Below are 917,072 nucleotides of genomic sequence, written 5' to 3' on the forward strand. Positions count from 1 at the left end.
GGAAGGGACGATCTCGCGAAGGTCGTCAGCCGTTCCTCGTTCCTGGTCGACGGCGATCCGGTCGGTAAACGCGATCACCACACCGTCGTCCTGCCCGAGGGGGCCACGGTCGAGGTGCTTCCGCCGTTCGCGGGTGGATGATCCGGTTTCGCCGTCCTGCTCTCGGTAAAGTAAGCGCCGACGCCCCTTTCGGCGAAGGCAAGGAGAACGATGCGCAAGCTGATCGTCTTTCTCATCGTGCTCATCGTCCTGCTCGTCGCCCTGGACCGGGTGGCCGTCGCCGGGGTCGAGCGCGACCTGTCCAACAGGATCGCCGCCGCCGCCGACCTCGGTACGCCGCCCACCGTGCGCATCGAGGGCATCCCGTTCCTCACCCAGGCCATCGGCGGGCGCTGTCCCGAGGTCACCTTCGACCTGGGGCTGCTCAAGCTACCCGGCGTCACGCTGAGGGACGTGCGCGGCACGGCGCACGACGTGACGTTCGACCTGGCCACCCTGATCAAGGACTTCAAGGCCGCGGACGTGCGCGCCAGGCGTCTGGTCATCACCGGCGTGATCAGCAAGGGCACCATCGACAGGTACGCGCCCAAAGGCGTGAAGATCGACGGCAACGGCGACAAGATCGTGGCGTCCGGCGACCTGCCCGTCGGCCCGACGACGGTCAAGCTCAACGCCGAGATGCGCGTGGAGATCGGCGACGGCGGGCTCAAGCTGGTCGCCGAGAAGGCCAACGGCCTGCCGATCCCCGCGAGCCTCGCCTCCCTGCTCACCTTCAATGTGCCCTTCAGGGGCAAGCTGCCCTTCGACGTGCAGATCAAGGGCGTCAAGACCGTCCCGGGCGGCCTGCAGGTCACCGCCGAGGCGAGTGACGTACCTCTCAGTGGGTGAGCGTGAACCATGGCGCCGCCGCACACGTGATGAGGGTGTGAGTCCAGCAGGCGCCACCGACGAGGATCTCGTACGGTCCCTTTTCGATGAGCACGCAGGGCCACTTTACGGTTACGTGCTGCGACTCATCGGTGATCCAGGGCGAGCGGAGGATGTCGTGCAGGAGACGCTGCTGCGGGCCTGGCGCCATCCGGACGCGCTCTCCGGCAAGCCGATCCGCGCCTGGTTGTTCACCGTCGCCCGCAATCTGGTCGTCGACCAGCACCGGGCACGCAAGTCAAGACCGCAGGAGACGGGCGACGAGGCGCTGGCGGTGATCCCCGCCGACGACGAGCTCGAACGCGCGGTCGAGTCGTGGGCCGTGGCCGAGGCACTGGCCGCACTGCGGCCCGAGCACCGCGAGGTGCTCATGGAGGTCTACTACCGGGGGCGATCGGTGAAGGAGGCGTCGCAGACGCTGGGCATACCCGCGGGCACTGTCAAGTCACGCACGTACTACGCGCTGCGGGCGCTCAAGCTCGCCCTGGAGGAGCGGGGGCTGGCACCGTGATGACGTGCGAGGAGGTACGGCTGTCGCTGGGCGTGCACGCGCTCGGCGCGCTGGAGCCCGACGAGGCGATGGAGGTCGACCTGCATCTGGCCTCGTGCGAGGGGTGCACCGACGAGCTGATGGAGCTGTCCGGGGTCGCCGCGTTCCTCGGCAAGGTCTCGGAGAGCGACGTCGAGCACGTCGTGAGCCCGCCGCGAGACGTGCTCGACCGCCTGCTGTCGGCCAAGGCGAAGCGGCACAGGCGCGGACGCGTCCTGCTGGCCGTGGCCGCCTCGGCCGCCGTGATCGCGCTCGGGGGCACGATGTGGAAGGTGACGGCGCAGGGGGCCGACGGCGGCGTCGCCTCCGTGGCGTCCGCGCCCGAGTCGGCGGCCGGGCAGGCGGCCGACTCCGACGCGGCGCAGTCGGCCCAGCCGTTCGGCGCGGCCGAGGTTCCCGCCGCCGACTCGCCGAGCCCCGAGGTCGCCAAGAAGCTCACCATGGCGAGCCTGGTGCTGGAGGGCGCCAACGGCGAGGTCAAGGCCGTCGCCAGGGCCACCGAGGGCACGACCGGCTCGGTGATATCCGTCACGCTGTCCGGTCTGCCGGTCGGTACCCGCTGCCGGCTCGTCATCGTGCCGCACAACGGGCCGACGCGTAAGGCGGAGGTCTGGACCGTCGACAGGGCCTCGCTGGAGCAGGACGCGGCGTTCACCGCCGAGAGCGACCTGCCGATCTCCGACATCGCCGGATTCAAGATCGTCGATGCGTCGGGACGCGTGCTGGTGGCCATCCCGTCCTGATCGGGGGGAATGCGCCGGAGTCGCGTGAGGTTGCACACAGGCGATGACTGGTCTGTGGATAGTTCTCGGCACGCTTGCGGTCGGCACGGTGATCGGGGTGGTTCGCCTGAAGCGCGATGGAAAGGTGCGCGACATCGTCGCCGCCGCGCCCGGCGGGCTCAGTGCCGAGACGCTCGACGCGCCCCTGGGCGAGCGTGCGACGCTCGTGCAGTTCTCGACGGCGTTCTGCCAGCCGTGCAAGGCGACACGGCGGGTTCTGGACGAGGTGAGCGCGATGGTTCCCGGCGTCGCGCACATCGAGATCGACGCCGAGGCGCGCCTCGACCTCGTCCGCGAACTCGACATCATGCGCACGCCGACCGTGCTCGTACTGGACGCCGAAGGGCGTGTCGTCAAGCGCGCGTCGGGCCAGCCGCGCAAGGCCGATGTCATCGCCGCATTGGGTCATGCGATATCTCATGAATCGGACGTGACGTGACAGATGGCAAGACGCCGGGTAGTGTCATCGCCATGAACCCCACGACAGAGCTGCTGACGAAGCGGCGCGCGGTTGATTTCTGCCGCGTGGCCACCGCGCTCTGTCGCGCTGCCTGAGGACGGTCTCGCGCGGAAGATTCCGATTCCGCCCCCTTTCGACCCCCTTCAGGAGCATCCTGCGATGCGTGCCGACCCTAGAGCGCTGCGTTTCGGCGCGGCCATCACCACCTTGGTCCTCGCTCTCGTCCTCGTGACGGGTAGCGGCTGGCTCCTCGTCGTCCAGACCGCGGTCTTCGCACTGGGCGCCTTGGGCCGCCAGCCGTACGCCATGCTCTTCAAGGCGTTCGTCAAGAGCGCCCCGAAGGAGACCGAAGACGCCCGCCCGCCGCGCTTCGCCCAGGCGGTCGGACTGCTCTTCGCGGTCGCCGGGCTGATCGGGTACTTCGCCGGGATCACACCGCTCGCCCTCGGGGCGACGGCAGCGGCTCTCCTCGCCGCCTTCCTCAACGCAGCCTTCGGATTCTGCCTCGGCTGCGAGATGTACTTGATGATTCGCCGTCTACTGCCCGCCGCCACAATGGAGGTTCCCCAATGAGCCGCTCCGCCGTCCTGGTGGATGCCGACTGGGTCGAGGCCAACCTCGACACCCCCGGCGTCGTACTCGTCGAGGTCGACGAAGACGCCAGCGCCTACGACAAGGGCCACATCCGTGGCGCTGTGAAGATCGACTGGAGGCAGGACCTTCAGGACCCCGTCCGCCGTGACTTCGTGGACAAGGCCGGCTTCGAGGCCCTGCTGTCCGAGCGCGGCATCGGCAACGACGACACCGTCGTGCTCTACGGCGGCAACAACAACTGGTTCGCCTCCTACGCGTACTGGTACTTCAAGCTCTACGGCCACGGCGACGTCAAGCTCCTCGACGGCGGTCGCAAGAAGTGGGAGCTCGACTCCCGCGAGCTGACCCCCGAGGTCGCCGCCCGCCCCGCGACCACGTACGTGGCCCAGGAGCAGGACCTGTCGATCCGCGCTTTCCGCGACGACGCCGTCACCGCGATCGGCAAGCTCAACCTGGTCGACGTGCGCTCGCCCGACGAGTTCACCGGCAAGCTGCTGGCCCCCGCGCACCTCCCGCAGGAGCAGGCCCAGCGCGCCGGCCACATCCCGACCGCCCGCAACATCCCGTGGTCCAAGGCGGCCAACGACGACGGCACGTTCAAGTCCGACGACGACCTGCGCGCCCTGTACGGCGACGCCGGCGTCGACTTCGGCAAGGACACCATCGCCTACTGCCGCATCGGCGAGCGCTCCGCGCACACGTGGTTCGTGCTGCACGAGCTGCTCGACCAGGCCAACGTCAAGAACTACGACGGTTCGTGGACCGAGTACGGCTCGCTCGTGGGCGTGCCGATCGAGCTGGGAGAGGCCCGCTGATGAGCGTCGTCGCACAGGGTTGCGCAGCGCCCGAACAGACCATCGAGCTGCCCGCGGGCATCGACCTGTCCCAGCAGGCCGTCATCCAGGGCGTCGTGACCGGCACCGGCACCGCCTACGCCCGTCTCCTCGACCACTCCGGTGAGTTCACCGGCGAGGTCGTCGTCTCCGACGAAGGCATCTTCCGCTTCTTCGCGGCGCCCGGCGATTGGACCGTTCGCATCATCGCGGGCGGCGGGGTCACCAGGGACGTCGCGGTCGAGGCCAAGCTGGGCGAGGTCTCGCAGCTGGCCGTCGCGGTCTGACGGCTGGGTCTTCCTTCTCGGTTGTTACGTTTTTCATTCGCATGGTTGTGGGTGGGCCCGTATCTCCCTTCGGGGGTGCGGGCCCTTCCTGCGTTTACGGTGTGGGTTTTGGGGTGGGGTTCGGCGTGGATTGCAGCTGCGGTTTCGGCTGCCGTTTTGGCTCAGGGGTCGGTGCGGTGGGATAGCGCATGAGTAGCGTCGCGTGGACGTCCTCACGGCTGAGCGCCACGTAGGAGTGGGGTACGTCCGAGTGCAGGGTGATGTGCTCGCCCGGTCCAGCGACGAGCGGCGCGTCCGGCGGGCCAGCGCTCAGGACGCCGTTGAAGACCGTGATGTGCTCGGTGACGCCGTGATGATGGGCCGGGGAGTGCTGGGTGGCGCCCGGCGGGACACGCATGCGGTACAGCTCGAACGTCGCCCCCTCCTCCTCGAACACCTGCAACAGCAGCGCCTCCACCGCTGAACCGTGCATGACCGGGGCGGGGTCGTCGTGGTCGAGCACGGCGGTGATCGGGATGCCGAGCGCGGCTGTGACCGCCCAGAGGGTGTCGAGGGTGGGATTACGCGTGCCGTGTTCGAGGCCGGAGAGGGTGGCCTTTCCCACGCCTGCGCGTCTCGCCAGTTCGGACAGGGAGATGCCTCTGTCCTCGCGTAGGGCACGTAGGCGGGTGGCCAGGGCTTGGGTGTCGCCGTCGATGGCGGTGGGGTGTGGGGTGTGGGCATCGGCTGGGGCAGGGCCTTGGGTGTGGGGCCTGCCTCGGGATGTCATGGTCCTATCGTGCCTTACCTGGGGGGAGGGGGGTTGGGTTCGTGGGTTCGTGGGGGTTGGGGGGGCTTGGCGGGTGTTGTGGGTGGGTGGTGGTGGTCGGTAGTGGTTGGTGGTGGGGGCGTGGTTGGGGTTCGGGGAGGCGGGGGGTTGGGGGGTTGGGGGCGCGGCGGGTGGGGCGTTGCAGGTGGCTGCAAGTGCTGCGGGTAGTTGCAGGTTGTTGCAGGTTGCGACGGATGGTGGCGGATGGCTGGAGGGCTGTGGCGGTCCTTAGCGGCCCTGGGGGAGCCTGCGGGGTTCTATGGGAATGAGTTGCCACTCCAGTGACGCCGGGGCTGACGGGGTTTGCGCTCGCTCTGGCTGAGGTGTTGCTGTGGCTGACGTCCGGCTGCATCGTGTCGGCCAGCCGCTGCATCGTGTTGGGCGTTGCATCGTGTTGGGTGTTCTGAGCCGGTCCTGTGCGGGTTCGGAATGGGGCTGGGTGTTGCTTGCGGGGTGGTGGTCGTGGATTGCGGAGGGGTTGGGGTCGCAGGTGGCGTTCCGTTTGCGGAACGTTGACGGGGGTCGCTATCGTTCCGTCAACGGAACGGAGGTGTGTTGTGGCTCGACTGACTCAACCCCTGGTCGCGGGAGCCGTAACCGCGTTGGTCGGGTTCGCCAGCAGTTTCTCCGTCGTGCTGGAAGGGCTGCGGGCGGTCGGCGCCGACGAGCGGCAGGCGGCGTCCGGGTTGCTCGCCCTCTGTGTGTGCGTGGGTGTGGTCGCGGTCGTCCTCGGACTGCGGCATCGCATTCCGATCAGCATCGCGTGGTCGACCCCGGGAGCCGCACTGCTGGTCAGCACGGGGGCTTCGACCGAGTTCGGATTCGCCGACGCCGTGGGGGCGTTCGTGGTGTGCGGGCTGCTGCTCATGGCCGCAGGGCTGTTCCCTGTGCTCGGGCGACTGGTCGCACTGATTCCCAAGCCGCTGGCCAATGCCATGCTGGCCGGCGTACTTCTCAATCTGTGCCTGGTCCCGTTCACCGCCCTGGGGTCGATCCCGGCCGTTGTCGGGCCGGTCATCCTCGTGTGGGTGGTGCTGACCCGCCTCGCGAAGGCGTGGGCCGTTCCCGGTGCGCTCGTCGCCGCGCTGGTCGCCATCTGGGTGACCACTCCGGCCGGACGCATCGGCGCCATCGATCCGCTGCCGGTCGTCGAGTTCACCGCGCCGCACTGGAACCTCCAGGCGATCCTGGGCATCGGCTTACCGCTGTTCGTGGTCACGATGGCCTCGCAGAACGTTCCCGGCATGGCCGTGCTGGCCAGCTTCGGCTACCGCGCTCCACTGCGTCCCGTACTGCTGGGCACCGGCCTGGCTTCGGCCCTGGGCGCTCCGCTCGGCGGTCATGCGATCAACCTTGCCGCCATCACGGCCGCGCTGGCCGCGAGTCCCGAGGCTGAGCCCGATCCGGCCCGGCGCTGGATCGCCTCCGTCACCGCCGGAAGCTGGATGATCGCCCTCGGCCTGTGCGCGAGCGCCGTCACCGCCGTGGTCCTCATCGCTCCGCCGATGCTCATCGCTTCTGTCGCGGGCTTGGCGCTGTTCGGGGCGCTCGGGGGGTCGCTTTCCGGGGCGTTCGCCGATGCCGAGGGGCGGGAGGCGGCCGTGGTGACGTTCGTGTTCACCTTGTCCGGGGTGACGTGGCTGGGGATCGGCGCCCCGTTCTGGGGGTTGATCGCAGGTGGGGTCATGCACGTCGTCATGGGCGGAGTGCGGGGCAGGGCGGCGTCGGATGGGGCCCAGACGGATCGGGTAGCTCAGGGGGATCGGGTAGCTCAGGGGGATCAAGAGAGGGAGGTGCTGGCGGCAGACGTGAGGCGGCAGGCGTAGGGCGACCGGACGGGGTTGGGGTGGGGAAGCGGCTGGGCCGGGGGTGCTCAGAGGGTGATGGCTTGGGATGGTTTGTGATGGATAGGGCGGCAGGCAGGGCAGCACTACAGTGGAAAGGTGACCCCCCAGTCGAAGGATGGCCGCCTGGCGCGGATCGGTGAGGACGAGCGAGATGCGGTGGTACGTCGGTTGCAGGAGGCGTACGCCGATGGGCTTGTCTCGCACGAGGAGATGGACGGGTACCTGAGCCAGGCGCTCACCGCCAAGACGCGGGACGAGCTTGAGCCGGTCCTCGCCGTACTCCCGGCGGAGAAGCCGGGCGCCACGTCCACGATCGCCGCGCTCAGCGGAGCGATCCGGCGGCGCGGCGCGTGGCGGGTGCCGCGCATTCTCAAGATCGAATCTGCGCTCGGCCGGGTGAATCTGAACATGTCGCGTGCGGTGTTCGAGCATCCGGTGGTCGACATCGAGCTTCATCTCGGCACCGGCCGGGCGAAGATCACCGTTCCGCGTGACGCGATCGTGGAGTTCGAGGGACTGCAGACCACCTGGAAGAGCGTGGCGTACAAGGCGCCGGAGCGTTCGGGGGTGGCGGGGCGTTCGGGGGCAGTGGGGCCGACGATTCGTGTGTCCGGGGCGATGGGGTTGGGGCGGTTGAAGATCCGCCATGCGTGGCGTTGAGCCGACTGAGGTCCGGCATTTGTGGGGTTGGGGCTGGGGCGGAGAGGGGAGCCGGTCTACGGTCACGTGGCAGTCTGTGTGGCGGGGTGGCCTGTTCATTTGGGGGGATGTCGCGGTGGGGCGTCGTGGTGGGTTGGCGTCGTCGTGGTGGCGTGATTGGGGTGGGACCGCTGTGGTGGACGGCGGGTCTGCTGTAGGGGATATGTTGGGGTAGTTCTGTTGCTGTAGCGCTGTTTGTGCTAGTTCTGTCGTTGTTGTACTGGCGTAGTTGTGAAGGAATGAAGGCCATGGTTTCGGCGTGCCTGAGTGGCCGCCGTCGGCGCTGATCCGGGTGGATCGGGGTCAACGTTCGATTGCGTCGTATGTGTGCGGCGGCCCTACGTGTCGCGTCCCTTGATGGTCTGTGGGCGCGGGTTGCATGTCTGTCTGGTGTAGCTGGGTGGTTTGCCATGCCGAAATACGTGAGGGCGATACATCACCATGGGTGTGAACGTTCAGAGTTTTGCCGTGGCCAATCTGCGTCGGCGGCCGGTCGTCGTCGAGGTGGGGGGCTTCGTCGTCGGGATCGAGCCCACGACGACCAGCCGGCACGTCAACTACGCGACGCCGTTGCCAGGGGCCCGGCCTTCGGCTGAGGACGTGGCGGGGCTGGTCGAGGTGTTCCGTGAGCGCGGGCTCACGCCGAGGCTGGAGTACGCGCCGGACGCCGCTCCCGAGGTGGAGCAGGCGTTGCGGGCGGCGGGGTTCGACACGGAGGCGGTGCACGAGTACCTCGTCTGTACGCCCGGGACGTATGCGGATCCGGGCAGCGGCCTGGTCGTGGAGAGGCCGATCACCGACGAGGAGTACGCCGCCATCGATGCCGCATTGGCCGAGGCCTTCACCGGGGAGTTCGCCTCGTCGCCGGAAGGGGCCGCCAGGCTGCGCCGTACCCAGGAGGGTGGGGGCGGGGTGCGGTTCGTGCGGGCGCCGGACGGAGGGTGTGCCGGGGCGGCGACGTGCTCGGCGCCTGCCGTGGGGACCGCGGAGCTCGCCGGAGTCGGGACGCGGATCGCGTATCGGGGCAAGGGGATCGCCGGTGCGGTCACGGCGGCGCTGACCGAGGCGGCGTTCGCGGCGGGGGCCGAGTCGGTGTGGCTGGAGTACGGAGGGGAGGGCTCGCGGCGTGTGTACGAGCGCGTGGGCTTCCGGCCGTACGGGACACGGCTCTACCTGGTGATGGAGGAGTAGCGCAAGTAACCCTTGAGGTGGGGCGGTCGGTCGCACCTGATGATCGAGGGGCGGGGAGTGGGAAGGCCGGGGCTGGGAGTGAGGGGCCAAATGAGGAGGCCCAGCCCATGGCAGGGAATGGGCTGGGCCGGTTGAGGGGGCCTCAGGGGGTGGGGCGGGGAGTGGCTCACGAGGTGAGCCGGGAGTAGCTCATGAGGCGGGGTGGGGGTACCTCACCAGGTCATCCCGGGAGTAGCTCACGAGGTGGGGCGGGGGTACCTCACCAGGTGAGCCGATAGTGGCTCACGAGGTGAGGCCCCCGGGGTGGCTCAGGGATGAGCCCGGGGTGGGTCAGGGGGTGAGTTTCTGTTCGACTCGGGTTACGGAGTCGGTGTAGGCGGGGTCGGTGTGCATGGCGGCGGCCATGCGGAGGTGCGGTAGGGCCTCGGCGGGCTTGCCGGCGCGCTCCAGGGTTCGGCCGAGGAGGAAGCGGGCGTAGTGGTCGCTGGGGTCGCGCTCCAGCAGGGCGTTCAGGGTGTCCCTGGCCCGGCCGAGTTGCGCCGAGTGGAAGTAGGCGCGGGCGGCGAGCAGCTGTACGCCGGGGTCGTCGCCGTGCTCGGCGAGGAGTGGCTCCAGTGTGGTCAGTGCGCCGAGCGGGTCCCGCTGGCCCAGCAGTCGCTCGGCGAAGCGGTAACGCTCGATCTCGGTGAGAAGCGTCATGTTCGGTTGAACAATCAACTACCGAATGGCATTCCCTGTGGCCTGGTACGCGTGGGGGAGGTGTTGCCTGGGATTCGGCTGGATGCTGCTGCGACGTTGGTGGGGGACCGATACGATGCACCAGATGTCCGGATCGTCAGGAGTGGTGGCTCCCCCTCGGCCTACGCCTTCCGAGGCGCAGAGGATGCCGTCGCCGTTCTCGTTGCCCTTGCACGCCCTTCGGCTGGCGGGCAAGTGTGTGCTGCCCTTGGTGTTGTGGTTCTCGGTGGGGGAGTTGGCCAGGTTCGGGCTGCTCTACCTCGGTACCGAGATCTCGCACGGCGACTTCCGGCAGCCCAGGCTGGTCGCCGGGATCGCGATCATGACGCTTGTGATCATGGTGGCGATGGCCGTGACGACCGGCATGCTGCACTCCCTGCGCGGCGCGCTGTGGGAGACGCGGGCCAGGCTGGCCGACGGCGAGGAGGCCGAGAAGTACTGGGTCGCCCTCAATCGGGTGGCCCCGGCGTTCGCGGTCATCTACCTCAGCTGGGGCATGGTCTCCGAGGACGTACGCGACTACAACACCCTCGACTGGCTGCACAACTTCGACGAGAACTTCATCGCGCCGATCTTCAACAATGTCGCCAACGGTACGAACGAGGAGGCCACGGCCGGGCGCGGCATGCTGGACCTCGACTGGCGGGTGTCGCTCGGCGCGATGGCGGTGACGTTCGGGCTGCGGGTGCTGTTCGGCAAAATGGTGGAGAAGGGGACGGGCAAGTACTCCGGCATCGCCGCCGCCTTCGCCGAGTTCGCCTTCGTGTTCTGCGGCCTCAACGCCATCGTCGCCTTCGCCGACTGGCGTGCCGAATGGCTGGAGCACCGCAGGGTCGTCTCGACCTCGACCGAACTCCTCCAGCACGCCAAGGAGAACGTCCCCGGCTGGGAGGCCGTGTGGGACTTCGTCGGCGAGGCCTGGCCGTACGTCGTGGACGCGTTGCTGGTGCCGCTGACGTGGCTGGCGATCGCGATGCTGGTGTTCGGCGGCTCGGTCGACGACACGCGCAGGGCGTTGCGCGGCACGCGGTTCGAGCGCGGCGTCGACAGCCTCGAACAGTCGCACAACATCACCCAGAAGTCGGTCGACCGGGTCATCGGCGGGTTCCAGGAGCGCTGGGTGCCGATCGTGAACGCGTTCCGGATCACGGTGAAGGGCGGCGCGCCGCTGTTCGGGCTGATGTGCCTGTGCTACGTCGGCCTGCGGATCGGCGTCGACTACGCCGACCGGGGCGTGAGCATGCTCATCGGCTCCGACGTGCCGTACCTCTGGCTGGTGATCAGCTCCCCCGTCATGTTCGTCAAGGACCTGGTGCTGACCGTACTGACGATGTGCCTGCTGGCCGCGACGTTCGACATCGCGGCCACACGGGCCAGGCTGCGCGGCGAGGACATCATCGCCTGAGCGGCCGCACGGGCGAGGAGGTCACCGTTTGAAGCGCAGGACGTCCAGGTTGGCGGGCTCGGCGTTCGGGTCGACCTTCATGAGGTCCTTGGTCGGCGTGTCCATCCGGTAGTCCGAAGGGCGCAGCACCAGCTCCACCTCCTTGGCGAGCGCCGTCGGCACGACGCCGACCGCGGTCATGAGGTACGTCTGGCCGACCGCGTGCTTCTCGGTGGGGGTGCCGTCGTCGAGCACCTCGACCTCCCACGTGCGGTCCTGCCGGTCGGTGACCTTGAGGTCGGGCTTGCCGGTGAGTACGGCTCCGGTGTCGTCGACCGCCGTGCGGTTGATGGCGATCTTGACCCATTGCTTGGTCGGGCCGGTGGGCGTGGTGCCCTCCGGGTCGTCCATCGTCTCGATCGACGCCTTCCACGTCACATGCTCGAACGTGATGCTCTTGCCCGCCTCGACCGTGTGTACGCGGTCGTCCGGCTGGCCGTCCTTGTAGTACAGGTACCTGTCCACCGTCGGCACACCGATCGCCGCAGCCAGTGCGATCGCGGCGGCCACCGACAACACCACCGTCCTCGACCGCTTCGGCGCGACCTCCTCCACGACCGGGACCGCCTCCGGCGTCTCGGCCACCGGCGCGGGCTGCTCGACGGCAACCCCTTGATCGTCGGCCGGAAGCCTCGGCGGCGGCATGCGCCTGGGCAACGGCGTACTGTCCCGCACGGCCGGGATCGGCTGCGTGGAACTGCCCACAGGCTCGCTCGGCCGCGGCGGCCACACCTGCTGGTCCGGGTGTACGGCCGGGCGCGGGCGCGGCGGGGTGAGGGGAGCGGGCTGGCGGTAGTTCGGGACGTTTTGGTACTGCGGAGCCGCCGAGGGCTGCTGGGGGCCGGTGGGCGCGCCGTGAGGGCCCTGGGCGGCGGCCTGGTGGTGCTGCGGGGCCGGCGGGACGCCGTAGCCGGGCGTTGGGGGGTGGGCGGGGGGTGTTTGGGGGTACGCCGGGGGCTGGGGGTAGCCGGGCTGTGAGGGGTTGGGCTGGGGGGAAGTCGGTTGGGGGTAGCCGGGCTGAGGGTGCGCCTGGGGCTGCTGGGGCTGGAGGCCAGGGTGGGGCGTGGGTGACTGCGGGTGTGGGGCTTGTGGGGCCTGTGAGGTTTGAGGGGCCTGAGGGGGCGCTGGGTAGGCGCCGCCGGGCTGGTGAGGCTGTGGGGACTGGGAGGGGTGGGGCTGGCCCGACTGCTGCTGGCCGCCCGGGTGCTGCTGGCCCGCTGTTTGCTGCTGGGGATAGCCCGGCTGGGGATAGCCCGGCTGGGGTACGGCGTGCGGCCCTGAGTGATGCGCCGATGCCTGGGGAGCCGACGAGAGCGGCGCAGGCGACTGCTGGGCGATTGGGCCCGCTCCGGCCGACTGAGGACCGCTATGCGACGAGGAACCCGCCTGAGGCGTGACGCCAGGCTGAGGTGAGACGCCAGGGTGAAGCGCTCCCGCCTGGGACGGTGTCGCCCCCGCAGGAGGCTGGTTCTGCTGGAAGGGGGGCCAGGAGCCGTCCTCTCGGGAGCCGAGCGGCTGCGGTCGGCGCGAGCGCTGCCGTCTGGGCAGTTCCTGCCGGGGCTCGGCAGCACCAGGCCCTTCACCTTGCGACCCGGCGGCGTCGTCCCCAGAGGCTCGCCCGCCGCTCCGAGGCTCGACGGCTTGCTCCCCGGACCCCAGCCCGCCACCCCCGGCCGCATGACGAGGCGAAGGTGAGGGCGAAGGCGCACCCTCCGGCGTACCAGAAGTGCTCTCACCGCCGGCGGCATGACGCGGTGACGACCCCGCCTGCTCGCCGTCGTCCTCGTCGGGTGTGCGGTCGGCGGGGGAGAACCAGTCGCGGTCGTCGTTCACGTCGTCACTCCGTCCTGAGGCGCCGCCCGGTGCATGATCTCGCATCAGCTCTTCTTCAGTGAGTAAACCGGCTGGGCGCCCGACACCAGTTTGGCCGCGGCGGCGTCGTCGAGGCGGAGGTCGACCTCGGCCTCGGGCAGGACGGGCTCGCCGTACAGGGCGGCGCGGGGGACGGAGATGACGACGCGGGCGCCGGGCAGGGCCGAGGTGGGTACCTCGAAGAAGAGCAGGCCGTCGTTCCAGAAGCCGGGCTGCAGCCAGCGGTTGGTCAGGGTGGCGGTCGAGGGCACCTTGTCGGTGGCGTCGAAGCGCAGGCCGTCGGCGGTCAGCAGGGTCGGCTGGGCGAGCTTGAGCGAGGTCCGGGGCACGGTGCCCTCGGCGGCGATCACGAGGAAGACGCCGTCGGTCTCCACCTTCTCGTCCTTGGTCTCGACGGCCTTGGCGGCGGTGACGGAGGTGACCTTGACGGTGAAGCGCCCGGTGTCGACCTCTTCGCCCACCGCCCCGGTGTAGGTCAGGGGCGTGTCGAGGTCGTTGGCGGTGGGCGCGAGGACCTGGGCGCCGACGGCGGCGGCGGCGAGTGCCAGGCCGAGCAGGAGGGACAGCGCCTTGGAGCCGCCCTTGCGCCTGGCGCTCCTGCGTCCGGACCTGGTGGCGACCTGCGGCTGCGCGGTGGCGGTCATGTCAGGCCTCCTCCGCCTTGACGGGCAGGGTGACCTGGGCGATGACGCGGGGCTCGAAGTCCTCGCCGGCCTCGTCGCTGATGGACATCCACTGCTCGGTCTGGTCGAGGTGTCCCGCGACGTATTCGAAGCCGCCGACGTCCAGTGTGATCTTCTCGGGGGCCGGGTTCTTCTCCAGCGAGTACCTGACGATCACGGTGGCGGGCACGCCGGGATGCAACTGGCTGCCCTGGTGGCCCTTGTCGAGCACGTATGCGGTGGGCCCGACGGCGGCCTTCAGCTCGGGGGTCGTCTTCAGCAGCGAGGGCGCGAACGAGTAGAAGAACTGCTGCGGCTCGGTCGACGGCATGCCGACGGTGACGGTCTCGTCGCTGGTGTTCTTGACCTTGAGGACGAGTTCGAGGAAGCGTTTGTCCTCGTCGAAGGAGGTCTCGCCCTTCTGCACGACGACTTTCGACTCGACGAACCGCGTCTCGAACCTGCCCTGGTCGAGCGTCGCGCCCTGACCGAGTTTGGGCGGCGCCGCCGCGGCCGAGTCGTTGAGTCCGCCGAGCAGGGCGGTGACGCCCAGCGCGGTGGCCGCGAGCAGCGCCACCGCCGGTACCACGACCGGACGCCGTGGCCTGTTGTCGCCGTCGGAGGGTTCCGTCATGGGTAAGGATGGTAATGGGTCACGATTGCACCATCTGCCGCAATACTCCCGAAGGTCGGAGGGATTTCCCGTGAACCCTGCCCCAAGGGCCGGTAGACCTTTTACGCTGTCGTGAAGCACTGCCGTCGGACGGTGTGCTCGCGAGCGGCAGGCGGCGCAAGCCCTAACGACATATGGCGGCCGGAGGGTCACGTGGTGGACGTGCATCCCGAGCACGCGCAGCTTCAGGCGGACCGCATCTACCTGGGCTGGCAATATGTCCTGCTGCACCCCGACCCCGGCCCGCCGCCGAAACGCCCTTCGCCCGTGGTCGAGACCCTGCCCGACGCACCGGATCCCGAGCTCGTCCGCCGCGAGCGCATGCAGCAGGACATGCTCAACCGCCCGGTCAAGCTGTTCCGGATCTTCGCCGCCGTGCTTTCGGTGATCATCGTCGGGCTGTGGCTCGCGGGAGCGCTCAACTTCTCCTTCGCGCTGCTCGGCCTCATCGCGGCCGCGGGCGTGGCGGCCATCTGCACCTACGCCATCGCCCAGGGCGAGCGCGCGGTCCGCTACCGGGTCGTCGAGCAGCAGACCAAGGACGACCGCGAGCGCAGGGACCGCGACCGCGAGCTGTACCAGGCCCAGGAGGAGCACGCCGAGCGCTACCGCGAGTGGCAGGAGGTCAAGGACCGCCACGACCGCCAGCTCACCTGGTACGCCGTCGCCGTGCCCGACGAGATCGACCGCATCGACGTCGCGGGCGGCACCCTGCCCGGCTGGTCGGCGCTGATCACCCTGCTCGGCGCGACCAGGCTCTACAGCGGCGGCCACCTGACCGTGCTGGACCTGTCCGAAGGCGCGATCGCCAAGGACCTCATCGAACTCGCCCGCAGGGGCGGCGACGACCCCCTGGTCTGGGTGCTGCCCGTCGACCTGCCCAAGCTCGACCTCGGCGCGACGCTCAAGCCGGAGGCGTTCGCCGACGTCCTGGCCCACGTGGTGAGCGTGAGCGAGGAGCACCGGACCACACGCGACCTCAGCTTCGACAACGCCATCCTGGAACGCGTCCTGGAGGTGCTCGGCGAGAACGCCACGATCAGCCAGGTCACTGCCGCGCTCAGAGCACTCGCCCAGGTGGGCGACCCACGCGACGACCTGAAGTACGGCCTGCTGACCGCCTCGCAGCTGGAGCGGATCGGCACGCTGTTCGGCAGAGGCGTGAGCGACAGGGTGGTGATCGAGCGGGCCTGGGCCCTGGAGTCACAGCTGCGCAAGCTGGAGACCCTGGGCACCGAGGCCGTGCGGCTGCCTCCGGCCCGGCTGCGTGTGGTCAGCATGGACCGCCAGTCCGGCGTGCTGGGCAACCGCGTGCTCGGCACGTATGTCGCCACCGCGCTCACCCACATCCTGCGCCAGGCCCCCGCCTCCGAGCGCCCGTGGTACCACACGATCATCGTCGCGGGCGCGGACAAACTCAGGGGCGACGTGCTCGACCGCCTGATGGACGCCTGCGAGACCTCGCGGACCGGCCTGGTCCTCACCTACCGCTCGCTCACCCCGACCGTGCGCGAGCGGCTCGGCCGGGGCCATGCGGCGGTCGCGTTCATGCGGCTGGGCAACGCCGAGGACGCCAGGGTGGCGAGCGAGCACGTCGGCACCGAGCACCGCCTGGAGCTGGCCCAGCTCACCGAGACGATCAGCGCCTCCGTCGCCGGGCTCAACGGCAACTACACCTCCACCATCGGCCAGGCCGAAGAGGGCCAGGAGCAGCGCGCCGACACCCGCACCGACCTGGCCGAGGACATCACCGAGTCCACCGAGTGGGGCAGGACCGCCACCAAGATCGGCGAGAAGGAGAGGGTGCTGCAGCGCAGCAGGGAGTTCCTCGTCGAGCCGCACCAGCTCCAGCAGCTGCCGACCACGTCCGTCATCGTCACCGACGCCACCGCACAGGGCCGCCGCGTGCGCCTGGCCGATGCCAATCCGGCCATCCTCACCTTCCCCAAGACCACGCTCGGCGAGTTCGAGGACGTCCGCGAGGCCGTCCTGGCGCTGGAGCAGCTCGGCCGCTCGCCCGAGCCGCCCGCCGACGCCGACGCGCCTCCGCCCAACCTCGGTCCGCCTCCGCCCCGCCTGGACTGGCGCAAGCAGAGGTAATGACATGGCCAATGCCCGGGTGACATCTTGATCATCGGCGGACTTTACTAACGGGACAGAGGCCGTCAGTGACGAGGAACGGTGACATGCAGCCAAGCGTTTCGGCACGCCCGCTGGGCGGACCCTGGTACCGGATCCAGTCGATCGCCGCACCTTCGCGCAGCTCGTCGGCCGAGTGGGACTTCGTCACCGTGCTTCCCGCCGTCCTGTCGGCCGCGCAGAGCGGCAGGCCCTTCGTCATCGGCTGGCTCTCGCGCGGATCCGGCGCGCCGCTCGAACTCATCACCAACGCCGGACCGCTGGCCCAGCCCCGCACACCGAGGCGCTCACCCGGGCAGGCGGGCGCCTGGGGCCCGCAGCCGCTGCTGTTCCCCGGAGGCGCCAAAGGCGTGGAGCTGGCCGACGACTGCCTGGCCGACCTCGCCGACCTGGTGTGGACGCCGTGCCCCGGCCGCCAGGCGCCGCCGCTCGCCGGACGCAGGGAGCCGGACGCCGACGAGCTGAAGCGGCCCACCCTGTTCGAGTCGACGCTGGTGACCCTGATGTCGCGGCCCTTCGCCTGGCTGGTCGTCGCCGAGCCGACCGAACTCCTCGACGCCGAGGTGGCCCACCTGCGCACCCAGCTCAACGTCCTGCGCCAGTACGGCGACGCCTCGGAGCGCTCCCGTTTCGACGCCGAGCGGGCCGAACGCCGTATGCAGGAGCTCGACGCCTTCCGCGAGGCCGGGCTGTGGAACGTGCGGGTGCTGGCGGGCGCCGCGACGCCCGACGAGCTGCGGCAGATCGCACCCGTGCTGGTCGGCTCGGTCGAGATGAGCCACCATCCGTACCGGCTGCGCAGCCTGCTGTCGAGCAGGGGCAGCGCCTACGCGTTCGGCGAGGCGCTCACCGTCTCGATGCAGGACCCGGCCGACGGCGCCGCCGTGCCGTTCGCCGCCACCGTGGGAGCGCTGGCCGCGTTGGCCGGGCTGCCGCGCAGGGAGGTGCCTGGCCTTCGGGTGCTGGAGTCCGGCTACTTCGACGTCACCTCCGAGGCGCCGGGCGGCGAGCTGGAGCTGGGGGCGATCCTCGACGGGCAGGACAGGGCGGTCGGCTCGTTCCGGGTGCCGCTCGCCACGCTGAACAGGCACGCGTTCGTGACCGGCGCGACCGGTTCGGGCAAGTCGCAGACCGTGCGGCACCTGCTGGAGCAGCTCACCACCGCCGGGATTCCGTGGCTGGCGATCGAACCGGCGAAGTCGGAGTACGCGGCGATGGCCGGCCGGGTGGAGAGCCTGGCCCCGGTGACCGTGATCAACCCGTCGGAGCCGACGGCCGTGCCGTTCAGCGTCAATCCGCTCGAACCCGAGCCCGGCTATCCGGTGCAGGCGCACATCGACATGGTCAGGGCGCTGTTCATGGCCGCGTTCGACGCCGAGGAGCCGTTCCCGCAGATCATGTCGCTGGCCCTGCAGCGGGTGTACGAGTCCAACGGCTGGGACGTCGTGACCGGAGGCGCGGTGCCCGGCTCCGCCGTACCTCCCAGTGTGCCGACGCTTGAGCAGTTGCAGCAGCAGGCGATGCAGGTGATCAAGGAGATCGGCTACGGGCGTGAGGTGCAGGCCGACGTCGAGGGGTTCATCAGCCTGCGGCTCAGGTCGCTCAGGGTGGGCTCGGCCGGGCGCTTCTTCGAGGGCGGCCATCCCGCCGACATCGGCGGCCTGCTGCGGCGCAACATCGTGCTGGCCATCGAGGACGTCGCCAACGACGAGGACAAGGCGTTCCTCATGGGCACGCTCATCATCAGGATCGTCGAGCACCTGCGCATGCGGGCCAGGAAGGAGCGCAGCACGGGCCTGCGGCACGTCATCGTCATCGAGGAGGCGCACCGCCTGCTGCGCGACCGTGGCACGGGCCGCGCCTCCACCCACGCGGTCGAACTGCTGGCCGGGATGCTGGCCGAGATCAGGGCGTACGGCGAGGGCATCGTGGTGGCCGAGCAGATCCCCACCAAGCTGGTGCCGGACGTGGTGAAGAACACCGCGCTCAAGGTCGTGCACCGCCTCCCCGCCGAGGACGACCGTCAGCTCGTCGGCGCCGCGATGAACCTCAGCGAGGAGCAGTCGCGCCAGGTCGTCTCGCTGCAGCCCGGGGTGGCCGCGGTGTTCGCCGACGGCATGGACAGGCCGTTGCGCGTGTGGGTGCCGCTCGGCGAGGACAGGGAGAAGGCGCTGACCGGCCCGCCGCCTCCGGTGCGCGGTCGCAGGTCGGCGGCGTGCGGCACGGCCTGCCGCACCGGCAGCGCCTGCACGCTCGTCGAACTTCGTGAGGCCGATCTGCTGGCCGACGCGCCGGAGTGGGCCTGGCTCAGGATCTGGAGCGACACGGTCGTCCTCGCCTATGCCACCAACCGGCCGCTTCCCGGCGTGCCGAGGGCGCTGGCCGGGCTGTGGAGCGACCTGCCGGACCGCCGTCGCGAGTGCCTGCTGGCCACACTGGTCGAGCGCAGTGTGACGCGCCGGGCCTGGGCGCTGCGCAGCTGGTACTCCCCTTCGACGCTGACCGAGAAGGCGGCCGAGAGCGCGTTGCGCCTGCTCGACGGCATCGACCCGGGCGGCGGGCGGCCGGGGCCGTCCTGGGTGATCCCGCAGGTGCGGTGGCTGCACGAGGTCGACAGGCTCTTCCCGCACGGCCGTCCGGCGCCCGATCTGCGCAGCCCGGCGCCCGCGATGGAGTTCGCCCTGTTCAACGTGCCGCCGCAGGCGTCCGGGTCGGCCGAGCTGCTCGGGCACCGGGCCAAGGCGTTGCGCCATCACCCGCTGTCGATGGAGATGGACCACAACCGCGCCCTGGCCTGGCGGGTCATACTCGGCGACGACGAGCACGAGGCGGTCAGGCGCGACATCACCACCGTCGCGGTCGGCCTCGAACCGCGCGAGCGTACCCGGCATGTGGCCCAGACGATGGGCGCCGGGTGGCTGGAGAGCGTGTTGTCGTGGCCGAGGAGGTTCGTGCTGCCCTTCGACGGCGAGGCGAGTACGGAGATCACTTTCGCCGATCAGGGGTAGGACCACAATGTGCGACTGTTCGTGGGGCTGGTGCTGCTGATCGTGGTGATCGGCGTGGCCGCGTACCTGATGCGACCGGCTCCCGCGCCCGTGCTGCCCGCCGTCGCGGGCGCCGAGCGGGCGAAGGTCGTCCGGGTGAGCGACGGCGACACCATCGTCGTCGAGCCGCTCGAAGGCGCATATGCCGGGCATCGGCAGCGGATTCGCCTGATCGGCCTGGACGCGCCCGAGGTGCATCCCAAGGCGCAGTGCTGGGCGAAGGAGGCCACGGCCGCGCTGATCAGGCTGACGCCGCCTGGCTCCACGGTGACGATGGCGTTCGACCGCAGGCGCTTCGACGACTACAACCGTCAGCTCAGGCACGTCTGGACTGCCGAAGGCCGCCTGGTCGCACTGGAGCAGGTCCGCCTCGGCAATGCCTTCCACCTGCGGGTGTGGCCCAATGTCGGGTACGAGAAAGAGCTCGCCCAGGCCGCGAAATCCGCAGAAATCAGCAAAAAGGGTCTTTGGGGAGCATGTACGAACCCGAAGCCGCCTGTGCACGGCGGCGAGGGGAAAGGCGGAAGCGTTCGGTGGATGTGACTACGATCGGTTGCATGAGCGAGTCGCACGCGGAGGAGTCTTGATGAGCCAACTACCGCTGCGAGCACAGCTCGCGACAGCCCTTGGCCGCACCGCGGCCACCCTGTCGCGGGTCACCGGCAGGGGCGACGGGTCTGTGATCGGCGGGCGCGTCAGCCTCGTCCTCGAGCCCGACCTGCTGCGTCAGCTCGCCCGCGACCGCAAGCTGGCCCTGATCAGCGCGACCAACGGCAAGACGACCACGACCCGCCTGATCACCTCCGCCCTGCTGGAGCTCGGCGAGGTGGCCAGCAACGCGTTCGGCGCCAACATGCCCGCCGGTCACGTCTCGGCGCTGACCCAGCAGAAGAGCGCGCCCTACGGCGTGCTCGAGGTCGACGAGAAGTACCTGCCCGAGGTGCTCGACACGACGGGCGCGAGCGTCGTGTGCCTGATGAACCTCAGCCGCGACCAGATGGACCGGGCGGCCGAGATCTGGCTGCTGGCCCAGAAGTGGCGCAAGGCGCTGTCCGGCAAGCCGACCCACGTGATCGCCAACTGCGACGACCCGCTGGTCACCTGGGGCGCCTCCACGGCCTCCAAGGTCACCTGGGTCTCGGCGGGCCAGCGCTGGAAGGAGGACTCCTGGTGCTGCCCCGAGTGCGGCGGGCCGCTCGACCGCAAGAACAACGACTGGTCGTGCCGCGAGTGCACCTTCCACAGGCCCGAGCCGCAGTGGGTGCTCGACGACGACGCCGCCATCGACCCCCGGGGTCAGCGCCACGTGCTCGACATCCAGCTGCCCGGCCTGGCCAACCGCTCCAACGCGGTGATGGCGCTGGCCGTGGGCGAGGCGTTCGGACTGCCGGTCGACAGGGCGCTGCCGAGGCTGCGCGAGGTCACCTCGGTCGCGGGCCGCTACACGACCGTCGAGCGTGACGGACGGCAGGCCAGGCTGCTGCTGTCGAAGAACCCCGCAGGCTGGCTCGAAGCCTTCGACGTGGCCGACCCGGCCTTGCCGATCATCCTGTCGGTCAACGCCCAGGGCCCTGACGGGCGCGACACGTCCTGGTTGTGGGACGTCGACTACCGGATCCTGCGCGGCCGTCCGGTCTTCGTGACCGGCGAGCGGCGACTCGACCTGGCACTGCGGCTCGACGTGGCCGAGGTGCCGTTCACCCTGTGCGGCTCCTTCACCGAGGCGCTGGCCCTGCAGACGCCGGGCCGGGTCGACGTGATCGCCAACTACACCGCCTTCCAGCAGATCCGATCGGAGTTCGGTCGTGCCGTCTGACAGCGCCCTTCGCCTGGTCTGGATCTATCCCGACCTGCTCAGCACCTACGGCGACCAGGGCAACGTCCTGGTCCTCGAACAACGCGCCAAGCGCCGCGGCATCCCGGTCGAGACCGTCTACGTGCGCTCGGCCGACCCGGTGCCCGACAGCGGCGACATCTACCTCATCGGCGGCGGCGAGGACCGGCCGCAGATCCTGGCGGCCGAGCGCCTGCGCCGTGACGGCGGCCTGCACCAGGCCATCGGCAAGGGCGCGGCCATGCTGGCCGTGTGCGCCGGGTACCAGATCATGGGCACGACGTTCGGCGGCGAGGAGGGCCAGCCCGTCGACGGGCTCGGCCTGCTCGACATCGCCAGCCACAGGGGCGACGCCCGCGCCGTCGGCGAGCTGGTCGCCGAGGTCGACTCCACGCTCAACCTGCCGACGCTGTCCGGTTTCGAGAACCACATGGGCGTCACGCGGCTCGGTCCGGGCGTCCGGCCGCTGTCGCGCACGGTCGCGGGCACGGGCAACGGCGACGGCACCGAAGGCTGCTTCGCCGGGCACGTCGTCGGCACCTACCTACACGGCCCCGCGCTGGCCCGCAACCCGGCGCTGGCCGACCTGCTGCTCGGCTGGGCGGTCGGCGGGAGCCTGGCCCCGATCGACGACACCTGGCACGAGCGCCTCAGGCAGGAACGGCTGGACGCGGTCCTTTCGCGCTGAGCCCGGAGGTCCACAGCACGCCGGGTCTGGCTAATGTGACCCCCAATGAACGCGACGAACCGGGTCATCGCCGGGCACACGCTCAGGCGGGTGCTCGGCCGGGGCGGCATGGGCGAGGTGCACCTGGCCACGACGCCCGCCGGGGGCCTGGCCGCGGTCAAGGTGATCCATCCCGGACTGGCGGGCGACCCGGCCTTCCGCAGGCGTTTCGAACGTGAGGTCGCCGCCGCCCGGCGGGTCGCCAGGTTCTGCACGGCGGCCGTGCTCGACGCCGGGATGGACGGCGATGTCGCCTACCTGGTCACCGAGTACGTCAAGGGTCCCGACCTGGCGCAGGCCGTACGTGAGCAGGGGCCGCTGACCGGGTCCAACCTGGAGGCGCTCGCGGTCGGCATCGCGACGGCGCTCAACGCCATCCACAACGCGGGTGTCGTGCACCGCGATCTCAAGCCGTCCAACGTGCTGCTGTCGCCGCTCGGGCCCAGGGTGATCGACTTCGGGATCGCGCAGCTGGCCGACGCGCTCGGGACGGCGACGCAGGGGGTCGTGGGCACGCCCGCGTTCATGGCGCCCGAGCAGGTGCGCGGCGAGAGCGTCACGCCCGCCGCCGATGTCTACGCGTGGGGCGGGGTGATCGCGTTCGCGGGGACCGGGCGGCTGCCGTTCGGCGGGGGCGCGCCCGCCGAGGTGTTGTACCGGATCGTGAACGAGGGGCCGAACCTCGACGGGCTCGACGCCAGGATGCGGCCGTTGGTCGAACGGGCGATGGCCAAGGATCCGGCCGCACGGCCGAGCGCCAGGCAGATGCTGGCCGAGCTCGTCGGCGGGGCCGATCTGAGTCCCGAGGCCACCACCCAGGTCGTCGAGCGCACCTGGACCCCGCCGGGCGAGCCCGTGGCCGCCGCGGCGCCGGGACGGCGATGGCCGTGGGTGGCGGGCGCGGCGCTCGTCGTCTCGGTCCTGGCCGGGGCCGGTGTGTGGGCGGCGAGCGCGCAGGGGCGTACGGCCTGGCCGTACGAGGCGGGGTTCGGCGAGGGGTGGGAGACGGGGGCGTCCGAGGCGGGCGCGGCGGTGGCGGTGGGCGGCGACTACGTGGTGACGGCCGAGCCGGGCTGGCGGTTGTGGAAGTCGGCGCCCGTCGCCGAGCCGGACGGCGGGGTGATCGTCAGCGCCACCGCGACGGTCGAGGCGGGCCGGGGCGAGGCGGGCGTGTGGTGCCACGGCCGCGACTCGGGGGACCGCTACGAGTTCGCGGTCGGGGCCGAGGGCAAGGCGTCGATCGTCAAACGGCGGGCGGGCGCCGAGCCGAAGCTGCTGCTCGACGCCGGGACCTCGGGCGGCAGGGTGGTCGCCGAGTGCGGACCTTCGGCCTTGCGGATGTGGGTCGGCGAGCAGTACGTCGGCGAGGTCGCGGACACGGCGGACCCCTACGGGCCGGGCGCGAGCGGTGTCTTCGCCGCCCCTTCGGGCCCGGAGGCGATCCAGGTGCGTTTCACCGCGTTCTCCGTACGGCCGGCGAGCCGATGAGCGCGGGGACGCCCTTCGGGGTGCTGGGCCCGCTGCTGCTGCCCGGCCGCGTGCCGGGTCCGGCCAAGCACAGGGCGCTGCTCGCGGCGCTGCTGTTGCGGCCCGGCCGTCTGGTCACGCTGGAGCGGCTGACGGCGGCGGTGTGGGACGGCGAGCCGCCCGCTTCGGCCGAGGCGGTGCTCCGGGTCTACGTGAGCGGCGTGCGCAAGCTGGTCGACGGCATCAGGACGGTGCCGGGCGGCTATGTGCTCGACCTCGACCCCGGCCTGATCGACGCGCACAGGTTCGAACGCCTGGTGGCGGACGCGCGGCGGGCCCGTGCGGCGGGAGGCGTGCGCGAGGCGGCCGAAGGACTGCGGGAGGCGCTGGCCCTCTGGCGTGGGCCGGTGCTCGCGGATGTGGATTCGGCCGATCTGCGCAGGTCCTACGGTGTGCCGCTGGACGAGCTCAGGCTGGTGGCGCTGGAGGAGCGGCTGGCGGCCGATCTGGAGCTGGGGCGCGGCGGCGAGGTGGTCGGCGAGCTGCGTGGGCTGGTGGCCGCCTATCCCTTGCGCGAACGGTTCTGGAGCCGGCTCGTGCGCGCCCTGGACCTGGCGGGCCGTCGGTCCGATGCGCTGGAGGCCTACCGGCTGGCCAGGCACACGCTGGTGGCGGAGCTCGGGCTCGAACCCGGGCCCGAGCTGCGCGAGACGCACCGGCGGGTGCTGGAGGGCGACTCCCCGGCGGCTGCCGTCGTACCGCAGGAGCTGCCGCCCGACATTTCCGACTTCACGGGCCGGGCCGACGCCTTGGCCTGGATCGGGCAGGCCGTCGCGGACGCCCGGGGGAGCGCTCCCGTTCTGCTCGTGCTGCACGGCCCCGCGGGATGCGGCAAGAGCGCGTTGGCCGTGCATGCCGCCGCCCGCCTGGAGCTGCCGGACGGCCGCCTGCACGCGAGCCTGCGCGAGAGGCAGCCGGGTGCGGTGCTCGAAGACCTGCTGCGCTCGCTCGGCCTCCCGGAGGGCGCGGTCCCGGCCGCGCTCGACGAACGGGTACGCCTCTACCGCAGCCTCGTCGCCGGACGGCGGCTGCTCGTCGTGCTCGACGACGCCGTGGACGAGGCCCAGGTACGCCCGCTGCTGCCGACCGGGCCCGGCTGTGTGACGCTGGTGACCAGCCGTTCGCCGCTCGCCGGGCTCGAGTCCGCCCGTGCCCGTGCGATCGGCGTGCTCGGCCTGGACGACGCCGTGTCGCTGCTGGCCAAGGTCGCCGGAGATCGGGTGGCGGCCGATCCCGAGGCGGCTGCCCGTATCGTGCGGCTCTGCGACGGGCTGCCGCTGGCGTTGCGCATCGCGGGCTCGCGCCTGGCGCGCAGGCCTGGCTGGACGCCCGCCCATCTGGCCGACCGGCTCGGCGACGAACGCGGCAGGCTGGACGAGCTCACCGCCGGTGACCTGGCCGTACGCGGTTCGCTCGCCCTCGGCTACCGGGGGCTGGCCGATGAGGAGCGGCTGCTGCTGCGCCGCCTCGGCGCGCTCACCGCGCCCGACTTCGCCCCCTGGCTGGCCGCCGCCCTGCTCGGCTCGTCCCACGCCAGGGCGGAGGCCGTGCTCGACGCCCTGGCCGATGCCGGTCTGCTGCACGCGCAGGGCCCGGACGAGGCGGGCCAGGACAGGTACGGCAGGCACGACCTGACCCGCCTGTACTCCGCCGAACGCCTGGCCGAGGAGGAGGGCACGACGACAGGCGTGCTGGAGGCGCTCGCCGCGGAGCTCCTCGAACGCGCCAGGAGGGCCCGCCGTACCCTCCTGCCCGCCGAGCCCGGCTCCGGCCTCACCCTGGCCCGTACGGCAGGCCGGGCGGGTGCGCAGGCCACCTCGGTGCTGCGCGAGTCGACCGGCTGGTTCGGCGCCGAGCGGCGGCTGCTGGTCGCCTCGGTCGCCGACCTGCGCCGTGCCGGGCTGAACGAGGCCGCGTGGCGGCTGGCGTTCTACCTGACGCCGTTCTTCGAGCTCGGCGCGCACCACGACGACTGGGAGGCGAGCACGGCCGTCGGCCTGGACGCGGCGCGGGCGGCGGGGCAGCGCGAGGGGGAGGCGCTGCTGCTGCGGGCGCTGGCCGACCTGCACAGGATCGAGGGCAGGCAGGAGGCGGCGGCACACGCGCTGCTCGCGGCGGCGCCTCTGGCCGAAGGCGTCGAGCGGGCCAGGATCGACCTGCGGCTCGGCCTGGTCAGACTGGAGCAGGATCGGCGGGCCGAGGCCGAACGCCTGGTCGGGCGCGGCCTGGCCGCCTTCGAGGCCGAGGGCGACGTCCGGGGCAGGGCCGACGCGCTGCGGGCGCTCGGCGTGGTGCGGCGCGAGAGCGGCCCGGTGGAGGAGGCGCTGGCCGTGCACCGGGAGCTCGGCGACCCGCGCGGGGAGGCGCAGGCGCTGCTGGAGCTGGCCCGGCTGCACATGAAGGACCGGCGGGCGCAGGCCGCACGCGCGTGCGCCGAGCGCGCGGCGCACATCGCCGGGCGACTGGGCGACAGGCTGCGGGAGGCGGCGCTCCTGCTGGTCCTGGCCGGGGTGGCGAGCGCCGAAGGGCGTCCGGACCTGGCGGTGACGAGCGGTCGTGCGGCGCTGGCGGTGTTCGAGGCGCACCACGATCGGCGGGCCTGCGGACAGGCGCTGCTCGTGGTGGCGAGTGCACTTCTCGATCTCGATGAGGTGGATCAGGCGGTTGATGCCCTCAGTCGTGCTGTGGGAGAGTTTGACGCCTTCGGTGACAGGCAGGGCCTGGCCGAGACCGAACGGCTGGCCCAGGAGGCGCGACGGCGTCGAGGCCTGCCGTCGCAGGACGGGGCGTGCGGCCCTTCAGCGCCGCTATGCGGATCCTGAAGGTGGCCCGGCTACGGTCGACCCCGTCTCACCCTCGAACGACAAGGGGCAACACGGATGCGTAGGAAGATCGGGCCGGCCGTCGTGCTGCCCGTGGCGTTGGCCCTGCTGACCGGGTGCGGCATGCTCGCCGACCGGCCGCAGGGCGGAGGCGGCGAGGAGAAGCAGCCGACCGCACAGACCGCCCAGCCTCGGACCACGGCCACGGCCACGGCTACGGCCACGGCATCGGTCCCGGTCCCGGTTGCGAGCGCTCCGCCCGAGCAGAGCGCCGCCATCGCCTCGCGCGAGGTCAGGATCGAGGGCACCACGCTGGACGTGGCGATCACCGGGCTCAAGCGCCAGGGCAGGCTGGCCACGCTGACCTGGACGGTCACCAACACCGGCGACGCGCGCTGGACGATGACCACCGGCATGGGCATGGCCGACATGGGCCTGACCGTCGCCGGGGTCAACCTCGTCGACCCGCTGAACGGCAAGCAGTACGCGGTCGCGCGCACCGGGAAGTACCCCAGCTCCACGTGCCTGTGCTCGCAGTACGACGTGTTCACCGAGCCGGGAGAGGTGCTGTCGCACCATGCGACGTTCGCCGCGCCACCGCCGGACGTCGCCAAGGTCAATGTGGATCTCAGGGTGCTGGGCGTGTTCACCGATGTCCCGATCTCCTGAGCGCGCCACGGCGGTGCTGGCGGCCTTCGTGCTGCTGCTCGCGCCGGTCCCGGCCGCCTGGGCCGATCCCGCCGCCGCCCAGGCGCCGGTCCTGGACGTCCTGGCGCCCGTGTACGACGTCGTCGCCGAGGTCGCCACGCTCGACGGCGCCGAGAGCGAGTCGAGCGAAGGCCGGAAGGTGACGCTCGCGCTGACCAGCGACGTGCTGTTCGCCCTGGACAAGGCCGTGCTGACCGCCAAGGCGAGACAACGCCTGCGCGCGGTCGCCGAAAGGATCAGGGCCGAGGCCGCGACCGGCGTGGTCCGCGTCGAAGGGCACACCGACGACCAGGGCGCCGACGCCTACAACCTGGCGCTGTCGCGACGCAGGGCCGAGGCCGTACGCCAGGCGTTGCGCGCGTGGTTGCCGGGCACGGCGGCGACACCTCGGGCGGAGGGCTTCGGCGAGACCCGTCCCAAGGCCCCCAATATCGTCGACGGCCGTCCGAACGAGGACAACCGCGCCAGGAACCGCCGAGTCGAGATCGTCTTCGACGCCCGGCAGTGAGTCTCGGGCGTCCGGAAGGGAGTCGCGGGCGTCCGGAAGGGAGGAACGGCGTCAGTACACCAGGGCCTGAGCGCCCTCGGTGACCGCTTCCTCGACGAAGGCGGGGGCTCCGGCGATGCGGACGCCCTCGATGAGGTCGTCGACCGTGATGTCGCGCCGGGCCGCGCACTGCGTGCACACGGTGACCCTGCCTCCGGCGAGCACGGCGTCGAGCAGGTCCGACAGCGCCGCCGCGTGCGGCAGGCTGAACTCCTTGGCCCGGCCGGGCAGCGCGAACCACGACGCCTCTCCGGTCAGCCAGAGCGAGACGGGGACACCGCTCGCCAGTGCGGCCGCAGCCACCGTGAACGCCTGGTTGCAGCGCTCGGGTGCGTCGGCTCCCGCGGTCACCTTGATCACCAGTGATCGTGCCATGCTGGCCACCCTAGACCTCCGCCGCGCCCGCCGCCCATTCGGCCCGCGTCAGCGCGTACTCCACGTCGCCGAGCTCCGACCCCTCGATCGTCTCGGGCCAGTCGGCGAAGAACGTCCGCACGTGCCGCAGCCCGGCCTTCTCCATCACCCGGCGTGAACCGCTGTTGACGGTCATCGTGGTGGCGATCACCCGCTCCAGCCCGAGCTCGGTGAACGCCAGGCCGACCAGGGCACGCGCCCCTTCGGTGGCATAGCCCTTGCCCCAGAACACCGTGCGCAGCCGGTAGCCGAGATCGGCCTCGCCCTCGGTCCCCGTGTCCGCGAGGGCGAACCATCCGGCGAACTCGCCGCTCGACCGCTCGATCGCCGCCCAGTAGCGCCCGGCCGTCATCCTCGGCAGCACCTCACGCGTGATCGTCTCGCGTGGTGTCGGACGGCCGCCGTTGATGAAGCGCATGACGCCCGGGTCGGCGTCGAGGCGGACGAGGTGGTCGGCGTCGGCGTCGGTGACGGGGCGGAGGGTGAGGCGATCGGTCGTGCGGGAGTACGTCACCGGTTGACCTTAACAAGACTTGAGGTCCTACCGTCGAGCCATATTCCGATGGGGACAAGGGACGACATGACGGTTTTGGTGATCGGCGCCACCGGCAAGGTGGGGCGGCACGTGGTGGCGGGGCTGCGGGACAGGGGCGTCGCCGTACGGGCGCTGACGCGTGACGGCGCGCGGGCCGGGTTCGGCGACGGCGTCGAGGTGGTTGAGGGCGACCTCTACGACCAGGCGGTGGTGGAGCGGGCCGTGACGGGCGTCGACTCGGTCTTCCTGGTCTGGCCGGGTATGAACGCCGAAGGCGCGGACAGCGTGGTGGGGACGATCGCGGCGCACGCGCGGCACGTGGTGTACCTGTCGTCGCGTGGCGTCGGCGGGGCCGAGCCGACCGGGCTGTTCCACGAGGAGGTGGAGCGGCTGCTCAGAGAGTCGGGCGTGGCCTGGACGTTCCTACGGCCCGGCGGCTTCGCGGGCAACACGCTGATCTGGGCCGAGCAGATCGCCGCCACCGGCATCGTGCGCTGGCCGTACGGCGACGCGGCCCGTTCGCTGATCCACGAGCGCGACATCGCGGCCGTCGGCGTGCTGGCGCTCACCGGCGAGGGGCACGAGGGCGCCGCGCACGAGCTGACCGGCCCGGCGGTGCTCACGCAGGCCGAGCAGGTCAGGGTGATCGGCGAGGTGATCGGCAGGCCGACGAGGTGGGAGGAGCTCTCGCGTGCGGAGGCCAGGAGCGAGCTGCTGGCCGCCTGGGGCGAGCCCGAGTTCGTCGACGGCGCGCTCGACGCCTGGGCGTCGATGGCCGATCACCCCGAGAGCGTCACCACGACGGTCGAGGACCTCACGGGCAGCCCGGCCACGCCGTTCCGCCAGTGGGTCCTCGACCACGCGGGTGCCTTCGGCTGAGTCCGGCCCGGCTCAGCCGTTGTCGCGGCGGCGGCGAAGGGTGGTCAGCACGACCGCGCCGATCCCCAGCAGCAGGACGGCGGCGCCGGCGAACGGCAGCACGTTGGCCCCCGTGAACGGCAGCCCGCCCGACGGCCGCTCGGCGCGCTCCTTGCCGGGTGTGGGCGTCGGCGCCGGTGTGGAGGGTGGGGTGGCGCCCGGCGACGCGGCGGGCGGGGCGGCGACGGCCTCGTCGCCCGCGGCCGGTGGCGCCGCCGGGGCGCCCGCCTTGGCCTGGGGCGGCGACAGGACCAGCGTGCTGTCCTGCGCCCTGCTCTTGGTGCCCTTGCTCGTCGTCGCCACGACGACGTTGTCCACCTTGTCCACCTCGCCGTCCTTCAGGATCCGCGCGACGACCGTGAACGAGCGCGACGCGCCCGCGCTCAGGGGGAAGTCGGGCCAGGTCACCGCCCGGTCGGCATAGGTGCCGCCGGTGGGGAGCGAGACCAGGTCGAGCCGCTCGCCGAACGTGTCGACCAGCTTGACCGTGGGTTCGTCCAGCTCGCCGGTGTTGCGGACGGTGATGGTGTAGGTGAGCTCCTCGCCAGGCTGGGCGTCGTCGCGGTCGTCGCTCTTGGTCAGGGCGATGCCGGTCGCGATGGTCACCAGCGTCTCGTCGACGGCAGTGTCGCTCAGGCCGCCGCCCGTCGCGCTGGCGGTGTTCTTCAGCACCTGGCCGGACGCCGCCGTCAGCGGCACGTTCGCGGTGACGCTGAACTCCTCCTTGGCGCCCGGCTGCAGGTCGAACGGTGCCCAGCGGACGGTCTTGTCCACCGGGTCGAACACGCCGTCGCGGTCGGCCGATGCGAACTCGGGGCCGGCCGCGATGTCGTCGGACAGCAGGACCTCGTCGATCGGCAGCGTGCCGGGGTTGCTCGCGACGATCGTGTAGGTGACGGTGTCGCCGCGCAACGCGTCCTGGACGCCGTCGGTCTTGCTCACCGACAGCTGCGCCTGGCCGACGAAGCTCTCGTCGGTGGCATTGGCGATCGTGCCGGGCGCGTCGGCCGTCGCGGTGGACTCGTACTTGGTGCCGGGCGTGGCGGCCTTGGGCACCTTGGCCTTCATGGTGAAGACCCGCTTGGCCCCCGCGGCCAGGTCGAACGTGGGCCAGACGCCCCGGGTGCCACTGCCGGTGCAGGAGTCGGAGCACGACTCGAACGTCAGACCGGCGCCCACCGTGAGGTCGGCGACGACCCCGTTCGCCTCCTCGTCGCCGTCGTTGCTCACGGTCACGGTGTACGTGGCGGTGGTGTCAGGGGCGACGTACGTCCTGTTGTCGGTGACCCTGACCGACAGCGCGGCCTCCCTGACCTGCAGCATGCTCACCTGAGGGGCTACGACGAGGAAAAGCAGGGACAGTGCCGTGCTCTTCCAGAGCTGGATCATTCGGAAGATCCCCCGATTCTCTGTGATCCTTATAGAGAGATCACGGAGAGTAACAGCACTACGCCGGGCGGCGACGGCGGATCGCCCGGCGGTGGCGAGCCGCCTTTCAGGCGACCGGGCTCAGAATCCACCAGGTCAGCGTGCCCACCAGCACCAGCGCGCCGACCGCGGCGGTGATCAGCGAGGTGGTGAACGAGGTGTGCGCGACGGCCTCCTCCGACTTGGTCGACAAGACGAAGGGTTTACGGATGGCCGGAATGTCGTGGACCTGGGTCGCGGTGCCGAGAGTGTAGAGCGGCGTGCCCTCGCGCAGGACCCACTCGTGGAACCTGTTGCCCGTCGTGCTGCCCCGACCCCGGCCGAGTGTGGTGATGCCGATCGCGCGCGCCTTCTCGGTCAGCGTGCCGCTGCCGCTCTCCAGCCGCTCAGCGGGGCGATCAGCAGGCCGGAGGGTCCGGCGAGCGCCTCTCCGGCGACCTCGATCCTGGTTTTGCCGTCGGCCACATGGGTCACGTCGCCCGCGCCGATCGTCGGGGTGGCGGCCATGACCCGCCGCCTGTGCCACTCGTACAGGGCCCGGACCACGAGCGCGGCTCCCACGACCGGCAGCAGGATCCTGATCACCGTCATGGCCCGCACCTCGTTCAAGCCCCAAAATCCGATATGTCCGGACCGGCCTGGCGGTTGCGGGCCGCAGCCGGGTAATTCCCGGCCGAGCATCTAGGCTCGGATGCCATGGACGCACCAGAGCTACATCCGAACCTTGAGCAGATCGCCTTCCTGCTGGGCCGCTGGGAGGGCGCGGGCGTGGGCGGGTACCCGACGATGGAGAGCTTCAACTTCGGCCAGGAGATCGAGTTCGGGCACAACGGCAAGCCGTTCCTCACCTACACCAGCCGCACCTGGCTGCTCAGCGAGGAGGGCGAGCCGGTCAGGCCCCTGGCCACCGAGACCGGCTTCTGGCGCGCGCTTCCCGAGCGTCAGCTGGAGGTGGTGCTCGCCCATCCCACCGGCATCGTCGAGATCTACGTCGGCGAGGTCGTATTCCGCAAGATCGAACTGCAGACCGACGTGGTGGCGCGCACGGCCACCTCCAAGGAGTACTCCGCAGGCAGTCGCCTCTACGGCCTGGTCAACGGCAACCTCATGTGGGCCTACGACATGGCCGCCGTCGGGCAGCCGCTGACCTCCCACATGTCGGGCGAGCTCAAGAAAGTATCCTGACCAGCTATGAGCAACCCCTTCACCTCTGACGTCGTCGAGGCCATCAAGCGCCACATGAACGACGACCACGGCGACGACGCCCTCCTCATCGTCCGCGCGCTGGGCGAGCGCCCCGACGCGACCACCGCGACGACGAGCGACGTCGACGCCGAGGCGATCGAGTTCACGATCGACGCGGGGGAGCGGGTGCGCGTGCCCTGGGGGGAGACGCTGACCGAGCGGGCCCAGGTCAGGAAGGCGGTCGTCCGCCTGTACAACGACGCCTGCGCCAAGCTCGGCGTCTCCCCCAGGGGAGAGCACTAGCGGCTCGCCCCTGGGAGCTGTTCCTCGGCTCCTCGGCGGCTATTCCTCGGCGGCTATTCCTCGGCCAGGACGATGATCTTGTCGCCGAGTGCGAACGTCGTGGTGTCGTCCTTGGCCGGGTTGAGCACGACGCCGAAGGTCGGCGCCTCGTTGGCCTGGGCCGCGATCCGATAGCCGATCGCGACCTCCTCCCTGCGCTGGCCCGCCTCCACGACGGTGGCGAAGTTGATCTCCCGGCCCAGGGCGACGTAGTCGATCGCGGGACGCAGGTAGATCTCGGCGCCCTCGGGGTCGAACAGGTCGGTGAACACACCCGCCAGATGCCGGTTCTCGGCGAGCTGGGTCTGCAGCAGGCTGATCAGCTTGTTGCTGACGATGAAGTCGTCGGCCTTGGTGATCTGGGCGAGCCGCCTGTTCCTGTCGTCGGCCATCTCCGACACGATCGGGAAGCGCTCGTTGCTCCTGGCCTGCATGTCGCGCAGGTGCAACAGGGTGACCAGCGTCCTGGCGTCGGCCTCCTGCCCCGGCACCTCGTCGGGGCAGAGCACGATGATGTGGGCGTACGTCGAGGGCTTCAGCGCCTCCAGGACGTCCCGGTCGGTGCAGTCGCCGTGGGTGAAGTGGATCGTCATGTTGCGCGACTCCTCCGACACCCGCTCGATGACCGAGGCCAGGTCGACGTCGCGTGCCACCACGTCGACGACCGAGCCCGGCGCGACGTAGGAGTCGAGTTCGCGCAGGATGGCCGGCCCCCGCCTGTTCCAGCTCAGGACGAGCGCGGACTCGGGGACCGCGGGCGTGACGGTGAGCGGGGCGATCGCCGACTCGTCGAACGGCGTGGGCTCGTCGACCATGTCGATCTTGTCGTCGTCCGCGGCGATGACGATGACCTGGTCCGAAGGGCCGATCTGCGACATCATCGGCGGCTTGAGCGCCACCGTGCCGTCCGGCCGCTGCAGGCCGATCAGCACCGAACGGCCGAACCTGAACAGCGCCTCCCCGAACGACAGTCCCGTCAGCTGCGGCGCCTTGGCGATGTAGATCTCGTCCCCGGCGAAGTCGAGCAGGTCGCTGTAGACGACCGAAAGGCCCGACTGGCGGCACGTCTGCACGATGACCCTGGCGGCGATCTCGTCGGCGTTGATCACCTCGGCCTCGCCGTCACCCGCGAGCAATGCGGCGGCGTGGTTCTTGGTGTCGTGCACGGCGGTCACGATGTGATACGGCGCGGGACGCCTGTCGGGGGCGTTGGTCACCGCGAGCAGCGTCTTGATGACCTGCTGGTCTGGGGTCGGTCCCGGCGGGCTCAGCACGATGATCGACCGTGCGGTCTGCGGGTTGACGATGGTGACGTCGGCGATGTCCTCGGGGTCGCCCGTACGGCAGATCACACGCGTTTTGCCGGTGCCGCCGAGCTTGTCGCGGATCTCGTCCTCCATCTCGGTGCGATCCCGGTCGGCCAGGATGGCGATCGCACTTCTGCCTCGGCTGGAGTTGGCCTCGACGAGTTCGGCGATGACGGTGAACACCTCGTCGGACCAGCCGAGGATCACCGTGTGGTCGCGTTCGAGCACGACCGACCTGCCCTTGCGCAGGTCCATGATCTTGGCGCTCACCCCGGCGGTGAGCAGACCGATGAGCGTGCTGGCGAAGAAGATGCCCACCGCGGCCAGCAAAATCGTGAGGACGACGAGCATGGGCCTGGTCTCGGTGCCGCTGCCCAGGCCGAACGTGTCGACGGTGTTGCGCCAGATCTCCTGCACAGTCGTGCCGAACGAGGTGCGCTTCTCCGAGTCGGGCGTCGCCAGCACGATGAGCGCGCTCAGGATCACCACGACGACAAGCGAGATCACGGCAAGCCAGGTGATCAGGGCGGGCGTGCCCCTGGCCATGGTGTTGTCGAACCAATAGCGCAGCCGTTGACGCAGTGTAGCCGTATGCATGATCACCCCCGATGTCAGTTGGTGATGCTTACTTGCCCTGACCTGGGATTATTCATGCACAGAGCGTCAACTTGGCTTACTTAGAGCAATATTTACGTGTCTGTGGGGTGCGGGGGGACATGCGGGGGCGGGGGGTGATTTTTCGGGATGCGAGGGGGTTCGTGTGGGGTGGGGGTGAGGGTGGAGCTTGCTGGCGTGGTGGGGCGGGCGCGGGGGAAGCTCGCGGCCGGGCGGGTTCAACGGGACGTCGACACGAGGGACGCCGACACGAGGGACGCCGACACGAGGGACGCCGACACGAGGGACGCCGACACGAGGGACGCCGACACGAGGGACGCCGACACGAGGGACGCCGACACGAGGGACGCCGACACGAGGGACGCCGACACGAGGAACGCCGACACGAGGAATGCCGACACGAGGGAACGTCAGCTCGGCGGAACGCCGGGCAGCCGAAGGCTTTCGGGGCGCGGAGGCCCCTGGCACACGGAAGACACTCAGGCGCTGCGGTACATGAAGCCTCAGGCGTACATGAGATTCCGGTAGCGAGGCAGCGAGGCAGCGAGGCAGCGAGGCGACGAGGAAAGATTCCGGCAGGGAGAACCACGGCAGGAAGAACCCCAGCACAGAAGATCCTCGGCGCGGAGCCCCGCAAAAAAGCCCGCACAAGCCCCGGCATGAAAGCCCCAGGCATGGAAGAACCCCGGGCTGGCTCCGCCTCTCGCAAGAAGCGGGCTGGATGGACCATGGATGGGATCGTGTCCCACCCTCCAGCAACCCGGGGTCCCGGTGGTTGTCTCGGTTTACGCCGAACGGCGCGAGACGTCCAGACTTAGTGGCCCGGAGTCCGCTCGGTCAGCGGACAGCCACCTCGCTAGTCCAACTATGATCAACCATTGTTCGGACCACCTCCTTTCGGCGTGCTTTCAAGCTATGCGACCCCCTTCGAAAGCGGCAAGCGAATATTTGCGGCCCGTAGACTCAGGGCATGACCGAGACGTCGTGGCACGAGGAGCTCAGGGCCAAGGGCTACCGTGTGACCCCCCAGCGCCAGCTTGTCCTCGAAGCGGTCAAGGCCCTGGAGCATGCGACGCCCGAGGAGATCTGCGGCAAAGTCCGCGAGACCGCGCGCGGCGTCAACATCTCCACCGTGTACCGCACGCTTGAGCTCCTCGAAGAGCTGGGCATGGTCACCCACACGCATCTCGGCCACGGCGCCCCGACCTACCATCTCGCCAGCGAGGCCGACCACGTCCACCTGGTCTGCCGCGGCTGCAACGAGATCAGCGAGGTACGCCCCGAGCTGGTCGCGGGCCTGGTCGACGGCCTCCGGAACGAGATCGGCTTCACGGCCGACGTGCACCACCTGACCGTGTTCGGCCGCTGCCGCAACTGCCACTGACCTGGGCGGGCCACCAAGCCCGCAACGCGGCTCGGGCGCCCGCGGCTCAAGCCACCGCGAATGAAGCTCCGGCACCGGCCTGGTGCGGAAACGGGATGGGCGGGGGATAGCCTGGGGGGTATGCGTAGCCCTCTGCTCGATCTCCCCGGGGCCGTCGCGGCCGACGCCCCGGACTCCGATGTCGCGGCCCACTACGGCGATCTGTTCGCCGAGCAGCGTGCCCTGCTCAAGGACGAGGCCGTCGTCGACAGGAGCAACCGGGAGGTCGTCCGGATCGCAGGGGCGGACCGCCTGAAATGGCTCAACGACCTCACCTCGCAGAAGCTCGACAACCTCGCGCCTGGCGTGTGGACGCAGACACTGATCCTCGATCTGCAGGGCCGGGTGGAGCACCACCTGACGCTCGTCGACGACGGCGAGGCCGTCCTCGCCCATGTCGAGCCGGGCGCGGCGGCGGCGCTGGTGGACTACCTCGACAGGATGCGGTTCATGCTGCGCGTGGAGGTGTCGCTGACCGACCTCGCCGTACTGTCGTCGGCCGACGAGGACTTCCTGGTGCCGCGTGAGGAGCTCGCCGCCCATCTCGGCAAGCCGCTGGCCGGCCTGTGGGCGTACGAGGCGTTGCGCATCGAGGGGCATCGGCCGAGACTCGGCTTCGAGACCGACCACAAGACGATTCCGCATGAGATCGGGTGGATCGGCGCCGCCGTACACCTGTCGAAGGGCTGCTACCGGGGCCAGGAGACGGTCGCGCGGGTCCACAACCTCGGGCACCCGCCCCGCCGCCTGGTGTTCCTGCACCTGGACGGCAGTGTCGACACGCTGCCCAAGCACGGCACGCCGGTCACCCTCGACGGCGACGTGGTGGGCCAGGTCGGCTCGGCCTCCCGCCACCACGAGCTCGGCCCGATCGCGCTGGCCGTCGTCAAGCGCACCGTCCCGGTCGACGCCACCCTCCTGGCCGACGGCGTGGCCGCCTCCCAGGAGGTCATCGTCCCCCCGGACGCCGGCCGCAACGTCGCCATCGACCCGGCCCTGCGCCGCCGCATCCGCTGACCCTCCAGGCCCAGTACGGCAGGCCCAGTAAACAGGCCCAGCAAGCAGGCCCAGTACGGCAAGCCACCCCCGGGCCACCGCGGTCCGGGGGCGGGCCCCCGTCCAGCACGCCCCTCCAGCCGACTCCGGCCCTCACCGCCACGTCGCACGTGAGGTAAGCCCAGGGCGGACGAACGCTAGCCGGCACATCATTAGCCGGGAAGCTATCCTGATCGCGTGACTGAGATCCTCGATCTGATGACCGTGACCCACAAGGCGTTACGTGCCCTGGCCGAGGAGTCCGTGCGCAAGCACGGCCTGCATCTCGGGCAGAACCTCGTGCTCGGCGCCCTCTGGGAGCAGGAGGGCCGTACACCGGGTGAGCTCGCGGTCAAGCTCAACGTCACCACCCCGACCGTGGTGAAGATGATCACCAGGATGACGGCGGCTGGCCTGGTCATCAGACGACGTGACCAGGCCGACCAGCGCCTGGTCCGCATCTACCTGACCTCGGCCGGAAAGGCCCTGCGCGAGCCACTCCTCGACGACCGCGCCGTGCTGGAAGCGAGGATCACCGAAGGCCTGACGCCCGAGGAGCTCGCCCGGCTCAAGGCGACGCTGCACACGATCCTCGCCAATGTGCGCGGGCAGGGGACCTCAGACGTCGATCACCAGGGTGATCGGCCCGTCGTTCAGCAGTGACACCTTCATGTCGGCGCCGAAGCGCCCGGTCTCGACATGCGCCCCGAGCGACCGGAGTTCGGCGATCACCGACTCCACCAGAGGCTCGGCGACCGGACCGGGCGCGGCGGCCACCCAGGTCGGACGGCGTCCCTTGCGCGTGTCGCCGTACAGGGTGAACTGGCTGATGACCAGCAGGGGCGCGCCGACGTCGGAGCAGGACTTCTCGCCGTGCAGGATGCGCAGGCCCCAGAGCTTGGCGGCGAGCCTGCGCGACTCGGACTCCGTGTCGGTGTGGGTGACGCCGACGAGGACCATCAGGCCTGGCTCGTCGATCGCGCCGACGCTCACCCCGTCGACCACGACGGACGCGGAACTCACTCGCTGTACGACCGCTCGCATGAGCGACGATTCTCCCATGCCGGGCGGTCGCGATCGCCCGTGCGGCCGTCCGTAGACTCGTGGCCGGAAGGGGGCCGTGAGATGGCTGAGCAGGCGCTGGTGGTCGAGGTCGTACGGTCGGGGTTCGTGGAGTCGACCCATCTGGCCAGGATGCTGGCCGTGGCGGGCGACGGCACGGTGGTCAGGTCGCACGGCGTCGTGGACGCGCTGGTCTCGCCGCGTTCGTCGCTGAAGCCGCTGCAGGCGCTGGCCATGGTACGGGCGGGGCTCGACCTGCGTGACGAACTGCTGGCCCTGGCCTGCGCCTCCCACGCGGGCGAGAGCTTCCACGCCGACGGCGTCAGGAAGATCCTGGAGGCGGCGGGCCTGGAGGAGACGGCGCTGCAGTGCCCGGAGGACTACCCGGAGGACCGGGCGGTGTCGGAGCGCGGGCGGATCTTCATGAACTGTTCGGGCAAGCACGCCGCCATGCTGGCCACGTGTGTGCGCAACGACTGGCCGACCGACACCTACCTCGACCCGGCGCATCCCTTGCAACGTGCGATCAGGCAGTGCGTGGAGGAGTTGACCGGCGAGCGCGTGGCCGCGACGGGGGTCGACGGGTGCGGGGCGCCGCTGTTCTTCGTCTCGATGGTCGGCGTCACCCGAGGCTTTCGCGCCTTTCCAGCCGGGGTGGCCGGTTCGCCCGAGCGCCGTATCTTCGAGGCGATGACCGCCTACCCGGAGTGGACGTCGGGCACGACCCGCCCCGAGGCCAAGCTCATGCGGGCCGTGCCAGGCCTGATGGTGAAGGTCGGGGCCGAGGGCTTCGACGCGTTCGCGCACGCCGACGGCAGGGCCGGAACCGTCAAGATCGAGGACGGCGCCTATCGGGCCAGGACCCCGGTCACGGTGTCGGCGCTGCGCGCACTCGGCCTCGACGCCCCCGAACTCGACACCCTGGCGACCGTGCCCCTGCTGGGCGGCGGTCGCCCGGTGGGCGAGGTACGGCTACGCGCCAGGGCATGACGGCCGGACGGCTCTACCGGAAGTCGTCGGCGTGGTCTCGCGCCCACCGGGCGAAGGTCAGCCCCGGCCGTCCGGTGACGTCGAGCACGTCGGGTGCGATCGGCGGTTCGGTGGAGAAGTCGTCGCCCATGCCGAGGAACCACTCCACGACCTCCTCCGGATAGAGGTCCTTCCACTCCGCGCGGGCCTGCGCGGCCGTCAGCTCGACGTACTCGACCGGCTCCCCGATCGCCTCGCCGATCAGCCTGACCGCGTCGGCGCGGCGCACGGGCTCGGGACCCGTGGGGGCGTGGACGCGTCCGGCGTGTCCGTCGGTGAGCAGGGCGGCCATGGCCACGGCGGCGATGTCGTCCTCGTGCACCATGGCCGACGTCCAACCGGCGAACGGCGCGCGTACGACGCGGTGGGCCCGGATCGAGGGCGCCCAGTCGAGGGTGTTGGCCATGAACTCGCCGGGAAAGATGTGCGTCCACTCCATCCCGGCGCCTTCGATGAGGCGGTGCAGAGCCCGGTGCGGCGCCTCGAACGGGTCGTCGTCCGGCCGGCTCGGGTCGTTGTGCCCGAGATGGGTCAGGCGCCGGACGCCCGCACGCCGGGCCAGATCGAGAATGCGCCCGCCGTTCGCGAGCGTCCCCCCTTCGACCGAGACGAGATGAAGCCGTTCGACGCCGCGCAGGGCGGGGACGAGCGAGTCGGGGTCGGCGAAGTCGCCTCCGACGACCTCGACGCCTTCGGGCAGCCGTGCCGCGGCGGCCGAGCCCGGATCGCGGGTCAGCGCCCGTACGGGATGTCCGGCTTCGGCGAGCTGTCTGACCAGGCTGCGGCCGACGGTTCCGGTGGCGCCGGTGACAAGGATCATGACGGAGTTCTCCTCTGCGGGGTCCTCAGGGCATGGCGAAATCAGCCCTGAGCAGGGCTGTCGATGGGAAGCCCGGTCATCCTGCCTCAGCCGCCCTGGGCGCCGCAAACGCGAACATCATGTTCACGTATGGCGCTGACCTGCGAAAACGCCATGACGCACAACGCCCTGACCTGGGCAAACAAAAAAGTACGGCGAGCCCCGTCACCCGGGTGCCCGCCGTACGCGGAGAAGGAGGTCAGGCGGCGCGGAGCAGGGCCACGATCTCCTGCTGGCCCTTGGCCTGGGCGTGTTCGAGTGCGGTGACGCCTTCCTTGTCGGCCAGACGCGGGTCGGCCCCACCGGCCAGCAGCAGCCTGACGATCTCCCGGTAGGGCGCCGAGCCGTCGCCGAGGATGACGGCCTCCAGCAGGGCGGTCCAGCCGAGGTCGTTGACATGGTTGACGTCGATGCCCGTCCTGAGCACCTCGCGCACGTAGTCCACATGGCCGCGCTCGGAGGCGGGGATGATCGACACGCCGCCGTAGCGGTTGCGGATCGTCAGGTCCGGACGTGCGGGAAGCAGCGCGCGGAGCATCTCCACACTGCCGGTCACGCCGGTCACCAGCCAGGGCGTGTCGTGCTGGAAGTCCAGCGCGTCGGGATCGGCCCCGGCCGCCACCAGGATCTGGGCGACCTCCACATGGTCGGCGGCGACGGCGAGCAGGAGCGCGGTGCGCCGTTTGGCGTCGCGCGCCTCCAGGTTCGCGCCCTCGGTGACGGCTTCGCGCACGGCGGCGGCGTCTCCTACGGCAGCGGCCGTGAGCAGTTGTTCGTCTAGCAGCACGCTCGTGATCCTTTCATGCCGTGGGAGAGGAGGTGGAGTCACGCGCGGACGGGGTGGAACCCCTGGTGAGCGCAACTGGCTCACCGGAGCGGGCTCCCTTCAGCCGAGCTGCCCCGCGACCGCCTTCAGACCGGCCTGGGCCAGGCGCTCGTCGATGTCGCCGCTGGGCGCGCCGCCGACGCCGATGCCCGCGATCGGGGCGCCGCCCGAGGCGACGGGCACGCCGCCGCCGAGGAACAGGGTGCCGGGGATGTCGGCGATGGTGGGCCCGTCGCCGGTGGCGCCCTTGGCGAGTTCGCTGGTGGCCTTGCCGAACGACACGGCGGTGAACGCCTTGCGCTTGGCCGACTCCTCGGTCTGCGGGCCGGAGCCGTCGCCCTTGAGCACCAGGCGGGTGGCGCCGGAGCGGTCGACGATCACGACGGTGACGCGCTGCTTCTCCTTGGCCGCCTCCTTCTGCACGGCGTCGGCGATCTTGAGTGCGGCGTCGGCGGTGAGCGTCCTGGTCTCGGCGACGGCCGGGGCGTTGCGGTTGCTCTGCGCGGTCTGGGCGGTGGCCGTGCCGGCTCCGGCCGCGCCGAGTGCGCCGACGACGGCGAGAGCGGCGACGGCGGTGGCGGCGGTGCGAAGGCGCAGGTTCATGGGGTGTCTCCAGGTCATCGGGGGTGTCGTACTCGATGTCCACCAGCCTGCCGCCGCCGCGACCGGCTGCCATCGGGAGTGCGGAGGAGTGCGAGGGGGAGAATCGGTTGAGCGAGGGGTCAACCGATCGGTTGACGCCCGGAGGACGTGTCCCGGGTACGTTCGGGCGAATCAGGACCAGGAGCGGAGGCGAGGACGTGGAGCGGGCGTGGTTGAACGGCGCGATGCACGCCGGGTTCTTCCTGCTGCTGGCCGCCTCGGCCTCGCGGCTGGTCGTCAGGCACGAGATGGACGCCCAGACCGTGCTCTCGCTGGCGCTGAGCGGCGTGCTGGCCGTCGTGTACGGAGTGGGGGTGGTGCTCTGGCGCAGGCTCGGCAGGGCCCGGCTCGGGTGGCTCGTCGTGGTGGTCGCGGTGTGGCTGGTGCTGGTGTGGCTGGCGCCGTCGTTCAGCTGGTGCGCCATTCCGCTGCTGTTCGTGTGCCTTCGGGTGCTGTCGCTGCGCTGGACGGTGGTGGCGGCGGCCGTGCTCACACTCGCGGTGATCGTCGCCCAGGTGCACCTGTCGGACAGGTTCGACCCGAGCCTGGTGCTGGGGCCGATCGCGGTGGCCGCGATGACCGTGGTCATCTTCTGGGAGCTGCGCGGGGCGGCGATCCTCCAGGAGCGCGAGCGGCTGTCCAGGGAGATCCACGACACGCTGGCCCAGGGCCTGACCAGCCAGCGCATGCTGCTGCAGGCCGCCGACCGAGCCTGGAGCACCGACCCGGCCCTGGCCAGGGAGTACGTCAGGCAGGCCACCAGGGCGGCGGGCGACAACCTCGACGAGGCCCGCAGGTTCGTCCGCGACCTCGGCCCCGCCGATCTACGCGAGCGATCGCTGCCCGAGGCGCTCGCCGCGCTGGAGGGCGACCTGGAGTTCCGTCTGGCGGGCGAGCCGTACCCGCTGCCCGCCGACAAGGAGGCCGTGCTGCTCAGGGTCGCGCAGGGCGCCCTGGCCAACACGCGTGAGCACGCGGCGGCGGGCCGGGTCATCCTCACACTGTCGTATCTGGAGGGCGAGGTGACGCTCGACGTGTTCGACGACGGCGTCGGTTTCGACCAGGACGTCTCGCGCAAGGCCGGGCGCGGCTACGGCCTGAGGGGGATGCGTGACCGCCTGGCCGAGGTGGGTGGCACGCTGGTGGTGGAGAGCGTGCCCGGCGAGGGCACGGCCGTGGCTGCGAGGGTGCCGTCGTGAAACTGTTCCTGGTGGACGACCATCCCGTGGTCAGGGCGGGCATCGCGGCCCTGGTCGGCGGCGAGCCCGACATGGAGATCGTCGGCGAGGCGGCGAGCGCCGAGGAGGCCGTCAGGGGCATCGCCCTGCGCGAGCCCGACGTGGTGCTCATGGACCTGCAACTCGGCGACGGCCCCGACGGGGTCGACACCACGCGCAAGGTGCGGGCGCTGCCGGGTGCGCCGCAGGTGCTGGTGCTGACCACCTACGAGACCGACGCCGACATCGTGCGCGCCATCGACGCGGGCGCCACCGGCTACGTGCTCAAGGCCTGCCCGCCCGAGGAGCTCTTCCAGGCGATCAGGGCCGCGGCCAGGGGCGAGACCGCCCTGTCGCCCAGGGTGGCCACCCGGATGATGCGCCGCATGCGCGACCCGGGACCGGCCCTGACCGCACGCGAGATCGAGATCCTCGAACTGCTGGCCAGAGGCGCGGGCAACAAGGAGATCGCCAGATCGCTCTTCATCACGGAGGCGACCGTGAAGACCCACCTCGTGCACGTGTACGGCAAGCTCGGTGTGGAGACGCGCACGGCGGCGGTCACGGCGGCCGTCGAACGCGGCCTGATCCGGCTGTGACTACAGCGACCTGAGCTGCCGTGTCGAGGAGATCGCGCCCGACGTGGTCGTGGTGAACGTGCGCATCGACCCGGCGAACTTCGACAGGTCCCACTCGGCGGGCCCGTGGTACCAGTACAGATGGTCGGCCTGCTGCCCGTTGCCCGTCATCGAGGCCACCGTACGCGACCAGTGCTCGACGCCGTCGAAGATGACCGCGTACGGCAGGTAGCGGGAGAACAGCTCGACCCTGTGCTGCTCGGGCACGCTGCCGAGATCGCCGGACAGCAGGAACTGCCGGAAGCCCAGCGTGTGGGCGAGCGCGGCGGCGCCCTTGCCGGTCTTGGCCGGCATGTACTGCCCGCCGACCGCCAGCGCCGCTCCCGCGATGATCAGCGCCAGGCCGATCAGCCCGTAGGTCGTGAACCACGCCAGCGCCACCGTGGCCGCGACGCCGAGCACGCTCAGCACCACGCCGAGCGTCGTCCAGCGCCCGCGCACGGTGTCGGGCCGCCTGGCGAACCAGCCCTGCCTGACGACGTCGTCGTAGAGGGCGTCGCGCACCTTGCCGAGGTTCTTGGCGAACGAGCCCGACAGCTGCGACAGCAGCACGGCCTCACGCCCTTCGAACACGGCGTCGTACAGCGCCCGCTCGTAGGGCAGGAGGGCGTCGAGCGGCGCTTCGGGCAGTCTGACGAGTGTCCAGTCGGGGGCGTCGTAGGCCTGGCGGGGCTGCTCGTCGATGCGCAGGTAGCCGCGTACGGCCAGGTCGACGATGGTGGCGGTGACGTCGACGACGTCGGCCTGCTCGTCGACCAGCGTGCCGATCTGGCCGGGCCGTACTCCGTCGGGCGGGGTGAAGACGCCGTTCTGCAGCGGGTTGACCGCGCCCGACTCGTGGCCGACGACGCGGGCGTCGCGACCGCGTGTCCAGTACAGCAGGCCGATGCCGCCGAGCATGAGCACCAGCAGGCCGGCGAGCGCGCCGCCGGTGACCGCGTTGACGGTGAACGCGCTGGCCAGCTCGAAGCGCCGCTCCAGCACCGGCTTGCCGCCGCTCGCCCCGGCCGGGTAGCCGACGACGACGGTCAGCAGCTGGCCCGCGCCCAGCCCCTGCTGCTCGAACTCCGCCAGTGTGCCCGTGTGGTCCATCGAGCCGGACGTGCAGCCGATCGCCGATGCGGGTGCGCCCGCGAAGCACGACAGGTGCTGCAGGAGGGCTGGGCCCGTCACCTTGACCGTGCTGGTGGTGACGGGGGCGTTCCAGCCGCCGCCCGCGAACCAGCGCAGCTCCTCAAGGCCGCCGGACGGCGTGACCGCGCCGGTGACGTCGTACTCGAACGTCGCCGTCGGCTTGCCTTCGAGTGTCAGCGTGCTCTCGGTGAGCCTGCCGTCGCCCTTGAAGCCGGACAGGCGGTACAGCCGGTCGTTGGCGTCGTCGTAGCGCGTGCGCGTGACCAGGTCGCGCACGATCGGGCCACCTTCGAAGGTGACGCTCTGCTTGACGTGCAGCACGCCTCCGCGCTTCAGCTCCAGCTCGATCGTCTCGCTGGTGACCCGGCCCGCGGCGGCGTGGGCCGGGGCGGAGGTCAGCAGGGTGGCCGCGGCCATCACCGCGGCGGCCGTACGAACCCAAGATCCCACCGTCATGACAGGGGAGCCTAGCGACATCCTGGGTAGGAATCGGGCCGGGGGATGCAGTGATTCGGCGGACGACGCCGTGGGTCGCGCCGCTGGGCGTGCTCGCCGCGGTCATCGTGCTGATCGTGGTGGTGTGCTCGGTGCTGACCAGGTCACGGACCGTGGTCGCGGGGTCGCACGTCACATCGGCTGGGGGCTCGACAGCAGAGGATGCGGCGCGCCCCGGCATCGGCGTGCCCGCGATCCTCGACCGCAACCGGGTTTACGGTCTCGGCGCGCTGGCGGGCTACGGCTGCCGGGCGCCCGGCATCGCCGAGGACGACACCGCGTCGATGGCGGCCTTCATGAGCGCGCTGACCGACTGCCTGGACACCTCGTGGCAGGCCGGGTTCGCCGCGGCGCGCCTGGCCTTCGACCGGCCGGACCGCGTGTTCTGGGACCGGCCGGGCCGCAGTCCGTGCGGCGACTTCCCCGCGTCCGGCTCGTCGGCCTTCTACTGCCCGGCCAACAACGGGATGTACGTGGGCACGGCGGACGTCGTGCGGGCCTCCGGCTTCGCGCCGGTGTCGTTGTTCGGCATCTACGGCAGGGTGCTGGCCCACGAGTACGGCCATCATGTGCAGGACCAGGCCGGGATCCTGTCGGTGGCATGGGAGCGCCGCTCGGACTCGGGCGACCCCAACGACGTCACGCGCCGGGTGGAGCTGCAGGCGCAGTGCCTGGCGGGCGTCTATCTGAGGGCCGTGCGCGACTCGCTGCCGCTGGACGGGGCCCAGTGGCGTTCGATGCTGGAGGACTCGCAGGCCAGAGGGCAGGACACGCGCCCGGCCGCCGAGCGCGACCACGGCTCGGGGGAGAGCTATGCGGGCTGGCTGGCCAGGGGGTTCGACTCCGGCACTCCCGGCACGTGTGTGACGTGGACGGCCCCGGCGCGCGAGGTCTCCTGAGCGCTTCGGCGGAACTTCGTGATCGGCAGGCTGGCGGCCGTCGCCTGGATAGAATGCCGACTTGCTCAGCCGATCCCGCCGCCCGTGTGCGAGGGATCGGCGATCGTGTCGGCAGCCCGGAACAACCGCGAGGTGGTCATGCGCGGCGTCAAGAATCGCCCGTTGATCACGCTCTCCGCGCTGATTGTGGCGATTTGCCATGCCATATCGGGATGCTCAGGCCCGCCGCCGGTGGCGCCGCGCCCGGTCGCGCAGAAGGTCGTGCCCAAGCCGCCCGTCGTGATGTTCGTCGGCGACAGCTTCACCATGGGGTCCGGCCCGGTGCCCACCTGGGAGAGCTACGCGACCGAGACGGCCAGACTGCTCGGCTGGCAGCCGGTCGTGGCGGGAGCGGGCGGCACCGGCTTCGTCAACCCCGGCCGGGTCGGCCGTACCTTCCAGGAGTCGTTCGAGGAGGAGCTCGCCTGGCGGCCCGCACCCGACCTTGTCGTCATCTCGGGCGGCCACAACGACAGACGCTGGAGCACCCAGCGCGTACGTCAGGCGGCGGCCAAGCTGATCTGGAGCGTGCGGGCGCTGTGGCCGGCGGCCAGGCTGGTCATGGTCGGGCCGATCTGGCTGGAGAAGGCGCCGCCCAAGGCCTACGCCGTGCGTGACGCTTTGGCCGAGACCGCGGCCCGCGACGAGATCACCTTCCTCGACCCGCTCAAGCACCGCTGGATCGACGGCAGGCGCTCAGACGTCGTGCTGCCCGACGGGGTGCACCCGACGCACGTGGGCCACGACCGGCTGGCCAGATGGCTCGCCGAGGCCCTGGCGGCCAAGGCGTGAGGGCCGGGCCTACCAGGGGCCGTAGGGGCCGTTGTTGCCGCCCTTGAACTGGCTCACCGCGGGCTTGACGTCCACCCAGTAGATCGCGGTGGCGATGACGGCGGCGATGGTGAAGATGCCGAACATGTCCAGCCCGGCGAAGACCGCGCCGCCCGCCGCCAGCACGAACACCAGGTTGCTCCAGGCCGAGCCCAGCGAGAACAGCGTGGACAGCCCGAGGAAGAGCAGCCAGAGGTTCTTGTTGAGCTTGCCCGCAGCCGCGAAGGCCGCGGCGGGGGTGCGCAGCGCGTGGACGAGGGAACGCGCGGCCATGACGAGAACGATGACGGACAGGATCAGGAAGACCAGATTCAGTCCGCCGTTGATGATGCTCATGTGCGCTCCGCCCTGTGTCGCGAGGCTGTGGTTCGCGAGGTCCGCCCCAGCCTAATGTGCCCCTCCCTCGCGCGGGGAGCCGAAAGACCCGCGGGCTCGCACCCGGCAAGGGGTGCGAGCCCGCGTGGGAGACCGGATGTCAGGCCTTGGGGGTCGTGCGGGTGCTCTTCTTGACCGGGGTCGCGACCGGGGGCTCGGCGGCGACGGAGACCTCTTCGAGCTCCAGCGCGGCCTCGCCGCTGACCTGGCTGACGACCTTGCGGCCGCGGGTGGCGAAGTCCTCGTAGACCTCGACGGCCTTGGCCGACAGCTGGTCGGCGTAGTCCTTGGCCTTCTCGGGGAACTCCTTGGCGATGCCCTCGGCCAGGCTGCGGTAGGCCTTGGCCTTCTCCGGCAGGTCCTTGGCGATCTCGGTGCGGCGCGACTGGAGCTTCTGCAGCTGCTCGGGCAGCTCGCGCAGCTTCTCGACGGCGAAGTCGCCGGCGCCCGCGACGGCGTAGAAGGGCTTGGACTCGGTGAGCTTCTTGACCTCGGTGGCGAGCGTCATGGGTTAACCTTCCTTGGTTTCCTGAGTGACCTGACCGTTGCCCGAGGTCGCCGCGAACGGTTCGAGCGCGGCGACGTAATCCTCGGGCAGCGGTGACTCGGGGTCGTGCTGGGGACGGGTTTTCTGGGAGGTCTGCCCGTCCTCGGCGCGGTTTTCCTTGCGGAACGACTCGTAGATGTCGATCAGCACCTGGCGCTGTCGCTCGGAGATCGTCGTGTCGGCCCTGATCGCCGTCTCGACATCGCTGGGCGCCTCGCGGTCCTCCATCAGCCCGGCCTGCACGTAGAGCGCCTGTGCGGAGATGTGCAGACCCTTGGCGATCTGGTTGAGGATCTCCGCGCTCGGCTTGCGCAGGCCACGCTCGATCTGGCTCAGGTAGGGGTTGGAGACCCCGGCCGCCGTCGCGAGCTGACGCAGCGAGATCTTCGCCTGCGTGCGCTGCTCGCGGATGTATTCGCCGATCGAGCCGACCTTCGGTAGTGCCATGCCCTCAGTCTGCCCCATCGGTGCTTGCAATTGCAAACGGATGGCTAGCAGGAGCTAGCGGCAGAAAGGCGAGGTCAGAGGGGAATCGTCCACAGGAGCGGCGCCGACGTGGCCAACGTCACAGTCAGCACGACGAAGCCGTAACGCAGCCTGCGCGGCAGATCGGGCGCCGGTTTGATCAGCCGGTCGACCCTGGCCATGACGCCCGAGTGCAGCCCGAGCATGCCGTGCGGCGCGGGCACCGCACCGGCCGTGCCGAAGCGCAGCAGCGCCGTGGCCAGCCTGCGCGGCGAGCAGAACCGCATGGCCCTGTCGTCGGCCGCCATCTCCACCAGCAGCTCCACCTGGGTCTGCGCCTCACGCACCACCTTCGACCAGGGAAGCGCCCTGCGCAGCGCCGCGAAGGGCAGCAGCACCAGGTCGTGGCGCTCGCGCACGTGCGCGGCCTCGTGCGCCAGCACGGCGGCCAGCTCGTCCTGCGACAGCAGCTCCATCGCACCCGCGCTCACCACGACCTGCGAGTGCCAGCCGGGCACGCAGTACGCGGCGGCGCCGGGATGGTCGAGCACCCGCACGCCCGGCACGGCCGCGTCGTCACGTGCGATGAGCGCCAGCACCATGCGATGCCTGCGCCTGGCCCGCAGCGTCTGGAAGCCCGCGGTCAGCAGCACCACCACGAGCACCGCGAACAGCGTGAGCCCAGCGATCAGCGCCAGCAGGTGCGGCAGGTCGTAGGGCTCGACGGGCGAGCGCCCCTCGGCGAAGGCGAAGACGCCGTGCAGAACGCCCCTGTCGTAGGGCTGCAGGGCATAGGCGAGCAGGGCGCCCGTGCTGGCCAGGCCCCAGGTGACGCCGAGCGCCTGCCACAGGGCGATCGCCACACGCGGGGAGCGCGAGGTCCACCGGGCCGTGGTGAATCGCCATGCGCCCACTGCGCACGCCGCGGCGAGCGCTGCCAACGCCGCCGCCGTGATCACTCTTCCTCCAGCTCCGTGAGCGCTTTGCGCAGGATCTCCGCCTCGGGGCCGGAAACAGCCTGGGCGAAGCGGGTCAGGGCGGCCGATCGGTCGCCGGTCATACCGAGCGCCTCAAGCATAAGGTCGGCGACGTAGGAGTCGCGGCTTTCCGCCGGTTGGTATCTCCACGCCCTGCCGTCGCGGGTGCGCTCCAGGAAGCCTTTTCGGGTGAGCCGGTCCAGGACGGTCATCACGGTGGTGGGGGCCAGGTCGCGCTCGGCGATCAGCCTGCCGACCTCTCGGGCCGTCAGGGGGCCGCTTTCGGCCCACAGGATGTCCATGATGCTGCGTTCAAGCTCGCCAAGACCCTTCACACTCATCAGCGTAGTACTACGACCTGTCGAGCTGCGATCGGGGGAGACGTATCTCACTGGGTCTCACCTGGGGGCGACGGCCGCCCACGGCAGCGTGACCTCCCCGAGCCGCCAGCGCCGCCGCCCGCCGTACGGGGCGTGGGGCGGGATCGGCCACGCGGTGCCGAGGGCCTGGACGGCGGCCAGCCAGCGCTGGCGGCGGCCGTGCGCGCCGTAGGGCGCGGCGGCGGCCCACGCCCGGTCGAAGTCGCGCAGGAACGCGTGCACCCGTTCCCCGGGCACATTGCGGTGGATGAGCGTCTTGGGCAGCCGGTCGGCCAGGTCGGAAGGCCGGTCGAAGGCGTCGAAGCGCGCCGAGAGGGTGAGCGTGCGCGGCCCTTCGGCGGTGAGCGCGGCCCAGACGGCACGGTGGCCGACCTCCGAGCACGTGCCCTCGACGAGGATCCCGCCCGGCGCGAGCTTCGCGGTGAGCTCCTCCCAGCGCCGCCACGCCTCGGCCTCGCCGTACTGGCGCAGGACGTTGAACGCGCGCACGAGGGTGGGCGGGCGCTCCACGGGCAGTTCGAAGCCGCCGAGCCTGAAGCTGAGCCCTTCGCGCTCGTACGGCCTGGCCAGGGCGACGCGGGCGGGGTCGATCTCGATGCCGACGACCTCGACGGCGGGGTTGACCGCACGCAGGCGCTCGAAGAGTTCGAGCGTCGTGGTGTGCGAGGCGCCGTAGCCCAGGTCGACCACCAGGGGCCGGTGCGCCGAGCGCAGCAGCGCGCCGTGCGTGCCGGTGACCCAGCGGTCCGAGCGCCGTAGGCGGTTGTGGCCAGTGGTGCCCCTGGTGATCGTCCCGACGGGTTTCACGCCGTGACGCGGTGGATCTTGTGCTGGGCGGCCTGGGCGCGGGGGCGGATGACCATCCTGTCGATGTTCACGTGCGCGGGGCGCGTGACGCACCAGGCGATGGCGTCGGCCACGTCGTCGGCCGTCAGCGGGTCCGGCACGCCCTCGTAGATGCTCGCGGCCCGGTCGGCGTCGCCGCGGAATCGGGTCAGCGAGAACTCCTCGGTGTGCACCATGCCGGGCGCGATCTCGACGATGCGGACGGGCTCGCCGACGAGTTCGAGGCGCAGGGTCTCGGTCATGGACGTCTGGGCGTGCTTGGCCGCGCAGTAGCCGCCTCCGCCCTCGTAGGACACCAGGCCCGCGACGGAGGTCAGCATGAGCAGCACGCCGTCGCCCGAGGCGATGAGCTTCGGCAGCAGCGCCTGCGTCATGCGCAGCGAGCCGAGCACGTTGACGTCGTACATCCGCTGCCAGTCTTCAAGCCTGCCCTCGGCCACGGGTTCGAGGCCGAAGGCGCCGCCTGCGTCGTTGACCAGCACGTCGACCCGGGGGAGCGAGGCGGCGAGCGCGTCGACCGACTCCTGCGAGGTCACGTCGAGCGCGACGGCGGTGATCCCGGGCGTCTCGGCGGCCAGCTTCTCCAGGCGGTCCAGGCGACGGGCCGCCGCCACGACGTCATATCCTTCGGCGGCGAGCCGTCGCGCGGTGGCCGCGCCGATCCCACTGCTCGCTCCGGTCACCACAGCCGTCTTCTTCATGCCCTCATCCTGCCAGGACGCGCTGACGCCACCCCCGGGTCATCCACATGCCGGGAATGTCGTGAAGATTCGGATGGTTACTACTCCCTTGGAGGTGATGGCCGGTGAGGCGCCGAAAGGTGAACCGGGTCGCGACGATCAGCATGCACACGTCCCCGCTGGACCAGCCGGGCACAGGTGATGCCGGTGGCATGAACGTCTACATCGTCGAATCCGCCAAACGCCTGGCCCAGCTCGGGACCGAGGTGGAGATCTTCACCAGGCAGACCTCACGGGACCTGCCCCCCGTCGCCGACCTCGCACCCGGCGTCACGGTCAGGCACGTCACCGCCGGTCCCTACGAGGAGCTCGACCGAGGCGACCTGACCGGGCAGATGTGCGCGTTCCTGTCCGGCGTGCTGCGCACCGAGGCCATGTACGAGCCCGGCTACTACGACGTCATCCACTCCCACTACTGGCTGTCCGGCCAGGTCGGCTGGCTGGCCAAGGAGCGCTGGGGCGTGCCGCTCGTGCACACCATGCACACCATGGCCAAGGTCAAGAACCTGCTGCTGGCCGAGGGCGACAGGCCCGAGCCGCAGGCCAGGGTCGTCGGCGAGGAGCAGGTCGTGGAGATCGCCGACCGGCTGGTGGCCAACACCGACGCCGAGGCCCAGGAGCTCATCCAGCTCTACGGCGCCCCGGCCGACCACGTCGCCGTCGTCAACCCCGGTGTGAACCTCACCGTCTTCCAGCCCGCCTCACAGGGCGCCGCCAGGCACCGGCTCGGCCTGCCGCAGAACGCGCACGTGCTGCTGTTCGTCGGCAGGATCCAGCCGCTCAAGGCGCCCGACGTGCTGCTGCGCGCCGCCGCCAGGATGCTGCGCGAGGACCCCTCGCTGCGCGATCACCTCGTCGTCGCCTGTGTGGGCGGGCCCTCGGGCAACGGCCTGGCCAGGCCGTCCCTGCTCACCGACCTCGCCGACGAACTCGGCATCTCCGACGTCGTACGGCTGGTGCCGCCCGCCCCGCAGTACGAGCTCGCCGACTGGTACCGCGCGGCCGACGTCACGGTCGTGCCCTCCTACAACGAGTCGTTCGGCCTCGTCGCCCTGGAGTCGCAGGCCTGCGGCACGCCCGTGGCCGCCGCGGCGGTCGGCGGGTTGCGCACCGCCGTACGGGACGGCATCTCCGGTGTGCTCGTCGACGGGCACGACACCGAGAGCTGGGCGCGGGTGCTGCACAGGTTCGTCACCTCGCCGCGCTGGCGTGACGGGCTGTCGTCGGGGGCCAGGGCGCATGCCGCCGCCTTCGGGTGGACCGCGACGGCCGCCAGGCTGTCGGAGGTCTACGCGTCGGCGGGTTCCCGCCTGAACCCGTTGCAGGTCGCCCTCTAGGCTTGTGCCGTATGAGAGAGGTCGTCGAAGCAGCGCTGCGGTCAGCCGAGGTCTCCTACGACGAGCCGCGCCCCGGCGCCTTCCTCGTCAAGCTGCCGGGCCAGCACAAGCTCGCCACCATGACCTGGCTCATCGCCGGTGAGCAGGCGCTGCACGTGGAGGCGTTCTTCTGCCGTCAGCCGGACGAGAACCACGCCGAGTTCTACCGCTGGCTCCTGGGCAAGAACGGCACGATGTACGGCGTGCACTTCAGCCTCGACCCGGTCGGCGACGTCTACCTCGTGGGCAGGGTGGCCCCGGCCGCCGTCTCGGTGGATGAGATCGACCGGCTGCTCGGCTGCGTGCTGACCTACTCGGACGACTGGTTCGACCGTGCCCTTGAGCTGGGCTTCGCCTCGTCGATCAGGCGCGAGTGGGAGTGGCGGGCCAAGCGCGGGGAGTCGCTGGCCAACCTGCAGGCCTTCGCCCGTTTCGCCGATCCCGAGCGTCGATAAGCTGGGGCCATGGCGACTTTGGTGCTTCTGCGGCACGGCGAGAGTGACTGGAACGCGAAGGGGCTGTTCACCGGCTGGGTGGACGTCAACCTTTCGGCGAAGGGCGAGGACGAGGCGCGGCGGGGCGGTCGCATGCTCGTCGAGTCCGGCGTGCGGCCCGACATCGTGCACACCTCGTTGCTGAACCGCGCCATCCACACGGCCAACCTGGCCCTCGGCTCGGCCGACCTGCTGTGGCTGCCCGTCGTGCGCTCGTGGCGGCTCAACGAACGGCACTACGGCGCCCTTCAGGGCAAGAACAAGGCGCAGACGCGCGAGGAGTTCGGCGACGAGCAGTTCATGCTGTGGCGCCGCTCCTACGACACGCCGCCGCCGCAGATCGCGGACTCCGACGAGTTCTCCCAGGTGGGCGACCTGCGTTACGCCCAGCTCCCGCCGGAGCTGATGCCGCGCACCGAGTGCCTCAAGGACGTCGTCGACCGCATGCTGCCGTACTGGTACGACGCGATCGTCCCCGACCTCTCGGCCGGGCGCACGGTGCTCGTGGTGGCGCACGGCAACTCGCTGCGCGCGCTGGTCAAGCACCTCGACGGCATCTCCGACGACGACATCGCCGGGCTCAACATCCCGACCGGGATCCCGCTGCGCTACGAACTCGACGCCGAGTTCAGGCCGGTGACGCCCGGAGGGGAGTACCTCGACCCCGACGCGGCCAAGGCGGCCATCGAGGCCGTCGCCAACCAGGGCAAGTAACGCGGACGCACGAAGGCGGTGGGGAGAGGCTCTCCCCACCGCCTTCGTACGTCGGGCCGCTAGCAGCTCAGGTTGTCACCGGGCGTCACGCCGAGGATGTCGGCGAAGCGCAGGTAGGCGTTGATACGGCTCTGCACCTGGCGGGGGTTGCCGCCGTTGCACTCCAGCGTGCCGTTGATGCTGCGGATGGTCTCGCCGAAGCCGCGTCCGGTGACCATCGAGGTGTGGGCCGTGGTGGTGCCGGGGCCGTTCTGCGTCATCCAGTACCAGATGCCGGTCATCCAGGCCACCGACGCCTCGGTCTGCACGAGGTTCGGGTTGTTGAGCAGGTCGATGCCGAGGGCCTCGCCCGCCGTCTTGTAGTTGAAGTTCCAGCTCAGCTGGATCGGTCCGCGTCCGTAGTACGACGAAAGACCGGCCGGACAGCCGTAGGGCTTGCTGAGGTCGCAGTAGTGCGAGTAGTTGGCGGTGTTCACCTCGACGATGTGGAAGAGCCCGCCGGTCTCGTGGTTGATGTTGGCCAGGAAGGCCGCGGCCTCCCGGCGCTTGGTGGTGTCGTCACCGGTCCCGGCGAACTCCGGGTACGCGCTCAGCGCGGTGACGAGGCCGGTGTAGGTGTAGAACGGCTTGCGGTTCGGGAACATGGCGTTGAACTGGGCCTCGGTGACGACGAAGTTGCCCTCGCTCGCCTCGCACGCGCCCTGGTCGGTCCAGATGCCGGAGGAGCCGCCCGGCACGTTGTTCTTGGTCCACCACTTCGCCCGCCAGTTGTGGCCGTTGTAGGAGGCCGTGAGGCCGCCCGCGTAGCCGTGTGCGGGGTTCCACGCGCCGGCGCAGATGGGCGCGGCGGTGCTCGTCGAGGCGGCGCCGGCGGAGGCGGCGGGGAGGGCGGCCAGCAGTGCGGCGGCGATGCCCACAGCGGACAGGGAAGCCGTGATGCGCTTGCTCAGCATTCGTTCACTCCTGTTGCAACCGTCGTTCAGGGGGATGGCGGTAATCAATCCCAGAACGATCAAACGGGCCAAGAGCCTGATCCGTTTGTTGTGCATGCTGCGCGAGGCGTGCTGCAAACGACGTGCGTGGGGACCGGGAACCCCGGCCCCCACGGGGTTTCAGGCCGGGCGGGACCCCGTGACGAGATAGACCACGTCACGCGCCACCCGGACCGCGTGGTCGGCGTAACGCTCGTAGTAGCGGCCGATCAGCGTGATGTCGATGGCGGGCTCGACGCCGTACTTCCACTCCTTGTCGAGGATGGTGCGGAACAGCTTGCGGTGCAGCCGGTCCATGGCGTCGTCGTCGGAGTCGAGCTCTAGAGCGGCGTCGACGTCGCGCGAGGCCACGCACGTGCCCGCCTTGGTGACCAGGCGCTCGGCGATCTGGCCCATCTCCAGGATGGTCGAGCGCATCTCCGGCGGGATGGCCGAGTCGGGGTGCCGCAGTCGCGCCACCTTGGCGACGTGCTCGGCGAGGTCGCCCATGCGTTCGAGGTCGGTGCCCATGCGCAGGGCGGTGATGATCATGCGAAGGTCGACCGCGACCGGCTGCTGCCTGGCCATGAGGTCGAAGATGGACGCCTCGATCTCCGCGAAGATGCGGTTGACCTGCTCGTCGGCCGAGATCACACTCTCGGCGAGCTGAAGGTCGGAGTCGAGCAGCGCGGTGGTCGCGCGCGAGATGGCGGATCGGACAAGGCGGGTCATCTCGACCAGCTTCTCCGTGAGGGAATCAAGTTCCTCGTGATAGGCGTCACGCATGTCAGCCACGCTATGCGCGCGACGATGAACGAACCTCGACCGTCAGATGAACTTTCCGGGAAAGTGCACGTTCATCCCCTGGTGAGGGGTCTGTAACCCTGGAAGAGCCACCTACCATCGAGGCGTGGTCCGGCAGGTCCGGCAGGGAGGAACGCATGGGTGAGATGGCCATGAGCTTTGCGGCTTTGGCCGGGTTCGTCGTCGGCGCGATCGCCGTTCTGGTCTATCGCAACCAGATCGAGGCGCCGCGCAGGAAGGAACCCGCCGACGAGTCCGAGGCGGCAGTGATGTCGCAGGGCGTCGCGTCGGTGCTCGCCGTACTTCCCTCGTCGGCCGTCGTCCTGGACGCCGACGACCGCGTCCTGCGGGCCAGCTCCGCCGCCCGCGCCTTCGGCCTCGTACGCGGAGACCGCCTGATCGCGGCCGAACTGCTGGCCCTGGCCAGGCACGTGCGTCGCGACGGTGAGATCCGCGAGAGCGAGATGGACGTCGCCGGGCACAAGTTCGGCCAGGAGACGACCAACTTCGCCGTGCGGGTGGCGCCGCTCGGCTCGCACGGGCTCGTCCTCGTGCTGGCCGAGGACCAGACCGAGAGCCGCCGGGTCGAGGCCGTGCGCCGCGACTTCGTGGCCAACGTCAGCCACGAGCTCAAGACGCCCGTCGGCGCGCTCAGCCTGCTCGCCGAGACCATCCAGGACGCCGCCGACGACCCCGAGGCGGTCACCCGCTTCGCCGGTCGCATGCAGCACGAGGCGGCCAGGCTCACCTACCTGGTCCAGGACCTGATCACGCTCTCGCGCATCCAGGGCGCCGAGCCCATCCCCACGCCCTGTCCCGTCCCCGTCGACGAGGTCGTGCACGACGCCATCGACCACAGCAACACCAAGGCGACGGCCAAGGACATCACGCTGGTCGCCGGAGGCACCGAGGGGCTGCGCATCTGGGGCGACGAGGACCTGCTCCTCACCGCGCTGCGCAACCTCATCGACAACGCCGTCGCCTACAGCCCCGACCACACCAGGGTCGTCATCAGCGCGCGACCGGCCGGGGACTCGGTCGAGATCAGCGTGAGCGACCAGGGCATCGGCATTCCCGAAGGCTCCCTGGAGCGCATCTTCGAACGCTTCTTCCGTGTGGACGCGGCCCGCTCGCGCGCCACCGGCGGGACCGGACTCGGTCTCGCCATCGTCAAGCACGTCGCCGCCGCACACGCCGGCGAGGTCACCGTCTGGAGCAAGGAAGGCTCCGGATCGACCTTCACCCTGCGGCTGCCCGCCTTCGGCGGCACCGCGGTGGCAGTACCCACCTCGACTCCCCTGGAGGCAGCCCAATGACCAGAGTTCTCGTCGTGGAGGACGAGGAGTCGTTCTCCGACGCCCTTTCCTACATGTTGCGCAAGGAGGGGTTCGAGGTCTCGGTCGCCGCGACCGGTCCCGAGGCGCTGGAGGCTTTCGACCGCAACGGCGCCGACCTGGTGCTGCTCGACCTCATGCTGCCCGGCCTGCCCGGCACCGAGGTCTGCCGCTCGCTCAGGCAGCGCTCGAAGGTCCCCGTCATCATGCTGACCGCCAAGGACAGCGAGATCGACAAGGTGGTCGGCCTCGAACTCGGCGCCGACGACTACGTCACCAAGCCGTTCTCCTCACGCGAGCTCGTCGCCCGCATCAGGGCGGTGCTGCGCCGCCAGGGCGACGCGGTGGAGGAGCTGGAGTCGGCGATCCTCGCGGCCGGGCCGGTGCGCATGGACGTGGACAGGCACATCGTGGCGGTGCGCGGCGCGCAGGTGCAGCTGCCGCTGAAGGAGTTCGAGCTCCTCGAGGTACTGCTGCGCAACGCCGGTCGGGTGCTGACGCGCGGGCAGCTCATCGACCGGGTGTGGGGCGCCGACTACGTGGGCGACACCAAGACCCTCGACGTGCACGTCAAGCGACTCAGGGCGAAGGTCGAGTCCGACCCGTCCAACCCGCGCTGCATCCTGACCGTGCGCGGGCTCGGCTACAAGTTCGACCCTGTGGAGGACTGAGCGCCTGCGCGGGATTGAGAGCGGCTGTGAGGGCGCCCGTGCGCAGGACCGAGGGCGGCTGTGAGGTCGTTCTTGTGCGGGACCGAGAGCCCACGCGAAAGGCGGCGCCCCGGAGTCGGACCGGGGCGCCGCCTTTCGCCTCTCCCAGGCCCTCAGAGGGCCCTGGAAGGCTCGTCCTGGATCTCGGTGGCTCTGGTGGCCTAGTGGCCCGTCGCGGCCTCTTCGGCCTCGTGTGCCGTCGGCGTGGCGCTGGGCGTCGGCGCCGGGGTCGCGCCGGGCGCCGCCGGGTAGGAGGCGAACTCGCGGCTGCGGGTGATGACCGGAACCGTCACGGGCACGACGCCGGCATTGGCGAACTGCAGGTTCAGCCGCACGCTCTCGCCGCCCGACAGCGTCTTGGACAGGCCGGTGATCATCACACTGGGCGTCGGCCTGCCGGTGTCGACCGCCTGGCCGACCGGCAGCTGGATGGGGGCGGTCAGCTTGACCGTGCCCAGGCCTTCGGCGGTGACGGCCTGGAGGCTGTCGGGCGCGGCGCCGCCGTTGACCACGTGCAGGTACAGCGGCGCGCTGGCGCCGATGGCGAGCTGTGCCCCCGAGTCCGGGCCGAGGACGAACGCCTGCGGGATCTTGATGTCGCGGGTGCCGTAACCGCCGTCGGCGATCAGCGCGGCGCCTTCGGTCGGGGCGTAGGGCTTGCTCGTCGGCGCGTCGAAACCGGCGGCGCAGCCGGCCAGCACCGGGGCTGCCAGGAGCGCGGCGGCTGCGATGGTCCAGCGGCGGCTGTTCACGTGCGTGGTCTCCTTGGGTCGCGTGCACCGGTGTCGGGCGCACGGTCGCGTGCAACGGCTCGCGGGCGGTGACTCGCGGGCGGAAGCTCGCGGGCATGGGCTCGCTCACAGGGGTTCGCCCGGGGGCGAGCACGCGTGCGGAATCGCGCGTAGATGTGCGGGTGCCCGCACGTATGAACGCGAGTGACGCGTGCGTTTGAACAGCGCCCACCCTATCGATCGGCTTCCATGGTCATATCCGCGCCCCCGCAGGTCATTAGCTATGCCAGATATGCCGATTCATAGATTCGAATACCTGTCAAGCCCCAAAATGAGGCTTTGACCTGCAGTTATGGTGATTTCACTGTTCCGGGAGGCTGTGGACGCGTGGTACCCTGGAGTACAGCGGAAGGGGTACTTGTCACATGACTTTCCAGGTCGGCGACACTGTCGTCTACCCCCACCATGGGGCTGCTCGGATCGAAGCAATCACCAAGCGATCCATCAAGGGTGAGGAAAAGACCTACCTGGTTCTCAAGGTCGACAAGGGCGACCTCACCGTCCAGGTGCCGGCTGAGAACGCCGAGCTCGTCGGTGTGCGCGACGTAGTCGGTCAAGAGGGTCTTGAGCGCGTTTTCGACGTTCTCAGGATGCCGCACACGGAGGAGCCGACCAACTGGTCGCGGCGCTACAAGGCCAACCTTGAGAAGCTTGCGTCAGGTGATGTCAACAAGGTCGCCGAAGTTGTTCGGGATCTTTGGCGGCGTGACCGTGAGCGTGGGTTGTCGGCGGGTGAGAAGCGCATGCTCGCCAAGGCCAGGCAGATACTGGTGAGCGAGCTCGCCCTCGCGGAGAAGACCAACGAGGACAAGGCCGAGGCCCTGCTCGACGAGGTTCTCAACTCCTGAACACGACATTTCCACGGGTGGGCGTCGGAGTCGACGTCCACCCGTTCGCATCTGACGACTCCGAAGGCCGGGCGTTGCACGTCGCCGGCCTGCACTGGCCCGGTGAGCGTGCGCTCGCCGGCCACTCCGACGCCGATGTGGCCGCACACGCGGCCTGCGACGCGCTGCTCTCGGCCGCCGGTCTCGGCGACCTCGGCGCGTTGTTCGGCACGTCCGACCCGCGCTGGGCGGGCGCGTCCGGCGTCACGCTGCTGAGCGAGACGGCCCGCCAGGTGCGCGAGGCCGGTTTCGTCATCGGCAATGTGGCGGTCCAGGTCATCGGCAACCGCCCCAAACTCGCCCCGCGCAGGGCCGAGGCCGAGGGCGTGCTGAGTGCCGCGATCGGCGCTCCGGTGAGCGTCAGCGCCACCACGACCGACGGGCTCGGCCTGACCGGCAGGGGCGAGGGAATCGCCGCGATAGCCACGGCTCTGGTCGTCGCCGAGGTCAACCAGATCGGGTAACCCCGCGTCTCACATGTGGATGCGTTGAGGGTATCCCGGCGGGCGGTGCGCAACAGGGTCCGCCGAAGTCATGGAGACGGCGGTTCGTCACTGGCGCGGTACGGGCCGCCGTCTTCTACCTGGGCTTCTCCATGGGTAGACATGCGAGATGTCGGGTATGGCCTCCTGTGAGATATACGGGGGGTTTACATGATCGGATCGATCATCTGGGCGATCGTCTTCGGCATCGTCATCGGCGCACTCGGCCGCCTCATCGTGCCGGGCAAGCAGAACATCTCGGTGGCCATGACCCTCATCGTCGGCATCGTCGCCGCTCTGCTCGGCACTCTGGTGGCCGCGATGTTCGGCCTTGCCGACACGCCCGGATTCAACTGGTGGGAGCACATCATCCAGGTCGTCTTCGCCGCGATCGGCGTCCTGCTGGTCGTACGGTCCCAGACGGGCCGCAAACCGACTACCTGACCTGGCGTTTCGCAATCGTTACGCATAATGCCCAAGGATCGGGTAGCCACCTCCCCGTGGGAGCGAAGATTTCGCCCCGCGGGGAGGTTCTCATGACTATTGAGTCCATTCTCGGCGCCATCGTCATCGGGGCCGTCATCGGCGCACTCGGCCGTCTGCTGCTGCCTGGAAAGCAGCCGATCGGCTGGATTCTCACCATCGTCGTCGGCATCGTGGCCGCCCTCATCGGCACCGCGATCGCCCAGGTACTGAACGTCGCCACCACCGACGGGATCGACTGGATCGAACTCGTCATGCAGGTGGTGCTCGCCATCGTGGGTGTCGGCCTGGTGGCCGGCCTCAGGCGCTCGCGGGTCTAGCCGAGCAGCGCCGGCTGCACCACGCCGGACACCTCGCCGAACCCGATCCTGGCCCCGTCGGGCCCGGGAGCGCCGGCGGTGACGAGCACGCTGTCACCGTCCTGGAGGAAGACCCGCTCGGAGCCGTCAGGCAACCCGAGCGGGTCTCTGCCGTTCCACGTCAGGTCCAGCAGCGTGCCCGCGCCCGCGATGGGCCCCGACGTCAGCAGGTCGCCCGTGCGCAGCAGCGCGCCCGTGATCGAGCTGTGCGCCAGCAACTGCGGTCCCGTCCAGTACTGCCCGGCGAAGCCCGGCTCCGCCACCCGGTGCCCGTTCAGCTCCACCTCGACCGACACCGCGAGCCCCGAGTCGTCGGCCACCGTGAGATACGGCGCGGGAAGCGGCTCCTGGGCCGGTTGCGGCACCCTGGCCTGGTTCAGCGCCGAGAGCGGCACCACCCACGGCGACACCGACACCGTGAACGACTGCCCGAGGAAGGGCCCCAGCGGCCTCGACTCGGCCGCCATGACATCCCAGGCCCGCCACACGTTGAGCAGCACCGCACCGAACACGTGGTCGGGAAAGGCATGCGTGTCCAGCGGGTACGGCGGCGCCGAAGGCACACCGACGACGAACCCGAGCTCGGCCGAGAAGTCCAGCCGCTCGGTGGGCCCCAGAACGCCCTTCACCTGCCCGTGCGGCCGTACGACGGGCGTGCCGGACACGACGGCCGAGGCCGCCCTGCCGTACTGCCCCAAGGGCATCCTGCGCCACGCGGGAGGCAGCGGGTCGCGGCCGGGCGGCTGGAACATGCGGCCCAGATTGCTCGCGTGCTCGATCGACGTCTGGAACATCAGCAGGTCGGCCACATTGAACGGCAGATGCAGCCGTACCTCGGCCAACGGCAGCAGGCACTTCAGCACACCCGCTCGGTGCGACTCGTCGGTCAGCAGCTCCGTCAGCCTGCTCCGCACGCCCTGCCAGGCCCTCGGCCCGGCGGCCAGGAAGGAGTTCAGCGTGCCCGAGGCGAACCAGTAGGCGTCGGGCAGTGCGCCTTCCGAGGTGAGCAGGTGCAGGTCGAGGACCTGTTCGCCGATCGCGACGCCGACACGCGGCAGCTCCCCACGACGGGAGAAGACACCGTAGGGGAGATTCTGGACCGGGAAGCCGCTCCCCTCGGGAACGGGTACCCAGGACATGATCGCCACGGCAGGACGATGCCCGCCATCGGGTCAGGCCGCCATTCCGAACGGGTCAAGCTTTCCTCTTCCGCCTGGTCGCGGCCTACTGCTCCGGGGCCTCCGGCGGGACCGGCGTGCTGCGCAGCCGCCCCGAGGGCGCGTCGGCGCCGCTCTCGTCGCCCGCCTCCTCCTCGTCGCCGGCCTCCGGGCCGTGCGCGGGGTCGGCGACACGGGCCCGGGTACGGCCTCGCGACCTCGGCGGCTCGTGGGCGAACACCCGCACCGGCTGGGTGTCGGCGTCCTTGTCGGTCACCGCCGTCTCGGCCGGGCGTGGGTGGACGAGGACGTCGTCGCCCGGTTTGACGCGGTCGCCCCATCGGACCGGCTTGGTGAGCTGCGGCTGAGGCTGGGGGTCGTCGTCGAGGGTGGGGGCGGGGTGGGGGACTGCCGCTCGGATCGGCTGGGTGACTTCCTCGGTCTGCGTCTCGGTCCGTGTCTCGGCCGGGTCGGCGGCGTCCGGGGTGTGGACCGGGTCGGGGTCCGGCGGGGCGATCGGCTGGACGGCGTCGGGCTCCTGGACGACGGGGGCCGGGTCGGGCAGCCGGGGTTCGGGGCGTGGCTCGGGCCGGGGCTCGGGCAGTGGGGGAAGGTCGGGGACCTGGGGGGTTTCGGGGGCGGGTGTGGGGCCCACGAGCGGGAGGGGCGGTTCGTCGCGTTCGTACTCGTGCTCGGCCGCCTCCTCCATCGGGGGCGCCTGCCGTACTCCCTCGAAGGGGACGATGTCGTCATCGGCGGGAGGGGGCGTGTGGGCGGAGCGGCGGGCCTGGACGTGCTTGATGAGCACCAGCCACAACCACAGGGCGACGGCCAGCATCACCCACGGTGCGACGGCGACGCCGATCGACACCTGGCGCGCGTCCCACGCGAGGCCGACGGTCGTGGCGACGCCCGCGGTCGCGGCGGCCACGATGAGCAGGGCCAGCACCACCCCCGCCTGGGCGCGTACCAGGACACGCCCGGAACGCAGCAGCAGCACGCTGATCAGCGTCACCGCGAGCAGCGCGTCGAAGCCCGCAGGGTACAGATAGGCGAGCCTGGGGTCGGCGCCGCCCGTGATGGCGAGCGAGCGCAGGTCGTCGAAGGAGAGCACGCAGGCCGCACCGGCGAGGGCCGCGACGCCGAGACCGGCGACGGCGACGCCCACACGGCGCAGCGTGAGGGGGGGAGTCACGTCCATGGCGTGTTCGAGCCTACATAACAATGGCCGGACAGACCGATCAAGGAGCATTCATGGCAGAGCTGACAGACGACGTTCGCGAACTGTTCGACGGGCCGAACTACGCCACCGTGAGCACGGTGAACCCCGACGGCGGCCCCCAGGCCTCGGTCGTGTGGGTACGCACCGACGGCGAGGACATCCTGTTCTCCACGGTCAGGGGACGGCGCAAGCCGCGCAACTTCGAGCGCGACCCGCGCGCCTCGCTGCTGGTGATCGACCCGGCGGACCCGTACCGCTATGTCGAGGTACGCGGCACGGTCACCCTGGAGGAGGACCCCGAAGGCGCCCTGATCCAGGAACTGGCGTTGAAGTACACGGGCAAGGGCTGGGACGACGAGCCCGGCGTCGAGCGCCTCATCGTCAGGGTGAACCCCACCAAGATCGTCTGGCACGGCTGAGCGATGACGCTGATCGCATGGCGGTGACCCGCGCAGGTGAGGGTCACGCCGACGGGTGGCGGTGACCGGTACGGCTGGGCGGGCGCGTCGGTGAGCAGGCGTGGTGGTGACCCCCTGACGTCAGCGTTATGCGGACTGCGGGGCGTGGTAAGGCGTTAGCCTTGCCTTCGTGAGCCTGCGCCTTTACGACACCGCCACGCGAGCCATTCGCGAATTCGTTCCGCTCGAAGCCGGGCGGGCGTCGATCTATCTGTGTGGGGCCACCGTGCAGGCTCCGCCCCATATCGGGCACATCCGGTCCGGCGTCAACTTCGACGTGCTCAGGCGCTGGATGACCAGGTCCGGATATGACGTGACATTCTGCAGAAACGTCACCGACATCGACGACAAGATCATTCGAGTCGCCGCAGCCGAGGGCGTGCCGTGGTTCGTGGTCGCCGAGCGCAACCAGCGCGCCTTCACCTGGGCGTACAACACGCTCGGCTGCCTGCCCCCGACCGTCGAGCCGCGGGCGACCGGCCACGTGCCGGAGATGATCGTGCTCATGGAGCGCCTCATCGAGGCCGGGCACGCCTACGCCGCCGACGGCGACGTCTACTTCGACACCGTGTCCTACGAGGACCGCTACGGCTCGCTGTCGAACCAGAAGCTGGCCAACATGCAGGCCGCCCAGGACTCCGACAAGCCCACCTGCAAGCGCGACGCGCGCGACTTCGCCCTCTGGAAGGGCGAGAAGCCGGGCGAGCCGACCTGGCCGACGCCGTGGGGCGCGGGCAGGCCCGGCTGGCACCTGGAGTGCTCGGCGATGGCGACCAAGTACCTCGGCCCGACGTTCGACATCCACGGCGGCGGGCTCGACCTGATCTTCCCCCACCACGAGAACGAGCAGGCACAGTCCCACGCGGCGGGCGACGGCTTCGCCCGCTACTGGATGCACAACGGCATGCTCAAGATCGGCGCGGAGAAGATGAGCAAGTCGCTCGGCAACTCCCTGCTGATCCCCGAGGTGACCAAGAAGGTCCGCCCGGTCGAGCTGCGCTACTACCTGGCCGTGCCGCACTACCGCTCCTCGATCGAGTACTCCGAGAAGGCCCTTCAGGAGGCCGCCGCCGCCTACCAGCGCATCGAGGGCTTCGTCTCGCGCGCCGCCGAGGTCATCCACGACGTCGACGCCGACGCGCCGCTGCCGCAGGCCTTCACCGACGCCCTCGACGACGACCTGGCCACCTCGCAGGCCATGGCCGTCGTGCACGAGGTCGTGCGCGAGGGCAACGTCGCCCTGGCCCAGGGCAACAAGGAGGCCGTCGCCAGGCTGCTCGCCGAGACGCAGAACATGCTCGACGTGCTCGGCCTCGACCCCCGTTCGCCGCAGTGGCGCTCGACCGGCGACGCCTCCGGGCTGCGCGAGGTCGTCGACGCCCTGGTCGCCGTCGCCGTCGAACAGCGGCAGGCGGCGCGCGGGCGCAAGGACTACGCCGCGGCCGACGCCATCCGCGATCGTCTCGCCGCGGCCGGGATCCTGGTCGAGGACACCCCGCAGGGCGCCCGCTGGGAGCTGTCACGCTGAAGCCGGGCCGTACTGGCCTGGCGACTGCGGCCAAGCCCGTACCCTAGACGGTATGGCAGCAGGCGGTAGGGCATCTGGACGGCCCGCGAAGAAGAAGGGCCCCTCCAAGGGCACCGGTGGCAATGTGCGCCGCAGCCTGGAGGGCAGGGGCGCGACCCCGCCTGCGGAAGCCCGGCACTGGTACAAGGACAAGGCCCGCACCGAGCGCATCGACCGCGAGGCCAGGGGCGGCTCGACGGGCGGCGGCGCCAAGCGCCAGGTCCGCACCAGGCGCCCCGACGACGCCCCCGAGTACATCGGCGGCCGCAACCCCGTCCTGGAGGCCCTGCGGGCCGGTGTGCCCGCCAGCGCCCTGTACGTCGCGCTGCGCATCGACAACGACGACCGCGTCCGCGAGGCCGTGAAGATCGCCTCGGAGAACGGCGTCGCGCTGCTCGAAGTCGGCAAGGAGAAGCTCGACCGCATCACCGAAGGCGCCGTGCACCAGGGCCTGGCCCTGCAGATCCCCGCCTACGACTACGCGCACCACGACGAGCTCGTCACCATCGCGCAGGACGCCGCCGAGGTCCCGCTGATCGTCGCACTCGACGGTGTCACCGACCCGCGCAACCTCGGCGCCATCGCACGCTCGGCCGCCGCGTTCGGCGCACACGGCCTGCTCATCCCCTCACGCCGCGCCGCAGGCGTCACCGGCGGCGCCTGGAAGACCTCCGCAGGCACCCTGGCCAGCCTCCGCGTCGCCCGCGCCGCCAACCTCACCGCCTCCCTGCGCGAACTCCGCGAGGCCGGCCTCTTCATCGTCGGCCTCGACGGCGAAGGCCGCACCGACATCGGCGACGTCGACCTCCTCACCGAGCCCGTCGTCATCGTCGTCGGCTCCGAAGGCAAGGGCCTGTCCCGCCTCGTCCGCGAACAGTGCGACGTCGTGGCCCGCATCCCGATGCACGCCGCCGCCGAATCCCTCAACGCGGGAGTCGCCGCCGGCGTCACGTTGTACGAGGTGGCGCGACACCGCCGCCACTAGGCCCTAGACTGATAGGCCGCGCCGACGTAGCTCAATCGGCAGAGCATCTGTCTTGTAAACAGAAGGTCAGGGGTTCGATTCCCCTCGTCGGCTCACAGGTGAAAGGCCCCTTCCGGTACGCCGGGAGGGGCCTTTTCGATCTTGTACAGCAGCGACGCCAGCCGGTCGAGTGCCTTGCGGGTCTCTGGGGGACGTCAAGGGGCCGGGTCGTTGGGCAGGCTGGATCATCAGCAAGGCGGTTCGCAAGTACGGCAGGCACAGCAGGCATGGCAGGGTGCAGGAGGCGTGATGGCGTTGGAATCGCATGACGGTCAATGGACCTATGACCCGCAGGCCGAGGCGGCGTATGTGTACTTGCGTGGGCCGATCGCCCCGGGGGGTGTGGCGCGTACGGTCGCGGTGGAGGGGGCGATGGTCAATCTGGATCTGGATGAGGATGGCCAGGTGATCGGGATTGAGATTGTTGCGGCTTGGCCGGGTTCGGTGGAGTGAGGGGGTGTTTAGCGGGGTGTCGGTGCGGGCGGTGTCGAGCGTACGCCGATGGTCAGGAGGTAGATGATCAGGCCGAACTCCGCCACTGCAGTGGGCAGGGACACGGCCGTGCGGATGGCGGAGGGCAGGTTCGGGAGGGTGAAGCCGAGCACCGGGTCGGCGAGCCAGGCGATGCTGCCGATGATCAGGGTCCAGCCTGCGAAGTTCGGGAACATCGGCGTGCGGAGGGCCAGCAGGCCCATCGGGAGCAGCCACAGGCCGAAGAAGATGCCGCCGAGCGTGTAGCCGTAGTGGTGGATGTCGAGCATGAGCAGGGCGAGGGCCTCGCGGGTGCCGGGTGGGCCGAAGGCGGTGGCGTACGCCGGGTCGGTGCCGATGAGCAGGGCGGCGACATGGAAGACGAGGTTGACGAGGATCGAGATCGCGCCTACCGAGACGAACACCATGAGCGTCGTCGCGTGCCGGGCGTGCACGTGTTCGAGCAGGCGGTAGAGCGTGAGGCCGAGGAGGACGAACGTCGTGGCCTGGACGATGTCGGCGCCGAGGGAAAGGCGGAGCAGCGTCTCGTGTGAGGCGATGTTCGCCGCTGTGGCGGTTGGGTCGCCCGGTACGCGAACGGCTCGGCGACCTGCGAATTCCGCCCATGTGCCGAGTACGGCGAGCGCCAGGTAGAGCAGGCCGGCGATTCTGGCGAGCGTCTTCGGACGAGCGGGTGGGGAGGGGAAGGGCATTGGAACTCCTTCATGTGGTCATATTTCCGGCACGGCAAAGCGCGGCAGAAGGGAGGGGAGGGAAGGCGGGAGGGAGGGGCGAGATGGGAATGGGGGAGTCGAGCGTGACGCAGGCTGAGCAATGCGTGGTGGGCAGCGAAGGGGCGGTAGCGCACCAGGCCCGGTAGAGAGGGCGTGGTCGCCAAGAGCTCCTGGCAGAGTGCGTTAGGCGTCAGCCGGAGCAAACGCGTTCGCGCAGGCAACGTGAGGTGTCACTGGAGGGCGACTCTGCTGCCGAAGGCTCAAGCAGCGCGGTGAGAGCGGGACGCGGAAGGGCAAGGCGAGATGTGGGTGAAGCTGGAGGTGCGCGGACAGGGCAGGTGAGTCGTCGGTGACGCTGGCTGGCCGGGTGGCCGGCTGGCCGGGTGGCCAGGTGGGCAGGTGGGCAAGTGGGCGACTGGGTGGGAGGCGGGTGAGAGGAAGGGGCGCAGGTAGGGAGAGGCACAACAGAGGGGAGGAGAGGCAGACCAGTCGGACAGCGGGTGGGTACACCAGGGCAGAGCTGAGTCGGGCATGGCTGAGTTGGGTGGCGTGAGGGAAGTGACGCGGAGTCGCGCACTCCTCGTTTGGGAGGGATCCGGCGGCCCCGCCTTTGTCAGTGCCACACGGGATAAGGGTTGAGGCGAACCACGAACGGCGTCGCCGAGACAGCCGACTGCCGCGTCGGAAGCCGATACCGGTACGACATGCCGAACAGGGCGATCGACACGCACCACGAGAAACGCCGCTCAGCCTGTGTAAAAGAAAGCCTCAATGAGCCGCAACGAAACGAGCCGCAACGAAACAGGCTTCAACGAAAGGCGAACCCAGGCAGCCAGGCATTGCAAAGAACACCCCCCGCGAGCGTCCGACCCCATAGGCAAAGTCCGACGAGCGCCCACATTCCTAGAAAACAACATGTGACGAGAGCCCAGACAAGCGCTCAGATCCCCGGGAGCCCTTGCCAAGCGCTCACCCAGCCCCCAAAGAGCCCCAAAGAGCCACAAAGACCTCCTCAGGCACCCGAAACACCCACCTAACTACCTACCTAACTCCCCTCCCCACCCCCGCCCGGATACTGAAACACGTCATCCAACCCCACCCCGAACACCCGAGCGATCTGAAACGCCATCTCCAACGAAGGTGAATACCTCCCCTGCTCAATGGCGATCACAGTCTGCCGAGTAACCCCAATGCGTTCCGCCAATGCCGCCTGGGTCATCTCGTCGCAGGCGAAACGCAAGGCTCGGATGCGGTTGGTCACGAGGGTGGGCTTACCCATGGAATGCACCCCGGTAGGCGCGGATCTTGGCGATGGCTCCCCAGGTGGCGCCGATGGCGCCGATGAGGAAGATGGCGTTGCCTATCCAGAACGGGTCGGTCTCGAACATCGCCAGGACCAGGACGGCCGCCGCGCCGAATGCGGTGAACGATTGGGCGATGCGGTCGCCGTACCCGGTGATCTGGCGGTCGCGGATGTCGGTCGTGGAGTCGTGGTTGCGGGTGGCGAGGGCGAGCACGATGGAGCCGATGATGCTGCCGAGGACGCTGGCGCCGATGGCCCACAGCATGGGCGGCACCCAGGAGACGTCGGCCGCGGGCTGATCGAGCAGGCGGGGGGCGACGACGCCGAGGTAGGCGAGTGTGGACACGGGCACGATGATCGCGTAGAGCCAGGAGTTGCGCTCCTCGAACGTCATGGTGACGCGGTCGTCGTCCTCCTCTAACGGTGGCGGGGTGTTCCCTTCCAGTGGCATGGAATCGCTCCTATCCGGGCGGGTGGGTGGGTAAGCGGGAGCTCGGGGTCCGCGAGTGCGGGTTTCTCGGAGATCCCTCATGTGAATGTATGCCATACATTACATCATGTCTAGAATCTTTGACATAGCCAGGATGGCATCAGTGCCGGGAAAGCCCACAAGAGTGCGGTCTCGGACAAGCCGTAACCCCGATAAGAGTCCTACTTTCGTCGCGTGCTCGACGAACTCTCCAAGATGGAGATCGCGCCTCGACGGCGGCTTGGTTCGCGTTGGGGGCTCGGCGTGATTCTGGTCGCGCTGGGCGCCTGGCTGGGGTGGACCGTGGTCACCAGTCCGAATCTGGACTGGGGTGTGATCGGCTCCTACCTGCTCGCCGAACCCGTGCTCAGCGGGGTCGGCGTCACCCTCCTGCTCACCGTGTCCACGCTCGTGCTCGGGCTGGCCATCGGAATGGTCCTGGCCCTGATGCGGCAGTCGGGGAACCCGGTGCTGAGCGCCGCGTGCGTCAGCTACATCTGGTTCTTCCGGGGTACGCCGCTGCTGGTCCAGCTGGTGTTCTGGTTCAACCTCGCGCTGCTGTTCCCCCGGATCGGCATCGGCGTTCCCGGCACCGAATTCGGCTGGTACGGCGAGGCGAACACCCTCATCACGCCGTTCATCGCCGCACTGTTCGGACTGGCGCTGCACGAGGCGGCGTACATGGCGGAGATCATCAGAGGTGGCTTCCTGGCCGTGCCCCGAGGGCAGGTGGACGCCGCGTTGATGATTGGCATGACGCCGGGGCAGGCGTCGCGGCGGATCGTGGTGCCGCAGGCCGTACGGGTGATTCTTCCGGCGCTCGGCAACCAGTTCGTGCTCATTCTCAAGGGCACCTCGATGGTCTCGGTCATCGGCGGCGGTGACCTGCTGACCAGGGCGCAGCAGATCTACGGGCAGAACTACCAGGTCATCGCCCTGCTGATCGTGGCCTCGCTCTGGTACCTGGCGCTCGTCAGCCTGGCCTCACTCGGCCAGCACTGGCTTGAGCGGACATTGAAGCGATGAGCGGAGGGTGATGGGATGAAAGGCGCGGTCAGCCTGCGCGGGCTGCACAAGGCGTACGGCGGCACACCGGTCCTGCGAGGCATCGACCTGGACATCGAGCCGGGTGAGGTCGTGTGCTTCATCGGGCCTTCGGGCGGCGGCAAGAGCACACTGCTGCGATGTGTGGCCCATCTGGAGTCGCTCGACGCGGGACTCGTCGCCGTCGACGGCGAACTGGTCGGCTACGAGCCGCGCGACGGACGGCTGGTGGAGTCCTCGCAGCGGCGGGTGGCGATGGCGCGGCGGAAGATGGGGATGGTCTTCCAGCAGTTCAATCTGTTCGCCCATCTGACCGCGCTGGAGAACGTGATGCTCGGCCCGACCGTGGTGCTCGGGCGTGAGCGCAAGGCCGCCGAGACCCGGGCGCTCGAACTGCTCGGCCGGGTGGGACTCAGTACGCACATGGGCAAGTACCCGGCGCAGCTGTCGGGGGGCCAGCAGCAGCGGGTGGCGATCGCCAGGGCGCTGGCCATGGACCCTTCGGTGCTGCTGTTCGACGAGCCCACGAGCGCGCTTGACCCGGAACTGGTCGGCGAGGTGCTGGGTGTCATGCGTGACCTGGCGGGCCAGGGCATGACGATGCTCGTCGTCACGCACGAGGTGGGCTTCGCCGAAGAGGTCGGGGACACGGTCGTGTTCCTCGACGGAGGCGTCATCGCGGAACGCGGCCCCGCCAGACGAGTCCTGCGCACCCCGGAATCCGAACGAACCGCCGCTTTCCTGGCGCGGGTGCTCTAGACACCAGGTCCGGCTGCACTACCGCCCCTGGCGCCGACGCGAGTGCTCTGACCCCAGGTCCGGCTGTATCGCCGACGACACCAGGCCCGGCTGTACTACCGACGACCCCAGGTCCGGCTGTGCCGCCGCCGACACCAGGTCTGCCGTACGGCCGGCAACTTCCACCGCCGACAGGCCCCAGGGCCGACCCCCATGGATGTCCCGACGACCCGCCGGATCTCGCCGGGTCATCTGCTGTATCTGGATAGAGGAGTGTCATGTCCCTTTCAGCGATCTCGCCAGTGATCTCGCGTGGTTGTGCGGTCGTCGCCGCGCTCGCCGTACTGGCCGGGTGTGGAACGAGCGAGCCCAAGGCCGACCCGACCCAGGCCCCGCCCCAGACCCAGCCCGCGACCACGGCCCCGACCCAGGCGCCCGCCGGTGGTGGCGAGTCGGCGGCGGCCGTGGCCGCGCTGCCCGAGCGGTTCAAGCAGGCGGGGAAGATCAATGTGGGCACGACGCTGCCCAACCTGCCGTACCTGCTGACCGATGCCGACAACAACATCACCGGCGGCATCACCCCGGACGTCGGCAAGGCCGTCGCGGCCAAGCTCGGCCTCGAGTACTCCATCGCGAACGTGGCCTGGGAGGCGCTGCTGCCGGGTGTGGCGGGCGGGCGGTACGACATGGCGGACGACGGCATCTCCGACACCGCGGAACGTCAGAAGATCGGCTACTTCGTCGACTACATGCAGTCCTCGCAGGTCCTGGTGACCGCGAAGGACAAGGCGGAGTCGATCAAGTCGCTCGACGACGTCTGCGGCAAGAAGGTGGCGGCCATCAGGGGTACGACCGACGTGCAGGTGGTGAAGGAGGCCGCCGACAAGTGCGTGGCCCAGGGCAAGGCGGCGGCGCAGCCGGTGGAGTTCCCGACCGCGCAGGACGCCGATCTGGCGCTGCGTTCCGGCCGGGTCGACGTCGAGGTGCTGGTCGCCGAGACGGCGAAGTACGCCATCAGCCAGGGCTCGCCGATCGCCATCGTCGCCGAGGGCTTCGCGCCCACGTACGTCGGCATGTTCGTCGCCAAGAAGGACAAGGCGCTGGCCGACGCCCTGCTCATCGCCCTGAAGGAGCTCAAGGCCGAGGGCACGCTGGACACGATCCTGGGCGGCTACGGCCTCAAGCCGATCGACGAGCCCGGTATCAACCTCGCCACGTCCTGACCGGCTTCCTACACTCGGGGGTGTGAGCCACGTGTTGCCGATGCATGAGATCGAGGTGCCGGTGCCGATCGGGCTTTCGCCCTTCGCCGTCGGCACCTTCGAGGAGATGGGATCGTGGTCGAGGGCGGCCTTTCCGCACCGGCACGTCTTCTACGAGATCCTCTATGTCAGCTCGGGAAGCGGCACGCACACGATCGACTTCCGTTCCTCGCCGATCAGGCCGGACACGATGTATTTCATCGCGCCGGGCCAGGTGCACCACTGGGACTTCGAGGTGCCGGTGGACGGCACGCTGGTGCTGTTCACCGAGGAGTTCCTGCTGTGGCAGGAGGAGCCGGCCTTCTTCCACGGCCTGAGCGAGCGGCCTGAGCTGAGCCTGACGGGCGACGACGCGGCGACCATGACCAAGCTGCTGACCCGCATGCGCAAGGAGTACCGCGAGCGGCCTTCGGGGTTCGCCTCGATGTTGCAGTCGTTGCTGCAGATCCTGCTGGTCACCAGCGGGCGGCTGCTGCATGCCGGAAGCGAGGAGGAGGCGGGCGCGCGCTCGTCGGTGCTGACGCGCGCCTTCACGCGGCTGGTGGCCCAGCACGTGGCGGACGTGCGTTCGGTGCGGGCCTACGCCGACCGGCTGGGCGTCACCTCGGGGCATCTGGCCGAGACGGTCAGGGAGGCCACGGGCCGCAGCCCAGGGGAGATCATCAGGGACGCGCTCACGCTGGAGGCCAAACGCCTGCTGGCCCAGAGCGACCTGTCCGTGGCGCAGATCGCCCGTGCGCTGGCGTTCGAGGACGCGTCCTACTTCGGGCGCTTCTTCAAGCGTGAGGCTGGTGTGACACCAGGGGACTTCCGTCGGGAGATCCGGGAAAAGTACCACACTGGCCGCGCTTAGTGCCTGTTCGCCCAGGTCAGGGCGTCCTTAGTGTGAGGGAAATCCCCCGCATTAAGGAGGCCCGGTGGCCGGCACCTATGAGCACTTGTTCGTCAGGGACATGGTCCGTGAGGAGCTGCCCAACGAGGGCGAGCTCGCCTACGGCGAAGTGGAGAAGGGCACCAGCGGCGCTTTCGCGCTGATGAGCGGCTGGCAGGTGGACCCCAGCAAGATCCACATTGCCTACAGCTGGATCTACGAGGTGCCCACCCCGAACCCGTACGTCCTTGAGCACACCCATCAGTACGACGAGGTGCTGATCTGGATGGGCAACAACCCCGAGGACAAGAACGACCTCGGCGCGGTCTCCTGGATCGAGCTGGAGGGGGAGCGCTACGTCATCGACACCACGACGGCGCTGTACATCCCCGCGGGGATGCGGCACTGCCCGCTGGGCTACGACCGCGTCGACAGGCCGCTGTCCTTCATCGCGTTGTCGCTCAACAGGGAGTACGTCTCCTGATGGGCGAGATGGTGTCGGTGGCGTACGTCAGCGACGACGACGTGGGCATGCTGGTGCTCACGTTGCCGAGGCATCTGCTGGCGGACGACGCCACCGCGACGCGCCTCAGGGAAGTCGTACGCGACGCCGTCACCGACATCGTCTCGGCCGCGACCGCTCCCGGAGACGGCCTGCTCGACCGCATTCACGCCTATATCGACGACCACCTGCCCGACATCGACCTTTCCCCCGAGTCGGTCGCGGCGGCGCACTTCATCTCCACCAGGTACCTCTACAAGCTGTTCGCCACGCAGGGCACCTCGGTCGCGCGCTGGATCAGGCAGCGCAGGCTCGAGCACTGCAGGCGTGACCTGTCCGATCCCCGGTTGCTCGGCCGTACGGTCGGCGAGGTCGGCGCGCACTGGGGGTTCGCCGACTCCTCGCACTTCAGCCGGGTCTTCCGTGAGACGTACGGCTGCTCGCCTCGTGCCTATCGGCACCGGGACGAGCGTATGGCGTCCTGACCGCGGGAGGGCGACGAGCCGGCCAGGGGTGGAACCGGCGAACCGTCCTGATCCCCGCCCATCCCGGGTGCGGCTTTTCCCCCTCATATCGGGGCCGCATCCGGGACGGGGACCGCACCTCCGAAGCAAGGGCGGGAACGTGCTCACACCCGGCGGGCCGTGAGGAACGCCTGTGGTACCACCTCACGCCCGGTGGGCTCGCGTACCAGTCTGGCCGTGACGACGAACCCGGCCTCGCTCAGCGCCTGGGCCACGCGGTCCGGGTCGAGCCGGTGGAAGTCGAGCGAGACCTCCTTGCCGAACGGCTCGCTCACCGTCAGCGGCGTGTCGCCCACCTGGAAGGCGAGCTGCAGCAGCCCGCCGGGTGCCAGGACGCGGTGGAACTCGGCGAAGACGGTGGGCAGCCTGCCGGGCAGGACGTGGATGATGGAGTACCAGGCCACGACGCCGCCGAGCGTCCCGTCCTCCACGTCGAGCGCGGTCATCGAGCCGACGTCGTAACGCGGCCCGGGATGGAGTTTCCTGGCCACCGCCACCATCGCGCCCGACAGGTCGACGCCTCGCGCCCGGACGCCGTGCTCGTTGAGATAGGCCGTCACCCAACCGGGGCCCGCCCCGACCTCGACGACCGCCTCGCCGCGCAGCCGCTCGGCGTAGACGGTGAGCATCGCCAGGTCCAGCGGGTCGGCGGTCCACTGGTCCTTGAACATGTCGGCGTAGTCGGTCGCGATCGCGTCGTAGAACGCCTGGGTCTCGGGTAGGTAGATCGGTTCGGTCATGGTCGGGGATTATGCACCCCCGGCCGCCTGCCCGAGTGCGCGCAGGTCGGCCTCGGTGAGCCTGAGGCGGGCCGCGGCGATGTTCTCCTCCAGGTGGGCGAGCGAGGAGGTGCCGGGGATGGCCAGAACGACGGGCGAGAGGGCGAGCAGCCAGGCCAGGGCGATCTGGGCCCGGCTCGCCCCGTGCCCGGCCGCGATCCGGTCGAGCGTGGCGAGCGCCTCGGGCGCGGGCGCCATGCCGGGCGGCAGGGTCGTGAGGTCGAGGCCGGGTCGCAGCAGCCCGGCCGAGAGCGGGAAGTAGGGCACGAAGGCGATGCCCGCCTGCTCGCACGCGGCCAGCACGTCGCCGCTCGCCCGGTCGAACAGATGGAACCTGTTCTGTACGGCGACGACGGGCGCGATCTCGCGGGCCGATGCCAGCTGGCCCGCGGTCACACCGCTGAGCCCGAGATGCCGGATCATCCCGCGCTTGCGCAGATCGGCCAGCGCCTCGAAGGAGGCGGCCAGCGACAGCGGCCCGGGAGGGAGCAGGCCGTCGCCGCCGACCCGCAGATAGACCAGGTCGAGCACGTCGACGCCGAGCCGCTGCAGATTGGCCTCCACCTGCTCGGCCACCTGCTCGGGCTCGCCCGCCCCGACGAACTGCCGCCGCCGGTCGCGCACGGCCCCCACCTTGGTGGCGATGACCAGGTCGTCCGGATAGGGGTGCAGCGCCTGTCTGATCAGCTCGTTGGCGACGTGCGGCCCGTAGAAGTCGCTGGTGTCGATATGCGTGACGCCGAGTTCCACCGCCCTGCGCAGCACGGCGAGCGCCGTGTCCGGGTCGGCGGGCGGTCCCCAGACGCCGGGGCCGGGTAACTGCATGGCGCCGAAGCCGAGCCGACCGACGGACAGGTCGTCGGCGAGGGAGAGGTCGTGGTCACCGGGTACGGTCATGCGCGTCCTCCTGAGGACGAGGTCGTGTGGCGGGTGAAGCGGGCCGCGATCGAGGCCGTGGTGACCGCGCCGTCGGCGTCGCGGTCGAGCTTGTCGCGGCGGAGCAGGTCGTGCACGCCCTGGCGGGTGATGCCGAGCATCGCGGCGGCGACCGACACCGGGACGGCGCTCGCCGCCGGATGGCCCGCACGCCTGGCCACGACCCTGCCGAACGGCGTGGCCCACCAGGCGGCGGGCGGGTCGAAGGGGGCGTCGCCCGGATAGAGCGAGGCGACGAGCCGGATCGCGAGGAAGGCCGCAGCCCGGTCGTCGTCGCCGAGCAGGGTGCGGGCCCAGGCGGCGCTCAGCTCGTCGAGCCGCTCGCGCAGCCCGGCGTCGGTGCCGAACAGGATGTCGAGAGGGTCGAGCAGTCTGCTGCCGACGATCCTGCGCAGGTCCTCGGCCAGCTCGTGAGGGGACATGCGGTCCTGCCCTTCTCCTTGCTACTTGACGCCAAGCATCAAGTACTTGTCGTACGGCGTCAAGTAGTCGACGGTATGGAGGAAGTGACCGAGGCACTGCGAAGTGCCGTCTTCCGTACGGGATTCCGGTGCCCGAAGATGCTGTCAGGCACTAAAGAGAACCAAGGAGTGCAGATGAAGGTCGACAGCTTCGCCGAGATCGCCGACGAGTTCGTCCGCTACGTCCGTGACATCAAGTACGCGACGATGATCACGGTGGACCGGCGCGATCGGCCCAGGGCCAGGGTGCTGTTCCCGATCTGGCAGATGGAGGACGAGCGGCCGATCGGCTGGCTGGCCACCTATCGCACACCGGTCAAGGCCGCCCATCTCGCACGCAATCCACACGCCACCTACTCGTACTGGAGCCCGGCGCAGAACACCGTGCACGTCGACACCGTCTCGCGATGGGTGGAGGACCAGGAGACCAAGGAGGCGATCTGGGAGATGTACCGGCGCGGCAGTCCGGCGGGCGTCGGCTACGACCCGGCCGCTTACTGGCGGGCCGGGCCGCGCGATCCCGGGTATCACCTGATCAGGATGGAGCCGTGGCGCATCCAGCTCGTCAGGGGAAGCGACCTGCGCAGCCGGATCTGGCAGCGGCCGATCACCCCGCCACAGGCGTGAGCCGCCGCCACGCCGATCGCGGTCGCAGCGTTCGGTCTGGCTGTGTTCAGGTAGGCAGTGGTCAGGCGGACAGCGGTGTGTGCATGTCTCTTTCCCTGGCCTCCAGGAGGGCGTTGCGCTCCTCGTTGATCCGTCGGCAGATCGTCACGTAGGCGCTGAGCACCCGTGAGTAGGCCGAGCGTGCCTCGTCGAGCTGGCTGCTGAGGGCGAGGACCCTGATCGGGTCGTCACCTCGGGTCTTGGCCTCGTGCAACATCGCACGGGCGTCGTCGACGATCTCCTGTGCCCGGATCCGGGTGCGGCGCAGTAGGGCCGAGCATTCGTACAGCTCGGTCAGCCGCGCGGAGGAGACGATGAGTTCGGCCGTGCGCACGGCCGCGCCACCGACGGCGCTGTGCCAACGGAGATCAGATGTCATGTCCGCCACCTCCTGGTCAAGGTTGCCTGAGTGTAGACGCTCGGACGTCGCCTCTGGATCACGTGGCCACGAGGGGGGTAGGGCACTGTTCCCTTGCGGGTTGGTTCTCTCCACCGGAGAGGAAAAGTGCTCCCCCGGTGGTACGCGAGGGGCGTGATGGGGGATCCCCAACTAGGGGGAACAGTGGATGGAACAGTCAATATCTATCGTTATCGCTGTGTACAACGTGGAACCGTACCTAGGTGAGTGTCTGGACTCTGTGCTGGCCCAGAGCCTGGGAACGGACCGGTTGGAGATCATCGCGGTGGACGACGGCTCGACCGACGGAAGTGCGGCCCTGCTTGCCGACTATCAAGGCAAATATCCGGAAATCCAGGTGATATCTCAGGAGAATTCCGGTGGGCCGAGTCGGCCGAGGAACGTGGGGCTGGCGCGGGCGAGCGGGGATTACGTGTTCTTCCTCGACTCCGACGACTACCTCGGTCCGGAGGCGCTCGAACGCATGCTGGACATGGCCGTGCGCAACGACTCCGACGTGGTGCTCGGCCGGATGGCGGGGGTGGGCGGCAGGGGCGCGCCGCAGTCGATGTTCAGGCGCACGCTGGATCGGGCCGACCTGTGCGCGGACAACCTCTACAACACGCTGTCGGCGCAGAAGCTGTTCCGGCGTGACCTGGTCGCCGACCTGACCTTCCCCGAGCACATCCGCTCGGGCGAGGACCAGCCGTTCACCGCCATGGCTTACTTCAGGGCCAAGGTGATCTCCGTGGTCGCCGACTACGACTGCTACTACCTGACCTGGCGCGAGGGGCACCAGAACGTCACGCGTTCCGGCGTGCACCCCCTGGAACGGCTGCCGCAGGTGGCCGAGATGCTGGAGTTGGTCCAGGCGCACACCGAGCCCGGGCCGAGGCGCGACATCCTCATGGTGCGGCACTTCCGCAACGAGGTGCTGAGCAGGTTCAGCCCGCGCTGGGCGGCCTTCGACGACGCGACACGCGCGGCGGTGTTCGATCTCGTGGCGGAGATCTGCGACCGATGGCTGAACGACGACATCGTGGCGCGCCTCCCGCAGAAGGAAGCGGCCTTTGCCCGGCTCGTCAGGGAAAGGCGCAGGCAGGAGCTCTACGACCTGGTGACCACCCCGCCCGCTCCGGCGACGGCCGCGACAGCCGAAATCCCGGTTATAAGCGCGACAAAAGCACGCGAGCCCGGACCCGAGTCCGAACCAACCACCTGGATCGCACGCGCGAAGGCCTTTGCTCGTCACATACTGAAACCGAACGGAAGCAGAATGTAACGGCTGAGGGGCGCGGCTGTGACTGGATCACCCACGGGGCTGGAGCTGCTGCCTGACGGGGCGGGGGTGGACGTCAGTGTCGTCATCCCGGTGCACAACTGCCGGGCGTATCTGGACAGATGCCTGACCTCCGCCCTCATCCAGAGGGTCAACAAGGAGATCATCGTCGTCGACGACGGCTCGACGGACGGCGGGGCCGCCCTGCTCGACCTCTATGCCGCACACCACCCGGGCACCATCAAGGTGGTGCACCAGGAACACTCGGGAGGCGCGGGCAGGCCGCGCAACGTCGGCATCGAGCACGCGACCGGGCGCTACGTGTTCTTCTGCGACGCCGACGACTACCTCGGCCCCGAAGCGCTGGAGCGCATGCTCGCGATGGCCGACCGCAACGGCTCCGACATCGTGCTCGGCAAGATAGTCGGGCACGGGCGGCGGGCGCCGCTGTCGATGTTCCAGCGCGACGCCGACCGGGTCGAGCTGGCCGAGAGCGCCGTCTACAACAGCCTGAGCTGCTTCAAGCTGTTCCGCAGGGACATGCTGGAGCGCCATGCGATCAGGTTCGGTGAGGACAGGCTGGTCGGCGAGGACATCGTCTTCAGCGTGCACGCCTACTGCCATGCCCAGGTCATCTCGGTGCTGGCCGACTACGACTGCTACCACCTGGTCGCCCGGCCCGACGGCACGAGCATCATGCAGCAGCCGGGCAGCCGCGACCCGATCGCCTGGCTGCGCATGATCCGCAGGCCCATCGCGCTGATGACCGAGCACATCGCGCCGGGCCCGCTGCGCGACCACCTGCTCTACCGGCACTTCAGGCTCGACGCCTTCACCCAGCTCGGCGGGCCGCTGCTGGAGGCGGGCGAGGTGCGGCGCAAGGAGATCGCCCAGGAGGTCGCCGAGCTGTGCGACCTGTGGCTGACCGAAGGCGTCAAGGCCAGGCTCAACTCCACCGACCGCCAGCGCCTGAACGCGCTCGGCGACGTGGACAGGCTGCTGCGCCTGGCCGACATCGAGACCGCGACCGTGCGCAGGCGGCTGACCGGCCTGCGCTGGGAGGGCGACAGGCTGCTGGTCGCTGGCACGGCCACACTGGAGGGCATGCAGAGCGAGGGCGGCCTCTCGCTGGTGCTCCGGGCCAGGCACGATCCCTCCTACGAGGTGGTCGTGCCGGCCGAGCGCGAGGGCGACGCCTTCACCGCCAAGGTCGACGTGGCGGCGCTGGCCAGCGGGGTGTGGGACCTGTTCGTCGCGCTGGAGTACGAAGGCGTGGTCAGGCTCGGCAGGCTGGGCGCCGACCGCGACAACGGCATCACGCGCCCGGCCCTGCGCCTGATCGGCGACGCCGTCGCCATGCCGTACTTCACGCGGTCCTACGGCAACCTCAGCGTCGACGTCGGCGGCCACGTGATCAACGTGCCCGGCACCGTACGGCTGACGCGCACCCGATGGGCGCTGGGGCATCGGCTGCTGCTGGACGGCGAGGTGCTGGTCGGCAATGCGGCGCCGGGGGCGACGAGCATGCGTCAGCTCGTCTGGCGCGAGCGGCGCACCGGGCGTGAGCGCGCCGTGCCCGTCGTGGCACTGCCGGGAGGCGCGTTCGCGGCCAGGCCAGCCGTGGGCAGGTTCGCGCCGGGCACCTGGGACGCCTATCTGGAGCTGGAGCTCGGCGGGCCGCCCGCGAGGTTCAGGATCGAGGCCGACGCCGAGACGGTCGCCGCGCCGCGCAGCTGGTGGCTCAGGCCCTTCCCCCGGACGGTCCGGCCTTACGCGACCGCGGGCAAGGGCAGGCTGAGCACGGTCGTGCGACGGCTGACGGCCAGGGGAGTGCTCCGCAGGCTTCTGCGTTGAGCGCGGATATCGGCTGGGAGAGTGCTGTGCAGGCCCCTGCGCAGAGTGCCTTCTATTGCGCCAGCGATGTGCTCTTGCCACCACATTGCATCTGCAAGGCCATGACCTAAAGTAAGGGCACATCCCCCCTTATCGGAGGCATTGTCGTGCACGTACCCGATGGCTTCTTCAACGCGGCCGTCTCCGTCTCCACCGGCGTCGTCGCCGCGGCAGGCCTGGCGGTCTGCCTGCGCGGGGCCAGGCGTGAGCTGGACGACCGCACCGCGCCCATGGCCGGGCTCGTCGCCGCGTTCATCTTCGCCGTCCAGATGCTCAACTTCCCCGTCGCCGCCGGGACCAGCGGGCACCTGCTGGGCGGGGCGCTCGCCGCGATACTCGTCGGGCCCTACACGGGGGTGCTCTGCGTCGCCGTCGTGCTGCTCGTCCAAGGGTTCTTCTTCGCCGACGGCGGGCTGACGGCGCTCGGCGTCAACATCACCATCATGGGTCTGGTCACCGTGCTCGTCGGCTGGGGCGTCTTCCGCCTGGTCGCCAGGGTGGCGCCGGGCCGGGGCGGCATCACCGTGGGCGCCTTCCTGGCCGCGCTCGTCTCGGTGCCGGCGTCGGCGCTGGTGTTCACCGTGCTGTTCTGGATCGGCGGGACCGCGCCCATCGACATCGCCGACGTGGCCGTGGCGATGGGCGGCGTGCACGTGCTCATCGGCATCGGCGAGGCGCTGATCACCACCGCGACCGTCGGGGCCGTGCTCGCCGTACGGCCTGACCTGGTCCACGGGGCCAGGGGGCTGGTCGCGCCGCTGGTGCTCAGGGGGGCCGACGGGAGCAGCACCGAGGTCGGCGGGCAGCCCGCCGTCGCGCCGCGGGGCAACGCGAAGCCGTTCCTGCTGGGCGGGCTCGGGCTCACGCTGGTGCTGGCGGGGGTGGTGTCGTTCTTCGCCTCCAGCAGTCCCGACGGGCTGGAGTCGGTGGCCGAGGACAAGGGCTTCCTCGGGCAGAGCGCGGACCATCTGTTCGGATCGTGGGCGCTGGCCGACTACGGCGATGTCGGCGGCATCCCCGTCGGCGTCGCGGGCATCGTGGGCGTGGGCATCACGCTGCTGGTCGCGGGTGGGATCGCCTATGCGGCCAGGGCGAAGACGACGGCCGGCGTCTGATGGGTGCGGGTCACCACCACCGGCTCTACCGGCACGGCGACACGTTCGTGCACCGGATGCCGCCGCAGTGCAAGCTGCCGGCCGTACTGGGGTTCGCGCTGGTGGTGGTGGCCACGCCGAGACAGGCGTTCGGGGCGTTCGCGGCCTATGCGGTGCTGCTGGGCCTGGTCGCGGCCGTGGCGAAGGTGCCGCCTGGGTTCGTCGCGCGGCGGATGGTGGTCGAGGCGCCGTTCGTGGCGTTCGCGGTGCTGATCCCGGTCATCGGGCTCGGCGAGCGCACCGAGGTGCTGGGGCTCTCGCTCAGCGTGCAGGGGCTCTGGGCGGCATGGAACATCCTGGCCAAGGCCACGCTCGGCGTCGTCGCCTCGATCCTGCTGGCCGCCACGACCGAGCCCAGGATGATCCTGCTCGGCGCGCAGAAGCTGCGGCTGCCGCAGTTGCTCGTGCAGATCGCCATGTTCATGCTCCGCTACCTGGAGGTGATCATGGAGGAGATGCGCAGGATGCGCGTGGCCCGCGAGTCCAGGGGATTCGTCGCCAGGGACCTGCGGCACCTGCCGGTCGTCGCACGCTCGGCCGGCGCCCTCTTCATCCGTTCGTACGAGCGGGGTGAGAGAGTACACCTGGCCATGCTGAGCAGGGGCTACACCGGGCAGCTGCCCGTCGTGTACGACCTGGCCGCCTCCGCTCGCCAGTGGGCCGCGGCGGCCGCGCTGCCCGTGCTCGCGCTGACCGTCCTGGGAGTGTCGTGGTGAAGTCGTTGGAGGTCAGCGATCTGGCCTATGCCTACCCCGACGGCACCCAGGCGCTGTTCGGCGTCGACCTCACCGTCGAGCGTGGCGAGCGCGTGGCCCTGCTCGGCCCGAACGGCGCGGGCAAGACGACGCTCGTCATGCACCTCAACGGCATCCTGACGGCCGGGCACGGCACCGTGCGCGTGGCCGGGACGCCGGTCGGCAAGGACACGCTCAAGGAGGTACGCCAGCGGGTGGGCCTGGTCTTCCAGGACCCCGACGACCAGCTCTTCATGCCGACCGTGCGCGACGACGTCGCCTTCGGCCCGGCCAACGCGGGCGTGCGCGGCCCGGAGCTGGAGCGCCGGGTCGAGGACGCGCTGCGGCGCGTGGGCATGCTGGAGGCCGTCGACAGGCCGCCGCACCACCTGTCGTTCGGCCAGCGCCGTCGCGTCGCGGTGGCCACCGTGCTGGTCATGGAGCCGGAGATCCTCGTGCTCGACGAGCCCTCGTCCAATCTCGACCCGGCCGCGCGCCGGGAGCTGGCCGAGATCCTGCGCTCGCTCGACGTCACCGTGCTCATGGTCACGCACGACCTGCCCTACGCCCTTGAGCTGTGCGAGCGCGCACTCATCCTGTCCGACGGCGTGATCGCCGCCGACGGCCGCACCCGCGACCTGCTCGCCGACGAGGCGCTGCTGGCCGCGCACCGCCTGGAGCTGCCCTACGGCTTCGCCATACCCGCCGAGGTCACGCCCTCGGCAGGTCGGGCTGCGGGATCGTCACGGGAGGCACGTGGATGACCACCAGATGGTCGCCGAGCCGCAGCGTCGAGGCACGGGGGTCGGCGTAGGTCATCACCTCGCCCGATCGCACGACGGCGACCACGATCTCGGCGCACTCCTGGGCGCTCCTGCCCACCTCCGCGCTTTCGACCGGGCGTTCGTAGAGGTCGAGGCCCTTGCCGTAGACGAGGAAGTCCTCGATCAGGGCGCTGACGGCCGGGCTCTGCGTGGCGACGCCCAGCATCCGGCCGGCCGCCTCCGACGAGGTGATGACGACGTCGGCGCCGCTCTGCCGTACCAGGGGGTCGTTCTCGGCCTCCCTGACGGCGGCCACGATGGTGGCCTTGGCGTTGAGCTGGCGTGCGGTGAGCGTCACCAGGGCCGTGGTGTCGTCGCGCTGGGTGGCGATGATGACCTCGCGGGCCGCCCGCACGCCCGCGCGGTGCAGGACGTCGCTGCGGGTGCCGTCGCCGACCACACCGGCGAAGCCGTCGGCCGCGGCCTCCTCGATCGCGTCCGACCTGGGGTCGACGACCACGATGCTCGCCTTGTCGCGCTCGTTCTCCAGCAGGGTGCGGATCGCGGCCCTGCCCTTGGTGCCGTAGCCGATCACCACGGTGTGCTCGCGCAACTTGCTCCTCCAGCGGCCGATCAGGATGTGCTCGCGGGTGCGCTGGGTGAGGACCTCCAGCGTGGTGCCGACGAGGATGACGAGGAAGACGATCCGCAGCGGCGTGACCGCGACGATGTTGATCAGCCTGGCGAAGGGCGTGACCGGCGTGATGTCGCCGTAGCCGGTCGTCGACACCGTGACGGTCGCGTAGTACAGCGCGTCGAGCAGCGAGACCTTGCCGTCGTAGGTGTCGCGGTACCCGTCGAGGTCGAAGGCCACCAGCAGGAAGACGATCCCCAGGGCCGCGCAGGCGTAGACGACGCGCCGCATGACCGCCCTGAGGGGGCTGACGGCCACGTGGGGCAGCCTGATGCCCGTCTCGTTCTCGTCCCGCATATGCGTGATCGTAGTTTGCGCATGGCGTGGACAGGGGGATGTCGAAGTACAGTGGCTCATCGAGGAGGGCGGATGAAGCTGCGTCTTGCGCGACACGCGATGGGTGATGCCGTCGTCGTCGCCGTCGAAGGCGAGCTCGACCTGTTCACCGCGCCCTTCCTGCGCGACGAGGTCCGTGACGCGATCAAGCAGGACGGCTCACGGCTGGTGCTCGACCTCGCGGCCCTGTCTTTCATGGACTCCAGCGGCCTTTCGGTGCTGATCGAGGCCTGGCGGCTGGCCACGGGCGAGGGCGGCGGCGTCTCGCTCGCCGCACCCCAGGCGCCGGTCGCCAGGATCCTGCGCACGACGGGGCTGGATCGCCGCATCAAGGTCTACACGGATGTGGACAGCGCCGTCGGCGAGATTTAAGCCACCCTGTGTAGAACTTCATTCGGTCGCCGCGTTAAGGTCCGGGATATGGACGTCAACGGAGCAGCAGCAATCATCTCGGGCGGTGCCAGCGGCCTTGGCGAGGCCACCGCGCGTGAGCTCGCGCGCAGTGGCGCGAGCGTGGTCGTCGCCGACCTCAACGAGGAGCGGGGCAAGGCGCTCGCCGACGAGCTCGGCGGGCTCTTCGTCAGGACAGACGTGTCCGACGAGCAGCAGGTGCAGGCCGCCGTGGACGCCGCGGTCGCCACCGGCAAGCCGCTGCGCGTCGTGGTCAACAGCGCGGGCATCGGCTGGGCCACCCGCACCGTGCAGCGCGACGGCTCACCGCACGACCTGGCCTCCTACCGCAAGGTGATCGAGGTCAACCTCATCGGCACCTTCAACCTCATGCGCATCGGCGCCGCGGCCATCGCCAGGACCGAGCCCGTCGACGAGGACGGCCAGCGCGGCGTGGTGATCAACACCGCCTCGGTCGCCGCGCTCGAAGGCCAGACCGGGCAGGTCGCCTACTCCGCCTCCAAGGGAGGCATCGTCGGCATGACGCTGCCCGCGGCCCGCGACCTGGGCGCGATCGGCGTGCGCGTCAACACGATCTGCCCCGGCATCATCGACACCCCGATCTACGGCTTCAACCCCAACGCCGAGGAGTTCAAGGCCAAGCTGATCGCGCCCGTGGTCTTCCCCAAGCGCATGGGCCGGGCCGACGAGTTCGCCCACCTGGTCCGCTCGCTGATCGAGAACGACTACATGAACGCCGAAGTCATCCGCTTCGACGGCGGCATCCGCTTCCAGCCCAAGTGAGGCCGTGTTGAGCAGTGCAGCTTCCGACGAGGTCCTCGTCGAGGTGGGTGACGGCGTCGCCGTACTCACCATCAACAGGCCGAAGGCCAGGAACGCGGTCAACGGCGCCGTCGCACGCGGCATCGCGGCGGCGCTCGACGAGCTGGAGGCGCGTCCCGACGTCTCGGCCTACGTCCTGACCGGCGCGGGCGGCACGTTCTGCGCCGGTATGGACCTCAAGGCCTTCCTGACCGGCGACGTCCCGGTCGTCGAGGGGCGCGGTTTCGGCGGCATCGCCGAACGGCCTCCGGCCAAGCCCATCGTGGCCGCCGTCGAGGGCTACGCGCTGGCCGGAGGGTTCGAGCTGGCGCTGTCGTGCGATGTCGTCGTGGCCTCCTCCGAGGCGAAGTTCGGCCTGCCCGAACCGACCAGGGGCCTGGTCGCGGGGGCGGGAGGCGTGATGCGGCTGCCCAGGCGCATCCCGTACCACGTGGCCATGGAGATCGCGCTGACCGGCGCGCACTACCCGGCCGCGCGGCTGTACGAACTCGGGCTGGTCAACCGGATCGCCGAGCCGGGCCAGGCGCTCGCGGGCGCGCTGGAGCTGGCCCGCACGATCGCCGCGAACGCCCCGCTGGCCCTGGCCGCGACCAAGCGCGTCATCGTCGAGTCGGCCGACTGGCCGCTCGAGGAGATGTTCAGGCGCCAGGGCGAGATCATCGGCCCGGTGTTCGGCTCGAAGGACGCGATGGAGGGCGCCGCGGCGTTCGCCGAGAAGCGCCCGCCTCGCTGGAAGGGCGAGTAGGAGCCGCAACCGGGGTGACGAGCGCCCGCGCCCCCAGGACGGGAGCGCGGGCGCACGCGTTTCTGCGTACGGTGGACACACAGCGACAACGCCCCCCGAATCGGCAGGAGAACACACGTGAGCGAGCACCCGGCGACACCACGCAGCCGTGCGGCGAGCCTGGCGGCGGGTGCGGCAGGCGCACTCGTCCTCATGGTGATCGTCGTGGCGGCGATGTGGGCGATCGAGGTCGTCGACTACGTCCTGCCTGGCGACTTCGACATGGAGTACGGCATCAGGTCGCGTGAGGTCGGCGGCCTGACGGGCATCCTGTTCGCGCCGTTCCTGCACGTCGGGTTCGGGCACCTGATGGCCAACACGGTGCCGCTGTTCGTCCTGGGCTTCCTGGCCGCCATGCGCGGGCTCGGCAGGTTCCTGTGGGCCAGTGTGCTCATCGTCGTCGTCGGCGGGCTCGGCACGTGGCTGATCAGTCCGGCCTATGTGGTGACGGTCGGCGCGAGCGGCCTGGTGTTCGGATACTTCGGATACGTCCTGGCGCGTGGCGTGTTCGACAGGAGCGCGGTCGACATCCTCATCGGAGTGGGCGTGGCCGTCGTGTACTACTCGCTCCTGGCTGGCGTTCTGCCGAACCAGCCGGGCGTTTCGTGGCAGGGACACCTGTGCGGCCTCATCAGCGGCGTGGTGGCCGCCTGGGCGCTTCGCAGGCGGCATTCTCGGGCGGTGGGGCCGGCTCTTTAGCCGCCTGTGGTGTTCACCTGCCGTCCGAGGGCGATCCCTGGCCGTTGCGGATCAAATGGGTCAGAATATTGCCAACTCGGAGACCGAGAGGTGGTCAATGGCGAGTCTGGGATCCCTTGAGCGCGCGATCATGGACGTGCTGTGGGATGCCGACAGGCCGCTGCTGATCAGGGAACTGCTCGGCAGGCTGAACCAGACGCCCACCCGTGACCTGGCCTACACCACCGTCCAGACGGTCGCCGAACGGCTGGTCAAGAAGGGCCTGCTCAGGCGCACGCCCTGGCGCAACGCCTTCCGCTACTCGGCCAGCCGCTCGCGTGAGGAGCACACCGCGAGCCTCATGCTCGACGTGCTCGCCGACACCCCCGACCACCTGCCCGTGCTGGCGAGGTTCGCCGAGGGCGTCGACATGGCCGACGCCCTGGCGCTCCTCGACGAGCTGCAACGCCGGACCAAAGGCGACTAGAGGCGCTCGACCACGTGGTCGACGCAGACCGTGAGCGCCTCGATGTCGGCCGGGTCGATCGCCGGGTACATCGCGACGCGCAGCTGGTTGCGGCCGAGCTTGCGGTACGGCTCGGTGTCGACGATGCCGTTGGCGCGCAGCACCTTGGCCACCTGGGCCGCGTCGACCGACTCGGCGAAGTCGATCGTGCCGACCACGTTGGAGCGGAACTCGGGCGCGGCGAACGACGAGGTGTAGTCGCTCTTGTCGGCCCAGCCGTACAGACGCTGGGCGGAGTCGGCGCTGCGGCCGACGGTGAAGTCGAGGCCGCCGCCCGCGTTCATCCAGTCGAGCTGGTCGGCCATCAGGAACAGCGTGGCCACGGCGGGCGTGTTGTAGGTCTGGTTCTTCACCGAGTTGTCGACGGCGATCGGCAGGCTGTAGAAGTCGGGCACGTAGCGGCCGGACGCGGCGATCTCCTCGACGCGGGCCAGGGCGCGCGGCGACATGATGGCGATCCACAGGCCGCCGTCGGAGGCGAAGGCCTTCTGCGGTGCGAAGTAGTACACGTCGGTCTCGGCGATGTCGACGGGCAGGCCCGCGGCGCCCGAGGTGGCGTCGACCAGCACCAGCGAGTCGTCGTCGCCGACCCGCTTGATCGGCATGGCCACACCGGTCGAGGTCTCGTTGTGCGTCAGCGCGTAGACGTCGACGCCGGCCTCGGTGACGGCCTGCGGGTGCGTGCCCGGCTCGGACTTGATGATCGAGGGGTCGCCCAGCCACGGGGCCTTGGCGACGACCGAGCCGAACTTCGAGGAGAACTCGCCGAAGTTGAGGTGCTGCGACTTCTCGCGGACCAGGCCGAAGGCGGCGATGTCCCAGAACGCGGTGGTGCCGCCGTTGCCGAGGACGATCTCGTAGCCCTCGGGTACGGAGAACAGCTCGGTGAGCCCGGCGCGCACGCGGCCGACCAGGTCCTTGACCGGCTTCTGGCGGTGGGAGGTGCCCATCACGCTCACGCCGGAGGCGGCGAGAGCGGCCAGCTGCTCACTGCGGACCTTGGAGGGTCCGCAGCCGAACCGGCCGTCGACGGGCTTGATGTCAGCGGGAATCACGATGTCAGCCACCCGCCCAAGCCTACTGAGGGTCGGGAAATGGCTCGGCCCGGGTCCGATATGTGAGACCCGGGCCGTCATTTCACTGAGACGTCAGATGGTGCCGACGACCTCGGAGGCTCCGGGCACGTCGCTGAGCGGACGCGTGGCCGGGCCGATGTAGTTCGCGCTGGGGCGGACGAGCCTGCCCGTGCGCTTCTGCTCCAGGATGTGCGCGGCCCAGCCGGCCGTCCTGGCGCAGGTGAACATGGAGGTGAACATGTGAGAGGGCACCTCGGCGAAGTCGAGGACCACCGCCGCCCAGTACTCCACATTGGTGGCGAGCACGCGGTCGGGCTTGCGCGCGTGCAGCTCTTCGAGCGCGGCCTTCTCGAGGGCGGCCGCGACCTCGTAACGCGGAGCGTCGAGCTCCTTGGCCGTACGGCGCAGCACACGGGCCCTGGGGTCCTCCGCGCGGTACACGCGGTGGCCGAAGCCCATGAGGCGCTGCCCCTTGTCCAGCTCGCTCTGGACGTACTTCTTGGCGTCGCCGAGCTGCTCGACGCCTTCGATCATGTGCAGCACGCGAGCCGGGGCGCCGCCGTGCAGCGGGCCCGACATCGCGCCGACGGCGCCCGACAGCGCGGCGGCCACGTCGGCGCCGGTGGAGGCGATGACGCGGGCGGTGAACGTCGAGGCGTTCATGCCGTGCTCGGCCGCGGAGGTCCAGTAGGCGTCGATCGCCTTGACGTGCTTGGGATCGGGCTCGCCGCGCCAGCGGACCATGAACCGCTCGGTGATGGTCTTGGCCTGGTCGACCCGGCTCTGCGGAACCATCGGCACACCGTTGCCGCGGGCCGACTGGGCGACGAAGGACAGGGCCATCACGGAGGCGCGTGCGAGGTCCTCGCGCGCGCGTGCGTCGTCGATGTCGAGGAGCGGCTTGAAGCCATAGGCCGGAGCCAGCATGGCAAGCGCGCTCTGCACGTCGACGCGAATGTCACCAGAGTGGACAGGGATGGGGTACGGCTCCGCCGGGGGGAGACCCGGCTGGAACGTGTTGTCGACGAGCAGGCCCCACACGGCCCCGAAGGGGACGCGGCCGACCAGCTCTTCGATGTCGACGCCCCGATACCTCAGGGCGCCCCCTTCTTTGTCCGGTTCCGCGATCTCGGTCTCGAAGGCTACTACTCCTTCGAGTCCGGGTTTGAAGTCGGACATTCTCGGCCGCCTCCCTTTCTTGAAACTCGGCAATGCCTTGATGTCGAGATACCGGCGGGTCAATTTAACCCCCTGCCCCGGCATGCTCCGCCTCCGGACCCGCCGAAGATGCATCACCGCTGGTGAGAGGCGGGGGGCGAAGTGATGGGATCGCCACCAAACGCGCAACAATATCCTCTCGTGGACGCCACCTCACGCCCGCCCTCGCTGGCCGGGCTTCGCCGTACGTACGAGGGCGAGCCGTTGCTCGAAGCCCGGCTCGCATCCGATCCTGTGACCCAATTCACCCAGTGGTTCGCCGAGGCGGTGGAGGCGGGCCTGCCCGAACCCAACGCGATGGTGCTGGCCACGGCCTCGTCAGGCGGACGCCCGAGCGCGCGTACCGTGCTGCTCAAGGAGTTCGACGAGCGGGGCTTCGTCTTCTACACCAACTACGAGTCGCGCAAGGGCCGCGACCTCGGCGAGAACCCCAGGGCCTCGCTGCTGTTCCCCTGGCACCCCCTGCGCCGCCAGGTCCGCGTCGAGGGCAGCGTCGTCAGGCTCTCGCACGAGGAGACCGCCGCCTACTTCAACTCCAGGCCGTACGGCTCCCGCGTGGGCGCCTGGGCCTCGCGGCAGTCGGCCGTGGTCCGGACGAGGGAGGAGCTCGACGCCCGTTTCGAGAAGCTCGCCGCCCGCTGGCCGGACGATCCGCCCGTGCCCGACTTCTGGGGCGGTTACCGGGTGGTGCCGACGGAGGTGGAGTTCTGGCAGGGGCAGGTCGACCGGATGCACGACAGGTTGAGGTACCGCCGGGGCCACCCCGCATGGATCGTGGAGCGGCTTGCACCTTAATGTCGCGTAGATGAGTTTCGCGGACACGATCAGGCGGCATGTCGTCGACATCAGGCCACTGGAGATCCCGGCCTATCGCCGGTTGTGGATCGGCCAGTGCGTGTCCTTCATCGGACTGCAGCTCACCGCGGTCGCCGTGGCCAAGCAGATCTACACCGTCACCGGCTCCTCGCTCTGGGTCGGCATGCTCGGCCCCGCCAACCTCATCCCGCTCGTCGTCTTCGGGCTGTGGGGCGGGGCCATCGCCGACGCCGTCGACCGGCGCAAGCTGCTCATCGTGGGCTCGCTCGTGGCCTGGGTGGCCACGGGCGGCATCCTGCTGCAGTCGCTGCTCGGCGTGCACAACGTCTGGCTGCTGCTGGTCAACGTCGCACTCGGCGCCTCGGGGTTCGCCATCTCCTCGCCGACGCGCGGGGCGATCATCCCGCGTCTGATGCCGGTGGAGCTGGTCCCGGCGGCCAACACGCTCAACTCGCTCGTCGCCAGCTTCGGCACGGTGATCGGGCCGCTCATCGCCGGGTTCCTGCTCACGGTCGGCGACTACACCACCGCCTACGCCGTCGACGTGGTGCTGTTCGGCGCCGGGTTCTACGCCACCGTCAGGCTGCCCTCCATCAAGCCGATCGGCGAGATCACCAGGCCGGGCCTGCGCTCGGTCGTCGAAGGGCTGCGCTTCATGGTCGGGCACAAGGTGATCCTCATGTCGTTCGTCGTCGACATCATCGCCATGGCCTTCGCCCTGCCGCGCGCGCTGTTCCCCGAGATGGCCGCCGAGCGGTTCGCCGGGTCCGACCTGGCGTTCGGCCTGCTGTCGGCCAGCATCGCGATCGGCTCGCTCGCGGGCGGGCTGCTGTCCGGCTGGGTCGGCAGGGTCAGGCGTCAGGGGCTGGCGCTCACCTGGACGATCGCGGTGTGGGGGCTCAGCGTCGCGGCGGCGGGCCTGGCCCAGCAGCTGTGGCTGATGGTGGCGCTGCTGGCGATCGGCGGCGCGGCCGACCTCATCTCGTCGGTGTGGCGCATGACGATCCTGCAGACGCACGCGCCCGACGACATGCGCGGCAGGATGCAGGGCGTCTTCATGGTCGTCGTCGCGGGCGGTCCCCGGCTCGGCGATCTGCGGGCCGGGGTCGTGGCCGCTTCCTTCGGTGTCACCGCGTCATGGGTCGGTGGGGGAGTAGCTTGTGCGATAGCGGTTGTCGCGGTTGGACTTGCCGTACCCGCGTTCAGGAGGTATAGGCCGCGGGAAGGAATCTGACGTCCACAGTGTTGCCGTCCATTGCATCGGAAGGGCCATCGGCCCAATAGGGTTTCCAATACCAGCGAGGGCGGGACGGAGGAGCCTTGACCGCACACGGACTGATCGACACCACCGAGATGTATCTTCGGACGATCTACGAGCTCGAGGAGGAGGGCATCGTCCCTCTCCGGGCACGCATCGCCGAAAGGCTCCAGCAGAGCGGCCCCACCGTGAGCCAGACCGTCGCCCGTATGGAACGTGACGGCCTGGTGAAGGTCGAGGGCGACAGGCATCTCACCATGACCGATCTCGGGCGCACGCTCGCGACGAGGGTCATGCGCAAGCACCGGCTGGCCGAATGTCTGCTCACCCAGGTCATCGGGCTGCCGTGGGAGGAAGTGCACATCGAGGCGTGCCGGTGGGAGCACGTCATGTCGGAGGCGGTCGAGGCCAGGCTCGTCACCCTGCTCGACAACCCCACGAGCTGCCCGCACGGCAACCCGATCCCGGGCCTGGGCGAACTGGGCGCTCCGGAGCCTTCGGAGGGCGAGGGCAAGCCGCTGCCGTCGATGGCCGACGTGGCGGGACCGAGGGATGTGCCCGTGCTCGTTCGGCGAATTAGTGAACAAGTGCAAAGCGATCCTGCTGTGATGCTTAAACTCAAGCAAGTTGGGATACAACCCGGACGCGAGGTGACGCTCGCGGCGAGCGACGACGGTGTGCGGGTGACAGGTGACGACGACGCGAACAACGGTCCCGTGGAGCTACCACGCGATGTTGCCGCACACGTTTTCGTCGCCAGGCGCTGACCTTTGGGCTACATCTTGGTTGAATCTCAACAGGGAGCCCCTCCACTCCCCCGCGACCAAGACTGAAGCAGGAGCGCCCGTGGTTCGGATTGCGCACATGCCTCCCCGAGGAGTGGTCTCCGAATGAAACGTTGGGGGGATCTGACGCAGGACAACGCCGATCACCTCTCGGCAGGGTCGGTTCTCGACCATGCCGAGATGGCCGTCGTCGTCACCGACAGATTCAGCAACCTTCTCTACTGGAACCCGTTCGCCGAGAAGCTGTTCGGCCGCACGGGCAAGCCTTCGCCGCGAGACACCGCACTGTCGCTCGGCATCATGGAGAAGGACCACCCACTCGCCGTCGAGCTCGCCAAGCACGTGCTCAAGGGCGGGATCTGGGAAGGCACGTTCGACGTCAAGCGCGGCGACGGCACCACCATCTACGTCCGCGCCCAGGCGGTGCCGCTGCGCCACGCCTCGGGCGCGGTGACCGGCATCGTCATCACCGCACGCGAGGCCATGCGCAGCAACGAGCGCGAGAACGACCGGTTCGGCCTGCTGGAGCGCATCGGCGAGCGGCTGGCCGGATCCCTGTACGTCGAGGAGACGCTCAAGCGGGTCGCCGAGATCCTCGTGCCGCAATTCGCCGACCACTGCTTCATCGAGCTGATGGAAGGCGACAGGCTGGTACGCCGGGTCTCCCAGCACGTCCCCGGCTGGGTGCCGCCGCCCAACACCTGGCAGCCGATCGGCGGCGAGATCCGCTACCCGCCCGGCCACTACGCCGACACCGCACTGCGCCGCCAGGAGACGATCCTGGTCGAGGACTTCGCGGGCACGGCCTATCCCGCGCCCAGCGAGCAGGCGGCCAAGCTGGCCAGCGAGGTCGGCATGACCTCCGCCATCGTCGCCCCGCTGTGCGTGCGCGGCGACACGCTCGGCCTGATGTACCTCGGGCTGTCCAACCTCACCGACAGGCGCAGCCCGCACTACGACGCCTTCGACCGCGACTTCGTCGGGGCCATCGCCACGCGTGTCGCGCTGGCCGTCGACAACGCGCTGCTGTTCGAGGAGGAGCGCCAGACCGCCGAGTCCTTCCAGAAGCACCTGCTGCCCAGGGCGCTGCCCAAGCTCGACGGCCTGGAGATCGCGGTGCGCTACTACCCGGCGGCGCCGCTGGCCTCGCACGGGCAGGGCATACAGACGCAGGTCGGCGGCGACTGGTACGACGTGATCCCGCTGTCGGCGGGCCGGGTCGGCATCGTCATAGGAGACGTCGAGGGCAGGGGCGCCAAGGCCGCGGCCATCATGGGTCAGCTCAGGGCGGCGCTGCGCGCCTTCGCCCAGGACGACAAGCCGCCCGCCGACATCCTGGCCAGGCTCGACGAGTGGACGCGCATCATCGCCACCCCCGAGCAGGACGAGTCGGGCGAGGACATCAGCGTCCCGCCGATCGTCACCTGCCAGTACCTCGTCTACGACGCCTGGTCGCGCGAGCTGTCGTTCGCCAACGCCGGGCACGCGCCGCCGCTGCTGCTGTCCGAGGGACAGTGCGTCGAGCTCGACATCACCGAGGTCGGCCAGCCGCTCGGGGTCAGGGCCAAGGGCATGCACGCCGACCTGGTCTACAAGGAGGAGACGCTGACGCTCCCGCCGGGCGCCGCGCTGCTGCTCTACACCGACGGCCTCGTCGACAGGCGGCCGACCCGCGCCGGCGGCCTGATGCCCAGCGACGAGGAGACGCTCGGCGTGCTCTGCGCCAAGCTGGCCAAGCTCGACGACCTCGCGGTCGAGGGCATCGCCGAGGCGGCGACGGGCGCGGTCGCGGGCGAGATCGACGACGACATGGCGATCCTGGTCGTCCGCTCGCTGGACGGCGACCTCGACCTGGAGGAACGCACGTTCCCGGCGCAGCCGATCATGGTCGGCGAGGCGAGGCGGATGGCGGCCGAGGCCTTCAGCGGATGGAACGTGCCTGATGAGCGCGCCGAGCTGGCCTGTCTGCTGGTCTCCGAAGTCGTCACCAATGTGGTGCTGCACGCGGCGAGCGCCAACATCCCGCGCAGGGAGCTCGTGCTCGACGGCCCGCCGCTGCCCTTCGAGGAGTCGTGGGACGTGCCCGGCTTCGAGGAGGAGGTGCCGGGCGACAAGGAGTTCACGCTGAGGCTGCGCAGGGGCAAGGACTCGGTCTGGGTCGAGGTCTTCGACCAGGACCTCCGGTTGCCGCGCATCCGCAGCGCCGGTGAGAACGACGAGGGCGGTCGCGGGCTCTACCTGGTGGATCAGCTGGCAAAGCGGTGGGGCTCGCGTCCTACCAAGGAAGGCAAAGCGGTCTGGTTCGAGATTCCCACCCGCAGCCGGTGAGTGGTTGACTCCAAGCCATGGAGCTGGCGTTCGAACGCAGGGGAGCGGGTCATCCGCTGGTCCTCGTGCACGGCCTCGGTCATCACTGGCAGGCCTGGCTGCCCGTCATGGACAGGCTGGCCGCCTCGCACGACGTGATCGCGATCGACCTGCCCGGCTTCGGGGTCTCGCCCGCGCTGCCCGAAGGCACGCCGTACACAGCTGAGTCGCTGGCCGACGCGGTCGAGGGGTTCTGCGAGCTGCTGGGGTTGCGCGAACCGCACGTGGCGGGCAACTCGCTCGGCGGTTACATCGCCCTTGAGCTGGCCGGGCGCGGTGTCGTGCGCTCGGCGACCGCACTGTCGCCGGTGGGGTTCTGGACGCGGGCGGAGCTGCTCTACGCGCAGGCGGTGCTGCGGGCGATGCGGGCCATGGCGCGGTCGGTGCCGCAGGAGCGGATGGCCGATGCGGCCGAGCACCCCGTCGGCCGTGCGGTCGCGGCGGCGGCGCTGGTGGCCAGGCCGTCGCGGTTGTCGCCCGCCGCACTGCTGGCCGGAACCCAGGCGCTGGCCGGGTCGGCCGGGTTCGAGCCGACGCTGGCCTCGATGACCGGGATGATGCCGCCAGGCCCGCCCAAGGCGCCGATCTCGATCGCCTGGGGCGAGCACGACAGACTGCTGCCCAGACGGCAGGCGGTACGCGCGGCCAGATGGGCGGGACAGCGGGTGACCCTGCTCAAGGGCTGCGGCCACGTGCCGATGAGCGACGACCCCGAACTGGTGGCCCGGGTCCTGCGCAGGTCCTAGCCGGGCTGTCGCAGAACGCGGGCGCGGCTCCTGCCCGGAGCAGGTCCTGGCGGTCGTGGTGCGCCGTCCTAGCCCCGGCTGTTCAGGGCTGTCTCGATCTCGGTCAGGTCGGCCGTGGTGAGGGTGATGTCGGTCGCGCCCGCCCAGCCGTCCACCTGGTCGGGCCTGCGGGCGCCGACGATCGCGCCGGTCAGGCCCGGCCAGGCGAGTGCCCAGGCGATGGCCACCTCGGCGAGCGTCGCCGCGTGCCGTATCGCGATCGGCCTGAGCGCCTCCACCACGGCCAGGTTGGCGGCCAGGTTCTCGGTGAAGTCCGGATGGCGGCGCCGCCAGTCGGCGGGGTCGAGCGCGGCCACCCGTTCGGCCGAGAACGCGCCGGTGAGCAGCCCGGACTGCAGCGGCGAGTACCCGATCACCGCGACGCCCTTCGCGTGCGCCCATGCGATCTCGGCCGCGGCCGACCGGTTGAGCAGTGAGAACGGCGGCTGGATCGCGTCGACGTGCGCCACGGCCTCGGCCCGTTCGAGCTGGGCGACGTCGTGGTTGGACAGCCCGATCGCCCTGACCTTGCCCGCGCGCCGCAGCTCGGCCATCTGCCCCCAGTACTCCTCCAGCGGCGTGGCCGACGGCGAGGGCCCGCTCTCGGGGCCGCCGTAGTCGATGCCGGTCCCGGTGTCGGGCCAATGCACCTGGTAGAGGTCGATGCGCTCGACGCCGAGTCGGCGCAGCGAGTCGTCGACCTCGCGGCGCAGTTCCTTCGCACTGCGGGTGATCCCGCCCGTCCCGTCCCAGAGCAGGCCGCCCTTGGTGAAGATGTGCGGCGGTTCGGCCAGGCCCTCGACCGCCTTGCCGACGACCCGCTCGGAGTGGCCGAAGCCGTAGACGGCCGCGGTGTCGATCCAGTTCACGCCCCGGTCGAGCGCGCGGTGCACGGCGGCGATCGACTCGGCGTCGTCGGTGCCGCCCCAGGTGTACTGCCAGCCGTCGCCCGCTATCGCCCAGGCGCCGAAGCCGAGCCTGCTGATGGTCATGTCCGCGATGTTCATGCCCCGATCGTGGAGCGGCGGCGCCTGCCGTACCCAGGGGCGTGTCGAGCCTGGGTACGGCAGGACCAGGATGGCCGGGCGGTCGTGTCCGACAATGGGGGCATGCTTGGCGAATTCCTCAAGACGCGACGTGCCCGGCTCAGCCCGGAGGAGCTCGGCCTGCCCGCATACGGAGGCAGGCGGCGCGTGCCGGGGCTGCGCAGGGAGGAGCTGGCCGGCCTCGCGGGTGTGAGCGTCGACTACTACGTGCGGCTGGAGCAGGGCCGGGCCAAGGGGGTGTCGGACGAGGTGCTGGAGTCGCTGGCCAGGGTGCTCAGGCTGGACGCCGACGAGCGCGGCTATCTGTTCGAGGTGGCCAAGCCGGTCAGGAGGCGGCCGAGGCGCCCGGCCGGGGTGTCGCCCGCGCTGCGGCATCTGCTGGACGCCATGACGGGGGTGCCCGCCTATGTGATCGACGGCCGGGCCGACATCCTGGTGTGGAATGCGATGGCGGCGGCGCTGCTGTTCGACTTCGGCGCGATGGCGGTGGGCGAGCGCAACTGGGCCAGGATCGTCTTCCTCGACGACCGGGCCAGGCAGCGCTTCCCCGAGTGGGAGCGCAAGGCCCGCGAGACCGTGGCCTACCTGCGCCTGCATGCCGCTCGCCATCCCGACGACCCCAGGCTGACCACGCTGGTCGGCGAGTTGTCGGTCAAGAGCGAGCTGTTTCGGCGCTGCTGGGCCGACCACAACGTCAAGGAGAAGTCGCACGGCGTCAAGCGGCTGTGGCACCCGGTCGTGGGGGAGCTGTCGCTGCACTTCCAGTCGATGGCCGTGGCCGGGGCCGACGAGCAGGTGCTGATCGGCTTCGCGGCCGAGCCGGGTTCGGCCGAGGAGCAGGCGCTCGGCCTGCTGGCGAGCTGGGCGCTATCGGAGCGTCTGTCCCCAGACCAGCAACATCGCGATGATGAAAACGATCATCACGCCGGCATAGCCGACCGCGCCGAGCCGTAGCCTCCTGCGCACGCGGTTGAGCAGCCACGCGAACAGGAATGCCAGAAAGACCAGGAGGATCAGACCGCCGTCCATGAAGACCAGTATGCGGTGATCGCCGGAGATGTGGGCGGGAGAACGCCCCCGGTCTTTCCGGCCGGACCGGTCAGAACCCGAACGACCTGCCGATGATCTCCTTCATGATCTCGGTCGTGCCGCCGTAGATCGTCTGGACCCGGCTGTCGACATAGGCCTTGGCGACCGGGTACTCCATCATGTAGCCGTAACCGCCGTGCAGCTGCAGGCAGCGGTCGATGACCTTGAGCTGGAGCTCGGTCGTCCACCACTTGGCCTTGGCCGCGTCGATGACGGTGAGCTCGCCCGCGTTGAGCGCGCGCACGCACTTGTCCACGTAGTGCCTGGCGATCTCCACCTCGGTGTCGAGCTCGGCCAGGACGAAGCGGGTGTTCTGGAAGCTGCCGATGGTACGGCCGAACGCCTGGCGGCTCTTGCAGTACTCGATGGTCTGCCTGAGCACGCTCTCGGCCGCGGCCACCGCCATGACGGCGATCGACAGGCGTTCCTGCGGCAGGTTGGCCATGAGCTGGTAGAAGCCCTGGCCCTCCTGCGGGCCGAGCAGATTGGCCGCGGGCACGCGGACGTTGTCGAAGAACAGCTCGGCGGTGTCCTGGGCCTTCATGCCGATCTTCTCCAGGTTGCGGCCCCTGGTGAAGCCCTCCATGCCGCGCTCGACCACGAACAGCGAGGTGCCGCGCGCGCCCGCCGTGGGGTCGGTCTTGGCCACGACCACGACCAGATCGGCGTTGATGCCGTTGGTGATGAACGTCTTCTGCCCGTTGAGCAGGTAGTGCTCGCCCTCGCGCACGGCGGTGGTCCTGATGCCCTGCAGGTCGCTGCCCGCGCCCGGCTCGGTCATCGCGACCGCGGTGATCAGCTCGCCGCTGACGAATCCCGGCAGCCATCGCTGCTTCTGCTCGTCGTCGGTCAGGTCGGCGAAGTATGGGGCCATGACGTCGTTGTGCAGGGAGAAGCCGAGGCCGGAGGCGCCGACGGAGATGACCTCCTCGACGATGACCGCATTGAACCGGAAGTCGGTGACGCCCGCGCCGCCGTACTCCTCGGGCACGCCGAATCCGAACATGCCCAGCTCTCCGGCCCGCTTCCACACCTCGCGGGGGACGATGCCGTCCTTCTCCCACTGGTCGTGGTGCGGGACGACCTCGCGGGCCAGGAACTCGCGCACGGTCGCGCGGAAGAGGTCGTGCTCCTGCTCGAAGAGGTCTCGCTGCATCGGGTGCCTCCAGGTTGGGGGTGCTGGTAACAGAATACAATTCTGTTACTTCGAGGTATAGGGACACGGGTTCATCACAAGTCGCTTTGGAGCGGTTGAAGCGCCTGCACCCCACTTGTCGCACCCATAAGATCTACCTTCGGTTTACTGTGCTTGATCGGAGTGTGCCGTGGCTCGGTGGCGCAAGACATTGATCGCCGCATCGGTCGGACTGGCCGCGTCGGCCGCCCTGGTCGTCATGCCCGCACGTGCGAGCACGGTCAACCTCATCGTGGACTACACCTGCACCGGCGGAGTGGCGTCGGGCGGTCCGGTGAAGCTCAGGGCCTCGGTGGCCATCCCCACCGTCGCGCAGACGGGCGGACTGCTCAACCTCGGCTGGAGCGTGCAGGAGCTGGAGAACCGCAGGTTCCGCTCGCCCGACTTCTTCGCCGAAGGCGCCCGGGTCTCGCTGCACGCCAATGTGAACCTCAGCGGCGCCTGGAGCGGCGTGCTGCGGCCCACGGGCAGCAAGGAGCAGGACGCGCTGCTGCCCGACGAGCAGCTGCTGGTGCCCGAAGGCCTGTCGGACTCGGCCGGGCTCGCCAAGGAGGGTGTGCTGCGGCTGCAGCCGTCCACCCTTGAGGTCGACTTCGTCCCGCCGCAGGGCACCTACGTCGTCAACGACCGCGACCCGCGCGTGGTGTACACCGGCCCCTGGCAATCGGTGACTGGCACGCCGCAGGAGTTCGAGGACCACCTCTACGACATCAACAGGACCGACAACTCCGGCGCTTCGGCCACGCTGAGCTTCACCGGCACCGGCATCGAGTACATCGGCCGCCGCCAGCGCGACCAGGGCATCGTCGAGCTGACGATCGACAAGAACACCCCGGCCGCCGACACCGTCAAGATCGACCCCACCCGCAACCCGAACGGCACGATCACCAACGCCACCCAGGGCAACGTCTCGCTCTGGTCGCGCAAGGACCTGCCGTACGGCAAGCACACGATCACGGTCGAGAACATCGACGGCAAGCCGATCCACCTCGACGGCTTCAAGGTGCACACCGCCGAGCTGATCAACCCGCCGACCCACCACCGGGCGACGTGTGTGGTCACCAACAACCCCGGCATGGTCGAGATCACGGTGCAGAACGCGCCCACCCCCACCTCGACCGGCACCTCGAACCCCACCTCCAACCCGACCTCGACGGGCACGGCGACGCCGACGGGCACCGCGACGCCCACGCCGACCGGCACCGCCTCGCGCACGCCGACCCCCTCGGTCGCGCCGAGCGCGGTCAGCACCCACGGCCGAACGCAGGCCGATCGGCTGCTGATCAGCGTGCAGCCGACCGGCGTCGTCACGACCACCCCGGCGGCGGGCCCGACCAAGTACGTCAAGGCGCAGGTCGTCAAGACGCCCAAGGGCGCGCCCGAGACGGGCATGGCCCCCGAGCGGCAGCCGCCGTACGCGCTGCTGGCGGGCGGTTCGATCATGTTGCTCGGCAGTGCGGCGGGCGGATTGGCACTACGACGGCGGCGGGCCGCGCTCAGCGGCGACCGCAGCGGCATCTAAGGAGGCCGGGACTCATGGACGAGCAGAAGTCGCTGCTGAACAGGGCTCTTCCCGGGCTGCTGATCGCCGGTTCGCTGGGCGGCGTGGCCGCCATCATGGCGGGGATGCTGACCTACCTCACGCCTGCGGACGACGGCACGGGCCCGGTGCCCGGTGTGCCCGGCTCCGGGGAGACCGTCGGCGTGCAGAACGCCGCCGCGGGTGCGTTCGTGCTGCCGCCCACGGTCGGGCCCGGCGGGCCGAACGTGCCGCTCACCCCGGCACGCGCGGACGCGCCGCCGCCCGCGCCCGCCGTCGGCGCCGCGGCCGTGCCGCCGATCGCGAAGGCCACCAAGAACGGCAAGAAGGCCAAGCCGGTCCGCATCCGCATTCCCAAGATCGGTGTCAACGCCTCGCTGGGCTCGCTGGGCGTGGACATCACCGGCGAGATCGACACGCCGTCGATGAGCAAGCCGAAGCTCGCCGGTTGGTACCGCTGGAGCCCCGTTCCGGGCGAGGCCGGTCCCGCGGTCATCCTCGGTCATGTGAACACCCCGAACGGACCCGCTGTGTTCAACCGGCTGCGCGACGTGGCGAAGGGCGACCAGATCTACGTCTCGCGTTCGGACGGCAAGGTGACGAGATTCACGGTCAGCGGGATCGAGCAGGTCAGCAAGAGCGCGTTCCCCTCCGCGAGGGTCTACGGCAATACGAAGGGCTCTGAGCTCAGGCTCGTGACCTGCGGCGGGGTGTACTCCAACGGCACTCACAGCTATTCCGACAATGTGATCGTCTACGCGACGCTGACGAAGCGGAAGGGCTGATCGCACCACGGCGGTTCGTACCGGTTTCCGGGTTTGTAAGCGGTTCACGGGAGTAGTTCATAGGATCTCTACCTAACCGTGACCACAAACTGGAATCCTGGTACGCCTGTCGAACCGGTCAAACTGCGCTGAAACGGAGAAAAACAGTGCTGAAGTCCAAGGCGAAGCGCCGCCTCGCCCTTAAGACCTCTGCCCTGGCCGTGGTTGGTGCAGGCCTTTTCGGCATCATTCCGGCCGTAGCCGCACTCGCCGCCCCTGTCGACGTCGTCTACAACTGCATCCCGGAAGGCGGCACGACCCCCCTGGCCGTGCCGTTCCAGATGGAACTGGTGACGCCTGCGGCCCGCCCGAGCCCGAGCTCCACCGTCACCGTGTCGTGGCGGATCGCCCAGCCGATCAACACCGCGAGCCAGCTCAGGGCCACCGTCGCGGTCAGCCCGAGCCTCGCCGTCTACCTCGACGCGACCGTCAGCCCGAGCGGATCGCCGGTGCCGACCGCCGAACTGCCCGTGTCGGCCACGTACACGCCGAGCGTCGGGTTCTCCTCCGGCGCGCCGCTGCCGCTGGGCACCCTGCCCATCGTGGTGACGCCCACGGCCAGCGGAACCGTCGCGCTCAAGGGCGGTGTGTTCAGCGTGGACGTCGAAGGCCACGACTACACCTGCACACCCGCGACCTCGGGCCCCTCGGTCCAGTTCGTCGTCGGCACGGGAAGCGCCTCGCCCACCGCGAGCAGCAGCACCACCACCAGCCCGACCACGTCGCCCACGGCCACGGCCACCACGCCCAAGCCCACCAGGACCATCACCCACTTCGTCACCGAGGACCCGGTCGGCGGCGACGGCGACGGTGGCGTCGACAAGACGCCCGGTGGTGGCGCCGAGACCGGCGGCGGCGGCATGCTGGGACCCGACGGGCGTGTGTTCATCCTGACCGGCACCGCGCTCGTGCTCGCGGCCGGGGTCGGCGGACTGTTCCTGCGCCGCCGCACCGCCAGAGGCTGATCGGATCAGGCGATGAGCGGACCGTATCCGTACGGCGGGTCCTACCCGCCGCAGGAGCCGTATGACGACAGGCGCGGCAGGGTGCTGCGCTCGACGCTGATCCTCGCCGCCGTGGCCGGGGTCGCGGCAGTGATCATCGGCGTGCTGGTGATGATGGGCTCGCCCGCCGAGTACGGCCTCGTCGACGACGGGCGTGAGGCGCTCTCACTGGGCAAGCAGCCGGAGGGCGAGCCGGCCAAGCCGCAGCAGGTGCTGTTCGAGGCGCCGCCCGAGGCCCCGCCGCCGCTGCCCGCGCTCGTCGCCGCGCCGCCGATGATGCCGAGCAACCCGACCCGCATCGTCATCAAGCGCCTGGGCATCGACGCCCCCGTCACCACGGTCGGCCTGGACAAGGGCAACAGGATCCAGACCCCCGAGATCGCCAACACCAACCTCGTCGGCTGGTACCGCTTCGGCCGGACGCCAGGCGAGTCCGGACCCGCCGTGATGCTCGGCCACAAGGACACCCAGACCAAGCCCGCGGTCTTCAGCCGGGTCGGCGAGATCGTCAACGGCGACACCGTCGAGGTGCACCGCAGGGACGGTACCGTGGCCGTCTTCACCGTCGGCGGCGTCGAGCAGGCCGACAAACTGGCCTTCCCGACCGAGCGGGTGTACGGCCCGCAGACCAATCCGCAGCTGCACATCATCACGTGCGGCGGCGTCTACAACCGTTCGACAGGGCACTACACCGACAACATCATCGTGTACGCCACGATGACTGGCTCCTACAGGCGCTGACACCCCCAGGAGGGCGCATGGGCTGGCTTTCGAACCGCAGACTGCGCAACGGCCCGACCGTTGTCCTGACCGCCAAGCCCAGAGCGGCCGATCTTCTCGCCGTGCTGGAGGCGGCCGACCCCGCGGCCAAGCTCGACGGCGACGACGTACGGCTGGCCTGCGTCCGCGTGCACGCGCCCGTCGAGGCGCCGGACGGCATCGAGGGCTGGGCCTGCCGGGTCTCGTCTGAGGGGCCGCTGCCGTTCGACTACTTCGACAGGAGTCTGGCCGAAGGGCTGGCCTGGCGGCTCGGCGGGCAGGTGCTGTGCCAGGGCGTGCTCGGGGATCCGGCCGACGACCTGGTGCGATGGCCCCGGGTGTACGTGCCGGGGCCGGTCGAGGAGGAGCCCGCCGGGGCCGAAGGCTTCACCCTGACCGTACTGCCGTGCCGCACGGCGCCTCCGGCGGCGGCCGAGCTGCTGGTGCCTGCGGGGGAGCTGGCGCTCATCCTGATCGAACCGGGCACCACCGAGGCTCCCGAGCCCGAGGCCATCCCGGAGGCCGAGGCCACATCGGAAACCGAGGCCACATCGGAAACCGAGGCCACATCCGAAGCCGAGGCCGCCCCGGAAGACGCAGCCGCCCCGGAAGCCGACGCGACCCCCGAGCCGGAGGCCGAAGCGCCCGAGCCCGTGTCCGCCTCCTCGGAGGACGACGACGCGCCCGCCGAGGAGGTGGACGACGAGGCCCGCCTCCTCGCGGCAGGCGCACTGGCGCTGGCGCTGGCCGAGGCGCTGCAGGGAGTGGCGATCGACGCGTTCGGCTACCAGTTCGACGCCCCGAAGGACCTGCTGCCCCACGAGCATCCCGCCGAGGCGCTCTCAGCGCAGAACTAGCCGCCTGCCGAGCTCGCTCAGCTCGGCCTCACGCAGCACCCGCCCGTCGCCACCGGGCAGCGGCACGTGCAGCGCACGCCGCCACGGCAGGGGAATCGCGTCGATCCCGTAGACGGCTCCCGCGAGCCCCCCTGTCACGGCGGCGACGGTGTCGGTGTCGCCGCCCAGGTCGACCGCGGCCCGCAGGGCGTCGTGGAAGGTCGAGGTGGTCCGCACGGCCCACACGGCCGAGCCGAGGCACGGCCAGACCGCACCGTTGACCTCGGTGGCGTCGTGCGGATGCCACCCGGCGTCGAGCACGACGGCGTAGCGGCCGAGATGCTCGGGCGCGACCACACCGAGCACTCCGGGCAGCGCGGCGACGGGATCGTCACCGGCCATCGCGACCCTGACCAGCTCGTGGAAGATCACCGTGCCCTCCCACGCGGCGGGATCGCCGTGCGTGAGCGCCGAGATCCGCCGTGCGGCCTCCGCACTGGCCTGGCGGCCCGCCGATGCGAAGTACACGGCGGAAGGCGCGGCCCGCATGAGCGCGCCGTTGCCCGCGGCCCTGGGATGGGACTCGAAGTGCCTGGCGGCGGCCAGGTTCCACGGCTCCCCGTTGCCGAGCACGTCGGCGGTCTGCAGCCCGATGTCCTTGGGCGAGTCGCCCGCCCATTGGCGGAACCGCTCGAAGACGTCGGGCAGGTCGAGGCCGCCGCTCTCCAGCAGGGACTCGGCCAGGTGCACGGCCATCTGCGTGTCGTCCGTCGCCTCGCCCGGCTCCCAGCCGCCTCCGCCGCACATCTGCTCGGCGCTCGGTCCGGTGCCGGGGAAGCGCGCACTGTAGGCGCCTGCGGGCCCGAACTCGAACGGCGCCCCGAGCGCGTCGCCGACGGCCGAGCCGACGACGGCTCCCATGCCTCGCACTAAGTGGTCCATCGCCGCAGCCTATCCAGCGCGGCCCCCGGCGATCACCTCGGCGAGCCTGGCGAAGCTGCCGTCGCCGTACCCGGCGTCGATCCCGGCGGAGGCCAGGCGGTGGGCGGCGCCCAGCACGCTCGTGTCGAGGCCGCGCCCGTCGGCGACGTGCACGATGTGCTTCATCGAGGCCGTGGCCGAGGCGAGCGTGGAGTCGTCGCCCGGGTAGTCGCCCTCGTCGAGCTGCTCGGCGAAGGCCTCGATGACGCCGGGCAGCAGGGCGCCGATGCCCTTGGCGTAGGGGGCGAGGTCGCGGGCGGCGATGCCTTCGGCCTTGGCCAGGGCGAAGGCGTGGACCAGGCCGCTCATCGAGGTCCAGAACAGGTCGAGCAGGGCGATGTCGTAGCCTGCGGCCCTTCCCGGCTCGGCGCCGAGGTGGGTCTGGGTGCCGCCGAGCGCGGCCAGCGTCTTCTCGTGCTCGGCGAACACCTGCTCGGACCCGCTGTAGAGCACCACCGAGCCGGGTCCGCCGACGACGTCGACCGGCACCATCACCGCGCCGTCGAGGTAGGCCGCGCCCGCCCGCCCGGCCCACGCGGCCGTCGTGCGGGCCCGTGCGGGGGAGTCGGCCGTGAGGTTGACCAGGGTACGGCCCCGCAGCTCGCCCTCGACCGGGTCGAGCACGGCATGCACGGCGTCGTAGTCGAGCACGCACACCACGACGAGCGGGGCGGCCCGCACGGCTTCGGCGGCGCTCGGCGCGAGGACGGCTCCCCGGGCGAGGAGGTCATCGGCCTTGCCCGCCGTACGGTTCCAGACGGTCGTGGGGTGGCCCGCGCGCAGGAAGGCGGCGGCGACGGCGCGGCCCATGGGGCCGAGGCCGAGGACGGTGACGGGGGAATGGGTCATCGGGCGTATTCCGTTCTGGTGATCAGGTGGACGGGAGTGGAAGGGGCGACGGTGGCGCAGGAGAGGCAGGTCTGCGGGGTCGGCACGGCCGTGGGCGTGATCGAGGGCAAGTGGAAGACGTACATCCTTTGGGTGCTTGAGGAGGGCCCGAGCCGGTTCGGCGCCACGCGGCGGCTGATCCCGGGCATCAGTGAGAAGGTGCTGGCCCAGCAGTTGCGTGAGCTGGAGGCCGACGGCATCGTGCGCCGGGAGGTGTTCGACGAGGTCCCGCCGAAGGTGGAGTACTCCCTGACGGCCGAGGGTGAGCGTCTGCTGCACGCGTTGCGGCTGCTCGACGCGTGGGGGCTCGAACATCTGGAGCGGAGGTCGGGGGCGGTGGGAAGGCCGAGCGCGCTGGTCTCAGCCTCGCCGACGGCCTCCGGCTGAACAAGTACGCACTTGAAGGTGCGTGGTTACCTTCGTCTCAGCCACAGCCACGGACGAAGGTTCTGTTGTAATCTCTCACTGACCCGAACATTGCTCGGTTTGGCGCGGCCCGTTACCCAGGAGGCACTGTGGCAGAGGCGTACATCGTCGGGGCGGTCCGTACCCCGGTCGGCAAGAAGAAGGGCGGCCTGTCCGCCGTCCACCCCACGGATCTGGCCGCGCACACGCTCAAGGAGCTCGTGGCGCGCACCGGTGTCGACCCGGCCGCGGTCGAGGACGTCATCATGGGCTGCGTCATGCAGTTCGGCCCGCAGAGCATGGACATCGCACGCAACGCCTGGCTGTCGGCGGGCCTGCCGGAAAGCGTCGCGGGCGTCACCATCGACAGGCAGTGCGGCTCCTCCCAGCAGTCGATCCACTTCGCGGCCCAGGGCGTGCTGTCGGGCACCCAGGACCTCGTCGTTGCGGCGGGCGTGGAGTCGATGAGCATCGTCCCCATGGGCTCGTCGATCACCGCGGCCCTGGAGAAGGGCATGCCGTTCCCGTTCGGCGAAGGCTGGGTGGACAGGTACGGCAAGCAGGAGATCTCGCAGTTCCGCGGCGCCGAGCTGATGGTCGACAAGTGGGGCCTGACCCGCGAGGAGCTCGACCGCTACGCCCTGGAGAGCCACCAGCGCGCGGCCAAGGCCATCGCCAACGGCTACTTCAAGGACCAGATCGCCCCGCTCGGCGGAGTGGAGGACGACGAGGGCCCGAGAGCCGACTCCACCCTGGAGAAGCTGGCCTCGCTCAAGACGCTGCGCGAGGGCGGCAAGATCACCGCAGCGACGTCGTCGCAGATCTCCGACGGATCGGGCGCCCTGCTCATCGCCTCCGAGCAGGCGGTGCGCGAGCACGGCCTGACGCCGCGCGCCCGTGTCGTCACCCTCGCCCTGACCGGCGACGACCCCGTCTACATGCTGACCGCGCCGATCCCCGCCACCCGCAAGGCGCTGAAGAAGGCGGGCCTGTCGATCGACGACATCGACGTCACCGAGATCAACGAGGCGTTCGCCCCCGTGCCGATGGCCTGGACGCGGGAGCTCGGCGCCGACCCGGCGAAGGTGAACCCGAACGGCGGCGCGATCGCACTCGGTCACCCGCTGGGCGGCACCGGCGCCATCCTGATGACCAAGCTGCTGCACGAGCTGGAACGCACCGGCGGCCGATACGGCCTGCAGACGATGTGCGAGGGCGGCGGCCAGGCCAATGTCACGATCATCGAGCGGCTCTGACACGACCGCGAGGACACAGGCGAATCCCGCCCGGCCGATCGGCCGGGCGGGATTCGTTCTTACGCGGGGACTATCCGAGCCCGTTGATCGAGACGCTCGGCCGCCCGGCGATGCAGATGCTGCCGTCCCGGAGAATCGCCGAACCGCCGGAGACGTGGTCGAAGGTGTAGCTGTACTGGTTGAGGTTCGGCCAGGTCCTGGCCCACTGGTGCTGGGCGGACAGGAAGCCGCCGGCCCGCTGGTGTGAGGTGCCGTTGGCGTCGTTGAGCTGGACCGTCCAGTTGTACTGAACGGCGGGCGAGGACGCGACGGTGAAGCCTGAGGCGACCTCGACCTTGTTGGTGCCCGTCTGCCTGACGGAGATCCACGCGACGCCGCAGTTCCCGACGACCCTGTCGTAGTCGGAATTGGCCAGCGAGGCCGCGGCGCTGCTCAGAATGAGGCTCTTGGGCTTGTCGGAATTGGGGTCGATGGGCACCGACTGCTGGTCTCCATTGGGATAGGTGACAATCTTGTAGCCATTGGCCTTGGCAACGGCGGCATCAAAGGCCCCCAGGTTCAGGCCGCGCTCGGTTTTCTTTATCTCGGCAGGCGCGGGATCGGCAAAAGCGGCGGGAGAACTGAAAAGCACGCCTGTTACGGCGGCGGCTGCCAATACGGTCGTGGCCATGCTTCGCTTACGGGTCACGCGGGTGGTCCTTTCGCAACAAATGACGAAACAGATTTCTCGGTTGACGTCGCCTGCCCCCCGGATCAGGACGTGCGAACGGCGACCTTGATCACCAACGAGCCCAACGCTAGGGCGGTCGGGCAAGAGTTGACAAGAGGCAATTTTGCGTATCCGATCGAAGTCGAATGGGTAACAATCGCAGGTCAGTGCCCGCGAATTACCGTTCTCGTCACCATCGGTGATGGCATCGCGCCACAATTTGTTGCGTCCGACACGCCGGTCCCGGCGTTTTGTTCACCCTTTCAGGGCCGGATAGTCACGCAGTGTGCGACTTTTCGAGAAGTGCGCGCGTGTCCGATCTGTGATTAGGCTTGACGTATGAATGCAGACGTCTGGAGCCGTCCGCCGCACGGCATTCTGGGGTGTCCGGCGCCGATCCCGCAGTTCGTCGTCAGGTCCGACCGCGCGCTCGTCGCACTCCAGCACGTGGTCGCCTTCGCCGAAGGCTGCCTGCTCACCGTACGGCTGGCGGCTCGGCGCGGCGCGGCGGACGATCCGGACTGGGAGCCGCTGCTGCGCTCCGACCTGCGGGTGGAAGCCCGGCTTCGGGACGGCTCGCAGGTGTCCTTGGTCGGGACGGACGGCGAGTCCAGCGGCGACGATACGTTCTGCGACGGGTTCCGGCGGTTCTGGCTGTCGCCGTTGCCGCCGCCCGAGCCCTTCGAGGTCGTCCTCACCTGGCCGAGCATGGGGATCGCCGCCACCGCGGCCCCCCTCGACGGGCGTGTCGTCGTCGGCGCGGCCGTGCTGGCCGGGCCGTACTGGGAGTGAGACGGCGCGACGGCCTGTCCCCAGCGCGGTGGAAGCGGGGACAGGCCGTCGGCGTGGAGGTCAGCGACCCTTACTGGGGATGCGGCGGTGCGGCTGAACGGGCCGCTGCGGCATCCTGGGCAGCTTCCTCGGGAAAGGCGGCGGGTTGTCCTGGCCAGGTAGGTCGGCCGGCTTCTTCTTCCCGCCGCGCTTGGCGGTTGGGCGTACTCGCATGGAGGTCTCCTTGGTGTGACGGCGACGCGCAGGCTCAGCGGCCGCGTCGCGAAGGACGTCGGATGGGCTGGGCTGAGTGCCGGGCTGCGAACAGCCCCGGGGCATCACACGAAGAAACGCATGCCTCGACAGTAGGCCGGAGGCGCGAGGGCGGGCAACCGAATAAAAAGCCTCGGCCGCCCATCGCGGCGGGGATGCGCTGGGCGGCCGAGGCCGGGCCGGAGGAGGCGGCCCTGGGGAAAAGCTCTACTTGATGGAGCCGGCGGTCAGACCGCCGACCACCTTCCGCTCGATGAGCGCGAACAGGATGATGACCGGGATGGTGGCGATCACCGATCCGGCGAACAGGTTCTGCCAGTCGACCTGGTACTGACCGATGAAGGAGTTCAGCGCCACCGGTAGCGGCTGGTTGGCCTGCGTCGTGGTCAGCGTCAGCGCGACGACGAACTCGTTCCACGCCGCGATGAAGGTGAAGATCAGCGCGGTGATCACACCGGGCATGGCCAGCGGCAGCGTGATGCGGAACAGTGCGCCGAAACGCCCGTTGCCGTCGATGAACGCCGCCTCCTCCAGCTCACGCGGGATGGAGGAGAAGTAGGCGTTGAGGATCCACACCGCGAAGGCCAGGTTGAACCCGCCGTTGACCAGGATCAGCGACGTCACCGTGTCCACCAGGCCGAGCTGGTAGAACTCGCGGTAGATGCCGACCAGCATGGCGGTCGGCTGGAACATCTGGGTGATCAGCACCAGGATCATGAACGCCGTCTTGAACCTGAAGTTGTGCCGCGCGGTGTAGTAGGCGGCGGGCAGCGCCACCAGCAGCACCAGCACCGTCGAGCCACCCGCGACCTGCAGCGAGACCAGCAGGTTGTCGGCCAGACCGCCGGTCCAGAAGTCGGCGAAGTTCGACCATTCCCAGGACGAGGGGAACAGCGTGGCCTCACGCAGTGTCTCCTGCGGCCGCAGTGCGGTCAGCACCATGACCAGGTAGGGGAAGACGAAGATGAAGGCGATCACGTACGCGGCCGCCGCGATGATCGTGGTCTTCAGCCTGGGCATCGACCTCGGACGCCTGGGCGCCACGTGGGTGTGCCTGCGCCCGGCGGTCTGGGGTGCGGTCCTGACGGCCATCACGCCACCCCCTGCCTCTGCCTGCTGACCCGCAGGAAGATCGCGGTCAAGATGATCACCATGCCGAAGTTCACCACCGACATCGCGGCGGATTCGCCGATGTCGGAACCCTTGAGGATGTACATGAAGATGGTCGAGGTGGCCGTGGAGTAGCCGGGCTGCCCGTGTGTCATCGCCCAGATGATCGGGAAGCTGTTGAAGACGTTCATGATGTTGATCAGCGCCGCGACGGTCAGCGAGGGCCGCAGCAGCGGCAGCGTGATCGACCAGTACGTCCGCAGGGTGGAGGCGCCGTCCATCTTGGCCGCCTCGTAGACGTCGGCCGGGATGGTGGCCAGGCCCGCCAGCAGGGCGTAGGTGGTGAAAGGCACCGAGACGAACACCGCGACGAAGATCAGCCACGGCATCGCGGTCGCCCCGTCGCCCAGCCAGTCGGCGTCCGCGCCGCCCATGGCGTCGAGGTAGCCCAGCTTGAGCAGGAGCTGGTTGATCAGGCCGACCTCGGGGTCGAGCATCCACTTGAAGATGATCGCGGTCATCAGGACCGAGGCCGCCCACGGAGCGATGAGCGCCCAGCGCGCGACCTTGCGGCCGGGGAAGCGCTGGTTGAACAGCTGCGCCAGGGCCAGCGAGATCAGCACCGTCAGCACGACCACCGCGACGACCCAGATGAGGCTGCGCCACATGACGCCGGAGAAGTCGTTCTCGTTGAGCAGCTTCTCGTAGTTGCCCAGACCGTTGGACCCCTGGACCACGCCGAACCGGCTGATCTTGAGGAACGACGACCTGATCATCTCCACGACCGGCCACACCACGACGAAGGCGATCAGCACGACGGCGGGACCGACCCACACGAGGGGCTCAAGACTCCGCAAGCCCCCGGATTTGCGCTTCATAGCTATGTCCTTGTCCTCCCCAGTGGGTTCGGCAGGCGCCCGCCCCTTTGGAGGGCGCCTGCCGACCGTCGTCAGCTGGCCTCGGCGACCTTCTGGATGGCGCCGAGCACACCGGCCGGGTCGTCCTTGACGGCGCCGCCGATGGTCTGCTTGACCTGGGTGTTCACGTCGGACCACTTCGGGTCGGTGAACGGGTAGAACGAGGCGTTGGGCAGCTTCTCCAGGAAGGGCTTGAGCTTCTCGTCCGAGGACAGCTTCTCGGCACCGGAGTTGGTGACGGGAAGGAACTTGTAGGTGTCGAGGATCTTCTGCGAGGCCGAGCCCTTGTAGAAGTTGTCCATGAACGCCTTGATCTCGGCGGGGTGGTTGTTCTTGTTGAACGCCATGATCCAGTCCATGACGCCCAGCGTGGTGTCGAGCGGGCCGGTCTTGCCGGGGATCGCCGCGACGCCGTACTTGTCCTTGACGGCGCCGGCGTCGAAGCCGGGCATCGCCATGGGGCCGCCGTTGACCATGCCGACCTTGCCGGCGGCGAAGTCGGCCCAGACTTCCTTGCGGTTCTTGGTGCCCGGGTTCGGGCTGGTCAGACCGGCGTCGACGAGGCCCTTGATGTAGCCGAAGGTCTCGATGTTCTGCGGGGAGTTGATCGCCCACTTGCCGGAGGCGTCCTTGTAGCCGCCGCCGTTGCCGAGGAACCACAGGTACGACTCGGCCTGGGCCTCCTCGTTGCCGAGCGGCAGGCCGAACGGCTGCGAGACACCGGCCTTCTTGAGCTTCTCCGCGGCGGCCTTCAGCTCGTCCCAGGTCTTGGGCGCCTCGGCGATGCCGGCCTTGGTGAACAGCTCCTTGTTGTAGAACAGGGCACGCGCCGAGGAGATGAACGGCAGGCCGTACGCCGTGCCGTCGACCTTGCCGTAGTCGGCGAACTTCGTCATGAGGTCACTGGCCACGTCGGGCGAGACGATCTCGTCGACCTTGTGCAGCAGGCCGTCCTTGACGAAACCGGAGTAGTCGCCGGTCTGCAGGATGTCGGGCACCTGTCCGTTCTGGACCATGGTGGCGACCTGCTTGTCGATGTCGTTCCAGTTGATGACCTGAACGTCGACCTTGATGTTGGGGTTGGCCGCCTCGAACTCGGAGACGACGGACGCCCAGAACTTCTCGCCGCTGTTCTCGGCGGTGGGGCCGTCACCGTAGTCGGCGGCGACCAGCTTCAGCGTGACGGGGGCGGCCGCAGCCGTCTTGCCACCTTCGCCGGCAGGGGCGGGGTCGGAGCTGCCACAGCCCGCGAGCACCAGCGTGGCGGCGAGACCCAGTGCGGCTCCGCCCACAAGCTTCTTGTTCACCGTAGATACCGCCTTCGCGTCGGACGGGTGGCTGGTACGGACCAGCTGTCATGACCCCGCCCAGGGGATGGGGGCGCGCGAGCCGCGGCTCGTCGCTGTGGCGTCAGGTTAAGGCTCTGTTTACCGGCCGGTCTATACCGGTAAGTATCGGTTTGAAAACACTCGAAGCTCGGCGGTCTAGACCAGACGCCGCCGGACGTCGTCCCCGCCGGAAGGCGTCGCGATCCACGGCCCTTCGACCGAAGGATCGAGAATGCCCTCCTCCACGAAGGTGTAACGCCCTTCCATCACGTAATGCGCGAGCCGGGCGTCACGGGCGTCGGAGTTGTCCCACAACCTGGCCTGATGCGCCTCCACCCGGAGCCTGGCCTGATGACAGAAGGTGTCGGCCAGCTCGTACGGCCTGCGCCCGAACTCGGCCGCGTCCTCCTGGGCCCGTACACATGTCGCGGTCATCGCGAACAGTTCGGCGCCGATGTCGACCACCCGGCCGAGGAACAGCTGCTTGTGCTCCAGCTTCGCCCGCCAGCGTGACATCGCGTAGAAGGTGGACCTGGCCAGCTTGCGACTGGTCCGCTCCACGTACCGAAGATGCGGTGCGAGCGGCCCGAAGTCGCCGAACGAGCCGGGCAGGCTGCCCGCGCCCGCGACCAGCGTCGGCAGCCACCTGGCATAGAAGCCGCCCGCCCGGCGCAGCGCCTGGGCCCGCTCCTGCCTGCTCGCGTCGGGATCGATCAGCTCGCCCGCGACCGAGAGATGGGCGTCGACGGCCTCACGGGCGACGAGCAGATGCATGATCTCGGTGGAGCCCTCGAAGATCCGGTTGATCCGCAGGTCGCGCAGGATCTGCTCGGCGGGCACCCCGCGCTCGCCGCGCGCGGCCAGCGACCCGGCCGTCTCGTAGCCGCGCCCGCCCCTGATCTGGACCAGTTCGTCACCCACCCGCCAGGCCAGCTCCGAGGCGAACAGCTTGGCCAGCGCCGCCTCGATCCGGATGTCGACGGCGTCGTCGTCGGCCAGTCTGGCGAACAGGTCGGACACCGCCTCAAGGGCGTAGGCTCCGGCCGCGATGAAGGCCAGCTTGCCCGCGACCTCCTCGTGCTCGCCGATGCGGCGGCCCCACTGCACCCTGGCCCCGCACCACTCGCGTGCGCTCTTCAGCGCCCACTTGGCATTGCCCGCACAGGTGGCGGGAAGGGCGAGCCTGCCGGTGTTGAGCGTGGTCAGCGCGATCTTCAGGCCCTGGCCCTCACGGCCGATCAGCTGCCTGGCCGCGACTCTGACCTGGTTGAACTCCGTGACGCCGTTCTCGATCCCGCGCAGGCCCATGAAGGAGTTGCGGCGGGTGACGGTGATGCCGGGACTGTCGGCCTCCACCACGAAGGCGCTGATCCGCGTGCCGGTCCTGGCCATGACCACCAGCAGATCGGCCAGCACGCCGTTGGTCGTCCACAGCTTGACGCCGTCGAGCACGTAGTCGTCGCCGTCGCGCGTCGCGGTCAGGGCCAGCCTGGCCGGGTCGGACCCGACGTCCGGCTCGGTCAGCAGGAATGCCGAGATCTCCCCGCGCGCGCACCTGGGCAGGAACTCCCGCTTCTGCTCCTCGGTGCCGAACAGCCGCAGCGGTTGCGGCACGCCGATCGACTGATGGGCCGAGAGCATCGTGGCCAGGGCCGGGCAGTACGACCCCGTCAGCATGAGCGCACGGGCGTAGTGCAGGTGCGAGAGCCCGAGCCCGCCGTACTGGCGCTCGATCGTCATGCCGAAGGCGCCGAGCGCGGCCAGGCCCTTGACGACGTCGTCGGGGATCCTGGCGGTGCGCTCGATGGCCTGGGGGTCGACCTGGGCGTCGAGGAAGCGGCGCAGGGCGCGGACGAACTCCTCGCCCCTCGCGGCCGTCTCCGCCTCGGGCTTCGGCGCGGGATGCACCAGATCGAGGCGGAAGTCTCCCAGGAACAGCTGCTTTCCGAAGCTCGGCCGGGTCCACTCCTGCTCTCGGGACTGCTCGGCCAGCTCGCGTGCCTTGGCGTAATCGCTCATCGCGACCTCCATCGGGCGATTTCCCCGACGGTACGCCGCGACCGGCTACGAGGGAACGCGGGCGACGCAGAAGACCGTCTGGCCGAACGGCGGCCTGATGAACCGCTCGATCAGCCGGGTGGCGGGCACCACCGTGCGGTCGTAGATCTTCACCAGACGCGGGTCCGGATAGCCGACGCCGCCCCTGCGCACGGCCGCCCACCAGGCGATGCCGCCGAGGAAGTTGATGGGCTTGAGCACGTCGATGTCGAGCCCCGCCTTGCTGACCGTGCTGCGCAGGGTCTTGGGCGTGTAGCGCGTGACGTGGCCGACCTTGCGGTCGAAGTCCCCGTAGAGCTGCATGTAGCCGGGCACCCAGATGACGATCCTGCCACCCGGCTGGGTCACCCTGGCCAGCGAGCGCAGTGCCTCGACGTCCTCCTCGATGTGCTCGAGGACGTTCATCATGACGACGGTGTCGACCTTGTCCTCCAGCGGGATGTCGGTCGGCAGGCCGAACTGCAGGACGTCGATGTCGTCGCGGTCGGCGAAGCGCCTGCCGAGCTGCTCCACGCAGTAGGGGTCGAAGTCGCTGACCACCAGCCGGTCCAGGCGCGGCAGGAACTGCTCGGCGAAGTGCCCGAGCCCCGAGCCGATCTCCAGCATCGACCGGCCGACGTGCGGGGCGACCATGTCGAACTCGTACTGCCGATAGTTCTTGGCCTCGTCGCCACCCAGGTGGTTTTCCAGGGCCTCGTCACCGGCCGCCGGTTGCACTACACGGTCATAACCAGACATAAGTGCCGTTCCTCCATGGAAAAACCGCGGCGGGCGCGCCACGGTCACGGATTCAGAGAGTCTAGTGCGGGTCTGACGCGATGTACCCCTTACCGAAAAGGCCCAGGGTTAGCATCGAAAGCGCCTCTCCTTCCCCCACAGACTAGGCAGCCATGGCCCCTGCACACCTCCCCGGTGATCTGACCGGCTTCGTCGGAAGGCGAGCCGAGCTCAAGGAGGTCAGGCGTGTGCTGGCCGGAGCCAGGCTCGTCACGCTCACCGGGGTGGGCGGTGTGGGCAAGAGCCGCCTGGCCGCACAGGCCGCCCACGCCGTACGCAGGGACTTCCCCGACGGTGTGCACCACGTCGACCTGTCCGGCCTGACGGACGGCGACCTGCTGGCCTGCGCGTTCGCCCAGGCGCTCAGGCTCGACGACCGGACCGCGCGGCCGGGCGAGCACGTCCTGGTCGAACACCTCGCCGATCGCCGCCTGCTGCTCGTCGTCGACGGGGCCGAACACCTGGCGGGGCCGTGCGCCAGGCTGCTCGACGCCCTGCTGCGCGCCGCGCCCGGCCTCAAGGTGCTGGCCACCAGCAGGCGATCCACCGGCGTCACCGGCGAGCACGTGCTCACCGTGCCGCCGATGACGCTCTACGACGGCGTCACGCTGTTCGCCGAGCGCGCCGCCGCGGCCACCGGCGACTTCGTGCTCACCGCGCAGAGCAGGCACCGCATCGAACAGCTCTGCACCCGGCTCGACCTCATCCCGCTCGCCCTCGAACTGGCCGCCGTCCAGTTGCGCGGCCTGTCGGTCGAGGAGGTCGGCAAGCGCCTCGACGACAGGTTCAGACTGCTCGACCGGGGCAACAGGACGGCGCTCGGCCGACACCAGACGCTGCGCGCGGCCATCGGCTGGAGCTACGAGCTGTGCGACGCGGCCGAACGACTGCTGTGGACCAGGCTGAGCGTCTTCGCCGGGCGGTTCGGCCTGGAGGCGGCGCAGGAGATCTGCTCCGACGCGAGCCTGCCCGCACGCGACATCGCCGACGTGCTCGGCCGCCTCGCTGACCGATCGGTCGTGGTCAGGGAGGACGGCTCCCGCTACCGGATGCTCGACACCGTCAGGGACTACGGCGCCACCTGGCTGGACGACCCCGAGTCCGTACGGCTGCGCCGCCGCCACGCACGGCACTTCGTCGCACTCGCCGAGCAACTCGCCACCGACTGGTTCGGACCTGGCCAGGAGGCGCTCTACGCCCGGACCAGGGCCGAGCTCGACAACTTCAGGGCGGCGTTCGAGCACTGCCTCGGCTCGCCCGAAGACCTGGCCGACGGGCTCACGCTCGCCGCCTCGCTGAGCTTCTACTGGGCCGGGTGCGGCAATGTCGCCGAAGGCAGGCTCTGGCTCGGCAACGCGCTCGCGCTCAACCCGGCGCCCTCGCCCGAGCGCTGGCACGCGTTGTGGGCCGCCGGGCACACTCACCTGCTGGTCGGCGACCTCGCCCATGCGACGGGCCTGCTGGAGGAGTGCGCCGAGCACGGCGACGAGATCGCCTCGGCACGCGCGCTGCACAGGCTCGGCTGCGTCGCGCTGCTCGGCGGCGACCTGGAGCGGGCCGCAGCTCTGTTCCACGACTCCCAGGCGGCATACGAACGTCACGGCGTGCTCGACTGCGACGTGCTCATGGGCCGGGTCGAACTCGCCTTCACCCTGGCCCTGACCGGCGACGGGGCCGGGTGCGCCAAGCTGTGCGCCGAGGTCAGGGACGTGTGCGAGGAGCACGGCGTGTCCTGGGTGCTCGGCTACGTCGGCTACACCGAGGCCCACGCGGCCTGGCTGCGCGGCGACGTGGCCGCGGCGCGTGCGCTGAACGCACAGGCGTTGCGCGTCGGCCGCGCCTTCGGCGACCTGGTGGCCACCGCGCTGACCATGGAGCTCGCCGCGACGCTCGCCGCCTCCGCCAGGGACCACCTCATGGCCGCCGAACTCCAGGGAGCCGCCGCACGGCTGTGGCGTTCGGTCGGGCCCCAGCTGTTCGGCTCCGACACGCTGAAACGCGCCCACGCCGACGGCGTCGAACGCACCCTGCGGGCGCTCGGGTCGCGTGCGCACCAGTCGGCCGTGGCCAGGGGCGAGCGCCTCGACCTGGACGCCGCCGTCGCCCGTGCGCTCGGCGAGCGCGGCACGCCGGGCTCCAGCAGGTCGCTCAGCCCCCGGCAGGCGCAGGTCGCCGAGCTGATCGCCGAAGGGCTGTCCAACCGCGAGATCGCCGAACGGCTGGTCATCTCCAAGCGCACGGCCGACGCGCACGTCGAGCACATCCTGGCCAGACTGGGCTTCTCCGCGCGTGCGGAGGTCGCGGTCTGGATGAGCGAGCGGACGAGCGTGCCTTGAAGGGGCTTTCGCACCACCCGTCCCATGCGATGGAATCTGACACGCCGATGGACGACGACGAGGCGATCGCCCGCTCACTGACCGGTGACCTGGCGGCCTACGAGGTGCTGGTCACGCGCTACAGCGTGCTCGCCCACCGCACGGCCGCCATGCTCGGCGCGGGCGACGAGGCGGACGACGTGGTCCAGGAGGCGTTCGTCAAGGCGTTCAGGCACCTGTCCTCCTTCCGGCAGGGCTCGCCCTTCAGGCCGTGGCTGCTGCGTATCGTCGCCAACGAGACGCACAACCTGACCAGGTCGAGAGGACGCAGGGCCGAGCTCGCCCTCAAGGCCGGGCTGAACGCCGACCAGGCCGCACCCGACGATCCCGAGGGCAGCGCCGTGGCCACCGACAGGCGCGCACGCCTGCTCGCCGCCGTCCGCACCCTGCCCGAACGGGAACGCGAAACAGTGGTGTGCCGGTACTTTCTGCAGTTGTCCGAAGCGGAGACCGCCGAAGTGCTCGACCTGCCCGTCGGCACCGTCAAGTCCAGGACCCATCGCGGCCTGGCCAGGCTGAGGGAGGAGGTGGGACGTGACCTCGCATGACTCCTTCGACGACCTCGAAGCCGCCCTGCTCGGCCTCGGCCCGGACCTCGACCTCCCCGAGCCGCCGCCGCCCGCCGACGTGGCCGCCGCCGTACGGCTGCGCCTGAGCGAGCCCGAGCCCGAGCCGGCCGCCGTGCCCGTCCGGAGGCGACCGGCGCGATGGAAGATCGTCGTGGCCGTGCTGGCCGGAGTGGCGGCGGTCACGGCGGCCACGCCGCAGGGCCGCGCCGCCGTCGTGCAGATCCTGAGGTACGCGGGCATCGAACTGCGCATCGGCGACCCCGCGCCCGGCCCGGCCGTGCCCAGGACGATGCCCGGCGAGGAGATCGGCGACCTGGAGCAGGCCAGACGGCAGGCCGCCTTCCCGATCAGGCTGCCCACCGAGCTCGGCGAGCCCCGGGAGGTCAGGGTGGCCGACGGCGGCAGGGTCGTCACGCTGATGTGGCCGGGCGTCCGGATCGACCAGTTCGACGGCACGCTCGACGTGGTCTTCCGCAAGGACCTCGGACCGCCGTGGCCCGAGGAGGTCTTCGTCTCCGGCGTCAGGGCGTGGTGGATCTCCGGCAAGCACGGCCTGACGTACCTGCCGGGCGAAGGGCGTCCCCCGGTGCCGTTGCGCGTGGCCGGGCCCACGCTGGCCTGGAACGCGGGCGGCGTCGGCGTGCGCGTCGAAGGCGTGGCCGATCTGGCGCACGCCAGGCGGATCGCCTACTCGCTGCGCTGAGCCGCCGCCGGGTCGGGCGTGGTCAGCCACTCGTCGATGCCCTGCGCCAGCTCCTTGCGCACCGACTCGGGCGCGGACGACGAGCGCACCGACTGCCTGGCCAGCTCGGCGAGCTCGGCGTCGGAGAAGCCGTGCACATGCCTGGCCAGCTCGTACTGGGCCAGCAGGCGTTCGCCGAACAGCAGCGGGTCGTCGGCGCCGAGCGCGATCGGCACCCCGGCGTCGAACAGCCTGCGCAGCGGCACGTCCTGGGCGCGTTCGGTCACGCCGAGGCTGACGTTGGAGCTCGGGCAGACCTCGCAGCACACCTGACGGTCGGCCAGCCGTTCCATCAGCCTCGGCGACTCCGCCGCCCGCACGCCGTGCCCGACCCGGTCGGCGTCGAGGTCGTCGACGCACTCGGCCACGCTGTAGTGCCCGGTCAGCTCGCCGCCGTGCGGCACCGACAGCAGCCCGGCGCGCTTGGCGATGCGGAAGGCGCCGTCGAAGTCGCGCGCCCGGCCCCTGCGCTCGTCGTTGGACAGGCCGAACCCCACCACACCCTTGCCCGCGTACTGCGCGGCGAGCCTGGCCAGGGTCTTGGCGTCCAGCGGGTGGCGTGTCCTGTTGGCCGCGACCACGACCGCCACGCCGATCCCGGCCGAGGCGGAGGCCTGCTCGGCGGCGTCCAGCATCAGCTCAAGGGTCGCGGTCAGCCCGCCGAAACGCTGGGCGAACCCCGAGGGGTCCACCTGGATCTCCAGCCAGTGCGACCCCTCGGCCGCCTCGTCCTGCGCCGTCTCGCGCAGCAGCCGGTAGACGTGCCCCGGCTCGTGCAGCACCGACCTGGCCAGGTCGTAGAGGCGCTGGAACCTGAACCAGCCGCGCTCGTCGGTGGCCCGCAACGTCGGCGGCCACTCCTCGACCAGGGCGGGCGGGAGGTGGACCCCCTGCTCCACGGCGAGCTCGATCAGCGTCTCGTGCCGCATCGAGCCGGTGAAGTGCAGGTGCAGGTGGGCCTTGGGGAGCGTTTCGAGAGGTCGTGCCATTTCCCTATGTTGGCTTATCCGCACTCAACCTGACGCTGGCTTGACGCGTTGATGAAGGCGAAAGGGGACTTCGCAGATGACAGAAGATGACGACGCGGCCTTCGACGAGTTCCTGGCCGCCCGAAGCACCTCGCTGCTGCGCACGGCCGTGCTCGTCTGCGGAAGCGGCAGGCACGACGCCGAGGACCTGGTCCAGCACGCGCTGGAGAAGGTCTACAAGCACTGGCCGCGCATCCGGCACGACAACCCCGACGCCTACGCCAGGCGCACGGTGATCAACGCCGCGATCGGGGCCGCACGGCGGCGCAGGATCATCCAGGAGATCAGCTTCGCCAGGCCGCCCGAGGTCGAGGCGACGGGCCCCGACCTCGACCTGCGCGACGCCCTCATGAACGAGCTGCGCAGGCTGCCCGCCCGGATGCGAGCCGTCCTCGTCCTCAGGTACTGGGAGGACCGCTCGGAGATCGAGACCGCCGCGCTGATGGGTTCGTCCGTCGGCACGGTGAAGAGCCAGGCGGCGCGGGGGCTCGCCAGGATCCGCGAGCACATGAGTGTGATGGAAGGGGCACTGCGATGAAGACAGAGGACGCGCTGGCCGAGGCGATGGCCGCGCACGTGCAGGACATCCACGCGAGCCCGGGCCTCGGCTCGGCCGTACGCCGTGGCCGGCGCTCGCACCCGGCCAGGCTCCGTACGGCGGGCATCGTGCTGGCCACGGTCGCGGTCGCGGCGGCCGTGCCGATCTACCTGGCCTCGCGGCCGTCAGGCGGCGACCTGACGGCGAACGCTCCGGCGCAGGTGGTGGCCAGGACCACCGTCACCCTGCCCGACGTGACGGGCAAGGACATGCAGGAGGCGAGCGAGACGCTCGAGCGGCTCGGCCTGCGGGTGGAGGCCATCGGCACCGGCCAGGTGGCCAGCTCGGGGCCCGCCGCGGGCACGGAGGTCGAGCCCGGCTCGACCGTCCATCTGAAGGCCAGGCCCGACGATCCCATCACGATGCCCCAGGACCTCGGCGACCTCGGCGACGGCCGCAGGTTCGGCGGCATCCACCTGACCTACCTGCCCAAGGGCCTGGTCTGGGGGCAGTGGTCGGGCAAGAACGGCTTCGGCGTCACCAGCTACACCACCACGTTCGACAAGGAGGGCGCCAAGAAGGGCCACTACTCCATCCAGGTCGTGGTGCACGAGGGGGAGGCGGCCAGGACACTGGGCAGGCGCATCGACAAGGTGATCGGCCAGGGCGGGAAGGCCGTCGAGGTCGACGGGAGGCAGGGCTTCCTGGCCAACATCTCGGAAACGGGAGACGTCGCACCGGTCGCCGAGGACACCGAGCCCGAGGGCGGCACCAGGACCATCGCCTGGCTGCTGAACGACGGCCTGGGCGTCGAGATCGCGATGAGCCCGGACCGGGCCGAGGAGATCGGCAAGGGCGAGGCGGCGGCCGAACTCACCAGGATCGCGCAGGCCGTCCGGCTCCTGAAGTGACCCGGGCGCCCGGCCGTACTCCTGAGGCAGGGAGTACGGGCGGGCGTTCGTGGGCACCACCAGGTGTATGACACCAGGTGGGGAGGTGCGTGACAGGGGGCAGGGCTGGCGGGCCGTGCTCGCTCTGGCGGCGCTCGCCGTCACCGGGTTCGCCGTCTACACGATCTTCTCCTCGGGGTTCGGCCGGGTCGCCGCGCCGCCGCAGGGCGGTGTCGTCACGTCCATCACACCCGCGCTGTCCGCGCAGGGTGTGTCCTCGAGCCCGGTCCTCCCCTCGGCCGATGCCGTGGGGACGGTCGCGGTGATCGCCGACGACTTCTGGCTGACCTACCTGCCCGCCGGGCTGAGCCGCACGGGCGGGGGAGCCGTGGAGTCGGAGCCGGGCGTCGAAGGCGTGTGGGCCAGGTTCGGCGAGGGCGACAGGTTCGTCGAGGTGCAGATCGAACGCGGCCGGGTCGCCGACGACTGGGACACCTACCTCGCCTCGACCGGGCTGCTGCGCCGGAGCACGACCGCCATCAGGGACAGGCCCGCCGCCACGGGGACCCATCCCAGCGGCGGGCAGATGATCGTCTGGCTGGAGCGCAAGGGCACCGGCGCCTGGATCCGCGTCTCCGACTCCCTCGACACCGAACTCCTGCCGATCGCCGCCTCGGTGACGGCCCCGGCAGGGGACTGAAAAGGGCGCTACCGGGCCTCGGACAGCAGCTTGCCCAGCCGGCCGACGCCCTCGGCCAGGTCCTCGTCGCCCAGGGCGTAGGAGAGCCTGAAGTAGCCGGGCGTGCCGAACGCCTCACCCGGCACGACCGCCACCTCGGCCTCCTCCAGCAGCAGCTCGGCCAGCTCGCCCGAGGTCGCGGGCCTGCGCCCCCGAATCTCCTTGCCCAGCAGCGCCTTGACCGACGGATACACGTAGAAGGCGCCGAACGGCTCCGGGCACACCACGCCAGGCACCTCCCCGAGCATGCGGACCATCGTACGGCGCCGCCTGTCGAACGCCTCGCGCATCCGCTCCACCGCCGACAGATCGCCCGACACGGCCGCGAGCGCCGCCATCTGGGCCACGTTCGAGACGTTGGAGGTGGAGTGCGACTGCAGATTGGTCGCGGCCTTGACGACGTCCTTCGGGCCGATCAGCCAGCCCACCCGCCATCCGGTCATCGCGTAGGTCTTGGCCACGCCGTTGAGCACGACCACCCTGTCGCCGAGCTCGGGCACGGCCGTGGCGATGCTGGTGAACTCGGCGCCGCCGTACACGAGGTGCTCGTAGATCTCGTCGGTGACGACCCAGATGCCGTGCTCGGCGGCCCAGCGGCCGATGGCCTCGGTCTGCTCGCGGTCGTGGACGGCGCCCGTCGGGTTGGAGGGGGAGACGAACAGCAGGACCTTGGTGCGCTCGGTGCGGGCCGCCTCGAACTGCTCGACCGTCGCCAGGTAGCCCGTGCTCTCGTCGGTCACCACGTCGACCTGGACCCCGCCGGCCAGCTTGATCGCCTCGGGATAGGTCGTCCAGTACGGAGCCACGACGAGGACCTCGTCGCCGGGGTCGAGCAGCGTGGCGAAGGCGTGGTAGACGGCCTGCTTGCCGCCGTTGGTGACCAGCACCTGGGAGGCGTCGACGCGGTAGCCGGAGTCGCGCAGCGTCTTGTCGGCGATGGCCTGCCTGAGCTCGGGCAGGCCGCCCGCCGGTGTGTACTTGTGGTTGCGGGGATGGTTGGCCGCTTCGACGGCCGCGCGCACGATGTAGTCGGGCGTGGGGAAGTCGGGCTCGCCCGCGCCGAAACCGATGACCGGCCGGCCGGCCGCCTTCATCGCCTTGGCCTTGGCGTCGACGGCCAGCGTCGCGGACTCGGAGATGGCGGAAATGCGTGCGGAGACACGAGGTCGGGTCGACATGCCCACCATGCTCGCACAGCGCTTCTGACCTGGGCGATCGGTTCCGGTTCGACGTAGTGGTCATTCCTCCCGTACACTTTCGCCTGGTCCTGCCGCCATATTCCGCATGGCGGGTCGGTCCAGGCAGTGAGTCGGCCGATGTAGTGTGGTTGACGACATAGGGCACTAGCGCAATTGGTAGCGCACCGGTCTCCAAAACCGGCGGTTGGGGGTTCGAGTCCCTCGTGCCCTGCTGAGTGCGGTCCGCGCAGCAAGGCGTGTAAGCGCGCCGCAGAACTGCTCGGATACGACGGATTCAGGTGAGGACTGTGGCGATCGACACGCGCGGCGAGACCGCAGGCAAGCCGAGCGGCGAGAAGAAGAGTCGGACTTCTCCCGCCCTTTTCTATCGGCAGGTCGTCAATGAGCTGCGTAAGGTCATCTGGCCGACGCGCAAGGATCTCATCACCTATACCACGGTCGTTCTGGTATTCGTTCTGATCATGGTTGCGATCGTGGCGGGGTTTGACGCCCTGTTCACCGAGGGTGTGCTGCGGATCTTCGGCGGGGCCTGATCCTGTCGCCGTCGGCGCCGCCTGTCGGAGCCACCAGCTCGAATCGACGAAAGAGGAAATGTCACCGTGTCCGATTCAGTGTCCCCGGAAGAGTCCGGCCGACTCAGCGACGAGCGGGATGGCGAGGCCGTTGCCGAGCTCGACCAGTCCGCTGCCGAGGCTGACGACGCCGAGTCCGAGGAGACCGACGAGGTCGAGCTCGACGGCGACGACTCCGACGAGGACGACTCAGACGACTACTCCGACGACGACGAGGACGCGCAGGAGAGTGCCGCCCTCGTCGACGAGGACGGCGACGTGCTGCCCGACGTCGACCCGGTCGAGGAGTTCAAGCGCTCCCTGCGTGGCCAGCTCGGCGAGTGGTATGTGATCCACTCCTACGCCGGCTACGAGAACCGTGTGAAGTCCAACATCGAGAGCCGCAACGTGTCGCTCAACATGGAGGACTTCATCTTCCAGGTCGAGGTGCCGACGCACACGATCACCGAGTTCAAGAGCGGCAAGAAGGTCCCGGTCAAGGAGCGCGTGCTGCCCGGCTATGTGCTGGTGCGCATGGACCTCACCGACGAGTCGTGGGCCGCGGTCCGCAACACGCCCGGTGTGACCGGCTTCGTCGGCCTGTCCAACAAGCCGAGCCCGCTCAACCTCGACGAGGTCGCCAAGCTGCTCGCTCCCGAGCCCAGCGAGGAGAGCAAGAAGGCCGCGGCCAAGACGTCGTCCGGTCCCACGGTCGACTTCGAGATCGGCGAGTCCGTCACCGTCATGGACGGCCCCTTCGCCACGCTGCCCGCTACGGTCAGCGAGATCACGCCCGAGTCGCAGAAGCTCAAGGTGCTGGTCTCGATCTTCGGTCGCGAGACCCCGGTGGAGCTGTCGTTCAACCAGGTCTCAAAGATCTGACGGCTTCGCATAAACTAAGACGTTCGGTCGGCCGTCCCTCGCGAAGGGCGGCCTTCCGACATGTCCGCCCGCATCCGCGGGTGGGCGGCATCACCGATCAGGACCCGGAGAAGGACACATGCCTCCGAAGAAGAAGATCGCCGCACTGGTCAAGGTCCAGCTCCCCGCTGGCCAGGCCACGCCGGCTCCGCCCGTCGGTACCGCTCTCGGTCCCCACGGCGTCAACATCATGGACTTCGTCAAGCAGTACAACGCCGCGACGGAGGCCCAGCGGGGCAACATCATCCCCGTTGAGATCACCATCTACGAAGACCGCAGCTTCACCTTCATCACGAAGACGCCTCCGGCGCCTGAGCTGATCAAGAAGGCTCTGGGCCTCGACAAGGGCTCTGCGGTCCCGCACAAGGACAAGGTCGGCAAGCTGAGCCGCGAGCAGCTGCGCAGCATCGCCGAGACGAAGATGCCCGACCTCAACGCCAACGACATCGAGGCCGCCGAGAAGATCATCGCCGGCACCGCCCGGTCGATGGGCATCACCGTCGCCGAGTAAGACCTTTCCTGTTTGACCGTGGGAGGGCCGAGCGCTGGCCCAACACCACAGACTCCCTGAGGAGAAGCACGTGAAGCGCAGCAAGGCACATCGCGCAGCGTCGGCCCAGGTCGACCGCGACAAGCTCTACAGCCCGGCCGAGGCGGCGAAGCTGGCCAAGACCACCGCCGTCACCAAGTTCGACTCCACCGTGGAGGTCGCCCTCCGCCTCGGTGTCGACCCTCGCAAGGCCGACCAGATCGTGCGTGGCACGGTCAACCTCCCGCACGGCACCGGTAAGACCGCCCGGGTCCTGGTCTTCGCGACCGGCGACCGTGCCGAGGCGGCCCGCGAGGCGGGCGCCGACATCGTCGGCGCCGACGAGCTGATCGACGAGATCGCCAAGGGCAACCGGCTCAACGAGTTCGACGCCGTGGTCGCCACCCCCGACCTCATGGGCAAGGTCGGCCGTCTCGGCCGCGTCCTCGGCCCGCGTGGTCTCATGCCGAACCCCAAGACCGGCACCGTGACCCCCGACGTCGCCAAGGCCGTCACCGAGATCAAGGGCGGAAAGATCGAGTTCCGCACCGACCGTCAGGCCAACCTCCACTTCATCATCGGCAAGACGTCGTTCGACGAGCGTCAGCTCATCGAGAACTACGCCGCCGCCCTTGACGAGGTCCTGCGTCTCAAGCCGTCCGCGGCCAAGGGGCGCTACGTGAAGAAGGTCACCTTCTCCACGACGATGGGCCCCGGCGTTCCGGTCGACCCCAACGCCACCCGCGCGCTGACGGCCGAGCTCGACGCCTGATCACAGGCAGGTAGCCCGCCAGTCCTCGAAGGCCTCCGCCGTTGTCCGGCGGGGGCTTTCGTGTTGCCCGGACCGCTGTGCTCGCCGTACGTCGGGGGGCTCAGGGTTTTCCCTGGGGTTTCCCCCGAAAAGCGGCGGGCAGGCACCATGGCAAGAAACCTCCACGTAGGGTGCAAAGCATGCTGACCAAGCGCAGGATCACTCTCGCCGCCGCCGCGACGGGCGCCGCCGCCCTTCTCGCCGTCGCGGGTTGCGGATCGACCGCCCAGCCCATCCAGGTCAATCTCGCCGCCGCCGAAGTGCTGGAGCAGGCCGCGCAGAAGACCTCCGAGGTCACCAGCTACACGGCCGACGCCGTGGTCGAGGTGACCCACCCCAAGGAGGGCAACGGCAAGGTGCAGGGGCGGCTCATCTACCAGAGCAAGCCGACCCTCGCCCTCGATCTCAAGCTCGACACCGTGAACTTCGGCGGGCAGGGCCTGCCGGGCGGCGCGCAGGCCGTACTCCAGGATGACGTCGTCTACCTCAAGGTGGACGTGCTCAAGACCCTGGTCGGCGCCACCAAGCCGTGGATCAAGGTGCCGCTGACCGACGTCGACAAGGCCGGACAGGTCAAGGGGTACCTCGACCAGATCCAGCAGTTCGACCTGGCGACCGCCACCAAGCTGCTCACCGCCTCCAAGGACGTCAAGTCCGTCGGCACCGAGAGCGTCGGCGGCGTCGACACCACGCACTACAGCGGCAGCTTCCCGGTCGAGGCGGCCGTCGTGCTGCTGCCCGCCGACAAGCAGGACGAGGCCAAGAAGCAGCTGGCCGATCTCAAGGACGTCAAGTTCGACATCTGGGTGGACGCCGAGGGGCTGCCGCGCAGGATCGGCGTCAACGGCGCGCAGGACGGCGCCTCGGTGAACGCGAACCTGTTCTTCAAGGGCTTCAACGAGCCCGTCTCGATCACCGCGCCCCCGGCCGACCTGGTCGGCGAGCTGCCCAAGACCGTCAACTAGCATCCGGACCCGAACGGCAAGCTGATCGGCCCGCGCCTCCTGGTGCGGGCCGATTTGGCTTCCCGTGGTTTTCCCTCTACTCTGGCATTTGCCAAAGACCGCCGGTCGTTGCTGGGTGCCCTATGGCCCGGTGACCGAAGAGTCCACCTGAGTGGATGGCCTGTGTAGGTGATGCGAGTTTCCACATGGTTTCCGTGTGTGTAGCCCCGTGCGCCTGCGCCGGGGCTTGTTCTCATTTCAGGGCTCCTCCCGGCGGCACATCTGGAAGGAGGCCCATGGCGAGGGCAGACAAGGCGACCGCGGTTGCCGAGCTCAAGAATGAGTTCGAGGGCAGCAACGCCGCCGTTCTGACCGAGTACCGCGGTCTCACCGTCGCACAGCTCAAGCAGCTGCGTATCGCGCTCGGTGGGAATGCGAAGTTCGCCGTGGCGAAGAACACGCTGACCAAGATCGCGGCCAACGAGGCCGGCGTGACGGCTCTGGACGACCTGCTGGTCGGCCCGACCGCGATCGCGTTCGTCAACGGTGACGTTGTCGAGGCGGCCAAGGGTCTGCGTGACTTCGCCAAGGCCAATCCCCTTCTGGTGATCAAGGGCGGTGTCCTCGACGGTAAGGCGTTGGACGCGGCCGAGATCACCAAGCTCGCCGACCTCGAGTCCCGTGAGGTTCTCCTCTCGAAGCTCGCTGGTGCGCTCAAGGCGAAGCAGGGCCATGCCGCTGCTGTCTTCGCCGCGCTGCCCACCAACATGGCTCAGCTGGCCGAGGCCCTGCGCGCGAAGCGCGAAGAGTCGGGCGAGTAACACCGGGGATTGCCGCAAAACCCGCGGTCCCGTACTTAGTTTGTAGCAAGATCCATACGGAGGAAACATCATGGCGAAGCTCAGCACCGACGAGCTGCTCGACGCGTTCAAGGAGATGACCCTCCTTGAGCTGTCCGACTTCGTGAAGCTCTTCGAGGAGACCTTCGACGTCAAGGCCGCCGCCCCGGTCGCCGTTGCCGCTGCCCCCGCCGCCGGTGGCGCCGCCGCCGAGGCCGTCGAGGAGCAGGACGAGTTCGACGTCATCCTCGAGGCTGCCGGCGACAAGAAGATCCAGGTCATCAAGGAGATCCGCGCGCTGACCTCCCTCGGCCTGAAGGAGGCCAAGGACCTGGTCGACGGCGCTCCGAAGGCTGTCTTCGACGGCAAGGTCAACAAGGAGCAGGCGGAGAAGGCCAAGGCTGCCCTTGAGGGCGCCGGCGCCAGCGTCACCGTCAAGTAACACAGCTTCATCCAGAAGGAGCGGATCCACCCAGGTGCCGGGTGGGCCGCTCCTTCTGCATTGGGCGCCAGGCTGCCGCGAAAATCGCCCAGATACCCCCGGAAACCCCCTCAGATCGTCTCGCAGGGCCGTCGGCAATTTCCCGGATCCCGGTCATGGCCGTTCCATGCGGAAGTAATGTGTGGCGCACGTTACCCCCGGTGCTGGAAGGTGACTTGTGGGCGTCGAAGTCGTGGTCGAAGGGCTGACGAAATCGTTCGGCAGGCAGGTCATCTGGGAGGACGTCTCGCTGACCCTGCCCGCGGGCGAGATCTCCGTGCTGCTCGGCCCTTCGGGCACCGGCAAGTCGGTCCTGCTCAAGACGCTGGTCGGGCTGCTGCGGCCCGATCGCGGGCACATCTGGATCGAGGGCCACGACCTGGCCGACTGCAGTGAGAGCAGGCTCTACGAACTGCGCAGGCTGTTCGGCGTGCTGTTCCAGGACGGGGCCCTGTTCGGGTCGCTGAGCCTCTACGACAATGTGGCCTTCCCCCTGCGTGAGCACACCAAGAAGAGCGAGACGCAGATCCGCCAGGTCGTGATGAGCAAGATGGAGCTCGTCGGCCTGGTCGGCGCCGAGGCCAAACTGCCCGGCGAGATCTCAGGCGGCATGCGCAAACGCGCGGGCCTGGCCAGGGCGCTGGTGCTGGACCCGGAGATCATCCTGTTCGACGAGCCCGACTCCGGCCTCGACCCGGTGCGCACCGCCTATCTCAACCAGCTCATCGTCGACCTCAACGCCGAGACCGAGGCGACCTTCCTCATCGTCACCCACGACATCAACACCGCGCGCACCGTGCCCGACGACATCGGCCTGCTGTTCCGGCGCGAGCTGGTGATGTTCGGCCCGCGCGAGATGGTGCTGTCGAGCGAGGAGCCGGTCGTGCGCCAGTTCCTCAACGCCCGCAGGCACGGGCCGATCGGTATGTCGGAGGAGAAGGACGTCGCCGAGCTCGCCGCCGAGGAGCGACTGGGGCACGACCCCGGCGCACTGCCGCCGATCCCGCCGCAGCTGATGCCGTCGGGGATGCGCACGCGCCGCGCGCAGCGACCGCCGGGCGCCTGGCTGGCCGCCAACGGCGTGACCGCGCCCGCGGGATCGTTCGTCGACGAGCGTGGGCGCGACTGGCTCACCGACTACCCCCGGCTGGTCGGCGCCGAGACGAACGGCGTGCTCTGACCTCATGACCTCGCAGAAGGCGCCCTTCTCGCGCCCTGGAACGCTCACTCTCCGTATGGGACTGCTCACGGAGTTCGGTTGTTTCGTGGCGATGTGCCTCGACGTGCTCAGGGCGGCGTTCAAGCGGCCCTTCCACTGGCGTGAGCTGGTGCGGCAGGCGTGGTTCATCGTCGCCGTCAGCGCGCTGCCGACCGCGCTGGTCGCGATCCCGTTCGGCGCGGTGCTGGCCCTGCAGGCGGGCAATCTCATCCGGCAGTTCGGGGCCCAGTCGTTCACCGGGGCGACCGCCGTACTCGGCATCGTGCGTGAGGCCAGTCCCGTGGTGACCGCACTGATGATCGCGGGCGCGGCCGGCAGCGCCATCTGCGCCGATCTGGGGGCACGCAGGATCCGCGAGGAGATCGACGCCATGGAGGTGCTCGGCATCGACCCCCTGCACCGCCTGGTCGTGCCGAGGGTCGCGGCCTGCGCGCTGGTCGCGCCGATGCTCAACGGCCTGGTCACCGCGGTCGGGCTGATCGCCAGCTATCTGTTCAACGTCGTCGCGCAGGGCGGCTCGCCCGGGGCCTATCTGGCCTCGTTCAACGCCCTGGCCGAGCTGTCCGACCTGTGGCTGGCCGAGGGCAAGGCCCTGCTGTTCGGGCTGAGCGCGGGGCTGGTGGCCTGCTACAAGGGCCTGAGCGCGGCCGGAGGGCCCAAAGGAGTGGGGCAGGCGGTCAACCAGACCGTGGTCGTCGCCGCCATGCTGCTCTTCGTCGAGAACTTCGCCGTCAGCGCCCTGTGGGCGGCCCGATGAGCCTGGGGGAGCAGGGCAGGTTCTACGCCCAGGCGCTGGCCGCGCTGCCTCGCGCCCGCTATCCCAAGGAGATCCTCAGGCTGCTGGCCGAGGTCAGCCTGGGCAGCGGCGGCCTGGCCGTGGTCGGCGGCACGATGGCGATCGTCGCCTTCATGACGTTCTTCACCGGCACCGAGGTCGGGCTCCAGGGCTACAGCGCGCTCGACCAGATCGGCACGTCCGCCTTCACCGGCTTCCTGTCCAGCTATGTCAACACCCGGGAGATCGCCCCGATCGTGGCGGCGATCGGCCTGTCGGCCACCGTGGGGTCGGGCTTCACCGCCCAGCTCGGCGCGATGCGGATCAGCGACGAGGTCGACGCGCTCGAGGTGATGGCGATCCCGGCCGTGCCGTTCCTGGTGACGACGCGGCTGATCGCCGGGTTCGCCGCGGTCGTCCCGCTCTACGTGCTGGGGCTGCTGGCCTCCTACGTGGCGACGCGGTTGATCACCATCACGTTCTACGGGCAGTCGAGCGGGACCTACGACCACTACTTCGAGTTGTTCCTCGTGCCGTATGACGTGTTCTGGTCCTTCGGCAAGGTGATGATCTTCTCGGTGCTGGTCATCCTCATCCACTGCTACTACGGCTTCCACGCCTCGGGCGGGCCCGCCGGGGTCGGCGTCGCGGTCGGCCGGGCCGTACGCACGGTGCTGGTCTCGGTCAATGTGGCCAACGTGCTGCTGGGGCTGGCGATCTGGGGCACGACGACGACGGTGAGGCTGGCCGGATGAGACACGCGGTCGTGCTGGTCGTACTGATCGCCGCGTTCGTCGCGGTGACCGTGGGGGCCTACTTCAAGGTGTTCACGCCCGCCGAGCGCGTCACGCTGGAGGCGGCTTCGGCCGGGTTGCAGCTCGGGCCGCATGCCGATGTGAAGGTGCGGGGCGTGGTCGTCGGCGAGGTGGAGAGCGTGAGCGCGAGCGCGCGGGGCGCACGGCTCGTCCTGGCGCTGCAGCCGGGGCAGGTCGCGGGCATCGACAGCGGGTCGACGGCCAGGCTGCTGCCCAAGACGCTCTTCGGCGAGAAGTACGTCGACCTGCGCCCGCCCGCGCGTCCCACCCGGCCGATCCGCGACGGCGACGTCATCGTCCAGGACGCCGCAACGGTCGAGCTCACCGGTGTGCTCGACCGCCTGCTGCCCCTGCTGCGCACGCTCAGGCCCGACCGGCTCAACGCCACGCTCACCGCACTCGCCACCGCGCTTGAGGGCAGGGGCGAGGAGCTCGGCACGACGCTGGAACGCGCGGAGGCCTACCTCGGCCGCCTGGAGCCCTACCTTCCGCTGCTGACCCGCGACCTCGGCAAGCTCGCCGACACCGCCGACCTGTACGGCGACGCCGCACCCGGCCTGCTGCGCGCACTCGACGACGCGGTCGCGCTCGGCGACACCGTGGCACGCGTCGAGCGCATCACCGAGCACGCGCCGAGCGCCGTGGCCAAGACGGCCGCGCTGCTGCGCCGTACCAAGGAGGCCCTGGTGGACCTGCAGCGCGTCAGCCGGGCGCCGCTGGGCGTCGTGGCCCATCACGCTCCGGCCATCGCCTGCGTGTTCCAGGGGCTTGAGCGGCTGCGGCCACGCCTGGACCGCACGTTCGGCGGTGGCAGGGTGCGGGCGGTGATCGAGATCGTCCGGCCCGAGCCGCCGTACCGGCCGGGTGTCGACGCCCCCGCCTACACCGACACGCGCGGCCCCCGCTGCTACGGGCTGCCCGACCGGGTGCCGGTGCCGTTCCCCGAGATCGACTTCAGCGACGGCACCGGCGATCTCGGCAGGCTGATGCCGCGATGACGACGGCGAAGGCGGCGCTCAAGCTGGCCCTGTTCGCGCTGGTCACCAGCCTGTGCACGGCCGTGCTCGCGGTGACGATCTCCGGCGCGCGCTTCACCGCCTCCCACACCTACACCGCGCTGTTCGGCGACGCGACCGGCCTGACCGAAGGCGACGAGGTACGCATCGCGGGCGTCCAGGTCGGCCGGGTGGAGTCGATCGGCCTGGCGGGCGCACGGGCCGAGGTCGCGTTCTCGGTGCGCGGCAGCGTCCAGGTGCCGCGCGCGGTCGTCGCCGCCATCCGCTGGCGCAACCTGGTCGGCCAGCGCTACCTGACGCTCATCCCGGGCAAGGGCGGCCCCGGCCACCTGCGACCGGGCGAGCGCGTCACCGACACCAGGCCCGCGCTCGACGTCACCGAACTGTTCAACGGCTTCAGGCCACTGCTGCGCGCGATCGACCCGGCCGACGTCAACACCCTGAGCTGGCAACTCCTGCAAGTGCTGCAGGGCGAGGGCGGCACGGTCGAAAGCCTGCTCGGCCATATCGCCTCCCTCACCGAGACGCTCGCCGAACGCGACCAGGTGATCGGCCGGGTGATCGGCAACCTCGACACCGTCCTGGCCGAGGTGGCCACCAGGGACGAGCAGTACGGCAGGCTCATCGACGACCTGCACGCCCTGGTGAGCGGCCTGGCGGGCGACAGGGCCGCGCTCGGCGACGCGGCCGAGGGCCTGGCCAGGCTGACCGGCGCGACCGGCGACCTGATCGAGCGGGCCAGACCCGACCTCAGGGCCGACGTACGGCAGGCGGGCGAGTTCCTCGCCGCGCTCAACGCCGAACGCGACCGCCTCGACAAGGCGATCAAGGACGTGCCGATGCGGCTGAACCAGCTCACCAGGGCGGTGTCCTACGGCTCCTGGTTCAACTTCTACCTGTGCTCGCTCGACTTCCGGATCGGCTCGACGCGCACGCCGAAGGTCGTCAATGAGAGCGCCAGATGCCGATGATCCCCTTCAGGCGCCGCAACCCCGTCACCGTCGCCCTCGTCACGCTGGCGACCGCCGCCGCCCTCGTCGCCGGAGCGCTCACCGCACGCGGCCTGGCACGCGGCGAGGTGCGCTCGGCCGCCTTCGCCGAGTCGGCCGGCCTCAAGCCGGGGGAGGAGGTGCTGGTGGCGGGCGTGCGGGTGGGCCAGGTCGTGCGCGTCGACCTCGACGGCGGGCATGTGCGGGTCGACATGCGCCTCGACAGCGACGTCCCGCTCGGCAGCCTCACCAGGGCGCACATCAGGGTGCGCTCGCTGCTCGGCTCGCATGCCGTTCTGCTCGAACCGCACGGCCCCGGCACACTCGGCGGCGAGATCCCGCTCACCCGCACCAGCGTGCCGTACGAGGTGATGCCCGCCGTCGGCGACCTGGCGCAGGAGGTCGGGCGCGTCGACACCGAGGGGCTGGCCAAGGCCATGCGGGTGCTGTCGGGCACACTCGCGGGAGCCGGTCCCGAGATCAAGGCCTCGCTGCGCGGGCTCGGCCGCCTGTCGCGTGCCGTGGCCGCACGGGGTGAGGAGCTGAGCGGCCTGGCCGGACACGCGCGCACGGTCACCGCCCTGCTCGCCGGACGCGACCGGCAGCTGTCCGGCCTGATCAAGGACGGCGACCTGCTGCTGCGCGAGATCGCGGCCAGGCGTGCCGCCATCCACGACCTGCTGGTCGGCACCACGCGCCTCTCGGCCCAGATCGACGCCCTCGTCACCGAGAACGGCTCGGCGGTGAAGAGCGCGCTGAAGGAGCTCAACACGTTCGTGGCGTTGCTGCGGCGCAACGAACGCAGCCTGGGGCGCACGCTGACCCTGCTGGCCCCGTATGTCAGGCAGGTCGTCGACGCCACGGGCAACGGGCCCTGGTTCGACGCGATCATCCAGAACCTCGTGCCGCTTCCGGCTTCGGTACGGCTGCCCGACCACACGTTCGGAGGGGTGATCCCTTGAACCGGGTCCTGCCTGCCGCGGCGCTCGTGCTGGCGCTGACCGGGTGCGCGCCGCTGGAGGGGTTCGAGGGCGTGGCGTCGCTGCCGCTGCCCGGCGGGGTGGCGCTCGACGACGCCGCCTATCCGGTGACGATCGAGTTCGCCGACGCCCTCGACCTGGTGCCGCACTCGCTGTGCAAGCTCAACGACGTCACCGTGGGCAAGGTCACCTCGGTCACGCTGGCTCCCGGCTGGCGTGCCGACGTGGAGTGCACACTGCGCGGCGACACCGTGCTGCCCGCCGGGACGGGCGCCTCCATCGCCCAGACGAGTCTGCTCGGCGAGAAGTACGTCAGGCTCGAACCCGGCACACCGGGCGGCAGGCTGGCGCCGGGCGCGCGTATCCCGCTGCGGCTCACCGGCCAGTCCGCCGAGATCGAGCAGGTGCTGGCCGCCGCCTCGACGCTGCTCAACGGCGGTGGTCTCGCCCAGGCCGCCACCGTCGCCGACGAACTGCGCAAGGTGCTCGACGGCCGTCATGGGCGGCTGAAGGGCCTGCTGCGCCGCCTCGACACGTTCGCCGCCGCGCTCGACGGCGCCAGGCCGCAGATCGTGCGCCTGATCGACCGCCTCGACCGGCTCACCGCCGTCCTGGCCGCCCAGCGCCGCACGATCGCGGGCGTCGCCACCGAACTCGGCCCCGCCGTACGGCAGCTGCGGGGGCAGCGGAAGGAGCTGACCGGGTTGCTGACCGGTATGGACCGGCTCGCCGACACCGCGGTCGAGGTGATCGACCGCTCGCGCGACGACACGCTGGCCAATCTGGCGCATCTCAACCGGCTGCTCGGGCACCTGCTGCGGGCCCGTGCCTCCATCGCCAGGGAGCTGCCGACCGCGCTGACCTTCCCGTTCCCGCCGTCGGTCACCGACGCGCTCAGGGGCGACTACGGCAACGCCGACGCGACCGTCGATCTGTCGCCGGGCACGACGCTCGGCAACCTCATGGGCGGGGGCGGGTGACGTGCGGCGTTCGGTGGTGGCGCAGCTGCTGGTCTTCGCGGTGGTGACCGTGGTCGCGACCACGCACACGCTGGTCGGCTACGCGCGGGTCGGGGCGGACCTGTTCGACCCCGCCTACCGGGTCGGCGTCGACCTGGCCGACACGGGCGGGCTGTTCGAACACGCGGAGGTGACCTACCTGGGCGTGGAGATCGGCCGGGTGGAACGGCTGACGCTCACGCCCGGCGGTGTGCGCGCCGTGCTCAGGCTGCGGGCGCAGGCGCTGGTGCCCAGCGACGGCACACTGGCCGTGGTGGCCAACCGGTCGGGAGTCGGCGAGCAGTACCTCGACCTGCGCCCCCGCGCCGACGCCGAGCCGTACCTGCGGGAGGGCGACGTGATCCCGCGCGAGCGCACCCGGCTGCCGGTGCCGACCGCCGACCTGCTGGCCGGGGCCGACCGGCTGCTCGGCTCGGTGGACCCCCGCGACGTGGCCACCGTCGTCGACGAGCTCGGCGACGCCTTCACCGCGACGGGCCCGCCACTCGGCCGCCTGCTCGACGCCTCGGGCGCGCTGCTCGACAGCGCGCAGGAGGTGCTGCCCGAGACGGTGACATTGCTCACCACAGGCGAACGCGTGCTCGACACGCAGATCGAGGCCGGGGACGACCTGAAGGCGTTCGCCACCGACCTGGCCTCGCTCACGGGCGCGCTGCGCGCGGGCAGGCGCGACCTGACCTCGGTGATCGACGGCGTCTCGCCCGCGGCCCTCGCCACCGAGAGGCTGGTCGACGACCTCTCGCCCACGCTGCCCGCCTTGCTGGCCCGCCTCGGCGTGGGCGGTCGGGTGGCCACGGCCAGGGTCGCGGCCATCAGGCAACTGCTGATCGGCTACCCGGCCGCCGTGGCGGGCGCCTTCACCGTGATCGCCCCCGAAGGCGGCCTGCACTTCGGCCTCAACGTGAACCTCAACACCCCTCCGCCGTGCACACGCGGCTACACCGCCGAACGCCGCCGCCCCCAGGACACCCGGGTACGGCGGGCCGAGCTGAGGACGGGCTGCGCCGAGCCCAAGGACAGCGCGACGGGCGTCAGGGGAGCGCGCAACGCCCCTCGTCCGGTTGACTCTCCTGGGAAGGGTCCGTTACTGATCTTCGGGGCGGGTTATGATCCGGCGATCGGTCGAGCGATGGGAGACAGGGCATGGCAGATGATGCTGCTCGGTCCCCTCGTGTCGTGATCTGGCTCCTCGTCGCGCTGCTGCTGGTCCTGGGGGCGTCGGCGATCATCGTCGGCGGGCAGGTGCGCGAGGCGCAGGCGATGGCCGACGACAGGCAGGCCGCGCTCGACGCGGCGGGCACCCACGCGGTCAACCTCGTCTCGCTGAACCACCGCACGGTCGACATCGACCTGCAGCGCATCCTCATCACCGCGACCGGAGCGGCCAAGGCCGAGTACCTCGCCAACTCCGCCAGGCTCAAGCGCACGACGCTGGACAACAAGGTCGTCCAGGACGGCGTGCTGCGGGCGACCGGGCTGGTCTCGATGAAGGGCGACACCGCCCAGGTCCTGGTCGTCGCCGATGTGAAGATCCGCTGGGAGGGGTCGAAGGCGGCCACGCAGGAGCGGTTCTACCGGTGGTCGATGGAGGTCACCAAGGCCGGGGGAGTGTGGCTGGTGTCGAAGGCGGAGCAGGTCCTGTGAGCGGGCACGGAGCGGTGCGATGAAGCTGGTCATGAGCGTGCTCGTGGTGGCGGTGCTGGCGCTGGGCACGGTGGTCGGGGTCATGGTCCTCGACCTGCGCAGCCTGCGGGCCGACGAGGTCGCGGCCCAGGAGGCGCTGGCCTCGGCCAGGTCGGTGGCGGCCGACATGCTCTCCTACGACTACCGCACGATCGAGCAGGACCTCGCGCGGGCCGAGGGCTACACGACCGGGCAGCTCACCGGGCACTACAAGGAGCTGGCCAGGACCCTGGTGCCCAAGGCCAGGCAGCAGCGCTCGGTCCAGCAGGCCACGGTCGCGGGCGCGGCCGTCGAACGGGCCACGGCCGAGCGGGTCGACGTCCTGGTGTTCATGAACATGGGCACGGTCAAGGAGGCCGAGGGCACCGACGAGCCCCGCACGCAGATCAGCCAGAACCGGGTGAGATTCGTCATGGTCAGGCAGGGGGCCCGTTGGCTGGTCTCCGACCTGTCGACGCTGCTCGGCGCCGCCTGAGCCGGTTCGCCTGCCCTCGCGGGGGTCCCGCGTGTTGCGATATTCAATTGTTATCCATTTCTGGGTTTGCCGAAGGCCTCGCGATGGGTACCTCTGCCAGTGCTACACCGATTGACGGCATGGCTTCGATGCCCGGTGTGACACAGCGTTAGCCGGCCCCCTTCGCGGGTATCGTCCTGGGGCCGAAAGCTGGCGATGGTCACCCCGGCGGAGAAATCCCAGCGTCCGGGCCTGAAGTTGGGTGAAAGTCCGGCTCGTGGGCTTGACGTTTCCGCTCTGACGGGCGATGCTGCGGTCAACGTGGAGCATGCAGCGAGAGCGAAGTGGACAGGCGTGTGCCGTTCGGCTACACTGCCCCTTTGCGCTGCCCTTTGACGACCCGCATCCCTTGCTCACGGTGTGAGGTTGTCTGGCGTGCGTGTAGTCAGTCCGCCGCGAGCCCTCGGAAGGACATCTGTTGGCAGCCTCGCGCAACGCCTCCGCCGTACCCGCCGGTCCCCGTCGCGTCTCTTTTTCGCGCATCCAGGAGCCACTCCAAGTTCCTGACCTTCTCGCTCTGCAGACCGAGTCTTTCGACTGGCTGCTCGGCAACGAGAAGTGGAAGGGCCGGGTTGAGGCGGCTCAGCAGGCCGGGCGCAGGGACGTTCCGACCCAGTCCGGTCTTGAAGAGATCTTCGAGGAGATCAGTCCGATCGAGGACTTCTCCGGAACCATGTCCTTGTCGTTCCGCGACCATCGCTTCGAGCCGCCGAAGTACTCAGTAGATGAGTGCAAAGACAAGGACATGACCTACTCCGCCCCGATGTTCGTCACGGCGGAGTTCATCAATAACACCACCGGTGAGATCAAGAGCCAGACGGTGTTCATGGGCGACTTCCCGCTCATGACGTCGAAGGGCACCTTCATCATCAACGGCACCGAACGTGTCGTCGTCTCCCAGCTGGTGCGTTCGCCCGGTGTCTACTTCGAGCGCAACGTCGACAAGACGTCCGACAAGGACCTCTACGGCTGCAAGGTCATCCCCTCCCGGGGTGCCTGGCTCGAGTTCGAGATCGACAAGCGCGACAGCGTCGGTGTGCGCATCGACCGCAAGCGCAAGCAGGCCGTCACCGTGCTTCTCAAGGCGCTGGGATGGACCACCGACCAGATCCTCGAGCGCTTCGGCCAGTACGAGTCGATGCGGGCGACCCTGGAGAAGGACCACACCGCCGGGCAGGACGACGCCCTGCTCGACATCTACCGCAAGCTCCGCCCGGGCGAGCCGCCGACCAAGGAGTCGGCCCAGACCCTGCTGGAGAACCTCTACTTCAACCCCAAGCGCTACGACCTCGCCAAGGTCGGCCGCTACAAGATCAACAAGAAGCTCGGGGTCGACAGCGAGATCCGTCAGGGCACGCTGACCGAGGACGACATCGTCGCCACCATCGAGTACATCGTCAGGCTGCACGCCGGCGAAGAGGCGATGCCCGGCGCCGGTGGCCGTGAGGTCATCGTCGAGGTCGACGACATCGACCACTTCGGCAACCGTCGTCTTCGCAGCGTCGGCGAGCTCATCCAGAACCAGGTCCGCCTGGGCCTGGCCCGCATGGAGCGCGTCGTCCGCGAGCGCATGACCACGCAGGACGTCGAGGCCATCACGCCGCAGACCCTGATCAACATCCGCCCGGTCGTGGCGTCGATCAAGGAGTTCTTCGGCACCTCCCAGCTGTCGCAGTTCATGGACCAGACCAACCCCCTGGCCGGCCTGACGCACAAGCGTCGTCTGTCCGCGCTCGGCCCCGGTGGTCTGTCCCGTGAGCGGGCCGGCTTCGAGGTTCGTGACGTGCACCCGTCCCACTACGGACGCATGTGCCCGATCGAGACGCCCGAAGGCCCCAACATCGGTCTGATCGGCTCGCTGGCCTCCTTCGGCCGGATCAACGCCTTCGGCTTCGTCGAGACGCCTTACCGCAAGGTCGTCGACGGCAAGGTGACCGAGCAGATCGACTACCTGACGGCCGACGAGGAGGACCGCTTCGTCAAGGCCCAGGCCAACACGGTGCTCAACGCCGACGGGTCGTTCGCCGAGAGCCGCGTCCTGGTCCGGACCAAGGGCGGCGAGACCGAGCTCGCCAGGGCCGAGGAGGTCGACTACGTCGACGTCTCCGCGCGCCAGATGGTCTCGGTCGCGACCGCGATGATCCCCTTCCTCGAGCACGACGACGCCAACCGCGCGCTCATGGGCTCCAACATGCAGCGGCAGTCCGTTCCGCTGCTCAAGAGCGAGGCGCCCCTGGTCGGCACCGGCATGGAGTACCGTGCCGCCACCGACGCCGGCGACGTCATCAGCGCCGACAAGGCGGGTGTGGTCGAGGAGGTCTCCGCCGACTACATCACGGTGATGAACGACGACGGCACCCGGACTACTTACCGTGTCGCGAAGTTCAAGCGTTCCAACCAGGGCACCTCCTTCAACCAGAAGCCCATCGTGGCCGAAGGCGACAGGGTCGAGGTCAACCAGGTCATCGCCGACGGTCCCTGCACCGACGACGGTGAGATGGCGCTCGGCAAGAACCTCCTCGTGGCGTTCATGCCGTGGGAGGGCCACAACTACGAAGACGCGATCATCCTTTCCCAGCGTCTGGTCCAGGACGACGTCCTCTCCTCGATCCACATCGAGGAGCACGAGGTCGACGCCCGTGACACCAAGCTGGGGCCCGAGGAGATCACGCGCGACATCCCCAACGTCTCCGAAGAGGTCCTCGCCGACCTCGACGAGCGCGGGATCATCCGGATCGGCGCCGAGGTCGTCCCCGGCGACATCCTGGTCGGCAAGGTCACGCCCAAGGGTGAGACCGAGCTGACCCCGGAGGAGCGCCTGCTCCGCGCGATCTTCGGTGAGAAGGCCCGTGAGGTCCGCGACACCTCGCTGAAGGTGCCGCACGGCGAGTCCGGCAAGGTCATCGGCGTGCGCGTCTTCTCCCGCGAGGAGGGCGACGAGCTTCCCCCCGGTGTCAACGAGCTGGTCCGCGTCTACGTGGCCCAGAAGCGTAAGATCACCGACGGTGACAAGCTCGCCGGTCGTCACGGCAACAAGGGCGTCATCTCCAAGATCCTGCCCGTCGAGGACATGCCGTTCCTCGAGGACGGCACGCCGGTCGACATCATCCTCAACCCGCTGGGCGTCCCCGGTCGAATGAACGTCGGCCAGGTGCTCGAAACCCACCTCGGGTGGATCGCGGCTCGCGGCTGGGACATCTCCGGTGTCCAGGAGGCCTGGGCCGAGCGTCTGCGCGACAAGGGCTTCACCGAGGTCGCGCCGCGTACGAATGTGGCCACCCCGGTCTTCGACGGCGCGCACGAGGAAGAGATCGTCGGTCTGCTGAGCAACACCCTGCAGAACCGCGACGGCGACCGCATGGTCCAGGAGACCGGCAAGGCCCGCCTGTTCGACGGCCGCTCCGGCGAGCCGTTCCCGTACCCGATCTCGGTCGGCTACATCTACATCCTCAAGCTGCTCCACCTGGTGGACGACAAGATCCACGCCAGGTCGACCGGCCCGTACTCGATGATCACCCAGCAGCCGCTCGGTGGTAAGGCGCAGTTCGGTGGCCAGCGATTCGGCGAGATGGAGGTGTGGGCGCTGGAAGCGTACGGCGCCGCATACGCCCTCCAGGAGCTGCTGACGATCAAGTCCGACGACGTACTCGGCCGCGTGAAGGTCTACGAGGCGATCGTCAAGGGCGAGAACATCCCCGAGCCCGGCATCCCCGAGTCCTTCAAGGTCCTCATCAAGGAAATGCAGTCGCTGTGCCTGAACGTCGAGGTGCTCTCCAGCGACGGCATGTCCATCGAGATGCGTGACACGGACGAGGACGTCTTCCGCGCCGCGGAGGAGCTCGGTATCGACCTGTCCCGGCGTGAGCCGAGCAGCGTGGAAGAAGTCTGAGGGGGAGATCGCACATGCTAGACGTCAACTTCTTCGACGAGCTCCGGATCGGCCTCGCGACCGCTGACGACATCCGCCAGTGGTCTCACGGCGAGGTGAAGAAGCCGGAGACCATCAACTACCGGACTCTCAAGCCGGAAAAGGACGGGCTCTTCTGCGAGAAGATCTTCGGCCCGACCCGCGACTGGGAGTGCTACTGCGGTAAGTACAAGCGCGTCCGGTTCAAGGGCATCATCTGTGAGCGCTGTGGCGTCGAGGTCACGCGTGCCAAGGTGCGTCGTGAGCGGATGGGCCACATCGAGCTGGCCGCGCCCGTCACGCACATCTGGTACTTCAAGGGTGTGCCCTCGCGGCTCGGCTACCTGCTCGACCTGGCCCCGAAGGACCTTGAGAAGGTCATCTACTTCGCGGCGTACATGATCACGCATGTCGACACCGAGATGCGTGAGCGCGACCTGCCCTCGCTCGAGGCGAAGATCTCCGTCGAGCGCCAGCACGTCGAGCAGCGCCGCGACGCCGACATCGAGGCCCGCCAGAAGAAGCTCGAAGGCGACCTGGCCGAGCTGGAGGCCGCTGGCGCCAAGGGCGACCAGCGCCGCAAGGTGCGTGAGGGCGCCGACCGCGAGATGCGTCAGCTTCGCGACCGGGCCCAGCGCGAGCTGGACCGTCTCGACGAGGTGTGGAGCCGTTTCAAGAACCTCAAGGTCCAGGACCTCGAGGGCGACGAGATGCTCTACCGCGAGATGCGTGACCGCTTCGGCCGCTACTTCAAGGGCGGCATGGGCGCGCAGGCCATCCAGGAGCGTCTGATCAGCTTCGATCTCGACGCCGAGGCCGAGAACCTCCGCGAGACGATCCGCAGCGGCAAGGGCCAGAAGAAGGCCCGTGCGCTCAAGCGTCTCAAGGTCGTCTCCGCGTTCCTCAACACGCGCAACTCGCCGCGTGGCATGGTGCTCGACTGCATCCCGGTCATCCCGCCGGACCTGCGCCCGATGGTGCAGCTCGACGGTGGCCGGTTCGCGACCTCGGACCTGAACGACCTGTACCGCAGGGTCATCAACCGCAACAACCGCCTCAAGCGGCTTCTCGACCTCGGCGCGCCCGAGATCATCGTGAACAACGAGAAGCGCATGCTCCAGGAGGCGGTCGACGCCCTGTTCGACAACGGCCGTCGTGGTCGCCCGGTCACGGGCCCCGGCAACCGTCCGCTGAAGTCCCTCAGCGACATGCTGAAGGGCAAGCAGGGGCGTTTCCGGCAGAACCTGCTCGGCAAGCGAGTCGACTACTCCGGCCGTTCGGTCATCGTCGTCGGCCCGCAGCTGAAGCTGCACCAGTGCGGTCTGCCCAAGCAGATGGCGCTGGAGCTCTTCAAGCCGTTCGTGATGAAGCGCCTGGTCGACCTGAACCACGCGCAGAACATCAAGTCGGCCAAGCGCATGGTCGAGCGTGCTCGCCCGGTCGTGTGGGACGTGCTCGAAGAGGTCATCACCGAGCACCCCGTCCTGCTCAACCGCGCGCCCACGCTGCACCGTCTGGGCATCCAGGCGTTCGAGCCGCAGCTGGTCGAGGGCAAGGCCATCCAGATCCACCCGCTCGTCTGTACGGCGTTCAACGCCGACTTCGACGGCGACCAGATGGCCGTGCACCTGCCGCTGTCGGCCGAGGCCCAGGCCGAGGCCCGCATCCTGATGCTCTCGACCAACAACATCCTCAAGCCGGCCGACGGCAAGCCCGTGACCATGCCCACCCAGGACATGATCATCGGCCTGTACTGGCTGACCACGCAGAAGGAAGGCGCGGTCGGCGAGGGCAGGATCTTCGGCTCGGTCTCCGAGGCGCAGATGGCCTTCGACCGTCGCGAGCTGGACATCCAGGCCAAGATCCAGATCCGCCTGCACGACGTCCTGCCGCCGCGTGGCTGGTCGGCTCCCGAGGGCTGGGAGGCCGGCGACCCGCTGCGTCTGGAGACGACGTTCGGCCGCTGCCTGTTCAACCAGACGCTGCCCGCGAGCTACCCGTTCGTGAACCAGCAGATCGGCAAGAAGCAGCTCTCGGTGATCGTCAACGAGCTGGCCGAGACCTACCCCAAGGTCGAGGTCGCCAACTCGCTCGACGCTCTCAAGGACGCCGGCTTCCGCTGGGCGACCCGTTCCGGCGTCACGATCTCGATCGACGACGTCGTCGCGCCGCCGAACAAGGCGACCATCATGGAGTCCTACGAGCGCAGGGCCGACAAGGTCCAGCGTGAGTACGAGCGTGGTCTGATCACCGACGAGGAGCGCCGTCAGGAGCTCATCGAGATCTGGACCCACGCCACGGCCGACGTCGAGACCGACATGGTCAACGCCTTCCCGGCGACCAACCCGGTCTGGATGATGGTCAACTCCGGCGCCCGCGGTAACAAGATGCAGGTGCGTCAGATCGCCGGTATCCGAGGCCTGGTGTCCAACACCAAGGGTGAGACGATCCCGCGTCCGATCAAGGCCTCCTTCCGTGAGGGCCTGTCGGTGCTGGAGTACTTCATCTCCACCCACGGTCAGCGAAAGGGTCTGGCCGACACCGCGCTGCGCACCGCCGACTCGGGTTACCTGACCCGTCGTCTGGTGGACGTGGCCCAGGACGTCATCGTGCGTGAGATCGACTGCGGCACCGACCGCGGCGTCCCGCTGCACGTCGGCGAGCGCGACAGCCAGGGCAACCTGGTCAAGGCCGAGAACGCCGAGTCCAACGTGCACGGCCGCATCCTGGCCGAGGACGTCGAGGTCGACGGCAAGGTCATCGCCGCCACCGGTGTCGACATCAACGACGACCACGTCACCGACCTGGTCGCCGCCGGCATCGAGACGGTCAGGACCCGCAGCGCGCTCGTGTGCGAGGCGAAGATCGGCGTCTGCGCGACCTGCTACGGCCGCTCGCTGGCCACCGGCAAGCTCGTGGACGTCGGCGAGGCCGTCGGTATCATCGCCGCCCAGTCGATCGGTGAGCCCGGCACGCAGCTGACCATGCGTACCTTCCACACCGGTGGTGTGGCGGGCGCCGACATCACCCACGGTCTGCCCCGTGTCCAGGAGCTCTTCGAGGCGCGCATCCCCAAGGGTGTCGCCCCGATCTCCGAGGCCGAGGGCCGGGCCCGCATCGACGAGACCGACAAGACCCGCAAGATCGTGATCACCCCGGACGACGGTTCCGAGGAGATCGCGTACCCGGTGTCGATGCGCTCGCGTCTGCAGGTCAGCGACGGCCAGCGCGTCACGGTCGGCCAGCAGCTGATCGCCGGTGCGGTCAACCCCAACGAGGTGCTCCGCATCCTCGGCCCGCGTGCGGTCCAGCTGCACCTGGTCGCCGAGGTCCAGCAGGTGTACCGCTCGCAGGGTGTGTCGATCCACGACAAGCACATCGAGATCATCGTGAGGCAGATGCTCAAGCGCGTGAACGTGCTGGAGTCCGGTGACACCGACCTGCTGCCCGGCGAGCTCGTCGAGCGTCCGCGCTTCGAGCTGATGAACCGCGAGTGCGTGGCGGAAGGCGGCCAGCCGGCCTCCGGCCGTCCGGTCCTCATGGGCATCACCAAGGCCTCGCTCGCCACCGAGTCGTGGCTGTCGGCGGCCTCCTTCCAGGAGACCACCAGGGTCCTGACGGACGCGGCGATCCACGCCAAGTCCGACTCGCTCCTGGGCCTGAAGGAGAACGTCATCATCGGAAAGCTCATCCCCGCAGGCACTGGCATGCCCCAGTACCGCAACATCCGGGTCGAGCCCACCGAGGAGGCCAAGGCCGCCATGTACACCGTCGGCGGTTACGACGGCTCCGCAGCCGACTACACCTTCGGCACGGGCAGCGGCGAAGCCGTCCCGCTGGAGGAGTACGACTTCGGGCAGTACAACCGGTAGTCCCCGAACAGACTGCGAGACGCCCACTTCCGGCCTTCGGCCGGGGGTGGGCGTTTCTGCGTTCGGGGTGTCGCGGGGGAGATACGACATGCGACATGAACGCCTCCCGGCACCAAGACCTGCGACGACACCCACCCAAACCCAAGAACCAACATCCCGGTACGGCCCCGCCTCGCGCCTGCCGTACGTCAGGGGTGTGTTGGATCGAGGGCCGCAGGCGACGAAGGTTCAACGGCTGCCCGGCACACCCACACGAAGATCCAACCCACCACGGGCTCACCGCCACCCCCCAAATGAACCTTCCGAGGTCTTTCGGCAACCCCTCAACGATTTCCCGTGAAGGTCCGGAGAACTCGTAGGAAGCGGGTAAACTAGGTGCGGGCCTGATAGCGGTCGGGGGAGATGCCGACCGTGGGACCACGACACGAGAATGCGGCCGCGGAAGACCGGTGGCCGGAGCGCGGCGACCGTTTTGACGTGTTGCCTTGTGCTGGGTAGTCTTGCCCTTCGTGCCCGTGGGTTCATGGGCTCTCATGCGTGCGCTCCGACAGGCTAGATCCGGTAGTGGCGCCGTATGGCCTCCCCCAGCTTTCTGCTTGGTCGAGGTGTGGCTCCGTGAGGACGCGACACGCCCGACCGCGTGGGTCGAAGCAAGAGGGAAAACAGCAGGTCATGACACCGGCAGTACCTGCGAAATGCACCACCTGACGTTTGACCGGCCGAAGCACGAACGGAGTGGCAGTGCCCACTATTCAGCAGTTGGTCCGCAAGGGCCGGCAGGACAAGGTCACCAAGACCAAGACTCCTGCCCTCAAGGGGAGTCCGCAGCGTCGCGGCGTGTGCCAGCGCGTCTACACCACCACTCCCAAGAAGCCCAACTCGGCCCTGCGCAAGGTCGCCCGTGTTCGGCTCACCAACGGCATCGAGGTCACGGCCTACATCCCCGGTGTTGGCCACAACCTGCAGGAGCACTCGATCGTGCTCGTTCGCGGCGGTCGTGTGAAGGACCTGCCGGGTGTTCGCTACAAGATCATCCGTGGCTCGCTGGACACCCAGGGTGTCCGCAACCGCAAGCAGGCCCGTAGCCGTTACGGCGCGAAGAGGGAGAAGAGCTAACAATGCCTCGTAAGGGTTCTCCTGGCCGTCGTCAGCTCATGTCTGACCCGGTTCACAACTCGCCGCTGGTCACCGCCCTGATCAACAAGGTGCTCCTGGACGGCAAGCGCTCCATCGCGCAGTCGATCGTCTACGGCGCCCTTGAGGGCTGCAAGGACAAGACCGGCAACGACCCGGTCGTCACCCTCAAGCGGGCGCTCGACAACGTCAAGCCCACGCTCGAGGTGCGCAGCCGCCGTGTCGGTGGCGCGACCTACCAGGTCCCGGTCGAGGTGCGCGCCGCGCGCAGCACCACCCTGGCCCTGCGCTGGCTGGTGCAGTACTCCCGCGCCCGCCGCGAGAAGACCATGACCGAGCGCCTGATGAACGAGCTGCTCGACGCCAGCAACGGCCTCGGCGCTTCGGTCAAGAAGCGCGAGGACACCCACAAGATGGCCGAGTCCAACAAGGCCTTCGCCCACTACCGCTGGTAACCCCGGCGGGTTCGACGAGACGACGAGGACGCGAGAGAAGTGGCCACCACGACCGCTCTTGACCTGGCCAAGGTCCGCAACATCGGGATCATGGCCCATATCGACGCGGGCAAGACCACCACGACCGAGCGCATCCTGTTCTACACCGGTATCAACTACAAGATCGGTGAAGTCCACGAGGGCGCTGCCACCATGGACTGGATGGAGCAGGAGCAGGAGCGTGGTATCACTATCACCTCCGCCGCTACCACCTGTGAGTGGGACGGTCACACCATCAACATCATCGACACCCCCGGGCACGTCGACTTCACCATCGAGGTGGAGCGCTCGCTCCGCGTCCTCGACGGTGCCGTCGCGGTGTTCGACGGTGTCGCGGGTGTCGAGCCGCAGTCTGAGACGGTGTGGCGTCAGGCCGACCGCTACGGCGTGCCTCGCATCTGCTTCGTGAACAAGATGGACCGTGTCGGCGCGGAGTTCCACCGCTGCGTCGACATGATGATCACCCGTCTTGCGGCCACCCCGGCCGTCATTCAGCTTCCCTGGGGCGTTGAGGCCGACTTCAAGGGCGTCATCGACCTGGTGAAGATGAAGGGCCTGCTCTGGAGCGCCGAGGCGGCCAAGGGCGAGATGTACGAGGTCGTCGACATCCCCGCCGACCACGCCGAGGCAGCTCGTGAGTGGCGCGACAAGCTCGTCGAGACCGTCGCCGAGAACGACGACCAGCTGATGGAGCTCTTCCTCGAGGGCGTCGAGCCCACCGAGGAGCAGCTCGTCGCGGCCATCCGCCGCGCGACGCTGTCCAGCGCCATCAACCCGGTCCTGACCGGCACCGCGTTCAAGAACAAGGGCGTTCAGCCCCTGCTCGACGCGATCGTGGCCTACCTGCCCGCACCGATCGACATCCCGGCTTTCAAGGGACACGCGGTCGGCAAGGAGGACGAGGTCATCGAGCGTCACGCGGACGTGACCGAGCCGTTCTCCGCTCTGGCGTTCAAGATCATGAGCGACCCGCACCTGGGCAAGCTCACCTACATCCGCATCTACTCGGGCACGCTCGAGACCGGCACCGGTGTCATCAACTCGGTGAAGGGCAAGAAGGAGCGGATCGGCAAGATCTACCAGATGCACGCGAACAAGCGCGAAGAGCGCCCGTCCGCGCACGCCGGTCAGATCGTCGCCGTCATGGGTCTGAAGGACACCACGACCGGCGACACGCTGAGCGACACCCAGCACCAGGTCGTGCTCGAGTCGATGACGTTCCCGGCTCCGGTCATCAACGTCGCGATCGAGCCCAAGACCAAGGGCGACCAGGAGAAGCTGTCGACCGCGATCCAGCGGCTGGCCGAGGAGGACCCGTCCTTCCAGGTCCGTCGTGACGAGGAGACCGGCCAGACGGTCATCTGGGGCATGGGCGAGCTTCACCTCGAGATCCTCGTCGACCGTATGCGTCGCGAGTTCAAGGTCGAGGCGAACGTCGGCCGGCCGCAGGTCGCCTACCGGGAGACCATCCGCCGCAAGGTGGAGAAGGTCGACTACACCCACAAGAAGCAGACCGGTGGTTCGGGCCAGTTCGCCCGCGTCATCATCAACCTCGAGCCGCTGGGCGAAGGCAACGACGGCTACGAGTTCGAGAACAAGGTCTCCGGCGGTCGTGTCCCGAGGGAGTACATCCCCTCGGTCGACGCGGGCGCCCAGGAGGCCGCCGAGTTCGGCGTGCTGGCCGGTTACCCGATGGTGGGCGTGAAGGTGACGCTGACCGACGGTGCCGCGCACGACGTCGACTCCTCGGAAATGGCCTTCAAGATCGCCGGTTCGATGGCCTTCAAGGAGGCCGCGCGCAAGGCGGACGCCGTTCTTCTCGAGCCGCTGATGGCCGTCGAGGTCACCACGCCCGAGGACTACATGGGTGACGTCATCGGTGACATCAACGGTCGCCGCGGACAGATCCAGGCGATGGACGAGCGTGCGGGTGCGCGTGTCATCCAGGCGCTCGTGCCGCTGTCTGAGATGTTCGGCTACGTGGGTGACCTTCGTAGCAAGACGCAGGGACGCGCGAGCTACAGCATGCAGTTCGACTCCTACTCCGAGGTGCCTCCGGGCGTCGCCAAGGAGATCATCGCGAAGGCCCGGGGCGAATAGACCCGCCGCGGTCCCCAAGGACCGGGACACTAGCGTCCTGGTCCTGGTGGGGCGGCTCAACACCGCCCCACCACCCAAGGGGTCCGGCGTGTCCGGGCCCGAGTGATATGTAAGTCAGTCAGATTCTCTAAGGAGAGAACCAGTGGCGAAGGCCAAGTTCGAGCGGACCAAGCCGCACGTGAACATCGGCACCATTGGGCACATCGACCACGGCAAGACCACTCTGACCGCGGCGATCACCAAGGTGCTCCACGAGCGTTTCCCGAACCTTAACGAGGCGACCCCGTTCGACAAGATCGACAAGGCGCCCGAGGAGAAGGCTCGTGGTATCACGATCTCCATCGCGCACGTCGAGTACCAGACCGAGAAGCGCCACTACGCTCACGTGGACTGCCCCGGTCACGCCGACTACGTGAAGAACATGATCACGGGTGCCGCGCAGATGGACGGCGCGATCCTCGTGGTCGCCGCGACCGACGGCCCGATGCCCCAGACGAAGGAGCACGTCCTCCTGGCCCGCCAGGTCGGCGTCCCCTACATCGTCGTGGCGCTCAACAAGGCCGACATGGTCGACGACGAGGAGATCCTGGAGCTCGTCGAGCTCGAGGTCCGCGAGCTGCTCTCCGCGCAGGAGTTCCCCGGCGACGACCTGCCGGTCGTGCGCGTCTCCGCTCTGAAGGCCCTTGAGGGCGACCAGAAGTGGGGCGACAGCATCATCGAGCTCATGACCGCCGTGGACGAGAACGTCCCCGAGCCGACCCGTGAGACCGAGAAGCCGTTCCTCATGCCGATCGAGGACGTCTTCTCGATCACCGGTCGCGGCACGGTCGTCACCGGCCGTATCGAGCGTGGCATCGTCAAGGTCAACGAGACTGTCGACATCATCGGCATCAAGGAGACCAAGACCACCACCACGGTCACCGGTGTCGAGATGTTCCGCAAGCTGCTCGACGAGGGCCAGGCGGGCGACAACGTCGGTCTGCTCCTGCGCGGCATCAAGCGCGAGGACGTCGAGCGCGGCCAGTGCATCATCAAGCCGGGCACCACGACCCCGCACACCGAGTTCGAGGCCCAGGTCTACATCCTGAGCAAGGACGAGGGCGGCCGTCACACGCCGTTCTTCAACAACTACCGTCCCCAGTTCTACTTCCGTACGACGGACGTGACCGGCGTGGTGAACCTCCCCGAGGGCACCGAGATGGTCATGCCCGGCGACAACACCGAGATGCGCGTCGAGCTGATCCAGCCCATCGCCATGGAGGACGGTCTGAAGTTCGCGATCCGTGAGGGCGGCCGTACCGTCGGCGCCGGTCGCGTGACGAAGATCCTCAAGTAGTACGACCGCAGGGTGGCGGTCGGCCCCCGGATTTCCGAGGGCCGACCGCCGCACTGTGAAAAGGCGGCTAGTCTGTACGGCTGGCACGTCAAAAGCTCCACGAGCACCGTGATCTTGCAGTTAGTTCGGCCCGAGTGACCGAGATAACTGCCGGATCACGGAATGAAACGGCAGATCAACAGCGTCTGCCACGTGGAGTTACTTATAGCGGCACAGGCCGCACGATACTTTTTCAGACGACAGCGAAGGACACCGAGGCCACTATGGCGGGACAGAAGATCCGCATTCGGCTCAAGGCCTATGACCACGAGGTCATCGACAGCTCGGCCAAGAAGATTGTCGAGACGGTGACGCGGACTGGCGCGAAGGTCGCAGGCCCGGTGCCGCTGCCGACCGAGAAGAACGTGTACTGCGTCATCCGCTCGCCGCACAAGTACAAGGACAGCCGCGAGCACTTCGAGATGCGCACGCACAAGCGGCTGATTGACATCATCGACCCGACGCCGAAGACGGTCGACTCGCTCATGCGACTCGACCTCCCCGCCGGCGTCGACATTTCGATCAAGCTCTGAGGGAACGCACTGACATGGCTAAGACGACAAAGGGCGTCCTGGGCAAGAAGCTCGGCATGACCCAGGTCTTCGACGCGGACAACCGGATGGTCCCGGTGACCGTGGTCGAAGCCGGTCCGTGCGTGGTGACCAGGGTCCGTACTCCCGAGAAGGACGGCTACTCCGCCGTGCAGCTCGGTTTCGGGCAGGTCGACCCCAGGAAGGTCAACAAGCCGCTCGGCGACTACCTGCGTAAGCACGACATCACCCCGCGCCGTTACTTCACGGAGATCCGTACTGACGACGCGAGCGAGTACACCCTGGGCCAGGAGCTCCTGGCCGACACCTTCGAGGCCGGCCAGTTCGTCGACGTGACGGGCAAGAGCAAGGGCAAGGGCTTCGCCGGTGTCATGAAGCGTCACGGCTTCAAGGGATTGGGTGCCTCGCACGGTACGCAGCGCAAGCACCGCTCGCCGGGTTCCATCGGTGGCTGCGCCACCCCTGGCCGCGTATTCAAGGGCCTGCGCATGGCCGGTCGGATGGGTAACGTCCGCACGACCGTGCAGAGCCTCAAGGTTCACTCCGTCGACGTCGAGAACGGTCTCATCCTGATCAAGGGTGCGATTCCCGGCGCCAACGGCAGCCTGGTTCTCGTCCGCTCCGCCGCCAAGAAGGGGGCTGCCAAGTGAGCACCATCGACGTCCTCGACGCCAGTGGCGCGAAGGCCGGCTCCGTCGACCTCCCGGAGACCGTTTTCGGTGCCAAGGTCAACATCCCGCTGATCCACCAGGTCGTCGTCGCCCAGCTCGCCGCTCGCCGGCAGGGCACGCACAAGGTGAAGACCCGTGGCGAGGTCAGCGGTGGCGGCAAGAAGCCGTACCGCCAGAAGGGCACCGGCCGCGCCCGTCAGGGCTCGACCCGCGCGCCCCAGTTCACCGGTGGCGGCGTCGTGCACGGCCCGCAGCCGCGCGACTACTCGCAGAAGACGCCCAAGAAGATGAAGGCCGCCGCCCTGCGTGGCGCCCTGTCCGACCGGGCCAACGGCGGCCGTGTGCACGTCGTGAGCGGTCTGGTCTCCGGCGAGACGCCGAAGACCAAGGCCACCCTGCAGGCGCTTCGTAAGATCACCGAGGCGCGCAGCGTTCTCGTCGTGGTCGACGAGGGTGACGAGCTCACCTGGCTGAGCCTGCGCAACGCTCCCGAGGTCCACCTCCTGGACGCCGGGCAGCTCAACACCTACGACGTGCTCGTGCACGACGACGTGGTCTTCACGCAGGACGCGTTCGACCAGGTCGTGGCGCGCCTGAGCCTGAGCGGGAAGGAAGAGGTCTGATGGAGAAGATCGCCGACCCGCGCGACATCATCATCAAGCCGGTCGTCTCCGAGAAGAGCTACGGCCTGATCGATGAGAACAACAAGTACACGTTCCTGGTGAAGAAGACCGCGAACAAGACCCAGGTCAAGATCGCGGTCGAGCAGATCTTCGGGGTCAAGGTCACCAGCGTGAACACCATCAACCGCCAGGGCAAGCGCAAGCGCACCCGGGCCGGTTTCGGCAAGCGTCCCGACACCAAGCGCGCCATCGTGAGCCTGGTCGAGGGTGACCGGATCGACATCTTCGGTCAGGTCGGCTAGCTAGCCATAGATGTAGAGAGGGACGGGTTCGCCCGTCCCGAATGAGGTCGAGACCGCCGGACTCCGGTTCGGCGGGCTCACCCATGTAACTGACAAGGGATGAACGAAAAAGATGGGCATCCGTAAGTACAAGCCGACGACCCCGGGTCGCCGCGGCTCGAGTGTCTCGGACTTCGCCGAGATCACGCGCAGCACGCCCGAGAAGTCGTTGCTTGCGCCCCTTCACAGCAAGGGCGGCCGCAACGTACACGGCCGGGTCACCGCACGCCACCAAGGCGGCGGTCACAAGCGCGCCTACCGAATCATTGACTTCCGTAGGCATGACAAGGACGGCATTCCGGCCAAGGTCGCTCACATCGAGTACGACCCCAACCGGACCGCCAACATCGCTCTGCTGCACTTCGCCGACGGTGAGAAGCGCTACATCATCGCGCCGACCGGCCTGAAGCAGGGCGACCGCATCGAGAACGGCCCCACGGCCGACATCAAGCCGGGCAACTGCCTGCCGCTGCGCAACATCCCGACCGGTACCTTCATCCACGCGGTGGAGCTCCGTCCCGGTGGTGGCGCGAAGCTGGGCCGCTCGGCCGGTGCGCAGATCCAGCTCCTCGCGAAGGAGGGCCAGTACGCCACGCTGCGTATGCCCTCCGGCGAAATGCGTATGGTCGACGTGCGCTGCCGCGCGAGTGTGGGTCAGGTCGGCAACGCCGAGCAGGCCAACATCAACTGGGGTAAGGCCGGCCGCATGAGGTGGAAGGGCAAGCGCCCGACCGTCCGTGGTGTCGCGATGAACCCCGTCGACCACCCGCACGGTGGTGGTGAGGGTAAGACCTCCGGCGGTCGCCACCCGGTCAACCCGAAGGGCAAGCCCGAGGGCCGTACCCGTCAGGCGAACAAGGCCAGCGACCGGCTGATCATCCGCCGTCGGACCAAGAGGAAGAAGCGGTAGGAGCAGCCGAAATGCCACGTAGCCTTAAGAAGGGCCCCTTCGTGGATGACCACCTTCAGAAGAAGGTGGACGTCCAGAACGAGAAGGGCACCAAGAACGTCATCAAGACGTGGTCGCGGCGCTCCATGATCGTGCCCGACATGCTCGGCCACACGATCGCCGTTCACGACGGCCGCAAGCACGTCCCGGTCTTCGTGACCGAGTCGATGATCGGCCACAAGCTCGGTGAGTTCGCCCCCACGCGGACCTTCCGCAGCCACGTCAAGGAAGACCGCCGCAGCCGGCGATAAACAGCCTTCAGAAGTAAGAGGAGTAAGCGATGGAAGCCAGGGCTCAGGCGCGGTTCGTCCGCGTCACGCCCCAGAAGGCCCGCCGTGTGGTGGACCTTATTCGCGGGCTGCCCGCTTCGGAGGCGCAGGCCGTGCTGCAGTTCGCTCCCCAGGCGGCGAGCGAGCCGATCTACAAGGTGCTCTCCAGCGCCATGGCGAACGCAGAGCACAACCTCAAGATCGACCGTGACACGCTCGTCGTGAGCCGTGCGTGGGTCGACGAGGGCCCGACGCTGAAGCGGTTCCGCCCGCGTGCCCAGGGTCGTGCCTATCGGATCAACAAGCGGACGAGCCACATCACCGTGATCGTGGAGTCCCGCGAGCCGAAGGGAAGGACCCGCTAGTGGGCCAGAAGGTTAACCCGCACGGGTTCCGCCTCGGCATCACGACCGACTTCAAGAGCCGGTGGTACGCCGACAAGCTTTACAAGTCGTACGTGGCCGAAGACGTCGCGATCCGCCGCATGCTGCAGAAGGGCATGGAGCGGGCCGGTATCTCCAAGGTCGAGATCGAGCGTACGACCGACCGTGTTCAGGTCGACATCCACACCGCTCGTCCCGGTATCGTCATCGGCCGCCGCGGCGCCGAGGCCGACCGGATCCGCGGTGACCTCGAGAAGCTGACCAAGAAGCAGGTCCAGCTCAACATCCTCGAGGTCAAGAACCCCGAGATCGACGCTCAGCTCGTCGCTCAGGGTGTCGCGGAGCAGCTCTCCAGCCGTGTGTCGTTCCGTCGCGCCATGCGCAAGGCGATGCAGTCGGCCATGAAGAGCGGCGCCAAGGGCATCCGTGTCGCGTGCTCGGGTCGTCTGGGCGGCGCGGAGATGTCGCGGTCGGAGTTCTACCGTGAGGGTCGTGTGCCGCTGCACACCCTTCGCGCGGACATCGACTACGGCTTCTACGAGGCCCGTACGACCTTCGGCCGCATCGGCGTGAAGGTGTGGATCTACAAGGGTGAGGCTCCGACCAGCCGCGCCGAGCGTGAGGCGGCAGCCGCCGCAGCCGCCGGTGCGCGCGCCGGTCAGCGCCGTGACCGCGACGACCGTCGTGGTGGCGGCGGTGGCGGCGGCGAGCGTCCCCGTCGTGGCGGTGGCGCCGGTGGCGCACGTCGCGGTGGTGGCGCCGGTCGTTCGGACCGTGCCCCCAGGACTGAGGCGGCCTCGCAGGCTGCCCCCGAGACCGGCCCGGCTGCGCAGCCGGGTGCTGAAGGGAGCTGACCATGCTGATCCCGCGCAGGGTCAAGCACCGCAAGCAGCACCGGCCTGACCGCAGTGGCGCCGCCAAGGGCGGCACCAGGGTCGTGTTCGGCGAGTTCGGCATTCAGGCGATTGAGCACTCCTACGTGACCAACCGCCAGATCGAGTCGGCTCGTATCGCCATGACCCGCCACATCAAGCGTGGTGGCAAGGTGTGGATCAACATTTACCCGGACCGTCCGCTCACCAAGAAGCCTGCCGAGACCCGCATGGGTTCCGGTAAGGGTTCGCCCGAATGGTGGATCGCGAACGTCAAGCCGGGGCGCGTCATGTTCGAGCTTTCCGGTGTCGCCGAGCCGATCGCCCGTGAGGCGCTCACTCGCGCCATCCACAAGCTCCCCATGAAGTGCAAGATCGTCAAGCGTGAAGTTGGGGAGGCGTGATGGCTAAGGGCCTGACCGCCGGCGAGCTGCGGGTGGAGGACCAGGACACCCTGGTCCAGAAGCTGAAGGAAGCCAAGGAGGAGCTGTTCAACCTCCGCTTCCAGGCGGCGACCGGTCAGTTGGAGAGCCACGGGCGGCTTCGCGCCGTCCGCCGCGAGATCGCCCGTATCTACACCGTGATGCGCGAGCGCGAGCTTGGCATTGTCACGGTTGAGAAGGAGACGAGCGATGGCTGAGACCGAGACCACCGAGAAGACCGCGCGGCACTACCGCAAGACCCGTGAGGGCCTGGTCGTCAGCGACAAGATGGACAAGACCGTCGTGGTCGCCGTCGAGGACCGCGTGAAGCACCCGCTGTACGGCAAGGTCATCCGCCGTACGACCAAGTACAAGGCGCACGACGAGGCCAACGCCTGCGGCGTCGGCGACCGGGTCCTCCTCATGGAGACCAGGCCGCTCTCGGCGACCAAGCGCTGGCGCGTCGTGGAGATCCTCGAGCGGGCCAAGTAAGACCCTGAAGGCCGCCCTCCTGGTGGGGGCGGCCCTCTGGTGATTGACGCGCCGTCGTGGGGGCGACCCCATGACGGCGTCCAAGGACGCGGGGCGACCCGCGTCGCCTGCGGGGCGGTGTCGGAGGTACGGCGTGAGCCGCACGTCCGGTGCTGTCGCCGGGGGAACAAGACAACTGCAGTTCCGCAAGGCTCGTGGCCGTGAGGCGGCGAGAACCGGCGGAGACCAACAGGAGTAGACGTGATCCAGCAGGAGTCGCGACTTCGCGTCGCCGACAACACGGGTGCCAAGGAGATTCTTTGCATCCGCGTTCTCGGTGGCTCGGGTCGGCGCTACGCGGGCATCGGCGACATCATCGTCGCCACGGTGAAGGATGCCCTTCCGGGCAGCAGCACCGTCAAGAAGGGTGACGTCGTCAAGGCCGTCATCGTTCGCACGGTCAAGGAGAGGCGCCGTCCCGACGGTTCCTACATCCGCTTCGACGAGAACGCCGCCGTCATCATCAAGGACAGCGGTGACCCTCGCGGCACCCGCATCTTCGGCCCGGTCGGCCGTGAGCTGCGCGAGAAGAAGTTCATGCGCATCATCTCGCTCGCGCCGGAGGTGTTGTAATGCCGAAGTCGCTGCATGTGAAGAAGGGTGACCTGGTTCAGGTCATCGCCGGCAAGGACAAGGGTGCCAAGGGTCGAGTGATCGCCGCTCTCCCGCGCGAGGACCGCGTGGTGGTCGAGGGTGTCAACATGATCAAGAAGCACGCCAAGGAGAACCTCAACGGTCCTCGCGGCGCCAAGCAGGGCGGCGTGACGACCATGGAGGCCCCCATCCACGTGAGCAACGTCAAGAAGCTCAAGGATGACGAGAAGCCTGCCAAGACGGCTGACAAGGCCGACGAGTCGGGTGAGGACAACTGATGACCGTCACCGAGACCACCACCGAGCGTCCGACGCCGCGCCTCAAGACGAAGTACCGCGAGGAAGTCATCGCGAAGCTTCGCGAGGAGTTCGGCATCGAGAACATCATGCTGGTGCCCGGCCTGACCAAGATCAAGGTCAACATGGGCGTCGGCGAGGCGGCCCGCGACTCGAAGCTGATCGAGGGCGCCGTGCGCGACCTCACGGTCATCACCGGTCAGAAGCCCGCCGTCGTTCGCGCCCGCAAGTCCATCGCGCAGTTCAAGCTGCGTGAGGGCATGCCGATCGGCGCGCACGTCACGCTGCGCGGCGACCGGATGTGGGAGTTCCTCGACCGGCTGCTGTCCCTGGCGCTTCCGCGCATCAGGGACTTCCGCGGCCTTTCGCCGAAGCAGTTCGACGGCAACGGCAACTACACGTTCGGTCTCACGGAGCAGGTCATGTTCCACGAGGTCGACCCCGACAAGGTGGACAGGCCGCGAGGCATGGACATCACGGTCGTGACGACCGCGAAGACCGACGACCAGGGCCGGGCGCTGCTGAAGCTTCTCGGGTTCCCCTTCAAGGAGGCCTGATCATGGCGAAGACATCTCTCAAGGTCAAGGCGGCCCGCAAGCCGAAGTTCGCCGTACGGGCGTACACTCGGTGTTCGCGCTGCGGCCGTGCGCACGCGGTTTACCGCAAGTTCGGCCTGTGCCGGATCTGCTTCCGCGAGATGGCGCACCGGGGCGAGCTGCCCGGCATCACCAAGTCAAGCTGGTAGGTCACCGCGGGGGCGGGTCGCACCGCCCCCGTCGGCTGCCAGCCGTACATATCTAGGAATGTCAACCGGACGCTGATCCAGGCGTCCATGACCGCGCCGAAGGTCCACCGGCAGAGACGAGATCTCGACCGACTGGAAACCGCGGCGAGGAAGGCCGTTGGCCATGACGATGACCGACCCGATCGCAGACATGCTGACTCGTCTGCGAAACGCGAACTCGGCTTATCACGACAGCGTGTCGATGCCGTACTCGAAGATCAAGGCGCACATCGCCGAGATCCTCCAGCAGGAGGGTTACATCCAGGCCTGGACCGTCGAAGACGCCAAGGTCGGGAAGAACCTCGTGGTGGAGCTGAAGTTCGGCCCGACCCGTGAGCGTTCCCTCGCAGGTCTTCGCCGGGTGTCCAAGCCCGGTCTGCGCGTGTACGCGAAGAAGGACAACCTGCCTCGAGTTCTGGGCGGGCTGGGCGTCGCGATCATCTCGACGTCCGCCGGTCTCATGACCGACAAGCAGGCCGGCAAGCGTGGAGTGGGCGGGGAAGTCCTCGCCTACGTCTGGTAACGAGGGGAGGAACACAGCATGTCGCGAATCGGACGGCTGCCCATCCCTGTACCCAGCGGCGTCGACGTCTCTATTGACGGCCGGGATGTCCAGGTCAAGGGCCCGAAGGGCACGCTTTCACTCAAGGTCGCCGAGCCCATCGTTGTGGCTCGCGACGAGGACGGCACCATCGCCGTCACCCGTCCCAACGACGAGAACAAGGTCCGCGCTCTGCACGGCCTGTCTCGCACGCTGATCGCCAACATGGTGGCGGGCGTGACCCAGGGGTACTCCAAGACCCTTGAGATCGTCGGTGTCGGTTACCGCGTCGCGGCCAAGAGCCCGACGCAGCTGGAGTTCGCACTGGGCTTCAGCCACCCGGTTGTCGTCGACGCCCCCGAGGGTGTCACCTTCCGCGTCGAGAAGCCGACCCTGTTCCACGTGGACGGCATCGACAAGCAGAAGGTCGGCGAGGTCGCCGCCAACATCCGCAAGCTCCGCAAGCCCGACCCGTACAAGGGCAAGGGTGTGCGGTACCAGGGTGAAGTGATCCGCCGCAAGGTCGGAAAGGCTGGTAAGTAGGCATGGCTCCCAAGACTGCGTACAGCAAGCACACGGCTGCCCGCACCGTCTCGCGGGCCCGCCGTCACGGCCGCGTCCGCAAGAAGGTCATCGGCACGGCCGCGCGTCCGCGCCTGGTCGTCAACCGCTCGACTCGTCACCTGTTCGTCCAGATCGTGGACGACACCCAGGGCCACACGCTGGTCAGCGCCTCCACCATGGACGCGACCCTGCGTACGGCCGACGGTGACAAGACCGAGAAGGCCAAGAAGGTCGGCGAGCTCCTCGCTCAGCGGGCCAAGGAAGCCGGTATCACCGCCGTCGTCTTCGACCGTGGTGGCAACCGCTACGCCGGGCGCATCGCCGCTCTGGCGGACAGCGCCCGCGAAGGTGGGCTCGAGTTCTGATATGGCTACTGAGATGAGGAACCACTGATGGCTGCAGCTCCGCGTCGCGGTGGCGGCACCGGTGGCGAGCGGCGGGACCGTCGTGACGATCGCCGCGGTGGCGCCGCCGACAAGGGCGTCTCGTACATCGAGCGCGTAGTGAAGATCAACCGCGTCGCCAAGGTCGTGAAGGGTGGTCGTCGCTTCAGCTTCACCGCCCTGGTTGTCGTCGGTGACGGCAACGGCCTGGTCGGCGTCGGCTACGGCAAGGCCAAGGAAGTACCCGCGGCCATCGCCAAGGGTGTCGAGGAGGCGAAGAAGCACTTCTTCCGCGTTCCCCGCATCCAGGGCACCATCCCGCACATCGTGCAGGGTGAGGAGGCGGCCGGCGTCGTCTTCCTGCGTCCGGCTTCGCCCGGTACCGGTGTCATCGCCGGTGGTCCGGTGCGCGCCGTGCTGGAGTGCGCCGGTATCCACGACGTGCTGTCCAAGTCGCTCGGCTCGGACAACCCGATCAACATCGTGCACGCCACCGTGGCGGCTCTGAGGGGTCTGTCGACCCCCGAGCAGATCGCCGCCCGCCGTGGCCTGCCGATCGAGGACGTCGCTCCCAAGGCGATGCTCAAGGCTCGCGCCGAGGGTATTGCGGAGGCTGCCGCGGCGGCCAAGGCGGTGAGCTAGTCATGGCACGCCTGAAGATCACTCAGGTTCGCTCGAAGATCGGTGGCAAGCAGAACCAGCGTGACTCGCTGCGTTCGCTTGGCCTGAAGCGAATCGGCGATGTCGTCGTCAAGGAGGACCGTCCCGAGATTCGCGGGATGGTCTCCGTGGTGACGCACCTCGTCGAGGTGGAAGAGGTCGACTAGTCATGACTGACAACGCTCCGCTCAAGATTCACGACCTGCGTCCCGCCAAGGGCGCCAACAAGGCCAAGGTCCGCAAGGGCCGTGGCGAGGCGTCCAAGGGCAAGACCTCCGGTCGTGGCACCAAGGGCACGACGTCGCGGAACAAGGTTCCTCTCGGTTTCGAGGGTGGCCAGGTTCCGCTGCAGCGCCGTCTGCCGAAGCTCAAGGGCTTCAGCAACGCGATGTTCAAGACGACCTACCAGGTCGTCAACCTGGACAAGCTCGGTGAGCTGTTCCCCGAGGGTGGCGACGTCACCGTCGAGGCGCTGGTCGCCAAGGGCGCTGCCCGCAAGAACCAGCCGGTGAAGATCCTCGGCACGGGTGACATCTCCGTTTCGCTGAACGTTTCGGCTCACGCCTTCTCGTCCAGCGCGAAGGAGAAAATCGCCGCGGCCGGTGGGTCCGTTACCGAGCTGTAAGTGTCATTACCGGGCGCGGGAGTTCCACCATGGGCTCCCGCGCCTGTAGTGCGTTAGAGTTCGCGAGACGGCCGGGCTTACCGGTCGTCACGTTCGCTCGTTCGACCCTGAGAATTTCAGATGGATGACCCCCGCACCATCGCATACTCATACCGCCTTATAGGCGCGCAGGAGGGACCGTGCTGACCGCGTTTACCCGGGCGTTCCGGACGCCGGACCTGCGCAAGAAGTTGCTCTTCACACTGGGCATCATCGCGCTGTTCCGTCTCGGCTCGGTTCTTCCGACCCCCGGTGTCCACACCGAGAACATCGCGGCCTGTCTTGAGCAGGCCACCGCTGGCGACAGCGGCAACATCTACGGGATGGTGCAGCTGTTCAGCGGCGGCGCCCTCCTGAAGCTGTCGGTGTTCGCGCTGGGCATCATGCCGTACATCACGGCGAGCATCATTCTTCAGCTCCTCGTCGTCGTCATTCCCCGTCTCGACGCGCTCAAGAAGGAGGGGCAGGCGGGCAACGCGAAGATCACGCAGTACACGCGTTACCTGACCATCGGCCTCGCCGTTCTGCAGTCGACGGCCTTCATCGCGCTGGCGCGCACGGGACAGCTGTTCCCGCAGTGCCAGCAGCAGATCCTGCTCGACCCCGACAACATCTTCAGCATCGTGACGATGGTCGTCATCATGACCTCGGGCACCGCTGTGATCATGTGGCTCGGTGAGCTCGTCACCGACCGCGGCGTCGGCAACGGCATGTCGATCCTGATCTTCACGCAGGTCATCGCGGTCTTCCCCGCCGAGCTGCTCAACATCTTCAAGGCGAACGTCGTCACCGGCATCGCGGTGATCGTCGTCGGTATCTTCATGATCGCCGCGGTGGTCTTCGTCGAGCAGGCGCAGCGCCGGGTTCCGGTGCAGTACGCCAAGCGTATGGTCGGCAGGCGGATGTACGGCGGCACTTCCACCTACATTCCGTTGAAGGTGAACCAGGCCGGCATCATCCCGGTCATCTTCGCCTCCTCGCTGCTGTACCTGCCGCAGTTGCTGGTCTCGCTCTTCGCCAACCAGGAGGAGCCCAACGCGGTCGTCTCCTGGATCCAGCAGAACATGATCACCGGTGACACCCCGGCCTATATGATCACGTTCTTCCTGCTGATCGTCTTCTTCACGTACTTCTATGTGTCCATTACCTTCAACCCCGTTGAAGTCGCCGACAACATGAAGAAGTACGGTGGGTTCATCCCGGGCATCCGTCCGGGCCGGCCGACGGCTGAGTACCTCAACTTCGTGCTCACCAGGCTCACCGCTCCAGGCGCGCTCTACCTCGGCCTCATCTCGATGGTGCCGATCATCGCGCTGGCGGTGGCCGGGGCCAGCCAGAACTTCCCGTTCGGAGGGACGAGCATTCTGATCATGGTGGGTGTCGGCCTTGACACCGTGAAGCAGATCGAGAGCCAGCTCCAGCAGCGCAACTACGAAGGTTTCCTCCGCTAGTGCGTCTCGTCCTGGTCGGGCCCCCCGGAGCGGGTAAGGGGACACAGGCCCAGTTCATCGCATCGAACCTGTCCATCCCGAAGATCTCGACAGGTGACATCTTCCGTGCCAACGTCTCTGGCGGCACGGAGCTCGGCAAGCTCGCCAAGCAGTACATGGACCGCGGCGACCTCGTTCCCGACGAGGTCACCATCGCCATGGTCCGCGACCGTCTTTCCGAGGACGACGCGCAGGACGGTTTCCTGCTCGACGGCTTCCCCAGGAACGTGGCCCAGGCCGAGATCCTGAAGAAGATGCTCGCGGAGTGGGGCACCGGTCTCGATCTCGTGCTCGAGCTGATCGTCGAGGACGAGGAGGTCGTCCGCCGGCTGGCCGGCAGGCGCACCTGCAGTGTCTGCGGTCGCATCTGGCACGTCGAGTTCGACGACAAGCAGGACGACGTCTGTGACGCCTGCGGCGGCGCGCTGTTCCAGCGTGACGACGACAAGGAGGAGACCGTGAGGCACCGCCTCGAGGTCTACCAGGAGCAGACGGCGCCGCTGATCTCCTTCTACGGCGGCGAGCGCATCCTCGTCGGCGTGGACGCGACCGGTCCCGTCGAAGAGGTCACCCAGCGGGCGATGGAAGCCGTCAGGCCTTTCGCCGGCTGACATCACGCACGTCCCGGAAGTCCCCTGCAGCACACTGTGGGGGACTTCTGCATGATCACAGTTATCGTGGGGGAATTGAGGTCCCACGTCCGCCCGTTGACCACCCCGGGGGGTGCCGAACGTGTTCAAGAAGAACAGGCATGGAATCCAGATCAAGTCGCCTGAGCAGCTCGACAAGATGCGAGCCGCTGGACTGGTGGTCGGACGGACGCTTGAGCTGCTGAGGCGTTCGGTCCAGCCCGGCCTGACGCCGCTCGACCTGGACGCCATCGCCGAGAAGGCGATCAGGGACGAGGGCGCGATCCCGTCGTTCAAGGGCTACCAGGGCTTCCCGGCGACGATCTGCGCGTCGGTCAACGACGAGGTCGTCCACGGCATCCCCTCCGACCTCAGGCCGCTGCGCGAGGGCGACATCATCTCCATCGACTGCGGCGCCATCCTGGACGGCTGGCACGGCGACTCGGCGATCACCGTGCCCGTCGGCGAGGTGGCCCCCGAGCTGACCGAGCTCATGCGCGTGACGGAGGAGGCCATGTGGCGCGGCATCTCCGCCCTGACGCCCGGCCGCCACCTGTCCGACATCGGCTACGAGGTCGAGCGCTACGTGAAGTCCCAGGGCCGCTACGGCATCCCCCAGGAGTACGGCGGGCACGGCATCGGCACCGAGATGCACATGGACCCCTGGGTGGCCAACCACGGCAGGCCAGGCCGGGGCCCGGCCTTCGAGGAGGGCATGTGCTTCGCCGTCGAGCCCATGGTGAATCTGGGCGGGCAGCGCACGAAGGTGCTGGCCGACGACTGGACCGTCGTCACCATCGACGGAAAGCCCTCCGCGCACTTCGAACACAGCGTCGCGGTGACACATAATGGACCTTGGGTGCTTACCGCCATCGACGGTGGCGAGGACCGGCTGCGAGAACTGCTCGGCTAAGACGCGATGGAGTGATGGCGATGGCCCAAAGCCCGGAGATGCGGGCCTCGGACGCCGATCGAGACCGGGTGGCGGCCGTGCTCAGGGAGCACACCGCCGACGGCAGGCTCACCATGGACGAGTTCAACGAGCGTCTCGAACGGCTCTACGCCGCCAAGACCTATGGTGAGCTCGCCGTGCTCACCTCGGACCTGCCACAGGTCGACCTGCGGATGCGCGCGGCCAAGGCGCCGGCGCCGCTGCCGAAGGTGCAGGGCATGCACGCGGGGATGAAGGCGGCCTGGAGCGCCTGGGCGGTGGCCAGCGCCGTCAACTGGGTGATCTGGCTGATCATCAGCATCACCAGCGGCGAGTTCATCTACCCCTGGCCGCTGTGGGTGATGGGCCCATGGGGTGCGGTGCTGCTGATGAGCACGGTGTTCGGCAACGGGCCCAAGCCTCAGCGCTAGCGAAGCGGTAATAGTGCACGCTCGGCGTCGAGTGTGCATTCCTTCACAGAACGGATCGGCGTTCCTTCCTAACGTGAGCGATGTCGAAAGGCACCACTCATCGGAGGAAGAACATGCGCAAGCTTCTCGTGGCCGCCGCTCTGGCCGGCTCGATCGCCACCGGCCTGCTGACCCCCGTCGCCGCCGGTGCGAGCACCACCGCGACCACCTCGTCAGGCGGCTGGGGCAAGTACTACTCCAGCGACCACAAGGCCTACAGCTACGGCAAGACCTACAAGGACAACGGCCGCGTCTACACCAAGTGGTACGGCGTGGACAAGCCCGGCGGGCACAAGGGCTACATCTGGTTCGAGTACTACAAGGGCGGCAAGTGGTACAAGTTCGCCCAGGGCTGGGACGGCAAGGGCAGCTCGCTGTGGGGCCACAAGGGCATCAAGAAGATCTACACCTACACCTGCTGGGGCGCCAGCAAGTTCGACCACTGCGGTGGCAAGCACCGCATCTACTAGTCGAAGCGCCCGCTTCACCGGGACCGAAGCCTTTCGGGAGAGCCCGCCGCGATCGTCGCGGCGGGCTCTCCCGCTTTCTGTCCTGCTTCGGAGGTTCGCAGGGCAAAAGACGCACTCTTTACCGCTGGTCGTAGTTGGCGCTGGTCAGGCCGGGTAGATGATCTTTGACGATGGAACCATCGCATTGGGGGGACGATGGCGCGCAGGCGTAAGGCCGGCACCATGCGCTGGTTGCTGCTCGGCGCGGTCGCGAGCACGGTGATGTCGGTGGGCGCCGCATCGGCGGGACCGTCCGTGCGGGTGCTGCCCAATCCCGTCTCGCCAGGGCAGTACACGCGGATCTACGCCTACAACTGCACACAGGAGAAACAGACCACCCAGGGCGACATCTTCGCCCGGTCGGCGGCATTCGCCGACGAGGTGGAGCTGGAGAGCTACGACAACACCACGACGTGGCACGGCCTGGCGCAGATCCCGTACTCGGCGCCGAGAGGGGCGAGCTCGGTCTACGTGAACTGCCCGACGGGCACCGCGACCGGCTCGATCACGATCGGCGGCGGACATCCCACGGGCGGTCCCGACACCGGGGGAGGCGGCCTGGCGGTGGCGGCAGAGCAGGCGGCGGGCGAGCCCGCCAGGGGGCCGTGGCTGGCGGCGGCGATGGTGGGGCTGGTGACGCTCGGCGCGGGCGGCGCCTATCTGGCCCGCAGGCGCCGCGGCCCAGAGCGCCGGCACGTCGACGGCTGAGCCCACGATGCGCCGGACCACGCGAGGCGCACCCCTCTCCACAGACTCGTGCCTGCCCGGCGCCGCTGGTCGGCGGCTGCCGGCGCCGGGCGGGCACGTGACCCGTTGCGCCCTCCTCGCGACCTTCCTGACACTCACCGCGGCGCTGACCGCCTGTATGCCGCTCGCCGCCGTGCCCCGTGCGCCCGCCGCCGTGCGCACGCCGCCCGTGGCCACGCCCTCACCCAGTACGTCGATCGTGTGGCCGACGCCGCTGGCGGGGGAGCCGGGCAGGGCCGAGCCCACCCGTGTGCTGATCCCGAGCCTCGGCGTCGACGCGCCGCTCGTGGTGCTGGGCGTGGGAGCCGACGGCGTGCTCGCGGTGCCGCCGCTCGATCACGCGAATGTGGCCGGATGGTACGGCGGCAGCCCCACGCCGGGCGAGCGCGGCTCCTCGGTGGTCGCGGGACATCTGGACACCAGGACCGGGCCCGCGGTGTTCGCCAGGCTGGGCGAGCTGGCGCCGGGAGCCGTGGTCGCGATGGTCAGAGGGGACGGTACTGTGGCGGTGTTCGAGGTCGAGAGGCTTGAGCGCACACCCAAGACCCGCTTCCCCGCCGACGAGGTCTACGGCCGCACCGACGACCGCAGGCTGGTGCTCGTCACCTGTGGTGGCGCGTTCGACCAGGCCAGGCGGTCGTATGCCGACAACGTCATCGTGCACGCGGTGTTCAGGGCGGCGTATCTCGCTTCCGAGTTGCGGTAGTCTGATGCATGGTTGTGTCAGGACACCTGCCACGCGTTTCGCGTTTTGAGCTCAGGTGTCGTACACTCCTTAGTCGGCTCACTATGGCTTTCACGCGTCGGCGGTCTCGCTGATCGCCGCTCTCTTCGAAGCGTGAAGTCGCGGCTGCTTAGTGATCCGATACCTCAGACGACCGATCAGTGAAACGCGAGGGATTTTGGCCAAGAAAGACGGCGCCATCGAGATCGAGGGCACTGTGGTCGAGTCGCTCCCGAACGCCATGTTCCGGGTGCAGCTCGACAACGGCCATAAGGTCCTGGCCCACATCAGCGGGCGGATGCGGATGCACTACATCCGAATCCTTCCTGACGACCGGGTAGTCGTTGAACTGAGCCCCTACGACCTGAGTCGCGGGCGGATCGTCTACCGATACAAGTAAACGTCTGAGGAATCACGAAGGACTATGAAGGTCAAGCCGAGCGTTAAGAAGATCTGCGACAAGTGCAAGGTGATCCGCCGGCACGGTCGCGTCATGGTGATCTGCGACAACCTGCGCCACAAGCAGCGTCAGGGCTAGTCACAGAAAATCGGCCTTACTGAAAGAGTCCGCTCGTCGTAGCGGACTCGACTCATGTGGGGCGACAAAGAATGAGCGCGTCACACCTGCGAAGGCGGCCTGGCCGTACCACGTAGGAGACCCTCGGTCGGAGGCCGAGGCCCTCACCCCGGGCATGGGGAGGGGAAGTGAGGCGCAAGACCTCCGCCACAACGAAGGAGAATGCCCGACCATGGCTCGCCTGGTTGGCGTCGACCTCCCCCGCGACAAGCGGCTGGAGATCGCTCTCACCTACATTTACGGAATCGGCCGCACCCGCGCTCTGGAGATCCTCCAGGCCACCGGTGTGAGCGGTGACCTCCGGGTCCACCAGCTCTCCGACACTGAGCTCGTCCCGATGCGTGACTACATCGAGGCGAACTTCAAGATCGAGGGTGACCTCCGTCGAGAAGTTCAGGCCGACATCCGTCGCAAGATCGAAATCGGCTGTTACCAGGGCATCAGGCACCGCAAGGGCCTGCCTGTCCACGGCCAGCGCACGCAGACCAACGCGCGTACCCGCAAGGGCAAGAAGAAGACCGTGGCCGGCAAGAAGAAGCCCGGTAAGAAGTAGTCCGCGCAGCCGCAGGACCGAAGACCTCAGGAGTGAAGGCAAACAATGCCTCCTAAGAGCCGCCAGGGTGCGCCGAAGAAGGTGCGCCGCAAGGAAAAGAAGAACGTCGCTCACGGGCACGCCCACATCAAGAGCACGTTCAACAACACGATCGTCTCGATCACCGACCCCAACGGGAACGTGATCTCCTGGGCCAGCGCCGGCCACGTCGGGTTCAAGGGCTCTCGCAAGTCCACCCCGTTCGCCGCGCAGATGGCCGCTGAGAACGCCGCCCGCCGCGCCATGGAGCACGGCATGCGCAAGGTCGACGTGTTCGTCAAGGGTCCCGGCTCCGGCCGTGAGACCGCGATCCGTTCGCTGCAGGCGACCGGCCTCGAGGTTGGCTCCATTCAGGACGTCACCCCCGTGCCGCACAACGGCTGCCGCCCGCCGAAGCGCCGTCGCGTCTGACCAGGAGATAGAGAACAATGGCTCGTTACACCGGAGCGGACTGCAAGCTCTGCCGGCGAGAGAAGACCAAGCTCTTCCTCAAGGGTAAGAAGTGCGAATCCGCCAAGTGCCCCATCGAGATCCGTCCCTACCCCCCGGGTGAGCACGGCAGGGGCCGTCCCAAGGAGTCGGAGTACCAGCTCCAGCTCCGGGAGAAGCAGAAGACCCGCCGCATCTACGGCATCCTCGAGAAGCAGTTCCGCAACTACTACGAGGAAGCCAACAAGAAGGGCGGCAAGACCGGCGAGAACCTCCTCCAGATCCTGGAGAGCCGTCTCGACAACGTGGTCTACCGCGCCGGCTTCGCCGAGTCGCGTGACGCCGCCCGCCAGCAGGTCCGTCACGGTCACATCATCGTGAACGGCAAGAAGGTCGACATCCCGTCGTACCGCGTGCGCGAGCACGACATCGTCGAGGTGCGCGAGAAGGCTCGCAACCTTCTGCCCTACGAGGTGGCCCGCGCCACCGCCGGCGACAAGACGATCCCGGCCTGGCTGGGCGTCGTGCCGGAGAGGCTCCGTGTCCTGGTTCACCAGCTGCCGGTTCGCCAGCAGATCGACACCCAGGTCCAGGAGCAGCTGATCGTCGAGCTCTACTCCAAGTAAGAGCTCGCTACTGAATGGGGTACGGCATGCCGTACCCCATTTAGGCTGTATTCAGAGTGGCGTCAAATAGCGGGCGCCGCCCTAGCAAGGGGAGATCCCACATGCTGATCGCTCAGCGCCCGACTCTTCTCGAAGAGTCGATCGACGAGACCCGGTCCAAGTTCGTCATCGAGCCGCTGGAGCCGGGCTTCGGCTACACCATCGGCAACTCGCTGCGTCGCACGCTGCTGTCGTCCATCCCGGGCGCGGCCGTGACGAGCATCCGCATCGAGGGCGTGCTGCACGAGTTCTCGACCGTTCCGGGGGTCAAGGAGGATGTCACCGACATCATCCTGAACCTCAAGGAGCTCGTCGTCTCCTCCGAGCACGACGAGCCGGTCGTCATGTACCTGCGCAAGCAGGGCCCGGGTGAGGTCACCGCCGCCGACATCGCGCCTCCGGCCGGTGTCGAGGTGCACAACCCCGAGCTGCGCATCGCCACGCTCAACGGCAAGGCGAAGCTGGAGATGGAGCTGACCGTCGAGCGCGGTCGCGGTTACGTCTCCGCCGCGCAGAACAAGCAGCCGGGCCAGGAGATCGGTCGCATTCCGATCGACTCCATCTACTCGCCCGTGCTCAAGGTCACCTACAAGGTCGAGGCGACCCGAGTCGAGCAGCGCACCGACTTCGACCGTCTGATCCTGGACGTCGAGACCAAGGCCGCCATGAAGCCCCGCGACGCGGTGGCCTCGGCGGGCAAGACCCTCGTCGAGCTGTTCGGTCTCGCCCGCGAGCTGAACATCGAGGCCGAGGGCATCGACATCGGCCCGTCGCCGACGGACGCGGCCCTGGCCGCCGACCTGGCGCTGCCGATCGAGGAGCTGAACCTCACCGTTCGCTCCTACAACTGCCTCAAGCGCGAGGGCATCCACACCGTGGGTGAGCTCGTGGCCCGCAGCGAGCAGGACCTTCTCGACATAAGGAACTTCGGCGCGAAGTCCATCGAAGAGGTCAAGCAGAAGCTGCACGAGATGTCGCTGGCCCTGAAGGACTCCCCGCCCGGGTTCGACCCGAGCGCGGTGGCCGGCGGCGGTTACGACGACGACGACAGCGCGTACGTCGAGACCGAGCAGTACTGAGCTTCACCCATCTGGTTCATCGCGGGCTCCCGCCTCACGCGGGAGCCTGGCGGCCCGACTCCGGTACCTGACACGGCCGGGGCGGGTTCACTCTCAAGGAGAACGCAATGCCCAAGCCCGCCAAAGGTGCACGTCTTGGTGGCAGCCCGGCGCACGAGCGGCTGATCCTGGCCAACCTCGCCACCGACCTGTTCCGCCACGGTCGCATCCGCACCACGGTGACGAAGGCCAAGCGCGTCCGCCCGCTGGCCGAGCGCCTCATCACCAAGGCGAAGAAGGGCGACATGCACAACCGTCGCCAGGTGCTGACGGTCGTCAAGGACAAGGGCGTCGTCCACCACCTGTTCACCGAGATCGCGACGACGTTCGCCGAGCGTCCCGGTGGCTACACCCGCATCACCAAGATCGGCAACCGTAAGGGCGACAACGCGCCCATGGCCGTCATCGAGCTCGTCACCGAGCCGCTGAACGCCGTGCGCGTGACCCGTCCCGCCGCCGAGACCGCCGCGCCCGCCGCCGCGGCTCCGGTCGCCGACGTCGCCGACGACGAGGCCGAGGTCGTCGAGACCGACGCCCCCGTCGAGGAGACGGCCGAGGAGTCCGCCGAGGCTCCCGCCGCCGAGGCGAAGAAGGACGACGCCTGATCCGTCAGGCCGATCCGTTCGATCGGGCCCGGTGCTTCCGCTTCGTGCGGGGCGCCGGGCCTTTCTTCATGAGGGAGGCTGCGTGAGCGGCGAGTCGGTCAGGGTACGGCTTGACCTCGGCTATGACGGCACCGACTTCTCCGGCTGGGCCGTGCAGCCAGGCAGGCGTACGGTCCAGGGCGAGATCCAGGCGGCGATCGGCAGGGTGCTGCGCCTGGCCGCCGAGCCCCAGCTGACGGTCGCCGGGCGCACCGACGCCGGGGTGCACGCGCGGGGACAGGTCGCCCACGTCGACCTGCCGATCCCGTCGTTGGAGGAGCTGGTACGAAACCGGCATACCGACGCGGGCGCCGGGGGAGTCGCTGAGCGGCTCGTCACGCTGGTGCGGAGGCTGGCCGGGGTTCTGCCATCGGATGTACGCGTGCATCGGCTCAGCGTGGCTCCTGAGGGCTTCGACGCCAGGTTCTCCGCACTGTCACGGCGTTACGCCTATCGGATCGGGGACGCGGCCGGAGGCGTCGATCCGCTGCGGCGCAGGGAGGTCGTCTGGCATGCCAGGCCGCTCGACCTCGACGCGCTCAACGCCGCGGCCGTGCGTCTGCTGGGCGAGCACGACTTCGCCGCGTTCTGCAAGCGCCGCGAGGGCGCGACGACGATCAGGGAACTGCAGCGGCTCGACTGGGCCAGGGACGCCGACGGGCTGCTGGTGGCGACCGTGGTGGCCGACGCGTTCTGCCACTCGATGGTACGGGCGCTGGTCGGCTCGCTGATCGCCGTCGGCGAAGGGCGCAGGGCCGTGGAGTGGCCCGGCCGGGTGCTCGCGCTCGCCGTACGCGACTCAGGGGTGCATGTGGCGCCCGCGCACGGGTTGTGCCTTGAGGAGGTGCGTTACCCGGACGCGGCCGAGCTGGCCCTGCGCGCCTCGGCGACGCGCAGGGTGCGTACTCTCGGCTCGGCCGGGTGCTGAGCGCTCAGTCGGTGATGCGGCGTTCGAGCACGAGCGAGGTCTGGTCGCGGAAGGCGCCGCTGACCTTGCCCAGGCCCTTCTCCTTGGCCGTCGGCGTGTGGCCGTCGGAGTAGGTGGCGTAGCTGAAGACGATGTAGCGCCCCCAGAGCAGCCCGGCCGCGTAGCCGCCCGCGATGTGCACGCGTTCGCCTCCGCTGCCCTTCTTGGTGGGCAGCGGCTTGAACCACAGGTTCTTGGTGAGGTCCTTGGCCTGGTCGACGGCCGTGGCGGCGTCCTTGGTCGGGAGTACGGCTATGCCGGTGGTGATGGCGTAGCGCTTCTTCTCGTCGACGTACGTCGCGCGCAGGACGCGGCTGCACTCGTGCTCGTCGAGCGCGTCGGCGAACGGGCCCGCCGCCGCCTTGTCGCACGACTCGGTGAGCGCGGTCTTCAGCCTGGTGTAGGTCAGGCCGTCGATCTCGATCTTCTTCTCGGGGAAGGCCTCGGTGACCGCCAGCTGCTGGGGGTCGGTCTCCTCGGAGTTCAGCACCGAGAGGCTGAGCGGGTCGGTGGCCGGGGACTGGACCGGGACCGGAGGCTCGTTGATCGTGCCGGTGCCCGTCGCGGTCGCGTCGGCCGGTTTCGCCGCCGTCATCGACCGCCAGGCGAAGAAGCCGCCCGTGCCGATGCCCGCGACGAGCAGGACGCTCAGCGTGGCGATCAGCGCCTTCTTGCTCTTCGGGCCGCCCTTCGGGAGCTCGGCGGGCGGGGCGTCCGGCATGGGGCGCTGCTGGGCCAGGTGGGCGTCGAGCGCCGGGACGTGCGGGGGCTGCTGGTGGGGTGGCTGGAACGCCGACCTGGGCTGGGGGAGGTGGACCGGCGGGGAGCCGTGGGGCGGGGTCGGCTGGTCGTGGGGGGAGGTGCTGTCCGGAGGGACGCCGTCCAGGGGGGAGGGGGAGGGGCGCTGGGCCGGGATGGTGGCCTCCGTCGAGGGGGCGCGGTGCAGCGGGTGGGGCTTGTTGGGGCGCTTTCCCCAGGTCTCCGGAGGGAAGGGGAGGTCGGGGAGGCGCTCCTGGGTGTCCTCGTCCTTGTCCTCGTTGCTTTCGTTCTTGGGGGCGGCCGGGGGGCGTGGGACGTCGAGGGTGGGGTCGTCGTCGGCCTCCACCACGTGTGCTTCGTCCTCGGGGGCCGGGGCCGGGGCCGGGGTGGTGCTCGGGGGAGTCGGCGGGGTCGGCGGGGTCGGGGGCCATACCGGGACGTCGCCGGGGGCCGCGGGGCGGTGCTGGCCGACCGGGCGGGTCTTGTCGTCGTCCTCTTCGCTGCCGTCGCCGTCGCCGTCGGCCTGGGGTGACGGGGGTGCTTCGGGGGTTGCCGCCGGGAGGGTGTGGTCGGTGTCGTCGGGGAGTTCGCCCGTGGCGGCGGGCCACGGGGGCATGGACGGGGTGTCGGAGACAGGGGCGGGCCATACCTGCATGCCCGCCGCCGCCGCGGTGAACGTAGCGGGCGGCTGCCAGGGCGGCGGCGTGGCCTCGGGCTGCGGCGTCGCGTCGTCGGGCGCCGGGGCGAGCCAGGCGTCCATGTCGTCGGCGCGGGTCTGCGTCGGCGGGATGGGCGGCGGAGCCGGGGTCCACGTCTCCTGCGGCGGGCCGAGCCACGGGTCCTGGTTCGGGTCGAGCCAGGGCTCCTGCTGCTGAGGCGTACGCCAGGTGGCGGGCGTGGGGTCCTGGTCCTGCGGCGGCTGCCACGGGGCGTCCTGCGGGCCGGGTTGCCATGGGGGAGGCGTCGAGCCCTGCGGCCAGGTGGGAGGGGCGAGGTTCGGCTGCCACTGGGCCTGGTCCTGCGGCGGCTGCCAGGGGGCGTCCTGCTGGCCGGGCTGCCAGGGGGGCGAGGGGGCCAGCCAGGGGTCGTCCTCGGTGGGAGGCGTCCAGGCCTGGGCGCCCGGGGAGGCGGCGGACGCGCCGAAGGCCGGAGGGGCATCGGCCGGGCGGCCGGTGGCGCCGTCGCCGGGGGTGGCGGGTGGCGGGGGGACGGGCTGGGGGTCGGCCGCTTCCGCGTAGGGGGGCTGGGGCAGGCCGGGCTCGGTGTACGGCGGCTGCGCGCCGCTGGGGTGGGCGGGGCCGGCACCGACGGGGTGTGGCTGTGCGCCGACGGGGTGGGGGTGGGCTGGTCCGGTGTGGGGCTGGGAGGGGTTCGAGTCAGGCCCGGTGTACGGCTGGGAGCGGCTTGAGTCAGCTCCGCCATACGGCTGCGAGGGGCCCGCGTCAGCCCCGATGTACGGCACGGAAGGGCTTGAGTCGCCCCCGCCGGACGGCTGGGAGGGACTGGAAGTGGTCGAGGCGGGCCCGGTGTACGGCTGGGAGTCCGGGAGGACCGGTGGTGTCCAGGTGGGCATCGCCCAGGAGGGGCCCGTGGCGTCGGCAGGCTGACGCGAGGCGTCGGGGGAGGCATCGGGGTCGGCGTGCCAGTCGTAGGGGGCCGACTCGTCGCCCGCGACCTCCCACGGCTGGCGTGGCGTCGTCCAGGCGTCGTGGTGGGCGCGTGTGCCGCCCAGGCCGTGCGACGTGCCGGTCTCGGGAGAGGCCGGCATCAGCGCGCCGGGCTCCCGCGCTCCGGCGGAGGGGCCGGGTGTGTCCGTGCTGCCCACTGCGTCCGGCTCGGAAGCACCTGACGCCTCTCCGGTGCGCACCCCGGGCACGCCTTCGCCCGGCGGCGCGCCCGGCTCCGGTGGCGGGCCCGGTGGGGCCTGCCCGGTGGCGGGTACGACGGGGGGCGCCTCGGGGGAGGGCGTCATGAACGGGTCGGGTCGCTGCACCGACGGCTGGCCGAAGCTCGGCGGAGGCGTCGCCGGTGCGGCCGAGCCGTCCGTCTCACGCTCGTGCTCGGACCCGGAATCCTGGCCACGCATAAGGGGGAGCCTAGCGAGAGTCGAGAGATCGTCAGGCCGGTATGGGCGTTCCCGGCCGGATCGGTATGGCCGAGTGTCCGGTTATCGAGGTGAAAGTCCGGTTCATTGGGCGGGTGCGCCGGTGAGGCTGCGGGTGTCGAGCGCCTTGAACACGGTCAGTTTGCTGACGTCGTCGGCGGCCTGGAAGAGCTTCTTGCTCTCCTTCTTCGACGGCGCGTGCCCATCCTTGAACTGGAACCACACCAGTACGGCGTAGTGCCCGTGCGTCCAGATCTCGGCCCCGGCCCCGCTGGAGGCGCCGAGGAACTTGGTCACCTTGTCCTTGCCGGGCAGCGGCTTGACGTACAGCTCGCGTGCGCCCTTGCCGCCGGCCGACGCCACCTTCTTGGCCGCCTTCTCGTCCTTGAGGTTGGCGACGCCGACGGTCCCGATGATCTTGCTCGCGTCGTCGCGGTAGCTGGCCCGCAGGAGCTGCGTGCACTTGCCGGAGGCGAGTGCCTTGTGCAGCTTCTCGCCGACCGCGGCCTCCTTGCACTTCTTGTCCGTGCGCTTGATCGTCAGATGGTACGTGCGCCCGCCGACGGTCAGCTTCTTCTCCCCGAACAGCTCCTTGAGCGTCAGCGGAGCCGCGTCGGTCTTGCGCGAGGCGGCGAAGCCGTAGGTGCCTCCGGGGCCGGTCGGGATGGGGGCCTGGGCCATGACGTCGGTCGTGGGGGCGACCTCGGCCTTGGGCGCCTCGGTGTTCCACATGACCGCGAGGCCCACGCCGAGCCCGATGAGGACGGCCAGACCGGCCGCCGCGACGATGAAGGGCTTCTTGGAGCCCGGCCCCTCGTCGTAGGGGCTCCACATGGCGTCGCGCCGGGTGCCGGACGGCGGGAGGGCGGCGTCGCCTTCGCCCGGCTTGCCGTCGCTTTCACGTTTCTTGGGGAAGCCCATGCCCAGAGATTATCGGGGCTCGGCGGCAGGGCAGGTCGCCTATGTCCGAAGTGGGGCTCAGCTGTAGCCGAAGTCCTGGGTCCACCAGGGCCCGCCGGGCCCGCCGACGACGCCCACGCCGATCGCGCGGAAGCGGCAGTCGAGGATGTTGCGCCGGTGGGCGGCGCTGGCCAGCCAGCCGCGTACGGCCTCTTCGGCGCTGGCGTAGCCCCTGCCGATGTTCTCGGCCGCGCCGCTGCGGTATCCGGCCGCCTCCATCCGCTCCCACGGCGAGGAGCCGTCGGGCGACTCGTGCGAGAACTGGCCGGAGGCCGCCATCTCCTGCGAGTGCGCGCGCGCGGCCCTCGTCAGCATGCCGTCGACGCGGAGCGGGTCGCAGCCGCGCTGGGAACGTGCGGCGTTGGTCAGCCTGACCACCTGGCCCGCGAGCCCGGAGGACACCTCGCCGCCGGGTGAGCCGTGCGTCCTGGTCACGTCGGAGGGGATGTCGCCGGTGATCGTGGTGCCGGTGTCGGTGGGGCGGCGCTGCACGGTGGCCGAGGGCTTGGGCGTGTGCTGGGCGCGCCCTCCGGCGGGCGACTGCCTGGCGATGCGGCCGGCATGCGCCTGGATCTTCTTGTTCGACGGGCTCGGAGTGGCGGCCACGGTCGGGGCCGAGTTGTTCAGGTAAACCTGATCGGGGGTCTCGACGTCTTGTGAGAGACGACCGATCAGAACTCCCGCGCACAGAACCGTCAGCAGGCAGGCCAGGGTGCCCAGCCGGGTCCGGCGGCGTGCGCCTCGCTGGGAGTGCCTGGTGTGAGTGCTCTGCCACATACCGGAGTCAACGATAGAGATGTCGGGTCTTGGGAAAGAAGGGATTGCCCAGAACCGAAATAGAACCGTTCTGTCGACTCCGTGGTCGCAGGTAGACTGGCTACGGGAAACCGAAGAAGACGCGTCCGGGATGTGCCTTCTTTTGACCCGTGCCCACGGGTAGCGGTAACCTAAGCGATCGTTGTATGCGAGTCGGTCCGTCGTGACCGATACGCGGCGCGTCCGGCGTCATCTCCCATCTGCTGGAGACGGAAGGTCCGGGCCGTCGTGTGCCCGCACCGACCGACCATAGAGCTGTCCGTTCCGACAGCGCCGAAGACGCGATTTAAGAAGGCTACGACCGTGCGCACGTACACACCGAAGCCCGCCGACGTTCAGCGTCAGTGGTACGTCATCGACGCTACTGACGTCGTGCTGGGCCGGCTGGCCAGCCACGTCGCGACCCTGCTCCGCGGTAAGCACAAGCCGATCTTCGCCAACCACGTCGACACCGGTGACTTCGTCATCGTCATCAACGCTGGCAAGGTGTCCCTGAGCGGCAACAAGCTCGAGCAGAAGAAGGCGTACCGCCACTCGGGTTACCCCGGCGGCCTGCGCTCCGTCACCTACGGCGAGCTCATGGAGAAGCGGCCCGACCGCGCCATCGAGAAGGCCGTCAAGGGCATGCTCCCCAAGAACGCCCTCGGCCGTCAGATGGCCAAGAAGCTGAAGGTCTACGCCGGTGCGGACCACCCGCACCAGGCGCAGCAGCCTGTGCCGTTCGAGATCACCCAGATCGCCCAGTAGTCGGCTGACGCCGAGTTCGAAAGAGTTAGAGGAGTACCGTGGCTGAGCCCACCGGTGTCGAGACGGCCGTCGAGGTCGAGCAGGAGGAGTTCTCCAGCGAGGAGTTCCCTTCCGAGTACACCACCGAGTCCGCTGCCATCGCTGACGCCCCCGTGCGCAAGCCCGTCACGACGGGCAACTCGTACGGCACCGGTCGCCGTAAGGAGGCGATCGCCCGTGTGCGCATCGTCCCCGGCACCGGCAAGTGGACGATCAACGGTCGCACGCTGGAGAACTACTTCCCCAACAAGGTGCACCAGCAGATCGTCAACGAGCCCTTCGTGGTGCTCGGCGCCGAAGAGGCGTTCGACGTGATCGCCCGCATCGACGGCGGCGGCGTGACCGGCCAGGCAGGCGCCCTGCGCATGGGCCTGTCCCGCGCGCTCGCCATCCTGGATGTCGAGACCAACCGTGCGCCGCTGAAGAAGGCCGGCTTCCTCACCCGTGACGCCCGCGCCACGGAGCGGAAGAAGTACGGTCTCAAGAAGGCCCGCAAGGCTCCGCAGTACAGCAAGCGTTAAGTTGGGGCGCCTTTTCGGCACCGACGGGGTACGTGGGGTCGCTGGACGCGACCTCACGGCCGAGCTCGCCATGGACCTGTCCGTGGCTGCCGCTCATGTCCTCGGCGACGCCGGGGCGTTCCATGCCAGCGCTCGGGCCGGTTCCCCTTACGGGGGCCGGCCCGTCGCCGTCGTAGGCCGGGATCCCCGCGCTTCGGGAGAGTTTCTCGAAGCGGCGGTGGTCGCCGGCCTCGCGTCGTCGGGTGTGGATGTGCTCAGGCTCGGCGTGCTGCCCACCCCGGCGGTCGCTTACCTCACCTCGGCCCTCGGGGCCGACCTCGGTGTGATGCTGTCGGCGTCGCACAACCCGGCTCCCGACAACGGGCTGAAGTTCCTGGCTCGCGGTGGCCTCAAGCTCGACGACTCCGTCGAGAACGAGATCGAACGCCGCCTCGGCGAGCCCTGGGACCGCCCCGTCGGCGCCTCGGTGGGCCGCGTCCGAGAGGCGTACGGCGAGGCCGACCGTTACGTCTCGCACCTGCTGACGACGCTTCCCGGCAGGCTCGACGGCCTCAAGGTCGTCGTCGACTGCGCACACGGCGCCGCGCACATCGTGGGGCCTGAGGCCCTGCGCCGGGCCGGAGCCGACGTCGAGGCCATCGGGGCGCGTCCCGACGGGCTCAACATCAATGCCGGATGCGGCTCCACGCATCTGGACAAGCTCCAGCAGATCGTCATCTCCAGGGGCGCCGACGTGGGCATCGCCTACGACGGCGACGCCGACAGGTGCCTGGCGGTCACGCACCGGGGCGAGGTCGTCGACGGCGACCAGATCATGGCCATCCTGGCGCTGGCCATGAAGACCGACGGCAGGCTGGCCCAGCACACCGTGGTCGGCACCGTGATGTCCAATCTCGGCTTCAAGCACGCGATGCGCGACGCCGGGGTCAAGGTCGTCGAGACGGCGGTCGGCGACCGCTACGTGCTGGAGTCGATGAAGGCCAACGGCTACAACTTCGGCGGCGAGCAGTCCGGCCACGTCATCATGCTGGACCACGCGACGACGGGTGACGGGGTCCTGACCTCGCTGCACCTGCTCGCCGAGATGGCCCGCAGCGGCAGGTCGCTGGCCGAGCTGGCCTCGGTGATGACCCGCCTGCCGCAGGTCCTCGTCAACGTCAAGGACGTCGACAGGAGCAAGGCGGCGACCCCCGAACTCACCGCAGCGGTGGCCACGGCAGAGGCCGAGCTCGGCGAGTCCGGCAGAGTGCTCATCCGGCCGAGCGGCACCGAGCCGATGATCCGCGTGATGGTCGAGGCCGCATCCGAAGACCAGGCCGAACTCCTCGCGGGCCGCCTGGCAGACGTGGTCCGCACCGCCTGCGTCTGACCTCACGACGCCCGGCACGACGAAGCCCCCCTCCACCACGGAGGGGGGCTTCGTCGTTCCCGCGCAACCGCCCGGCCATACCCCCCGGAAGGGCCGGACGGCTACTCGTCGCCTGTCAGGGAGAAGGAGCGCAGGCGTTGGCCTGACCAGACGACGGCGCCGATGGTGACGATGAGGAGGGCGGGGATGGCGAAGCCCAGGGTGAGGTCGCTCTTGATGTAGGGGGAGTCGGTGAACTGGGCGGCGATCGTCTGGGCCCACTGCTGGATGGAGAACTGGCGGGCGCCGGGGACGAGGGTGCCGATCAGCCCCTCCCAGACCAGGGCATAGATGATGCCGATCGTCACGGCGTGCCTGGTGATGACGCCTAGGAACAGGAACACCGCCGCGTAGGCGATGCCTCCGGCCAGGGAGCCGACGGCGACGCCGAGTGCGATGCCGTCCTCGCCCTTGACCAGGATCCATCCGGCCGCGAACGTGGGCACCGCGGCGAACAGCGCCAGCAGCGACGCGGCGACCGCGAACTTGGTCTGGGCGATCACCGGCCTGGAGATCGGCTTGGACAGCAGGTGGATGATCGTCCCGTCGTCGATCTCGGGTGCGATGACGCCGGTGCCCGCGATGAGGCCGAGCAGCGGCAGCATGGTGCCGATCGCGAACGTCTGCAGCAGCGTGAGCGTCGAGGCCTGGTCGGTGCTGCCGACGATCTTGAGCAGGATCGCCAGCCCGATGAGCGAGACCGGCAGCAGGATGAGCAGCACGATGCGCCGACGCCCGAGAACGGCGCGGTAGGTGATGCCCGCGACGACTGTGTTCATCCAGAGCTCCGGGTGATCAGGTAGGCGAACACGCTCTCCAGGTCCTCGTCGGCGGGCGAGACCTGGTGCAGGTGTACGGACTCGGCGCGTGCCACACGGGGCAGCAGCCAGGTGAAGCGGCGGAAGTCCAGCGCCTTGACCTCGAGCCCTTCGGCCGTCAGCGAGACCGCGCCGGAGGAGTCGTCGACGATGAGGGCGGCGGCGAGCTTGCGGTCGTCGCTCGAGCGGATGCGGAACAGGTGCGGCCTGTCGGTCATCCTGCGCCGGATCTCGCGGAAGTCGCCGGAGGCGGCGTGCCTGCCCGAGACCAGCACCTCGATGTGCTGGGCCACCCGCTCGACCTCTTCGAGGATGTGCGAGCTGAACAGGATCGTCTTGCCCGCGGCGCCCATCGCGGTGATGAGGTCCATGAGGTGCATGCGCTGGCGCGGGTCCATGCCGTTGAACGGCTCGTCGAGCAGCAGCACCTGGGGGTCGTGCACCAGGGCGGCCGCCACCTTCATGCGCTGGCGCATGCCCTTGGAGTACGTCTCGATCCTGCGCTCCTGCGCGGGCTCCATCTCCACCGTGGCCAGGGCCTTGCGCGCGGCGCCCTCCGGGTCGGGAAGGCTGTGCAGCCTGGCCGCCGACAGGACGAACTGCCAGCCGGTGAGGAAGCCGTACACGCCTTCGCGTTCGGGTACGAGGCCGAGGTCGCGGTAGACGTGGTGGTTGCGCCAGATCGGCTTGCCGTCGAGTGTGGCGGTGCCGCCCGAGGGGGCGAGGAACCCGGCCATGATGTGCAGCAGTGTCGACTTGCCCGCGCCGTTGGGGCCGAGCAGGCCCGTGACGCCGGGCCCGACCGTCATCGTGACGTCGTTGACGGCGACGACATTGCGGTACCAGCGTGAGACGCTCGTGAGCTCGATGTTCACTGCGAGGCCGCCTTCCGGTAGCGCAGGACGAGCGCCGCGACGGCCACGGCGATGATCGCGATCAGGATCAGCCCGGAGGCGGGCCCGCCGATGCCGCCCGGATAGCCGTCGTCGTTGTTGGGCGTGGTGCCGAACAACCACACCTGGACCGCGTCGACGAGGAAGAACGGATTGATCAGCCAGGCCCAGGCGGCCGCGGTGTCCTGCCCGATCGAGCGCAGCGTGGCGTACAGAACGGTCGAGACCGCCGACGACAGCAGGTAGACGGCGATGATCGAGGCCACACCGAGCCCGCGCCTGGGCGTGAGCGAGGCCACCGCCAGACCGAACGCGCCCAGCAGCAGCGACAGCAGCAGCCCGCCGACGAGCGAGGAGATGAAGTCCTTGGTGTGCGGCGGCCCGGGCAGGTCGATGAGCAGTTCGCCGACGAACATCACGATCAGCGGCACCGAGATGAGCAGGAACAGCGCCGCCACCATCGCGGCCAGCTTGGCCGCGACGTACTCCAGCACGGAGATGGGCCGCGACAGGTAGAGCGGCAGCACCCTGAAACGCAGGTCGGGCGCGACCACGGTCGGCGCCTGCGCGGCCAGGAAGATCGCCAGCACCGGCTGCATGGTCACCGCGAACATCGTGTAGCCCATGCCCGGCTGCTTGACCAGGGCCATCAGCGCGATCGAGACGACGACCGGAAGGAACATCGCCGCCGCGAGCAGGAACGGCATGATCTTGGAGCGGGCCGTACGGCCGAGCCCGAACACGCCGCGCAGGCTGTGCACGGTCAGTGCGCGTACGGCATAGGCCTGGCCGAGCCTGGGGCCGTCGTAGTGCCGGTAGCCGATGTCGTGGATGACGCCGGTCGCGGGACTGTCAGACATGGGCGTCCTCCCGGAAGACGTCCTCGATGCGCTGGCGGCCCTGTTCGAGGCGGACGAGGCAGAGGTCGAGGTCCACGACGGCGTCGCGGATGGAGTCGAAGGTCTCGGGCCCGCGCACGTGCACCAGCAGCAGGCGGCCGTGCGGCGTGACCTGCTGGCCGAGTTCGGTGAGCTTGGCGGCCAGCGGCTGGGCGCCCTCCTCGACCTCGACGGTGACGGTCTGGGTGGCCTGGGTGAAGTCGGAGATGGCCGACGAGCGCAGCAGCGTGCCGCCGTCGATGACGATGACGTGGTCGCAGACGCGTTCGAGCTCGCCGAGCAGGTGCGAGGTGACCAGCACGCTGATGCCGAACTCGGAGCCGATCCTGCGGATCAGGGCGAGCATCTCGTCGCGGCCGTGCGGGTCGAGGCCGTTGGTGGGTTCGTCGAGGAAGACGAACTTGGGGTCGTGCACGAGGGCCTGGGCGAGCTTGACGCGCTGCTTCATACCGGTGGAGTAACCGCCGATGGCGCGGTAGCGCTCCTCGTGCAGGCCGACATGGCGCAGGACGTCGGCGGCGCGCTCGCGGGCGGCGGCGCGCGGCAGGCCTGACATCTGGCCGAGGTGCACGACGAGTTCGGTGGCCGAGACGTCGGGCGGCAGGCACTCGTGTTCCGGCATGTAGCCGACGACCGAGCGGATGGCGGCGCCGTGGGTGGTCACGTCCATCCCGAGCACCTCGGCGCGGCCCGCGGTGGGCGGCAGCAGGCCGAGCATGATCTTGATGAGCGTGGACTTGCCCGCGCCGTTGGCGCCGACGAGGCCCGTCACGCCTGGGCCCACCGAGACGGTGAGCTGATCGAGGGCGGTGACCGTGGGGAAGCGCTTGGTGAGCCCCTCGGCCGTCAGGATGGTCATGATCCGGACACTACCCGTCACGCGTGGGCGGGAGCCTCGTTCGAGGGGAGGAAATCGCCGGTCATCCGCGCGGGCGACGACCCTGAGGCAGCCGGGGCCACAGCCGCCTCTGGATCATCAGGGTCGCGGTTCCGGCCAGCACCATTCCGGCGATGTTGACCCCGAGCTGGGTGACCGAGCCGCTGACCACCTTCCAGTCGCCGAGCGCGATGGCGACGGCGATGTACCCGGCGGCGGGCACGGTGGTGACCGAGATGAACACACCGACGAGTGCGGACGACTTGCCCGCGGTGATCGACAACACGCCCGCCGTCCCCGCCAGCAACGCCACGATGAACGACCACTTATCGGGATATACGATGAATTGCACCTCGGCATTGATGTCGAGCATCTCCACCGTGATCCAGCCCAGCTCGGCCGAGACCCACGCGCATGCCGTCGTCACCGCGATGGCGGCAAGGAAGCCGTAGACCAGCGCACGGCAGGCCCGCGTGATCAGATGCCCCTGCCGGTACAGCAGCCCGAAACAGATCGCGGCCACCGCCCCGAACTCGGGCCCGAGCACCATCGCGCCCACGATGAGGATCGGCGAGTTGATCAGGATGCCGATCCCGGCGATCTGGGTGGCGATGGCGAGAAAGGCGAAGTACGCCCAGGTGCCGCGTACCTCGTCGTGCACCCGCTGGTCGAGCTCCTCCCAGATCACGGCGTCGTCGTCCTCGCCGGGCGCCGCCGCCTCGGCCTGCTCGGCCGCCGCCGACAGCGTCAGGTCGACCTGGTCGGCCGAGATCGAGCCCGACTCCCTGAGCCAGCCCAGCCTGTCGATGATCTCGTTGGCCGACTCCCTGGCCACGTCCAGCAGGATCAGGTCGCCGGCGGGCCCCTGGGCGACGCCGGGCAGGACGACCAGGTTGGTCGCCCCCTTGCACGACCTGACCACGTCCAGCACGTCATCGGTCCGGTCGGGCGGGCTGATCAAGCGCATGTGCAACACGGCGCCAAGCCTATGGCGATCTTCCGTTGATCAGAGGCGGACAGGCTTGGCGTCGTGCGAGAGAAAGAGGGGTCGGCCGTGCGCTGTCACGAGGAGGGAGAGGTCTGCTGGTTCGCCGACGTCGACGACCAGGAGTGCGCGGGCCGCTTCGCCCTCTACGTGCTGCGCGAGCTAGGTACGGCGTAGCCGTACTCGTCTGACCGAGTGGTCGGCGCCCTTCTGCAGGACCAGGCCGGCCCGGCCCCGGGTGGGCGCGATGTTCTCCACCAGGTTGCGCTCGTTGATGTCGCGCCAGACGTTGCGCGCGAACTCGGTCGCCTCCTGCTCCGACAGCTCCGCGATGTACTTGAAGTAGGACTTGGGGTCCTCGAAGGCCGTGCGGCGCAGCTTGTGGAACCTCTCGACGTACCAGTCGCGGATGTCCTCGACCTTGGCGTCGACATAGATGGAGAAGTCGAAGTAGTCGTTGACGGCCAGCGACGTCGGCGGCGCGGGCTGCAGGACGTTGAGCCCTTCGATGATGAGGATGTCCGGCCTGCTGACCACCTGGGAGGCGCCGGGCACGATGTCGTACTCCAGGTGGCTGTAGACGGGGGCGCGTACCTCGGCGGCTCCCGACTTGACCGCGGCGACGAACCTGACCAGCGCCCGCCTGTCGTAGCTCTCGGGGAAGCCCTTGCGGTGCATGATCTGCCTGGCTTCGAGCACGGTGTTGGGATACAGGAAGCTGTCGGTGGTGATCAGCTCCACGTGCGGGTGCTCGGGCCAGCGGGCCAGCAGCGTGTGCAGGAGCCTCGCGGTGGTGGACTTGCCGACGGCGACGCTGCCGGCGATGCCCAGGATGTAGGGGACATGGGTCTCACGGTCGCCGAGGAAGGACCCGACGGCGTGCGAGCGCTGCCTTGAGCCCGTGAAGTGCAGGTTCAGCAGGCGGGTCAGCGGCAGGTAGATGTCGGTCACCTCGGCGAGGTCGATCGGGTCGTCGACGCCGCGCAGCTCTTCGAGCTCGTCTGCGGTGAGAGTCAAGGGCGTGTTCTTGCGGAGTTCGCTCCACTGCTCCCTGCTCAGTTCCACATAGCCGTTGTTCACTCAGGAAGCGTAGCCGCCGGTCGAAAGCTTGAGCCGTTTGGGTGGTTCCCCATAGCCCGGCCGGACGATGTTGTGATCATGTGTGGAATCGTGGGTTATGTCGGCAGCCGCCGGGCTCAGGACGTCGTCGTCGAGGGGCTGGCCAGGCTGGAGTACCGGGGATACGACTCGGCCGGGATCGCGCTCGCGGGGCCCGAGCTGGCGATGGAGAAACGCGAGGGCAAGCTGGCCAATCTGCGGGCCGCGCTGCGGGCCAGGACGATGCCCGGGTCCACGACCGGCATCGGGCACACCCGCTGGGCCACGCACGGCGCCCCGAACGACCGCAACGCCCACCCGCACGCCGACTGCACCGCCACGGTGGCGGTCATCCACAACGGCATCATCGAGAACTTCGCCGCACTCCGCGCCGAACTGGAGGAACGCGGGCACAAGCTGATCTCCGAGACCGACACCGAGGTGGTCGCCCACCTGGTCGAGGAGTGGATCGAGGGCGGCGCCGACCTCGCCGACGCCATGCGCGCGGTCTGCCGCCGGCTGGAGGGCGCCTTCACCCTGCTGGCCGTGAGCGCCGCCGAGCCCGGCCTGGTGGTCGGCGCCAGGCGCGATTCGCCGCTGGTCGTCGGCAGGGGCGTGGGCGAGAACTTCCTCGGCTCCGACGTCGCCGCCTTCGTCGCCCACACGCGCGAGGCGATCGAGCTCGGCCAGGACCAGGTGGTGGAGCTGCGCGCCGACTCGGTCACGGTGACGGGCTTCTACGGCGAGCCGGTCGAGACGCGCGACTACCACGTGGACTGGGACGCGTCCGCCGCCGAGAAGGACGGCTTCGACCACTTCATGCTCAAGGAGATCGCCGAACAGCCCCGCGCGGTCGCCGACACCCTGCGCGGCAGGTTCTCGCCCGACGGCAGCCTCACCCTGGACGAGATGCGCCTGTCCCCGCAGGACCTGCGTGACATCGACAAGATCGTGGTGGTGGCGTGCGGCACCTCCTTCCATGCCGGGCTGATCGCCAAGCAGGCCATCGAGCACTGGGTCGGCCTGCCGTGCGAGGTGGAGCCCGCCAGCGAGTTCCGCTACCGCGACCCGATCCTGACCCGCGACACGCTGGTCGTCGTGATCTCGCAGTCCGGCGAGACGATGGACACCCTGATGGCCGTACGGCACGCTCGTGAGCAGCGCTCCAAGGTGCTGGCCATCTGCAACGTCAACGGCTCCACGATCCCGCGCGAGTCCGACGCGGTCGTCTACACGCACGCGGGTCCCGAGGTGGCCGTCGCCTCGACCAAGGCCTTCCTCACCCAGCTCGTCGCCTGCTACCTGGTCGCGCTCTATCTGGCCCAGGTACGGGGCACCAGGTTCGGCGACGAGATCGCCGACGTGGTCGCGACGCTGCAGCGCACGCCCGAGGCCATCGCGCGGGTGCTGGAGACCGTGGAGCCGGTACGCGAGCTGGCCAGGTCGCTGGCGGCCGAGCGCTGCGTGCTGTTCCTCGGCAGGCACGTGGGCGTCCCCGTCGCACTCGAAGGCGCGCTCAAGCTCAAGGAGCTGGCCTACATGCACGCGGAGGGCTTCGCGGCCGGAGAGCTCAAGCACGGCCCGATCGCACTGATCGAGTCCGGCCTGCCGGTCGTCGTCGTGGTGCCATCGCCGTACGGCCAGCCGACGCTGCACGGCAAGATCGTGTCCAATATCCAGGAGATCAGGGCCAGGGGCGCCAAGACCATCGTGGTGGCCGAGGAGGGCGACGAGGCCGTCGTGCCCTACGCCGACACGCTGATCAGGGTTCCGGCGCTGCCCACACTGCTGCAGCCGCTCGTGACGACCGTGCCGCTGCAGGTCTTCGCCTGCGAGCTGGCCACGGCCAAGGGCCACGACGTGGACCAGCCGAGGAACCTGGCCAAGTCGGTGACCGTGGAGTAATCCACAGCCTGTGGACAAAGTCATGGGATTACCAAGGCCCGGCGAAGGGAAAGGTGGAGATCTGCCATAGGGAGGCGGGCCCGGCGAGATTACCGTGCGATGAACGCCGCCTTTCCGGAAGGTCTCGCCATGGATCGTCGTCGCTTCCTGGCCGGTGCAGCCGTGCTCACCGCCACGGGCGTGTCAGGACCGTTCGCCGGAGCCGCCCAGGCCGTACGGCGGGGCGGTGCGCGCCCGGGTGCGGGCTACGGGCCGCTGGTCGCCGTGCCCGACGCCAGGGACGGGCAGGTCAGGCTGCATCTGCCCCAGGGGTTCGGCTATCGCTCGTTCAACGCGGCGGGCGAGAGGTTCTCCGACGGCACGGCCGTGCCGGGCAGGCACGACGGCATGGCCGCCTTCCGCGGGCCTGGCGGCCATGCCGTGCTGGTCCGCAACCACGAGGTCAACGGCCCGGTCGGCGCGTTCGGCGACCCGGCCAGGGCCTACGACCCCATGGCCGGAGGCGGCACGGCGACACTGCGCGTCACCAGGTACGGCGAGGTGATCAGCAGCGGCCCCTCGCTGACCGGCACGCAGATGAACTGCTCGGGCGGGCCGATGCCGTGGGGGGCGTGGGTGACGTGCGAGGAGACGGTCAACGGGCCCGACGTCGGCAACGACTTCACCGGCCAGGACAACTCCAAGCTGCGCGAAAGGCACGGCTACATCTTCGAGGTGCCGCTGAACGGCACGGCCTCGGCCAGGCCGATCCGCTCGGCCGGGCGGTTCGCGCACGAGTCCGCCGCCTTCGACCCGGTGAGCGGTGCGCTGTACCTGACCGAGGACAACTTCGCCTTCCCGTCCGGGTTCTACCGCTACCTGCCGCCCCGGCATCCGCTGGCCGCCGGGCGCATCAAGGACGGCGGCAGGCTGCAGATGCTGGCCGTACGCGGGGAGCCGGGCAAGGATCTGTCGCTCGGACAGCCGCAGGGCGCCTCCTATCGCACGACATGGGTGGACATCGAGGAGCCGGACCCGGAGTTCAGCGGCCTGCCGAGCAACGACACCGCCATCCAGGCCGTCGGCGCCCAGGGCAGGGCGGCGGGAGGCGCGATCTTCTCCAGGCTCGAAGGGGCGGTGCACCACCACGGCACGGTGTACTTCGTCTCGACCCAGGGCGGCGCCACCGCGCAGGGCGACACGCCGCCTTCGGGGTTCGGCAAGGGTAGGGGGCAGGTCTGGGCCTACGAGACCTGGTCGGGGCGGCTCAGGCTGGCCTTCGAGTCGCCGGGCTCGATGGTGCTCGACCTGCCCGACAACATCACCACCAGCCCGAAGGGCACACTCGTGCTGTGCGAGGACGGCGGCGGCGACAACTACCTGCGCGGGCTGACCAGAAGGGGGGAGATCTTCGACTTCTCCCGCCTGGTCCCGGTGCCCGGCGACACGGGGGCGGAGTTCGCCGGCTCCAGCTTCGGGCCGGGCGGGCACACGCTCTATGTGAACGTGCAGTCCGCGCAGGGCGTGACGTTCGCCATCTGGGGTCCCTGGCACAAGGGCGGCTTCTGACGCCTCTAGCCTGGAGCGATGATCCTGGGCATCGGCGTCGACGTGGTGGACGTGGCACGCTTCGAGGCGACCCTGCTGCGTACCCCCGCCCTGCGGGCGCGGCTGTTCACCGAGGCGGAGCGGCCGCTGCCCGTCGCCTCCCTGGCCGCGCGCTTCGCCGCCAAGGAGGCGGTCGCCAAGGCGCTCGGCGCGCCGCCCGGCCTCGGGCACCTGGAGGCCGAGGTGCTGGTGGGCGAGCACGGCAGGCCGCAGTTGCGCGTCACAGGCAAGGCCGCGCAGGTCGCCGGCGGGCTCGGCGTCACACGCTGGCACGTCTCGCTCAGCCATGACGGGGGCGTCGCGATCGCTTATGTGATCGCCGAGGGATAACTTCGGATCATGCTGACCGCCTTCACAGCCGACCAGATCAGAGCAGCCGAACAGGCGCTGATGGCGACCGTGCCCGACGGCACGCTGATGCGCAGGGCGGCGATGGGCCTGGCCGTCGTGTGCGCCGAGACGCTCGGCCGGGTCTACGGCTCGCGGGTCGTCCTGCTGGTCGGCGGCGGGGACAACGGCGGCGACGCGCTGTACGCCGGGGCCGACCTGGCCAGGCGCGGCGCCAGGGTCGAGGCGGTGCTCGCCGGTGGGCGTGCGCACGAGGCCGGGCTGGCCGCGCTGCTCGGCGCCGGTGGCCGGGTGGCCGGGCCGGAGGTCGTCGAGCGGGCGGACCTGGTGGTGGACGGGCTGGTCGGGATCGGCGTCTCGGGGGCGTTGCGGGAGCCGTACTCCTCGTTGGCCGAGCGGGCGGGCGGCTGCGGGGCGCCGGTGGTGGCCGTGGACGTGCCGAGCGGGGTGGACGCGAGCACCGGGCGTGTGGAAGGACGGGCGGTCACGGCGACGACGACCGTCACCATGGGCGCGTACAAGAGCGGGCTGCTGATCGATCCTGGCGCCGAGCACGTGGGCCTCTCGCGGCTGGTCGGTATCGGGCTCGAACCGTATCTGCCCGAGCCCGACGTCGTGGCCTTCACCCGGGCGGACGTGGCGGGGCTGCTGCCCAGGCCCGGGGCCGAGTCGGACAAGTACCGCAGGGGCGTCGTGGGGGTGGTCGCGGGGAGCGAGCACTACACGGGCGCGGCCGTGCTGGCCGTCGGCGGCGCGCTGCGGGCGGGCGCGGGCATGGTGCGCTACGTCGGCCAGGCGGCTCCGGCGGCGCAGGTACGCGCGCGGTGGCCGGAGGCGGTGCTCACGCGGGGCGACTCGATCAGGGGCGCCGGACGCGTGCAGGCGTGGGTGCTCGGACCGGGCATGGGCACCGACGACCGGGCCGCGGCGCTGGCCGCCGAGGTCCTGGCCACCGACGTGCCGGTGCTGGTCGACGCCGACGCGCTCACCCTGGTGGCCCGCGCGCCCGGCCTGCTGCGCCGCGGCGCGCCCGTCCTGCTCACCCCGCACGCCGGGGAGCTGTCACGCCTGCTCGGCGCATCGCGCGAGGCGATCGAGGCCGCCAGGCTTGAGCACGTCAGGGCCGCGGCGGCCGAGCTCGGTGCGACCGTGCTGCTCAAGGGGTCGACCACCCTGGTGGCCGAGCCGGGCCGCCCGGTCGCGGTCAACCTCACGGGCAGCCCCTGGCTGGCCACGGCGGGCACCGGCGACGTGCTGGCCGGGATCGCGGGCACACTGCTGGCCGCCGGGCTGAGCGCCTACGACGCGGGGGCCTGCGCCGCGCACCTGCACGGACTGGCCGGGTCCATCGCGGCAGGCGGTGCGCCTCTCGTCTCGGCCGAGGTCGCCGACGCCGTTCCCGAGGCCATGCGGCAGGTCGCCGAGAGACGAATCTCGCTCGGCACCCATCGGTAGCTGCCAAACTGTGCAGATGGACTCTCCGATGGCGACCCCGGCCGAAGCACGCGTCGACCCGGCCGCGATCAGGCACAATGTGGCCGTCCTCAGGCAGGGCGCGCCCGGCGCCGCGCTGATGGCCGCGGTCAAGGCCGATGCCTACGGGCACGGGCTCGTCGGCGCCTCGCGTGCGATCGTCGAGGCCGGGGCAGACCGGCTCGGCACCGCGTACGTCAGGGAGGCGCTCGCGCTGCGCGCGGCCGGGATCACCGTGCCGCTGCTGTCGTGGATCATCACACCGGGCGAGCCGCTCGCCGACGCCGTCGCGCAGGACATCGAGTTGTCGGCCTCCGACGAGCGCACGCTCGCGGCCGTCGCCGCCGCGGCCAGGCAGACCGGCAAGGTCGCCAAACTGCACCTGGAGGCCGACACCGGCATGTCGCGAGGCGGCGCCACAGCGGCCGCGTGGCCCGCCCTGGTCAAGGCCGCCGCGGCCGAGGAGGCCGTCGAGGTCGTCGGCCTGTGGTCGCACTTCGCCTGCGCCGACATACCTGGCCATCCATCGATCACCGCCCAGCTCGACGCCTTCGACGAGGCGCTGACCGTGGCCGAGCAGACGGGCGTCGGCGGCTCCCACGTCATCAGGCACATCGCCAACTCCGCCGCCGCGCTCACCCTGCCGCGCGCCCGCTACGACATGGTCCGTCCGGGCATCGCCGTCTACGGCCTGAGCCCGATCCCCGAGCAGGGCGACTTCGGCCTGGTCCCGGCCATGACGCTGGTGGCCCAGCTCGCCCTGACCAAGCGCGTGCCGCAGGGCTCGGGCGTCTCCTACGGCCTGCTCTACGCCACCGGGGCCGAGACGACGCTCGCTCTGGTGCCGCTCGGCTATGCCGACGGTGTGCTCCGCCATGCGACGGGCAGGGTGGAGGTCCTGGCAGGGGGCAGACGCCGACAGATCGCGGGCAGGGTGTGCATGGACCAGTTCGTGATCGACGTGGGCGACGACCGGCTGACCTCGGGCGACGAGGTCGTGCTGTTCGGCCCCGGCGGCCAGGGGGAGCAGACCGCACAGCAGTGGGCCGATTCCCTCGGCACGATCACTCATGAGATCGTGACCAGAATCGGTTCGCGGGTGCCACGCGTATACGGAGGATCGGGGAGATGACCACGACGACGAAGCAGAAGGTCGGGATCGCGGGGGCGATCGTCGGCGCCGCCTCCGCGGGGGTGGCGGCGGCGGCTCTGGCCAAGCGCTACGCCGTCGGCCGGATCAGGCTGCGGCCCGACCTGGAGGCGAGCGAGCCGTTCGGCGAGCTCAAGGGCAGGCAGCGCACCCTGACCACCAGCGACGGCGTCGAGCTGCACGTCGAGCTCGACGGCCCCGACGACGCGCCGCTGACGATCGTGTTCTGCCACGGCTACACCCTCAACAGCGACTCCTGGCACTACCAGCGCCGCGACCTGCGCGAGCGCTTCCGCATCCTGCTGTGGGACCAGCGCTCGCACGGCCGCTCCCAGCGCACCGGCCCCGACGACGCGACGATCGACAGGCTCGGCGACGACCTCGCCGAGGTGATCGAGGCCTATGTGCCGGGTCCATGCCTGCTGGTCGGCCACTCGATGGGCGGCATGACGGTGATGGCGCTGGCCGACCGGCATCCGGAGCTGTTCGGCGACAAGATCCGGGGGGTGGCGCTCATCGCAACCAGTGCCGGAAAGCTGGCCGAGATCTCGCTGGGGCTGCCCGCGCTGCTGTCCAAGGCCGTGCACAAGGTGACGCCGTCCACGGTGTCGCTGCTCGGGCGCGGCGGCGCGCTCGTCGACAGGACCAGGCACGCGGGCAACGACATCGCCTTCCTGGTGCTGCGGTATCTCGGGTTCGGCGACTCGCGCAACGTCAGTCCCACGCTGGTCGACTTCGTCGAGTCGATGATCCGCTCGACGCCCACCGAGGTGATCGCGGACTTCTACCCGGCGCTGATGAACCACGACAAGCTCTCGGCGCTCGACGTGCTCGACGACGTGCCGACGGCCATCCTGGTGGGCGAGAAGGACTGGCTGACCCCGCCCGACCACAGCCGGGCCATCGCGGCGGCGCTGCCCAGGGCCGTGCTCACCGAGGTGCCCGACACCTCGCACCTGATCCAGCTCGAACGCCCCTCGGTCGTCAACGACGCGCTGCGGGACCTGGCCGACAGGGTGCGGCTGTGACGGCGCAGCGGGTGGCGGCCACCGCCGACGAGATGCGCGCGTTCGGCGTCGAGCTCGCCGCCCTGCTGCGGCCGGGCGACCTGCTGGTGCTGTCCGGGCCGCTGGGCGCGGGCAAGACGACCCTCGTCCAGGGGATCGCCGAAGGGCTCAAGGTACGCGGCCCGATCACCTCGCCGACGTTCGTGATCGCCCGTGTGCATCCCTCGCTCGCCGGGGGGCCGCCGCTGGTGCATGCCGACGCCTATCGGCTCGGCGGCGACCTGGAGGTGGACGACCTCGACCTCGACGCCTCCCTAGAGGAGTCGGTGACCGTGGTGGAGTGGGGCGAGGGGCTGGTCGAGGGGCTGGCCGACGATCGCCTCGAGATCCGCATCGCCAGGGCCGACGACGACTCGCGCACGGTCGGGCTGACCGGGGTCGGCGCACGGTGGTCGGCGTTGGCGCGTTCCGACACGCCGCCTGATCCGGTACAAGAGTAAAACCTTCTCCATCTCCCGGTAATCCTGGCACCCTTGACGTACCTCGTGATTGATATGGATCATCGTTTTTTGTCTAGATCTATTGGGCATTAAGCGGGGTGCAGCGCTCCAATAAGGGCGATGCTGGGCGTATACGGCGAAGTGGGGTGCGGCGGTGCTCAGGGTCACATGGGCTGCGGGCGCGGGAGTCTTAGTCATGCTCGGTCTCGCCGGATGCTCGGCGGAGGCGGCCACACCGGCCGCCACACCGTCGGCGAGCCCGTCGGCGAGCTCGACCGCGACCCGCCAGAACATCAAGGTCGAACTCAATCCCTCCACCGTCACCGCCGGGGCCAACTCACAGGTCTGGATCCTGGCCAACTGCCCCGTGCCGACCGGCGGCCCCACGCACAGCGGCACCGCCACGTCCAAGGCCTTCCTCGCGGGCGTCACGCTCGACCCGGTGCCCGCCCCCACGCCCAGCAAGGCCGCCACCACGACCGCCTCGCCCGCGCCCCTTCCCTACGTGCGCGGCGACGCCGTCGTCTCGCCCACCGTCAAACGCGACACGTACTGGGTCGACGTCAAGTGCGACGGCACCAACGACACCGGCAGGGCCAAGCTCAAGGTCGTGGCCGAGGACACCGGCGGCGGCGACGACAGCCCCGTCGTGCCCACCAAGCCGCCCAAGGCCGGAGGCGGCGGCACCTTCGCCCAGGACGGCGCGGCCGAAGAGGGCCTGATGGACACGCTGCCGCTGGCCCCCATGGGCATCGTGTTCGGCCTCGCGCTCGTCGCCGCCGTCGGGCTGGTCGTCAAGCAGCGTCGCGGGTAACCATGGCTCGCATGTCCAGGGTGGTCCTCGCGGGGGCCGCCACCGGCGTGGTGCTCATCGTGTTCGGCAAGCTCGACATCTCGCCGCAGGAGACCCGCTCGGCCGGGGTCGTGCCGCGCAGCATCGACATTCCGGCGATCGACCTCGAAGCGCCGTTGATGAAGCTCGGCATGACCAAGGACGGTGAGGTGGAGTTGCCGCCGTACGAGAAGCCGAAGATGGCGGGATGGTTCAAGCACAGCGCGGTGCCGGGCGACAAGGGCGCCTCGGTGATCATCGGGCATGTGGACACCAAGACCGCGCCCGCCGTGTTCTACAAGCTCAAGCAGCTGCGCAAGGGCCAGGTCGTCCGCGTCGAACGCAGTGACGGCAAGATCGCCGAGTACAGGGTGGAACGCGTCGAGCAGGTGCACAAGGACGCCTTTCCCGCCCAGAGCGTCTACACCGAGGAAGGGCTGCGCCTGGTCACGTGCGGCGGCACGTTCGACTACGCCAAGCACGAGTACGTCGACAATGTGATCGTCTACACCAAGCGCGCCTGACGTGCCGCGCCAGGACTGGTCCGAAGTGCCCGCGCAGGTACGGCTGGCCGTCGAGGCGCGGCTCGGCGCTCCGGTCGTGCGGGCGGTCACCCGCGAGGGTGGCTTCTCGCCGGGCCCGGCCGCGCGGCTCGACCTGGCCGACGGCAGGCGCGTGTTCGTCAAGGCGGCAGGGCCCGCGCCCAATCCGGACACACCGCTCCTGCACCGGGCCGAGGCCCGCATCGCCTCGGCGCTGCCGACCGCCGTGCCCGCGCCCAGGCTGCTGGCCGACCTGGACGTCGGCGGGTGGGTGGTGCTGCTGTTCGAGTACGTCGACGGTCACATGCCGCTGCAGCCGTGGCTGCCGGACGAGCTGAACAGCGTCCTGACGGCGTTGGGCGAGCTCGCGGCGACGCTCACGCCCGCGCCCGTCGAGGCGCCCACGGTCGGCGAGCGCTACGACCGGATGTTCAGGGGATGGCGGCGGCTGCTGGCCGACCCGCAGGCGGCGCGCGACCTCGGACCGTGGGAACGCGAGCACCTGACCCGCCTGGCCGACCTCGAATCCGGCTGGGCCGGGGCGGCGGCGGGCGACACGCTCGTACACGCCGACATGCGGGCCGACAACATCCTGCTCAGCGGCGGGCGCGTGCTCTTCGTCGACTGGCCGTGGGCCAGCATCGGGGCGCCGTGGTTCGACCTGGTGCTCATGGCGCCTTCGGTGCGGCTGAACGGCGGGCCGCCGCCGCAGGAGCTGGTGCCGGACCCGGACGAGGCGATCACCGCGCTGGTGGCCGCGAGCAGCGGGTACTTCGCCTGGCAGAGCCGTCAGCCGCCGCCGCCGGGACTGCCGACCGTGCGCGCCTTCCAGCGCGCGCTGGCCGTGCCCGCCCTGCAATGGCTGCGTTCGCGCACCGGATGGGCGTGAGGACTGCGCGTAAGGCACGGGTGAGCGACTACCCTTGACGTTCGTGCTTGTGCTGGCTTTCGACACCGCGACCCCCGCCGTCACCGCCGCTGTTCACGACGGCGACCGTGTGCTGGCCGAATCCACGACGATCGACGCCCGCCGCCATGGTGAGCTGCTCGTTCCCACCATCGAGGCCGTCGTCGCCGAGGCCGGGGTCGCCCTTCGTGACGTCACCGCCATCGTCGCCGGTTCCGGTCCCGGTCCCTACACCGGGCTGCGCGTCGGGCTGATGACCGCCCAGGCGCTCGCGCTGGCGCTCGGCGTGCCCGCGTACGGTATCTGCTCGCTCGACGCCATCGCCTACGGCAGCGGGCTGCGCGAGCCGTTCCTGGTCGCGACCGATGCCCGGCGCAAGGAGGTGTTCTGGGGGCGTTACTCCGCCTTCGACACGCCTCTCGACGGGCCGTTCGTCGATCGGCCCGCCGACGTGGCGACCGGCGGGCTGCCGATCGCCGGGGCGGGGGCCGAGCTCTACGCCGACGTCTTCGACCGTGTGCTGGACGCGCCGCCGTACCCCTATGGAGGCGCGCTGGCGGCGCTCGCCGCCGGGCGGCTGGCGGCGGGGCAGACGCTGGACGCGCCGCTGCCGATCTACCTGCGCAGGCCCGACGCCGTGGTGCCCAAGGCGCCGAAGAAGGTGACGGCATGAGCGGGGTGAAACGGTGAGACTGCGGCAGATGACGCTCGCCGACCTGCCGTCCGTGCTGGAGCTCGAACGGGCGACGTTCCCCGCCGACGCGTGGAGCGAAGGCATGCTGCGCGGCGAGCTGGAGGACCAGCCTCGCACCCGGCACTATCTCGTCGCCCTGTCCGGCGAGCAGGACGGCGGGCAGGACGGCGATCAGGACGGTGAGATCGTCGGTTACGCGGGCCTGGCCGCCGCCGCCGACCAGGCCGACGTGCAGACCATCGCCGTCGGGGCCGAGCACAGGGGCCAGGGGGTCGGCGCGGCCCTGCTGACCGCCCTGCTGGCCGAGGCCGCCCGCAGGGGAGCCGCCGAGGTCTTCCTCGAGGTACGCGCCGACAACCCCAGGGCGCAGGCCCTCTATGTGCGTTTCGGATTCGAGGAGATCGGCCTGCGCCGCCGCTACTACGACGACGGCACCGACGCGATCGTGATGAAGAGGAAGATCGATGGCTGACGAACCCCTGGTGCTGGGCATCGAGACCTCGTGCGACGAGACCGGCATCGGGATCGTGCGCGGGCACACGCTGCTGGCCAACACCATCGCCTCCAGCATGGACGAGCACGCCAGATTCGGCGGCGTCGTGCCCGAGGTGGCCTCGCGCGCGCACCTGGAGGCCATGACGCCGACCGTGGAGAGCGCGCTGGCCCAGGCCGGACTGAAGTTCTCCGACATCGACGCCATCGCCGTCACCGCCGGGCCGGGGCTCGCCGGTGCGCTGCTGGTGGGGGTGGCCGCGGCCAAGGCCTACGCGCTGGGGCTCGGCGTGCCGCTCTACGGGGTCAACCACCTGGCCGCGCACGTCGCCGTCGACCAGCTCGAACACGGGCCGCTGCCCAAGCCGTGCATCGCCATGCTGGTCTCGGGAGGGCACTCCTCGTTGCTGCTCGTGCCCGATGTGGCCAAGGACGTCGTCTCGCTCGGGTCGACCGTTGACGACGCGGCAGGGGAGGCGTTCGACAAGGTGGCCCGGGTGCTCGGGCTGCCGTTCCCCGGCGGGCCGCACATCGACAGGGCCGCCACCAGCGGCTCGGCCACCTCCATCGCCTTTCCGAGGGGCAAGATGGACGACGGCACGCTGGACTTCTCCTTCTCCGGGCTCAAGACCGCCGTCGCGCGCTGGGTCGAGGCGCGGGAGGCGTCGGGGGAGCGGATCTCGGTGCCCGATGTGGCGGCCTCGTTCCAGGAGGCCGTGGTCGACGTGCTGACCCGCAAGGCGCTGCAGGCCTGCAAGGAGCACGGTGTGCGGGACCTGCTCATCGGCGGCGGGGTCGCGGCCAACTCCCGGCTGCGGGCGCTGGCCCAGGAGCGCTGCGAGGCGGCAGGCGTGCGCGTCCGCGTGCCCCGGCCCGGCCTGTGCACCGACAACGGCGCCATGGTCGCCACCCTGGGGTCCGATCTGGTCGCCGCCGGGATCGCGCCGTCCCGCCTGGACATCCCGGCGGACTCCTCGATGCCGATCACCGAGGTGTACGTCTGACGGGGGATCCCTGACGAGAGGAGAGCACCCCGGCCGTGTGCGCGCGTCCGGGGTGCTCTCGTTCGTGGGGCGGGGTCAGTCCTTGCTGTTGCGGGTGGGGCGCAGGAGGGCCTCGGCCAGGGCCAGCATGGTCTCCTCCAGGGCGCCGAGGCGCTTGGTGAGGTCGCTGGAGGCCGGCTCGACGATCTCGGTCACGGTCGCGGTGAGCAGTTCGGTGTCCGGCCGGGCCTGGATGGACTCGGTCAGGGCCGCGGCGGCGTCGGACAGGCGCTGGTCGATGGCGTCGAAGCGCTTGGCCTGCTCGCCTGTCTGGGAGTCGAGCAGCTCGCCCACGCGCTCGCCGATCGCCAGGGTGGCGGGCAGCTGGCCGATGCGCTGGCTGACGGCCTCGACGCGGTCGTCGACGGCCTCCAGGTGCTCGCCCGCCTTGTCGCCCTGCGAGATGAGCGCCTCGGCCTGCGAGGAGAGCGAGGAGAGCCTGCCGTCCACGCCGTCGAGCCTGCCGCCGATGCCGCTCTCGATCTCGTGCAGCCTGTCGGTCAGGTCGCTCTCGACCTCGCCGAGCCGGAGTTCGAGCACACCCGAGACCTCGGTCGTGCGCTGGTCGGCCGCCGAGGCGGTGGCGACCATGCGCTCGTCGAGCTCGGTGAAGCGGCTGTCGACGCGCCCGTCGAGGTTGTCGAAGCGGTCGTCGTGCCGTCCGAGGTGGGTGTCGACGACCCCGAGCCTGCGGTCGAGCGCGCCGAGCTGGGTGTCGACGCCGCCGAGCTGTTTGTCCAGCCCGGTGAGCCGGCCGTCGACCGCGCCGAGCTGCTTGTCCACGCCGGTCAGCCGGCCGTCGAGTGCGACCAGGCGCTTGTCGACGCCGCCGACCCGGTTGTCGACCGTGCCCAGCCTGCCGTCGACGCCGTCGAGACGGGTGTCGATGTCGGCCAGGCACTCGTCGGCCGTCTCGATGCGCCCGTCGACGCTGGCCAGGCGAGAGTCGACGGCGAGCAGCCGCCCGTCGACGCGGTCCATCCTGCTGTCGAGGCCGTCGAAGCGGTAGGACAGGCGCTCCTGCGCGCTCTCGACCTTGGCGTCGACCTGCTCGACCGCGTCGGTGACGAGCTGGACCGAGGCGGTGAGGCTCTCGTCGAGGCGGTCGGCCGTGCCGCCCAGCCTGCCGTCGACGGCCTTGAGGTCGGCCTCGACGTCGCCGAGCCTGGTGTCGATCTGGTCGGCGACGTCGGCCACCTGGCCGGTGATCCCGGCGAGCTGCCCGGACAGGCCGGTCATCCTGGCCTCGACCTGACCGGCGAGCACGGTGATCCGGGCGTCGATCAGCCCGGACGTCTCGTCGAGCCTGGCCCCGAGCTCCGTCGCGTCCGAGCCCGCACGCTCGGCCAGGTCGGTCATGCCGGACTCGACCCGCTCGGTGCGGACGGTGAGGTCGCCGATCGACTTGTCCAGGCGGGTGAACCTGTTGGCCGCGGCCTCCATGCTGGCGTTGAGCTGGCCCAGCTTGCCGGAGAACTCGCCCAGGCGCCTGGTGATGCCGTCGGTGCCCTCGACGATCGTCTGCAGCCGTCTGAGCGCCTCCTCGACGCTCTCGCCGACCGTGCCGACGTCGGCCCAGAGGCTCGGCAGCTCGGAAACGGGGGTGACGCGCTCGCCGACGCTGTCGAGGCGCTGGCCGACGGCGTCGACGTGGTCGCGGACCACCTCGACGTGCTGGGCCAGGCCTTCGGCCCAGGAGGGCGGCCTGGTGGTGATGTCGTCGAGCCTGCCGTTGACGCTCTCAAGGGCGCCGCTGAGGCTGCCGAGCTCGCGCTCGCGCACCTCGCGCAGCAGCCACTCCATGCCTTCGAGACGTTGGCGGATCTCGTCGAGCACCGCGCCTTGGGTGCGCTGCTCGTAAACATGGTCCTGGGCGGCCCTGGCGAGCAGCTCCCGCATCCTGTCGGAGATGGCGGTCTGGCTGTTCGCCTGGAGAAGGGTGTGGTTGGAGTGATCCACCGAAAGCTCCTTCACTCGCCGACGGTCAGCCGCGCAGCGGTGGGATTGGTCCGGTTTACAGGTAGAAGGTGAATTGCGCGGTCAACCGCAATAGGGGGGAGAACTCCCGCGCGCCCACCTTAGCCTCTGGATCAAGGTCTTTCGGGGCCGACTTTAAAAGATCGTGATTATCAAGGTATCGCCCCGATTTGCCATTTATGCAGGTCGAGAGGGGGTGCAGATGAGGGCGAACGGCCTGTCCGCGATGCGGGTCAGAATGACCACAGCGGATTTGTCGCCAGAAAGACGTAGGTCCTGCCGCAAGCGTTCGATGTCCACGGCCGAACCGCGTTTCTTGATGGTGACGTTTCCGACGCTACGTGTGCGCAGAGCCGATCGAAGGCGCTTCAGGGAGAATGGCATGATCTCCTCCACCTCGTAGCGCGAGGCCCAGACCGAGGTGACATCCCGGTCGCCGGTGATGTAGGCGATCATCGGGTCAAGCAGCCTGCCGCCGAGCTCCCGTGCCACCTCGCCGACCAGATGCGCCCTGATCGCCGCGCCGTCCGGCTCCCACACGTAGCGGCCCACGGCGCCCACGTCCGGCCGTACCCCTTCGGGGACGAGCGTGTGCCCGCCCGGCAGCAGGGTGGCCATGCGGGCGTCGCGGCCCGCGAGGGGGCCGCACCACAGCGCCGCCTCCTTGACCTCGCCCTTGTAGGAGACCCATTCGGCCTGCGCGCCCTCGGGGATGAACTCGTACGGGATGCCGGGCGCGACCTTGAGGCACGCGGCTCCCGCCCTGGCGATCAGGTCGAGCACGACGGGCCACGGCGGCGAGTACGCCAGCGGGTCGAACGTGCGCCCCCTGGTGGTACGCCTGGCCGGATCGGCGAACAGCACGTCGTAGCCGGAGGGGTCGAGCGAGGCGGCGTCGGCCACCCGTACGGTGACGCGCTCGCCGAGACCGAGCGCGTCGGCGTTGGCCCTGGCCACGGCGGCGGTCAGCGGATCGGCGTCGACGGCGTCGACCGTGCAGCCCGCCCTGGCCAGGGCCAGCAGGTCGCCTCCGATGCCGCTGCACGCGTCGGCCACCCGGGCCGGGCCCAGGTCCGAGGTGAGGCGGGCGGCGCGATGGTCGGCCACCTCCCTGCGGGTGGCCTGTTCGAGGCCGTGCGGGGTGAAGTACATCAGCGAGGCGTCGGCGCCGAACTTGTCGGCCGCCCTGACCCGCAGCCTGGCCTGGGTGAGCGCGGCGGCGGCCAGCGGGGCGGCGTGGCTCTTCCTTAGCCTGGTCACCGCCGTCACCTGGTCGAGCCCGGCGACGTCCGCCGCGTCGGCGAGTGCGGTCTGGCCGTGCGGCTCCAGCAGGTCGAGGAAGGCGTCGAGGTCCACGCCGTCCGACGTTAGCGCGTCCGCTTGACCCTCACGTCACGTGAGGTTCTAGCGTCGGGGGCATGAGCTACCCGGTAGGCGTCGTGGCCAGGACCGCAGGGGTGACCGTGCGGACGCTGCACCACTACGACGAGGTCGGACTGCTGTCGCCCAGCGGGCGGACGAGCGCGGGGTACCGGCGCTACTCCGAGGACGACCTGGAGCGCCTGCAGGCCATCCTCGGGTACCGGGAGCTGGGGTTCGGGCTGGAGGAGATCGCCGACATCCTCGACGATCCCGGCGCCGACCCGCTGGTCCACCTGCGCCGCCAGCACGAGTTGCTGCTCAGGCGCATGGACAGGCTCACGCACATGCTCACCCAAGTGGAGTTCACCATGGAGGCACATCAGATGGGCATCGATCTCACGCCCGAGGAGAGGTTCGAGGTGTTCGGCGACTTCGACCCCGCCGAGCACGCCGAGGAGGCCGAACGGCGCTGGGGCGGCTCCGACGCCTGGGAGCAGTCGCGGCGCAGGAGCGCGTCGTTCACCAAGGCGGACTGGAAGCAGTTCATGGCGTCGGCGCAGGAGGTGACCCTGCGCATGGCGGCGGCGATGGCCGACGGCGCGCCCGCCGACGGCGAGCGTGCGATGGACCTGGCCGAGGAGCACCGCAGGCACATCACCACGTGGTGCTACGACTGCACGTACGAGATCCACAGAGGGCTCGGCGAGATGTACGTCGCCGACCCCCGCTTCACCGCCAACATCGATGCCACGGCCGAGGGCCTGGCCCGCTACACCCGCGACGCGATCATCGCCAACGCCGACCGCGCCGGGCAGTAGGGCTTCACAGGGCGGTGTCGCCCAGCGAGAGCAGGAGTTTGCGCAGCAGGCCGTTGAGCTGCTCGCGTTCGGTGTCGGTCAGGCCTTCGAGCAGCCGGCGCTCGTTGTCCAGGTGGCCGGCCTGCACCTCGTTCATCAGCCGCAGGCCTTCGGGGCTCAGTGTGACCACCACCTGACGCCTGTTGCCCGGTGCGTTGGCCCGGGTGACCAGGCCGCGTTTGACCAGGCGGTCGACCCTGTTGGTCAGCGCGGCCGAGCTGACCATGGTGGCCGAGGCCAGGTCGCCCATGCACATGGTGTGCTCGCCGCCTCCGCGCTGCAGTGCGGCCATCACGTCGAACTCCCAGCCTTCGACGCCGTGCCCGGCCAGGTGCGTGGTGACGCCCTTGCCCATGATCCTGGCCGCCCTGTTGACCCGGGCGACGGTGGCGACGGGGGTGAAGTCGAGGTCGGGCCTGGCCCGGCCCCACAGCTCGACGATCTGGTCAACGGCGTCTTCCATGTGGTCACTCTATCAACACTTTGACATCGAAAGGTTCGATGCTACGGTTGCCACGTTTCCATGTCGAAGTGTTTGAGGGTGAAGATCATGAAGGTTCTGGTTCTCGGCGCCACGGGCTACATCGGCGGCGTCCTGGTCGAGCGGCTGACCGAGCAGGGACACCAGGTCGCCGCCCTGGTGCGCGAGCGCGTGCCCGGCGGCGTCGAAGACCTGCGCAGGGGCGACCTGGGCGACCCCGCCTCCGTCGCCGCGGCCGTCACCCCCGACGTCGACGCCGTCGTGCACGCGGCCGTGCTCACCGGCGACCGGGACGTCGACCTGGCCACGGCCGCCGCCCTGGCCGCGTCGGGCAAGCCGGTCCTGTACGTCAGCGGCATCTGGGTGCTCGGCCCCACCCGCGACGGCCACGAGGACAGCCCGGCCGACCCGATCCCGATCGTCGGCTACCGCCCCGAGGTCGAGCAGGCCATCCTGACGGCCGGAGGCACCGTGATCAGACCGGCGGTCGTGCACGGCAGGGGCGGAGGCGGCATGGTCGTCACGCTCGCGGCCCTGGCGGCCGAACGCGGCGTCGGCGTCTACGTGCAGGACGGCGACGAGGTGCCCACCTGGACGTTCGTCCACGTCGACGACCTGGCCGACCTGGTGCTCGACGTGCTCGCCAAGGGGGAGCCCGGCCGGGTCTACCACGCGATCGCCGAGGAGGCGGTCGAGCTGACGGCCGTGGCCGAGGCGGCGGCCAAGGGGGCGGGCGTACGGGTCGCGGCCGAGGCGTGGCCGCTTCCGGAGGCGGCGGGCGCGTACGGCGAGGCGTTCGCGGGCGCGCTCGCACTGAGCCAGCGGGCGAGCTCGGCCAGGACCCGGGAGGCCCTTGGCTGGAGCCCCTGGAGGCCCGGCGTGGTACGGGAGCTGTCGGAGGGCGCCTACGCTCGTAGCTGACCTGGCCTACGCCCAGGGCTGATCGGCGCGGTTCGTGTTGACTGTCAAGGCCCTCTTGCATATGTTTCCTGTTGGCACTCTCCCCTTGAGAGTGCCAACATCAAAAGCGACGAGACAGGTCTGGCACCCGCGACGGCAGACCACTGGTCGCCTCTTCTAGATCATTCAAATCTGAAGGGGAGGTCCGATCGTGACGACCGCCACCAAGGTTCCCGTTAAGCCGCTCGGCGACCGCATTGTGGTTCAGCCGCTTGAGGCCGAGCAGACCACCGCCTCCGGCCTGGTTATCCCGGACACCGCGAAGGAGAAGCCCCAGGAGGGCAAGGTCCTCGCGGTGGGCCCCGGCAACTGGGACGAGGACGGCGACAAGCGGATTCCGCTCGACGTCAAGGAGGGCGACGTCGTCCTCTACAGCAAGTACGGCGGCACCGAGGTCAAGTACGGCGGCGAGGAGTACCTCGTGCTCTCCGCCCGTGACGTTCTCGCCATCATCGAGAAGTAAGCCGTGAGAAAGCCCCGGGCCCGAGTGGCCCGGGGCTTTCTACGCTGAGAGGACTCATCATGCCGAAGATCCTGGAGTTCGACGAGGACGCCCGCCGCGCGCTTGAGCGCGGTGTCAACGCCCTCGCCGACGCCGTCAAGGTGACGCTTGGCCCGCGCGGCCGCAATGTGGTCATCGACAAGAAGTTCGGTGCGCCGACCATCACCAACGACGGCGTGACCATCGCCCGCGAGGTCGAGCTCGACAAGCCGTACGAGAACCTGGGCGCCCAGCTCGCCAAGGAAGTCGCCACCAAGACCAACGACGTCGCCGGTGACGGCACGACGACCGCGACCGTCCTGGCCCAGGCCATGGTCCGCGAGGGTCTGCGCAACGTGGCGGCGGGCGCCTCGCCCCTGTCGCTCAAGCGCGGCATCGACAAGGCAGCCAAGGCCGTCAGCGAGATCCTGCTCGCCGCGGCCCGCCCGGTCGAGGACAAGAAGGAGATCGCCAATGTCGCGACGATCTCCGCTCAGGACGCCAAGATCGGCGAGCTGATCGCCGAGGCGTTCGACAAGGTGGGCAAGGACGGTGTCATCACCGTCGAAGAGTCCAACGCCATGGGCATGGAGCTGGAGTTCACCGAGGGCCTGCAGTTCGACAAGGGTTACCTGTCGGCCTACATGGTCACCGACTCCGAGCGCATGGAGGCCGTCCTCGAGGACGCCTACATCCTGCTCACGCAGGGCAAGATCTCGTCGATCGCCGACTTCCTCCCGCTGCTGGAGAAGGTCGCGCAGACGAAGAAGGCCCTGTTCATCGTGGCCGAGGACGTCGAGGGCGAGGCCCTGGCCGTCCTGGTGACGAACAAGATCCGTGGCACGTTCACCTCCGTGGCCGTCAAGGCCCCGGGCTTCGGTGACCGCCGCAAGGCCATGCTGCAGGACATCGCGATCCTGACCGGCGGCCAGGTCGTCTCCGAGGAGATCGGCCTCAAGCTGGAGCACGTCGGCCTCGAGGTGCTCGGCACCGCCCGCCGCATCGTCGTCACCAAGGACGCCACGACCATCGTCGACGGCGCCGGCGACGCGCAGGCGATCGAGGACCGCGTCAAGGAGATCAAGATCGCGGTCGAGCAGTCGGACTCCGACTGGGACCGCGAGAAGCTCCAGGAGCGTCTGGCCAAGCTCTCCGGCGGTGTGTGCGTGCTGCGTGTCGGCGCCGCCACCGAGGTGGAGCTCAAGGAGAAGAAGCACCGCCTCGAGGACGCGATCTCCGCGACCCGCGCCGCGATCGAGGAGGGCATCGTCTCCGGCGGTGGCTCCGCGCTCATCCACGTCTCCAAGGACCTGGACGACCTGGGCCTGACCGGCGACGAGGCCACCGGCGTCGGCGTCGTGCGCCGCGCGCTGGTCGAGCCGGCCCGCTGGATCGCCGAGAACGCCGGTCTCGAAGGCTACGTGGTCACCCACAAGGTCTCCGAGCTGCCCGTCGGCCACGGCCTCAACGCCGCGTCCGGCGAGTACGGCGACCTGCTCGCGCAGGGCGTCATCGACCCGGTCAAGGTCACCCGCTCGGCGGTCCAGAACGCCGCCTCCATCGCCGGCATGCTGCTGACGACCGAGGTGCTCGTCGTGGACAAGCCCGAGGAGGAGGCCCCGGCCGCCGGTGGCTCCGGTCACGGACACGGCCACGGTCACTGATCACGCCGCTGTTCGAGATCACGTACGGCCCGCGCCATCTAGGCGCGGGCCGTTTCGTTTTTGGCAGAGCTAAACCATTGGTACGGCAGGCAGGTAAACCATCCGCACCGGCAAAGCGTCTACGGGTCTGACATTTTTCTCCCTTATTGGCTTATCGCATGAAATATTCGGTGACGCTAAAAGCCCTAGTGTCGTCGTTCGATTACGCCCCGTTATCGTCGCCTCAATGTGACCAATCCGTAGCCGTTCGCGATGACGACAGGCACGATCAGTGCGGGCATCATGCCTAACGTGAGCGAGGGAAGCGTCGCCGACGCCAAAAGCGGGGTAAGGCTTGCGCCGAGACTTCCTGCGAGACCGGGTGAGACCGATCTCAGGGAACTGACGAGCCTCGCCGTTCAGGGGGATCGCTCTGCGATCGAGACTCTGCTCGGCGAGCTTCGCCCTATGGTCGTCCGATATTGCCGGGCCCGGCTCGGCCGGGTTTCCGGGCAATATCACATTGCCGATGATGTGGCACAGGAGGTGTGCATCGCCGTGCTGTCGGCGCTGCCGAGATATCGGGACATCGGCAGGCCGTTCGCCTCGTTCGTGTTCGGCATCGCCTCGCACAAGGTGGCCGACGCGCTGCGTAGTTCGGTCCGCTCCGCCGTACCCACTCAGGACCTTCCCGACGGGCCTGACGACGGTCCTGGGCCGGAGGAGACGGTGGTGCGCTACATCGAGGTCGAGCATGCGCGCAGGCTGCTCTCACGGCTGCCTGACAACCAGCGCGAGCTGCTCATGCTCCGGGTGGTGTCGGGACTGTCGGCCGAGGAGACCGGTAATGTACTCGGCATGTCACCAGGAGCCGTCCGCGTCGCCCAGCATCGGGCGCTGGCCAGGTTGCGGCAGATGGCCGAGCTGGAGTCGACCGCTTGACCCCCGCCCATCCGGTGCGCAGGGTGGGCAGCAACCCGGAGGTGGCTGTCACCGACATGATCGTCGAGGCCCTGGCGCGCAGACAGCCGCCGCCGCATTCCGACGATCCCGCCGTGCGCCTGCTCGTCGCGCTGATCGACGACGTCGATCAGCGGCGGTCCTCGGTGTCGATGACACCGTCGGCGTAGCCCCTGGCGTACTCCCAGCTCACATAGTCCGTGGGGTTGGGCTGGAAGGCCGGCTCGTGCACCTGGGGCCGGCCGAGGTCGATCATCTGGCGCAGGTTGCCGCGCAGCAGGTCCCAGTCGAAGAAGTGCGGCTCGCCGCACTCGGGACAGTCGAGAACCAGGCCGAGCACGCCCTGGGGCTCTAGGAGCGACCGGAAGACCTCCACGTCGGCCAGGTCGGAGACCGCCTCGTCACGCTCGGCCGCCGTGAGCGGCTCCGGGTCGTCCATCTCGCCCAGGGCCGCGCTCGGATCGTTCGGATCATCCGCGAACGGGTCACGGGGCACGTCTTCCAGCACGCTTCTCACCTTATGACCCACGAGGTAAAAACAGGGCCTACACCCGCCAAGCGCGCCGAGGTGGGTCGTTCGGCGGGCGAAAAGGACGCATCTCGCCTCCTTGGGGCCCTGTGTCAGGACAGCCAGCCCCTCCTCGCCGCCTCGACCCCCGCGTGGAAGCGCGACTGCGCGCCGAGCTCGCCCATCGCGTCGGCGAACCTCGCCCGCACCGTGCGCACCGAGACGCCCAGCTGGCGGGCGATGGACTCGTCGCACATGCCCTGGGCCGCCAGCCGCAGCACCTGCAGCATGCCGTCGCGGCGCCTGCCCCACGGCAGCGGCAGCGCACGGCCCCACAGCTCGTCGAAGAGCGTGCGTAAGACGCCCACGACGATCGGCGCCCGGACGAAGGAGAAGTTGTAGGCGTGCTCGGGCAGATTGCCGCCCCACAGCGGAGGCAGCCCGGCCGCCTCGGGCCCGGCGATGAGGAACCAGCTCGGCACCTTGTCCAGCGTGCGTGCCTCACCGCCGCTCTCGATCATGCGCACGAGCTGGTCGCGTACGCCGGGCAGGACCAGGGTGCCGACCGGGATGATCATCCGCAGGTTCACCAGGTCGCGGCGCTGGGCCTCGATCCACTGGTCGGCGAACTTACGGACGAAGTCGAGCATGCTGCGGTCGTCGGGGATCGCGGTGAGCAGTTCGAGCGGCGGGGCCTGGACGGCCATGCCGATCACGCTCTCGTAGAGCTCGTCGGCGCCGCTGACCGTTTCGATGGGGAACGGCCCGCTCTGGTAGTCGCGCCCGGCGTCGTAGTCGCGGATCAGGCCCCGGATCGAGCCCAGGGCCGAGTCGATCTGCCGGCTCTCCTCGGCCAGCCGGTCCAGGCGTTGCGCGATCAGTCTGCCGAGCGCCGACGCCGGGTGCCTGGCGAGGAACTCGCTCGACTTCTGCTCCACGATGCCGAGCCGTACCAGCCCGGCGAGGCGCTCGCCCACCTGCTCGGCAGGGTCGTTCATCGCCTCGGCGAGCTCGGTCAGCGTCGCTCGGTGTAGTCGGAGGACCGCGGCGTACAGCGAGGTCTGAGCCGGGTCCAGGCCCAGGCTCTCGAGAGAGTCGATCGTCTGGGAGTCGTAGCGCATTGGCGGAGCTCCAGGATGGGACGAGACGTGCCGAGAGGATAACCCGGTTAACACCCGCTGTCCGGGTCTTGCGCGGACTCACAGGCAGTCATGTGCAACTTCGTGCAATTGCACGTTTTCACATTGCGATGTGCCAGCGAGTGACGCACGCTTAACCCAGCGTCGGCAGTGACGCGGAGTGCGCGGCCATTCGGACACGGAGGGGGGTTCGGTGGCGTTAGGGCGCCCTCGCGGAATTGCCGGTGGCCGGGGGATCGGGCGGATCACCGACCGACCGATCCCCCGGCTTTTTGCATGGCCGGGAGGACGACGGACCGTGGGGGTCATCGTCCTCCCGGCTCTGTTTTAGGGCCTTGCCCTCCGGTCGTTTGGAGCCGGGGCCTAAACTGACCTCTGGGGGTTCTCCCGCCACAAGCGTGCTTCGGAGGGGTCAAAGCAGCATGTCCAAGTTCACCGAAACCGGTCTCACCTTCGACGACGTGCTGCTGGTGCCCGCGTATTCAGATCTGCAGCCGGGTGACGCCGAGACCACGACGCGCCTCTCCCGTGGCATCACGCTGTCGATTCCGCTGGTCTCGGCCGCGATGGACACCGTCACCGAGGCCAGGATGGCCGTCGCGATGGCCCGTCAGGGCGGCATCGGCATCCTGCACCGCAACCTGTCGGTCGAGGAGCAGGCCCAGCAGGCCGACCTGGTCAAGCGCTCGGAGGCGGGCATGGTGACCAACCCCGTCACCTGTTCGCCCGACCACACGCTGGCCGAGGTCGAGCGGCTGTGCGCCACCTACCGCATCTCGGGCGTGCCGGTCACCGACTCCACGGGCGTCCTGCTCGGCATCGTTACCAACCGTGACATGCGTTACGAGAGCGACCAGAGTCGTACCGTGCGCGAGGTCATGACGAAGATGCCGCTCGTGACCGCGCCCGTCGGAGTCTCGCGTGACGACGCCTTCGCGCTGCTCAAGGCCAACAAGATCGAGAAGCTGCCGCTGATCGACGGCGAGGGCAGGCTGCGCGGCCTGATCACCATCAAGGACTTCACCAAGAGCGAGCAGTACCCCCTCGCCACCAAGGACCGCAGCGGCCGACTGGTCGTCGGCGCGGCGATCGGCGTGGCGGGCGACGCCGAGGAGCGGGCCAAGGCGCTCATCGAGGCGGGCGTCGACGTCATCATCGTCGACACCGCGCACGGCCACTCGCGCGGCGTCTGCGACATGATCGCCAAGATCAAGTCCAATGCCGGCATCGATGTCATCGGCGGCAACGTCGCCACCCGCGCGGGCGCGCAGGCGCTGGTCGACGCGGGCGCCGACGCGGTCAAGGTCGGGGTCGGCCCCGGCTCCATCTGCACGACCCGCGTCGTCGCGGGCGTGGGCGCGCCGCAGGTCACCGCCATCCACGAGGCCTCGCTCGCGGCTGCTCCGGCCGGTGTGCCCGTCATCGGCGACGGCGGCCTGCAGTACTCAGGCGACATCGCCAAGGCCATCGCCGCGGGCGCCGACACCGTGATGCTCGGCTCGCTGCTGGCCGGATGCGAGGAGTCGCCCGGCGAGCTGATCTTCATCAACGGCAAGCAGTTCAAGTCCTACCGGGGCATGGGCTCGCTCGGCGCCGTGCGCAACCGCGAGCGCGGCGGCGTCTCCTTCAGCAAGGACCGCTACGCCCAGGCCGACGTCGGCGGCGAGGACAAGTACATCCCCGAGGGCATCGAGGGCCAGGTGCCCTACCGGGGCCCGGTCGCGGCGGTGGCACACCAGCTCGTCGGCGGCCTGCGCCAGGGCATGTGGTACACCGGGTCGCGCACGATCGGCGAGCTGCACGAGCGCGGCCAGCTCATGCCGATCACGGCGGCGGGCCTGAAGGAGAGCCACCCCCACGACATCCAGATGACGGTGGAAGCGCCCAACTACCACCGCCGCTAGAAGTCGTTGACCATCGCCAGTCGCAGCAGCCAGTCGTAGAAGGACGTCCAGAACATGACCCAGGTGGAGATCGGGCGCGGCAAGTCCGGCCGCCGCGCCTACGCGTTGGACGAGATCGGCCTCGTGCCGTCACGGCGTACCCGTGACCCCGAGGAGGTCTCGATCGCCTGGCAGATCGACGCCTACCGTTTCGAGCTGCCGATGCTGGTGGCTCCGATGGACAGCGTGGTCTCGCCCAGGACCGCCATCGAGATCGGCAGGCTCGGCGGCCTCGCGCCGCTCGACCTCGAAGGCCTGTGGACCCGCTTCGAGGACCCGTCCTCGCTGCTGGAGGAGTGCGCCGCCCTCGACGCCGAGGCGGCCACGCGCAGGCTGCAGGAGATCTACTCGGCCCCGATCAAGGACGAGCTGATCGGCCGCCGCATCGAGGAGATCCGCGCGGCCGGTGTCACCACCGCCGTACGGCTCTCGCCGCAGCGCACGGTCCAGCACCACAAGGCGGTCATCGACGCGGGCGTCGACATCTTCGTCATCAGGGGCACCACGGTCTCGGCCGAGCACGTCTCGGGCCGGGCCGAGCCGCTCAACCTCAAGCAGTTCATCTACGAGCTCGACGTGCCCGTCATCGTCGGCGGCTGCGCCACCTACACCGCGGCGCTGCACCTCATGCGCACGGGCGCGGCCGGGGTGCTGGTCGGGTTCGGTGGCGGCGCCTCGCACACCACGCGCACGGTGCTCGGCGTCGCGGTGCCGATGGCAACCGCGATCTCCGACGTGGCGGCGGCCAGGCGTGACTACATGGACGAGTCGGGCGGGCGCTACGTGCACGTCATCGCCGACGGCGGCATGGGCACGTCGGGCGACATCGCCAAGGCCATCGCGTGCGGCGCCGACGCCGTCATGGTCGGCTCGCCGCTGGCCCGTGCGGTCGAGGCGCCCGGCCACGGGTTCCACTGGGGTTCGGAGGCGCACCACCCCGAGCTGCCGCGCGGGCGCAGGGTACAGTTCGGCACCGTGGGCACGCTGGAGCAGATCCTGCACGGCCCCTCGTCGGTGGCCGACGGCTCGATGAACCTCATGGGCGCGCTCAAGCGCACGATGGCGACGGCGGGCTACTCCGACATCAAGGAGTTCCAGCGCGTCGAGGTCGTGGTCGCACCGCAGAGCTAGTACGCGTGCGCTGGGCATGAGCAGGAACGCCCGGCCGGGGGATCGCTCCCTCGGCCGGGCGTTTCGCGTGTCCGGTGAGCTCGGCAAGCGCTTGGGGGTTCGTGTGTCCCGTGGGCTCGCGGTGGGCTCGCCTTGGTCGTGGGCGGGCGCTCGTGGGTCAGCTCGTGGGTCAGGTGGTGGCGTTCTCGGCCGCGGTGACGGCGTTCTTGAAGAGCATGGCGACCGTCGTCGGGCCGACGCCGCCCACGCGGGGTGTGATGGCTCCGGCGACCTGCTCGACGGACTCCTCGACGTCCGGCAGCAGCCTGCGACCCTCGTACCGCACACCGCCCCCGACGACGACGGCGCCGGGCTTGACGTGCTCGGGCTTGATGATGCCGGGCACACCCGCCGCGGCGATCAGCACGTCGGCCCGGCGGGTGTAGCGCTCCCAGTCGGGCACGCCGGTGTGCACGACGGTGACGGCGGCGTTGGCCGTGGGCCGCTTCTGGCTCAGCAGCAGGGCCAGCGGCCTGCCGAGCGTGGCGCCCCTGCCGAGGATGACCACCTCACGCCCGGAGATCGGGATGTCGTAGTACGCCAGCAGCGCCTCGATCCCGGCGGGCGTGCACGGCAGCGGGCCGGGCATGCCGAGGGCCAGGCGGCCCATGTTCAGCGGGTGCATGCCGTCGGCGTCCTTGTCCGGGTCCATCGCACGCAGCGCGGCCCCGTAGTCCAGATGGCCGGGCACCGGGTACTGCACCAGCAGCGCGTGCACCGCCCGGTCGTCGTTGAACGCGGTGATGGCCGCGTGCAGGTCCTGCTGGGTGGCGTCGGCGGGCAGATGCACGTGCGGCGAGACGAATCCCAGCTCGGCGGCCTGACGCTGCTTGATGCGGATGTATCCGGCGCTGGAGTCGTCGTCGCCGACGAGGATCGTCGCCAGCGACGGCGTCACTCCCTTGGCGGCCAGCGCGGCCACCCGCTCGGCGACATCGGCGAGGATGCGCTCGGCGACGGGACCGCCGGGCAGCATGCGGGCTGTGGACACGGTGTCGGACATACGACTCCTCGCTCGCGGGGCCCAGGCGGTCGGCTCCCGCGACGAGCTCCCCGATGGTCGCTTCCATCCCTGAGCCGCCAGTCGCGCTTCGCCTCCAGCATGCCGCATCCAGCCCACCGCCCAGGCCGCCGGGGTCGGCATGACGCCGCTCCTGCCGATGCCGCCGTACCCGACACCGCTCCGTCGTACCCGGTGCGGTCTGCACCCGGAGGTCAGCCCCGGCTGCGGCGCCGCCGTACCGTGAAGGCGAGCACGACCGCCAGGGCCAGGCCGAGCACGCCCGCGGCGGCGACGGCGACCGTGGCCCAGTCGGGGCTCGATGCGCTCACCTTGGCGCCGGGGGCGTCGGGCCCGGCCGAGACGGTCGAGGAGGGGGCGGGAGGGGGCGTGGGCGGGCCCAGGACGGTGAGGAGGTTGGAGTCGATGGGGCGGGCCAGGCTCTCCTGCGGGGGCACCAGCTCGTCGCCGGGTCGCAGCGCTCCTACGCCCTTCTTCAGCGCGACGTTGCCCGCGCACAGCGACGTCGACAGGGTGACGCCGGGGATGTCGTCGAACAGGCCCGAGCTGCCCGACCTGGCGAACACCAGGTAGCGGGTGCCGATCTCGAAGGTGTAGCCGCAGGCCGCGCTGTCCACATTGGTGGCGATCGTGTAGTCGGCAGCAGGCCCGCCCTTGTAGATGTTGTCGGGCCTGAAGGTGTAGACGATCGGCGGGCGAGGGCCGGTCGCCGTCTGCCCGCGGGCGGGCTTCGCGGCGCTCACCGTGCCGGTGAAGACGAGCGAGGACGAGCTCACCGCCTCCTTGGCCTCGAACGGCACGCACGAACACGCGCAGGCCGAGGTCGAGCCGCCCACCAGCACGGAGCAGGCGAGGGCGAACACCGCCAGCAGGCGGACCGTCATCGGACGCAGGGTCATATCCCCAAGACGGGAACGACGGCCGCGCGGTTCACGAGGGCGAAAGGACGCCGAGGAGATGGGCGACCTCACGGGCCACCGCGTCCCGGCCGCTCCTGACGTACTTACGCGGGTCGACCACGGCCGTGTCCTTCGCCAGATGGTCGCGTACGGCCGAGGTGAACGCCTTGTTGAGGTGGGTGGCGATGTTGACCTTCGTCATGCCGTGCCGTACGGCCTCGCGCAGGGTGGCGTCGGGCACGCCGGAGGAGCCGTGCAGGACGAGAGGCACGGGCACGGCGTCGTGCAGGGCGGCGATCAGGCCCAGGTCGAGCACGGCGTCCTTGGTGGTCATCGCGTGCGAGCTGCCCACGGCGACGGCGAGGGCGTCGACGCCGGTCCTGGCGACATAGTCGACGGCCTCGTGCGGTCTGGTCCGTGCGCCGGGCGCGTGCACGCCGTCCTTGCCGCCCACCTCGCCCAGTTCGGCCTCGACCCAGGCGCCGCGCTCGTGGCACCAGGCGGCGACGGCCGCGGTGAGGGTGAGGTTCTCCTCGTCGGGCAGTGCGGAGGCGTCGAACATGACCGAGCCGACGCCCAGCCCGACGGCCTCCTCGACCAGCGCGCGGTCGGTCGCGTGGTCGAGGTGCACGGCGACGGGCACGGCCGAGGCCCGGGCGACCGCGAGCGCGGCCAGTGCGATCGGGGCGAGCGCGCCGTGGTAGCGCACGGCGTTCTCACTGATCTGCAGCACGACGGGCCGACCGGCGGCCTCGGCGCCCGCGACGATCGCGGTGGCGTGCTCCAGCAGGATCACATTGAACGCGCCGACACCGCTCCCCGCCGGGGTGGCGGCGACGATGTCGCTGATGGCGACGAGGGGCATGGCTGGGCGCTCCTAGAACTCTCGGGTGATGACGATCTCCGGCAGGATCCGGTCGTGCACCGCACGCTCGACGGCCCCGGCGACGGGCGCGGCCACCGCGGCGGCGCCGAGCGCGGCGGCCGTGCGCAACCGCGCCTCCCACGGCGTCCCTTCGGCCAGCCCGAGCGCCAGCCCCGCCACCAGCGCGTCACCGGCCCCCGTCGGGTTGCCCGCGACCGGGTACGGCATGCGCGCCCGGAACAGGCCTTCGGGCGTGACGGCGAGCAGCCCGTCGGCGCCCATCGAGACGACGACGGCCGAGGCGCCGCGCCGTACCAGCTCGCGGGCTCCCGCCTCGGGTGTGCCGCCGGGCACGGCTCTGGCCAGCTCTTCGGCATTGGGCTTGAGCACGGTCGGCCGACCGGTCGTGGCGTGGCGCAGGGCCTCGCCGTCGGCGTCGACGATCACCGGAACACCGGCCGCGACGGCCTGGGCGGCGAGCGTGGCGTAGATGTCGGGCGGCACGCCTTCGGGCAGCGACCCCGACAGCACGACCGCACGCGCACCCGGCAGACGCGTGCCGTACCCGGCCAGGAAGGCGGTGAGCTCGCCGGCCGTGACGCGGGGGCCGGGCTCGTTGAACAGGGCGGTGCGGGCCGGGCCTGAGTCCTCGGTGACGACGAGCGTCGTACGGGAGTCGGAGGCGATCGGGGTCAGCGACGTGGTGATGGCGTGTGCTCTGGCCAGGTCGGCGCGGATGGCCTCGCCGGTCGGGCCTCCGGCGAAGCCCGTGACCAGGCAGGGATGGCCGAGCGCGGCCAGGACGCGGGCGACGTTGACACCTTTGCCGCCCGCGCGCCGATGCACGGTCCGGACGCGGTTGACGCCGTCCCAGTCGACGCCTGGCAGGGCGTAGGTGACGTCGAGGGCGGCGTTGAGCGTGACCGTGACGATCATCAGGGCTCCGTGAGCCAGGTGCCGTGCCGCATGACGCCCGCCACGTCGAGGGAGTCGGTCAGCACGACCAGGTCGGCGGCCTTGCCGACGGCGATCGAGCCCACCCGGTCGTCGATGCCGAGCACGCGGGCGGGGGTGAGCGAGGCGATCTCGACGGCCTCGGCGAGCGAGAGCCCGACCTCGGTGACCGCACGCCTGAACGCGACGTCCATGGTGAGCGTGCTGCCCGCGATGGAGCCGCCTTCGGCCAGCCTGGCCACACCGTCGACGACCTCGACGGTGAGCGCGCCCAGGATGTACTCGCCGTCGCCGACGCCGGTGGCGGCCATCGCGTCGGTGATCAGCGCGGTGCGCCCGGGACCGGCCACGGCATAGGCGAGACGGATCATCGCCGGGTGCACGTGCACGCCGTCGTTGATCAGCTCGATCGTGACGCGCGGGTCCTCCAGCAGGGCGGCGATCGGTCCCGGGGTCCGGTGTCCCAGGGCGGGCATGGCGTTGAACAGGTGGGTGGCGACGCTCGCGCCCGCCTCGATCCCGGCCAGCGTCTGCTCGTAGCCGGCGTCGCTGTGGCCGAGCGCCGCGATGACGCCTTCGCCGGTCGCCAGCTCGATGGTCTCGATCGCGCCGGGCAGCTCGCCCGCGATCGTGATCATGCGCACATGGCCTCGGCCCGCCTTGATCAGCGCGGCGACCTCCTGCGGCGACGGCTCGCGCAGCAGTGCGGGGTCGTGCGCACCGCAGCGCGCCTTGGAGATGTAGGGGCCCTCGAAGTGCACCCCCGCGAGCAGCCCCTCGTCACACAGCTCGGCCAGCGCGGCGGTGGCGCGGGCGAGCGCGTCGAGCGGCTGGGTGACGAGGCTGGCCATCAGCGTGGTGGTGCCGTGCGCGGCGTGCAGGGCGGCGACGGCCCGCGCCTGCTCCTGCTCGCCGCTGGGGAAGGAGCCTCCGGCCCCGCCGTGGTTGTGGATGTCGACGAACCCGGGCACGACGTGCCGCCCGCCGAGGCTGAGCCCGGCTCCCGGCGCGCCGCCCTGCCCTATGTGGGTGATGCGGCCGTCTTCGATGGTCAGCCAGCCCTGGTGCACGCCGTCGGGAGTCACCAGGGACGCGTCGGTAAGAGTGAGGCTCATGAAGAAAGGATCACAGATCGCGTGAGGTGCAGTGGCTCGTCGGGGTCGAGTCCCTGCGCGAACGCGCGTGCGACGGCGACACGCTGCGCCTTGATCAGCTCGGCCATGGGGTCGAGCGCGCTCTCGACGAACGCGCCACCCGTGGCCTCGACCTGCTCGCGCAGCCCTTCGGGCGCGGGGCCGAGCGCCCAGGTGACCCGGCGCGGCCCGGCGATGCTGATCGGGCCGTGGCGATACTCCATCGCCGGGTAGGCCTCGGTCCACGCGCGCGCCGCCTCCCGCATCTTGAGCGCGGCCTCAAGAGCCAGCCCGACCGCCCAGCCCGAACCGAGGAAGCTGTACTGCTCGGCGTCGGCGAGCCCGGCGGGCAGCGGCTCGGCGACCGCCTGCTCGGCGTCGGCGACGGCCTGGGTGAGGTCCTCGCCGAGGCTGGCACGCAGCAGGGCGAGCTGCGTGGTGGCGAAACGGGTCTGCACGACCGAGCGCTCGTCGGCGTAGTCGAGCACGATCGCCTCGTCGGCGAGCTTCATCACGGGTGTGCCCGGGTCCGCGGTGATGACGACGGTCTTCGCCGAGGTCTTGGCGAGCAGGTCGAGCACCTCGGTCGTCGTGCCCGACCTGGTGAGGGCGAGCACTCGGTCGTATGAGCGGCCGAGTGGAGCCTCCGACGCGGCGAAGGCGTCGGTCTCACCGTGCCCGGCACGCTCGCGCAGTGACGCGTAGGCCTGGGCGATGAACCACGAGGTGCCGCAGCCGACGACGGCGACGCGCTCGCCCGGCCTGGGCAGGGCGTCGGCGGGCACACGCGCGACGGCTCGGCGCCAGCAGGCGGGCTGTGAAGCGATCTCGGCCTCGGTGTGCGTCGTCACCAGGACACCTCCAATTGATTGTTTCTGATGTATTTATAGCATCATCGAGCAACTTTGTGCAGTGTGACCCGACGCTGGGCAGGGGTGGCGGCGCTGTGCCAGGCTTGCCCCATGAGCCGATATGAGCGGTGGAACTCGATCCTCGAGCTGCTCGCGCAGGAGGGCAGACTGTCCGTCGAAGAGGCCGCGACGGCCCTCGACGTCTCCACCGCCACCATCCGCCGCGACTTCGACCAACTGGCCCAGCAGCAGATGCTGATGCGCACCAGAGGCGGCGCGGTCGCGCAGAGCGTGAGCTACGACCTGCCGCTGCGGTACAAGACCGCGCGGCACGCCGACGAGAAACACCGCATAGCCGACGCCGCCGCCGAACTCGTCTCGCCCGGCGCCGTCATCGGGATGAACGGCGGCACCACGACCTCCGAGGTCGCCAGGACGCTCGCCACGCGCTCCACGCTGGAGGGCGGCTTCACCATCGTGACCAACGCCCTGAACATCGCCGCCGAGCTCACCGTCCGCCAGCACGTGAAGATCGTGGTGACCGGCGGCGTGGCCAGGCCGCAGTCCTACGAGCTGATCGGCCCCCTGGCGTCGGGCGTGCTCGACCAGGTCACGCTGGACGTGGCCTTCCTCGGCGTCGACGGCCTCGACCTGGAGGTCGGCGCCTCGGCGCACCACGAGGGCGAGGCGAGCGTCAACGCCCAGCTGATCGGCAGGGCGACCCAGGTGGTGGTCGTGGCCGACTCCTCGAAGATCGGCAAGCGGGCCTTCGCCAGGATCTGCCCGCTGGGGAAGATCGACACGCTGGTCACCGACTCGCTGCTGCCGGAGACGCTGGCCGTACGGTTGACGGAGGCGGGCGTGAAGGTGATCCGCGCCTGAGATCCGGGGGAAGCAGGAGCAAGTGGGCCTACTGGCGGGTAAGTATGGACGTGAACGCAGAACGGCCTACGGCAGGGGGACGCTATGACGGTGCGCATGGGTGCTGCCCGTCTTGGTCCGGTTGAGCGGGCGACCGCGCTGGCCAGGATGGGCGAGCATGAGCTCGACGTGGTCGTGGTGGGTGGCGGCGTGGTGGGCGCCGGGGTGGCGCTCGACGCGGCGACCAGAGGGCTGAGCGTGGGCCTGGTCGAGGCGCGCGACTTCGCATCGGGCACCTCGTCGCGCTCCTCCAAGCTCATCCACGGCGGCCTCCGCTACCTCGAACAGCTCAACTTCGACCTGGTCAGGGAGGCGCTGCAGGAACGCGCCCTGCTGCTGCAGCGCATCGCCCCCCACCTCGTACGGCCGGTGCCCTTCCTCTTTCCGCTGACGCACGTGGGATGGGAGCGGCCCTACATGGGCGCGGGCCTCGCGCTCTACGACACGCTCGGCCACACCTCGGGGTTGACCAGGGGAGTGCCCGGCCATCGGCATCTGTCGCGCAGGCGGGCGCTGCGCCTGGCGCCCGCGCTCAAGCGCACCGCGTTCACCGGCGCCGTGCAGTACTGGGACGCGCAGGTGGACGACGCCCGCTATGTGATGACACTGCTGCGCACGGCCGCCGCGTACGGCGCGCACATCGCGCCGCGTGCCCAGGTCGTCGGGTTCCTGCGCGAGGGCGAGCGCGTGACCGGCGTGCGCGTGCGCGACCTGGAGGCGGGCGGCGAGCTGGAGATCAGGGCCAGGCAGGTCGTCAACGCCACGGGCGTGTGGACCGACGACATCCAGGAGCTGGTCGGGGGGCGCGGCCAGATCCACGTGCGCTCCTCCAAGGGCATCCACCTGCTGGTGCCGCGCGACCGCATCCACTCGCTGACCGGGATCATCCTGCGCACCGAGAAGTCGGTGCTGTTCGTCATCCCGTGGGGCCGGCACTGGATCATCGGCACGACCGACACCGAATGGACCCTCGACAAGGCGCACCCGGCCGCCTCCCGGGTGGACATCGACTACGTGCTCGACCACGTCAACTCGATGCTGTCGGTGCCGCTGACCCGCGACGACGTCGAAGGCGTCTACGCCGGGCTGCGTCCCCTGCTGTCGGGGGAGTCGGACCAGACCTCGAAGCTGTCGCGCGAGCACGTCGTCGCGCACCCGGTGCCGGGCCTGGTGATGATCGCGGGCGGCAAGTACACCACGTATCGGGTGATGGCCAAGGACGCGGTCGACGCCGTCGCGCACGGCCTCGACCAGCGGGTGCCGCCCTCGTGCACCGACCGCATTCCTCTGGCCGGGGCCGAGGGCTACCAGGCCCTGTGGAACGCGCGCCACCGCCTGGCCCGGACCTCCGGCCTGCACGTCGCCAGGATCGAGCACCTGCTGCAGAGGTACGGCACGCTGATCGACGAGGTGCTGAGCCTGATCGCGGCCGACCCCTCACTGGGCAGGCCGCTGAGCGGAGCCGACGACTACCTGCGCGCCGAGATCGTCTACGCGGCCACCCACGAGGGCGCACGCCACCTCAACGACGTGCTGACCCGCCGCACGCACATCTCCATCGAGACCTTCCACCGGGGAGTGGCCGTCGCCCAGGAGGCGGCAGAGCTGCTCGCCGCCCCTCTGGACTGGGACGGCGAGCAGGTCAAGCGGGAGGTCGAGTACTTCACCAAGCGGGTGGAGGCCGAGCGGCTCTCGCAGGAGCAGGCCAACGACCAGGAGGCCGACGCCATTCAGCTCGGCGCTCCGGAGATCGTCCCGGTCGCCACCTGAGGCCTCAGGAGAACGGGATCCAGGCCTGCTCGTCGAGCGTGGCGGCGTCGCTGACCTTCATGCCCTGCTCCGACAGCGTCCACAGCGAGTCGCCGATGACGACCGTGCGGCGGATGCTGGGGTCGACATAGGTGACGCCGTCGTTCTTCGGCTGCGGGTGCCTGATCGTGCCGACCTTGGTGATGCCGGTGTCGGTGACCTTCAGCACCAGCGCCCCCATGTCCGGCTTGTTGGGGTCGGCCCAGGAGTTGACGGGGACGACCGCGGTGCCGGTCTTGGGCCAGAACAGGAAGGCGTGCGGGTCCCACTCGGCCTCCGAGCCCGAGTCCTTCTGGAAGGACTGCGCCAGGCGCTTGGGCGCGGCCGGGTCGCTCACGTCGAACAGCGAGATCTGCGCGCCGAGCGTCCTGCCCTTGTCGCTGGCCTCCTGGCCGAGCCCGATCAGCCTGCCCTCGCCTCCGGGGTGCAGATAGGCGGAGTAGCCGGTGATCTTGAGCTCGCCCGTCACCTTCGGCGCGGCCGGGTCGCGCAGGTCGAGCGTGTACAGCGGGTCGACCTGCTTGAACGTCACCACGTAGCCGATCGGGCCGATGAACCTGACCGAGTAGATCCGCTCGCCCTTGCCCAGGCCGCCCACCTCGCCGACCTTGGCCAGGGTGTCGGCGTTGAGCACGTACACGGCGCTCGAACTGGTCTGCTCGTTCGTCTCGGTGGTGGCGATGCGCAGACTGCCCTCGTGCTCCGACAGCGAGTACTGGTTGAGCAGCCGGCCGGGCACCTTGCCCGAAGCCACGTAGCGCGGCGCGCCTGGCGCGGTGATGTCGAACCGGTGGACCTCGGTCTCCTCCGGCGGGATCGGCGGCAGCGTCTCGGTCGGCACCGGCACCGCGGTGTTGGCCGAGACGGTGGCCTCGGGCGTGGGCGGCGGCGGGTCGCTCGGCGTCGGGTCGACGGCGGGAGCCTCGGCCGAGCCGGTCGGGTCGGGCAGCGTCGAGGGCTGCGAGGGGTCGGGCGTCGGCGGTTCGACCGTGCTGGGCACCGGGTCGACGACCGGCATCGGGTCGATCGGCATCGGGAACCACCAGCGCGGGTTGCTGGAGACGTACAGGCTCTTGCCGGTGCCGTAGACGGTGTCGCCGTCGGCGGCGATGCTGATCGGCGAGGTGGGGCCGACGGCCTGGCCGAGGTCGAGGGTGTGCACGGTCAGCATCGAGGTGCCGGTGTAGTCGTCGGGGTGGCTGACCTGCTCGCACGGGACCGTCTCGGTGCGCGTCTTGCCCGCCTCGTCGGTGACCTGGTACTTCGGCAGCCACGACTCGATCGGCGCCCGCATGACGACGGCCTTGTTGACCTTGATGCGCTCGGCCTCGGAGACGTCCTCGCGAGGGGTGGGGAAGACGATGTTCGGCTGGCTGCGGGTGACCAGGCGCACGGTCGAGCCGATGAGCCTGGCGTCGATGTGCTGGCCGTCCGGGGTGACCGAGCCGAGCACCTTGGGCTGCTCCGACAGGTCGACCAGCGTGTAGGTGGGGCCGCCCATCGGGCCGGCGATCTTGGCGGTGGCGCCCAGGGGGACCATGCCGCCGCCCGCGAACAGCACCAGCGCGCGGTCGCCGCTGATCAGCAGGTCGGCGGGTGCCCACGCCTGGTCGGCCTTGACCAGCCTGAGCTTCGCCGTGACCTTCTTGGTCGCGGTGTCGATGACCCGCAGCACGCCCTTGGTGACGGTGATGATCCGGTTGCCGTCGGTCTTGACCAGGTCGGGCTCGTCCACACCGGCTTCGTGCACATTGGTGGTGGAGTGCTCGGGCGCCCCCTTGCCCGAGGGCTCGGCCTTGGCCGACATGGCCGTGTCCTCCTGCATGCGGAAGAGCATCATGCCGCCCAGGCCCCACGGGCTCACGCTGGCGGCGGTCTTCTCGCGCAGCTTGGTGAGCATGTCCTCGCAGGTGTCGTAGGAGACAAGGCGGACATTGCTCAGATCGGCGACAGGCTCCTTGCCGTCGGCGGCCGGAGCCGCCGCGGAGGAGGAGCACGCGGCGCAGGCCGCCGCGAGGAGGGTGGCGGCAAGGCCCGCACGGATGAGCGTCTTCATGTCCTCTACACGGATGCTCCCGCCCGGCGGTTCAGAACACCAGCGGCAGCCTGAGCGCCCCGGGCGCCGCCTCGGGTACGGCAGGCCGCACCGGCGCCACCGCCGGCACCCGGGCGTATGCGGCTCCCATAGGCGGGCGCGGGTCGGGTTCGCCGTTGTTGGGCCACAGGGCCATCGCCCGTTCGGCCTGCGCGGTGATGGTGAGCGAGGGGTTGACGCCGAGATTGGCGGAGATCGCCGAGCCGTCCACGATGTGCAGGCCCTGGTAGCCGTGTACGCGGTGATAGGCGTCGATCACGCCGGTCGCCGCCGTCTCGCCGATCGCGCAGCCGCCGAGGAAGTGCGCGGTCGCCGGGATGTCGAACAGGTCCAGCCAGGAGCCCGCCGCCGTGCCGCCCACCTCTTCGGCCGCGTGCCGCACGGCCTCGTGTCCCGCCGGGATCCAGGTCGGGTTCGGCTCGCCGTGCCCCGGGCCCGAGTGCAGCCGGCCCCGCCGCCACGACAGCGTGATGGAGTTGTCCTTGGCCTGCATGACGAGGGCGATGACGCCGCGCCGCGACCAGCGCCGGTGCCGCAGCAGCCCGGCCACCCGCCACGGCCTGCGCAGCGCCTGACGCAGGAAGATCGCCCACCGGGGCCCGGCGCCGCCGTCGACGAGCAGCGTGCGCAGCATCGCCATGGCGTTGGAGCCCTCGCCGTACCTGACCGGCTCGATGTGGGTGTGCTCGTCCGGATGGATGGAGGAGGTGATGGCGACGCCGGTGTTGAGCCTGGGGCCCGCGACGCCGGGCGGTCGTTCGAAGCCGAGCAGGGCCTCGGAGTTCGTCCTGGTCAGCGCGCCGAGCCTGGGGGAGAGGCCGGGCAGGACGCCGTCGGCCTTGAGCCGGTGCAGCAGGCGTTGTGTGCCGTAGGCTCCGGCCGCGACGACGACCTGGCGTGCGGTGAAACGCCTGCGCCGCCACGGCGCTCCCGTGTGGTGCGCGGTGACCAGGTAGCCGCCGTCCACCGGCTCGACCGAGGTGACCGTGCACTCCGGGTAGATCTTCGCGCCCGCGCCTTCGGCCAGGTGCAGGTAGTTCTTCACCAGGGTGTTCTTGGCGTTGTGCCGGCAGCCCGTCATGCACGCGCCGCACTCGGTGCAGCCGCGCCTGGCGGGACCCGCGCCGCCGAAGTACGGGTCCGGCTCCTCGACGCCCGGCTCGCCGAAGTGCACGCCCACCGGGGCCAGCCTGAACGTCGAGGCGACGCCCATCCTGGCCGCGACCTTCCGCATGATCTCGTCGACGGGCGTTACCGTGGGGTTGCGCCTGACGCCGAGCATGCGGGCGGCCTGGTCGTAGTACGGCGCGAGCTCGGCCTTCCAGTCGGTGATGCCCGCCCACTGCGGATCGGCGAAGAACGCCTCGTGCGGTTCGTACAGGGTGTTGGCGTAGACCAGCGAGCCGCCGCCGACCCCGGCGCCCGCCAGCACCATGACGCCCGAGCCCTTGGCGCCGCGCAGGACGTGGATGCGCTGGATGCCCTTCAGCCCGGCCCACGGCGCCCACAGGAAATCGCGGGCCCGCCACGACGTCTTCGGCAGCTCGTGATCGGCGAAACGCCTGCCCGCCTCCAGCACGCCGACCCGGTAGCCCTTCTCGGCCAGGCGCAACGCCGAGACCGCGCCGCCGAAGCCCGAGCCGATCACCAGGACGTCGAAGCTCATTTCAGGCGCAGCTTCCGCATCGTCTTGAGCAGCCCGGCCAGCGTGTCGGCGTACTTCTCGTACGGCATGCCCGCCAGTGGTTCGAAGCCGAGCCAGGTCGCCTGCGAGGAGACGGTCTGCGACTCGGTGTACTTCAGCAGCCCCTCGCTGCCGTGCCTGCGGCCGAGCCCCGAGGCCTTCATCCCGCCCATCGGCGCGTCGTAGGAGGCGTAGGCCGAGCCGTACCCCTCGTTGATATTGACCGTGCCCGCCTTGATCTGCGAGGCGACGACCCTGCCCCTGGCCACGTCGCGGGTCCAGACGGAGGCGTTGAGGCCGTAGGCGGTGTCGTTGGCCAGGGCGATCGCCTCCGCCTCGTCGGCGAAGCGGTAGACGCTGACGACCGGGCCGAACGTCTCCTCGCGGCACAGGCTCATGTCCTCGGTGACGCCGCTCAGCACGGTCGGCTCGTAGAACAGCGGTCCGGCGTCCGGCCTGGCCTTGCCGCCGGTGAGCACGGTCGCGCCCTTGGCCACGGCCTCATCGACGTGTGCGCTCACGCTGTCGAGCTGGCGCTGGGAGGTGAGCGAGCCCATCTGGACCGACCAGTCGAGCCCGGCCCCGAGCCGCATGTTGCGCACCTGCCTGACGAAGCGTTCGAGGAAGGCGTCGTGTACGGACTCGTGCACGTAGAGGCGCTCGATGGAGATGCAGAGCTGCCCCGCGTTGGTGAAGCAGGCCCGGACGGCGCCCTGCGCGGCCACGTCGAGATCGGCGTCGGCCAGGACGAGCATCGGGTTCTTGCCGCCGAGTTCGAGCGAGCAGCCGATGAGCCGCCTGGCCGCCTCCTCGGCGATCCTGCGTCCGGCCTTGGTCGAGCCGGTGAAGGCCACATAGTCGGCGTCGTCCATCAGCGCGTCGCCGATCTCGGCCGGGTCGCCGAGCACGACCTGCCAGATCTCGCGCGGCATGCCGAGCTCGGCCAGCAGGTCGATCGTCCACAGGGTGGACAGCGCGGTCTGGGTGTCCGGCTTGTGCACGACGGCGTTGCCCGCCATGAGCGCGGGCACGACATCGGTCACGCCGAGCGACAGCGGGTAGTTCCACGGCGAGATCAGGGCGACCACACCCTTGGGGTGGCGCAGCTCGACCGTGCGGGTCGCGACGGGGAAGATGCCCTTGCGCGTCCTGGGCGCGAGCAGGCCGGGAGCGCGCCTGGCGAAGTACAGCGAGCATCCGGCGACGTCGAGCACCTCCTCGAAGGCGTGCCTGCGGGCCTTGCCCGTCTCCCACTGCACGATGTCGAGGATCTCGTCGCGTCGATCGAGGATCGCGTCGTGCAGGCGCAGGAACGGCTTGGCGCGCTCGGCCGAGGGCAGCTCGGCCCAGGCGCGCTGCGCCTCGCGGGCCTTGGCATGGGCGGCGCGTACGTCGCCGGACGTGGAGATCGGCAGTTCGGCCAGGGGTTCCCCGGTGAACGGCGCGATGATCCGCTGCGTCTTGCCTCCCGAGGTCACCTGGGCCGCGATGCGCGTGACGGTGTCCTGGTCGAGGGTGCGTGTTGCGAGAGCTCCAGCCATAGTAGAAGGATATTCGGCAAACCTACTCGGCGGTAGCGGTGCATCGGTTGGCCCCGCACTTGGCAAAGCGCCACAATTCCTCTTATGCCTACTTTCGCGCCGCTCAGATCCGGTGACCCCGCACGGCTGGGCGGGCACGAGCTCGTAGGACGGCTGGGAGAGGGCGGCCAGGGCGTCGTCTACCTCGCCGTCGACGAGAGCGGCGGTCACGTGGCGATCAAATGGTTACGCCCCGACCAGGCGGGCGACGCGGTGAGCGTCGAGAGGTTCCTGCGCGAGGTGCAGGTCGCCGAGCGGGTCGCCGCCTTCTGCACGGCCCAGGTGCTCGGCACCGGCGTCGAGGAGCATCGGCCCTACATCGTCAGCGAGTTCATCGAGGGACCCTCGCTGCAGAAGGTCGTACACGACGAAGGACCGCGCACCGGGCCCTCGCTGCACCGCCTGGCCATCGGCACCGCCACCGCGCTCGCCGCCATCCACCAGGCCGGGATCGTGCACCGCGACTTCAAGCCGGCCAATGTCATCGTGGCGCCCGACGGTCCTCGCGTGATCGACTTCGGTATCGCCAGGGCGCTCAACGCCACCTCCACGATCAGCTCGATGCCCGTCGGCACACCGGCGTACATGCCGCCCGAGCAGATACTCGGCCACACCGTCGGGCCGTCGGCCGACCTGTTCTCGTGGGGCAGCACGATCCTCTACGCCGCCTCGGGCAAGGCGCCCTTCGGCAGCGACACGCTGCCCGCCGTGATCAACCGGGTGCTCAACAGCCAGCCCGACCTGTCGACGCTCACCGGGACGCTGCTCGAAGTCGTCACCGAGTGCCTGGCCAAGGATCCCGCGCAGCGGCCGACGGCCGAGCAGGTCATCATGCGACTGCTGCAGCACCAGGTGCCGCGCTCCGGCCTGCTGCCCGAGGCCGCCGCCGCAGCCTCCGAACACCCGACGACCGCCTACCCGACCACCGCGTACCCGCCTTCGGCCAGGCCGCCGGTCCACCCCGCCGGGCCCGCCTCGCACCCGGGAGCGCCGTACGGGCCGCCCTCCCAGCCGTCGCCGCCGGGGGTGGCTTCGCAGCCTTCGCAGGCGGGAGCGCCGTATGGGCCGCCGTCGCAGCCGGGGGCGCCGTACGGGCCGCCCTCCCAGCCGGGGGTGCCGTACGCGGCGCAGGGGCCGGCGTCCTACCCGGGCGCACCGCAGGGCCCGGCCTCGCACCCGGGCACCCATCCCGGAACGACGGCCAAGGCGCCGCCCGGATACATGGGGACGACGGCTCATGCGCCCGAAGGCTATCCGGGTGCGGCGGCGCCCGCGCCGCAGCAGGGCTGGAGCGGTCCCTCCTCGCAACCGGGCACCGGCCCCGCCCCCCAGCCGCAGTGGCAGAACCCCTCCCAGCCCCAGCCCCCGTACGGCGCCGCCGCCCCCCAGCAGCCCCAGCAGCCCTACCAGCAGCAGGGCGGCGGCGGGTACTACCAGCAGCCCCCGCCCGGCCCCGGCTACCAGGCACGCACCCAGGTGGCACAGCCCAAGAGCGGCAACACGGCCCTGGTGATCATCGGCGCGGTCGTGGTGGCCGTCGTGGTCATCACGATCGCGGCGCTCGTCCTGCCCCCGCTGCTCAGGAGCGACACCAAGGCCGACCCGCGCAAGACATACGGCCCCACGGGCGAACCGACCTCCGAGCCCTACACGCAGGGCCGTACGACGCCTCCCGCGACACCCGAACCCCCCGCCATCCCCACCACGGACCTGATCACGACCCGGCTGCTCGGCAGCTCGGCCGAGATCTACGAACACCCCGACGACCCGGTCGCCCTCACCTCCTACGAGATCAAGAACAAGACCAGCGACGAATGGGTCGACTACGCGCGTACCAAGCTCGGCGGCTCCTTCAACCGCTACTCCGACAACTGGGAGAGCAAGGTCTCGCCCGATGGCCGTTACCTGGCCGGGCGGGGCAAGAGCTATGTCGACGACTACGACACCGTGACCGTCACCGACCGCGACACCGGCCAGAAGACCACGGTCAAGACGGTGAAGGAACCGCTGATCGCCAGTGTCAGAGGCTTCTCGCGCGACTCCTCCAAGCTCCTGCTCAATGTCGAGAAGAAGACCGGCGAGGAGTGGTCGTACCCCGGCTTCGTCGTCGTCGACATGGCCACGCTCACCGCCGACGTGGTCACCGCGTCCGGCGGGGCGATCAAGGGCGAGGCGTTCGGCTGGAACGGCGACAGCGCGGGCGTGGTCAACACGCCGGGCGCCGGCAAGGACAAGACGCTGCGCTTCTACGACCTCGACGGCAGGATCCTGCACGAGACGCCGAAGATCGGCTCACTGCCCTCGGGCACGAACGAGCTGTTCTCGCCCGACGCCACGCGCTTCACCACGACCTGCTCCGGTGGCGACGACGGCGAGCACTGCATCTGGAACAGCTCCGACGGCTCGGAGGTCAGCAGGTTCTCCTCCGACTGCGACAAGGTGCTCGGCTTCTACGACGACTCCCACCTGTTCTGCTGGGAACTCGACGACACCCCCGGCAAGGACCGCGTGATCGTCGTCGACAGGACCGGCGCCGAGGTACGCGTCCTGCTCTCCCTGCCTGACGGCAACGACTTCAGCCCGATCTTCACCCGGAAGTCGTGACGGGTTCCCGAAGGACGAGCCCGGCGTGCCCGACGTGACGGCGGCCCGCCGGAGTCCTGCTGGAGCACGCGTGATGGACGGAGCCCAGGTGGCGTCCCCCAGGGGGCATGACCTGGGCTCCGCCGTAACGGGAGGGGTCAGCTCAGGGGGTGGCTGACCCAGACGTTCGGCTCGACGTACACGGCGTGGTCGTGCTCCACGTCGCAATGCACCGGCACGAGCGCCTTCGGCACCACCACGTCCCCCGTACGGTCGAACGGCAGCCCCGTCCAGCCCCGCCACTCCGCGAGCGTCCCCGCCACCGTCATCGACCGAGGCGCCACCCTCACGATCGTCCCGCCCGCCCGCACGTGCACCCTCAGCCACGGGTCGTACGGCAGGCCGTCCTCCCGCGTCCTGAAGGCGTACTCGCTCATCGGCGTCCCCGGCTCCAGATGCTTCAGCGTTGGCCGCACCGGCGCCACCAGCCGCCCGAACCCCATCTCCTTCGCCCGCTCCCGCATCGCCCCCAGCATCACCTTCGACAGGCCGGTGCCCAGCCGGTCGTTGCGTACGGTGATCTCCAACGCCGAGACGCAGTCCGCCTCCTTCCCCGCCTCCCGCGTCAGCCACCCCCGCCGCACCACCGCGTCCCACCCGTCCAACGGCAACTCCGCCTCCCCCAGCCGGAACGACACCATGAACGCCCTGGCCACCACCTCCCCAGGCGCCTCGTCGTCCTCCGCGACGAGCACACAGCCCGGGTAGGCGTCCTCCACGATCGAGTAGTACAGCGTGGCCATGGGATCCTGCTCGACAAACGCCGGCCAGGAATGCTCCATCCCCCAAAGCCCCTCAACCAACTCGGGCCGCTCAACAAGCGTGCTTATCCGTATCGCCATACCCTCCATGCTCACACGACACCGCCTCCCCCCTCCGAGGCACCTCGACCACGCAGGCCCGTCAGGCGATCGTGCAGACCACGCATGACAACCGCCAATGCCCAACGAGCTCTCGCCGCAATGGGCCAGCCACATCAAAGCCGAGGCTCCCGCCTGCACTCAGGCCCCGCAGGTTTTGCCGTCGGCCAGGCCGGAGAAATACGCCAGAGGCCCGGCGGGGTCAAGGCGAAAGCCGTCCCTGACCCCACCGGGAACCGATCGAAATCCAGCAGCCTCGGCCGATGGCAGAACCATGCACGCCCAGCTCAGAGCGTCTGCAGGAAACTTAAGAGCGCTCGTCTTGACGGCAACCCAGGCGGACATCGGCGCCCTTCAGCATGCTTCGCAGCTCCTCTCACGCGTTCCAAGAGCAGTTCAAGAGATGCAAAGACCGAGCATTAACCGATGTCCACCAAACGAGACGATCATTTCATGAGAAGAAATCGCCGAAGTCAACCTCGACCGAGTAGTAGCCAGGTGCGGCAACCAACACAGATTCGAAGCCGAGAGGCAGCCCAGGACCGACAAAATCCGGTCCACCCGACCTGTTGAACCCAAGAGTTAGACCTGGACAGAACGGATTAAGCGGATCCGACTCGTCGAGATCGATTCCATGAGCTCTAATCTGTTCCAGGATCTGCTCTGCCTGAGTATTGAAGAGGTCCATTCCGTCCCACACGACCGAGGTGTCGAAGTTCTCTTGGGGTCTCCATATCTCGATCGCAGTAACGGTCCTACCATTCTCAAAATAGGCGAATATGTCGTACGCCAGCCGTGAATCCCGCACTCGCAGCTCCGGCGTAACTCCGCCCGCGACATCCTCCGGCTTCCCCCACGACCCCAGGGCCGCACGGGCCTCTTCAAGGCCCATGCCTATCAGGAGCGGCGAGATTCCTCGCGGAGGGTCGATCTCGAGCAGCATGATCCGCCTTTCCGTGACCATCAGGGACAGCCACCAGACCCTGTCTTGTAAGCCTGGTAGGCCGTTCGAATGAGTGGGCTCGACCACCAGGCCACCGAAGGTGGCCAGTACGGCCTCGGACAAAGGGCTAGCGCGATACCCCTCGTCGATCAGAGACGCGGTCCACCGGGTTATGTCGGCCCTCCGGCCAGGTAGCCACCCCGATGCGCCAAGCGCTGCTAGCACATCGGGGTGCATCGACTCGAATTCGATGTCAGGCATTATGCGCCGATCTCTAGGCTCCCTAAGAGTCGGCGCAGTGGCCGACGCACCGCCTCGGGCTGCGCCGGGTTCTTCGGCTCGGCGTCTGGATCAGGCCTTCTATCCTGCGGCTCCAAGGCGAAGGGTTCGAGTTCGGTCCCTGGAAACCATAGGTACAGGCGATACCTTCTCTCCGCCTCTCGGCGGAGCCTCTCAATCACCCTTGCGGCATTGTTCCGGTGATCTCACGGACAGCCCGGCTGGTTACCTCCTCACGCAACCTCTCGGTCTGTATCAGTCCACTCAACACTTGAAGGTTGATCACTGCTACCTCGCCAAGACAGGGGGATTCCATCAGAAGCGCGCGAGAACTGGAGTGCTACTGGCCAGCATGTAGGAGGTGTGCAGGATGCGTCGGGTAGCTGTCCACATTTGTTGCTGCCTCCACCCGGACCCATTGTCCTACTGCCTGAGCCCAGAAGAAGGGGCGCTGCATTCCTCACCCAGCCTCACCGACCTCCCCCAACCGCCCCAGCGCACCTTCCACCGCCCCCCGCGACGCCGCCAACAACGGCAACCGCACATCAGGCGTAGGAATTCGCCCCTGGGCATGAAGTACGCCCTTGAGTACCGCCGGGCTCGGTTCGGTGAAGAGGGAGGCGGACAGGGCGGCGAGAGGGGCGGTGGTGGTGGGGCGACGGCCATGGGACCAGGTGACGGCGTGGGCGACGTACGCGCCGGTCGCCAGGTGGGCGGAGGCGAGGATGCCGCCGGTGGCGCCGAGGGACAGGAGAGGGGACAGGAGGACGTCGTCGCCGGCCAGGACGGCGAAGTCGTCGGGCAGGTCGGACAGCAGGGCGACGGTGTCCTGGTCGATCGCGCCGGGGGCGTACTTCAGGCCGATGACGCCGGGCAGCGCGCCGATCGCACGCAGGCAGGCGGGGCTCAGGGCCAGGCCAGTGCGGTACGGGATGTGGTAGGCGATCAAGGGCAGCGGCCCGTCGGCCAGGCGGGTGAAGTGGGCCACGACCCCGGCCTCCGAAGGACGCGTGTAGTACGGCACGGGCACGAGGGCGGCCGTGACGCCGTCGTGTGTGGCGAGTTCGGCCAGGGCGGCGACGCTCGCGGCGGTGTCGTTGGTGCCGGAGCCGACGACGAGCGGCACGCCCCGGGTACGGCAGACGTGCGCGCACACCTCAAGGACGACGGCCTTCTCGGCGGCGTCGAGCGTGGCGGGCTCCCCGGTCGTGCCGAGTGCGACGATCCCGGCCGCTCCGGCGTCGAGCACGTCGAGGGCGAGGCGTTCGAGGGCGTCGGCCGCGACCTTGCCGGAGGCGTCGAACGGTGTGACGAGTGGCACGTAGATCCCGGTCAGGGCGGCGTGGTGGGTCATGGCCACGATCCTGCTGGGCGTACATCGTTCAGGTCCATCGCTGATTGGTGAAGCCGAGCGTAAGCTGAGCCGATGCTCGACGTACGCCGCCTGCGCCTGCTGCGCGAACTCAACCACCGGGGCACGATCGCGGCCGTGGCCCAGGCCCTGGCGTTCAGCCCCTCCGCGGTGTCGCAACAGCTGGCCGTACTCGAACGCGAGGCCGGGCTGCCGCTGCTGGAGCGCACAGGGCGGCGGGTGCGGCTCACTCCGGCGGGCCTGAACCTCGCCCGGCACGCCGAAGCGGTGCTCGAACGCCTGGAGGCGGCCTCGGCCGAGCTGGTCGAGGCGCGCAAAGGGCTCGCGGGGCCGTTGCGGATCGGCACCTTCCCCACCGCCGCGCGTGCGGTCCTCCCGGCGGCGCTGGCCGCGCTGGCACGGCGGCACCCGGGGCTCGAGCCGATGGTGTCGGAGATCGACCCGGCCGCGATGGCCGACGCGCTGCGGGCCGGTGAGCTGGAGGTGGCGCTGATCCACGACTACGACTTCGTCCCGCAGCTCGCCGAGCCCGGTCTGGCGGTCGAGCCGCTGTTCAGCGAGAGCATGTACCTGGCCACGCGCGACCCCTTCGACACCGCACGCGGACCGCTGATCGCCCAATGCGCGGACGCCGCCTGGATCACGGCCTCACCCGGTACGGCATGCCACGAGATGACCGTTCGCGCCTGCCAGGCGGCGGGGTTCGCGCCGAGGGTCAGGCATCGGATCGACGAGTTCGCCACCGTACTCGCCATGGTCGCGGCCGGGCAGGGCGTCGCCCTCGTGCCGCAACTCGGCGCCGTGGACACGCCTGGCGGTGTCGTCCTGACCCCGGTGCCGATACGCCGCCGTACGAAGATCGCCATCCGCAGCGGCGCGGCGGGGCATCCGGCGGTCACCGCCATCACCTTCGCCTTGCGTGACACCGTTCCGGACGGGCTCGGCAAAGACTGGTGACCCACCGCCGCAGACCTCTCGCGCTCCGTGAGCGACTCCCATCCCCGGCCCACACCTCCCCACCCCCCGGCCTCACACCGGCCGCCCACCCCTGACAGATCGTTGTCACGGACCCCCGCTCACCGCTGTGGGAGGAGGTATGTGCTGTTGTAGCGTCGATCACATGAGCGAACTCGATGCCCGGCTGCGGGCGGTCTGCGAACTGGCGATGCCCGCGATCCGCAGCGACGGCGGACGGCACGAATACGACGGACAGATCCAGGACCTGTCGCCCACAGGCGTACAAGCCGGACTGGCCAGGCTCGGGGCGGGCCCGGCTCCCGTCGATCCTTACGACGCCGAGCTGCTGCAGGTCTTCGAGCAGGCGGCCTACGTCGGGTACGGCGAGCTGGAGCTGCACCGGCGCAACCCGCTGGTGCACATCGGCAACCTCGACGTATCGGGCTACGACCGCGAGTACGCCCCAGAGGCGGACCGCGCCGAGGCCAGGGCCAGGCACCTGGCGCTGTGGCCGGAGGCCGTCGGGCATGCGATCGCCTCGCTCGACCAGGTCAGCGCGCCCGTCGCCACCTCGCTCGTCGGCGCGGCACGCGGACTCGCGGCGGGCGTCACCGACGAGGACGCGCTGGGCGCGCACCGGCTGCTCGTCGCGCACCTGGAGCGGGCCGCCACCGTGGGCGACCCGGACGCGGCGCTCGGCGGTGACGCGCTGGCCAGGCTCATGGGCTCGGGCGACGGCGCCGATGTCGACCTCGGCCGCCTGGCCGAGCGCGCCGACGCCGAGCGCGACCGGCTGTCGGAGCTGCTGGCCGAGGCGTGCGCCAAGCTCGGCGAGAAGGACAGGCCGCCGCTCGAGGTGTGTCGCGAGCTGGTCAGGGACCACCCCGACGCCGACGGCGTGATCGAGGCGGCCCGCATCGGCACCGAGGAGGCCATCGCGTTCACCCGTGAGAAGGACCTCGTGCCCTACCACGACGGCGAGTGCCTGGTCGGGATCGCGCCGGAGTCGCAGCGCTGGGCGATGGCGATGATGAGCTGGAACGGCCCCGGCGAACCCGAAGGTCCCTCCTGGTACTACATCACCCCGCCCGACGCCTCCTGGCCCGAGCAGGAGCAGCAGGAGTGGCTCGAGGTCTTCAGCCGCACCACGCTGCCCGCCATCAATGTGCACGAGGTGGCGCCGGGCCACTTCTCGCACGGCCGGGCGATCCGCCGCGCCTCCTCGGACGCGCGCAGGCTGCTGCTGTCCATGGCGTTCGTCGAAGGTTGGGCGCACTACGCCGAGGAGCTCTGCGTGGAGGAGGGGTTCATGGCCGACGATCCGCGTTTCGAGATCGGCGTGTGGCTGGAGGCGCTGATCCGCGTGACCCGGCTGGCGACCGCGATCGGCGTGCACACGGGGGCGATGAGCGTGGAGGACGGCGCCCGCAGGTTCGCCGCCGACACGCATCTGGCGGGCCCCGCCGCACTGTCGGAGGCGCGAAGGGCGACCTTCGACCCCACCTACGGGCGCTACACATGGGGCAAACTGGAGATCATGGAGCTCCGGGAGCGTGCCAGGCGCGAGTGGGGGGCGGGGTTCACCCTGCAGCGTTTCCACAAGGCCATGCTCGACCTCGGGGCGCCGCCGCTGGGCCTGCTGGCGCGGGCCCTGTGACCTTCGGGCGCCACGGCAGCGGCCGTGGCGCCGCCGTCCATCGCGTCGCCTACGGTGACGTTGTCCGTCACGTCGCCTACGGTGACGCGTCTATCGCGTCGCCTACGGTGACGTCGTCCGTCACGTCGCCCACGGGTGACGTCGTCCTCACGTCGCCTCCGGTGACGATGATCGCACTCGTGCCGTGATTCCCCTGACCGGGCGATCACGCTAGCGTCGAGTGCCAAGCGAGCGCTAGGGAGCAGTCCGATGCGTGAACTCTCCGGCAAGGTGAGCGTGATCACAGGCGCGGCGAGCGGCATCGGCAGAGCGCTTGCCGTTCGTCTGGCCCGCGAGGGCATGCGGCTCGTCCTCGCCGACGTCGACGCGGCCGGCCTGGCCGAGACGGCCGCGCTCGTCGCGCAGGCCAGGGGCGAGGCGGCGGACGTGCCCACGCTCACCCAGATCACCGACGTCTCCGACGAGATCTCGGTGCGCCACCTGGCCAACCGGACGTTCGGCGAGTACGGGGCCGTGCACCTGCTCGTCAACAATGCCGGCGTCTACCAGGGCGGCCGGATCTGGACGCGCACCGACGAGGACTTCTCCTGGCTGCTCGGCGTGAACCTGTGGGGCGTGCTGCACGGCATCCAGGCGTTCGTCCCGCGCATGATCGAGCAGGGCGAGGAGGGTCACATCGTCAACACGATCTCGGTGGCGGGCCTGCTGACCTCGCCCTACAGCGGCGCCTACGCCGTGTCCAAGCACGCCGCGCTGGCCGCGACCGCCGCACTCGCCCAGGACCTGGCCGTCGCCGGATCAAAGCTCAAGGTCACCGCACTGTGCCCCGGAGGCGTGAAGACCGCCATCAACCGCTCCGAACGCGTACGGCCCGCCGATCTCGTCGTCCCGAGGACCAAGGACGACATCGAGGCGCGCTCACGCATCGACGCCCTGGTCGGCAAGGGCATCGAGCCGGAGGAGGTGGCCGAGGCCGCCGTCGAGGCCATCCGCGAGGAACGGTTCCTCGTCCTCACCCACGACGGCTACGAGCAGGGCCTGCGCGAGCACATGGAAACCCTGCTGAGCGGCCGCGTGCCGTCCAGGCCCGCCTTCGAGTAGGACCTCCAGGCATCGGGCCCGCCTGTACCCGTCCACGAGTGGGGATTCAACCCGGCCGATACACTGAGGACACCGCATTCGTCTTACTGGGGGGTCTTCTCGGTGTCTGAGTTCGACACAGTGCTCGTGGTCGACTTCGGTGCGCAATACGCGCAGCTCATCGCCAGGCGGGTGCGTGAGTGCCAGGTCTACTCCGAGGTCGTCCCTTCGACGATGCCGGTCGCCGAGATGCTGGCCCGCAATCCCAAGGCGATCATCCTGTCCGGCGGCCCCTCGTCGGTCTACGCCGACGGCGCCCCCGCGGCCCCCGAGGGCCTGTTCGAGACCGGTGTGGCCACGTTCGGCATCTGTTACGGCTTCCAGGTCATGGCCCAGGCGCTCGGCGGCGAGGTCGCGAGGACGGGTGTGGCCGAGTTCGGCGGCACCAGGCTCGACGTCTCCGACGAGGGCGTGCTGTTCGCGGGGCTGCCCGCGACGCAGACCGTCTGGATGTCGCACGGCGACGCGGTCGCCTCGGCCCCTGAGGGTTTCGCCGTCACCGCCTCGACGGGCGAGACGCCGGTCGCCGCGTTCGAACACCCGGCCAAGGGCCTGTACGGCGTGCAGTTCCACCCCGAGGTGATGCACTCCGAGCACGGTCAGGCCGTGCTGAAGAGGTTCCTCGACGCGGCGGGCTGCCGTCCGACGTGGACGATGAGCAATATCGTCGAGGAGGCCGTCGAGGCGGTCCGCGCCCAGATCGGCCCGGAGGGCAGGGCGATCTGCGGCCTGTCCGGAGGCGTCGACTCGGCCGTGGCCGCCGCCATCGTGCAGCGGGCCATCGGCGACAGGCTGACCTGCGTCTTCGTCGACCACGGCCTGCTGCGCAAGGGCGAGGCCGAGCAGGTCGAGCGTGACTTCGTCGAGGCGACGGGCGTGAAGCTGCGTGTCGCCGACGCCGCCGACCAGTTCCTCAAGGAGCTCGACGGCGTCACCGACCCCGAGGACAAGCGCAAGATCATCGGACGCGAGTTCATCCGCGTCTTCGAGGCCGAGCAGCGCGAGATCATCGCCGACGGCCCGGTCGACTTCCTGGTGCAGGGCACGCTCTATCCCGACGTGGTGGAGTCGGGCGGCGGCACCGGCACCGCCAACATCAAGTCGCACCACAATGTCGGTGGCCTGCCGGACGACCTGCGATTCTCGCTGGTGGAGCCGCTGCGCATGCTGTTCAAGGACGAGGTGCGCAGGGCGGGCGAGGAGCTCGGCCTGCCCGCCGCGATGGTGTGGCGCCAGCCGTTCCCGGGTCCGGGTCTCGGCATCCGCATCGTCGGCGCCGTCACCAGGGACCGGCTGGACCTGCTGCGCGAGGCCGACGCCATCGCCCGCGAGGAGCTGTCCAAGGCCGGGCTCGACCGTGACATCTGGCAGTGCCCGGTCGTCCTGCTCGCCGACGTGCGCTCGGTGGGCGTGCAGGGCGACGGCCGTACCTATGGGCACCCGATCGTGCTGCGTCCGGTGTCGTCGGAGGACGCGATGACGGCCGACTGGTCGCGGGTGCCCTACGACGTGCTCGCCCGGATCTCCACGCGCATCACCAATGAGGTGCGCGAGGTCAACCGCGTCGTCCTCGATGTGACCAGCAAGCCCCCGGGCACCATCGAGTGGGAGTAACCAGGCGTCGCCCTCAGGCCGGTCGGCCCGCGCTCACCCGTTCGACGGGAGCGGGCTCGACCGGCCTGAGCCGTCTGGCCAGCCGCCGCCCGACGCCCTGCATGGGCAACTCGACGAACCGGTAGCTCAGATAGCTCACCCCGACGATCGCCCCGATCATCGCCAGCCCCAGCCCGAGCTGCGCCGTCCAGTGCAGCGACCGGGGATCGCCGAACGTCACGAAGAACAACCGCAACAACGACGCGTGCAACATGTAGACCGAGTAACTGATCAGCCCCAGCCACACCAACGGGTACGGCAGCCGCCGCTCGCGCAGCGCCATGAAGAGCGCGAACGTGCCCGCGGCCAGCGCCACCGTCGCCAGATGGGCGGGCCCGTTGATGGTGACGGGCTTGAGGAACGGCGTCAGGCAGACGAGCACGGCCACCCCGAGCACCGGCCAGAGCGCCGAGCCCTGCCGGTGCTGCCAGCGGTAGATCACCGTGCCGGTGAACATGACGGCCAGGATCATCGCACCCTGCCACGGCACCCGGCTGCCGACGGCGATCAGCGTGAGCGCCACCAGGGCCAGCACCCCGGCGCCCGCCGTACGGACCGGGCGTGATCCGGCGATGACGCAGGCGAGGCAGGCGGCGACCAGGACCAGCACCACGGGCGCGACCACGGGACCGGTCAGCAGGCCACGGGCAGGCAGGACGAAGGCCACCAGCACCGAGAGCGCGGCGAAGCAGAGGGCGAAGACGCCGCTGCGCCGGTGCACGCCCGCCACGAACAGCGAGGTGACCAGCAGGTAGAAGACCATCTCGTAGGAGAGCGTCCACATCGGCTCGGTCAGCGCCCAGGAGCCGGTGACCTCCATGAGCATCGAGATGTGCGCGACGGGGTCGATGTTCTTACGCAGCGGGGCCAGCGGGATCATCGCCAGCACGATGACGACGGTCAGCAGGTAGAGCGGGTAGAGCCGGAAGGCACGGCCGATCCAGAAGGCCCGCACGTCGCCCCTGCGCTCCAGCGAGGCGGGGATGATGTAGCCGCTGACGAGGAAGAAGACCAGCACGCCGTAGGTGCCGAGGTTGAACCACGTGGGACGCAGACCCGGCAGGAAGCGATAGGTCATGTGCTCGAGGAGCACCGCCATCGCGCCCAGACCGCGCAGGGTGTCGAGCCAGGCGAGCCTGGCGGAGGGGGAGTGGTCAGTCATAACCTGAGTCACCCTACCTGCGCTCCGCGCCTCAAACCGGGCATTCACTCCTGTCGCCGCCGGGGCAGCAGGCCCAGCAGCAGGCTGGGCGCCAGCAGGACGCCGATGAAGATCGGCGCCGCCATGTAGCGGAAGTCCTGGGCCGAGATGTTCGCCAGCACCGCGAGCTGCAGCCCGGCCACGGGCGCGCCGACGCCGAGTATCCAGCGGTTGCGCCGTACGGCGGCCAGCGCCGCGACCGTGACGTAGGTCAGGTAGCTCCAGAAGGCGCCGCGCCAGAAGAGCCATTCGTGCGCGCTGGCATGCGCCCAGGCGCCGAGCCAGCTGTCGGCGAGGTTGTACAGCCCCTGGGACGGCGGGCGCAGTGCCATCTTGGCCAGCTCGGGATGCGCCCGGACGAGGGCGAGCCCGGCGTAGTCGATGGCCGACGGCCGCCTGGAGAACTTGTAGGTGTCGCCGTCCTGGTCCCAGGGGCCCGGTGTGACCTTCCAGGCGATCTCGCCCCGGCACAGCCGGGTGCGCACGATGAGCATCGGGTCCTGCCAGAGGACACGCCCCCAGAGCGCGACCAGGTCGTCGGCCTCGATCTCGGCCAGTTCCCAGCTGAAGTCCTCACGCCAGATGAGCGGGTTGACCGTGTAGCAGTTGCCACCGGCCCACCATCTGGCCAGCGGCGCCACCCGTTCGAGCACGGCCAGGTCGGCGGAGGTGAACAGCAGCGGATCGGTGCGGTAGGCGACCGCCAGATCGGCGAAGGCCGTGTGGTAGACGTAGGTCCGCGACGGCGGCTCGATCCCGGCCCTCGGCAGCACGAAGGCACTCAGACCGAGCGGCAGCACCACGGCGGCCACGCCCACGAGCGCGAGCCGTGCCCGCGCGGTCCTGGTCAGCACGAGCAGGACGGCCACGGCGAAGCCCGCGATGAGGAAGCCGTTGGCCCGGAAGAGGCCGAGCCCGGTGAACAGGGCGAGCAGCGCCACCAGATGGCCCCGGCTCGCCCCGCGCGCCGCCGCGATCCTGGCGCAGACCGAGGTGATCGCGATCATGCAGGCGGTGAAGGGCACGTCCTTCCAGAACGTCACCGCGAACACCCCGAACGGCGGTGCGAACGGCAGCAGCAGCGCCACCGCCGTGGTCAGCCGGGGCGGCGCGCCCAGCCGTTTGAGCGACTGGACGAGGTGCACGACGGCCGAGGCCATGGCGGCCGACTGGGCGAGCGTGACCAGGCTCACGTCGCCGCTCACCCGAAGGCTCAGCCACAGCGCCGCGTCGTAGAGCACCGAGTGGTCGCTGCGCCACGGCCCGACCAGCGTGTGGGTCAGGTAGAGGACCGAGTCCTTGCTGAAGAGCCCCGGATAGAACGCCAGCCACCAGCCCAGCAGCACGACCTGGATCCACGCGAACATCAGCAGTGGCGTGCGGTCGCGCCTGCGCCGGTGCCGGTAGGCCTGGCGCAGGGTGTTCCTGATGACGGTCGCCCACCGGGTGTCCGGTTCGCCGGGCGTGGTGGGAGAAGGGGCGAACCCGGGCACCTTGCCCCCTCCCGTAGGCGCTGATGCGGGTATTCAAGGGGTGTTCGGGGCCGAGAGCAAACCGGCGGTCAGCGCGGCCAGCTCTCGCCCGCCTGCAGTGTGCGCCCGCGCAGCAGCGTCGTGACCGTGACCAGGTGGAACCCCTGCCGTTTGAGCTCCTTGACGAGTGCGGGCACCGCGCCGACGGTCTGCGGGACGATGTCGTGCAGCAGGACGACGGTGCCGCGCTTGGCGACCTTCAGCACCACGTTCCTGATCTTCTTGACGTCGCGCAGGCGGTAGTCGCCCGTGGCGCCGTTCCAGAGCAGCTGGGTCATGCCCGCGTAGCCGATGAGCTCGCGGATGCGCGCGTCCGTCGCGCCGTAGGGCGGGCGCATCATCGTGGGCCGCTTGCCGACGGTGTCGGCGATGACCTTCTGGGTGCTCTCGATCTCGGCCAGCACCTCGTCGTCGATGAGCTCGGTCAGCCGGGCGTGCGACCAGGTGTGGTTGCCGATGTCGTGGCCTTCCTTGGCCATCCGGCGCACGAGGTCGGGGCGCTTGCGCACGCTCTTGCCGACGAGGAAGAACGTGGCCTTGGCGCCCTGCTCCTTCAGTACGTCGAGCACGACGCCCGTCTCCTTGCCAGGGCCGTCGTCGAAGGTCAGCGCCAGGCATTTGACCTTGGCGCAGTCGACCTTGGCGCCGGTCGCCGCCTCGGCGGGGCCCGCCGACACCACGGTCGGCACTACCGCCAACGCCGTAACAAGCGCCAACACCCTGCGAACCATCACGTCTGCCTCCGTATCCTCGCTGTCCGGTCAATGGTGCATCAAGCCGCCGCCTGTCACCATCGGCTGCGCAATGTCGTCATCCATCCTGATGCAGCATGAGACGCGGGCATCTGGCGGTAGCCGTACCGATGGTGGTGGCGGCATTCATGGCGTTCTGGGCGATCACCGAGCCGGTGCCGTGGCGGGACGAGGCGGCCACCGCCGATGCCGCCCGGCTGAGCTGGAGCGGGCTGGCCGCACTGCTGTCGCACCTGGACGCTGTGCACGGGGTCTACTACGCGGGGATGCACGTGGTCACCGGTGTGTTCGGCGACGGCGTGGCCGTGCTTCGGACGCCTTCGGCGCTGGCCGTGGTCGCGGCGACCGGCGGGGTGGCGGTGCTCGGCGTGCGGCTGGCGGGGCCGCTCGCGGGGTGCTCGTCCGGGCTGGTGCTCGCCCTGCTGCCCCAGGTGAGCAGGTACGCCCAGGAGGCCAGGAGCTATGCCTTCGTGCTGCTGGCCGGGGTGGCGGCGACGTACCTGCTGCTGCGCCTGCGCGACTCGCGGCGCTGGGTGATGGCCTACGGCGTCGCGTGTGTGGTGCTCGGGCTGCTGAACGCCGTCTCGTGCGTGTTGCTGCTGGCCGCGCACGCGGTGACGGCGTGGGCGCGCGGCGACCTGCGCGGGCAGGCGCTCGCCGCGGGGAGCGCGCTGGCCGTGCTGTCGCCGCTGCTGCTGCTCGCGGCCGGGCAGGGCGAGGCGGTGAGCTGGATCGCGCGGCCGACGCTCGCCACGGCGGGGAACGCGGCCGTGCTGTTCGCCGGGTCGCTCGGCGCGCTGGCCGTGCTGCTGGTGCCGGTCGTGCTCGGGGCCAGGGGGCAGGTGGCCGCCGTCGCGCTGCCGTGGCTGCTGGTGCCGCCGGTGGCGCTGCTGCTGCTGTCGCAGCTCCATCCGCTGTACGTCTTCAGGTATGTGCTGGTGGCCGCGCCCGGCCTCGCGCTCGCCGCCGGGGCCGGGCTGGCCGTGCTCGGGCGGCTCGCGGGGGAGCGGGTCCGGGCGGCGGCCTGGGCGCCGGTGGCGGCGGGGCTGGCCGTGCTCGCGGTGCTCCTCGTGCCGGTGCATCGGCAGGTACGCGAACCGGCCAGCAGGGGGGACGACACCAGGGCCGCGGTCGCCGTGCTGAGGGCCTCGGCCAGGCCTGGCGACGCCGTGCTGTACGTGCCGGGTTCGCGCCGGGCCTTCGCGGTGCTGCACCCGGAGGCCTTCGGCGGGCTGCGGGACATCGGAAGGGGACGCGGAGGCGGCCAGGCCCGGACGGCGAAGGTGGCGCACCGGCTGACCGGGGTACGGCGGGTGTGGTTGTTCAAGGTGTCCGGCATTTCGACATCTGCGGTGGCCGCCGGGCGGGAGGAGAGGGCGAAGATCGGGCTTCTGCCGGAATTCCGGCAGGTCGCCTCCTGGGCCGCAAAAGGGGTCACACTCCGGCTATATGAACGTCACGACTTCGCCTCTCCTGTTTGGTCACGCTAAGTCGGTCGAGGTTGGGCTATTACCTTGATGTCCATGGCCCCACTTCTGAGCGTTGTGGTCCCGTTTTATAACGTCGAGGCGTATTTCGAGGAATGCCTGGATTCCTTGGCGGCTCAGACGCTGAAGGACGTGGAATTCGTCCTGATAGACGATGGTTGCTTCGACGGCAGCGCCGTGCTCGCGAAGGAGCGGGTGGCGGCCGATCCTCGCTTCCGGCTCCTCCAGCAGGACAATCTCGGCCTCGGGCCGGCCCGCAATGCGGGAGCCGCGCAGGCCACGGGCGTCTACCTGGCCTTCGCCGACAGCGACGACGTGCTGCCGCCCATGGCCTACGCCCGGCTGGTCGCCTCGCTCGAACGCACCGGGTCCGACCTCGCGTGCGGCGCGGTCAGGCGGATCGGCGCGACGGGCGTGAGCGAGTCGTGGCTGCACGCCGAGCCGTTCGCCACCGGCAGGGAACGCACGCACATCACGCGCTTTCCCGCCCTGGTCAAGGACAGAACGGTATGGAACAAGGTGTTTCGCCGCTCGTTCTGGGACGCGCACGCCTTCACCTTTCCCGGCATCCTCTACGAGGACGGGCCGGTGATGATTCCCGCCCATGTTCTCGCCGGATTTGTCGACGTCATTCCAGATGTCAGCTATTTCTGGCGTATTCGCAATGACGGCGGATCAATCACACAACGTCGGTACGAAGTGGCCAATATCCGCGACCGGATGGCCTCCGTACGACGGGTGGGCGACTTCCTGCGTGAGCGGGCGCCCGCGCTCAAGGCGGCACACGACGCGACCGTCCTCGCCGTCGACCTCAAGATCCTCATCGAGGCCCTCGACCGGGCGGCCACCGACGCCGAACGCGCCGAACTGGCCGGCCTCGCCTCCGCCTGGCTGGCCGGGGCCGACCCCGGCGTGCTCGCCGCCCAGCCGGTCGCGGCCAGGCTCAGGCTGCACCTGCTCGGCCGCGGCCTGGTCGAGCCGCTGCGCGAGGTGCTGGCCCACGAGCGGGAGTCGTCGCTCACCCCGCCGACCGTGCGCGTGCGGTGGCCGCGTCCGGGGCACTTCGCCGCCTATCCGTTCTTCCGCGATCGGGCCATGGGGGTGCCGGACGAGGTCTACCGGCTGGAGTCCGAGCTGGAGCTGCGGGCACGGGTGGAACGGGCCGACTGGCACGACGGCGTGCTCGTGCTGACCGGCCATGCCTACGTCGCCAGGCTCCCGGCCACCGGGCCGCGCACCGGCCGGGTCAGGATGTGGCTGCGCCACACCAGGACGCGGGCCGAGGTGCCGGTCGCCGTCGAGCGCGCCCACCGTCCCGACATCACGGCGGGCCGTCGCGACCAGGCCGGGTACGACTGGTCCGGCTTCACCGCCAGGATCGACCCGCGCGAGCTCGAACCCGGCCCCGGCCTGTGGCTGCTGCATGCCGAGGTCAGTACGGCGGGCCTGCGGCGTGAGGGCCCGGTCAAGGCCCCGTGGCAGGGCCACGACCGCTTCCCACCGGGCGCGAGACAGCAGGGCAGGACCTTCGTCTGGCCGGTCGCCGACGACAGGGCGTTCGCGATCAGGGCCGAACGGCCCAAGGCGGTGGCGACCGGCTGCCGGATCGACGGCGAGTGGCTGGAGATCGACGGCAGGCTGGCCACCCGGGTGCCGGGCGGCAGGCTGCTCGTCACCAGGGGAGAGGGCGGCCCGCTGGTCGCCGAGGCCCCGCTCGAACCCGTCGGCAAGGGCGGCTTCCTCGCCAGACTGCGCCTGGCCGACCTGGCCGAAGGCGGCGACGTGGCCCAGGAGTGGCCGATCGCGGTGTCGGCCAAGGGCGTGCACAGGCTGGCGGCGGACCCGGCGGTGGCCGAGCCAGGCGTGGTGCTCGACGGCAGGGAGGTCGGGCCGGTCAGGACCCGCTACGGCAACCTGTCGATCGTCAACAGGCCGGAACGGCTGACCGTGACCGGTGTCGCCTGGGTGCGGGACGTGCTCGTGCTGAGCGGCGTGCGCACCGATCCGCGGGCCGATCTGCGGGCCGGGCGCAGGGCTTCGGCGCTGGTGCTGGTCAACGGCAGGACGGCCCGGACCTACAGCTTCCCGATCACCTGGGCGGGTGACGCCTTCCGGGTGGAGTTGCCGCTGTCGCGGGTGCCCGGCGCCTTCGGCGCGCTTCCCGTGGGGGACGGCGTGTGGGAGATGCGGGCCGCAGGGGCGCCGGTCGGGATCAGGCGTGGGCTCATGCACACCGTGCCAGGGGCCAGGGAGATCGGCATGCACGAGGTACGGGTGCAGTTCCACCGTACCGACCAGCTCAAGTTGTCGGTCAGGGCGGCGCTCGGGCAGGCCAGGGGGCCGCTGGCGCAGCGACGGCTGCAGGAGGGGCGCTACCGGAAGGCACGCAGGTCGAGGCCGCGTGACGTCGTGCTGTTCGAGAGCTACTTCGGCGGACAGGCCGCGTGCAACCCCAGGGCGATCCACGAGGAGCTGCGAAGGCGGCAGGCGCCCTTCGAACTGGTCTGGAGCTCGGCGGACGGCCGGTTCCTCGTCCCGGAGGGCGGCAGGGCCGTCCTGCGCGGCACGCCCGAGTACTACGACCTGCTGGCCACCGCGCGCTACGTCGTGAACAACTGCGCCCAGCCGCGCTACTACGTCAAACGCAAGGGCCAGACCTACCTGCAGACCTGGCACGGCACCCCGCTCAAGCGCGTGGGGCTCGACCAGTCGGGCGCCAGGTACGCCGCGTCCTTCGCCGACCCGGGCCGGATCGGCCGCGACGTGGCGCAGTGGGACTGGCTGGTCTCGCCGAGCGCGTTCGCCACCGAGGTGCTGCGCCGGGCCTTCGGCTACCAGGGCCGGGTGCTGGAGAGCGGCTACCCGCGCAACGACCTGATGCACACCGCACGCGAGCACCGGCAGCGCATTCGCCAGGCGCTCGGCGTCGGGCCCGAGACCAGGGCCGTGCTCTACATGCCGACCTGGCGCGACGACGTCTATCTCGACAAGGGGCGGGACGCGACCCCGGCGCTCGACGTGCGGGCGATGGGGCAGGCGCTGGGACGCGGACACGTGCTGCTGCTGCGTCAGCACCATCTGCTGGCCGAGCGGACGAGGGCGCAGGGCGGCGGCTTCGTCGTGGACGTGACCGGGTACCCGAGGGTCGAGGAGCTCTATCTCGCCGCCGACGTGCTGGTCACCGACTACTCCTCGGCGATGTTCGACTTCGGCGGCACGGGCAAGCCGATGGTGTTCTTCGCTCCCGATCTCGCACGGTATCGGGACGAGGTACGCGGGTTCTGCTTCGACTTCGCCGCCGAGGCGCCGGGTCCGGTGCTCGCCACGACCGGGGAGGTGATCGAGGTCCTGCTGGCCGGTGCGATCGAGGCGCCGGGCTATGCGAGCTTCAGGCGGCGCTTCTGCGCGCTGGACGACGGGCTGGCCTCGGCCAGGGTGGTGGACGCGGTGTTCGGGGGCTGAGCGGGGTTCAGCGGCCGAACACCCAGCGCTCCATCGCCAGGTAGCGGACCACCGTCAGCACGCCGCAGGCCGCGACGGTGGCCGTCACCTCGACCAGCGGCGAGTGCCCCGAGGTCAGCAGCAGGGCGCAGGAGGTGGCGGCGGTGTAGGCGGCGAACAGGACGGCGGCGCGGGTGTGCTGGCCGAGCCTGGACCCGGACCGTGCCTGGAAGGTCCAGCGCCTGTTGGCCTCGGTGTTGAGCACGACGAGCACCCCCATGGCGACGAGGTTGGCCCCCCACGGCCCGAGAACGCCCCGAAGCCCCGCATAAATGCCGACATATGCCAGCAATGAACCTGCGCCGATAACGGAAAAAGTCACAAGCTTTCGCATGCGGCCGTGCCGTACGGCGGGCGGGCGGTATTCGGTCACGATCTGGTCGGTCATTCGACGATGGTCTCGTGAGGCGGTTAAAGCATGTGGCGATGTCCGGCCTCGGCAAGGTGAAGTCACTAGGGTGACCGTGCTCGCACATCCAACGGGGGAAGAATGTCGACGACACGGCTGGAAAGCGCAACAATTCCATTCACCCGCACCTTTCTCACCGGCCTCGAACACGAATATCTGACGGCCAGCATGGCCAGCGGGGCGCTCGCGGGGGACGGCTCGTTCACCGAGCGGGCCACGCGGCTGCTGGCCGGGCTCACCTCGGTGCGGTCGGTCCTGCTCACCACCTCCTGCACGCACGCGCTGGAGATGGCCGCGCTGCTGCTCGACCTGAGGCCGGGCGACGAGGTGATCATGCCGTCCTTCACCTTCGTCTCCACGGCCAACGCCTTCGCGCTGCGCGGGGCCGTACCCGTGTTCGTGGACTGCAGGCCCGACACGCTCAACCTGGACGAGAGCCTGGTCGAGGCGGCGATCACCGAGCGGACCAGGGCGATCGTCGTCGTGCACTACGCGGGTGTGGCCTGCGAGATGGACACGATCGGGGCCGTCGCCGCACGCCACGGCCTGGCCGTCGTCGAGGACAACGCACACGGGCTCGGCGGCTCCTACCGGGGCAGGCCGCTCGGCTCGTTCGGCGCGATGGCCACGCAGAGCTTCCACGTCACCAAGAACGTGCAGTGCGGCGAAGGCGGCGCCCTGCTGGTCGGCGACGACGCGCTCGCCGCACGGGCCGAGATCATCAGGGAGAAGGGCACCAACAGGAGCCAGTTCTTCCGGGGCCAGGTCGACAAGTACCGCTGGGTCGACATCGGATCGAGCTACCTGCCCGCCGACCTGCTGGCCGCCTTCCTCACCGCACAGCTGGAGTGCTTCGAGCGCATCCAGCGCGAACGCGGCCAGGTGTGGGCGGCCTACCACGAGCGGCTGGCCGACTGGGCGGCGCAGCGCGCGGTGGGCAGGCCGTCCGTGCCTCCGTGGTGCGCGCACCCGGCCCATCTGTACTACCTGCTCATGCCCACGCTCGCCGCCAGGCAGGACTTCATCGGCTACCTGCGCGAGCGCGGCGTGCAGGCCAGCTTCCACTACCAGCCGCTGCACACGGCGCCAGCCGCCGCCCGCCACGGCCGCACCGCGCCGGGCGGCTGCCCCGTGACCGAGAGCGCCGCCGACAGGCTGGTACGGCTGCCGCTGTTCGCCGGGATGAGCGAAGCCGAGCTCGACCAGGTCGTGGCCGCCGTGCTCGGCTTCGACCCGCGTTAGCGCCCGGCGTGCGAGGGGCGCGGGATCTCGATCGCCGAGCCTTCGCCCCGCTCGCGCACCACATAGGTCGGACAGCCCATCCCGCCCGCGTGGATGCGCCCGACGTACTCACCCAGCACGCCGATCGCCAGCATCTGGGCGGCGGAGAACAGGGCGATCATCGAGCCGAGCATGGTGAAGCCCTCGACGGTCGTCGCGCCGGTGTAGTACTCCCACAGGATGCGCCCGAGCAGCCCGAGCCCGAGCAGCCCGACCAGCACCCCCAGATAGGTGACCAGCCGCAGCGGCGCCGTGCTGTAGCCGAAGAGCATGTTGCCCGCGTGCCGCAGCAGCCCGCCGATCGTGTAGCCGGAGCGGCCGTTCTCCCGATGCGGCATCACCACCCTGACCGACGTGATCCGCGTCGTACCCCACGACAGCGCCACGTCGACCGAGACGTGCCTGCTGCTCACGCCCTCGAAGCCGTCGCGCAGGAAGGTGCGGAACAGCCGGAACGAGCTGATCGTCTGCGCGCCCCTGACCCCGAGCGGCCCGGCGAGCGCGGCCTTGACCGTGCGCGAGGCCAGGCTCCTGACCCGTCCGTGCTCCTCGCGGGCGGCCACCGCGTAGACCAGGTCGACGCCGGGCGTCAGCGCCCTGATCAGCAGCGGGATCTCCTCGGGCGGGTGCTGCAGGTCGTCGTCCATCGTGACGACGACCTCGTGCAGGGCGGCCCTGACGCCCGCGACGGTGGCGTTCTGCTGGCCGTAGTTCCTGGCGAGCTGGATCGTGCGCACCGAGGCGACCCTGGCGGCCAGGCCTTCGGCGACCGCGCCCGTCGCGTCGGGGTCGCCGTCGACGACCAGGACGATCTCGTGCGCCGAGCAGTGCTGCGGCAGCACGCGTTCGAGCCGCTCGACGACCTCCGGCAGCGTCGCGGCCGAGCCGTAGCAGGGAATGACGACAGAGATCTGCACAGAATGCCCCCGACGTTCGTGTGTGATCACCTGGATTGGGCAAAACTCGGCGGCCCGGCGCGGGACCGGGCGATATTGTCGCAGGAACAATGCGGTGACCGGTCGTGCGACTTTCCAAAACGAACACATTCATTGCCGTGGCATTGCCTTGGCGGACGGGGAGAAAGAGCGCTCAATGAAGGCACTTGTGCTGGCCGGTGGAAAAGGCACGCGACTGCGGCCGCTCACCCACACCTCCGCCAAACAACTCGTCCCCGTCGCCAACAAACCGGTGCTCTTCTACGGCCTCGACGCCATTCGCGACGCGGGCATCACCGATGTCGGCATCATCGTCGGCGAGACCGGTGAGGAGGTGCGCGCGGCGGTCGGCGACGGCTCCAGGTTCGGGCTGCGCGTCACCTACATCCCCCAGGACGAGCCGCTCGGCCTCGCGCACTGCGTGCTGGTGGCCCGCGACTACCTCGGCGACGACGACTTCGTCATGTACCTCGGCGACAACTTCCTCGTGGGCGGCATCACCGGCCTGGTCGAGGAGTTTCGCGCGGGCGACTACGACGCCCAGGTGCTGCTCACCCGCGTGAGCGAGCCCGAGTTGTACGGCGTCGCCGAACTCGGGCCGCACGGCGACATCATCGGCCTGCAGGAGAAGCCGAGCCGCCCCAGAAGCGACCTGGTCCTGGTCGGCGTCTACATGTTCACCGCCGCCGTGCACGAGGCCGTGCGCGCCATCTCCAGCGCGCCCAGGGGCGAGCTGGAGATCACCGACGCCCTGCAGTGGATGATCGACAACGGCCTGCGCGTGCACTCCCACCGCGTGAGCGGCTACTGGAAGGACACCGGCAGGCTCCAGGACATGCTGGAGTGCAACCGCATCGTGCTGGAGTCGGTCGAGCCCAGGATCGACGGCAAGGTGACGGCCGACTCCCGCCTCGACGGCCGGGTGGTGATCGAGGCCGGGGCGAGTGTGGAGAACTCGGTCCTGCGCGGCCCGATCGTGATCGGCGCTGGCTCCAGGATCTCCGGCTCCTACATCGGCCCCTTCACCTCCATCGCCGAGCACTGCGAGATCGAGGACGCCGAGATCCAGTACTCCATCGTGCTGGGCAACTCCCGCGTGCGCGGCGTCTCGCGCATCGAGTACTCCCTCATCGGCAGGGACGTCGAGGTCACCAGGGCGCCGTCGGTGCCTGACTCGCACCAGCTCATGGTCGGCGACCACAGCCGCGTGCAGGTGCGCGGATGATCGACAACGAAGCCGGGCGCTCGCCGCGTGCGACGGCCGCGGGAACGGGGAGTCGTGCAGGCCGCTGACATCCGAAGGTTCGCCGCCATCGAGGAACGCCACTGGTGGTATCGCGAGCGCAGGGCCGTGCTCGCCCGTGAGCTGCGCGGGCTGGGCCCGCCCACCGCGTCCGGCGCGCACGGCGCCGCGATCGACGTCGGCGCGGGCGGCGGCGGCAACACGCAGGTGCTGCGCGAGCACGGCTGGCAGGCGCTGGCCGTCGACTACTCGCCCGAGGCGGTGCAGCTGGCGACCGAGCGCGGGCTGAACGCGATCCAGGCCGACGCGTGCGACCTGCCGGTGCCGACCGGCGCCTACGACCTGGCGGTCAGCTTCGACATGCTGGAGCACATCGAACACGACCACCTGGCCGCCGCCGAGCTGGCCCGCGTGCTCAGGCCGGGCGGCACCGCACTCGTCGCGGTGCCGTGCGACATGGCGCTGTGGTCGGCGCACGACGAGGCCTGCGCGCACTTCCGCCGCTACACCAGGGCCTCGCTGCGCGCTCTGGTGGAGGGCGCCGGGCTGGTCGTCGAGGAGCTGTGGAGCTGGAACGTCATCCTCAGGCCCGCGTTGCGGCTGCGCAGGCGCTCGCTCAAGGGCGCCGACCTGGACGAGCCGCCCGCACCGCTCAACGCCGTGCTGGGTGCGATCGTCGCGGCCGAACGCCATCTGCCGCTGCGCTCGCTGCCGGGCGTCTCGCTGATGCTCCGCGCGACGAAACCGCACGCCTGAGGGGTCACCGCACGGCGTCGCCCGCGGGTACGGCGGCGCCGGGCAGTGCGGCGATCATGTCGCGGCCGAGGTTCTCCACGCGCACCGCGCCCAGCGACTCCATCAGCGAGCGGAAGCCCGCCTCGTCGAAGCGGAAGGTGTGCCCGCCCGCCTTGGTCGCCGCGCCCAGCCCGGCCAGGCGGGCGATCCACGGCACGCTCGCCTGCGCCAGGTTGTGCACGGGCTCGCAGATGAGCAGCGTGCGCCCGGCCGCACGCTGCAACCGGCGCACGAACGCCTCGGCCTCGGTGTGGAAGTGGTAGAGCGAGGCCTGCAGCACCACGACGTCGGCCTGCGGGAACGGCTCCGAGCGCACGTCGGCGACCCGCGCGGCGACACCTGACCGGGTGAGCGACCTGACGAACCTGGGGTTCTCGTCGAGCCCCAGATAGCCGACGGGCCGATCGGCGAGGCCGTGCCTGCGCAGGACGCCGGTCCCGCAGCACACGTCGAGCACGCTCTCACCGTCCCGGATGGCGGCGGCGATGCGGGCGACACGCTCGTGCGCGCGCTTGCCGTACATGACCCGCAGGGCCAGGTCGTAGCCCGCGGGGTGCCAGTAGACAGGACTGATCATGGGGTCACCTCGTATACGGCGCAGTCGCCCGCGCGGTGGCGCAGCCTGACGTGCTCGCTGCGCGCGAGGGCCAGGCCGCCTGAGCTTTCGTCGGCGAACAGCCACCGCACGCCGTAGTGGTCGCGCAGGCGGCCGAGCGTGGCGGCGGAAGGCAGGGTGAACGCGGCGTCGTTGTCGGCGAGCCGCCGCTCGTCCCAGTACGGGACGTACAGGTTGGCCCCCTTGCGTGGGGGGATGTCGCTCTCGCGGGCCGGGGTGAAGCTCCAGCCTTCGAGCAGGATGCGGCGTTCGGCATATCCGGCCAGCCAGAAGTGCCTGGCATTGCAGCCTTCGGCCCGCCTGAGCCGCTGGCAGTGCATGTTCGTGGCGACGAGATCGCCCGGCGCCGAGTGCGCGCGCAGCCATCTGGCCGCACCCACGCCACCCTTGGGTATCTCGGCGGCGACGGGCGCGACCGCACGCCACCCGTGCTCGGCGGCCGTGGCGGCGACGCCGTCGACGGTCGCGGCCCACGGAGCCGCGCCCATCGCGGCGGCCAGCACCAGCCCGAACCCCAGCCGCCTGCGCCGCACCTCGGCCGACCCCGCCACCAGCCCGCCCCACACCAGCAGCCCCACCCCGACCAGCAGCCCGTACGGCGCCAGCACCCCGGCCACACCGCCCGGCCGATCACCCCCGTCGAACACCGCACCGGCCAGCACCTCGGCCACCCACGCCACGCCGAGCCCCGCCGCCACCCCCATGGCCACCCAGCGCACGGCCACCCGCCCGGGCAGCGCCGCCGCGATCCCGCACGCGGCGGCCACCGACAGGTACGGCCTGGCGGAGTTGAGCAGGAAGTGCTGGCTGAAGCCCGGATGGCCGAGCAGCACCATGCCGCACACGGCCGAGGCACCCATCCCGAGGAACAGCACGAGGACGGGCCCGGGAGCGCGAAGCCCCGCCACACCGCCCCACATGAGCGCCCACGCGAGCAGGCACACGCCCATGACCGCCACCACGACGCCGACGCCGGCGCCGCCGCCGGACACGGCATGGTCGTAGACGGCCATCCACTGCACACCCGAGCCCGGCGCCAGCGTCATCCCGTTGGACGTGCCGCCGTACAGCACCCCTTGGGCCAGCCCCAGCACCACGCACGTGATGCCGGTCGCCGTCGCGGCGGCCCGGTCGAGCGTGCGGGAGCGCACCAGGCGCACGGCGAGCACGGTCAGCAGCCCGGCCAGCAGCATCGGCAGGAACGTCGCCTTGCCGCCCGCGACCACCACCAGCAGCACGGTGAACAGCACCCACCGCGCCGGGCCGCGCCGCCCCTGCAGCAGGTCGGCGAGCACCAGCATCGCAGCCGCGCACAGCAGGGTGGCGAATACCTGGGTCGGGCTCAGGAACGAGCTGAGCGCCCCTTCGGCGAGCGGCCGGTCGCGCAGCCACGCATAGGGGTTCGGCGCGTAGACGCACGCGCAGATCAGCACCGCGAGGCCACCCGCCCACCAGCGCCCCGACAGCCTGCGCCCGAGCGCGGCCACCAGCACATAGGTACAGGCGAGCATCGGCAGCACGCTGAGCCGGTACAGCAGCGTCTGCGCCTCGATGCCGGTCACCCAGCTGCTCGCGGCGGCCTCGGCGTAGAAGAACCAGTGGTAGTACAGCGGCTCGCCCGCCACCGGGGGATAGGTGGGCGGCATGTGATGACGCAGCTCGCCGATCAGGGCCAGGTGGTAGGGCATGTCCCAGTTCGGCGTGGCGTTGCGCGGCCAGGACAGACCGTGGCGCGCGTAGAACCATCCGGCGTTGACCGTGAGGACGGCGGCCACGACCCCGGCTATCGTCCACGCGCAGCCGGGCGGCATCGGCTCGCCGCCTCGCCAGTGCCGTCTGAGGCCGGGCACGACGGTGAAGACGGCCAGGACGAGCGCGGGCCAGGCGAGCACCAGCAGGGGCAGTCCGGCCCAGCGCGCGGGCACGTAGGTGAGCACCTCAAGGGCGTAGCCGAGCGCCGTGCCCGCCGCGAGGTCGGTGGCGGTGCCGCCCGACCGGCCGCGCAGGGCGCGCCAGAGCAGGGCGCCGGGCACGGTGACACAGACCAGCACGTAGCCGCAGAACAGCCCGGTCGTGACCGGCGGCACGCCGTACGCGCGCAGCAGCACGGTGGTCAGGGCGGCAACCAGCAGGGCCGGGATCCAGCCGGAGGCGAGCAGGACGGTGACCGGGCGGCGGGGGCCTGGCCGGTCGGGGGCCGCGGTGGGTGCGGCGGTGGTCAGCATGGGGTCGGGTCAGCTCCACGTGAGGTGGTCGACGACACGGGCCGCCGCCCCGCCGTCGTCCAGATGGCAGAAACGGGCGGCGAAGGCCGCGTGCCTGTCGGCGTGCGCGGCGGCGACCTGGCCGAGCGAGCGCAACGCGTCGAGGACGTCGTCGGCCTCACGCAGCAGCGGGCCCGGCGCCTCGGCCTCGAAGTCGAGGTAGAAGCCCCTGAGCCGGTCGCGGTAGTGCTCGAGGTCGTGGGTCAGGAAGAGCATCGGCCTGCCCGTGGCGGCGAAGTCGAACATCAGCGAGGAGTAGTCCGTCACCAGCACGTCCGCGATCAGCAGCAGCTCGGCCACGTCCGGATAGCGGCTCACGTCGAGCGTCCTGCCGCCGCCGAGCCCGGCGGCGGGCGCGCTGTGCAGATGGCCGCGTACCAGCAGCACGTCGTGCCGGTCGGTCGCACGTTCCCAGCGCCCGGCCTCGAACGGCAGGTCCATGCGGTAGCGCCCGCCGCCCGCCGAGCGGTCGTCGCGCCAGGTGGGGGCGTACAGCACGACGCGCTGTTCGGGCGTGAGGCCGAGTCGCGCGCGCACGCGTGCGGCGACCGCCTCGCGGCCGGGGCGGTGCAGCAGGTCGTTGCGCGGGTACCCGCTCTCCAGCACGGGGCCCTCGTAGCCGAAGGCGCGCCGGAAGATCGGCGTGCTGAAGGAGTTGGGCGACAGCAGCAGGCTCCACCTGGCCACTTCCAGGCCGAACGACCTGAGGTACTCGGCGCCTCCCGCGAAGCGGATCTCGGGGATGTCGCGGCCGATCCGCTTGAGCGGTGTGCCGTGCCAGGTCTGGACGTAGGTCTGGCCGGGACGCCTGACGAACCAGGCGGGCGCGTTGTCGTTGCCGAAGACGTGCCTGGCCACGGCCATCGCCTTGAAGTGCTCGCTGCTGTCGCGCAGGACCACCCTGACGCCGGGGGGCGCGTCGACCTGGCCGTCGGCCGACACCCACACGCACTCGCGGTCGTCGCCGCGTCTGCGCAGCTCCTCGTAGATCGCCCGGGGACTGTCGGAGTACTGCCTGCCGCGCCACGACTCGAAGACGGCGACGTCGGCCAGCGGGCGTCCGCGCATCAGCGGGTAGGCGCTGTCGCGCAGGCGGCGCTGGGCGTACTTGCCAGCGTCGGCGCCGCGCATGAGCTTGACGTGCACATGGGCCTCGCCGCCCGAGCCCGCCTGCAGCTTGAACTGGTGTGCGCCGAGCACCTTGGGCCCGGGCAGCATGTCGAGCAGTCCCTGGGAGAAGCGGATCGGCTCGTCGCCCTCATCGGTGCGGGCCAGCAGGTCCCACACGCCTGACCTGAGCGGCACGCTGGCCCCGAACTGTGGCATCCGGCCGGGGCAGAACTCGGCGGCGAACCCACCCCCGTGCCGGTGATGGGGCAGGACGAACTCCTGCCCGTCGCCCCTGCGCCGCAGCACGAGCGCCCGTGACCTGCCCGTCTGCTCGCCCGCGGGCAGGTCGCCGGAGACGGCCAGCATGGCGTCGCCCGCCCAGGCCGCACGCGCCAGCACCAGCTGCGGCGGGCGCTCGTCGGCCCCGAGCCCGCCCATGTACGTCGCGGCGAAGGTGACCTCGCGGCCGCCCACCGCATGCCTGGACTCGGGCAGCCCGTCGGCCAGCATCACCCTGGCCGCCCTTCCGGCGCCGAGATCGAGGGTGAAGCGCCACTGCCTGCCCCGGCGGGCCGCATGTCCCCCTTCGACCAGGTCGGCCAGCGGCACGGCCACCGCGAAGGCGGTCGAGCTGACCGACAGCTTGGTCAGGGTGAGCGGCCAGCGCCTGCTCTGCGTGCCCGCCGCGCTCCCGGTGCGCGCCCTGCCGATCAGCGCGGCCTCGCCCCACGGCAGGGCTCCGTCGAGCTCGGCCCAGCCGGTGAGGGTGGCGACGCCGTTCTCGACGCCGATCGCGGTGACCTCGGCGCGCAGGCGGCTGATCCTGACGACCATGCGGCCTTCGGAGGCGAGCACGCCGAGCCAGAGGCCGGGCGCGACCTGCCTGCGCGCCGGCCGCCGTCCCTGCCCGTCGCCGGGCAGCCGCAGCGCCGCCGTGCGCTTGACCCCGGCGGCCGTGACCTCGACGCCGATCTCCCAGCGCCCGCCGCGCCGCCCGCCGTCGGTCAGCTCGGCCGGGTCGACGACGACCTCGAACCCGGACCAGTCGTAGCAGACGGCGTCCTGCCCCGAGGAGGCCGTGACGTCCGGCCGCCGTAGCCGGTGGACGGGCGGGCGCAACTCCTTGCCGTCCCTGCCCCGGCGCAGCACCACCGCGATCGTGGAGCCGTTCGTCTCGCTCAGGTCCAGGCCCTTGATATAGGCGTATCCCGAGATGGACAGGTACCTGCCGATGCGCCACCGCGTCCAGTCGGCCGAGCCGACCAGCTGGAACTCCTCGTCGTTGAGCCGGAACACGCGTCGTGCGACCTGGCCTGACCTGCGGTAGGGGTGGTCGGCGTACCAGCCGCGCCAGCCCTTCCTGAACGCGTGGCCCACCCCGCCGCCGCGCTCGCGCAGCACCTCGGCCAACTCGTCGGCTAGCCCGGCCTCGATCAGGTGGTAGGTCAGCCGGTCCAGCCAGGGCAGCCGGTCGAGCACCTGCCGGTCGAAGCCCCTGACGAACGCGCCGACGCCTTCCAGCAGTCTGGCCCGGTAGTCGTCGTCGCCTCCGGTGAACTGCCCGACGAACGGCGGCAGGTCGCTCAGCAGCACGCAACGGTCGAAGGCGCGCAGCAGGGCGGCGGGGCCGTGCCCTTCGAGGAAGGCGCGCACCGAGGCGACGGAGGCGAGCCTGTCCTCCAGATTGCCGGGCGCCGTCCTGCTCTGCGTGATGGACGGCTCGCCCGCCTCGCGCTGACGCCAGTAGTAGACGGGACCGGCGAGCAGGTCGACCGATCCGGCCAGCACGTGCGCGGGGATGGTGACCGGGGCGTCCTCGTACCAGCCGGGCGGGAAGGCGAAGGCGTGCCTGTCCCAGAAGCTGCGGCGGTAGACCTTGTTCCAGGCCGTCCTGTCACGCAGCAGCCGGGGATCCTCGCGGATGTGGGTACGCCTGACGTCGCGCTCGAACAGGCCCGCGTGCAGCCGTGAGGCCCAGTCGCCGGTGGAGTTCATACAGCGCACGCCGCCCGCCGCCAGGTCCGAGCCGGTGCGTTCGAGCGAGCCGACCAGCCGTTCGTAGGCGTCGTCGGCGAGCACGTCGTCGCTGTCGGCGAAGGCGAGATAGCGGCCGGTGGCATGGGCGGCACCGGCGTTGCGCGCCGGGCCGAGTCCCGTGTTGTCCTGCTGGAGCAGTCTGAAGCGGGAATCGCCTGTCATGCGCTCCTTGACGATCACCGCACTGGCGTCCGGCGAGCCGTCGTCCACGCAGACGACCTCGAAGTCGCCGAGCGTCTGCCTGGAAAGGGAGGCCAGGCAGTCGTCGAAATAGGCTTCCACTCTGTAGAAAGGCACGACGACACTGAGAAGTGGGGCCAAGAGAGTGACTCCTTGCGCTGCTCACGGGCTGCTACAGCATCGCTTATGTCCGTGTCGTGCGGCGCGGGAAAGGAACGGCCTGCCGATCTGTTGAATCGCCCTTGACCTCTTCTTGGGGCGGCCCCGCGGGGGTGGGGCGGGGCGGTCGGCCGCCTTTCAAGGAATCGGCGCATTCGGGTAACGGGAGGGTGTTGGCGGGGAGGTCGCCGACCTGCTCTGGCCCACACTTGGAGCGATCTCGCCGATGGCCAGCGGGGCGGGAACGCATAGGCAGTGAGGGGCAGACTTTGGCGCCAAAGCTCAGCGTGGTCGTGCCATTTTATAATGTGGAGCGATATTTCCGGTCCTGCCTTGACTCGATCGCCGGGCAGACGCTCGCCGATCTCGAGGTCATCTGCGTGGACGACGGCTCGGCCGACGGCAGTGCGGTCATCGCCAAGGCCTTCGCGGCGAATGATCGGCGCTTCCGGCTGATCCAGCAGGAGAACAGGGGCCTCGGCCCGGCCCGCAACGCCGGTGCCGAGATCGCCACGGGACGATTCCTCGCATTCATGGACAGCGACGACGTGCTTCCCGCCGACGCCTACGAGTTGCTCGTCTCGTCGCTGGAAAGCACCGGCTCGGATTTCGCCTGCGGAAATGTGGAATACGTGAACTCCGCCCGGCGTTGGCCGTCCCCACTGCATGCCGGGCCGTTCGCCGGCAACCGCAGGAAAACACATGTGACCCGGCATCCGGCGCTGCTGCTCGACCGGACGGCATGGAACAAGGTCTTTCGCCGTGCATTCTTCGCCGGACACGGTTTCGCCTTTCCCTCGGGACTTTACGAGGACGCGCCCGTCACCATTCCGGCGCACGCGCTCGCCAGGTCGGTCGACGTGCTCAAGGACGTCGTGTACTACTGGCGCAAAAGGGAGTCGGGCCGGCTTTCCATCACCCAGCAGCGGACCGTGCCTGGCAATGTCGAAGGCAGGTTCGCCTCCATCGCGCACACCCGCGAACTGCTGGCCATCCACGGCCGGGGCGAGCTCGGCCTGGCCTACGACCGATCGGTGCTGCGCAGCGACGTGCCGATCTACGTCAACCAGTACCTCGCCGGCGACGACGACTACCGGGCCAGGATGACGGCCACGATCGGCGCGTTCGCCGCCCTGCTCGACGAGAACGCGGCCGACGAACTGCCGTGGGAGCAGCGGCTGGTGTTCGACCTGATCAGGAAGGGCCGGACCGACGACCTCGCCGTCGCACTCGCCGAACGCGCGGCGGGCAGGGGGCGCAGGCTGGTCAGGAAGTGGTCGGGCTGGCAGGTCGACCACGTGCTCCGGGACCGGCTGCCCGCCAGGACGTTCCGGATCGACCCGGCCGCGACACCGCCCGTCGTCCGGGTGGACGAGCTGCGCTGGACCCGGCACGGCCGGTTGCGCGTCGCCGGTCTCGCGCACATCCCGGGACTCGGCGTGCCCACGCCGGAGGCGACGCCGCTCACGCTGACGCTGGTCGACCGCAAGAGCGGCAGGCGTACCCCGCTGCCGGTCAGACGGGCGCAGCGCCGGGCGCCCGTCGCCCGCGCCGACACCCCCTTCGACTGGGCCGGGTTCGAGGCCGACCTCGACCCGAGGGACCTGCCGGGCGCGATGAGCGTCAAGGGCGGCTCGTGGCTGCTGCACGCGAGCCTGAGCGAGAGCGGCGTCACCGGCGAGACGTGGGCCGAGGCCGCGGGCGAGGCCAGGCAGTTCACCGGCGTCGAACTGCACCCGAGGATCTGGCTGCACTCCGAGAGCGCGGACGGCGACGCGCTCGTGCTGAAGACCCAGCAGGTGACGGCCGCGGGCGGCATCGGCGTGGGCGACGAGGGCCGGCTGCTGGTCAGCGGCTGGATCGCGGCCAAGGACGAGGGCGCGGAAGGCACATTGCACCTGCGGCTGCGCCGGGGCGGCCACGAGATCACCACACCGCTCAGCCTGACCAGGCTCGGCGGCGGCCTGCTCGCCTTCGAGGCCGCACCCGTCGTCGCCGTGCTCGCCGAAGCCGCGCTCGCCCGCTCGGCGCCCGCCTCCCAGGACACACCCGCCGATCCCGACCCGCACTGGGACCTCTACGTCTCGGTGGGCGCCCAGCCGCCCCGCCGCCTGGTCAGCGCCGATCCGATCAGGACCGAACACCTCACGCTGTACGGCCGCGCCGAGGTCGCCGCCGTCGCGGCCAGGCACGGCTATCTCAGTGTCGTCGTGCGCGCGGCCAGGCCCACGGTGAACCAGATCGGCTGGGTCGCGCCCGGTGCGCTCGCCGTCGCGGGCGCCTGGCCGGGCGGGCCGGGCGGCGGCGAGCTGGTGCTGCGCCGATGCGGCGGGGCGGGCGTGCACCGGGTGCCGCTCGCCTGGTCGGGCGAGGCCTTCACCGCCACTGTCCGGCCGTCGGACCTCACGGCATTCGGCGAGCGCGTCCCGCTGGCGAGCGGCGACTGGGAGGTGCTCGTCGGCGAGGCCGTGCCGGCGGCCGTACGGGTGAGCAGGGAGTGTGCCGCGCATCTGCCGCGTGACACGGTCGTGGGCGCGCATGTCGTGGGGCCGCGCCGCAGGTTCGCCGACGGGCTGCACCTGCGCAGCGCCGTGTGGCTCGGCCCGGACGAAGGCGCCAACGCCCAGCGCGGGCTCAAGGAGCACGCCTATCCGGCCTTCCGCCGCAAGCGCGTGACCGAGCTGGTGGTCTTCGAGTCGTGGGGCGGCAGGCAGTACTCCGACAGCCCCCGGGCGATCTACGAGGAGCTGCGCGGGCGCGGCGACGACCGCGAGTGCGTGTGGGTGTCGGCCGACGGCCAGGTGCGCCCGCCCGCCGGTGCGAAGGTCGTCCTGCGCGACAGCAGGGCACACGCCCAGGCGCTGGCCAGGGCCGGACACGTGTTCGCCAACCACCACGCGCCCACCTGGTACGTCAAGCGTCCCGGCCAGGTCCACGTCCAGACCTGGCACGGCACACCGCTCACCCGCTCGGGCCTGACCGCACCCGCCGAAGCGGGGGACTGGGACCTCCTGCTGTCCCCGAACCCGCCGAGCACCCCGGTCCTCACCCAGGCCTTCGGGTACGGCGGGCAGGTGCTGGAGTCCGGCCACCCGCGCAACGACGTCCTGCACGGCGCGCGGCGCGACGAGGTCGCCGCCAGGGTGCGCGCCGCGCTCGGCCTGCCGGAGGGCGGGCGCGTGGTGCTCCACGCCCCGGCCAAGGGGCGGGAGCGGGCTCACCTCACGATGGGCGGGCTCGACCTGGGCAGAGCGCGGCGGGCGCTCGGACGGGAGCACGTGCTGCTGCACCTGGGCGATCCGGACGCGGCCGACACCGCACGGGTGGCGGGCTCCGGGGTTCTCGACGTCACGCTCTATCCGGACGCGGCCGAGCTGCTGCTGGTCGCGGACGTGCTGGTGACGGACTACTCCTCGCTGATGTTCGACTTCGCCGCGACGGGCAGGCCGATGCTCTTCCTGACCGGCGACATCGAGCATCACCGCGACCTGAGCGGCGGTTTCGCCTTCGACTTCGAGCACGAGGCGCCCGGCCCGCTGCTGCGCACGTCCGACGAGGTGATCGAGGCGCTCACCGCGATCGACGACGTGGCGGGCGCGCACCGGACGGCGCACCGGGCCTTCGCCGAACGCTTCTGCCCCTTCGACGACGGCTCGGCCGCCTCCCGCGTGCTGGATCACGTCTTCGGCGCGCACTGATCCCCGTGCCCTGAGCCGGATACCGATCGGCTCAGGGCACGGGGATCAGCCAGGCAGGCGGCGGAAGACCGAGCGGGGCAGGTGGCGCACCGCCGACATCACCCAGCGGAGCTTGCCCGGCGCCCAGACCGTGTGCGCGCCGGTCCGCAGCCCTGTCATGATCGCCTCGGCCACGCCCTGCGGCGTCGTGGCGAACGGGGCCGGCTTCAGGCCCGTCGTCATCTTGGTGTGCACGAAGCCGGGCCTGACCACCAGCACCTGCACCCCTGTGCCCTGCAGCGAGTCCCCGAGCCCCTGCGCGAAGGCGTCGAGCCCGGCCTTGGCCGAGCCGTAGAGGAAGTTGGCACGGCGCGGCCGTTCGGCGGCGACCGAGGAGAGCACCACCAGGGCGCCGTGCCGCTGGCGGCGCAGGGCGTCGGCGCAGACCACGGCGGCCGAGACCGCCCCCACATAGTTGACCTGGGCCACACGCGCGGCGGCCAGCGGGTCGTGCTCGTCCTTGGCCTGGTCGCCGAGCACGCCGAAGGCCAGCAGCACGATGTCGATGTCGCCGGTGGCGAAGACGTCGTCGAGCACCTTCTCGTGGTCCTCGACGGCGAAGGCGTCGAAGCCGACGGTCTCGACGGAGGCTCCCGCCGTGCGCAGGTCGAGCGCGGCGCGGTCGAGTGCGGGCGAGGGGCGGCCCGCCAGCACCACACGACGCACCCTGCGGCCGACCAGCAGCCTGGCGGTGGTGAGGGCGATCTCCGAGGTGCCGCCGAGCACGAGCAGGGACTGGGCCTCGCCGAATGCGTTCTTCACAGGTGCAGCCTCCTGGCCAGGTCGGATTGGAACACCCCGCGCGGGTCGAGCGCCCGCCGCAGGGCACGGAAGCGGTCGAGCGAGGGGTACATCACCGGCAGCAGCTCGGGCGCGAGCCGCGAGTCCTTGGCGAGGTACACGCGCCCGCCGACTGCCACGACCTCCTCGTCGAGCCGGTCGAGCAGCGCGGGCAGCCCCCGGGTCGCGGCCGGGAAGTCGAGCGCGAGCGTCCAGCCCGACGTGGGGAAGGACAGCCAGCCCCCGCTGGCCGGTCCGAAACGCTTGAGCACCGACAGGAACGAGGGCGCGCGGGCGGCGCTGATCGCCTCGACGATGCGGCGCAGCGTGTCCTCGGCGCCCGAAGGCACCGCGAACTGGTATTGGATCAGCCCGGCCCTGCCGTAGACCCGGTTCCAGCCGGAGACGAAGTCCAGCGGGTGGAAGAAGGAGCCGATCGGCCTGGTGTGCGTGGCCTCGCGGGGCGCCTTGGCGTACCAGACGTCGTTGAACAGGGCGACCGTGCGCCGGTTGAGCAGCCCGCCGGGCACGCGCTTGGGCGCGCCCGCCAGCACCCTGGGTGCGAACGCCAGGTCGCCGCGCGGGGCGTGCTCGCCGCCCTCGAACACCGAACGGCCGAGCGACCTGCCCTTGGCCAGGCAGTCCAGCCAGGCGACGGTGTAGCGGTAGCGCGAGTCGGCCTCGGCCATGACCGTCATGATCTCGTCGAGGTCGCGGCAGCGCCTGGTGTGCACGACCATGCTGGAGCTCTCGACCGGGATCAGCCTGAGCGTCACCCTCGTGATCAGTCCGGTCAGCCCCATGCCTCCGGCCGTCGCCCAGAACAGCTCCTCGTCGGGGCGCACGGTCCGGCTCAGCCCGTCGGCGCCGATGAGCTGGAACTCGGTGACGTGCTGGGCGAAGCTGCCGTCGACGTGGTGGTTCTTGCCGTGGATGTCGGCCGCGAGCGCCCCGCCGACCGTCACGTTGCGGGTGCCCGGCGTGACGGGCACGAACCAGCCTTCGGGCAGGGTGACCCGCATGAGCTGGTCCAGGCTGAGCCCGGCCTCCGCGGTGACCTGCCCGCCGGAGAAGGAGACGATCCGGTCCAGGCCCGTCATGTCGAGCACGGCGCCCCCGGCGTTCTGCGCGGGATCGCCGTAGCTGCGGCCCAGCCCTCTGGCGATGAGCCCCCTGCCCGACGCCGAGCGGATGGCGTGGGTCAGGTCGCCGGTCCCGGCGGGTCTGCTCAGCAGTGCCACGCTCGGCGCGGTGCGGCCCCATCCGGTGAGCACGGCCTCACGCCGCTCAGCCATGGAACACCCCCGCGGCGAACAGCGCGGCCCAGGCGGCGCCCAGCCACAGCAGCGCGCGGTCCTTGAGCACGACGTCTTCGGGCTCGCCCGCACTGCCCCTGTCGATGTGCCAGGCGTAACGCAGGAAGACCAGGGCGAACGGCACGATGGTGAACCTGGCCCACGGGTTCTCGAACGCCCACAGGCAGTAGGTCGTCATGGCGACGGCCGCGGCCGACTGCCACACGAAACGCAGGTACCCCGGTGTGTACCCGGCCAGCGAGCGCCGTGTGCTGGCCGCCTCCTCGCCCATGACGGTCAGCTCGGAGGAGCGTTTGCCCGCCACCATGAACATCGAGGCGGCCCCCACCACGATGAGGAACCACTGCGAGATGGCCAGCCCGGCGATCACCCCGCCGAGCGCGGCCCGCAGCAGGAACCCGGAGGCCACGATCGTCAGGTCGAGGATGAGCACGTGCTTGAGCCGCACGCAGTACGCCGCGTTGAGTGCGAGATAGCCGCCGATCATCGCACCGGCGACGGGACCCTGCGAGGCGGCGAGCCCGAGCGCGGCGGCGGCCAGCGTCGCGCCCACGGCCAGCGCCAGCGGCGCCGGGACCACCCCGGCCGCGACCGGCCGCGTGCACTTGGTGGGATGGGCGCGGTCGGCCTCGCGGTCGAGCACGTCGTTGAGGAAGTAGACGGCGGAGGCGGCCAGGGAGAAGACGGCGAAGGCCAGGGCGGTGGCGAGTGCTCCCGCGCCGGTGAAGGCGCCTGCCGCCAGCGGCGCGGAGGCCACCAGGATGTTCTTCACCCATTGCCTGGGCCGTGCGGTGCGCACGATTCCCCTGAGGGTCCCGCCCGTCGTGACGGTGACAGGGCGTGCCTCGGTGCTGATCAGACTCACGAGCGGCGTCCCCCCGAACTAGCGCTCTGATGTCGAATGACTACGTTAAGTTAGCGCTGTTCTTGCCTCCTGACCACCGGAGTGTGAAATGACGCTGACGCTGCGCGACCTGTCGTTCGACTCCCCGCACGTCGTGCGGCCGAGCCGCCTGCCGGTGGTGGCCGCCGTCGCCGTGCCGATGGCCGTGCTGGTCGTGCACGCGCTCGCCTACGGCTCCTGGCTCGTCGACGACGCGGGGATCACCTTCGCCTATGTGCGCAGCCTGGCCGAGGGGCACGGCTTCGCCCAGCAGCAGGGCGCCCCGAACGTGGAGGGCTACTCCAACCCGCTGTGGCTGGCGCTGCTCCTGCTCGGCCGGGTGGCGGGGCTGTTCGACCACGGTGCGGTCCTCGGCGTGCCCGACTACGTGCTCTTCCCCAAGGTGCTCGCGCTGGCCTGCTGTCTCGGGGTGCTGCTGGCCTTCCAGTGGGCGTTGCGCTCGGCGTGGGTGACGCTGGCGGCGGGGCTCGCGCTCGCGGTCAATCCGTCGTTCGTGCACTGGGCGATGTCCGGGCTGGAGAACCCGCTGCTGGGGTTGCTGGTGGCGGTGCTGTGCGCGGTGCTGATCAGGGGGGACCTGCGTTCGGAGCGCACGGCCCTGGCATGCGGGCTGCTGGCGTTCGGCGCGGCGCTGACCAGGCCGGACGGGGCCGTCTATGCCGCCGCCTTCCCGCTGGTAGCGCTGGTGACCTGGCGTGCGGGCGCGAAGGCGGTCGGGGTGAGCGTGGCGGCCTTCGCGCTGCCCTATGCGTTGTTCCTCGGCTGGCGGCATGTGATCTTCGGGCTGTGGGTGCCCAACACCGCCATCGCCAAGGCACAGGGTGTGCCCGCTCTGGCCGATCTGGGCAAGGCGGGCGACCTGCTCGGCTACGCGGGCTGGCTCACGGTGCTGCTGGTGGCCGGGCTCGCCGGAGCGGTCGCGGCCAGGCCGGAGCGGCGTGAGGTGCTGGCGGCGATGCTCGTGCCCTCCGCGCTGGCGCTCGCCGCCTACGGGGTGCTCGACCAGGACTGGATGCAGTTCTTCCGCTTCGCCACACCGGTCTGGGTGCTGGGCTCGCTGGTGGCCGGGTTCGTCCTGGTCGAGGTGCTGGGCGCCGCCTCGACCCGGAGCAGGGCCGTGCTCGCCCCGCTGGTGGCGGGTGGCGTCGTGCTGTCGGTGGCCGGGTTCGGCGTCGTGCAGGAGCGCATGCTGGCCGCGCCCACCGTGCCGCTGTGCCACGTGGCCGATCGGTTCGGCCGCCTGACCAACGCCTGGGCCGACCGGCTCGGCCTGACCTCGGGCTCGATCCTGCTGCCCGACCTCGGCGGCACGCTGCTGACCAGCCGCCTGGTGGTGCACGACCTGGCCGGGCTCACCGACGCCACGATCGCCAGGGCGCTGAAGAACCAGGACAAGGCCGCGATCGGTGACTACGTCTTCGACGTCGTACGGCCGACCTTCATCCACACCCACGCGGGCTGGTCGCGCAAGAGCGGTGTGCTGCGCGATCCCCGGCTGGTCCGCGACTACCTGACGATCATCGACCGGGAGGACTTCGTCCGCCGCGACGCCGTCCCCGACCCCGCCGCCTTCGCCGCGATCAAGGAATCGGCCGGACGGGAGACCGGGCGGTTGCACGGACTGCGGCAGACCGCTCCGTTGCGAGCCTGCGGTCAGACCCTGACGCCACGGTAAGCGACACGGAGATCATCGGCTCGACCTGTCAAGGGTTGGTCATGTCCGGCCACGGGGGTGATCTAGGCCGTGGAGACGGCCCAGGTCGCGGGGGCATTCTGGCGATTCGGAAGAACTTCGGATCAGCTGGAAGGGCTCAACGTGCCGCGAATCAGCGTCATCGTCCCGATCTACGACGTGGAGCCGTACCTGGGGCCGTGCCTGGAGTCGATCGCCGCCCAGAGCTGGCAGGACTTCGAGGTCGTCATGGTGGACGACGGCTCTCCCGACGCCAGTGCGGAGATCGCGGCTGGATTCGCCGAGCGGGACCCGCGTTTCGTCCTGCACGGCCAGGCCAACGCCGGGCTCGGCGCGGCCAGGAACGCGGGCATCGCCAAGGCGTCGGGGGAGTGGCTCACCTTCCTCGACAGTGACGACCTGCTGCCGTTGCACGCCTTGGAGGCGATGGCGGTCAGCCTGGAGGAGACGGGCTCCGACCTGGCCTGCGGCAACGTCCAGCGCTTCAGCAGCGCGGGCGTGCGGCAGTCGGCGATGCACCGGGCGATCTACGCCACCGGCCGCGCCCGCACGCACGTCACCCGTGACGCCGTCCTGTTCAAGGACAGGCTGGTCACCAACAAGCTGTGGAAGCGCTCGTTCTGGGAGAGCAACAAACTGGCCTTCCCCGAAGGCGTGCTGTGGGAGGACATCTCGGTCGCCCTGCCCGCGCACTTCCTGGCCTCCTCGGTCGACGTGCTGTCCACGCCCGTCTACCTGTGGCGTGAGCGCGAGGGCGACTCCCTCTCGATCACGCAGGACCGGGCCCAGGTCAAGGGCATCGAGGACCGCATCGCCGCCGTGCGTGCCGTACGCAGGTTCCTGCTGGAGAGCGGCAGGGCGGCCCATGTGCCCATGTGGGACCGTGTCGTCCTCGACAGCGACCTGCCGAACTTCCTCCAGGTCCTGCACGAGGGCGACGACGCCTACCGGCAGCGCTTCCTCGAGCTGGCCAACGACTACCTCGACGGGGTGTCGGCCGAGACGCTCGCCGAGGTGCCCGCCGTACGCAGGCTGAAGTGGCACCTGGTACGGCAGCGCGACCTCGACGGGCTGCTGGAGGTGCTGGAGCGGGAGAAGAAGGGCAAGCCGCGCGCCATGCGCAAGGGCCGCAGGTACTACCTCGACGGGCCGGTCGCGCAGGAGGTGCCCGCCGAGGTGGTGCGGATGCGCGAGGAGCTGACGCTGCAGCGACGCGTCGACCGGGTGGGCTGGGAGCAGGGGCAGCTCGTGATCGAGGGCAGGGCCACGCTGAGGTACCTGCGGCCCTCGCGCCGGATCCACCAGCAGATCTTCGCCTGGCTGGTGCACGAGGACACCAAGCGGCGGGTGCGGGTGCCGGTCAAGGCGACCAGGCGTGAGGCGTTCGCCCAGGCGCTCGGATCCGGATCGGCGCTGCACTGGGGCGGCTTCCGTATCGTGGTGGACCCGGCCAAGCTGCTGGCCGAGCAGAGCGGCACCTGGCATGTCGAGCTGACCGTGCTGCACCGGGGCATGCTGCGCAAGGAGCGGCTCGGCGGTCTCGGCCGCGACGCGCTCACCGGCGTGGGCACCGCCGAGCCGGTGCCTGGCACCAGGGTGGCCCCGCGCTGGAGCGAGGCGGGCGAGCTGGCCGTCGACGTGCTGCCGCAGACGCTCAAGGTGAGCTCGTGGGAGGTCGACGGCTCCCGGCTGCGGCTGTCCGGCGAGGTGCTCGGCAGGCTGGACCTCCCGGCCGAGCTGACCGTGAACAGGGCGCTCGGCGGCAGGCCGCTGCGCTCGGAGCTGGTCGTCATGGACGGCTCCTTCCATGCCGACGTCGACCTGACGTGCGTCGCGCAGGACAGGCTGCGCGGCCTCGATCCGGCCTCGCCCGAGGCGGTGGCGCTCGACGTGCCGGTCGACTGGCTGTTCCGGGTGGGTACGCATCGCCTCAATGTGGGCGACGAACTGGCCGACACGCGGCATGCCGTGGGCGGCAGGGAGGTTGTGCTCGGCGGTGTGCCGACGGGTGAGTTCGTGATGCGCGAGCACAGCCCGGCGGCCTCCGTCGAGGCGGCTGGCTGGGGGCGCGACGGCCTGCTCGCGGTCACCGGCGCCGTCACCGTCCCGGTGGCGGGCCCGCTGGAGCTGGTGCTGTCGTCGACCGATCGCGTGGAGGAGCGCGCCTTCCCCGTGCAGCAGCGCCCCGGCGGCTTCGCCACCGCCTTCAACCCGACCGCCCTCGAATCCCTGGCCGGCCGCCTGCCGCTGCCCGCGGGCCGCTACCGCGTCGCCCTGCGCGGCCCGGACGGCGAACTGCCCCTGGAGTACGGCTCGGCCGAGGCCTGCGTGCACGAGTTCGGCCACAGGGAGGTCAAGCTGTCGGCCGGACGCCACGCCAGGGCCGTGCTGACGATGGGGTCCGACCTCACCGAGGACGAGCGCGGCGGCGCCAACCAGCGCGCCCTGCGCGAGGAGAGGTACCCCTCCTGGCAGCGTCAGCCGATGCGCGAGGCGGTGTTCTTCGACTCCTACACCGGCAAGCAGTTCTCCGACAGCCCCAAGGCCGTCTACGAGGAGCTGCTGGCCAGAGGCGCCCGGCTGGACTACCTGTGGAACGTGCGTGACGCCCAGGTTGAGGTGCCCGAAGGAGTGCGGCCGATCAGACTGCACAGCGCCGAGTACTTCGAGGCGCTGGCCCGATGCCGCTATGTCGTCACCAACGCCCATCTGCCCGCCTGGTTCAGACGGCGAGAGGGCCAGGTGGTGCTGCAGACGTGGCACGGCTCGACGCTCAAGCGGATCGGCTTCGACATCGAGAAGGTGCTGTTCGCCAGGCCCGACTACCACGAGCGCCTGGCCACCGAGATCGCCCAGTGGGACTACCTGGTCTCGCCGAGCCCGTGGTGCACGCCGATCGTCAGGAACGCCTTCCGCTTCGAGGGCGCCATGCTGGAGACCGGCTACCCGCGCAACGACGTGCTCAGCCGCCCGGACACGGCCGATGCCGTACGCGCCCGGCTGGGTCTGCCCGAGGGCAGGAAGGTCGTGCTGTACGCCCCGACCTGGCGTGACGACAAGTACTACGCCAAGGGCCGCTACCGCTTCGAGATGAAGCTGGAGCTGCGGCGGCTGTGGGAGGAGCTGGGCGAGGACCACGTCGTGCTGGTGCGCCGCCATCCCAACATCACCGACCGGGTGACGCCGGTCGGCGAGGACTTCGTCTTCGACGTCTCCACCTATCCCGACATCCAGGAGTTGTACCTGGTGGCCGACGTCCTGGTCACCGACTACTCCTCGGCGATGTTCGACTTCGCGGTGACCGGCAGGCCGATCCTGTTCTACACCTACGACCTGGAGCACTACCGCGACGAGCTGCGCGGCTTCTACTTCGACTTCGAGGCCGAGGCGCCGGGTCCGCTGCTGCGCACGACCGAGGAGGTGCTGCGGGCCCTGCGGGAGCTGCCCGAGGTGGCCAGCAAGTACGAGGCGCAGTACGCCGCGTTCGTCGAGAAGTTCTGCCCGCTCGACGACGGCGGCGCGACGGGACGCGTGGTGGACGCCGTGTTCGACGATGCCGTGTTCGACGGAGGCGTGTTCGGCGAAAGGTCAAGAAGCGGCATGGACATCGCCCAATAGTCGCAGAGAGTAACCAGTGGTGAGCGCGCCGAAGCCATGCTGGAATCCATGAGGACCTATTCGCTCGATGACGTTCACGCGACACGCAAGCGGAGAGATTCCTGGTGGACCGTGTTCTTCGTCGACCCGGTCGCGTGCCGGGCGACCCTGGTGGTGGCCAACAGGACGAGCCTCACGCCCAATGCGCTGACGATCGGCTCGCTGGTCGTCGGCATGGTCTCGGCGGCCTGTTTCGCCGGTGGGGACCTGGTGGCGGGGGCGGTCCTGTTCTACCTCAGCTTCATGATCGATTGCATCGATGGGAAGATCGCTCGGCTGAAGGGCACGGGGACGCCCTTCGGCCTGTGGCTCGACTATGTCGGCGACCGGATCAGGGTGGTGTTCTGCGCCGCCGGTCTGGCCTACGGGCAGTACACCGCCACCGGTGACGTCGACTACATCGTGCTCGGCGCGGCGATCGCCGTACTCGACCTGTTCAGGTACGTCAACGCGCCGCAGATGAAGCGGGTGCGGGCGGCGCTGTCGGAAGGTGTCGTGGTCGCGGAGGAACGGACCGGCGTGGTGCGGCGGGGGCCGTTGCGCCGGTTGAACTCCCTGCTCGCCAGGCGTCGTGTGCGTTCGCACCTGATCAGCGGCATCGAGTTCCACGCCGCGGTGTTCGTGGTCGCTCCGCTGCTCGGGGCGTACGCGCTCATTCCGTTCTCGCTGGCGGCCAGTGTGCTGCTCCTGGCCAACGAGATCTTCCTTGTCTACCGGATGTGGCAGTTCACACGCCGTGCGGCGGCGCCTGTGAACGAGAGCCGTGAGCACGCGCTCGCCTGACAACGGGGGTAATACAGAAATGTCCGACCGGCCAGTATTCGTCATTGGCTGTCCACGTTCGGGGACGACGATGCTGCAGCTCATGCTGCACTCGCACCCGAGGATCGCCGTCCCGCCGGAGACCCGCTTCCTGGTGCCCGCCTACTACCGGCGCCGCGTGTTCGGGGACATGCGCGTCGAGGAGAACCGTCGCACGCTGGCCGAGTGGATCGCGGGCGACCGCAGCACCAAGTTCCGCGAGCTCGGCATCGACAAGGAGCGGTTCATCGGGCAGGCGGCCGAGGGGCCCGGCTCGCTCGGCTCGGTGATCGGCACCGCCTTCCGCGACTACGCCGACAGGTTCGGCAAGGCGCGGTGGGGCGACAAGCGGCCCAGCTACGTCAAGCAGGTCGACCTGCTGCTGCGGCTCTTCCCCGACGCCCAGTTCGTGCATCTCATCAGGGACGGCCGCGACTGCGTCTCCTCGCTGAAGGAGATGCCCTGGTACACCCTCGACTCCTTCCACGCCATCTCCACCTGGGCCGAGGCCATCGACGCCGGTCGCAGGCTGGCCAGGACGATGCCGGCCAACAGCTACTACGAACTGCGTTACGAGGACCTCACCGACGACCCCTCGACCGAGCTGAAGAAGCTGTGCGTCTTCCTGGACGAGGACTTCGACCAGGCGATGTGCTCGCCCCGCGCGGCGGCGAGCATCGCGGTGCCCGTGCACAAGGTCTGGCACAGCAACACCCACGGCGACGTGACCAGGTCCAGGGTGGGCAGCTGGGCCAAGCGCCTCGAACCGTGGGAGGTCGCGCTGTGCGAGCAGATGCTCGGCGAGCGCCTGGAGTCGCACGGCTACGAGCTGACCGGGGCGGCCAAGGCCACCAGGGAGCACGTCCTGGCGCTGCAGAAGACCATGCAGAAGCGCCGTGCCGGCCGGATGCGCAAGACCGTGCGTGACAGGTTCAACAGGTTCCGCGAGCCGGGACCGGTGGCGGCCCTGCTGACCAGCGGCCAGCGGGCACTCGGCGGCTTCCCCCAGCAGCGCGCCGAGTCCCCGGCGATGGAGCAGACGCACGTCATCTCCTGACATGCGCGAAGAGGGCTTCCCAGCGATCGAGCACGCGATCGAGCCTGAAGTCCTCGGCGCCCGCACGGGCGGCGGCTCCCACCCGCCGCCGCCCGTCCGGCGCTTCGGTCAGCGCGGCGAGCGCCCGTGCGAACGCGGGGACGTCGCCGGGCGCGACCAGCACCGGCCCGGCCGAACGCACGCCGCCCGAGACGTCGAACGCCACCGCGGGCACGCCGTGCGCCGCCGCCTCGACCAGCACGAGCGGCAGCCCCTCGTGCTCGCTGGAGAGCCCGAGCACCGAGGCGGCCAGGTACTCGGCCGTCATACGCTCGGCCGGGACCCGCCCTCTGAAGACCACCCGATCGGCGACGCCTTCGGCCAGGGCGTGCGCGCGCAGCCGTTGCAGTTCGGCCCCGTCGCCGATGAGATGAAGCTCCCACGGCGCCCGCGTGCCCATGGCGAACGCGGTGATCAGCCGGTCGAACCTCTTGACCCCTTCGAGCCTGCCCACACCGAGCACCCTGGGCGCGGTGAGTTCGGAGACCACGGCGGGCCAGTGCGGCAGCGGATTGGGCAGCGCCCAGGTGTTGGGCAGCAGCGCCTGCTCGGAGAACTGCCACGCGTCGTCCTCGCTGAGGAAGACCGCCTGCTCCAGATCCGGGTAGTGCCGCCTGATCGAGCCCAGGTGCCAGGAGCCCCGCGCGTGCTCGAACGAGCCGTGGTACTGACCGATCGGCCGCATCCGCCTGGGCAGCATCGGCGCCAGCCTGGTCACCACGCCGGGCGAGGTCAGCACGGCGAAACCGGGCCCGACCCCGTCGAGCAGCGCCCGCAGCTTCCGGTCGGCCGCCCTCCTGGCCAGCCGCCCCTCGGCTCCCATCGGCGCCCTGCTGATCACATGGTGGCGGTAGCCGGGCTCGGCGACGTAGCGGAACGGCTCGGCCGCCCGGTGCAGCCCGACGACGCGCACCGCGTGCCCCCGTCCGGCCAGCCCCTGGGCCACCGTGTGGGTGACCTGCTGGATGCCGCCGAGGGTGTCGGCGTCCATGCACGCGAACACGATCTCGCTCATCCGAAGAACTCCTCGACCACGCGCTCGGCCGCATGCCCCCGCTCGTCGGCGCACCACATCCGCCGCCACGCCTCGTACCTGCCCGCATAGGCCTCCCGTACGGCGGGCAGCTCGCGCAGTGAGGTGATCAGCTCGGCGGTCGTGGACACGCACGGCCCCGGCGCGATGGCGGGCAGGTCGTAGTTGACCCCGCGTTCGGTCAGCCGGTACTCCTCCCAGTCGTCGACCAGGAAGACCATCGGCTTGCCGGTCACCGCGTAGTCGCACATCAGCGACGAGTAGTCGGTCACCAGGGCGTCGGAGGCCAGCATCAGCTCGTTGACGTCGGGATAGGACCCGGCCGGCCGGACGAAGTGCCGCACGTTCTGCGGCACGCGGAAGCGCTCGACCGGATGGGTGCGCAGCACCAGCACCCAGTCGTCGGCCAGCGCCTCGGCCATCTCCTCCAGGTCGGCGCGCACCGAACGGCCCGACCCCTTGGCCTGGTCGCGGTAGGTGGGCGCGTACAGCAGGATGCGGTGGCCCTGCGGGATCTCCAGGCGGCGTCTGACCAGCTCGTCGTCGAAGTCGCCCAGCAGGACGTCGCAGCGCGGCGAACCGAAGCGCAGCACCCTGCCGGTGTAGCCGTTGGAGGGCACGAACGTGCGCTCGAACTCGGCGCCGGGCGAGACGAGCGCGTCCCAGCGGGCGACGGCGGCACGCCACTGCTCGCGCGGCCTGGCGAAGTCGGAGCGCAGGTCGGGCGCGTCGAAGCCGATCGACTTGATGCCCTGGCCGTGCCAGGTCTGCAGGTAGCGGGTGCCCTGCGGTTTGGGATAGTCGAGCGGCAGGCCGTGGCTGTCGATCCAGTACCCGGCCCTGGCCATCGTCCAGATGTAGCGCCAGCTCATCCGCCTGACCTGCCCGGCGTCGGCGGGGAAGTTCTTGCGGCCACGCGCGACCGACCAGACGGCGTCGACCGGCAGGCCGCTGCGGCGCATCTGCTCGTAGATGGCACGCGGGCTGCCGGTGTACCCCTTGCCGCAGTCGGACTCGAACAGTGCCAGGTCCTTGCGCCTGGGCACCACCTTGATCAGCGCCTTGTACACGCGCAGCTTCATCGCCGGTGTGCTCACCCTGGCCAGCACCTTGGCCCGCAGCGACCTGAGCGTGCGCAGGCCCGGCAGGCGTGAGCGGGAGGGGTCGGCCGTCGAGCTGACGCGCAGCACCCCGGCGTGGCCTTCGGGCCCGACCGTGAGCGTCCTGCCCTCGCCGCGCAGGGTGATCGGCCGCAGGCCGGGGTCGACGAGCAGCCTGTCGGTGGTGGTGTGGCCGTCGTGCTCCCGGGTGAAGCCGATCCTGGGGTCGGCCTTGACGACGTGGGCGAGGTCGAGCGTGGCCTCGCTGACATAGCCGCCCTCGCCCGCCGGTCTGGGGTCGAGCTTGGCCCTGGCCTTGCCGCATCGGATGAAGGCCGACCACTGGCGCGGCAGCACGCCGAACGGGTCGTAGGTCCGCACGACGAGCGAGAGCCTGGAGCCCTCGCCGCTGATCTCGACGACCTCGTGCCGCAGCCTGGTGGCGGTGAACGGCAGCTCGGCCAGACGCAGCCGGGTGATGTCGAGGCCGGGCGCGACCGTCGTGCCCCAGTAGGTACGGCCTTCGTGCCGTACGGCGGACCTGGGCGCGGCCTTGGGGCCGGTCAGCGAGCGGGCGGCCACCATGAGGTCCTCGACACGGTCGGCGGCGATCAGGTGGCAGCACACGCGGGTCATCGGGTCGATCCTGGCCAGCACCTCGGGTTCGACGCTCTCCAGGTAGGGGCGCACCAGCGCGGCGAACTCCTTGACCCAGACCGCGTCGCGCGAGGGCAGCGGGTTGAGGTAGACCATCAGGTCCTGGCGCAGGAAGCGGTGCTGGCGCTCGGGCACCAGATGGGCCAGGCCGCGCTCGCGCAGGATGGCGTCGGCCGCCCACGCCGCCCGTATCCTGTGCCTGACGTTGGCCATGTCCTTGACGCTGAGCGAGATCGAGGTCGGCCCGCTGCCCGGCGCCGCCCGGTGCCAGTGGTAGATCACCCACGGCACCACGGCGAACCTGCCCGCCGCCGCGTACAGCGCCGCGGCGAACACGTGGTCCTCGTAGTGCAGGTCCTCGGGGAAGCGCAGCCGGTTGCGCCGCAGGAACGCCATGTCGTAGAGCTTGTTGGTGCTGAAGGAGTCGACGAACAGCTCGGGCTCGGCGGCGATGCCCTCGACGACCCGCCGCCTGGCGAACAGCGAGGGGTAGTAGCGCTGGGTCCTGCCGCTCGCCTCGTACAGCCGGGAGATCTGCCCGCTGACGAAGTCGGTCCCGGTCCGCTCGATCTCGGCCAGCAGGCTCTTGCACGCGTGCCTCGGCAGCGTGTCGTCACTGTCGAGGAACATCACGTACGGTGAGGCGACCACGTCGAGCGCGTCGTTGCGCGGTGCGCCGCAGCCGCCGCTGTTGACCTCCCTGCGCAGGTAGCGCACGCGGGGGTCCTCACGCATGAGGCGCCTGGCGACCTCCTCGGTGGCGTCGGTGCTGGCGTCGTCCGAGATGATCACTTCGAGGTCGTGGAGCGACTGGTCGAGCACCGAACGCACGGCCCTGGGCAGGCGGGCCGCGTCGTTGTAGGTGATCACGACCACACTGCAGTCCGGCATGCCGTCCCCCGATGTCGTCGGCTGTCCTTTCAGCCCATTCCCGCTCTTCGGGGTGATGTGTCCGGACTTGGCGGTATTTTTACTGCCGTGATGTGCGGAGAATCCGCCGGACCAGCCAGACGACCAGCCCCAGCAGGGCCAGCCCCCCGACCACAGGCGCCACCCGCCTGAGCAGGGGAGCACCCGCGATCTCCAGCAGGTCGAGCGCCTCCTCGTCGGGCGTGCGCGAGGTGCGCAGGGTGCCGGGACGCCCCTCGGGCCGCTCGGCCGGGTGCAGATCGGGGGCGTCCGTGACGGGAGCGTCAGGCACGGCCGTCAGATGCCTCTCGCCGTCGCCGGACCCCTCCGTGCCGAGCGCCTGCTCCACGTCCCCGGTCGCGGGCGCGGGCTCGCTCAGCAGGGCCGACGCCAGATTGGCGGCGAACCTGTCGATCAGCCGCTGCCCGACCTCCGCCATCACACCGCGCCCGAACTGCGCCGGTCGTCCCGTCACGCTCAGCGTCGTGCGCACCGCCACCGTCGTCGTCTCGCCCGACGCCGAAGAGGTGAGCGCGGCCACCACCGTCGCGTCCGCCGTGCCCGGGCCCCTGGCCTCCTTGCCCGACGCCCTCAGGGTGACCGAGCGGTTGTCCTTGTCGACGTCCTCGAAGCTCGCCGACCCCCGGTAGGTGATGGTGATCGGCCCGACCTTCACCTTCAGCCTGCCGTCGAACCGCTCGCCCTCGACGGCCTCCACGCTCGCCCCCGGCACACACGGGGCCACCCGCTCCACGTCGAGCAGCACCGCCCACGCCTGCTCGACGGGTACGGGGACCGTGAACTCGTGCTCGAACCGCATCGCCATCGATCCGCTCCTTCCGCTGAATGAGACACTACGACCGGAAGGGGGCACCCCGAAAGGAGCGCCCCCTGGGACCGGCACGAGGATCACGGCGCGGCAGCGGCCACCCGCACCGCGCGATGGGTCAGCACCCTGGCCAGATGCCGCCGGTAGTCGGGCTGGGCGTGCAGGTCCGCGGTGGGCGAGGTGCCGTCGGCCGCGCCCTCGCACGCCGCGCGCAACGCCTGCCCGACCTCGGCCCCGATCAGCGCCGACTCCACCACTCCCGCCCGCAACGGCGTCGAGCCCATGTTCGTCAGTCCGATCCGCGCCTCGATCACACTCCCGTTCGCCCGCCTGACCGCCGCCGCCACCCCGACGATCGCCCACGCCTGCGCCGTACGGTGGAACTTCTCGTAGTGGAAGCCCCACCCGGGCCCGAGCTTGGGCACCTTGACGCCGGTCAGCAGTTCGCCGGGCCCGATGGCCGTCTCCAGGTAGTCGACGAAGAACGCGGCGGCGGGCACCTCCCGCACCCCGTCGGCCGACTGCAGCACGAAGACGCACTCCAGGGCCAAGGCCACGGCGGGCAGGTCGCCCGCCGGGTCGGCATGGGCCAGGGAGCCGCCGAACGTGCCGCGGTGCCGTACGGCGGGGTCGGCGACCTTGGCCGTGGCGAGTGGGACGAGCGGGCACTCGGCCAGCAGCAGGTCCGAGCGCATGACCTCGTCGTGACTGGCCATCGCGCCGATGAGCACGTGGTCGTCCCGGTCGTGCACGCCGTGCAGCTCGGGCAGCCTGCCGATGTCGACCAGCGTCGAGGGATAGGCCAGCCGCAGCCGCAGCAGGGGCAGCAGCGACTGGCCGCCCGCCAGCGCCTTGGCCTCCTCGTCGGCGGCGAGCGCCTGGCAGGCCTCCTCGATCGAGTGCGCGCGGAGATAGTCGAACTGCGCCGGGATCATGACTGGCTCCTGTTGATCGCGCGCCACACCCGCTCTGGGGTGCAGGGCATCCGCACGTCGTGCACGCCGTAGGGGCGCAGCGCGTCGACGATGGCGTTGACCACGGCCGGGGTGGAGGCGATCGTCCCGGCCTCGCCCACGCCCTTGACGCCGAGCGGGTTGGTGGTGGCCGGGGTCTCGGTGCGGTCGGTGACGAAGTCCGGCAGGTCGGCGGCCGACGGCAGCAGGTAGTCGGCCATCGTCGTGGTCAGCAGATTGCCCTCGGCGTCGTGCACGGCCTCCTCGTACAGGGCCTGGGCGATGCCCTGGGCCAGGCCGCCGTGCACCTGGCCTTCGACGATCAGCGGGTTGACCACCTTGCCGACGTCGTCGACGGCCACATAGGACCGGATGCGCGACATACCGGTCTCGGTGTCGACCTCGATCGCACACAGGTGCGTGCCGTGCGGATAGGAGAAGTTGTCCGGGTCGTGCGTGGCACTGGCGTCGAGTTCGGGCTCGAACCCGTCGGGCAGGTCGTGCGCGGCGAACGTGGCCAGGGCCAGCTCCTGGATCGTCCTCGACGTGCCGGTCCCGCGCACGGTGAAGGCGCCCGCGCTGAACTCGACGTCGTCGGGCGAGCACTCCATCAGGTGCGCGGCGACCACCTTGGCCTTGTCCTTGACCTTCTCGCACGCCGCCACCAGCGCGGTGCCGCCCACCACGAGCGAGCGCGAGCCGTAGGTGTCCATGCCCTTGTGCGCGACCGCGGTGTCGCCGTACACGACCGCGACGTCCTCGAACGGCACGCCGAGCGCGTCGGCCACGATCTGGCTCCACGCCGTCACGTGTCCCTGGCCGTGCGGCGACGAGCCGGTGACCACCTCCACCTTGCCGCTGGGTAACATCCGCACCGAGCCGTGCTCCCAGCCGCCGGCCCCGTAGGCCAGCGAGCCGAGCACCCGCGAAGGCGCGAGGCCGCACATCTCGGTATAGGTCGACACGCCGATGCCGAGCTGGACGGGGTCGCCCCTGTCCCGCCGGTCGGCCTGTTCGGCGCGCAGCTTGTCATAGCCGAACAGCGTCAGCGCCCGATCGGTCGCGGCCTCGTAGTTGCCCGAGTCGTAGGTCAGTCCGGCGATCGTGGTGTAGGGGAACTCCTCGTGCCTGATCCAGTTGCGCCGCCGTACCTCGATGGGGTCGAGGCCGAGTTCGGCGGCGAGTTCGTCCATCACGCGCTCGATGGCGTAGGTGGCCTCGGGGCGTCCGGCGCCACGGTAGGCGTCCGTCGGCATCTTCGTGGTGAACACGCCCGTGCACCTGAAGTCGAGCGCGGCCATCTTGTAGATCGAGTTGTACATGAACGCGCCCAGCAGCGGCACACCCGGCGTGACCAGCATGAGGTAGGCGCCCATGTCGGCCAGCAGGTCGACCTTCAGCCCCCGGATGCGCCCGTCGGCCTCGGCGGCCAGCGTGATGTGCTGGATCTGGTCGCGGCCGTGGTGCACGGTCAGGTTGCCTTCGGAGCGCGACTCGGTCCACTTCACCGGCCTGCCGAGCTTGCGGGTCAGCAGCAGCGCGAGCACCTCTTCGGCCGTCACCTGGAGCTTGGAGCCGAAGCCGCCGCCCACGTCGGGGGCGATCACGCGCAGCCGGTGCTCGGGGATGCCGGTCGTCAGCGCCAGCATCAGCCGCAGGATGTGCGGGATCTGCGTCGCCGACCACAGCGTGAAGCTGTCGCCGTCGGTCGAGGCGAGGACCGCGCGCGGCTCCATCGCACTGGGGATGAGCCGCTGCTGCACATACGTCCGGTCGATGACGACCGGCGCGTCGCGCATCGCCTCGTCGATGTCACCCTGGGCGAAGAGCCAGGTGAAGGCCTGGTTGCCCGCCTCGTGTACCTTCGGGCTCGCCGCGTCGAGCGCCTGGTTCATGTCGAGCACGGCCGGGAGCGGCTCGTAGTCGATCTCGATGGCCTCCAGGGCGTCGGCGGCCAGGTACCTGTCGGTGGCCACGACGCAGGCGACGGCCTCGCCGACATAGCGCACCACATCGGTCGCCATCGGCGGATGCTCGGGGATCACCACGTCGTCGCTGACCGGCCACGCGCACGGCAGGCTGCCCTGCTCGGCGGCGAAGTCCTGGCCACTGAAGGCCGCGACCACACCGGGCAGGCCGATCGCCCCCGACACGTCGACCGAGGTGATCCTCGCGTGCGCCATCGGGCTGCGCAGGTAGGCGACGTGCAGCAGGCCCGGCGGCTGCAGGTTGTCGGTCCACTGCGTGCGCCCGGTCAGCAGCCTGGCGTCCTCCTTGCGCCTTCGCGCCCTGCCCACCTCGGCGCCGGTCACCGTCATGCCGTCACCTGCCCGTTCATCTCGGCGGCGCCTCGCCGTACGGCGCGCACGATCGTGCAGTAGCCGGTGCAGCGGCACAGGTTGCCTTCGAGGCCCCGCCTGATCGTCTCCTCGGACGGGTCCGGGTCGTGGGTGAGCAGGTCGACGGCGGCGATGACCATGCCGGGGGTGCAGTAGCCGCACTGCAGCGCGTGCTCCTCGTGGAAGGCCTTCTGCATGGGGTGCCAGGAGCCGTTCGCCGCGAGCCCCTCGATGGTGGTGACATCGGCGCCGTCGGCCTGTACGGCCAGCACCGAGCAGCTCTTGACGCTCTGGCCGTCGAGCAGGACCGTGCACGCGCCGCAGTTGCTGGTGTCACAGCCGATGGGGGTGCCGGTCTTGCCGAGCCGTTCTCTCAGGAAGTGCACGAGGAGGAGCCGGGGCTCCACCTCCTCCTCGGAGGGGACCGAGTCGACCGTGACTTTGATTCGGGGCATACGTCCTCCCTATGACGGGGACTGGAGGAGTGAAAGCCGGATAGACGTGAACGTACGCCGTTGTAGTCGCCGGTCAACCCCACGTGTGCACGGGGTCGTTGCCGTGCATACGTTCGATGTAGGCCAGTGTCATCCGGCGCAGTCCCTCGTGCCGGTCGCCGCCGTGCGCCTCGACGGTCTCGACCTGCCAGGTGGCGCCGGTGCGCCCGGTCAGGCAGCGGCCCTCGATGACACCGAGCAGCCGGTCGGCGATCGGCGTGTCCACGCCCCACGCCCGCAGCCCCTCGTGTGCCATGGGCAGCAGCCTGCGCAGGATCAGCTCGCCCGCCGGGACCTCGCCCAGGCCGGGCCAGTACAACCGGGACTCCAGGCCGTGCCTGGCCGCCGCGGCCAGGTTCTCCTCGGCCGCGGCGAACGACATGCGCGTCCACACCGGCCGCTCCTCGTGCGGCAGCATGCGCATGAGGCCGTAGTAGAAGGCGGCGTTCGCGGCGACGTCCACGACCGTGGGCCCGGCGGGCAGCACGCGGTTCTCCACCCGCAGGTGCGGCACGCCGTCCACGACCGCGTACACCGGCCGGTTCCAGCGGTAGACCGTTCCGTTGTGCAGGGTGAGCTCGGCCAGTTCCGGTGTCACGCCCCGGTCCAGCGTCTGGCGTGGGTCCTCCTCGTCGCACAGCGGCAGCAGGGCGGGGAAGTAGGTGACGTTCTCCTCGAACAGGTCGAACACACTGGTGATCCAGCGCTCGCCGAACCACACCCTCGGCCGCACGCCCTGCGACTTGAGCTCGGCGGGCCTGGTGTCGGTCGCCTGCTCGAACAGGGCGACCCTGGTCTCGGCGTGCAGGTGCCTGCCGAACAGGTACGGCGAGTTCGCCGCGACCGCGACCTGCGCGCCCGCTATGGCCTGGGCGGCGTTCCAGTGCGCGGAGAACTGCTCGGGCGCCACCTGCAGGTGCAGCTGCACGCTCGTGCAGGCGGCCTCGGGGGTGATGGAGTCGGCATAGGTGTCGAGGCGTTCCTGGCCCTCGATGCACAGGTGCAGGTCCTCGCCCCTGGCGGCGAAGATCTGCTCGTTGAGCAGGCGGTAGCGGGGATTGGCCGACAGGGTGCCCTCGTGCACGTCGCGCTCGCGCAGCGTGGGCAGGATGCCGATGAGCACCAGATGGCCGCCCACGGCGCCCGCGCGTTCCTCGGCGTGGTTCAGCCTGGCCCTGACGTCGTCCTCAAGGCGCTGGGCGCCGTCTCCCGCCAGCGACTGGGGGGCCACATTGATCTCGACGTTGAACTGGCCGAGCTCGGTCGCCCAGTCGGGCCTGGCGATGGCGGCCAGGACCTCGGCGTTGCGCATGGCGGCCTCGCCGGTGTCGTCGACGAGGTTGAGCTCGATCTCCAGTCCGGCCAGGGGGCGGTCGTCCTCGAAGCGGGATTCGCGTAGCATCCGGGCGAAGACGTCGAGGCACTGGCGGACCTTCTCGCGGTACCTACGGCGATCGTCGCGGCTGAACAGCGTGACCGGTACATCTCGCCCCATGCCACGAAATGTCGCACGATAGCGTGAAACTGCCTAGACCTAGAGTCAGACCAGGCGGCGGGCCGTCGCCCAGCGGGACAGCTCGTGCCTGTTGGACAGCTGCAGCTTGCGCAGCACCGACGACACGTGCGTCTCGACCGTCTTGACCGAGATGAACAGCTCCTTGGCGATCTCCTTGTAGGCATAGCCCCTGGCGATCAGCCGCAGCACCTCGCGCTCGCGCTGGGTCAGCGAGTCCAGCTCCGGGTCGATCGACGGCGCCTCCGACGAGGCGAACGCGTCCAGCACGAACCCGGCCAGCCTCGGCGAGAACACCGCGTCGCCGTCGCTCACCCTGCGGATCGCGTCGGTGAGCTCGCGTCCGCTGATGTTCTTGGTCACATAGCCCCTGGCGCCGCCCCTGATGACGCCGATGACGTCCTCGGCCGCGTCCGACACCGACAGTGCGAGGAAGCGCACCTGCGAACCCGAGCCGAGCACCCGCCGCAGCACCTCCTGGCCGCCGCCGCCCGGCATGTGCACATCCAGCAGCACGACGTCGGGCTGGAGCTCGGCGATCGCCTTCACGGCCGACTCGACGTCCTCGGCCTCGCCGATGACCTCGATGGACTCGCCCAGCTCGGCGCGCACGCCCGAACGGAACAGCCGGTGATCGTCGACGATGAGCACACGGGTCATGACTCCTCCAGCTTCATGGTCAACATCACTTCTGTCCCCTCGTCCGGCTCGGTGCGCACCCTGGCGGTGCCGCCGTGCCGTTCCATCCTGCCGATGATGGACTCGCGAATGCCCATCCGGTCCTCAGGAACGTCGTCGAGAACGAAACCCTTACCTCGGTCCCTGACCGAGATGAGAACCTCGCGCCCCTCCACCTCCGCATAGACGGAGATGAGTGGGCTTCCAGAATATTTCGCCGCGTTGACCATAGCCTGCCTGGCCGCGTGCAACATCGCCGACAGCCTGCCGTCGCCCTCCATCTGGACGTCGCCCACGCACACGACCTCGAACGGCACGCCGTGCGAGTCCTCCTCCTCGGCCGCGATCCTCCGTACGGCGGCGGCCAGGGAGACGTCGGCGTCCTGCTTCGGCTGGTACAGCCAGTTGCGCAGCTCGCGCTCCTGCGACCTGGCCAGGCGCTGCACCTCGCGCGGGTCGTGCGCGCTGCGCTGGATGAGCGTCAGCGTGTGCAGGACCGAGTCGTGCACGTGCGCCGCCACCTCGGCGCGCTCCTCCTGCCTGATGCGCTCGCGCCGCTCCAGCTGCAGCTCCTTCCACAGGCCGGCCAGCCACGGCGCCGCGATCACCAGCATGCCGCCGACCACGACGGCCGTGAACATCAGGCCGGGCCTGGCCTTGACCAGCTCGCCCTCGGCGAACAGGAAGCCGATCGCGCCGAAGATGACCAGCAGCATGCCGAGCAGCGTGCGGACCCGGTTCTTGCGGATCTGCTTGGTCGCGCCGCTGACCCAGCTCGTCCGCCGGTCCGGATCGGCCTGCTGCCACAGGATCAGCGCGCCGATCCCGCCCACGGCGAACGGCAGCATGCCGAGCCCGCCCTGCGAGGCGCCCGTCAGCCAGCTGAACGCCGACAGCGCCACCCCGATCGCGGTGAACGCCGCCAGCTGGCTCCAGTCGCGTGCCGGGTCCGCCCCCTCGTGCGGGCGTCTCGGGGTGAACATCCACAGGACCGCGTAGGCCACGAAGCCGACCCCGTCCACGACGGTGAGCAGCACGAAGGCCAGCCGGATCGCCACCGGGTCGAGTTTGAGCTGCTCGGCGACGCCCTGCGCCACGCCCACGACCAGCTGGCCGCCGACCGGCCTGGTCAGCCGGGGGTACCCGGCGGGTTCGTTCTCGCGCAGCGCCTGCTGGGGCTCGCGTAGTGTCTGTTGGTCAGCCATAACGTCGTTATCGTCACACGCCGCATGCCGACGACGCATCAGGGCCTCGCCCTGAACGGCCCCTGACCTGAGCTTCTCCGGGTTGCCTCAGGGGTGTCCCGGATGGAGATCGGGGCGAGGTGACGACACGATGGGGTGCATGACCGAAGCACCACGCCCAGAGACCACCGCGCCACCACGTCTGCTGCAGCGCAGCGGCGAGGGGCGGATGATCACCGGCGTGTGCGCTGGCCTCGGCCGTTACACGGGCATCGACCCCGTGCTGTACCGCATCGCCTTCACCATTCTGCTCTTCGGATCGGGGATCGGGCTCGCGCTCTACGCCGCGGCCTTCCTGCTGATGAAGGAGAACGGCGGCGGTCCCGGCTACCTCGAGCAGTGGACCAGGCGCGACTTCGACGCCGAGACCGTGTTCGCCCTGCTGACCGCGGTGTTCGGGTTCGGGCTCGCCCTGAACCTGGCCTCGGGCGGCATCGGCACCGGCACCCTCGTGGTGGCCACCGTCCTGGCCATCTCCCTGCTCGCGGCGCATGCCAGAGGCGTCGACCTGCGCGGCCTGGCCAGGTCGCTGCCCGACCGCATCGGCCGCCGCCGCTCCACCCGCACCCGCCACCAGCCCCCGCCTCCCGTCGGCAGCCCCCAGGCCCGGCCCTACGACTTCCCCGCCGCCGCCTTCCAGGCCCCCGCCCCGCACCCCTCGACCGCCCCGCCGTCCCCGTACGGCAGGCCCCAGGCCCCGCCCGCTCCCATGGCTCCCGCCGCTCCTACGGCTCCGGCCGCTCCGGCGGCTCCCGCGGCTCCGGGAGCGTTCGAGGAGAGCACCGTGCTCCCCGAGGCGCCGCGCGCCCGCTCCCACGACGTCGAGGACGGGCGTACGAAGGTCGGCGAGACGATCCCGGTGCCGCAGGCCGAGCCTCCGGCCCCGTACGGCACGCTGGCCGACGAGCCGGGCGCGACCTACGCCGGGACCGCGCACGACCACCGGCACGGCTACGCGGGCGGCGGCTACAGCGACTACGGCAAGGGCGAGGCGTTCGCGCCGCACGGGCCCTTCCAGCCGCTGGACCCGCGCGGGCGAGCCGGATACTCGCCCTACGACCTGCAGCACCGCACCGAGCAGGTCATCGAGCGCCCGAAGCGACGCAGGTCGTTCGTCGGCGCCGTCACCATGCTGCTCGCACTGATCATTGGAGGGATCGTCGTGGCCGTCCAGTCCACGTCGGGATCCGTCAACCTGCCGGTCGCCGCCGGGGCCATGCTGGTCACCATCGGCGCCGGGCTCGTGGTGGCGACCTGGTTCGGCCGAGGCGCGGGACTCGTCGCGGCGGGCACCGTCATCGCCCTGGCCGTCGGCGCCGTGCTGCTGCTCAACAACGTGCCCCCACGCGTCGGGGAGAGCTCGTGGAGCCCCGCGACGGTGACCCAGCCGGTCAACACCTTCGACGTGGGCGTGGGCGAGGGCGAACTCGACCTGACCAGGCTCAAGGTGGCGCCGGGCTCGACGACGACGTTCAACGCCACGCTGTCGCTGGGCGAACTGCGGGTCATCCTGCCGCCCGACGTACGCGCCGAGGTGCACGCGACCGTGCGCGCCGGGGACATCCAGATCGACCACTCGATCCAGGGCGGTGCGAACGTCAACTTCAGCAAGGACCTGGATCCTGAGGTGAAGCCCAAGGGCGACGTGGCTACGATCGTGCTGAACATCAAGGCCGGGTTCGGCGACGTGGAGGTCCGGCGTGCGGCCTGACCTGGACAGGAAGGCTCCGGTGGACAAGGGGCGCGGGCACAGGACCGATCTGATGGCCCTGCTCAGCGGGCTGCTGTTCATCGCGCTCGGCCTCTCGCTCATCACCGGCGACCTCAACGAGCCGCTCGGCCTGGTCTTCGCCCTCGTGGTGGGGCTCGGCATCGCGGGCATCGTGTCGGTGTTCGCGCGCTTCGCCAGACGTCGATAGGTATCGCCTGGGCCGTGCCGGTCGGCGACGATGGAGGGGTGACCCCTCGTCTCGCTCTCGCCCTCCTGCTGGTGCTCGTGTCGGTGCTGTCCGGCTGTTCGGTGCTCTCGCCGCCGCGCTCGCGTGACGTGCAAGGGGACTCGTTCGAGGAGGACGTGGCCGCGGCGCGGGTGCACACCGAGGAGTTCTGGAGGCAGCAGTTCGCCGCGCAGGGCATCGCCTACCGGCCGATCGAGGCGTTCGTGCCCTATGCGGGGTCCAGCGGGCAGGGGCCGCCCTGCGGCGGGCAGCCCGCGGTGCCGAACAACGCCTTCTACTGTCCGGCCGGGCACTTCGTCGCCTATGACGAGGAGTGGATGGCGGCGTTCTGGAGCGAGATGGGCGACGCGTCGGTCTATCTGATCATTCCGCATGAGATCGGGCACGCGGTGCAGGCGCAGCTCGGCACCAGGTTCGAGCTCGGCGTCCAGCAGGAGCTGCAGGCCGACTGCTACGCGGGCGGCGCGCTCGGCGCTCTGGTACGGGCCGGGGTGCTGCTGCCCGACCCGGGCGACGAGGACGAGCTGCTCATCAACCTGGCGGCGGTCGGCGACCCGACCGACGACTGGCTGCGCCCCGACGCCCACGGCACGGCCGAGCAGCGCCAGACCTCGTTCGCCTCCGGCTACACCGGCGGCGTGCGGTCCTGCTGAGCCCTGCGCCGCGCACCGTACACACCGCGTCGTCCTACGCCGCGCAACGTACGCACGTGTCCGCCTGGAGACGGATGCGGGGCCATGCTGGCGGCACTAGCGTGGGGGCATGCGCATCCGCGAGATCGGATGGGCCAGACGGGGAGCATGCAGGACGAGTGATCCTGACCTGTTCTTCCCCCTTGCGCCCTCTACGTCCCAGGAGGTGCGGGCCAAAGCGGTCTGCGCCACCTGCCCGGTGCTGGGAGAGTGCCGCGACTACGCCATGCGGGCGGGCGAGCCCGAAGGCATCTGGGGCGGCCTGACGCCCGCCGAGCGCCGCGCCGGCCGCTTCCCCGAAGGCTGGCGCACTCCGGCCTGAGCCGTGCCCGCATAGTCTGCAGATGTGCTCGCGCCCTCGATCGCCGTGCTCGCCGCGGCCAACGTGCTCAACAACCGCATCGCGCCGAGGCTGGCGCCGCTCACCTCGCTGGCCGCCACCGCCGCCCTGGTGGCGATGGCCAGGCGCTCCGGGCTGTCCTGGCAGGAGCTCGGCTTCGAGCGCAGGCGCAGGGGAGCACTGGTGGGCGGCGCACTGGCCTTCGGCGTCGCGGCCGTCTACTCGGGCGGCATCGCCCTGCCGAGGACCCGCCCCCTGTTCCACGACGAACGCGCACTCGGCCTCTCCCGCGCCCGCGCCTTCGAGGAGGCCCTGCTCCAGGTCCCCGTGGGCACGGTCCTGCTGGAGGAGGTCGGCTTCAGAGGCGTCCTGTACGGCACGCTCAGCCGCTCGCACGGCCCGGTCACGGCCACGGCGGTGTCCTCGGCCCTCTTCGGCCTGTGGCACATCCTGCCCTCGATCGACATGGCCACGGCCAATCCCGCCCTGAGCGAGCTGACGAGCGGCGAGCCCGTGGCCGGGCAGGACGAGGCGCAGGGGCAGGCCCCGGGCCCGGGCGGCGTCGCGAAGGTCGTGGCCGGAGGCGTGGTGTCGACGGCCCTGGCGGGCGTCCTGTTCTGCGAGCTGCGCCGCAGGGGCGGACTGCTGGCGCCGTCGTTGCTGCACGTGGCGACTAACTCGCTGGGCTATCTGTTCGCCCGAATCGCCCCCGGGCCACGAGCTCGACCGTGACCAGCACCGCCGCCGCCTCGGCCGCGAGCAGCGCCACCAGGACGACGAGCTGGACGACTCCCGCCTGCAACGGGTCGGCCCCGCCCAGCAGCATGCCGACGAACGCCCCCGGCAGGGTCACCAGGCCGACCGTCCTGGTCTGGTCGAGCGCGGGCACGAGCGCCTGGGCGGCGGCCGGTCGGCAGATCTCCAGGGCCGCCTCCCGCGCGGGCAGGCCGATCGCCAGGGCCGCCTCCACCTCGCCCTTGCGCTGACGCAGCTCGTCCACGGCCCTGCGCCCGGCGAGCGCGGTGGCGGTCAGGCAGCCGCCGAGCAGGATCCCGGTGATCGGGATGACGACCACGCCCTGGCTCGGCGCGACGCCGGTGCCGAACAGCAGGGCGAGCACCGGCAGTGTGCCCGCGGCGATCGGCAGGGCGGCGGCCCAGGGGTGCGTCCTGCTGATCCGCCGCCCCGCCGTCAGGCTCGCGACGCCGTACATGATCAGGACGAATGCCGTCACCCCGGCCGCGGCGCCGACCACCCAGGCGATGACGAAGCTGACCGCGCCGAGCTGCACCGCGGCGCGCAGGCAGGCGGTGAGGATGTCACGGGCGTGGCCGAGTCCGCCGATGCGGGCGACGGCCGCGCCCGCCGCCGCGAGCAGTGTGGTGACGACGGCCAGCGCGGGGCCGACCGTCAACAGGGAGCTCATGGGGTCAGTCTGTGGGCACGACCTGGAAACCCTCGGCGAAACTGCCTTCGGGCAGGCCCGCGTTCGCGGCGATCTGGGCCGACCTGGCCCGCAGGTAGTCCTCGAGCCCGTCGACGTGCGCGACCTGACTCTCGTGCGCGCGCAGCGCCTGCAGCTTGCGGTCGAAGGTGGCGGTGATGTCGACGAAGTGGTTGGGCGTCATCCCGCCGTTGAGCCAGACCTCGCGCACGGTCCACGCCTCAAGCCCCTCCTGCAGCAGCAGGTCGGGGAAGGCGTAGGGATTGCGCGCGTCGGGGTACACGGCGTCGAGCGTGCTGGCGCCGACCGCGCGGTGGTCGGGATGGCTGGGGGCGATGTTCACATAGTTGCGCTCGGGGGTGTGGGTGATCACCAGGTCCGGCCTGACCTGCCTGATCACCCTGGCGATGTCCTTGCGCAGGTCGAGCGAGGGCACGACCGTGCCGTCGGCATAGCCGAGAAAGCGCAGATCGCTCACGCCCACGGCCTTGGCCGCCGACGTCTGCTCGCTCCTGCGCAGGCGGCCCATGCCGCTGTTGTCGAGATCGCGATCGTTGCCCCCCGCGTCGCCGTCGGTGACCAGCAGGTACGTCACCTCGACGCCTCTGTCGGTGAAGGCCGCGATCGTGCCGGCCGAGCCGAAGTCGGCGTCGTCCGGATGCGCGGTCACGACGAGCACCCTGGAGATCTCGTGGTCGGCCAGCATGTGTGAAGCCCCTTCCGTCCTTCGGGGCAACCCGCTCGCGCGCCCCCGCATTCCACCGGTGTGCACTCGAATGTCGGTGCGTCGCCTTACCCTAGGGGCGTGCCGACCCATGTCTCTGTTGACCACCCGCTCCTCGACGGCCTCAACCCGCAGCAGCGGGAGGCAGTCGTCCATCACGGAAGCCCGCTGCTCATCGTGGCAGGGGCGGGATCCGGCAAGACGCGGGTGCTCACCCATCGCATCGCCTACCTGCTCGCCGAGCGCGACGTGCATCCGGGGGAGATCCTCGCGATCACCTTCACCAACAAGGCCGCGCGCGAGATGAAGGAGCGCATCGACCGGCTGATCGGCCCGCGCTCCAACGCCATGTGGGTGATGACCTTCCACAGCGCGTGCATGCGCATCCTGCGCCGTGAGGCCAAGCGCCTGGGCTATCCGTCGAGCTTCTCCATCTACGACCAGGCCGACTCCCAGCGGCTGATGGCGATGGTCTGCCGCGAGATGGAGCTCGACCCCAAGAGATACCCGCCGCGCTCGTTCTCGGCGCAGGTGAGCAACTTCAAGAACGAGCTCATCGACTACGAGAGCGCGCTGGACCGCGCCGGCTCGCACCTCGAACGCACGCTCGCGCAGGCCTACAAGAGCTACCAGCTCAAGCTGACCGAGGCCGGCGCGATGGACTTCGACGACATCATCATGCTCACGGTCACGCTGTTCCAGCTCTTCCCCGAGGTGGCCGAGCACTACCGCATGCGCTTCAGGCACGTGATGGTCGACGAGTACCAGGACACCAACCACGCGCAGTACATCCTGATCAGGGAGCTAGTCGGCCACTCCGAGCTGCGCACGGCCGACGGCGACGTCGTGCGGCAGGGCTCCGACCGGTCCGAGCTGTGCGTGGTGGGCGACGCCGACCAGTCGATCTACGCCTTCCGCGGTGCGACGATCCGCAACATCCTGGAGTTCGAGCGCGACTATCCCGACGCCAGGACCATCCTGCTCGAGCAGAACTACCGCTCGACCCAGACCATCCTGACCGCGGCCAACGCGGTGATCTCGCGCAACGAGTCGCGCAAGCCCAAGAACCTCTGGTCCGACCAGGGCGACGGCGCCAAGATCGTCGGTTATGTCGCGGACAACGAGCACGACGAGGCCATGTTCGTCGCCCAGGAGGTCGACCGGCTCGGCGACGAGGACGACGTGCGACCGGGCGACGTCGCGGTCTTCTACCGGACCAATGCCGCCTCGCGTGTGTTCGAGGAGATCTTCATCAGGACCGGCCTGCCGTACAAGGTGGTCGGGGGGGTGCGTTTCTACGAGCGCAAGGAGGTCCGCGATCTGCTGGCCTACCTGCGGATGCTGGCCAATCCCGGTGACGTCGTCTCGCTGCGGCGCATTCTCAATGTGCCCAAGCGCGGGATCGGCGAGCGGGCCGAGGCGATGATCGAGGCGTTCGCCTCGCGGGAGCGGATCACGTTCTGGGAGGCGCTGCGCAGGGCCGACGAGGCCTACGGCATGGCGACCAGGTCGGTCAATGCGATCAAGGACTTCGTGGCGCTCGTCGAAGGGCTGCTGGCCAAGGCCGAGGGCATGCCGCCGTCCGCGCTGGCCGAGGAGGTGCTGGGTGCGACCGGTTACCGCGCCGAGCTGGAGGCCTCGCAGGACCCGCAGGACGAGAGCCGCCTGGAGAACCTCAACGAGCTCATCTCGGTCGCGTCCGAGTTCGAGGACGCCCATCCCGAAGGGACGCTGGTGGAGTTCCTTGAGCAGGTGTCGCTGGTGGCCGACGCCGACCAGATCCCCGAGGCCGACGGCGGCCAGGGCGTGGTCACGCTGATGACGCTGCACACCGCCAAGGGCCTGGAGTTCCCCGTGGTGTTCCTGACCGCGATGGAGGACGGCGTCTTCCCGCACGTGCGCTCGCTCGGCGAGCCGAAGGAGCTGGAGGAGGAGCGGCGTCTGGCCTACGTGGGCATCACCCGGGCCGAGCAGCGCCTCTATCTGACGCGGGCCGCGGTGCGCAGTTCGTGGGGCTCGCCGTCGTTCAACCCGGCCTCGCGCTTCGTCGCCGAGGTGCCCGCCCGGCTGGTGGACTGGCGCACCGACCCGGAGAAGTCGGCATGGAGCGCGGCCACCGCCAGGTCCACGTCCACGGCCTCGCCGGTGGCGGCCAAGAAGAGCGGCCGTGCGGTGCCGTCGCTCACGCCCGGCGACCGGGTGACGCATGACGCGTTCGGGCTCGGCACGGTCGTCGCGGTCGACGGGGTGGCGGAGAAGACCAAGGTCAAGATCGACTTCGGCAGCGGGGGCGAGAAGACGCTGCTGCTGGCTTATGCGCCTTTGGAGAAGCTCTAGGCGCGGGCTTGGTGTGCGAGCGCTCTAGGCGCGGGCTTGCTGTGCGAGCGCTCCGGGCGCGGGCTTGGCGGGCGGGCCGTGAGTTCCGACTCACGGCCCGCACGCGCCTTCGGGCTCAGTCCGTCGGGATGACGGCCTCGTCGCTCACCTGGCCGGCGGGCGGAGGCTTGATGGTGATCTTCGAACCCCACGAGGAGTAGGTCGCCGTCACCGTGGTCACCAGGTTGTGGTCGGAGCCCTGGACGACCTTGGTCGCCTTGTACGTCGAGGTCAGGCGCTGCGGCAGGCCGGAGGGGCCGACCGTGAGCTCCCACGTCATCGTGGTGAACTCGGGGAGATAGGTGTTCTTGGTCCACGCCGACAGGCGCTGCAGGGCCTTGGGCGTCAGCGAGCCCCGGTACACATTGCCCTTGCGGGCCGATCTGGCGAGCAGCGCCTTCAGTGTGCCCACGTCGGCGACGTTCAGGGCGTCGCTGCCGCCCGTCGGCCGGTGCTTGGACTTGAGCCAGGGGCGCTCGTCGGGCACGAAGAGGGAGATGATGCCGCCCTTGATGTAGGTCGTCCCGTCGATGTGGATGACCCGTGTGCTCTGCTCGAACGCGTCGTTGACCGGACCGGGCGTGCCGGGCTCACGGTAGGGCTTGGTGGTGATGTCGTAGGCGGGGATGCCGCCCTTGGCGCCCTTGCCGTACGTCATGGCGCCCTTGGTGCGGTCGGAGACCCAGGTGCGGGCGAGGGTGAGGTTGCGGACCTTGGTGGTCTCGGCGAAACGCACACCCTTGCCCGCCTTCACCAGCGCCTGGAGTGCGCTGACGGGGCTCTTGGGCGCGGCGTGGGCGGCGGGCGGCAGGGCGAGCAGGGCGGCCGAGGCCGCGGTGACGACGGCGATCGTTCGTTTCATGGGGGGAGTCCTTCGGAACGGCCGGGGGCGATGGAGAGGAAGAAGGGCGAGGCGCGGGTGACGCGCCTCGCCCTTCTCACGACCTCATCTGCTGCGGAAGAGGAGGAAGGTCAGCCGATGTTCAGCAGCGAGCCGAGCTCGGGAAGCTCGTCGGCGTCGCCCTCGAGCTTGGTGGTCACCGTCGAGGCGTCGGGCGCCTTGATGGAGACCGGGCCGCCCCAGCCGCTGTACGTGCTCTCGACGGTCACGAACTCCTTGCGCTTGCCGCTGCCGAACGCGGCGGCGTCGTAGGTGATGACCAGGCGCTTGGCCAGGCTCTTGGCGTCGAGCGTCAGGCGCCACTTGATGGGGGTGCGCTTGACCTTGGCGGGCAGGGAACCGCTGAGCACCGACTTGGCCCACGGCGAGACCTTGGTGAGCTCGCCGAAGGTGATGGCGCCGCTGTAGGTGCCGGTGCCGGGCTTGGCCTTGGCGAGCAGGGCCTTGAGCGTGTTCGGCTCGGCGACGTTGACCACCTGGCTGAGCCCGCCGAACACACCGCCGGCGGGTGCGCCGGGCAGCTTGATCCAGTCGTAGCCGTCGGGGATGAACGTGCTGAACAGGCCGCCGGACAGGTACGTCGTCTTGCCGATGGAGATGACCTTCTCCGGCTTGGCGAGCGCCTTCAGCTCATCACTCGCGTCCTCGGGCAGGTCGCCGGCATTGATGGCGAACTTGCTCGTCAGCTCGGAGGCCGTGATCCCGGCCCTGCCGAACTGGAACGATCCCGTACGGCGCAGCATGACGGTCTTCTCGCCGAAGACCTCGACCACGGTGCGGTCGGTGAACTTCACCCCCTTGCCGGGGACGAACTGGCTCTTGAGTGCCTTCACCGGGTCCTTGGGCGCACTGGTGGCGGCCATGGCCGGCTGGGCGGAAACGAGGGCGGCGGCGGAGAGCACCGCGAGGCCCGCGATCAAACGCTTCATAGAGATCCTTCTCAGAGAGGGGGAAAGGCGATTGTGCCAGAAGAATGGCACTAAATGTGCATCGATTTTTATGTAGAAAATATATAGTTCGTAGGCGAACTGTGCAGATACTGGAGGCGAATGGACGACGAGGAAGCGTTAAGCGAGCTGGCAGGCCTGTACGCGGCCGCCAGTCGCCGCTTCAGGCCCTCCGCACGCCCGGTGTCGGGGCACGGGATCACCGCCCGTATGCACGCCGTCCTGAGCCGTCTGGCGGCTGCGGGACCGCTCACCCTCGGCGAGCTGGGCCGGAGCCTGCATCTGTCGAAGGCGGCCACGACGGAGCTCGTCGACAGGGTGGAGGAGCGCGGGCTGGTCGTCAGGTTCAAGGACGACCGGGATCGGCGCAAGGTGTTCGTACGGCTGACCGGCGAAGGGGGCGCCGCGGCGGCCGGAGCCGCGCCTCGCATGCCCGAGTGCGAGCGTTTCTCGCGGGCCGTACGCGCAATGTCGGCACGGGAACGGCGGGCGCTGGCGGCGGGGCTGCTGGCATTGTTGCGAGAAGAGGCATGAATGGCGGGCGACGCACGGCCGGAGAATTCTCCGCCGCACGCCGCCCGGTCTCACGGGCCCCTCTTGCCGGGCTTCCGGCATCTGCCATTCACCGGACCCCGGACACGCGTCGTGCCTGGCCGTGGGGGTGTCTTTGCCGGGCTTCCGGCACTACCGTGCCTGCCGGCCTGAGGCTTCCCCTGGTGGATTTCCGGCGCCTTCGGGTGTCGTGCGCCGTCGGCGCTACTGGCCGGCGATCTCGCTCAGCAGGCCGGGGGTCTCCGGGACGTCGATGTTCTCGTCGAGTTCGTCGAAGGCGATGACCTGGTCGGCCGGAGGCGCCTTGACGCTGACCTTGGTGCCCCAGGCGGAGTAGCGGGTGTCGGTGATCGCCGTCGTCTTGCCGAGCATGCCGAAGTCGAGCGTCCACTTGGTGGTCAGGCGGGAGGCCAGGTTGCGGGAGTCGAGGAGCAGCTCCCAGTTGATCTTGATCTTGCCGAACCTGCCCAGGCTGCCGACGTTCTCCTTGAACGCGGGGGAGGCGTCGGTGAGCTGCTTGAAGGTGATGACGCCCTTGTAGAGGTGTCCCCTCTTGGCCTTGGTCGTGCCGATCAGCGCCTTCAGCGTCCCGGGGTCCAGGACGTCGATCACCTGGTCGCCGTTGCTCTGGGCGCCGTTGTTCATCGGGAAGCTGATCCACTTCTTGCCCTCGGGCAGGTCGGCGGAGTAGATGCCGCCCCCGATGTAGGTCGTCTTGCCGACGAAGATCGTCCGGGACGGGCCGAGCATGGCGGCGAACTCGTCGTCCTTGGCCAGCTCCTTCTTGACCTCGGGGGGCAGGCTGGTCCTGCGGGTCAGGTCGCCCGAGGCGACGCCGGACCGGTCGAACCCGTACACGCCGGTCAGCTTGAACGCGCCGCCGGCGTCCTTGCCGTCGAACACCGTGCGTGTCGTCTGCGAGATCTTCACGCCGTGGCCCTTGGCGAACTGCTTCTTCAGCGCCACGACCGGGTTCGGCGGAGCCTGTGCGAAGGCAGCCTGCGCGGTGAGGGGCAGGGCCGCGACGACCGCGGAAGCGGCGATCCCGGCGGCGAGCGAACGCCTCATTTGATCTTCCTTCGTTGGAGTCGGGAAGATCACCGTAGCGGTACGAAGTGGACAATCTATTATTTTGCGAAACTTTGCCGTACTTCTTGGGTGGCCTGCGAGAGACAACTGTGACCCGATGACCTGGGCAGGTCGGGCTTGCGGCTAGGCTTCACTGGCGGAAAACGCCCGGAACACGGGGTGGCCCCGGGCCCGGCCGTCGACAGAAAACCACCAGTCGGACAAGCAAGGACGGACCCTCGTGGACCTGTTCGAACATCAGGCGAAGGAGCTCTTCGCGGAGTACGGCATCCCGGTGCCGCGCGGCATTGTCGCGCACACCGCGGAGGAGGCGCGCAAGGCGGCGGAAGAGCTGACAGGGCGCGTCGTCGTCAAGTCTCAGGTCAAGACCGGCGGGCGAGGCAAGGCGGGTGGCATCAAGCTGGCCGACGACGCCGCCGACGCCCAGCAGAAGGCGACCGAGATCCTCGGCATGGACATCAAGGGCCACACGGTCCACAAGGTCCTCGTCGAGGAGGCCAGCGCGATCGCGGAGGAGTACTACTTCTCCTTCCTGCTCGACCGCGCCAACCGCACCTTCCTCGCCATCTGCTCCGCCGCGGGCGGCATGGACATCGAAGAGGTCGCGCACAACACTCCGGAGAAGGTGGCGAAGGTCCCGGTCTCCCCGCTGACCGGCGTCGACCGCGCCAAGGCACGTGAGATCGCCGTCGCGGGCGGGCTGCCCGAGCAGTCGCTCGACGGCGCCGCCGAGCTCATCGAGAAGCTCTGGGCCGCCTTCGTCGACGAGGACGCCACGCTGGTCGAGGTCAACCCGATGATCCTGTCGGCCGACGGCCAGGTCAAGGCGCTCGACGGCAAGGTCACGCTCGACGACAACGCCTCCTTCCGCCAGCCCGAGCACACCTCCTACGAGGACAAGGCGGCGGAGGACCCGCTGGAGGCCGCGGCCAAGGCCAAGGACCTCAACTACGTCAAGCTCGACGGCAGCGTCGGCATCATCGGCAACGGCGCGGGCCTGGTCATGTCGACGCTCGACGTCGTGGCCTACGCGGGCGAGGCCTTCCCCGGCCGTCCGAAGCCGGCCAACTTCCTCGACATCGGAGGCGGCGCCTCCGCCGAGGTCATGGCCGCGGGCCTGGAGATCATCCTCTCCGACCCGGCCGTGAAGTCGATCTTCGTGAACGTCTTCGGCGGCATCACCGCCTGCGACGCGGTCGCCAACGGCATCGTCGCCGCCTTCAAGCTGCTGGAGGAGCGCGGCGAGACGGTGGCGCGCCCGCTGGTCGTACGCCTCGACGGCAACAACGCCCTGCTGGGGCGCCAGATCCTGCACGACGCCGCACTCAAGGGCGTCGAGCTGGTTGACACGATGGACGACGCGGCCAAGCGCGCCGCCGAGCTCGCTGCGGTAGGTGCGTAATGGCTATCTGGCTGACCGAGAACAGCAAGATCATTGTTCAGGGCATGACCGGCGGTGAGGGCACCAAGCACACCCGCCGCATGCTCGCCTCCGGCGCTCGCGTCGTGGGCGGCGTCAACGCCCGCAAGGCCGGCACCACGCACGAGGGCCTCCCGGTCTTCGGCACCGTGGCCGAGGCCATCCGCGAGACCGGCGCCGACGTCTCCGTCGTCTTCGTGCCCCCGGCCTTCACCAAGGACGCCGTCAAGGAGGCCATCGACGCGGAGATCCCGCTCTGCGTGGTCATCACCGAAGGCGTGCCGATCCATGACTCCACCGAGTTCTGGGCCTACGCCGTCGAGAAGGGCAACAAGACCCGCATCATCGGTCCCAACTGCCCCGGCATCGCCTCGCCCGGCGCCTCCAACGCCGGCATCATCCCCGCCGACATCACCACCGCCGGTCGCATCGGCCTGGTCTCCAAGTCGGGCACGCTGACGTACCAGCTCATGTACGAGCTGCGTGACTTCGGCTTCTCCACGGCCGTGGGCATCGGCGGCGACCCGGTGATCGGCACCACGCACATCGATGCGCTCAAGGCCTTCCAGGAGGACTCGGGCACCGACGCGATCGTGATGATCGGCGAGATCGGCGGCGACGCCGAGGAGCGCGCGGCGGCCTACATCGAGCAGCACGTCACCAAGCCGGTCGTCGCCTACGTGGCGGGCTTCACCGCCCCCGAGGGCAAGACGATGGGCCACGCCGGTGCGATCGTGTCCGGCTCGGCCGGCACCGCCCAGGCGAAGAAGGAGGCTCTGGAGAAGGTCGGCGTGCGCGTCGGCAAGACGCCTTCGGAGACCGCCCGCCTCATGCGTGAGGTCATGCAGTCGCGCTGACCCCGCGTTCGGGGGTGAGAGCACGAGAGGGGCGCCAGGACCACGGTCCTGGCGCCCCTCTCGTCGTGTGGCGGGCCAGGCGGCTGGGTGGGGTGGGCCGCCTGGCCCTGGAGGGTGGTTCGGGGTGCGCTACCTGGCCGATGCGGGTACGGCGGCGCAGTACACGATGGCCGTGAGGTTGTCGGTGAAGACCAGCGAGTTGTTGTGCGCGCGGACCGTCCAGCTCTTGGCGCCGCTCGCGTAGGAGTCGAGGATGACGAGCTGGCCACGGGCGTGCTCGCCGTTGGACTGCTTGAAGCCGCCGCCGATGGCCACCGCGTTGCCCGCGCAGGTCGCGGTCGCCGAGCCGATCTTCTTGCCGCCGATGGAGGCGGGGCTGCTCTCGGCGCTGGTGATGGTCAGCGCGCCCGAGGCTCCGGCGGGACCGGTGGCTCCAGTGGCGCCGGTGGCTCCGGCGGGGCCCCTGGCGCCGTCCTCGCCCTTGGCGCCCGGCTTGCCGTCGGCGCCGTCCTTGCCGTCGGTGCCGTTCTTGCCGTTGACGCCGTCCTTGCCGTCTTTTCCGTCTTTTCCGGCTTCGCCCTGGGGGCCGCGTGCGCCGTCCTCACCCTTGGCTCCGGCGGCGCCCGCCGGGCCGGTGGCGCCGGTCGCGCCCTTGAGGCCGGGTGCGCCCTTCGCGCCGGGGGAGCCGGTGTCGCCCTTCACGCCCTGCGGTCCCTGTGCGCCGATCCTGCCGTCGGAGCCGGACAGTCCGGGCGGTCCGGCCTGGCCCGCCTTGTTCCACTCGATCTTGTACTGGGTCGAGGGGCAGGTGGTGCCGGCCTTGACGATGCGCATGGCGCCGCTCTTCTTGGCCACGCAGGCATAGAGGGCGTCGGATGCCGATCCTGCGGCGTAGGCGACCGCGCCGGTGGTGGCGAGGAGCCCGGAGGCCGCGGCCACCACGAGGACACGGCGAAGCTTTGTGGAGATGGTCATGAAAGGTGGCCTTCTGGTGCAGATGAGGGTGACGAGGGGGGTGGTAGATGAGTTTGGCGTGGAAGGTTCCAAAAGACCAGAAAGTTGAGAGGTCAAGTTTGTTGACGGTTTCGGTAGCACCTGCTTGGTGTGACGTGTTAGGACGAATCGGACTCGCTTCGGCGCGGCTCAGCCGTACTTGACCGAATACTTGAGAACATCGACCACTGTGACGGCCCTTCTCGACCAGCTTCGGACGGCCCCCCGGACGGTCCTCAGCAAAATTCCAGGGGTCTCCGGCGACGACGACGAGACGCGCAGGCCGCTTCCCGTCTCGGGCATGCTCGCCGCGGCCTCGACCTTGGGCGTCGGCATGGCCGTGCTCACCACGCTCACCCTGATCGGCTGGATCGCCGCCCCACGAGGCACGTTCGGCTCAGGCCTGCCCGCCGTCTTCCGTACGGCGGCGCAGTTGTGGCTCGCGGCGCACCACGCCGGTTTCGCCATTCCCGGCGGCCGGGTCGGACTGCTGCCGCTCGGCCTGATGGTGCTGCCCGCGCTGCTGCTGTACCGGGCGGGGCGCTGGATGGCGCGCGACGCCGACCTGCGGTTGCGCCTTCCGGCCCGGCTGCCGAAGAACAGCCCCAAGGAGAAGGCGGACGCCCGTCGCAAGGCGCAGCTCGTCCTGATCGCCCAGGCCGGGATCTCGCTGGCCGCGCCCTACGCGCTGCTGGCCGGTGTGATCGCCCTGGTCGCGCGCAACGACGCCACCCAGCCCTATGTGGGCGAGGCGCTCGTCAGCCACTTCCTGCTGGCCTTCCTCATGGGCGTGCTGGCCATCGCCCGCACGATCGGGCCGTGGCGTTCGATGGTGCGGCTGCTGCCCGAACGGGTCAGGGCGGTCACCGTCGGCACGGCCGTGGCCGTCGCGCTGCTGCTCGCGGCGGGGCTGCTGCTGGTGCTCCTCGCCATCGTGCTTGGCTTCGACCAGGTACGCGACCTGTCGGACCAGCTCGCGCCCGGATTCGTCGGCGGCCTGCTGCTCCTGCTCGTCCAGGGGTTGTACCTGATCAACGGCGTCATCTGGGGCCTGGCCTACATCGCCGGGCCCGGCTTCGCCTTCGGCGCGGGCACCCTGGTCGCGCCGACCGGGGTGCAACTCGGCGACGTGCCGATCCTGCCCATACTCGGCGCACTGCCGGACAGCGGTCCCGTGCCCTCGTGGATGATGGCGGTGATCGCACTGCCGTTCGCCGCCGGAGCCGTGGCCGGGGTGGTCGTGGTGCGGATCGCGCCCTCGCCGTCGTACGAGGCGGCGCCGCTGTGGGGGTTCGTCACCGGTGTCACCACGGGCCTGACGGCGGGCCTGCTGGCCGCACTGTCCGGCGGGCCGATCCGCGACGGCAGGCTCGCCGCCGTGGGCCCCTCGCCATGGGAGGTCGCGCTGTCGGTCGGGCTGGAGGTGGCCGTGGCCGCGGGCATCTCGGCGGGCCTGGCCAACTGGGTCTTCCTGCACCGCGAGGCCAAGGCCGACAGAACCACCCCCGTACGCAAGGCGGGCGCCGCCCTGGCCAAGGCCGCGACCAAGGTCGGCCTCACCGACTCGTCGGCCAAGCCCCTGCCCGGCCACTGGATGGACGCCACCGAAGGCGACACCCAGCCCATCCCGGTCATCCGCGACGACTGGCAGGACGAACACGCGTCGGCCGAGGCCGAGACGCTGGCCCAGACCCGCACCCGCCAGGAACCACGCCCACCACGCCGCGACATCGTCGACGAGACCGACGACAAGGGCGGCCACGTCATCTACGTCGACCCCTACGCCTGGGACCGCGACTGATCAACCGGGTCCCCGGTGTCAGGGGCGCAACGGATCCAGCGACGTGCCGAGCGGCGCGCCGACCTTCTTCTCCAGCATGCCCTTGAACTGCGTGAAGCACTCGTCCTGCGCCACCACGGTGCCCGCGCCCTTGAGGCACTCGGTGTAGGCGTTGAGCTCGTCGCGCAGCCAGAACTGGCCGATCGCGATGAGCCCGGCCAGCACCAGGACGATCGTCGAGATGACGATCCCGGCGACGGCGGTCCCCTGGGGGCGCATCGCCTCACGCAGGACGGGCAGCGCCCGTATCCCCGACACGAGGGCGAACACACCCATGAACAGCCCGGCGAGCGGGAGCATGAACGTCATGGCGAGCGCCGCGAGGGACAGCCACATCGCCCTGCGCCCCGCCGAATCGGCGGGCTGCGGCCCTGCCGGTCTCTGGACCGGTGTCGTCACCGGACCTCCTCTTTCGTCGTGCGGGCGGCCGGGCCGATACCCTGGGCACCTACCCCTTACTGCTGAACGGAGTTCGCCCGTGGTGCGGCTTGTCGTGCTCGTCTCCGGTTCTGGGACCAACCTACAGTCCCTTCTGGACGCCACCGCAGACGAAGGCTACGGAGCCGAGATCGTGGCGGTCGGCGCCGACCGTGACGACATCGAGGGACTGGCCCGGGCCCGGCGTTCGGGGGTGCCCACGTTCGTGGAGCGGCTGAAGGACCATCCGGACCGCGCGGCGTGGGACGTCGCGGTCGCGGCGGCCGTCGGGGAGCACCGGCCTGACCTGGTGGTGCTGGCCGGGTTCATGAAGATCCTCGGCGCTCCCACCCTGTCGGCCTTCCCCGTGCTCAACACGCATCCCGCGCTGCTGCCGTCCTTCCCCGGCGCGCACGGCGTCAGGGACGCGCTGGCCTACGGGGTCAAGGTGACCGGCTGCACGATCATGCTGGCCGACGCGGGCGTCGACACCGGGCCGATCATCGCCCAGGAGACCGTACGCGTCTACGACGGCGACGACGAGGCCGCGCTGCACGAGCGCATCAAGACCGTCGAGCGAGGTCTGCTCGTCGACACGGTCGGCCGGATGGCCCGCGAGGGCTGGACGGTCACCGGCAGGACCGTACGTTTCGGACGACCCGGCAGATGAGCCGGGCTTCCATCGATCAGGAGGAACCCGCAGTGAGCCGCATCCCCATTCGGCGCGCGTTGATCGCGGTGTATGACAAGTCCGGCCTTGAGGAGCTGGCCAGGGCGCTCGACGCCGCAGGCGTGGAGATCGTCTCGACCGGCGGCACCGCCGCGAAGATCGCCTCCTTCGGCGTTCCCGTGACCAAGGTCGAGCAGCTCACCGGCTTCCCCGAGTGCCTCGACGGCAGGGTCAAGACGCTGCACCCCCGCGTGCACGCCGGTCTGCTGGCCGACGTGACCAAGGAGCACCACGTCAAGCAGCTCGACGAGCTGGAGATCGACCCGTTCCAGCTCGTGGTGGTCAACCTCTATCCGTTCGAGCAGACCGTCGCGTCCGGCGCTTCGGACGCCGAGTGCGTCGAGCAGATCGACATCGGCGGCCCCGCGATGATCAGGGGCGCGGCCAAGAACCACAACACGTGCGCGGTCGTCGTCGACACCGGTCGTTATGCCGAGGTGCTGGCCGCCGTGGCCGAGGGCGGCTTCACGCTGACCGAGCGCCGCAGGCTGGCCGCCCAGGCCTACGCCCACACCGCCGCATACGACACGGCCGTCGCCACCTGGTTCGCCGAGGTCTACGCGCCCGAGGGCGAGTGGCCTGCGTTCAAGGGCGCGGCCTGGCGGCACAAGGCCACCCTGCGTTACGGCGAGAACCCGCACCAGAGCGCGGCGCTCTACGGCGGCGAGCACGGCGGCCTGGCCGGAGCCGAGCAGTTGCACGGCAAGGAGATGTCCTACAACAACTACCTCGACGCCGACGCGGCGTGGCGGGCGGCGTGGGACTTCACCGACCCCTGTGTGGCGATCATCAAGCACCAGAACCCGTGCGGCATCGCCGTCGGCGCCGACGTCGCCGAGGCGCACCGCAAGGCGCACGCCTGCGATCCGGTCTCGGCATACGGCGGCGTCATCGCGGTCAACGGCGAGGTCACGGCCGAGCTGGCCGGGCAGATCGCCGAGGTGTTCACCGAGGTCGTGGTGGCCCCCTCGTTCACCGCGCAGGCTCTGGACGTCCTGCGGGCGAAGAAGAACATCAGGCTGCTGGCCTGCCCCGAAGGCCCGGCCGACCGCAGCGAGTTCCGGCGCGTCGACGGCGGCCTGCTGGTCCAGGCGGTCGACCGGGTCGACGCGCCCGGCGACGCGGTGCGGGCCTGGGAGCTCAAGGCGGGCCCGGCGGCCTCGCCCGAGGTGCTGGCCGATCTGGAGTTCGCCTGGCGGGCGTGCCGGTCGGTCAAGTCCAACGCGATCCTGCTGGCGTCCGGCCGTGCCACGGTCGGGGTGGGCATGGGCCAGGTCAACCGGGTCGACTCGGCGCGGCTGTCGGTGTCGAGGGCGGGCGAGCGCGCCGTGGGCGCCGTGGCCGCCTCCGACGCCTTCTTCCCGTTCGCCGACGGCCTTGAGGTGCTGATCGAGGCCGGGGTCAAGGCCGTGGTCGAGCCCGGCGGCTCGGTGCGTGACGAGGAGGTCGTCGCGGCGGCGGAGAAGGCGGGCGTGACGCTGTACTTCACCGGCACGCGGCACTTCTTCCACTAGGCATCGGCCGCTCGGGGTCACGGGACAGTGGCCTCGAAGGGAGATCGAAGCGGGCAGGGGCATGGCCGACGCCCCGCTAGGGTGAGGCACCACCTGTCCGCTTCTTCCCCCGGAGTCCCCCTTATGGTGTCGCTTGACGCAGTTCTGTATGCCTTCGTCACCGTGCACGGCATGGCGGCCAGCCCGTTCGTCCTCGTGCTGCTGGCCTTCGTCGGGGCCTATCTGGGTGGCAGGCTGATGGAGGTCATCCCGTTCACGCGGCGCATCATCGAGCGGCGTGAGGCCCAGGCGGAGCAGCGCTGAGCACCTCGATCGCCACCACGGGCGCGTACTGACAGCGTCCGAACCACATCACCTTCGCCAGCGCCCACCCCTGTCCGGGCCTGGCCTCCTGGGGCACGACCACGGGCAGCGCCACCTCGGCCGACCCGCCCGGGGCCACGGCGAAAGCGGCGCCCGGCTCGGGCAGCAGCTCCCACGTCCCCCACGGCGACGCCACCTGCACCTCACCGCGGATCTCCCCGTTCGTCCCGTTCGCCAGCCGTACGGCGAGCACCCCGCGCTCGCCCGGCCGCAACGCCAGCCGGGACGTGGCCGTGCGCACCGTGAGCCCGGTGCCGGGCTCGGCCCGTGACGAGGTTCCGGCGAGCTGGTCGACGGCCGGTGGCATCGGCCCGGGGGCGGGCAGCTGGGGCGGATCGCCGATCGCCACCGTGACGACGTCCTCGATGAGGTCGCCGCCGTACGTGGTCCTGGCGGCGACGAACCACAGCCCGGTGGCCGCCTCCCGCGCGGGGGTGACGGTGACGGCCAGCCGCGTGTACCCGCCAGGCTCCAGCCGGTAGGCGTGCGAGCCGGGCTCGGCCACCCAGCCGGGCGGCGCCTCCACCTCGACGACGCCCTCGCAGGAGGAGTCGGTGAGCTGCGAGGCCACCACTACCTCGACCTCGAAGGCCGCCCCGGCCGCCCTGACCAGGCCGGGCGACAGCGCGATCGACACCGGCAGGAAGCCGATCGGCGCGGGCCCCTTGTTGTGCAGCCAGTACCGGCTGAACACCGGCTGCACCGCCTCGGCCGAAGCGCCGATCTCCTCGCAGGGCACGGCGACCGGCACGACGAACGTGGCGACATCGGACCCGGCCAGCTCGATCGAGGCGGCATCGGCCCCGGGGCGTTCGAGCAGATCGGCCTGGCGCATCCCGTCGAGCGGCAGCACGGGCGAGGTCAGGCGCACACGGGAGCCGAGCCCCGTGGCCTCGGCCAGGCGGATCGTCACACCGTCCGGCGCCGTGACCCTGCCCTGGGCGTGCGGGTGCCCGGTGGCCTTGACGGTGCCGAGCAGCACGTCGCGGGCGGGCTCGACGCCGAGCAGCGAGTGGACGGCGGGCAGCGGGCCTTCGGCGGCGGGCACGAGCCTGGTGTGCAGGGGAGTGATGTGCTCCTGCCCGGCCGATGGAAGAGCCAGGGCCCGCCAGTCGCCAGGCCCGGCCATCAGCGCGTAGTCGAACGTGTGCGTCCAATGCTGCAGCTGGAACCCCGACCCGTCCGGCGTCGTCCGGCGCGGCGGATCGAGCCACACGCCTGACGGCCAGCCCGTGCACGAGCGCATGAGCGAGAGGTGCAGCGCGCCCGAAGGATCGACGGCGAAGCCGGGCAGCCCGTAGGTCAGCAGCGCCACCGTCCTGTCCTCGAGCACGTCGTGCCCGATGCCCGCGACCGAGGCCGGGCAGACGGCGCCGATCCTGGCCTGGGCCAGTTCGGCCAGGACCGGGCGGAGGTCGCCCGCCAGGATCAGCGCGGGCAGCGCCCGCAGGTCGCGCAGGTCGGCGCCCGGCCGCCACACCCGGGCCAGCGGCAGCCCGGCGGGCACCCAGACCCTGGCCGTGCCGCAGGCGTCGAGCTGACGCTCCAGCTCGGCCGTACAGGCGGGGTCGGCGTCGGCGAGCAGGGCGGCCGTCACCGGGTTCTGCCGTGGCCCGCCGAGCAGCACGCGGACGTCGGGCAGGTTGGAGTCCACGTCGAGCCAGCCGTACCTGGGGCCGGACGCCACCGAGGTCGTGGCCGTCACCCCCACCCTGGCCAGCGCCACCACCAGCTCACGTGCCGACGACGGGTCCGACGCCGTCACGACCTCCGCCACGCCGATCGCCCGCTCGCCCTCCTCGCCCAGCGACACCCGGGCCGTGCACGACAGGCCGAACCAGGTGTTGGCGGGGTTGTCCAGCGTCCAGGGATGTACGGCCGAGTCGACGTCAGGCAGGGCGAACCCGCGTGCGATCACCGCGCCCGCGACGTCGCTGACCGGGAGCGCGCCCGGCACGGCGGCCGGGAAACGCACTCTGAGCAGCCGATCGGCCCCGGTGTAGTCGAGCACACGGGTGCTGAAGCACACCTGCGGCGAGCCGCGCCACAGCGTGACGACCTGTTCGTAGCCGACCTCGCCCACCCGGCCGGTGACGACCAGCCGCTCGCCCAGCGCGCTGCGCTCGGCCCGTACCTCGGCGGGACAGTCGCCCGAGCCGATGACCGAGCCCGTCGGCGTGAGGTGCCACGGGCCTTCCCCCATGTCGGGATGCGAGGGGTACTCCCGGTAGAGCCGCAGCTCGTTGCCCAGGCCGGTGAGCAGCTCCCGCCCGGTCGCGAGCTCGACGACGGAGGTCAGGCAGCCGCCGCGCGCCGGGTCCGCCCGCACCCGGAAGTGCTCGTTGGCGATCGGCAGTGCGGGGTCGGCGGGCTGCCAGCCGTTGGCGGGGCCGCGTTCGACGGGGAAGGCGCGCCAGCCGGTGGGGGGCACGTCGCGTGCGGCGAAGGTGGTGAGACCGTCCTCCAGGACCGATGCCGTCCCGGCCGGGCGCATGCCTTCGGGCAGGCGCACCCGGGCCAGGCCGTCCCGGGCGAACGGCAGCGTGTTGGCCACGACGACGGCCTCCCGCGCCAGGCCGATCGAGGCGACCAGGGCGTCGAGCGCGCGGTCGCGTACGGCCGATGCCAGGTCGTGCGCCTCGCGCCAGCCGGTGAGCAGGTCGATGTAGACCTGGTCGGACTCCGAGCCGGTGATCGCGTCGTGGTGCGCGCCGTAGGCGAGATGCCGCCAGACCTTGTCCAGCCTCGCGTGCGGATAGCGGCCGAGCCCGAGCAGCGCGGCGAACACCGCCAGCCGTTCGGCGTCGAGCGCGGCGACCTCGGCGGCGCGCTGGGCCTGCTTGGTGTCGATGTAGGAGACGTCCTTGCCGGTGTAGACCGGGTTCATGTCACGCGTCTGCGGACTCCACGCGCCGCACTCGGCGCGTACCGCGGCGAAGAAGGCGCGCGGCGTCGAGCACACGAAACGCGGCCACACGTAGCGGGCGGCCCACCAGCGGTGCAGCTCGGTGAGCCACTTGTTGGGCGGCGTGTAGTCGGTGCCGACCGGCAGCAGCACGTTGCGTGTGGCCGCGACCGGCCTGAGCTTGACGAACAGCTCGTGCACGGCCTCGGCCGCGGCCTCGACGGTGTCGGCCGAGTCCATCCACCAGCCGGCCGAGTAGTGGTGCGGCATGTAGTGGGTCAGCACGCCACGGCCGGACGGCGAGAGCCACTCGAACTCGCTGGGGAACTGCATGAGCGTCGCGTCCTCGCGCGCCGGTCCGAAGTTGCGCTGGATCGGCCCCCACTGGTGGAAGGGCCCGCGCGCCCAGGCCGACGTGGCGAGCCCGGCTCCGGCCAGGTACCCGGGGAACTGCGGGTCGTGCCCGAACACGTCCAGCTGCCAGGCCGTCGACGGATCGCCGCCCAGCACGTCACGCTGGTAGCCGATGCCGTACACCAGGTTGCGTATCGTGGACTCCGCGCCGGTCAGGTTCGTGTTCGGCTCGTTGGCGGTGCCGCCGACCAGCTCCAGGCGGCCTTCGGCGAGCAGGGCGCGCAGATCGGCCCTGCGCCACGGCCTGGTGTCGAGGAACGGCTTGAGATAGTCGACCTCGGCCAGGACGAACCTGTAGTCGCGATCGCGCAACGCCAGCTCGACATGCGCCTCGACCAGCGCGAAGGCATTGTGCTCCCACAGCGGCCTGGTGCCGCCGTCGCCGCCGAGCAGCTCCCACGGCGAGGTGTAGGCGGCCTGGGTGTTCCACCACACCGGGTCGTAGTGGAAGTGCGAGACCAGATGCACCGTCCAGCCAGGCTCCTCCGCCCGCACCTCGGCCGGCACCCGCTGCCCGCCCGCCCGCACCACACACGGCGCCACCCGCCCGTACGGCCCCGCCACCACGAGCGGCGCCTCCACGGTGACGACCCCGGACCCGGCGGGGACGGTGACGGGAGCGGCCTGCGTGACGGCCTCGCCGTGCACGGTGACGGCGACGTCCCTGTCACCCCGCCGGGCGGTGACGCGCAGGATCTGGTGCGGAGCGCCCGGTGAGCCGGTGAACAGACAGGTGGACCTGGCGGAGATCAGGCGGAAGGCCTCGCTCATGCCTTCATTGAAAGACCTGTGGTGCCGCCGGGAAAGGATCTCGTGGAAGGATTGGCCGTCATGAGCGCAGTGAGACTCGACGGCAAGGCGACAGCGGCCAGGATCAAGGCCGACCTCACCACGCGGGTGGCCGCGCTCAAGGAGAAAGGCGTGGTGCCGGGGCTCGGCACCGTGCTGGTGGGCGAGGACCCTGGCAGCCAGATCTATGTCGCGGGCAAGCACCGCGACTGCGCCGAGGTCGGCATCGCCTCCATCCGCGTCGACCTGCCCGCCACCGCGACCCAGGCCGACGTCGAGGCCGCGATCGACGAGCTCAACGCCTCGCCGGGCTGCACCGGCTACATCGTCCAGCTCCCGCTGCCCCGCCACCTGGACACGATGGCGCTGATCGAGCGCATGGACCCGGCCAAGGACGCCGACGGCCTGCACCCGATCAATCTGGGCAGGCTCGTGCACATGGTCGACGCGCCGCTGCCCTGCACCCCGCACGGCATCGTGCTGCTGCTGCAGGAGTACGGCGTGCCGATCAAGGGCGCCGAGGTCGCGGTCGTCGGACGCGGGATCACGGTCGGGCGCTCGCTCGGCCTGCTGCTGACCCGGCGCAGCGAGAACGCCACCGTGACGCTCTGCCACACCGGCACCCAGGACCTGGCCGCCCACACGCGCAGAGCCGACATCGTCGTCGCCGCCGCCGGTGTACCCGGCCTGATCACACGTGACATGGTCAAGCCCGGCGCCGCCGTGCTCGACGTCGGCGTTTCCAGGGTCGACGGCAAGATCGCCGGCGACATCGCCTTGGACGTCGCCGAGGTCGCGGGGTTCATGGCGCCCAACCCCGGCGGGGTCGGGCCGATGACCAGGGCCCTGCTGCTCAGCAATGTCGTCGAGGCAGCCGAAAGGCAGCTCTGACGCGGATGTCACCCGGTGCGGCGGGCGGGCTCACGACGCCCGCCGCATGAGTTACGACGCGCGGCGGCCGGCCGCCGACGGTTGGGACTCCGTTGCGGCCGAGCCCGCCGACCGCTGTGGCGGCACGACAGGTGTGGGCCGCACCAGACCCAGCGCGACGACCTCGTTGGCCAGCCGGGTGCGCCGGTTGGTGCCTTCGGGGATCCTGAACTTCTGATAGAGCCGCAGCAGGTGCTGCTTCACCGCCGCCTCTGTGACGACCAGGTCGTCAGCTATCTCGCGCGCGGTGGCCGGGGCGACGAACGCCTCGTCCGACAGCGCTGGACGGCAGAGCGAGGTCAGGACGTCGACCTCGCGTCTGGTGAGTTCGGGTGCGGCGGCTCTGCGCAGCTCGACCTCGGGGGTGAAGTCCTCTCTGGGAACCCCACCGACCCTCGCCCTAGCCGCGCCGAAGGATACGACGTCACCGTCGTCGAGAACCCTCCGGGCGATCGGCCTGCCGTTCACCCTCGTGCCGTTGCGGGACAAGCCCAGGTCAACGACGTACAGGTATGGACCCCGCCTGACGAACTCGGCATGCAGGCGCGAGACGCTTGGATCCGTGAGCCGGATGTCAGCGCCACGACCTCTGCCGATCGTCGTGATCTCGGGGCGCAATGGGACCACCTCGCCAGTGTCCTCAATGCGTATGAACGGCCCCTCCACGGCAGTTCCTCCCCAGGTAGCCCGCCGTAACTATTACTACAGCTCCGGCTTACCCAAACGAGGGGATGGGGAATCTCCTTTGCCGTAAGGAGAATCCAACGTGAAATTGGTCTGGACCTCTGCGGCTGGTTTTACCTGCTCACAGGTAGACTTCGGACGAGATAAGCGGAGGAACATCACATGGCGGACAAGCCCACCAAAGGCCTGGCCGACGTCGTAGCCGCGTCAACAGCGCTCAGCGACATCGACGGGAAGGCCGGTCGTCTCTTCTACCGTGGATATGACATCCACGACCTGGCCGGCCGCGCGACGTTCGAAGAGACCGCGCACCTGCTGCAGTACGGCAGGCTGCCCACCGAGGACGAGCTGAGCGCCTACGGGGCCGAGCTGGTCAGCGGTCGCACGCTGGGCGCGCTGGTCGAGGCGAACATCCCGGAGATCGCGGAGAAGCAGGAGCCGATGGAGGCGCTGCGCACGCTCGTCTCGCTCGCCGCGGCCGACGACCCGGACAAGGACTCCAACGCGCCCGAGGCGAACCTGCGCAAGGCGGCGCGCCTCACCGCGCAGCAACCGCTCCTGGTCGCCAGGTACCACGCCGCCCGCACCGGGACCCAGGCGCCCGAGCCGGACCCCGGGCAGAGCATCGCGGCCACCTTCCTGCTGCAGATCACCGGCTCGGTCCCCACGCAGCGCGAGGTCGAACTGTTCGACGCCTGCCTGGTCCTGCACGCCGACCACACGATGAACGCCTCGACGTTCGCCGCCCGGGTCTGCGCCGCGACGTTGTCGGACATGCACTCGGCCATCGTCGCCGCGATCGGCACCCTGAAGGGCCCCTTGCACGGCGGAGCCAACGAGCAGGTCATGAAGACCCTGCAGTCGATCGAGCCGGACCAGGTCGCCCAGGTCGTCGGCGACAAGCTGGCCGCGGGCGAGAAGATCATGGGCTTCGGCCATCGCGTCTACAAGACCGAGGACCCGCGCGCCACCCACCTGCGCCGCATGTCGCAGGAGCTGGCCGAGGTCAAGGGCGACGACACCTACTACCGGATGTCGAAGGAGATGGAGCGGGTCGTCTTCGAGACGAAGGGCCTGTACCCGAACGTGGACTTCTACGCCGCGTCGGTCTACCACTACCTCGGCATCCCCACCGACCTGTTCACCCCGGTCTTCTCGATCAGCCGCATGTCCGGATGGACCGCGCACGTGATCGAGCAGCACGCCGACAACCGCCTGATCCGCCCGGACAGCGAGTACATCGGCGAGCGCGACCAGAAGTGGAAGCCGATCACCGAGCGTTGAGCGACAGCACACGGGAGAGCTGGGGACCGTACCCGCTGATCATGGCGGGTGCGGTCGCAGCCGTGCTCGTGAGCGTGCTCATCGACGTCGAGTGGGGCGGATTCGCCCTCGGCGCCGTGCTCCTGATCGCCGCCGCCCTGCGCTTCGCCGGGTACGGCGGGCAGCTCGCCATACGGTCGAAGAAGGTCGACGTCGTGGTCATGAGCGGGTTCGGTCTCGCCATGGCGGTCACGGCGTTGTTCCTGGAGTACCCGGCACTCAAGTCGCTCATCATCCGATGAACCGGCGTTGAAGGCCATCCGATAGCCTCGATCGGCCAGTGAGCCCTGGCCAGTTGTATGTCATGAAGGGAACCCACCATGCCCAAGATCAAGGTAGAGAATCCCGTAGTCGAGCTTGACGGCGACGAGATGACGCGCATCATCTGGCAGTTCATCAAGGACCAGCTGATCCTTCCCTACCTCGACGTCGACCTGAAGTACTACGACCTCGGCATCGAGCACCGCGACGCCACCGACGACCAGGTCACGATCGACGCCGCCCATGCCATCAAGCAGTACGGCGTCGGCGTGAAGTGCGCCACCATCACCCCCGACGAGGCGCGGGTGGAGGAGTTCGGCCTCAAGAAGATGTGGAAGTCGCCCAACGGCACGATCCGCAACATCCTCGGCGGCGTCATCTTCCGCGAGCCGATCATCATGTCGAACGTGCCGAGGCTCGTGCCCGGCTGGACCCAGCCGATCATCATCGGCCGCCACGCGTTCGGCGACCAGTACCGTGCCACCGACCTCAAGATCCCCGGCGAGGGCACGCTCACGCTGACCTACACCCCCAAGGACGGCTCGGAGCCGATCGAGCTCGACGTCTACGACTTCCCCGGTGGCGGCGTCGCGATGGCGATGTACAACCTGGACGAGTCGATTCGCGACTTCGCCCGCGCCTCCATGCGCTACGGCCTCAACCGCGGTTACCCCGTCTACCTGTCGACCAAGAACACCATCCTCAAGGCCTACGACGGCCGCTTCAAGGACATCTTCGCCGAGGTCTTCGAGAGCGAGTTCAAGGCCGAGTTCGAGGCCGCCGGAATCACCTACGAGCACCGCCTCATCGACGACATGGTCGCCGCGGCGCTGAAGTGGGAGGGCGGCTACGTCTGGGCCTGCAAGAACTACGACGGCGACGTCCAGTCCGACACGGTCGCGCAGGGCTTCGGCTCGCTCGGCCTGATGACCTCCGTCCTCATGACCCCCGACGGCCGCACCGTCGAGGCCGAGGCCGCACACGGCACCGTGACCCGGCACTACCGTGAGCACCAGAAGGGCAAGCCCACCTCGACCAACCCGATCGCCTCGATCTTCGCCTGGACCCAGGGCCTGCAGCACCGCGGCAAGCTCGACGGCACCCCCGCGGTGACCGAGTTCGCGCAGAAGGTCGAGCAGGTCTGCGTCGAGACCGTCGAAGGCGGTCAGATGACCAAGGACCTCGCCCTGCTCGTCGGCGGCGACGCCAAGTGGCTGACCACCCAGGACTTCCTGGCGGCCCTCGACGAGAACCTCAAGAAGAAGATGGCCTGACCTCCATCCCTTCCCGGCATGTGACGCGGGGCCGTCCACCGACGGCGGTCCCGCGCCGCTATGCCCGCAGCCTGAAGGTGAGTCCCGCCGCGCGCAGGCGGCCGGTCAGCGCCTCGCCCATGGCGGTGGCCGTGGTGAGCTGGCCCGCCGTGTCGGGCAGGTCGTCGAAGGCCAGGCACAGCGCCGACTCCGCCAGCATCGTGGCGGTCTCGCCGTAGCCGGGGTCGCCGCCCGCCACCTCGGTGATCACGCGTTCGCCGCCGCCCTCGCCGACGAAGGTGACCGTGAACCAGCCGCGTGCCCGTTGCTCGGCCGTCGGTCCCTCGCCGGGCCGCAGCCGCCGCAGCAGCCACTCGCGCGTGGGCGCCATCCGGGCCAGTCCCGCCACCGCCGCCGTGCCCGCGACCAGGCCGGCGGCCGTCGTGAGCCGCCTGACCGCCACGTGGTGGCGATAGTCGAAGTCGGGTCCGTAGCGTTCGAGCGCCCGTGCCGACCTGCCCACGATCTGCGCGTCGATCGACGGGAACGGCAGCGCCCACCCGCCCACGTACCTCACCGATCCCGGTCCCGAGCGCACCTTCCTGCCCTTCGGGCGCGGCTCGGCGCCGCGGCGCGCGGCGGCGGCCTGTGCCATCTGGCGTGGCCTGGACAGGGCGGTGAGCGCCGAGTGGAAGGTGCCGCCCGACGGCCTGCCTCCGGCCCTGACGAACCCGGAGATCCGCAGGGGCACGCCCTGGGGCAGCAGGCCGACCGTGTACAGCACGCCGAGGTCGTGCGGGACGGAGTCGAAGCCGCACGCGTGCACGATCCTGGCGCCGCTGGCGAGTGCCCGGGCGTGGTGGGCCACGTACATCCGGTCCACGAACTCCGGCTCGCCCGCCAGGTCCACATAGTGCGTGCCCGCCCGCGCGCACGCCGCCACGAGCGGCTCGCCGTACGTCAGGTACGGCCCGACGGTGGTGATCACCACGCGGGCCTGCTCGGCCATGGCCTCCGGCCGGTCGGCGTCGGCGACGATGTAGGGCACGTCGATCCCCAGCCGCTCGCGCAGGGCCGCCAGCTTGGCCCGATCGCGCCCGGCGACGGCCCAGCGGGTGCCCGGCGGGCAGTGGGCGGCCAGGTAGGCGGCGGTGAGCTCTCCGGTGAAGCCGCTGGCCCCGAAGAGCACGATGTCGTAGGCGCGATCCATCTCCTGAGGCTCCCCTCCCGAGCCCGGCACGGCAAGCACCGAGAGCCCGTATCTACCCGGCATGTCAGGGCGAACTGTGACGTCACGAACCTTTAACAGTTCCCTGAGAACTTCATGAGCAACGTAAAGTCTTCTCGTCAGGCTTGATGGCGACGTGGGGTGACGAATGCCGGAAATCGCGCCTTTGATGGCGGGGGATCCCAGCCAGCTGGGCTCTTTCCGGCTGTCCGGGCGCATCGGCGAGGGCGGCCAGGGCATCGTCTACCTCGGCGTCAACCAGCACGGCGAGCGCGCGGCGGTCAAGCTGCTGCACATCAAGTTCTCGGGCGACGCGACGGCACGCTCCAGGTTCGCCCGCGAGCTGCGCGCGGCCCAGCGGGTGGCCTCCTTCTGCACGGCCAGTGTGGTCGAGGCCGACCTGGACGGCGACACCCCCTACATCGCCAGCGAGTACATCGACGGCCGTCCCCTGCGGGAGATCGTCGACACCGACGGGCCGATCAAGGGCTCGGCGCTCGAACGCCTGGCCGTCGGCACGGCGACCGCGCTGACCGCCATCCACCACGCGTCGATCATCCACAGGGACTTCAAGCCGGACAACGTGCTGATCGCGGCCGACGGGCCGAGGGTGGTCGACTTCGGCATCGCCAGGATCATCGACTCGACCGGCACCATCACCTCCAGGGCGATCGGCACGCCCGCCTACATGGCGCCCGAGCAGATCTCGGGCGACGACGTCGGCCCCTACACCGACGTGTTCGCGTGGGGCGCGACGATCGCGTTCGCCGCGACGGGCGTGACGGCGTTCGAGGGCGGGTCGATCGCGGTCGTGCTCAACCGCATCCTCAACCACGAGGTGGACGTCAGCCCGCTGCCCGAGCCGCTGCGCGGTGCCGTGCGCTCGGCGCTGTCGAAGGACCCCGCCGAACGGCCGACGGCCGACCAGCTGCTGCTGCGCCTGCTCGGCCGCACCGACGGCGTGGGCGCCTCCACCGCCGTGCTGTCGCAGGGCGCCCAGCTCGCGGGCGACGAGGCCACGCTCGCGGCCGACGGCCCCACCCCTCGCTCGGGCGTCCCGACCCGAAGCGCGGGCCCCATCCCGACGACGGGCACCCGCCCTCCGCACACCGGCACCGTCCACCAGTCGCCCGCTCCCGGCGCGTACGCCACCGGCACGCAGGCGCCGGGCGCCCAGGGCATGCGCGCCCAAGGCGTCGCCGCCTACGCGGGACCGCAGTCCTCATGGAGCGACGCCCAGGGCTGGCAGACCGGGGCCGGTCCCTTCCAGACGGCGTACGGCGACGACAGGTCTCCGGCGACGCCGCCTCCCGCACGGCCTCCGGCCAGGCGGCCGGGCCGCAAGGGGCCCTGGATCGCCCTGGCGGTGGCGCTCGTGGTGATCGCGGGCGCCGTGCTCGCCGTGCGTACGGGGGTGTGGTCGCTGGGGGCGTTCGTGACCGGGCCGAGCGCGTCGGCGGGGCCGGAGGCGCCTTCGGGGTCGGTGGTGGACCGGGCGGCGCAGACCGGGACGTTGCGGATCGGCGTGCGCGGGGACCTGCCGGGGATCGGGCTGGCCGACGGCGGGGCGTTCAGCGGGTTCGACGTCGAGGTGGGCAAGCGGATCGCCAAGCAGCTCGGCGTGCCGGAGAGCGGCATCACCTGGGTGCGGGTCGGCCGGGCCGACCGGGTCAGGGCATTGCAGAGCGGCACGGTGGACCTGGTGATCGCGGCGTACTCGATCGGCGAGGACGACGTGACCTTCGCCGGGCCGTACTACGTGGCGCACCGCGACGTGCTCGTGCGCGACGGCGACGGGTTGCGGCAGCTGGCCGATCTGAAGGGCAAGCGGCTGTGCGGGCTCAACAGCGCCACGGTCGGGATCGTGCAGAAGGCCGTGGAGATGCGCCTGGTGCCCGCCGCCGACTACAGCGAGTGCATGAACAAGCTCCGGGCCGGAGAGGTCGACGCGGTGCCCGGCGACGACCTGCTGCTGGCCGGGTTCGCGCACCGGGAGAACGCCAGGTACAAGATCCTCGCGGCCCGGCTCAGCTCCGAGCGCTACGCGGTCGCGCTCAAGCGCGGTGACGTCAAGGCGTGCAAGGCCGTGACCGGGGTGATCGGCGACCTCTACCGGGGTGGTGCGATGCGCAGGCTGCTGGCCTCGCACTTCGGCAATGTGGAGTTCACGCCGGAGACGAAGGCTCCGGCAATGGAGTCCTGTCGCTGATGCCCCACCCCTTGCTCTCCAGGTCGGCCACCGTCGACTCCGCCCACTCCAGCGTCGCCCTGGTCTGCGCGATGCCGAGTTCGAGGGCGTAGCCGCCGAAGTGGCTCGACGGGTCGCCCCGGCGCAGGCTCTCCAGGTGCTGGAGCGACCGGCCGCGGAAGACGATCTCCTCACGCAGGATGGCGATGGCCTGCTCGGTCTCCAGCAGCGGCAGCATGAACGCCCGTAGTCCCAGCTCGCTGCGCGGCACCCGCTGCTGCGACGGCTCGACCAGCCACGTGCGCAGCGCGCTCAGCCCGGCCGCGGTGATCGTGTAGGTCTTCCTGCCGCGCGGGCCCTCCTCGTCGGCCACGCGGATCAGGTCGTCGGCCGTCATCTTGGCCAGCTCCGGATAGATCTGGCTGTGTTTGGCCTGCCAGGCGTGGTTGACCGACGACTCGAACTTCTTCGTCAGGTCGTAGCCGCTCGCCGAGCCGCCCTGGGCCAGAAGGCCGAGCAGTGCGTACCTCAGGGACATGGACTCATCATACTCATCTGTTGACATGTAAGGACAGACATGTCAGCTTCTACACGTGGCTAGAGACACGTCAAAGAACGGGCTGCTCCTGTTCGCCGCGATCGGCGGCATGTTCCTCGCGATGCTCGACCAGACGATCGTCGGCACCGCGCTACCCCGGATCGTCCAGGAGCTCGGCGGGGCCGACCACTACACCTGGGTCGTCACCGCCTACCTGCTCACCTCCACCATCACCGTGCCCCTGTACGGCAGGCTCTCCGACACCTACGGGCGCAAGCCGCTGCTGCTCGTCGGCGTCTCGCTCTTCCTCGCCGGGTCCGTGCTGTGCGGGGTCGCGCAGGACATGACCCAGCTCATCGCCTTCCGCGGCCTGCAGGGGCTCGGCGCCGGAGCGCTGCTCCCGCTGTCGCTGGCCCTGGTCATGGAGCTGTTCCCGCCCGAGCGCAGCGGCCGGGTGCAGGGGGCGCTCGGCGGCGTCATGGCGCTCAGCTACGTCGCCGGGCCCTACCTCGGCGGCGTCTTCACCGACGAGCTCACCTGGCGCTGGGCGTTCTATGTGAACGTGCCGATCGGACTGCTGCTCGTCGCGATCATCGTGGCCCGCCTGCCGTACGTGCGGGGGCAGGGTAAGGGGGCCAAGCCCGACTATCTGGGCATCGCGCTGCTCAGTGCGGGGATCGGGGCGCTGCTCATCGGGCTGACGGAGAAGGCGGGCAACGCGTGGGTCAGCGGGCCGGTGCTCGGGCCGCTCGTGCTGGCCGCGGTGCTCGTCGGGGTGTTCGTGTGGTGGGAGGGGCGGGCCGCCCATCCGATCGTGCCGCTGGAGCTGTTCCGCGACCGTACCTACACGCTGGTCAACATCACCTCGTTCGTCACGGCGTTCTGCATGTTCGCCGGGGTGGTGTTCCTGCCCAGGTACTTCCAGGAGGCGCAGGGGCTCAGTGCGACCGAGTCCGGGCTGCGCATCTATCCGCTGATGCTCGGCATGGTCGTGGGCAGCGCCGCCGCGGGAGCGATCATCACCAGGACGCGCAGGTACAAGCCCGTGTTGCTGGGCGCGCCCTTCCTGATGATGGCCGGCGTGCTGCTGTGCGCCGGGCTGAGCAACCAGACGCCCGCCGGGTGGCTGGCCGTGTGGATGGCGCTCATCGGGCTCGGCATGGGGCCGATGCTGTCCGGGCTGACCGTCGCCGTCCAGGTCTCGGTGGCGCCCGAGCACATCGGCACCGCCAGCGCCAACCTCGCCTTCTTCCGGCAGATCGGCGGCTCGGTCGCGCTGGCCATCGCGGGCACCACCTACGCCGCCGTCGTGCGTGAGCAGGCGCCGCTGGCCGGACTGCCCGCCGCACACGCCGCCGCGAGCGCCACCGTCATCCCGTGGCTCGGCCTCGCCGGGGCGGCGATCGCGCTGGTCGCACTGGCCCTGCTCAAGAACGACCGCGTCGTCGTGCGCGATCTCACCCGACCTGACACACGCGTGCTGGTCCCCGAGGGGTAATGTTTGGCCGTCACCATACGTCCACGAGTTGGGGGAAGGCCATGGCCACGCCCGTCAAGGTAACCGTCACCGGAGCCGCCGGTCAGATCGGCTACGCGCTGCTGTTCCGGATCGCCTCTGGTCAGCTGCTCGGCGCCGATGTCCCGGTCAGGCTGAGCCTGCTGGAGATCCCGCAGGCGGTGAAGGCGGCCGAGGGCACCGCGATGGAGCTCGACGACTGCGCGTTCCCGCTGCTGCGCGGCATCGAGATCACCGACAGCGCCGACAAGGCGTTCGACGGCGCCGGCGTCGCCCTGCTCGTCGGCGCCCGTCCGCGCACCGCGGGCATGGAGCGCGGCGACCTGCTGCAGGCCAACGGCGGCATCTTCGGCCCGCAGGGCAAGGCGATCAACGACAACGCGGCCGACGACATCCGCGTCCTGGTCGTCGGCAACCCCGCCAACACCAATGCGCTCATCGCCCAGAAGCACGCGCCCGACGTCCCCGCCGAGCGCTTCACCGCGATGACCCGCCTCGACCACAACCGCGCGCTGTCCCAGCTCGCGGCCAAGCTCCAGGTGCCGGTCACCGAGATCCACAAGATGACCATCTGGGGCAACCACTCCGCCACCCAGTACCCTGACCTGTTCCACGCCGAGGTCGGTGGCAAGATCGCCGCCGAGCAGGTGGACGAGTCCTGGCTGCGCGACACCTTCATCCCCACCGTCGCCAAGCGTGGCGCGGCCATCATCGAGGCCCGCGGCGCCTCCTCGGCCGCCTCCGCCGCCAACGCGGCCGTCGACCACGTCTTCGACTGGGTCAACGGCACCGACTGGACCTCGGCGGCCGTTCCGTCCGACGGGTCCTACGGGGTGCCCGAGGGCATCATCTCGTCGTTCCCGGTACGGTCGGTCGGCGGGCGCTGGGAGATCATCCAGGGCCTGGAGATCGACGCGTTCTCGCGCGAGCGCATCGACGCGTCGGTGCGGGAGCTCGTCGAGGAGCGCGACGCCGTGGCCGGGCTGGGGCTCATCTAGTCCCGATCGGCTTGGTCGTCCGGGCGCGTATCTCCTTCGGGGGTACGCGCCCGACGCGTTGTGCGTGGGGCGTAGCGGCGGGCGGTGTGCGCGCACGAGGGGCGTCGAGCGGTGGGGCCCGGCCACGGGCGGCGGGGGAGCAATGCGGGGGCCTGCCGTAAAGGGGGGCCTCAGAGTGGGAACGAGGGAGCCGGGGCGTTCACGGCCGAGTGGACGTCGGCTATCAGGGTCGCGGCCTCCTCGGCGGCGATGGCCTGGAGGGCGGCCGTGTCGAGGTCGCCCCGGTAGTACATGCAGGCCGAGGTCGAACGCCTCCGCCCGCCCCGTCGGCGTGTTGGGCAGGATTTGCGCAGGTCAGAGGGGGAGAATCAGGGAAATCCAGCAGTACGGGGGGCGAATGTTCGCAAGGTTGATGGCGGAGCGGGGCGGGCGTGTCGCGGTGGCGGCCGTGTCGGGCGTCGTGCTGCTGGGCACGCCGCAAGGGGCCCAGGCCGATCGGTGGGGAGGCGCCGACCTCTCGGTGCGTATCACCGCCACGCCCGCCGTGGCCCAGCCGGGCCAGCCGATCATGTTCCAGGTCAGGGTGCGCAACGCCGGACCCGGTGACGCCGTGCTGCCCGTCCTGACGGTGAAGGTGCCGCCGGGCGTGGACGTGATGAGTGTGGACGTCGCCGCCTGCCGTCCGGGCCGGACGAAGAACGAGGTGGTGTGCCCTTCCCCGACCGATGTGCTGGTGGGCAGGACGGGCGCGGTGACGATCGGCGCGATCGTGCGTCCGGGTGCCAAGGGGCCGCTGCGGACGTCGGCGACACTGGCCTCGGAGGTCGTCGACGACAACGAGAGCGACAATGCCGCGACCGCGATCACCACGGTGGGCGAGGGGGCCGACCTCGGCGTGCGCCTGGCCCGGGGCAAGGCGGCAAGGGCGCTGAAGTCCGGCGGGAAGAAGCGCGTCACACGGTTCGGGCTCGACGCCGTCGTCCGCAATCGGGGTCCGCTGGTCGTCGGGGACGGCCAGGTGTTCGTCCAGACCGGCGGCGCCACCCTCGTCAAGGCCGCGGGCGCCACCTGCCGCGACCGCCCCGGCTATGTGGGCTGCCGCCTCGACCGGCCGCTGCGTCCGGGCAACCGCGTCCGGGTCCGGCTGTCCTTCAGCACCCCCCGCAAGTCCGTCAAGGCCCAGGCGGGTGTGTACTCCAACCGCATCGGCGACCGCCGCCCGGAGGACAACCAGACGAGGCTGCGCCTGGCCGTTCGCTAGTGGCCGCGTCCTGAGGGCGTCGTGCTGGGCGAGGCCGGTAAGAAGGTGGCGGGGGCCGCCGAAGGGCCGGTGGGCGGGCACTGCGCGGGCGGCCGGGGAACGCCGGGCGTGGTCGCGAAGACGACACCGGCGGTGGCGAGGGTGCCGGCGAGCAGCACGAGTACGCCGAAGAGCAGCTTGGCGGCTCCCGGCGAAAGGTTTCTCACATTTCCGTATGAGAGCACATATTCACCGCCTGCACCCATAGAACCGCACAAAGTCACCGAGGCATGGCGGCCCAGGCGTCGGACACGATGTCGTGCATCCCGGAACGTTCGGGCTTCCAGTCCAGTTCGCGCTGGATCTTCTCCGACGAGGCCACCAGCACGGCGGGGTCGCCCGCTCGTCTCGGCTCGGCGTTGGCCGGGATCTCGTGCCCGGTCACCTCGCGGCAGACCGAGACGACCTCCTGGACCGAGAAGCCGAGACCGTTGCCCAGGTTGTAGATCTTGTGTTCGCCCTCCTCGCAGGCGGCGAGCGCCAGCAGGTGCGCGGTCGCCAGGTCGGCCACGTGCACGTAGTCGCGCACGCACGTGCCGTCGGGCGTCGGGTAGTCGGTGCCGAACACACTCACCGACCCCCGCTCGCCGGTGGCCACCTTGAGGATGTTGGGGATGAGATGCGTCTCGGTGGCATGCCGTTCGCGATAGACGCGGCCGTCGGGCGCGGTGTAGGCCCCGGCGACATTGAAGTAACGCAGGCTGACGGCGCCGAGCCCGCGCAGTCCGGCATAGGCGCTCAGCGCGGTGTCCACGGCCAGCTTGGAGGCGCCGTAGGGATTGGTCGGCCGGGTCGGGTCGCTCTCCAGGATCGGCGAACGCTCGGGCTCGCCGTACGTCGCGGCCGTCGAGGAGAAGACCAGCCTGCGCACCCCGGCCGCGTGCATGGCCTCCAGCAGGGCGAGGGTGCCGCCGAGGTTGTGCGACCAGTACAGGCCGGGCTTGTCGACCGACTCGCCGACCAGCGACTTGGCCGCGAAGTGCAGCACGGCCTCGACGCCGTCGAGCGCGTCGCCCGGCTCGGTGATCGAGCGCTGGACGAACCTCGCCTCCGAGGGCACGGCGTCGGCATGGCCGGTCGACAGGTCGTCGAGCACGGTCACCTCGTGGCCGGCCTGCACGAGCCTCGCGGCCACCACGCTCCCGATGTAGCCCGCGCCTCCGGTCACCAGCAGCTTCATGTTCACCTCTGTTTGAACCTGTTTGATTTTGTACGACTTGCCGCCCAGCATACGCGTCGGAGGTGTCGGGTGGGCGTGAGTACTCTGTCAGGACTCATGTCGGCCCCGTGTCGGAAGCAATCGCCGTGAACATCGTCGTGGCCAACATCGCGCTCGTTCTGCTCTTCATCCTGGTGGGCGGATTCTTCGCCGCGGCCGAGATGGCGATGGTCTCCCTGCGCGACAGTCAGATCCGCAAACTCGAGCAACACGGGCGCAGAGGCGCCAAGGTCGCCAAGCTCGCCAGAGATCCCAACCGCTTCCTTTCGGCCGTGCAGATCGGCGTCACGGTGGCCACCATGCTGTCGGCCGCATTCGGCGCCGACCGGCTCGGCGTCGAGCTTGAGCCGGTCATCGAAGGGTGGGGGCTGCCCGAGGCCGCGGCCAGGCCGGTGGCGCTGGTGCTGGTGACGCTGGCCATCTCCTACGTCTCGCTCGTGCTCGGCGAACTCGCGCCCAAGCGGCTGGCCAGGCAGCGGGCCGAAGGGCTCTCGCTGCTCGTCGCGCCCTTCCTCGACCGGCTGGCCTCACTGTCGCGGCCGGTCATCTGGGCGCTGTCGAAGTCGACCGACGGCGTGATGAAGCTGCTCGGCGGCAATCCCGACACCGACAGGGAGGCGATGACGACCGAGGAACTGCGCGACCTGGTCGTCGGGCACGGCGACCTGACCAACGACGAGCGCAGCCTCATCGCCGAGGTCTTCGCCGCGGGCAAACGCCAGCTGCGCGAGGTGCTGCTGCCCCGCACCGAGGTCGAGTTCATGGACATGGAGACGTCGCTGGCCGAGGCCGCCGTGCTGGCCGCCGCGATGCCGCACTCCCGCTTCCCCGTCTACCGCGACTCCTACGACGAGATCGTTGGCTTCGTCCACGTCAGGGACCTGCTCGACCCGGTGCTGACCGGCCGCATCGAGCCCATACACGAGCTGGTCCCGATCCGCCCGGTCAAACTGGTGCCGATGAGCAAACGCGTGCTCACCACGCTGTCGGAGATGCGCGACGAGGGCCACCACCTGGCCATCGTCATCGACGAGTACGGCGGGACCGCGGGCATCGTCACGCTGGAGGACCTCGTCGAGGAGCTGATCGGCGACATCAGGGACGAGTACGACCCCGACCAGCACCCCATCAAGCTCCCGGCGGGCGAGATCGAGATCGACGGCCTGACCAACCTCGGCGACTTCCACCAGGACACCGGCATCCGGCTGCCCGACGGCCCCTACGAGACGCTCGCCGGGTTCGTCATGGCGGCGCTCGGCCGGGTGCCGGTGGCGGGCGACCTGGTGGAGATCCCCGGCTTCGGCCTCACGGTCACCGAGATGGACGGCAGGCGCGTGGCCCGGATACGCGTCAAACGCCGCAGTGCCCTGGAGCCGCCGGTCGAGTCGCAGGGCGGCCCGGATTCCTGACACAATTGACGGCTATGGCCAGACCACGCGTACTCTCCGGCATCCAGCCCACCGCGGACTCCTTCCACCTGGGCAACTACCTCGGTGCGGTTCGTCAGTGGGTCACGTTGCAGGACACGCACGACGCCTTCTACTGCGTGGTCGACCTGCACGCGATCACCGTGCCCACCGAGCCGGCCGACCTGCGCCGCCGCACCCGGGTGGCCGCGGCCCAGCTGTTCGCCTCCGGGCTCGACCCCGAGCGCTCGACGATCTTCGTGCAGTCGCACGTGCGCGAGCACACCGAGCTGGCCTGGATCCTCATCTGCCTGACCGGCATGGGCGAGGCGGCCAGGATGACCCAGTTCAAGGACAAGTCCGCGAAGTTCGGGGAGAACGCCGCGAGCGTCGGCCTGTTCACCTACCCGATCCTGCAGGCCGCCGACATCCTGCTCTACCAGGCCGACAGTGTGCCCGTCGGGGCCGACCAGAAGCAGCACCTGGAGCTGACCCGCGACCTCGCGCAGCGCTTCAACCACCGCTTCGGCGACACCTTCACGCTGCCCGCGCCGCACATCCTCAAGGCGGTCGAGAAGATCACCGACCTGCAGGACCCCTCGGCCAAGATGTCGAAGTCGTCCTCCAGCCCGGCCGGCATCCTCGACGTGCTCGAGCAGCCGGGCCCGCTGCGCAAGAAGGTCATGCGCGCGGTCACCGACACCGGCTCCGAGGTGCTCTTCGACGAGGCGGGCAAGCCCGGCATCTCCAACCTGCTGCGCATCCAGTCGGCGCTGACCGGTGTGGAGATCCCCGCGCTGGTCGAGCGTTACGCGGGCCAGGGCTACGGCACGTTCAAGAAGGACGTCGCCGAGGCGGTCGCCGAGGCGTTCACCCCGATCCGCGAGCGCACCGAGAAGCTGCTCGCCGACGAGGCCGAGCTCGACAGGCTGCTGGCCATCGGCGCCGAGCGCGCCCGCGCGGTGGCACGCGAGACGATGGCCCAGGTCAGGGACAAGGTCGGCTTCCTGCCGACACCCGGAGCGTGACGGGCGGCCGGTGAGGCGGAGCGAGCGGCAGGAGAGCGACCCCGACCTCGGGGTGCTCGGCGCCGCCCTGCTCTTCGGCGTTCAAGGGGAGCTGTTCAGGCGGGCGGCCGAGCAGGGCTTCGACGACATCGGCCCCCGGCACGGGGCCGTGCTGGCCCACCTCGACGCCGAGGGGATCAGGCCCGGCGAGCTGGCCAGGCTGTCCGGGCGGCACAAACAGACGATCGGCGCGATCCTCGACGAGCTCGAAGCGCTCGGCTACCTGCGTCGTGAGCCGGACCCGGCCGACCGCAGGGCCAGGCTCGTGGTGCCCACGCCCCGCGGCCTGGAGATGATCCGCGTCGCCGACGCCATCGTGGCCGACATCGAGTCCCGGCATGCCGAACACCTCGGCGCCGAGACCTACACCGCCTTCAAGAGTGTGCTGCGGACGATCGTCGCCATGGGGCGGCCCGGGTAGATCTTGCTTTTTTGCTGGGATGGGCGTGAGGGTTCTCCGGGCACGCCCTGGCTGTGGCGCAATATCAGACGAATGTCGCGGTCGCCGTCATCATGGCGACGTTCTTCATCGTGCTCGGCGCCCTGCCGTTCGTCTCCAGGCAGTATCGGATCTTCGGCAGGGTGGGCCTCTGGTCGGGGCTGGTCGCCGCGGCCGTGGTGCTCTACGTGTGCGCGGTGGTGGCGTTCACGCTGTTCCCACTGCCCTCCTACACTGACGAGGCCGCCTTCTGCGCCGCCAGGGCGGGCCTGGCCAGTCCGCAGCTCGTCCCGTTCGCCTCGCTCGACGACATCGTCAAGGAGAACCCGGGGGCGAGCCTGCCGCAGATCCTGCGCAGCAGGGCCTTTCTGCAGGTGTTCTTCAACTTCGTGCTCTTCGTGCCGCTCGGCTTCTTCCTGAGGTACCGCTACCGCCGCGGCCTGCTCGTCACCGCGCTGGCGGGCTTCGCCCTGTCGTTCGCGGTCGAGTGCACGCAGCTCACCGGCGACTGGGGGCTCTACCCGTGCCCCTACCGCCTGTTCGACGTCGACGACCTGCTCACCAACACCACGGGCGCGGTCGCGGGCTGGGCGCTGGCCGTGCCCCTGGCCGCGGTGCTGCCCGGCGCCTGGCCGAGGCCGCGCGCCGACGACCGGCCGCCCGGCCTGGTCCGCAGGATCGTCGGCGACCTGCTGGACTTCGCGGTGTGGTGGCTGGCGGCGGCCGTCATGTACGTGACGCCGGCCGTACTCGTCGAAGGCGGGGTGCCGTTGGACGGCGAGCGGCTCGACGTGGTCGGTGACGTGCTGCTCTACGCGCTGGGGCTGGTCGTGCTGCTGGTGGTGCCGTTGCTGCGGGCCGACCGGTCGGGGCCCGGCAGGGCGGCGCTGCATCTGGCGCTCGTCGCAGGCGTAGGGGGCGCGCCCGCGGGCAGGCGTGCCGTACTGATCAGGTTCGCCGTCTTCCCGCTACCCTTCGTGGTGCTGTTCGCGCTTGAGCAGGCTCTGGCGGTCGTGGTGCTGGCCTTCCTCCACCTGGTGGTGGTGCTGGCGGGCAAGGACCGCAGGAGCCTGGCCGGGCTCGCGGCCGGCACCGTGACGGCGACGCGGGCGGTGGCGCTCGACGATCCGCCCGACGCGTTGGAGTTCCCCGACGCGGCTCGCCGGATGTGGTCGAGGCCAAGAGGGTAGAGGGAGGCGCATGGGAGGCTTGCTCGCGCGGGTCGAGGCGGCCAAGGAGCGCGGTCGCCGGATGCTCGAGGCCTGGCGGGTGCGCTGGCACTGGTTCGACCATCTGCTCAGAACCGTCCAGAGGTACCAGGTGCAGTTCGGCGATCGGCTCGCCGGAGCGGTGACCTATTTCGCCTTCCTGTCCTTCTTCCCGGTCGTCGCCCTGGCGTTCGCCACGTTCGGTTACGTGCTGGCCGATCGGGCCGACCTCAAGGTGAAGCTGGAGGACGCGATCAAGGAGCAGCTGCCCGGCGTAGCCGACCAGCTCAACCTCCAGGCCATCGCCGATGCCAGGGTCGGGGTCGGCCTCATCGGCCTGCTCGGTCTGCTGTACGCCGGGCTCGGCGCGCTCGACTCCCTGCGCGGGGCGCTGCGCGAGATCTACATGACCACGACGCCTCCCCTGAACTTCTTCGTCGGCAAGGCGCGAGACGTCGCCTCCCTGCTGCTGCTCGGCGTCACGCTGCTGGTCTCGGCCGCCGTCGGCGGGTTCGCCACGCAGTTCACCACCACGGTGTCGGACTGGCTCGGCCTGGGCTCGTCGGTCGCGGCCAAGGGCGCGGTGGGCGTGGTCGGCGTGCTGGCCAGCCTGGCGGCGGACGTCGTGCTGTTCGTCATCATCCTGGGGTGGGTGGCCAGGCCGGTGCAGCCGTTCAAGGTCGTCATCAGGGGGGCGTTGCTCGGGGCGATCGGGTTCGGGCTGCTCAAGCAGCTGGCCACCCTGCTGCTCGGGCACACGCTGTCCAATCCGATCTACGGCACGTTCGCCGTGATGGTGGGGCTGCTCGTGTGGATCAACTTCGCGGCCAGGCTGACGATGTACGTCGCCGCCTGGACCGCGACGGCCGGCCTCGGACCGCCGCCCAATCCCTCACCGCTTCCCGGCAACGGGTCGGGGACTGAACCGTGAGCGACCTATCGGCCCGATGCCGCGCGGCGGCGGCGGATGCCGTACAGGACCCAGGCGATGCCGCCCAGCAGGCCCGCGCCGACGACGACGGCGCCGATGAGCGGGCCGGAGGCCGACTGGACGGTGGCGGCGGTGCCGAGCAGGCCGAGCGGCTCGGCGGAGGCGCTGGGGGAGGTGCTGGGCGTGACGGCGGGTGCGACATTGGCGGGGACGGGCGGCAGCGGGTCGACGAGCTGTCCGACCGGCGCGACCTTGCCGCGGTTGGCGAAGCCCCAGTCGAGCAGTTCCTCGACGTCGTTCCAGAACGGGCCCTCGTGCCGCATGATCGTTACGATGATGGTGTTGCCGCCCCTGGTGGCCGCGCCGACGAAGCTGCCGAGCGCCTTGGACGTCCAGCCGTTCTTGACGCCGATCATGCCCTTGTAGCGCCACAGCAGCTTGTTGTGGTTGCCGATCTCGTAGTACCCCTTGGGCGCGGGGAAGCGCGAGCTCTTGGTGCTGACATAGCGCCTGAAGTCGGCATCGGCCAGCCCGGCGCGTGCGATCAGCGCCAGGTCGTAGGCCGAGCTGGACTGGCCGGGCTTGTCCAGGCCGCTCGGCGTCTTGGCCACGGTGTCGTTGGCCTGAAGACGCCTGGCCACGTCGTTCATGTCGCGCAGGGTCTTGGTCAGGCCGCCGTTGGCCTCGGCCAGCGCCATGGCCGCGTCGTTGCCCGATGACATCATCAGGGCCTTGAACAGGTCGTCGACCTTGTAGATCGGCTTGGGGGCGAGGCCGACGGCGCTGCCCTCCTCGTTGACCGCGCGCAGGCTCGGTCTGACCTTGAGCCCGCTGTCCAGTTGCGGGATGAGGGTCAGGCAGGTGAGCGTCTTGAGTGTGCTGGCCGGAAGGTAGCGGCCGTGCGGGTCCTTGGCCGCGAGGACCTGGCCGGTGCCGAGATCGGCGATGACGAAGGACCTGGCCCCTGTCTTGGGCGGCTTCCTGACGCCCGGAGGCGAGACCATGCCTCGATCGCCCAGCAGTTCGCCGCCGATCGGCGTGCTCTCGGCCGCGGCCGGCTGGGCCACGGCGGTGAACGTGACCGCGGCCAGCAGTGCTGCGGCGGGCGCCAAAGTCATCCTCATGGTGGCCTCAGCGTAGCTTCGTCACATTGCGCATGTACGTCACCTCCCCCGCCGATCCATCCTCGATACTTGGAAAATGGTCATGTCACGCAAGATCGCCGGATTCCTGATCGTGCTGGGCGCGTTCATGATCTTCGAGTGGATCAATCTTGGGTTTAACCTCGCCGACGGGCACGAGCGGAGCTTCTATGTCGTGCACGGCATCCTGATCGGCGTGAACCTGGTGCTCGGGGCCGTGCTGGCCGTCATCGGGCTGAAGGCGCTGAGGGCACTGAGGACACCGAAGGCGTCGAAGGGACCGCGCCGAGCGCGAGCCTCGTGATCCGGTGCAGCTCGGCCGCCTCTTCGGGCGAGTCGCCGATGCTGGTGAAGCCCAGCTTGCCGTACTCGGGGACCGCGCCCAGCAGGTGCAGGACGTTGCCGGTGTGCCTGGTCGCGTCGAACCCGAGGCCGAGCTCCTCCACCAGCGCCACGATCTGACCGGGTGTACGGCCGCGCAGCCGGGGTGAGGCGCAGTTGTCGGTCGCTGTGTAGTACTTGGCCTGGTCGCCGCGCTTGAGCAGGCCGGTGGCGGGGTCGTAGGCGCCGCCGGTGGTCAGCAGGGCCGCGCCGAACGGATGGGTGGTCCCGCCGATGCGCAGATTGATCTCGCACAGCAGCGCGCGGTACCCGGCGTCGGTCTTGAGGGCGAAGAAGTCCATGCCGAACAGCCCGATCACACCGCGTTCGGCCAGCGCCTCGGCGATGCGGGCCGCGCACTCGCCGACCTCGACGCGGTACTCGGGTCTGGCGGGGAAGGTGCAGCCCTGGTAGACGTCGGCGTTGGAGCCGCCGAGCACCTGGTCGTGTGTGGCCACGACGCCGTGCTGGCCGCCGGGGGTGATCCTGGCCAGCGCGCTGGGACAGTACAGCGGGCGGTGCTCGATGAACTCCTCGACCACGGCTCCGCGCTCGGCGATCTTCTCCCCGAACGTCGTCCAGGTCTCGCCCGCGGCGGAGAAGCTGGTGGGCAGCTCGACGAGCGGCCAGGCGCCCTTGGTGACGATGGCGTTGCCGAGCCCCGAGTAGCTGTCGTTGAGCTTGACGATCACGCGGTCGCCCGGCAGCGAGAGCATCGCGTCCTCGGCCTCGGCGATCGACATGAGATCGGCGTACCCCCTGGCCATGGGCACGGTGGCGACATGGCCGATCTCCCGCGAGCCGCTCTTGGAGCCGTAGTAGGCGTGGGCGGTCGCCGGGCCGTACACCGGGACGCCGAGTTCGGAGGCGAGCTGCTCCTCCAGGTCGCTGAGCACGAACGGCACCAGCCAGGCGTCGTCGTCGATCAGCTCGCGTACCCGGGCCACGACGTCGGGCCTGGCCAGGACGCTGCTGGTGAGCGGCTGGGCGTGCGGGTCGTCCACGCTGATCATGGTGAGCCTGGCGGCGGCTCCGGCCGGGTCGGGCAGGAAGCCGAAGTAGTAGTCGACGATCGCCTGGTCGATCGGGGCCGAGGACAGGTAGACCACCTTGACGCCGGGTTCGCGCAGGGTGAGGAGGAGGAAGAGAAGGCGTTCCTCGTAGCAGCGGGCGCCGGTGATGCGCTTGAGCTCGTCCTGCGGAAGGGACAGCGATGGGATGACCACCAATGTCCCCTCTTTCGGTTCGAAGATGCTCAGACCCGCATGCTTCTCACTGAACCGGATATTGGTGATCATACAAGGAGTGAAGCACGCATTCTTCTCATATGCATGCATCGATCCGGTGTGATTGACCAGTCCGCAGGTGACACGATTTGAAATCCGGCGGATGTTTGGAAGTGGCATCTCTGGGCCAGTCTCATGTGATCCGTTGTGACTAGGGAGGATGGTTTCCGGATCGCGCCATGGGTCACACACCGTGACGACCAGCGGTTACGGGCATGCCACAGGCCAACTTTTGGTGTAGTTGTCCGCGTGAAGGGCAGCGACCGGGATAAAGTCAGTGCATCGTCATCGGGCTATCGGCTGAAAGAGCCGCGTTGTCCCGTATCGGCGATCTCCCGCGCCGGTTCCTCAGGTGCGCGTCCCACGTGGGGTCGGGACGCAGCCCGAACCGTACGGCCCCCGCGGGCACAACATACGCAAGAGGCGCGAATCAAGCCATGCTGGATACGCTGCATGGGGGATGGGACGGTGACTTGATGCGGGGACGTGAGCTGCGGGGGGAACTCGACGCGTTCCTCGCGGAGGCTGAGCAGGAACTCGTGGCATTCCGCCGCGACCTGCACATGCATCCCGAGCTCGCCTTCGCCGAGTACCGCACCACCCAGCGGATCGCCGACCGCCTGACGGCCGCGGGCCTGCACCCGCAGGTGCTGCCGAGGGGCACGGGCGTGATCTGCGAGGTGGGAAGCGGCGACGGCCCGACGATCGCACTGCGTGCCGACATCGACGCGCTCGCGCTGCCCGACGAGAAGGACGTGCCCTACCGCTCGACCATCGCCGGGCTGTGCCACGCGTGCGGTCACGACGTGCACACCACGATCCTGCTCGGCACCACGCTGTTCCTGGCCCAGCAGGCCCAGGCGGGGCTGCTGCCCGGCCGGGTGCGTTTCATCTTCCAGCCGGCCGAGGAACTGCCGGGCGGCGCGCTGGAGGTCATGGCGCAGGGCGGGATCAGCGGCGTCGACCGCATCTTCGGCCTGCACTGCGACCCTCGCGTGGACGCGGGCCAGGTCGGGCTCAAGGTCGGGCCGATCACCTCGGCCTGCGACAAGGTCGCGATCAGGGTCGCCGGTCCCGGCGGGCACACCGCCAGGCCGCACCTCACCGCCGACCTGGTCTTCGCCCTGGCCAAGATCCTCACCGAGCTGCCCGCCGCGCTCTCGCGCCGGGTCGACCCGCGCTCCTCGCTCAGCCTGGTCTGGGGCCGGGTCGAGGCCGGATCGGTGGCCAACGCCATCCCCGACGACGGGATCGCCGAAGGCACCGTGCGCTGCCTCGACGAGGAGGCCTGGCATGCCGCGCCCGACATGATCAAGACACTCCTGGAGTCGGTCGCGGGCGCCTACGGCGTCGAGGCGACGATGGACTACAGCCGGGGCGTGCCGCCGGTCGTCAACGACGAGGACAGCGTGCAGATGCTGGCCGAGGCCGCCGAGCGCGCACTCGGCGAAGGCTCGGTCGTGCCGACCCAGCAGAGCCTCGGCGGCGAGGACTTCGGCTGGTACCTGGAGTCGATCCCCGGCGCCTTCGCCAGGCTCGGCACCCGCAAGCCGGGCGCCGAGGAGCAGCACGACATCCACCAGGGCACCTTCGACGTCGACGAGCGGGCGATCGGCCTGGGCGTGCGCTTCATGGCCGCCACCGCGCTGACCGCACTGTGGGAGGGGCGGCGCCCGCCGGCCACGACCGAGCAGGTCGCACTCGCGGGCGCGGGCCCCGACGGCTCACTGCCCGCCTTCGACCGATAGCTTCGAACGGCCCGTGGACCCCTTCGTCCGGTCCACGGGCAGTTGCAGCTCGTCACCCTTGTAGGACGCCTCGATCCGCCCGCCGTGCTGCTTGGCCCCCTTGATCACCGTGCCGAAGTACGGCTCGCAGATCGCGGCGCTGTGGTTGCCGAGCGCCTCGCTCGCGGCGTTGAGGGCTGCCACCGTGGCCACGTGCGTGTAGAACACGTCGGGCTCGCCGGTGCGCAGGGGCCCGTGCACGGCGACCTGCCCGCTCACGGTGACCCGCTCGTAGGCCGCACCCCTGGTGCCGCTCTCCATGCGCAGCAGGGTGGCCGTGTCGACCGGCACGACGATGCCCTCGACGTTCTGCGGCGCGGCCGAGCCCGGGGTGGCAGGCCGTACGGTGAGCAGGAGTTGGTGGGTGGGCTGGTCGACCTGGTAGACGACCGTGTCGTCGGGTGTCAGCTCGATCGCGGCCGTCCACAGCCGGTGGTGGCCGCGCAGGGTGGCCTCCTGGTAGTCCTCGCCCCTGATCGGTGTACGGCCGAGCAGTCTGGCCAGTTCGGACAGGTCGATCAGCGGGCCGTAGACGAACACCGCGTGCCTGACGTCGTCGCGGAAGCGGTCCCAGCCCTGCCACTTGGCCGCGCTCCTGGCGTCGCCCGTGTCGTGGTCGGGATAGATCGGGTAGAACCTGCCGATCCTGAAGTCGAGGTCGCTGGCCAGGTTGAACCACTGCTCCTCGACGATGTCGGTGCCCAGGCCGATGGCCCGTGCCGACAGTCTGACCAGGAGCTTGGCCTTGTGCGGGTCGGGGATGTGCTTGCGCTGGATCGAGGTGATCGGCAGCGCGGGCACGGCGTCGTCGACGGGGATCCACACGGTGAAGGGCGCCCACGGTTCGAGCGAGGGCCAGAACCTCTCCGTCGCGGGCTCGCCGTCGCCGTCGAGCACCTGCAGCGGCACCTTCATGTAGACCGGGCTGCCGTCCCCGGCCGAGTCCTGCATGTATCTCAGGTAGACCTGGCAGCGCAGATCCACGATGCCCAGATTGTGCAGCCGGTTGTAGAAGCGCACCGCGATGACGGCATGGTCGCTGCGCGCGTGCTCCTTGGCGTACTCGGGGTCGTCGGCCTGCGAGGCGAGGGAGACGCTGGCGGGCCTGCGCCAGACGAACGGGCGCACGGAGAACAGCCGGATGAACACCACGCCGACGAACAACGCGGGCACCAGGGCGCCGATGATCGAGGTCAGGGCGCCGAGCGCGGCATGGGCGGCGTTGTCGTCCTGCCCTTCGACCGGGTCGCCGCCGAGCACCGCCTGAAAGGCCTTCAGCCATTCGATGAGCAGATTGCTTTTCGTGCCGCCCGTCGTCTCATATCCGAGTGCGACGAGGAATGCGATGAATGCCAGCAGAACCAGCGCCGACAGCACCAGCAGCGAGGCCGATCGAACGGCGATCCACCAGCGCCAGGACTGCTGGAAAGCAGGATGGGAAGCGCGACCGAACCAGGACACGGGGGCCTCCGGAGTAGTCGTGAAGTGGAAATATCGTAAATGCCGGACGCCTTTTCCGGTGCGGAAGTCGAGCGCGTATTCCGCCGCCGCCTGGCATGATGCACGGGGCACGGGCAATCATCAAGATGCCGACGTCGTCGTGGAAGGCGGTCACCATGCAGGACAGGAGCCTTGAGGTCCTCGGGCTCGCGGGTGTGCCCGCGTTGGATCCCCTGCTCTACCCCGGTGTGATTCCCTCCTTCTCCGCCCTGCTCAAGGGCCGCCACCTGCTGACGCTCGACGTCGAGCCGGAGCGCAGGCTGGGGGAGTGGCGGGTGCGCGAGCTCGGCTCCTCGCTGGACGAGGCGCTCGCCGACGCGGGGGAGGCGGGCACGGGCAGCAGGTTCCCCGTGCTGTCGGTCGGGTCCAACGCCTCGCCCGGCCAGATGAGCCACAAGCTGGAGCGGCTGCATCTGTCGACGATGGTGCCGATGGTGCCGGTCGAGGTGGGCGGTGTGCGGATCGGCCTGTCCGGGCACGTCAGTCCCGCCGGATACGTCTCGGCGTCGCCGTACTACGAGCCGGGTGCGGTGACCACGATGGTGGCGACCTGGCTCGACGACGCGCAGATGGAGGCGGTCGACGCCACCGAGACGCCCTACCACCGGGTGCTGCTGCCCGGCTCGGCCTTCCCGATGACGCTGCCTTCGGGGGAGCGGCTCGACGGGTGCTATCTGTACGTGCATCGGCGCGGTGTCATCGCCGGGGCCGACGGCAGGCCGGTGCCCGCGACCGACCAGGTGTCGGTGCTGACCGCACTGCTGGCGAGGTCGGCCAGGCTGCGCACGGCGTTCGGCGACGACCCGCAGACGTTCGTGGCACGCGGCGCCGTCGACGAGGAGTTGCGCGACCTCGGCACCACGATCATCGAGGAGGAGGGCTGGGTCCGGCCGCAGCCGGAGTTCGACCCCTTCGTCACCGACGAGAGGGCCATCGCACGTTATGGGGACCTGTCGCCGCTGGAACGGCTGGAAGGCGCCGACAGCCCGAGCTCACGCTGACCGAAAAGGCCAGTCAGGACGGCCCTCCGGGCGGCCGAAGCGCGGCTGCGGGGGGCCATAGCATCGACAGATGGTCAACTTGAGGGTAGGCCGGAACCCGGGTCGGCTGTCACCCTGGTGCGCGGATCGTGCGTCAGTCGACCAGATGGGGAACCGTCGTCATGAGGGTGGCATTCGTCGGTAAGGGCGGCAGCGGCAAGACGACGCTGTCGGCTCTGTTCGCCAGGCATGTGGCCGCGAGCGGCCGGTCCGTCGTCGCCGTCGACGCCGACATCAACCAGCATCTGGCCATGGCGCTGAACGTTCCCGACGGCGAGTCGCCGCCACCGCTCGGCTCGCACCTGACCGAGATCAAGGAGCACCTGCGCGGGGACAACCCGCGTATCTCCTCGGTCTCGGCGATGGTCAAGACCACGCCTCCCGGCAGCGGCTCGCGGCTGCTGTCGCTCGGCGACGACTTCCACGCCACCTACGCCGTGCCCACCCAGGCCGGGCCGAGCCTCATGGTCACCGGTCCCTTCGCCGAGGAGGACCTGGGGGTGGCCTGCTACCACTCCAAGGTCGGCGCGGTCGAGCTCTATCTCAACCACCTGGTCGACTCGCCCGACGAGTACGTCGTGGTGGACATGACGGCCGGGGCCGACTCGTTCGCATCGGGGCTGTTCACCAGGTTCGACCTGACGTTCCTGGTGGCCGAGCCGACCCGGCAGGGCGTGGGCGTCTACCGGCAGTACCGCGACCACGCCGCCGAGTTCGGCGTGCGGATCGCGGTCGTCGGCAACAAGATCCACGGCAGGGACGACGTCGACTTCCTGCGTCAGGAGGTGGGCGAGGACCTGCTGGCCTGCCTTGAGCACTCGGCCGCGGTGCGCGCGATGGAGCGCGGCGGCCCGCTCGGCCCGCAGGACCTGGAGGCCGCCAACACCGCGGCGCTCGAACTCCTGCTCGTGCACGCCTCCGAGCAGGACAAGGACTGGCAGCGCTTCGGCGAGCAGGCGGCCGAGTTCCACCTGCGCAACGCCAAGGCATGGGCCAACCGGGCGGTGGGCGAGGATCTGGCCGACCAGATCGACCCCGACTTCGTGTACGGCCCGCAGTCGGCGCAGAAGATCCCGGCCTGAAAGGCGACGCCACCACACCGGGAGGAGCAGGGACGGCTCGGGGCGGCCCCTGCGTCTGGTGCGGTGGCGGTCCGAGCGGTCGTGAGGCGGGACCTCCCGCCTCACGACCGCCTTGTTCTTCCTACGACACCTAGGACAGCCTGCCGAACACGACCGGCAGCTTCAGCGACGAGGCGCCGGGCGCCACGGTCACGTTGGTGCCGGGCGGATAGCGCAGTGTGAAGTCGACGTCGGTCGACAGCAGCACGACGCCGATCTGGTGCCCGGCCTTGAACAGATGGTCCTGCGGCTGGAAGTCCCACTGGAACTGGTACTCCCGCCCGGGACGCACCGGCTGCGACCGGTCGGCCCCGTTCCTGTTGCGCACGTCGAGCCAGCCCCGCGAGACGATCTTGTAAGGCGTCTCGGCCGTGGCGTGCACCCGGATGGCCGTGCACCCCGTGTCACCCGGCACGCCCTGCCCGTAGCACCAGGTCTCCCCGGTCGGCAGCAGCCCGCCCGTCGGCCGTACCCCGGCGCCGTAGTCGACCAGCAACGCCGTCAGGTACGGCGAGGCGCCGTCCTTGAGCGAGGCCTTCACCGAGATCTCGGGCGTGCCGGAGATGCGCACGTCCTGCCTGAGCGGCGAGGACAGATAGGCCAGGCGGTTGGGATCGGCGGCCGGAGCGGTGGCGACCAGCTCCTCGGCGGTCCTGACCTTCTGGTCGACATAGGACTCCTTGGCCGACAGCGGCTTCGGCAGCAGGCCGAGCTTGCCACCAGAGCCGAGCCAGAGCCTGACGTCGTGGGTGCCGGGCAGCGGCCAGGAGGCGTGCGTGCCCCACACGCCGGGCTCGATCTCGACATCGGCCTGCGGCTCGCGCATGATGCCGTTGCGGATGCCGTACAGCCAGTGGTCGAACCAGCCGTGCAGCTGGCGCAGCCATTCGCGGGCGCGCAGGCTGAACGGGTCGCGGTGGGTGCCCTGGTGCAGCCAGATCTTGCGCGGCGTGCCCTGCTTGGCGAGCGCCTCCCACCACTGGGCGGCCTGCTTGGTCTTGACGTTCCAGTCGTTGAGGCCGTGGGCGAGGAAGACGCTGGCGCGGACCTTGTGCACGTCGTTGAGGTAGTTGCGCACGTCCCAGAAGCGGGTGTAGTCGCCGCTCACCCGGTCCTGCGTGGCGGTGAGCCTGTCCATGACCGGGCCGCAGACCTGCTTGCCGTTCTCGCGCGTGAGCACGAACTTGGCCAGCACGTCGGCGTCCTCGCCCTGGTAGCCGCCGGGCGCGACGACGCCGCCGTTGGCCCGGTAGTAGTCGTACCAGGAGGAGATGGCGGCGATCGGCACGATGGTCTTGAGGCCCTTGACGCCGGTCGTGGCGACGGCGTTGGGCAGGGTCCCGTTGTAGGAGGTGCCGATCATGCCGACGGCGCCGGTCGACCACGAGGTGGCCGAGACCGGCTTGCCCTCGGTGTCGAAGGCCTTGGCCCGGCCGTTCAGCCAGTCGATGGCGGCCTTGGGGCCCGCGGTCTCGTTGCGGTCGCCCGTGGTGGGACAGCCGGTCGCCCTGCCGCTGCCGAGGTTCTCCACCAGCACGATGGCGTAGCCGCGGGGCAGGAAGTAGTTGTCGTAGTAGCCGTCGAACGGCAGGTTCCACGTCTTGGTGTCGAGCAGTTTGGCGCGTAGTTCGGGGTTGCCGTCCTCGTCGACGTCGACGACGTGGTTGGGCACGGTGTAGTCGCCGCCCGCGTAGTACGGGCTGGCCTCCATGATGATGGGGACCTTCAGGCCGTTCAGGGTCTCCTTGGGGCGCAGGATGTCGACCGCGACGCGGTCCGGTTTGCCGTCGCTGTCGCTGTCGGTGCCCGCTACTTCGACGAAGACGGTCTCCTTGATGGCGTCGGCGCGCGAGAACACCGGTTGGGTGGCGTTGTTCTCGATCTTGATCGCGGGGTCCTCGGCTAATGCTGGGGTGGCCGTCATCGTGGTGACTAGGACGACCGCCAGCGGGAGGACGAGCCTCTTCCAATGGCGCATGGGGGTGCTCCAGGTTGTGTGACACTCCAGCTTCCAGACTGAAATGTCCGGCATGATCGGCTTGTCGGCAAGATCTTGACAAGGGGCAAAGTTGGGTAAAGGTGTGGTTTGTGAGCTGTATGGGCGATCGGCCCCGCTCTAGCCTGCTGACGGGCCCTCCCCGGGCGCGTACGCACCGCGCCCAGGTCACGGACTCGCCTGATGTCCATAACGGAGCGGTTGCGGACCTGTGCGCCGATTTGGTCTGCCCTGGTGAACGAACTATGTTCCGTGCAGGGTTGCCGTGCGTCTTCGCGCGTGCGACGAGAGTTGGACGGCGGGGAAATGGAAGGAGTCACCTTGCTCACCAAGAGGATTGGCAAGCTGGCTGTTGGATCGGTGGCCGGTGCCATGCTCATGGCCGTCTCGGCCTGTGGTGGCACGAACAGCGACAGTGGTGCGACCAGCAGCGCGGCGCCCAGCGCCGGTGCGAGCAGCGAGGCGCCCGCCTCGACGCTCAAGGTCGGCCTGGCGTTCGACGTCGGCGGCAGGGGTGACAAGTCCTTCAACGACTCCGCGTACGCGGGTCTGGAGAAGGCCAAGACCGACCTCGGCGCCGACATCAAGGACCTGAGCCCTGCGGGCGACGGCTCCAACCGCGGTGAGCTGCTGCGTCAGCTGGCCGACGCCGGCTACAACCCGATCATCGGTGTCGGCTTCGCCTACGGCGAGGACATCAAGAAGGCCGCCGCCGAGTACCCCGAGATCCAGTTCGCGGTCGTCGACTCGCCGTCGAGCGGCCCGAACGTCACCGGCCTGCTGTTCGCCGAGGAGCAGGGCTCCTACCTGGCGGGCGTCGCCGCGGCGACCAAGGCCAAGAGCGGTCACATCGGCTTCGTCGGCGGTGTCGAGAGCGAGCTGATCAAGAAGTTCGAGGCCGGCTACGTCGCCGGTGCCAAGTCGGTCAAGGCCGACGCGGTCATCGACGTCAAGTACCTCACGCCCGACGGTGACTTCACCGGCTTCAAGGCGCCCGACAAGGGCAAGACCGCGGCCGAGAAGATGTTCCAGAGCGGCGCGGAAATCGTCTACCACGCCTCCGGCGACTCCGGCCTCGGCGTCTTCCAGGCTGCCGCGGCGGCCAAGAAGAAGGCCATCGGCGTCGACTCCGACCAGCGTCAGACCGTCAAGGAGGCCGACCTGCAGTCGGTCATCATGACCTCGATGATCAAGCGCGTCGACGTCGGCGTGTTCGAGTTCATCAAGGCCTTCCAGGGCGGCGCCAAGGGCGGCAGCAACAACATCTACGACCTCAAGGTCGACGGTGTGGGCCTGGCGACGACCGGCGGCGAGATCGACGACATCTCCACCGAGCTCGACGCGGCCAAGAAGAAGATCGTCGACGGCGAGATCACGGTTCCGACGAAGCCGTAACCGGGTACTGGATCCGGTGACCAAGCCGTAGCCGGATCCACCGTCCGGAACAGGGCCCGGGGTTGCATCCGCTCCCCGGGCCCAGCCCTATATCCAGGCTCCTCCAGGAGATCGCATGAGCTCGGACACCCTCGCCACGGTGCAACCCGCCGTCGAGCTGGAGGGCATCACCAAGCGCTTCCCCGGCGTCGTGGCCAACCACGACATCCGCATCACCGTCGCCGCAGGCAGCGTCCACGCCATCGTGGGTGAGAACGGCGCGGGCAAGTCCACCCTGATGAAGATCCTGTACGGCATGCAGCGGCCGGACGAGGGCACGATCAAGGTCGACGGCAAAGAGGTCGTCTTCCGTTCGCCGAGCGACGCCATCGCCGCGGGCATCGGCATGGTGCACCAGCACTTCATGCTGGCCGACAACCTCACCGTGCTGGAGAACATCGTCCTGGGCTCCGAGCCGAGGAAGGGCGTGCGGCTCGACTACGCCGGGGCGCGCAAGCGCATCATCGAGCTCGGCGAGACCCACGGCCTGCGCGTCGCCCCCGACCGTCTGGTCGAGGAGCTCGGCGTGGGCGACCGGCAGCGCGTGGAGATCCTCAAGGTGCTCTACCGCGGCGCCCGCATCCTCATCCTCGACGAGCCCACCGCGGTCCTCGTGCCGCAGGAGGTCGACGAGCTCTTCGACAACCTGCGCGAGCTCAAGGCCGAAGGCCTGACCGTCATCTTCATCTCGCACAAGCTGGACGAGGTGCTCAGCATCGCCGACGCGATCACCGTGATCAGGCGCGGCACCACGGTCGCCAGCGTCGATCCGCGTGACGTCACCGCGCGTCAGCTCGCCGAGCTCATGGTCGGCAGCGAGCTGCCCACGCCGGAGACCAGGGAGTCGACGGTCACCGACACCGTCGTGCTGGACGTGCGCGGCGTGAGCGTGCCCGGGCCCGGACGCGCCGTGCTCGACGAGGTGGGTTTCCCCGTCAGGGCGGGCGAGGTCGTCGGCATCGCCGGGGTCGAGGGCAACGGGCAGTCCGAGCTCATCGAGGCGATCATGGGCCTGGTGACCCTGCAGGCCGGGCAGATCCACCTGGGCAAGGAGGACATCACCTCCTGGTCGACGCTGCGGCGCAGGGAGGCGGGCATCGGCTACATCCCTGAGGACCGCCACCGCCAGGGCCTGCTGCTGGAGGCCTCCCTCTGGGAGAACCGGGTGCTCGGCCACCAGACGAGAGCTCCGGCCAAGAAGGGCATCTGGGTCAACAGACCGGGCGCGCGGGCCGACACCGAGCGCATCGTCAAGGCCTACGACGTGCGCACGCCGGGCGTCGACACGCTCGCGATCGCCCTGTCGGGCGGCAACCAGCAGAAGCTCATCGTCGGCAGGGAGATGAGCGGCGATCCCAAGTTCCTCATCGCCGCCCACCCCACCCGAGGCGTCGACGTCGGCGCCCAGGCCGCCATCTGGGACCACCTGCGCGACGCCAGGGCGGCCGGGCTGGCCGTGCTGCTGATCTCCGCCGACCTGGACGAGCTGATCGGCCTGTCGGACACGCTGTACGTGATCTATCGCGGCCGGTTGGTCGCCAAGCTCGATCCCGCCGACGTGACCCCCGAGCAGCTCGGCGGCTACATGACCGGCGCGATTACGGAGGGTTCGTGATGCCCGCAGGGCTCTACCGTGCGCTGCTGACCACGGCCGGGGCGGTCGTGGCTATCCTCGTCGCCGTCGCGATCTCCAGCATCGCCATCCTCGCGGCGGGCGCCAACCCGCTGGAGGCGTTCGCGGCGATGTTCGACTTCGGCGCCACCCAGGCCGCCGTGGACAAGAGCATCGCGTTCATCCTCAACCGGGCCACACCGCTGTTCATCGCCGGACTCGCGGTCGCCATCGGCTTCAGGATGAACCTCTTCAACATCGGCGTCGAAGGTCAGTACCGCATCGCGGCCATCGTGGCGGCGTTCGTCGGCTCGCAGGTCGACCTTCCGGCGCCGCTGCAGATCACGCTGATCATCGTGGTCGCGATGCTCGCCGGTGGCCTGTACGCGCTGATCCCGGCCCTGCTCAAGGTGCAGCGCGGGGTCAACGAGGTCATCGCGACCATCATGCTGAACTACATCGCGATCAACATCGCCGCCTGGCTGGTTCGCGGCCCGTTCGCCGCGACCAAGACCGACGGCACGCTCACCACCTCGACCCCGCCGATCCCCGAGTCCGGCTGGTTCCCCAACTTCAACTTCCTGTTCGAGCTGTTCGGCCTGCCGGTCCCGAGGGGCGGCGGCGGGCTGTGGGGCTTCATCAGCATCGCCATCGTGGTCGGCATCGTGGTGTGGATCATCCTGGAACGTACCCGCTTCGGCTTCGACGTCAAGGCCAGCGGCCTGAACCCGACGGCCGCACTCGCCTCGGGTGTGAACCCCAAGAAGATGGTCATCTCGGCCATGGTCCTGTCCGGCGCCATCGCCGGGCTGATCGGCCTGCCCGAGATCCTCGGCTACACCCACGCCTACGGCACCGGCTTCACGCCGGGGCTCGGCTTCCTCGGCATCGCGGTCGCCCTGCTCGGCCGGAACAAACCGGTCGGCATCGCGATCGCGGCCCTGCTGTTCGCCTTCCTCGACCGGGCGGCGACCCCGCTGCAGTTCGCCGACATCCCGCCCTCGGTCGTCGTGATCATCCAGGGCACGATCGTGCTCATGGTCGTCATCGCCAACGAGATCACCAGCCGGATGGCGCTGCGCGAAGAGGAGCGCCGCGCCGCCCGACAACTCGGCACCAACACTCCCGCGAAGGTGGCATCGGCATGAGTGCGGCTACGGCTACCGCCTCCGAGCTTCGGAGGGTTCGCGGCTATCATCTGGCGCTGGTCTCCGTCGCCGGACTGATCCTGCTGCTCTCGCTGGTCAGAGTGCTGTCCGGCGACACCGACCTGACCTCGTCCGGCACGTTCTCGGCCGCGCTGCTGCTGGCCGTGCCGATCGGCCTGGCCGGGCTCGGCGGGCTCTGGGCCGAGCGGGCGGGCATCGTCAACATCGGCCTCGAAGGCATGATGGTGCTCGGCACCTGGTTCGCCGGATGGGCCGGGTACCAGTGGGGGGCCACGGCCGCCCTGCTGGCCGGGCTCATCGCCGGAGCGCTCGGCGGGCTCATCCACGCCGTCGCCACCGTCACCTTCGGCGTCGACCACATCATCAGCGGCGTCGCCATCAACCTGCTCGGCCCCGGCATCACGCGCTTCCTGTCCGAGGTGCTCTACAAGGAGGGCAGTGCGGCCTCCGAGGCCGGAGGCGGCATCACCACCTCACCGGCGCTGTCGTCCAAGCCGCCGGAGGTGAGCCTGCCGCTGCTGTCGTCGGGACCCGACTGGCTGGCCTCGCTGGAGAACACGCACTGGTTCCTGCTCTCGGACGTGGCCGGGATCCTGCGCGGGCTCACCCACAATGTCAACGTGCTGGTCATCCTGGCCGTCGCGATGATCCCCGTGACCTTCTGGGTGCTCTGGCGCACGGCGTTCGGCCTGCGGCTGCGCTCGGCGGGCGAGAACCCGTGGGCGGCCGAGTCGCTCGGCGTGAACGTCATCAGGACCAAGTACCTCGCCACCGTCATCTCCGGCGCCTTCGCCGGGCTCGGCGGCGTGTTCCTCGTCTTCATCACCACGAAGTACGTCGAGGGGCAGACGGCCGGACGAGGCTTCATCGGTCTGGCCGCCATGATCTTCGGCAACTGGCGGCCCGGCGGACTGGCGGCGGGCGCCTCGCTGTTCGGGTACGCCGACGCGTTGCAGTTGCGCAGCTCCGACGCGGTGACCGGGCTGTTCCTGTTCGGCGCGCTGCTGCTGCTCGGCTATGCCGGGATGCAGATCCGCAAGAACCTGGGCACCGCCACCGCCAAGAGCTACACCGCCGTCGCGTTCGCCGCGCTCGGCGCCGTCGTGCTGTTCTGGCTGTGGCTGACGGTCGACCACCTGCCCAACGAGTTCGTCTTCATCACCCCGCACGTGCTGACCCTGCTGGTGCTCACGGTCGCCTCCCAGCGGCTGCGTCCGCCGAAGGCCGACGGCGTGCGCTACCGCCGAGGGGAACAGCATTGAGCGTCGACTGGGAGGCGCTGCGGGCCGCGGCCGCCGAGGCCATGCAGCACGCCTACGCGCCGTACTCGAAGTTCCCCGTCGGCGCCGCCGCGCTCGTCGACGACGGGCGCGTGGTCACCGGCTGCAATGTGGAGAACGCCTCCTACGGGCTGGCCCTGTGCGCCGAGTGTGGTCTCGTCTCGGCGTTGCACGCCTCCGGCGGGGGCAGGCTGGTCGCGTTCACGTGTGTGGACGGGCACGGGGAGCTGCTCATGCCGTGCGGGCGGTGCCGGCAGTTGTTGTACGAGTTCGGCGGGCCCGACCTGCTGGTGGAGACGCCTGACGGGCCATGGCGGATGGCCGAGGTGCTGCCGCACGCCTTCGGGCCTGACGATCTTTCACGGGGGGCATGAGGCATGGACGTCATCGAGGTCATCGTCACCAAACGCGACGGCGGCGAACTGCCCACCGCGCAGATCGACTGGGTGATCGACGCCTACACCCAGGGCGTGGTCGCCGACGAGCAGATGTCGGCGCTGGCCATGGCCATCCTGCTGAACGGGATGAACCGGCGCGAGATCGCCGACTGGACCCAGGCGATGATCCGCTCGGGCGAGCGCATGGACTGGTCGATGCTGGCGGGGCCGACCGCCGACAAGCACTCGACCGGCGGTGTCGGCGACAAGATCACACTGCCGCTGGCCCCGCTCGTCGCCGCGTGCGGGGCCTACGTCCCGCAGCTCAGCGGGCGCGGCCTCGGTCACACCGGCGGCACGCTCGACAAGCTGGAGTCCATCCCCGGCTGGCGTGCCTCGCTGTCCAATGCCGAGATGCTCGACGTCATCCGCGACGCCGGAGCCGTCGTGTGCGCGGCGGGCGCCGGGCTCGCACCCGCCGACAAGAAGCTCTACGCCCTGCGCGACGTCACCGGCACGGTCGAGTCGATCCCGCTCATCGCCTCCTCGATCATGTCCAAGAAGATCGCCGAAGGCACCGGGTCGCTCGTGCTCGACGTCAAGGTCGGCTCGGGCGCCTTCATGAAGACCGTCGAGCAGGCCCGCGAGCTCGCCCGGACGATGGTCGCGCTCGGCACCGACGCCGGTGTGCGCACGGTCGCCCTGCTCACCGCCATGGACCAGCCGCTCGGCCGGGCGGTCGGCAACGCGCTGGAGGTCGAGGAGTCGGTCGAGGTGCTGGCCGGTGGCGGTCCGTCGGACGTGGTGGAGCTGACCGTGCGCCTGGCGCGCGAGATGCTGCAGGCGGCGGGCGTCTCGGGCAAGGACCCGGCCGAGGCGCTCAAGGACGGCTCGGCGATGGACGCCTGGCGCCGGATGATCTCGGCACAGGGCGGCGACCCCGACGCCATCCTGCCGCGCGCCGCCGAGACCATGACCGTCAACGTCCCCGCATCGGGCGTGCTGACCCGCCTGGACGCCTACGGGGTCGGCCTGGCCGCCTGGCGGCTGGGCGCCGGGCGCGCCCGCAAGGAGGACCCCGTGTCGTTCGGCGCCGGTGTCACCCTGCACGCCAAGCCCGGCGACCTGGTACGCGAGGGCCAGCCCCTCCTCACCCTGCACACCGACGAGACGGCACGCTTCGACCGGGCGCTGGCGGCACTGGATGGGGCCTACGCGGTGGGCCCGGCCTCGGCCGAGCACCTGCCGCTGATCATCGACCGGATCGCCTGAGCCGCCGGCGGGTCGCGGTGATCAGCTCGCACCCGTGAGCAGCAGCGACTCCGCCACCTTGCGCAGGTCCTGGCTGAAGGGCTTGGGGCGCAGGGTGCCGGGGTCGATGTTGACATTCACCCTGCGCCCTTCGGCGTGCACGAGCGAGCCGTCGCGCGACAGGACGCGGAAGCCGTACACGGCGCTGGTGGTGCCGAGGTGGTCGATCCAGAAGTGCACCGGGATGTCGCCCACGCCGACGATGGGGGCGTTGTAGGTGATGGTGAACTCCCGCACGACCAGGAAGCCGTCCTCGAAGCGGGATCTGGCCAGGTCGAACGACCAGCCGTTGTCCAGCCAGAAGGCGGTGATGGCGCGTTCGAGCAGGACGGCGTAGTGGGCGTTGTGCAGCAGGCCCATGGCGTCGAGGTCGTCGAAGTGCACCTGGGTGAGTGCGGTGTGGCCGCCTTCGAGTACTGAGGTGGTCATGGCGTCAGGCCTCCGGAAGCAGGGACGGGTCGGTGGACAGGGAGCGCAGGCGCTGCAGTGCGGCCTGGCGGGAGTGGGCGGCTCCGGCCTGGCCGTCGAGCAGGCGGGTGTGCAGGACGACGGTGTCGCCGAAGGCGTCGAGTTCGAAGGCGAGCAGGGCGGGGTCGACGTCGTCGCGGAGCTCGCCGAGCACGACGGCCTCCTCGATCAGCCGCCTGAGCAGCGCGATCCAGTCGCCGAGCGCCTTGGCCACGGCGGCGCGCAGTGGTCCGGGCCGGTCGTCGAACTCGGCCTGCACGGTGAGGAAGAAGCACCCGCCCGGCAGCACGCCGTCGAGGTAGAAGGCCAGCCGCCGCTCGTGCAGGGCGAACACGCGTCTGACGCCCCGGGGTTCGGCGAGCGCCGGGGCGACGATGTGCTCGACCCACTGCCGGGTGGCCCAGGCGACGGCATCGAGCTGCAGATGCTCTTTGTCCGGCCAGTGAGCGAAGAATCCGGACTTGCTGATGCCGGTGGCCTGTGACAGACGGCCGAGCGAGAGGCCGTCGAGCCCTTCGACGGAGGCCAGCGAGACCGCCTTCTCCAGAATGACGTCGCGGCTGCGCTGCCCCTTGAGCCTGCGGCCGTCCTGACGGATGCGATCGGTCATACGCCCCACTCTATATGACCGATCGGTCGTGCTTTTTTAGGGGTACGGAAAATCGTCGCTCGGGTGGACCCCGGGGTCAGCCGAACACCTTGGCCAGGATGGCCCGGTGGGCGGGCAGGGCGTCGGCGTGCCGGGCGCGTCCGGCGTCGGTGATGCAGACCGAGACGCCCCTGCGGTCGCTTGAGCAGACCGAGCGCGAGACCAGGCCGGACCTCTCCAGGCGGGCGATCACGCGGGAGAGCGCGCTCTGGCTCAGATGGACGGCGTCGGCCAGCTCCTGGACCCGGAAGGTCCTGCACTCCGACCCGACGATCCTGTCGAGCACCTCGAACTCGCTCGGGCCGATGCCGTACTTGTCGCCCAGCTCGCGTTCCAGCAGGCAGGAGGCGCTGGCGTGCTTGGCGAGCACGTCGTGCCAGCGGGCGACCACCGCCTCATCGTTCATGTCGCGGAGCGTACCACCGCGTTAAATCTTATGCAACGGAATTAAATGCTGTTGCATAAGATGCAGGTGCATGTAATGTCTTCCTTCATGACCCGCTCGACATCTGGTTGGGGCGCGCTCGCCGTGCTCTGCGCTGTGATCTTCCTTGACGCTCTCGACGTGTCCATGGTCGGAGTCGCCCTGCCCGCCATCCAGGCCGACCTCGGCATGGAGCCTGCCTCGCTGCAGTGGGTGGTCAGCGGCTACGTGCTGGGCTACGGCGGTCTGCTCCTGCTCGGGGGCCGCACCGCCGACCTGGTCGGGCGACGCAGGGTGTTCCTGGTCGCTCTGGCCGTCTTCGCCGTCGCCTCGCTGCTCGGCGGTCTCGTCAACGACCCGGCGCTGCTGATCGCCGCCCGCTTCGTCAAGGGGGTGAGCGCCGCGTTCACCGCGCCCGCCGCCCTGTCCATCATCACCACCACCTATCCGGAAGGCCCTCAGCGCAACAAGGCGCTGAGCATCTTCACCGCGAGCGGGGCCAGCGGCTTCTCGCTCGGCCTCGTGCTGTCCGGTTTCCTCACCACGCTCGGCTGGCGCTGGACCTTCCTCATGCCGGTGCCCGTCGCGATCATCGCGCTGGTCGCCGCGCTCAAGCTGCTGCCCAAGGTGCGCGAGGAGCGGGCCGAAGGCGGCTACGACATCATCGGCGCCGTCACCATCACCGGCTCCATGCTCCTGCTCGTCTACGGCGTCGTGCAGGCGCCCGAGGTGAGCGCGCTGCAGACCGTGCTGACACTGGCGGGCGCGGGGGCGCTGCTGGCGTCGTTCGTCTTCGCCGAACTGCGGGTCAAGCACCCGCTGATCCGGCTCGGCCTGCTCAGGTCCGCCCCCATCGTCCGGGCCAACCTGGGGCTCGTCATCCTGTTCGGCTCGTATGTGGGCTTCCAGTTCGTGGCCATGCAGTACTTCCAGAACATCCTGCACTGGTCGGCGCTGGAGACCGCCTTCGCCTTCCTGCCCGCCGGGCTCATCGTCGCGCTCACCTCGACCAAGATGGGCGACGTCGCCGACAGGTTCGGCACCGGCAAGCTCATCGTCATCGGCTCGGCCGCGCTGGCCGGAGGCTATGCCATCTTCCTCGGCGCCGACATGACGCCCAGTGTGGCCGGGATGGTGCTGCCCGCCATGGCGCTGCTCGGCGTCGCGTTCGGGCTCTCCTTCCCCTCGCTCAACATCCAGGCGGTGGCCGGGGTGCACGACGACGAGCAGGGGCTGGCCTCCGGGCTGCTCAACACCTCGGGACAGGTCGGCGGCGCGGTCGTGCTCGCACTGGTGACCGCGGTGTTCACCTCGGGCTCGACATCGGCGGACCCGATCGAGGGGCTGCGCTCGGCGCTGGTGGTGCCGCTGGTGCTGGCCCTCGTGGGGCTCGCGGTCGCGGCGACCGGACTGTCGTTCCGGCGCAGGCGCGAGCCGGCCGTGGAGGAGGCCAAGGTCTACGAGACCGTCTGAGCACACCCGCCTCGCATCGCGGCCCCCGGGGAGACCTCCTCCGGGGGCCGTCGCCATACCGTCCTGGTACGGCGGGCGTCAAGGCGGCTGTCGTGGGCATCTATCGGGTATGCGCTCCTCCCGTGTGCTCGCCGTACCGGCCGTGCTCGTGTTCGCGTCGATGGTCGCCGCGGGCTGCGGGCCCGTGGGGCCGGGTACCACGACCGGTGGGCCCACCACCTCGGCCAGTGTTCCCGTGACATCGCCTCCCGTCGCCACCTCGGCGCCCGCCCCGACCGTGAAGCCGTCGCCGCCCGTCGCGGTGCCGACCAGTACGGCCGAGGTCAGCAAGGACAATCCGGTCTCCGAACCGCCGCTCGTCACCGCCGTGCGGTTCGCCGCGCACGACGGCTTCGACCGGGTGGTGGTCGACCTCAAGGGCGACGTGCCGAGCTACCGCGTCACCTGGGTGGACGAGCTGGTCCAGGACGGGTCCGGCGATCCCATCGACGTCAAGGGCGGGGCCTATCTCCAGCTCACCATGAACCCGGCCAACGCCCACACCACCACGGGCAAGCCCACCTGGAGCGGCGGGCCGATCTTCGTCGCCGACCTGGGCAACGTGCAGAACGTCGTCAAGACGGGCGACTTCGAGGCCACCGTCGGCGTGGGCATCGTGCTCGACCACAGGGCCGGATTCAGCGTCAGGAAGCAGACCGGGCCGAACCGACTGGTCATCGACGTGGCACACTGACATCCGTGGTGAGAAAGATCGAAGCGGCGACCCGGATCCCGGTGCCGGGCGGCAAGGTCATCGAGGAGCACATCGGCCGCGTCAACAGCGGCGACGAGGCTCTGTCCATCGCGCACATGCGCGCACCCGCGGGCTGGGAGGAGCCCGCCCAGACGCCCGAGTTCGACGAGTACACCGTCGTGCTGCGCGGCACGGTCGTCGTCGAGCACGCGGGCGGCACGACCGAGGTGCACGCGGGGCAGTCCATCGTGACGGAGGCGGGGGAGAAGATCCGCTACAGCTGCGGCCCCGAAGGGGCCGACTACATCGCGGTCTGCCTGCCCGCCTTCCACCCGGACACCGTGCACCGAGACGAGTGAGCGGTGGGTCGCCGGTGCGTAGAATGACGAAATGAGCCAGCGACCTACCCTCGACGAGATCCGCCGCGCGCCCAAGGTGCTGCTCCACGACCACCTCGACGGTGGTCTGCGGGCCGCGACCATCGTCGATCTGGCCCGCGAGAGCGGCTACGACCGGCTGCCCACGACCGACCCCGCCCTGCTGGGCGAGTGGTTCAGGGAGGCGGCCGACTCGGGGTCGCTGGAGCGCTACCTGGAGACGTTCGATCACACGGTCGGCGTCATGCAGAGCAGGGAGTCGCTGGTCAGGGTGGCGGCCGAGTGCGCCGAAGACCTGGCGGCCGACGGCGTGGTCTACGCCGAGGTGCGTTACGCGCCCGAGCAGCACACCACGACCGGGCTCACGCTCGACCAGGTGGTCGAGGCCGTGCTCGAAGGGTTTCGGATCGGCTCGGAGGGACGCGGGATCAGGGTCGGCACACTGCTGACCGCCATGCGGCACCAGGCGCGCTCGATGGAGATCGCCGAGCTGGCCGTGCGCTACCGCGACGTCGGCGTGGTCGGCTTCGACATCGCCGGCGCCGAGGCCGGATACCCTCCCACCCGCCACCTCGACGCGTTCGAGTACCTCCAGCGGGAGAACGCGCACTTCACCATCCACGCGGGCGAGGCGTTCGGGCTGCCCTCGATCTGGCAGGCCATCCAGTGGTGCGGCGCCGACCGGCTCGGCCACGGTGTGCGCATCATCGACGACATCTCCGACGACGGCGCCAAGCTCGGGCGGCTGGCGGCCTATGTCCGTGACAAGCGCATCCCGTTGGAGATGTGCCCGACGTCCAACCTGCAGACCGGGGCCGCCGCCTCCATCGCCGAGCACCCGATCGGCCTGCTGCGCCGCCTGCACTTCCGGGTGACCGTCAACACCGACAACCGGCTGATGAGCGGCACCACGGTCTCGGAGGAGTTCGCCAAGCTGGTCGAGGCGTTCGACTACGGCTGGGACGACCTGCAGTGGTTCACGGTCAATGCCATGAAGTCGGCGTTCATCCCGTTCGACGAGCGGCTGGCGCTGATCAACGGCCGGATCAAGCCCGGCTTCGCCCAGCTCAAGTGGCAGTCGTGACCGGCGTATACCGCTCGCGTTTCGCCTTCGTCCTCGGCTGGATCTGGGTCGCCTTCGTCGCGGCCAACGCGCTGGATCTCACCCTGCGCTACAACGGGGCGCCGTCGCTGGTCGCCGGGGCCGTGCTGGCCGTGGTGACCGCGATCGTGTACCTCACCTCGCTGCGTCCGGCGACCGTCGTCACCGAGGACGTCCTGCGCGTGCGCAACCCGCTGCGCACCGTAGTGCTGCCGTGGGCGTCGGTCGGCGAGGTCACCGTGTCGCATGCCATCGCGATCACCTACGGCGAGGGCGCCACCGTGCGCGCCTGGACGCCGCAGGCCTCGGCACGCGAACGGGCCAGGGCCGTACGGCGCGGCCTGCCCGTCCAGCAGCGCGGCCCGCACCGGACCGAGCCGGTCAGGACCAAGGCCGAGCAGGCCGCCGCCGAGGCACTGGCGGGCAAGACGCATGCCGACTGGGTGGCCGAGCAGATCAGGGAGAAGGCCGAAGCCGCCGCCCGCCGCCCGGCCGAGTCCGCCCCCGCACAGGTCACCTGGGCATGGGACGCCCTCGCGGTCTGCGCGCTGGCCATCGCCATGGTCGTGATCGCCTTCGTGGCAAGCTGAGTTTGTGGTCAGCGTGTGGTGCAGAGGGTCGCGTCGAGGAGGTCGAGGAGGCGGGGGGTGACGTCGTTGGGGTGTTTGTTGATGGTGATGGCGACCTGGCGGCCGTCGGGGGTGCTCGCGGCGAGGGTGCGGTAGCCGATCCAGCCGCCGCCGTGGCCCCACCAGGTGCCCTTGCAGTGCTTCAGGGCCGTCCCGAACAGCCCGAGACCGGCCTTGGCGCCCGGCCACATCCGGGCGGGGTCGGCGGGCACGGTGGTGCGCATCTGCCTGAGCTGGGCCGGGCGCAGCAGCCTGCCTGACGACAGGGCGCCGAAGAAGCGGTTCAGGTCCGACGGCGTCGAGATCATGCCGCCGCCGGGCCCGGCGAACGACATGTTCCACTCGGTCACGTCGTAGAGCGTGCCTTCGGCGGCGAAGTACCCCCGGGCGTGCCGCCCCTTGATCTTGGGCTGGTCGCCGGGCCACAGGGTGCCGCGCAGGCCGAGCGGCTCGACGATTCGCCGGGTGATCTCCGTGCCCACCGGCCGGCCCGTCACCTTCTCGACCAGCAGCCCGGCGACGGCGTAGCCGGTCGTGGAGTAGCTCCACGCCTTGGCCGGCCTGGGCATGCGCAGCCCGGCCGCGACCAGGTCGGGCAGGTCGAAGTGCTGGAACCTGCGCTTCTCGGCGTCGGCGAACTCCTCGGAGTCGACATAGTCGGCGAGCCCGGCCGTGTGCTGCAGGACCTGCCTGACCGTGGTGGAGGCGTCGGGCAACGTGCCGGGCAGGTAGCGCTCGACGGGGGCGTCCAGGTCGATCCTGCCCTCGCCCGCGAGTTGCAGCACCACGGTGGCGGTGAAGGTCTTGGTGACACTGCCGATCCGGAACCGTTCGTCGCCGCGCATGGGCCGTTCGCTCCTGCGATCGGCGACTCCGGCCGCGAGCGTCGTGGAGCCGCAGCGCGGTCCGGTGATCGCCATCGCGATGCCGGGCGCGCCTCCGCTCCTGACCAGGTCGTCCAGGGCGCGCTGGGTCGCCGCGCTCGCACAGGCGGGCCTGCCGGCCGCCTGGGCGGCAGGGGTGAGGCTCAGTACGAGGCCCGCCGCGGCGGTGAGGGCCAGTGCCGTCTTCGGTGTTCTCATGCCCACGAGCCTGTCGCGGCGGGCCCCGGCCCCACATCGGGCAAAGGTCGCTCGGCACTCCGTCCTCAGCAGGAGCGCCGCCTTCATCCGTCGTGCGGCCGACGCGCCGCCCGCTCCTCCTGGGGCGGGGAGGCGCTCTCATCCTTGGGCGAACCTGATCGCCACGCCCTTGGCCTCGGGCGAGGTGAAGGCGAGCAGCGCGGTGCCCTCCTCGATCAGCGCCTGCCGTACCCCGGAGGGCAGGGGGACGAAGGGGGTGATCTCCAGGGCCGACTGGCTCCTGGTCTCCACCAGCTTCCAGGTGCCCGCGACGAAGCCGTCGACCAGGACGGTGGCCCTGATGATCCCGTTGACGGTGAACACCGCACGGCGATGGGCGGGGTCGAGCACACGGGTGCGGTCGGCATGCGAGAGCAGCAGGTTGTCGAACTCGGGCACGAACCTGACCGGCGCCTCGGTGTCGGCGTCGGGCAGCTCGGCCCCCGCCAGGTCGTAGAGCTCGACGCCCTGCTCGTCGGCGTACCTCACCAGGCCGGGCAGCCGCTCGACGACCGCACGCAGGCCGGTCAGACCGGACCACGTCTGCACGTCCTTGACCGAGGCGGGCCCGAACGCGGCCAGGTAGCGCGTGACCATCTCCTCGACGGCCGATCCGTCGCCGAGCGGAGCGCCGAGCCAGCTCTCCGCGCTGGTGTGCCTGGCCTGCGACACCGCGCCCCAGATGCCACGCGGCGGCACCTGGACGAGCGGGACCAGCCCCCTGATCACCTGGGCCATCGCATCGCCGTCCGGCCACCGCTCGCCCAGCAGCACGCCGAGCTCGTCGTAGGTGAGCGGCCGTTCGTCCACGTGCGCACGGCCCTGCGCGGCCACCTCGGCCAGCACCGACTCGGCCATGCCCTTGCCGTGCGTGGTGCGCAGCCACCGGTCGAGCAGCGGCTGGATCACCGGCCGCAGCTGCAGGCAGTCGCGGGCGCTGACCAGGTGGATGGTCCCGCGCATGAGCACCAGCCGTACGGCGGCGCGCTCGGTGAGCAGAGCGCCGAGCTCGTCCTGGTGGAAGGCGGTCAGCCGTGTCCACAGCCCGATGTGCGGCGGGTTCGGCGCCTGCGACTGCATACCGACGAGGTGCTCGACGGCGGCGAGCGGCGTCATCGTGTGCCTGCGCAACAGCAGCTGGCGATCGAGGAGGGCACGGTTGAGCGCACGACGCGAAAGGACGGGCGTGGTGGTCGGCATGCGGTGATTATCCGCCGTTGACCAGCGGGGAGCGAGCCAGCGTCGTGGCCGGAGGCGGCGGCAGCGGCGGCAGCTCCCACGTCTCGGGCGGTGTGAAGTCGCACCACGTGCCGTCGAAGGGGAACGCGCCCGCCAGCGCCGTCTCGATCACCCGAACCCCCTCCGCGCGTACGGCCTGGGCCTCCTGGGCGCTCCAGTACGCCGGATGGCCGGTCTTGGCGGCGAACGACTCCTCGTCCTTCCACTGCCACGACCGGTCGGCCGCCACCGTGACGTCCAGCTCCAGGTCCTCCACCAGCAGGTCGACACCTCGCCTGACCCGTCGTTCCAGGTTGACGTACCAGCCCTGGAAGCGTCTGACCGCGTCGAACAGCCACCAGACGGCATGCCCGGCGCCCTCCGGCTGGAAGATCAGCGTGTCGTGGCGCTGCCAGTGGTCGGCGACGACGGGCAGGCCGCCTTCGGGGCGTCGCTCGGGCGGCACGTCGCGCAGGTGGGCGCCCGGCGGCAGATCGGTGCGCCACATGGGCGAGCGCGCGGCCAGCCAGAGCACCAGTCCCGCGTCGGTGTGCTCGACGACGCGGAACGGGGCCGTCATACCGAGCTGCCCGCCGAGGTAGAGATGGAGGTGAAGGATCTGGCCACGCTGATAGAAGACGGGTTCACAAGACACGGGTTCACAGGAGGCGGGTTCATAGGGCACGGGTGGACATGATGGCAGCCGCCGCCGGTGTTCGCGCCGTCATCGACGCGAACACCCGATGGCTCAGCGGTAGTCGCGCAGTGACGCCCGGAGGTCGCCGACGACCAGGTCCGGCTCCTCCATGGCGGCGAAGTGCCCGCCCCGGTCGAACTCGGTCCAGCGCACGATGTTGTGGTTGGGCTCGGCCAGCCGCCTGACGGGCACGGCGATGTCGTGCCGGAAGTGCGCGACGGCCGTGGGCACGGGGGAGTACGGCTCGGGCTCGCCCCAGGTCTCGATGCCCTCGTTGTAGTAGCGGGCCGACGAGCCCGCGGTGCGCGTCAGCCAGTACAGCATGACGTTGGTCAGCATGGCGTCACGGTCGACGGCGTCCTCGGGCGCGTCGGTCGAGTCGGTCCAGTCCTTGAAGCGCTCGACGATCCAGCCGAGCTGGCCGACGGGGGAGTCGGTCAGGCCGTGTGCGACCGACTGCGGCCTGGTGGCCTGGATGCTGGAGTAGCCGCCGAGTTCGTACTGGTAGCGGTATCCGGCCTCGACGCTGCGCTTTTCGGTCTCGACGGAGAAGTCGGCGTTGTCGGCACTCGCACTCGCCGAGAACATCGAGGTGAGGTGCAGTGCCACGACGTGCTCGGAGTCGATGAGGCCGAGCTGCCTGGAGATGACCGCGCCGAAGTCGCCGCCGTGCGCGGCGTAGCGGGAGTAGCCGAGCCTGGCCATGAGCTCGGCCCACGCCTTGGCCACCCTGGCGATGCTCCAGCCGAGCTCGCGGGTGGGGCCGGAGAAGCCGAAACCGGGGATGGAGGGCACGACGACGTGGAAGGCGTCGGCGGGGTCGCCGCCGTGTGCGGCCGGATCGGTGAGCGGGCCGATGACGTCGAGGAACTCCACGATCGAACCCGGCCAGCCGTGCGTGAGCACGAGCGGCAGCGCGCCGGGCTCGGCCGAGCGCACGTGCAGGAAGTGCACCGGGTGCCCGTCGATCTCGGTGGTGAACTGCGGGAAGGAGTTGAGCCTGGCCTCCTGCGCGCGCCAGTCGTAGCCGGTGCGCCAGTGCTCGGCCAGCTCACGCAGATAGCTCACGGGAGCGCCGTGGCTCCAGCCAACCCCTTCGGGCTGCTCGTCCCATCGCGTGTGCTCCAGGCGGCGGTGCAGGTCGTCGAGGTCGGCCTGGGGGATGTCGACGCGGAAGGGCTTGATCTCGGTCATGACCTCGACGTTAGGCGTAATTGCGGACAGTTCCGGTCCTCGGTCGGCAACCTTGACGGGCCAACTTTTTGCTGCTTAGGTATGCCTTGCCTTTGTTAGTTAAGGCTTACCTAAGTTAGTGAGGCGCGACAGTGAAGCGCGGAATCGTCACCCTGCTCGCCGCGGGGGCGCTCGCCCTCGCCGGTTGCGGACAGGCAGCTCAGCCCCAGGCCGCGACCGAGCCGGCCGCGGGGGCCTCCGCCTCCGCCCCCGGCACGCAGGCCCCCGCTGCCGCCGCCCGGGTGATTGCGCTGACCGGCGATGTCGCCGAGATCGTGTTCGCACTGGGCCAGGCCGACCAGGTCGTCGGCGTCGACCTGTCGGCGATGGGCCTGCCCGAGGCCAGGACCAAGAAGCAGATCGGCTACCAGCGGGCCCTCGCGGCCGAAGGCATCCTGTCGCTCAAGCCAACCCTGCTCATCGGCACCGAGGAGGCGGGCCCGCCGCCGGTCATCGAGCAGCTCAAGGGCGCCGGTGTGCCGCTCGTGCTGGTGCCCACGGGCGCGGCCTCCGTCGACGAGGTGCCCGGCAAGATCGAGCAGGTGGCCGCCGCCCTGGGCCTGCAGGACAAGGGCGCGGAGCTCGCGGCGAAGACGAAGGGCGAGATCGACGCGGCCAAGGCCAAGGTGGACCAGGCGGCGAAGAAGCCGCGTGTGGCCTTCCTCTACCTGCGCGGCCAGTCCAAGACCTACCAGATCGGCGGCGCGGGCACCCGGGCCGACGCCATGATCGTCGCCGCCGGTGGCGTGGACGCCGGGACCGAGGCCGGGGTGAAGGGCTTCAAGCCGATCACCGCCGAGGCCATGGTCGAGGCCGCCCCCGACGTCATCCTCGTGATGAGCATGGGCGTGGACTCCATCGGCGGCGAGAAGGGCCTGCTGGAACTGCCCGGCGTCGCCCAGACCCCTGCGGGCAAGGCCAAGCGCTTCGTCTCCCTCGACGACCTGGAACTGCTCGGCATGGGCCCGCGCACCGGCCAGGCGCTCGACAAGCTCGTCACGGCCTTCGCCACGAAGTGAACCCGCCCCCCGACCAGGTACGGCAGGCGCCGAGCGCCGGCCATACCCAGCACGGGGCGTCGCCCGCGGACGACGCCCAGCACGAAGAACCGCCGCCCGTGAACGCGGGCGGCGCCCAGAACGAGGCGCGTCCCGTGTCCCACAGCGTGGGGCGTGCCACGGCCGTCGGCCGGGAGGAGGGGGTGGGGGCTGCGCGGTCGTCCGCCCCCTCGCCCGGCCGCACGGTGGTCAAGATCGCGCTGATTCCCGCTCTCGCGGTGCTGCTCGCCACGCTGTGCGTTGCGTCGGCGGGGATCGGCGCGGTCCAGATCCCCTTCGGCGACGTGCTCACCGGCGGCGGAGAGCACCAGCAGGTGTTGTGGCAGATCAGATTCCCCCGCGTGGTGCTCGCCGTGGTGATCGGCGCGGCGCTCGCGGTCGCGGGAGCGGGACTGCAGGGCGTGTTCGGCAACCCGCTCGCCGAGCCGGGCGTCATCGGCGTCTCCGCCGGGTCGGCAGTCGGCGCGGTGGGCGCGATCGTACTCGGCGTCAGCGCGTTCGGGGAGTGGTCGGTCGCGGTGTCGGCCTTCGTCGGCGGACTCGTCACCACCTTCGTCGTCTATGCCATGGCCAGGTCGCAGGGGCGTACCGAGGTCGTGACGCTCGTGCTGACCGGGATCGCGATCAACGCCATCGCCATGGCGATCGTCGGCCTGTTCACCTTCATCGCCACCGACGCGCAGTTGCGCTCGATCTCCTTCTGGAACCTCGGCACGCTCGGCGGTGCGACCTGGCCGCTGGTCGGGGCCGTGACGCCGTTCGTGGTCGCCGGGCTGGCGCTGATGCCGCCGTTCGCACGCTCGCTCGACCTGCTCGCACTCGGTGAGCGCGGCGCACGTCATCTCGGCGTCGACACCGAGCGCGTACGCGTGGCCGTCATCGTCGTCGCCGCACTGCTGACCGGCGCGTCCGTCGCCGCCGCCGGGTCGATCGTCTTCGTCGGGCTCGTCGTGCCGCATCTCATCAGGCTGGTCGCCGGGCCCGGACATCGCATCCTGCTGCCCGCATCGGCGCTGGCGGGCTCGTGTGTGCTGCTGCTGGCCGACCTGGTGGCCAGGACCGTCGTCGTGCCCGCCGAACTGCCGATCGGCGTGCTGACGGCGCTCATCGGCGGGCCGTTCTTCCTGTGGCTGCTGCGCCGTACCAGGGCCGAGCAGGGAGGGTGGGCATGATCGCGGCCAGTGGGGTGTCGTTGCGGGTGGGCGGGGCGCTGCTGCTCGACGACGTCGGGGTGGACGTGGCGCCGGGCGAGCTCGTCGCGGTCGCGGGGCCCAACGGGGCGGGCAAGTCGACCCTGTTGTCGGTGCTCGCCGGAGACCTCAGGCCGCAGAGCGGCACGGTCACCATCGGCGGCGGCTCCCTGACCGGCCTGCGTCCCGCCGCACTGGCCAGGCTGCGCGCGGTGCTGCCGCAGAAGGTCACCCTGGCCTTCCCCTTCACCGTGGCCGAGGTCGTCGCGATGGGAGCGTACGGCAGGGCGCACACCCCCGCCGAGCTCGACGAGGCGCTGGCCCGCACCGACGTCGCCCATCTGGCGCACCGCAGCTTCCCCACGCTGTCCGGCGGCGAGCAGGCCCGCGTCTCCCTGGCCCGCGTCCTGCTGCAACGCGCACCCGCCCTGCTGCTCGACGAGCCGACGGCGGCCCTCGACCTGCGCCACCAGGAACAGGTCATGCGCATCGCCAGGCAACGCGCCAGGGCGGGCGACGCGGTCCTGGTCGTCCTGCACGACCTCAACCTGGCCGCAGGCTACGCCGATCGCATCGTCCTGATGAAGAACGGCAGGGTGACCGGCTCGGGCCCGCCGCATGAGGTGCTCGACCAGGACCGGCTCAGCGACGTCTACGGCTGCCCGCTGGAGGTACGGCGCAGCGGCGACGACCTGCTGGTGCTGCCCGTGCGCTCCGGCTGACGCGGCGGCCTGAACCGACCGCGCCGGGCCGGGGCCACTTCATGAGCACTACTCTGGTTATTTCGTACGGGATCGATCACTGGAGAGTGTGCCTCATGACCGACCACACCACCCTCGTCGACGAGCTGACGAAGGCCGAACACCGCCTGCAGGCGGCACAGCTCGCCGGGGACGTCGAGGAACTGGACCGGCTGATCGACGACCGGCTCGTCTTCACCGGACCGCCGGACAACCGCAGCCACTCCGATGCCAAGCAGCTCGACCTCGACAACCACCGCTCACGCACGCTGGTCCTGACGAAGCTCCTTCAGGAGGACCTCACTGTGCTCGTCGCCGGCGACACCGGCGTCACCTGCTTCCTCGGCACCCTGGAGGGCAGCGTCGCAGGCACGCCGTTCGCCGGACGGATGAGCTACACGCGCACGTGGATCCGCACGGACGAGCACGGCTGGCGCATCCTGGCCGCCCACGCCGGCCCGGCGTGAGGCCTCCCCGCCGATCGACAACCGGCGGGCGGGCTTGCACCTGACACGGTGTCACCCCCTAGACCTGGAGGAGTCATGTTCAGCATCGGAGACTTCGCCGGGCTGGGTCGTGTGTCGGTGCGCATGTTGCGGCACTACGACGCGATCGGCCTGCTCAGACCCGCACACGTGGACCCCGTCACCGGGCATCGCGGCTACCAGGCCGGGCAGCTCGCCAGGCTCAACCGCGTCGTCGCGCTCAAGGACCTCGGCTTCACCCTGGAGCAGGTCCAGGCCATCCTCGACGACAAGGTGAGCACCGAGGAACTGCACGGCATGGTACGCCTGCGCAGAGCCCAGCTGGAGGCGCGGATCGCCGCCGACGGGGCCAGGCTGCGCCGGGTCGAGACGAGGCTCCGGATGATCGAGAAGGAGGGGCGCATGCCCACCGCCGACGTCCAGCTCAAGTCCATCGCCGCCGCCAAGGTCGCCCAGCTCGAAGCCGTCGTGGCCAGCTACGACGGCGAGGACATCGGACCTGTCCTGACCCCGCTGTTCCAGCAGCTGTGCGCCGTGCTCGACGCGTCGCGCACCCGGATGGCCGGACCCGGGGTGGCCGTGTACGAAGCCCGCCCGGACGGCCGGGTCGACGTGCGGGCCTGCTTCCCGGTGGCCGGTGAGCCCGCGGCGGGCCAGGGGTTCGACCTGGCCGTGCTGCCCGGTGTCGAGCTGGCCGCCACCATCGTGCACAACGGGCCGATGGAGGAGGTCGACCCGACCTTCCAGGCCCTGGCGCACTGGATCGAGGAGAACGGCTACCAGGCGCACGGCCTGGCCCGCGAGGTGTCGCTGGACTGCCCCGCGGACAAGGCCCTGTGGGTGACCGAACTGCAGATCGCGGTCACCGAGGTGTGAGCACGGCCTTCAGGTCGTCTTCGAGCGCCCGCAGCCCGGCCGACGCGGCCTGCCTGGCCTCGGCCACGGTCCCGGTGACGGGCACCACGACCTCCAGGTAGGACTTGAGCTTGGGCTCGGTCCCCGACGGCCGCACGACCACGCGGGCGCCACCGGCCAGGTGGTACCTCAGCCCGTCGGTCGGGGGCAGCTCGGCCGAGCCGAGGCTCAGGTCGTCGGCCCGCTCGACCGCACGCCCGCCGAGCTCGGCGGGCGGCTCGGCGCGCAGCCGTTGCATCATGGCGGTGATCAGCCCGAGATCGGCCACCCTGACCGACACCTGCGAGGTCGCGTGCACGCCGTGGCGCACGGCCTGATCGTCCAGCAGGTCGAGCAGGGTACGCCCCTCGTCCTTGGCCTTCGCGGCGAGCCCGGCGACGGTCAGGGCGGCGCCGATGCCGTCCTTGTCGTGCACCGGCAGACCGGCGTCCGAGCCGACGCTGTAGCCGAGCGCCTCCTCGTAGCCGAAGACCAGGCCCTCGCCCGCCTTCATGATCCACTTGAAGCCGGTCAGCGTCTCGCCGTAGCGCACGCCGTGCGCCGCCGCGATCTTCCCGAGCAGCGAGGACGACACGATCGTGGTCGCCACCAGCCGGTCGGGCGCCGAGGTGCCCTCGATGACGTGCTCGGCCAGCAGGCCGCCCACCTCGTCACCGGTCAGCATGCGGTAACCGCCCCCGGCCAGCGGCACGCCGACCGCGCACCTGTCGGCGTCGGGGTCGTTGGCCAGCACCAGGTCGGCGCCCACCTCGGCGGCCAGGGCCAGCGCCAGGTCCATCGCGCCGGGCTCCTCGGGATTGGGGAAGGCGACGGTGGAGAAGTCCGGATCGGGATCGCGCTGCTCGGTCACCGCGACCGGGCTCTCGAACCCGGCCGCGAGGAAGGCCCCGTTGAGCGTCGCCGCCCCCACGCCGTGCAGCGCCGTGTAGGCCACCCGCAGCGACCTGGCCCCGCCGATCGGCAGGGCGACCACCGCGGCGATGTAGTCCTCGACCAGCGCGTCCCCGAGCTCGGTGAACGTGCCCGACCCGGCCGTCTTGTCGTAGGGCGCTCCGAGCGGGAGTTCGTCCACCGGGCCGGTCGCGTCGATCGCCGCCGAGATCCGCGCGTCGATCGGCGGCACGATCTGCGAGCCGTCGCCCCAGTACACCTTGTAGCCGTTGTCACGCGGCGGGTTGTGGCTCGCCGTCACCGTGACGCCAGCGTCGGCGCCCAGGTGGCGTACGGCGAAGGCCAGCACCGGCGTCGGCAGCGGCCTGGGCAGCAGCGAGACGTGTATCCCCATGCCGGTCAGCACGGCGGCGGTGTCACGGGCGAAGACGTCTGACTTGTGCCTGGCGTCGTAGCCGACGACGACATGCCTGCCGGGGCCGAGCACGGCGCCGAGCCCGGCGGCGGCCCGCATGACGGTGACACGGTTCATCCGGCTGGGACCGGCGCCGAGCTCGCCGCGCAGGCCCGCCGTACCGAACTCCAGCCGGGAGCCGAATCTGGCGGCCAGTGCCGCGGGGTCGTCGAGCAGGGCTTCGAGTTCGGCCCTCGTCTCGGGGTCGGGGTCCTGCGCGAGCCAGGCCCGCGCCTGCCGCAGCACCTCGTCGGCGTCGCTCACAGCTGGTCGACCACCTGGGCGAGCAGGACGCCCATCCGGGTGGCGGTGCTCCTGCCGACCTCAAGCACCTCCTCGTGGTTCAGCGGCTCGCCGACCAGGCCCGCGCCGGGGTTGGTGACCAGCGACAGGCCCAGGACCTCGGCCCCGGCCTCACGGGCGGCGATGGCCTCCAGCACGGTGGACATGCCGACCAGGTCGCCGCCCCACGTGCGCAGCATGCGGATCTCGGCGGGCGTCTCGTAGGTCGGGCCGCGGAAGGCCACGTAGACGCCTTCGGCGATCGAGGGGTCGACCCGGCGGACGAGGGCGCGCAGGCGCTTGGAGTACACCTCGGTCAGGTCGATGAAGGTGGCGCCGGTGATCGGGTTGGCGCCGGTGAAGTTGATGTGGTCGCTGATGAGGACCGGGTCGCCGACATTCTGCGTCTCGGGCCGCAGCCCTCCGGCGGCGTTGGTCAGCACGACCGTGCGCACGCCCGCCGCGACCGCCGTGCGCACGCCGTGCACGACCGGCTCGACGCCCAGGCCCTCGTAGTAGTGCGTGCGGCCGAGGAAGATCAGCGCGTGCTTGCCCGAAGGCGTGCGCACGACACGCACACGGCCCGCGTGCCCCGCGACGGCGGGCGGGGCGAACCCCGGCAGCTCGGTCACGGGGACCTCGGTCAACGTCTCGCCGATCGCGTCGGCCGCGGGCACCCAGCCCGATCCCATCACGAGGGCGACGTCGAAAACATCGAGGTCGGTGGCCTTGCGCAGTGCGGCTGCGGCTTCCTGGGCGCGGGTGTAGGCGTCGTTGCTCACACGCTCGAATGTATCTCAGTACGTCATAAGCAGCCGATCCAGGACACGGGTCCCGAACTGCAACGCGTCGACCGGCACCCGCTCGTCCACGCCGTGGAACATCGCGGCGAAGTCGAGCCCGGCAGGCAGCCGCAGCGGCACGAAACCGAACCCGCGCACCCCCAGATCGGCGAAGAACGTCTTGTTGTCGGTGCCACCCGACATGCAGTACGGCACGGCACGCGCGGTCGGGTCCTCGGCCTTCAGCGCGGCGATCATCGACTCGACCAGGGCGCCGTCGAACGTCGTCTCCAGCGCGATGTCATGGGTGACGAACTCCCTGCGCACGTGCGGCCCGAGCAGCGTGTCGAGCGTGGCGAAGAAGTCGTCCTCGTGGCCGGGCAGGAACCTGCCGTCGATCACGGCAGAGGCCTGGCCCGGGATGACATTGGCCTTGTAGCCGGCATTCAGCATCGTGGGATTGGTGGTGTGGCTCAGCGTCGCGCCGACGAACCTCACCAGCGGCCCGAGCCGCTCCAGCGTGGGCCCGGGGTCGTCCGGATCGAACGGCAGGCCGAACGCGTCGGACACCTCGTTCAGCAGCCGGTGCACGGTCGGGGTGAGCGTGATCGGCCACCTGTGCTCGCCGATCCTGGCCACGGCCTTGGCCAGCTCGGTCACCGCGTTGTCGGAGTTGAGCATGGAACCGTGCCCGGCCGTGCCGTCGGCGACCAGGCGCATCCAGGCCAGGCCCTTCTGCGCGGTCTCGATCAGATACAGGCGCAGCGACGGGTCGACCTCGACCGAGTAGCCGCCGACCTCGCTGATCGCCTCGGTCACGCCCTCGAACAGCTCGGGATGCTTGGCCGTCAGGTGCTTGGCGCCGAACTGGCCGCCCGCCTCCTCGTCGGCCAGCCAGGCGAAGACCAGGTCGCGCCGTGGCCTGCGGCCCTCACGGGTGAGCTGGCGCAGCACGGCCAGCATCATCGCGTCCATGTCCTTCATGTCGACCGCGCCACGGCCCCAGACGTAGCCGTCGCGGATCTCACCGGCGAACGGGTCGACGCTCCAGTCGGCGGCGTTGGCGGGCACGACGTCGAGATGGCCGTGCACCAGCAGAGCGGGCAGCGAGGGGTCGCCGCCCTCGATGCGCGTGACGACATTGCCCCTGCCGGGCGCGCTCTCGATGTAGTCGGCCTCGATGCCGACCTCGGCCAGCCTGGCCAGCACGACCTCGGCCGCGGCGCGCTCACCCGGACCGCTGCCGTCGCCGTAGTTGCTGCTGTCGATGCGGATCAGCTCGGCGGTGAGGTCGGCGACCTCAAGCTCAGCGGGCGTCATGCGCGAACTCCACGATCTGGCTCCACGACCGGGCTCGCCGATCAGGTGCCGAGGGACTTGCACGGCCGGCCACGCAGGTCCTTGACGTAGTCGTCAGGAGCTCCCGCATGCTCGGCCGCGTCGGACAGGATGCCCAGATACCGGGCGGAAGGCAGGCCGCCCTCGTAGCTGTCGAGGACGTAGAACCAGGCGACGACGTCGCCGTCGAGGGTGTGCACCCGCAGCCTGACCTTGTGATAGAGGCCGCGCGCCGCGCCCTCCCACTGGTCCAGCGAGGTCTCGTCCCACTCGGGCACGTCGTACAGGACGATGAACACCTGGGAGTCGCCGTCCTCGACGATCGAGGCGAGCGCGCCCTCCCAGCCGAGGTCGTCACCACCGAATGTCAGACGCCATCCCTGCAGCCACCCCGTGCCCCGCATGGGGGAGTGGGGCGCACGCATGGCCATCTGTTTCGGGTCCATGTTGCTGCCGTAGGCGGCGTAGACAGGCACAGCAACCAAGACTAGCGCCCGGCTGCCTCCCCCGTTCGTCGCGCGGGCCCTGGATACGGAAGAATGGGACACGTGACGAGGATCGTGATCATCGGCGGCGGGCCTGGCGGCTACGAAGCGGCGCTCGTGGCCGCACAACTGGGCGCACAGGTGACGGTGGTCGAGCGCGAAGGGCCGGGCGGCGCATGCGTGCTCACCGACTGCGTGCCCTCCAAGACGCTCATCGCCACCTCCGTGCGTAAACAGGCCCTCCTGGACGCGCCCTCGCTCGGCGTGCACTTCTCCGGCGGGGCCGACGGCGACGCGGGCACGGCCGAGGTCGACATGCCTCTGGTCAACAAGCGCGTGGTGGAGCTGGCCCAGGCCCAGTCGGCCGACATCGGCGCCAGGCTCGCGGCCGAAGGCGTCGAGATCGTCAGGGCGGAGGGCAGGCTCGTCGACCCGAGCATCGTGCGCGCGGGCGACCGCACGATCAGGGCCGACGTCGTCCTCGTCGCCACCGGCGCCACCCCGCGCATCCTGGACACCGCCGAGCCCGACGGCGAGCGCATCCTCACCTGGCGTCAGCTCTACGACCTCGACGAGCTGCCCGAGCACCTGGTCGTGGTCGGCTCGGGCGTCACCGGCGCCGAGTTCGCCGGCGCCTACCGCTCGCTCGGCTCGGAGGTCACGCTGGTCTCCAGCCGCGACCGCATGATGCCCAACGAGGACGCCGACGCCGCCGAGGTCCTCGAAGAGGTCTACCGCCGGCGTGGCATGAACGTCATGGGCCGCTCGCGCGCCGCCTCCGTCAAGCGCACGGCCGACGGCGTCGTCGTCACGCTGGAGGACGGCCGCACCGCCGAGGGCACGCACTGCCTGATGACGGTCGGCATGGTGCCCAACACCACGGGCCTCGGCCTCGAGGAAGCGGGCGTCACGCTGGACAAGGGCGGTTTCATCCAGGTCGACAAGGTCTCGCGCACCTCCGCGCCCGGCGTCTACGCGGCGGGCGACTGCACCGGCGTGCTCATGCTGGCATCGGTGGCCGCCATGCAGGGCCGGATCGCGGTCTGGCACGCGCTCGGCGAGGCGGTGCAGCCGCTGCGCCTGGCTACCGTCGCCTCCAACATCTTCACCGACCCGGAGATCGCCTCCGTCGGGGTGTCGCAGAAGCAGATCGAGGCCGGTGAGATCGAGGCCAACGTGGTCAAGCTGCCGCTGGCCACCAACGCGCGCGCCAAGATGCAGGGCTTCAACGACGGCTTCATCAAGCTGTTCTGCCGCCCGCACACCGGCATCGTGCTGGGCGGCGTCGTGGTGGCGCCGCGCGCCTCCGAGCTGATCCTCGCGGTGTCGGTCGCCGTGCAACAGCGCCTGACCGTCGACCAGCTCGCCCACACCTTCGCGGTCTATCCCTCGCTGTCCGGCTCCATCACCGAGGCGGCCCGCCGCCTGATGCAGCCTATGACCTCGATCGGGATCTGACCCGCTGCAGCGCGTTCCTGCCGTCCTGTACGGCCTGGGCGACGAAGTGCAGCTCCGAGGTGCTCCTGGCGACCGACAGGGCGCGCTTGGCCGCCTCGTAGGCGTCCAGGGCGAGACGCCAGTCCATGTCGCCGGACGGCGTGCCCCGGTAGCCGACCACCTTGACGTCGAAGTCGAGCGCGTCGATCTCCTCGCCCAGCCTGGTCACCTCCTCGTCGGAGACCTGCCTGGCGAAGGCGAACCTGGCCGCCGCCTTGTGCCGCCGCTGCGCCGCCGACGCCCACACCACCAGCGTGACGGCGAGGCCGACCGCGCTGACCACGACGAGGATCAGGCCGACCGGCAGCTTGGCCGCCAGCGGGGTGCCTGCGGCGGTCGGCGTGCTCTCGGGCTGGTCGCCGGTCGAGGGCTGCTCCTCGCCGTCCGGCGTCTCCAGGGCCTCGGTGATCTGGCCGATCATGTCGTCGGGCACGCTCTTCGGCTTGCCGACCGAGCCGGTCAGGTTGAGGTCGTCGGCCATCGTGAACACGGCGTCCTGCACGTTGGCGCCCTGGAAGCTCGCGCCGTCCAGGTCGGCCATCGTCAGCTCGACCTCGCGCATGTCGGCGTCGCGGAAGATCGCGTTCATGCCCGTCAGCGAGCTCATCTTGGCCTCGTGCATCTTGGCCCTGGTGAAGTCGGCCTTGCGCGCCTTGGCCTGGCCGAACGAGGCGTCGGTGAGGTCGGCGCCGACCAGCTTGGCGAGGGTCAGGTCGGCCTGGCCGAACACGCCCCTGGTGAGCTTGGCGCCGCTCAGGTCGGCCTTGGGCAGCTGCGCCTGGGTGCCTTCGGCGTCGATGAGCAGGGCGCCGCGCAGGTCGGCGTAGTCGCCCTGCACCTGCCCGAGGTCGGCCTCGCTCAGGTCGGCCCCCCGCAGGTCGGCGTACTTCAGCGTCACCTGGGTGAGATCGGCCTGGCGCAGTGAGGCGTCACGCAGGATCGCCCCCGTCATGTCCTTCTGCGTGAGCTCGACCCCGTCGAGCTTGGCCTTGGTCAGATCGGCGCAACGCAGGCTGTAGGGCAGCTGGCGGCGCCCGTCGGTGAAGTCCTTGCCCCTGAGATTGGGACCCGACCCGGGCCGGCACGGCCCCTGAGCCGAGGCGTAGGCGGGCGAAGCAAGGGGTACGGCAAACGCCGCGAGCAGGGCAAGCGTGACTAGACGTCGCATGAGGGGGCCTCCTAGAACCGGCCCCGAGTCTGCCAGCCGATCTTTGACATTCACTTGCCAAAAGCTTACAAAACGAAACCGCCCCGCCCGTAGAACACGGGCAGGGCGGTCATCGAGCTCAGTGAGCCTCGTGCGGGCCTACCAGTCGCCGCCGCCGAAGTCGCCGCCACCGAAGTCGCCACCGCCGCCGAAGTCGCCCCAGCCGCCGCCTCCGCCGCCGAAGTCACCCCCGCCGCCGAAGTCGCCACCGCTGGCCGCGCCGTCGGCATATCCGGCGCCGTAGCCGCCCATGCCCAAGCCGCCGAACATCATGCTGCTCATCATCGTGCCGACGAACATCATGGTCATCACATCGCCGAAGCCGCCGTAGTAGCCGTAGGCGTAGGGCGCGTAGGCCGGACCCGCGTCGTAGTACGGCCTGCGCTGGCCGTTGACCATGACCTCACGCATCTGCGGGTCGTAGCCCTGCTCGATGGCGTGGGCGTCCGCGGCACAGGCGGGGACGTCGCGCACCGCGCCGCCGGGAGGCGCCCAGCGCACGTCACGGACCGAGGGGCCGTGCTGCGGGTTGAAGAAACAGGGCGCACGGCGCTCGGGCACCGGCTGGTCGTTGACCCGCGCCTTCACGACGGCCAGCGCGTAGCGGCCGTCCTCCAGCGTCGAGGTGACCTCGCGGATCTGCTCGGCCTGCTTCACCTGGGCGAGCTGCGTCTTGGCCTTCTCGTAGGAGTCGAGCGCGGTGGCCCACTCCGTGAGGTGGCCGCCGCCCTCGCCGAGCAGCGTCACGTCGGCGTCGAGCGCGGTGATCTCCTCGCCGAACGCGGTGACGTCCTCCTCGACGGTCTGCTTGACCGCGGCGAGGTCGGCCGCGTCCTTGATGGCCTGCTTCTTCTTCTTGTTCTTGGAGTAGAGGAAGTAGCCGCCGCCACCGGCCAGCGCGATCACGCCGAGACCGATCAGCGCGCCGCTGCCGCCGCCCGAACCGCCGACCGCGCCGGAGTCGAGCGCCGAGCGGGTCTTGCCCTCGGCGGCCAGGTTGACGCGTGCGACGAAGTCGTTCATCCCGTCGACGATGTTGTCGTTGTTGCGCACGGCGAGCTGGGACAGCTGGTTGGTCAGCCCCGCCTTGCCGAAGTTGGAGCCGGCGAACAGCGAGGGCCCGTCGAGCAGGGCCACGGTGTACTCACCGGACTTGCCGGTGGCCGCCACCGCCTTGCCCAGGTCGGAGATGTAGGTCTTGGGGTCGGTCACCGTGCCGTCAGGCAGAGCCGCGACATAGACCTTGGACTTCGAGCTCTCCAACGTGTCACGCAGCGCGGACTGCTGGTCGGCGTCGAGCGCGGCGCCGTCCTGGACGTAGAGCGGCCCGTTGTCCTTCCAGGACGCCACCACGGTGGCGGCGTCGGGCGGGGCCGCGGCTAGCGCGGCGGGCGAGAGAGCGAACACGATGAGCGTCGCGGCGAACAGCGCGAGCAGCGCTGCACCCACTTTGCGCATCGAACTGATCATGGTCACGGCAGCAAGCCTCCTTCGCCCATGAGGACGAATGAGCGGTCGACAAAGTTCCTCGACCTCGACGCTACCCCGCCGGACCACCGATCAGCGTCAGGCCTTCCCGATCCCGGGCGCCCGGCGGCGCCGGGATGCGGGAGGCGCGACCCCGCGGCGCGGTGCCAGACGGTGTGGCCGAGATCACACCCGGCCGCCTCGGTCAGGCGTCCTTGATCTCGCACAGCGTCGCGCCGGAGCTGACCGCCTGGCCGACGACGGCCGTCAGGCCGGTCACCGTGCCCGCCTTGTGCGCGGTCAGCGGCTGCTCCATCTTCATGGCCTCCAGCACCACGACCGTGTCGCCTTCGGCCACCGCGTCGCCGTCGCCGACCAGGACCTTCACGATCGTGCCCTGCATGGGGCTGACCAGGCTGTCGCCGCCGGCCGCCGGCTTCCTGGAGGCGCTCCTGCCACGCTTGGGCGCACTCGCCCCGCCCTGCGGCCCGCGCCGCGCGCCGAACCCGGAGGGCAGGACGACCTCGAGCCGCTTGCCGCCCACCTCGACGGTGATCCGCTCGCGCTCGGCGGGCTCCTCGGCGGGTGCGGCGCCGCCGTACGGGGGGATGGTGTTGTCGAACTCGGTCTCGATCCACCGGGTGTGCACGGTGAACGGCTCGGCGACGAAGGCCGGGTCGGTCACGATCGCGCGGTGGAAGGGCAGCACGGTCGGCATGCCGTCGATCTCGAACTCGGCCAGGGCGCGGCGCGAACGCTCGACGGCCTCGCGGCGCGTGCGGCCGGTGACGATCAGCTTGGCGACCAGCGAGTCGAACGTCTGCGGCACGGTGGTGCCCGCCTCGTAGCCGGAGTCGAGCCTGACGCCGGGGCCGCTCGGCGTGCGCATGGCGGTGATCGTGCCGGGGGCGGGCAGGAAGCCCCTGCCGGGGTCCTCGGCGTTGATCCTGAACTCGATGGAGTGGCCGCGTGCCTCCGGGTCGCCGTATCCGATCGGCTCGCCCTCGGCGATGCGGAACATCTCGCGTACCAGGTCGATGCCCGCGACCTCCTCGGTGACCGGGTGCTCAACCTGGAGCCTGGTGTTGACCTCGAGGAAGGAGATCGTGCCGTCCTGGCCGACCAGGAACTCGCAGGTGCCCGCCCCGACGTACCCGGCCTCTTTCAGGATGGCCTTGGAACTGGTGTACAGCAGGTCGATCTGGGCGTCGTCGAGGAAGGGCGCGGGCGCCTCCTCGACCAGCTTCTGGTGGCGGCGCTGCAACGAGCAGTCGCGGGTGCTGACCACCACGACGTCGCCGTGCGCGTCGGCCAGGCACTGCGTCTCGACGTGGCGGGGCCGGTCCAGGTAGCGCTCGACGAAGCACTCGCCCCTGCCGAAGGAGGTCACCGCCTCCCTGACCGCCGATTCGTACAGGTCCGGGATCTCCTCCAGCGTGCGGGCCACCTTGAGGCCGCGCCCGCCGCCCCCGTATGCGGCCTTGATCGCGATGGGCAGGCCGTGCTCGGCGGCGAACGCGACGACCTCGTCGGCGCCGGACACCGGGTCCTTCGTCCCGGCGACCAGGGGCGCGCCCACCTTCTGTGCGATGTGCCTGGCCTGCACCTTGTCGCCGAGCGCCGAGATCGCAGACGGCGGCGGGCCGATCCAGGTCAGCCCGGCGTCGATGACGGCCTGGGCGAAGGCGGCGTTCTCGGCGAGGAAGCCGTAGCCGGGATGCACGGCGTCGGCGCCGGTCTCGGCGGCGATGCGCAGCAGCTTGCCGATGTCGAGGTAGGTCTCGGCGGGCGAACTGCCGCCCAGCGCGTGCGCCTCGTCGGCGACCCTGGCGTGCAGGGCGTCCAGGTCCTGGTCGGAGTACACGGCGACACTGGCCAGGCCGGCGTCCTGACAGGCGCGTGCGACCCGCACGGCGATCTCACCGCGATTGGCGATCAGAACCTTGCGCACCGGCGTCGTCCCCTTCGTTCGTGCGGGCTGGCGAACCTCTCACGGAGTGTACGACTCGCCGATCGGCGCGTCCGTGCGGGCCCGGGACCTTCTACCTTCCCAAATAGGCGCCGCCGTTGACATGCACGACCTGTCCGGTGATGTGGCGCGCGCCGGGAGAGGCGAGGAAGGCGACGGTGTCGGCGACGTCGGCGGGTGTGCCGGGCCTGCCGTTGCGGGTGCCCTCGACGCGCCGCCTGATGCCCTCCTCGGTCAGCCTGCCCCTGAAGAACTCGGTGTCGACGACCAGGCCGGGCGAGACGACATTGGCCGTGATGCCGCGCGGGCCGAGTTCGGCGGCCAGGTCGCCGGTCCACGACTCCACCGCGGCCTTGGCGGCGCCGTAGGAGCCCGAGCCCGTGCCGCGCGCGGCGATGGAGCCGATCGTGACGACGCGGGCGCCGTCGCTCAGCCGGGGCAGCAGCGCGGAGGTGACCAGGACGGCCGACATCAGATTGGCGTTGAGGTTGGCCCACCAGGCCTCGGCGACGTCCATGAGGTCGCCCGGGTCCTGGCCCCTGTCCAGATTGGTGTTGCCCCCGGCATTGTTGACCAGGACGTCCACCGTGGCGGGCAGCCTGCCGAGCGCGTCGTTCACCGCGACGGGGCTGGCCGCGTTGAAGCTCACGCACCGCACGCGCGGGCCGATGCTGAGCCGCTCGGCGGCGGCCTTCAGGACGTGCTCCCTGCGGCCGGTGATGGTGACGCTGTCGCCCAGGGACAGGAAGGCCGCCGCGATCGCGTAGCCGATGCCGGTGCCGCCGCCGGTGACCACTACCTCGCGCATGCCGCTCCTTCGGGTCCATGAAGTTCTCCGAGCGAAGGTAGCCGTTCATAGCCGCTCGGCATAACGCCCTTGTCCTGGCGGATCGGACGCCTAAGGTGAGGTCGCTTGCTCGCACGATGCTTCAAGACGACCTTCGCTTCAAGAGGAGACGCATGAGCCAGAACCTGCTCGGTGGCAATCCCGCGGAGATGCAGCAGATGGCCACCCAGTTCACCCAGCAGGCCGACCAGGTGCGCACGACGATGGCCGCCCTCGACCGTGAGGCCGCCAAGGTCGGCACCGCGTGGACCGGCCCCGGCGCCGAGCGCTTCAACGGCGCCTGGCAGAACTATCGGGCCGCCTTCCAGCGCATGGCCGAGGAACTGCAGGAGGCGTCCCGCGTCATCAACACCTACCGGGGCAATATCGAGTCGGCCACCCGCTGACCTGATCGACCGGCTTCGCGCCCCTCCGCGCTAGCGGCTGGGGCGCTTCGTCGTGCCCTGGGATCGTGGGTTTCTGGTGGGATATGTCGGTGTTGATGCCGACAAGCTAGGCTTCCCGGTCATGATCGGTCGGGGTTTCGCCCCAGGCGTTCTGACGCGGGGCATCCGTCGGGGGACGGGGAGAGGGACTCGTCGGGTGACGGGTGCGCTGGTCGCCGCCGCGCTGGTGGCGGGCACGACGGCATTCGCCGCACCACAGGCCGCCTTTTCGGCCGCCGCCTGCCACCGGCCCGAGAGTCTGGCCGTCGCCGAGCCGTGGGCGCAGCGGCGGCTCGACGCCAAGCGGGTGTGGCACCTGACGACCGGCAAGGGCGTCACGGTCGCGGTCGTCGACAGCGGTGTGGACTGGAAGCACCCCCAGCTGCGGGTGGCCCAGCATGCCGACCTCACCCACCAGGGGCTGAAGCCGTGCCTGGGACACGGCACGGCCGTCGCGGGCATCATCGCGGCCAGGCCGACCAAGGGCGTGCTGTTCGTCGGCGTGGCGCCCGACGTCAAGCTGATCTCCATCAAGCAGAGCCACGACCGCATCGGCGACGTGCTGCTGCTGGCCGAAGGCATCAGGAAGGCCGCCGATCTCGGGGCCGACGTGATCAACGTCTCACTCCAGGCGAGCGACGTGCCGCAGCTGAAGTCGGCCGTGGAGTACGCCAGGGCCAAGGACGTGGTCGTCGTGGCCGCCGCCGGGAACCTCAAGGAGGACGAGAAGCCGGTGCCCGCCTACCCGGCCGCCTACGAAGGCGTGCTGTCGGTGGGCTCGGCGCTCAGCGACGGCAGCCTCGCGCCCTCATCGAACTACCTCACGCCCGTCGCCGTCATGGGGCCGGGCAAGGACATCACGAGCACCTGGATCGGCGGGACCTTCCAGTCGGACCTGGAGGGCACCAGCTTCGCCACGCCGTACGTGGTCGGGGTGGTGGCCCTGGTCCGCGCCCGCTTCCCGCACCTGCGCGAGGACGCGGTACGGCGGCGCGTCGCCCAGACCGCCGACGGGCAGCTCGGCACCGGCACCGGGGCCGGAATGGTCAATCCGCTGGCCGCGGTGACCGCGATCCTGCCGGGGGAGTCGGCCAATCCCGCGCTCGCGCCGCCCAGGCCGGAGCCGCTGCCGCCCGAGGCGATCAGCAAGGCGCCTCCCGTGGACGAGCGGGCGCTGACCATCGGGCTCTCGGTCGGCGGCGGGGCGCTGGCCCTCGCGCTGATCGTGCTGACCGTGCGGGTGGTCATGCCGATGGGCAGGCGCAGGGGCTGGCGGGCCGGACCGGCGAACTGACGACAACTTGACGGTGAATTGTCGATCAACCGCTGAAACCCCTGATGCGTATGGGACGAATTTGGTTGAATGGCACCTGGATCATGACTTGGCGCTGGAAGGATTGTTATGGGGGAATTAAGCCCCTTGGGGCCGGGGGAGCCCGAGCAGATCGGCGACTACGCCGTACTCGGGCGGCTGGGCGCGGGACCGCGCGGCGCGATCTATCTCGGACGGACCGCCGATGACGCGGACGCCCGCGTCATCAAGCTGCTGCCCGCCGCGCCCGACGCGAGCCCCGAGGTCAGGGACGAAGTCGTCGAGTGGCTGCTGGCTGCTGGAAACGTTTCGAGTTCGTTCGTGGCGCGCACGCTGGAGGCAGGCTGGCACGGGGACCAGCCCTACCTCGTACGCGAACACGTCGAGGGCCGCACGCTCTTCGACGTCGTCAACCAGGACGGCCCGCTGTCGGGGGTCGCACTCGAACGCGTCGCCGTCGGAGTACTCACCGGGCTCACCGCGATCCACCTCGCGGGCATCCCGCACCGGGGCCTGACCCCGACCAACGTCCTCATCGGCCCCGACGGGCCGCGCATCACCGACGCGGGCGTGGGCGAGCCCGCGGGCGCCGTCGCCTTCCGGGCACCCGAAATCCTGAACGGCCTGCAGTACGGCCCCTACGCCGACGTCTTCGCCTGGGCCGCCACCGTCGTGTTCGCCGCGACCGGCACGCCGCCGTTCGGCAACGACGCGAGCGCCGTCCTGCACGCCGAACCCGTGCTGGGCGAGCTGTCGCATCCGCTGCACCGCGTGGTCTCGGCCGCGCTCGCCAAGGATCCCGCGGGCCGCCCCACCACCTACACGGCGATGCTGCAGGTGCTCGGCGGCAAGAACGTCGACAGGCTGGTCGCCGGTGCGGGCAAGGCCATCACGGCCGGACCCCTCGCGGCCGAGACGGCGGCACTCGCCGACCTGTCGGGCGCCGTCGCCGACGTCGACGAGCCGCTCGAAGGGGTCACGCTGGCGCCGGAGGCCGGGCCCGTCGACCAGTACGACGACGCGCACGAAGGGCAGATCCTGCCGCCGCAGCCCAAGGGCGAGACCTGGGCCGCGCCCGGCATGCCCGAGCAGCAGTCCTGGACGCCGCTCACCGCGACCGTGCAGCCGGCCTCGCCCAAGCGCAAGTTCCCCATCGGCCTGGCCGCGGCCGTCGCCACCGTCGCGCTCATGTCGGGCGCCGGACTGTGGGGCGCCAGCCAGTACGCGGGCGACGAGAGCGCCTTCACCCCCGCCGCGGCCGAACAGGCCGCCGCTGACAAGGCCAAGTCGGGCGCCGACCAGACGGGCGGCCAGACCGGAGGCGGCGACGGCGGCGGTGGTTCCGTGATCGGCGCCACCCAGCAGCCGCAGCCCGAGGTCACCGTGCCGTGGGCGCTCAAGACCAACCCGTCCGACGACGTCGGCGTGCGCCCGCTCGACCTGGAGCCCGAGGCGTGGGCGTCCAACGGCCCCAAGGAGCCCGAGGTCATCCCGGTGCCGACCCCCCAGGGCACGGTCACCGTCGCCCCTGTCGTCGTGCCCACCGCCCAGCCGCCCACCACGCTCGCGACCCCCACGGTCACGGCCAAGGGCAAGGCCAAGCACGACCCGGCCCCGACCGCGAGCCCGACCCAGCCGAACGTCTCGCCCTCGCCGGCGGCCACGGTGACGGTGACGGCCTCGCCTTCGGGCTACCCGTCGCCGTCCGGCTCGCCGACGGCCTCGCCCGGTCCGACCACGACGGCTCAGCCGAGCCCCACGGTCACCGTGGCCCCGTCGCCCACCCACGCGCCCGCGACCGTCACGCCGGCTCCCGTCGCGCCGGTGCCTTCGGCCACGCCCAAGCCGGTCACGAGTGTGAAGCAGCCGACCAAGCCGCCGGTCAAGCAGTCGATCACGCCGCAGCCGCCGAAGCCGGAGGAGCCCAAGCCCGTCCCGCCGCCGCCCGCCGAGAAGCCCAACCCGTACACGCCCGCGAGCGTCTGCGGTCCCGGCTTCGGGCTGCAGCGCTCGATGCCGTACAGCGGGGGCACGCTCTACCAGCTCTACAACGCCTCGACCGGCCAGAACTGCGCGACCGCCATCAAGTCGACCGACGTCGGCAAGGCCACGCAGACCAGCATCACGCTGGAGGTGCAGGGCGGCGCCTCGGTCAGTGACAGCGGCGCCTTCGAGTACTTCGCGGGCCCCGTCAAGGTCCACGGCAAGGGCAAGTGCGTGAAGATCTCCGGCGGTGGCGCCACCCAGGCCACCACCCCCTGGGGCTTCTGCGGCTGAGGCCGCCTGAAAGGACCACCATGAAAGAGCCCCGCCCCGCCCCCCTCCGCCGCACCCTGACGGAGGTCGTCACCTCGGACGGCCCCCTCACCGGGCAGGCATTGGAACGGCTGGCGGTGCAGCTGCTGGGCGCACTGAACGCTCTGCATCTGGCGGGGCTCTTTCATGGTGGAGTTTGTCCTGGGTGTGTGGTGGTGGGGGCGGACGGGGTTGAGCTTGTCGAGGCCGGGCGGAGTGGGGGCGAGGCGGCTGGGGCCGGGGCGGTCGGGGTGGTGGATGTCGCGTATTTGGCGCCTGAGCAGCGGATGGGGCTGCGCCATGGGCCTTCGGCTGATGTGTTCGGGTGGGCGGGGTGTGTGGTGTTTGCGGGGACTGGGCGGGGGGCTGGGGATGTAGGGGACGAGCTTGTGGGTGGGCTTGTGGGGGTTGGTGAGGCGTTGAGGCGGGTGGTGGCGGCGGGGTTGGCTGAGGAGGCTGGGGGGCGGCCTACGGCTTCCATGGGGTTGTTGCAGTTGCGTGGGGGGTTGGGGCGGGAGGAGTCGGTGGGTGAGGTTGGTGCGGTGGGTGAGGTTGATTCGGTGGATGCGGGGGGTTCTGGGGGGTTGGTGGGAGCGCTTCCTTCGGGTGGAGTGGTTGTGGGGCCTTTTGTGGGGGCGGCGCCGTTGGGTGGGGCGGTTCCCGGCGAGCCTGGCGGTGGGGGTTCGGAGGGGGAGGCGCCTTCGGCCTCGCCTTTGGGGGAGCCGGGGGTGCCTGAGGGGGAGCCGGGGGGAGGGGAGTCGTCTGGGGGTGAGGCTTCTGAGGGGGGTGGGGCGTCTGGGGTGAGATTGTCTGCGCCTGGTGTGTCTGGTACGTCTGGTACGTCTGTTTCTGAGGCTTCTGTGTCTGCGTCTGGCGCGACGTTCGAGCCGGATGCCGCGTTCGAGCTTGCTGCCACGTTCGAGCCTGCTCCGGGGTCCTTGCCCGCCGCGGCGTCCGCGTCTGCGACGACGCCTGCGCCTGCGACGACGTCCGTGCCTGCCGCGACGTCCGCGTCTGCTCCGGCGTCTTTGCCCGGTTCGAGGCCCCTGCCTGCGACGACGTCTGCGCCTTCTGTCGCGTCCGCGCCTGATGTGACGTCCGTGTCTGCTGCCACGTCGGGCTCGGCGCTTACGCCTTCGGTGGGGGAGGGCTTGGCGTCTGGGGTGCCTGGGGTGGGGGTCTCGGCATCGGCGTCCGAGGGGGTGGCTGCGGGGGAGCTTGTGGAAGGGGAGGTGTTCGTCTCGGGGGTGGCCGGCTCTGAGCCTTCTGCCGCTTCCGGTGCCGGTGCCGATGTGGCTGAGGACATGGGTGGGTCTTCCGTCGTGCCTGGCGAGGGTGACGTCTCGGGATCGGGTGGGCGGGGTGACGGGGTGCCGGGGAACCTCGGTGCGGGGATGCTTGCCGTAGAGGAAGGTGGGGGGTCGGTGTGGGGGGTGCCGCCGATGCCTCAGGGGCGGGCGGCGGGTGGGGCGGCTGCGGAGCAGGCGCCTGTACGGCGGGCGCGGCGTGTTCCGGTGGGTTTGGTGGGGGCGGTCGCGGTGGTGGTGGCGATGGGCGGCCTGGGTGTGTGGGGTGTCACGCAGTACTCAGGTGACCACCTACGCCCGGCCGCAGCCGAACAGGCCGTGGAGCTACCGCCCCAGTCCCTGCAGCCCGCGATCGCCCTCCCACCGCCGCCCGACGAGCCGATGCCGTCGGACGCGCCGGAGAACGCCGTAGGACCGATCGACCTCCACTCGGACGCCCCCACACCCGACGTGCCCGAAGTGGTACCTCCGCCCCAGCCCCTCCCCACCCAGCCCATCGTCCAGCCCCACACCGTCGCGCCCCCACCCAAGCCCACCAAGAAGCCCACCCCCAAGGCCACGAAGGCCTCCAAGACCCCCAAGCCCACAAAGCCCACAAAGAAGCCCACCAAGCCCGCACAACCCCCCAAATCCAAGACCACCCAACCCCCAACCCCCAAGCCACCCACGCCCAAACCTCCCACCACCAAGCCGGCGACTCCCCAGCCGGCCCCGAAGCCCACGACCGCACCCCCGAAGCCCCCCACCCCGAAGCCCACGCCCAAACCGACCACCGCACCCCCGGTGGCCCCGCCGCCTCCACCACCCCCGGCCCAGCGCAGCAACCCCTACACCCCCGTACAGGTGTGCGGCTCCGGCTTCTACGTCCAGCGGTCGAGCGGCTTCACCGGCGGCACCGTGTACCAGCTCTACAACAGCTCCACCGGCCAGAACTGCGCCGTCGCCATGAAGACGTCGGACGTGGGCAAGGCCACCCAGGTACGCGTCACCCTGGAGGTCCAGAACGGCGGCTCAGCAGCCGACAGCGGCTCCTTCGAGTACTACGCCGGCCCGGCCAAGGCCTACGGCAAGGGCAAATGCGTACGCGTCTCAGGCGGCAGCAACACAGGCAGCACAAGCCTGCCCTGGGGCAACTGCGGTTGAGTATCGACCGCTTCAAACGGCGGCGACCATCACAAGTCCCCACAGGGCTCTCCCACGTGGGCCACTCGCCCCATGTGAGCGCCTTGGGTAGCGACAGCGGAAGAGGTAGCGGCAGTTCGCCCTGGGCGGGCAGCATGAGCCTGCCCAGAGGCAACTGTGGTCAGGCGTCACGGGCCTTCAACAGCGCCACCTCCGAGAAACCCCCCGCGAGTCCCGTTGTGCGCTCTCTGTGAGCTTCTGTGAGCCTTCGGAGCCTCTCCCGGCTTCGACAACCGCGCCCTTGCGTACGCATCCCGGGCAGCTGCGCGGGATGCGTACGCATCTGCCTCAGGGCAGCTGCGACTGCGCGTCACACGCCTTCAACCGCACCGACACCACGAGCCCCCACGAGTCCCCGGCGGCTCTCTAGGGAGCATCTCCCGACGCCGACCACCACGCGCGCCCCCTCAAGCGCGCACTCACTAGCCCACGACCCACGACCGCCCCCGCTCAATACCCCCGATACCCGCTCCCCGTCCGCAGCCCCACGATCCCGGGTACGTTCGACACCGACCCGTACCGGTCGATGGCATACCGGACCCCGGCGATGATGTTGTCCACCGGGTTGTAGATGTTCTTGTGGCCTTCGGCTGCCCAGCGGTCGAACGTCGGGTCGATTGTCTGCATCAACCCCTTGGACGGAATCCCGGCAGCCGCGTTGGAGTCCCAGTTGTTGATGGCGTGGGGGTTGCCGCCTGACTCGTGCTGGATGATGGTGGCGATGTCGCCGGGGTTCATCTTCTCGACGGGGTAGCCCATGGCCTTCAGGGCCTCGATGGCCTCGTCGATCCAGGCCTTGACCTGTGCGGTGGGCGCGGCGGCGCCGGCCGACGGCGGTGGGCCGCTGGAGCCGTATCCGCCCGAACCGCCGTCGCCGCTTCCGGAGCCGCCCCCGGAGCCGTTGCCGCCTCCACCCCCGCCACCTCCGCCGTCGCCCTTGTAGCCGGCCGTGCGCTGCCAGTCGATCGTGCGCTTGCCGTCGGGGGTGAAGGGCTGGTCGCCGGCGGCGGTGATCGGCAGGAACGAGGCGGGACGTTCGTCCATGTACCTCTTGATGGCGGTGTTCGCGGTGACGACGGCGTCGTCGGCGGTCTTGAGGTGGCCCTGTACGTCGGTCACGGCCTGCTTGACCCAGGGCGTGATGACCTTGGCCACCTCCTCAGGCTTCTGGGAGGGATTGGCCTTCGTATGGGTGTTGACGTCGAGGATGAGCTTCCCGGACACGCTGTTGATCTTCGACTGGGCGGACTCCAGAGCCTCGGCGAGCAGGGTGAGGGAGTTGGCCGCGTCGATCAGGGCGTCGTGCATGGCGTCGCCCGCCTTGCCGTACTTGAGCATGTACTCGTCGAAGGCCTGGGCCGAGGCGCCCTGCCAGGCGTCGTCGACGCGGCCGACGGCCCTGCCGAGACTGCCGGTGTGCTCGTCGAAGCTGCCCGCGGTGGCACGCCAGCGTGCGGCGACGGCGCGCACTGCCTTGGGGTCGCACACGATCTTGGCGATCTCGGCGTGGAGCGTGGCCGTGTCGGGGACGAGGGACAGCGGGTCGGTCATCGGACCCCCGAGGCGGCGTTGGCGTTCTTGACGTTCGTCTGAACCTGGTCGAGTGCGCGTTCGACGCCGACGAGCAGGCTGCCCACCCGGCCTGCCTCCTCGTCGACGATCTTCTCGACGGCGTTGACCTGGGCCGCGAGCGTGGAGGCGGTGGGCAGGTTGCCGAAAACCGCGGCATTGGTCGCGGCGGCCGGATAGCTCTCGGCCACCGAGTTGAACTTGCCGCTGAGTGTCAGGGTCAGCGATCGGCACTCGTCGAGCGCCTTGTAGTGGATGTCCATACCGGTCATCGGCGCTCCCCTTTGCCCCGCCACTGGTCGTGAGATCCCAGCCAACGCCGAAGATCCTACTCGCATGCGATCTTATGGCGATAAGTCCGGAGAGTCGCTAAGGTCCAAGTTTTCAGATCGGACTTGCGGAGATGAGCATGAGTGATGACCTCACCAGGGCCATCCAGGGGCTGACCGAGGACTACAACCGCCAGGTCGCCAGGTTGAGCGAGATCGCGGGACAGGCGGGAGAGGTGACGGCGACCAGCAGCTCGGCCGACGGCCTCGTCTCCGTGACGGCCGGACCCCATGGCCGGATCCTGGACATCAAACTGGACCCGCGTACGTACAGAAAACTGAACACCGCCGAACTCGCCGAGACCCTCCTGCGTCAGATCGACGAGGCGAACACGAAGGCGGCCGAGGAGGCGAGGCGGCTGCTGTCCCCGCTCCTGCCACCGGGGATCTCCTACGAGGACCTGGTCGACCCCACGACACCCACCCCCTACCCCTCCGACCCCAGATGAGGCCCCGGCGGGGGAGGGGGCGGCGGCGTCACTCCTCGGGAGGCGTCTGGAAGGCCGTCTGGCTGAGCCGCGCGCCGAACTTCCTGTCCACGTAGTACCCACGGCCGGGCGGCAGCGGATGCGCCCGGACATTGCCGAACAGGAAGCCCTCGTCCTTGGACCCGGACAGGATGACGGCGGGACTGGCCAGGTCCTTCATCCGCTGCAGGATCGGGTCGAACATGGCACGCCCGAGACCGCCCATGGCCCGCGACATCACCAGGTGCAGTCCGATGTCGCGGGCGACGGGCAGCAGTTCGGCCAGCGGGAGCAGCGGATTGGACGAGCCCGAGACCAGGTCGTAGTCGTCGACCACGATGTAAAGGTCGGACCCCTGCCACCAGTCGCGGGCCCGCAGCTGCTCGGGCGTCAGGTCGGCGGGCGGCAGCCGTTTGAGCAGGGCGCTGCGCGCGTCGCCGATCAGCCCGGCCGCCGCCGCGCTGGAGGCGGCATAGCCGATGCGGTTGTCGCTGACCGCCGTGTCCAGCAGCGACCTGCGGTAGTCGATCACGATCAGCATCGCCTCACGCGGCGTGTACCTGGCGACCAGGCCCTCGGAGATGACCTTGAGCAGGTTCGACTTCCCGCTTTCGGTGTCGCCGACCACGATGAAGTGCGGATCGACGTCGAAGTCGAGCAGCACCGGGCTGAGTGTCGCCTCGTCGATGCCGATCGCGATGCGCTTGCCCGTCTCGTCCGGCCCGGGAAGCGTCGCGGCGGGCAGCACCGAGGGCAGCAGCCGTACTCTCTTGGCCGGAAGTCCGGTCCACGCGTCCCTGACCGCCTGGACGAGCGCCTTGGCGCCCGCCGGAAGGTCCTGGGCGCTCTGCACGCCGTCGATGCGCGGCAGCGCGGACAGGAAGTGCATACCGTCCTTGGTCAGCCCACGGCCGGGCACACCTTCGGGTACGGCGAGCGACTGCTTGCGGTTGATCTCCGACTCGTAGGCGTCGCCGAGCTTCAGTTCGACCCTGGTGCCGAACAGGTCGCGGATGCCGGGCCTGAACTCCGACCACTTGTTGGTCGCGGCCACGACGTGGATGCCGTAGCCGAGGCCGCGCGCCGCCAGGTCGGTGATGACCGCCTCCAGCGCCTCGAAGTCCTGCCTGATCGTCAGCCAGCCGTCGACGACGAGGAAGACGTCCCCCCAGCCGTCGCCCTCGATCGACTGGTCGGCCAGGGCGCGGCGATAGGCGTTGATCGACTCGATGCCCTGCTCGGCGAACTCGCGCTCACGCTGTTGCAGCAGTCCGGCCAGTTCGGCCACCGTGCGCCTGACCCGGTCGCCGTCCAGCCGGGAGGCGACGCCGCCGACGTGCGGGAGGCTCTCCACGGCGGCGAGCGAGCCGCCGCCGAAGTCGAGACAGTAGAACTGCACCTCGCGCGGGGTGTGGGTGAGCGCCATGCTGGTGATCAGCGTGCGCAGGACCGTGCTCTTGCCGCTCTGCGTGCCGCCCGCGACGCCGACATGGCCCGCCGCGGCCGACAGGTCCAGCCAGAACGGGTCGCGCCGCTGCTCGAACGGCTTGTCGATGATCCCGATGACCGCGTTCAGACTGCCCCTCCCGCTCCAGCCGGGCGTGGACAGGCCGTACTCGGGCGTGATGGACAGCTGCGGCAGCAGGTGGGCGAGGGTGGGCGGCTCGACCAGCGGGGGCAGCCAGATGCGGTGCGCGGCCGGGCCCTTGCCCTCCAGCTGTCTGACGACGACGTCGAGCAGGCTGATCTGAGGCGTCTTGCTGTCCTCGTCGGCAGGCCGTTCGGGCTCGTGCACGACGGGCACGGGGGCGTAGACGGGGCTGTACTCGACCACCTGCGCCGAGACGGGCTTGCCGTCGACGATCGGGGCGGAGCGCAGGTCCGGCAGGTAGGGGCCCGACACGTAGGCGGCCTTGAAGCGGGTCATCGCGGTCGTGTCGAACTTCAGGTACCCGTTGCCCGGCGAGGACGGCAGCTCGTAGGCGTCGGCCACGCCGAGCACCACCCGGCTCTCCATCGCCGAGAACGTCCGCAGACCGATCCGGTACGACAGATGGGTGTCGAGCCCGCGCAGCCGGCCCTCCTCGAGCCGCTGCGAGGCCAGCAGCAGGTGCACGCCGAGCGAACGCCCGAGCCTGCCGATCATCACGAACAGCTCGATGAACTCCGGCTTGGCCGTGAGCAGCTCGCTGAACTCGTCCAGCACCACGAACAGCGTCGGCATCGGCGCGAGGGCCGCCCCCTGCTCCCTGGCCCGCTCGTAGTCGCGCAGCGAGGCGTAGTTGCCCGCCGAGCGCAGCAGCTCCTGACGCCTGACCATCTCGCCGTGCAGGGCGTCGTGCATACGGTCGACCAGGGGGAGCTCGTCCTCCAGGTTCGTGATGACCGCCGAGACGTGCGAGAGCGTGTCGAGGCCGAGGAAGGTCGCGCCGCCCTTGAAGTCGACCAGGACGAAGTTCAGAATCTCGGAGGAGTGGGTGAGGGCGAGGCCGAGCACCAGCGTGCGCAGCAGCTCGCTCTTGCCCGAGCCGGTCGCGCCGATCACCAGGCCGTGCGGTCCCATGCCGCCCTGCGCCGACTCCTTGATGTCGAGCTCGACCATACGGCCGTCGGCGCCCAGGCCGATCGGCACCCTGAGCCTGTTGCGCCCGGCGCGTGGCCGCCAGGTCTCGCCCGTGTCGATCCGGCCCGCGTCGCCGACGCCGAGCAGGTCGGTGAGCGAGGTGTTGACGTTCAGCAGGTCCTGCACCTCGCCGTCGCTGGCGGCCGTGGAGGCCCGCAGCGGTGCGAGCTGCCTGGCCAGCCCTTCGGTGCGCAGGAAGTCGAGCCGGTCGGGATCGCCGAGCCGCGTCTCGCTCTGCTTGCCCGCGTGGTCGAGCTTGATCATGTAGAAGCCGTCGGGCTGGACGTCCAGCCGCAGCGTGCCCTGCTCCTCGACCGCGCCCGCCGACCCCGACAGGTCGATGACGGTCACCCCGCTGATGGCGTCCCCGCCGAGCTGCGAGTCCGAAGGCACCCGCCCGCCGTCAATGATCAACACGTGGTACGGCAGCGCGTCGCCCGAGCCGCCGGGCCTGAAGCGCGCCCGTTCCTTGAGGTCGGCCCCCACGAGCCTGTCCAGGTCGCCGAGGTTCTCGGCCATGAGCCGCACCGGGCCCGCCGCGTCGACCTCGTCGGGATGCAGGGCGTGCGGGAGCCACTTGACCCAGTCCCACTGGGCCATCCACTCCTTGCCGGCGCACACCATGATCCGCATGTCGTCCGGCGAGTGGAACACCACCAGTTGCGCGACCATCGCCCGGATCAGGTCGCGTACGGCCGCGGGGTCGCCGGTGACATTGATCCTGGCGAACGAGCTCAGTGCGACGGCGACCGGCAGTTCGGCCACCGTCGAGTGCGCCCTGACGAACCTGCGCAGCGCCCCCGCCGACAGTGCGTCCAGGTCCTCGACCGGCTTGGTGTCCGGCGGGATGAGCTGGATGGCCAGCTTCTGCACACCGGTGCCGAGCCTGGCGGTGCCGAAGTCCTCGTCGCGCGGGCGACGCTCCCACAACCTCGGGCCGAGCGCGATCCACCACAGCGACTCGGGCGGCGGGCCGCCCCACTCCAGCGCCTCGCGCTGCTGGCGCGCGGTCGTGCGTACTTTTCTGCGGACCTGTGACAGGTAGCGGAAGTAGTCGCGGCGCAGGCCGTTGAGCCGGGACTTGCGCTCGCCCGCCTGCCTGCCCATCTGGCCGAGCGTCATGCCGACCATGGAGATGGCGAACATGCCGCTCGCGACGTACATGATGGGATTGCTGTTGCCGCCCGCGGTGAACATCAGGCCCATGGCTGCGGCCCCCGCCACCATCGGCAGGTAGGTCAGCACGGCCTGCATGCCCTGCGCCTGGACCTCTGGAATCTCGGGTGGAGACTCCAGCAGGATCTCGCCGCGTGGCGGTTTCGGACTGGGTCGGCGCTCGGGGCGCCTGACGATCACGATGCTCACTCGGTGAGGCCCCCTCCGGATCGCTTGCAGGGATCTTCATACCAGAAGTCGTTTTCCGGATATGTTCGACATCATGTGTTACGCGGGGGAAGGGAGTGTTCTGTGAGGTCGTTGGCCCCCCAGGAACGATTGCCGCAGGGCGCGCTCACGCAGGTCGCGGCGCCGTTGCCCGCCCTGTGTCACATCACGATCGTCGGACCGAAACGCCGGGCCGATCTCGCGCTGCCCGCCGACCTTCCGCTCCCGCACGTCCTGCCCGGACTGCTGCGCGCGCTCGGCGAGATCGGCGGCGACGCGTCCGGGGCGCCGGGCTGGACGTTGCAGCGGATCGCGGGGGCGCCGCTCGACATCGGCCAGAGCCTCGGGGCGCTCGGCGTGCTCGACGGCGAGGTGCTCTACCTCAGGCCCGCGACCTCCACGATGCCGCCCGCGCTCTTCGACGACGTGGCCGACGTGGTCGCGACGGGCGTGGAGTCGGGCCCGGCCAAGTGGGAATCGCGTCATACCCGGCTGCTCGGCATCGGCGTGGGCGTGGGGCTGCTCACGGCGGGCGCGCTCGTCCTGCCGATGGCCGGGCCGCCGTGGATCGTACCGGCCGTCATCGCGGGGGTCTTCGCCGTTCTGCTCGTCGCGGCGGGTGCGATTCTCAGCAGGGCCGTCGGCGACTCCTCGGGCGGCGCCCTGGTCGGCTACGCGGCGCTGCCGTACGCCTTTCTCGCGGGGTTGCTCGCGCCCGCCGGGGCGGCGGGGCTGACGCTGACGCCGCCGCAGTTGCTCGCGGCCTTCGCCTGGACCGCGCTCATCGCCACCGTGGGCGGCACCACGATCGCCGACGGGGTGCCCGGGTTCCTCGGGGTGGCGGTGTTCTCGGTGATCGCCGCGGTCGTCTCGGCACTGGTCATGATCTTCGACGTGTCGGCCGTCGGCGCCGCCGCCGTCGCCTCGGCGGTCATGGTCGGGTTGAGCGCGCTCATCCCGACGCTGTCGTTCAAGCTGGCCAGGGTGCCGCTTCCGGCGATGCCGACCACGGCCGAGGAGCTGCGCGCCGACAACCAGCGGGTCGACAGCGAGGCCATCCTGCGCCGTACCGGCCAGGCCCAGCGCTACGCCACCGGCATGGTCGCGGCCATCTCGCTCGTGGCGCTCGGCGGACAGGCCCTGCTCGCCTTCGACAGCGGCTGGATCGCCAAGGTCATGTCCGGCGTGCTCGCCCTGGTGCTGGTGCTCAAGATCCGCGTGTTCCACGGCCTCGGGCAGCGGCTCTGGCTGGCGATCTCCGGCTGCGCCGGGCTGGCGCTGCTGGCGGTGTCGCTCGGCTCGGCGGGCAGCAGGGTCTCGGTGATCGCCGTGGTGATCGGCCTGCTGTGGGTGGCGATGATCCCGGCGGGCATCGGGCTGTGGCTGCCCAACGGCAAGCCTTCGCCGTTCTGGGGCCGCGCCGGGGACATCGTCGAGGTGATCCTCATCGCCGTGCTCTTCCCGCTGGCACTCGGCGTCCTCGAGGTCTACACCTGGGTACGCGGCCTGTCGGGGTAGACGTTTTCAGTCGGCGTAGCCCGATCGGCGTTCGAAGTCGTCCTGCGACTCGGCGAACAGCCGCCCGGCGTGGCCGTCCGACAGTCCCGTCATCAACTCGTGCTTGGCCCGCGAGGCCGCCTCCTGCGCGGCGTGCACGGCCTGCACGATCGCCTCGCCCATCGTCACCCCGTTGAGCCTGCGGCGGCTCAGCGGATGGATGTCCAGGCGCAGAGGCGCGCCCACGGCGTTGACCGTGGCCACCACCCGGCCCTCGTCGGCGCTTCCCGTGAACTCGCGCACACTCCACGCCTCGGCGGCCTCCCGCCTTTCGGCCTCCGAGCGGTCGAGGCTGTCGAGCAGCTTCTCAAGCTCCTTCATCCTTCAGCGCTCCCCTAGAACTCTGGCGATGTGCTCGGCCAGTGGATCGTGCGTCGGCGCCGCCCCCGAGGGCTCGCCCAGGACCTCGCTCAGCCGCTCCATCGTGGCCGCCTGCGCCAGGTCGATCGTGTCGAGCACGGCCTGGGCCAGCTCTTTCTCGTCCAGGTCGCGCATGGCGGCGGGCGAGAGGACCACCTCGCGCAGCCTGCCGCCGCCGGAGAGCACGACCCTGACCCGGCCGTCGGGCGAGAGCGTCTCCACCTTGCCCTCGTTGAGTGCGGCCAGGGCGCTGCCGAGCGCGCCGACCAGGCTCTGGAAGTCGCGCATCATGCCGTTGACGTCGCTCATGGCTGTGCCACCGCCGGCTGGGCCACCGGTGTTGTTCTGGGCTTCCACGAGTCGCTCTGCCCGATGGTGTCGGTGACCGCGCCCGGCATGCCGAGCTGACGGGCGCCGAGCGCCGGGTCGCCCGAGGTGTAGAAGGTGGCGAGCAGTTCGTTCAGCTGCATCTCCAGCTGGTTCAGGGTGCCCGCGTGCCCGTCGAAGACGTTGAGGAAGTCCTTGAGGTTCTTCAGCAGCAGGCCGAGCAGGCCGACCACGACGGTGATGAGCGTGATGCGTCCCGCCGGGGTCGAGGCGAAACCGAGCAGTACGGTGATCACGCCGCCCGCGCCCATGTGCGCGTTGACCAGGTCGATGTCGTAGGTCCTGACATCGACGCCCTGGCTGTGCATCGACTTGCTCATGTCCTCCATGATCGAGCCGAGCTGGCTGAACAGGCCGTTGAGGTTGAATCGCACATGGCCCTGCAGCAGGACCACGGCGTCGCCCTCCCAGTTGGGCTGGATGTCGTCGAAGAAGGAACGCCAGATGTCGACCCTTCCGCCTTCGAGGGTGCCCGTCATGTCCTGCCAGGTGTCGCGGCGGCTGTAGTACATCCACGGGTTGCCGAGATTGGCGACCGCCATCGCCTCGATGGCCAGCCCGGCGGCGCCCAGGCCCGACAACGCGATCCCGGTCCTGATGGGATGCCTGGCGGTGGAGACGCGCAGGACGAGCTTCCTGAACACTCCCGGATCGGGCGGGGGCGGCGCGACCTTGGGCGTGGTGATCGAGGAGGCGGGCCTGACGCCGTTCGTCGCCACGCCGGTGGGCGCGGTCTTCCAGTTGGTGGAGCCTTGGCCCTTGGCGGGCCAGGAGCCGGCGTTGTTCGGTGTCGACATGTTCGGCTCCTAGCCTCCGGTCCGAGGATTGCCGCCCGTGGCAGGCGAGGGCGTCGGCGTGGCGGTCAGGGCCGCGCCCGCCTGGGTCGCCTGGGCGTCGGCCGTCTGGTAGTTCTGCGCGTTGCGCATGATCTTCTGGCCGTCGGTGCTCGTGATGTCGACCAGGATCTTCGCGCAGTCGGTCCACCGGGTGCTGATGGTGTTGTACCGATCGGCGGTGAAGGTCGCGATGATCGGCATTCCGGCCAGCGGCCAGTAGTTCGACCCCTCGAACCTCGGGACCACCTGGACGAGCCCGCCGACCGTGCCGCTGGTCCTGCTGAGCGTCTCGGAGAACGTCCGCAGATGGCCGGTGGCGACCGCGTAGCCGTTGCCGGTGTTCGCATGGGGGGGTGGCGTCGCCGTACCGGGGGCCGGGGGGGTCGGGGTCTTCGGTGCGGCGGTCGTGGGGGTGGAGGACGGGCGCGGGCCGCAGGGGGCCGTGGGGCAGGGGGGTGAGTGGGGGCAGGGGCTGAGCATGGAGGGCGGTGGGGTGGTGGGGACCGCGGTGGGGGTGGTGCTCGGGCTGGTGCTCGGCGTGGGGGTGGCGCTGGGGGATGGGGTGGTGGTTGGGGTTGGAGTCGGGGATGGGCTTGGGGTCGCGGTCGGAGTCGGAGTTGGGCTTGGGGTCGGTGTTTCGGTGGGGGTCGGTGTCGCAGTGGGGGTGGGGGTCGAGGTGGGGGTAGGGGTGCTGGAGGTGGTTGGGGTGGGGGTGGGGGTTGCTGTGGGGGATTCGTTGCTGTTGGGGGAGTTGGACATGGGATCTCCCTATCACTGAGATCATCACGCTTTCCAGGCACCCAACGGCGTTTGCCCTGGTAGAGGGTGATGTTCACAAGCCCTTCGACGACCGGCCACCCCAAGATCGGAATGGGTTCACGGATTGCGAAGAATCCGGCTGTACGGCTAGCTTTCTGAGCGAAAGATCGCCTATGCGTGGGGAAGGCCTGCTGATGACGGAGTTCGGGGACTTCGCCAACATCGACATCGACAAGCTGATGGCCACGGCCGAAGCACAGTTCGGCCAGATGGAAGAGATCCAGAAGCGGATGGGCGACCTCGTCGGCCAGGCCGAGGACGAGGAGCAGTTCGTCGCGGCCGAGTTCACCGGCACGGGTCTGAGCGAGCTCTACATCCACCCCAAGGCGATGCGGCTGAGCTCGACCGAGCTGGCCGACAAGGTCAAGGAAACGGTCCGGGCGGCGGCCCAGGACCTCCAGGACCAGAGCAACGCGCTGATGAACGAGCTGTTCGGCGAGGAGAACAACCCGCTGAAGATGCTCAACGACCCCGACGCCGCGCTGAGCCAGGTCAAGGAGGCGGAGGCGGCCTACAACCGTACGTTCGACGACGTCATGGGCGAACTCGACCGCATCCGCCGCCGCCTCGACCTCTGAGCGACGCGGATCAGGCGGTCTTGGCGGGCGTGGTCAGCGAGATCCGCGTGAAGTCGGGCTTGCCGCCTTGGGGCTCGTCGACCTGCTTGTTGATGTCGAAGAGCTGGTCGACCGTGTACCCCTCGGCCACGACGACGATCGCGGCGATGGCGGCGACGACGAACTTCATGGAGCCGAGCACGGCTATGGTCGCCTTGGCGATGAGGGCGACGACACCGGTGGCCGCGATCTGCGTCGGACCGGCCGAGATGGGATTGCTCCTGCCGATGTGGACGGCGACGGCGGTCATGATGAGCGCGGCGGCGATGGCCCCGCACACCACAGCGCCGATCTTGCCCAGCGTCGCGTACTGGTTGTAGGAGTCGGCGCACGACTCGTTCACCAGCGCGCTCTTCTTCAGCTCGGCCTCGTACGCGGTCAGGTCGGCCTTGCAGGCCTCGGCGTCGTTGGCGCTCCAGTTGCTGGGCGGCGCCGCCTTCTTGGCCTTGTCGATGATCTCGGCGAGGTTCCTCAGCTCGCCCGACGAGGACTTGAACGCCGTGGCGATCTCGTCGACCTGCGTGGGGCTCATCGTGAAGGCGACCATGCTGCCGGGGATCGCCGCGTGGAACACGGTGACCGGAGGCCCGATCTGGCCGAGTGCGATCGCGGACGCCAAGGTGGAGGCGACATAGGCGATCTGGTACTGGTCTGCCATGGGGTTCCCCTACGTCGGTCCTACGGTGTTGTTCTTCTCGGCCTCGCGCCAGGTGGCGGCGTTGTCGTTCAGCCGCTTGGTCCACGCGTCGAGCAGTTTCTGGCCCGAGGCCATGTACTGCGTGGAGGTGTTGACGTGGGTGCTGTGCTGGAGCTGGAGCGGGATGCCGACGATGCCGAAGTCCAGCATGGAACTGGTGTTGTTCTCCATCTTCGCCATCGCCTGGTTCATCGTCGGGGCGCCGTCCTTGACGATCAGCCTGGCGACGGTGTCCATGGCGGCCGGGTCTGCGGCCTTGGTCTTGTTCTCGGCCGGTGGGGCGGGCTGGCCGGTCGTGCCGGTGCTCTTGCCCGTGCCTCCGCCGCCGGTCGGGGCGCCGCCTCCGCCCGATGGGGAGCCGCCCCCGCCCGAGGGCATGCCGCCTCCGCCGCCTGACGGGACCTTGGGCGTTTCGGGCTCCTTGCCCTTGTCGTCCTCGCCCGGTTTGGGAGTCTCCGTGCCGGGGGTCTCGGGGCTGGGGGTCTCGGGCTCGGGGATCTCGGGTACGGCCGGGTCTTCGGGCTTGCCGTCCTCGCCTGGCTTGTCGTCCTCGCCCGGTTTGGCGGGGTCGTCCGGCTTGGTGGGGTCGTCCGGGTCGGTCGTATCGGTGGGCGGCTTCGTGGGGTCGTCGGGTGTGCCCGGGTCCTGGGGCGTACCGGGAGTTTCCGGGGCGCCGGGGTCGGCGGGAGCGTCGCCGGGGGCTTCGCCCTCGACCTCCTCCGGATCGGCCGTCCCCGGGGCGCTCTCGTCGTCGAGGTCCGGGGGCTCGCCGTAGTGCCAGGTGTCGTCGCCCCCGTACGGGTTGCCGCCGTCGTCGTCCGTCGAGCCGTTCCCGCCCGTGCCGTCGCCGTCGCCGGTCTGTCCGGTCGATCCCGTCGATCCGGCGTCGCGCGGGGTCTTGTCGTCGATGTCGTGCAGGCCTTCGAGCTGGCCCGAGGCGTTGCGGGAGTCGGGGGCCGGTGGTTCGCCGCCTCCCGACGACGGGTCCTGGGCCTCGCTCCCGGACGTCTCGTGCGGCACGGCCGTCTGGGTGTCCTGGGCGGGGCCCGCCGTCTCGGGTGCGCCCGCGGCGTCGGTGGGGGAGTCGTCGGCGGGGGCCTGCGGATCGACATAGGTCGGGCCGGCGACCGTACCTGACGTGTTGCCGACCAGGTCGGCCTCGGTCGCGGCGCCTCCGGGCGCGCCGGGGCCGGCCGCGCCTCCCGTGGGAGAGGCCGCGCCCCAGTTCAGAAGTACGTCGATGCTCGGTCGATCGACCACGCTCGGCTCCCATTCCCCGATAGAACCCAAGTGATCGTCGACCCTACTCGATACGCCAGAACTCCGTATAGAACGGGAGAAAGTGTTATGTTCCGTCTCAGGAGTCACACGGCCAACAACGCCACACGGGGTGGTATGGGCTTCACCTGGCCGTTTACGGGATTGTCTAGAAAACGTTATCTGCCCGCAATGTAGATACATGTTATCTATGTGACTTCTGATGACTAGCATGCCGAATGATGATGATCGCGGGGATCGTCGAGACCGGCCGGGGGCACGAAGTCGTGACCGTCGACTCGACACGCCCCGTGACAGGTGATCATGCCGAGCGTCACGGAGGTGGCACATGTCCGAGCTCTTTGGGGCAAGCGCGTCGAAGATCAACGAAGCGGCGGTCAAGGTCGTCGACAGCGCGCAGTACGTGGAAGGTCTGAGGGTCTCCATCGAGACCACCGCCAACGGTCTGCTCAGCACCGGCTGGCTCGGCCCGGCCGCGACGATGTTCCGCCGTGCCATGCAGGTCTGGGACCAGTCGATGCGCGACGTACGCACCGACCTGGAAGGCATCGCCGACACGATGGGCGTCAACGCCGTCGTCTACAACGCCAACGACCAGGACGTCCAGCAGGCCGTCGGCGCCCTTGAGTCCCTGCTCAACGTCAAGGTCGGCTAGAGCAGACCCAGCCAGCAACGAAGGGGAGTACGTCCGTGTCCACGGAACTGGATTTCACCAAAGTCAACTTCGGCCAGATGCAGATGGCTCAGGCCGACATCGTCAAGGTCGTCAGTCTCCTCGAAGAGGAGCTCCAGAAGCTGATGACGGGGCTGCAGACCACGCTCGCCGCCAACTGGGAGGGCGAGGGCGGCGCCCGCGAGTTCTTCGACCAGCACCAGGCCAAGTGGAACGCCGAGGCGCAGGAGATGCGCGGTCAGCTCGACGAGATCCAGAAGGCCATCCAGATCGCGGCCGAGAACTACCGCGCGACGGAGAACCGCAACATGTCGATGTGGTACAACGGCTGATCGTTTTGCCGGATGTCACGAGCCCTCGGTCATCGCAAGCGATGGCCGAGTTCTGCTCGTTCGCGGCGGCTTCGCCGTACCGGAGTAGAGGGTGTCGGGGAGGACTGCAATGACCAGCCGTGATGCGATGTACGGGGAGCGCGACGCGCTGACGCTGCCGGACTGGCCGGGTCTCGACCCGAAGCAGGAGCTGACGTTCAACGTCGCCAGGATGCGCGCGATCGCCGACGAGCTGGAGCGCGCGCTCAAGCCGCTCATGGAGCAGGGCGCGGGGTCGCTGGCGCACCTGAAGGACAACGCGCTGCTCAGCGAGGACAAGTTCGGCGGATGGCCGGCGGCGAGGGACTTCGCCAAGTCGGTCGGGTTCAAGCCGGACCCGGGGGGCCTCGTCGACCAGGAGAGCAACGGCAACGCGCTCGCCTCGGTGTATCTGCATGTGGTCGACAGCTGGCTGAACACCATCAGGGCGCTCAGGCAGCACGCGACCAACTATGAGATGGGTGAGACCGCCAGCGGGGCCCGCTAGGGCGGCTCCGTCTGACGGGGAGATGAGGACACATGGCAGGCGAGACGAAAATCGTTGTCATCAAGGACGCATCGTCGCCGCCCAAGCCGGGCCACGGAGGCGCGAGGCGAGCGCAGATCGAGGCTTGGATCAGGAGCGCCGACCCCGCGGCGATCGTGAAGGCGGGCGAGGCCTACACCGCCGCCTCCAAGCTCATCGCCGGTATCCAGGACGACCTTTCGGCGCATGCCAAGGCCCTGGCCGAGGTCTGGAAGGGCCCGAGCGCCGCCGAGCTGCAGTACTCCCTGCAGATGCTGCACGCCACGGCCGGTGAGCTCTCGGGCAAGATGACGATGATGTCCTCGACGCTGACCATGTACGGCAAGGAGCACCTGCCGGCCGCGATCAGGTCGCTGGACAGCATCGTCACCGCCGACACGCCCGCGCCGACCCACACGCCGAAGCCGGAGCCGGGCGCGGTGCCCACACCGCCGCCCACCAGCACGCCCACAGCCAAGCCCACCACGACCGTGCCGCCCGTGGTCACGGCGCCCAAGCCGCCCACCGCACTCGGCCCCGAACTGCTGCCGCAGGCCGCCGACGTCGAGGACGGCACCTGGCGGGCGCGCCAGGCGCTGCAACTGCTCAACGAACAACTCGTCGTGCTGTACGACCACTGGGTGCCGCCGTCGGTGACGTACTCGCTCGGCACCGTCGAGGTGAACCCGGCCACGCCTCCGGTCAAGGAGATCGTCTACCCCGAGAACGGCGGCAACAGGAACGGCAACGGCGGCGACTGGCGGCCGACCGGCGGCACCGGAAGCGGTCCCGGCTGGACCCCGGCGGGTCCGGGCAGCTCCACCCCTGCCCCCGGCCCGGGTCCGGCGGGCCCCGGAGTCGACCCGCCGGTCCAGGGCGGCCCGGGAACGCCGAACCCCGGCGGACCCGGCACCGACAACCCCGGCACCCCGGGCAATCCCGGTACGCCAGGCGCCCCCGGCAGTCCCGGCACGCCCGTCCCGACCCCCCAGGTTCCGGGCACCACCGCGCCCGCCGACGGCACGGCGCCTCCGGTGCTCGACGCGCGCACGACCGAGACGGCCGGGTACCAGCAGCCGCTCTCCACCCAGCCGACGACCGCCCTGCCGCACACGACCACCACGCCGAACCTCATCGGCACGCCCAACATGGTCGCGACGCCGAACCTGATCGGCACGCCGAACCAGGTGGGTGTCATCGGCACCAGCCCGATCGGCACGCCCGGCCCCGCCACCGCATACGGCGGCAACGGCGTGATCACCAACAACACCGTCTTCCCGGCGGGGAGCGGCAGGGGAGCGCCGTCCGGCATGAGCGGCATGCCGTTCATGCCGATGGGCGGTGCGCCTCCCCAGGAGCAGGGTGAGCAGGAGGCCGGCGCGAGCCTGTTGCGCGGCGACGCCAACGACTACCGAGGGAACGGGAACGTCGTGGATCCGATGATCGACCACACCAGGGAGGCTCGTCGTGGCGTTTGAGCTGGACCCCAACTGGCCCGGCCTCACGAAGGAGGACGACGCCGGCGCCAAGGGGCCCGAGATCAACTGGGGCAAGGCCCGCGAGGTGGCCAAGGTGCTGCACCAGCTGGAGCAGGTCCTGCGGCTGCCGACCACTCCTCCGGCGATGTCGGCCGGCCACAAGCCGGGCGACGAGCTGGGCGACGTGCCGAAGCCGCCTTCGGGGGCGGGATCGCTGGCCGACGTCAGGTACCAGTGCCTGCTCACCGAGGTGCACATGGGGGAGTGGCAGACCGCCAAGCAGTTCGGGGCCGCGGTCAACTCCGAGTACCAGATGCTCATCGCCGACGGCGGGCTCTATCCCACGGTGATCGACGACCTGGCCGACACGGTGAAGATGATCTACGACATGGCCGAGGCCGCCGAGCGTGCGAGCAAGGCCAACGAAGGCACACCCAAGCCCGTCTGAAAGGAGTTCGCACCGTGGACACGCGTATGCCCATGATGGACGAGCAGTTACCGCCGTCCATGATCGACTCCAACCTCAAGCAGATCAAGAAGTGGCTGGACGACACCCACCCGCCGACCGTCCAGCGCGCGGCCGACTACTTCCAGGCGGCTTCGGTCCTGCTGAACGAGGCCTCCCGCCAGCTCAAGGAGCAGGCCGCGAAGCTGAACGAGCACGTCAAGGGGCCCGCGGCCGTACCCATGCAGCAGAAGCTGCAACTCGTGGACGCGACGCTGCGCGAGCTGGCCAAGAAGATGGGGGCGATGGCCCCGCCCCTGCACGAATACACCAAGACGCTCGTCTCGGCCCAGCGCAATGTGGTCGAGGGCTTCGACGGCCTGGTCGCCAGGGACTCCAGGACCGACCGTGACATCGACTGGGCGGCGACGCTGTCGTTCTTCCCCTTCGGCGAGATGCGGCAGGAGGACAGGGCGGAGGCGCACTTCAAGCGGGTCAACGAGGAGATCGCCAAGCACTACGACCTGCTGCCGCCCGGGGTGACGGGGTTCGCCGGGCCGCGCCCGCAGCCGACGCCGCTGCCCTTCCTGCAGACGCCGCAGCTGCCCGGCGGTCCCAGCGGCCAGATACCGGGGGGCATCCCGACCATGGGGGGCCTGGACAACACCGGCCTGGACAACGCCGCCCTGAAGTCGCCCGACAACCTCGGCGGCCTGCCCGGCGGCAACCTCCCCGGCGGCCTGCCCGGCGGCCCCGACCTCAACGGCAACCTGCCGGGCAACGGCAGCGGTACGAACCTCAACCCGGGTGGCCTCACCACCCCCGGCCTCGGCGCCGACCAGAACCCCTACGGCCTCGACCCCAACGCCCTCGGCGCGAACGGCCTGACCAATCCCAGCCTGACCTCCCCCGACCTGCGCGGCACCCAGCTGGCCGCCTACCAGGAGCCGAACCTGTCCGGCCTGACCGGCGCCCAGGGCATCAACCAGACCGGGTACGGCAACGGCACCGGCGGCGTGCCCGGCTACAACGGCGTGGGCGCGGGCGGCACGGGTTCGGGATCCGGCCTGAACGGCATGGGCGCGAACGGCCTGCGCGCGGCCAACGGGCTGCCCGGGTTCGGCGGTATGCCGATGGCGGGCATCCCGCACGGCGGCCAGGGCGGGGAGCAGCAGGAGAGGGAGAACACCTCGGCTTTCGCCTACCAGGACGACGACGTCTGGGGCGGGCCCACCGGCAACACCACCGACTCCACCCTCGGCCGCCCATCCACCCAGGACGGCCCCCGCCTGCGCCGCACCTGACATCCGCGCGCCTGTGCTCTGGGAGACCAGGGCCTGGAGCGAGACCAGGCATCCACGAATCCAGGCACCCACGAGAAGGTGAACGAGGGACATGGCCGAGCAGAAGCCGCAGACCACGCCGACAACGCAGTTCACACAGTCGTTCCCGACGGCCATACCGAAGCCGCAGAACGAGCTCGCGTTCAAGGCGGAGTCGGTCAAGGCGCTCGGCGACAACTTCGGTAAGCAGGCGCCGGTGCTGAGCAAGCTCTCCGGCAGGATCGGCGCGATCTCGGTCTCGGGCGTCGGCTTCGGCGTGGCCGGTAGCGGCCTCAGCGACGCACACGAAACGCTGAAGGCCGGGCACGCCAAAACGCTGGGCAGTGCCAAGGAGGTGCTCGACTCCTGGGGCAAGGGCCTGCCCGCGATGGCGGCGAACTACGACAAGAACGAGCAGACCACCCAGCAACAGCAGCAGCAACTGGGCCCGTTCGGCACCGGAAATCTCGGTGGTCTCGGCTCGGGCGGCCTCGGCTCGGGCGGTCTCGGCGATCTGGGCGGGGCTCCGAAGCTGGACGGCCTCGACCCCAACGCCCTGAAGCCCTCCGACCTGCCGGGCGGCCTCAAGCCCGGTGACCTGCCGGACGGCAAGCTGCCGGACGGGAAGCTCCCCGACGGCAAACTCCCGAACGGCTCGCTGCCCAACCCGTCAGACCTGGGCAACCTCCCCAAGCCGGGTACGGCCGACCTCAACGGCATCAAGCCGCCGAGCATCGAGGACCTCAACCGCTCGACGCCGGGCGACGGGCTCGGCGCCAACGGCCTCGACCCTCGCCTGACCGGCCTGGCGGGCAACGACCCCAACGCACTCGGCCTGCAGAACGGCACGACGCTTCCCGGCCACGGGACCTATCCCGGCGACGGCTCGGGTACGAGTGCCGGACGCGGCGGCTCCGGCACCGGGGTCACGCCCGCCTCCTTCAACGGCAAGGCCGGTGCGAACGGCATGGGCGGCATGCCGTTCATGCCTCCCATGATGGGCGGAGGCGCGCCGGGCGCCAACGAGAAGGAGAAGGAGAGCGAGATCAACATGCCCGCGATCGACGAGGGCGTGTGGGGCGAAGAGGACTCCGCTCCCGCCCTGCTCACCCACGAGATCTGAGCGAGGACCTCTCATGGCCTACGAGTCCGGTCAGACGTTCTTCCTCTCCGGTCTGGCGATGGCGGGCAGCGCGGCGCTCATCCTGCGTACGCCCGCCGCCTTCTCGGTGTGCGCCGCCATCGGCACCCTGCTGGCCAACCCCGGCGACATCGCCAAGGCGGCGTCGGAGTGGCGTGATCCCCTGTCGGGCGGCTCGGACGAGATGGTCGAGCTCAAGGCGCAGGTCCGAACGCTGTACGACGGCATGGTGAAGAGCGGCGAGTGGAAGGGCCCGGCGTTCGACAAGCTGACCGAGGCGGTGACCGCGTTCGAGGCGTACTGCGACGAGGAGGTCCAGCACCGGCGCGGCGTGGGCGACTGCCTCGACCAGACCGCGCAGATCACCTTCATCGAGGGCATCGTGTGCTGCGTCATCGGCGCCGTCATGCTGGTGATCGCGCTCTGGACGCTGGCCGCGCGGATGTTCGGCTTCAGCGCGCCGCTCGCCGAGCTGAAGTCCTGGAAGGACACCGTCGAGATGCTCAAGAAGCTCGGCCAGATGTTGTGGAAGAAGAAGATGATGGTCCTCCTGGTGGGCGGCATGTTCTACGGCATCGCCCAGCTCCAGGAGCAGCAGGCCCAGCTTCTGCCGTTCATGAAGACCCTGCCCACGGGCACCTTCGAGGGCCCCGACGCCGCCCTCGTCTACGACCCCACGCAGAACACGCTCCAAGCCCAGCCCACCACGTTCGACCCCAGCACGCTCGGCAAGAGCCCCAGCATCGCCAGCATGCTGAACCCGCTGTAGGCGTCCGTGGTGTGGCAGAGGCACGTGGGGCGGGAGTGACGGAGCTTCTATGCTTCGGTGGCTCCATGCTTGTGTGGAGGTATGTCCTGACTCGGGGGAAGTGACGTGCAGACCCGCAAGGATCTTTACCAGGCGCATCGGCTCATGCAGCAGCGCCTGGGGATGGCGTTGCTGCAGGCGGAGCCCGATGTGCCCGAGCCGCCCATGCGCAGGCACACGGTGGCCATGTTCTGCGGCATCCTGCTCGCAGTGGTGGTCGCCGCCGGGTTCGGCATCTGGGGCATGCTGAAGTCCGGCGGTGCGACCAAGCTCACCGACCCCGGGCAGTTGCTCGTGGAGGAGGAGACCGGCGCCACCTACGTCTACAGCGAACAGCAGCAACGCCTGCTCCCTGTCGCGAACTACGTCTCGGGCAGGCTGCTCCTGGACACCGCCGACGTCACCGTACGCAATGTGTCGGCCGAGTCGCTGGCCGGGTTCGAACGCGGGAGCCGCGTGGGCATCGCCGGAGCGCCCGACTCACTGCCCAAACAGGACAAGCTCGTACGGGGCCCGTGGTCGGTCTGCGTCCTGGAAGGCGTGGCCCCCTCCGGCGAGCGCAAGCCGTACGTCACGCTCGTCGGGGGCACCGGGGTCGGCGGCGCTCCGCTGGGCGGCGACCAGGCGCTCGTCGTGCAGGACGACCAGCAGGCGTGGGTGATCTACGGCAACCAGCGCATGCGGGTGCCCGCCGAGAACGTACGCCGCCTGGCGGGCGGCGCTCCGCGCAAGGTGCCGACGGCCTGGCTGAACTCCATCCCCGAAGGCGTGCAGTTCCAGAGCCCCTCGATCACCGACCGGGGCCGCAAGGTCCAGGGCCCCGACGGAGGCGCGTCGGCCGTCGGCCGGATCTACAAGGTCCCGCCGACCACCGGCGACCAGCCCCGCTGGTTCGTCCTGCTGAGCGACGGCCTGTCCCCCCTCACCGTCACCCAGGCCACCATGCTCCTGGAGGACCCCGCCAGCAAGAAGGCGTACGGCAGGCTCGACGTCGCCCCCATCGAGGTCGACGCCGCCACCGCCAACGCCGCCCGCCTGTCCGCCACCAAACTGCCCGGCGGCCTGCCCCCCACGATGCCCACCGTCATCACCCCCGCGGGCACCTCACCCCTGTGCTCGGTCTTCTCCGCGACCCGCGCCGCCTCCGTCGCCTCCCAGATCACCGTCGGCGGCACCCTGCGTCCCGCTCCCGGCCGCATCGAAAGCGCCCAGAACTCGGTGGACCGCGTCATCCTCCCGCCCGGCACCGCCAGCATCCTCGTCCTTCTCCCCGGCGAAGGCCAGGTCCCTCCCGCCGGCCCGTACTACCTCCTCACCGACGAGGGCATCAAATACCGCATAGCAGCCGACCAAATCACCAAACTCGGCTACGACCCCACCACCGCCTCCCCCCTCCCCACCAACCTCCTCCACCTCATCCCCGAAGGCCCCACCCTCGACCCAGCCGAGGCCCACAAGCCTTTGCCCATCGGCAAGTGACCAGATTTGCCCATCGGCAAGTGACCAGACGGGAGGACGGCCGTGGGGGAGGACCGGAGAGGGGAAGGCCACTGACTCGCAGGCGCGGCCGAGTCACAAGCCCAGGTATTGCAGGACCGGGCATTTCAGGCTGTGGCATAACAGGACCAGGCATTACAGGCTGGGGCCTTGCAGGACCGGACCTTGCAGGACCGGGCGTCCTGCCTAGCGGTGAAGCGCCCGAATAGCAGGCCGAGGGCTCCTGCCTAGCGGTCAAGTGCCTGAATTGCAGGCTGAGGGCTCCTACCCAGAGGTCAAGACCATGGGAAGACGCGCTTCGGCGGAGCTGCAGCGCAGGGCGATGCGGAAACCTGACGGCCCCGCAAACGCGCTCACACCCAACCAAGCGAGCCCCTGCCCTGCCCCGCCCTGGCCTGCCCGGCGACTCTGGACCTCAAGCCTGCCCAGTGCCCCCGACAGCGCACGTGCGCTCTTCCATTGCCCAGCCTCGCCCTCACCCCGTAGGCAACTCCGGCAAAGCAGCCTGCACAGGACTGACATTCCCCAACGTGACCAACAGCCCACGCCCAGGAGGGCCGCCGGTCGCGCCGCGCGGAAGCCGTACGGTGAAGAGGTCGCCGTCCGCAGGGCTCTGGACGGCCAGGAGTAAGCCGGTGCGGGACTTGCGGGTCTCGGCGACGAAGCCTCGGTACGCGGTGGCCAGGTCTCCCGTGCTTCCCGAGATGATCAGGCCGTGCTCCCCGTCCCGGCCCGTGCGGAGGATCTCCTCAAGGGCCATGCCGAGCGGCCCGTCCGGATTGATCAGCTCGGCATCGTCGACGACCACCACGAACCTCTCCAGCCCGGCGACCAACTCCTGCAACCCGCTCCCATTGCCGTCGAGCACGGCGAGAGCCCCCTGAAGCTCACGTAACGGGCTGCGCCGAGGAACGATCGCCACGACCGGAGTACCGTGCTCGATCAGCGACATGGCCGCAGTCATCAGCACCGACGACCGCCCCGACCGAGGTGGCCCCGCGATCACCGCCCCCGGCCCCTGCGCCAGAAGATCGACACCCAACGGCGCCAGCGCGTCCCCACCGGCCCCGAGCAACGCCCAGAGCGGCGAAGGCGCACGGAAGCCAGGACTCAGCTCCAACGCCTGCGCCGCGGTGATCCGCAACGGCAGCGCATCCACCCGCAGCGGCCTCTCCCACGCCACGCCGGAAGCACCCTCCCCCGAAGGACGCGACTCCCCACGCCCTCCCCCCTCGGCCCCGTACGGCGCCGCATGCCGCTTCGACCGCCCAACGCCCTCGTCGTCAAGCCAGTCGGAGCCGGAGGAGACGGCGCTGAGGCGTCGGTGGGACTCCCTGGCCACAGCCTGCAGGGCCGCTACCTGTGCTGGGCCGGAGGGGTCGTCGGTCAGCAGGGCGATCTGGCTTTCGGTCAGGCCGTGTTCGCCGGTGGAGAGGGCTCGTCCGGGTGGCATGGCGGCGGGCAGGTCCTTGAGGGACAGACCGGCCAGGCCGTAGTCGGCGGGTTCGGCGAGGCGCAGCAGGAGGCGGTCGTCGAACACGGTCGAGACCTGCCCGAGCAGAGCCGAACGATCACCGGTCACCACGGCCCGCAACCCCACGGCCGGACCCTCACGCAGGATCTGCAGCAATACCTCGGTCAACCGCCCGTAGTCGTATCCCTCGAACGCGGCGACGAACCCCTCCCACCGGTCGAGCATCAGAACCAGCCAGGGCAGCCGATTTCCGGCCTGCCGATACTCGCCCAGCGAGGCATGCCCGGCCTCGGCCAGCAGTTGCTGCCGTCGGCCGATCTCGCCTCTGAGCCTGGTGAGCAGGCGTTCGACCCGGTCGAGCTGGTCTCGCGTGACGACCGCGCCGCAGTGCGGCAGGGCGACGAGCGGCAGCAGGGCGCCGGAGCCGCAGTCGATGGCATGCAGGTGGACGTCCGCAGGCGACGTACGCGCGCCGATACACCCGGCGATCGTCCGCAACGCCGTCGAACGCCCGCTCCGGGCCGACCCCGCGATCAGCAGATGGCCGCCGTGCGCCAGATCGATGACGAGCTTGCGCCGCCCCTGCTCCCACGGCATATCGGTCAGCCCGAACTCCAGGGGCTCCACCTCGCGCCAAGCGGAATCCGCCCACTCGTCCCTCTCGCTCGCCTCGGTGTCGAGCACGAGATGACCGGGCAGCGGCGTGAGCCACGGACTCGGCTGACGCGTCGCACCGGTCAGACGGGCGGCGTCGATCAGAGCCTCGGTGAGGATGGTCAGATCGGTGACCGGACTGCTCTCGGTCGTCTCCAGCGCGGCCGGGAACGGCTGGCCGAGCGCACGCCAGTTCATGTCGACGACGCGTACGAGCCCGCCGGACCGCGCCGCGCCTCCCACCGGCGAGGCGGCGTCGCGCAACGCCGGAGTGTTCGGGCTGCGACCCCCCACCCGAGCGGTCTGCACGGCCGACACGGCTCCCGCGCCCGACTTCACATAGCAGCGCCCCGGAGTCGCCTTCGAGATGTGCGCGGCGTCGGGCCGATCGATGACGTCACTGGACTCGGTCGCCTCCGTCACCCGCAGGGCGATACGCAGGGACGTGTTCGCCTGGATGTCGGCCGTCACGACACCGGCGGGCCGCTGGGTGGCCAGAATGAGGTGAATGCCGAGCGAACGCCCTCTCCTGGCGATGTCCACAAGCCCGGCGACGAAGTCGGGCAACTCACTCACCAAAGCCGCGAACTCGTCGATGACCAGCACCAGCCTGGGCATCGCCTCAGGCAACGGTGTCAGCCCCGACCCCGCTCCGACCGCAGCGACCGGAGCGGCCATGAACTCCCCGCCGCCGCCGCCGCCCTGCCGCTTGCTCCACCCGGCGCCGTCGCCCGCCGTACCTCCGGCATCGCCCCCGAACCCTCGGTCCGCGCCGTCCCCGCGGATGTCGGCGTCCCAGCCCGCCCCGTACGGACCACCGCCTCCGCCGCCGGACGAACCCGGAATGCCGGACGAGCCCGGAAAGAGCGAACGCGGGGAGCGTGAGCGAGGCAGCGAACGGCCTGCCAGCGGGGAGCGGGTCTCGGGCCGGCGGGGATCGTGGGTGACCTGCTGATGGAGGGCACGGCTGTGCAGCTCGTGGGCTCGTAGGATCCGGCCCCGGTTGTCCTGGTAGTCCTCGATGTCCTTGGCACCGACCGTGAGCAGAAGGCGTTCGCGGCGGCGGATCTCGGCGGCGAGCGAGGTGAGGGCGCGCTGGGTGAGATGGCCGTCGAGATCGCTGACCATGCCCACCGTGTGCGGCAGCAGCGCGCACTCCTTGAACGCCGCCCCGCCCTTGTAGTCGACCAGGACGAACGTCATCTCGTCCGGGCTGTTGGCCACCGCCAGTGCGCTGATCATCGTCTGCAGCAGCTCGGACTTGCCCGCGCCCGTCGTACCGGCGATGAGCGCATGAGGCCCGTCCACCCGCAGATCGACCGTGAACGGCCCCTCGGGCCCGGCCCCGATGAGCGCCCTGGTCGTGGGGCCCTCACTCCAGCGCTGCGCGAGATCGTCGGCGGAAGGGTACGGCATGCGCAGGAGGTCGAGCAGGCGCAGCGACTCGGGCAGGCTGCCCGAAGGGTCGTCCCTGCTGACGTCACGGATCGGCGAGAGGGCCCGGGCCAGCCGGTCGCACCAGGGCGGCGACACCTGGTCGATGACGATACGCCCGAGTGCGTCGAGGCCGCCGCCGCGCAGCCGCAGATGCCCGTCGGGAGCGCACGCCGCCACCGTGGCGCACTCCTCGGGCAGCAGGCGCTGGTCGTCGTCGAGCGCCAGTGTGTACACACCCGCGCGGGGTCCCTGGCGCAACACATGCGGCATACCGGGCAGACCGCGCAGAACCTGGGCTCCGTCGAGCACCACGAGGACGTCATAGGGCTGCTCGTCGTACGAGGCGAACGACGGCTCCTTCGCCGTGCCCGCATTGGCTCCGCCGCCGAGGTCGTCCCAGCCGGTGGGGATCTTGCTCATCCCGCCGAGCCCCGCACCCGAGCCCGCCGACCGGCCGAACGTCGACCCCCGCCCACCCGACCGGCCCGCCGTACCCAATCCGGGCAGGGCGGGCTCGTCCAGGCGTTCGTCGATGAGGGAGGCGAGCTCGGCGACGCGGCGGGCGGCGCTGTCGGGGTCGGTGCCGACGAGGGCCACACAGTCCTCACCGCCGTGGGGGGCGCAATGCGGCAGCCAGCGTACCCAGCTCCAGCGCTCACGGCCGTCGGCATGCGCGGACAGGACGACGATCGCCAGGTCGCGGGGGCTGTGCAGGGCGGCGGCCTGGCCGACGAGCCAGCTCACCAGGCCGGTCGTGGCGGCGCGTGGCCCGGTCACACCCGCGACGCCGAGCCTGCGCATGGCCAGGGCGACCGGAACGGCCTGGCACTCGGGTACGTCGGGCAGTGGCCCATCGCCCCCGCGTTCGGCGACGAACTCCAGATCGGCGGGCAGATCCGCGAGCCCGACCCTGAGGCGTAAGGCGTCGGGGTCGTGGCTGCGCCGCTCCCACAGGCGCCTGCGCGGGCCGGTCGCGGTCAGAAGCACCTCGGCGGGGTCGGGCGCTGCGGCCCTGCGCGTCACCTCGTCGGCCTTCGTCGCCTGCTCCACCTCGTCTTTGAACACCTGCATGCGCTCGCGGTACTGCTTCATCGCCTGGCGGTACTGCTTGCGCCCGTGCCGCTTGTCGCTCGCCCACTGGCCAATCATGATCAACGGCGTCATCAGGGCGAACAGGATGAACATCCAGTTGTTGAACACGAACACCATCGCGATGCCCAGCACCGCCGGAAGGCACGCCGCCAGCAGCTGCAGCCGCATCCCCTCATTGCGCTTGGGCTCCGCCGGAACCTCGTACCTGCGCTCGACCTCGGGCCGCTTCAACCTCGGCGGCCGGTTGTACGCCAGCCCGCCGTCGTGCAGCGGATCGAGATGCGCGTCGGGCGGCTCGATCGCATTGAGCGAGAAGATCGACGCCCCACACACGAGCAACGCATGCTCAGGCCAGTCCGCCGCCTCCCCGAGCGCCACCCCCGCCAGCGTCGCCACCTCACCGTCCTCACGACCGTCCGCCCGCCGCGCCTCGTGCCCCTTGTCGCTCCTGCTCTCCTTGGCAGGCTTGGCTTTCGCGGGCGCCGTCTTCGGTACGGCGGGGCGTGGGCGGGTGGTGTGGTGGTGCGGCTCCACGGTGATCGACTCGGGCGTGATGCGGATGGTCGCGGCTTCGGGGTCCAGGGTGGGGTCCGCAGGCACCGATACCGTGCACAGGTCGTCGGAGCCGATCGTGTGCACCCCGAGGCCGAGCCGATGCACCGATCCGGCCCCTGGACCGCCTACCACCCGGACCTCGGCGACACCTTCCGGCTCCTCGATGATGGTCGCCTTGGCCAGGCGTGCGTCGAGCGTCACCCGGTCGCCGTCACGCAGCACGGCCCTGGCGGGGGCGCGGGGGTCGACCTCACGCCCGTTGCGCCACAGTCGCGGGCCGTCGTAGCTGAGGGCGTCGTTGTGGGAGGAGGGCGGGGGAGCGGTGAGTGGGGGCGAGGTGGGTGGGGTGGAGGGGGTGGTTGAGGTGGAGGGGTACGGGTCGGTGGGCTGGGGGCGGGCGGTGCCGGTGGGGGGACGGGAGACGGTGCCTGGGCGGGGGCGGGAAGCGGTGCCCGGCTGAGGGGGGCGAGTGGTTGAGGGCCTGGGAGGCGGGGGGCCCAGCCAGGGGTCATGGTCGGGGTCGCGGTGGTGGTCGTGGTCGTATGGTGCGTCGTGGGGGGTGGTGTGGGGAGACTGCGGGCTGCCTGGGCGGGCTGTCCCCGGTGCTGTTGAACCTGGTGGGGCTGTCCTGGGTGGCGTCGGCTCCGGTGGTGTTGTCGCCCTGGGGGATGAGCCTGGGTGTGACGGGTCCGGAGGGTGATTGCCCGGGGTTGTCGGGGATGCGGCGTCGATGCCGTAGGGGGCTCGAGCTCTGGAGAGGCGTAGCACCTTGGCCAACGGCTCTTCGACTTGGTCGTCGAGGGCTCGGGCGAGACGCGCGACGGTGGTGTCGTCATCGGCCTCAATCACGACGTCACGGTCGCCGCGCCGGTCCAGCACGGTGAGCATGATCCGCATCTGCCGTCTCCTCGGGTCGTTCCCCCGCCGCCAACCTAACTCGGGAGAGGTCGCTCATCCTGCCCGATGACGGCAACAGCATGAGACCGTCACAGCCAACCTGTGGATAACTCGGCTGCCTGTGGACAAAGGTGGGTGACACTGCCTTGTTTGTGATGCTAAGTGGGTAAAAAACGCCTTATGGGGCGTTTGGTGGGGGCGGTGTGGTGATTTGGCTGTGGATAGAGCTGTGGATAACTCTGTGACTACTGGGGGTGCTTGGCGTGTCGCTGGAGGGTGATTGGGGTGGGGTGGGTGGTGGGTGGAGGTGGGGTGGGGCGTTGCTGGGCTTGGGGCTGGGTGCTCGGTGGCGATGTGCTTGCAGGGTCTTGAGGGAGAGTGGGGGAGAGGGCTTGTGTGGGTGGGACGGGCGAGTCGGTGGTGTCCGCGCAACGTGCTGGCCGGGCGGTGGTCTCAAGCTGTCGGGAGCGTGGAGCGGGGAGGCTGGGCTTCGGAGGGAGGATTCTGGGAGGGAGATGGTGGGGCGGGGGGGGAGAGGCGTGGAGGTGGCGGTATTGGGATGTGCGGAGAGACCGGGCGGCAAGGTGGGGCCGCAGTGTAGGGCGGAGAAAGTCGGGGCGAGGGGGTCGGAGGCGAAGAAACGGGAGGCGAAGAGTAGGGGACGAGAGGGGAAGGGGGGGTGGGAATGGGGCAGGTTGTGGGGGCGAGGGGTGCGTATGGGTAGGGAGTGGGGGCAAGCCGGCTGAAGGGAGGGAATGTGGGAGGGCGGTGCTAACGGAGGGGCTGGGTGGACTGAGGGGTGGGGCGGAGCGTGAGGGTGTGGTGAGGGGAGGGCGGACGGTGGAGTGTGAGGCGGTGTGAATGGGGCTGCTGTTCGCAGGTGGGCTTTTGTGGTGCTGGGTTTGTTGTGACAGTTCGTCGACTGCTGTTCGCGGGGGTGCTGTTCACTGTGTGGTGTTCGAGGTGTGCTGTTCGTTTGCGACGCGTGCCCGGCGTAGGGGCATGTGTGCGAGCTGTCATGAACATGAACCGCCGTGGTAAGCACTTCGCCAGCGCAACTCCTCGTTGAGGGCGACGCACCCAACGACGTGACGCACCCAACGACGTGACGCACCCGACAGGTGCGATGGACGCGTCGGATGCAGTGCAGGTGACGGATGCAGTGCATGTGATGGATGTAGCGGACACGACGAACATGACAGATGCGACGCACGTGGCGGATCTGACGGACGTAACGGAGCCGGCGCACTCGACAGAGCCAGGCCACGCGAGAGAACCAGACCACGCGAGAGAACCAGCGCACGCATCGGATATGCCGACCCGGCTGCCGCGACGGACACAGTCCACGAGACGATCTCGCCGACCTCGACAGTCCTGCCCTGAAGTCCACTCCGAACCCTCAACCCCACCACGCCCAACCACCCACCTCACTCCACCCCGCCCGCTCCACCACCCCGCCACTCCCAACCCCATCCCGCACCACCAAACCCCATCCCACCCACCTCAACCCCCCACACCCCCACCCCGCACAACCACCCCACCCCCCTCACCAGCCACTACACCCCCACCCCACACCCCACCCCAATAACCACCAATCAAAGTGCCCAATGTGACCAGCGTGAACATATATCACAAAACGCCCATTCAAGGCCACCCTTTATTCACCCTAGGTATGGCCTCATTCGCCTTGACAGAGCTCCACCTGCGATTCGAGCATGGTTCCGGCCATTTACCTACCACCCTCTCAGTCGCCTGCACATAATGGCTTGAATTCCACAATTTGCAATGGGAGCCCCCTACCCATGAGGACCAGCGAAAAGCCCGCGCCCACCGCGGCGGGCGCGAGCGGCGCGCTCTCGGGCCCGGCGTCGCGCAAGCTCCCAGTGCCACCCCGTGAACGCAAACCGGCGCTGGCCGCGCTTGCCGTACTTCTCATCCTCGGTGGGGCGCTCGCCACCACCCTGCTGGTGCTGCGCAGTGGGGAGCGGGTTTCGGCGATCAAGGTGGTCAGGCAGATCGGGGCGGGGCAGCAGATTCCCGAGACGGCGCTGGCCGAGGTGCAGATCGCCCAGACCGACATCGAGTACGTGCTGTACAAGCACAAGGCGGCGGTCGCGCAGACGTTCGCCAGTGTGACGCTGATCCCGGGCACGCTGCTGACCAGGGACATGACCATGGTGGCCAGTCAGGAGCTCGGGCCGGGCAAGGCGAAGGTGGGGCTCGCGCTCAAGCCGGGGCAGGCTCCGGCGGGGCTGGACGTGGGCGACCGCGTGCAGGTGATCTACGTGCCCGGACGCAACACCACCAGTGCCAGCCGGGTGCTGGCGCAGAGCGCGCTGGTGCACAGCGTGCCCACGCAGGGCAGGACCGGCTCGACGGGCGTGGTGACCGTGATCGTCGACAGTTCGGTGTCGCCGGAGATCGTGGGCTATGCCGCCATGGGCGAGATCGCCGTCGCCGAGCTGCCGGGAGCGCGCTGACGTGGCGCTCATCGTACTGGCCGCCGACAAGGGCGCACCGGGCGTGACCACGGCCGCCACGGCGCTGGGCGCCGTCTGGCCCAGGCCCGTGCTGCTCGCCGAGTGCGACCCGGCGGGCGGCGACCTGGCCTACCGGCTGCCCGCCGCCGACGGCGGCGTGCTGAACCCGGGCAAGGGCCTGCTCACCCTCGGCGCCACCGCCAGGCGCGGCCTGGAGTCCGCCCAGATCCACGAGCACACACAGAAGATCGTCGGCGGCCTCGACGTGCTGGCCGGCATCACGCACGGCGAGCAGGCGGCCGGTCTGACCTGGATGTGGGGGCCGCTCGGCCGGGCGTTCGCGGCGATGCCGCAGGCCGATGTGATCGCCGACTGCGGCAGGCTCGGCGCCTACCCGCAGATCGGCGACCTGATCGCGGAGGCGGGACTGCTGGTGCTGTTCACGCGGGCGAGCCTCGACCATGTGGCGCACCTGCGCGAACGCCTGGCGATCAGCAAGCGCGGCCCGCAGATCGGCGTCGTCGTCATCGCCGATCCCAGGCAGTACCGTTCGTCGATCGACGACGTGCGCAGGATCGTCGGCACCAGCGCGGCCTTCGTACACGGTCTGGCCTACGACCCGAAGGGCGCGGAGCTGCTGCGCGGGCAGTGGGGCGGGCGTTTGGACCGTTCGCTGCTCGTCAGGACGGCCAGGGAGCTGGCCGGTCGCCTGGCCGGTCACCTCAGCGCCGCCCCGGCCAAGGTCCGCTACACCGACGCCCCGCCGACGGCCAAACCACAGCCCCAGCCCCAGTCCCAGCCCCAGCAGGCGCTGCCGCAGAAGCAGCCGACCGGCGGCCAGGGCGTCGTCACCAGGGGCAGGACGACCGGCAGCGCCGAGCCCGTGCCCGGCGGTGAGCCGCGATGATCGACCACACGCTGGTCAAGCGGTTCCGCCAGGACGTGGGTGACCGCCTGGCCCACCAGCGCCGCATCGACCAGGCCAACGGCCTGGCCGCGATGACGGGCGAGGACGAACGCCAGTTCGCCAGGGCACTCATCTCCCAGGTCCTGGAGGAGCACGCCAGGAACGAGATCGGCTCAGGCCGTACCCCTCCCTCCATGGAGGAGGAGGAGGGCCTGGCCGCGGGCATCCACGCGGCGCTGTTCGGGGTCGGCAGGCTGCAGCCGCTGCTCGACGACGCCGACGTCGAGAACATCGACATCAACGGCTGCGACCGCGTCTTCGTCGGCTACGCGGACGGCCAGGAGCTCACCCAGGACCCGGTCGCCGACTCCGACGACGAGCTGATCGAGCTCATCCAGATCCTCGCCGCGTACTCCGGCCTGAGCTCGCGCCCGTTCGACACCGCCAACCCGCAGCTCGACCTGCGCCTGCCCGACGGCTCCCGGCTCAGCGCCGTGATGGACGTGACCGTGCGCCCGGCGGTGTCGATCAGGCGGGCCAGGCTCGGCAAGGTGTTCCTGACCGACCTGGTGGGCAACGGCACGCTGACGCCCGATCTGGCGAGGTTCCTCGCCGCCGCGGTCTCCGCGCGCAAGAACGTGATGATCGCCGGATCGACCAACGCGGGCAAGACCACGCTGCTGCGGGCGCTGGCCAACGAGATCGCGCCGCACGAACGCCTGATCACGGTGGAACGCGCACTGGAGCTCGGCCTCGACCAGTTCCCCGAGCTGCATCCGAACGTCGTCGCGTTCGAGCAGCGCCTGCCCAACTCCGAGGGCCAGGGCGAGATCAGCATGGCCGAGCTGGTCAGGAGGTCGCTGCGGATGAACCCCTCGCGGGTCATCGTCGGCGAGGTGCTCGGCGACGAGATCGTCACGATGCTCAACGCGATGACCCAGGGCAACGACGGCTCGCTGTCCACCATCCACGCCAACTCCAGCATGGAGGTCTTCAACCGCATCGCCACCTACGCCCTGCAGGCCCGCGAACGGCTGCCGATCGAGGCCTCGCACATGCTCATCGCGGGTGCGATCGACTTCGTGGTCTTCGTCGAGAAGCGCAACGACTACCACAGCGGCGGCAGGCTGCGGCGCTACGTCTCCAGCGTGCGCGAGGTCAACGGCTGCGACGGGCGCGTGCTGTCGTCGGAGGTGTTCGCGCCGAGCCACGACGGCACCGCGATGCCGCACGCCCCGCTGTCGTGCCTGGACGAGCTCATCGCACACGGGTACTCACCCGGAGGCTACGCATGATCCCCCTCGACCCCCTGGCCCTGCTCTCCGGCGCCCTCTGCGGAGGCGGCCTGTTCCTGCTGGTGATGAGCCTGTACGGCATGCGCCCGAGGGCGGCGATGCCCAAGACGCGCAGGCGGCAGATCGTCAGGGCCCTGTCGACGCGGGTGGCGATCGCGACGGCGACGTCGGTGCTCGTGCTGGTGTTCACCGGCTGGCCGGTCATGGCGGTGGGCAGTGCGGCCCTGATCCTGGCGTGGGGCGGCCTGACGGGCGGCGCGGCCGAGGAGCGCACGGCGATGCACAGGCTGGAGGGGCTGGCCGCCTGGACGGAGTCGTTGCGCGACACGATCGCCGGTGCCGCCGGGCTCGAACAGGCGATCCCCTCCTCCATCCGGGCTGCGGCCCCGGCGCTGAAGCCGCATCTGCGGGCCCTGGTCGACCGGCTGCACACCAGGATGGCGCTGCCGGACGCGCTGCGGCTGTTCGCCGACGAGCTGGACGACCCTTCGGCCGACCTGGTGATCGCCGCACTCGTCCTGAACTCGAAGCTGCGCGGTCCCGGCCTGCGCGACGTGCTCGGCGCGCTGGCGGTCTCGGCACGCGAGGAGCTGGACATGCGCCGCCGGGTCGAGGCCGAGCGCCGTTCGACCCGGCGCAGCGTGCAGATCGTGGTGCTGACCGCCGTGGTGTTCGCCTCGCTGCTGATCGTCTTCAATCCGAGCTACGTCTCGGAGTACCAATCCCTGCTCGGCCAGGCGGTGCTCGTCGTGGTCGCGGGGCTGTTCGGGGCCGGGTTCGCGTGGATGCGCAGGCTGGCCCGTTTCGACAAGCCGACCAGGCTGCTGACGGGCGCGCTGGAGACGACGGGCGGTGCCGGACATGGTTGAGGGCGTGCTCGCCGGAGGGCTGCTGGGGATCGGGCTGTTCCTGCTCATCAGGGCGCTGTTCCCGGCCAGGCCCGGCCTGGTGGCCCAGCTGATCGCCCTGGACGCCGTACGCGAGGAGGGCACGGCCCCTTCGTTGCGGCTCGTGCTGCCCGACGAGGAGGTCGGCGCGTTCCGGCGCGGTCTCGGCGTGCGCCTGGCCCGCTTCTACGCCGCACGCGGCTGGGAGGCCCGTTCGACCAAGGCCGACCTGGCCCTGGTCGGCCGTTCGTTCGAGGGCTTCCTCGCCACGAAGGCGCTGCTGGCCGCCTCCGGCCTGCTCGCCTTCCCGCTGCTGGTCGGCTGGCTGGCGCTGATGGAGTGGGGCACCTCCGCGACCATCCCGCTGTGGGCGGCGCTCGGCATCGCCGTCGTGTTCTTCTTCCTGCCCGACCTCCAGGTACGGCGTGACGCGGCCTCCAAGCGCCGCGACTTCCGCCATGTGGTCGGCGCCTTCCTCGACCTGGTGTCGATGAACCTGGCGGGCGGCAGGGGCGTGCCCGAGGCCCTGATGATGGCCGTTTCGGTCAGCGGCGACGCGCCCAACTGGGCGATGGCCCGCATCCGCGAGGCGCTCAACGGCGCCAGGATCGTCGGCATCACCCCTTGGCAGGCGCTCGGCCAGCTCGGCGACGAGATCAATGTCGACGAGCTGCGCGACCTGTCGGCGGCACTCGGCCTGGTCGCCGACGACGGCGCCAAGGTGCGTGCCTCGCTCACCGCACGGGCGGCGACGTTGCGCAGGCGTGAACTGGCCGAGATCGAGGGCAGAGCGGGAGAACGCTCGCAGTCGATGCTCGTCGCCCAGCTCCTGCTCTGCGCGGGATTCGTGATCTTCCTCAGTTTTCCGGCCGCTATGAAGATGTTGGGGTCATGATGATGAACCATCCATGGATCGTCTACCTGGTCGCCTACCTGGGCGTACGCATTCACCGAGCCCGCACCGCCCCCTCACGCGGCGCCTCGGCCGTGGAGTGGGTGATCATCACCGCGATCATCGCCGGGGTCGCGCTCGGCCTCGCCACGCTCATCAAGACGCTCGTCGAGCAGAAGCAGGGCGAGCTCGAAGGCAGCTTCGGCGGAGGAGGCGGCGGCGGAACGGGCGGTGGCGAAGACGGATGACCCGTAGCGCTGCGCCACGCCGTACCCGCAGGGACCGGGGTGCGACGGTGATCGAGCTGGCCATGCTCATGCCGGTCCTGCTCGCACTGGTGCTGCTGATCGTCCAGGTCACGCTGTGGTTCCACGGCCGTCAGGTCGCCGACGCGGCGGCCAGGGAGGGCGCGCGCATCGCCAGGGCGGCCCCGCACGACTCCGGGTCGTGGGAGGCCGACGCCGAGGCGCGTGCCGTCGACCTGGCCACGGCGATCGGGCCCAAGCTGCTGACCGAGGTCGAGGCGGAGGCGCAGGAGAAGGACGGCGACGAGCGCTGGGTCACGGTCACCGGCCAGGGCGTCGCGGTGATCCCGCTGCTGCCCGAGCTGACCTTCACCATCACGGCCTCCTACGGCGGGCCGATCGAGTGTTTCCGCCCGGACGACGGGAGTGGCGAGTGCGGCTGAGAAGGGCCGATCGCGGCTCCATGGCGGTGGAGACGGTCATGCTGGCGCCGGTGTTCCTGCTGTTCCTCATGTTCCTGGCGGGAGCGGGCCGGTTGGTCGAGGCGCAGGGCGAGGTCAACGGCGCCGCGCGCGACGCCGCCAGGTCCGCTTCGGTGCAGCGCACGATGGCCGACGCCGAGGAGGCGGCCACGGCCACGGTCGAGGACGTGCTGGACGGCGAGTGCGAAGGGGCGAAGGCCTCGTTGTCGGGCACCGAGTGGAAGGCGGGCGGCCAGGTCGAGGCCGAGGTCACCTGCGAACTCGACCTGGAGCTGTTCGGCTTCGGGATCGGCAAGACGATGACGGGCACGGCGGTCGTGCCACTGGAGCGGTTCAGGAGGGTCGAGTGAGGGCGTCGGCGGGCTCCGACAGGGGGTCGATGTCGGTGTTCACCGTGATCTTCTCGGTGATCGTCTTCCTGCTCGCCGGACTGCTGGTGGACGGTGGAGCGGCGATCAACGCCAGACTGCGCGCCGCCGACATCGCCGAGCAGGCGGCGCGGGCCGGAGCCGACGAGATCGACGTGGAGTACCTCAGATCGACGGGCAAGGCCAGACTGCTGGGCGAGGGCGAGGTGTGCGGCCGGGCCGAGGAGATCGTCTCGGCGCACGGCGAGGACGAGGTGGCCACCGGATCGTGCTCGGTGGGCGGCGCGGCGGAGGAGGTCACGGTGGAGGTGAGCGTGAAGTGGACGGCGTTCTTCCTCAGCGCGCTCGGCTTCCCCGGCTCGGACATGAAGGCCGAGGCCACCGCCGGACCGGAGGCCAGGTGAGCGCGACGGCCGGTGTAACACGGCGGGGAGTCAGACCGAAACGGTCCTGTGGGTGGCCGGGAGGGACAGCCGGGGATCACGCTGGAGAGGAAGGGAGTGGCGATGCCGACGCGAGAGCCCGCACGTCCGCCGGGCGGTAAGCGACTCCCCGATCCGGCCCGCCCGAGCGGGGACCCGCCCACCAAGAGGCCGGGCCGCCCGATCAACGACCCGCAGGGCCCGCGCAAGCACCCCGCCGCCCGCATTCCGGTCAAACGTACGGCGGGCGACGTGCTGGCCGGGCTCGGCGCGCTCGTCATCCTGGCCGCGCTGCTGGGCGGCGTGCCCTACGCCCTGCTGACGCTCGTCGGCCCGCCGGTCGCACCCGAGCTGCTCGACCTCGACCTGCTGACCAGCCAGGTCGGCACCAGCACGATCGTGGCGATCCTCGTCCTGTTCGTCTGGCTCGCCTGGCTGCAGCTGACCGTGTGCGTGCTGGTCGAGCTCTACGCCGGGGTGCGCAGGATCGGCATGCCGGCCAGGGTTCCGCTGTCGGGCGGCACGCAGGTGCTGGCCAATCGCCTGGTGTCGGCGGCGTTGCTGCTGTTCACCGCGGGAGCCGTCGCCGTGCCGATCGCCAAGATCGGCACGCCGGCCGACGCGACGCCGCCCGCCGTGAGCGTGGTGTACTCCGCGCCCGTCGCCGAGCAGGGCACGCTGGAGCTGCGCAAGGCCAAGAAGGTCTACGTGGTCCAGCCGCCGCACGGACGCCACCACGAGAGTCTGTGGGAGATCGCGGAGAAGTGTCTCGGCGAGGGACGGCGCTACCCGGAGATCTTCAAGCTCAACGAGCACAAGCAGCAGCCGGACGGCAGCAAGCTGCACATGGCCGATCTGATCAGGCCCGGCTGGGTGCTCGACATGCCGGACGACGCGGTCAATGTGCACATCGTGCCCGAAGGCCAGCAGCGCGAACGCACCCTGAAGGAGAACCCGGGCAAGCCCGCCGAGCTCGACGGCTCCTCCCAGCAGGTCGTCTCCAGGCCGGAGGCGGTGCCCGCACCACGCCTGCCCGACGCCGCCGAGTCCCTCCCCCTGGAGGAGTGGCTGGCCCCCGCCGAACCCGAGGCGAAAGCCGAGCCACCCGCGAAGGCGGAGCAACCGGCGAAGGCCGAACCCCCGGCGAAATCGCCGATCCCGGCGCAGGAGAGCGGCGAGCCGGGCGACTCCCAGCCCGCGCTCGACCTCGTCGACTACCTGGCGGGCGCCTCCCTGGCCGCCGCCGGGCTGCTGGCCGCGCTCGGCAGGCGCAGGCGTGAGCAGCTGTGGCGCAGGGCGTTCGGGCACCGCCTGACCAGACCGCGCGACGACGCGGCCACGGCCGAGGTCGCGCTCAGGCTCGGCGCGGACGCGCCCGGCGCCCGGATGCTCGACAGCGGCCTGCGCCTGCTCGGCTCCGAACTCGCCGCGCAGGAGCGCACGCCGCCGACCATCTACGCGGCCCACCTGTCGCCGCGCACGCTCGATCTGTGGATCCACCCGCCCGACACCGAGGCGCCGCTGCCGTGGACGGCGCACGACGGCGGCCAGGTCTGGCGGCTGGCCGCGCACGAGGGCAGGCTGCTGGCCGACCAGAGCGGCGGCGCGCCGTACCCGGGGCTGGTCTCGCTGGGGGCCGACGCCTCGGGGCGGGTGCTGATCGACCTGGAGGCGGCGCAGGGGCTGATCAACATTCGCGGGCCGCAGACCGCCGCCGCGCTGGCCGCACTGGCGGTCGAGCTGGCGACGAACCGGTGGTCGGACGAGATGCGGCTGACGCTGGTCGGGTTCGGCGAGGCGCTCGACGTGATCGCGCCCGACCGTATCCGGATCGCGGGCAGTCTGGCCGAGGTGCTGCCCGAGCTGGAGGAGCAGGCCGAGCCGCGCGCCCAGGTGCTCACCGGTCGCATCGGCGGCACACCGGGCAAGGCGCACTACCTGCTGTCGGCCGTCGCGCCGACGCCCGAGGAGGCGCGCAGGCTGGCCCAACTGGCCCGCACCGACAGCGGCGGCTATGTGGTCACCGGTGAGATCCCGCACGCCACCTGGACGCTGGAGATCACCGAGGACGGCATCGCCAGGATCCCCGAGCTCGGGTTCGAGGTGACGGCCCAGCTGCTGCCCGTACGGCACTACCAGGCGCTCATCGACCTGTTCGGCACGGCGGTGCACTTCGAGGGCGAGGCGATGCCCGACGAGCCGCCGATGGAGGAGATGCTCCCGCCGCAGGTGGAGATCAAGCTGCTCGGCCCGATCGAGGTCGCCGGGGCCAAGCCGATGGAGGAGGGCCGGATGGCCCTGGCCACCGAGCTGCTGGTGTACCTCTCCACCCATCCGGGCGGTGTGCATCCCGTCGTGCTCGGCGGTGTGCTGTGGCCGCGCGGCGTGCAGTCGGTCGTACGCGACGCGACGATCGCCAGGGTCGCCGACTGGCTGGGCGAGGACGAGGACGGCAACCCCCACCTGCACACCGACGAGGCGGGCAGGCTACGGCTCGGCCCGCACGTCCGCACCGACTGGGCGCTGTTCCGCGAGCTCGTACGCCGCTCGCACGGCGACGTGACGGCCAGAGCCGTCCTGCTGGAGCGCGCCCTCGGCCTGGTCAGGGGCCCGCTGCTGGCCGGAAGACCGCGCGGGCGCTACTCGTGGCTGGCGGCGGACGAGCTGGAGTACGACGTGGCCGCCGGTGTGGCCGACGCCGGGCACCGACTGTGCGAGATCCACATGGCGCACGACGAGGCCGACCGCGCGGTCGGGGCGGTGCGGGCGGCGTTGCTGCTGGCCGCCGACGACGAGGGCCTGTGGCGCGACCTGCTGCGGGCCACGCACGCGACCGGCGACCCGCTGCGGATGCGGGCCGTGGTCGACGGGCTGAGCAGGCGTTCGGCCTCCCATCCCTACGGCGCGGGCATGGCACCTGAGACCGAGGCTCTGATCGACGATCTGCTGCCGACCTGGCGGATCCATGTGGTGAGGGAGAGCTCCGCATGACGCCGGAGGCAGGGATGATTCATGCCGAACATCGCATATCGCTGGTCGTGTCCTGGTCGGCGGTTCTAGCGTGATCGCCATGAGATGGCGGGTTGGCCTGCTCGCGCTGGTCCTGTTCGGCGCGGGCTGCGGCACCGACACCGACCCACCCTTCGTTCCGGGTACGGCCGTGCACGCCTCCGGCTCGGCGAACGCGGGCACGCTCGCGCCGACTCCCTCCGTCGAGACCGTCAAGCTGGGCTCCAGGCTCACCGTGCAGATCGAGCGGCCGGTCGTCGCCGACCCGGTGCACGGCGATCTGATGCGCGCCTACACCGAGCTGTACCTCGCCATGTGGAAGGCCGTCGTCACCAAGGGCGGCGACACCGCCTATCTCGGTCTGGTCCAGGAGCCCGCCGGACGCGAGGCGTACCTGTGGGTGCACGAGTTCTTCACCGACAAGCGCTCGGTCAGGGGCACCGCGAAGATCTACTCGATGAACGTCACGGCGGTCGAAGGCGGTGGCGCCCAGATCAACGCCTGTGTGGACGAGACCGGCATGCGGCTGACCTCGGCCGTCACCGGCAGGGCGGTGCCGACCCAGCCGCACTGGACCCGCGCGCCGTACCTCCAGGCCATGGTCACCCATCGCGGTGACGACGGCGTCTGGCGGATCAAGGCCTTCCGGCATGCGAAGCTGCCCGACGACCGTGCGAAGGGATGCGCCCGATGAGACTGTTCTCGCTGCTGCTGGCGGGCCTGCTCGCCTTCGATCCCGGCGGTGCGCACGGCGAAGGCTGGCAGAAGGGCAACACGGCGGGCGTCAACCTGTTCAACTCCAAGATCATAATCTCCGGCAACGGCACCAAGGGCGGCAAGGGCGACGGCTACACCGTCAAACGCCCGTGCTGGTACGAACCCGGGCCCGACGCGAGCGAGATGCTCAAGTCGCAGGAGGACGTGCGCGCCTGGTGGTTCCGGATGAACCCGCAGGGCAGCGACGCCGACTTCGAGCGGTTCCTCAAGCAGTTCAAGGACCAGATCGGCAAGCCGGGCCGCTGGTGGGTCCCCGCGTACAACGAGGCCGACCCCAAGGGTGCGGCCTGCTGGGGCGCGCTCGACCAGTTCGTCTGGGTGCCGCCGGGTTCGACGCCGCCCTCGGGGATCACGCTGGCGGAGCTGGCCGACCTCGCCAGGGCGGCGCTCACGGTGCCCGAGCCGCAGATCAAGCTCAGTCCCGACGCCAAGAGCTATGTGAACCTGCCGACGTTCGTCTGGCTCGAAGGCGTCGGCGCGACGACCCGCTCGGTCACGGCGTCGATCCCGGGCGTCATGTCCGCCACCGTCACCGCGACGCTGGAGGACATCAAGATCGACTCGGGCACGACGGCCGCGCGGGCCGAGGTCAAGACCAACTGCGGCTCCACCGGCACGCCCTATGCCAAGGGCGCGGCCTTCAGCTGCGGTGTGCGCTATCTGCGCTCGTCGATCGACCAGCCGCGTGAGGTCTACGTGCTGACCGTGACGGCCGTGTGGCCGATCGAGGTGCAGGACTCCGTCGTGCCGTTCGCCTACGACCCGGTCGAGGCGAGCGCCACCCGCGACGTGCCGGTCGGCGAGGTGCAGAGCAACGTCAAGCCCTAGACGGCGCTGCGGCTCGCGGCCACGACGGCGGCGAGCGGCGCCAGTTCGGGGATCGCGGCGGCCTCGGTCAGCACCTGTTCGAGGACCTGGTCGTGCACCGGGCGCGCGGCGGCGAGCAGGCTGCGGCCCGCCGTGGTGACCTCGGTGTAGATGCCCCTGCGGTCGTCGCCGCACAGGTACCTCGACAGCAGGCCGCGCTGCTCCAGCCTGCTCACCAGCCGGGTGGTCGCGCTCTGGCTGAGGACGACGGCGCGGGCGAGCTGCTGCATGCGCATGTGCCAGCCGTCCTGGCGGCCGAGCACGTCGAGCACGGTGTACTCGCTCACGCTCAGCTCGTGCGCCGCCTGCAGTGCGCGTTCGAGCCGTTCCTCGATCCTGGCGTGCAGGGCGGCGAGGGTACGCCAGCCCTGCGCGCGTGCCTCGACGGCGTCGTCGGCCAGTGTCATCGCTCACACTCCTTGGGGTCGGATTGGCATGCGAGGTACATGTGTGGTCATATAGTCGGCGTCTGCAACTATTGCGGGCGCTCACTATCGGCTTGTAGTTCCACTCTACCCTTTGGCGGTCCTCATGCCTCTCGCCCTCTTCGCGCTGGCGATCAGCGCCTTCGGCATCGGCACGACCGAGTTCATCATCAACGGACTGCTGCCGGAACTCGCGGCCGACTTCGGGGTCAGTATCCCGAGCGCCGGACTGCTGGTCTCCGGTTATGCGTTCGGTGTGGTGATCGGCGCGCCCGTTCTGACCGCGCTCGGCTCGCGCATGCCGCGCAAGGCGATGTTGCTCGGCCTCATGGTGCTGTTCATCGCGGGCAACCTGCTGTCGGCGCTCGCGCCCGGGTACGGCGTGCTGATGGCCGGGCGCATCCTCGCGGCCTTCTCCCACGGCGCCTACTTCGGCGTCGGGTCGGTGGTCGCGGCCAGCCTGGTGGCGCCGCATCGGCGTGCCAGTGCGATCGCGCTCATGTTCACCGGGCTCACCCTGGCCAACGTGCTCGGCGTGCCGCTCGGCACCGCGATCGGCCAGAACCTGGGCTGGCGTGCCACGTTCTGGGTCGTCACCGCCATCGGGCTGGTCGGGCTGGCCGGGGTCGCCTTCCTGGTGCCCAGGCAGCCTCGTCCCGAAGGCGGCGGCCTGCTCAAGGAGCTCGCGGCGTTTCGGTCGTCGGCCGTGTGGCTGGCGCTCGGGATGACCGTGCTCGGGTTCGCGCCGGTCTTCACCGTCATCACGTTCGTCGCGCCGATGATGACGGATGTCGCGGGCTTCTCCGCCGGGGCCGTGCCGATCGTCATGGCGCTGTTCGGCGTCGGGCTGGTCGTGGGCAACCTCGTCGGGGGCCGGTTGGCCGATCGTCACCTCATGCCCAGCATCTACGGCTCGGTCGCCCTGCTCAGCGCGCTCGCCGTCGTCCTGGCGCTGACGATGAGCTCCCAGATCGCCTTCGTCGTCACCGTCGTGCTCTTCGGCGCCGCCGCCTTCGGCGCGGTCGCCCCCCTGCAGACCCGCGTCCTCGACGCCGCCTCCGGCGCCCCCACCCTGGCCTCGGCGGCCAACATCGCCGCCTTCAACCTGGGCAACGCCATCGGCGCCTTCCTGGCCGGGCTGACCATCGACGCGGGATTCGGATACACGTCCCCGGCCTGGGTGGCGGCACTGCTGGGGCTGGGAGGACTGCTGGTCGCGGCGGCGGCGGGCCTGCAGCTCAGGCGCACGGCATCACTCGCGAACGCCTGACGATCGAGGGCGGCACGGGATCTCACCGTGCCGCCCTCAGACGTTGGTCAGATCTTCCCCGACTCGTGCGCCAGGAGCCATTCCTTCACCGGCACGCCGTAGTAGTACCCCCCGTACCCGCCCGTGGACGGCAGGACGCGGTGGCAGGGGACGAAGGGGGCGATGAGGTTCTGGGCGCAGGCGGAGCCGGCGGCGCGGGCGGCGGTGCGGGGGAGGCCGGCGCGTTCGGCGAGTTCGGCGTAGGAGACCGTGGTGCCGGCCTTCACCTCGCGCAGCGACTGGTGCAGGCGCTTGCGCGTGGCGGTGCCGGGCTGGTCGACGGGCACGGCGTCGAGGGCGTCGAGGTCGCCGTCGAAGTAGGCGGTGACGGCCTTGGTCACGTCGCCGAGGTCGTCCACCAGGCGCAGCCCTTCGGCACGCAGGGCGGGCGAGAGCCTGACGAACATCTCGTCGGGGTCGGCGGTGAACCCGGCCGCGACCAGCACGCCGTCGCGTACGAGCAGGGCCAGCGGGCCGATGGGCGTGGGCAGGGTCTGGGCGTCGATCATTCGGAGCTCCAAAGGTGCAGTGCGGCATAGGCCCGCCAGGGGCGCCACCGCTCGATGTGGTCGCCGGAGATGCCGAGTGCGGCCATGGCCCGCTTGAGGCCGAGGTCGCCTTCAGGCCAGGCGTCGGGGTCGCGCAACGCCCGCAGTGCGATGTAGCTGGCTGTCCACGGGCCGATGCCGGGCACGTGCAGCAGATGGCGTACGGCCTCGGCCGGATCCTGGCCGCCGTCGAGGTCGATCTCACCGGACGCGACCCGCTCGGCGAGATCCTTGAGCGTGCCCACACGCCTGGTCGTCAGGCCGAGCCCGTTCAGATCGGCGTCGGCGAGCGCCTGCGCCGAAGGGAACAGCCGCATGCCGTCGGCCACGGGCGTGCCCGCGCGCGCGAGGACGCGCCCGAGGATCGTGCACGCGCCCGCGACCGAGATCTGCTGCCCGACGACCGCGCGCACCGCCAGCTCGAACCCGTCGAAAGCGCCGGGCACCCGCAACCCGGGCCTGGACTCGACCAACGGCCGCAGCGCCGTCGCGCCGAGCGCCTCGTCGATCGACTCGGGGTCGGCGTCCAGGTCGAGCAGGCGACGGCTGCCCGCGACGATCCTGGCCAGCTGCCGGGTGTCGTCGAGCGTGACGTCGAGTGCGAAGTACCCGGCGACGGGCGTGAGGGTGAGCCTGCCGCCCGGCACCACCCTGCTGTAGGACGCGTCGTGCGCCACCTCCAGACCGGGTACGGCCCTGGCCTTGAGATAGGCGAAGACGGCGGCGACGTCGTAGGGCTCACGCCGATGCAGCTTGAGCCGCAGCACGGCGGCGCCGCCCGGCTCCTGCGGCTCGGCCGTGCGCGCGGCGGCCGGGCCCGAGGTGGCGCGCAGCTCGCTGGGCGTGAAGCCGTAGGTCTCCTTCATCGTGGCGTTGAACTGCCGCACGCTGCCGAACCCCGAGGCGAAGGCCACGTCGGTGATCGGCAGTGCGGTCTCGGTCAGCAGCTGCTTGGCCAGCAGCAGCCGCTTGGTCCTGGCGACGGCGAGCGGCCCGACGCCGAGTTCGGCGACGAACAGCCGGTGCAGGTGCCTTTCGGTGATGTGCAGCCGGGTGGCCAGGCCGTGTACGCCGCTGTCGTCGGCGTCGCCCCTGTCGATGAGGCGAAGCGCACGGCCGATCACGTCGCCCCTGACGTCCCAGCCGGGATCGCCGGGGCTGAGCTCGGGCCTGCACCGCTTGCACGGGCGGAACCCGGCGGCCTCGGCGGAGGCGGCGTGCCGGTAGAAACGCACGTTGCGCGAGGCGGGCGTGCGCGCGGGACAGATCGGACGGCAGTAGATCCGGGTGGAGGTCACCGCCGTGTAGAAGCGCCCGTCGAACCGCGCGTCGCGCGCGGACACGGCGCGGTAGCAGGCGTCGAAGTCGAGCTCTGTAGCGGTCATGTCATCGAATCTAACCCCTGCAGGCGACCCCCGACCGGCGGGTTTCGGACCTCACCGTCGACCGTGCGTCAGCGGGATTCGGACCGCACGGGAGACAGCAGGAACGGCGTCCAGCTCAGCCCCATGAGCACCGCCCCGGCCCACAGCGCCGCCCTGACGCCCCACACCTCGCCGATCACCCCGGCCAGCAGCCCGCCCACCCCGACGGCCCCCATGAGGATCACCCGCATGGTCGCGTTCAGCCTGCCGAGCATCGCATCCGGCGTGATCTCCTGCCGCAGACTGACCAGCAGCACATTGTTCAACCCGGTCCGGTACGTCAGCACGAACCACGCCGCGGCGGCCACCCAGAGCATCGCACCACCGTCCAGGAGCGGCACGAGCAGTGCGGCCGGAGAGGTGAGCAGGCCGACCAGCCACACGGCACGCCCCCGGCCGAGCCGTCGCCTGACGAGATGGGCGGTGGCCGACCCCGCCAGCGCACCGAGCCCGCCCACGGACAGGAACGCGCCGAGCGTCCACGCGGGCAGCCCGAGATCGGTGACGAGCAGCACCGGCAGCAGCACGGTGGTGAGCGGGAAGGCCAGGTTCGTCATGGCGCCCTGCGCCGCGACGGCGACCAGCGTGCGCTCACCCGCGAGGAAACGCACCCCTTCGATGATCGTAGGGAGCATCGGCGCCCTGGCCGAGGCGCCGGGCTCGGGCTCGGGCCGCCTGATCATCCGCAGGCCGAACGCCGATCCCAGGTACGTCACGACATTGAAGCCGATCGCCGTGTGCGCCCCCGCGACCTGGACGAGCAGCCCCGCCAGGCTCCTGCCGCCGATGTCCATGCCCGCCCCCGTGCCGACGAGCAGCGAGTTGGCCTCGGTGAGCCGTTCGCGCCCGACCAGGGACGGCACCATGCTGAGCGAGGCGACGTCGAACAGCAGGGTGCCGACCCCGGTCGCGACGGCCACGACGTACAGCTGCTCCATCGTCAGCAGGTCGAGCCACCAGGCCACGGGCACCCAGGCCAGGACGGCGGCACGGCCGAGATCGGCCGCGATCATGACGGGCCGCCTGCGCGTCCGGTCGAGCCACGCCCCCGCGGGCAGCCCGAGCAGCAGGACGGTGATCGTGCTCAACGCGCTGAGCAGCCCGACCTGCCCGGCTCCCGCGCCCAGCGCCGTGACGGCGAGCAGGGGAAGCGCCACGTACCCGACCTGGCCGCCGAGCTGGCTGACGGCGGAGGCGAGATAGAGCGAGCGGAAGTCGGCGTCACGCAGAAGCGGCATGGCCCACACGATGGGCGGACACGGATCCGGACGGCCACTGATTAAGGCAGGATGGAATCCGTGCCCAGCCTGGAGCTCGTCTTCACCCCGCAGGACGTCGCGGCCACCAGGTTCGCGCTGTCGCCGCTGTGGGAGGTGGTGGCCGCCGTGCGGGTGCTGAAGGACCCGGCCGCGCACAGTGTGAACCGGCCGTGGGCCGAGCAGGTGCGCAGGCGGGTGGCCGATGTCGACTGGCGGCTGCTCGGCGACCTGGTGCCGGTGCCGACGGTGTCGATCGTGGGATTCGTCAGCCCGCCGCCCGCCACCCAGGTGCCCGACCTGGAGCTCGAACTCGCCGGGATGCGCGCACTCGCCGACGGCGTCCGGGCCGAGCTCGACCTGGCGGGCCTGCCCGACACCGGGCCTCTCGCGGCGTTGCGCGCCGACCCCGTCGCCGGTCTGGAACGCCTTTCGCAGGAGATCAGGGCGTTCTGGGACGCGGCGCTGCTGCCGTACTGGCCGAGGATCAGGACGTTGCTCGAAGGCGACCTGATGTATCGGGCCAGGGCGCTGGCCGAGGGCGGGGTGAGCCGGATGCTCGACGGCCTGGACGCCGCCGTGTCGTGGGACGGCGAGCGGCTGCGGCTGCTCAACCGGCACTGCGAAGGGGTCAGGCCGCTCGGTGGGCGCGGGCTGCTGCTGGTGCCGTCGGTGTTCGCCTGGCCGAGGGTGTTCTCGATCACGGTGCCGCCATGGCAGCCGACCCTGAGGTACGTGCCGCGCGGAATCGCGACCCTCTGGGAACGACAGGCCGCCGACCCGCCGCGGGCGCTGGCCGCCGTGCTCGGCCGGGCCAGGGCCGCACTGCTGGCCGAGCTCGGCCAACCGGCCTCGACCCAGGAGCTTGCCCGCCGCACCGGCCTGTCGGAGCCGGGCGCCAGCCAGCACCTCACCGCCCTGCGCAGGGCGGGCCTGGTCAGCGCGCACCGCACCGGCCGTTACGTCATGTACGCCCGCACGCAGGTCGCCGAGGCCCTGCTCAACGCGTGAGGCCCGGCCACGTGTCCGACATGTGCGCTGCTGAACGCGTGCGGCCCGGCTACTTGCTCGACACGCCGACGCCCAGGTCGAACTCGCGATATACCCGGGCCCAGAAGCCGTCGCGCAGCCACACCCGCGCCTCGGGATAGGGGCGCAGCGAGTGGCCGAGTTCCTTCTCCGCCTCGATGAGCAGTTCGGTGTCGATGACCGTCGGCAGGATCGGCCCGGGCAGCAGATCGCGGATGTTGTCGCGGCCTCGGGTGAGGATCCACTTCTGCGCCACGTGCTCGCCGACGTCCTCGACCCTGGGCCTGCTCGGCCCGAGCTTGGCCACCTGGCCGGGCTTGACCGCGGGCTTGACCGGAGCCCTTCCGGCGAACACCTGGGCGGGCGAGGGGGCCACCGCGGCGGGCGGTGTGACGACGACCGGCTGCGGCGCCCTGCTGAAGTAGGCGCGCAGGAAGTCGGCGGAGATCACCTCGACCGTGTCCGACTCCCAGACCAGCCGTTCGGCCTGGTTGGTGCCATACGGCGGCTCCACGCCCCACAGGTGGATGCGCACGCCGTAGGCCTGGGCGGCCTCGACGGCGGGGACCATGTCCTCGTCGCCGGCCAGCAGGATGGTGTCGGTGACGGCGTGGTGTCTGGCCAGGGCCTCCAGGTCGCTCCTGATCTGGGCGTCGACGCCCTTCTGCTGACCACGCGCGTTGAGGTTGCCCAGCCGTACCTTGACCCAGGGGAGCTGGGCGATCACCCGTTGGTCGACGGTGGGCACGCGGTCGCGGGCGGCGTCGTACCAATAGATGCGGAGCAGCTCACCCGATATGCGCTCTTCAGCGTGTTTCTGCAGCGCCTGGATGAGTTCGTCGGCGGCGACACGGTATTCCTTGCGCTCTTTCGCGCCCAGGAGAACTTCGCCCGCCGCAGCATACAGATAACCGACGTCGACAAGGACGGCATACTTAGCCGCCACAGGATGCGGCAGAAGGTCCGGGATGCCCATGTCGTCCTCCACGCCGCACAGTGCACGTTGATCGGCTGACTATATACGCCTACTTTTCTAGATAGTCCCAACTCTTGAGGAACTTGACACGCGTTTCCACGGATCTATCTACGGCAACGCGCCGGCGCGCCAGGCAGACTTCCCCGGGGACAGCGGCTTACGCATCCCTCTTGCCGGGTTTCGCCATGATTGGGGGCGCTCTTCGGCCGGAGACGCCGTTTCATCGCCCCGTGCGGCGAGCACCACGACCAAGGCCGCGATCTCCTCGGGAGTGGCGTCGCCGCGTACGATCCTGAGCTCCGTCATAGAGGGATGTTCCCATGCTTCTTCGGCGGCAGGGTGGCCCTCTTGTTGCGCAGGGCACGCAACGCCTTGACGATCTGCGGCCGGGTTTCGGACGGCCTGATCACCTTGTCCACATAGCCGCGCTCGGCGGCCAGATAGGGATTGGCGAGCGTGTCCTCGTAGGCCGTGACGAGCCTGGCGCGCTCGGCGTCCGGCGTCTCGGCGGCGGCGAGTTCGCGGCGGTAGAGGATGTTGACCGCGCCCTGCGCGCCCATGACCGCGATCTGGGCGGTCGGCCAGGCCAGATTGATGTCGGCGCCGAGGTGCTTGGACCCCATGACGTCGTAGGCGCCGCCGTACGCCTTGCGAGTGATGACCGTGACCAGGGGGACGGTGGCCTCGGCGTAGGCGTAGAGGAGCTTGGCGCCGCGCCGGATGATTCCGTTCCATTCCTGGTCGGTGCCGGGGAGGAATCCCGGAACGTCGACAAATGTCAACACGGGGATATTGAAGGCATCACATGTTCGGACGAATCTCGCGGCCTTTTCGGATGCGGCAATATCAAGCGTTCCGGCGAAACTCATCGGCTGGTTCGCAACGATGCCCACCGAGCGGCCTTCGACCCGGCCGAAACCGACCACGATGTTCGGTGCGAACTGGGCGTGGACCTCCAGGAAGTCCCCGTCGTCGAGCACGTGCTCGATCACCGTGAGCATGTCGTAGGGCTGGTTGGCCGAGTCGGGGATCAGCGTGTCCAGCTCGCGGTCCTCCTCGCCCACCTCCAGGTCGGGGTGTGCGGCCAGGACCGGGGCCTCGTCCAGGTTGTTGGAGGGCAGGTAGGACAGCAGGGCCTTGGCGAAATCCAGGCAGTCGGCCTCGTCGGCGGCCTCGTAGTGGGCCACGCCCGAACGCGAGTTGTGCGTGTGCGCGCCGCCGAGCTCCTCGAAGCTCACCTCCTCGCCCGTCACCGTCTTGATGACATCGGGCCCGGTGATGAACATGTGTGATTTTTCCGACACCATCAGGATGAAGTCGGTCAGCGCGGGGGAGTACACGGCGCCGCCCGCACACGGCCCCATGACCAGCGAGATCTGCGGGATCACCCCGGAGGCGTGCACATTGCGCTTGAAGATCTCGGCATAGAGCCCGAGCGAGACCACACCCTCCTGGATGCGCGCGCCGCCCGAGTCGTTGATGCCGACCACCGGGCACCCGGTCTTGAGCGCGTGGTCCATGACCTTGACGATCTTCTCGCCGAACACCTCGCCGAGCGAGCCGCCGAACACGGTGAAGTCCTGGCTGAACACCGCCACCGGCCGCCCGTCCACCGTGCCGTGACCGGTCACCACGCCGTCGCCGTAGGGCCGCTCGCGCTCCAGGCCGAAGCTGGTCGAGCGGTGCCTGGCGAACTCGTCGAACTCCACGAACGAGCCCTCGTCGAGAAAGGCGTGCAGCCGCTCCCTGGCGGTCATCTTGCCCTTGGCGTGCTGCTTGTCGACCGCCCTCGACGATCCCGCGTTGGCCGCCTGGTCGAGGCGCCGTTCCAGGTCGGCGAGCTTGCCTGCGGTCGTGTGGATGTCGATCTCCGGCACCTGTTCGGCTGCGCTCATGCCGAACAGAGTAATCATCCGCTGACACCTTCGTCCTCATAGGGTGTGAGGTATGACAGACGCCGTTCGGACAGCAGGTCTCTACAAGAAATTCGGGGAGCAGGTGGCGGTGGCGGGGATCGACCTCGTCGTGCCCGCGGGCAGCTTCGCCGGGCTCGTCGGCCCGAACGGCGCAGGTAAGACCACCTCCCTCAGCATGATCACCGGCCTGCTGCGCCCGGACGGCGGTCTGGCCGAGATCGGCGGGTTCAATGTCTGGCGCGACCCCGTACAGGTCAAGGCCCGTATCGGTGTGCTGCCCGAAGGGCTGAGGCTGTTCGAAAGGCTGTCGGGGCGTGAGCTCCTGCACTACAACGGGCAGCTCAGGGGCATCGCCAAGGCCGAGGTCGAGCAGCGCGCCGAAGAGCTTCTCGGCCTGATGGACCTCACCGCGTCGGCCGACAAGCTCGTCGTCGACTACTCGACCGGTATGCGGAAGAAGATCGGCCTGGCCGCCGCCCTGCTGCACAACCCTTCGGTGCTCTTCCTCGACGAGCCGTTCGAGGGCGTCGACCCGGTCAGCGCCAACACCCTGACCGAGGTGCTGCAGCGCTACACCGCCTCCGGCTCGACCGTCATCTTCTCCAGCCACGTCATGGACCTGGTCGAACGGCTGTGCGACTGGGTCTCGGTGATGAGCGGCGGGCAGATCGTGGCCCAGGGCACGCTGGCCGAGGTGAGCGGCGGGCGCAGCCTCAACCAGGCCTTCCTCGACCTCGTCGGCGTGCCGGTCGGGCCCGAGCACGGCCAGGGGCTGACCTGGCTGGGATCGGGTGAGCGGAAGTGAGCACGGCGAGTCTCGTCCCGCTGTTCGTCAGGCTCAAGCTGCGCCTGATCGCGGGCAACCTACGGGGCGACACCGTGCGCAAGCTCGGCTTCGTCTTCACCCTGGTGGCGGCCGTCGCCGTGGCGGGCGGCGGCTTCCTGCTGTTCTCGCTGCTGCGCCTGGCCCCGCACGACGTCGCGGCCGACATCGCCGTCGTGGCCTTCACCGTGCTGCTGATCGCCTGGGCGGTCGGGCCGCTGCTGGCGTTCGGCGTCGACGACACCCTCGACCCGGCCAAGCTGGCGCTGTTCCCGCTGCGTACCCGTGAGCTGGCTGCCGGCATGCTGGCCGCCTCCGTCACCGGCGTCTGGCCCGCCGCCTCGCTGATCGCGACCGTGGGCGCCGTCTTCGGCGTGGCGGCCGGGCTCGGCGGCGTCCTGCTCGGCGTGGTGGGCGTGCTGCTCATGCTGACGCTGTGCGTGGTCGTGTCCAGGCTCATCACCACGGCGCTGTCCGGCCTGCTGCGCAGCCGTAAGGGGCGTGACCTGCTGGCCGTCGCCGTGCTGTTCGTCGTGCTGCTCGGGCAGCTGCCCAACCTGCTGCTCAACAGCGGCATCGAGGGCGACCCCCGTGCCGTGCTCGACGGCGCGGCGGGCGTGCTGCGCTGGACGCCGTCGGGGATGCTGGCGCATGCCATGGCAGACGGCGGATGGGCCGGGCTGGCCGAGGTCGCCGTCGTCGCCCTGCTGATCGTGGTGCTCGGCTGGTTGTGGATCAAGGCGCTCGGCCGTGCGCTCGTCTCGACCGACGCCTCGACCCAGGCCGCGTCGGTGCGCCGCTCCAGCGGCCTGCTGGAGCGCTTCCTGCCCGACGGCCAGATCACCGCCGTGGTGGAGAAGGAGCTCAAGTACGCCAGACGCGACCCGCGCGGGCGCATCGGCTGGTTCTCCGCCATCGCGGTCACCGCGGTCCTGGCCTTCGTCATGGCCAACGGCGCCGAAGGCCCGCGCGGCGCCTGGGTCGCCATCGGACCGGCCTGCCTGGGCGCGGTCATGATGAGCCTGCAGCAGTGCAACGCCTTCGGCGTCGACGGCAGGTCGTTGTGGATGAACTCCGTCGTCTACGGCACCGACCGGCAGCTGCGCACCGACCTCGCGGGCAGGCATCTGGCCGGATCGTTCATCGCGGTCCCCGTGCTGGCCGTGCTGTCGATCGGCGCCGCGCTGTTCGCCGGGGACCTGCTCTGGGCGATTCCCGCGATGCTGACCGGCTGGGGCGTCTACGGCGCCGGGCTCGGCGCGGGCGCGGTGACGACGGTGACGGTGCCCTACACCGTGCCCGACCGGATGAACGCCTTCACCGGCGCCGCGCCGGGCCAGGGAGGGGCGGCGTTCGCCGGGTCGTTCGGCGCGATGCTGGCCACCAGTGTGCTGGCGCTTCCCGTCGCGTTGCCGGTGTTGCTCGGCGTGTCGTGGTGGAGTGCGCTGGCCGTACCCTACGGGCTCGTGGTGGCGTGGGGCGGGCGCAGGCTGGGCGCGACGATCGGCTTCCAGCGCTTCCCCGAGATCCTCGCCTCGGTGTCGAAGCCCACCTGACATTGGTCTAGTCCATTAGGTGAGACCGGTCTCCGCCCGCCGGAAACGACTCGATACGCTCGACTCATGATTGACCAGGTCGTTGAGCGCCACAGTGCCGTCACGGAGATGCCCGACGAGCTGCGCGCCGACGTGCGCATGCTCGGTGAGCTGCTGGGGCAGGTGATCGCCGAGGACGGTGGTCCTGACCTGCTGGCCGACGTCGAGAGACTACGAAAGGCCGTGATCGCCGCGAGGCGTCGCGAGCTGTCGGCCGACGAGGTCGCGAGCCTCGTCTCCGGCTGGGAGATCGAGCGGGCGGTGCAGATCGCCCGTGCCTTCACCTGCTATTTCCACCTGGCCAACCTGGCCGAGGAACACTTCCGCATCCGCACGCTGCGGGCCCGCGACACCGGCGAGAAGGTGCAGCCGGAGTCGCTGGCCCAGGTGGTGCAGGAGCTCGGCAGCGAACGTGTCGCCGAGCTCGTCGCCGACCTGGAGCTGCACCCCGTCCTGACCGCACACCCCACCGAGGCCCGCAGGCGTGCGGTCGTCACCGCGATCCAGCGCATCAGCGTCAGGCTCACCGACTACAACACGCCGGGCAGAGGCGCGGCCGAGCGCGACGAGAGCAGGCGCCGCCTGCTCGAGGAGATCGACCTCCTCTGGCGCACCGCACAGCTGCGCAGCACCAAGCTCGACCCGCTCGACGAGGTGCGCACCGCGATGGCCGCATTCGACGAGACGCTCTTCCGCACGGTCCCGCAGGTCTACCGCACGCTCGACGCGGCGCTCGCCGAGGGCACCGGCGCCAGGGTGCCGCTGGCCAAGCCGTTCATCCGCTACGGGAGCTGGATCGGCGGCGACCGTGACGGCAATCCCAACGTCACTTCCAAGGTCACCCGCGAGGCCGTGCTGATCCAGGCCGAGCACGTGCTGATCGCCCTGGAGAACGCCACCACCAGGATCGGCCGCACGCTCACCGCCTCCGCCCCGACCACACCGCCGTCGGCCGGGCTGCGCAAGGCGCTGGAGGCGGCCGAGGACGCCCATCCCGAGCACGTGTCCGAGCTCGGCACCCGCTCGCCACAGGAACCGCACCGGCAGTGGCTGCTGTTCGTCGCCGCGCGCATCGGCGCGACCAGGCGACGCGACGCCGACCTCGCCTACCGGGGGCCGGACGACCTCATCACCGACCTGCGCGTCGCCCAGGAGTCGCTGGCCGGATCAGGCGCGACCCGCCAGGCGTACGGCGAGCTGCAGCACCTCATCTGGCAGGCCGAGACGTTCGGCTTCCACCTGGCCGAGCTGGAGGTGCGCCAGCACTCCCAGGTGCACGCCGCGGCGCTGGAGGAGATCAGGGTGGGCGGGCCGCTGAGCGAGCGCACCGAGGAGGTGCTGGCCACGATCCGGGTCATCGCCTGGATCCAGGAGCGCTTCGGGGTACGCGCCTGCTCGCGGTACGTGGTGTCCTTCACGCGTTCGGCCGACGACATCGCCGCCGTGCACGAGCTGGCCGCGCACGCGCTCGGTGACCGCGCCCCGGTGCTCGACGTGGTGCCGCTGTTCGAGTCCGGCCAGGACCTGGACAACTCCGCCGACGTCCTGACCGGCATGCTCGCCATCGAGCAGGTACGCCGTCGTCTCGACGACTCCGGACGCCGTCTGGAGATCATGCTGGGCTACTCCGACTCGGCCAAGGAGCTCGGCCCGGCGGCGGCCACGCTCAAGCTGTACGAGGCACAGGAACGCCTCACCGCCTGGGCCGTGGCCAACGACGTCAGGCTGCGGATGTTCCACGGCAGGGGCGGCGCGCTCGGCCGTGGCGGCGGCCCGGCCAACAGGGCGGTGCTGGCCCAGGCGCCGGGCTCGGTGGCGGGCCGGTTCAAGGTCACGGAGCAGGGCGAGGTGATCTTCGCACGCTACGGCCACGCCGCCATCGCGCACCGGCACATGGAGCAGGTGGCCAATGCGGTGCTGCTGGCCTCGACCCCGGCCGTGGAGTCGCGCACGGCCGAGGCGGCGGCCAGGTTCAGGCCGCTGGCCGAGCGTGTGGCCTCCGCCTCCGAAAGCGCCTACCGCGCGCTGACCGAGGCGCCCGGCTTCCCCGAGTGGTTCGCGCTGGTCAGCCCGCTGGAGGAGATCGGCTCGCTGCGGCTCGGCTCGCGCCCGGCCAGGCGCGGCCTGGGCGCTCCGCGCTCGCTCGACGACCTGCGGGCCATCCCGTGGGTCTTCGCCTGGGCGCAGACCCGCGTCAACCTGCCCGGCTGGTACGGCCTCGGCAGCGGCCTGGCCGCGATCCTGGAGTCCGACAGCGGTCTGGAGGAGCTCCAGGCGGCCTATGCCGAATGGCCGCTGTTCGCCTCACTGCTGGACAATGTGGAGATGTCGCTGGCCAAGACCGACCGGCCGATCGCCGAACGCTACCTGGCACTCGGCGGCAGCGACGGCTTCGCCGACCAGGTGCTGGAGGAGTACGACAGGACCAGGCGGCTGGTGCTGCGCGTCACCGGGCACAGCAGGCTGCTGGAGAACCGCAGGGTGCTGTCCAGGGCCGTGCAGCTGCGCGACCCGTATGTCGACGCGCTGTCGCACCTGCAGCTGCGGGCGCTGACCGCGCTGCGCACCCAGGAGGACCTGACCGAGGCCGAGCGCGAGCGCTGGTCGACGCTGCTCCTGCTGTCGGTGAACGGCGTCGCGGCCGGCCTGCAGAACACCGGCTGACACGCGGACGGCCGCTCGGCGCGATGCCGGGCGGCCGTTCACGGCGCAGAGGGTGTCAGCGGGCGACCCTGGGCAGCAGCAGTCCGACCAGGGCGGTGAGCACGAGCATGCCCACGACCGCGAGGAAGGCGACGGGCGCGCTGCCCGTCCCGAACAGCAGCGTGCCGAGCACCGCGATCCCCAGCGCGCCGCCGATCTGCTGCACGCTGGTCAGCGTCCCGGAGGCCGAGCCGCTCTCGTGCTCCTCGACGTCTCCCATCGCGATGTCGAAGTACGGCCCCATGACCAGTCCGGACCCGACGCCCACGACGAGCAGGGCGGGGGCGAGCTCCCACGGCGTGACGCCGGGCGCCGCCACCAGGACGAGCGCCGCCGTGCCGAGCGCCATGACCAGGCTGCCGCCGACGAGCGTCCAGCGGCCGTACCCGCGCACCTTGGGCAGTGCGGTCATGGAGGCGATCATGCCGAGCGACAGCGGGAGGCCGGACAGGCCCGCGGCGAGCGGCGCGTAGCCGAGTTCGAGCTGGGCGTAGAGGTTGAACACCAGCCCGAAGCCGCAGAAGGCGGCGAAGTAGATCACGCCGACCGCCATGCCCGCGGTGAAGGAGCGCTTGCGGAACAGCGTGGCGACCAGCAGCGCGTCGATCCGCCCCGCCTCGACCTTGGCGAACACCCCGAACAGCGCCACCCCCGCGGCCATCATCGCGAACGTCCACAGCGGCCAGCCGAGCTCGTGCCCCTGCACCAGCGGGAAGACCAGCAGCACACAGGCGCTGGAGGCGAGGGCGACGCCGGGCAGGTCGAGCCTGACCCCGCGTGCGGGCCGGTCGGCCGGAAGCAGCCGGAACGCGGCGGCGAGTGCGGCGATCCCGATCGGCAGATTGATCAGGAAGATCATCCGCCACGAGCTCCCGAACAGGTCGAGGCCGATCAGCCAGCCCGACAGGATCGGCCCGCCGATGGCCGCAAGCCCCATGACCGGGCCGAACAGCGCGAACGCGCCCGCGAGCTCCTGGGGCGGGAACATCGCCCTGATCATGCCGAGGCCCTGCGGGATCATGGCCGCGCCGAACAGCCCCTGCACCACCCGGGCGGCGATCGCGGTCTCGGGCCCGGTGGCCAGGGCGACGAGCAACGATCCGGCGGTGAACCCGGCCATGCCGATGAGGAACATACGCCGCCTGCCGACGATGTCGCCGAGCCTGCCGCCCGTCATCAGGCCCGCGACCATCGCCAGCGTGTAGGCGGCGCCGAGCCACTGCAGCAACGAGGGGCCGCCGCCGAGGTCGGCCCGCATGGTGGGCCCGGCGATGTTGGTGACGGAGGAGTCGAGCAGCTCCATCGCCGATCCGGTGAGCACGACGAGCAGGGCCGGGCGGCGCCACCGGTAGCCGGTGTCGACCGCGGGGCGGACGTCGAGAGTGGTCATCGCTCCTCCAGAGAGCTAAGCGGAACGGCTTGTTCTGTTCCAGAATAGCAGAACGGAATGCTTTATTCCATACGAAAAGGCCGGCATCCGCGGGGATGCCGGCCTTCGGGAAGCGGTGCCGTCTCAGCCGGTGAAGAACCCCCGGACGTCGGCGGCGAGCACCTCGGGGACCTGCGAGGCGGCATAGTGCCCGCCGCCCTCGTAGGTGTGCCACTGGGTGATGTTCTTGTGGTCGCGATCGGCGAAACGCCTGATCGACTTGAAGTCGTCGGCGAATCCGGCCAGACCGATCGGCACGGTCGTCGGTCCGGTCGGCTGCTCGGCCCGCTTGTCCTCGTAGTAGAAGCGGATCGAGGAGCCCGCCGTACGGTAGAACCAGTGCAGGGCGACGTTGGTCAGGACGAAGTCGTCGTCGATGCCCTCGCCCATGAGCTGAGACATCCAGCCGAGCAGTCCGGCGGGGGAGTCGGCGATGGCGTGGGCGAGCGTCTGGGGGGACTGGGCCTGCAGCAGGTTGAAGGCGCCCATGTTCTCCCAGAACCACTGCAGGTGCTGGACGGCCGCCTGGTCCTCGTCGGTGAGCCCGGCGAACTCGGCCGGGTCGCCCGAGGGGAAGGAGAAGATCTGCGTCACGTGCACGCCGACCACGTGCTCGGCGTCGAGCCTGCCGAGTTCGGGGGAGATCAGCGAGCCGCCGTCGTTGCCGACCGCGCCGTACCTGGTGTATCCGAGTCTGGCCATGAGCTCGGCCCAGGCCTTGGCGACGCGGTTGCGGTCCCAGCCCTTCTCGGTCGTCGGGCCCGAGGGGCCGAAGCCGGGGATGGAGGGGATGACCAGGTGGAAGTCGCGGGCGAGGTCCTCGATGACGTCGAGGTACTCCACCACCGTGCCGGGCCAGCCGTGCGTGAGGATCAGCGCGAGGGCGTCGGGCTTGGCCGAGCGCACGTGGATGAAGTGCACGTTCTGGCCGTCGATCTCGGTGGTGAACTGCGGGTGCGCGTTGAGCCTGGCCTCCTGGGCGCGCCAGTCGAAGCCCTCGCGCCAGTAGGCGGTCATGCGCTTGAGGTAGTCGAGGCCCACGCCGTAGGCGCCTTCGGAGCCGGGCAGTTCGTCGGTGAAGCGGGTCAGGGCGAGGCGGGTGTGCAGGTCGTCGAGGTCGGCCTGGGAGATCTCGATGCGGAAGGGCGTGATGGTGCTCATGGAAGGTTCCTCTCGGCGAACCGGAACGACTTGTTCTGTTCCGACTATAGCAGAACGGAATCATCTATTCCACTATGCGCTCCGTCCCCGCGTACACGTTGCAGCGCCGTTCGCGCAGGAAGCCGACCAGGGTCAGGCCGAAGTCGCGGGCCAGGTCCACCGCGAGCGACGAGGGCGCGGACACCGCGCACACCACCTCGATGCCCGCCGCCAGCGCCTTCTGCATGATCTCGTAGCTGGCCCTGCCGCTGACCATGAGCACCGAGCCGGTCAGCGGCAGCGCCCCGCCGAGGCTCGCCCAGCCCACCAGCTTGTCGACGGCGTTGTGCCTGCCCACGTCCTCCCTGGCCGCGAGCAGGTCGCCCGAAGGCGTGAACAGCCCGGCCGCGTGCAGCCCGCCCGTCCTGCCGAACACGCCCTGCGCCGCCCGCAGCCGATCGGGCAGGCCGTAGAGCGTCTCGGCCGACACACGCGTCGGCGAGGCGGGCAGCGGCGAGCACCGCTCGTGCAGGACGTCCAGACTGGCCGAGCCGCACACCCCGCAGGCGCTGGAGGTCAGGAAGTGCCGGTCCAGCACCGGCAGGTCGGGCAGCGCCCCGGCCAGCCGTACGGTGACCGTGTTGTAGCGGGCCTCGGGCGCCACGTCCTCGTCCACGCAGTAGGCGATGGCCTCGATCACACCGGGCCCGGCCAGGCCCTCGCCGTGCAGGAAACCGGCGGCGAGTTCGAAGTCGTGGCCGGGCGTGCGCATGGTGATCGCGACCGTGCGCCTGGCTCCGGCGGCCGTCACCCTGATCTCCAGCGGCTCCTCGGTCGCCAGGTCGTCACGCCGTTCGCGCCTGAGGCCGTCCGACAGCGTGAGGACGCGGGTGCGGGTCGTCGGCCCGGGACGGGCGCTCACTGCTCGACCCTGCGCAGCGTCACGGTGGCGTTGTAGTCGGGGATCCTGGCGTCCGGCGAACGGCGCGACTCGTCGAGCAGCACATTGCCTTCGGGCCAGTGGATCTGCAGATTGCCGGGCATCAGCGGGGCGCGCAGCACCTTGCCGGTGTAGCTGCGCCCGCCCGAGGTCAGCTCGACCGGCGTGCCGTCGGGCAGGCCCAGCCGGTCGGCGTCGTAGCCGCTGATCAGCACCGCCTCACGGGTGGCGCCGTTGAAGCCGTCGCGGCGCTCGTGCACCATGCTGTTGAACTGCTTGCCGCGCCTGGTCGCCACCATGAACGAGCCGTCCGGCCGCTCCACCCGCGGCACCGGCACGGCCGAGAAGCGCCCGCGTCCGTCGGCCGTCTGGAAACGGCCGCCCGCGAACAGGTGCCGCCCGCCGTACTGGACGTTGTCGCCGAACGCGCGCAGGGCGGCGATGCCCTGGTAGAACGGCACCGCTCGCTCGATCTCGGCCCGGATCTGCGGTGTGCCCGTGTAGGTGACCTGGGCGGCGATCGCGGGCCTGGCCCTGGCGGCGAGCTCGGTGAAGATCTTCCACTCCGGCCACGCCTCATCGATCCTCGGCCCTTCGACCTCGGGGGAGAAGATGATTCTTCGCTCGGTCGAGGTCTCGGTGACACCGCCGACCATCTCGTACCTGGTCTGCGCGGGCAGCAGCAGCACGTCGCCTTCGGCGGGGACCAGCATCTGCGACGACAGCACGATGTCGATGTGCACGCGCAGCGACAGCCTGCTCAGCGCGGTACGGCAGTAGCCGGGGTCGGGCAGCACCTCGAGGAAGTTGCCGCCGCTGGAGACCAGGACGTCCAGGTCGCCGTCGTGGGCGGCGTCGATCATCTCGGTGACGGTCAGGCCGGGGGTGGCGGGCACCTCGAAGCCCCACATCTCGGTGAACCTGGCCGCGTTCGGCCCGGTGATCGGCAGGCCGCCGGGCAGTCCCGTGGCGTAGGCGCCCATCTCGGCGCCGCCCTGCACGCCGCTGTGGCCCCTGATCGGCATCAGCCCGCAGTTGTCGCGCCCGACGAACCCGCGTGCCAGCGCCAGGTTCACGATCGCCCGCACGTTGTCCTCGCCGTAGGCGTGCTGCGTGATGCCCATCGACCACACCAGCACGGCCGAGCGCGCCCGGCCCAGCAGCTCGGCCATCCGGCCCATGTCCTCGCGGGTCGAGCCGGACAGCGCCTCCAGTTCCTGCCACGACTGGGCCTCGACCGCCTGCCTGGCCTGCTCGAACCCGCTCGTGTGCGCGGCCACGAACTCCTCGTCGACCAGGCCGCGCTCGACGAGGTGCTTGAGCACGCCGTTGAGGAAGCCGATGTCGCCGCCGACGTTCACACCGAAGAACTCGTCGGTGATCCTGGTGCCGAACACCGCCGACTCGGCGTTGGACGGCACCCAGTACCTGTCCATGCCGGGCTCGCGGTAGGCGTTGACCATCGCGATCCGCGTGCCCGCCTTCTTGGCGTGGTAGAGGTACTTCATCGCGACCGGCTGGTTGTTCGACGGGTTCGAGCCGATGAACACGATGAGGTCGGAGCCGATCCAGTCGGTGTAGGAACACGTCGTGGCCGCCGCGCCGACGGTCTGCTTGAGCGCCACCGTCGAGGGCGAATGGCAGATGCGCGCCGCGTTGTCCACATTGTTGCTGCCGAGCGCCCGCACGGCCTTCTGCGCCGCGTAGTAGTTCTCGTTCGGCACGCCTCTGCTGGTCAGGTACACCCCGAACCGCGACTCCCGCACCCCGGCCGCCGCCACCTCCAGCGCCTGCTGCCACCCGATACGGCTGAACCCGGCCTCACCCCTGCGCCTGATCATCGGGCACGGCAGCCGCCCCAGGTCGCGCAGCTCCGCGCTCCTGCGTCCCGCGAGCGCCGAGACGTCGGCCAGGACCGCCGTGTCGAGCGCCGGCATCGTGTTGAGCGGCAGCAGCCTCAGCCTGATGTTGCACAGGTGGATCTCGTCCATCGTCCAGTCACGCATGCCGTGCGTGCCGAGCGCGCAGCCGTCGCACGTGCCCTGCTTCAGAATCCGCCATGCGTATCGCCTGCGTCCCTTGACCGACCTGAACGCCTTCCACAGCTCCAGGTAGTTGTTGGGTTTGCGTTCGCCGATGCCGAACGGCCGCCACGATGCCCAGTTGCCCGGATTCAGTCCCATGTCACCATCTTCCACCTGTTGCCAAGGGTCATACGCTTGGGCGGTGTCCTCTTCTCCGTACACCGACCTGGAGCGGCCTCCGCTCGTCGAGTCGGCCCTGCGCAAGGCGCTGATCCGCCCCGGCGGGCTGTGGCACGACCTGACCGTCGTGGAGCGCACCGGATCGACCAATGCCGACCTGGTCTCCGCCGCGCGATCGGGGGTCCGTGAGGGCCTGGTGATCGTCGCCGAGACGCAGTTCGCCGGGAGGGGCAGGCTCGGTCGCTCCTGGAGTGCGCCTCCTCGTTCGGGGCTGGCCCTGTCGGTGCTGCTGCGCCCGCAGCTCGCGCCGGTCAAACAGGGCTGGCTGCCCCTGCTGTTCGCCCTGGCCGCGGCATCGGCCGTGCGCAAGGTGGCCGAGGTGGACGTCAGGCTCAAGTGGCCCAACGACCTGCTGATCGGCGAGCGTAAGCTGGCGGGCGTGCTGGCCGAGCGGGCCGAGAACGCCGTGGTCATCGGCATGGGGCTCAACGTCTCGCTGCGGGCCGACGAGCTGCCGGTGCCGACGGCCACCTCGCTCGCGCTGGAGAAGGCCGCCTCCACCGACCGCGACCCGCTGCTGCGCGCGGTGCTGCGCGAGCTGGAGACGCACTACCGCGACTGGCTCGCGGCCGAAGGCGACGCCGAGGCCTCCGGGCTGCGCTCGGCCTACCTGGCGGCGAGTGCGACCGTCGGCAGGCAGATCAGGGTGGAGCTGCCCGGCGAACGCGTGCTGAACGGCCTGGCCACCGGCATCGACACCTCCGGCCATCTGCTGGTCCAGGCCGAAGGCAGGGAGCACACGCTGAGCGCGGGAGACGTCGTCCACGTTCGTCCTTCGACGTCCTCGTAGCGGAGGAGGGTGGGGACTGGCACCATTTGCCCATGAGTCTCCCCGACCATCATCTGACGCGGGACGAGCGGCGCATCCGATCGTTCCATCCGCACTGGAAGCGGCTGGTCCTGCCGCTCATCGGCCTGGTCGTCGTCGTCATCGCCTCCGGCGTGGCGATCTTCTTCGTCCCAGGAGACTGGGAGTACGCCCTCTACGGCAGGCTCGCGGTCGCCGTCATCGCCGTCCTGCTGCTGACGTGGTGGTCGTTCTGGCCCTATCTGCAGTGGAAGAACACCGCCTACACGCTGACCACCCACCGCTTCACGATCAGCACCGGCGTGCTCAACAAGTCGACCGACGAGATCCCCATGACGAAGGTGAACACGGTCAGCTCGGACCAGACCTTCTTCGAGCGCCTCCTCGGCTGCGGCACGCTGACCGTGGAGTCGGCGGGGGAGAAGGGCCAGCTCGCCCTCAGGGACATCCCGAGGATCCAGGACGTGCGGGCCGAACTGTTCCACCTGGTGGAGGATGCTTCAGACGGGGAGAACGACGGCCTGTGACCGGGCGGCGGTGGAGGACGAATGCACGGGCGGCCGACCGCTGAGCAGATCGAGAAGCTGTTCGCCGCCTCCCCGCCCCGCCACACCAGGGGCGAGGTCGCCGCGCTCGCGGGCGTGAGCCAGGAGCTCGCCGGACGCATCTGGCGTGCGCTGGGCTTCGCCATGCTGGCCGACGACAGTGTGGCCTTCACCGACGCCGACGTGGCCGCGCTCACCCGCGTGCGCACGATGCTCGACACCGGCCTGCTGGACGAGGCGACGGCCGTCAGGATGGCCAGGGCGCTCGGCCGTACGACGGCCAGGCTGGCGCAGTGGCAGGCGGAGATCGTGCTCGGCGCCCTGCTGCCCGCCGACGGGCCCGCTTCGGACGCCGATCTGGCCCACGTCCTGGGCACGGCCGAGGCGCTGCTGCCCGACGTCGAACGGCTGCTCGTGCACGTGTGGCGGGCGCAACTCGCCGCGGCGGGCGCCAGGCTGCTCACGCTCGCCGGGATCGACGACGAGGTCGTGCCCACCCGGGCGGCGCTCGCCGTCGGTTTCGCCGACCTGGTCTCCTTCACGCGTACGGCCAGCGAGCTGGACGAACGGCAGCTGGCCGCGCTGGTGGAGGACTTCGAGGCGAAGGCCGCCGATGTGATCGCCGCGCACGGCGCCAGGCTGGTCAAGACGCTGGGCGACGAGGTGCTGTTCACCGCGCCGACGGCCGAGGGGGCCGCGCGGGTCGCGATCGGCCTGCTGGAGGCGCTCGACGGCGGCGGCGGGGGCACCCGGATCAGGGTGGGCCTGGCCTACGGCCCGGTGCTGCCGATGCTGGGCGACGTCTTCGGCACCACGGTGAACCTCGCCGCCAGGCTCACCGCACTCGCCGACCCGGGCGGCGTGCTCGCCGATCCCGCTCTGGCCGATGGGCTCGACGGGGTGGCCGGGATAGAGGTACAAGAGATCGGGCCGAGGCCGGTTCGCGGTCTGGGCGTGGTACACCCGTATGTGTTACGTCCTTCAACTAAACCAGCCGTGAAGTGAGGATTGCGCATGCCGTACGAAGTCAGAGGCGTCGTCGCCCTGGGCAAGGGGCAGGGGGTCTCGGTGCAGACCGTGCACGTGCCCGATCCGGGTCCGGGCGAGGCGGTCGTCGCCGTCAAGGCATGCGGTGTCTGTCACACCGACCTGCACTACCGCGAGGGCGGCATCAGCGACGACTTCCCCTTCCTGCTCGGGCACGAGGCCGCGGGCGTGGTCGAGGCGGTCGGCGAGGGCGTCACCGGGCTGGAGCCCGGCGACTACGTGATCCTCAACTGGCGTGCCGTGTGCGGGCAGTGCCGTGCGTGCCTGCGCGGCAGGCCCTGGTACTGCTTCGCCACGCACAACGCGAGCCGGAAGATGACGCTGCAGGACGGCACCGAGCTGTCGCCCGCGCTCGGCATCGGCGCCTTCGCCGAGAAGACGCTGGTCGCCGCGGGGCAGTGCACCAAGGTGGACCAGGCCGCGGCTCCCGCCGTCGCCGGACTGCTCGGCTGCGGCGTGATGGCCGGCCTGGGCGCCGCGCTCAACACCGGCAACGTCTCGCGCGGCGACACGGTCGCGGTCATCGGCTGCGGCGGCGTCGGCGACGCGGCCATCCTCGGCGCCTCGCTCGCGGGCGCCTCGCGGATCATCGCGGTCGACGTCGACGACCGCAAGCTGCAGTGGGCCCGCGACTTCGGCGCCACGCACACGGTGAACTCCAAGGTCAGCGACGCGGTCGAGTCGATCCGCGAGCTGACGGGCGGCTTCGGCGCCGACGTGGTGATCGAGGCGGTCGGCCGTCCCGAGACCTACAAGCAGGCCTTCTACGCCCGCGACCTGGCCGGGACCGTCGTCCTGGTCGGCGTCCCCACGCCCGACATGACGCTGGAGCTCCCCCTGCTCGACGTCTTCGGCCGAGGCGGCTCGCTGAAGTCCTCCTGGTACGGCGACTGCCTGCCCTCGCGCGACTTCCCGATGCTGATCGACCTCTACCTGCAGGGGCGGCTGCCGCTGGACAGGTTCGTCTCGGAGACCATCGCACTGGACGAGGTCGAGGAGGCGTTCGCCAAGATGCACCGCGGCGAGGTGCTGCGCTCGGTGGTGGTCCTGTGATCGACAAGGTCGTGACCTCGGGCACGTTCTCCCTCGACGGGGGCACGTGGGAGGTCGACAACAACATCTGGCTGGTCGGCTCGGCCCGTGAGGTGATCGTCATCGACGCCGCGCACGACGCCGACGCCATCGCCGAACGGGTGGGCGACCGGGTGGTGAAGGCCATCGTGTGCACCCACGCGCACAACGACCACATCGGCGCCGCGGCCCGGCTCTCTGAGCTGGTCTCGGCGCCGGTGCTGCTGCACCCCGCAGACCAGGTGTTGTGGGAGCAGGTCCACCAGGACCTCGGCTACCGGCCGCTGGCCGACGGCGAGGTGCTCAAGGCCGGGGACATCGCGCTGGAGGTCAGGCACACGCCGGGTCACTCGCCCGGCTCGGTGTGCCTCTACGCGCCGGATCTGGGCGCGGTGTTCAGCGGCGACACGCTCTTCCAGGGCGGGCCCGGCGCCACCGGGCGCTCCTACTCCTCCTACGACACGATCATCGCCTCGATCGGGGAGCGGCTGCTGTCGTTGCCCGGCGAGACGGTCGTGCACACGGGGCACGGGCCTTCCACGACGATCGCCGCCGAATCCGTACCCGCCTCGTAGCTCTGGGTAACCCCTCTCGCGGGAGCAATGTCCTTTCTGTGGGGCTTCCTGCCTGTGTCGTACAACACGTAGGCAAGCCTTACCAAAGTGGGCTATCTTAGGTGTGCCTAACCTATGCACCACCTTCCGCGAGAGGCTTTCCCCCGCCATGTACGTCTGTGTATGTCGTGCTGTGACCGAAAACGAGGTCCACGACTGCATTGCGTCAGGTGCGAAGAGTGCCCGGCAAATCCGCGACACCACCGGCGCCGGAGGCGACTGCGCCTCTTGTGTCAGGAAGATCTGTGCCATCCTGAAGCGGTCCGAGGAACTGATTCCGACCGCATAGCACAAGGAGCCCGGGTCCATGCAGGGCGACAAGCAGATCATCGAGCTTCTCAACGAGCAGCTCACCGCGGAGCTGACCGCGATCAACCAGTACTTCCTGCACGCCAAGATGCAGGAGAACTGGGGCTACACCAAGCTCGCGAAATACACGCGCGAAGAGTCGATCGACGAGATGCGTCACGCCGAGAAGCTGACCGACCGCATCCTCTTCCTCGAAGGCCTGCCCAACTACCAGCGCCTGGGCACGCTGCACATCGGCCAGACCGTGCCGGAGCAGCTGCGGGCCGACCTCGAGGTCGAGCTCTCGGTCGTGGCCAGGCTCAAGCCGGGCATCGCCCTCATGCGGGAAAAGGGCGACATCACCTCGGCCCGTCTCTTCGAGGAGATCCTTGAGGACGAAGAGCACCACATCGACTACCTGGAGACCGAGCTCGGGCTGATCGACAGCCTCGGCGAGCAGCTCTACCTGGTCCGCTACGCCGAGCCGCCCTCCGCGAGCTGACCACCCGACACCTCATCGCACGCCCGCGGGACCACCGTCCTGGCGGGCGTGCGGCGTTCCCAGCCTCTCCTCGATCCGCCGCACGTCCTGCCGCTCGGCCTCGGGCAGCGGGGAGCCGACCGCACGCCTGATCGCATACGCCTCTCGCAGCAGCCCGGCCGCCTGCCGCGCCCGGCCCGCCAGCGAGTGCGCGCCCGCCAGGCCCTCCAGGGCCAGCGCCCTGGCCCTCGGGTCGCCCGACGTCTCGGCCGCCGTCAGCCCCTCCTCGTGCAGGGCCAGGGCCGCCGCCGCGTCGCCGCGCTGCTCGGCGGTGAAACCCAGCTCGGCCAGGATGAGCGCGGCGCCCGCGATGCCGTCGATCTCCCTGCACCAGGCCAGCCAGGGCCGCAGATGTCGCTCGGCCGCGTCCAGGTCGCCCGACCTGCGTGCGCCCATCCCGAGCCCGATCTCGGCGAACTGCTCGGCCCGGCGATGCCCGCCGCGCACCGCCACCAGGCGGGCCCGCTCGTGCAGGTCGCGTGCGCGTTCGTACTCACCGCGCAGCAGCGCCACCCGCCCGAGCCCCGACCACTTGTACGACACCTCGATCCACAGGCCGAGCTCCTGCGCGATCCGCAGCCCCTCGGCGTGCAGCCGTTCGGCCTCGGCGTAGTCGCCGCGGATCTCGGCCAGCGTGCTCCTGGCGTCGGCCGCGCGCAGCACGCCCCAGCCGTCGCCCAGCTGCCGGAACAGCGCCAGGCTGCGGGCCGAGTGCCGGTCGAACGCCTCCAGGTCGCCACGCATCATCGCGGGCCGCGCGGCCAGGCTCAGCGCAGCGGCGACGCCCCAGCCGTCGTCCTCGCGCTCGAAGGCGGCCAGCGCCTGCTCCGCCAGCGCCGTGCCCTCCGTCAGGTCGCCCGCCTGCACCCGGACCAGGCCGAGCATCCACAACGCCATCGCACCGCCCTCACCCCGCACCGCGTCGCGCACCGCCTCGATCCGCCCGGCCCGGCCGGTGCCGCCCTCCAGCAGCTCGAACGCGGTCATCCAGGCCGCCACCACGCCGCGCCCCTCGTGCCGCTCCGGCATGCGGCCCAGGGCGAGCGCCATCGCCCTGCGGCCCTCGCTCAGCCGGCCGCGCAGGAACCAGTGCCAGGCCTGCGCCCGTACCAGCCGCAGGGCGAGCCCGGCATCGGCGTGCTCCAGCGCCAGGCGCATGTCGGCCGCCTCGGCGTCCAGCCGTTCGAGCCACTCGCGCTGATCGGGCCCTCGAAGGTACGGCGCCGCCCGCTCGGCCAGGGCGGCGTGATGACGGCCGTGCGCCAGCCGTACGGCGTGCTCCTCGCCCGACTCGGCCAGCCGCTGCAGGCAGTAGGCGGCGACCGAGGTGAGCAGGCGGTAGCGGCGTCCCGCAGGGGTGTCGACCGCCTGGACGAGCGACCTGTCGACCAGCCTGGCGAGCGTGTCGAGCACGTCCGGCACACCGTCCGGCCCGCACACCGCCTGCGCCGAGTCCAGCGTGCAGCCGCCCGCGTGCACGGCCAGCCTGCGCAGGACGAGGCGTTCGTCGTCGCCGAGCAGCTCCCAGCTCCAGTCGAGCATCGCGCGCAGCGTGCGCTGCCTGGCGGGTGCGTTCCTCGCGCCTGAGGTGAGCAGGGTGAACCGCTCGTCGGAGGCGTCGTCGCCCTCGTGCCGTGCGCCGAGCCGGTCGGCGAGCTCGCGCAGGCCCAGCGCCCTGACCCGGGCGGCGGCGAGCTCAAGGGCCAGCGGAATGCCGTCCAGGCGTCTGCACACCGCCGCGACGGCGGCCAGGTCCCGGCCGCCCGGCGGCACGCCGAGCCCGGCCCTCGCCACGAACAGCCGCACCGCGCCCGAGTCCCGCACGGCCTGCTCGTCGTCGCCGCCGGGCACGTCCAGCGGCGGCACCGTCCACACCGCCTCGCCGGGCACGGCCAGCGGCTCCTGGCTGGTGGCCAGCACCCGCAGGCCGGGCGCGGCACGCAACATCGCCTCGGTCAGGGCGGCGACCGGCTCGACCAGGTGCTCGCAGTTGTCCAGCACCAGCAGCACCCGCCGCTCGCCCCACGCCCTGAGCGCGGCGAGCAGCTCCGCGACGGGACCGACCGGCTCACCGGCCTGCCTGGGCCCGTGCGGCGCGCCCGCCCGAACGCCGAGCGCCGTGCCCACCACCTCGGCCACCTCGGCGACGTCGCCGCCGTCCAGCGAGGCGAGCTCGACCAGCCGCACGCCACCCGGGTGGTCCGGCGCGGCCAGGCGGGCCGCCTCCAGGGCCAGGGCGGTCTTGCCGACGCCGCCGATGCCGTTCAGGGTGAGCAGGCGGTTGGCCGCCAGCAGGCCGAGCACCTCCCGGATCGCATGCGAGCGGCCGATCAGCGGGGTGAGCGCGGCGGGCAGATCGGCCGTGTGCGCGTCCAGTGCGGGATCCTGCACGAGGATGGCCTGCCGCAGCCTGGTCAGGCCGGGCCCGGGGTCGAGGCCGAGATCGTCCGCCAGCCGTTCGCGCAGGTCGCCGTAGCTGGCCAGGGCCTCGCTCTGGCGTCCGGCCAGATAGAGGGCGCGAAGGTGCGCGGCGCGCAGCCGTTCGCGCAGCGGGTGCTCGGCCACCAGCGCGCCGAGCTCGCCCGCCAGGGCGCCGTGCTCGCCCGACTCCAGCCTGGCCTCGGCCCGCTCCTCAAGGGCGACCAGCCGCTCCTCCTCCAGCAGGCCCGCCGCCGCCCTGATCGCGGGCGCGTCGCCGAAGTCGGCGAAAGCCGGGCCGCGCCACAACGCGAGCGCGTCGCCCAGCAGTGCGGCCCTGGCGCCTGCCGATCCCGCCGCCCTGGCCCTGGCCACCAGCGCGCGGAACGCCAGCGCGTCCACCTCGCCCGCCTCCAGCGCGTAACCGGGCGCCCGCGAGACGACGAGTGCGCGTGCGCCCGGCTCGGCCGCCTCCAGGGCCCTCCTGAGCTGCGACGCCTTCACCTGCAGCGCGCCCGACGGGTTCGCGGGCAATGCGCCGGGCCACAGCGCGTCGATCAGCAGATCGGCCGAGAGCGTGCGGCCGGGCGCGGTCAGCAGCAGGGCGAGCAGCCCGCGCACCTTCGTCTCGGGCACCCTGACCTCCCGCCCACCACCCGTCCGTACGGCGAGCGCACCCAACACCCCGAAACGCATGAACGCCACGGTAGTGCCGGGCCGAAAGGCATGCCAAAGCCATTCGAAAGCCCGCTCGCCCAGCATGACCGGCATGACGGACAAGGACGAAAGCAAGATCACGGTCATCGGACTCGGCAAGATGGGCAGCGCCCTGGCCACCGCCTTCCTCGCGGCGGGACGCGAGACCACCGTGTGGAACCGCTCGGCCGGGCGGGCCGCGCCGCTGACGGCCAAGGGCGCGGTGCTCGCGGGCTCGGCGCGTGAGGCGGTCGCGGCGGGCGACCTCGTGGTGGTCTGCGTGACCTCCTACCCGGCGATGCGGGCCGTACTGGAGCCGATCGCGGCGGATCTGCGAGGCAAGGTGCTGGTCAACCTCACCTCAGGAACGCCCGAAGACGCCAGGCGGGCCGCGCGCTGGGCCGAGGGGCACGGCGTCGACTACCTCGACGGGGCGGTCATGGCCGTGCCGCAGATGATCGGCTCGCCGCAGGCTCTGGTCTTCTACGGCGGTTCCAGGGCCGCGTTCGACCGGCACGAGCACACGCTGAAGGTGCTCGGCGATCCGGCGACGTACCTGGCCGAGGACACCGGGGTGGCGCAGATCTACGACGCCGCGCTGCTCGGGTACATGTGGTCGGCGCTGGTCGGGTACCTGCACGCGCTGGCCCTGGTCGGCACCGTGAACGTCTCGGGCGCCGACTTCCTGCCCTACGCCTCGATGTGGCTGTCCAGCGTGCTCACCGGCCAGTTGGAGGAGGGGGCGAGGGAGGCCGACAGCGGCGACTACAGCACCGACGTGTCCTCGCTGGACATCAACGCGGCCGGGATCGACATGCTGATCGCGGCCAGCAGGGAGCAGGGCGTGGCGAGCGACGTCTTCGTGCCGATCAAGGCGCTCATGGACAGGCGGATGGCCGAAGGCAGGGCCGCCGACGGTCTCACGACGCTCATCGAGGCCATCAGGAATCCCCGACCCGCCGCATGAGTGTTCCCGGCGTGTCGTGTGAGGACGCGGAGTGAGGGGTACGTCACTCCGTGGCGGCTCCAACCGTGGGCATTAAACCCCGACTAGGGGACATTTATCAGCGTTTGCCCAGGTCAATGGATAGGTCAACGACGAGTCAAACCGCGCGCTGCACCCGGGAAACGATCGCCTAAGGTCCTACGATCGCTTTATGACCTGCGTACTTCTCGCCGAGGATGACACCTCGATTTCCGAGCCGCTCGCGCGTGCACTACGCCGTGAGGGCTATCAGGTTGAGGTGAGCCCCGACGGCCCGCAGGCCCTGGAAAGGGCTCTGTCGGGGGGCATCGACCTCATCGTTCTCGACCTTGGCCTGCCAGAGATGGACGGCCTCGAGGTCGCCCGCCGGATCCGTGCCGAGGGGCACGGCACACCGGTGCTGATCCTCACCGCCCGCGTCGACGAGGTCGACACCGTCGTCGGCCTCGACGCGGGCGCCGACGACTACGTCACCAAGCCGTTCCGCCTGGCCGAACTGCTGGCCCGTGTCCGGGCGCTGCTGCGGCGCGGCACCTCGGAGACCCCGGTCGTGCAGGGCGTCAGGATCGACGCCGACTCCCGTCGCGCCTGGATGGGCGAGAAGGAGCTGCACCTCACGACCAAGGAGTTCGACCTGCTCCGCGTTCTCGTACGCGACGCGGGCAAGGTCGTCACGCGTGAGCAGATCATGCGCGAGGTCTGGGACACCAACTGGTGGGGGTCGACCAAGACGCTCGACATGCACATCTCGTGGCTGCGCCGCAAGCTGGGCGACGACGCCGCCAAGCCTCGTTACATCACCACCGTGCGAGGGGTCGGCTTCAGGTTCGAGCGAGAGTAGGCGATGCGCCGCCGACTACTCTCCTCCACCCTGGTCGTGGCGGTCATCGCCGTCCTGCTTCTGGGAGTGCCCCTGGGCGTCGTCGTCAGCCGCCTGATCTATGACGAGGCCGCCCAGGAGCTGCACAACGAGGCGACACGGCTGGTGGGAGAGGTGGAGTACGCCCGTATCCAGGACGCGCCCATCGACTCGCAACAACTGGAGCAGAAGTACCCCGACCGCTACATCCAGATCTACGAGCGGGGCAATCCGCCCAAGGCGACGATCGTCGGCACGCCGCCGCCCTCGGGCAACTCGATGACGGAGGAAGCCCAGTCGGAGAGCGGTATCTACGTTCGCGTGAGCCGCGACATGGCCCAGGTCGAACAGGACGTCCGCAACCGGTTACTGCTGATCGTGGCGCTGGCCGCGGCGGCGCTGGCCGTGGCGGTCGGCCTGGCGATCGTGCAGTCGCGCAGGCTCACGCTGCCGCTGCAGGACCTGGCGAAGATCGCCGAACGGCTCGGCTCGGGTGACGCCAGGCCGAGCAAACACCGTTACGGCATCCCCGAACTCGACCGGGTCGCCGAGGTGCTCGACCGCAGTGCCACCCGTATCTCCGACCTGCTCAGTCGCGAGCGCGAGTTCGCCACCGACGCCTCCCACCAGCTTCGCACCCCGCTCACCGGGCTGACGATGCGCCTGGAGGAGATCGTGGCGGCGAGCAACGAGCCCGAGATCGTGCGTGAGGAGGGCGAGGCCGCGATCGTCCAGGCCGAACGCCTGACCGCGGTCATCGACGAGCTGCTCGCCGCGGCCAGGCGTCAGCGCCATGCCCAGGCCGAGCCGCTCGCCATCGACGAGGTGCTGGTGCAACAGGTCATCGAGTGGGAGCCCGCCTTCCGCAGGGCCGGGCGCTCGCTCCTGCTCGAAGGCACCCGAGGGCTGACCGCGCTGGGCACGACCGGGGGGCTCGGGCAGATCGTCTCCTCGCTGCTCGAGAACTCCCTTGAGCACGGCGGAGGCGCGGTCACCGTCACTACGAGCAGCGGCGCGAGCACGGTCATGATCGAGGTCGCCGACCAGGGGCCCGGCATCTCCGACGACATCGCACCCAAGGTCTTCGAACGCAATGTCAGCGGCGGTCACGGCACCGGTCTCGGCCTCACCCTGGCCAGGGCGCTCGCCGCGGCCGACGGCGGCCGTCTCGAACTCGTCAGGCGACGCCCGGCCGTCTTCGCCGTCTTCCTCCGCCACACCACCACCGGCGACCGCAACCGCGTGGTGAGCGGCCCGGCCTGACCTCAGCGGATGTGCGTGGGGGAGTTCTCGTCAGGGAGCTCGGTGGGGATGGGCTCGGTGGCGGAGAGGAAGACCCAGCGCTTGTAGGACCAGAACCTGAACAGCGTGCCGAGCCCCACGCCCACGATGTTGGCGATGTTGTAGCTCAGCGTGTCGTGCAGGTCGAGCGTGTAGGTCGTGAAGCCGATGACCAGCAGGGCGATCAGCAGGCCGATGCCGTTGAGCAGGAAGAACAGGAAGTACTCGCGGGTCAGGCCGCTCTGCTCACGGTCGCGGAAGGTCCAGAAGCGGTTGCCCGCGTAGGCGAACGTGGCCGACACGACGGTCGCCAGCACCTTGGACGTCAGCGGCCCCCACTCCAGCCACACCCGCAGCAGGTTGAGCACACCGAGGTCGATGCAGAAGGCGATGCCGCCGATGGTCCCGAACTTCGCCAGTTCGTGGACGAGATGGGCGAACCGCTCGTAGGCGCGTCTGATCAGCTGCACGTCTCCTGCACGGTCCCTTCATGGCTGAGCACCGGCAGGGCCGCCGGCCACCGACACGGCCCGCCGGTCATGGGCTGGGTGCTCATGTCATGGGCTGGTGCTCATGGGGCTGGGTGTCGACCTCATCAGGCTACCGGGGCCATGCGTAGCTCGGGGCGCTGGACAGGACGCCGGTTTCTTAAGGCCATCTCAAGAATGCATTATGAAATATCAATGTATGGGCGGTTTTTCGGGAATATTCGGGGTTGTGGGTATTACGCTGCGGTTGCAGATCGCCTATGACGCTTGGGTTCTGCCGTGCCGTATCGACTGTTAGCCCTGCTCCTGGGAGTGTCCGTCCTGGTAGGCGGCTGCGGCGTCACCACCGCCGACCCGGCCGCGAACCGGACCGAACCGCCCGCCGTACCTTCGCAGGAGCGGCCGGTCGCCCTGGCGGAGGCCGAGCGGGCCTACGGGCTGCTGGCCGAGCTGGAAGCGGCCGAGGAGGGCGGCGACTGCGCCGCGGTGGCCCGGCTCACCGCATGGGCCGAGAACGTGCTGGGCGGTCGTGCCTGCGAGGCGACCCGGAACGGCCGCCCGGCTCCCGACCGTCGTGCGCACACCGACCCGGAGTACCTGCTGCCCGACGCGAGCGACTGGTTCGCCGTGCTCGCCCACGAGCCGAGCCCCGCGTACTTCGTGTTCGTACGGGAGGACGGCGCCTGGAAGCTCGGCGCCGGGCCGATCCCGGTGATCGGCAGGGCGCCCGGGCACGAGCGGGCGGGCACACCGCAGCCGCGCGCCTCGGTACGCGCCAGGCTGGTGCCGCAGCGGCACCTGACCTATCTGACCGATCCCGCCGGAGTGGGCGGCGTGCGCTTCCCCTCGGGCGACCCCGTGCGCGACCTGCTCGACGAGCTGACCACCCGGGCGGCCGAGGTCAGGCCGGACCGCCTGACCTCGGACGTGGAACTGCTCGGCGCGGGACCCTACGCCCTGGCCCTGCCCGGCGGCTCCATGCTCGTCTTCCACGCCCTGCGCCTGTCCTTCACCCAACGCCCCGGCAAAGGCCGCAAACGCCTCACCCACCCCCTGTACGGCCGGCCCGCGCGCGAGGCGTTCACCGCGACCGAGCTCGTCGTCCTGGCCAGCGCGATCACCGAGACGAACACCCTGCGCACGGTCGCCGTCCGCCGCGAACTCGCGGACGTCGCACCCGGCTGACCGGGCGGCCCCGTGGCACCCGGCCGCCCCCGGTAAGCTCGTCGCACGTGAGCAGCCCCACGTTCTCCGCCCATGAGCCCGCCCCGCCCATCGGTCCCGTCGTCGGGATCGTCGGCGCCGGACAGTTGGCCCGCATGACCCAGCCGCCCGCCGTCAACCTCGGCGTCGAGCTCCGGGTGCTGGCGGGCGCCACCGACGAGAGCGCCGCCCGCGTCATCGTGGACACCAGGATCGGCGACTACCGTTCGCTCGACGACCTGCGGGAGTTCGCGAAGGGATGCGACGCCGTCACCTTCGACCACGAGCACGTGCCCACCGAGCACATCGCCGCCCTCACCGCCGACGGCGTCGCCGTGCACCCCGGCGCGCAGGCGCTGGTCCACGCCCAGGACAAGGCCGTCATGCGCGAGCGGCTGACCGAGATCGGCGCGCCGTGCCCCGCGTGGAGCCGGGTGGCAGACGAGGCGGACGTCGAGGCGTTCGGGCAGGCCAACGGCTGGCCGGTCGTGCTCAAGGCGATACGCGGCGGCTACGACGGCAAGGGCGTGTGGGTATGCGAGTCGGCGGCGGCGTCGGCCGAGGTGCTGGCCAGTGGCCTGCCGCTGATGGCCGAGGCCTTCGTGCCCTTCGAACGCGAGCTCGCCGTCCTGGTCGCACGCTCGCCGCACGGGCAGGGCGTCAGCTACCCGGTCGTGGAGACCGTGCAGGAGCAGGGCATCTGCGTGGAGGTCCTGGCCCCGGCGCCCGGCCTCGACCCCGAACTCGCCGCGCACGCCCAGCGGGTGGCGCTGAAGATCGCCCATGAGCTCGGCGTCACCGGGCTGCTCGCGGTGGAGATGTTCCAGACGGCCTCGGGCCTGCTGGTCAACGAGCTGGCCATGCGCCCGCACAACAGCGGCCACTGGACGATCGAGGGCGCGCGTACCTCCCAGTTCGAGCAGCACCTGCGGGCCGTGCTCGACCTGCCGCTCGGCTCGCCCACGATGACCGCGCCGGTCGTCGTCATGGCGAATGTGCTCGGCGGCGACGACCCCGACCTGTTCGCACGCTATGAGCATGTTCTCGCCCATGATCCCGGCATCAAGCTGCACTTCTACGGCAAGGAGGTACGTCCCGGGCGCAAGATCGGCCATGTGACGGCCCTCGGCGACGACCTCGACGCCACCCGGGCCAGAGCCCGGCACGCCGCCACCTACCTGACCACGGGAGAGTACACATGAGCGTGGGCATCGTCATGGGATCCGACTCCGACTGGCCGGTCATGCGCCTGGCGGCCGAGGCGCTGGCGGAGTTCGGCGTGCCGTTCGAGGCCGACGTGGTCTCGGCGCACCGCATGCCGGAGGAGATGATCGAGTACGGCAGGCAGGCCGACTCGCGCGGGGTCAAGGTCATCATCGCGGGGGCGGGAGGCGCCGCCCATCTGCCCGGCATGCTGGCCTCGGTCACACCCGTGCCGGTGATCGGCGTTCCGGTGCCGCTGAAGTACCTCGACGGGATGGACTCGCTGCTGTCGATCGTGCAGATGCCCGCCGGTGTGCCGGTGGCCACGGTGGCGATCGGCGGGGCGCGTAATGCCGGGCTGCTGGCGGTGCGCATCCTGGCCGCTTCGGACGACGCGCTCAAGGGGAAGATGGTGGAGTTCCAGCACAACCTGCGCGACCAGGCGCATGCCAAGGGGGAGAGGCTGCGGGCGGAGGCGCGTGAGTTGCGGGGGTGAAGGGCTGTTCGTGACGTGCGCCGTTGCGGCGGGGCGGCGGAGTCCTGCTCCGGTCGCGTGAGTGACGGGCCCCGCCCTGTGCCGGGCGGGGGCCTCGTTGGGTTGCTTGCCGTAAAGGCTTCGTCGGGTGTGTTGCCGTGAAGGCTTCGCTGGGGTGCTTGCTCCCTGCGGGCAAGGATGGGATCAGGGGCGGCCGAGTGCGCGGTAGACCCAGCCTGCCGCGCGCCAGAGTTCGGGGTCGAGGGCGTTGCGGCCGTCGACGATCTTGCGTGTGTCGACGGCGGCGCCGAGCTTCTCCGGGTCGAGTTCCACGAACTCCTGCCACTCGGTGAGCAGCAGGACGACGTGCGCGCCCTGGACGGCGTCGAGCGCGGAGGTGCCGTAGTTCAGCTCCGGATGTGCCTTGCGCGCGTTGACCAGGGCGATCGGGTCGTAGACCGTGACCTGCCCGCCCTGACGGCCTATCGTGAGCGCCACGTCGAGGGCGGGGGAGTCGCGGATGTCGTCGGAGTTGGGCTTGAACGCCGCGCCGAGCACCGCCACCGTGCAGCCGTGGAAGGAGCCGCCCGCCAGTTCGCGTGCCAGGTCGACCATGCGGGCCCTGCGTCGTTTGTTGATCGCGTCGACCTCGCGCAGGAACGTCAGCGCCTGGTCGGCCCCGAGCTCGCCCGCCCTGGCCATGAACGCGCGGATGTCCTTGGGCAGGCACCCGCCGCCGAAGCCGAGCCCCGGGTTCAGGAAGCGCCCGCCGATGCGGTCGTCGTAGGACAGCGCCTGCGACAGCTGCATCACGTCGGCATGCGAGGCCTCGCACACCTCGGCCATGGCGTTGATGAAGGAGATCTTCGTCGCCAGGAAGGCGTTGGCCGCCGACTTGACCAGCTCGGCCGTCGGGTAGTCGGTCACCACCATGGGCACCTCGCCCAACGGCGCGTAGACGTCGCGCAGGATCTTCTCCGACCGCTCCGAACGCACACCGATGACGATGCGGTCGGGCGTGAGCGTGTCCTGTACGGCGAAGCCCTCGCGCAGGAACTCCGGGTTCCACGCCAGCTCGGCCAGCTCGCCCGCAGGCGCGAGGCGCTGCATCTTGCCCGCGAGCCGCTCGGCGGTGCCGACGGGCACGGTCGACTTGCCGACGACCAGGCACTCACGCGTCAGGTGCGGCGCCAGCGACTCGATCGCCGCGTCCAGGTAGGACACGTCCGCGGCGTACTCGCCCTGCTTCTGCGGCGTGCCCAGACACAGGAAGTGCACGTCGCCGAACGCCGCCGCCTCCTCGTAGGAGGTCGTGAAGCGCAGGCGGCCCGAGTCGAGCCCCCTGCGCAGGAACGGTTCGAGGCCGGGTTCGTGGATCGGCAGCTCACCGGCCTGCAGCCGGGCGATCTTTTCCGCGTCGACGTCCAGTCCCAGGACCTCGAAACCCAGGTCCGCCATGCAAGCCGCATGCGTGATGCCCAGATAGCCGGTCCCGATCACCGTTAGGCGATATGGCACGTGTGAGCTCCTCTCATCGCCAGGCATGTTACCGGCCCTCACCACCACCCACTGTGCCACCTGCGGGGATCGGCGGTTCATCGGCCCTTCCACCTGGTGGGAGCGGTAAACGCGGGTTGTCGATCACGTGTCGCGCGCCACGTTCATACCGACTGGTAACAATATGCTCGGACGTCCTACTATTTGTGTATGAGCTTCCCTCTCTATGCGCCCGCCGAAGAGCACGACATGCTGCGCGAGACGGTACGGGCCCTCGCCGACGAGAAGATCGCGCCACGTGCCGCAGAGGCGGACGAGAAGGAGGAATTCCCCGAGGAGGTCTACAAGGCGCTCATCGCCGCGGACCTGCACGCGGTGCACATCCCCGAGGAGTACGGCGGCGCCGGGGCCGACGCCCTCGCCACCGTGATCGTCATCGAGGAGGTCGCCAGGGCCTGCGCGTCCTCGTCGCTGATCCCCGCGGTGAACAAACTGGGCACCGTACCCCTCCTGCTGTCGGCCTCGGCCGAGCTGAAGGAGAAGTACCTCACGCCGGTGGCCGCCGGGAACGCGATGTTCTCCTACGCGCTGTCGGAGGCCGAGGCCGGCTCGGACGCCGCCGCCATGCGCACCCGCGCCGTCCAGGACGGCGACCACTACGTGCTCAACGGCGCCAAGATGTGGATCACCAATGCCGGTGTGTCGGAGTACTACACCGTCATGGCCGTCACCGAGCCCGGCGCCGGAGCCCGCGGCATCTCCGCCTTCGTCGTGGAGAAGGCCGACGAAGGCGTCTCGTTCGGCCCGAAGGAGAAGAAGCTCGGCATCAAGGGCTCCCCGACCCGCCAGGTCATCCTGGAGGACGTCCGCATCCCCGCCTCCCGCATGATCGGCGCGCCCGGCACCGGCTTCAAGACCGCCCTGGCCACCCTCGACCACACCCGCATCACCATCGCCGCCCAGGCCCTCGGCATCGCCCAAGGCGCCCTCGACTTCGCGATCGGCTACGTCAAGGAACGCAAGCAGTTCGGCAAGCCGATCGCCGAGTTCCAGGGCCTGCAGTTCATCCTCGCCGACATGGCGATGAAACTGGAGGCGGCCAGGCAGCTCACCTACCACGCGGCGGCCAAGTCCGAACTCGCGATGCACGGCACCCCGCAGAAGGACCTCACCTTCCTGTCGAGCGCCGCGAAGTGCGCGGCATCCGACGCGGCCATGGACATCACAACGGACGCCGTCCAACTACTCGGCGGCTACGGCTACACAAAGGACTTCCCGGTCGAACGCATGATGCGCGACGCCAAGATCACCCAGATCTACGAGGGCACGAACCAGATCCAGCGCATGGTGATGGCCCGGCAGCTCCTCAAGTAGCGACCAGCCGCCCGACGAACTCCCCGTCTCCAGGTGTCCTGGAGGCGGGGTCTTTGCTTTCGGGGGACTCAGCACGATCGCCTGCCGGCCTGTGTCAGCTTGCGCGTACTGTGACCTCGGCTCGGGCGGCGTGGAAGGTCAGGCGGAGGGTGAAGGTGTCCAGGGTGAACTCGTCGGCGCCGTTCCAGTCGAAGAAGGACACCTGTCCGGGTGGGGCCTCGGGGGTGGTGGTCACGCAGTCGTGTGCTTCCTCGTCCTCCAGCCATTCGACGATGCGGACATCCTCGAAGCGGATGACCACGACCGGCGTCGCCGACAGCTCGGGGGGAGTCCAGTCGGGGTCGTAGAGGAACTCCATCTCCAGGGTCGGCGGCCTGCCTGCGACGTAGGTCATGTGGGTGAGGTCGGTGTCGTGGAGGTAGATGTGGGCCGAGTCCTTGGTCCAGAACTCGTACAGGCCGCCTCTTGCGGTCACGCCGCGTCCGGGGTCCTCGGTCACGCCGGTGAAGTCGGTGACTGGCATGTGGACATGGTCTCGTGTGCCCGGTCGGTCGTGGGAATCGGGTTGGCGGCAATTCCATCATGAATGGCAGATTCCGGGCCTGATGTCGTGTGGTGATTCTGATTCAATCAGGGAGCGACATCCCCGTTCGTGAATGGAGTGGACATGGTGACCGCCAAGCGATTCTTTGTCGCGTTGACCTTATTCGTAGTTGCTCTCGCCGGAACTCTCACCTCGGCATCGGCCAATGCCGCGAGTACGGGAACGGTTGCGGTGAAGGCGCAGTCGGCGCTGGTGCTGCCTTCGGTGAACCCGTGGCCCGAGTACCAGGACACCAGGTACAACTGGAATCAGACGGACGCCACGGCCTGGGTCAACAACTGCCCGTCCGGCCGGTTCTGCACCTGGATCAGGGACACGGCGAACGCGAACACCTATCGCCTGTTCCAGTTCTACGCGTGCCAGGAATACGCACTCGGAAATTGGCACGGCACCACCGCGTACTTCAACAACCAGAATGTCCGCGTACAGCTGCTCGGTGAGCGGCACGACCACATCCGGTACCTTTCGGCGGGCGGTCAGTTCATTACGAACTGGGCTCCGGTGTGGTTCATCAACCTCTGCGCCTGACCGCACGGCGCCGGGCCGCCCTCGTCAGGGGGCGGCCGATTCCGTGGTGTCGACGAGCACGCCCTGCAGCGGATTGGCCGCCCGGTGAATACGACGGCGCAGATCGCGTACGGCCAGCGCCGAGGCGGTCACGAGCACGGCGACGAGCGAGACGACGAGCGGCCAGCCCAGAGCGGCGGCGCCGTCGTCGACGAGCGGGTACCAGATGCACCCGGCCATGGCCAGGACGAGTACTCCCGCACCGGCCAGCGCCCAGCCGATCACCAGCGTGTCGGGCATGAGTTCGGTCAGGACCATGGCAGCCAGCACCACCCCCCAGACCAGGGCGGCGGCGGCGACCCAGACGAGCCACTGCGGCTCCCACGGCCACCTACCGGTGATCGAGACGACGACACGGACAGCTCCCGGGACCAGGAGCAGCGTGTAGCCGATCACGATCGGCACGATGTAGGTGTCCAGGTCGACGAAGCTCAGCCAGGCGATCACACCGCCCACCACGAGTGCGACGACGATGGTCGCGGGCCAGCCGATGACGTCCCCGCCGGTCACCAGTCCCATCCAGCCGACCAGCCCCGCCAGGGCCAGCAGCAGGGCAAAGGCGCTGAGACCGACCCACATGTCGAACTCGCCCACCGCCAACCATTCCTCCACGGCGTAGGCGACGATCGTGATGGCCGTCCAGGCCGCGCACACCACTCCGGCCCACCCGATCCACGTCTCGCCCCAAGGCCAGGCCCCGCTCACGTAGGCGATCGAGCGGCCGAGCCCCCCGAGCACCAGCACCATGGCCAAGGACAGCAGCACGCCCTCGTATGGGCGCCGGTTGAAGGCGCTCGGCTGCCGGTGCAGCCTCCAGTCCTCCACGACGACCCTTCTGGCCTCGACGCGCAGAACGCGAGTGAACAGGGCGAGCCGCTGTGTCCTGCCCATCTGCTCCAGCAGGTTGCCTTGCACCGCTGAGAGGGATCGCCCGACCAGTTGGGTGAGGAATCGGTCGGCCGCATTCAAGCGGTCTTCAGGATCGGAGAGGTGACGCATCGGGCGCGGCGCGGGAGACCTTCGTGTCTCGTTCGATTCGGCAGCCATGGAGAGGCTCATGTCGAAGGCCGAGTAGTAGGGGTAGTCGTCCTGCTCGACGCCGAAGCCGACCATCAGAGCGCGTAGTTCGGCATCGTCGTTCAAGGGGCTTTCGCTCGCCTGTGCGTACAGGCCGTAGTGCGCGTTCTGCCACACGTCGGACAGCGGCACCGCCACCAGTGGCACCGCCAGCCGCCGGTCCACCACGACCCCTGGCGGGATCTGCTCCACCGACGACCCCTCCAGCAGGGCCGCGACCCGCTCCACCACCGCCTCGGCCTTCGGGTAGTCCTTGAGGAAGGGATCCCACACCCACGTCAACGCCGGACCGTCCGCCTTCGGCCCGGCGTCCGAGACCAGGCGCATGCCGTCGGGCAACGCCATGACGGCCCCGATGTGCCAGGCGGCCCTGGTGGCCACGTCGGGGTCGTGGGACAGCAGGGCGATGAGGCTCCGGACCGCGTCGACGGTGCCGATCTTGCCGAGGCGGTCGACGGCGTCGAGGTCGCCGTCGCGGGCCCAGTCGGTCAGGTACTTGACCGCGAGGTCGCCCATCGCCACCAGCGCCTGCCGTACGGGCTCGTCGCGTGGGGAGACGCCGCCGAGGAAGGCGGCGGCGTCGGGCAGGTTGGTACGGGCCAGAGCCCGGACGGCGGCCTCGCGCCGGTCGCCCGATGAGGCGGCCAGGTCGCGGAGGAAGGCGAGGACGTCGGCGCCACGGCCGCCTGGCCTGATGTCGGCGGCCACGGCGGCGAAAGCGGTGATCACCGCGTCGGCGTCGGGGTGTGTGGTGTCGAGTCTGGGCTTGAAGTCCTCGATGATCGCGCTGGCCACCCCGCCGTCGATGGATCTGGCCTCGGCCAGGCATTCGAAGGCGAGTACGGTGTCGTGGCGGCCGATCTTCCCGACCAGGTCGGTGGCGATGGTGAATTCCAGGCCGCACCACAGTTTGACCACCTCGCGCCAGGCTTTCCTGTCGCCCTGATAGTGGGCGAGGAGTTCATCGGGCATGTCCTGGAGCGCGCAGGCGGCGAAGTACTCCTGCATGGTCTGGTGGCCGAACGTGTATCCGAGGTCGCCCACCCGCAGGAGCAGGCCGCTCTCCTCGACGATCGCGTCCAGGAGGTGGGTGGCCTGGTTCTCGGGATAGCCGCGCCTGCTCAGCAGTAATCTCGCCGCCTCGACGACCTCGCGCATCGGCAGGTTCCCGCCGTGTCCGCGGGTGGCCGTGTGCGCCATCAGGGCGATGTGTTCGAGGGCGCTGCGTTTGAGTTCCTGCGGGAAAAGGCTCTGCTCCCGGCGTGAGCTCAGCAGGAATGCGGTGACCTTGCGGTAGAAGGCGGCCCTGGAGTTCGGCAGTTGCAGATTGCGGTCCTCCTCGCGTTCGACCAGATCGCTGTACAGATAGGCGATCATCGTGAGCAGGAGCGGATTGCGGGCCAGTTGTTTGATGAGCGGCGCGTCACGCAGGGTGGCCATCAACTGGCTGACCCTGTCGAGCGCGTATTCCTCGTTGCCCGACCACGACCAGGCGTCGAGGAACTGCCGGATCTGGGCGTCGTCGAACTCCACGATCTCCACCGTGTTGGTGAAACCGTCGTCGCCCTGCAGCCACTGGTCGTACACCTCGGTACGGCAGGTCACGATGACCTGGCAGGCGCGGTCGCCCTTGGCGTTGAGCGTGCTGTTGTGCCTGGTGAAGCGGCGTAGTTCGGCCACGACGCGGTCCAGGTCGTGCCCGGCGACCTCGTCGAGGCCGTCGCACAGCAGGGTGAGACCGCCCCGGTCGAGCAGGCGCTGGAGATAGCGCTCCGGGGTACGGAAACGCAGGTCCTTGAGCTCGCCGAGGACATAGCCGTGCAGGTCTTTGTATCGAGGCTCGACGTTCTGGCCCGGCTCGGTGTTGAACTCCTTCAGCTTCACCATCAGCATCATCCGGCCGCCACCGGCCCGCGACCGCTCGACGGACCTGGCCCATTCCAGCATGAGATGGCGCAGCAACATCGACTTGCCCGAGCCGGGCGAGCCCAGAACCACCGTGGAGGACTTCTCGCGCAGTCCGCGATAGGCGTCGTCGGCCGCACCGACCTCACGCAGCGGCACGTACACCTTGCGCATGTCCATGGTGCGGGTGGAGGTGAAGGGGATCTGGAAGCTGGAATAGGCGTCGCGGATCTTCAGGGCGTAAAGAAGGCGGGGTTTGCGATTCCAGAACCCGCCTCCGGTCAGCCGGACGAGGAGGGCGTCGCCGGCCGGAGTGGTAATCTTCTTCCACATTTCCAGGGCCGCGGCGCCGAACAGCAGCACGACCACGACGACGGCGATATACCCCACCGGATTGTCACCGAAAAACCGCTGAACGTCCTGCCAGTCGGGAATCGCCATGAACGCGCCCGCCTTCAGCTCGTTCCCCGAGCGCCATAATATCGAGAATATGTTATGAGAGCCCTCGCGAGGCTGACAAGCCGGAATGCACCCGCCGATTCTCAGGTGAGTGTGACGCCCGAGTTGGCGTTTCCTTCGCTTGAGTCGGCGTCCCCGGTCCGGCTGATATGCGCCTGCCCCGGAAGGGCGTCCGAGGGCGCGGTGAGGCCGGTGTTGGCCTGCCCGCCTCCCCGCGAGGCGGCCCGCCCGGTGTGCGAGACGCGGATCGCCGCCCCACCGGCCCCCGCGGGCCACAGCGCCCACACCGCCACCCCCAGCGCGACCACCCCGGCGAGCGCCGAGGCCACCGAGGCCAGCTGATCGGCCCGATCCCACCCCAGAACCGCGAACAGTACGGCCAGCACGGTCACGACCGCCGCCGTCACGGCCAGCACCCACCGACGTGTCGTCATGCGGGAAATTGTCGGTGTTCGAGGCCGGGGATGTCGACGTCGATGTCGGGAAGGATGGCGATCAGAATGCCGGGGACGAGCCTGGCGAGCGCGGGGAGTGTGGGCAGCCATTCGCCGGCGTCCAGGAGCTCCACGGCGAGGCGGCGGGCACGGCCCGGGTCGGCGGCGACGGCCTCGGTCGCCACGGTGGCCAGGTGCTGCATCCGGCGGTCCTCGTAGGCGAGGGAGCGGGCCAGACGTTCGGCTCCGTCGAGGTCCCCGTGCATGGCTGTATTCCTGGCCAGGGCGGATATGGCGTCCGTGTGCCTGTCGTGGTCGGCGATGGTGGTGGCAAGGGCTTCGGCTTGCGCCAGGTCGCCCGCACTCGCCAACGCGTCCACCAAGTCGGCCACCGCCAGCCCCCGGAAATCCTCATCGGTGATCTTCACGGCCAGCGCGCGGGCATGATCGATGTCGCCTTCCTCCAAGATCTGCTTGATATGGAAGTGCATGGCCCTACCGTGGGCGTACGGGTCGGTCAGGCTGTCGATCAGGGCGTCGGCGCGTTCGCGGTGGCCGAGGCGGGTCAGGCCGGTGGCGAGCTGGGAGACGGCCCTCCTCCGGAGGACCGGTTCGGTGATCGCGCAGACGGCGTGCTCGGCGCGGTCGGCCGCAGCTTGAGCGCGTTCGGGGTCTCCGCATGCGGCGTGCGCCTCGGCCAGTCCGATCAGGACGGGCATCAGGCTCCACGGGTCGATCATCGTTTCGGCGAGGGACTCGGCACGCTCGACGCAGTGGTGAGCCTGGGACAGCTCACCCAGCCCGGCCAGCTTGCTCGCCAGCTGGGTCAGGCCCGCGGCCCGGCCACCGAGGTCGGTCATGGCCTCGATCAGGCGCTCGGCGCGTGCCCGGTCGTCGAGCACCATCATCAGCAGGTCGGTGAGCGCCTGGTCGCGGTCCTGCTCGGTCGTGATCGAACACACGAGCAGTTCCGCGTGGTCCATGTCGCCGAGTTCGGCGGCGGTGCTCGCGACGTTCCTGAGCGACGTGCACCGTTCGGGGCCGGTATCGGCCAGTATCAGCCGCCCGGCGTGCTCGATCACACGCCTGGCCGACGGCAGGTCGCCGACGTCCGCCATGGCCTCGGCCATGGTGATCAGAGCCCATTGCGTCCGCTGCAGGTGCATCGCCGTGCTGGCCAGGACGAGGGCGCGCTCGGTCATCAGGCTCGCGGGCTCGCTCGCCCCGTGCTCGGTCATGAGATCCGCGATGCGGGCGACGGCCTGCGCATGCAGGATGGCAGTGGTGATCTTTCCGAGGAGCGATTCGGCACGATCGAGGTCGCCCTGATGGGCCGCAGACAGGGCCAGGGCGCAGTACGCGTCGGACTGCATGACGTCGATCTGAATGCCAGCGGCGACCTCCTCGGCACGGTCGAAGTCGCCGCGCTCGGCCAGGGCCGCGGCCACGTGTCTGAAGGCCCATGCCCGCCGGTTCGAATCGTCGATGGAATGGGCGTAGGACGTCGCCGCGGCGATGTCGCCGAGATCGGCCGCCGATGACGCGAAGGATTCCAAGCTCCAGGCGAGATGACGGGAGTGCCGGATGGCACGCGCGACCTCGTCGGCCCGCTCGAAGCGCCCGCACGTGGCCAGCGTCGTGGCGATCCGGAAAAGCACGGAGGAACGCCGATACGGGTCGGTGATTTCGACGGCCAGCGCACGTTCGGCCAGTTCGCCGGCCTGGTCGTGGCGGCCGTTGGCGTCGAGTGAAGCTGCCGCGCCACACAGGGCCTGTGCGCGGAATCCTGGATCGGCGATCCCCTCGATGAGAGCCGTCACACGCTCCAGCGGCCAATGGTCGGCCATCGCATCCGAAATGTCGGACAGCGTCTCGTCGCGCGCTTCCTGGTCGGCAAGGCCGGTGGCGAGCGACGTGGCTTCGTCGATCACCGTGCTGCGCCGCACGGCGGGCAGGTCGGCGGCCAGTGCTGCCAGCGCCTTGGCCCGGTGGCGGTCCTCGGGGATGGCTCGCACGATCGAGAGCGCGTGCTCGGCCTCACCGATCCGGGCGACGGCCTGGGCCAGTGTGATCAGGCTGACAACCCGCCAGCCCGGCGGGACGATGGCACGGGCGGCCTGCTCGGCTTGGCCGATGAGAATGTGGGCCACGTCGGTATGGCCATGGTCGACGAGCGGGCCGAGCAGTGCGCTGACGACCTCCGCGTGCTGGTAGGGGTCGATGACGGAGCGGGCGAGGCTCTGCGCCCTTTCGACCTGACCGAGCCTGACCAGGGCACGTAGAAGCTCTGGGGTGAGGTCGGCGTTGCGTTCGCTCAGTCTGCTGTGTGCGATGGTGAGGCGTAACAGTTGCAGCAGGTCGGGCTCCGCCTCACCGCTGACGAGGCGCCGGGCGGTGGCGATCTCCGTCATCGCTGCCGCGTCGCCGCCTGTGACGCTGCGCAGCCGGTCGTGGCGTCCCCGGTCGACGGCCAGGGCGAGGATCCGGTCGCGCTCGCCGGTCTGCTGCAGCATGCGGTGATACCCGCGCAGCAGGTACTCGGGCGTGTCCGGCGGCCAGCCGAGCCCCTGATGGCGTTCGGCCCAGGCGTGCAGCCGCTCGCGTACGGACGACAGCCGGGTGGGTCCGAGAAAGTGCGAGGCGGCCGTGTGCAGTTCCTCGTGCGCCAGGACGTGGACCATCGGCCCGGCCTCCGGCTGCCAGTGCCGCCGGTGCAGGGAGAACGTGCGCCCGGACACCGCGTGCAGGTGCTCCTCGATCTCCCACACGGCGAGCCCGGTCAGCTCGGCCAGGTCGGGACCGCTGAGGCCGCCTCCGGCTGCGGTGAGCAGGGCGAGCAGGTCCTGGCCGGCCGGGTCGCCGCGCAGCAGCCGCTTCAGCTCGCGTTCGGCGTCGGTGCGGATGACCTGGGCGTACGGCGAGGCGCTCAGCCGTCTGACGATCCGCCGGTCGCGCAGCGGATGGTCGTACGGCACGTCGGCGGGCACGGGCGGGTTGGGCCTGCCGGCGACGAGCACGCGGGAGTCGTGCGGCGGGTGGGCGGGCAGCAGGGCGGCGATGCTGTAGGCGTCGTCGCCCGTCGTGACGCCCCTGTCCTCGTCGAGGCCGTCGACGACGAGCATCAGCCTGCGTCCGGCTTCGCGGCAGGTCAGGGCGGCCCGGTCGAGCATGTCCAGCAGGTGGGCCTCGCGGGTGGCCTCGCTGACCAGGGCGGGCAGCGGGACGCCGGCCACCTCGGCCAGTTGCTCGAGGACGACGTCGATGAAGGCGCCCCTGTCGCTCTGCCCGGCGTACCTGGCGGTGATGAAGAACGACACCACCTGCACCTGCGGCGGAGGATGCAGGACGAACCATGACATCAACGCCGACTTGCCTGCCCAGGCCGACGCCTGCCACCACAGGTAAGGACCGCTGTCGTTCGCCGTGCCGAACGCGGCCAGCTCCGCGAGTTCGGCCGTGCGGTCCGACAGCCGGTCGGGGGCCATGCGGCGTACCTGGTGCAGGTAGGCCGAACGGGCGGCGGGTGCGCCTGCGATGTGCACGTCGCCGTTGATGATCCCGGTGTTGGCCAGACTGCCGCCTGTCGCGCGGGCGGCGCCGGTGTTCCTGGCCGTGCTCTTCGACATTTCACCGCCTCGTCCAGACAATGATCAAGCCTAGAGCCGCAGCCCGGTATTTCCCGATGGGGATTGCGCGATATATAAGGTACGAATTCTACGGTTTGAGGGTTGCCCGTACCGCCACGATGCCCGCGATCCACAGTCCCATGGCGCCTCCCGACGCCCCGGCCCCGATGATGATCGAACCGGTCACCGTACTGCCGTCGCCCAGGGCGAGCAGGGCGGCGGCGACGCCGATCAGCAGGGAGAGCAGTGCACCGGACAGGGTGCACCAGATGAGGTTCGTCTTGCTCATGGGAGTAGGAGTAGCAGGCTCGCCGTTCCGGCACACGGTGTTGGGCAGCCCCGGACGATCCCGGATGTCATCGGAAGTTTCCGGGCAATATATGTATGTGGGGTATGGCGTGCTTCAGGTGGCGAACCGTCATGAGGCTGACGTGTGGGACTATTACTGCCGATCGCACCACGTGGCAGGGTGGCTTTCCCGTCATCCGGCCTGTCCAGTATTCCTTCGACCCATTCGTACCTGAACGGCCCCCATTGATATTCGTATCCTGAACGGGTTGGATCATGAGCGGAGCGACCCAAGACGGAGAGCGCGGCGCGCGGCTCCAGCAACGCATCAGGGACCTGTACTTCCTTGAGGCCGGGCACCCCAGGCATCCGATACTGCAACGCGTCGCCGAAGACGTGTTCAAAGAGGCGGACGAGGAGCAGCGCAAGACGTTGCGAGCGCTGCCCAGGACCACGGCGGACGACCTGATCCAGGGCAGATCCAAACGAACACCCGACTGGGCGCTCATCCGATCGCTCGTCCTGGTCTGCCATCGTTTCGCGATCTCCTCCGACATTCCCATCGCGCCGCTCGACAAGCTCCTTCAGGAGTTCTTCGAGCTCTGGCAGCAGGCCAAGGAGGAGGAGATGGCCGTGCGGCGGCTGGGGCACACCACGCCGGGCACCTGGGCCGCGCTGGGGGAGCGCCGAGTCAGGCAGGCGGTGGCGGGCGACCCCCAGGCGGCGTACGAACTGTCGGTCCTGCTCGCCGTCGAGGCCGTGGCGACGGGCAAGGGCCGCACCGAGCAGGCGGCCGACGGCTGGCGCGACCTGGCGATGTTCTGGACCGGCAAGGCCAGGCAGAACCGCCGGGGATAGGGGACGAAGGCATCGGCCCTCGTCCCCGCCCCTCAGAGCACCCGCCCCTCAGAGCACCCGCCCCTCAGAGCACCCGCCCCTCAGAGCACCCGCCCCTCAGAGCACCCGCCCCTCAGAGCACCCGCCCCTCAGAGCACCCGCCCCTCAGAGCACCCGCCCCTTAGAGCACCCGCCCGTCAGAGCAGCGCAGCCACCGCCTCGGCCGTAGCCGGATGGCCGGCCACCAGCCCGGCAGGCGCCTCGCCCAGCCCGCCCGACTCCTCATCGCCCGCCGCCGCACCCGAACACCCGAGCAGCTCCGCGACGGCCGCCCCCGTCGCCGGATGCGCCGACACCAGCACCCCGGCCGGCGACGACCTCCGTACCGAGGGCCGGGCCTTGACCGGTGCCTTCTGCTCCCACGGCGGTACGAACGCATCCACGTCGGGCAACCGCCCGGGGAACGTGCGCCCGGCCTCGCGGACCAGGACGGGCACCAGCTCCGGCGCCTGCGCGCGCAACGTGCCGATCAGCTTCGGCAGCCACGGCAGCAGCACCTCGTCGGGCAGCTTGGCGAACGCCCTGGAGATCACCTCGACCACGAACGGCGTCAGCGACGGCGCGGAGTCGAGCGCCTGGACGAACCCGCTGATGTAGAGCGGCACCGACGGCACCACCAGCGGATTGCCGAGCAGCTCGCCGACCCGCTCACGCAGCTCGGGCAGGCTCAGCAGGCCGAGCTGCAACCGCGCGGTCCACAGCAGCGCCACCTTCGCCGGCGACTCCGGATGCGACTGCCGCACCGCCAGCTCCAGCTGCGCGCGGTCGCAGCCGAGCGACAGCGCCAGGCTCTCCATCGTGAACAGGAAGGCGAGCATGGCCCCGACCTGCCGTACCCCGGTGTCGTCCTCGACGAAGGCGGTCGGCAGCAGCGTGCAGTAGTGCGCGTAGCCGGTGGTGACGAAGGACTGCGCCCACGCCGGCATCGACGGCTCGCTCGCCCGGTAGTGCGTGAGCAGGCGGCGGATACGGCGCAGCACGTCGGGCGCCTCGTCCACCGTGCGCTCGGCGGCCAGCAGTTCGACCGCGCGTGCGCCGAGCTCGTCGGTGAAACGCCTGCTGTTGAGGTAGAGCAGGGAGTCCTCGACGGCGGCGAGCGCGGTGGCCGCTGTGGCCTTGGGCTCCCACACGGCCCGGCGCAGCCGCTGTTCGAGCACCTGCTCGATGGTGACGCCCTCGTAGCCGAGTTCGATGATGGAGCGCTGGTTGCGGCCGATCGCCAGGTCCCAGCTCTCCTGGTGCGAGCGCTCGCCGAGCCGCCGTGAGCCCATGATCGGCCGCACCGCGTCGTCGGGCAGCAGCCGCCGCAGGATCCACAGCAGGTGCGAGCACGGCACGAGCTCGGGACGGGCGTCCAGGTCGATGAGCGCCCGCTGGATCGTGCGTTTGGTCAGGTCGAGCCCGAGCGGGGCCAGCCGGTCGAGCACGTCGCGGGCGAGCGGCGGCAGCGAGTCGTAGCCGACCTCGCCGACGCGGTCGCCGCCGAGCAGGATCTCCACCAGCCGCCGTACGTCCCTGCGGCCGGGCACGACGTCCTTCTCGATGCAGGTGACGGCCGCGTCCTGGAAGTCGTAGGGCGTCGGCCGCTTGCGGTTGCGCATCCCGGCCAGCAGGATCGACGTCTCGTAGACGGCGATGGCATCGGCCGTACTGGCCAGGTACCCGTTGCGGCGGGCCAGCCGGACGATCTCCACACACCAGCCGAGCAGCTCCTCCTCGTCGAAGCTGTCCAGCGAGGGCGGCCGGGTGAGGAACCCGGACAGCCGATCACGCCGCTCCTGATCACCCCCCTGGACGGCGAGCGCGCTCCGCACCCCCTTACCGCCGAGCTTGTACGGCTTCAGGCGGTGGCGTTTGACCGCCTTGCCCCAGGTGGCCGCCGCGATCGAGACCGAGCCCGGCGCCAGGCCGAACTGCTCCTCGATGGCCGAATGGCTGGAGGGGATGAGGCCGTACAGCCATTGGGTGGCCGAGCGCGGGCTGATGTCGAGGTGCTCGTGCATGACGGGGCTCGCCGCGTGGAAGGCGCCGCAGACGTAGAGGCAGTCGGCGGGGTCGACGCCGGTGGCGGCCAGGTGTTCGCGGATACGCGTCCACATGTAGCGCTCGCGGTCCTCGTCCACCTCGTTGCCCGTCGGGCGCAGCCGCCTGAACAGGCTGCCGATGAGCACCATGACCTGCCGGTAGGTGTCGTGGTCGGCCCCGCTGAGCGGCTGCTCGACGTACTGGTCCCACCACTCCGACCAGTGGCGCACCTTGCCGTGGTGCAGCAGGTGCTCCTCCAGTTCGGCGAAGGCGGGCCGCAGGTCGCCGATCTCCAGGCCGACGTCGGCGGCGCCGGAACGCGGCTCCCACTGGAAGACGTGATCGACCGAGCGGTCGACCAGGACGATCTCCACACCCGGTGTGTCCAGGGCGTAGGCGATCGCCTGGTACTCGGCCGAGGACTCGGTGATCGGCGCGATCACACTCAGCGGCGCCCAGTCGGCGGGAAAGCCGTCGATGTCGGAGGCGAACGCCTGCAGCGCCACGGGCAGCCTGCAGTTGCGCAGTTCGTCGAGCACGGGCCGCAGGTCCTCGCACAGCTCCAGGTAGACGACCTTCGGCTGCTTGTCGGCCAGCCGCCTGACCATCGCCAGCGCCGACGACGGCGAATGATGGCAGACGGGGAAGATCTCCACATCGGTCCGCATCGCCTGCTCGACGTCGTCGACGAGCCCGGCGCCGAACGCCTCGGCCGCACCGGCGAGCTGTTCGCGCAGTGGGTCGAAGGGGCTGGGCAGGGTCGCCGCGCTCATGACAGGGTGGCGATCGCCTCGCGGCCGCCGTCGAGGAATTCCTGCCACGGCTCGCCGCCCGCCTGCTTGCTGCGCGGCTCGACGACGCCGTGCCAGTACTTGTTCAGGATGGCCAGGTCCTCGGGGCTGCGCCTGGCCAGCGAGCCGACCAGGGAGGCGGCCAGCGTCTGCGCCTTCAGCGTGCGCTCGCCGAAGAACTGGCTGTGCAGGATGGCGTCCTCAAGCACGCCGATCTGCTCGGCCGTCGACAGCGCCGACTCCAGCTTCTCGTCGTCGCTGGTGGCCGAGGCCGCGGCCGAACGCAGGTCGGCGAAGCTCTGCAGCAGGATGTCGAGCAGCGTCGGCGGCAGCTCCAGCTCGATCTGGTGGCGGCGCATCAGCTCGGCCGTACGGAAGCGGACGATCTCCGCCTCGCTCTTCTTGTTCGTCACGACCGGGATGCGGACGAAGTTGAAGCGGCGCTTCAACGCGGAGGACAGGTCGTTGACCCCTCGGTCGCGGCTGTTGGCCGTGGCGATGATGGAGAAGCCGGGCTGGGCGAAGACGATGTTGTCCTCCTCCAGTTCGGGGATGGAGACGTACTTCTCCGACAGGATGGAGATGAGGGCGTCCTGCACGTCGCTGGTGGAGCGGGTGAGCTCCTCGAAGCGGCCGATCTGGCCCTGCTCCATCGCGGTCATGATGGGCGAGGGGATCATCGACTGGCGCGACTGGCCCTTGGCGATGACCATCGAGACGTTCCACGAGTACTTGATGTGGTCCTCGGTGGTGCCCGCCGTGCCCTGCACCACCAGGGTGGAGTTGCGCGAGACGGCGGCGGACAGCAGCTCGGCCAGCCAGCTCTTGCCGGTGCCGGGATCGCCGATCAGCAGCAGACCGCGGTCGGAGGCCAGCGTGACGATACTGCGCTCGACGAAGCTGCGGTCGCCGAACCACTTCTGCGGGATCTCACGCTCCAGGCCGTCCGACCGCTCGGAGCCGAGGACGAAGATACGGACCATTCGGGGGCTGAGCCGCCAGGTGAACGGCTTGGGGCCGGTGTCGACCGACTCCAGGTAGTCGAGCTCCTCGGCGAACTTGATCTCTGCGGGGGCGCGCAACAAGGGAGGTCTCCTAGGTGTTCAGGAAGGTCTTGAGCTCGGTGACGAGCTTGCGGATATGGCCGGAGATGACCGGTGTGCCGAGGTCCTTGAGCTTCTGGCGGTACCAGGGGTCCACACTGGCGTTGCCCGAGCTGTTGACCGAGCCCACGGGGATGAACTTCACCCCGGACCGGTGCAACGCCTCGAAATCGGTGATCAGGGCCCGGTTGTCGTAGAAGTCGGAGATCCACACGACCACGGTGTTGCGCGGGTCGGTGATCTTCGGTTTGGCCAGCGCCATCGCGACCGTGCCGTCGGTGCCGCCGCCGAGCGTGGTGCGCAGCAGTACCTCGAAGGGGTCGCGCACCCACGGCGTCAGGTCCAGCGCCCGCGTGTCGTAGGCGACCAGGTGCACGTCGACCTTGGGCAGCCCGGCGAAGATCGAGGCCAGGATGGTGCAGTTGACCATCGCGTCCACCATCGAGCCCGACTGGTCGACCACCACGATCAGCTTGGCGGGCGTCGTGCGTTTGGCGGTCTGGCGGTAGAAGAGCCTGTCGACGTAGAGCTTCTCCTCGTCGGGGCTCCAGTTGGTGAGGTTCTTCCAGATCGTGCGTTCGAGGTCGAGGTTGCGGTAGACGCGCTTGGGCGGCACCGATCGGTCGATGACACCGGCGCTGGTCTTCTCGACCTGGGTACGCAGGACCTCGGCGACCTCCTCGACGAACCTGCGGATCAGCGCCTTGGCGTTGGCCAGGGCGATGCCGGACAGATTGGCCTTGTCGCGCAGCAGCTGCTCGATGAGCGACATGCTCGGCGTGAGCTGCTTGGCCAGCTGGGGGTCGGCCAGCACCTCACGCAGGTGCATGCGCTTGACCAGGTCGCCCTCGATCGCGGCCAGCTCGCCCGCGCACTCCTCGCCCAGCGCCAGGCGCAGGCACTCGGCGTCCTGCTTCCAGGTGGCGAGCTGGGTGGCGGTGACCGTGCCCGAGCCGGTCGCGAAGACGTTCAGCAGCAGCTTGGAGACCAGGGCGGCATTGTGCACCTCGTCGCCGTCCAGGGCGGTGAACCGCTCGCCGAGCTCGGGGAAGCGCTGCACCAGGTTGCCCACCGACACACCCGGGTCGAGCAGCGCGGCGGGCAGGCCGAGGTCCTCCACGATCGCCACGCTCGCCGACTCCAGCGAAGGCTGCTCCTGGGCGTCGAACACACGGGCCAGCAGCCGCCAGTAGAGCACCTGACGGCGGTTCTCGGATGTCGTCATGAGCGCAACAACCGCCCGGCACGCTCCTTGAGCATCGCGACCGGGTCCCCGGCCTGGGCGAGCTCCTTCTGCGCCTTGGCGTCGGTCGGCCCGAGCGCCCAGTCACCGGTGTGCACGGCCACCTGCTGCTTCTTGACGTTCGCCTGTACGGCGAGCGGCTGCAGCCGCCACGTGCCGCCGTCCCAGCGCAGCAGGCCGATGCACGCGGTCGAGGCCTTGAGCAGGGCGGGGGTGAGCGGGCCCGATGTAGGCAGGCGCTCCAGGTCGAACGCGAGCTCGCCGTCGCCCAGGCGCAACCGCTCGCCGTCGCTCTTGTAGCCCTCGATCAGCACTGGCTCGGCGATGCGCACCGGGTGGCGCTGCAGCGGCGGCACCGGCGGCGCGCTCGCGGCGCCCAGCCGTACCCTCGCCGTGGTGAAGGGGTCTGCGGGCTCTCCGGCGGAGGCGCGTTCGTCGTGCCAGAGCAGGTCGCCCGACGCCAGCAGCGGCATGTCGCGCAGCTCCAGGGTCAGCTGCCCGGCCAGCGCGCCGAGCAGCACCGGATGGGCCGCGCCGAGCAACTGCCACACGAACGGCCCGACGATCGTGTCGACCTTCGCGGCCGAGACGCTCACCCGCAGCAGCCGCCCCTCGGGTTCGAGCAGAGCATGCACCTGCACCTGTACGGCGGTGCCGTGCTCGTGCACGTCCACACCGAGCACGAGCAGCCTGCCCGAGACGAGCTCGACCGGCTCGGCGGCGGCGGGCTCGCTGCGCGTCAGCACCAGCGCACGCGCCCACAGGTCGGCCCAGCGCCGGGCGGGCACCCCGTCCACGGCCCCGACCGGGCACGAGGCCCGCAACTCGGCGGCGAACCCGTCGAGGAGCACGGCGAGCCGCCGCAGGTCAGGCCGCCCGAGCAGCGCCTCGATCGCCTGGTCGGCCCCGGAGGCGAGGTCGTGGTCGACGCCGAGCCAGCCGGTGATGGCCAGTTCGGTCAGCCAGGACCGGCAGGCGTTGACCACCGGGTCGGAGACCGGCACGGGCGCGGGGCCTTGCCAGACGGCCCGGTCGCGGCCGAGCGTGTCGTCGAGCCGGGCGAGCAGCGCGTCGTGCGCCGCCCCGAACACCGCCGTGCGGGCTGCGGCGAGCACGGTCAGGTGCTCCTCCGCGATGGACCCGGCGACGATCTTGCCGACCGCCTCGGTGGCCGCCGCGCCGAGCGGGGTGCCCGCGACGGCGTCGGCCAGCGCGTCGAGCGCGTCGGCCCGGTCGGCGCCGAGCCTGGCCAGCCCGTGTGTCAGCGCCTCGTCGACACCTCGCACGACGTCGAGCGCCTCGTCGAGGCCCGGGAGCGGCTCCGCGGCGCCCAGTCCCGCCAGTTGCACCGCCTGCATCAGCGCACCGTCCTCAGTGAGGGGAACCACTGCATCTCGGGAAGCGCCTGCGCGCCGCCCGGTGTCTCCAGGTAGGCCAGGTGCCGCAGGAACCTGCTGAACACCACGGCCGCCGGGATGGCCTCGTGCCCGCCGCCGAGATTGCGCATGATCTCGCTCGGGCCCTCTCCCTCGACCCGGAGGAACCTGGCCACGCGCTCGACGCCGTACTGCAGTGTGGCCGCCGTGACCATCAGCCACAGGTGCTTGCACGGGTCGCGGCGCAGTCCGCCGCACGGGCGGTTGTTGTTGGTACTGCAGTTGTAGCCGTGTGTGGCCGCGGTGATCGAGGAGACGTAGACCCGCTCGATGTCGGAACCGCTCGACACCACACCCTGCAACCTGCCCTCCGCCATTTCGACGAAGGGGACTTTCGCCAGCTTGCGCGGCCCGACGGGAGACAACACCCGTGCCGCGCTCAGCTGCTCGTCCAAGGACGACCTCCAGCTGTAGCGGTCGATCAATGCCCCGGAACCTACCGAAGAATCCCGACAGTTTCGGCATCGCGGCCGCCTTCCGGCCGGCGCCCTGGGGAGACGCCGGCCGGAGGAGTGAGGTCAGGGCACCCAGTGGTTGTGGGTCGCGGTGATCATGACCTGGAGCTGGATGCTGGCCGAGAAGTAGCTGCCGGTGGCGATCGGCGTGGCGACCATCCTGTTCCAGAGGGCGTCGAGCCAGGCCTGGCTGCCCGGGTCGGTCATCGCCGTGACGGCGAACGGCGCGAAGTAGGCGGCCTCGCTGCCGCCGGAGATCTGCGTGCCGTTCAGGGCGTAGCCGATTGCGATCTTGGCGGGGTCGCCGCCGGTCTTGCCCTTGATCCACGTGTTGAGCTTGCGGGCCGCGGCCAGGGACTTGGCGTCGCCGCTCGTCACCGCGTCCGCGCCGATGCGCCACGGGTCACGACAGGCGTTCCACCAGTACTTGCCGTCGTTGGCCGACTCCAGCACCTGCCCGGATGCGGGCTTGGGGGTGGTGTTGGTGTTGACCACGAAGTCGGCCAGCAGGCCGGTGGAGGCCGCGTAGGTCGCCTGCTGTGCGGCGATGAGGTTCTGGTGCGCGGTGCGGACGCCGTCCCAGAAGGTGTCGCCCGTGGCCTTCCTGAACGCGCGGAAGTGGTCGACCATCCAGTCGGACGAGCGGCTGATCCAGTAGTACTGGTCGCCCGAGCTGGTCCAGTCGCCGAGCTTCATCAGCTTGGTCGTCGGGTTGACCTCGTCTGCCTTGATGGCGTTGATGTGCCTGATCGCGAGCTGCTTGTAGTTGTAGGCGCCGGAGCTGCCCCACTGGCGGTCGGCCAGCAGCAGCCCGTAGGCCACGTCGAGGTCGCCGTCGGTCGCGGCGTCGCCGCCGTTGACGCTGACGCAGGAGGTGTTCTGCTCGGCGGCGAGCAGGTCGGGGTTGATCGAGGACGGGTGGGCGAGCTTGTACTTGACCATGCCGTCGAAGATCTTCTTGGCGTCCGGGTCGGCTCCGGCCATGGTCGCGGTGATCACCATGCCATACCCCTGCGCCTCGGCGACGTAGGGATGGTCGGCGTCGGGCGAGATGACCTGGTACCAGCCGTTGCCGCAGTTCTGCTTGACGAAGGCGGCCTTCCACTTGCGGTAGTAGTCGATCACCTTCTGGTCGTTGGCCGCCTGCCCGCCGGACGGCCTGAGCATGCCCGCCGCATAGGGCTGGGCGTGACTGCCGAACGGCACGGCGGGGCCGCCGGGCGTCGGCGTCACGGTGGGGGTGACCGTGGGGCTCGGCGAAGGCGTCGGACCTGTCGTGCTGCCGTAGACCTCGACCTCGAACAGGCTGTAGCCGTAGGCCGTGCCCCTGGCGGTGCCGTACACGCGCACGTAACGCCCCTGGCCGGTCAGGCCGGTGAGGTCGTCGACGGCGCCGTTGCCCGTGCTGGTGGAGTAGACGTCGCTCCAGGCCGAGCCGTCGGGGGAGGTCTGGATCTTGTACGTCTTGCCGTAGGCCGCCTCCCAGGTCAGTTTGACGCGGGAGACGGAGTGGGTCTGGCCGAGGTCGACCCTGATCCACTCGGGGTCGTGGCCTTCGACGGAGGCCCAGCGGGTGCCGGGGTCGCCGTCGAAGGCCTTGGACGCGGTGAAGGTCGAGTCCTCCTCCGAGGAGGACAGGGCGGGCCTGCCCTGGGAGACGAGGGTGTCGGCGGCCTGGCTAGGCAGCGCGAACAGCGCGGACACCATGGTGGCCAGTACGGCCAGCGCCAGGATGATCGTGGGACGCGATCTCGCTTGCACAGGTGGGACCTCTCTGCGGGAAGCGGTTTCCACTAGTTAGGAAAGATTCCTAACTAGCGATGAAAGGGCATCACTTCCTGACTGGATCGGTCAAGAGGGCAGGGGGCCCAAATCGCCACCGGTTATCGGCTGGGCCTGACGGAGACGCGCCCCTCCTCGCTGTGCGCGATGATCGTCCTGGCCGTGCCGGGCGACGCCTCGGGCATGCTCGCGACCGCGGTGCCGCCGTTGTCGCTGGTCGCCCTGACGACATACGAGCCGCTCACACCGGGCACGCCGATCAGCACGTTGGCCGTGCGCGAGACCGCGTCCACCCTGGTCGGAGGCTCGGAGAAGATCAGCTCGATCCGCGCGTCCTGGCTGCGCGCCCTGACGTCGGCCGAGCGCGTCCTGATCGACAGGATCGAGCCCTCGCCCGAGCGCAGGCGCAACGGCCCGGCCAGATTGACGGTCCTGATCGAGCCGCCCCTCGTGGTGACCTCGACCTCTTCGCCGAGGTCGGTCACCTTCACCGTGTCGTCGTTGCCGATCACGTGCAGGCGCAGCCGCTGCGGCACCTTGACCCGGTAGCGTGCGCCGCAGTCGCCGAACACGATCGTGCACGTCGCCTTGAGCGTGAGCTCGCCGTTCTTCATCGTCCACTCGGGGGAGTCGGCCGCCTTGCCCTTGGCCCACCGCTCCACCAGCACCTCCTCGCCGGGCGCCGGTCCGACGAGCACCGTGCCGAGCGGCACGATCAGCGTGAGCCTGTCGCCCGGCACCGCGAACGACGTCGTCGCGTGCACCTCCGGCGGGTCGAGGGGGTTGGAGCAGGCCGACAGTAAGAGCGCCGAGGCCGCCACGACGGCCGCCGATCCCAGGAATCTCCTCATGCCCACGATGATCCGATCGGCCCCGGCGCCCTCCCATCGGCCGAATGGCCGAGGCGCTCATCCGAAGATCGGCCGAACGGGTCAGAGTGCGGTGAGGAGCCGCTTCACGTGGTCCAGGGGGTCGGCGCCGATCGGCCTGACGACGACGGTGCCCGCGCCCGCCTGCCACAGCTCGCGTACCCGCTGCGCGGCCTGCTGCGCGGTGCCCGCCACGGCCTCCAGCGCCTCGGGCTCCAGGCCGAACTCCGCCGCGGGGCCGCTCAGCGCCCGCCGTACGCGCTCGGGGTCGTCGTCGACGGCCAGGTGGGCGAAGACGACCAGTTCGTGCGGGCGGTGGGCGTCGATCGCGGCCAGGGCGGCCGTGACGGCGGCGGGGCCGGTGCCCTCCGGCAGGATCGTGCCGTCGGCCACCAGGCCGGACAGCGCCAGCGACTTCGGCCCGCGCACGCCCGCGAGCAGTGGCGGCGGCTCGGCGGGCACGTGCACGAGCAACTGCTCGTGCAGGCGCACGTACGCGCCCTCGGTGCTGACGGTCTGGCCGAGCAGCAGCCGCCGCACGGCCGTGATGGTCTCGTCGAGCAGGGTCAGCGGCGAGGCGACGGCCGCGCCGACCTCGCGCATCCAGTCCTGCACGCCGTGCCCGATCCCGGCCGCCAGTCTGCCGGGATGCGCGCCCGCCAGGGTGGCCAGCTCCATCGCCAGCAGGGCGGCGTTGCGCAGGGGAGCGGGCGTGACGCCGATGCCGACCCGCAGCCGCGAGGTGACGGCGAGCGCGGTGGCCGCGGCCGAGACGCCGCCGCTCCAGCCCACGTCCTCGACCACCCACAGGTCGTCGGCGCGGGCCAGCCCTTCGAGCTCACGGGCGAAGGGCACCAGCAGTGCGGGCTTCAGGTCGCGGTCGAACAGCACGCCGAGGCGCTGGGAGGCGGGATTCACTTGATCATTATGCTACGCGCAGATGTTCTCTTTGGCGCTGCGGGTCGTGGCCGACGGGCTCGGGCTCGGCCCGGCCGTGGGCTGCGCGGGCTGCTCGACGACCTTGACCTTCTTCACCTTGAGCTGGTCGGTGCCGAGCACGACCTCGATGCCCTGCACCTCGTCGCTCTCGCGCAGCTTGGCGCCCGGCAGTGCGGCGGCCACGGTGCGGGCGGAGTCCTCGCGGCCCTTGGCGTAGCGCACGAGCGTGACGTCGTGGTCCTTCTGCGGCGTGTTGCCCGCCGTCTCCGGCACCTGGAACCCGGCCGCGATCAGCGCGGTCCGCGCCCGCGCGCCCAGGCCCTGGATGATCGTCCCGTTGAGCACCCTGATCGCGATCCTGGCCGGAGGTACGGTCAGCGCGGGCTCGTCAGGCGAGACGGAGGGCGAGGCCGACGGCTTGGCCGAGGCCTTCGGCCTGCCCGACAGGTCCTCGTCGGCGGCGATCCTGCGGAACAGGTCCCTGGCCGCGTCCTTGTCCCACAGCACGGCCGACTCGTTGGTCGGCGTCTTGAAGTCGACGTCGGCCAGCGGCACGGTGGCGAAGCGCACGTCGTCGAGCGAGACGTCCTTGACCTGCTGGGCCAGGCCGAGCAGGTCGTTCTTCAGCGCACTGTCGACCGAGATGGTCTGCAGGGTCTCGGAGACGAAGCCGCCGAGCTTGACCGGGTTGGTGAGCGTGCCCGTGCTGAACGCCTTGCCGAGCAGGGCCGAGACGACCTGCTGCTGCCTGTCGATGCGGTCGAGGTCGGAGCGCACGGTCGCACGCGTGCGGGCGTAGCCGAGCGCCTGCGCGCCCTGCAGTTCGTGCGTGCCCGCCGTCAGGTTGAGCCCGGTCTTCACGTCGTTGATCGGCACGGGCGTGCACACCGTGATGCCTTCGAGCGCGTCGACGACGCTGACGAAGCCGAGCACGTTGACCTCGACGTAGTGGTTGATCCGCAGCCCGGTCGCCTGCTGCACGGTCCTGACCGCGAGCTTGGCGCCGCCGAACTGGTACGCCGAGTTGATCTTGTGATCGCCCTTGCCGGGAATGGTCAGCCAGGTGTCGCGCGGCAGGCTCACCACCGTCACCCTGCGATGGTCCTCCGACAGGTGGATGACCATCATCGTGTCCGTGCGCTGGCCGACCTCGCGCCCGAGCTTGAGTTGGTTCTGCTGCTTGCGGGTGAGGTTGTCGCGCTTGTCCACGCCGACGAGCAGGATGTTCATCGCACCGGTCGGCGCCGAGCCCACCGTGCCCGCGTCGACCTCGCCGATCTGACCGGCGGCGTAGTTCGGCAGCGCCCACACCGCGCCCGACCCCAGCAGCACCATCGTCGACAGCGCTCCGGCCGCCACCAGGTTGCGCCTGCGCGTCCTCGCGCCCTTGGCCGATCTGCGCGCCCTGCGCTCGGCGACGGGCAACCGCACCACGCCGTAGGCGTCTCCGCCCACGTGCACGCCCGCGTCCTCGTCGCCCGCGTCGTGCATGCGCAGCCCTTTCCTCGAAGACCCGGGCGGATCGGGCTTTCGATTGCCGTCCTCCCCTGGTCGTACAGTAGCGTGAGGGCCGCCATGAAGCAGTTCCCCGACTCGCCGCCGCACGCGTCCGCAGAGACGCGCACCTGGCCGCCGATCTCCGTCGTCATGCCGGTCCTCAACGAGGAGCGGCACCTGCGTGATGCCGTGTCCATGGTCCTCGCGCAGCAATACGCGGGCCCCATCGAGGTCGTGCTGGCCATCGGGCCCTCGCACGACCGCACCCAGGAGGTCGCCGACGCCATCGCGGCCGCCGATCCCCGGGTCGTGGTGGTCCCCAACCCGACAGGCCGCACGCCCAACGCGCTCAACGCCGCCATCGGGGCGTCGCGCGCCGCGATCATCGCACGCGTCGACGGGCACGCCCTGCTGCCCGACGACTACCTCAGGGTCGCGGTCGAGACCCTGGAGGAGACGGGCGCCGACAACGTCGGCGGGGTGATGGCCGCCGAGGGCATCACGCCGTTCGAGCAGGCCGTGGCCCGTGCGATGACCTCCAAGATCGGCGTCGGCGCCGCCGCCTTCCACGTGGGCGGCACGGCCGGGCCCGCCGACACCGTCTACCTCGGTGTGTTCAGGCGCGAGGCGCTGCAGCGCGTCGGCGGCTACGACGAGCACTTCCAGCGCGCCCAGGACTGGGAGATGAACCACCGCATCCGCCAGACGGGCGGCCTGGTGTGGTTCCAGCCGCGCATGCGCGTGACCTACCGGCCGAGGCCGTCGGTCAAGGCCCTGGCCAAGCAGTACTTCCACTACGGCCGCTGGCGCCGCGTGGTGGCCCGCACGCACGAGGGCACGATCAACCTGCGCTACCTGGCCCCTCCGGCCGCCGTGCTGGCGATGCTGGCCGGGCTGCTGCTGGCGCCGTTCTTCTGGCCGGCGCTGATCGTGCCAGGCGGCTACCTGGCGGCCATCGCGGGCGGCTCGGTGCTCACCGGCAGCGGCCTGCCCAAGGCGGCGCTGCTGCGGTTGCCGCTGGTCTACGCGACCATGCACATCGCCTGGGGCTGGGGCTTCCTCACCTCGCCGAAGAAGCTCGTCTCGCCTCAGCGCTGATCGGTGAAGGCCCGCTCGACCGACGCCTCGAAACGGGTCATCGCATCCGGGTAGTCAGGGCCGAGCAGGTAGCCCTTCAGCTTGCGCCTGGCGCACGAGAGCTCGTCGGGCCCGTCGAGGAAGCGGGCCAGTTCGCCGAGCCCGGGGGTGAGCAGCACGCTCGCCTCCGTGCTCGGGTACCTCTCGTGGAAGAGCCGCTCGGGCAGGTCGGCCACATTCGTCACCGCGTACGGCTTGCCGCTGGCGATGAAGTCGGCCACCACGCTGGAGATGTCGCTGATCATCACATCGGCCTGGTTGAAGCACTCGTACAGGCTCGGCGTCGTCCCCGTCACCACCAGGTGGCGCATCGGCGCCGCGGCCGTGGCGTCACCCGTGGGATGCCTGGCCATCGCCCTGGCCCGCTCGGCCGCCTCCAGCATCGCCATGATCTGCAGATGCGCCCGCCTGGCCGTACGGTCGCGGTGGCCGGTCAGCGGGTGCGGCTTGTAGATCACCCTGATGCCCGGACTGTGTTCGAGCAGCGCCCGCACGATCCTCGGCCCCATCGTGATCAGCGAGGTGTGGAACAGGTCGTCGGTCCACCCCTCCCACGTCGGCGCGTACAACACACTCCGGTACGGCAGCGCGGGCCCCTCGGCCGACACGCCGTCCAGCTGCGGCCTGCCCACCTCGTGCACGTCCTCGTCGCGCACGCCCACCTTGGCCCGCAGGTAGCGGTCGCGTCCGGCCTGCCCGGCGACCCAGACCTCGTCGTAGACCTTCGTGAACGGGTTGAACGAGGCCTCCTTGTCGCTGTCGCCGTGCCCGACGAAGACGCTGCGCAGGCCGGGGATGCGCAGCATGTGGATGTTCTTGCCGACGTTGGCGACATACAGGCACAGCCTGGCGGTGCCGAGCGCGTGGAAGCCCATGAGGTCGGCCGCCGACGGGACGCACACGACGGGCAGGGTCGTGGGGCCGAGCAGCTCGGCCATGCCGCGCTCGCGCAGCACCACGATCGCCCTGCGCTCGATGCGCTCCAGCGTGCCGAGCCACATCCTGGCCTGGTAGGCGGCGTCCGGCGTGCCGGAGAAGTACAGCACGACCTCGGGCCGGTAGGCGGCCACCCGCTCGCCGACCACGCCGAGCACCCTGTTCCTGTCGCCCAGCGGCGCCGCCCGCCGTACGTAGGGCAGCAGGGCCAGCACACCCGCCAGGCCGATCGCCAGGGCGAGGCCCGCGCCCGCGGCGGCGGTGAAGGCGCCCAGGCAGGCGCCGAGCACCGGCAGCGCGTCCAGGTAGAGGAAACGCGCGCCCCGGTAGGTGACCAGCAGCGCGGGCGGGTTGCCCGGGATGCGCAGGGCCGAGACGTCCAGATTGCGGGTACTGACCGGCATCTGGGCCAGCGACTGCCCGAAGCGGATCGCCAGGCCGGTCTGCACCGCCCGCACCCCGTGCATGGTGAACAGGCCGACGGCCAGGGCGATGAACCACGGCGAGTCCGGCCCCGTCGTCCTGGCCACCAGCAGCAACGCCGCCATCTCGCGGATGACGAAACGCAGCGTCACCCCCAGATGCACCTTCGCCAGCAGGTCCACCAGCGGCTTGGCCACCCTCGGCGCGACCAGTTCGGCCGCGTAGGAGGCCAGGGCGGCCACCGCGAACAGCGCGGGGGAGGGCCACAGCGCCACCGCGAGCAGGACCGGGTAGCAGCCGAGCAGGGCAATCGTGACGCTGAGTCTCCTCATGCGATCAGACGGTAACAAATCCCAGCTCAAGCTCCATCGAGGCGCACGTCGATCACCTGACCGGTCAGGTCGGAGATCAGGACGTCGAGCGAGGTCTGTGCGACGGCACGCGGGGACAGCAGCGTGTGCGCGGGTTCCTCGCCGAACGCGCGCTCGCGCATCGGCGTGCTGGTGCGCTCGGGATTGACGCAGTTGACGTTGACGCCGTCGGCCGCCCACTCGTCGGCCAGCGCCTGGGTCAGATTGACCACGGCCGCCTTCGTCGAGGAATACAGGCTGTAATTGGCCCGGCCCCGCGTATAGGACGAAGATGTGTAGAGCAGGAGATGCCCGCGCGTGTCGCGCAGGTACGGATAGGCGGCCCTGGCCACGTTGACCGGGCCCAGATAGTTGACGCCCACGGTGTCGGCGATCGTGGTGTCGGTGACCTCGGCCAGCGCGCCCATGTGCAGCACGCCCGCCGTGTTGACCACATAGTCGGCCCGCCCCACCTGGGCCAGCGCCTTGCAGACCGAGGCGTAGTCCTCCACCCGCACGCCGTTCTGCGAGCGCGAGAAGGAGTGCACCTCGGCGCCGTGGCCCAGCGCCAGGTCGACCACGTCGGCGCCGATGCCGTAGCTGCCGCCGAACACCACCACGCTCTTGCCCGCCAGCGCCTCGCGGTAGTCGCGGGGCGAGGGGCTCGGCGCCGACGCCGCGGCGAGCTGGAACAGCTTGTCGGCGATGTAGACGTCGACCGGGTGGGTCACCTTCATGTTGTGCTCGCTGCCGGGCACGATGTATATCGGTACGTCCGGAAGGTAGCGCAGCACCACACCGCAGTCGTCGGTCGGCGGCTGCTTCTCGAAGTCGGGATCGGCGAAGGCACGCTCGTAGGCCTCGCGGATCACCGAGAGCCGGAAGCACTGCGGCGTCTGCCCGCGCCTGAGCCTGGAGCGTTCCGGGATGTCGCGGATGATCTCGCCACGCGGCCCGGGCGCCGCCACGACCACCGTGTCCGAGCTCGGGATGGCCACGTCGACGGCGGAGTACACCGTCAGGGCCTCGACGCACTCGGTGATGATCCGAGGCTCCAGCAGCGGCCGTACGGCGTCGTGCAGGAGCACGTTGCACTCCTGCGGCCCGAGCGCCTTCAGCGCGCGCCACGTCGTCTCGGTGCGGCTCTCGCCGCCTTCGAGCACGCGGCTGACCTTGGCGAAGCCGCCCCTGGCGACGATGTCCTCGACGTCGCCGGTGAAGCCGGGAGTCATCAGCACGATGATCTCGTCGATCTCAGGCGACTTGTTGAACAGCGCCAGCGTATGCTCCAGGATCGTCCGTCCGGCGATCTTGATGAGCTGCTTGGGCGTGTTCAGCCCGACGCGCTGGCCCACACCCCCGGCGAGGACCACTCCGACCGCACGAAGACGAGATTCCATACGTCGGAGCGTAACCGTCTAGCGCGTCGCGGCCGTGCACCCGTGATTTGCGGTCAACGTGTCGCTACGCTGAGTCGGCACTCCCTCGACACCCGAAGGGATGAGCGGTTGCCCGCATCCACGACCCGCGCGAGCCTCAAGACGGCTGCCGTGGTGCTCGCCACGACTCCGGCCGCCAGGCTCACCTGTGCCGAAGGCACCCTGTTCGACCGCATCTGCGAGCAGTTGACGCTGCTGCCCGTGCACGACATGCACACGGTGCACCCCGGCACGGGGATGGGCGACGACCTGAGGGCCGTGGCCAAGGTCGCGCGCCTTTGCACCGGGCCCGTGGCGATCCTGCCCGCCGACCTGGTCATGCACACCGAGGCGCTGGCCTCGCTGCTCGAACACCCCGCGCGCGGCACCCGCGCGCTCGTCTCGGCCGAGGGCAACGTTGGGCCGCTGCGCCCGCCCGTCCGCGTCGAGGGCGGCGCGATCGTCGCCGCGGGCAGCTCCTTCCACCTCGTGCCCGAGGCCAACGCCACCTTCCGCGGCGTGCTGCAGGTGGGCGAGGCCGATCTCGGCACGCTCGCCGAGGTGGCGAGCGAACTCGGCGAGCTGGCCGAGTCGGGCAGGCTCGGCCCCGTGACCGGTGTCGAGGTCGTCGACCTGCTGCTGGTCGGCCTGGTGCGCTCCGGCGTGCTCGTGCGCCCAGTGCCGCTCGGCCCGCTGCACGCCGACCGGGTGACCGGCCAGGCGGGCGCCGACGCCGCCGTGGCCAGGCTCGCCGACGTCGACGAGGCCAAGGTGCGCCTGGACAGTGCGGTCAAGTCCAACGACGGGCTGTTCGCCACGGTCGCGGTCAGCTCGTGGAGCAAGCACCTCGTCAAGCTGGCGGCCAGGCGCGGCCTGACACCCAATGCGGTCACCGGCATATCGGTCGGGCTGGCCGTACTGGCCGCGGTCTGGTTCTCGGCGGGGACGCGCGGGGCGCAGGTGGCGGGGGCGATCCTGCTCTACCTGTCGTTCGTGCTCGACTGCGTCGACGGGCAGCTGGCCAGGTACACCAGGACGTTCTCACCGTTCGGCGCCTGGCTCGACGCCATGATGGACCGGGCCAAGGAATACATCGTCTATGTGGGCCTGGCGCTGGGCTATGCCGTCGGCATGCCGTTCTCCGAAGGCGGGCCAGGCGGCATCTGGTACCTCGCGGTCGGGGCGCTCGTGCTGCAGGTGATCAGGCACACGATCGACTTCTCCTACGGGGGCGCGGTGGCCGACGCGGCCAAGGTGGGCTCCTCGTGGGGCCGCTCGCCGCGGTCGCTGCTGGAGTCGGCCGACGGCGGCCGCGTGTCGGTGCCGAAGCAGGGCGTGCTCGGCCTGGCCCAGCGCCTCGAACGCGAGTCGCTGACCCGGTGGATGAAGAAGGTCGTCGTCCTGCCGATCGGCGAGCGCATGGCGCTCATCGCGATCACGGCGGCGGTGTTCAACGCGCGGGTCACCTTCATCGCGCTGCTGGTCTGGGGCGGCGTCGCCGCTCTTTACACCCTTGTGGGGCGGATCGCGAGGTCGATGGCGTGATCAGTGTGAACATGACGCCCGTGCCGGAGAGCGCCGTCGTCGCCTACCGCGACGACGGCGTGCTCTCGCGCGGGATGGGCATGCTGGTCGCGGGCCAGCTCCCGCCGCTGCCGCCCGCCATCGCCGGTGCGTTCGTGACCGGCATCCTGCTGCTCGTCGGCGTCGCCGGCACCGACGGCCTGGCCGTCTTCGCCCCGGCCGTCGCCCTGCTGCTGGCGGGGCCCGGCAGCTCGCACCGCCACGACGGCAGGCTCGACTGGCTGGTGCCGCCGATCCTGCGCATGACGGAGTACGTCTTCATCGCGGCCGTCGGCTTCGGGCACGACGTGCCGCCGCTCGTCGTCTTCCTGCTGCTCGGCGCGATGGCCTTCCATCACTACGACGTGGTGTACCGGGTGACCCAGCGGGTGTACCCGCCGCCGTGGCTGGCGACCTTCGGTCTCGGCTGGGACGGCCGTATGCTCGCGGTGGCCCTCGGCGTGGTGATCGGTCAGGTCACGCTCGTCTACGTGCTGCTCGCGCTCTATCTGTGGGGTCTTTTCGTCTGGGAGAGCCTCAGTTGCTGGCTTGCCGCGCCCCGTTCCGGGGTGGATGCTGCCGATCTGGGAACGCACGACTAACGACGGATTACACGATCAGGGCCTGGAGGCAACTAACCTTTGGGGGCCTACATATAGTCATGCTCGACTGAGGAGTGCACGTTGCTGGGAATGGTGCTGGCCGCCGGGGCCGGACGACGCCTGCGGCCGTACACCGACACGCTGCCCAAGGCGCTCGTGCCGGTCGACGGAGAGACGACGATCATGGATATCTCGCTGCGCAACCTCGCTGCGGTGGATCTTCGTGATGTCGTGGTCATCGTGGGATATGCCGAGCAGGCCGTCCATGAGCGCAAGGCGGACCTTGAGCGCCGCCACGGCGTCAGGCTGACGCTGGTGCACAACGACAAGGCCGAGGAGTGGAACAACGCCTACTCCCTGTGGTGCGCGCGCGAGTACTTCTCGCAGGGCGCGCTGCTGGTCAACGGCGACACCGTGCATCCGGTCTCGGTGGAGGAGACGCTGCTTTCGGCGCCCGTCACCAGCGACCTGCTGCTGGCCGTCGACAACGTCAAGAAGCTGGCCGACGAGGAGATGAAGGTCACCCTCGACGGCACCGCGCTCAAGCGCATCACCAAGCTGATGGACCCCGCCGAGGCCTACGGCGAGTACATCGGCGCCACCCTGATCCGCCCCGGAGCGGCCGATCGGCTCGCCGACGCCCTCCAGGCCACGTTCGAGCGCGACCCCCAGCTGTACTACGAGGACGGCTACCAGGAGATGGTCGCCCGAGGCGAGCAGATCCACCTCGCACCCATCGGCGAGGTCGAGTGGGTCGAGGTCGACAACCACGACGACCTGGCCAAGGCCCGCGACATCGCCACCCGCTACTAGGAGGTCCGGTGCCCCTACTGGCGAGGATGCTCCCCGCCCCGCTGACCATGGAGGTACGCAGGGGCGCGGTGGCCCAGCTCGGCGTGCTGCTCGCCGACAGCAGGGTGGCCACCTCCGGCCGGGTCGCGGTGGCGGTCGGGCCAGGCCAGGGCGACCACATCGAGGGCCTGATCGCGCCGACGCTCCGGGAGGCCGAGGTCTTCCGGGTCAGCGACGGCTCGGTCGACGCGGCCGTCTCGCTCGGCGCCGACCTGCGCAAGGGCGCCTACGAGGTGGTGGTCGGCGTCGGCGGAGGCAAGACCATCGACGTGACCAAGTACGCCGCCTCGCTGGCCGGCATCCCCATGGTCGCGGTGGCGACCAACCTGTCGCACGACGGCATCTGCTCGCCCACCGCCTCCCTCGTCTACGAGGGCGGCAAGGGCTCCTTCGGCGTGCCGATGCCGCTGGCGATCCTGGTCGACCTCGACTTCGTGCACGCCGCGCCCTCCTCGCTGGTGCGCGCGGGCGTGGGCGACGTCGTCAGCAACCTGTCGGCGATCGAGGACTGGCAGCTGGGCAACGCCGAGCGCGGTGAGCCCATCGACGGGCTGGCCTGCTCGATGGCGCGCACGTCGGCCGAGGCGCTGATCGGGCGCACCGACTCGATCGAGTCCGACGCCTTCCTCACCGTACTGGCCGAATCTCTGATCCTTTCCGGCATGTCGATGGTGATCGCGGGGTCGTCCCGTCCCTCCAGTGGTGGAGATCATGAGATCCTGCATGCCGTGGATCAGCTTTTTCCCGGCACCTCCAACCACGGCGAGCTCGCCGGCATAGGAACCGCGTTCTGCTTCTTCCTCAGGGAGGACGCGGCGCGGCTCGACCAGGTGGTCGGCTGCCTGCGCCGGCACAAGCTGCCCGTCACGCATGACGACATCGGACTGAGCGCAGAGCAGTTCACCGAGGCCGTCATGCTCGCCCCCGCGACCCGTCCGGGTCGTTACACCATCCTCGAGCACCTCCGCCTGTCGGAGTCCGAGACTCGCGATCGGGTTGAGGCATATGTCCGCGCCATCGGTAGCTGAGCTGAGGGCGGTCGCCCAGCCCGCAGGCACCATGGACCGCAAAAGCGGTGAGCACTGGGCCGGCACGCTCTACATGCGCAAGTTGTCGATCTACGTCACCTGGCTGCTGGCCAAGACGCCGATCACCCCCAACCAGGCCACCGGACTGATGATCGCCTTCGGTCTGGCGGCCGGTGCGGTGCTCGCGCTGCCCGGACTGTGGGCGGCGATCGGCGCGGCGCTGCTCGTGCAGATCTACCTGCTGCTCGACTGCTCCGACGGCGAGCTGGCCCGCTGGACCAACCGCACGTCGATCACCGGGGTCTATCTCGACCGGGTCGGGCACTACTTCGCCGAGGCCGCGCTGCTCATCGGGCTCGGCTTCCGCGCGGCGCAGACGCTGCCCGACTGGTACGTCGTGCTCGGCTTCGCCGCCGCGCTCGGGGCCATCCTGATCAAGGCGGAGACCGATCTGGTCGACGTCGCCAGGGCCAGGTCCGGCCTGGTCGCGGCGACGGAGGAGTCGGCCGGGCAGTTCAGGTCCGGTCTGCTGGGCACGGCCAGGCGCATCGTCGGCGCGAGCAGGTTCCACCGGATCGTGCAGGCCGTCGAGCTTTCGCTGCTGGTCGTGCTCGCCGCCGTGATCGATGTCATCACCGGCGATCTGACCGCGACGCGGGTGCTCACCGTGGCCTGTGCGGTCGTGGCGGTGGTCCAGCTGGTCCTGCACCTGGTCAGCATCCTGGCATCGAGGCGTCTGTCGTGAGCGTGTGTCGGAACCCACGAGGCGCGAGCCCCGTCCTATTGATCGGGCACCCGCTGTTCGGTGGGTGTTCGCCGAGGGTTCCGATACGCTTGTCCCCAACGTTGACCGGACAAACCTGCAGATTTGGTGATCATGAAAGAGTGCCGCGCCCGTGCCTTCAACGCGTCAGGGTGATGACGCATTGAAGATCTCGTGCGTCATTCTCACCATGGGCAACAGGGTTGCCGAGCTGGACAGAGCGGTCGAGTCCGCCCTCCTGCAGACCGACGGCGACGTCGAGGTCGTCATCGTGGGCAACGGGGCCGACATCCCCGACCTGGCCGCGACGCCTCCGGCGGGCTCGTCGGCCACGGTCAAGACCGTCAGGCTCGCCCACAATGCCGGCATCCCGGCAGGCCGTAACCGAGGCGTCGAGGAGTGCTCGGGCGACGTCGTGCTGTTCCTCGACGACGACGGGTGGTATGCCAACCACAAGGTCGTCGCCCACATCCGCGAGCGCTTCGCCACCGAGCCCGACCTGGCCGTCATCTCCTTCCGGGTCATGGACCCCGACGGCGGCAACGGCCAGCGCCGCCACGTGCCCAGGCTGCGGGCCGGTGACCCCGAGCGCTCCTCGCCGGTGACCACCTTCCTCGGCGGGGCGTGCGCGATCAGGCGTTCGGCCTTCCTCCAGGTCGGCGGGCTGCCGGAGAAGTTCTTCTACGCCCACGAGGAGACCGACCTGGCCTGGCGGCTGCTCGGCGAGGGCTACCGGATCGAGTACGACGCCCAGACCGTCATGTACCACCCCCAGGTGCCGCCGACCCGCCACACCGAGTTCTACCGGCTCAACGCCCGCAACCGGGTCTGGCTGGCCAGGCGCAACCTGCCGTGGCCGCTGGCGGCGCTCTACCTCGTCGACTGGGTCGTGCTGACCCTGCTGCGGGAGCGGTCCGGCGAGGCGCTCAAGGCCTGGTTCAAGGGCTTCTCGGAGGGATTGCGCGAGCCTGCCGGAGAGCGCAGGCCGATGGCGTGGCGCACGGCCTGGCGCATGGTCAAGCTCGGCCGTCCCCCGATCGTCTGAGCGCTCAGACCTCGCGCGCGTCGCCGAACGTCATCGCCAGCCGCGACACCGTCGCACTCATCAGCGCGCGCTTCGGCAGGCCGAGCTCGCTCAGCTCCTTCGCGATCGGATGGTTGCCCAGCCGGATCAGCGCGCCCCCGGGCCGCATCCGCATCCCGCGCGGGCGCAGCGACCAGCCCGTGCGCCGGGTGACACGTTCCAAGTGCGTGTAGGCCGCCATCGCCGCCAGCGAGAACGAACCGGGCACCGGAACGCCCGGCCTGATCAGCAGGTCGAGCACCAGCCGCCCGTCCTTGCGCAACACACACCGCTTGTACGGCGAGCCGATGCGCAGGTCGATCTCGGCCAGTTCCTTGGGGAAGCCCCAGATGGACCGGCCCGCCTCCATCGTGAAGGCCTCGTCGACCGGCAGCCAGTGGATGAACGCGCCCGCGTCGCGCAGGCTGGCCAGGCCCGTGCCCGCCGACCTCTCGCCGCCCGGCGGACGCACCAGGAAGGCCACGCCGAACTCGCGGTAGGCGCCAAGATCGCCGTCGGTGTAGTCGAGGAAGACCAGTGTGCAGATCGCCTTGCCCGGCAGCACCTCGGCCACGTCGAGCCCCGAGTAGGCGATCACGGCACGGGCGGCGTCGGCCCGTACGGCGAACGTGGCGCCGCATGCCGTCGCGTCCCGCACCTGGACGGGCATGACGACCGTTCGGCCCTGGATCAGATGCGCAACCATGCCCCCAGTACATCAACCCCTGGCCCGCACGTCACGGGTGAGCCGGCAGCATTCACCCTCTGGCCATCTCCTCCACGAGGCTCTCAGTAGGCCAGGGAGCGGGCGGGCAGCACGGAGGTGCCCGCCGCCCAGCCCTCGAGGCGCGCCACGAACGATCCGGCCTGGTCGGGCCAGTGGTGTCGCAGCCGGGCCTCGGCATGCCCGGCGGCTCCGGCGGCGCATCGCCGTACCGGGTCGTCCCTGAGGGCCAGGAGCGCGGTCAGGGCCGCGGTCACGTCGCCGTGCGGGACGACGGAGCCGCAGCCGACGCGCTCCACCAGGGCGGCGGCGGTGGGCAAGGCCGTCGTGGTGACGACGGGCAGGCCGCGGCCCATGTAGTCGAGGATCTTGGTGGGCAGCGCGGCGCCGCCGGGCCCGGTCAGGCAGAGGCCCGCCAGCGCGCCCTGGGTCATGCGCAGCGCGTGCCGGTTGGGCACGTGGCCGAACCAGTCCAGCAGGCCGGTGCGCTGGGCGTCGCGCAGCATCGGGCGTACGGCGGGGTCGGCGGCGCCGATGAGGTCGAGCCTGATGCCGTGCGGGCCGAGCCGTCCGGCCAGTTCGACCAGGTCGCCCACGCCGGTCGCGGCCGACAGCCTGCCGATGTGCACCACCCTGGAGTCGCCGGGCGGCGGCGGGTTCTCGGTGACGAACGTGGCGGCGGGCACGAGCGTGTGCTCGCCCGCGAACCTCGGCGACTCCTCCTGCAGCACGATCCTCGTCCTGCGCCCGGCCCTGCTGTCGCTCCTGCGCTCCAGGAGCCGGTGCCAGGCGCCGGGCAGCAGGCCGCGGCCACGGCCCGGCCTGACGTCCCACACGGTGGGCGGGCAGTGCGCGGGCAGTGCGGCCAGCAGGTCGGCGTCGTGCACGATGAGCAGGTCGGCGTCCTTGACCGCGTGGCGGAGGGCACGGCGGGCCGCCCTGACGGCATGGGCGCGGCGGTGCCCGGTGGCTTTGGGCACGTCCATCCAGCGCAGTGGCGGTGCGGGGGTGACGTTGCAGTGTGTGAACGGGGCTATGTAGGTCACCTCGTGCCCGGCGTCGAGCAACGCCCTGATCTGTTGGTGCATGATCCGGGCGTCTTCGGGGTGATGAGTAATCGTCGCGACAACTGCACGCATATGCCGATGCTGAGCGGCCGCATCGTCCTTGGCGTTAATGCAGGAGGAACTACCGCTGAACTTCGGCTGCCGGAGGCTTCGCGGGCTGGGCCGATCTGGCCGAGGGGCGGCGGTACAACCAGGTCAGCCTCGGTTCGATCAGCCACTTGAACACCGTGCGCGTCTCGGGCAGGCACAGCACGATGGCCAGGACGAACGCGCTCGACGCGATGGCGAGCACACCGAGCGGCCCGAACAGCCAGGGCAGCTCCAGCCAGCCCATCTCCTTGGCGATCATCACGGGAATGCCGTGCAGGAGGTAGGCGTAGAGCGTGCGCGTGCCCAGGTCGGAGTACCAGGTCTCCTTGCGCGGCACCAGCGCGAGCACCGCCACACACATGGCCAGCGAGGCGACCAGCATCGCACCCCGCAGGCTCAGCCCCATCCACCAGCTCACGTCGAGGTCCTGGTAGCTGCTCTTGAAGTAGAACAGCTTGAACGGCAGCACCGGCGCCGCGAACACCGCGACCACGGCCGCGCCCACCAGTGTGAGCGCCGCCGCGACCTTCACCCACATCCGGTCGAGCAGGGCGAAGTGCTCGGGCTGCAGCACCAGGCCGATCACGAAGAACGGCAGCAGCCCGAAGAAGCGGTCCATGCTGAAGTCGCCGGTGATCTGCGAGAACCCGGCGAACAGATAGATCGCGATCGAGACCGGCACCGGGTACTTCATCCGCTTCCACACCGGGGTGGACAGTCGCCAGAACAGCAGCGCCAGCAGGTACCAGTTCAGCCAGGCCGGGTCGATGATCGTCAGCGACCACTTCATGCCCAGCGCCGTGCGCAGGGCCGCGTAGCCGACCTCGACGATCACGTACGGCACGAGGAAGGTGTCGACCAGCTTGTTGGTCTTGGCGTTGGAGTTCCAGAAGTTGCGCGAGAGGTAACCGCTGACGACCACGAACAGCGGCATGTGGAAGGTGTAGATGAAGATGTACGCCGACTCGGCCGAGTGCGCCTTCAGCGTCGGCACGAGCGAGTGCCCGACGACGACGAGCGCGATCAGGATGAACTTGACGTTGTCGAGGTACGGCTCCCGCTTGCGCTTGACGGGCTGCGGCTCCTCCGGCTGCCCTTCCTCGTGCTGCCGTTCCTCATGAGCCGCCGGGGGGCGATGCCACATATCGGTCACGGGCATCGCCTGCCTGTGCACGTGCTGGGCATGCGGGTCCAGGCCGTGCGCGGTGAGGCCGGGCTGGGGGTGCGCCTGAGGGGGGAGCTGGGGGTGGGTGTCGGGGTGCGGCTGGTGGCGCGGGTGGGGCTGGTAGTCGAACTGGGGGTGTGGCTGGGAGTCGGGCTGGGGCTGGTGGCGCGGATGCGGCTGTGAGAGCGGCTGCGGCTGGTAGCCGAACTGGGGGACAGGCTGGGAGTCCGGCTGGGACTGGTAGCGCGCCTGGGGGAGGGGCTGGGACTGCGGCTGCGGCTGGTGGTGGGACTGCGGGAGAGGCTGGGAGGGCTGTCCGGCCTGGCTTGAAAGCCCCGCCTGTCCCGAGTGCTCCCCCGACGGTGGTCCGGCCTGTCGGCCAGGTGGCTGTGTCGGGGGCTGTGAGGGGTGCTGGGGGTGGGAGGAGGAGCGGGAGGAGGGCGTGGAGGGGGTTTGGGGGTGGGGGGCCCAGAAGCCGGTCTCGGGGCCGTCCTGCTCGTTCCAGAAGGTCGATTCGCGTGCGCGCCCAGCCTCGTCGGCGGCCGCCTGCCACTCGGGGTCGGCGTTGCCGCCGTTGCTCCGCGGGGCCGGGACCGGATACGAAGATCGGGTGTCACTCACGGGGAGACGCTTCGCTATCTGTCGGGTGCCGGGGGTGCCGCGATCACGCTAACGCGGACGCCTTGCACACGGCTTACGGGCCTCCGACGAGACGGATCGCCGACCCGCACCACCTTAACGGGCGATCATCCGACTGTCGCGATGCAGCGGCGAGAATCCGCCCCATTCACAGGGAACTCGGAGACGAATCCCCAGGTATGACCTGCGAAGCCGTACCGGCCCCAGGCAGCCACCCAGGCAAAGCGCGAGTTTCGGTCCAGCCGTACGAGCAAGGGAAACAGGGAATGCGGAAAGGGCGGCCCGGAGGAGTGTGGCCGCCCTTTCCAGGAGGCTAGGCGCAGATGTCCTTGGAGTCGGCCTTGACGACCGTCTCCTTGATGCTGTCGGGGATCTTGGTGGGCACCTTGACGCCCTTGAAGTCGGCGCCGATGACCAGCTGGATGATCGGCGTCTTGGGTGCGACACCGGCGTCGGCGGTGGTCGTGGTGCCGGTCCCGGTGCCGAGGGGCGCGGTGTACGGGTCGATGGTGCCGGGCTTGATCTTGCCCGCGGCCGGTGCGACCTTCGACAGCAGCTTGCCCGACACGACGTCGGCGTAGTCGGCGCCGTCGGCCGCGTTCTTGGCGTAGAGGAGCTTGGTCGCCGACTGGCTGGTGCCGTCCGCGGCCAGGGCGTTGCCGAGCTCCACGACGTGGAAGCCCTGCTCGGCGAGTGCGTCGGCGACCTCGCGGGCCTTGCCCGATGTGGTGGTGCCGTTGATGACCTGGACACGCACCTGCTCGGGCTTCAGGGCGATCTTGGGCTTGTCGGTGGCCGCGGTGCTGGGCTTGGGGGTGGCCGTCGGCTCGGGCTCGATGTCGCTCTGGATGGCCCGGAACAGCTTGCCCGCTTCGGGCTGCTTCCACACGACGCGGTTGGGGTCGACGGTGTCGGCCATCCACGGCACGGTGATGAAGCCGACCTTGCTGGCGGTCAGCGACTTGGCGCTCATCGCGATCTGGATCAGCTTGTCGGTGCTTCCGGCCAGTTTGGTGTCCATCTTGACCGACTTGGTGGCGGCGCTGATGAAGCTGATGAGCTTGCCGGGGTCGCCCAGGATGTCGCTGCTCGTGGCCTTCTTGACGACCTGGCCGAGGAAGAGCTGCTGGCGCTTGATACGGCCGATGTCGCTGCCGTTGCCGTAGTGGCGCAGACGCACGTAGCCCAGCGCCTCCTCGCCCATCAGCGTGTGGTTGCCCGCGGCCAGCTTGAGCTTGGAGGCGCGGTCGTCGACGGGCTGCTTGAGGCAGACGTTGATGCCGTCGAGGGCGTCGACGATGTTCTTGAACCCGGAGAAGTCGACCTCGACGAAGTGGTTGATCCTGATGCCGGTGAGCGCTTCCAGCGTGCTCCAGGTGCAGCCGATGCCGCCGAGCGTGTAGGTCGCGTTGATCATGACCCGCTGGGCGGGTACGAGCTGACCCGTCGGCGTCTTGCACTGCGGCATGTCGATGAGGGAGTCGCGGGGGAAGCTGATGAACGTCGCGCCGTCCCTGTTGGGGGAGATGTGCATCAGGATGATCGTGTCGGTGCGCGCGGTGGCGCCCAGCCGGTTGTCCTTCTGGCCGTACTTCTTGTTCGCCGCACCGGCGCGCGTGTCGGAGCCGACGAGCAGCACGTTGAGCGCGCCCGTGACGTCGACGGGGCGGTTGGCGGCGAGCTGGCCCGACACGTCCTCGGTGTTGACCCCGCTGAGCAGGCTCCGGTAGACGGTGTAGCCGCTCAGCGCGCCGATCACGAGCAGTGAGGTCACCACGATGCTGACCCAGGCCCACAGGCGTGATCTGCCGGGGCCGCCGCTCTTGCCGCGTCTGCCACGCGGGGGCAGGTCACCGGGCGGCGGCGGGCTCGCGGCCCTGCGCGCGGACCGGGGACCGGGTTCGGCGGGCGCGACCCGTCGATCGTCAACGGTCACGTTGCGATAGTCACTCATGAGATCACGGCCTCCTCGTCCGGAGATTCGGAGCCCGCATCACGCCGGCTCGGTCGATCGCTCATCGCGCCATGACTGTAGGTCACGCGCGGCGGTCCGGGCGCCATGATCGGCCGAATTCAACCTCGATCACCTTTACTCCCGGGATCATGATCCGGCGGCCCAGCATACTCAGAATCGGACATTTCATGGAACGCAACGGACTCAAACTTTACGTTTCGCGGCGTAACGGACAGCCCCACGGCCAGGCACGCAAGCGGTACGGCGGGCAGGACATAGCGGTAGTCGAACTCGGCGACGGCCGCGGGCGTGACGAGCAGAACCACGGCGACCACCCAGGGCAGAGCGACCGCCCAGACGTCGGCCGAGCGCCCCCCGCCCCCCGACCGAGCCCCCCGCCACGCCAGAACGGGCGCGAGCACCAGCAACACCAGCAGCGCCGTGCCCGGCACCCGGACGACACCCTGATAGGCCCGCATCCACCCGGCGTACGGCTCCACGACCTCGGTGGCGATGGGCCCGCGCTCGTAGGCGACGGCCAGCTCGACCCCGCGCTGCGCCGGATGGCGCCCGGGAGGCGGAGGGGTCGCCGAGGGGAACTCGTAGTAGTCGTAGATCTCCTGGTCCGGATAGACCGGCCGCCCGAAGGTGAAGGTGCGGGCCAGCTCCGACAGCACCGACGCCGCGTAGTCCAGCGGCTGGGTGCGGATCGCCAGCATCGCGAACTGCCCGGCGATGGTGTCGTTCGCCCTGGAGAAGGTGATGCCGGGCCGCAGCACCAGCGGCGAGTCGCGGGACCAGACGTACTCCTGCGAGGGCGGCCGTTCGGAGGCGGGCCTGGGGTCGCACAGCACGGCGAGCTCGGGCGGCGGGCGCATCCTGGCGCAGTCGGCGAACGACATCGTACGGGCGTAGAGGAACACGCCGTTGGCCCCGACGATGCCCACCCGGTCGAAGGTGGCATGGAACCAGGCGCCGTATCCGGCGATCGGCACGAAGGCGGCGGCGACCAGGACTCCGGCCATCGCGACACGCCGTCTGGCCAGCAGCCACCCGGCCAGGACCACCACCAGCGGCAGCCCGACGGTCCGGGTCAGCGTGGCGGCGGCCAGCAGCAGCCCGACGGCCAGGGCCGTGCGCCATCCGGCCCCCTCCCGCAGGGCCAGCACGACGGCCAGCGCCACCAGGAACATGAACAGCGTGTCGGAGACCAGCAGGTGCTCCAGCTCGATCTGATACGCGTCGAGCAGCACGGGCGCGGCGGCCAGGGTGGCCACCCAGCGCGGCGCACGACGCAGCGCCGAGTACACCAGCACGCCCACCGCGAGCCCCAGCACGTGTTGCGCACCCGCCACCACGGCGAAGCTGTGCAATGGCTCGAAGAGCTTGATGAACAGGGAGTACCCGGCAGGCCGTACCAGGTCGGGGCTCGGCCGCATGGCGGTGACCACGTAGGTGTAGGAGTCGGGGAACCACAGGGCGGGCCGGTAGCCCAGCATCGTGACCACCCGCAGCAGCGCGCCCACGGCCAGCACGCACGCGAACCACCGATGCTCCCTGAGCAGGGTCGGCACCCCCCGCACACGTGCTCGCACCACGCCCCCTCGGCCCCCTCGCCTCGCCCGCGTCCCCAGCGCGTACGCTACCGGGCTTGGATACGCTCGCCAGCACCATGACGCACTCCTGGTCGCCCCGCGCGCTCCGGCCGTCGCCGGGTGGCGTGCTCGCCGCACTGTCGCTCGCGCCGCCTCTGCTGGTCGCCTGCTGGCTGCTCGTCGGCCTGCCGTCGTTGCTCGCGGGCGTGTTCGCGCCCTGGCCGGTCGCCGTCGCGGGGGCGCTGCTCGCGCTCGGCGCCTGCTGGTTCGCGCTGCGGGAGGCGCGGGTGCGGGCCACCTGGTGGCAGACGGGCGCGGTGCTGGCGATCGCCGCCTGCTCGGGGGTGTTCAACACGCTGCTGCGCTCGGAGCAGCTCGTCGTGCGCCGCGACCCCGCCACCTACGCGCAGTACGCCGCCTGGCTGGCCGGGCACGGGTCGCTGCCGATACCGCGCTCGGAGGCGGCGTTCGGCGGGGCCGATCCGGCGCTGGTGTTCGGCAGCGTGGGGTTCTACGACACGGCGTCGGGGGTGGTGCCGCAGTTCATGCCGGGCCCGGCGATGCTGTTCACGATCCTGGGGCCGCCGGTGCTGGGCGCGCTGGCCGTGCTGACGCTGGCCGGGGTGACGGCCAGGCTGGCGGGGGCCAGGTGGGCGCCGCTGGCCGCACTGGCGTTCGCGATCAGCCTGCCGATCCTCTACACCTCGCGCACGACGCTGAGCGAGATCCCCTCGCTGATCCTGCTGTTCGGCGGCCTCGGCCTGCTGCACGACGCACGCGCGGCCGGCGGCGGCGACCGGCGTGCGTTCTGGCGTGCCGGGCTCGGCGGGCTGGTGCTCGGGCTGGCCGTGCTGGTCAGGGTCGACGGGCTGCGCGACGTCCTGCCGGTGCTGGCGTTCGGCGGCCTGCTGGTGGCGTTGCGCCGGGTGTCGGCCAGGCCGGAAGGCCGGATGGGCCTGCCCCTGCTGGCCGGTCTCGGCATCGGCGCCGGGCTCGGCTTCCTGGCCGCCTACGTGCTGTCCAGGCCGTACCTGGAGTATCTGTCGGGCTCCTGGCGGCCGTTGCTGGCGCTGGCCGCCGCGGTGCTGGCCGCGACGGTGCTCGGCACGGCGCTCGCGCCACGCCTGGCGCGGCTGCCCAGGCCCCGGTGGCTGCCCGAGGCGGGAGCCGTCGTGGTGGTGCTGGTGATGGCGGGACTGGCCGTCCGCCCGTTCGTGCAGACCGTACGGCGGGAGCCGCGTTCGCCCGAGGACCTGCTGACCTCCACGTTCATCGAGGCCACGCAGAAGGCCAACGGGCTGCCGGTCGACGGGTCGCGGCTGTACTACGAGAACTCGCTGTACTGGGTGTCCTGGTACGTCGGGCCGCCGGTCGTCGTGCTGGCCACCCTGGCGGCCGCGGTGCTGGTCAGGCGGTTGCTGCGGGGGAGCGCCTTCGCGTGGCTGCTGCCGGTGGCGGTCGTGGGCTGGACGACCGTGACGACGCTGCTGCTGCCCTCGATCACCCCCGACCAGCCGTGGGCCTCGCGCCGCCTGGTGCCGGTCGTCGTGCCCGGCCTCGTGCTGCTGGCCGTGTGGGGGTTGCGCTGGGCGCGGGAGAAGGCGGCACGCCTGGGTCACGGGCCCCGCCCACGCCGTCTGCTGGTGGCGCTGGGTGTGGTGGCCGTTCTCGTGCCGCCCGCCGTGACGTCGGCGGGCACGGCGTTCACGCCCATCGAGCGGGGTGAGCGCGAGGCCGTCGCCGCCCTGTGCGCGCACATCCCGGACGGCGCCTCGGTCCTCCTGGTCGAACGCGTGACGGGCGACCGCTTCACCCAGCTCGTCCGGGGCATGTGCGGCGCGCCTGCGGCCCGGGTGCGCCTGGCCGGTGGCGACGTGCCCGCCCCCGAGGACGTACGACGCCTGGCGGGCCGGGTGCGCGCGGCCGGGCGCGTGCCGGTGCTGCTGGCGGCGCGTGCCGAGCAGGTGTCGGGGTACGGCCCGGCGGTGCGGGTGATGAACCTGCGCACCCGCCAGGACGAACGCTCGCTGACCGGCCCGCCGGACGGCACGTGGTCGCTTTCGATCGACGTCTGGATGACGACACTGTGAAGCCGCCCCGGCGCGCAGGCATCAGGATGTGCTCATGACCGCCGACGAGCTCGCCTTCGGATCCGAGCGGGAGCCCCGCCTCGCCCTCTGGGCGCACCGGCATCGCACGGCGCTGGCCGTCGTGCTCGTGGTGCTCCTGGCGGCGGGAGTCGTGCTGTGGCAGCTCGGGCGGCGTCCGGTCGTGCCGGTGGCGCCGCCCGTCGCGCCGTTCCCGCCCGCCGTCGGGTTCACCGTGGTGCTCAAGCCGGGCGCGGCCGTCGGCGGTGCGCAGGTCGCCGAGCGGGTGGCCGCGCTGCCCGAGGTGGCGTCGGCGCGTTACGCCACCGCGGCCGAGCTCACCGAGCGCCATCGGCGGTCGCTGGTCGTGGACGACCCCTCCTTTCTCATGCCGATCGGCGCGGTCGAGGGCGAACTGCGCGAACCCGGCGCGTACGGCTCGCTGGTGGCGAAGCTGGCCGGGGCCGAGGGCATCGAGGACATGTGGCGCAGGCCCACCGACTTCTGGTCGGGCAAGGCGCATCTCGCGGTCGTGCTGTGCTCGCCGTCGATGCCGAGCGAGACGACCTGCGGCGGCCGTGCGGTGACGGCCGACCAGCGGGCCGCGATCCTTGAGGCGATCAACGACCAGGACGGCGTCGAGCAGATCTTCCACCAGGACGGCGTGTTCGGCCTGCGGCTGATGACCCACTACCAGCCGGAGGTGCACGCCGAGGGGATCAAGGATCTTCCCGAGGCCTACTATGTGAGATTCGACCGCGAACAGGCGGCCAGACCTGCGGGAACGGCGATCCAGGAGGTGCCTGGCGTCGGGTCGGTATCCTTGGTCAATCCTTAGACGTGCGTTCGCCTGCGGGTCGGGCAGAGTATCCTCGCCCGACGTGAGCACGCCCGAGACCCCCACGCCCGAGACCCCTCAGAGTGGATTCGCTGTGGAAGCCAACCCGGCCAACCCGTACGTCACGATCGTCCTGCCCTGCTACAACGAGCAGGACCACGTCATCGACGAGGTCGAACGCATCTGCGCGGCCATGGACTCCAGCGGCTACACCTACGAGCTCGTCGCGGTCGACGACTGCTCGACCGACCAGACCCTGGCCAGGCTCGAAGAGGCGGCGCCGCGCTTCCCGCACATGCGCATCAGGGCCTTCCACCGCAACGGCGGCTCGGGCACCGTGCGCAGGATCGGCACGCAGGAGGCCAACGGCGAGATCGTCGTGTGGACCGACGCGGACATGACCTATCCCAACGAGCGCATCCCCGAGCTGGTCCAGATCCTGGAGAAGGACGCCACGATCGACCAGGTCGTCGGCGCGCGGACCACCGAGGAGGGCTCGCACAAGCTGCTGCGGGTCCCGGCCAAGTGGTTCATCCGCAAGGTGGCCGAGCGGCTGGCCGGGCAGAAGATCCCCGACCTCAACTCCGGCCTGCGCGCCTTCCGCAAGTCGGTGGCCAGGCCGTACCTCAGGCTGCTGCCGCCCGGGTTCTCGTGCGTCACGACGATCACGCTGTCGTTCCTGTCGAACCAGCACGACGTGTACTACCTGCCGATCGACTACGCCAAGCGGGCGGGCAAGTCGAAGTTCAGCTTCATCTCCGACGCCTACCGCTACATCCTGCAGGTGCTGCGGATGGTGATGTACTTCAACCCGCTCAAGGTGCTCATGCCCCCGGCCATCTGGCTGGTGGTGATCGGGCTGGTCAAGGGCGTGTTCGACGTCGTGCGCTACGGGTTCTACCTGACCAGCAACACTATTGTGATCTTCCTGTCCGGCCTGCTCATCGGGTCGGTCGCACTGCTGGCCGACCTGATCGTGAGGTCGCGGGGCGAGTGAGGATCGCGATCGTCGGGCCGACGTACCCCTACAAGGGCGGAGGCGCCCAGCACACGACGGAGCTGGCCCATCGGCTGAGCGCGGCCGGGCACGACGTGGTCATCGAGTCCTGGCGTGCGCAGTACCCCTCCTTCCTCTATCCGGGCGTCCAGACGATCTCGGCGCCCGAGGGCACGCCGTACCCCGGCACGCGGCGCGACCTCGACTGGCGGCGGCCCGACGGCTGGGTCAGGACGGGACGCGCGCTTCGGAGCGCCGATCTGGTGATCCTCACGGTGCTCAGCCCGGTCCAGGTCCCCGCCTATCTCGGTATCCTGTCCGGCCTGCGCCGCCGGGCCAAGGTGGTGGCGCTGTGCCACAACGTGCTGCCGCACGAGCGCAAGGCCTACGACAGGCCGCTGATGCGCGCGCTGCTCAAGCGGGTCGACGGTGTGCTGGCCCACTCCGAGCAGCAGGCCGAGCTGGCCAGAGGGCTGACGGCCGCCCCGGTGAGCGTGGTGGCGCTGCCGCCGCACCTGCCGTCGAGGCAGCCGGCTCGCGGCGAGGCGCAGGTGCGCGGGCGGTTGCTGTTCTTCGGCATCGTCCGGCCGTACAAGGGGCTCGACCTGCTGCTGCGCGCACTGCCCGACGGGGTGGGGCTGACGGTGGCGGGGGAGTTCTGGGGCGGGCTCGGCGAGACCGAGGCGCTGGTGGCCGAACTCGGGCTCGGCGACCGGGTGGAGCTGCGGCCCGGCTATGTGGCGGCGAGCGAGGTGCCCGCCCTGTTCGAGGCGGCCGACGCGCTCGTGCTGCCCTACCGCAACGCCACGGCCTCCCAGAACGTATGGCTGGGCCACGAGCACGGGGTGCCGGTGATCGCCACCAGGGTGGGGGCGCTGGCCGACCATGTCACCGACGGCGTCGACGGCCTGCTGGTCGAGCCGGGCTCTGCGCAGGCGCTGCGCACGGCGATCGAGGCCTTCTACGCGCCCGGCGAGCCCGAACGGCTGCGCGCCGGGGTCAAGGCCGTCGACCCCGACCCTTACTGGGCGGCGTACGTCGAGACGCTGCTCGACGCCTGAGCCCGCCGCCCCGCCAGCCACGCCACTCCCGCCCCCAGCAGGTCGGCCAGGGTGAACGCCAGCCGCGAGACGATCGCCACGACGATCGCGAGCGGCACGCCGACGACCGGGCCGAGCGCGAGCGTCATCCCGGCCTCCCTCACCCCGACGCCCGCAGGCACGAAGAAGGCCAGCAGGCCGCTCGCCCAGGCGAAGGCGTAGGCGCCGGTCGCGACCGCGTACCCGGCGCCGGGCGCGAGCACGAGGACGTGCAGCCCGTAGATCAGCCACCCGGCCACCGTGATCGCGGTGGCGGCCAGCACGGTACGGCCGGGCAGCACCTCGTCCATGGGCTCGCGCCTGGCCAGCCGCAGGGCCAGGTTGAGCCCCCAGGTGAGCACCTTGGGATGCAGGCAGACGGCGATCACCGGCACGAGCAGCAGCAACGGCCAGAACGTGCGCGCGGCCTCCAGCGTCGCGGCGGCCACCGCGACCGCCACGCCCAGGTTGATCACCAGGCCGAGCGAGATGGCGGCGAACGTGCGCCTGGGCGGGCTGCCGTGGTCGCGGCCGAGCTCCATCATCGCCGCGTAGGCCCACACCGAGCCGGGCACGTACTTGCCGAGCTGCCCCACGTACATCACCCTGGCCGCGACCCGCACCGGCAGCGGAGAGCCGAGCCCGGCCAGGATCGTGCGCCAGGCCAGCATCATCACGAACTGCCCGGCGAGCACGGCGGCGAAGGCGGCGAGCACCTGCGGCGGCGAGAGCCCGGCGAGTGCGGCGAGCGTGTCCTCGGCGTTCCTGGCCAGGCCGTAGCCGGCGAAGGCGAGTGCGACCAAGGCCAGTGCGAGGCGCAGCAGGCGGCTTGAGCGCAGGCGGCTGAGCATCAGCCCAGCGTACGCACCTGGGCTACTCGTCGGTAGGTCCGTGCCGAGTGGGTACTGTTGACGGTCATGGGTACAGAGCGCGTCGCACAGCTTGAGTACTCCGAGTTCCAGGCGGCGATGCTGGACGAGGAGAAGCGCCGCCGCAAGGCAGCGAAGATCATCGCTGTGCTGGAGCACTTCGCCGGGCCGCTGGCCGGGCGCACGGTCGGCGACGTCGGCTGCTCGGCCGGGTTCATCGCCGACGAGCTCGCCCAGGCGGGCGCCGCCCACACGCTCGGCATCGACATCGACGTGCCCGGCCTGCGCAAGGCGGCCCAGCGCTTCGGCGAGCGGGTGGAGTTCGTCTGCGCCGACGGCACCGCGCTGCCCTTCCCCGACGGCTCCGTCGACGTGCTGGTGTTCAACCACATCTACGAGCACGTGGTCGACCCCGACGCCGTCGTGGCCGAGATGCACCGGGTGCTCGCCGACGACGGCGTGCTCTACCTGGGGCTCGGCAACCGGCTCGGGATCATGGAGCCGCACTACAAGCTGCCGTTCCTGTCCTACCTGCCGCCCGCGCTCGCCGACCGCTACGTGCGCGCCAGCGGCCGGGCCGAGCACTACTACGAGCGTTACCGCACCAGGCGGGGGCTGCGCCGGATGATGCGCGCCTTCCACGTGTGGGACTACACCTTCCCCGTGCTGGCCACGCCCGACAGGTTCGCGGGCGGCGAGCTGTTCCCCGGCGCGCTCGGCAGGCTGGTGCGCACGGTGCTGGCCAGGACGCCGCGCGCGGTGCTGCGACTCACGCTGCCGCTGGTGCCGACCTATCTGTGGGTGGCGACCAAGAGGCCGCTGCGCCCGGTCGGCGCCGCGCTGCCGCAGCCGCCAGAGCCGGTCGCGACCAGGTGAAGAAGAGCCTGCGGATCGGCTTCCTGCTGGTCGCGCTCGGGTTCGGCGCATGGGCGGTGATCTCGCAGTGGGATGCCGTCTCGGCCGGGTTCGCCGAGCTGACCTGGCCCTCGCTCGCCGGGTCGCTGGCCGGGGTGATCGTCGCCCTGCTGGCCGCCATGTGCACCTGGCGCACGCTGCTGGGCGACCTCGGCTCGCCGCTGCCGTTGCGCCAGGCGGCCAAGGTCTTCTTCGTCGGGCAGCTCGGCAAGTACATCCCCGGCGCGGTCTGGCCGATGCTGGCCCAGATGGAGATGGGCCGCGACCTCGGTGTGCCCAGGCCGCGCAGCGCCGCCGCCTTCTTCCTCATGATGCCGATCCAGCTGGCGACCGGCCTGCTGGTCTCGGTCGTCGCACTGCCCCTGGCCTCGGGCGGCTCGCTGGGCAGATACGCGTGGGTGGTGCTGCTGATCCCGGTGCTCGTCGTGCTGCTGGAGCCGAAGGTGATCAACGCGCTGATCGGCTTCGGGCTGCGCAGGCTGGGCAAGGAGCCGCTTGAGCGGCCGCTGACCAGGCGGGGCATGCTGGGCGCGCTCGGCTGGGCGGTGCTCGGCTGGAGCGCCTACGGGGTGTCGCTGGCCTTCGTCCTGCACGACCTCGGCGCCTCGGGCGCGCTGCTGTTCGCGATCGGCGCCTTCGCGCTGTCGTGGTGCCTGGGCATCATGACGTTCGTGGTCCCGGCGGGCGCGGGGGTGCGTGAGGTGGCCATGGTGGCGGTGCTCGCTCCCGTGCTGGACCGGGGCTCGGCCATCGCGGCGGCGCTCGTCTCGCGCATCGTCATCGTCATCGGGGATCTGATCTGCGCGGGCATCGCCGGGCTCGCGGCCAGGTCGTCGGTCGACCAAGACTCGGTGTGATTCAGGCCACGTCTTTCGCGTCCCCGGTCATAGAGTGGGAGAGGCAGTTACCGCGTAGATCTTGAGGGGAGAGATCTTCGTGACACCTCGTGTGCTCGTCGACGCGGCCGCCGTTCCGGCCGACAGGGGCGCGTTGATCCGCTATGTCGACGGACTCGTCGCAGCGCTTCACCGTGCGGGAGCCGACCTGGCCGTCGTGTGCCAGCGCTCCGACGCCGAACGTTACGCCAGGCTCGCGCCCACGGCCCAGATCATGCCGGGGCCGGTCTCCATCACCAACCGTGCCGCCAGGCTGGCGTGGGAGCAGACCACCGTGCCCCTGCTGGCCAGGCAGGCGGGTGCGAAGGTGATCCACGCGCCCTACTACTCCATCCCGCTGCGCTCGGGCCTGCCCACGGTGGCCACCGTGCACGACGTCACCTGGTTCACCGAGCCCGAGCAGCACAGCCCGGACAAGGCCGCCTTCTTCCGCTCGGCCACCCGCACCGCCGTACGTCACGCGCAGCGCATCGTGGTGCCGTCGAAGGCGACGCGCGAGGAGCTCGTGCGGGTGCTCGCCGCCGATCCCACCCGGATCGACGTCGCCTATCACGGCGTCGATCCCGCGCTGTTCCATCCTCCGTCCGCGGCCGAGGTCGAGCGGCTGACCGGCAGGCTCGGGCTGCACGGCCAGTCGTATGTGGCCTTCCTCGGCGCCATGGAGCCGCGTAAGAACGTTCCCGCGCTCATCAGGGGGTTCGCGCTCGCGGTCAAGGACCTGGCCGATCCGCCCGCTCTGGTGCTCGGCGGCGGGCTGCGCGACACCGACGTCGACGCCGCCTGCAGCGAGGTCGCCACGACCGTGCGCGTCGTCAGACCCGGCTATCTGTCCTTCTCCGACCTGGCGGGCTTCCTCGGCGGCGCGCTGGTGGTGGCCTTCCCCTCGCGGGGTGAGGGGTTCGGGCTGCCGGTCCTGGAGGCGATGGCCTGCGGGGCCGCGGTGCTCACCACGCATCGCACCTCGCTGCCCGAGGTCGGCGGCGACGCCGTCGCCTATACCGAACCCGACGCCGGGAGCATCGCGACCGCACTGCGCGGCCTGCTCGACGCGCCCGGGCGCAGAGCCGCGTTCGGGACGGCGGGGATAGCCCGCGCACGTGAGTTCACCTGGGACTTTTCGGCCGAAGCGCATCTTCAGTGCTATCAACGGGCAGTGGAATAGTGGGTTAACCTCACACGGTGATGGATAGCTCATTGCCAGAACTTGAGGCCATCCTCCTGGTGGGAGGGCAGGGCAGTCGCCTGCGTCCGATGACGCTGCGCACGCCCAAGCCGCTGCTGCCCACGGCGGGTGTGCCCTTCCTCGCCCACCAACTCGCCCGCGCCCGCTCGTTCGGCGTGCGAAGGATCGTGTTCGCGACCTTCTACCGGGCCGAGATGTTCGAGGAGGCGTTCGGCGACGGCTCGGCCTTCGGGCTGTCGCTGACCTACGTGCAGGAGGAGACGCCGCTCGGCACCGGCGGAGCCATCCGCAACGCCGCCGAAGGCCTGTCGGCCCGGCCCGGCGACCCGGTGCTGGTGCTCAACGGCGACATCCTGTCCGGCCATGACATCGGCGAGCAGGTGCGTGGCCATGTCGAGGCGGGCGCGGCCGTCACCCTGCACCTGACCGAGGTCGACGACCCCTCGCGCTTCGGCTGCGTGCCGACCGACGAGTCCGGCCGGGTCACCGCCTTCCTGGAGAAGACCCCGCATCCCGTGACCAACCGCATCAACGCCGGGTGCTACGTCTTCACCCGATCGGTCATCGACGCCATCCCCGAAGGCCAGGTCGTCTCGGTCGAGCGTGAGACCTTTCCCGGCCTGATCGAGTCGGGCGCGCTCGTGCTCGGATATGCCGACCGCTCCTACTGGCTGGACGTCGGCACGCCGGAGGCGTTCGTCAAGGGCTCGCGTGACCTGGTGCTCGGCCGGCTGGACTCGCCCGCGCTGCCCGGCCCCACGGGTGAGCACCTGGCGCTGGCGGGCTGTGCGATCTCGCCCGAGGCCAAGGTCACCGGCGGTTCGGTCGTCGGCCCCGGGGCGGTCGTCGAGGCGGGCGCCTCGGTCGTGGGCAGTGTGCTGGGCGAAGGCGCGGTCGTCGGGCCTGGCGCCACGGTCACCGACTCGGTCGTCGGCGATCGCGCGCACATCGCCGCCGGAGCCGTGCTGCACGACGCCGTCGTCGGCGACGACGCCCACATCGGGGCGGGCAACGAGTTGCGTGCCGGCGCCAGGGTGTGGCCCGGTGTCGAGCTGCCGCCGTGCGCGGTGCGTTTCTCCAGCGACATATGACCGTCCTGCTGGCGCCCGCCGAACGCGAGTGGGCGCCGCCGTGGCCGCTCGACGTGGCCAGGGTGCTGAGCCCGCACCAGCACGGCGGCGGCGACCCCGCATGGCGCACGACACCCGACGGCGCCGTCTGGCGTGCCTGCCGTACTCCGGGTGGGCCCGGGACGTTGCGGATCTCGGCGGGTGGCGGGACGGTGCGCGGCCAGGCGTGGGGGCCCGGCGCCGAGTGGCTGCTGGAGACGATGCCCGCCCTGCTCGGCGCCGAGGACGACCCTTCGGGCTTCCAGGTCAGGCACGCCGTGCTCGACGACGTCCTGCGCAGGCATCAGGGCGTGCGCATCGGCAGGTCGGGGCGCGTGTGGGAGGCGCTCGTGCCCGCCGTGCTGGAGCAGAAGGTCGTGGGCAGCGAGGCCTGGCGGGCGTGGCGGTGGCTGCTGCGCACCTACGGCGAGCCGCCGCCCGGCCCCGCGCCCGAAGGCATGCGGCTGATCCCCGAGCCCGAGGTGTGGCGGCGCATCCCGAGCTGGGACTGGCACCGGGCGGGCGCCGAGGCGGTCAGGGCCAGGACGATCGCCAACGCCGCCGGGCACGCGGCCAAGCTGGAGGCGGCGGACGGCGCTGAGTGCGACAGGCTGCTGCGGGCGCTGCCCGGCATCGGAGTGTGGACGTCGGCCGAGACCAGGCAGCGCGCACACGGCGACCCGGACGCGCTGAGCGTGGGCGACTACCACCTGTCCAAGATCGTCGGCTACGCGCTGACGGGCGAGAAGACGGACGACGCCGGCATGATCCGCCTCCTTGAGCCATATGCGGGCCAGCGACACAGGGCGGCCCTGTACATCAGCCTGACCGGCCTGCGCCCACCCAAGCGCGGGCCCCGAATGGCAGCCAGGGACTACCGCAGGTTCTGAGCGTCGTGCCTGACCGGGCTGCGCCTGCCCGTGTGTGGCCCTCGGATGGCGGGCGGGGACTACCGCAGGTTCTGAGGGGCGTCGAACCGCCTGGTGAGACCTGGGTGCTCGCTGCATACCCAGGGGTCGTAATGTGCCCGTATGACTCTAGTCAGCGACTCCGCCCTCCGCCGTGCGCTCGCCAGGGCCCGTGACGGCAAGTCCCTCGACGTCACCGAGGCCACCGTCCTCCTGCACGCCCGCGACGCGCAGCTGGACACCCTTCTTGAGCATGCCTCCCGCGTACGCGACGCCGGTCTGCAGGCCGCGGGCCGTCCGGGCGTCGTGACCTACAGCCGCAAGGTGTTCATCCCGCTGACCAGACTGTGCCGGGACCGCTGTGGATATTGCACGTTCGCGACGGCGCCGCACAAGCTGGAGTCGTTGTTCCTGAGCCCCGACGAGGTGCTGGAGATCGCCAGGCAGGGCGCGGCGATGGGCTGCAAGGAGGCGTTGTTCACGCTGGGGGACCGGCCTGAGGATCGATGGCACCAGGCCAGGGAGTGGCTGGACGCGCACGGCTATGACGACACGCTCTCCTACGTGCGTGCGATGGCGATCCGCGTGCTGGAGGAGACCGGGCTGCTGCCGCACCTCAACCCGGGCGTGCTGACCTGGCGTGACCTGCAGCGGCTCAAGCCGGTCGCACCGTCGATGGGCATGATGCTGGAGACGACCTCGCGGCGGTTGTTCGAGGAGAAGGGCCAGGCCCACTACGGCTCGCCCGACAAGGACCCCGCCGTACGGCTGCGCGTGCTGGAGGACGCCGGGCGCTCCAACGTGCCGTTCACCACGGGCATCCTCATCGGCATCGGCGAGACGGTCGAGGACCGGGCCGAGTCGATCTTCGCCATCCGCAAGGTGGCCAGGGAGTACGGCGGTGTGCAGGAGGTCATCGTGCAGAACTTCCGCGCCAAGCCGGACACCGCGATGCGCGGCATGCCGGACGCCGACCTGCAGGAGCTGGCCGCCACGATCGCGGTCACACGGCTGATCCTCGGCCCGAAGATGCGCGTGCAGGCCCCGCCGAACCTGGTCGACTCCGAGTACCAGCTCATGATCAGGGCGGGCATCGACGACTGGGGCGGTGTCTCGCCGCTCACCCCCGACCACGTCAACCCCGAACGCCCGTGGCCGCAGATCGACGAGCTGGCCGAGCGCACGGCCGCGGCCGGGTTCACCCTGAGGGAACGCCTGACGATCTACCCCGAGTACGTCAAGGCGGGGGAGCCGTGGCTCGACCCCCGGCTGTTCGGCCATGTCCAGGCGCTGGCCGATCCGGAGAGCGGCCTGGCGATCGAGGACGCGCCGCTGACGGGCAGGCCGTGGCAGGAGCCGGACGGCGGGTTCGCCGCCTCCGGCCGGGTCGACCTGCACACCGCGGTCGACACCGAGGGCCGTACCAACGACAGGCGCGACGACTTCGACCACGTCTACGGCGACTGGGAGGCGCTCAAGGACAGGCTGCCGTCGGCCGCGCACGGGTCAGGCACGCCGAGCGACATCGCACACGCCCTGCGCAGGGCCGAGGCCGACCCGGCGGGACTGAGCGACGCCGAGGCCGTCGCCCTGCTCGGCGCCTCGGGCCAGGCGCTCGACGAACTGGCCCGCATCGCCGACCACCTGCGGGCGGAGGCGGCGGGGGACGACGTGACGTACGTGGTCAACCGCAACATCAACTTCACCAACGTCTGCTACACCGGCTGCCGGTTCTGCGCGTTCGCCCAGCGCCGTACCGACGCCGACGCCTACACGCTCAGCCTCGACCAGGTCGCCGACCGGGCCCAGGAGGGCTGGGAGGCGGGCGCGACCGAGGTCTGCATGCAGGGCGGCATCCATCCCGACCTGCCGGGCACCGCCTACTTCGACATCGCCAAGGCGGTCAAGGCCAGGACGCCCGGTATGCACGTGCACGCGTTCTCCCCGATGGAGGTCATCAACGGCGCCAGCCGTACCAACCTGTCGATCGAGGAGTGGCTGCACGCGGCCAAGGAGGCGGGCGTCGACTCGCTGCCCGGCACGGCGGCCGAGATCCTCGACGACGACGTGCGCTGGGTGCTGACCAAGGGCAAGCTGCCCACGGCCGAGTGGATCGACGTCGTCACGACCGCGCACAAGGTGGGCCTGCCGACGACCTCCACCATGATGTACGGCCATGTCGACACGCATCTGCACTGGGTGCAGCACATCAAGCTGATCCGGAGGCTGCAGGAGCAGACGGGCGGGTTCTCGGAGTTCGTCCTGCTGCCCTTCGTGCACACCAGCTCGCCCATCTACCTGGCGGGCATCGCCAGGCCCGGCCCCACGGCCGACGAGAACCGCGCGGTGCACGCCCTGTCCAGGATCCTGCTGCACGGCGCGATCAAGAACATCCAGTGCTCCTGGGTCAAACTCCAGGACGACCTGTGCCGCGAGGTGCTCACCGGCGGCGTCAACGACCTCGGCGGCACCCTCATGGAGGAGACGATCAGCCGCATGGCCGGCTCGGAGAACGGCTCCTACAAGACGATCTCCGAGATCGCCGACATGGTCACCCCCACCGGCCGCGCCCTGCGCCAGCGCACGACCGAGTACGGCGTGCCGAGTGAGGAGCGCCTGGCGGCGGCCAAGGCGAGCGACGGCGTGTGCCGGAGCGTGCGCCGGGTGCTGCCGCTGGCGTAGCCGAGGGAGCTGTTCCGCAAAGTGGGCGGTGCTGCGACAATCGGCACACTTTCGCACTATGTGTCGAGATGGGAGAGAGGTGCCGTGCGCTCGGGACGACACCGCTCCCTGACCCTGCCGATCGCGCGACGGCGGCGGCGCGCCCTGCGCCGCGGCACGCTGGCGGCGCTGGCCGTCGTCGTCGGGGCGGTGGGCACGGTGTACCTGGCGTTCGGCCGCCCGGCGCCGCCCTGTGACGCCCGGCGGCCCGTGCTGGTCGGAGTGGCCGCCGCGCTGGACGTCGCGCCCGCCGTGATGGCGTCGGCGGGGCTGTTCAACGGCACCGGGACCGGCGTCGGCGGGCGCTGCGTGCTCGTCCAGGTCACCGAGCAGCCGCCCGCCGCCGTCCTGCGCGCCCTGACCGGAGCGGGCACGGCCAGGCCCGACGCCTGGGTCGCCGACGCGTCGGCCTGGGTACGCCTGGCCCGCAGGCAGGGCGCCGGGCACGTCGCCGCCGCCGAGACCACGGTGGCGACCTCGCCCCTGGTGTTCGCCACCCGCCGGTCGCTGGCCCAGACCTTCACCGGCGGCGGGAGCGAGCTGAGCTGGCGCATGCTCCTGCCCCCGGCCGAAGACGGCCGGTCGGCGCCGGGCGCGGCCGAGCCCGACGTGGTCAGGGTGCCGGACCCGTCGCTGGCCGGAGCGGGGATCGCGGCCGTCGCCGAGGTGAGCGAGATCCTGGGGGATGGGCCGGACGCGGGCAAGGAACTGGCCGCGTTCGTGCGGTGGGTCCGGTCCGGCGCCGCGCCCGGCCACCGCTCGACGCTGGCCGCGGTCGACGACCGTTCGCGCTGGCGGCGGCCGGTCGTCGTGGTGCCCGAGCAGTCGGTGCGGGAGCACGCGCGTGCCGCCTCGCCCGACCCGGTCGTCGCCCTGCGCCCGCGCGAGGGCACACCCACCCTCGACTACCCGTACGTGGTGACCGCGCCGGACCCGGTCGAGGCCGAGGCGGCGGCGGCGTTCGGCGCGTGGCTCGCGGGGCCGCGTGGCCAGGAGCTCGTCAGGCAGGCCGGTTTCGGAACGGGCGACGGCGCACTCGGCCCGTACCCGCCGGGACCCGGCCTGCCGACGGCCTCGCCGAGCAGCAGGCCGTTGTCGCCCGAACGCGCCGACGCCGCCCTGGAGACGTGGAGCAGGCTCGCCCCCGCCCCGGAGCAGGTCAGCGGGTGAGGATGAAGTCGGCCGCGTCGCGGGCCGGCCGGTCGCGTGGGGGAGCGGCGGCGTGGCCGACGGCGACGGCGCCCATCGGGTCCCAGTCGTCGGGCAGCCCGAGCACCTCGCGTACGACCGGCCTGCAGAACATGGTCGAGGAGACCCACGCCGAGGCCAGCCCCTCGACGGCCAGCTGGACCAGGAAGTTCTCCACCCCCGCGCCCGCCGCCACCACGAACATCTCCCGCTCGGCCGCGTTGCGCCGGTCGTCGCGGTAGGTGTGCGAGCCGGTCATGACCAGGCAGGGCACCACGAGGTACGGCGCCTCGCGCAGCACGTCGCCCCTGCGCAGCCGCTTGGTGATCGACTCCTCGGTGAAGCCGTCGCCGCGCAGGTCCTCGATCCAGGCCTCGCGCATGGCGTCGACCAGCTTGAGCCTGGCGCCGGCCGACTCGACGAGCACGAAGCGCCACGGCGTGGTGTGGTGCGGCGCGGGTGCCGCGATGCCGGCCGCGACCGCCCTGCGCACGGCCTCGCCGTCGACCGGCCGATCGGCGAACGACCTGATCGTCCTGCGGGCGAACACGACGTCGCGGGAGCCGTACCTGAACATGTCCTCGTCGGCCGGGCGTACCAGGGGGCGCACGCCGGGGCCGTCCTCGTCGGTCACCAGGTGGGCCAGGCCGCGTACGACCGCGACCGGCACGCCGTCGAGCTTGCCCTTGACCAGTTCGGCGGCGGCGGCGATCTCGTCGATCAGCGCGGTGACGGTGGCGACGAGCGGATTGCCGTGGGTGTCGGCGCCGCCCCGGTAGTCGGCCAGCGGCAGTACGCCCGCGGCGCCGATGGCCACGTCGGTCAGGCCGTTGCGCCACGGGCGGCCGAAGGTGTCGGAGACGACGACGCCCACCCGCACCGGCAGGGCGGCGCGCAGCCTGCGGGCCGAGGCGTCGCTGTCCTCGGGCAGCAGCAGGACCGTGCCCGGCTCGGTGTTGGAGGCGTCGACACCGGCCGCGGCCATGACGAAGCCGTGACGGGTCTGGGCGATCACGGTGTCGCCGCGCCTGGCGACGACGCGCTCGGTCTCCCCGGCGATGGCGTCGGTGCGGTCGGCGCCCTCGCGGATCCTGCCTTCGGCCTTGCTGACGATCTTCGAGGTGACGACGAGGATGTCGCCGTCCCTGAGATCGGCGTCCTTGAGCAGTGCGGCCAGGTCGTCGCCCGGCCTGATCTCGGGCAGCCCGGCGATCCCGAAGACCTCCACCGAGGCGCTCGCGGCGTGCGGGGTGTGGTGCTCGGCCTGGTCGGTCATCGGGTCAGCTCCGTGGCGAGGTCGAGTGCGGCCTGGGCGAGGTCCTGGGCGGAGGCGGCGTCGTGCATGATCAACGGTCTGGCCACCACGCTCACCCCGTCGAGCGCCACGCCGGCGTCCTCCTCAGCGACCAGCCAGCCGTCGACCAGCGCCGCGCCGTAGAGGCCGAGCACGGCCTGGGCGCTGGTCTCGACGCCGATCGCGGTCAGACAGGCGTCGGCCATGCCGCGCACGGGCGCGCCGCCGACGATCGGCGAGACGCCGACGACGGTCTTGGCGGCGATGGCCTCGCGGATGCCCTTGATCTGCAGGATCGTGCCGATGCTGACGACCGGGTTGGACGGCGGCAGGATCACCACGTCGGCCTCGGCGATCGCATCGAGCACGCCGGGCGCGGGCACGGCCTGCTCGGCCCCGACCAGGGCGATCGACTCGGCGGGCACCGAGGCGCGCAGCCTGACCCACCACTCCTGGAAGTGCACCCCGCGCCTGCCGCGCTCGTCGGTGATCACCACATGGGTTTCGGCCCTGTCATCCGTCATCGGGATCAGCCGGACACCGGGCTGCCAGCGGGCGCACAGCGCCTCGGTCACGGCCGAGAGCGGGTAGCCGTTGTCGAGCATCTGGGTACGCACGATATGGGTGGCGAAGTCACGGTCGCCGAGTCCGAACCACTGGGGCTCGACGCCGTAGGCGGCCAGTTCCTCCTTGACGACGTGGGACTCCTTCTCCCGGCCCCAGCCCTGCTCCTCGTTGATGCCGCCGCCGAGGGTGTACATCACCGTGTCGAGGTCGGGGCAGACCCGGAGGCCGAACAGGGTGATGTCGTCGCCGGTGTTGCCGATCACGGTGATGTCGGCCTGTGGGGCCGCGGCGCGCAGGCCGCGGAGGAAACGGGCGCCGCCGATACCACCGGCGAGGGACACGATACGCATGCCCGCAAGTCTCGCACCCGCCTGTGACCGGGCCGTCCGGGAGGTGGCGTCGCTTGTCCCCGGAGATGGCTTCGGCCGTTCGGGCCCGCGAAAATTCCGACAAATATCCACTTGAACGACTATTGGGATACGCGAGGTTGCTGGGTCGCCCGTCACCAAAGTCGGCTTTGTGGCAAACTCCCATCGGGTCAAAAGGGCCCGTTGGGGGTAGTTGTGAGCAAAATTTCGGCTGACCGGCTCAAGGAGCCGGCTTCTTGGATCATGCTTGCCGTGGCCGTGACGAATGTGTTCGTGCTGGTCTGGCGCCTGTTGCTGGGGTCGGGCGGCTCGTTCACCGAGCGCGCGGCGCTCGGCTTCGGGCAGTTGACGAGCCCGGTCGTGCCCGCGCTCCTGGTCGGTGCCGTCCTGCTCGCCACCAAGGTCGGCACGCCGTCGGCCAAGGCGAAACTGATCACTTATGTCGCCGCGGGCACACTCGCCGTCGCGACGGCCTTCGGCACGCTCGCTTTCCTTCTCGGCCTGTTCGTGGTCGGCAGCTTCGGGGGATTCCTGGAGTTCCTGATCCTGGGGCTGCCCGCCCTCGCGCTCGTCGGCGTCGCCCTCCTCTGGACCCTTCCGCAGGCCGTCGGCGCCGAGACCCGCACGCCGTACCCGACCTTCCCCGGCTACGGCCAGCAGCAGCCGCAGGCGCCCGCCCAGGCCGCCGGGTACGGCCAGCAGGCGCAGGCCGCCGGGGCCGGTGGCGGGTACACGCCGCAGCACGGTGGCGGTGAGCCGACCGGCTCCAACGCCTACGCGCAGCTGGCAGGCGTCCAGGAGGCGCCCGCCACGGCCGCGCCCGTCGTGCCCCCGGTCCAGCCTGCCTACGGCTCCGGGCAGGACGCCTTCGCGCCTCGCGCCGAGCCCGCCGCCTCCGACGCCCAGCCCCCGCAGCCCGCGCCCCAGCCGGCCCCGCAGTCGGTCGCCCTGCCCGCGGCGCTTCCCCCGGCGCCCGGCTACGAGCCGCAGCCGTCGGCGTCCTACGAGCAGCCCTCCTACGACCTGCCGGTGTACGACCAGCCGCCGGTCTACGACCAGAAGACCTACGACCTGCCCTCCTACGACCCGGCCTCGCCGCTCTACGCCACCCCGCACGAGGCCCCGGCCACCGAGTCGTACGGCTACACGCCGTCGGAGACGCTCCCCAGCGCCTACCAGGCCCAGCCTGAGCCCCAGCAAAGCGCCTACACCCCGGCGGACAGCACCCCGAACGTCTACACCCCGCTGGACCCCGGCTACACGAGCGTCGACAGCTCGCCCAGTGCCTACCCGCCTCCGGCCTACACCCCGGCCGACACCGCGCCGCCGGCCCCGCCGGCCCCGCCCGCGCCGCAGCCGTACTACGACCAGCCGCCCGCCTTCGAGCAGGTCCAGAACCAGCCGTTCACCGGCTACTCGGGCCAGGAGTACCTCCAGCGCCAGGAGCCGGACCCGCCGGTCGACCCGCGCTCGCAGCAGATCCTTCAGGCCTACCAGCAGGCGGAGAACTACCAGCAGCAGACCACCGGCGCCGCGCAGCCGCAGCAACAGCACTACGACGCCGTGCCCGACTACTCGGGCCAGCAGCCCAGGCCGTACGACGATCCGTTCGGCCACCCGCAGCAGCCCTCGGCCTACCACCCGCAACCATCACAAAGCGGATGGAACGAGGAGCCCGCGGACTCGACCCTGCGTTTCGACCTCTCGGCGTATCAGGGCGGCGACGCGCTGAGCGCTCAGCCGAGAGAGAAAGACGAGCCGATCGACCCCACGGCCATCTACACGCCGAACGATCCGCGCAGGCAATAGTCCGGCAAAGCGCGAGCAGAGAGAAGGTGGTGCCTGGGCGGTCGTCAAGACCTCCCTGGTACGGTTCCGACCGCTGACAGCGTTGATCAAGTCAGGTCATGGCCATGGATTCCGGTCGCGGCCCGGACTCAACACCACATGGCAAGCACACCGGGGCGAGCTGGTCTTTCCCCGGATACCGGCATGCCGCTTGACGGCACACACGGCGCACGCGTGTAATTACAGACGTGTTGTTACGCCTTCCTCAAGTGGGGTATGGGGGAGGCGTTCCATGGGGGGCTCCATTGCGGGCGGGCGGCAGGGAGGTGTGCAGTGACCGATCTGGTCATCGCACAGGATCAGCTTGACGCTGAAGAACTGGGCTGGCAGGAACGCGCGCTCTGCGCGCAGACCGACCCGGAGGCGTTCTTCCCGGAGAAGGGTGGCTCCACCAGAGAGGCCAAGAAGGTGTGCCGCTCGTGTGAAGTGCGCGCAGAGTGCCTGGAATACGCACTCGAGCACGACGAGCGGTTCGGCATCTGGGGTGGACTGTCCGAACGGGAGCGCCGCCGGATCAAGCGCCAGGCGGTTTAGTCGATATCTCGATTCTGTCGAATCCGAGGGGTCATGCGGTGTTACGCCGCATGACCCCTTTTCGGCATCTGGGGCGATATGGTGGCCGCGCCCGCCCATCCCCGGGAGCCCCCCTGGAGCGCCAGAGCGATGTCCCGTCCCCTCGTCACGGCGATCGTCGTCGCCCATGACGGCGCCCGCTGGCTCGGCGACACGCTCAAGGCGGTGCTCGGCCAGAGCAGGCATCCCGACCGCGTCGTCGGCGTCGACAACGGCAGCAGGGACTCCTCCGCCGACCTGCTGAAGCAGGCGCTCGGCGACCACAACGTGCTCTCCATGCCCCGCTCGACCGGCTTCGGGGAATCGGTCGACCTCGTGCTCGGCAAGCTGCAGGCCGCGCGCGAGGAGTGGATCTGGCTGATCCACGACGACTGCGCCCCCGACTCCCGCGCGCTTGAGGCCCTGCTGTGGGCGGCCGAGCGCGAGCCCAAGGCGGCGGTGCTCGGCCCCAAACTGCGCGACTGGCTGGACCGGAAACTGCTGCTCGAGGTCGGCGTGCGCGTCGACCGCACCGGCCGCAGGGACACCGGCCTCGAACCCCGCGAGTACGACCAGGGCCAGTACGACGGCATCAGGGACGTCCTGTCGGTCTCCACGGCCGGAATGCTCGTCAGGCGCGACGTCTGGGAGGCCGTCGGCGGGCTCGACCCGGCGCTGCCGCTGTTCCGCGACGACCTCGACCTGTGCTGGCGCGTGCGCAACGCCGGGCACAAGGTGCTCAACGTCAGTGCCGCCGTCGCCTACCACGCCGAGGCCGCGTCCCGGCGCCGACGCCGCATCACCGCCAGCGGCGACCACCCGCGCAGGCTCGACCGGCGCAACGCCATGTTCGTGGTCATGGCCAATCTGCCGTTCGGCGCCCTGTTGTGGGCCTTGGTCCGCAATGTGGCGGGCTCGCTCGCCCGGACGCTCGTGTACCTGGTGGCCAAGCAGCCGGCCAACGCCGTCGACGAGATCGCGGCGCTCGGCTCGGTGCTGGGCGGCCCGCTGCGCCTGCGCAGGGCGCGCAGGGCCAGGCGCAAGGGCCGTAAGGCCGGATATGCCGAGATCAAGTCCCTGATGACGCCGCCGGGCGCGGGCTTCAGGCGCGTCAGCGACATGGTGCAGAGCTTCCTGGCCGGTCAGGCCGTGCTGGAGTCGGCGGGCCGCCACCACGCGGTCGTCGCGGCGCCGGGCGAGGACGACGACGAGGGCCTGCTCAACGACACCGGATTCCTGCGCAGGACGTTCGGCAGGCCCGGGGTGCTGCTGGTGCTGGCGCTCACGGCGATCACACTGGTGGCCGAACGCGCGCTGCTCGGCGGCGCCAGGCTCGGCGGCGGCGCGCTGGTGCCCGTCGTGGGCGGCGCGGCCGACCTCTGGGCGCTCTACACCGAGCCCTTCCACCAGTCGGGGCTGGGCACGTCCGCCTGGACGCCTCCGTACGTGGCCGTGCTCGCCGCTCTGGCCACACTGGCGTTCGGCAAGACCTGGCTGGCCGTCACCGTGCTTCTGCTCGGCTGCGTGCCTCTGGCGGGCGCGTCGGCCTATCTCGCCACCCGCTCGATCATCCCGGCTGTGCCCGCCAGGCTCTGGCTGGCCGCGACCTACGCGCTGCTGCCCGTCGCCACGGGCGCCGTCGCGGGCGGCAGGCTCGGCACCGCCGTCGTCTTCGTGCTGCTGCCCGTGTACGCCGCGCTCACCACGAACCTGCTCGGCGGCGAGCGGCGCCGCTCCCGCCGCGCGGCGTGGGGGCTCGGCCTGCTGCTGGCGATCGGCACGGCGTTCGTGCCGCTGGTGTACCTGTTGTTCGCCGTGCTCGGGGTGCTCGCCGTGATCGCCTTCGGAGGGGTACGGCGTGGTGTGGTCGTCTCGATGGTCATCGCGCTCGCGGTGCCGCTCGTGCTGCTCGCGCCCTGGCTGCCGCAGCTGGCGGCCGAGCCCGGCAGGTTGCTCCTCGAGGCCGGGCTGCACACCGGGGACCTGGTCGCACCCGCCCTCCAGGCGCGCGACCTGCTGACCTTCAGCCCGGGCGGGCCCGGCATGCCGCCGCCGTGGGTCACCGCCGGGCTGATCGCCACCGCGCTCGCGGCCCTGCTCATGCGCAGGCAGCGGATGATCGTGGCGATCGGCTGGGGCGTCGCCCTGTACGGCGTGCTGGTGGCGATCGGCGTCAGCAGGGTCGCCGTCGAGCCGGTCGGCGGCGGGCGCGCGGTCGCGGCCTGGCCGGCGGTGCCGCTGGCGTTCGCGGCCACCGGGCTGCTGGTGCTGGCCGCGCTGACCGCGCACCGCCTGCCCGAACTCCTGGCCGCCGGTGCGATGCGCAGGCTCGGCGCGCTCGCCGTCGTGGCCATGGCCTTCTCGACGCCGGTGCTGGCCGCCGGGCACTGGATCGCCACGGGGGTGCAGGGGCCGCTTCGCCGTACCGTGCCCGACGCCATGCCCGCCTTCGCCGCCGTGGGATCGGCCGAGGGACAGCGCACACTGCTGCTTCGCCATACGCGTGAGGGGCTGGCCTTCACCGTGTTGCTGCGCCGTACCCCGTTGCTGGGTGAGAGCGATCTGCCCGCGCCCGCGCAGGCCCGTGCGGCGGTGGCGACGGCGGCGGCCGGGCTGGTCTCGGGCAGGGGAGGCGGCGACGCGGCGGCGCTGGCGGCGCGCGGCATCGGTTTCGTGGCCGTCACGCCGCCGGTCGACCCGGCCGTCAGGGCGGCGCTGGACTCCCAGCCTTCGCTGGAGCGGCTCGGCACCTCGCTGTGGCGCCTGACCGACACGCCCGCCCCGGTCCTGGCGCCCGCCGTCGATCCCGTGCACGAGTGGGTGCTCTGGGGTCAGGCGGTCGCCGTCCTCCTGGTGGTCGTGCTGGCCGCGCCCGGCACCCGCACGCACGACCCCGCCGCCGAACCCGCCGACAGCACGGCGCCCGCCGCCGCATCCGACCTGGTGGCCGCCCGATGAAGGCACTGATCGAGAACCGCTTCGGCATGGTGGCGCTCGTCCTGATCGCCCTGCTCGCCCTGTACGGCGTCGCCTACGTGACGACGCCCACGCCCGCGGCCTCGGCGCCGCAGGGACCGAGGCGCATCGCGGTCGAGGCGGTCCACATGGTCTGCCCGCCGCCGCAGGGCGCCGACGTCAGCGTCGTGGCGCCCCCGGCCGCACTGAGCGCGGGGGAGGCGCCGGGCGAGCAGCGCACACTGACCGGCCAGGCGCTCATCGGCGAGGAGACGCTGGCCGAGCTCGGCGCGCTGTGGCGCAAGGCCTCGAAGGCGCGCGAACCGCTGGACGTCACCGGCAGCGGCGCCCTGGCGGCCGGGCTGGAGGCGGGCATGAGCAGCCGCGAGAGCGAGGGCGGCGGCCGGGGCCTGGCCGGGGTGCGCTGCACCGAGCCCGCCGGGGTGTCCTGGCTGGTCGGCCCCGGTCCCGCCGCGGCCGACGTGACCCTGTACCTCACCAACGCCGATCACGCCCCCGCCAGGGCCGAGGTCATGATCTACGCCGCCGAGGGGCCGATCGCCTCCGACGCCGCCGTCTACACGCTCGAACCCGGCGAGCACCGCGTCGTCGAGCTGTCCACGCTGGCGCCGTCCGCACTGGAGGCGGCGATCGGCGTCGTGACCACCAGCGGCAGACTGACCGTGGCCGCCCACGTGCGCGCCGACGGCGGCGGCGTCGACTGGCTGCCCCTCGCCTCGGCGCCCGCCACCCGCGTCGTCGTGCCTGGCATCGCGAGCGGAGGCGGCAAGCGGGAACTCCTGGTGGCCGTGCCCGGCGACCAGGACGCCCTGGTCCGTATCCAGGCCGTCACCGAGGACGGCGCCTACGCGATGAAGGGCCGCGAGGAGCTCGACGTGCCCGCGGGCACCCTGGCCAGGCTCGACCTCACCAACGGGATCGGCGGCCAGGCCGCGGCCCTGGTGCTCACCTCCGAGACGCCGATCGTGGCCGGGCTCACCATGACGGGCACGGGCACGCGCACCGACGTGGCGTTCACGGCGGGCGCCTCGTCGCTGGAGCTCGGCAGTGTGGTCGCCGACAACCGCAAGGGCTCCAGCCTGATCCTCACCGCGCTCGCCGGCCCCGCCAAGGTGCACGTCCAGCCGCTGCCCGGCGAGGCGTTCGAGGTCGAGGTGCCCGCCTCACGCACCCGCGTGTTCAAGCTCAAGGGCAAGAAGCCGGTCGCCGTCGTGCTCACCCCGCTGTCCGGCCAGGTGTACGGCGGGCGCGTGACGGTGGAGGGGATCAAGGGCGGCCAGCTGATCACGGCACAGCCGCTGGCCCCCGGCCGGTCGTGGGCCCTGCTCCCGGCGCTCACCGACACGCCGTCGGTCGTGCTGCTGCCCTGAGATGCTCCTGCCCTGAAAAGGGTCAGGCGTCGAAGCCGGGGTCGATGGTCTCGGGCGAGAGGCCGAGCAGGGTCGCCACCTGCTCGACGACCGTGTCGTGGACGAGGGCGCTGAGGGTCTCCTTGTCGCGGGCCCTGGCCTCCAGGGGGCGGCGGTAGAGCACCACGGACGCCGGATCGGCCCCGGCGGCGGGAGTCGCCCTGCCGAACGGCACGGGCTCGGTGCCCAACCGGCCGGGCCCGTCGCCGAGCTCGGCCACGGGCGGCACCTCCTCGACGGCGAACTCCACGGCGGCCAGCTGCGGCCCCCAGCGCGGCTTGAGCCGTTCGACGGCGTCGAGCACGAAGTCGTCGAAGCGCTCGCTGCGGGAGCGGGCCATGGGAATGTGCGAAGGGGCCAGCGGACCGCGGAGGCCGCGACCGTGCCGGTCACGCCGCCTGGGGCCACGTGTCGGTGTCACCCGCTCAGCTTAGCGAGCCGGGGCGGGCCGGCGTAGCCGTGGCCGCCGGACGGGGTTCGCGGGACGGGCGGCACGGCTGACATTGGGACATGGTGGTGGAAACGCTGCGACAGGTGTCCGAATTGTGGCGACACGCTCGTTAAGAGCGCCCCAGATAGTGGCGCCCCGCACTCTTAGCAGATACGGTCCCTCCGTGAGCCCCGTCCGCCGCTGTTCGCGCACCGCCTGCAGTCAGCCTGCCGTCTTCACGCTCACGTACGTATACGCCGACTCGACCGCTGTTCTCGGCCCGCTGGCGACGTACGCCGAGCCGCACTGTTATGACCTGTGCGCCGAACATGCCGAGCGCCTCACGGCCCCTCGTGGGTGGGAGGTCGTGCGGCTGCCGACGGACGGCACCTCGCCCAGTTCCGATGACCTGGAGGCACTCGCCAACGCCGTCCGCGAGGCGGCACGTCCGGCACCCGCCGCAGGCACCGAGCCCGTTGGGCAAGGCGTGGAGGTGGGCCGCAGGGGCCATCTGCGCGTCCTTCGCTCGGCTCAGCAGCACCGCGAGCGCTGACCCGCTCCCTCGGGGGCGGGCGCGCCGCTTCGTCATGCCCTGGAACGGGGGTCGCGTCCCGGGGTCGCCGTGTCATGTCCCCCTCTGTGCCGGAGTCGGCTGGAGTGCCGTGATGGACGGAGGGGCAGGTGTGCGGACCGTGGCCGGGCCCGTGCTTGCCGTACAGGATCTTGTGGTGTGGGCAGTAGGCTCGGAGGGATGGCGACGAGAGAGGGGGGCCGGTGGGGGATCTGAGCAAGATCTTCAAGGCCTATGACGTGCGCGGAGTCGTCCCCGACGAGTTCGACGAGGGGGTCGCGGAGGCCGTGGGCGCCGCGTTCGTCGAGGTGGTCGGGGCCGATCGGGTGGTCGTCGCCCATGACATGCGCGCCTCGTCGCCGCCGCTGGCCGCGGCCTTCGCCCGGGGGGCGCTCGCGCGCGGCGCCGATGTCGTCGACGCCGGGCTCGGCTCCACCGACCTGCTCTACTACGCCAGCGGCGCCCTCGGGCTGCCCGGCGTGATGTTCACCGCCAGTCACAACCCGGCGCAGTACAACGGCATGAAGATGTGCCGGGCCGGAGCCGTCCCCGTGGGCAGCGACACCGGCCTGGCCGAGATCCGCTCGCTGGTCGAGGCGGGTGTGACCGGCGAGGCCGCGCGCGAGGGCGTGATCGAGCGCCGCGACCTGCTGCAGGGCTATGCCGAGCACCTGCGTTCGCTGGTGGACCTGTCCGGCGTCAGGCCGCTCAAGGTCGTGGTCGACGCGGGCAACGGCATGGGCGGGCACACCGTGCCCACCGTGTTCGCCGGGCTGCCGATCGACCTGGTCCCGCTCTACTTCGAGCTCGACGGCACCTTCCCCAACCACGAGGCCAACCCGATCGAGCCGGCCAACCTGGTCGACCTGCAGCGCGCGGTCGTCGAGCACGGGGCCGACATCGGGCTCGCCTTCGACGGCGACGCCGACCGCTGCTGGGTGATCGACGAGCTCGGCGCCTCCGTCTCGCCCTCCACGATCACCGCCCTGGTCGCCGTGCGGGAGCTGGCCAAGCACCCGGGCGCGCCGATCATCCACAACCTGATCACCTCGCTCGGCGTGCCCGAGATCGTCCGCGAGCACGGCGGCGAGCCGGTGCGCACGCGGGTCGGCCACTCCTTCATCAAGGCCGAGATGGCCCGCACCGGCGCCGTGTTCGGCGGCGAGCACTCGGCCCACTACTACTTCCGCGACTTCTGGTACGCCGACTCCGGCATGCTGGCCGCCCTGCACGTGCTGGCCGCGCTCGGCGAGCAGCAGGCGCCGTTGTCGCACGTCCTGGCCGGATACGCGCGCTACAGCGCCTCCGGCGAGGTCAACAGCACGGTCGCCGACCAGGGCGAGGCCCTGCGACGGGTGCGCTCGGCCTTCGCGGGCAGAGGCGAGGTCGACACGCTCGACGGACTCACCGTCACCGGCGACGGCTGGTGGTTCAACCTGCGCCCTTCCAACACCGAGCCGCTTCTGCGCCTCAACGCCGAGGCGGCCGACGACAGTCAGATGGCAGCGATCCGGGACGAGGTCCTCGCTGTCGTGAGGAGTTGAACACGTTGAAGATCGACGACTGGCTGCTGGAGATCCTGGCCTGCCCCGCGTGCAAGGCGCCGCTGCGTGCCGAGGTCGAGGCGGACGAGCTGGCCTGCACCTCCTGCGGGCGGATCTACCCGGTGCGCGACGACATCCCCGTCCTTCTCGTCGACGAGGCTCGGCAGCCGTGAACTGGGAGCCCGAGCGGCTCGACGACCAGCGCCATCTCAGCGAGGGCGACCCGGGAGGCATGCTGGTCGCCGTGGCCGGTTCCGCCGCCCAGGTGCGCACCGGCCACCGGGCCGCGCTGGAGGCCGGTCTCGGCGACCTGGCCGCCCGGATCAGGCCGAGGGCGGTCGTCGTCGTCGGCATGGGCGGCTCGGCCATCGCCGGAGACCTGCTCGCGGCCGTCTGCGGCAACGGCGCGTCGGTGCCGATCGTCACGGTCAGGTCGTACAAACTGCCCGGCTGGGTCGGCGCCGCCGATCTGGTCGTCGCGGTTTCCTGCTCGGGGCACACCGAGGAGACGCTGGCCATGGCGGCCGAGGCCGTGCGCAGGGGATGCGCCCTGCTGGCCGTCGGCGCGGCCGACTCGCCGCTGCAGGCCGTGGCCAGGCAGGCGTCGGGGGTGTTCGTCCCGGTCGGGGCGCGCAGCCGTTCGCGTGCGGGCATCTGGGCGATGTCGGTCCCGCTCGTCGTCGCGGGCGTCGCGCTCGGTCTGGCCCAGGGCGACGACGGGCTCTACGAGAGCGTGGCCAAGCGTCTGGAGGACGTCGCGCACCGCTGCCGGCCCTCCAGCGAGTCGTTCATCAACCCGGGCAAGCTGCTGGCGATGGAGCTGGCCGAGACGATCCCGATGATCTGGGGCACCTCGCCGCTGACCGCCGTCGCCGCACACCGGCTGGCCTCCCAGCTCAACGAGAACGCCAAGTACCCCGCCATCTGGGGCGAGATCCCCGAGGCCACCCACAACCAGATCGTCGCCCTCGACGGCCCGCTGGCCGAGCGCGACATCTTCGCCGACGCCGGATCGCGTGCGGTCCGGCTGTTCGTGCTGCGCGACACCGACGAGCATCCGCAGGTCGCCCGCCGCCGCTCGGCATCGGTACGGCTGGCCGAGGATCGCGGGGTCCAGGTCACCGAACTGCTGGCCGAAGGCGAGCATCCGCTGGAGCGACTGGCCTCGTTGATCGAGCTCTGCGACTATGCCAGCACCTATCTCGCACTCGGCTACGGCGTTGATCCGACCCCGGTGTCGGTCATCAGCGAGCTCAAGGCGAGAATTTCGCAATAAGATCCCGCGTCGGGACTTGTTGACTTTATGACTGGAGTCGAGCGGTGAGCGCGAGCGGTGGTACAAAGGCGATTGTCGCGGCCCTTGCCGCGAACCTGGCGATTGCGGTGGCCAAGTTCGTGGCCTTCATCTTCACAGGGTCGTCATCGATGCTGGCCGAGTCCATCCACTCGGTGGCCGACTCGGGCAACCAGGCCCTGTTGTTGCTCGGCGGCAAGCGCGCCCAGCGCGAACGCACGAAGGAGCACCCGTTCGGCTACGGCCGCGAGCGCTACTTCTACGCCTTCGTCGTCGCGGTCGTGCTGTTCACGATCGGTTCGGCGTTCTCCATCTACGAGGGCATCCACAAGCTGGGCTCGGAGGAGCAGCTGACCGATCTGCAGTGGGCGTTCGGCGTGCTGATCTTCGCGATCATCGCCGAGTCGTTCTCGTTCCGCACTGCGATCAAGGAGTCCAACGCGGTCAGGGGCAACCAGGGCTGGGTGTCGTTCATCCGGCACTCCAAGGCGCCCGAGCTGCCCGTCATCGTCCTTGAGGACCTGGGCGCACTGCTCGGTCTGATCTTCGCGCTGTTCGGCGTCTCGATGGCGGCCATCACCGGCGACCCGGTCTGGGACGCGATCGGCACGCTGATGATCGGTGTGCTGCTCGGCATCATCGCGATCATCCTGGCGATCGAGACCAAGTCGCTGCTGCTGGGCGAGGGCGCCTCGCCCGAGGACGAAGGCAAGATCCGCGCCGCCCTGGAGAGCGCGCCCGAGGTCACCCGCGTCATCCACATGCGCACGCTGCACCTCGGTCCCGAGGAACTGCTGGTCGCCGCGAAGATCGCGGTCGAGCACGACGACACGGCCAGCGAGGTCGCCCGCGGCATCGACGAGGCCGAGCAGCGCATCCGCGCCGCCGTGCCGATCGCCAGGGTGATCTACCTGGAGCCCGACCTCGACCGCTCGACGGCGTCGGCCGCAAAGCCGTAGCCAAGCCGCAAAGCCTTAGCCAAGCCGCAAACGCGCAGAGCCCAGCCGATCCGGCTGGGCTCTGCGCGTTTCACCGTGCCGCAGCCAGGGCGTCGGCGTCCGGCGCCTCGGCCTGCTGGACCCCGCCGGGCCCCTCGTACCGCCTGCCGTACCCGGTGAGGACCGCGATCAGCATGATCACCCAGATGGCCATCGGATAGAACGAGGCGAACGCGATCGCCGCCGGGGTGGGCACCTTGCCTTCGAGGAACGGGAAGGACGCCGTGAGCCCGCCCAGCATCGACACCACGCCGATCGGCCAGATGTGCCAGGGCACCACGTAGCTGATGCTGTTGGCCACCGCGTCGACCAGGTTGGCCCGCCGGTAGGGATGCAGCAGGCGCCTGCCGCCGATCGCGTCGCTGATCGGGCCGCCGATGATGGTGACCTTGCTGTTGTTCCCGACGACGAGGAAGGCGAGGAAGGAGCACAGGGCGAGGATGACGCCCTCGGTGCCTCTGGCGCTCTTGCGGCCTCCTCCGGCGAGCTTGGCCGTCACGACGTCCAGCAGGCCGAACTCACGCACCAGGCCGTAGGCCGCCATGACGATCATCACCATGAGCATGATCGGCAGCACCTCGACCACACCGTCGGCCAGGGCGCCCATGGTCTTGGTGCCGTCGGGCAGCTTGGCCGGGAACAGCTCGGCCAGCGGCAGCTTGCCCGTCACCAGTCCGAGCAGCACGGCCGAGACGATCCCGTAGCTCAGCGACTCGAACACCGAACGCCCGCCGAGCGAGACCCCGACGACCAGCAGCACGGGCAGGAGCATCACCAGCCCGCCCGCGTCGGCGAACCTCGCGATGACGGCCTGCGCCGCGGCGTCGTCACCGCTGGCGCCGAGCCCGACGAGGAAGTGCGCGACGGCCGCGACGAGGAAGGCGGGCAGCACGTAGATCAGCCTGGCCCGCACCACGCCGCCGACCTCGGCCAGCCCGCTCCTGCGCCGGTAGCGCTGGGTGGAGGAGGAGATGATGGCCGTGTCGGACACGGGCGAGTAGTGATCACCCGTGGCGGCTCCCGAGACGATCGCCCCCACGACCAGCGCCCCGGGCAGTCCCATCAGCACGCCCGCGGGAAACAGCACGGGCAGCATCACCGCGAGCGTGCCCACGGTCGACCCGGTCGCCACCCCGACGACCGTGCACGCGACATAGGTGAACACCATGAACAGCCCGCCCGACAGCCCGAGCGTGTCGGCCAGCCAGATCATGCCTCCGGCCAGCCCGCCCTTCTCCATGAGCTGGGCGAACACCCCGACGAGCGACATGATCGCGACGACGAGCACGGCGGTGCGGTCGCCGAGCCCGGCGATGACGCCGTCCCAGTAGGCGCCCTTGTCCCTGGCCAGGAGCGAGCCGAGCACCAGGCCGAGCACGCCGACGCCGAGCAGGATCTGGGTGTCGATCTGCCCTCGGAAGCTGAAGAACACCATCAGCAGGATGAAGATCGCCAACGGCACGACGGCCAGCCAGCGGGTCAGGTAGAAGACCGGTTTCGTGGTCATGGGCAACTCCGGGTGGGGGGAGGACGGGCTCATCGGCCGGTGAAGACGGGGGGACGGCGTTCGGCCGCTGCGCTGAGCCCCTCGCGAAGGTCGCCCGAGGTGACGGTGGCGACCCTGCGCATGGCGTCGCCCATCCGGATCGCGGTGGAGAAGTCCGTCTCCAGACTGCGCCTGGCGACCTCGCGCGTGCACCGTACGGCCTGCGGACCGACCTGGGCCAGGCGGCGCGCCCAGGTCAGGGCCTGCGGCACCACCTCGGCCTGAGGCACGACCGCGTTGACCAGCCCGACGCGATGGGCCCAGGCGGCGTCGCGCGGCTCGCCGAGCAGGAGCAGTTCGAGCGCGTGGCCGAGCCCCATCAGCCGGGTGGACAGCGCCGAGGTGACGACGACGGGGATGCCGAGCGCGACCTCGGGCATGGAGAAGCGGGCCTCCTCCGAGCTGACCCTGAGGTCGCAGGCCATCGCCAGCGTCAGCCCCTCGCCCACGCAGTGCCCGTTGACGGCCGCGACCATCGGCTTGTGCTGTTCGAGCTCGTAGCCGACCCGGTCGCCGTGCACGGCCTCCCACAGGCCCGGCACGGTGGCCATGTAGGCGTCGAGGTCGGCTAGTTCGCGCACGTCCTGCCCCGCGCTGAAGGCCCGCGTCCCGGCGCCGGTGACGACGGCGGCCCAGGCGTCGGGGTCGCTCCTGAACCTCTTGACGGCGGCGTCGAGGTCGGCGTGCATGGCGGCGTCGAACGCGTTGAGCGCCTCGGGCCGGTCGAGCGTGATCACCACGACATGCGGGTCGACGGCGTCGCGCTCGTAACGCACGGTGGGGGTGGTGCCGGTCATACGTGCCTCCGGGGGAGCGTCGTGATCGTCTTGCCGGATATGCCGGACGTGGCGGATGTGCCGGACTCGTCGGTCATGCCTGCCTCCGGTACGCGTGGTCGAGGAGTTGGGCCTTGAGGGTGCCGCCGAGCGAGGTCAGCGTCCCGGCGGGGGCGAAGCGCACGTCGGCGGTGAAGCGCAGCCGGTCGTGCAGGGCGGCCCTGATGTCGGCGGCGAGCCGCTCGGCGGCCTCGGGGGCGACGTGTGTGGCCAGTTCGACCTGGACGGGCAGCGGCGGGTGGGCCACGGGCGGCGCCTGGTCCAGGACGATCCTGATCTCGCCGGTCACCAGCGGCGCGAACGACTGCACGACGTCCTTGACCGCGTGCGGGAAGACGTTGACCCCGCGTACGAGCAGCATGTCGTCGGCCCTGCCGCCCACGGTGAAGCGGAAGCCGGGCGCGCCGCACGGGCACGGCTCGGTCCTGATCGTGACGATGTCCTTCTCCCGCCAGCGGACGGCCGGGGCGCACTCCTTCTCCAGCGCCGTCACCACGACCTCGCCGGTGACGCCGTCCTCCCACGGCAGGGGCTGGAGGGTGTCGGGGTCGACGATCTCCAGGTGCACGTAGTCGTCGGCGAGGAAGTGCATGCCCGCGTGCGCGTCGCAGGAGACCGAGGTGAAGAACGAGGCGTGCGTGTGCCCGATCGTGTCGTAGACCTTCGCACCGCCGAACCCGGCCGACAGCGCCTCGCGCACGTGCGGGATGCCCGCGCCCGGCTCGCCGCCGACCAGCACCCGGCGGATGCCGAGATCGGCGGCGCTGATCCCCGCCTCCGCCGGCAGCTTGTCGAACAGGTAACGCGCGTAGCTCGGCGTGAGGTTGACCTGCACGGGCTTCATGTCCATCGCCACCTGGGCGAACCTCGCCGCGCCCGTCATCGCGCCGATCGGCACGGCGGTGGCGCCCGCGTGCTGCAGCACGTCGAGCACCGGGCTCCCGGCGATCCACATCGACAGGACGAACGCGTGCATCACCACGTCGCCGCGCGCCCCGCCGATGCGCCACTGCGCCCGCGCGCCGATCTCGTTGGTGACCTGGCGGTCGGCCTCGGTGTAGCCGGTGTAGGTGGGCTTGCCGGTGGTGCCGGAGGAGGAGCTGACCCTGACGACCTGCCTGGGGTCGCAGGCGATGTGCATGCCGTACGGGTGGCCGTGTCGTTCGCGCGACTCCTCCTGGCTCTGCCGTTCGAGGTCCTTGTCGAAGAACGGGTAGTCGGCCAGCTGCCTCAGGCTCCCGAACCGGTACGGGTCGGCCTTGGCCGCGTCGAACCTGGCCCTGACGTACGGCGAGGTCTCGTAGACGCGGACGAGCTGCTTGGCGAGCTTGGCCACCTTGAGCGCTTCGAGCTCGGGACCGTTCAGGGTTTCCGCCGCCGGGTTCCAGAGCATGAAGCCTCCGCTGCGATAACGTACTTGGTGTTCGGAATCGTATTCGGAGTTCGCTTTCTGTCAAGGTTCGGGCATGGTAGGAGCGCCTGGTGACTGGTAGGACTGTGCCGTGAGCGATCCCCCTCTCGACCGGCGTGTGCGCCGCACGCGGGCCAGCATCCAGCGCGCGCTGGTGGAGCTGGCCCTCGAACGCGGCTACGACCAGGTCGGCGTCGAGGAGATCCTGGAGCGGGCCGACGTCGCCAGGGCCACCTTCTACGCCCACTACCGCGACAAGGACGCCGTGCTCGACCAGATCAGCGAGGAGGCCATGGCCGCGATCGACCGGGCCACCCACGAGGCGATCAGCGAGACCTGGCCCAGGTACTCCACGCGTGCCATGGAGGCCTTCTGCCGTGCGGCGGGCGAGCGGGGCGAGGTCGTCAGGCTGGTCATCAGGGGAGCCGGGCACGGCAGGCCGCTGCGGCAGTGGCTGCGGCGCGTCTCCGAGGTCACCCGGGTGGCCATCGTCCGCCGCGACCAGACGCTCGGCCGCACGCCCCGCCTGCCCTACGAGCTGCTGGCCCGTAACTTCGCCTGGCAGGCGATGGCCGTGCTCGAATGGTGGCTGGAGGAGGCGCCGCACCTGGAGCCGCCGCAGGTGGCGAGGATGTTCCGCCAGGTCAACATGCTCGGCGAGGCCTGGGCGCGCCGCATCGAGCCCGAAGAGCTGGCCATCGACTGATCAGGTGCGCGGCCGTCGCTCGGTGGAGTGACGTTGCTGCAGCAGGCGCAGCGCCTTCTCCTTCTCGAAGTCCAGCGCGCGGCGCGGCGCCTGCAGCCGCCCGATGCGCAGCCCGAGATCGCGCACGGCCTGGGCGACCATGGGCTCGCTGAGCACGCGCAGGGCGAAGGCCAGCTCGGCGGGGGAGACGTCGAAGCGCTTCTCCAGCTCGACGCCCTGCGCGACGGCGGCGAGCTCCTCCTCGCCGAACCTGCGGTGGGCGCCCCTGTCCCTGATCGGGGGCAGCAGGCCGAGCGCCTCGCGGTAACGGAGCATCCGCGGGGACATGCCCAGCCGCTTGGCGGCCTCGGTGATACGCATTCTTACATTCTTATGGAAGATTCGGCCGATCGGGTTCGCGAACGGCGATCGGCGCGGCCTAAACTCGTCGCGACACCACCGGTATCCGAGGGGAATCAGATGGACTTCAAGGTCGCCGACCTTTCACTCGCCGAGTTCGGCCGCAAGGAGATCCGGCTCGCCGAGCACGAGATGCCCGGCCTCATGGCGGTCCGCAAGGAATACGCGGCGGCCCAGCCCCTCAGGGGCGCGAAGATCATGGGCTCCCTGCACATGACCATCCAGACCGCCGTCCTCATCGAGACGCTGGTCGCGCTCGGCGCCGAGGTGCGCTGGGTGAGCTGCAACATCTTCTCCACCCAGGACCACGCCGCCGCCGCGGTGGCCGTCGGCCCCAACGGCACTGCCGAGGACCCGCAGGGCGTCCCGGTCTTCGCCTGGAAGGGCGAGACGCTGGAGGAGTACTGGTGGTGCACCGAGCAGGCGCTCACCTGGCCGGGCGGCGAGGGCCCCAACATGATCCTCGACGACGGCGGCGACGCGACCCTCCTGGTCCACAAGGGCACCGAGTACGAGAAGGCGGGCGCCGTCCCGTCCGCCTCCGACGACGACGTCGAGGAGTGGAAGATCATCCTCGACCTGCTCCACCGCACGGTCGGCCCCGAGCAGAAGTGGACCAAGATCGCCCAGCAGATCAAGGGCGTCACCGAGGAGACCACGACCGGCGTCCACCGTCTCTACGAGATGTTCAAGTCCGGCACGCTGCTCTTCCCCGCGATCAATGTCAACGACTCGGTCACCAAGTCGAAGTTCGACAACAAGTACGGCTGCCGCCACTCGGTCATCGACGGTCTCAACCGCGCCACCGACGTGCTGATCGGCGGCAAGGTCGCCGTCGTGGCCGGCTACGGCGACGTCGGCAAGGGCTGTGCCGACGCCCTTCGCGGCCAGGGCGCCCGCGTCATCGTCACCGAGATCGACCCGATCTGCGCGCTCCAGGCGGCCATGGACGGCTTCCAGGTCACCACGCTCGACGAGGTCGTCGGCATCGCCGACATCTTCGTGACGACGACCGGCAACTTCGACATCATCACCGCCGCCCACATGGCGAAGATGAAGCACCAGGCGATCGTCTCCAACATCGGCCACTTCGACAACGAGATCGACATGGCCGGTCTGCAGCGCACGCCCGGCATCGAGCGCAACACGATCAAGCCGCAGGTCGACGAGTGGATCTTCCCCGACGGCCACTCGATCCTGGTGCTCGCGGAGGGCCGGCTGATGAACCTGGGCTGCGCCACCGGCCACCCCTCGTTCGTCATGTCCAACTCCTTCACCAACCAGGTGATCGCGCAGATCGAGCTGTTCACCAAGACCGACGAGTACCCGATCGGCGTCTACGTGCTGCCCAAGCACCTCGACGAGAAGGTCGCCCGCCTGCACCTCGACGCGCTCGGCGTGAAGCTGACCACGCTCACCAAGGCGCAGGCCGAGTACATCGGCGTCGACGTCGAAGGCCCGTACAAGCCGGAGCACTACCGCTACTGATCGACCTGCCGAAGATCGCTCAGCCCGGCGTCGCCCCAGGTGGCGCCGGGCTCTGCCGTACCTGAGTGACCCCATGGGGGAGGAGCAAGATGCTGGTCGAGGCGGGAGAGCGGCGGATCGGGTGGGCCGCGCGGTCGATGCCCGTGCTCACGGCGATCGGTGAGAGGTTCGCCGAGTCGCGGCCGCTGAAGGAGTTGCGGATCGCGGCGTGCCTGCACGTCACGGCGGAGACCGCGGTGCTGATGGGCGCGCTGCGCGCGGGCGGGGCGCAGATCGCGCTGGCGGCGAGCAATCCGCTCTCGACACAGGACGACGTCGCCGAGGCCCTGCGCGCCTACGGGCTGGCCGTGCACGCCAGGGCCGGGGTGGACCGCGACACCTACTACCGCCATATCCACCAGGCGCTGGACATCGCGCCCGACATCGTGCTCGACGACGGCTGCGACCTGGTCAACATCCTGCACACCGAGCGCACCGACCTGCTGGCCGGGGTCTCGGGCGGCTGCGAGGAGACCACGACCGGCATCATCAGGCTGCGGCAGATGGCGGCCGAGGACGCGCTCAGGTTCCCCGTCGTCGCGGTCAACGACACCCGCACCAAGCGCATGTTCGACAACAGGTACGGCACCGGCCAGTCGACGCTCGACGGCATCATGCGGGCCACCAATGTCATGCTGGCCGGTCGCACGGTGGTCGTGGCCGGGTTCGGGTACTGCGGCAGGGGAGTGGCCGAGCGGGCCAGAGGGCTCGGCGCACGCGTGATCGTCACCGAGATCGACCCGGTCAAGGCGCTGGACGCCAGCCTGCAGGGCTACGAGGTCGGGCCGATGGCGCTGGCCGCGGCCGTGGGCGACGTGTTCGTCACCGTGACCGGCAACCGCGACGTGATCAGGGGCGAGCACCTGGCCACCATGAAGGACGGCGCGATCCTCGCCAACGCCGGGCACTTCGACGTCGAGATCGACGTGCGCGCGCTGGAGTCGCTGGCCGAGTACGTGAACCGCGGCGTGCGGCCCAACACCGACGAGTACGTCCTGGCCGACGGCAGGAGGTTGCTGCTGCTCGCCGAGGGCCGCCTGGTCAATCTGACGGCCGCCGAAGGCCATCCGGCCGCCGTGATGGACATGTCCTTCTCGGCCCAGGCGCTGGCCGTGGCCTGGCTGGCCGAGGAGCGCAGCAACCTGGGACCCGGCGTCTACGACGTGCCCGGCGAGATCGACGTCGAGGTGGCCAGGCTGAAGCTCGCCGCCACCGGCATCGCCGTCGACGACCTCACCCCCGACCAGGAGGAGTACCTGCACTCCTGGCGCTCGGGGTCGTAGCTCGGCCGGGAGCGCGGCGTGCTCGGGGTCGTAGCTCGGCCGGGCGTGTCGCCGCCCGGGTTACATCGCCGCCTGCATCTGGGCCATGCGGCGGATCTCGGCGCTCTGGGTGGCGGTGACGTCGTTGGCCAGTTCCTCGATGCGGACGTGGGAGCCGCCGGTCAGCACGGTCTCCGACATCTTGATCGCGCCGCCGTGGTGGGCGATCATCAGCTGCAGGAAGAGCCGGTCGAAGTCGAGCCCGGTGGCGGCCTTGAGCTGCTCCATCTGCTCGGGCGTCGCCATGCCGAGCATGCCCTCGTGCCGGGCGTGATGGGCGGGCACCTCCTGCTTCTGCTCCTGCAGCCACGACGTCATGTACTGGATCTCGGGCGCCTGGGAGTCCTTGATCCGCGAGGCGAGGCCCTTGAGCTTGGCCGAGTGCGCGCGGTTGGGTGCCAGCACCGCCATGTCGATGGCCTGACGGTGGTGAATGATCATGTCCTGGACGTACTTGACGTCCACGGCATTGGCCTTGGGCGGGGCGACCGCGGTGGCGGCCTCGGCGGGGCTGAGCGTCTTGGCCGCCTCGCCCGGCCTGCCGGGCGCGATCACAGGAGCGGTCGACTGGTCGGTCGGGGCCGTGGCCTGGGGCGAAGCGCCGCTGCAACCGGCGAGGGCGAGCACGAGCGTGCCCGTGACGACGATGAGCGCGGAGCGCACCTGACCTCCATCTGTCGGGAGTGCGCACTTTAGAGCATTTGGGGATGCTCGCGAAAGATGTCAAACATGTATGAAATATGACACCGTGCTTACTGGATGACAGGTGCCTTATCGGTCGACACTTCTGTCATTTATGTTCCTCTTATAGGAGGTTCCCCGAGTGTTCACCCCCCGTAGGGCCGTGCAGCTCTTCGCTGCCGCCGCGGTGGCCGTGGTGACGGCTGCCTCGGCCATGCCCGCCCAGGCGGCCGACATCCCGGCCCCCGGCCAGATCGTCAAGAGCTCCAACATCCAGCACGTGGCCAACGTCCCCAAGCCCGCCGTACTCAACGACATCCACACCGACATGGCGTTCCAGGGCAACTACGCCTATGTCGGTAACTACGTCGGTTTCTCGATCTACGACATCCGCAACCCGAAGCGGCCCAAGGTGGTCAGCTCGGTCGTGTGTCCCGGCGGCCAGATGGACGTTTCGGTCTACGGCGATCTGCTGATCGCGTCGGTGGACTCCTCGCGCAACAACGACTCCTGCAACAGCGTCGGGCAGAGCGCCACGATCAAGGAGTCGTGGGAGGGCCTGCGCATCTTCGACATCAGCGACAAGGCCAGTCCCAAGTACATCAAGGCCGTCGAGACCAACTGCGGCTCGCACACCAACACGCTGGTGCCGGGCAAGGGCAAGGACCGTCGCAACCTGTATGTGTACGTCTCCTCCTACAGCCCCAACGCCAACTTCCCCGACTGCAAGCCGCCGCACGACCTGATCTCGGTCGTGAAGATCCCGCTGGGCAACCCGACGGCCGCCGCCGTCATCGCCACGCCGAACCTCTTCCCCGACGGCGGCAACCCCGGCGAGAGCCTGCCCTACCCGTACCGCACGTCGGCCACGACCGGCTGCCACGACATCACCTCCTACCCGGAGAAGGGCATCGCCGCGGGCGCCTGCATGGGTGAGGGCATCCTGCTCGACATCCGCAACCCCGAGGCCCCGGTCGTCACCGAGACGGTCAGGGACGACGAGAACTTCGCGTTCTGGCACTCGGCCACCTTCAACAACGACGCCAGCAAGGTCGTCTTCACCGACGAGCTCGGCGGCGGCACGCAGGCCACCTGCAACGAGGCGATCGGCCCGAACCGCGGCGCCAACGCCTACTACGACCTGCGTCGCGGCCAGCTGTCGTTCACCAGCTACTTCAAGATCGCCAGGCACCAGGCCGACACCGAGAACTGCGTCGCGCACAACGGCTCGCTGATCCCGGTCAAGGGCAAGGACATCATGGTCCAGGCCTGGTACCAGGGCGGCATCTCGGTCGTCGACTTCAGCGACTCGCGCAACCCGAAGGAGATCGCCTTCTTCGAGCGCGGCCCCGACTCCACCGCCCCGGCGCTGGCCGGAGGCTTCTGGTCGGCCTACTACTACAACGGCTACATCTACGGCTCGGACTTCAACCTGGGCCTGGACGTACTGAAGATCGACGACAGGCGGGTGCGCGGGCACGAGAACTTCCGCACCGACATCCTGAACGCCCAGACGCAGGCCAGCTACCTCGACCGTCTGCACGACCACGACGGCCACTGGGACAACTGACCCTGATCCCGTCCGACGGCTGAAGCCCGACAAGGGCGGCGCCGACCTCATGGCCGGTGTCGCCCTTCTCGCGTTCCCGACGCGTGCTGGCGGAGGGTGGCTTGCCACATCACAGGCAGTGTGCCCGCCGTACGGCAAGGGGGCAGGTCGCCAGATCTTCTGTCACGGTGCCACCTGGAGTCGCCCCCATTCCCGGGTGAGGATGAGGGCATTTGCATACATAAGGTGCGCATAAAGAATCGAGGAGGCTCAGCGTGATCAACCCCCGAAGGGCCCTCACGGTGGCGGGGACGGCGGTGGCGCTGTTACTCACGGCATTACCGCTGCAGGCGGCGGACATCCCGCCCGCCGACACCGTCGTCACCAGTCCGAACGTCACCCACGTCGCCAACCTCCCCAAGCCGGCCCCGCTCGCCGCCGGGATCAACAGCGACATCGCCTTCGAAGGGCGTTACGCCTACGTCGGCAACTTCAACGGCTTCACGATCTACGACATCGGCGATCCGAAGCGGGTCAAGGCGGTCAGCTCGGTCGTGTGTCCCGGCTCGCAGATGGACGTCTCGGTCTACGGCGACCTGCTGTTCACCGCGGTCGACTCCTCGCGCAACAACGACTCGTGCGCCAGCACCGCGCAGAGCGCGACGGTGAAGGAGTCGTGGGAGGGCGTACGGATCTTCGACGTCAGCGACAAGGCCAATCCGAAGTACCTCAAGTCCGTCGAGACCAACTGCGGCTCCCACACGCTGACGCTGGTGCCGGGCAAGGGGCGTGACAAGCACAAGAGCGTCTACGTCTACGTCTCCTCCTACAACCCCAACGCGACCTTCCCCGACTGCCAGCCGCCGCACGACAAGATCGCCATCATCAAGGTGCCGCTGCGTCATCCCGACCGCGCCGCCGTGGTGGCCTCGCCCGTCGTCTTCCCCGACGGCGGCAACGAGACCCAGCCCGGCCTGCTGCTGCCGACCACCGGCTGCCACGACATCACCGCCTACCCGGAGAAGGACATCGCGGCGGGCGCGTGCATGGGCGACGGCGTGCTGTTCGACATCTCCAACAGGGAGCGGCCGAGGGTCACCGCGCGCACGACCGACCCGAACTTCGCCTTCTGGCACTCGGCCACGTTCAGCAACGACGCCAGGAAGGTCGTCTTCACCGACGAACTCGGCGGCGGAGGCGGCGCGACCTGCAACGAGGCGACCGGCCCGACCAGGGGCGCCGACGCGATCTACGACATCGTCCGGGGCAAGCTGGTGTTCAGGAGCTACTTCAAGATCGGCCGCCACCAGGCCGACACCGAGAACTGCGTCGCGCACAACGGCTCGCTGATCCCGGTCAAGGGCAGGGACATCATGGTCCAGGCCTGGTACCAGGGCGGCGTCTCGTTCTGGGACTTCACCGACTCCTCCCGCCCGCGTGAGATCGGCTACTTCGAGCGCGGTCCCGACAGTGCGGGCTTCGGCGGCGTCTGGTCGGCCTACTACTACAACGGCCATGTGTACGCGGCCGACATCCAGAAGGGCTTCGACGTCATCCGGATCGACGACCGGCTGACGAACGGCGCCAGGCACGTGCGTACCGACAGGCTCAATGTGCAGACCCAGCAGTCCTACCGCGAGGGCGGCTGGGGCTGGGGCTACACGACCGACGACTGAAATCCGGCTGTTGAGGGGCAATTGGCGGTAGGCGCTGACATAGTGTCCTTTGCTGTTATTTGCCCCTCAACAGGAGGAATCTGTGGCGTCCAGACTCGGCCGTGTGTCCGCGCTGGCGGGAACGGTCCTGGCCCTGGTCCTGGTGGCCGCGGCCGTACCGGTGCAGGCGGAGAGCGAAACAGGCGGCGGCGAGAGTGGCACGCTCCAGAGCCGTAACGTCGTCCACGTGGCGAACGTCGCCAAGAAGGGCGCACTCGGCGGCCCCGACGCCTGGGGCACCGACCTGGCCTTCCAGGGCGGTTACGCCTATGTCGGCAACTACGAGGGCTTCACCGTCTACGACATCAGGAACCCGGCCAAGCCGGTCGTCGCCAGCCAGGTGGTGTGTCCCGGCGCCCAGAACGACATCTCGGTCCAGGGCGACCTGCTGTTCCTGTCGGTCGACGAGTCGCGCGACAGCTCCTCCTGCAAGAGCGACTTCGGCGGGCCGACCGACCGGGCGTCGTGGGAGGGCATTCGCATCTTCGACATCAGCGACAAGTCCCGGCCTCGCTACATCAAGGCGGTCGAGACGGCCTGCGGCTCCCACACCCACACGCTGGTGCCCGACAAGAGCGGCAAGTCGGTCTACCTGTATGTCTCCTCCTACGGCCCGGCCGACTTCACCCCCGAGTGCAAGCCGCCGCACGACCGCATCTCGATCGTCAAGGTGCCGCTGAACAACCCCAAGGCGGCCAAGGTCGTCTCCAAGCCGGTGCTGTTCCCGGGCGGCGGCACCGAGCGTCAGGAGAGCCTGCTCGCGCCCACCAGCGGCTGCCACGACATCACGGTCTTCCCCAGGAAGGACATCGCGGCGGGCGCGTGCATGGGCGACGGCGTGCTGCTCGACATCTCCGACCGCGAGCACCCCAAGGTCACCGCGAGTGTGAGCGACAAGAACTTCGCCTTCTGGCACTCGGCGACGTTCAACAGCACCGGCACCAAGGTCGTCTTCACCGACGAACTCGGCGGCGGAGGCGGCCCGACCTGCGACAGGTCCGTCGGCGCCAACCGGGGCGCGGACGCGGTCTACCACATCTCGGGCGGCGAACTCGTCCACCAGAGCTACTACAAGATCCCCCGCGTCCAGGCCACGTCCGAGAACTGCGTCGCGCACAACGGCTCCCTGGTCCCGGTCAAGGGCAGGGACATCATGGTCCAGGCGTGGTACCAGGGCGGCGTCTCGGTCTGGGACTTCACCGACTCCGCCGCGCCGAAGGAGATCGGCTTCTTCGACCGAGGCCCGCTCAAGCCCCGCATGCTCGGCGGCTCCTGGTCGGCGTACTACTACAACGGCTACATCTACAGCAGCGACATCCAGAAGGGCCTGGACGTCCTCCGCCTGACCGACCCCCTCCCGACCGGCCCGAACCTCCCACGCCTCAACGCCCAGACCAGCTCCATCTGACACGGCCCCATCTGATACGGCGGAGCCAGGTCGAGGCCACCGCGGCAGCGTGGCCGGGACCTGGCTCTCCCAGTACTCCAGCCGACTCCGGCGGGCCGCCGTCACGCCGCACGCACCGCGGGGCTTCCGTTCAGGCGGGAGGCGCGAACCCGCCCGGAGTGGTGCGAGGCGCCTCCTGAGGCACCCGATGCCCAGGAGGCGGCGCCACGGGCCTGCCGTACCCGGGCTGCTGGTATCCGGGTGGCGGATAGCCGGGCTGCTGATGCCCGGGTGGCGGATACCCGGGCTGGGAGTACGGCGGCTGGGGCCGGGTGGTGGCGGCGAGGCGGGCCTCGGTGCGGTGGCGGCGTTCGGCCAGGACGGCGGCCAGGTAGGCGTGCGGCGGCACACCGGGCGGTGGCGGCGGGGTGACGTAGGCCGCGACCTGGGTGGCGACGCGCATGCCCATCTCGTGCTGCACGCCGGGCGACAGGTCGTGCCAGCGCGCGAGGTACTGACGGGCGGCCGTGGCCACCTCCTCGGGCAGGCGCGACAGCTCCAGCGTCGAGGCCCACCCGGCCAGCGCGTGCGGCATGGGGATCGGCTGGGAGCGACCGGCGGGACCGCGTTCGGAGATCACGATGGTCCCGGCGAAGATGTCGCCGAGCCGCTTGCCCTGCTGGTTGGCCAGCGAGCAGATGAGCGCCGGAGCGCCGAACAGCAGCCAGAACTCCACCATCCCGGCCAGACCCCGGAAAAGCGCCTGGCGGAACCGCTCGGGGCTGCCGTCGTCGCCGACCACGCGGAGCCCGAGTGCGAGCTTGCCCAGACTGCGCCCCCGCGAGAGCGACTCGAAGATCACCGGATAGCCCACGAGCACGAGCACGGTCAGCAGGATCGACAGCGCCATGTAGAGGGCCGTGTCGACGAGCGGCAGCAGCCGGCCGAGCAGCATCATCGTGCCGAACAGCACGACGAGCTGCACGGCGGCGTCGATGAACAGGGCGACCGCGCGGATCGGCGGCTGGGCCACCCGTACCTCGACGACGACGGCGTCGCCGGTAACCACCTCGGACATACTGGGAGCTTAGTGCCGAGACCTCACGCGCGGCGAAGCTGCCAGAATGGCCGACGTGGACATTGACCCTTTCGTCGCCGCGAACCGCCCGGTCTGGGACCGCCTGGAGCACCTGATCAGGCGCAAGTCCTCGCTGTCGGGCGCGGAAGTGGACGAGCTGGTCGACCTGTACCAGCGGGTGTCGACGCATCTGTCCATCGTCAGGTCGGGCTCGGCCGACCCCGTCCTGGTGGGACGGCTGTCGGCGCTGGTGGCCAGGGCCAGGTCGGCCGTCACGGGGGCGCACACGCCCGCCTGGCGCGAGCTGGTGCGCTTCTTCACCGTCAGCTTCCCCGTGGTCGCCTACCGGGCGCGGTGGTGGTGGCTGGCCACGACGGCGGCCTTCCTGGTGGTGTCGTTCGCCGTGGGCGCGTGGGTGGCGAAGAACCCGGACGTCCAGGCGGCCATCGCCTCGCCGAGCGAGATCAAGCAGCTCGTCGAGCACGACTTCGCCGACTACTACTCGGAGAACCCGGCGGGCTCGTTCGCATCGCGGGTGTGGATCAACAACGCCTGGGTGGCGATGCAGTCCATCGCCTACGCCATCTTCCTCGGCCTGCCGATCCCCTACATCCTGTGGGTCAACGCCGCCAATGTCGGCGTCTCGGGCGGGCTGATGGCCTCGCGCGACAAGCTCGACGTGTTCTTCGGGCTCATCACGCCGCACGGCCTGCTGGAGCTGACCGCGGTCTTCCTCGCGGCGGCCGTCGGCATGCGCCTCGGCTGGAGCGTGATCGACCCGGGCACGCGCAAACGCACCGAGGTGCTGGCCGAGGGCGGCCGGGCGGTCATGAGCGTGGCGCTGGGGCTGATCCTGGTGCTGTTCGTCTCGGGCCTGATCGAGGCGCTGGTGACGCCTTCGCCGCTGCCCACCTGGGCCAGGATCGGCATCGGCGTGCTGGCTGAGGCGGTGTTCCTCGGCTATGTGATCTTCTTCGGGCGCAGGGCGCTCAGGCAGGGCGAGACGGGAGACATCGAACGGGCTCCCGACCTCGCCCCCACCGCCTGAGTTACAGCCTGCCCGCTGCCTTCAGCGCCAGATAGGCGTCGGCCAGGGCGGGCGCGATGTCGTCGGGCAGCGCGTCGACCACCTCGACGCCGTGCCTGCGCAGCCTCGCGGTGACGCGCTTGCGCTCCGAGCGCGCGTGCTCGGCGGCGGCGGCGTCGTAGACCTCTTCGGCGCTTCCCCTGACCGCCGCCATCGCGGCGACCAGCGGGTCGGACACACCGGCGACCAGCACGAGATGGCGTGCGGACAGCTGCGGCAGCACCGGCAGCAGGCCCTCCTCCATGGCGGCGGCATTGAGGTCGGTCAGCAGAACGACCAGGCACCGGCGCTTGGCCCGCGACAGCACGGCGGCCACCATACCGGCGGCGTCGGCCTCGATCAGCTCGGCCTCGATCGGCGCCATCACGTTCACCAGCGCCGACAGCAACTCCGTGCGTGAGGCCCCGGCGACCCAGGCGCGCACGGCCCGGTCGTAGGCGAGGAAGTCGACCTGGTCGCCCGCCTTGGCCGCGAGCGCCGCCAGCAGCAGGGCGGCGTCCATCGACCAGTCCAGGCGCGGCCAGCCGGGCGCGGGCTCGGGGCCGGGCCCGGAGGGCTGCCCGCTCGCCCCGGCCAGGGGCACGGGAGCCGCGCCGACCCGCCCGGCGGACGTGCGGCCGGTGTCGAGCACGATGAGCACGCGCCGGTCGCGTTCGGGACGCCAGGTGCGGACCACGACGTCGTTGCGCCTGGCGCTCGCCCGCCAGTCGATGGAGCGCACGTCGTCGCCGACGACGTACTCGCGCAACGAGTCGAACTCGGTGCCCTGCCCCCTGACCAGCGCCGGGTGCTGGCCGTCGAGCTCGCGCAGCCTGGCCAGCCTGGAGGGCAGGTGCTTGCGCGACAGGAACGGCGGCAGCACCCTGACCTTCCACGGCGAGTCGTGCCCGCCCTGCCTGGCCGCCAGGCCCAGCGGCCCGAGCGAGCGCACGGTGACGCGCACGGCCTCACGGTCGCCCCGCCTGACCGGGGCCAGGGTGAAGGTGAGCCTGCGCCGCTCGCCCGAAGGCACGTCCAGGCGCCGCACCCTCGGCGTCACGCCCGCCGACGGCGCCCAGGCGTCACGCAGCACCCCGCGTACCCGCCGTGAGCCCGGATTCTCCACGATCAGCTCGACGGTGGCCGTCTGGCCGAGCCGCACGACCGTGTCGCCGGCCCGATGCAGCCTGAGCGGTCGCACCGCTCCGGCCAGCAGCACGTCGACCAGCACCGCGGCCACCAGCAGCAGGGCCACGCCGAGCGCCGCGAGCGCGGGCTCGGGCGCGAGGAACACCACGACCACGCCGACGGCCGCCACCAGCGCGGCCCGCCCTGTCAGCGCCACGCCGTCACCTGGGTACGGGGACGGAGGCGAGGATGCCGTCGAGCAGGCCGTCGGCGGTCGCGCCTTCGAGCTCGGCCTCGGGCCGCAGCTGGATGCGGTGCCGCAGCGCCGGTCTGGCCAGCGCCTTGACGTCGTCGGGCGTGACATAGGGCCGTCCGGACAGCCACGCCCACGCCCGCGAGGCGGCCAGCAGCGCGGTCGCGCCACGCGGGGAGACGCCGAGCTGCAGGGCGGGGGAGCTGCGGGTGGCCCTGGCGATGTCGACGATGTAGCCGAGCACCTCGGGCGCGACGTGCACCTGGGCCACGGCGGCCCGGCCCTCGGCCAGGTCTTCGGCGGTGGCGACCGGCTTGATCTGCGACAGGTCGCGCGGGTCGAAGCCGAGCGCGTGCCGTTCGAGCACGGTGATCTCCTGCTCGCGCGGCGGCAGCGGCACGGTCAGCTTGAGCTGGAACCTGTCGAGCTGCGCCTCGGGCAGCTGGTAGGTGCCTTCGTACTCGACCGGGTTCTGCGTCGCGCACACGACGAAGGGGTCGGGCAGCGCCCTGGGCAGGCCGTCGACACTGACCTGGCGCTCCTCCATGGCCTCGAGCAGCGCGGCCTGGGTCTTGGGCGGTGTGCGGTTGATCTCGTCGGCGAGCAGCAGGTTGGTGAAGACCGGGCCTTCGCGGAACTCGAACTCGGCCGTCTTGGCGTCGTAGACCAGCGAGCCGGTCACGTCGCCCGGCATCAGGTCGGGCGTGAACTGCACCCGCTTGAAGTCCAGCGCCAGCGCCGCCGACAGGGTGCGCACCATGAGCGTCTTGGCGACGCCCGGCACGCCTTCGAGCAGAACGTGCCCCCGGCAGAGCAGTGCGATGACCAGCCCCGTCACGACGGCGTCCTGGCCCACGACGGCCTTGGACACCTCCGCGCGCAACGCGCCGAGCGCCTCGCGGGCGGAGTCGCCCCGCGCCACCCTGGTCGTCTCCTCAACGTTCACAGCCGTGTGACCTGCCTTTCCACGAAGTCCAAGTATTCCGCCATGGCGACGAGCCCCGTGTCGTCCATGGGCGCCGGGCCGTACAGTGCGGCGCCGATCCGGTGGGAGTCCTGTCCGGTGCGTTCGGCGATGGCGGCCACCACCTCGGCCGGGCCCGCCTCGGGGGTGAGGCCGAGCCTCGGGGTGAGGCGTTCGACCGTGCCCGCCCTGAGCGCCTTGGCCGCGCTGTCCCTCGCCCTGCGCGCCCGGTAGAGGCGGCCTCTGCCTTCGACGCTCTCCGAGGCCCTGACCACGACGGGCAGCTTCTCGGTCACGACCGGGCCGAGCCGCCTGCCTCGCCACAGCGCCGTCACGAACACGGCGAAACACGCCATGACGACGGCCCACGGCACGTTCGGCGGGAGGAGTTCGCCCAGGCTCCTGCCGCCGGGCCCGGCGACCGGCTCGTCGCCGGGTGCGGGCGGGTCGGGCATCAGCCAGACCAGTCTGGGCGCGGTGCCCAGCAGGTTCAGGGCCAGGGCCGCGTTGCCGTCCTCGGCCAGGCGCAGGTTCGTGGTGAAGTCGGCGCTGCCGATCATCGTGACCGTGTTGCCGCCGTCGAGCGCGCGGACGAGTGTCGCGCCGCCGTCGCCCGTCGGGTAGCAGGAGGAGACGGCACGGGAGGCGGTGTAGGCGTATCCGCCCAGGTACGCACTGCCGGCCGCGCTCGCCGCCGGAAGGGCGCACCCGGGTTCGCGCGAGCGCTGGCGCACGCCCGAGGAGTGCTCGGCGATGCTGGCGAAGATCGAGGGCCCGGCGACGACCTTGTCGCCCGCGATGCCGCTCAGCCTGCGGATGCCGTCGTCGTCGAGCAGCATGGTGTCGGGCACGTACAGCAGGGCGCGGCCTTCGCGCATCCGCTGCTCGGCCTGGTCTAGCGTGGCCACCCTCTGCACGGCGACGCCCTGCTCGCGCAGCAGTACGGCCAGCGCCCTGGATCCGGCGGAGGTGGCGTCGCCGGGGTCGTAGGCGCGTGCGGAGCCCTCGCCGCCGGTGATGAGCACGCCGATCACCGCGGTGACCACCACGACCAGCCCGATGACCACGAGCAGCCTGTTGCGCCGCCAGATCCCGGCCGCTGTGGGCGAGGTCGGGCTGGAGCCGCCGTCCACGGCGGGTGCGATGCTCACGCGCCGCTCACGGCTTCGGCGAGCGGGACCGGCCTGGCCAGGCGCAGCCGTTCGTCGAGGTCGCGCAGCACGCCGTAGGACTCGGCGGTGCCCGGCGCGTCACCGTAGGCCACGTCGTCGAAGATACGGGCGGCGGTGGCCAGTTCGGCGGCGAACGCGGGCAGTGCCGTCCCCGCCTCGGCGGCGAGCTCGTCGGCGGTACGGCCGGGCAGGTCGTCGACCAGGGCGCGTTCCTGGAGGTCCCTGGCGACGGCGCGCAACCGTTCCTGGATCGCCTCGGCCCACTGCTCGGCCCCGGCCAGCCGTTCGGCCTCGGCCCGGTGCTCGGCGGCGGTGCGGGCGCGCTCCCCGAACAGCTCGCCGCTCGCGGCCGATGCCCTGGTACGGGCGGCCTTGCGTAGTTGCCAGAGGACGAGCGCGACGAGGGCGGCGACGATCAGCACGATGACGATCCCGGCGATCACGCCGCCGGGCCCGCCGCCGGTGCCGTCGAGCAGGTCGCCGAAGAACTGCTGGATCATCCGGTAGACCCGGTCGATCAGCGACTCGTCCTGGTACTCGGCTCCGCTGAGCTCTTGGGCCGCCCTGCGCTGTGCCTCGGCGCGCTCGATCGGGTTCACGGGCGAGCGGCGTTCGACGGGTGCCAGAGGTCGTCGGCGGAGGAGTGCACCCAGCCCTGCCGCTGCTGTTCGAGCGCGGCGGTCTGCAGGACGAGGTCGAACGCCTCGGCCCGCATGCGCCTGTCGGCGTAAAGGAGCCCGGCGACGCCCGACTGCAGCGGGTAGGTGATCATCGCGCCGAGCGTGGCGCCCACCGCGAGCAGGACCGCTGTGAAGATCGTCGCGCCGATGCCGCCGCCGCCCACGAAGCCGATGACCATGCCGATGATGGTGAAGGGCACGGTCAGGATCGAGCTGATCATCGAGGCGATCAGCGAGGTCAGCACGTAGATGCCGAGCACACGCCAGAAGTCGCCGCTGACCAGCTGCCACGAGCGCCGCATCGCCCTGATCGGCCCGAGCCCCTCCAGCACGATGGCGGGCGCGGCCAGCAGCAGACGCGTGTTGATGAACAGCACATAGGCCAGATAGAGCAGCAGGAGCAGGAGCATCAGGATGATCAGCCCGAATGCCTGCGACCCGTCGCTCACCCCGGCGACGAGCACGACGATCAGCACGAGCGGCAGCAACGGCACCAGCATCAGCACGAACAGCAGCCCGACGAACCCGAACAGGGCCGGCATCCGACCCTTGACCAGCGTCCAGGCCTCACCCAGCGTGATCTTCCCGCCGAACACCGCCCGGCCGAGCACCCTGGTGAGCACACCGGTCAGCACCGGCGTGGCGAGGAAGGTGAGCAGCAACGAGATGCCGCCGGGCAGGTACGTGGTGAGCATCTCGTTCTGCGTGGCGACGTCCGAGCCGTACGGATTGTCGAGCAACGCACCGAAATCGCGCGTGAGCAGCGCCTGGCCGATCGCCACCGGGATCGAGACGATCGCGGCCACCAGGGCCGAGAGCCCGAGCACGGTCTTGGGGTTGGACCGGACGAGTTTGATGGTGCCGTCGAGGATGTCGCCGAGGCCGAGCGGGCGCAGCGGGATGATCCCGGGACGCAGCACCAGCGGGGGAGGCGCGTAGCCGTATCCCTGGTGGCCGTATCCCGGCGGAGGCGGGTAGGGCGCTGCACCCGGTGGGCCCGGGGGCGGCATTTGGCCCGGGGGTGCTGCTTCGCCGTACCCTGGGGGTGCGGTGGGCTGTTGCCGTGGTGGTTGCGCGGGGGACGAACCTGGCGCGGTCCAGGGCGACCCGCCCTGCGCGCCGAAGGGAGGAGGCTGCTCCGCAGCCCAGCCCGGGGGCGTCTCGGGCGTGGCACCGTGACCGTCTGACATATCCCAATCCTGGCATGGTGGGCGAGTCGTTGTGGGAAGCAGGCGTCTTGCCTGACCGGTTTCACGACGGGTGATCATGATCGGGGATGGCCGAATCATGGTCGCTTAGCGCAGACTGGAAGAACGATCGGCCGTGCAGAGTCTAAAATTCGGCTTTTGGTGGTCTGATCGTTACTCCGAGTCCCGGTCATGAGCTGGACGAGGGTAATCTTCAACGACCGTTCGGGTTCGCCCAGAATCTCCCACAATGCGTAGAACGAATGAGGGGCCATGAAAGGTCGCGTGCTGGTCGTCGACGACGACGCCGCTCTCGCCGAGATGCTTGGCATCGTGTTGCGTGGAGAAGGCTTTGAACCATCCTTCGTCTCCGACGGTGACAAGGCGCTCGACGCGTTCCGCGATACGCGTCCTGATCTCGTCCTGCTCGACCTGATGCTGCCGGGCGCCGACGGCATCGACGTCTGCCGCCGCATCCGCGCCGAGTCCGGCGTGCCGATCGTCATGCTGACGGCCAAGAGCGACACCATCGACGTGGTGCTCGGCCTGGAGTCGGGCGCCGACGACTACATCGTCAAGCCGTTCAAGCCGAAGGAGCTCGTCGCCAGGGTGCGCGCCCGGCTGCGCCGCACCGACGAGCCCACGCCCGAGATCCTGCAGATCGGCGACATCACGATCGACGTCGCGGGTCACTCGGTCAAGCGTTCGGACGAGACCATCAACCTCACGCCGTTGGAGTTCGACCTGCTGGTCGCCCTGGCCCGCAAGCCGCGCCAGGTCTTCACGCGTGAGGTCCTGCTGGAGCAGGTCTGGGGCTACCGGCACGCCGCCGACACGCGCCTGGTCAACGTGCACGTCCAGCGGCTGCGGGCGAAGATCGAGAAGGACCCCGAGCACCCCGAGATCGTCGTGACGGTCCGCGGCGTCGGGTACAAAGCCGGACCAGCCTGACCTCGCCCTCCCCTCATGCCCTCCTCTTCGAAAAAGCCGCCCCGGCGCCGGACATTTCGCCAGATTCTTGGTGGAGTCCGGCGGCGGACCCGGCGTGCGGCGGGCAGGGTACGCCGCACGTGGCGGCGCTCGCTCCAGCTCCAGGTCGTCACCAGCACGCTGGTGATCTCGCTGATCGTCGTCGCGGTCCTCGGTGTCTTCCTCATTCTGCAGATCACCGAATCCGTGCTCGACGGCAGCCGCAGGGCCGCCTTCAGCGACGCGGTCGCCGACAGGGTCACCGTCGCCGGACTGCTCGACCAGCCCGCCGAGCCCAAGACCGTCGAGTCGGGCAAGATCCTCGAAACGCCCATCGACCAGGCCATGAACGCCCTCATCGGCTCCGGCGACTGGGACAAGCGCTACGAGGTGCTGATCCTCAACGAGAGCCTGCCCGGCCAGTCGCGCGCCTCCGGCGAGGCCGTCGAGGCCAGCATCCCGACCGGCCTGCGCAACAAGCTGGAGCGCCGACGCGAACAGGGCCAGCTCAACACCACCGAGCAGCTCATCGCCCCCGTCGTCTACTACGGGCAGTCCGCACCCAGGCTCGCCCTGGTCACCGGCGCCTTCATCGACGACGGCTACGAGATCTACCACTTCTTCCCGCTCGACGCCGAAGAGGCGACGCTGTCGAACGTCAGACAGGTCGTCATCGTGGTCGGCGTCGGCCTCGTCCTGCTGCTGGCCGCCATCGCCTCGCTGGTCACCCGCCAGGTCGTCACGCCGGTACGGCTGGCCAGGCAGGCCGCCGAACGGCTGGCGGCGGGCAGGCTGGACGAACGGCTCAAGGTACGCGGCGAGGACGACCTGGCCCGTCTGGCCACCTCGTTCAACGAGATGGCGGCCAACCTGGCGTTGAAGATCCACCAGCTCGAAGAGCTCTCGCAGGTGCAACGCCAGTTCGTCTCCGACGTCTCGCACGAGCTGCGTACCCCGCTCACCACCGTGCGCATGGCCGCCGACCTGCTCTACGACGCGCGCGAGGACTTCGACCCGATGGCCTCGCGCTCGGCCGAGCTCATGCAGAACCAGTTGGAACGCTTCGAGTCGATGCTCGCCGACCTGCTGGAGATCAGCCGCTACGACGCCGGGGCGGCCACGCTCGACGTCGACCCGACCGACATGCGCGACGTCGTCCTGCGGGCCGTCGGCGACTCCGAGGCGCTGGCCGAACGGCATGCCACCCGCTTCGAGCTGCGCCTGCCCAACGAGCCGTGCATGGCCGAGGTCGACAGCCGCAGGGTCGAACGCATCCTGCGCAACCTGCTGTTCAACGCCATCGAGCACGGCGAGGGCAAGGACATCGTCGTCACCGTCGGCGCCGACCGGGACGCCGTCGCCGTCGCCGTACGCGATCACGGCGTCGGGCTCAAGCCCGGCGAGGACACCATGGTCTTCGACCGGTTCTGGCGTGCCGACCCCTCGCGGGCGCGCACGATCGGCGGCACCGGGCTCGGGCTGGCGATCTCCAAGGAGGACGCCCAGCTGCACGGAGGCTGGCTTCAGGCGTGGGGGACGCCTGGGGACGGCTCGCAGTTCAGGCTCTCGCTGCCCAGGGTGGCCGGGGCCGAGCTGAAGGGCTCGCCGCTCTCGCTGGTCCCACCGGAGGTGGAGATGCGGCGCACGTGGCGAGGGCACATCACGCCGGTGCTCGCACCGGCGACAGGGGAGGGGGCCGTCCATGCGGAGTAAGGCGGTGGGGGCCGTCGCGTTCGTCCTCGTCGTGGCGTGGTCGTCGGCGGGGTGCTCGGTCATCCCGATCACCGGTGTGCCCGAGGCGGTCAGCGAATCGGGCAGGGGCGACTCGCTCAGCCTGCCGTTCCATCGGATGATCGCCACCGAGCCGCGCGACGACTGGAACCCCGAGCAGGTCGTCACCGGGCTGCAGTCGGCGATGGCCAGCTTCGACGACCCCGAGCACAAGATCCTGCGCAAGTACCTCACGGCCGAGGCCAAGAAGGCGTGGACGCCGGGCGACTCGGTGACCGTCGTCGACGACGCCCAGTCCGTCGCCCCCGTGATCTCCGAGGACGGCACCCAGGCCAGGGTCGTGCTCAAGGGCACCGAGCTGGCCACCATCCACGACGACGGCAGGTACGTCCCGTCCGGCAAGAAGAACTTCTGGGAGTTCTCGCTCGTCAAGGAGGGCGGGCACTGGCGGGTCTCCAAGCTCGACGACGAGCACCTCATGCTGCTCACCTCGGCCGACGTGCGCCGTGCCTACTTCCCCGTCGACCTGCACTTCCTCAACCGGCCTGGCGACAAGCCCGACGGCCTGGTCGTCGACCGGGTGTGGCTGCGCAACGACCCCGCCGAGCAGACCGCTGCCACGATCGTGAACCGGCTGCTCCAAGGGCCGAGCGAGGCCCTGCAGGGCGCTGTGGGCACGGCCTTCCCCAAGGGCCTGCGGGCCAGCGTCGAAAGCGGCGACGACAAGATCATAATAGACCTCGACCGGGCGCTCGACCCCGCCGAGTCGGCCGCGATCGAGGCCCAGCTCCAGCGCACCCTCGGTGACCTGGCCAAGGGCCGTACGATCGAGGTGCAGATCAACGGCGAGCCGTTCTTCGGTCCCGACAGCCCGCTGCAGATCAAGGCCGGGCAGAGCGACTACTTCGACCGGTGGATCAAGAAGACCGAGGAGGCGGCGTACTACACGCTGCGCGGCGCGGTCCACATGGTGGTCAAGGACGGCGGCGGCGCCCCCGTCTCGGGCGACGCCGGCAAGGAGACCGGCGACTACGGCAGCCCCGCGATCTTCCCCGGCGACATCCCCATGGTGGCCAGCCTGTCGGCCAAGGGCGACATCTTCGTCAGCCCGATCAAGGGTGACGGCCGCTGGGAGGAGGCGATCATGGGCGAGAACCTCACCGCGCCCTCCTGGAACCGCGACGGCACCCTCTGGGCCGTCGACAGGATCGCCGAGTCCACCTCCCACGTCCTGCGCCGCGACCTGCTGGGCGGTGTCGAACGCATCTCCGCGCCCGACCTCGACGGCACCCGCGTGGACAACTTCCGCATCTCGCGCGACGGCGTGCGCGTGGCCGCCGTCGTCACCGACAAGGTCGGCACCCACGTCCGCGTGGGCGCCATCGGCGGCACCAGCGCCGCGACCAGACTCGACCACTTCCAGACCCTGCTGACGACCGAGGACAACGAGAAGATCCTCGACATCGCCTGGCGAGACCATTCGACGCTGCTGATCCTCGTGAAGGGGAAGTCCGGTCAGACCGTACGGGCCGTACGCAGCGGTGATCCCCGGGTGGACACGCTGCAGTCGGACAAGCGGATCACGTCGATCACCGCGTTGGGCGATCGCGTGCTGGCCGGTGCCGAAGGCGAGAGCGGCGACGAGAAGGACGCCGAGGTCCTGGAGTGGGACGAGGCCCACCAGAAGTGGGTGACCTTGGTCAAGGACGGCGCAGGGACGCCTACGTTTCCGCTGGGGTAGGTCACTTCGTCGGGCTTTTTTGGGGCTTTGAGGGGCTTGGGGCGGTTGGGGCGTCGCTGAGGGGAGCGACGGCTGGCGCCTGAGGCGCGCCCCGCGACACAACGCCAGCCGTGCTGGCCCCCTCGCTTTTTCTGGCTTCCTCCCCTTACGTCCCCCTCGCGCGGCCCGGCCTGGGGCTGACGTGTGAGAACGGCCGTGGAATGTCGGTGGGGAGCGGCACACTGGGGGGATGTTCGGGCTGGGGGTGGAGGCGGTGCTGGGGTTGGTGGTGCCGCAGCGGTGTGTGGGGTGTGACGGGGCCGGCGCGGTGTTGTGCGAGGGGTGCACGGCGGGGCTTGCGGGGAGGCGGGCTGTGCGGATGCCTCGGCCGTGTCCTGCGGGGATGCCCGTCGTGTGGTCGGCGGGGCCGTACGAAGGGGTGGCGGTGCGGGCGGTGCTCGCGGCCAAGGAGCGGGGGCGTGCGGCGCTGGCGGAGGCGTTGGGGAGTGTGCTGGCTTTCACAGTGGCGGGGGCGCTCGGCGGAAGGGCGGCGGTGCTGGTGCCTGTGCCCAGTTCGCGGCGGGCCGCGCGGGTCAGGGGGCACGATGCGGTGGCCCGGATGACAGAGGCGGCTGCCGTACGGCTTCGCAAGCTGGGATGCCAGGTAACCGTGTGTCATGGGCTCAGGCAGGGTGGCGGTGTGCACGACCAGGCGGGCCTGAGCGCCACCCAGAGGGCCGCCAACGTCCGAGGCGGCATCCATGTGACCAGAGCCGCCCTCGTGGCGCTGAGCAGCGACTCAGCCCCTCCTGTGGTGCTCGTGGACGACGTGGTGACCACGGGTTCCACGCTCACGGCGGCGGCGCTGCGGCTGGGGGAGGCGGGAGTCGAGGTGGCTTTCGCGGCCGTCGTCGCCGCGACACGCCGAAGAGAGCGAACAAGCTTCGGTCACGTAGCGTAAAGAACGCCTCAACTCTGGCCTCTCACCCGGCCGCCACATCTCTCTGTCCGAAACTGGCCACCCGGCCAGGTCGTCGAGGTTCCGGCGCGCCTGCATAAGGGATGTCGGGCCGCCAAAGCCCCTAATCTGCGGGCTCGACAGGCTGTCAGATACTACGCAAAGTGATCCTTCGGCCGGACTCCAGGCTGACATTCGCCCCCGATACGGATAGCGTTCTGGCATGGCACCCGTTCGGGTCCGTGGTTGCGCAGAGCCGGGCTTCCCGGCTCTGCTAGCCGATGCCAGCCGCAGGCAAAACGGTCCACGTAAGGCGACTCTTTGTCGACCGATCACGGTGCGGCTTAGAAGTAAGTCCTGCCTTCCCGGAGGTCCAGATGGCCTCCGCCAGAAGAGAAGGGCAGTAGTGGCGAATGCGCCGCGAACCCCTCAGCAGGCGGATGTGGGGTCGAAGACCAGGTCGGCCGAGCGGGTGCCTTTGGAGTTGCCGGTGACTACGTATCGAGAGGTGGGGGTACCGGTTACGGAAAGGCAGTCAGAGGACCCCACCCGGCAGGCACGTCGCCGGGGGCTCTTCCACAGTCGTTAGACGAAGGGGGGCTGTTGCATGGACATCATCGTCAAGGGTCGGCACACCGGAGTGAGTGACCGATTCCGTGACCTAGTGACGACCAAGCTGGCCAGGATCGAGCGTCTGGACAACAAGCTCATTCGAGTCGACGTGGAGGTCTCGAAGGAGCGCAATCCACGCATAGCCGACCAGCGTGAGCGGGTCGAGCTGACCATCCACTCCCGCGGGCCCGCCGTCCGCGCGGAAGCCTCGGCGGACGACAGGTTCGCCGCCCTCGACCTCGCCATGGACAAACTCGAAGGCCGCCTCAGGCGCATCGCCGACCGCCGCAAGGTACACCACGGCAACCACAATCCGCCCTCCGTGGCCGAGCTGACGGCCGCGCTCGCCGACGTCTACGACGTACCTCCGGCCAAGGCCACGATCGTCCCCGAACAGGCCGAATCCGACGAGGACTTCGCAGACGTCGAGCTACCCGAAGACAAGCGTGACGACGACATCATCCCCATCGAGATGGACGGCGACGGCCCCCTCGTCGTCAGGGAGAAATTCCACAACGCCGAACCGATCACCATCGACCAGGCACTCCTGGAGATGGAGCTCGTCGGGCATGACTTCTACCTCTTCCGTGACAAGGAGAGCGGCCAGCCGAGCGTCGTCTACAACCGGCGCGGCTACAACTACGGCGTGTTGCGGCTCGTCGAGCCCTGATCGGCACCCGCAAGATCCTCTCGACTACCCCTAGGACCGTGAAACCCGTGTAATCATTGCGGTTCTAACGGCTCTGGCCCCCCACGAGGAGGAGACGTGAGCGAGCGAGCTCGGGAACGCGGCCCGCTCGCGTGGCCTGTCAAGGAGGCCGCGTGAGTGAGCGAGCGGCGCGTTCGGCGCGACCGGTCAAGGAGGTCGCGTGAGCGTGCGACACGCGTGGCCTGGTGAAGGAGGTCACGTGAGCGTTCGACGCATGTGGCCCGTGAAGGAGGCCACGTGACCCCGACCGACGAGGCCCGCGTGTCAGGACGCGGCGACCCGATCCGCGTGCTGATCGTGGACGACCACGAGCTGATACGCCGGAGCCTCGCCCTCGCGCTCGCAGCGGAGTCCGACATCGAGGTGGTCGGAGAAGCCAGCGACGGCAAGGAGGCGGTCGCACTCGCCGACCGCCTCTTGGCCGACGTCGTGCTGATGGACGTACGGATGCCGCGTCAGGGCGGCATCGACGCCACCCGTGCGATCAAGGCGTCCGTGCCGAGCACCCGCATCGTCATGCTGACGGTGAGCGACGAGGAGGAAGACCTCTTCGAGGCCATCAAGGCAGGGGCGACCGGGTACCTCCTCAAGGACGTCCAGATCGACGAGGTCCCCGACGCGGTCAGAGGCGTGCACGAGGGGCAGTCCCTCATCAATCCCGCCATGGCCGCCAAACTCATCACCGAGTTCGCCAACATGAGCCGCAAGGAGGCCGAACGCCCTCCCCAGCTCCCCGTCCCCCGCCTGACCGAACGCGAGATGGAAGTCCTCCGCCTGGTCGCCAAGGGCATGAACAACCGCGAGATCGCCAAGCAGCTGTTCATCTCGGAGAACACCGTCAAGAACCACGTCCGCAACATCCTGGACAAACTCCAACTCCACTCCCGCATGGAGGCCGTCGTGTACGCGGTCAGAGAGCGCATGCTGGAAATCACCTGACACCGACGACTCCCGGGTGCCTGGGGGGTGTTGTCGCGGGGTGGGCCTGCGTTGTGAGCGTGGGCTTACGTTGTGAGAGGCGTTGAGCACATCGCGCCTCACGCTTCACGTGTCGTGTCGTGTCGGGTGCTTGAGCAGTGTTCGTACGGGGCGGGTGGAGTAGTTGTTGTGCCGGGCGGATGAACCTCATGCCGGGAGAAACGGGCGAGCCCGGTATTCGAGGGGCCTTCCGTGCCCGGCGAGGCTTTAGGGGCCTTTCGTGCCCGGAGGAGCTTTCTGTGAAGAAGCCCTCCCTAGGACGAGCTGCGTGAGGGCGCGCTGACCGAGGCGCGCGACACCGCAGCCGACGAAGAGCAGCCACACGCACGCATGCCCTGGTACTGGCTCGTGCCAGGCGTACGGGGAATCCCTCGGCGCACTTCGGACAGGCGTGGGGTATGGGCATTTAGGGGGCATAGGCTCCAGACAGCCCTGATACCCGGCTTGCCCATAGCTCGGGGCATGCCGGACGTCACCTTGTCACCACGGCGTGTGTCGCCGGGCGAGGCCCTTCCTGTGGACCCCTGCCTGCGAGAGTCCCAGGCCAGACGCCCGCGCGACGCGTACCCCAGCCGGACGCCTGTCGGAAGGCGTCGGGCTAGCGGAAGTCGGACATGTTTAGAGGTAGTGCCTTGAGGAGGGCGTCGGTGTGGCCGGTGGGGGTGACGCGGTCGACGCGGATGTCGGTGAGGCCGACCCAGCCGGCCGCGATGTGGAGGGCCTCGCGCATGGCGGCGATGTCGGCTTCCCGGACGCGGGGCGATTCGAAGGACACGTGGCGGGCCACGAACGTCGTGCCTTCGCGTGCCGGGTCGACGCGGCCGATCAGGCGGCCTCCGGCCAGGACCGGCATGGCGAAGTAGCCGTGTACGCGCTTGTCCTTGGGCACGTACGCCTCAAGGCGGTGGTTGAAGCCGAACACCCGCTCGGTCCGAGGCCGATCCCACACAAGCGAGTCGAACGGCGACAACAGCGTCGTACGGTGACGCCCGCGCGGCTCGACGACAAGAGCGTCAGGATCGGCCCAGGCGTTGGCGAGAGGCGCCATGCCGGGCGAAGGGGAGGAAAGCGGACCCGCACCCCCGGGAGGGGCCTGTGGGGCTCCTGAGGCGTCCTGGGGACCCGCGCCACGCCCACCGGGTTCGGCGAAATCAGCCGAGGCCGACTCCGCGGCGGATGGCGCCAGTCCTGGAGAGGAGGAACCAGCCGCAAGCGAGCCGGCGCTGGACGACGCGTCTGTCCCGGCCGCCCCGGCCACGGCTCCTCCGGCCGCAGCCGTCCCGACCAAGGGCTCGCCGACCCCAGCCGCCCCGGCCAAGGCCCCTGCCACGCCAGGCACCCAGGCCGAAGTCCCTCCGACTCCAGCCTCTCCAGCCGAGGCCCCTCCAACCGAGGACCCCCCCACACCAGACACCCCGGCCGAAGCCGCGACTGACGCGCCCCCGCTGCGGGAGCCGGCCGCGCGAGGTGGCCGGGCGGCGGGCCAGCCGGCGACGTGGACGGGGGTGAGGCCGGCGGCTCCGCTGGCGAGGGCCTCGTCGAGCATGGCGGCGTGGCGGCCGCGCAGGCGGAGGAAGTCGATGAGGTCGGCTCGGGTGGCGACGCCGAGCGCGCGGCCGGCGATGCGGGCGAGGTGGGTGATGCATTCCTCGTCGGACGGCTCCTCGGCCAGGAGGGTGGCGGGGACCGAGCGTTCGGCCAGGTCGTAGACGCGTCGCCAGCCTGCGCGTCTGGTGCAGGCGATCTCGCCGATGTCGAGGAGCCACTCGATGGCGATCTTCTCGTCCGACCAGTCCCACCAGTAGTCGCTCTTCTTGGCGCCGCCGACGTCGCCCGTGGTGACGGGGCCGAGGTCGCGGACCTTGTGCAGGAGCTGCTCGACGCTCGCGGGGACCTCGTGCCAGCGCTGCCTGCGCTCGCGGAAGTCGCGGCGGCGGAAGGAGTACAGCGGCCAGTGCTCGATGGGCAGGATGCACGCGGCATGGCACCAGTACTCGAACGCGGTGGCGGGCTCACTCCAGTACGAGGACTCGATCGTCTGGCGGGACAGCCCCGGAGACTGCCTGGCGTAGGCGACCAGCTCGTGGGACCTGGCCAGCACCGAGATCGTGTCGAGCTGCACGGCACCCAGCCTGCGCAACATGCCGGGCACGCCCTCCTGTCTCGCTCCCGACCCGAGGAATCCCTGCGCGCGGAGAATGATGCGACGGGCCTCGTCGGCCGACAGCTCGATTGGCATGCGGCAGATGCTAGCCGCGGGGTCCGACAAAAGGCCGACGGCCGAAGGCGCGAACCGTATGCCCAAGAAGCCGTACTCCCAAGAAGCCGTACTCCCGAGAGAGGAAGCACCTCACCAGGGCCAACCGGGGCGGCGAGAAGGCGAAGCTCCTCTCGCCGCTTCACGGTGAGTGGTGCGTGTGTGTCAGCGGTGGTCTTCGGCGCTCAGGCCCGCGCGGGGAGCGTCGATCACGACGTCGGTGAAGATGTCGAAGACGAGGGCGAGGATGGCGCCCACGACGACGATGCCAACGCCGACCCAGATGACGAACCAGTTGGCCTGCGTCATTCCGACGCCGCCCACGATGGTGCCCACCAGCATGACGGTGACCGCGAACCATGACGATGCGCGCCCGGCGTGGTTGCCGAGGTTCTCCCCGTCTGCCATGACATATCCTCCCCTGCAGTTAAATCCCGCTTTTAGACGCACTGGCGCGCGAGATGGATGTAGATCGGCATACCCTCTGCCGGGACCCATACTCCCAGGCCCGTGTCGCGCCCGTTCCACCGCCTGGCTGTGTCTGGTGGTGGGAGCGCCTACGATGGCAACGGGGAAGTATGTCTCGGCCTCTCCACCTGGCGTCGCCGCCGGGGTAGACCTGCGAGGAGCTTTACATAAAGTGGCAGCCATTCTCGACAAGATTCTGCGCGCCGGCGAGGGCAAGATTCTGCGCAAGCTCAAGCGAATCGCCGACCAGGTCAACTCCATTGAGGACGACTTCAAGAGCCTGTCCGACGCGGAGCTGCGCGCGCTGACGGATGAATACAAACAGCGTCACCAGGACGGCGAGTCCCTTGACGACCTGCTGCCCGAGGCGTTCGCGACGGTCCGTGAGGCCGCGCGCCGCGTGCTCGGCCAGCGACCCTACGACGTCCAGATCATGGGCGGCGCCAACCTCCACATGGGCAACATCTCCGAGATGCGCACCGGTGAGGGCAAGACACTGACGTGTACTCTGCCCAGCTACCTCAACGCGCTGTCGGGCAAGGGCGTCCACGTCATCACGGTCAACGACTACCTGGCCAAGCGTGACGCCGAGAACATGGGCCGTGTGCACAGGTTCCTCGGCCTCGAGGTCGGCGTGATCCTGGCGGGCCAGGAGCCCAGCGAGCGGCGCAAGCAGTACGGCGCCGACATCACCTACGGCACGAACAACGAGTTCGGCTTCGACTACCTGCGCGACAACATGGCGTGGTCGCTCGAGGAGTGCGTGCAGCGCGGCCACAACTTCGCCGTGGTCGACGAGGTCGACTCGATCCTCATCGACGAGGCCAGGACGCCGCTGATCATCTCCGGCCCCGGCGAGCAGTCCGGAAAGTGGTACCAGGAGTTCGCCAAGATCGTGCCGCGCCTGCGCAAGGGCGTCGAGGCCAAGGACCCGGGCGAGCAGTCGACGGGCGACTACGTCGTCGACGAGAAGAAGCGCACGGTCGGCATCCTCGAGAGCGGTGTGGAGAAGGTCGAGGACTGGCTCGGCGTCGACAACCTCTACAAGCCGGAGCACACCCACCTGGTCGGCTTCCTCAACAACGCGTTGAAGGCCAAGGAGCTCTACAAGAAGGACAAGGACTACATCGTCGTCGACGGCGAGGTCCTGATCGTCGACGAGTTCACCGGTCGAGTCCTGCACGGCCGCCGCTACAACGAGGGCATGCACCAGGCCATCGAGGCCAAGGAGAGCGTGAAGATCAAGGACGAGAACCAGACTCTCGCCACGATCACCCTGCAGAACTACTTCCGCCTCTACAGCAGGCTGTCCGGCATGACCGGCACGGCCGCCACCGAGGCCAACGAGTTCCACCAGACCTACAAGCTCGGCGTGGTCCCGATCCCCACCAACCGCCCGATGGTCCGCAAGGACCAGGCCGACGTGGTCTACAAGACCGAGGACGCCAAGTTCGACGCGGTGGTCGAGGACATCAAGGAGCGCTACGAGGCCGGTCAGCCGGTCCTCGTCGGCACCACCTCCGTCGCCAAGTCCGAGCGGCTGTCCAAGGCGCTCAAGCGCCGGGGCGTCGTGCACGAGGTGCTCAACGCGAAGAACCACGCGCGTGAGGCGTCGATCATCGCCGAGGCCGGGCGCAAGAAGGCCGTCACCGTCGCCACCAACATGGCCGGTCGTGGCACCGACATCATGCTCGGCGGCAACCCCGAGTTCCGCGCCGACGTCGAGCTGCGCCAGCGCGGCCTCGACCCGGTCGAGACGCCCGACGAGTACGAATCCGCCTACGGCGAGGCCCTGGTCAAGGCCAAGGAGGCGGTCAAGGCCGAGCACGACGAGGTCTCCGACCTCGGCGGCCTCTACGTGCTGGGCACCGAGCGCCACGAGTCGCGCCGCATCGACAACCAGCTGCGCGGTCGTTCCGGCCGTCAGGGCGACCCGGGCGAGTCGAGGTTCTACCTCTCGCTCGGCGACGACCTCATGCGCCTGTTCAACTCCGCGCGGGTCGAGGCGATCATGACGCGCCTCAACATCCCCGACGACCAGCCGATCGAGTCGGGCATCGTCTCCAAGGCGATCGCCTCGGCCCAGCACCAGGTCGAGCAGCAGAACTTCGAGATCCGCAAGAACGTCCTGAAGTACGACGAGGTGATGAACCGCCAGCGCAAGGTGATCTACGCCGAGCGCCACCGCGTCCTGGAGGGCGCCGACCTGCACGAGCAGGTGCGCGGCTTCATCGGCGACGTCGTCGACGAGTACGTCACGGGCGCCACGGCCGAGGGCTTCTCCGAGGAGTGGGACCTCGACAAGCTGTGGAAGGCGTTCGGCCAGCTGTACCCCGTCTCGATCAGCCTCGACACGCTGATCGAGGAGGCCGGCGGTCGCGAGGAGCTCAACGCCCAGCTGCTGTCGGAGCGGATCAAGGCCGACGCGCTGTCCGCCTACGACAGGCGTGAGGAGCAGCTCGGTTCCGAGGCCACCCGTGAGCTGGAGCGCCGGGTCATCCTGTCGGTCCTCGACCGCAAGTGGCGCGAGCACCTCTACGAGATGGACTACCTCCAGGAGGGCATCGGCCTTCGCGCGATGGCGCAGCGCGACCCGCTGATCGAGTATCAGCGTGAGGGCTTCGAGATGTTCAAGGCGATGCTCGAGGGCATCAAGGAGGAGTCGGTCGGGTATCTGTTCAACCTCGAGGTCGAGGTGCAGACCAACCCGATCGTCGAGGAGGCGGAGAGCGCCGAGCTCGCCGAGACGCGTTCGATCATCGCACGCGGCCTGCGCGGTCCCGACCGGCCCACGCAGCTCGACTACTCCGCGCCCGGCGAGTCGGGCGAGGTGCAGCACACCAGTGTGCGGACCACGCCCGAGGAGCGCGCCGCCTACGGCAACGTCGAGCGCAACGCGCCGTGCCCCTGCGGCTCCGGCAAGAAGTTCAAGCGCTGCCACGGCGACCCCAAGCACGTCGAGGCCTGACCTCTGACCTGAGGCCCTGTTCCCCGTTCGCGGGGGGCAGGGCTTCAGTGCGTTCATGCGGGTGTCGCCACAGAGAAAAGGCTCACGCCGTCTCCACGTCGGTGCAGAGCCACTGCACGCCCCGGCGTTCCAGGCGTACGGCGAGGGCGTGGCTGCGCTCGCCGCAGTGGACGAGTACGCACATCTCCACCACGCCGTCGGCGGGCTGCCGGATGTGCGGCGCGGCGACGAAGGGCGGGCGGGACGTCTCGATCATGCGGCCGGACCGTACCAGTCCCGCGTAGGCCCTCGCGGTGAGCCGGTCGGCGACGGTCTCGGCCGGTCTGCGTCCCGCGAGCACCTCGGCCAGCGCCTGGGCGAGATGACGGAGCCTGCGCTCGCCGGGCGCCGCGCTCGAAGCCCCCCGGACGGCCGACGCGCCGATCTCCGCGGCCAGGGCGAGCGAGCCCTGCACGTACGGCGTGCCGGGGCGGGTGGCGGACGTGCGGCGGTCGTAGGGCGGTTCGGAGGCGGCGACGAGTCTGATGTGGGGGGATCGGCGGGAGAGCGGCACGGGGGCTCCTGTCGACGATTGGCGTGTCGATACATGGAGTTTTCGGCCCCGGCCGAAGCTGCGAATGCCGCCAACTTCTTGGTCATCACGATCGTTTTGCGGGGGAAGGCGGGAAAGATCAGGTGAACCTGGAGTGGGGGGATGATCGTTTGGGTTCGGTGTTCGTCTCGGTATCGGCTGCCGTATGGGGTTGTGGGTGGGGGGAATCGCGGGTTGGTGGCGTACTGGAATCGGCGTTTCACGGGGTGGAGGGGGGTGGGTCCGTTTTCTGGGCGGCCTGAGGCGGGGTTTCCGTTCGGGAGGCGTCGGCCGCCTGGGGTGGGGTTTCGGTGAGGGGGGTGTCGCCGGGCTCGTCGTCGGGCTCGCGGCCGGGGGTGGTGAGGTTCAGCCTGCGGATGAGGAAGGTGAAGAGCAGGTAGTACAGGACGAAGTACGCCAGGCCGAAGACGATCACCAGGCCGACCCGGTGCGAGTTGGACTTGCCCGCGTTCAGCAGCATGTCGAAGCCGCCGGCCGAGAAGGTGAAGCCGAGCCGGGCGTCGAGTTCGGCCATGAGGGCCATCGAGGCGCCGGTCAGCAGGGCGTGCACCACGAACAGCACGGGCGCCACGAAGATGAACGCGAACTCCAGCGGCTCGGTGATCCCGGTGACGAATGCCGTCAGACCGGCCGACAGCATGATGCCGCCGACGACCTTGCGCTTGTGCGGAGGCGCCGCGCGCCACATCGCGATGGCCGCGCCGAGCAGGCCGAACATCATCACGGGGAAGAACCCGGTCATGAAGATGCCCGCGCCGTCCTCGCCCGCGAAGTAGCAGTTGAGGTCGCCGGCCGCGTTCTTGGTCGCCCCGTCGACGCCCGCGTGGCACTCGGGCAGGGTGAACCAGACGATCGTGTTGAGGAAGTGGTGCAGCCCGATCGGGATGAGCAGCCGGTTGGCCACACCGTAGATGCCGGACCCGGCCGTACCGTTGTCCGACAGCCAGTCGCCGGCCGAGGTGAGCCACTCGCCGACGGGCACCCACAGGAACCCGAAGATGACGCCGAGCACGAGTGCGGCGGCCGAGGTCACGATGGGCACGAAGCGGCGACCGCCGAAGAAGGCCAGCCAGGCGGGCAGCTTGATCCGGTAGTACCTCTCCCACAGCACGGCCGCCACGATGCCGATCATGATGCCGCCGAGCACCCCGGTGGGGTTGGCCGCGCCGAAGTTGATCGCGGGCGAGGGCCCGTCGGGACTGACGACCTCCTGGGCGATCTTCTTGTAGACGGCCGTGCCGGTGTCGGCGTTGAAGAACAGCGTCCGGGTGACCCGGTCGTAGACGAGATACCCGACCAGCGCGGCCAGCGCGGTGGACCCGTCGGCCTTGCGCGCGAACCCGATCGCCACACCGAGCGCGAACAGGATGGGCAGGTTGTCGAAGAGCGCCCCACCGGCCGCCGCGAAGATGCGCGCGACACTGTCGAGAAAGGCGTTGTCCGTACGGCCGAGCAGGTCGTCCTGGCCGAGTCGCAGCAGCAGACCGGCCGCGGGCAGTGCGGCGATCGGCAGCATGAGTGAGCGGCCGATGCGCTGCAGCACCGCGAATGTCGACGAACCGATGCTCATCCCATCCCCTTTCGCTGGACCAGAGGGGGATGGTCGTCACCGAATGTGCTACCCCGGTGTCTTTGAGTTACTCGTCTCGGTTTCACCGGAGTCGACGTCGACCTCCGGTTCGCGGCCGGGCGTCATGATGTCGAATCGTTTGATGAGGAAGCTGAACAGCGCGTAGTACACGACCGCGTAGATCACCCCGAGCGCCAGGATGCCCGGCAGGTTCTGGGTGTTGGACTTGCTGGCGTTCATCAGCATGTCCAGGAGTCCGGCCGAGAAGCCGAAGCCGAGCTGCCCCCCGATGAGCGCGGTGACGGCCATGGAGATGCCGGTCAGGACCGCGTGCACGACCAGCAGCATGGGCGCGACGAAGATGAACGCGAACTCCAGCGGCTCGGTGATCCCGGTGACGAACGAGGCCAGCCCGGCCGAGAGCATGATGCCGCCGACGGTCGCGCGACGGTGCGGGGGAGCCGCGCGCCACATGGCCACGGCGGCGGCGGGCAGCGCGAACATCATGACGGGGAAGAAGCCGGCCATGAACTCACCGGCATGCGGGTCCCCACCGAAGTAGCAGTTCCAGTCGCCGCTCAGCACACGCCCCGCGACCTCGCACTCGGGCACGGTGAACCAGACGAGGGAGTTGGTGAAGTGGTGCAGGCCGAGCGGCAGCAGCAGCCGGTTGAACAGCCCGTACAGGCCGGGCCCGAGCGGCCCGAGATCGGCCAGGGCGCGTCCCGCCGTGCCGATCCACTCGCCGAGCACCGGCCACAGCAGGCCGATGACCACGCCGAGCCCCAGCGCGGCGAAGGAGGTGATGATCGGCACGAAGCGGCGACCGCCGAAGAAGGCCAGCCACGAGGGCAGCTTGATGCGGTAGAAGCGCTGGTAGAGCAGGGCGGTGACCAGGCCGATGAGGATGCCGCCGAGTACCTTGGTGGGGTTCTGCACACCGTAGTTGATGATCTCGGTGAGGTCCTCGGTCCGGACCACGACCTCGTCCTTGATCGCGGATTCGGCGAACATCACCTTGGTGACCCGGTCGAAGACCAGGTACCCGACGACGGCGGCGAGCGCGGTCGAGCCGTCGGACTTGCGGGCGTAGCCGATCGCGACACCGACGGCGAACAGCAGCGGCATGTTCTCGAACAGGGCCTTTCCCGCGGCCTCCAGCACGGCGGCCACCTCGCGCATCCACGCGAAGCCCGCCACGTCGGCCAGACCGCCGGGCGCGGCGCCGTTGGAGCCGAGCATGTCGCTCTGGCCGAAGCGCATGAGCAGGGCGGCGGCGGGCAGCGCGGCGATGGGAAGCATGAGCGAACGGCCGAGGCGCTGCAGCACGCCCATCACCTGCGACAGCTTCAGTGCGCCCCTCAGCCGGGACGCGCGAGTCACCTCGTTCACGGGGGCGATCCTCCGGGGGGAAGGGGGTATCAGCCGCGCCGAACCGGCATCTCCAGGATCGTGCGCAGCTGGTACCTGTCGGCGCGGTAGGTGGAGACGCCTAGTTCGGCGCAGACGCCGCCTGCGAAGGAGCGCCGCTGCAGCAGCAGAACGGCGCCGCCGCGGGGGAGCTTCAGCAGGTCGGCGTCGCTGGGATCGGCGATGCCACCGTCGATGGTGAGCTCGCCCGCGTCCATGACGAGTCCGTGGCGGGACTCGAGCAGTTCGTACAGGGATCGGCCTGACAGGTCGTGGTCGGCGAGGTCGGGGGCGAGCGAGACCGGGATGTGCGCCCGTTCGATCGACAGGGGTTCGCCGTCTGCGGTTCGTAGCCGCTCGATGAAGTGCACCTCTTCGCCCGGCTGGATGCCCAGCTCCTTGGCGAGGTGCGCGCTGGCCCGCACGATGCGGCGGTCCAGGTCGCGTGAGCCCGGCTCCATGCCCCTGGCCCGCATGTCGTCGCTGAACGACGTGAGCTGGAGGGCGAGCTCGATCTTGGGCCTGGCCACGAACGTGCCCTTGCCGGGCACGCGGTGCAGGCGTCCTTCGGAGACCAGGTGGTCGACGGCCTGGCGCACGGTCATACGGGAGAGCCCGAACCGCTGGCACAGCTCACGCTCGGACGGGATCGCCGCGCCGATGCTGAGCTCGTTGCTGTCGATGAGATCGAGCAGGATCTCACGGAGCTGGAAGTACTTCGGCACCGGACTGTCCGGATCGATATGCGCCACGGATCCTCCCCTCGATCTGACCTGGCCCATGAGCTATGGTTCGTACTGGTCTAGTCCGGACTAGACCACATGCCGGAAAACCGGGTCAACGTCCGAACGATAACGACCCGATGCCAAACATTGGTAATTGAAGGATGGGCGCGAGATGACCACCAAGATGCGCAGCGAGATCGCCGAGCAGCCGGCCGCGCTGCGGGCCACCCTTGACTCGCTGCTTCCCCGGGTCGACGAGGTCAAGGCGCTCGGTGAGCAGACGCGTCAGTTGCTGTTCATCGCGCGCGGCACCTCCGACAACGCCGCGGTGTACGGCCGCTACCTGATCGAGTCGCACGCCGGTCGCCTGGCCGCGCTGGCCGCCCCCTCGATCGCGACGACGTACAAGCGCAAGATCGACCTGGACGGCGTGCTGGCCGTCGCGATCTCGCAGTCGGGCCGGACCGAGGAGATCGTCGAGACCCTGGCGTGGGCCAAGGACTGCGGCGCCAAGACCGTCGGCATCACCAACGGTGGTCCGGACAGCCCGCTGGCCCAGGCCGCCGACCTGGCGCTCGTCACCCTCGCCGGTGAGGAGAAGGCCGTGCCCGCGACCAAGACCTACACTACGCAGCTCGCCGCGCTCGCCGTACTGGCGCTCGGGCTCGGCGCCGACGTGGACGCCGACGACCTGCAGCGGGTGCCCGACGCGGTCGAGAAGCTCATCGCCGAGCCCGGCGACCTCGACGCCGTCGTCGAGGGCCTGGCCGACAAGCCGGGCGTCGTCGTCTCCGGCCGCGGTCTGGCCTTCTCCACGGCGCTGGAGACCGCGCTCAAGCTCAAGGAGGCGTGCTACCTGCACGCCATGGGCCTGTCCTACGCCGACCTGCTGCACGGCCCGATCGCGGTCGTCGACGCCGACACCCCGGCGCTGCTGGTCGCCTCCAGCGAGGGCCCGACCCTGGCCGGCACCGTCGCACTGGCCGAGCGCGTCACCGGCGCGGGCGCCGCCGCCTACACCGTCGGCGGGGGCACCGCGCTCGCCGCGGCCGGTACGGCGGCGCTGAACGGGCCCGACCTGCCCGAGTGGGTGGCCCCGATGGGCCTGATCGTCCCCGGTCAGCTGCTGACCGAGGCGCTCGCCCGCCGCCTGGGCTTCAACCCCGACGCGCCGCGTGGACTGAACAAGGTCACCCAGACCGATTGATTGCACAGCGTCGTTTAGCCTGTTCAAAGAGTCATCTGAGGACTGCGACGAGGAGGACGACCATGGCGGCAGACGCCAACGCGATCATCGCCGGGCTCGGCGGTGCCGACAACATCATCGAGATCGAGCCCTGCATCACACGGCTGAGGACCGAGGTGCACGACGCCTCCAAGGTCGACCAGTCGGCGCTGAAGGCAGCCGGGGCGCACGGGGTGATGGCCGCGGGCAATGTCGTCCAGGTCGTCGTCGGACCGGAGGCCGACACGATCGCCAGCGACATCGAGGACATCATCGGCTAGGGCGCCGGTGGCGGATTTCCGCCACCGGCGCCTGTCGCAGGTTGGGGGCATCGTGACCAAGGTTCTCGCTCCGGTCGACGGAGCCGCCGTCGGCTTGGCGGCTGTGCCCGACCCGGTCTTCTCCGCCGGCATGGTGGGGCCGGGAACGGCGATCGACCCGGCCAGAGGGCCGGGCAAGGCCGTCGCCCCGATCGACGGAAAGATCATGAAACTGCATCCGCACGCCTATGTCATCGTGGGGGACGACGGCAAAGGCGTGCTGGTGCATCTGGGCATCGACACCGTGCAGCTCAAGGGCGAGGGCTTCGAACTGCTCGCCGCCGAAGGCGACAGGGTCAGCGCCGGCCAGCCGGTCGTCGCCTGGGACCCCGGGGTGATCGAGGCCGGAGGCCGCTCGCCCATGTGCCCCGTCGTGGCGCTCGACGCCCTGGCCGCCGAGGTGACCGAGGTCGCGCACGGCGATGTGCACGTGGGCGACGAGCTGTTCCGATGGGCGTGAGCGCCGCCGCGCTGTTCGACCTCGACGGCACGCTGATCAATACCGAGGCCCGCAGCATGGCCATGTGGCGGATGCTGCTGGAGCGGCACGAGGTCGCCTTCGACGACTCGCTGCTGCGCGGCTTCATGGGCCGCAGGGGCCGCGACGTGCTGCCCGAGGTGATGCCGGGCGCCGACGTCGAGGCGCTGATCGCCGAGGTCGACGGCTACGGCGAGCGCCCCGGCCTGCCCGAGGTCGTCCCCGTGCCCGGCGCGGCCGAGCTGGTCGCCAGGGTGGCCTGGTCCGGCGCGCCGATCGCACTGGTGACCTCCGCCCGGCGCGACTGGGCCGAGGAACGGCTGGTCGAGGTCGGCGTGCGCGACCTGGTCCAGGTGATCGTCTCGGCCGAGGACGTCCGTGTCGGCAAGCCGGACCCCAGCGGGTTCCTGCTCGCGGCACGGCTGCTGGAGGTGAGTCCCGGGGCGTGTGTGGTGTTCGAGGACTCCCTCGCGGGGATTGCCGCGGCCAAGGCGGCGGGTATGAGGTGCGTGGGGGTGGCCACGACGCACGCGGGAGACGAGCTGTCGCAGGCCGACCTGGTGGTGGCCGATCTCACCGGGATCGGCTGGCCGCCGTTCGGCAGCACGCCCCCGGGCAGGGACCGGCGGTAGGCCGGCACGGCAACGAAGGCACTGGAGGAGCACGTGGCTGAGCGCAAGGTGACGATCGTGTCCGAGGTGGGACTGCACGCCAGGCCCGCGGCGTCGTTCGTGCAGACGGCGGCCAAGGCGGAGGGCGAGGTGAGCGTGCACAAGCCCGGCGGCTCGCCCGTCAACGCCAAGAGCATCCTGGCCGTGATGGCGCTCGACGTCAGGCAGCACGACACCATCGTGATCACCGCCGACGACGAGGCCCTGCTCGACCAGCTCGCCGCGATCGCGTCGGCGCCGTGACCGGCGGGGGCATGACCCGTACGGGGGTCGGCGTCAGCCCCGGGACCGGCATCGGTCCCGCCTACCTGCTGGTCGAACGCATCGCCGTGCCCGAAGAGGGCCAGCGGCACGACGGCGACGCCCGGGCCGAGTACGACCGGGCGCTGGCCGCGCTCGAACAGGTCGCGGCCGACCTCGAACTACGCGGCGACAAGGCCGGAGGCCAGGCCAAGGACGTGCTGGCCGCCCAGGCCGTGATGGCCAGGGACCCGGGCATCGCGGTGGGCGTCAAGGAACGCGTCGACGAGGGCGTCGCCGCGCCGAGGGCCGTCTACGAGGCGTTCGGCAAGTACCGCGCGATGCTCGAAGGCGTGGGCGGCTACCTGGGCGAGCGGGTGAGCGACCTCGACGACATCAGGGACAGGGTGCTCGCCGTCCTGACCGGGCAGCAGATGCCCGGTGTGCCGCAGCAGGCGAAGGAGCCCTTCGTGCTCATCGCCCGCGATCTCGCGCCCGCCGACACGGCGTCGCTGTCCAAGGACGTGGTGGCGGCGTTCGTCACCGAGGAGGGCGGGCCGACCAGTCATACCGCGATCCTGGCCAGGGCGCTCGGGGTTCCGGCCGTGGTAGCGTGCGCGGGGGCCACGTCGATCGCGGCGGGCACGCGGGTGCTGGTCGACGGCGCCTCGGGCGCGGTGACGGCCGAGCCTTCGGAGCAGGCGGCGCGTGACGCCACCAGTGCGGCCTCGGCCAGGCAGGCGGTGCTCGACGCGGCCACCGGACCCGGGATGACCGCCGACGGGCGTGCGGTGCCGCTGCTGGCCAACATCGGCGGCCCCGCCGACCTGGACGCAGCCCTCGCGGCGGGCGCCGAAGGCGTCGGTCTCTACCGTACGGAGTTCCTCTTCCTCGACCGGACGAGCGCGCCCGGCGATCAGGAGCAGGAGGAGGCCTACCGCGCGGTGCTGCGGGCCTTCCCCGGCGGCAAGGTCGTGGTGCGCACGCTGGACGCGGGCGCCGACAAGCCGCTGGCCTTCCTGAGCGCCTCAGGCGAGGAGCCGAACCCGGCGCTCGGGGAGCGGGGCCTGCGGATGTTCAGGCGGCACCCGGAGGTGATGGCGAGCCAGCTCGGCGCACTGGCCAGGGCGGCGGCCGACACCTCGGCCAAGCTCCAGGTGATGGCGCCCATGGTGGCCACGGCGCAGGAGGCGGCCTGGTTCGCCGACGCCTGCGAGGCCGCCGGGCTGGCCTCGGCCGGGGTGATGATCGAGGTCCCGGCGGCGGCGCTGCGGGCGGGCGATCTGGCCGCGCACGTCGACTTCTTCTCGATCGGGACCAACGACCTGGCCCAGTACACGTTCGCGGCCGATCGGCAGGTCGGGGCGCTGAGCGCGCTGCAGGACGCCTGGCAGCCCGCCCTGCTCGACCTGGTGGCCGCCGCCGCGTCCGCCGCCGGGTCGGCCGGGGTGCCGTGCGGGGTGTGCGGGGAGGCCGCGGCCGATCCGGCGCTGGCCTGCGTGCTGGTCGGGCTCGGTGTGTCGTCGTTGTCGATGAGCGCGAGCGCGGTGCCCGCCGTACGGGCGACGCTGGCGCGGCACTCGGGCGAGCAGTGCGCGCTCGCGGCCGAGGCGGCGCGCGGGGCCGTCTCGGGGCAGGAGGCGAGGGAGCAGGCCAGGCGGCACCTGCCGGGGCTGGCCGAGCTCGGGCTCTGAGGGGCGGGACGCGGAATCGAGGGGCATCTATCAGGGTCGGCCGGACCCGGAAACGGCGGATGGCGGGTGGATAGGCCGGATTCGGTCTCTGGGGCGCGATAGCTTGGTGGGCATGGTTCGAGGCATGCGTACGGCTGGGGTTCTGATGGTCGCGACGTCGGTCGTGGGATGTGCCGGGGCGCCGCCACCGGCCACCCCCGGCGCGGCGCCATCGGCGGTCGTCACCTCCGCCGCCCCCGCGCCGACGGCGACGACGGCGCCGCCCCCGGCGGCCACGCAGAGCACGGGGACGGGCGACGTGCGGCGGGTGCTGGCGAAGATGACGCAGGCCCAGAAGGTCGGCCAGCTCTTCATGCCCGTCGTGCACGGCGCTGGCGCCGACACCGTCTCGGGCGAGAACCAGGCGAGGTTCGGCGTCGGCACCCCGGCCAAGGTCGTGGCCAAGTACCACCTCGGCGGCGTCATCCTCTTCCCGGAGAACATCAAGAGCGTCCAGCAGGTCGTCGCGCTGACCAACGGCCTGCAGAAGGCCGCGGGAGCCGTGCCGCTCACCATCGGCACCGACCAGGAGAACGGCCTGGTGTCCAGGATGTCGGCCCTGGTCACCGACCTGCCCGGCGCGTCCGTCGTGGGCGCGACGGGCGAGCCGGCGCTGTCCAGGGCGGCGGCCAAGGCGACGGGGCGCGAGCTGCTGGCACTCGGCGTCAACCTGGACTTCGCGCCGGTCGCCGACGTCAACATCAACCCGAAGAACCCGGTGATCGGCAAACGGGCCTACGGCAGCGACCCGGCCAAGGTGTCCACGATGGTCGCCGCCGCGGTCAAGGGCTTCCACGACGCCGACGTGGCCGCGACGGCCAAGCACTTCCCCGGCCACGGCGACACCAATATCGACAGCCACACCGCCCTCCCGGTGATCAAGCACACCCGGTCGCAGTGGGAGCGCCTGGACGCGCCTCCGTTCCGGGCGGCGATCGCCTCGGGCGTCGATGCGGTGATGAGCGCCCATATCGTGATGCCGAAGCTCGACCCCTCGGGCGACCCGGCCACGCTGTCCAAGCCGATCCTGACCGGCCTGCTGCGCGACGAGCTCGGCTTCAAGGGCGTGATCTCCACCGACGCGCTCAACATGGAGGGCGTGCGCAAGCGCTATCCCGACGGCGAGGTCGCGGTCAGGGCGATTCTGGCGGGCGCCGACCTGCTGCTGATGCCGCCCGACTTCCCCAAGGCGTACTCCTCGGTGCTGGCTGCGGTGAAGTCGGGGCGTATCTCGGCCAAGCGGCTGGACCAGTCGGTGACCAGGCTGCTGACCCTGAAGCTCAACCGGGGTTTCCTCGACCGGGCGCCGGTGGCCGACGCGGGCAAGGCGGCCAAGATCCTTCGCTCGGCCGAGCACCGCAGGCTGGCGGCCCGCATCATCAAGGCGGCCCGCTGACCGGCGCGCGGTAGGCGCTCAGGACCGCTCCAGCCGGGCTGGAGCGGTCCCTCGCCTCAGTCCTGGCCGGACAGGCGCTCGCGCAGCACCTGGTGCCAGCGCAGCGGCTCGCCGCCGCCCGCGGTCACCAGCAGCCCGGCGTGCGCGGCCAGCACGGTGCCGGGCGCCAGGAAGCCGGGCGCCGCCCGGTAGTCCTGCCACACGGCGCCCTCGACCGGCAGCCACGTGCGCACCCGGCCTTCGGCGTCGAGGGAGAACAGCCTGCCGTTCATCCCGCCGAACCCGACCGCGCCCGCCGAGTCGCCGCAGTCCTCCCACGTCGACGTGCCGAACACCTGACGCCACATCCGGCCGTCGGCCGTGGCCACATAGAACGTGCAGTCGGCCACGGCCAGGCCGATCGCCCCTTCCGGGGCAGCCGAGACCAGCACCCAGTCGCGGCCGTCCTCCAGCAGGAGCAGCCGTTCGTCCCCGGTCACGCCGTAGAGCCCGACGCTGACCCCGACCGCGGCCTCACGCGGCACCGCGAGCGCCCGGATGCCGCTCGCCGGGCCCACCGAGCGCCACGGCAGGTTCTGCCCGCACAGCTCACGCGCGAGCAACTCCTCGTCCGCGCCGACGGCATAGAGGGTACGGCCGAGCACGCCCAGCGCCCTGACGTCGGCCACCGGGCCGATGACCTCCCACGAGACGGGCGTGGGAGCCGAGAGCCGGTCGAGCACGTTGCGCGTGATCCGGTCGACGACCGGGTCGTGCAGGGTGTTGCCCCAGTTGACGGTGGCCGTGGTGAACACCGTGCCGAGACCGCTGGTGAACACGCCCATCGTGGCGCCGCCGCCCTGCCCGTAGGCCGACCAGTGCCGCAGGTCGGCCGTGGCCAGGACGACGAACGAGGCCGGGGTGCCGTCGCCGCACGTCACCCTGGGCACGCCGCCGACCTCGGCGTACTCCGCCGCGTCGGTCTCGTAGCCCAGGCAGCCCTGGCCGAACTTGTCGCCGTCGGTCAGGCCGGTCCCCTCGAACACCCAGTGCTCGGCGAACCTGGCGACGTAGGACTCCTCCAGCATCTTGGTCATGTGCGGGCCCCACGCTCCCGCCCCGGCGCGGAAGCTCACACCGGTCAGCGCGTTCTCCGGCCTGCCGATCGCCGACCACTCGACGGTCGCCAGGCGCGGGTCGTCCACGGGGTCGGCGAGCCTGTCCCGGTGACAGACCATCGTGCGGCCCTCGTCCTCGAGCCTGATCTGCCACCAGGCCGTGTTGCCGGAGAGGAAGGCGACATTGCCGCCACGCCTGACGTACTCCTCGACGGCGTCGCGCATGCCCGCCGACCAGTACTCGTCGTGGCCGTTGACGACCAGCATGCGATGGCGGCTCAGCAGGTCGAGGCCGTCGTGCAGGTCCAGGTTCGAGCAGTAGGCCACCTGGTACCCGGCCTGCCCGACCCAGCGCATGAAGCCCTCCTCCCAGCGCTCGGGAGGCGGCCCGCCGCCTGGCCGGTCGAAGGTGACGCGGGCGGCCCTGGTCGGCGACTCGGTCCAGTAGACGCTCTGGCCCGGCTCACCCGCCCTGTTGTAGGCCTGCCAGGTGGTGAAGGGCACGCTGACCAGGATCGGCGCAGTGGGCACGGCCTCCCGTACCACGAAGAAGACCTCGTTGTCCGGGCACGGCGTCGCGCCGGGCAGCGCCCTGGGCCAGGGGACGGCGTCGCCGAACCTGGCCACGTACAGCGAGCTGGCCCACTCGGGCGGCACCCGGAACTCCCAGCGCGGCCCTTCGGCCTGGCCCTGGAAGAGCACGCGGCCGTCGGTGGCGTCGCTGATGACGACGGGGGCCGGCCGGTCGAGAACGAAGCCCAGGGTCTGGCCCTGGGCGCATGAGGTGGATTCGGCATAAGCCCTGGCGAAGGAGTGCGAGCTGCTCATCCGATGGCCGTTTCGACGAGCATGCTTTCGAGCGAGCGCAGGAAGGTCTCCATCTCGGGTCGTGACAGGTAACGGGTGTCGGCGGTCAGCGAGACGCCTTCGGTGGTGACGTGTACGCAGAACCTGCAGTCCAGGGTGTCCTGGCTCATCGGCCAGGACAGCGTGGTGCGCTCGCGGGCGCGGTCGAGCTCGGCGAGCGTGCACGGCGCGGGGCCGGGGTCGGCGAAGCGCATGTCGTTGAAGCAGCAGTTGGGATGCACCTTGGCGCCGAGCCGGGCGCTCGCCTCCGACACGATCCTGGCTCGGTCGAGCGGGTCGTGGTAGGCGCTGCGGTAGGCGCGCAGCGACGCCGGTCCGGCCGCGCGCAACGTCTCGGCGAAGGAGGCTCCCGGGGTCACCGTGAACAGCCCCTCCTGCGACAGCGTGCTGACGATGTGGGTGGTGTCGCGCCTGAACCTGTTGCTGACGATCGGCAGCATGGCCAGCGTCGAGTGCCCGGTCTGCCTGGCCACCAGCTCGCCCACGGCCGCGAGCAGCACGGTGGAGGTGGAGGTCTGCCTGGCGAAGGCGATGGCCCTGGCCGCGAGCTCGACGGCGGTGGAGGTGAGCATGGCCCGCCAGAACGGTGGTCCTTCGGCGGTGTGCCTGGGCTCGGCGAACATGGTGGCGGGCGCGTGCTCGTGGCCCTTGGCCCAGTGCAGCATGGCGGCGTCGGCCACCTTGCGGCCCTCCGGGCTCTCCTGCCAGCGGGCCAGCTCCAGCGGTTGCGGGGCAGCCGGGCCGGACACGCGTCCGCGCATGATGAGCATGCGCAGCTCGCGCACCGCGATTTCGGCTCCGGCGCCGTCGGCGGCCAGATGGCAGAAGGCCAGGACGACGTGGGTGACCCGATCGCCCGCCATGACGAGCGCGGCCCGCAGCGGCCAGTCCTGGACGTAGTCGAAGCGCGGCGCGATGAGCTTGTCCAGCACCATGTCGGGATCGCCCGACGTGACGAGCACAGGCAGCCGCCCGCGCTCGTCGAGGCGCTGGTACGGTTCGCCCGCGTGGTGCGAGGACTCGCCGAGCCTGGTCCGCAGCGAGCCGTGCCTGCCGATCAGCTCGCCGAGCGCGGTGACGATCTCCTCGGCCGTCCGGATGCCCGGCACCCTGAGCACCCGGCCGAACGTGAAGTAGTGATCGTCGGGCATCGTGTTGACGATGGCCTGCCAGATGGCTCGCTGCCCCCATGTGAGCGGTGCGGCGCCGGAGCCGGGCCCGGCGAATTCGACGATCATCGCGCCGACAGGTGCCCGGCCAGGCGGTCGAGGTTCTCCAGCAGGTCCAGGCCGTCCTCGGTGAGGTCGACCTCGACGTCGAACTCCGTCTCGATGGCGTCGATCAGCCGCATCCTGGCGATCGAGGTCAGCCCGAGCGCCGACAGCGGCACCGTGGCCGCCAGCGCCTCCTGCGCGCTGACCGCTCCGTCGGACGACTCCGCCACCAGCGCGGCCAGTCTTTCTTTGATCATGTCAACTCCCTGGCGAGGCGTGCGGCCTCCTCATCGGACATCTGTTCCAGTTCAGCCAGCAGCAGCGCCTCGACCACCGCCGCGAGCCCCTCGACCGTGGGCGCGCCGAACAGCGCCCGGATCGGCACCTCGAGGTCGGCCGAGGCACGCAGCCTGGCCACCACGCGTACGGCCAGCAGCGAGTGCCCGCCGAGCACGAAGAAGTCGTCGTGCGCGCCCGCCCGCTCCAGCCCGAGCACCTCGGCATAGACCTCGGCGACCAGCTCCTCGGCATCGGTGCGAGGCGCGACGTAGTGCGCGGTGCGGGCCTGCGGCTTCGGCAGCGCGGTCCGCTCCACCTTCCCGTTGGCGTTCAGCGGCAGCCGCTCCACCCTGACCCACAGACCGGGCACCAGGTACGGCGCCAGCCCCTGCGCGGCGAAGCCCTCCAGCTCGGCGAAGTCGGCCCGGCCGCTCACATAGGCGACGAGCGTGTCCCCGGCCGCGAGCACGGCGGCCTCACCGACCTCGGGATGGGCCAGCAGCCTGGCCTCGACCTCGCCGGGTTCGACCCGGTAGCCGCGGATCTTCACCTGGTCGTCGAGCCTGCCGAGGAACTCCAGCTGCCCGTCTCGCCGCCATCTGACCCGGTCGCCCGTGCGGTAGTAGCGGCCGGGCATCGGGCCGTCGAGCTCGGCGAACCTGGCCGCGGTCAGCGCCTCGTCGCCGAGGTAGCCCTTGGCCAGGCCCGCACCGCCGATGCACAGCTCGCCGGGCGCGCCGATCGGCGCGGTGCGGCCCGCGCGGTCGAGCACGCGGACCAGTGTGCCGCCGATCGGCCTGCCGATGGGGGGCAGGCCCGGCGTGCCGTCCAGGTCGGCGGCGGTGGCGATGACGGTGGCCTCGGTCGGGCCGTAGGTGTTGACCAGCCGTACGCGCCCGCCGAAGTGCGCGTGCCAGCGTGCGGTCGCGGCCTCGCCCGCCTGCTCGCCGCCCAGGATCACCAGGCGCAGCTCCGGCGGCCAGGCGATGTGCTCGATCTGCTCGACGAGCCGGTGCCAGTAGGCGGTCGGCAGGTCGAGCACGCTCACCCCGGCCAGGTTGTCCGGCAGGGAGAGCGCCCCTTCGGGCAGCAGGGCGAGGCGGGCGCCCGAGGCGAGGGCCGGGTAGATCTCCTCGGCATGGGTGTCGAACCCGAGCGAGGCGAACTGCACGACCACGTCGCCCGGCCCGATGCCGTACTCTGCCCGCATCCAGGCCACCCGGGCGGCCAGCGCCGTGTGCTCGACGAGCACGCCCTTCGGCCTGCCGGTCGAGCCCGAGGTGTAGAGCACGTAGGCGGCCTCGCGGGGCACGGCCTGCGCCGAAGGCCGTGCGCTCTCGTGCACGTAGGCGAGCGGCGTCGCGACGGGCAGCCGGTCGGCCAGGTCCATGGAGGTGAGCACGAGCGCGGCGCCGCTGTCGGCCAGCATGTGGGCCAGCCGCTCCTCGGGATGGGCGGGGTCCAGCGGCAGGTAGGCGGCTCCCGCCCGCCAGGTGGCCAGCAGGGCGGCGATCGCGTCGGGCGTGCGGCCGAGGCAGACGCCGACGACGTCCCCCGCCTCGACGCCTCGCGCGCGCAGCAGTCCGGCCAGCTCGGCCGTACGCCGGTCGAGTTCGGCGTAGGTGACGTCGCCGACGGCCAGGGCGCAGGGGTCGGCCCGTGCGATCAGCTCGGGCACGGTGGGCGGCTCGGGCGGCAGGGCGGGGCCGGTGCCCCACGCGCGTAGCGTGTCCTGCTCGTCGGGTGCGATGAGGGCGGGCGGCTCGGCCGGGTCCTGGGTGAGCAGGCGATCGAGGCTTGCCGCCATCGCGGCGATCGTGGCCGGTGCGAACAGCGTGGCGTCGTAGGAGAGCACGACGAGCAGGTCGTCGGCGTCCAGCCAGGCCTCCAGCATCAGGTCGAACTTGACCTGCCCGAACCCGTGCGCGAACGGCTCGGCCGCGAGCCCGGCGAACGGCGAGCGGCCCGCGGTGGCGTCCTGGGTGTGCAGGATCGCCATCGTCTCGAACGAGGGAGCGCGCTCGGCGGGCACACCCTGGTGGGCGAAGGCGGTGAGCACGGCGTCGCGGGTGCGTTCCATGATCTCGGCCATCACGGGCCCGCCGCCGAGGTCGCAGCGGATGAGCAGCACGTCCGCCAGATAGCCGACCACGTCCTCCAGCTCGACCCGGTCCCTGCCGGACGTGACGGTGGCCACGGTGATGTCGTCGTTGCCGCTGTGGGCGGCGAGCACGGCCTGGTAGGCGGCCATCAGCGCCATGAACAGCGTGACGCCCGGCCGCCGCACCGAGGCGGGGGACAGGCGGAAGGAGTGGAAGGCGCCCTTCCTCGGCGCGCCCTGCCGCCTGACCAGGTCGGTGGGCAGGTCGAGCGGCGTCTGCCCGGCCAGGTGCTCGCTCCACCACTGCCGCTGCGCGCTCTGGTCGTGCGCGCGCTGCCAGCGGGCGACGTCGCCGTACTGCAGGGCGGGGGCGGGGATCGGGCGGCCCGAGTACGCGGTGGCGAGCTGGTCGAGCAGCAGGTTCAGCGACCAGCCGTCGCCCAGGATGTGATGGGCGACCAGGCAGATCACGTGGTCGCCGGGGCCGATCTCGATCAGCGTGGCCCGCAGCGGAGGCCGCGCCGCGAGGTCGAAGGGCGCGTTGGTACGCGCCGCGACCAGCGCCTCGGCGGCCTCGGGCCCGTCGGCGCGCACGCGCTCCCACACCATCGGGCCTGGCGCCTGAACGACGGCCACCGGCACGCCGTCGACCTCGGGGAAGCACGTGCGCAGGCTCTCGTGCGCGGCGGCCAGGGCGGTGAGCGCGTCGTCGAGCGCGGCCGGGTCGAGCGGTCCGATGAGCCTGCGGACCAGCCACATGTTGTAGGCGGCGTCGCCCGGGTCGAGCCGGTGCAGGAACCACAGCCGCTCCTGGCCGTGCGACAGCGGCGCGCTCTCGCCGCCCGGCCGGGGCCGAGGCCCTTCGACGGGCGCGACCCCGGCGCTCTGCACGCCTTCGTCGAGCAGCGCGGCGAGCGAGGCGACCGTCGGCCGGTCGAACAGCTCCCGTACGGCCAGGCGCACCGGCAGCCTGGCGGTGACCATGGTGGCCAGCAGCGAGTGCCCGCCGAGGGCGAAGAAGTCGTCGTGCGCGCCGACGCCGCTCACCCCGAGCACGTCGGCGAACACCGAGGCGACCAGCTCCTCGGTGACGGTGCGCGGCGGCACGGAGGCCCGCACGGCGGGCAGCTCGGCCACACTCGGCAGCGCGTTGCGGTCCACCTTGCCGTTGGGGGTGAGCGGCAGCTCGGCCATCGGCACGACGACGGCGGGCACCATGGGGCCGGGCAGCAGGGTGGCCGCGTGCTCGCGCAGGTCGTCGGCGGGCCCGGTGAGCACGGCGAAGGCGACGAGCACGTCGTCGCGCACGGCGGCGACCGCCTGGGCGACCGAGGGGTGCGCGTCGAGCACGGCCTCGACCTCGCCGAGTTCGATGCGGTGGCCGCGCAGCTTGACCTGGTTGTCGGTCCGGCCGAGGAACTCGATCGTGCCGTCGCCGAGCCTGCGCACCAGGTCGCCGGTGCGGTAGACGCGCTCGCCCGCGTGCCGGACGAAACGCTCGGCGGTCAGCTCGGGCCTGCCCAGGTACCCGTCGGCCACGCCCGCCCCGCCGATGAGCAGCTCGCCCGGCACGCCGATGGGCACGTTCCCACCGGCCGCGTCGACGACGTGCACGGTGGTGTTGGCGATGGGCGTGCCGATGGAGACGCACCGGGGGTGTTCGGGGACCTCCCACGCGGTGGACCAGATGGTCGTCTCGGTCGGGCCGTAGACGTTTACCAGACGCAGCACCCTGGCTCTGAGCTCGGCTGCCAGGCTGAGCGGCAGCGGCTCGCCGCCGGTGAGCGCGATCACCTCGGGCAGCTCGCCGGTCAGCAGCACCCGCCAGCCCGACGGTGTGGCCTGCACGTGCGTGACGCCTTCGGCGGCGGCGAGTGCGGCGAGCGCGGCGCCGTCGCGCGCGGTGTCGGCGTCGGCGACGACGACCCGGCCACCGGTGACGAGCGGCAGGTAGAGCTCAAGGGCGGAGATGTCGAACGACAGCGAGGTGAGCGCCAGCCACACGTGCGAGGGCGTGGAGGCGACGAGGCCGCCCATCGCGAGCAGGAAGTTCGTCAGCGCCCCGTGCGGGACCACGACGCCCTTCGGCCTGCCGGTCGAGCCGGAGGTGTAGAGCACGTACGCGGCGTCGGCGGGCGAGGGTCTCGGCAGGCTGCCGGGTGAGGCCCTGGCCACCTGGAGCAGGTCGGCGTCGGTCAGCACCAGCGCCGCGCCCGAGTCGGCCAGCACGTAGTCGACCCTGGCCTCGGGATAGCCGGGATCGACCGGCAGGTAGGCGGCTCCGGCCATGGCGACGCCCAGCAGGGCGACGAGCATCGCCGCCCCCCGCTCCAGACTGACCGCGACGAGCGCGCCGGGGCCGATGCCGCGTGCGCGCAGCCCTTCGGCCAGCCCCGCCGCCGACTCGGTCAGCTCCCGGTAGGTGAGCGTGGCGCCGCCGTACGTCACGGCGGGCGCGTCCGGTGTGGCCGCGGCCTGGGTGAGCACGAGGTCGACCAGGGTGAGCGGCGGCACGTCGAGCGCGGGCCCGTGCCAGGAAGCGAGCAGGTCGCGCTCGGCGGAGGGCAGCACGTCGAGCTCGGCGAGCGGCAGCGAGGGGTCGGCGACGGCCGAGGCGAGCAGGGTGAGGAAGCGCTCGCCGAGCCGTTCGGCGCTCGCCTCGTCGAACAGGTCACGTGCGTAGATCAGCACGCCGAGCAGCCCGCCGTCGTCCTGGGCGTAGCAGTCGAGCGACAGGTCGCACCTGGCCGGGCTCCAGCCCTGCGAGAACGGCTCCACGACCAGGCCGGGCAGCGGGTCGGCCACCTCGCCGTGCGTGTGCAGCGCGAACAGCGTCTGGAACAGCGGCGTCCTGCTCATGTCCCGCTCGACGCCGAGCGCGCCCGCCAGCAGCTCGAACGGCACGTCCTGGTGCGAGAGCGCCGACAGCACACCCTTCCTGGTACGGCGCAGCAGCTCGGCGAACGCCGGATCCCCGGACAGGTCGCAGCGCAGCACGACGGTCGACGACAGATAGCCGATCACCCGTTCGAGCTCCACGCTGTCCCGCCCGGCGACCGGCGTGCCGACGCAGAAGTCCTCCTGCCCGCTGTGCCGGGCGAGCAGGGCCTGGTAGGCGGCCAGCAGCACCATGAACGGCGTGCAGCGCGAGGTCCTGGCCAGCTCGGCGACCGAGGCGGCCAGCGCGGGCGGCACGCGGAAGTGCACGACGCCGCCCGATGAGCCGCGCCTGGCCGGGCGCGGCCGGTCGGCGGGCAGCTCCAGCGCGGGCGCTCCGGCCAGCCGCTCGCTCCACCAGGTCAGGTCCGTGGACAGCGCCTGGGCGGCCGGGTCGAACCTGGGCGGGTCGGGCGGCAGGTCGCGTCCGGCGTAGTGGTCGGCGACCTCCTCGCGCAGCACGTTGAACGACCAGCCGTCGCCGTTGATGTGGTGCAGCACGACGCACAGGACGTGGTCGTCGTCGCCGAGCCTGACGACGGTGGCGCGGAAGGGCGGCGCCGCGGCCAGGTCGAAGGCGACGTTGGTGCGCGCGGAGACGACGGCCTGGGCCTCTTCCGGCGTCCGGGCCGCGACAACTTCGAGCCGGAAGGCGGCGTCCGGCTCCACGACGGCGACCGGCCTGCCCGCCACCTCGGCGAAGCGGGTACGCAGGGCGTCGTGCCTGGCGACGACCGCGGTGAACGCGGCTTCCAGCCTTCCCACATCGAGGCGTCCCCTGAGCCGGTAGACGTAGGAAAGGTTGTACGAAGGGTCTGCAGGGTCGAGCTGGTTGAGGAACCAAAGCCGTTCCTGGGCAACCGAGAGCGGGCCCATCAGCAACTGCCTTTCCCCCGAGTTCCGGAAAGGTTCTTTTCAGAAAAGATTCTTAACTGTTGGCTGGCCGCCCGCAGTGTTCCATGGTTCTTCGGGGCACCGCAAGGCCCTATTTTGGCGGCGTTTGAGGGCTTGTCTCCTCTTGGTTGCCGTGCCACACTGACGGCCGTCGAGCAATTAGGAAAGTTTCTTTAGAGTAGAAGCTTTTCCTGTCCTCGGGGGCCGATCCATGAGCAAGACTCTTTCCGACCTGCTCCGTGAACGAGCCGCGACAGACCCCGGCCAGGTGGCGATGACGCTCCACGGCACGGGGTCGCTGACTTTCGGCGAGTGGGAGAGCAGATCCAACCGTGTGGCCGCGGGACTGCTGAGCCGAGGCGTGAACCCGGGCGACCGGGTGGGACTCGTGTTCGGCAATGCCGACTGGCTGGAGTACGCGGTCGCCTTCTTCGGCGTGGCCAAGGCGGGCGGCGTGGCCGTACCGCTGTCGGACAAGCTGGCAGGCGCCGACATCGAGGCCATGCTCGCGCACTGCGGCGCACGTGAGGTGCTGCGGCCGGGCGCGCTGCCCGACGGCGAGGCCGACCTGCCGCACGTGCCCGCGAGCTCGCCGGCCCAGATCCTCTACACCTCGGGGACGACGGGCAGGCCCAAGGGAGTGTCGGCCACCCATGCCAACCTCGCCTTCGGCTGCGGCGGGAAACGCAGGCCCTTCGCACACTCCAAGCACCTGGCGCACGCCTTCCCCATCGGCACCAACGCCGGGCAGTGGATGCTGGTCAACGCCGTCGACGCGCACCCGCAGGTGGTGACGCTGCCGAGGTTCACACCCGGCCGCTTCGCCACGCTGATCGAGAGCTACCAGGCGGGCACGGTCTTCCTCGTGCCCGCGATGGCCATCGAGATGCTGGCAGCCGGAGTGCACACGCGTCACGACCTGTCCAGCGTCCTGCTGCTCGGCTCGGCCGCCGCACCGCTGCCCTCACGCGTCGCCGCCGATCTCAGCGCGGCGCTGCCGAGGGCCACGATCACCAACTACTACACCTCGACGGAGGCGGCTCCGGCCCAGACCGTCATGCTGTTCGACCCCGAACGACCGGCGAGCGTCGGCCGTGCGACGGCGGGAGGCGCCGTACGCATCGCCGACGCCCAGGGCGATCCGGTGGCCGAAGGCGTGACGGGCGAGGTCTGGATGCGCTCGCCCACCGTGCCGCGCGCCTACTTCGGCGACGAAGCGGCGACCGGCGAGGTCTTCCGCGGCGGCTGGGTGCGCATGGGCGACCTCGGCTACCTGGAGGACGGCTACCTGTACCTGGTCGACAGGGAGAGCGACGTGATCAAGTCGGGCGCCTTCAAGGTGTCCACCCTCCACGTGGAGGAGGCCGTGCACGCCTGCCCAGGCGTCGTCGAGGCCGCCGCGTACGGCGTGCCGCACCCGACGCTCGGCAAGGCGGTCGCGGTCGCGATCGTAGGCAGCGTCACCCCTGAAGACCTGCGGATCTTTCTGAAGGATCGCCTGGCGCCGCACGAGCAGCCCGAGCGAATCCTCTTTCTCGAGACCCTGCCCCGCAACCACGGCGGCAAGGTCGACAAGCGCGCATTGCGGGAGGTTGTTACGTGAACGAAGCCCAGCATGGGATGTGGATCGCCGAGCGGATGGGAGCAGGATCGGCCTACCACATGCCGATCGTCGTCCGTTTCGACGAGACGCCTGACTGGGGCGCGCTGGCCAAGGCCGTCGCCGGAGTCGTCGACAGGCATCCGGTGCTCGGATGCGCGGTGGTCGAGCACGACGGGGTACCCCACCTCGAACCCGCCGCCGCGCCCCCCGTGCTGGAGCGTGCCGAGTCGGCGCACGAGGTCGTCGTCAGGCCCTTCGACCTGGAGAACGGCCCCCTGATCAGGTTCGCGCTGGTGGACTCGGCGCTGGTGATCGTGGCCCACCACCTGATCTTCGACGGCCAGTCCAAGGACGTCCTGGTGGCCGACCTGGCCGCGTGCTACGCGGGCGAGACGCTCGCCCCCCTTGAGCACGCCGACTTCGACGGCGCCAGGGCCGCCAGGGTGAGCGGCCTGCTGGAGGCCGCCAAGGAGTACTGGGCCTCGCGATGGAGCGAGCCAAGCCAGGTGGCCGTGCCGGACGGCGCCCTGCGCGCCAGGGGAGCGGGACCGGGCAGCCTGCTGGAGTTCGACCTGACCGTGCCCGACCTGCCGGGCCTGACCCGCTTCGAGGTCCTGGTCGCCGCACTGCACACGGTGCTGCGCTCCTACGGCAACGCCGATGTCGTCACCGCGCTCGACCTGTCCACCAGGACGGCCGCCGAGACCGGTCACATCGGCTCGTTCGTCAACGAACTGCCGATCGGCTCGACGCCTTCGCCGCAGGCCGCGTTCGCCGAGTTCGCGGGGGAGCTGCGGGCCGAGCTCAGACGGCTCTACGCCTTCCGCGAGGTGCCGCTGGCCCGTGCGGTCAGCGGCCTGCGCCCGCACGCGGCCCTCGCGCCCGTCTCGGTCAGCTTCCGGCTGGCCAGCCTGTCGGCCTTCGGCTCGGTCGACTGGCTGGCCTTCAACCACTCCGTCAGAGGAGCGCTCCAGCTGCAGCTCGTCGACCGGCCCGAAGGAGTGCGGGCCAGCCTGCGCTACCTGCCCGGCGAGCTCACCGACGCCGGACGGTTCGCCGCCGACCTGCGCACGGTGCTCGCGGGAGTCGCCGCCGACCCCGCCACGCCGCTCGGCGACCTGCTGCGGACGCTCACGCCGCTCGCCCCGGCCGAGCCCGTCCAGGCGCCCGCGACCGTGGGCTCGCACGAGGGCGACCCCCTGGCCGCCGAGATCCGCGCGATCTGGGAGGAGGTCCTGCAGTTCGCCCCGATCGAGCTCGACGACGACATCTTCGACCTGGGCGGCCACTCGCTGACCATCACCCAGATCATCGCCCGCATGCGCAAGCGCCTGGACGTCGAGGTCGACCTCGACGACTTCTTCGACAACCCGACGATCAACGGCGTGCTCGGAGTGATCCGCAGATGACCTCACTGCTGGAGCACCCGCACGACGTCGCCGAGCTCGACGACGCCGACCTGCGGCTCATGCTCACCATCAGGGCCTTCGAGCTCAAGCTCCTCGACCTGTTCGGCAGGGGCCTGCTCAACGGCACCACGCACACCTGCCTCGGCCAGGAGTACGTCCCGGTCGCCATGCGGGCCCTGCTCGGCCCGGCCGACCACGTCTTCAGCAACCACCGGGGACACGGCCACTACCTGGCACGCTTCGACGACCCCGAAGGGCTGCTCGCCGAGATCATGGGCAGGGCCGGCGCCGTGTGCAACGGCGTCGGCGGCAGCCAGCACATCCGCAGGGAGCGCTACCTGTCCACCGGCGTACAGGGCGAGAGCCTGCCGGTGGCCGCGGGAGTCGCCCTGCACCTGCGGCGGACCGAGCCGGGCGCGCTGGCCTGCGTCTACATCGGCGACGGCACGTTCGGCGAGGGAGCGGTCTACGAGGCGCTCAACATCGCCGCGCTGTGGCGGCTGCCGTTGCTCGTCGTCGTGGAGAACAACGGCATCGCCCAGTCCACGCCGATCGCCCACCACATGGCGGGCGACATCGCGGGCAGGGCGGCGGCCTTCGGCGTGCGTCACCACCGCCTCGACACCGTCGACGTCACGCTCATCAGGTCGCAGCTGGCGCCGCTCGTCGAGCGGGTACGCGCGGGCGAGCCGCTGATCGCCGAGTTCGTCACCGACCGGATCGGCCCGCACAGCAAGGGCGACGACACCCGCCCGGCCGCCGACGTGGCGCAGTTGCGCGAGCGCGACTGGCACACGCGTTACGCGAGCGCGCACCCCGTGCAGTTCGCCAGGCTGCGGGCCGAGGTCGACGCGCATGTCGACGCGGTCGCCGCCGACGTCACCAGCAGGCCGCCTTCGGTGTGGGAGCCGTGATGCGTGTAGCCGAGAACCTCAACGCCGCCCTGCACGGCCTGCTCGACCGCGACCAGGACGTCTACGTGCTCGGCGAGGACGTCCTGGACCCGTACGGCGGCGCATTCAAGATCACGCGTGGTCTGTCCACGCGCTTCCCCGACCGGGTGCTGTCCACGCCGATCAGCGAGAACGCCATCACCGGCATCGCCGCCGGCCTGGCCCTGTCGGGCGACGCCGCCGTCGTCGAGATCATGTTCGGCGACTTCGCCGCCCTTGCCTTCGACCAGATCCTCAACTTCGCCGCCAAGTCCGTCTCCATGTACGGCACGCACGTCCCGATGCGCATGGTCGTGCGCTGTCCGGTCGGCGGCGGCCGGGGCTACGGCCCCACCCACAGCCAGAGCCTGCAGAAGCACTTCATTGGCATCCCCGGCCTCGCCCTGTACGAGGTCTCGCCCTTCCACGACAACGCGGCCGTCTTCACCGAGATGCTCGGGCGCGAGGAGCCGTGCGTGCTCTTCGAGGACAAGGTGCTCTACACCCGGCCGATGTTCGAGCTGCCGCCGCCGTTCTCGCTGTCGGTGCGCGACGGGGTGGCCAAGGTGTCGGTGAGCGACACGCCCGACTGCGTGATCGTCGCGCCCGGCGGCGTCGCCCACCGCACGCTGGCCGCGATGCGCTCGCTGCTGCTGCAGGAGGAGATCGTCGCCACCCTGCTCGTCCCCTCCAGGCTCTACCCCTTCGACGTCGACCTCGCGGGTGCGCGGTGGGTCTTCGTGGTCGAGGAGGGCACGGCCGGAGGCACCTGGGGCGCCGAGGTGGCCCACGTCGTGCACGGGCGGCACTGGGACAGCCTGGCGGGCCCGGTCACCCTGATCCACTCGCGCGACAGCGTCATCCCCACCGCCGCGCATCTCGAACGCGAGGTGCTGGTGAACGAGTCGACCATCCACCACGTGATCAGGGAGACCCTGCGTGGCTGAGCTCCGCGTCCCCAAGCTGAACAACAACGACACCGAGTACCTGCTGGTGGAGTGGCTGGTACCCGACGGCGCGGAGGTGCACGAGGACGACGCCGTCGTCCTGGTGGAGACCTCGAAGGCGGCCGAGGAACTGCCCGCCGACGTCACCGGCGTGCTGCGCCATGCGATCAAGGCGGGCGCGTACTGCCGTCCGGACGAAGTGATCGCCACCATCGAGCCGGTCGGCTCGGCCGCGCCGGTGCTCTCCGTCGTGCCCGAGCCCGCCGCGGAGCCCGTCGAGCCGGACCCCGAGCCCGCGACGCTCATCACGGCCCCGGCCCAGGCGCTGATGGACGAGCTCGGCATCGACAGGGAGCGCGTGCTCGCGCTCGGTCTGGCGGTCGTCAAGCGCTCCGACGTCGAGGCGCTGGCCACCGCCGCGACCACCCAGGACCTCACCCGGGTGCAGCGGGCCGTCGCCAGGGCCGTGACGCTCTCGCACCAGACGATCCCGGCGGCGTACACGGTCGTGCGCATGGACCTGGCCGGAGCGCTCGCCCACGCCCAGAGGGCGACCAAGGAGGTCAGGCGGCCCGTCGGGCTGGCCGAGATCTTCGTACGGGCGGTGGCGGGGCTGCACGCCGGGCATCCGCTGTTCTTCGCCGCGATCGACGGCGTCAAGGCCGTGCTCGCCCAGGCGCCGCACATCGGTGTCACCGTCGACATGGGCGAAGGCCTGTACGTGCCGGTGTTGCACGACGCGCACGAGCGCGACCTGAAGAACCTCGCCTCCTCGCTGATGAAGCACCGCGTCTCGGCGACCACCGGCGAGTTCAGGGAGTCCGACCTCACCGGTGCGAACTTCGTCGTCACCCTGCACACCGAGGGCGGCGTCGTGCTCGCCATCCCGTTCGTCTTCCCCGGCACCGCCTGCGCGCTCGCGGTGACCGCACCCCAGGAGGAGGGCACCGTGGCCCACATCGGCCTCGCCTACGACCACCGCCTGATCAACGGCCGTCAGGCCGCCCTGTTCCTCAACGCGCTCAAAGACGCCGTCGAAGGGCTCACTTGATGTCGGTCGACCTCTCAGAGGCGAAGAAAGACCTGCTCAAACGCCGTTTACGCGGCAAGCAGGCAGCCGCGAGCATCCCTCGCAGGCCCGACGGCCACCAGCCGCCGCTCGCGCCGGCCCAGGAGCCCATCTGGTTCATGGAGCACTTCACCCCGGGCACCGCGACCTACACCATCACCCAGGCCGTACGGCTACGCGGCCCCCTGGACGCGGTCAGGCTGACCCAGGCGCTGCGGGCGCTTCCCGAGCGGCACGAGAGCCTGCGCCACCGCTTCCCCGCCACCGACGAGGGCTTGGCCGACGTCCATGTGGCCGAGAGCGCCGAGACGCCGCTCGAAACGGCGAGCGCGAGCGACGACGAGGAGGTCGTCGCGCTCATCGACGCGGCGGCGGCCGAGCCGCTCGACCTGGCGCGCGGGCCGCTGCTGAAGGGCCTGCTGGTCGAGCTCGGCCCGGAGGAGCACGTCCTGGCCCTGCTGGTGCACCACATCGCCGCCGACGGCCGCTCGCTGCAGATCCTCATGCGCGACCTGCTCGCCGGATACCGGGGCCAGGACCCGGCGCAGCCGCCGATCGGTTTCGGCGACGTCGCGGCCTGGCAGCGCGAGCGCGCCTTCGACCGCGAGCTCGCCTACTGGTCGGCCGAGCTCGAAGGACTGCCCAGGGCCGAACTCCCGCTGGAGCGGGCCCGCCCCGCGCACCAGCGCTTCGACGGCGCCTCGCACGTGCACGAGCTGGACGCCGAGCTGGTCGAGGCGGTGACCGAGCTCGGCAGGACGCAGGGCGCGACCAGGTTCATGACCCTGCTCGCCGGATTCCACACCTTGCTGTCCAGACTGTCCGGCCAGGACGACTTCGCGGTCGGCACGCCGGTCGCCGGCCGTACCAGGCCCGAGTTCGACGGTGTCGTCGGCATGTTCGTCAACACGCTCGCGCTGCGGGCCAGGCTGGCGGGCGATCCCGGCTTCGCCGAGCTGGTCGGCCGGACGAAGGACACGGTGATCGACGCGCTCGACCACCAGGAGCTGCCCTTCGCCACGCTCGTCGACGCGCTCGGCGTGCCGCGCGACCCGAGCAGGCAGCCGCTGATCGACACGCTGTTCTCGCTGCACGACCTCGGCGCCGCCGAGCAGGACGACCCCGGCGTCACCGACTTCCCGCTCAAGCCCGGCTCGGCCAGGCACGACCTGGAGCTGTATGTCGTGCCCGCCGCCGACGGGGCCCTGGCCTGCGTCTTCACCTACAAGACGACCCTGTTCGACGCCGCGACGGTGGCCGGGTACGCCGCCCACCTGGAGGCGCTGCTGCGCGCGGCGGTGGCCGATCCCGGGCTGCCGGTCAGCAGGCTGGCGCTCGCCGACCAGAGCGCCGTCGTCGCGGCGTGGAACGACACGGCCGCCGACTTCCCCGCCGACGCCACCCTGCACGGCCTGCTCGCCGAACAGGCGGCCCGCACGCCGGACGCGCCCGCCGTCACCTTCGAGGGACGCACGCTCACCTACGCCCAGGTCCAGGCGCGCGCCGACCAGGTCGCGCACCGGCTGACCGGGCTCGACGTCGGGCCGGGCTCGCTGGTCGCGGTCTGCGCCGAGCGCTCGGCCGAGCTGGTCGTCGGGCTGATCGGCGTGCTCAAGACCGGCGCCGCGTATGTGCCGCTCGACCCCGAGTACCCGGAGGACAGGCTGGCCTTCATGCTGGCCGACGCCGCCGCGCCCGTCGTGCTCACCCAGCGGGCGCTGGCCGGGAGGCTGGCCTCCGGCGGCGCGGTGATCCTGCCGCTGGACCTGCCCACGCTCTGGGAGGACGTGCCCGACACCACCCCCGTGGCGGCGGCGGGCCCAGGCGACCCGGCGTACATGATCTACACCTCCGGCTCGACCGGACGCCCCAAGGGGGTGCCCAACAGCCACAGGGGCATCGTCAACCGGCTCGACTGGATGCAGAAGCGCTTCGGGCTCGGCGCGGACGACGTCGTGCTGCAGAAGACGCCCGCCGGGTTCGACGTGTCGGTGTGGGAGTTCTTCTGGCCGCTGCTGACCGGAGCCAGGCTGGTGCTGGCCGCGCCCGGCGGGCACCGCGACCCGGCCTACCTGCGCGACCTGATCAATGCCGAAGGCGTCACCACGACCCACTTCGTCCCCTCGATGCTCGGGCTGTTCCTGGCCGAGGACGGCGTCGAGAGCTGCTCCTCGCTGCGCACGATCGTCTGCAGCGGCGAGGAGCTGCCCGTCGACCTGGCCGCACGCTGCCTGCGCACGCTGACGGCCGACCTGCACAACCTGTACGGCCCGACCGAGGCGGCCATCGACGTGTCGGCCTGGCGGTGCACGCCCGAGGCGCTGGCCGGACGGGCGAGCGTGCCGATCGGCGCGCCGATCCAGAACATCACCCTGCACGTCCTGGACAGGCACGGCGCCGAGGTGCCCGTCGGCGTGCCTGGCGAGCTGCACATCGGCGGCGTCGGCGTGGCGCTCGGCTACCACGCCCGCCCCGAACTCACCGCCGAGCGGTTCACCGAAGGCCGCTACCGCACGGGTGACGCGGCACGCTGGCTGCCCGACGGGAACGTCGAGTTCCTCGGCCGCCTGGACAACCAGGTCAAACTGCGCGGCCTGCGCATCGAGCTCGGCGAGATCGAGTCGGCGCTGCGCGAGCGCACCGGCGCGCGCGACGCCGTCGTCGTGGTCGACGACCAGCGGCTCGTCGCCTACGTCGTCGGTGTGGCGCCCGACGCCGCCCAGGTCAGGACGGCGGTGCGCGGGCTGCTGCCCGAGTACATGCTGCCCTCGCACGTCGTCTTCCTCGACGCCCTCCCGCTGACGGCCAACGGCAAGCTCGACCGCAAGGCGCTGCCCGCGCCCGCCGCGTCGGCCGTCGCCGAGTACGCCGAGTGCGTGACCGCCACCGAGCAGACCGTCGCCGCGGTGTGGGCCGAGGTGCTCGGCGTCGAACGGGTCGGGCGCGACGACGACTTCTTCGAGCTCGGCGGGCACTCGCTGCTGGCCATCCAGGTCGTCGCCAAGCTCCGCAAGGCGGGCGTCGGCCAGGTCGGCCTGGTCGACCTGTTCAGCCACAGGACCGTGCGCGAGCTGGCCGCCTTCTCCGAGGGCCCGGCGGGCGAGCGTCCACTGCTGCAGCGCCTGACCCCCGCCAGGGACGTCACCCTCACCTACGTCTGCGTGCCGTACGGCTCGGGCAGCGCGGTCGTCTACCAGCCGCTCGCCGACGCCCTGCCCGACGACCAGGCGCTCTACGCCGTCGCCATCCCCGGGCACGACGTCGGGATCGACGAGGCCGGGCTGGAGTTCGAGGAGCTGGCCAGGCGCTGCGCCGAGGAGATCATGGCCATCGAGGGGCCGATCGCCGTCTACGGGCACTGCGGTGTCGGCGCGGCGCTCGCCGTCGAGCTGACCAGGCGGATCGAGGCGGCCGGACGTACCCCCGAAGGGCTCTACATCGGGGCGATCTTCCCCTTCGCCAGGCCGAGGGGACTGGCGCGGTCGTGGTCGCGGCTCGGCCTGCTCGACCGGGTCCGCAGCTCGCAGACCGATATCAACCGCCTCAAGGCCAGAGGCGTCGACCTGGAGGAGCTGGAGCCGGGCGTCGCCGACCGCATCATCCGGACGATGCGCCAGGACTCCAAGGCGGCGGAGAGGTTCTTCACCGACCTGTTCGACGAGCCCGGCCGTACCCGGCTGCGCACGCCGATCATCTCGGTCATCGGCGAGCGCGACCCGGCCACCGACTTCTACGAGGAGCGGTTCAAGGAGTGGGGCTTCCTGTCCGACACCACGGCGCTCGTCGTGCTGGACGAGGGCGGCCACTACTTCCTGCGCTACCGCGCGGCCGAGCTGGCCGAGGTGCTGCGCACGCACAAGGCGCTCGGCCGTACCCCCGTGCGCGAGGAGGGGGCCAGCTGGTGGGTGCACGCGGTGAGCACCGGGGGCGGCACGCCGCTGCCCGACGGGGCCGACGCCGGGGTCAGGCCCAGTATGGGCAGGTTCCTGACGATCGCGTCCGGCCAGCAGATCTCGATGATCGGCTCGGCGCTGACCGGGTGGGCGCTGCCGCTGACGGTGCTGGTCGACTCGGGCTCGCTGGCGCAGTTCTCCATCCTGGCCGTGCTGAACCTGGCCGGACTGCTCATCTCGCCGCTCGCCGGGGCCGTGGTGGACCGGGGGGATCGGCGCAGGGTGCTGCTGCTGGCCGACTGCGCGTCGGCCGGGGTGCAGGCGGTGCTGGCCGGGCTGCTGTTCTTCGGTGAGCTCCAGCTCTGGCAGATCTACGTGCTCATCGTGGCGCTGTCGATCGCGGCCAGCTTCCAGCGGTTGGCCTACTCGTCGGCGGTGCCGCAGCTGGTGCCCAAGCACTATCTGGGGCATGCGATCGGCGTCACCCAGATGACCAACGGCGTCGCCCAGCTCGTCGTGCCGCTCATCGCCGCCGGGCTGCTCGCCTGGATCGGGCTCGGCGGCATCGTGGCCGTCGACATCGCCAGCTATGTGTTCGCCATCGTGGTCGTGCTGCTGGTGCGCTTCCCCAACACGCTGCCGTGGCGACCGCGCGAGCCGCTGACCACGGAGATCCGCAAGGGTTTCGCCTACACGTGGAACGAGCGCGGGCTGCGGACGATGCTGGGCTTCTTCGCGGTGCTCAACATCTTCCTCTCGCCGTTGCTGCTGCTGGTCTCGCCGCTGGTGCTGTCGTTCGCGACCTTGACCGAGGTCAGCCTGGTCTCGGTGGTGACCGGGGCCGCGGTGCTGGCCGGAGGGCTGACGATGGCGCTGTGGGGCGGGCCCGGCCGGTGGCGCTTTCGCGGTGTGCTGGTCGCCACGCTGGCCATCGCGGCCGGGAGCGTGGTGACCGGGCTCTCGCCGTCGCTCGTCGTGGTCTCGGTCGGCGCGTTCACGCTGACGTACTTCCTGACCGTGATGAATGCCATCTACTCCACGATCGTGCAGATCAAGGTGCCCTACCGCTACCACGGCCGGGTGTTCGCCCTGAACACGCTCGTGGCGTGGTCGACGCTGCCGATCGGCATGGGACTGGTCGCGCCGCTCGGTTCGGCGCTCTTCGACCCGATGTTGTCGCCGGGCGGGGCGCTGGCCTCGACGGTGGGCGCGGTGATCGGCGTGGGGCCGGGCAGGGGCATCGGGTTCATGTACGTGGTGTGTGCGATCGGCATGGTGCTGGTGGTCGCGGGAGCGCTGCGCGTGCGGCGGCTGGCCCGCTTCGACGTGGACGTGCCCGACGCGCTTCCCGACGATCTCGTGGGCGTCGAGACCATCGAAAGACGCAGGGTCCAGGCGTAGGACGGTGCTGCCCGTGTGTCGGCTCTGCCCATCGGACGGATGTGCATCCGACGCATGAACCGGTCGTATATGGTCACTAATGGGCATGATGCCGAGTGGGCCATCCCCGCTCTGCCCTGCGCAAATGACCGAAACAGGAGTGATCGTTGACTGTCCACGCCGACGCTTCCAGGCGGCGCATCGAGGAACTGCTCCGGCTGCACGAGCAGGACATCCTCCGCCGTTGGACCCAGATCGCCCATGCGCCCGCCAAGGAGCTCCAGGAGATATTCCAGGCGCTGCGCTTGGGCCTCGAATCGGGTAGCGACGACCTGTCCGACGTCAGGGGCCAGCTCGCCGAGCTGTCGCGCTCACGCGCCAGGGAGGGCTTCACCCCCACCGAGACCTCAAGGGCCGTGTTCGGGCTCAAGGAGGCCCTGTACGAGATCGTCGAGGCCGACGGCGGCGCCGAGGCGGTCAGGGGCTACATCTGGTTCTCCAGGCTGATCGACGACCTCGGCCTGTACACCTTCGAGAGCTACGCCACCGCCCGTGAGAAGATCATTCTCGACCAGGCCGAGCAGCTCCTCGAACTGTCCACGCCGGTCGTCAAGATCTGGGACGGCATCGTCGCGGTGCCGCTGGTCGGCACGCTCGACTCCGCCAGGACCCAGGTCGTGATGGAGAAGCTGCTGCAGACCCTGGTCGACACCGAGGCCGAGCATGCCGTCATCGACATCACCGGTGTGCCCGCCGTCGACACCCAGGTCGCCCAGCACCTTCTCAAGACCATCGTCGCCGCCCGGCTCATGGGCGCCGAGTGCGTGATCTCCGGCATCCGGCCGCAGATCGCGCACACGATCGTCACCCTGGGCATCGAGTTCGGCGACATCGTCACCAAGGCCACCCTGGCCGACGCGCTCGCACACGCGCTGCGGCGCAGCGGTATCACCGTGTCGGCGGCCAAGTCCACGCGCATCGCGGTCAGGGCAGAGGAAGCCTGATGGAACGTGTCCCCATCCTCAAACTGGGCGACATCCTGATCATCTCCATCCAGATCGACCTGGAGGACCAGAGCGTCCTGGCCCTCCAGGAGGACCTGGCCGAGAAGGTCGTGGAGACCGGGGCACGCGGCGTCATCATCGACATCACCGCGGTCGAGATCGTCGACTCCTTCATCGGCAGGATGCTGGCCACGATCGCCGCCATGTCGCGCATGCTCGACGCCCAGACCGTGGTCGTCGGCATGCGCCCGGCCGTGGCGATCACACTCGTCGAGCTCGGCCTGTCCCTTGGAGGCGTGCGCACCGCGCTCAACCTGGAGAAGGGCGTCGCGCTTCTCGACCATGTCAGGAGCCCGACGCCGTGACCACCGTGGCCGGCGGGGAAGTCATGCCCATCTCCAGCAACGCCGATGTGGTCGCCGTACGCCAGCGGGTCAGGAACATCGCGCTGGAGATCGGCTTCTCCCTGGTCGACCAGACCAAGGTGGTCACGGCGGCCAGCGAGCTGGCGCGCAACGCGCTGGTGTACGCGGGCGGCGGCACCTGCCACATCGAGACGCTCACCAACGGCCCGCGCCGCGGCCTGCGCCTGGCCTTCGCCGACGAGGGCCCCGGCATTCCCGACCTGGACCAGGCGCTCACCGACGGCTGGACGACCGGCAACGGCATGGGACTCGGCCTGAGCGGCTCGCGCAGACTCGTCGACGAGTTCGACCTGGTCTCGACCGTGGGCAAGGGCACCACCGTCACAGTGACCAAGTGGTCCAGGTGAGCACCACACGACTGGACACCTGGGTGCGCACCGAGGATCCCAGCTCGATCGGCGCGGCCAGGAGGCTCGCCGTCCAGCTCGCCGAGAGCTCGGGCTTCGGCGTCGAGCGCACGGGCCAGATCGCGGTGGCCGTCAGCGAGGCCGCCTCGAACCTGGTCAAGCACGCGACCGAGGGCATGGTCCTGGTCCGCTGCCATCCCGAGCCGCCCGTCGCCATCGAGGTGATCACCCTGGACCGGGGCCCCGGCATGCCGGACCTGGCCAGGGCCCTGCGCGACGGCTACTCCACCGCGGGCACGCTCGGCATCGGCATGGGAGTGATCGCCCGCAACGCCACCTGGTACGACGTGCACTCGCTGCCGGGCAAGGGCACCGTGCTCGCCATGCGTTTCGCCGATCTCGGCGTCAGCGTGCCGCGGTCGCGGGCCAGCGGCCTGACCAGGCCGATCGGCGAGGAGGTCGAATCGGGCGACGCCTTCGCCGTGCACGAGGATCACACGGCGACCACGGTCATGGTCTGCGACGGTCTCGGGCACGGTCCCGCCGCGGCGCAGGCGTCGGCGGCGGCCGTCGAGATCTTCGAAGAGGCGCCGCAGGCCGACCCGATGGCGATCGTCACCCGCGTGCACGCCGGGCTCGGTCACACTCGGGGGGGTGCGGTGGCGGTGGCCAGGGTGACGCCTGGCAGGGTCGAGTACGTGGGACTGGGCAACATCTCCGGCTGGATCACGCGGGCCGACGGACGGCAGGGCATGATCTCGGTGCCCGGCATCGCCGGACACCAGGGGCGCAGGCTCAGGCAGTTCGACTACGACCTGCCCGAGCACGCCACCGTCGTGATGCACTCCGACGGGCTGACCGACCGCTGGGACCCGGCCGCGCTGCCGGGGCTGATGGCGCGCTCGCCCGAGGTGATCGCGGCCGGGCTGCTGCGCGAGGCGGGCACGCGCAGGGACGACGCGTGCGTGGTGGCGGTGAGGGTGGGCGATGGCCGCCGCTGAGCTCGTCAGGATCAGGCTGGCCCAGGACCAGGACGTGTTCGTCGCGCGCCGTCTGGGCCGGGTCGCCGCCGAGCTCGCCGGGCTTGAGGCCCAGGACCAGATCCGCGTGGCCACCGCGCTCAGCGAGGTCGGCAGGGAGGTGGCGGGGGCCGCCTGTGTGATGACGTTCGCGCTGGCGGAGTCCGAACTGCTGATCACGATCGACCACGGATCGGCCGCCGACCTGGCCTCGACCGAAGGGATAGGACTGGCGGGGCGTTTGATGGACAGGGTGAGCGTGGACGCGCAGGGGCGCGTCGTCACGCTGGCCAAACGGCTGGCTCCGCACCAGAGGAGGCTTCCCATCGACCGGATTCGCGAGCGCCTCGCGTCGATGGCCCCTGTCAGCGCCATCGAAGAGCTCCGCGAGCAGAACAGGGAGCTGGCCGCGACCCTGGAGGACGTCCTGCGCCTCAACGCCGAACTGCAGGAGACGAACGCCGGTGTCATGGCCCTGTACAACCAGCTCTCGTCCGAGCTGGAGGAGACCAACAGAGGCGTCGTCGCGCTCTACGCCGAGCTGGACGAGAAGTCCAGTCAGCTCAGGGAGGCGGGCGAGGCCAGGAGCAGGTTCTGGGCCACGGTCAGCCACGAGCTGCGCACCCCGCTGAACTCCGTCATCGGCCTGGTCAGACTGCTCACCGGCCAGGGCGGCGAGCCGCTGAGCGAGGAGCAGACGCACCAGGTGTCGCTCATCGGCTCCTCGGCCGAGACGCTGCTGGCGCTGGTCGGCGAGCTGCTCGACATGTCCAAGGCCGAGTCGGGCAGGCTGGACCCGCAGCTGACGCCCGTCGACCTGACCGGACTGCTGGAACACCTGCGCCTGACCATGCAGCCCACCTCGGGCGTGCGCCTGGTCGTGGAGGCGGGGCCGGGCGTCGGCGAGCTCTACTCCGACGAGGTCATGCTCAACCGCGTCCTGCGCAACCTGCTGTCCAACGCGCTGAAGTTCACCGAGGAGGGCGAGGTACGGCTGAGCGCGCATGCCGACAACGCCGCCGGTGAGATCGTCCTCACCGTGACCGACACCGGCATCGGCATTCCGGAGGAGCACCTCACCCGGGTGTTCGAGGAGTTCTTCCAGGTGCCAGGCGTGCTGCAGCTGAAGTCCAAGGGCACCGGCCTCGGCCTGCCCTACGCGCGCAGGCTGGTCACCGCGCTCGGCGGCACCCTGGAACTGACCAGTACGGCCGGGCAGGGCACCGTCGTGTCGCTGCGGCTGCCGCACCACGAGGGGCCGCCCACGGTGGGCAGGGTGCTCGTGGTCGACGACGACGAGGTCTTCAGGGCGGGCGCCAGGCGCATGCTGTTCGGGTTCGCCGCCCAGGTGGAGGAGGCGGCCGACGGCGAGGCCGCGCTGGAGCAGATGAGGGCGGACCCGCCGGACGTGCTGGTCCTCGACATGCTGATGCCGCGACTGGACGGCAACGCGCTGCTGCAGGCGATGGCCGCCGACGAGCGGCTCAGTGACGTGGGGGTGGTGGTCGTGACCGTGCAACCGGGCAGGGCGCCGAGCGGATGGCCGGTGCTGTCCAAGCAGGGACTGCGCCGCGAGCAGCTTCTTGAGGCCGTCAGGGAGGCCGCGGGGAGTCCTCGTGGCTGAGCGGCCCGCCGTCGTCCTGGTCGTCGACGACACTCCGACCAAGCGTTACATCCTGACGAGCTGGCTGCGCAGGGTCGGGCACGAGGTCAGGGAGGCCTCCGGCGGGCTCGAGGCCCTGGCGATGCTGGAGACCTTCAGACCCGACCTGGTGGTGCTCGACGTCCGCCTGCCCGACCTCGGCGGGTTCGAGGTGTGCGAGCGGATCAAGGCCAACCCGGCGACCGCGTCGATCCCGGTCGTCCAGGTGTCGGGCAACGCGATCACCGCGGCCGACCGCACCGAGGGCCTGCAGCGGGGCGCCGAGGCCTATCTGTCCGAGCCGATCGAGCCCGGCGAGTTCGCCGCCACGGTCGAGGCCACGCTGAGGTACTCGCGGGCCAGGCGCAGGGCCGAGCTGATGGCTGCCAGGCTGGCCAGGCTGACCGAGGTCACACTCAGGATCAACCGGGCCGACTCCTTCACCACCCTCCTCTCGGTGGCCGTCGAGGGCACGGTGGAGATCCTCGGCAGGTACGCGGGGGCGGTCGTGTTCGCACCCGACGGGCGGGCCAGGCGGTTCAGGGCCAGGCCGGGCGAGGCGGTCACGACCAAGCCGGCGCCGCCGGGCCTGCTGGAGACGTTGAGCGAGCGCTCGCTCGGCCAGGACACGGGCGCGCACGTCTTCGACGTCGAACGGGACGCCTGGGTGGCCATGGTGCCCGACGTGCGGATCGGCTCGGCGGTGACCGGGGTGCTGTGCCGTACCAAGAAGGGCAGGCCGCCGGTCTATCTCGGGCTTGAGGCCGAGCCCGCGCTGGACGAGGACGAGGTGGTGCTGCTGCGTCAGCTCGCCCAGAGCCTGGCGCTCGCCGTGGACGCGATGCGCGTCTACACCGAGGAGCACGCGATCTCGCTCACGCTGCAGCGCAGCCTGCTGCCCACCCGCGTCCCGCAGTTCGCCGGGCTCGACATCGGGTTCAGGTACCAGCCCGCCGTGGACAACATCGAGGTCGGCGGCGACTTCTACGAGGTGCTGCCGGTCGGCGACCGGGTGCTGGTGGCGATCGGCGACGTCATGGGGCACTCGCTGCACGCGGCCACCATCATGGCCGAGCTCAGGCACGCGCTGCGCGCCTCGATCCTGAACGAGGTGGACCTGAGCGCCTCGATGTCGCTGCTGAACAAGGTGCTGCGGCACTACCACGCCCGTACGACGGCCACCGTCTGCCTGGTCCTCGTCGACCCGGTGACGGGCGAGATCGAGGTGGCCAACGCCGGGCACATCCCGCCCCTGCTGGCGGGCAAGGAGTCGCGCTATCTCAAGCTCGGCAACCTGCTGCTCGGGGTGATGGCCGAGACCTACGCCGTCGACCGGTTGCGTCTCGAGCCGGGCGAGACGCTGGTGATGTTCACCGACGGGCTGGTCGAGGACCGAGACATGGTCCTCGACGAGAGCCTGGAACGCGTCAGGCTGCTCACCGAGTCGGTCGAGGAGGACCTGGAGGAGTTCTGCGACCGGGTCCTGGCCGAGTTCGGCGCGAGGGAGGACGACGTCGCCCTGGTCGTGGTGCGCAGGCACGCCCAGGACGACGAGGGGAGGTCCTAGAGGGCCAGGCGCTCCATCAGGGTCTGCAGGTCCCGGGCGACCAGGCGCAGGCGGGTACGGGTGCCGGCGGGCTCGTCGGCCCCGGCCCCGGCCAGGAAGGCGAGATAGCCGCGCACCCAGCCGCCGAACACCCACGCCTCGGCCGGGAGCAGCCCTCCGGCCCGCCGGTAGCCCGCGACGAAGGCGGCGAACCTCTCCAGATCGGTCGAGCCGTCCAGCCTGGCCGACCAGTCGAGCGCCGCGCCCGCCGCCTCCTGCTCGGCGACGTAGGTGCCCGCGGTGTCCCAGTCGATCAGTGCGAGCTCGCCGCTCGGCCTGATGAGCGCGTTCTTGGGGTGCAGGTCGCCGTGCGAGCGTACGGCCGTGCCCACGCCCTGGCCTCTGGCGGTGGCCGTCAGCAGGCTGCCGAGCAGTCTGGCGTCCTCCTCGGGCACCTCGGGGTCGGCGCCGGGCGCGTCGGGCAGCGGGGAGCCGCCCGAGCCCTTGGCGTGCACGGCGGCGAGCAGTTCGCCCATCCTGCCGGTCAGCGCCGGGGTGAGGTCGTCGAGGCCGGGCGGACGTCCGTCCAGCCAGCGGTGCACCCGGAACCTGGAGTCGCCGAGCCCCGCCACGTAGCGGCCGGTGGAGGAGTCGGCTATGGGCTCCGGCATGGGCACGCCCGCCGCCCAGGCCCGCAGCTCGATGTCCACCTCCGGCTCGCCGTACCCTGCGGAGAGTCTCTTGACCGCGTATGCCCCGGTGCAGGTGTCCAGCCGCCACACCTCGTGGTGGTAGTACCCGCTCACCCGCAGGCCGGACGTCACCGCCATGCCTAGGCCGAACCTGTCACAGACCGTGGTAACCGCAAGCTCCGTCACAAGCCGCAGTCTGCCTCAGGGACTCGGTGTGGTGAATGCGTTATGAAGGGATTTAAGCCGGATTTATGCTCGGAGGCTCACCGGGGCTTCCACCCCGGCGCGGGCCGTCACGCACGGTCGCGGGGGCGCCTTCGAGCCTGCGGCGACGGCTTCACCGACTGGAGGTGGCGAATGCTCAAGGGTGTGCTGATCGACTGGGGCGGCGTGCTGACGACCGGGCTTTCCGACTCGATCGCCAAATGGCTCACCGCCGACCGCATCGACGCCGTCGTCTACCGGCGGGTGATGCGCGACCTCATCGCGCACGCCTACGAGGGCACGGCGCCGGGCGAGAACGTCATCCACGCGCTGGAACGCGGCGAGCTCGACCCGGCCGTGTTCGAGCGCGACCTGGCCGCCATGCTGCGCACGCTGGAGGGTGCGCCGCCGGTCGCCGAGGGGCTGATCGAGCGGATGTTCGCCGGGTTCGACCCGGTCGAGTCGATGTACGACCTGCTGCGCACGCTCAGGGGCCAGGGCGTCCGCACGTGCCTGCTGTCCAACTCCTGGGCCAACGACTACCCGCGTGCGGGCTGGGAGGAGGTGTTCGACGGCGTGGTGATCTCCGGCGAGATCGGCATGCGCAAGCCGGAGCCGCGCATCTTCCGTCATGCCCTCGACGTGATCGGCCTGCCCGCGGGGGAGTGCGTGTTCGTCGACGACATCGAGGCCAATATCCTGGCTGCCGGAGAGCTCGGCATCGCGGGCATCCACCATCGCGACCCCGACACGACGATCGCCGCGGTCAGGGCGTTGCTGGCCCCGTCCGGCGGAACGGCATGATCTCATCGTGCGGACGGGCATGATGGAGCCCTTACTCGGCGAGCGGCCCCGCTCCGCCGAGCTGCACTGAGAGGTTCGGACATTGCGCGTCTATCTGCCGTGCACGCTCCCCGCGCTGGCCCGAGCGGTCGCCGACGGCGAGCTGCCGGCTCCGCTGACCGGTTACGCGGTGACCCCCGCCCTGACCGAGTGGTACGCCTCGGGCGACACCGAGGAGCTGGAGTACGTCGCGCTCACCGAGGCGGCCAGGGCCTCGCTCAGGATGCTGGCCGCCGACCGGAGCGACGGCGTCGCGGTCGGCCCGCGCCGGGTGGTGGTCGCGGCCGAGGTGGCAGACCACGCCCTGAAGACCGGCGCCGACCTGGAGGAGCGGGCCAGGGTGCGCCTGTTCGACGCCGTGCCGATGGCCAAGGTCGTCGCGGTCCACGTCGACGACGACACCGCGGCCGAGGACGTGGAGGCGGCGATCGCCGCACTGCACGACGCCGACGCCGGTGACGACGACGCCCGCTTCACCGTCGACGGCGCCGAGGCGCACGAGCTGATGTGGTACGCCTCCCAGGAGATCCCCGACCTGCTCCTCTGAATACCCGGATGAGGAATGCCCTTCGCTTTCAGTAGGCTGAAGGGCATATGAGTGAGCACATCGTTTGGGACTGGAACGGCACCCTTTACCACGACATCGACGCCGTGGTGGGTGCCACGAACGAGCTGTTCGTGGACTACGCGCTGGCGCCGCTGAGCAACGACGACTTCAGGGCCGTCTACACCAGGCCGATCTGGCTCGCCTACGAGCGCCTGCTGGGCAGGCCGCTGGCCGAGGGTGAGTGGGAGCGGCTCGACCAGGGCTTCCACGACAACTACTACCGGCTGGCCGAGGTCTGCGGCCTCGCCGACGACGCGCTGGCCACCCTGACCGGCTGGGGCGGCACCCAGTCGTTGTGCTCGATGGCCCCGCACGACCACCTGGTGCCCAAGGTCGCCTCGTTCGGCATCGACACGCACTTCACCCGGATCGACGGGCTGATCGGCGTGACCGGCGGCGAGAAGGCGCTGCACATGGCGGCGCACGTGAAGGCGCTCGACGTCGACCCGGCCACCGTCCTGGTGATCGGCGACAGTGTCGACGACGGCATCGCGGCCAGGCACGTCGGGGCCAAGGCCGTGCTCTACACCGGCGGGATGAGCACCCGGGCGGAGCTGGAGGCGGTGGGCTTCCCGGTCGTCGATCGGCTGGCCGAAGCTCTCAATCATGCCTAGATCGCCCGTGAGGCAGCTTTAACCCCTTCTCAGGCCTTACGCTGGGGCCGCATTCCCTACAGGAGGCCCCCATCAACCGTCTCGTGCTGTGGAACATCGACCTCACCCTGGTCGACGTGGCAATCGTCACCAGGGACGCCTACGCGGAGGCGTTCCGCAGGGTCACGGGCCGTCCGCTGGTCAAACTGGCTCCGGCCATGGGCAGGCCGGACTCGGAGATCGTCTTCGAGACGTTCGCGGTCAACGGCGTCGTGGCGGGCGACGAGCACCTGCCCAGGTTCCTGACCGCCCTGGCCGACACCTTCGCCGACAGGCGCAAGCGGCTGGCCAAGGAGGGTCGCATGATGCCTGGGGCCAAGGACGCGCTCAAGGCCGTCGCCAGGCTCGACGGCGTCGCGCAGACCGTGCTCACCGGCACGATCAGGAGCAACGCCGTGCACAAGCTCAAGGCGTTCGGCCTGGACAAGCACGTCGACTTCGACCTCGGCGGCTACGGCGAGGAGGTCTACCCGAAGGCGACGCTGCTCCAGGTCGCCCAGGGCCGGGCCAAGCAGCGGCTGGGCACGCCGTTCACCCTGGAGAACACGGTGCTGATCGGCGACTCGACCAGGGACGTGCAGGCGGCCAGGATCGGCGGGGCCGCGATGATCGCGGTGGCCTCCGGCCGGTCGACCGCGGCCGAGCTGCACGAGGCCGGGGCCGACATCGTGCTGCCCGACCTGGCCAACGCCTCCGAGGTCGTCGCCGCCGTCGCCGCCCTCACCAGGACCCAGACGCGCAGGGCCGGATAGCCGATCAGGCGAGGCCGCGCAGGAACGCCGACGCGATCGGCGCCGCCACCGCCGAGCCCGCGCCTCCGCCCTCCACGACGACGGCGAAGGCCAGGTCGCCCCGGTAGCCGATGAACCACGCGTGCGCCGGTGGCTCCTGGCCCGAGCCGTACTCCGCCGTGCCCGTCTTGCCCGCCGTACCCGTGGGGAAGGACACGCGGTGTGCGGTGCCCTCGGTGATCACGGCGGGCATCAGCGAGCGCAGCGCCCTGACCACGCCGGGCTCCAGGGCGCGCGGCGCGGCGCCGCCGCCGGGCACCAGGGCGGCCGGGACCAGTCTGGGCGCGCGCCAGGTGCCGTCGGCGACGGCGGCGGCCACGGCGGCCATGTTCAGCGGGCTGGCCAGCACCCTGCCCTGCCCGATCGAGGCCGAGGCGAGGTCGGTGTCGTCCCCGGGCTCGGGGAACTCGGCCCGTACGGCGGGCACCCCGGGTGTGATCGGCGCGCCGAAGCCGAAGTCGGCCGCCACCTTGGCCAGCCGCCCCTGCGCAAGCCGTCGCACGCTCATCGCGCCGAACGTGGTGTTGCACGAGTAGGCGAAGGCCTCACGGAAGGCCAGCGTGCCGTAGTCGCGGTGGGCGGCGTTGTGGAAGGGGAAGCCGCCGATGTTCTGCTCGGCCGGACAGGCGACCCGCTCCCGCGTGCGCACGCCTCCCGCCACGAGCGCCGACGCGGTGACGACCTTGAACGTCGAGCCGGGCGGGTACTTGCCGAGCAGCGCCCGGTCGAAGCCGCCCCTGTTGTTGACCACGGCCAGGATCTCGCCCGTCGAAGGCCTGAGCGCGACCAGGGAAGCGGGCAGGCGCACCTCCTTGAGCGCCGCCGCGCCCGCCTCGTGCACGCGCAGGTCGAGCGTGGTGGCCAGCGGTGCGCCCTTGCGCGCTCGCGCCCTGGCCAGGGTCTCGATCACCCTGCCGCCCTCGACCAGCTCGATCCGGGCCGATGCGCTGCCGGTCAGCCGCTCGCCGTAGGTCGCGCGCAGCCCCTGGACGAGCTGGCGCACCGAGCCGGGCGCCGAAGGGCCGTCGATGCGCTCGCCGCCCGAGGCGGTGATGGGCGCGCTCTCGGCCTCGGCGCGCCTGAGCCTGAGCGTGCGGCCCTCGGTCAGCGCCGGGTGCACGGCCGACGGCGTCCAGGCGACCCGCCACTGCCGCTCGTGCTCGACCAGGCGCAGGCTGCCCTCGTAGGACCAGTCGACACGCCCCCGGAGCTCGGCCCTGAACCGGACGACGCCGTCGCGCTCGCCGTCCGGCGTGTAGGAGGCGGCCGTGAGCCCCAGGTCCGAGCGCAGGCGGCGGTGCAGGCGCTCGAACCCGGCGGGCGCGTCGACGGTCAGCGCCCGCATGGCCGCATAGTCCTGGCGCGACCACGCCTGGAGATAGGCGGCGGCGCTCTGCCCGGCCGTACCGGCGCTCCGCAGCACCCAGATCGCGCCTGCGGCGAGCAGGACGAGGGCCAGGAGCGCGGCGGTGACCAGCGGCCGTCCGCGGCGTTTTCGGACCGGCGTTTCGGGTCTGAGATGGGTCAGCATGCCGCCGAGCACACCAGAGGCCTCGCGACTCTGTCCAATATGGATATGAGGTCGGGATTCATTACATTTGCGATATCGTGGCTGTTCATGGACATCGTCCGGCATCTGCGGTACTTCACGGTCGTGGCCGAAGAACTGCACTTCGGCAACGCCGCGATCCGGCTCGGCATGGCCCAGCCGCCGCTCAGCCAGCGCATCAAACGCCTGGAGGACGAGCTCGGCGTGCGGCTGTTCGACCGGTCGGCCAGGCAGGTCAGGCTCACCGAGGAGGGCAGGCTGCTGCTCGGTGAGGCACGCGAGATCGTGCTCAGGGTCGAACGGCTCCGCGAGAGCGTCAGACCGGCCGAAGGCGGCGTGCTCAGGGTCGGCGTGCCACCCGACCTCGGCGCCGAGGTCATCGCCGCCCTCGTCGCCGGACTGCGGGAACTGCGCCCCGACGTGCGGCTCGCCCCGGCCGAGAACTGGACCGCCGACCAGGTCACGGCGCTGGCGGCGGGCACGATCGACGTCGGCGTCGTACGCCACCCGGTCGCCGTCGGCGGCCTGCGCTTCGGCGACGTGCTCGTGCAGTCGCCCGGCGTGCTGCTGGCCGAAGGCGACCCGCTCGCGAGTGGTCCCGCCGTGCACCTGGCCGACCTCGCCGGGCGCGAGCTGGTGCTGTTCCCGCGTGAGGGCGAGCCGGGACCGCATGCCGAGACCATGGCCGAGTGCCGCAAGCACGGCTTCGTCCCCGAGCGGGTCCATCACGGCATCGGGCTCGGCCTGGTGCTCGCCGGGGCGGCCGTGGCCTTCGGTCAGCCGGTCGACCTGCCGGGCGTGCGCTGGCGGCCCCTGCTCGGCTCGCCCCTCGCCTGGCGGGTGTCCACCGCCTGGGTGCACGACTCACCCGTACTGCCAGACTTCTGTACGGCGGCCGCCACGGCACTGAGAACGAGCGCGGCCATGACCGAGGAGGGCGCGGCGCCCGTGCGCAGGATCGCCACCAGACCGGCGATGGGTCTGCTGACATGAACCTCGAACAGGTCTTCTCGGCCGCCGGGGTCACCGGCTGGCTGCACGCCGTCGACCTCGACACCGGACGCGCACTCGGGCACGACGCCGACCAGGTGCTGCCGATCGCCTCGGTGTTCAAGGTGCCGCTGCTGGTGGAGTTCGCCAGGCAGGCCGACGCCGGGCGGCTCGACCCGGCCGCCCGCGTCACCGTCACAGCGGCCGACCGGGTCGGCGGGCCGACCGGCGTGTCGGCCATGCTCGACGACGCCACGCTCTCGCTGCGCGACCTGGCCTATCTGATGATCGCCATCAGCGACAACACCTCGGCCGACGTCCTGGCCGCCCATGTCGGGCTCGACGCCGTCAACACGACGCTGACCGCCTTCGGCCTCGCCTCGACCCGCGTCGAGCAGAACTGCCGGGCCATGCTCGCCGACCTGGAGGCCACCGGCCGTGCCGATGGCAACCGCTCAAGCCCCCACGACATGACCCGCCTGCTCAGCCTCATCTGGACCGACGCCGCGGCGAGCCCCGGGTCCTGCGCCTGGATGCGGGACGTGCTCGGCCGCCAGGTGTGGCCGCACCGGCTGGCCTCGGGCTTCCCCTACGACGACGTCGCCGTCAGCGGCAAGACCGGCACGCTGCCGACGCTGCGCCACGAGATCGGCGTCGTCGACTACCCCGACGGAGGGCGTTACGCGGTCGCCGTCTTCACCCGTTCGCTCAGCCCCGCGCTCACCCAGCCGAGGGCCGACGCCGTCATCGGCACCGCCGCCAGGCTGGCGGTCGACCACCTGCGCGCCTGACGCCTATGGTGGCGGCCCACCTTCGCACCCGGCCCGATATGTGGCCGGCGATGATGACTTTCGGGTGCGGCGGCGAAAGGATGGGGGCATGGTGGATGAAGGCACGCTGGTCTGGGAGCCGTCCGACGACGTCGTCGAGCAGGCTCGGCTCACCGCATACCTGCGCTCGGCCGGAAGGGCGGGGCAGGGCTACGAGGAGGTCTGGCAGTGGTCGGTCGACGACTCCTCCGGCTTCTGGACCTCGATCTGGGACTACTTCCAGGTGGTGGGTGAGCGTGGTGACGGGCCCGTCGTCAGTGGAACGATGCCGAAGGCGAAATGGTTCACGGGCGCGAGCCTGAACTATGCCGAGAACGCCCTGCGCCCCCGCGAGGGCGTCGCCGTCGTCTCCCGTTCGGAGGAGGGCGCACGCGTCGAGCTCAGCCATGCCGAGCTGCGCGAAGAGGTCGCCAGGGTGCGCGCCGGCCTGGTCAGGCTGGGCGTCGGGCGCGGTGACAGGGTGGCGGGCTATCTGCCCAACACACCCGAGGCGCTCATCGCCTTCCTCGCCACCGCCTCGCTGGGTGCGATCTGGTCGGCCGGCTCGCCCGACTTCGGGGTGCCGAGCGTCGTCGACAGGTTCACCCAGATCGCGCCCAAGGTGCTCATCGCCTCCGGGCAGTACGTCTACAACGGCAGGCGCTTCGACCGCTCGGCCGCCGTGCGCGAGATCGCCGCGGCCCTGCCCTCCCTTGAGGCCACCGTCGTCGTGGACGGCGACGACTGGGCCGACCTGCGGGCCGAGAGCGCGCCGCTGGAGTTCGAGCGCGTGCCGTTCGACCACCCGCTCTGGATCGTCTACTCCAGCGGCACCACCGGCCTGCCCAAGCCCATCGTGCACGGGCACGGCGGCGTGGTGCTCGAACACCTCAAGTCGCTCACCTTCCACCAGGACCTCGGGCCGGGCGATGTGTTCTTCTGGTACACCACGACCGGCTGGATGATGTGGAACTACCTCATCGGCGGCCTCCTGGTCGGCGCCACCGTCGTGCTCTACGACGGCTCGGCCACCCACCCGGCGACCGACGCGCTGTGGCGGCTGGCCGACGAGGAGGGCGTCACGTACTTCGGCACGGGAGCGCCCTATCTCATCGCCTCGATGAAGGCCGGGGTGCGCCCGCCCGCCTCGCTCGCGCTCAAGGGGGTCGGCTCGACCGGCTCGCCGCTTCCGCCCGAGGGGTTCGCCTGGGTGGCCGAGGTGCTGCCCGGCGTGCCGGTGGGGTCCTTCTCCGGGGGGACCGACGTGTGCACCGGGTTCGTCGGCTGGGTGCCGTTGCTGGCCGTACGGGCCGGGGTGATTCCCTGCCGGTCGCTCGGGGCCAGGGTGGAGGCGTACGACGCCTCGGGTGAGCCGGTCGTGGGGGAGGTCGGCGAGTTGGTGCTCACCGCGCCGATGCCGTCGATGCCGGTCATGTTCTGGAACGACCCCGACGGCGAGCGCTACCGCGACAGCTACTTCGCCGACTACCCGGGCGTGTGGCGGCACGGCGACTGGATCAAGATCGACGCCGACGGCTCGTGCGTCATCTACGGCCGCTCGGACTCCACGCTCAACCGGGGCGGCGTCCGCATGGGCACCAGCGAGTTCTACCGCGTCGTCGAGCGCTTCCCCGAGATCGCCGACAGCCTGGTCATCGACACCGGCAGGCTCGGCCAGGAGGGCCGCCTGCTCCTGTACGTCACGATGGCCGAGGGCCACACGCTGTCGGACTCCCTCTACATGGCCCTGCGCAAGACCCTGCGCGAGCAGCTCTCCCCGCGGCACGTCCCCAACGAGATCATCGAGGTGCCCGGCATCCCCCGCACCCTGTCGGGCAAGAAGCTGGAGGTCCCGGTCCGCAAGATCCTTCTGGGCACCCCGGTGGACCAGGCGGCCAACCGCGACGCGATGGCCAACCCGGAGGTGCTCGAACACTTCAAGCCGTGAGGCTCGCGCCGAAGTGCGGCAGGCAGGGTTCGAGGCCGTGTATGCCGATGTCCGGGCGGCGGGTCCAGGCCGCCCGGGGCAGGCGGAATCGCAGTGTGGTGGCCGCTGCGCCCTGGCGGCTGTGCAGGTCGATGCCGTCGTGCTGGTAGCCGAGCTTGCGTGTGACGGCCAGGGAGGCGGGGTTGTCGTCGAACGCGCCGCTGGTGGCGTAGTGCGCGCCGAGCCCCTCGAACGCCAGGTGCAGCACGGCCTGGCGCATCTCCGTCCCGATGCCCTTGCCGTGATGGGCGCGGCCCAGCCAGGAGCCGCTGCCGACCGAGCGCAGGACGGCGAAGTCGTCGGCGTACAGGCCCTGCGTGCCCACCACGCGTCCCTCGTGCACGACGACGAAGGTGCAGGCCCAGCTCTCCGGCTTCCACGCGCCCCACTCGGCGAACACGTGCCGCACCACGCCCAGCGCCCGCTCCTGCGGCTCGGCGACGCTCCACGGCACGAGGAACGGCATGACGCCCTCGTCGTGCACCCCCTCACGCGCTCGCTCGGCCAACTCGTCGAGGTCGTCGAGCGAGGGCACCCGAAGCTCCAGCCGGGGCGTCACCAGCCGGAGTCCGGCCATCGGAAAGTTCCGCATAGGGCGACATTCTGCTGCGCCACCCTCCGGCCGGCATCTGATTAAGCCGTCCGCCGTCCCCGGCGCTTTGCGTGGCCTGTCGCGAGCACACCGAGAAGTCGTCGGGCAGACTTACCTGAGGGATCGTACGATTGGTGCGGCTGCGGAGATCCTCGGGACCGGAGGAGAAGGGGCGCCCGGCCGAGCCGCGCCCCACGTTGACGTCTCCCGGCTTTTCGGGTGGTATCGGTACGGCGATGCATACGCCAGGTCAATGACGACCGGGCGATTTGGGGGAGGTGTCCGGTGGCTGCCATGCCTGCTGGCGACGGCCGCTGCGCCGTTCCCTCGCTCGTCCTTCCCCCGGCCGCCGTCGTGCGGGCCCGTCCCCGTGGTGCGTGCCGTCGTGTTCGCGGGGCCCGGCTGTGGGATGCTTGCTCCACCGCCCTCTCCGCGCGTGCTCTTCCGGCCTCCGACCACGAGGCCGGTCTCGCGCCGGACGTGGCGAGGGACCGAGGGGCGCACGACGCCCTCAGGCGACTGGCCGGAGATCCACTGACGCACGACCATGCGGTCGAGCGCGGGATCGGCGCCGTACCAGGGACAGAGGCCACGACGGGTGCCTCTTTCCTGGGTATTCGTACCCGTCTGCACTACTTCCCCGTGTCGTGGGAACGAAGAGGCCGGTTGTGACCGGTCCTGAATATGGCGAACCCTCACAAAGGAGTGAGAGCGACATGCCGCTCGACGAGGCCAAGGACGAGCTGCTCAGAAGCGCCGCGGAAACGTGCGCGACGGGCAGCGACCACGTCACCCAGGAGGAGGCGCTCGCCTTCCTCCGGGTCTACTACAGGCATGTGGCGCCAGAGGACCTGCTGAGCCGCAACCCGGTCGACGTCTACGGACCGGCGATGTCGCACAGGCAGCTCGCCGAGCTCCGCCCGCAGGGCAGGGCCGTGGTGCGTGCCTACACCCCGACGCTGGAGGAGAACGGCTGGGACCCCGGCCACTCCGTCGTCGAGGTGGTCACCGACGACATGCCGTTCCTCGTCGACTCCATCACCATGGAGCTCGACCGGCTCGACATCGGCGTCCACCTGGTCGTGCACCCCCAGATGCGCGTACGCCGCGACATGACGGGACGCATGCTCGGCCGGGGCCAGGAGGAGATCACCGGGCAGATGCTCGTCGAGTCCTGGATGCACTTCGAGATCGACAGGACCGGCGACCCCGCCAGGCTCAAGGAGATCGAGCACGAACTCCAGCGTGTGCTCGGCGACGTGCGCTTCGCGGTCGAGGACTTCGCCAAGATGCGCGCGCTCGCCGTACAGACCGCCGAGGACGTCGCGGTCAATCCGCCGCCGCTCGACCTGGCCGGGGTCGAGGACAGCCTCGAACTCATGCGCTGGCTCGCCGACGGCCACTTCACCTTCCTCGGCTACCGGGAGTACCTCCTGGAGGAGGGCGAGGAGGGCGAGGCGCTCGTGCCGGTCGCGGGCACCGGTCTGGGCATCCTGCGCCACGACAAGGCCGCCTCCGACAGTTTCGCGGCCGTCCCGGCCGAGATGCGGGCCAAGGCGCGTGACCGTCAGCAGATGCTGATCATCACCAAGGCCAACACGCGTGCCACCGTGCACCGGCCCGCCTATCTCGACTACGTCGGCGTCAAGCTGTTCTCGCCCGAGGGCGAGGTGATCGGCGAGCGCCGCTTCCTCGGGCTGTTCACGCACGTGGCCTACAGCGAGTCGATCAGCCGCATCCCCGTGCTGCGCCGCAAGCTCGCCGAGGTGCTCGACCTGGCCGGGATCGCGGCCGAGAGCCACGACGGCAAGGACCTCATCGAGATCCTGGAGACCTTCCCGCGGGACGAGCTCTTCCAGACCTCGACCGACCAGCTGCTGCCCATCGCGCTCGGCGTGCTGCGCCTGCGCGAGCGCAAGCAGGTCAAGCTGTTCCTGCGCCGCGACGACTACGGCCGCTACATCTCCTGCCTGATCTACCTGCCGCGCGACCGCTACACCACCAAGATCCGGCTGAAGATGCAGAAGATGCTGCTTGACGCCCTGGGCGGCAGCAGCCTCGACTACAGCGCGATGATCGGCGAATCGGTGCTGGCCAGGCTGCACGTCGTGGTCAGGGGCGAGCGGGGCAGGCCGCTGCCGCCGCTCGGCGTCGACGTCGAGGACCTGGAGGCCAGGCTGGCCGCCGTCACCCGCTCGTGGGAGGACGGCCTGGCATCGGCGATCGCCGACATGGCAGGGGAGGAGGAGGCGCCCGCGCTGACCAGGCGCTACCAGGCGGCCTTCCCCGAGGGCTACAAGGTCGACTTCCCGCCCAAGATGGCCGTGGTCGACCTGCGCCGCCTCGAACAGCTCGCCGTCGCGCCCGACGACGAGATCGGGATCAACCTCTACGAGCCGTACGACGCCGTCGAGGGCGAGCGCCGTCTCAAGATCTACAAGCTGAACTCGCCGATCTCGCTCTCGCACATGCTGCCGCTCATCCAGCGCCTCGGCGTCGAGGTCGTCGACGAGCGGCCCTACGAGGTCGACCGCGACAACGACCCCAGTACGAAGAACGCCTGGATCTACGACTTCGGCCTGCGCTACACCCCGTCGGACGAACTCGACCGCAACGACTTCAAACGCCTGTTCCAGGACGCGCTCGGCGCCCTGTGGCGGGGCGAGACACAGGCCGACAACTTCAACGCCCTGGTGCTCGCCGGCGGTCTGACGTGGGAGCAGGTCGAGATCCTGCGCGTCTACGCCAAGTACCTGCGCCAGGCAGGCACCACCTTCAGCCAGCGGTACATGGAGCGCGTGCTCGTCGGCAACGTCAGGCTGGCCAGGCTGCTCGTGCGCCTGTTCGAGGCCAGGCTCGACCCCAAGCGCACCGACGAGGTCAGGATCGACCTGTGCGACGCGCTGCGGGAGGAGATCCTCGGCGCGCTCGACGACGTCGCCTCGCTGGACGAGGACCGTATCCTGCGGGCCTATCTGGAGATGATCCAGGCGACGCTGCGCACGAACTACTTCCAGACCGGGCCCGACGGGCGGCGCAAGCCGTACATCTCGCTGAAGTTCGATCCGCAGGCGATCAGCGTGCTGCCGTTGCCCAGGCCCAAGTTCGAGATCTTCGTGTACTCGCCCCGGGTGGAGGGCGTGCACCTCAGGTTCGGCAAGGTCGCACGTGGCGGGCTGCGCTGGTCCGACCGCATGGAGGACTTCAGGACCGAGATCCTCGGCCTGGTCAAGGCGCAGATGGTGAAGAACACCGTCATCGTGCCCACCGGGTCCAAGGGCGGGTTCGTCGTCAAGCGCCCGCCCGCGTCGGGCAGCAGGGAAGAGATGCTGGCCGAGGGCGTGGCCTGCTACCGCATGTTCATCTCCGGCCTGCTCGACGTCACCGACAACCTGGTCGACGGCAAGGTCGTGCCACCGGCCGACGTCGTACGGCACGACGGCGACGACACCTATCTCGTCGTCGCCGCCGACAAGGGCACGGCGACGTTCTCCGACATCGCCAACAGCGTGTCCAAGGACTACGGCTTCTGGCTCGGCGACGCCTTCGCCTCCGGCGGCTCGATCGGCTACGACCACAAGGCGATGGGCATCACGGCCAGAGGCGCGTGGGAGTCGGTCAAGTACCTCTTCCGCACGGCGGGCCTCGACACCCAGACGACCGACTTCACCGTGGCCGGGATCGGCGACATGTCGGGCGACGTGTTCGGCAACGGCATGCTGCTGTCGCAGCACATCAGGCTGGTGGCCGCCTTCGACCACCGTCACGTCTTCATCGACCCCGACCCGGACGCCGCCAGGGGCTTCGCCGAGCGCAGACGCCTGTTCGACCTGCCGCGCAGCTCGTGGGAGGACTACGACGCGACGTTGATCTCGCCGGGAGGCGGCGTCTACCCGCGCACCGCCAAGTCCGTCCCGATCACGCCGCAGGCGCGCGCCGCGCTCGGCATCGCCGACGGCGTCACCTCGCTGGCGCCCAACGACCTCATCAGCGCCATCCTGCGCGCCCCCGTCGACCTGCTGTGGAACGGCGGCATCGGCACCTACGTCAAGGCGTCGTCCGAGTCCAACCCCGACGTCGGCGACAAGGCCAACGACGCGCTCCGGGTCAATGCGGCCGACCTGCGCTGCAAGGTGATCGGCGAGGGCGGCAACCTGGGCTTCACCCAGCTGGCCAGGATCGAGTTCGCCCTCAACGGCGGGCTGGTCAACACCGACTTCATCGACAACTCGGCCGGTGTCGACACCTCCGACCACGAGGTGAACATCAAGATCCTGCTCGACCAGGTCGTCCGGGACGGCGAGCTGACCGACAAGCAGCGCAACCAGGTCTTCATGCAGATGACCGACGAGGTGGCCGACCTCGTGCTGCGCGACAACTACGCGCAGAACGTCGTGCTCGGCGCCGCCCGCGCCCAGGCGCCCGCGATGCTGCACATCCACGCGCGCTACCTGCGCCGCCTGGAGCGCGACGGGCTGATCAACCGCGAGCTGGAGTTCCTGCCGTCGGACAAGCAGCTGGCCGAACGCCGCCAGACCGGACTCGGCCTGACCGGGCCCGAGTTCTCCGTCCTGCTCGCCTACACCAAGATCGTCGTGGATGCCGAGCTGCTCGCCTCCGACCTGCCGGACGACCCGTACCTGGCCAACTGGCTGGTGTCGTACTTCCCATCGGCGCTGCGCACGCGCTTCCGCTCCTACATGGACGCGCATCCGCTGCGCCGCGAGATCATCACGACGTGTGTGGTGAACGAGCTGGTCAACTCCACCGGCACCACGTTCATGTACCGCTTCAACGAGGAGATCGGCGCCTCGGCGCCCGACATCGCCAGGGCCTACCTCGTCACCAGCGAGGTGTTCGACACGGCCAGCTTCCACCAGGCGGTCGAGGCGCTCGACAACAAGGTCGACACCGCCACGCAGCTCGCCATGCTGCTGGAGGGGCGCAAGCTCACCGAACGCGGCACCCGCTGGCTGCTCGGCAACCGCCGTCCGCCCCTGGACATGGCGGGCACGGCCGCCTTCCTGGTCAAGGGCGTCAACGGCCTGCTGGCCCACCTGCCCAAGATGCTGGCCGGGCCCGACCTGGCGGCGTTCGAGGACAGGCGCGACTCCTTCGTCGCCAGGGGCGTGCCCATGGAGCTGGCCGAGCGCGTGGCCGCGATGGTCCCCGCGTACTCCACCTACGACCTGGTGGAGATCGCCTCCTACACCGGCAGGCCGGTCAACGAGGTGGCCGAGGTGTACTTCGACCTGGCCGACAGGCTGCAGCTGGCCCGGCTGCGCGAGCGCGTCATCGCACTGCCGCGTGACAACCGGTGGAACGCCATGGCACGCACCGCGCTGCGCGACGACCTCTACGCCGCGCACGCGTCGCTGACCCGGGACGTGCTGGCGCACAGCACGCCGGGCTCCTCGCCGGAGGAGCGGCTGGCGCGCTGGGCCGAGGCGAACTCGGCGGCCGTCGCCCGGTCCCGGCAGACGCTGTCGGAGATCTGGGAGAGCGACCACTTCGACCTGGCGACCCTGTCGGTGGCCCTGCGCGCCATCCGTACCCTGGTCGCGACCAGCAGCCTGCCGCACACCGAGTAGGTCGGTGCGGGCCCGGGGCCTCGATGGCGGTCAGTCGCCGAAGCCCCGGGTCACGCCGCCGTTGTAGGCGATGACGGTGGCCGAGGTGGCGACCGGGATCTTCGCGACGTACTGCTGGGTCTCGGAGATCTTCAGCGAGCGGCGCAGCACATGGGTGCCGATGAGCCAGCGCGCGTCCTCGGGCACCGGGATGTAGTCGTCGACCGCCGTCTTGGTGGTGACCGTCGTCGTGCGCATCAGGGAGTACTGGATCAGCGCGCCGCCGTCGGTCGTGCGCAGCGCGTAGACCGGGTAGTCGCCCGCACTGAAGATCGAGTCGTAGCCGAACCCGTCGCCCTTGGCCTGCTCGCGATCGGCGACGATCTTCGCGGCCGTCTCCGTCGTGTACGGGCCGGGTGCGATGAGGCCGGCCGCGATGCCGCTCGGCCCGGCCTCGGCCACGGTGGCGTGCAGCGGCGCCATGAACTTCGGGCTGATCTCCATGCTCGTGTCGTCGCCGGGCACGGGAACGGCATAGCCCTCGGCGTCGAACTTCACCGAGGGCAGCTCCTGGCCGGCCAGCAGCAACGACAGCGAGGTCAGCCGCCACTCGCCCAGCTTGGCGAACGTCAGCACGGCCGTGCGGTCGTCACGCTTGACGACGGCGGTGAACCACAACACCTCGCCCGCCGCCAGCCTGGGCACCAGCAGCGTCGGCGAGCCCCAGGTGTGACGCGGTGCCTTGTCGCCGGTCGACTCGAAGATCGCGGCGGTCAGCTGCGCCTGCCCGTTGGCGGTCAGCTCGGTGGCCAGGCGCGGCTCGCGCCCGGCGCGCAGCAGGTCGTCGGTGGCGACGAACGTGCGGAACGCCTTGGCCGCCTCGACCTTGGTCACGGCTGGCGGGCTCGGCGAGGGCGAGGGCGACGCCGTCGGGGAGGCGACGGGCGAGGAGGAGGACGAGGAAGCGGCCACGGGGGAGGGTTCGGCCTGCTCCGAAGCCGAGCAGGCGCTCACCGCGGCCAGCAGGCAGGCCATGAAGATCACCCCGTACGCACGCACCGGCCCATGCTAGTTGCAGAAGAGGGTGCGAGGGTCGCGTACCCTTTCTAGACGTGGCAGTCATCGATCCGGCAGAAGAGATCAACGAGCTCGCGGGCACCCTGCGGAGCATCCAGGACGTGCTCGACCTCGACGCGATGCGCAAGCAGATCGCGGAGCTGGGCGAGCAGGTTGCCGCACCCGACCTCTGGGACGACCCCGAGCAGGCGCAGAAGGTCACCAGCAAGCTCTCCCACCTGCAGAGCGAGCTCAACCGGGTCGAGGCGCTCGCCTCCCGGGTCGAGGACCTCAAGGTCCTCTACGAGCTCGCCGCCGAGGAGGACGACGAGGACACCAGGCTGGAGGCCGACAAGGAGCTGGCCTCGCTCAGGACCGACGTCAACGCCCTGGAGGTGCGCACCCTGCTGTCCGGCCCCTACGACGCCCGCGAGGCGCTCATCACGATCAACTCGCAGGCCGGTGGCGTCGACGCCGCCGACTGGGCCCAGATGCTGATGCGCATGTATCTGCGCTGGGCCGAGCGCAAGGGCTACTCCACCGAGGTCTACGACACCTCCTACGCCGAAGAGGCCGGGATCAAGTCGGCCACCTTCGTGGTCAAGGCGCCCTACGCCTACGGCACGCTGCGCGGCGAGCACGGCACGCACCGGCTGGTGCGCATCAGCCCCTTCGACAACCAGGGGCGCAGGCAGACCTCGTTCGCGGGCGTCGACATCGTGCCCGTCGTCGAGCAGACCGACCACATCGAGATCAACGAGGACGATCTGCGCGTCGACGTCTACCGTTCGTCGGGGCCCGGCGGCCAGGGCGTCAACACGACCGACTCGGCCGTGCGCATCACCCACCTGCCGACCGGCATCGTCGTCTCCTGCCAGAACGAGCGCTCCCAGCTGCAGAACCGCGCCTCGGCGATGAACGTCCTGCAGGCCAAGCTGCTGGAGCGCAAGCGCCAGGAGGAGGCCGAGAAGATGTCGGAGCTGCGCGGCGCCACCACCACCTCGTGGGGCACCCAGATCCGCAACTACGTGCTGCACCCGTACCAGATCGTGAAGGACCTGCGCACCAGCACCGAGGCGGGCAACCCCACGGCGGTGCTCGACGGCGACCTGGACGAGTTCATCGAGAGCGAGATCCGCTGGATGCGGCGGCTGGAGTCGGGCGTCGACGCCTAGCACGTGCGATGTGACGGCGGCCCGCCGAAGTCCCGCTGGAGTGGCGTGCTTGGACGGGCCCCGGCCGGAGTTCGCGCCTGGGGGCGTTGCGGGCCTGCCGTACTTGCCGAGACGGTGGTCAGGCGCCGGTGAGGTGCTTCAGCGTGAGCGAGAGCAGCAGCAGCGTCAGCAGGATCAGCCCGATGAGCATGGGCGAGATGCCGTTGTTGTGCATGCGCTCGCGATGGGCGCGGCACAGGGCGCAGCGCCCCTCGATGACGGGGTGCGCGCACTGGGCGCAGACGAGGTGTTCACAACTCATGTCGCCCTCACTCTAGTCGCTCTCAAGGCCATGGAATCGTTTTGTTTCCGTTATGGACGTTCCATGCCAGTCTTCCCCCTAGACTGTGCTCCAGCCAACCGGAACGTCGATCATCGGTAAAGACGCCCCCGGCTGGCGGGCGGCGGAAGTGGGCTTGTGCCACCCTCGCTTCCGTCCAAACCCCTAGACTGGCATGCCGTGATGCGCTCGTGATCCATTTCGATAATGTCACCAAGGTCTATGCGAACCAGAACAGGCCCGCTCTCGACCACGTGTCTGTAGACGTGGACAAGGGCGAGTTCGTGTTCCTGGTCGGCCCCTCGGGGTCCGGGAAGTCCACCTTCCTGCGCCTCATCCTCAAGGAGGAGCGTCCTAACTCCGGTGCGATCCACGTCGCCGGGAAGGACCTCGCCAGGCTGTCCAACTTCAAGGTGCCGCACCTTCGCCGCCGCATCGGGTGCGTGTTCCAGGACTTCCGGCTGCTCCCCAACAAGAACGTCTACGAGAACGTGGCGTTCGCCCTGGAGGTCATCGGCAAGCCGAGGCGGTTCATCCGCAAGGTGGTGCCCGAGGTCATCGAGCTGGTCGGACTGGAGGGCAAGGCCCACCGCATGCCCGACGAGCTGTCCGGTGGCGAGCAGCAGCGGGTCGCGATGGCCCGCGCGTTCGTCAACCGGCCGATGATCCTGCTGGCCGACGAGCCCACCGGAAACATCGACCCCGCGACGAGCATCGGCATCATGAAGGTGCTCGACCGCATCAACAGGACCGGCACCACGGTCGTCATGGCCACGCACGACGCGGCCATCGTCGACTCCATGCGCAAGCGCGTGGTGGAGCTGGAGGACGGCAAGATCGTCCGCGACCAGTCGCGTGGCGTCTACGGCCAGGCGTACTGAGCAGGGAGTTACGGGTACAGCATGCGGGCGAACTTCATCTTCTCCGAGGTCTGGATCGGCCTCCGCCGTAACCTGACGATGACGATCGCAGTGATCGTCACCGTCGCCGTCGGCATGGCGCTCCTCGGCGTCGGCTTGATGATCAACGCTCAGGTCTCGATGATGAAGAGCTTCTGGGACGGCAAGGTCGAGGTCTCGGTCTTCCTCTGCCAGAAGGACTCGCCCTTCCCCAGCTGCAAGGGCGACGACGGGGTCAACGACCAGGAGCGTCAGCAGCTCCAGGCGCTGATCCAGCAGATGCCTCAGGTCGAGAAGGTCGATCATGAGAACCAGGAGATGGCCTTCAAGAACTTCAAGGACAGCTACGCCAGCAACCCGGTGCTGATCTCGGCCGTGCAGGTCAAGGACATGCCCGAGTCGCTGCGCGTCAAGCTGAAGGATCCCACCCAGTACGCCTCGGTGATCCAGCCCTTGCAGAGTCAGAAGGGCGTGGCCAGCGTCATCAACCAGCAGGACATGCTCAACACCTTCTTCGGCCTGCTGGAGAAGCTGCGCTGGGTGGCCCTGGTGATCGCCTTGGTCCTCGTGCTGGCGGCGACGCTGCTGATCGGCAACACCGTGCGGCTGTCGGCCTACAACCGGCGGCGGGAGACCGGCATCATGCGGCTGGTCGGCGCGTCCAACCTCTACATCCAGCTGCCGTTCGTGCTGGAGGGGGTCATCGCGGGCCTGGTCGGCGGTGTGGTCGCCGCGATCATGCTGATCGTCGCGAAGGTGTTCATCTTCGAGGAGGTCCAGAAGTTCCTCGCGGTGGGCAGTCAGCTCGGCTGGGACTCGGTCGCCTCGGTGATCACCCTGACGATGGTGGTCGGCGTCGTGATCTGTGTGCTGGCCTCGTTCGTGACGCTGCGTCGCTACCTCAGGGTCTGACGCGGCGTTCGCCTGGGTGTTCGACGCCTTCCGTACGATTCTGGTCCGCGCCGCGGGCCGGTAAGGTCGAAGCATGCCACGTGAGACCGGGCGCAAGCTCATCGCCCAGAACAAGCGTGCCCGCCACGACTACCACGTCGACGACACCTATGAGGCGGGCCTCGTGCTGACAGGCACGGAGGTGAAGTCGTTGCGCCTGGGCAGGGCGTCGCTGGTCGACGGCTATGCGACGATCGACGACGGCGAGGCGTGGTTGCTCAACATCCACATCCCCGAGTACACGATGGGGACCTGGACCAACCACGCCGCGCGCCGCAAGCGCAAGCTGCTGCTGCACCGCAAGGAGCTCGACAAGCTCAGTGCGAAGATCAAGGAGGGCGGTCTGACCCTGGTCCCGCTCTCGCTGTACTTCAAGGACGGCCGGGCCAAGGTGGAGATCGCCCTGGCCCGGGGCAAGAAGGACTGGGACAAGCGCCAGACGCTGGCCGAGCAGCAGGCCAAGCGGGAGATGGCCCGAGCACTGAGGTCGCGTCACCGGTGATGCGCATGCGCAGGACCTTGGCCGCCACCGCGGTGCTCGCGGTGTCCGGGATGACGCTGACCGGCTGCTTCGAGGAGCCGTCCGCGCATGAGGCCGTGCGCGACTTCCTGGTGGGCTGGCAGTCGGAGCGCTACGACCTGGCCGCCGGGCGCACCGACGCCGACCCCGCCGTCGTACGCAAGGCGCTCGACGACGCCAAGCGCAACCTCGACGCGGCCTCGTTCCGCTTCAAGATCAAATCGATGACCCGTGAGGGCACCGAGTCCGAGGCGCTGTTCGAGGCGGAGGTCGACCTCGGCGAGAACAACGAGCTGTGGCGCTACGAGAGCAGGCTGCCGCTGCACCTGGTCGGCGGGCACTGGAAAGTACGCTGGTCGCCCAGCGTGCTGCATCCCAAGCTCGGTCCCGGCCAGCGTTTCGCCGTGGAGATCAAGTCCGAGGGCCGTCAGCCGGTCCTCGACCGCAACTCCGAGCCGCTGCAGACCGACGACACCTTCTATGTCGCCGGTGCGACGCCCTCCACGGTCGAGGACGACGTCAAGCTGTGCGAGCAGCTCGCCGTCGTGACCGGGTTCGCCCAGGACCGGCTGCTCAGCCGTATCCGCTCGGCTCCGCCCAACACCTTCGTGCCCCTGGTGACGTTCGGCCGGGCCAAGTTCGTCAAGCTGAGCACCAAGCTGCGTGCCATTCCCGGCATCGTCATCCAGGAGCAGCAGCAGCCCGTCGCGCCCGGCGCCCCCGAGCAGATCGTCGGCAAGGTGAGCGCGGTCACGCCGCAGAGCGAGCAGAAGCTCGGCGGTCCGCAGCGCGCGGGCGACTCCGTCGGCCAGGGCGGCCTGCAGAAGGCCTACCAGGACCATCTGACCGGCTCCACCCAGACCTCGGTCATCACCCTCGACCTCAAGACCAGCCAGCAGGTCGCCGTCCTGGACAAGTGGCCCGGCCGTCCCAACGCCCCCGTGCGCACCACGATCGACGGCGGTGTGCAGCAGGCCGCCGAGCGCGCGGTGCGGACCTCGGCGCGGCCCGTCGCCCTGGTCGCCGTCGACGCGCCCACCGGGCAGATCCTGGCCGTCGGCACCAAGGAGATGCACCAGGAGCGCGACGCCCTGGCCGGGAAGTTCCCCGCGGGCACGACGTTCTCCATCGTGGCGGCCCACGCCCTGCTCAAGGGCGGCCTCGACCCTCAGCAGAAGCTGGCCTGCCCCGCGGAACGTTCCGTCGGCGGGGTGCGCTTCCAGCAGACGGGCGTGCCCGCCGGCACCGTGCCGACCCTGCGCGGCAACTTCGCCAACGGCTGCGTCACCGCCCTGGCCTCGCTCTCGCGCCGGGTCGCCGGATCCGACCTGGCCTCCAGCGCGCTCAATCTGGGGCTCGGCTCGGAGTGGAAGCTGCCGCTGAAGTCGTTCAGCGGCGACGTCCCCGCCCTCGACACCGATGCGGCCAAGGCCAAGGCCATCGCCGGGCAGAGCGTGCGGGTCAGCCCGCTGGCCATGGCACTCGTCGCCGGGGCCGTCGCCTCGGGCACCTGGCATCCGCCGCTGCTGGTCACCAGGCCGGACTCGCCGGACCCAGCCGCCGAGGTCCTGCCCGCGACCCCGCCCGCCGCCAGGCCGATCGACGCCAAGCTGCTGGCCCCTCTGCGCACCCTCATGCGCGGCGGCGTCGCCAACGGCACCGCCAGCGCCGCGGCCGTACCCGGTTCCCAGGTCTTCGGTATCACCGCGGTCGTGGCGCACGAACGCAAGCAGCTGCACTGGTTCGTCGGCTGGCAGGGCGATGTGGCCGTCGCCGTACTCGTCGAGAACGGCGACCCCGCCGCCCTCGCCGGGGCGTTCTTCGGCGGTCTGGGCGGCTCGCAGCAGGGGTCTGGCGACACACAGTAAGAAAGTTGTCACTGCGAGCAACCTATGTCCGGTCCGTTGGCGTCTTTCCCTATGACTGCGGCCTGCTCGGGGGGTTGTGGGCCTCAGTCGTGGTGATGAGTCCAGGACTTCATCTCGGGGGAAGTTCTGTCCATCAGGACCGGCTCGACCCTGCCGGTCGGCCCTCGGGGATGCGCGCTAGTGTGCCGTGTTCCCGGGGGCTTCCTGGTGTCCGGGGCCTTGCTCGCGGGTGTCGCGGGAATTGAGTTGGCATGGCGGGCGTTGTCACCGGTATCGTCAGTGGTGCACGCACCCTCGGGCGCGTGTTGACAACTGCACAGGGGGTGACTGGTTTCGACTTTGACTTTGCAAGTCAGGAGAAGCGGGCCGAGGACTGCGGACATAACCTCGTTAATCCTGTGACCGCAAACTACAAGTGCCAATTCTAAGAGCACTGTGGTGAGCCAGGGCGACCTGGCTCTCGCCGCCTAAGCGACGAAACCACTGTCGGCCTGAGCACGCCTTCGGCTCAGGGTCCGGCATCGCTAGAAGGCTCAACCGATCAACCCGGCCACGGGGATGATCGGGAAATCTAACAGTGGCTGAGCCTGTCGGCGTCTTGCCTGTGTGATCGCCGGGGCTGAGAAAAGCACAACAGGCTGCGCCCGGAGAAGCCCTGCCTTGGGGTTGAAGGACGCGGGTTCGATTCCCGCCACCTCCACTGTGTTCCGCGTCGTACGCGCGGGATGGATCGCATGAGGGCGATCGGTCGGCTTTTCGCCGGTCCGGTCGCCTTTTTGTTGTTTTGGGCGGTCTGGGAGATGACCTACCGGCCTAGCGTGACGTCGCGCATGAAGCGGGCGTACGACAGTTGGCCGTATGTGGTGAGTTCGTGGGCGATGGTGTGTTCCTCCTGGAGGAGGGTGTGGTGGGTGGCGCGTGCGGTGGACAGGTGCTGGTTGGCCTCGTCCAGGGATTGGGTCGCGACCATGAGTTCGGCGGTGTGGCGGTCGGCCCTGTGCTGCAGCGCGTGGGTGTGTAGGCGTTGGAGGTCGTCGCGCGCCTTGTCGCGTAGGCCCTTGGTGTGTGAGCGCCTGGCCTTGAGGTCGGCCTCCTCGGCGGCCGAGCGCGCCTCGATGGCGCTGCGCCGGGCGGCGGGGAGCACCTGGGGGACCGACGGGTGGCGTCTGGCCGCGTTCAGATGTCCCTGACGCCAGGCGAGCAGGGATGTCGCGCGTGACTCGCCCACTCCCGCCACATGGACCGAACGCCCATTACGGAGCGTAAGACGTACCTCCGGGGTCGGATAGCCGGTGGACACATGCGCGACGGCGACGAAGTCGGCAGGGGTGGAGATACCTTGCTCCGCGAGCCTGGTCACGGTGGTGCCCCCGATCCCGGAGATCGAGCCTGCCCGCAGCTCGATACGCCGCAGGTACGCGTCCACGTGCTGCTGCTGCAGTTCGTCGAGGGCGCGTTGCAGTTCCCCTGACTTCCTGCCCGCCAGCATCTGTATCTGCTGGTCCAATGGATTGAGGTGCTGGGCCGTTGTCCGGTCGAAGTGCCCGAGTTCGCGCTGCTGGGTCTCCCTGAGGGCGTGGACGTCGTTCGTGTACGCCGTTGCGTGCCGGTTGTTGTCGAGCTGGACCTGGTCGCGTCGCTTCTCGGCGTCCGCTGTCGTCTTGAGGGCCCTTCTGGCCTTCCAGCGCGCCCGATCCAGGCGAACAGCGACGGCTTTGCGCGCCCGTACCTCCGGACGCAGGGCGTGGACGCCCCTCGTGGCGACGGCGCCGAGCAGCAGGCCCAAGGCCGAGGCCACCCAAGGGAATCCGGCCAGCCACACGACGAGGGCCGCGGTGACGCAGAGCCCGAGAAAGACCACCCGGGCAGCGACGAGGAAGGCTTCCTGAGGTCTCTGGGAGACGACGACGGGAGGAGCTGGCGTCAGATGGCCACTCATCCAGCCGGGAAGCCCTGCGGGCGGCGACGACGCGGGCGGGGCCGGTGCGATGGCGACGGTTCGCAACGGGATGAGCGCCGGCACATCCGACGTCGGCCAGCGGGACAGGTCGGCGACGAAGGTGGCCAGCTGCCTGAGGTCGTCGGCGTTGTGCCCGGACAGGGCCGACATCCTGCCGCTGCGTCCCGCGAGGTCCTCGTCGGTCAGGAGAAGGTACTCGCCGCCCTGCTCGTGCAGGACCTGCCACAGCGTGGGATCGAGGGCGACCGCCACCAGCGACAGGTAGATCAGCCAGGTGGAGAAGTGATCCACGTCCGGACCGAAGTCCGTGGTGGCGCGGTGGGGCGACTGATAGTGGCGATGCCCGTGCTCGGCCGCCGCCAGGCCGTGCAGCGCGGGCACGTACATCCCGTCGTAGTCGACGAGCCTGAGCGTGCCGTCGGCTGCCACCAGGAGGTTGCCGTGCTGGAGATCCCCGTGCGCGATGCCCGCCGCGTTCAGATCGGCGGCGAGTACGGCGAAGCGCTCGGCCATGCCGAGCAGTGCGCTGCGGTCGCCGAGACGGGATTCGACCCAGCTGATCAGGCTGACGGCCTCGACCCACTCCATCCGGAGGATCGGGTACCTCTGACCGTGCACCATGATGCCGGTCGGCTGGTACTCGAAGTCGATCTTCCAGTGGTTCGAGAGTCGCCCGAGGTGGTCCGACACCGCACGGTAGCGCCGCTCCTGGTCCGGCACGTCCCGGGTGAAGCACTTGACGGCGTAGCGTTCGCCGGTCGCCGTCCGGATGGAGAACACGCTGGCGAAGTTGCCCGATATCGGCTTCGGCCTGCCGAGCTTGTCGGTTTGCGGCACCGCCGAGCGCAGTTTCGTGTCCAGGAAACAGAGGCCGGGGTTCTGCAACGCCTCGACATAGTCGCTGCCGTTGGGGAAACGCCGTCCTGCCATGGGTCACCACACATTCACGTGGATCACGGTGACGTCGTCGTTGCGCATGCCGCCGTTCGCCCGCGCCTCCTCGACGAACTCGGGGAAGTCGCGTCCGTCGGCGGTGCCCAGATCGCGCAGGATGCTCCAGGGACTATTGCCCGCCTCCGCCTCACGCAGGAACCAGGCGGCGATGGCGTCGCTGCACAGATAGACGTCGTCCTGCTGGCGTACGCCTCCCGAGGCGATGGCCACGCGATCGGCGATGAGACGGGCATCGTGGTTGCGGCTGTTCAGCAGGTCGGGATCGGTGCCGAAGGCGTCGCTCCCGGACAGGGGGAAGGCGCGGATGAGGGTGTCGTCGCGGACCTGGAACAGGCAGCAATCGCCGATCACGGCCGCGAACCAGCGCCCCTCGTCCTGCGACGCCGGGGAGTCGTCGTCCGGCGGCGGGCCGAAGCCCACCGCAAGCAGGGTCGCGTATGCGCCACGCTCCAGCTTGGGCTGCTCGTACCACTGGATGGGGCGGTTGTCGGCCTCCCTCCTGGCGGTGTACGCGCCGAGCGTCCTGTCCCAGGTCGCCGATGCCGAGACCGCCTCCCTGCCGAACGCCTCGGCGCAGCGGAGGGCTTCGACGGCCGTCTGGGCGAAGTGATCGACCAGCGACTGCGCCCACAGCCCCGCCAGCACGCTCTCCGACGCCCCGTCGGACAGGGCGATCCTGAGTTCGGCGACGTCGGTCTCGTCGTCGGCCGTGAGGGGATGGATGCGGTAGGCGTCTTCGTACTCCTCGGCCCGGCCGCCGCCCTTGTGCAGGTGGAAGGAGGCGACCGAGCCCGGTATCCGGCTACCGGAGGTCGGTCGCACGGGTGCCGATGTCGAGGAACTGCACCACCGAGGTGATGTCGGCGTTGTAGACGAAGCCGCGCGTGGCGTCGCTGACGGCGAAGCCCTCCTGGCCGGCGTAGGAGCGCATGTGCGACGGCAGCGGGCTGGACATGCCGAAGAGGGTGCGGGCGTAGGTGTCGGGGAGCGCGGCATCGGTGTCGGGGAAGGTGACAGGCGAGCCTCCGGCGTCCGAGACGTGCAGGTTGAACAGCAGCACGCCGCCGTCCGCACTCGCGAGCGACCTGATGCCCGCGGCGGGTACGGTCGGGTCGCCGTCGTTCGCCTCGCCGTCGGTCAGATTGAGGACGATGGGCGGAAAGCACGTGGGGTGCTCGCCGAGCCACCCGTCGACAAGCCGATGCGTATGCTCGAGCGCCTGCCGCATCGGCGTGCCGCCGTTGCACACGGGGTCCATCCACACGGGGAAGCGCACCGACGTTTCCACCAGGCCGCCCGCGCCGTCCGGAACCTTCTTGACGCGTTCCTCCAGGCGTGCCGGATGCTCGGCGATCTGACTGAGGGGTACGAGATCGCGGCCGGCGAGTGGGCCCGCGAAGGCGGAACCTATGGTGTTGTGGCCGTAGCCCACCACCGCGACATGGAAGTAGTCGCGGACGCCCTCTTCCTTGGCGCATTTCACCGAAAGCTCGGTGAGCAGCCGATTGATGGCGTCGGCGACGACCGCCGCCTTGCTTTTCGGAATCTCGCCGCCGATGGGATCGCCCATCGAAGCGGATTGGTCGACGAGAAAGACAAGGCAGGTGGGGTTCGTCCGGCTGATCTCAGCCGTATAGGGCATGGTCCAGTCCTTTCACACGACGCAGGCCATACGGAGCGGTGAATGCGCGGACAGTGGCGTGATCTGCGCCCAGAGTAGGCGTGCGGCCAGTGTGAATCTCGGGTTCGCGCAATTTGTCAGGTTGCGAACGGGTCACACGGCTTCGTCTTCGGCCAGCATTCTCACCGAGCGGGAGGGCAGCAGGGTGACGGTGCCCATGAGCCAGTCGGCGAGCCGGTCGCGTTCGACCAGGACGAGCGGTTGGCGTGCCGAAAGGGCTTCGAGCCTGGCCTGTTTCGTCAGGCGGCCCGAGGTGACGAGCACTCCCGTGTGGCCGTCGAAGGCATTGGCCAGCGCGCCGAGGAAGTTGCGCACCTCCGGCGCGCCCACCGATTTGCTGTACCTCTTGCACTGAACGGCATAGCGGCCGTGTCCGGGTGCGAAGGCGGTGATGTCGACCCCGCCGTCACCCGCGCGCCCGCGCTCACGCACCTGACGAAAGCCATCGGCGATCATCCGCTCGGCGACGAGATGCTCGAATGCCGGGCCGGACAAACGGTCGACCTTCTCCAGTTCGACATTGGCGGCGAGAAATCTCCGCCTGTCCGCCTCGACCATTCGGTGCCGGAGAACGAGCCCCGCCGTGAACAGGACGGCCAGCACGGCCGTTATTCCTGCGGCCCAGCCCGGATACGCACTCGCGAACCAGATGACGACGACACCCAGCAGGCAGGTCGCCATCACCGCCATCTGTCTTCTCGTGGTCCGCCGCCTGCTACGGCGTTTCCTGGAGCCCCTCGCCATGGTGTCTCCTCGGTGGTCGGTGTTGAGAAGAGTGTGTGTGAGAGCACCGACAGAACGAACGCACTCTCACCTGAGAAGCATGCGGCTGTAGCTATGGGGACAAGGCATGGTGTCGCGGGCGGTATCTGGGGCTTCGGGGAATTCGATTGCGTCTGTGGGGTGGTGTACCCGGGTGTCGCTTTCGAGGTGGAGTGCCAGTGGGAGCTTGGAGGGGAATCGCTTGCCCCATCTTATTGGGCCTTACGCATTGTCGGTGCCTGAAAAACCCCACAAAAACCTGACAATCTCGCTGTGATTCGGCGAAGGGGCATCTGCTGGTCTTAGCCTGGGCAGCCAGTTGGACAGACGAGAGAAAGGAAATGCCGGTGACTCACGGAAATGCCGCGGAGGGTTCTCCCAGAATTGAGCTCACGCTCGGCGACGATGGGGGAAGGTGGGTCGACTCCGCCCCCGAAGGCATCAGTGTCGGAGCGCTCTCGCTTCACGGTTGGGAGGTGCACCCTGTCAATGCTCTTCCAGACGCGTCGGGCGGTATGGACTGCTACCTCATAAAGATCAACTATGAGCTTGAGCTCGCCCCGGATTCCGTTCCGGTCAGCTGGCTCGAAGTCGGATTCGCATTCGCTGCCGATTCCGCCGGCCCGGTCACGGTCATGGATGCGCTGCCGCATTCCACCCGCCAGCGAGCCGACCCGACGGTGTACACGCTCACCGACTGGCTGCACCTCGTCCCGTACTCAGTAGGCGACAAGATCCACCTGCCGCTGCCCCGTATCGGGGACATCGTCGATGTGTTCGGCATCGGCGGGCCACAGGTGCGGTGGCGGCATCTGGCCAAGCGAGGCAAGGGAGTATGCGCGGGGTCGGGCGCCGCCTGGATCGTGGCGCTGGTACCGAAGGGCTGCTCCGAGCTGCTCGTCGACTTCTCGGCCAGGTATGCGCTTGCCGCAGAGGACATGGTCAATGCCGTCCCCGTACAGGGAGCGAAGGAGTTCGCGCTGCGGGTCAGGAGGGACGCCGTCGGCCCGCTGGTCATCGAGCCCTCCGCTGTCGCCGACAGCGAGCGCAGGGCGAACGCGGTGGGACCGAGGGTCTTCATCGTGTACGCACACGAAGACGAGCGCCGCATGCGTCAGGTCTTCGAGTTCGGCGAGCTCCTGGTGCGCCTGGGAATCGACCTGCACATGGACAAGCGTTCGGAGGGGCCGCGCCTGGACTGGTTCGACTGGGCGCTTCGCCGCATCGAATCGGCCGATTTCATTGCGATCATTGCCTCGCCGAAATGCAAGGCGGCCGGAGACGGTAAGATCACCGACAATTCGCACCCGGGAATTCGGACGGAGCTTTCCATCATCAAGGACAAGCTGCACGGGAATCGCGACCACTGGACGCCCAAACTGCTTCCTGTCGTTCTTCCCGGCGAGACCGTGGCGAACATCCCCGCTTTCCTCCTCCCGAACTGCGCCGACCACTACGTGCTCGATGAGCTGACCGAGAAGGAGCTCGGCTACCTGTTGCGGGCCATGGGCCGGACCAAGGACGGAGAATGGCCTCCGCCCCGGCCCATGGACGACGCCGGCTGAGACTCGACGCTAGCCGTCATCCGATTCGAAACCGGACGCCCGGTAATTGGGGTGGTCCTCGTCGACGGACTTGGCCAGGTGCAGGGGGACCGGCGAGGCGGTGCGGTCATCCCATGACAGCGTCTGCTCACACATGCGCGCGGTGATTACGGCCAGCGCCTCGGGCACCCAGGAGCCCGGCTCGACGACGAGGATCTCCTTCGCCGTGTAGGAATGCCACGGTTTGCTCAGCTCCTTGCGCCCGCCCTTGTTCTCGGGCAGGTTCCAGCGAGTCTGCCGTGCCCCGCTGTCGCCGCCCTTTGCCCTGGTCTGGACTGAAGCGCCGGGGAAGAGCCAGGTGGGGACGGCCGAGTCCTCCAGTCGGTAGATCTTGCGGCCCGGGGCAGCAGGCTGGTTCGGGTCCGCGGGTATGTTGCTCTTCTCCACTCGGGTGACGGGGCGGCCGACTTCCTGGACGTTCGTGTTCAGCCTGACGACCGCCACGTCACCACCTCGCTCACGCAGCAGGTATCCCGGCACGGGTCCTTCGCCCAGCTTGGAGTCCTGAAGTCCCTGCCAGATGGTGCGCGCGGCGCCGGTGTCGACGAAGACCACCATGGGTGTGCCCGCGAACTCACCCTGCCCCAGGGTGCAGAGGCTGTTCTCGATCAGCGTTCGGGTTCGCACCGCCTTCTCCTCCGAGCGTCCCAGACGTGACGAACCGATCGAGGCCGCGAAGAAGTCAGTGATGCCTTCGGCGGACCGGACCCAGCCGCGCGCGGGGTCGCTCCAGACCATGATCCGGCAGGAGCCGAGGTCGGAGGGGTCCACGTAGACGGCGACCATGACGACGACGAGGACCGGCTCTCCTCCTCCCGTCTGCTGCCGCCTGATGTGCATGCCGACCAGGAGGGCCTTGCGCTCCAGCGGATACGGCAGCGTGCTGCTCGTCAGTGTGTCCAGGAGCCGGTTGTCGAGGACGCCGGCGGCTCTGAGGAGATCCCTCAGGGCCGCTCGCGCTATGTGCCGCTTCTCTTCCTGATTACGTCGCTCGGTCTTGTCAGGAAGGAGCACTGGTTCGGTCGCGATGAACTGCGAGGGAATGCCGAGGTGGGCGAGGAGCCTGCGTAGATGAGGCTTGGCGTCGAGGTCCGGAGTCTCGGCCTGCGGATGGTAGACGGTCTCGGCCCAGACGGCGACCAGGCGCTCAGGGTCTTCGGCCAGCTTGCCGAGTTGTTCGAGATGCGCGGCCCGGTTGGTCGTTTCGTGGGCGACCAAGGGATGGGACCACAGGGCGATGACCTCCAGCCGTTCGTTGATCTTGACAGCTGCACCCCCTGTCTGGGGGTAGATCATGCGGTGGGTGAGCTGATGGAGACCCTCCATCATCAGGCTCCTGCCTTCCGGAGTGGAGTACAGGCAGACAAGGGTGACCTGCTTGTATCCCGTCGGGCCCACACCGTCGGCGGGGATGCCTTCGGGCATGAACTTGCGGACGGGCGGCGGCAGCCTGAGGCCCTTGTCCACGCGGTACGACACCGGCTCCAGCTCCGGCAGGACCCGCTGGAGATGCTTGTGCAGGAAGTACATGAACCTCGGTCCGACACCGTTGCCGATCGACTGGAATCGAGTGAAGACGAGCTGGGGACGCACGGTGCCGGGAATGTCAGGGAGTTCAGGGGGCAACGTCAGCGGATCGAGCTGACAGGCCTCAAGGACCGCGGCGATGGCCGGATCCAGTCCCGGTGCCCACTCCTCGCTCTTCTCGTCCCGGCGCCAGCGAACAGGGAGACGGAGGATGGGGACCGCGCCTTCGCCGCGCGAGATCCAGGCGTGTTTCGTCTGCCTGCCGTACCAGCCGGGGGAGAGACGGGACAGGTGGGCGTCGAAACAGACGATGGGGTCTTCGACACCGGCTTTCGTGACGAGCCTGACCGTGAGCTTGCCCATGGAGAACGATGTGTTGTCCTGTTTGGTACGCGCCAGCAGGTCGTCCCAGATCAGAAGCGCGCCGTCGGTGTCGATCCGTAGCCCCAGCCTCCGCGTGTCGATCTGAAGCGGGATGCTTGCGACACGACGCATGATCTTCCAGGCCGCGGTGCGGAAGACCCACCCTGGTGCTGTCGGAGACCGTTCGGGTCGCTCGGTGATGAAGTCGGCGAACGCGCGGGCCGGTTCGGGCGTCGGCAGGTGGTCGGCGAGCACCAGGGAGCCTTCACCGGCGCGCACGTGACGCTCCCACGCTCGTACGGCGGTGCGCAGGGTGAAGTCGAGGGCGTTGTCGCTGGTCAGGAGGAGCGATCGGCTCCCTGTGGCGATCTCGCCCTCGGCCAGCTCGTTCTCTCTGAACATGCACACGGGCTTGCCGGTGGCGGCGACCAGGCCGGTCGTCAGGCTCGCGTACGACGGTTGCCGTTTGCCGTTCCCGGTGGGCAGGGTGCGCCACGCGTGCGCGAAGTCCTCGGTCAGGGGATAGGCCGTCACCGTTCCGAGCACCGCGTTCAGATGCGCACGCGGGATGCGGTAGGCGAGTGTGATCAGCACGAGGGGGCTCCGTTCTCGGCGGCGTAGTCGAAGAAGGCGGTCAGCGTGGTGTCGTAGTACGTCTCCAGGTCTGCGAGCACACCGGCTGTCCGCCACTTGGCCTGGAGGCAGCGGATGAGTGTGGCCAGGTCGGTGCCTCGGGTGGTGTCGAGCATGGCTCCGTCCACCAGATGGAGCACTGCGTGCGTGCCGCCCCGGCGGGCGCGGCCGATGAGTTGGATCGCACCGTTGATGATCTCGGCGACGACGCTGAGCTTCACCTCTTCCGGCTGTGCCTGGAAGTAGGGGGGACGGTGGATGATCTCCTCCAGGAAGGTTCCCGCGATCTTCCTGCGGTCGGCCAGGAGCTGCCGGGGGTCGGCCGAAGGATCACCGTGTTCGACGTGCGCCTTCGCCTGGATGTGCGCGAGCAGCTCGGCGGGTTCGTCGATGAGCGGGATCGGCCGCACGATCAGCCACACCGAACCGAGAGCGGACTTGTCGTCCTTGCCGATGATGTTCACACCACGCTGCACCCGGGCGAGCGGCGCGATCAGGATGTCGGCGACCTCGTCACGGGGGAACATCTCCAGGCGGTCAGCGGGGATCTCCTGCCATCGCCCGGCATCGATGATCTTTCGTGATTCGTCGTCCTCGTCAGGAGGTACGGCCAGGCAGATGCGATGCGACCGCACGCCCGCCTCGGCCAGTCCCTCGGCCACGTGCCGGGCCGCCTCGTAGGACGTGGTGGCGAGCAGCACCCTTCTCCGGTCCGGATCCTCCTCGCACAGCCGCCTCAGTTCGGCGTCCAGGTAGGTGCCCCACAGGCGGGTGGCGATACGCCTCGTCGCTTCGGCGCGCTCGTAGCCGTCCAGACCGGAGATCCGGGCGCGGTTGCCGAGGTCGTCGGTGATCGGCGCCGGGAGGATCCGCACCGCGTCAGGAGTACGGTCGGTCACCCACCACTTCGGCTTGATGTGCACGTGGTGATGCGGTGCGCCGGGAAAGTAGGCGGTCGCGGAGAGGCCGAGCACGATCCGGCGGGTCTCGGCATAGGCGAGAGCGGTGGTGTCGCCCAGGTGCACGACATAGGTATGCGGATCGCCGCCGAAGGCCGCCGTCGTCAACCGGGCGGACTCCTGACCGGTGTCGTCGTAGTACTCGGTGAAGGCGAAGACGAGACGCCCCAGCGGACCGGTCGGGGTGAAGCGCCATCGGCCGTACGTGCCGAGTGCTTCGGCGATCTTCTGCGCGGACTCGACGCCGATGTCCACCAGTTGCGCATTGCTCGCCATCAGCCTGTGCAGGTGGACGCGGGCGCGACTGAGGATGGCACGGCGCAGGATCCGGTTGACCACCTTCGGCCGTTCGTGGGCGGGGACCGCGGAGGTGAGCTCCTCCAGGGCCTCCCGCGCCGCCTTGATCGCCTGACCGCCGGTGCCGCCGGTGACCACGTCCGCGAGCCTGCTCCTGGCCTCGGCGAAGGTATCGGGCTCTCCGGTCAGCGGCTCTCGCTCGCCCACGAAGAGGGAGCGGAACATCGCCATCTCCCGCCAGGTGATCTCTTCGGGCTTGATGTCGAAGATGCTGGCCACCAGCCAGTTGTCCCAGCGCCTCGGCACGATCCAGGAGCGCCAAGGACCGCGTGGGCGTGCTTTGCCGACCGGAGAGATCGCACCTATCCGCTGATAGGAAAGGTGGCTGACATAGGTCTCCGACAGATAGCGGAGCCCGAAATAGGCGTCCCGGACGTTGGCCTCGATGTCGGCATGCAGCCTGCCGAACGCCGTGCCGAAGTCGGAGTCGAACTGGCGCAGTGGCGTGTTGATCCGTCCGCCGTAGTCGAGCAGAAGTCCGCGGCCGGACTGATCGATGGCGGCTCGCTGAAAGCGGTCGACCTCGTCGATGACCACGACCTGGCATCGGCGAAGGATCAGCTCTTCGACGCTGACACGGTCGTTCGGCCCCGATCCGTCGTCGACGGGCGCCTGGAGCAGGCCGGTCAGCAGGTTCCCGTGTGAGGTCACGATGATGTCGGCCGAGCAGGCTGCTCGGACCGCGCGATACCGGCCGCAGCGTGTCCGCCACGGGCAGGCCACCGTTTCATCCCTCTTCCCGCGTGGGCGGGGACGGCGGAGTTTGGCACAAGGCTCGTGCCCGGGCCGCCAGCCGTCGATGCCGCTCTCGCTGGTGGCCGTGGCCGCAAGTCCGCAGCCGTAGCCGAATTGCTCCCAGATCCAGTCGGTGTCCGCTCCGGACGGTTCGTCGTGCGCGGTCGTCCTGGCGACCTTCATCATCGAGCGCGGCGAGACCAGCGGCACGAGGCTCACAGCCCTGTCCGGCACCACGATCCTCAGTGCCTGCTCGATCTCACGGCTCGTCTGGACGACATTGCCGTTGGTCGGCAGCACGAACGCCACGCTCACGCCGTGTTTCGCCGCCCAGCAGGCGAAGCTTTCGATCATGACGACCGACTTGCCGAACCCGGTGTAGGCCAGCAGCTCGTTGAGCTTGCCCGCGGTGATCCCCAGACCCGTGACCTGTTCGCTCCCGCTCGTCTGTATGTGCTGGGCGAACCTCTTTACGCATGTCTGCCGATAGGCGGGCTTGCCCGTGCGGCGCATCTCCTCGTCGATCGTGGCCGCTATCTCCTCGAGCTCCGCGAAGCCGACCCAATGGTCGGCCAAGGGGGGAGCGTCCTCGATCCTCGGCACGGTCGCCTTCGGCCCCTCGTGATGCGGCCGCAGGTCGAATCTGAAGTCGACGAAGATTTCGGCGGAGCCGTCCAGGCCGGGCATACGCGTCGTGGTCGTGTGCAGTCCGGCCTGGGCGACCGGCAGTTCGCGCCTGTTCTCGGTCAGGTGGGCGTCCAGCTCCCGCAGCAGCCCGTCGACGAAGGCCGTCAGCGGCATGCCGGGGTCGACCAGGATTCTCGCCTCGTCCTTGTACTCCTCCCTGATGTAGTCCTCGTCCACGTGGCAACCGGTGATGCCGCCGTCCAGCAGAAGCCGATCGAGGATCTCGCCGGACGCCTCGGCGTTGGCCAGCTGGTTGGGGCGATGCCGAATCAATCTGGCGAACCGCCTGGCGTCGTCCTCCGAGAGGTCTGCCCATCCGGACCAGTCCGCGATGTGCCCGTCAAGCACGAACAGGACGTCACCTCTCGTCGTGGTACGGCTGTCGCCCTCGCCCATGTCAATGGGGAAGAACCTGGCGGCCAGTGCGATCGCGGTGCCGAAGAGCCGTGGGGTCACCTCGGCGGCGCTTTTCTTGTTACGCATGCAAGCCCCTCTACTCCGCTCGTCCGCCGGGCCTGAGCGATTGCCTCACCTGGGCGAGGAAGCGCCTCTCCGTGGTGATACGCACCTGGGGAAGCTCGGTCCGGATGGTGTCGTACTGGTACTCATGGGTTCTCGGCAGCAGGACGCTTCCTCTGACCGGCTTGGTCTTGAGGTCGGAGATCAGGCGGTGGGGTGACCGGTACTCCTTCACGTCCACGGCGTATTCGTGCTCGCCCGCCTTCACGTGCAGGTCGTAGGAGTCGAGCTCGGGCCAGAGTTCGACCTGCGCGCCGAGGTGCCGGAGCTGGGTGCAGATCCGTAGTTCGGCCGACCCGGGAACGACGACGAAGCGCCAGACTCCGGCGTCGAGGCAGACGGACTGCTCGGCCGGACGTGCGGCAGGCGGCTTGCGCGGCCCTTGGCCCTCGTCGATCCGCCGCAGGCCGGGACGGTCATCGGCCAGTGCCCGGCCTATGGCGTACACATTGGGGTGCGGTCTGTAGGCGCAGCGCACGACCTCTCCCGAGACCGTCATGGGCCAGCGGCAGTCAGGACAGGGCCACCACCATTCCCTTCCTGCAGGGGTGAGGTATTTCTGCCCGTGGGGAATGGGGAGGTATCCGCCGGTGGCCAGGCGCGCTCCCGATGCGCTGACCAGCTCGCCGAGCTCCTCGCGTGTACTCGCCGGGTGTTCGACGAGGAGGCGGCGTGAGGCCACATAGACCTCCTGGTTGCGCATCTCGATCATCGCGGTGAACGCCTGGTGCCTGATCTGGTCGGAACGCATGCGTGTCCATTTCGGCAGCCACTCATGCGACTCCGTCAGGACGTTCAGGGGGACGACGTATTCGCAGACCAGGTCCTGCGCGTCGGGGGAGAGCCGGTCGCTGTCCTCCAGGAGAACCACCCGGCCGACCGGGTCGTCGTACCCCGCGAAGATCGGTAGATCTCCGAGCGGGCGACGCAAGGCCCGTACCAGCTCAAGGGGTGAGTACGGCCCCTGGCCTGGCCCCTGGGCCTCCATGACGACACCTGTCATCCTGGCCACCTCGTCCATGGCACGTGTATGGGCGTGCCGCGCCGACCGGGCATAGGCGGCTCGCAGTGCGGCGGTGATGACACGGTGGCGTCGTTGCGCGAGGTCGTCGGAAGGTGGAGCGATCCAGGCCGTCACGAGGTGCTCTCCGTCTCGGCACTCGGGCACCAGCGAGTGAAGACGCAGGTCCGGCACACCCTGCCGGGTTTGACGCCCATCTCGACGTCGTCATGCCAGGCCCCCGCCTCCAACCGGACGACCTCACGCGCCTCGGCGACCAGCTCGGCGTCGCCCACGTCGAACTCGGTCAGCACGGGGCCGTTGGCGGTGAGCCGCTCAAGCTCCACCCGGCATGGGGCGCCCCCCGCCAGGAGTCCTTCGGCGGAGAGGAGAATCGCGAGGGCGACCTGTGGGTAGCGTTTAAGCAGGTTGCCCTCGTACAGGCCGCTTGAGGTTTTGGTCTCGCGCAGTCGCCATATGCCCGCGTTCCGATACAGCAGGTCGACCTTGGCGATGACCACGACATGGGCGGCGGGGTCGTACACGACGATCGGCTGTTCGGGGTGGACTGCTGTCTCGTCGTCGGCATGGGTCAGAGGACAGACGAGGGAGTGGTCCGCGATCATCCGCGTCCCCATTCTCGCTTCCAGGCCGGCTTTCCTGAACGACTCGTGGGTGCTGAGGTCAGGGGCGTCGACGGGCCGGCAGGCTTGGGGCGGCGTGGTCCGGTGCCTGTCCTCGATCCAGGCGTGTACGACGCGCCCGCGCGTGGTGGCCGCACTCTCGTCCGCACCGCGCTCCCTCGGGAGCTTGAGGTCGCGGTAGTACGGGAGCGGCCCGCACCGGCGATGCTCGCGGGAAGTGGTCAGCGACCAAGGGCGAAGTGGCTTGTCGGTGCCGCCGATCCCGAGCAGCCCAGGCCGGGACGGCACCGCAGGACAGGTGCCGATCAGAGGGCATTCGACGCAGTCGTTGCCGGGTCGGCGTTCGTCGCCCGAGGCCACACGGTGCAGGAGGTCTTCTGTCTCCTGCGCATAGAGGTCGATCGCGGCAGCAGGAGTGTCGTCGAACAGTACGGTGGAGGAGCCGTCCAGACAGCCGACCTCCACGATCCGGACCCGTTTCGGCGGTTCGAAGCGGCCGAGTACGGCCCTGCTGCGCCAGTGCCTGTTCAGCGCAGGACTGCCCTCCGCCAGTACGGCGGCGGCGAGTGCGATCTCGGCCTCGTTGCGTGCCCGGCCTGTGACGCTGCCCATGCGTGCGATCCGCAACTCGCGCATGTCGTCGTTGGCGTATCGGCGGCCGGTGACGGTCTCCTCGTGGATGTGGTCCGGCCCGTGTGGCGAGGTGACCAGCTGTCTGACCCACTGACGCGAGACGGGTTCCAGCGAGCGCGCCTGCCCCAGGCTCTGCTGATAGTGCCGTACGGCGTGCTCCGTCCAGCGCGCGAGCGCCAGCGGAGCAGGCCCTTTCGCCCGCTGGGGCACGCGGCTCAGAGCGACCGCTTCCGGCTTCTTGTCCAGCTCGACGGCGTCGAGCACGTCGTGGAACAGCCCCATGCCATAGGCAGGCACGTGCTTGGCCGATGTGCTCGGTGGGTTCAGCGGAGACAGGCCGGGCCGCACCTTGAGGGCCAGGCGCAATGGACAGCTGTAGGCGTGATTGGTGACGACAGAGGGACGGAATCGTAAGAGCCGATCATCGCCCGACATTCCTTCGGGGAGTTCCCAGACAGGCACAGCGGTTTTCTCCTTCAGGTGGCGAGATGAGCGGAACGACCGCTGGTCGCCAGGGGGATGTGATAATTTCCGGCATCATTGTTCGGGCGACAAGGAGGGTGTCCGTGGCGGAGCAAAGACTTCGCGGTCTTTTCGTCGGCCTAGACTATTGCGACAAGAAGTCGAACCCTCGTTCGCTTTCCTATGCGGCCAAGGATGCAAGGGTCTTGCATGCTCTGTTCTCGGACAACTTCGCCGGCGAGCCAAATCTAGTACTGGATGAGGACGCCACCAAGAAGAAAATCCTGACAGAAATACGACAGCTCGCCGCCGACAGCGGGGGCGACGATGTTGTCGTTATCACTTTTTCCGGACATGGCACCACAAATGGCGAGCTAGTGCTGTTTGACGACGATGCTAGGGATATGGGTGGTTCTGTACTCCCGTTGGAGATCTTCGTCGAGGAGGTGCAGAAGATCTCCGCGCGGCTGCTCATCGTGGTTCTCGACTGCTGTTTCGTCGGTGGAGAGCTGGCCAAGGCCATCTGGCGTCCGCCGAATGACGGCGGCAGTCGATCCGATGTGCCGCAGATCCGGCAGGTGCTGGGCAAGATCTCTGGCAAGGGGCGGTTCGTGCTGGCCGCGTCGGGCGAGGGGCAGAGAGCATTCGAAGGAAAGGGCACCGACCACGGATTGCTGACCTATTACCTCATCCAAGGCCTGCTGGGCCAGGGTTCCGCCCGCAGGCAGGGAGAAATCTCCTTGCTGGAATTGGCCGCGTACGTGATGCGGGAGGTCGCCGCGCACCCGAAGCTGCCGCGGGGAAGTCAGCAGCAGCCGATCCTGGACACGCAGATCGGCGATGCACGTTTTCCCGTGCTCGAAAAGGGGCCCAGGTATGCCGGCGTCGTGGACGACGCGCTGTTGCTCCCTGCCACGAGAGCGCTGAGCAGCCTGCGCGAACTCGGAATCCCTCAGGCCGTGCTCGACCTGTGGTCGACACGGATCGACCGGCTCAACGAGCTTCAGGTCGACGCCATCAACAGGGGTGCATTGTTTCGCGGGCGCAATATCGTGGTCAGTGCGCCCACTTCGTCGGGAAAGACCATGGTCGGGGAACTGGCCGCGATTCACGCCGTCGCCCGGGGCGGTAAGGCCGTCTTTCTGCTTCCCACGCGGGCGCTGGTCAACGAACAGTACGACCGGTTCGTCAACGACTACCAGCCCTTCGGCATCCAGACGGTCCGAGCCACGGGCGAGTTGCGCGACCAGGTGACCGAACTGCTGAGCGGAAGGTTCGACCTGGCCATATGTACCTACGAGAAGTTCGTGGGCCTGCTCAACGTCCGCCCTGGACTGCTGTCCAGCCTGGCCGTGCTCGTGGTCGACGAGATCCAGACGATCACGCTCCCCGATCGCGGGCCGCAGCTTGAGATGTTGCTCACCTGGCTGCGGCCTCGTTGGAACAGGGGTTCAGGGCCGCAGATCGTCGGGCTGTCGACCTTGGCCGACGAGTGCGAAGAGTTCGCCGACTGGCTCGCTGCGGAGCCTTTGAGGTATGAGCAGCGCCCGACCCCGCTCGTGGAGAACGTCATCCGGCCGGGCGGCGAATTCATCTCGGTGGACGCGAGCGGGGAGTTGCACAGGACGACCCTGCCCGCCCTTCAGGACACCGAGGAGGACGACCTGATCGTCAGGCTGATCGCCCACCTGGCCGGTGAAGGGCAGGGCGGTCAGGTCATCGTCTTCAGGTCGACACGGCGCGGAGCCTGGAGCCTCGCGCAGGACCTGGGGCGCAGGCTGGGGCTGCCCGCTGCCGAATCCGTTCTGGCCGCACTGCCGCGAGGAGACGCGGCGGCAGTCGACGAATGGCTGCGCGCCTGCCTGCGAGGCGGGGTGGCCTTTCACGTGTCGGACCTCGACGAGGACGTGCGACGTCTCCTGGAGGAGTCCTTCAGGAGAGGCGACAGCGAGGTCCGGGTGCTGGTGGCGACCACCACGCTCGCGCAGGGCGTGAACCTCCCCGCTGACGCGGTCGTCATCTGTGAGCTGGAACACCCGGGCGACGAGGGCAGGCGCTACTCGGTCTTCGAGTACAAGAACATGGCGGGCAGGGCCGGGCGTACGAGGTTGAGCAAGAAAGGAACTTCGTTCATCGTCGCGAACAGCGACATCGACGCGGTGCGCAAGACCAGGGACTACGTCATGGCCGCCCCTGGCCCTCTGCGCTCGGCGATGGCGGACGGTGTTGACGATCTTCGTGATCTGATCCTGCCGATCGTCGCCGGGTTCAAGAACCACGCCCTGGACGTGCACAGTTTCCTGAACCAGACTCTTGCCACTTTTCAGGCGGGCAACGCGGCCGCCCTCCCGCCCTTCTGCCCCGAGCGCGTCGATGCCGCCCTCACCTACCTGCTTGAGGCTCAACTGGTCCGCACCACACAGTCCGGCCCGGCCCTCACGGAGCTGGGTTCGATCGCGGCGCGCAGTGGCCTGTGCGTCGAGTCGGTCGTCCTGCTCGCGGAGGCCTTGGCCGAAGTGTCCCCCCGTGAGATGAACCGCATGACCTTGATCTGCGCGGCGCAACTCATCGGAGAGCTGGAGGACGCCAGATTCTCCGATTCCTCGAACGGGCGGACGCACAAACTTCTTCAGCTGACGAGGGTGATGCAGGATCAGGGAGTCGCCGGGCCGGTCCTCAAGCGAATGCCTGTCGTGTCGGCGGGAGACGGTTCCTTCATCTCCAGGGCCAGGCGCAGCATCGCCTGCCTCATGTGGAGCCAAGGCATCGAGCTTGCGCGTATCGAGCGGGTCGTCGCCCTGAACCCGGGGCGGGCGCAGGCCAATGCCAACCCTGTACGGCAGGCAGCGCAGCGCGCTGCGGATTTCATGGGCGCGCTCATCGAGATCGGCATCTGTGTGAACCCGCTCGCCGATTTCAAGAACCTGCCCGAGGTGCTGCCCGCCCAACTGGAGCTGGGCATCGTCGAAGGGCTGGTCCCGCTGGCCGGACGCGTGGAGCGGAGGCTGCCGCGTGCCGTGTACATGAATCTGCAGCGCGACGGCCTCGGCTCCGTCGATGCGATCAGGGACGCCCCGCCGCAGGCCGTGATCACGTGCCTGCGTGACGGTGACCTGGCGAAAATCGTCCTGGAAGCTGCCGAACGGGCTGTGGAGGATCGGGAACACGAGGTCGAGCTGAGCGACCTCATCCCGGCTGCGGTCGACTGAACCCGTCCCAGGCGAGGCCGTAGGAACGATTGGCCTCCAAGGCGACGAAGGAGACTGTCATCGCACCCTTCTCGTCCAGGTGCGTCTGGTTGTCGCGGCGCATGGGATCGCCGACCTCGATGGGTAACTCGTTGTCGACGATCCACAGGCGACGAGGGCGGCAGGACAGGAAGCGGACGGTGAGTTCGAACCTCGCGCATGGATATCTCGGCGTGCAGACATAGAAAGGCACGGAGTCACGGGTGATGAGGAGGCGCAGCGCCAGCTCATGACTCTCGTGCCGCTCCAGTGGGTACGGCAGCGTCACGCGCACGCCCACGCGGGTGGTCGACATCCTCGTACGGCGCCGCCGCACACCGCCGCGCATGACTCTGATGTTCAGTTTCGTGTGTGAGCTCGGTAGTGAATAGGACAGGTCGACCTCCTTCAGCCCGGTACGGTGGCTGACGATGGTCCGTTCCTCCAGGGTCTCGATGCTCGACGGGGCCACCAGCACCGTGGCGATCAGGCGTGCGAGATGCCAAGGCGGGCCGGGCGGGCTGCCGGTCCCAGGGAGCGGGGTGGCCGCGATCTCCTGCGCCAGCTGTTCGAACGCCTTGTCCACCTGCCGGTTGACAGTGCGTTGGTGGCAGCCGAGCTCGCGGGCGAGGTGACTGAGGCGACGTTCGAAGCGCCAGTCCGAGGCGCCTTCCAGAGCAAAGGCGTACCGGCTTGCCCTGGCCAAGCTGTCCGGCAGCTTCGCGATCATGAGACAGAGGAAGGAGGCGAGCTTCCTGCTCCGCTCGGCGGGGCCGTCGTCAGGGGTCACACTGGCGAACTGCGCCAGCACCGGTCCGATGCAACCGACGGCACGCGTGTCCTTGACCCCGAACCCCTTGCGCAAGGGCTTCAACTCGCGCAGTACGTCAGCCGCCGCGACGTCCATCGGTCACCTCAAGTGTCTGTTCGGTCGGCTGCATCCACGAGCGGAGCCTCGCCTCCCCGATCACCGCCGCCTCCAAGGGCTGATCGAGGGAGTCGGCCCGCGCCCATTGCTCAGCGGCTTCGGCGAACCGATCCGAAGCTGCGGCCACATTGCCCAGGCCCGTGATCGCACGGACGCTCTCGTACCGGCTGCCGTACTGCTCGCCCAGCACCAAGGCCTGCTGGTAGTGGTCGGTGGCCTCGGCGAGGGCGCCCCAGTTGAAGTAGGCCCAGGCGATGCAGTTGTAGGACATGATCACGTCCAGGGGCAGGCCCAGTCGCTGGAACTCGCCCAGGGCCTCCAGACCGTGCGTCACCGCTTCGGAGTAGTGCGTGAGCTCGGTCTCGGCCAAGGCGATGGCCCGAAGCGTGATGGCGGCGTTTCGTGCGTTGCCCAGCCGCCGGTAGGCCGCCAGAGCCACCTGGAACTCGCGCAGTGCCGTGCCGTACTCGCCCAGGTACAAGGAGGCCCAGGCCATGTTGGCGAACGCGCTGGTCTGGCCGTGGTCATCCTCCAGGCGGCGGAAGAGTTCCAGTGCCTGCTGGTAATGGCCGACGGCCGAGGTGAACTCGCCTCGGTCGATGTGCGCGATGCCCAGGCTGTTGAGTGCGACCGCCAGCACGTCGTCGGCGCCTGCGGCACGTGCGGCCATGACCGCCGCCCGATGGGTGTCGATCCATTGATCCCAGAGCTTGGCGAGAAAGAAATAGTCGCGCAGGGCGAACGCCAGCTGCCAGCAGCGCCGATGCCAGCCGCGTGCGGCAGCAGTGGCACAGAGTTCGACCAGGGCGGGCCACTCGGTGTGGAACCACTCCAGCGCCTCGGATCTGTCGGCGAGGGACTCGAAGGCGGACACGCGGCCATGGTGGGGCGCGATGAGCCTTCCGTGGGACTCGGCCAGGAGCAGACTGTGATCGAGCAGGCGGAGGACGGCGGCGTCGCACTCCTCGGCTGTTCTACGGGGGAGTGCCTTGTCACGGGCGAACTCCCGTACGAGATCGTGCATGGCTATGCGGTCGGCCCGTTCGTAGAACACGAGATGGGCATCACCGAGCCGATCCACCGAGGCGCGGGCTCTGGCCGGGGTGGAACCGGTGAGGGCCGCGATGCTGGAGATCGAGATCTCACGCGTGGGATACAGCGCCAAGAGGGCGAAGAGCCTTTGCTCTGGTTCGTCCAGGGCGTCGTGGGAGGCGCCGAAGGCGGCGGCGATGCTGCGTTCTCCGTCATCGATGGCATCGATGTTCGACACCTCCTCTGCGAAGCGCTCGGCGAACTCGTGCAGTGTCCACTTCGGATTGCGGCCGAAGCACGCGGCCGTGATGCGTATGGCGAGCGGCAGCAGCCCGCACTGGCGGACGATGCGCGCCGGCATCGCACGCGTGGCGTCTTCCGTCTGTGCGCCGCTCGCCAGGCGGAAGAGCTTCTCGGCCTCTTCGGTACTCAGCTCGGTGACGGGTACGTGGACCGCCTCGTCGAGACTGCTCAAACGGTGGCGGCTCGTGATGATCACACGACAGCTCGACTCGGCCGGCAGGAGGGCTCTGATCTGGCTGGACGATCGGACGTTGTCGAGTATGAGCAGCATGCGCCTGCCCTGCACACGGCTCTGGTAGAGGGTGGTCCGAGCGGCGCGATCCGCCGGGATCGTCTCGGTGGGCACGTCGAGCAGCCTGAGGAGTGCGCCGAGCGCCTGATGTGTGTCGAGTTCGGGAACGCCGGGGGTGAACGCGCCGAAGTCGAGCTGGAGTGAGCCGTCAGGAAAGGAGTGGGTCGAGTTCCAGGCGGCTTCCACGGCCAGCGCGGTCTTGCCGACGCCTGCCATCCCCGTCACCAGGCAGACGTTCACGCCGTTCTCGCGCCGGAGGAAGGCCGAGAGCTCGGTCAGCTCGCGCGAGCGGCCCACGAACCACTGCGTGGACGCCTGCAGGCCGATCAGCCGGCTGGCGGGGCGGCGGGCCGGTTGCGGGATCAGCGCCACGAGAGCGCCGTCTGCCTCCAGCACTTGGTCGCACCTTCGTGCGAATGCCGGCTCGATCCGTGTTTTCCCGGACTCCACCTTGCTGATCCAGCTCTTGGAGTAGCCGGTCTTTTCCGCCAGCTGGTTCTGAGAGATTTTCGCTTTTTCGCGTCGACGCCGCAGCTCGGGACCGAAAGTGATGTCGCTTTCCGCCATGATCTCATGATGCCCTATTCGTTGCGGTCTCAGTAGAAAGATGGAGTTCCGGTCGCCGGAGACCAGGTGATCAGTACGGCCGACGTGTCGACAAATGTGTATGCACGGCGCTTTCATCCCTCTCGCGAATGAAATCTGCTGGATATGCGATGAAGTGTCGTTCGTCAGTACATTCGCCTGTTGCGGGAGGGTGGGTAAAGGGGTTTCCGGTTGACACTTAAGCCGGACAGCGGAAACCGGCTTCTACCAGGGCGTACTTCGGTGCGGTGGAATCTCCTGTGGGGACGACGTCACCGTGTGAGTCCTGAGCGGTAGGCGATGGCGACCAGGTGGGCTCGGTCGCGGGCGTCGAGTTTGGTCATGGCGCGGCCCACGTGGGTGCGTACTGTGGCGGGGCTCAGGAAGAGGTGGGTGGCGATCTCGGTGTTCGACAGGCCTTCGGCGAGGAGGGTGACGATTTCGCGTTCGCGGTGGGTCAGGGTGGGGAGGCGGGGGTGCGGGGTCGCGGGGGTGGGGTGGGTGGTGAACTCGGCGATGACGCGGCGGGTGACCGTGGGGGAGAGGTGGGAGCCGCCGTGGGGTGCGGCGCGGACGGCGCGGAGGATCTCTTCGGGGTCGGCGTCCTTCAGGAGGAAGCCGCCGGCGCCTGCGCGCAGGGCGGTGAAGATGTAGTCGTCGATCTCGAACGTGGTCAGCATGATCACGCGGGTGCCGGTCAGGGCCGGGTCGGCGACGATGGCGGTGAGGGCGGTCAGGCCGTCGGAGTTCGGCATGCGGATGTCCATGAGGACGACGTCGGGGCGGAGGCGCCGGGTCAGGTCGACGGCCTCGTCGCCGGTGGTGGCCTCGCCCGCCACCTCCAGGTCGTCCTCGGTCTCGATGAGCACACGCAGGCCGATACGGATGAGGGACTGGTCGTCGGCGATCAGTACGCGGATCGGGGGCGTCATGGGCGGCGGCTCGGCAGACGGGCGTGCACGGCGAAGCCGCCTTCGGGGCGAGGGCCTGCGGTGAGGGAGCCGCCCAGGGCTGTCACGCGCTCCCGCATACCGGACAGGCCGGTACCGGGCGGGTTCCTCGCCGCGGCTGGTGTAGTGCTCCCCCCGTCGTCGACTATCGACACCACGCTCTCCTCCACCCCGTACGCGATCATGACGGTCGCGGTCGCGGAGCCCGCGTGGCGCAGGACGTTCGTCAGCGACTCCTGGACGATGCGGTACACCGCGTGCCCGGTCGTGACATCCACCCCCGAGGGATCCCCGTGCACGACAAGGTCCACCCGCTGCCCAGCCGCCCTGACCGACTCGACCAGCACGTCGACGGAGACGGAGGCCAAGACGGAGACGGACGAAGGCCCCCCGGCCCGGACGACGTCGAGTGTGCCGCGAAGGGCGTCGAGTGCGTCCCTGCTGGTCGTGCGGATCGCCTCCAGGGCGTCCAGGGCCTGGTCGGGGCGGCGGTGGGCGACGTGCAGTGCGACTCCCGCGCGCATACTGATCACGCTGAGGCTGTGGCCGAGCACGTCGTGGATCTCCCTGGCGATGGCCAGCCGTTCGTCCTGGAGGTGGCGTAGGCGTCGTTCGTCCTCGTTCCTGGCCGCCTGGGCACGCCGTTCCCTGTCGAGGCGTATCACCGCCCCGGCCGCGTACGGCAGTGCCATCGACGCGTACCAGACGACCCAGGCGACGACATCCCCGGGCACCCACGCGCGACCCCAGCCGAGCACGTCGGCGACCAGCAGAACGGTCCCGGCGACCCCGGACGCCGCCAGCCCGTACGGCAGGCCGTACCGCACCACGACCGTGGCCACCATGACGTACACCGCGAGGAACACCGGCCCGTAGGCGTAGTGCCCGGCGAGCATCCCGGCCGAGCAGCCCAGCGTGATCGCGAACACCGTCACAGGCCGCCGCCCGCGCCACGCCAGCGCCGTCCCGGCCACCACCAGCAACCCGAAGGCAGGTACGTCGAGCGCCCTGAACGGCGGCACCCGCGTACGCGAGGCCACCACGCTCCCCACCACGAACAACAGCACGGCGACCACCGCCGCCACCCGGTCCCACATCCGCCCCCGGACGGCGGGCCCGGAACGCGCCCAGAAGATCCTCACGCCCGCGAGCCTAGGAAGCGACCGGCCCGGCGTCGTCAGCATCTGGACGTAAGAGGGGTACGGCGAGCACGGTAGCGCGTGGTTACGTCGCGGCGCCGACGAGCGCGACGGCGGTGCGACGGCACGCTGACCGGCATGAGTGCTGAACGTTCCGTCAAGGCCCCGCGCAACGGCAGGCGGGCATGGCGCAGGGCCGTGCTCGTCGTGCATGTCGGCGCCTCGGGGTGCTGGCTCGGGGCCGCGGTCGTCATGATCGTCCTGGGAGTCGTGCTGCGGCACACGCGTGATCCGGGCATCGTGTACGGCGGCTACCGCATGATGGCCGTGATCGACGATGTGATCGTCGTTCCCTTCGCCCTGCTCGTGCTCGTCAGCGGGCTGGCCGGGGGCCTGCTGAGCAAGTGGGGCGTCACCAGGTACTACTGGGTCCTGGCCAAGCTGGGCCTGGTCGTCCTGGCGATGGCCAACGGCTTCTTCCTGCTGCACGGCTGGACCGTCCAGGCGCTGGACGGCGCCGCCTCCGTACGCGGGCTGCTGGTCGGGGGCAATCTGGCGGCGTTCGCGCTGCTGGGCACGGCCACCGCCCTGTCGGTGTACAAGCCGTGGGGACGGCGGCGATGAGGGGCGCGGCGAGCTTCGTCTCGCTGGTCGCCACCGGGCTGGTCGCCGGGGTACTGGCCGGGGGCCTGCTCACGGCCGTGGCCATGGCCGGGCAGTCCGCCGAGGTGCACGCCGTCGTGGGCAGGAGCACACACGAGGTCTACGCACTGCCGATGGCCCTGCTGTTCCTGACGGCGATCGCGGGCACCGCCGTACTGACAGCGCTGTCGAAGGGGCGTCGAGGCGTGGTGGCGCTGGTGTGCCTGGTCGCGGCGCTGGCGACGACGATCGCGGTCCATGTGCCGATCAACGGGGAAATGATCGACGAATGGCCACGTTCGGGTGTTCCCGTGGACTGGGCGCAGCTTCGCGATCGGTGGAACACCTGGCATGCCGTACGGACGGGGGTGGCGGTGCTCGCGTTCGGGGCGCTGGTGGTGGAGGGGGTGCGTGGCACGGGGCGATGAGCAGGACAGCCCCGGCCGGGTGGCCGGGGCTGCCTGGGAGGTGGGGGATGGGTCAGGAGAGGGGGGCGGTGAAGGTGCGGTGGTCGGCGGTGAGGCGGACGAGGGGGGTGCCGGTGCCGTGGTAATAGACCTTGCCCTGGGGGGTGGTGACGAGGAGGGCGTCGATGTTCCAGTTGTCGCCGCCGAGGCCGCCGCCGAACGTCGTGGTGAGGTCGAGCCGGGTCAGGGCGCTGACCGGCACGGTACGGCCGAGCGGTACGCGGACGGTCTGGGGGTTCCAGCCGATCCAGCGGGCGCTGCGGTTGAGGTTGGTGACGGTGATGGGGGCCTGGCCGCGTACCGAGATGGTGGCGTTGACGTTGTCGTTGCCGCCGCGCAGGTCGTCGGCGCCGGTGTCGATGCGCAGGAGGATCTCGTTGACGGTGTCGGCGGGCGGGTTCGCGGGCGGGTTGGTGAAGACCGGCGGGCGCCGTACCTGGTAGCGGGTGTCCAGGAAGTAGGTGCGCCAGGTCTTGGAGGGGTGCTCCAGGTAGGTGTAGGTGTCGAGGTCGGGCCTGGCCACCATGGTGACGATCTGGCCGGGGTAGTTCGGGTCGGCCACGTAGATCTTCAGGTCGGTCTTGTACTGGCCGAGATCCCCGGCGTACCTGCCGAGCTCGTAGCCGACGGCGATGGCCTGGTGGTGCGGGCCGAGGATGTTGCCGGTCGGCTTGAACAGGCCGAGTGCGACCGGACGGCCGGCGTCGATGTTCTCGCGCAGTTGCTGCAACCGGCCGCCGCCGAAGCCCTGCAGCCCCCAGTTGAAGAACTCGCGGTTGCGCCAGCCGAACGGGTTGACGGTGAGCTCGGTCCACTTGTCGAGGTTCGGGGTGATCGACTGGATCTGCCGGTCGTACAGGTAGCGGTGAAGGGGGGAGCCGTCGGCCGGGATGGTGTCCTGGGTGGGCATGCGCATGTTGGAGAAGTAGTGGTCGAGGGCCGCATAGGACATTCCGCCGCACAGGCCGCCGAAGCGGATCTCGGCGACCGGCTGGCTCTGGAAGGTGTTGACGAACTTGAAGCCGTGCCTGGCCGGGTCGAACGGTGTCATCCTGCGGCCGACGGCCATCGGGAAGACGCAGGTGTGGTTGCCGGTGGGGTTGGCCTGGTACCAGACCTGGCCCGAGGGGCAGGCGGCCGTGCTCTGGGCGGTGGCGGCGGGCGGCTGGACGGTGAGGGCGCCGAGGCTGATCGCGGTGGCGAGCACGGCGGAGGTCAGCCGGGACGCCGTGGCGCGCCTGGAGGTGGGGGACATGTCATGCCTTCCTGGTGAGGTACGGGAACCGTTGCTCCACCAGGTGTAGAAGCCGGGCGCATTGTCCTGAAGGGGGCCGTACGTCTCCCGCACGATTCCCGGACATCGGGGGCGGCGCCGGGCGTCGGCTGGGTAGGCTTTGCCGCGTTCCCCGGATTTGGCCGCTCGCAGGAGGCTGGGTTGGGTCGCGCGAAAACGCCGTTGCACCCCGAGGACGGCCCTGTCGAAGCGTTCGCCGCCGAGCTCAGGCGGATCAGGGACGAGGCCGGACGTCCTTCGTACCGTCAGATGGCCAAGGCGGTGCACGTCTCGCATTCGCGGCTCGCCGAGGCCGACGGCGGCCGGGTCCTGCCGACCTGGCCGATCGTGCTGGCCTATGTCCGGGCGTGCGACGCCGACGCCGACCTGCTGGCCGAGGTGCAGCGCCGCTGGCGTCAGGCCCGCGCCCTGCACTACGCCGCCAAGGAGCGCGACATCGCGGCGACGGTCAGACCGCTGGAGGAGCGGGAGCCACGCAGGATCGGCAGGTTCCGGCTGTGGGCGAGGCTGGGCGAGGGCGCGATGGGCCGGGTGTACCTGGGCGCACGCGACGACGGCCAGGTCGCGGCGGTCAAGGTGATCAGGCCGGAGCTGGCCGACGACCCGGTGTTCAGACGGCGCTTCGCCCGCGAGGTGCGGACGGCCATGGCCATCAGCCATCCGCGGGTGCCGCCGTACGTCGACGCCGATCCCGATCCGGTCGAAGGCCCCGCCTGGCTCGCGGTCGCCTATGTGCCCGGCCCCTCCCTGCGTGAGGCGCTCGCGCTCGGCGGGCCGCTGCCCGCGCCGGTCGTGGCCAGGATGGCGCTGGCCCTGGCCGAGGCGCTGGCCGCGGTGCACGCCGCCGGGATCGTGCACCGCGATCTCAAACCGGCCAACGTCCTGCTGACCTCGGAGGGGCCGCACCTGATTGACTTCGGCATAGCCAGGGCGCTCGACGGCACCCGGCTGACGACGGCCGGGCAGCGGGTGGGCACGCCGTCGTTCATGGCGCCCGAGGAGATCGTCGACGACCGGCGTGGCGGGAGTGCGGCCGATGTGTTCTCGCTGGGCGCCCTGCTCGGCTACGCGCTGACCGGGCGTTCGCCGTTCGGTGAGGGGCCGAGCGAGCAGGCGGTGCTGCGGCGCGTGCTCGAACAGCCGCCCGACCTGTCCGGCATCGAGGATCCCACCCTGCTCGACCTGATCTCGCGCTGCCTGCGCAAGGACCCGGCCGATCGGCCGACGGCCGAGCAGGTGGTACGCCTGTGCCAGGGCCTGTCGCCGGGGGCCGAGGCCGCCTGGCTGCCTGGAGCGCTCCACGAGGAGTCCGACAGCCGCACCGTGCTCGCCGCCTCACTCCGGCACCGTGAGCGCCGGGGCGGTCGTGGCAGCCGGGGGCGTCGTCGCGGGCCGCGTCTTGGCCGGCCTGGGGTGGTGGTGCTCGGCGTGGTGTCGGTGACGGTGTCCGTCTCGGTGACCGTGACGGTGGTCCAGGTGTACGGCGGGCCGGAGCGCGGGGTGGCTGACATCGCATATCGGGAAATATCCGGACAAAAGCCGGGACCCTCAGGAGGTACGTACGATCCGGGCAACCACGCCCCCGCCACCCCGCAGCAAAGCCCCCGCCCCAAGACCAGCCAACCCCCGAAGACCGACCAACCCCCCAAGACCGGCCAACCCCCCAAGACCGGCCAACCCCCGAAAACCCCCCAACCCCAAAAGAACCAGCCACCCCCAAAAGCCCCCGCAGGCATCATCAACCAGCAGCGGGACGTAGAACTGAGCGCCGACAAACCGGGCTACGGATCCGTGGAGATCGACTACTGGCGGCAGGAGCTCGACAACCCGGCCAGCGCACCGAACGGCGACCTGTGGATGGAACGCGACCACCTCCGCACGGCCGGCGCCGCCCTGCTGGCACGGATCGAGGCCGCGCCCGACGCCACGCTCGGCCGTTGCGCCGAGATCCGGACCTGGGTGCGACGCGTCGACTTCGCCGACCTGCGTGAGGGCGGTCAGCTCTGCGCCCGCAGCAGGGAGGGCCGCTACGCGGCACTGAGGATCAATGCGCTTCCCACCAGGACGCCGGGCGACACGAGCTTCGCCTTCTTCGGACGCGTCTGGCGCAAGTGAGCTACGGCTGACCTACGACGCGCTCCCGCGCCGGGCGTCGACCTCGATCTCGATGCGGATGGCCGCGTCCGCGAAGCCGCATACGATCATGGTGGCGGCGGGAAGGACCGCGCCGAACGTACGGCGGAGCACCGGCCAGCAGGGTTCGAAGTCGGCGCGGTCGGCCAGCAGGTAGCGGACGCGGACGACGTCGGCCAGCGAGGACCCGGCCTCCTTCAGGGCCCACTCGATGTTGCGCAGGCACTGCTCGGCCTGTTCGACGACATCGTCGGAGATCGTCATGGTGGCGTAGTCGTATCCGGTCGTGCCGGACACGTGGATGCGGTCGCCGTCCACGACGGCCCTGGCATAGCCGATCTGCTGCTCGAAGGTGGAACCGCTGAGGATCGCATATCGCTCGGTCATGGGTGGCAGGTTAGGTGACCAGGCGCGATACGTCTAAGACATCTCACGACATAGTTTGATATCTCTAGGCGTATGGAGCGTCCCGAACTGCCTCTCGCGCAGTTGCACACCTTCGTCGTCCTGGCCGAGGAGCTCCACTTCGGTCATGCGGCCGAGCGGCTCGGCATCGCGCAGCCGCCGCTGAGCCAGCAGATCAGGCGCCTGGAGGAACGGGTCGGGCACGCGCTGTTCACCAGGCCGCCGGGGCGGGTCGCGCTCACGGCGGCGGGCAGGCGGCTGCTCCCGGCCGCGCGGCGGGCGCTCGGCGAGGTGGCCGACGGGCTCGCGGCGGCGCGGGCGGCGGGCAGGGGAGAGGCGGGACGGCTGCGGCTGGGGTTCGCCGGGTCGCTGGCGCTGACCGTGCTGCCCGGCCTGCTGCGTGCCCATCGGGAGCGCTGGCCGGGCGTCCACCTGGAGATCCACGAGATGACGACCACACCGCAGCTCACCGCGCTGCGCGAGGGCGGCATCGATGTCGGGCTGCTGCGGGAGCCGCCCGAACGGCCGGGTGAGCAGGAGTTGGCGTTCAGGACCGTGCTGGCCGAGCCGTTCGTGGCGGTGCTGCCCGCCGGGCACGCGCTGGCGGGGCTGCGGCGGGTGCCGGTGAGCGCGCTGGCGGGTGAGGGGTTCGTCCTGCTGCCGCGTGCGGCCGGGGCCGGGCTGCACGACCAGATCGTCGCGCTGTGCGCCGCCGGGGGGTTCACGCCGGTCGTGGTGCAGCGTGCGGTGGAGTGGCAGACCGTGTGCGCGCTGGTGGAGGCGGGGCTCGGCGTGTCGATCGCGCCCGCGGGCATCCGCAGGATCAGGCTCAGGGGAGTCGCCTTCCGGCCGGTGGAGCCGGGAGGGGCGCGTACCCGGGTGGCGGTGGCCTGGCGTGCGGGCGCGCCGGACCCGCTGGTCGGGCGTCTGCTGGAGACGATCGGCGCCCCGGATATCCTTTCGCCCCGCCGTACCCGGGCGTTGTAGGGTCCGAGCAGGCCGGTCGCGGGACTCAGGTGCGACTTCCGGAACCCGTTTGAACCACGATGATTCGCAGATCGTGCCCCTCTTCCCCGGCCGGCCGCATCCAGGGGAGAGGCGATGACGAGTGACGTCGACCTGATCGAGTGCGAGGACGTGCTGCTGTTCGCGGGCGCGGCGATCGCCTCGACGGGACAGCGCGAGTTCCACGGCACCGGCGAGGAGCAGCGGCTCTCGCTGGACTTCCTGCACCGCTACGTGCAGGGCAACTACCCGGACGTCTACGCGTCGATGCTGGCCTTGGAGATCAACGACCACAATGCCGCGCTGATCATCGCCAACCTGCTGAGCACACCGGGCTCGGGCGACGGCGAGCTGATCGCCAAGCGGCTGGCCAGGATGGCGCCGCAGCGCGTGTACCGGCTGTTCGGCGCGCTTCGCCGCGACGGCGTGAACAACAGGCGGACCAGGGCGATCATGCGCGACTGGCTGGCGGCCCGCCCCGACCTGGCCTTCGACGCGGTCAAGTACCGAGGCGCCCTCAGCCGGGCCGTACGGCACGCGCATCTCAAGCCGCCGGGCGAGCTGGGCGCGTTCCTGTTCGGCCGTGCCGCCAAGGGCTCCTTCCGGACGCCGATCCTGGAGACCTGGCGCAGGGCGCACTACGACAAGAGTGCGATCTACGACCTGCCGTACTCGGTCGCCGAGGGCTTCGCCGCCAGGCACGGGATCTCGCGCGAGGTGTTCCTCGAGAAGATCGCGCCGAGGCTGACCAGGCTGGAGCGGCTCAGGCTGGAGCGGGCGGCCGGGCGCAGCGGGGTGGACACGCAGGCCGATCTGGCGGCGATGCCGCTGGTCAGGCTGGCCTCCTACGTGCTGGCGCTGCCGATGGCCGAGCGTGAGGAGCGCAGGCGGGAGCTGACGGCGGCGCTGCGCGCGGCGGCCGTGCGGGTGGCGGGCGCGCGTGCGGGCACGTGGGGGCGGGTCGCGGCGGTGCTCGACGACAGCTTCTCCTCCTTCGGCTCGCCGGTGAAGCGCCGTCGTCCGCTGGCGGTGGCGCTGGCCTGCCATCACCTGCTGCGGGCGCTGGCGGGCGACTACCTCGACCTGTGGGTCTCGCGCCGTGCCGATCCGCTGCTGGCCAGGCCGATCGGCCCGACGGCGCTCGGCGTGCGGATCGTCGAGGCGCTGCAGTGGCGGCCCGACCGGGTGGTCGTGGTGTCCGACGGCTGGGACAACGCGCCGCCGGGCCTGGCCGCCGAGGTGCTGCGTGTGTGGCGGCTGCGGCTGGCCGGACGCGACGGGGCGCCGAGCCCGGACGTCGTGCACCTCAATCCGGTCTTCGACGCCGAGCGGCTCGACGTGCGCAGACTGTCGCCCGGCGTGCCCACGGCCGGTATCCGCGACGCCGAGGACCTGCCGGTGCTGGTGGAGCTGGCCAGGTTCGCGGGCGGCCGGACGAGCATGGCCGAACTCCGGACCTACCTCACCGAAAGGGCACGGGCCATGACATGACGGTCGTCGACTTCACCGGCCTGACGACGAGGGCCGCCCAGACGTGGGGCTCGATCCGGCTGGTCCCTCTCGTACGCGAGCAGCCGATCGAGGACCTCAGACTGCACGCCAGGCTCTACGGCGACGAACTCGCCATGGTCGCCCTGCCCGACCGCGCGACGTACACGGCCTACGTCCCCCATGCGTTCGTCGCCTCCTGGACCTCCGACGGCACCCCGGCGGCGGCGTACGGCACGCAGTTCGGCGAGCCCGCCTCGGTCATGGGACTGCGGTTCGGGCGGCGTATGGCCAGGCGCGAGCAGCCGGGCAGGCTGCGCTTCCTGCCGCTGCACCTGGCCCTCGAAGGCTTCCTCGCCCTGCACTTCGGCGGCCCGCCGATCGCCTGGGAGCAGTGGGCGCGCCGTGCGGTCACCAACGGCCTGACGCCGAGGCTGGAGGAGGCGCTCGGCGGCGCGCACGTGCGCGGCCTGGACGACGCGTTGCGGGTGTTCGAGATCCATCGCGGTCAGTGCGGCCTGCTGCTCTATGTGGGCGACGCGCTGGCCAGTGCCTTCGTCGTGCCGCACCCCGACGACTACCGGGCGCTGCACCCGACGCTCCTGCACGACCTGTACGGCGAGCTGATCCACCACTACGCCGGGCACGCGCCCGTCGCCGACTTCCCGGTCGTGATCGACGAGAGCGCGGTCGACTCGCTCGCCGACCTGCGGGCCGGGGCGGAGGCGGCCGAGCGGGAGTGGGCCGCCTTCCACGACGAGGTCATGGCCGCCGAGTTGCCGCGCGAGCCGGGCCAGGTCCGCAGGGCCTACCGGATGGGCCGCTTCACCCTGCGCAGGTTCCTGCCCGCCTTCGTACGGCACGAGGGCAACCACATCGGTGAGGTGATCACCGATGCGGACGGGCGCATGGCCTATCTGAAGACGTATCGGCTGTCGGAGGCGCAGACCAGGAGGGGAGCCCTGCTGACCACGCTGGCCGCCTACGACTGGAACCTGCCCGACAGCGCCAGGTCGCTGGGCCTGGACGAGGCCGCACTCGGCCTGCGCCTGGAACGTGCGGGTTTCGGCCATCTGCTGCGCCAGGACGTCCTGGACGGCTACCGCAAGGCCGCACGCCGCTGACGATTGGACCTGGTTTCCAAGGCTGAAATGGACCTACCGAACGGACCAATCGACGGGCAGGGTAGAGACCGAAACAGCCGCCCCCGTCGAGCCGATCGGTGAACCACCTGATGTACGTGCAGCACTCCCCAGCGATCTGGTCAGCCCACCCCACGCTCGTGGCGGGGGCGATCCATGTCGAGGGGGTCACCAAGGACGCCTCCGTGTCCGGACCGGTCGAGAGGCTCGACGCGACGACCTCGGCGCGGCTGGCCACCGGCACGGAGGCGTCCTTTCCGGAGATCCAGGCCTGGCGGCAGACCTTCTCCGCGATGGGCCTGAAGCCCACCCAGTACCGCTGCGCGTCGGAGTCGCTGCTGCGCAGGTTCCGCAAGGAGTCGGCGCTGCCGAGCATCCATCCGCTGATCGACCTGTGCAACGCGATCTCGATGGCGTTCGCGATCCCGGTGGGGGTGTTCGACGTGGCCCGGCTGACCGGCGGCCTCCAGGTGCGCCACGCGGACGGCGACGAGCGCTACCTCACGTTTTCGGGAGAGGTCGAGCATCCCGAGACCGGCGAGGTGATCTTCGCGGACGAGGCGGGCGCGGCGCATGCCAGGCGCTGGACGAACCGGCAGAGCGGCCTGTCGGCGGTGCGCGACTCGACGGCCGAGGTGCTGATCGTCGCCGAGGCGGTGCACGCCTCCGCGCCCTCCGACCTGCCCAAGCTGGTCGCGACCGTCGTCGACGAGATCACGGCGGTATGGGGAGGCAGGCCGTCCTGCGCGGTGCTGAGCGCGTCGGCGCCCAGGTTCAGCTGGTGAGCGTCCCTTCCCGGAAACCTGCGGGTAGAGCGCTCAGGCCCCTCGAAACCTACGGGTAGAGGGCGAGCAGCCGTCTGGCCGTCTCGGCGAACCTGGTCCGCAGCTCCGGCGGCGACAGCACCTGGGCCTCGGGGCCGAGCCTGAGCAGCTCGCCCAGCGCGTGCTCGACCGACTCGATCGGGACCGTCACCGTCGTCCAGCCATCGGCGTCGGGGGCCCCGGCACTGGCCAGCGCCGCCTTGACCACGACCTCGTTGAGCACGTCGGGCAGCCGCCGCACCGCCTCGGGCGAGAGCCTGACGACGGCCTCGCCCACATGCAGCCTGGCCTGGAACTCGGCGAGGTACCCGCTCCAGTAGGCGGCCAGGTCGAACCCCTCCTGCCGGGTGAAGGGCCCGAGCGCGGCCAGATCTAGCAGCTGCGAGACCCGATAGGTACGCATCTGACTGCCTTCGGCCCTGGCCACGAAGTACCACCGCCCCGCCTTGTTCACCAGGCCGTGCGGCTCGAGCACCCGCGTCACCTCCTGCGGCGCCCGCCAGCGCCGGTAGCGCACCTCGACCGCCACCGCGTTCCACACCGCGTCGGCCACGGCCCCCAGGTACGGCGAGCTGTCGCCCTCGCGGTACCAGCTGGGCGCGTCCAGATGGAACCGCTCGCCGATCCGGCCCGCACGGTCGCGCAGCTCGGCGGGCAGTGCGGCCATCAGCTTGAGCCTGGCCGCCGTCACGACCGAGCCGAGACCGAGCTCGGCGGCGGGCCCCGGCATCCCGGCCAGGAACAGCGACTCCGCCTCGTCCGCCGTCAGGCCGGTCAGCCTCGTGCGGTAGCCGCCGAGCAGCTGGTAGCCGCCCGAGGGGCCCGCGTCGCCGTACAGGGGGATTCCGGCGGCGTGCAGGGACTCGGCGTCGCGGTAGATGGTGCGGACCGAGACCTCCAGGCGTTCGGCCAGTTCGGCCGCGGTCATACGGCCTCTGGTCTGCAGCAGCAGGATGATCGAGACGAGTCGGCTCGCGCGCATGACGGCCATTGTCGCTGACAAAAGGTGTCAGTGATGCGGGCATACCTTCCCGGACATGAGCGACTTCGACTTTCTCAGAGGCTCCTTCCACGTGGTCAACCGCAGGCTCGGCACGCTGTTGAAGGGGGCGGACGACTGGGAGGAGTTCCCCGGGCTGGTCCAGGCGTCCACGCACTTCGACGGCGCCGCCAGCTTCGAGGAGATCGTCTTCCCGACCAAGGGCTGGGCCGGTATCACCCTGCGCCTGCGCGACCCGGACAGCGGGCAGTGGGCGCTGCACTGGGCCAGCAGCCGCACCGGAACGCTGTTCCCGCCGGTTGTGGGCGGGTTCGACGGCGGCAGGGGCGAGTTCCACGGCGACGACGAGTACGAGGGCACGCCGGTCAAGGTGCGTTTCGTCTGGTCGGACATCAGTCAGGAGGGGGCGCGCTGGGAGCAGGCGTTCTCGGTCGACGAGGGGCGGACCTGGGAGATCAACTGGATCATGGAGTTCACCCGCGCGTGATCTACGGGTAGCCTCGACACTCGTGTCAGCTCCCCGGCATGCCCTTCTCGCCCCGGTCCGTCCAGAGACGGGGGCGCCCGTACGGAAGCATCGGCCCGAGATCGAAGGGCTGCGGGCGGTCGCGGTGCTGCTCGTGGTGATCTACCACATCTGGCCGAGGCGGGTGTCGGGCGGCGTCGACGTCTTCCTCATGCTGACCGGGTTCCTCATCACGGGCTCGCTGCTGCGCAAGCGCCTGGACGTGCCCGCCTACGCGGCCAGGCTGGCCAGGCGGCTGCTGCCGCTCGCCTCGCTGACCCTGCTCGGTGTGCTCGGCGGCATGGTGCTGTGGCTGCCGAGCACGCGCTGGCACGACACGTTGCCGCAGGTGCTGGCCTCGGCGTTGTACTACGAGAACTGGTCGCTCGCCGTCGCCGCCGTCGACTACCTGGCGGGCGGCGCCGCCGCCTCGCCCGTGCAGCACTTCTGGTCGCTGGCCATCCAGGGGCAGTTCTACCTCCTGTGGCCGGTCCTGCTGCTGGTCTTCGGGCGCAGGTGGTTCGGGTGGGCGATCGGGCTGGTGTTCGTGCTGAGCCTGGCCTACTCCGTCGTCAGGACCGGGGCCGACCAGCAGTGGGCCTACTTCGACACCGGCGCCAGGCTGTGGGAGCTCGCGCTCGGCGGGCTGCTCGCGCTGGCGTTGCCGTACATCAGGGTCGGCAGGGCGTTCGCGGTCGTGCTCGGGTGGGCGGGGCTGGTCGCGCTGGTGTCGTGCGGGCTGCTGCTACAGGTCTCGACGGTCTTTCCCGGCTATGCGGCGTTGTGGCCGACGCTGGCCGGGGCGGCGATCATCGTGGCCGGGGCGACGGGCAGCAGGTTCGGCGCCGATCGGCTGCTGACGCTCAGGCCGCTGATGTACGTGGGGAGCATCTCCTACGCCCTCTATCTGTGGCATTGGCCGATCTTCATCTTCTATCTGGCCCAGACCGGCAGGACCGGGGCGAGCTGGAAGGGCGTCGTGTTCATCCTGGCCGTGTCGTTCGCCCTGGCCGCGGCGACGACCTGGCTGACGCGCAACGCGAAGGTGTGGGTGGGACCGGCGAGCCTGGTGCCGGTCGTGGCCCTCGTGGTGGCATGGCCGGCCCAGGCCGAGCAGAAGGCCGGACTGACCCCCTCGCCCGCGACGGCGGCCAGGGACAGGCCGATCACCTACGCCGACGGGTGCAACCAGGTGACGCAGAAGAGCGAGGTGCTGGCCTGCGACTACGGCTCGAAGACACCGGTGCGGACGATCGCGCTGGTCGGCAACTCGCATGCCGCGCACTGGTTCCCCGCCCTGCACGCCCTGGCCGAGGCCAACCGCTGGCGGATCGTCAACATCACCAAGGGCGCGTGCTCGCTGTCCACCGGGCCGCAGCTCTACCAGGGCAGGCCGCAGCCCTCCTGCGAGGAGTGGCAGCGCGGCGTGCTCGCGAAGCTGGCGGCGCTCGAACCCGACCTGCTGGTCACGACCGGCACCGTCTCCAGCGAGTTCGCCAAGGGCGAGACGCTGCCCGGCGGCTATGTCGAGCGCTGGCGCGAACTCGGCCGGATGGGCGTCAAGGTGCTGGCCATCAGGGACACGCCCAGGATGGGCTTCGACCCGCCCGAGTGCGTCGAGACGAAGGGCCGGGCCGCCTGCACGGCGCCCAGGTCGCGGAGCCTGGCCGCGACCTCGCCGCTGACGCGGGTGCCGCGCAACGTCAGGGTCGCCGACTTCACCGCCACCGTGTGCCCGGGGGACAGCTGCCCTTCGGTCATAGGCGACCTGCTGGTCTACTCCGACAAGGGCCACATGACCGCCACCTTCGCCAGGAGCCTCGCCCCGGCCCTGCGCGAGGAGATCGAGCGCGCCACCGGCTGGTAACCGGGCGTTGGTTTCGTCCGCAACCGAAACTCTCGCGTGGGAGGCGTCGCCCGGCCCATGCTCACCGGCGTGCAGACCTATCGTGAGCTCTTCGCCGTGGGCGAGTTCAGGGCCCTGTTCGCGGGCCAGACCGTCAGTGTCGCGGGCAAGACGATGGCGGGCCTGGCCCTGTCCACACTCGTCTACGCCCACACCGGGTCGCCGTTCCTCGCGGCGCTCGCCTATCTGGCCGGGTTCCTGCCGCAGGCCGTCGGGGCGCTGACGATCGGCGCGCTGGCCGACAGGCTGCCGCCCCGTGCGCTGCTGGTCGGGTGGAGCCTGGTCCGGGCGGGGGCGGTCGCGGTGCTCGCGGCCGGGGTGCTGCCGGTGTGGGGGATGCTGGCGCTGGTGATGGCCTGCGGGTTCGTCGACGCGGTCGCGAACGGCGCCCGCACGGCGCTGGTGGCCGACCTGCTGCCGGGCAACGGGTTCGTGCTCGGGCGCTCGGCGCTCAACATCGCGGTCGGCGCCATGCAGATCGCCGGGTTCGCCGCCGGAGGCGTGCTGCTGGCCGCCGTCGGGGCGCATGCCGCCCTGTGGGCGGGGGCCGGGCTCGGCGTGCTGGTCGCCCTCGTCGAGCGGTGCGGGCTGCGGCGGCGTCCGGCCCGGGTGGTGGGACGGGTGAGCCGGCGTGAGGTCATGGCGGTCAACAGGGAACTGCTAGGCGACCGGCGTATGCGCGGGCTGCTGCTCGTGCAGTGGGTGCCCAACGGGCTGGTCGTGGGGGCCGAGGCGCTGTTCGTGCCGTACGCGGGGGACTCGGCGGGCGCGTTGTTCATCGCGGCGGCGGGCGGCATGCTCCTGGGCGACCTGGTGATCGGCCGCTGGAGCACACCCGCCCAGCGCGTACGGCTGGCCGTGCCGCTGTTCGTGCTGCTGGCCGTGCCGTACCTGGCGTTCGTGTTCGTGCCCGGGCCCGGTGTGGCGGTGGTGCTGGTGGCGGTGGCGTCGGTGGGGTTCGCGGCGCATCTGGGCACGCAGGAGAGGTATGTCGAGGCGGTGCCCGAGCGGATCAGGGGGCAGGCGCTCGGGCTGGCGGGCAGCGGCACCATGGCCGGGCAGGCGCTGGCGGCGTCGGGGACGGGCACGCTGGCCGAGTTCGTGCCCGCCTCGACGGCGATGGCGCTGGCGGGTGTGGCGTCGCTGGTGGCGACGGCGGTGCTGTACCCGGCGCTGACCGGCAGGGGGGAGCGGGCCGCGGACGCTAGTCGGCCGTGAGTTCGCCGAGCGTGACGGTGACCGTGGTGGTCTGGCCGTTCGGGGGCTGCAGGAGGTCGACCTGGACCTGGTCGCCGGGGGCGAGCGGGGCCAGGACCTCCGACAGGGCGGTCATGGTCGGCGTCGGCGTGCCGTTCACCCTGACGATCACGTCGCCCGGCTTGATACCGGCCTTCTGCGCCCCGCCGCCGTCGGTCACGCGGACCACGCCGACGCCCGCGGGCCGCTGGTCCTCGCCCACGACCGTGCGGGCGGTGATGCCGAGCGCGGCTCTGCGGGTGTTGGTGACCTTGCCGTCCTTGACGATCTGCCCGGCGATGTCGGTCGCGGTGTTGCTCGGGATCGCGAACCCGATGCCGGGGGCCGCGCCGCCGCCGAGTTCGGGGTCGGTGGCCGCCAGCGTCGGAATGCCGATCACCTGACCGGTCAGGTCGACGAGCGCGCCGCCGCTGTTGCCCGGGTTGATCGCGGCCGAGGTCTGGATGGCGTCGGAGATCGTCGCCCCCGGCGAACCGGCGCTCTGCGGCTCGCTGACCGTGCGGCCGAGCGCCGAGACGATGCCCTGGGTGACGCTGCCGGACAGGCCGAGCGGATTGCCCATCGCCATCGTGATCTGGCCGACGCGCAGCTTGCTGGAGTCGCCGAACGTCGCGGGGCTCAGCCCGGTCGGGTCGTCGACCTTGATGACGGCCAGGTCGCCCTGGGGGAAGGACTGCACGAGCTTGGCCGTCCTCGCCGTGCCGCCGGTGGCGAGTGTGACCTCGAACTCGGTGGCCTGGCCCACGACGTGGGCGTTGGTGATGATGTGCCCGGCGGTGTCGAAGACGATGCCGGAGCCGAGTCCGACCTTCGTGGTGATCTGCACGATCGACGGCAGGACCTTCGCGATGACTTGCTCGTAGGTCGCCTCAAGGGAGTCGGGCGCGGGAGCCGCCTGGGTGGCGGTCGCGGTGGGCGTCGTCGACGAGGCCGGGGTCGCGGCTGTGCTCCCCGAGGTGTTCGAGCCGCATCCCGCGGCGAGCAGGGCGGTGGCGGCCAGGCATGCTGCGATCATCCTCATGCCTGGCTACCTGCCCGGCTGGGGATTGGCCTTCGGGCTCTTGGGGAAGAATTGCCCGTTTCACAAGGGAAGACACGCCGCCTGCCCGCGAAGGTGGGCGGCCGGGCCTCGCGGTAGCGGACACGTGCGGCGATCCCAGTCGCCGAAAGTCACGTAATCTGCCAGCTATGGCGGACAAATCTCGGCCGGAGCGCCATGACCCCTCCCTTGAGGCGACGACGGCCCCTCTCACCCGTGTCGAGCCCGCGACCCCCGCACAGGAGGCCGGAGAGAGCACACGGGAGGTGAGGAGGCCGAAGCCCTTGGTCAGACCGCCGGCCCAGGCGGGGTCGTCGGCGAAGGAGGTCTCCCCTCGATTCCCCCTGCAGCGACCGCGGCAGCCGGGACCGCTCGACCAGCAGGCGGGCGAACGCACCGGCGATCTGCCCAGGCCGCCGTCCGCAGGGCTGTATCGGCCGCCTCCGCCCAAGCGCGGGCTGATGACCCAGATCGGCGACATCCCGATCAAGGCCGCCTACGCGCTCGGCGCCGCCGTGGTCACGGTGATCGTTGTCGTGCTGATCTTCGTCCTGTTCTCGGGCGACGAGCCCAAGGGGCCGCAGGAGTCGCAGGGGCTGCCGGTCTCCGACGCGCCCTCCGCCTCGGGGCCGGGGGCGGCCGCGCTTCCCCCGGTGCCGGAGAGCCGGGTGTTCGAGGTGTTGCCCGGCAAGGCGTCGGCGGTGGCCGGGCGGGTCACCGATCGCAAGACCGGGATCAGCTATCCGAGGCTCGGCAGGCCGTGGCAGCTGAAGTCGTACGCGCCGTTCGTGGTCGCCCAGCGCGTGGGCAAGGTCGCACAGCCGCACACGATGATCGCCTCGGCCCTGCTGCCCGGCGACGGGCTGACGGCCAGGCCGGTCGACGACGCCGGTTTCCGCGAGGCCGCGGTCGTGGCGGCGCGCTGGTCGGTGCGCACCCAGCATCCGGCGGGCAGCACGGTGACGTGGACCGCCTCGCAGAAGCTGGCCAAGGGCAAGGGCTGGGTCCTGGGCTATCTGGTCAGCTACGAGGTCGACGGCACGGCCAGGTCGTCGCAGGCCATGGTCGCCGTGGTGGACGTCGGCAAGCGCAAGCCCGCGATGTTGCTGGCCTCGATCCCCGACACGCGCAGGACGCAGTGGCGTGATCTGAACACGCTGGTCGGAGGGGTACGCCGGATCTGAGGCCGGGACACGCTCCGGCACCGCTGTACGCAGACGGAGGTTCTAGAATATGGTTCTGTAGAACCGTTGGAACCGCCCGGAGGGTGAATCATGGCGATCGGGTTGAGCGAGGAGCACGAGGCGCTGCGCGAGTCGGTGAGCGGCTGGGCCGAGCGCGCCATTCCGGCCGAGGTGCTGCGTGCCGCGGTGGGGGCCGCCGGAGCCGAACGCCCCGCGTTCTGGACCGGCCTCGCCGACCAGGGCCTGCTCGGCCTGCACCTGCCCGAGGAGCTCGGCGGCTCCGGCTACGGCCTGCTGGAGTGCGCCGTCGCCGTCGAGGCGCTCGCCGAGCGCGTGGCGCCCGGCCCCTACGTGCCGAGCGTGCTGGCCTCGGCCGTCGTGCTCGCCGCCGAGGGCAAGGCCAGGGCCGAACTGCTGCCCGGCTTCGCCGACGGCTCGCGCATCGGCGCCGTCGCCCTGACCGGCGCGCTCACCGGTGTGCGCGGCGACGACGGCGCCCTCGTCGTCTCGGGTACGGCCGAGCCCGTGCTCGGCGCGGCCCTGGCCGACGTGCTCGTGCTGCCGGTCGGCACCGAGGCGGGCGAGGAATGGATCGCACTCGACGCGAGCACCGCCCTGATCACCCCGCTCGCCTCGCTCGACCTCACCCGGCAGGTCGCCAAGGTGGAGCTGGCGGGCGTGCGCGTCCCGGCCGAGCGTGTGCTCGACGGCGTCGAGGGCCCGGCCGTGCTCAACCTGGCCGCGATCCTGCTCGGCGCCGAGGCGGCCGGTCTGGCCGCGTGGTGTGTCAGGGCCGCCGCCGACTACGCCAAGGTGCGTGTGCAGTTCGGCAGGCCGATCGGCCAGTTCCAGGGCGTCAAGCACAAGCTCTCGCGCATGCTCGTCGCACTGGAGCAGGCCAGGGCCACCGTGTGGGACGCCACCAGGGCGCAGGAGGGCAGGGAGCTCGACTATGCCGCGGCCGTGGCCGGTGTCATGGCGCCCGACGCCGCCGTGCAGTGCGCCAAGGACGCCATCCAGATCTTCGGCGGCATCGGCTACACCTTCGAGCACGACGCCCACCTGTACTACCGCAGGGCGCTCACGCTCAGGGCGCTGCTCGGCCCCGCCGCCGAGTGGGCATCGGCCGTCACCTCGCTCGCCCTTGAGGGCGTCTCCCGTGACATGGAGATCGACCTGCCGGAGGAGGCCGAGGCGCTGCGGGCCGGAATCAGGGCCGAGATCGCCGCGATCGCCGTACTCGAGGGCAAGGACCAGAAGCGGGCGCTGGCGGCTGCCGGATTCGTCATGCCGCACCTGCCCAGGCCGTGGGGCAGGGACGCCAAGCCGCTTGAGCAGGTGCTCATCCAGCAGGAGCTCAGGGCGGCCAAGGTCAGGACGCCCCAGATGATCATCGGCGCCTGGGTGGTGCCCTCGATCGCCGCCTACGGCACCCAGGAGCAGCAGGACAGGTTCCTCCCGGCCACCCTGAGCGGCGAGATGATCTGGTGCCAGCTGTTCTCCGAGCCCGGAGCGGGATCGGACCTGGCGTCGCTGCAGATGAAGGCCGAGCGGGTCGAGGGCGGCTGGCGGCTCAACGGCCAGAAGATCTGGACCTCCGTCGCGCACGTCGCCGAATGGGGCATCTGCATCGCCCGCACCGACCCGGCCAAGCCCAAGCACGACGGCATCACCTACTTCCTCGTCGACATGAAGGCCCAGGGCGTCACGGTCAGGCCGCTGACCGAGATGACCGGCGAGAACCTCTTCAACGAGGTCTTCTTCGACGACGTCTTCGTGCCCGACGAGCTCGTCGTCGGCGAGGTGAACGAAGGCTGGCGGGTGGCGCGCAACACGCTGTCGAACGAGCGGGTGTCGCTGTCGTCCGGCTCGGGCGGCACCGGCGCCTCGGTGCCCGACCTGCTCGGCCTGATCGGCAGGCTCGGCCGCGACCTCACCCCGGCCGAGAGCGGGCTGGTGGCCCAGGTGGTCTGCGAGGGCCATTCGATCAACGCCCTGTCGTTGCGCGTCACGCTCAAGCAGCTCGCGGGCGCCGAGCCCGGCGCCGACGCCTCGGTGCGCAAGCTGCTGTCCACCTCGCACGCCCAGCACGTCTCGGAGGCGGCCGTCGAACTGCTCGGCGCCCAGGCCGTGGTGGCCGCCGACATGCATCTCGGCGACGCCGGGTACTGGAACCGTGCGGTGCTCGCCACCAGGGCGATGACCATCTACGGCGGCACGACGGAGGTCCAGCTCAACATCATCGGCGAGCGCATGCTGGGCCTTCCTCGTGATCAGGAGCCTGGCAAGTAGTCTTAGCCCCCACATCAGGGGGTAAGGAGTTCGATGTCCACGCTTGTCACGGTCGGTGAGAGGTCAGACCTGGCCGTGACGCCGCGTGGGATCACCCGCTGGAACCACTCCCTCGTCGTGATGGCCGCGATCGTGACCGCCTGGGCGGGCTGGGAGCGGCGCTGGGTCACCGACGACGCGCTGATCGCCGTGCGCACGGTACGCCAGTTGCTCGCGGGCAACGGGCCGGTGTTCAACGCGGGCGAGCGGGTCGAGGCCAATACCAGCACGCTGTGGACGTACTTGGTCGCGGCCGTCGGCTGGATCTCGGGTCAGGACGCGGCGCTGATCAGCGTGGCGATCGGCCTGGCCTGCTCGATCGCGGCCGTGGCGGTCGCCGTCGACGCCACCAGGCGCCTGGCCGGGCCGGACCGGGTGCTGCTGCCCGCGGGCGTGCTCGTGGTGCTGGCGTTGCCGCCGTTCTGGGACTTCTTCACCTCCGGGCTGGAGACCGGGCTGACCTTCCTGTGGATCGCCTGGTCGTGGTGGCTGCTGGTGGAGGCGCGCACGGTCCGGCCGTTGCTCGCCGTCTTCGTCCTCGGTCTCGCGCCCCTGGTACGGCCGGAGCTGGCGCTGGCCTTTCCGCTGTTCTTCGGGGCGTTCGTGCTGATCAGGCGGCCGGGCAAGGGGCGGGCGCTGGGCTGGCTCGGGGTGGCGCTCGCGCTTCCGCTGGCGTACCAGGTGTTCAGGATGGGGTACTACGGGCTGCTCGTGCCCAACACGGCCGTCGCCAAGGAGGCGGGGGAGAGTCAGTGGCTGCGCGGGCTCGGCTATGTCGAGGACCTCGTGCACACCTACTACGTGTGGGTGCCGGGGATCATCCTGGTGGCCGCGGCGGCCAGGACGTTCTCGGGCAGGCGGTGGCTGGTGCCCGCCGTGCCGGTGGTGGCGGGGTTGCTGCTGCTGGTGTACGTGACCAAGGTCGGCGGCGACTTCATGCACGGGCGCATGCTGCTGCCGGTGCTCTTCCTGCTGCTGCTGCCCGTGCTGGTGCTGCCCTCGGTGGTGGCGTGCGCGTGCACGCTGGTCTGGGCGCTGGTGTGCGCGGCCTTCGTCCGCGTGCCCTATGCCGGGCTGATCGGGCCCAAGGGGATCGCCGACGAGCGCGGCTTCTACGTCAACGCCGTGCACGACGCCAATCCGGTCGGGATGGGCCCCTACATCAGGAGTGCGCCCCGGCTGACGGCCCTGGCCGAGCAGGACGGCCTGTCGGTCGACGGCGGCGCCTTCGTCGCCCTCGATCCGGCCAGGGGGGCGCGCACGGCCGTCTCGGGCAATGTGCTGGGCACACTGGGCACGGTGGTGCCGCTCGACGTGCTGGTCGTCGACCATCTGGGCCTGACCAACGCGGTGGGCTCGCACATGCGGGCGCCGTGCGGCGGGCGGGTCGGGCACGAGAAGCGGCTGCCCAACGCGTGGATCTACGCCGACTACGCCGCGCCCGGCTTCGTGGCCGCCGATGCCAAGCTCGCCGCCGCCGTGGCCGGGGCCAGGCGTGAGCTGGCTGGTGCGGAGCTGCGGGAACTGCGGGAGGCGACCAGGCAGCCGATGACGTTCGACCGGTTCACCGCCAACCTCACCGGCGCGGTCGGCCGTACGTTCTTCAGGTTCTCGGCGGGGCCGACCGGCTGCAGGGAATGAGGGCGGCACGCGTCGCCGTCGCGCTGGGTCCGGCGGCGCTGGGGCTGGCGCTCGGCGTGCTGGCGCTCTGGCCCGCGCTGGGAGCGGGCTTCGTGCTGCGCTACGACATGGTGTTCGTGCCGTCGCCGCCGCTCGCGCCGCCGTGGCAGGGGTTCCCGCGTGCGGTGCCGAGCGACTTCGTCGTCGCCCTGCTGGCACGGGTGGCGCCTGCGGAGCTGGTGCAGAAGGGGGTGCTGCTCGGCCTCTTCGTCCTGGCCGCTTCGGGCGCTGCGGCGCTGGTGCCGGAGGAACATCGCCTCGCCCGGCTGGTGGCGGCGGCCTGCTACGCGTGGAACCTCTATCTGGCCCAGCGGCTGCTGCTCGGGCAGTGGGCGCTGCTGCTCGGCTTCGCCGGGCTGCCGTGGGCGGTGCGGGCGGCGACGGCGCGTGCGTTCTCGCTGCCGCGTGCGGCGGTGGCGCTGCTGCCCGCGGCCGTCGGCGGGTTCCAGGCGATGGCGATCTCGGCGCTCACCGTGCTGCCGTGCGCACTGGCGTCCGGCGGGTGGCGCAGGGGCGTGCGGACGGCGGGTGTGCTGGCCGTCCTCAGCCTGCCCTGGCTGCTGCCCGCGCTCGGTTCGGGCGCGCGTACCTCGCCGGACGGCGTGGACGCGTTCGCCGCCAGGGCCGACGGCCCCTTCGGCGTGCTGGGCGGCCTGCTCGGCCTCGGCGGCGTGTGGAACGCGCAGGCCGCCGTGCCCGGCCAGGAGACGTGGTGGTCGGGAGCCGTCCGGGTGGGCCTCGTGCTGGCCGGACTGTACGGCTTCGCGCGGGCGGGGGCGGAGGGGCGGCCCCGTGGGCTGGTGGTGGCGGCCTCGGCCGGGTTCGGCCTCGCGGCGCTCGGCGCGTTCGAGCCGGGGCGTGCGCTGCTGCGGGCGCTGGTGGGCTGGTGGCCCGGCTTCGGGCCGCTGCGGGACGGGCAGGTGTACCTGGCGCCGCTGGTGCTGCTGGTCGCGCTCGGGCTGGCCTGGCTCGCCCGCGGCATGCGGCCCGCCTGGTCCGCCGGTGTGCTGGTGCTCGTGCCGGTCCTGGTGCTGCCGACGTTCGCACTCGGCGCGTTCGGGCGGCTGGAGGCGGTGCCGTACCCGGGGGAGTGGGGTCAGGTGCGCGACATCGTGGACGCCGATCCCGCGCCGGGCACGCTGGTGTCGCTGCCGTGGGGTGCGCACCGGGCGTTCGGGTGGAACGGCGGGCGGGTGGTGCTCGACCCGGCGACCAAGCTGTTCGCCAGGCGGGTGGTCTGGGACGACACGCTGCGTGTGGGCAGGCCGGACGGCACGACGATCAGGGTGACGGCCGAGGATCGGCTGAGCCGGGCGATGGGCGCGGCGGTGGCTTCGGGACGGCTGGCCGAAGGGCTGGACGCGGTCGGCGCACGCTATGTCCTGATAGCCGGAAAAGAGAACAGGTTCCGTTTGGCACCGAACGGCTGGACGCCGGTGTTCGCGGGGGACGAGCTTCTGCTGTTGCGACGGTGACCTCGGGTTACGCCTGCCGGTACTGGCATACCGGAGGGTAACTTGCTTTATCACGGTTTGACGATAGCTCTGGCCTCCCGCGTGAACACGTTCTACTCTCGGCACACTGCGCGTCCACATCTGGAGGGAGAGCTCTGTGTTGCGAGTGATCGCTGCCTTGGCCGTCGGGGCCGTTCTGGCGGTCGGGGCCTCCGTTGCAGTCGTCAATGTCGCCTCGCCCACCCCCGAGCCGCCTAACCAGCCGCTCTACAACTACGGCACCAGGTGATCGTTCCGCCTCCCGTATGACCGTCACCGCCTGACGGGGCCATGTCCATCGAGTTCGGGGCGTGGCTCCGCCATGCCGTCATGCCGTCATGCCCTCACCCAGCACATCCCGCGGCGCACACCGAGGAGCGAACGTGGTCCTGACCCGACAGCACGCGCAGGCGACGCCGTTCGCCGTGCCGAAGCCGCGCGAAGGCGGCGACGACGCCGGGCGGGCGCTGGCCGGGGTCCGGGTGGCGGTGCTGAACTTCCGCGAGCCCGCGCAGGCGGCGGCAGGCGGCGCCGAGGAGTACGCCTGGCAGGTCAGCAGGTACCTGCTGGAGCAGGGCGCGAGCGTGCACTTCGCCACCAGCCGCGAACCCGGCCAGGCCGCGAGCGAGCGGCGCGACGGCGTCGAGCTGCGCCGGATGGGCAACCGCTACCTGGTCTATCTGCTGGTCCCGCTCTGGCTGCTGCTGCGGCGAAGGCGCTTCGACGTCGTCATCGACTCGATGAACGGCATCCCGTTCTTCGCCCCGCTCGTCGTGCGCCGCCGTACCCCTGTGGTGTGTCTGGTGCATCACGTGCACGACCGGCAGTTCCATGCCTTCTGTCCGCGCTGGCTGGCCAGGATCGGGTGTTTCGTCGAAGGGCCGGTGGCCAGGCTGGTCTACCGGGGCGCCACGACCGTGACCGTCTCGCGGTCCTCGCGTGCGGATCTGCGTGAGCGGTTGCGGTGGCTGGCGCCGATCGTGATCGTGCCCAACGGCGGCAACGCCGCGCGGCCCGTCGAGCCCGCCGCCGTGCCGGGGCGGCCGGTGCTGGTCTGCGTCGGCAGGCTGGTCGGGCACAAGCGGGCCGAACGGGTCGTGTCGCTGGCCGCCGATCTCGCGCCCGGGCATCCGGACCTGCACGTGCACATCGTCGGGCGCGGTCCCGAGCTGGAAGCGCTCGGCACGCTGGCGGACGGGCTCGGCGTCTCCGGGCGGGTGCACCTGCACGGCTTCGTCGAGGAACGGGCCAAGAACGCGATCATCTCGGCGGCCGTGCTGAACGTCACCGCCTCCGCGTTCGAAGGCTGGGGCCTGACCGTCGTCGAGGCGGCGGCGCACGGCGTGCCGACCGTCGCCTACGACGTAGCGGGCCTGCGCGACTCGGTGCGCGACGGCGTCACCGGCTGGCTGGTCCGCGAGGGCGAGAGCCTGCCGGACGCGGTCGAGCGCGCCCTGACCGAACTGGCCGACCCGGCCAGACGCGAGGAGGTACGGCAGGCCTGCCTGAGCTGGGCCAAGGAGTTCAGCTGGGCCAGAACCGGCGCCGGCATGACGGCCCTGCTGCGTACGGAGCTCTCCGGCCTTGAGCGCTGACGCCGGGCGGGACGTGCACGCGAGGAGGATCCACCACAGGCTCAGGCTGCTGGCCGGATGCCTGTTCCTCGTGGCGGTCGCGTTCAACACCGCGCCCGACAGGATCCTGTCGGAAACCAAGATCGACATGGCCGCCAACCCCCTGGGCTTCCTCTCCAGGGCGTTGCACCTGTGGGACGACGGCTACTTCGGCCACCTGCAGAACCAGGCCTACGGCTATCTCTTCCCCATGGGCCCCTTCTACGCGGCCGGCCTGGAGCTGGGCATTCCCTCGTGGAACGTGCAGCGGCTGTGGATGGCCCTGGTGCTCTGCACGGCCTTCGCCGGGATCGTCCAGCTGGCCAGGGCGATGAGGATCGGCTCGCCGACCGGCTGGACGATCGCGGGGCTGGCCTACGCGCTCGCGCCGCACGCCCAGGCGCTGGTCGGGATCAACTCGTCGGAGTTCCTGCCGTCGGCGCTGCTGCCGTGGATCATGCTGCCGCTGGTGGCCGCGGCCGACGGCAGGCTCGGCACGCGCAGGGCCGCCTGCCTGTCGGCCCTGGCCTTCGCCTGCGCGGGCGGCGTCAACGCGGTCGCCGAGCTCGCCGTGCTGGTCGTGCCGCTGATCTACCTGCTCACCAGGCGCGGCGAAGGCCGGTTCAGATTGCTGGCGTGCTGGCTGGCAGCCGTGCTCGCGGTGTCGTTGTGGTGGTTGCTTCCGCTGCTCCTGCTCGGCTCCTACATCTTCTCCTTCCTGCCCTACATCGAGACGGCGAGCGCCACCACGTCGGTGACGTCGCTGGCCAATGTGGTGCGGGGCAGTTCGAGCTGGCTGAGCTTCCTCACCGTGGACGGCAGGGCGTGGGTGCCCGCCGCCTCCACGCTGGCGCTCAACCCCTGGTTCGTCGGCGTCACCGCGCTCGTCGCCGGGCTCGGTCTGGCCGGGCTGGCCGTGCGCAGGCATCCCGACCGGGCGTTCCTGGTGCTGTCGGCGCTGGCCGGTGTCACCGTGCTCGGGGCCGGGCACGTCTCGGGTCTGGGCACACCGCTGGCCGAGCCGATCAGGCTGCTGCTCGACGGGCCGCTCGCCGCCTTCCGCAACCTGCACAAGTTCGACGCGCTGGTCAGGCTGCCGCTGGCGATGGGCCTGGCGCTCGTGCTCGCCGCCGCCTCCGGCCGGGTCAGGGCGCCGCTCACGGTCGTCGTCGCCGGGCTCGCCGGGGTCATGGTGGCGCCGATCGCCGCCGCCGGGCTGTCCACGGGAGGCGCGTTCTGGCAGTTCCCCGAGCACTGGCAGAAGGCCGCCGCCTGGCTGGACGCCAACGCGGGAAGCGGGCTGGTGCTGGCGCTGCCGGGGTCGAGGCGGGGCGAGTACGACTGGGGCAGGCCGCTCGACGAGCCGATGCAGCCCCTGCTGACCAAGGCGCGATGGGCCACGCACACGATCGTGCCCTGGGGGTCGGCGGGAGGCGCACGGCTGCTGCGGGCCGTCGACGACCGGTTCTCCGCCGGGCAGGGCTCGGCCGGACTGACCGCGACCCTGCGCCGCATGGGCGTGAAGTACCTCCTCGTCCGCAACGACCTCGACCGGGCCACGATCAGCGGCGCCTGGCCCGCCAGGGTGCACGAGGCGATCGGCGAGTCCCCGGGCCTGCGCCGCGTCGCCGGGTACGGCCCCCAGGTCGGCGTCGAGCACAACAGCACGGCCTCCGGCTGGTACGACCAGCCCTACGACTCGCTGGAGATCTACGAGGTCGTCGGCACTGCTCCCGTGGCGGGCACGGTGCCGATCGCGGGCACGGTCAGGGTGACGGGCGGGCCCGAGGCGATCCTGCCGCTGGCCGACGAATGGCTGGTGACCGACGACAGGCCGCTGCTCGTCGGCGACGACCCCGGCGCCGAACGCGTGCCGACCGGGGACACCGTGCTCACCGACACGCTGCGCGAACGCCAGCACTCCTTCAGCGACGTGCGCAGGGGGTACTCGGCCACGCTGGCGCCGGGCGAGACGCACGCCAGGGACGCGCCCGCCCACGACCTCACCGACAGCGCGTGGAGCCGCTACACGACGGTCGCGGGATACGGAGGCGTCGCGGGCGTCACGGCCTCCTCCTCCGAGTCGACCGTGCTGGCCCTGCCCACCAGCAGGGATCCCGGGCGCCTGCCGTACTCCGCCGTCGACGGGGACATGCGCACCGGGTGGCGCAGCGACGGCTGGGCGGGTGCGGTCGGGCAGTGGCTGGAGGTGCGCTTCGCCGGGCCGCGCGATCCTCGGTCGGTCGTGCTGGCCTTCGACCGCTCGGTCGACGCGGCGCCCGTCACCCAGGTGGAGATCGAGACCGACGCCGGTCGCACGCGGGCGGGCGTCAGGCCCGACGCCGACGAGCAGACGGTCGCCGTGCCGCCGGGCCTGACCCAGCGCCTGAGGGTGCGCATCACCGCCGTCGCCCGGCCGGTCAAGGGCCAGGCGGCGAGCAGGGCGGGCATCCTGGAGCTGAAGGTGGCAGGCGTGCGCGCCTCCCGCACGCTCGCCGTACCCGGTGTGCGGGAGGACGGCACGGGCGCGCCGACGGTCGTGCTCACCCGGCAGGACGCCGTGCCCGCCTGCATGAAGGGCTCGTTCGCCTGGGTCTGCTCGCCCCGCATCGAGGTGCTGGGCGAGGACGGCAACGCCTTCGACCGGACGTACGAATCGCAGAGCTCCGGGACGCGGACGATCACCGGCCAGGCCGTGCTGACCGACCCGGCGGCGGTGAGCCACCTGCTCAACCTGCCCGGGGTGTACCCGCACGTCACGGCCTCCTCCACCGCCGTCGACCACCCGGCCGCGACCGCGCGCTCGGCCGTCGACGGCGACAGGAGCACCGTCTGGTACGCCAACCCGCTGGACAGGCGGCCGGCGCTTACCCTCGACCTCGGCCGGGCCAAGGAGCTGTCGCTGATGCGGCTCACCTTCCCCGACTCCTACCTCGGCCTGCCGCCTGTGAAGATCACCGTTCGCGGCGGCGGCCAGGCGCGCACCGGCTGGGTGGGCGCCAGCGGCTGGTTCGACTTCGCGCCGCTGAAGGCCAGGACGCTCACCGTCGAGTTCCATCCGGCGGCCGGTCAGCCGATCGAACTGCTCGACCTGCGCATCCCCGGCGTGACGGCCGCTCGTGCGCTGCCGGGCCTGCCCGCACGCCAGCCGTGCGGCTTCGGCCCGGCGCTCGCCGTCGACGGGCGCGACGTGGCGACCGAGGTGGTCGGCGGCACGCTCGACGACCTCTTCAACGGCCGTCCCGTCACCTTCCGCACGTGCGAGCCGGTCGCGGTCGCGGCGGGCACGACCCGGCTCTCGGCGCCCGCCTCCGACACCTACCGCGTCGACTCGCTCGCCGTCAGGCCGGTCGCCGACGGGCAGGAACAGGAACGCGCGGTGCGCATGACGGCGGCCGGGATCGGCTCGTGGAGCGAGTCGCGGCGCACGCTCAGGGTGGACGTCGCCGAGCCGAGCTATCTGGTCGTCAACGAGAACCACAACACCGGGTGGCGTGCCGTGCTCGCGGGCGAGCGGCTGCGAGCGGTCAGGCTGGACGGCTGGCGGCAGGCCTGGGTGCTGCCTGCGGGGTCGGCGGGCGTCGTCACGCTGACGTACACGCCGGACGAGGCCTATCGGTGGACGCTGGCGGGCGGTGGCGCGCTGGTGCTGGTCGTGGCGCTGCTCGCCGTGCTGCCCGCGCGCCGGGCCCGGACGCGGGTGCTGCGGCCGGTGCGGGCGCGGGCCATGGTGGTGGGGCCGCTGCTGGTCGGCTGCGGGTTCGTCGCCGCGGGTGTGCCTGGCGTGGTGCTGACCGTGGTGGGCTTCGCGGTGTTCAGGGCGGCGGCCGTGCACGGTGCGCCCGGACGCGGCCTCGGCCGCGGGGTCGCCGCCTGGGCGGCCTCCGGGGTCGTGCCGGTCGCCTTGATGCTCGGCGCCGGGCTCTGCCTGACGGCTCAGGCGCCAGAGCTCAAGGACCACCTCGCCCAGCTGCTCACCCTGCTCGCCCTGACCCATCTGGGCGCGGTGGCCGCCGGTGGTGACGCCGCGGCCGCCACGCGCGATGTACAGGGCACGCGGGACACGCCCGCGCCCGAACCGATCGGAAGTGGGCCATGACGCCAGCAGGCAGGCGGCCGGGCGGGCTGCTCCTGGCCGCGTCGGCCCTCATCGCACTCTCGCTGGTGCTCAAATGGGCCGTCGCCGTCGAGGCGTACTTCAAGGAGGACGACTTCGAGTTCATCGCCAGAGCCGCCGAAAGCGGTCTGACCTTGGACTATCTCACCCGCGTCCACCACGGGCACCTGATGCCGGGCGCGTTCGCCCTGGTCTGGCTGCTCACCCAGCTCGCCCCCTACAGCTGGGCGCTCGCGCTGGCCGTCACACTCGCCGGGCACGGCCTGGCCGCACTCGCGCTGCTGCACATGCTCGTCGTGCTCTTCGGCAGGCGGCCCGCGGTGCTGGTGCCGCTCGGCGTGTTCCTCTTCGGCGCGCTCACCGTGCCGGTGCTGGCCTGGTGGGCGGGCGCGCTGAACACCGTGCCGCTGCAGATCGCGCTGCCGATGGCGGTCGCCGCCCATGTCAGGCATGTGCGCACGGGGGAGTTCCGATATGCGTGGCGGGCCTTCGGGTGGGTGCTGTTCGGCCTGGCGTTCTTCCTCAAGGCCGCCGTGATCCCGGTGCTGCTGTTCGCCCTCACGCTCGTCCACCACCGTGACCGTGTCCGCGCGCTCGGCCGGACCTGGCTGCTGTACGGCTCGGCGGCGGCCGGATACGTCGTGCTCTACCTCACGCTGGGCGGCGCCTCGCAGGACGGCGCCACGCTGCCGGACCCGGTGACCGCGCTGCATCTGGCCTGGCGGGTCGTCGGGCCGACGTTCGCCACGTCGGTGCTCGGCGGGCCGTGGCGGTGGTTCTCCGCACCCGACTGGGCCACCGCCAGCCCGCCCGTCGGCCTGGTCGTCGCCTCGGTCCTGGTGGTGGCCGTGCTCGTCGTGGCCTCGATCCGGATGCGGCGGCACGCGGCGGGCGTGTGGGCGTTGCTGCTCGGCTATCTGCTGGTCGCCGGGGTGGCGCCGCTGCTGGTCGGCAGGGCGCAACTGCTCGGCGCCTTCACCGGCAACGACACCAGGTACGTCGCCGACGCGGTGCCCGTGCTGGCCCTGGTCGTGGGGCTGCTGCTGCTCCCGCTGGCCGGGGAGAGCGAGCCGTACCTCAGGCCGGTGCCGAGCCGGGAGATCGGGTTCGGAGTCGGCGGGGTGCTGATCGGGGGGTTCCTCACGGCCTCGGTGCTGTCGGCGAACCTGTTCGGCTCCTACCTGGGCGCGCAGAACAAGCAGAGCTTCATCGCCAACGCCCGTGAGGCGATGCGCACGCTGCCCGTCGACCGGCCGGTCTTCGACCGGGTCGCCCCCGAGTACCTGCTGCCGCCCTCCTACGCCGAATACGCGATGATCTCCCGGATCGTCGGCCCGCTCGGCGACGACGAACGCAGACGCCACCTCTACCTGCCCCAGGCGGGAGCCGACGGCCTCGTGTTCGACGACGAGGGCAGGCTCAGGCCGGTGAGTGTGCAGGGCGAGCCGCTGCGGCCGCCCGCGCAGTGCTGGCCCGAGCAGGACGGCGTCGTCCGGGTGCCGCTGCCGGCCGAGATGCCGCTCGGCGGTGTGGTCAGGCTGGGCACGCTCGCGCCTTCGCAGGGCCGTGCCACGCTCGTGATCGGCGGGCGCAGGACGCCGGTCGCGGTCGGGAACGGGCTGGCGCAGATCTTCTTCACCGCGCCGGCCGGGGTCAAGGACATCCAGGTCGCCGAGATGAGCCGAGGGGTCCACATGTGCTTCAGCGACGTCACCGTCGGCAAGGCGGTGCCCAGGCCATGAGGGTGCTCGCGCCGCTCACGCTCGGGCTCGGGGCCTTCGCCCTGGTGTTCGCGCTGCTGCTGCCCGACGTCGTGCACGAGCGGATCGCACGGCACCCGCTCGCGTACTCGGGCTCGGTGCGCCTGGAGGCCGAGGACGCGCTCTACTACGACACGGCCACGCTCAAGGAGCGCAGGGGCGTGACGCTCGCGGCCACCACGCACCTGGTCGGCGACGAGAGCGCGGGCGACGCCGACACCGCCGTGTGGACCGAGTTCGCCACCCTCGACCTCTTCGGCGGCGAGCGCGTCGACTACCGCCAGCGCCGTGTCGCCTTCGACCGGCGCACCGGCGCGACCGTCCACTGCTGCGGCGAGTACGTCACCAACGCCGCCGCCGACCGGCCCGAAGGCCTGGCCTTCCGCTGGCCGGTGCACACGGCCAGACGCGACTACCCGCTGTTCGACCCGGTCACCGCACAGGTCGTGCCCGCCTGGTTCGAGGAGGCGACCAGGCTCGACGGCGTGCCGGTGTACCGCTTCACCCAGCAGGTCAAGGCGGCCCCGGTCGGCGAGACGATCACCCTGCCGAGGTCGGAGGCCGGGTTGTGGGGCGGCGAGGAGCCGGTCGCGCTGCGCAGGTACGCCGAGGTCACCAGGACGGTGTGGGTCGAGCCGGTCAGCGGTATCCCGGTCAAGGTCGAGGAGCGGCGGCGCGACGTGCTGCGCGGCGCCGACGGCTGGGACAGGCGCACGATCCTGCGGGCCGACCTGAGGACCAGGCCGGGCGACGTGGCCGCACTGCTCGACCGGGCCAGGGCCGCGATCAGGCTGGCCGACCTGGCCGGGGGCGCCCTGCCCAAGGGCCTGCTGGCCGCGGGGGCGCTGCTCGTGCTGGCCGGGCTCTATGCGGCGTTCCGGCCTGGCAGGAGGTCAGCGCCTGCGCAGGATGAGCAGGAGGTTCCAGCTGACGATCTCGCGCAGGCCGGGCACCCTGACGACGCCCTGGGCCCAGCGCGGGTGGTAGCGGGGAAGGGCGTCGACCACGTCGACGAGTGAGCTCCTCCTGGCCCAGCGCAGCGCGTCGCCGATCGACACGGCGTACATGCTGGAGCCGTAGACGTTCTTGGGGCGTCTGCCGTGCGTGCGCTCGTAGCGCCTGGCCGCGCGGTGGCCGCCCAGGTAGTGCCAGGGGGAGGTCTCGTGGCCGCCCCACGGCGAGAGCCAGTTCGTGAACGACAGGTACACCAGTCCGCCCGGCCTGGTCACCCTGGCCATCTCGTCGGTCATCGTCCACGGTCTCGGCACGTGCTCAAGGACGTTGGAGGAGAAGCACACGTCGATCGAGCCGGTGGCGAACGGCAGTTCCATCGCACTGCCGAGCACCGCGCCGTCGGGGATGACGCCGTCGCGCGCCGACATCTCGCCCGCGTCCACGTCGACGCAGAGCGACCGCGCCCCGGCCGCGCGCAGCGCCTCGGTGAAGTAGCCGGGCCCGCCGCCCACGTCCAGGACGAGCCTGTCGTTCAGATCGGTGTAGGCGCCGAGTTGGGCGACGGTGTCCCTGGCGAGCAGGCCGTAGAAGAACTCGGGGTCGCTCTGCTCCTTGCGGAAGGCGCCGAGCAGGCGCACCGATCGGGCGAGGTCGGCGCGGAAGGGTGCGGGCGAGGACACGGGCCGCCTTTCTGCGGGGGGTGGAGCGAGAGCCTACCTTGCGGTAACCGAGTGATGTTCCGTATCTTCGGCCGCAGCTTCGGCAGGAAGGGCGTGCTTTGGCGAAGGTGAGGACGGCCGGGATCCGCCTGGGCGCGGCGTTCGTCGTGCTGCTCGTCGTCGTCGCGGCGGCGCTGCTCAGGATCAGGGTGCTGGCCAACGGCTACTTCGCCGAGGACGACGTCGCCCTGATCGGCAGGGCGGCGACCTCCGCCTTCGGGCTCGACCACCTGACGGCCTTCTACGACGGCAAGTTCATGCCCGGCGCGGTCGGCCTGGTGTGGCTCGTCACCTGGCTGGCGCCCTACGACTGGGCGCTGGCCTCGGGCGTGGTGCTCGTGCTGCAACTGCTGGCCGTCCTGGCCGTCTACCGCATGTGCAGGCTGCTGTTCGACTCGCTGGCCGGGGCGCTGGTGCTGGTGGCCCTGTATGCCTTCGTGCCGCTGACCGTGCCCGCGATCGGCTGGTGGGCGGCGGCGATCAACGCCATTCCGCTGCAGCTCGCGCTGCCGATGGCGGTCATCTGTCATGTCAGGCACGTGCGCGAGGGCAAAAGGAGGCACGCGGTGTTCGCGGCGGCCTGGATCGCGTTCGGGATGGCGTTCTTCATCAAGGGCGTGTTCGTCCCGCTGCTGCTGCTCGCGCTCACCGCCGCCTACCTCGACAGGGACGGGTGGTGGTGGCGGCGCCGTGCGCTCTGGCTCGGCTACGCCGCCGTCGTCGCCTGTCACCTGCTGGCCTATGTCCTGCGCATGCACACCTCGGTGGGGGAGGGGATGGGCGTCCCGGTGCCGGACATCGCGGCGCCGATGGCGCTGACGATGCTCGGCGTGACGTTCCCGGCCGGGGTGAGCGGCGCGTTGATGGCGTTCGGGGAGTGGGCGTTGCTGCCCTCCGTGGGCGGGCGGGCCGATCCAGCGCCGGTCGTGGTGGTGCTGTCGTGGGTGTTGATCGTCGCGCTGGTCTGGTTCTCGTCCCGGTATCGGCGGTTCGCGTGGCGGGCGTGGGGGATTCTGGCGGGGTGGCTGGTGCTGGCCGATGTGGTGTCCGCGCTGGTGGCCAGAGGGCGTGGGGCGACCGTGGGGCATGTCGCCGGGCTGCAGTCGCACTATCTGGCGGACTCGGCTCCGGTGTGGGTGCTGTGCCTCGGGCTGGCGTTCCTGGCGTTGCGGGGGGAGCCTGACGCCTTCGTCCGGGGGCTGCCCGGTCGTGGGGTGCGGGTGGCGGCGATCGGCGTTGCGGTGGTGGTGCTGGGGGCGGCGAGCGTGTCGGTGCTGCGGTACGCCCCTACCGTGCGGACGCACGAGAACCGGGCCTACTTCGAGCGGGCCGCCGCCTCGCTGGCCGTCGTGCCCGCCGACGCCGAGGTGTTCGCCGGTACGGTGCCGGGACGCGTCGCGGTGTCCTGGCTCGGCGTCAACGTGCTCACCAGCAAGGTGATGGCGCCGCTGACCACACGGGAGCGGCGCGAGCGCATGGCGGCTCCCGGGCCGACCGCGCGTGCGCTGGTGTTCGACCGTACGGGACGGCTGGTTCCGGCGCGGGTGGAGGGGCAGTTCGCCGCCGCGCCGCAGGGGCGCGACTGCTTCGCGATGGCCGAGGGCACGACCTGGCTGCCGTGGTTCTCCCTCGGCGGGCACGAGGCGGTCACCGCACTGGCCTACAGCGCCGACCGGCCGACCAGGATCGTGGCCGAACTCGGCACGCAGCGTCAGGAGGTGGTGCTACCGAGGCAGGTCGGCGGCATGTTCTTCTTCGCCTTCCGCGAGCACGGCTACGGGCTGCGCATCAGCCTCGCCGAGGACGGCGGCTCCTTCTGCCTGCGCGGCGCGGCCCTCGGCAGGGCGGTTCCCGAGACGGGCGACTAGCCACATCGCGGGCCGTTCGACCAGGCGGTGGCTCAGGTCGGCCAGGACCAGCGTCAGCGCCGCCGTGACCGCCAGGTTGACCGCGAACCCGCCGGTCCACGGCTCCTGCCCGGTGAGGTCGTACCAGAGGTGGAGCACGACGAACTGCCACAGGAACACCCCGTAGGACACCCGGCCCAGATAGCGCATCACGCGGTTGCCCATGAGCGAGGCGAGCGGCGAGGGCCCGGCGGGCAGCATGGCGACGGGCGCGACGAGGAACACGGCGACGGCGGAGTACAGCACGAGTTCGAACAGCCCGGTCCACACGTGGTCGACGCCGAAGAATCGCGGCCCCGTGACCGGCGTGGCCGCGACGGCGAAGGCGAAGGCGGCGATCAGCCAGCAGGCCGCCCACGACTCGCCGAGCGCCCTGCCCACCTCGGCGCCCTTGCCCTCCGGTCTGGCCACGGCCCACACCGACAGCACCGCGAGCGCCATCCCGGCGGCGAAGTAGGCCAGGCCGCGCGGCAGCCAGAGGTTCAGGTGCGGCTGGTAGAGCGGATAGAACGACAGCACGGTCCAGCCGTAGGACACGGCGCTCAGCGCACCGAGCCCGAGCAGCAGCCGCCTGGCCCGGCGATCGACGTCCGCGCCCGCACGCCTGGCGAACGCGGCCAGCCCCCAGGCCAGCAGCGGCAGCACGAGGTAGAACGAGATCTCGACACTGAGGCTCCACATCTGGGCCAGGCCGCGCGGCCCGAGTCCGGGCTGCCACCAGGCCTCGCCCCGGTAGATGTGGGTCAGCAGCAGCATGTCGGCCCAGGTCCAGGCGTCGGAGACCCGCCGCCCGGCCCACAGCAGCAGTGCCACGACCACCACGACCCAGTACGCGGGCAGGACGCGTGCAGCGCGTCTGGCCAGGTAGCGGCCCACGTGCGGGGCCTGCCGCCCGAGCAGCAGCGCCGTGGCCCACGGCCGGTACAGCAGCAGCCCGGACAGTACGAAGAAGATCGGAACGCCGACGTCCCCCCTGGCCAGCAGGCTGGCGGCGAAGCCGTCCTCCAGGCCGGCGCCCGTCTCCATCGCCACGTGAAAGGTCAGCACGACGAACGCGGCCACGGCACGCAGCCCGTCCAGTCCGTCGAGGTGGCCGTCGATGCGGGGGGAGCGGGGCCGCGAAGTAGAACCTGTTTCGGTCACTATTCGGCATCCCTTGGTGACGTGGGTCACTGGCCGGATTAACATTACCGCTCAGTAGAAACGCTTTCTCATCATTTCGGGCCCTCATCTCATAACACTCATGAGTACCCCCCAGGAGGATCCATGCGCCGCCTCATCGGAGTCGTTCTCTTAGCCGTCGGGGCGTTCTTGATCGTCCTGGCGCCGCTCGTGCGGTTCCAGGTCGCCGGAGCACTCATCGCCGCACCCGCCGACCAGTACGGCGTGAGCACCCTGTCGGCCACCGGCGCCCAGTACTTCAGCATCGGCGACCTCAAGGTGCTCACCGGCGACCTCGACATCACCGTGACGACCCGAGGCGACGTGGAGCAGGCGTCGGGCGCCAGGGTCGTCTGGGACGAGTTCACCGCCGTCAACGACGTGACCAACAACAAGCCGGGCATCAGCCTCACCGAACGCCGCAGCGCCTTCGACAAGTACTCGGGCGTCGGCATCACCTGCTGCGGCGTCAACCTGGACAAGGTCGCGGCCATCATGGACGGCCAGATCTACAAGTTCCCCTTCGACGTCGAGCGCAAGCCGTACCGGGTGTTCAATGCCGTGACCGGCAAGGCGTTCGAGGCGAGGTACGTCGGGGATGAGGTAGTTGGCGGCATTTCTGTCTATAAGTTCGAACAGAGCATTCCTGAGACTAAAATCGCCAGTGTGACCGCCCCCGCCGCCGTCTTCGGCATGACCGAGACGGGAGACGTCCAGCTCGACCGCGTGTACACGGCCACGAACACGTACTGGATCGAACCCGTCACCGGCTCGCCCGTCCGCCAGGAGCAGGACCGCAACGAGGTGCTCAAGAGCGCCGACGGCGTCGAGCGCTCCAAGGCCTTCGTCGCCGCCGCCAAGATGACCGACGACACCGTGGCCACCCTCGCCCAGAACGCCAAGGAGAGCAAGGCCCAGATCACGCTGATCAAGACCACGATCCCGCTGGTCCTGCTCGTGGTCGGCCTGCTGTTCACGATCGGCGGCCTGCTCGTGGTCAGACGCACAGGAGCCTGATGCCGACGGAGACGAGCACGGAGCAGCCGCCCGCCGAGCCGCGGGCGGCTGCCGCCGTCTCCGCCCGTGCGCTGTTCAGGGCGCTCAGGCCGAGGCAGTGGCTGAAGAACGCGCTGGTCTTCGGCGCGCCCGTCGCCGCGGGGGTGCTGTTCACCGCGCCGGGCCTGCGCGGCGCCCTGCTCGCCTTCGCCGCCTTCTGCCTGGCCGCCAGCGGCACCTACCTGCTCAACGACGCCGCCGACGTCGAACGCGACCGGCTGCACCCCCGCAAACGCCTGCGCCCGATCGCCGCCGGACTCGTCTCGGTACGGCTGGCCCGGGTGCTGGGCGTGCTGCTGGTCCTGCTCGCCCCCGCGGTCGCCGCACTCAACGGCGGGTGGGAGCTGCCCGCCGTCGTGACCGGGTACCTGACGCTCACCTTCGCCTACACCTACTGGCTCAAGCACCAGGAGGTCGTCGACCTGGTCGCGGTGGCCGGATGCCACGTGATCAGGGCCTACGCCGGAGCCGTCGCCGTCGACGTGCCCGTCACCGGCTGGTTCCTCGTCGTCATCTCGCTCGGCGCGCTGCAGCTGGTCGTGGGCAAGCGCGAGGCCGAGCTGCGGGCCCAGGGCTCGGAGGGGGCGACCAGGGCCATCCTGGCCGCCTACACACCCGGCTATCTCGCCCACGTCCGGGCGATGTGCTCGGGGGCGATGATCGTCACGTACTGCCTGTGGGCGCTCAACGAGCACCCCGGCGCGCTGCTCGGGCTGAGCATCATCCCGTTCATCCTCATCGTGCTGCGGCACAACCTGCTGGTCGACAGGGGAGTGGGCGAGGAGCCGGAGGAGCTGGCGCTGCGCGACAGGCCGCTGCAGGTCTTCATCGGACTCCAGCTCCTGCTGCTCGCCCTGGGGATCGCGCTCGGATGAGCCGCCGGGCGGGGCATATGGCACGCTACTCCCCATGACGCTGCTCACCGGCTGGGGGCGTACCGCGCCGACCCCCGCGACGCTCGCCCGCCCGAGCGCGGCCGAGGACCTGCCCGCCCTCGTCGCCGCCGCCGCGAGCGACAGGGGCCTGGTCGCCAGGGGACTCGGCCGGGCCTACGGCGACGCCGCGCAGAACTCCGGCGGCCTGGTCGTCGACTGCACCGGCCTGACCGCATGGCGGCTCGACGAGGCCACCGGCGTGGTCACCGCCGAGGCCGGGGTCAGCCTGCACGACCTGATGACCGCGCTCGTGCCGCGCGGCTGGTTCCTCCCCGTCACGCCGGGCACCCGGCAGGTCACGGTCGGCGGGGCGATCGCCGCCGACGTGCACGGCAAGAACCACCACGCCGACTCCTCCTTCGGCGCGCACCTGCGCTCCATGCGCCTGGTCCTGGCCTCGGGCGAGACCAGGACGCTGACGCCGGCGGACCCGCTGTTCTGGGCCACGGTCGGCGGCATGGGCCTGACCGGCCTGATCGCCGAGGCCGAGTTCACCTGCATCCCGGTCGAGACCTCCAGGGTCAGGGTCGACATCCACCGCACCCGCGACCTCGACGAGACCCTCGCCGTCATGGCCGAAGGCGACCACCGCTACCGCTACACCGTCGCCTGGATCGACCTGCTCGCCCGGGGATCGGGCCTCGGCCGCAGCGTGCTGACCAGCGGCGACCACGCCACCCGGGCCGAGCTGCCCGACCTGAAGGACCCGCTGGCCTTCGCGCCGAAGACACCGCTCACCGCGCCGCCGTGGGCGCCGGGCGGCCTGCTCAACGGCCTGACCGTGCGCGCCTTCAACCACGCCTGGTACCTGAAGGCGCCGCGTGCCAAGACCGTTTACCAGGGCATCTCGCCGTTCTTCCACCCGCTCGACTTCGTCGACGGCTGGAACCGCATGTACGGCTCGCGCGGCTTCGTGCAGTACCAGTTCGTCGTGCCGTTCGCGGCCGAGGCGACGCTGCGCAGGATCGTCGAGACGCTGGCCGCACGGGGGGTGGTGACCTTCGTTCCGGTGCTCAAGCGCATGGGCGAGGGCACGCCGGGGCCGCTGTCGTTCCCCATGCCCGGCTGGACGCTGGCGATCGACATCCCGACGCGGCAGCGCGGTCTGGCCGGGCTGCTGCGGCAGTTCGACGGCTGGGTGGCCGAGGCGGGCGGGCGGCTGTACCTTGCCAAGGACTCGCGCATGCCGGCCGAGTTGCTCGCGGCGACCTATCCGCGGCTGGCCGAGTGGCGCGCCCTGCGTGACGAGGCCGACCCGCAGGGGCTCTTCCGCTCCGACCTGGCCCGCCGCCTGCGCCTGTGACCCGCCGGTCCTGACAAGGAGAGCTCTCTGTGAAGAACGCCCTAGGTTCCGTCGACTCGGTGCTGCTGCTCGGCGGCCGGAGCGAGATCGGCCTGGAGACGGTCGCGCTGCTCGTACGCCAGGGGGCGCGCCGCGTGGTGCTGGCCGTACGCGGGGGTGAGGCCGATCGGGAGGCCGGGCAGGCGCTGGCCAAGCTCGGGGCCGAGGTGCACGTCGTGGACTTCGACGCGCTCGACCCCGCCACGCACGGGCCGCTGTTCGATCGGGCGGTGGAGCTGGTCGGCGACCTCGATGTGGTGATCTCGGCGTTCGGCGTGCTGGGCAGCCAGGTGGACTACGACGACGATCCCGTGGCCGCGGCCGAGTCGGTGGCGGTGAACTTCGGCGGGCACGTCTCGGTCGGCCTGCAAGCGGCCAGGGTGCTGCGTCGGCAGCGGCACGGCACGCTGGTGGTGCTGTCCTCGGTGGCCGGATGGCGCGTGCGCAAGGCGAACTTCGTCTACGGCTCGACGAAGGCCGGGCTCGACGGGTTCGCGCAGGGGCTGGGTGACGCCCTGCACGGCACCGGGGCGCGGGTGCTGATCGTCAGGCCTGGCTTCGTGATCGGCCGGATGACCGAGGGGCTGGCGCCCGCGCCGATGTCGTCGACGCCCAAGCAGGTGGCCAGGGCCACGGTGCTGGCGCTGCGCTCCGGGGCCGAGAGCGTGTGGGTGCCGGGGAGGCTCGGCGCGGTGTTCGCGATCATGCGCGTGCTGCCGAGGGCGGTCTGGCGGAAGTTGCCTCGGTAGGTAATTGCCTTTTTTCTGGGACTTAGTGGGAAATGTCGTAGTAGAACAGGTTCCACGGCAAGTTACTGGCGGGTATTGCCGAATCGCATCCGGCTAGAACGTGTTGTAGTTCGCCCACTCGCGGGTGGCGACGCACGCCTGGGGTGCTGTCTCAAAACTAGTGTCTCACAAATGCCGGTAGAGGGTCGCCCGTGAGACACCGAGCTCGGCGGCGATCTCGGACATGGTGTGCGCGCCTCCCGCCTGCATGCGGCGCGCCGCCTCGATCGCCTCCGGCGTCATCGCGGAGGGGCGGCCCGGCGGTCGTGCGGGCGCTGTTTCCCCGGTGGGTGTGGCGGGCGCTGCGGCTGTGGGCGGCGCGGCGGGCGCTGCGGCGCCGGAGGGTGCGGCGGGTGCTGTGTCTCCGGAAGGGGCGGCGTCTCCGGAAGGGGCGGCGTCTCTGGAAGGGGCGGCGTCTCTGGAAGGGGCGGCGGGGCGCGGGAGGTCGAGCAGGCGGGCGACGCCGGTCAGGACCTCGTGGCGCAGGGCGTCGGTGGGCTCGTCGGCCAGCAGGATCACCGGGTCGCTCAGCATCGCGACGGCCTGCGCCGCGCGTACCCTGGCGCCCAGGTCGGGATCGGGCCCGGCGATCAACCGGCTGGCCTCGGTCATCACGGTGACGAACCTGCCGAACACCGGCTCCTGCACGAACAGCGCCAGGTCGCGCAGCACCAGCCGCAGCGAGCGCCGATGCCGCAGGTACACCTCCACCACGCCCTCGCACACCTGCCACCCGAGCGTGTCGGCGTCGGGCGAGGTGGCCGCGTCGAGGGCATGCGACAGGTCGTCGAGCAGCGGCTGGGCCAGCGCACTCAGGATGTCGGCCTTCGTGGCGAAGTGATACAGCACGGCCGTCTTGGTCAGCCCCACCCGCTCGGCGATCTCGCGCACCGAGGTGTGCTGGTAGCCCTGCTCCCCGAACAGCGTCTCCGCCGCCCGAAGGATCCGCTCCCTGCTGCTCGTCCCTCTCACGCGTGCAGTCTAGCCCTTGCCTGACCGCCGGTCAGGGTCGTACGGTGATTCCCTGACCACTGGTCAGGACCGGACCTCCCCGGAAGGACAGCACCATGCCCGAAACCAACCGCGACATCCTGATCTCCGGAGCCAGCGTCGCCGGCCCCGTCCTGGCGTACTGGCTGGCCAGGTACGGCATGCGCCCCGTCCTCGTCGAACGTGCCCAGGGCCCACGCGAAGGCGGCTATCCCATCGACGTACGCGGCCAGGCCGTGACGATCGCCGATCTCATGGGCATCGGTCCGGCGCTGCGCGAGGCCAAGGTCGAGATGGCGGCGATGACCTTCGTCGACGACGCGGGCAGGCGCACCTCCGGCGTCGACACCGCCGCCATGCGCTCCCTCAGACCGACAGGCGACATCGAACTCCCGCGCGGCGACCTGGTCCGCACCCTGCACGAGGCCACACGCGACGACGTCGAGTACATCTACGGCGACTCCATCGCCACCATGCGCCCCGACGCGCACGGCGTCGACGTCACCTTCGAACGAGGCGGCCCCCGCCGTTTCGCCCTGGTCGTCGGGGCCGACGGCATGCATTCGAACGTCCGGTCCCTGACGTTCGGCCCGGAGATCGGCTTCGTCAAACACCTGGGGTACTACGTGGCCATCGCCGACGTACCCCTCCGACTCGGGCGGCCTGACCAGGTCGTCATGCACAACTCACCCGGGCGGATGGCAGGCGTCTACAGCTACCACGACCGTGCGACGGGCATCTTCGTCTTCCGCCACCCGCCCGTCGCGACCTCGGGCGGCGCCCGGGACCCCAGGGATCTGCTGGCCGAGGCCTTCCCCGGCGACGCCTGGCACCTGCCCGAACTCCTGGCCGCCGTGTCCGGCGCGCCCGACTTCTTCTTCGACGCCGTCGCCCAGATCAGGATGCCGTCCTGGTCGCACGGACGCACCGTGCTGATCGGCGACGCGGCCCACGCCCCCGCCCTGCTCTCCGGCCAGGGCACCGCACTGTCCATGATCGGCGCCTACACCCTGGCCGGCGAACTCCACGCCTCGGCCGGCGACCACCACACCGCCTTCACCCGCTACGACCACCTGCACCGCCCCCTCGCCACCAAGGCCCAACGCCTGGCCGGCACCGGCGCCGCCCAACTCATCCCCTCCACCCGCCCCGCCATCCTCCGCCGCAACCTCCTCATGCGCACCCTCAACCTCCCCACCCACGCCCTCCGCCTCCTCCCCTTCCTGGCCAACCCCACCCGCCGCATCCCCACAGCCCCGGTCACACAGTACGAACAGACGATCAGACCGTGATCACAGTGACCATGCAGTCGAACCGCCCGGGGCGAGGATTGCCGCCGGAGGCGAGAACGAGGCCTTCGCCATAGCGACGGCCTGATGAAGCTCAACGAAAGTGATCGTCGTGGTCTCCGGAGAATCCGGCAGGTCGGCGGATGGCCTCAAGAGGGACAGGGTCCTCGCTGCCGCAGAAGTCGTCGGCATCCATGACCGCGGCTGAGTTGTCGCGGAACTCATGGTGGGTGATGACCTTCATGGTTGGAGTGTGACCCAGAGGAATCCTTCAGCGCACCAGATGGGCGTACACGATGATGTTGTCCTCGTAGTGGCCGGTTGTCCGGTCGAAGGCGCCGCCGCAGGTGACCAGGCGGAGTTCGGCGGATTCTGTCGGACCGTAGACCTTCTGGGTGGGGAAGGCGTTCTTGTCGACGCGTTCGAGGGAGTCGACCTCGAAGGAGGCCACGGTGCCGTCGGCGCGTTTGACGCTGATGGCGTCGCCGGGGCGCAGGGTGTGCGCCTTGTAGAACACCGCGGGCTTGCCGTACCCGTCCACATGGCCGAGCAGGACGGCGGGGCCCTTCTCGCCGGGAGTGGGGCGGTGCTTGTACCAGCCCACGAGGTTCGGGCGGTTCAGCGGCGGGACCTCGACGGTCTGGTCGGCGTTGAGCCCGACGGGGTCGACGGGGGCCGAGCGCACGCCGATCGCGGGGACGGTGATGCTGACCGGCTCGGACCGCGACAACGTCTTGGCCGCCTCGGCGAAGACAGGCGCCGCGCTCTTCTCGACGGTCTTGGCGACGGGCGTCGAGGGATGGCTGATCGCCGCCTGGGCGGGCACCGGGTCGCCTTCGATGGCCGAGAGGGTCATCACGGCGCCGCTGAAGATCAGTACGGCGGTCGCCACGCCGGAGAGCATGCGGACGTTGGGGATGGCCATCGGTCACCCTTCCGAGAGGAGAAGAAATCCGAAGAGGAGCAGAAATCCGAAGAGAAGAAAATGGGGGTGTGCCCCGGACGCCGCTGCGGACGGCGGCCGGGGCACGGGAACGCGGGGCGGGTCAGTCCTGCTCGGCGCGGCGACGGCCGAACATGGCCGTGCCCGCGCCACCCGCCAGCAGCATGCCGCCGAGCGCCACGCCGCCCAGGCTGGAGCTCTCGGCGATGACGAAGCCGCCACCGGTCGCGGCGCCGCCGCGAGGCGTCTTGTCACCCGAGGTGGCCGGCCTGGTCTTGACGGTCAGCTTCGCCCACACCTTCTTGGCCTGCTTCATGTCGGCGCTGAAGGAGTACGTGCCAGCCTTGGTGCTGGAGGGCACGTGGAAGCGGATCGCGGCCACGCCGTTCCTGTCCACCTTGACGTTGAACGCCTTGCCCGCGGGGTCGCGCAGGGTGACGACCGTTCCGGCCTTGGCGCTGCGCGAGGTGGCGAACGCGGTGAAGTTGTCACCGGCGTGGACCGTCGAGGGGCTCAGCCGCAGCGACAGGTCGGCGCCGGGCACGACGTGCTTGGTCACGGTGAGCTTGGCGGTGCTCCTCTGCCCGCCGGGCAGCTTGGCGGTGACCGGGTAGACGCCGGGCTTGGCGTGCTTGGGCACGTGCAGCCTGACGGCGGCGACGCCGCGCTCGTCCACCGTGACGCTGTGCTGCTTGGCGTCGGGCGTGGTGATGACGACCTTCGTACCAGCCTTGACGTTCACCGTGGTGACACCGGCGATGTAGGAGCCGCCTGCCTGGACCTTGCCCGGCGACAGCGACAGCTTCAGGCCGACGACCGGCACGGCGGCCTCGACGACCTGGAAGCTGCCGACGGCCTTGCCGTAGCGGCCGAGGTCGGCGCGGACCTCGTACCATCCGGCCTTGGTGCCCGCTGGGACCGTGACGTCGAAGGTGGCGCGGCCGAGGCCCTCGCCGATGTCCTTGAGCAGGACGTCCTTGACGACAGGGGAGAAGGCGTCGGAGCCGACCAGCGCCGAGCCCGCGTGCAGGTTGCCCACGACGTCGACGGTGACCTTGGAACCGGCCTTGACCTTGTAGCTGCTCATGCCCAGACGCGGCTCGGTGATCGACGGCGCGATCACGCGGATCTCGCGGCTGACCTGGCCGTAGCCCGCGAAGTCGGCCCGTACGGTGTAGACACCGGCCTTGGCGTTCGCGGCGACGGGCAGCTGGATGGTGGCGCGGCCGACACCGGCCTCGTGCGTCGTGTTCAGCGGCAGCGTACGCGGGTGCGCCATCAGGTCGGAGCTGATGATGACCTCGCCCGCGGCGATGTTGCCGACGACGTCGACGGTGATCTCGCCGCCCGCCTCGACGCTCTCGCTGCTGACGCCCATCCGGGGCTGGGCGATGGAGGGCGCCTCGACCTTGAGCGACGCCGTGCGGCTGCCGTACTCGCCCAGGCTGGCGGTGACCTCGTAGGTGCCGGCGTCGATGGTGCGCACGACGGGCAGGGTGACGGTGGCGCGGCCCTTGCCTTCGCCGATGTCCTTCAGCGTGACGGTCCTGGCGGGACCGAAGGCCTTGGAGGAGAAGGTGGCGCTGCCGGCGCGCAGGTCACCGACGATGTCGAGCGTGACCTCACCGGAGGAGTTCACCTCGTAGGTGCTCATACCGAAGAGCGGCTCGATCTTCTTGGACTCGTCGGCGGGCGCGCTCTTGGGCGCCTTGGGCTTGGCGCTCTCGCTGGGCGCGGGCTTGGCGGGGACGACCGGCTTGGGCGTCTCGGCCGGCTTCGGCTCGGGCTTGGCGGGCGTGGAGGGCTCGGCCGGAGTGGAGGGCTCGGCGGGTGCGGAGGGCTCGGCGGTCTCGGGAGCAGAAGGCTCGACCGGCGCGGTCGTCGCCGCCGAAGGCGTCTCGGAGGGAACGGTGTCGGCCATGGCCGGGGCTGCGGTGAGTACGGCGAGACCGAGCGCACCGGCCACGGCGAGGGACTTGTTGAAACGCATGATCTCCCAATCGACGAGACGACGCGGGGTTCAGGAGACCCCCGGCTCGGGAACACGCCGTCTCGCGTCGCACATCCTCTCGCAACAAATGGGACGAAAGTGACGTAAAGCGGTCATAGAGCTCCTTTCTTGACCCTTTCCTTACCTGAATCCGTATCAATCACGTAACAGTTAGAGGTTGGTGATACTGGAGTACACGCGTGGGACAGGTGTGAAAGCGAGCGCTTGCTAGGTTCATGGCCTGCGCGTTACCCTGCGCCTGCGATCGAGGACAGGTTCGTGTCGAGGAGCCGCCATGGGCACGCTCGGTTTCTGGAGACTGGCGCAGGCCGATCCCGGCTGGATCGCCGCGATCGACCCCGACGGGAGCGAACATCGCGCCGGTGACCTGCTGGCCAGGGCCAACCAGCTGGTCGACGGGCTGCGCGAGCTCGGCCTGACCGAGGGCGACGGCTTCTGCGGCATGGCGCCCAACGGGGTCGACGGCCTGGTGCTCTATCTGGCCGCCCTGCAGGCCGGGTGGTACTACACGCCGGTCAACTGGCATCTGACCGGGCCCGAGATCGCCCACATCGTCGCCGACAGCGAGGCGAAGGCCCTCTTCGTGCACGAGCGCTACGCCGAAGAGGGCGCCAAGGGCGCACGCGGCCTGCCCGCCGAGCGCAGGTTCGCCTTCGGCCGCGTCCCCGGCTTCCGCCCCGCCGCCGACCTCACCGAAGGCCGCCCGGCCGAAACACCGCCACGCCGTACGGCCGGGGCCACCATGCACTACACCAGCGGCACGACCGGCAGGCCGAAGGGCGTCAGGCGCCCGCTCAGCGGACTCGACCCCGACGACGGCGCCGAGTTGATGACGTACCTGCTCGGCCTGTTCGGCGTCACGCCGGGCCGGCCCAACGCGCATCTGGTCACCGCGCCGAACTACCACACGGCCGTCACCCAGTTCGGCGGCACCGCCCTGCACATGGGGCACACGCTGGTCTTCATGGACGATTGGGACGCCGAGCAGATGTTACGGCTGTGCGAGCGGTATCGGGTGACCAGCTCGCACCTGGTCCCGACGCACTTCAAGCGCCTGCTCGCCCTGCCCGAGTCCAGGCGGCGCGGCTACGACCTGTCCTCGCTCCGGTGGATGATCCACGCCGCCGCGCCCTGTCCCGTGCCGGTGAAGCGGGCGATGCTGGACTGGTGGGGCGACTGCGTCTACGAGTACTACGCGGCCACCGAGGGAGGCGGCACGCTGGCCACGCCCGAAGCATGGCGCGAGCGCCCCGGCACGGTCGGCGCCGCCTGGCCGATCACCGAACTGCTCGTCGTGGACGACGACCTGCGACCGGTGCCCCCGGGCACGCCCGGCACGATCTACATGAAGATGACGGGCACCACGTTCGAGTACAAGGGCGATCCGGGCAAGACGGCGGCGGCCAGGCTCAGGGAGCACTTCACGGTCGGCGATGTCGGCTATCTGGACGACGAGGGCTATCTGTTCCTGTGTGACCGCAAGTCCGACATGATCATCTCGGGTGGTGTGAACATCTATCCGGCCGAGATCGAGAACGAGCTCATGGTCCACCCCAAGGTCGCCGACGTCGCCGTGTTCGGCATACCGGACGAGGAGTGGGGCGAGCAGATCAAGGCCGTCGTCGAGCCCGCCCAAGGCTGCGTGCCCGGCCCCGAACTGGCCAGGGAGCTCCTCGCCTCACTCGAAGGCCGCCTCTCGCCGATGAAATGGCCCCGAACGGTCGACTTCATCGACCGGATGCCCCGCGAGCCCAACGGCAAGCTCCTCAAGCGCAAGCTGCGCGACCCCTGGTGGGCGGGCCGCGAGCGCGCGATCTGAGCGGCGATCAGCCCTTGGCCGGCTCCCCGGCCAGTGCGGCGGCGGCGCCGAGACCGAGATAGACCACACCGCTGCCCACATCGAGACGACGCCTCGCCCGAGCCGACGAGCGCAGCCGCCCGCCGAGCGCCGAAGCCAGTACGGCGAAGCCACCGTCGCTGGCCAGCCCGATCCCGATCCAGACCAGCCCGAGCAGCACGATCTGCGCGGCCACGGGCCCTCTGGCCGGATCGACGAACTGGGGGAGGAAGGCCAGGAAGAAGATCGCGGTCTTCGGGTTGAGCACGTTCACCACGAAGCCCTCCCAGAACAACCGCCGCGAGGAGTGCGTGGTCAGCGCGGCCGCCTCCGTCTCGGCGCCGCGGTGCACGAGCTTGCGCACACCGAGCCAGATCAGGTACGCCGCGCCGAGGTACTTCACGACCGTGAACGCCGTGGCCGAGGCGGCGAGCAACGCGCTGACGCCCAGCGCCGCCGCCGCCACGTGCACGACCGAGCCGGCGTGGATGCCGAGCACCGACACCATGCCCGCCGTACGGCCTTGGACCATGCTTCTCGTCACGATGTAGACCACGGCGGGTCCGGGGACGAGCAGCAGGGCGAGTGAGGCCGCGCAGAACAGGGCGAGTGTGGCTAGGTCCGGCATGACCTCATCGTAAGAAGGCCGTCAATCAGTTTTGGGCCGCCGTGCGCAGGGCGTCGAGCAGGGCCGCGGTGCCCGGCGGGTCCGGCGGTTCGCCGTAGACGGCGGCGAACACGTGGCGGGTGGAACCGGGGATCTCGCTGACGTCGACCGAGGGATGGGTGAACGCGCTCAGGGCCAGGCCGGGCAGCACGGTGACTCCCATTCCGGCCGCGACCAGCGCCTGGACGGCGACGATGTCGTCGCTGCTGAAGTCGAGGTCGGGTTCGAAGCCCTCGCGCCCGCACAGTTTGAGCAGGTGGCTGCGGCATCGGTCGCAGCCGCCGATCCAGGCGGAGTCGCGATGCGCGCCCAGGTCGCCCGGCCCGTGTCTGGTGACCAGGTAGCTGGGATCGTCCATCAGATGCACCATGCGCAGGCCGGTGTCCTCGGGCGCGGTGTCGTCGTAGCGGAAGACGACGGCGACGTCGGCGCGTCCGGCGCGCAGCAGGCGCAGGGCCTCGGGCGGCTCGACCTCGGTCAGGCGCACCTGCAGATGCGGGTGCTCGCGGGCGAGCGCGGCGGCGGCCTGCGGGACGAACGTGCCGAGCGCCGAGGGGAAGGCGGCCAGCCGTACCTTGCCCGCATGCAGGCCGACGTGGGCGGCCAGTTCGTGCGAGGCGGCGTCGAGCCTGCCGATGATCTCTTCGGCCCTGTCGGCGAGCAGGCGGCCCGCTGCCGTCAGCCTGACCCCGCGCCCGGCCCGTTGCAGCAGCTTGGCGCCGGTCTCCGCCTCCAGCCTGGCCAGGTGGTGGCTCACCGACGGCTGCGAGTAGTGCAACTCCTTGGCCGCGGCGGTGAGCGAGCCGTGCCGGGAGACGGCGACGAGCACGCGGAGCCTGGTGACATCCAGCATTCATCAACCATAGCTATGAATGACGCCAATAACTTCAGTTGGACCTATGGATAGCGATGAAGCACCGTAGGAGGGGAGCAGGCAGGACCGCTTTCCGAGGGGGACATCATGAGAACCGCCATTGCCAGGCCAGGCCTCGCCCCTGTCGTGTCGGGAGTCGCCGAGGTGGTCTCCCGTGGCTTGAGCGCACGCCGCTGCGCCTTCGCGGTCGCCGATCTGCTGCGCTCGTGCCTGCCGACGCCCGAGATCCTCACGCCGGGCGAGCGGCTGGGCTCGCCCGACAGGTACGTCTCGACCGTGCTGCACGCCGAGGAGGCGTTCTCGGTGCTGGCCGTGGTGTGGCGTCCGGGGCAGGAGACCGTGATCCACGACCATGTGTCCTGGTGCACGTTCGGCGTGCTGCAGGGCGTCGAGCACGAGATCCTCTACCGCGTCGAGGACGAGCACCTCGTGGAGATCGGCAAGGCCGACAACCGGGTCGGCGAGGTGAGCGGCTTCGCCCCTCCCGGCGACATCCACAAGGTACGCAACACCGGCGCCGACACCGCGATCTCCCTGCACGTCTACGGCGCCGACGTCAGCCTGCTGGGCACCAGCGTGCGCCGCGTCTACGACCTGCCGGTCCTCGGCTAAGGCAGCCCCAGCCCGGTCAGCGTGCGCTCCAGGCCCCAGACGAACTGACCGGTCGAGACATAGGCGGCGATCACCTCCGTCGCCGCGTGGGTACGCGGGAAGGCGTCCGGGTCGACCACGACGGCCGACCTGCGGATCGCCACACGCTCGTCCTCGGGCAGCGTCGCCCCGGGCTCGGCCGCCTCGAGCGCGATGGCGCCGAGCACGTAGACCATCACCGTGTACGTGGCGCGGGCGTCGGGCAGAACGCCGAGCAGCCGTTCGCCCACCTGGAGGGCCACCGGTCCGCTGAAGGCCGAGCCGAGCATCGAGGGCACCAGCGCGGGATGCCCCATGAGCACCCGCCGCAGACCGAGCGCGAACGCCACCACCCGCTCGCGCGGCGTCCGGCCCGGATCGGCGAGCAGCTCCAGATCCGCCTCGGCGAGCAGCCGCTCCACCAGCGCGTCCACGATCGCGGCCCGATCGGGGAAGTAGGTGTAGAGCGCCCCGGGCGTCAGGCCCACCCGCGCCGCCAGTGCCCGCATGGTGAGCCCGTCCGCGTCGACGAGTACGAGCGCGGCGTCGAGCACGGCCCCTTTGTCCAGCGATCGCTGAGGTCCCCTCTTCACAACGGAACTCTATACGGTGTTTAATATTGAACATCGTTCAGAGTTTGGAGGACTCCCATGCGTTGGACACTCGTCTTCGGGGTGCTCGCCGCCAATGCCGCCTTCATCGGGCTCGGCAGCGTGTTCGGCTATCCCGACGTGCTCGGCGAGCCGTCGGCCGCCGTCCTGGCCGCCTTCACCGCACGCCAAGACGTCATCTCGGCCTGGTTCCTGCTGCTCGCGGCCGGGGCCGGGGCGCTCGTGCCCGCCGCCGTGCTGCTCGGAAGGCGGCTGCCCGACTCGGCCGCCGCCGCGCTGTCGGTGTGGTTCGGGGCGCTGGCCGGGGTCGTCCAGGTGCTCGGGCTGCTGCGCTGGCCGTTCGCCGTGCCGGTGCTCGCCGCGGCCTCGGCGTCGGGGCAGGAGGCGGCGACGACCGTGTTCGCCGTGCTGCACGCCTACCTCGGCTCGGGGATCGGCGAGACGCTCGGCTACCTGCTCACCGCCGCGTGGACGGCGGCGCTCCTGGTCGCACTGCCCGCCTCACCGCGCTGGTTCACCGTGCTCGGCGGGCTGTCGGCGCTCGCCATCACGGCCGGAGTGCTGGTGCCGCTCGACGTGCCGTGGGCCGACCAGATCAACTTCGGCGGCTACGTCGCCTGGAGCGTGTGGGCACTCTGCCTGGCCTTCAGGCGCTGGGGTCAGGGGCCCGCGACCCGGCCGTGGAGCAGTTCGACCAGGGTGGCGTGAGTCTGCTCGATCGGCCGTTCGGGATGCAGGGCGCGGCGCTCGATCGAGACCGTGAGCACCATGCCGAACACCGCGGTCGCCGCCGTCTCCACGTCGAGATCGGCCCGGACCTCGCCGGAGGCGACCGCCCTGCGCAGCACGTCCGCGTAGACGCCGAGCGCCTGTTCGCGCAGCCTGGCCACGGCCTCGTGCCAGGCCGTGCGCCACATCTCGGCCAGCAGGACACGGGCCAGCGCGCCGTACTCCTCGAAGAACCTGAGCTGGCCGAGCACGACCGAGTCGAGCGCGGCCAGCGCGCTGCCGCCGGTGGCCGCCTCGGCCAGCGCCTGGGCCAGGCGTTCGACGCTGTGCTCCAGCAGGGCGGCGAACAGCGCCTCCTTGCTGCCGAAGTTGTAGAACACCGTGCCCTTGGCCACCCCGGCGCGATCGGCGATGGCCTCGACCGTGGTGGCGGTGTAGCCCTGCTCGGCGATCAGTTCGACCGCCGAGGCGAAGAGCTTCAGGCGCGTCTCGGCCCGGCTCACAGAGCCAGCTCGGGGTGCAGGCGCTTCAGCGTCCAGGTGCGGCCCTTGTGCACCGCGTAGGTGGTCAGGGCCAGGCCGAGCAGCAGGAACAGGGTGAGCACCCCGCAAGCCTGCCACACCACCGTCGCGTCGCCGCCGCTGATCAACCGGCGCAACGCCGACACCACCCAGCTCATCGGCAGCCACGGCGAGATCGTCCGGAAGAAGCCGGGCGAGGTCTCGATCGGATACGTGCCGGCGGCCGAGGTCAGCTGCAGCATCAGCAGGGCGAGCGCGGCCACCCGGCCAGGCGGGCCGAGCAGCGCGTTCACCGCCTGCACGATCGCCAGGAACGCGGCCGTCGTCAGCAGCAGCACCGCGGCCACCCCGGCCCAGGAGGCCGCCTCCAGCCCGAGGCCGAACCGCAGCACCGACAGCAGCACCGCCACCTGCGCCGCCCCCAGCGCGAACGCGGGCAGCCATCCGGCCAGCGCCACCCGCCACGCGGCGGCACTGCCCGCGAGCAGCCTCGGACTGACCGGGCGCAACACCATGTAGGCGATCATCGAGCCCACCCACAACGCCAGCGGCAGGAAGAACGGCGCGAACCCGGTGCCGTAGTTGGGCACCTCGTTCTCGACGGTCGTGGCCAGCCTGACCGGCTCGCTCATCATGTCGGTGCGGCCTTCGCGCTCCTGCTCGCCGTACTTGGGCACCTGGTCCGCGCCGTCGTTCAGGCCTTCGGCCAGGTCATCGGAGCCGTCGGTCAGCCTGGCCACGCCGTCGCCCACCTTGGCCGAGCCCTTGTGCAGCTCGCCCACGCCCGAGTGCACCTGGGAGGCGCCGTCGCCGAGCCTGACCAGGCCGCCGCCGAGCTGTCCCAGGCCGTCGCCCAGCTTGACCAGGCCGGTGCTGAGCCTGGCCGAGCCGTCGCCGATCCTGGCGATGCCGTCGGCGAGCTCACCCGTCGAGCCCGCCGCCTTGCCCAGCCCGGTGTCCAGCGTCGCCGCGCCCGCCGCCAGCTTGCCGAGCCCGGCGTCCAGCTCCCGGTACTGCTCGCGCAGGCCGTCCAGGCGCACGCCCAGACCGGGCGCCGCCTCGGCCAGCTTGCGTGCGCCGCTCGCCAGCCGCCTGGCCTGCCCGGCCAGGTCGGCGACCGCCTGCTCCCTGCCGCCGAGGCGCTCGCGCAGGGTGGCCGTGTCCGATGCCACGCTCTGCGCCGAGCGCGCGGTCGCACGCAGCAGGCCGCGCAGTTCGGGATCGGCGTCGGGATGGCCCGCCAGGTAGTCGCGTGCGGCCTGGGCCTGGGCGCTGGTCTCGTCCGCGCCCCGGCCGATCCTGGTGACCAGCCCTTCGAGGCCGTCCGCCAGGGCGTCGGCCGCGTCGGCGACCACCTCGGCGGCTTCGGCGACCTTCGGGCCGTGCTCGTTCAGCACGGGGACGTAGCGGTCGGCCGCCGCCTCGACCTTGGGCGCGTTGGCGTGCACCTTGTCGTAGGCCTGGCCGGTGCCTTCGGCCAGTGTGCCCGCGCCCTTGGCCAGTTCGCCCAGGCCTCGGCGCAGCTCGCCCATGCCGCCTTCCGCCTTGCCCAGGGCCGAGGTGAGCTCGCTCGCGCCCTTGCCCAGGTCGCCCGCTCCCTTGACGAGCTTGGAGGTGGCCGTGCCCGCGCTGCCCAGTCCGGCGGTGAGCTGTCCGGTGGCGTCCTCGGCCTTGCCCAGTCCCTCGTTCAGCGAGGCCACGCCGTCGCCCACCTTGACCGTGCCGTCGCGTAGTTCGCCCGCTCCGGCCGCGGCCTCGGTCGTCTTGTCGTGGATGTCGCCGAACGCGACGAACACCTCGTCGAGGTAGTCGCGGATCGCCGTGCGGCCCGCCGCCTGCCGTACCTCTTCGAAGACGGCGTCGGAGATTGTGCCCATGATGTAGCTGCGGCCGGTGTCGACGCGCACGCCGAGCTGGGCGGGGGTCGGCCTGCCGTCCGATGCGGGGGAGGCCAGGCGTGCGCTGAAGTCCGCGGGGATGGTCAGCGCCAGGTAGTAGCTGCCGTCGCGCACGCCGTCGGCCGCCTGGCGGGCGTCGGCCGGGTGCCAGTCGAAGATCTCGCGCTCACGCAGCTCGTCGGCCAGGTCGCGGCCCGCGTGCAGCTCCTTGCCGCCGGTGGTCGACGGCTCGTCCTCCATGACCAGGGCCACGGGGATGCGGTCGAGATTGCCCTGCGGGTCCCAGAACGACCACAGGTACAGCCCGGCGTAGAGCAGCGGCAGCACGATCACCGCGGCCAGCGCCAGCCGCGTCAGCCGCGACCGGGTGAACCTGCGCAGCTCGAACACCGACTTCATGACAACTCCAGAACCTGGTCGGCGAGATCGGGGGCATGCACGCACGAGGCCGCGACCGTGAGGCCGCCCGCGGCCAGCGAGCCCATCAGCTCCCACAACGCGGCCTGCCGTCCGGCCGGCAGCCCCGCGTCCACGTTGTCGGCCACCAGCACGCGCGGCCGGTCGAGCAGCGCCAGCGCGACGCCGAGCCGTACCCGCTGCTCCCGGTCCAGCTCCCGCACGAGCGTCCGCCTCCCGACGTCGAGTCCCGCCCCCGCGAGGTACTCGTCGTACGGCGTGCGCCACAGGCGGCGGCGCTCGCGCAGGTGCTCCTCGACGGTCAGCGCCCTGTCCAGGTCGCTCACGCCGTCGACCAGCGCCAGGGCCGCGACCCGGCGGATGGCCCTGGGCCTGGCGTGCCCGGCCACGGCCAGCGTGCCCGACGTGGGCTTCATCCGACCGGCCAGGGTGAGCAGCAGGCTGGTACGCCCGCTGCCGGTCGGGCCCGCCACGGCGACCAGCGAGCCGGGCGCGGCGGTGAAGGTGACGTCCGAGTACACCCCGGCCACGGCCAGCCTCTCGGCGCTGATCACGGGTCCTCCTCGGCTTTTGAACTGACCAGTCGGTACAAAACATAGCGCACAAAAGAGGCCCCCGATCGCCGGGGGCCTCCCTGTGACCTACACGCCCAGGGCGGAGGGCGCGCCGAACTCCTGGAGGAAGAGCGCCTCCGTCACCGCGATCCTGCGCAGCTCCTCCAGGTCCACGCGCTCGTTGGGCGCGTGGATGTTGGCGTCCTCGTCCTCGGCGCCGAACAGCAGGATCTCCGCCAGCGGGAACTGCTTGAGCAGCGTGTTCACCAGCGGGATCGACCCACCGGCGCCCACGTCGCGCGGCGGCCTGCCGAACGCGCGCTCCATCGCCCGGTTCAGCGAGGAACGCGCACGGCCGCCCGAGTCCGCCTGGAAGCCGGACCCGACCGTGAAGTCGCCGAACGCCACCTGCGCACCCCACGGCGCCACCTGGCGAAGGAAGCCCGTCACCGCGTCGAGCGTCGTCTTGGGGTCGCCGGACGGCGGAATCCGCAGCGTGACGCGCGCCCTGGCCAGCGCCTGCACCGCGTTGACCGCGCCCGAGACGTTGGGCACGTCCAGGCCGGTCACCGTGATGGCGTAGGAGGACCACAGGCGGTCGGCCAGCGAGCCCGAACCCACCAGTGAGACGCCGTCGAGCACACCCGCCGTCGCCCTGAACTCCTCCTCCGAAGGCCCGGCGCCCAGGAACGTGCCACGCGGCAGGCCGGGCACCCGGATGTCGCCGTTGTCGTCGTGCAGTGCGGTCAGCATGCGCATCAGCGCCGCGAGGGCGTCGGGGGCCGCGCCGCCGAACGAACCCGAGTGCTGGTTGCCCTGCAGCGTGCGTACCTCGATGGTGAAGGCCGCCATGCCGCGCAGCGACGTCGTCACCGACGGGTCGCCCACCTTCGGGTTGCCGGTGTCGGCCACGATGATCGCATCGGCGCGCAGCAGCTCGGGGTTGCGCTCGACGAACGACTCCAGGCGCTCGCCTGCGTACTCCTCCTGGCCCTCGATGATGACCTTGACATTCACCGGGAAGCGGCCCTGGAAGGCGCGCAACGCCACGACGTGGGCGATGATGCCCGACTTGTCGTCGGCGGCGCCCCTGCCGTACAGGCGGCCCTCGATCTGGGTCGGCTCGAAGGGCGGGGTGCGCCAGGCGGCCAGGTCGCCGGTCGGCTGCACGTCGTAGTGCGCGTAGAGCAGGACGGTCGGCGCGCCGGGCGGGCCCGCCGCCTCGCCGTACACGGCGGGGAAGCTGCCCTCGACGGGGATCTGCTGCACGTGCGACAGGCCCGCGCTGCGCAGGAGCTCCTCCGTCACGGCGGCGGCGGCCCGCACGGGCTCCTCCGGATGGCCGGGGAAGGCCACCGAAGGGATCGCCACAAGGCGTTTGAGCTCCTCGATCGCCTGGGGCATGCCCACCGCGACAGCGTGCTCAATCTGGTCAGGAGTCACGGAAGGTCCCCCGGGTCTCAGTTTCGGTCTGACCCCTCATTGCATCACAGACGGTTCCACAGGGTGGAAACGGCCCTTGGAGAGCATGAATCGCCCTTGCGGATTTCGTTGTTCTTACATGGGTGTTCTGCGGAACTCGAAGTTCTTGCACATCGCCACCACGCTTTCGCTTGGCAAGACGCCAGGCGAACATGCACACTGTGGGGAGTTCAAGCACAAGGGAAGATAGCAATGACGAACCCGGAAAACACCGACGTGGCCAAGGTGCTCAAGGCCGCCGAAGACAATCTGTGGTTGCACTTCACCAGGCACAGCGCCTACCAGGAAGCCGAGATCCCCACCATCGTCCGGGGTGAGGGCTCCTACATCTACGACATCCACGGCAAGCGCTACCTTGACGGACTGGCCGGGCTCTTCGTGGTCCAGGCCGGACACGGCCGCAGCGAGCTGGCCGAGGCCGCCGCCAAGCAGGCCCAGGAGCTCGCCTTCTTCCCCCTCTGGTCATACGCCCATCCGAAGGCGGCCGAACTCGCCCAGCGCATCGCCGCCGAGACGCCGGGCGAGCTGAACCGGGTCTTCTTCACCACCGGTGGCGGCGAGGCCGTCGAAAGCGCGTGGAAGCTGGCCAAGCAGTACTTCAAGATGACCGGCAAGCCGCTCAAGCACAAGGTCATCAGCCGCCAGATCGCCTACCACGGCACCCCGCAGGGCGCCCTGTCGATCACCGGGATCCCGCTGTTCAAGCAGATGTTCGAGCCCCTCGTGCCGGGCTCCGTCCGCGTCCCGAACACCAACCACTACCGGGCCGACGAGATCACCGGCGTGCCCGGGATGACGCCCGAACAGTACGGCTACTGGGCCGCCGAGCGCGTCGCACGCGCCATCGAGATGGAGGGGCCCGACACCGTCGCGGCCGTCTTCGTCGAGCCGGTCCAGAACGCCGGCGGCTGCTTCCCGCCGCCGCCCGGGTACTTCCAGCGCCTGCGCGAGATCTGCGACGAGTACGACGTGCTGCTCGTCTCCGACGAGGTCATCTGCGCGTTCGGGCGGCTCGGCACGATGTTCGGCGGCCAGAAGTTCGACTACGTGCCCGACATCATCACCTGTGCCAAGGGCATGACCAGCGGCTACTCGCCGATCGGCGCGATGATCGCGCACGAGCGCCTGTTCGAGCCGTTCAAGAAGGGCGACGCCATGTTCGCCCACGGTTACACCTTCGGCGGCCACCCCGTCTCGGCGGCCGTCGCCCTCGCCAACCTCGACATCTTCGAGCGCGAGAACCTCCTGGGCCATGTCACCGCCAACGAGCCCGTCTTCCAGGCGACGCTGGAGCGGCTCAAGGACCTGCCGATCGTCGGCGACGTCCGGGGCTCCGGCTTCTTCTGGGGCATCGAACTGGTCAAGGACAAGGCGACCAAGGAGACGTTCAACGCCGAGGAGTCCGAGCGGCTCATCCGCGGCTTCCTGTCGCACGCGCTGCTCGACGCCGGCCTCTACTGCCGCGCCGACGACCGGGGCGACCCGGTCATCCAACTCGCTCCGCCGCTGATCGCGGGTCCCAAGGAGTTCGACGAGATCGAGTCGATCATCCGAGGGGTCCTGACCGAGGCGTGGGCACTCCTCTAACACCCCCTTCCTGGAAAGGAACCGCAATGAAGATCGGCGTGCCTGCCGAGGTCAAGAACCACGAATACCGCGTCGCCGCCACTCCGGCCGGCGTGCACGAGTTGGTTCGCCATGGCCACGACGTCTACGTCCAGCGCGGCGCCGGCGTCGGCTCGCACCTGTCCGACGAGGACTACCTCTCCGCCGGAGCCAAGATCCTCGACACCGCCGACGCGGTGTGGGGCGAGGCGGAGATGATTCTCAAGGTCAAGGAGCCGATCGCGGAGGAGTACCACCGCATGCGTGAAGGGCAGTTGCTCTTCACCTACCTGCACCTGGCGGCCTCACGCCCCTGCACCGACGCGCTCCTGGAGCGCAAGGTCACCGGCGTCGCCTACGAGACCGTCCAGGTGGGCAACTCCCTGCCCCTGCTCGCCCCCATGTCCGAGGTCGCGGGCCGGCTGGCACCCCAGGTCGGCGCGTACAACCTCATGCGGTTCAACGGCGGGCGCGGCGTGCTGCCCGGCGGCGTGCCCGGCGTGGCTCCCGCCAAGGTCGTCGTCATCGGCGGCGGCGTCTCCGGCCTGAACGCCGCCCAGATCGCCGTCGGCATGGGCGCCGATGTCACGGTCCTGGACACCAATGTCGACAGGCTCCGCTTCATCGACGCCATCTACCAGGGCCGCCTCAAGACCCTCGTCTCGACGTCCTACGCCATCGAGCAGGAGGTCCTGCAGGCCGACCTGGTCATCGGCGCCGTCCTCATCCCCGGCGCCAAGGCGCCCACGCTGGTGTCCAACGAGCTCGTCTCGCGGATGAAGCCCGGCTCGGTCCTCGTCGACATCGCCATCGACCAGGGCGGCTGCTTCGAGGACTCCCGCCCGACCACCCACGCCGACCCGACGTACCTCGTCCACAAGTCGGTCTTCTACTGCGTGGCCAACATGCCCGGCTCGGTGGCCAACACCTCCACCTACGCGCTCACCAACGCGACCCTGCCGTACGCGGTCAAGCTGGCCGGGCTGGGGTGGCGGGAGGCGCTCCGGGCGGACGCCGGGCTTGCGCTCGGGTTGAACACCCACGCCGGGCTCCTGACCAACGAGCCGGTGGCGGTGGCACTCGGACTGCCGTTCACGGCTGTGGGGGATGTGTTGGCTGGGTAGTTGTTGTTGGGTTGGTGGTGGCTGTGTTCGGTTGTTGGGCACGGCTTGAGGGATCACGACAGGGCTTGCTGGGTGTTGTCCGGGGGTTGCCGTCGGGGGCGTCGGGGTTGTGGTGACGCTTGACGGTGGGCCTGGGGGCGCTTGGTGGGCCCTTGTTGTGTGTTTGGGGGGTGTTGTGGGTGGGTGGGTGGGGTGGCGTTGGTTGTGGGGCGGGCGGTTGGGGTGGGTGTGGCTGGACGTGGGTGCGGGGTGGGCATCGGCTTTGCGTACGGGCTTGGGCTTTGGCCTTTTGCCTTTGGCCGTTGGCTTTGTGTGCGGGCATGGGCTTGATGGGCGTACGGGTATTGGCTTTGCGGGACGGCGATCGCATTTGATGGGAAGGCATTCGAGCGCCCTCACGAATGCGGCGGGGTCTCCGCCTCGACGTCGAATACGCGCGGGCTTGGCAGGCTTGTAGGGATTGGCTGGTGCTGGTGCTCGTGACGGCGAAGGCGAAGTCGCAGTGCATGCTGCCAGGAGGTCCTGACCTGCCGGGAACTCTCAGCCCGGGAGGAGCCCTCGCCCCAGAGAACGGCATCGGCCATATCGGCCATGTACGGCAGGCATCCGTTGGCGCTTCCGGTCGACGCGGGGAGCGGCCTGTCACTCACGCGTCCATAGCGGGACTTCGGCTGGGGTTGGCATCGTGCCTGTGATGGGTGTGGGCGTTCTTGGTGGGAGGTGGTTGGGTTAGGTGTGCTGGATTGCGGGGGGGTTGGGGGCTGGCATGGGAAGTCGTGGTTCTGAGATGATGCTTTGACCTGGGGTGATGCACTACCGGAGGACTCCGGCAGAACTGCCGCTGGAATGCTCTCTCGGGAGGCCTTTGAGCTGCTGCTTTACCATCGGGTCACCGCTCACCCCTAGAGGGTTCGCAACACGGGCGCGTGCGGGAAGATCTCCTGGTCGCCCATGTCACAGCTCACCCCTTGAGGGTTCGCAACATGATCCACGCCGTGCCGCGAAGATCCCCCCTGCAATCGACCCCACACCCCCTTGGGTAAATCCCCCTACCGCACCCCCAACCGCCCCCGCAGTTCCCGTGCCGTCCCCAGCACCCGCTGCACCTCACCCACCCCAGGCCAAGGCGACCCCCCAGGCCGCAGCAGCGTCGCCCGTACAGCCGCCAGATGCTCCACCGCCCCCCCGTGCATCCCGCTGCGCTCCACCAACCACACGACCACGTCGGCGTGGTCGCGTAGGGGGCGGGTGATGAGGTCCCAGGTGCCGAGGATCTCGGTCAGGTCGGGGGCGGGGGAGGTGATGCCGCCTCGGCGGCCCATGGCAGCGGCGGCCAGTTCGGCTCGGGCGGTGAGTTCGGGTTCGGCCAGGCGGTCCCAGGTGGGTGGGGGTGGGTTGTCGAGCCACTGTTCGGCCTCGTGTGTCTGGCCGGTCGCGGTGAGCAGGCCGCCGAGCTCCATGGCGGCCCGGTGGTGGCCGGCGAGGGCGGCCTGGCGGAACCAGTGCTGGCCGCCTGCCAGGTCGCCGAGTTCGGCGATGAGGAGCATGCCGAAGTTGAACGACGATTCGGCGTCGCCACTGGCGGCGGCGCGGCCGAACCAGTGGCTGGCGCCTCGGGAGTCGTTGAGTTCGATGGAGACGAATCCGGCCATGCGCTGGTCTTCGAGGCGTCCGGCGTTGGCGGCGCGTTCGAACCAGGCGAGGGCCGCTCGCAGGTCTCGTCTGGACAGGGCGATGCCGCCGAGCTGGGAGGCGGCTCCGGGGTGTTCGCTCTTGGCGGCCAGGCGGTAGAAGGCTTCGGCGCCTTCGGGGTCGCGGCCGGCCTGCAGCAGGAGGCCCAGGTGGTAGGCGGCGGCGGCATGGCCGCCCCGGGCGGCGAACTCCCACCATTGCCCGCTTTCGTCCTCCTCGCCTGCCTCGTAGGCGAGGAAGCCCAGGTCGTGGGCGGAGGACAGGTCGCCCTCGGCGGCGGCGCGGCGGTGCCAGTCGCGGGCGTTCGCGGGTTCGGCGGCGTCCTCGCAGATCAGGCCGAGGCGGCGTGCGGCCTGCCGGTTCCCCGCTCGTGCGGCGCTTTCGTACCAGCGGCGGGCGCCGGGCAGGTCGCCGCGTTGTTCCAGCAGGAGGGTGGCCAGGTTGACGGCCGCTTCGGCGTCGCCGGTGCCCGCCGCGAGTTCGTACCATCGCACGGCCTCGTCGAGGCCGCCGTGCTTCTCGTGCCACACGCCGAGGTTGTAGGCGCTGTCGATGTTGCCGCCCGATGCCGCACGTTCCCACCAGTGCCGTGCGGCCGACCGGTCGCCTCGCTGGGCGTAGAGCTTGCCGAGGCGGTGCGCGGCCTGCGCGTCGCCCAGTTGGGCAGCCGAAAGCAACTCCTGCTCACCGTGGCGTACGCCCTGCTCTTGGCCGATGTCCGATGGAGGCCTGCCCGCGTGCACTCGTTGCGATCCGCAGGGTATGCCCTGCTCTTGGCCGATGTCCGATGGAGGCCTGCCCGCGTGCACTCGTTGCGTCCCGCAGGGTATGCCCTGCTCCTGGCCGTTGTCCGATGGAGGCGGGTCGATGGCGTCGTCCCCTTCGTACAGGCACGGTACGGGAGCGAGAAACGTCGTGCCCTGGAACGAGGGCGGTGGCGAGACGAAGCCGTCGTCCTCCCACCCCGCGATTGGGCCAGCCTCAATCCCTTCGCTCAGCGTGACGCTGTTCGAAGGAGGTTCGACCGGGCGTGGTGAAGGGACGGTGGGTGTCGTGGTCCCGGGGTCGGTGTGCCACCGCGTCATCTGTCCTCCTGCGTCTCTCTGGGCACAGGGTGGCATGTAACCTCGTCGTCGCGGAACGTAATCGCACCAGGAATTCGGGGTGCCCGGTCAGCGAAAGTCCACGAAACCGGCGTACATCCCCATCGCGCAGACGAACCTCATCCGCCCGGGAGGTTGGCCGGCAAGGCGGACGATCCGCTGGCCGGTCGCGGGGAGGTCGACCTCCCTGTCGTCGAGTGTGAGATGACGGGTGCAGGCATAGTTTCGGTCGGCACGGAAGACCAGCTCGACGGGTACACCCGCGCGGGCGGCGGAGATCGCGGGCCGGAAGCCGCGTTCGGTGGCCCACACGGTGAGCACCTGGACGCCGTCGGCTCCCATGCGCGCGGTGGCCGATGCGGGCGTCGTGGGGCCGGGCAGCCAGCCGCCCAGGTTCAGTCCGGAGCCGATGCTCCACAGACCGACGCCGAGCGCCACGATCCCGGCGAACGCGGCCAGCCTGCCCCTGGACAGCCATTTGATGGCGAGTCCCAGCACCACGAAGGCGGGCGCGGAGCCGACGACGAACCCGGCCATGACCGAGGCCCCGCCCAGGGCCGACCCGCTCGACACCGCGACGAGCTCCGTGCTGAGCGTCACCCCGCAGGGCACCAGCACGGTCGCACCCCCGAGCAGCCACGCCCTGACACCGGCACGCGGGACCCACCCGAGGGAGATACGCGCCGTATGGCAGTGCTCGTCCCGGGCCGCCCCCCGAAGCATCCGCACCCCGAACCAGATGACCACGAGCCCGGCCGCCACCAGCAGCACGGCCCTGGCCCCCGCGTCCAGCCGTACGGCGGCGCCGAGCACCCCGAGCAGGGCCCCGACCACGACGTGCGCCGCCAGCCGTCCCCCGAGGAAGGCGGCCACCAGGCGGGCGCCGGACGCCTCCCCGCAGGACGGGCAGCACCCGCCCCGCGAGGTGAGGCCGGTCAGCAGACCACCCTGCACCGCCGTGCACGAAAGGCTCCCCGCCACCAGTCCGGCGGCGAGCCCGCTGGCGAACAGGGCACTCGGACTCACGAGTTGGAACGTAACCTCACCCGGCGCGGGCAACCAGTAACAGTTGTTTCACCCCGGGGTACGGCAGCCGTCACAGCCAGCCGGGTTTCACCAGCCCGGACTCGTAGGCGATGACCACGAGCTGCGCCCTGTCCCTGGCGTGCAGCTTGGTCATCGTACGGCTGACGTGCGTCTTGGCGGTCGCGGGCGACATGAAGAGCCTGGCGGCCACCTCGTCGTTGGTCATACCGGTGCCGACCAGGGCCAGGACCTCCCGCTCGCGGTCGGTCAGCAGGTCGAGCCTGGCGGGCGCGAGCGGCTCCTTGGCCCGGGAGGCGTACTCGGCGATGAGCCTGCGCGTGACGCTGGGCGACAGCAGCGCCTCACCGGCGGCGACGACGCGCACGGCCTGGATGAGCTCGGCGGGCTCGGTGTCCTTGACCAGGAAGCCGCTGGCCCCGCCGCGCAGCGCCTCGAAGACGTACTCGTCGAGCTCGAACGTCGTCAGGATGATGATCCTCGGCCCCTCCGGCATCAGCCGGGTCGCGGTGAGCCCGTCGACGCCCGGCATGCGGATGTCCATGAGCACGACATCCGGTGCGCTCTCACCCGCCAGCCGTACGGCCTGCGCGCCGTCACCGGCCTCGGCGACGACGGTCATGTCGGGCTGGGCGTCGAGCAGCGCGCGGAACCCGGCCCGCACGAGGGCCTGGTCGTCGGCCAGCAGTACTTTGATCATGAGGACTCCAGGGGTAGTCGCGCCTCGACCAGGAACCCGGCGCCGTGCGGCCCGGCGCTCAGCGACCCGCCCAGCGCCGAGGCCCGCTCCCGCATGCCGGGTATGCCGTTGCCGCCGCCTTCGTCGGACAGTACGGCAGGCCCGGCGGGACCGTCGTCGGCGACCCGGACGACCAGCTCGTCCGGGCCGTGCACGAGGGTGACGCTGACCGACGAACCGGGCGCGTGCCTGGTGACGTTCGTCAGCGACTCCTGGACGATCCGGTAGGCGGCGCGCTCGACCCCGGGCGGCGTACGCCCGGCGCCTTCGACGGTCAGCGTGACGTCGAGCCCGGTGCGTTCGATGAGGGCGTCGAGCCGGTCGAGCCCGGCGGCGGGGGAGCGCGGCGCGCCTTCGCGCAGCACGTTCAGCACCGAGCGCATCTCGCCCAGCACGTCCTTGGACGCCTGCTTGATCGTGGTGAGCGCGCTGCGGGCCTGTTCGGGCTGCTCGTCGATGAGGTGCAGTGCGGTCGAGGCCTGGACGTGGATGAGGGAGATGTTGTGGGCGAGCACGTCGTGCAGCTCCTGGGCGATCGTGAGGCGTTCCTCGCTGGCCCTGCGCCTGCTCTCCTCCTCCTCGACGCGTTCGCGCTCGGCGGCGCGCTCGTTCCTGAACCTGGCCAGCTCGCCCGCGGCCAGCATGAGCAGGACCGAGGCGGTGACCGACAGGTTGTGCCACCAGCTCGCCTGCCCGCCGTTGCGCAGCGTGGCGTACAGGATGAAGAACAGCAGCGCGGCGCCCGACAGCGTGTAGGCGACCAGTCGCCTGCCGCGCACGATCGCGACGAACACCAGGATGATCGGACTGATGAACGCGGGCCCGTAGACGTAACCGAGCCAGACGTAGGCGATCGTCGAGGCGAACGTGACCGCGATCGCGGGCACCAGCGAGCGCCGCGCGACGAACAGCATCGCGGGCCCGACCATCAGCAGCGCCCAGCCGAGCGGGTCGTAGGCGATCCTGTCGGTCGTCGGGTCGCGCAGCTGCCCCCATTCGGCGCCTTTGGCCAGAACGAGGGCGACGACGACGACCAGCAGCGGCCAGAGGGATTTCACACGCACGTCATGCACGCTAGAGGACCGCCCTGACCTGCGCATCCGCCCCCGGCCGGACAAACGCCTACGTCAGCGGGTGTAGTCAGGACTGCCGTCCTGGGTCAAGCTGTGGTGATCTCCCAGAGGCAGGAGGAAAGCACGTGCGCCATCACGCATTATCCGTAGCGGCACTCTCCCTCGTTCTCTTCGCCCCCACGACCCCGGCGACGGCTGGCGAGCACCGGCCGCCCCCGCAGCAGAAGGTCCCCGTCGCCGAGGGGTACGGCGGCGCCGTCGCCACCGTCGACCTCGACGCGAGCAAGGCGGCGATCGCCGTGCTCAGGAAGGGCGGCAACGCCGTCGACGCGGCGGTTGCGGCGGGCGCGGTGCTCGGTGTGACCGAGCCGTACTCGGCCGGTCTGGCCGGAGGCGGCTTCCTGGTGTACTACGACGCCAAGCGCCGCAAGGTGTTCACCCTGGACGGCAGGGAGACCGCGCCGAAGGCGATGACGGCGACCTCGCTCGAAGGCATCGCGTTCGAGGAGGCCGTCACGAGCGGCCTTTCGGCCGGTGTGCCCGGCACGCTGGCGCAGTGGGAGCTGGCCCTGCGCAGGTTCGGCACGCTGTCGCTGAAGGACGCGCTCGCGCCCGCGATCGGCGTGGCGGCCAACGGGTTCGTCGTCGACCAGACCTTCCACGACCAGACGGCGGCCAACGCGGCCAGGTTCAAGGACATCAGCTCGACGGCCAAGCTCTACCTGCCGGGCGGCGTGCCACCGGCGGTCGGCTCGGTGTTCAGGAACCCGGAGCTGGCCGAGACCTACCGCCAGCTCGGCAGGCGCGGCACGGGTTGGCTGTACGGCGGCGGCCTGGGCCAGGAGGTGGTGGCCACGGTCAAGGCGCCGCCGGTGACGCCCGGCGCCACCCGCAATGTCAGGCCGGGCCTGATGGAGCTGGCCGACCTGCGTGCCTACCGGGCGCTTGAGCGACCGCCGACCCGGGTGAGCTACCGGGGCATGGAGGTCTACGGGATGGCGCCGCCGTCGTCGGGCGGTTCCACGGTCGGGGAGGCGCTCAACATCCTGGAGTCGCTGCCGGGCGTGGGCGTGCACGAGTACCTGGAGGCGTCGCGGCTGGCGTTCGCCGACAGGGGCAGGTACGTCGGCGACATTCCGGGCGTGCCGCTGCGGGAGCTGCTGTCCGACGGGTTCGGCAAGGAGCGCGCCTGCCTGATCGGCGCGACGGCGATCGCGCATCCCGCGACGCCCGGCAACCCGGACGGCGACTACGGCCCGTGCGCCGACCAGCCGCCGACCGCCGCGGCCACACCGGTCGCCGAGGAGGGGCCCGAGACCACCCATCTGGTCGTGGCCGACCGCTGGGGCAATGTGGTGGCCTACAACCTGACGATCGAGTCGACGGGCGGCAACGGCATCGTGGTGCCGGGCAGGGGCTTCCTGCTCAACAACGAGCTGACCGACTTCACCTTCGGCCCGGCGCCCGGCGACCCGAACCTGCCGGGGCCGGGCAAGCGGCCTCGTTCGTCGATGGCGCCGACGATCGTCGTCGACGACGGCAGGCCGGTGCTGGCCGTGGGCTCGCCGGGCGGCTCCACGATCATCACGACCGTGCTGCAGATCCTGGTGAACCGCTACGAGTTCGGCCTGGCGCTCCCGGAGGCGTTGCAGGCGCCGAGGGCGACCCAGCGCAACACCGCCGCCACCCAGGCCGAGCAGGGCTTCCTCGACCGCTACCAGGCCGATCTGAGCGCACGCGGCCACTCGCTGGTCCTGAACCCGGAGATCGGCGCGGCGACGGCGCTGGAGTTCGTGCGCAGGGGCAGGGTGCAGGCGGTCGCCGAGGCCACGAGGCGGGGTGGCGGCAGCGCTCTAGTGGTTGACCTGCACAGATAGACTGGAGTTACTGGATGTAGTCAATCAACTACACAGTGCATATGGTGCGGGGTGTCCACTCTTCCCTCTTGAGAGGAACCCCCCCCATGAAGCGAATCCCTCTGCTGGTCACAGCGGTGCTGCTGGCCGGGGCGACCATCGCCCCGGCCGCTGCCGCCTCGGCCGACCCCGACGACAGCAGGGCGCTGTGCCCGTCGGGCGCGGTGTGCCTGTGGCCCCAGGCCAACTACGGCGGCGATCCCTGGGTCTGGTGGGGAGGCAACGAGTTCATCAGCTCCTTCCCCGACCATGTCGGCTCGTTCGTGGCCAATGCCGACGCCATCTTCGTCGACACCGCGGACACCGAGTGCAACTGGCACGACTGGCGCTACGCCTCGGCCGGTGACTACAGCCGCGACTACTACGACAGGTTCGGCTACAAGATGGACCGGATAGCCGGCTCGCACTGCTGACCGGGAAGATCGGCGCGGGACCCGTGGTGCGCACGCGGGTTCCGCGCCGTTCGCGTGTGCGGGTGGGGGTGCGGTCAGCCGATGAGCTCGTAGGCGTCCGGGTCGGCCCTGCGGGTGCGGGCCCAGTACTCGAAGGTGAAGCCGGGCCAGGTCGTGCGGTTGACGCCGTCGGCGTCCAGGTACCACGACCGGCAGCCGCCCTCTGACCACACCCGCCGCTCCAGGCGTCGCCGCAGCCGCCTGTTGAACGCCCGTTGCGCCTGCGGCCTGACGTCGAGCGCCCTGGCCCTGGTCCTGGCCAGTAGGCGCAGGCAGTCCATGACGTGCTGCACCTGTGACTCGATCATGAAGACGACCGAGGTGTGGCCGAGCCCGGTGTTCGGGCCGAGCAGGAAGAACAGATTGGGGAACCCGGCGGTCGTGATGCCGTGGTAGGCCTCGATGCCGTGCCGCCAGGCCTGCTGGATCGTCAGCCCGTCGCGGCCGGTGATGCGCTGCTCGGCCAGCGCCTCGGTGACCTTGAAGCCGGTGCCGTACACGATGACGTCGGCCTCGTGCTCGCGGCCCGAGGCGTCCACGAGCGAGCGCGGCCTGATCTCGGTGACCGCGTCGGTGACGACCTCGACGTTCGGCCTGGTCAGCGCCGGATAGTAGTCGCTGGACAGCAGGATGCGCTTGCAGCCGATCGTGTAGCCGGGCGTGAGCTTGGCCCGCAGCGCGGGGTCGGGCACCTGCCGCCGCAGATGCGCCAGCGCCATGGCCTCGTGCCCCTTCATCAGCCTGGGGTCGACGGTGAAGCCGAGCGCCCTGGTCTCCAGCGCCCAGTACACGGCGTTGCGCACGGCCCTGGCCGCACCCGGCACCCGCGAGGCCCAGTACGGCATGGCGAGATCGGGCTTGGGCTGCACCCAGGGCGGCGTGCGCTGGAAGAGCGTGAGCCTGGCCGCCTGCTCGGCGATCTTGGGCACGAACTGCACGGCCGAGGCGCCGGTGCCGATGACGGCGACGCGCCTGCCCTTCAGGTCGGCGCCGTGCTCCCATGCGGCCGAGTGGAAGGCGGGCCCCTCGAAGTCGTCGCGGCCGGGGATGTCGGGGAGTGCGGGCAGGTGCAGCGCGCCCACGGCGGAGACGACGGCATGGGCCCGCAGGCGCTCGCCGTCGGCCGTGCTGACCTCCCACATGGCGGCCCGGTCGTCGTAGGCGAGGCCGACGACGTGCCTGCCGTACCTGATGTGCGGGGTGACGCCGTGGCGGGCGGCGCAGGAGCGCAGGTAGTCGCGGATCTCGTGCTGGGGGGCGAACAGGCGTGACCAGTGCGGGTTGAGGTCGAAGGAGAAGGAGTACAGGGGGGAGGGCACGTCGCAGGCGCAGCCGGGGTAGGTGTTGTCGCGCCAGGTGCCGCCGAGGTCGTCGGCCTTCTCCAGGATGACGAAGTCGTGCAGGCCCGCTGCCTTGAGCTTGATCGCCATGCCGATCCCGGCGAATCCTGAGCCGATGATGACGATCTTCGCTGTATTGGACATGTCGTCCAATGTAGGGCCGGGTCGTCGCCGGGGCAAAGGTTACGCACCGACCGGTCGGTACGCGAAGGATGTGGAGAACGGCAAGAACCCGCCGCGACGGTGTCGATCGGCGGGTGGCGTGGCGGGCGCTGCCGGTCAGGGCGGCGCCAGGGGTGAGACCGCGCTCAGCGCAGGATCACGTAGGCGATGGCGGCGATGACGACGAGCGCGACCACCACGGCGACGATGGCGAGCACCGGCGACTTCTTGGGCTGCGCGGCCGCCTCCTGCTCGTTCCGCTGCGCGAACGCGCGGAATTGCTGGGTGTTGCCCGCGGGGTCGATGTTCTGGTCAGACATGCGTCGAAGCCTAGCCTGGCAAGCTGGCGGATTTGTACCAATTCGTGGGACCGGTCGGCGGACCTGATTATCGGACCGCGCGGCCGGGCGGATAGCTTGGACGCATGCTCAGGACCCTGTTCTCCCCCCGGCTGATGGGGCTGCACCTGCTGTTGATCGGGGTCCTCGTCGCCTTCTTCTTCCTCGGCCGCTGGCAATTGGGCGAGTTCGAGGAGTCGGGCAGGCCCGTCTCGCTCGCCGATCCCGCCCCCGTGGCGGTGAGCGGCCTCAGCCAGGTCGGCGCGCACATGGACCCGGCGCTCGCCGGGCGCAAGGTGTCGGCCAGCGGCACGTGGGAGGCGTCGAAGCAGTTGCTCGTGGCCGATCGGCATCCCGACGTCGACGCGGCGGGGGGCAATGCGGCCAGGGACGCCGGTTACTGGGTGCTCTCGCCGCTCAGGCTCCAGGACGGCACGCTGGTCCCGGTCGTACGCGGCTGGACGGCGACGGCCGGGCAGGCCCCGGCGCCCGAGACGGGTGCGGTCACCGTGACCGGTCGGCTGCGACCGGTCCAGGGCACCGACAGTGTGCAGCGGCGTCCCGGCGGTCTGCCCGAAGGCCAGGTGCTGACCGTGTCGACGGCCGAGCTGATCAACCTGTGGAAGGGCGAGCGCGTGCGCGACGGCTTCGTCGTCGCCCAGGACGCCCCCGCCGGGCTGAAGCCGGTCGCCGTCGCCGCGCCCACCCAGGGCGGCGGGCTCACCTGGCGCAACCTCGCCTACGCCGCACAGTGGTGGATCTTCGGCGCCTTCGCCGTGTTCATGTGGTGGCACTTCGTCCGGGACGCGGTGCGGGCCGCCAAGGGCGAACAGCGGCTGGACAGTGCAAGCCCGCAGTCCCCTGAAATCGCTCTAGAAGGTAGATAAGCCGTGGACTCCGCCCTCAAGCCCTTCCGGATCCTCGCCAATATCGTCGGCGTCATGCTGCTGATCCTCTGCACGGCCATCGTGCTCAGGTACGGCTTCGGCGTGGAGGGGCCATCGAAGGTCATCTCGCCGATCCACGGCTTCCTCTACATGCTCTATCTGATCGCGGTGATGAACCTCGGGATGAAGGCCCGCTGGACCTGGGGCTACATCGTCGCCGTGATGCTGGCGGGCACGGTGCCCTTCCTGTCGTTCGTCTTCGAGCGCAAGGTCACCAGGCGCGTCGAAGCCCAGGTCGCCGCCGCCGTCTGAGCGGAGACCCGGGCCGACGGGGGCGTGCGGTCAGCCGCCGATGCCGCGCCTGCGCGCCCTCTTCAACCGCTCACGCTGCGACTGGTCGAGCATCAGCCAGCCGACGACCGGCGCTCCGATGACGCCGATCACGATCAGCCAGGTCAGGAAAGACGGCAAGGGCAGCAGCCAGGCCACCACGATCACTGCGAGCGCGCCCAGCGCGTACTTGGACACCGGCGACATGAGACTCATCCTCCGAACGCGGAGCCCGTGCCCCGCCTCTCTCATTGTGCGTCGCCGGTTCAACGAATGGGCGCAGGGCACGGTTCCAATCGAGATATATCGTCAGCGGGCGAGCGCCTTCAGCGTGCCCACGCCTCCCGGGTCGGCGTCCGTGCTGACCGGGACGAAGGCCAGGTCGTCGATCCCGGCGGCGGCGTAGTCGGCCACGCGCGCGGCGATCTCCCCGGCCGTGCCGAGCAGTGCGATCTCGCCCAGCAGGGCGTCGGGCACGGCCGCGAGCAGCTCGCGCGGATGCGGCCCGGTCCTGGCGAAGGCGACCACGTCGGCGAACCCGGCCTCGGCGAACATCTCCCCGTAGCCGGGCGCGGCCAGGTAGCCGACGACGCCGCGCCTGATCCGGTCGATCGCCTCCCGGTCGGGGTCGACGGCCGCGATCACCCAGGCGGCCGTCCTGGTCGGCGTGCCGGTCTCGGCCGCGCGCAGCGCGCTCACCAGGCGGGCGGCCGACGCCGGGGTCAGCAGGTTCAGCACCATGCGGTCGGCCAGGGCCGCCGTGCGCACCGCCTCGGGGCCGAACGCCGCCACCGTCAGCGCCGAGCGCGGCGCGGGCAGCCGCAGCCGATACCCCTCGCTGCCGACCACCTCCCCGGCGAAGGCGGACCTGTCCCCGTCGAGCAACGGCCTGAGCACGTGTACGGCTTCGCGCAGCGCCGTGCCCGACCTGGCACGCGAGCGGCCGTGCCACTTCTGCACCACCAACGGGCTGGAGGTGCCGACGGCCACGCCGACCGGCCTGCCGACGAGATCGGCGACCGAGGCCGCGCCCATCGCGATCATCATGGGATCGCGCACGGTGACGGCCAGCGGGCCGACGGTCAGCCGCACGCGCCCGGTGCGCAGGCCCACCGCCGTCGCCAGCGCGAACGCGTCGTAGGTGGCCATCTCGCCGATCCACAGCTCCTCGTAGCCGAGCTCGTCGGCCGCGACGGCGGTCATCAGGGCCTCGTCGGCCGGGCGGTCCTGCCACAGGCCCAGGGATACGCCGTGTCTCATGACATCCTCTCCAGCACGATCGCGGAGCCGCTGCCTGCCGCGCCCGACACGGCGGCGACGCCGTACCTGGCGCCTCGGCGTTCGAGTTCGTCCACGCAGGCGGTGATGAGCAGGACGCCGGTCGCACCGAAGGCGTGGCCCATGGCGATCGTGCCGCCGCCGGTGTTGAAACGCGCGTCGTCCACCTTGAGGTCGCGCTGGAACTTCAGGCACAACGCGGCGAACGCCTCGGCGAACTCGAACACCTCGACGTCGTCGGCCGACAGCCCGGCCCGGGCCAGGGCCCGTTCGACCGCGCTCTGCCCGGCGGTCAGCATGACGACGGGATCGGCGCTCGCCGTCGCGGTGGCCACGATCCTGGCCCTCGGGGGCAGCGGGAGGTCGGAGCCGAGCAGCACGAGCCCGGCCGCGTCGCACAGGCTGGGCGAGGTGCCCCTGGTGTGCAGGTGTGAGAGCGCGCCGAGCTCCGGACGGTGGCGCAGCACGACGGCGTCCTGCTCGGGCAGGTCGAACAGCGGGTCGAGTGCGGCGAGCGACTCGATCGTCACGCCCTGGCGCACGTGCTCGTCGTGGCGCAGGTCGCTCACCGGCAGCAGCGACCGGTCGTAGCGCCCCTGACGCCAGGCCTCGGCGGCCAGCGCCTGGGTGCGCACGCCGTAGGCGTCGAGCTCCTCGCGGGTGAAGCCCTCCATGGTGGCCACGACGTCGGCGGCCACGCCCATGTGCAGCGAGCCGAGCTCGGTGCGCCACAGCGGCCCCTCGTCGGAGAACATCGCCACCCTGGAGACCGACTCGACGCCACCGGCGATCACGGTGTCGGCACTGCCGGAGGCGACCAGGGCGGCGGCGGTGCGCACGGCGTCGATGCCGGAGGCGCAGTAGCGGTTGACGGTCATACCGGGCACGTCGAAGCCGGTGGTGAGCGCGGCGGTGCGGGCCAGGTTGCCGCCCTGCTCGCCGTTCTGCGAGGCGACACCGACGACCATGTCGTCCACCTGGCCGGCCCGCAGCCCGGTGCGCTCGCGCAGGCCGTCGAGCAGCCTCTCCAGCATGGTCAGCGGGCTGACCCCGGCCAGGCCGCCACCGGGCCTGGCCTTCCCCCGGGGCGTCCTGAGCGTCTCGTAGACGTGGACGGGCCTCATCGCAGCTGCTCGCTTCGCACCCAGGTGGCGTGGAAGCCGAGCGGCACCCGTACCGGCAGCAGGACGCGGGCGATCGGTCCGGCGGAGATGTTCGCCGCGTCGAGGATCTGGACCTCGGAGCGGCCTTCGCGCTCGTCGGTGACGAAGCTGACCAGGTAGCCGTCGTCCTCGGCCGTGGCGCCCGTGCGAGGGGCGAAGGGCGCCTCGCTGCCGTAGCGGTGCTCGCCGTAGAAGTAGCTCTCCTTGGTGCCGCTCACATTGTCGTAGCGCACCAGGCCGTCGAAGAGGTTGGTGTCGGCGTCGGCCACCGAGACGTTGTAGGCGTAGCGGGTCGGCTGCCCGGTCCTTCGGGCGTCGATCGAGGGGAACTCGGTGTTGTGGTCGGCGTCCACGTACTCCTCGCTGGTCGCACCGCTCACCAGGTTGAACCGGTAGCGGTACATCCGGGCGTCGAGCTTGAGATAGGAGATCATCCTGGCCAGCGGCGACCCCTGCCCGGCGGGAGCCGGACGCGAGACGCGGCAGACGTCCATGACGATCTCGTCGCCCGCCTCCCACGCGTTGACCACGTGGTAGATGTAGCAGGGCTTGGCCTCGAACCAGCGGATGTCGTGCGCCTGCCCCCTGCGCGGGATGACGCCGAACCTCGACGGCAGGTCCCGGTCGAAGGTGAGCTTGTAGCGCCCCTGCCTGGCCGCCTCCAGGTCCTGGTAGAGCGGCAGGTCCATGAGGATGGCGTAGTTCTCGGTGATCCCCATGTCGTGCGGCAGCCGCGCGCCCGGCAGGTCGAGCTCCACGCAGTGCTCGACCGCGCCCTCGGCCCCCACCACGCCATACCTCAGGTACGGCCGGCGCGGCCCGTAGTCGAACCACAGCAGCTCGCCCGTGCGCTCGTCGACCTTCGGGTGCGCCATGAAGTCGCCGGTCAGCGTGTCGAGGAAGGTCTGCGCGCCGAGCGTCTCCAGGCTGAGCGGGTCGAGGCCGTAGGGCTGCCCGCACAGGTACCAGGTGGCCAGCACCTGACCGCGGTGGAAGATGACGTCGGTGTTGGCCGAGTCCTTGAGGTTGAGCCCGCGCGTGTTGCCGAACGGGTTGCCCTTCGGGCTCTCCATCACGCCGGTCCACAGCGACTGCCCCTTGGCCGACTCGGCCTCGAACGCCCTGGTCCTGACCCAGCGGTTGCGGTAGCGCGCGGTGCCGTTCTCGAAGTGCATGGCGTGCACCATGCCGTCGCCGTCGAACCAGTGGTAGCGGCCCTTCATCGGGAAGCGCGCGTTGGGCCCGTTGCGGAGGTAGACGCCGTTGAGGTCCTGGGGGATCTCGCCGATCACCTGGAGGTTCTCGGCCGTGATCTCGTCCTGGACGGGCGCGTAGACGCCCAGCAGGTACGGGTTCGGCTCGCCCGCTTCGTCCATGATCACTGCTGTGTCGGCCATGCTCTGACGCTACGATAAAGAAAGTCAGGTCGTCAATGCTCTAAGGTTTCGCGGTGATGGACGCTTCCGCGGAAAGGGAGCTCAGCGCGATCGGGCAGGCGCTGGGCATACTCGGCGATCGATGGGTGCTGCTCCTGCTCCAGCGGGCCTTCCTGCTGCGGATCCGGACGTTCGCCGCCTTCCGCGACGCGCTCGGCATCTCCGAGTCGGTGCTCGCCACCAGGCTCAAGGAGCTGGTCAGGCATGAGATCTTCACCCTGTCCGCCTATGTCGACGGCCGCACCCGCTACGAGTACCGGCTGACCGATCGCGGGCTCGCCCTCTGGTCGCTGCTGGTCGCCATCCACTCGTGGGAGCGCGACTGGGCCGACCGCGGGGCGTTGCAGCCGCTCGTGCACGACGTCTGCGGTCAGGAGGCCAGGCCGTACCTGGGGTGTGCGGCCTGTCGCAGGGCGGTCACCGCGCGGGACACGCGGACCGAGCAGGGGCCGCTGGCGACGTTCGCCAGGATCGGGCTGCCGCGCCAGCACCGGCGCACGGTCAGGGCGGCGGCGAGGGCCGATCTGATCGGCTACTGCGACGACTCCATGGAGATACTCGGCGACCGGTGGAGCACCACGCTGCTGGCCGCCGCGCTGCTGGGCACGCGCAGGTTCGTCGACTTCCAGGCCGGGCTCGGCATCGCGCCCTCCGTGCTCACCGACAGGCTGCGCCGCTTCGTCGAACTCGGCGTGCTCGTCCCCGACGACGACGGCTACCGGCTGACCGACAAGGGGCTGGCCTTCTTCGAGGTGTTCGCCTTCCTGGTGAGCTGGGCCCAGCGCGAGCTGGTCGCGCCCGAAGGCTCCGAGCTGCGCATCACGCACAAGGACTGCGGGGCCGCGTTCGAGCCGGTGCTGCTGTGCTCCTCATGCGGTGAGGCGCTGCGCAGGCGCGAGATCCACTTCGTGCTACCCGGCGGCGACGGCCTGGAGCTCCCCGCGTAGCGTCACCGGGTCCGGGCGCTGGGCGGGCACACCCGCGAGCAGGCCGAACAGCACCTTGGCCAGCGGCCCCGCCTTGACGAACGGCGCTCCGGGCGAGGGCGGCCTGCCCTCGACCGCGGTGAACATCGTCGCGCCCAGCGCCCACAGGTCGGCCGAAGGCGCCAGATTGCCCTCGGGAGCGCTGAAGGCCGAGATGCCGTTGGGCATCAGCGCGTCGCCGAGCAGGATCCGCCCCTCGCCCGTCACCAGCACACTGCCCGGACGCACGTCGCCGTGGTGCACCCCGCGCAGATGCATCGCGAGCAGCTGTTCGAGCAGCGCCAGGCCGATCGTCGCCACCTGTGGCGGGGTGAGCGTGCCCTCGCGTGCGATGACCGCGTCGAGCGTCTCGGCCTCCTTGGAGCGCCCGAGTGCGATCGTGCGCAGGGTGTCGGCCACCTCGCCCAGCGTCGGCCGCTCACCGGGCGAGGGGTGCAGCATCGCCATCAGCAGCGCCTCCAGCGTGCCCGTGCGCTTGGCCAGCACCTGCGAGGCGGAGTACGGCGGGCTGCCCTCGATGGCGAAGAACAGCGTGGCGCCGAGCGACCACACGTCGGAGGCGGGCCCGTGGTCGTCGCCGCTGAGCCGCTCGGGCGCGTCGTATCCGGCGGGCGGCCCCGGCTGCGGCTTGGCCCGGCGACCGCGCGGGGCGTCGCGTGGCGGCGGCGGGTCGACGAGCACGGCCCTGCCGCCCGAGGTCAGCAGAACACGGCCTGGGTCCACGCCGCGGTGCGCGCCTCCGGTGGCCGTCAGAGCGTCCACCAGATACACGCCGATCCTGGCCACCTGAAGCGCCGGGAGCGGCCTGCGGCCGCGCACGGTCTGCTCCAGCGAGGCGCCGGTGAGCACATCCATGACCAGCGTCTCTCTCTCCCGGATGGTGAGCAGGAACCCCACGATATCGAGAATCGGGGATTGACGGCTGACTTCTGTTTTCGTAGTTTCTCGGCATGACGCCTCGCAGGTTGCACACCCAGGAGCGCATCGACGCCTACCTCGCCGACGGCTGGTGGACGGGCGACACCATCGACGGCCTGCTCAGGGCCCAGGTGGCGGCCAGACCCGACGCCGTCGCCATCGTCGATCCGCTCAACAAGGCCGACCTCATGCCCGGCGAGCCCCTGCGCCTGACCTGGGCCGAGCTGGCCCGCGAGGTCGACCGGGTGGCGGCCGTGCTGCACGCCGAAGGGGTGGGAGCGGGCGACGTCGTCGCCGTCCAACTGCCCAACAGCGTCGAGCTCGCGGTCACCTTCCTCGCCGTCGTCAGGCTCGGCGCGGTCGTGACGCCCTTCCCCGCGCAGTACCGCGAGTACGAGCTGGCCCAGCTCGGCCCGCTCGCCGGGACCAAGGTGTTCGTCGCCTCGTCGGGCAACGCCGACCGGGTCAAGGGCGCACTGCCGGAGGTCGCGGTCCTCGTCTGGGGCGGCGGCCTGGAGAGCGCCGAAGCGCCCGAAGCGCCCGCCCACACGGCGGACCCGAACGACATGGTCACCATCTGCTGGACATCGGGCACCGAGGCCACACCCAAGGGCGTGCCGAGGTGCCACTACGACTGGCTGGCCGTCGAGGCCACCTGTACGGCCGCGCCCGCGCTGGGCGCCGACGACGTCATCCTCAATCCGTTCCCCATGGTCAACATGGCCGGGATCGGCGGGGTGTTCCTGCCGTGGCTGCGCTCGGGCGGGCGACTCGTCCAGCACCACCCCTTCCACCTGCCGACCTACCTCGCCCAGATCCCGGCCGAGCGGGTCACCTACACGCTGGCGCCGCCCGCGCTGCTGACGATGCTGCTGCACCAGGACCTCGACCTGGGCTCGCTGAGCCGGATCGGCTCCGGCTCGGCCCCGCTGCCGCCCTCGATGGTCAAGGGCTGGCAGGAGCGGCACGGCATCGCCATCATCAACTTCTTCGGCTCCAACGAGGGCATCGCCCTGCTGTCGGACCCCCAGCACATGCCGGACCCCGAGGTACGCGCCCGCTTCTTCCCCAGGCCGGGCCCCGACTCCATCGGCACCTACGGCGCCGTGCGCATCAAGCTGGTCGACCCGCTCGGCCAGGTCATCACCGAACCGGGCGTGCCGGGCGAGCTGCGCCTGTCGGGCCCGACGGTCTTCGCCGGGTACCTGGAGGGCACGGCCACCGCCGAACCCTTCGACGAGGACGGCTACCTGCGCACCGGTGACGTCTTCCAGATCGCGGGCCCGTCGGGGGAGTACCTCCAGTACGTCGACCGGGCCAAGGACCTCATCATCAGAGGCGGCATGAACATAGCGCCCGCCGAGCTGGAGGCGCTGATCTCCGGCCATCCCTCGGTGGCCGAGGTCGCGGTCGTCGGCTACCCGGACGAGGTGCTCGGCGAGCGCGTCTGCGCCGTGGTCGTGGCCAGGCAGCCGCTCGGACTCGATGACGTCGTCTCCTTCCTGCGCGACAAGGGCCTGGCCTCCTACAAGCTCCCCGAGCGTGTGCAGGTCGTCGAGGAGCTGCCGCGCAACCCGCTCGGCAAGATCCTCAAACGCGACCTCAGGGACACCCTGTGAGCGTGCACGTCCTCGGCGGCCACCAGACCGACTTCGCGCTCAAGGCGGGCAGCCTGTACGAGCTGCTCCAGGAGGCCGTCTCCGGCGCGCTCGACCAGGCCGGAGTACGGCCCGAGCAGGTCCAGGTGGCCCATGTCGGCAACCTCGCCGGTGAGCTGTTCGCCGGGCAGGCCCAGCTCGGCGGCATGGTCGCCACGCTGGACCCGGCCTGGTCGATGCTGCCCGCCTCACGGCACGAGGCGGCATGCGCCTCCGGGTCCATGGCCGTGCTCGCCGCCATGGCCGACCTGGAGGCCGGGTACTACGACGTGGCCCTGGTCGTGGGCGTCGAGCTCATGCGCAACGTCGGGGCGAAACAGGCGGCCCAGCACCTGGGCAGCGCCGCCTGGGCCGGTCGTGAGGCCGTGGGCGCCGACTACCCGTGGCCCGCGCTGTTCGCCGACATCGCCGACGCCGTCGAGGAACGCCACGGCCTCGCCCACGAGCACCTGGCCGCGATCGCCGAGATCAACCACGGCAACGCCAGGCGCAACCCACTGGCCCAGGCCAGGGACTGGACGTTTCCCGAAGGCTGCTTCGGCGCCGACGACACGCTCAACCCCGTGGTGGAGGGGCGGCTGCGCAAGTACGACTGCGGCCGTATCACCGACGGGGCGGCGGCCGTCGTGCTGGCCTCCTCGCGGTTCGGCAGGCGCGCTCCCGTCATCTCGGGCTGGGGCCACAGGACCGCGCCGATGCTGCTGGCCGACAAGCTCGCCGTACGGGAGCCGTACCTGTTCCCTCATCTGCGCCGGGCCGCGCTCGACGCCTACGGGCGGGCGGGGCTGGCCGGGCCCGAGGAGCTCGACGTGATCGAGACGCACGACTGCTTCACCGTCACCGAGTACGTCGCGCTCGACCACCTGGGCCTGACCCCGCCCGGCCAGGCGTGGCGGGCGATCGAGTCCGGCATGATCGAGATGGGCGGCGCACTGCCGGTCAATCCGTCCGGCGGCCTCATCGGACTCGGCCACCCGGTCGGCGCGACGGGCGTGCGCATGCTCAACGACGCCGCCCGCCAGGTCACAGGTGCGGCGGGCGCCTGCCAGGTGGAGGGGGCGCGCACCGCGCTCACCCTGAACATCGGCGGCAGCTGCACGACGGTGGCGAGCTTCGTGGTGACCGCACAGGAATAGGGTTCAGCCCCGGCGAGCCAGGTCTCGTGCGAGCGGTGCGGCCGGGTGTGAGGGTCAGCCGCCGGCGAGCCAGGCTTCGTGCGAGCGGTGCAGCCGGTCCCACAGCTTGGCGCGTTCGGCGGCGTCGACGTCGTCGAGGGTCACCTTGAACACGTCGGCGAGCGCCGCGTAGTAGTCCTCCGCGCTCTCCAGCGTCACCGAGTGCTCCTGCGCGCCCATCCGGCTCAGCACCAGGCCGCGCATGCCGTCGACACCGGAGGCGTCGCGGCGCTGCAGCACGGCCGTCTTGACGAACCCGGAATCGGGCGAGGTGGACAGCTCCAGATGCTTGGCCGCGAACGCCGTCATCTCGGCCTGCTCCATCCCGAAGTCCATCCCCGCGAACGAGCCGCGCGGGTCGTGCTCAAGGCGCCAGCCGCCGGGCGCGACCGTCGAAGGACGCAGGCCGAAGGCGAGAGGCCCCTGCCGGTAGTGCCCTTCGACCAGCGGGAGCGGGGCGTGGATGGCGTCGCCGAGCCCGGTGTCGGCCAGCCAGGCGCCGCCGGGGTTGCCGGGCTCGGGCAGGCCGTGCACGGTCAGCACCAGGTGGTTGGCGGTGATCGCGGGCTCGGCGCCCTTGATCTGCACCCCGCCGACATGCCGCCGCACGTCGTAGCCGAGCTCGCGCAGCAGCAGGGAGAAGGCGCCGTTGAGGTGGTAGCAGTAGCCGCCCCTGCCGTGCAGGATGCGGGCAGCCGACTCGGCGGGATCCACACTCGTCGGGCGCCGCAGCCAGATCTCCAGGTTCTCGTAGGCCACGTGTTCGAGATGCGCCATGTGCAGGGTGCGCAGGTTCGCCGCGCTCGGCGGGGCGTCGAGGAGAGCGGAGCAACCGATGCGGGCGAGATATCCAGAGATTCGCACGATGAACAGTCTGCACCGGATGTGCACGATTGGAGAGGTGCTCTCTGCACGTCACGCCTCTACTGTCGAGCATGTGGCAGACCAGCGACGCGTCCTCCTGGTCGAGGACGACGAGACGATTGCCCTGGCCGTACGCGACCGCCTGGCGGCGGAGGGGTTCGACATCAGGGTGGCGAAGGACGGCGGGGCCGCCCTCGCCGAGCACGCCAGGCTCGCGCCGGACCTGGTGATCCTGGACCGGATGCTGCCGGGGCTCGACGGCCTCGAGGTGTGCCGCCGCATGCAGGCGGCCAGGCCCGTCCCCGTGCTCATGCTGACCGCGCTCGGTGAGGAGACCGACGTGCTGGTCGGTCTCGGCGTCGGCGCGGACGACTACATGACCAAGCCGTTCAGCATGCGCGAACTCGTCGCGCGCATCCACGCTCTGCTGCGCAGGGTGGAGCGCGCCGTCCAGCTCACCGCCGAGGACGCCGTCGTACGCGTCGGCGAGGTGGAGATCGACACGGCCGCCCGCCGGGTCTTTGTCAACGGGACCGAGGCCCAGCTCACCAGGACCGAGTTCGACCTGCTGCGCCGCCTGGCCGACCGGCCGGGCCAGGTGTTCGAGCGCGAACGGCTGCTGTCGGACGTGTGGGGCTTCTCCGAGGCCGCCGCGACCAGGACCGTCGACAGCCATGTGCGGGCGCTGCGCCGCAAGCTCGGCTCGGGCGTCGTCAGGACCGTGCACGGCGTCGGGTACGCGCTGGTGCGCCGATGAGACCCCTCGACTTCCTCGGCCGGATCAAGGTCAAGCTCGGCCTGGTCATCGTGCTGGCCGTGGCCACCGCCTTCGTCGTCAACGAGCTCGGCATCGGCTGGGGCCTGTCCTCGCCGCTGCGCATCCTGGTCGCCGTCGCCCTCGCCCTGCTCATGGTGCAACTGCTGGCCAGCGGTATGACCAGACCGCTGCGCGAGATGGCCAAAGGCGCTCAGACCATCGCCAAAGGCCACTACACGCTGAGGGTACGGGCCACCTCACGCGATGAGGTGGGGGAGCTGGCCAGGGCGTTCAACGAGATGGCCCAGGACCTCGGCGAGGTCGACCGCCAGCGCCGCGACCTGGTCGCCAATGTCAGTCACGAACTGCGCACGCCGATCACCGCACTGCGGGCCGTACTGGAGAACGTCGTCGACGGCGTCTCGGCCGCCGACCCCGTCACGATGGGCACCGCGCTGGCCCAGACCGAACGCCTCGGCCGGCTGGTCGCCCAGCTGCTCGACCTGTCCAGGCTGGAGTCGGGCGCCAGGTTGCTGGAGTCCGAGCCGGTCGAACTCGCTCCCGTCGTCGACCAGGCCGCCCGCGAGGCCGTGCTGTCCAGGGACGACGTGCGCGTCTCGCCGTCGGTCGGGGCGTCGGCCGTGGTGCAGGCCGATCCCGATCTGGTGGCCCAGGTGCTGGCGAACCTGCTGGACAACGCGGTGCGCCACAGTCCGGCCGGTGGGGTGGTCCGGGTGAGCGCCTCCGACAGGGACGGGCGCGTCGTGCTGGAGGTGGCCGACGAGGGGCCCGGGATTCCGGCGGGCGCGCAGGCCCGGGTGTTCGAGCGCTTCTCGCGGCTGGACGCCGGGCGTGCCGCCGATTCGGGAGGTGCGGGGCTGGGGCTGGCGATCGTGAAGGAGATCGTGGAACTGCACGGCGGCTCCATCGCCATCGCCGAAGGCCGGGGCTGCCGCATGGTCGTCGAGCTGCCTTCGGCCTCCGGTCGTCCGGCGGCGCTTCAGCCCGGCCCCGCCGCGGCGCTCACCCCTCCTGAGGCGGCCCCGCCGGCTGATCTCGTGGTCGCCGTCGAGCCGGTGCCCGTCGTCGAGGAGGCTCCGGTGCTCCCGGCTCCCGTGCCCGCTCCGCTCCCACCGCTCCCGGTCGCGGCGATCGTGGCCGCGCCGCCGTACCCCCAGCAGCCGCCGGTCGCCTATCTGGCCATGGGGCCCGCTCCGGAGAACCCGCCCTACCCGCAGCACGTCGCCCAGGGGCGGCTGCATGCGCCGCCGCCGCAGTACGGGCCCATGCGGCCGGGGCATCAGGGGCCGCCGCCTCCGCCGTACGTGCCGCCTCCGCTGTTTCCCAGGCCGGAGTTGCCGCCCACGCCCCGGTGGTTGCTGCCCGCCGCGGCGGGGGTGGGGGCGTTCGCCTCGGTGGCGATGCCGGAGACCGAGGCCGGGCTGGGGGTGGCGCTGGTCGCGCTGGTGATGGGGGCCGCCATCGCGCCGGTCGCGCGGGCGCGGGTGTCGCCGTGGGCGGTGGCGTTCGCCGCGATCGCCTATCTGCTGGTCGCGACCGTCGTGGTACGCGACGCCAACTGGCTGGTGCCGCCGATGCTGCTGGCGGCGTTCGGGTTCGGCGCGCTCGCCCTGTCGGGAGCCGGGCGCGGCTGGCTCGGCGTCGTGCGCGGCATGGCGTCGGTGGTGCTGGCGCTGGTGCCGGTGGCGTGGTTCATGGCCGAACCGCTCAAGGGCGTGACGATCCGCAGACGGGTCCTGCCCGCCGTGGTCGGGCTCGCGCTCTCGGTCGTGCTGCTCATGGTGTTCGGCCTGCTGTTCGCCTCGGCCGACGCGGTGTTCGCCCGCGTGCTGAGCGAGGTGTTCACCGCGCCCGACTGGCTCGACATGCTGCCCGGGCGGGTGTTCGTCTTCGGGGTGGTGGCCGTACTGCTGGGCGCGGGGGTGCTGGTGGCGCTCAGGCCGGTCGTCGATCCGCTGGGGCCCAGTGCGCGCGCGCAGGTCGGCAGGGCGCTGTGGATCATGCCGCTGGTGGCGCTCAACTCGCTGTTCGCCCTGTTCGTCGGCGTCCAGATCACCGTGCTCTTCGGCGGCGACGAACGCGTGCTGCGTACGGCGGGCCTGACCTACGCGGCCTATGCCAGGGCCGGGTTCTTCCAGCTCGTCGTGGTGAGCGTCATCGTACTGGCGATCGTCGCCGTGGCCGCGGCCGTGCTCAAGGTGGGACGCGGGGAGCGCTGGGTGCTGGCCGGACTGCTCGGCCTGCTGTGCGCGCTCACGCTCGTGGTCCTGGCATCGGCTCTGCACCGGATGGGCCTCTACACCGACGCCTACGGCCTGACCCGGCTGCGCGCCTCGGTCGGCGCCGTCGTCTGGTGGCTCGGCGCCCTGTTCGCCCTCGTGCTGGTCGCCGGAGCGGTACGGCTGGCCGGACGCGGCTCGGGCTGGCTGCCGAGGGCCGCGACCCTGGCGACCGGGATCGGCCTGGTGACGTTCGCCCTGTGGAATCCCGATCTCCGCGTGGCCGAGTCGCAGGTCGTCCACAGGGGCGTGGAGCGCCTGGACCAGCACTACCTGGGCCGCCTGGGCAGCGAGGCCGTCCCCGTGCTCGACCGCCTCCCCGAACCCCTGCGCACCTGCGTCCTGCGCTCGGTCGTCTCCTCCAACGGCCTTGGCCAGGCCGACCCGTGGAACGGCTGGAACCTGTCCCGCGCCGAAGCCCGCACCATCCTGGCCGCACATCCTTTGACGGCGAACGCGACATGCGAGGAGTCGTACTCCAGACAGGAGGAGTAACATCGCCGACCCGCCTTCGGGCGTTGAGGAGGAAGCATGGCGAGACTCGTCGCCGAGTGTTCGGACGGGATCGGCGTGGCGGACTTCTACGGTTTCGCCGACGTGGAGGTCGCCAAGGATCTCGTGCCCGGCCAGTTCGGCATCTGGGATCTCAACGGCCCGGGACGTGATGAATCGGCATCGGTAGGCCCGAACGCCCTCATCCTGTCCGACGACCACGACGCGAAGGTCTTCGTACGCTACGAGCGATGGGACGCACAGCCGCCTGCCCGCCCGGAGGCGGAGGCGTGGAGCGGTGTGCTTTTCCTGGCATCGGGCCGCGTCTGCGCCGTGAGCCTGACGGAGGGCGAACAGCGATACTTCCCCCCCTTCGACCTGGGCGCCAGACAGACCGAGTGGCACGCACGCGTGTGGTCACACAAGGTGAACAACGATAGGAACACGGACTTCCCTCACCACATCTACCAGGCCAACCTGCTCACCCTGCAACTGTGGCCGACCAGCCCTACGGCACCCAGTGGTTCCCCGTGATGGTGATCATGGACTGGAGGCGTACGGAGGCGGCGAAGTAGTCCTTCGGGCCCGGTTCGGCGGACAAGGTGGCCTGCCAGAGGGCGTCGAGCCAGGGCTGGGCGGTGGGGTCGGTCATCGCTGCGACCGCGAACGGCGGGACGAACGCGGGCTCGGGGCCGGCCTCGATCGGGGTGCCGTCGAGCAGGTAGCCCGCGGCCAGCTTGGCGGGGTCGCCGCCGGTGGCCTTGGCCGCCCAGGACGACAGGGCGCGGGCGGCGGCGATCGAGGCGGGGTCGCCGCTGGTCACGGCGTCGGCGCCGATGCGCCATGGGTCGCGCAGGGCGTTCCAGTAGTAGTCGCCGTCGTGGGCGTCCTCCAGCACCTCGCCCTTGACCGGAGCGCCGTCGCGCACGAAGTCGGGCAGCAGGCCGCTCTCGCCGGGAATGGAGGCGATCAGCTTCTGGTGCGCCTCGCGGATCGGCCGCCACGCGGGATCGACCTTCTCGAACGCCCTGAAGTGGTCGATCATCCAGTCGGACGTGCGTGAGACCGAGGCCAGCGGCTCCTCGTCGGTGGCCCAGTCGCCCAGCTTGACCAGCAGGGTGCGGGGGTTCACCTCCGACGCCCTGATCGCGGCGATGCGCTCCTTGGCCTTGGCCAGGTAGCCGCCGCCCCACTGCCGATCGGCCATCAGCAGGCCGTAGGCGACGTCCAGATCGCCGTCGGTCGCCGAGTCGCCGCCGTTGACGCTCCGGCACGAGCGGTCCTGCTCGGCGGCCAGCAGCTTGGGGTCGCCCGACGACGGATGCGCCTCGACGTAGGACAGCAGGCCGTCGAAGAGCGCCCTGTCGCCCATCGTGGCCGCGATGACCATGCCGTAGCCCTGCGCCTCGGCCACGTAGGGGTGGTCGGCGTCGGGCGAGATCACCTGCAGCGAGCCGCACCGGGCGGTGACGAAGTTCTTACGCCACGCGGTGAACGCCGTGCGGACCTGCTCGTCCAGGGCCTTGGTGTCGCCGCTCGGGCGCAGGGTGCCCTGGGCGTAGGCGGCCCTGTGGCTGCCGAAGGGGATGTCGCGTGAGGGGGCCCGGGCAGGCTCGGCCACCGGTGGCGCCGCGCATCCGGCGAGCAGGACGGCGGCGAGCGACAGGGCGAGGGCGCGACGCAAGGAGGAGTTCCCTTCGTGAGGCTAGAGCCCGGAGGGTGTGCCTTCCTCCGGCACGAGGACGTCGGTGTCCTCGTCGAGGGTACGGCCGCGGAAGAAGGCCGAGTCGTGGATCCAGCACGCGATCATGAGCAGCACACCGGCCCCGAGCGAGCCCACACCGACGACGAACACCCCGCCGACGCCGAGCAACGTGGTCTCGCCGTAGGACGGGTCCCACATGTCCACCGCGCTCTTGACGAAGGCGGCGAGCATGATCAGTCCGCCGGTCAGCGGCAGCAGTCCCTTGAACCAGAGGTTACGCGCCGAGGAGAACAGCTCGCGCCTGAAGAACCACGCGCACGACAGCCCCACGATCGAGTAGTAGAACGCCACCGCGAGGCCCAGCGAGGCGACCGAGTCGTAGAGCACGTTCTCGCTGATCAGGGAGAGCCCCACGTAGTACCCGATCGCGACCACGCCCATCACGGTCGTGGCGAACGACGGCGTGCCGTGCCTGGCCGAGACCGAGGCGAAGCGGCGCGGCAGCGCCCGGTAGGCGGCCATGGCCAGCATGCCGCGCGCGGTCGGCAGGATCGTGGTCTGCGTGGAGGAGATCGCCGAGACCATGACGGCGAGGATCACCACCCAGCCGATCGGCCCGAGCACGGAGTCGCCGAGCGCGGCGAACACGTCGTCGGCGATGCCGGAGTTGCCGAGCCCGGTCGGGCCTTCGCCCGCTCCGCCGTAGGCCAGGACGGCGACCGTGGTCAGCAGGTACACGCCGAGCAGGATCACCGAGCACAGCAGGGCGGCCTTGCCGGGTGTGTTCGCCCGGTCGGTGGTCTCCTCGTTGATCGCCAGGCAGGAGTCCCAGCCCCAGTAGATGAACATCATCAGCAGGAACGCCTCGGTGAACCCCGACCAGGAGCCGAACCGCGTCGGGTCGAACCACTCCCAGCTCGGCATCACCGAGGTGTCGAGCGCACGGCCGCCATAGACCTTCCAGAGCGCGACCGTGCTGAACAGCAGCAGTCCGCCGATCTGGATCCCGGTCAGCCAGCGCTGCATCCTCGCGCCGACGCGCAGGCCGCGATGGCTGACCCAGGTCATCAGCGCGATGCCCGCCGCCCCGGCCAGGGTGAGCGCGAGCCTGCTGTCGGCCAGTGCGTGCAGCCCGGCCAGGCGCAGGCCGTACTGTGCGGCCACCTCGGCCACATTGGCCAGCGCGACGGTGCCCGACATGGCCACGCCCCAGCCGCCGAGCCAGCCGACGACCGGGCCGAACGCCTTGGTGCCCCACGTGAACGCGGTGCCGCAGTCGGGCACGGCCCGGTTCAGCTCGCGGTAGGCGAAGGCGGTGAACAGCATCGGCACGAACGCCACCAGCGCCGCCGCGGGGGCCTGCAGCCCGACCGCGATGACGACATAGCCGATCGTGCAGGCGATGGAGTACGCGGGGGACGTGGACGCGATGCCGATGATCGCGTTGTCCCACAGGCCGATGGCGTCGCCGCGCAGCCCCTTGTCCTTCACCGGCATCCTTCAGTGTCGCGGGACAGAAACGAGCGATCGCGCCCGGCGCGTCGGCAGAGGGTAAGGGAAAGGTATGTAACCCCACAAATCACACCTTGATGGTTCAATCGTCCTGTGAGCTTCGACGTGATCATCAGTGGCGGACTGGTCCTCGACGGCACCGGCGCACCCGCCTTCCGTGCCGACCTCGGCATGTCCGGTGACCGCATCACCGCGGTAGGCAGGCTCGACGGCGCCGAGAGCGCGAGGGTGGTGAATGCCGAAGGGCGCTATGTCGCACCCGGCCTCATCGACTGCCACGCGCACGGCGACGCCGTCGTCTTCGACCCGGAGGTCCAGCTCGCCGCCCTGCGCCAGGGCGTGACCACCTTCGTACTCGGTCAGGACGGCCTGTCCTACGCCCCCGCGACCAGCAGGGCCACCCTCGACTACGCCACGCGGTACTTCGCCGCCGTCAACGGCGCGCATCCCGCGCTCGACGGGCCGGTCGGCGTGGGCGACCTGCTCGACGGCTACGACCGGGCCACCGCGCTCAACACCTGCTACCTGCTGCCGCACGGCACGATCCGCTACGACGTCATGGGCCCGTCGCCCGACGCGGCCTCGCCCGCCCAGCTCGCCGCCATGCTCGCTCTGGTCGAGCGCGGGCTGTCGGAGGGGGCGGCCGGGCTGTCCAGCGGGCTGGAGTACGTGCCGGGGCGTTACGCCGACGCCGCCGAACTCGCCGCGCTCTGCGCGCCGCTCGGGGCGCTGCCGTACGTGACGCACATGCGGGGGTACGGGCAGGCGGCGGCGACGGGGCTGGCCGAGGTGGTCGACATCGCCGAGCGTTCGGGCGCCGCCGTGCACGTGTCGCACCTGCACGGGCCCGCCGACCTGCTGCTGCCGCTGCTGGAGGCCGCCGGACGCGTCGACCTGAGCTTCGACACCTATCCCTACCTGCGCGGCAGCACCATCCTGGCGATGGTCGTGCTGCCGCCGTGGGTCCCGGCCGCCGAGGTGGACAGGGCGATCGAGGCGCTGGAGTCGAGCGAGCTCGACACGTGGTGGCCGACGCTGGAGCAGACCTGGCCACGCCTGACGCTCTCGCACGCGCCGGGCTCGGAGTGGGCCGAAGGCCTGACGATCGTCGAGGCCGCCGGGCGCAAGGGGCTCACGCCCGCGCAGTTCTGCCGCGGCCTGCTGGTGGAGACCAGGCTGGAGGCCGGATGCGTGGCCGCCAGGCCGGACGAGGGCCCGCAGGGGGAGGAGTCGGTACGGCGGGTGCTGCGCCATCCCGCGCACACCGGCGGCTCCGACGGCATCTATGTGGGCGGCCACCCGCACCCGCGCGGTTTCGGGGCGTTCGCCCGCTTCCTCGGCAGGCACGTGCGCGAACTCGGCGACTGGCGCTGGGAGGAGGCCTTCGTGCACCTGGCCTCCCACCCGGCCCGCCGCTTCGGGCTGAAGGAGCGAGGGCTGCTGCGCGAGGGCCACGCCGCCGACGTCATCGTGCTCGACCCCGCCACCGTCCGCGACCTGGCCACCTACGACAAGCCGCGTACGGTCGCCACCGGCGTCGACGACGTGTTCGTCTCGGGCGTCCAGGTGCTGTCCGGTGGCGCCCTGACCGGAGCGAAGCCAGGAAGGGCGCTTCGATAGGGTTTGCAGGGTGAAGGGTCTTATCCCAGGTGAAGAGCTCGTCGGCCGATCGATCTTCGCGGGCGGCGTCACGTTCCCGCTGATGGTCGTGCACGCCGACGCGCTGGCGCACAACATCGCCACGATGGCTCGCTTCACCGGCGAGCACGGCATGACGTTCGCACCGCATGCCAAGACGCACATGTCCCCCGAGATCACGCGCATGCAACTCGACGCGGGCGCCTGGGCGGTGACCGTCGCCACCCCGAGCCAGGCGCTGACCCTGGCCGGGTTCGGCGTCAGGCGCATCGTCATCGCCAACCAGGTCGTCGACCCCGCCGGCCTGCGCGCCCTGGCCGCCGTGCCCGGCCTTGAGCTCTACGTCTTCGCCGACTCCGTCGAAGGTGTGCGGCTGCTGGGCGAGGGGCACGTGCGCGTGCTGGCCGAGCTCGGCCACGAGGGCGGACGCGGCGGCAGCCGTAGCCTGGACGAGCTGCTGGAGGTCGCGGCGGAGGTGCGGCGCACGCCCGGCCTCGAACTCGCGGGCGTCGCGGGCTACGAGGGCGGGCTGAAGAGCGCGCCGGAGGTCGTGGCCTACCTGCGACGGCTGCAGGAGGCCGTCGAACACCTGCGCGTACGCGACCCGATCCTGTCGGTCGGCGGCAGCCAGTGGTTCGACGTGATCGGCCGCGAACTGGCCGCCACCCAGGCGCGTATCGTGCTGCGCTCGGGCGCCTACGTCTCGCACGACGACGGCTACTACCGCGAGCGCACGCCGTTCAACCGGATCGACGGCACACTGCTGCCCGCGTTCGAGATCTTCGCCCACGTGCTGTCGACGCCGGAGCCCGGCCTGGCGATCGTGGGCATGGGCAAGCGTGACGCGCCCTACGACGAGGGCCTGCCGATCCCCAGGCGCGAGGGCGTCACCGTGCTCAGGATGCAGGACCAGCACACCGTGCTGCACGACACGTCCGGCCTGCGGGTCGGCGACCTGGTCTCCTTCGGCATCTCGCACCCCTGCACGGCCTTCGACAAGTGGCGCGTGCTGCCGCTCGTCGGCCCCGGCCATGTCGTCACCGGAACGATCACCACCGCTTTCTGACCTCTTTGGAGACGCTTGTGAAGAAGGAACTCAGGACCACCGAAGGCGCCGCCCCCGTCGGCGCGTACTCCCAGGGCCTCGTGGTCGGCGACTTCGTCTACACCTCGGGCGCCGGGCCGCTGCATCCCGAGACCGGGGAGATCGTCGGCGACGACATCGAGACCCAGACGCACCAGGTCATGCGCAACCTCGGCGCGATCCTGGCCGCGCACGGGCTCGGCTTCGACGACGTGGTGAAGTCCACCGTGCACCTGCAGCACCTGCAGCGCGACTTCCCCGCCTACAACGAGGTGTACAGGTCCTACTTCACCGAGCCCTACCCGGTGCGGACCACGGTCGGCTCCGAGCTGATGAACATCCTGGTCGAGATCGATTTCGTGGCGCACAAGAGCGCGTAGGGTTCGTCCGTGGACAGTTCGATATACGTCTTCGCCGAAGACGTGCGCGGTGAAGGCCTCGACAGGCTGCTGACGACGATCGGCGGCCTCGGCGTGGCCGGAGTGACCATCGGCGCCGCACACCACGGCGCCAGGGACATCACCCCGCACGGGCTGTCCAGAGTGACCGTCAGGCACGACGGCGTGCACTTCCCGCTGCCCGACGACCTGTTCGCCGAGGCCAGGCTGGTTCCGCCCGCCGGGTTCCGCGACGTGTTCGACGGGCTGCGGGCCGGGTGCACCGAGCGCGGGCTCAAGCTGCACGGCTGGACGGTCTTCCTGCGCAACGCCACCATCGGCGCCGAGCACCCCGACGTCACCGTGCGCAACTGCTTCGGCGACAGGGGCTCACCCGTCGACCTGTGCCCTGGCCACCCCGACGTCAGGACGTACTGCACGGCGCTGGCCAGGGCCGTGGCCAGGCAGGGCGTCGACAGCGTGGTGGCCGAGGCGCTGCACTTCATGCCGCTGCGCAAGGCGCGTACCTTCACCCAGCTCGGCCCCATGGACACCTACCTGCTGGGGCTGTGCTTCTGCGACTTCTGCCTGCGCCGGGCCACCGACCTGGGCGTCGACGCCGGGCTCGCCCGCGAGGAGTGCGCCCGTATCGTCGGGGCCGTGCTCGACGGCCAGGCGCCCGCCCAGGGCGAGGTCACCAGGGCCGCGCTCACCGCCTACGCCGGTCCCGACGTCGTCGCCTATGCCAGGGCCAGGTCGGAGACCATCACCTCGCTGGTGTCCGAGGTCGCCGCCGCCGTGGCCGACGAGGGGTCCAAGCTCGTCTTCATGGACGGCACCGGCGCGGTCAAGGGCTACATCGACGGCCTGCCCTCGCCCGGCCTCGCCGCGCACGACGCCTGGCAGCTCGGCGTCGACCTGGTCGCACTGGGCGACCTCGTCCCCTCCTTCGGCGTGCTCGCCTACGCCCGCGACGCCGCACGCGTGGCCGACGACGTCGGCGCCTACCTGCGCTCGGTCGGCAAGGACCGCGAGGTCAGGGCGGTGCTGCGGCCTGGCATCCCCGACTCCGACTCGGCCGACAGGCTGGTGGCCAAGGTCAGAGGGGCCAAGGCGGCGGGCGCCTCGGCCGTCGACTTCTACGCCTACGGCCTGGTGCCCTACCCCGTGCTCGACCGCATCCCCGCCTCGCTCAGCTGAGCGCGCCCGTCAGCATCGGCAGCGCCCGCTGCAACGACCTGGTCCAGTACGGCCAGACATGACGGCCTGGACCGTAGAAGTCGGTCGTGACGGGCACTCCGGCCTTCCTCGCGGCCTCGGCGAACTCCCTGTTCTGCCGCTCGATGCCGGCCTCGCCGTTGTCGACGGCGGCGGGCGGCCTGTCGAGCGGACCCGGCCTGCCGTTGCCCGAACTCACATAGACCGGGATCTTCAGCGACCCCACCAGCCTGGTCGGGTTGTACGGCTCCGCGCTCGTCCACAGGTCGGCCGGGTTGTCGCCCGACTTGCCGGTGATGTAGTCGACATCGGCCGACGACACGTTCGCCAGGCCGGAGAAGGAGGCCACGGCCCTGAACATGCCCGGATGGCGCGCGGCGTAGGACAGGGCGCCGAACCCGCCCATGGACAGGCCCGCCACGGCCCTGGCATCGCTCGCGCCGTACTTGCTCTCCAGGAGCTGTCTGAGCTCGGTGAGGTGGAAGGTCTCCCACTTCGGGCCCTTGATCCAGTCGGCGTAGAAGCCGGCGTAGCCGCCTTCGGGGATGACGACGATGACATCGGCCTTCTCGGTGACCAGGTCGGCCCTGCCGTACTTCACCCAGCCGAGGCTGTCGCGCTGGCAGCAGCCTTCGAGCAGGTACAGAACGGGCCAGCGGGTGCCTGGACGCCACCCGGCGGGCAGCAGGACCTGCACCAGCGCCGTGCCGCCGAGCGCGGGCGAGTCGACGGTGAGGTCGACCAGCCGCCCCTGCCTGCGCTCCTCGACCACCTTGAGCACCGGCACGGCCACCGGTACGGCAGGCGCGGGCGCGGACGCGCAGCCCGCGAGCAGGGCGATCAGCAGGAAGGCGGCCAGGCCTCTCACGCCGCGGTCCGGCCGGTGAACGCCGTCATCACGCCGAGCCCCAGGTACACCACGCCGCTGGTGATGCGCAGCGACCTGGCCCTGCGGGCGAGCCGCCCGCCGAGGGTGCCCGCCGTGATCGCGTACACCATGTCGGAGGCCAGGCCGAGTGTCATCAGGATCAGGCCGAGCACCACGATCTGGAGGGCCGGGGAGCCTGCCCTGGCGTCCACGAACTGGGGGAGCAGCGCGAGGAAGAACAGCGTCACCTTCGGGTTCAGGATGTTGACCACCATGCCTTCGAGGAAGACACGGCCCAGCGGCTGCACGTTCGGCGTCTCGGCGGTCGTCGTGTCCTTGCCGGTCAGGGCCTTGACGCCGAGGTAGACCAGGTAGCAGACCCCCGCCCACTTGACCAGGTTGAACACCGTGGCCGACTGTGCGATCAGGTACGACAGGCCGGCCGCCGCCGCGGCGATGTGCACCAGGACGCCGCTCTCCACGCCCAGCGCGCTCACCACACCCGCCGCCCGGCCCTGGGCCAGGCCTCTGGCGGTGATGTAGAGATGGTTCGGCCCCGGAATGAGGACCAGCGCCAGCGCGGTTATGACGAAAAGGGCCATGGTGTGGGACGAAATCACACTTGAGGACGCTATTGCGGTCGGGCGGGGAGAAGGAAGGCCAATATCCGGGTCACGTGGGGGACCAATTCCGGGCGGCAGGATATGGCGCGAAGGCATGACATCATGACGAACGTGAACGGCCATACGCTGATCGGCAGGTCCCAGGAGCTGGGACGACTGCTCGGCGTGCTCGACTCGGCCGCCGGAGGCACCGCGGGCGTCGCCCTGGTGGGCGGTGACGCGGGGATCGGCAAGACCCGGCTGGTGGCCGAGCTCGTCGGCGAGGCCAGGGCGCGGGGTTTCGCCGTGCTCATCGGGCAGTGCGCCGAGCTCGGCGACGCCTTGCCCTACCTTCCGCTCGCCGATGCGTTGCGTGGCGCCGACGGGCAGGTGCGGGCGGCGCTGGAGACGCGTCCCGTGCTCGGGCGCATTCTGCCCGGCGAAGGGCAGGAGAGCGGGGCCGATCCGACGTCCGGGCTGACGCAGCAGCGTATGTTCGGCTCGCTGCTCGGGCTGCTGACCGAGGTGCAGCCGGTGCTGCTGGTCCTCGAGGATCTGCACTGGGCCGATCGCTCGACGCGGGACCTGCTGGTGTTCCTGAGCCGGATGCTGCAGACCGAGCACGTCTTCCTGGTCGGCACGTACCGGACCGACGATCTGCATCGGCGGCATCCGCTGCGGCGGGTGCTGGCCGAGCTGCAGCGGCTGCCCGCTGTGACCGGGCTGGAGCTGCGTCCGCTCGACCCTGGTGACATGTCTGACTATCTGGCGACATTTGGCACTTTCGGGCAGACGGATGCCCGGGTCATCGGTCAGGTACTCGAACGGGCCGAAGGCAATCCGTTCTACGCCGAGGAGCTGCTGGCCGCGGTGGCCGACGGCGACACGCTGCCCGACGGGCTGGCCAGCCTGCTGCTGTCGCGTACCGAGGTGCTGTCGGAGGCCGGTCAGCGGGTGCTGCGCGCCGCCGCCGTCGCCGGGCGCAGGGTCGAGGACGACCTGCTGCGCGAGGTGTCGGGGCTGCCGACCGCCGAGTTCGAGGACGCCGTGCGCGAGATCGTCTCGCGTGGGCTGCTGCGGCCCGAAGGCTACGGCTACACCTTCAGGCACGCGCTGTTGCAGGAGGCCGTCTACACCGACCTGCTGCCGGGCGAGCGCACGCGCCTGCATGCCGACTTCGCCCAGCGCCTGACGCTTCCGGCGGAGCTGGCCCACCACTACCTCGCGGGCCACGACCTGGCCGGAGCGCTCAGCGCCTCGGCCGAGGCCGGTCGCCGCGCCGAACGCCTCGGGGCGCCGGCGGAGGCGCATCGGCACTACGACCAGGCGCTCGGGCTGTGGGAGCGGGTCGAGGGCGCCGAGGAGCTGGCCGGGGGCGCCCGTACGCACATCGCGTTGCGCAGCGCGGTCATGGCCGCCGACAGCGGCGACAACCACCGGGCGATCACCCAGCTCAAGGGCATCATCGCCGTCGCCGGGCCGCAGAGCGAGATCTGCGAGCGCCTGGCGTACTACCTCTACGAGGAGGACCACCTCGACGAGGCCATCGCCAACGCCGAGTGCGCCGTCGAGAGCGCCGCCGACGACGTCGCCAGGGCCAGGGCGCTCGCCACCCTCGCCAGAGCGCTGACCTGGAGCCCGCGTCACGACGAGGTCGGCGTCGCGGCCGAGCGCGCCCTGACCCTGGCGCGTTCCATCGGCGCGCGCGACGCCGAGGTCAGCGCGCTCATCACACTCAGCGCCTACGCCGACTACCACGGCGACTTCGAGGCCGCCACCGCACTGCTGGCCGAGGTGATCGCCCAGAGCTCCGGCGATCTCGCGATCGACCTGCGCGCCCACTTCATCCTGGCCCGCGCGCACTACGAGCAGGGCGCGTTCGCCGAGGCGGCCCGCGTCATCGACCAGGGCAGCCGCCTGGCCGTCGATGCCGGGCTCACCTGGAGCACCTACGGCACCGACCTGCGGTTCCTGCGCTTCCTGATCCACTACGTGTCCGGCGAGTGGGACGCCGCCGAGCGCGTCGCCGCCGGGTTCGGCGTGCGGGTCGGCACCGTGCCCGAGGCGGTGCTGTCGTCGTTCTCGCTGTTCATCGAGGTGGCCAGAGGGCGTGCCGCCTTCACCGAGCGGCTGACCTGGCTGGAGGCGTTCTGGTCCGACGTCCTGGTCTCCTACATGTCCCGCGGCCTCGCCGCCGAGCACGAGCTGTGGAACGGCAGGCCCGAGATCGCTCTGGCGCATGTCGAAGCCGTGCTCGGGCTGCTGGACCCCATCGATTCCGGCAATCTACGCATCTGCGCGGTCGGCCTGTGGGCCCTGGCCGAGCTCGGCCGCCCCGAAGGGGCCGACGCCCTGCTCGCCCGCGCCCGGCATGCCGCCATCCAGGGGCCGACCGGGCTACGCGGCGAGATGGGGCTGGAGGGCAAGGCGTGGATGATCCGCGTCGAGGCCGAATGGCACCGAGCGCACGGCCGTCTCGATCCCGGCCTCTGGCAGCAGGCGGTCACCGCCTTCGACTACGGCTTCGTCTACGAGGTGGCCCGCTGCCGCTGGCGTCTGGCCGAGGCGTTGCTGGCCGGAGGCAGGCGTGAGCAGGCCCATGCCGAATGGGCCCAGGCCGTCGCCGCCGCCGCGTCGCTCGGCGCGGCGCCGCTGGCCGGGGAGCTGGAGGCATTGGGGCGCCGGGCGCGGTTCTCCGCAGCGGGGGTGGCGGCTGCCGCCGGTGGCGGACTGACGGCCCGGGAGCTCGAGGTGCTGGCCCTGGTGAGCGAGGGATTGGGCAACCGGGAGATCGGGGAACGGCTGTTCATCGCCCACAAGACGGTCAGCGTGCACGTGTCGAACATCCTGGGCAAGCTCGGCGCGTCGTCGCGCACCCAGGCGGCGGCCACGGCCCGGCGTCAGGGCCTGCTGGGGTGACCGGCCGAGCGTCTGGCTCCGGTGTGTTCTGCGGTGGTGAAGCGCCATCTGCCGGATGGGCTGGATGTCTGCCAACACCCTGACGCACTTGTGCGCGTTCGTACGTCTCCGTACGGCAGATGACACTTCAGCACCGCAGAGGCTCACCTGCTGCTGAGGAGGCGTGCCCCCTCGACGGCCCCGCTACCCGGTCTGGGTGTCGTCCGGCGAACCGCCGCCGCCCTTGGCGCGTACGGCCAGGTCGCGGACGACCTGGATGAGCTCGGCCGGGTCGAACGGCTTGGTCAGATACGCGTCCGCGCCGAGACCCAGTCCCCGGCGGCGGTCGTGGTCCTGCGCCCTGGCCGTGATGAGGACGACCTTGATGTGATTGGTCCCCTCGGTGGTCCGCAGCCGATCGGCTGTCACCCATCCGTCGAGTCTGGGCATCATCACGTCCAGCGTGACGACGTCCGGTTGCACCTCCATCACCCGATCCAGGCAGTCCTGCCCGTCGAAGGCGGTCTCGACCTCGAACCCCTCAAGGGTCAGGTTGACCGCGATGAGCTGCCGGATGACCTCGTCGTCATCCACGACCATGACCTTGCCGAGTACCTCGCCCACGGCCACGAAGTTAACCGCTGGAGCGGGGGTCACGTGCGGTTTTCGAGGGATGTGTGCCCGGACCTTTATCTTGGTGACGAGGAGTGGGCGGATGCTGGTAACGTTGTCACCGGTTGAGCCCCCTTAGCTCAGGGGATAGAGCACCGGCCTCCGGAGCCGGGAGCGCAAGTTCGAATCTTGCAGGGGGCACCACACGTCCATCAGGGGAAAACACCTCCTGAGCAGGACGGACAGCATCGAAGAGGGCGGATCTCCAGTTCACGGAGACCCGCCCGTTCTCGTTGAATGAGCCGGTTACGCCTGGCAGGTCGGGCACCAGAACAGGTTGCGGGCCGCCAAGGGCTTGGTGCGGATCTCGGTGCCGCAGACGAGGCAGGGCAGGCCGGCCCGGCGGTAGATGTACACCTCGCCGCCGTGGTCGTCCTTGCGAGGAGGGCGGCCCATGGCCTCGGGCGTGTGCTCGGGGCGCACGGTGTCGATGCGGTTGTGCTTCACGCCTTCGGACATCAGGGCGGCCAGGTCGTCCCAGATGAGCTGCCATTCGGCGGGTGTGATCGACCGGCCCGGCCGTTCGGGATCGACGTGGTGGCGGAACAGCACCTCGGCCCGGTACACGTTGCCCACGCCCGCGATGACCTTCTGGTCCATCAGCAGGGCGGCGATCGACAGCGCGCTGCGGTGCACACGCTCGAAGGCGCGCTGCGGATCGGCGTCGGCGCGCAGCGGGTCCGGTCCGAGGCGGCCGAGGATGGGCGTGCGGTCGTCGAGGAGTTCGCAGGCGGTGGGCCCGCGAAGATCGGCGATCTGCGCCTCGGTGGTGAGCCTCAGGCGCACGGTCTCGTCCTTGGGCGTCCGGGTGAAGTCCAGCCTGCCGAACAGCCCGAGATGCACATGCACCCACCGAGGCCCGAACTCCAGGAACAGATGCTTGCCGTAGGCGTCGGCGCCGGTCATCACACCCCCGTCGACCAGCGCGGCTCCGTCGGAGAACTTCCCCTGCGGACTCCCGGCCCGCACCACCTCACCGACGAACCGCTCACCGAACTCCGCAGCCAGCCGATGAATGGTGTGACCCTCAGGCACGACGCCTCCTCCTCGCTCCTCCAGGATCGTACGGCCGCCGAGGAGCTACATCATCGCCCGCACGTGCCGAAGGAACGCGTGCCAGCCCTGCGAGCGGAACCCGTGCCGGCTCAGGGTGAGGGTGAGTGTGCGCCGCAGCGGCTGGGGCGAGTCCATGATGGCCTGGTTGCGCGCGGCGAGCCGGTCCAGCTCGACCGGCAGCGGCGGGCGGTTGCTCTTGTGCCCGTTGCACGAGGTGTGGGCGGGTGCGAGGTTCCAGATCGCGTCCAGATCGAGGGACGGGCGCAGCAGCCGCATGAACGAGTACGGGAAGACGTGGTCGACGGCGCTCTCGCCCGCCGCCGTGGTGAGGGGCAGGTCGCAGATCAGGCAGCGGCCGTGCTGGAAGCCGATGACGGCCTCGGCGACCCCCGCGACCGATCGCCGCCTGCGCGTGTCGGTGATCCGCAGGCTGGGCAGGTCGACCGACACGCCCTCCTCGACCAGACTGCGGCCGATCTCCGCCGCGAACGACGTCTCGACGATGCTCCAGCGCGCCGCCAGTTCGCCGTGCAGGAGGCCGGCCTGCTCCGAGCGTGCCACCGCCCGCAGATGGTCGGTGAGGAAGACCAATCGCTCCCGCGTGCTCCCGCCGATCTCGTAGAAGCGGTGCGGCACCTCGGTGTCGCCGCGCAGATTGTGGAACTTGCGCATGACCATGCGCGGCATCGACGCCACGGCCGCGTCGAGGAGCAGGTCGGTGGGCCCGCCGAAACGCAGCGACTCCTCCGCCTCCCGCCGCGCGACGCTGAGAAAGTCGCCGTCGCCCGGCGTGATGCGGGAGGAGGCCTGCGGCGCCTCACGCATGTGCCGTACGAGCCCCATCGCGTACGGCGAGGCCAGCTCGCGCAGCGGGAGTTCGGTGCGGCCCTCGGTGGCGGCCTTCAGGAGCGCGGCGCCGAGTGCGAACTTGTACGTGCGGCTGTTGGCGCCCATCAGCACCGCGAGACGCCAGGAGGAGACGGCTGTCGGGTCGGTGTCGAAGAAGTCCAAGGAGGCAGCACCGCCGTTCGGGAAAGGGATAGGCTCAGGCGCCGTGAAATCGGTGGGGACAGAAGGGTAAGGGGCGGGATGGGGAAGTTGGTGCGGGACGGGATTCCCGGGATCATCAGGCGGCAGGGCGGGGAGCCCGTGGTGACGGTGCTGGGGGAGGCGGCGTATCGCGAGGCGTTGGTGACCAAGCTGTTCGAGGAGGTCATCGAGGTCAGGGACGCGGGCGCGGACAAGGTGGTCGAGGAGATCGGCGACGTGCTGGAGGTGTTGCGCGCCTTGGCCAAGGCGGACGGGCACGCCTGGACCGACGTCGTGAAGGCGGCCGAGGCGAAGTCGGCCGAGCGCGGCGCCTTCGACGAGCGGCTCTTCCTGGCGTGAGCGCCGAGCTCGAACGGCTGCGTGTGCGCTTGCGTGAGTTCGCCGGGGAGCGGGAGTGGGAGAGGTTCCACACGCCGAAGAACCTGGCGATGGCGTTGGCGGGCGAGGTGGGCGAGCTGGTCGCGGAGTTCCAGTGGCTGACCACGGCCGAGTCGGCCGATCTCGACGCCGAGACCCTGGCCAGGGTGCGCTCGGAGCTCGGCGACGTGATGTTGTACGCCGTGCGGCTGGCCGACGTGCTGGGCGTCGACCTGCTGCGTGCGGCCGAGGACAAGCTGGAGCACAACGAGCGGCGCTACGACGTGGGCACCTATCGCGGCTCGGCGAAGAAGGCGCCACCGCTCAGCGACCCAGCAGGGTGAACTCGGCCGACGCCCTGGGCTCGCCGTTGACGATGACGTCGAGCCTGCGCGGCCCCGGTGGTTCGGCGCGGGTGGTGACGGGCCTGAAGGAGTGCGACCTGCGCACGGTGAACGTCTCGCCCGCCCGGCTCGCCACCCGTTCGCCGAGGTGGAAGACGCGGCGCGAGCCTTCGCGCACCACGGCGTACTTGAGCACGATCGGCCCCGGCGCGTCGGCCGCAACGGTGAGGGCGAACGCCAGCGACGCGCCGACGCGCACCCGGTCGGAGGGCAGCGAGAGCGAGAGCACCCTGCCGTTGCCGTGAACGGCGCCGAGCAGGGCGAGCGCGTCGGGATGCCCGGCCCGCACCAGCCCGCGCAGGGCGTGCCGCAGCACCCGCTCGATGTGTGAGCCGCCTTCGGCCCGCCAGCGCCCGAGCAGCTCGACGACCAGGTCAGGGTGGTCCTTGGCCAGGTCGTTGACATGGTTGGCGACCGATCGCCGCACATATTCGCTGGGGTCGTCGCGCAGGGCTTCCAGGATCGGCAGGGTCGGGCCCGGCTCCATCAACCGGCGCACGCGGGTCGCCCACGGCAGCCGCGGCCGGGTGCCTTCGGAGGCGAGGCGGCGCAGGTGCTCGTCTGGGGAGCCGGCCCAGCCTGTCATGATCTTGAGGGTGTCGTCGTGGTGCCGGTCGAGGAAGGGGCGCACGGCGAACTCGCCCGTCGCGTAGGGCGTGAGCACCGCGAGGGTGGCCAGCGCCTCCTCCGGGTGGTCGAGGCCGTGCGTGGCGATGTAGTCGGTGGCGGGCCAGCCGCTCCACAGGGTGAGCGTGACCGGCCTGACCGCCTGGCGCAGGAGCGAGGCGGCTTCGGGGAAGGGCAGTGGGAGGGCCTGGTGCAGGGCCTGGGAGACGTGTCTGACCCGATCCTTGAGCTCCAGGTGTGTCAGGCCGGTCGTCGCCGCCGAGACGAAGGCGGACCGGGGGAAGGACGGCCGGACGGTCGCCAGGTTCTGGGAGAGGTCGGTCACCGATGCGGTGTTGATCATGTCTTTCAGGGGCTCGGCCACGGCTTCAGCCTGTCAGACGCCACCGACAGCCGTGGGAACGCCCGGGTTCATCCGGTGCTGCGCGAAACCATAGATCATTTCTTGGCCGCCCACCACATGTGTCCGGCATACCGGAAAAGTGGGGCGTCCTATTGGTCGCTTACCCGCACTGGTACGGGTTGGCGGCTTGGGGTGATCGCGAAAATGTCCGTAACTTCGGGCAATGAGCGGGCCGGATATGTCCTTAATTTGGACAGCCGAAACTAATCATCATAACGAAGAAGTAACCCCCATTCCATTATGCCATTGAAATCCGATACACCCATAAACGCTCAATAGTGTCTGGGTTCGTGTGAGGACTGGTGTGGATGAAACCGGAAAGACGGCGCCCCACCCATCACTACCTGCGCCTTGCCCTGCTGGCCTGTCTCGTCCCGGCCGGTCTGCTGGTGGCGGGGCCGAGTGCGGCGGCGATGTCACCCGAGACGATCGCCCTTGACCTGGTCGTCGTCGTCGACGAGTCGGGAAGTCTGACCGAGGCGGATGTCGCCAAGGAGGCCGAGGCCACCTCAGTTATCGCACAAAGCGTACTTAATCCGAAAAGTCGGGTCACCGTGTTTGGATTTGGTAGCAATAACGGCGAATCCGGACAAAATGCAGTGACGGAAATCTGTCGGCCCACGGTGGTCGACGGTGGGGTGAGCCTGCAATATCTCGCCACCTGCGCGAAAGGCGTGCACCGCCGCACCGACGCCGAGGGAAACGACACCGATCATGTCGCGGCCCTGGCCCAGGCCCTGTCCACCCTGCGCGAAGGCTCGCCCGGCGACGCGCAGAAGGTGATCCTCCTGCTGACCGACGGGCAGCTCGACGTCGCCCGCAGCCCGGCGTACGGCAACGGCTCCGAAGGCGACCCCTCGCTGGGCGGGCGGCGCAACCGCGCGGCCGGGCAGCAGCTGGAGGCCATGATCAGGCAGGCCCAGGAGCAGGGCGTGCAGATCTGGCCGCTCGGCTTCGGCGCGGGCGTCACCCGCCAGGCCCTCGACAGGTTCGCCACCGGCGGCTTCCGCCAGGGCTGCGACGATCGCGGCGAGTCCAAGCCGGTCGCCAGGATCGTCAACGGCGCGGGAGACGTACGGCGCTCGCTGTATGAGATCTACGCCGCCGCGACCTGCTCGGAGCTGAGCGAGACCGACGACGAGGTCATCACCGGCGGCCAGACCCGCGACCTGAACATCGCCATCCCGCTCATCGCCACCGACGGCACGATCACCGTCAGCAAGGGCGACCCGCTCGTCCAGGTCGACTTCCTCGACCCGGAGGGCAACCTCTCCCCGCCCAGCGGCACCGTCGGCGAGTCCACCTTCACCCGCAGCGGCGAGAACACCACCGTCGAGGCGCTGCGCATCGTCAACCCGGTCAACGGCGTGTGGACGGTCAGGGTACGGGCCCCGGCGCAGCTCGCCAGCCAACTCGTCAGCGCGACCGCCCTGTGGCAGGGCGCCGTGCAGGCCGCGATCGTCCCGGAGCCGCCGATCGCGCGCACCGGCCAGGACATCACGGTCGGCCTCTCGCTCATCACCAGGCACGGCGCGATCACCGACGAGAAGGCGCTGAACGGCCTCACCTTCGACGTCGGCGTCAGCGGCTCCGGCCTGCCGGCGCCCCAGCGCGTCCGGGTACGCGACGACGGCCAGGCGCCGGACGACCGGGCGCACGACGGACGATTCGCTGGAACGTTCCGCGCCCCGCAGGTCGAGGGCGAGCTCACCCTGACCGGTGTCGTCGCAGGTCCCGGCGTCAGGGCCGACCGGGTGCCGGTCACGGTCAAGGTCGGCGCGCAGGAGGCGGCGATCCAGGGCCGGGTGCAGTTCGACGCGGGCGGCGAGGTGTTCGCGGGCGACTCGGTCACCGGCACGCTCACCATGCGCAACGAGACGACGAGCGCCAGGCGCGTACGCCTCGTCCTGGAGGGCCCGGCCCAGGCCAAGGCCGTGCTCACGCCGTCGGCCGCGTTCGACCTGGCGCCGGGCGACACCACGACCGGCTTCACGGTGGCCTTCGGCGAGGACGCCCAGCGCGGGGGCGCCGCCCTGCGCGTGTCGCTGGTGGACGCGGCCGATCCCGCCGAGCCGTACGCCAACGGCCTGCTCGGGGTGACGGTCGAACCGCCGCCCACGCTCGTCTACCTCTACCGCTGGTACATCACCTTGGCCGCGGGTCTGCTGCTCCTGGCCGTGCTGGTGTGGTGGCAGCGGCGCAGGGCCTGGCGCAGGCGGGTCGGCGTGCACGGCCTGCACGCCTGGCTGAGCGACCAGGGCGAGCAGATCGGCCAGGAGCTCAAGGCGCCCAGCAGGTGGTCGCGTTCGTTCAGGTTCGTGGTCAACGACCCCGACGGCTACAGCCCGCGCCTGCTGCCGCCCAGGCCCGACGCCGGGGACATGGTCTTCGTGGCCACCCGGCAGGGCGACAAGGGCGTGCGGCTGCGTTCACCGTTCGGCGGGGAGGAGGGGATCGCCTTCGGGGCCGAGAGCGAGCCCCTGCCGAGCGGCCTGCGCCTCGGCTTCCGCGATGCGCGCAAGCCGAGGCGACGGCCCTCGTGGTCGGGGCTGTTCGGGCGGCGTGCCAGGCCCGCCCCGGTGCGCCCGCCCGTGCCCGTTCCCGACGACCAGGGAGCGCAGACCGTGACAGACGACCCCGACGACCCCTGGCTCTGAGCCGGGCAGGAGACACCATGAAGCTCTATCAGCCCGTCATGTTCGTGGGGCTCGGTGGGTCAGGCTGCCAGATCGGGGCCGAGCTCGAACGCAGGCTCCGGGAGGAGATCTGCGGCCCCGACGGCACGCTCTTCCAGCGCAGGCGCGAGGACGCCCTGCGCTACCAGCTGCCCGCCTGCCTGCAGTTCGTCTACGCCGACGTCAACCGGGCCGAGCTCGACCGCATGCCGATGAACGTCGTGCCCGACACCCAGTACGCCCTCGTCGCCGAGCGCAACGCGCACTATGTCAAGGACCTGGTCCCCCCGGTCGACACCTATCCCCAGGTGGCACGCAACCTGCGCCTGGCCGCCGAGAGCGCCGTGCGCGGCTGGCTGCCTCCGGCGCACGGCGAGCCGAGGGTGCTGCCCCTGCACAAGGGCGCGGGCCAGATGCCGACGGTCGGCAGGGCCGCGCTGTTCGAGACGTTCAGGGACGGCATCGGCCCCGCCGTACGCGACCTGGACGCCGCGATCGGGAACCTGTCGGGCCAGCAGGCGGCCACCGACCTGGACAAACTCGCCGGACCTGGCACGAACGTCAACACCACCGCGGTGGACGTCTTCGTCGCCTTCTCCGTCGCGGGCGGGACCGGCGCGGGCATCTTCTACGACTACCTGCACCTCATCGACCGCCAGCTGCGCGGGGTACGGCTCAAGCCCAAGATCTACCCGCTGGTCCTCATGCCGTCGGCGTTCGAGGAGGGCGCGGGCGGCGGCAGGCATGCCGAGCTCAACGCGGGACGCGCGCTGCTCGACCTGTTCCGCCTGGTCGACCAGCAGAACGGCGCCGACGCCGTACGCGACCTGCCCGGGTTGCAGCGCACGCCGTTCGACAGCGAGCAGGTGGCGGTGCACTACCCTGAGGAGGGCGAGGTGGTGATGCGGCCGGGGATCGCGCAGACGGCCTTCCTGCTGTCGCGGCCCTCCAGCGCCAGGCCGGGCGACCTGCGGCGCTCCGCGGTCTCGTTGATCATGTCGCTGATCGGCTCGGAGCTCGGCGAGGAGCGCCAGGGCGACGACGACCAGCACCAGTCCTTCGCCGACAGCTTCGTCAACACCAGCGGCATCCGCCAGACGCCCGCCACCAACGGCATCGGCAACAGGGGCGTCTCGACCGCGCTCGTCACCTCCTTCACCACACCGGTCGAGGAACTGGCCGACATCGTCGCCGGCCGCCTGCTGCGTACGGGCATCGAGGAGTTGAGGGAGCCCGCGCCCGGTCTTGAGGCGAACAAGTCGGTGATCGAGGAGTTCTTCACCCTCTCCCAGATCCACCGGGTGTTCGCCAGGAGCCACCTGGTCTTCGCCGACCCCGAGCCCGCCACGGGGGCGCGCGACGTGGCCGCCGCATTGTCGGACCGGCTGGCCGGGATGCGCTCGGCGCTCAACGAGCTGCGCGGCCAGCTCGACCGGGACGTGCCCGCGATGGTGGCCCAGTTCAACCCGGGCGACGCCGCTTACCGGCTGCTGCAGCGCCTTGACCCCTTCCGGGTACGCCGGGTGATCTTCGGCCACGACTCCCTCGCCGACCCCGTCGACAGGGAGGGCGCCGCCGGACTGATGCACAGGCGGATGGAGGCGCCGAGACCACCGAGCGGATCGCAGGAAACGCCGCCGCCGCTCCCGGCTCTGCGCGACACCTCGCTCGGCATGAAGAAGGTCAAGTGGACCGACGACGCCCCCGTGACGGCCAGGCAGGAGCAGGACATCTGGTACCGCTGGCGTACCCGGGTGCTCTGGACCGAGCCGTGGGCCAAGCTGGCGCCCAGGTGGTCGCGCGCGCTCGAACTCCTCGAGGAGGACCTGCGCGCCCTGAACAGGGCGCTCGACGAGCAGGCCAGACAGGATCCCGACCGGTTCAAGGAGCGCTCCGACTACCTCTACCGGCCGCGCGACGGCGTCTCCTTCCACCTGCCGCCCGGCAATCTGGAGCAGTTCTACCAGAGCGCGGTGGCCAGGATCAGGGAGAAGGAACTGCTCGAACCCACCGCGACGGACGCCGAACTGCTGCGCAGGCTCATCGGCGAGGACGGCTGGCGCGAGGTCTACCGCAAGGCCAAGGACACCACGCCCGAACGCGCCGTCAACGCGTTGCGCGAGCGGATCAAGTCCAGGGTGAAGACCTGCCTGCAGGAGGAGGTGCTCGGCAGGCCGACCCTGCTGCCGAGGCTGCGCGACCTGCTCGACCAGGCCGCCGGGCTCGGCCTCGACCGGCCCAGGTCGGACGACTCCGAGATCGCCGACTTCGTCAGCAGGCTCAAGGGCCTGGTCCCGGTGTCGTTCACACCGCAGGGCGCGGGCCCGATGAAGATCCTCGTCACCTATCCGGGCACCGAGAACCACTCGATCGCCGACTACCTGCGGCGCACGCTCACCTTCCCGGCCGGGCGCGACGTCACGACGGAGTTCACCAACACCAGCGCCGAGACGATCTCGGTCGTGCTCTTCCGCTCCTCGATGGGGATCACCCAGGTGGAGGAGGTACGCCACGTGCTGCGCGTCTGGGCGGACGCCGTGGCCAGGCCGCGCACCGACGACTTCCTGCCCTGGCGCCAGCGCACCGGCTACCAGTACGGCTATCTGGCCACCCGCGAGGAGCACAGGGTACGCATCCTGCACCGCCTGCTGTGTGCGATGTGGAACGGCGACGTGCACACCTCGGGCGATCCCAGGACGCCCGCCCAGGCGATGGTCAGGCTCAACGACGTCACGATGAGCCTGCATCTGAAGGCGCTGGAGTACGCCTCGTCGTGGGCGAGCATCCTGCTGGCCTACGAGCTGTGGACGCTGGCCGAGAGCAGCGACCTGGACGGGGTGTTCTGCAAGCAGCTCATGCAGACGCTGCCCAGGGGCGTCGAGGAGGGCCTGGCGCCGCCGTCGAAGCTGTTCGAGACGTTCGTCGAGCTGGCCGAGCCGCAGATCGAGAACCTCAACGGCATGCTGTCGGCGATCAACCCGGCCGCGCGGCCCAGGGCGGAGCTGCTGCTCGGCTTCTGGAGCAGGACGCTGCCCTCGGCCCTGGCCTATCCGTTCGACCTGCCGTCGGCGACCAGGCCGAACCTCAGGGAGCTGTATGCCGCCTACAAACACAGGACGGGAGGCCACTGATGAGCGGTGTCAGCAGTGTCGTCGTGCAGCTCGACCTTCGCGGCCAGAGCGGTGAGGAGGCGCTGGCCAGTGTGCGGGCGCTGCTCGCCGACGACGAGCAGGCCGACCTCACCCGACTGCTGGTCATCGAGGACGCCCGCGACCTGACCGCGCACCAGCGCGCCTACGAGGTGCTGCTGCCCTCGCGCTACACCGAGCACGTGCTGTGCGTGGCGGTCGGCCGGGCCGGGAGCACGACCGGAAGCCCGACCGGAAGCACGGCCGGGCTCGAACTGCCCGGCAGCCTGGCGCAGTCGGCCGGTGTGGTGTGGGTGCCGGACACGACCGGGATCAACTGGCGCCTTTCGGCCTCGGCGCCCGCCACCCGCAGGGAGAGGTGCGTGGAGTCCGATCCCGGGCTGCGCAGGCTGCTGGACGTGCTGACCTTCTCCGAGGTGTTCACCAGGGCGCGCAGGCTCCTCGACCGGGTGCCGGGCCGGGTGGCCAACCCCGGCCTTGAGCTCGCCGCGGGGGCCGGAGGCGGCGCCGATGCCGTACAGGCGCTGGTGGCGGCGGGGGAGAGGCTGCTGGCGTCGGGGGTCGCGCAGGCGCCCGAGTTCCCCGCGCCTGCCGCACGCAAGCCGTCGGCCAGGTCGAGGCTGCTGCCCGAGCACGGTGAGGTGGGCAGGGCGGTCGAGCAGGTCACGCACGCGGTGGCCGAGGCCGGTGAGCTGGTCGAGGAGCTGGCCGAGAGCGCGAGTCTGATCGGCGGGCCGCAGCCGGTCGAGGAGGCGCTGGCCTCGGCCGGAGGCGCGATCGAGGCGTTCAGGACGCGTCTGGAGGAGCTGTTCACCAGGGCGCACAGCACGGTCGGGCTGGCCCAGCCGCAGCGCGAGGCCATCGTGGCCGCGGGCGTCGACCTGCCGCCGCTGGTGCTGTTCGACCCGGCCGCCACGGCTTCGGCGATCGACGGCTATCTGGCGCGCGGGCTGGAGGAGGGGATCGGCCTGCCGACGCTGGTGGCGGGGCTGGACAGGCAGCAGGCCAGGCTGGTGCCGAAGGGCAGCAGGGAACGCCTCGCCGATCTGCGCCGGGCCTGCCCGCCGGAGCTGGCCCGGCGGATGACGGCGCCCGCGCCGATGCCGCTGCCGCAGCCGTGGCTGCCGCTCGTCGGCCTGCTGGTCGGCGCGCTGGCGGGACTGAGCCCCTTCGGGCTGCTCAGCGGGCTGGTCATGGCCCTGCTGTGGACGCTGCTGGTGACGCTCACCATCGTCAGAGGGCCGGGCGCCAGGCCGGGCGGGCTGGCCGCCGCCGTCGCGGGCAACGCGCTGGCGTCGGCGGCGGGGGCCGCGGCCACCGGACTGCTGGCCGGTGAGTCGGTGGCGGCGGCGCTGTGGGCGCTCGCCCTGGTCGCCGCGCTGGCCCTGGCGGGGGTGAGCGTGATGCGCTCGTGGCGCTCGCGGGTCGAACGCTGGGCGCAGGAGTGCGGGCTGCCCGAGGCGCACAGGGCGGTCGAGGACGCGCTGACCGTGCTGGGCCAGGCCGCCCTGGAGTGGACGAACGCCGACGCGAGGATCGCCGAGGCCGACGCGATGACCAGGATGAGCGTGGCGCTCGACCACGTGACGGCCGAGATCAGGCAGCGCACCCACCAGATGCGCGTCGTGCCGCCGAGCGTGACGCGCCCGGACTGGCGGGTCGGGCAGTTCTACCACGACCTGGTCAGAGCCGCGATGAAGCCGCACCTGCGCACGCTGGACGAGGGCTCGACCGCCGACCACGGCACCAGGGCGGGCAAGCGCACGGCCGAGCTCCTCGACGAGTGGATCGAGCACGTCATCGACCACGGGGTGCTCGCCCCGCCGCCGTTCGCGGCCGAGCCCAGGCCGGACTCGCGGACCGGGCCGCCCGAGGAGGAGCTGTCGGAGCTGGCCAAGGCGGCGGGCCACGACCCCCAGGGCGTCATGTGGCAGCTGTGCGCGGCCGAGGACCTGGCCCTCCTCGACGTGGGCTCGGCCAGGCCCGGCGCGGTGCGTTTCGCGCCGACGCTCGGCAGGCAGGCGAGCGAGCGCGGCCTGCCGGCCGACACGGTGTGGGTGCCGTCGATCCAGCACGCGGGCGTGGTGCGCCTGGTCCCCGTACGCGCGGGCGTGGTGGTGCAGAGCTGGGCGGGCGAGAGCGAGGTGAACGGGTCATGAGCGAGAGCGGACAGCAGCTGCGTTACCGCGAGCCGTCGGGCGGATGGCGCGAGGCCGTCGTCCTGAGCTGCGAGGAGGAGGCGGCCGGGAGCGGCGCGCGGCTGCGGGCCAGGACGCTGACGCTGGAGGCGCAGGACGGCTCCGTACGCGAGCTGCTGCAGCTCCTCCCGGCGGAGCGGCTGGCCGCCTGCTACGACGCGCTGGACAACGAGATCCTCGCCGGGGTCAGGCTGCACGCGTTGTGCGCCGACGTCGGGCATCCGCCCGAGGTGTCGAGGCTGGTCGGCTTCGACTCCGACGCGAGCGCCCCCTTCGCCCTGCTGGAGCCGTACCAGGGCAGGCCGGTGGCCGACACGACCGGCAAGATCCTGCCGAGCGACATGACCAGGTTCCAGGAGGGACTGCTCACCGCACTGAGGTGGATCAGCGCCGCGGGGCTCGCCCATCGCGGCATCTCGCCCGACAGTGTGCGCTGGGGCGACGCGGGCCTGCAGATCACCGCCTTCCACGACGCCACGGTGATCGGCGCCCCGCGCGCCGTCGTCGGGACCGAGCCGTGGGCCGCGCCCGAGCAGCGGCCGGGCCAGGCGAGCGGCACGGTGAGCGGCAAGGACGACGTGTGGGCGGCCGGGCGGCTGATCTTCTATGTGGCGACGGGGCACGAGCACCTCACCACGACACAGCTGGCCGCCAAACCCGAGCTCCAGCACCTGCTCGACGGCATTTTCGGTCCGATGGTCAACCGGCCGGACCCCAAGGAGCTGCTCGGCAGGCTGAACGTCTTCGACCCCACGCCCAAGCGGGCCGGACCGGGCGCGGCGCTGCTGGCGGGCAGGTCCGCCTTCGCCCAGGCCCGCGCGCTCAAGCACCCGGAGACCGCCGTGCCCCCACCGGAGCCCGAGCCGGCCCGGCGCCCCGACCCCGTCGAGGCGAACCAGGGCAAACGCCGAAGGCTGTGGCGCTGATGCTCACCAAACTGCACCGAGCCGTGTACGGCTGGCAGGACACCCCGCAGGGCCGTACGTTCGCCCCGGTCTGGACGACGCTCGCCCCGCAGGAGCTCACGCGCTGGGACGCCAGGATCGAGCCCTGGCTGCGGACCAGTCCGTTCGGCTCGCCCGGTGTGAGCCACTTCTACGGCACGTTCAGGGGCGAGGCCGTGCTGGTCAGACGGCAGCAGAACGGCGGCGGCGACGGCGCCGAGGCACGCGTGATCGTCGGCCCGGCCAAGGTGCTCACCCTGCGCATGGCGCTGGAGCTGCGCGACGACGACCCCCTGCTGCGCCCGCTGTCGGCGGCGGAGTTCGCCCGGTGCGGCCCCGAGCTGCGGCGCGTGGCCAAGGGGCCGGGTCCGCTCGCACTGCTGGCCCCGCTGCTGTCGCACGTGCTGGCCGGAGGGCACACGGGGCCGATCGAGGTGCCGCCGACCGAGCACGCCTACCCGATGCTCTGGGCCCTGCAGGCGATCCTCGAAGGCCTGCCGCTCGGCGAGAACAGAGACCTGTCCTACGAGACGTTCGACGACCGGCCCACCCCTCCCGCCCATCCCGGCCTCTTCATCCGTTTCAGGGCGGGGGCCGGCGAGCTGCATCCGCACCCGGTCTTCGCGGCCGTCGCCGGGCGCCTGGTGACCGACTTCGCCCGTACCCCGGGCGCCATCCCCCTTCCACCGGCCGGCCACGTCCCCACCGGAGTGCACATGCCCTCTCCTCCCACGGCACGGCCGACGCCCGGCCCTCCGGAGAAGCTGGTGACCTGCCCGATCTGCGGCTCCTCACTGAGCTGGCAGGACCCCAGGCTCTACCGGTACGACCCCGGCGAAGGCGACTACATCGAGCTGACGATCCCGGCCGACTGCAACGCCAACCGGAAGGCCGCCCTGCTGCGCACGGCCTTCGTGCGATGCACCGACCAGCTCAACGAGGGCTCGGCCCACTACCTGCCCCTGGCGTACGGCCAGCACGGCCCGCCGGTGGTGATCGGCTTCGTCGGCGAGACCGAGTCGGGCAAGACCCACCTGCTCACGGCGATGATCGGCCAGATGGAGAAGCGGGGGCTCGGCCTCGGCCTCAGGCACCAGCCGGCCGCGCTCGCCGCGCACAAGAGCCTGCTCGACGAGCAGATCGGCCCCTTCCTCAACGAGTCGAAGGTGGTCGAGCAGACCAGGTCCGGAGCGGTCGGCCTGGTCGGCTGCTACCTCATCAGGCAGGGCGCGGGTCCCGCCACGCCGGTCGCCCTATTCGACGTCGCGGGCGGCGACCTGCTGGAGATCGACGCGGCCCGGCCGTTCCTCGATGTGGCCGACGGTCTGATCTTCGTCGTCAACGCCGCCGACCTGGATCGCGACGAGCTCGGCGACCGTACGTTCGGCATCGTGCTCGGCCTGCTGGAAGGCGCGGACCGGCTGTCGGCCCTCAGTGCGGCCATCGTGGTGAACAAGGCGGACCTGCTGCGCTTCGAGGAGCCGATCGCCTCGTGGATGCGCCAGCCCGACCAGACGATCGACGCCGACGCCCTGCTCAGGGAGAGCCAGGACGTCTTCGCCTACCTGCACGCCAGGGGGGCCGAGGTGTGGACGAGACCGTATCGGGAGTGCGCCAAGGCCACCCTGCACGTCGCGTCGGCCGCGGGGTCCGACGCGGTCGAGAACCAGACCTTCGTCCGGGGCGTGCGCCCGTGCCGGACGCTGAACCCTCTGCTGTCCCTGCTGGCGATGACGGGTGTCATCACCGCTCCAGGGGCCGAGAAGATCGGAATCTGAGATGAGTGCTGCGACTCAGGTGCATCAGATCGAGTTCCGCTGGCGGCCGAGCGCCGACTTCGGGCCGATCGCCTTCTCCTCGGACGACGAGCAGCTCAACGCCACGGCCAAGGCGCTGCTCAGCACGATGGCCGCGCCTCCGCCGGGGGTGGCCGACGGCCATCGCAGCGTCGTCTACCTCGTCGCGCCGCAGCGGAAGTTCGCCGCCGTGGTGGAGCGCGTCTTCGACTCCGACGCCCTGCCGGTGTACGCGGGCAGGCAGACCGACGACGGCGGCAGGCACGCGATGGCGGCCAGGGCGCTCGTCGGCTCGTGGGCGAATGTGAACGTGGAGCTGGCACTGGCCTGCGAGGCGGCCTTTCCCTCCGGAATCGGGCCCGGCCAGGTGGCGCGGGAGGAGAAGATGCACGCCCTTGAGGCCGAACGGCTGAACGTGTTCGCCCGCGACCGCCTGAAGATGATCGAGCGGAACGAGCGCCGTCCCAAGGGCCTGCACCAGGTCATCGAGGCCGCGCTGCGCGACCCCGGCAAACCGATGGCGGTCCTGCTGCCGTCGGAGAACCTCCAGGGCGAGGACGCCCAGCAGGGCGCCTACCTGCGCGGCCTCTGGTACACGGCGGGGCTGCTGCTGAGCGGGGCCGAAGGCCGATGGCTGCCGTCGTTCTCGACCTGGGAACGGCCCGGCGGGCGTACCTCGGGCCACCTCCCGCACCTGGTCTTCCGTGACATCGCCGCCAGGGCCGACGCGCCGCCGACCGAGATCAGGGGGGAGAGCGTCGTACGCCCGCACAACGGCGATCCGCACTTCGGCGCGGGCGACCCGTACTGCCAGGTGGCGTTGTGCCTGGCCAACGCCTACACGCATCTGGGCGCCCAGGCGCTGAGCGGTGTCCTGCACCGGATCGCGGCCGACCGGCTCACGGTGCGCGATCGGCTGGAGGCGGCGCAGGCCCAGCTCAGGCAGTACCGGTCGAGTGTCCCGCCGTCCCCGGCGCCGACCAAGCCGGTGCCCCAGCAGGTGCCGCAGGCGCTCACCCAACCGAGCCGTCCTCCGGCCGCGACCGACGGGACGGGCGGTCCCTCGTCGCTGTTCGAGGTCTACGACGAGCTCGACCCCGAGCAGAGCGTGGAGAGCTTCGTCGAGCTCGTCGAGTGGATCAACGGAGCCGCGGCCAGAGGGGGGAGCCTGTCGGAGGCCGAGGCGGACGCCGTCATCAGGAAGGGCAGCGCGAACCGCTGGTACTGCGCCGAGCTCGAGGAGACCTTCGGCCAACGGGCTCCGGAGAAACTGGCCGGCCTGCTGGCCCCGCTGGTGGCCAGCCGCCTCGACGACCCCGTCATGCTGCAGCGCCTGTCGTCGGCGCTCGATCGCCGTGACGTCTCGGTCGTCTATGTCCAGGCGTTGGTCCAGCTCTGTTCGCGGGTCACCGCACCGAAGGCGGCGGCGATGATCGACAGCCATGTGGTGCCCGCCCTGCTGCACCGGGTCAGACAGCACGCCCTGTCCGAGGCGGAGGACCGCGACGGCGTCGGCGATGCCGCGGTCAGGGCGCCGTGGTGGGACAGGCAGCTGTCGCTCCCGCTGTGGCAGTTCGCCGCCGCAGCCGCCGTAGCCGTGCTGCTCACCTTCGTGCTGACCTATCTCGTGAAGGGCTGAGACGATGCCTCAGGAGACGGAACGCAGGCTCGTCCTGGCCGTCAGGCTGCGCGGCTATGCCGAGCGCACCGCCAGGATGCAGGCCGTGCAGCACGAGGGGCTGGCCGCCGTGCTCGACATCGCGGCCGAGCGGGCCGGGCTGGACAGGAGGTCGTGGCGCAGGCTGCCCGGAGGGGACGGCGAGCTGGCCGTGCTTCCGCCGAGCGAGCCGGAGCCCACGGTCGCCGACCACTTCGTCAGGCAGGTGCGCGCCGCGCTCCTGGAGCACAACAGGACCGCGTCCGAGCCCGCCGCGCTGCTGCTCACGCTGGCGATCAACTTCGGCCCCGCCCATCGTGCGGGCGACTCCTTCGCCGGGTCCGCGCCGTTGCGGGCTCGGCGGATGTGCGAGAGCGAGGCCGTCGGCGCGGTGTCGGCGGCGACCTCGGCCGAGCTGGTCGTGATCGTGTCGGAGGAGGTCTTCACCGACACCATCGCCGGCCAGTTCACCTCGCTGGAGGCGAACGACCTGCGCCAGGTCGAGGTCTCCGGCCGCAAGGCGTGGATCTGGGCGCCCGGCCACCACCTGCCTCCCATGGAACCCATGCCCACTCCCGTCCCCGTCCCCGAGGAGCCCGAGGCCCCGCCGCGGACCGGGCACGGCGTCACCAACACCGGCGCGTTCGCGGGAGCCGTGATCGACGCCAGAGGCGGCAAGGTCGCCGGTCGCGACATCAACGAACGCGGCCGTGACGAGCGGGGAGGCGACAGATGAGCGAGCAGCCGCACGAGCCGGCGCCGGGCAAGGAGCAGGGCCAGGACCAAGGCCAGGAACAGGGCCACGACTCCGAACGCAAACCCCGCGACCTGGGCCGGGAGTTCTCCGCACGGGCCGCGCAGCCGGGCACGACCCAGGACAGGCTCGGCACCGAGCAGGAGGCGCTGTCCAGCTTCAACGCCGCCACCGTGAGCGCGGGACAGGTGGCGGGCGGCAGCATCACCAACTACTACGCCGTGTCCGAGGTGGCGGGCGCGGTCAGGGTGGCGCCGGTGTCGGCGGACGAGCTGGCCGCCGCCAGGAGGGACTTCGTCGCGCCCGAAGGCTTCGTCGAGCTGGTCGAGGTGGTCAAGGGCAGGCGGGTGGCGTTCCTGCGCGCCGACGCCGGGCGGGGCAAGCTGATGGCGGCCAAGCGGCTGCTGATGGAGCACGAGCCGCTGTACCTGATGGACCCGGGCAGCAGGCTCGGCGCGGTGACCGCCGAGATGCTGGCCAAGGGAGGCGGCTACATCCTGGCCGACCTGCCGGGCGCGGCGGCGCGCGAGCTGACCTCCTACGACCTGGCCGTGCTGGAGGCGGCGCTGGCCGAGCGCGACGCCAGGCTGATCGTGACGCTCACGCCGGGCCGCAGGTTCAAGCAGGACCTCGCCGGCTTCATCCTGGACCTGGGCGAGGTCAGGGACCGTATGGAGATCGTCTACCGCCGTCTGGAACGCCTGCTCGGCGACGAGGCGACCGACACGATATCCGACGATCCCGCACTGATGGAGCTGGTACGCGCCGAGCTCGAACGTGATCTCGCGCCCGGTCACGCCGCCTCGCTCGCCGCCCTGCTGGCCGAGGCGGTCGAGTCGGCCGAGGTCGTGGCCGACACCGTGCGCGACCGGCTCGCCGTACGCGACGAGGCCAGGTTCGTGGCGTGGGCCGAGCGGCTGCCGGACCTGTCGACGCAGTGCATGGCGCTGGCCGTGGCGGCGCTCAGCGGCGAGCCGTACGAGACGGTGTCGGCGGCGGCGGGTGTGCTGCAGCGGGCGCTGGAGCCGGCCACGCCCAAGGAGAGCGGCGAGCCCGAGCGCAACGCGCCGCTGGTGGCGCGCAAGAGCGCCAGGCTGCAGGAGATCCAGGCCAAGGTGGTACGCGCGACCGTGCAGACCAGGCACGGAGGAGCGCCGACCGAGGCGGTGCGCTTTCGCGACGACACGGTGGCCGAGCGCTACCTGCTCTACTTCTGGAACGAGTACGACGAGGCCAGGCTCAGCCTGCTGTCGTGGTTGCGGGTGTGCGCCGGGCACGAGCTGGACTCGGTGCGCGTGCGCTCGGCGGTCGCGACCGGCGTGCTCGCGGCCAGGTCGTTCGACCACGTGCGGGCCACCGTCATCGAGCCGTGGGCACGGGAGGGCGACCCCCAGCTGCGTGAGGCCGTGGCCATCGCCCTGCGCGGCGCCCTGCAACGCGACCCCGACCTCGCCGTCCCCATCCGCGACCTGGTCAGGTCGTGGGCCGACGACGAGCGGCCGGAACTGCGCGCGGCGGCGGCCAGGTCCTGGCGCATCGACTACGACGCGGGAGGGGCGCCGGCCGCGTTCGCCGCGCTGAAGCACCTCACCCTCGACGAGGACGACGACGAGGACGTCATGATGTCGATCTGCGAGGGCGTCACCGAGATGTGGCAGCACGCGGGCGAGGAGCTGGAGGCTCCGGCCGCGCTGCTGAAATGGCTGCCGGACGCGCGCAGCAGGACGACCGCGAGGCTCGCCTTCCTGCTGGCCGCAGCCGACCTGGTCCGCGACGTCAACGGCGTGAGCTGGCCCTTCCTGCTCTATGTCGCCGCGGTCAAGCCCGAGCGCCAGCGCGAGATCGCCGCCCTGTGGCGCGACGCGGTCAACGCGGCGGGCCTGCACCCCTACGCCAAGGAGGTGCTGGCCGAATGGGCCATCGCGGTCGAGCACAAGACGCTGGCGCGTACCTCGTTCGCCAGGCTCCTGGAGGTCGCCGCCTCGGACAGGCGCACCACGGCGATCATCATCCGCGAGGCGGAGAAATGGGCGAAAGGCGAGCGAGGCGCACCCCAGGCCGCAGCCGACGTCCTTCGCATGCTCACCAGAGAAAGGCCGTGACGATGACCGACCCCGGGCCTCATGAGCAGGCCGTACCCCCCGAGCACGGCCAGGAGCAGGAGCACGCCGTGCCGCCGCCACCGGAGGAGTGGTTCCACTCACACCGGCCGCACGTGCCGCTGTTCGTGGAGACCCCCATGGCCCAGGCCCCGAAGACGGCCGTGCAGCCGGGCAAGGCCCTGCTGTACTCCGACAGCAGAGGCAGACTCACCCGCCCGGAGAAACGCCCCGGCTGGTACGGCTCCCGCCGCCTGCACTGGCGTTACGAGGTGGACCTGGCCGACCAGCAGGCCGTCTTCCACCTGGAGGCGCCGAGCCTGTCCCCGGCGGTGAAGTTCAGGCTGACGGCCGACGTCGGCTGGCGCGTGAACGACCCCGTCAAGATCGTCGAGTCCAGGACGGCCGACGGCGACGCCATCGTACGGGCGCGCATCATCGAGCAGGTGCGCCCGATCTGCAGGCTCTATCCCATCGACAAGGACGGCTCGCTGGAGAGCGCGCTCGCCGATCGGCTGGGCGGGTCGAGGGTGCTGGCCTTCCGCGAGGGCATCGAGGTCTTCCGCCTGATCGTGCGCGTCGACCACAACGCCAGGGCGGCCGAGTGGATCACCGAGGACGTGCAGGCCGAACGGACGGCCGAGGGCAGGGCCAAGGGCATGAGCCACATGCGCGACGCCATCAGGAGCGAGGAGGACCTCGTCCTGATGGTCCTGCACGCCAATCCCGAACGCGCGCACGAGATCGTCGCCGACGTGCGCAGGCGCAGGGAGCTGAGCGAGCAGCAGCGGCTGGCGCTGTTCACCGACCTGGTGGCCAAGGACCTCATCCAGGAGGCCGACCTGGAATGGGCGCGCCAGCTCATCCTGCAGCCCGTCGAGACCATCCTCAGCTCCAGCCCGAAGGGCGCGTTCGGCATCGAACGCGCCGACGCCAAGGGCCCGCCCGCACTGCCACCGCCGCCGGGCGCCAGGCAGGACGACGACGAGGAGGAGGACGTCCTGCCCTCCCAGGTCGTCCAGGGCTCGCTCGACGGCGTCTCGGAGTGGCGTACCCCCTCGTGGAAGCGGGAGCAGCCCTGATGCGCAACTGGTTGCGGCGGGCGAGCGGCGCGACCGAGCCCGTCGTGGGCTTCCCCCGGCCGCTCGGCAGGGCCCCGGCTGCGGCGCTGCGGCCGTGGCGGCTGCCCGAGGAACCCGCGCCCGCCGGGGTCGCGGCCGATGCGGTGAGCGTCGGCGGCCTGGTCGTGCGGGCCGCCTCGATGGTCGGCGCCGGGCACAGGTGCGAGGAGCCCGCGACCGCCAGGCAGGACGCCTACCGGCTCGGGCGCGACAGTGCCAGGCGGCACCTCATCGTGGCGGTCGCCGACGGCATGTCCGACAGCGCCTTCGCCCATCTCGGTGCGAACGTGGCCGTCACCGCCCTGGTCGCCGGGCTGCGGACGATGCTCGACCGCGACCTGCGGCCGGACGCCGGAGCGCTGTTCCTCGACGCGGCCAGGCAGATGGCGGGAGCGGCCGAGCGTGCGGGCCTGACCGAGGACGACGTGCGCGCGGTCGCCCTGGCCGCGGTCGTGCCGGTCGAGCCGGGCCCCGACGGCAGGCGTGCCATGTGGCTGGCCACACTCGCCGACGTCGGCGGCTGGACCCGCGAGGGCGCGGGCTGGCGGCGTGTGGGCGGCGAGGAGAAGCACGGCCTGGACCGGGGCAGGCTGAGCCACTTCCTGCCCTACCATCCCGACCGGGTCACCAGCGCCCAGGTGCTGCTCGAACCCGGCACGGTGCTGGCCCTGGCCACCGACGGCGTCGGCGACGCGCTCGGCGAGGGCGAGGCGCTGGCGCCGTGGTTCGCCGCCAGGTGGCAGCGCCCGCCGCACATCGCCGCCTTCCTCCAGGACATCGGTTTCGAGGCGGCGGGCTGGCTCGACGACAGGACCGCGGTCGTGGTCTGGTGCGAGCCATGAGGAGCTGGTCCGACAGTCCCTTCGAGCCGGTCACGGCGCTGGCCGACCTGCGCGAGGGCGGACGCAGGATCGCGGGCGAGAACGGCGAGTCGACCGGCGTCTACGAGTGCGCCGACCACCCGGGCTGGCTGGTCAAGCACTACCGGCCCGGCTTCCCCAAGGAGCCGGTCGACGTGCTCGACGACCTCATCGCGGTGCCGCAGCGCATGACGGCCGACGACCGCGCGCTGGCCGACTCCGGCGTGTGCTGGCCGGTCTCCAGGGTCGTGGACGGCGAGGACACGGTCGGCGTCGTGGTGGCGATGGCCGGGCCCGACTTCAGTGTGCCGGTCAGGATGATCGACGGCAGCACGCGGTCGATCCCGCTGGAGATCGACCAGCTGGTCACGTCCGATCCGGAGTTCTTCACCCGACGGGGCTGGCGGCCTCCGCTTCCGGCCGAGCGGCTCGCGGTGGCCCGCAATCTGGCCTCGGTCGGCGCATTGTTCGAGCGCTACGACGTCGTCTACGGCGACTGGTCCTACGCCAACGCCTTCTGGGCGCGTGGCAGCGGCCGGGTCTTCGTCATCGACATGGACGCAGCGGGCATCGCCGGGCGGCCGTGGGTGGAGTCGAAGATGTGGGACGACCCCTCGGTCGAGCCCGGCCACCGGCTGACCACGCTCACCGACAGGTACAAGGTGGCCCTGCTCGTGCTGAGATGCCTGAGCGGGGTACGCGGGCCCGACCTCGGCGCGGCGCACGGCGCCCTGCCGCCGAGGCTGCGCAGCGGGCCGGTCGGCGAGGCGCTGCGGACCGCGCTGACCGCACGCGACCCGCGCGAGCGGCCGACGCTGAGCGAGCTGGCGCAGGCGCTGACCTCGGCCGGGGTGCGCCCGCTCGCGGCCGTGCCCGAGCCGGCGAGGCCCAGGCTCGACCCGGTGCCCGGCTCGGCCGCGGCCGAGCCGCAGGAGCGGGAGCCGGGCACCGGGGCCATGCTTCCGCTGGCCATCCTCGCCTGCCTGGTCGTCCTGCTCGTGCTCGCGGGAGTCGGCCTGCTCTCCGCACTGCTGGCCTGACCGTGTCCGACCGATCTGGAGCGTCGCCGTGTCCCATCCCACCCCGCCGGGGCCGCGTGCCGTCAACCGCGCCCAAGGCCTGCCGACCTATCTCGTCATCGACGTGTCCAAGTCCATGCGGCCGCACGAGCAGCTGCTGAACCGGACGCTTGAGGAGATCATCCACACCTTCTACACCAGTCCCCGGCTTTCGGACTTCGTGCACCTGTCGATCGTCACGTTCAGCTCGCGGCCGCACGTCGTGCTGGAGATGACCGAGATCACCAGGGTGTCGCGGCTGCCGACCGTGGTGTGCCAGGGCTCGACCAGGTTCGGGCCGCTGTTCGCGTTCCTGCGCGAGCGCATCGAGCTGGACCTGCCCAGGCTGGTGGACGCCGGGGTCGCGCCCGTGCGCCCGGTCGTGTTCCTGCTGACCGACGGAGCGCCCGCCGACCGGCCCGCCGAGCTGTGGATCGACGCCTTCGACGCGCTGACCGACAAGAGGTGGCGGCCCCACCCGCACGTCATCACCTACGGCTTCGGCGAGGCCGTCGCGGGCGTGCTCAAGCGGATGGCGACGGCCGCCGCCTTCATCGCCGACCCGTCCCAGGCCGCCGACACCGAGGCGCTCACCTCGGCGCTGAGCAACATGCTCAACTCCCTCGTCGCGACCGCGCAGGCACGCACGATGCAGGTGCCGGAGGAGGTCAAGGGGTTCAAGGCGCTTCCGCTGGACCCGGTCTGGGAGTCCTGATTGCTCCCTTCGCGGCTGGAGGCACCCGTGTACGGTCTGTGCGTCACCCTCCACGCGGGCGACTGGGCTGCCAGCCGGGTCCCCGAACGTATTCGCATCCAGGCCGACCTGGCCTCGGCCATGGAGCGGGCCTGCCGCAGCGCCGGGCTGAAGCCGGGCAGGCCGTACGACGCGCACGGCATGTGCTCGGCGCTCTCGCCCACGCCGTACCCGGGGCACGGGGTGCCCGCGCTGGTCGCCGAGCTGACGGCGCTGCTCGCCGGGCGGCCTTCGGTACGGCTGGTGCTGACGACCGGGCCGGTGCTGCCTTCGGGGCTGGCCCTGCGGGCGGCCGCGCAGAGCCAGCGCCTGACCAGGGCCTCGCTGGCGGTGGAGGAAGCCGGGCCGCTCACGGTCGTGCTGTCGGACGCCCTCTACCGTCACGTCTGCGCGCAGGCCGCGCACACCGGCGCCGACTACCGGCGTATCGGCGGCGGGAGCGGCTGGCTCTACGCGCCCGGCACGGGGGAGCCGCCCGAGGCCGAGCAGGCGCGGCCGGTCGCCGAGGCGCTCGTCTCCGGGGCGGGGGCGCTGCTGGCCTGCGGCGACCCGGCGGCGGCGCTGCACCGGCTGGAACGGGCGCTGCGCCTGCTCGACGGCCGGTGGGACGGCACGGCCGAGCGGGCGCTGCTGCTGCTCGGCGACTGCTACCGCGCCGTCGGCGGGGTGGAGGCCGCCGCGCAGACGTGGACGCTGCTGCTGGCCAGGCGCCCGCTCTGTGTGGAGGCGTGCCTGCGTCTCGGCCGCCTGGAGCTGGGCAGGGGCAGGAGTGGCCTGGCCGCGTTACATCTCGGTGAAGGCATGCGGCTGCTGCGTTCGCGCCCGGATCTCAGCAGCGAGCCGGGGCCGCTGGCCTGCGCGCTCTTGCTCGACCTCGCCGCACTGCGTGAGGAGCGGGGCGAGCACGCCGCGGCCGACGCCCTGGTCAACGAGGCCGCCGACGCCGACCCGGCCAACCCCTCCCCGCTGGTCGCCCTGCTGCGCCGCGCCGCACGCAAGGGCGACCAGGCCAGTACGGCCAGGCTCCTGGACGTGGCGCTCGCCCGGGTGCCGCCCCTCACCAGATCGGTCTTCCTTCGTGAACTACTCGAAAGTAGCCCGACACGGCCAGTGAGGCGGGCCATAATGAAAGTGCTTCTCGAACGCGGCCTGGCCTGACCGTGTTCCGGCAGAAGGATCGCCCGCCGGCTTGAGGAGAGCGCGATGCCATCCGATCCGTGGCCGAGCAGCTCCTATCTCGGTCGCCTCGCCCCCACAGTCCGCGATGCCCTGCTGAGCCTGGGCAAGGTTAAGGTCTGCTCGCCCGGCGACAACCTGGTGCGCCAGGGAGATCCGGGAGGCGTGGTCTACCTGCTGCTGAGCGGCACGGTCAGTGTGATCGGCAATGTCGAGAACGGCACCGAGTCGCTGCTCGCCGTCCGCCATCCCGGCGACCTGATCGGCGAGATGGCGGTGTTCGGCGAGACCTCGCGCAGTGCGACCGTCACCGCGCGGGTGCCGAGCACGGTGCTGGTGGTGTCGGGCGACGCGTTCAAGAGGTTCACCGCCGACCATCCGGAGGCGGCGGGCGCCATCGTCGCGGTCTCCTCCGACCGGCTGCGTCAGGCCAACGTCTACCGCGCCGACGCCGCCGCGTACGAGGTGGAGCAGCGCCTGGCCAGGACCCTGCTGTATCAGGTGGAGAAGTTCGCCATGAAGATCGAGGGCTGCTGGGCCGCCGATCTCAAGCAGGCCGAGCTCGCCATGCTGATCGGCGTCAAGGAGGGCACCGTGCAGAAGGCGTTCGGCAAGATGAAGGACGTGGTGGCCAGCAGGCGGGGCAAGGTCATCGTGCTCGACGTGCTCAAGCTGGCGGCCCTGGCCGATCTCGAACCTCCCGCCCTGTTGAGCGGTGAGCGCCCCTAGCCTCCGTGGCCGCGAGCCCGGCCAGCACCCGCCCGGCCTGTGCGGCTGCCGCACGCAGCCCTTCGGCCTCGGGATGTGCGGCTCCGGCGAGCATCCCGGCCGTGACGAGCATCTCGTGCCCCCTGCGCACGTCGGCGCCCCTGCCGAGCATCCGGCCGCGTACCAGCCAGGCCTCGCCGAGCAGGCGCAGCAGGCGCGGGGTCTGCTCGTTGGTCGAGGACAGCTCGGCCAGGCCGGACTCCAGCTCGGCGATCACCCGGTCGAGCAGGGGCCGGTCGCGGCCGAGCCGGGCGGCGGCGATCGCCGAGCCCCAGCGGCCGAGCCGTACCGCCCTGGTGTGTGGGCCGGACTCTTCGACATCCATGCGTCCCCTCCGCGGTCATGCTCCCCGGTGCGGGGTGCGCGCTGCCCGTACCAGTGCGGGTAACCGGGCGCGTCGGCGTCCGACAATGGCCGCATATGGCTGCCAACGGGAGGATTCATGTCCATGCCGCGAAGGGCGCTGTGCGGCGCGGTCGACATCAAGGGCTGGAGCGGCAGGCCGGTCCCCGAGCAGATCAGGGCCATGCAGAGCCTGGTCACGGTCGTACACGCCGCGTGCAGGCAGGCCGGGCTGCCCGAGGAGATCGTGCAGAGCAGCGGCGACGGCGTGCTGATCATGCCGCCGAGCGGCATCGACGAGACCAGTGCCATCCCCGAGCTGATCAGAGGGCTGACCACGGCGTTGCGCCAGGAGAACCGGCTGCTCAGCCAGGCCGCGAGGATCCGGTTGCGGCTCGGCCTGACCAGTGGGCTCGTCTCGGCCGGGCCGACCGGGTTCAGCGGGCCCGCGGTCATCGAGTGCTTCAGGCTGCTGGACAGCGCTCCGGTCAAGGGCGCGCTGACCGATTTCCCGGCCGCCGAGCTCGCGGTGATCGTCTCGGACTACCTCTACCGCGATGTCGTGCAGCACGGCTTTCGCGATCTTCGGGCCGAGGACTTCTGGAGTGTGCGCAGCGCCATGCCCGAGCGCGGGTTCGCGGCCAACGCCTGGGTGTGGGTGTCCGAACGCGGCGGCGCCGCCGTACCCTCCGGGGCGCGGGAGGTGGGGCCCGAGCCGGTCGGGGTGCCGCCGGTGCTGGCCGAGGCCAGGGCGCTGGCCGCGCAGGGCAGGCACAGGCAGGCGCTCGCGGCGATCGAGTCCGTCAGGCCGGGCGACGAGGAGGAGCGGCTGGCGCTGCTCGACATCAGGTCCGGGTGCCTGATCGAGCTCGGGGAGGACAAGCAGGCCATATCCGACCTTGAGGAGATGCTGCGCGCCCAGAGCACGCCGTCGTCCTCGACGCTGCTCAGGCTCGGGCGCTGCCATCTGCGGGTGGGCAACGCGCAGGTGGCACGGCACACGTTCAAGTACCTGATCGACCACGACCCCATGGCGGCCGAGGGCTACCTGGAGCTGGCCAGGCTGGAGCGCGGCGGCGGGCACAACCTCGCCGCGAAGGGGTACCTGGCCGAGGTGGCCAGGCTGCTGGCCGTCGACGGGCTCGCGGGGGCGCTCGTCGGCGAGCTGCTCGAACTGCCGGTCACCGACCCCTGAGCGGCAAAACCGTTTGCGACGGGCGCGGCGGGTGTCCTTCCATGTGATCATGCCGACACGACGGGACACATGATGAAGGGCGGGACGCCGCGCCCTTCGACGGCCAGGGCCGTGGGCGACCGGATCAAACTGCACCGGCGCACGACACGCGCCGACGGCCGCGCCTACGACGTCATCACGCCGCGCCCTTCGACGGACGCGCGCTACGCCACCAACCGCTTCCACGACACCTGGCACATCCTGTCCGACCTGCGTGGGGCCAGGCTGCTCGCCCGGCTACGGTACGGTGGCACACGTGGGGGCTCGACCCCGCCCTTGAGCGGCTCGACAGACGGGCCGCACGCCCGTTCGACCCCAGGTCCGCGATCGAGCGGATCGGCGAGGCCCTGGTGTTCAGGGGATCGGCGGCCCTGCTGCGCGACTGGGCGCTCGACCTGGCCACCCTCGGCGAGCGCTGGTACCACGGCATGGACTACGTCTACCTGGACGCCAGGCGCGACGTCTGGTTCCCACGCGACGGCGAGATGCAGATCTTCCAGGACTACCGCAGCCGGGTCTCGCTCGCCAGGAGAGCCAGGCTGGAGCTGGCCCAGCGCGGGCCCGGCCTGCCGATCAGCCAGGAGGACGTGTGGAGCCACAGCGAGACGATCAGGCGGCGGGGCGAGCTGAGCGCGTGAGGCCGAAGGTCCTGCTCGCCGGGTGCCCGGCCCTGCCCGAAGGCGACGGCGACGAGGCGGACCTGGTCGAGGCGCTGGCCGACCGCGGCGTACGGGCCAGGTGGGCGGCGTGGGGCGGAGCGGTCGAGCCGGGCGAACTCGTGGTGCTGCGGGCGACGTGGGACTACACCGAGCGCCTTGAGGAGTTCCTCGGCTGGTGCGGATCGCTCGAACGGCTGGTCAACCCGATCAAGGTCGTCCGTCGCAACACCGACAAACGCTATCTGGCCGAGCTGGCGTCGGCCGGGCTGGCCGTCGTGCCCACCGTGGTGGTCGAGCCGGGTGGCGAGCTGACGGGCGCCTGGCCGGGTGACGTCGTCGTCAAGCCGGTCGTGGGGGCGGGGTCGCGGGGAGCCGGGCGGTTCGGGCCGGGGGAGCGGGAGGCGGCACGCGCCCACCTGCGGTCGCTGCACGCCCAGGGCCACGCCGCGCTGGTCCAGCCGTACCAGAGCGCCGTCGACGAGGAAGGGGAGACCTCGCTGGTGTTCTTCGAAGGGGTCTACTCGCACGCCTTCGGCAAGGCGGCCATGTTGAGCGGCGGCGCCGTCGACACCGGCGACGGGCTCTTCCTCGACGAGCGGCTGGCGCGGGCCGAGCCGGGACCGGCGATGGTGGAGCTCGCGGCCCGATGCCTCGACGTCACGGCGGGCCTGGCCGGGGTCGGTGTGCGCGACCTGCTCTATGCGCGGGTCGACCTCGTGGGCGGGCCGGACGGGCCGCTGGTCCTTGAGGTGGAGCTGACCGAGCCGAGCCTGGGATTTCGCCAGGCGGGCCCGGTCGCGCTCAGCACCTTCGCCGCGGCGCTCGCGAGCGCCGCACGTGCCCGCTAGCTGGGCATCAGCACCTTGTCGATGATGTAGACGGTCGCGTTGGCCGTGGGCACGTTGCCGCAGACCACCTTGGCGTCGTTGACCGTGTAGCTCTCGCCCGAACCCTTCGTGGTGAGCTGGCCGCCTTCCAGGGTGGTCAGCTTCGCGTCGTCGAGGGCGGCGGGCGCCTGCTTGCCGGGGACGACGTGGTAGGTGAGGATCTTCGTCAGCATCGCCTTGTCGGCGAGCACCTTGTCGAGCGTCTCCTTCGGGATGGCGGCGAACGCGTCGTTGGTCGGCGCGAAGACCGTGATGTCCTTGGCGGAGTTCAGCGTGTCGACCAGACCGGCCTTCTGCACGGCGGTCACCAGCGTCGACAGCACCGGGTTGTTCGACGCGGCCGTGGCGACCGGGTCGTCGGCCATACCGGTGAAGCTGCCCTCGCCGGAGGCGGGCACGGCCGAGCAGGCGGCGCCGAACGGGCCGTCGGCCGACGGCGCCATGCTGGTCTCGGCCGGCGTGGCCGCCGGCGCGGTGGTGGTCATGGCGGTGTTCGTCGAGCCCGAGCAGCCGGTCAGGGCCAGTGCGGCCATCGCGGCGGCGGCGAGCAGGGCGGCGTTCTTCCTCATCGAGATCATCTCTTTCCTGGCGTGTGCGGTTGGTGTGAAGCGTGGGTTCGTCGCGGGTCCTGGCGGCTCAGGCGACCGTGACCACGACCGAGTGCCATCCCGTCGCCCCGTCGGGGAACGGCGTCACCCGCGTCGCGGGCTGGACGGCGCCTGTGCTGTCTGTGGCTCGTGCCTCCAAGGTGTGGGTGCCGGGTGTCGCCTGCCAGGTCGCCGACCACTGGCACCAGGTGTCCGAGCTGGGCACGGGTGCCAGGGTCGCCAGGCGCCACGGACCGCCGTCGACGCGGACCTCGACCGCGGTCACGCCGCGGTGCTGGGCCCAGGCGACTCCGGCGACGGTCGCGTTCCCCGCGGCGACCCGGCTGAGCGGGGCGGGAACGTCTATGCGGGACATGGTCTTGATCGGCGCGTCTGTGGCCCAGCCGCGCTCGGTCCAGTACGCGCGCTCGTCGGCATAGCGGGTCATCGTCAGCTCGACGACCCACTTCGTCGCCGACACGTAGCCGTACAGGCCGGGCACGACGAGCCTGGCCGGGAAGCCGTGCTCGGGCGGCAGCGGGACGCCGTTCATACCGACGGCCAGCATCGCGTCGCGGCCGTCCATGACGGTGGAGATCGGCGTGCCGCCGGTCCAGCCGTCGGCCGAGCGGCTCAGCAGCTGGTCGGCGTCCTTCGGCACGCCCGCCTCGCGCAGGATCGTGGCCAGCGGCACGCCGAGCCAGCGGGCGTTGCCCGCGTAGGGGCCGCCGATCTCGTTGGACACGCAGGTCAGGGTGATGTCGCGTTCGATCAGGCCCCGGGCGAGCACGTCGGCCATGGTCAGCTCGATCGTGCGCTCACCGTGCACGAGCAGCGTCCAGCCCGACGTCTCGACCCTGGGGACGACCAGGGCGGTGTCGACACGGTAGAAGTCGGCATTGGGCGTGGTGAACGGCGACAGCCCCGCCATCCGCAGATCGGCCCCGGCAGGCACCGCCCCGGCCGGACTGTCGGGAGCCGGCAGCCGGAACGCCACCGGAGCCCCCTCACCCCGCACCCGTACGGCGACGCCACCCGCCGAGGCCAGCGCGACCACGCCGAGCCCGGCCAGCAGCCCACGCCTCCCGGGCCCCTTCGGCCTGGCCTGAGGCATCTCGGCAGGCGTCTCTGCGGGCGTCTCTGTGGGCGTTCCGGCAGGCGTTCCGGCAGGCGCGGGCCGGGGCGCGGTGAGCCGGGTCAGGGCCGCGAGCGTGAAGGCCCCTGCCGCGGCGGCCACCAACGAGGGCAGCACGTCGGCAGGGCGTGCCGCCGGTCTGGTCAGCGCGGCGACCCCGCCGAGCAGGGCGAGCCCGGCCACACCCGCGCACGCCGGGCCGAGCCTGCGCCGGGCCAGCACACCGAGCAGGGCCGCGCACGCGAGCAGGACCAGCACCACGCCGCCGACCAGGATCGCCTTGTCCCAGACCCCGAAGGTCCTGACCGCGAACTCCTTCAGCGGCGTCGGCGTCAGATCGATGACGACCCCGCCGACGGCCACGACGGGCGAGCCCGCGGCGCCGGTGAGCGAGGCCGTCAGCTCACCGCAGGCGAGCGCCGCGAGGGCGCCGGCAACACCGGCCCCACCTGCGCTTATGACGCTTCGCTCAACGACTTTCACACCCGGTATTCGGAGCCGTCCCCGCCCCGGATTGTCGTACCTCTCTGAAAATGTGGGCTCGCCCCTCCCATCGGGCGCCGACCAGCAACACGAAAGGGCCGCACGCACTGTGAGCGAGCACGATCACATCCGCATCGCCGGAGCCAGGGAGCACAACCTCAAGGACGTCTCGCTGACCATCCCGAAGGACCGGATCACGGTGTTCACCGGGGTCTCGGGCTCGGGCAAGTCGTCGATCGTCTTCGACACCGTCGCGGTGGAGGCCCAGCGCCAGCTGCACGGCACCTTCCCCTGGTTCATCCGCAACCAGCTGCCGAAGTACGAACGCCCGCACGCCGACGCCGTCGAGAACCTCACCACGGCCGTGATCGTCGACCAGAAGCCGGTCGGCGGCAACGCCCGTTCCACCGTCGGCACCATGACCGACATCTACTCGATGATCAGGGCCATCTTCGCCAGGAAGGGCGAAGGCCACGTCTCGCTCTACTCCTTCAACGACCCCCAGGGCATGTGCCCCGAGTGCGACGGCCTCGGCCGCACGGTCAAGGCCGACATCGGCCTCATGCTCGACCGCACCAGATCGCTCGACGAGGGCGCGATCCTGCTGCCCGGCTACACCGTCGGCGGCGGCGAATGGCAGATGTACGGCAAGGCGGAGGGGCTCGACCCGGCCAAGCGGCTGCAGGACTACACCGAGACCGAATGGCAGCTGCTCCTGCACGGCAGCGGCTTCAAGGTCCCGCTGACGATGAAGAGCGGCACCTACAACGCCAACTACGAGGGCATCGTCGACCGTTTCACCCGCCAGGCCGTCAAGCGCGACATCAGCGCGATGAGCGAGCGCAGCCGTGAGACCTACCAGCGCTTCCTCACCGAAGGCGTCTGCCCGGCCTGCGAGGGGGCGAGGCTCGGCCCCAGGGCGCTGGCCACGCTCGTCGACGGGCGCACGATCGCCGACTGGTCGCGCATGCAGATCACCGACCTCGTCGACCTGCTGGCCGCCATCGACGATCCGGCCATCGCGCCGGTCGCCGAGGCCGCCAGGGTGGCGCTGCGCCGGGTCGCCGACATCGGGCTCGGCTACCTCAGCCTCGACCGGGCCACGACGACCCTGTCGGGCGGCGAGGGCCAGCGCCTGAAGATGGTGCGCCACCTCGGCAGCACGCTGACCGGCATGACCTACATCTTCGACGAGCCCAGCGTCGGCCTGCACCCACGCGACGTCGGCAGGCTCAACGACCTGCTGCGCGCCCTGCGCGACAAGGGCAACACGGTCCTCGTCGTCGAGCACGACCCCGATGTCATCGAGATCGCCGATCACGTCATCGACGTCGGCCCGCGTGCGGGCGCGCACGGCGGCGAGATCGTCTTCGCCGGGTCGGTCGCCGGGCTCCGGGCCGCCGACACCCTCACCGGGCAGGGCCTGCGCCGCACCGGCGAGGTCAAGTCCGCCTTCCGCAGGGCGACGGGCGCACTGCCGATCAAGGACGCCGATCTGCACAACCTGAAGAACGTCTCGGTGGAGTTCCCGACCGGCGTGCTGACGGCCGTGACCGGAGTGGCGGGGTCGGGCAAGAGCACGCTGGTGGCCGACGTCTTCATGGCGGCCCACCCCGAGGCGATCTTCGTCGACCAGTCGGCCATCGCCGCCTCCTCGCGTTCGACGCCCGCCACCTATCTCGGCCTGATGGACCCGATCCGCAAGCTGTTCGCCAAGGCCAACGGGGTGGACGCCGGATTGTTCAGCTTCAACTCGACCGGCGCGTGCGAGGAGTGCCAGGGCCGAGGCGTGATCATCACCGAGATCGCCTACATGGACCCGGTCACCACCCACTGCGACACCTGCGACGGCCGCCGCTTCAAGGAGTCGGTGCTGGCCCACCACCTGCGCGGCAAGTCGATCGCCGACGTCCTCGAACTGCCCGCGGAATCGGCGGCGGCCTTCTTCACCGAGAAGGCGCTGCGCGCCAAGCTCGCGACGCTCATCGAGGTCGGCCTCGGCTACATCAGCCTCGGCCAGTCGCTCAGCACGCTGTCGGGCGGCGAGCGCCAGCGGCTCAAGCTGGCCACCCAGCTGCACCGCACCTCCAGCGTCTACGTGCTCGACGAGCCCACGACCGGCCTGCACATGTCCGACGTCGACACCCTCCTCGCCCTGATGAACGGCCTGGTCGACGCGGGCAACACGGTGGTGGTCATCGAGCACAACCTGGATGTCGTCCAGCAGGCCGACTGGGTGATCGACCTCGGGCCTGACGGCGGCAAGGGGGGAGGGCAGGTGGTGTTCACGGGGACGCCGAAGGAGCTGCTGGAGTGCGAGGAGTCGCTCACGGGGGCATTCCTGCGCCGTTATCGGGCAGGGTGAGGACCCGGGACCGGACAGCCGAAAAGAGGAGGAAGCTGTCGGGAAAGTGAGAGTCGTCCGCCGCCCTCCGGTAGCGTGGCGGCGGTTGATGATCACGATGGAGGGTCCACGATGCACGCGCTTCCCCCCGACATATCGCTTCCCGCCGGTCGATGGCGGGTCGCCGATCCCGGGTTCGCCGCGGCGGGCTCACCCGAGGGGCCGCACTTCTGGATGAGCGACGAGCCCATCGACGGCAGGCTCTGGGCCGACCTCCAGCGGGTGCACAAGCGCTCCGGGCTGTGGCCGCTGCTGCTGACCCCGATGCCGGGCGACGAGGGCAGGCCGTGGGAGGAGGGCGAGCTCAGTCCCAGGCCGGTCGCGGAGATCGACCGGGTCGAGGTCTCGCACTTCCTGGAGCGGGAGTGGGCGAGGCTGGTGGGCGAGGGCGGCGCGGAGTTCACCGCGCCGCACGGCACGGCCTTCCCCGGCCTGGCCGACGCGGGCATGCAGGGCGAGGACCCCGACGGCGTGGCCAGGGAGACCGCACTGGTGCTGGCCGGTCTGGGCGGGCGGCTCGGCCTGGTGCCCGCGAGGAGCGGCGCCGACGCGTTGACGGCGATCGGCTGGATGGGCCCGGTCAACCACCACGACACCCCGCCGCTGTCGGCCGTGCTGCGCGGCTGGCAGGAGAGGTTCGGCGCGCGGGTGGTCTCCGTCGGGTTCGACACGCTCACCCTCAGCGTGGCGGCCCCGCCGACGTCGATCGAGCACGCCTTGGCGGTGGCCGCCGAGCACCTGGCGTTCTGCCCCGACAACATCCTTCAGGGCAGCTCGCCGTACACCCTGCGCGCCTACGCCGAGCGGCTGGTGCGCGTGGAGGGGTGGACGTTCTGGTGGGACTGAGGCCGGTGGGCCTCAGGTGAGCGCCACCGAGGCCTCGCTGGTGAGGGCGCTGAAGGTGAAGGACTCCTTGAGGTAGAGCCGTACCTCGCTCGCGGTGTGCGACTCGTAGCCGATGCACAGGTCCTCGCCCAGGTGCAGGACGAAGTCGCCGCCCCTGGTGGTCAGGACGAAGGCGCCGGAGATGGCCGGCCCCCAGATGATGTCGCCGCTGATCAGCCGCTGGATGTGGGAGAGCACCGGATGCCCGTGGTCGCTGGTCTCGGCGACCTGCGTGTAGGCGTCGGCACTGAGCACCACACTGTACGGCCCGTCCACCCCGGCCATCCGCAGCGCGCTCAGCGCCTGGGCGATGGCGTTGGGGTACTCTCGCACGTCCATCGGCAGGGCGGAGGCCGGGTTGTCGCTGCTGCCCCTGATGCCCTGGATGCCGGCGGCGGCGTAGCCCTCGAAGATGGCACGGTCCTCGGCCAGCGCCAGCGCCTTGGCCGCCTCCTTGACCGGACCCCAGTCGGCGTCGCCCGAGCCGCGCTCGGCGCTGTCGACGGCCTCGCGCGACAGGACGAAGGCACGGCGCAGCTCCACCACCGGCAGGGTCTGGCGCAGCCTGGCGACGATGCCCTCGCCCGGCGCCTCGACGGTGTGCAGATGCCCGGTGTTGACCGAGGCGAGCTCGGGCCCGGCCGGACCCTTGACGTCCACGACCCGGCGCCCGGCGACGTGCCGCTTGAACGTGCGCGCCGCCTCCTCCTCGATCTGGCTCCAGGCGGCGTCCGAGACGGGTGCGAGGTTTCGGTACAGGTTGTTCATGACTGAGGCACTCCCCTGAGGCTGCCGATGGCGAGCGGATTGACGGCGTCTTCGACGCCTGCGGTGCGGTCGTCGGCTGCTTCGAGCCCGGCCCCCGTGGACAGCTCGTCGAGCATGCCGGCCGAAGGACAGAAGAACAGCGACCCGGTCACCGCGGTCGAGAAGTCGAGGATCTGGTCGTAGTTGCCCGGCGGCTTGCCGACGAACATGTTCTCCAGCATCAGCTCGGTCGTCGCGGGCGACTTGGCGTAGCCGATGAAGTAGGTGCCGAACTCGCCCGCCGCGACGCTGCCGAACGGCATGTTGTCGCGCAGGATCTGGATCTCGGCGCCGTCCTGCTCGATCGTCGTCAGCGCGTTGTGCGCGTAGGAGGGCTTGACGTCGTCGTCGAGTTCGATGTCGGACAGTTTGGTCCTGCCGATGATCTGCTCCTGCCGCTCGGTCGGCAGCGCGTTCCACGCGGTGAGGTCGTGCAGGTACTTCTGGGTGATGACATAGCTGCCCCCGGCGAAGGCCGGGTCCTCGTCGCCGATGAAGACGGCGTCGAGCACGGCCGCCCCGGTCGGGTTCTCGGTGCCGTCGACGAAGCCGAGCAGGTCGCGGGAGTCGAAGTAGCGGAAGCCGTGCACCTCGTCCACGGCCTCGACGGCGTCACCGAGCTTGGTCATGATCTGCGAGACCAGCTCGAAGCACAGGTCCATCCTGGCGGCCCGTACGTGGAAGAGCACGTCGCCCGGGCTGGCCTTGGCGCTGTGCACGCCGTGGAACTCCCTGAAGGGGTGCAGCTCGGCGGGCTTGGGGCCGGGGAAGAGCCGGTCCCAGCAGTCGGAGCCGAAGCCGAGCACGCACGACAGCTGCCCGTCGAGCGAGCGGAAGCCGACGGAGCGTACGAGCGCGGCCACGTCCTCGCACATGTCCCGCACGGCGGCCTGACTGGCCTCGTCGGGCCGTACGTTCACGACAAGGAAGATCGCGAAGCGGGTGAGTCCCGCGTCGACGGCCTGTGAGCTGGTCATGGTCATCGATGCTATCCGCATGATCACCTGTCACCCTCGCACGCCCCCCCGATATCCGCTGGTCAGCGGATATCGGGGGAAGGCGGCGGACATGGCGAAGGGCCCGGCCTGCCCCTGGCCGGGCCCTTCGCCTTACCGCTTAGTGGTGACGGTGGTAGGAGTAGACGCGAACGTAGTCGCGACGGCTCTCCGAACCGTTGGTGTCGTCGCCACCGTCGTAGACGGCCTTGAACGTGCCGCTCTTCCAGGCCTTGGTCTTGGCCCAGAACTTACCGCCCCAGCTGGTCTTGGCCGAGGTGACCCACTTCCAGCCGCTGGAGTGGTCGGCGCGGAAGTACACGTCGACCTTGGCCCTGCTCAGGCCGTCCCAGCCGTCGTCGTCGACCTGCAGACGGCCGCTGAAGTTCAGCGTGCGGCCCTTCTTGACCGGGTCGGGACTGGCGCTGAAGCGGGTGATACGGGTGTCGGCCTTGCCCTGCTCCACCTCGACGGAGAAGTTGAGCTCGGCGGTCGCCTTCTTGCCGTGCTTGTCGAAGGCGTCGGCAATGGCCAGCCAGCGTCCTTCGGGGTCGTTCGCGCTGAAGGGAACCGTGAAGCGCCAGAGGTCACCCTCGTGCGCGATCTTCGGCTCCTTGACGCTCAGCGTGCGGAACTTGTCTGCCACTGGCCTGACCCGCAGCTCGACCTTCTCGGCGTCCGTGGTGCGCACCTCGATGGTGGCGCTGGTCCCGTCCCCCTTGACGACGACCGGGTTCGGCGAGATGTCGGTGATGCGGACGCTGAGGTCGGTTCGTGCGGCCTGGGCCGTACCTCCGGAAATCAGCATCGTGCCGCCTACGAAGGCAGCGACAATACCGGCAGCGATTCTCTTCATGAGGGTGTTTATTCCTCTCCCCGTCAGATGGGGCGGGCTCGGGTGCTCGCCCCCTCTACCTCCTTAGAGGCACGGGATGGGAAAAAGGTTGTTAGTAGGGGCAAAGTATTTCTAAAGGGACGGTGTGCATGATCGACGTCTACACCCTCGGCGAGGCCAGTGGCGTGGTGTCCAGCGGCAGGGTCCGCCATGACAGCGAGGCCCGCCTCGACGTCGGCGGCGCCGAGTTCGCGCTGGCCATCGGCCTGGCCAGGCTGGGCCACAGTGCCGCCTTCCTCGGCAAGGTGGGCGACGACGAACTGGGCGTCAGGGTGCTGTCGGTGTTGCGGGGAGAGGGCGTCGACGTGAGCGACGTCAGGGTCGACGCCAGCGCGCCGACCGCACTGCTGCTGCGGGAGTCGAGGATCGGGCACCGCACCCGATCCCTGGCCTACCGCGAAGGCTCGGCCGGGGCCAGGCTCACCCCGGGCAACGTCCTCATCGACAGGATCGGCGACTCCCGCATCCTGCACGTGACCGGCATCACGATGGGCCTCGGCCACGACTCCCAGTCCGCCGTGCTCGCCGCCGTGGCAGCGGCCCGTACGGCGGGCGTCTACGTCTCGGTCGCGGTCAACTACGTTCCGGCGCTGTGGCCTTCGGTCAAGGAGGCGGGGGAGGTGCTGGCGGAGCTGGCCTGCTACGCCGATCTGCTCTTCCTCGGGCACGACGAGCTCGACCTGGTCAAACCGGCGCTCAGTCCCGAACGCGAGGTCGTGGTCACCAGGGGCGCCAAGGGCGCGAGCGTCAGGGCCGACCGGATGCGCTACGACGCGCCGAGCCTTCAGGTCCCGGTCGTGGACACCACGGGAGCGGGCGACGCGTTCTGCGCGGGATACCTGAGCGGACTGCTCGACGGGCTGACCGCTCCCGAGCGTTTGGAACGTGGCACTCTGCTGGGCGCGTTCGCCGTCACCAGTATGAGCGACTGGCAGGGGCTGCCGACCCGGGAGGAGCTGACCTCACTTCCGTTCAACTGACGCAAATTCTTGCGCCAAGTGCCCTAGAATTTGCGGCATGACACGACGACTTGCAGAGGTGGCAAAGAAAGTCGGGGTGAGCGAGGCCACGGTCAGCCGTGTGCTCAACGGCAAACCGGGCGTGTCCGACGCCACGCGGGAGGCTGTGCTCACCGCGCTCGACGTCCTCGGCTATGAGCGGCCCACCCAGCTCAGAGGGGACAGGGCCAGGCTGGTCGGCCTGGTCCTGCCCGAGTTGCAGAACCCCATCTTCCCCGCGTTCGCCGAGGTCGTCGGGGGTGCGCTGGCCCAGCAGGGCTTCACCGCGGTCCTGTGCACCAGGACCGTCGGCGGCGTCTCCGAGGCCGACTACGTGGACCTGCTGCTGCAGCAGCAGGTCTCGGGCGTGGTCTTCGCCGGTGGGCTCTACGCCCAGGCCGACGCCTCGCACGCGCACTACGAGCTGATCCACGAGCGCAGGCTGCCGACCGTGCTGATCAATGCGGCCGTCGAGCACCTGGGCTTCCCCCAGGTCTCGGCCGACGACGTGGTGGCGGCCGAGATGGCCGTCGGCCACCTGCGGGCACTCGGCCACGAGCGCATCGGCCTGCTGCTCGGCCCCCGCGACCACATCCCCTCGCGGCGCAAGCGCGACAGTGCCAAGGTCGACCCCGACCTGGTCGAACACACGATGTTCTCCCTCGAAGGCGGGCACGCCGCAGCCACCAGGCTGGTCCGCAAGGGCGTGAGCGGCATCATCTGCGCCAGCGACCTGCTCGCACTCGGCGCCGTGCGCGCGGCCAGGCGCCAGGGGCTCTCGGTGCCGGGCGACGTCTCGGTCATCGGCTACGACGACTCGGCGCTGATGAACTGCACCGACCCGCCCCTGACCACCGTGCGCCAGCCGATCGACGCCATGGGCAGGGCGGCGGTCGAGCTGCTCGTCGCCCAGATCGACAAGGCCGTGGTGCCGGCCGACGAGTTGCTGTTCGAGCCCGAACTGGTGGTGCGCGCCTCGACCGCAAGGCCACGCAAGGACTGACATCCGGCTGCAAGCGACGGCCCGGGACTCCGACGAGTCCCGGGCCGTCGTCATGTAGTCGTTATATTTCATTGGCCTGTCGAAATATTGCAGACATCTGTCGATGATGCTTATCGTGTGGGACACCTCCCATCCACCCCCAGAAGGGTCAGATCGATGAGCATGCGCAGAGCGCTTGTGATCGCGGCGTGCCTGTCCGTCGCTGCCTGCGGCTCCACCGGCGCCGAGGAGCCCGAGACCCAGGGGTCGAAGACCCCGGCGGGGGCGGAGGCCCCGGTGACGATCACCGTCGGGTGCCAGCCGCCCAGAAGCAACACGATCGAGCGCAAGCAGTGGGACGCCGACGTCGAGGCCTTCCAGAAGCTGCACCCGCACATCACCGTGCAGAGCAAGGACGCCTTCCCCTGCATCAACCCCGACACCTTCCAGGCCAAACTGGCCGGAGGCAAGATGGAAGACGTCTTCTACGTCTACTTCACCGACGTCCAGAAGATCGTCAAAGCCGGTCAGGCCGCCGACATCTCCGCCCACGTGAGCCAGGTCAAGACCTACGGCGACCTGCGCGACGACGTGATCGGCGTGTTCAAGGACGGCGAGAAGGTCTACGGCCTGCCGCGCAAGAACTACTCGATGGGCCTGGTCTACAACCGCAAGCTGTTCACCCAGGCCGGACTCGACCCGGCGACCCCGCCCACGACCTGGGCCGAGGTACAGGCCGCGGCCAAGAAGATCGCCGCACTCGGCCCCGGCTACGTCGGCTTCGGCGAGTACAGCGCGGGCAACACCGGCGGCTGGCACTTCACCGCCTCCCTGTACGGCAGGGGCGGCGAGATGGTCACCCCCGACGGCAGGCAGGCCGCCTTCAACAGCCCCGAGGGCAAGGCCGTCCTGGCCAACCTCAAGCAGATGCGCTGGGCCGACTCCAGCATGGGCACCAAGCAGCTCCTGCAGTGGGAGGACCTCATGCGCATGATGGCCTCCGGCAAGACCGGCATGATGCTCGGCGCCCCCGACGTCGTCGAAGGGCTGCACGACCAGTTCAAGGGCAAGTACGAGGACTACGGCGTGGCCGCGCTCCCCGAGGCGAAGAGCTCGCTGAGCGGCGGCGACGGCTACATGTTCAACCCCAAGGCCACACCCGAGCAGATCAAGGCCGGACTGCTGTGGCTGGAGTTCCACGAGCTCACCCCCGGCCAGGGCCAGTTCGACTACGCCCGCGCCAAGGCCGACGGCCGCCAGGTCGGCCTGCCCTTCCCCGACCTCTTCGGCTCCTCGGCACCCGGACAGCAGGTCCTGGCCGACCGCAAGGCCAACGCCACCGTCCCGGTCGAGAACTTCTCCGGCTACCTCGACGGCTCGGCGACCATCACCGGCAGGCTGGAGCCGCCGCTGGCCCAGGAGCTCTACGCGATCCTCGACACGCCGATGTCGGCCGTACTCACCCGTGAGGACGCCGACATCGACCAGCTGCTGGCCGACGCCGAGGCCAAGGCCAACAAGGTTCTGGCCAAGCAGGGCTGATGCTCGACACCCTGCGGCGGGCCCCCGCCCGCTCCGGCAGGCGCGCCCCCTCGGCCATCGGCCGGGGGGTGCGCCGCAACCTCACCGCGTACGGCTTCCTGTGCGGCGCCCTGATCTGCTTCGCGTTCTTCTCGTGGTACCCGATGGCCCGCGAGATCCTGCTCAGCTTCCAGGAGACGAACTTCGTCGACGACCCGGTCTGGGTCGGCCTGGACAACTTCCGCACCGTGCTCGACGACCCGGCCTTCACCGCGGCCTGGCAGAACACGCTGATCTTCACCGGGCTCGCGCTGCTGGTCGGGTTCGTGGTGCCGTTCGTGGCCGCGATCGTGCTGAACGAGCTCAAGCACGGCCAGGCCTATCTGCGCTTCGTGGTCTACCTGCCGGTCATGCTGCCGCCCGCCGTCGCCGTGCTGCTGTTCAAGTGGTTCTACGACCCGGGGCCCGGCCTGTTCAACCAGCTGCTCGACGTGGTCGGCCTGCCCGCACTGGCCTGGCTCGACTCCACCGACACCGCGCTGCTGTCGCTGGTCATCGTCTCGACCTGGATGAACCTGGGCACGGGCACGCTGATCTACCTGGCCGCGCTGCAGAGCATCCCCGGCGACCTCTACGAGGCGGCCGAGCTGGACGGCGCCGGGCTGCTGCGGCGTGTGTGGCACGTGACGATCCCGCAGACCAGGCTGATCCTGCTGGTCATGCTGCTGCTGCAGGTCGTCGCCACCATGCAGGTCTTCATCGAGCCCTACCTGCTCACCGGCGGCGGCCCGGAGAACGCCACCGTCAGCGTCGCCTACCTGATGTACCAGTACGCCTTCAACTTCGGCGACTTCGGCGGCGGCGGTGCGCTCGGCCTGATGCTCATGGTGGTGCTCGTCGTCTTCTCCGCCGTCTACCTGCGCGTGTCCAGGGAGGAACAGCGATGAGCGTCCGCACGCTGGTCTCGCCGCACACCTTGAGCACGCCGCGTGGCCGCATCCTCTACTGGAGCGTGCTCACGCTCGTCATGGTGACCTTCACCGCCGTCTTCGTCTTCCCGCTGTACTGGATGGCGACCGGCGCGCTGAAGTCGGCCGACGAGCTGGCCCAGATGCCGCCCACGCTGTTTCCCGCCGACCCCGACCTCTCGGTGTACGCCGAGGCGTGGGACCTGCTCGACCTCGGCCTCTTCCTGGGCAACACCGCCCTGTACGCCGGTGGCGCCTGGCTGTTCACGCTGCTGTTCGACGTGTGCGCCGCCTACGCGCTGTCCAAGCTGCGGCCGATCCTGGGCAAGGTCGTGCTCGGCCTCATGCTGAGCACACTCATGATCCCGCCGATGGTCGTGCTGCTGCCCGCCTATCTGACCGCCTCCGACCTGCCGATCCTGGGCTGGGACCTGCTCAACACGCCCTGGGCGATCTGGCTGCCCGCCGTGGCCAACGGGTTCTTCGTCTTCCTGCTCAAGAGGTTCTTCGACTCCATTCCGAAGGAGTTGATCGAGGCCGCCCAGATGGACGGCGCCTCGCCGGGACGCGTCCTCTGGTCGATCGTGCTGCCGATCTCACGGCCGATCCTGGGCGTGGTGTCGATCCTGTCGATCGTCACGTGCTGGAAGGACTTCGTCTGGCCGCTGCTCGTGCTGCCCGACACCGACAAGATGACGATCAGTGTGGGCATCGCCTCGCTGGCCGCCCAGGTGCCGCAGAACGTGCTCATCGCCGCCCTGGTCATCGCCAGCATCCCGGCGATCGCCGTCTTCTTCGTCTTCCAGCGCAGCATCATGGCCGGGCTCACGGCCGGAAGCCTCAAGGGCTGACCTCCAAACCGATGGGAAATACACATATGTCTGACACGTGGTGGCGGGGAGCCGCGATCTACCAGGTGTACCTGCGCAGCTTCGCCGACGGCAACGGCGACGGCGTCGGCGACCTGGCCGGCCTGCGGGCCCGCCTGCCGTACCTGGCGGAGTTGGGGGTCGACGCCGTGTGGCTCAATCCCTGGTATCCATCGCCGATGGCCGACGGCGGCTACGACGTGGCCGACTACCGGGGCATCGAGCCGGTGTTCGGGACGCTCGCCGAGGCGGAGAAGTTCATCGAGGAGGCGCACGCGCTCGGCATCCGCACCATCGTCGACGTGGTGCCCAACCACGGCTCGACCGCACAGGAGTGGTTCGTCAAGGCGCTGGCCGCGGGGCCCGGCTCGCCGGAACGCGCCAGGTTCTGGTTCGCCGACGAGCCGGGCGAATGGACCTCGATCTTCGGCGGCCCCGCCTGGACCCAGGTGGGCGACGGCCAGTGGTACCTGCATCTGTTCGCCCCCGAGCAGCCCGACTTCAACTGGACCCATCCCGACGTCGTCGCCGAGTTCCACGACGTGCTCAGGTTCTGGTTCGACAGGGGAGTGGACGGCATCCGCGTCGACTCGGCCGCGATGTGCGTCAAGGACTTCGACCGCGGCCTGCACGACGACCTCGACGGCGTGCACGACATCTACCGGGACTGGCGTGCGATCGCCGACTCCTACGGGCCAGGCCGCATCCTCATCGGCGAGGTCTGGCTGGCCGACCAGGAGCGGTTCGCCCGCTATCTGCGCCCGGACGAGATGCACACCGCGTTCAACTTCGACTTCCTGGCCTGCCCCTGGGAGCCCGCCGCCCTGCGCGCCTCGATCACCCGCACCCTGGCCACCCACGCCCCCATCGGCGCCCCCGCCACCTGGGTGCTGTCCAACCACGACGTCCCCCGCCCCGTCACCAGGTACGGCAGGGCCGACACCGGTTTCGACCACGGCGACAGACGCGACGGCGTCCCGAGCGACCTGGCACTCGGCACGCGCCGGGCCAGGGCGGCGGCGCTGCTGGCGATGGCGCTTCCCGGCAGCCTCTACGTCTACCAGGGCGAGGAGCTCGGCCTGCCCGAGGTCGACGACATCCCGGGCGAGCTGCGCCAGGACCCGATGTGGCGGCGCTCCGGCTTCACCGTGCCAGGACGCGACGGATGCAGGGTGCCGCTGCCCTGGTCCGGCCAGGCGCCTCCCTACGGGTTCGGCGGCGAGCACACCTGGCTGCCGCAGCCGGACTCCTGGGCGCCCCTGTCGGTCGAGGCGCAGCGCGCGGACCCGGGTTCGATGCTGTCGCTGTATCGCGAGGGGCTGCGGTTGCGGCGCACGCCGCTGTTCGACGGGGAGCTGACCTGGCTCGACCTCGGCACGGACGACGTGCTGGCCTTCAGCCGGGCCGGAGGGCTGACCTGCGTGGTGAACCTGGGCGCCGAAGCCGTCCGGCCTCCGGCGCACGAGGAGGTCCTGCTGGCCGGAGGGCCGATGCCCGATGGGTTGCTGCCGCCCGACACGGCTGTGTGGCTGCGCACGGCAGAATGACGACATTTTCCCTTTACCCTCCCATGGCCATATGACAAGCTCATGGCTGCGCTTGACAGCGGCATACGGGAGTGTGAATGGGGCCGTGCTTCGGCGACTTCCTGGTTTTGGCGCGCTGTGCGAGATTTGCCGTCGGGCTTCCTTCGGCCGGGGTGTTCGCGCAGGTCACCTGGGCTGAGCTGGGTGTTGCATTCGATCGCGTGGTGGCTCCCGTCGTGGTCAGGGTCATCAGTGACGGGAAAAGACGCCCGGCCGTGCTCGCCGCCCTTCGCGCGATGAGTGGGAAAATCGGTTACGCGATTCTGAGTTATGCCTGGATGGCGGGCAGGCCGTGCCAGGTCGAGGTGGCCGCACTCGCGGGTGCGGTCACCAGGCTCTACGACGACCTCTTCGACGGCACCGGCACTCCCCTGCTCGACGACCGCCCGGGCCCCGACCCCGCCTCCTTCGAGGGCGAACTCGAACGCCTGCTGATCGAGCTCTGCCTGGAGATCGAGGTCAGGGCCGGGCTGTCCGGCGACGACCCCGTCTACGCCTCGCTCGCCGCCCTGCACGACTACCAGTGCCTGTCGCGTCAGCAGCGCGACGCCGTACTGCCGGGCGACGCGCTCGCGAAGATCACCCGAGGCAAGGGCGCGATGGCGAACGCCACCCTGTGCGGCCTGGTCAACCCGCGGATGGACGAGCGGGAACGCGCGCTGCTCATGGAGCTGGGCGAGGCCTTCCAGATGCTCGACGACTACATGGACGTCGAGGAGGACCGCCTCGGCGGCGTCACCACCCTGGCCACGCTCGGTGTGATCGGCGTGGCCGACGTGGGAGCCGCGCTGCGGGCGTTGCGCGGCCCGATCGTGGCCAGATACGGACGAAGGACCAGTCGTCAGTACTTCGGCATGGTCTACTTCCTGCTCGTCAAGGCCGTCGTCGGCAGGCGGCTGCCGTTGCTGGGCTCGCTGGCCAGGCGGGTCCTGGCCAGCGGGGTGCGCTCGCCGGTCCTGACCCTGCTCACCCGTGGCGACGGCGCACTGCCGCCCGCCGCATCCCCGACCACGAGGTGGCGATGAACCGCGCCAAGCTCCTGCCCCTGATCCTGCTCATCGTGCTGGCCGCCATCGCGGTCGCCACCGTCGCCGCGGCGTGGAGCGGCCTGACCGGCAGCGGGGACGACGCCGTCACCCTGTGGGTGGGCGTCGGCTCGGTCCTGGTGCCGATCGTCACGTTCGCGTACTCGCTGTTCAAGGGCGAGGGCGGCGCCGAGCGGCCGGTGGAGGAGCGCGCGGCCGACAAGGCGGCCGACCTGGCCGCGACCGTCGGCGACGAGTGGCGAGGCGAGGAGAAGCAGAGAGGGCTGTACCTCGCCAGGCGCGCCGACGTCCGCTGGCGGCATGCCAAGGGCTCCGACCGCAACAGCCCGCTGGCCAGGGCGCTGCCCGACGGAGGCGGGCTCGGTGAGCTCATCGCCGGATTCACCCGCCACGCCACCGGCGGCGACCTGACCCGCCTGGTGGTGATCGGCGAGCAGGGCGCGGGCAAGACGGCGACCTGCGTGCTGCTCACCGTCGCCCTGGCCGCCGACGGGCCGAGGAGCGCGGTGCCCGTGCACTTCCAGCTCGCCGACTGGGATCCGGCCAGGCCCGTCGTCGACTGGATGGCCGACGAACTCCTGCGCGCCTACCCCACGGCGACCGACGCCGCCAGGGGCCGGGCGGTGGCCGAACGCCTGGTCGCCATGCACGTGCTGCCGGTCCTCGACGGCCTCGACCACATGCGGGACCCGAGGGCGGCCCTGGCCCGGATCGAGGAGGACCTGGCCGGGCGCTCGTTCGTCCTCACCAGCCGGAGCGGCCACTTCGGCCGGGCCAACGCCGCACACGTGCTGCACCACGCCGTCGTCGTCGAACTGCAGCCGCTCGACGCCGACGAGGTGTGCGCGTACCTGCGTGCCTACGAGCCGGACGACGGGCACGGCGGCAGGCTGGCGCCGGTCGTGGCCGAGCTGACCGCCCATCCCGAAGGCGCACTGGCCCAGGCCCTGCGGACGCCGTTCATGCTCTCGCTCGCCGTCGCGCCCGGCCAGGCGCCTCCCGCCGACCTGCTGGGCGCCGAAGGGCCCGGCGCCGCCGACCGGATCGAACGGCATCTGCTCAACACGTTCGCCGATCGCGCCTTCCTCGGGTCCAAGCGGTGGAAGGACGGCGAGCGGGTCAGGCGCCATCTGACCTTCCTCGCCGCCCAGGCCGAGGCGAACGAGGGCAGGCTGGCCTGGTGGAAGCTGCACACGGCCGTGCCGCGCGCGGTGTTCCTCGCCGTCGCCGTCGGCATCGCGGGCCCGGTCTGCGCCGTACTGGCCGGAGGCTTCTTCTACGTCATCTCCGGACAGCCGGGCATCGGCCTGGCCATCGGGCTCGGCGTGGGGGTGGCCGGGGCGTTCGTCGTCGAGCTCATCCCGCAGGAGGACCCGCGCCGGGCCAGGCCCAGCCTGTGGACCGGCAGGTCGCTCTCGGGCCGCGCCCTGCTCAGGGCCGCGGGCTTCGGCCTCACGGGCGCCGCGGCCTGCGCGCTGATCGTGCTGGCCCTGTACGAGGAGCTGTCCTACGTGGTGGTGGGCGGCGCCCTCATGGGCGTGACGTATGCGATGGCCAGGTACTTCAGCGAGCCGAGCGACCCGATGAAGGCCGTCACGTCCGACACGCTGCTCAGCGGCGACCGTGCCGCCGTGCTCTACGCCTGGGCGCTGGGCAGTGTGTCGGGGGCGCTCACCGGGGCCTACCTGGGATCGGCGCTCAGGGCCGGCCATCGTTCACCCGAGCTGGACGACCTGGCCTTCGTCACCGGGCTCACCCAGGTGCAGCACACCCTGCTGGGGGCGCTCGGCGGGCTCATCCTGGCCGGGGCCGGGCTCGGTCTGATGACGCACGGCTCCAGCGCGTGGGGCAGGTTCCTCACCACGCGGGTATGGCTGGCCCTGCGCGGGTCGACGCCGCTGCGGCTGATGGCGTTCCTGCGGGAGGCGCGCTCGCGAGGCGTGCTCAGGCAGTTCAACGGCTACTACGAGTTCACCCATGCCCTGCTACGGCATCATCTCGTCGAGCCTGGCGCCGCGACCACCACCGGGCCCGACAACTCCCAATAGGTCCGCCGGGCAGGCCGCCCGCCCGCCGTGGGCCTGCCCCGGTAGCGGGCCTGGGGGAAGCGCGTCCACGCGGCTCCCGCCTGCTCGCGGCCAGGCTCGATCACCAGCTCGCCCAGCTCCCTGCTCACCTCGGCCAGCGCCTGCCGCCCGCCACCGCCCGCCCAGTGCGCGAACCCGAGCGTCGCCCGCGACCACACCCCCGCCTCCGCCTCGGCCCTGCGCCTGCGCACCAGCTCCCGCACGTCCTCGGCCCGGCCCAGGTCATAGGTACGGCGGGCGCCGGGCCTGGCCGACCTGCCGTACGGGCCCTCGACGGTCAGCCTGAGCACCTCGAACGGGCGGCGGCGCAGCACCTCGCTCTGCACGTCGAGCCAGAGCGGCTCGAAGTCGCGCTGCCGCCGCTCGGCCGCCATCAGCACCACGGTCCTGGCCACCAGGTAGCAGCCGAGCGGCACGGCCACCAGGACATACGCCCTCGACACCCACATCCCGGCCAGCGCCAGGCCCATCGTGAGCACGGTCAGGGCGGCGGTGAGGGCATGGGCCCGGGCGAAGTCCGGCTCACGCAGGCCGACCAGGGCCCGTCTGAGCAGCTCGCCCGAACCGGTCGCGGGCGGGAGGGGGACCGGCAGGTCAGGCCTGACGAATTCGGAGTCGCAGGGCTGCGCCTTCACGCCATGACCTCCCGTCGCGTGTCCTCACACTTCTCGACTGTACGCCTGCGGGGGCGGGGCGGCTCTGACCCCTGGGGGATGGTTCAGGGCGCCGGGCTTCACGCGGATTCGCGGACGATGAGCTCCGTCGGCAGGATGATCGGATCGGTGGGGCCGCCTTCGAACAGGCCGAGGAGCAGGCTGACCATGGCGGCGGCCTGTTCGACGACCGGGTGCCTGACCGTGGTGAGCGGCGGTTCGGTGTACTTGGCCGCCTCGATGTCGTCGAACCCGACCACGGCCACGTCGTCGGGCACCCGCCGCCCCGCCTGGCGTAACGCCTGCAGCGCGCCGACGGCCATCAGGTCGTTGGCCACGAACACCGCGTCGAGCGCGGGATCGTCACCCAGCAGCTGCCGCATGGCGGTGGCGCCCGACTCCCGGGTGAAGTCGCCGACCGCGACGATCGAGCGCCGGTCGGAGTCGCGCAGCACATTGCGGTACCCGGTCATGCGGTCCTGGCCGCCGATCATGTCCTGCGGGCCCGCGATGGTGGCGATGCGCCTGCGGCCGGTACGCACCAGGTGCCGCACGGCGGACTCGGCGCCGCCGATGTTGTCGTTGTCGACATACGGCAGGTCGACCGGCACGGCGGGCCTGCCGTAGGAGACGGCGGGCACCCGCAGCCTGGTCACGGCCGACGGCAGCGGGTCGGCGCCGTGCATGGAGATGAGCATGACGCCGTCGACATGGCCGGAGGCGATGTAGCGCTCGACCCTGGCATGCGACCTGGCGCTGCCCGCGAGCATGAGCACGACCTGCTTGTCGGCGGCCTCCAGCTCGGCACTGGCACTTCTGATCACGGTGGAGAACAGTGGATCCTCGGAGAACACCCTGGTCGGCGGCTCGGAGACGACCAAGGCTATGGAGTCGGTGCGCTGGGTGACCAGACTGCGGGCGGCGCTGTTGGGCACGTAGCCGAGCTCGTCGACGGCACGCAGGACGACGTCGCGGATCGAGGGGGCGACCGTGGTCTGGCCGTTGACGACGCGCGAGACCGTGGCGCGGGACACGCCCGCCCTGGCCGCGACCGCCTCCAACGTCGGTCGTCTCATCCCTTCACCGAGCCGGCCAGCAGGCCCCGGACGAAGTAGCGCTGCATCGAGAGGAAGACCACGAGAGGAATGATGACAGAGACGAACGCGCCCGACGTGAGTCGCTGCCACTCGTTGCCCTTCGTCCCCGCCATCTGCGCCAGCCGTACGGTCATGGGGGCGCTTTCGGCGGTGCCGCCCGCGAAGATCAGGCCGACCAGCAGGTCGTTCCACACCCAGAGGAACTGGAAGATCGCGAACGTGGCCAGGGCGGGCGCGACCAGCGGCAGGACGATCCTGCGGATGATCGTGGCATGGCCTGCCCCGTCGGCCCTGGCCGCCTCCAGCAGTTCGCGCGGCAGTTCGGACATGAAGTTGTGCAGCAGGAAGATGCCGAGCGGCAGGGCGAAGGCCGTGTGCGCCAGCCATACCTGGGCGAAACGGCCGGTGCCTTCGAGGTTGAGCGCGGGCAGCACCTGCAGCCCGAAGACCTCGACGCCCGAGGAGAACAGCGAGAGCAACGGCACCAGCGCCATCTGCAACGGCACCACCTGCAGGGCGAACACCCCGATGTAGATCCAGTCGCGCCCCCTGAACGGGATCCAGGCCAGCGCGTATGCGGCGAACGCGGCCATCGCCAGCGGCAGCAGCACCGAGGGCACGGTGATGACGATCGAGTTGATGAGGAAGCTGGCCAGCTGCCCCGACGACGTCGACGTACTGAACAGCACCTCACGGTAGTTGTCCAGCGTCAGCACCGGATCGCCGAAGAACGTCCACCAGCCGGTCGACTTGATGGCGTCCTCGGGCCGGAACGACGACAGCAGCAGGCCGAACGTCGGAGCCGTCCACACCAGTGCGATGACGACCGCGACCAGGCTCGCGACCCTGCCGCTCAGCCTCCCGCGCACCCTGGCCGCCGAGGTCGTCATGCGATCTCCCTACGCCTGCGAAGCGATCTGACCTGGTAGACGATGATCGGCGTGACCAGGACGAACAGGAACACCGCCAGCGCGGCGCCCCGGCCGCTCTCGCCGTAGCGGAAGGCCTGGTTGTACATCTCGTTGGCGATGACGCTGGTGTCGAACTGGCCGCCGGTCATCGTCCGTACGATGTCGAACAGCTTGAGGGTGGCGATCGACTGGGTGACGAGCACGACGACCACCGCGGGACGGATCGCGGGCAGCGTGACGCGGAAGAACATCTGCGCGGGCCCGGCGCCGTCCAGCCTGGCCGCCTCCACGATGTCGGAGGCGATGCCCTTGATCGCCGCCGAGAGCACCACGGTGGCGAAACCGGCCTGGATCCACACCATGACCACGACCAGGAACAGCGTGTTGACCGGCTCCTCCAGCAGCCACTGCTGCGGCTGCCCGCCGAGTGCGACGACGATCTGGTTCAGCAGCCCGATCTGCGCCTCCTCCTGCGGCCGGTAGGCGTAGACGAACTTCCAGATGATGCCCGCGCCCACGAACGAGATCGCCATCGGCAGGAACACCAGCGACTTGGCCAGCGCCTCGAACCTGGTGCGATCCACCAGCACCGCGTACAGCAGCCCGATCGAGGTCACCAGCACCGGCACCAGCAGCACCCAGATGAGCGTGTTGCGCAGCACGACCAGCGCCTCCGGCTGGCCGAACATCCACGCGTAGTTGTCCAGCCCGACGAACACCCTCCCGTCCCCGCTCATGAACGACAACACCGTCGTCCGTACGGCGGGCACCACCAGGCCGATCAGCAGCAGTGTCAGCGCCGGGGCCAGCAGGATCACGGCGTGCAGCCTGCCTCGGCCACGCGTCGGCGCCCGGTCGAGCGCCAGCATCACCAGGCCGACGACCGCGAGGAACGCGAGCACGCCGAGCAGCAGTTGCAGGAGCTTGGGTTGCTCGGCGGCGAGGTCGAAGTCGAGATCCATCGCCTTTCCTCCCGTTCAGGAGGCGCCGCCACCCGCGTCGGCGGGGGACGGCGCCCGACGTGCTACTTCCAGGAGGTCTCGATGTAGTCGAGCACGGTCTTGGTGTCCTTGCCGTTGATCCAGTCGGTCATGCCCTTCCAGAACGTTCCGGCGCCGACCGCGGCGGGCATGAGGTCGGAGCCGTCGAAGCGGAACACGGTGGCCGGGTCGCGCAACATCTCCATCGAGAGCCTGTCGATCGGGTTCTGCGCGTTGGCCAGGTCGACGCCCTTGTTGGCGCTGACATACGTGCTCAGCTTCATCCGCGTGTTGGCGAAGTCGGCGGTGGCGAGGTAGCGCTGCAGGGCGACGACCTCGGGCCGGTCGGCGAACGCGGCGACGAACTCGCCCGCGCCGAGCACCGGCTTGGCGGTGGCGTCGTTGCCCGGCAGGTAGAAGGCGAACACGTCGCCGTCCTGGGCGACCTTGGTGCCCTCCGGCCAGAAGTTGGCATAGAAGGAGGCCTGGCGGTGCAGGGCGCACTTGCCGGTCGTGATCGGCACGCCGCCCTCCTGGAAGGCGGTCGTCGCGATGGACCTGACCGGGCCGTAGCCGCCGTTGACGTACTTGTCGTTCTTGAGGATCGCGCCGACCTTGTCGACGGCGGCGACGACCTTCGGGTCGTTGAACGGGGTCGTGTGCGCGACCCACTGGTCATAGCCTTCGGGGCCGAGGTCACGCAGCACCACGTCCTCGATCCAGTCGGTCGCGGGCCAGCCGGTGGCCTCGCCCGACTCGATCCCGGCGCACCAGGGCTTGGTCCCCGTGGCGGCGATGGTGTCGGTGAGCTGCATGAGCTCGGCCCACGTCGTGGGGATGCTCCAGCCCTTCTCCTGGAACATCCTGGGCGAGTACCACACGAATGACTTCACGCTCGCGCCGAGCGGGGCGCCGTAGAAGGAGCCGTTCAGCATGGTGTAGTTCACCCAGTCCTTCGACCAGCCCTCGTCGGCCAGCGCCTTGACCTCGGGCGGGGCTACCTTGAGCTTGCCCGCGCTCGCGTAGCGTGCCAGGAGGCCCGGCTGGGGGAAGAAGGCCAGGTCCGGCGGCGTGCCCCCGTCGACTCGCACCTGGATCTGCGCCTCGAACTCTCCCGTCCCCTCGTAGGAGATCTTGATGCCGGTGCACTTCTCGAACGGCTTCCACGCCTGCTGGAAGAGGTCGGCCTCGACGTCCCTGATCGGGGAGTACACGGTGACCTTCTTGCCGTCGTGCCTGCCGTACGCGGCGTAGGGGGCGCACTCGGGGGAGGCCTGGGTGGGGGTGCCGCCTGCGCCTTGGGTTCCTGCTGCGCCTGGGGTTCCGTCGCTGCCACAACCGCCGACGGCCAGGACCAGGGCGGTACCGGCCAGAACTCGGAAGAGAGGGGACATGGTTCTTCCTCCGTTAGGTGGGGAGAGCGCTCTCAGAGCTTTGTTCTCCTCGATAACGATGTCAATAACTGTGATGTCACGGTTACAGCGCGTTCTGGGTTCTCTGTGGCTCTTGTGTAGGTGGGGTGGGGTTGTCATGGTTGAGAGGTCGGAGAGCGCTCTCTGGGTAGGGAAGGGGTGGGGTGGTGGGGATGGCTGGTGAGGTGGGGGATCAGGTGTCGCGCGATGCTGAAGGAGTGACCCTCGCGGAGGGCGTATCGGGAGGACGTCCCGAGGGGGAACGCGGGAGTTCCGGGGGTGATCAGGTGTCGCGCGATGCTGAAGGAGTGACCCTCGCGGAGGGCGTATCGGGAGGACGTCCCGAGGGGAAACGCGGGAGTTCCGAGGGTGAGCAGGGGCGTCCTGAGGGTGCGCGGGAGCGTTTCGAGGGCGAGTGGGGGAGCCCTGAGAGTGGCTTGGAGCCCCCTGCGGACTCGATGCGCTTCCCTGAAGGCTTTCTGTGGGGTGCCGCGACGGCCGCGTACCAGATCGAGGGGGCGGCAGCCGAAGACGGACGCGGCCCCTCCATCTGGGACACCTTCTCCCGTACGCCCGGCAAGGTGGTCAACGGCGACACCGGCGACATCGCCTGCGACCACTACCACCGTTACGCCGACGACGTCGCACTCATGGCCGAGCTGGGCCTGGGCGCCTACCGCTTCTCGGTGTCATGGCCCCGCGTGCAGCCCGGCGGCAGCGGCCCAGCCAACCAGCGCGGCCTCGACTTCTACGACCGCCTCGTCGACGCCCTGCTGGCCCGCGACATCAAGCCGATCATCACCCTCTACCACTGGGACCTGCCCCAGGAACTGGAATCCGCCGGAGGCTGGACCACACGCGAGACCGCCCGGCGTTTCGCCGACTACGCCGTTCTCACCCATGCCCGTCTCGGCGACCGCGTCGACACCTGGACCACGCTGAACGAGCCCTGGTGCTCGGCCTTCCTCGGCTACGCCGCCGGAATCCACGCCCCCGGCCGCACCGACCCCGCCGCCGCGCTCACCGCCGTGCACCACCTGCTCCTGGCCCATGGCCTGGCCACCCGCGCCCTGCGCGAATCCGGCGCCCGCGACCTGGGCCTCACCCTCAACCTCACCCCTGTGCGCGGCCCCGACGCCCCCGCCGTCCGCCTCATCGACGGCCTCCACAACCGCCTCTTCCTCGACCCTGTGCTCCGCGGCGCCTACCCCGCCGACATCATCCAGGCGACCGCCGCCATCACCGACTGGTCCTTCGTCCACGACACCGACCTGTCGGTCATCTCCGCCCCCATCGACCTCCTGGGCGTCAACTACTACCAGCCGTCGACCGTCTTCCGGCAGGCCGGAGCCCCCGCCGCCTCCGTCTTCCCCGGCAGCGAAGGCGTGGCCCACGCCGCCTCACCCGGCCCCGTCACCGCCATGGGCTGGACCGTGGACCCCACCGGCCTCACCGACCTCCTTCTCCGCCTCTCCCGCGACTACCCGGGCACCCCTCTGATGATCATGGAAAACGGCGCCGCCTACGAAGACACCCCGACCGACGGCCACATCCCCGACACCGCCCGAATCGCCTACCTCAACTCCCACATCCAAGCCGCCCACCACGCCATCCAGTCCGGAGCACCCCTCCGCGGCTACCTGGTGTGGTCCCTGATGGACAACTTCGAATGGTCCTGGGGCTACCAAAAACGCTTCGGCCTAATCCACACCAACTACCAAACCCAAACCAGAACCCCCAAACAAAGCGCCACCTGGTACGCGGGAGTAATCGCAAGAAATGGCCTATAACCCAACCCAGACCCTCACCCCACTTTCGGAGAGCGCTCCCCGAACCCTTCCCAGCCCACCTAGCACACCCGCTCCCAGTACACCCAAAGATCAACACCACCCCTCAAAAGCCTGCCCCTACCAACCACCCCGCCCCCCTCAACAGCCTGCGTCCACTGGCGATCACGATCCGCCCTCCACAACCACCAACCCTCCGAACCACCATCACCGACCTACTATCGATCACTGCCGACTGCCGACTGCCGACTACCGCCGTCAACCGGCAGCCGCCAACCATCGACCGTCAGCTGCCCGGCTATCGAGTCACCGCTCGTCCGCCTATCGACCACCGCCAGGCGACTACCACGCACAATCCGCGAATCGGCCACCCGCCGAGCCTCCGATGGGCACCCGAACCAACCGGCCGGCCTCCGCCGAAATCCAACCGCCAACCACAACCGCCACTCACCAGGCCCACCCTCGTGCCACCGCTACCCGTGCAATCGCCCGACAACGCGGGAGTACATGCGCCCCGGGCTCGACACCGACGCCGGCGTCAAAAACCCCGGCAACATCGGCAGGTCAACCGCGAACGGCTGCAACCGCTCATACACCTCATCGGCATCCGCAGGCCGATCCTCAGGCAGCTTCTCCAGCAGATCGGCCAGCAGCCTCGCGAACGCCGCAGGCACCCCAGGCACCACCGGCGGTCGCTCCTTGACCTGCTTCTCGAACACCACATACTCGGTCGGCCCGGTGAACAACTGCCGCCCGGTCAACATCTCGTGCACCACACACCCGAGCGCGTAGAGATCACTCCGAGGATCGGCAACCCCTCGCTGAATCTGCTCAGGTGCCATGTACGCCGGAGTCCCGAGAATCTGTCCCACCCTGGTGAACTGCTGGCTCACATCCCCTTCACGCAACATCGCCAGCCCGAAATCGAGCACCTTCACACTGCCGTCTCGGCACAGCATGAGGTTGGTCGGCTTGAGATCGCGATGACAGATCGACAAGGTATGCGCCGCCGACAACACCGCAGCCGCCTGCGCCGCGATCGCCGCAGCCCAGGCCACAGGCAACGGCCCATGCTCACTGACCAGATCGGCGACCGTCACCCCTTCGATGAACTGCATCACCTGGTAAAGCCGAGCCTCATGCGTACCGAAGTCATACAGAACAGGCGCCCCCGGATGCTCAAGCCGGGCCAGAATCCGAGCCTCCCTGGTGAACCGTCGCTCCAACTCCTCGTCAGGCTCCGGCTGGCTGTGCCACCCCAACCCACGCAGATGCAGCAGCTTCACCGCGACCCGCCGCCCCAGCCGCCGATCACGTCCGCCGTACACAGCGCCCATACCGCCCTGCCCCAACGGGAGATCGTCGAGCTCATACCGGTCGCCGATGACCATTGGCCCCCTCCCCAGAGCGTTCCGCCAAAAAGCTACACCTTCCCGCAAACCCCCATCCATCAACACCACCCGCTCTCACTCCACCCACCTACAGCCCACACCCAGAACGCCAGGCCCGCCCCCCGACAGCCCCAACCCCCCAAGATCCAACCCAGCCCACCATCACCCACCACCCGCCCACTCCCCAACCCGCTACCCGCCCTCAACCCGCCACCCCCGCCTGGGGGTAACCCATCCGCCCACCTATTCGGACTATCCGGACGCAGCCCATCCGCCTACCCACTCGGATGCAACCGACCATCAGCCAGCCCATCAAAGCCAAGCCGTACCAACGTCTCGCCCAGCTCGGCCGTCTCCCTCAGCGAGTCCTCAAGGGCGACCAGATCCCGAAATGCCCGCCCATACTCCTGCTGGTCGACCAACGGCAACAACGGCAGACGCGTACGCCGAGCATCGACCCGACTGGACCCCTGCGCGGCACGCCCACCCGCCGACCGCAGAAACCCAGCCAAGAAGTACGGATCCAGCCTCTCCCGATCCACGCGGTACAACGTCAGCTGCGGCCCCAACACCGCCCCCGCCGCCGCAACCACACGAGCGGTGGCGTAGCTCGCCACCACATCCCCCGCCAGCACGGGTACCAGCCCCGCCTCAGCCTCAGCCCGCCCACTGGGCGACGCGGCAGTGGGCAAATCATCCGCCAGCAACACAGGAACATCCCCCACGCCGGACACCATCCGAGCCGGAGCCTGAAGAATGCTGACCAGCCCAGCCTTGGCCAGATCGCCGATCGTCGTCACCGGATGATCCAGAGGTACGGCAAGCACCTTCAGATCGGGGGCGCTGGCGGTCGCGGCCAGGAAGCGAGCCCTGGCCGTACTGAACGCCTTCCCGAGATCAGCACCCCCTCGGGGGAGATGCCTGGCTGGACTGAGATCCACGTCATCATCCAGAAGATCGATGATGCGAATGGTGTGGGCCACCGCGCCCCCCGTCTTGGCGCCAGCCGTCGCCGGGACCTCGACACCGGCGATCGTCGCCAGCCCATCACGTTCGCGTCGACCTTCAGTCGCGGACTGCCCTTCGAGGAGCTCGGGACCCCCGCGACGCTCGCCACCCTCAGAGCCTCTGCGCCGTTCGACGCTGTCGCCGCTCTCGGGCCCCTCATGCCTTTCGCGGCGTGCACTGTCAGAGGCGGACACATCACGATTTGCCGGACCGGTCGACTCTCCTGCCCCCTCGACGTCATCCTCGCCTGAGCTGCCTTCAGTCGCCCTGTCGCGAGGAGCAGACGGAGCCAACGCCCGCGTATCCAACGCCGAGCCATGCTGCCCTTCGGCAAGAACGACACCGCCGCCCTGACGAGCCTCCCTCCCCGGATCAACACCCTGAGAACGCGCCGCCACCACCAGCTCGGCGTCCCGCGGCGGAAGCCGAAGATGGGTACGCCAGGCAGGTTCGACAGCCGACAAATCCTCGATAGCGTCCATAACCAGAAGATCGGAAGGCGGACGCTCCCCGGCCTTGGGCCGACGCAGCAACCACAGGTCGAGGCCACCCAGCGAAATCAGTGCCCGAAGCGAGCCGGTACGCAGCAGATTGGCCCGAATGCGACGCCCAGGCCGCCGACTCGCCGCGCCGGGCGGCAGCAGAATGGCGACAACCCCGCCAGGCCGTACTCGCGCAAGGCAGTGCTGTACCCAAGCGAGCTCCGACTCCCCCCGAGGCGGCAGGCCATGCTCCCACCGGGGATCACCGGTCAGCTCCTCGTAACCCCAGGCGCGCTCGTTGAACGGCGGATGGCACACCACAGCGTCGGCACGCTCGTCGGGAAAGGCGTCTGCGGTGAGCGAGTTGCCCATGGCGATCTCGGCATCAACCCCCCTCAGCCTGAGCCGGGCACCGGCGATGTCGGCAGATGTCGCCCCAAGATCCTGCCCAAGTACGCGTACCGGCAGTGGGGCTTGAGCATTCTGGGCGGCCAGAAGTAGCGTTCCGACACCGCAGGCCGGATCGAAGAGGCTGCCACCCTCGGGCAGGGCCAAGCGGACCATGAGCTCGGCGATATCGGTCCTGGTGACGTCGAGCTGCCGGGAATGAGCGTCAAGGTATCGCTCGACGAGGTACTCGAACGCGTCCAGCGGCCCCTGCTCGGCGGCCATCTCCTGCAGAAGCGTACGAAGCGAGGCGTCGAGCGCCTGCTCGTCGTCCCGTACCTCTTGAGAGTCGCCCGTCTCGCCGGGAGAGGTCGTCTGCCTTCGCTTGGCCGTGCGGTTGGTCCTCTGCTCATCCAGGGGCTGAGCTTCGGGCGATCGCGCTTCGCGGGACGCGCCATCATGCGTCGCAGAGTCGTCTGGATCGCCCTTGCCCGCCCCGGTGATCCCGTGAGCCGGGACGGATTCATCGAAGCTGTCCCGGCTCGACATGTCGTCGATCTGAGGATGATCGATTGGCCGCAAGGGCGTTGAGTCGGGCTCGGCGGAGCGTTCCTCGGCCGAGCCCTCTACACCCGAGGACGCGTGAGGGGCTTCCGGCGTGGCTTGAAGTTCAGAGGCCTCAGGAGAAGAGGAGTACGGCCGGGCGCTGGGGGCATCGAGGGCGGTGGATTGGTCGGGCAAGGGCGACATGTCGGATGGATCGGGATGGGCGGCGTCGTCGTCCAAGGGGAGGGGGCCGTGGCCGCCGGTGAGGAGAATGCCGGCTTCGGCGACCAGGGCGCCCAGATGGAGGTCGCCTGCGGCGCGGAGGCGTTGCCAGGCGTGATCGGCCAACGAGAGCTCGTAGGACTTGCCGTGCAGGCGGAGCCAGGACTCGATCTGGGAGAGGGAAAAGTGGGGTTGAGCTGCGGTTCCGCCGATCGGGCGTGGGAAGTCATCATGGCGGCGGCGCCAGTTGCTCACAGCTGCGCGCCCGACGCCGGCCAGCCGGGCGATGTCGCCCAAGTTAACGGTCGCGTCGTGGGTCATGCTGACGAGGTTAGTTCACAACACTCTTCAGCGCATCTGCTTGTGAAGTGTTTCAACCAATGATTTACTTCAGTGCATGAAGCACAGTATCCGCTACGCCGCCGGCTCCGACGTCGGCCTCCGCAGGGAGCAGAACGAGGACTCCGGCTATGCGAGTGCTCGCCTGCTAGCCGTCGCCGACGGCATGGGCGGGCACGCGGCGGGGGAGCTGGCGAGTGCCGCTGCTATCGCAGCACTCCGCGAGCTGGATGACAACCTCCCGGCGACGGATGTCGATCTGGAATCCGCCCTGGAGGCTGCTGTGCGCGATGCCGGCCGGGGTTTGGCGAGGCTGGCTGAGGATGATCCGTCGCGCCGCGGCATGGGCACGACGGTGACGGCGATGTTGTGGGATGGGTACCGCTTCGCGTTGGCGCATTTGGGGGATTCGCGGGCCTATCTGCTGCGGGATGGATCGCTTTACCAGATAACCAAGGACCACACTCTGGTGCAGTCCATGGTCGACGAGGGGCGCATCACCGAAGACCAGGCGGCCGTGCATCCACGCCGTTCCTGGGTCTTGCGCGTGCTGGGCAGTGACGGCAAGGTCGACCCCGACATTTCGCTGCGCGACGCCGAGCTGGGCGACCGGTATTTGCTGTGTTCGGATGGGCTGACCGGTGTGGTGGGCCCTGAGGCGCTGTTCGACGTGCTGACGCATGTCGAGGATCTCGACGAGGCTGTGGCCAAGCTGATCGACCTGGCCAATCAGGGCGGGTCGCCGGACAATGTGACCTGCATCGTGGCCGAGGTCGTGCCGCCGGGTGAGGGCGGGGTGGCCGTGTTCACGGTGGGGGCTTGCGCTTGACCGCTGCTGGCGGCTTGGTTCTTGTGAGAATGCCTACTGTGTCGCGATTTGGGAATTGAGTGCAGAGTTTCGGCGACCCTGTTTTGGTGAGCTTGGTCTGGGTTTCGCGAACAGTGCTGCGCCGTACTCGAAGGTGGAGGCGGCGCTCGGTCGTTGCGATTGTATTTGCCGTTCCAGAAATAGCATGAGTTATTGCTTGACTCCTTCCGGCTGGGAGACGCTTCGGTCGTTGACCTGGGCGTATGGGCGGCGTGCGCGGGCCTCGGGTTGGCGGGAGGCGGCCTGTGACGTCGTTCTGGTGTTGCGTTGTGCGTATTCGCCATGTGTCGGCTGATCGTGTCCGTTGAGAGGCGTGCGATTTGTGTTGGCGGCTGGATGTGTGAAGTGTTGGGTCGAGAATGAATTGAATGGTCGCCTGGCTGCGGGCTGAAGCGTGTGTTGCGCTCGTTTCCCGCTCTGTGGGTTGAAGTCCTGGAGCCTTGAGCCTCGGCGTGGAGGTGTCGGGTTGTGGGGGAATCGCTGGACTGGTGAGAGCTGCGATGTGCCTGCTGATGGCGGTGAATGGCGATGTGATGCCTATTGGGGTGGATTGGGCTGCTGGGGCTTGTCGGCGGGTGGGTTGGGCGTCATCTTGAGAGGGTGATCGATTGTGTCATCCCAGGAGTCACATGAGTCTCATTCGTACCACTTCGGGTATTTCGCCTCATAGTTAGACACTTTCCGGATTTGTGACGGAGGGTGGGGGCGGCGCGATTACAGTCCTGCGTTATCCGCTGGTTATGTGCGAAGGAGTCGTCCTGGACCCGCTCGCTGAGGATCTGCTGAAGGTCGTCCGCCCTGAGCTCGGTTATCGCGAGAAGGCCGGACAGGTTACGAAGTTCGGCACCTGGTACGCCAAGCACGTCGACGATCCGCAGTACAAGAACGCGCCGTGGTGCGACATGTTCATCGCCTGGGCGGCGGACCGCGCCGGGATCGAGCAGTACGTGGGGCAGTTCGCCTGGACGCCGTCCCACGCCGCGTGGTTCATCAAGCGGGGCGCCTGGTCGGACACGCCCGAGCCTGGCGCCTTGGTCTTCTTCGACTGGTCGGGCGGCAAGAGCTACAAGGGCATCGACCATGTCGGCATCGTGGAACGTGTCGACGGCTCCCGTATCCACACCATCGAGGCGAACGTCGACAAGGTCTGGCTGAAGCGCAAGACCCGCGACAACGAGAAGATCGTCGGGTACGGCCTGCCCCGAAAGGTGAAGGAGGGCGGCAGCCTCCTTGAGGTACGTCCACTAGGGGAGCCGCAAGCCGCATTGCAGCTTTCCCTGCCTACCGTGAAGGTGGTGCGGGAAGGCTCGGCTTTCGACTACTTCGGTACGTCGCAGGTCGTGCTTGTCGGGGTGGTGGCGGCGATCGTCGTGGTCGCGTTCCGATGGGCTGGGCGGGCTCGGAGGACGCGAGAGGGGTACGAGCTTCAGGGCGTGGTGGGGCTGGGTGTTCGACGGCCATGGGCTGCTCTGCGCGCGTGGTGGATTGCCCGTACTTCCAGCGATCTCGATGACTTTGGCGACTACGACAACTTCGAGGGCTTCGAGAGCTTCGAGGACCTCAGGGGAGCGGTCCGGGCTCGGCCGTTGAGCATGGCGGGTCGGGCTCACGCTTCCGGACGGCCGAGTGTGGCTGGTCGTCGGGGAGCTGGTGTGGCTTCTGAGGGCTGGGTTGTGGGGGCGATCGGGTTGAAGGACGCGGGTGGTTCGGCGGGTTCTTCGGAGGCTGGTGCTGGTGGGGACGGTCAGGGTGCTGGGGTGAGGTCGAGCGGTGAGTCGGGTTCGCGGGATGCGGCGGGCAGCTCGTCGGGGGCGATTGGCTCGCCGCGTGGTCTCTCGGGCTTGGCTGGTGCGGCGTCTTTGGGGAGTGTCGTGCGCTCGGCTGGTGGGGTTGGGGCAGCGCGTGTTCTGGGTGGGCATGGCGCTGGGGGATCTCGCGACGCCGACTCGGCGCGTCCGGCTGAGGTAGGGGGCGAGGTCGGGGAGGGCGATGAGGCCCTGTTGGGGGCTGGTGTCGGGCGGGGTGTCGTCGTGCGGTCAAGCAAAGCCACGAGGCTGGGCGGTGCTGCGGCAAGACCAAGCAGTGCGATGAAGTCGAGCAGTGCGGCATGGACAGGCGGGACAGTGTGCTTGAGCGAGGGGCCGAAGCCGAGCGAATCGGCTAACTCGGTGGGCGCCGGGCGTTTGTCCGATCCAGGGGTTGCCGCTGGTGGAGAAGGTACGGCTGGCGTGGAGGAAGCGGCGAGACTCCCCGGTGCTGGTGGTGCTGGTGGTGCTGGTGGTGCTGGTGGTGCTGGTGGTGCTGGTGGTGCTGGTGGTGCTGGTGGTGCTGGTGGTGCTGGTGGTGCTGGTGGTGCTGGTGGTGCTGGTGGTGCTGGTGCGCGGCGGCCGGTGCGGCTTCGGCCGTACGAGCGGCGGGAGCAAGTAGAGGAAGTAGGGGGTGGGCGTGGGGTCTGAGTAGTGCTGAGGGGCGAGGACGAGTGCGAGCGTCCAACTGGATGAGGTGGGCGCTCTCAGTGGTGGCGGTTGGGTGCCCAATGCTGTGCGGGTGAGGCACAGGGCGAGGTGAAGCCCGGCTCATGTAGTTGGGAGCACTGGGAATCGTGAGTGTTTTGGGGCCAATGAGGTTGGTGATGTCGGTGTGGTGGGTGAGCCTGGTCGGCGTGAGGGCGTGAGGGCGTGAGGGCGTGAGGGCGTGAGGGCGTGAGGGCGTGAGGGCGTGAGGGCGTGAGGGCGTGAGGGCGTGAGGGCGTGAGGGCGTGAGGGCGTGAGGGCGTGAGGGCGTGAGGGCGTGAGGGCGTGAGGGCGTGAGGGCGTGAGGGCGGCGGGAGGGGGTGCGGGGCTTGGCTGTTAGCCGTCAAGGCGCAGGTAGGTGTGCACGGGTAGGTGTAGGCCACGGGGTTGCGAGAGGTGGATAGATGGTTGGAGGCGTGTAGGTGGGGCCTTCTTGAAGGGCATCGGGGTGGGTGTTGTGTGTACGACGCTGGGGGGTGGGGTGGATTGGCCTGGGGGCGCGGGTGTTGTTGTGGGTAGCTCAAAGTGCTCCATGTCGGGCCTTTGGTGTGTGATGTGTGAATGCTTGGCGCGTGCGGTAGAGGCGCGTTGTGTAGTCGGAGGCTTTCTGGCAAGGGACTGGTACTCGACTGCCGCTTCGGCGTGGTCTGGTTAGCCTGCGGCAAGGGCAGTCCTGGTAGTTCCTGGTCAATTCCTGGCAGCGATGTACGCCCCGATAGGCCGTACCGCTCTCTAAGTGGCCGCTAGTGCGCAACGAGGGTCGCCTTGTCCGCAGGAAGGTGGGCTGGCCGTCCGCAACAAAACCGCCAGGTACCCAACTGGCGCCTACCCGGCCTCCAGCCCCTACGCCTTCACGTCCAAAGCCTTCAGCTCCAAACCCCAAGCCCTCACCCCCTCACCCCTCGGCCTCAGCCGCACCCCTCGGCCTCAAGCCCTTAACCCCAACCCGCTGGCCCCCAGGCCCGCCCGCTGTTCCCAAACAGCTGCCATCCCCAGGCGGCCACCCCACCCACCAAGCCAAGCAACGCCCACCCCGACCTCAGCCCACCCCGACCTCAGCCCATCCCGACCCCCGCCCCATGTGTCCCACCTCACACACCCCCCAACCAGCCGCCCCCTCCCCACCCCGCCCCCAACTCTCCCCGCGCATAGGAATTACTAGGACGTCCTAGTATCTTCAAAGGGAGGCACCTGACGAAGGAGTGGACGGGCGTGCATGTTCCGGTACATCCCACGCGGTTTGTGACGGCGGCTGCGCTGTTTGACGGGCACGACGCGGCGATCAACATCATGCGGCGCATCCTTCAGACGCAGGGCGCCGAGGTCATCCATCTGGGCCACAACCGATCGGTCGACGAGGTCGTGACCGCCGCCATCCAGGAGGACGTGCAAGGCGTCGCGATCAGCTCCTACCAGGGCGGGCATGTCGAGTATTTCAGCTACCTGGTCGACCTGCTGCGTGAGCGCGGGGCGGGGCACATCAAGGTGTACGGCGGAGGCGGCGGCGTCATCGTCGCCGACGAGATCGCCAGGCTGCACGCGCATGGCGTGACGCGGATCTTCTCGCCCGAGGACGGGCAGCGGCTCGGCCTGCCGGGCATGATCAATGAGTTGATCAAGGAGTGCGACGTCCTGCTGGAGGACGAGCCGTCGGTCGAGGCGGTCGTGTCCGGCGACCAGACGGCGCTGTCCAGGGCGATCACCCTGATCGAGTCCGGCCGCGCCTCCCAGAGGCTGCTGGAAGGCCTGCGGGCGGCCGGTCGTGACGCCCCGGTGCTGGGCATCACCGGCACCGGCGGGTCGGGCAAGTCGTCGCTGACCGACGAGCTGGTACGCAGGCTGCGGGTCGACAACGACGACAAGCTGCGTATCGCGATCATCGCCATCGACCCGACGAGACGCAGGGGCGGCGGCGCGCTGCTCGGCGACCGGATCAGGATGAACAGCCTCGGCGCGCCGACGTACTTCCGCTCGCTGGCCACCAGGGGCGCGCCCGAGCTGCCCACGGCGCTGACCGACGTGATCCTGGCCTGCAAGGCGGCGGGGCACGACCTGGTGATCGTCGAGACGCCGGGCATCGGCCAGGGCGACGCCGCGATCGTGCCGCACGTGGATGTGCCGATCTACGTGATGACGCCGGAGTTCGGCGCGGCCTCGCAGCTGGAGAAGATCGACATGCTCGACTTCGCCGAAGCCGTGGTGATCAACAAGTACGAGCGCAGGGGCGCCGAGGACGCGTTGCGCGACGTACGCCGACAGCTGGTGCGCAACCGGGCGGCCTTCGGCGTCGCGCCGGACCAGATGCCGGTGTTCGGCACGATCGCCTCGCGCTACAACGACCAGGGTGTCACCTCGCTGTACCACCACCTGCGCGACCTGCTGGTCGACAAGGGCATGCAGGCGGGTTCCGGCCTCCTGGGCAGGGTGTCCAGCCGTACCTCCGAGGCCGCCGCCGCGATCGTGCCCGCGGGACGGGTGCGCTATCTCGCCGAGATCGCCGACACCGTGCGCGGCTACCACGCCGAGACCGAGGCGCAGGTCGAGATCGCCAGGCGCAGGCAGCAGCTGACCGCCGTACAGGGCCTGCTGCAGGAGAGCAGGGGGGCGGCGCCCGAGGAGAGCGGCGAGGTCACGCGGCTGCTGGGGGAGGCCGAGCGCGAGCTGAGCGAGCCGAACCGTGAGCTGCTGGCCGCCTGGCCCGCCCTGCGCGAGGCGTACTCGGCCGAGGAGCTCGTGGTCAAGGTACGCGACAAGGAGCTGCGCACCCCGCTGTGGCGCGAGACGTTGTCCGGCAGCCGTATCCCCAGGGTGGCGCTGCCGAGGTACGCCGACGAGGGTGAGCTGCTGCGTTTCCTGCGCGCCGAGAACCTGCCCGGCCGCTTCCCGTTCACGGCGGGCGTGTTCCCGTTCAAGCGTGACGACGAGGACCCGACCAGGATGTTCGCCGGAGAGGGCGACCCCTTCCGCACGAACAGGCGCTTCAAGCTGCTGTCGGAGGGCCAGCCGGCCACGCGCCTGTCGACGGCGTTCGACTCGGTGACGTTGTACGGCAACGACCCGGCGCTGCGGCCCGACATCTACGGCAAGGTCGGCACGTCCGGGGTGTCGGTCGCGACACTCGACGACATGAAGGCGCTCTACGACGGCTTCGACCTGGCGGCGCCGAACACCTCCGTCTCGATGACCATCAACGGCCCCGCGCCCACCATCCTGGCCTTCTTCCTGAACACGGCGGTCGACCAGGCGCTCGACCGCTTCAGGTCCGAGCACGGCCGCGAGCCCGACGGGCAGGAGGCGGCCGAGCTGCGCGCGCGTACGCTGGCCACCGTGCGCGGCACCGTGCAGGCCGACATTCTCAAGGAGGACCAAGGGCAGAACACCTGCCTGTTCTCCACGGAGTTCTCGTTGCGCATGATGGCCGACATCCAGGAATGGTTCATCCGCAACGGCGTGCGCAACTTCTACTCGGTGTCCATCTCGGGCTACCACATCGCCGAGGCCGGGGCCAATCCCATCAGCCAGCTGGCCTTCACCCTGGCCAACGGCTTCACCTACGTCGAGGCCTACCTCGCCAGAGGGATGAAGATCGACGACTTCGCGCCGAACCTGTCGTTCTTCTTCTCCAACGGCATGGACCCCGAGTACACCGTGCTCGGACGCGTCGCCCGCCGCATCTGGGCGGTGGCCATGCGCGACAGGTACGGCGCGGCCGAGCGGGCGCAGAAGCTGAAGTACCACATCCAGACGTCGGGCCGATCCCTGCACGCCCAGGAGATGGACTTCAACGACATCCGGACCACCCTGCAGGCGCTCATCGCCATCTACGACAACTGCAACAGCCTGCACACCAACGCCTTCGACGAGGCCGTCACCACCCCTTCGGCCGACTCCGTACGCCGGGCGATGGCGATCCAGCTGATCATCAACAGGGAGTGGGGCCTGGCCCGCAACGAGAACCCGCTGCAGGGCGCGTTCGTCATCGACGAGCTGACCGACCTGGTCGAGGAGGCGGTGCTGCGCGAGTTCGAACGCCTGTCGGACCGGGGCGGTGTGCTCGGCGCCATGGAGACCGGCTACCAGCGCGGCAAGATCCAGGACGAGTCGATGCTGTACGAGACGCGCAAGCACGACGGCTCGCTGCCGATCATCGGCGTCAACACGTTCAGGAACCCCAAGGGCGAGGTCGCGCACGGCCCGCTGGAGCTGGCCCGGGGCACCGAGGAGGAGAAGCAGGCCCAGCTGCGCCGCCTGGAGGAGTTCCAGGCCAGGCACCGCGAGGAGTCGGGCGAGGCGCTGCGCCGGATGCGCGAGGTCGCGATGTCGTCGGACAACGCCTTCGAGGTCCTGATGGACGTGGCCAGGGTCTGCTCACTCGGCCAGATCACCGACGCCCTCTTCGAGGCCGGAGGCCAATACCGACGCAACGTCTGACCCCACGGAGCCGCCGCGCAGCCTCAGCACGTCGTCCGCCCCTCACGGAGCCGCCCGCAGCCTCAGCACCTCGGGCGGCTCAAGCAACAGCGCGGCAGGTACGGCAGGCACCGGGGGCCCCTGTTCCCCGGTGAAGCCGATCACCACGTGCTCGCCCTCGCGCACGGGCAGGGCGGGGAAGGTGTTGGCCGCGTGCTCGCTCTCCAACAGGGCCACCGATCCCTCGGCCGTGCCCAGCTCGCGCGTCAGCGCCGCGGGATCGGCGGGCCGGTGGATCACGACCGTCCACTCGGCGGCCCCGAGCGGCAGCGGCGGCGTGCCCGGCACCGGCCTGAGCAGGAAGACGTCGTCGGAGTCGATCATGGTGGCATTCGCGGCGTCCCGATGCGTCTTCCACACCGGCCCGCCGTAGAACTCCGTCAGCGAGCGCCTCCTCGCCTCCATGTCGGGGAAAGCGCGCAACCAGACGAACAGATCGGGACGGTCCAGGTCGTGGAAGCGCCCGAGCACGCGCATGCCCGCTTCCTCCTGCGGCCGGACCAGCTCACGCGTGAACAGCTCGATCAGCTCGTCCCTGCGTCCGGGATGCAACGTGTAGCGGCGTAGTTCGACAATCACCCGAGCAGGCTAGGCACGCCCCACTGACACCTCCTGTCAGTGAACGCGCCCCTTCCGTGAACCTGAAGGGCATGAGGACCGACTGTGCTGGTGACGGAAGGGGCGGTCGGTCATGGGTGACGAACGGCCGGACGAACTGCTGGTGGTGCGATGCCTGCTCGGCGAACGGGCGGCGTTCGCCGAGCTGGTACGGCGATGGCACGAGCCCGTACGGACCTACGTCCGCCGGATGATCGGCCCCGACGCAGCCGACGACGTGACCCAGGAGGTCTGGCTCGCCGTACTGCGGAGCCTGCCGCGGCTCAGGGACCCGGCCAGGTTCGCGCCCTGGCTGTTCACGATCGTGCGCAGGGCGGTGGCCGATCGGCTCAGGGCGGAGTACGCCAGGCGCGAGACGGAGCTGACCGACGAGCCGGCGGCGCCTGCCGTACTGGATCGGCTCGACCTGCTGGACGACCTGTCGGCGCTGCCGGTGCGTGAGCGGGAGGTGCTGGTGCTGTTCTACCTGGAGGACCTGTCGGTCGCCGACTGCGCCGAGGTCTGCGGCGTGCCCGAAGGGACGGTCAAGTCCCGGCTGGCCCGCGCCCGCCGCCTCCTGCGCGACCGGATGACCGAGACCGAAGCGCACGAGGAGTGCGGGCGATGACCGAAGCGCACGAGGAGGGTGAAGGACGATGACCGAAGTGGACGACCTGATCGCCAAGCTGTCGCCCGGACTGTCCGTTGGCCGCCGAGTGGTCCTGGTCGTGACCCTGTGCTCCGGTCTGGCCGGGGCCCTCGTCACCGCCGTGCTGTGGACCACCGAGCCCGCCCTGCCCATCCGGACGCATCTGGCGTTCGCCGCCTTGACCCTGCTCTGCCTGACCTGGGCGTCCTACGCGGCTTGGACGCTGGCCAGGCGCACACCGCTGTACGCCTTCGACCGGGTGCTCGCCGGGTGGATCGCGGTCGTCGCCACCACGTCCACGACGGCGGCCACGACGGCGATCGCCCTCACCCGGCCTGGCTGGACGGCCGTGGCGGGCGTGGGCCTGAGCCTCGCGCTGCTGACCTCGGCCGTCGTCCTCCTGCACCGGGCCCGGCGCGCTCGCTCGGCGCTGCTGCGGCGCAGGAGCATCCTCGGCGCCTCGCCGGAAGGGCGTTCGCGGTCATGACATACTGCGGCAGCGTGAGGGATGAGTCGTTCGAGGTGGTTGTCGGTGGGCGGGATGTGGAGTTGGGGGAGCGGCTCGATACGGCGTTGACCGCGTTCAACGCCGCGGCGACGGGGGTGGCCGAGCAGGGCGCCTTCTCCGTCAAGGTGACCGGTGACGACGGTGAGCTGGTGGGTGGGCTGACCGCCTGGACGTGGGGCGGTTTGTGTGGCATCGAGATGATGTGGGTGCGTACGGCCAGCCGGGCCGAGGGGTGGGGCAGCAGGATCCTGCTGGCCGCCGAGGACGAGGCGAGACGGCGTGGCTGCGACCGGGTGGCGGTGTCGTCGTTCACCTTCCAGGCGCCGGGCTTCTACCAGCGGCACGGGTATGTCGAGACCGGCCGCATGCTCGGCATACCGGGCGGGCACGAGGACGTGCACATGTTCAAGACGCTGACCCCGCCGGAGGCATGATGACGAGCACCGACGACATCGGCACGCGGGTCGACGTGCCTGGCGAGGTGGGCCGGGTGGTGTCGCTGGTGCCCTCGCTGACCGAGTCGGTCGCGGCGACCGCGCCGGGCCTGCTGGTCGCCGCCACCGACTGGTGCACGCATCCGGCCGATCTCGACGTCCCCAGGATCAGGGGCACCAAGAACCCGGACGTGCCCGCGATCATCGCCCTGCGCCCCGACGTCGTTCTCGCCAACGCCGAGGAGAACCGCGAGCCCGACCTGCGGGCCCTGCGCGAGGCGGGCATCGCCGTCTGGACGACCAGGATCGAGACCCTGGCGCAGGCGTTCGTCTCGCTGGAGCGTATGTTCACCCTGGCCTGCCGTACTGACTCGCCGCAGTGGTTGCGGGAGGCCGGGCGGGTCTGGGCGGCGCTTCCCGAGCCGGGCGTGCGGCGCACGGCGGTCGTGCCCATCTGGCGGCGCCCCTGGATGGTCGTGGGACGCGACACCTTCACCGGCGACGTGTTGCGCACGCTCGGGATCGACAACCTCTACGGCGAGCACGCCGAGCGCTATCCCAAGATCTCGATCGAGGAGCTCAACGCGGCCGGGCCCGACCTGGTGGTCCTGCCGGACGAGCCCTACGCCTTCCACGCGGGAGACGGCCCGGAGAGCTTCCCCGGCATCAGGTCGGTCCCGGTCAGCGGCCGCGACCTCACCTGGTACGGCCCGTCCCTCCTCCAGGCGGCCGGCCGGCTCCGCGAGGCCCTGGGCTAGGTGCTCGGGACCCGCCTGCTCAGGGCGGCGTCCACCGCCTCGGGGGACAGGACGTGCTCCATCACCATGACCGCGGTCCCCACGATCCCCGCCCGATCGCCGAGCGAGGAGGTGACGATGTCGAGATTACGCGTCGTGTACGGCAGGCTGCGGCGGTAGACGATCTCGCGGATGCCGGTCAGGTAGTGTTCGCCGGTCTCCGCCATGTCCCCGGCGAGCACGAGGACGCCGGGATTGAGCAGGCTGACCGCCGTGGCCAGCACGACGCCGAGTGTGCGCCCGGCCTCCTGGGTACGCGCGATGGCCGAGGGGTCTCCGGCCTGGACCAGCTTGACGACGTCGCGGCTGGAGCTCTGGCCCAGGTCGAGTGCGATGGCGTGGCCGCCCGCCAGGGAGGCGACGCAGCCGCGCGAGCCGCAGGTGCAGACGCGGTCGTCCTCCTCGCTGATGCGGACGTGGCCGATGTTGCCCGCCGCCTCCTCCACGCCACGGTAGATACGGCCGTCGATGACGATCCCGGCGCCGATCCCGGTCGAGACCTTGATCAGCAGCAGCGAGGGGCACGAACGCCAGGTGGACCACCACTCGCCGAGCGCCATGGCCTTGGCGTCGTTCTCGACCAGGATCGGCACGTCGAAGGTGCCGGCGAACGCCTGCTTGATCGGGTGGTCGTCCCAGCCGGGCATGAGGAAGGAGCGCAGCACCCGGCCGGTCGTGTGGTCGACCGAGCCGGGCAGGTCGAGGCCGATGCCGCACACCTGTGACGTCGGCCGCCCGGCCCGCCCGAGCAGCCGCAGGAACGTCTCGCGCACCCAGCTCAGCACCGCGTCGGGGCCTCTGTCGATGCGCATGTCGACGTGCTCTTCGGCCAGGGGTCGCGCGGCCAGGTCGGTGAGCGCGACGCGGACGTGCCCGGCGCCGAGGTCGGCGACCAGGACGAGCCTGTTGCCCGCGTCGATGTCGAGCACCGACGGCGGCCTGCCGCCTCCCGAGGCGCCGACGCCCGACTCGTGGATGTATCCGGCCCCGATCAGCCGGTCCACCCTGTCGGTGATCGTCGAACGCGACAGCCCGGTGTGGCCGATGAGCTCCTTGCGCGTGCGGCAGTCGCCCGTCCGGATGAGCTGAAGGACGTTGCCCGCCGTCAGCATGTCCTCATCCCTTCTCCGCGCCGGCCGTGAGTCCCTCGGTCAGCAGCCTCTCGCCGGCGAAGAACAAGGCCACCACGGGCAGAGTCAGAACCACAGATCCTGCCATGAGAACCGTGGTCGGGATCTCGATACTGCCCGCCAGCTGCGACAGCCCGAGGGAGACTGTCCAGTTGTCCCGCTTTTCGACAAGGAAGAGCAGGGCGAACAGGAACTCGTTCCAAGCAATCATGAACGCGTAGAGCCCGGTGGCGAGCAGGGCCGGCTTGGACAGCGGCAGGACGACCCGCCAGATGGTGCCGAGCCGCGAGCAGCCGTCGATGGCGGCGGCCTCCTCCACACTCGGCGGCACACTCTCGAAGTAGTTGCGCAGCATGTAGACGGTGACCGGCACGGTCTGCGCGATGTAGACGAGGATCAGCCCGGCAAGCGACCCGCGCAGCCCCATCATCGTGAACAGCACGAACAGCGGGATGGCCAGCACGATCGCCGGGAACAGGTACACCGCGAGGAAGAGGAAGTGCACCTGCCTGCGACCGGCGAAGCGCAGCCTGGCCACCGCGTACGCGCCGGGGATCGACACCAGCAGTGTCACGGCCACCGCGGCGACGGCCACGAGCGCGCTGTTGCGGATGAAGACGAGGAAGCCCTGCCGCCCGAGCACGTCGGCATAGGGCGCGAGCGTGACCTGCGCGGGCAGCAGCGAGCCGGGCGAGAGGATCAGCTCCTGGATGTCGCGCACCGACAGCATCACCATGTAGACGAAGGGAAAGGCGGTCACCGCGAACAGCACGCCGATCACCACGGGTCGCAGCACCCGCAGCACAAGGCGTTCGAACCGGTCACGCGTCACGCCGCTCACCTCCGAAGACCCGCAGGTAGATCACCAGGAACACCACGAGCACGGCCGCGAGCACCAGCGCCTGGGCGGCCGATGCGCCGATGTCGTCCCGGGCGGTCAGCAGGTTGTAGACCCGCACGCTGACCATCTCGGTCCCGGCCCCGCCGCCGGTCAACAGGTAGACGTCGTCGAACTTGGTGAAGGTGAACACGAACCTCAGCACGGTGAGCAGGGCGATGACCCGCCCGAGCTGCGGCAGGATCACATGGCGCAGCCGCTGCGAGGGCGTGGCCCCGTCGACGAGCGCCGCCTCCTCCAGATCGGCGGGCAGCGCCTGCAACCTGGCCAGGATGAACAGGAAGGCGAAGGGGAAGTAACGCCACGCCTCGAACGCGATCACCGTCAGCAGCGCCACCGGCACCTCGACGCCGAGGAAGCTGCCCTTGGCCTGGGTGGTGAAGGCGATCGGCTCGGCCAGCCAGGAGTTCACGATGCCGTACTGCGGGTTCAGCATCACCTCCCACAGGAACGCCGCCGCGACGACGGGCGCGATGTACGGCACCAGGATCGAGGCGCGGACCAGCGTGCTCCCCCTGAACCGGCGGCGCAGCGCCAGCGCGGCGACCAGGCCGATCACGATCGACAGCGCCGTGCCCGCGACCGTGTAGATCAGGGTGTTGAGCACCGAGCTCCAGAACCCCGGCTCGCTCAGCACATAGCCGAAGTTGTCGAGCGTGTAGTTGCCGAACACGCCCTTCCTGCGGATGTTGATCAGCCGGGCGTCCTGGAAGGCCAGCATGACCGCCCACAGCAGCGGCGCCACCACGACGGCGAGCGTGATGACCAGGGTCGGCGAGATGAGCGCGAGCCCGGCCCTGGCCTCCTGTTCGCGCAGGGTCCGCGTCCTCACTCGCGTATCCCGCGTTTGACGGTCTCGACCTCGGTCTTGGCCTGCCCGGCCGCGCTCGCGGGGTCGAGTGTGCCGTCGACGACGGCGCTGAGCGCCTTGGGCACGGGCAGTTCGCCCATGATGGCGCCGACGAGCTTGCCCTGCCCCTGCGGGATGCCCCACCGGGCGAGCGTGTCGGGGCTGGAGCGCAGCGCCTCCAGCAGGTCGGCGGGGTAGATCTCCGACAGCGGCTTCCTGGTGTCCACCCCGGCGGGCAGCTTGTCCCAGGCCGAGGCGAACCCCTTGCGTACGGGGACCTTGCCTTCGGGCGCCATGCCGATCCAGCGTTCGTAGCCCTGGTCGAGCATGTAGGTGACGAATCTGCGGGCCGGGTCCTTGGCGGCGTCGGCCGTGATGGCCCAGGAGACGATCTCGCCGTACTGGGCGGGCTCGCTCCCGTCCGGCCCCTTCAGTGCGGTGACGACGCCGGTGTTGGCGGCCAGCCACTGCCGGTCGGCGCGGCACTGGGGGCAGCTCGGCAGGGCGTCGGCGCGCAGGCCCGCGAGCTCGTCCAGGATGAACGACGACCAGATCGTCATCGCCGCCTTGCCCGCGAAGTAGGTGGCCCTGGTGGAGTCGACGTCCTGCTCGCCCTTGACCGAGTGCTCCTTGGCCAGGCCGGTGTAGAAGGCGAACGCCGCCACGCACTGCGGGCTGTCCAGGGTGACGGCGCCCGCGTCGTCGACGAGCTGACAGCCGTTGGCCAGGGCGACGTGCTCGAAGCTCTGCGCGGTGAAGGAGTCCTTGGCCGCCACCGCGAGCGTGATGCCCGCCGTGCCGTTCCCGTCGAGCGCGGTGGCGGCGGCCAGCAGCCGCTCGTAGGTGTCGGGCGGTCGCAGCCCCGCCTTCTCGAACAGGTCCTTGCGATAGAGGATGAGCTGCGCCCACGCGTCACTGGGTACGGCCAGCAACTCGCCGCCCGCGCTGTCGAGCTCGAGGGCGCGCACGGAGAAGCTCTCCCTGCCGAGCGCCTTGACGATCTCGCCGGGCGTGCCGGTGTCGAGCAGGTCGGCGGCTTCCAGCTCGCGTACCCCGGCCAGCGGCAGTGCGCCGATGACGTCGGGCAGCTCGCCGGCGGCGGCAGCGGCGTTGACGACCTGGCTGAACTGGTCCTCGGCCACCGGCACCAGCGTGACCTCGATCCCGGTGGACCGCGTGAACTCGGCCGCGATGGCCTCCTGGACCGCCATCCGGTCGGGCAGGTTCTCCTGGGTCCACACCGTGATGGCGTCCGCGGCCCGCTCGCCGCCGTCGCCGCCGCATCCGGCCGTCACCGCGGCGAGCGCGAGCGCCGCCGCGACCCTGAACGTGATCCTGGGGGGCATGGCACGCTCCTCTACAGGGGGTTGGGCGGCCTCTACCCTTCGATTCACATCACAAGCGGCCGCAACGTGCGATAGGCGATGACGAGACCCCTCTGTACTCGTTGCGGGGTGCCGCTCCACACCGGGTCCTCGTGCTCGACCGAGACGACGCCGGTGTACCCGCCCTCGTGCAGCGCGTCGATCAGCGGCGTCCACCGCACACGCCCGAGTCCGGGCACCCGGAAGCGATACCACCCCTTGGACCCGTCGACCGGCCCGTAGTAGCCGTAGCGGTCGATGGCCGAGCCGAGGATCTCGGTGTCCTTGGCCTGCACGTGCGCGATCTGCCCGATGTACGGCCGGACGGCGGCGACCGGGTCGATCCCGAGTGCGACCAGGTGCGAGGGGTCGTAGTTGAGCTTGAGCCCGAGGCCGAACATCCATTCCCACAGCTCGGGGGAGTAGGCGAGGTTGCCCGGGTAGCCGTCGGGGTGCCAGCTCTTCATCAGGCAGTTCTCGATGACGAGGGTGACGCCGTGCGCCCTGCCGTACTCGACCAGGGGGCCGAAGACGTCCTCGGCCAGGCGCATGTTGGCGGCGACGGTGAGTGCGGGGTCGCGGCCGACGAAGGTGCCGACGGTGGGGCAGCCGAGCGCGGCGGCGGCCTCGATGCAGCGGCGCAGGTGGGTGTGGACGGCGGTGCGGCCGGGGCCGAGGTTGTTCTCGTAGTACGCGATCGAGGAAAGGGTCAGTCCGGTCTCCGCGAAAATCTTCGCGACACGTGCTGATTCGGCGTCGTCGAATCGGTCTACTCTGATGTGATTTCGGGCATCCGTTGACGGCCATCCGGCCACTTCGAGTGCCTCGAAACCCTGGTCGACGGCCCAGCGTGCGATGTCGGAAAGGTCGCTTTCCGGAAGACACGCTGTCAGGAAACCCAATTTCATTAGCTACCTCCGACAGAAGTCGTAGACTTACGAGTGAGCTCCACGCAAGTATCGCGTGCAAAAAAGCACTAAACCTCTGACTTCTGTTTGATCAGAAAGCGTAAGTGGGGGGAATGCACGTCATCACTATTCAAGAGCCGGGGCTCGTCGCCATGACCCTGGAACGCTCCGCCGCGCTGGAGCCCGGATGTGTGCGGGTGCGCACGATCTACTCGGGCGTCTCGGCCGGCACCGAGCTGACCGCGTACCGGGGAACCAATCCCTACCTCAACCGGCGCTGGGATCCCGGCCTTCGCCTGTTCGTCGAGGGGCACTCCCATGCCTATCCGCTGGCCGGTTGGGGCTACCAGGAGGTCGGCGAGGTCGTCGAGGCCGCCCCGGACGTGGCCGAGCCGCTGGTCGGCAGCCTGGTGTGGGGCATCTGGGGGCACCGCGACGAGGCCGTGCTGCCCGCGGCCAAGCTGGCCGGCCATGTGCTGCCGCAGGGCGTCGACCCGCTCGTCGGGGTGTTCGCCCGGGTGGGCGCCATCGCACTCAACGCCGTGCACGCCGCCGACGTGCATCTGGGGGACCAGCTCGCGATCTTCGGGCAGGGCGTCATCGGGCTGCTGGCCACCAGGCTCGCTGTGCTCAACGGGGCCCGCGTCACCGCCTGCGACGCCATCCAGGCCAGGCTCGCCCTCGCCCGTGCCTTCGGCGCCGCCGAGACGTGCGACGTGACGGCGGGTTCGGCGGCCGAGCGGATACGCAAGGACGGCGAGGGCGCCGACACCGCGATCGAGCTGAGCGGCAACCACCACGGCCTGCACGAGGCGATCAGGAGTGTGCGCAGGGGCGGCCGGGTCGTCGCGGCGGGCTTCTACCAGGGCGAGGGCGCCGGGCTGCGGCTCGGCGAGGAGTTCCACCACAACCAGGTCCAGCTCGTCTCCTCCCAGATCGGCGGCGTGGCCTCGTGGCTGGCGCACCGGTGGGACGTCGAGCGGCTGCAGCGCACGTTCATGGACCTGGCCCTGGCCGGACAGGTCGACACGGCCGCGCTGGTCAGCCATGTCGTGCCCGCCTCCTCGGCGCAGGAGGCCTTCGACCTGCTCGACCGCGCTCCGGCCGAGGTGCTGCAGCTCGTCTTCGCCTTCGGAGGCCGCTCGTGAAGCTGGCGGCGCAGGAGCAGCTCCTACCGGGACGCACGCTGCAGGAGAAGTTCACCTTCGCGGTCGAGGCCGGGTTCGACGCGATCGAGCTGCGCGGCAAGGGCGACTTCCACTTCGCCGGGCGGCTGGCCGAGCTGAAGCGGGCGCTGTCCGACGGGGTGGTGATGCCGACCGTCTGTGTGGACATGCCGCACTTCATCGGCGACTTCGACCCGGCGAAGGCCAAGGACGCGGTCTACCAGCTGCGCTCGCAGCTCACCGTGATCGCCGAGCTCGGCGGGGTCGGGGTGATGACGCCCGCCTCGTGGGGGCAGTTCTCGCGCAGGCTGCCGCCGTTCGAGCCGCCGCGCTCGGAGGCGGAGGATCGCGAGGTCCTCACCGAGGCGCTCGGCACACTCGGCGAGCACGCCGCGCGCAACGGTGTTCTGATCATGCTGGAGCCGCTCAACCGCTACGAGAACCACATGGTCAACACCCTGGCCCAGGCCGTCGAGCTGTGCTCCATGGACTCCATCAGGGTCGTCGGCGACACCTACCACATGAACATCGAGGAGGACGACCCCTGCCGCTCGCTGGTCGAGGCCGCGCCGTACCTCGCGCACATGCAGATCAGCGAGTCCAACCGCAACCAGCCGGGCACGGGACACCTCGACTGGGCGGCCCAGCTGGCCACGCTCGACGCGATCGGCTACGAGGGCTATCTGGCGCTGGAGTGCCGGCTGCGCGGTGAGCCCGAGATCGTCCTGCCGCAGACCGCCGCCTTCGTAAGGAAGTTCCTGTGATCGTCCGTGACGCCGTCCGCGTCCTCGTCGACAACTGGGAGGGCTCCTACACCGTGCCCTCGCGCAGGCTCTATCCGCACCAGTGGAGCTGGGACTCCGCCTTCGTCGCGATCGGCAATGCCCGCTGGTCGCCGCGCAGGGCCAGGACCGAGCTGCTGTCGCTGTTCGGGTCGCAGTGGCGCGACGGGCGGGTGCCGCACATCGTGTTCAGTCCGGGCGTGCCCGAAGGGGCCTACTTCCCCGGGCCGGACTTCTGGGAGGCGCGGGCGCCGTCGGGCGCGGCCACGTCCGGGATCGTGCAGCCGCCCGTGCACGCGATGGCCGCCTGGCAGGTGCACCTGGCCGATCCCGATCCCGCCTTCCTGCGCAGGCTGTATCCGCGTCTGGTCGCCCAGCAGGAGTTCCTGCGCCAGAGCAGGCGCGGGCCCGAGGGGCTGGTGTCGATCGTGCACCCGTGGGAGTCGGGCATGGACAACAGCCCGGCCTGGGACCTGCCGCTGGCCGCCGTGCACGCCGCGCCCATGACGGCCGGGCGCAGGGACCTGGCGCACGTCAGCGCCGACGAGCGGCCGACCGACCTCGACTACGAGCGCTACACCGCACTGGCCCGCGCCTACCGCGACACCGGCTACCGCAGGGCGGGCGAGTTCGTCGTGGAGTGCCCGCTGTTCAACGCGGCGTACGGATCGGCCGAGTCGGCCCTCGCCAGGATCGCGACCGCCGTCGGGGCCGACCCGGCGCCGCACCACCGCGAGGCCGAAGGCGTCACGGCCGCGATGATCGAGCACCTCTACCAGGACGGCCTCTTCCACGCCAGGGACGTACGCACCGGCTGCCTGCTGCGCTCGCACAGCGCCGCCGGGCTGGTGCCGCTGATCCTGCCCGACCTGCCGCGCGAGATCGCCACCGCGCTGATCGGCACGGCGCTCGACAGGTTCGCGGTCAAGGGCGGCCTGGTGCCGAGCTTCGCCCCGGGCACGCCCGAGTTCGACGCCGCACGCTACTGGCGCGGCCCGAGCTGGATCAACATCGGCTGGCTGGTCTGGCACGGCGTCAGGCACAGGCGGCCGGACCTGGCGGCCAAGCTCGTCGCCGGGATGACCAAGGCCGTCGAGCACTCCGGCTTCAGGGAGTACTTCGACCCGGACACCGGCGAGGGGCACGGCTGCCGCGACTTCAGCTGGTCGGCCGCGCTCGTCGTCGATCTGCTGGCCGCCTCAGCAGCGCAGGACGGCCTGGACGGTGTGCCTGCGCCCGGCGGCGAGATCGGTGAGCAGCTGAGGGGCCTGCGCGAAGCCGACGACATCGGTGACCACGTGCTCGCGTAACGCCGGACCGCGCGAGGCGAGCAGGGCGACCGTCTCGGCGGAGAGCCGCTCGCGGTCCCACACATGGGCCAGGCCGCGCGGCACCCTGCCGATCTGGGCGCAGCGCAGGCTCAGCCCGTTGTGGTGGAACTCCTCGCCCAGGCGTACCTCGTCCGCGCCCGTGGTGTAGAAGGCCAGGTCGATGACGCTGGCCTGCGGTCGCAGCAGCCGCAGCGCCAGGGCCAGCGCCCTGGCCTGGCCCCGGCACTGGAAGACCACGTCGGCGCCTCTGTCGGCCGGGCCGTGCCGCCAGCGGCGCTTGAGCACCAGCGCGGGATCCTCGCCCTCGGTCTCCAGCGTGCGCATCCCGAGCGCCTCGGCGACGCGCAGCCGCGCGGGCGTCTCGTCGATCACGACCACCTCGGCCGCGCCGTGCTCGTGCGCGAACAACGCCACCAGCAGCCCGACCACACCCGCCCCCACGACCGCGACCCGTCGCCCGCGCACACCGTCGCCCAGGGTGCGCACCTGCTCGCCGTACAGGTCGGCGGCGGCGTGCAGCAGGCCGTTGGCGCAGATCGGCCCCATGTGCGCCACGTACACGCCGAGCAGGGGGTCGAGGTCGCCCGGCAGTTCGACGAACCGGTCGACGAGGGGATCGGCGACATACGCGCTCCTGTGGCCGTAGGCCATGGCGACCGTCGCCCCTTCGGCCACCGCCTTGGTACGGCTGGCCGTCACGGTGGCGACCTGCATGTAGCCGAAGCCGCGCACCGGATAGCCGAGCCCGGCCTCGCCGTGCCTGAACAGGCCGAGCGCCGGGTCCCAGCCGGAGGTCAGCATCGGATTGCCGCCCTTGACGAAGGTCAGTTCGGTGCCGGCCGAGACGCCGCTGTAGAGCGTCTCGACCCGGAACCCGCCGTCGGCGGGTTCGCCGTCGTCGTCGGTCTCGACCATCCGCACCACGCCCGGGGCCTCGACGCTGAGGACGCGCACCACGCCCGCTCTCCTTTCCTCGCTCATGTCGCGCACCACACCGGGCCGCGCTCGGACGCCGATCTGGCCACGTCGAGGGCCAGGCGATGGCTTCTGAGCGCCTCGGCGTAGGGGGCGCGCACGTCGTCGCCCACGCCTCGCACGGCGTCGACGAAGGCCCGGTCGACGCGGCGTTTGGCCTCGCCCGGGTCGATGTGCGTCTCGCCAGTGCCGGTGCGCAGTTCGGTCTCGGACACCTCCAGGGTCAGCCCTTCGGCGTGCACCTCCAGGCCGATCCGGTGCTTGGCGGCGAGCACGCTGGTGGCGGCCAGTGTGCCGGTGGCGCCGCCCGCGAACCTCAGTACGGCCGCGGTCGCCGGGTCGACCTCGTCCCGCGTGGCCGCCCCGCTCGCCACGGCGTGCACCATGACGACCTCGCCGACCAGCACCCTGGCCAGGTCGAGCACATGGACGGCCTGTTCGAGGACCTGGCCGCCCGACAGCTCCCGCCTGGTCCACCAGGGCACGGGAGGCGTCTTGTCCAGCCAGTGGCCGAGTGCCAGCAGTACCTGCCTGCCGGAGAGCAGGTCCTGGGCGCGGGTGACGACGTCGAGGTATCTCCAGTGGTGGCCGACGGCCGAGACCAGGCCGCGGCGGTCGAGTTCGGCGGCGATGGTCTCGGCGGTGCCGAGATCAAGAGCAAGCGGCTTCTCCACAAATATCGGGATATTTGCAGATATTGCGGCTAATTCTGGTTCGCCGTGTGCGAAAGGCGGCACGCAGATGTACAGGGCGTCGATCGCGGCCTCGGCCAGCAGATCGGCATGCCCGGAAAATGCGGGAGCCGCGTGGCGTGCGGCGAGCGACTCGGCTTTGGCGCGGTCGGTGTCGGCGATTCCGGCGATCGTCACATCGGGGAATCCGGACAGGACGTCGGCATGACGGGCAGCGACATTTCCGGCGCCGACCATACCGATGCGAAGGGATGAAGGCACAAATGGCCTTATGCCACCGGACAAGGCGGTCAAACGATGAGGTTCTGCCTGTCTCATTCAGGGCAGCTCAGCCGTCCGAGCCTTTCGGAATGGGGCAGACCGTATGAAGAGTTACATCACCGGTGACCGCGGCGGACTCGCCCGAGCCCAGAAGTGGCTCGCCCATCGCACCAGCACCGCCGCCGACTGGCCGCTCGACGCGCTCCTGCGGGCCAAGGGCGACACCACGATCAGTGTCGTCCTGCCCGCACGCGACGAGCAGGAGACCGTCGGGCCGATCGTCGCCGCCGTCCGCAGGGACCTCGGCCGCCTCGTCGACGAGGTGCTCGTCGTCGACTCGCGCTCCACCGACGCCACCGCCGCCAGAGCCCGCGCGGCGGGCGCACGCGTCGTACGGCAGGACGACGTGCTCGCCGAGCTCGCGCCGCTGTCGGGCAAAGGGGAGGCGCTGTGGAAGGGGCTCGCGGCCAGCTCCGGCGACATCGTCGTCTTCGTCGACGCCGACCTGCGCAACTTCGGTGCGCACTTCGTCTCGGGACTCGTCGGGCCGTTGCTGGGCGACCCGGGGATCGGCTTCGTGAAGGCGGCGTACGAACGGCCGTTCACCGGGGCCGACGGTGTGGTGCGCAGGGGAGGCGGCGGACGGGTGACGGAGCTGGTCGCAAGACCCCTGCTCAATCTGTACTGGCCGGAGCTGGCCGGATTCGTCCAGCCGCTCGGCGGCGAGTACGCGGGCAGGCGCGAGCTGCTGGAGCGCGTGCCGTTCGTCACCGAGTACGGCGTGGAGTTCGGGCTGCTCGTCGACCTGCTGGAGCTGGCCGGGCTCGACGCCATGGCCCAGGTCGACCTCGGCTGCCGCGACCACGGCCATCAGGACACCGCCGCGCTCGGCAGGATGGCCGGGCAGATCATGCTCACCGCCTGGTCACGCCTGGAACGGCACGGCCGCATGGTGGGCGCGGAGCCGCCGGGCACCCGCATGCTGCAGTTCGGCCTCGACGGCGGGGCCGGCGTGCACGACGTGGCCGTCGCCGAGCGCCCGCCGCTCGCCTCGCTCACGGGACAGGCCATGGAGGAGGTCGCATGAGGGTCCTGATGAACGCGGGCCCGTGGCTGCCGGTGCCGCCCGCCTCCTACGGCGGCATCGAGAACGTCGTGGCCACCCTCGTGCCCGAACTGCGGGCCAGAGGCGTGCAGATCGTCCTCGCCACTGTGGGCGAGAGCACGATCGAGGCCGACGAGGTGGTCAGTGTGTTCGCCGAAGGCCGGTTCGGTGAGCTGCAGCAGCCGTACAACCAGGTCATGGGGCTGGCACACGCGCACCAGGCGATGGTCGCCGAGCGGGCGGCCGGGTGCGACCTCGTGCACGACCATCTGGAGGTCGTCGGGCCCGCCGTTCTGGCCGCGCTCGGCGGGCCGCCCGTCCTGCACACGCTGCACTGGGACCTGCGCAAGCACGCCGCCTTCTACGCCGCCTTCCCGCCGTCGATCGCGGTCAACGGCGTCTCGCGCTCGCAGCTGGCCAGGGCGCCCGCCGCGCTGCGGGCCGCCTCGCTCGGCGCGGTGCACCTGGCCACGCCGCTCGCCGGGGCCGGCATACGCGTGGCCAAGGGGGAGCATGCCGTCGTGATGGGCCGGATCTGCCGGCTCAAGGGGCAGCACGTGGCCGTCAGGATCTGCCGCAGGCTCGGCATGCCGCTGGTCCTGGCCGGGCCGGTCTGCGGTCTCGGCACCCAGGCCGAGCTCGACGAGGTCACCGGCGATCCCGGCCATCCCCTGCACGGCCATCCGGACGTGCGTTACCACGTCGAGGAGGTCGCGCCGTACCTCGACGGCTCCCTCGTGCGCTGGGCCGGGTCGGTCGGCGGCGCCGAGCGCGACCACCTCTACGCCTCGGCCAGGGCCGCGCTGTTCCCGCTGCAGTGGGACGAGCCGGGCGGCACCGCCGTCGTCGAGGCCCTGGCCCTGGGGGTGCCCCCGGTGGGGCTGCGCCGCGGCGTCCTGCCCGAGATCGTGGAACACGGCCGCACCGGGCTCCTGGCCGACACCGAGGCCGACCTGGCCGCCGAGCTCACCCGGGCCTCCGGCATCGACCCCGAGGAGTGCCGCCGCGAGGCCGCGACCCGCTTCACCCCCGCCGTGATGGCCGAACGCTACCTCGACCTGTACGAACGCGTGCTCGCCCGCTGATGCGGACCAGACCTTTACCGGCGCCCGGCCGTGCCGAGCCGACAATGGAAGCAATCCCGAGGAAGGGGGCGACGATGATCGTCAACCTCGCCCTGACGGCCTGCCTCACGGCCGGAGCCCTGCACGCCCCGAGCACGACGACGACGATGAAGTACGGCGTCGTCGTGCTGCACTACACCGACTACGAGTCGCCCGAGCACATGCGGCTGTGGGTCGGCGTGTACCGGGCCGACACCGGCAAGTCGCTGCGCTACATCCCGGTCTGCCTGCAACGGCTGGACGACGGGAACTGGAACACACGCTCGTGCCACAAGAGCGGCGCCGACGGCGAGACGGACTGGGTGCTCTACGTGAACAAGCGCTACCGCATCCACGTCCCCGCCACCGCCTACCACCACAGCGAGTACACCCCGTCCTTCAGCACCTGAGCGGCGCCGCTCACGCATAGCCGCGCGGCAGTACCGTCACCGGGACGGGAGCCGCGCGCAGCACCTTCATGGCGACCTCGCCCAGGAACACGCGATGGGCCTGCGCGTCCTCCGACGCGGCGCACACGAGCAGCTCGCCGGGCAGCCACTCGACCGACTCGATCGCGGCCGCCACGTCATGGCCTTCGGCGAGCTCGGCCGAGGCGTCGTCCAGCCCGGTGCTCTCCCAGGCCAGGCGTACGGCCAGGGCCAGGTCGTCGCGCAGGCGGCCCTGGTCGTCGGTGCGCAGGTCGAGGGTGAGCAGGCGCAGCGGCACGCCGAGCCTGAGCGCGGCCTGGGCGACGCGCTCGACGGCCTCGTCGCACTGCGGCCTGTGCACGTAGCCGAGCGAGAGCCGTTGCGGGCCGCTCGGCGGGACGTAGCCGTCGGGGGCGATCATCACGGCCTCGGGCGACAGGTGCAGCAGGTGGTCGCCGGTGCTGCCGACGGCGATCCTGCCGTGCCTGCCGCCCGCGGCCGAGCCGATCACGATGACGTCGGCCCTGATCCTGCTGGCCAGGACGGCCAGGCCGCGCCCGCTGCCCCTGCTCTCGAACGAGAGGTACTCGGCCGGGACCTCGCCGAGCAGTTCGGCCGCGTGGGCCAGGTTGGCGCTGGACTCGACCGCCGATCCCGGGCTGCCCGGCGGGTAGACCGTGGCGACGGTCAGCTCACCGCCGGTCGTCCTGGTGATCGCGGCGCCCAGTGCGAGCGCGTCCCTGCCACCGGCGTCGTGCGTGTAGCCGACGATCACATGCTCTCCGATCACGAACCGTCCCTACCCTGCTCAGGCGGGGAGTACGCGATGACTTAGAGCTTCTTGAACCGGTCTGTCGCCTCGATCAGCCTGGCCTTCGTCCCTGGCTCGGCCGCCGAGTGCCCGGCGCCCTCCACGAGGTGGAACTCGGCCTCAGGCCAGGCCTGGTGCAGCTGCCACGCGGTGGCCACGGGGGTGCACATGTCGTACCTGCCCTGCACGATCACGGCGGGGATGTGCCTGATGAGGGACACGTCGCGGATGAGGCGGCCGTCCTCCATGAATCCGTTGTGCCGGATGTAGTGCGTCATGATCCGTGCGAAGGCCACCGCCATCCTCGGCTCGCTGAACGCCTCCACCAGCGCCGGGTCGGGGATCAGGTTGACCAGCCCGCCCTCCCAGCGCGTCCAGGCGACGGAGGCGGGCACGCGGACGGCCGGGTCGGGGTCGTTGACCCGCCGGTGGAAGGCCGACAGCAGGTCGCCGTGCTCCTCGACGGGCACGGCCGCCAGCAGCTCGGCCCACACGTCGGGATAGAAGTGGGCGACCCCGCCCTTGAGCGCCCAGTAGGCCTCGCGCCCGCTCACCGTGTAGATGCCGCGCAGGACGAGTTCGGTGACCCTGGCCGGATGGCGCTGGGCGTAGGCGAGGGCCAGCGTGCTGCCCCACGAACCGCCGTAGACCAGCCATCTGTCCACCTCCAGGTGCTCGCGCAGCCGCTCGATGTCGGCGGCCAGCGTCCAGGTGGTGTTGTCGCTCAGCGAGACCGAGGGGTCGGAGGCGTGCGGCAGGCTCTTGCCGCAGTTGCGCTGGTCGAACAGGACGATGCGATAGGCGTCCGGATCGAAGTAACGCCGCATGTCGGGCGCCGTTCCCGCGCCCGGCCCGCCGTGCAGGGCGACGACCGGTTTGCCGCGGGGGTTGCCGCAGATCTCCCAGTAGATCCGGTTGCCGGATCCCACATCCAGGAAGCCGGTCTCATAGGGATCAATCTTCGGATAGAGGTCCATGTTTCGCATCCTGTCCGATGGGGGCTGGCAACGGGCGTCACTTCTGTCACGATGGGCGGGTGCACGTGGCCTCCCCCCTGATCCGCGCCCTGCGTGCCGCGATCTTCGCGGTGGCATGCGTGCTGGTCTCGGCCGCCGTCCACGTGCTCACCGGCGGCGCGCTCCTCGCACCGCTCAACATCGCCCTGGCCGTGGCGGGCGTCGGCGTGGCCGCCTACGCGCTCGCCGGTCGCCAGCGCGGCCGTGAGGCCCTGCTGACCGCCGCCTTCACCACCCAGTACGGCCTGCACCACCTGTTCACCGTAGATCTGGCTCCCGCCGACCCGCTGGTCGCCGGGCACCACGGCGGCGGGCTTGCCGCAGGGCTCGGCATGCTGGTCGTGCACGCCCTTGTGGCGGTCGGGTCGGCGCACTGGCTGGAGCGCGGTGAGTCCGGCCTGGCCACCCTGCTCGGCCTGCTGGCCACCCGGCTCGTCGGGCTCTGTCTCCTGCGGCCTTCGCCGGTCGCCGCGCTCGCGGCCGGGCCCGTCGTCGGCCGGGCGCCGCATCGCCCGCACGCGGCCCTTCTCGTGCGGTCCAGGCCCAGGCGCGGGCCACCCGTGTCGTTCTCCACCCGCTGACACACCCCGCGGCGCACTCGCGTCGCGGCGCGTATCCCCGTACTTGGAGAACACCGCGATGACCTCTGTCGTCGACGCGCGCCCGCAGTCGCGTCCTTCCGCCGACCCTCAGCGCTACCGTGCCGTGTGGCGCTGGCACTTCTACGCGGGGCTGTTCGTGGCCCCCGTCCTGCTCGTCCTGGCCGTGACCGGGGCGATCTACCTGTTCAAGGAGCCGTTCGAGGCCTGGCAGTACCGTGACCTGCGGACACTGCCCGCCGCCGTCCAGGCGCCGAAACCGCTCGCCGACCAGATCGCCGCCGCCTCGGCCGCACTGCCCGGCCGTGCGGTCGACTCCGTGCTGCCGCCCGCCGATCCGTACTCCAGCACGCGCGTGATCCTCAAGGGCGCGGACGGCGGGCCGTTCGCGCCAGGCATCTCGCTCTACGTGCATCCCGGCACCGGCCAGGTGCTCGGCTCCGTCGACGACTCGGCCACCTTCATGCGGACGATCCGCGACATCCACGGCTCGCTGATGGCCGGAACGGTCGGCGACCGGATCGTCGAGACGGCCGCCTGCTGGGCGCTGATCCTGGCCGCGACCGGTGCCTACCTGTGGTGGCGCGGCCCGGCGCGAGGCAGCGTGTGGCGCAGGGCCAGGCGAAAGGCGCTCACCCGGTCCAAGCTGCGCCGCCTGCACGCGCTCGTCGGCGTGGGCGCCGGGATCGTGATCGTCTTCCTGGTGCTGTCCGGCCTGCCCTGGTCGGGCGTGTGGGGCCAGAACCTGCAGACCCTGCAGAACGCCACCGGCTCCACCACGCCCGACATCACCTCGGAGTCGAAGGTGTCGGGCGACCTGTCGCACCACCCCGACGCCAAGGTCCCCTGGGCCGCCGAACGCCTGCCCGTGCCCGGCTCCACCCCCGGCGAGCACGCGGGCCACGGCGGCGACGGCGGCGCGCTCGTCCAGGGCGCCGTGCCGATCGAACGCGCGCTGGCCGCCGCCGGAGCGGTCGCCGCGCCCTGTGCGGACTGCGCGGTGAAGGTCCTGCTGCCGCAGGGCCCGAGCGGCGTCTACACCGTCGTCACCGACTCGGCCACCGACCCGGCCGCCGGTCGCACGGTGCACGTCGACCAGTACTCGGGCCAGGTCCTGACCTCCTTCGGCTGGAGCGAGTACGGCCTGCTGGCCAAGGCCGTCGAGCAGGGCATCGCCATCCACGAGGGCAGAAGGTACGGCGCCGCCAACCTGGTCGTCATGCTGGGCGCGTGCCTGGCGCTGGTCACGCTGACGGTGACCGGCGTGTGGATGTGGTGGAAGCGCCGCCCCGAAGGCCGTATCGCCGCGCCGCCCAGGACCACCGACCGCAGGACGGCGCTCGGCGTGGTGCTCATCATGCTCCTGCTGGGACTGGTGTTCCCTCTGGCCGGAATCACCATGGTGGCCGCCCTGCTCTTCGACCGGGCGGTGATCCACTACAGAATGGGGCAATGGACCTCATAACGATCGACGACATCCGGGACGCCGCCGACCGCATCGGTTCGGCTGTGCTGCGGACACCGCTCGTGCCGTGGCAGGGGATCTGGCTCAAGCCGGAGAGCCTGCAGCGGGTCGGCTCGTTCAAGCTCCGCGGGGCGGTCAACGCGATCGCCTCGCTCAAGCCCACAGGCGTGGTCACCCACTCCTCGGGCAACCACGGCCAGGCGCTCGCCTACGCCGCCAAGCAGTACGGCGTGCCCTGCGTGGTCGTCGTCCCCGAAGGCACCCCGGAGGTCAAGGCCGCCGCGATCCGCTCGCACGGCGCCGAACTCGTCGTGGTGCCCGCGGCCGAGCGCGTCGTCAGGGCCGAGGCGCTCGCCCTGCAACGGGAGCTCACGCTCGTGCCGCCCTACGACCATCCGGCGGTGATCGCGGGCCAGGGCACGATCGGCCTGGAGATCATCGCCGATCTGCCCGACGCCGAGGTCGTGCTGGTGCCGGTCAGCGGCGGCGGCCTGGCCTCCGGCATCGCCACGGCGGTCAAGGCGCTGCGGCCGGACGTCACCGTGCTCGGCGTCGAGCCCGAGGTCGCGGCCGACGCGGCGGAGAGCCTGTCGGCCGGGCGGCTGGTGTCGTGGCCGCCCGAGCTGACCTTCCGCACGATCGCCGACGGACTGCGGGCCGACCTGTCGGCCCTGACGTTCGCCCACCTGCGCGAGCGGCTCGACGGCATCGTCACGGTCAGCGAGCAGGAGATCAGGGCGGCCATGGGCGTGCTGGCCCGCTCGGCCAGACTGGTGGCCGAGCCGAGCGGAGCCGTCGCCACCGCCGCCTACCTCACCGGGCGCACGCCGCCGGGCCGTACGGTCTCCGTCGTCTCCGGCGGGAACGTCGACCCCGTGCTGCTGCGCGAGGTGATCTAGCGGTCAGCTCCAGGCGTGCTCGGCGAGGAAGGCGCGCTCGCCCGTCGCGTAGTCGTGGAAGGCCCGCCTGACATCGGCCAGGTCCGTGACGTGCGCACGGGTGAGCTCGCCCTCCTTGTACTCCAGTTCGTAGCCGCCGGGCTCGGGGGAGACCTGGACGAAGTGGCTGCCGAACACCACGAGGGCGGCGAACGGATTGTGCGCCGACAGCGTGCCCAGCACGTCGTGCACCAGTCCCAGGTCCGGGTCGGTCACGACCATCCCGTCGCCGGTGTGCAGCTGCATGCCCGGATGGACGCCGAGCGGCTCCCGGTTGTGCACCAGGTCGCGCTGCGGGTCGTAGCAGGTCAGGCCGTGCTGTCCGGCCAGGGCGAAGACCCGGCCCGACACCTCGTCCATCTCGGCCAGGTCCATGCGCACCCGCACGTGACCAGGGTAGGTGACGGCGTGGCCGGGCAGCTCGGCCGCGAACCCGGCCAGTGCGGGCGTGCCCGCGGGGCCCGGCTCGTCCGCAGCGGCCGAGGCGTGGCGCGCGGCGGCCTGCGCTCTGGTCACCGGGGCCGTCGCGGGCCACACCATCAGCTCGACCTGCTCTTCGCTCATTCCCCCATGCTCGCAGCTTCCTGCCTGAACCAGGTCAGCGCCTGCGGCAGCCCGGCCTTCATGACGCCGAAGTGGTCCACCTCGCCGACGTCGACGAGGGTGGCCGTGACGCCGCCCGCCTTGAGATCGGCCAGGCAGCTCTCGGAGTTGGCGATGGCCACGTCCCGGTCGCCCTTGGCCGAGAACAGCCGCACCTCGGTGCCCGGCCTGAGGTCGGCGCAGGTGGAGTCGTTGAGCCCGGCCGCCTTGAGCAGGCGTCCCCGTGGCTGCTTGAGAAGTTTGCGATAGGCCGGGGTGACGAGCTGCTCGGGCGAGGCGGGCAGCGCCTTGACGATGGTGTCGAAGTCCTTGTGCCCGTCGAAGAGGCCGGGCACGCCGGGCGACCTGAACACCTGGGCCGGATCGCGGTAGATGTCGTAGACCCTGTCCATGGAGCTCAGCCAGTACCCCAGGTAGAACGTGGCCGACCTGGGGTCGAGCCTGCCGTCGAACAGAGCGGGCAGTTCGGCGTCGAGCACGTCGAACGGCCCGGCGAGCGGCGCGACGGCCGCGGGCTCCAGGGCCGGGTCGTCCTGCAGCGCCCTGGCCAGTGCCATGGCGGCATGCCCGCCCTGGGAGAAGCCGGTCACCATGACGTCGGCACCGAGCTTGTGGCCCTTGCCCGCGGCGAACGTCCTGGCGGCCTTGATGAAGTCGAGCGAGGCCGAGGCCTCGGTGGCCGCGTGCATGTAGGGGTGGGCGCCGGGCCCGTCGCCCAGGCCGAGGTAGTCGGGCGCGAGCCCGGCGAACCCGGCGGCGGCGAAGTAGGCGGCGGCGTAGCCGCCGTCGCTGTGCTCGGCACGGGAGGGCGCGTCGCGCTTGGTGGCGAGCGTGCCGTGGGTGTAGCTGACGGCGGTGAGCCGCTCGCGTGCGTTCCGGGGCAGGGCGACCGCCCCCGAGGCGTGGGTCGCCCTGCCCCTGACATCGACCGTTCGGTAGGAAAGGCGGTAGAAGTCGACGCCCGAGACCGGTCCCTGTGGCGGGAATCCGGCCTGGGTGAGCAGGTCGGTGACCTGGTCGGCGGTCAACCGGCGGACCTTGGTCGCGCTGATCAGCTCGCCGCGCGGCACGCCGGAGGCCTGCGCGCTTGTGGCCGCGCCCGGACGGGCGGAGGCGGAGGCGCCGGTGACGGCGGCGAAGGGAGCGACGGCGACGGCGGTCGCACAGGCGAGTGCGAGGACGCGGCGAACGGTCGAGGTCATAGCAGAACCGTAGATTTCCCGACCTGTCATCCCCAGCCGGTCGACCCCCAAATCCTGGGTAGTGCCTGCCCTACCCCGGATTTCCCGCTAGCCTTCGTTGCTCACGATATGTGATTTTTCGACTACTGGTCGTGAGGTGTGATCCGTGTCCATCAGGGGCAACCGGGCCTTGGCCAAGCCGTACCGTGATCTCGTCTGGCTCGCCTATCTCGCGTTGCCGGTGGGGGAGCGGCGCATCGTCGTCGCCCATCGCCTGGTCGCGAGCGTGCTGTCACGGCGGCCGTACGCCGGCGAGGACGACATGCCGGGCCTGCGGGCCGAGGTGCTGCGCAGGGTGCTCAGGCATCGCATGCGGCCGTGGAGCGGCTGGTCGCCCGCCCTGGTGCTGGCCCCGGCCATCACCCGCAGCGGCGAGCAGGACTTCACCGACGCCCTCGACGCCCTGCCGCCCGCATCGAGGGCCGCCTACGCGCTGGCCAGGATGTCGGAGCTGGACCGCGCCGCCATCATCGACGTCCTGCGCGCGGCGGGCGTGGCCGATGTGGCCCAGGCCATGGCCAGGGTAGCCGACCTGGAGCGCGATTTCGGCGGCGGCTCCCTGCACCGCCCTTCGACCGACCCCCAACTGGCCCGCGTGTACGGCAGGCGCGTGCACCCGAGGGCGAGGCTGGCCGTGGGCGGCGTCGCGGTGGCGCTGGCCGTGGTCGCGTTCGTGCCGTGGCTGGTCAGGGAGCAGCCCAGCAGGGCGGGAAGCGTCGCACCCTCGGCCGGGGCCCCGCTGGTCACCGTCACGCCTGGCACCTGGCGCAGCACGACCGACCTCGACATGGCGGCGTGGGAGCCGCGAGGCGCACTGGCCGGTGACCGCGCGCTGGCCGCGAGGGCGCTGGCCGCCTGGCCCAAGCTGGCCGTCGCCTTCGACGGCGCGCCCGCCGACCCGCCGAAGGGCGCGCCGCACCTGCTCTACGCGGGCCGCCACGACGGCGCGACCGTCGTGCTGCTGCGCGACCTCGGCCGGGTGGCCCGCTACCGGGAGGGGCCCTCCGGCCTCAGCTTCGAGGTGTTTCCCGAGCCCAGGGTCAAGCCGGACGGCGCCAGCCCGCTCAAGCTGTCGGAGTCGGCCAAGGGCGCGCGCTACCTGCTGCCGCCGTGGGTCGAGGAGGTCTCGGCCGCCGGTCTCGGTCCGGCCGAGCCCGGCTGGCGGAAGGTCAAGGTGAGCCGCGGCGTCACCGCCCCGATCCCGGCCGCGGCGGGCCGGGCCGGCTGCTGGCGCGGCCCCGTGCTCCGGCTGCGCGCACCCAAGGTCGCGCACGGCCAGCCGTACACGATGGTCGATCTGGGGCGGATGACACTGGCCAACATCAGGTACGAGCCGCCGCCGCCCGCCGAGATCAGGAGGTTCGGGCCGCACGAGCTCGACACCACGGCGCAGGGCTGGCGGGCGTGGGGTGCGATCGGGTGCGCGCTGCCCAGGCCGGAGCGCGAGGTGCAGTCGGCCACGGCGTGGGAGTTCTGGGCCGGGGCGCTTCCGGCGGGGGCGAGCGGCCGGTGGATGTGCGTGCGGTTCACCCATGCCGACGGCGGCAGCGGCGCCTACGCGGTGCTGTTCGCGACCGCCAAGGGGCGCACGACGGCCACCCGGACCGGCTCCAGGCTCGACACCTGGGACTGCAGCAGGCTCAGGCGTGACCTGGTGGCGGGCACGTGGTGGCGCGACCCCGGCGGCAGGCAGCACTACCTGGCCGCGGCGAGCAGGCGCATCCTGCGCATCGAGATCGGCGACAGGATCGCATACGGGCAGTTCGCCTCGGTCGAAGGCAGGGGCGGCAAGGCGCCGAGGTTGTCGGCGGTCAGCGAGCCGTCCGGCCCGGTGACGGTGTTCAGGGCGGCGCCCTGACCGCACCTAGGCGGGCGGCCGTTCGGCCTCGGGGGCCACGGCGCTGACCTGGGCGGTGCAGAAGGCGCAGCGGGTGGCCTCGACGGGGATGTCGCTGCGGCACTCGGGGCACTGGCGTTCGGTGGCGGCCTTGTCGCGCTCGAAAAAGGCCAGCAGCCTGGCCATCGGCATGACGACCAGCCAGTAGACGACGGCCGCGATGATGAGGAAAGTGAGCAGGTGGTTGAGGAAGTCGCCGTACTTGAACTCGCTGCCGTTGACGCTGAAGGAGTAGTCGGCGAAGTCGGGCTCACGGCCGCCCCTCACCGCGCCGATCAAAGGGGTGACCAGGTCGGCGACGAGCGCCTGGACCAGGCCGGTGAACGTGGCGCCGATGATGACGGCCACGGCGAGCTCCACGATGTTGCCGCGTAAGAGGAACTTCTTAAATCCACCCATGGCCAACGCCTATTGCCTGGCCAAAGCAGGTGAAACCCCATCAGAAGCGGGAATGGGCCGCTCATGCCTACCAATCGCCTGACGGTCAGTATTCCGAAGCCACACCGCGAACCGCCGGGAGGCGTCATACTCACCATGATCGACGTCTCGACACCCGTCAGCTAGCCGGGAGAACATGTGGGAATGGTCGAGATCTGGCCGGGGGACCCCTATCCCCTCGGAGCCACCTACGACGGCGCGGGCACCAACTTCGCCCTCTTCACCGAGGCCGGGGACAAGGTCGAGCTCTGCCTGTTCGACGACGACGGCCGCGAACGGCGCGTCACGTTCACCGAGTGCGAAGGCTTCATCTGGCACGGCTACCTGCCCGGCATCGGCCCGGGGCAGCGCTACGGATACCGGGTGCACGGGCCGTACGAACCCGAGCAGGGGCTGCGCTGCAATCCGGCGAAACTTCTGCTCGACCCCTATGCCAAGGCGGTCGAGGGCGGCGTGCGCTGGGACGAGGCCGTCTACGGCTACGCCTTCGGCGACCCGGCCAGCCGCAACGACACCGACTCGGCGCCCTATGTGCCGCGCTCGGTCGTGGTCAATCCGTTCTTCGGCTGGGGGCACGACCGGCCGCCCGCCACGCCGTACCACGACACCGTGATCTACGAGGCGCACGTGCGCGGGCTGACGATCGCGCATCCGAAGATCCCCGAGCACATCCGGGGCACCTACGCGGCTCTGGGACATCCCGAGATCATCGATCATCTGACCGGGCTCGGCGTCACCGCGATCGAGCTGATGCCGGTGCACCAGTTCGTCACCGACCACGTGCTGGAGCAGCGCGGACTGACCAACTACTGGGGTTACAACACCGTCGGCTTCTTCGCCCCGCACAACGCCTACTCCAGCCAGGGCCAGCTCGGCGGGCAGGTGCTGGAGTTCAAGGCGATGGTCAGGGCGCTGCACGAGGCCGGGATCGAGGTCATCCTCGACGTCGTCTACAACCACACGGCCGAGGGCAACCACCTGGGGCCGACGCTCAGCATGCGCGGCATCGACAACCCCAGCTACTACCGCCTGGTCGACGGCGACCGGCAGCACTACATGGACACCACGGGCACCGGCAACAGCCTGCTCATGCGCTCGCCGCACGTGCTGCAGCTCATCATGGACTCGCTGCGCTACTGGGTCGTCGACATGCACGTCGACGGCTTCCGCTTCGACCTGGCCTCGACACTGGCCCGCGAACTGCACGAGGTGGACCGGCTCTCGGCCTTCTTCGACCTGGTCCAGCAGGACCCCGTGCTGTCGCGGGTCAAGCTGATCGCCGAGCCGTGGGACGTCGGGCCCGGCGGCTACCAGGTGGGCAACTTCCCCTCGCGATGGACCGAGTGGAACGGGAGATACCGCGACACCATCCGCGACCTGTGGCGGGGCGAGCCTGCCACGCTGCCGGAGTTCGGCTCGCGGCTGACCGGGTCGAGCGACCTCTACCAGGACGACAGCCGCCGCCCGGCCGCCTCCATCAACTTCGTCACCTGCCACGACGGCTTCACCCTCACCGACCTGGTCTCCTACAACGCCAAGCACAACGAGGCCAACGGCGAGGACAACCGCGACGGCACCGACGACAACCGCTCGTGGAACTGCGGCGAGGAGGGGCCCGCCACCCTGGCGATCGAGTCGCTGCGCGAGCGGCAGAAGCGCAACTTCCTGACCACGCTCTTCCTGTCGCAGGGCGTGCCGATGCTCTCGCACGGCGACGAGCTCGGCCGTACCCAGCAGGGCAACAACAACGTCTACTGCCAGGACAACGAGCTGAGCTGGGTCGACTGGTCCGACATCAGGGAGAACTGGCTGATGCTGGAGTTCACCCAGCGGCTGGTCAAACTGCGCAAGGAGCACCCGGTCTTCAGGCGCAGGCGCTTCTTCTACGGCAGGCCGGTGCGCGGGCTCGGCGACATCGCCTGGCTCACGCCTTCGGGCGAGGAGATGACCGACGCCGACTGGAGTGTGGGCCACGCCAGGTCGCTGGCGGTCTTCCTGAACGGCGAGGCCATCACCGAGCCGGACAGAAGAGGCAGGCGCATCGTCGACGACTCCTTCCTGCTGCTGTTCAACGCCCATCACGAGACGATCAGGTTCACCGTGCCCAAGGATTACGGCGAGATGTGGCTGACCGAGATCGACACCGAGATGCCGATCAGCCTCGACGCGCGTATCTGCCGGGCGGGAGAGGCCATCCCGGTGGGGGGCCGCTCGGTGCGGGTGCTGCGCCGTGTCTAGCACGCACAACCGGCCGATCTCCACCTACCGGCTGCAGCTGACGCCCGCCTTCGGCTTCGCCGAGGTGGCCAGGGTCGCGCCGTACCTGCGTGAGCTGGGCGTCAGCCACGTCTACCTCTCGCCGATCCTCCAGGCCGTGCCCGGCTCCCAGCACGGCTACGACGTCGTCGACCACTCCCGTATCCGCGAGGAGTTCGGCGGCGCCAAGGGCTTCAGGCTGATGGCCGAGGCGCTGGCCGCGGCCGACCTGTCGATCGTGATCGACATCGTGCCCAACCACATGAACACCGAGGGCAGCGCCTGGTGGGCCTCGGTGCTGAGCGAGGGCCGCGATTCGCCCTACGCCCATCATTTCGATGTGGAGTGGGACGCCGACGGCCGGATGCGGTCCTACCGGCGCTTCTTCGACGTCTCCTCGCTCGCCGGGCTGCGCCAGGAGGATCCCGGCGTGTTCGACGCCACCCACGAGGTGATCCTCTGGCTGGTGGCCGAGGGGCTGGTCGACGGGCTCAGGGTGGACCACCCCGACGGGCTGGCCGACCCGGCGGGCTACCTCCGCCGCCTGCGGGCCAGGACCGACGGCGTGTGGACGGTCGTGGAGAAGATCCTCGTCGGCGACGAGGCACTGCCTGCCGACTGGGCCTGCGACGGCACGACGGGCTACGAGACGCTCAACCTGATCACCGCCCTGTTCGTCGACCCGGACGGCCGGGCGCCTCTGGTGGAGCTGTTCACCCGGACGAGCGGGATGACGGCCGACTACCCGGCGGTCGTGGATCGTTCGAAACGCGATGCGATCGAGCTGTTCTTCGGCGGTGAGGTGGCCAGGCTGGCGGCCGTAAGCGGGCGTTCGGCGGCCGAGCTGACCGAGGAACTCGTCGCGATGAAGGTCTACCGCACCTACGAGGCGGGCGGCGAGGCCGTCACCAGGTTCCAGCAGACCAGCGGCCCCGTCATGGCCAAGGGCGTGGAGGACACCGCACTGTACCGGTGGTTCCCGCTGGCCGCGCTCAACGAGGTCGGCGGCGAGCCCGACCGGTTCGGCCTGTCCGTCGAGGCCTTCCACGCCCACGCCGCCCGGGCCAGGCCGTACTCGATGACGACCCTGTCCACCCACGACACCAAACGCTCCGAGGACGTACGGGCCAGGCTCGCGGTGCTGTCGGAGATGCCGGGGGAGTGGGGCGAGGCGGTGGCGTCGTGGTCGGCGCGCGTCAGCTTCGATCCGCACCTGGACCTGCTGGCCTGGCAGAGTGTGATGGCCGCCTGGCCGATCGACGGCGATCGGCTGGCCGCCTACCTGCTCAAGGCCGCGCGCGAGGCCAAGCTCCGTACCTCCTGGCTGCGGCCGGACGCCGGATACGAGGAGGAGCTCACGGCGTTCGCGCACGCGGCGGCGGCACTGCCGGTCGGTGAGTTCACCGCCGCGATCGAGCCCTACGCGATGGCCAACTCGCTCGGCCAGAAGCTCGTGCAGCTGCTCATGCCCGGTGTGCCCGACCTCTACCAGGGCAACGAGACGACCGACTTCTCCCTGGTCGACCCGGACAACCGCCGTCCGGTCCGGCTGCCCCGCGTCCCGGTGAGCGCCTGGGACGAGGCCAAGCTGCTGCTCACCACCAGGGCGCTGCGCCTGCGCCGCCGCCTCGACCCCGAGGCCCCCTATCTGCCCCTCGAAGGCGGCGAGCACGTGGTCGCCTTCGCCAGAGGCACGCGTGCCGTCGCCGTCGCCACCCGCCTGCCCGTACGGCTGGCACGGCGCGGCGGCTGGCACGCCGAGACGCTCGACCTGCCGCGAGGACGCTGGCGCGACCTGCTCACGGGCTGCGCACACACGGGCCGGATCCCCCTGGCCCACCTGCTGAACCGATATCCCGTCGCACTACTGGAGCGAGATGGTGTTTGAAGTCTGGGCGCCCAAGGCCACCACGGTCGAGGTCGAGATCGGCGCCCGGCGACATCCCCTTGACGCCGACGAAGGGGGCTGGTGGCGAGGAGAGGTCGCGGGGGCCAGGCACGGCACCGACTACGCCTTCGTCCTCGACGGCGACGGGCCCTACCCCGACCCCCGCTCGCGCTGGCAGCCCGAGGGCGTGTTCGGGCCGAGCCGCCGCTACGACCACGCCCGGTTCACCTGGGGCGACCACAACTGGCGCGGACGCGACCTGCGCGGCTCGGTGATCTACGAGCTGCACGTGGGCACGTTCTCGCAGGAGGGCACGTTCGCCGGGGCGATCCGGCATCTGGACCACCTGGTCGGGCTCGGCGTCGACTTCGTCGAGGTGATGCCGGTCGCTCCGGTGCCCGGCGGGCGCAACTGGGGTTACGACGGGGTGGACCTGTTCGCGGTCAACCACACCTACGGCGGGCCGGACGGGCTGAAGTCGTTCGTGGACGCCTGTCATCGGTCGGGGCTCGGCGTGATCCTGGACGTCGTCTACAACCACCTGGGGCCTTCGGGTAACTTCCTGCACCCGTTCGGGCCGTACTTCGCCGGATGGCAGGGCAGCTTCTGGGGCGAGGCCGTCAATCTGGACGGGCCGGGTTCGGACGAGGTCAGGCGCTACTTCATCGACAACGCGCTGCAGTGGCTGCGCGACTTCCACATCGACGGCCTGCGCCTGGACGCCGTGCACGCGCTGCACGACGGCTCGGCCACCCATCTGCTGGCCGAGCTCGCCGACGAGGTGGACGCGCTGGCGTGCGCGGTGGGCAGGCCGCTGTCGCTGATCGCCGAGACCGACCGCAACGACCCGGCCACGGTGACGCCGCGTGAGGCCGGGGGCCTGGGCATGACCGCCCAGTGGAGCGACGACGTGCACCACGCGCTGCACGCGGCGCTGACGGGGGAGCGGCACGGCTACTACGTCGACTTCGGGCCGCTCGCGGTGCTGGCCAAGGTGCTCACCTCGGCGTTCTTACACGACGGCGGGCACTCGACGTTCAGGGGCCGCGCGCACGGACGGCCGGTGGGCGACCTGCCCGGCCACAGGTTCGTGTGCTGCCTGCAGAACCACGACCAGATCGGCAACAGGGCGACCGGCGACCGGCTCGGTGTTGAGGCGCTGCGCCTGGGCGCGGGCCTGCTGCTGACCTCGGCGTTCACCCCGATGCTGTTCATGGGCGAGGAGTGGGGGGCGCGCACGCCGTTCCTGTTCTTCACCGACCATGTCGAGCCCTCGCTGCGCCAGGGCGAGGCCGAGCGGCGGCGCAGGGAGTTCGAGAGCCACGGCTACGACTGGGCGCGCCTGGCGCCGGACCCCTCGCACGAGGAGACGTTCCTGCGCTCCAAGCTCGACTGGGAGGAGCTCAAGGACGAGGAGCACTGGACCCTGCTGGGCTGGTACCGCGATCTGATCGCGCTGCGCAAGGCCTTCCCCGAGCTGTCGGACCCGCGTCTCGGCCGGGTCGCGGTCTCCTTCGACGAGGCGGCCGGATGGCTGGTCGTCCGCCGGGGAGCTGTATCGATCCTGGCCAATTTCAGTACGGATTCTGTGACATTGCCCATCTCGGTAGGGGCCCTTTTGCTGGCCTCCGACGATGGTGTTTCCGCTGGTCCAGGCTTTGTTCACATACCGGGTCTGACAATTGCGATCTACCGGACAGTAACCGCCTTGTGACATTGATCCCGATACTCTGCCCGACGGCGTCATAGATCCGTCAAGTCGTTTTCAAGGCCTGGCCATGTGACGTCCTCTCATCGGGGGTATCGCCAGTTCGCGCCAGCATGCCCTCGTTTCACAGCGAACGGAGGGCGATGGGCAAGTACCTGCTGCGCAGGTTCGCGACCAACCTGCTCCTGGTGGCGATCGCGGCCAGCCTGGCCTACCTCCTGGCCGCCGCGAGCCTCAACCCCCGGCACAACTACGAGGGGCGCAACCCGCCGCCTCCGGCCGCCGTGGTCGACGCCGCGCTCGACGAGGCCAACCTCAACGACAAGGACCCCCTGATCGTCAGGTACGGCAGGTGGGTGTCCGGCGTCGTGCAGGGCGACTTCGGCAAGTCGTGGGACAACGGCTCGGTCAACGAGGAGATGGGCCGCCGGGTCGGCGTCAGCCTCAGGCTGATGCTGATCGGCACCGTGCTCGGCTCGGGGATCGGCGTCGTGGTCGGCGCCTTCGCCGCCGTCAAGCAGTACCGGATCAGCGACCGGATCATCGGGGTCTCCTCGTTCGTGATCATGGCGATTCCCGTGTTCGTCATCGCGACCGCGCTCACCATCGTGGTCTCCAAGGTCAACGAGGTGACGGGCACGACCTTCGAGTTCCTCGGCGAGTACAACCCCGCGCTCACCGGCTGGGACCAGTTCGTCAGCCGGTTGAACCACCTCATCCTGCCGACGATCTCGCTGTGTCTCGGGCAGATCGCCTTCTACAGCCGCATCCAGCGCAACATGATGCTGGACGTGCTCGGCCAGGACTTCGTGCGCACCGCGATGGCCAAGGGGCTGCGGCGCCGTACCGCGTTGTTCAAGCATGCGTTGCGCACGGCGTTGATCCCGGCGGCGACCTACTTCGCGTTCGCGTTCGGGACGCTGTTCACCGGGGCCACCTTCACCGAGAAGATCTTCGGCTGGCACGGCATGGGGGCCTGGCTGGTCGACTCGATCAACGCCCAGGACGTCAACGCCGTCGCCGCCGTGAGCTTCTTCACCGCCGTGTGCGTGCTGTTCGCCGGGCTGCTTTCCGACCTGATCGTCGCGTTCCTCGACCCACGAGTGCGGGTGAGCTAGCCATGCGCAACAAGGTAGTTCTGGCCCGCCTGCTCAGGAACAGGCAGGCGCGCTACGGGCTGATCTGCGTCCTGCTGCTGGTGCTGCTGGCCTACGTCGGGCCGTACCTGTCGCCGCACGACTGGATGGACAAGGACTTCCTGGCCTTCAAGGAGCCGCCGTCGGCCGAGCACTGGTGGGGCACCACCCAGGTCGGCGCCGACGTCTTCGCCACCACGCTGCGCGGCATGCAGAAGTCGATCGTCATCGGCTTCCTGGTCGCGCTGTTCTCGACCGGGGTCGCGGCCGTGGTCGGCGCCGCCGCCGGGTACTTCGGCGGCTGGCTGGACAAGGCGCTCATGTGGGGGGCCGACCTGCTGCTCGTCCTGCCCAGCTTCCTGATCATCGCGATCATGTCGCCGCAGTTCAAGGGCGGTAGCTGGCTGTGGTTCGTGCTGCTGCTCGCCCTCTTCTCCTGGATGATCACCTCGCGTGTGGTGCGCAGCATGACGTTGTCGCTGCGTGAGCGTGAGTACGTGCAGGCCGCCAGGTACATGGGCATCCCCGGCTGGAAGATCATCCTTCGCCATATCCTGCCCAACCTGTCGTCGCTGCTCATCATCGACGCCACGCTGAACGTCAGCGGCGCCATCATCGGCGAGACCTCCCTGTCGTTCTTCGGCTTCGGCGTCCAGGCGCCCGACGTCTCGCTCGGCACGCTCATCGCCGCCGGCAGCAACGACGCCTACGCCTACTGGTGGCTGTTCGCCTTTCCCGCCGGACTGCTCGTCGCGCTGGTCCTCAGCGTGAACCTCATCGGCGACGGCCTGCGCGACGCACTCGACCCGGGGAGCACCAAGTGACCCTTCTTGAGGTGCAGGACCTCACCGTCACGTTCGCGGGCGGCGTCGAAGCCGTACGCGGCGTCAGCTACACCGTCGGCAGCGGCGAGGTGCTCGGCATCGTCGGCGAGTCGGGATCGGGCAAGTCGGTCACATCGCTGGCCGTCATGGGCCTGCTGCCCGCCAGTGCCACCGTCAGCGGCTCGGTCAGACTGCACGGGCGCGAACTGCTCGGCATGGACGAGAACGAGCTGATCAAGGTACGCGGCAAGGCCGTCAGCATGATCTTCCAGGACCCGCTGTCGGCGTTCACCCCCGTCTACACCATCGGCGACCAGATCGCCGAAGCCGTGCGCATCCACCAGAACGTGGGCAAGGACCAGGCCGCCAAGCGCGCCGTCGAACTGCTCGACCTGGTCGGCATCCCGCATCCCGAGGTACGGGCCAAGGCCTTCCCGCACGAGTTCTCCGGCGGCATGCGCCAGCGCGCGATGATCGCCATGGCCATCGCCAACGACCCCGACCTGCTGATCTGCGACGAGCCCACCACGGCGCTCGACGTCACCATCCAGGCCCAGGTGCTGGAGGTGCTCAAGGAGGCGCAGCGCGAGACCAATGCCGGCATCGTGATGATCACCCACGACCTGGGGGTCATCGCCGGGCTCGCCGACCGGGTCGTCGTCATGTACGCGGGCAAGCCGGTCGAGAGCGGCGAGGTCGACGAGGTCTTCTACCGGCCTCGCATGCCGTACACCATGGGGTTGCTCGCCTCGATCCCGCGCCTGGACGGGGAGCAGGGGCCGCTGGTGCCGATCGAGGGCAGCCCGCCTTCGCCCAGTGCGCTGCCGCCCGGCTGTCCGTTCGCGCCGCGGTGCCCGATGGCCGTCGACATGTGCGCCGAGGCCGAGCCCGCGCTGGAGAACATCGGCGGGCGGCACGTGGCCTGCATCAGGGCGCGGGAGATCGCGGCGAACGACCTCAAGGGCGCCGACGTCTACCCCGTGCCCGTCATCCCGGTCGCCGACGTCGTGCGCAGGCCGCGGGCCGAACGCGCCACCGTGCTCGAACTCGACTCGCTCGTCAGGCACTACCCGCTGATGAAGGGCGCGATCATGAAGCGCCGGGTCGGCACCGTGCACGCCGTCGACGGCATCAGCTTCGACATCGCCGAAGGCGAGACGCTCGCCCTGGTCGGCGAGTCCGGCTGCGGCAAGACCACCACGCTGCAGCAGATCATGCAGCTGGAGCCGCCGCAGGACGGGCGCGTCGTCGTGCTCGGCAAGGACAGCGCGACCCTGGACAAGAAGGCGCGCCTGGCGCTGCGCCGGGACCTGCAGATCGTCTTCCAGGACCCGATGGCCGCCCTCGATCCGCGTATGCCCGTCGGCGACATCATCGCCGAACCCCTGCGCGCGCACGGCCGTACCCAGGGCATGCGCGAGCGCGTCGCCGAACTGCTCGCCCTGGTCGGCCTCTCGCCCGAGCACGCCGAGCGCTACCCGCAGCATTTCTCGGGCGGACAGCGCCAGCGCATCGGCATCGCACGCGCGCTCGCGCTCGAACCCAAGGTGCTCGTGCTCGACGAGCCCGTGTCCGCGCTGGACGTGTCCATCCAGGCCGGAGTCATCAACCTGCTGGACGCGCTCAAGGCCGAACTCGGCCTGTCCTATCTGTTCGTGGCGCACGACCTGGCCGTCGTCAGGCACCTGGCCGACCGCGTCGCCGTCATGTACCTCGGCAGGATCGCCGAGATCGGCACCGTCGAAGAGGTGTACGGCAGGCCCGCCCACCCCTACACGCAGGCGCTGCTCTCGGCCATTCCCCTGCCCGACCCCGTCCTTGAGCGGACGCGCAAGCGCATTCTGCTCGAAGGCGACCTGCCCAGCCCGGCCGACCCGCCTTCGGGTTGCCGGTTCCGCACCCGCTGCCCGAAGTTCGCGCTGCTGAAGGCCGACGAGCAGCGCCGGTGCGTCGAGGAAGAACCCCCGGTCATCGGGCTGGCGAACGCCGCCGATCATGGCGCCGCCTGCCACTACGCCGAGGAAGTCGAGGTCATCGCGACCTCTCATGAGGAGGAAAAGTGAAGGTTCGTTACCGGGCTGCGGCCGGTATCGCCGTCCTCGCCCTGGCCGTCGCGGCCTGTGGCGGCGGCTCCGGCTCCGGCGAGAAGGCACCCGCCGCCGAGGCGTCGAAGAAGGCCGAGGAGGTCGCGGCGACGCTGCCCTCCAGCCAGGTCAACGCGCTGCCCTACGAGCAGGTCTCCGACGGCGGCACGCTGAAGCTCCCGCTGCAGACGTGGCAGACCCAGTGGAACTACCACCAGGTCAACGGCACCAAGGGCGACGTCAACGACGTGCTGGAGACCCTGATGCCGTCACTGTACAAGTCTGACGACAAGGCGCAGATCTCTGCGAACCCGGACTACGTCGTGGAGTGGAAGGAGGACTCCTCCTCCGGCAAGCAGGTCGTCACCTACAAGCTCAACGACAAGGCCAAGTGGTCCGACGGCACGCCGATCACCTACAAGGACTTCGTCGCCCAGGCCGCCGCGCTCAGCGGCAAGGACGAGAAGTACCAGATCTCCTCCACCGACGGCTACGACCGCGTGGAGAAGGTGGAGAAGGGCGCCAGCGACACCGAGGTCGTCGTCACCTTCACCAGGCAGTACCCCGACTGGCAGGGCATGTTCTCGCCGCTGCTGCCCGCCTCCGCCATGGAGAGCGCCGAGGCGTTCAACAAGTCCTGGCTGAACAAGATCCCGGTCACCGCGGGCCCGTTCAAGGTCGGCAAGATCGACCAGACCGCCAAGACCATCACCGTCGTGCGCGACGACGCCTGGTGGGGGCAGAAGGCCAAGCTCGACCAGGTCATCTTCCGGGCCATCGACCTGTCTGCCGACGTCAACGCCTTCGCCAACGGTGAGATCGACGCTGTCGCGATCGGTGCGGACGGCGCCAAGTACAAGCGCGCCCAGGGCGTGCAGGGCGGCGAGATCCGCAAGGCCGCGGGCAAGCTGTTCCGCCACTTCACCGTCAACGGCGCCAGCGAGGTCCTCAAGGACAAGTCGGTGCGCCAGGCCCTGCTCGTCGGCATCAACCGCGACGCCATCATCCAGTCCGACCTCAAGGATCTGGACTGGCCGATCCGCCCGCTCAACAACCACCTGTACATGAACACCCACAAGGGGTACGTGGACAACGCGGGCGAGCTCGGCAAGTACAACCCCGAGAAGGCCAAGCAGCTGCTCGACGCGGCCGGTTGGAAGCTCGAGGGCGACGTCCGCAAGAAGGACGGCAAGGAACTGTCGATCAGGTTCATGTACTCCGCCGACCTGCCCGTCGCCAAGCAGGAGGGTGAGCTCACCCAGGCGATGCTGAAGGAGGTCGGAGTCAAGGTCGTCATGGACGCGGCGGTGCCGGAGAAGTTCTTCGAGCGCATCTCCGCCGGTGACTTCGAGATCACCCCCTTCGTCTGGGACGGCACTCCCTGGCCGATCGGCGCCCTGCCGCAGATCTATCCGAACCCGAAGAAGGAGGGCGAGCTCACGGCGAACAACTTCGCTCGCGTGGGTACGCCCGAGTTGGACGCGGCCATCGACGCGGCTGTCGGGGAGATGGACCCCGCCAAGGCGATCGATCTGGCGAATGCGGCCGACAAGATGCTGTGGGACCTGGTCGGCGTGATTCCGCTGTTCCAGCGCCCCGACATCCGCGCGACCAAGGCGACGGTGGCGAACTACGGTGCGTTCGGATACCAGTCGAAGGACTGGACGATCATCGGGTTCAAGAAGTAGGCCGGTTCTGGACGTAGGTCGGATGCGGCGGATGGCGTCGCTGGTCTAGTGCTTTTCTGGTTCGCGATGGGCCCTGGTCGGGAGGCGGCTGGGGCCTGTTGCGTTTGTGGTGTGTTTTGTTGTGGCGTGTTGTGGTGGGCGGGGGTGTTTTCGGCTTGTGCCTGTAGGCCGTCTTGGTCTTGAGCCTGTAGGCCCGCGCTTTTCCGGGGACGGCGGGCGGCGGACGACGGCTGGGTCGGTGTCGAGGGTGTTGTGCTGCTCCTCAGGGTGGAGACGGACATGTGTTCCGGGCTTGGCGAGACGCGGAAGCGGGCCACCGGCGTTCGGGGGCACTCTGGGCGATGTCTGTTGGTGGCGGGGGTGTCCTGGGTGGTGGTCGCTGGTGGTCGGGGTTGCCTGGTGTGATGTCTGTTGGTGGTTGGGGTTGCCCTGGGCAGTAGTCGTTGGTGGTCGGAGTTGCCCAAGGAGATATGCGCTGGTGGTTGGGGTTGCCCTCGGCGGTAGTCGTCGGTGGGCGGAGTTGCCTGGGGCGATTCCCGCTGGTGGTCGGGGTTGCCTGGGGTGATATCCGCAGGCGGTCGGAGTTGTCCAGGGCGATTCCCGCAGGCGGTCGGAGTCGCCTTCGGCGATATCCACAGGCAGTCAGCGTCGCCCGCGGTGATATCCACAGAACGCGGTTCGCCAGAAACGGGCCGCGAGCTGACACCAGATCATGATGACCTCACCACAACAGGAGCCATCATGAAGATCACCTTCCCCCTCCCCGCCCACATGACCTCCACCTTCGTCGTAGCGGCCGACCGCCTCCCATCCGACCTCGACACGGTGGTCCCTTGGCGCATGACCCGACCCCACCGCCGATCGGCCCTGGAAGCCCTCGGCTCACCGGCCCTCACGATCTCCAGACATCGCACGCCCTGGCGCCCCGTCGACGCCAACCTCACCGACGACGAACGCCGCAGGCTCCGCCGTACCCGGCATCACCTCACGATCTCCGCCTCCAGCGCCGGTCCGGGCGCCCACCTGCCGCACGCCCAGACCGCCAGAGCCGCGGCCCGCGCCCTGTCCGAAGCATGCGACGGCCTCCTCATCGACACGGCGACCGGCTCGACCGTCTTCACCTGTCCGGGCTGCACGGGCGAACGGCCTGAGTTCCGCCTGGCCGACGACTGGCTCGGCTGGGACATCGAGGTGCACGACGACGCCTCGTGCCCGCCGTGGGACCCGACGGGCACCCAGTCGTGCAGCTGCCTGCGCGTCACCTCACGCGGTCTGCGCCGCTTCGCCCTGCCCGAACTCGCCCTCGACGGCGCCGCCTGTGCCCACAGCCTGTGCGCCATCGCCACCCTGCGCACGGTCGCCCAGCGCCTGCTGGCCGACCACCTCGCCTACCTGACCGCCCACCCGGGCGCGACCGAGCGAACCATCGACGACCACCTTCGCATCGACGGCACCGGCTACGCCGTCATCTGGTCAGGCGACGGCCCGCCCGCCCAGCCCGACGACATCACCCCATCAACCGCGGTCACGGCAGAGCCCGACCGCCCCCTCCTCGTACGCCTGACCCGTGCGCAGAGCCGTTCGATGTGCCTGAAGGTCACCCCTCCGGCGGACTTCCCCGGCACCCTCAACGACTGGCTCTGCCAAACCTCCACCGCCCTGCCTCCGGCCCCACGCCGCTCCTGCTGCGAACCATCGCCCCTGGCGGCGTAGGGCCCTGCGGCCATGACCTCAACGACAGAGCACCTGGACCAGCACGCGTTCCAACGTGCCCACCGCATCCGGCAGGACCTCACCGGCCCGCCAGGCCACATACCCATCAGGCCGCACGAGTACGGCTCCGCCCGGCCGCACGCCGTACCTCGTGCACCAGGCTTCGACGGCGTCCTCCGGTATGACATAGGCGACCAGCTCAACGCCGAGCCGCCCCGCGACGACACCCGCCGCCTCCGCCCACGACGCCTCCCCTTCCGGCTCGGCGCCGCTCGCATCGGTCAGCACCACGAACCCGGCCCCGAAGAGATCCACGATCGACCTCCCCTCCACCCGGATGTGCGCCGCCCTGCTGCCCGGCCGCCCGCTGGGGTTGCGCGGATCCTCCCAGAGCGAGCCGTCGTCCCCCTCCTCGTGCAGCAGCGCAGGCGAGCTCGGGTACCTGTGGCTCAGCATCACGGCATAGGGATCCTCCACCGGCTCCGGATACCCGATCCGCTGCGCCGGTGGCATCCGTACCCCCAGATTGGCCAGCTGGGCATCCGCGATCAGCTCCCCGATGGGCCTGCGCTCAGCGTCATAGCTGTCGAGGAACCCCACCCCCGCCTGCCCCGACAGCACCAGCCAGAGCCGCCAGGCGATGTCACACCCATCCTGAAGCGCCGTACTTCCACCCTGCCCACCGGTCGGCGGCATGGTGTGCGCAGCATCTCCCGCCAGAAAGACCCGCCCGTCCCGATACCGATCGGCAAGCACGTGGGCGAGGGCGAAGCTGGCTTTGTCGAGAAGGCGAACGTCTGTGCCTGTGGGGGCGGCATCGAGTTCCTGTCCTGGGGCCTGGGCGTGGGGTGGCGCGGGACGGCCGAGGGCAATCTTGATCAGGTCGAGGCAGCGCTCGTCGGTGAAGTCGGCTTCGCTTTCGCCCTGACTTCTGTCGAAGTTCACGCCGAGTACGTGGGCGCCGACGCCGGTGCCGGTGACGATCGGTCCGGTGAACGTCTCGTTCTGCAGGTACCAGAGCGTCACCTCGCGCTCCCGTACCAGGTCCGAGATGTCGGCATCGAACATGATCGAGACCATGTCGCCCAGCGACCCGTGCCCCTTCGTCTCGATGCCGAGCCGTTCCCGTACCCTGCCGCGGAAGCCGTCGGCCGCGATCGCATAGTCGGCGCGTACCCGCGATGTCGCCCCCGTGGTGACATCGCGGACGAGCGCCGTCACGCCATCGGCGTCCTGATCGAGTTCGACCAGCTCGGTGGAGAAGCGGATCTCGGCGCCGAGCTCTTCCGCCTTGCTCCGCAGAACACGTTCGACGATCGCCTGAGGCGCTCCCACCTGCATGGCAGGGGTGACGTCGGTGATGAAGTCCAGATCGCCGTCGTAGTCGAGGATCATCTGCGGCTGTGGATCACTCAAACTACGGGCGATCGCGATACGCATCCCGTCCCCGATGCGCTCCCAGGTCTTACCGAGCTCGCTTTCCAGCCCCGGCACCAGGCGCAGCATCTCCATCGCCCGAGGATTGACCCCGAAGGCCTTCGGCTGAACGGACGTACTGGGATGCCGCTCGACAACCAGCACCGACACCCCGCGCAACGCCAGCAGCGCCGCGGCACTCAACCCCGCATAGCCGGCCCCGACCACAAGTACGGGTACTCGCTCTTCGCGCATGATCTCACTCCCTGGATCACGATATGTCGCGTGTTGCGTTCTGAAGGCGATATTACGCGTCTTGGGGAGTGGGTCAAGACATATCGCGAATTGGCATGTATGAGGCGCGAGACGAGGCGCGAAGGGTGGAGTCGGCATGCGAAGCGTGATCTGGGGAGACGTGTTGTCGCGTACAGCTTGTGCCGCCACACCTCTCACACAGCTCCGATTGCCACTAGGGCGTTCGGCCCGAATGGGCGGATGGACGGATGGGCAGCGAATCGTGGGGCGGTGGCTGGACCTGCGCGGGTCCTTGTCGGCCTGAGTTCTTCGGTGGCTCGGCCTGTGAGAGGCATCCGGCTTGGAGGGCGCGTCCTGCTGGGAGTTGACTGACCTCGGGCGGCCCAGGCGACCGGTCAGGCAGGCGTCGACTCCGGCAATATGTGAGCACGCAACGCACAGGATGAGCTGGCTGGCCAGAGGGATGGGCGGGCTGACGAGTGCGGCAGGGGTGGCTGGCTGGCAGGCTGGTTAGAGGCTCGGCGGGGACGCTGGTCGGGGAGAGGATGGGGCGGCGCGGCGGGGTGGCTGGGGCGCGGCGGGCGGGCTGGTTGAGGGTTGAGCGGGGCGGCCTGTCTGGCGCGGCGGCTTGGGGGTGGTGGGCAGGTTGGAGTGAGGGGGTGAGGGGCGGTTAGGGGTGGGGGGATTGGTCGGGTGAAGGAGGGGAGATGTGTGCTTCCAGGGACTCGATTTTGGAGGTCATGGCGTCTGTTACGCCGGGTCTGAGGTCGGCTTTGAGGACGAGGCCCACGCGGGGGGCGACTTCGGCTACGGCGTCGACGGCGGCCTTGATGACGGACATCACCTCGTCCCATTCGCCTTCGATCGTGGTGAACATGGCGTCTGTCCTGTTGGGCAGCCCGCTCTCACGTACGACCTTGACCGCCCGCGCCACCGGCTCGGCCACACCCTCCCCAACACCCAGCGGCGTAATGGAAAAAGCCACTATCACAACAGTCTCCGTCCTACTTGCTCAACTGACCTGATCCCAATACTCCTACCAAGATCCAACCCTCTCAAATCCGGGTCCCGACTCTCGTAGTTGCCTTTGCCACTTGCCGACTGCCGGCCGTCTCGCTCTGTCCTAAGCTCGTTGGCGTTGGCGTTGGCGTTGGCGTTGGCGTTGGCGTTGGCGTTGGCGTTGGGCTCTGGGCGCTCTGGGCGTCGTTCGGCTTTCGCGTTTTGTGGGCGGCATCGAGTTTCTGCGCTTCGTCGGCCTTCCTGGTCTGACCTCCGGGGGCGGCGTCGCTCCGGCAGAGTCTCTTGTCCAATCCCGGATCGCCATGGGACGTGGGGCGCCGCCCGGCGAGGTCGGCTCAGTCCGGGCCAGATGTGCCTTGCAGGGCTGAGGGCTTGGCCGAGGCTTCGGCTGGTGCGGTCGTTCAGGGGGGGGCGGAGGCCTGGACTGTTGCGGTCGTTCGGAGCTGTGTGAGCCGCTTGGTCGGTCGTCGTCGAATGACTTGCCGCCTCACGATGCATGCCATGCCATGCCACGACATGCCATGGCTTGCCTTGTGGGTCGCAGCCTTGCCTTGTGGGGCGCCGCAATCCGTGTTCACGGTGTCGCAACCCACACCCGCGCGCTGCCCCACGCCTCACATGCCTGCCACAACGCCGCCCGGGCGACTCGGGCGAAAAGTCCCCGCGCCGCGCCTGCCGTACCCGATCTGTGTCGTTGACGACGACGAGCTCAGAGGACCGAAATGGAATGATTGTGTCGCTGAAATGACAGCAGCGCGGTACCCCGTTCTCACGGAGGCCGCGCTGTTGATGTCGGGCAAAAGGGTGGAGCTCAGTGCGTGTGACCCTCGTGGTCGTCGTGGTCGTGCTCGTCGTCGTCGCTGGGGCCGTCGGAGGGCTCGACACCAAGTACGGCCTCGCGGGGCTCGACCTCGTTGATGTGCTCGATCAGCGAGAGCACGTGGTCGGGCTCGATCAGCCACTGCAGGGCCGTGGCGCCGGTCTCGTCGGAGGTGACCAGCTCGGCCTGCTCGGCGCGCTCGTCGGTGTCGAGGTCGGCCTCAGGGTGGTTGATCTCGGCCAGCGCCGCGGCCTGGAGGGCGTCAACGTCAAGCACCTCCACGGTCAACTCAACCGTGAGACGCAGATATCGCTCGGAAGTCTCTACTTCACTCATGGTCATGATGCTAGGGGAGTTTCCACTCGACAGGAGTGGTGCCCTGCTGTTCCAGGAGCTGATTGGCCCGGCTGAACGGCCTGGAGCCGAAGAATCCGCTGCGAGCGGACAGCGGGGACGGGTGTGCCGACTCGATACGAGGTACCTCGCCGAGCATCGGCGCGAGGTTGCGGGCGTCGCGGCCCCACAGGATCGCCACCATCGGCTTGTCCCTGGCGACGAGCGCCTTGATGGCCTGCTCGGTGACCTGCTCCCAGCCCTTGCCGCGGTGCGAGGCGGGCTTGCCGGGCAGTACAGTCAGCACTCTGTTGAGCAGGAGTACGCCCTGGTCGGCCCACGGGGTGAGGTCGCCGTTGGTGGGCTTGGGCAGTTCGAGGTCGGCCATCAACTCTTTGTAGATGTTGACCAGGCTGCCAGGAAGCGGGCGTACATCAGCTGCCACGGAGAAGCTCAGCCCGATCGCGTGCCCAGGGGTGGGATAGGGGTCCTGCCCCACGATCAGCACCTTGACCTCGTCAAAGGGCTGGTTGAACGCACGCAGGACATTGCTGCCCGCAGGGAGGTACTGCCTGCCTTCGGCGATTTCCTTACGCAGGAACTCGCCCATCTCGGAGATCTGCTCGGCTACGGGCTCCAGAGCCTGGGCCCATCCGGCTTCGACGACTTCATTCAGGGGACGACCAGCCATGGACGATCACCCTATCCGTGTCCGGTACGGCATGCGTCCGGAATGTGGGCAAGAGGGCGGGGGGCTGGGGGTGCCGGTGGGGGAGGAGGAGGCGGTGTTGTGGGCCGAGCGCCCTTGCCTGGCGGGGGAGGGAGTCGCAGGGGACAGGCGGCGAGAAGGGCGAGTGGAGGAGGGCTGGGCGACTTTGGGGAATACGGGAATTAAGGGAACGATGGGCTCGTGAATTGCGGGAAGAACGGCACAGCTCGCTTTCTGGAACGGCACTGCTCGCTCTCTGAAATCCTTTGGCTTGGTTTCTGTGGTTCAGGCGTCATAGGCTAGATGCTTGCAGGTCAGGTGCTTGACGACCAGGAGCCTGCAGCCTCAGAACGTAAAGCGTGCGCGGGCCTAAGCACGCGCAGCCCATAGGTGGCTCGAAGTGTGTAGACCTCGCCAATGCGGACGTGAGAGCTCAGGCCCCACGCAAAGGACGAAATGAGCAATGTGTGAGACCAAGCGCGAAACATAGCTCCACCCGAATACCGGCCCCACAACCCCCAGTCCACCCCACTCCCCAATCAACCGGAGGGGCGGTGCCATCAAGGCCGCCGCCCCTCCGTCAACGCCACCACTGCCTCAAAGCACCTCCACAACCTCCCCCGCTCCCACGGTCAGCCCACCCTCGCGGATGGCGAACCGCAGTCCGGGCTCCACCCCGACCGCCTTCCCGAGCGACACCGTCGCCTGCACCGTGTCGCCCGGCAGTGCCAGGTCGTCGTCGGGGAGCTCCAGGCGGCCGGGCACGTCCGTGGTCCTGAGGTAGAACTGCGGGCGGTATCCGGTGGCGATCGGCTTGGTACGGCCGCCCTCCTCGGTGGAGAGCAGGTAGAGGCGGGCGGTGAAACGGGTGGAGGCGGTCTGGGTGCCGGGGGTGGACAGGAGCTGGCCGCGGCGTACCTGGTCGCGGCGGACGCCGCGCAGCAGGAGGGCGGCGTTGTCTCCGGCCTCGGCGTGCTCCATCGTCTTGCCGAACGTCTCGACGCCGGTGACGACGGCGGTGAAGCCGTCGCCGAGGCCGACGACCTCGACGGTGTCGCCGACGCGTACGGTGCCGCGCTCGACGGCTCCGGTGACGACGGTGCCTCGGCCGGTGACGGTGAGGACGTTCTCGATCGGCAGGACGAACGGGCCGTCGACGTAGCGCACCGGAAGGGGCACATGGTCGTCTACGGCCTGCAGCAACGCCTCGATGGACGCCGTCCAGACCGGGTCGCCTTCCAGCGCCCGCAGTCCGGACACGCGTACCATCGGCACGTCGTCGTAGCCGTGCTCGGCCAGCAGCTCGCGCAGTTCGAGCTCGACGAGGTCGGCCAGCTCGGGGTCGGCTCCGTCGGCCTTGTTCAGCGCGACGACGAGGTGCTCGACGCCGACACGCCTGGCCAGCAACGCGTGCTCCTTGGTCTGCGGCATGATGCCGTCGATCGCGGAGACGACGAGAATGGCGCCGTCGAGCTGGGCCGCGCCCGTGATCATGTTCTTCACGTAGTCGGCGTGGCCCGGCATGTCGACGTGGGCGTAGTGGCGGGTGGCGGTCTCGTACTCGACGTGCGAGATGTTGATCGTGATCCCCCGCGCCGCCTCCTCCGGCGTGCGGTCGATCCGGTCGAACGGCACGTACGCCGCGCCGCCGATGCGACTGAGCACCTTGGTGATGGCGGCGGTGAGGGTCGTCTTGCCGTGGTCGACATGTCCCATGGTGCCGATGTTGAGGTGCGGCTTCGTCCGCACGTAGGTCTGCTTGCTCATGTTCGGTGCTGTCCTTGCTGTCCTGACCTGGTCGGTGACCCCGGCGCGAAGCGACCACCCTTTCCCGTGGGGTCACTCAGGACGACCGGGAAAGGGTCAGCGCTCAGCGCCGCCGGAAACAGCAAGAAGCAGTGAACCGGGACCGAGCAGGAACCCGGGCACAGCAATGGCACACGCCGAGACACCCGCACGGGCGGGCGTCTCAAGGAAGGTGTGCCGGAACATGCCACCCAGCATGAGGTACGGCCCCACACTGCCGCAAAGGGTTTTCCACACCACCCAAAACCCTAGCTCCAGGCCCGGAGACGAGCCCCAAAGCCCCAAAGCCCCAAAGCCCCAAAGCCCCAAAGCCCAAAAGCCCAAAAGCCCAAAAGCCCAAAAGCCCAAAGCCTCAACCCCCAAAGCCCCCCAAAACAACGATGTCGCCCGCCGCCCCCGTGGGAGGCGGGCGACATCTGGGTGGCTATTTGACCGAGCCGGCCATCATCCCCTGCACGAAGTACCGCTGGAAGGCGAAGAACAGCACCAGCGGAATGATCAGCGACAGAAACGCCCCAGGCGCGAGGATGTCGATGTTCGTCCCGAACTGCCGCATCTGCGACTGCAGGGCCTTGGTCATCGGCTGGGACGAGGAGTCGGCGAAGACGAGGGCGATGAGCAGGTCGTTCCACACCCAGAGGAACTGGAAGATGCCCAGCGAGGCGATCGCCGGCTTACCGAGCGGGAACACGACCGTCGAGAAGATCTTCCACTCGCTGGCCCCGTCCATCCGCGCCGCCTCCAGCAGCGAGCGCGGAATCCCGACGAAGAAGTTGCGCAGCAGGAAGATCGCGAACGGCAGTCCGAAGGCCACGTGGAACAGGACCACGCCGGGGATCGTGCCGAACATCCCGATGTTGCCGTAGAGCCCGGCGATCGGGATCAGCGCGATCTGGATCGGCACGATGAGCAGCCCGACGACCACGAGGAAGAGCAGGTCGCGCCCGGGGAACTCGATCCAGGCGAACGCGTAGGCCGCCATGGCCGCGATGCCGATCACCAGCAGTGTGGTCGGCACCGTGATCATGACCGTGTTCCAGAAGGACGCGGTGAACCCGGTGGCCAGCAGGCTGGTGTAGCTGTCGATCGTGAGCTGGGCCGGCTGGGTGAACACCGTCCACCAGCCTTCGGCGTTGTTGACGGTCTCGTCGCGGAGCGAGACCACCAGCAGGCCGAGCGTGGGCACCAGCCAGAACAGGCCGACGATGATGAGCACCGTCTGGACCAGCCCGTTGCCCAGCCGGTCGGAGACCTTGGCCAGCACGCCGCGCTTGGGAGCGCCACTGGCGTGGGCGGCGGTGTGCCGTTCGACGGTGGCCGTCATGACTGCTCCCTTCTGAAGCGCCGGATGTTCATGATCATGAATGGCAGGACGAGAACCAGCAGGAAGATCGCGAGCGCGCTGCCGAGCCCCTGGTTGTTCCCGCCGCCGAAGGCCACGCGCCACATCTCCAGCGCGATCACGTTCGCCTGGGGTTGCACCGAGCCGGGCGCGATGACGAAGACCAGGTCGAAGACCTTCAGGGTATTGATGATCATCGTGACGAACACGACGAGCAGCACGGGCGAGAGCAGTGGCACGGTGATCCTTCTGAACACCTGCCACTCCGAGGCCCCGTCGATGCGGGCCGCCTCCAGCGCGTCCCTGGGGATAGCCGCGAGCCCGGCCGCGATGAGGACCATCGCGAATCCGGCCCACACCCAGATGAAGGCGCCGATGATCGCCGGTGTGATCAGTGCGGGCCCGAGCCAGCTCAGGCCGTTGAAGGGCGTCTCGAAGTTCGCCTGCGGCAGCCGTACGGTGTAGGAGCCCTGGGGGAGGGCGGCGAAGGTGAAGGTGCCGTCGGCGGCGGTCGTGGTGGTGGCGGCCACCGTGCCGTCCTTGACGGCTTCGACACTGACCCCGGCCAGGCCCTTCTCCGTGGAGTCGACCTCGCCGTTCTTGCCGCCGCCTCCGGGGGTGAAGTCGAGCCAGACGGTGCCGGACAGGCCCGCGCCGGACGGCGCCGCCTTGGCCGGTTGCGCGTCGGCGGGCATCGCCTCGGGCTTGATGCCGACCAGCGGGATCAGCACCGGCTGCCCGGGACCGGCCGCCTGCTTGGTGACGACGGCGCCGTCGGCGAGGGCGACGGGGGAGGTGTCGTTCTCACGTGGTCTCGCGCCCGGGTAGCCCTGGGAGGAGGAGAAGACGTCGTGCACCGAGGTCATGATCGCGTTCGCGACGCCCTTGTCGGGGTCCTGCTCGTAGACGAGCCTGAAGATCACGCCCGCCGCCATCAGCGAGACCGCCATCGGCATGAACACGATCAGCTTGAACGCGGTCGCCCAGCGGATGCGCTCGGTCAGCACGGCGAAGATGAGGCCGATCGTGGTGACCAGGATGGGGGCGACGACGACCCAGATGAGGTTGTTGCGGATCGTGGTGAGCGTCGCCGCGTCGGAGAAGATCGTCGCGTAGTTCTCCACCCCGACGAAGACCTCGTTGGAGGCGTCGAAGAGGCTGCGGAAGAGGGAGTAGACGATCGGGTAGACCACCCACACGCCCAGCAGCAGGGCGGCGGGCAGGACGAACAGATAGGCGAGCAGGGGGTTCGGCCCCAGGCGGGACCGCTTGGGAGCGGTCGCCGCCCGGGAGCCGGGCACTTCCTGCGGGCCGTCGAACCGTTCGGTTGTCACGGCCGCACCCTTCTACTTCTTCCAGGCCTTGGCGGCCTCGTCCTCGAGCGACTTCTGGATGCCCTTGATGTCGGAGGGGTCGCGCAGGAAGTCCTGCAGCAGCTTCCACTCGCCCTTGCCGTCGGTGCCGCCGAAGGCGCTGGGCGCCAGGTCCGACATGTCGTAGCGGACGGACTCACCCGCCGAGATGATCGTCTGCGCGAGCTGCTTGGTCAGCTCGGCCGGGTAGTTGTCGGGCGAGACGTTGCGGTTGGGCGACAGGTAGCCGGGCGTCTTGGCCCAGATCTCGCCGCCCTCCTTGGAGGCGAGGTACTCCAGCAGCGCCATCGCGCCGGGCGACTCCTTCAGTGCGACCGCGACGTCGCCGCCGAGCACGACCGGGTCGGTGTCGCCGACCTTCGGGAACGGGAAGATCTTGGCGTCCTCGCCGATCTTCGCGCCCGACTGGGCGGCGGAGGCGGCGACGAAGTCGGCCTCGATCACCATGGCGGCCTTCTTCTGGCCGTAGACCTGGGTCACACAGGTCGGGAAGTCGGTCTGGAGCGCTCCCGAGGTGCCTCCGGCCACGAACTCCTTCTTGCCGGTGATCTGCGCGATCTTCTCCAGCGCGGTGGTGACGCTCGGGTCGGTCCACGGGATCTCGTGCTTGGCCAGCTTGTCGTAGTTCTCCGGACCGGCCGAGGACAGGTAGACGTTCTCGAACAGGTCGGTGAGCGTCCAGCCGGAGGCGCCGCACAGCGAGAACGGCGGGGTGCCGGAGTCGGCGATGGTCTGCGAGGCCTTGACCAGCTCGTCCCACGTCTTGGGCGGCTGCACACCGGCGTCGTCGAACGCCGGAGCCCGGTACCAGATCAGCGACTTGTGCGCGGCCTTGACCAGCACGCCGTAGACCTGGCCGCCCGCCGAGCCGAGCTCCTTCCAGTACGGCGTGTAGTTGTCGTCGATCTGCTTCTGCACCTCGGGCGAGAGCGGCTTGAGCGCCTTCTGGTCGGCGTACTGCTGCACCAGGCCGGGCTGCGGCAGGATGGCGATGTCGGGCGGGCTGCCGCCCTGGATGCGCGGGCCGAGGTAGGCGCCGGTGTCCTCGCCGGTCGAGGCGTAGGTGACGTCGGCGCCGGTCTTCTCGGAGAAGGCCTTGAGCACCTGCTCGAAGTTGGCCTGCTCCTCGCCCGTCCACTTGGCGGCGACTTCGATCTTGACGCCTTCCAGCGTCTTCGCGGCGGGGGCCGCGGTGGTGGAGCCTGCTTCCGGCGTGGCGGGGGTGGTGGTGGGGGCGTTGCCGCAGGCCGCGAGGGCGACTGCGAGGCCCGCGACTACAGCTGCCGCGGAAGACTTGCGCATCATGCCTAGCCTCACATCACTGGGTTCGGATGATCTCGGAGAGTTCGGCCTTCATCGAGGCGACGACCTCGTCGCTCGACTCGCTGAAGGGGGAGGAGAGCGCCCGGGAGACCGCACTGGCGATCACCAGGCTCACCTGGTCGTACGTGGCACTTGCCGGTCTCGGCTCGGCCGAGAGGATGCTCTCCTTGAGCACCGGCAGGTAGGGGAAACGCTTGATCAGCTCGGGGTCGTCGTACAGTTCGGCCCACACCGGAGCGAAGGATCCCTCCGTGAGCACCCGGCGCTGGTTGTCCAGGCCGGTGAAGTAGCGGATGAACTCCTGGGCGGAGTTCTGCCGCTTGGAATAGGCGCTGATGGCCAGGTTCACACCGCCGAGCGAGCTCGACCCCGGTCCGTCGAGGCCCGGCAGTCGTGTCACCGCGAACTTGCCCGCGACCGCGGATCCGGGCGCGGCTGCCGGCCCGTAGGCGTACGGCCAGTTACGGGCGAAGGCCAGCCTGCCCTCCTGGAAGGCGAGCCTCGACTCCTCCTCCTTGTAGGCCAGCGACTCCTCGGGGATCCAGCCCTCCCGCCGGCCCTGCATGAGGAAGTCGAGTCCGGCCTTGGCCTTGGCCAGGTCCATCGTCACCTTGCGCCCGTCGGCGCTGAGGATCTCACCGCCCGCGGACTGTACGGCTTCCGCGTAGTTGACGGTCAGGCCCTCATAGGCGAGAAACTGCCCTGCGTATCCGCCTATAGCGTTCTTCTTGACAATCTGGGAGGCCTGTTCCCGCAACTCCGCCCAGGTCGTGGGCGGCCTCTTGACGAGGTCGGTGCGGTAGTAGAGCAGGCCGGCGTTGCTGTTGTACGGCACCGCCCAGAGCTTGCCGCGGTAGAGAGCGGTCTCGACGACAGGAGGCAGGAACCTGTCGAGCGGGAAGTGCCCGCGCTCCAGGGGGATGATCCAGCCGTTGTCGGCGAACTCCGCGGTCCACACCACGTCGAGCCCGAGCACGTCGTATCTGTCGCTTTGGGCCTGAAGGTTGGCGACCATCTGGGCCCGCTGCTCGTCCGCCGCTTCGGGCAGCTCGATCAGCGTCACCTTCTCGGCCGGGTGGGCCTTGTTCCAGCGATCCAGCAGGGGTTGCAGGTACGCCGTGGTGTCACGCCCGGTGGCGAACGTTATGGGACCGTTGCCACCGGTCCCGCGCTCGCGGCCATCGTCGGTCTCGACCGCCGCACATCCGGCCAACAGGGCTATGGCCAGGACGGACAGCGCCGGACGCAACACGTGGCCTCCAGGTTTCGAGCTGATTACATACGTGTTAGGTAGATGCATGCATGTTATGCACAGCGGTAATGTGGGCGTCAACGGAAAAGCCCGTAACGCTCAGGTAACAGGAGGTGGGGCGTGCGGCTGTCGCTGCTGGCGCTCCTCGCGAAGGAACCTGCCCACGGGTACGAGCTCAAACAGGCCCTGGAGCAGACCTTCGGGAGCGCGTACCCCTCTCCGAACATCGGTCAGATCTACGTCACACTCGGCAGACTGGAGAAGGACGGCCTGATCAGAGCCGTCGACGTCGAACAGTCCAACCGGCCCAACAAGAAGGTGTACTTCCTCACGGCGCTGGGCCGCGAGAAGCTCACCGACTGGGTGGAGGAGCCGACCGAGGGGCCACGGGTGCGCGACGAGTTCTTCATGAAGCTCGTCCTGGCTCCGCTCACCGGCATCGCCGACCGCATGGCGCTGATCAACAGACAGCGCAGGCACTACCTCGCGATCATGCGCGAGCTCAACGACCTAGCCGAGCGGACCGATCAGGGGAATCGGGTCGCGCTCCTGCTGATCGAGGGGGCCATGCTGCATCTGCAGGCCGACCTCGACTGGCTCGAACGCTGCCAGGAGGACCTCGCGTGACCGACGTCTTACGCACACTCAACCTCGTCAAGATCTACCAGAACAACCACCTGCCCGTGCCCGCCGTACGAGGGGTCGACCTGACGGTCGAGGCGGGGGAGTTCGTGGCGATCATGGGGCCTTCGGGCTCGGGCAAGTCGACGCTCGTGCACATGCTCGGCGGGCTCGACGTGCGCACCAGCGGGGAGATCTGGCTCGACGGCAAGCGCGTCGACACGCTCTCGGAGAGCGCGTGGGCGCTGCTGCGGCGCCGGAAGGTCGGCTTCGTCTTCCAGTTCTTCAACCTGGTGGCCAATATGACCGTCGCCGACAATGTGGAGCTGCCCGCGCTGCTGGCGGGGATGAGCGCCAGGCAGGCGCGCGAGCGGCGCGAGTACCTCCTCGGCTCGCTCAACCTCACCGAACGCGCCGACGCGCCGCCCGCGCAGCTGTCGGGCGGCGAGCAGCAGCGGGTCGCCCTGGCCAGGGCGCTGGCCAACCGGCCGAGCCTGCTGCTGGCCGACGAGCCGACGGGCAACCTCGACAGCCGCAACACCCGTGACGTGCTGCGCCTGCTGAGCGAGGTGCACAAGGACGGCCAGACGATCATCATGGTCACCCACGACGCCCGCGTCGGCAGCCTGGCCGACCGCGTGGTCTCCCTGCTGGACGGGCAGGTCGTCGACGACGGCCGCATCGCACGCCGCAGGCCGAGCAGGGCGGGAAGCGGCGCCGGAGAGGTCATCGAACTGCGGTGAGCACCACACGAGCGGGGTGGCGCTGGATCTCGGCCGACCTGCGGGCCAGGCGCGGGCCTGCCCTGCTGACCGTGCTGGCCGTCGCCGGGATCGTCGCCGCCCTCATCACCGGCGCCACGCTGCTGCAGGAGGGCACCAACCCGTGGCGCAGCCTGTTCAGCCAGACCAACGGCGCACACGTCTGGATCCACACCAAGGGCACACCGCCCATCGACAGGCTCGCCGCGCTGGACGGCGTCACCAGGACCGCCGGGCCGTACCGGACCGCGCCCGTCGCGGTCGTGCGGCACGGCAAGCGCACGCCCGCGGCCCTGCGCGCGGTGCCGGCCAAGGCGCCGGGTGTCTCGCGCCCGCTGCTCGTCGAAGGCGGCTGGCTCGACCCCGGGCAGCCGGACGGCGTGGTGATCGAGCGCTCGTTCGCCAAGGCGCTCGGCGCCAGGCTCGGCGAGGCGCTCACCGTGACCGCGCTGAGCGGCTCCAAGCACGTGATGTACGTCAGGGGCATCGCCGACTCGGCCGAGCAGGGCTTCTACCCCGAGTGGACGCCCGGTCTGGCCTGGGTGCTGCCCGAGAAGCTGGACCGCGTCGAGCCGCAGCCCGGCCGCAGCGAATGGGTCACCGGCCTGCGCCTGGCCGACGCCGAGGCCACCAGCTTCGTCGCCCAGCGCACGGTGACCATGCTGGAGGAGCAGGTCCAGCGGGTGGCCACCTGGCGTGAGGTGCGGGCCGCGATGGAGCTGGACAACCGGCTGCTGGGCACGCTGCTGGCACTGTTCGGCGTCGTCGGGCTGATCGCCGCAGCCCTGGCGCTGGCCAACGCGGCGGGCGGCCGGGTGCTGTCGCAACTGCGCGACCTGGCGACGCTGAAGTCCATGGGGTTCACCGGCCCCCAGGTGGCCGTCCTGCTCGTCGCCGAGCACGGCGCGCTCGGGCTGCTCGGCATCGGCGCGGGCCTGCTGGCCGGATGGCTGGCAACCGCCCTGGTGATCGGCTCGTTCGCGATGACGCCGGTCTCGCTGCTGGCCATCGCCGCGGGCACCGCGCTCGTCGTGCTGGTCGCCGTCGGCGTCCCCGCCTGGCGCGGCGCGCGCACCCCGCCCATCCCGGCGGCGCCCGCCGCGCCGCCACGCGGCCACCTGTCCCGGCTGGCCAGACTCGCCCTGCTGGTACGGCTGCCGCCCGCCCTGGTGCTCGGCACGCGTGACGCCTTCACCCGGAGGGTGCCCGCGTTCATGACGGCGTTCGGGGTGGCGGTGCCGATGATGATGATCACGATCGGCCTCGGCGTGTGGGCCACGCTCGACACCTTCCGCAGCCATCCCGAACAGGTCGGCCAGCACGCGGCGCTCGTCGTCAGGCCGGACAAGGTCAGTCCGGAGAAGGCGGCCCAGTTCGTGGCCAAGGATGGCGACGTCGCGGCCGTCTATCCCGCGACCGAGGTCAACGCCCTGGTGCCGGGCCCGGCCCGCTCCATCCGCGTACGCGCCGTCGGCGGCTCGACCCTGGCCACCTCGGGCCCGGCCGGGCCGTACCCGTTCCCGGTCGTCGAGGGGCGGATGTACACGGCCAGAGGTGAGGCCGTCGCCGGGCAAGGGCTGCTCGACCTGCTCGACGTGCGCATCGGCGACCGGGTCAGGCTGACGATCGGCGGCACGCCGCTCATCGTGCGCATCGTCGGCAGGGCCGTCGAGCACGAGCTGGACGGCGAGGTGCTCTCGCTCGGTCTGGACAGCCTGGCGGCCAAGGACTCGACGCCGCCGCAGTTCTACGCCCTGGCCCTCAAACCGGGCGCCGACCCCGCTGCGGTGCGCAGCCGGATGCTGGCCGCCTCGGGCGAGAGCCTGGAGATCGAACGGGTGGTGAACCCGGCCGACCGGCTTTCGCCCATCAGGTTCGTCATCGTCGCGCTGATCGTGGTGCTGGCGCTGATCGGCCTGGCCAACCTGCTGACCGCCAGTGCGCTCGGCCTGCGCGACCATGCGCTCGACCTGGCCGTGCTCAAGGCGATGGGGCTCACGCCGCGTCAGGTGATGGCCACCCTCGTCACGGGGACCGGCCTGCTGGTCGTCCTCGGTGTGGGGGTGGGCGCCGCCGCCGGGGTGTCTGTGGTGACCGGGCTGATCGATCTGCAGGGGCATACCAGCGGCGTCGGCGCGGGCATCGGCAGGCCGCCCTCGACGCTGGCGCTCATCCTGGCCGCGCTGCTCGCGGTGGGGGCCTCGCTGGCGGTGGCGCTGATCCCGGCCAGGCGTGCGGCGAGGGCCAGGGTGCCGGTCACCGCACGCTGAAAATACCGGCCGGCTCCGCCGTCTGAGACAGGCGGAACCGGCCGGCGCCTGCTGGAGCGGCCTACAGCTCCGGCTTGAGTGCGAACCAGTAGAACCCGTGACCCGGCAGGGTCAGCAGGTACGGCAGTTCGCCGATGGGCGGGAAGTGCACGCCGCCACGGGCCTCGACGGGCACCATGCCGGCGAACCTGCGCAGGTCGAGCTCGACCGGCTGCGGGTACTTCGACAGGTTGTTGACGCAGAGCATCAGGTCGTCGCCCTCCTCACGCAGGTAGGTGAGGACGGCGGGATTGGACGACCACATCTCGGTGTAGGCGCCGGTCCCGAACACCGGGTGCTGGTGCCTGATCTGCAACATGCGGCGGGTGAAGTGCAGCAGGGAGCTCTCGCTCTTCTGCTGCGCCTCGACGTTGACCGCCTGGAAGCCGTAGATCGGGTCCATCACGGCGGGCAGGTAGAGCCGTCCCGGGTCGGCCTGGGAGAAGCCGGCGTTGCGGTCGGGGCTCCACTGCATCGGCGTGCGGACGGCGTCGCGGTCCTCCAGCCAGATGTTGTCGCCCATGCCGATCTCGTCGCCGTAGTACATGACGGGCGAGCCGGGCAGCGACAGCAGCAGGGCGGTGAACAGCTCGATGCGGTCCCTGTCGTTGTCGAGCAGGGGCGCGAGCCTGCGCCTGATGCCGAGGTAGGCGCGCATGCGCGGGTCCTTGGCGTACTCCGCGTGCATGTAGTCGCGCTCTTCCTCCGTCACCGTCTCAAGCGTGAGCTCGTCGTGGTTGCGCAGGAAGATGCCCCACTGGGCGGTGTCGGGCAGCTTGGGGGTACGCGACATGATCTCGGAGATCGGCTCGCGGCTCTCCTTCTTCACCGCCATGTAGATGCGGGGCATCAGCGGGAAGTGGAAGGCCATGTGGCACTCGTCGCCGCCGGTCGTGGGGTCGCCGAAGTACTCGACGACGTCCTCGGGCCAGCCGTTGGCCTCGGCCAGCAGCACCCTGTCCGGGTACAGCCTGTCGACCTCGGCGCGTACCTTGCGCAGGTAGGCATGGGTCTCGGGCAGCCCCGAGCACGCCGTGCCCTCCCGCTCGAACAGGTACGGCACGGCGTCGAGCCTGAAGCCGTCGATGCCGAGGTCCAGCCAGAACCTCAGCACCTCCAGCATGGCCTCCTGAACGGCGGGGTTGTCGTAGTTCAGGTCGGGCTGGTGATGGAAGAAGCGATGCCAGTAGTACTGCTTGCGCACCGGGTCGTAGGTCCAGTTGGACTCTTCGGCCCCGATGAAGATGATCGGCGCGTCCGGATAGCCGGTCGGATCGTCGGCCCAGACGTAGAAGTCGCCGTACGGGCCTTCGGGGTCGTGCCGTGAGGCCTGGAACCACGGATGTTTGTCACTCGTGTGGTTCATCACCAGGTCGGTGATGATGCGCAGGCCGCGCTCGTGCGCCGACTCGATCAGCTGGATGAAGTCCCCGAGGTCCCCGAAGTCCGGGAGGATCTTCATATAGTCCGAGATGTCGTATCCGCCGTCTTTCAGCGGTGACTCGTAGAGCGGAAGCAGCCAGAGGCAGTCCACTCCGAGCCATTCGACGTAGTCGAGCTTCTCGATGAGTCCGCGAAGGTCTCCTGTGCCATCCCCGTTGGAGTCCTTGAACCCCCGGACCAGCACCTCGTAGAACACCGCCCGCTTGTACCAGCGCGGGTCCGCGGAGACGAAGCTCTCGGACACCGGCTCCGGCGAAGGGGATGCGTTGATCATATTTCGCTCACAGATATGAGTAAGGGCAGAACGAAGTCACCGGATACCCCGGCGTGCTGTTAGCTGGTGACCGCGCCGCGAAGTGGAGTCGTCATCCCTGCGATCTCCATGCCCTGAACAGGACGGACTCGTGGTCTTGTGCCCTGATTCCTGCGGCGCTTACGGGCCGAACACTACCAGCCCGAAGGCGCGTGGGAACCCTGTTACGCAGTGCTCGCCGTAATACTCGCGGGATGCGCACGTAATCGCGTCGTTACCTTGCGTTCGTCCCTTGTCCAGGATTGCGACAGCGCGCTCGACAGGGAGAAAGGGCGACTAAAAGGGCGGAGTGAGGTCCGGCAGATCGCTCTCGAAATCGGTGAGCCAGGCCCCGAACAGCACCAGCCCGCGCACCCAGAACCTGTCGTTCCACCCGCTGAACCTGGTGAGCGCGTCGGGCCCGGCCGCCACGGCCTCGTGCAGCCCCTCCGACACCAGGGCGGGCACACGGTCGGCCACGACCGACAACATGCGATGCGAGTAGGCCCGCGCGGGAGCCGCCGTCGAGCGCAGCGGCACCCGGTGCAGCGGCTGCTTGACCACGTTCGTCGAGGGCAGCGCCGCCACCCGGGGATGGGCGGCGTGCAGGACCTCACGGTAGAAACGCCCGTCCGCCTTGCGCGCGACACCGACCGACAGGGCCGCGTCGAAGAACGCCGGATGGATGAAGGGCGCGGCGAACGACGCCTCCGGTCCGACCAGGTTGACCGCCGAGCGCGCGATGCCCCGAACGGTCCTGGTGTGCAGCACCGAGAGCGGCAGTTCCGCCTTGTGTCCGTGCAGCATCGACGTCGCCGCGGCGAACTCCGCCCGAACCACCTCGTCCGTCCACGCCTGCGCCGCCTCCGACAGGAACGGCTGCGAAGGGGCGCCGAGCGACAGCGAGCCCAGCAGCGCCTGCTGGCGCTCGGCCTGCGAGGAGGCCGTCAGCGCGGCGCCGCTCACCATGAAGTTCTTCAGCAGCGGCCCGCCCGCGAGCCCGTCGACCAGCACGCGTCCGGCGCCGTGCACCTCCTTGGCGAAGGGCGCGTACCAGGCGTGGTGCGGCGTGAGGTACTCCAGCCTGCGGGCCACCTCCAGCGCGTCGGCCGGATAGGCGGCGGCGTCCTGCGTGATCACGCGGTGCGGCACGCCGAGCTCACGCGTGATGGCCCTGGCGAACGCGATGTCGGTGTCGGTGCCGTCGTCGGGACTCGTCGTCCACGACTCCACGTCGAACCCCTCCTGCACGGCGACCGCGCACAGCAGCCTGGAGTCGTAGCCGCCGCTCACCGGCACCAGCAGCGCCCGGCCCGCGTAGTCGCGGTAGACCTCGCGCAGGATCTCCACGATCTCGCCCGCCGTACGGCCGGCCTCGTAGGGCTCCTCGCGCAGCCACCTGGGCAGCCGCCGCTCGGTCGAGAGCCTGTCCCCGGCGAAGACCAGCGCGCTGGAGCCGGGCAGCCGCTTCACCCGGGAGTACGGCGTGGCCTCGCCGAGGGGGAAGGTCACCTGGAGGATCGAGGCCCAGGCCGTCCAGTCGAGCTCGACCGGGACGAGCGACAGCAGCGGCTGGATCAGCGAGGAGAAGTAGACGGCGCCGTCGATCGTGACGTAGTACACGTCGACCAGGCCGAGCGCGCCCGTGTGCAGGCTGATCCGCCCACCGGCGTTGATGAGGCCGGGCGTCTCGTAGGTCTCGGCGACCGTGATCCACTCGGCCGGGCCGTCGGGCCTGCGCTCTCCCCAGGAGAAGGCGTAGTCGTCGCCCGCGCGGTGATAGGGCGGCAGCGGGGCCGAGCTGTACAGCGCGGCGTGCGGTGTCTGCAGGGCCGGGCGGACCTTGGGCCCCGCGCCCGACAACTTCTCCAGCAGCCCGGAGTCGATGCGGCCGACAGCGCCGCACACGTACGGCCTCACAGTGAACTGCACCGAATCTCACCTCTCCGAGCCGCTTATCGCAGAAGAGTATCCTTTGGCGGGCCATCGGGGACGATGGGCGGAACGGGATGAGGAGCCGAACGTGAGCACCGAACTGGAGAGCACGCGTAGGGCGCTGCGCGAGGCCGTCGCCCAGGCCGAGCGGGCCGCCGAGCTGGCCAGGCTGCTCGAAGCCGCCCAGTCGGGGCTGGCCGAGGCCGAAGCCGCCACCAAGGAGGCCCGCGAGCTTGCGGCCAGGCTGAGCGAGGCCGAGGACAGGCTGGAGCAGGAGCGCACGGCCGCCGAACGGCTGCGCAAGGAGCTGGCCGAACAGCGCTACCAGGCCGAGGTCGCCAACTGGAAGCTCTCCTCGCTCAAGGTCGCCCGCTGGAACCGCATCGGCGACGCCATCAAGACCGGCAAGAGCAATCCCGTACGGCTGGCCAAAGGCCTGAAGGGCGCGGCCAAGCCGGTCAAGCGCCCGGTCGCGCCGCAGCGCCGCCGGGTCGACGGCGCCGCGACCCCGGCCGGGCAGGAGCGGCCCGGCGCCGCCTACCAGGCCACGACGTCGACCAGGACGCTCGGCGGCAACCGCTTCACGCTCAAGCCGTTCCGGGTGCCGACCGGGCCCAACACCCGTCCGCACCTGACGGCCGCCGTCGTCGCCGACCCGCACACCGAGGCGCTGCTGCGCTACGAATGGCGGCAGACGACCGGCTTCACGCCGCGCGACTTCGCCAGGGTGCTCGCGCTGGAGGTGCCGCACCTGCTCGTCGTGGAGTCGGTCACCACCGGGCCGTGGGCCGACGAGCTGACCGGCAGGCCGGGCGAGGGGCTGCGCGCACTGCTGGCCTGGTGCGCCGAGCGTGGCATCCGTACCGTCTTCTGGCACACGCAGGGTTATGCCGCCGACTACGAGGCGTCGGCGGAGCTGTTCGACCACCGCTTCACCACGGGCTCGGCCGCCGGATGGCCCCGGCTGGCGCAGGCCGTGCAGCCGAGGGTGCACAATCCGATCCCGCTCACGGGCGGGCGCTTCGACCGGGCGCTCACCCTGGAGCAGCTGCTGCCCGACAACCTCACCTATCCCGACGTGCTCACCTCCTACCGCTGGCCCGCCGCCGTACAGGTGCCCGCGGGCACGCCCGCCTGGCGGCTGGCCGAGATCGCCGCGTGCGGCACCTCCATCGGGCCCGAGCCGGACGAGCGCAGGGCGCACGCCGCGCTGCGCCGTGCCTATGCCGGGGGCACGATGACCGAACGCGTCGACGACCTGCTCGACGCCGTCGGCCTGCCGAGCGCCCGGGCGACGCTGAACATCTCCGTCCTGCTCGTCGTGCCCGACGACGCCCTGCTGGAGCGGGCGCTGTCACAGGTGGCCAGGCAGTCGGGCGTCACGCAACTGGTCATGTACGCCGCGCCCGGCGCCGAGGCCAGGGCGCGCTCGCTCGTCCCGCACGTCGCGCTCACCCACCGCGTGCTCGACCCCGCGCTCAGCACCGGCGCCATGCTGGACCGCGGCCTCGACCTGTGCGAAGGCGACCTGGTCGCCGTGATGGACCCCCGCGACCTGTACGGCGCGCACCACCTGCACGATCTGTCGCGCGCCTTCCTCTACAGCACCGCCGACATCGTCGGCAGGGCCAGCTTCTACGCCCATCTCACCGGCCCCGGCGCCACCCTGCTCAAGCAGCCCGGCGCCGAGTACACCTATCTGCCCGAGGTCGCCGGAGGCACCCTGCTGGCCCGCCGCCCGGCCCTTCGCGCCTTGGGTTTCGCCGACCTGACCGACGGGTGGGACGAGGTGCTCATGCGGCAGTGCCGTGCCGACGGGGTCAAGGTGTTCTCGGCCGACCGTTACAACTACATCCGCGTGCGGGACGAGGACCGGTGGCTGCTCGGGGCGGCGCAATTGGTGGAATACGGGTCGGCGGAGCCGCATGCATTCGTTTGACGGGGCGCCTTTTGGTGGGGCGACTTGGTAGGGCGGCTTTCCGGAATGGCCTGACAACTTAGAGTTAGTGTCGGTAACTTTTCGTTCATGGTCAATTCCCCTCATGAAGCGATGCACCGTATTTTCCAGGAGGACACCTTCCTCTTCGGGCGGGCGTTCGAGCGTCTGCTCCAGGTGCCCTTTCCCCGGCCGTACTCGGTGATGGTGGTCAACTGCGATGTCACCGAGATCGCCCCACTGGAACGCAGGGTCGACACGCTTCTCCTGCTCGACACCGAAAGCGGTCACCACCTTCTGGTCATCGAGGCCCAATCGGCAAAAGACGAGAAAAAGCGCAAAAGTTGGCCGTATTACCTGACATATCTGAATTCCAAGTTCGATGCCCCTGTCACTCTTCTCGTCGTCTGCCATGACCTCAAGACCTCGGAGTGGGCCTGCAAGCCCATCACGATCGGCCTGCCGGACAACCCCTCCGTGGTGACACGCCCCTTCGTCCTCGGCCCCGACAACGTCCCCGCCATCACCGACCCCGCGGAGGCCGCGGCCGACATCGTCATGGCCGTCCTGTCGGCCCTGACCCACGGGCGCGACGCCCAGGTCAGTGGCATACTGGAAGGACTGGCAGCAGCCCTGGACACCACAGACGCCGACACCGCAGGCTTCTTCGCCGAGTTCACAGAAGTCGGCCTCGGCTCCACACCGGCACAAACGATATGGAGAGCTCTGATGGCCACAAAGACCTACCGCTACCAGTCGGAATACGCCGAGACCCTCCGCGAGGAAGGCCGCGCCGAAGGCGAGGCGAAGGGGCTCGCCAAGGGGGAGGCCGTGGGCCTCGCCAAGGGCGAAGCCAAGGCCCTGCTCGTGGTTCTGGAGGGGCGGGGTGTCGCGCTGTCGCCGGAGCTTCGGGAGCGGATCGCTTCGTGTACGGACGAAGCTCAGCTGGTGAAGTGGCTGGGGCGCGCTGGGACCATCGTCGATTCGGGCGATCTGTTCGCGTAGTTCCCAGTCTCAGGTCCACGATCAGCGAGGGCGCGGATACCGGATGGCGACGAAGATCTACAAGTATCGGTCCGAGTACGCCGAGATCCTCCGCGAGGAGGGCCGCGCCGAAGGCGAGGCGAAGGCCCTGATCCTGGTTTTGGAGGGGCGGGGTGTCGTGCTGTCGCCGGAGCTTCGGGAGCGGATCGCTTCGTGCGCTGACGCGGCTCAGTTGGAGAGCTGGCTGGATCGGGCTGCAACGGCCGTCGATTCGGGCGACCTGTTCGCCTAGCTCCAGGTTCGTCCACGGAAGTATGGGCGCGGATACCTCAGGCTTGAGGTGTCCGCGCCCGTAGTCGTTTGTGAGAGTGAGGTGCGGTGACGCCTGGGGTTTTGGGTGGGGTTTTGGGGGAGTTTCCTGTGCCGCAAGGGGAGTGGGAAGCGGGGGCCGTGTATGTGTCGGCTGCGGCGTTGCGGTTGGGGGTTGGGGGGGAGGGGCTGGCTCGGCGGGTGCGGGAGGTGGTGCCGGGGGGGTGGGTCGAGGTGCGGGGGAACGGGTTTCTGGAGATCGGCGTGCCGGAGCCCGGGTGGTTGCTTGAGGAGGTCGGGCCGGTCGAGTTGCCGTTCGATGCGCCTGATCGGCCGCGTACGTGGGGAAATGTGGGGTTCGTAGTGCGCTATGCCAGGCACAGGGCGTTGGCGGTGCGGCGGTGGGCGGGGGAGTTGGGGGTGCCGCCGGACGGTGAGGGGTTCGACGCGGCGCTGCTGGACTCGGCTGCCGAGCGGGCGGTGCTGCGTGTCCTGGCCGAGTTGCCGGGACGCCTGGCGGGACGGGCATCGGCCTGGGAGGGGTACCTGCGGCGGTTGGCGCTCGCCTATCACGACGTGCACGAGCATCTGCCTGCCGTACCGGGGGGGCTTGAGGAGGCGCAGGCGGTGCACACGGCTCGGGTACGGCTGGCGCGGGCGGTGGGGGACGTGCTTCCAGGGCCGTCGCGCATCTGAGCGGGATCGGCGCTGGGCGAGGGTCGGTTGGGGGTGGGGATCGGCTCTGGGTGGGGGAGCGGTCCTGGGTGGGGTCGGCTCTAGAGGGATCGGGCCGTTCTGTGGTCTCTGTCACCCTGCGTGAGTCGCCTTCGTAAGAAATCCCGAAAAATCGTCTAATTGCGCAAAATCCTGTCCAGAAACGGGAGATCCTGTCTCGATACGTGGGCACACGTCCCACTCCGATCACGGGTTCCGATAGCCTCGTTCGGGTGAGTCGATTCGCCCATCCCGCAGGGGACCGGCACGCCGAGATGCTGCCCCACGAGCGCCCCCCGCTGGCGCCCGCTGACCTCAACCGGATCAACCCTTCGATCTGGCCGCGAACGTCGCAGCGGACGGGTGGCGCGCTCACGATCGGCGGCGTCGACGTCCGCGATCTGGCCGCGGAGTACGGCACGCCGCTGTACGTCATGGACGAGGACGACGTGCGCTCGCGCCTGCGCGACTACCGCAGTGCGTTCGACGGCTCCGAGGTGCACTACGCGGGCAAGGCGTTCCTGTGCAAGGAGATGGTGCGCTGGGTCGACCAGGAGGGCCTCGGCCTGGATGTGGCCAGCGGCGGCGAACTCGCCGTGGCGCTGAGCGTCGGCTTCCCGCCCGAGCGCATCACGCTGCACGGCAACAACAAGTCCGTCGCCGAGCTGACCCGGGCCCTGGAGGTGGGGGTCGGCCATGTCGTCGTCGACTCCTACGAGGAGATCGCCCGCCTGGGCTTCCTCGCCGACAAGCTGGGCAAGCGGCCCCAGGTGATGATCAGGGTCACCACGGGTGTCGAGGCGCACACCCACGAGTTCATCGCGACCGCGCACGACGACCAGAAGTTCGGCCTCTCGCTCAACACCGGCGCCGCCGCCGAGGCCGTACGCCGCATTCTCAAGCTCCCCCAGCTCCAGCTCGTCGGCCTGCACTCGCACATCGGGTCGCAGATCGTGGACACGGCCGGGTTCGAGGTCGCGGCCCGGCGGCTGGCCGCACTGCTGGTGCAGATCAAGGACGAGCACGACGTGGTGCTGCCGGAGCTCGACCTCGGCGGCGGCTACGGCATCGCCTATGTCGACGACGACCTCGCCCCGGACATCAAGGTCATCGCCGACGCCCTGCGCGAGATCGTCGCCAAGACGTGCACGGCGGCCGGACTGCCGGTGCCGAAGCTGACCGTGGAGCCGGGCCGTGCGATCGTCGGGCCCGCGGGCGTGACGCTGTACGAGGTGGGCACGGTCAAGGACGTCGAGGGCCTGCGTACCTATGTCAGCGTCGACGGCGGGATGAGCGACAACGCCAGGACCGCGCTGTACGGCGCCGAGTACACCACCGTGCTGGCCTCGCGCGAGAGCCAGGCGGGGCCGATGCTGTCGCGGGTGGTCGGCAAGCACTGCGAGAGCGGTGACATCGTGGTCCGCGACCACTACCTGCCGGCCGACCTGGTGCCGGGCGACCTGCTGGCGGTGGCGGCGACCGGTGCGTACTGTCGTTCGCTGGCCAGCAACTACAACTACCTGCCGCGCCCTGCCGTGGTCGCGGTGTCGGGCGGCAAGGCCCGAGTGATCATCCAGGGCGAGACCGAAGACGACTTGCTGAGGGGACAGCTGTGAACCGCAAACCTCTGAAGGTGGCCCTGCTCGGGTGTGGTGTCGTGGGTTCGCAGGTGATCAAGCTGATGGAGGAGCAGGCCGACGACCTGGCCGCCCGCATCGGCGCTCCCCTGGAGCTGGCCGGCGTCGCCGTACGCAAGCTGGGCCGCAAGCGTGACATCGAGGTGCATCCCTCGCTGCTGACCACCGACGCCGAGGCCCTGGTCACCAGGGACGACATCGACATCGTGGTCGAGGTGATCGGCGGCATCGAGCCGGCCCGTTCGCTGATCGTCGCGGCGATGACGCGCGGCAAGTCGGTCGTCAGCGCGAACAAGGCGCTGCTGGCCGAGGACGGCGCGACCGTGCACGAGGCGGCGCGCACGGGCGCGGCCGACCTGTACTACGAGGCGAGCGTGGCGGGCGCGATCCCGCTGCTGCGCCCGCTGCGCGAGTCGCTGGCCGGTGACCGGGTCAAACGCGTGCTCGGCATCGTCAACGGCACCACGAACTACATCCTCGACAAGATGGACTCCACCGGCGCCTCGTTCAACGACGCGCTGGAGGAGGCCCAGGCGCTCGGTTACGCCGAGGCCGACCCGACGGCCGACGTGGAGGGCTTCGACGCCGCCGCCAAGGCCGCGATCCTGGCCGGTCTGGCCTTCCACAGCCGGGTCACGGCAGCCGACGTGCACCGTGAGGGCATCACCGAGATCACCGCGACCGATGTGGCCTCGGCCAGGTCGATGGGCTATGTGATCAAGCTGCTGGCCATCTGCGCCCGTTCGGACGACGGCCGTTCGGTGGGCGTGCGCGTGCACCCGGCGATGATCCCGAGGACGCATCCGCTGGCCGGGGTGCGCGAGGCCTACAACGCGGTGTTCGTCGAGGCGGAGTCGGCGGGCCAGCTCATGTTCTACGGCAAGGGCGCGGGCGGCGCCCCGACGGCCTCGGCCGTACTCGGTGACATCGTCGCCGTGGCGCGCAACCGCATCGCGGGCACGCGCGGCCCGGCCGAGTCGACCTACGCCGATCTGCCCGTGCACCCGATGGGCGAGACGGTCACGCGCTGTCACGTGGCGCTGGACGTCGCCGACAAGCCGGGCGTGCTGGCCACGGTGGCCGATCTGTTCGCCCAGCAGGACGTGTCCATCCAGACCGTGCGTCAGGAGGGACACGGCGACGACGCCCAGCTCGTCATCGTCACCCACCGGGCGACGGACGCCGCGCTGTCGTCCACGATGGAGGCGCTGCGCGGTCTCGACATCGTGCGTGCCGTGGCCAGTGTGATGCGTGTGGAAGGCGACGAGCAGCCCAACTAGTCGGATTATTTGCCGCTATTGGTGGGTACGGTGTGGGCGTTACGCGCCGTACCCAGGGCGTTTCTGTGGGAATGCTGGGACTTACCAGTCAAACCCCATCAGACCACCTTGGTAGGTGGCTCTTCGGGATAGTGTCCCTTGCGCGTAAAGTAGCGCTGTTCTGGCGCAGAGCGACAAGGAGAGCGACACATGACAGCCACCCCCAGCCTTGTGCGGGGGACGCCCAACGGTTTCGTTCGGACTTCCGAGCAGGGAATGACCGAGCTTCTGCCGACCGGCGACGGAAGCTGGAGTGTGGCGGGCCGCCCCCTGGGCGAGATCGAGGACCTGCGCTCCCTGCGTGGCCTTCTCGTACGCTGGCCCGAAGGCGACCCCGCGATCGAGACGCTCACCCTGCTGGCCGCGGCGGGCGTGCCCCTGCATGCCGAACGTGTGCCCGCCCAGCTCAGAGCCGTCGATCCCGGCCTGGCCGACCTGCTGGCCGACGGCTCCTGGCTGCGTGAGGACACCGGGGACGGCCTGGCCGAGCTGCGCAGGGAGGAGCACAGCGTCAGACTGCGCCGCCACGCCCACCGCACCGGCGAACGCCCCACGGTCAGTGTCGTCATGTCCAGCATGCGCCCCCACCTCGTCGGCACCGCCCTGGCTCAGATCGCCCGCCAGCGCCACGTCGAGGCCGAGATCCTCCTCGGCCTGCACGGCTTCACCGAAGACCACCCCCTGGTACGGCAGGCCGTGGCGACCTGCCCCCTGCCTATCTCCGTCGTGGCGGCAGGCACGGAGGTGCCGTTCGGCGAAGTGCTCAACCGGGCGGCGGCCAAGGCGTCGGGGGAGTACCTCGCCAAGTGGGACGACGACGACTGGTACGGCTCGGAGCACCTGTCGGACCTGCTGCTGGCCAAGACGTACTCGGGCGCGGACGTCGTCGGCTGCACGCCGGAGTTCTGCTACCTGCAGCCGCTGAGCACGACGGTCAGGCGCACGATCTACCGCAGCGAGGTGTGGACCGACTTCGTGGCCGGAAGCACGATCATGCTCGCCCGTGACGCCTTCCCCGGGTTCGAGCCGCTGCCCAGGGCCGTCGACGCCGCCCTGCTGCGCGCGGTGCGGGCCGAAGGCGCGACGGTGTATCGCACACACGGACTCGGCTACATGCTGCGCCGCACGCTGACCGACGGGCACACCTGGCAGAAGCCGCTCGCGCACTTCCTGCGTACGGCCAGCGACCAGTGGCGTGGTTTCCGGCCGAGCCTGCTCCTGGACGTCGCCGCATGAGCACGCCTCGCGTCAGGGACAACGACTACCGCACGCTGCCGGTGCCCGAGCTCGGCACCTGGGAGCCCCGGCTGCGGGTCAGCGTGGTCGTGCCCGCGTTCGGGGCGCAGGACAAACTCGACCTCACCCTGGCCGGGCTCGCCGCCCAGTCCTACCCGGCGCGGCTGACCGAGGTGCTGGTCGTCGACAACGGCAGCACACCACCGCTGCGGCTGCCCGGCATCAGGCCGGAGGGCGCCAGGCTGATCCGCTGCGAGCGGCCGGGCAGGGCCGCGGCGCGCAACGCCGGGCTGGCCGAGGCGACCGGCGACGTCATCCACTGGCTCGACTCCGACATCGTGCTCACGGCCGGAGCCGTCGAGGCGCACATGCGCTGGCATCATCTGGCGCCCTACCTGGCGGTGACCGGCTCCATCCGCTTCAGCGAGGCCGAGCTGCCCAGCCCCGAGCGCGTCGTCGAAGGCGATCTGGAATCGATCTTCGAGCCCGCCGAGCCGCACGCCTGGATCATCGCCATGCTGGAGCGTTCCGACGGGCTCGCAGTCAAGCCGAAACGCCCCTTCAGCCTGCACGTCGGCGGCGCCACCTCGGTCAACGCCAGGCTGGTCGCCTCGGCCGGCCCGATGGACGGCGAGCTGATCCTCGGCCAGGACACCGAGATGGGCTACCGGCTCGCCCAGGCGGGCGCGGTGTTCGTACCCGAGCCTGAGGCACGCGCCTACCACCTCGGCCCGACGATGCGCATGCGCGAGCGCGCCGCCATCGACCGGGTCAGCCATGCCTTCGTCGCCGACCGCATCCCCGCCTACCGGTGGTTGCGCTCCCATCCGGGGCGACAGTGGAAGGTGCCCTACCTGACCGTGCGGGTCGAGGCGGTGGGCGCGAGCTACGAGCAGGTCAGGGCCACGGTCGACGCGGTGCTCGGCTGCAGTGTGGCCGATGTCTCGGTGGCGCTGATCGGCCCGTGGGACGACCTCGAACGCGACGAGCGCGCCCCCCTGCGCGACCCCGCCCTGGACCTGGTGCTGGTGCACGGCCACTACGAGCACGAGGGCAGGGTCGCCTTCGCCGAGCCCGACCCCGCCGTGCCGTTCGTGCTGCGGCTGCCCGCCGGGTGGGTGCCGGGCGAGGACAGCCTGGCGGTGCTGCTCGACCAGGCCAGGGACGAGGCGCTCGGCCTGATCGGCGTCCTGCTCGCCGAGGACGCCGAAGGCATCGCCGCGGCCAGGCTGGAGCGCACGGCGGCCTTCGCCCGCGCCCTGCTGGTCCGCGAACCGGGCGAGGACCTCGACGACGTGGTCGACCAGGTGTTCGGCGCCCGCTGGGTCGACGGCGAGACGCACGGCTTCGTGCCCTGGGCCGACGCGGTCGCACCGAAGGGCAGGCGCAGTGCGATGCGCGCCAGGATCGAGGCCGAGCGGGAGGCGGCCAAGCTGGCCGACGAGGTGGAACGGCTGCGCGCACAGGTCGTCAGGTGGCGCGAGGAGTCGGCCAAGTGGCGGCGGGGCGCGGTGGAGCTGCGCCGCGAGGTCGGCACCCTGCGCCGCCAGCTCACCGTCGCCAACCGGGCCCAGAACGGCCTGCGCACCCAGCTCACCGCCTCGCTCAAACGCGCCCTGCGCCGGGGCCGCATCGCACGCGGCTGAGCCTCAGCCCGACCGGAGCGCCGAGCGCAGCCGCCCCAGCAGCGAGCGCTCCTGCTCGGCGACCGGCGTCTCGGCCGCAGCCACCGGACTCGCCTTCGCCGGCCAGTAGCGCACCGGCGACACCCGCAGCACACCGTGCGTACGCTCGATGATCTCGTCGTGGTCGTCGCCGCGCCCGGCCAGCAGCAGGGCGCGGCCCAGCGCCGACGTGCGTTCGAGCCGGGCCACGCCGCCGTCGGCGAACGTCACCTCGACCACGCCGTGCAGGTCCTTCTGCGCGGTCTCGACCAGCCGCTCCAGCGTCACCGGCGCCAGCGGCTGCCCGATCGGCCCGCGGTAGCGGAACGGGATGGGGAACGGCGTCGCCGCCTCCTCGTCGATCAGCCTGACCCGCTGGTCGTGCGCGTACAGCTCCCGCAGCGCGTGCAGGTCGAAGTCGGGATCGGCGAGCACCGCCCGCCTGCCTTCGGCCAGCCGCGACCAGGGCGCGACCAGCGTCACCACGACGTCCCGCACCCCGCCCTCCAGCGCCGCCGCGACCGCCTGCCGTACGACGGTCTCGGAGGCGTCCCCGACCTCCAGCACCACCTCCACGTACGGCACCAGCCACCGCCGCCCGCGCTCCTTGCGCAGGTCGCGGCGGAGCGGCACCCGCTGGGCGAGGTACGGCTCGACGGCTTTGACCACCCTGTCCTTGTGCACCCGCTGGGCCGGGAGCCCCAGATGGGCGGCCTGGGCGGCCGTCTCGGGGACGAAGACCACGCCGTGCATCGCCAGCCGGTAGGCGAACTCGGTGTCGCCGCCCCGCAGCACCGACGGGTCGAGCCCGCCCACCGCATGGAAGATCTCGCGACGCATCGCCACCGTCGGCCCGGTGCACACGTGGTACGGATTGCGTGAGGCGCGCAGCATGTCGGTGCGCTCGATCGTGGCCTCGGTCGAGCTGGCCACGGCTTCGGCCAGGCCGAACAGCTCGGCCATGGCGCCCTTGCGCACGTGCTCGTACACCTCGGCGGGTGCGATCTCGCGCTCCTCGACGAACCTCTTCATCCCGATCGAGACCAGATAGTCGCACCGGTGGTGCCAGCGGGCCATCGCCTCGATGTGCTCGCGGTTGGTCACCATGTCGGCGTCGAGGCGCTGCAGGATCTCGCCGTCGGCGGCCAGGGCGCCGGTGTTGACGGCATGCGAAATGCCCCAGCCGTCGTGGGTCGTCACGATCCGCGTGGTGGCGGGCGCGAGATCGGGCACCCGCAGCGCCGGGGTGGAGCCGTCGTCGACGACCACCACTTCCAGCAGATGCGAAGGGTAGGTCTGGGCGGCGAGCGCGGCCAGGGTGAGGTCGAGCCGCTCCTGACCCCCGTGTGCGGGTACCACCACGCTGACCGGCAACGAGGGCGTCCAGCCGCCGATGTCGGGCGCGATGACCGGTGAATAGTCGTTCTGCCGCAACGCCGGACGCGCGTTCATAGTGTGATGTCCTCCCCGTCCCCTGCGGGAACCTTATCCGTGGATGCTGAGTTTTTCGGCAATAGTGATGTCCACGCTCTGGACCCGGCTCGGCGTTTCGCCCCGGCTGGCCCTAAACTCAGACCCCAACACCGCAGGTAGTCGGGTAGGAGAAATCATGACCAGGGCATGGCGTGGCCTCATCGAGGAGTATCGTGACCGGCTTCCGGTGACCACGACGACGCCCGTGGTGACGCTTCTGGAGGGCGGCACCCCGCTGGTGCCCGCCCATCGCGTCTCCGCGCTGACCGGCTGTGAGGTCTACCTCAAGGTCGAGGGCGCCAACCCCACGGGGTCCTTCAAGGACCGCGGCATGACGATGGCGATCAGCAAGGCCGTCGAGGAGGGCGCCAAGGCCGTCATCTGCGCCTCCACCGGCAACACATCGGCCTCGGCCGCCGCCTACGCCGTGCGCGCCGGGCTCACCTGCGCGGTCCTCGTGCCGCGCGGCAAGATCGCGATGGGCAAGCTGGCGCAGGCGCTCGTGCACGGCGCGACGCTGCTGCAGGTCGAGGGGTCGTTCGACGACTGCCTCGACATGACGCGCAAGCTGTCGGAGAGCTACCCGATCGCGCTGGTCAACTCGGTGAACCCGTTCAGGCTCCAGGGGCAGAAGACCGCCGCCTTCGAGATCGTCGACACCCTCGGCGACGCGCCCGACGTGCACTGCATCCCCGTGGGCAACGCGGGCAACATCTCGGCCTACTGGATGGGCTACGGCGAATACGCCGACGACGGCGTCGCGACCAGGCGCCCGCGTATGTTCGGCTTCCAGGCCAGCGGCTCGGCGCCCATCGTCAACGGCGCCCCGGTGACCCACCCGCACACGATCGCCACCGCGATCAGGATCGGCAACCCGGCCTCGTGGCAGCTGGCCGAGGCGGCGCGCGACGAGTCGGGCGGCGACATCCAGGCGGTCACCGACCGTCAGATCGCCGCCGCCTACAAGCTGCTGGCGCAGGAGGAGGGCGTGTTCGTCGAGCTGGCCTCGGCCGCGAGCGTCGCGGGCCTGCTGCAGGCGCACGCCGCCGGGCAGATCGAGCCGGGCCAGCGGATCGTGTGCACGGTGACGGGCAACGGCCTGAAGGACCCCGACTGGGCGATCTCGGGCGCGCCCGCGCCGGTGACGATCCCGATCGACGTGCACGCGGCCGCCTCGGCCCTTGAGCTGGCCTGAGGCCTTCCGCGTGATCTCGCGGGCGTCCGTCGTACGGGCGCCCGCCCCCTTGTGAGGAGCTGCATGACCGAGAGCACGGTCGTCGTCCGCGTCCCGGCGACATCGGCCAACCTGGGACCCGGTTTCGACGCCCTGGGGCTCGCGCTGAGCCTCTACGACGACGTCGAGGCCACACTCTTCACGCCTTCGGGCGAAGGATGTGTCGCCGAGGTGACGACCGAGGGTGAGGGCACGGGCGAGCTCGACCTCGGCGACGGGCATCTGATCGTCCAGGTGATGCGCAAGACGTTCGAGCGCATGGGAGCGGCTCAGCCGCGCGGCATCCGGTTGCACTGCGTCAACCGCATCCCGCACGCGCGTGGTCTCGGCTCCAGCTCGGCCGCCATCTGCGCGGGCATCCTGGCCGCCAGGGCGCTGGCCGCACTGCCGTACTCGGGGGTGAGCCACCCCGACGGGCCCGAGTTCAGCTATGAGCCGAAGAATTTCTCCGACGACGATGTGTTCGCGCTGGCCACGGAGCTGGAGGGGCACCCGGACAATGTCGCTCCGTGCCTGGCGGGCGGCCTGACCGTGGCGTGGAGCGACCAGTCGGGCACGCCGCATATGGTGAAGCTCGTCCCGGATGCAGGCATCCGTCCGGTCGCGCTCATCCCGGCGACCAGGCTGTCGACCGAGACGGCGCGCGGACTGCTCCCGAAAGAAGTGCCCCACAAGGACGCCTCTTTCAACGCGGGAAGGGCCGCGCTGCTGATCGCCGCGCTCACGCAGCGGCCGGAGAGCGCACTTCTGCTCGCCGGCAGCGAGGACCGTTTGCACCAGGAATACCGCGCGCCTGCGATGCCGCAGAGCGCCTATCTGGTAGAACGGCTCCGTGCGGTGGGCGTACCCGCGGTCGTTTCGGGAGCGGGTCCCACAATTCTCGCGTTTTCGACCTCGGATACGCAGGATTTGATCGCGCCAGAAGTGGGTAATGACTGGCACATCCAGCTATTGGACGTCGACCCCGACGGTGCGAAAGCCTCAAGCCCCGAGACACGCTGATGCCTCTTCGGACCTTCAGGGAATAGCCGTGCGCGCTGGTGATGTTAGGCTGAGAGCCGCACCAGATGCCCCCTTGTTGGGTGCGTGCTTGTCAGCCACACATCGCTGCATCATGCTTCACGTCGCGAGGCGTGAGCAGCACGGCTGTCTCCCCGAATCCGTAGCCTCCGGATGGCCCACACCCGGTTGGCGCAACGCGAGGCGGCGTATGCGGGGATGTGCGCGTTCGAACCATCTCGACATCTGGCTGGCGACAGCAATCTGGGGGGTGTCCTCCGAGCCCCACGGTCCTGTGGTGGTGACCGACGCGCCCCTCCCCAACAGTGGCGGCCGTCTCGAACGGCGGCCGAAGATCGCGATGTGCACCCCGACCCGGTCTGTCCCGCCGGATCGACAGCACCTCCGGGACGTACGGCTGCACATGGCCGGCGCCCGACCCCTGGGAAGGACCCTTAGTTGAGCGACACCACCGAACTCCTCTCCGACGCCTCTGCGCAGGCGTCCGGCGACACCCCCGCCCGCGCCGCGGCCAAGCCGCGCGCGCGTCGCTCCGGCACCGGCCTCTCGGCCAAGGTGCTGCCCGAGCTGCAGGCCATGGCCGCAGAGCTCGGCATCAGTGGGACCGGTCGGATGCGTAAGAGCGAGCTCATCGCTGCCATCCAGGAGAAGCAGGGCGGCTCGGGCGAAAGCCCCGCTGTGGCCGCGGCTCCCGCGGTGACGGCGGAGCCCGCCGCCGAGCGCCCCACCCGTACTCGCAGGGAACGTTCCCGCCCTGCTCCCGTCGCCGAGGCCGTCGAGCGGCCCGAGCCGGTCGTGGCGGCCGAGCCCGTCAGCGCCGCTCCGGTCGCGACCGTCGCCGCTCCCGTGAGCGCCCCCGAGCCCGTCGCCGAGGCCCAGGCCGTCGACGCCGGAGCCGGTGAGGCCAGGCAGGAGCGCGGCGAGAGCCGTCGCGAGCGTGGCGAGCGCCGTGGTCGCGGCGACCGTCGCGAGCGCGGCGACAGGGGCGACCGCGGCGAGGGCGGCCGTACCGACCAGCGCCCCGCGGCAGCAGCCGCGGACGGCGGTGAGCGGTCCGACCGCGGTCGTGGCAACGACCGCCTCGACGGCAGGAACGACACCAGGACCGACAGGCAGGAGCGCGGCGAGCGCACCGACCGCGGCCGGGGCGAGCGTGCCGAGCGTGGCGGCGACCCGCGCGGCGAGCGTGGCGAGCAGCGCACCGAGCGCGCCGAGCGCGTCGACAGGTCCGAGCGCGCCGAGCGGGTCGGCGTCAACGACCCGCGCGGCAACGACGACCGAGGCGGCGCCTTCGACGACGACGAGCGCGGCGGCCGTGGCCGCAGGGGCAGGTTCAGGGAGCGCAACCGCGGCCGTGGCCGTGACCGCTTCGACAGCAACGAGCCCGTGGTCGGCGACGACGACGTCCTGATCCCGATCGCCGGAATCCTGGACATCCTCGACAACTACGCCTTCGTGCGGACCAGCGGCTACCTGCCCGGCTCCAACGACGTGTACGTGTCGCTGGCCCAGATCCGCCGCAACGGCCTGCGCAAGGGCGACGTCGTCACCGGCGCCGTTCGCCAGCCGCGCGACGGTGAGCGCCGCGAGAAGTTCAACGCGCTCGTCCGTCTCGACACGGTCAACGGCATGGACCCGGACCAGGCCCGCAACCGGCCCGACTTCAACAAGCTCACGCCGCTCTACCCGCAGGAGCGTCTGCGCCTGGAGACCGAGCACAACATCCTGACCACGCGGATCATCGACCTCGTGTCGCCGATCGGCAAGGGCCAGCGCGGTCTCATCGTCTCCCCGCCCAAGGCCGGTAAGACGATGGTGCTGCAGTCGATCGCCAACGCGATCACGCACAACAACCCCGAGTGCCACCTCATGGTCGTCCTGGTGGACGAGCGGCCCGAAGAGGTCACCGACATGCAGCGCTCGGTGAAGGGCGAGGTCATCCACTCGACCTTCGACCGTCCCGCCGAGGACCACACCACGGTCGCCGAGCTCGCCATCGAGCGTGCCAAGCGCCTGGTGGAGCTCGGTCACGACGTGGTCGTGCTGCTCGACTCCATCACGCGTCTCGGCCGTGCCTACAACCTGGCGGCCCCGGCCTCCGGGCGCATCCTGTCCGGTGGTGTCGACTCGACCGCGCTCTACCCGCCGAAGCGTTTCTTCGGCGCCGCGCGCAACATCGAGAACGGCGGCTCCCTGACGATCCTCGCCACGGCCCTGGTCGAGACCGGGTCCAAGATGGACGAGGTCATCTTCGAGGAGTTCAAGGGCACGGGCAACATGGAGCTCAAGCTCAACCGCTCGCTCGCCGACAAGCGCATCTTCCCCGCGGTGGACGTCGACGCGTCCGGCACCCGTAAGGAAGAGATCCTCATGGGCAAGGACGAGCTGCAGATCGTCTGGAAGCTGCGCCGGGTGCTGCACGCGCTCGACATGCAGCAGGCGCTCGAACTGCTGCTGGAGAAGATGAAGGAGACGAAGTCCAACGCGGAGTTCCTCCTTCAGGTGCAGAAGACGACGGTCAGCAACGACCGCGACTGACCTGACACACGAAGAGAGGGGCGACGGGCCACGACGGCCCGCCGCCCCTCTCTTTTTCGCATGTGCCCCTGGGCGGCCCTGAAAGCCCCCCTGAACGCTGTACGGCCTGCGCCCGGGGTTGGGGGCGCAGGCCGTACACCGAGGGTGTGGCGGTGGACTACTTGACGTCGACGAATTCCTGTGCCGACATCGAGCTGTAGGTCTTGCTGGTGCCGGGGACGCGGATGCGCCAGTAGCCGTCGTACTTCGGCTTCACGGTCTTGGCGTACTTGCCGGTCGACGTCGCCTTGACGAAGCCGACGAACTTGTACTTCGAGGTGCCCTTCTTCTTGTAGTAGAGCTCCACGATCTTGCCCGAGTAGGCCTTGGTGCCTCGGTAGACCTTGCCGTAGATCTTGATCGACTTGCCCTTCTTCACCTTCGAAGGAGCGGCGATCGTGACCTTGGACTTGGCCTTCTTGGAGGAGCCGCCGACCGGGGCCTTGACCGAGAAGGACTTGACGCCCTTGATGCTCTGGCCGCCGCGGGTGCCGGTGATCTCCAGCGTCCACTCACCGGGCGCGGTGTCGTCACTGAAGTAGGTGTTGCCACGGTAGTAACCGTCGCTGCCCTTCTCCAGGTCGCCCAGGTCGTAGTAGTCGGAGGTCTCCTCGCTGTGCAGCTTGGCCGTGACCGAGGTCGCGTCCTTCACCGCCGCCTTCACGCTGACCTTGACGTCGTAGCCCTTCTTCAGGGCGACGGGGTCGGGGGTCACCGAGGCGCCGGAGATGCCGGCCTTCTCGGCGACCTTGACGGTGAAGGTGTTGTCGACGGTGGCCGAGCCACGCGCGACCTTGACGCTGAGCTTCCAGTCGCCGGCCGGGTCGTCCTTCTTGATGGTGAACTTGCCGGTGATCGCGACCTCGGTGGGAGGCGCGGCGGCGGCCGCTGCGGAACTCGAGGTCGAGGCCGAGGCGGAGGTGGTGACGGTGGGGGAGACGGTCGGCGTCGCCGTGGGCGTCGGGTTCGTCCTGGTGTAGGCGATGTCGACCGCGCGAGCGTCGGTCTTGCCCGCCGGGACGATGGAGCCGGTGACGGTGTCGACGTCATGGGCGAAGCGGTCGGAACCGCCGCCCTGGGGGTACTTCAGCTTGAACGTGAGCGTGACTTCGTTGTCCTTCTCCAGGGGAACGAAGGCATCGCCCGTGGGCTCGCCGTTGAAGTCGTCGGCGGCGGCGAAGACGGCCTGCGAAGCGACGGCACTGGACGTGGCCAGGCTCACCCCTCCGGCGAAGACCGCCACCCCCGTTGCGGTCGCCAAGAGCAACCGCATTCCCTTTCTCATGATGAGTGCCCCTAACATCGGTCAATTAATGGGAAAAGTTACGGTTTGGGCACCGGAGCCTAGTGTGACTGGAGTGACTCGTCCATTAGGGCAGGTCAAACTCCCAGGGAATGCTCAGTGGCCTGGGTTGGTTGCAGCATCTGGCACACTGGTAGCTGAACCGATGCGGTACCGGTTCCCGCCCGCGCGCACCCAGCAGTGTGCGACAGCGCGCTAGCCCCACATCACGTGATGGCGACCCGGCGACCGCTCCCTGAAAGGACAGCAGCACATGAAGCGCGACATCCACCCTGAGTACAACCTCACCCAGGTGACCTGCACCTGCGGCAACTCCTTCACCACGCGCAGCACGGCGAAGAGCGGATCGATCCACGCCGACGTCTGCTCGGCCTGCCACCCCTTCTACACCGGCAAGCAGAAGATCCTCGACACCGGCGGCCGCGTGGCCCGCTTCGAGGCGCGCTTCGGCAAGAAGGCCTCGGGCAAGTAGCTTTCCCACGCCGGCCCGCCATCGCCACCCTCGCCTGCGAGCGGTGCGAGAACGGGCCGGCGTTCTTGCTGACAGGGCTTGCGCGACCGGGTTCGCGCGACCGGGCTTGCGCCACTGGAAGGACACGCGGTGAATCTCGACGAGTTGCTCACGGAATACTCCGAGCTGGAGGTGCAGCTCGCCGACCCCGCCGTGCATTCAGACCAGTCCAAGGCCCGCGCGCTCGGCAAGCGTTACGCCCAGCTCACCCCGGTCGTGACGACCTACCGCGAGCTCGACGGCGTCCGTGAGGACCTCACGGCGGCCAAGGAGCTGGCCGCAGAGGACGCGGCCTTCGCCGAGGAGGCGGCCGAGCTGGAGGCGCGCATCCCGGCCCTGGAGGAGAAGCTCACCCATCTGCTCGTCCCGCGTGATCCCAACGATGACAAGGACATCATCCTGGAGATCAAGCAGGGCGAAGGCGGTGAGGAGTCGGCGCTGTTCGCGGGCGACCTGCTGCGCATGTACCTGCGCTACGCCGAACGCCTCGGCTGGAAGACCGAGATCATCGACGCCCAGCACTCCGACCTGGGCGGCTACAAGGACGTCACGGTGGCCATCAAGGCCAAGGGGCCCGAGGGCGTCTGGTCGCGGCTGAAGTTCGAAGGCGGCGTGCACCGCGTGCAGCGCGTGCCCGTCACCGAGTCGCAGGGCCGTATCCACACCTCGGCGACCGGCGTGCTGGTCTACCCGGAGGCCGAGGAGATCGACGTCCAGATCGACCCCAACGACCTGCGCATCGACGTCTTCCGCTCCAGCGGGCCCGGTGGGCAGAGCGTCAACACCACCGACTCGGCCGTGCGCATCACGCACCTGCCGACCGGCGTCGTCGTCTCCTGCCAGAACGAGAAGAGCCAGCTGCAGAACAAGGAGTCGGCGCTTCGCATCCTCCGGGCCCGGCTGCTGGCCGTCGCACAGGAGGAGGCCGAGGCGGCAGCCCAGGCCGAACGCAAGTCACAGGTGCGCACAATGGACCGTTCTGAGCGCATCCGCACGTACAACTATCCCGAGAACCGCATCTCCGACCACCGCGTCGGCTTCAAGGCGTATAACCTCGACCACGTCCTCGACGGTGAACTCAACGCCGTCACCCAGGCCCTGATCGACGCCGAGATGGCGGAGAAGCTCGCCGCCCACTCATAAAGAAGCCATGACCTTTCTGCTGGACGAGATCGCCCTCGCAACCGCCCGGCTGGCCGAAGCCGGAGTGCCGTCGCCGCGCACGGACGCCGAAGAGATCGCGGCTTTCGTCCACGGCGTGCGCCGAAGCGAGCTGCACACCGTCAAGGACTCGGATTTCGACGCCCTGTTCTGGGAGGGAGTGGCGCGCCGCGAGGCCCGCGAGCCGCTCCAGCACATCACCGGGCACGCCTACTTCCGCTATCTGGAGCTCAAGGTGGGGCTCGGCGTGTTCGTGCCCCGCCCCGAGACCGAGGTCGTCGCCGGATGGGCGATCGAACGGCTGCGCGAGATGGACGTCGCCGAGCCGCTCGTCGTCGACCTGGGCACCGGCTCGGGGGCCATCGCGCTGTCGATCGCCCAGGAGGTCGCACTCGCCCAGGTGCACGCGGTCGAGGTCGACCCCGACGCCTACGGCTGGGCCAAGCGCAACATCTCCGAACACGGCCAGGGCCGCGTCACCCTGCATCCCGACGACCTGGCCACCGCGCTTCCCGAGCTCAACGGCCGGGTCGACCTGGTCATCTCCAACCCGCCCTACATCCCGCCCGGCGCGATCCCGCGCGACCCCGAGGTTCGCGACTACGACCCCGACAAGGCCCTGTACGGCTCCGGCGCCGACGGCCTCGACGAGGTACGCGCGGTCGAACGCACGGCCAGGCGGCTGCTGCGTCCCGGCGGCTGGGTCGCGGTCGAGCACGCCGACCAGCAGGGCAGACCGGTCTACCTGCTCTTCCCCGAGGACAACGGCTGGCGCGACGTACGTCTGCGCCAGGACCTGACCCGCAGGGACCGCTTCGTCACGGCTCGGTTCGGCCAGGAGTAGGGTCTTACCCGCATATCGAAGGACAGAGGAGTGGGCGTTGTGGGACGACGATTCGACTGCTCGGACGCTGAAGAGCGCGAGACGGGGCTGACCGAGGCCGTCACGGCCGTGGGCAAGGGCGAGCTCGTCGTCCTGCCGACCGACACCGTCTACGGCATCGGCTGCGACGCCTTCGTCCATGCCGCCGTCGCCCAGCTGCTCGAGACCAAGGGGCGAGGGCGCGACATGCCGACCCCGGTGCTCGTGGGTACCGTCAGAGCGGCCAACGCGCTGGTCGAGGACCTCGGTCCGTACGGTCAGGACCTCATCGACGCCTTCTGGCCCGGCGCGCTCACGCTGGTGTGCCGCTCCAACCGGGCGCTGTCGTGGGACCTCGGCGACACCAAGGGCACGGTGGCGCTGCGCATGCCGTTGCACCCGGTCGCGCTCGACCTGCTCAAGCAGACCGGCCCGATGGCCGTATCCAGCGCCAACCGCTCGGGCATGCCCGCCGCGACCAGCGCCGCCGACGCCGAGGAGCAGCTCGGGGACGCCGTCTCGGTCTACCTCGACAGCGGGGTCGCGGCCGACGACACGCCGTCGACGATCCTCGATCTGACCACCGCCGTGCCCAGGTTGCTGCGTCGTGGCGCGGTCTCTGTGGAGAAGTTGCGGGGGATCATCGGATACGTGGCGACCGACGCTGATTCCTGAGCTATGCCGTCTGTTTATCCCTGACCTCATTTTCGGCCGTTGGCACCTACCGTGAAGTGCGCCGACACTTCCGGGAGTGGCCCATGGGCAAGTTCGACGGGATGGATCCCCAGCTGGTCCGCGATCTGCTCGCCGAGGTCGGGCGGGCCGGGGCGCAGATGCGCACGCTCGAAGGGCGTGTCGCCCAGCTGGTGAGCGCGGCCGGGCTGGCCGCCCAGTCGACCCACCGGCCTGTCCAGATCGCCGAGCGCGTGGACACGATGGTCCGTGACGTCACGGCCAGGCTTGAGCTGCTGGAGAAGAAGGAGCGCGGCCCTCGCCTGGAGGGGCAGTCCGAGGACAGCACCCGCAAGCAACCGGAGCCGACCGCAGGCGAGAAGTCCGACGCCCCCGGCGCCAAGGACCCGTCCGGCAAGGAGTCCAAGGAGCCCACCGAGCCCAAGGACAAGGGCACCGGCGACAAGGGCTCCCGCGACGACAACCCACGCGACGACTCCTCCCGGGACGACAAGAAGGACGACGCCAAGAAGGACGATCCGCCCAAGGACGAGGCCAAGCCCAAGGAGCCGGAGAAGGGGGCAGAGAAAGGGGCGGACAAGAGCCCTGACAAGCATCCGGACAAGGAACCGGACAAGGCCCCTGAGAAGGAGCCCGCGAAGGAGCCTGAGAAGGACTCCGGCAAGGGCGACAAGGAGCCGCCCTCCAAGGGCACCGACGGCGACAAGGCCCCCGACAAGACGGAGCCGGACAAGACGGAGCCGGACAAGTCCGAAAAGGGCGACAAGGCCCCGGACAAGACCGAGCCCGACAAGACTGAGCCCGACAAGACGGAAAAGGGCGACAAGGAGCCGGGTAAGGGCGAGGACTCCCGCGATCGTGGCGACGACCGGGACTCCAAGCGGGAACGCGACGCCGATCAGGTCAGACGCCCCGAAGACGGGCTGAACGACATCGACACCCCCCGCAAGGACCACCCCTCCGACATCGACCAGACCGGTGCGAAGGTCGTCGAGGTCGACGGCGTCAAGGTCCTCCAGGTGCCGCTCGACCCGCCGCCCACGGCCGACGAACTCGCCCAGCTGCTGAACAACTCCAGCCAGGTGGAGCCGCAGGACATGCCGTCCGTGACCGGCGACCAGGCGGCGGCCCCGCCCAGCACCACGGTGGGCCCCGACGGTGGCGCGGGCCAACTCCCGCCGAACCCTCCGGCGGGCGACACCCAACTCCCCGCCCCAGGCCAGAACCCCGCCACCGGCCAGAACCCTGCCCCCACCCAGGTGCCCGCTGCCGTACCCGCGGACGCACCGGCCTCGGGCTCCGTCGCGACCGCCGACGGCGACCTCCGCGTGTCCGTCACCGGCAACGACGTCAAGATCGCCGCCGACGGCGCCTTCAACGTCTCGGTCACCTCCGACGGCGTCATCATCACCTCGGACCCCACCGACGCCCCCGTAGGCACCCCCGCCACGACGAGCACGACCGGCACCCAGACCGTCGGCACCCAGCCGACAGGCACCCACCCGGTCAGCACCCAGCCGACCGACACCCCCGGCACCCAGGCAACCGGACAGGGAACGGGCACCCCGGGGACGGGCACCCAGGCAACCGGCACCCAGCCCGCCCCGACCACGGGCACGCCCACAGGCACGGGCGCCCCGGCCACGCCACCGACCCCGGCGACCGGCCCTCCGAACCACCCGCCCCTCCCACCGGGAGAACCGCTCACCACGCCGACCACCGGAACCCAGGCCCCGGCCGTACCGCCGACCAGCGGGACCCCCGCCCCCGCCGCTCCAGGTGGAGGCGAGACGATCGTGGTGGACACCGCGCGTCCGGGAGGCGGTACCTCGCAGGTCTCGGTCGGAGTGGGGGATCCGCTGCCGTGGGGGAGTGGGCCTGACCAGCCTCCGCCCGGGTACGCCGCCGACGGTGCCTCCGGTGGCACGGCGCCGGTCGCCGGTGGGAGTTCGCCGCCGCCTCCGTCGTCGGGTGGTGACGGTGACGTGGTGTCGGTCGACGCCAAGCCGCCCACGCTCGAAGCGCTGAAGACACTCGTGGACAGTGCCCGTGAGATCGAGCCCCTCGACATGCCGAGTGTGCAGGTGCCGCCGGGTGAGTGGGGCAAGGGCGACTGGGTGGCCGAGGACTTCGGGCCCGACGGTCCGCCCGGCACGGTCGAGCTGAACGCTCCGAATCGCCCCATTCCACCCCCCGGCGGGTGACATGGTGGCAAGGACGGGCTCGAAGGAGAAGGGAACGGTCTGAATGTACGACGATCCGCCGGCGCCGCAGCCGCGTCAGCCGGGTGAGACGCCGCCCACCTCCGGCGGAAGCGACCCGCTCGGCGGGCAGCCGAGGGCGTGGGAGTTCAATCCGGACTACCAGCGCCTGGTGACGCTGTGGCAGCAGGTACTTCCCATGCTGGAGACCCTCAGCACCAGCCTCGACAAGGCGCACCAGATGGCCCGCAGCCCCCAGGTCTGGGACGCGCCCGTCGGCGAACGCTACGTCGAGGACATCGCCGAGTGGCGCAACCGCCTGGCCCTGTACCGCCAGTCCATCCTGACCACCATCAGCGACCAGGCCGCCGACACCCCACGCTGGATCCCCAGCGAGGTAGGCGCCCCTCACGCCTTTTCCTGACTTCCCCACCCCCGCACAGCACCCTCAGCCCACCCACAGCACCCTCTCGCCGAGACCGACCCATCTCACCCTCCTCCTTCTTGCTTCGGCACCCTCCGGTGCGGGGACTTCGGCGGGGTTGATGCGCATCACGCTTTTTCGTGACTTCGGCGAGCTGCCGCATGCTCCGGCATCGGCTCATCGGCGCGCTGGTGCGTCTCGCGATTGCCCTGGCCTTGGCAGGCCCCGCTGTCGGCTCTCCGTACGGGGCGGTGCAGCTCGTGCATCGTCCCGACCTCGGAAACCCGCAGTGCGGCGCCTCCCAAGCCTCTGTGTCGAACCCCCGACGCACCTCCACCCTCACGCCCGATCTGGGACGAAAGCCAGATCCGTCCTACAGTAAGGAGAAGTCGCCTGGGCAGGAGGTGATGGGGTGTGGGGAGTCGAGAGTTGGAGCCCTTGGTTCTGTTGCGGTATATCGGCTCGGCGCCGGCATCGGCCCTCGGTGGGGCGTACACCGCGTGTGACCAGCGGAAGGCGTCCCCGGGTGGCGGGGGAGGCGGAACGTTTGACGGCGTGGGCGGCGGTGTGGCCGGATTCGGGGCTTGAAGTGCGGGAACGAGTCTCGGCTAGGGTGGCAATCCGTCGTCCATATCTCAGCGAATAATAAGCTGGTTTGTGTCGTTTTCCGGTCACAGGTGGCCGGAGCATCCGGGAAACTAGGTCCGTGCGCGAATACCTCTTCATGGCGCTGGCAGCGGCAGTGGTGACCTATCTGCTGGTCCCGCTCGTCCGTCGCTTCGCGATCCGCATCGGAGCCATGCCAGAGGTGCGCGACCGCGACGTGCACACGACACCGACGCCGCGCCTGGGCGGACTGGCCATGTACGGCGGGCTGGTCGCAGGGCTGCTGGTGGCCTCGCAGCTGGACAAGACGGGCGAGACCCTGGCCAGGGACCACACGGTGATCGCGCTGATCGCGGCGGGCGGGCTGATCACGCTGACCGGCTTCCTCGACGACTGGTGGGGCATGGACGCCTTCATCAAGCTCGGCGGGCAGATCGCGGCGGCCGGTGTGCTGGTGTATTTCGGACTGTTCCTGCCCTACATCCCCTGGGTGGACGGCGTCTCCATCGCGCTGGACCCGACGCTCATCACCATCATCACGATCCTGATCGTGGTCGTGGCCATCAACGCGGTGAACTTCGTCGACGGCCTCGACGGCCTGGCCGCGGGCATCGTGGGTATCGCGGCGCTCGGCACCTGGGCGTACTCGATCTTCCTGGAACAGAGCCTCGACGGTGATCGCATCAACACCACGGCCGCGATCACCGCGATCCTCATCGGCATGTGCCTGGGTTTCCTGCCGCACAACTTCCATCCGGCCAAGATCTTCATGGGCGACACGGGTGCGATGCTGCTCGGTCTGGTGCTGGCCTCCTCGCTCATCACGGTCACGCCGGTCGACCCCTCGACGATCGACGGCATCAACAGGTTCGGCACCCTGCTGCCGCTGCTGCTGCCGGTCGCGGTGCTGGTGCTGCCGCTCGTCGACCTGGTCAGCGCCGTGGTCCGGCGCACCTCGTGGGGAATGTCACCTTTCGCCCCCGACCGAGGGCACCTGCATCACCGGCTGCTCGACATCGGGCACTCGCACCGGCGCACGGTGCTGATCATGTACGCGTGGACGTTCCTGTTCGCGGCGACGGTGATCGGGATGTCGTTGCAGGGCGTGCCGCTGGTGATGTTCCCGGTCGTGATCCTGGTCGCGATCGGCTTCCTCGTGCTGATGATGCGTCCGCGCTGGCGGGGCAGGGGCGGTGCGCACGCCGCCTCGCGTCGGCCCAGGCCGGACGAGGACGACGACGGCCCGCCGACCGGTCCGATGCCCGCCGTACAGGTGGAGGCTCCTGTGTCGCGGCCCATGCCAGAGGTCTATGACGGGCCGTCCGACGACACCGCCGTCATTCCCGTGTTCCCCTACCGTTCATGATCGTTAACTAGAAACGGCAGGTAAAGGCGGCCTTCTGTGAGCTTGTGATATCTTTCACGAGCAGGGGCCCCGCGACTGCACACACCAGCGGGGTAGCAATCGCTCGCTTGACAACCGTTTTCTGGAGCACTGATGCAGCCCAACGACCTTCGACTGCTCAGGGACGCCGCGATCCCGACCGTTGCGGTCGGCGTGGTCGCGCTCATCGTGTCCGCGTTCGTCGCGGGGGCGAAGGGCGCGCTCGGCTCAGGGATCGGTGTGCTCATCGTCACGGCGTTCTTCACGATCAGCCTGATCGCCGTGGCCTACGCCGCGCGCATCTCCCCGACGATGATGATGGCCGCCGCGATGGGCACGTTCTTCGTGAAGATCGTCGTCCTGGCGGTCGTGCTGAAGTCGCTCGAAGGCACAACGGCGTGGAACGTCATGGCCTTCACCTGGACGGTCATCCTCTGCACCGTCGCATGGACCTTCGGCGAAGCCAGGGGATTCATGAAGCTGCGCATGCTCTACGTGGAGCCCGGCACCAAGGTGCCAGGCACGTATGAGGACAAGAAGTAATGCTCGCCCATCACCGCCCCCCGCCCCCCGGTCACGCGCTGTGCTCGCCTTCCCATAAACTCACGGTGGCGGGAGCGGCCGAGCCGGTCGTCGAGGTCGAGAGCCGCAGCGGCTGGCCCGATATGACTAGTCACAGTCGCGCCTGCTATCGTCGCGTGCGCGATAAGGAAGCGATAAGTGTGCCTTCCGGGCCCCGGCTTCCGTTCGGTCGCAACACCCATCTGCTTGGTTCTCCCGACGCCCAGTCGTTCCGGGGGAGCATCCTGATCCACCACGACGAAGGGAACGCCGAGTGAGCGCCCCGCTTCTCGCCGCCGAGGAGTTCCAAGCCCCTGGGCTCGGCCTGTTCGATTGGCCGCCCCTCGTTGCAGGGGTGGAATGGTTCAACAAGCCGGCGCTCCTCGCGCTGATCACGGCCCTGATCGGCATCGTGTTCGCCTACTCGGCCTTCTCGCGGCCGAAACTCGTGCCCCGCGGCGTGCAGAACGTCGGCGAGATGGCCTATGAGTTCGTCCGCGAGCAGATCGCGCGTCCGAGCCTCGGCAAGGACAGCGACAAGTGGATGCCGCTGCTGCTCAGCCTCTTCCTCTTCGTGCTGGTCGGCAACCTGTTCGGCTCGATCATCTTCATCCAGTTCCCGTTCATGTCGATCATCGGCTACCCGGCGATCCTCGCTCTGGGCGTGTTCGTGCTGGTGACGGTGCTGGGCGTCAAGCACCAGGGCCCTGTGGGCTACTTCAAGAACATGATGTTCCCGCCCGGTCTTCCCGGCTGGATGTACGTCCTGGTCGCGCCGATCGAGTTCATCTCGACCTTCATCCTGCGCCACGTCACGCATGCTGTGCGACTGTTCGCCACCATGATGGCCGGTCACCTGATCCTCGCGCTCTTCTCCGAGGTCGGCTGGCACTTCCTGTTCGTGCAGCTCACTCCGCTGGGTGCCCCGATCGGGCTGCTCGGCGTCATCATGACCATCCTGCTGACCGCCTTCGAGCTGTTCATCCAGGCGCTGCAGGCCTACGTGTTCGCGATGCTGACCGCCATGTACATCGGCGGCGCGCTGCACGCCGAGCACTGAGTTCTTCCAGACCCCAAGCCAGACAGCTCCGGTGGACATCCCACCGGTCGATTGAAAAGGAAACAGAAGCATGAGTGGTGTGCTCGCTGAGGTCACCGGCAGCGTTGGTTCCATCGGTTACGGCCTCGCCGCGATCGGCCCCGGCATCGGCATCGGCATCATCTTCGGTCAGGGCGTGCAGGCCATCGCCCGCCAGCCCGAGGCCTACGGCCTCATTCGTCAGAACATGATGCTGGGCTTCGTCTTCACCGAGGCGCTCGCGCTGATCGGTATCGCGCTCGCGTTCGCGCTGTAGTCGTCGACCATCCCTGACGGAAGGCAGCACCAATGAATCTCCTGGCGGCGGAGTCGGCGAACAACCCGCTGATTCCCCACGTTTCCGAGATGGTCGTCGGTGGCTTCGCGTTCCTGCTCATCCTGGTCGTTGTCGGCAAGATGCTCGTTCCGCGGATCCAGAAGACTCTGGTGGAGCGGACCGACGCCATCGAGGGTGGCCTGAAGAGGGCCGCCGACGCACAGGAAGAGGCTCAGCAGACGCTCGCTCAGTACCGCGAGCAGCTTGCCGAGGCTCGGCACGAGGCGGCTCGTCTTCGTGACGAGGCTCGTGAGCAGGGCGCCCAGATCAAGGCGGAGCTCCGCGAGGAGGCGCAGGCCGAGGCCCGTCGTCTCGTCGAGGCCGCGCACGCCCAGATCGAGGCCGACAGGCAGCAGGCGTTCGCCCAGCTTCGTAATGAGATCGGTCGCCTCTCGACCGACCTGGCCAGCCGCATCGTCGGCGAGTCCCTTGAGGACGAGGCCAGGCAGCGTCGCACGATCGACCGCTTCCTCGACGAGCTGGAGAGCTCCAACGCGCAGGCGGTGCGCTAATGCGCGGTCTGAGCAGGGCCTCGCTGACAGAGGTCGAGGAGCGCTTCAACGCGGTCGCCGGCAGCGCGGACCTCGGCACGCTCTCCGACGAGCTGTTCGCGGTAGCGGACCTGCTCGACCGTGAGCACGGCCTGCGCCGCGCGCTTTCCGACCCGGCCCGCCCGGCCGAGCAGAAGGCGCAGACGGTCGCGATCCTGCTGGAGGGCAAGGTCGGCGCCGCCGCACTCGCCACGACCGAGGCTGCCGTCTCGGTCAAGTGGTCGCGTGCCGGTGACCTGGCCGACGTCCTTGAGCGGCTCGGAGTCGTCGCCGCGTGCGCCGAGGCCGAGGCCCAGGGCACCCTCGACGACGTCGAGGACGAGTTGTTCCGCTTCGGTCGCATCCTCGCGGCCAACCCGGACCTCCGCCGTACCCTCGCCGACGCTTCCCTGCCCGCGGAGGGCAAGCAGCAGCTGCTGCGCGACCTCCTCGGCGCCAAGGTGGCCCAGCCGACGCTGCGTCTCATCACGCAGCTCGCTGTGCACGCCAGGGGACGTAACCTGGAGAGTGGCCTCGCGGAGTTCGGCAATCTGGCGGCCCAGCAGCGACAGCGCCTCGTGGCGGTCGTGCGCAGCGCGGTCGCCCTGACGGAGGAGCAGAAGCAGCGCCTCGGCGCCTGGCTTCGCGCCTCGTATGGCCGCGACGTTCACCTGAACGTCGAGGTGGATCCGCGCGTGCTCGGTGGATTCTCGGTCCGCATCGGCGACGAGATCATCGACACCACGATCGTGGGACGAATCGAAGAAGTCCGCCGCCGGTTGGCCGGCTAGGCGATAGAGGAGACAGAGTAGAGATGGCGGAGCTGACGATCCGGCCGGACGAGATCCGGGACGCGCTTGAGCGCTTCGTCCAGGCGTACGAACCGGAAGGCGCCGCGCGCGAGGAGATCGGGACCGTCGTCGACTGTGGCGACGGAATCGCCCACGTCTCCGGCCTGCCCTCGGCGATGGCGAACGAGCTGCTCGAATTCGAGGACGGCACGCGCGGCCTGGCACTGAACCTCGACACCCGTGAGATCGGTGTCGTTATCCTGGGCGATTTCAGCAAGATCGAAGAAGGCCAGACGGTCCGCAGGACGGGCGAGGTCCTGTCCGTGCCCGTCGGCGACAACTTCCTCGGCCGAGTGGTCGACCCCCTCGGCGTACCGCTCGACGGCAAGGGCGCGATCGAGTCCGAGGGCCTGCGCGCCCTTGAGCTCCAGGCCCCGTCCGTCGTGCAGCGCCAGCCGGTCAAGGAGCCCCTGGCCACCGGCATCAAGGCGATCGACGCCATGACCGCGATCGGCCGTGGCCAGCGCCAGCTGATCATCGGCGACCGTGGCACCGGCAAGACCGCGATCGCCGTGGACACCATCCTCAACCAGCGCGAGAACTGGCTGTCGGGCGACCCGACCAAGCAGGTTCGCTGCGTGTACGTCGCGATCGGCCAGAAGGGCTCGACGATCGCGCAGGTCAAGGGCCGCCTGGAGGAGGCGGGCGCGATGGAGTACACCACCATCGTCGCCGCTCCGGCCTCCGACCCCGCCGGCTTCAAGTACCTCGCCCCCTACACCGGTTCGGCCATCGGCCAGCACTGGATGTACCAGGGCAAGCACGTTCTCATCGTGTTCGACGACCTGACCAAGCAGGCCGACGCCTACCGCGCCGTCTCGCTGCTGCTGCGTCGTCCTCCGGGCCGTGAGGCCTTCCCCGGCGACGTCTTCTACTTGCACTCGCGTCTGCTGGAGCGCTGCGCCAAGCTCTCCGACGACCTGGGCGCGGGCTCGATGACCGGTCTGCCGATCATCGAGACCAAGGGCAACGACGTCTCGGCGTTCATCCCGACCAACGTCATCTCCATCACCGACGGACAGGTCTTCCTCGAGACCGACCTGTTCAACGCCGGTGTGCGTCCGGCGATCAACGTCGGTGTCTCCGTCTCCCGAGTCGGTGGCTCGGCGCAGACGAAGGCGATGCGCAAGGTCGCGGGCACGCTGCGTCTGGCTCTGTCGCAGTACCGTGACCTGGAGGCGTTCGCCTCGTTCGCCTCCGACCTCGACGCCGCCTCCAAGGCTCAGCTGGAGCGCGGTCTGCGTCTGGTCGAGCTGCTCAAGCAGCCCCAGTACAGCCCGTTCTCCCTTGAGCGCGAGGTCGTCTCGGTCTGGGCCGGTACGACGGGCGAGCTCGACGAGGTTCCCGTCGAGGACGTGCGTCGCTTCGAGTCGGAGTTCCTCGACTACCTCGCGGCCGGTCACAAGGGCATCTTCGACAGCATCCGTGAGACCAAGGAGCTGGCCGACGACACCGTCACCAGCCTCAAGGACGCCGTCACGGAGTTCAAGAAGGGCTTCACGACCTCCTCCGGTGAGCTTCTGGTCAACGACGAGCCGGTTCCGGCACTCGGCGCGGACCAGGTCGGCCAGGAGAAGATCACCAAGCACGTCCGTACGGCAGAGAAGAAGTAGCCGATGGGTGCCCAGCTAAGGCTGCTGCGTCGCCGGATCAAGTCGGTCAAGTCGACCGCCAAGATCACGCGCGCGCAGGAGCTCATCGCCTCCTCACGCATCGTGAAGGCGCAGCAGCGGATGCAGGCGGCCGTGCCGTACGAGCGCGAGATCACCCGCGCCGTGTCGGGCGTCATCAGCAACACTGCCAGCGTCGACCACCCGCTGACCGTGGAGAAGGAGCAGCCGGCCAAGGCTGGCGTGCTCATCATCACCAGTGACAGCGGGTTCTGCGGCGGCTTCAACGCCAACGTCCTTCGTGAGGCGGAGGCCCTTCGGGGCCTCCTGGCCTCCCGCGGGATCGAGGCCGTGCCGTTCGTCACCGGACGCAAGGGCGTCGCGTGGCACAGCTTCCGCAACCGCGCCATGAGCGGGCAGTGGGTCGGCTTCTCCAGGAAGCCCGCCTACGCCGACGCCAAGGACATCGCGGACACGCTGATCGAGTCGTTCAAGGCCGAGGACGGGATCGACGAGATCCACATCATCTCGACCCAGTTCGTCTCGATGCTGACGCAGGAAGTCGTGGTCAAGCGGATCCTTCCGCTCGAGGTCGTCGAGACCACCGAGCAGCCCAAGGACGGGCCGCTGCCGTACTTCGAGTTCGAGCCGACCGCAGGTGAGGTCCTCGATTCGTTGCTGCCGCGCTACATCGAGTCGCGCATCTTCAGCGCGCTGCTGCAGTCGGCGGCCTCCGAGGAGGCTTCGCGCCGCCGCGCCATGAAGTCCGCGACGGACAACGCCAACGAACTGATTCGTGTGTTCACCCAGCAGATGAACCAGGTTCGCCAGGCCGAGATCACCCAGGAAATCAGCGAGATCGTCGGTGGCGCCAACGCGCTGGCTGACGCCGCAGCGGGGAAAGAGTGAAATGACTGCAGAGACTGTTGAGACCGTGACGACCGGCGTCGGCCGCGTGGCGCGCGTCACCGGTCCCGTCGTCGACGTGGAGTTCCCCGTCGAGGCGATGCCCGACATCTACAACGCGCTCAACGTCGAGGTCGTACTCGGCGGCGAGACCAAGAAGCTGACCCTGGAGGTCGCCCAGCACCTGGGTGACAACCTGGTCCGCGCCATCTCCATGCAGCCCACCGACGGCCTGGTCCGCGGCGCTGCGGTGACCGACTCGGGCACGCCCATCTCGGTGCCGGTCGGCGACGTCGTCAAGGGTCACGTGTGGAACGCGCTCGGCGAGTCCCTCGACGTGCCGACCGCCTCGCTGAAGATCACCGAGAAGTGGGGCATCCACCGTCCCTCCCCGGCCTTCGACCAGCTCGAGTCGCGCACCGAGATGCTGCCCACCGGCATCAAGGTCATCGACCTGCTCACCCCGTACGTCAAGGGTGGCAAGATCGGCCTGTTCGGCGGCGCGGGTGTCGGCAAGACCGTTCTGATCCAGGAGATGATCCGCCGAGTCGCGCTGAAGTTCTCCGGAACCTCGTGCTTCGCGGGCGTCGGCGAGCGTACCCGTGAGGGCAACGACCTCTGGCTGGAGATGGAGGAGGCGGGCGTTCTCAAGGACACCGCTCTCGTCTTCGGTCAGATGGACGAGCCGCCGGGCACGCGTCTTCGCGTCGCGCTCTCCGCGCTCACGATGGCGGAGTACTTCCGTGACGTGCAGAAGCAGGACGTGCTTCTGTTCATCGACAACATCTTCCGCTTCACCCAGGCCGGTTCCGAGGTCTCCACCCTGCTCGGCCGTATGCCCTCCGCCGTGGGTTACCAGCCCACGCTGGCCGACGAGATGGGTGTGCTCCAGGAGCGCATCACCTCGACGCGTGGTCACTCGATCACCTCGATGCAGGCGATCTACGTGCCCGCCGACGACATCACCGACCCGGCCCCGCACAACGCGTTCGCGCACCTCGACGCGCAGACCGTGCTTTCGCGGCCGATCTCGGAGAAGGGCATCTACCCCGCGGTGGACCCGCTCGACTCCTCCTCCCGCATCCTCGACCCGATGGTGGTCGGCGAGGAGCACTACCGGGTGGCCCAGGAGACGAAGCGAATCCTGCAGAAGTACAAGGAACTGCAGGACATCATCGCCATCCTCGGCATCGACGAGCTCTCCGAAGAGGACAAGGTCACGGTCAACCGGGCCCGCCGCATCGAGCGCTTCCTGTCGCACCCGATGTACGCCGCCGAGGCGTTCACCGGTCAGCCGGGCGAGTTCGTGCCGCTGGACGAGACCATCGCCTCGTTCAAGGGTCTGTGCGAGGGCGAGTACGACCACCTGCCCGAGCAGGCGTTCTTCATGGTCGGTGGCATCGAGCAGGCCATCGCCAAGGCCAAGGACCTCGCCAAGTAATCGCCTCCGGTGCGGGCGCGGCCTGCCGTGCCCGCACCTGATCAGGAAAGGAACCTACACACGTGGCGAAGCTGCAGGTAGGTGTCGTCTCACCTGAGCGTGAGATCTGGTCGGGCGAGGCCGACATGGTGATTGCCAAGACCGTGGACGGTGAGATCGGTATTATGCCGCAAGCCGCCCCTGTTCTCGGCGTCCTCGTCGAGGGCGGCGTGCTGCGGGTCAAGCGCGGCGCCGAGGGCGACCTCGTCGCGGCGGTGCACGGCGGATTCATCTCCGTGGCCGACAACGAGGTGTCTATCCTGGCCGAGGCGGCCGAGCTCGGCTCCGAGGTCGACGTCGCCGCGGCGCGTGACGCGCTGCAGCGGGCTCAGGCCTCGCTTGAGCGCAACATGGAAGACGCCGACGCGGCGGTCGAGGCCAAGCGGGCCAAGGCCCGTCTGCGCGCGGCCGGCGAAGAGGTCTGATCTTTCGGTAACGACCGGTGGGGGCGGCGATGGCGGCAACGCTGACGATTCTGGCAGTGGTGCTGCTCTGCGCGGCCCTCATCGTCTTCCGCGGGTTCGCACTCGCCCGCTCCCGAGGGAGCGTGCCGTGCCGGCTGCGAGTGGCCGAGCACGGCTGGCAGAGCGGGGTAGCCCGCTACGCCGACGGGGAACTGCACTGGATTCCCCTCCTGGGTGTGCGGTTGAGGCCGCGCCACGCGATCGCGAGGCGCGGCCTCACTGTTTCCACCCGGCGCCCGCTGGAGGGCGGCCTGTGGGCCGTCGACTGCGCCGGGCTGTCGATCGCGATGAGCGAGGACGCGCTCACCGGCTTCCTGGCCTGGCTGGAGTCGGCGCCGCCCAGCGCCTACCTCGACGTCGCCTAGCGGGTCCCGCCCGGCTTCCAGAGGATCTCCGAGCCGTCGTGCGCCACACGGCACAGGATGAACAGCAGGTCCGACAGGCGGTTGAGGTACTTCGCCGTCAGCGGGTTCACATCGTCGTGCGCCTCAAGGGCCGACCACGCCGTGCGCTCGGCCCGCCGTACGCTCACCCTGGCGACGTGGAGCTGGGCGGTGGCCAGGTCGCCTCCCGGCAGGATGAAGCTGCGCAGCGGCCGTAGGCCGGCGTTGAAGCGGTCGCACTGCTCCTCCAGCCAGTCGATGTAGGACGGCTCGACACGCAGCGGCGGGAACTCGGGCTCGGCCACCACGGGTGTCGCCAGGTCGGCGCCCACGTCGAACAGCTCGTTCTGCACCCTGCCGAGCACAGCCGCGATCTCCTCGGGCAGCGTGCCGTGGGCCAGGGCGACACCGAGCAGGGCGTTGGCCTCCTCGACGTCGGCATAGGCGGCCAGGCGCGGATCGGTCTTGGCGGTGCGGCTCATGTCGCTCAGCGCGGTGGTGCCGTCGTCGCCGGTGCGGGTGTAGATCGTGGAGAGGACGACTGGCTTGTCCTTGTCTGCGCGTGTCATGGGATTCAGCGTAATGACAAATGTCATCGACGAGGGGCATGAGATCCATCCGGGGCCGGTGATATCGGCGACTACAGCGCGGTAGCCGTTCCCGACACGATTGACCCATGAGAACAGAGCAGGAGCTGACCGGTACGCAGACCGGCACCGGCCGGGCGGCGATCGAGGTCGAGGACCTCAGGCAGAGCTACGGCGACTTCGAGGCCGTGCGGGGCATCTCCTTCCAGGTGCGTCCGGGCGAGCTCTTCGCTCTGCTGGGCACCAACGGGGCGGGCAAGACCACCACGATGGAGGTGCTCGAAGGCTTCAACAAGGCGGGTTCCGGCAGCGCCAGGGTCCTGGGCCTCGACCCCTACCGCCAGCGCGGGCGGCTGCGGCCGAAGATCGGCATCATGCTGCAGGAGGCCGGGTTCTTCGGCGACCTGATGGTCTCGGAGACCATCCAGCTGTGCAAGGGCCTGGTCGCCGACACCGGGCGTAAGCCGATGACGGGCGACCCGCTGGCCACGGTGGGCCTGACCGACAAGGCCAAGGTGAAGGTACGCCAGCTGTCGGGCGGCCAGAAGCGCAGGCTGGACCTGGCGCTGGCGATCCTGTCCAGGCCGGAGGTGCTCTTCCTCGACGAGCCGACGACGGGCATGGACCCCGAGGCCAGGCTGGCCACCTGGCGGGTGATCGGCGAACTGCGCGAGCAGGGCACGACCGTGCTGCTCACCACGCACTACCTGGAGGAGGCCGAGCGGCTCGCCGACCGGCTGGCGATCATGCATCGCGGTGTCATCCGGACCTACGGCACGGTCGAGGAGGTCGTCGCCACGACCGGGGACCAGATCTCCTTCCGCCTGCCGTACTCGGTGGGGGAGCTCAGGGGGCGGCTGGCCGACGGGCTGCCGTTCGTGGCGGGGGGCGCGCCCGTGCTCAGCCATGCCGACGGGCACACGCGGGCGCTCTACACGGTGAAGGGCGGGGCCGACCGGGCGCACGCCGCACTGTGGCCGCTGCTCGGGTGGGCCGAGAGCAACAACCTGACCCTTGAACGTCTTGAGGTGCGTCCCGGCACCCTTGAGGACGTCTTCCTGCGCGTTGTCGAGGAGAACAACTGATGCGTACCGATGTGCTGCACGTCATCCGCCTGGCCAGGGTCGACCTGAAGCTGCTCGGGCGCAACACCACGGCGATGTTCACGATCCTGCTGATGCCGTTGTTCTTCGTCTTCGTCTTCTCCACGTCGGTGAGCGGCGAGATGGGCGGCGTCGACTCGGCGACGTTCGTGCTCGCCGGGCTGCCGGGGATGATGCTGACGTTCGCCGTGTTCGTCAACATGGTGAACTCCTTCACCGCCAGGCGTGAGGAGCTGGTGCTCAAGCGGCTGCGCGGGGGGCAGAGTTCGGCGGTCGCCATCTTCGGCGGGCCGGTGCTGGCCTCGCTGGGCATCTACCTGGCGCAGGTGGCGCTGGTGATGATCTGGATCCAGCGCACGACCGGCGAGCTTCCGGCCAACATCCCGCTCATGCTGCTGGCCGCCGTACTGGGCGTGGCGGTGTTCGGCCTGCTGGCCGCCGCCTTCTCCGGGATCACGCCGAACGCCGAGATGGCGCAGATCGCGGTGCTGCCGGTGCTGATGATCGCGATCTTCCTCTCGCCCACGGTGGCGACGCTCGACTCGATGCCCGACGCCATGCGGGTGGTCGCCACGTTCATGCCGGTCACCGCGGTGGCCGAGATGATGCGCTCGGCCTTCTTCGGCGCCGACTTCTACGGCACCGCGGGCGGCGAGCTGTCGATGGGCGCCCAGTGGGTCGCGGCGCTGCCCTCGATCGCGATCCTGCTCGCCTGGATCGTCGTGTCCGGCCTGCTGGCCAGATGGCTCTTCCGCTGGGACCCCCGCCACTCCTGACCACTAGGTTGGTGCCCACCATGCGCACCCGCCCGCTCGTCCCGCTCCTGCTCGGACTGCCCGTAGCCTGGCTCGGCCCGTTCCTGTCGCCCACCCCCCGAACGCCCGCCCAGGTGGCGGGCTTCGCGGCGCTCGGCGTGTTCTCCGTCCTGTATGTCCGTGCCGCCCAGCACGTCGCAGCCGGGCGGGAGCAGCCGCTCGCGGTGACGTACGCGGGGGCGGCGGCCGTGGCGGTGGCGATGACGGCTGGATGGTGGCCTGCGTTGTCGGCGTGGGCCGGGCTGTCGGTGGTGCAGGGCGGGCCGGTGCGGGCGGCGGGGATGTGCGGGGTCGCGGGGGTGGCGGCGTACGCGCTGACCGCCGAGTGGTCCTCCGGGCTGTCGGCCGGTCTGGTCGGCGTCGGGCTCGTCGTGGTTGATCGGTTGGTCGGTTGTCGTGTCGGTGGGTGGGGCGCGGCTGATTTGTAGGTTGTGGACTGTGCTTACTCAGTACGACAAGTTGAAGAAGGTGACCTTCTGGTCGCTGCTCGTCGGGTTGGCGGGTGTGTGGTTCGGGGCGGCGCTGGAGACGCTCGGCGGGAACATGGCCGGCGCCGCGCTGCCCGTCCTGGCCGCCGCTCTCGTGGCGCTCGGCGTGTTCTCCTATCTGTACGTCAGGGGTGTCCAGCGCGTCATCGCGGGGCAGGGGCTCGGCCGTCAGGGGTACGCCGCGGGGATCGCCGCGCTGATCGTCGTGATCGTGGTGAGCAAGGGCGTCGAAGAGCCGATCACCTATCCGTTCGGCTGGGTGCTCGCCCTGCCGGTCTGGGCCGGGCTGGTGGCGTTGGAGGGCGGCAGGGCGCGTGCCGCGCTGCTGTGTGTGGTCGTCGGGCCGTTCACCGCGTGGCTGGTGGGCGGCATGCCCGAGGGAGTCGTCTTCTACACGCTGATGGCGGCGGCGCTGACCGGGGCCAATCGCTTCCAGATCTGGTTCTGGGCCGTCGTGAAGGACGCGCACGAGGGCAGGGAGGCGCAGGCCAAACTGGCGGTGACGGAGGAGCGGCTGCGCTTCTCCCGCGACCTGCACGACACCGTCGGCCACAGCCTCTCGGCCATCGCGGTCAAGAGCGAGCTGGCCGTACGGCTGGCCGAGGCCGATCCGGCCAAGGCGGCGGCCGAGATGGCCGAGGTGCGCAGGCTGGCCAGGGAGTCGCTGCGGGAGATCAGGTCGGTCGTGCGCGGCTACCGTACCGTCGATCTGCAGGCCGAGCTGCGTGCCGTCAGGGCGGTGCTGGAGGCCGCGGGCATCAGGTGCGTGCTCACCGCGCCCCAGGACGGCCTGCCGGACGAGATCGGCACCACACTGGCCTGGATCGTCCGCGAGAGCACCACGAACGTCCTGAGGCACAGCAGCGCCACGTCCTGCCGCATCGCGCTGACGGTCGAGGACGGCGTCGCGGTACTGGAGGTGGCCAACGACGGCGTGGGCCGCGCCGGTAGCCTGCCTGGCAGCGGCCTGGCGGGGATGACCGAACGCGTCACCGCGCTCGGCGGCGTGCTGACGGCCGGGCCGGGCGCCGCAGGGGAGTTCAGGCTGCGCGCCTCGGTGCCGGTCGCGTGAGGGTACGGCCTGCCGTACGTGGAGAGGGAAGACGATGATCCGTGTGCTGCTCGCCGACGACGAGCATCTCATCAGGCAGGCGATCGCCGCCCTGCTGAACCTGGAGCCCGACATCGAGGTGGTGGTCCAGGCCGGGCGGGGCGACCAGGTGGTGGCGGCGGTGGCCGAGCACGGGCCCGATGTGATCGTGCTGGACATCGAGATGCCGGGCCTGGACGGACTGAGTGTCGCCGAATCGCTGCCGGGACGGGCGATCATCATCCTGACCAGCTTCGGCAGGCCGGGCTACCTGCGACGGGCGCTGGCGGCGGGGGTGCGCGGGTTCATCCCGAAGGACGCGTCGGCCGAGGAGCTCGCCTCGGCGATCAGGAAGGTGCACGGCGGAGGGCGCTACCTCGATCCGGAGATGGCGGCCTCGGCGATGATGGCGGGGGAGTCGCCGCTCACCGACAGGGAGCGCGGCGCGCTGGCCCTCGCGGCGGCCGGGTCGTCGGTGACGGAGATCGCCGCCGCGATGCATCTGACGGAGGGCACCGTACGCAACTACCTGTCGAGCGCGATCACCAAGCTGGGGGCGACCAACCGCATCACCGCCATCGCCACGGCGCGAGACATGGGATGGCTTTGACGGGGTAGGAGGGCGATGCCCGATCCCGCAGGATTACCCAGAGTAACGAGCGAATAGGAGCGATGCCGGAAAACACGGTGTCGGTGTTCACTTCGTCGGGACGCTGTGGGATGGTATGGCTACGTTGCGTAGCGAAGTGACAGGACGCAGCGTAACCAGTCAGGCCGTCGAGGCGGCCGGACCTGAGGAGGTGGCATGCGCGTCCGGGGGAAACCTGGAGCACAGGTGATCGACGTCGGGCCCAGGCTCGATGTGGGAACCGTCGCTGGAGTACGCCCGCGACTGCACGCTGCAGTCGATTCCGGAGACGGTGACCTGATTGTCGACCTTTCCGCATTGGAGATGATCGACGCCACCGGCCTCGGGGTGCTCGTGGGCACGCATCGTCGCGCGTTGAGCGCGGATCGCCACCTCGTACTGAGGGGGGTGCCCCCGCGGATCATGCGGGTGCTGGCGGTGACTCGGCTGAATCGAGTGCTCCGCGTCGAGGTGCCGGCTGCCGCGGTGGCCTGAAACGGTGACGGTGATTTCGGGGGGATCTGCCGGACGCCGACCATATTCGAGGGCGGGTGGCGATCAGCCGTGACCCGCCCTCAATCAGTCCTTCAAGTCTCCTCGCGCAGCTTGGCCAGCGTGGTGGGCTCCTGTGCGTCGAGCCAGTCGGCCAGCTGCTCGAACGAGACGCAGCGCACCTCGTCCCTGGTGCAGACCTCGTCCATGAGCTTGATCAGCGCACGCATGTAGATGCCGCCGTTCCAGCTCTCGAAGTGGTTGCCGATGAACACCGGCGCGCGGTCGCCCGCCGAAGCCCGGTCGACCGCCTGGATGTAGGCCTGGGTGGTCTGGCGCTCCCAGCGGCCCCACTTCTCGGGCGAGCGGGTACGCGCGCCGGACTGGATGGCGAAGAAGTTGTAGTCCATGCCGAGCACCTGCCGCCCGGTGCCGGGGATCTCGATACTGGGCAGCGGGAACTGCCACAGTCCCGCACGCTTGTGCGGCCAGCTCACCGTGCCCGTGCCGCTGGCGTCGTAGCGCCAGTCGTAGGAGTTGAACGCCGAGAACATCGCCTTGCGGTCGCCTTCGAGGCACGGCGTGCGCCCGCCCCGCACGACGTCGCGGATGCGGAAGGGCAGTTCGTCCTCCTCCTGGAGTCCGGCGTTGGCCCGCCAGTTCTCCACGAAGGAGTAGAACTGCTCCAGCTCCTGACGCCATTCGTCCGCCTGCCAGGAGCCGACGCCGCTCGCGCCGCAGAAGTGTCCGTTGAAGTGCGTGCCGATCTCGTGCCCCTCGCGCCAGGCCGCGCTCAGCTCCCTGGCCTGCTCGCTCATCCGCGAGCGCCGCTGGAAGCCGATGTCGGAGGCGCCCCGCGCGTGGCCCGGCGCCTTGTACAGCCTGGCCTTGTGCTCGGGCAGCATGTACACGCCGGACAGGAAGAAGGTGAGCGAGGCGTCGTTGCGCTCGGCCGCCTGCCTGAAGGCGGGGAACCAGCCCTGGTCGTCGACCCCGGCGCCGTCGAAGGAGATGACGACGAACTGCGGCGGGCGCTCGGTGCTCCTGAGGCGGCAGCGCTCGCCGCCCGGCATCAGGTCGGGGCCGGAATCCTGGCGCATCAGCCGGGTGCCGGGTGCGCTCGACTCGGGGCACCAGGAGCGGCGGGCCTCGAAGGCGGTGGCCCGGGTCACCGCCTCACGTTCCTCCGCCCGCGCGCTCTGTTCGGGCGCGGGCGCGGGGGAGGAGTCCTCCGCGGTCAGGCCGATTCGCTCGTTGAGCGGCACAGCGGTGACCTGGCCGCACGCGGCGGCGAGCAGGGCGACCGAGATGCCGATTACCGGTGTAATAATCCCCCGTCTCACCCGGTCATGTAATCACGCTCCGTAATCAGAACCTGGCCGCGCATCACCAAGGACAGGTCAGGATAATGCCGCGAAAGATCTGCTGAAGATGTGGACAGCGGTTCTGACCAGCTCGTCAACCGATGGTGGATCGTCGGCGAGTACCCATTCGATGAGCAGCTCTTGCAGCGCTCCAATCAAACCCAGCGCAAGCAGGTGCTTGCTGATGCGCAACGGTTCGGTGAATTCCGACGAGGCTTCCTCGACGATCCTGGCGAATGCCTCTATGGCTCGCTGCCGCGATCCGGCCAGTATGTCACCGGCTCGGCGTACCTCCAGATGCATGATCCGGGCCCGCCGCCAGTCTTGGGTCGCGAATACGATATAGGCCGAAATCCCGCTCGATATCCGCCCTTCGGGGGTTGGGGGAGCATCCTGGAGGGCTTTGGACACGGCATCGAGCGTTTCGTCGATGCAGCGCTCGTGCAATGCCTGGAGCAGTTCCTCCCGGCCCGCGAAGCATTCATAGAAGGCGCGGTTGGAGATGCGTGCCTCCGTGCAGAGCCGCTCGATGGTCGTGGCCGCGAATCCCGGCTTCGCGTAGAGCGTGTAGGCAGCACTCATGAGCCTCTCACGTCTGTCCGCGAGCCTTTCCTCCGCTGACATCCCACGGTAAGACCGTGCGTTCAAATTCCACCCGCCAAGCATGATCGTGAGCCCCCAGAACCCACAATTATGGACGGACGATCTTATTTCGGGAAGAGCGTGACATTATCTCCTGCGTTGGCCGTGCGTGAGAGTAACAAGTCTGATCAGTCGGTCAAACTGATCGGACACCTCCACCACACGCCGTTTTGGGCCCTACGCGCTCAGCAGGCCCCTGGCCATCGCCGTCGTGACCGCGGCCGTGCGGTCCGACACCCCCAGTTTGCCGAAGATGCGCAGCAGATGCGTCTTGACGGTGGTTTCGCTGATGAACAGCGACCTGCCGATGTCGGCATTGGTCAGGCCCTTGGCCACCAGGGCCAGCACCTCCACCTCGCGCGGCGACAGCGAGTCGGCGACCGGCGCCCGCATCCGCGTCACCAGCCTGGTCGCCACCGACGGCGACAGCACGGTCTCGCCGCGCGCCGCCGCGTGGATCGCCGCGATCAGGTCGGGCCTGCTCGTCTCCTTGAGCAGGTAGCCCGCCGCACCCGCCTCGACCGCGCGCACGATGTCCTTGTCGCTCTCGTAGGTGGTCAGCACGATCACCCGGCAGCTCTGGCGCTCGGCCAGGATGCTGGCGATGGCGCCGACCCCGTCGCCGCCCGGCATGCGCAGGTCCATCAGGATCACGTCGGGCGTCAGCTCGCGCGCCCTGGCCACGGCCTCGTCGCCGGATGCGGCCTCGCCCGCCACCTGCAGCCCTGGAGCGGCCTCCAGCATGCCGCGCAGGCCCTCGCGTACGACGGGGTGGTCGTCGACGATCAGGAGTCTGATCATGCGGGCACCGCCAGCTCCAGTGTCGTTCCGGCGCCGGGTGTGCTGGACACCGACAGCGAGCCGCCCGCCTGCTCCACCCTGATTCGCATGCCGCGCAATCCGAACCCCTCCCCTCGCCCGACCGCGAATCCCTTGCCGTCGTCGGCGACTCGCAGGCTCACCAGCTCCTTGCCGTACTCCAGTGTCACCCGCAGCGCCGCCGCCTCCGCGTGCCTGCGGACATTGGCCAGGCCCTCCTGGAGGGTCCTGATCAGCACCACCTCGATCTGCGGCGGCACCGGCCTCGACAGCCCGCGCATCTCGAAGCACGCCCCGAGCCCCAGCTCCTCGCCGAGCCCCGAGGTGAGCCTGCGCAGCGCCTCCTCCAGTGTGGAGGAGGTCAGCGGCGCCGGACCGAGCGCCGCGACCAGCGCCCGCGCCTCGGCCAGATTGTCCTTGGCGGTCTGTACGGCGAGCGCGAGATGACGACGCGGATCGGGCTGCGCCTCGGCCGCCTGGATCAGCATGATGATGCTGGTGAACCCCTGGGCCAGCGTGTCGTGGATCTCACCGGCCAGCCGTTCGCGCTCGTCGAGTGCGCCGCGCTCGGCCGAGAGCCTGGCCACCTCGGCCCTGCTCGCCTCCAGCTCCTCGATCAGGTGCGCCCGGTCGCGGCTCTGCTGGGTGATGTTCTCCACCCACACCCCGAAGGCGGCCGAGAAGAAGATCACAATCGTGATGAGCACGAGAAAGTCGAAGGCGTCCTCGAACGACCTGCTCATCAGCGAGAACCTGACACCCGGCCCCACCGCCAGGCCGACCACGCCGATCACCGCCGACTTGGGCGGCAGCGCCATGAAGCACTGCGGGCACAGCCCGAACAGCATGAACGTCGTCTCCGGCGCGATCATGGAGATCGGCAGGAACAGGCAGACGACGAGTGCGATGTAGATCGCGCCCCGCCGTCTGTCCTCGACCACGATCGCCGGCCTGCCGAAGCTCACGTACAGCAGCACCAGCGCGGCGAGCAGGGCGATCGTGGCCGCCTTGGCCCCGCCCCGGTAGTCGCTGAGCAGCAGGAAGGAGGCCTCCAGGGCCAGGACCACTCCGAAGAGCAGGTCCCAGCCCCACATCTTCTCCCATGCGTGCGGCCCGACGGCGCTCATCCGTCGCGTCGGCTCTTCCATCGGAACGTCGTCAGGCACAGCACCAAGCCTCCGACGACCCAGGCTGCCAGCACCAGGGCCACGCGGTCCAGTTCGTAGGAGTCGGTGAGTTCGAGCCCGACACCGGCGTCGCCGACGAAGACCGACCTGAACCCCTGGCAGATCCACTTCAGCGGGAAGAACGACGACACGTCCACCAGCCAGCGCGGCAGCTCGGTGAAGGGGATGAACACCCCCGAGATGAACTGCAGCACCACGAACGGCAGCGTGATCACCGCGGACGCGCTCTTGGCCGACTTCGGCAGGCTGCTGAAGGCGATGCCGAGCAGCGTGGAGGCGGTCAGGCCGAGTACGAAGATCCAGGCGAAGGTGAGCCACTCGGTCGGCAGCTGCACGTCGTACATGAGCACGCCGACGGTCAGCAGCAGGGCCACCTCGATCGCGGCGATGAGCAGCACGCTGAGCGTCTTGCCGATGAAGTAGGCCGACTTCGGCATCGGTGTTCCGGCCAGGCGCTTCAGGCCGCCCTCGTCACGCTCGATGGCGATGGCGATGCCCAGGTTCTGGAAGCTGACGCTCATCACGCCCGCGCCGATGAGCGCCGCGGTGTAGAGCTGGGCGACTGTGACGCCGCCGTCGTTGACGGTGCCGCTGAAGATCGAGCCGAACAGCATCAGCAGCACGATCGGGAAGGCGAAGGTGAAGACGACCTGCTCGCGGTCCCTGAAGAACAGCTTGGTCTCGTAGCCGCCGCGCAGGACGCCCAGGGCGATGGCGCCCGGCAGGGTGGCCGTCTTGGCGGGGGTCAGGGTCGTGGTCATGAGGCGTTCTCCTCGATCAGCTTCAGGTAGATGTCCTCCAGGGTCGGGCGGGTGACGGTGAGGCCGGGGATCTCGCCGTCGTAGCGCTGGATCAGCTCGGCCACGGTCTTGGTCGGCGTCTCGGTCGAGACCTCGCCGTCGGCCCACGACACCAGTGCGCGCGCGCTCTCCCTGCCGCCGAGCGTCGAGGGCGTGCCCTCGGCCACGATCCGGCCGCGGGCGATCACCGCCACCCTGTCGGCCAGTGCCTCGGCCTCGTCCAGGTAGTGGGTGGTGAGGACGATCGTGGTGTCCTCGAGGGAGCGGATCAGGTCCCAGAACTGCCGCCTGGCCTCGGGGTCGAACCCGGTCGTCGGCTCGTCGAGGAAGACCAGGTCAGGCTGCCCGACGAGGCCGAGCGCCACGTCGACGCGCCGCCGCTGGCCGCCCGACAGCTTGCCTACCCTGCGGCCCGCCGCCTCGGTCAGGCCGACGCGGGCGATCACGTCGTCGGGGTCGAGCGGCGAGGGGTAGTAGGCGGCGAAGTGCCGCACCACCTCGCGTACGGTGGCGTCGGCCGCGTCGCCCGCCGACTGCAGCACGATGCCGATCCTGGCCCGCCAGGCCCGGTCACCCTTGGCCGGGTCGACGCCCAGCACGCTGACCTCGCCGCCGTCACGCTTGCGGTGACCTTCGAGGATCTCCACGGTGGTGGACTTGCCCGCGCCGTTGGGCCCGAGAATGGCGAAGGTCTCGCCGGTGCGGATCTCCAGATCGAGCCCGCCGACCGCCTCGATGTCCCCGTAGCGCTTGGTCAGTCCTTTGACGCTCACTGCTGTGGTCATGACCCAAGCGTCCTGCGTGGCCCGCCCTGGCGACACCTTCGGCCGGTGGACCGGCTGTCCTTCGAACGGAGGACAGCACCGCGCTAGAAGAGCGTGGGGTTCTCCGGCTCGATGCCGCGCAGCGCGTCGTAGTCGAGCGTCACGCAGTCGATGCCACGGTCGGCGGCCAGCACCTTGGCCTGCGGCTTGATCTCCTGCGCGGCGAACACCCCGCGTACGGGGGCCAGCAGCGGATCGCGGTTGAGCAGCTCCAGGTAGCGGGTGAGCTGCTCGACGCCGTCGATGTCGCCCCTGCGCTTGAGCTCGACCGCGACCGTCGCGCCCTTGGCGTCGCGGCACAGGATGTCGACCGGGCCGATGGCCGTCATGTACTCGCGGCGGACCAGGCTCCAGCCCTCGCCGAGCGTGGTGATGTGCTCGGCCAACAGCTCCTGGAGGTGCGCCTCGACGCCGTCCTTGATCAGGCCGGGGTCGACGCCGAGCTCGTGCGAGGTGTCGTGGAGGATCTCCTCCATCGTCAGCACCAGCCGCTCACCCGTCTTGCCGTGGGTGACCGTCCAGGTGCCCTGCTCCTCCTTGAGCTTGCACGGCGGGTTCATCCAGTTGAGCGGTTTGAACGCCCGGTCGTCCGCGTGGATGCTGACACTGCCGTCAGCCTTGATCAGGATGAGCCTGGGCGCCATGGGGAGGTGCGCCGTCAACCGTCCCTCGTAGTTCACGCTGCACCGCGCGATGACCAACCGCATGAGCGCCAACCCTACCGGCTGTTCTCAGGGGGCCGGCTGTTTTTGGGGACAGGGTGCCGCTCTGGGATGCTGGGCACATGGCGATGGAAACGGTCGGTGTGGTGGGGCTCGGCACGATGGGTGCGGGCATCGCCGAAGTGTTCGCCCGGTCCGGGCTTCGGGTGATCGGCGTGGAGGCCGACCAGGAGGCGCTGCGGCGCGGCCGTGGCCATCTGGAGTCCTCGACCGGCAGGGCGCTGGCCAAGGGCAGGCTGAGCGAGCAGGAGCGGGAGCGGATTCTCGGCCGGATCACGCTGACCACCTCGCGTGCCGATCTGGCCGACGCCGATCTGGTGATCGAGGCCATCCCCGAGGTCATGGCGTACAAGGTGGCGCTTTTTCGTGATCTCGACCGTATCTGTAAGCCGTCGGCGGTCCTGGCCACCAACACCTCCTCGCTGTCGGTCACCGCGGTCGCGGCGGCCACCGGGCGGCCCGGTCGTGTGGTCGGCATGCACTTCTTCAATCCGGCGCCGGTCATGAAGCTCGTCGAGGTCGTGCACACGCCGGTCACCGAGGCAGGGCTCGCCGACGAGATCGCGAGGCTGGCCCGCTCGCTCGGCAAGACGCCGGTGAGTGTGGGGGACCGGGCCGGGTTCGTGGTCAACAGGCTGTTGCTCGGCTATCTCAACCATGCCGCCACCCTGCTGGAGCAGGGGCTGGCCGGGCGCGACGACATCGACGCCGCCATGCGGCTGGGTGTCGGGCTGCCGATGGGGCCGTTCGCGCTGCTCGACCTGATCGGGCTGGACACCTGCTACGAGATCTGCGAGGTGCTGTTCGGCGAGAGCCGCGATCGGCGGCACGCCCCCGCGCCCGTCCTTCGTGAGCTGGTCAGCGCCGGGCTGCTCGGCTGTAAGACGGGCGGCGGCTTCCACGGCGCCGCCGAGGAGCCCGCCACCGAGCCGCCCGCCTCCGTGCCCGTCTCCTCCGTGCTCGTGGTCGGCGAGGGGGCGGCGGAGCTGGCCGACCGGCTGGGGCGGGCCGGGTTCAAGGCCACGGCCGCCGCCGAGGTGAGCGACCACGACCTGGTCGTCGTGCTGGGCGAGCGTCCGGTGATCGAGCACGCGGCCAGGCTCACCCGCCCCGACCGGCTCGTCGGGCTGCACCTGGCCGGGGCGAGCGTGGCCGAGGTCGCCTCGACCGTGCTCACCTCGCCGCAGGCCGCCCAGGCGGCGGCCGACCTGGTCACCGTGCTCGGGCTGACGCCCGTGCGGTGCAGGGACCGGGCCGGGTTCGTCGTCGACGCGCTGCTGTATCCCCATCTCAACGACGCCGTACGGATGTACGACCACGGCTATGCGAGCATCGAGGACATCGACGCCGCCATGCGCCTGGGCTGCGGGTATCCCGCCGGGCCCTTCGCCCTGCTGGAGGCCATCGGCCTGGAGAAGGTACGCGACGGGTTGCGCGCGCTCTACGCCGAGTACCGTGAGCCCGCCTTCGCGCCTTCGCCGCTGCTCGACCAGCTCGTCACCGCGGGCCTGACCGCCTTTCCCCGCGCATGAGCCCGCGTCGCGCCCGCCGCCAGGACCTGTCGAAGGCCCTGGGCTTCCCCGCGGGCAACGACAAGGTTGAACAGTGGCCCGACGGGGAGTGGAAGGTCCGCATGCTCACCGGCGCCTCCTCGCAGAAGGGCTACCGCTGCCCGGGATGCGACCAGGAGATCGCGGCGGGACAGCCGCACCTGGTCAGCTGGCCCAACTGGACCGGAGGCGACGAGGAGCGGCGGCACTGGCACACCACGTGCTGGCGCAAACGCCTGGACCGCGGCCCCGGCCGCAGCCGTTACTGAGAGAGGCACTGCCATGGAGATCCGCGCCGCGACGGTGCTCGCCGCCAGACGCGACCCGATCGAGCTGCACACCGGCGACGGGCTGACCCTGGTCGGCGAGCTGGCCCAGCCGTCGGAGCGCCCGCCGGTCGCCACCCTGGTCACCCTGCATCCCCTGCCGACGCACGGCGGCTTCATGGACAGTCACCTGTTCCGCAAGGCGGCCAACCGGCTGCCCGCCCTGGCCGACCTGGCCGTGCTGCGCTTCAACACCAGGGGGACGACCTCGCCGCGCGGCACGTCGCAGGGGGAGTTCGACGGGGGAGAGGGCGAGCGGTTCGACGTGGCGGCGGCGCTGGAGTACGCCGAGTTCAACGACCTGCCGCGCCCCTGGGTGGTCGGCTGGTCGTTCGGCACCGAGCTGGCTTTGAAGTGGGCGCACGATCCGCTGGTCGAGGGGGCGATCCTGCTGTCGCCTCCCCTGCACAGGGCCACCGACGCCGACCTCGACGCCTGGGCCGCCTTCGGGCGTCCGCTGGTGGTGCTGGTGCCCGAGTTCGACGACTACCTGCGCCCGGAGGAGGCCAAGGCCAGGTTCGCCAGGGTGCCGCAGGCCGAGGTGATCGGGGTCGAGGGCGCCAAGCACCTGTGGGTCGGCGAGCCGTACGTCCGGATCGTGCACGACGAGATCGTCAAGCGGGTGAATCCGGCGGCCTGGCCTCTGCCCACCGAGACGGACAGCCCGTAGAATCTTGTTCTGCCCGAGTGGGCGGGAGGAGAGGAGTGCCGTGCGCGCGTTCGAGCTGAGCGGGAAGAAGGCCCTGGTGACGGGGGCGTCCAAGGGCATCGGCCGGGCCATCGCGCTCGCCTACGCCGAGGCGGGCGCCGATGTGGCCCTGGTCTCGCGTTCGGGCGACGCGCTGGGCGAGGTGGCCAAGGAGATCACCGCGCTGGGCCGTCAGGCCGAGGTCGTCGTGGCCGATCTGACCGACAGGGACGCCGCCGCTGCCGCCGTGCACACGGCCGTCGCCGCACTCGGGCACGTGGACATCGTGGTCAACAACGCGGGCGGGTCCAACTTCCTGGTGGAGTTCAAGGACCTGCGGCTGAGCGGGTGGGACAAGCTGATGCGGCTCAACCTCGACTCGGCCATGGTCGTGTGTCACACGATCGCGCCGCATCTGCTGGAGCGCGGCTCGGGCTCGGTCGTCAACATCGCCTCCGTCGCCGCGCTGGGCGCGCCCTTCCTGGCGCCCTACGCCGCCGCGAAGGCCGGGCTGGTGGCGTTGACCAAGTCGCTGGCGCTGGAGTGGGCCGGATCCGGGGTCAGGGTCAACGCCCTGTGTCCCGGGTGGACGGCCACCGACCTCAACCGCGCGTTGTGGCAGGACGAGGCGGCCGGTGCGGCGACCGTCGCCACGGTGCCCATGCGGCGCTGGGGGACCGCCGAGGAGATGGCCGCTCCCGCCGTGTTCCTGGCCGCGCCCGCGTCGGCCTACATGACGGGACAGGTTCTGTACATCGACGGCGGAGTGACGGCGACCTGACGGGGCCGGTGGGGTCCGGCGACGGTGACCGCGACCTGACGGGACGATTTTCGGGGATGACCGGCCGGTGACCGGCGGCTTTTCGGGAAGTCGGCTTTTCGGGTGAACTCGGCATATGTCTGGCGATGATTGTCCGGCCGAACCGCGTTACCGTGATGCTCGTGCAGCTCTACACGAGATCAGCGGGTAGCGGTGTTCCGGTCGTCCTGCTCCACGCCTTTCCGCTGTCGTCGGCCATGTGGCTGGCCCAGCGGGAGGGGCTCGCGGCCTCGTGCCGGGTGATCACACCCGACCTGCGCGGGTTCGGCGGCTCGGTGCTGGGCGACGACGAGCCTTCGATCGACCTCATGGCCGACGACGTCGCCAGGACCCTCGACGCCGAAGGGCTGGACCGGGTCGTCGTCGGCGGCCTGTCGATGGGCGGGTACGTGACGATGGCGTTCTGCAGACGCCATCCCGACCGGGTGCTCGGCGTGATCCTCGCCGACACCAAGGCCACGCCCGACACCGCCGCCGCCAGGGCCAACCGCGAACGCCTGGCCGGGGCCGTGCTGGCCGACGGCACGGGCGTGCTGGTGCAGGAGATGCTGCCCGCGCTGCTCGGCCGTACGACCAAGGAGCGCAGGGCGATGGTGTTCGGGCGGGTCAGGGGGCTGGTGCAGGCGGCGCCACCCTTGGCCGTGGCCTGGGCGCAGCGGGCGATGGCCGGGCGGCCCGACTCCTTCGACACGCTGGGCGCGCTCAAGGCGCCCGTCCTGGTCGTGGTCGGCGAGGAGGACGAGATCTCGCCGCTCGCCGACGCCGAGGCCATGGCCGCCGCCGCGCCCGACGGTGTGCTGCACGTCATCGAGGCGGCGGGGCATCTGAGCGCGGTCGAGCAGCCGGAGGCGTTCAACGCGGCGGTGGCGTCGTTCGTGGAGCGGCTGGGCTAGTTGAGCGCCTGGCGGGGCAGGACGACCTCGCGCAGGATGAGGGCGATCGCGGCGGCCACCGGGATGGCCAGCAGGGCGCCGACGATGCCGAGCAGGGCGCCGCCGACCAGGGCGGCGATCACCGTGACGGCCGGGGCGACGTTCACCGAGCGGTTCATCACCCTCGGGTAGATCAGATAGTTCTCGACCTGCTGGTACACGATGAAGAACACCAGGCACGCCAGGCCGAGCGGCACCGACTGCAGGAACGCCACCGCCGTCACGACGGCCGCCCCGATCGTGGCGCCGACCAGCGGGATCAGGTCGGTCACCGCGACGACCAGCGCCAGCGCCAGCGCGTAGCGCACGCCCGCGATCGACAGGAACGCCCAGCTGAGCACTCCGGCGATCACCGAGATGAGCACATTGCCTGCCACGTAGCCGCCGATGCCGTCCAGGATCTGGTCGCTGATCGCCTGGGTCCTCGGCCGTCTGGAGGCGGGGACGAGCTTGAGCAGGTACTCCTTGATCGTGTTGAGCGAGCCGAGGAAGTACAGCATGAGGACGAGCAGCGTCACGCCGGTGAACACGCCGTCGAGCACCACGAGCCCGGCTCCCACCAGGCCGCCCGCCACGCTGGTGGCCATGCTCGCGGTGACGAACTCGGCCAGCTTGGGCAGGAGCTGGTAGTCGGCGTCGAGCTGGCGCAGCGTCGGATTGGCCATGAGCTGGTCGAAGTACCCGGGCACGGCGGCGAAGAAGTCGGCCGACTCCTTGCTGACCGGCGGCACGATGGCCAGGCCGAACAGCACGAAGATGAAGATCACGCCGACGAACACACTGGAGATCGCCCAGCGCCTGGCCATACCGCGCCGCTGCAGCGCCTCGACGACCGGATTGAGGCCGACGGCCAGGAACATCGCCACCACGACGAGGATGATCACACTCAGCGAACGAGTGATCATCTGCGCGATCGCGATGGCGGTCAGCACGCCGAGCCCGCCGACCAGCCCGAACAGGAACGGCCCTCTGGCGAACGGCTTGCCCGGCAGCCCGAACGGCGTCCCGGTCGGCTGTGGCTTGGACACCTCGGGGGCGGTGGACTCGGTGTCCCGGCCGTCGCGGGCGCTGGGGACATGGGCGTCGGGGTGCACGGCATCCGGCACGCGAGACTCCTGGGGGATCGGAGGGGGGAAGGGGGAGGGGAACACGTCGCGTGATGCGGCCGGGAACACAAGGTCGCGTGATGCGGCCGGGAACAAAAAGAGAGCCTAGCGACCGAAATGGTCACCAGGCTCTCTTCAGCCGTCGATCAGCCCCGAGGTTCTGCGTCGTACTCGTACTGCGGTGTCGCGGTGTGGCGGACGCCTACTCCTGCCACCACTCCGCGTCGTCGTCGCTCTTGGCCGGCGCCTTGGTGGCGGTGGCGGTGGGAGCGGGCTTGTCGCCTCCGTTGGAGGCGGCGATGGCCGGCTTGACCGGAGCGGCCGCGACGGGCGCGGGCTCGGGCTCCATGCCGGGCAGCGCGGCGCCGCCGAGCAGCTGACGCAGCTGGGCGAGGTGGCTGGTGATGCTGTCGCGCTGGCGGGTGAGCTCGTCGACCTGGCGCTGCATCGAGGAACGGGTGCGCTCGGCCTCTGCCTTGGCCTCGCTGACGATGGACTCGGCGCTCGACTTCGCCTCGGCGACCACCTGGTCGGCGTTCTTCTTGGCGTTGGCGACGAGCTGCTTGGCGTGCAGGTCCGCCTCGCGGCGGCTCTGGTCGGCCTGCTGGGTGGCCTTGGTCGCGCGCTGCTCTGCCGTGGCGGCGCGCTGCTCGGCTTCGGCGACCAGCTTCTGCGTGGCCGCCTGCGCGGTGGCGTGGCGCTCTGCCTCCTGGCGCTCCGCCTCCTCGCGACGGCTGGCGAGCTGGATCTCGAACTCGGCCTCGTCCTGGGCCCGCTTGGCCTCGGACTCCTCAAGAACCCGCTGGGCCTGGGCGCGCATCTCGTCGGCCTGGCGCTTGGCGGTGGTGAGAACCTCGTCGCGCTCACGCTTGGTGGAGGCGCGCAGCTGGGCGACCTCACGCTCGGTCGTGGTGCGGAGCTTGGCGATCTCGCGCTCGGCGTCGGCGCGCTTCTCGGCGACCTCGTGGTCGGCGGTGGCGCGGAGCTTGGCGACCTCGCGCTCGGTGGTCGCGGTCAGCTCGTCGGCCTCGCGGCGCGCGGTCGAGCGGATCTCCTCGGCCTCGCGCTCGGCGGTGCTGCGCATGTCGTCGGCCTCGCGGGTGGCGAGAGCGCGCTTCTCGGCGGCCTCGTTCTCCGCGGCGGCCCGCATGTCGGCGGCTTCCACCTTGGCGGCGGCCTTGATCTCGTTGGCCTCTGACCTGGCGGCCTGGACGAGCTCGGTGGCCTGCTCCTCGGCGAGGCGCAGCAACTGCTCAATCCTGGCACCGAGGCCGGAGTACGTCGGGCGTTCCTGCTCCTGAAGCTGGCGCTGCGAGTCGGAGAGGTCACGCTGGAGGGCGGTGAGCTGCTCACGGGACTGGCGGAGCTCGGTGTCGATCTGCTTCAGGTGGTCGTGGACCTGGTGCCGGTCGTAACCGCGAAGCACCACGTCGAACTCACGCGCGGGAGCGTCCTCAAAGAAGTTGTTGAGCTGGGCGTCGATGTCGGACTGCATGGAGGCTCGATCCTGGGTTGTCGAGACGGCTACACGGGCCGGACGGGGGGTTCGGGGGCAGCCGAACCGAGGAGCCCGTGCCTCACGGCGGGCTCCACGTCCGGTGGAAGGCCAGCGTACTCCGCTGTTGCGGTGTTGGCGGCCCCCTCCGACTTTCTGCGCGACTCGTTACGTATGAACCTTTCTTGCGTTTGGAGTGCTATGCCGGGTGAGAGGGTGCCTGGACTAGCTCCGTCAGCATTCCTCCCACATCCTTGGGGTGCAGAAACGCTATCGAAGAGCCCATTGAGCCGTGCCTCGGCACCTCGTCCAGCAACCGCACGCCCTTGGCGCCGATGCGCTGAAGGGCGTCCGTGACGTCCGGAACGCCGAACGCCACATGATGCACCCCTTCGCCACGCTTGGCCAGGTACTTGCCCACCGGGGTGTCGGGGCCGAGCGGTTCGAGCAACTGGATGTAGGAGCCGCCGCCCTCGCCGTCGGCGATGTGCAGCATCGCCTCCTTCACACCCTGCTCCTCGTTGACCTCACGGGCCACCACGGTGAGCTCGAACGTCTGCTCGAACAGGGCGATCTTCTCCTCCAGGTCGTGGCAGGCGATGCCGATGTGGTCGATGCGCAGGAACATGTGGGCTACCTCTCATAGCGGGCGTCCGGCTACTCATGGGTATCGTGGCATGACCCCTCACGCGCCTAGGAGGCCCCATGTCTGGTTCCGTCATCGTCGCCGGAGCTCGCACGCCGATCGGCCGTCTGCTCGGCTCGCTTTCGGCGCTGCCCGCGGTCGAGCTCGGTGGCATCGCCATCAAGTCCGCACTGGAGCGCGCGGGCATCACGGGCGAGCAGGTCGAGTACGTGATCATGGGTCAGGTGCTCCAGGCGGGAGCGGGCCAGATCCCCTCGCGTCAGGCGGCCGTCAAGGCGGGCATCCCCATGACCGTGCCGTCGCTGACCGTCAACAAGGTCTGCCTGTCCGGCCTCGACGCCATCGCGCTGGCCGACCAGCTCATCAGGGCGGGCGAGTTCGACATCGTCGTCGCCGGTGGCATGGAGTCCATGACCAACGCTCCCCACCTGCTGCCCGGCCTGCGCAAGGGCGTCAAGTACGGCGGCGCCGACGTCGTCGACTCCATGGCCTTCGACGGCCTCACCGATGTGTTCGACCAGGTCTCCATGGGCGAGTCGACCGAGCGGCACAACACGCGTCTCGGGCTCGAGCGGGCCGAGCAGGACGAGTTCTCGGCCCGGTCGCACCGGCTGGCGGCTTCGGCGATCAAGAACGGCCTGTTCGAGGAGGAGATCACCCCTGTCTCCATCCCGCAGCGCAAGGGCGACCCGGTGATCTTCACAACCGACGAGGGCGTACGCGGCGACACCACCGTCGAGACCCTCGCCAAGCTCAGGCCCGCCTTCGACCGCAACGGCACCATCACCGCGGGCTCGGCCTCCCAGATCTCCGACGGCGCCTGCGCGGTGGTCGTCATGTCCAAGGCCAAGGCCGAGGAGCTCGGGCTGTCCTGGCTGGCCGAGATCGGCGCGCACGGCAATGTCGCAGGGCCGGACAACTCCCTGCAGTCGCAGCCGGCCAACGCCATCAAGCACGCCTTGGCCAAGCAGGGGCTGAGTGTCGACGACCTCGACCTGGTGGAGATCAACGAGGCGTTCGCCGCCGTGGTGCTGCAGTCGGCCAAGGAGCTCGGGATCTCGCTGGACAAGGTGAACGTCAACGGCGGCGGGATCGCGCTCGGGCATCCGATCGGCGCCTCCGGTGCGCGGATCGTGTTGACGCTGGCGTATGAGCTGAAGCGTCGTGGCGGGGGCGTCGGGGCTGCCGGGCTCTGCGGTGGCGGAGGGCAGGGGGACGCGTTGATTCTTCGCGTCGGGTGAGGCGGAGGTCCTTCCCAGGGGGGAGAGCGTCCTTGCCCGGCACGATGGGCGGGGAGCGTAGTCCTGCTCCGGGCGCGTGAGTGATGGGCCCCGCCCTGTGCCGGGCGGGGGCTGCCAGGGAGGCCCGCCGTAAGGGGGGCCCGCTGGTCCGGCTACAGCGGGTCTTCGATGAAGGTGATGGTGACCTGGGTGAAGCCCAGGGACTTCAGCAGGCCTTCCAGCATGGTCTTGGTGTTGGTGTCGGCCCTGGCGCGGAGGTCGCTGGCGGCGGCGGCGTCGGCGATCTTGCGTTCGGCCAGGACGTAGAGCTCCTGCTGGTTCTGGGGGGAGGTGCTCAGGAAGTCCTGGACGCGGTCGAGGATGCCGCGCTGGTGGGCGAAGACGTAGGAGCGGGTGTTGTCCAGCCGGGTGGGCTCCAGATCGGCGTGCGGGATCTTGATGGTGACCTGGGTGCGGTCGGGGGAGACCGTGATGGCCTTCTCGCCGAGCTTGCCGAAGTCGACGTAGGCGTCGACGTTCCCCGCGCCGACGAACAGCGTGCGCGTGCCCTTGATGGCGTCGGGCAGGAACGCGGCGTCCTTCTCCATGTCGACCACGACCTGGTAGTTGCCGGTCGCGGCCTCGTAGCGGCTGAGGTCCTGGATCGACTTGAGCATCGCGGGCTGGCTGCGGTCGATCGTGGTCTCGGCGAACGGGTTGAACCACGACCAGGTGAGCCTCGCACCCACGACGACGAGGACGGCCAGGACCAGCAGTCCTGCGACATATCGCCACAAGCGGCGCTTGGGGGGTTTCATGGCTAACCATCTTCCCTGGGAGCGGCAGAGCTCACGCGCTCAACGCGGTGACATCTCCGGTCCCCAGCTCGGTTCGCCGCTGGAAGTGGGATAAACGGGATAGCCGGTCGAATTGGCCCCGACGCGCGCCGGGTCCGCCAGGGGTGCGGCCGAGCCGCCGCCGAAGTGCCCGGCCGACAGCTTGCATCCGGCGAAGTCGGCATAGAACATGCGCAGCCACTCGCGCCTCTGGTGTTCGCTCAGCCCGGAGAACCAGGCCGCGGCGTACTGGTGCTCGGGCAGTGGCCCGCCGGGCAGAGGCTCCCCGCGCAGCCACGCCATGACGATCTCGCGGAACCCGGCTGCCGGAGTGCCCTCACACCGTCCGGCCAGGCTCTCGATGTATTCGTAGGCGGCCTCGTCGGCGAAACCGGCCGACAGGTCGTCGACGTGGATCGGCACGATGCCGGTGCTCTGCTGCGGGTCGTCCCCGCGCGGGCGCTGCTCCACCCGGGTGAACTCGGCCGGTGTGCCGGACAGGCGCGAGGCGATCTTGGTGAACGCCGCTCCCAGCTCGGTCAGCCCGCTGCGCATGCCCGGATGCACGCAGACCGTGATCGGCCACTCCTGGCAGCTGTAGGCGACGGGCTGCGCGGAGGCGGCCTGCGGCTCGGTCAGCAGCCTGGCCACGCCGGTCCCGGCCGCCAGCACCGCCAGCATCGCGAACGCCAGCACCAGCGCCTGCCGCGTCACCACGGCGGCCCAGCCGAGCAGCAACGCCGCCGTGACCCCCAGCAGCCACAGCGTCTGGTCGAGGAACGCCGAGCCGTTGAGCCCCTGGAACAGGTCATAGGGCTCACGCGTCGCCGGAGCGAGCTTGTCGGCCCACGTCTGCCCTTCGGCGAGCCAGGTGAACAGCCCGTAGCAGCCGAGCCCGGCGACGACGGGCGTCACGGCGTGCGGCGCGAGCCAGCCCGCCACCCAGCCGAGGATCGCATAGAGCCCCAGACCGGCCATCCCCATGGCCAGTCCCGCCGGATTGAGCCGTCCGGCCTGCTCGGTGAGCACGGTCTTGACCGCCAGGACCATGACCGTCGCGCCGAACGACCCCACCACGACCACCAGGATCGCCAGCGGCGCCTTCACCGCCTGCCACATGGTCAGCGGCCTGCCCCTGGTGCTCCTGCGCTTGCGCACGGCGACCCAGGCGGCGAACGCCGCGGCGACGGGCCCCGTCAGACGCAGTGAGCCGATGACGGCCACCACGATGTTCTCCCAGGCGTCGACGCCTGGGAGAAGCACGCTCCACGCCGCCACCAGGCCGAGCGCGAGCAGCACGGCCACCGTGACGGCCGCGCTCTGCTTCAGCTCCTCGCGTGAGACGTTCACATGCTCACGCACTCGTGTTCCAAATGATGAAGCTCATCAAGCACCCCCCGTGCCCCGTGGTGACGGGGTGCGACTCGCCCCTCCGCCGGTCCCCTCGGCGGGCGGCCCGTTCCCCACGGGCCTGGGCTAACGCAAACTCCTCGTCACCGTTCGATGCGAGAACCATAACTGAGCGTGATGATTGGCGTCCGGGTTCTTGGTCAACGCATGAACCTCGGCACTCATCGTGGGCTGACGAATCAGGACGAGGGCCGCGCTAACGTAGCGCTGTGTCGCTCAACCTGCCGTTCGATCCCATCGAGCGCGCCGCTGAGACCTGGCGTGTTCACTTCGGACCTTCCTCCGCCATGGCCGCCGTCACGTCGATCATGAGAGCGCATCAGATCCTCCTCGCGCAACTGGACGCGCTTCTCAAACCGTATGACTTGACCTTTGCGAGGTACGAAGCGCTCGTGTTGTTGACTTTCAGTCGAACAGGATCACTTCCCCTTTCCAAGATCGGCGAGCGGTTGATGGTCCATCCCACGAGCGTGACAAACACCGTCGATCGCCTGGAAAAGGCGGGGCTCGTCCGCCGCATGCGCAATCCGCGCGACGGCAGGGGCGTGCTCGCGGAGATCACCGACAGAGGCCGGGAGGTCGTCGCCTCCGCGACCGCCGATCTGATGGGCGCCGACTTCGCCATGCCCATGTACGGCGAGGCCGAACTCGGCGAGCTGTTCGGCCTGCTGCGAACACTCAGGGTCGGCGCGGGAGACTTCGCGGCCGGTGAGACAGGGGATCGCGCGCGGGAAACGTCCGCCGGTGTTGGAGGCGGTGACTTCATCAGCCCTGCGGATACGGCAGGATTGGAACCATGAGCCCAGCGGACTTCTCCTCGCGACCCGGATCGCTCTACGGCGCCGTCGACCTCGGCGCGCGCAAGCAGGCCATGGAGGCGCAGGCCCGCAGGCAGGCCGCCCCCGAGGGCAGTGCCGCCTCGCAGGTCGTCGACGTCACCGAGGCGACGTTCGGCAACGACGTCGTCGAGCGCTCGATGACCACGCTCGTGCTGCTCGAACTCACGGTCACCCGCTCGGAGCAGGCCCAGGGCTACAGCCGCCTGCTGGAGAAGCTCACCGCCGAGGCGGGGGGCCGATGGGTGCTCGCCAGAGTCGACGTCGAGACCAACCAGCAGATCGCCCAGGCCTTGCAGGTGCAGAGCCTGCCCGCCCTCTACGCCATCTTCAGGGGCGAGCCGGTCTCGGCCGTGCCCGGCATGGCGACCGAGCCCGAGCTGCGCAGCTGGCTCGACCAGCTCGTCGAGGCGCTGGCCCAGTACCTTCCGCCGGTGCCCGAAGGGGCCGAGGGCGATGGCCAGGAGGTCCCGGCCGAGCCGCCGCTCGACCCCGACCTGCTGGCCGCCGAGCAGGCCATCGACGCGGGCGACCTCGAAGCGGCGGCCGCGGCCTACCAGCGCCTGCTGGCCCGCAGCCCCGCCGACGAGGACGCCAGGATGGGCCTGGCGGGCGTCGGTCTCATCGGCCGCACCCAGCACGCCGACCCCGCCGACGTCCGGCGCAGGGCCGAGGCCGACCCGGTCGACCTGGACGCCCAGCTGCTCGCCGCCGACTTCGAGATGCTCGAAGGCGATGTCGACAAGGCGTTCGAGCGTCTGATCGCCACCATCAAGCGCACCTCGGGCGATGACCGCGACCGTGTGCGCAAGCACCTGCTGGGACTGTTCGACGCGCTTCCCACGGGCGACCCGGCCCTCACCAAGGCCCGCAGAGCCCTGGCCAGCGCCCTGTTCTAGAAGCGGGGCGGGCGCGTTCTGGAAACAGGGCGGCCTCGCGGACCCGAATGTGGTTCTGGGCTCTGTCATTCCCGTGGTGGCGGCCCTAACCTGGGAATATGCGTGTGGTCACGATCTCGGCGACCTACGGCACGGCCGGGAGCGTCATCGGCCCGGCCGTGGCCGAGCGGTTGGGCGTGCCGTTCGTCGACAGGGCGATCCCCGCGGCCGTGGCCGAGGAGCTCGGCTGCTCGTTCGAGGAGGCGCTCCTGCACGACGACCGGGCCGAGCACGGTCTGGGCAGGCTGCTGTCGGGGGCGATGCGCCTGCCGACGGTGACGTTCGGCGGCGTGGACATGTACCTTCCCGGCGGGATGCCGCTCCCGCCCGAGGAGTTCGTCCAGCGGACCGAACGGATGATCAAAGAGGGCGCCGGGCGTCAGGGCGGCGTCTTCCTCGGCAGGGCGGGCGCGATCGTGCTCGCCGACCATCCGGGAGCCCTCCACGTGCGGCTCGACGCGCCCGTGCGGCGGCGCGTGCTGCAGACGGCCGCACTGGTCGAGCTGTCCGAACGCGAGGCCAGGCGCGTGATCGAGGACAACGACCGGGCCCGCATGGCCTACGTGCGCCATTTCTACCGCTGCGACCCCGCCGATCCGAAGCTCTACCAGCTCGTGATCGACAGCACCAGCATCCCGGTGCCGACATGTGTCGAACTGATCGTCACGGCCGCGGAGGCGCTGGGGTGACCCTTTCGTGGGGCCGTTCACTCCCGGAAGGTGGCACCATGGAGACATTCTTGGTCAGGCGCAAAGGAGCGGATTGACGTGGCCACCGTCCCGAGTGTGTCGTACTCCATCACCGTGCGACTCGAGGTCCCCGCAGGCGGCAAGGCCGTCAGCCAGCTCACCCACGCGGTGGAGTCGGCGGGTGGAGTGGTCACCGCCCTCGACGTCACCAACGCCGGGCACGAGAAGCTCCGCATCGACGTCACCTGCGCCGCGCGCGACACCGACCACGCCCAGCTGATCGTCGACCAGCTTGAGGGCATCGACGACGTCGTCATCCACAAGGTGTCCGACCGCACGTTCCTCATGCACCTCGGCGGCAAGATCGAGATGAAGTCGAAGGTGCCGCTGCGCAACCGCGACGAGCTGTCCATGGCCTACACGCCCGGCGTGGCGAGGGTCTCGATGGCCATCGCGCGCAATCCCGAGGACGTGCGCCGCCTGACCATCAAGCGCAACAGCGTCGCGGTCGTCACCGACGGCTCGGCCGTGCTCGGCCTGGGCAACATCGGGCCCGCCGCGGCACTGCCGGTCATGGAGGGCAAGGCCGCGCTGTTCAAGAGGTTCGCCGGCATCGACGCCTGGCCGATCTGCCTGGACACGCAGGACGTCGACGAGATCGTGCGCACGGTCCAGGTCATCGCGCCCGGCTTCGGCGGTATCAACCTGGAGGACATCTCGGCGCCTCGCTGCTTCGAGGTCGAGCGCAGGCTGCGCGAACTCCTGGACATCCCGGTCTTCCACGACGACCAGCACGGCACCGCGATTTGCGTACTCGCCGCACTCACCAACGCCCTGCGCGTCGTCGGCAAGTCGATCGGCGAGGTGCGCATCACGATGGCGGGCGCCGGGGCCGCGGGCACCGCCGTACTCCGCCTGCTCATGGCGGCAGGCGCGCGCAACGTGGTGGTGTGCGACTACCTGGGCGCGGTGCACCTGGGCCGCACCGACCTGGACGAGTCGCTGCGCTGGATCGCCGAGCACACCAACGCCGAGGGCTACTCCGGCGACCTGCGCGGTGCGATCAAGGGCGCCGACGTCTTCGTGGGCGTCTCCGCGCCCGGCATCCTGACCGGCGACGACATCGCCACGATGGCCGAGGGCGCGGTCGTCTTCGCGCTGGCCAACCCCGAGCCCGAGGTCTCGCCCGACGACGCACGCGAACACGCCGCCGTCGTCGCCACCGGTCGTTCGGACTACCCGAACCAGATCAACAACGTCCTCGCCTTCCCCGGCGTCTTCCGCGGCCTCCTCGACGCCCAGGCGGCCGGTGTGTCCCAGGAGATGCTCCTGGCCGCCGCCCACGCCCTCGCCGCCGTGGTCACACCCGAGGAACTCGGCCCCAACTACATCATCCCCAGCGTGTTCCACCCAGACGTCGCAACAGCGGTCGCCGCCGCGGTGCGGGAGTCGGCGGGCGGCCGGGCGCGCGGGTTCACGGAGGCGTAGTACTCCAGCCGCACTTCAGAGTTGGGCGGCAACGGCCTGCGTCGTGCTGTAGCGCGCTCGTCCATGCTTGAGCACGCTCGTCCATGCTTGTAGCCGGGTGAAAGACGAGCGACCACCGCTGTGATCATTCAGGTGTGTTGGAACTGAAGATCATGCGGTGGCCGCGTTGGCCAGGGTAGAACATGTCAGCGCCGCTGGTCTGCAAGCGGGTCTGGATGACGCCTTCGCGCTGGTAGCCGACCGGTTCAAACGTCCCGAAGTTCGACAGCGTGCACGTGCTTGCCTCGGCGGGCTGCTGTCCGGGCTGGAGCGTAAGAACGGCTGGTCGCTGGCCGAGTACGCCGGTGAGGCCACCCCGGATGGCATGCAGCGGCTGTTCAACGCCGCCAAGTGGGACGTCGATGGCGTGCGCGACGATATCCGCACCTACCTGATGCGGTATCTGGGCGAGCCCGATGGGGTGCTGGTCGGCGACGACACCGGCTTCGCCAAACAAGGCACCCGCTCGGCAGGGGTGCAGCGGCAATACACCGGCACCCTCGGCAAGGTCACCAACTGCCAGATCGGCGTGTTCCTCGGCTACGCCTCCAGCCGTGGCCGGGCAGTGCTGGATCGTGAGCTCTACTTGCCCAGAGACTCCTGGATCGCCCGGCCGGACCGCTGCGCGAGCGCTCATGTCCCCGAGCAGGTCGGCTTCGCCACCAAACCCCAACTCCTGCAGGCCATGATCGGACGGGCGCTCGCGGCCGGCGTGCCGTTCGGCTGGGTGACCGCCGATGAGGCATACGGCGACAACGGACCCCTGCGCCGTTACCTGGAAGACCAGCAGATCTCCTACGTGTTCGCGGTCTCCCGTGCCCACCAGATCGCCACCGGCGTGGGCAAGGTCCGCGCCGACGTCATGGCCGTCAAGGTGCCCAAGAGCGGATGGCAGCGCCTGTCCTGCGGCCCTGGAGCCAAGGGCGAACGGCGCTACGACTGGGCGCTGATCGCCACTGACAGCCCTGCGCGCCGCCTGCTCATCCGCCGCTCGCTCAGCAATCCCCGCGACCTGCCTTCTACCTGTGTCACACTCCGCGACCGGTGCCACTACAGCGCCTGGTCGAGGTGGCCGGCGCTCGCTGGACGATCGAGGAATGCTTCCAGACCGGCAAGAACGAAGCCGCCTTCGACCAGTACCAGGTGCGGCTCTATACCGCCTGGTATCGCTACATCACTCTGGCCATGCTCGCCCTGGCCTTCCTGGCCGTGACTCGTGCAGTCCTCAGCGCCGCACCCGTCCCACCGGCCGGCACCGGCCAGCTCATCGAGATGTCCGCGAACGAGATCCGCCGCCTCTTCGGCCTGCTGACCCGGCCGCCCATCAGCCGGTCTCACATCCTGCACTGGTCACGCTGGCGACGACGCCATCAAGCCCGCTCCCGACGAAGCCACTACCAGCGACAACACCTCAAAGATCGATAAGTGCGGCTGGGGTAGTAGGCGGGGGCATTTGCCCTTTGCGTGGCAGGTGCCTTTTGTTTTGTGCGACAGGTGCCTTTTGTGGGGCAGGCGTCTTTTTTGGGGCTTTTACGGCAGGCATCTGTCAGGGCCTCCGTCCGGCACGTGGCCAGGCCCGTCACTCACGCGACGCTAGCGGGACTTCGGCTGAGGGGGGCTACGTGCCGGGTGGGGGGTGCTTGTGTTTGGCGGTGGGGTGGGTGGGGTGGGGGTGGCTTGCTCGGGCTTGTGGGGCGTTGTGAGGTGCGCGGTTGGTGGCAGGCGCTATTGAGTTGCTTGTGTTGAGACACGGCTGCTCATGTTGAGACACGCATCTTTGGAGCAAGAGCTCCTAACGGAATGAGCTACCCTCAGATGCCCTGCGCCTGACCATGTGCCCTGCGCTTGCCATGCTGTGTGCTCTGTCTCGCGCAGTCTGTGCAGCTTGCGGTCCGACTGTGGTCCCCCTGTGGTCGGACGGAGGTCCCGGCCGCCGTCCGACTGCGTTCTCGACTGCCTGTCCCGACTAGCGGAATGGCGGAGCGGCGCCGCATTTCGATAGGAACAGCTCAAGGCTCCCGGCAGAAGCCGCCGCCCAGACTCTGGCGACACTCGGTGCTTTCAACAGAATGAGTGGTCTCAGCGACTTTCCACGCTCTCAACAGGAGGAGCCACCTCACGGCGGTATCTGCTCGGACGTGTCGCTCAAGCTGGTGCCTGCCGTACTGCCTGCGAACTCCCTACTGCTCCACGCCGGCATCCCCTCGGACGGTCGTTGCCGGTTCGGGTGTGCGTTGGCGGTGGTCGTAGGAGGCGCGTTGGTGTTCGATGCGTTGTTCGTGGTCCAGGGCCCAGGTGATGACCGGCCAGGCCGAGGCGAGCATGGTGTGGCCGAGGTCGGTCAGGTCGTAGTCGACCCTTGGGGGGACCACGGGGAAGACCGTTCTGACCAGGAGGCCGTCGCGTTCGAGGGTACGGAGGGTGGCGGTCAGCATGCGGTGGCTCAGGCCGGGGATGGCTCGTTTGAGTTCGGTGAAACGCTTGGTGCCCGAGGCGAGTTCGTAGGCGACACGCAGGGTCCATTTGTCGCCTACCCGGTCGAGAACGCTGCGTACCGCGCAGTTCGGCTCGGCGACGGGTGTCGTCGTCATGGTTCCCTCCTGGTGCCTGAGGCAGAACAAAGTGCGATCTTTCGTGGTCGTTCCATGGTTCCGCAGAATGAGCTCGGTTACTAGAAAAAACCCATCGAACGGACTGGGAAATATCATGACGACCGCCGCTCAGGCACCCGAGCTCGACGACTCCTACGCCGTACCCGCCGAGGCGGAGCAGATCGAACGTACGGCCAAGGCATTGCGGGCCAACAACTACACCGTTCACGTGGTCGACACCGTCGAACAGGCTCGTGAGCTGGTGGCCACGCTGCTGCCCGTCGACGGGGACGTCTTCACGGCGTCGAGCGAGACCCTCCGGCTGTCCGGCATCCTGGCCGACATCGACGAGGGCGAGAGCTTCGTCTCGGTACGGCGTAACGCGGGCGACCTCGGCGACGACGTCGTCGCCAGGATCAGGCTCGGCGCCACGCCCGATGTCGTCGTCGGCAGCGTTCACGCCGTCACCGAGCAAGGCCACCTGGTCGCCGTCTCGGCCAGTGGCAGCCAACTCGCTCCGTACGCCTCGGGAGCACGTCAGGCGATCTGGGTGGTCGGCGCCCAGAAGATCGTCCCCGACCTGGAGACCGCCCTGCGCCGCGCTCGTACCCACAGCCTGCCCAAGGAATGGCGCCGCCTGAACGACGCATACGGCCAGACCTCGTTCATCGGCAAGATCCTCATCCTGGAACAGGAAGCCCTCCCAGACCGAGGCACCGTCATCCTGACCCGCGAGGCGATCGGCTTCTAACAGCCGCCCTGGAGCCAGAGGTCATGCACAAAGCCCTTAGAACGCCCCCAGGCGTGGCCTCACCTTCAGGGCCTGGCGGTAGGGCGAAGGATCGTACAAGAAGCGAGGCTGCCCACTCATTCCCAGCAGGGAGGCGCGCGGCAGAGACGGCAACGCCCGAGTCGCCACCTGGAAGAACCAAGCCGACCCGACCGAACCGCGAAGCGCGAGACGCGCAACTGGACAAGCCGACCTCAGGAAAACGAGCCGCAGACGCGAGAGGAGGGCGCGAGACGAAAGACGCAAGGCTGGGCAGCGCGGGAGACGGCTAAGCGAGTGGTGGGCAGTGCGCGAGACGTAGACGTGAACACCGACAGGCCATGCGCGAGACGCAAAGGCATGAAGGGCCGGTGGCAAGGCATGAAACGTGGCCGGAACGAGCACGGCGCGAGACGATCACGTGAGTGGTGGGCAGTGCGCGAGACGTAGACGTGAATGCCGACAGGCCGGGCGCGAGATGCGACTCGCAACGACACGAAAGCCCCGGCGCAAGACTCGAAACGTGGCCAGAACGAGCACGGCGGGAGACGCGAGACGCAGGACTGGGTAGCGCAACGGCTACACGGGTGGAGTGCAGGCGCGAGACATAGACGCGTACAGCGAAGGCAGCCACGAACGCGAAGGCCCGACAGACCAGGCGCGAGATGCGAACGAGCGAAGGGCTGGGCGTGGGACGCGAAGGCCGAGAAGGGCTGGGCGCGAGATGCCAAGGCCGAGAAAGGCCGGGCGCGAGACATGAAACGTGGGTGGAACGCGCGCGGCACGTGAAGCGTGGGCGAACGGGCGCGGCGCGAGACGCGAGACATAGGGCTAGGCAGTACAGGCCAGGCGGTGCGCGAGACGGCAACGCGGGGTGGAAGACGCGGGGTGGAAGCCAGGGCGCGAGACCGACGAGCGGGTCGAAGAGAAAAGCCGAAGAGAGAAGAAGCGAAGAGAGAGGTTGAAGGGAGAGGTCGAAGGGAGAAGAGAACAAGGGAGAAGTCAAAGAGATGAAGAGAAAGCGAAGAAGGGGAGACCGAGCCGCGCAGGACTCCCTCCTTCACCCCCATCTCACGACCGCCCCCCACGCCTCTCCCCACCCCAAAGCAACCCCAGCGAGGCCCGGAAGTCTGGCACCCCGGCCAGCGTAGGAAGTTCGGCATGCGGGTACATGGCTATCCCCGACAAGGAGGAGACGATCATGCTTCCCGGTTGTGGACAGTGTTCATGTGAGGACGTGCTCTCGACGGCCACCCCGCCCCGATGGAGCCTCATCCGGGTGGAGTGATGCCAAGCGCGCACGCTCGAACCAACCTGCCGAGGCCCCCGGACACGTCCACCGGGGGCCTCGGCACATCCCGCATCGGACCTGCGACGTATGGCCACCGTCCTGCTCTTCGATGCCAAGCATCCGGAGGGGGCGGCGCACGCCGTATCAGGCTGGCGACGTGTGGACGCCGTCTCGGCCTCTAGAGCCAAGCACTCTGAAGCCTCGACGCATGCCGTACCGGACCAATGACGTGTGAAAGCTGTCCCGCTCTCCAAGGCCCAGCATCCGGGGGCTCAGCACATCCCGCGTCGGCCCAGCAACGTGTGGAAGCCGTCGGGTCTCCAAACCAAGCCTCCAGGCCCCGGCGCATGCCGTACCAGACCAGACCAGACCAGACCAGGCCAGACCAAGGGACAGGGACCCCACCGACCAGGCCAAGCCCGTCACCCCCACACCAGCCCCTCAAGCCAAGCAACGACGACCTCCCCACAGTCAGAACCCACCCCAGCCCCACCCCCCAAAGCCGTCACAATGCCAGGATCCGCTTCCGAGCCACGACCAGCAGCACCCCTCCGCTGACCAACGCCACCACCCCGGACCCCGCCACCACCAACGCGAACCTCCCACCCCCGGTGACCGGCAATGCCCCGCCGGAAATCCCGGAAGCCCGAGGCCCAGGCCCCTTCCCGCCCTCTGCCCCCGCCCCGGCGGCCCGGGACGGCGAGGGAGAGGGGGAAGGAGTGGGAGGAGCCTTCACCAGAACGACCTCCTTGGACAGGCCGAGGCCGTGGCCGACCGGTTCCTGGCCGCCGGTCGCCTGTGAATGGGTGACGACGGCGTCGAAGCTGTAGCAGCCGGGTAGCCCGAGGCGTACGGGTGGTGTGGTGATCGTGGTGTCGTGGTCGATCGTGACGGGGGCGAACTCGGTGATGACGGGGACATCGGGGGCCTCCCAGTCCACGGCGGCGCAGCGGCCGTCGTCGCCGGGCGGGACGGGGCCGTACAGGGCGGCCTTGATGGTCAGGGTGCGGCCGGGGAGCAGGCCGGTGACGGTGATCTCGTCGGTGACGGTCTGGCGGGGGGTGATGGTGGAGGGGAGCGCCTGGGTGGTGACCTCCAGGGGAGGCGGGATCAGGCGGGGGAGTACGCGCAGGGTCTCGGCCGTCTCGCCGGGCAGGAAGGCGATCGCGTCGCCGGTCGTGGGGGCGAGGACGGCGCCGAAGGAGTAGCAGCCTGGCCGGTCGAGTACCTCGGCGGGGGTGTCGACGGTGCTGTCGCCGGTCACCGTGACGGGCGCGTACACGCGGTGTATCGGCAGCGTCGCCACCTGGCTCCAGTCGATCTCCGTGCACCGCTCGTCCGTCCCGCCGGGCGGCACGGGACCGTACAGCGTCGCGGTCAGGGTGGCGTCCCCCTTGAGACCGGCGACGAAGAGGCGGTCGGAGACGTTCTGACCGGTTTCGAGTACGGCGGCGGACGCGCGGCTGGAGACGCGCGGCGGGTCCAGGGGGGTGATGACGACGCTCTTGGCGGACTTGCCGGTCAGTACGACCGGCTGGGCGAGCATCATCGACTGCACGCGCGCGGCGGGGTCGCCGACCATGAGCGTGCCGATGCCGGACTGTACGGGACCGGCCGCCGCGATGACGGCCTGCGCCGCGCTGTCCGACCTGAGCCACAGCCGGGCGCCGGGCGCCAGTGTGCTCCCGCTGGTGAACGGCTGGGCGCCCGCAGCGTCCGTGTACGCCGATGCGCCCGTCACCGTGACGGTGAGGTCGCCCGTGGCGTTGGCGCCGACGGTGTGGGGCCCGACGAGGTCCCCGGCGCCACCGCCGTTCGGCCCTTCGATCGCGGGCGCCGGATCGGCGGGCTCGGCGACCGGCCCGGCCGCGAGCACATCGGTCACCATCTTCCGTACGACCTCGTAGAGCGCCGCGTCCTGGTAGTCGGGCGGGAGCACCACGCCGTCGGTGAAGTAGTGGACCGCCATGGCCACCGTTCCCGAGCGCTGACGGTTGATCACCGTGGGATTCGTCGACGGTACGGCGGGCAGGTTCGTGGCGGGCCAGTAGTCCTGGAGTACGCGTCTGACGTATCCGGCGTTGCGCACGGTGCCGCCGTCGGGCTCGGGGCCGTACCCGGTGCCTGACGTCTGGCCCGCCGCCCACTGCACGCAGTACGCCGATGAGATGATCACACTGCTGGGGTCCTGGCGTGGGTCCTTGTCGCGGAAGACGTAGCGGCAGGAGTTGGTCCCCGTGGTCGGCGTGTAGCCGCTGCTGTCGTAGCCGAAGTCCGGGTAGCCGTTCATGACGTCGTAGCCGGAGGGCACGAAGAGCGGCTTGGGCTGGCCGGGCCTGACGCCGACCTCGATGCAGCCGTTCGAGCCGTACTGCACGGCGGCGAAGGGCGGCTCGGGAGTGCCGGCCGACGCGGGTGTGAAGCCGAGCGTCGCCGACAGGCCGATGAGCGCGGCCACGACGACCGTCCTCAGCAGGCGGCGTCGCCGGCCCGCGCGAGGCAGGGCGGCACGGAAGGTGTGCATGAGGGCGCACGGTATCGGCCACCGTCACTCTGTGTCATGGGCCCCCGTCGTATCAAGGGACAACGCGGGGTGGGGCGGGGCGGCGGGCGTTGGTGGCGGGGTTTCCGGGGGCTGTGCGGGTGGGGGTGATGCACGGCACCAGGCGCATCTGCGTTGCCTCCTGGGATGGGGCTTACCCTCCCCGCAACGGCACGGCACGGCACCAGGCGCACGTGCGCTGTCGATGTCGACGTCGCTGACCCGGAGGGAGCGTGGTGCGGAGGACGTACTGCCGGACACCTCCACATTACGAGCGCCCACGCGGAAAGATCACGAGCGCCCACGCGGAAAGCGCCCCCCATGTGGAAGGCGCCTCCGCGATGCCGTTCGTTACAGGTCGAGGTCTGGGTAGCGGCGTTTGCCCTCGGGGGCGCGGGTGAAGGTGAAGGGGGCGTTGGGGGTTTGGCGTGGCCAGAGGGAGCCGTACCACCAGACGATGCCGCCGGTCAGCATCAGGCCTCCGGCGGTGGCGAGTTTGGCCATGAGGTCGTTCGGCGGGCCGGTGTAGGGGAGGTCGCCGTTGTGTGACTTCTTGGGGCAGCCGTTGTAGACGCGCTGGGAGTCGACGAGCTTGTCGTCGTTCT

General features: G+C 70.2%; 813 protein-coding genes, 3 tRNA genes, 1 other RNA gene, 5 pseudogenes and 1 riboswitch (2 of these 823 cut by a window edge). Of the genes and pseudogenes, 511 read left to right on the top strand and 311 right to left on the bottom strand.

What is annotated here, in order from left to right; all coding sequences use genetic code 11:
* From ACTWNK_RS06130 to ACTWNK_RS06170, 9 genes are all read left to right on the top strand, one after another.
* Positions 1–141, top strand: partial view of a MoaD/ThiS family protein gene (locus ACTWNK_RS06130; RefSeq protein ID WP_474302581.1) — the 3' portion only. 111 nt of this gene lie to the left of the window's left edge; only the last 141 of its 252 coding nucleotides appear in the window; its start codon lies beyond the left edge, outside the window; it ends in the stop codon at positions 139–141.
* A gap of 69 nt (positions 142–210) precedes the next feature.
* Positions 211–888 carry an LmeA family phospholipid-binding protein gene (locus ACTWNK_RS06135; protein ID WP_474302583.1) on the top strand — a complete coding sequence of 226 codons (678 nt, stop codon included), beginning with the start codon at positions 211–213 and terminating at the stop codon, positions 886–888.
* Entirely contained in the window at positions 776–1,438 is a 663-nt protein-coding gene (locus ACTWNK_RS06140) for a sigma-70 family RNA polymerase sigma factor (protein WP_474302585.1), read from the top strand. The genes ACTWNK_RS06135 and ACTWNK_RS06140 overlap by 113 nt, the downstream gene beginning before the upstream one ends.
* Positions 1,438–2,220: an anti-sigma factor family protein gene (locus tag ACTWNK_RS06145; protein WP_474310847.1), complete on the top strand. Its 783-nt coding sequence runs from the start codon at positions 1,438–1,440 to the stop codon at positions 2,218–2,220. Before ACTWNK_RS06140 ends, ACTWNK_RS06145 begins: the two co-directional genes overlap by 1 nt.
* Positions 2,221–2,263: 43 nt before the next feature.
* Positions 2,264–2,698 (top strand): thioredoxin family protein, encoded by a 435-nt coding sequence (locus ACTWNK_RS06150; RefSeq protein ID WP_474302587.1) that lies wholly within the window; start codon positions 2,264–2,266, stop codon positions 2,696–2,698.
* Positions 2,699–2,730: 32 nt separating this feature from the next.
* Positions 2,731–2,814, top strand: coding sequence for a putative leader peptide (locus tag ACTWNK_RS06155; RefSeq protein WP_357918323.1), 84 nt, complete (start codon positions 2,731–2,733; stop codon positions 2,812–2,814).
* Positions 2,815–2,878: 64 nt separating this feature from the next.
* Positions 2,879–3,292 (top strand): DUF4395 domain-containing protein, encoded by a 414-nt coding sequence (locus ACTWNK_RS06160; protein WP_474302589.1) that lies wholly within the window; start codon positions 2,879–2,881, stop codon positions 3,290–3,292.
* Positions 3,289–4,128 (top strand): sulfurtransferase, encoded by an 840-nt coding sequence (locus ACTWNK_RS06165; RefSeq protein WP_474302591.1) that lies wholly within the window; start codon positions 3,289–3,291, stop codon positions 4,126–4,128. The genes ACTWNK_RS06160 and ACTWNK_RS06165 overlap by 4 nt, the downstream gene beginning before the upstream one ends.
* A complete protein-coding gene (locus tag ACTWNK_RS06170; RefSeq protein ID WP_474302593.1) occupies positions 4,128–4,433 on the top strand; it encodes a DUF1416 domain-containing protein in 306 nt (101 codons plus the stop codon). Before ACTWNK_RS06165 ends, ACTWNK_RS06170 begins: the two co-directional genes overlap by 1 nt.
* A gap of 94 nt (positions 4,434–4,527) precedes the next feature.
* On the opposite strand, the gene ACTWNK_RS06175 is transcribed toward ACTWNK_RS06170, so the two are convergent.
* Positions 4,528–5,202 carry a helix-turn-helix domain-containing protein gene (locus tag ACTWNK_RS06175; RefSeq protein ID WP_474302595.1) on the bottom strand — a complete coding sequence of 225 codons (675 nt, stop codon included), beginning with the start codon at positions 5,200–5,202 and terminating at the stop codon, positions 4,528–4,530.
* Between the two features lie 596 nt (positions 5,203–5,798).
* On the opposite strand from ACTWNK_RS06175, the gene ACTWNK_RS06180 reads away from it, so the two are divergent.
* The 3 genes from ACTWNK_RS06180 (at position 5,799) to ACTWNK_RS06190 (ending at position 8,978) form a co-directional block, all read left to right on the top strand.
* Positions 5,799–7,067 (top strand): benzoate/H(+) symporter BenE family transporter, encoded by a 1,269-nt coding sequence (locus ACTWNK_RS06180; protein WP_474302597.1) that lies wholly within the window; start codon positions 5,799–5,801, stop codon positions 7,065–7,067.
* Positions 7,068–7,184: 117 nt separating this feature from the next.
* Positions 7,185–7,748, top strand: coding sequence for a DUF1707 SHOCT-like domain-containing protein (locus ACTWNK_RS06185; RefSeq protein WP_474302599.1), 564 nt, complete (start codon positions 7,185–7,187; stop codon positions 7,746–7,748).
* Between the two features lie 507 nt (positions 7,749–8,255).
* On the top strand, positions 8,256–8,978 hold the full coding sequence (locus ACTWNK_RS06190; protein WP_474302601.1) for a GNAT family N-acetyltransferase: 723 nt from the start codon (positions 8,256–8,258) through the stop codon (positions 8,976–8,978).
* A gap of 330 nt (positions 8,979–9,308) precedes the next feature.
* Here the strand turns inward: ACTWNK_RS06190 and ACTWNK_RS06195 are convergent, their stop codons facing one another.
* On the bottom strand, positions 9,309–9,677 hold the full coding sequence (locus ACTWNK_RS06195) for a tetratricopeptide repeat protein (RefSeq protein ID WP_474302603.1): 369 nt from the start codon (positions 9,675–9,677) through the stop codon (positions 9,309–9,311).
* A gap of 184 nt (positions 9,678–9,861) precedes the next feature.
* Here ACTWNK_RS06195 and ACTWNK_RS06200 point away from each other — a divergent pair, with 184 nt between their 5' ends.
* Positions 9,862–11,121, top strand: a complete 1,260-nt coding sequence (locus tag ACTWNK_RS06200; RefSeq protein WP_474302605.1) for a hypothetical protein — start codon at positions 9,862–9,864, stop codon at positions 11,119–11,121.
* A gap of 21 nt (positions 11,122–11,142) precedes the next feature.
* Here the strand turns inward: ACTWNK_RS06200 and ACTWNK_RS06205 are convergent, their stop codons facing one another.
* Positions 11,143–11,835: a hypothetical protein gene (locus ACTWNK_RS06205; protein ID WP_474302607.1), complete on the bottom strand. Its 693-nt coding sequence runs from the start codon at positions 11,833–11,835 to the stop codon at positions 11,143–11,145.
* A gap of 471 nt (positions 11,836–12,306) precedes the next feature.
* On the opposite strand from ACTWNK_RS06205, the gene ACTWNK_RS06210 reads away from it, so the two are divergent.
* Entirely contained in the window at positions 12,307–12,441 is a 135-nt protein-coding gene (locus ACTWNK_RS06210; protein ID WP_474302609.1) for a hypothetical protein, read from the top strand.
* Positions 12,442–13,037: 596 nt separating this feature from the next.
* On the opposite strand, the gene ACTWNK_RS06215 is transcribed toward ACTWNK_RS06210, so the two are convergent.
* Both ACTWNK_RS06215 and ACTWNK_RS06220 read right to left on the bottom strand, forming a co-directional pair.
* Positions 13,038–13,676 (bottom strand): DUF4352 domain-containing protein, encoded by a 639-nt coding sequence (locus ACTWNK_RS06215; RefSeq protein WP_474302611.1) that lies wholly within the window; start codon positions 13,674–13,676, stop codon positions 13,038–13,040.
* Between the two features lies 1 nt (position 13,677).
* Positions 13,678–14,328, bottom strand: coding sequence for a hypothetical protein (locus ACTWNK_RS06220; protein WP_474302613.1), 651 nt, complete (start codon positions 14,326–14,328; stop codon positions 13,678–13,680).
* A gap of 192 nt (positions 14,329–14,520) precedes the next feature.
* On the opposite strand from ACTWNK_RS06220, the gene ACTWNK_RS06225 reads away from it, so the two are divergent.
* The 9 genes from ACTWNK_RS06225 (at position 14,521) to ACTWNK_RS06265 (ending at position 27,679) form a co-directional block, all read left to right on the top strand.
* Positions 14,521–16,467 carry a hypothetical protein gene (locus ACTWNK_RS06225; RefSeq protein ID WP_474302615.1) on the top strand — a complete coding sequence of 649 codons (1,947 nt, stop codon included), beginning with the start codon at positions 14,521–14,523 and terminating at the stop codon, positions 16,465–16,467.
* 86 nt (positions 16,468–16,553) lie between these two features.
* Positions 16,554–19,514, top strand: coding sequence for an ATP-binding protein (locus ACTWNK_RS06230; RefSeq protein ID WP_474302617.1), 2,961 nt, complete (start codon positions 16,554–16,556; stop codon positions 19,512–19,514).
* A gap of 9 nt (positions 19,515–19,523) precedes the next feature.
* Positions 19,524–20,096: a thermonuclease family protein gene (locus tag ACTWNK_RS06235; protein ID WP_474302619.1), complete on the top strand. Its 573-nt coding sequence runs from the start codon at positions 19,524–19,526 to the stop codon at positions 20,094–20,096.
* A 43-nt stretch (positions 20,097–20,139) separates the two neighbouring features.
* Positions 20,140–21,369, top strand: a complete 1,230-nt coding sequence (locus ACTWNK_RS06240) for a MurT ligase domain-containing protein (protein WP_474302621.1) — start codon at positions 20,140–20,142, stop codon at positions 21,367–21,369.
* Positions 21,359–22,075, top strand: a complete 717-nt coding sequence (locus tag ACTWNK_RS06245) for a type 1 glutamine amidotransferase (protein ID WP_474302623.1) — start codon at positions 21,359–21,361, stop codon at positions 22,073–22,075. The genes ACTWNK_RS06240 and ACTWNK_RS06245 overlap by 11 nt, the downstream gene beginning before the upstream one ends.
* Positions 22,076–22,120: 45 nt before the next feature.
* Positions 22,121–23,602: a serine/threonine-protein kinase gene (locus ACTWNK_RS06250; RefSeq protein WP_474302625.1), complete on the top strand. Its 1,482-nt coding sequence runs from the start codon at positions 22,121–22,123 to the stop codon at positions 23,600–23,602.
* Positions 23,599–26,463, top strand: a complete 2,865-nt coding sequence (locus ACTWNK_RS06255) for an AfsR/SARP family transcriptional regulator (RefSeq protein WP_474302627.1) — start codon at positions 23,599–23,601, stop codon at positions 26,461–26,463. Before ACTWNK_RS06250 ends, ACTWNK_RS06255 begins: the two co-directional genes overlap by 4 nt.
* 57 nt (positions 26,464–26,520) lie before the next feature.
* Positions 26,521–27,132, top strand: a complete 612-nt coding sequence (locus ACTWNK_RS06260) for a hypothetical protein (RefSeq protein ID WP_474302629.1) — start codon at positions 26,521–26,523, stop codon at positions 27,130–27,132.
* Complete coding sequence (locus ACTWNK_RS06265) at positions 27,116–27,679, top strand: OmpA family protein (protein ID WP_474302631.1); 564 nt, start codon at positions 27,116–27,118, stop codon at positions 27,677–27,679. Before ACTWNK_RS06260 ends, ACTWNK_RS06265 begins: the two co-directional genes overlap by 17 nt.
* A gap of 51 nt (positions 27,680–27,730) precedes the next feature.
* Here ACTWNK_RS06265 and ACTWNK_RS06270 read toward each other — a convergent pair whose 3' ends face one another.
* Both ACTWNK_RS06270 and ACTWNK_RS06275 read right to left on the bottom strand, forming a co-directional pair.
* Complete coding sequence (locus tag ACTWNK_RS06270) at positions 27,731–28,093, bottom strand: DsrE family protein (protein ID WP_474302633.1); 363 nt, start codon at positions 28,091–28,093, stop codon at positions 27,731–27,733.
* Positions 28,094–28,103: 10 nt separating this feature from the next.
* A complete protein-coding gene (locus tag ACTWNK_RS06275; RefSeq protein WP_474302635.1) occupies positions 28,104–28,646 on the bottom strand; it encodes a GNAT family N-acetyltransferase in 543 nt (180 codons plus the stop codon).
* A 66-nt stretch (positions 28,647–28,712) separates the two neighbouring features.
* On the opposite strand from ACTWNK_RS06275, the gene ACTWNK_RS06280 reads away from it, so the two are divergent.
* Positions 28,713–29,546 (top strand): SDR family oxidoreductase, encoded by an 834-nt coding sequence (locus ACTWNK_RS06280; RefSeq protein WP_474302637.1) that lies wholly within the window; start codon positions 28,713–28,715, stop codon positions 29,544–29,546.
* A 12-nt stretch (positions 29,547–29,558) separates the two neighbouring features.
* Here the strand turns inward: ACTWNK_RS06280 and ACTWNK_RS06285 are convergent, their stop codons facing one another.
* The 3 genes from ACTWNK_RS06285 to ACTWNK_RS06295 form a co-directional block, all read right to left on the bottom strand.
* A complete protein-coding gene (locus ACTWNK_RS06285; protein ID WP_474302639.1) occupies positions 29,559–30,974 on the bottom strand; it encodes a hypothetical protein in 1,416 nt (471 codons plus the stop codon).
* Positions 30,975–31,080: 106 nt separating this feature from the next.
* A complete protein-coding gene (locus ACTWNK_RS06290) occupies positions 31,081–31,395 on the bottom strand; it encodes a GIDE domain-containing protein (RefSeq protein ID WP_474310849.1) in 315 nt (104 codons plus the stop codon).
* Positions 31,371–31,604 (bottom strand): hypothetical protein, encoded by a 234-nt coding sequence (locus ACTWNK_RS06295; protein WP_474311153.1) that lies wholly within the window; start codon positions 31,602–31,604, stop codon positions 31,371–31,373. The genes ACTWNK_RS06290 and ACTWNK_RS06295 overlap by 25 nt, the downstream gene beginning before the upstream one ends.
* 105 nt (positions 31,605–31,709) lie before the next feature.
* Here ACTWNK_RS06295 and ACTWNK_RS06300 point away from each other — a divergent pair, with 105 nt between their 5' ends.
* Both ACTWNK_RS06300 and ACTWNK_RS06305 read left to right on the top strand, forming a co-directional pair.
* Entirely contained in the window at positions 31,710–32,198 is a 489-nt protein-coding gene (locus ACTWNK_RS06300) for a heme-binding beta-barrel domain-containing protein (protein ID WP_474302641.1), read from the top strand.
* A gap of 6 nt (positions 32,199–32,204) precedes the next feature.
* The gene (locus tag ACTWNK_RS06305) at positions 32,205–32,501 is read left to right on the top strand and encodes a DUF2470 domain-containing protein (RefSeq protein WP_474302643.1); all 297 of its coding nucleotides are present in this window, start codon (positions 32,205–32,207) and stop codon (positions 32,499–32,501) included.
* A 53-nt stretch (positions 32,502–32,554) separates the two neighbouring features.
* Here the strand turns inward: ACTWNK_RS06305 and ACTWNK_RS06310 are convergent, their stop codons facing one another.
* Positions 32,555–34,444: a CASTOR/POLLUX-related putative ion channel gene (locus tag ACTWNK_RS06310; RefSeq protein WP_474302645.1), complete on the bottom strand. Its 1,890-nt coding sequence runs from the start codon at positions 34,442–34,444 to the stop codon at positions 32,555–32,557.
* 174 nt (positions 34,445–34,618) lie between these two features.
* On the opposite strand from ACTWNK_RS06310, the gene ACTWNK_RS06315 reads away from it, so the two are divergent.
* The 4 genes from ACTWNK_RS06315 (at position 34,619) to ACTWNK_RS06330 (ending at position 37,583) form a co-directional block, all read left to right on the top strand.
* Entirely contained in the window at positions 34,619–34,990 is a 372-nt protein-coding gene (locus ACTWNK_RS06315; RefSeq protein WP_474302647.1) for a pentapeptide repeat-containing protein, read from the top strand.
* 442 nt (positions 34,991–35,432) lie between these two features.
* Complete coding sequence (locus tag ACTWNK_RS06320) at positions 35,433–35,846, top strand: Fur family transcriptional regulator (protein ID WP_474302649.1); 414 nt, start codon at positions 35,433–35,435, stop codon at positions 35,844–35,846.
* A 120-nt stretch (positions 35,847–35,966) separates the two neighbouring features.
* Positions 35,967–36,902 (top strand): CAF17-like 4Fe-4S cluster assembly/insertion protein YgfZ, encoded by a 936-nt coding sequence (gene ygfZ, locus ACTWNK_RS06325; RefSeq protein WP_474302651.1) that lies wholly within the window; start codon positions 35,967–35,969, stop codon positions 36,900–36,902.
* A 216-nt stretch (positions 36,903–37,118) separates the two neighbouring features.
* Positions 37,119–37,583 carry a MarR family winged helix-turn-helix transcriptional regulator gene (locus ACTWNK_RS06330; protein ID WP_474302653.1) on the top strand — a complete coding sequence of 155 codons (465 nt, stop codon included), beginning with the start codon at positions 37,119–37,121 and terminating at the stop codon, positions 37,581–37,583.
* On the opposite strand, the gene dtd is transcribed toward ACTWNK_RS06330, so the two are convergent.
* Positions 37,539–37,964, bottom strand: a complete 426-nt coding sequence (gene dtd, locus ACTWNK_RS06335) for a D-aminoacyl-tRNA deacylase (RefSeq protein ID WP_474302655.1) — start codon at positions 37,962–37,964, stop codon at positions 37,539–37,541. The two genes, ACTWNK_RS06330 and dtd, sit on opposite strands and share 45 nt — an antisense overlap.
* 81 nt (positions 37,965–38,045) lie before the next feature.
* Between dtd and ACTWNK_RS06340 the strand changes: the two genes are divergently transcribed.
* On the top strand, positions 38,046–38,972 hold the full coding sequence (locus ACTWNK_RS06340) for an asparaginase (protein WP_474302657.1): 927 nt from the start codon (positions 38,046–38,048) through the stop codon (positions 38,970–38,972).
* Between the two features lie 13 nt (positions 38,973–38,985).
* Here ACTWNK_RS06340 and ACTWNK_RS06345 read toward each other — a convergent pair whose 3' ends face one another.
* The 3 genes from ACTWNK_RS06345 to ACTWNK_RS06355 all read right to left on the bottom strand — a co-directional run bounded on the left by ACTWNK_RS06345 (position 38,986) and on the right by ACTWNK_RS06355 (position 41,299).
* Positions 38,986–39,831, bottom strand: a complete 846-nt coding sequence (locus ACTWNK_RS06345) for an NmrA family NAD(P)-binding protein (protein WP_474302659.1) — start codon at positions 39,829–39,831, stop codon at positions 38,986–38,988.
* 238 nt (positions 39,832–40,069) lie between these two features.
* Positions 40,070–40,657: an ankyrin repeat domain-containing protein gene (locus ACTWNK_RS06350; protein ID WP_474302661.1), complete on the bottom strand. Its 588-nt coding sequence runs from the start codon at positions 40,655–40,657 to the stop codon at positions 40,070–40,072.
* A 99-nt stretch (positions 40,658–40,756) separates the two neighbouring features.
* Entirely contained in the window at positions 40,757–41,299 is a 543-nt protein-coding gene (locus ACTWNK_RS06355; protein WP_474302663.1) for a GlcG/HbpS family heme-binding protein, read from the bottom strand.
* A gap of 107 nt (positions 41,300–41,406) precedes the next feature.
* On the opposite strand from ACTWNK_RS06355, the gene ACTWNK_RS06360 reads away from it, so the two are divergent.
* Positions 41,407–42,537, top strand: coding sequence for a sensor histidine kinase (locus ACTWNK_RS06360; protein ID WP_474302665.1), 1,131 nt, complete (start codon positions 41,407–41,409; stop codon positions 42,535–42,537).
* Positions 42,534–43,154 carry a response regulator gene (locus tag ACTWNK_RS06365; RefSeq protein ID WP_474302667.1) on the top strand — a complete coding sequence of 207 codons (621 nt, stop codon included), beginning with the start codon at positions 42,534–42,536 and terminating at the stop codon, positions 43,152–43,154. The genes ACTWNK_RS06360 and ACTWNK_RS06365 overlap by 4 nt, the downstream gene beginning before the upstream one ends.
* On the opposite strand, the gene ACTWNK_RS06370 is transcribed toward ACTWNK_RS06365, so the two are convergent.
* Positions 43,155–44,783, bottom strand: coding sequence for a DUF2207 domain-containing protein (locus ACTWNK_RS06370; RefSeq protein ID WP_474302669.1), 1,629 nt, complete (start codon positions 44,781–44,783; stop codon positions 43,155–43,157).
* A gap of 50 nt (positions 44,784–44,833) precedes the next feature.
* Between ACTWNK_RS06370 and ACTWNK_RS06375 the strand changes: the two genes are divergently transcribed.
* Positions 44,834–45,721, top strand: a complete 888-nt coding sequence (locus tag ACTWNK_RS06375; protein ID WP_474302671.1) for a neutral zinc metallopeptidase — start codon at positions 44,834–44,836, stop codon at positions 45,719–45,721.
* A gap of 65 nt (positions 45,722–45,786) precedes the next feature.
* On the opposite strand, the gene ACTWNK_RS06380 is transcribed toward ACTWNK_RS06375, so the two are convergent.
* On the bottom strand, positions 45,787–45,990 hold the full coding sequence (locus ACTWNK_RS06380; protein ID WP_474302673.1) for a hypothetical protein: 204 nt from the start codon (positions 45,988–45,990) through the stop codon (positions 45,787–45,789).
* On the opposite strand from ACTWNK_RS06380, the gene ACTWNK_RS06385 reads away from it, so the two are divergent.
* The gene (locus tag ACTWNK_RS06385) at positions 45,983–46,552 is read left to right on the top strand and encodes an SGNH/GDSL hydrolase family protein (protein ID WP_474302675.1); all 570 of its coding nucleotides are present in this window, start codon (positions 45,983–45,985) and stop codon (positions 46,550–46,552) included. The genes ACTWNK_RS06380 and ACTWNK_RS06385 overlap by 8 nt on opposite strands.
* 9 nt (positions 46,553–46,561) lie before the next feature.
* On the opposite strand, the gene ACTWNK_RS06390 is transcribed toward ACTWNK_RS06385, so the two are convergent.
* The 7 genes from ACTWNK_RS06390 to ACTWNK_RS06420 all read right to left on the bottom strand — a co-directional run bounded on the left by ACTWNK_RS06390 (position 46,562) and on the right by ACTWNK_RS06420 (position 50,882).
* A complete protein-coding gene (locus tag ACTWNK_RS06390) occupies positions 46,562–46,927 on the bottom strand; it encodes a DUF2516 family protein (protein WP_474302677.1) in 366 nt (121 codons plus the stop codon).
* A 139-nt stretch (positions 46,928–47,066) separates the two neighbouring features.
* On the bottom strand, positions 47,067–47,474 hold the full coding sequence (locus ACTWNK_RS06395) for a hypothetical protein (protein WP_474302679.1): 408 nt from the start codon (positions 47,472–47,474) through the stop codon (positions 47,067–47,069).
* 3 nt (positions 47,475–47,477) lie between these two features.
* Positions 47,478–47,960 carry a helix-turn-helix domain-containing protein gene (locus ACTWNK_RS06400; protein WP_474302681.1) on the bottom strand — a complete coding sequence of 161 codons (483 nt, stop codon included), beginning with the start codon at positions 47,958–47,960 and terminating at the stop codon, positions 47,478–47,480.
* A 74-nt stretch (positions 47,961–48,034) separates the two neighbouring features.
* Positions 48,035–48,937, bottom strand: a complete 903-nt coding sequence (locus tag ACTWNK_RS06405) for a M56 family metallopeptidase (RefSeq protein WP_474302683.1) — start codon at positions 48,935–48,937, stop codon at positions 48,035–48,037.
* Positions 48,934–49,290, bottom strand: a complete 357-nt coding sequence (locus ACTWNK_RS06410) for a BlaI/MecI/CopY family transcriptional regulator (RefSeq protein ID WP_474302685.1) — start codon at positions 49,288–49,290, stop codon at positions 48,934–48,936. Before ACTWNK_RS06410 ends, ACTWNK_RS06405 begins: the two co-directional genes overlap by 4 nt.
* A gap of 63 nt (positions 49,291–49,353) precedes the next feature.
* Entirely contained in the window at positions 49,354–50,142 is a 789-nt protein-coding gene (locus ACTWNK_RS06415; RefSeq protein ID WP_474302687.1) for a class I SAM-dependent methyltransferase, read from the bottom strand.
* Entirely contained in the window at positions 50,139–50,882 is a 744-nt protein-coding gene (locus ACTWNK_RS06420) for an SDR family NAD(P)-dependent oxidoreductase (protein ID WP_474302689.1), read from the bottom strand. The genes ACTWNK_RS06415 and ACTWNK_RS06420 overlap by 4 nt, the downstream gene beginning before the upstream one ends.
* Positions 50,883–51,025: 143 nt before the next feature.
* On the opposite strand from ACTWNK_RS06420, the gene mshA reads away from it, so the two are divergent.
* The 3 genes from mshA to ACTWNK_RS06435 are packed head-to-tail and all read left to right on the top strand — an operon-like array spanning position 51,026 to position 53,505.
* The gene (mshA, locus tag ACTWNK_RS06425; protein WP_474310850.1) at positions 51,026–52,258 is read left to right on the top strand and encodes a D-inositol-3-phosphate glycosyltransferase; all 1,233 of its coding nucleotides are present in this window, start codon (positions 51,026–51,028) and stop codon (positions 52,256–52,258) included.
* A gap of 11 nt (positions 52,259–52,269) precedes the next feature.
* Positions 52,270–52,752 carry a type III secretion system chaperone family protein gene (locus ACTWNK_RS06430; RefSeq protein WP_474302691.1) on the top strand — a complete coding sequence of 161 codons (483 nt, stop codon included), beginning with the start codon at positions 52,270–52,272 and terminating at the stop codon, positions 52,750–52,752.
* A 9-nt stretch (positions 52,753–52,761) separates the two neighbouring features.
* Positions 52,762–53,505 carry a phosphoglyceromutase gene (locus ACTWNK_RS06435; protein ID WP_474302693.1) on the top strand — a complete coding sequence of 248 codons (744 nt, stop codon included), beginning with the start codon at positions 52,762–52,764 and terminating at the stop codon, positions 53,503–53,505.
* Between the two features lie 59 nt (positions 53,506–53,564).
* Here the strand turns inward: ACTWNK_RS06435 and ACTWNK_RS06440 are convergent, their stop codons facing one another.
* On the bottom strand, positions 53,565–54,458 hold the full coding sequence (locus ACTWNK_RS06440; protein WP_474302695.1) for a glycoside hydrolase family 19 protein: 894 nt from the start codon (positions 54,456–54,458) through the stop codon (positions 53,565–53,567).
* A gap of 159 nt (positions 54,459–54,617) precedes the next feature.
* Positions 54,618–55,262: a phosphate signaling complex protein PhoU gene (gene phoU / locus ACTWNK_RS06445; RefSeq protein ID WP_474302697.1), complete on the bottom strand. Its 645-nt coding sequence runs from the start codon at positions 55,260–55,262 to the stop codon at positions 54,618–54,620.
* A gap of 164 nt (positions 55,263–55,426) precedes the next feature.
* Here phoU and ACTWNK_RS06450 point away from each other — a divergent pair, with 164 nt between their 5' ends.
* Both ACTWNK_RS06450 and ACTWNK_RS06455 read left to right on the top strand, forming a co-directional pair.
* Positions 55,427–56,596 carry a sensor histidine kinase gene (locus tag ACTWNK_RS06450; protein WP_474310852.1) on the top strand — a complete coding sequence of 390 codons (1,170 nt, stop codon included), beginning with the start codon at positions 55,427–55,429 and terminating at the stop codon, positions 56,594–56,596.
* Positions 56,593–57,285, top strand: coding sequence for a response regulator (locus ACTWNK_RS06455; protein ID WP_474302699.1), 693 nt, complete (start codon positions 56,593–56,595; stop codon positions 57,283–57,285). The genes ACTWNK_RS06450 and ACTWNK_RS06455 overlap by 4 nt, the downstream gene beginning before the upstream one ends.
* Positions 57,286–57,485: 200 nt before the next feature.
* Here the strand turns inward: ACTWNK_RS06455 and ACTWNK_RS06460 are convergent, their stop codons facing one another.
* Positions 57,486–58,076: a copper chaperone PCu(A)C domain-containing protein gene (locus ACTWNK_RS06460; RefSeq protein ID WP_474302701.1), complete on the bottom strand. Its 591-nt coding sequence runs from the start codon at positions 58,074–58,076 to the stop codon at positions 57,486–57,488.
* A gap of 404 nt (positions 58,077–58,480) precedes the next feature.
* Here ACTWNK_RS06460 and ACTWNK_RS06465 point away from each other — a divergent pair, with 404 nt between their 5' ends.
* The 4 genes from ACTWNK_RS06465 to ACTWNK_RS06480 all read left to right on the top strand — a co-directional run bounded on the left by ACTWNK_RS06465 (position 58,481) and on the right by ACTWNK_RS06480 (position 60,287).
* Positions 58,481–58,963: a CarD family transcriptional regulator gene (locus tag ACTWNK_RS06465; RefSeq protein ID WP_043624891.1), complete on the top strand. Its 483-nt coding sequence runs from the start codon at positions 58,481–58,483 to the stop codon at positions 58,961–58,963.
* Positions 58,964–58,980: 17 nt separating this feature from the next.
* Entirely contained in the window at positions 58,981–59,466 is a 486-nt protein-coding gene (ispF, locus tag ACTWNK_RS06470; protein ID WP_474302704.1) for a 2-C-methyl-D-erythritol 2,4-cyclodiphosphate synthase, read from the top strand.
* A gap of 189 nt (positions 59,467–59,655) precedes the next feature.
* Positions 59,656–59,928, top strand: coding sequence for a GlsB/YeaQ/YmgE family stress response membrane protein (locus tag ACTWNK_RS06475; protein WP_474302706.1), 273 nt, complete (start codon positions 59,656–59,658; stop codon positions 59,926–59,928).
* 92 nt (positions 59,929–60,020) lie between these two features.
* On the top strand, positions 60,021–60,287 hold the full coding sequence (locus ACTWNK_RS06480) for a GlsB/YeaQ/YmgE family stress response membrane protein (protein WP_474302708.1): 267 nt from the start codon (positions 60,021–60,023) through the stop codon (positions 60,285–60,287).
* On the opposite strand, the gene ACTWNK_RS06485 is transcribed toward ACTWNK_RS06480, so the two are convergent.
* Positions 60,284–61,465, bottom strand: a complete 1,182-nt coding sequence (locus ACTWNK_RS06485; protein ID WP_474302710.1) for a fumarylacetoacetate hydrolase family protein — start codon at positions 61,463–61,465, stop codon at positions 60,284–60,286. The two genes, ACTWNK_RS06480 and ACTWNK_RS06485, sit on opposite strands and share 4 nt — an antisense overlap.
* 85 nt (positions 61,466–61,550) lie before the next feature.
* The gene (locus ACTWNK_RS06490) at positions 61,551–62,684 is read right to left on the bottom strand and encodes a DUF2637 domain-containing protein (RefSeq protein ID WP_474302712.1); all 1,134 of its coding nucleotides are present in this window, start codon (positions 62,682–62,684) and stop codon (positions 61,551–61,553) included.
* A 53-nt stretch (positions 62,685–62,737) separates the two neighbouring features.
* Here ACTWNK_RS06490 and ACTWNK_RS06495 point away from each other — a divergent pair, with 53 nt between their 5' ends.
* From ACTWNK_RS06495 to ACTWNK_RS06515, 5 genes are all read left to right on the top strand, one after another.
* A complete protein-coding gene (locus tag ACTWNK_RS06495; RefSeq protein ID WP_474302714.1) occupies positions 62,738–63,124 on the top strand; it encodes a PPOX class F420-dependent oxidoreductase in 387 nt (128 codons plus the stop codon).
* A gap of 169 nt (positions 63,125–63,293) precedes the next feature.
* On the top strand, positions 63,294–64,691 hold the full coding sequence (gene cysS, locus ACTWNK_RS06500) for a cysteine--tRNA ligase (RefSeq protein ID WP_474302716.1): 1,398 nt from the start codon (positions 63,294–63,296) through the stop codon (positions 64,689–64,691).
* A 52-nt stretch (positions 64,692–64,743) separates the two neighbouring features.
* Positions 64,744–65,715 (top strand): 23S rRNA (guanosine(2251)-2'-O)-methyltransferase RlmB, encoded by a 972-nt coding sequence (gene rlmB, locus ACTWNK_RS06505; protein ID WP_474302718.1) that lies wholly within the window; start codon positions 64,744–64,746, stop codon positions 65,713–65,715.
* A 20-nt stretch (positions 65,716–65,735) separates the two neighbouring features.
* A tRNA-Thr gene (locus tag ACTWNK_RS06510) sits at positions 65,736–65,808 on the top strand.
* Between the two features lie 117 nt (positions 65,809–65,925).
* Positions 65,926–66,207, top strand: a complete 282-nt coding sequence (locus tag ACTWNK_RS06515; protein WP_474302720.1) for a DUF2283 domain-containing protein — start codon at positions 65,926–65,928, stop codon at positions 66,205–66,207.
* A gap of 8 nt (positions 66,208–66,215) precedes the next feature.
* On the opposite strand, the gene ACTWNK_RS06520 is transcribed toward ACTWNK_RS06515, so the two are convergent.
* The 3 genes from ACTWNK_RS06520 to ACTWNK_RS06530 form a co-directional block, all read right to left on the bottom strand.
* Complete coding sequence (locus ACTWNK_RS06520) at positions 66,216–66,938, bottom strand: DUF4386 domain-containing protein (protein WP_474302722.1); 723 nt, start codon at positions 66,936–66,938, stop codon at positions 66,216–66,218.
* 1,066 nt (positions 66,939–68,004) lie between these two features.
* The gene (locus ACTWNK_RS06525; protein WP_474302724.1) at positions 68,005–68,238 is read right to left on the bottom strand and encodes a helix-turn-helix transcriptional regulator; all 234 of its coding nucleotides are present in this window, start codon (positions 68,236–68,238) and stop codon (positions 68,005–68,007) included.
* Positions 68,231–68,713, bottom strand: a complete 483-nt coding sequence (locus ACTWNK_RS06530; protein ID WP_474302726.1) for a hypothetical protein — start codon at positions 68,711–68,713, stop codon at positions 68,231–68,233. The genes ACTWNK_RS06525 and ACTWNK_RS06530 overlap by 8 nt, the downstream gene beginning before the upstream one ends.
* 213 nt (positions 68,714–68,926) lie before the next feature.
* Between ACTWNK_RS06530 and ACTWNK_RS06535 the strand changes: the two genes are divergently transcribed.
* From ACTWNK_RS06535 to ACTWNK_RS06560, 6 genes are all read left to right on the top strand, one after another.
* Complete coding sequence (locus tag ACTWNK_RS06535; RefSeq protein ID WP_474302728.1) at positions 68,927–69,757, top strand: amino acid ABC transporter permease; 831 nt, start codon at positions 68,927–68,929, stop codon at positions 69,755–69,757.
* Positions 69,758–69,772: 15 nt separating this feature from the next.
* Positions 69,773–70,534, top strand: coding sequence for an amino acid ABC transporter ATP-binding protein (locus ACTWNK_RS06540; RefSeq protein WP_474302730.1), 762 nt, complete (start codon positions 69,773–69,775; stop codon positions 70,532–70,534).
* A gap of 257 nt (positions 70,535–70,791) precedes the next feature.
* Positions 70,792–71,736: a transporter substrate-binding domain-containing protein gene (locus tag ACTWNK_RS06545; protein ID WP_474302732.1), complete on the top strand. Its 945-nt coding sequence runs from the start codon at positions 70,792–70,794 to the stop codon at positions 71,734–71,736.
* Between the two features lie 22 nt (positions 71,737–71,758).
* Entirely contained in the window at positions 71,759–72,628 is an 870-nt protein-coding gene (locus tag ACTWNK_RS06550) for a helix-turn-helix domain-containing protein (RefSeq protein WP_474302734.1), read from the top strand.
* Between the two features lie 64 nt (positions 72,629–72,692).
* A complete protein-coding gene (locus ACTWNK_RS06555; protein WP_474302736.1) occupies positions 72,693–73,130 on the top strand; it encodes a hypothetical protein in 438 nt (145 codons plus the stop codon).
* Positions 73,130–73,633, top strand: a complete 504-nt coding sequence (locus ACTWNK_RS06560) for a helix-turn-helix domain-containing protein (RefSeq protein ID WP_474302738.1) — start codon at positions 73,130–73,132, stop codon at positions 73,631–73,633. Before ACTWNK_RS06555 ends, ACTWNK_RS06560 begins: the two co-directional genes overlap by 1 nt.
* 143 nt (positions 73,634–73,776) lie before the next feature.
* Here the strand turns inward: ACTWNK_RS06560 and ACTWNK_RS06565 are convergent, their stop codons facing one another.
* The 3 genes from ACTWNK_RS06565 to ACTWNK_RS06575 are packed head-to-tail and all read right to left on the bottom strand — an operon-like array spanning position 73,777 to position 75,809.
* Positions 73,777–74,412, bottom strand: a complete 636-nt coding sequence (locus ACTWNK_RS06565; RefSeq protein ID WP_474302740.1) for a class I SAM-dependent DNA methyltransferase — start codon at positions 74,410–74,412, stop codon at positions 73,777–73,779.
* Between the two features lie 9 nt (positions 74,413–74,421).
* Positions 74,422–75,348, bottom strand: a complete 927-nt coding sequence (locus tag ACTWNK_RS06570; protein WP_474302742.1) for an oxidoreductase — start codon at positions 75,346–75,348, stop codon at positions 74,422–74,424.
* The gene (locus ACTWNK_RS06575) at positions 75,345–75,809 is read right to left on the bottom strand and encodes a hypothetical protein (protein ID WP_474302744.1); all 465 of its coding nucleotides are present in this window, start codon (positions 75,807–75,809) and stop codon (positions 75,345–75,347) included. The genes ACTWNK_RS06570 and ACTWNK_RS06575 overlap by 4 nt, the downstream gene beginning before the upstream one ends.
* Positions 75,810–75,983: 174 nt before the next feature.
* Between ACTWNK_RS06575 and ACTWNK_RS06580 the strand changes: the two genes are divergently transcribed.
* Complete coding sequence (locus ACTWNK_RS06580) at positions 75,984–76,475, top strand: pyridoxamine 5'-phosphate oxidase family protein (RefSeq protein WP_474302746.1); 492 nt, start codon at positions 75,984–75,986, stop codon at positions 76,473–76,475.
* Positions 76,476–76,536: 61 nt separating this feature from the next.
* Here ACTWNK_RS06580 and ACTWNK_RS06585 read toward each other — a convergent pair whose 3' ends face one another.
* Positions 76,537–76,893: a hypothetical protein gene (locus ACTWNK_RS06585; protein WP_474302748.1), complete on the bottom strand. Its 357-nt coding sequence runs from the start codon at positions 76,891–76,893 to the stop codon at positions 76,537–76,539.
* A 187-nt stretch (positions 76,894–77,080) separates the two neighbouring features.
* Between ACTWNK_RS06585 and ACTWNK_RS06590 the strand changes: the two genes are divergently transcribed.
* The 5 genes from ACTWNK_RS06590 (at position 77,081) to ACTWNK_RS06610 (ending at position 82,735) form a co-directional block, all read left to right on the top strand.
* Complete coding sequence (locus ACTWNK_RS06590) at positions 77,081–78,193, top strand: glycosyltransferase family 2 protein (RefSeq protein WP_474302750.1); 1,113 nt, start codon at positions 77,081–77,083, stop codon at positions 78,191–78,193.
* An 18-nt stretch (positions 78,194–78,211) separates the two neighbouring features.
* Positions 78,212–80,044, top strand: a complete 1,833-nt coding sequence (locus ACTWNK_RS06595) for a glycosyltransferase family 2 protein (RefSeq protein WP_474302752.1) — start codon at positions 78,212–78,214, stop codon at positions 80,042–80,044.
* A 146-nt stretch (positions 80,045–80,190) separates the two neighbouring features.
* Positions 80,191–81,198, top strand: a complete 1,008-nt coding sequence (locus ACTWNK_RS06600; RefSeq protein ID WP_474302754.1) for an energy-coupling factor ABC transporter permease — start codon at positions 80,191–80,193, stop codon at positions 81,196–81,198.
* Positions 81,198–81,953, top strand: a complete 756-nt coding sequence (cbiQ, locus tag ACTWNK_RS06605) for a cobalt ECF transporter T component CbiQ (RefSeq protein WP_474302756.1) — start codon at positions 81,198–81,200, stop codon at positions 81,951–81,953. Before ACTWNK_RS06600 ends, cbiQ begins: the two co-directional genes overlap by 1 nt.
* A complete protein-coding gene (locus ACTWNK_RS06610; RefSeq protein WP_474302758.1) occupies positions 81,947–82,735 on the top strand; it encodes an energy-coupling factor ABC transporter ATP-binding protein in 789 nt (262 codons plus the stop codon). Before cbiQ ends, ACTWNK_RS06610 begins: the two co-directional genes overlap by 7 nt.
* Here ACTWNK_RS06610 and ACTWNK_RS06615 read toward each other — a convergent pair.
* On the bottom strand, positions 82,683–83,726 hold the full coding sequence (locus ACTWNK_RS06615; protein ID WP_474302760.1) for a potassium channel family protein: 1,044 nt from the start codon (positions 83,724–83,726) through the stop codon (positions 82,683–82,685). The genes ACTWNK_RS06610 and ACTWNK_RS06615 overlap by 53 nt on opposite strands.
* Before the next feature lie 72 nt (positions 83,727–83,798).
* On the opposite strand from ACTWNK_RS06615, the gene ACTWNK_RS06620 reads away from it, so the two are divergent.
* The 5 genes from ACTWNK_RS06620 to ACTWNK_RS06640 all read left to right on the top strand — a co-directional run bounded on the left by ACTWNK_RS06620 (position 83,799) and on the right by ACTWNK_RS06640 (position 86,947).
* Entirely contained in the window at positions 83,799–84,137 is a 339-nt protein-coding gene (locus ACTWNK_RS06620; RefSeq protein ID WP_474302762.1) for an STAS domain-containing protein, read from the top strand.
* A 48-nt stretch (positions 84,138–84,185) separates the two neighbouring features.
* Entirely contained in the window at positions 84,186–84,959 is a 774-nt protein-coding gene (locus ACTWNK_RS06625; protein WP_474302764.1) for an SDR family NAD(P)-dependent oxidoreductase, read from the top strand.
* A 7-nt stretch (positions 84,960–84,966) separates the two neighbouring features.
* Positions 84,967–85,743 carry a crotonase/enoyl-CoA hydratase family protein gene (locus ACTWNK_RS06630; protein WP_474302766.1) on the top strand — a complete coding sequence of 259 codons (777 nt, stop codon included), beginning with the start codon at positions 84,967–84,969 and terminating at the stop codon, positions 85,741–85,743.
* 117 nt (positions 85,744–85,860) lie between these two features.
* Positions 85,861–86,481, top strand: a complete 621-nt coding sequence (locus ACTWNK_RS06635; protein WP_474302768.1) for a rhomboid family intramembrane serine protease — start codon at positions 85,861–85,863, stop codon at positions 86,479–86,481.
* A gap of 97 nt (positions 86,482–86,578) precedes the next feature.
* Positions 86,579–86,947 (top strand): BlaI/MecI/CopY family transcriptional regulator, encoded by a 369-nt coding sequence (locus tag ACTWNK_RS06640; RefSeq protein WP_474302770.1) that lies wholly within the window; start codon positions 86,579–86,581, stop codon positions 86,945–86,947.
* Here ACTWNK_RS06640 and serC read toward each other — a convergent pair.
* Positions 86,944–88,053 (bottom strand): phosphoserine transaminase, encoded by a 1,110-nt coding sequence (serC, locus tag ACTWNK_RS06645; RefSeq protein ID WP_474302772.1) that lies wholly within the window; start codon positions 88,051–88,053, stop codon positions 86,944–86,946. The genes ACTWNK_RS06640 and serC overlap by 4 nt on opposite strands.
* Before the next feature lie 81 nt (positions 88,054–88,134).
* Positions 88,135–89,241: a citrate synthase 2 gene (locus ACTWNK_RS06650; protein ID WP_474302774.1), complete on the bottom strand. Its 1,107-nt coding sequence runs from the start codon at positions 89,239–89,241 to the stop codon at positions 88,135–88,137.
* 180 nt (positions 89,242–89,421) lie between these two features.
* Here ACTWNK_RS06650 and pdxH point away from each other — a divergent pair, with 180 nt between their 5' ends.
* From pdxH to ACTWNK_RS06675, 5 genes are all read left to right on the top strand, one after another.
* Positions 89,422–90,075, top strand: coding sequence for a pyridoxamine 5'-phosphate oxidase (gene pdxH, locus ACTWNK_RS06655; RefSeq protein ID WP_474302776.1), 654 nt, complete (start codon positions 89,422–89,424; stop codon positions 90,073–90,075).
* Positions 90,076–90,085: 10 nt separating this feature from the next.
* Positions 90,086–91,330, top strand: a complete 1,245-nt coding sequence (locus ACTWNK_RS06660) for an MFS transporter (RefSeq protein ID WP_474302778.1) — start codon at positions 90,086–90,088, stop codon at positions 91,328–91,330.
* Between the two features lie 86 nt (positions 91,331–91,416).
* Positions 91,417–92,121, top strand: a complete 705-nt coding sequence (locus ACTWNK_RS06665; RefSeq protein WP_474302780.1) for an iron-dependent transcriptional repressor DtxR — start codon at positions 91,417–91,419, stop codon at positions 92,119–92,121.
* Between the two features lie 123 nt (positions 92,122–92,244).
* Complete coding sequence (locus ACTWNK_RS06670) at positions 92,245–94,467, top strand: ATP-binding SpoIIE family protein phosphatase (RefSeq protein WP_474302782.1); 2,223 nt, start codon at positions 92,245–92,247, stop codon at positions 94,465–94,467.
* 17 nt (positions 94,468–94,484) lie between these two features.
* On the top strand, positions 94,485–95,252 hold the full coding sequence (locus ACTWNK_RS06675) for an alpha/beta fold hydrolase (protein ID WP_474302784.1): 768 nt from the start codon (positions 94,485–94,487) through the stop codon (positions 95,250–95,252).
* Positions 95,253–95,320: 68 nt separating this feature from the next.
* Here the strand turns inward: ACTWNK_RS06675 and ACTWNK_RS06680 are convergent, their stop codons facing one another.
* A complete protein-coding gene (locus ACTWNK_RS06680; protein ID WP_474302786.1) occupies positions 95,321–96,298 on the bottom strand; it encodes an aldo/keto reductase in 978 nt (325 codons plus the stop codon).
* Between the two features lie 102 nt (positions 96,299–96,400).
* On the opposite strand from ACTWNK_RS06680, the gene ACTWNK_RS06685 reads away from it, so the two are divergent.
* Positions 96,401–97,291 carry a helix-turn-helix domain-containing protein gene (locus tag ACTWNK_RS06685; protein ID WP_474302788.1) on the top strand — a complete coding sequence of 297 codons (891 nt, stop codon included), beginning with the start codon at positions 96,401–96,403 and terminating at the stop codon, positions 97,289–97,291.
* Between the two features lie 145 nt (positions 97,292–97,436).
* Here ACTWNK_RS06685 and ACTWNK_RS06690 read toward each other — a convergent pair whose 3' ends face one another.
* On the bottom strand, positions 97,437–98,582 hold the full coding sequence (locus tag ACTWNK_RS06690; RefSeq protein ID WP_474302790.1) for an acyl-CoA dehydrogenase family protein: 1,146 nt from the start codon (positions 98,580–98,582) through the stop codon (positions 97,437–97,439).
* A 169-nt stretch (positions 98,583–98,751) separates the two neighbouring features.
* Here ACTWNK_RS06690 and ACTWNK_RS06695 point away from each other — a divergent pair, with 169 nt between their 5' ends.
* From ACTWNK_RS06695 to ACTWNK_RS06715, 5 genes are all read left to right on the top strand, one after another.
* Positions 98,752–100,143 carry a hypothetical protein gene (locus ACTWNK_RS06695; RefSeq protein ID WP_474302792.1) on the top strand — a complete coding sequence of 464 codons (1,392 nt, stop codon included), beginning with the start codon at positions 98,752–98,754 and terminating at the stop codon, positions 100,141–100,143.
* 14 nt (positions 100,144–100,157) lie between these two features.
* Positions 100,158–100,946 (top strand): class F sortase, encoded by a 789-nt coding sequence (locus tag ACTWNK_RS06700; protein ID WP_474302794.1) that lies wholly within the window; start codon positions 100,158–100,160, stop codon positions 100,944–100,946.
* A 146-nt stretch (positions 100,947–101,092) separates the two neighbouring features.
* Complete coding sequence (locus tag ACTWNK_RS06705; RefSeq protein WP_474302796.1) at positions 101,093–101,950, top strand: hypothetical protein; 858 nt, start codon at positions 101,093–101,095, stop codon at positions 101,948–101,950.
* A gap of 12 nt (positions 101,951–101,962) precedes the next feature.
* Entirely contained in the window at positions 101,963–102,730 is a 768-nt protein-coding gene (locus ACTWNK_RS06710; protein ID WP_474302798.1) for a class F sortase, read from the top strand.
* A 17-nt stretch (positions 102,731–102,747) separates the two neighbouring features.
* Positions 102,748–103,605 (top strand): hypothetical protein, encoded by an 858-nt coding sequence (locus ACTWNK_RS06715; RefSeq protein WP_474302800.1) that lies wholly within the window; start codon positions 102,748–102,750, stop codon positions 103,603–103,605.
* Here ACTWNK_RS06715 and ACTWNK_RS06720 read toward each other — a convergent pair.
* Positions 103,591–104,526, bottom strand: coding sequence for an ADP-ribosylglycohydrolase family protein (locus ACTWNK_RS06720; protein WP_474302802.1), 936 nt, complete (start codon positions 104,524–104,526; stop codon positions 103,591–103,593). The genes ACTWNK_RS06715 and ACTWNK_RS06720 overlap by 15 nt on opposite strands.
* Positions 104,527–104,535: 9 nt before the next feature.
* Positions 104,536–105,414 carry an NAD(P)-dependent oxidoreductase gene (locus ACTWNK_RS06725; RefSeq protein WP_474302804.1) on the bottom strand — a complete coding sequence of 293 codons (879 nt, stop codon included), beginning with the start codon at positions 105,412–105,414 and terminating at the stop codon, positions 104,536–104,538.
* 51 nt (positions 105,415–105,465) lie between these two features.
* Here ACTWNK_RS06725 and ACTWNK_RS06730 point away from each other — a divergent pair, with 51 nt between their 5' ends.
* Positions 105,466–105,840, top strand: coding sequence for a winged helix-turn-helix transcriptional regulator (locus tag ACTWNK_RS06730; RefSeq protein WP_474302806.1), 375 nt, complete (start codon positions 105,466–105,468; stop codon positions 105,838–105,840).
* A 128-nt stretch (positions 105,841–105,968) separates the two neighbouring features.
* A complete protein-coding gene (locus ACTWNK_RS06735; protein ID WP_474302808.1) occupies positions 105,969–107,114 on the top strand; it encodes an acetyl-CoA C-acetyltransferase in 1,146 nt (381 codons plus the stop codon).
* Between the two features lie 70 nt (positions 107,115–107,184).
* On the opposite strand, the gene ACTWNK_RS06740 is transcribed toward ACTWNK_RS06735, so the two are convergent.
* Positions 107,185–107,802: a hypothetical protein gene (locus ACTWNK_RS06740; RefSeq protein WP_474302810.1), complete on the bottom strand. Its 618-nt coding sequence runs from the start codon at positions 107,800–107,802 to the stop codon at positions 107,185–107,187.
* A gap of 360 nt (positions 107,803–108,162) precedes the next feature.
* On the opposite strand from ACTWNK_RS06740, the gene ACTWNK_RS06745 reads away from it, so the two are divergent.
* Positions 108,163–108,615, top strand: a complete 453-nt coding sequence (locus ACTWNK_RS06745; protein WP_474302812.1) for a hypothetical protein — start codon at positions 108,163–108,165, stop codon at positions 108,613–108,615.
* Positions 108,616–109,074: 459 nt separating this feature from the next.
* Here ACTWNK_RS06745 and ACTWNK_RS06750 read toward each other — a convergent pair whose 3' ends face one another.
* From ACTWNK_RS06750 to ACTWNK_RS06770, 5 genes are all read right to left on the bottom strand, one after another.
* Positions 109,075–109,959: a carbohydrate ABC transporter permease gene (locus tag ACTWNK_RS06750; protein WP_474302814.1), complete on the bottom strand. Its 885-nt coding sequence runs from the start codon at positions 109,957–109,959 to the stop codon at positions 109,075–109,077.
* Positions 109,959–110,813 (bottom strand): carbohydrate ABC transporter permease, encoded by an 855-nt coding sequence (locus ACTWNK_RS06755; RefSeq protein ID WP_474302816.1) that lies wholly within the window; start codon positions 110,811–110,813, stop codon positions 109,959–109,961. The genes ACTWNK_RS06750 and ACTWNK_RS06755 overlap by 1 nt, the downstream gene beginning before the upstream one ends.
* A 113-nt stretch (positions 110,814–110,926) precedes the next feature.
* Positions 110,927–112,201, bottom strand: a complete 1,275-nt coding sequence (locus ACTWNK_RS06760) for an extracellular solute-binding protein (RefSeq protein WP_474302818.1) — start codon at positions 112,199–112,201, stop codon at positions 110,927–110,929.
* 177 nt (positions 112,202–112,378) lie between these two features.
* Complete coding sequence (locus ACTWNK_RS06765; RefSeq protein WP_474302820.1) at positions 112,379–114,241, bottom strand: acyl-CoA dehydrogenase family protein; 1,863 nt, start codon at positions 114,239–114,241, stop codon at positions 112,379–112,381.
* 45 nt (positions 114,242–114,286) lie between these two features.
* Positions 114,287–115,018 (bottom strand): class I SAM-dependent methyltransferase, encoded by a 732-nt coding sequence (locus ACTWNK_RS06770; protein WP_474302822.1) that lies wholly within the window; start codon positions 115,016–115,018, stop codon positions 114,287–114,289.
* 152 nt (positions 115,019–115,170) lie between these two features.
* Here ACTWNK_RS06770 and ACTWNK_RS06775 point away from each other — a divergent pair, with 152 nt between their 5' ends.
* Genes ACTWNK_RS06775 through ACTWNK_RS06785 form a run of 3 tightly spaced genes read left to right on the top strand, consistent with a single transcriptional unit; the run spans position 115,171 to position 118,704 of the window.
* A complete protein-coding gene (locus ACTWNK_RS06775; protein WP_474302824.1) occupies positions 115,171–117,393 on the top strand; it encodes an ATP-binding protein in 2,223 nt (740 codons plus the stop codon).
* A 29-nt stretch (positions 117,394–117,422) separates the two neighbouring features.
* On the top strand, positions 117,423–117,980 hold the full coding sequence (locus ACTWNK_RS06780) for an RNA polymerase sigma factor (RefSeq protein ID WP_474302826.1): 558 nt from the start codon (positions 117,423–117,425) through the stop codon (positions 117,978–117,980).
* Positions 117,967–118,704, top strand: coding sequence for a hypothetical protein (locus ACTWNK_RS06785; protein ID WP_474302828.1), 738 nt, complete (start codon positions 117,967–117,969; stop codon positions 118,702–118,704). Before ACTWNK_RS06780 ends, ACTWNK_RS06785 begins: the two co-directional genes overlap by 14 nt.
* Here ACTWNK_RS06785 and ACTWNK_RS06790 read toward each other — a convergent pair.
* Positions 118,689–119,732, bottom strand: coding sequence for an adenosine deaminase (locus ACTWNK_RS06790; protein WP_474302830.1), 1,044 nt, complete (start codon positions 119,730–119,732; stop codon positions 118,689–118,691). The two genes, ACTWNK_RS06785 and ACTWNK_RS06790, sit on opposite strands and share 16 nt — an antisense overlap.
* A gap of 76 nt (positions 119,733–119,808) precedes the next feature.
* On the opposite strand from ACTWNK_RS06790, the gene ACTWNK_RS06795 reads away from it, so the two are divergent.
* The 3 genes from ACTWNK_RS06795 to ACTWNK_RS06805 all read left to right on the top strand — a co-directional run bounded on the left by ACTWNK_RS06795 (position 119,809) and on the right by ACTWNK_RS06805 (position 121,899).
* The gene (locus ACTWNK_RS06795; RefSeq protein WP_474302832.1) at positions 119,809–120,309 is read left to right on the top strand and encodes a SigE family RNA polymerase sigma factor; all 501 of its coding nucleotides are present in this window, start codon (positions 119,809–119,811) and stop codon (positions 120,307–120,309) included.
* Positions 120,306–121,220 carry a PASTA domain-containing protein gene (locus ACTWNK_RS06800; RefSeq protein ID WP_474302834.1) on the top strand — a complete coding sequence of 305 codons (915 nt, stop codon included), beginning with the start codon at positions 120,306–120,308 and terminating at the stop codon, positions 121,218–121,220. Before ACTWNK_RS06795 ends, ACTWNK_RS06800 begins: the two co-directional genes overlap by 4 nt.
* 85 nt (positions 121,221–121,305) lie before the next feature.
* Entirely contained in the window at positions 121,306–121,899 is a 594-nt protein-coding gene (locus tag ACTWNK_RS06805; protein WP_474302836.1) for a hypothetical protein, read from the top strand.
* A gap of 8 nt (positions 121,900–121,907) precedes the next feature.
* On the opposite strand, the gene ACTWNK_RS06810 is transcribed toward ACTWNK_RS06805, so the two are convergent.
* Complete coding sequence (locus tag ACTWNK_RS06810; RefSeq protein WP_474302838.1) at positions 121,908–123,116, bottom strand: pyridoxal phosphate-dependent aminotransferase; 1,209 nt, start codon at positions 123,114–123,116, stop codon at positions 121,908–121,910.
* Between the two features lie 159 nt (positions 123,117–123,275).
* On the opposite strand from ACTWNK_RS06810, the gene ACTWNK_RS06815 reads away from it, so the two are divergent.
* The 60 genes from ACTWNK_RS06815 (at position 123,276) to truA (ending at position 170,656) form a co-directional block, all read left to right on the top strand.
* A tRNA-Trp gene (locus ACTWNK_RS06815) sits at positions 123,276–123,348 on the top strand.
* Positions 123,349–123,424: 76 nt separating this feature from the next.
* On the top strand, positions 123,425–123,670 hold the full coding sequence (gene secE, locus ACTWNK_RS06820; RefSeq protein ID WP_474302840.1) for a preprotein translocase subunit SecE: 246 nt from the start codon (positions 123,425–123,427) through the stop codon (positions 123,668–123,670).
* Positions 123,671–123,736: 66 nt separating this feature from the next.
* Positions 123,737–124,570 carry a transcription termination/antitermination protein NusG gene (nusG, locus tag ACTWNK_RS06825; protein WP_474302842.1) on the top strand — a complete coding sequence of 278 codons (834 nt, stop codon included), beginning with the start codon at positions 123,737–123,739 and terminating at the stop codon, positions 124,568–124,570.
* Between the two features lie 118 nt (positions 124,571–124,688).
* The gene (gene rplK, locus ACTWNK_RS06830) at positions 124,689–125,120 is read left to right on the top strand and encodes a 50S ribosomal protein L11 (protein WP_474302844.1); all 432 of its coding nucleotides are present in this window, start codon (positions 124,689–124,691) and stop codon (positions 125,118–125,120) included.
* Positions 125,121–125,190: 70 nt separating this feature from the next.
* Positions 125,191–125,910 carry a 50S ribosomal protein L1 gene (gene rplA / locus ACTWNK_RS06835; protein WP_474302846.1) on the top strand — a complete coding sequence of 240 codons (720 nt, stop codon included), beginning with the start codon at positions 125,191–125,193 and terminating at the stop codon, positions 125,908–125,910.
* 179 nt (positions 125,911–126,089) lie between these two features.
* Complete coding sequence (locus ACTWNK_RS06840; protein ID WP_474302848.1) at positions 126,090–126,914, top strand: SCO4651 family lipoprotein; 825 nt, start codon at positions 126,090–126,092, stop codon at positions 126,912–126,914.
* Positions 126,915–127,189: 275 nt separating this feature from the next.
* Positions 127,190–127,714, top strand: coding sequence for a 50S ribosomal protein L10 (rplJ, locus tag ACTWNK_RS06845; RefSeq protein WP_474302850.1), 525 nt, complete (start codon positions 127,190–127,192; stop codon positions 127,712–127,714).
* 70 nt (positions 127,715–127,784) lie between these two features.
* The gene (gene rplL / locus ACTWNK_RS06850) at positions 127,785–128,174 is read left to right on the top strand and encodes a 50S ribosomal protein L7/L12 (protein ID WP_474302852.1); all 390 of its coding nucleotides are present in this window, start codon (positions 127,785–127,787) and stop codon (positions 128,172–128,174) included.
* Positions 128,175–128,391: 217 nt separating this feature from the next.
* On the top strand, positions 128,392–129,393 hold the full coding sequence (locus ACTWNK_RS06855; protein ID WP_474302854.1) for an ABC transporter ATP-binding protein: 1,002 nt from the start codon (positions 128,392–128,394) through the stop codon (positions 129,391–129,393).
* Between the two features lie 55 nt (positions 129,394–129,448).
* Positions 129,449–130,189: an MlaE family ABC transporter permease gene (locus ACTWNK_RS06860; protein WP_474302856.1), complete on the top strand. Its 741-nt coding sequence runs from the start codon at positions 129,449–129,451 to the stop codon at positions 130,187–130,189.
* Entirely contained in the window at positions 130,186–130,962 is a 777-nt protein-coding gene (locus tag ACTWNK_RS06865; protein WP_474302858.1) for an MlaE family ABC transporter permease, read from the top strand. Before ACTWNK_RS06860 ends, ACTWNK_RS06865 begins: the two co-directional genes overlap by 4 nt.
* Entirely contained in the window at positions 130,959–132,020 is a 1,062-nt protein-coding gene (locus ACTWNK_RS06870; protein ID WP_474302860.1) for an MCE family protein, read from the top strand. The genes ACTWNK_RS06865 and ACTWNK_RS06870 overlap by 4 nt, the downstream gene beginning before the upstream one ends.
* Complete coding sequence (locus ACTWNK_RS06875) at positions 132,017–133,009, top strand: MCE family protein (protein ID WP_474302862.1); 993 nt, start codon at positions 132,017–132,019, stop codon at positions 133,007–133,009. Before ACTWNK_RS06870 ends, ACTWNK_RS06875 begins: the two co-directional genes overlap by 4 nt.
* Entirely contained in the window at positions 133,000–133,989 is a 990-nt protein-coding gene (locus tag ACTWNK_RS06880) for an MCE family protein (protein ID WP_474302864.1), read from the top strand. Before ACTWNK_RS06875 ends, ACTWNK_RS06880 begins: the two co-directional genes overlap by 10 nt.
* Positions 133,986–134,987, top strand: coding sequence for an MCE family protein (locus tag ACTWNK_RS06885; protein WP_474302866.1), 1,002 nt, complete (start codon positions 133,986–133,988; stop codon positions 134,985–134,987). The genes ACTWNK_RS06880 and ACTWNK_RS06885 overlap by 4 nt, the downstream gene beginning before the upstream one ends.
* 1 nt (position 134,988) lies before the next feature.
* On the top strand, positions 134,989–136,206 hold the full coding sequence (locus ACTWNK_RS06890) for an MCE family protein (protein WP_474302868.1): 1,218 nt from the start codon (positions 134,989–134,991) through the stop codon (positions 136,204–136,206).
* Complete coding sequence (locus tag ACTWNK_RS06895; RefSeq protein WP_474302870.1) at positions 136,203–136,670, top strand: hypothetical protein; 468 nt, start codon at positions 136,203–136,205, stop codon at positions 136,668–136,670. Before ACTWNK_RS06890 ends, ACTWNK_RS06895 begins: the two co-directional genes overlap by 4 nt.
* 19 nt (positions 136,671–136,689) lie before the next feature.
* Entirely contained in the window at positions 136,690–137,184 is a 495-nt protein-coding gene (locus tag ACTWNK_RS06900; protein WP_474302872.1) for a hypothetical protein, read from the top strand.
* A gap of 457 nt (positions 137,185–137,641) precedes the next feature.
* Positions 137,642–141,112 carry a DNA-directed RNA polymerase subunit beta gene (gene rpoB / locus ACTWNK_RS06905; protein WP_474302874.1) on the top strand — a complete coding sequence of 1,157 codons (3,471 nt, stop codon included), beginning with the start codon at positions 137,642–137,644 and terminating at the stop codon, positions 141,110–141,112.
* A gap of 14 nt (positions 141,113–141,126) precedes the next feature.
* A complete protein-coding gene (locus ACTWNK_RS06910; protein WP_474302876.1) occupies positions 141,127–145,002 on the top strand; it encodes a DNA-directed RNA polymerase subunit beta' in 3,876 nt (1,291 codons plus the stop codon).
* 741 nt (positions 145,003–145,743) lie between these two features.
* A complete protein-coding gene (gene rpsL, locus ACTWNK_RS06915) occupies positions 145,744–146,118 on the top strand; it encodes a 30S ribosomal protein S12 (RefSeq protein ID WP_474302878.1) in 375 nt (124 codons plus the stop codon).
* A gap of 2 nt (positions 146,119–146,120) precedes the next feature.
* Positions 146,121–146,591 (top strand): 30S ribosomal protein S7, encoded by a 471-nt coding sequence (gene rpsG, locus ACTWNK_RS06920; RefSeq protein WP_155351275.1) that lies wholly within the window; start codon positions 146,121–146,123, stop codon positions 146,589–146,591.
* Between the two features lie 90 nt (positions 146,592–146,681).
* Positions 146,682–148,730: an elongation factor G gene (fusA, locus tag ACTWNK_RS06925; protein WP_474310853.1), complete on the top strand. Its 2,049-nt coding sequence runs from the start codon at positions 146,682–146,684 to the stop codon at positions 148,728–148,730.
* A gap of 142 nt (positions 148,731–148,872) precedes the next feature.
* Positions 148,873–150,066 (top strand): elongation factor Tu, encoded by a 1,194-nt coding sequence (tuf, locus tag ACTWNK_RS06930; protein ID WP_474302880.1) that lies wholly within the window; start codon positions 148,873–148,875, stop codon positions 150,064–150,066.
* A gap of 263 nt (positions 150,067–150,329) precedes the next feature.
* On the top strand, positions 150,330–150,638 hold the full coding sequence (gene rpsJ / locus ACTWNK_RS06935; RefSeq protein ID WP_012887830.1) for a 30S ribosomal protein S10: 309 nt from the start codon (positions 150,330–150,332) through the stop codon (positions 150,636–150,638).
* 14 nt (positions 150,639–150,652) lie between these two features.
* On the top strand, positions 150,653–151,306 hold the full coding sequence (rplC, locus tag ACTWNK_RS06940; RefSeq protein WP_474302883.1) for a 50S ribosomal protein L3: 654 nt from the start codon (positions 150,653–150,655) through the stop codon (positions 151,304–151,306).
* Positions 151,303–151,950, top strand: a complete 648-nt coding sequence (rplD, locus tag ACTWNK_RS06945; protein ID WP_474302885.1) for a 50S ribosomal protein L4 — start codon at positions 151,303–151,305, stop codon at positions 151,948–151,950. The genes rplC and rplD overlap by 4 nt, the downstream gene beginning before the upstream one ends.
* Positions 151,950–152,252 carry a 50S ribosomal protein L23 gene (rplW, locus tag ACTWNK_RS06950; protein ID WP_474302887.1) on the top strand — a complete coding sequence of 101 codons (303 nt, stop codon included), beginning with the start codon at positions 151,950–151,952 and terminating at the stop codon, positions 152,250–152,252. Before rplD ends, rplW begins: the two co-directional genes overlap by 1 nt.
* A 112-nt stretch (positions 152,253–152,364) precedes the next feature.
* Positions 152,365–153,201: a 50S ribosomal protein L2 gene (rplB, locus tag ACTWNK_RS06955; RefSeq protein WP_474302889.1), complete on the top strand. Its 837-nt coding sequence runs from the start codon at positions 152,365–152,367 to the stop codon at positions 153,199–153,201.
* Between the two features lie 11 nt (positions 153,202–153,212).
* Positions 153,213–153,491, top strand: coding sequence for a 30S ribosomal protein S19 (gene rpsS, locus ACTWNK_RS06960; protein ID WP_012887835.1), 279 nt, complete (start codon positions 153,213–153,215; stop codon positions 153,489–153,491).
* A 29-nt stretch (positions 153,492–153,520) separates the two neighbouring features.
* The gene (gene rplV, locus ACTWNK_RS06965) at positions 153,521–153,874 is read left to right on the top strand and encodes a 50S ribosomal protein L22 (protein WP_474302891.1); all 354 of its coding nucleotides are present in this window, start codon (positions 153,521–153,523) and stop codon (positions 153,872–153,874) included.
* A complete protein-coding gene (gene rpsC, locus ACTWNK_RS06970) occupies positions 153,874–154,746 on the top strand; it encodes a 30S ribosomal protein S3 (RefSeq protein WP_474302893.1) in 873 nt (290 codons plus the stop codon). Before rplV ends, rpsC begins: the two co-directional genes overlap by 1 nt.
* Before the next feature lie 2 nt (positions 154,747–154,748).
* The gene (gene rplP / locus ACTWNK_RS06975; RefSeq protein WP_049572692.1) at positions 154,749–155,168 is read left to right on the top strand and encodes a 50S ribosomal protein L16; all 420 of its coding nucleotides are present in this window, start codon (positions 154,749–154,751) and stop codon (positions 155,166–155,168) included.
* Positions 155,168–155,404 (top strand): 50S ribosomal protein L29, encoded by a 237-nt coding sequence (gene rpmC, locus ACTWNK_RS06980; RefSeq protein ID WP_080047279.1) that lies wholly within the window; start codon positions 155,168–155,170, stop codon positions 155,402–155,404. The genes rplP and rpmC overlap by 1 nt, the downstream gene beginning before the upstream one ends.
* Positions 155,397–155,678, top strand: coding sequence for a 30S ribosomal protein S17 (gene rpsQ, locus ACTWNK_RS06985; protein ID WP_474302895.1), 282 nt, complete (start codon positions 155,397–155,399; stop codon positions 155,676–155,678). Before rpmC ends, rpsQ begins: the two co-directional genes overlap by 8 nt.
* 240 nt (positions 155,679–155,918) lie before the next feature.
* The gene (gene rplN, locus ACTWNK_RS06990; protein ID WP_474302897.1) at positions 155,919–156,290 is read left to right on the top strand and encodes a 50S ribosomal protein L14; all 372 of its coding nucleotides are present in this window, start codon (positions 155,919–155,921) and stop codon (positions 156,288–156,290) included.
* A gap of 11 nt (positions 156,291–156,301) precedes the next feature.
* Entirely contained in the window at positions 156,302–156,589 is a 288-nt protein-coding gene (gene rplX / locus ACTWNK_RS06995; protein WP_474310854.1) for a 50S ribosomal protein L24, read from the top strand.
* Positions 156,589–157,164, top strand: coding sequence for a 50S ribosomal protein L5 (rplE, locus tag ACTWNK_RS07000; RefSeq protein WP_474302899.1), 576 nt, complete (start codon positions 156,589–156,591; stop codon positions 157,162–157,164). The genes rplX and rplE overlap by 1 nt, the downstream gene beginning before the upstream one ends.
* 2 nt (positions 157,165–157,166) lie before the next feature.
* Positions 157,167–157,352 carry a type Z 30S ribosomal protein S14 gene (locus ACTWNK_RS07005; RefSeq protein ID WP_183650871.1) on the top strand — a complete coding sequence of 62 codons (186 nt, stop codon included), beginning with the start codon at positions 157,167–157,169 and terminating at the stop codon, positions 157,350–157,352.
* Between the two features lie 163 nt (positions 157,353–157,515).
* The gene (gene rpsH / locus ACTWNK_RS07010; protein WP_090930448.1) at positions 157,516–157,914 is read left to right on the top strand and encodes a 30S ribosomal protein S8; all 399 of its coding nucleotides are present in this window, start codon (positions 157,516–157,518) and stop codon (positions 157,912–157,914) included.
* An 18-nt stretch (positions 157,915–157,932) separates the two neighbouring features.
* Entirely contained in the window at positions 157,933–158,475 is a 543-nt protein-coding gene (gene rplF / locus ACTWNK_RS07015) for a 50S ribosomal protein L6 (RefSeq protein ID WP_474302901.1), read from the top strand.
* A 2-nt stretch (positions 158,476–158,477) separates the two neighbouring features.
* Entirely contained in the window at positions 158,478–158,861 is a 384-nt protein-coding gene (rplR, locus tag ACTWNK_RS07020) for a 50S ribosomal protein L18 (RefSeq protein WP_474302903.1), read from the top strand.
* 27 nt (positions 158,862–158,888) lie between these two features.
* On the top strand, positions 158,889–159,521 hold the full coding sequence (rpsE, locus tag ACTWNK_RS07025) for a 30S ribosomal protein S5 (protein WP_474302905.1): 633 nt from the start codon (positions 158,889–158,891) through the stop codon (positions 159,519–159,521).
* A 2-nt stretch (positions 159,522–159,523) separates the two neighbouring features.
* A complete protein-coding gene (gene rpmD / locus ACTWNK_RS07030; RefSeq protein WP_080043226.1) occupies positions 159,524–159,706 on the top strand; it encodes a 50S ribosomal protein L30 in 183 nt (60 codons plus the stop codon).
* Positions 159,707–159,708: 2 nt separating this feature from the next.
* Positions 159,709–160,164 carry a 50S ribosomal protein L15 gene (gene rplO, locus ACTWNK_RS07035; protein WP_474302907.1) on the top strand — a complete coding sequence of 152 codons (456 nt, stop codon included), beginning with the start codon at positions 159,709–159,711 and terminating at the stop codon, positions 160,162–160,164.
* 179 nt (positions 160,165–160,343) lie between these two features.
* The gene (gene secY, locus ACTWNK_RS07040) at positions 160,344–161,654 is read left to right on the top strand and encodes a preprotein translocase subunit SecY (protein ID WP_474302909.1); all 1,311 of its coding nucleotides are present in this window, start codon (positions 160,344–160,346) and stop codon (positions 161,652–161,654) included.
* A complete protein-coding gene (locus ACTWNK_RS07045) occupies positions 161,654–162,304 on the top strand; it encodes an adenylate kinase (protein WP_474302911.1) in 651 nt (216 codons plus the stop codon). The genes secY and ACTWNK_RS07045 overlap by 1 nt, the downstream gene beginning before the upstream one ends.
* Before the next feature lie 121 nt (positions 162,305–162,425).
* Positions 162,426–163,235, top strand: a complete 810-nt coding sequence (gene map, locus ACTWNK_RS07050; RefSeq protein ID WP_474302913.1) for a type I methionyl aminopeptidase — start codon at positions 162,426–162,428, stop codon at positions 163,233–163,235.
* Between the two features lie 20 nt (positions 163,236–163,255).
* Entirely contained in the window at positions 163,256–163,684 is a 429-nt protein-coding gene (locus ACTWNK_RS07055) for a DUF1707 SHOCT-like domain-containing protein (RefSeq protein WP_474302915.1), read from the top strand.
* Between the two features lie 113 nt (positions 163,685–163,797).
* Positions 163,798–164,193 carry a hypothetical protein gene (locus ACTWNK_RS07060; RefSeq protein WP_474302917.1) on the top strand — a complete coding sequence of 132 codons (396 nt, stop codon included), beginning with the start codon at positions 163,798–163,800 and terminating at the stop codon, positions 164,191–164,193.
* A 195-nt stretch (positions 164,194–164,388) separates the two neighbouring features.
* Positions 164,389–164,940, top strand: a complete 552-nt coding sequence (locus ACTWNK_RS07065) for a hypothetical protein (RefSeq protein ID WP_474302919.1) — start codon at positions 164,389–164,391, stop codon at positions 164,938–164,940.
* A gap of 97 nt (positions 164,941–165,037) precedes the next feature.
* Positions 165,038–165,685 (top strand): class F sortase, encoded by a 648-nt coding sequence (locus ACTWNK_RS07070; RefSeq protein ID WP_474302921.1) that lies wholly within the window; start codon positions 165,038–165,040, stop codon positions 165,683–165,685.
* A gap of 196 nt (positions 165,686–165,881) precedes the next feature.
* Complete coding sequence (gene infA, locus ACTWNK_RS07075; RefSeq protein ID WP_012887858.1) at positions 165,882–166,103, top strand: translation initiation factor IF-1; 222 nt, start codon at positions 165,882–165,884, stop codon at positions 166,101–166,103.
* A 24-nt stretch (positions 166,104–166,127) separates the two neighbouring features.
* Positions 166,128–166,241 (top strand): 50S ribosomal protein L36, encoded by a 114-nt coding sequence (rpmJ, locus tag ACTWNK_RS07080; RefSeq protein ID WP_003956441.1) that lies wholly within the window; start codon positions 166,128–166,130, stop codon positions 166,239–166,241.
* A gap of 211 nt (positions 166,242–166,452) precedes the next feature.
* Positions 166,453–166,833 carry a 30S ribosomal protein S13 gene (gene rpsM, locus ACTWNK_RS07085; protein ID WP_474302924.1) on the top strand — a complete coding sequence of 127 codons (381 nt, stop codon included), beginning with the start codon at positions 166,453–166,455 and terminating at the stop codon, positions 166,831–166,833.
* 45 nt (positions 166,834–166,878) lie between these two features.
* The gene (rpsK, locus tag ACTWNK_RS07090) at positions 166,879–167,283 is read left to right on the top strand and encodes a 30S ribosomal protein S11 (RefSeq protein WP_020542285.1); all 405 of its coding nucleotides are present in this window, start codon (positions 166,879–166,881) and stop codon (positions 167,281–167,283) included.
* 17 nt (positions 167,284–167,300) lie between these two features.
* Positions 167,301–167,927, top strand: coding sequence for a 30S ribosomal protein S4 (gene rpsD / locus ACTWNK_RS07095; protein ID WP_474302927.1), 627 nt, complete (start codon positions 167,301–167,303; stop codon positions 167,925–167,927).
* A gap of 101 nt (positions 167,928–168,028) precedes the next feature.
* The gene (locus ACTWNK_RS07100; protein ID WP_474302929.1) at positions 168,029–169,045 is read left to right on the top strand and encodes a DNA-directed RNA polymerase subunit alpha; all 1,017 of its coding nucleotides are present in this window, start codon (positions 168,029–168,031) and stop codon (positions 169,043–169,045) included.
* A 107-nt stretch (positions 169,046–169,152) separates the two neighbouring features.
* Complete coding sequence (rplQ, locus tag ACTWNK_RS07105; RefSeq protein ID WP_474302931.1) at positions 169,153–169,689, top strand: 50S ribosomal protein L17; 537 nt, start codon at positions 169,153–169,155, stop codon at positions 169,687–169,689.
* 82 nt (positions 169,690–169,771) lie between these two features.
* On the top strand, positions 169,772–170,656 hold the full coding sequence (gene truA / locus ACTWNK_RS07110; RefSeq protein ID WP_474302933.1) for a tRNA pseudouridine(38-40) synthase TruA: 885 nt from the start codon (positions 169,772–169,774) through the stop codon (positions 170,654–170,656).
* Positions 170,657–170,660: 4 nt separating this feature from the next.
* Here the strand turns inward: truA and ACTWNK_RS07115 are convergent, their stop codons facing one another.
* The 3 genes from ACTWNK_RS07115 to ACTWNK_RS07125 all read right to left on the bottom strand — a co-directional run bounded on the left by ACTWNK_RS07115 (position 170,661) and on the right by ACTWNK_RS07125 (position 175,295).
* Positions 170,661–173,540 carry a flagellar basal body-associated FliL family protein gene (locus ACTWNK_RS07115; RefSeq protein ID WP_474302935.1) on the bottom strand — a complete coding sequence of 960 codons (2,880 nt, stop codon included), beginning with the start codon at positions 173,538–173,540 and terminating at the stop codon, positions 170,661–170,663.
* Between the two features lie 102 nt (positions 173,541–173,642).
* The gene (locus tag ACTWNK_RS07120; RefSeq protein WP_474302937.1) at positions 173,643–174,479 is read right to left on the bottom strand and encodes a hypothetical protein; all 837 of its coding nucleotides are present in this window, start codon (positions 174,477–174,479) and stop codon (positions 173,643–173,645) included.
* Positions 174,480–174,536: 57 nt separating this feature from the next.
* Positions 174,537–175,295 (bottom strand): CAP domain-containing protein, encoded by a 759-nt coding sequence (locus ACTWNK_RS07125; protein ID WP_474302939.1) that lies wholly within the window; start codon positions 175,293–175,295, stop codon positions 174,537–174,539.
* A 342-nt stretch (positions 175,296–175,637) separates the two neighbouring features.
* On the opposite strand from ACTWNK_RS07125, the gene rplM reads away from it, so the two are divergent.
* Genes rplM through glmM form a run of 3 tightly spaced genes read left to right on the top strand, consistent with a single transcriptional unit; the run spans position 175,638 to position 178,010 of the window.
* Entirely contained in the window at positions 175,638–176,081 is a 444-nt protein-coding gene (gene rplM / locus ACTWNK_RS07130; protein ID WP_474302941.1) for a 50S ribosomal protein L13, read from the top strand.
* A gap of 38 nt (positions 176,082–176,119) precedes the next feature.
* The gene (gene rpsI, locus ACTWNK_RS07135) at positions 176,120–176,641 is read left to right on the top strand and encodes a 30S ribosomal protein S9 (RefSeq protein ID WP_474302943.1); all 522 of its coding nucleotides are present in this window, start codon (positions 176,120–176,122) and stop codon (positions 176,639–176,641) included.
* Between the two features lies 1 nt (position 176,642).
* The gene (glmM, locus tag ACTWNK_RS07140) at positions 176,643–178,010 is read left to right on the top strand and encodes a phosphoglucosamine mutase (RefSeq protein ID WP_474302945.1); all 1,368 of its coding nucleotides are present in this window, start codon (positions 176,643–176,645) and stop codon (positions 178,008–178,010) included.
* Positions 178,011–178,111: 101 nt separating this feature from the next.
* Here the strand turns inward: glmM and ACTWNK_RS07145 are convergent, their stop codons facing one another.
* From ACTWNK_RS07145 to ACTWNK_RS07165, 5 genes are all read right to left on the bottom strand, one after another.
* Entirely contained in the window at positions 178,112–178,828 is a 717-nt protein-coding gene (locus tag ACTWNK_RS07145; RefSeq protein ID WP_474302947.1) for an ABC transporter permease, read from the bottom strand.
* Positions 178,825–179,742, bottom strand: coding sequence for an ABC transporter ATP-binding protein (locus ACTWNK_RS07150; RefSeq protein ID WP_474302949.1), 918 nt, complete (start codon positions 179,740–179,742; stop codon positions 178,825–178,827). Before ACTWNK_RS07150 ends, ACTWNK_RS07145 begins: the two co-directional genes overlap by 4 nt.
* Entirely contained in the window at positions 179,739–180,620 is an 882-nt protein-coding gene (locus ACTWNK_RS07155) for an ABC transporter permease (protein WP_474302951.1), read from the bottom strand. The genes ACTWNK_RS07150 and ACTWNK_RS07155 overlap by 4 nt, the downstream gene beginning before the upstream one ends.
* Entirely contained in the window at positions 180,613–181,518 is a 906-nt protein-coding gene (locus ACTWNK_RS07160; RefSeq protein ID WP_474302953.1) for an ABC transporter ATP-binding protein, read from the bottom strand. Before ACTWNK_RS07160 ends, ACTWNK_RS07155 begins: the two co-directional genes overlap by 8 nt.
* Before the next feature lie 61 nt (positions 181,519–181,579).
* Complete coding sequence (locus ACTWNK_RS07165; RefSeq protein WP_474310856.1) at positions 181,580–182,503, bottom strand: DUF389 domain-containing protein; 924 nt, start codon at positions 182,501–182,503, stop codon at positions 181,580–181,582.
* A 63-nt stretch (positions 182,504–182,566) separates the two neighbouring features.
* Between ACTWNK_RS07165 and ACTWNK_RS07170 the strand changes: the two genes are divergently transcribed.
* The gene (locus tag ACTWNK_RS07170; RefSeq protein WP_474302955.1) at positions 182,567–182,698 is read left to right on the top strand and encodes a hypothetical protein; all 132 of its coding nucleotides are present in this window, start codon (positions 182,567–182,569) and stop codon (positions 182,696–182,698) included.
* Here the strand turns inward: ACTWNK_RS07170 and coaA are convergent.
* Positions 182,684–183,586, bottom strand: a complete 903-nt coding sequence (coaA, locus tag ACTWNK_RS07175; protein ID WP_474310858.1) for a type I pantothenate kinase — start codon at positions 183,584–183,586, stop codon at positions 182,684–182,686. The two genes, ACTWNK_RS07170 and coaA, sit on opposite strands and share 15 nt — an antisense overlap.
* A gap of 93 nt (positions 183,587–183,679) precedes the next feature.
* Between coaA and glmS the strand changes: the two genes are divergently transcribed.
* From glmS to tsaD, 13 genes are all read left to right on the top strand, one after another.
* Positions 183,680–185,524 carry a glutamine--fructose-6-phosphate transaminase (isomerizing) gene (glmS, locus tag ACTWNK_RS07180; RefSeq protein ID WP_474302957.1) on the top strand — a complete coding sequence of 615 codons (1,845 nt, stop codon included), beginning with the start codon at positions 183,680–183,682 and terminating at the stop codon, positions 185,522–185,524.
* 129 nt (positions 185,525–185,653) lie between these two features.
* Entirely contained in the window at positions 185,654–187,072 is a 1,419-nt protein-coding gene (locus tag ACTWNK_RS07185; protein WP_474302959.1) for a PhoX family protein, read from the top strand.
* An 18-nt stretch (positions 187,073–187,090) separates the two neighbouring features.
* Positions 187,091–187,441 carry a holo-ACP synthase gene (locus ACTWNK_RS07190; RefSeq protein WP_474302961.1) on the top strand — a complete coding sequence of 117 codons (351 nt, stop codon included), beginning with the start codon at positions 187,091–187,093 and terminating at the stop codon, positions 187,439–187,441.
* A gap of 9 nt (positions 187,442–187,450) precedes the next feature.
* On the top strand, positions 187,451–188,914 hold the full coding sequence (locus ACTWNK_RS07195; RefSeq protein WP_474302963.1) for an NAD(P)H-hydrate dehydratase: 1,464 nt from the start codon (positions 187,451–187,453) through the stop codon (positions 188,912–188,914).
* A 16-nt stretch (positions 188,915–188,930) separates the two neighbouring features.
* A complete protein-coding gene (gene alr, locus ACTWNK_RS07200) occupies positions 188,931–190,064 on the top strand; it encodes an alanine racemase (RefSeq protein WP_474302965.1) in 1,134 nt (377 codons plus the stop codon).
* Positions 190,061–191,110, top strand: coding sequence for an alpha/beta fold hydrolase (locus tag ACTWNK_RS07205; RefSeq protein ID WP_474302967.1), 1,050 nt, complete (start codon positions 190,061–190,063; stop codon positions 191,108–191,110). The genes alr and ACTWNK_RS07205 overlap by 4 nt, the downstream gene beginning before the upstream one ends.
* A 32-nt stretch (positions 191,111–191,142) precedes the next feature.
* Positions 191,143–191,589, top strand: a complete 447-nt coding sequence (gene tsaE / locus ACTWNK_RS07210; RefSeq protein WP_474310859.1) for a tRNA (adenosine(37)-N6)-threonylcarbamoyltransferase complex ATPase subunit type 1 TsaE — start codon at positions 191,143–191,145, stop codon at positions 191,587–191,589.
* Positions 191,590–191,785: 196 nt separating this feature from the next.
* Positions 191,786–192,403, top strand: coding sequence for a hypothetical protein (locus ACTWNK_RS07215; RefSeq protein WP_474302969.1), 618 nt, complete (start codon positions 191,786–191,788; stop codon positions 192,401–192,403).
* A gap of 11 nt (positions 192,404–192,414) precedes the next feature.
* Complete coding sequence (locus ACTWNK_RS07220; protein WP_474302971.1) at positions 192,415–192,945, top strand: class F sortase; 531 nt, start codon at positions 192,415–192,417, stop codon at positions 192,943–192,945.
* Position 192,946: 1 nt separating this feature from the next.
* Entirely contained in the window at positions 192,947–193,852 is a 906-nt protein-coding gene (locus ACTWNK_RS07225; protein WP_474302973.1) for a phosphotransferase family protein, read from the top strand.
* Between the two features lie 43 nt (positions 193,853–193,895).
* On the top strand, positions 193,896–194,543 hold the full coding sequence (gene tsaB / locus ACTWNK_RS07230) for a tRNA (adenosine(37)-N6)-threonylcarbamoyltransferase complex dimerization subunit type 1 TsaB (protein WP_474302975.1): 648 nt from the start codon (positions 193,896–193,898) through the stop codon (positions 194,541–194,543).
* 13 nt (positions 194,544–194,556) lie between these two features.
* Positions 194,557–195,036, top strand: a complete 480-nt coding sequence (rimI, locus tag ACTWNK_RS07235; RefSeq protein WP_474302977.1) for a ribosomal protein S18-alanine N-acetyltransferase — start codon at positions 194,557–194,559, stop codon at positions 195,034–195,036.
* The gene (gene tsaD / locus ACTWNK_RS07240; RefSeq protein WP_474302979.1) at positions 195,029–196,060 is read left to right on the top strand and encodes a tRNA (adenosine(37)-N6)-threonylcarbamoyltransferase complex transferase subunit TsaD; all 1,032 of its coding nucleotides are present in this window, start codon (positions 195,029–195,031) and stop codon (positions 196,058–196,060) included. The genes rimI and tsaD overlap by 8 nt, the downstream gene beginning before the upstream one ends.
* A 75-nt stretch (positions 196,061–196,135) precedes the next feature.
* Here tsaD and ACTWNK_RS07245 read toward each other — a convergent pair whose 3' ends face one another.
* Both ACTWNK_RS07245 and ACTWNK_RS07250 read right to left on the bottom strand, forming a co-directional pair.
* Positions 196,136–198,058, bottom strand: coding sequence for a coiled-coil domain-containing protein (locus ACTWNK_RS07245; RefSeq protein WP_474302981.1), 1,923 nt, complete (start codon positions 198,056–198,058; stop codon positions 196,136–196,138).
* Positions 198,059–198,253: 195 nt separating this feature from the next.
* Entirely contained in the window at positions 198,254–199,432 is a 1,179-nt protein-coding gene (locus ACTWNK_RS07250) for a class I SAM-dependent methyltransferase (protein ID WP_474302983.1), read from the bottom strand.
* Between the two features lie 62 nt (positions 199,433–199,494).
* On the opposite strand from ACTWNK_RS07250, the gene ACTWNK_RS07255 reads away from it, so the two are divergent.
* The gene (locus tag ACTWNK_RS07255) at positions 199,495–200,256 is read left to right on the top strand and encodes a MerR family transcriptional regulator (protein WP_474302985.1); all 762 of its coding nucleotides are present in this window, start codon (positions 199,495–199,497) and stop codon (positions 200,254–200,256) included.
* A 4-nt stretch (positions 200,257–200,260) separates the two neighbouring features.
* On the opposite strand, the gene ACTWNK_RS07260 is transcribed toward ACTWNK_RS07255, so the two are convergent.
* Positions 200,261–200,758, bottom strand: coding sequence for a MarR family winged helix-turn-helix transcriptional regulator (locus ACTWNK_RS07260; RefSeq protein ID WP_474302987.1), 498 nt, complete (start codon positions 200,756–200,758; stop codon positions 200,261–200,263).
* An 87-nt stretch (positions 200,759–200,845) separates the two neighbouring features.
* Between ACTWNK_RS07260 and ACTWNK_RS07265 the strand changes: the two genes are divergently transcribed.
* The 5 genes from ACTWNK_RS07265 to ACTWNK_RS07285 all read left to right on the top strand — a co-directional run bounded on the left by ACTWNK_RS07265 (position 200,846) and on the right by ACTWNK_RS07285 (position 204,990).
* The gene (locus ACTWNK_RS07265; RefSeq protein WP_474302989.1) at positions 200,846–201,697 is read left to right on the top strand and encodes a sugar nucleotide-binding protein; all 852 of its coding nucleotides are present in this window, start codon (positions 200,846–200,848) and stop codon (positions 201,695–201,697) included.
* A gap of 190 nt (positions 201,698–201,887) precedes the next feature.
* Positions 201,888–202,199, top strand: coding sequence for a co-chaperone GroES (gene groES / locus ACTWNK_RS07270; RefSeq protein ID WP_184712660.1), 312 nt, complete (start codon positions 201,888–201,890; stop codon positions 202,197–202,199).
* 59 nt (positions 202,200–202,258) lie between these two features.
* Entirely contained in the window at positions 202,259–203,881 is a 1,623-nt protein-coding gene (gene groL, locus ACTWNK_RS07275) for a chaperonin GroEL (RefSeq protein ID WP_474302991.1), read from the top strand.
* A 282-nt stretch (positions 203,882–204,163) separates the two neighbouring features.
* Complete coding sequence (locus tag ACTWNK_RS07280) at positions 204,164–204,802, top strand: sigma-70 family RNA polymerase sigma factor (RefSeq protein ID WP_474310860.1); 639 nt, start codon at positions 204,164–204,166, stop codon at positions 204,800–204,802.
* On the top strand, positions 204,799–204,990 hold the full coding sequence (locus tag ACTWNK_RS07285) for a hypothetical protein (RefSeq protein ID WP_474302993.1): 192 nt from the start codon (positions 204,799–204,801) through the stop codon (positions 204,988–204,990). The genes ACTWNK_RS07280 and ACTWNK_RS07285 overlap by 4 nt, the downstream gene beginning before the upstream one ends.
* Here the strand turns inward: ACTWNK_RS07285 and ACTWNK_RS07290 are convergent.
* Positions 204,951–205,328, bottom strand: coding sequence for a DUF5319 domain-containing protein (locus tag ACTWNK_RS07290; RefSeq protein ID WP_474302995.1), 378 nt, complete (start codon positions 205,326–205,328; stop codon positions 204,951–204,953). The genes ACTWNK_RS07285 and ACTWNK_RS07290 overlap by 40 nt on opposite strands.
* A 113-nt stretch (positions 205,329–205,441) precedes the next feature.
* On the bottom strand, positions 205,442–206,449 hold the full coding sequence (locus tag ACTWNK_RS07295) for a helix-turn-helix transcriptional regulator (protein WP_474302997.1): 1,008 nt from the start codon (positions 206,447–206,449) through the stop codon (positions 205,442–205,444).
* Positions 206,450–206,889: 440 nt separating this feature from the next.
* On the opposite strand from ACTWNK_RS07295, the gene guaB reads away from it, so the two are divergent.
* Complete coding sequence (gene guaB / locus ACTWNK_RS07300; RefSeq protein WP_474302999.1) at positions 206,890–208,371, top strand: IMP dehydrogenase; 1,482 nt, start codon at positions 206,890–206,892, stop codon at positions 208,369–208,371.
* A gap of 54 nt (positions 208,372–208,425) precedes the next feature.
* Positions 208,426–209,541, top strand: coding sequence for a GuaB3 family IMP dehydrogenase-related protein (locus ACTWNK_RS07305; protein WP_474303001.1), 1,116 nt, complete (start codon positions 208,426–208,428; stop codon positions 209,539–209,541).
* Positions 209,542–209,710: 169 nt separating this feature from the next.
* Here ACTWNK_RS07305 and ACTWNK_RS07310 read toward each other — a convergent pair whose 3' ends face one another.
* The 6 genes from ACTWNK_RS07310 to ACTWNK_RS07335 form a co-directional block, all read right to left on the bottom strand.
* Complete coding sequence (locus ACTWNK_RS07310) at positions 209,711–210,583, bottom strand: bifunctional 5,10-methylenetetrahydrofolate dehydrogenase/5,10-methenyltetrahydrofolate cyclohydrolase (protein WP_474303003.1); 873 nt, start codon at positions 210,581–210,583, stop codon at positions 209,711–209,713.
* Between the two features lie 12 nt (positions 210,584–210,595).
* A riboswitch (ZMP/ZTP riboswitch) is annotated at positions 210,596–210,678 on the bottom strand.
* Positions 210,679–210,795: 117 nt separating this feature from the next.
* The gene (locus ACTWNK_RS07315) at positions 210,796–211,485 is read right to left on the bottom strand and encodes a hypothetical protein (RefSeq protein ID WP_474303006.1); all 690 of its coding nucleotides are present in this window, start codon (positions 211,483–211,485) and stop codon (positions 210,796–210,798) included.
* Positions 211,486–211,531: 46 nt separating this feature from the next.
* A complete protein-coding gene (locus ACTWNK_RS07320) occupies positions 211,532–212,365 on the bottom strand; it encodes a class II fructose-bisphosphate aldolase (protein WP_474303008.1) in 834 nt (277 codons plus the stop codon).
* 12 nt (positions 212,366–212,377) lie between these two features.
* Entirely contained in the window at positions 212,378–213,301 is a 924-nt protein-coding gene (locus tag ACTWNK_RS07325) for a 1-phosphofructokinase family hexose kinase (protein ID WP_474303010.1), read from the bottom strand.
* On the bottom strand, positions 213,301–214,434 hold the full coding sequence (gene nagA / locus ACTWNK_RS07330; protein ID WP_474303012.1) for an N-acetylglucosamine-6-phosphate deacetylase: 1,134 nt from the start codon (positions 214,432–214,434) through the stop codon (positions 213,301–213,303). The genes ACTWNK_RS07325 and nagA overlap by 1 nt, the downstream gene beginning before the upstream one ends.
* A complete protein-coding gene (locus ACTWNK_RS07335; RefSeq protein ID WP_474303014.1) occupies positions 214,431–215,303 on the bottom strand; it encodes an SIS domain-containing protein in 873 nt (290 codons plus the stop codon). Before ACTWNK_RS07335 ends, nagA begins: the two co-directional genes overlap by 4 nt.
* A gap of 111 nt (positions 215,304–215,414) precedes the next feature.
* On the opposite strand from ACTWNK_RS07335, the gene ACTWNK_RS07340 reads away from it, so the two are divergent.
* Complete coding sequence (locus ACTWNK_RS07340) at positions 215,415–216,185, top strand: DeoR/GlpR family DNA-binding transcription regulator (protein ID WP_474303016.1); 771 nt, start codon at positions 215,415–215,417, stop codon at positions 216,183–216,185.
* A gap of 84 nt (positions 216,186–216,269) precedes the next feature.
* Positions 216,270–217,994, top strand: coding sequence for a glycerol-3-phosphate dehydrogenase/oxidase (locus ACTWNK_RS07345; RefSeq protein ID WP_474303018.1), 1,725 nt, complete (start codon positions 216,270–216,272; stop codon positions 217,992–217,994).
* 4 nt (positions 217,995–217,998) lie between these two features.
* On the opposite strand, the gene ACTWNK_RS07350 is transcribed toward ACTWNK_RS07345, so the two are convergent.
* The 3 genes from ACTWNK_RS07350 to ACTWNK_RS07360 are packed head-to-tail and all read right to left on the bottom strand — an operon-like array spanning position 217,999 to position 223,353.
* The gene (locus ACTWNK_RS07350) at positions 217,999–220,089 is read right to left on the bottom strand and encodes a beta-propeller domain-containing protein (protein WP_474303020.1); all 2,091 of its coding nucleotides are present in this window, start codon (positions 220,087–220,089) and stop codon (positions 217,999–218,001) included.
* A 31-nt stretch (positions 220,090–220,120) separates the two neighbouring features.
* Positions 220,121–221,794, bottom strand: a complete 1,674-nt coding sequence (locus ACTWNK_RS07355) for an FAD-dependent oxidoreductase (protein ID WP_474303022.1) — start codon at positions 221,792–221,794, stop codon at positions 220,121–220,123.
* A complete protein-coding gene (locus ACTWNK_RS07360; protein WP_474303024.1) occupies positions 221,791–223,353 on the bottom strand; it encodes a succinic semialdehyde dehydrogenase in 1,563 nt (520 codons plus the stop codon). Before ACTWNK_RS07360 ends, ACTWNK_RS07355 begins: the two co-directional genes overlap by 4 nt.
* 84 nt (positions 223,354–223,437) lie before the next feature.
* Between ACTWNK_RS07360 and ACTWNK_RS07365 the strand changes: the two genes are divergently transcribed.
* A complete protein-coding gene (locus tag ACTWNK_RS07365) occupies positions 223,438–225,996 on the top strand; it encodes a protein kinase domain-containing protein (protein WP_474303026.1) in 2,559 nt (852 codons plus the stop codon).
* 137 nt (positions 225,997–226,133) lie between these two features.
* Here ACTWNK_RS07365 and ACTWNK_RS07370 read toward each other — a convergent pair whose 3' ends face one another.
* The 4 genes and pseudogenes from ACTWNK_RS07370 to ACTWNK_RS07385 all read right to left on the bottom strand — a co-directional run bounded on the left by ACTWNK_RS07370 (position 226,134) and on the right by ACTWNK_RS07385 (position 229,471).
* On the bottom strand, positions 226,134–226,778 hold the full coding sequence (locus ACTWNK_RS07370) for an N-acetyltransferase (RefSeq protein WP_474303028.1): 645 nt from the start codon (positions 226,776–226,778) through the stop codon (positions 226,134–226,136).
* 568 nt (positions 226,779–227,346) lie between these two features.
* On the bottom strand, positions 227,347–227,838 hold the full coding sequence (locus ACTWNK_RS07375) for a hypothetical protein (RefSeq protein ID WP_474311154.1): 492 nt from the start codon (positions 227,836–227,838) through the stop codon (positions 227,347–227,349).
* Between the two features lie 45 nt (positions 227,839–227,883).
* Positions 227,884–228,099, bottom strand: a pseudogene (locus ACTWNK_RS07380) (SUKH-3 domain-containing protein); the annotation flags it as partial.
* Positions 228,100–228,577: 478 nt separating this feature from the next.
* Complete coding sequence (locus tag ACTWNK_RS07385; RefSeq protein ID WP_474303030.1) at positions 228,578–229,471, bottom strand: dihydrodipicolinate synthase family protein; 894 nt, start codon at positions 229,469–229,471, stop codon at positions 228,578–228,580.
* A 72-nt stretch (positions 229,472–229,543) separates the two neighbouring features.
* Between ACTWNK_RS07385 and ACTWNK_RS07390 the strand changes: the two genes are divergently transcribed.
* The 4 genes from ACTWNK_RS07390 to guaA all read left to right on the top strand — a co-directional run bounded on the left by ACTWNK_RS07390 (position 229,544) and on the right by guaA (position 234,857).
* A complete protein-coding gene (locus ACTWNK_RS07390; protein ID WP_474303032.1) occupies positions 229,544–230,446 on the top strand; it encodes a LysR family transcriptional regulator in 903 nt (300 codons plus the stop codon).
* Positions 230,447–230,609: 163 nt separating this feature from the next.
* Positions 230,610–232,103 (top strand): DUF885 family protein, encoded by a 1,494-nt coding sequence (locus tag ACTWNK_RS07395; RefSeq protein WP_474303034.1) that lies wholly within the window; start codon positions 230,610–230,612, stop codon positions 232,101–232,103.
* Positions 232,104–232,352: 249 nt separating this feature from the next.
* A complete protein-coding gene (locus ACTWNK_RS07400) occupies positions 232,353–233,204 on the top strand; it encodes an SDR family NAD(P)-dependent oxidoreductase (protein ID WP_474303036.1) in 852 nt (283 codons plus the stop codon).
* Positions 233,205–233,306: 102 nt separating this feature from the next.
* The gene (guaA, locus tag ACTWNK_RS07405) at positions 233,307–234,857 is read left to right on the top strand and encodes a glutamine-hydrolyzing GMP synthase (RefSeq protein ID WP_474303038.1); all 1,551 of its coding nucleotides are present in this window, start codon (positions 233,307–233,309) and stop codon (positions 234,855–234,857) included.
* Positions 234,858–234,870: 13 nt separating this feature from the next.
* On the opposite strand, the gene ACTWNK_RS07410 is transcribed toward guaA, so the two are convergent.
* From ACTWNK_RS07410 to ACTWNK_RS07420, 3 genes are all read right to left on the bottom strand, one after another.
* On the bottom strand, positions 234,871–236,058 hold the full coding sequence (locus ACTWNK_RS07410) for an acyltransferase family protein (protein WP_474303040.1): 1,188 nt from the start codon (positions 236,056–236,058) through the stop codon (positions 234,871–234,873).
* Between the two features lie 44 nt (positions 236,059–236,102).
* Positions 236,103–237,590, bottom strand: coding sequence for a hypothetical protein (locus ACTWNK_RS07415; protein ID WP_474303042.1), 1,488 nt, complete (start codon positions 237,588–237,590; stop codon positions 236,103–236,105).
* A 68-nt stretch (positions 237,591–237,658) separates the two neighbouring features.
* On the bottom strand, positions 237,659–238,348 hold the full coding sequence (locus ACTWNK_RS07420) for a polysaccharide deacetylase family protein (RefSeq protein WP_474303044.1): 690 nt from the start codon (positions 238,346–238,348) through the stop codon (positions 237,659–237,661).
* 110 nt (positions 238,349–238,458) lie between these two features.
* Here ACTWNK_RS07420 and ACTWNK_RS07425 point away from each other — a divergent pair, with 110 nt between their 5' ends.
* The gene (locus tag ACTWNK_RS07425; RefSeq protein WP_474303046.1) at positions 238,459–239,871 is read left to right on the top strand and encodes a hypothetical protein; all 1,413 of its coding nucleotides are present in this window, start codon (positions 238,459–238,461) and stop codon (positions 239,869–239,871) included.
* A 33-nt stretch (positions 239,872–239,904) separates the two neighbouring features.
* Positions 239,905–243,330, top strand: a complete 3,426-nt coding sequence (locus ACTWNK_RS07430; RefSeq protein ID WP_474303048.1) for a bifunctional glycosyltransferase/CDP-glycerol:glycerophosphate glycerophosphotransferase — start codon at positions 239,905–239,907, stop codon at positions 243,328–243,330.
* A 7-nt stretch (positions 243,331–243,337) separates the two neighbouring features.
* On the opposite strand, the gene ACTWNK_RS07435 is transcribed toward ACTWNK_RS07430, so the two are convergent.
* Positions 243,338–243,757 (bottom strand): GtrA family protein, encoded by a 420-nt coding sequence (locus ACTWNK_RS07435; RefSeq protein WP_474303050.1) that lies wholly within the window; start codon positions 243,755–243,757, stop codon positions 243,338–243,340.
* A gap of 102 nt (positions 243,758–243,859) precedes the next feature.
* Here ACTWNK_RS07435 and rffA point away from each other — a divergent pair, with 102 nt between their 5' ends.
* Complete coding sequence (rffA, locus tag ACTWNK_RS07440) at positions 243,860–245,020, top strand: dTDP-4-amino-4,6-dideoxygalactose transaminase (protein ID WP_474303052.1); 1,161 nt, start codon at positions 243,860–243,862, stop codon at positions 245,018–245,020.
* Here the strand turns inward: rffA and ACTWNK_RS07445 are convergent.
* The gene (locus tag ACTWNK_RS07445; RefSeq protein ID WP_474303054.1) at positions 245,017–245,976 is read right to left on the bottom strand and encodes a glycosyltransferase family 2 protein; all 960 of its coding nucleotides are present in this window, start codon (positions 245,974–245,976) and stop codon (positions 245,017–245,019) included. The two genes, rffA and ACTWNK_RS07445, sit on opposite strands and share 4 nt — an antisense overlap.
* Positions 245,977–246,151: 175 nt before the next feature.
* Here ACTWNK_RS07445 and ACTWNK_RS07450 point away from each other — a divergent pair, with 175 nt between their 5' ends.
* Complete coding sequence (locus ACTWNK_RS07450) at positions 246,152–247,219, top strand: glucose-1-phosphate thymidylyltransferase (RefSeq protein WP_474303056.1); 1,068 nt, start codon at positions 246,152–246,154, stop codon at positions 247,217–247,219.
* 54 nt (positions 247,220–247,273) lie between these two features.
* Positions 247,274–247,993 carry a class I SAM-dependent methyltransferase gene (locus ACTWNK_RS07455; protein ID WP_474303058.1) on the top strand — a complete coding sequence of 240 codons (720 nt, stop codon included), beginning with the start codon at positions 247,274–247,276 and terminating at the stop codon, positions 247,991–247,993.
* Positions 247,994–247,997: 4 nt separating this feature from the next.
* Here ACTWNK_RS07455 and ACTWNK_RS07460 read toward each other — a convergent pair whose 3' ends face one another.
* From ACTWNK_RS07460 to ACTWNK_RS07470, 3 genes are read right to left on the bottom strand one after another with little or no spacing between them, the layout of a single operon-like run.
* On the bottom strand, positions 247,998–248,609 hold the full coding sequence (locus tag ACTWNK_RS07460) for a methyltransferase domain-containing protein (protein WP_474303060.1): 612 nt from the start codon (positions 248,607–248,609) through the stop codon (positions 247,998–248,000).
* Positions 248,606–250,873 carry a hypothetical protein gene (locus ACTWNK_RS07465; RefSeq protein WP_474303062.1) on the bottom strand — a complete coding sequence of 756 codons (2,268 nt, stop codon included), beginning with the start codon at positions 250,871–250,873 and terminating at the stop codon, positions 248,606–248,608. The genes ACTWNK_RS07460 and ACTWNK_RS07465 overlap by 4 nt, the downstream gene beginning before the upstream one ends.
* Before the next feature lie 9 nt (positions 250,874–250,882).
* Positions 250,883–254,356: a bifunctional glycosyltransferase/CDP-glycerol:glycerophosphate glycerophosphotransferase gene (locus ACTWNK_RS07470; RefSeq protein ID WP_474303064.1), complete on the bottom strand. Its 3,474-nt coding sequence runs from the start codon at positions 254,354–254,356 to the stop codon at positions 250,883–250,885.
* 329 nt (positions 254,357–254,685) lie between these two features.
* On the opposite strand from ACTWNK_RS07470, the gene ACTWNK_RS07475 reads away from it, so the two are divergent.
* Positions 254,686–258,096 (top strand): bifunctional glycosyltransferase/CDP-glycerol:glycerophosphate glycerophosphotransferase, encoded by a 3,411-nt coding sequence (locus ACTWNK_RS07475; RefSeq protein WP_474303066.1) that lies wholly within the window; start codon positions 254,686–254,688, stop codon positions 258,094–258,096.
* A gap of 45 nt (positions 258,097–258,141) precedes the next feature.
* Here ACTWNK_RS07475 and ACTWNK_RS07480 read toward each other — a convergent pair whose 3' ends face one another.
* The 3 genes from ACTWNK_RS07480 to ACTWNK_RS07490 are packed head-to-tail and all read right to left on the bottom strand — an operon-like array spanning position 258,142 to position 261,096.
* A complete protein-coding gene (locus ACTWNK_RS07480) occupies positions 258,142–258,897 on the bottom strand; it encodes a decaprenylphospho-beta-D-erythro-pentofuranosid-2-ulose 2-reductase (protein ID WP_474303068.1) in 756 nt (251 codons plus the stop codon).
* On the bottom strand, positions 258,894–260,210 hold the full coding sequence (locus ACTWNK_RS07485; RefSeq protein ID WP_474303070.1) for an FAD-binding oxidoreductase: 1,317 nt from the start codon (positions 260,208–260,210) through the stop codon (positions 258,894–258,896). Before ACTWNK_RS07485 ends, ACTWNK_RS07480 begins: the two co-directional genes overlap by 4 nt.
* Positions 260,203–261,096 carry a decaprenyl-phosphate phosphoribosyltransferase gene (locus ACTWNK_RS07490; protein ID WP_474303072.1) on the bottom strand — a complete coding sequence of 298 codons (894 nt, stop codon included), beginning with the start codon at positions 261,094–261,096 and terminating at the stop codon, positions 260,203–260,205. The genes ACTWNK_RS07485 and ACTWNK_RS07490 overlap by 8 nt, the downstream gene beginning before the upstream one ends.
* Positions 261,097–261,184: 88 nt before the next feature.
* Between ACTWNK_RS07490 and ACTWNK_RS07495 the strand changes: the two genes are divergently transcribed.
* The 4 genes from ACTWNK_RS07495 to ACTWNK_RS07510 all read left to right on the top strand — a co-directional run bounded on the left by ACTWNK_RS07495 (position 261,185) and on the right by ACTWNK_RS07510 (position 268,343).
* Entirely contained in the window at positions 261,185–262,810 is a 1,626-nt protein-coding gene (locus ACTWNK_RS07495) for a hypothetical protein (RefSeq protein ID WP_474303074.1), read from the top strand.
* Between the two features lie 141 nt (positions 262,811–262,951).
* On the top strand, positions 262,952–266,446 hold the full coding sequence (locus tag ACTWNK_RS07500) for a bifunctional glycosyltransferase/CDP-glycerol:glycerophosphate glycerophosphotransferase (protein ID WP_474303076.1): 3,495 nt from the start codon (positions 262,952–262,954) through the stop codon (positions 266,444–266,446).
* Between the two features lie 48 nt (positions 266,447–266,494).
* On the top strand, positions 266,495–267,268 hold the full coding sequence (locus ACTWNK_RS07505) for a CDP-alcohol phosphatidyltransferase family protein (protein ID WP_474303078.1): 774 nt from the start codon (positions 266,495–266,497) through the stop codon (positions 267,266–267,268).
* Between the two features lie 19 nt (positions 267,269–267,287).
* The gene (locus ACTWNK_RS07510; protein WP_474303080.1) at positions 267,288–268,343 is read left to right on the top strand and encodes a sulfotransferase family protein; all 1,056 of its coding nucleotides are present in this window, start codon (positions 267,288–267,290) and stop codon (positions 268,341–268,343) included.
* On the opposite strand, the gene ACTWNK_RS07515 is transcribed toward ACTWNK_RS07510, so the two are convergent.
* From ACTWNK_RS07515 to ACTWNK_RS07555, 9 genes are all read right to left on the bottom strand, one after another.
* On the bottom strand, positions 268,333–269,397 hold the full coding sequence (locus ACTWNK_RS07515) for a glycosyltransferase (RefSeq protein WP_474303082.1): 1,065 nt from the start codon (positions 269,395–269,397) through the stop codon (positions 268,333–268,335). The genes ACTWNK_RS07510 and ACTWNK_RS07515 overlap by 11 nt on opposite strands.
* Positions 269,394–272,063 carry a bifunctional glycosyltransferase/CDP-glycerol:glycerophosphate glycerophosphotransferase gene (locus ACTWNK_RS07520; protein WP_474303084.1) on the bottom strand — a complete coding sequence of 890 codons (2,670 nt, stop codon included), beginning with the start codon at positions 272,061–272,063 and terminating at the stop codon, positions 269,394–269,396. Before ACTWNK_RS07520 ends, ACTWNK_RS07515 begins: the two co-directional genes overlap by 4 nt.
* Positions 272,064–272,142: 79 nt before the next feature.
* A complete protein-coding gene (locus ACTWNK_RS07525; RefSeq protein WP_474303086.1) occupies positions 272,143–272,907 on the bottom strand; it encodes an SRPBCC family protein in 765 nt (254 codons plus the stop codon).
* A gap of 83 nt (positions 272,908–272,990) precedes the next feature.
* Entirely contained in the window at positions 272,991–273,845 is an 855-nt protein-coding gene (locus tag ACTWNK_RS07530) for an FAD binding domain-containing protein (protein ID WP_474303088.1), read from the bottom strand.
* Positions 273,842–276,181 (bottom strand): xanthine dehydrogenase family protein molybdopterin-binding subunit, encoded by a 2,340-nt coding sequence (locus ACTWNK_RS07535; RefSeq protein WP_474303090.1) that lies wholly within the window; start codon positions 276,179–276,181, stop codon positions 273,842–273,844. Before ACTWNK_RS07535 ends, ACTWNK_RS07530 begins: the two co-directional genes overlap by 4 nt.
* Complete coding sequence (locus ACTWNK_RS07540) at positions 276,178–276,657, bottom strand: (2Fe-2S)-binding protein (RefSeq protein WP_474303092.1); 480 nt, start codon at positions 276,655–276,657, stop codon at positions 276,178–276,180. The genes ACTWNK_RS07535 and ACTWNK_RS07540 overlap by 4 nt, the downstream gene beginning before the upstream one ends.
* 73 nt (positions 276,658–276,730) lie before the next feature.
* A complete protein-coding gene (locus ACTWNK_RS07545) occupies positions 276,731–278,191 on the bottom strand; it encodes a glutamate-cysteine ligase family protein (protein ID WP_474303094.1) in 1,461 nt (486 codons plus the stop codon).
* A 45-nt stretch (positions 278,192–278,236) separates the two neighbouring features.
* Positions 278,237–278,869, bottom strand: a complete 633-nt coding sequence (locus tag ACTWNK_RS07550) for a response regulator (protein WP_474303096.1) — start codon at positions 278,867–278,869, stop codon at positions 278,237–278,239.
* Positions 278,866–280,092: an ATP-binding protein gene (locus ACTWNK_RS07555; RefSeq protein ID WP_474303098.1), complete on the bottom strand. Its 1,227-nt coding sequence runs from the start codon at positions 280,090–280,092 to the stop codon at positions 278,866–278,868. Before ACTWNK_RS07555 ends, ACTWNK_RS07550 begins: the two co-directional genes overlap by 4 nt.
* Positions 280,093–280,231: 139 nt before the next feature.
* On the opposite strand from ACTWNK_RS07555, the gene ACTWNK_RS07560 reads away from it, so the two are divergent.
* The 5 genes from ACTWNK_RS07560 to ACTWNK_RS07580 all read left to right on the top strand — a co-directional run bounded on the left by ACTWNK_RS07560 (position 280,232) and on the right by ACTWNK_RS07580 (position 283,853).
* Positions 280,232–281,842, top strand: coding sequence for a PspC domain-containing protein (locus ACTWNK_RS07560; RefSeq protein ID WP_474303100.1), 1,611 nt, complete (start codon positions 280,232–280,234; stop codon positions 281,840–281,842).
* Positions 281,832–282,050, top strand: coding sequence for a hypothetical protein (locus tag ACTWNK_RS07565; protein ID WP_474303102.1), 219 nt, complete (start codon positions 281,832–281,834; stop codon positions 282,048–282,050). Before ACTWNK_RS07560 ends, ACTWNK_RS07565 begins: the two co-directional genes overlap by 11 nt.
* Before the next feature lie 38 nt (positions 282,051–282,088).
* On the top strand, positions 282,089–282,742 hold the full coding sequence (locus tag ACTWNK_RS07570; RefSeq protein WP_474303104.1) for a neutral zinc metallopeptidase: 654 nt from the start codon (positions 282,089–282,091) through the stop codon (positions 282,740–282,742).
* A 109-nt stretch (positions 282,743–282,851) separates the two neighbouring features.
* Positions 282,852–283,103, top strand: coding sequence for a WhiB family transcriptional regulator (locus ACTWNK_RS07575; protein ID WP_474303106.1), 252 nt, complete (start codon positions 282,852–282,854; stop codon positions 283,101–283,103).
* A gap of 24 nt (positions 283,104–283,127) precedes the next feature.
* Complete coding sequence (locus tag ACTWNK_RS07580) at positions 283,128–283,853, top strand: lysostaphin resistance A-like protein (RefSeq protein WP_474303108.1); 726 nt, start codon at positions 283,128–283,130, stop codon at positions 283,851–283,853.
* On the opposite strand, the gene ACTWNK_RS07585 is transcribed toward ACTWNK_RS07580, so the two are convergent.
* Positions 283,795–284,547 carry an ABC transporter permease gene (locus tag ACTWNK_RS07585; RefSeq protein WP_474303110.1) on the bottom strand — a complete coding sequence of 251 codons (753 nt, stop codon included), beginning with the start codon at positions 284,545–284,547 and terminating at the stop codon, positions 283,795–283,797. The genes ACTWNK_RS07580 and ACTWNK_RS07585 overlap by 59 nt on opposite strands.
* Before the next feature lie 4 nt (positions 284,548–284,551).
* A complete protein-coding gene (locus tag ACTWNK_RS07590) occupies positions 284,552–285,271 on the bottom strand; it encodes a PIG-L deacetylase family protein (protein ID WP_474303112.1) in 720 nt (239 codons plus the stop codon).
* 99 nt (positions 285,272–285,370) lie between these two features.
* Here ACTWNK_RS07590 and pcrA point away from each other — a divergent pair, with 99 nt between their 5' ends.
* Complete coding sequence (gene pcrA, locus ACTWNK_RS07595; protein ID WP_474303114.1) at positions 285,371–287,626, top strand: DNA helicase PcrA; 2,256 nt, start codon at positions 285,371–285,373, stop codon at positions 287,624–287,626.
* A 115-nt stretch (positions 287,627–287,741) separates the two neighbouring features.
* Here the strand turns inward: pcrA and ACTWNK_RS07600 are convergent, their stop codons facing one another.
* Together ACTWNK_RS07600 and ACTWNK_RS07605 are read right to left on the bottom strand one after the other, a co-directional pair.
* Entirely contained in the window at positions 287,742–288,527 is a 786-nt protein-coding gene (locus ACTWNK_RS07600; protein ID WP_474303116.1) for a hypothetical protein, read from the bottom strand.
* Between the two features lie 110 nt (positions 288,528–288,637).
* Positions 288,638–289,495, bottom strand: coding sequence for a hypothetical protein (locus ACTWNK_RS07605; RefSeq protein ID WP_474303118.1), 858 nt, complete (start codon positions 289,493–289,495; stop codon positions 288,638–288,640).
* A gap of 120 nt (positions 289,496–289,615) precedes the next feature.
* On the opposite strand from ACTWNK_RS07605, the gene ACTWNK_RS07610 reads away from it, so the two are divergent.
* Positions 289,616–290,047 carry a MarR family transcriptional regulator gene (locus ACTWNK_RS07610; protein ID WP_474303120.1) on the top strand — a complete coding sequence of 144 codons (432 nt, stop codon included), beginning with the start codon at positions 289,616–289,618 and terminating at the stop codon, positions 290,045–290,047.
* 222 nt (positions 290,048–290,269) lie between these two features.
* Here ACTWNK_RS07610 and ACTWNK_RS07615 read toward each other — a convergent pair whose 3' ends face one another.
* Positions 290,270–291,133: a hypothetical protein gene (locus tag ACTWNK_RS07615; protein WP_474303122.1), complete on the bottom strand. Its 864-nt coding sequence runs from the start codon at positions 291,131–291,133 to the stop codon at positions 290,270–290,272.
* A gap of 241 nt (positions 291,134–291,374) precedes the next feature.
* Between ACTWNK_RS07615 and sucC the strand changes: the two genes are divergently transcribed.
* Positions 291,375–292,556, top strand: coding sequence for an ADP-forming succinate--CoA ligase subunit beta (sucC, locus tag ACTWNK_RS07620; RefSeq protein WP_474303124.1), 1,182 nt, complete (start codon positions 291,375–291,377; stop codon positions 292,554–292,556).
* Positions 292,556–293,431, top strand: coding sequence for a succinate--CoA ligase subunit alpha (sucD, locus tag ACTWNK_RS07625; protein ID WP_474303126.1), 876 nt, complete (start codon positions 292,556–292,558; stop codon positions 293,429–293,431). The genes sucC and sucD overlap by 1 nt, the downstream gene beginning before the upstream one ends.
* Positions 293,432–293,560: 129 nt before the next feature.
* On the opposite strand, the gene ACTWNK_RS07630 is transcribed toward sucD, so the two are convergent.
* Positions 293,561–294,406 (bottom strand): hypothetical protein, encoded by an 846-nt coding sequence (locus tag ACTWNK_RS07630; protein ID WP_474303128.1) that lies wholly within the window; start codon positions 294,404–294,406, stop codon positions 293,561–293,563.
* A gap of 208 nt (positions 294,407–294,614) precedes the next feature.
* On the opposite strand from ACTWNK_RS07630, the gene ACTWNK_RS07635 reads away from it, so the two are divergent.
* Positions 294,615–296,225 (top strand): cell division protein PerM, encoded by a 1,611-nt coding sequence (locus ACTWNK_RS07635; RefSeq protein WP_474303130.1) that lies wholly within the window; start codon positions 294,615–294,617, stop codon positions 296,223–296,225.
* An 18-nt stretch (positions 296,226–296,243) separates the two neighbouring features.
* On the opposite strand, the gene ACTWNK_RS07640 is transcribed toward ACTWNK_RS07635, so the two are convergent.
* On the bottom strand, positions 296,244–296,663 hold the full coding sequence (locus ACTWNK_RS07640; RefSeq protein ID WP_474303132.1) for a hypothetical protein: 420 nt from the start codon (positions 296,661–296,663) through the stop codon (positions 296,244–296,246).
* Between the two features lie 79 nt (positions 296,664–296,742).
* On the opposite strand from ACTWNK_RS07640, the gene purN reads away from it, so the two are divergent.
* The 3 genes from purN to ACTWNK_RS07655 all read left to right on the top strand — a co-directional run bounded on the left by purN (position 296,743) and on the right by ACTWNK_RS07655 (position 299,228).
* Positions 296,743–297,351, top strand: coding sequence for a phosphoribosylglycinamide formyltransferase (gene purN / locus ACTWNK_RS07645; RefSeq protein ID WP_474303134.1), 609 nt, complete (start codon positions 296,743–296,745; stop codon positions 297,349–297,351).
* 32 nt (positions 297,352–297,383) lie between these two features.
* Positions 297,384–298,925 (top strand): bifunctional phosphoribosylaminoimidazolecarboxamide formyltransferase/IMP cyclohydrolase, encoded by a 1,542-nt coding sequence (gene purH / locus ACTWNK_RS07650; protein WP_474303136.1) that lies wholly within the window; start codon positions 297,384–297,386, stop codon positions 298,923–298,925.
* 123 nt (positions 298,926–299,048) lie between these two features.
* Positions 299,049–299,228, top strand: coding sequence for a hypothetical protein (locus ACTWNK_RS07655; RefSeq protein ID WP_474303138.1), 180 nt, complete (start codon positions 299,049–299,051; stop codon positions 299,226–299,228).
* On the opposite strand, the gene ACTWNK_RS07660 is transcribed toward ACTWNK_RS07655, so the two are convergent.
* Complete coding sequence (locus ACTWNK_RS07660; RefSeq protein WP_474303140.1) at positions 299,191–303,378, bottom strand: glycoside hydrolase family 38 N-terminal domain-containing protein; 4,188 nt, start codon at positions 303,376–303,378, stop codon at positions 299,191–299,193. The genes ACTWNK_RS07655 and ACTWNK_RS07660 overlap by 38 nt on opposite strands.
* A gap of 60 nt (positions 303,379–303,438) precedes the next feature.
* Here ACTWNK_RS07660 and ACTWNK_RS07665 point away from each other — a divergent pair, with 60 nt between their 5' ends.
* Positions 303,439–304,287, top strand: a complete 849-nt coding sequence (locus ACTWNK_RS07665; RefSeq protein ID WP_474303142.1) for a bifunctional methylenetetrahydrofolate dehydrogenase/methenyltetrahydrofolate cyclohydrolase — start codon at positions 303,439–303,441, stop codon at positions 304,285–304,287.
* 51 nt (positions 304,288–304,338) lie between these two features.
* Here ACTWNK_RS07665 and ACTWNK_RS07670 read toward each other — a convergent pair whose 3' ends face one another.
* Entirely contained in the window at positions 304,339–304,992 is a 654-nt protein-coding gene (locus ACTWNK_RS07670; protein ID WP_474303144.1) for an FHA domain-containing protein, read from the bottom strand.
* Between the two features lie 180 nt (positions 304,993–305,172).
* On the opposite strand from ACTWNK_RS07670, the gene ACTWNK_RS07675 reads away from it, so the two are divergent.
* The 3 genes from ACTWNK_RS07675 (at position 305,173) to ACTWNK_RS07685 (ending at position 307,868) form a co-directional block, all read left to right on the top strand.
* Positions 305,173–306,294, top strand: coding sequence for a citrate/2-methylcitrate synthase (locus ACTWNK_RS07675; protein ID WP_474303146.1), 1,122 nt, complete (start codon positions 305,173–305,175; stop codon positions 306,292–306,294).
* The gene (locus ACTWNK_RS07680) at positions 306,291–306,575 is read left to right on the top strand and encodes a DUF3017 domain-containing protein (RefSeq protein WP_474303148.1); all 285 of its coding nucleotides are present in this window, start codon (positions 306,291–306,293) and stop codon (positions 306,573–306,575) included. The genes ACTWNK_RS07675 and ACTWNK_RS07680 overlap by 4 nt, the downstream gene beginning before the upstream one ends.
* A 78-nt stretch (positions 306,576–306,653) precedes the next feature.
* Positions 306,654–307,868 carry an NADP-dependent isocitrate dehydrogenase gene (locus ACTWNK_RS07685; protein ID WP_474303150.1) on the top strand — a complete coding sequence of 405 codons (1,215 nt, stop codon included), beginning with the start codon at positions 306,654–306,656 and terminating at the stop codon, positions 307,866–307,868.
* A gap of 58 nt (positions 307,869–307,926) precedes the next feature.
* Here ACTWNK_RS07685 and ACTWNK_RS07690 read toward each other — a convergent pair whose 3' ends face one another.
* Positions 307,927–309,057, bottom strand: a complete 1,131-nt coding sequence (locus ACTWNK_RS07690; RefSeq protein WP_474303152.1) for a saccharopine dehydrogenase family protein — start codon at positions 309,055–309,057, stop codon at positions 307,927–307,929.
* A gap of 166 nt (positions 309,058–309,223) precedes the next feature.
* Between ACTWNK_RS07690 and ACTWNK_RS07695 the strand changes: the two genes are divergently transcribed.
* Positions 309,224–311,284: a serine/threonine-protein kinase gene (locus tag ACTWNK_RS07695; RefSeq protein WP_474303154.1), complete on the top strand. Its 2,061-nt coding sequence runs from the start codon at positions 309,224–309,226 to the stop codon at positions 311,282–311,284.
* Here ACTWNK_RS07695 and ACTWNK_RS07700 read toward each other — a convergent pair.
* Positions 311,241–311,801, bottom strand: coding sequence for a PadR family transcriptional regulator (locus ACTWNK_RS07700; RefSeq protein WP_474303155.1), 561 nt, complete (start codon positions 311,799–311,801; stop codon positions 311,241–311,243). The genes ACTWNK_RS07695 and ACTWNK_RS07700 overlap by 44 nt on opposite strands.
* Positions 311,802–311,856: 55 nt before the next feature.
* On the opposite strand from ACTWNK_RS07700, the gene ACTWNK_RS07705 reads away from it, so the two are divergent.
* Together ACTWNK_RS07705 and ACTWNK_RS07710 are read left to right on the top strand one after the other, a co-directional pair.
* On the top strand, positions 311,857–313,299 hold the full coding sequence (locus tag ACTWNK_RS07705; protein WP_474303156.1) for an MDR family MFS transporter: 1,443 nt from the start codon (positions 311,857–311,859) through the stop codon (positions 313,297–313,299).
* A 41-nt stretch (positions 313,300–313,340) separates the two neighbouring features.
* Positions 313,341–314,315 carry a malate dehydrogenase gene (locus ACTWNK_RS07710; protein ID WP_474303157.1) on the top strand — a complete coding sequence of 325 codons (975 nt, stop codon included), beginning with the start codon at positions 313,341–313,343 and terminating at the stop codon, positions 314,313–314,315.
* A gap of 170 nt (positions 314,316–314,485) precedes the next feature.
* Here ACTWNK_RS07710 and ACTWNK_RS07715 read toward each other — a convergent pair whose 3' ends face one another.
* Positions 314,486–314,608 carry a hypothetical protein gene (locus ACTWNK_RS07715; protein ID WP_474303158.1) on the bottom strand — a complete coding sequence of 41 codons (123 nt, stop codon included), beginning with the start codon at positions 314,606–314,608 and terminating at the stop codon, positions 314,486–314,488.
* Between the two features lie 104 nt (positions 314,609–314,712).
* Here ACTWNK_RS07715 and ACTWNK_RS07720 point away from each other — a divergent pair, with 104 nt between their 5' ends.
* A complete protein-coding gene (locus ACTWNK_RS07720) occupies positions 314,713–315,576 on the top strand; it encodes a hypothetical protein (protein WP_474303159.1) in 864 nt (287 codons plus the stop codon).
* Here the strand turns inward: ACTWNK_RS07720 and ACTWNK_RS07725 are convergent.
* Entirely contained in the window at positions 315,573–315,782 is a 210-nt protein-coding gene (locus tag ACTWNK_RS07725) for a hypothetical protein (RefSeq protein WP_474303160.1), read from the bottom strand. The genes ACTWNK_RS07720 and ACTWNK_RS07725 overlap by 4 nt on opposite strands.
* Positions 315,783–315,835: 53 nt before the next feature.
* A complete protein-coding gene (galE, locus tag ACTWNK_RS07730) occupies positions 315,836–316,795 on the bottom strand; it encodes a UDP-glucose 4-epimerase GalE (RefSeq protein WP_474303161.1) in 960 nt (319 codons plus the stop codon).
* A gap of 125 nt (positions 316,796–316,920) precedes the next feature.
* On the opposite strand from galE, the gene ACTWNK_RS07735 reads away from it, so the two are divergent.
* The 5 genes from ACTWNK_RS07735 to ACTWNK_RS07755 are packed head-to-tail and all read left to right on the top strand — an operon-like array spanning position 316,921 to position 321,885.
* Entirely contained in the window at positions 316,921–318,243 is a 1,323-nt protein-coding gene (locus ACTWNK_RS07735; protein ID WP_474303162.1) for a hemolysin family protein, read from the top strand.
* Positions 318,244–318,257: 14 nt separating this feature from the next.
* Positions 318,258–319,268, top strand: coding sequence for a tryptophan--tRNA ligase (gene trpS / locus ACTWNK_RS07740; RefSeq protein ID WP_474303163.1), 1,011 nt, complete (start codon positions 318,258–318,260; stop codon positions 319,266–319,268).
* 10 nt (positions 319,269–319,278) lie between these two features.
* The gene (locus ACTWNK_RS07745; RefSeq protein WP_474303164.1) at positions 319,279–319,728 is read left to right on the top strand and encodes a MarR family winged helix-turn-helix transcriptional regulator; all 450 of its coding nucleotides are present in this window, start codon (positions 319,279–319,281) and stop codon (positions 319,726–319,728) included.
* Positions 319,729–319,781: 53 nt separating this feature from the next.
* On the top strand, positions 319,782–320,936 hold the full coding sequence (locus tag ACTWNK_RS07750; protein ID WP_474303165.1) for a VanZ family protein: 1,155 nt from the start codon (positions 319,782–319,784) through the stop codon (positions 320,934–320,936).
* 10 nt (positions 320,937–320,946) lie between these two features.
* Entirely contained in the window at positions 320,947–321,885 is a 939-nt protein-coding gene (locus ACTWNK_RS07755) for a YihY/virulence factor BrkB family protein (RefSeq protein WP_474303166.1), read from the top strand.
* Positions 321,886–321,890: 5 nt separating this feature from the next.
* Here the strand turns inward: ACTWNK_RS07755 and ACTWNK_RS07760 are convergent, their stop codons facing one another.
* Complete coding sequence (locus tag ACTWNK_RS07760; protein WP_474303167.1) at positions 321,891–323,009, bottom strand: D-alanyl-D-alanine carboxypeptidase family protein; 1,119 nt, start codon at positions 323,007–323,009, stop codon at positions 321,891–321,893.
* A gap of 82 nt (positions 323,010–323,091) precedes the next feature.
* Here ACTWNK_RS07760 and ACTWNK_RS07765 point away from each other — a divergent pair, with 82 nt between their 5' ends.
* Positions 323,092–323,331: an SCO4848 family membrane protein gene (locus ACTWNK_RS07765; RefSeq protein WP_474303168.1), complete on the top strand. Its 240-nt coding sequence runs from the start codon at positions 323,092–323,094 to the stop codon at positions 323,329–323,331.
* Here the strand turns inward: ACTWNK_RS07765 and ACTWNK_RS07770 are convergent.
* A complete protein-coding gene (locus tag ACTWNK_RS07770) occupies positions 323,255–324,634 on the bottom strand; it encodes a peptide ligase PGM1-related protein (RefSeq protein ID WP_474303169.1) in 1,380 nt (459 codons plus the stop codon). The two genes, ACTWNK_RS07765 and ACTWNK_RS07770, sit on opposite strands and share 77 nt — an antisense overlap.
* 536 nt (positions 324,635–325,170) lie before the next feature.
* On the opposite strand from ACTWNK_RS07770, the gene ACTWNK_RS07775 reads away from it, so the two are divergent.
* A complete protein-coding gene (locus ACTWNK_RS07775) occupies positions 325,171–326,442 on the top strand; it encodes an amidohydrolase (RefSeq protein WP_474303170.1) in 1,272 nt (423 codons plus the stop codon).
* Here the strand turns inward: ACTWNK_RS07775 and ACTWNK_RS07780 are convergent.
* Positions 326,419–327,942 (bottom strand): gamma-glutamylcyclotransferase family protein, encoded by a 1,524-nt coding sequence (locus ACTWNK_RS07780; protein ID WP_474303171.1) that lies wholly within the window; start codon positions 327,940–327,942, stop codon positions 326,419–326,421. The two genes, ACTWNK_RS07775 and ACTWNK_RS07780, sit on opposite strands and share 24 nt — an antisense overlap.
* A 155-nt stretch (positions 327,943–328,097) precedes the next feature.
* Between ACTWNK_RS07780 and ACTWNK_RS07785 the strand changes: the two genes are divergently transcribed.
* Together ACTWNK_RS07785 and ACTWNK_RS07790 are read left to right on the top strand one after the other, a co-directional pair.
* Positions 328,098–328,982 carry a hypothetical protein gene (locus ACTWNK_RS07785; protein ID WP_474303172.1) on the top strand — a complete coding sequence of 295 codons (885 nt, stop codon included), beginning with the start codon at positions 328,098–328,100 and terminating at the stop codon, positions 328,980–328,982.
* Positions 328,983–329,143: 161 nt separating this feature from the next.
* Positions 329,144–330,103, top strand: a complete 960-nt coding sequence (locus ACTWNK_RS07790) for an ATP-binding protein (protein WP_474303173.1) — start codon at positions 329,144–329,146, stop codon at positions 330,101–330,103.
* Positions 330,104–330,233: 130 nt separating this feature from the next.
* On the opposite strand, the gene ACTWNK_RS07795 is transcribed toward ACTWNK_RS07790, so the two are convergent.
* Positions 330,234–332,120, bottom strand: coding sequence for a Xaa-Pro dipeptidyl-peptidase (locus ACTWNK_RS07795; RefSeq protein ID WP_474303174.1), 1,887 nt, complete (start codon positions 332,118–332,120; stop codon positions 330,234–330,236).
* Between the two features lie 339 nt (positions 332,121–332,459).
* Here ACTWNK_RS07795 and ACTWNK_RS07800 point away from each other — a divergent pair, with 339 nt between their 5' ends.
* From ACTWNK_RS07800 to ACTWNK_RS07825, 6 genes are all read left to right on the top strand, one after another.
* Positions 332,460–333,533, top strand: coding sequence for a BMP family lipoprotein (locus ACTWNK_RS07800; protein ID WP_474303175.1), 1,074 nt, complete (start codon positions 332,460–332,462; stop codon positions 333,531–333,533).
* A gap of 115 nt (positions 333,534–333,648) precedes the next feature.
* Positions 333,649–335,187 (top strand): ABC transporter ATP-binding protein, encoded by a 1,539-nt coding sequence (locus ACTWNK_RS07805; RefSeq protein ID WP_474303176.1) that lies wholly within the window; start codon positions 333,649–333,651, stop codon positions 335,185–335,187.
* Positions 335,187–336,332 carry an ABC transporter permease gene (locus ACTWNK_RS07810; protein WP_474303177.1) on the top strand — a complete coding sequence of 382 codons (1,146 nt, stop codon included), beginning with the start codon at positions 335,187–335,189 and terminating at the stop codon, positions 336,330–336,332. The genes ACTWNK_RS07805 and ACTWNK_RS07810 overlap by 1 nt, the downstream gene beginning before the upstream one ends.
* The gene (locus ACTWNK_RS07815) at positions 336,329–337,615 is read left to right on the top strand and encodes an ABC transporter permease (RefSeq protein ID WP_474303178.1); all 1,287 of its coding nucleotides are present in this window, start codon (positions 336,329–336,331) and stop codon (positions 337,613–337,615) included. The genes ACTWNK_RS07810 and ACTWNK_RS07815 overlap by 4 nt, the downstream gene beginning before the upstream one ends.
* Positions 337,612–338,007, top strand: a complete 396-nt coding sequence (locus ACTWNK_RS07820) for a cytidine deaminase (protein ID WP_474303179.1) — start codon at positions 337,612–337,614, stop codon at positions 338,005–338,007. The genes ACTWNK_RS07815 and ACTWNK_RS07820 overlap by 4 nt, the downstream gene beginning before the upstream one ends.
* A 3-nt stretch (positions 338,008–338,010) precedes the next feature.
* A complete protein-coding gene (locus ACTWNK_RS07825) occupies positions 338,011–339,282 on the top strand; it encodes a thymidine phosphorylase (protein WP_474303180.1) in 1,272 nt (423 codons plus the stop codon).
* A gap of 21 nt (positions 339,283–339,303) precedes the next feature.
* Here ACTWNK_RS07825 and ACTWNK_RS07830 read toward each other — a convergent pair whose 3' ends face one another.
* The 3 genes from ACTWNK_RS07830 to ACTWNK_RS07840 form a co-directional block, all read right to left on the bottom strand.
* Positions 339,304–339,750 (bottom strand): acyl-CoA thioesterase, encoded by a 447-nt coding sequence (locus ACTWNK_RS07830; RefSeq protein ID WP_474303181.1) that lies wholly within the window; start codon positions 339,748–339,750, stop codon positions 339,304–339,306.
* 4 nt (positions 339,751–339,754) lie between these two features.
* The gene (locus tag ACTWNK_RS07835) at positions 339,755–340,399 is read right to left on the bottom strand and encodes a TetR/AcrR family transcriptional regulator (RefSeq protein WP_474303182.1); all 645 of its coding nucleotides are present in this window, start codon (positions 340,397–340,399) and stop codon (positions 339,755–339,757) included.
* 76 nt (positions 340,400–340,475) lie between these two features.
* Positions 340,476–340,844: a MarR family transcriptional regulator gene (locus ACTWNK_RS07840; protein ID WP_474303183.1), complete on the bottom strand. Its 369-nt coding sequence runs from the start codon at positions 340,842–340,844 to the stop codon at positions 340,476–340,478.
* A gap of 87 nt (positions 340,845–340,931) precedes the next feature.
* Between ACTWNK_RS07840 and ACTWNK_RS07845 the strand changes: the two genes are divergently transcribed.
* The 5 genes from ACTWNK_RS07845 to ACTWNK_RS07865 all read left to right on the top strand — a co-directional run bounded on the left by ACTWNK_RS07845 (position 340,932) and on the right by ACTWNK_RS07865 (position 345,137).
* Positions 340,932–342,335, top strand: coding sequence for an MFS transporter (locus tag ACTWNK_RS07845; RefSeq protein WP_474303184.1), 1,404 nt, complete (start codon positions 340,932–340,934; stop codon positions 342,333–342,335).
* A 109-nt stretch (positions 342,336–342,444) separates the two neighbouring features.
* Positions 342,445–343,068: an AMIN-like domain-containing (lipo)protein gene (locus ACTWNK_RS07850; protein WP_474303185.1), complete on the top strand. Its 624-nt coding sequence runs from the start codon at positions 342,445–342,447 to the stop codon at positions 343,066–343,068.
* Positions 343,069–343,073: 5 nt separating this feature from the next.
* Positions 343,074–343,427 carry a cupin domain-containing protein gene (locus ACTWNK_RS07855; protein ID WP_474303186.1) on the top strand — a complete coding sequence of 118 codons (354 nt, stop codon included), beginning with the start codon at positions 343,074–343,076 and terminating at the stop codon, positions 343,425–343,427.
* Between the two features lie 31 nt (positions 343,428–343,458).
* Positions 343,459–344,529 (top strand): adenosine deaminase, encoded by a 1,071-nt coding sequence (locus ACTWNK_RS07860; protein ID WP_474303187.1) that lies wholly within the window; start codon positions 343,459–343,461, stop codon positions 344,527–344,529.
* The gene (locus tag ACTWNK_RS07865) at positions 344,526–345,137 is read left to right on the top strand and encodes a PH domain-containing protein (protein WP_474303188.1); all 612 of its coding nucleotides are present in this window, start codon (positions 344,526–344,528) and stop codon (positions 345,135–345,137) included. Before ACTWNK_RS07860 ends, ACTWNK_RS07865 begins: the two co-directional genes overlap by 4 nt.
* A gap of 8 nt (positions 345,138–345,145) precedes the next feature.
* Here ACTWNK_RS07865 and ACTWNK_RS07870 read toward each other — a convergent pair whose 3' ends face one another.
* The 4 genes from ACTWNK_RS07870 to ACTWNK_RS07885 all read right to left on the bottom strand — a co-directional run bounded on the left by ACTWNK_RS07870 (position 345,146) and on the right by ACTWNK_RS07885 (position 349,406).
* A complete protein-coding gene (locus ACTWNK_RS07870; protein WP_474303189.1) occupies positions 345,146–346,258 on the bottom strand; it encodes a serine hydrolase domain-containing protein in 1,113 nt (370 codons plus the stop codon).
* A gap of 138 nt (positions 346,259–346,396) precedes the next feature.
* Complete coding sequence (locus tag ACTWNK_RS07875; protein WP_474303190.1) at positions 346,397–347,497, bottom strand: winged helix DNA-binding domain-containing protein; 1,101 nt, start codon at positions 347,495–347,497, stop codon at positions 346,397–346,399.
* A gap of 7 nt (positions 347,498–347,504) precedes the next feature.
* On the bottom strand, positions 347,505–348,095 hold the full coding sequence (locus ACTWNK_RS07880) for a ribonuclease FAU-1 family protein (protein ID WP_474303191.1): 591 nt from the start codon (positions 348,093–348,095) through the stop codon (positions 347,505–347,507).
* A gap of 168 nt (positions 348,096–348,263) precedes the next feature.
* A complete protein-coding gene (locus tag ACTWNK_RS07885) occupies positions 348,264–349,406 on the bottom strand; it encodes an epoxide hydrolase family protein (RefSeq protein WP_474303192.1) in 1,143 nt (380 codons plus the stop codon).
* Positions 349,407–349,537: 131 nt separating this feature from the next.
* Here ACTWNK_RS07885 and ACTWNK_RS07890 point away from each other — a divergent pair, with 131 nt between their 5' ends.
* From ACTWNK_RS07890 to ACTWNK_RS07910, 5 genes are all read left to right on the top strand, one after another.
* Positions 349,538–350,464, top strand: coding sequence for a heme/hemin ABC transporter substrate-binding protein (locus ACTWNK_RS07890; protein WP_474303193.1), 927 nt, complete (start codon positions 349,538–349,540; stop codon positions 350,462–350,464).
* On the top strand, positions 350,461–351,675 hold the full coding sequence (locus ACTWNK_RS07895; protein ID WP_474303194.1) for a FecCD family ABC transporter permease: 1,215 nt from the start codon (positions 350,461–350,463) through the stop codon (positions 351,673–351,675). The genes ACTWNK_RS07890 and ACTWNK_RS07895 overlap by 4 nt, the downstream gene beginning before the upstream one ends.
* Positions 351,672–352,415 carry a heme ABC transporter ATP-binding protein gene (locus tag ACTWNK_RS07900; RefSeq protein WP_474303195.1) on the top strand — a complete coding sequence of 248 codons (744 nt, stop codon included), beginning with the start codon at positions 351,672–351,674 and terminating at the stop codon, positions 352,413–352,415. Before ACTWNK_RS07895 ends, ACTWNK_RS07900 begins: the two co-directional genes overlap by 4 nt.
* Positions 352,416–352,510: 95 nt before the next feature.
* Entirely contained in the window at positions 352,511–352,900 is a 390-nt protein-coding gene (locus tag ACTWNK_RS07905; protein WP_474303196.1) for a nuclear transport factor 2 family protein, read from the top strand.
* Between the two features lie 75 nt (positions 352,901–352,975).
* Positions 352,976–353,794: a MerR family transcriptional regulator gene (locus ACTWNK_RS07910; protein ID WP_474303197.1), complete on the top strand. Its 819-nt coding sequence runs from the start codon at positions 352,976–352,978 to the stop codon at positions 353,792–353,794.
* Here the strand turns inward: ACTWNK_RS07910 and ACTWNK_RS07915 are convergent.
* The 4 genes from ACTWNK_RS07915 to ACTWNK_RS07930 are packed head-to-tail and all read right to left on the bottom strand — an operon-like array spanning position 353,781 to position 358,056.
* A complete protein-coding gene (locus ACTWNK_RS07915; protein ID WP_474303198.1) occupies positions 353,781–355,442 on the bottom strand; it encodes a phospho-sugar mutase in 1,662 nt (553 codons plus the stop codon). The genes ACTWNK_RS07910 and ACTWNK_RS07915 overlap by 14 nt on opposite strands.
* Positions 355,439–356,242: a purine-nucleoside phosphorylase gene (locus ACTWNK_RS07920; protein ID WP_474303199.1), complete on the bottom strand. Its 804-nt coding sequence runs from the start codon at positions 356,240–356,242 to the stop codon at positions 355,439–355,441. Before ACTWNK_RS07920 ends, ACTWNK_RS07915 begins: the two co-directional genes overlap by 4 nt.
* A 15-nt stretch (positions 356,243–356,257) precedes the next feature.
* Positions 356,258–357,562, bottom strand: a complete 1,305-nt coding sequence (locus ACTWNK_RS07925; RefSeq protein WP_474303200.1) for a M20/M25/M40 family metallo-hydrolase — start codon at positions 357,560–357,562, stop codon at positions 356,258–356,260.
* A 41-nt stretch (positions 357,563–357,603) separates the two neighbouring features.
* Positions 357,604–358,056 carry a gamma-glutamylcyclotransferase family protein gene (locus ACTWNK_RS07930; protein ID WP_474303201.1) on the bottom strand — a complete coding sequence of 151 codons (453 nt, stop codon included), beginning with the start codon at positions 358,054–358,056 and terminating at the stop codon, positions 357,604–357,606.
* A 72-nt stretch (positions 358,057–358,128) separates the two neighbouring features.
* Here ACTWNK_RS07930 and ACTWNK_RS07935 point away from each other — a divergent pair, with 72 nt between their 5' ends.
* A complete protein-coding gene (locus ACTWNK_RS07935; protein ID WP_474303202.1) occupies positions 358,129–359,523 on the top strand; it encodes an NAD(P)H-quinone dehydrogenase in 1,395 nt (464 codons plus the stop codon).
* Here ACTWNK_RS07935 and ACTWNK_RS07940 read toward each other — a convergent pair.
* The 4 genes from ACTWNK_RS07940 to ACTWNK_RS07955 all read right to left on the bottom strand — a co-directional run bounded on the left by ACTWNK_RS07940 (position 359,501) and on the right by ACTWNK_RS07955 (position 365,013).
* Positions 359,501–360,730, bottom strand: a complete 1,230-nt coding sequence (locus ACTWNK_RS07940; RefSeq protein ID WP_474303203.1) for a pentapeptide repeat-containing protein — start codon at positions 360,728–360,730, stop codon at positions 359,501–359,503. The two genes, ACTWNK_RS07935 and ACTWNK_RS07940, sit on opposite strands and share 23 nt — an antisense overlap.
* 138 nt (positions 360,731–360,868) lie before the next feature.
* Positions 360,869–362,227, bottom strand: coding sequence for a hypothetical protein (locus ACTWNK_RS07945; RefSeq protein WP_474303204.1), 1,359 nt, complete (start codon positions 362,225–362,227; stop codon positions 360,869–360,871).
* A gap of 214 nt (positions 362,228–362,441) precedes the next feature.
* Positions 362,442–364,187: an acetyl/propionyl/methylcrotonyl-CoA carboxylase subunit alpha gene (locus ACTWNK_RS07950; RefSeq protein ID WP_474303205.1), complete on the bottom strand. Its 1,746-nt coding sequence runs from the start codon at positions 364,185–364,187 to the stop codon at positions 362,442–362,444.
* A 91-nt stretch (positions 364,188–364,278) separates the two neighbouring features.
* Complete coding sequence (locus tag ACTWNK_RS07955; protein WP_474303206.1) at positions 364,279–365,013, bottom strand: SDR family NAD(P)-dependent oxidoreductase; 735 nt, start codon at positions 365,011–365,013, stop codon at positions 364,279–364,281.
* A 152-nt stretch (positions 365,014–365,165) separates the two neighbouring features.
* On the opposite strand from ACTWNK_RS07955, the gene ACTWNK_RS07960 reads away from it, so the two are divergent.
* The 4 genes from ACTWNK_RS07960 (at position 365,166) to ACTWNK_RS07975 (ending at position 371,534) form a co-directional block, all read left to right on the top strand.
* The gene (locus tag ACTWNK_RS07960; protein ID WP_474303207.1) at positions 365,166–365,438 is read left to right on the top strand and encodes a WXG100 family type VII secretion target; all 273 of its coding nucleotides are present in this window, start codon (positions 365,166–365,168) and stop codon (positions 365,436–365,438) included.
* Between the two features lie 196 nt (positions 365,439–365,634).
* Positions 365,635–366,771: a S8 family serine peptidase gene (locus tag ACTWNK_RS07965; protein ID WP_474303208.1), complete on the top strand. Its 1,137-nt coding sequence runs from the start codon at positions 365,635–365,637 to the stop codon at positions 366,769–366,771.
* A gap of 108 nt (positions 366,772–366,879) precedes the next feature.
* A complete protein-coding gene (locus ACTWNK_RS07970) occupies positions 366,880–369,066 on the top strand; it encodes a serine/threonine protein kinase (RefSeq protein WP_474303209.1) in 2,187 nt (728 codons plus the stop codon).
* Positions 369,067–371,174: 2,108 nt separating this feature from the next.
* A complete protein-coding gene (locus ACTWNK_RS07975) occupies positions 371,175–371,534 on the top strand; it encodes a hypothetical protein (RefSeq protein ID WP_474303210.1) in 360 nt (119 codons plus the stop codon).
* Between the two features lie 489 nt (positions 371,535–372,023).
* Here the strand turns inward: ACTWNK_RS07975 and ACTWNK_RS07980 are convergent, their stop codons facing one another.
* Positions 372,024–373,124, bottom strand: a complete 1,101-nt coding sequence (locus tag ACTWNK_RS07980; RefSeq protein WP_474303211.1) for a transglycosylase SLT domain-containing protein — start codon at positions 373,122–373,124, stop codon at positions 372,024–372,026.
* On the bottom strand, positions 373,121–373,414 hold the full coding sequence (locus ACTWNK_RS07985; RefSeq protein ID WP_474303212.1) for a hypothetical protein: 294 nt from the start codon (positions 373,412–373,414) through the stop codon (positions 373,121–373,123). The genes ACTWNK_RS07980 and ACTWNK_RS07985 overlap by 4 nt, the downstream gene beginning before the upstream one ends.
* Before the next feature lie 137 nt (positions 373,415–373,551).
* Between ACTWNK_RS07985 and ACTWNK_RS07990 the strand changes: the two genes are divergently transcribed.
* Entirely contained in the window at positions 373,552–373,920 is a 369-nt protein-coding gene (locus ACTWNK_RS07990) for a YbaB/EbfC family nucleoid-associated protein (protein ID WP_474303213.1), read from the top strand.
* A gap of 28 nt (positions 373,921–373,948) precedes the next feature.
* Here the strand turns inward: ACTWNK_RS07990 and eccCa are convergent, their stop codons facing one another.
* Positions 373,949–377,926, bottom strand: coding sequence for a type VII secretion protein EccCa (gene eccCa / locus ACTWNK_RS07995; protein ID WP_474303214.1), 3,978 nt, complete (start codon positions 377,924–377,926; stop codon positions 373,949–373,951).
* 102 nt (positions 377,927–378,028) lie between these two features.
* On the opposite strand from eccCa, the gene eccD reads away from it, so the two are divergent.
* The gene (eccD, locus tag ACTWNK_RS08000) at positions 378,029–379,462 is read left to right on the top strand and encodes a type VII secretion integral membrane protein EccD (protein WP_474303215.1); all 1,434 of its coding nucleotides are present in this window, start codon (positions 378,029–378,031) and stop codon (positions 379,460–379,462) included.
* 6 nt (positions 379,463–379,468) lie between these two features.
* Here eccD and ACTWNK_RS08005 read toward each other — a convergent pair whose 3' ends face one another.
* From ACTWNK_RS08005 to ACTWNK_RS08020, 4 genes are read right to left on the bottom strand one after another with little or no spacing between them, the layout of a single operon-like run.
* Complete coding sequence (locus tag ACTWNK_RS08005; protein ID WP_474303216.1) at positions 379,469–379,822, bottom strand: YbaB/EbfC family nucleoid-associated protein; 354 nt, start codon at positions 379,820–379,822, stop codon at positions 379,469–379,471.
* A 3-nt stretch (positions 379,823–379,825) separates the two neighbouring features.
* Positions 379,826–380,170 (bottom strand): YbaB/EbfC family nucleoid-associated protein, encoded by a 345-nt coding sequence (locus ACTWNK_RS08010; RefSeq protein WP_474303217.1) that lies wholly within the window; start codon positions 380,168–380,170, stop codon positions 379,826–379,828.
* A complete protein-coding gene (locus ACTWNK_RS08015) occupies positions 380,167–381,045 on the bottom strand; it encodes a hypothetical protein (protein WP_474303218.1) in 879 nt (292 codons plus the stop codon). The genes ACTWNK_RS08010 and ACTWNK_RS08015 overlap by 4 nt, the downstream gene beginning before the upstream one ends.
* A gap of 9 nt (positions 381,046–381,054) precedes the next feature.
* Positions 381,055–381,564 (bottom strand): hypothetical protein, encoded by a 510-nt coding sequence (locus ACTWNK_RS08020; RefSeq protein ID WP_474303219.1) that lies wholly within the window; start codon positions 381,562–381,564, stop codon positions 381,055–381,057.
* Between the two features lie 452 nt (positions 381,565–382,016).
* Here ACTWNK_RS08020 and ACTWNK_RS08025 point away from each other — a divergent pair, with 452 nt between their 5' ends.
* Positions 382,017–382,481, top strand: a complete 465-nt coding sequence (locus tag ACTWNK_RS08025) for a YbaB/EbfC family nucleoid-associated protein (RefSeq protein WP_474303220.1) — start codon at positions 382,017–382,019, stop codon at positions 382,479–382,481.
* 10 nt (positions 382,482–382,491) lie between these two features.
* On the opposite strand, the gene ACTWNK_RS08030 is transcribed toward ACTWNK_RS08025, so the two are convergent.
* Positions 382,492–383,178, bottom strand: coding sequence for a hypothetical protein (locus ACTWNK_RS08030; protein ID WP_474303221.1), 687 nt, complete (start codon positions 383,176–383,178; stop codon positions 382,492–382,494).
* Between the two features lie 9 nt (positions 383,179–383,187).
* Complete coding sequence (locus ACTWNK_RS08035) at positions 383,188–384,477, bottom strand: hypothetical protein (protein ID WP_474303222.1); 1,290 nt, start codon at positions 384,475–384,477, stop codon at positions 383,188–383,190.
* 346 nt (positions 384,478–384,823) lie between these two features.
* Here ACTWNK_RS08035 and ACTWNK_RS08040 point away from each other — a divergent pair, with 346 nt between their 5' ends.
* The 9 genes from ACTWNK_RS08040 (at position 384,824) to eccB (ending at position 392,717) form a co-directional block, all read left to right on the top strand.
* The gene (locus tag ACTWNK_RS08040; RefSeq protein ID WP_474303223.1) at positions 384,824–385,150 is read left to right on the top strand and encodes a WXG100 family type VII secretion target; all 327 of its coding nucleotides are present in this window, start codon (positions 384,824–384,826) and stop codon (positions 385,148–385,150) included.
* Positions 385,151–385,185: 35 nt separating this feature from the next.
* On the top strand, positions 385,186–385,500 hold the full coding sequence (locus tag ACTWNK_RS08045; RefSeq protein ID WP_474303224.1) for a WXG100 family type VII secretion target: 315 nt from the start codon (positions 385,186–385,188) through the stop codon (positions 385,498–385,500).
* A gap of 109 nt (positions 385,501–385,609) precedes the next feature.
* Positions 385,610–386,026: a hypothetical protein gene (locus ACTWNK_RS08050; protein WP_474303225.1), complete on the top strand. Its 417-nt coding sequence runs from the start codon at positions 385,610–385,612 to the stop codon at positions 386,024–386,026.
* 32 nt (positions 386,027–386,058) lie between these two features.
* On the top strand, positions 386,059–387,522 hold the full coding sequence (locus tag ACTWNK_RS08055) for a WXG100 family type VII secretion target (RefSeq protein ID WP_474303226.1): 1,464 nt from the start codon (positions 386,059–386,061) through the stop codon (positions 387,520–387,522).
* Positions 387,512–387,970 carry a hypothetical protein gene (locus ACTWNK_RS08060; RefSeq protein ID WP_474303227.1) on the top strand — a complete coding sequence of 153 codons (459 nt, stop codon included), beginning with the start codon at positions 387,512–387,514 and terminating at the stop codon, positions 387,968–387,970. Before ACTWNK_RS08055 ends, ACTWNK_RS08060 begins: the two co-directional genes overlap by 11 nt.
* Positions 387,971–387,984: 14 nt before the next feature.
* Positions 387,985–389,271, top strand: a complete 1,287-nt coding sequence (locus ACTWNK_RS08065) for a hypothetical protein (protein WP_474303228.1) — start codon at positions 387,985–387,987, stop codon at positions 389,269–389,271.
* A 91-nt stretch (positions 389,272–389,362) separates the two neighbouring features.
* Positions 389,363–390,412, top strand: coding sequence for a hypothetical protein (locus ACTWNK_RS08070; protein WP_474303229.1), 1,050 nt, complete (start codon positions 389,363–389,365; stop codon positions 390,410–390,412).
* 13 nt (positions 390,413–390,425) lie between these two features.
* Positions 390,426–391,199 carry a hypothetical protein gene (locus ACTWNK_RS08075; RefSeq protein WP_474303230.1) on the top strand — a complete coding sequence of 258 codons (774 nt, stop codon included), beginning with the start codon at positions 390,426–390,428 and terminating at the stop codon, positions 391,197–391,199.
* 105 nt (positions 391,200–391,304) lie between these two features.
* The gene (gene eccB / locus ACTWNK_RS08080; protein ID WP_474303231.1) at positions 391,305–392,717 is read left to right on the top strand and encodes a type VII secretion protein EccB; all 1,413 of its coding nucleotides are present in this window, start codon (positions 391,305–391,307) and stop codon (positions 392,715–392,717) included.
* Between the two features lie 493 nt (positions 392,718–393,210).
* Here the strand turns inward: eccB and ACTWNK_RS08085 are convergent, their stop codons facing one another.
* Positions 393,211–398,169, bottom strand: a complete 4,959-nt coding sequence (locus tag ACTWNK_RS08085) for an FtsK/SpoIIIE domain-containing protein (protein ID WP_474303232.1) — start codon at positions 398,167–398,169, stop codon at positions 393,211–393,213.
* A gap of 2,477 nt (positions 398,170–400,646) precedes the next feature.
* On the opposite strand from ACTWNK_RS08085, the gene ACTWNK_RS08090 reads away from it, so the two are divergent.
* From ACTWNK_RS08090 to ACTWNK_RS08145, 12 genes are all read left to right on the top strand, one after another.
* On the top strand, positions 400,647–401,324 hold the full coding sequence (locus tag ACTWNK_RS08090; RefSeq protein WP_474303233.1) for a hypothetical protein: 678 nt from the start codon (positions 400,647–400,649) through the stop codon (positions 401,322–401,324).
* Position 401,325: 1 nt separating this feature from the next.
* Entirely contained in the window at positions 401,326–402,231 is a 906-nt protein-coding gene (locus ACTWNK_RS08095; protein ID WP_474303234.1) for a CpaE/TadZ family protein, read from the top strand.
* Positions 402,228–403,526 (top strand): CpaF family protein, encoded by a 1,299-nt coding sequence (locus ACTWNK_RS08100; RefSeq protein WP_474303235.1) that lies wholly within the window; start codon positions 402,228–402,230, stop codon positions 403,524–403,526. The genes ACTWNK_RS08095 and ACTWNK_RS08100 overlap by 4 nt, the downstream gene beginning before the upstream one ends.
* Entirely contained in the window at positions 403,523–404,395 is an 873-nt protein-coding gene (locus tag ACTWNK_RS08105) for a type II secretion system F family protein (RefSeq protein WP_474303236.1), read from the top strand. The genes ACTWNK_RS08100 and ACTWNK_RS08105 overlap by 4 nt, the downstream gene beginning before the upstream one ends.
* Positions 404,388–405,308 carry a type II secretion system F family protein gene (locus ACTWNK_RS08110; protein WP_474310861.1) on the top strand — a complete coding sequence of 307 codons (921 nt, stop codon included), beginning with the start codon at positions 404,388–404,390 and terminating at the stop codon, positions 405,306–405,308. The genes ACTWNK_RS08105 and ACTWNK_RS08110 overlap by 8 nt, the downstream gene beginning before the upstream one ends.
* Positions 405,305–405,553: a hypothetical protein gene (locus tag ACTWNK_RS08115; RefSeq protein WP_474303237.1), complete on the top strand. Its 249-nt coding sequence runs from the start codon at positions 405,305–405,307 to the stop codon at positions 405,551–405,553. The genes ACTWNK_RS08110 and ACTWNK_RS08115 overlap by 4 nt, the downstream gene beginning before the upstream one ends.
* Positions 405,550–405,993 (top strand): TadE/TadG family type IV pilus assembly protein, encoded by a 444-nt coding sequence (locus tag ACTWNK_RS08120; protein WP_474303238.1) that lies wholly within the window; start codon positions 405,550–405,552, stop codon positions 405,991–405,993. Before ACTWNK_RS08115 ends, ACTWNK_RS08120 begins: the two co-directional genes overlap by 4 nt.
* Entirely contained in the window at positions 405,984–406,382 is a 399-nt protein-coding gene (locus ACTWNK_RS08125; protein WP_474303239.1) for a TadE/TadG family type IV pilus assembly protein, read from the top strand. Before ACTWNK_RS08120 ends, ACTWNK_RS08125 begins: the two co-directional genes overlap by 10 nt.
* On the top strand, positions 406,379–406,804 hold the full coding sequence (locus tag ACTWNK_RS08130) for an Rv3654c family TadE-like protein (protein WP_474303240.1): 426 nt from the start codon (positions 406,379–406,381) through the stop codon (positions 406,802–406,804). Before ACTWNK_RS08125 ends, ACTWNK_RS08130 begins: the two co-directional genes overlap by 4 nt.
* 102 nt (positions 406,805–406,906) lie before the next feature.
* Positions 406,907–409,813, top strand: a complete 2,907-nt coding sequence (locus ACTWNK_RS08135; protein ID WP_474303241.1) for a BTAD domain-containing putative transcriptional regulator — start codon at positions 406,907–406,909, stop codon at positions 409,811–409,813.
* A 79-nt stretch (positions 409,814–409,892) separates the two neighbouring features.
* Entirely contained in the window at positions 409,893–410,525 is a 633-nt protein-coding gene (locus tag ACTWNK_RS08140) for a hypothetical protein (protein WP_474303242.1), read from the top strand.
* Complete coding sequence (locus tag ACTWNK_RS08145; RefSeq protein ID WP_474303243.1) at positions 410,522–411,436, top strand: hypothetical protein; 915 nt, start codon at positions 410,522–410,524, stop codon at positions 411,434–411,436. The genes ACTWNK_RS08140 and ACTWNK_RS08145 overlap by 4 nt, the downstream gene beginning before the upstream one ends.
* On the opposite strand, the gene ACTWNK_RS08150 is transcribed toward ACTWNK_RS08145, so the two are convergent.
* Entirely contained in the window at positions 411,433–411,882 is a 450-nt protein-coding gene (locus ACTWNK_RS08150; RefSeq protein WP_474303244.1) for a MarR family winged helix-turn-helix transcriptional regulator, read from the bottom strand. The two genes, ACTWNK_RS08145 and ACTWNK_RS08150, sit on opposite strands and share 4 nt — an antisense overlap.
* 124 nt (positions 411,883–412,006) lie before the next feature.
* Between ACTWNK_RS08150 and ACTWNK_RS08155 the strand changes: the two genes are divergently transcribed.
* Positions 412,007–413,170 (top strand): MFS transporter, encoded by a 1,164-nt coding sequence (locus tag ACTWNK_RS08155; protein ID WP_474303245.1) that lies wholly within the window; start codon positions 412,007–412,009, stop codon positions 413,168–413,170.
* A 47-nt stretch (positions 413,171–413,217) separates the two neighbouring features.
* On the opposite strand, the gene ACTWNK_RS08160 is transcribed toward ACTWNK_RS08155, so the two are convergent.
* The 3 genes from ACTWNK_RS08160 to ACTWNK_RS08170 all read right to left on the bottom strand — a co-directional run bounded on the left by ACTWNK_RS08160 (position 413,218) and on the right by ACTWNK_RS08170 (position 416,419).
* Positions 413,218–413,718 carry a methylated-DNA--[protein]-cysteine S-methyltransferase gene (locus ACTWNK_RS08160; RefSeq protein ID WP_474303246.1) on the bottom strand — a complete coding sequence of 167 codons (501 nt, stop codon included), beginning with the start codon at positions 413,716–413,718 and terminating at the stop codon, positions 413,218–413,220.
* Entirely contained in the window at positions 413,715–415,142 is a 1,428-nt protein-coding gene (locus ACTWNK_RS08165; protein WP_474303247.1) for an Ada metal-binding domain-containing protein, read from the bottom strand. The genes ACTWNK_RS08160 and ACTWNK_RS08165 overlap by 4 nt, the downstream gene beginning before the upstream one ends.
* A gap of 68 nt (positions 415,143–415,210) precedes the next feature.
* Positions 415,211–416,419 carry an MFS transporter gene (locus ACTWNK_RS08170; RefSeq protein ID WP_474303248.1) on the bottom strand — a complete coding sequence of 403 codons (1,209 nt, stop codon included), beginning with the start codon at positions 416,417–416,419 and terminating at the stop codon, positions 415,211–415,213.
* A 60-nt stretch (positions 416,420–416,479) separates the two neighbouring features.
* Between ACTWNK_RS08170 and ACTWNK_RS08175 the strand changes: the two genes are divergently transcribed.
* Positions 416,480–417,448, top strand: coding sequence for an ArsR/SmtB family transcription factor (locus ACTWNK_RS08175; RefSeq protein ID WP_474303249.1), 969 nt, complete (start codon positions 416,480–416,482; stop codon positions 417,446–417,448).
* A 49-nt stretch (positions 417,449–417,497) separates the two neighbouring features.
* Here ACTWNK_RS08175 and ACTWNK_RS08180 read toward each other — a convergent pair whose 3' ends face one another.
* The 3 genes from ACTWNK_RS08180 to ACTWNK_RS08190 form a co-directional block, all read right to left on the bottom strand.
* The gene (locus ACTWNK_RS08180) at positions 417,498–418,454 is read right to left on the bottom strand and encodes an NYN domain-containing protein (protein WP_474303250.1); all 957 of its coding nucleotides are present in this window, start codon (positions 418,452–418,454) and stop codon (positions 417,498–417,500) included.
* A 96-nt stretch (positions 418,455–418,550) separates the two neighbouring features.
* Complete coding sequence (locus ACTWNK_RS08185; protein ID WP_474303251.1) at positions 418,551–418,748, bottom strand: acyl-CoA carboxylase subunit epsilon; 198 nt, start codon at positions 418,746–418,748, stop codon at positions 418,551–418,553.
* Positions 418,745–420,337, bottom strand: a complete 1,593-nt coding sequence (locus ACTWNK_RS08190) for an acyl-CoA carboxylase subunit beta (RefSeq protein WP_474303252.1) — start codon at positions 420,335–420,337, stop codon at positions 418,745–418,747. Before ACTWNK_RS08190 ends, ACTWNK_RS08185 begins: the two co-directional genes overlap by 4 nt.
* A gap of 52 nt (positions 420,338–420,389) precedes the next feature.
* Here ACTWNK_RS08190 and ACTWNK_RS08195 point away from each other — a divergent pair, with 52 nt between their 5' ends.
* The 3 genes from ACTWNK_RS08195 (at position 420,390) to ACTWNK_RS08205 (ending at position 425,440) form a co-directional block, all read left to right on the top strand.
* The gene (locus ACTWNK_RS08195; protein WP_474303253.1) at positions 420,390–421,163 is read left to right on the top strand and encodes an ABC transporter ATP-binding protein; all 774 of its coding nucleotides are present in this window, start codon (positions 420,390–420,392) and stop codon (positions 421,161–421,163) included.
* Positions 421,160–422,737 (top strand): hypothetical protein, encoded by a 1,578-nt coding sequence (locus ACTWNK_RS08200; RefSeq protein ID WP_474303254.1) that lies wholly within the window; start codon positions 421,160–421,162, stop codon positions 422,735–422,737. The genes ACTWNK_RS08195 and ACTWNK_RS08200 overlap by 4 nt, the downstream gene beginning before the upstream one ends.
* A gap of 66 nt (positions 422,738–422,803) precedes the next feature.
* Positions 422,804–425,440: a phosphoenolpyruvate carboxylase gene (locus tag ACTWNK_RS08205; protein WP_474303255.1), complete on the top strand. Its 2,637-nt coding sequence runs from the start codon at positions 422,804–422,806 to the stop codon at positions 425,438–425,440.
* 55 nt (positions 425,441–425,495) lie between these two features.
* Here ACTWNK_RS08205 and ACTWNK_RS08210 read toward each other — a convergent pair whose 3' ends face one another.
* The 4 genes from ACTWNK_RS08210 to ACTWNK_RS08225 all read right to left on the bottom strand — a co-directional run bounded on the left by ACTWNK_RS08210 (position 425,496) and on the right by ACTWNK_RS08225 (position 431,171).
* Positions 425,496–426,869 (bottom strand): MFS transporter, encoded by a 1,374-nt coding sequence (locus ACTWNK_RS08210; RefSeq protein WP_474303256.1) that lies wholly within the window; start codon positions 426,867–426,869, stop codon positions 425,496–425,498.
* A 123-nt stretch (positions 426,870–426,992) separates the two neighbouring features.
* Positions 426,993–428,069, bottom strand: a complete 1,077-nt coding sequence (locus ACTWNK_RS08215; RefSeq protein WP_474303257.1) for an epoxide hydrolase family protein — start codon at positions 428,067–428,069, stop codon at positions 426,993–426,995.
* 64 nt (positions 428,070–428,133) lie between these two features.
* Entirely contained in the window at positions 428,134–428,970 is an 837-nt protein-coding gene (gene fdhD, locus ACTWNK_RS08220; protein ID WP_474303258.1) for a formate dehydrogenase accessory sulfurtransferase FdhD, read from the bottom strand.
* Entirely contained in the window at positions 428,967–431,171 is a 2,205-nt protein-coding gene (locus ACTWNK_RS08225; RefSeq protein WP_474303259.1) for an FdhF/YdeP family oxidoreductase, read from the bottom strand. Before ACTWNK_RS08225 ends, fdhD begins: the two co-directional genes overlap by 4 nt.
* Positions 431,172–431,214: 43 nt before the next feature.
* On the opposite strand from ACTWNK_RS08225, the gene ACTWNK_RS08230 reads away from it, so the two are divergent.
* The 7 genes from ACTWNK_RS08230 to bfr all read left to right on the top strand — a co-directional run bounded on the left by ACTWNK_RS08230 (position 431,215) and on the right by bfr (position 436,127).
* Entirely contained in the window at positions 431,215–432,042 is an 828-nt protein-coding gene (locus tag ACTWNK_RS08230; protein WP_474303260.1) for a biotin--[acetyl-CoA-carboxylase] ligase, read from the top strand.
* A 32-nt stretch (positions 432,043–432,074) separates the two neighbouring features.
* Positions 432,075–432,587, top strand: coding sequence for a PH domain-containing protein (locus ACTWNK_RS08235; protein ID WP_474303261.1), 513 nt, complete (start codon positions 432,075–432,077; stop codon positions 432,585–432,587).
* Between the two features lie 21 nt (positions 432,588–432,608).
* On the top strand, positions 432,609–433,610 hold the full coding sequence (locus ACTWNK_RS08240; protein ID WP_474303262.1) for an adenylate/guanylate cyclase domain-containing protein: 1,002 nt from the start codon (positions 432,609–432,611) through the stop codon (positions 433,608–433,610).
* A gap of 9 nt (positions 433,611–433,619) precedes the next feature.
* Positions 433,620–434,705 carry an S-(hydroxymethyl)mycothiol dehydrogenase gene (locus ACTWNK_RS08245; RefSeq protein WP_474303263.1) on the top strand — a complete coding sequence of 362 codons (1,086 nt, stop codon included), beginning with the start codon at positions 433,620–433,622 and terminating at the stop codon, positions 434,703–434,705.
* The gene (locus ACTWNK_RS08250; protein WP_474303264.1) at positions 434,702–435,298 is read left to right on the top strand and encodes an MBL fold metallo-hydrolase; all 597 of its coding nucleotides are present in this window, start codon (positions 434,702–434,704) and stop codon (positions 435,296–435,298) included. Before ACTWNK_RS08245 ends, ACTWNK_RS08250 begins: the two co-directional genes overlap by 4 nt.
* A gap of 148 nt (positions 435,299–435,446) precedes the next feature.
* Positions 435,447–435,626 (top strand): (2Fe-2S)-binding protein, encoded by a 180-nt coding sequence (locus tag ACTWNK_RS08255; protein ID WP_474303265.1) that lies wholly within the window; start codon positions 435,447–435,449, stop codon positions 435,624–435,626.
* Between the two features lie 18 nt (positions 435,627–435,644).
* Positions 435,645–436,127 carry a bacterioferritin gene (bfr, locus tag ACTWNK_RS08260; protein ID WP_474303266.1) on the top strand — a complete coding sequence of 161 codons (483 nt, stop codon included), beginning with the start codon at positions 435,645–435,647 and terminating at the stop codon, positions 436,125–436,127.
* A gap of 12 nt (positions 436,128–436,139) precedes the next feature.
* On the opposite strand, the gene ACTWNK_RS08265 is transcribed toward bfr, so the two are convergent.
* Positions 436,140–439,280 (bottom strand): AfsR/SARP family transcriptional regulator, encoded by a 3,141-nt coding sequence (locus tag ACTWNK_RS08265; RefSeq protein WP_474303267.1) that lies wholly within the window; start codon positions 439,278–439,280, stop codon positions 436,140–436,142.
* 73 nt (positions 439,281–439,353) lie between these two features.
* Between ACTWNK_RS08265 and ACTWNK_RS08270 the strand changes: the two genes are divergently transcribed.
* The 3 genes from ACTWNK_RS08270 to ACTWNK_RS08280 all read left to right on the top strand — a co-directional run bounded on the left by ACTWNK_RS08270 (position 439,354) and on the right by ACTWNK_RS08280 (position 442,387).
* Entirely contained in the window at positions 439,354–440,247 is an 894-nt protein-coding gene (locus ACTWNK_RS08270) for an NAD(P)-dependent oxidoreductase (protein ID WP_474303268.1), read from the top strand.
* Positions 440,248–440,437: 190 nt separating this feature from the next.
* Positions 440,438–441,106, top strand: a complete 669-nt coding sequence (locus tag ACTWNK_RS08275) for a response regulator transcription factor (protein ID WP_043620820.1) — start codon at positions 440,438–440,440, stop codon at positions 441,104–441,106.
* A 3-nt stretch (positions 441,107–441,109) separates the two neighbouring features.
* The gene (locus ACTWNK_RS08280; RefSeq protein ID WP_474303269.1) at positions 441,110–442,387 is read left to right on the top strand and encodes an ATP-binding protein; all 1,278 of its coding nucleotides are present in this window, start codon (positions 441,110–441,112) and stop codon (positions 442,385–442,387) included.
* A 2-nt stretch (positions 442,388–442,389) separates the two neighbouring features.
* Here ACTWNK_RS08280 and ACTWNK_RS08285 read toward each other — a convergent pair whose 3' ends face one another.
* Positions 442,390–442,875, bottom strand: a complete 486-nt coding sequence (locus ACTWNK_RS08285; RefSeq protein ID WP_474303270.1) for a GtrA family protein — start codon at positions 442,873–442,875, stop codon at positions 442,390–442,392.
* Between the two features lie 330 nt (positions 442,876–443,205).
* Here ACTWNK_RS08285 and ACTWNK_RS08290 point away from each other — a divergent pair, with 330 nt between their 5' ends.
* Genes ACTWNK_RS08290 through purE form a run of 3 tightly spaced genes read left to right on the top strand, consistent with a single transcriptional unit; the run spans position 443,206 to position 445,795 of the window.
* Positions 443,206–444,078 (top strand): hypothetical protein, encoded by an 873-nt coding sequence (locus ACTWNK_RS08290; RefSeq protein WP_474303271.1) that lies wholly within the window; start codon positions 443,206–443,208, stop codon positions 444,076–444,078.
* 47 nt (positions 444,079–444,125) lie between these two features.
* The gene (locus tag ACTWNK_RS08295; protein ID WP_474303272.1) at positions 444,126–445,298 is read left to right on the top strand and encodes a 5-(carboxyamino)imidazole ribonucleotide synthase; all 1,173 of its coding nucleotides are present in this window, start codon (positions 444,126–444,128) and stop codon (positions 445,296–445,298) included.
* Positions 445,295–445,795, top strand: coding sequence for a 5-(carboxyamino)imidazole ribonucleotide mutase (gene purE / locus ACTWNK_RS08300; RefSeq protein WP_474303273.1), 501 nt, complete (start codon positions 445,295–445,297; stop codon positions 445,793–445,795). Before ACTWNK_RS08295 ends, purE begins: the two co-directional genes overlap by 4 nt.
* Positions 445,796–445,978: 183 nt before the next feature.
* Here the strand turns inward: purE and ACTWNK_RS08305 are convergent, their stop codons facing one another.
* Positions 445,979–447,292: a UDP-glucose dehydrogenase family protein gene (locus ACTWNK_RS08305; protein ID WP_474303274.1), complete on the bottom strand. Its 1,314-nt coding sequence runs from the start codon at positions 447,290–447,292 to the stop codon at positions 445,979–445,981.
* A 189-nt stretch (positions 447,293–447,481) separates the two neighbouring features.
* Between ACTWNK_RS08305 and ACTWNK_RS08310 the strand changes: the two genes are divergently transcribed.
* Positions 447,482–448,645 (top strand): acyl-CoA dehydrogenase family protein, encoded by a 1,164-nt coding sequence (locus ACTWNK_RS08310; protein WP_474303275.1) that lies wholly within the window; start codon positions 447,482–447,484, stop codon positions 448,643–448,645.
* A 94-nt stretch (positions 448,646–448,739) separates the two neighbouring features.
* On the opposite strand, the gene ACTWNK_RS08315 is transcribed toward ACTWNK_RS08310, so the two are convergent.
* Entirely contained in the window at positions 448,740–449,168 is a 429-nt protein-coding gene (locus ACTWNK_RS08315; RefSeq protein ID WP_474303276.1) for a hypothetical protein, read from the bottom strand.
* Positions 449,169–449,312: 144 nt separating this feature from the next.
* On the opposite strand from ACTWNK_RS08315, the gene ACTWNK_RS08320 reads away from it, so the two are divergent.
* The gene (locus ACTWNK_RS08320) at positions 449,313–449,777 is read left to right on the top strand and encodes a hypothetical protein (RefSeq protein ID WP_474303277.1); all 465 of its coding nucleotides are present in this window, start codon (positions 449,313–449,315) and stop codon (positions 449,775–449,777) included.
* A gap of 24 nt (positions 449,778–449,801) precedes the next feature.
* On the opposite strand, the gene ACTWNK_RS08325 is transcribed toward ACTWNK_RS08320, so the two are convergent.
* The 4 genes from ACTWNK_RS08325 to ACTWNK_RS08340 form a co-directional block, all read right to left on the bottom strand.
* Positions 449,802–453,239 carry an NACHT domain-containing protein gene (locus ACTWNK_RS08325; protein ID WP_474303278.1) on the bottom strand — a complete coding sequence of 1,146 codons (3,438 nt, stop codon included), beginning with the start codon at positions 453,237–453,239 and terminating at the stop codon, positions 449,802–449,804.
* 101 nt (positions 453,240–453,340) lie between these two features.
* Positions 453,341–453,691: a hypothetical protein gene (locus tag ACTWNK_RS08330; protein WP_474303279.1), complete on the bottom strand. Its 351-nt coding sequence runs from the start codon at positions 453,689–453,691 to the stop codon at positions 453,341–453,343.
* Positions 453,688–457,317, bottom strand: coding sequence for a tetratricopeptide repeat protein (locus ACTWNK_RS08335; protein WP_474303280.1), 3,630 nt, complete (start codon positions 457,315–457,317; stop codon positions 453,688–453,690). The genes ACTWNK_RS08330 and ACTWNK_RS08335 overlap by 4 nt, the downstream gene beginning before the upstream one ends.
* 88 nt (positions 457,318–457,405) lie before the next feature.
* Positions 457,406–457,606, bottom strand: coding sequence for a hypothetical protein (locus tag ACTWNK_RS08340; RefSeq protein WP_474303281.1), 201 nt, complete (start codon positions 457,604–457,606; stop codon positions 457,406–457,408).
* Positions 457,607–457,881: 275 nt separating this feature from the next.
* On the opposite strand from ACTWNK_RS08340, the gene ACTWNK_RS08345 reads away from it, so the two are divergent.
* Positions 457,882–458,463 carry a hypothetical protein gene (locus ACTWNK_RS08345; protein ID WP_474303282.1) on the top strand — a complete coding sequence of 194 codons (582 nt, stop codon included), beginning with the start codon at positions 457,882–457,884 and terminating at the stop codon, positions 458,461–458,463.
* 176 nt (positions 458,464–458,639) lie between these two features.
* On the opposite strand, the gene ACTWNK_RS08350 is transcribed toward ACTWNK_RS08345, so the two are convergent.
* The 9 genes from ACTWNK_RS08350 to ACTWNK_RS08390 form a co-directional block, all read right to left on the bottom strand.
* Positions 458,640–461,300 carry a DUF5682 family protein gene (locus tag ACTWNK_RS08350; RefSeq protein ID WP_474303283.1) on the bottom strand — a complete coding sequence of 887 codons (2,661 nt, stop codon included), beginning with the start codon at positions 461,298–461,300 and terminating at the stop codon, positions 458,640–458,642.
* Positions 461,297–462,403: an ATP-binding protein gene (locus ACTWNK_RS08355; protein ID WP_474303284.1), complete on the bottom strand. Its 1,107-nt coding sequence runs from the start codon at positions 462,401–462,403 to the stop codon at positions 461,297–461,299. The genes ACTWNK_RS08350 and ACTWNK_RS08355 overlap by 4 nt, the downstream gene beginning before the upstream one ends.
* A gap of 10 nt (positions 462,404–462,413) precedes the next feature.
* The gene (locus ACTWNK_RS08360; protein WP_474303285.1) at positions 462,414–463,646 is read right to left on the bottom strand and encodes a VWA domain-containing protein; all 1,233 of its coding nucleotides are present in this window, start codon (positions 463,644–463,646) and stop codon (positions 462,414–462,416) included.
* A complete protein-coding gene (locus tag ACTWNK_RS08365) occupies positions 463,643–465,022 on the bottom strand; it encodes a hypothetical protein (protein WP_474303286.1) in 1,380 nt (459 codons plus the stop codon). The genes ACTWNK_RS08360 and ACTWNK_RS08365 overlap by 4 nt, the downstream gene beginning before the upstream one ends.
* Positions 465,022–465,495, bottom strand: coding sequence for a hypothetical protein (locus ACTWNK_RS08370; protein WP_474303287.1), 474 nt, complete (start codon positions 465,493–465,495; stop codon positions 465,022–465,024). The genes ACTWNK_RS08365 and ACTWNK_RS08370 overlap by 1 nt, the downstream gene beginning before the upstream one ends.
* A 123-nt stretch (positions 465,496–465,618) precedes the next feature.
* On the bottom strand, positions 465,619–467,316 hold the full coding sequence (locus tag ACTWNK_RS08375; RefSeq protein ID WP_474303288.1) for a glycosyl hydrolase family 8: 1,698 nt from the start codon (positions 467,314–467,316) through the stop codon (positions 465,619–465,621).
* A 122-nt stretch (positions 467,317–467,438) separates the two neighbouring features.
* Entirely contained in the window at positions 467,439–468,188 is a 750-nt protein-coding gene (locus ACTWNK_RS08380) for a hypothetical protein (RefSeq protein ID WP_474303289.1), read from the bottom strand.
* An 81-nt stretch (positions 468,189–468,269) separates the two neighbouring features.
* Complete coding sequence (locus ACTWNK_RS08385) at positions 468,270–469,124, bottom strand: LLM class flavin-dependent oxidoreductase (RefSeq protein ID WP_474303290.1); 855 nt, start codon at positions 469,122–469,124, stop codon at positions 468,270–468,272.
* Positions 469,125–469,136: 12 nt separating this feature from the next.
* Positions 469,137–470,636, bottom strand: a complete 1,500-nt coding sequence (locus ACTWNK_RS08390; protein WP_474303291.1) for an LCP family protein — start codon at positions 470,634–470,636, stop codon at positions 469,137–469,139.
* 84 nt (positions 470,637–470,720) lie between these two features.
* Between ACTWNK_RS08390 and ACTWNK_RS08395 the strand changes: the two genes are divergently transcribed.
* Entirely contained in the window at positions 470,721–471,740 is a 1,020-nt protein-coding gene (locus ACTWNK_RS08395; protein ID WP_474303292.1) for a glycosyltransferase family 2 protein, read from the top strand.
* Here ACTWNK_RS08395 and ACTWNK_RS08400 read toward each other — a convergent pair.
* Both ACTWNK_RS08400 and ACTWNK_RS08405 read right to left on the bottom strand, forming a co-directional pair.
* Positions 471,731–473,470: a CDP-glycerol glycerophosphotransferase family protein gene (locus ACTWNK_RS08400; protein WP_474303293.1), complete on the bottom strand. Its 1,740-nt coding sequence runs from the start codon at positions 473,468–473,470 to the stop codon at positions 471,731–471,733. The genes ACTWNK_RS08395 and ACTWNK_RS08400 overlap by 10 nt on opposite strands.
* A gap of 26 nt (positions 473,471–473,496) precedes the next feature.
* A complete protein-coding gene (locus ACTWNK_RS08405; protein WP_474303294.1) occupies positions 473,497–474,888 on the bottom strand; it encodes an SDR family NAD(P)-dependent oxidoreductase in 1,392 nt (463 codons plus the stop codon).
* A 108-nt stretch (positions 474,889–474,996) separates the two neighbouring features.
* Between ACTWNK_RS08405 and ACTWNK_RS08410 the strand changes: the two genes are divergently transcribed.
* The 6 genes from ACTWNK_RS08410 to ACTWNK_RS08435 all read left to right on the top strand — a co-directional run bounded on the left by ACTWNK_RS08410 (position 474,997) and on the right by ACTWNK_RS08435 (position 480,759).
* The gene (locus ACTWNK_RS08410; protein ID WP_474303295.1) at positions 474,997–476,451 is read left to right on the top strand and encodes a CDP-alcohol phosphatidyltransferase family protein; all 1,455 of its coding nucleotides are present in this window, start codon (positions 474,997–474,999) and stop codon (positions 476,449–476,451) included.
* Positions 476,448–477,071: a DUF5941 domain-containing protein gene (locus ACTWNK_RS08415; protein ID WP_474303296.1), complete on the top strand. Its 624-nt coding sequence runs from the start codon at positions 476,448–476,450 to the stop codon at positions 477,069–477,071. The genes ACTWNK_RS08410 and ACTWNK_RS08415 overlap by 4 nt, the downstream gene beginning before the upstream one ends.
* Positions 477,072–477,152: 81 nt before the next feature.
* Positions 477,153–477,884, top strand: a complete 732-nt coding sequence (locus ACTWNK_RS08420) for a phosphocholine cytidylyltransferase family protein (protein ID WP_474303297.1) — start codon at positions 477,153–477,155, stop codon at positions 477,882–477,884.
* 26 nt (positions 477,885–477,910) lie between these two features.
* Positions 477,911–478,951, top strand: a complete 1,041-nt coding sequence (locus ACTWNK_RS08425; RefSeq protein ID WP_474310863.1) for an iron-containing alcohol dehydrogenase family protein — start codon at positions 477,911–477,913, stop codon at positions 478,949–478,951.
* A complete protein-coding gene (locus ACTWNK_RS08430) occupies positions 478,929–479,696 on the top strand; it encodes a CDP-alcohol phosphatidyltransferase family protein (protein ID WP_474303299.1) in 768 nt (255 codons plus the stop codon). Before ACTWNK_RS08425 ends, ACTWNK_RS08430 begins: the two co-directional genes overlap by 23 nt.
* Before the next feature lie 181 nt (positions 479,697–479,877).
* The gene (locus ACTWNK_RS08435) at positions 479,878–480,759 is read left to right on the top strand and encodes a glycosyltransferase family 2 protein (RefSeq protein ID WP_474303300.1); all 882 of its coding nucleotides are present in this window, start codon (positions 479,878–479,880) and stop codon (positions 480,757–480,759) included.
* 4 nt (positions 480,760–480,763) lie between these two features.
* Here ACTWNK_RS08435 and ACTWNK_RS08440 read toward each other — a convergent pair whose 3' ends face one another.
* The 3 genes from ACTWNK_RS08440 to ACTWNK_RS08450 form a co-directional block, all read right to left on the bottom strand.
* Complete coding sequence (locus ACTWNK_RS08440) at positions 480,764–481,483, bottom strand: acetoacetate decarboxylase family protein (RefSeq protein WP_474303301.1); 720 nt, start codon at positions 481,481–481,483, stop codon at positions 480,764–480,766.
* A gap of 83 nt (positions 481,484–481,566) precedes the next feature.
* Positions 481,567–482,589, bottom strand: a complete 1,023-nt coding sequence (locus tag ACTWNK_RS08445; protein WP_474303302.1) for a glycosyltransferase — start codon at positions 482,587–482,589, stop codon at positions 481,567–481,569.
* 100 nt (positions 482,590–482,689) lie between these two features.
* Entirely contained in the window at positions 482,690–483,817 is a 1,128-nt protein-coding gene (locus ACTWNK_RS08450) for an acyltransferase family protein (RefSeq protein ID WP_474303303.1), read from the bottom strand.
* A gap of 15 nt (positions 483,818–483,832) precedes the next feature.
* Here ACTWNK_RS08450 and ACTWNK_RS08455 point away from each other — a divergent pair, with 15 nt between their 5' ends.
* Positions 483,833–484,006: a hypothetical protein gene (locus ACTWNK_RS08455; protein ID WP_474303304.1), complete on the top strand. Its 174-nt coding sequence runs from the start codon at positions 483,833–483,835 to the stop codon at positions 484,004–484,006.
* 769 nt (positions 484,007–484,775) lie between these two features.
* Here ACTWNK_RS08455 and ACTWNK_RS08460 read toward each other — a convergent pair.
* Positions 484,776–486,416 carry an LCP family protein gene (locus tag ACTWNK_RS08460; RefSeq protein ID WP_474303305.1) on the bottom strand — a complete coding sequence of 547 codons (1,641 nt, stop codon included), beginning with the start codon at positions 486,414–486,416 and terminating at the stop codon, positions 484,776–484,778.
* Positions 486,417–486,535: 119 nt separating this feature from the next.
* On the bottom strand, positions 486,536–488,011 hold the full coding sequence (locus ACTWNK_RS08465) for a hypothetical protein (RefSeq protein WP_474303306.1): 1,476 nt from the start codon (positions 488,009–488,011) through the stop codon (positions 486,536–486,538).
* Positions 488,012–488,067: 56 nt separating this feature from the next.
* On the opposite strand from ACTWNK_RS08465, the gene ACTWNK_RS08470 reads away from it, so the two are divergent.
* From ACTWNK_RS08470 to ACTWNK_RS08485, 4 genes are all read left to right on the top strand, one after another.
* A complete protein-coding gene (locus tag ACTWNK_RS08470) occupies positions 488,068–490,101 on the top strand; it encodes a hypothetical protein (RefSeq protein WP_474303307.1) in 2,034 nt (677 codons plus the stop codon).
* 34 nt (positions 490,102–490,135) lie between these two features.
* Positions 490,136–490,936, top strand: coding sequence for a hypothetical protein (locus tag ACTWNK_RS08475; RefSeq protein ID WP_474303308.1), 801 nt, complete (start codon positions 490,136–490,138; stop codon positions 490,934–490,936).
* A 94-nt stretch (positions 490,937–491,030) separates the two neighbouring features.
* The gene (locus ACTWNK_RS08480) at positions 491,031–491,933 is read left to right on the top strand and encodes a glycosyltransferase family 2 protein (protein WP_474310865.1); all 903 of its coding nucleotides are present in this window, start codon (positions 491,031–491,033) and stop codon (positions 491,931–491,933) included.
* Positions 491,930–492,994: a glycosyltransferase family 4 protein gene (locus ACTWNK_RS08485; RefSeq protein WP_474303309.1), complete on the top strand. Its 1,065-nt coding sequence runs from the start codon at positions 491,930–491,932 to the stop codon at positions 492,992–492,994. The genes ACTWNK_RS08480 and ACTWNK_RS08485 overlap by 4 nt, the downstream gene beginning before the upstream one ends.
* Here ACTWNK_RS08485 and ACTWNK_RS08490 read toward each other — a convergent pair.
* The gene (locus tag ACTWNK_RS08490; protein ID WP_474303310.1) at positions 492,955–493,863 is read right to left on the bottom strand and encodes a lysylphosphatidylglycerol synthase domain-containing protein; all 909 of its coding nucleotides are present in this window, start codon (positions 493,861–493,863) and stop codon (positions 492,955–492,957) included. The genes ACTWNK_RS08485 and ACTWNK_RS08490 overlap by 40 nt on opposite strands.
* Before the next feature lie 66 nt (positions 493,864–493,929).
* Between ACTWNK_RS08490 and ACTWNK_RS08495 the strand changes: the two genes are divergently transcribed.
* From ACTWNK_RS08495 to ACTWNK_RS08525, 7 genes are all read left to right on the top strand, one after another.
* Positions 493,930–494,757, top strand: coding sequence for a class I SAM-dependent methyltransferase (locus ACTWNK_RS08495; protein WP_474303311.1), 828 nt, complete (start codon positions 493,930–493,932; stop codon positions 494,755–494,757).
* Positions 494,754–495,653: a lysylphosphatidylglycerol synthase transmembrane domain-containing protein gene (locus ACTWNK_RS08500; protein WP_474303312.1), complete on the top strand. Its 900-nt coding sequence runs from the start codon at positions 494,754–494,756 to the stop codon at positions 495,651–495,653. The genes ACTWNK_RS08495 and ACTWNK_RS08500 overlap by 4 nt, the downstream gene beginning before the upstream one ends.
* Before the next feature lie 79 nt (positions 495,654–495,732).
* Entirely contained in the window at positions 495,733–496,854 is a 1,122-nt protein-coding gene (locus ACTWNK_RS08505) for a glycosyltransferase family 4 protein (protein WP_474303313.1), read from the top strand.
* 32 nt (positions 496,855–496,886) lie between these two features.
* A complete protein-coding gene (gene manB, locus ACTWNK_RS08510; RefSeq protein ID WP_474303314.1) occupies positions 496,887–497,966 on the top strand; it encodes a mannose-1-phosphate guanylyltransferase in 1,080 nt (359 codons plus the stop codon).
* Complete coding sequence (locus ACTWNK_RS08515) at positions 497,963–498,874, top strand: DNA-3-methyladenine glycosylase family protein (protein WP_474303315.1); 912 nt, start codon at positions 497,963–497,965, stop codon at positions 498,872–498,874. Before manB ends, ACTWNK_RS08515 begins: the two co-directional genes overlap by 4 nt.
* 141 nt (positions 498,875–499,015) lie before the next feature.
* A complete protein-coding gene (locus ACTWNK_RS08520) occupies positions 499,016–501,574 on the top strand; it encodes a bifunctional FO biosynthesis protein CofGH (protein ID WP_474303316.1) in 2,559 nt (852 codons plus the stop codon).
* Positions 501,575–501,658: 84 nt separating this feature from the next.
* Positions 501,659–502,783, top strand: coding sequence for a substrate-binding domain-containing protein (locus ACTWNK_RS08525; RefSeq protein WP_474303317.1), 1,125 nt, complete (start codon positions 501,659–501,661; stop codon positions 502,781–502,783).
* On the opposite strand, the gene ACTWNK_RS08530 is transcribed toward ACTWNK_RS08525, so the two are convergent.
* The gene (locus ACTWNK_RS08530; protein ID WP_474303318.1) at positions 502,773–504,077 is read right to left on the bottom strand and encodes a coenzyme F420-0:L-glutamate ligase; all 1,305 of its coding nucleotides are present in this window, start codon (positions 504,075–504,077) and stop codon (positions 502,773–502,775) included. The genes ACTWNK_RS08525 and ACTWNK_RS08530 overlap by 11 nt on opposite strands.
* Entirely contained in the window at positions 504,074–505,012 is a 939-nt protein-coding gene (cofD, locus tag ACTWNK_RS08535) for a 2-phospho-L-lactate transferase (protein ID WP_474303319.1), read from the bottom strand. The genes ACTWNK_RS08530 and cofD overlap by 4 nt, the downstream gene beginning before the upstream one ends.
* A 270-nt stretch (positions 505,013–505,282) precedes the next feature.
* Here cofD and ACTWNK_RS08540 point away from each other — a divergent pair, with 270 nt between their 5' ends.
* The 4 genes from ACTWNK_RS08540 (at position 505,283) to ACTWNK_RS08555 (ending at position 511,776) form a co-directional block, all read left to right on the top strand.
* Positions 505,283–506,839 (top strand): hypothetical protein, encoded by a 1,557-nt coding sequence (locus ACTWNK_RS08540; protein WP_474303320.1) that lies wholly within the window; start codon positions 505,283–505,285, stop codon positions 506,837–506,839.
* Between the two features lie 312 nt (positions 506,840–507,151).
* A complete protein-coding gene (locus tag ACTWNK_RS08545; RefSeq protein ID WP_049564653.1) occupies positions 507,152–507,412 on the top strand; it encodes a WhiB family transcriptional regulator in 261 nt (86 codons plus the stop codon).
* Positions 507,413–507,541: 129 nt separating this feature from the next.
* Complete coding sequence (locus ACTWNK_RS08550; RefSeq protein WP_474303321.1) at positions 507,542–510,388, top strand: glycosyltransferase; 2,847 nt, start codon at positions 507,542–507,544, stop codon at positions 510,386–510,388.
* On the top strand, positions 510,385–511,776 hold the full coding sequence (locus ACTWNK_RS08555) for a DUF5719 family protein (protein ID WP_474303322.1): 1,392 nt from the start codon (positions 510,385–510,387) through the stop codon (positions 511,774–511,776). Before ACTWNK_RS08550 ends, ACTWNK_RS08555 begins: the two co-directional genes overlap by 4 nt.
* A 22-nt stretch (positions 511,777–511,798) precedes the next feature.
* On the opposite strand, the gene ACTWNK_RS08560 is transcribed toward ACTWNK_RS08555, so the two are convergent.
* Positions 511,799–512,236 carry a metallopeptidase family protein gene (locus tag ACTWNK_RS08560; RefSeq protein ID WP_474303323.1) on the bottom strand — a complete coding sequence of 146 codons (438 nt, stop codon included), beginning with the start codon at positions 512,234–512,236 and terminating at the stop codon, positions 511,799–511,801.
* Positions 512,237–512,429: 193 nt separating this feature from the next.
* Here ACTWNK_RS08560 and ACTWNK_RS08565 point away from each other — a divergent pair, with 193 nt between their 5' ends.
* From ACTWNK_RS08565 to ACTWNK_RS08585, 5 genes are all read left to right on the top strand, one after another.
* Positions 512,430–512,798, top strand: coding sequence for a DUF3499 domain-containing protein (locus ACTWNK_RS08565; RefSeq protein ID WP_474303324.1), 369 nt, complete (start codon positions 512,430–512,432; stop codon positions 512,796–512,798).
* 221 nt (positions 512,799–513,019) lie between these two features.
* Positions 513,020–514,360: a phosphomannomutase/phosphoglucomutase gene (locus ACTWNK_RS08570; RefSeq protein ID WP_474303325.1), complete on the top strand. Its 1,341-nt coding sequence runs from the start codon at positions 513,020–513,022 to the stop codon at positions 514,358–514,360.
* Positions 514,361–514,365: 5 nt separating this feature from the next.
* Positions 514,366–514,533: a Trm112 family protein gene (locus ACTWNK_RS08575; RefSeq protein ID WP_474303326.1), complete on the top strand. Its 168-nt coding sequence runs from the start codon at positions 514,366–514,368 to the stop codon at positions 514,531–514,533.
* Positions 514,530–515,636: an SIS domain-containing protein gene (locus ACTWNK_RS08580; RefSeq protein WP_474303327.1), complete on the top strand. Its 1,107-nt coding sequence runs from the start codon at positions 514,530–514,532 to the stop codon at positions 515,634–515,636. The genes ACTWNK_RS08575 and ACTWNK_RS08580 overlap by 4 nt, the downstream gene beginning before the upstream one ends.
* Before the next feature lie 44 nt (positions 515,637–515,680).
* Positions 515,681–516,613 carry a cation diffusion facilitator family transporter gene (locus ACTWNK_RS08585; protein WP_474303328.1) on the top strand — a complete coding sequence of 311 codons (933 nt, stop codon included), beginning with the start codon at positions 515,681–515,683 and terminating at the stop codon, positions 516,611–516,613.
* Between the two features lie 70 nt (positions 516,614–516,683).
* Here ACTWNK_RS08585 and ACTWNK_RS08590 read toward each other — a convergent pair whose 3' ends face one another.
* The 3 genes from ACTWNK_RS08590 to ACTWNK_RS08600 all read right to left on the bottom strand — a co-directional run bounded on the left by ACTWNK_RS08590 (position 516,684) and on the right by ACTWNK_RS08600 (position 520,427).
* Positions 516,684–518,159, bottom strand: coding sequence for a Na+/H+ antiporter NhaC family protein (locus ACTWNK_RS08590; RefSeq protein WP_474303329.1), 1,476 nt, complete (start codon positions 518,157–518,159; stop codon positions 516,684–516,686).
* A gap of 29 nt (positions 518,160–518,188) precedes the next feature.
* On the bottom strand, positions 518,189–518,995 hold the full coding sequence (locus tag ACTWNK_RS08595) for an enoyl-CoA hydratase/isomerase family protein (protein WP_474303330.1): 807 nt from the start codon (positions 518,993–518,995) through the stop codon (positions 518,189–518,191).
* A gap of 73 nt (positions 518,996–519,068) precedes the next feature.
* Positions 519,069–520,427, bottom strand: coding sequence for a phenylacetate--CoA ligase family protein (locus ACTWNK_RS08600; RefSeq protein WP_474303331.1), 1,359 nt, complete (start codon positions 520,425–520,427; stop codon positions 519,069–519,071).
* Between the two features lie 109 nt (positions 520,428–520,536).
* Here ACTWNK_RS08600 and ACTWNK_RS08605 point away from each other — a divergent pair, with 109 nt between their 5' ends.
* Positions 520,537–521,151 (top strand): TetR/AcrR family transcriptional regulator, encoded by a 615-nt coding sequence (locus ACTWNK_RS08605; RefSeq protein WP_474303332.1) that lies wholly within the window; start codon positions 520,537–520,539, stop codon positions 521,149–521,151.
* Here ACTWNK_RS08605 and ACTWNK_RS08610 read toward each other — a convergent pair whose 3' ends face one another.
* Positions 521,152–521,511 carry a MerR family DNA-binding transcriptional regulator gene (locus tag ACTWNK_RS08610; RefSeq protein ID WP_474303333.1) on the bottom strand — a complete coding sequence of 120 codons (360 nt, stop codon included), beginning with the start codon at positions 521,509–521,511 and terminating at the stop codon, positions 521,152–521,154.
* 99 nt (positions 521,512–521,610) lie between these two features.
* Between ACTWNK_RS08610 and ahcY the strand changes: the two genes are divergently transcribed.
* Positions 521,611–523,038: an adenosylhomocysteinase gene (ahcY, locus tag ACTWNK_RS08615; protein ID WP_474303334.1), complete on the top strand. Its 1,428-nt coding sequence runs from the start codon at positions 521,611–521,613 to the stop codon at positions 523,036–523,038.
* Between the two features lie 89 nt (positions 523,039–523,127).
* Positions 523,128–524,360, top strand: a complete 1,233-nt coding sequence (locus ACTWNK_RS08620) for an adenosylhomocysteinase (RefSeq protein WP_474303335.1) — start codon at positions 523,128–523,130, stop codon at positions 524,358–524,360.
* 60 nt (positions 524,361–524,420) lie between these two features.
* Here ACTWNK_RS08620 and ACTWNK_RS08625 read toward each other — a convergent pair whose 3' ends face one another.
* On the bottom strand, positions 524,421–525,062 hold the full coding sequence (locus tag ACTWNK_RS08625; protein WP_474303336.1) for a DUF305 domain-containing protein: 642 nt from the start codon (positions 525,060–525,062) through the stop codon (positions 524,421–524,423).
* A 160-nt stretch (positions 525,063–525,222) separates the two neighbouring features.
* On the opposite strand from ACTWNK_RS08625, the gene ACTWNK_RS08630 reads away from it, so the two are divergent.
* From ACTWNK_RS08630 to ACTWNK_RS08640, 3 genes are all read left to right on the top strand, one after another.
* On the top strand, positions 525,223–526,650 hold the full coding sequence (locus tag ACTWNK_RS08630) for an LVIVD repeat-containing protein (protein ID WP_474303337.1): 1,428 nt from the start codon (positions 525,223–525,225) through the stop codon (positions 526,648–526,650).
* Between the two features lie 254 nt (positions 526,651–526,904).
* Positions 526,905–528,305, top strand: a complete 1,401-nt coding sequence (locus ACTWNK_RS08635) for an LVIVD repeat-containing protein (protein WP_474303338.1) — start codon at positions 526,905–526,907, stop codon at positions 528,303–528,305.
* A gap of 82 nt (positions 528,306–528,387) precedes the next feature.
* The gene (locus tag ACTWNK_RS08640; RefSeq protein ID WP_474303339.1) at positions 528,388–529,752 is read left to right on the top strand and encodes an LVIVD repeat-containing protein; all 1,365 of its coding nucleotides are present in this window, start codon (positions 528,388–528,390) and stop codon (positions 529,750–529,752) included.
* A gap of 130 nt (positions 529,753–529,882) precedes the next feature.
* Here ACTWNK_RS08640 and ACTWNK_RS08645 read toward each other — a convergent pair whose 3' ends face one another.
* Positions 529,883–530,809 carry an RDD family protein gene (locus tag ACTWNK_RS08645; RefSeq protein ID WP_474303340.1) on the bottom strand — a complete coding sequence of 309 codons (927 nt, stop codon included), beginning with the start codon at positions 530,807–530,809 and terminating at the stop codon, positions 529,883–529,885.
* A 55-nt stretch (positions 530,810–530,864) separates the two neighbouring features.
* Between ACTWNK_RS08645 and ACTWNK_RS08650 the strand changes: the two genes are divergently transcribed.
* Entirely contained in the window at positions 530,865–531,857 is a 993-nt protein-coding gene (locus ACTWNK_RS08650) for a stage II sporulation protein M (protein WP_474303341.1), read from the top strand.
* A 1-nt stretch (position 531,858) separates the two neighbouring features.
* Here the strand turns inward: ACTWNK_RS08650 and ACTWNK_RS08655 are convergent, their stop codons facing one another.
* Genes ACTWNK_RS08655 through ACTWNK_RS08675 form a run of 5 tightly spaced genes read right to left on the bottom strand, consistent with a single transcriptional unit; the run spans position 531,859 to position 537,082 of the window.
* The gene (locus ACTWNK_RS08655) at positions 531,859–533,220 is read right to left on the bottom strand and encodes a DUF58 domain-containing protein (RefSeq protein ID WP_474303342.1); all 1,362 of its coding nucleotides are present in this window, start codon (positions 533,218–533,220) and stop codon (positions 531,859–531,861) included.
* Between the two features lie 4 nt (positions 533,221–533,224).
* Positions 533,225–534,202, bottom strand: coding sequence for an AAA family ATPase (locus ACTWNK_RS08660; protein WP_474303343.1), 978 nt, complete (start codon positions 534,200–534,202; stop codon positions 533,225–533,227).
* Positions 534,199–535,371: a DUF4350 domain-containing protein gene (locus tag ACTWNK_RS08665; protein WP_474303344.1), complete on the bottom strand. Its 1,173-nt coding sequence runs from the start codon at positions 535,369–535,371 to the stop codon at positions 534,199–534,201. The genes ACTWNK_RS08660 and ACTWNK_RS08665 overlap by 4 nt, the downstream gene beginning before the upstream one ends.
* Complete coding sequence (locus ACTWNK_RS08670) at positions 535,368–535,991, bottom strand: DUF4129 domain-containing protein (protein ID WP_474303345.1); 624 nt, start codon at positions 535,989–535,991, stop codon at positions 535,368–535,370. Before ACTWNK_RS08670 ends, ACTWNK_RS08665 begins: the two co-directional genes overlap by 4 nt.
* A complete protein-coding gene (locus tag ACTWNK_RS08675; RefSeq protein ID WP_474303346.1) occupies positions 535,988–537,082 on the bottom strand; it encodes a DUF7847 domain-containing protein in 1,095 nt (364 codons plus the stop codon). The genes ACTWNK_RS08670 and ACTWNK_RS08675 overlap by 4 nt, the downstream gene beginning before the upstream one ends.
* A gap of 450 nt (positions 537,083–537,532) precedes the next feature.
* On the opposite strand from ACTWNK_RS08675, the gene mtrA reads away from it, so the two are divergent.
* The 6 genes from mtrA (at position 537,533) to ACTWNK_RS08705 (ending at position 544,897) form a co-directional block, all read left to right on the top strand.
* The gene (mtrA, locus tag ACTWNK_RS08680; protein ID WP_210157292.1) at positions 537,533–538,210 is read left to right on the top strand and encodes an MtrAB system response regulator MtrA; all 678 of its coding nucleotides are present in this window, start codon (positions 537,533–537,535) and stop codon (positions 538,208–538,210) included.
* Between the two features lie 15 nt (positions 538,211–538,225).
* Entirely contained in the window at positions 538,226–539,941 is a 1,716-nt protein-coding gene (gene mtrB / locus ACTWNK_RS08685; protein ID WP_474303347.1) for an MtrAB system histidine kinase MtrB, read from the top strand.
* On the top strand, positions 539,931–541,700 hold the full coding sequence (locus ACTWNK_RS08690; RefSeq protein ID WP_474303348.1) for an LpqB family beta-propeller domain-containing protein: 1,770 nt from the start codon (positions 539,931–539,933) through the stop codon (positions 541,698–541,700). The genes mtrB and ACTWNK_RS08690 overlap by 11 nt, the downstream gene beginning before the upstream one ends.
* Positions 541,701–542,082: 382 nt before the next feature.
* A complete protein-coding gene (locus ACTWNK_RS08695; RefSeq protein ID WP_474303349.1) occupies positions 542,083–542,640 on the top strand; it encodes a ComF family protein in 558 nt (185 codons plus the stop codon).
* A 604-nt stretch (positions 542,641–543,244) separates the two neighbouring features.
* Entirely contained in the window at positions 543,245–543,919 is a 675-nt protein-coding gene (hpf, locus tag ACTWNK_RS08700; RefSeq protein WP_474303350.1) for a ribosome hibernation-promoting factor, HPF/YfiA family, read from the top strand.
* A 276-nt stretch (positions 543,920–544,195) separates the two neighbouring features.
* Positions 544,196–544,897, top strand: a complete 702-nt coding sequence (locus ACTWNK_RS08705) for a response regulator (RefSeq protein ID WP_474303351.1) — start codon at positions 544,196–544,198, stop codon at positions 544,895–544,897.
* A gap of 637 nt (positions 544,898–545,534) precedes the next feature.
* Here the strand turns inward: ACTWNK_RS08705 and ACTWNK_RS08710 are convergent.
* A complete protein-coding gene (locus tag ACTWNK_RS08710; RefSeq protein ID WP_474303352.1) occupies positions 545,535–547,175 on the bottom strand; it encodes a winged helix-turn-helix domain-containing protein in 1,641 nt (546 codons plus the stop codon).
* A 183-nt stretch (positions 547,176–547,358) separates the two neighbouring features.
* Entirely contained in the window at positions 547,359–547,601 is a 243-nt protein-coding gene (locus tag ACTWNK_RS08715) for an HGxxPAAW family protein (RefSeq protein ID WP_474303353.1), read from the bottom strand.
* 232 nt (positions 547,602–547,833) lie between these two features.
* Between ACTWNK_RS08715 and secA the strand changes: the two genes are divergently transcribed.
* The gene (gene secA, locus ACTWNK_RS08720) at positions 547,834–550,629 is read left to right on the top strand and encodes a preprotein translocase subunit SecA (RefSeq protein WP_474303354.1); all 2,796 of its coding nucleotides are present in this window, start codon (positions 547,834–547,836) and stop codon (positions 550,627–550,629) included.
* Between the two features lie 82 nt (positions 550,630–550,711).
* On the opposite strand, the gene ACTWNK_RS08725 is transcribed toward secA, so the two are convergent.
* The 4 genes from ACTWNK_RS08725 to ACTWNK_RS08740 all read right to left on the bottom strand — a co-directional run bounded on the left by ACTWNK_RS08725 (position 550,712) and on the right by ACTWNK_RS08740 (position 554,953).
* Entirely contained in the window at positions 550,712–551,182 is a 471-nt protein-coding gene (locus tag ACTWNK_RS08725; RefSeq protein WP_474303355.1) for an Rv3235 family protein, read from the bottom strand.
* 238 nt (positions 551,183–551,420) lie between these two features.
* Positions 551,421–552,791, bottom strand: coding sequence for a PTS transporter subunit EIIC (locus tag ACTWNK_RS08730; RefSeq protein WP_474303356.1), 1,371 nt, complete (start codon positions 552,789–552,791; stop codon positions 551,421–551,423).
* Positions 552,792–552,839: 48 nt separating this feature from the next.
* Positions 552,840–554,174 carry a PTS transporter subunit EIIC gene (locus tag ACTWNK_RS08735; protein ID WP_474310867.1) on the bottom strand — a complete coding sequence of 445 codons (1,335 nt, stop codon included), beginning with the start codon at positions 554,172–554,174 and terminating at the stop codon, positions 552,840–552,842.
* 38 nt (positions 554,175–554,212) lie between these two features.
* Positions 554,213–554,953, bottom strand: a complete 741-nt coding sequence (locus ACTWNK_RS08740) for a GntR family transcriptional regulator (protein ID WP_474303357.1) — start codon at positions 554,951–554,953, stop codon at positions 554,213–554,215.
* Between the two features lie 145 nt (positions 554,954–555,098).
* On the opposite strand from ACTWNK_RS08740, the gene ACTWNK_RS08745 reads away from it, so the two are divergent.
* From ACTWNK_RS08745 to ACTWNK_RS08775, 7 genes are all read left to right on the top strand, one after another.
* Positions 555,099–556,133: an SIS domain-containing protein gene (locus ACTWNK_RS08745; protein WP_474303358.1), complete on the top strand. Its 1,035-nt coding sequence runs from the start codon at positions 555,099–555,101 to the stop codon at positions 556,131–556,133.
* 35 nt (positions 556,134–556,168) lie between these two features.
* The gene (locus ACTWNK_RS08750; RefSeq protein ID WP_474310869.1) at positions 556,169–556,432 is read left to right on the top strand and encodes a PTS sugar transporter subunit IIB; all 264 of its coding nucleotides are present in this window, start codon (positions 556,169–556,171) and stop codon (positions 556,430–556,432) included.
* 52 nt (positions 556,433–556,484) lie between these two features.
* Positions 556,485–556,931, top strand: a complete 447-nt coding sequence (locus ACTWNK_RS08755) for a PTS sugar transporter subunit IIA (protein ID WP_474303359.1) — start codon at positions 556,485–556,487, stop codon at positions 556,929–556,931.
* Complete coding sequence (locus ACTWNK_RS08760) at positions 556,922–557,581, top strand: HAD family hydrolase (RefSeq protein WP_474303360.1); 660 nt, start codon at positions 556,922–556,924, stop codon at positions 557,579–557,581. The genes ACTWNK_RS08755 and ACTWNK_RS08760 overlap by 10 nt, the downstream gene beginning before the upstream one ends.
* 33 nt (positions 557,582–557,614) lie before the next feature.
* Positions 557,615–557,863, top strand: coding sequence for an HPr family phosphocarrier protein (locus ACTWNK_RS08765; RefSeq protein ID WP_474303361.1), 249 nt, complete (start codon positions 557,615–557,617; stop codon positions 557,861–557,863).
* Positions 557,864–557,874: 11 nt separating this feature from the next.
* Positions 557,875–559,554 (top strand): phosphoenolpyruvate--protein phosphotransferase, encoded by a 1,680-nt coding sequence (gene ptsP, locus ACTWNK_RS08770; protein ID WP_474303362.1) that lies wholly within the window; start codon positions 557,875–557,877, stop codon positions 559,552–559,554.
* Positions 559,555–559,678: 124 nt separating this feature from the next.
* Entirely contained in the window at positions 559,679–560,989 is a 1,311-nt protein-coding gene (locus ACTWNK_RS08775; RefSeq protein WP_474303363.1) for a glycoside hydrolase family 3 protein, read from the top strand.
* 56 nt (positions 560,990–561,045) lie between these two features.
* Here the strand turns inward: ACTWNK_RS08775 and ACTWNK_RS08780 are convergent, their stop codons facing one another.
* From ACTWNK_RS08780 to ACTWNK_RS08795, 4 genes are read right to left on the bottom strand one after another with little or no spacing between them, the layout of a single operon-like run.
* Positions 561,046–562,914 carry a N,N-dimethylformamidase beta subunit family domain-containing protein gene (locus ACTWNK_RS08780; protein WP_474303364.1) on the bottom strand — a complete coding sequence of 623 codons (1,869 nt, stop codon included), beginning with the start codon at positions 562,912–562,914 and terminating at the stop codon, positions 561,046–561,048.
* The gene (locus tag ACTWNK_RS08785) at positions 562,911–564,191 is read right to left on the bottom strand and encodes a condensation domain-containing protein (protein WP_474303365.1); all 1,281 of its coding nucleotides are present in this window, start codon (positions 564,189–564,191) and stop codon (positions 562,911–562,913) included. The genes ACTWNK_RS08780 and ACTWNK_RS08785 overlap by 4 nt, the downstream gene beginning before the upstream one ends.
* Complete coding sequence (locus ACTWNK_RS08790) at positions 564,188–564,424, bottom strand: acyl carrier protein (RefSeq protein ID WP_474303366.1); 237 nt, start codon at positions 564,422–564,424, stop codon at positions 564,188–564,190. The genes ACTWNK_RS08785 and ACTWNK_RS08790 overlap by 4 nt, the downstream gene beginning before the upstream one ends.
* The gene (locus ACTWNK_RS08795) at positions 564,421–570,360 is read right to left on the bottom strand and encodes an amino acid adenylation domain-containing protein (RefSeq protein WP_474303367.1); all 5,940 of its coding nucleotides are present in this window, start codon (positions 570,358–570,360) and stop codon (positions 564,421–564,423) included. Before ACTWNK_RS08795 ends, ACTWNK_RS08790 begins: the two co-directional genes overlap by 4 nt.
* A 229-nt stretch (positions 570,361–570,589) precedes the next feature.
* Here ACTWNK_RS08795 and ACTWNK_RS08800 point away from each other — a divergent pair, with 229 nt between their 5' ends.
* The 12 genes from ACTWNK_RS08800 (at position 570,590) to ACTWNK_RS08855 (ending at position 587,615) form a co-directional block, all read left to right on the top strand.
* Positions 570,590–571,981 carry a class I adenylate-forming enzyme family protein gene (locus ACTWNK_RS08800; protein ID WP_474303368.1) on the top strand — a complete coding sequence of 464 codons (1,392 nt, stop codon included), beginning with the start codon at positions 570,590–570,592 and terminating at the stop codon, positions 571,979–571,981.
* Complete coding sequence (locus ACTWNK_RS08805) at positions 571,978–573,390, top strand: condensation domain-containing protein (protein WP_474303369.1); 1,413 nt, start codon at positions 571,978–571,980, stop codon at positions 573,388–573,390. Before ACTWNK_RS08800 ends, ACTWNK_RS08805 begins: the two co-directional genes overlap by 4 nt.
* Positions 573,387–574,304, top strand: coding sequence for a thiamine pyrophosphate-dependent dehydrogenase E1 component subunit alpha (locus ACTWNK_RS08810; protein WP_474303370.1), 918 nt, complete (start codon positions 573,387–573,389; stop codon positions 574,302–574,304). The genes ACTWNK_RS08805 and ACTWNK_RS08810 overlap by 4 nt, the downstream gene beginning before the upstream one ends.
* Positions 574,304–575,269, top strand: a complete 966-nt coding sequence (locus tag ACTWNK_RS08815) for an alpha-ketoacid dehydrogenase subunit beta (RefSeq protein ID WP_474303371.1) — start codon at positions 574,304–574,306, stop codon at positions 575,267–575,269. The genes ACTWNK_RS08810 and ACTWNK_RS08815 overlap by 1 nt, the downstream gene beginning before the upstream one ends.
* Positions 575,262–576,320 (top strand): 2-oxo acid dehydrogenase subunit E2, encoded by a 1,059-nt coding sequence (locus tag ACTWNK_RS08820; RefSeq protein WP_474303372.1) that lies wholly within the window; start codon positions 575,262–575,264, stop codon positions 576,318–576,320. Before ACTWNK_RS08815 ends, ACTWNK_RS08820 begins: the two co-directional genes overlap by 8 nt.
* Positions 576,320–581,632, top strand: a complete 5,313-nt coding sequence (locus tag ACTWNK_RS08825) for an amino acid adenylation domain-containing protein (RefSeq protein WP_474303373.1) — start codon at positions 576,320–576,322, stop codon at positions 581,630–581,632. Before ACTWNK_RS08820 ends, ACTWNK_RS08825 begins: the two co-directional genes overlap by 1 nt.
* A gap of 146 nt (positions 581,633–581,778) precedes the next feature.
* Positions 581,779–582,615, top strand: a complete 837-nt coding sequence (locus tag ACTWNK_RS08830) for an STAS domain-containing protein (protein WP_474303374.1) — start codon at positions 581,779–581,781, stop codon at positions 582,613–582,615.
* Positions 582,615–582,980 (top strand): STAS domain-containing protein, encoded by a 366-nt coding sequence (locus tag ACTWNK_RS08835; RefSeq protein WP_474303375.1) that lies wholly within the window; start codon positions 582,615–582,617, stop codon positions 582,978–582,980. The genes ACTWNK_RS08830 and ACTWNK_RS08835 overlap by 1 nt, the downstream gene beginning before the upstream one ends.
* 23 nt (positions 582,981–583,003) lie before the next feature.
* A complete protein-coding gene (locus ACTWNK_RS08840) occupies positions 583,004–583,387 on the top strand; it encodes an anti-sigma regulatory factor (protein WP_474310871.1) in 384 nt (127 codons plus the stop codon).
* Positions 583,384–584,388 carry an ATP-binding protein gene (locus ACTWNK_RS08845; RefSeq protein WP_474303376.1) on the top strand — a complete coding sequence of 335 codons (1,005 nt, stop codon included), beginning with the start codon at positions 583,384–583,386 and terminating at the stop codon, positions 584,386–584,388. Before ACTWNK_RS08840 ends, ACTWNK_RS08845 begins: the two co-directional genes overlap by 4 nt.
* Positions 584,375–586,030 carry an ATP-binding protein gene (locus ACTWNK_RS08850; protein ID WP_474303377.1) on the top strand — a complete coding sequence of 552 codons (1,656 nt, stop codon included), beginning with the start codon at positions 584,375–584,377 and terminating at the stop codon, positions 586,028–586,030. Before ACTWNK_RS08845 ends, ACTWNK_RS08850 begins: the two co-directional genes overlap by 14 nt.
* Positions 586,023–587,615 carry a SpoIIE family protein phosphatase gene (locus tag ACTWNK_RS08855; protein WP_474303378.1) on the top strand — a complete coding sequence of 531 codons (1,593 nt, stop codon included), beginning with the start codon at positions 586,023–586,025 and terminating at the stop codon, positions 587,613–587,615. Before ACTWNK_RS08850 ends, ACTWNK_RS08855 begins: the two co-directional genes overlap by 8 nt.
* Here the strand turns inward: ACTWNK_RS08855 and ACTWNK_RS08860 are convergent.
* Positions 587,612–588,424, bottom strand: coding sequence for a phosphotransferase enzyme family protein (locus ACTWNK_RS08860; RefSeq protein WP_474303379.1), 813 nt, complete (start codon positions 588,422–588,424; stop codon positions 587,612–587,614). The genes ACTWNK_RS08855 and ACTWNK_RS08860 overlap by 4 nt on opposite strands.
* A 219-nt stretch (positions 588,425–588,643) precedes the next feature.
* Between ACTWNK_RS08860 and ACTWNK_RS08865 the strand changes: the two genes are divergently transcribed.
* The 4 genes from ACTWNK_RS08865 (at position 588,644) to ACTWNK_RS08880 (ending at position 591,345) form a co-directional block, all read left to right on the top strand.
* Positions 588,644–589,294: an HAD family hydrolase gene (locus ACTWNK_RS08865; RefSeq protein WP_474303380.1), complete on the top strand. Its 651-nt coding sequence runs from the start codon at positions 588,644–588,646 to the stop codon at positions 589,292–589,294.
* Between the two features lie 82 nt (positions 589,295–589,376).
* Positions 589,377–589,880, top strand: coding sequence for a DUF6912 family protein (locus ACTWNK_RS08870; protein WP_474303381.1), 504 nt, complete (start codon positions 589,377–589,379; stop codon positions 589,878–589,880).
* Between the two features lie 47 nt (positions 589,881–589,927).
* Positions 589,928–590,554: an HAD family hydrolase gene (locus ACTWNK_RS08875; RefSeq protein ID WP_474303382.1), complete on the top strand. Its 627-nt coding sequence runs from the start codon at positions 589,928–589,930 to the stop codon at positions 590,552–590,554.
* 83 nt (positions 590,555–590,637) lie between these two features.
* Complete coding sequence (locus ACTWNK_RS08880; protein ID WP_474303383.1) at positions 590,638–591,345, top strand: HAD family hydrolase; 708 nt, start codon at positions 590,638–590,640, stop codon at positions 591,343–591,345.
* A gap of 4 nt (positions 591,346–591,349) precedes the next feature.
* Here the strand turns inward: ACTWNK_RS08880 and ACTWNK_RS08885 are convergent, their stop codons facing one another.
* A complete protein-coding gene (locus ACTWNK_RS08885) occupies positions 591,350–592,915 on the bottom strand; it encodes a penicillin-binding transpeptidase domain-containing protein (RefSeq protein WP_474303384.1) in 1,566 nt (521 codons plus the stop codon).
* An 87-nt stretch (positions 592,916–593,002) separates the two neighbouring features.
* Between ACTWNK_RS08885 and ACTWNK_RS08890 the strand changes: the two genes are divergently transcribed.
* The 3 genes from ACTWNK_RS08890 (at position 593,003) to ACTWNK_RS08900 (ending at position 596,680) form a co-directional block, all read left to right on the top strand.
* Positions 593,003–593,926 carry a LysR family transcriptional regulator gene (locus tag ACTWNK_RS08890; RefSeq protein ID WP_474303385.1) on the top strand — a complete coding sequence of 308 codons (924 nt, stop codon included), beginning with the start codon at positions 593,003–593,005 and terminating at the stop codon, positions 593,924–593,926.
* A complete protein-coding gene (locus tag ACTWNK_RS08895; RefSeq protein ID WP_474303386.1) occupies positions 593,923–594,714 on the top strand; it encodes a serine hydrolase in 792 nt (263 codons plus the stop codon). Before ACTWNK_RS08890 ends, ACTWNK_RS08895 begins: the two co-directional genes overlap by 4 nt.
* 88 nt (positions 594,715–594,802) lie before the next feature.
* Positions 594,803–596,680, top strand: a complete 1,878-nt coding sequence (locus tag ACTWNK_RS08900) for an acetoacetate--CoA ligase (protein ID WP_474303387.1) — start codon at positions 594,803–594,805, stop codon at positions 596,678–596,680.
* Here ACTWNK_RS08900 and ACTWNK_RS08905 read toward each other — a convergent pair.
* Positions 596,670–597,311 carry a GNAT family N-acetyltransferase gene (locus ACTWNK_RS08905; protein ID WP_474303388.1) on the bottom strand — a complete coding sequence of 214 codons (642 nt, stop codon included), beginning with the start codon at positions 597,309–597,311 and terminating at the stop codon, positions 596,670–596,672. The genes ACTWNK_RS08900 and ACTWNK_RS08905 overlap by 11 nt on opposite strands.
* Positions 597,312–598,027: 716 nt before the next feature.
* Here ACTWNK_RS08905 and ACTWNK_RS08910 point away from each other — a divergent pair.
* Positions 598,028–602,902 carry an NAD-glutamate dehydrogenase gene (locus ACTWNK_RS08910; RefSeq protein ID WP_474303389.1) on the top strand — a complete coding sequence of 1,625 codons (4,875 nt, stop codon included), beginning with the start codon at positions 598,028–598,030 and terminating at the stop codon, positions 602,900–602,902.
* Positions 602,903–602,932: 30 nt separating this feature from the next.
* Here ACTWNK_RS08910 and ACTWNK_RS08915 read toward each other — a convergent pair whose 3' ends face one another.
* Positions 602,933–603,940, bottom strand: coding sequence for a DUF8094 domain-containing protein (locus ACTWNK_RS08915; RefSeq protein WP_474303390.1), 1,008 nt, complete (start codon positions 603,938–603,940; stop codon positions 602,933–602,935).
* A gap of 53 nt (positions 603,941–603,993) precedes the next feature.
* On the opposite strand from ACTWNK_RS08915, the gene prfB reads away from it, so the two are divergent.
* Positions 603,994–605,112 (top strand): peptide chain release factor 2, encoded by a 1,119-nt coding sequence (gene prfB, locus ACTWNK_RS08920; RefSeq protein WP_474303391.1) that lies wholly within the window; start codon positions 603,994–603,996, stop codon positions 605,110–605,112.
* 118 nt (positions 605,113–605,230) lie between these two features.
* Here prfB and ACTWNK_RS08925 read toward each other — a convergent pair whose 3' ends face one another.
* Entirely contained in the window at positions 605,231–605,413 is a 183-nt protein-coding gene (locus ACTWNK_RS08925; protein WP_474303392.1) for a hypothetical protein, read from the bottom strand.
* A 209-nt stretch (positions 605,414–605,622) separates the two neighbouring features.
* Here ACTWNK_RS08925 and ftsE point away from each other — a divergent pair, with 209 nt between their 5' ends.
* The 5 genes from ftsE (at position 605,623) to ssrA (ending at position 610,372) form a co-directional block, all read left to right on the top strand.
* Positions 605,623–606,312 (top strand): cell division ATP-binding protein FtsE, encoded by a 690-nt coding sequence (gene ftsE / locus ACTWNK_RS08930; protein ID WP_091079803.1) that lies wholly within the window; start codon positions 605,623–605,625, stop codon positions 606,310–606,312.
* A 21-nt stretch (positions 606,313–606,333) separates the two neighbouring features.
* Entirely contained in the window at positions 606,334–607,242 is a 909-nt protein-coding gene (ftsX, locus tag ACTWNK_RS08935; RefSeq protein ID WP_474303393.1) for a permease-like cell division protein FtsX, read from the top strand.
* Between the two features lie 73 nt (positions 607,243–607,315).
* The gene (smpB, locus tag ACTWNK_RS08940) at positions 607,316–607,783 is read left to right on the top strand and encodes an SsrA-binding protein SmpB (protein ID WP_474303394.1); all 468 of its coding nucleotides are present in this window, start codon (positions 607,316–607,318) and stop codon (positions 607,781–607,783) included.
* Positions 607,784–607,788: 5 nt separating this feature from the next.
* Positions 607,789–609,669, top strand: a complete 1,881-nt coding sequence (locus ACTWNK_RS08945; RefSeq protein ID WP_474303395.1) for a penicillin-binding transpeptidase domain-containing protein — start codon at positions 607,789–607,791, stop codon at positions 609,667–609,669.
* Positions 609,670–609,988: 319 nt separating this feature from the next.
* Positions 609,989–610,372, top strand: a transfer-messenger RNA (tmRNA) gene (ssrA, locus tag ACTWNK_RS08950).
* Between the two features lie 102 nt (positions 610,373–610,474).
* On the opposite strand, the gene ACTWNK_RS08955 is transcribed toward ssrA, so the two are convergent.
* The 4 genes from ACTWNK_RS08955 to ACTWNK_RS08970 form a co-directional block, all read right to left on the bottom strand.
* Positions 610,475–612,559, bottom strand: coding sequence for a protein kinase family protein (locus ACTWNK_RS08955; RefSeq protein ID WP_474303396.1), 2,085 nt, complete (start codon positions 612,557–612,559; stop codon positions 610,475–610,477).
* Positions 612,560–612,562: 3 nt separating this feature from the next.
* Positions 612,563–613,405, bottom strand: coding sequence for a hypothetical protein (locus ACTWNK_RS08960; RefSeq protein WP_474303397.1), 843 nt, complete (start codon positions 613,403–613,405; stop codon positions 612,563–612,565).
* Positions 613,386–614,225: a vWA domain-containing protein gene (locus ACTWNK_RS08965; protein ID WP_474303398.1), complete on the bottom strand. Its 840-nt coding sequence runs from the start codon at positions 614,223–614,225 to the stop codon at positions 613,386–613,388. The genes ACTWNK_RS08960 and ACTWNK_RS08965 overlap by 20 nt, the downstream gene beginning before the upstream one ends.
* A gap of 132 nt (positions 614,226–614,357) precedes the next feature.
* Entirely contained in the window at positions 614,358–614,867 is a 510-nt protein-coding gene (locus ACTWNK_RS08970) for a restriction endonuclease (protein ID WP_474303399.1), read from the bottom strand.
* Positions 614,868–615,541: 674 nt separating this feature from the next.
* Between ACTWNK_RS08970 and ACTWNK_RS08975 the strand changes: the two genes are divergently transcribed.
* A complete protein-coding gene (locus ACTWNK_RS08975; protein WP_474303400.1) occupies positions 615,542–616,591 on the top strand; it encodes an SEFIR domain-containing protein in 1,050 nt (349 codons plus the stop codon).
* A gap of 9 nt (positions 616,592–616,600) precedes the next feature.
* On the opposite strand, the gene ACTWNK_RS08980 is transcribed toward ACTWNK_RS08975, so the two are convergent.
* From ACTWNK_RS08980 to ACTWNK_RS08995, 4 genes are read right to left on the bottom strand one after another with little or no spacing between them, the layout of a single operon-like run.
* Entirely contained in the window at positions 616,601–619,114 is a 2,514-nt protein-coding gene (locus ACTWNK_RS08980) for an RNaseH domain-containing protein (RefSeq protein WP_474303401.1), read from the bottom strand.
* Positions 619,108–622,374, bottom strand: a complete 3,267-nt coding sequence (locus ACTWNK_RS08985) for a hypothetical protein (RefSeq protein ID WP_474303402.1) — start codon at positions 622,372–622,374, stop codon at positions 619,108–619,110. The genes ACTWNK_RS08980 and ACTWNK_RS08985 overlap by 7 nt, the downstream gene beginning before the upstream one ends.
* Positions 622,375–622,384: 10 nt before the next feature.
* Entirely contained in the window at positions 622,385–623,548 is a 1,164-nt protein-coding gene (locus ACTWNK_RS08990; protein ID WP_474303403.1) for a restriction endonuclease-related protein, read from the bottom strand.
* Positions 623,545–625,053, bottom strand: coding sequence for a PD-(D/E)XK nuclease family protein (locus ACTWNK_RS08995; protein WP_474303404.1), 1,509 nt, complete (start codon positions 625,051–625,053; stop codon positions 623,545–623,547). Before ACTWNK_RS08995 ends, ACTWNK_RS08990 begins: the two co-directional genes overlap by 4 nt.
* A 200-nt stretch (positions 625,054–625,253) precedes the next feature.
* On the opposite strand from ACTWNK_RS08995, the gene ACTWNK_RS09000 reads away from it, so the two are divergent.
* The gene (locus ACTWNK_RS09000; RefSeq protein WP_474303405.1) at positions 625,254–628,358 is read left to right on the top strand and encodes a DEAD/DEAH box helicase; all 3,105 of its coding nucleotides are present in this window, start codon (positions 625,254–625,256) and stop codon (positions 628,356–628,358) included.
* Here ACTWNK_RS09000 and ACTWNK_RS09005 read toward each other — a convergent pair.
* The 4 genes from ACTWNK_RS09005 to ACTWNK_RS09020 all read right to left on the bottom strand — a co-directional run bounded on the left by ACTWNK_RS09005 (position 628,336) and on the right by ACTWNK_RS09020 (position 633,608).
* The gene (locus ACTWNK_RS09005) at positions 628,336–629,283 is read right to left on the bottom strand and encodes a hypothetical protein (RefSeq protein ID WP_474303406.1); all 948 of its coding nucleotides are present in this window, start codon (positions 629,281–629,283) and stop codon (positions 628,336–628,338) included. The genes ACTWNK_RS09000 and ACTWNK_RS09005 overlap by 23 nt on opposite strands.
* Positions 629,264–631,498, bottom strand: coding sequence for a helix-turn-helix domain-containing protein (locus ACTWNK_RS09010; protein ID WP_474303407.1), 2,235 nt, complete (start codon positions 631,496–631,498; stop codon positions 629,264–629,266). Before ACTWNK_RS09010 ends, ACTWNK_RS09005 begins: the two co-directional genes overlap by 20 nt.
* Positions 631,499–631,788: 290 nt before the next feature.
* Positions 631,789–632,448, bottom strand: a complete 660-nt coding sequence (locus ACTWNK_RS09015) for a response regulator (RefSeq protein ID WP_474303408.1) — start codon at positions 632,446–632,448, stop codon at positions 631,789–631,791.
* Positions 632,445–633,608, bottom strand: a complete 1,164-nt coding sequence (locus ACTWNK_RS09020) for a sensor histidine kinase (RefSeq protein ID WP_474303409.1) — start codon at positions 633,606–633,608, stop codon at positions 632,445–632,447. Before ACTWNK_RS09020 ends, ACTWNK_RS09015 begins: the two co-directional genes overlap by 4 nt.
* Positions 633,609–633,743: 135 nt before the next feature.
* Here ACTWNK_RS09020 and ACTWNK_RS09025 point away from each other — a divergent pair, with 135 nt between their 5' ends.
* Positions 633,744–634,229 carry a hypothetical protein gene (locus tag ACTWNK_RS09025; RefSeq protein WP_474303410.1) on the top strand — a complete coding sequence of 162 codons (486 nt, stop codon included), beginning with the start codon at positions 633,744–633,746 and terminating at the stop codon, positions 634,227–634,229.
* Entirely contained in the window at positions 634,226–634,675 is a 450-nt protein-coding gene (locus ACTWNK_RS09030) for an anthrone oxygenase family protein (RefSeq protein WP_474303411.1), read from the top strand. Before ACTWNK_RS09025 ends, ACTWNK_RS09030 begins: the two co-directional genes overlap by 4 nt.
* A 52-nt stretch (positions 634,676–634,727) precedes the next feature.
* Here the strand turns inward: ACTWNK_RS09030 and ACTWNK_RS09035 are convergent, their stop codons facing one another.
* The gene (locus tag ACTWNK_RS09035; RefSeq protein WP_474303412.1) at positions 634,728–635,969 is read right to left on the bottom strand and encodes a hypothetical protein; all 1,242 of its coding nucleotides are present in this window, start codon (positions 635,967–635,969) and stop codon (positions 634,728–634,730) included.
* 180 nt (positions 635,970–636,149) lie between these two features.
* On the opposite strand from ACTWNK_RS09035, the gene ACTWNK_RS09040 reads away from it, so the two are divergent.
* Positions 636,150–638,123, top strand: coding sequence for a protein kinase domain-containing protein (locus ACTWNK_RS09040; RefSeq protein ID WP_474303413.1), 1,974 nt, complete (start codon positions 636,150–636,152; stop codon positions 638,121–638,123).
* Between the two features lie 12 nt (positions 638,124–638,135).
* Here ACTWNK_RS09040 and ACTWNK_RS09045 read toward each other — a convergent pair whose 3' ends face one another.
* Positions 638,136–638,528 carry a RidA family protein gene (locus tag ACTWNK_RS09045; protein ID WP_474303414.1) on the bottom strand — a complete coding sequence of 131 codons (393 nt, stop codon included), beginning with the start codon at positions 638,526–638,528 and terminating at the stop codon, positions 638,136–638,138.
* 72 nt (positions 638,529–638,600) lie between these two features.
* On the opposite strand from ACTWNK_RS09045, the gene ACTWNK_RS09050 reads away from it, so the two are divergent.
* The 4 genes from ACTWNK_RS09050 (at position 638,601) to ACTWNK_RS09065 (ending at position 642,966) form a co-directional block, all read left to right on the top strand.
* On the top strand, positions 638,601–639,533 hold the full coding sequence (locus tag ACTWNK_RS09050) for a LysR family transcriptional regulator (protein ID WP_474303415.1): 933 nt from the start codon (positions 638,601–638,603) through the stop codon (positions 639,531–639,533).
* Between the two features lie 114 nt (positions 639,534–639,647).
* Positions 639,648–641,042: a hypothetical protein gene (locus ACTWNK_RS09055; RefSeq protein WP_474303416.1), complete on the top strand. Its 1,395-nt coding sequence runs from the start codon at positions 639,648–639,650 to the stop codon at positions 641,040–641,042.
* Positions 641,039–642,163: an ARPP-2 domain-containing protein gene (locus tag ACTWNK_RS09060; RefSeq protein WP_474303417.1), complete on the top strand. Its 1,125-nt coding sequence runs from the start codon at positions 641,039–641,041 to the stop codon at positions 642,161–642,163. The genes ACTWNK_RS09055 and ACTWNK_RS09060 overlap by 4 nt, the downstream gene beginning before the upstream one ends.
* A 98-nt stretch (positions 642,164–642,261) precedes the next feature.
* A complete protein-coding gene (locus tag ACTWNK_RS09065; protein WP_474303418.1) occupies positions 642,262–642,966 on the top strand; it encodes a B3/B4 domain-containing protein in 705 nt (234 codons plus the stop codon).
* 49 nt (positions 642,967–643,015) lie between these two features.
* Here ACTWNK_RS09065 and ACTWNK_RS09070 read toward each other — a convergent pair whose 3' ends face one another.
* Positions 643,016–643,987: a helix-turn-helix transcriptional regulator gene (locus tag ACTWNK_RS09070; RefSeq protein ID WP_474303419.1), complete on the bottom strand. Its 972-nt coding sequence runs from the start codon at positions 643,985–643,987 to the stop codon at positions 643,016–643,018.
* 55 nt (positions 643,988–644,042) lie between these two features.
* On the opposite strand from ACTWNK_RS09070, the gene ACTWNK_RS09075 reads away from it, so the two are divergent.
* The 3 genes from ACTWNK_RS09075 (at position 644,043) to ACTWNK_RS09085 (ending at position 647,634) form a co-directional block, all read left to right on the top strand.
* Positions 644,043–644,492, top strand: coding sequence for a hypothetical protein (locus tag ACTWNK_RS09075; protein WP_474303420.1), 450 nt, complete (start codon positions 644,043–644,045; stop codon positions 644,490–644,492).
* A 22-nt stretch (positions 644,493–644,514) separates the two neighbouring features.
* Positions 644,515–646,377 carry an acyltransferase family protein gene (locus tag ACTWNK_RS09080; RefSeq protein ID WP_474303421.1) on the top strand — a complete coding sequence of 621 codons (1,863 nt, stop codon included), beginning with the start codon at positions 644,515–644,517 and terminating at the stop codon, positions 646,375–646,377.
* A gap of 69 nt (positions 646,378–646,446) precedes the next feature.
* Positions 646,447–647,634: an MFS transporter gene (locus ACTWNK_RS09085; protein WP_474303422.1), complete on the top strand. Its 1,188-nt coding sequence runs from the start codon at positions 646,447–646,449 to the stop codon at positions 647,632–647,634.
* Here ACTWNK_RS09085 and ACTWNK_RS09090 read toward each other — a convergent pair.
* Complete coding sequence (locus ACTWNK_RS09090) at positions 647,621–648,694, bottom strand: S1C family serine protease (protein WP_474303423.1); 1,074 nt, start codon at positions 648,692–648,694, stop codon at positions 647,621–647,623. The genes ACTWNK_RS09085 and ACTWNK_RS09090 overlap by 14 nt on opposite strands.
* A 302-nt stretch (positions 648,695–648,996) precedes the next feature.
* Between ACTWNK_RS09090 and ACTWNK_RS09095 the strand changes: the two genes are divergently transcribed.
* The 9 genes and pseudogenes from ACTWNK_RS09095 to pgfA (ACTWNK_RS09135) form a co-directional block, all read left to right on the top strand.
* A complete protein-coding gene (locus tag ACTWNK_RS09095; protein WP_474303425.1) occupies positions 648,997–649,896 on the top strand; it encodes a hypothetical protein in 900 nt (299 codons plus the stop codon).
* A 90-nt stretch (positions 649,897–649,986) separates the two neighbouring features.
* Positions 649,987–652,188, top strand: coding sequence for an acyl-CoA dehydrogenase (locus ACTWNK_RS09100; protein WP_474303426.1), 2,202 nt, complete (start codon positions 649,987–649,989; stop codon positions 652,186–652,188).
* A 33-nt stretch (positions 652,189–652,221) separates the two neighbouring features.
* Positions 652,222–653,868, top strand: a complete 1,647-nt coding sequence (locus tag ACTWNK_RS09105; protein ID WP_474303427.1) for an arabinofuranosyltransferase AftB family protein — start codon at positions 652,222–652,224, stop codon at positions 653,866–653,868.
* Complete coding sequence (locus ACTWNK_RS09110) at positions 653,865–655,382, top strand: MmpA family trehalose lipid delivery protein (protein ID WP_474303428.1); 1,518 nt, start codon at positions 653,865–653,867, stop codon at positions 655,380–655,382. Before ACTWNK_RS09105 ends, ACTWNK_RS09110 begins: the two co-directional genes overlap by 4 nt.
* Before the next feature lie 136 nt (positions 655,383–655,518).
* On the top strand, positions 655,519–655,650 hold the full coding sequence (locus ACTWNK_RS09115; protein WP_474303429.1) for a hypothetical protein: 132 nt from the start codon (positions 655,519–655,521) through the stop codon (positions 655,648–655,650).
* Positions 655,651–655,783: 133 nt separating this feature from the next.
* On the top strand, positions 655,784–656,995 hold the full coding sequence (locus tag ACTWNK_RS09120; protein WP_474303430.1) for a glycosyltransferase family 4 protein: 1,212 nt from the start codon (positions 655,784–655,786) through the stop codon (positions 656,993–656,995).
* Positions 656,985–661,112: an alpha-(1->3)-arabinofuranosyltransferase domain-containing protein gene (locus ACTWNK_RS09125; protein ID WP_474303431.1), complete on the top strand. Its 4,128-nt coding sequence runs from the start codon at positions 656,985–656,987 to the stop codon at positions 661,110–661,112. The genes ACTWNK_RS09120 and ACTWNK_RS09125 overlap by 11 nt, the downstream gene beginning before the upstream one ends.
* Positions 661,109–662,872: a hypothetical protein gene (locus ACTWNK_RS09130; protein WP_474303432.1), complete on the top strand. Its 1,764-nt coding sequence runs from the start codon at positions 661,109–661,111 to the stop codon at positions 662,870–662,872. Before ACTWNK_RS09125 ends, ACTWNK_RS09130 begins: the two co-directional genes overlap by 4 nt.
* Positions 662,869–663,747 (top strand): annotated as a pseudogene (pgfA, locus tag ACTWNK_RS09135) (cell envelope lipid trafficking protein PgfA); the annotation flags it as partial. The gene ACTWNK_RS09130 and the pseudogene pgfA (ACTWNK_RS09135), both read left to right, overlap by 4 nt.
* Before the next feature lie 36 nt (positions 663,748–663,783).
* Here the strand turns inward: pgfA (ACTWNK_RS09135) and ACTWNK_RS09140 are convergent.
* Together ACTWNK_RS09140 and ACTWNK_RS09145 are read right to left on the bottom strand one after the other, a co-directional pair.
* Complete coding sequence (locus tag ACTWNK_RS09140) at positions 663,784–664,524, bottom strand: class I SAM-dependent methyltransferase (protein WP_474303433.1); 741 nt, start codon at positions 664,522–664,524, stop codon at positions 663,784–663,786.
* Between the two features lie 1,763 nt (positions 664,525–666,287).
* Positions 666,288–667,613 carry an acyltransferase family protein gene (locus ACTWNK_RS09145; RefSeq protein ID WP_474303434.1) on the bottom strand — a complete coding sequence of 442 codons (1,326 nt, stop codon included), beginning with the start codon at positions 667,611–667,613 and terminating at the stop codon, positions 666,288–666,290.
* 123 nt (positions 667,614–667,736) lie between these two features.
* Between ACTWNK_RS09145 and pgfA (ACTWNK_RS09150) the strand changes: the two genes are divergently transcribed.
* The 4 genes from pgfA (ACTWNK_RS09150) to ACTWNK_RS09165 are packed head-to-tail and all read left to right on the top strand — an operon-like array spanning position 667,737 to position 671,713.
* Positions 667,737–668,648 (top strand): cell envelope lipid trafficking protein PgfA, encoded by a 912-nt coding sequence (pgfA, locus tag ACTWNK_RS09150; RefSeq protein ID WP_474303435.1) that lies wholly within the window; start codon positions 667,737–667,739, stop codon positions 668,646–668,648.
* Positions 668,648–669,562: a decaprenyl-phosphate phosphoribosyltransferase gene (locus ACTWNK_RS09155; RefSeq protein ID WP_474303436.1), complete on the top strand. Its 915-nt coding sequence runs from the start codon at positions 668,648–668,650 to the stop codon at positions 669,560–669,562. The genes pgfA (ACTWNK_RS09150) and ACTWNK_RS09155 overlap by 1 nt, the downstream gene beginning before the upstream one ends.
* A 34-nt stretch (positions 669,563–669,596) precedes the next feature.
* Positions 669,597–670,925: an FAD-binding oxidoreductase gene (locus tag ACTWNK_RS09160; RefSeq protein WP_474303437.1), complete on the top strand. Its 1,329-nt coding sequence runs from the start codon at positions 669,597–669,599 to the stop codon at positions 670,923–670,925.
* A gap of 29 nt (positions 670,926–670,954) precedes the next feature.
* Positions 670,955–671,713, top strand: coding sequence for an SDR family NAD(P)-dependent oxidoreductase (locus tag ACTWNK_RS09165; protein WP_474303438.1), 759 nt, complete (start codon positions 670,955–670,957; stop codon positions 671,711–671,713).
* Between the two features lie 165 nt (positions 671,714–671,878).
* Here ACTWNK_RS09165 and ACTWNK_RS09170 read toward each other — a convergent pair whose 3' ends face one another.
* Positions 671,879–672,724: a TetR family transcriptional regulator gene (locus ACTWNK_RS09170; RefSeq protein ID WP_474303439.1), complete on the bottom strand. Its 846-nt coding sequence runs from the start codon at positions 672,722–672,724 to the stop codon at positions 671,879–671,881.
* A 95-nt stretch (positions 672,725–672,819) separates the two neighbouring features.
* Between ACTWNK_RS09170 and ACTWNK_RS09175 the strand changes: the two genes are divergently transcribed.
* Positions 672,820–674,034, top strand: coding sequence for an FAD-dependent monooxygenase (locus ACTWNK_RS09175; RefSeq protein ID WP_474303440.1), 1,215 nt, complete (start codon positions 672,820–672,822; stop codon positions 674,032–674,034).
* Between the two features lie 91 nt (positions 674,035–674,125).
* On the opposite strand, the gene ACTWNK_RS09180 is transcribed toward ACTWNK_RS09175, so the two are convergent.
* The 3 genes from ACTWNK_RS09180 to ACTWNK_RS09190 form a co-directional block, all read right to left on the bottom strand.
* On the bottom strand, positions 674,126–674,275 hold the full coding sequence (locus tag ACTWNK_RS09180; protein WP_474303441.1) for a hypothetical protein: 150 nt from the start codon (positions 674,273–674,275) through the stop codon (positions 674,126–674,128).
* 27 nt (positions 674,276–674,302) lie between these two features.
* Positions 674,303–674,956 (bottom strand): class F sortase, encoded by a 654-nt coding sequence (locus tag ACTWNK_RS09185; protein ID WP_474303442.1) that lies wholly within the window; start codon positions 674,954–674,956, stop codon positions 674,303–674,305.
* 121 nt (positions 674,957–675,077) lie between these two features.
* Positions 675,078–676,964 carry a COG1361 family protein gene (locus tag ACTWNK_RS09190; protein ID WP_474303443.1) on the bottom strand — a complete coding sequence of 629 codons (1,887 nt, stop codon included), beginning with the start codon at positions 676,962–676,964 and terminating at the stop codon, positions 675,078–675,080.
* Between the two features lie 295 nt (positions 676,965–677,259).
* Here ACTWNK_RS09190 and ACTWNK_RS09195 point away from each other — a divergent pair, with 295 nt between their 5' ends.
* Entirely contained in the window at positions 677,260–678,804 is a 1,545-nt protein-coding gene (locus tag ACTWNK_RS09195; protein ID WP_474303444.1) for an acyl-CoA synthetase, read from the top strand.
* 7 nt (positions 678,805–678,811) lie between these two features.
* On the opposite strand, the gene ACTWNK_RS09200 is transcribed toward ACTWNK_RS09195, so the two are convergent.
* Together ACTWNK_RS09200 and ACTWNK_RS09205 are read right to left on the bottom strand one after the other, a co-directional pair.
* Positions 678,812–679,450 (bottom strand): LysE family translocator, encoded by a 639-nt coding sequence (locus tag ACTWNK_RS09200; protein WP_474303445.1) that lies wholly within the window; start codon positions 679,448–679,450, stop codon positions 678,812–678,814.
* A gap of 25 nt (positions 679,451–679,475) precedes the next feature.
* On the bottom strand, positions 679,476–680,342 hold the full coding sequence (locus tag ACTWNK_RS09205) for a LysR family transcriptional regulator (protein ID WP_474303446.1): 867 nt from the start codon (positions 680,340–680,342) through the stop codon (positions 679,476–679,478).
* A 108-nt stretch (positions 680,343–680,450) separates the two neighbouring features.
* On the opposite strand from ACTWNK_RS09205, the gene ACTWNK_RS09210 reads away from it, so the two are divergent.
* The gene (locus ACTWNK_RS09210) at positions 680,451–680,975 is read left to right on the top strand and encodes a cysteine dioxygenase family protein (RefSeq protein ID WP_474303447.1); all 525 of its coding nucleotides are present in this window, start codon (positions 680,451–680,453) and stop codon (positions 680,973–680,975) included.
* Here the strand turns inward: ACTWNK_RS09210 and ACTWNK_RS09215 are convergent.
* Positions 680,972–681,586, bottom strand: coding sequence for a TetR/AcrR family transcriptional regulator (locus ACTWNK_RS09215; protein WP_474303448.1), 615 nt, complete (start codon positions 681,584–681,586; stop codon positions 680,972–680,974). The genes ACTWNK_RS09210 and ACTWNK_RS09215 overlap by 4 nt on opposite strands.
* 57 nt (positions 681,587–681,643) lie before the next feature.
* Between ACTWNK_RS09215 and ACTWNK_RS09220 the strand changes: the two genes are divergently transcribed.
* The gene (locus tag ACTWNK_RS09220) at positions 681,644–682,312 is read left to right on the top strand and encodes a DUF4386 family protein (protein WP_474303449.1); all 669 of its coding nucleotides are present in this window, start codon (positions 681,644–681,646) and stop codon (positions 682,310–682,312) included.
* On the opposite strand, the gene ACTWNK_RS09225 is transcribed toward ACTWNK_RS09220, so the two are convergent.
* From ACTWNK_RS09225 to ACTWNK_RS09240, 4 genes are all read right to left on the bottom strand, one after another.
* Complete coding sequence (locus ACTWNK_RS09225; RefSeq protein ID WP_474303450.1) at positions 682,264–682,836, bottom strand: TetR/AcrR family transcriptional regulator; 573 nt, start codon at positions 682,834–682,836, stop codon at positions 682,264–682,266. The genes ACTWNK_RS09220 and ACTWNK_RS09225 overlap by 49 nt on opposite strands.
* Positions 682,833–685,151 carry a YhgE/Pip family protein gene (locus ACTWNK_RS09230; RefSeq protein WP_474303451.1) on the bottom strand — a complete coding sequence of 773 codons (2,319 nt, stop codon included), beginning with the start codon at positions 685,149–685,151 and terminating at the stop codon, positions 682,833–682,835. Before ACTWNK_RS09230 ends, ACTWNK_RS09225 begins: the two co-directional genes overlap by 4 nt.
* On the bottom strand, positions 685,148–685,723 hold the full coding sequence (locus tag ACTWNK_RS09235; protein WP_474303452.1) for an ABC transporter ATP-binding protein: 576 nt from the start codon (positions 685,721–685,723) through the stop codon (positions 685,148–685,150). The genes ACTWNK_RS09230 and ACTWNK_RS09235 overlap by 4 nt, the downstream gene beginning before the upstream one ends.
* Before the next feature lie 87 nt (positions 685,724–685,810).
* Positions 685,811–687,166 carry a M20/M25/M40 family metallo-hydrolase gene (locus tag ACTWNK_RS09240; RefSeq protein ID WP_474303453.1) on the bottom strand — a complete coding sequence of 452 codons (1,356 nt, stop codon included), beginning with the start codon at positions 687,164–687,166 and terminating at the stop codon, positions 685,811–685,813.
* A 231-nt stretch (positions 687,167–687,397) separates the two neighbouring features.
* Between ACTWNK_RS09240 and ACTWNK_RS09245 the strand changes: the two genes are divergently transcribed.
* Complete coding sequence (locus tag ACTWNK_RS09245; protein WP_474303454.1) at positions 687,398–688,792, top strand: aspartate aminotransferase family protein; 1,395 nt, start codon at positions 687,398–687,400, stop codon at positions 688,790–688,792.
* Positions 688,793–688,818: 26 nt separating this feature from the next.
* Positions 688,819–689,934, top strand: coding sequence for an alanine dehydrogenase (gene ald, locus ACTWNK_RS09250; protein ID WP_474303455.1), 1,116 nt, complete (start codon positions 688,819–688,821; stop codon positions 689,932–689,934).
* 1,049 nt (positions 689,935–690,983) lie between these two features.
* Here the strand turns inward: ald and ACTWNK_RS09255 are convergent.
* The 4 genes from ACTWNK_RS09255 to ACTWNK_RS09270 all read right to left on the bottom strand — a co-directional run bounded on the left by ACTWNK_RS09255 (position 690,984) and on the right by ACTWNK_RS09270 (position 695,576).
* Positions 690,984–692,303, bottom strand: a complete 1,320-nt coding sequence (locus tag ACTWNK_RS09255; RefSeq protein WP_474303456.1) for a tetratricopeptide repeat protein — start codon at positions 692,301–692,303, stop codon at positions 690,984–690,986.
* 495 nt (positions 692,304–692,798) lie between these two features.
* Positions 692,799–693,755 (bottom strand): sulfite exporter TauE/SafE family protein, encoded by a 957-nt coding sequence (locus ACTWNK_RS09260; RefSeq protein ID WP_474303457.1) that lies wholly within the window; start codon positions 693,753–693,755, stop codon positions 692,799–692,801.
* 70 nt (positions 693,756–693,825) lie between these two features.
* Complete coding sequence (locus tag ACTWNK_RS09265; RefSeq protein WP_474303458.1) at positions 693,826–694,473, bottom strand: response regulator transcription factor; 648 nt, start codon at positions 694,471–694,473, stop codon at positions 693,826–693,828.
* Entirely contained in the window at positions 694,470–695,576 is a 1,107-nt protein-coding gene (locus ACTWNK_RS09270; protein WP_474303459.1) for a sensor histidine kinase, read from the bottom strand. The genes ACTWNK_RS09265 and ACTWNK_RS09270 overlap by 4 nt, the downstream gene beginning before the upstream one ends.
* A 134-nt stretch (positions 695,577–695,710) precedes the next feature.
* On the opposite strand from ACTWNK_RS09270, the gene ACTWNK_RS09275 reads away from it, so the two are divergent.
* Together ACTWNK_RS09275 and ACTWNK_RS09280 are read left to right on the top strand one after the other, a co-directional pair.
* Positions 695,711–697,462: a gamma-glutamyltransferase family protein gene (locus tag ACTWNK_RS09275; RefSeq protein ID WP_474303460.1), complete on the top strand. Its 1,752-nt coding sequence runs from the start codon at positions 695,711–695,713 to the stop codon at positions 697,460–697,462.
* Positions 697,463–697,548: 86 nt separating this feature from the next.
* The gene (locus ACTWNK_RS09280; RefSeq protein ID WP_474303461.1) at positions 697,549–697,914 is read left to right on the top strand and encodes a peptidase inhibitor family I36 protein; all 366 of its coding nucleotides are present in this window, start codon (positions 697,549–697,551) and stop codon (positions 697,912–697,914) included.
* A gap of 74 nt (positions 697,915–697,988) precedes the next feature.
* On the opposite strand, the gene ACTWNK_RS09285 is transcribed toward ACTWNK_RS09280, so the two are convergent.
* Both ACTWNK_RS09285 and ACTWNK_RS09290 read right to left on the bottom strand, forming a co-directional pair.
* The gene (locus ACTWNK_RS09285) at positions 697,989–699,437 is read right to left on the bottom strand and encodes a flavin-containing monooxygenase (RefSeq protein WP_474303462.1); all 1,449 of its coding nucleotides are present in this window, start codon (positions 699,435–699,437) and stop codon (positions 697,989–697,991) included.
* A 164-nt stretch (positions 699,438–699,601) separates the two neighbouring features.
* Positions 699,602–699,775 (bottom strand): hypothetical protein, encoded by a 174-nt coding sequence (locus tag ACTWNK_RS09290; protein WP_474303463.1) that lies wholly within the window; start codon positions 699,773–699,775, stop codon positions 699,602–699,604.
* 104 nt (positions 699,776–699,879) lie between these two features.
* Here ACTWNK_RS09290 and ACTWNK_RS09295 point away from each other — a divergent pair, with 104 nt between their 5' ends.
* Together ACTWNK_RS09295 and ACTWNK_RS09300 are read left to right on the top strand one after the other, a co-directional pair.
* Positions 699,880–700,680 (top strand): SURF1 family protein, encoded by an 801-nt coding sequence (locus tag ACTWNK_RS09295; RefSeq protein ID WP_474303464.1) that lies wholly within the window; start codon positions 699,880–699,882, stop codon positions 700,678–700,680.
* A gap of 3 nt (positions 700,681–700,683) precedes the next feature.
* Positions 700,684–700,992, top strand: coding sequence for a DUF3817 domain-containing protein (locus ACTWNK_RS09300; protein WP_474303465.1), 309 nt, complete (start codon positions 700,684–700,686; stop codon positions 700,990–700,992).
* A gap of 30 nt (positions 700,993–701,022) precedes the next feature.
* Here the strand turns inward: ACTWNK_RS09300 and ACTWNK_RS09305 are convergent, their stop codons facing one another.
* The 4 genes from ACTWNK_RS09305 to ACTWNK_RS09320 form a co-directional block, all read right to left on the bottom strand.
* The gene (locus ACTWNK_RS09305; protein ID WP_474303466.1) at positions 701,023–701,217 is read right to left on the bottom strand and encodes a hypothetical protein; all 195 of its coding nucleotides are present in this window, start codon (positions 701,215–701,217) and stop codon (positions 701,023–701,025) included.
* A gap of 102 nt (positions 701,218–701,319) precedes the next feature.
* Positions 701,320–702,270: an LLM class F420-dependent oxidoreductase gene (locus ACTWNK_RS09310; RefSeq protein ID WP_474303467.1), complete on the bottom strand. Its 951-nt coding sequence runs from the start codon at positions 702,268–702,270 to the stop codon at positions 701,320–701,322.
* On the bottom strand, positions 702,267–703,412 hold the full coding sequence (locus ACTWNK_RS09315; RefSeq protein WP_474303468.1) for an acetyl-CoA C-acyltransferase: 1,146 nt from the start codon (positions 703,410–703,412) through the stop codon (positions 702,267–702,269). Before ACTWNK_RS09315 ends, ACTWNK_RS09310 begins: the two co-directional genes overlap by 4 nt.
* Positions 703,409–704,848, bottom strand: a complete 1,440-nt coding sequence (locus tag ACTWNK_RS09320) for a carotenoid oxygenase family protein (protein WP_474303469.1) — start codon at positions 704,846–704,848, stop codon at positions 703,409–703,411. Before ACTWNK_RS09320 ends, ACTWNK_RS09315 begins: the two co-directional genes overlap by 4 nt.
* A 56-nt stretch (positions 704,849–704,904) precedes the next feature.
* On the opposite strand from ACTWNK_RS09320, the gene ACTWNK_RS09325 reads away from it, so the two are divergent.
* Positions 704,905–705,834, top strand: a complete 930-nt coding sequence (locus ACTWNK_RS09325; protein ID WP_474303470.1) for a winged helix-turn-helix transcriptional regulator — start codon at positions 704,905–704,907, stop codon at positions 705,832–705,834.
* Here the strand turns inward: ACTWNK_RS09325 and ACTWNK_RS09330 are convergent.
* Positions 705,799–706,809 (bottom strand): annotated as a pseudogene (locus ACTWNK_RS09330) (protein kinase family protein); the annotation flags it as partial. The gene ACTWNK_RS09325 and the pseudogene ACTWNK_RS09330 overlap by 36 nt on opposite strands.
* Positions 706,810–706,823: 14 nt before the next feature.
* Between ACTWNK_RS09330 and ACTWNK_RS09335 the strand changes: the two are divergent.
* Both ACTWNK_RS09335 and ACTWNK_RS09340 read left to right on the top strand, forming a co-directional pair.
* Positions 706,824–708,410, top strand: coding sequence for a class I adenylate-forming enzyme family protein (locus tag ACTWNK_RS09335; protein WP_474303471.1), 1,587 nt, complete (start codon positions 706,824–706,826; stop codon positions 708,408–708,410).
* Positions 708,407–709,585 carry an acetyl-CoA acetyltransferase gene (locus ACTWNK_RS09340; protein WP_474303472.1) on the top strand — a complete coding sequence of 393 codons (1,179 nt, stop codon included), beginning with the start codon at positions 708,407–708,409 and terminating at the stop codon, positions 709,583–709,585. The genes ACTWNK_RS09335 and ACTWNK_RS09340 overlap by 4 nt, the downstream gene beginning before the upstream one ends.
* Positions 709,586–709,639: 54 nt before the next feature.
* Here the strand turns inward: ACTWNK_RS09340 and ACTWNK_RS09345 are convergent, their stop codons facing one another.
* Entirely contained in the window at positions 709,640–710,488 is an 849-nt protein-coding gene (locus ACTWNK_RS09345) for an arylamine N-acetyltransferase family protein (RefSeq protein ID WP_474303473.1), read from the bottom strand.
* A 73-nt stretch (positions 710,489–710,561) separates the two neighbouring features.
* Here ACTWNK_RS09345 and ACTWNK_RS09350 point away from each other — a divergent pair, with 73 nt between their 5' ends.
* From ACTWNK_RS09350 to ACTWNK_RS09360, 3 genes are read left to right on the top strand one after another with little or no spacing between them, the layout of a single operon-like run.
* Complete coding sequence (locus ACTWNK_RS09350) at positions 710,562–711,245, top strand: response regulator transcription factor (protein ID WP_474303474.1); 684 nt, start codon at positions 710,562–710,564, stop codon at positions 711,243–711,245.
* Positions 711,242–714,040, top strand: coding sequence for a DUF4153 domain-containing protein (locus ACTWNK_RS09355; RefSeq protein WP_474303475.1), 2,799 nt, complete (start codon positions 711,242–711,244; stop codon positions 714,038–714,040). The genes ACTWNK_RS09350 and ACTWNK_RS09355 overlap by 4 nt, the downstream gene beginning before the upstream one ends.
* Before the next feature lie 36 nt (positions 714,041–714,076).
* A complete protein-coding gene (locus ACTWNK_RS09360) occupies positions 714,077–714,571 on the top strand; it encodes a hypothetical protein (RefSeq protein ID WP_474303476.1) in 495 nt (164 codons plus the stop codon).
* Here the strand turns inward: ACTWNK_RS09360 and ACTWNK_RS09365 are convergent.
* Both ACTWNK_RS09365 and ACTWNK_RS09370 read right to left on the bottom strand, forming a co-directional pair.
* The gene (locus tag ACTWNK_RS09365) at positions 714,546–715,721 is read right to left on the bottom strand and encodes a family 8 glycosyl hydrolase (protein ID WP_474303477.1); all 1,176 of its coding nucleotides are present in this window, start codon (positions 715,719–715,721) and stop codon (positions 714,546–714,548) included. The two genes, ACTWNK_RS09360 and ACTWNK_RS09365, sit on opposite strands and share 26 nt — an antisense overlap.
* Positions 715,722–715,742: 21 nt before the next feature.
* Positions 715,743–717,233: an APC family permease gene (locus tag ACTWNK_RS09370; protein ID WP_474303478.1), complete on the bottom strand. Its 1,491-nt coding sequence runs from the start codon at positions 717,231–717,233 to the stop codon at positions 715,743–715,745.
* Positions 717,234–717,347: 114 nt separating this feature from the next.
* On the opposite strand from ACTWNK_RS09370, the gene ACTWNK_RS09375 reads away from it, so the two are divergent.
* From ACTWNK_RS09375 to ACTWNK_RS09390, 4 genes are read left to right on the top strand one after another with little or no spacing between them, the layout of a single operon-like run.
* Entirely contained in the window at positions 717,348–718,874 is a 1,527-nt protein-coding gene (locus ACTWNK_RS09375) for an N-acyl-D-amino-acid deacylase family protein (RefSeq protein ID WP_474303479.1), read from the top strand.
* A 10-nt stretch (positions 718,875–718,884) separates the two neighbouring features.
* Positions 718,885–719,958 carry an alanine racemase gene (locus ACTWNK_RS09380; protein ID WP_474303480.1) on the top strand — a complete coding sequence of 358 codons (1,074 nt, stop codon included), beginning with the start codon at positions 718,885–718,887 and terminating at the stop codon, positions 719,956–719,958.
* Positions 719,959–719,975: 17 nt separating this feature from the next.
* Entirely contained in the window at positions 719,976–720,356 is a 381-nt protein-coding gene (locus tag ACTWNK_RS09385) for a RidA family protein (protein ID WP_474303481.1), read from the top strand.
* A gap of 9 nt (positions 720,357–720,365) precedes the next feature.
* Complete coding sequence (locus ACTWNK_RS09390; protein ID WP_474303482.1) at positions 720,366–721,553, top strand: hypothetical protein; 1,188 nt, start codon at positions 720,366–720,368, stop codon at positions 721,551–721,553.
* On the opposite strand, the gene ACTWNK_RS09395 is transcribed toward ACTWNK_RS09390, so the two are convergent.
* Together ACTWNK_RS09395 and ACTWNK_RS09400 are read right to left on the bottom strand one after the other, a co-directional pair.
* Complete coding sequence (locus ACTWNK_RS09395; protein ID WP_474303483.1) at positions 721,546–722,439, bottom strand: alpha/beta hydrolase; 894 nt, start codon at positions 722,437–722,439, stop codon at positions 721,546–721,548. The genes ACTWNK_RS09390 and ACTWNK_RS09395 overlap by 8 nt on opposite strands.
* On the bottom strand, positions 722,436–723,041 hold the full coding sequence (locus ACTWNK_RS09400; protein WP_474303484.1) for a LysE family translocator: 606 nt from the start codon (positions 723,039–723,041) through the stop codon (positions 722,436–722,438). Before ACTWNK_RS09400 ends, ACTWNK_RS09395 begins: the two co-directional genes overlap by 4 nt.
* Before the next feature lie 123 nt (positions 723,042–723,164).
* On the opposite strand from ACTWNK_RS09400, the gene ACTWNK_RS09405 reads away from it, so the two are divergent.
* Positions 723,165–725,960, top strand: a complete 2,796-nt coding sequence (locus ACTWNK_RS09405) for a helix-turn-helix transcriptional regulator (protein ID WP_474303485.1) — start codon at positions 723,165–723,167, stop codon at positions 725,958–725,960.
* Between the two features lie 183 nt (positions 725,961–726,143).
* Here ACTWNK_RS09405 and ACTWNK_RS09410 read toward each other — a convergent pair whose 3' ends face one another.
* Complete coding sequence (locus tag ACTWNK_RS09410; RefSeq protein ID WP_474310872.1) at positions 726,144–726,539, bottom strand: response regulator transcription factor; 396 nt, start codon at positions 726,537–726,539, stop codon at positions 726,144–726,146.
* 141 nt (positions 726,540–726,680) lie between these two features.
* Between ACTWNK_RS09410 and ACTWNK_RS09415 the strand changes: the two genes are divergently transcribed.
* Positions 726,681–726,755: transfer RNA gene (locus ACTWNK_RS09415), tRNA-Arg, on the top strand.
* Between the two features lie 102 nt (positions 726,756–726,857).
* Here ACTWNK_RS09415 and ACTWNK_RS09420 read toward each other — a convergent pair.
* Positions 726,858–727,646: an Fpg/Nei family DNA glycosylase gene (locus ACTWNK_RS09420; protein ID WP_474303486.1), complete on the bottom strand. Its 789-nt coding sequence runs from the start codon at positions 727,644–727,646 to the stop codon at positions 726,858–726,860.
* A 45-nt stretch (positions 727,647–727,691) separates the two neighbouring features.
* A complete protein-coding gene (locus ACTWNK_RS09425) occupies positions 727,692–728,678 on the bottom strand; it encodes an HNH endonuclease family protein (protein WP_474303487.1) in 987 nt (328 codons plus the stop codon).
* Between the two features lie 78 nt (positions 728,679–728,756).
* Here ACTWNK_RS09425 and ACTWNK_RS09430 point away from each other — a divergent pair, with 78 nt between their 5' ends.
* Positions 728,757–729,056: a nucleoside triphosphate pyrophosphohydrolase gene (locus ACTWNK_RS09430; RefSeq protein ID WP_474303488.1), complete on the top strand. Its 300-nt coding sequence runs from the start codon at positions 728,757–728,759 to the stop codon at positions 729,054–729,056.
* Positions 729,053–729,418 (top strand): nucleotide pyrophosphohydrolase, encoded by a 366-nt coding sequence (locus ACTWNK_RS09435; protein WP_474303489.1) that lies wholly within the window; start codon positions 729,053–729,055, stop codon positions 729,416–729,418. Before ACTWNK_RS09430 ends, ACTWNK_RS09435 begins: the two co-directional genes overlap by 4 nt.
* On the opposite strand, the gene ACTWNK_RS09440 is transcribed toward ACTWNK_RS09435, so the two are convergent.
* Positions 729,399–730,469, bottom strand: coding sequence for a DNA alkylation repair protein (locus ACTWNK_RS09440; RefSeq protein ID WP_474303490.1), 1,071 nt, complete (start codon positions 730,467–730,469; stop codon positions 729,399–729,401). The genes ACTWNK_RS09435 and ACTWNK_RS09440 overlap by 20 nt on opposite strands.
* A 379-nt stretch (positions 730,470–730,848) precedes the next feature.
* A complete protein-coding gene (locus ACTWNK_RS09445) occupies positions 730,849–731,001 on the bottom strand; it encodes a hypothetical protein (protein WP_474311155.1) in 153 nt (50 codons plus the stop codon).
* On the opposite strand from ACTWNK_RS09445, the gene ACTWNK_RS09450 reads away from it, so the two are divergent.
* Genes ACTWNK_RS09450 through ACTWNK_RS09515 form a run of 14 tightly spaced genes read left to right on the top strand, consistent with a single transcriptional unit; the run spans position 730,979 to position 751,478 of the window.
* The gene (locus ACTWNK_RS09450; RefSeq protein ID WP_474310874.1) at positions 730,979–733,165 is read left to right on the top strand and encodes a choice-of-anchor X domain-containing protein; all 2,187 of its coding nucleotides are present in this window, start codon (positions 730,979–730,981) and stop codon (positions 733,163–733,165) included. The two genes, ACTWNK_RS09445 and ACTWNK_RS09450, sit on opposite strands and share 23 nt — an antisense overlap.
* A gap of 17 nt (positions 733,166–733,182) precedes the next feature.
* On the top strand, positions 733,183–736,314 hold the full coding sequence (locus ACTWNK_RS09455; protein WP_474303491.1) for a tubulin-like doman-containing protein: 3,132 nt from the start codon (positions 733,183–733,185) through the stop codon (positions 736,312–736,314).
* Entirely contained in the window at positions 736,314–738,491 is a 2,178-nt protein-coding gene (locus ACTWNK_RS09460; protein ID WP_474303492.1) for a hypothetical protein, read from the top strand. Before ACTWNK_RS09455 ends, ACTWNK_RS09460 begins: the two co-directional genes overlap by 1 nt.
* Positions 738,488–739,456 carry a protein kinase family protein gene (locus ACTWNK_RS09465; RefSeq protein WP_474303493.1) on the top strand — a complete coding sequence of 323 codons (969 nt, stop codon included), beginning with the start codon at positions 738,488–738,490 and terminating at the stop codon, positions 739,454–739,456. The genes ACTWNK_RS09460 and ACTWNK_RS09465 overlap by 4 nt, the downstream gene beginning before the upstream one ends.
* A complete protein-coding gene (locus tag ACTWNK_RS09470) occupies positions 739,456–741,252 on the top strand; it encodes a Rab family GTPase (RefSeq protein WP_474303494.1) in 1,797 nt (598 codons plus the stop codon). The genes ACTWNK_RS09465 and ACTWNK_RS09470 overlap by 1 nt, the downstream gene beginning before the upstream one ends.
* A 1-nt stretch (position 741,253) precedes the next feature.
* The gene (locus ACTWNK_RS09475) at positions 741,254–742,909 is read left to right on the top strand and encodes a hypothetical protein (RefSeq protein WP_474303495.1); all 1,656 of its coding nucleotides are present in this window, start codon (positions 741,254–741,256) and stop codon (positions 742,907–742,909) included.
* A gap of 4 nt (positions 742,910–742,913) precedes the next feature.
* Complete coding sequence (locus ACTWNK_RS09480) at positions 742,914–743,663, top strand: hypothetical protein (RefSeq protein ID WP_474303496.1); 750 nt, start codon at positions 742,914–742,916, stop codon at positions 743,661–743,663.
* Positions 743,660–745,783 carry a hypothetical protein gene (locus ACTWNK_RS09485; RefSeq protein ID WP_474303497.1) on the top strand — a complete coding sequence of 708 codons (2,124 nt, stop codon included), beginning with the start codon at positions 743,660–743,662 and terminating at the stop codon, positions 745,781–745,783. The genes ACTWNK_RS09480 and ACTWNK_RS09485 overlap by 4 nt, the downstream gene beginning before the upstream one ends.
* 2 nt (positions 745,784–745,785) lie before the next feature.
* The gene (locus ACTWNK_RS09490; RefSeq protein WP_474303498.1) at positions 745,786–746,862 is read left to right on the top strand and encodes a hypothetical protein; all 1,077 of its coding nucleotides are present in this window, start codon (positions 745,786–745,788) and stop codon (positions 746,860–746,862) included.
* Positions 746,862–747,743: a protein phosphatase 2C domain-containing protein gene (locus ACTWNK_RS09495; protein WP_474303499.1), complete on the top strand. Its 882-nt coding sequence runs from the start codon at positions 746,862–746,864 to the stop codon at positions 747,741–747,743. Before ACTWNK_RS09490 ends, ACTWNK_RS09495 begins: the two co-directional genes overlap by 1 nt.
* Positions 747,740–748,801, top strand: a complete 1,062-nt coding sequence (locus ACTWNK_RS09500) for a hypothetical protein (RefSeq protein ID WP_474303500.1) — start codon at positions 747,740–747,742, stop codon at positions 748,799–748,801. Before ACTWNK_RS09495 ends, ACTWNK_RS09500 begins: the two co-directional genes overlap by 4 nt.
* Positions 748,802–748,829: 28 nt before the next feature.
* On the top strand, positions 748,830–749,534 hold the full coding sequence (locus ACTWNK_RS09505; protein WP_474303501.1) for a vWA domain-containing protein: 705 nt from the start codon (positions 748,830–748,832) through the stop codon (positions 749,532–749,534).
* Between the two features lie 27 nt (positions 749,535–749,561).
* Complete coding sequence (locus ACTWNK_RS09510; protein WP_474303502.1) at positions 749,562–750,731, top strand: hypothetical protein; 1,170 nt, start codon at positions 749,562–749,564, stop codon at positions 750,729–750,731.
* A gap of 45 nt (positions 750,732–750,776) precedes the next feature.
* The gene (locus ACTWNK_RS09515) at positions 750,777–751,478 is read left to right on the top strand and encodes a Crp/Fnr family transcriptional regulator (protein ID WP_474303503.1); all 702 of its coding nucleotides are present in this window, start codon (positions 750,777–750,779) and stop codon (positions 751,476–751,478) included.
* On the opposite strand, the gene ACTWNK_RS09520 is transcribed toward ACTWNK_RS09515, so the two are convergent.
* Positions 751,417–751,842, bottom strand: a complete 426-nt coding sequence (locus ACTWNK_RS09520) for a hypothetical protein (RefSeq protein WP_474303504.1) — start codon at positions 751,840–751,842, stop codon at positions 751,417–751,419. The two genes, ACTWNK_RS09515 and ACTWNK_RS09520, sit on opposite strands and share 62 nt — an antisense overlap.
* Positions 751,843–751,959: 117 nt before the next feature.
* Between ACTWNK_RS09520 and ACTWNK_RS09525 the strand changes: the two genes are divergently transcribed.
* The 3 genes from ACTWNK_RS09525 (at position 751,960) to ACTWNK_RS09535 (ending at position 754,600) form a co-directional block, all read left to right on the top strand.
* On the top strand, positions 751,960–753,054 hold the full coding sequence (locus ACTWNK_RS09525) for a tetratricopeptide repeat protein (protein WP_474303505.1): 1,095 nt from the start codon (positions 751,960–751,962) through the stop codon (positions 753,052–753,054).
* Positions 753,055–753,443: 389 nt separating this feature from the next.
* The gene (locus ACTWNK_RS09530; protein WP_474303506.1) at positions 753,444–753,731 is read left to right on the top strand and encodes a hypothetical protein; all 288 of its coding nucleotides are present in this window, start codon (positions 753,444–753,446) and stop codon (positions 753,729–753,731) included.
* Positions 753,728–754,600, top strand: coding sequence for an ATP-grasp domain-containing protein (locus ACTWNK_RS09535; protein WP_474303507.1), 873 nt, complete (start codon positions 753,728–753,730; stop codon positions 754,598–754,600). The genes ACTWNK_RS09530 and ACTWNK_RS09535 overlap by 4 nt, the downstream gene beginning before the upstream one ends.
* On the opposite strand, the gene ACTWNK_RS09540 is transcribed toward ACTWNK_RS09535, so the two are convergent.
* Together ACTWNK_RS09540 and ACTWNK_RS09545 are read right to left on the bottom strand one after the other, a co-directional pair.
* Positions 754,597–755,217, bottom strand: coding sequence for a fasciclin domain-containing protein (locus ACTWNK_RS09540; protein ID WP_474303508.1), 621 nt, complete (start codon positions 755,215–755,217; stop codon positions 754,597–754,599). The two genes, ACTWNK_RS09535 and ACTWNK_RS09540, sit on opposite strands and share 4 nt — an antisense overlap.
* A gap of 58 nt (positions 755,218–755,275) precedes the next feature.
* Complete coding sequence (locus tag ACTWNK_RS09545) at positions 755,276–756,844, bottom strand: molybdopterin-dependent oxidoreductase (protein ID WP_474303509.1); 1,569 nt, start codon at positions 756,842–756,844, stop codon at positions 755,276–755,278.
* 109 nt (positions 756,845–756,953) lie between these two features.
* Here ACTWNK_RS09545 and ACTWNK_RS09550 point away from each other — a divergent pair, with 109 nt between their 5' ends.
* Both ACTWNK_RS09550 and ACTWNK_RS09555 read left to right on the top strand, forming a co-directional pair.
* Positions 756,954–759,209: an ATP-binding cassette domain-containing protein gene (locus ACTWNK_RS09550; protein ID WP_474303510.1), complete on the top strand. Its 2,256-nt coding sequence runs from the start codon at positions 756,954–756,956 to the stop codon at positions 759,207–759,209.
* 111 nt (positions 759,210–759,320) lie between these two features.
* Positions 759,321–760,094, top strand: coding sequence for a DUF4253 domain-containing protein (locus ACTWNK_RS09555; protein WP_474303511.1), 774 nt, complete (start codon positions 759,321–759,323; stop codon positions 760,092–760,094).
* Between the two features lie 12 nt (positions 760,095–760,106).
* Here ACTWNK_RS09555 and ACTWNK_RS09560 read toward each other — a convergent pair whose 3' ends face one another.
* From ACTWNK_RS09560 to ACTWNK_RS09570, 3 genes are all read right to left on the bottom strand, one after another.
* Entirely contained in the window at positions 760,107–760,901 is a 795-nt protein-coding gene (locus tag ACTWNK_RS09560; protein WP_474303512.1) for a family 1 encapsulin nanocompartment shell protein, read from the bottom strand.
* On the bottom strand, positions 760,898–761,917 hold the full coding sequence (locus tag ACTWNK_RS09565; RefSeq protein ID WP_474303513.1) for a Dyp-type peroxidase: 1,020 nt from the start codon (positions 761,915–761,917) through the stop codon (positions 760,898–760,900). Before ACTWNK_RS09565 ends, ACTWNK_RS09560 begins: the two co-directional genes overlap by 4 nt.
* A 139-nt stretch (positions 761,918–762,056) precedes the next feature.
* Entirely contained in the window at positions 762,057–762,743 is a 687-nt protein-coding gene (locus ACTWNK_RS09570) for a hypothetical protein (RefSeq protein WP_474303514.1), read from the bottom strand.
* 176 nt (positions 762,744–762,919) lie between these two features.
* Here ACTWNK_RS09570 and ACTWNK_RS09575 point away from each other — a divergent pair, with 176 nt between their 5' ends.
* The 8 genes from ACTWNK_RS09575 to ACTWNK_RS09610 all read left to right on the top strand — a co-directional run bounded on the left by ACTWNK_RS09575 (position 762,920) and on the right by ACTWNK_RS09610 (position 772,848).
* A complete protein-coding gene (locus tag ACTWNK_RS09575; protein ID WP_474303515.1) occupies positions 762,920–763,810 on the top strand; it encodes a sugar kinase in 891 nt (296 codons plus the stop codon).
* 37 nt (positions 763,811–763,847) lie between these two features.
* The gene (locus ACTWNK_RS09580; protein ID WP_474303516.1) at positions 763,848–764,831 is read left to right on the top strand and encodes a LacI family DNA-binding transcriptional regulator; all 984 of its coding nucleotides are present in this window, start codon (positions 763,848–763,850) and stop codon (positions 764,829–764,831) included.
* 156 nt (positions 764,832–764,987) lie between these two features.
* A complete protein-coding gene (locus ACTWNK_RS09585) occupies positions 764,988–766,352 on the top strand; it encodes an ABC transporter substrate-binding protein (RefSeq protein WP_474303517.1) in 1,365 nt (454 codons plus the stop codon).
* Positions 766,352–767,278 (top strand): carbohydrate ABC transporter permease, encoded by a 927-nt coding sequence (locus ACTWNK_RS09590; protein ID WP_474303519.1) that lies wholly within the window; start codon positions 766,352–766,354, stop codon positions 767,276–767,278. Before ACTWNK_RS09585 ends, ACTWNK_RS09590 begins: the two co-directional genes overlap by 1 nt.
* Positions 767,275–768,150 carry a carbohydrate ABC transporter permease gene (locus tag ACTWNK_RS09595; protein WP_474303520.1) on the top strand — a complete coding sequence of 292 codons (876 nt, stop codon included), beginning with the start codon at positions 767,275–767,277 and terminating at the stop codon, positions 768,148–768,150. Before ACTWNK_RS09590 ends, ACTWNK_RS09595 begins: the two co-directional genes overlap by 4 nt.
* A gap of 26 nt (positions 768,151–768,176) precedes the next feature.
* A complete protein-coding gene (locus ACTWNK_RS09600; RefSeq protein ID WP_474303521.1) occupies positions 768,177–769,715 on the top strand; it encodes a glycoside hydrolase family 13 protein in 1,539 nt (512 codons plus the stop codon).
* A gap of 275 nt (positions 769,716–769,990) precedes the next feature.
* Positions 769,991–770,779 (top strand): class 1 isoprenoid biosynthesis enzyme, encoded by a 789-nt coding sequence (locus tag ACTWNK_RS09605; protein ID WP_474303522.1) that lies wholly within the window; start codon positions 769,991–769,993, stop codon positions 770,777–770,779.
* Positions 770,776–772,848, top strand: a complete 2,073-nt coding sequence (locus tag ACTWNK_RS09610) for an NACHT domain-containing protein (protein ID WP_474303523.1) — start codon at positions 770,776–770,778, stop codon at positions 772,846–772,848. Before ACTWNK_RS09605 ends, ACTWNK_RS09610 begins: the two co-directional genes overlap by 4 nt.
* Here the strand turns inward: ACTWNK_RS09610 and ACTWNK_RS09615 are convergent.
* The 5 genes from ACTWNK_RS09615 to ACTWNK_RS09635 all read right to left on the bottom strand — a co-directional run bounded on the left by ACTWNK_RS09615 (position 772,794) and on the right by ACTWNK_RS09635 (position 777,922).
* Positions 772,794–773,522 (bottom strand): hypothetical protein, encoded by a 729-nt coding sequence (locus ACTWNK_RS09615; protein WP_474303524.1) that lies wholly within the window; start codon positions 773,520–773,522, stop codon positions 772,794–772,796. The two genes, ACTWNK_RS09610 and ACTWNK_RS09615, sit on opposite strands and share 55 nt — an antisense overlap.
* 98 nt (positions 773,523–773,620) lie before the next feature.
* The gene (locus ACTWNK_RS09620) at positions 773,621–774,616 is read right to left on the bottom strand and encodes a LacI family DNA-binding transcriptional regulator (RefSeq protein ID WP_474303525.1); all 996 of its coding nucleotides are present in this window, start codon (positions 774,614–774,616) and stop codon (positions 773,621–773,623) included.
* The gene (locus ACTWNK_RS09625; RefSeq protein WP_474303526.1) at positions 774,613–775,527 is read right to left on the bottom strand and encodes a carbohydrate ABC transporter permease; all 915 of its coding nucleotides are present in this window, start codon (positions 775,525–775,527) and stop codon (positions 774,613–774,615) included. The genes ACTWNK_RS09620 and ACTWNK_RS09625 overlap by 4 nt, the downstream gene beginning before the upstream one ends.
* Complete coding sequence (locus ACTWNK_RS09630) at positions 775,524–776,510, bottom strand: carbohydrate ABC transporter permease (protein ID WP_474303527.1); 987 nt, start codon at positions 776,508–776,510, stop codon at positions 775,524–775,526. Before ACTWNK_RS09630 ends, ACTWNK_RS09625 begins: the two co-directional genes overlap by 4 nt.
* A gap of 62 nt (positions 776,511–776,572) precedes the next feature.
* A complete protein-coding gene (locus tag ACTWNK_RS09635; protein WP_474303528.1) occupies positions 776,573–777,922 on the bottom strand; it encodes an ABC transporter substrate-binding protein in 1,350 nt (449 codons plus the stop codon).
* Positions 777,923–778,398: 476 nt separating this feature from the next.
* Between ACTWNK_RS09635 and ACTWNK_RS09640 the strand changes: the two genes are divergently transcribed.
* Complete coding sequence (locus tag ACTWNK_RS09640) at positions 778,399–779,730, top strand: GH1 family beta-glucosidase (protein WP_474303529.1); 1,332 nt, start codon at positions 778,399–778,401, stop codon at positions 779,728–779,730.
* A gap of 470 nt (positions 779,731–780,200) precedes the next feature.
* On the opposite strand, the gene ACTWNK_RS09645 is transcribed toward ACTWNK_RS09640, so the two are convergent.
* A complete protein-coding gene (locus ACTWNK_RS09645; protein WP_474303530.1) occupies positions 780,201–781,118 on the bottom strand; it encodes a serine/threonine-protein kinase in 918 nt (305 codons plus the stop codon).
* Positions 781,119–781,393: 275 nt separating this feature from the next.
* A complete protein-coding gene (locus ACTWNK_RS09650; protein ID WP_474303531.1) occupies positions 781,394–784,084 on the bottom strand; it encodes an N-6 DNA methylase in 2,691 nt (896 codons plus the stop codon).
* Between the two features lie 76 nt (positions 784,085–784,160).
* Here ACTWNK_RS09650 and ACTWNK_RS09655 point away from each other — a divergent pair, with 76 nt between their 5' ends.
* The 4 genes and pseudogenes from ACTWNK_RS09655 (at position 784,161) to icmF (ending at position 791,914) form a co-directional block, all read left to right on the top strand.
* A complete protein-coding gene (locus ACTWNK_RS09655) occupies positions 784,161–784,931 on the top strand; it encodes a PP2C family protein-serine/threonine phosphatase (protein ID WP_474303532.1) in 771 nt (256 codons plus the stop codon).
* A gap of 779 nt (positions 784,932–785,710) precedes the next feature.
* Positions 785,711–786,094 (top strand): annotated as a pseudogene (locus ACTWNK_RS09660) (CHAP domain-containing protein); the annotation flags it as partial.
* A gap of 1,075 nt (positions 786,095–787,169) precedes the next feature.
* Entirely contained in the window at positions 787,170–787,397 is a 228-nt protein-coding gene (locus tag ACTWNK_RS09665; protein WP_474311156.1) for a hypothetical protein, read from the top strand.
* A 1,298-nt stretch (positions 787,398–788,695) separates the two neighbouring features.
* Positions 788,696–791,914, top strand: a complete 3,219-nt coding sequence (gene icmF / locus ACTWNK_RS09670; protein ID WP_474303533.1) for a fused isobutyryl-CoA mutase/GTPase IcmF — start codon at positions 788,696–788,698, stop codon at positions 791,912–791,914.
* Positions 791,915–791,956: 42 nt separating this feature from the next.
* On the opposite strand, the gene ACTWNK_RS09675 is transcribed toward icmF, so the two are convergent.
* Positions 791,957–792,532, bottom strand: coding sequence for an NIPSNAP family protein (locus ACTWNK_RS09675; protein ID WP_474303534.1), 576 nt, complete (start codon positions 792,530–792,532; stop codon positions 791,957–791,959).
* Positions 792,533–792,644: 112 nt separating this feature from the next.
* On the opposite strand from ACTWNK_RS09675, the gene ACTWNK_RS09680 reads away from it, so the two are divergent.
* From ACTWNK_RS09680 to ACTWNK_RS09695, 4 genes are read left to right on the top strand one after another with little or no spacing between them, the layout of a single operon-like run.
* On the top strand, positions 792,645–793,178 hold the full coding sequence (locus ACTWNK_RS09680; RefSeq protein WP_474303535.1) for an RNA polymerase sigma factor: 534 nt from the start codon (positions 792,645–792,647) through the stop codon (positions 793,176–793,178).
* 28 nt (positions 793,179–793,206) lie between these two features.
* Positions 793,207–793,686, top strand: a complete 480-nt coding sequence (locus tag ACTWNK_RS09685; RefSeq protein ID WP_474303536.1) for a hypothetical protein — start codon at positions 793,207–793,209, stop codon at positions 793,684–793,686.
* 14 nt (positions 793,687–793,700) lie between these two features.
* Positions 793,701–794,141, top strand: coding sequence for a GNAT family N-acetyltransferase (locus tag ACTWNK_RS09690; protein WP_474303537.1), 441 nt, complete (start codon positions 793,701–793,703; stop codon positions 794,139–794,141).
* Positions 794,138–794,899, top strand: coding sequence for a helical backbone metal receptor (locus tag ACTWNK_RS09695; protein WP_474303538.1), 762 nt, complete (start codon positions 794,138–794,140; stop codon positions 794,897–794,899). The genes ACTWNK_RS09690 and ACTWNK_RS09695 overlap by 4 nt, the downstream gene beginning before the upstream one ends.
* Here ACTWNK_RS09695 and ACTWNK_RS09700 read toward each other — a convergent pair.
* From ACTWNK_RS09700 to ACTWNK_RS09720, 5 genes are read right to left on the bottom strand one after another with little or no spacing between them, the layout of a single operon-like run.
* A complete protein-coding gene (locus ACTWNK_RS09700; RefSeq protein WP_474303539.1) occupies positions 794,896–796,050 on the bottom strand; it encodes an ROK family transcriptional regulator in 1,155 nt (384 codons plus the stop codon). The genes ACTWNK_RS09695 and ACTWNK_RS09700 overlap by 4 nt on opposite strands.
* A 4-nt stretch (positions 796,051–796,054) precedes the next feature.
* A complete protein-coding gene (locus ACTWNK_RS09705; protein ID WP_474303540.1) occupies positions 796,055–796,900 on the bottom strand; it encodes a carbohydrate ABC transporter permease in 846 nt (281 codons plus the stop codon).
* Positions 796,890–797,798 (bottom strand): carbohydrate ABC transporter permease, encoded by a 909-nt coding sequence (locus ACTWNK_RS09710; protein WP_474303541.1) that lies wholly within the window; start codon positions 797,796–797,798, stop codon positions 796,890–796,892. The genes ACTWNK_RS09705 and ACTWNK_RS09710 overlap by 11 nt, the downstream gene beginning before the upstream one ends.
* The gene (locus ACTWNK_RS09715; RefSeq protein WP_474303542.1) at positions 797,795–799,162 is read right to left on the bottom strand and encodes an ABC transporter substrate-binding protein; all 1,368 of its coding nucleotides are present in this window, start codon (positions 799,160–799,162) and stop codon (positions 797,795–797,797) included. Before ACTWNK_RS09715 ends, ACTWNK_RS09710 begins: the two co-directional genes overlap by 4 nt.
* 44 nt (positions 799,163–799,206) lie before the next feature.
* The gene (locus ACTWNK_RS09720) at positions 799,207–800,088 is read right to left on the bottom strand and encodes a sugar phosphate isomerase/epimerase family protein (protein ID WP_474303543.1); all 882 of its coding nucleotides are present in this window, start codon (positions 800,086–800,088) and stop codon (positions 799,207–799,209) included.
* A gap of 152 nt (positions 800,089–800,240) precedes the next feature.
* On the opposite strand from ACTWNK_RS09720, the gene ACTWNK_RS09725 reads away from it, so the two are divergent.
* Genes ACTWNK_RS09725 through ACTWNK_RS09735 form a run of 3 tightly spaced genes read left to right on the top strand, consistent with a single transcriptional unit; the run spans position 800,241 to position 803,346 of the window.
* Positions 800,241–801,236, top strand: a complete 996-nt coding sequence (locus ACTWNK_RS09725; protein ID WP_474303544.1) for a zinc-dependent alcohol dehydrogenase — start codon at positions 800,241–800,243, stop codon at positions 801,234–801,236.
* A complete protein-coding gene (locus tag ACTWNK_RS09730) occupies positions 801,233–802,018 on the top strand; it encodes a sugar phosphate isomerase/epimerase family protein (RefSeq protein ID WP_474303545.1) in 786 nt (261 codons plus the stop codon). Before ACTWNK_RS09725 ends, ACTWNK_RS09730 begins: the two co-directional genes overlap by 4 nt.
* Positions 802,015–803,346: an MGH1-like glycoside hydrolase domain-containing protein gene (locus ACTWNK_RS09735; protein ID WP_474303546.1), complete on the top strand. Its 1,332-nt coding sequence runs from the start codon at positions 802,015–802,017 to the stop codon at positions 803,344–803,346. The genes ACTWNK_RS09730 and ACTWNK_RS09735 overlap by 4 nt, the downstream gene beginning before the upstream one ends.
* Here the strand turns inward: ACTWNK_RS09735 and ACTWNK_RS09740 are convergent.
* Together ACTWNK_RS09740 and ACTWNK_RS09745 are read right to left on the bottom strand one after the other, a co-directional pair.
* A complete protein-coding gene (locus ACTWNK_RS09740; RefSeq protein ID WP_474303547.1) occupies positions 803,236–804,348 on the bottom strand; it encodes a zinc-binding dehydrogenase in 1,113 nt (370 codons plus the stop codon). The two genes, ACTWNK_RS09735 and ACTWNK_RS09740, sit on opposite strands and share 111 nt — an antisense overlap.
* Positions 804,345–805,295 (bottom strand): Gfo/Idh/MocA family protein, encoded by a 951-nt coding sequence (locus ACTWNK_RS09745; protein WP_474303548.1) that lies wholly within the window; start codon positions 805,293–805,295, stop codon positions 804,345–804,347. Before ACTWNK_RS09745 ends, ACTWNK_RS09740 begins: the two co-directional genes overlap by 4 nt.
* Positions 805,296–805,398: 103 nt before the next feature.
* On the opposite strand from ACTWNK_RS09745, the gene ACTWNK_RS09750 reads away from it, so the two are divergent.
* The 3 genes from ACTWNK_RS09750 to ACTWNK_RS09760 all read left to right on the top strand — a co-directional run bounded on the left by ACTWNK_RS09750 (position 805,399) and on the right by ACTWNK_RS09760 (position 807,913).
* On the top strand, positions 805,399–806,382 hold the full coding sequence (locus tag ACTWNK_RS09750; protein ID WP_474303549.1) for a glucosyl-3-phosphoglycerate synthase: 984 nt from the start codon (positions 805,399–805,401) through the stop codon (positions 806,380–806,382).
* Positions 806,379–807,485 (top strand): glycosyltransferase, encoded by a 1,107-nt coding sequence (locus ACTWNK_RS09755; RefSeq protein WP_474303550.1) that lies wholly within the window; start codon positions 806,379–806,381, stop codon positions 807,483–807,485. The genes ACTWNK_RS09750 and ACTWNK_RS09755 overlap by 4 nt, the downstream gene beginning before the upstream one ends.
* A 74-nt stretch (positions 807,486–807,559) precedes the next feature.
* Positions 807,560–807,913: a hypothetical protein gene (locus ACTWNK_RS09760; RefSeq protein WP_474303551.1), complete on the top strand. Its 354-nt coding sequence runs from the start codon at positions 807,560–807,562 to the stop codon at positions 807,911–807,913.
* A gap of 10 nt (positions 807,914–807,923) precedes the next feature.
* Here the strand turns inward: ACTWNK_RS09760 and ACTWNK_RS09765 are convergent, their stop codons facing one another.
* Both ACTWNK_RS09765 and pip read right to left on the bottom strand, forming a co-directional pair.
* Positions 807,924–808,721: a universal stress protein gene (locus tag ACTWNK_RS09765; RefSeq protein ID WP_474303552.1), complete on the bottom strand. Its 798-nt coding sequence runs from the start codon at positions 808,719–808,721 to the stop codon at positions 807,924–807,926.
* A gap of 41 nt (positions 808,722–808,762) precedes the next feature.
* Complete coding sequence (gene pip / locus ACTWNK_RS09770) at positions 808,763–809,728, bottom strand: prolyl aminopeptidase (protein ID WP_474303553.1); 966 nt, start codon at positions 809,726–809,728, stop codon at positions 808,763–808,765.
* A gap of 50 nt (positions 809,729–809,778) precedes the next feature.
* On the opposite strand from pip, the gene ACTWNK_RS09775 reads away from it, so the two are divergent.
* From ACTWNK_RS09775 to ACTWNK_RS09785, 3 genes are read left to right on the top strand one after another with little or no spacing between them, the layout of a single operon-like run.
* Entirely contained in the window at positions 809,779–810,339 is a 561-nt protein-coding gene (locus tag ACTWNK_RS09775) for a hypothetical protein (RefSeq protein WP_474303554.1), read from the top strand.
* A 58-nt stretch (positions 810,340–810,397) separates the two neighbouring features.
* Positions 810,398–811,822, top strand: a complete 1,425-nt coding sequence (locus ACTWNK_RS09780) for a PepSY-associated TM helix domain-containing protein (RefSeq protein ID WP_474303555.1) — start codon at positions 810,398–810,400, stop codon at positions 811,820–811,822.
* The gene (locus tag ACTWNK_RS09785) at positions 811,810–812,721 is read left to right on the top strand and encodes a threonine ammonia-lyase (protein ID WP_474303556.1); all 912 of its coding nucleotides are present in this window, start codon (positions 811,810–811,812) and stop codon (positions 812,719–812,721) included. The genes ACTWNK_RS09780 and ACTWNK_RS09785 overlap by 13 nt, the downstream gene beginning before the upstream one ends.
* 3 nt (positions 812,722–812,724) lie before the next feature.
* Here ACTWNK_RS09785 and ACTWNK_RS09790 read toward each other — a convergent pair whose 3' ends face one another.
* A complete protein-coding gene (locus ACTWNK_RS09790) occupies positions 812,725–813,324 on the bottom strand; it encodes a hypothetical protein (protein ID WP_474303557.1) in 600 nt (199 codons plus the stop codon).
* Positions 813,321–814,565 carry a hypothetical protein gene (locus ACTWNK_RS09795; RefSeq protein WP_474303558.1) on the bottom strand — a complete coding sequence of 415 codons (1,245 nt, stop codon included), beginning with the start codon at positions 814,563–814,565 and terminating at the stop codon, positions 813,321–813,323. The genes ACTWNK_RS09790 and ACTWNK_RS09795 overlap by 4 nt, the downstream gene beginning before the upstream one ends.
* 145 nt (positions 814,566–814,710) lie before the next feature.
* On the opposite strand from ACTWNK_RS09795, the gene ACTWNK_RS09800 reads away from it, so the two are divergent.
* Positions 814,711–816,462 (top strand): hypothetical protein, encoded by a 1,752-nt coding sequence (locus tag ACTWNK_RS09800; RefSeq protein WP_474303559.1) that lies wholly within the window; start codon positions 814,711–814,713, stop codon positions 816,460–816,462.
* A gap of 6 nt (positions 816,463–816,468) precedes the next feature.
* On the opposite strand, the gene mscL is transcribed toward ACTWNK_RS09800, so the two are convergent.
* The gene (mscL, locus tag ACTWNK_RS09805; protein WP_474303560.1) at positions 816,469–816,900 is read right to left on the bottom strand and encodes a large conductance mechanosensitive channel protein MscL; all 432 of its coding nucleotides are present in this window, start codon (positions 816,898–816,900) and stop codon (positions 816,469–816,471) included.
* A gap of 183 nt (positions 816,901–817,083) precedes the next feature.
* Between mscL and glgX the strand changes: the two genes are divergently transcribed.
* The 8 genes from glgX (at position 817,084) to ACTWNK_RS09845 (ending at position 830,236) form a co-directional block, all read left to right on the top strand.
* Positions 817,084–819,177: a glycogen debranching protein GlgX gene (glgX, locus tag ACTWNK_RS09810; protein ID WP_474303561.1), complete on the top strand. Its 2,094-nt coding sequence runs from the start codon at positions 817,084–817,086 to the stop codon at positions 819,175–819,177.
* Complete coding sequence (locus ACTWNK_RS09815) at positions 819,170–821,083, top strand: malto-oligosyltrehalose synthase (protein ID WP_474303562.1); 1,914 nt, start codon at positions 819,170–819,172, stop codon at positions 821,081–821,083. Before glgX ends, ACTWNK_RS09815 begins: the two co-directional genes overlap by 8 nt.
* A complete protein-coding gene (gene treZ / locus ACTWNK_RS09820) occupies positions 821,073–822,797 on the top strand; it encodes a malto-oligosyltrehalose trehalohydrolase (RefSeq protein WP_474303563.1) in 1,725 nt (574 codons plus the stop codon). The genes ACTWNK_RS09815 and treZ overlap by 11 nt, the downstream gene beginning before the upstream one ends.
* Positions 822,798–822,934: 137 nt before the next feature.
* A complete protein-coding gene (locus tag ACTWNK_RS09825) occupies positions 822,935–823,909 on the top strand; it encodes an ABC transporter permease (protein WP_474303564.1) in 975 nt (324 codons plus the stop codon).
* Positions 823,910–823,911: 2 nt separating this feature from the next.
* Entirely contained in the window at positions 823,912–824,751 is an 840-nt protein-coding gene (locus ACTWNK_RS09830; protein ID WP_474303565.1) for an ABC transporter permease, read from the top strand.
* Entirely contained in the window at positions 824,748–826,814 is a 2,067-nt protein-coding gene (locus ACTWNK_RS09835; protein ID WP_474303566.1) for a dipeptide ABC transporter ATP-binding protein, read from the top strand. The genes ACTWNK_RS09830 and ACTWNK_RS09835 overlap by 4 nt, the downstream gene beginning before the upstream one ends.
* Entirely contained in the window at positions 826,811–828,523 is a 1,713-nt protein-coding gene (locus tag ACTWNK_RS09840; RefSeq protein WP_474303567.1) for an ABC transporter family substrate-binding protein, read from the top strand. The genes ACTWNK_RS09835 and ACTWNK_RS09840 overlap by 4 nt, the downstream gene beginning before the upstream one ends.
* Positions 828,524–829,264: 741 nt before the next feature.
* Positions 829,265–830,236 carry a hypothetical protein gene (locus ACTWNK_RS09845; RefSeq protein WP_474303568.1) on the top strand — a complete coding sequence of 324 codons (972 nt, stop codon included), beginning with the start codon at positions 829,265–829,267 and terminating at the stop codon, positions 830,234–830,236.
* Between the two features lie 18 nt (positions 830,237–830,254).
* Here the strand turns inward: ACTWNK_RS09845 and ACTWNK_RS09850 are convergent, their stop codons facing one another.
* From ACTWNK_RS09850 to ACTWNK_RS09890, 9 genes are all read right to left on the bottom strand, one after another.
* On the bottom strand, positions 830,255–831,907 hold the full coding sequence (locus tag ACTWNK_RS09850; RefSeq protein WP_474303569.1) for an FAD-dependent oxidoreductase: 1,653 nt from the start codon (positions 831,905–831,907) through the stop codon (positions 830,255–830,257).
* Positions 831,908–832,577: 670 nt separating this feature from the next.
* Positions 832,578–832,898 carry an MTH1187 family thiamine-binding protein gene (locus tag ACTWNK_RS09855; protein ID WP_474303570.1) on the bottom strand — a complete coding sequence of 107 codons (321 nt, stop codon included), beginning with the start codon at positions 832,896–832,898 and terminating at the stop codon, positions 832,578–832,580.
* A gap of 840 nt (positions 832,899–833,738) precedes the next feature.
* Positions 833,739–834,029, bottom strand: coding sequence for a hypothetical protein (locus tag ACTWNK_RS09860; protein ID WP_474303571.1), 291 nt, complete (start codon positions 834,027–834,029; stop codon positions 833,739–833,741).
* A 64-nt stretch (positions 834,030–834,093) separates the two neighbouring features.
* Entirely contained in the window at positions 834,094–834,771 is a 678-nt protein-coding gene (locus ACTWNK_RS09865) for a uracil-DNA glycosylase (RefSeq protein WP_474303572.1), read from the bottom strand.
* 615 nt (positions 834,772–835,386) lie between these two features.
* Entirely contained in the window at positions 835,387–836,556 is a 1,170-nt protein-coding gene (gene tuf, locus ACTWNK_RS09870) for an elongation factor Tu (RefSeq protein ID WP_474303573.1), read from the bottom strand.
* 463 nt (positions 836,557–837,019) lie between these two features.
* Positions 837,020–837,919, bottom strand: a complete 900-nt coding sequence (locus tag ACTWNK_RS09875) for a carbohydrate ABC transporter permease (RefSeq protein WP_474303574.1) — start codon at positions 837,917–837,919, stop codon at positions 837,020–837,022.
* On the bottom strand, positions 837,916–839,271 hold the full coding sequence (locus ACTWNK_RS09880) for a carbohydrate ABC transporter permease (RefSeq protein WP_474303575.1): 1,356 nt from the start codon (positions 839,269–839,271) through the stop codon (positions 837,916–837,918). The genes ACTWNK_RS09875 and ACTWNK_RS09880 overlap by 4 nt, the downstream gene beginning before the upstream one ends.
* Positions 839,272–839,283: 12 nt before the next feature.
* The gene (locus tag ACTWNK_RS09885; RefSeq protein WP_474303576.1) at positions 839,284–840,612 is read right to left on the bottom strand and encodes an ABC transporter substrate-binding protein; all 1,329 of its coding nucleotides are present in this window, start codon (positions 840,610–840,612) and stop codon (positions 839,284–839,286) included.
* Positions 840,613–840,628: 16 nt separating this feature from the next.
* Positions 840,629–841,885, bottom strand: a complete 1,257-nt coding sequence (locus ACTWNK_RS09890; RefSeq protein ID WP_474303577.1) for an ABC transporter substrate-binding protein — start codon at positions 841,883–841,885, stop codon at positions 840,629–840,631.
* Between the two features lie 120 nt (positions 841,886–842,005).
* Here ACTWNK_RS09890 and ACTWNK_RS09895 point away from each other — a divergent pair, with 120 nt between their 5' ends.
* From ACTWNK_RS09895 to ACTWNK_RS09905, 3 genes are read left to right on the top strand one after another with little or no spacing between them, the layout of a single operon-like run.
* Positions 842,006–842,512, top strand: coding sequence for a PadR family transcriptional regulator (locus ACTWNK_RS09895; RefSeq protein WP_474303578.1), 507 nt, complete (start codon positions 842,006–842,008; stop codon positions 842,510–842,512).
* On the top strand, positions 842,509–843,249 hold the full coding sequence (locus ACTWNK_RS09900; protein WP_474303579.1) for an ABC transporter ATP-binding protein: 741 nt from the start codon (positions 842,509–842,511) through the stop codon (positions 843,247–843,249). The genes ACTWNK_RS09895 and ACTWNK_RS09900 overlap by 4 nt, the downstream gene beginning before the upstream one ends.
* Positions 843,246–845,537 (top strand): FtsX-like permease family protein, encoded by a 2,292-nt coding sequence (locus ACTWNK_RS09905; RefSeq protein ID WP_474303580.1) that lies wholly within the window; start codon positions 843,246–843,248, stop codon positions 845,535–845,537. The genes ACTWNK_RS09900 and ACTWNK_RS09905 overlap by 4 nt, the downstream gene beginning before the upstream one ends.
* A 61-nt stretch (positions 845,538–845,598) precedes the next feature.
* On the opposite strand, the gene treS is transcribed toward ACTWNK_RS09905, so the two are convergent.
* Together treS and ACTWNK_RS09915 are read right to left on the bottom strand one after the other, a co-directional pair.
* A complete protein-coding gene (gene treS, locus ACTWNK_RS09910; protein WP_474303581.1) occupies positions 845,599–847,293 on the bottom strand; it encodes a maltose alpha-D-glucosyltransferase in 1,695 nt (564 codons plus the stop codon).
* Between the two features lie 315 nt (positions 847,294–847,608).
* Positions 847,609–849,243, bottom strand: a complete 1,635-nt coding sequence (locus ACTWNK_RS09915; protein WP_474303582.1) for an asparagine synthetase B family protein — start codon at positions 849,241–849,243, stop codon at positions 847,609–847,611.
* Positions 849,244–849,334: 91 nt separating this feature from the next.
* On the opposite strand from ACTWNK_RS09915, the gene ACTWNK_RS09920 reads away from it, so the two are divergent.
* From ACTWNK_RS09920 to ACTWNK_RS09955, 8 genes are all read left to right on the top strand, one after another.
* Positions 849,335–851,185, top strand: a complete 1,851-nt coding sequence (locus ACTWNK_RS09920; protein ID WP_474303583.1) for a CgeB family protein — start codon at positions 849,335–849,337, stop codon at positions 851,183–851,185.
* 87 nt (positions 851,186–851,272) lie between these two features.
* Positions 851,273–852,187, top strand: coding sequence for an RpnC/YadD family protein (locus tag ACTWNK_RS09925; protein ID WP_474303584.1), 915 nt, complete (start codon positions 851,273–851,275; stop codon positions 852,185–852,187).
* Between the two features lie 43 nt (positions 852,188–852,230).
* On the top strand, positions 852,231–852,458 hold the full coding sequence (locus tag ACTWNK_RS09930) for a hypothetical protein (RefSeq protein ID WP_474303585.1): 228 nt from the start codon (positions 852,231–852,233) through the stop codon (positions 852,456–852,458).
* Between the two features lie 281 nt (positions 852,459–852,739).
* A complete protein-coding gene (locus ACTWNK_RS09935; RefSeq protein WP_474303586.1) occupies positions 852,740–853,171 on the top strand; it encodes a hypothetical protein in 432 nt (143 codons plus the stop codon).
* A 251-nt stretch (positions 853,172–853,422) separates the two neighbouring features.
* Positions 853,423–854,805 (top strand): diaminopimelate decarboxylase, encoded by a 1,383-nt coding sequence (gene lysA, locus ACTWNK_RS09940; protein WP_474303587.1) that lies wholly within the window; start codon positions 853,423–853,425, stop codon positions 854,803–854,805.
* Between the two features lie 17 nt (positions 854,806–854,822).
* Positions 854,823–856,106 carry a homoserine dehydrogenase gene (locus ACTWNK_RS09945; RefSeq protein ID WP_474310876.1) on the top strand — a complete coding sequence of 428 codons (1,284 nt, stop codon included), beginning with the start codon at positions 854,823–854,825 and terminating at the stop codon, positions 856,104–856,106.
* Positions 856,107–856,361: 255 nt separating this feature from the next.
* A complete protein-coding gene (locus ACTWNK_RS09950) occupies positions 856,362–857,381 on the top strand; it encodes a glycosyltransferase (RefSeq protein ID WP_474303588.1) in 1,020 nt (339 codons plus the stop codon).
* Entirely contained in the window at positions 857,378–859,027 is a 1,650-nt protein-coding gene (locus tag ACTWNK_RS09955) for a glycosyltransferase family 2 protein (RefSeq protein ID WP_474303589.1), read from the top strand. The genes ACTWNK_RS09950 and ACTWNK_RS09955 overlap by 4 nt, the downstream gene beginning before the upstream one ends.
* Before the next feature lie 3 nt (positions 859,028–859,030).
* On the opposite strand, the gene ACTWNK_RS09960 is transcribed toward ACTWNK_RS09955, so the two are convergent.
* On the bottom strand, positions 859,031–860,497 hold the full coding sequence (locus tag ACTWNK_RS09960) for a glycosyltransferase family 2 protein (protein WP_474303590.1): 1,467 nt from the start codon (positions 860,495–860,497) through the stop codon (positions 859,031–859,033).
* A gap of 157 nt (positions 860,498–860,654) precedes the next feature.
* Between ACTWNK_RS09960 and thrC the strand changes: the two genes are divergently transcribed.
* From thrC to rho, 3 genes are all read left to right on the top strand, one after another.
* The gene (thrC, locus tag ACTWNK_RS09965; RefSeq protein ID WP_474303591.1) at positions 860,655–861,713 is read left to right on the top strand and encodes a threonine synthase; all 1,059 of its coding nucleotides are present in this window, start codon (positions 860,655–860,657) and stop codon (positions 861,711–861,713) included.
* Positions 861,714–861,776: 63 nt separating this feature from the next.
* Positions 861,777–862,754: a homoserine kinase gene (locus tag ACTWNK_RS09970; protein ID WP_474303592.1), complete on the top strand. Its 978-nt coding sequence runs from the start codon at positions 861,777–861,779 to the stop codon at positions 862,752–862,754.
* A 456-nt stretch (positions 862,755–863,210) separates the two neighbouring features.
* The gene (gene rho / locus ACTWNK_RS09975; RefSeq protein ID WP_474303593.1) at positions 863,211–865,310 is read left to right on the top strand and encodes a transcription termination factor Rho; all 2,100 of its coding nucleotides are present in this window, start codon (positions 863,211–863,213) and stop codon (positions 865,308–865,310) included.
* A 157-nt stretch (positions 865,311–865,467) separates the two neighbouring features.
* On the opposite strand, the gene ACTWNK_RS09980 is transcribed toward rho, so the two are convergent.
* Positions 865,468–866,634 (bottom strand): hypothetical protein, encoded by a 1,167-nt coding sequence (locus tag ACTWNK_RS09980; protein ID WP_474303594.1) that lies wholly within the window; start codon positions 866,632–866,634, stop codon positions 865,468–865,470.
* Between the two features lie 271 nt (positions 866,635–866,905).
* Between ACTWNK_RS09980 and rpmE the strand changes: the two genes are divergently transcribed.
* From rpmE to ACTWNK_RS10065, 17 genes are all read left to right on the top strand, one after another.
* A complete protein-coding gene (rpmE, locus tag ACTWNK_RS09985; RefSeq protein WP_474303595.1) occupies positions 866,906–867,124 on the top strand; it encodes a 50S ribosomal protein L31 in 219 nt (72 codons plus the stop codon).
* Between the two features lie 129 nt (positions 867,125–867,253).
* A complete protein-coding gene (gene prfA / locus ACTWNK_RS09990; RefSeq protein ID WP_474303596.1) occupies positions 867,254–868,306 on the top strand; it encodes a peptide chain release factor 1 in 1,053 nt (350 codons plus the stop codon).
* Positions 868,307–868,313: 7 nt separating this feature from the next.
* Positions 868,314–869,168: a peptide chain release factor N(5)-glutamine methyltransferase gene (gene prmC / locus ACTWNK_RS09995; protein WP_474303597.1), complete on the top strand. Its 855-nt coding sequence runs from the start codon at positions 868,314–868,316 to the stop codon at positions 869,166–869,168.
* Between the two features lie 39 nt (positions 869,169–869,207).
* On the top strand, positions 869,208–869,861 hold the full coding sequence (locus tag ACTWNK_RS10000) for an L-threonylcarbamoyladenylate synthase (protein WP_474303598.1): 654 nt from the start codon (positions 869,208–869,210) through the stop codon (positions 869,859–869,861).
* A gap of 83 nt (positions 869,862–869,944) precedes the next feature.
* Positions 869,945–872,083: a hypothetical protein gene (locus ACTWNK_RS10005; protein WP_474303599.1), complete on the top strand. Its 2,139-nt coding sequence runs from the start codon at positions 869,945–869,947 to the stop codon at positions 872,081–872,083.
* A 43-nt stretch (positions 872,084–872,126) separates the two neighbouring features.
* Complete coding sequence (locus ACTWNK_RS10010) at positions 872,127–872,504, top strand: hypothetical protein (protein ID WP_474303600.1); 378 nt, start codon at positions 872,127–872,129, stop codon at positions 872,502–872,504.
* Positions 872,505–873,210: 706 nt separating this feature from the next.
* Positions 873,211–874,476: a glycosyltransferase family 4 protein gene (locus ACTWNK_RS10015; protein WP_474303601.1), complete on the top strand. Its 1,266-nt coding sequence runs from the start codon at positions 873,211–873,213 to the stop codon at positions 874,474–874,476.
* Positions 874,477–874,608: 132 nt separating this feature from the next.
* Positions 874,609–875,037, top strand: a complete 429-nt coding sequence (locus ACTWNK_RS10020; protein ID WP_474303602.1) for a hypothetical protein — start codon at positions 874,609–874,611, stop codon at positions 875,035–875,037.
* 292 nt (positions 875,038–875,329) lie between these two features.
* Positions 875,330–876,115: a F0F1 ATP synthase subunit A gene (atpB, locus tag ACTWNK_RS10025; RefSeq protein WP_474303603.1), complete on the top strand. Its 786-nt coding sequence runs from the start codon at positions 875,330–875,332 to the stop codon at positions 876,113–876,115.
* 70 nt (positions 876,116–876,185) lie between these two features.
* A complete protein-coding gene (atpE, locus tag ACTWNK_RS10030) occupies positions 876,186–876,410 on the top strand; it encodes an ATP synthase F0 subunit C (protein WP_474303604.1) in 225 nt (74 codons plus the stop codon).
* A 32-nt stretch (positions 876,411–876,442) separates the two neighbouring features.
* Positions 876,443–876,982, top strand: a complete 540-nt coding sequence (locus ACTWNK_RS10035) for a F0F1 ATP synthase subunit B (RefSeq protein ID WP_474303605.1) — start codon at positions 876,443–876,445, stop codon at positions 876,980–876,982.
* Positions 876,982–877,791: a F0F1 ATP synthase subunit delta gene (locus ACTWNK_RS10040; RefSeq protein WP_474303606.1), complete on the top strand. Its 810-nt coding sequence runs from the start codon at positions 876,982–876,984 to the stop codon at positions 877,789–877,791. The genes ACTWNK_RS10035 and ACTWNK_RS10040 overlap by 1 nt, the downstream gene beginning before the upstream one ends.
* Before the next feature lie 23 nt (positions 877,792–877,814).
* Positions 877,815–879,464, top strand: a complete 1,650-nt coding sequence (atpA, locus tag ACTWNK_RS10045) for a F0F1 ATP synthase subunit alpha (protein ID WP_474303607.1) — start codon at positions 877,815–877,817, stop codon at positions 879,462–879,464.
* Between the two features lie 3 nt (positions 879,465–879,467).
* Positions 879,468–880,370 carry a F0F1 ATP synthase subunit gamma gene (locus ACTWNK_RS10050; protein WP_474303608.1) on the top strand — a complete coding sequence of 301 codons (903 nt, stop codon included), beginning with the start codon at positions 879,468–879,470 and terminating at the stop codon, positions 880,368–880,370.
* A gap of 1 nt (position 880,371) precedes the next feature.
* Complete coding sequence (gene atpD / locus ACTWNK_RS10055) at positions 880,372–881,808, top strand: F0F1 ATP synthase subunit beta (RefSeq protein ID WP_474303609.1); 1,437 nt, start codon at positions 880,372–880,374, stop codon at positions 881,806–881,808.
* A 62-nt stretch (positions 881,809–881,870) separates the two neighbouring features.
* Positions 881,871–882,272, top strand: a complete 402-nt coding sequence (locus ACTWNK_RS10060) for a F0F1 ATP synthase subunit epsilon (protein ID WP_474303610.1) — start codon at positions 881,871–881,873, stop codon at positions 882,270–882,272.
* Between the two features lie 29 nt (positions 882,273–882,301).
* On the top strand, positions 882,302–882,676 hold the full coding sequence (locus ACTWNK_RS10065; RefSeq protein WP_474303611.1) for a DUF2550 domain-containing protein: 375 nt from the start codon (positions 882,302–882,304) through the stop codon (positions 882,674–882,676).
* On the opposite strand, the gene ACTWNK_RS10070 is transcribed toward ACTWNK_RS10065, so the two are convergent.
* Positions 882,673–883,263 carry a cob(I)yrinic acid a,c-diamide adenosyltransferase gene (locus ACTWNK_RS10070; protein WP_474303612.1) on the bottom strand — a complete coding sequence of 197 codons (591 nt, stop codon included), beginning with the start codon at positions 883,261–883,263 and terminating at the stop codon, positions 882,673–882,675. The genes ACTWNK_RS10065 and ACTWNK_RS10070 overlap by 4 nt on opposite strands.
* Before the next feature lie 107 nt (positions 883,264–883,370).
* Between ACTWNK_RS10070 and ACTWNK_RS10075 the strand changes: the two genes are divergently transcribed.
* The 6 genes from ACTWNK_RS10075 to ACTWNK_RS10100 all read left to right on the top strand — a co-directional run bounded on the left by ACTWNK_RS10075 (position 883,371) and on the right by ACTWNK_RS10100 (position 887,900).
* A complete protein-coding gene (locus tag ACTWNK_RS10075) occupies positions 883,371–884,366 on the top strand; it encodes an ABC transporter ATP-binding protein (RefSeq protein ID WP_474303613.1) in 996 nt (331 codons plus the stop codon).
* Complete coding sequence (locus ACTWNK_RS10080) at positions 884,366–885,160, top strand: ABC transporter permease (protein WP_474303614.1); 795 nt, start codon at positions 884,366–884,368, stop codon at positions 885,158–885,160. Before ACTWNK_RS10075 ends, ACTWNK_RS10080 begins: the two co-directional genes overlap by 1 nt.
* Before the next feature lie 20 nt (positions 885,161–885,180).
* Positions 885,181–885,627 carry a hypothetical protein gene (locus tag ACTWNK_RS10085; RefSeq protein WP_474303615.1) on the top strand — a complete coding sequence of 149 codons (447 nt, stop codon included), beginning with the start codon at positions 885,181–885,183 and terminating at the stop codon, positions 885,625–885,627.
* A gap of 10 nt (positions 885,628–885,637) precedes the next feature.
* Positions 885,638–886,759: a sensor histidine kinase gene (locus ACTWNK_RS10090; protein ID WP_474303616.1), complete on the top strand. Its 1,122-nt coding sequence runs from the start codon at positions 885,638–885,640 to the stop codon at positions 886,757–886,759.
* 34 nt (positions 886,760–886,793) lie between these two features.
* The gene (locus ACTWNK_RS10095) at positions 886,794–887,387 is read left to right on the top strand and encodes a response regulator (RefSeq protein ID WP_474303617.1); all 594 of its coding nucleotides are present in this window, start codon (positions 886,794–886,796) and stop codon (positions 887,385–887,387) included.
* Between the two features lie 195 nt (positions 887,388–887,582).
* Positions 887,583–887,900, top strand: a complete 318-nt coding sequence (locus ACTWNK_RS10100; RefSeq protein ID WP_474303619.1) for an STAS domain-containing protein — start codon at positions 887,583–887,585, stop codon at positions 887,898–887,900.
* Positions 887,901–887,992: 92 nt separating this feature from the next.
* Here the strand turns inward: ACTWNK_RS10100 and ACTWNK_RS10105 are convergent, their stop codons facing one another.
* The 7 genes from ACTWNK_RS10105 to nucS form a co-directional block, all read right to left on the bottom strand.
* A complete protein-coding gene (locus tag ACTWNK_RS10105) occupies positions 887,993–889,240 on the bottom strand; it encodes a polysaccharide deacetylase family protein (protein ID WP_474303620.1) in 1,248 nt (415 codons plus the stop codon).
* A 57-nt stretch (positions 889,241–889,297) separates the two neighbouring features.
* Entirely contained in the window at positions 889,298–889,843 is a 546-nt protein-coding gene (locus tag ACTWNK_RS10110) for a TetR/AcrR family transcriptional regulator (protein ID WP_474303621.1), read from the bottom strand.
* Positions 889,844–890,080: 237 nt separating this feature from the next.
* On the bottom strand, positions 890,081–890,704 hold the full coding sequence (locus tag ACTWNK_RS10115) for a response regulator (protein ID WP_474303622.1): 624 nt from the start codon (positions 890,702–890,704) through the stop codon (positions 890,081–890,083).
* Entirely contained in the window at positions 890,701–891,888 is a 1,188-nt protein-coding gene (locus tag ACTWNK_RS10120) for a sensor histidine kinase (RefSeq protein WP_474303623.1), read from the bottom strand. Before ACTWNK_RS10120 ends, ACTWNK_RS10115 begins: the two co-directional genes overlap by 4 nt.
* Complete coding sequence (locus ACTWNK_RS10125) at positions 891,846–892,670, bottom strand: ABC transporter permease (RefSeq protein ID WP_474303624.1); 825 nt, start codon at positions 892,668–892,670, stop codon at positions 891,846–891,848. Before ACTWNK_RS10125 ends, ACTWNK_RS10120 begins: the two co-directional genes overlap by 43 nt.
* On the bottom strand, positions 892,667–893,494 hold the full coding sequence (locus ACTWNK_RS10130; RefSeq protein ID WP_474303625.1) for an ABC transporter ATP-binding protein: 828 nt from the start codon (positions 893,492–893,494) through the stop codon (positions 892,667–892,669). The genes ACTWNK_RS10125 and ACTWNK_RS10130 overlap by 4 nt, the downstream gene beginning before the upstream one ends.
* Before the next feature lie 83 nt (positions 893,495–893,577).
* Positions 893,578–894,240, bottom strand: a complete 663-nt coding sequence (nucS, locus tag ACTWNK_RS10135) for an endonuclease NucS (protein WP_474303626.1) — start codon at positions 894,238–894,240, stop codon at positions 893,578–893,580.
* A 77-nt stretch (positions 894,241–894,317) separates the two neighbouring features.
* On the opposite strand from nucS, the gene ACTWNK_RS10140 reads away from it, so the two are divergent.
* The 5 genes from ACTWNK_RS10140 (at position 894,318) to ACTWNK_RS10160 (ending at position 898,532) form a co-directional block, all read left to right on the top strand.
* Positions 894,318–895,787 (top strand): 3-hydroxyacyl-CoA dehydrogenase family protein, encoded by a 1,470-nt coding sequence (locus tag ACTWNK_RS10140; protein WP_474303627.1) that lies wholly within the window; start codon positions 894,318–894,320, stop codon positions 895,785–895,787.
* Entirely contained in the window at positions 895,784–896,074 is a 291-nt protein-coding gene (locus tag ACTWNK_RS10145; protein ID WP_474303628.1) for an ATP/GTP-binding protein, read from the top strand. The genes ACTWNK_RS10140 and ACTWNK_RS10145 overlap by 4 nt, the downstream gene beginning before the upstream one ends.
* Before the next feature lie 13 nt (positions 896,075–896,087).
* A complete protein-coding gene (locus tag ACTWNK_RS10150; RefSeq protein WP_474303629.1) occupies positions 896,088–896,801 on the top strand; it encodes an alpha/beta hydrolase in 714 nt (237 codons plus the stop codon).
* Positions 896,802–896,841: 40 nt separating this feature from the next.
* Positions 896,842–897,600, top strand: a complete 759-nt coding sequence (locus ACTWNK_RS10155) for an SDR family NAD(P)-dependent oxidoreductase (RefSeq protein WP_474303630.1) — start codon at positions 896,842–896,844, stop codon at positions 897,598–897,600.
* Positions 897,601–897,755: 155 nt separating this feature from the next.
* Positions 897,756–898,532 carry an alpha/beta fold hydrolase gene (locus ACTWNK_RS10160; protein WP_474303631.1) on the top strand — a complete coding sequence of 259 codons (777 nt, stop codon included), beginning with the start codon at positions 897,756–897,758 and terminating at the stop codon, positions 898,530–898,532.
* Here the strand turns inward: ACTWNK_RS10160 and ACTWNK_RS10165 are convergent.
* From ACTWNK_RS10165 to mce, 3 genes are all read right to left on the bottom strand, one after another.
* Positions 898,529–899,677 (bottom strand): AI-2E family transporter, encoded by a 1,149-nt coding sequence (locus tag ACTWNK_RS10165; RefSeq protein ID WP_474303632.1) that lies wholly within the window; start codon positions 899,675–899,677, stop codon positions 898,529–898,531. The genes ACTWNK_RS10160 and ACTWNK_RS10165 overlap by 4 nt on opposite strands.
* A 202-nt stretch (positions 899,678–899,879) precedes the next feature.
* Entirely contained in the window at positions 899,880–901,172 is a 1,293-nt protein-coding gene (locus ACTWNK_RS10170; protein WP_474303633.1) for a DivIVA domain-containing protein, read from the bottom strand.
* Between the two features lie 199 nt (positions 901,173–901,371).
* Complete coding sequence (gene mce, locus ACTWNK_RS10175; RefSeq protein WP_474303634.1) at positions 901,372–901,800, bottom strand: methylmalonyl-CoA epimerase; 429 nt, start codon at positions 901,798–901,800, stop codon at positions 901,372–901,374.
* A gap of 77 nt (positions 901,801–901,877) precedes the next feature.
* On the opposite strand from mce, the gene ACTWNK_RS10180 reads away from it, so the two are divergent.
* Positions 901,878–903,059 carry an acetyl-CoA C-acetyltransferase gene (locus tag ACTWNK_RS10180; RefSeq protein ID WP_474303635.1) on the top strand — a complete coding sequence of 394 codons (1,182 nt, stop codon included), beginning with the start codon at positions 901,878–901,880 and terminating at the stop codon, positions 903,057–903,059.
* Between the two features lie 152 nt (positions 903,060–903,211).
* Here ACTWNK_RS10180 and ACTWNK_RS10185 read toward each other — a convergent pair whose 3' ends face one another.
* Both ACTWNK_RS10185 and ACTWNK_RS10190 read right to left on the bottom strand, forming a co-directional pair.
* A complete protein-coding gene (locus ACTWNK_RS10185; protein ID WP_474303636.1) occupies positions 903,212–903,856 on the bottom strand; it encodes a DUF4230 domain-containing protein in 645 nt (214 codons plus the stop codon).
* 39 nt (positions 903,857–903,895) lie between these two features.
* Entirely contained in the window at positions 903,896–905,236 is a 1,341-nt protein-coding gene (locus tag ACTWNK_RS10190) for a hypothetical protein (RefSeq protein WP_474303637.1), read from the bottom strand.
* Positions 905,237–905,493: 257 nt separating this feature from the next.
* Between ACTWNK_RS10190 and ACTWNK_RS10195 the strand changes: the two genes are divergently transcribed.
* The 5 genes and pseudogenes from ACTWNK_RS10195 (at position 905,494) to ACTWNK_RS10215 (ending at position 910,699) form a co-directional block, all read left to right on the top strand.
* Entirely contained in the window at positions 905,494–906,084 is a 591-nt protein-coding gene (locus ACTWNK_RS10195) for a MarR family winged helix-turn-helix transcriptional regulator (protein ID WP_474303638.1), read from the top strand.
* Entirely contained in the window at positions 906,081–907,019 is a 939-nt protein-coding gene (locus ACTWNK_RS10200) for a co-chaperone YbbN (RefSeq protein ID WP_474303639.1), read from the top strand. The genes ACTWNK_RS10195 and ACTWNK_RS10200 overlap by 4 nt, the downstream gene beginning before the upstream one ends.
* Before the next feature lie 98 nt (positions 907,020–907,117).
* Positions 907,118–907,747 carry a cytidylate kinase-like family protein gene (locus ACTWNK_RS10205; protein ID WP_474303640.1) on the top strand — a complete coding sequence of 210 codons (630 nt, stop codon included), beginning with the start codon at positions 907,118–907,120 and terminating at the stop codon, positions 907,745–907,747.
* Positions 907,748–907,825: 78 nt separating this feature from the next.
* Positions 907,826–909,235: an NAD-dependent malic enzyme gene (locus ACTWNK_RS10210; protein WP_474303641.1), complete on the top strand. Its 1,410-nt coding sequence runs from the start codon at positions 907,826–907,828 to the stop codon at positions 909,233–909,235.
* A 166-nt stretch (positions 909,236–909,401) separates the two neighbouring features.
* Positions 909,402–910,699: pseudogene (locus ACTWNK_RS10215) on the top strand (IS701 family transposase).
* Between the two features lie 755 nt (positions 910,700–911,454).
* On the opposite strand, the gene ACTWNK_RS10220 reads toward ACTWNK_RS10215, so the two are convergent.
* A complete protein-coding gene (locus tag ACTWNK_RS10220; RefSeq protein ID WP_474303642.1) occupies positions 911,455–911,865 on the bottom strand; it encodes a winged helix-turn-helix transcriptional regulator in 411 nt (136 codons plus the stop codon).
* Between the two features lie 115 nt (positions 911,866–911,980).
* Between ACTWNK_RS10220 and ACTWNK_RS10225 the strand changes: the two genes are divergently transcribed.
* Positions 911,981–912,616: an LUD domain-containing protein gene (locus ACTWNK_RS10225; RefSeq protein ID WP_474303643.1), complete on the top strand. Its 636-nt coding sequence runs from the start codon at positions 911,981–911,983 to the stop codon at positions 912,614–912,616.
* A gap of 1,814 nt (positions 912,617–914,430) precedes the next feature.
* Here ACTWNK_RS10225 and ACTWNK_RS10230 read toward each other — a convergent pair.
* Together ACTWNK_RS10230 and ACTWNK_RS10235 are read right to left on the bottom strand one after the other, a co-directional pair.
* Positions 914,431–916,449, bottom strand: a complete 2,019-nt coding sequence (locus ACTWNK_RS10230; protein WP_474303644.1) for a hypothetical protein — start codon at positions 916,447–916,449, stop codon at positions 914,431–914,433.
* A 369-nt stretch (positions 916,450–916,818) separates the two neighbouring features.
* A protein-coding gene (locus ACTWNK_RS10235) for a hypothetical protein (protein ID WP_474303645.1) crosses the window boundary here: on the bottom strand, positions 916,819–917,072 show its final stretch. 310 nt of this gene lie beyond the right edge of the window; the window shows 254 of its 564 coding nt (coding positions 311–564); the start codon falls outside the window, past its right edge; its stop codon occupies positions 916,819–916,821.

This window comes from Nonomuraea sp. IBHARD001 (assembly GCF_056106265.1).

Bases quoted from the DNA above. Each gene is read 5' to 3' on its own strand.
- ACTWNK_RS09715 (WP_474303542.1), bottom strand. From the start codon at position 799,162: ATGCCCCCCAGGATCACGTTCAGGGTCGCGGCGGCGCTCGCGCTCGCC.
- ACTWNK_RS07880 (WP_474303191.1), bottom strand. From the start codon at position 348,095: ATGACGGCCCCGTTCCGCGTCGTCGAGCACACCGACGCGGGACTGGTG.
- ACTWNK_RS07435 (WP_474303050.1), bottom strand. From the start codon at position 243,757: ATGACCGACCAGATCGTGACCGAATACCGCCCGCCCGCCGTACGGCAC.
- ACTWNK_RS08440 (WP_474303301.1), bottom strand. From the start codon at position 481,483: ATGGTTGCGCATCTGATCCAGGGCCGAACGGTCGTCATGCCCGTCCAG.
- ACTWNK_RS07385 (WP_474303030.1), bottom strand. From the start codon at position 229,471: ATGACCCACCACGCCGCCCTGACCGGGATCTACGTGCCACTCGTCACA.
- ACTWNK_RS06675 (WP_474302784.1), top strand. From the start codon at position 94,485: ATGGAGCTGGCGTTCGAACGCAGGGGAGCGGGTCATCCGCTGGTCCTC.
- ACTWNK_RS06720 (WP_474302802.1), bottom strand. From the start codon at position 104,526: ATGGACCACTTAGTGCGAGGCATGGGAGCCGTCGTCGGCTCGGCCGTC.
- ACTWNK_RS08610 (WP_474303333.1), bottom strand. From the start codon at position 521,511: ATGCGTATCACCGAGGCCGCCAAGCGGCTGGGCATGTCCCCGCGGATG.
- ACTWNK_RS07885 (WP_474303192.1), bottom strand. From the start codon at position 349,406: ATGACCGAGATCAAGCCCTTCCGCGTCGACATCCCCCAGGCCGACCTC.
- nagA (WP_474303012.1), bottom strand. From the start codon at position 214,434: ATGAGCCTCACTCTTACCGACGCGTCCCTGGTGACTCCCGACGGCGTG.
- ACTWNK_RS09490 (WP_474303498.1), top strand. From the start codon at position 745,786: ATGACCGACCCCGGGCCTCATGAGCAGGCCGTACCCCCCGAGCACGGC.
- ACTWNK_RS08400 (WP_474303293.1), bottom strand. From the start codon at position 473,470: ATGAGGAGACTCAGCGTCACGATTGCCCTGCTCGGCTGCTACCCGGTC.
- rplB (WP_474302889.1), top strand. From the start codon at position 152,365: ATGGGCATCCGTAAGTACAAGCCGACGACCCCGGGTCGCCGCGGCTCG.
- ACTWNK_RS07360 (WP_474303024.1), bottom strand. From the start codon at position 223,353: ATGGCTGGAGCTCTCGCAACACGCACCCTCGACCAGGACACCGTCACG.
- ACTWNK_RS10145 (WP_474303628.1), top strand. From the start codon at position 895,784: ATGAGCCCGCGTCGCGCCCGCCGCCAGGACCTGTCGAAGGCCCTGGGC.
- ACTWNK_RS06770 (WP_474302822.1), bottom strand. From the start codon at position 115,018: ATGTCTGGTTATGACCGTGTAGTGCAACCGGCGGCCGGTGACGAGGCC.
- ACTWNK_RS07100 (WP_474302929.1), top strand. From the start codon at position 168,029: ATGCTGATCGCTCAGCGCCCGACTCTTCTCGAAGAGTCGATCGACGAG.
- ACTWNK_RS08925 (WP_474303392.1), bottom strand. From the start codon at position 605,413: ATGAGTTGTGAACACCTCGTCTGCGCCCAGTGCGCGCACCCCGTCATC.
- rpsJ (WP_012887830.1), top strand. From the start codon at position 150,330: ATGGCGGGACAGAAGATCCGCATTCGGCTCAAGGCCTATGACCACGAG.
- ACTWNK_RS07205 (WP_474302967.1), top strand. From the start codon at position 190,061: ATGACCACGACGACGAAGCAGAAGGTCGGGATCGCGGGGGCGATCGTC.
- ACTWNK_RS07485 (WP_474303070.1), bottom strand. From the start codon at position 260,210: ATGGCTGAGCGGCGTGAGGCCGTGCTCACCGGATGGGGCCGCACCGCG.
- ACTWNK_RS09960 (WP_474303590.1), bottom strand. From the start codon at position 860,497: ATGAACGCGCGTCCGGCGTTGCGGCAGAACGACTATTCACCGGTCATC.
- ACTWNK_RS07495 (WP_474303074.1), top strand. From the start codon at position 261,185: ATGACGCTGACGCTGCGCGACCTGTCGTTCGACTCCCCGCACGTCGTG.
- ACTWNK_RS09105 (WP_474303427.1), top strand. From the start codon at position 652,222: ATGTCCACGCTTGTCACGGTCGGTGAGAGGTCAGACCTGGCCGTGACG.
- ACTWNK_RS08120 (WP_474303238.1), top strand. From the start codon at position 405,550: ATGACCCGTAGCGCTGCGCCACGCCGTACCCGCAGGGACCGGGGTGCG.
- ACTWNK_RS08860 (WP_474303379.1), bottom strand. From the start codon at position 588,424: ATGGCGGTGACGTCCGGCCTGCGGGTGAGCGGGTACTACCACCACGAG.
- ACTWNK_RS07940 (WP_474303203.1), bottom strand. From the start codon at position 360,730: ATGCGACGTCTAGTCACGCTTGCCCTGCTCGCGGCGTTTGCCGTACCC.
- pip (WP_474303553.1), bottom strand. From the start codon at position 809,728: ATGCGAAACATGGACCTCTATCCGAAGATTGATCCCTATGAGACCGGC.
- ACTWNK_RS09930 (WP_474303585.1), top strand. From the start codon at position 852,231: ATGGCGACGAAGATCTACAAGTATCGGTCCGAGTACGCCGAGATCCTC.
- ACTWNK_RS08810 (WP_474303370.1), top strand. From the start codon at position 573,387: ATGACCTCACTGCTGGAGCACCCGCACGACGTCGCCGAGCTCGACGAC.
- ACTWNK_RS06475 (WP_474302706.1), top strand. From the start codon at position 59,656: ATGATCGGATCGATCATCTGGGCGATCGTCTTCGGCATCGTCATCGGC.
- ACTWNK_RS07660 (WP_474303140.1), bottom strand. From the start codon at position 303,378: ATGAGCGAGGCCTTCCGCCTGATCTCCGCCAGGTCCACCTGTCTGTTC.
- ACTWNK_RS10160 (WP_474303631.1), top strand. From the start codon at position 897,756: ATGCTCGTGCAGCTCTACACGAGATCAGCGGGTAGCGGTGTTCCGGTC.
- ACTWNK_RS09645 (WP_474303530.1), bottom strand. From the start codon at position 781,118: ATGGTCATCGGCGACCGGTATGAGCTCGACGATCTCCCGTTGGGGCAG.
- ACTWNK_RS07325 (WP_474303010.1), bottom strand. From the start codon at position 213,301: ATGATCGTCACGGTCACGCTCAACGCCGCCCTCGACGTCACCTACGCC.
- ACTWNK_RS08340 (WP_474303281.1), bottom strand. From the start codon at position 457,606: ATGAGCAAGACGAACCTCATCTGGTGCACCCTGTCCGGTGCACTGCTC.
- ACTWNK_RS08450 (WP_474303303.1), bottom strand. From the start codon at position 483,817: ATGCCCGTGACCGATATGTGGCATCGCCCCCCGGCGGCTCATGAGGAA.
- nucS (WP_474303626.1), bottom strand. From the start codon at position 894,240: ATGCGGTTGGTCATCGCGCGGTGCAGCGTGAACTACGAGGGACGGTTG.
- rplV (WP_474302891.1), top strand. From the start codon at position 153,521: ATGGAAGCCAGGGCTCAGGCGCGGTTCGTCCGCGTCACGCCCCAGAAG.
- ACTWNK_RS09635 (WP_474303528.1), bottom strand. From the start codon at position 777,922: ATGTCCCCTCTCTTCCGAGTTCTGGCCGGTACCGCCCTGGTCCTGGCC.
- ACTWNK_RS08145 (WP_474303243.1), top strand. From the start codon at position 410,522: ATGAGACTGTTCTCGCTGCTGCTGGCGGGCCTGCTCGCCTTCGATCCC.
- mce (WP_474303634.1), bottom strand. From the start codon at position 901,800: ATGTTCCTGCGCATCGACCACATCGGCATCGCCTGCCACGACCTGGAG.
- ACTWNK_RS06220 (WP_474302613.1), bottom strand. From the start codon at position 14,328: ATGACGGAACCCTCCGACGGCGACAACAGGCCACGGCGTCCGGTCGTG.
- ACTWNK_RS08405 (WP_474303294.1), bottom strand. From the start codon at position 474,888: ATGGAATCTCGTCTTCGTGCGGTCGGAGTGGTCCTCGCCGGGGGTGTG.
- ACTWNK_RS07535 (WP_474303090.1), bottom strand. From the start codon at position 276,181: ATGACGGTGACCGGCGCCGAGGTGGGCAGGGCGCGAAGGCGCAAGGAG.
- ACTWNK_RS06450 (WP_474310852.1), top strand. From the start codon at position 55,427: ATGGCCATGAGCTTTGCGGCTTTGGCCGGGTTCGTCGTCGGCGCGATC.
- ACTWNK_RS08360 (WP_474303285.1), bottom strand. From the start codon at position 463,646: ATGACGACATCCGAGAACCGCCGTCAGGTGCTCTACTGGCGGCTGCTG.
- ACTWNK_RS09070 (WP_474303419.1), bottom strand. From the start codon at position 643,987: ATGCGCGCGAGCCGACTCGTCTCGATCATCCTGCTGCTGCAGACCAGA.
- ACTWNK_RS07720 (WP_474303159.1), top strand. From the start codon at position 314,713: ATGTTCGCAAGGTTGATGGCGGAGCGGGGCGGGCGTGTCGCGGTGGCG.
- ACTWNK_RS08015 (WP_474303218.1), bottom strand. From the start codon at position 381,045: ATGTCGACACCGAACAACGCCGGCTCCTGGCCCGCCAAGGGCCAAGGC.
- rpmC (WP_080047279.1), top strand. From the start codon at position 155,168: ATGGCTAAGGGCCTGACCGCCGGCGAGCTGCGGGTGGAGGACCAGGAC.
- ACTWNK_RS07555 (WP_474303098.1), bottom strand. From the start codon at position 280,092: ATGGCTGACCAACAGACACTACGCGAGCCCCAGCAGGCGCTGCGCGAG.
- alr (WP_474302965.1), top strand. From the start codon at position 188,931: ATGGACTCTCCGATGGCGACCCCGGCCGAAGCACGCGTCGACCCGGCC.
- rplK (WP_474302844.1), top strand. From the start codon at position 124,689: ATGCCTCCGAAGAAGAAGATCGCCGCACTGGTCAAGGTCCAGCTCCCC.
- ACTWNK_RS06480 (WP_474302708.1), top strand. From the start codon at position 60,021: ATGACTATTGAGTCCATTCTCGGCGCCATCGTCATCGGGGCCGTCATC.
- ACTWNK_RS07190 (WP_474302961.1), top strand. From the start codon at position 187,091: ATGATCCTGGGCATCGGCGTCGACGTGGTGGACGTGGCACGCTTCGAG.
- ACTWNK_RS08070 (WP_474303229.1), top strand. From the start codon at position 389,363: ATGGCCGAGCAGAAGCCGCAGACCACGCCGACAACGCAGTTCACACAG.
- ACTWNK_RS06680 (WP_474302786.1), bottom strand. From the start codon at position 96,298: ATGAACATCGCGGACATGACCATCAGCAGGCTCGGCTTCGGCGCCTGG.
- ACTWNK_RS06280 (WP_474302637.1), top strand. From the start codon at position 28,713: ATGACGGTTTTGGTGATCGGCGCCACCGGCAAGGTGGGGCGGCACGTG.
- ACTWNK_RS08135 (WP_474303241.1), top strand. From the start codon at position 406,907: ATGCCGACGCGAGAGCCCGCACGTCCGCCGGGCGGTAAGCGACTCCCC.
- ACTWNK_RS09785 (WP_474303556.1), top strand. From the start codon at position 811,810: ATGGACCTCATAACGATCGACGACATCCGGGACGCCGCCGACCGCATC.
- mtrA (WP_210157292.1), top strand. From the start codon at position 537,533: ATGAAAGGTCGCGTGCTGGTCGTCGACGACGACGCCGCTCTCGCCGAG.
- glmS (WP_474302957.1), top strand. From the start codon at position 183,680: ATGTGTGGAATCGTGGGTTATGTCGGCAGCCGCCGGGCTCAGGACGTC.
- rpmD (WP_080043226.1), top strand. From the start codon at position 159,524: ATGGCACGCCTGAAGATCACTCAGGTTCGCTCGAAGATCGGTGGCAAG.
- ACTWNK_RS08900 (WP_474303387.1), top strand. From the start codon at position 594,803: ATGGTGGATGAAGGCACGCTGGTCTGGGAGCCGTCCGACGACGTCGTC.
- mscL (WP_474303560.1), bottom strand. From the start codon at position 816,900: ATGGGTGGATTTAAGAAGTTCCTCTTACGCGGCAACATCGTGGAGCTC.
- ACTWNK_RS08075 (WP_474303230.1), top strand. From the start codon at position 390,426: ATGGCCTACGAGTCCGGTCAGACGTTCTTCCTCTCCGGTCTGGCGATG.
- ACTWNK_RS06870 (WP_474302860.1), top strand. From the start codon at position 130,959: ATGAGACACGCGGTCGTGCTGGTCGTACTGATCGCCGCGTTCGTCGCG.
- ACTWNK_RS06715 (WP_474302800.1), top strand. From the start codon at position 102,748: ATGGGCTGGCTTTCGAACCGCAGACTGCGCAACGGCCCGACCGTTGTC.
- ACTWNK_RS08150 (WP_474303244.1), bottom strand. From the start codon at position 411,882: ATGACACTGGCCGACGACGCCGTCGAGGCACGCGCGCAGGGCTGGCGT.
- ACTWNK_RS07410 (WP_474303040.1), bottom strand. From the start codon at position 236,058: ATGACTGACCACTCCCCCTCCGCCAGGCTCGCCTGGCTCGACACCCTG.
- ACTWNK_RS09500 (WP_474303500.1), top strand. From the start codon at position 747,740: ATGAGGAGCTGGTCCGACAGTCCCTTCGAGCCGGTCACGGCGCTGGCC.
- ACTWNK_RS10185 (WP_474303636.1), bottom strand. From the start codon at position 903,856: ATGAAACCCCCCAAGCGCCGCTTGTGGCGATATGTCGCAGGACTGCTG.
- tsaE (WP_474310859.1), top strand. From the start codon at position 191,143: ATGCGCGCGTTCGGCGTCGAGCTCGCCGCCCTGCTGCGGCCGGGCGAC.
- ACTWNK_RS06725 (WP_474302804.1), bottom strand. From the start codon at position 105,414: ATGACCCATTCCCCCGTCACCGTCCTCGGCCTCGGCCCCATGGGCCGC.
- ACTWNK_RS08325 (WP_474303278.1), bottom strand. From the start codon at position 453,239: ATGGCGATTCCCGACTGGCAGGACGTTCAGCGGTTTTTCGGTGACAAT.
- ACTWNK_RS07970 (WP_474303209.1), top strand. From the start codon at position 366,880: ATGGGGGAATTAAGCCCCTTGGGGCCGGGGGAGCCCGAGCAGATCGGC.
- ACTWNK_RS06750 (WP_474302814.1), bottom strand. From the start codon at position 109,959: ATGGCCGTCAGGACCGCACCCCAGACCGCCGGGCGCAGGCACACCCAC.
- ACTWNK_RS10075 (WP_474303613.1), top strand. From the start codon at position 883,371: ATGAGAACAGAGCAGGAGCTGACCGGTACGCAGACCGGCACCGGCCGG.
- rpsD (WP_474302927.1), top strand. From the start codon at position 167,301: ATGGCTCGTTACACCGGAGCGGACTGCAAGCTCTGCCGGCGAGAGAAG.
- ACTWNK_RS06530 (WP_474302726.1), bottom strand. From the start codon at position 68,713: ATGCCACTGGAAGGGAACACCCCGCCACCGTTAGAGGAGGACGACGAC.
- ACTWNK_RS08100 (WP_474303235.1), top strand. From the start codon at position 402,228: ATGATCGACCACACGCTGGTCAAGCGGTTCCGCCAGGACGTGGGTGAC.
- ACTWNK_RS08020 (WP_474303219.1), bottom strand. From the start codon at position 381,564: ATGCTCAGCCCCTGCCCCCACTCACCCCCCTGCCCCACGGCCCCCTGC.
- ACTWNK_RS08550 (WP_474303321.1), top strand. From the start codon at position 507,542: ATGTCCCGTCCCCTCGTCACGGCGATCGTCGTCGCCCATGACGGCGCC.
- ACTWNK_RS06900 (WP_474302872.1), top strand. From the start codon at position 136,690: ATGAAGCTGGTCATGAGCGTGCTCGTGGTGGCGGTGCTGGCGCTGGGC.
- ACTWNK_RS09335 (WP_474303471.1), top strand. From the start codon at position 706,824: ATGACGCCTCGCAGGTTGCACACCCAGGAGCGCATCGACGCCTACCTC.
- ACTWNK_RS09015 (WP_474303408.1), bottom strand. From the start codon at position 632,448: ATGACGCCCCCGATCCGCGTACTGATCGCCGACGACCAGTCCCTCATC.
- ACTWNK_RS09035 (WP_474303412.1), bottom strand. From the start codon at position 635,969: ATGTCCCCCACCTCCAGGCGCGCCACGGCGTCCCGGCTGACCTCCGCC.
- ACTWNK_RS09005 (WP_474303406.1), bottom strand. From the start codon at position 629,283: ATGGACGTCGCGGCGGCTGACGTACTGCGCGAGTTGAAGCCCTTGCGC.
- rpsQ (WP_474302895.1), top strand. From the start codon at position 155,397: ATGGCTGAGACCGAGACCACCGAGAAGACCGCGCGGCACTACCGCAAG.
- ACTWNK_RS07605 (WP_474303118.1), bottom strand. From the start codon at position 289,495: ATGAAGCGTTTGATCGCGGGCCTCGCGGTGCTCTCCGCCGCCGCCCTC.
- ACTWNK_RS06200 (WP_474302605.1), top strand. From the start codon at position 9,862: ATGCCGTCGCCGTTCTCGTTGCCCTTGCACGCCCTTCGGCTGGCGGGC.
- ACTWNK_RS07875 (WP_474303190.1), bottom strand. From the start codon at position 347,497: ATGCCGACCACCACGCCCGTCCTTTCGCGTCGTGCGCTCAACCGTGCC.
- ACTWNK_RS06310 (WP_474302645.1), bottom strand. From the start codon at position 34,444: ATGCATACGGCTACACTGCGTCAACGGCTGCGCTATTGGTTCGACAAC.
- treZ (WP_474303563.1), top strand. From the start codon at position 821,073: ATGGTGTTTGAAGTCTGGGCGCCCAAGGCCACCACGGTCGAGGTCGAG.
- ACTWNK_RS09600 (WP_474303521.1), top strand. From the start codon at position 768,177: ATGTCTGACACGTGGTGGCGGGGAGCCGCGATCTACCAGGTGTACCTG.
- ACTWNK_RS06710 (WP_474302798.1), top strand. From the start codon at position 101,963: ATGAGCGGACCGTATCCGTACGGCGGGTCCTACCCGCCGCAGGAGCCG.
- ACTWNK_RS06465 (WP_043624891.1), top strand. From the start codon at position 58,481: ATGACTTTCCAGGTCGGCGACACTGTCGTCTACCCCCACCATGGGGCT.
- ACTWNK_RS07375 (WP_474311154.1), bottom strand. From the start codon at position 227,838: ATGCTGCTCGAGATCGACCCTCCGCGAGGAATCTCGCCGCTCCTGATA.
- rplO (WP_474302907.1), top strand. From the start codon at position 159,709: ATGACTGACAACGCTCCGCTCAAGATTCACGACCTGCGTCCCGCCAAG.
- glgX (WP_474303561.1), top strand. From the start codon at position 817,084: ATGGTCGAGATCTGGCCGGGGGACCCCTATCCCCTCGGAGCCACCTAC.
- ACTWNK_RS08245 (WP_474303263.1), top strand. From the start codon at position 433,620: ATGCCGTACGAAGTCAGAGGCGTCGTCGCCCTGGGCAAGGGGCAGGGG.
- ACTWNK_RS10065 (WP_474303611.1), top strand. From the start codon at position 882,302: ATGGCGGCAACGCTGACGATTCTGGCAGTGGTGCTGCTCTGCGCGGCC.
- ACTWNK_RS08850 (WP_474303377.1), top strand. From the start codon at position 584,375: ATGGCCGCCGCTGAGCTCGTCAGGATCAGGCTGGCCCAGGACCAGGAC.
- cbiQ (WP_474302756.1), top strand. From the start codon at position 81,198: ATGGGTGCGGGTCACCACCACCGGCTCTACCGGCACGGCGACACGTTC.
- ACTWNK_RS07265 (WP_474302989.1), top strand. From the start codon at position 200,846: ATGAAGGTTCTGGTTCTCGGCGCCACGGGCTACATCGGCGGCGTCCTG.
- ACTWNK_RS07510 (WP_474303080.1), top strand. From the start codon at position 267,288: ATGTCCGACCGGCCAGTATTCGTCATTGGCTGTCCACGTTCGGGGACG.
- ACTWNK_RS08350 (WP_474303283.1), bottom strand. From the start codon at position 461,300: ATGAGCGCGGCGACCCTGCCCAGCCCCTTCGACCCACTGCGCGAACAG.
- ACTWNK_RS09265 (WP_474303458.1), bottom strand. From the start codon at position 694,473: ATGATCAAAGTACTGCTGGCCGACGACCAGGCCCTCGTGCGGGCCGGG.
- ACTWNK_RS07985 (WP_474303212.1), bottom strand. From the start codon at position 373,414: ATGACCGGTATGGACATCCACTACAAGGCGCTCGACGAGTGCCGATCG.
- ACTWNK_RS06495 (WP_474302714.1), top strand. From the start codon at position 62,738: ATGGCAGAGCTGACAGACGACGTTCGCGAACTGTTCGACGGGCCGAAC.
- ACTWNK_RS08055 (WP_474303226.1), top strand. From the start codon at position 386,059: ATGGCAGGCGAGACGAAAATCGTTGTCATCAAGGACGCATCGTCGCCG.
- ACTWNK_RS07165 (WP_474310856.1), bottom strand. From the start codon at position 182,503: ATGCGCTTGATCAGCCCGCCCGACCGGACCGATGACGTGCTGGACGTG.
- ACTWNK_RS06865 (WP_474302858.1), top strand. From the start codon at position 130,186: ATGAGCCTGGGGGAGCAGGGCAGGTTCTACGCCCAGGCGCTGGCCGCG.
- ACTWNK_RS07305 (WP_474303001.1), top strand. From the start codon at position 208,426: ATGACCCAGGTGGAGATCGGGCGCGGCAAGTCCGGCCGCCGCGCCTAC.
- ACTWNK_RS07765 (WP_474303168.1), top strand. From the start codon at position 323,092: ATGTCACGCAAGATCGCCGGATTCCTGATCGTGCTGGGCGCGTTCATG.
- ACTWNK_RS08160 (WP_474303246.1), bottom strand. From the start codon at position 413,718: ATGATCGACGCCCAGACCCTGCCCACGCCCATCGGCCCGCTGGCCCTG.
- ACTWNK_RS08330 (WP_474303279.1), bottom strand. From the start codon at position 453,691: ATGACGACACGTCGGTGGGTGCTGGCCGTGACGGCGGCGGTCGTGACC.
- ACTWNK_RS06150 (WP_474302587.1), top strand. From the start codon at position 2,264: ATGACTGGTCTGTGGATAGTTCTCGGCACGCTTGCGGTCGGCACGGTG.
- ACTWNK_RS08945 (WP_474303395.1), top strand. From the start codon at position 607,789: ATGCGCAGGACCTTGGCCGCCACCGCGGTGCTCGCGGTGTCCGGGATG.
- ACTWNK_RS07955 (WP_474303206.1), bottom strand. From the start codon at position 365,013: ATGCGCGAGGTAGTGGTCACCGGCGGCGGCACCGGCATCGGCTACGCG.
- ACTWNK_RS07785 (WP_474303172.1), top strand. From the start codon at position 328,098: ATGCAGGACAGGAGCCTTGAGGTCCTCGGGCTCGCGGGTGTGCCCGCG.
- rplE (WP_474302899.1), top strand. From the start codon at position 156,589: ATGACCGTCACCGAGACCACCACCGAGCGTCCGACGCCGCGCCTCAAG.
- rplQ (WP_474302931.1), top strand. From the start codon at position 169,153: ATGCCCAAGCCCGCCAAAGGTGCACGTCTTGGTGGCAGCCCGGCGCAC.
- ACTWNK_RS08335 (WP_474303280.1), bottom strand. From the start codon at position 457,317: ATGTCGAAGAGCACGGCCAGGAACACCGGCGCCGCCCGCGCGACAGGC.
- ACTWNK_RS08050 (WP_474303225.1), top strand. From the start codon at position 385,610: ATGACCAGCCGTGATGCGATGTACGGGGAGCGCGACGCGCTGACGCTG.
- ACTWNK_RS09075 (WP_474303420.1), top strand. From the start codon at position 644,043: ATGAGCGACTTCGACTTTCTCAGAGGCTCCTTCCACGTGGTCAACCGC.
- ACTWNK_RS06790 (WP_474302830.1), bottom strand. From the start codon at position 119,732: ATGGCACGACCTCTCGAAACGCTCCCCAAGGCCCACCTGCACCTGCAC.
- ACTWNK_RS07805 (WP_474303176.1), top strand. From the start codon at position 333,649: ATGAGCTCGGACACCCTCGCCACGGTGCAACCCGCCGTCGAGCTGGAG.
- ACTWNK_RS10010 (WP_474303600.1), top strand. From the start codon at position 872,127: ATGTACGACGATCCGCCGGCGCCGCAGCCGCGTCAGCCGGGTGAGACG.
- rplR (WP_474302903.1), top strand. From the start codon at position 158,478: ATGGCTCCCAAGACTGCGTACAGCAAGCACACGGCTGCCCGCACCGTC.
- ACTWNK_RS07060 (WP_474302917.1), top strand. From the start codon at position 163,798: ATGCGCAAGCTTCTCGTGGCCGCCGCTCTGGCCGGCTCGATCGCCACC.
- ACTWNK_RS07465 (WP_474303062.1), bottom strand. From the start codon at position 250,873: ATGCTGACCACCGCCGCACCCACCGCGGCCCCCGACCGGCCAGGCCCC.
- ACTWNK_RS07195 (WP_474302963.1), top strand. From the start codon at position 187,451: ATGCTGACCGCCTTCACAGCCGACCAGATCAGAGCAGCCGAACAGGCG.
- ACTWNK_RS08430 (WP_474303299.1), top strand. From the start codon at position 478,929: ATGTCCGCGCCATCGGTAGCTGAGCTGAGGGCGGTCGCCCAGCCCGCA.
- ACTWNK_RS07350 (WP_474303020.1), bottom strand. From the start codon at position 220,089: ATGAAGACGCTCATCCGTGCGGGCCTTGCCGCCACCCTCCTCGCGGCG.
- ACTWNK_RS09720 (WP_474303543.1), bottom strand. From the start codon at position 800,088: ATGAAATTGGGTTTCCTGACAGCGTGTCTTCCGGAAAGCGACCTTTCC.
- ACTWNK_RS09320 (WP_474303469.1), bottom strand. From the start codon at position 704,848: ATGGCCGACACAGCAGTGATCATGGACGAAGCGGGCGAGCCGAACCCG.
- ACTWNK_RS07550 (WP_474303096.1), bottom strand. From the start codon at position 278,869: ATGACCCGTGTGCTCATCGTCGACGATCACCGGCTGTTCCGTTCGGGC.
- ACTWNK_RS07630 (WP_474303128.1), bottom strand. From the start codon at position 294,406: ATGACCATCTCCACAAAGCTTCGCCGTGTCCTCGTGGTGGCCGCGGCC.
- ACTWNK_RS08310 (WP_474303275.1), top strand. From the start codon at position 447,482: ATGAGCTTCCCTCTCTATGCGCCCGCCGAAGAGCACGACATGCTGCGC.
- ACTWNK_RS07400 (WP_474303036.1), top strand. From the start codon at position 232,353: ATGCGTGAACTCTCCGGCAAGGTGAGCGTGATCACAGGCGCGGCGAGC.
- ACTWNK_RS09045 (WP_474303414.1), bottom strand. From the start codon at position 638,528: ATGACCGAGCGATATGCGATCCTCAGCGGTTCCACCTTCGAGCAGCAG.
- ACTWNK_RS08895 (WP_474303386.1), top strand. From the start codon at position 593,923: ATGAACCTCGAACAGGTCTTCTCGGCCGCCGGGGTCACCGGCTGGCTG.
- ACTWNK_RS09925 (WP_474303584.1), top strand. From the start codon at position 851,273: ATGGTCAATTCCCCTCATGAAGCGATGCACCGTATTTTCCAGGAGGAC.
- ACTWNK_RS08795 (WP_474303367.1), bottom strand. From the start codon at position 570,360: ATGGGCCCGCTCTCGGTTGCCCAGGAACGGCTTTGGTTCCTCAACCAG.
- smpB (WP_474303394.1), top strand. From the start codon at position 607,316: ATGCCACGTGAGACCGGGCGCAAGCTCATCGCCCAGAACAAGCGTGCC.
- dtd (WP_474302655.1), bottom strand. From the start codon at position 37,964: ATGCGAGCGGTCGTACAGCGAGTGAGTTCCGCGTCCGTCGTGGTCGAC.
- prmC (WP_474303597.1), top strand. From the start codon at position 868,314: ATGACCTTTCTGCTGGACGAGATCGCCCTCGCAACCGCCCGGCTGGCC.
- ACTWNK_RS07545 (WP_474303094.1), bottom strand. From the start codon at position 278,191: ATGGGGCGAGATGTACCGGTCACGCTGTTCAGCCGCGACGATCGCCGT.
- ACTWNK_RS08975 (WP_474303400.1), top strand. From the start codon at position 615,542: ATGGACTGCTACCTCATAAAGATCAACTATGAGCTTGAGCTCGCCCCG.
- ACTWNK_RS08460 (WP_474303305.1), bottom strand. From the start codon at position 486,416: ATGAGTGACTATCGCAACGTGACCGTTGACGATCGACGGGTCGCGCCC.
- thrC (WP_474303591.1), top strand. From the start codon at position 860,655: ATGACCAGGGCATGGCGTGGCCTCATCGAGGAGTATCGTGACCGGCTT.
- ACTWNK_RS07315 (WP_474303006.1), bottom strand. From the start codon at position 211,485: ATGACGGTCCGCCTGCTGGCGGTGTTCGCCCTCGCCTGCTCCGTGCTG.
- ACTWNK_RS06195 (WP_474302603.1), bottom strand. From the start codon at position 9,677: ATGACGCTTCTCACCGAGATCGAGCGTTACCGCTTCGCCGAGCGACTG.
- ACTWNK_RS07845 (WP_474303184.1), top strand. From the start codon at position 340,932: ATGACCCGCTCGACATCTGGTTGGGGCGCGCTCGCCGTGCTCTGCGCT.
- ACTWNK_RS10080 (WP_474303614.1), top strand. From the start codon at position 884,366: ATGCGTACCGATGTGCTGCACGTCATCCGCCTGGCCAGGGTCGACCTG.
- ACTWNK_RS10150 (WP_474303629.1), top strand. From the start codon at position 896,088: ATGGAGATCCGCGCCGCGACGGTGCTCGCCGCCAGACGCGACCCGATC.
- ACTWNK_RS07505 (WP_474303078.1), top strand. From the start codon at position 266,495: ATGAGGACCTATTCGCTCGATGACGTTCACGCGACACGCAAGCGGAGA.
- ACTWNK_RS08840 (WP_474310871.1), top strand. From the start codon at position 583,004: ATGCCCATCTCCAGCAACGCCGATGTGGTCGCCGTACGCCAGCGGGTC.
- ACTWNK_RS08265 (WP_474303267.1), bottom strand. From the start codon at position 439,280: ATGCGTTTCGGGGTGTTGGGTGCGCTCGCCGTACGGACGGGTGGTGGG.
- ACTWNK_RS07430 (WP_474303048.1), top strand. From the start codon at position 239,905: ATGGCCCCACTTCTGAGCGTTGTGGTCCCGTTTTATAACGTCGAGGCG.
- atpD (WP_474303609.1), top strand. From the start codon at position 880,372: ATGACTGCAGAGACTGTTGAGACCGTGACGACCGGCGTCGGCCGCGTG.
- guaB (WP_474302999.1), top strand. From the start codon at position 206,890: ATGTCCAAGTTCACCGAAACCGGTCTCACCTTCGACGACGTGCTGCTG.
- pgfA (WP_474303435.1), top strand. From the start codon at position 667,737: ATGCGCCGCCTCATCGGAGTCGTTCTCTTAGCCGTCGGGGCGTTCTTG.
- rplJ (WP_474302850.1), top strand. From the start codon at position 127,190: ATGGCGAGGGCAGACAAGGCGACCGCGGTTGCCGAGCTCAAGAATGAG.
- ACTWNK_RS08255 (WP_474303265.1), top strand. From the start codon at position 435,447: ATGTACGTCTGTGTATGTCGTGCTGTGACCGAAAACGAGGTCCACGAC.
- ACTWNK_RS08005 (WP_474303216.1), bottom strand. From the start codon at position 379,822: ATGAAGGAGCTTGAGAAGCTGCTCGACAGCCTCGACCGCTCGGAGGCC.
- ACTWNK_RS07460 (WP_474303060.1), bottom strand. From the start codon at position 248,609: ATGATCAGTCCTGTCTACTGGCACCCCGCGGGCTACGACCTGGCCCTG.
- ACTWNK_RS09155 (WP_474303436.1), top strand. From the start codon at position 668,648: ATGCCGACGGAGACGAGCACGGAGCAGCCGCCCGCCGAGCCGCGGGCG.
- ACTWNK_RS07685 (WP_474303150.1), top strand. From the start codon at position 306,654: ATGCCCAAGATCAAGGTAGAGAATCCCGTAGTCGAGCTTGACGGCGAC.
- ACTWNK_RS08390 (WP_474303291.1), bottom strand. From the start codon at position 470,636: ATGCACGACGCGGGCGACGAGGACGCGGGCGTGCACGTGGGCGGAGAC.
- ACTWNK_RS06455 (WP_474302699.1), top strand. From the start codon at position 56,593: ATGACCAGAGTTCTCGTCGTGGAGGACGAGGAGTCGTTCTCCGACGCC.
- ACTWNK_RS08105 (WP_474303236.1), top strand. From the start codon at position 403,523: ATGATCCCCCTCGACCCCCTGGCCCTGCTCTCCGGCGCCCTCTGCGGA.
- ACTWNK_RS07515 (WP_474303082.1), bottom strand. From the start codon at position 269,397: ATGAGCGAGATCGTGTTCGCGTGCATGGACGCCGACACCCTCGGCGGC.
- ACTWNK_RS07390 (WP_474303032.1), top strand. From the start codon at position 229,544: ATGCTCGACGTACGCCGCCTGCGCCTGCTGCGCGAACTCAACCACCGG.
- ACTWNK_RS07525 (WP_474303086.1), bottom strand. From the start codon at position 272,907: ATGGCGATGCGGTTCGAGCACGAGTTCACGGTCCCCGTACCCGTCGAG.
- ACTWNK_RS06765 (WP_474302820.1), bottom strand. From the start codon at position 114,241: ATGAGCGATTACGCCAAGGCACGCGAGCTGGCCGAGCAGTCCCGAGAG.
- ACTWNK_RS09540 (WP_474303508.1), bottom strand. From the start codon at position 755,217: ATGATCTCGATGAGGAAGAACGCCGCCCTGCTCGCCGCCGCCGCGATG.
- ACTWNK_RS07530 (WP_474303088.1), bottom strand. From the start codon at position 273,845: ATGATCCCGGCGCAGTTCGACTATCTCCGCGCGCACTCGATCGAGGAG.
- ACTWNK_RS06440 (WP_474302695.1), bottom strand. From the start codon at position 54,458: ATGCTGAGCAAGCGCATCACGGCTTCCCTGTCCGCTGTGGGCATCGCC.
- ACTWNK_RS09290 (WP_474303463.1), bottom strand. From the start codon at position 699,775: ATGTCTGACCAGAACATCGACCCCGCGGGCAACACCCAGCAATTCCGC.
- trpS (WP_474303163.1), top strand. From the start codon at position 318,258: ATGGCCAGACCACGCGTACTCTCCGGCATCCAGCCCACCGCGGACTCC.
- ACTWNK_RS07905 (WP_474303196.1), top strand. From the start codon at position 352,511: ATGACCGACCACACCACCCTCGTCGACGAGCTGACGAAGGCCGAACAC.
- ACTWNK_RS08185 (WP_474303251.1), bottom strand. From the start codon at position 418,748: ATGACGGAGCTCAGGATCGTACGCGGCGACGCCACTCCCGAGGAGATC.
- ACTWNK_RS09825 (WP_474303564.1), top strand. From the start codon at position 822,935: ATGGGCAAGTACCTGCTGCGCAGGTTCGCGACCAACCTGCTCCTGGTG.
- ACTWNK_RS06520 (WP_474302722.1), bottom strand. From the start codon at position 66,938: ATGCCCTTCCCCTCCCCACCCGCTCGTCCGAAGACGCTCGCCAGAATC.
- ACTWNK_RS08790 (WP_474303366.1), bottom strand. From the start codon at position 564,424: ATGATCAAAGAAAGACTGGCCGCGCTGGTGGCGGAGTCGTCCGACGGA.
- ACTWNK_RS07520 (WP_474303084.1), bottom strand. From the start codon at position 272,063: ATGCCGGACTGCAGTGTGGTCGTGATCACCTACAACGACGCGGCCCGC.
- ACTWNK_RS09175 (WP_474303440.1), top strand. From the start codon at position 672,820: ATGCCCGAAACCAACCGCGACATCCTGATCTCCGGAGCCAGCGTCGCC.
- ACTWNK_RS10115 (WP_474303622.1), bottom strand. From the start codon at position 890,704: ATGATCAGACTCCTGATCGTCGACGACCACCCCGTCGTACGCGAGGGC.
- ACTWNK_RS10110 (WP_474303621.1), bottom strand. From the start codon at position 889,843: ATGAGTGCTGCCTACACGCTCTACGCGAAGCCGGGATTCGCGGCCACG.
- ACTWNK_RS07925 (WP_474303200.1), bottom strand. From the start codon at position 357,562: ATGACGCCCGCTGAGCTTGAGGTCGCCGACCTCACCGCCGAGCTGATC.
- ACTWNK_RS06560 (WP_474302738.1), top strand. From the start codon at position 73,130: ATGGGCGAGATGGTGTCGGTGGCGTACGTCAGCGACGACGACGTGGGC.
- ACTWNK_RS07295 (WP_474302997.1), bottom strand. From the start codon at position 206,449: ATGCGCTACGACTCCCAGACGATCGACTCTCTCGAGAGCCTGGGCCTG.
- ACTWNK_RS09620 (WP_474303525.1), bottom strand. From the start codon at position 774,616: ATGAGACGACCGACGTTGGAGGCGGTCGCGGCCAGGGCGGGCGTGTCC.
- ACTWNK_RS09630 (WP_474303527.1), bottom strand. From the start codon at position 776,510: ATGGATCTCGACTTCGACCTCGCCGCCGAGCAACCCAAGCTCCTGCAA.
- ACTWNK_RS07220 (WP_474302971.1), top strand. From the start codon at position 192,415: ATGTCCAGGGTGGTCCTCGCGGGGGCCGCCACCGGCGTGGTGCTCATC.
- ACTWNK_RS09310 (WP_474303467.1), bottom strand. From the start codon at position 702,270: ATGAGACACGGCGTATCCCTGGGCCTGTGGCAGGACCGCCCGGCCGAC.
- ACTWNK_RS07710 (WP_474303157.1), top strand. From the start codon at position 313,341: ATGGCCACGCCCGTCAAGGTAACCGTCACCGGAGCCGCCGGTCAGATC.
- ACTWNK_RS07540 (WP_474303092.1), bottom strand. From the start codon at position 276,657: ATGCCCCGAATCAAAGTCACGGTCGACTCGGTCCCCTCCGAGGAGGAG.
- ACTWNK_RS07715 (WP_474303158.1), bottom strand. From the start codon at position 314,608: ATGTACTACCGGGGCGACCTCGACACGGCCGCCCTCCAGGCCATCGCC.
- ACTWNK_RS08785 (WP_474303365.1), bottom strand. From the start codon at position 564,191: ATGATCGTCGAATTCGCCGGGCCCGGCTCCGGCGCCGCACCGCTCACA.
- ACTWNK_RS08365 (WP_474303286.1), bottom strand. From the start codon at position 465,022: ATGCAGGCGGTGCAACTGGCGGGACTGGGCGCCGCGGAGCCGCTCCCG.
- ACTWNK_RS06240 (WP_474302621.1), top strand. From the start codon at position 20,140: ATGAGCCAACTACCGCTGCGAGCACAGCTCGCGACAGCCCTTGGCCGC.
- ACTWNK_RS08315 (WP_474303276.1), bottom strand. From the start codon at position 449,168: ATGCCAGTCACCGACTTCACCGGCGTGACCGAGGACCCCGGACGCGGC.
- ACTWNK_RS06340 (WP_474302657.1), top strand. From the start codon at position 38,046: ATGGCTGAGCAGGCGCTGGTGGTCGAGGTCGTACGGTCGGGGTTCGTG.
- ACTWNK_RS10205 (WP_474303640.1), top strand. From the start codon at position 907,118: ATGCGTGTGGTCACGATCTCGGCGACCTACGGCACGGCCGGGAGCGTC.
- ACTWNK_RS07910 (WP_474303197.1), top strand. From the start codon at position 352,976: ATGTTCAGCATCGGAGACTTCGCCGGGCTGGGTCGTGTGTCGGTGCGC.
- ACTWNK_RS07310 (WP_474303003.1), bottom strand. From the start codon at position 210,583: ATGTCCGACACCGTGTCCACAGCCCGCATGCTGCCCGGCGGTCCCGTC.
- ACTWNK_RS10085 (WP_474303615.1), top strand. From the start codon at position 885,181: ATGCGCACCCGCCCGCTCGTCCCGCTCCTGCTCGGACTGCCCGTAGCC.
- ACTWNK_RS09555 (WP_474303511.1), top strand. From the start codon at position 759,321: ATGCACGCGCTTCCCCCCGACATATCGCTTCCCGCCGGTCGATGGCGG.
- ACTWNK_RS06625 (WP_474302764.1), top strand. From the start codon at position 84,186: ATGGACGTCAACGGAGCAGCAGCAATCATCTCGGGCGGTGCCAGCGGC.
- ACTWNK_RS09460 (WP_474303492.1), top strand. From the start codon at position 736,314: ATGAGCGGTGTCAGCAGTGTCGTCGTGCAGCTCGACCTTCGCGGCCAG.
- ACTWNK_RS07160 (WP_474302953.1), bottom strand. From the start codon at position 181,518: ATGACCATCCTGACGGCCGAGGGGCTCACCAAGCGCTTCCCCACGGTC.
- ACTWNK_RS10180 (WP_474303635.1), top strand. From the start codon at position 901,878: ATGTCTGGTTCCGTCATCGTCGCCGGAGCTCGCACGCCGATCGGCCGT.
- ACTWNK_RS06430 (WP_474302691.1), top strand. From the start codon at position 52,270: ATGAGAGAGGTCGTCGAAGCAGCGCTGCGGTCAGCCGAGGTCTCCTAC.
- ACTWNK_RS08600 (WP_474303331.1), bottom strand. From the start codon at position 520,427: ATGCTCTGGAACCCGGCGGCGGAAACCCTGAACGGTCCCGAGCTCGAA.
- ACTWNK_RS06585 (WP_474302748.1), bottom strand. From the start codon at position 76,893: ATGACATCTGATCTCCGTTGGCACAGCGCCGTCGGTGGCGCGGCCGTG.
- ACTWNK_RS09160 (WP_474303437.1), top strand. From the start codon at position 669,597: ATGACGCTGCTCACCGGCTGGGGGCGTACCGCGCCGACCCCCGCGACG.
- ACTWNK_RS06700 (WP_474302794.1), top strand. From the start codon at position 100,158: ATGGACGAGCAGAAGTCGCTGCTGAACAGGGCTCTTCCCGGGCTGCTG.
- hpf (WP_474303350.1), top strand. From the start codon at position 543,245: ATGGACATCATCGTCAAGGGTCGGCACACCGGAGTGAGTGACCGATTC.
- ACTWNK_RS08115 (WP_474303237.1), top strand. From the start codon at position 405,305: ATGATGATGAACCATCCATGGATCGTCTACCTGGTCGCCTACCTGGGC.
- treS (WP_474303581.1), bottom strand. From the start codon at position 847,293: ATGATCAACGCATCCCCTTCGCCGGAGCCGGTGTCCGAGAGCTTCGTC.
- ACTWNK_RS08780 (WP_474303364.1), bottom strand. From the start codon at position 562,914: ATGAGCAGCTCGCACTCCTTCGCCAGGGCTTATGCCGAATCCACCTCA.
- ACTWNK_RS06580 (WP_474302746.1), top strand. From the start codon at position 75,984: ATGAAGGTCGACAGCTTCGCCGAGATCGCCGACGAGTTCGTCCGCTAC.
- ACTWNK_RS07870 (WP_474303189.1), bottom strand. From the start codon at position 346,258: ATGAGAACACCGAAGACGGCACTGGCCCTCACCGCCGCGGCGGGCCTC.
- ACTWNK_RS07585 (WP_474303110.1), bottom strand. From the start codon at position 284,547: ATGAGCTCCCTGTTGACGGTCGGCCCCGCGCTGGCCGTCGTCACCACA.
- ACTWNK_RS06400 (WP_474302681.1), bottom strand. From the start codon at position 47,960: ATGGCACTACCGAAGGTCGGCTCGATCGGCGAATACATCCGCGAGCAG.
- ACTWNK_RS06345 (WP_474302659.1), bottom strand. From the start codon at position 39,831: ATGATCCTTGTCACCGGCGCCACCGGAACCGTCGGCCGCAGCCTGGTC.
- ACTWNK_RS06155 (WP_357918323.1), top strand. From the start codon at position 2,731: ATGAACCCCACGACAGAGCTGCTGACGAAGCGGCGCGCGGTTGATTTC.
- ACTWNK_RS09465 (WP_474303493.1), top strand. From the start codon at position 738,488: ATGAGCGAGAGCGGACAGCAGCTGCGTTACCGCGAGCCGTCGGGCGGA.
- ACTWNK_RS08140 (WP_474303242.1), top strand. From the start codon at position 409,893: ATGAGATGGCGGGTTGGCCTGCTCGCGCTGGTCCTGTTCGGCGCGGGC.
- ACTWNK_RS08490 (WP_474303310.1), bottom strand. From the start codon at position 493,863: ATGCTCAGCCGCCTGCGCTCAAGCCGCCTGCTGCGCCTCGCACTGGCC.
- ACTWNK_RS08195 (WP_474303253.1), top strand. From the start codon at position 420,390: ATGACAGACGCCGTTCGGACAGCAGGTCTCTACAAGAAATTCGGGGAG.
- ACTWNK_RS08495 (WP_474303311.1), top strand. From the start codon at position 493,930: ATGGGTACAGAGCGCGTCGCACAGCTTGAGTACTCCGAGTTCCAGGCG.
- rpsE (WP_474302905.1), top strand. From the start codon at position 158,889: ATGGCTGCAGCTCCGCGTCGCGGTGGCGGCACCGGTGGCGAGCGGCGG.
- ACTWNK_RS09850 (WP_474303569.1), bottom strand. From the start codon at position 831,907: ATGCGCGAAGAGCGAGTACCCGTACTTGTGGTCGGGGCCGGCTATGCG.
- ACTWNK_RS09700 (WP_474303539.1), bottom strand. From the start codon at position 796,050: ATGCTGACGGCGGGCAACGTCCTTCAGCTCATCCGGACGGGCGACTGC.
- ACTWNK_RS08955 (WP_474303396.1), bottom strand. From the start codon at position 612,559: ATGGCAGGACGGCGTTTCCCCAACGGCAGCGACTATGTCGAGGCGTTG.
- ACTWNK_RS06525 (WP_474302724.1), bottom strand. From the start codon at position 68,238: ATGGGTAAGCCCACCCTCGTGACCAACCGCATCCGAGCCTTGCGTTTC.
- ACTWNK_RS08235 (WP_474303261.1), top strand. From the start codon at position 432,075: ATGAGTCTCCCCGACCATCATCTGACGCGGGACGAGCGGCGCATCCGA.
- ACTWNK_RS07370 (WP_474303028.1), bottom strand. From the start codon at position 226,778: ATGGCCACGCTGTACTACTCGATCGTGGAGGACGCCTACCCGGGCTGT.
- ACTWNK_RS08425 (WP_474310863.1), top strand. From the start codon at position 477,911: ATGCTCCCCGCCCCGCTGACCATGGAGGTACGCAGGGGCGCGGTGGCC.
- ACTWNK_RS09680 (WP_474303535.1), top strand. From the start codon at position 792,645: ATGGGTGACGAACGGCCGGACGAACTGCTGGTGGTGCGATGCCTGCTC.
- ACTWNK_RS08590 (WP_474303329.1), bottom strand. From the start codon at position 518,159: ATGACCACGAAACCGGTCTTCTACCTGACCCGCTGGCTGGCCGTCGTG.
- ACTWNK_RS09485 (WP_474303497.1), top strand. From the start codon at position 743,660: ATGAGCGAGCAGCCGCACGAGCCGGCGCCGGGCAAGGAGCAGGGCCAG.
- cofD (WP_474303319.1), bottom strand. From the start codon at position 505,012: ATGCGTATCGTGTCCCTCGCCGGTGGTATCGGCGGCGCCCGTTTCCTC.
- ACTWNK_RS08345 (WP_474303282.1), top strand. From the start codon at position 457,882: ATGAGCGGAGCGACCCAAGACGGAGAGCGCGGCGCGCGGCTCCAGCAA.
- ACTWNK_RS08530 (WP_474303318.1), bottom strand. From the start codon at position 504,077: ATGACCGACCAGGCCGAGCACCACACCCCGCACGCCGCGAGCGCCTCG.
- ACTWNK_RS09090 (WP_474303423.1), bottom strand. From the start codon at position 648,694: ATGAGGATGATCGCAGCATGCCTGGCCGCCACCGCCCTGCTCGCCGCG.
- ACTWNK_RS09845 (WP_474303568.1), top strand. From the start codon at position 829,265: ATGAAGATCACCTTCCCCCTCCCCGCCCACATGACCTCCACCTTCGTC.
- ACTWNK_RS06640 (WP_474302770.1), top strand. From the start codon at position 86,579: ATGGCGAGTCTGGGATCCCTTGAGCGCGCGATCATGGACGTGCTGTGG.
- ACTWNK_RS06660 (WP_474302778.1), top strand. From the start codon at position 90,086: ATGAGTTTCGCGGACACGATCAGGCGGCATGTCGTCGACATCAGGCCA.
- ACTWNK_RS07355 (WP_474303022.1), bottom strand. From the start codon at position 221,794: ATGAGCTTCGACGTCCTGGTGATCGGCTCGGGCTTCGGCGGCGCGGTC.
- mshA (WP_474310850.1), top strand. From the start codon at position 51,026: ATGCACACGTCCCCGCTGGACCAGCCGGGCACAGGTGATGCCGGTGGC.
- ACTWNK_RS09285 (WP_474303462.1), bottom strand. From the start codon at position 699,437: ATGTCCAATACAGCGAAGATCGTCATCATCGGCTCAGGATTCGCCGGG.
- ACTWNK_RS08205 (WP_474303255.1), top strand. From the start codon at position 422,804: ATGATTGACCAGGTCGTTGAGCGCCACAGTGCCGTCACGGAGATGCCC.
- ACTWNK_RS08030 (WP_474303221.1), bottom strand. From the start codon at position 383,178: ATGGCAGACCAGTACCAGATCGCCTATGTCGCCTCCACCTTGGCGTCC.
- ACTWNK_RS09430 (WP_474303488.1), top strand. From the start codon at position 728,757: ATGGGGAAGTTGGTGCGGGACGGGATTCCCGGGATCATCAGGCGGCAG.
- ACTWNK_RS09355 (WP_474303475.1), top strand. From the start codon at position 711,242: ATGAGACCCCTCGACTTCCTCGGCCGGATCAAGGTCAAGCTCGGCCTG.
- ACTWNK_RS07425 (WP_474303046.1), top strand. From the start codon at position 238,459: ATGAGACGCGGGCATCTGGCGGTAGCCGTACCGATGGTGGTGGCGGCA.
- ACTWNK_RS08555 (WP_474303322.1), top strand. From the start codon at position 510,385: ATGAAGGCACTGATCGAGAACCGCTTCGGCATGGTGGCGCTCGTCCTG.
- ACTWNK_RS06540 (WP_474302730.1), top strand. From the start codon at position 69,773: ATGAAAGGCGCGGTCAGCCTGCGCGGGCTGCACAAGGCGTACGGCGGC.
- ACTWNK_RS09575 (WP_474303515.1), top strand. From the start codon at position 762,920: ATGATCGACGTCTACACCCTCGGCGAGGCCAGTGGCGTGGTGTCCAGC.
- ACTWNK_RS10230 (WP_474303644.1), bottom strand. From the start codon at position 916,449: ATGCACACCTTCCGTGCCGCCCTGCCTCGCGCGGGCCGGCGACGCCGC.
- ACTWNK_RS08760 (WP_474303360.1), top strand. From the start codon at position 556,922: ATGGGCGTGAGCGCCGCCGCGCTGTTCGACCTCGACGGCACGCTGATC.
- ACTWNK_RS10070 (WP_474303612.1), bottom strand. From the start codon at position 883,263: ATGACACGCGCAGACAAGGACAAGCCAGTCGTCCTCTCCACGATCTAC.
- ACTWNK_RS07860 (WP_474303187.1), top strand. From the start codon at position 343,459: ATGAGCCAGCGACCTACCCTCGACGAGATCCGCCGCGCGCCCAAGGTG.
- phoU (WP_474302697.1), bottom strand. From the start codon at position 55,262: ATGCGTGACGCCTATCACGAGGAACTTGATTCCCTCACGGAGAAGCTG.
- ACTWNK_RS07945 (WP_474303204.1), bottom strand. From the start codon at position 362,227: ATGCGCAAAGTGGGTGCAGCGCTGCTCGCGCTGTTCGCCGCGACGCTC.
- rplF (WP_474302901.1), top strand. From the start codon at position 157,933: ATGTCGCGAATCGGACGGCTGCCCATCCCTGTACCCAGCGGCGTCGAC.
- rplL (WP_474302852.1), top strand. From the start codon at position 127,785: ATGGCGAAGCTCAGCACCGACGAGCTGCTCGACGCGTTCAAGGAGATG.
- ACTWNK_RS06160 (WP_474302589.1), top strand. From the start codon at position 2,879: ATGCGTGCCGACCCTAGAGCGCTGCGTTTCGGCGCGGCCATCACCACC.
- rplP (WP_049572692.1), top strand. From the start codon at position 154,749: ATGCTGATCCCGCGCAGGGTCAAGCACCGCAAGCAGCACCGGCCTGAC.
- ACTWNK_RS08270 (WP_474303268.1), top strand. From the start codon at position 439,354: ATGACGGACAAGGACGAAAGCAAGATCACGGTCATCGGACTCGGCAAG.
- ACTWNK_RS09480 (WP_474303496.1), top strand. From the start codon at position 742,914: ATGCCTCAGGAGACGGAACGCAGGCTCGTCCTGGCCGTCAGGCTGCGC.
- ACTWNK_RS09245 (WP_474303454.1), top strand. From the start codon at position 687,398: ATGACGAACCCGGAAAACACCGACGTGGCCAAGGTGCTCAAGGCCGCC.
- ACTWNK_RS06270 (WP_474302633.1), bottom strand. From the start codon at position 28,093: ATGGCACGATCACTGGTGATCAAGGTGACCGCGGGAGCCGACGCACCC.
- ACTWNK_RS07450 (WP_474303056.1), top strand. From the start codon at position 246,152: ATGAAGGCACTTGTGCTGGCCGGTGGAAAAGGCACGCGACTGCGGCCG.
- ptsP (WP_474303362.1), top strand. From the start codon at position 557,875: ATGACCCGTACGGGGGTCGGCGTCAGCCCCGGGACCGGCATCGGTCCC.
- ACTWNK_RS07120 (WP_474302937.1), bottom strand. From the start codon at position 174,479: ATGGGCTTCCCCAAGAAACGTGAAAGCGACGGCAAGCCGGGCGAAGGC.
- bfr (WP_474303266.1), top strand. From the start codon at position 435,645: ATGCAGGGCGACAAGCAGATCATCGAGCTTCTCAACGAGCAGCTCACC.
- ACTWNK_RS06145 (WP_474310847.1), top strand. From the start codon at position 1,438: ATGACGTGCGAGGAGGTACGGCTGTCGCTGGGCGTGCACGCGCTCGGC.
- ACTWNK_RS09010 (WP_474303407.1), bottom strand. From the start codon at position 631,498: ATGGCGGAAAGCGACATCACTTTCGGTCCCGAGCTGCGGCGTCGACGC.
- ACTWNK_RS07185 (WP_474302959.1), top strand. From the start codon at position 185,654: ATGGATCGTCGTCGCTTCCTGGCCGGTGCAGCCGTGCTCACCGCCACG.
- ACTWNK_RS08825 (WP_474303373.1), top strand. From the start codon at position 576,320: ATGTCGGTCGACCTCTCAGAGGCGAAGAAAGACCTGCTCAAACGCCGT.
- ACTWNK_RS07795 (WP_474303174.1), bottom strand. From the start codon at position 332,120: ATGCGCCATTGGAAGAGGCTCGTCCTCCCGCTGGCGGTCGTCCTAGTC.
- ACTWNK_RS07900 (WP_474303195.1), top strand. From the start codon at position 351,672: ATGATCGCGGCCAGTGGGGTGTCGTTGCGGGTGGGCGGGGCGCTGCTG.
- tsaD (WP_474302979.1), top strand. From the start codon at position 195,029: ATGGCTGACGAACCCCTGGTGCTGGGCATCGAGACCTCGTGCGACGAG.
- ACTWNK_RS09180 (WP_474303441.1), bottom strand. From the start codon at position 674,275: ATGAAGGTCATCACCCACCATGAGTTCCGCGACAACTCAGCCGCGGTC.
- ACTWNK_RS09885 (WP_474303576.1), bottom strand. From the start codon at position 840,612: ATGCGCAAGTCTTCCGCGGCAGCTGTAGTCGCGGGCCTCGCAGTCGCC.
- ACTWNK_RS07320 (WP_474303008.1), bottom strand. From the start codon at position 212,365: ATGCCCCTCGTCGCCATCAGCGACATCGTCGCCGCCACCCCGGCGGGG.
- ACTWNK_RS08905 (WP_474303388.1), bottom strand. From the start codon at position 597,311: ATGCGGAACTTTCCGATGGCCGGACTCCGGCTGGTGACGCCCCGGCTG.
- ACTWNK_RS06795 (WP_474302832.1), top strand. From the start codon at position 119,809: ATGACAGAAGATGACGACGCGGCCTTCGACGAGTTCCTGGCCGCCCGA.
- ACTWNK_RS06300 (WP_474302641.1), top strand. From the start codon at position 31,710: ATGGACGCACCAGAGCTACATCCGAACCTTGAGCAGATCGCCTTCCTG.
- ACTWNK_RS09950 (WP_474303588.1), top strand. From the start codon at position 856,362: ATGACCGAGCTTCTGCCGACCGGCGACGGAAGCTGGAGTGTGGCGGGC.
- ACTWNK_RS07850 (WP_474303185.1), top strand. From the start codon at position 342,445: ATGCGCTCCTCCCGTGTGCTCGCCGTACCGGCCGTGCTCGTGTTCGCG.
- ACTWNK_RS09230 (WP_474303451.1), bottom strand. From the start codon at position 685,151: ATGAAGTCGGTGTTCGAGCTGCGCAGGTTCACCCGGTCGCGGCTGACG.
- ACTWNK_RS09210 (WP_474303447.1), top strand. From the start codon at position 680,451: ATGAGAACCGCCATTGCCAGGCCAGGCCTCGCCCCTGTCGTGTCGGGA.
- ACTWNK_RS07560 (WP_474303100.1), top strand. From the start codon at position 280,232: ATGACCGAAGCACCACGCCCAGAGACCACCGCGCCACCACGTCTGCTG.
- ACTWNK_RS06215 (WP_474302611.1), bottom strand. From the start codon at position 13,676: ATGACCGCCACCGCGCAGCCGCAGGTCGCCACCAGGTCCGGACGCAGG.
- ACTWNK_RS06575 (WP_474302744.1), bottom strand. From the start codon at position 75,809: ATGTCCCCTCACGAGCTGGCCGAGGACCTGCGCAGGATCGTCGGCAGC.
- ACTWNK_RS09605 (WP_474303522.1), top strand. From the start codon at position 769,991: ATGAGTGGGAAAATCGGTTACGCGATTCTGAGTTATGCCTGGATGGCG.
- ACTWNK_RS07980 (WP_474303211.1), bottom strand. From the start codon at position 373,124: ATGACCGACCCGCTGTCCCTCGTCCCCGACACGGCCACGCTCCACGCC.
- ACTWNK_RS06775 (WP_474302824.1), top strand. From the start codon at position 115,171: ATGGCCCCTGCACACCTCCCCGGTGATCTGACCGGCTTCGTCGGAAGG.
- ACTWNK_RS09030 (WP_474303411.1), top strand. From the start codon at position 634,226: ATGAGGGGCGCGGCGAGCTTCGTCTCGCTGGTCGCCACCGGGCTGGTC.
- ACTWNK_RS08865 (WP_474303380.1), top strand. From the start codon at position 588,644: ATGCTCAAGGGTGTGCTGATCGACTGGGGCGGCGTGCTGACGACCGGG.
- ACTWNK_RS06165 (WP_474302591.1), top strand. From the start codon at position 3,289: ATGAGCCGCTCCGCCGTCCTGGTGGATGCCGACTGGGTCGAGGCCAAC.
- ACTWNK_RS08225 (WP_474303259.1), bottom strand. From the start codon at position 431,171: ATGGGACTGAATCCGGGCAACTGGGCATCGTGGCGGCCGTTCGGCATC.
- ACTWNK_RS07825 (WP_474303180.1), top strand. From the start codon at position 338,011: ATGGACGTCATCGAGGTCATCGTCACCAAACGCGACGGCGGCGAACTG.
- ACTWNK_RS08240 (WP_474303262.1), top strand. From the start codon at position 432,609: ATGCACGGGCGGCCGACCGCTGAGCAGATCGAGAAGCTGTTCGCCGCC.
- ACTWNK_RS09205 (WP_474303446.1), bottom strand. From the start codon at position 680,342: ATGCTGGATGTCACCAGGCTCCGCGTGCTCGTCGCCGTCTCCCGGCAC.
- ACTWNK_RS06255 (WP_474302627.1), top strand. From the start codon at position 23,599: ATGAGCGCGGGGACGCCCTTCGGGGTGCTGGGCCCGCTGCTGCTGCCC.
- ACTWNK_RS08090 (WP_474303233.1), top strand. From the start codon at position 400,647: ATGAGGACCAGCGAAAAGCCCGCGCCCACCGCGGCGGGCGCGAGCGGC.
- ACTWNK_RS06485 (WP_474302710.1), bottom strand. From the start codon at position 61,465: ATGTCCTGGGTACCCGTTCCCGAGGGGAGCGGCTTCCCGGTCCAGAAT.
- ACTWNK_RS09790 (WP_474303557.1), bottom strand. From the start codon at position 813,324: ATGAGCGAAGAGCAGGTCGAGCTGATGGTGTGGCCCGCGACGGCCCCG.
- ACTWNK_RS06285 (WP_474302639.1), bottom strand. From the start codon at position 30,974: ATGATCCAGCTCTGGAAGAGCACGGCACTGTCCCTGCTTTTCCTCGTC.
- atpA (WP_474303607.1), top strand. From the start codon at position 877,815: ATGGCGGAGCTGACGATCCGGCCGGACGAGATCCGGGACGCGCTTGAG.
- ACTWNK_RS10220 (WP_474303642.1), bottom strand. From the start codon at position 911,865: ATGACGACGACACCCGTCGCCGAGCCGAACTGCGCGGTACGCAGCGTT.
- ACTWNK_RS09130 (WP_474303432.1), top strand. From the start codon at position 661,109: ATGACGCCAGCAGGCAGGCGGCCGGGCGGGCTGCTCCTGGCCGCGTCG.
- ACTWNK_RS07260 (WP_474302987.1), bottom strand. From the start codon at position 200,758: ATGGAAGACGCCGTTGACCAGATCGTCGAGCTGTGGGGCCGGGCCAGG.
- ACTWNK_RS09190 (WP_474303443.1), bottom strand. From the start codon at position 676,964: ATGCGTTTCAACAAGTCCCTCGCCGTGGCCGGTGCGCTCGGTCTCGCC.
- ACTWNK_RS09360 (WP_474303476.1), top strand. From the start codon at position 714,077: ATGGCGAGACTCGTCGCCGAGTGTTCGGACGGGATCGGCGTGGCGGAC.
- ACTWNK_RS09220 (WP_474303449.1), top strand. From the start codon at position 681,644: ATGCGTTGGACACTCGTCTTCGGGGTGCTCGCCGCCAATGCCGCCTTC.
- ACTWNK_RS09740 (WP_474303547.1), bottom strand. From the start codon at position 804,348: ATGAGCGAGGAAAGGAGAGCGGGCGTGGTGCGCGTCCTCAGCGTCGAG.
- ACTWNK_RS09590 (WP_474303519.1), top strand. From the start codon at position 766,352: ATGCTCGACACCCTGCGGCGGGCCCCCGCCCGCTCCGGCAGGCGCGCC.
- ACTWNK_RS09725 (WP_474303544.1), top strand. From the start codon at position 800,241: ATGACCCTGGAACGCTCCGCCGCGCTGGAGCCCGGATGTGTGCGGGTG.
- ACTWNK_RS06320 (WP_474302649.1), top strand. From the start codon at position 35,433: ATGACCGAGACGTCGTGGCACGAGGAGCTCAGGGCCAAGGGCTACCGT.
- ACTWNK_RS08745 (WP_474303358.1), top strand. From the start codon at position 555,099: ATGACCACCAAGATGCGCAGCGAGATCGCCGAGCAGCCGGCCGCGCTG.
- ACTWNK_RS07125 (WP_474302939.1), bottom strand. From the start codon at position 175,295: ATGTGGCAGAGCACTCACACCAGGCACTCCCAGCGAGGCGCACGCCGC.
- ACTWNK_RS07345 (WP_474303018.1), top strand. From the start codon at position 216,270: ATGACGGTGCGCATGGGTGCTGCCCGTCTTGGTCCGGTTGAGCGGGCG.
- ACTWNK_RS07065 (WP_474302919.1), top strand. From the start codon at position 164,389: ATGGCGCGCAGGCGTAAGGCCGGCACCATGCGCTGGTTGCTGCTCGGC.
- ACTWNK_RS10100 (WP_474303619.1), top strand. From the start codon at position 887,583: ATGCGCGTCCGGGGGAAACCTGGAGCACAGGTGATCGACGTCGGGCCC.
- ACTWNK_RS09585 (WP_474303517.1), top strand. From the start codon at position 764,988: ATGAGCATGCGCAGAGCGCTTGTGATCGCGGCGTGCCTGTCCGTCGCT.
- ACTWNK_RS10005 (WP_474303599.1), top strand. From the start codon at position 869,945: ATGGGCAAGTTCGACGGGATGGATCCCCAGCTGGTCCGCGATCTGCTC.
- ACTWNK_RS08620 (WP_474303335.1), top strand. From the start codon at position 523,128: ATGCTGGTCGAGGCGGGAGAGCGGCGGATCGGGTGGGCCGCGCGGTCG.
- ACTWNK_RS06395 (WP_474302679.1), bottom strand. From the start codon at position 47,474: ATGACGCTCGCCACCGAGGTCAAGAAGCTCACCGAGTCCAAGCCCTTC.
- ACTWNK_RS09595 (WP_474303520.1), top strand. From the start codon at position 767,275: ATGAGCGTCCGCACGCTGGTCTCGCCGCACACCTTGAGCACGCCGCGT.
- ACTWNK_RS06370 (WP_474302669.1), bottom strand. From the start codon at position 44,783: ATGACGGTGGGATCTTGGGTTCGTACGGCCGCCGCGGTGATGGCCGCG.
- ACTWNK_RS08690 (WP_474303348.1), top strand. From the start codon at position 539,931: ATGCGGAGTAAGGCGGTGGGGGCCGTCGCGTTCGTCCTCGTCGTGGCG.
- ACTWNK_RS08155 (WP_474303245.1), top strand. From the start codon at position 412,007: ATGCCTCTCGCCCTCTTCGCGCTGGCGATCAGCGCCTTCGGCATCGGC.
- ACTWNK_RS07610 (WP_474303120.1), top strand. From the start codon at position 289,616: ATGGACGACGAGGAAGCGTTAAGCGAGCTGGCAGGCCTGTACGCGGCC.
- ACTWNK_RS08835 (WP_474303375.1), top strand. From the start codon at position 582,615: ATGGAACGTGTCCCCATCCTCAAACTGGGCGACATCCTGATCATCTCC.
- ACTWNK_RS06650 (WP_474302774.1), bottom strand. From the start codon at position 89,241: ATGTCCGACTTCAAACCCGGACTCGAAGGAGTAGTAGCCTTCGAGACC.
- ACTWNK_RS07655 (WP_474303138.1), top strand. From the start codon at position 299,049: ATGGTGTCGCTTGACGCAGTTCTGTATGCCTTCGTCACCGTGCACGGC.
- ACTWNK_RS10200 (WP_474303639.1), top strand. From the start codon at position 906,081: ATGAGCCCAGCGGACTTCTCCTCGCGACCCGGATCGCTCTACGGCGCC.
- ACTWNK_RS08280 (WP_474303269.1), top strand. From the start codon at position 441,110: ATGCGCCGCCGACTACTCTCCTCCACCCTGGTCGTGGCGGTCATCGCC.
- ACTWNK_RS07790 (WP_474303173.1), top strand. From the start codon at position 329,144: ATGAGGGTGGCATTCGTCGGTAAGGGCGGCAGCGGCAAGACGACGCTG.
- ACTWNK_RS07615 (WP_474303122.1), bottom strand. From the start codon at position 291,133: ATGAGGCGTTCGCTCGCCGCCGGGATCGCCGCTTCCGCGGTCGTCGCG.
- ACTWNK_RS06690 (WP_474302790.1), bottom strand. From the start codon at position 98,582: ATGCAGCGAGACCTCTTCGAGCAGGAGCACGACCTCTTCCGCGCGACC.
- ACTWNK_RS09400 (WP_474303484.1), bottom strand. From the start codon at position 723,041: ATGGCCCTTTTCGTCATAACCGCGCTGGCGCTGGTCCTCATTCCGGGG.
- ACTWNK_RS09295 (WP_474303464.1), top strand. From the start codon at position 699,880: ATGCTCAGGACCCTGTTCTCCCCCCGGCTGATGGGGCTGCACCTGCTG.
- ACTWNK_RS08520 (WP_474303316.1), top strand. From the start codon at position 499,016: ATGACTCTAGTCAGCGACTCCGCCCTCCGCCGTGCGCTCGCCAGGGCC.
- ACTWNK_RS10140 (WP_474303627.1), top strand. From the start codon at position 894,318: ATGGCGATGGAAACGGTCGGTGTGGTGGGGCTCGGCACGATGGGTGCG.
- ACTWNK_RS06670 (WP_474302782.1), top strand. From the start codon at position 92,245: ATGAAACGTTGGGGGGATCTGACGCAGGACAACGCCGATCACCTCTCG.
- ACTWNK_RS07695 (WP_474303154.1), top strand. From the start codon at position 309,224: ATGCCGGAAATCGCGCCTTTGATGGCGGGGGATCCCAGCCAGCTGGGC.
- ACTWNK_RS07960 (WP_474303207.1), top strand. From the start codon at position 365,166: ATGAGCCAGAACCTGCTCGGTGGCAATCCCGCGGAGATGCAGCAGATG.
- ACTWNK_RS06875 (WP_474302862.1), top strand. From the start codon at position 132,017: ATGACGACGGCGAAGGCGGCGCTCAAGCTGGCCCTGTTCGCGCTGGTC.
- ACTWNK_RS06570 (WP_474302742.1), bottom strand. From the start codon at position 75,348: ATGACCGTACCCGGTGACCACGACCTCTCCCTCGCCGACGACCTGTCC.
- ACTWNK_RS10035 (WP_474303605.1), top strand. From the start codon at position 876,443: ATGAATCTCCTGGCGGCGGAGTCGGCGAACAACCCGCTGATTCCCCAC.
- ACTWNK_RS10050 (WP_474303608.1), top strand. From the start codon at position 879,468: ATGGGTGCCCAGCTAAGGCTGCTGCGTCGCCGGATCAAGTCGGTCAAG.
- ACTWNK_RS07755 (WP_474303166.1), top strand. From the start codon at position 320,947: ATGGGAGGCTTGCTCGCGCGGGTCGAGGCGGCCAAGGAGCGCGGTCGC.
- ACTWNK_RS09200 (WP_474303445.1), bottom strand. From the start codon at position 679,450: ATGCCGGACCTAGCCACACTCGCCCTGTTCTGCGCGGCCTCACTCGCC.
- ACTWNK_RS09515 (WP_474303503.1), top strand. From the start codon at position 750,777: ATGCCATCCGATCCGTGGCCGAGCAGCTCCTATCTCGGTCGCCTCGCC.
- ACTWNK_RS09315 (WP_474303468.1), bottom strand. From the start codon at position 703,412: ATGAGGCCCGTCCACGTCTACGAGACGCTCAGGACGCCCCGGGGGAAG.
- ACTWNK_RS06230 (WP_474302617.1), top strand. From the start codon at position 16,554: ATGCAGCCAAGCGTTTCGGCACGCCCGCTGGGCGGACCCTGGTACCGG.
- ACTWNK_RS08715 (WP_474303353.1), bottom strand. From the start codon at position 547,601: ATGGCAGACGGGGAGAACCTCGGCAACCACGCCGGGCGCGCATCGTCA.
- ACTWNK_RS08775 (WP_474303363.1), top strand. From the start codon at position 559,679: ATGCGTACGGCTGGGGTTCTGATGGTCGCGACGTCGGTCGTGGGATGT.
- ACTWNK_RS07365 (WP_474303026.1), top strand. From the start codon at position 223,438: ATGCCTACTTTCGCGCCGCTCAGATCCGGTGACCCCGCACGGCTGGGC.
- ACTWNK_RS09050 (WP_474303415.1), top strand. From the start codon at position 638,601: ATGGAGCGTCCCGAACTGCCTCTCGCGCAGTTGCACACCTTCGTCGTC.
- ACTWNK_RS08380 (WP_474303289.1), bottom strand. From the start codon at position 468,188: ATGAGGAGATTCCTGGGATCGGCGGCCGTCGTGGCGGCCTCGGCGCTC.
- ACTWNK_RS09405 (WP_474303485.1), top strand. From the start codon at position 723,165: ATGACGAACGTGAACGGCCATACGCTGATCGGCAGGTCCCAGGAGCTG.
- ACTWNK_RS08675 (WP_474303346.1), bottom strand. From the start codon at position 537,082: ATGCCGCCCCCGGGCCCACCGGGTGCAGCGCCCTACCCGCCTCCGCCG.
- ACTWNK_RS07280 (WP_474310860.1), top strand. From the start codon at position 204,164: ATGCCTAACGTGAGCGAGGGAAGCGTCGCCGACGCCAAAAGCGGGGTA.
- ACTWNK_RS07005 (WP_183650871.1), top strand. From the start codon at position 157,167: ATGGCGAAGACATCTCTCAAGGTCAAGGCGGCCCGCAAGCCGAAGTTC.
- ACTWNK_RS09470 (WP_474303494.1), top strand. From the start codon at position 739,456: ATGCTCACCAAACTGCACCGAGCCGTGTACGGCTGGCAGGACACCCCG.
- ACTWNK_RS09875 (WP_474303574.1), bottom strand. From the start codon at position 837,919: ATGACGGCCACCGTCGAACGGCACACCGCCGCCCACGCCAGTGGCGCT.
- mtrB (WP_474303347.1), top strand. From the start codon at position 538,226: ATGCCCTCCTCTTCGAAAAAGCCGCCCCGGCGCCGGACATTTCGCCAG.
- ACTWNK_RS09025 (WP_474303410.1), top strand. From the start codon at position 633,744: ATGAGTGCTGAACGTTCCGTCAAGGCCCCGCGCAACGGCAGGCGGGCA.
- ACTWNK_RS08010 (WP_474303217.1), bottom strand. From the start codon at position 380,170: ATGAGCGACGTCAACGGCATGATGCGCGACTTCCAGAGCCTGGTCGGC.
- rplW (WP_474302887.1), top strand. From the start codon at position 151,950: ATGGAGAAGATCGCCGACCCGCGCGACATCATCATCAAGCCGGTCGTC.
- ACTWNK_RS09560 (WP_474303512.1), bottom strand. From the start codon at position 760,901: ATGAACAACCTGTACCGAAACCTCGCACCCGTCTCGGACGCCGCCTGG.
- ACTWNK_RS10170 (WP_474303633.1), bottom strand. From the start codon at position 901,172: ATGCAGTCCGACATCGACGCCCAGCTCAACAACTTCTTTGAGGACGCT.
- ACTWNK_RS09780 (WP_474303555.1), top strand. From the start codon at position 810,398: ATGACCTCTGTCGTCGACGCGCGCCCGCAGTCGCGTCCTTCCGCCGAC.
- ACTWNK_RS09695 (WP_474303538.1), top strand. From the start codon at position 794,138: ATGATGACGAGCACCGACGACATCGGCACGCGGGTCGACGTGCCTGGC.
- ACTWNK_RS10130 (WP_474303625.1), bottom strand. From the start codon at position 893,494: ATGACCACAGCAGTGAGCGTCAAAGGACTGACCAAGCGCTACGGGGAC.
- ACTWNK_RS09750 (WP_474303549.1), top strand. From the start codon at position 805,399: ATGAAGAGTTACATCACCGGTGACCGCGGCGGACTCGCCCGAGCCCAG.
- ACTWNK_RS07815 (WP_474303178.1), top strand. From the start codon at position 336,329: ATGAGTGCGGCTACGGCTACCGCCTCCGAGCTTCGGAGGGTTCGCGGC.
- ACTWNK_RS06565 (WP_474302740.1), bottom strand. From the start codon at position 74,412: ATGACCGAACCGATCTACCTACCCGAGACCCAGGCGTTCTACGACGCG.
- ACTWNK_RS07665 (WP_474303142.1), top strand. From the start codon at position 303,439: ATGAGCGCAGTGAGACTCGACGGCAAGGCGACAGCGGCCAGGATCAAG.
- rpmE (WP_474303595.1), top strand. From the start codon at position 866,906: ATGAAGCGCGACATCCACCCTGAGTACAACCTCACCCAGGTGACCTGC.
- ACTWNK_RS08395 (WP_474303292.1), top strand. From the start codon at position 470,721: ATGAAGCAGTTCCCCGACTCGCCGCCGCACGCGTCCGCAGAGACGCGC.
- ACTWNK_RS08165 (WP_474303247.1), bottom strand. From the start codon at position 415,142: ATGACCGCTACAGAGCTCGACTTCGACGCCTGCTACCGCGCCGTGTCC.
- ACTWNK_RS06840 (WP_474302848.1), top strand. From the start codon at position 126,090: ATGCTGACCAAGCGCAGGATCACTCTCGCCGCCGCCGCGACGGGCGCC.
- ACTWNK_RS09685 (WP_474303536.1), top strand. From the start codon at position 793,207: ATGACCGAAGTGGACGACCTGATCGCCAAGCTGTCGCCCGGACTGTCC.
- ACTWNK_RS07115 (WP_474302935.1), bottom strand. From the start codon at position 173,540: ATGCGTGGCCAGGATTCCGGGTCCGAGCACGAGCGTGAGACGGACGGC.
- ACTWNK_RS07675 (WP_474303146.1), top strand. From the start codon at position 305,173: ATGGCGGACAAGCCCACCAAAGGCCTGGCCGACGTCGTAGCCGCGTCA.
- ACTWNK_RS09970 (WP_474303592.1), top strand. From the start codon at position 861,777: ATGACCGAGAGCACGGTCGTCGTCCGCGTCCCGGCGACATCGGCCAAC.
- ACTWNK_RS06860 (WP_474302856.1), top strand. From the start codon at position 129,449: ATGGGACTGCTCACGGAGTTCGGTTGTTTCGTGGCGATGTGCCTCGAC.
- rpsG (WP_155351275.1), top strand. From the start codon at position 146,121: ATGCCTCGTAAGGGTTCTCCTGGCCGTCGTCAGCTCATGTCTGACCCG.
- ACTWNK_RS09565 (WP_474303513.1), bottom strand. From the start codon at position 761,917: ATGACCAGCTCACAGGCCGTCGACGCGGGACTCACCCGCTTCGCGATC.
- ACTWNK_RS08475 (WP_474303308.1), top strand. From the start codon at position 490,136: ATGACCGCCGACGAGCTCGCCTTCGGATCCGAGCGGGAGCCCCGCCTC.
- ACTWNK_RS08445 (WP_474303302.1), bottom strand. From the start codon at position 482,589: ATGCACCAACAGATCAGGGCGTTGCTCGACGCCGGGCACGAGGTGACC.
- rpsK (WP_020542285.1), top strand. From the start codon at position 166,879: ATGCCTCCTAAGAGCCGCCAGGGTGCGCCGAAGAAGGTGCGCCGCAAG.
- ACTWNK_RS10020 (WP_474303602.1), top strand. From the start codon at position 874,609: ATGCAGCCCAACGACCTTCGACTGCTCAGGGACGCCGCGATCCCGACC.
- ACTWNK_RS06910 (WP_474302876.1), top strand. From the start codon at position 141,127: ATGCTAGACGTCAACTTCTTCGACGAGCTCCGGATCGGCCTCGCGACC.
- atpE (WP_474303604.1), top strand. From the start codon at position 876,186: ATGAGTGGTGTGCTCGCTGAGGTCACCGGCAGCGTTGGTTCCATCGGT.
- ACTWNK_RS07835 (WP_474303182.1), bottom strand. From the start codon at position 340,399: ATGACCGATCGCATCCGTCAGGACGGCCGCAGGCTCAAGGGGCAGCGC.
- ACTWNK_RS09100 (WP_474303426.1), top strand. From the start codon at position 649,987: ATGGCGATCGGGTTGAGCGAGGAGCACGAGGCGCTGCGCGAGTCGGTG.
- ACTWNK_RS06435 (WP_474302693.1), top strand. From the start codon at position 52,762: ATGGCGACTTTGGTGCTTCTGCGGCACGGCGAGAGTGACTGGAACGCG.
- ACTWNK_RS06305 (WP_474302643.1), top strand. From the start codon at position 32,205: ATGAGCAACCCCTTCACCTCTGACGTCGTCGAGGCCATCAAGCGCCAC.
- ACTWNK_RS09110 (WP_474303428.1), top strand. From the start codon at position 653,865: ATGAGGGCGGCACGCGTCGCCGTCGCGCTGGGTCCGGCGGCGCTGGGG.
- ACTWNK_RS08890 (WP_474303385.1), top strand. From the start codon at position 593,003: ATGGACATCGTCCGGCATCTGCGGTACTTCACGGTCGTGGCCGAAGAA.
- ACTWNK_RS10040 (WP_474303606.1), top strand. From the start codon at position 876,982: ATGCGCGGTCTGAGCAGGGCCTCGCTGACAGAGGTCGAGGAGCGCTTC.
- ACTWNK_RS09305 (WP_474303466.1), bottom strand. From the start codon at position 701,217: ATGTCGCCGGTGTCCAAGTACGCGCTGGGCGCGCTCGCAGTGATCGTG.
- ftsX (WP_474303393.1), top strand. From the start codon at position 606,334: ATGCGGGCGAACTTCATCTTCTCCGAGGTCTGGATCGGCCTCCGCCGT.
- ACTWNK_RS08800 (WP_474303368.1), top strand. From the start codon at position 570,590: ATGAGCAAGACTCTTTCCGACCTGCTCCGTGAACGAGCCGCGACAGAC.
- rpsS (WP_012887835.1), top strand. From the start codon at position 153,213: ATGCCACGTAGCCTTAAGAAGGGCCCCTTCGTGGATGACCACCTTCAG.
- ACTWNK_RS09980 (WP_474303594.1), bottom strand. From the start codon at position 866,634: ATGAGAAAGGGAATGCGGTTGCTCTTGGCGACCGCAACGGGGGTGGCG.
- rpmJ (WP_003956441.1), top strand. From the start codon at position 166,128: ATGAAGGTCAAGCCGAGCGTTAAGAAGATCTGCGACAAGTGCAAGGTG.
- ACTWNK_RS06420 (WP_474302689.1), bottom strand. From the start codon at position 50,882: ATGAAGAAGACGGCTGTGGTGACCGGAGCGAGCAGTGGGATCGGCGCG.
- ACTWNK_RS09185 (WP_474303442.1), bottom strand. From the start codon at position 674,956: ATGGCCATCCCCAACGTCCGCATGCTCTCCGGCGTGGCGACCGCCGTA.
- purE (WP_474303273.1), top strand. From the start codon at position 445,295: ATGAGCGTGGGCATCGTCATGGGATCCGACTCCGACTGGCCGGTCATG.
- ACTWNK_RS06590 (WP_474302750.1), top strand. From the start codon at position 77,081: ATGGAACAGTCAATATCTATCGTTATCGCTGTGTACAACGTGGAACCG.
- ACTWNK_RS06265 (WP_474302631.1), top strand. From the start codon at position 27,116: ATGTCCCGATCTCCTGAGCGCGCCACGGCGGTGCTGGCGGCCTTCGTG.
- ACTWNK_RS08190 (WP_474303252.1), bottom strand. From the start codon at position 420,337: ATGAGCGCAGCCGAACAGGTGCCGGAGATCGACATCCACACGACCGCA.
- ACTWNK_RS06175 (WP_474302595.1), bottom strand. From the start codon at position 5,202: ATGACATCCCGAGGCAGGCCCCACACCCAAGGCCCTGCCCCAGCCGAT.
- ACTWNK_RS09625 (WP_474303526.1), bottom strand. From the start codon at position 775,527: ATGACGACCTCGGCGGCCAGGGTGCGCGGGAGGCTGAGCGGCAGGGTC.
- ACTWNK_RS06295 (WP_474311153.1), bottom strand. From the start codon at position 31,604: ATGACGGTGATCAGGATCCTGCTGCCGGTCGTGGGAGCCGCGCTCGTG.
- ACTWNK_RS09655 (WP_474303532.1), top strand. From the start codon at position 784,161: ATGAAGCACAGTATCCGCTACGCCGCCGGCTCCGACGTCGGCCTCCGC.
- ACTWNK_RS07810 (WP_474303177.1), top strand. From the start codon at position 335,187: ATGCCCGCAGGGCTCTACCGTGCGCTGCTGACCACGGCCGGGGCGGTC.
- ACTWNK_RS09760 (WP_474303551.1), top strand. From the start codon at position 807,560: ATGATCGTCAACCTCGCCCTGACGGCCTGCCTCACGGCCGGAGCCCTG.
- ACTWNK_RS07600 (WP_474303116.1), bottom strand. From the start codon at position 288,527: ATGAAACGAACGATCGCCGTCGTCACCGCGGCCTCGGCCGCCCTGCTC.
- ACTWNK_RS09570 (WP_474303514.1), bottom strand. From the start codon at position 762,743: ATGCTGATTTCCGGAGGTACGGCCCAGGCCGCACGAACCGACCTCAGC.
- ACTWNK_RS07215 (WP_474302969.1), top strand. From the start codon at position 191,786: ATGCTCGGTCTCGCCGGATGCTCGGCGGAGGCGGCCACACCGGCCGCC.
- ACTWNK_RS09830 (WP_474303565.1), top strand. From the start codon at position 823,912: ATGCGCAACAAGGTAGTTCTGGCCCGCCTGCTCAGGAACAGGCAGGCG.
- ACTWNK_RS07775 (WP_474303170.1), top strand. From the start codon at position 325,171: ATGCGGGGACGTGAGCTGCGGGGGGAACTCGACGCGTTCCTCGCGGAG.
- ACTWNK_RS07395 (WP_474303034.1), top strand. From the start codon at position 230,610: ATGAGCGAACTCGATGCCCGGCTGCGGGCGGTCTGCGAACTGGCGATG.
- ACTWNK_RS08910 (WP_474303389.1), top strand. From the start codon at position 598,028: ATGCCGCTCGACGAGGCCAAGGACGAGCTGCTCAGAAGCGCCGCGGAA.
- ACTWNK_RS07700 (WP_474303155.1), bottom strand. From the start codon at position 311,801: ATGTCCCTGAGGTACGCACTGCTCGGCCTTCTGGCCCAGGGCGGCTCG.
- ACTWNK_RS09060 (WP_474303417.1), top strand. From the start codon at position 641,039: ATGACGGTCGTCGACTTCACCGGCCTGACGACGAGGGCCGCCCAGACG.
- ACTWNK_RS09795 (WP_474303558.1), bottom strand. From the start codon at position 814,565: ATGACCTCGACCGTTCGCCGCGTCCTCGCACTCGCCTGTGCGACCGCC.
- galE (WP_474303161.1), bottom strand. From the start codon at position 316,795: ATGAAGCTGCTGGTGACCGGAGGCGCGGGCTACATCGGGAGCGTGGTG.
- ACTWNK_RS06390 (WP_474302677.1), bottom strand. From the start codon at position 46,927: ATGAGCATCATCAACGGCGGACTGAATCTGGTCTTCCTGATCCTGTCC.
- ACTWNK_RS08320 (WP_474303277.1), top strand. From the start codon at position 449,313: ATGGTGACCGCCAAGCGATTCTTTGTCGCGTTGACCTTATTCGTAGTT.
- ACTWNK_RS06135 (WP_474302583.1), top strand. From the start codon at position 211: ATGCGCAAGCTGATCGTCTTTCTCATCGTGCTCATCGTCCTGCTCGTC.
- ACTWNK_RS10225 (WP_474303643.1), top strand. From the start codon at position 911,981: ATGACGACCGCCGCTCAGGCACCCGAGCTCGACGACTCCTACGCCGTA.
- ACTWNK_RS06490 (WP_474302712.1), bottom strand. From the start codon at position 62,684: ATGGACGTGACTCCCCCCCTCACGCTGCGCCGTGTGGGCGTCGCCGTC.
- ACTWNK_RS06170 (WP_474302593.1), top strand. From the start codon at position 4,128: ATGAGCGTCGTCGCACAGGGTTGCGCAGCGCCCGAACAGACCATCGAG.
- ACTWNK_RS07155 (WP_474302951.1), bottom strand. From the start codon at position 180,620: ATGTCTGACAGTCCCGCGACCGGCGTCATCCACGACATCGGCTACCGG.
- ACTWNK_RS09455 (WP_474303491.1), top strand. From the start codon at position 733,183: ATGAAGCTCTATCAGCCCGTCATGTTCGTGGGGCTCGGTGGGTCAGGC.
- ald (WP_474303455.1), top strand. From the start codon at position 688,819: ATGAAGATCGGCGTGCCTGCCGAGGTCAAGAACCACGAATACCGCGTC.
- ACTWNK_RS08110 (WP_474310861.1), top strand. From the start codon at position 404,388: ATGGTTGAGGGCGTGCTCGCCGGAGGGCTGCTGGGGATCGGGCTGTTC.
- ACTWNK_RS09580 (WP_474303516.1), top strand. From the start codon at position 763,848: ATGACACGACGACTTGCAGAGGTGGCAAAGAAAGTCGGGGTGAGCGAG.
- sucD (WP_474303126.1), top strand. From the start codon at position 292,556: ATGGCTATCTGGCTGACCGAGAACAGCAAGATCATTGTTCAGGGCATG.
- ACTWNK_RS09325 (WP_474303470.1), top strand. From the start codon at position 704,905: ATGGACGCTTCCGCGGAAAGGGAGCTCAGCGCGATCGGGCAGGCGCTG.
- ACTWNK_RS09640 (WP_474303529.1), top strand. From the start codon at position 778,399: ATGCGCTTCCCTGAAGGCTTTCTGTGGGGTGCCGCGACGGCCGCGTAC.
- ACTWNK_RS08215 (WP_474303257.1), bottom strand. From the start codon at position 428,069: ATGAGCACCATCACGCCCTTCCGCATCGAGATCTCCCAGGCCGACCTC.
- rplC (WP_474302883.1), top strand. From the start codon at position 150,653: ATGGCTAAGACGACAAAGGGCGTCCTGGGCAAGAAGCTCGGCATGACC.
- ACTWNK_RS06615 (WP_474302760.1), bottom strand. From the start codon at position 83,726: ATGCGGGACGAGAACGAGACGGGCATCAGGCTGCCCCACGTGGCCGTC.
- ACTWNK_RS10095 (WP_474303617.1), top strand. From the start codon at position 886,794: ATGATCCGTGTGCTGCTCGCCGACGACGAGCATCTCATCAGGCAGGCG.
- ACTWNK_RS08645 (WP_474303340.1), bottom strand. From the start codon at position 530,809: ATGTCCGAGGTGGTTACCGGCGACGCCGTCGTCGTCGAGGTACGGGTG.
- ACTWNK_RS06745 (WP_474302812.1), top strand. From the start codon at position 108,163: ATGAATGCAGACGTCTGGAGCCGTCCGCCGCACGGCATTCTGGGGTGT.
- ACTWNK_RS08965 (WP_474303398.1), bottom strand. From the start codon at position 614,225: ATGCCCTATACGGCTGAGATCAGCCGGACGAACCCCACCTGCCTTGTC.
- ACTWNK_RS08885 (WP_474303384.1), bottom strand. From the start codon at position 592,915: ATGCTGACCCATCTCAGACCCGAAACGCCGGTCCGAAAACGCCGCGGA.
- ACTWNK_RS06250 (WP_474302625.1), top strand. From the start codon at position 22,121: ATGAACGCGACGAACCGGGTCATCGCCGGGCACACGCTCAGGCGGGTG.
- ACTWNK_RS06545 (WP_474302732.1), top strand. From the start codon at position 70,792: ATGTCCCTTTCAGCGATCTCGCCAGTGATCTCGCGTGGTTGTGCGGTC.
- ACTWNK_RS07255 (WP_474302985.1), top strand. From the start codon at position 199,495: ATGAGCTACCCGGTAGGCGTCGTGGCCAGGACCGCAGGGGTGACCGTG.
- ACTWNK_RS06140 (WP_474302585.1), top strand. From the start codon at position 776: ATGTGCCCTTCAGGGGCAAGCTGCCCTTCGACGTGCAGATCAAGGGCG.
- rlmB (WP_474302718.1), top strand. From the start codon at position 64,744: ATGGCAGCAGGCGGTAGGGCATCTGGACGGCCCGCGAAGAAGAAGGGC.
- ACTWNK_RS08275 (WP_043620820.1), top strand. From the start codon at position 440,438: ATGACCTGCGTACTTCTCGCCGAGGATGACACCTCGATTTCCGAGCCG.
- ACTWNK_RS09955 (WP_474303589.1), top strand. From the start codon at position 857,378: ATGAGCACGCCTCGCGTCAGGGACAACGACTACCGCACGCTGCCGGTG.
- ACTWNK_RS06260 (WP_474302629.1), top strand. From the start codon at position 26,521: ATGCGTAGGAAGATCGGGCCGGCCGTCGTGCTGCCCGTGGCGTTGGCC.
- ACTWNK_RS09495 (WP_474303499.1), top strand. From the start codon at position 746,862: ATGCGCAACTGGTTGCGGCGGGCGAGCGGCGCGACCGAGCCCGTCGTG.
- ACTWNK_RS09525 (WP_474303505.1), top strand. From the start codon at position 751,960: ATGTCCATGCCGCGAAGGGCGCTGTGCGGCGCGGTCGACATCAAGGGC.
- ACTWNK_RS07990 (WP_474303213.1), top strand. From the start codon at position 373,552: ATGAGTGATGACCTCACCAGGGCCATCCAGGGGCTGACCGAGGACTAC.
- ACTWNK_RS08875 (WP_474303382.1), top strand. From the start codon at position 589,928: ATGAGTGAGCACATCGTTTGGGACTGGAACGGCACCCTTTACCACGAC.
- ACTWNK_RS09520 (WP_474303504.1), bottom strand. From the start codon at position 751,842: ATGGATGTCGAAGAGTCCGGCCCACACACCAGGGCGGTACGGCTCGGC.
- ACTWNK_RS08595 (WP_474303330.1), bottom strand. From the start codon at position 518,995: ATGACCGGCACCACCCCCACCGTGCGTTACGAGCGCGACGCCGTCGAC.
- ACTWNK_RS06810 (WP_474302838.1), bottom strand. From the start codon at position 123,116: ATGTCGACCCGACCTCGTGTCTCCGCACGCATTTCCGCCATCTCCGAG.
- ygfZ (WP_474302651.1), top strand. From the start codon at position 35,967: ATGCGTAGCCCTCTGCTCGATCTCCCCGGGGCCGTCGCGGCCGACGCC.
- ACTWNK_RS06685 (WP_474302788.1), top strand. From the start codon at position 96,401: ATGCTTGGCGAATTCCTCAAGACGCGACGTGCCCGGCTCAGCCCGGAG.
- ACTWNK_RS08515 (WP_474303315.1), top strand. From the start codon at position 497,963: ATGACCGTCCTGCTGGCGCCCGCCGAACGCGAGTGGGCGCCGCCGTGG.
- ACTWNK_RS07055 (WP_474302915.1), top strand. From the start codon at position 163,256: ATGGCCCAAAGCCCGGAGATGCGGGCCTCGGACGCCGATCGAGACCGG.
- ACTWNK_RS09650 (WP_474303531.1), bottom strand. From the start codon at position 784,084: ATGACCCACGACGCGACCGTTAACTTGGGCGACATCGCCCGGCTGGCC.
- ACTWNK_RS08730 (WP_474303356.1), bottom strand. From the start codon at position 552,791: ATGAGCATCGGTTCGTCGACATTCGCGGTGCTGCAGCGCATCGGCCGC.
- ACTWNK_RS08040 (WP_474303223.1), top strand. From the start codon at position 384,824: ATGTCCGAGCTCTTTGGGGCAAGCGCGTCGAAGATCAACGAAGCGGCG.
- ACTWNK_RS09610 (WP_474303523.1), top strand. From the start codon at position 770,776: ATGAACCGCGCCAAGCTCCTGCCCCTGATCCTGCTCATCGTGCTGGCC.
- ACTWNK_RS09475 (WP_474303495.1), top strand. From the start codon at position 741,254: ATGAGTGCTGCGACTCAGGTGCATCAGATCGAGTTCCGCTGGCGGCCG.
- ACTWNK_RS07590 (WP_474303112.1), bottom strand. From the start codon at position 285,271: ATGCTGGCCGACCACGAGATCTCCAGGGTGCTCGTCGTGACCGCGCAT.
- ACTWNK_RS06620 (WP_474302762.1), top strand. From the start codon at position 83,799: ATGAAGCTGCGTCTTGCGCGACACGCGATGGGTGATGCCGTCGTCGTC.
- ACTWNK_RS08170 (WP_474303248.1), bottom strand. From the start codon at position 416,419: ATGCCGCTTCTGCGTGACGCCGACTTCCGCTCGCTCTATCTCGCCTCC.
- ACTWNK_RS09755 (WP_474303550.1), top strand. From the start codon at position 806,379: ATGAGGGTCCTGATGAACGCGGGCCCGTGGCTGCCGGTGCCGCCCGCC.
- ACTWNK_RS07575 (WP_474303106.1), top strand. From the start codon at position 282,852: ATGCGCATCCGCGAGATCGGATGGGCCAGACGGGGAGCATGCAGGACG.
- ACTWNK_RS09410 (WP_474310872.1), bottom strand. From the start codon at position 726,539: ATGGTCGTGGATGACGACGAGGTCATCCGGCAGCTCATCGCGGTCAAC.
- ACTWNK_RS08210 (WP_474303256.1), bottom strand. From the start codon at position 426,869: ATGACCACTCTCGACGTCCGCCCCGCGGTCGACACCGGCTACCGGTGG.
- ACTWNK_RS06355 (WP_474302663.1), bottom strand. From the start codon at position 41,299: ATGAACCTGCGCCTTCGCACCGCCGCCACCGCCGTCGCCGCTCTCGCC.
- fusA (WP_474310853.1), top strand. From the start codon at position 146,682: ATGGCCCATATCGACGCGGGCAAGACCACCACGACCGAGCGCATCCTG.
- ACTWNK_RS06880 (WP_474302864.1), top strand. From the start codon at position 133,000: ATGCCGATGATCCCCTTCAGGCGCCGCAACCCCGTCACCGTCGCCCTC.
- ACTWNK_RS06780 (WP_474302826.1), top strand. From the start codon at position 117,423: ATGGAATCTGACACGCCGATGGACGACGACGAGGCGATCGCCCGCTCA.
- ACTWNK_RS08695 (WP_474303349.1), top strand. From the start codon at position 542,083: ATGCCCGTCGTGTGGTCGGCGGGGCCGTACGAAGGGGTGGCGGTGCGG.
- ACTWNK_RS09195 (WP_474303444.1), top strand. From the start codon at position 677,260: ATGGGCACGCTCGGTTTCTGGAGACTGGCGCAGGCCGATCCCGGCTGG.
- ACTWNK_RS08710 (WP_474303352.1), bottom strand. From the start codon at position 547,175: ATGCCAATCGAGCTGTCGGCCGACGAGGCCCGTCGCATCATTCTCCGC.
- rffA (WP_474303052.1), top strand. From the start codon at position 243,860: ATGTCGACGACACGGCTGGAAAGCGCAACAATTCCATTCACCCGCACC.
- rpsH (WP_090930448.1), top strand. From the start codon at position 157,516: ATGACGATGACCGACCCGATCGCAGACATGCTGACTCGTCTGCGAAAC.
- rpsM (WP_474302924.1), top strand. From the start codon at position 166,453: ATGGCTCGCCTGGTTGGCGTCGACCTCCCCCGCGACAAGCGGCTGGAG.
- ACTWNK_RS09280 (WP_474303461.1), top strand. From the start codon at position 697,549: ATGAAGCGAATCCCTCTGCTGGTCACAGCGGTGCTGCTGGCCGGGGCG.
- tuf (WP_474303573.1), bottom strand. From the start codon at position 836,556: ATGAGCAAGCAGACCTACGTGCGGACGAAGCCGCACCTCAACATCGGC.
- ACTWNK_RS08025 (WP_474303220.1), top strand. From the start codon at position 382,017: ATGCGTGGGGAAGGCCTGCTGATGACGGAGTTCGGGGACTTCGCCAAC.
- ACTWNK_RS07690 (WP_474303152.1), bottom strand. From the start codon at position 309,057: ATGGATCGCGCCTACGACATCGTGCTCTTCGGGGCCAGCGGCTTCACC.
- ACTWNK_RS08985 (WP_474303402.1), bottom strand. From the start codon at position 622,374: ATGCGTAACAAGAAAAGCGCCGCCGAGGTGACCCCACGGCTCTTCGGC.
- groL (WP_474302991.1), top strand. From the start codon at position 202,259: ATGCCGAAGATCCTGGAGTTCGACGAGGACGCCCGCCGCGCGCTTGAG.
- ahcY (WP_474303334.1), top strand. From the start codon at position 521,611: ATGGACTTCAAGGTCGCCGACCTTTCACTCGCCGAGTTCGGCCGCAAG.
- ACTWNK_RS07760 (WP_474303167.1), bottom strand. From the start codon at position 323,009: ATGAGGATGACTTTGGCGCCCGCCGCAGCACTGCTGGCCGCGGTCACG.
- ACTWNK_RS06800 (WP_474302834.1), top strand. From the start codon at position 120,306: ATGAAGACAGAGGACGCGCTGGCCGAGGCGATGGCCGCGCACGTGCAG.
- ACTWNK_RS10125 (WP_474303624.1), bottom strand. From the start codon at position 892,670: ATGACCACGACCCTGACCCCCGCCAAGACGGCCACCCTGCCGGGCGCC.
- ACTWNK_RS09865 (WP_474303572.1), bottom strand. From the start codon at position 834,771: ATGGCTGGTCGTCCCCTGAATGAAGTCGTCGAAGCCGGATGGGCCCAG.
- ACTWNK_RS09055 (WP_474303416.1), top strand. From the start codon at position 639,648: ATGACGAGTGACGTCGACCTGATCGAGTGCGAGGACGTGCTGCTGTTC.
- ACTWNK_RS07830 (WP_474303181.1), bottom strand. From the start codon at position 339,750: ATGACCACCTCAGTACTCGAAGGCGGCCACACCGCACTCACCCAGGTG.
- ACTWNK_RS07145 (WP_474302947.1), bottom strand. From the start codon at position 178,828: ATGAACACAGTCGTCGCGGGCATCACCTACCGCGCCGTTCTCGGGCGT.
- ACTWNK_RS08815 (WP_474303371.1), top strand. From the start codon at position 574,304: ATGCGTGTAGCCGAGAACCTCAACGCCGCCCTGCACGGCCTGCTCGAC.
- ACTWNK_RS07340 (WP_474303016.1), top strand. From the start codon at position 215,415: ATGAGCCGATATGAGCGGTGGAACTCGATCCTCGAGCTGCTCGCGCAG.
- ACTWNK_RS07840 (WP_474303183.1), bottom strand. From the start codon at position 340,844: ATGAACGATGAGGCGGTGGTCGCCCGCTGGCACGACGTGCTCGCCAAG.